The 891,626-nt window shown below is 68.2% G+C and carries 826 protein-coding genes, 3 tRNA genes, 2 other RNA genes, 2 pseudogenes and 1 riboswitch (1 of these 834 running past the window's edge); of the genes and pseudogenes, 412 read left to right on the forward strand and 421 right to left on the reverse strand.

All coding sequences use genetic code 11. The features are described 5' to 3' along the window. Window positions 1–1,370 (reverse strand): UDP-N-acetylmuramoyl-L-alanine--D-glutamate ligase (gene murD / locus XAN126_RS0100005; RefSeq protein ID WP_024276541.1); only part of this gene is annotated, 1,370 nt, incomplete at its 3' end. 222 nt (window positions 1,371–1,592) lie between these two features. Here murD and XAN126_RS0100010 point away from each other — a divergent pair. Then, window positions 1,593–1,811 (forward strand): DUF2892 domain-containing protein, encoded by a 219-nt coding sequence (locus XAN126_RS0100010; protein ID WP_024276542.1) that lies wholly within the window; start codon window positions 1,593–1,595, stop codon window positions 1,809–1,811. A 77-nt stretch (window positions 1,812–1,888) separates the two neighbouring features. Here the strand turns inward: XAN126_RS0100010 and mraY are convergent, their stop codons facing one another. The 7 genes from mraY to XAN126_RS0100045 all read right to left on the reverse strand — a co-directional run bounded on the left by mraY (window position 1,889) and on the right by XAN126_RS0100045 (window position 10,087). Beyond that, complete coding sequence (mraY, locus tag XAN126_RS0100015; RefSeq protein ID WP_024276543.1) at window positions 1,889–2,974, reverse strand: phospho-N-acetylmuramoyl-pentapeptide-transferase; 1,086 nt, start codon at window positions 2,972–2,974, stop codon at window positions 1,889–1,891. Window positions 2,975–2,981: 7 nt separating this feature from the next. Further along, window positions 2,982–4,442, reverse strand: coding sequence for a UDP-N-acetylmuramoylalanyl-D-glutamyl-2,6-diaminopimelate--D-alanyl-D-alanine ligase (locus XAN126_RS0100020; protein WP_024276544.1), 1,461 nt, complete (start codon window positions 4,440–4,442; stop codon window positions 2,982–2,984). Continuing rightward, window positions 4,439–5,917 carry a UDP-N-acetylmuramoyl-L-alanyl-D-glutamate--2,6-diaminopimelate ligase gene (locus XAN126_RS0100025; protein WP_024276545.1) on the reverse strand — a complete coding sequence of 493 codons (1,479 nt, stop codon included), beginning with the start codon at window positions 5,915–5,917 and terminating at the stop codon, window positions 4,439–4,441. Before XAN126_RS0100025 ends, XAN126_RS0100020 begins: the two co-directional genes overlap by 4 nt. 90 nt (window positions 5,918–6,007) lie before the next feature. Then, window positions 6,008–7,954 carry a penicillin-binding protein 2 gene (locus tag XAN126_RS0100030; RefSeq protein ID WP_024276546.1) on the reverse strand — a complete coding sequence of 649 codons (1,947 nt, stop codon included), beginning with the start codon at window positions 7,952–7,954 and terminating at the stop codon, window positions 6,008–6,010. 11 nt (window positions 7,955–7,965) lie between these two features. Next, window positions 7,966–8,574, reverse strand: a complete 609-nt coding sequence (locus XAN126_RS26710) for a hypothetical protein (protein WP_024276547.1) — start codon at window positions 8,572–8,574, stop codon at window positions 7,966–7,968. A 5-nt stretch (window positions 8,575–8,579) separates the two neighbouring features. Next, window positions 8,580–9,617 carry a 16S rRNA (cytosine(1402)-N(4))-methyltransferase RsmH gene (rsmH, locus tag XAN126_RS0100040; RefSeq protein WP_024276548.1) on the reverse strand — a complete coding sequence of 346 codons (1,038 nt, stop codon included), beginning with the start codon at window positions 9,615–9,617 and terminating at the stop codon, window positions 8,580–8,582. Continuing rightward, on the reverse strand, window positions 9,614–10,087 hold the full coding sequence (locus XAN126_RS0100045) for a cell division protein MraZ (RefSeq protein ID WP_024276549.1): 474 nt from the start codon (window positions 10,085–10,087) through the stop codon (window positions 9,614–9,616). Before XAN126_RS0100045 ends, rsmH begins: the two co-directional genes overlap by 4 nt. 321 nt (window positions 10,088–10,408) lie before the next feature. On the opposite strand from XAN126_RS0100045, the gene XAN126_RS0100050 reads away from it, so the two are divergent. After that, a complete protein-coding gene (locus XAN126_RS0100050; protein WP_029876507.1) occupies window positions 10,409–11,401 on the forward strand; it encodes an SPFH domain-containing protein in 993 nt (330 codons plus the stop codon). Between the two features lie 4 nt (window positions 11,402–11,405). Beyond that, the gene (locus XAN126_RS0100055) at window positions 11,406–11,852 is read left to right on the forward strand and encodes an NfeD family protein (RefSeq protein ID WP_024276551.1); all 447 of its coding nucleotides are present in this window, start codon (window positions 11,406–11,408) and stop codon (window positions 11,850–11,852) included. 16 nt (window positions 11,853–11,868) lie between these two features. Here XAN126_RS0100055 and XAN126_RS0100060 read toward each other — a convergent pair whose 3' ends face one another. The 3 genes from XAN126_RS0100060 to XAN126_RS0100070 all read right to left on the reverse strand — a co-directional run bounded on the left by XAN126_RS0100060 (window position 11,869) and on the right by XAN126_RS0100070 (window position 15,950). Further along, the gene (locus XAN126_RS0100060) at window positions 11,869–14,535 is read right to left on the reverse strand and encodes a TIGR02302 family protein (protein WP_024276552.1); all 2,667 of its coding nucleotides are present in this window, start codon (window positions 14,533–14,535) and stop codon (window positions 11,869–11,871) included. Window positions 14,536–14,626: 91 nt separating this feature from the next. Next, on the reverse strand, window positions 14,627–15,421 hold the full coding sequence (locus XAN126_RS0100065; RefSeq protein ID WP_024276553.1) for an RNA pseudouridine synthase: 795 nt from the start codon (window positions 15,419–15,421) through the stop codon (window positions 14,627–14,629). Beyond that, complete coding sequence (locus XAN126_RS0100070) at window positions 15,381–15,950, reverse strand: O-acetyl-ADP-ribose deacetylase (RefSeq protein WP_024276554.1); 570 nt, start codon at window positions 15,948–15,950, stop codon at window positions 15,381–15,383. The genes XAN126_RS0100065 and XAN126_RS0100070 overlap by 41 nt, the downstream gene beginning before the upstream one ends. 85 nt (window positions 15,951–16,035) lie before the next feature. Between XAN126_RS0100070 and XAN126_RS0100075 the strand changes: the two genes are divergently transcribed. Next, entirely contained in the window at window positions 16,036–16,563 is a 528-nt protein-coding gene (locus tag XAN126_RS0100075) for a hypothetical protein (protein WP_024276555.1), read from the forward strand. Between the two features lie 52 nt (window positions 16,564–16,615). Here XAN126_RS0100075 and XAN126_RS0100080 read toward each other — a convergent pair whose 3' ends face one another. Together XAN126_RS0100080 and XAN126_RS0100085 are read right to left on the reverse strand one after the other, a co-directional pair. Then, the gene (locus XAN126_RS0100080) at window positions 16,616–17,656 is read right to left on the reverse strand and encodes a patatin-like phospholipase family protein (RefSeq protein WP_024276556.1); all 1,041 of its coding nucleotides are present in this window, start codon (window positions 17,654–17,656) and stop codon (window positions 16,616–16,618) included. Between the two features lie 16 nt (window positions 17,657–17,672). After that, on the reverse strand, window positions 17,673–18,455 hold the full coding sequence (locus tag XAN126_RS0100085; RefSeq protein ID WP_024276557.1) for a 3-hydroxybutyrate dehydrogenase: 783 nt from the start codon (window positions 18,453–18,455) through the stop codon (window positions 17,673–17,675). 310 nt (window positions 18,456–18,765) lie between these two features. Here XAN126_RS0100085 and XAN126_RS0100090 point away from each other — a divergent pair, with 310 nt between their 5' ends. The 4 genes from XAN126_RS0100090 to XAN126_RS0100105 all read left to right on the forward strand — a co-directional run bounded on the left by XAN126_RS0100090 (window position 18,766) and on the right by XAN126_RS0100105 (window position 22,262). After that, window positions 18,766–19,245 (forward strand): Fur family transcriptional regulator, encoded by a 480-nt coding sequence (locus XAN126_RS0100090; protein WP_081762784.1) that lies wholly within the window; start codon window positions 18,766–18,768, stop codon window positions 19,243–19,245. 115 nt (window positions 19,246–19,360) lie between these two features. Then, window positions 19,361–20,689: a flavodoxin-dependent (E)-4-hydroxy-3-methylbut-2-enyl-diphosphate synthase gene (gene ispG, locus XAN126_RS0100095; RefSeq protein ID WP_024276559.1), complete on the forward strand. Its 1,329-nt coding sequence runs from the start codon at window positions 19,361–19,363 to the stop codon at window positions 20,687–20,689. 103 nt (window positions 20,690–20,792) lie between these two features. Then, the gene (locus XAN126_RS0100100) at window positions 20,793–21,704 is read left to right on the forward strand and encodes a DUF2076 domain-containing protein (protein ID WP_024276560.1); all 912 of its coding nucleotides are present in this window, start codon (window positions 20,793–20,795) and stop codon (window positions 21,702–21,704) included. 192 nt (window positions 21,705–21,896) lie between these two features. Then, window positions 21,897–22,262 (forward strand): helix-turn-helix transcriptional regulator, encoded by a 366-nt coding sequence (locus XAN126_RS0100105; RefSeq protein ID WP_024276561.1) that lies wholly within the window; start codon window positions 21,897–21,899, stop codon window positions 22,260–22,262. Window positions 22,263–22,280: 18 nt separating this feature from the next. Here the strand turns inward: XAN126_RS0100105 and XAN126_RS0100110 are convergent, their stop codons facing one another. From XAN126_RS0100110 to XAN126_RS0100150, 9 genes are all read right to left on the reverse strand, one after another. Next, a complete protein-coding gene (locus tag XAN126_RS0100110; RefSeq protein ID WP_024276562.1) occupies window positions 22,281–22,727 on the reverse strand; it encodes a hypothetical protein in 447 nt (148 codons plus the stop codon). Window positions 22,728–22,875: 148 nt separating this feature from the next. Beyond that, on the reverse strand, window positions 22,876–23,319 hold the full coding sequence (locus tag XAN126_RS0100115) for a Crp/Fnr family transcriptional regulator (protein ID WP_024276563.1): 444 nt from the start codon (window positions 23,317–23,319) through the stop codon (window positions 22,876–22,878). Between the two features lie 21 nt (window positions 23,320–23,340). Continuing rightward, a complete protein-coding gene (locus XAN126_RS0100120; RefSeq protein ID WP_155982179.1) occupies window positions 23,341–25,989 on the reverse strand; it encodes an ABC transporter ATP-binding protein/permease in 2,649 nt (882 codons plus the stop codon). Window positions 25,990–26,050: 61 nt separating this feature from the next. Continuing rightward, the gene (locus XAN126_RS0100125; protein ID WP_029876509.1) at window positions 26,051–28,237 is read right to left on the reverse strand and encodes an adenylate/guanylate cyclase domain-containing protein; all 2,187 of its coding nucleotides are present in this window, start codon (window positions 28,235–28,237) and stop codon (window positions 26,051–26,053) included. An 80-nt stretch (window positions 28,238–28,317) separates the two neighbouring features. Then, window positions 28,318–29,649, reverse strand: a complete 1,332-nt coding sequence (locus tag XAN126_RS0100130) for a bifunctional diguanylate cyclase/phosphodiesterase (RefSeq protein WP_024276566.1) — start codon at window positions 29,647–29,649, stop codon at window positions 28,318–28,320. 202 nt (window positions 29,650–29,851) lie between these two features. Beyond that, complete coding sequence (locus XAN126_RS0100135) at window positions 29,852–32,560, reverse strand: bifunctional acetate--CoA ligase family protein/GNAT family N-acetyltransferase (protein WP_024276567.1); 2,709 nt, start codon at window positions 32,558–32,560, stop codon at window positions 29,852–29,854. Between the two features lie 96 nt (window positions 32,561–32,656). Further along, entirely contained in the window at window positions 32,657–33,046 is a 390-nt protein-coding gene (locus XAN126_RS0100140) for a response regulator (RefSeq protein ID WP_024276568.1), read from the reverse strand. 132 nt (window positions 33,047–33,178) lie between these two features. Next, window positions 33,179–33,814 carry a response regulator FixJ gene (gene fixJ / locus XAN126_RS0100145; RefSeq protein WP_029556294.1) on the reverse strand — a complete coding sequence of 212 codons (636 nt, stop codon included), beginning with the start codon at window positions 33,812–33,814 and terminating at the stop codon, window positions 33,179–33,181. Then, the gene (locus XAN126_RS0100150; protein ID WP_024276570.1) at window positions 33,807–35,300 is read right to left on the reverse strand and encodes a PAS domain-containing sensor histidine kinase; all 1,494 of its coding nucleotides are present in this window, start codon (window positions 35,298–35,300) and stop codon (window positions 33,807–33,809) included. The genes fixJ and XAN126_RS0100150 overlap by 8 nt, the downstream gene beginning before the upstream one ends. A gap of 135 nt (window positions 35,301–35,435) precedes the next feature. Here XAN126_RS0100150 and XAN126_RS25880 point away from each other — a divergent pair, with 135 nt between their 5' ends. Continuing rightward, complete coding sequence (locus XAN126_RS25880; RefSeq protein ID WP_024276571.1) at window positions 35,436–36,191, forward strand: helix-turn-helix domain-containing protein; 756 nt, start codon at window positions 35,436–35,438, stop codon at window positions 36,189–36,191. 212 nt (window positions 36,192–36,403) lie between these two features. Here XAN126_RS25880 and hemN read toward each other — a convergent pair whose 3' ends face one another. From hemN to XAN126_RS0100215, 12 genes are all read right to left on the reverse strand, one after another. Beyond that, window positions 36,404–37,798, reverse strand: a complete 1,395-nt coding sequence (gene hemN / locus XAN126_RS0100160; RefSeq protein ID WP_029876511.1) for an oxygen-independent coproporphyrinogen III oxidase — start codon at window positions 37,796–37,798, stop codon at window positions 36,404–36,406. 86 nt (window positions 37,799–37,884) lie between these two features. Then, a complete protein-coding gene (locus tag XAN126_RS0100165; protein WP_024276573.1) occupies window positions 37,885–41,442 on the reverse strand; it encodes a tetratricopeptide repeat protein in 3,558 nt (1,185 codons plus the stop codon). 187 nt (window positions 41,443–41,629) lie between these two features. After that, a complete protein-coding gene (locus tag XAN126_RS0100170; protein ID WP_024276574.1) occupies window positions 41,630–42,646 on the reverse strand; it encodes a twin-arginine translocation pathway signal in 1,017 nt (338 codons plus the stop codon). Next, entirely contained in the window at window positions 42,643–43,725 is a 1,083-nt protein-coding gene (locus XAN126_RS0100175; RefSeq protein WP_024276575.1) for a hypothetical protein, read from the reverse strand. Before XAN126_RS0100175 ends, XAN126_RS0100170 begins: the two co-directional genes overlap by 4 nt. A 9-nt stretch (window positions 43,726–43,734) precedes the next feature. After that, on the reverse strand, window positions 43,735–45,120 hold the full coding sequence (locus tag XAN126_RS0100180; RefSeq protein ID WP_024276576.1) for an MBOAT family O-acyltransferase: 1,386 nt from the start codon (window positions 45,118–45,120) through the stop codon (window positions 43,735–43,737). Between the two features lie 9 nt (window positions 45,121–45,129). Next, window positions 45,130–45,834 carry an alginate O-acetyltransferase AlgF gene (locus XAN126_RS0100185; protein WP_024276577.1) on the reverse strand — a complete coding sequence of 235 codons (705 nt, stop codon included), beginning with the start codon at window positions 45,832–45,834 and terminating at the stop codon, window positions 45,130–45,132. Window positions 45,835–45,990: 156 nt separating this feature from the next. Beyond that, window positions 45,991–46,896, reverse strand: coding sequence for a hydroxymethylglutaryl-CoA lyase (locus XAN126_RS0100190; RefSeq protein WP_024276578.1), 906 nt, complete (start codon window positions 46,894–46,896; stop codon window positions 45,991–45,993). Next, a complete protein-coding gene (locus tag XAN126_RS0100195; RefSeq protein ID WP_024276579.1) occupies window positions 46,896–48,896 on the reverse strand; it encodes an acetyl/propionyl/methylcrotonyl-CoA carboxylase subunit alpha in 2,001 nt (666 codons plus the stop codon). Before XAN126_RS0100195 ends, XAN126_RS0100190 begins: the two co-directional genes overlap by 1 nt. Then, a complete protein-coding gene (locus tag XAN126_RS0100200) occupies window positions 48,893–49,681 on the reverse strand; it encodes an enoyl-CoA hydratase-related protein (protein WP_024276580.1) in 789 nt (262 codons plus the stop codon). Before XAN126_RS0100200 ends, XAN126_RS0100195 begins: the two co-directional genes overlap by 4 nt. A 25-nt stretch (window positions 49,682–49,706) precedes the next feature. Further along, the gene (locus tag XAN126_RS0100205) at window positions 49,707–51,314 is read right to left on the reverse strand and encodes a carboxyl transferase domain-containing protein (RefSeq protein WP_024276581.1); all 1,608 of its coding nucleotides are present in this window, start codon (window positions 51,312–51,314) and stop codon (window positions 49,707–49,709) included. A gap of 309 nt (window positions 51,315–51,623) precedes the next feature. After that, window positions 51,624–52,310 (reverse strand): TetR/AcrR family transcriptional regulator, encoded by a 687-nt coding sequence (locus XAN126_RS0100210; RefSeq protein ID WP_024276582.1) that lies wholly within the window; start codon window positions 52,308–52,310, stop codon window positions 51,624–51,626. A gap of 263 nt (window positions 52,311–52,573) precedes the next feature. Then, window positions 52,574–54,205 carry an AMP-binding protein gene (locus XAN126_RS0100215; RefSeq protein ID WP_024276583.1) on the reverse strand — a complete coding sequence of 544 codons (1,632 nt, stop codon included), beginning with the start codon at window positions 54,203–54,205 and terminating at the stop codon, window positions 52,574–52,576. 209 nt (window positions 54,206–54,414) lie between these two features. On the opposite strand from XAN126_RS0100215, the gene XAN126_RS0100220 reads away from it, so the two are divergent. The 18 genes from XAN126_RS0100220 (at window position 54,415) to XAN126_RS0100305 (ending at window position 73,660) form a co-directional block, all read left to right on the forward strand. After that, the gene (locus XAN126_RS0100220) at window positions 54,415–55,224 is read left to right on the forward strand and encodes an ABC transporter ATP-binding protein (protein WP_024276584.1); all 810 of its coding nucleotides are present in this window, start codon (window positions 54,415–54,417) and stop codon (window positions 55,222–55,224) included. 22 nt (window positions 55,225–55,246) lie between these two features. Then, window positions 55,247–57,196 (forward strand): long-chain fatty acid--CoA ligase, encoded by a 1,950-nt coding sequence (locus XAN126_RS0100225; RefSeq protein ID WP_024276585.1) that lies wholly within the window; start codon window positions 55,247–55,249, stop codon window positions 57,194–57,196. After that, on the forward strand, window positions 57,196–58,089 hold the full coding sequence (locus XAN126_RS0100230) for a branched-chain amino acid ABC transporter permease (RefSeq protein ID WP_024276586.1): 894 nt from the start codon (window positions 57,196–57,198) through the stop codon (window positions 58,087–58,089). The genes XAN126_RS0100225 and XAN126_RS0100230 overlap by 1 nt, the downstream gene beginning before the upstream one ends. A 4-nt stretch (window positions 58,090–58,093) precedes the next feature. After that, window positions 58,094–59,164 (forward strand): branched-chain amino acid ABC transporter permease, encoded by a 1,071-nt coding sequence (locus tag XAN126_RS0100235; RefSeq protein ID WP_024276587.1) that lies wholly within the window; start codon window positions 58,094–58,096, stop codon window positions 59,162–59,164. Window positions 59,165–59,240: 76 nt separating this feature from the next. After that, a complete protein-coding gene (locus XAN126_RS0100240) occupies window positions 59,241–60,521 on the forward strand; it encodes an ABC transporter substrate-binding protein (protein ID WP_024276588.1) in 1,281 nt (426 codons plus the stop codon). Between the two features lie 231 nt (window positions 60,522–60,752). Continuing rightward, complete coding sequence (locus XAN126_RS0100245; RefSeq protein ID WP_029876513.1) at window positions 60,753–61,589, forward strand: ABC transporter ATP-binding protein; 837 nt, start codon at window positions 60,753–60,755, stop codon at window positions 61,587–61,589. Between the two features lie 237 nt (window positions 61,590–61,826). Then, window positions 61,827–63,071: a phenylacetate--CoA ligase family protein gene (locus tag XAN126_RS0100250; protein WP_024276590.1), complete on the forward strand. Its 1,245-nt coding sequence runs from the start codon at window positions 61,827–61,829 to the stop codon at window positions 63,069–63,071. A 159-nt stretch (window positions 63,072–63,230) separates the two neighbouring features. Continuing rightward, entirely contained in the window at window positions 63,231–64,253 is a 1,023-nt protein-coding gene (locus tag XAN126_RS0100255) for an ABC transporter substrate-binding protein (RefSeq protein ID WP_024276591.1), read from the forward strand. After that, entirely contained in the window at window positions 64,250–65,011 is a 762-nt protein-coding gene (locus XAN126_RS0100260; protein WP_029876515.1) for an ABC transporter permease subunit, read from the forward strand. The genes XAN126_RS0100255 and XAN126_RS0100260 overlap by 4 nt, the downstream gene beginning before the upstream one ends. Beyond that, a complete protein-coding gene (locus XAN126_RS0100265; RefSeq protein WP_024276593.1) occupies window positions 64,980–65,720 on the forward strand; it encodes an ATP-binding cassette domain-containing protein in 741 nt (246 codons plus the stop codon). Before XAN126_RS0100260 ends, XAN126_RS0100265 begins: the two co-directional genes overlap by 32 nt. A 1-nt stretch (window position 65,721) precedes the next feature. Continuing rightward, window positions 65,722–66,696 carry a quinoprotein relay system zinc metallohydrolase 2 gene (locus XAN126_RS0100270; protein ID WP_024276594.1) on the forward strand — a complete coding sequence of 325 codons (975 nt, stop codon included), beginning with the start codon at window positions 65,722–65,724 and terminating at the stop codon, window positions 66,694–66,696. 352 nt (window positions 66,697–67,048) lie between these two features. Continuing rightward, the gene (xoxF5, locus tag XAN126_RS0100275; protein ID WP_024276595.1) at window positions 67,049–68,854 is read left to right on the forward strand and encodes a lanthanide-dependent methanol dehydrogenase XoxF5; all 1,806 of its coding nucleotides are present in this window, start codon (window positions 67,049–67,051) and stop codon (window positions 68,852–68,854) included. A gap of 251 nt (window positions 68,855–69,105) precedes the next feature. Then, window positions 69,106–69,648, forward strand: coding sequence for a c-type cytochrome, methanol metabolism-related (locus XAN126_RS0100280; protein ID WP_024276596.1), 543 nt, complete (start codon window positions 69,106–69,108; stop codon window positions 69,646–69,648). Further along, window positions 69,620–70,513 (forward strand): substrate-binding domain-containing protein, encoded by an 894-nt coding sequence (locus tag XAN126_RS0100285; RefSeq protein ID WP_024276597.1) that lies wholly within the window; start codon window positions 69,620–69,622, stop codon window positions 70,511–70,513. The genes XAN126_RS0100280 and XAN126_RS0100285 overlap by 29 nt, the downstream gene beginning before the upstream one ends. Before the next feature lie 74 nt (window positions 70,514–70,587). After that, window positions 70,588–71,124 carry a PQQ-dependent catabolism-associated CXXCW motif protein gene (locus XAN126_RS0100290; protein ID WP_024276598.1) on the forward strand — a complete coding sequence of 179 codons (537 nt, stop codon included), beginning with the start codon at window positions 70,588–70,590 and terminating at the stop codon, window positions 71,122–71,124. A gap of 87 nt (window positions 71,125–71,211) precedes the next feature. Further along, on the forward strand, window positions 71,212–72,060 hold the full coding sequence (locus XAN126_RS0100295) for a quinoprotein dehydrogenase-associated SoxYZ-like carrier (RefSeq protein ID WP_024276599.1): 849 nt from the start codon (window positions 71,212–71,214) through the stop codon (window positions 72,058–72,060). A 101-nt stretch (window positions 72,061–72,161) separates the two neighbouring features. Then, window positions 72,162–72,866 carry a molecular chaperone DjiA gene (locus XAN126_RS0100300; RefSeq protein ID WP_024276600.1) on the forward strand — a complete coding sequence of 235 codons (705 nt, stop codon included), beginning with the start codon at window positions 72,162–72,164 and terminating at the stop codon, window positions 72,864–72,866. Continuing rightward, window positions 72,866–73,660, forward strand: coding sequence for an N-acetylmuramoyl-L-alanine amidase (locus XAN126_RS0100305; RefSeq protein WP_024276601.1), 795 nt, complete (start codon window positions 72,866–72,868; stop codon window positions 73,658–73,660). The genes XAN126_RS0100300 and XAN126_RS0100305 overlap by 1 nt, the downstream gene beginning before the upstream one ends. A 10-nt stretch (window positions 73,661–73,670) precedes the next feature. On the opposite strand, the gene XAN126_RS0100310 is transcribed toward XAN126_RS0100305, so the two are convergent. The 11 genes from XAN126_RS0100310 to XAN126_RS0100360 form a co-directional block, all read right to left on the reverse strand. Then, window positions 73,671–74,657 (reverse strand): KpsF/GutQ family sugar-phosphate isomerase, encoded by a 987-nt coding sequence (locus tag XAN126_RS0100310; RefSeq protein WP_029556264.1) that lies wholly within the window; start codon window positions 74,655–74,657, stop codon window positions 73,671–73,673. Between the two features lie 145 nt (window positions 74,658–74,802). Next, on the reverse strand, window positions 74,803–75,417 hold the full coding sequence (locus XAN126_RS0100315; protein WP_024276603.1) for a chloramphenicol acetyltransferase: 615 nt from the start codon (window positions 75,415–75,417) through the stop codon (window positions 74,803–74,805). After that, a complete protein-coding gene (locus XAN126_RS0100320; RefSeq protein WP_024276604.1) occupies window positions 75,414–76,121 on the reverse strand; it encodes a DUF1045 domain-containing protein in 708 nt (235 codons plus the stop codon). The genes XAN126_RS0100315 and XAN126_RS0100320 overlap by 4 nt, the downstream gene beginning before the upstream one ends. Before the next feature lie 33 nt (window positions 76,122–76,154). Then, the gene (locus tag XAN126_RS0100325; RefSeq protein ID WP_029876519.1) at window positions 76,155–76,793 is read right to left on the reverse strand and encodes an MBL fold metallo-hydrolase; all 639 of its coding nucleotides are present in this window, start codon (window positions 76,791–76,793) and stop codon (window positions 76,155–76,157) included. Window positions 76,794–76,824: 31 nt separating this feature from the next. After that, window positions 76,825–77,655 carry an alpha/beta hydrolase gene (locus XAN126_RS0100330; RefSeq protein WP_024276606.1) on the reverse strand — a complete coding sequence of 277 codons (831 nt, stop codon included), beginning with the start codon at window positions 77,653–77,655 and terminating at the stop codon, window positions 76,825–76,827. Between the two features lie 36 nt (window positions 77,656–77,691). Beyond that, window positions 77,692–79,035, reverse strand: coding sequence for a DUF3422 domain-containing protein (locus XAN126_RS0100335; protein WP_024276607.1), 1,344 nt, complete (start codon window positions 79,033–79,035; stop codon window positions 77,692–77,694). A 130-nt stretch (window positions 79,036–79,165) separates the two neighbouring features. Continuing rightward, a complete protein-coding gene (locus tag XAN126_RS0100340; RefSeq protein ID WP_024276608.1) occupies window positions 79,166–79,420 on the reverse strand; it encodes a hypothetical protein in 255 nt (84 codons plus the stop codon). 110 nt (window positions 79,421–79,530) lie between these two features. Then, window positions 79,531–79,842, reverse strand: coding sequence for a hypothetical protein (locus XAN126_RS0100345; protein WP_024276609.1), 312 nt, complete (start codon window positions 79,840–79,842; stop codon window positions 79,531–79,533). Further along, on the reverse strand, window positions 79,842–80,342 hold the full coding sequence (locus XAN126_RS0100350; protein WP_024276610.1) for a Spy/CpxP family protein refolding chaperone: 501 nt from the start codon (window positions 80,340–80,342) through the stop codon (window positions 79,842–79,844). Before XAN126_RS0100350 ends, XAN126_RS0100345 begins: the two co-directional genes overlap by 1 nt. A gap of 191 nt (window positions 80,343–80,533) precedes the next feature. Continuing rightward, window positions 80,534–83,080 (reverse strand): FtsX-like permease family protein, encoded by a 2,547-nt coding sequence (locus XAN126_RS0100355; RefSeq protein ID WP_024276611.1) that lies wholly within the window; start codon window positions 83,078–83,080, stop codon window positions 80,534–80,536. Next, window positions 83,077–83,796 carry an ABC transporter ATP-binding protein gene (locus tag XAN126_RS0100360; protein WP_024276612.1) on the reverse strand — a complete coding sequence of 240 codons (720 nt, stop codon included), beginning with the start codon at window positions 83,794–83,796 and terminating at the stop codon, window positions 83,077–83,079. The genes XAN126_RS0100355 and XAN126_RS0100360 overlap by 4 nt, the downstream gene beginning before the upstream one ends. Here XAN126_RS0100360 and XAN126_RS0100365 point away from each other — a divergent pair. Together XAN126_RS0100365 and XAN126_RS0100370 are read left to right on the forward strand one after the other, a co-directional pair. Continuing rightward, complete coding sequence (locus tag XAN126_RS0100365; protein WP_024276613.1) at window positions 83,795–84,520, forward strand: arylesterase; 726 nt, start codon at window positions 83,795–83,797, stop codon at window positions 84,518–84,520. The genes XAN126_RS0100360 and XAN126_RS0100365 overlap by 2 nt on opposite strands. Window positions 84,521–84,683: 163 nt before the next feature. Beyond that, on the forward strand, window positions 84,684–84,986 hold the full coding sequence (locus tag XAN126_RS0100370; RefSeq protein WP_024276614.1) for a hypothetical protein: 303 nt from the start codon (window positions 84,684–84,686) through the stop codon (window positions 84,984–84,986). 182 nt (window positions 84,987–85,168) lie between these two features. Here the strand turns inward: XAN126_RS0100370 and XAN126_RS0100375 are convergent, their stop codons facing one another. Then, window positions 85,169–87,166 carry a cytochrome c gene (locus XAN126_RS0100375; RefSeq protein ID WP_024276615.1) on the reverse strand — a complete coding sequence of 666 codons (1,998 nt, stop codon included), beginning with the start codon at window positions 87,164–87,166 and terminating at the stop codon, window positions 85,169–85,171. Window positions 87,167–87,325: 159 nt separating this feature from the next. On the opposite strand from XAN126_RS0100375, the gene ligA reads away from it, so the two are divergent. Continuing rightward, entirely contained in the window at window positions 87,326–89,464 is a 2,139-nt protein-coding gene (ligA, locus tag XAN126_RS0100380; RefSeq protein WP_024276616.1) for an NAD-dependent DNA ligase LigA, read from the forward strand. Window positions 89,465–89,483: 19 nt separating this feature from the next. Here ligA and XAN126_RS28065 read toward each other — a convergent pair whose 3' ends face one another. Next, entirely contained in the window at window positions 89,484–90,221 is a 738-nt protein-coding gene (locus XAN126_RS28065; RefSeq protein ID WP_155982180.1) for a hypothetical protein, read from the reverse strand. A 208-nt stretch (window positions 90,222–90,429) separates the two neighbouring features. On the opposite strand from XAN126_RS28065, the gene rnpB reads away from it, so the two are divergent. Further along, window positions 90,430–90,798, forward strand: an RNA gene (gene rnpB, locus XAN126_RS27420) — RNase P RNA component class A. A gap of 45 nt (window positions 90,799–90,843) precedes the next feature. Here rnpB and gyrB read toward each other — a convergent pair. The 3 genes from gyrB to XAN126_RS0100395 all read right to left on the reverse strand — a co-directional run bounded on the left by gyrB (window position 90,844) and on the right by XAN126_RS0100395 (window position 94,468). After that, complete coding sequence (gene gyrB / locus XAN126_RS0100385) at window positions 90,844–93,270, reverse strand: DNA topoisomerase (ATP-hydrolyzing) subunit B (RefSeq protein ID WP_024276617.1); 2,427 nt, start codon at window positions 93,268–93,270, stop codon at window positions 90,844–90,846. Window positions 93,271–93,403: 133 nt separating this feature from the next. Next, window positions 93,404–94,120 (reverse strand): 7-cyano-7-deazaguanine synthase QueC, encoded by a 717-nt coding sequence (gene queC / locus XAN126_RS0100390; protein ID WP_024276618.1) that lies wholly within the window; start codon window positions 94,118–94,120, stop codon window positions 93,404–93,406. 48 nt (window positions 94,121–94,168) lie between these two features. Continuing rightward, complete coding sequence (locus XAN126_RS0100395; RefSeq protein ID WP_024276619.1) at window positions 94,169–94,468, reverse strand: BolA family protein; 300 nt, start codon at window positions 94,466–94,468, stop codon at window positions 94,169–94,171. A 241-nt stretch (window positions 94,469–94,709) separates the two neighbouring features. On the opposite strand from XAN126_RS0100395, the gene XAN126_RS0100400 reads away from it, so the two are divergent. From XAN126_RS0100400 to XAN126_RS0100415, 4 genes are all read left to right on the forward strand, one after another. Continuing rightward, window positions 94,710–95,321 (forward strand): J domain-containing protein, encoded by a 612-nt coding sequence (locus XAN126_RS0100400; protein ID WP_024276620.1) that lies wholly within the window; start codon window positions 94,710–94,712, stop codon window positions 95,319–95,321. 103 nt (window positions 95,322–95,424) lie between these two features. Continuing rightward, window positions 95,425–96,408 carry a cobaltochelatase subunit CobS gene (gene cobS, locus XAN126_RS0100405; protein WP_024276621.1) on the forward strand — a complete coding sequence of 328 codons (984 nt, stop codon included), beginning with the start codon at window positions 95,425–95,427 and terminating at the stop codon, window positions 96,406–96,408. A 124-nt stretch (window positions 96,409–96,532) separates the two neighbouring features. After that, complete coding sequence (gene cobT / locus XAN126_RS0100410; protein ID WP_024276622.1) at window positions 96,533–98,431, forward strand: cobaltochelatase subunit CobT; 1,899 nt, start codon at window positions 96,533–96,535, stop codon at window positions 98,429–98,431. Continuing rightward, window positions 98,428–99,441: an esterase-like activity of phytase family protein gene (locus tag XAN126_RS0100415; protein ID WP_024276623.1), complete on the forward strand. Its 1,014-nt coding sequence runs from the start codon at window positions 98,428–98,430 to the stop codon at window positions 99,439–99,441. The genes cobT and XAN126_RS0100415 overlap by 4 nt, the downstream gene beginning before the upstream one ends. A 43-nt stretch (window positions 99,442–99,484) precedes the next feature. Here the strand turns inward: XAN126_RS0100415 and lysA are convergent, their stop codons facing one another. The 3 genes from lysA to argH form a co-directional block, all read right to left on the reverse strand. Next, window positions 99,485–100,753, reverse strand: coding sequence for a diaminopimelate decarboxylase (lysA, locus tag XAN126_RS0100420; RefSeq protein ID WP_024276624.1), 1,269 nt, complete (start codon window positions 100,751–100,753; stop codon window positions 99,485–99,487). 125 nt (window positions 100,754–100,878) lie between these two features. After that, window positions 100,879–101,193, reverse strand: coding sequence for a lipoprotein (locus XAN126_RS0100425; RefSeq protein ID WP_155982181.1), 315 nt, complete (start codon window positions 101,191–101,193; stop codon window positions 100,879–100,881). A gap of 98 nt (window positions 101,194–101,291) precedes the next feature. Further along, the gene (gene argH / locus XAN126_RS0100430; protein WP_024276626.1) at window positions 101,292–102,689 is read right to left on the reverse strand and encodes an argininosuccinate lyase; all 1,398 of its coding nucleotides are present in this window, start codon (window positions 102,687–102,689) and stop codon (window positions 101,292–101,294) included. A 16-nt stretch (window positions 102,690–102,705) separates the two neighbouring features. Here argH and XAN126_RS0100435 point away from each other — a divergent pair, with 16 nt between their 5' ends. From XAN126_RS0100435 to XAN126_RS0100455, 5 genes are all read left to right on the forward strand, one after another. After that, the gene (locus XAN126_RS0100435; protein WP_081762463.1) at window positions 102,706–103,536 is read left to right on the forward strand and encodes a TlpA disulfide reductase family protein; all 831 of its coding nucleotides are present in this window, start codon (window positions 102,706–102,708) and stop codon (window positions 103,534–103,536) included. A 277-nt stretch (window positions 103,537–103,813) separates the two neighbouring features. After that, the gene (gene wecB, locus XAN126_RS0100440) at window positions 103,814–105,016 is read left to right on the forward strand and encodes a UDP-N-acetylglucosamine 2-epimerase (non-hydrolyzing) (RefSeq protein ID WP_029876524.1); all 1,203 of its coding nucleotides are present in this window, start codon (window positions 103,814–103,816) and stop codon (window positions 105,014–105,016) included. Window position 105,017: 1 nt separating this feature from the next. Further along, window positions 105,018–107,351, forward strand: coding sequence for a cellulose biosynthesis cyclic di-GMP-binding regulatory protein BcsB (locus XAN126_RS0100445; protein WP_024276629.1), 2,334 nt, complete (start codon window positions 105,018–105,020; stop codon window positions 107,349–107,351). 19 nt (window positions 107,352–107,370) lie between these two features. After that, a complete protein-coding gene (locus XAN126_RS0100450) occupies window positions 107,371–109,491 on the forward strand; it encodes a glycosyl transferase family protein (RefSeq protein WP_024276630.1) in 2,121 nt (706 codons plus the stop codon). 118 nt (window positions 109,492–109,609) lie between these two features. Beyond that, window positions 109,610–110,476, forward strand: coding sequence for a hypothetical protein (locus XAN126_RS0100455; protein ID WP_024276631.1), 867 nt, complete (start codon window positions 109,610–109,612; stop codon window positions 110,474–110,476). 25 nt (window positions 110,477–110,501) lie between these two features. Here XAN126_RS0100455 and XAN126_RS0100460 read toward each other — a convergent pair whose 3' ends face one another. From XAN126_RS0100460 to purH, 3 genes are all read right to left on the reverse strand, one after another. Next, window positions 110,502–110,903: a hypothetical protein gene (locus tag XAN126_RS0100460; protein ID WP_024276632.1), complete on the reverse strand. Its 402-nt coding sequence runs from the start codon at window positions 110,901–110,903 to the stop codon at window positions 110,502–110,504. A gap of 40 nt (window positions 110,904–110,943) precedes the next feature. After that, a complete protein-coding gene (locus XAN126_RS0100465; RefSeq protein ID WP_024276633.1) occupies window positions 110,944–111,396 on the reverse strand; it encodes a MarR family transcriptional regulator in 453 nt (150 codons plus the stop codon). Window positions 111,397–111,567: 171 nt separating this feature from the next. After that, complete coding sequence (purH, locus tag XAN126_RS0100470; RefSeq protein ID WP_024276634.1) at window positions 111,568–113,157, reverse strand: bifunctional phosphoribosylaminoimidazolecarboxamide formyltransferase/IMP cyclohydrolase; 1,590 nt, start codon at window positions 113,155–113,157, stop codon at window positions 111,568–111,570. Window positions 113,158–113,477: 320 nt separating this feature from the next. On the opposite strand from purH, the gene mutS reads away from it, so the two are divergent. Further along, entirely contained in the window at window positions 113,478–116,132 is a 2,655-nt protein-coding gene (gene mutS, locus XAN126_RS0100475) for a DNA mismatch repair protein MutS (RefSeq protein WP_245272341.1), read from the forward strand. A gap of 42 nt (window positions 116,133–116,174) precedes the next feature. Here the strand turns inward: mutS and XAN126_RS0100480 are convergent, their stop codons facing one another. Then, the gene (locus tag XAN126_RS0100480; RefSeq protein ID WP_024276636.1) at window positions 116,175–117,545 is read right to left on the reverse strand and encodes a hypothetical protein; all 1,371 of its coding nucleotides are present in this window, start codon (window positions 117,543–117,545) and stop codon (window positions 116,175–116,177) included. Window positions 117,546–117,597: 52 nt separating this feature from the next. Then, window positions 117,598–118,893 (reverse strand): adenylosuccinate synthase, encoded by a 1,296-nt coding sequence (locus tag XAN126_RS0100485; protein WP_024276637.1) that lies wholly within the window; start codon window positions 118,891–118,893, stop codon window positions 117,598–117,600. Window positions 118,894–119,137: 244 nt separating this feature from the next. Between XAN126_RS0100485 and rsmB the strand changes: the two genes are divergently transcribed. Beyond that, a complete protein-coding gene (gene rsmB, locus XAN126_RS0100490; protein WP_024276638.1) occupies window positions 119,138–120,508 on the forward strand; it encodes a 16S rRNA (cytosine(967)-C(5))-methyltransferase RsmB in 1,371 nt (456 codons plus the stop codon). Window positions 120,509–120,562: 54 nt separating this feature from the next. After that, on the forward strand, window positions 120,563–122,401 hold the full coding sequence (locus XAN126_RS0100495) for a heparinase II/III family protein (protein ID WP_024276639.1): 1,839 nt from the start codon (window positions 120,563–120,565) through the stop codon (window positions 122,399–122,401). Between the two features lie 24 nt (window positions 122,402–122,425). Here the strand turns inward: XAN126_RS0100495 and htpX are convergent, their stop codons facing one another. Both htpX and XAN126_RS0100505 read right to left on the reverse strand, forming a co-directional pair. Then, the gene (gene htpX, locus XAN126_RS0100500; RefSeq protein ID WP_024276640.1) at window positions 122,426–123,337 is read right to left on the reverse strand and encodes a zinc metalloprotease HtpX; all 912 of its coding nucleotides are present in this window, start codon (window positions 123,335–123,337) and stop codon (window positions 122,426–122,428) included. Window positions 123,338–123,456: 119 nt separating this feature from the next. Next, window positions 123,457–123,663, reverse strand: a complete 207-nt coding sequence (locus XAN126_RS0100505; RefSeq protein WP_024276641.1) for a hypothetical protein — start codon at window positions 123,661–123,663, stop codon at window positions 123,457–123,459. Between the two features lie 545 nt (window positions 123,664–124,208). Between XAN126_RS0100505 and fae the strand changes: the two genes are divergently transcribed. Beyond that, window positions 124,209–124,715, forward strand: coding sequence for a formaldehyde-activating enzyme (gene fae, locus XAN126_RS0100510; RefSeq protein ID WP_024276642.1), 507 nt, complete (start codon window positions 124,209–124,211; stop codon window positions 124,713–124,715). Between the two features lie 201 nt (window positions 124,716–124,916). Here fae and XAN126_RS0100515 read toward each other — a convergent pair whose 3' ends face one another. The 3 genes from XAN126_RS0100515 to XAN126_RS0100525 are packed head-to-tail and all read right to left on the reverse strand — an operon-like array spanning window position 124,917 to window position 127,039. Then, entirely contained in the window at window positions 124,917–125,897 is a 981-nt protein-coding gene (locus XAN126_RS0100515; RefSeq protein ID WP_024276643.1) for a cytochrome D1 domain-containing protein, read from the reverse strand. Continuing rightward, window positions 125,897–126,433, reverse strand: a complete 537-nt coding sequence (locus tag XAN126_RS0100520) for an SRPBCC family protein (protein WP_024276644.1) — start codon at window positions 126,431–126,433, stop codon at window positions 125,897–125,899. The genes XAN126_RS0100515 and XAN126_RS0100520 overlap by 1 nt, the downstream gene beginning before the upstream one ends. 54 nt (window positions 126,434–126,487) lie before the next feature. Beyond that, the gene (locus XAN126_RS0100525; RefSeq protein ID WP_024276645.1) at window positions 126,488–127,039 is read right to left on the reverse strand and encodes a DUF3280 domain-containing protein; all 552 of its coding nucleotides are present in this window, start codon (window positions 127,037–127,039) and stop codon (window positions 126,488–126,490) included. Window positions 127,040–127,211: 172 nt separating this feature from the next. On the opposite strand from XAN126_RS0100525, the gene XAN126_RS0100530 reads away from it, so the two are divergent. The 5 genes from XAN126_RS0100530 to XAN126_RS0100550 all read left to right on the forward strand — a co-directional run bounded on the left by XAN126_RS0100530 (window position 127,212) and on the right by XAN126_RS0100550 (window position 131,835). Next, window positions 127,212–128,489: an ABC transporter substrate-binding protein gene (locus tag XAN126_RS0100530; protein ID WP_024276646.1), complete on the forward strand. Its 1,278-nt coding sequence runs from the start codon at window positions 127,212–127,214 to the stop codon at window positions 128,487–128,489. Window positions 128,490–128,553: 64 nt separating this feature from the next. After that, window positions 128,554–129,540, forward strand: a complete 987-nt coding sequence (locus XAN126_RS0100535) for a YVTN family beta-propeller repeat protein (RefSeq protein WP_024276647.1) — start codon at window positions 128,554–128,556, stop codon at window positions 129,538–129,540. Then, window positions 129,537–130,328 (forward strand): ABC transporter ATP-binding protein, encoded by a 792-nt coding sequence (locus tag XAN126_RS0100540; RefSeq protein ID WP_024276648.1) that lies wholly within the window; start codon window positions 129,537–129,539, stop codon window positions 130,326–130,328. Before XAN126_RS0100535 ends, XAN126_RS0100540 begins: the two co-directional genes overlap by 4 nt. Then, window positions 130,325–131,206 (forward strand): ABC transporter permease, encoded by an 882-nt coding sequence (locus tag XAN126_RS0100545; protein WP_024276649.1) that lies wholly within the window; start codon window positions 130,325–130,327, stop codon window positions 131,204–131,206. The genes XAN126_RS0100540 and XAN126_RS0100545 overlap by 4 nt, the downstream gene beginning before the upstream one ends. Next, the gene (locus XAN126_RS0100550) at window positions 131,203–131,835 is read left to right on the forward strand and encodes a hypothetical protein (RefSeq protein ID WP_024276650.1); all 633 of its coding nucleotides are present in this window, start codon (window positions 131,203–131,205) and stop codon (window positions 131,833–131,835) included. Before XAN126_RS0100545 ends, XAN126_RS0100550 begins: the two co-directional genes overlap by 4 nt. Window positions 131,836–131,859: 24 nt before the next feature. Here XAN126_RS0100550 and hpt read toward each other — a convergent pair whose 3' ends face one another. Next, a complete protein-coding gene (gene hpt / locus XAN126_RS0100555; RefSeq protein ID WP_024276651.1) occupies window positions 131,860–132,396 on the reverse strand; it encodes a hypoxanthine phosphoribosyltransferase in 537 nt (178 codons plus the stop codon). A gap of 212 nt (window positions 132,397–132,608) precedes the next feature. On the opposite strand from hpt, the gene ftsE reads away from it, so the two are divergent. From ftsE to XAN126_RS0100580, 5 genes are all read left to right on the forward strand, one after another. Next, window positions 132,609–133,268, forward strand: a complete 660-nt coding sequence (gene ftsE, locus XAN126_RS0100560) for a cell division ATP-binding protein FtsE (protein WP_024276652.1) — start codon at window positions 132,609–132,611, stop codon at window positions 133,266–133,268. Further along, the gene (locus tag XAN126_RS0100565; RefSeq protein ID WP_024276653.1) at window positions 133,255–134,232 is read left to right on the forward strand and encodes a hypothetical protein; all 978 of its coding nucleotides are present in this window, start codon (window positions 133,255–133,257) and stop codon (window positions 134,230–134,232) included. The genes ftsE and XAN126_RS0100565 overlap by 14 nt, the downstream gene beginning before the upstream one ends. Before the next feature lie 109 nt (window positions 134,233–134,341). Further along, on the forward strand, window positions 134,342–135,079 hold the full coding sequence (locus XAN126_RS0100570) for a YdcF family protein (RefSeq protein ID WP_024276654.1): 738 nt from the start codon (window positions 134,342–134,344) through the stop codon (window positions 135,077–135,079). Window positions 135,080–135,122: 43 nt separating this feature from the next. Further along, window positions 135,123–135,929: a lysophospholipid acyltransferase family protein gene (locus tag XAN126_RS0100575; protein WP_024276655.1), complete on the forward strand. Its 807-nt coding sequence runs from the start codon at window positions 135,123–135,125 to the stop codon at window positions 135,927–135,929. A gap of 33 nt (window positions 135,930–135,962) precedes the next feature. Beyond that, complete coding sequence (locus XAN126_RS0100580) at window positions 135,963–136,394, forward strand: hypothetical protein (RefSeq protein WP_155982183.1); 432 nt, start codon at window positions 135,963–135,965, stop codon at window positions 136,392–136,394. 12 nt (window positions 136,395–136,406) lie between these two features. Here XAN126_RS0100580 and XAN126_RS0100585 read toward each other — a convergent pair whose 3' ends face one another. Further along, complete coding sequence (locus XAN126_RS0100585; RefSeq protein WP_024276657.1) at window positions 136,407–137,075, reverse strand: gamma-glutamylcyclotransferase; 669 nt, start codon at window positions 137,073–137,075, stop codon at window positions 136,407–136,409. 108 nt (window positions 137,076–137,183) lie between these two features. On the opposite strand from XAN126_RS0100585, the gene XAN126_RS26720 reads away from it, so the two are divergent. Beyond that, window positions 137,184–138,293, forward strand: coding sequence for a DUF2125 domain-containing protein (locus XAN126_RS26720; protein WP_197023988.1), 1,110 nt, complete (start codon window positions 137,184–137,186; stop codon window positions 138,291–138,293). A 25-nt stretch (window positions 138,294–138,318) separates the two neighbouring features. Here XAN126_RS26720 and XAN126_RS0100600 read toward each other — a convergent pair whose 3' ends face one another. Together XAN126_RS0100600 and XAN126_RS0100605 are read right to left on the reverse strand one after the other, a co-directional pair. After that, entirely contained in the window at window positions 138,319–139,452 is a 1,134-nt protein-coding gene (locus XAN126_RS0100600; protein WP_024276660.1) for an alpha-D-ribose 1-methylphosphonate 5-triphosphate diphosphatase, read from the reverse strand. A 120-nt stretch (window positions 139,453–139,572) separates the two neighbouring features. After that, a complete protein-coding gene (locus XAN126_RS0100605; RefSeq protein WP_024276661.1) occupies window positions 139,573–141,219 on the reverse strand; it encodes a hypothetical protein in 1,647 nt (548 codons plus the stop codon). A gap of 277 nt (window positions 141,220–141,496) precedes the next feature. Between XAN126_RS0100605 and argB the strand changes: the two genes are divergently transcribed. After that, window positions 141,497–142,402 (forward strand): acetylglutamate kinase, encoded by a 906-nt coding sequence (gene argB, locus XAN126_RS0100610; protein ID WP_029876530.1) that lies wholly within the window; start codon window positions 141,497–141,499, stop codon window positions 142,400–142,402. 3 nt (window positions 142,403–142,405) lie between these two features. Here argB and XAN126_RS0100615 read toward each other — a convergent pair whose 3' ends face one another. The 5 genes from XAN126_RS0100615 to rpsT all read right to left on the reverse strand — a co-directional run bounded on the left by XAN126_RS0100615 (window position 142,406) and on the right by rpsT (window position 148,527). Next, a complete protein-coding gene (locus XAN126_RS0100615; protein WP_024276662.1) occupies window positions 142,406–142,945 on the reverse strand; it encodes a GNAT family N-acetyltransferase in 540 nt (179 codons plus the stop codon). 77 nt (window positions 142,946–143,022) lie between these two features. After that, entirely contained in the window at window positions 143,023–144,171 is a 1,149-nt protein-coding gene (recF, locus tag XAN126_RS0100620) for a DNA replication/repair protein RecF (protein ID WP_024276663.1), read from the reverse strand. Between the two features lie 77 nt (window positions 144,172–144,248). Continuing rightward, the gene (gene dnaN, locus XAN126_RS0100625; RefSeq protein ID WP_024276664.1) at window positions 144,249–145,367 is read right to left on the reverse strand and encodes a DNA polymerase III subunit beta; all 1,119 of its coding nucleotides are present in this window, start codon (window positions 145,365–145,367) and stop codon (window positions 144,249–144,251) included. Between the two features lie 331 nt (window positions 145,368–145,698). Continuing rightward, on the reverse strand, window positions 145,699–147,150 hold the full coding sequence (gene dnaA, locus XAN126_RS0100630) for a chromosomal replication initiator protein DnaA (RefSeq protein ID WP_051460716.1): 1,452 nt from the start codon (window positions 147,148–147,150) through the stop codon (window positions 145,699–145,701). A gap of 1,110 nt (window positions 147,151–148,260) precedes the next feature. Then, window positions 148,261–148,527 (reverse strand): 30S ribosomal protein S20, encoded by a 267-nt coding sequence (gene rpsT, locus XAN126_RS0100635; RefSeq protein ID WP_024276666.1) that lies wholly within the window; start codon window positions 148,525–148,527, stop codon window positions 148,261–148,263. Window positions 148,528–148,832: 305 nt separating this feature from the next. On the opposite strand from rpsT, the gene XAN126_RS0100640 reads away from it, so the two are divergent. The 7 genes from XAN126_RS0100640 to XAN126_RS0100670 all read left to right on the forward strand — a co-directional run bounded on the left by XAN126_RS0100640 (window position 148,833) and on the right by XAN126_RS0100670 (window position 155,466). Then, on the forward strand, window positions 148,833–149,819 hold the full coding sequence (locus tag XAN126_RS0100640) for a complex I NDUFA9 subunit family protein (protein ID WP_029556210.1): 987 nt from the start codon (window positions 148,833–148,835) through the stop codon (window positions 149,817–149,819). Between the two features lie 103 nt (window positions 149,820–149,922). Further along, window positions 149,923–150,627 carry a phosphoribosylanthranilate isomerase gene (locus tag XAN126_RS0100645; protein ID WP_024276668.1) on the forward strand — a complete coding sequence of 235 codons (705 nt, stop codon included), beginning with the start codon at window positions 149,923–149,925 and terminating at the stop codon, window positions 150,625–150,627. Next, window positions 150,624–151,841 (forward strand): tryptophan synthase subunit beta, encoded by a 1,218-nt coding sequence (trpB, locus tag XAN126_RS0100650; protein WP_024276669.1) that lies wholly within the window; start codon window positions 150,624–150,626, stop codon window positions 151,839–151,841. The genes XAN126_RS0100645 and trpB overlap by 4 nt, the downstream gene beginning before the upstream one ends. 2 nt (window positions 151,842–151,843) lie before the next feature. After that, window positions 151,844–152,185: a hypothetical protein gene (locus XAN126_RS0100655; protein ID WP_029876532.1), complete on the forward strand. Its 342-nt coding sequence runs from the start codon at window positions 151,844–151,846 to the stop codon at window positions 152,183–152,185. A 29-nt stretch (window positions 152,186–152,214) separates the two neighbouring features. Further along, on the forward strand, window positions 152,215–153,042 hold the full coding sequence (gene trpA / locus XAN126_RS0100660) for a tryptophan synthase subunit alpha (protein ID WP_024276671.1): 828 nt from the start codon (window positions 152,215–152,217) through the stop codon (window positions 153,040–153,042). A gap of 153 nt (window positions 153,043–153,195) precedes the next feature. Beyond that, window positions 153,196–154,089, forward strand: a complete 894-nt coding sequence (accD, locus tag XAN126_RS0100665; protein WP_024276672.1) for an acetyl-CoA carboxylase, carboxyltransferase subunit beta — start codon at window positions 153,196–153,198, stop codon at window positions 154,087–154,089. A gap of 51 nt (window positions 154,090–154,140) precedes the next feature. Further along, on the forward strand, window positions 154,141–155,466 hold the full coding sequence (locus XAN126_RS0100670) for a folylpolyglutamate synthase/dihydrofolate synthase family protein (protein ID WP_024276673.1): 1,326 nt from the start codon (window positions 154,141–154,143) through the stop codon (window positions 155,464–155,466). Between the two features lie 15 nt (window positions 155,467–155,481). On the opposite strand, the gene edd is transcribed toward XAN126_RS0100670, so the two are convergent. Both edd and XAN126_RS0100680 read right to left on the reverse strand, forming a co-directional pair. Further along, entirely contained in the window at window positions 155,482–157,317 is a 1,836-nt protein-coding gene (gene edd, locus XAN126_RS0100675; protein WP_024276674.1) for a phosphogluconate dehydratase, read from the reverse strand. A 64-nt stretch (window positions 157,318–157,381) separates the two neighbouring features. Then, window positions 157,382–157,816 carry a pyridoxamine 5'-phosphate oxidase family protein gene (locus XAN126_RS0100680; protein WP_024276675.1) on the reverse strand — a complete coding sequence of 145 codons (435 nt, stop codon included), beginning with the start codon at window positions 157,814–157,816 and terminating at the stop codon, window positions 157,382–157,384. Between the two features lie 187 nt (window positions 157,817–158,003). On the opposite strand from XAN126_RS0100680, the gene XAN126_RS0100685 reads away from it, so the two are divergent. Then, window positions 158,004–158,528 carry a heme-binding protein gene (locus tag XAN126_RS0100685; protein WP_029876533.1) on the forward strand — a complete coding sequence of 175 codons (525 nt, stop codon included), beginning with the start codon at window positions 158,004–158,006 and terminating at the stop codon, window positions 158,526–158,528. Window positions 158,529–158,647: 119 nt separating this feature from the next. Here the strand turns inward: XAN126_RS0100685 and XAN126_RS0100690 are convergent. The 3 genes from XAN126_RS0100690 to otsB form a co-directional block, all read right to left on the reverse strand. After that, window positions 158,648–158,734 (reverse strand) — tRNA-Leu (locus XAN126_RS0100690). Window positions 158,735–158,811: 77 nt separating this feature from the next. Continuing rightward, entirely contained in the window at window positions 158,812–160,287 is a 1,476-nt protein-coding gene (otsA, locus tag XAN126_RS0100695; RefSeq protein WP_024276677.1) for an alpha,alpha-trehalose-phosphate synthase (UDP-forming), read from the reverse strand. Window positions 160,288–160,292: 5 nt separating this feature from the next. Then, a complete protein-coding gene (gene otsB / locus XAN126_RS0100700) occupies window positions 160,293–161,255 on the reverse strand; it encodes a trehalose-phosphatase (protein WP_197023989.1) in 963 nt (320 codons plus the stop codon). Here otsB and XAN126_RS28595 point away from each other — a divergent pair, their 5' ends adjacent. Both XAN126_RS28595 and XAN126_RS0100710 read left to right on the forward strand, forming a co-directional pair. Further along, window positions 161,256–161,651 carry a hypothetical protein gene (locus XAN126_RS28595; protein ID WP_024276679.1) on the forward strand — a complete coding sequence of 132 codons (396 nt, stop codon included), beginning with the start codon at window positions 161,256–161,258 and terminating at the stop codon, window positions 161,649–161,651. 117 nt (window positions 161,652–161,768) lie between these two features. Next, window positions 161,769–162,038 carry a YMGG-like glycine zipper-containing protein gene (locus XAN126_RS0100710; RefSeq protein WP_024276680.1) on the forward strand — a complete coding sequence of 90 codons (270 nt, stop codon included), beginning with the start codon at window positions 161,769–161,771 and terminating at the stop codon, window positions 162,036–162,038. A gap of 197 nt (window positions 162,039–162,235) precedes the next feature. Here the strand turns inward: XAN126_RS0100710 and XAN126_RS27425 are convergent, their stop codons facing one another. Further along, on the reverse strand, window positions 162,236–162,412 hold the full coding sequence (locus XAN126_RS27425; RefSeq protein WP_024276681.1) for a DUF1328 domain-containing protein: 177 nt from the start codon (window positions 162,410–162,412) through the stop codon (window positions 162,236–162,238). 89 nt (window positions 162,413–162,501) lie between these two features. On the opposite strand from XAN126_RS27425, the gene XAN126_RS0100720 reads away from it, so the two are divergent. The 6 genes from XAN126_RS0100720 (at window position 162,502) to XAN126_RS0100745 (ending at window position 168,853) form a co-directional block, all read left to right on the forward strand. Continuing rightward, a complete protein-coding gene (locus XAN126_RS0100720; RefSeq protein ID WP_155982185.1) occupies window positions 162,502–163,014 on the forward strand; it encodes a hypothetical protein in 513 nt (170 codons plus the stop codon). A 154-nt stretch (window positions 163,015–163,168) separates the two neighbouring features. Beyond that, a complete protein-coding gene (locus tag XAN126_RS25890; protein WP_024276683.1) occupies window positions 163,169–163,360 on the forward strand; it encodes a NepR family anti-sigma factor in 192 nt (63 codons plus the stop codon). 240 nt (window positions 163,361–163,600) lie between these two features. Next, on the forward strand, window positions 163,601–164,857 hold the full coding sequence (locus tag XAN126_RS26725) for an extensin family protein (RefSeq protein WP_024276684.1): 1,257 nt from the start codon (window positions 163,601–163,603) through the stop codon (window positions 164,855–164,857). Window positions 164,858–164,861: 4 nt separating this feature from the next. Beyond that, a complete protein-coding gene (locus XAN126_RS0100735; RefSeq protein ID WP_024276685.1) occupies window positions 164,862–165,614 on the forward strand; it encodes a DUF429 domain-containing protein in 753 nt (250 codons plus the stop codon). 84 nt (window positions 165,615–165,698) lie between these two features. After that, entirely contained in the window at window positions 165,699–167,225 is a 1,527-nt protein-coding gene (locus XAN126_RS0100740) for an acetyl-CoA hydrolase/transferase family protein (RefSeq protein ID WP_024276686.1), read from the forward strand. A gap of 128 nt (window positions 167,226–167,353) precedes the next feature. Continuing rightward, window positions 167,354–168,853 (forward strand): phosphomannomutase/phosphoglucomutase, encoded by a 1,500-nt coding sequence (locus XAN126_RS0100745; RefSeq protein WP_024276687.1) that lies wholly within the window; start codon window positions 167,354–167,356, stop codon window positions 168,851–168,853. Between the two features lie 57 nt (window positions 168,854–168,910). Here XAN126_RS0100745 and XAN126_RS0100750 read toward each other — a convergent pair whose 3' ends face one another. From XAN126_RS0100750 to XAN126_RS0100760, 3 genes are read right to left on the reverse strand one after another with little or no spacing between them, the layout of a single operon-like run. Beyond that, the gene (locus XAN126_RS0100750) at window positions 168,911–169,855 is read right to left on the reverse strand and encodes a sugar kinase (RefSeq protein WP_024276688.1); all 945 of its coding nucleotides are present in this window, start codon (window positions 169,853–169,855) and stop codon (window positions 168,911–168,913) included. Between the two features lie 57 nt (window positions 169,856–169,912). After that, window positions 169,913–170,611 carry a lysozyme inhibitor LprI family protein gene (locus tag XAN126_RS26730; RefSeq protein ID WP_024276689.1) on the reverse strand — a complete coding sequence of 233 codons (699 nt, stop codon included), beginning with the start codon at window positions 170,609–170,611 and terminating at the stop codon, window positions 169,913–169,915. A 3-nt stretch (window positions 170,612–170,614) separates the two neighbouring features. Continuing rightward, on the reverse strand, window positions 170,615–171,802 hold the full coding sequence (locus tag XAN126_RS0100760; RefSeq protein ID WP_024276690.1) for a pyridoxal phosphate-dependent aminotransferase: 1,188 nt from the start codon (window positions 171,800–171,802) through the stop codon (window positions 170,615–170,617). 174 nt (window positions 171,803–171,976) lie between these two features. Here XAN126_RS0100760 and XAN126_RS0100765 point away from each other — a divergent pair, with 174 nt between their 5' ends. Then, window positions 171,977–173,074 carry an FAD-dependent oxidoreductase gene (locus XAN126_RS0100765; RefSeq protein WP_024276691.1) on the forward strand — a complete coding sequence of 366 codons (1,098 nt, stop codon included), beginning with the start codon at window positions 171,977–171,979 and terminating at the stop codon, window positions 173,072–173,074. Window positions 173,075–173,110: 36 nt separating this feature from the next. After that, window positions 173,111–173,878 (forward strand): aldolase/citrate lyase family protein, encoded by a 768-nt coding sequence (locus tag XAN126_RS0100770; protein ID WP_024276692.1) that lies wholly within the window; start codon window positions 173,111–173,113, stop codon window positions 173,876–173,878. Window positions 173,879–173,884: 6 nt separating this feature from the next. On the opposite strand, the gene XAN126_RS0100775 is transcribed toward XAN126_RS0100770, so the two are convergent. The 3 genes from XAN126_RS0100775 to XAN126_RS29215 form a co-directional block, all read right to left on the reverse strand. After that, complete coding sequence (locus tag XAN126_RS0100775) at window positions 173,885–175,531, reverse strand: AMP-binding protein (RefSeq protein ID WP_024276693.1); 1,647 nt, start codon at window positions 175,529–175,531, stop codon at window positions 173,885–173,887. Window positions 175,532–175,667: 136 nt separating this feature from the next. After that, window positions 175,668–175,961 carry a hypothetical protein gene (locus XAN126_RS0100780; protein WP_245272188.1) on the reverse strand — a complete coding sequence of 98 codons (294 nt, stop codon included), beginning with the start codon at window positions 175,959–175,961 and terminating at the stop codon, window positions 175,668–175,670. A 53-nt stretch (window positions 175,962–176,014) separates the two neighbouring features. Further along, complete coding sequence (locus XAN126_RS29215; protein WP_029876537.1) at window positions 176,015–176,719, reverse strand: cold-shock protein; 705 nt, start codon at window positions 176,717–176,719, stop codon at window positions 176,015–176,017. Between the two features lie 605 nt (window positions 176,720–177,324). Between XAN126_RS29215 and XAN126_RS0100790 the strand changes: the two genes are divergently transcribed. Further along, entirely contained in the window at window positions 177,325–177,876 is a 552-nt protein-coding gene (locus tag XAN126_RS0100790; RefSeq protein WP_029876538.1) for a nitroreductase, read from the forward strand. Window positions 177,877–177,882: 6 nt separating this feature from the next. Here the strand turns inward: XAN126_RS0100790 and XAN126_RS0100795 are convergent, their stop codons facing one another. Next, window positions 177,883–178,119, reverse strand: a complete 237-nt coding sequence (locus XAN126_RS0100795; RefSeq protein WP_024276696.1) for a hypothetical protein — start codon at window positions 178,117–178,119, stop codon at window positions 177,883–177,885. Between the two features lie 184 nt (window positions 178,120–178,303). Here XAN126_RS0100795 and XAN126_RS0100800 point away from each other — a divergent pair, with 184 nt between their 5' ends. Both XAN126_RS0100800 and XAN126_RS0100805 read left to right on the forward strand, forming a co-directional pair. Then, window positions 178,304–179,911 carry a gamma-glutamyltransferase gene (locus XAN126_RS0100800; protein WP_024276697.1) on the forward strand — a complete coding sequence of 536 codons (1,608 nt, stop codon included), beginning with the start codon at window positions 178,304–178,306 and terminating at the stop codon, window positions 179,909–179,911. A 72-nt stretch (window positions 179,912–179,983) separates the two neighbouring features. Further along, on the forward strand, window positions 179,984–180,856 hold the full coding sequence (locus XAN126_RS0100805; protein ID WP_024276698.1) for a glutaminyl-peptide cyclotransferase: 873 nt from the start codon (window positions 179,984–179,986) through the stop codon (window positions 180,854–180,856). A 557-nt stretch (window positions 180,857–181,413) separates the two neighbouring features. Here the strand turns inward: XAN126_RS0100805 and XAN126_RS0100810 are convergent. Next, window positions 181,414–182,001, reverse strand: coding sequence for a CarD family transcriptional regulator (locus XAN126_RS0100810; protein WP_024276699.1), 588 nt, complete (start codon window positions 181,999–182,001; stop codon window positions 181,414–181,416). A gap of 566 nt (window positions 182,002–182,567) precedes the next feature. Here XAN126_RS0100810 and ahcY point away from each other — a divergent pair. From ahcY to XAN126_RS0100860, 10 genes are all read left to right on the forward strand, one after another. Then, complete coding sequence (gene ahcY / locus XAN126_RS0100815) at window positions 182,568–183,965, forward strand: adenosylhomocysteinase (protein WP_024276700.1); 1,398 nt, start codon at window positions 182,568–182,570, stop codon at window positions 183,963–183,965. A 481-nt stretch (window positions 183,966–184,446) separates the two neighbouring features. Then, window positions 184,447–186,333: a KUP/HAK/KT family potassium transporter gene (locus tag XAN126_RS0100820; RefSeq protein ID WP_024276701.1), complete on the forward strand. Its 1,887-nt coding sequence runs from the start codon at window positions 184,447–184,449 to the stop codon at window positions 186,331–186,333. Window positions 186,334–186,517: 184 nt separating this feature from the next. Continuing rightward, window positions 186,518–187,561 carry a lysylphosphatidylglycerol synthase domain-containing protein gene (locus tag XAN126_RS0100825; protein WP_029876540.1) on the forward strand — a complete coding sequence of 348 codons (1,044 nt, stop codon included), beginning with the start codon at window positions 186,518–186,520 and terminating at the stop codon, window positions 187,559–187,561. A 162-nt stretch (window positions 187,562–187,723) separates the two neighbouring features. Next, window positions 187,724–188,128, forward strand: a complete 405-nt coding sequence (locus XAN126_RS0100830; protein ID WP_024276702.1) for a DUF1398 family protein — start codon at window positions 187,724–187,726, stop codon at window positions 188,126–188,128. A 128-nt stretch (window positions 188,129–188,256) separates the two neighbouring features. Then, on the forward strand, window positions 188,257–188,733 hold the full coding sequence (locus XAN126_RS0100835) for a TerB family tellurite resistance protein (RefSeq protein WP_024276703.1): 477 nt from the start codon (window positions 188,257–188,259) through the stop codon (window positions 188,731–188,733). Window positions 188,734–188,744: 11 nt separating this feature from the next. After that, window positions 188,745–189,497: a glutamine amidotransferase gene (locus XAN126_RS0100840; RefSeq protein WP_024276704.1), complete on the forward strand. Its 753-nt coding sequence runs from the start codon at window positions 188,745–188,747 to the stop codon at window positions 189,495–189,497. Window positions 189,498–189,662: 165 nt separating this feature from the next. After that, window positions 189,663–190,586, forward strand: coding sequence for a sugar phosphate isomerase/epimerase family protein (locus XAN126_RS0100845; protein WP_024276705.1), 924 nt, complete (start codon window positions 189,663–189,665; stop codon window positions 190,584–190,586). 139 nt (window positions 190,587–190,725) lie between these two features. Beyond that, a complete protein-coding gene (locus XAN126_RS0100850; protein WP_245272189.1) occupies window positions 190,726–192,435 on the forward strand; it encodes an FMN-binding glutamate synthase family protein in 1,710 nt (569 codons plus the stop codon). Between the two features lie 143 nt (window positions 192,436–192,578). After that, the gene (locus XAN126_RS0100855; RefSeq protein ID WP_024276707.1) at window positions 192,579–193,004 is read left to right on the forward strand and encodes an Hsp20 family protein; all 426 of its coding nucleotides are present in this window, start codon (window positions 192,579–192,581) and stop codon (window positions 193,002–193,004) included. Window positions 193,005–193,047: 43 nt separating this feature from the next. Continuing rightward, a complete protein-coding gene (locus XAN126_RS0100860) occupies window positions 193,048–193,314 on the forward strand; it encodes a DUF1150 domain-containing protein (protein WP_024276708.1) in 267 nt (88 codons plus the stop codon). Between the two features lie 84 nt (window positions 193,315–193,398). Here the strand turns inward: XAN126_RS0100860 and ptsN are convergent, their stop codons facing one another. The 4 genes from ptsN to XAN126_RS0100880 form a co-directional block, all read right to left on the reverse strand. Continuing rightward, complete coding sequence (gene ptsN, locus XAN126_RS0100865) at window positions 193,399–193,863, reverse strand: PTS IIA-like nitrogen regulatory protein PtsN (protein ID WP_024276709.1); 465 nt, start codon at window positions 193,861–193,863, stop codon at window positions 193,399–193,401. Between the two features lie 396 nt (window positions 193,864–194,259). Beyond that, window positions 194,260–194,844, reverse strand: coding sequence for a ribosome-associated translation inhibitor RaiA (raiA, locus tag XAN126_RS0100870; protein WP_024276710.1), 585 nt, complete (start codon window positions 194,842–194,844; stop codon window positions 194,260–194,262). 177 nt (window positions 194,845–195,021) lie between these two features. Continuing rightward, on the reverse strand, window positions 195,022–195,513 hold the full coding sequence (locus tag XAN126_RS0100875) for a cytochrome b (protein ID WP_024276711.1): 492 nt from the start codon (window positions 195,511–195,513) through the stop codon (window positions 195,022–195,024). Window positions 195,514–195,529: 16 nt separating this feature from the next. Next, the gene (locus XAN126_RS0100880; protein ID WP_024276712.1) at window positions 195,530–196,342 is read right to left on the reverse strand and encodes a RibD family protein; all 813 of its coding nucleotides are present in this window, start codon (window positions 196,340–196,342) and stop codon (window positions 195,530–195,532) included. A 129-nt stretch (window positions 196,343–196,471) separates the two neighbouring features. On the opposite strand from XAN126_RS0100880, the gene ribA reads away from it, so the two are divergent. Continuing rightward, the gene (ribA, locus tag XAN126_RS0100885) at window positions 196,472–197,584 is read left to right on the forward strand and encodes a GTP cyclohydrolase II RibA (protein WP_024276713.1); all 1,113 of its coding nucleotides are present in this window, start codon (window positions 196,472–196,474) and stop codon (window positions 197,582–197,584) included. 86 nt (window positions 197,585–197,670) lie between these two features. Beyond that, window positions 197,671–198,426 carry an SDR family oxidoreductase gene (locus XAN126_RS0100890; RefSeq protein WP_024276714.1) on the forward strand — a complete coding sequence of 252 codons (756 nt, stop codon included), beginning with the start codon at window positions 197,671–197,673 and terminating at the stop codon, window positions 198,424–198,426. Between the two features lie 87 nt (window positions 198,427–198,513). On the opposite strand, the gene XAN126_RS0100895 is transcribed toward XAN126_RS0100890, so the two are convergent. Then, window positions 198,514–199,299 (reverse strand): Bax inhibitor-1/YccA family protein, encoded by a 786-nt coding sequence (locus XAN126_RS0100895; protein WP_024276715.1) that lies wholly within the window; start codon window positions 199,297–199,299, stop codon window positions 198,514–198,516. A gap of 319 nt (window positions 199,300–199,618) precedes the next feature. On the opposite strand from XAN126_RS0100895, the gene XAN126_RS0100900 reads away from it, so the two are divergent. Then, window positions 199,619–200,407, forward strand: a complete 789-nt coding sequence (locus XAN126_RS0100900) for a hypothetical protein (protein WP_029876542.1) — start codon at window positions 199,619–199,621, stop codon at window positions 200,405–200,407. Here XAN126_RS0100900 and XAN126_RS0100905 read toward each other — a convergent pair. Further along, window positions 200,395–201,321, reverse strand: a complete 927-nt coding sequence (locus XAN126_RS0100905) for a DMT family transporter (protein WP_024276717.1) — start codon at window positions 201,319–201,321, stop codon at window positions 200,395–200,397. The genes XAN126_RS0100900 and XAN126_RS0100905 overlap by 13 nt on opposite strands. Window positions 201,322–201,417: 96 nt before the next feature. Between XAN126_RS0100905 and XAN126_RS0100910 the strand changes: the two genes are divergently transcribed. Continuing rightward, window positions 201,418–202,275, forward strand: coding sequence for a LysR family transcriptional regulator (locus XAN126_RS0100910; RefSeq protein WP_024276718.1), 858 nt, complete (start codon window positions 201,418–201,420; stop codon window positions 202,273–202,275). A gap of 9 nt (window positions 202,276–202,284) precedes the next feature. Here the strand turns inward: XAN126_RS0100910 and XAN126_RS0100915 are convergent, their stop codons facing one another. The 4 genes from XAN126_RS0100915 to XAN126_RS0100930 form a co-directional block, all read right to left on the reverse strand. After that, window positions 202,285–203,226, reverse strand: coding sequence for an ROK family protein (locus XAN126_RS0100915; RefSeq protein WP_024276719.1), 942 nt, complete (start codon window positions 203,224–203,226; stop codon window positions 202,285–202,287). Between the two features lie 121 nt (window positions 203,227–203,347). Continuing rightward, window positions 203,348–204,838 carry a tripartite tricarboxylate transporter permease gene (locus tag XAN126_RS0100920; protein WP_024276720.1) on the reverse strand — a complete coding sequence of 497 codons (1,491 nt, stop codon included), beginning with the start codon at window positions 204,836–204,838 and terminating at the stop codon, window positions 203,348–203,350. After that, a complete protein-coding gene (locus tag XAN126_RS0100925) occupies window positions 204,835–205,302 on the reverse strand; it encodes a tripartite tricarboxylate transporter TctB family protein (RefSeq protein WP_024276721.1) in 468 nt (155 codons plus the stop codon). Before XAN126_RS0100925 ends, XAN126_RS0100920 begins: the two co-directional genes overlap by 4 nt. Window positions 205,303–205,365: 63 nt before the next feature. Then, on the reverse strand, window positions 205,366–206,340 hold the full coding sequence (locus tag XAN126_RS0100930) for a tripartite tricarboxylate transporter substrate binding protein (RefSeq protein ID WP_024276722.1): 975 nt from the start codon (window positions 206,338–206,340) through the stop codon (window positions 205,366–205,368). A gap of 315 nt (window positions 206,341–206,655) precedes the next feature. Between XAN126_RS0100930 and XAN126_RS0100935 the strand changes: the two genes are divergently transcribed. From XAN126_RS0100935 to XAN126_RS0100945, 3 genes are read left to right on the forward strand one after another with little or no spacing between them, the layout of a single operon-like run. Then, entirely contained in the window at window positions 206,656–207,369 is a 714-nt protein-coding gene (locus XAN126_RS0100935) for a Tim44/TimA family putative adaptor protein (RefSeq protein ID WP_197024095.1), read from the forward strand. 3 nt (window positions 207,370–207,372) lie between these two features. Then, window positions 207,373–208,668 (forward strand): MltA domain-containing protein, encoded by a 1,296-nt coding sequence (locus XAN126_RS0100940; protein ID WP_081762467.1) that lies wholly within the window; start codon window positions 207,373–207,375, stop codon window positions 208,666–208,668. Continuing rightward, window positions 208,665–209,258 carry a Smr/MutS family protein gene (locus tag XAN126_RS0100945; RefSeq protein WP_024276725.1) on the forward strand — a complete coding sequence of 198 codons (594 nt, stop codon included), beginning with the start codon at window positions 208,665–208,667 and terminating at the stop codon, window positions 209,256–209,258. Before XAN126_RS0100940 ends, XAN126_RS0100945 begins: the two co-directional genes overlap by 4 nt. Before the next feature lie 11 nt (window positions 209,259–209,269). On the opposite strand, the gene pdeM is transcribed toward XAN126_RS0100945, so the two are convergent. The 3 genes from pdeM to XAN126_RS0100960 all read right to left on the reverse strand — a co-directional run bounded on the left by pdeM (window position 209,270) and on the right by XAN126_RS0100960 (window position 212,689). Further along, a complete protein-coding gene (gene pdeM, locus XAN126_RS0100950) occupies window positions 209,270–209,971 on the reverse strand; it encodes a ligase-associated DNA damage response endonuclease PdeM (protein WP_029876545.1) in 702 nt (233 codons plus the stop codon). 67 nt (window positions 209,972–210,038) lie between these two features. Continuing rightward, entirely contained in the window at window positions 210,039–210,500 is a 462-nt protein-coding gene (locus XAN126_RS0100955; RefSeq protein WP_024276727.1) for an NUDIX domain-containing protein, read from the reverse strand. Between the two features lie 8 nt (window positions 210,501–210,508). Beyond that, window positions 210,509–212,689 carry a primosomal protein N' gene (locus XAN126_RS0100960; protein WP_024276728.1) on the reverse strand — a complete coding sequence of 727 codons (2,181 nt, stop codon included), beginning with the start codon at window positions 212,687–212,689 and terminating at the stop codon, window positions 210,509–210,511. Between the two features lie 151 nt (window positions 212,690–212,840). Here XAN126_RS0100960 and XAN126_RS0100965 point away from each other — a divergent pair, with 151 nt between their 5' ends. The 11 genes from XAN126_RS0100965 (at window position 212,841) to XAN126_RS0101015 (ending at window position 221,097) form a co-directional block, all read left to right on the forward strand. Then, on the forward strand, window positions 212,841–213,293 hold the full coding sequence (locus XAN126_RS0100965) for an RICIN domain-containing protein (RefSeq protein ID WP_081762468.1): 453 nt from the start codon (window positions 212,841–212,843) through the stop codon (window positions 213,291–213,293). Between the two features lie 123 nt (window positions 213,294–213,416). Then, window positions 213,417–214,454, forward strand: a complete 1,038-nt coding sequence (gene obgE, locus XAN126_RS0100970) for a GTPase ObgE (protein WP_024276730.1) — start codon at window positions 213,417–213,419, stop codon at window positions 214,452–214,454. A gap of 43 nt (window positions 214,455–214,497) precedes the next feature. Next, a complete protein-coding gene (locus XAN126_RS28600; protein ID WP_197022945.1) occupies window positions 214,498–214,608 on the forward strand; it encodes a type II toxin-antitoxin system VapC family toxin in 111 nt (36 codons plus the stop codon). Window positions 214,609–214,632: 24 nt separating this feature from the next. Next, window positions 214,633–215,820, forward strand: coding sequence for a glutamate 5-kinase (proB, locus tag XAN126_RS0100980; RefSeq protein ID WP_024276731.1), 1,188 nt, complete (start codon window positions 214,633–214,635; stop codon window positions 215,818–215,820). A 143-nt stretch (window positions 215,821–215,963) separates the two neighbouring features. Beyond that, entirely contained in the window at window positions 215,964–216,899 is a 936-nt protein-coding gene (locus XAN126_RS0100985; protein WP_024276732.1) for a hypothetical protein, read from the forward strand. A gap of 183 nt (window positions 216,900–217,082) precedes the next feature. Beyond that, window positions 217,083–218,324: a glutamate-5-semialdehyde dehydrogenase gene (locus tag XAN126_RS0100990; RefSeq protein ID WP_051460719.1), complete on the forward strand. Its 1,242-nt coding sequence runs from the start codon at window positions 217,083–217,085 to the stop codon at window positions 218,322–218,324. Beyond that, a complete protein-coding gene (locus tag XAN126_RS0100995) occupies window positions 218,324–219,001 on the forward strand; it encodes a nicotinate-nucleotide adenylyltransferase (protein ID WP_024276734.1) in 678 nt (225 codons plus the stop codon). Before XAN126_RS0100990 ends, XAN126_RS0100995 begins: the two co-directional genes overlap by 1 nt. Window positions 219,002–219,109: 108 nt before the next feature. Further along, window positions 219,110–219,490 (forward strand): ribosome silencing factor, encoded by a 381-nt coding sequence (rsfS, locus tag XAN126_RS0101000; RefSeq protein WP_245272190.1) that lies wholly within the window; start codon window positions 219,110–219,112, stop codon window positions 219,488–219,490. 34 nt (window positions 219,491–219,524) lie between these two features. Then, on the forward strand, window positions 219,525–220,007 hold the full coding sequence (gene rlmH, locus XAN126_RS0101005; protein WP_024276736.1) for a 23S rRNA (pseudouridine(1915)-N(3))-methyltransferase RlmH: 483 nt from the start codon (window positions 219,525–219,527) through the stop codon (window positions 220,005–220,007). 146 nt (window positions 220,008–220,153) lie between these two features. Continuing rightward, window positions 220,154–220,279, forward strand: a complete 126-nt coding sequence (gene ykgO / locus XAN126_RS0101010) for a type B 50S ribosomal protein L36 (RefSeq protein ID WP_024276737.1) — start codon at window positions 220,154–220,156, stop codon at window positions 220,277–220,279. 143 nt (window positions 220,280–220,422) lie between these two features. Beyond that, window positions 220,423–221,097 (forward strand): tetratricopeptide repeat protein, encoded by a 675-nt coding sequence (locus XAN126_RS0101015; protein ID WP_197023990.1) that lies wholly within the window; start codon window positions 220,423–220,425, stop codon window positions 221,095–221,097. Between the two features lie 6 nt (window positions 221,098–221,103). Here XAN126_RS0101015 and XAN126_RS0101020 read toward each other — a convergent pair whose 3' ends face one another. Together XAN126_RS0101020 and XAN126_RS0101025 are read right to left on the reverse strand one after the other, a co-directional pair. Beyond that, a complete protein-coding gene (locus XAN126_RS0101020) occupies window positions 221,104–221,637 on the reverse strand; it encodes a DUF1036 domain-containing protein (protein ID WP_029876548.1) in 534 nt (177 codons plus the stop codon). A 71-nt stretch (window positions 221,638–221,708) separates the two neighbouring features. Next, window positions 221,709–222,641, reverse strand: a complete 933-nt coding sequence (locus XAN126_RS0101025; protein ID WP_051460527.1) for a DMT family transporter — start codon at window positions 222,639–222,641, stop codon at window positions 221,709–221,711. A 201-nt stretch (window positions 222,642–222,842) separates the two neighbouring features. Between XAN126_RS0101025 and XAN126_RS0101030 the strand changes: the two genes are divergently transcribed. After that, window positions 222,843–223,106: a DUF2312 domain-containing protein gene (locus XAN126_RS0101030; RefSeq protein WP_029876550.1), complete on the forward strand. Its 264-nt coding sequence runs from the start codon at window positions 222,843–222,845 to the stop codon at window positions 223,104–223,106. A gap of 33 nt (window positions 223,107–223,139) precedes the next feature. On the opposite strand, the gene XAN126_RS26735 is transcribed toward XAN126_RS0101030, so the two are convergent. The 3 genes from XAN126_RS26735 to XAN126_RS0101045 all read right to left on the reverse strand — a co-directional run bounded on the left by XAN126_RS26735 (window position 223,140) and on the right by XAN126_RS0101045 (window position 227,874). Continuing rightward, window positions 223,140–224,576 carry a DUF882 domain-containing protein gene (locus XAN126_RS26735; protein WP_081762788.1) on the reverse strand — a complete coding sequence of 479 codons (1,437 nt, stop codon included), beginning with the start codon at window positions 224,574–224,576 and terminating at the stop codon, window positions 223,140–223,142. 454 nt (window positions 224,577–225,030) lie between these two features. Then, on the reverse strand, window positions 225,031–227,052 hold the full coding sequence (locus XAN126_RS0101040; RefSeq protein ID WP_024276742.1) for a L,D-transpeptidase family protein: 2,022 nt from the start codon (window positions 227,050–227,052) through the stop codon (window positions 225,031–225,033). Window positions 227,053–227,148: 96 nt separating this feature from the next. Beyond that, on the reverse strand, window positions 227,149–227,874 hold the full coding sequence (locus tag XAN126_RS0101045; protein WP_024276743.1) for a response regulator: 726 nt from the start codon (window positions 227,872–227,874) through the stop codon (window positions 227,149–227,151). A gap of 277 nt (window positions 227,875–228,151) precedes the next feature. Here XAN126_RS0101045 and XAN126_RS0101050 point away from each other — a divergent pair, with 277 nt between their 5' ends. From XAN126_RS0101050 to XAN126_RS0101160, 23 genes are all read left to right on the forward strand, one after another. Continuing rightward, complete coding sequence (locus XAN126_RS0101050) at window positions 228,152–230,014, forward strand: M3 family oligoendopeptidase (RefSeq protein ID WP_024276744.1); 1,863 nt, start codon at window positions 228,152–228,154, stop codon at window positions 230,012–230,014. 92 nt (window positions 230,015–230,106) lie between these two features. Beyond that, window positions 230,107–231,540: a peptidoglycan DD-metalloendopeptidase family protein gene (locus XAN126_RS0101055; protein WP_024276745.1), complete on the forward strand. Its 1,434-nt coding sequence runs from the start codon at window positions 230,107–230,109 to the stop codon at window positions 231,538–231,540. Next, the gene (locus XAN126_RS0101060; RefSeq protein ID WP_024276746.1) at window positions 231,537–232,886 is read left to right on the forward strand and encodes a S41 family peptidase; all 1,350 of its coding nucleotides are present in this window, start codon (window positions 231,537–231,539) and stop codon (window positions 232,884–232,886) included. The genes XAN126_RS0101055 and XAN126_RS0101060 overlap by 4 nt, the downstream gene beginning before the upstream one ends. A 301-nt stretch (window positions 232,887–233,187) precedes the next feature. Continuing rightward, window positions 233,188–233,934, forward strand: coding sequence for a transporter substrate-binding domain-containing protein (locus XAN126_RS0101065; protein ID WP_051460721.1), 747 nt, complete (start codon window positions 233,188–233,190; stop codon window positions 233,932–233,934). A 74-nt stretch (window positions 233,935–234,008) separates the two neighbouring features. Further along, window positions 234,009–234,683 (forward strand): amino acid ABC transporter permease, encoded by a 675-nt coding sequence (locus XAN126_RS0101070; RefSeq protein ID WP_024276748.1) that lies wholly within the window; start codon window positions 234,009–234,011, stop codon window positions 234,681–234,683. Further along, window positions 234,680–235,339 carry an amino acid ABC transporter permease gene (locus XAN126_RS0101075; protein WP_024276749.1) on the forward strand — a complete coding sequence of 220 codons (660 nt, stop codon included), beginning with the start codon at window positions 234,680–234,682 and terminating at the stop codon, window positions 235,337–235,339. Before XAN126_RS0101070 ends, XAN126_RS0101075 begins: the two co-directional genes overlap by 4 nt. Continuing rightward, window positions 235,317–236,042 (forward strand): amino acid ABC transporter ATP-binding protein, encoded by a 726-nt coding sequence (locus tag XAN126_RS0101080; RefSeq protein WP_024276750.1) that lies wholly within the window; start codon window positions 235,317–235,319, stop codon window positions 236,040–236,042. The genes XAN126_RS0101075 and XAN126_RS0101080 overlap by 23 nt, the downstream gene beginning before the upstream one ends. A 236-nt stretch (window positions 236,043–236,278) precedes the next feature. Next, window positions 236,279–236,833, forward strand: coding sequence for a F0F1 ATP synthase subunit delta (locus tag XAN126_RS0101085; RefSeq protein WP_024276751.1), 555 nt, complete (start codon window positions 236,279–236,281; stop codon window positions 236,831–236,833). Further along, on the forward strand, window positions 236,833–238,365 hold the full coding sequence (gene atpA / locus XAN126_RS0101090) for a F0F1 ATP synthase subunit alpha (RefSeq protein WP_024276752.1): 1,533 nt from the start codon (window positions 236,833–236,835) through the stop codon (window positions 238,363–238,365). Before XAN126_RS0101085 ends, atpA begins: the two co-directional genes overlap by 1 nt. A 36-nt stretch (window positions 238,366–238,401) precedes the next feature. Beyond that, on the forward strand, window positions 238,402–239,277 hold the full coding sequence (locus XAN126_RS0101095) for a F0F1 ATP synthase subunit gamma (protein WP_024276753.1): 876 nt from the start codon (window positions 238,402–238,404) through the stop codon (window positions 239,275–239,277). A gap of 33 nt (window positions 239,278–239,310) precedes the next feature. Next, window positions 239,311–240,747, forward strand: a complete 1,437-nt coding sequence (gene atpD, locus XAN126_RS0101100; protein ID WP_024276754.1) for a F0F1 ATP synthase subunit beta — start codon at window positions 239,311–239,313, stop codon at window positions 240,745–240,747. A gap of 27 nt (window positions 240,748–240,774) precedes the next feature. Next, window positions 240,775–241,008 (forward strand): hypothetical protein, encoded by a 234-nt coding sequence (locus XAN126_RS0101105; RefSeq protein ID WP_024276755.1) that lies wholly within the window; start codon window positions 240,775–240,777, stop codon window positions 241,006–241,008. A gap of 131 nt (window positions 241,009–241,139) precedes the next feature. Further along, complete coding sequence (locus XAN126_RS0101110) at window positions 241,140–241,562, forward strand: F0F1 ATP synthase subunit epsilon (protein ID WP_024276756.1); 423 nt, start codon at window positions 241,140–241,142, stop codon at window positions 241,560–241,562. 168 nt (window positions 241,563–241,730) lie between these two features. Next, window positions 241,731–242,324, forward strand: a complete 594-nt coding sequence (locus XAN126_RS25905; RefSeq protein ID WP_245272191.1) for a nucleoside deaminase — start codon at window positions 241,731–241,733, stop codon at window positions 242,322–242,324. Window positions 242,325–242,404: 80 nt separating this feature from the next. Beyond that, the gene (locus XAN126_RS0101120; RefSeq protein WP_024276758.1) at window positions 242,405–243,181 is read left to right on the forward strand and encodes a Crp/Fnr family transcriptional regulator; all 777 of its coding nucleotides are present in this window, start codon (window positions 242,405–242,407) and stop codon (window positions 243,179–243,181) included. 169 nt (window positions 243,182–243,350) lie between these two features. Then, window positions 243,351–244,781 (forward strand): ABC transporter substrate-binding protein, encoded by a 1,431-nt coding sequence (locus XAN126_RS0101125; RefSeq protein ID WP_024276759.1) that lies wholly within the window; start codon window positions 243,351–243,353, stop codon window positions 244,779–244,781. 5 nt (window positions 244,782–244,786) lie between these two features. Further along, the gene (locus XAN126_RS0101130; RefSeq protein ID WP_024276760.1) at window positions 244,787–245,755 is read left to right on the forward strand and encodes an ABC transporter permease; all 969 of its coding nucleotides are present in this window, start codon (window positions 244,787–244,789) and stop codon (window positions 245,753–245,755) included. A 7-nt stretch (window positions 245,756–245,762) separates the two neighbouring features. Further along, the gene (locus XAN126_RS0101135; protein ID WP_024276761.1) at window positions 245,763–246,638 is read left to right on the forward strand and encodes an ABC transporter ATP-binding protein; all 876 of its coding nucleotides are present in this window, start codon (window positions 245,763–245,765) and stop codon (window positions 246,636–246,638) included. A gap of 266 nt (window positions 246,639–246,904) precedes the next feature. Then, on the forward strand, window positions 246,905–247,240 hold the full coding sequence (fdxA, locus tag XAN126_RS0101140; RefSeq protein WP_024276762.1) for a ferredoxin FdxA: 336 nt from the start codon (window positions 246,905–246,907) through the stop codon (window positions 247,238–247,240). A 7-nt stretch (window positions 247,241–247,247) separates the two neighbouring features. Further along, a complete protein-coding gene (locus tag XAN126_RS0101145; protein ID WP_024276763.1) occupies window positions 247,248–248,021 on the forward strand; it encodes a ferredoxin--NADP reductase in 774 nt (257 codons plus the stop codon). Window positions 248,022–248,106: 85 nt separating this feature from the next. Continuing rightward, on the forward strand, window positions 248,107–248,664 hold the full coding sequence (locus tag XAN126_RS25910) for an SH3 domain-containing protein (RefSeq protein WP_197022944.1): 558 nt from the start codon (window positions 248,107–248,109) through the stop codon (window positions 248,662–248,664). A gap of 87 nt (window positions 248,665–248,751) precedes the next feature. Further along, a complete protein-coding gene (locus tag XAN126_RS0101155; RefSeq protein ID WP_029876558.1) occupies window positions 248,752–249,825 on the forward strand; it encodes a YeiH family protein in 1,074 nt (357 codons plus the stop codon). A gap of 81 nt (window positions 249,826–249,906) precedes the next feature. Then, window positions 249,907–250,854 (forward strand): LysR substrate-binding domain-containing protein, encoded by a 948-nt coding sequence (locus tag XAN126_RS0101160; protein WP_024276765.1) that lies wholly within the window; start codon window positions 249,907–249,909, stop codon window positions 250,852–250,854. On the opposite strand, the gene XAN126_RS0101165 is transcribed toward XAN126_RS0101160, so the two are convergent. Further along, complete coding sequence (locus tag XAN126_RS0101165) at window positions 250,823–252,700, reverse strand: ABC-F family ATP-binding cassette domain-containing protein (protein WP_024276766.1); 1,878 nt, start codon at window positions 252,698–252,700, stop codon at window positions 250,823–250,825. The genes XAN126_RS0101160 and XAN126_RS0101165 overlap by 32 nt on opposite strands. A 54-nt stretch (window positions 252,701–252,754) precedes the next feature. Continuing rightward, entirely contained in the window at window positions 252,755–254,056 is a 1,302-nt protein-coding gene (locus XAN126_RS0101170; protein WP_024276767.1) for a ubiquinone biosynthesis hydroxylase, read from the reverse strand. Between the two features lie 206 nt (window positions 254,057–254,262). On the opposite strand from XAN126_RS0101170, the gene tesB reads away from it, so the two are divergent. The 9 genes from tesB (at window position 254,263) to XAN126_RS0101215 (ending at window position 266,347) form a co-directional block, all read left to right on the forward strand. Beyond that, on the forward strand, window positions 254,263–255,138 hold the full coding sequence (gene tesB / locus XAN126_RS0101175; RefSeq protein ID WP_024276768.1) for an acyl-CoA thioesterase II: 876 nt from the start codon (window positions 254,263–254,265) through the stop codon (window positions 255,136–255,138). A gap of 329 nt (window positions 255,139–255,467) precedes the next feature. Continuing rightward, complete coding sequence (locus XAN126_RS0101180) at window positions 255,468–255,806, forward strand: P-II family nitrogen regulator (RefSeq protein ID WP_024276769.1); 339 nt, start codon at window positions 255,468–255,470, stop codon at window positions 255,804–255,806. A gap of 29 nt (window positions 255,807–255,835) precedes the next feature. Then, a complete protein-coding gene (locus XAN126_RS0101185; protein ID WP_024276770.1) occupies window positions 255,836–257,332 on the forward strand; it encodes an ammonium transporter in 1,497 nt (498 codons plus the stop codon). A gap of 329 nt (window positions 257,333–257,661) precedes the next feature. Then, window positions 257,662–260,841: an isoleucine--tRNA ligase gene (gene ileS / locus XAN126_RS0101190; protein WP_024276771.1), complete on the forward strand. Its 3,180-nt coding sequence runs from the start codon at window positions 257,662–257,664 to the stop codon at window positions 260,839–260,841. Between the two features lie 105 nt (window positions 260,842–260,946). Beyond that, window positions 260,947–261,477: a signal peptidase II gene (gene lspA / locus XAN126_RS0101195; RefSeq protein WP_024276772.1), complete on the forward strand. Its 531-nt coding sequence runs from the start codon at window positions 260,947–260,949 to the stop codon at window positions 261,475–261,477. 52 nt (window positions 261,478–261,529) lie between these two features. Next, window positions 261,530–262,264: a hypothetical protein gene (locus XAN126_RS0101200; RefSeq protein WP_024276773.1), complete on the forward strand. Its 735-nt coding sequence runs from the start codon at window positions 261,530–261,532 to the stop codon at window positions 262,262–262,264. Window positions 262,265–262,391: 127 nt separating this feature from the next. After that, a complete protein-coding gene (locus tag XAN126_RS0101205; protein ID WP_051460529.1) occupies window positions 262,392–263,801 on the forward strand; it encodes a pitrilysin family protein in 1,410 nt (469 codons plus the stop codon). Between the two features lie 113 nt (window positions 263,802–263,914). Then, window positions 263,915–265,207: a pitrilysin family protein gene (locus tag XAN126_RS0101210; protein WP_245272192.1), complete on the forward strand. Its 1,293-nt coding sequence runs from the start codon at window positions 263,915–263,917 to the stop codon at window positions 265,205–265,207. Window positions 265,208–265,489: 282 nt separating this feature from the next. Continuing rightward, window positions 265,490–266,347, forward strand: a complete 858-nt coding sequence (locus XAN126_RS0101215; protein ID WP_155982187.1) for a hypothetical protein — start codon at window positions 265,490–265,492, stop codon at window positions 266,345–266,347. A gap of 21 nt (window positions 266,348–266,368) precedes the next feature. Here XAN126_RS0101215 and XAN126_RS0101220 read toward each other — a convergent pair whose 3' ends face one another. Then, window positions 266,369–267,490 (reverse strand): linear amide C-N hydrolase, encoded by a 1,122-nt coding sequence (locus XAN126_RS0101220; protein WP_081762471.1) that lies wholly within the window; start codon window positions 267,488–267,490, stop codon window positions 266,369–266,371. A 310-nt stretch (window positions 267,491–267,800) separates the two neighbouring features. Here XAN126_RS0101220 and XAN126_RS0101225 point away from each other — a divergent pair, with 310 nt between their 5' ends. Then, entirely contained in the window at window positions 267,801–268,193 is a 393-nt protein-coding gene (locus tag XAN126_RS0101225) for an acyl-CoA thioesterase (RefSeq protein ID WP_024276778.1), read from the forward strand. Window positions 268,194–268,260: 67 nt separating this feature from the next. On the opposite strand, the gene hrpB is transcribed toward XAN126_RS0101225, so the two are convergent. Continuing rightward, window positions 268,261–270,768 carry an ATP-dependent helicase HrpB gene (gene hrpB / locus XAN126_RS0101230; protein WP_024276779.1) on the reverse strand — a complete coding sequence of 836 codons (2,508 nt, stop codon included), beginning with the start codon at window positions 270,766–270,768 and terminating at the stop codon, window positions 268,261–268,263. A gap of 165 nt (window positions 270,769–270,933) precedes the next feature. On the opposite strand from hrpB, the gene XAN126_RS0101235 reads away from it, so the two are divergent. The 3 genes from XAN126_RS0101235 to XAN126_RS0101245 all read left to right on the forward strand — a co-directional run bounded on the left by XAN126_RS0101235 (window position 270,934) and on the right by XAN126_RS0101245 (window position 274,056). Next, window positions 270,934–271,938, forward strand: a complete 1,005-nt coding sequence (locus XAN126_RS0101235) for a WD40 repeat domain-containing protein (RefSeq protein WP_024276780.1) — start codon at window positions 270,934–270,936, stop codon at window positions 271,936–271,938. Window positions 271,939–272,086: 148 nt separating this feature from the next. Further along, entirely contained in the window at window positions 272,087–272,836 is a 750-nt protein-coding gene (locus XAN126_RS0101240; protein ID WP_024276781.1) for an acetoacetate decarboxylase, read from the forward strand. Window positions 272,837–272,904: 68 nt separating this feature from the next. Beyond that, the gene (locus XAN126_RS0101245; RefSeq protein ID WP_024276782.1) at window positions 272,905–274,056 is read left to right on the forward strand and encodes a patatin-like phospholipase family protein; all 1,152 of its coding nucleotides are present in this window, start codon (window positions 272,905–272,907) and stop codon (window positions 274,054–274,056) included. A 28-nt stretch (window positions 274,057–274,084) separates the two neighbouring features. On the opposite strand, the gene XAN126_RS0101250 is transcribed toward XAN126_RS0101245, so the two are convergent. Both XAN126_RS0101250 and XAN126_RS0101255 read right to left on the reverse strand, forming a co-directional pair. Further along, window positions 274,085–274,873: a sulfite exporter TauE/SafE family protein gene (locus XAN126_RS0101250; RefSeq protein ID WP_245272193.1), complete on the reverse strand. Its 789-nt coding sequence runs from the start codon at window positions 274,871–274,873 to the stop codon at window positions 274,085–274,087. A gap of 19 nt (window positions 274,874–274,892) precedes the next feature. Continuing rightward, window positions 274,893–275,543 (reverse strand): glutathione S-transferase family protein, encoded by a 651-nt coding sequence (locus XAN126_RS0101255; protein WP_024276784.1) that lies wholly within the window; start codon window positions 275,541–275,543, stop codon window positions 274,893–274,895. Between the two features lie 398 nt (window positions 275,544–275,941). On the opposite strand from XAN126_RS0101255, the gene phaZ reads away from it, so the two are divergent. The 4 genes from phaZ (at window position 275,942) to XAN126_RS0101275 (ending at window position 280,721) form a co-directional block, all read left to right on the forward strand. Then, window positions 275,942–277,159: a polyhydroxyalkanoate depolymerase gene (gene phaZ, locus XAN126_RS0101260; RefSeq protein WP_024276785.1), complete on the forward strand. Its 1,218-nt coding sequence runs from the start codon at window positions 275,942–275,944 to the stop codon at window positions 277,157–277,159. A gap of 244 nt (window positions 277,160–277,403) precedes the next feature. Continuing rightward, complete coding sequence (locus tag XAN126_RS0101265) at window positions 277,404–278,648, forward strand: MFS transporter (RefSeq protein ID WP_029876564.1); 1,245 nt, start codon at window positions 277,404–277,406, stop codon at window positions 278,646–278,648. 241 nt (window positions 278,649–278,889) lie between these two features. Then, complete coding sequence (locus XAN126_RS0101270; RefSeq protein WP_024276787.1) at window positions 278,890–280,320, forward strand: homospermidine synthase; 1,431 nt, start codon at window positions 278,890–278,892, stop codon at window positions 280,318–280,320. A gap of 38 nt (window positions 280,321–280,358) precedes the next feature. Further along, window positions 280,359–280,721: an MmcQ/YjbR family DNA-binding protein gene (locus XAN126_RS0101275; RefSeq protein WP_024276788.1), complete on the forward strand. Its 363-nt coding sequence runs from the start codon at window positions 280,359–280,361 to the stop codon at window positions 280,719–280,721. Between the two features lie 68 nt (window positions 280,722–280,789). Here the strand turns inward: XAN126_RS0101275 and XAN126_RS0101280 are convergent, their stop codons facing one another. Further along, on the reverse strand, window positions 280,790–281,344 hold the full coding sequence (locus XAN126_RS0101280; protein ID WP_024276789.1) for an N-acetyltransferase: 555 nt from the start codon (window positions 281,342–281,344) through the stop codon (window positions 280,790–280,792). Between the two features lie 251 nt (window positions 281,345–281,595). Beyond that, entirely contained in the window at window positions 281,596–282,726 is a 1,131-nt protein-coding gene (locus tag XAN126_RS0101285; RefSeq protein WP_024276790.1) for a type III PLP-dependent enzyme, read from the reverse strand. Window positions 282,727–283,554: 828 nt separating this feature from the next. Here XAN126_RS0101285 and hemA point away from each other — a divergent pair. After that, window positions 283,555–284,838, forward strand: a complete 1,284-nt coding sequence (hemA, locus tag XAN126_RS0101290) for a 5-aminolevulinate synthase (RefSeq protein ID WP_024276791.1) — start codon at window positions 283,555–283,557, stop codon at window positions 284,836–284,838. 60 nt (window positions 284,839–284,898) lie between these two features. On the opposite strand, the gene XAN126_RS0101295 is transcribed toward hemA, so the two are convergent. From XAN126_RS0101295 to XAN126_RS26740, 7 genes are all read right to left on the reverse strand, one after another. Next, complete coding sequence (locus tag XAN126_RS0101295; RefSeq protein WP_024276792.1) at window positions 284,899–285,723, reverse strand: phosphodiesterase; 825 nt, start codon at window positions 285,721–285,723, stop codon at window positions 284,899–284,901. A gap of 3 nt (window positions 285,724–285,726) precedes the next feature. Beyond that, a complete protein-coding gene (locus tag XAN126_RS0101300) occupies window positions 285,727–286,761 on the reverse strand; it encodes an ABC transporter ATP-binding protein (protein WP_024276793.1) in 1,035 nt (344 codons plus the stop codon). Beyond that, window positions 286,758–287,549 carry an ABC transporter permease subunit gene (locus XAN126_RS0101305; RefSeq protein ID WP_024276794.1) on the reverse strand — a complete coding sequence of 264 codons (792 nt, stop codon included), beginning with the start codon at window positions 287,547–287,549 and terminating at the stop codon, window positions 286,758–286,760. Before XAN126_RS0101305 ends, XAN126_RS0101300 begins: the two co-directional genes overlap by 4 nt. Window positions 287,550–287,557: 8 nt before the next feature. After that, a complete protein-coding gene (locus XAN126_RS0101310; protein ID WP_024276795.1) occupies window positions 287,558–288,376 on the reverse strand; it encodes an ABC transporter permease in 819 nt (272 codons plus the stop codon). Between the two features lie 21 nt (window positions 288,377–288,397). Next, a complete protein-coding gene (locus XAN126_RS0101315; protein ID WP_024276796.1) occupies window positions 288,398–289,426 on the reverse strand; it encodes an ABC transporter substrate-binding protein in 1,029 nt (342 codons plus the stop codon). Between the two features lie 8 nt (window positions 289,427–289,434). Further along, window positions 289,435–290,496, reverse strand: coding sequence for a substrate-binding domain-containing protein (locus tag XAN126_RS0101320; RefSeq protein ID WP_024276797.1), 1,062 nt, complete (start codon window positions 290,494–290,496; stop codon window positions 289,435–289,437). Window positions 290,497–290,677: 181 nt separating this feature from the next. Continuing rightward, a complete protein-coding gene (locus tag XAN126_RS26740; protein ID WP_024276798.1) occupies window positions 290,678–291,301 on the reverse strand; it encodes a hypothetical protein in 624 nt (207 codons plus the stop codon). 199 nt (window positions 291,302–291,500) lie between these two features. Between XAN126_RS26740 and XAN126_RS0101330 the strand changes: the two genes are divergently transcribed. Continuing rightward, window positions 291,501–292,223, forward strand: a complete 723-nt coding sequence (locus XAN126_RS0101330; RefSeq protein ID WP_024276799.1) for a response regulator — start codon at window positions 291,501–291,503, stop codon at window positions 292,221–292,223. Then, a complete protein-coding gene (locus XAN126_RS0101335; RefSeq protein WP_024276800.1) occupies window positions 292,220–293,512 on the forward strand; it encodes an ATP-binding protein in 1,293 nt (430 codons plus the stop codon). Before XAN126_RS0101330 ends, XAN126_RS0101335 begins: the two co-directional genes overlap by 4 nt. A gap of 71 nt (window positions 293,513–293,583) precedes the next feature. Here the strand turns inward: XAN126_RS0101335 and XAN126_RS0101340 are convergent, their stop codons facing one another. The 8 genes from XAN126_RS0101340 to XAN126_RS0101375 all read right to left on the reverse strand — a co-directional run bounded on the left by XAN126_RS0101340 (window position 293,584) and on the right by XAN126_RS0101375 (window position 299,231). After that, a complete protein-coding gene (locus tag XAN126_RS0101340) occupies window positions 293,584–294,465 on the reverse strand; it encodes a 3-hydroxybutyryl-CoA dehydrogenase (RefSeq protein ID WP_024276801.1) in 882 nt (293 codons plus the stop codon). An 89-nt stretch (window positions 294,466–294,554) separates the two neighbouring features. Then, window positions 294,555–295,499, reverse strand: coding sequence for an electron transfer flavoprotein subunit alpha/FixB family protein (locus XAN126_RS0101345; protein ID WP_024276802.1), 945 nt, complete (start codon window positions 295,497–295,499; stop codon window positions 294,555–294,557). Next, window positions 295,499–296,248, reverse strand: coding sequence for an electron transfer flavoprotein subunit beta/FixA family protein (locus tag XAN126_RS0101350; protein ID WP_024276803.1), 750 nt, complete (start codon window positions 296,246–296,248; stop codon window positions 295,499–295,501). Before XAN126_RS0101350 ends, XAN126_RS0101345 begins: the two co-directional genes overlap by 1 nt. 132 nt (window positions 296,249–296,380) lie before the next feature. Then, window positions 296,381–297,127, reverse strand: a complete 747-nt coding sequence (locus tag XAN126_RS0101355; RefSeq protein WP_024276804.1) for a rhomboid family intramembrane serine protease — start codon at window positions 297,125–297,127, stop codon at window positions 296,381–296,383. A gap of 213 nt (window positions 297,128–297,340) precedes the next feature. After that, entirely contained in the window at window positions 297,341–297,934 is a 594-nt protein-coding gene (locus XAN126_RS0101360; RefSeq protein ID WP_024276805.1) for a cob(I)yrinic acid a,c-diamide adenosyltransferase, read from the reverse strand. 5 nt (window positions 297,935–297,939) lie between these two features. Continuing rightward, entirely contained in the window at window positions 297,940–298,134 is a 195-nt protein-coding gene (locus tag XAN126_RS0101365) for a twin transmembrane helix small protein (RefSeq protein WP_024276806.1), read from the reverse strand. A 19-nt stretch (window positions 298,135–298,153) separates the two neighbouring features. Further along, complete coding sequence (locus tag XAN126_RS0101370) at window positions 298,154–298,660, reverse strand: TspO/MBR family protein (RefSeq protein ID WP_024276807.1); 507 nt, start codon at window positions 298,658–298,660, stop codon at window positions 298,154–298,156. 124 nt (window positions 298,661–298,784) lie between these two features. Further along, window positions 298,785–299,231 carry a host attachment protein gene (locus tag XAN126_RS0101375; RefSeq protein WP_024276808.1) on the reverse strand — a complete coding sequence of 149 codons (447 nt, stop codon included), beginning with the start codon at window positions 299,229–299,231 and terminating at the stop codon, window positions 298,785–298,787. A 208-nt stretch (window positions 299,232–299,439) separates the two neighbouring features. On the opposite strand from XAN126_RS0101375, the gene XAN126_RS0101380 reads away from it, so the two are divergent. Next, the gene (locus XAN126_RS0101380) at window positions 299,440–299,835 is read left to right on the forward strand and encodes a hypothetical protein (RefSeq protein ID WP_245272194.1); all 396 of its coding nucleotides are present in this window, start codon (window positions 299,440–299,442) and stop codon (window positions 299,833–299,835) included. 60 nt (window positions 299,836–299,895) lie between these two features. On the opposite strand, the gene XAN126_RS0101385 is transcribed toward XAN126_RS0101380, so the two are convergent. The 19 genes from XAN126_RS0101385 to XAN126_RS27430 all read right to left on the reverse strand — a co-directional run bounded on the left by XAN126_RS0101385 (window position 299,896) and on the right by XAN126_RS27430 (window position 319,570). Further along, complete coding sequence (locus XAN126_RS0101385) at window positions 299,896–302,262, reverse strand: Tex family protein (RefSeq protein WP_024276810.1); 2,367 nt, start codon at window positions 302,260–302,262, stop codon at window positions 299,896–299,898. 255 nt (window positions 302,263–302,517) lie between these two features. Continuing rightward, complete coding sequence (locus tag XAN126_RS0101390) at window positions 302,518–303,498, reverse strand: phosphotransferase (protein WP_038224927.1); 981 nt, start codon at window positions 303,496–303,498, stop codon at window positions 302,518–302,520. A gap of 147 nt (window positions 303,499–303,645) precedes the next feature. After that, window positions 303,646–304,245 carry a HupE/UreJ family protein gene (locus tag XAN126_RS0101395; protein ID WP_024276812.1) on the reverse strand — a complete coding sequence of 200 codons (600 nt, stop codon included), beginning with the start codon at window positions 304,243–304,245 and terminating at the stop codon, window positions 303,646–303,648. Between the two features lie 36 nt (window positions 304,246–304,281). Then, window positions 304,282–305,352 (reverse strand): hydrogenase expression/formation protein HypE, encoded by a 1,071-nt coding sequence (gene hypE / locus XAN126_RS0101400; RefSeq protein WP_024276813.1) that lies wholly within the window; start codon window positions 305,350–305,352, stop codon window positions 304,282–304,284. Further along, complete coding sequence (gene hypD, locus XAN126_RS0101405; RefSeq protein ID WP_024276814.1) at window positions 305,349–306,473, reverse strand: hydrogenase formation protein HypD; 1,125 nt, start codon at window positions 306,471–306,473, stop codon at window positions 305,349–305,351. Before hypD ends, hypE begins: the two co-directional genes overlap by 4 nt. A gap of 10 nt (window positions 306,474–306,483) precedes the next feature. Continuing rightward, window positions 306,484–306,783, reverse strand: a complete 300-nt coding sequence (gene hypC / locus XAN126_RS0101410; protein WP_024276815.1) for a HypC/HybG/HupF family hydrogenase formation chaperone — start codon at window positions 306,781–306,783, stop codon at window positions 306,484–306,486. 195 nt (window positions 306,784–306,978) lie between these two features. After that, on the reverse strand, window positions 306,979–308,454 hold the full coding sequence (locus tag XAN126_RS0101415; protein ID WP_024276816.1) for a sigma-54 dependent transcriptional regulator: 1,476 nt from the start codon (window positions 308,452–308,454) through the stop codon (window positions 306,979–306,981). After that, entirely contained in the window at window positions 308,451–309,458 is a 1,008-nt protein-coding gene (gene hypB, locus XAN126_RS0101420) for a hydrogenase nickel incorporation protein HypB (protein WP_024276817.1), read from the reverse strand. Before hypB ends, XAN126_RS0101415 begins: the two co-directional genes overlap by 4 nt. Continuing rightward, on the reverse strand, window positions 309,458–309,799 hold the full coding sequence (hypA, locus tag XAN126_RS0101425) for a hydrogenase maturation nickel metallochaperone HypA (protein ID WP_024276818.1): 342 nt from the start codon (window positions 309,797–309,799) through the stop codon (window positions 309,458–309,460). The genes hypB and hypA overlap by 1 nt, the downstream gene beginning before the upstream one ends. Then, window positions 309,792–310,754 carry a nickel-dependent hydrogenase large subunit gene (locus XAN126_RS0101430; protein WP_024276819.1) on the reverse strand — a complete coding sequence of 321 codons (963 nt, stop codon included), beginning with the start codon at window positions 310,752–310,754 and terminating at the stop codon, window positions 309,792–309,794. The genes hypA and XAN126_RS0101430 overlap by 8 nt, the downstream gene beginning before the upstream one ends. Continuing rightward, window positions 310,751–311,632 (reverse strand): [NiFe]-hydrogenase assembly chaperone HybE, encoded by an 882-nt coding sequence (hybE, locus tag XAN126_RS0101435; RefSeq protein WP_024276820.1) that lies wholly within the window; start codon window positions 311,630–311,632, stop codon window positions 310,751–310,753. The genes XAN126_RS0101430 and hybE overlap by 4 nt, the downstream gene beginning before the upstream one ends. Window positions 311,633–311,640: 8 nt before the next feature. Next, window positions 311,641–312,495, reverse strand: coding sequence for a hydrogenase expression/formation protein (locus XAN126_RS0101440; protein WP_024276821.1), 855 nt, complete (start codon window positions 312,493–312,495; stop codon window positions 311,641–311,643). A 12-nt stretch (window positions 312,496–312,507) separates the two neighbouring features. Next, window positions 312,508–312,912, reverse strand: a complete 405-nt coding sequence (locus XAN126_RS0101445) for a hydrogenase (protein WP_024276822.1) — start codon at window positions 312,910–312,912, stop codon at window positions 312,508–312,510. Next, complete coding sequence (locus XAN126_RS0101450; RefSeq protein WP_024276823.1) at window positions 312,912–313,244, reverse strand: HypC/HybG/HupF family hydrogenase formation chaperone; 333 nt, start codon at window positions 313,242–313,244, stop codon at window positions 312,912–312,914. Before XAN126_RS0101450 ends, XAN126_RS0101445 begins: the two co-directional genes overlap by 1 nt. 2 nt (window positions 313,245–313,246) lie before the next feature. Then, entirely contained in the window at window positions 313,247–313,873 is a 627-nt protein-coding gene (locus tag XAN126_RS0101455; RefSeq protein ID WP_024276824.1) for a HyaD/HybD family hydrogenase maturation endopeptidase, read from the reverse strand. 416 nt (window positions 313,874–314,289) lie between these two features. Further along, entirely contained in the window at window positions 314,290–315,042 is a 753-nt protein-coding gene (cybH, locus tag XAN126_RS0101460) for a Ni/Fe-hydrogenase, b-type cytochrome subunit (RefSeq protein WP_024276825.1), read from the reverse strand. An 11-nt stretch (window positions 315,043–315,053) separates the two neighbouring features. After that, window positions 315,054–316,868, reverse strand: coding sequence for a nickel-dependent hydrogenase large subunit (locus XAN126_RS0101465; protein WP_024276826.1), 1,815 nt, complete (start codon window positions 316,866–316,868; stop codon window positions 315,054–315,056). Next, the gene (locus XAN126_RS0101470) at window positions 316,865–317,971 is read right to left on the reverse strand and encodes a hydrogenase small subunit (protein ID WP_024276827.1); all 1,107 of its coding nucleotides are present in this window, start codon (window positions 317,969–317,971) and stop codon (window positions 316,865–316,867) included. The genes XAN126_RS0101465 and XAN126_RS0101470 overlap by 4 nt, the downstream gene beginning before the upstream one ends. A gap of 213 nt (window positions 317,972–318,184) precedes the next feature. Further along, window positions 318,185–319,570 (reverse strand): P-loop NTPase fold protein, encoded by a 1,386-nt coding sequence (locus XAN126_RS27430; protein WP_081762474.1) that lies wholly within the window; start codon window positions 319,568–319,570, stop codon window positions 318,185–318,187. Window positions 319,571–319,667: 97 nt separating this feature from the next. Between XAN126_RS27430 and ffs the strand changes: the two genes are divergently transcribed. Then, window positions 319,668–319,766: signal recognition particle sRNA small type (gene ffs, locus XAN126_RS27435), an RNA gene on the forward strand. Window positions 319,767–319,905: 139 nt separating this feature from the next. Here the strand turns inward: ffs and XAN126_RS0101475 are convergent. Beyond that, window positions 319,906–320,334, reverse strand: a complete 429-nt coding sequence (locus XAN126_RS0101475; protein WP_024276828.1) for an organic hydroperoxide resistance protein — start codon at window positions 320,332–320,334, stop codon at window positions 319,906–319,908. A 135-nt stretch (window positions 320,335–320,469) separates the two neighbouring features. On the opposite strand from XAN126_RS0101475, the gene XAN126_RS0101480 reads away from it, so the two are divergent. The 13 genes from XAN126_RS0101480 to XAN126_RS28850 all read left to right on the forward strand — a co-directional run bounded on the left by XAN126_RS0101480 (window position 320,470) and on the right by XAN126_RS28850 (window position 337,031). Next, complete coding sequence (locus XAN126_RS0101480) at window positions 320,470–320,955, forward strand: MarR family transcriptional regulator (protein ID WP_051460530.1); 486 nt, start codon at window positions 320,470–320,472, stop codon at window positions 320,953–320,955. 69 nt (window positions 320,956–321,024) lie between these two features. Then, window positions 321,025–321,726 (forward strand): esterase, encoded by a 702-nt coding sequence (locus XAN126_RS0101485; protein ID WP_024276830.1) that lies wholly within the window; start codon window positions 321,025–321,027, stop codon window positions 321,724–321,726. 106 nt (window positions 321,727–321,832) lie between these two features. After that, window positions 321,833–325,342, forward strand: coding sequence for a PAS domain-containing hybrid sensor histidine kinase/response regulator (locus XAN126_RS0101490; protein ID WP_024276831.1), 3,510 nt, complete (start codon window positions 321,833–321,835; stop codon window positions 325,340–325,342). Between the two features lie 222 nt (window positions 325,343–325,564). Further along, entirely contained in the window at window positions 325,565–325,771 is a 207-nt protein-coding gene (locus tag XAN126_RS0101495; protein WP_024276832.1) for a hypothetical protein, read from the forward strand. A 114-nt stretch (window positions 325,772–325,885) separates the two neighbouring features. After that, on the forward strand, window positions 325,886–326,683 hold the full coding sequence (gene ubiE, locus XAN126_RS0101500) for a bifunctional demethylmenaquinone methyltransferase/2-methoxy-6-polyprenyl-1,4-benzoquinol methylase UbiE (protein ID WP_024276833.1): 798 nt from the start codon (window positions 325,886–325,888) through the stop codon (window positions 326,681–326,683). 31 nt (window positions 326,684–326,714) lie between these two features. Next, window positions 326,715–328,286 (forward strand): 2-polyprenylphenol 6-hydroxylase, encoded by a 1,572-nt coding sequence (gene ubiB, locus XAN126_RS0101505; RefSeq protein WP_024276834.1) that lies wholly within the window; start codon window positions 326,715–326,717, stop codon window positions 328,284–328,286. Window positions 328,287–328,595: 309 nt separating this feature from the next. Next, a complete protein-coding gene (locus XAN126_RS0101510; protein WP_024276835.1) occupies window positions 328,596–329,408 on the forward strand; it encodes a uridine kinase in 813 nt (270 codons plus the stop codon). An 11-nt stretch (window positions 329,409–329,419) separates the two neighbouring features. Further along, on the forward strand, window positions 329,420–330,256 hold the full coding sequence (locus XAN126_RS0101515) for a molybdenum storage protein subunit alpha (RefSeq protein ID WP_024276836.1): 837 nt from the start codon (window positions 329,420–329,422) through the stop codon (window positions 330,254–330,256). Window positions 330,257–330,548: 292 nt separating this feature from the next. Beyond that, the gene (locus tag XAN126_RS0101520) at window positions 330,549–332,249 is read left to right on the forward strand and encodes an OFA family MFS transporter (RefSeq protein WP_024276837.1); all 1,701 of its coding nucleotides are present in this window, start codon (window positions 330,549–330,551) and stop codon (window positions 332,247–332,249) included. Between the two features lie 207 nt (window positions 332,250–332,456). Continuing rightward, window positions 332,457–333,875, forward strand: a complete 1,419-nt coding sequence (locus tag XAN126_RS0101525; protein WP_024276838.1) for a sigma-54 dependent transcriptional regulator — start codon at window positions 332,457–332,459, stop codon at window positions 333,873–333,875. Further along, window positions 333,868–335,937 (forward strand): HAMP domain-containing sensor histidine kinase, encoded by a 2,070-nt coding sequence (locus tag XAN126_RS0101530; RefSeq protein WP_024276839.1) that lies wholly within the window; start codon window positions 333,868–333,870, stop codon window positions 335,935–335,937. Before XAN126_RS0101525 ends, XAN126_RS0101530 begins: the two co-directional genes overlap by 8 nt. 105 nt (window positions 335,938–336,042) lie before the next feature. Then, entirely contained in the window at window positions 336,043–336,249 is a 207-nt protein-coding gene (locus tag XAN126_RS0101535; RefSeq protein ID WP_024276840.1) for a hypothetical protein, read from the forward strand. Then, window positions 336,246–337,031: a group III truncated hemoglobin gene (locus XAN126_RS28850; RefSeq protein WP_024276841.1), complete on the forward strand. Its 786-nt coding sequence runs from the start codon at window positions 336,246–336,248 to the stop codon at window positions 337,029–337,031. Before XAN126_RS0101535 ends, XAN126_RS28850 begins: the two co-directional genes overlap by 4 nt. A 3-nt stretch (window positions 337,032–337,034) precedes the next feature. Here the strand turns inward: XAN126_RS28850 and XAN126_RS0101545 are convergent, their stop codons facing one another. The 10 genes from XAN126_RS0101545 to XAN126_RS0101590 all read right to left on the reverse strand — a co-directional run bounded on the left by XAN126_RS0101545 (window position 337,035) and on the right by XAN126_RS0101590 (window position 345,987). After that, a complete protein-coding gene (locus XAN126_RS0101545; protein WP_024276842.1) occupies window positions 337,035–337,562 on the reverse strand; it encodes an RNA pyrophosphohydrolase in 528 nt (175 codons plus the stop codon). Window positions 337,563–337,667: 105 nt separating this feature from the next. Then, on the reverse strand, window positions 337,668–338,297 hold the full coding sequence (locus XAN126_RS0101550; protein ID WP_024276843.1) for a GNAT family N-acetyltransferase: 630 nt from the start codon (window positions 338,295–338,297) through the stop codon (window positions 337,668–337,670). A gap of 144 nt (window positions 338,298–338,441) precedes the next feature. After that, window positions 338,442–338,714 (reverse strand): 50S ribosomal protein L27, encoded by a 273-nt coding sequence (gene rpmA / locus XAN126_RS0101555; protein WP_024276844.1) that lies wholly within the window; start codon window positions 338,712–338,714, stop codon window positions 338,442–338,444. A 21-nt stretch (window positions 338,715–338,735) separates the two neighbouring features. Continuing rightward, entirely contained in the window at window positions 338,736–339,083 is a 348-nt protein-coding gene (gene rplU, locus XAN126_RS0101560) for a 50S ribosomal protein L21 (RefSeq protein WP_024276845.1), read from the reverse strand. Window positions 339,084–339,320: 237 nt separating this feature from the next. Next, the gene (locus XAN126_RS0101565) at window positions 339,321–340,571 is read right to left on the reverse strand and encodes a DUF2254 domain-containing protein (RefSeq protein WP_024276846.1); all 1,251 of its coding nucleotides are present in this window, start codon (window positions 340,569–340,571) and stop codon (window positions 339,321–339,323) included. Between the two features lie 138 nt (window positions 340,572–340,709). Then, window positions 340,710–342,275: an RNA polymerase factor sigma-54 gene (gene rpoN / locus XAN126_RS0101570; RefSeq protein ID WP_024276847.1), complete on the reverse strand. Its 1,566-nt coding sequence runs from the start codon at window positions 342,273–342,275 to the stop codon at window positions 340,710–340,712. Between the two features lie 37 nt (window positions 342,276–342,312). After that, the gene (lptB, locus tag XAN126_RS0101575) at window positions 342,313–343,419 is read right to left on the reverse strand and encodes an LPS export ABC transporter ATP-binding protein (protein ID WP_024276848.1); all 1,107 of its coding nucleotides are present in this window, start codon (window positions 343,417–343,419) and stop codon (window positions 342,313–342,315) included. A 216-nt stretch (window positions 343,420–343,635) separates the two neighbouring features. Further along, entirely contained in the window at window positions 343,636–344,268 is a 633-nt protein-coding gene (locus XAN126_RS25915) for an LptA/OstA family protein (RefSeq protein ID WP_081762475.1), read from the reverse strand. A 20-nt stretch (window positions 344,269–344,288) separates the two neighbouring features. Further along, on the reverse strand, window positions 344,289–345,188 hold the full coding sequence (locus tag XAN126_RS26745; protein WP_024276850.1) for a hypothetical protein: 900 nt from the start codon (window positions 345,186–345,188) through the stop codon (window positions 344,289–344,291). Between the two features lie 178 nt (window positions 345,189–345,366). Continuing rightward, window positions 345,367–345,987 carry a ribonuclease D gene (locus XAN126_RS0101590; protein ID WP_024276851.1) on the reverse strand — a complete coding sequence of 207 codons (621 nt, stop codon included), beginning with the start codon at window positions 345,985–345,987 and terminating at the stop codon, window positions 345,367–345,369. 152 nt (window positions 345,988–346,139) lie between these two features. Here XAN126_RS0101590 and XAN126_RS0101595 point away from each other — a divergent pair, with 152 nt between their 5' ends. The 4 genes from XAN126_RS0101595 (at window position 346,140) to XAN126_RS28070 (ending at window position 349,218) form a co-directional block, all read left to right on the forward strand. Beyond that, window positions 346,140–346,796: a CVNH domain-containing protein gene (locus XAN126_RS0101595; RefSeq protein ID WP_024276852.1), complete on the forward strand. Its 657-nt coding sequence runs from the start codon at window positions 346,140–346,142 to the stop codon at window positions 346,794–346,796. Window positions 346,797–346,874: 78 nt separating this feature from the next. Continuing rightward, window positions 346,875–347,843, forward strand: a complete 969-nt coding sequence (locus XAN126_RS0101600; RefSeq protein WP_024276853.1) for a CVNH domain-containing protein — start codon at window positions 346,875–346,877, stop codon at window positions 347,841–347,843. 74 nt (window positions 347,844–347,917) lie between these two features. Then, window positions 347,918–349,039: a CVNH domain-containing protein gene (locus XAN126_RS0101605; RefSeq protein ID WP_197023991.1), complete on the forward strand. Its 1,122-nt coding sequence runs from the start codon at window positions 347,918–347,920 to the stop codon at window positions 349,037–349,039. Window positions 349,040–349,077: 38 nt separating this feature from the next. Further along, entirely contained in the window at window positions 349,078–349,218 is a 141-nt protein-coding gene (locus tag XAN126_RS28070; RefSeq protein WP_155982188.1) for a hypothetical protein, read from the forward strand. A gap of 22 nt (window positions 349,219–349,240) precedes the next feature. Here the strand turns inward: XAN126_RS28070 and XAN126_RS0101615 are convergent, their stop codons facing one another. Beyond that, window positions 349,241–349,648: a response regulator gene (locus tag XAN126_RS0101615; RefSeq protein ID WP_024276855.1), complete on the reverse strand. Its 408-nt coding sequence runs from the start codon at window positions 349,646–349,648 to the stop codon at window positions 349,241–349,243. Window positions 349,649–349,831: 183 nt separating this feature from the next. On the opposite strand from XAN126_RS0101615, the gene XAN126_RS0101620 reads away from it, so the two are divergent. After that, window positions 349,832–350,530, forward strand: a complete 699-nt coding sequence (locus tag XAN126_RS0101620; protein ID WP_024276856.1) for a protein phosphatase CheZ — start codon at window positions 349,832–349,834, stop codon at window positions 350,528–350,530. Window positions 350,531–350,584: 54 nt separating this feature from the next. On the opposite strand, the gene XAN126_RS0101625 is transcribed toward XAN126_RS0101620, so the two are convergent. The 24 genes from XAN126_RS0101625 to motA form a co-directional block, all read right to left on the reverse strand. Beyond that, entirely contained in the window at window positions 350,585–351,406 is an 822-nt protein-coding gene (locus XAN126_RS0101625) for a lytic transglycosylase domain-containing protein (protein ID WP_024276857.1), read from the reverse strand. Then, complete coding sequence (locus XAN126_RS26750; RefSeq protein WP_024276858.1) at window positions 351,354–352,784, reverse strand: flagellar hook-length control protein FliK; 1,431 nt, start codon at window positions 352,782–352,784, stop codon at window positions 351,354–351,356. The genes XAN126_RS0101625 and XAN126_RS26750 overlap by 53 nt, the downstream gene beginning before the upstream one ends. Then, window positions 352,781–354,124: a hypothetical protein gene (locus XAN126_RS0101640; RefSeq protein WP_024276859.1), complete on the reverse strand. Its 1,344-nt coding sequence runs from the start codon at window positions 354,122–354,124 to the stop codon at window positions 352,781–352,783. The genes XAN126_RS26750 and XAN126_RS0101640 overlap by 4 nt, the downstream gene beginning before the upstream one ends. Window positions 354,125–355,065: 941 nt before the next feature. Then, window positions 355,066–356,217, reverse strand: a complete 1,152-nt coding sequence (locus tag XAN126_RS0101645; RefSeq protein ID WP_024276860.1) for a flagellar motor protein MotB — start codon at window positions 356,215–356,217, stop codon at window positions 355,066–355,068. A 12-nt stretch (window positions 356,218–356,229) separates the two neighbouring features. After that, window positions 356,230–356,895 (reverse strand): hypothetical protein, encoded by a 666-nt coding sequence (locus XAN126_RS0101650; protein WP_024276861.1) that lies wholly within the window; start codon window positions 356,893–356,895, stop codon window positions 356,230–356,232. Next, the gene (fliF, locus tag XAN126_RS0101655; protein ID WP_024276862.1) at window positions 356,892–358,559 is read right to left on the reverse strand and encodes a flagellar basal-body MS-ring/collar protein FliF; all 1,668 of its coding nucleotides are present in this window, start codon (window positions 358,557–358,559) and stop codon (window positions 356,892–356,894) included. The genes XAN126_RS0101650 and fliF overlap by 4 nt, the downstream gene beginning before the upstream one ends. Before the next feature lie 446 nt (window positions 358,560–359,005). Further along, window positions 359,006–360,049: a flagellin gene (locus XAN126_RS0101660; RefSeq protein ID WP_024276863.1), complete on the reverse strand. Its 1,044-nt coding sequence runs from the start codon at window positions 360,047–360,049 to the stop codon at window positions 359,006–359,008. Between the two features lie 193 nt (window positions 360,050–360,242). Next, complete coding sequence (fliP, locus tag XAN126_RS0101665; RefSeq protein WP_155982412.1) at window positions 360,243–360,953, reverse strand: flagellar type III secretion system pore protein FliP; 711 nt, start codon at window positions 360,951–360,953, stop codon at window positions 360,243–360,245. A 104-nt stretch (window positions 360,954–361,057) separates the two neighbouring features. Then, window positions 361,058–361,567 (reverse strand): flagellar basal body-associated FliL family protein, encoded by a 510-nt coding sequence (locus XAN126_RS0101670; protein ID WP_024276865.1) that lies wholly within the window; start codon window positions 361,565–361,567, stop codon window positions 361,058–361,060. 4 nt (window positions 361,568–361,571) lie between these two features. Further along, window positions 361,572–362,312, reverse strand: a complete 741-nt coding sequence (gene flgH / locus XAN126_RS0101675) for a flagellar basal body L-ring protein FlgH (protein WP_024276866.1) — start codon at window positions 362,310–362,312, stop codon at window positions 361,572–361,574. After that, on the reverse strand, window positions 362,312–363,004 hold the full coding sequence (locus tag XAN126_RS0101680; RefSeq protein WP_024276867.1) for a MotE family protein: 693 nt from the start codon (window positions 363,002–363,004) through the stop codon (window positions 362,312–362,314). The genes flgH and XAN126_RS0101680 overlap by 1 nt, the downstream gene beginning before the upstream one ends. Before the next feature lie 120 nt (window positions 363,005–363,124). Beyond that, window positions 363,125–364,243: a flagellar basal body P-ring protein FlgI gene (gene flgI, locus XAN126_RS0101685; RefSeq protein ID WP_024276868.1), complete on the reverse strand. Its 1,119-nt coding sequence runs from the start codon at window positions 364,241–364,243 to the stop codon at window positions 363,125–363,127. Then, on the reverse strand, window positions 364,240–364,812 hold the full coding sequence (gene flgA, locus XAN126_RS26755) for a flagellar basal body P-ring formation chaperone FlgA (protein ID WP_197023992.1): 573 nt from the start codon (window positions 364,810–364,812) through the stop codon (window positions 364,240–364,242). Before flgA ends, flgI begins: the two co-directional genes overlap by 4 nt. Window positions 364,813–364,850: 38 nt before the next feature. Further along, the gene (flgG, locus tag XAN126_RS0101695) at window positions 364,851–365,639 is read right to left on the reverse strand and encodes a flagellar basal-body rod protein FlgG (protein WP_024276870.1); all 789 of its coding nucleotides are present in this window, start codon (window positions 365,637–365,639) and stop codon (window positions 364,851–364,853) included. A 10-nt stretch (window positions 365,640–365,649) separates the two neighbouring features. After that, window positions 365,650–365,976: a flagellar hook-basal body complex protein FliE gene (locus tag XAN126_RS0101700; RefSeq protein ID WP_024276871.1), complete on the reverse strand. Its 327-nt coding sequence runs from the start codon at window positions 365,974–365,976 to the stop codon at window positions 365,650–365,652. After that, the gene (gene flgC / locus XAN126_RS0101705; protein WP_024276872.1) at window positions 365,976–366,398 is read right to left on the reverse strand and encodes a flagellar basal body rod protein FlgC; all 423 of its coding nucleotides are present in this window, start codon (window positions 366,396–366,398) and stop codon (window positions 365,976–365,978) included. The genes XAN126_RS0101700 and flgC overlap by 1 nt, the downstream gene beginning before the upstream one ends. Further along, window positions 366,395–366,775, reverse strand: a complete 381-nt coding sequence (flgB, locus tag XAN126_RS0101710; protein WP_024276873.1) for a flagellar basal body rod protein FlgB — start codon at window positions 366,773–366,775, stop codon at window positions 366,395–366,397. Before flgB ends, flgC begins: the two co-directional genes overlap by 4 nt. 92 nt (window positions 366,776–366,867) lie before the next feature. Beyond that, entirely contained in the window at window positions 366,868–367,323 is a 456-nt protein-coding gene (locus tag XAN126_RS0101715; protein ID WP_024276874.1) for a hypothetical protein, read from the reverse strand. After that, a complete protein-coding gene (gene flhB, locus XAN126_RS0101720; RefSeq protein WP_024276875.1) occupies window positions 367,310–368,386 on the reverse strand; it encodes a flagellar biosynthesis protein FlhB in 1,077 nt (358 codons plus the stop codon). The genes XAN126_RS0101715 and flhB overlap by 14 nt, the downstream gene beginning before the upstream one ends. A gap of 38 nt (window positions 368,387–368,424) precedes the next feature. Beyond that, window positions 368,425–369,447 carry a flagellar motor switch protein FliG gene (locus tag XAN126_RS0101725; protein WP_024276876.1) on the reverse strand — a complete coding sequence of 341 codons (1,023 nt, stop codon included), beginning with the start codon at window positions 369,445–369,447 and terminating at the stop codon, window positions 368,425–368,427. A 7-nt stretch (window positions 369,448–369,454) separates the two neighbouring features. Beyond that, on the reverse strand, window positions 369,455–369,781 hold the full coding sequence (gene fliN / locus XAN126_RS0101730; RefSeq protein ID WP_051460736.1) for a flagellar motor switch protein FliN: 327 nt from the start codon (window positions 369,779–369,781) through the stop codon (window positions 369,455–369,457). A gap of 51 nt (window positions 369,782–369,832) precedes the next feature. Continuing rightward, window positions 369,833–370,135, reverse strand: coding sequence for a hypothetical protein (locus tag XAN126_RS0101735; protein WP_024276878.1), 303 nt, complete (start codon window positions 370,133–370,135; stop codon window positions 369,833–369,835). Next, complete coding sequence (locus XAN126_RS0101740; RefSeq protein WP_024276879.1) at window positions 370,116–371,063, reverse strand: FliM/FliN family flagellar motor switch protein; 948 nt, start codon at window positions 371,061–371,063, stop codon at window positions 370,116–370,118. The genes XAN126_RS0101735 and XAN126_RS0101740 overlap by 20 nt, the downstream gene beginning before the upstream one ends. A gap of 3 nt (window positions 371,064–371,066) precedes the next feature. After that, on the reverse strand, window positions 371,067–371,954 hold the full coding sequence (gene motA, locus XAN126_RS0101745; RefSeq protein ID WP_024276880.1) for a flagellar motor stator protein MotA: 888 nt from the start codon (window positions 371,952–371,954) through the stop codon (window positions 371,067–371,069). Window positions 371,955–372,373: 419 nt separating this feature from the next. Between motA and XAN126_RS0101750 the strand changes: the two genes are divergently transcribed. From XAN126_RS0101750 to XAN126_RS0101860, 23 genes are all read left to right on the forward strand, one after another. After that, on the forward strand, window positions 372,374–373,138 hold the full coding sequence (locus tag XAN126_RS0101750; protein ID WP_024276881.1) for a DUF1217 domain-containing protein: 765 nt from the start codon (window positions 372,374–372,376) through the stop codon (window positions 373,136–373,138). Between the two features lies 1 nt (window position 373,139). Further along, window positions 373,140–373,862 (forward strand): flagellar basal-body rod protein FlgF, encoded by a 723-nt coding sequence (gene flgF, locus XAN126_RS0101755; RefSeq protein WP_024276882.1) that lies wholly within the window; start codon window positions 373,140–373,142, stop codon window positions 373,860–373,862. A gap of 26 nt (window positions 373,863–373,888) precedes the next feature. Next, a complete protein-coding gene (gene fliI / locus XAN126_RS0101760) occupies window positions 373,889–375,211 on the forward strand; it encodes a flagellar protein export ATPase FliI (protein WP_024276883.1) in 1,323 nt (440 codons plus the stop codon). A 105-nt stretch (window positions 375,212–375,316) separates the two neighbouring features. Continuing rightward, window positions 375,317–376,573, forward strand: coding sequence for a flagellar hook protein FlgE (locus XAN126_RS0101765; protein WP_024276884.1), 1,257 nt, complete (start codon window positions 375,317–375,319; stop codon window positions 376,571–376,573). Between the two features lie 32 nt (window positions 376,574–376,605). Then, the gene (gene flgK / locus XAN126_RS0101770; protein ID WP_024276885.1) at window positions 376,606–378,060 is read left to right on the forward strand and encodes a flagellar hook-associated protein FlgK; all 1,455 of its coding nucleotides are present in this window, start codon (window positions 376,606–376,608) and stop codon (window positions 378,058–378,060) included. A 3-nt stretch (window positions 378,061–378,063) separates the two neighbouring features. After that, window positions 378,064–379,113, forward strand: a complete 1,050-nt coding sequence (locus XAN126_RS0101775) for a flagellar hook-associated family protein (protein ID WP_024276886.1) — start codon at window positions 378,064–378,066, stop codon at window positions 379,111–379,113. A gap of 14 nt (window positions 379,114–379,127) precedes the next feature. After that, window positions 379,128–379,475, forward strand: coding sequence for a flagellar biosynthesis regulator FlaF (gene flaF / locus XAN126_RS0101780; protein ID WP_024276887.1), 348 nt, complete (start codon window positions 379,128–379,130; stop codon window positions 379,473–379,475). After that, on the forward strand, window positions 379,472–379,885 hold the full coding sequence (gene flbT / locus XAN126_RS0101785) for a flagellar biosynthesis repressor FlbT (protein ID WP_024276888.1): 414 nt from the start codon (window positions 379,472–379,474) through the stop codon (window positions 379,883–379,885). Before flaF ends, flbT begins: the two co-directional genes overlap by 4 nt. 91 nt (window positions 379,886–379,976) lie before the next feature. Continuing rightward, window positions 379,977–380,384 (forward strand): flagellar hook assembly protein FlgD, encoded by a 408-nt coding sequence (gene flgD / locus XAN126_RS0101790; protein ID WP_024276889.1) that lies wholly within the window; start codon window positions 379,977–379,979, stop codon window positions 380,382–380,384. 2 nt (window positions 380,385–380,386) lie between these two features. Next, window positions 380,387–380,653, forward strand: a complete 267-nt coding sequence (fliQ, locus tag XAN126_RS0101795; RefSeq protein ID WP_024276890.1) for a flagellar biosynthesis protein FliQ — start codon at window positions 380,387–380,389, stop codon at window positions 380,651–380,653. A gap of 27 nt (window positions 380,654–380,680) precedes the next feature. Further along, entirely contained in the window at window positions 380,681–382,762 is a 2,082-nt protein-coding gene (flhA, locus tag XAN126_RS0101800) for a flagellar biosynthesis protein FlhA (protein WP_024276891.1), read from the forward strand. Next, entirely contained in the window at window positions 382,759–383,514 is a 756-nt protein-coding gene (gene fliR / locus XAN126_RS0101805) for a flagellar biosynthetic protein FliR (RefSeq protein ID WP_024276892.1), read from the forward strand. Before flhA ends, fliR begins: the two co-directional genes overlap by 4 nt. Next, a complete protein-coding gene (locus XAN126_RS0101810; RefSeq protein ID WP_024276893.1) occupies window positions 383,514–383,915 on the forward strand; it encodes a hypothetical protein in 402 nt (133 codons plus the stop codon). The genes fliR and XAN126_RS0101810 overlap by 1 nt, the downstream gene beginning before the upstream one ends. A 50-nt stretch (window positions 383,916–383,965) precedes the next feature. Then, window positions 383,966–384,550, forward strand: coding sequence for a rod-binding protein (locus XAN126_RS26760; protein WP_024276894.1), 585 nt, complete (start codon window positions 383,966–383,968; stop codon window positions 384,548–384,550). Further along, the gene (locus XAN126_RS0101820) at window positions 384,547–384,945 is read left to right on the forward strand and encodes a hypothetical protein (RefSeq protein ID WP_024276895.1); all 399 of its coding nucleotides are present in this window, start codon (window positions 384,547–384,549) and stop codon (window positions 384,943–384,945) included. Before XAN126_RS26760 ends, XAN126_RS0101820 begins: the two co-directional genes overlap by 4 nt. Beyond that, the gene (locus tag XAN126_RS0101825) at window positions 384,942–385,493 is read left to right on the forward strand and encodes a hypothetical protein (RefSeq protein WP_081762477.1); all 552 of its coding nucleotides are present in this window, start codon (window positions 384,942–384,944) and stop codon (window positions 385,491–385,493) included. Before XAN126_RS0101820 ends, XAN126_RS0101825 begins: the two co-directional genes overlap by 4 nt. A 79-nt stretch (window positions 385,494–385,572) precedes the next feature. Then, window positions 385,573–388,272 carry a chemotaxis protein CheW gene (locus XAN126_RS0101830; RefSeq protein WP_024276897.1) on the forward strand — a complete coding sequence of 900 codons (2,700 nt, stop codon included), beginning with the start codon at window positions 385,573–385,575 and terminating at the stop codon, window positions 388,270–388,272. Next, the gene (locus tag XAN126_RS0101835; protein ID WP_024276898.1) at window positions 388,269–388,781 is read left to right on the forward strand and encodes a chemotaxis protein CheW; all 513 of its coding nucleotides are present in this window, start codon (window positions 388,269–388,271) and stop codon (window positions 388,779–388,781) included. Before XAN126_RS0101830 ends, XAN126_RS0101835 begins: the two co-directional genes overlap by 4 nt. Then, window positions 388,782–389,159: a response regulator gene (locus XAN126_RS0101840; RefSeq protein ID WP_024276899.1), complete on the forward strand. Its 378-nt coding sequence runs from the start codon at window positions 388,782–388,784 to the stop codon at window positions 389,157–389,159. It abuts the gene before it with no gap. Continuing rightward, complete coding sequence (locus tag XAN126_RS0101845; protein WP_029876588.1) at window positions 389,159–390,307, forward strand: chemotaxis response regulator protein-glutamate methylesterase; 1,149 nt, start codon at window positions 389,159–389,161, stop codon at window positions 390,305–390,307. The genes XAN126_RS0101840 and XAN126_RS0101845 overlap by 1 nt, the downstream gene beginning before the upstream one ends. Then, window positions 390,304–391,149 carry a protein-glutamate O-methyltransferase CheR gene (locus XAN126_RS0101850; protein WP_024276901.1) on the forward strand — a complete coding sequence of 282 codons (846 nt, stop codon included), beginning with the start codon at window positions 390,304–390,306 and terminating at the stop codon, window positions 391,147–391,149. The genes XAN126_RS0101845 and XAN126_RS0101850 overlap by 4 nt, the downstream gene beginning before the upstream one ends. 322 nt (window positions 391,150–391,471) lie before the next feature. Further along, window positions 391,472–392,143, forward strand: coding sequence for a response regulator transcription factor (locus tag XAN126_RS0101855; protein ID WP_024276902.1), 672 nt, complete (start codon window positions 391,472–391,474; stop codon window positions 392,141–392,143). A gap of 120 nt (window positions 392,144–392,263) precedes the next feature. Continuing rightward, entirely contained in the window at window positions 392,264–393,940 is a 1,677-nt protein-coding gene (locus XAN126_RS0101860; protein WP_024276903.1) for a methyl-accepting chemotaxis protein, read from the forward strand. A gap of 67 nt (window positions 393,941–394,007) precedes the next feature. Here the strand turns inward: XAN126_RS0101860 and XAN126_RS0101865 are convergent, their stop codons facing one another. Then, complete coding sequence (locus tag XAN126_RS0101865) at window positions 394,008–394,781, reverse strand: response regulator (RefSeq protein WP_029876590.1); 774 nt, start codon at window positions 394,779–394,781, stop codon at window positions 394,008–394,010. Window positions 394,782–394,806: 25 nt separating this feature from the next. After that, window positions 394,807–396,102 carry an EAL domain-containing protein gene (locus XAN126_RS0101870; RefSeq protein ID WP_081762478.1) on the reverse strand — a complete coding sequence of 432 codons (1,296 nt, stop codon included), beginning with the start codon at window positions 396,100–396,102 and terminating at the stop codon, window positions 394,807–394,809. Between the two features lie 222 nt (window positions 396,103–396,324). Here XAN126_RS0101870 and XAN126_RS0101875 point away from each other — a divergent pair, with 222 nt between their 5' ends. The 13 genes from XAN126_RS0101875 to XAN126_RS0101935 all read left to right on the forward strand — a co-directional run bounded on the left by XAN126_RS0101875 (window position 396,325) and on the right by XAN126_RS0101935 (window position 413,431). Beyond that, entirely contained in the window at window positions 396,325–396,708 is a 384-nt protein-coding gene (locus XAN126_RS0101875; RefSeq protein WP_024276906.1) for a response regulator, read from the forward strand. After that, window positions 396,695–398,776 carry an ATP-binding protein gene (locus tag XAN126_RS0101880; protein WP_024276907.1) on the forward strand — a complete coding sequence of 694 codons (2,082 nt, stop codon included), beginning with the start codon at window positions 396,695–396,697 and terminating at the stop codon, window positions 398,774–398,776. Before XAN126_RS0101875 ends, XAN126_RS0101880 begins: the two co-directional genes overlap by 14 nt. A gap of 401 nt (window positions 398,777–399,177) precedes the next feature. Further along, window positions 399,178–399,546, forward strand: coding sequence for a hypothetical protein (locus tag XAN126_RS0101885; RefSeq protein ID WP_024276908.1), 369 nt, complete (start codon window positions 399,178–399,180; stop codon window positions 399,544–399,546). Window positions 399,547–399,678: 132 nt separating this feature from the next. Continuing rightward, a complete protein-coding gene (gene maiA / locus XAN126_RS0101890) occupies window positions 399,679–400,314 on the forward strand; it encodes a maleylacetoacetate isomerase (RefSeq protein WP_024276909.1) in 636 nt (211 codons plus the stop codon). Window positions 400,315–400,384: 70 nt separating this feature from the next. Beyond that, window positions 400,385–400,993, forward strand: coding sequence for a TRAP transporter small permease subunit (locus XAN126_RS0101895; protein ID WP_024276910.1), 609 nt, complete (start codon window positions 400,385–400,387; stop codon window positions 400,991–400,993). Window positions 400,994–401,051: 58 nt separating this feature from the next. Continuing rightward, window positions 401,052–402,941: a TRAP transporter large permease subunit gene (locus XAN126_RS0101900; protein ID WP_024276911.1), complete on the forward strand. Its 1,890-nt coding sequence runs from the start codon at window positions 401,052–401,054 to the stop codon at window positions 402,939–402,941. A 49-nt stretch (window positions 402,942–402,990) separates the two neighbouring features. Further along, a complete protein-coding gene (locus XAN126_RS0101905; protein WP_024276912.1) occupies window positions 402,991–404,079 on the forward strand; it encodes a TRAP transporter substrate-binding protein in 1,089 nt (362 codons plus the stop codon). 77 nt (window positions 404,080–404,156) lie between these two features. Continuing rightward, on the forward strand, window positions 404,157–406,559 hold the full coding sequence (locus XAN126_RS0101910) for a xanthine dehydrogenase family protein molybdopterin-binding subunit (RefSeq protein WP_024276913.1): 2,403 nt from the start codon (window positions 404,157–404,159) through the stop codon (window positions 406,557–406,559). Next, on the forward strand, window positions 406,556–407,377 hold the full coding sequence (locus tag XAN126_RS0101915; RefSeq protein ID WP_024276914.1) for an FAD binding domain-containing protein: 822 nt from the start codon (window positions 406,556–406,558) through the stop codon (window positions 407,375–407,377). Before XAN126_RS0101910 ends, XAN126_RS0101915 begins: the two co-directional genes overlap by 4 nt. Then, window positions 407,374–408,507, forward strand: coding sequence for a 2Fe-2S iron-sulfur cluster-binding protein (locus XAN126_RS0101920; RefSeq protein WP_024276915.1), 1,134 nt, complete (start codon window positions 407,374–407,376; stop codon window positions 408,505–408,507). The genes XAN126_RS0101915 and XAN126_RS0101920 overlap by 4 nt, the downstream gene beginning before the upstream one ends. An 86-nt stretch (window positions 408,508–408,593) precedes the next feature. Further along, window positions 408,594–411,473: an FAD-dependent oxidoreductase gene (locus XAN126_RS27440; RefSeq protein WP_024276916.1), complete on the forward strand. Its 2,880-nt coding sequence runs from the start codon at window positions 408,594–408,596 to the stop codon at window positions 411,471–411,473. 12 nt (window positions 411,474–411,485) lie between these two features. Beyond that, window positions 411,486–412,007 carry an aromatic-ring-hydroxylating dioxygenase subunit beta gene (locus XAN126_RS0101930; protein WP_024276917.1) on the forward strand — a complete coding sequence of 174 codons (522 nt, stop codon included), beginning with the start codon at window positions 411,486–411,488 and terminating at the stop codon, window positions 412,005–412,007. 14 nt (window positions 412,008–412,021) lie between these two features. Then, entirely contained in the window at window positions 412,022–413,431 is a 1,410-nt protein-coding gene (locus XAN126_RS0101935; protein ID WP_024276918.1) for an amidase family protein, read from the forward strand. A 40-nt stretch (window positions 413,432–413,471) separates the two neighbouring features. On the opposite strand, the gene XAN126_RS0101940 is transcribed toward XAN126_RS0101935, so the two are convergent. Further along, window positions 413,472–414,407, reverse strand: coding sequence for an ABC transporter substrate-binding protein (locus XAN126_RS0101940; protein ID WP_197023993.1), 936 nt, complete (start codon window positions 414,405–414,407; stop codon window positions 413,472–413,474). Window positions 414,408–414,756: 349 nt separating this feature from the next. Between XAN126_RS0101940 and XAN126_RS0101945 the strand changes: the two genes are divergently transcribed. The 5 genes from XAN126_RS0101945 to XAN126_RS28075 all read left to right on the forward strand — a co-directional run bounded on the left by XAN126_RS0101945 (window position 414,757) and on the right by XAN126_RS28075 (window position 419,971). Beyond that, the gene (locus XAN126_RS0101945) at window positions 414,757–415,446 is read left to right on the forward strand and encodes a MarR family winged helix-turn-helix transcriptional regulator (RefSeq protein ID WP_197023994.1); all 690 of its coding nucleotides are present in this window, start codon (window positions 414,757–414,759) and stop codon (window positions 415,444–415,446) included. A gap of 217 nt (window positions 415,447–415,663) precedes the next feature. Next, window positions 415,664–416,656, forward strand: a complete 993-nt coding sequence (locus XAN126_RS0101950) for an ABC transporter substrate-binding protein (RefSeq protein ID WP_024276921.1) — start codon at window positions 415,664–415,666, stop codon at window positions 416,654–416,656. A 175-nt stretch (window positions 416,657–416,831) separates the two neighbouring features. Further along, on the forward strand, window positions 416,832–417,635 hold the full coding sequence (locus XAN126_RS0101955; RefSeq protein WP_024276922.1) for a shikimate dehydrogenase: 804 nt from the start codon (window positions 416,832–416,834) through the stop codon (window positions 417,633–417,635). After that, window positions 417,632–418,411 carry a fumarylacetoacetate hydrolase family protein gene (locus XAN126_RS26765; protein ID WP_024276923.1) on the forward strand — a complete coding sequence of 260 codons (780 nt, stop codon included), beginning with the start codon at window positions 417,632–417,634 and terminating at the stop codon, window positions 418,409–418,411. Before XAN126_RS0101955 ends, XAN126_RS26765 begins: the two co-directional genes overlap by 4 nt. Before the next feature lie 237 nt (window positions 418,412–418,648). Then, a complete protein-coding gene (locus XAN126_RS28075; RefSeq protein ID WP_155982189.1) occupies window positions 418,649–419,971 on the forward strand; it encodes a hypothetical protein in 1,323 nt (440 codons plus the stop codon). A 17-nt stretch (window positions 419,972–419,988) separates the two neighbouring features. Here XAN126_RS28075 and XAN126_RS0101965 read toward each other — a convergent pair whose 3' ends face one another. The 5 genes from XAN126_RS0101965 to XAN126_RS0101985 all read right to left on the reverse strand — a co-directional run bounded on the left by XAN126_RS0101965 (window position 419,989) and on the right by XAN126_RS0101985 (window position 425,865). Next, entirely contained in the window at window positions 419,989–420,762 is a 774-nt protein-coding gene (locus tag XAN126_RS0101965) for an enoyl-CoA hydratase/isomerase family protein (protein WP_024276924.1), read from the reverse strand. After that, the gene (locus XAN126_RS0101970) at window positions 420,759–421,667 is read right to left on the reverse strand and encodes an NAD(P)-dependent oxidoreductase (protein ID WP_029876597.1); all 909 of its coding nucleotides are present in this window, start codon (window positions 421,665–421,667) and stop codon (window positions 420,759–420,761) included. The genes XAN126_RS0101965 and XAN126_RS0101970 overlap by 4 nt, the downstream gene beginning before the upstream one ends. 18 nt (window positions 421,668–421,685) lie before the next feature. Beyond that, the gene (locus tag XAN126_RS0101975) at window positions 421,686–423,161 is read right to left on the reverse strand and encodes an NADH:flavin oxidoreductase (RefSeq protein WP_024276926.1); all 1,476 of its coding nucleotides are present in this window, start codon (window positions 423,159–423,161) and stop codon (window positions 421,686–421,688) included. A 374-nt stretch (window positions 423,162–423,535) separates the two neighbouring features. Next, window positions 423,536–424,219, reverse strand: a complete 684-nt coding sequence (locus tag XAN126_RS0101980; protein WP_024276927.1) for a TetR/AcrR family transcriptional regulator — start codon at window positions 424,217–424,219, stop codon at window positions 423,536–423,538. Between the two features lie 41 nt (window positions 424,220–424,260). Further along, the gene (locus XAN126_RS0101985; RefSeq protein ID WP_245272195.1) at window positions 424,261–425,865 is read right to left on the reverse strand and encodes a CoA-transferase; all 1,605 of its coding nucleotides are present in this window, start codon (window positions 425,863–425,865) and stop codon (window positions 424,261–424,263) included. A gap of 191 nt (window positions 425,866–426,056) precedes the next feature. Between XAN126_RS0101985 and XAN126_RS0101990 the strand changes: the two genes are divergently transcribed. Next, the gene (locus tag XAN126_RS0101990; RefSeq protein ID WP_024276928.1) at window positions 426,057–426,830 is read left to right on the forward strand and encodes a ferredoxin--NADP reductase; all 774 of its coding nucleotides are present in this window, start codon (window positions 426,057–426,059) and stop codon (window positions 426,828–426,830) included. 39 nt (window positions 426,831–426,869) lie between these two features. Here the strand turns inward: XAN126_RS0101990 and XAN126_RS0101995 are convergent, their stop codons facing one another. Continuing rightward, complete coding sequence (locus XAN126_RS0101995; RefSeq protein ID WP_024276929.1) at window positions 426,870–427,781, reverse strand: LysR family transcriptional regulator; 912 nt, start codon at window positions 427,779–427,781, stop codon at window positions 426,870–426,872. 186 nt (window positions 427,782–427,967) lie between these two features. On the opposite strand from XAN126_RS0101995, the gene XAN126_RS0102000 reads away from it, so the two are divergent. The 5 genes from XAN126_RS0102000 (at window position 427,968) to XAN126_RS0102020 (ending at window position 434,992) form a co-directional block, all read left to right on the forward strand. Next, window positions 427,968–429,458: an MFS transporter gene (locus tag XAN126_RS0102000; protein WP_348550918.1), complete on the forward strand. Its 1,491-nt coding sequence runs from the start codon at window positions 427,968–427,970 to the stop codon at window positions 429,456–429,458. Between the two features lie 143 nt (window positions 429,459–429,601). Beyond that, window positions 429,602–430,231: a glutathione S-transferase family protein gene (locus XAN126_RS0102005; protein ID WP_024276931.1), complete on the forward strand. Its 630-nt coding sequence runs from the start codon at window positions 429,602–429,604 to the stop codon at window positions 430,229–430,231. Between the two features lie 138 nt (window positions 430,232–430,369). Then, window positions 430,370–432,313 (forward strand): hypothetical protein, encoded by a 1,944-nt coding sequence (locus XAN126_RS0102010; protein WP_024276932.1) that lies wholly within the window; start codon window positions 430,370–430,372, stop codon window positions 432,311–432,313. Further along, window positions 432,310–433,911, forward strand: a complete 1,602-nt coding sequence (locus XAN126_RS0102015; RefSeq protein ID WP_245272196.1) for a PEP/pyruvate-binding domain-containing protein — start codon at window positions 432,310–432,312, stop codon at window positions 433,909–433,911. Before XAN126_RS0102010 ends, XAN126_RS0102015 begins: the two co-directional genes overlap by 4 nt. Before the next feature lie 136 nt (window positions 433,912–434,047). Then, window positions 434,048–434,992, forward strand: a complete 945-nt coding sequence (locus XAN126_RS0102020) for a DMT family transporter (protein ID WP_024276934.1) — start codon at window positions 434,048–434,050, stop codon at window positions 434,990–434,992. 25 nt (window positions 434,993–435,017) lie between these two features. Here the strand turns inward: XAN126_RS0102020 and XAN126_RS0102025 are convergent, their stop codons facing one another. Together XAN126_RS0102025 and XAN126_RS0102030 are read right to left on the reverse strand one after the other, a co-directional pair. Then, on the reverse strand, window positions 435,018–436,226 hold the full coding sequence (locus XAN126_RS0102025; protein ID WP_024276935.1) for an ABC transporter substrate-binding protein: 1,209 nt from the start codon (window positions 436,224–436,226) through the stop codon (window positions 435,018–435,020). A 231-nt stretch (window positions 436,227–436,457) separates the two neighbouring features. Beyond that, window positions 436,458–437,333 carry a LysR substrate-binding domain-containing protein gene (locus XAN126_RS0102030; protein WP_024276936.1) on the reverse strand — a complete coding sequence of 292 codons (876 nt, stop codon included), beginning with the start codon at window positions 437,331–437,333 and terminating at the stop codon, window positions 436,458–436,460. A 107-nt stretch (window positions 437,334–437,440) separates the two neighbouring features. On the opposite strand from XAN126_RS0102030, the gene XAN126_RS0102035 reads away from it, so the two are divergent. After that, on the forward strand, window positions 437,441–437,848 hold the full coding sequence (locus XAN126_RS0102035; protein ID WP_024276937.1) for a tautomerase family protein: 408 nt from the start codon (window positions 437,441–437,443) through the stop codon (window positions 437,846–437,848). A 67-nt stretch (window positions 437,849–437,915) separates the two neighbouring features. On the opposite strand, the gene XAN126_RS0102040 is transcribed toward XAN126_RS0102035, so the two are convergent. Next, window positions 437,916–438,575 carry a DsbA family protein gene (locus tag XAN126_RS0102040; RefSeq protein ID WP_024276938.1) on the reverse strand — a complete coding sequence of 220 codons (660 nt, stop codon included), beginning with the start codon at window positions 438,573–438,575 and terminating at the stop codon, window positions 437,916–437,918. Between the two features lie 229 nt (window positions 438,576–438,804). Then, window positions 438,805–439,299, reverse strand: coding sequence for a DciA family protein (locus XAN126_RS0102045; protein ID WP_024276939.1), 495 nt, complete (start codon window positions 439,297–439,299; stop codon window positions 438,805–438,807). 86 nt (window positions 439,300–439,385) lie between these two features. Between XAN126_RS0102045 and mutY the strand changes: the two genes are divergently transcribed. Together mutY and XAN126_RS0102055 are read left to right on the forward strand one after the other, a co-directional pair. Further along, window positions 439,386–440,480 (forward strand): A/G-specific adenine glycosylase, encoded by a 1,095-nt coding sequence (mutY, locus tag XAN126_RS0102050; RefSeq protein WP_024276940.1) that lies wholly within the window; start codon window positions 439,386–439,388, stop codon window positions 440,478–440,480. Between the two features lie 84 nt (window positions 440,481–440,564). Beyond that, window positions 440,565–441,350, forward strand: a complete 786-nt coding sequence (locus XAN126_RS0102055; protein ID WP_024276941.1) for an outer membrane beta-barrel protein — start codon at window positions 440,565–440,567, stop codon at window positions 441,348–441,350. A 1-nt stretch (window position 441,351) separates the two neighbouring features. Here the strand turns inward: XAN126_RS0102055 and XAN126_RS0102060 are convergent, their stop codons facing one another. The 4 genes from XAN126_RS0102060 to XAN126_RS0102075 all read right to left on the reverse strand — a co-directional run bounded on the left by XAN126_RS0102060 (window position 441,352) and on the right by XAN126_RS0102075 (window position 445,692). Next, entirely contained in the window at window positions 441,352–442,560 is a 1,209-nt protein-coding gene (locus tag XAN126_RS0102060; protein ID WP_280938284.1) for a site-specific DNA-methyltransferase, read from the reverse strand. A gap of 85 nt (window positions 442,561–442,645) precedes the next feature. Continuing rightward, entirely contained in the window at window positions 442,646–443,335 is a 690-nt protein-coding gene (locus XAN126_RS0102065; protein WP_155982192.1) for an SGNH/GDSL hydrolase family protein, read from the reverse strand. Beyond that, the gene (locus XAN126_RS0102070; protein WP_197023996.1) at window positions 443,332–444,456 is read right to left on the reverse strand and encodes an OpgC domain-containing protein; all 1,125 of its coding nucleotides are present in this window, start codon (window positions 444,454–444,456) and stop codon (window positions 443,332–443,334) included. Before XAN126_RS0102070 ends, XAN126_RS0102065 begins: the two co-directional genes overlap by 4 nt. Window positions 444,457–444,678: 222 nt before the next feature. After that, window positions 444,679–445,692, reverse strand: a complete 1,014-nt coding sequence (locus XAN126_RS0102075; RefSeq protein ID WP_280938297.1) for an NAD(P)-dependent oxidoreductase — start codon at window positions 445,690–445,692, stop codon at window positions 444,679–444,681. An 18-nt stretch (window positions 445,693–445,710) separates the two neighbouring features. Between XAN126_RS0102075 and XAN126_RS0102080 the strand changes: the two genes are divergently transcribed. Both XAN126_RS0102080 and XAN126_RS0102085 read left to right on the forward strand, forming a co-directional pair. Next, window positions 445,711–446,808 carry a LacI family DNA-binding transcriptional regulator gene (locus XAN126_RS0102080; protein WP_051460533.1) on the forward strand — a complete coding sequence of 366 codons (1,098 nt, stop codon included), beginning with the start codon at window positions 445,711–445,713 and terminating at the stop codon, window positions 446,806–446,808. After that, window positions 446,805–447,611 carry an RNA methyltransferase gene (locus XAN126_RS0102085; RefSeq protein ID WP_024276947.1) on the forward strand — a complete coding sequence of 269 codons (807 nt, stop codon included), beginning with the start codon at window positions 446,805–446,807 and terminating at the stop codon, window positions 447,609–447,611. Before XAN126_RS0102080 ends, XAN126_RS0102085 begins: the two co-directional genes overlap by 4 nt. A gap of 230 nt (window positions 447,612–447,841) precedes the next feature. Here the strand turns inward: XAN126_RS0102085 and XAN126_RS0102090 are convergent, their stop codons facing one another. Then, window positions 447,842–449,779, reverse strand: coding sequence for a sigma-54-dependent Fis family transcriptional regulator (locus XAN126_RS0102090; RefSeq protein WP_024276948.1), 1,938 nt, complete (start codon window positions 449,777–449,779; stop codon window positions 447,842–447,844). A 274-nt stretch (window positions 449,780–450,053) separates the two neighbouring features. Here XAN126_RS0102090 and adh point away from each other — a divergent pair, with 274 nt between their 5' ends. Next, window positions 450,054–451,574, forward strand: coding sequence for an aldehyde dehydrogenase (gene adh / locus XAN126_RS0102095; protein ID WP_024276949.1), 1,521 nt, complete (start codon window positions 450,054–450,056; stop codon window positions 451,572–451,574). A 262-nt stretch (window positions 451,575–451,836) separates the two neighbouring features. Here adh and XAN126_RS0102100 read toward each other — a convergent pair whose 3' ends face one another. The 9 genes from XAN126_RS0102100 to XAN126_RS0102140 all read right to left on the reverse strand — a co-directional run bounded on the left by XAN126_RS0102100 (window position 451,837) and on the right by XAN126_RS0102140 (window position 461,072). Continuing rightward, window positions 451,837–452,715 (reverse strand): hypothetical protein, encoded by an 879-nt coding sequence (locus XAN126_RS0102100; protein WP_024276950.1) that lies wholly within the window; start codon window positions 452,713–452,715, stop codon window positions 451,837–451,839. A 160-nt stretch (window positions 452,716–452,875) separates the two neighbouring features. Then, window positions 452,876–453,388 (reverse strand): NADH-quinone oxidoreductase subunit NuoB, encoded by a 513-nt coding sequence (gene nuoB / locus XAN126_RS0102105; RefSeq protein ID WP_024276951.1) that lies wholly within the window; start codon window positions 453,386–453,388, stop codon window positions 452,876–452,878. Further along, window positions 453,388–454,890, reverse strand: a complete 1,503-nt coding sequence (locus tag XAN126_RS0102110) for a nickel-dependent hydrogenase large subunit (RefSeq protein WP_024276952.1) — start codon at window positions 454,888–454,890, stop codon at window positions 453,388–453,390. Before XAN126_RS0102110 ends, nuoB begins: the two co-directional genes overlap by 1 nt. Window positions 454,891–454,899: 9 nt before the next feature. Next, window positions 454,900–456,357 (reverse strand): hydrogenase 4 subunit F, encoded by a 1,458-nt coding sequence (locus tag XAN126_RS0102115; protein ID WP_029876604.1) that lies wholly within the window; start codon window positions 456,355–456,357, stop codon window positions 454,900–454,902. Further along, on the reverse strand, window positions 456,354–457,079 hold the full coding sequence (locus XAN126_RS0102120) for a hypothetical protein (protein WP_024276954.1): 726 nt from the start codon (window positions 457,077–457,079) through the stop codon (window positions 456,354–456,356). Before XAN126_RS0102120 ends, XAN126_RS0102115 begins: the two co-directional genes overlap by 4 nt. Continuing rightward, window positions 457,079–458,047 (reverse strand): NADH-quinone oxidoreductase subunit H, encoded by a 969-nt coding sequence (locus XAN126_RS0102125; RefSeq protein WP_024276955.1) that lies wholly within the window; start codon window positions 458,045–458,047, stop codon window positions 457,079–457,081. The genes XAN126_RS0102120 and XAN126_RS0102125 overlap by 1 nt, the downstream gene beginning before the upstream one ends. Then, on the reverse strand, window positions 458,038–460,059 hold the full coding sequence (hyfB, locus tag XAN126_RS0102130; RefSeq protein ID WP_024276956.1) for a hydrogenase 4 subunit B: 2,022 nt from the start codon (window positions 460,057–460,059) through the stop codon (window positions 458,038–458,040). Before hyfB ends, XAN126_RS0102125 begins: the two co-directional genes overlap by 10 nt. 1 nt (window position 460,060) lies before the next feature. Next, window positions 460,061–460,330, reverse strand: coding sequence for a helix-turn-helix domain-containing protein (locus XAN126_RS0102135; protein WP_024276957.1), 270 nt, complete (start codon window positions 460,328–460,330; stop codon window positions 460,061–460,063). 142 nt (window positions 460,331–460,472) lie between these two features. Continuing rightward, window positions 460,473–461,072, reverse strand: a complete 600-nt coding sequence (locus XAN126_RS0102140; protein WP_024276958.1) for a PadR family transcriptional regulator — start codon at window positions 461,070–461,072, stop codon at window positions 460,473–460,475. Window positions 461,073–461,311: 239 nt separating this feature from the next. Here XAN126_RS0102140 and XAN126_RS0102145 point away from each other — a divergent pair, with 239 nt between their 5' ends. The 8 genes from XAN126_RS0102145 to trxA all read left to right on the forward strand — a co-directional run bounded on the left by XAN126_RS0102145 (window position 461,312) and on the right by trxA (window position 474,741). Next, window positions 461,312–462,307 carry a tyrosine recombinase XerC gene (locus XAN126_RS0102145; RefSeq protein WP_024276959.1) on the forward strand — a complete coding sequence of 332 codons (996 nt, stop codon included), beginning with the start codon at window positions 461,312–461,314 and terminating at the stop codon, window positions 462,305–462,307. Between the two features lie 27 nt (window positions 462,308–462,334). Beyond that, window positions 462,335–462,745 carry a VOC family protein gene (locus tag XAN126_RS0102150; RefSeq protein WP_024276960.1) on the forward strand — a complete coding sequence of 137 codons (411 nt, stop codon included), beginning with the start codon at window positions 462,335–462,337 and terminating at the stop codon, window positions 462,743–462,745. 144 nt (window positions 462,746–462,889) lie between these two features. Further along, complete coding sequence (locus XAN126_RS0102155) at window positions 462,890–465,409, forward strand: PAS domain-containing sensor histidine kinase (RefSeq protein WP_024276961.1); 2,520 nt, start codon at window positions 462,890–462,892, stop codon at window positions 465,407–465,409. After that, window positions 465,406–466,977 carry a tRNA (adenosine(37)-N6)-threonylcarbamoyltransferase complex ATPase subunit type 1 TsaE gene (gene tsaE, locus XAN126_RS0102160; RefSeq protein WP_024276962.1) on the forward strand — a complete coding sequence of 524 codons (1,572 nt, stop codon included), beginning with the start codon at window positions 465,406–465,408 and terminating at the stop codon, window positions 466,975–466,977. The genes XAN126_RS0102155 and tsaE overlap by 4 nt, the downstream gene beginning before the upstream one ends. 62 nt (window positions 466,978–467,039) lie before the next feature. Further along, window positions 467,040–467,741, forward strand: coding sequence for a nucleotidyltransferase family protein (locus XAN126_RS0102165; protein WP_051460743.1), 702 nt, complete (start codon window positions 467,040–467,042; stop codon window positions 467,739–467,741). 33 nt (window positions 467,742–467,774) lie between these two features. Beyond that, window positions 467,775–470,822 (forward strand): double-strand break repair protein AddB, encoded by a 3,048-nt coding sequence (gene addB / locus XAN126_RS0102170; RefSeq protein WP_024276964.1) that lies wholly within the window; start codon window positions 467,775–467,777, stop codon window positions 470,820–470,822. Further along, on the forward strand, window positions 470,819–474,334 hold the full coding sequence (gene addA, locus XAN126_RS0102175) for a double-strand break repair helicase AddA (protein WP_024276965.1): 3,516 nt from the start codon (window positions 470,819–470,821) through the stop codon (window positions 474,332–474,334). Before addB ends, addA begins: the two co-directional genes overlap by 4 nt. An 86-nt stretch (window positions 474,335–474,420) precedes the next feature. Further along, window positions 474,421–474,741: a thioredoxin gene (gene trxA / locus XAN126_RS0102180; protein ID WP_024276966.1), complete on the forward strand. Its 321-nt coding sequence runs from the start codon at window positions 474,421–474,423 to the stop codon at window positions 474,739–474,741. 70 nt (window positions 474,742–474,811) lie between these two features. On the opposite strand, the gene XAN126_RS0102185 is transcribed toward trxA, so the two are convergent. The 4 genes from XAN126_RS0102185 to def all read right to left on the reverse strand — a co-directional run bounded on the left by XAN126_RS0102185 (window position 474,812) and on the right by def (window position 477,539). Then, complete coding sequence (locus XAN126_RS0102185; RefSeq protein ID WP_029876608.1) at window positions 474,812–475,162, reverse strand: hypothetical protein; 351 nt, start codon at window positions 475,160–475,162, stop codon at window positions 474,812–474,814. A 142-nt stretch (window positions 475,163–475,304) separates the two neighbouring features. Continuing rightward, entirely contained in the window at window positions 475,305–476,042 is a 738-nt protein-coding gene (truA, locus tag XAN126_RS0102190) for a tRNA pseudouridine(38-40) synthase TruA (protein ID WP_024276968.1), read from the reverse strand. 17 nt (window positions 476,043–476,059) lie between these two features. Beyond that, window positions 476,060–476,983 carry a methionyl-tRNA formyltransferase gene (gene fmt / locus XAN126_RS0102195; RefSeq protein WP_024276969.1) on the reverse strand — a complete coding sequence of 308 codons (924 nt, stop codon included), beginning with the start codon at window positions 476,981–476,983 and terminating at the stop codon, window positions 476,060–476,062. Between the two features lie 37 nt (window positions 476,984–477,020). Continuing rightward, window positions 477,021–477,539, reverse strand: coding sequence for a peptide deformylase (def, locus tag XAN126_RS0102200; protein WP_024276970.1), 519 nt, complete (start codon window positions 477,537–477,539; stop codon window positions 477,021–477,023). Window positions 477,540–477,639: 100 nt separating this feature from the next. On the opposite strand from def, the gene rmuC reads away from it, so the two are divergent. From rmuC to XAN126_RS0102245, 8 genes and pseudogenes are all read left to right on the forward strand, one after another. Continuing rightward, complete coding sequence (gene rmuC, locus XAN126_RS0102205) at window positions 477,640–478,806, forward strand: DNA recombination protein RmuC (protein ID WP_024276971.1); 1,167 nt, start codon at window positions 477,640–477,642, stop codon at window positions 478,804–478,806. Between the two features lie 11 nt (window positions 478,807–478,817). Next, window positions 478,818–479,170: pseudogene (locus tag XAN126_RS25930) on the forward strand (DUF2200 domain-containing protein). Between the two features lie 124 nt (window positions 479,171–479,294). Continuing rightward, window positions 479,295–480,173 (forward strand): bifunctional DNA-formamidopyrimidine glycosylase/DNA-(apurinic or apyrimidinic site) lyase, encoded by an 879-nt coding sequence (gene mutM, locus XAN126_RS0102215; RefSeq protein ID WP_024276972.1) that lies wholly within the window; start codon window positions 479,295–479,297, stop codon window positions 480,171–480,173. Between the two features lie 127 nt (window positions 480,174–480,300). Further along, window positions 480,301–481,071 carry an enoyl-CoA hydratase gene (locus XAN126_RS0102220; protein WP_024276973.1) on the forward strand — a complete coding sequence of 257 codons (771 nt, stop codon included), beginning with the start codon at window positions 480,301–480,303 and terminating at the stop codon, window positions 481,069–481,071. A 134-nt stretch (window positions 481,072–481,205) separates the two neighbouring features. Next, window positions 481,206–481,290, forward strand: a tRNA-Leu gene (locus tag XAN126_RS0102225). Window positions 481,291–481,454: 164 nt separating this feature from the next. Continuing rightward, window positions 481,455–482,204 carry a DUF4102 domain-containing protein gene (locus tag XAN126_RS27445; RefSeq protein ID WP_155982194.1) on the forward strand — a complete coding sequence of 250 codons (750 nt, stop codon included), beginning with the start codon at window positions 481,455–481,457 and terminating at the stop codon, window positions 482,202–482,204. A 646-nt stretch (window positions 482,205–482,850) separates the two neighbouring features. Continuing rightward, window positions 482,851–483,513, forward strand: a complete 663-nt coding sequence (locus XAN126_RS0102240) for a hypothetical protein (RefSeq protein WP_024276975.1) — start codon at window positions 482,851–482,853, stop codon at window positions 483,511–483,513. Window positions 483,514–483,642: 129 nt separating this feature from the next. Next, a complete protein-coding gene (locus tag XAN126_RS0102245) occupies window positions 483,643–484,119 on the forward strand; it encodes a MucR family transcriptional regulator (RefSeq protein WP_024276976.1) in 477 nt (158 codons plus the stop codon). A gap of 154 nt (window positions 484,120–484,273) precedes the next feature. On the opposite strand, the gene XAN126_RS28080 is transcribed toward XAN126_RS0102245, so the two are convergent. Further along, window positions 484,274–484,753: a hypothetical protein gene (locus XAN126_RS28080; protein WP_024276977.1), complete on the reverse strand. Its 480-nt coding sequence runs from the start codon at window positions 484,751–484,753 to the stop codon at window positions 484,274–484,276. On the opposite strand from XAN126_RS28080, the pseudogene XAN126_RS0102255 reads away from it, so the two are divergent. The 4 genes and pseudogenes from XAN126_RS0102255 to XAN126_RS0102275 form a co-directional block, all read left to right on the forward strand. Further along, window positions 484,752–485,174: pseudogene (locus XAN126_RS0102255) on the forward strand (ATP-binding cassette domain-containing protein); the annotation flags it as partial. The gene XAN126_RS28080 and the pseudogene XAN126_RS0102255 overlap by 2 nt on opposite strands. After that, complete coding sequence (locus XAN126_RS0102260) at window positions 485,164–486,579, forward strand: HlyD family type I secretion periplasmic adaptor subunit (RefSeq protein ID WP_051460534.1); 1,416 nt, start codon at window positions 485,164–485,166, stop codon at window positions 486,577–486,579. The pseudogene XAN126_RS0102255 and the gene XAN126_RS0102260, both read left to right, overlap by 11 nt. 470 nt (window positions 486,580–487,049) lie before the next feature. Further along, window positions 487,050–494,831, forward strand: a complete 7,782-nt coding sequence (locus tag XAN126_RS28085) for a calcium-binding protein (protein ID WP_155982195.1) — start codon at window positions 487,050–487,052, stop codon at window positions 494,829–494,831. 81 nt (window positions 494,832–494,912) lie between these two features. Beyond that, window positions 494,913–495,356: a hypothetical protein gene (locus XAN126_RS0102275; RefSeq protein WP_024276981.1), complete on the forward strand. Its 444-nt coding sequence runs from the start codon at window positions 494,913–494,915 to the stop codon at window positions 495,354–495,356. Between the two features lie 85 nt (window positions 495,357–495,441). On the opposite strand, the gene XAN126_RS28090 is transcribed toward XAN126_RS0102275, so the two are convergent. Beyond that, window positions 495,442–496,071, reverse strand: a complete 630-nt coding sequence (locus XAN126_RS28090) for a hypothetical protein (protein WP_155982196.1) — start codon at window positions 496,069–496,071, stop codon at window positions 495,442–495,444. 290 nt (window positions 496,072–496,361) lie between these two features. On the opposite strand from XAN126_RS28090, the gene XAN126_RS27495 reads away from it, so the two are divergent. The 3 genes from XAN126_RS27495 (at window position 496,362) to XAN126_RS26770 (ending at window position 499,313) form a co-directional block, all read left to right on the forward strand. After that, window positions 496,362–497,120 carry a recombinase family protein gene (locus XAN126_RS27495; RefSeq protein WP_245272198.1) on the forward strand — a complete coding sequence of 253 codons (759 nt, stop codon included), beginning with the start codon at window positions 496,362–496,364 and terminating at the stop codon, window positions 497,118–497,120. A gap of 71 nt (window positions 497,121–497,191) precedes the next feature. Next, the gene (locus tag XAN126_RS0102285; protein WP_024276983.1) at window positions 497,192–498,475 is read left to right on the forward strand and encodes an ATP-binding protein; all 1,284 of its coding nucleotides are present in this window, start codon (window positions 497,192–497,194) and stop codon (window positions 498,473–498,475) included. Window positions 498,476–498,482: 7 nt separating this feature from the next. After that, entirely contained in the window at window positions 498,483–499,313 is an 831-nt protein-coding gene (locus XAN126_RS26770) for a hypothetical protein (protein ID WP_024276984.1), read from the forward strand. Window positions 499,314–499,573: 260 nt separating this feature from the next. Here XAN126_RS26770 and XAN126_RS0102295 read toward each other — a convergent pair whose 3' ends face one another. Continuing rightward, window positions 499,574–502,828, reverse strand: coding sequence for a DEAD/DEAH box helicase family protein (locus XAN126_RS0102295; RefSeq protein WP_197023997.1), 3,255 nt, complete (start codon window positions 502,826–502,828; stop codon window positions 499,574–499,576). A 333-nt stretch (window positions 502,829–503,161) separates the two neighbouring features. Here XAN126_RS0102295 and XAN126_RS0102300 point away from each other — a divergent pair, with 333 nt between their 5' ends. Further along, window positions 503,162–504,340: a DUF2235 domain-containing protein gene (locus XAN126_RS0102300; protein ID WP_024276986.1), complete on the forward strand. Its 1,179-nt coding sequence runs from the start codon at window positions 503,162–503,164 to the stop codon at window positions 504,338–504,340. A gap of 566 nt (window positions 504,341–504,906) precedes the next feature. Here XAN126_RS0102300 and XAN126_RS0102305 read toward each other — a convergent pair. The 3 genes from XAN126_RS0102305 to XAN126_RS0102315 form a co-directional block, all read right to left on the reverse strand. Next, a complete protein-coding gene (locus XAN126_RS0102305) occupies window positions 504,907–505,461 on the reverse strand; it encodes a hypothetical protein (RefSeq protein WP_024276987.1) in 555 nt (184 codons plus the stop codon). A 22-nt stretch (window positions 505,462–505,483) separates the two neighbouring features. Next, window positions 505,484–505,873, reverse strand: coding sequence for a hypothetical protein (locus XAN126_RS0102310; RefSeq protein WP_024276988.1), 390 nt, complete (start codon window positions 505,871–505,873; stop codon window positions 505,484–505,486). 225 nt (window positions 505,874–506,098) lie between these two features. Beyond that, on the reverse strand, window positions 506,099–507,070 hold the full coding sequence (locus tag XAN126_RS0102315; protein WP_024276989.1) for a LysR family transcriptional regulator: 972 nt from the start codon (window positions 507,068–507,070) through the stop codon (window positions 506,099–506,101). Window positions 507,071–507,289: 219 nt separating this feature from the next. Between XAN126_RS0102315 and XAN126_RS0102320 the strand changes: the two genes are divergently transcribed. From XAN126_RS0102320 to XAN126_RS0102370, 11 genes are all read left to right on the forward strand, one after another. Further along, window positions 507,290–508,381, forward strand: a complete 1,092-nt coding sequence (locus XAN126_RS0102320) for an ABC transporter ATP-binding protein (protein ID WP_024276990.1) — start codon at window positions 507,290–507,292, stop codon at window positions 508,379–508,381. 41 nt (window positions 508,382–508,422) lie between these two features. Further along, window positions 508,423–509,145 carry an HAD-IA family hydrolase gene (locus XAN126_RS0102325; RefSeq protein ID WP_024276991.1) on the forward strand — a complete coding sequence of 241 codons (723 nt, stop codon included), beginning with the start codon at window positions 508,423–508,425 and terminating at the stop codon, window positions 509,143–509,145. Between the two features lie 18 nt (window positions 509,146–509,163). Continuing rightward, window positions 509,164–510,468 carry an FAD-binding oxidoreductase gene (locus tag XAN126_RS0102330; protein WP_024276992.1) on the forward strand — a complete coding sequence of 435 codons (1,305 nt, stop codon included), beginning with the start codon at window positions 509,164–509,166 and terminating at the stop codon, window positions 510,466–510,468. A gap of 62 nt (window positions 510,469–510,530) precedes the next feature. Next, on the forward strand, window positions 510,531–511,568 hold the full coding sequence (locus XAN126_RS0102335; protein ID WP_024276993.1) for an ABC transporter substrate-binding protein: 1,038 nt from the start codon (window positions 510,531–510,533) through the stop codon (window positions 511,566–511,568). Between the two features lie 120 nt (window positions 511,569–511,688). After that, complete coding sequence (locus XAN126_RS0102340; RefSeq protein WP_024276994.1) at window positions 511,689–512,561, forward strand: ABC transporter permease; 873 nt, start codon at window positions 511,689–511,691, stop codon at window positions 512,559–512,561. 2 nt (window positions 512,562–512,563) lie between these two features. Then, window positions 512,564–513,358 (forward strand): ABC transporter permease, encoded by a 795-nt coding sequence (locus tag XAN126_RS0102345; RefSeq protein WP_024276995.1) that lies wholly within the window; start codon window positions 512,564–512,566, stop codon window positions 513,356–513,358. An 81-nt stretch (window positions 513,359–513,439) separates the two neighbouring features. Continuing rightward, window positions 513,440–513,793: a cupin domain-containing protein gene (locus tag XAN126_RS0102350; protein WP_024276996.1), complete on the forward strand. Its 354-nt coding sequence runs from the start codon at window positions 513,440–513,442 to the stop codon at window positions 513,791–513,793. 31 nt (window positions 513,794–513,824) lie between these two features. Next, window positions 513,825–514,751, forward strand: a complete 927-nt coding sequence (locus tag XAN126_RS0102355) for a glyoxylate/hydroxypyruvate reductase A (RefSeq protein ID WP_024276997.1) — start codon at window positions 513,825–513,827, stop codon at window positions 514,749–514,751. Window positions 514,752–514,763: 12 nt separating this feature from the next. Continuing rightward, entirely contained in the window at window positions 514,764–516,257 is a 1,494-nt protein-coding gene (locus XAN126_RS0102360; RefSeq protein WP_029876609.1) for an NAD-dependent succinate-semialdehyde dehydrogenase, read from the forward strand. A 34-nt stretch (window positions 516,258–516,291) separates the two neighbouring features. Then, on the forward strand, window positions 516,292–517,365 hold the full coding sequence (locus XAN126_RS0102365) for a tartrate dehydrogenase (RefSeq protein WP_029876610.1): 1,074 nt from the start codon (window positions 516,292–516,294) through the stop codon (window positions 517,363–517,365). A 19-nt stretch (window positions 517,366–517,384) separates the two neighbouring features. Next, window positions 517,385–518,764 carry an aminotransferase class III-fold pyridoxal phosphate-dependent enzyme gene (locus XAN126_RS0102370; protein WP_024277000.1) on the forward strand — a complete coding sequence of 460 codons (1,380 nt, stop codon included), beginning with the start codon at window positions 517,385–517,387 and terminating at the stop codon, window positions 518,762–518,764. A gap of 142 nt (window positions 518,765–518,906) precedes the next feature. On the opposite strand, the gene XAN126_RS0102375 is transcribed toward XAN126_RS0102370, so the two are convergent. The 10 genes from XAN126_RS0102375 to XAN126_RS0102420 all read right to left on the reverse strand — a co-directional run bounded on the left by XAN126_RS0102375 (window position 518,907) and on the right by XAN126_RS0102420 (window position 529,049). Continuing rightward, window positions 518,907–519,374 (reverse strand): nuclear transport factor 2 family protein, encoded by a 468-nt coding sequence (locus XAN126_RS0102375; RefSeq protein WP_081762493.1) that lies wholly within the window; start codon window positions 519,372–519,374, stop codon window positions 518,907–518,909. 283 nt (window positions 519,375–519,657) lie between these two features. After that, window positions 519,658–520,191: a response regulator transcription factor gene (locus tag XAN126_RS0102380; RefSeq protein ID WP_024277002.1), complete on the reverse strand. Its 534-nt coding sequence runs from the start codon at window positions 520,189–520,191 to the stop codon at window positions 519,658–519,660. After that, a complete protein-coding gene (locus XAN126_RS0102385) occupies window positions 520,181–521,488 on the reverse strand; it encodes an ATP-binding protein (RefSeq protein WP_029876612.1) in 1,308 nt (435 codons plus the stop codon). The genes XAN126_RS0102380 and XAN126_RS0102385 overlap by 11 nt, the downstream gene beginning before the upstream one ends. Before the next feature lie 114 nt (window positions 521,489–521,602). Continuing rightward, window positions 521,603–522,670: a hypothetical protein gene (locus XAN126_RS0102390; RefSeq protein ID WP_024277004.1), complete on the reverse strand. Its 1,068-nt coding sequence runs from the start codon at window positions 522,668–522,670 to the stop codon at window positions 521,603–521,605. After that, the gene (locus XAN126_RS0102395; RefSeq protein WP_024277005.1) at window positions 522,667–524,181 is read right to left on the reverse strand and encodes a cytochrome c; all 1,515 of its coding nucleotides are present in this window, start codon (window positions 524,179–524,181) and stop codon (window positions 522,667–522,669) included. Before XAN126_RS0102395 ends, XAN126_RS0102390 begins: the two co-directional genes overlap by 4 nt. Beyond that, a complete protein-coding gene (locus XAN126_RS0102400) occupies window positions 524,181–524,597 on the reverse strand; it encodes a hypothetical protein (RefSeq protein WP_024277006.1) in 417 nt (138 codons plus the stop codon). The genes XAN126_RS0102395 and XAN126_RS0102400 overlap by 1 nt, the downstream gene beginning before the upstream one ends. 259 nt (window positions 524,598–524,856) lie before the next feature. Then, complete coding sequence (gene cydX / locus XAN126_RS27500) at window positions 524,857–524,982, reverse strand: cytochrome bd-I oxidase subunit CydX (RefSeq protein ID WP_024277007.1); 126 nt, start codon at window positions 524,980–524,982, stop codon at window positions 524,857–524,859. A 12-nt stretch (window positions 524,983–524,994) separates the two neighbouring features. Then, entirely contained in the window at window positions 524,995–526,152 is a 1,158-nt protein-coding gene (cydB, locus tag XAN126_RS0102410; protein ID WP_024277008.1) for a cytochrome d ubiquinol oxidase subunit II, read from the reverse strand. Window positions 526,153–526,157: 5 nt separating this feature from the next. After that, on the reverse strand, window positions 526,158–527,735 hold the full coding sequence (locus XAN126_RS0102415) for a cytochrome ubiquinol oxidase subunit I (protein ID WP_024277009.1): 1,578 nt from the start codon (window positions 527,733–527,735) through the stop codon (window positions 526,158–526,160). A 102-nt stretch (window positions 527,736–527,837) separates the two neighbouring features. Next, a complete protein-coding gene (locus XAN126_RS0102420; protein WP_245272199.1) occupies window positions 527,838–529,049 on the reverse strand; it encodes a cytochrome c peroxidase in 1,212 nt (403 codons plus the stop codon). A 200-nt stretch (window positions 529,050–529,249) separates the two neighbouring features. On the opposite strand from XAN126_RS0102420, the gene XAN126_RS0102425 reads away from it, so the two are divergent. Then, entirely contained in the window at window positions 529,250–529,735 is a 486-nt protein-coding gene (locus tag XAN126_RS0102425; protein ID WP_029556640.1) for a DUF1269 domain-containing protein, read from the forward strand. A gap of 41 nt (window positions 529,736–529,776) precedes the next feature. Here XAN126_RS0102425 and XAN126_RS0102430 read toward each other — a convergent pair whose 3' ends face one another. Then, complete coding sequence (locus tag XAN126_RS0102430) at window positions 529,777–530,712, reverse strand: helix-turn-helix domain-containing protein (protein WP_024277011.1); 936 nt, start codon at window positions 530,710–530,712, stop codon at window positions 529,777–529,779. 87 nt (window positions 530,713–530,799) lie between these two features. Here XAN126_RS0102430 and XAN126_RS0102435 point away from each other — a divergent pair, with 87 nt between their 5' ends. Then, on the forward strand, window positions 530,800–531,306 hold the full coding sequence (locus XAN126_RS0102435) for an isochorismatase family protein (protein WP_024277012.1): 507 nt from the start codon (window positions 530,800–530,802) through the stop codon (window positions 531,304–531,306). A gap of 32 nt (window positions 531,307–531,338) precedes the next feature. Here the strand turns inward: XAN126_RS0102435 and XAN126_RS0102440 are convergent, their stop codons facing one another. The 3 genes from XAN126_RS0102440 to XAN126_RS0102450 all read right to left on the reverse strand — a co-directional run bounded on the left by XAN126_RS0102440 (window position 531,339) and on the right by XAN126_RS0102450 (window position 536,017). Further along, window positions 531,339–532,043 carry a nitroreductase gene (locus tag XAN126_RS0102440; RefSeq protein WP_024277013.1) on the reverse strand — a complete coding sequence of 235 codons (705 nt, stop codon included), beginning with the start codon at window positions 532,041–532,043 and terminating at the stop codon, window positions 531,339–531,341. Window positions 532,044–532,269: 226 nt separating this feature from the next. Beyond that, on the reverse strand, window positions 532,270–534,702 hold the full coding sequence (locus tag XAN126_RS0102445) for a TonB-dependent receptor (RefSeq protein WP_024277014.1): 2,433 nt from the start codon (window positions 534,700–534,702) through the stop codon (window positions 532,270–532,272). A 526-nt stretch (window positions 534,703–535,228) separates the two neighbouring features. Beyond that, a complete protein-coding gene (locus XAN126_RS0102450; RefSeq protein ID WP_024277015.1) occupies window positions 535,229–536,017 on the reverse strand; it encodes an NAD(P)H-dependent oxidoreductase in 789 nt (262 codons plus the stop codon). Window positions 536,018–536,143: 126 nt separating this feature from the next. Here XAN126_RS0102450 and XAN126_RS0102455 point away from each other — a divergent pair, with 126 nt between their 5' ends. Then, window positions 536,144–537,055 (forward strand): LysR family transcriptional regulator, encoded by a 912-nt coding sequence (locus XAN126_RS0102455; protein ID WP_024277016.1) that lies wholly within the window; start codon window positions 536,144–536,146, stop codon window positions 537,053–537,055. A 206-nt stretch (window positions 537,056–537,261) separates the two neighbouring features. Here the strand turns inward: XAN126_RS0102455 and XAN126_RS0102465 are convergent, their stop codons facing one another. The 15 genes from XAN126_RS0102465 to XAN126_RS0102535 all read right to left on the reverse strand — a co-directional run bounded on the left by XAN126_RS0102465 (window position 537,262) and on the right by XAN126_RS0102535 (window position 556,324). After that, window positions 537,262–538,977 (reverse strand): GMC oxidoreductase, encoded by a 1,716-nt coding sequence (locus XAN126_RS0102465; protein ID WP_245272200.1) that lies wholly within the window; start codon window positions 538,975–538,977, stop codon window positions 537,262–537,264. Continuing rightward, window positions 538,977–540,440: an aldehyde dehydrogenase family protein gene (locus XAN126_RS0102470; RefSeq protein WP_029876617.1), complete on the reverse strand. Its 1,464-nt coding sequence runs from the start codon at window positions 540,438–540,440 to the stop codon at window positions 538,977–538,979. Before XAN126_RS0102470 ends, XAN126_RS0102465 begins: the two co-directional genes overlap by 1 nt. Before the next feature lie 35 nt (window positions 540,441–540,475). After that, window positions 540,476–542,194 (reverse strand): thiamine pyrophosphate-binding protein, encoded by a 1,719-nt coding sequence (locus XAN126_RS0102475; protein WP_024277019.1) that lies wholly within the window; start codon window positions 542,192–542,194, stop codon window positions 540,476–540,478. A gap of 90 nt (window positions 542,195–542,284) precedes the next feature. Beyond that, complete coding sequence (locus XAN126_RS0102480; RefSeq protein WP_024277020.1) at window positions 542,285–543,622, reverse strand: MFS transporter; 1,338 nt, start codon at window positions 543,620–543,622, stop codon at window positions 542,285–542,287. 41 nt (window positions 543,623–543,663) lie between these two features. Then, window positions 543,664–544,470 (reverse strand): enoyl-CoA hydratase-related protein, encoded by an 807-nt coding sequence (locus XAN126_RS0102485; RefSeq protein ID WP_024277021.1) that lies wholly within the window; start codon window positions 544,468–544,470, stop codon window positions 543,664–543,666. A 42-nt stretch (window positions 544,471–544,512) separates the two neighbouring features. Then, window positions 544,513–546,057, reverse strand: a complete 1,545-nt coding sequence (locus XAN126_RS0102490) for an AMP-binding protein (protein WP_024277022.1) — start codon at window positions 546,055–546,057, stop codon at window positions 544,513–544,515. Further along, a complete protein-coding gene (locus tag XAN126_RS0102495; RefSeq protein WP_024277023.1) occupies window positions 546,050–546,568 on the reverse strand; it encodes a (2Fe-2S)-binding protein in 519 nt (172 codons plus the stop codon). Before XAN126_RS0102495 ends, XAN126_RS0102490 begins: the two co-directional genes overlap by 8 nt. After that, window positions 546,556–547,380 (reverse strand): FAD binding domain-containing protein, encoded by an 825-nt coding sequence (locus XAN126_RS0102500; protein WP_024277024.1) that lies wholly within the window; start codon window positions 547,378–547,380, stop codon window positions 546,556–546,558. Before XAN126_RS0102500 ends, XAN126_RS0102495 begins: the two co-directional genes overlap by 13 nt. Then, window positions 547,377–550,370, reverse strand: coding sequence for a molybdopterin cofactor-binding domain-containing protein (locus tag XAN126_RS0102505; protein WP_024277025.1), 2,994 nt, complete (start codon window positions 550,368–550,370; stop codon window positions 547,377–547,379). Before XAN126_RS0102505 ends, XAN126_RS0102500 begins: the two co-directional genes overlap by 4 nt. A 203-nt stretch (window positions 550,371–550,573) precedes the next feature. Beyond that, window positions 550,574–551,413, reverse strand: a complete 840-nt coding sequence (locus XAN126_RS0102510) for an AraC family transcriptional regulator (protein WP_024277026.1) — start codon at window positions 551,411–551,413, stop codon at window positions 550,574–550,576. Between the two features lie 17 nt (window positions 551,414–551,430). Next, window positions 551,431–552,201: an ABC transporter permease gene (locus XAN126_RS0102515; protein ID WP_024277027.1), complete on the reverse strand. Its 771-nt coding sequence runs from the start codon at window positions 552,199–552,201 to the stop codon at window positions 551,431–551,433. Continuing rightward, window positions 552,201–553,037, reverse strand: a complete 837-nt coding sequence (locus XAN126_RS0102520) for an ABC transporter ATP-binding protein (protein ID WP_024277028.1) — start codon at window positions 553,035–553,037, stop codon at window positions 552,201–552,203. The genes XAN126_RS0102515 and XAN126_RS0102520 overlap by 1 nt, the downstream gene beginning before the upstream one ends. Before the next feature lie 66 nt (window positions 553,038–553,103). Next, window positions 553,104–554,144, reverse strand: coding sequence for an ABC transporter substrate-binding protein (locus tag XAN126_RS0102525; protein ID WP_024277029.1), 1,041 nt, complete (start codon window positions 554,142–554,144; stop codon window positions 553,104–553,106). 90 nt (window positions 554,145–554,234) lie between these two features. After that, the gene (locus XAN126_RS0102530) at window positions 554,235–555,668 is read right to left on the reverse strand and encodes a UbiD family decarboxylase (protein WP_038224948.1); all 1,434 of its coding nucleotides are present in this window, start codon (window positions 555,666–555,668) and stop codon (window positions 554,235–554,237) included. A 35-nt stretch (window positions 555,669–555,703) separates the two neighbouring features. Beyond that, window positions 555,704–556,324, reverse strand: coding sequence for a UbiX family flavin prenyltransferase (locus XAN126_RS0102535; protein ID WP_024277030.1), 621 nt, complete (start codon window positions 556,322–556,324; stop codon window positions 555,704–555,706). Between the two features lie 263 nt (window positions 556,325–556,587). On the opposite strand from XAN126_RS0102535, the gene XAN126_RS0102540 reads away from it, so the two are divergent. Beyond that, entirely contained in the window at window positions 556,588–557,577 is a 990-nt protein-coding gene (locus tag XAN126_RS0102540) for a LysR family transcriptional regulator (protein WP_024277031.1), read from the forward strand. Between the two features lie 78 nt (window positions 557,578–557,655). After that, on the forward strand, window positions 557,656–558,933 hold the full coding sequence (locus tag XAN126_RS0102545) for an alpha-hydroxy acid oxidase (RefSeq protein WP_024277032.1): 1,278 nt from the start codon (window positions 557,656–557,658) through the stop codon (window positions 558,931–558,933). Window positions 558,934–558,985: 52 nt separating this feature from the next. Here XAN126_RS0102545 and XAN126_RS25945 read toward each other — a convergent pair whose 3' ends face one another. Further along, entirely contained in the window at window positions 558,986–559,489 is a 504-nt protein-coding gene (locus XAN126_RS25945; protein WP_024277033.1) for a TIGR02444 family protein, read from the reverse strand. A gap of 118 nt (window positions 559,490–559,607) precedes the next feature. Between XAN126_RS25945 and XAN126_RS0102555 the strand changes: the two genes are divergently transcribed. After that, window positions 559,608–560,336: an alpha/beta hydrolase gene (locus XAN126_RS0102555; protein WP_024277034.1), complete on the forward strand. Its 729-nt coding sequence runs from the start codon at window positions 559,608–559,610 to the stop codon at window positions 560,334–560,336. Window positions 560,337–560,489: 153 nt separating this feature from the next. Here XAN126_RS0102555 and XAN126_RS0102560 read toward each other — a convergent pair whose 3' ends face one another. From XAN126_RS0102560 to XAN126_RS0102590, 7 genes are all read right to left on the reverse strand, one after another. Next, window positions 560,490–562,649, reverse strand: coding sequence for an exonuclease domain-containing protein (locus XAN126_RS0102560; protein WP_024277035.1), 2,160 nt, complete (start codon window positions 562,647–562,649; stop codon window positions 560,490–560,492). Further along, window positions 562,646–563,089, reverse strand: a complete 444-nt coding sequence (locus XAN126_RS0102565) for a response regulator (protein WP_024277036.1) — start codon at window positions 563,087–563,089, stop codon at window positions 562,646–562,648. The genes XAN126_RS0102560 and XAN126_RS0102565 overlap by 4 nt, the downstream gene beginning before the upstream one ends. A 13-nt stretch (window positions 563,090–563,102) precedes the next feature. Further along, window positions 563,103–565,895: an ATP-binding protein gene (locus XAN126_RS0102570; RefSeq protein ID WP_024277037.1), complete on the reverse strand. Its 2,793-nt coding sequence runs from the start codon at window positions 565,893–565,895 to the stop codon at window positions 563,103–563,105. A gap of 9 nt (window positions 565,896–565,904) precedes the next feature. Then, the gene (locus XAN126_RS25950) at window positions 565,905–566,186 is read right to left on the reverse strand and encodes a hypothetical protein (RefSeq protein WP_024277038.1); all 282 of its coding nucleotides are present in this window, start codon (window positions 566,184–566,186) and stop codon (window positions 565,905–565,907) included. Beyond that, entirely contained in the window at window positions 566,183–567,592 is a 1,410-nt protein-coding gene (locus XAN126_RS0102580; protein ID WP_245272201.1) for a putative nucleotidyltransferase substrate binding domain-containing protein, read from the reverse strand. The genes XAN126_RS25950 and XAN126_RS0102580 overlap by 4 nt, the downstream gene beginning before the upstream one ends. Before the next feature lie 217 nt (window positions 567,593–567,809). Then, window positions 567,810–569,513, reverse strand: a complete 1,704-nt coding sequence (locus XAN126_RS0102585) for a cation acetate symporter (RefSeq protein WP_029876624.1) — start codon at window positions 569,511–569,513, stop codon at window positions 567,810–567,812. A gap of 41 nt (window positions 569,514–569,554) precedes the next feature. After that, on the reverse strand, window positions 569,555–569,863 hold the full coding sequence (locus XAN126_RS0102590; protein WP_024277041.1) for a DUF485 domain-containing protein: 309 nt from the start codon (window positions 569,861–569,863) through the stop codon (window positions 569,555–569,557). Window positions 569,864–570,303: 440 nt separating this feature from the next. Between XAN126_RS0102590 and XAN126_RS0102595 the strand changes: the two genes are divergently transcribed. The 3 genes from XAN126_RS0102595 to ppa all read left to right on the forward strand — a co-directional run bounded on the left by XAN126_RS0102595 (window position 570,304) and on the right by ppa (window position 572,496). Then, window positions 570,304–571,188 carry an aldose 1-epimerase family protein gene (locus XAN126_RS0102595; protein ID WP_024277042.1) on the forward strand — a complete coding sequence of 295 codons (885 nt, stop codon included), beginning with the start codon at window positions 570,304–570,306 and terminating at the stop codon, window positions 571,186–571,188. Between the two features lie 135 nt (window positions 571,189–571,323). Then, window positions 571,324–571,833: a GNAT family N-acetyltransferase gene (locus XAN126_RS0102600; RefSeq protein ID WP_024277043.1), complete on the forward strand. Its 510-nt coding sequence runs from the start codon at window positions 571,324–571,326 to the stop codon at window positions 571,831–571,833. A gap of 120 nt (window positions 571,834–571,953) precedes the next feature. Continuing rightward, entirely contained in the window at window positions 571,954–572,496 is a 543-nt protein-coding gene (ppa, locus tag XAN126_RS0102605) for an inorganic diphosphatase (protein ID WP_024277044.1), read from the forward strand. Between the two features lie 325 nt (window positions 572,497–572,821). On the opposite strand, the gene XAN126_RS0102610 is transcribed toward ppa, so the two are convergent. The 9 genes from XAN126_RS0102610 to XAN126_RS28095 form a co-directional block, all read right to left on the reverse strand. Then, a complete protein-coding gene (locus XAN126_RS0102610; protein WP_024277045.1) occupies window positions 572,822–575,497 on the reverse strand; it encodes a nitrate reductase in 2,676 nt (891 codons plus the stop codon). 36 nt (window positions 575,498–575,533) lie between these two features. Continuing rightward, on the reverse strand, window positions 575,534–577,156 hold the full coding sequence (locus XAN126_RS0102615; protein ID WP_024277046.1) for a sulfite reductase subunit alpha: 1,623 nt from the start codon (window positions 577,154–577,156) through the stop codon (window positions 575,534–575,536). Between the two features lie 205 nt (window positions 577,157–577,361). Continuing rightward, the gene (locus XAN126_RS0102620; protein WP_024277047.1) at window positions 577,362–579,122 is read right to left on the reverse strand and encodes a NirA family protein; all 1,761 of its coding nucleotides are present in this window, start codon (window positions 579,120–579,122) and stop codon (window positions 577,362–577,364) included. A 22-nt stretch (window positions 579,123–579,144) separates the two neighbouring features. Then, on the reverse strand, window positions 579,145–580,359 hold the full coding sequence (locus XAN126_RS0102625) for an FAD-dependent oxidoreductase (protein WP_024277048.1): 1,215 nt from the start codon (window positions 580,357–580,359) through the stop codon (window positions 579,145–579,147). 10 nt (window positions 580,360–580,369) lie between these two features. Continuing rightward, entirely contained in the window at window positions 580,370–580,795 is a 426-nt protein-coding gene (locus tag XAN126_RS0102630; protein WP_024277049.1) for a globin family protein, read from the reverse strand. A gap of 157 nt (window positions 580,796–580,952) precedes the next feature. Beyond that, window positions 580,953–581,747 carry an ABC transporter ATP-binding protein gene (locus XAN126_RS0102635; RefSeq protein ID WP_024277050.1) on the reverse strand — a complete coding sequence of 265 codons (795 nt, stop codon included), beginning with the start codon at window positions 581,745–581,747 and terminating at the stop codon, window positions 580,953–580,955. A 10-nt stretch (window positions 581,748–581,757) separates the two neighbouring features. Continuing rightward, window positions 581,758–582,678: a nitrate ABC transporter permease gene (ntrB, locus tag XAN126_RS0102640; protein WP_024277051.1), complete on the reverse strand. Its 921-nt coding sequence runs from the start codon at window positions 582,676–582,678 to the stop codon at window positions 581,758–581,760. Window positions 582,679–582,748: 70 nt separating this feature from the next. Then, window positions 582,749–584,113, reverse strand: a complete 1,365-nt coding sequence (locus tag XAN126_RS0102645; RefSeq protein WP_024277052.1) for a CmpA/NrtA family ABC transporter substrate-binding protein — start codon at window positions 584,111–584,113, stop codon at window positions 582,749–582,751. 420 nt (window positions 584,114–584,533) lie between these two features. Beyond that, window positions 584,534–585,217 carry a CatB-related O-acetyltransferase gene (locus tag XAN126_RS28095; protein WP_024277053.1) on the reverse strand — a complete coding sequence of 228 codons (684 nt, stop codon included), beginning with the start codon at window positions 585,215–585,217 and terminating at the stop codon, window positions 584,534–584,536. A gap of 313 nt (window positions 585,218–585,530) precedes the next feature. Between XAN126_RS28095 and polA the strand changes: the two genes are divergently transcribed. From polA to cysG, 3 genes are all read left to right on the forward strand, one after another. Further along, on the forward strand, window positions 585,531–588,509 hold the full coding sequence (polA, locus tag XAN126_RS0102655) for a DNA polymerase I (protein ID WP_024277054.1): 2,979 nt from the start codon (window positions 585,531–585,533) through the stop codon (window positions 588,507–588,509). Between the two features lie 232 nt (window positions 588,510–588,741). Beyond that, a complete protein-coding gene (locus XAN126_RS0102660; protein ID WP_024277055.1) occupies window positions 588,742–589,086 on the forward strand; it encodes a RidA family protein in 345 nt (114 codons plus the stop codon). Between the two features lie 192 nt (window positions 589,087–589,278). Further along, on the forward strand, window positions 589,279–590,802 hold the full coding sequence (cysG, locus tag XAN126_RS0102665) for a siroheme synthase CysG (protein ID WP_024277056.1): 1,524 nt from the start codon (window positions 589,279–589,281) through the stop codon (window positions 590,800–590,802). A 61-nt stretch (window positions 590,803–590,863) separates the two neighbouring features. On the opposite strand, the gene XAN126_RS26775 is transcribed toward cysG, so the two are convergent. Together XAN126_RS26775 and XAN126_RS0102675 are read right to left on the reverse strand one after the other, a co-directional pair. Next, window positions 590,864–593,734 carry a VCBS domain-containing protein gene (locus tag XAN126_RS26775; RefSeq protein WP_024277057.1) on the reverse strand — a complete coding sequence of 957 codons (2,871 nt, stop codon included), beginning with the start codon at window positions 593,732–593,734 and terminating at the stop codon, window positions 590,864–590,866. A 221-nt stretch (window positions 593,735–593,955) separates the two neighbouring features. Next, window positions 593,956–595,629: an electron transfer flavoprotein-ubiquinone oxidoreductase gene (locus XAN126_RS0102675; RefSeq protein ID WP_024277058.1), complete on the reverse strand. Its 1,674-nt coding sequence runs from the start codon at window positions 595,627–595,629 to the stop codon at window positions 593,956–593,958. 190 nt (window positions 595,630–595,819) lie between these two features. Here XAN126_RS0102675 and XAN126_RS0102680 point away from each other — a divergent pair, with 190 nt between their 5' ends. Then, complete coding sequence (locus XAN126_RS0102680) at window positions 595,820–596,722, forward strand: uracil-DNA glycosylase (RefSeq protein ID WP_024277059.1); 903 nt, start codon at window positions 595,820–595,822, stop codon at window positions 596,720–596,722. A gap of 209 nt (window positions 596,723–596,931) precedes the next feature. Here XAN126_RS0102680 and XAN126_RS0102685 read toward each other — a convergent pair whose 3' ends face one another. The 5 genes from XAN126_RS0102685 to gcl form a co-directional block, all read right to left on the reverse strand. Continuing rightward, on the reverse strand, window positions 596,932–597,396 hold the full coding sequence (locus XAN126_RS0102685) for a CYTH domain-containing protein (protein ID WP_024277060.1): 465 nt from the start codon (window positions 597,394–597,396) through the stop codon (window positions 596,932–596,934). A 223-nt stretch (window positions 597,397–597,619) separates the two neighbouring features. Then, on the reverse strand, window positions 597,620–599,137 hold the full coding sequence (gene pyk, locus XAN126_RS0102690) for a pyruvate kinase (RefSeq protein ID WP_024277061.1): 1,518 nt from the start codon (window positions 599,135–599,137) through the stop codon (window positions 597,620–597,622). 319 nt (window positions 599,138–599,456) lie between these two features. Next, entirely contained in the window at window positions 599,457–600,440 is a 984-nt protein-coding gene (gene glxR, locus XAN126_RS0102695; protein ID WP_280938285.1) for a 2-hydroxy-3-oxopropionate reductase, read from the reverse strand. A gap of 99 nt (window positions 600,441–600,539) precedes the next feature. Continuing rightward, entirely contained in the window at window positions 600,540–601,319 is a 780-nt protein-coding gene (gene hyi, locus XAN126_RS0102700; protein ID WP_024277063.1) for a hydroxypyruvate isomerase, read from the reverse strand. A 187-nt stretch (window positions 601,320–601,506) separates the two neighbouring features. After that, window positions 601,507–603,282 (reverse strand): glyoxylate carboligase, encoded by a 1,776-nt coding sequence (gcl, locus tag XAN126_RS0102705; protein ID WP_024277064.1) that lies wholly within the window; start codon window positions 603,280–603,282, stop codon window positions 601,507–601,509. Window positions 603,283–603,527: 245 nt separating this feature from the next. Between gcl and XAN126_RS0102710 the strand changes: the two genes are divergently transcribed. Both XAN126_RS0102710 and pncB read left to right on the forward strand, forming a co-directional pair. Beyond that, on the forward strand, window positions 603,528–603,833 hold the full coding sequence (locus XAN126_RS0102710) for a YARHG domain-containing protein (RefSeq protein WP_024277065.1): 306 nt from the start codon (window positions 603,528–603,530) through the stop codon (window positions 603,831–603,833). A gap of 157 nt (window positions 603,834–603,990) precedes the next feature. Continuing rightward, entirely contained in the window at window positions 603,991–605,283 is a 1,293-nt protein-coding gene (gene pncB, locus XAN126_RS0102715; protein WP_024277066.1) for a nicotinate phosphoribosyltransferase, read from the forward strand. Window positions 605,284–605,388: 105 nt separating this feature from the next. Here the strand turns inward: pncB and XAN126_RS0102720 are convergent, their stop codons facing one another. Further along, window positions 605,389–606,495, reverse strand: coding sequence for a choloylglycine hydrolase family protein (locus XAN126_RS0102720; protein WP_024277067.1), 1,107 nt, complete (start codon window positions 606,493–606,495; stop codon window positions 605,389–605,391). Between the two features lie 283 nt (window positions 606,496–606,778). Between XAN126_RS0102720 and XAN126_RS0102725 the strand changes: the two genes are divergently transcribed. Then, entirely contained in the window at window positions 606,779–607,417 is a 639-nt protein-coding gene (locus XAN126_RS0102725) for a peroxiredoxin (RefSeq protein ID WP_024277068.1), read from the forward strand. A 312-nt stretch (window positions 607,418–607,729) separates the two neighbouring features. Here the strand turns inward: XAN126_RS0102725 and XAN126_RS0102730 are convergent, their stop codons facing one another. From XAN126_RS0102730 to glmM, 4 genes are all read right to left on the reverse strand, one after another. Further along, window positions 607,730–608,161: a CBS domain-containing protein gene (locus tag XAN126_RS0102730; protein ID WP_024277069.1), complete on the reverse strand. Its 432-nt coding sequence runs from the start codon at window positions 608,159–608,161 to the stop codon at window positions 607,730–607,732. 155 nt (window positions 608,162–608,316) lie between these two features. Further along, window positions 608,317–609,063 carry a rhomboid family intramembrane serine protease gene (locus XAN126_RS28855; RefSeq protein WP_038225592.1) on the reverse strand — a complete coding sequence of 249 codons (747 nt, stop codon included), beginning with the start codon at window positions 609,061–609,063 and terminating at the stop codon, window positions 608,317–608,319. Between the two features lie 373 nt (window positions 609,064–609,436). After that, window positions 609,437–610,150, reverse strand: coding sequence for an outer membrane beta-barrel protein (locus XAN126_RS0102740; protein WP_024277071.1), 714 nt, complete (start codon window positions 610,148–610,150; stop codon window positions 609,437–609,439). 290 nt (window positions 610,151–610,440) lie between these two features. Then, window positions 610,441–611,784 (reverse strand): phosphoglucosamine mutase, encoded by a 1,344-nt coding sequence (glmM, locus tag XAN126_RS0102745; RefSeq protein WP_024277072.1) that lies wholly within the window; start codon window positions 611,782–611,784, stop codon window positions 610,441–610,443. Window positions 611,785–612,120: 336 nt separating this feature from the next. Here glmM and XAN126_RS0102750 point away from each other — a divergent pair, with 336 nt between their 5' ends. Then, entirely contained in the window at window positions 612,121–613,122 is a 1,002-nt protein-coding gene (locus tag XAN126_RS0102750) for an adenosine kinase (RefSeq protein WP_024277073.1), read from the forward strand. 13 nt (window positions 613,123–613,135) lie between these two features. Beyond that, window positions 613,136–614,434, forward strand: coding sequence for a DEAD/DEAH box helicase (locus tag XAN126_RS0102755; RefSeq protein WP_024277074.1), 1,299 nt, complete (start codon window positions 613,136–613,138; stop codon window positions 614,432–614,434). 873 nt (window positions 614,435–615,307) lie between these two features. Here the strand turns inward: XAN126_RS0102755 and XAN126_RS0102760 are convergent. From XAN126_RS0102760 to XAN126_RS0102770, 3 genes are all read right to left on the reverse strand, one after another. Continuing rightward, entirely contained in the window at window positions 615,308–615,715 is a 408-nt protein-coding gene (locus XAN126_RS0102760) for a type II toxin-antitoxin system VapC family toxin (RefSeq protein ID WP_024277075.1), read from the reverse strand. After that, window positions 615,715–615,945, reverse strand: a complete 231-nt coding sequence (locus tag XAN126_RS0102765) for an AbrB/MazE/SpoVT family DNA-binding domain-containing protein (protein ID WP_024277076.1) — start codon at window positions 615,943–615,945, stop codon at window positions 615,715–615,717. The genes XAN126_RS0102760 and XAN126_RS0102765 overlap by 1 nt, the downstream gene beginning before the upstream one ends. 291 nt (window positions 615,946–616,236) lie before the next feature. Then, on the reverse strand, window positions 616,237–617,043 hold the full coding sequence (locus XAN126_RS0102770) for a hypothetical protein (RefSeq protein ID WP_024277077.1): 807 nt from the start codon (window positions 617,041–617,043) through the stop codon (window positions 616,237–616,239). Between the two features lie 142 nt (window positions 617,044–617,185). Here XAN126_RS0102770 and XAN126_RS0102775 point away from each other — a divergent pair, with 142 nt between their 5' ends. Further along, the gene (locus XAN126_RS0102775) at window positions 617,186–617,545 is read left to right on the forward strand and encodes a tRNA-binding protein (protein ID WP_024277078.1); all 360 of its coding nucleotides are present in this window, start codon (window positions 617,186–617,188) and stop codon (window positions 617,543–617,545) included. A gap of 3 nt (window positions 617,546–617,548) precedes the next feature. Here XAN126_RS0102775 and XAN126_RS0102780 read toward each other — a convergent pair whose 3' ends face one another. From XAN126_RS0102780 to XAN126_RS0102795, 4 genes are all read right to left on the reverse strand, one after another. Next, entirely contained in the window at window positions 617,549–618,415 is an 867-nt protein-coding gene (locus XAN126_RS0102780) for a tRNA nucleotidyltransferase (protein WP_024277079.1), read from the reverse strand. A gap of 67 nt (window positions 618,416–618,482) precedes the next feature. Next, on the reverse strand, window positions 618,483–619,829 hold the full coding sequence (locus tag XAN126_RS0102785; protein ID WP_245272344.1) for an ATP-binding protein: 1,347 nt from the start codon (window positions 619,827–619,829) through the stop codon (window positions 618,483–618,485). A gap of 44 nt (window positions 619,830–619,873) precedes the next feature. Beyond that, window positions 619,874–620,587: a response regulator gene (locus XAN126_RS0102790; RefSeq protein WP_024277081.1), complete on the reverse strand. Its 714-nt coding sequence runs from the start codon at window positions 620,585–620,587 to the stop codon at window positions 619,874–619,876. A gap of 90 nt (window positions 620,588–620,677) precedes the next feature. Then, window positions 620,678–621,238, reverse strand: a complete 561-nt coding sequence (locus XAN126_RS0102795) for a MarR family transcriptional regulator (protein ID WP_024277082.1) — start codon at window positions 621,236–621,238, stop codon at window positions 620,678–620,680. A gap of 208 nt (window positions 621,239–621,446) precedes the next feature. On the opposite strand from XAN126_RS0102795, the gene XAN126_RS0102800 reads away from it, so the two are divergent. Next, window positions 621,447–622,340: a branched-chain amino acid aminotransferase gene (locus XAN126_RS0102800; protein WP_024277083.1), complete on the forward strand. Its 894-nt coding sequence runs from the start codon at window positions 621,447–621,449 to the stop codon at window positions 622,338–622,340. A gap of 112 nt (window positions 622,341–622,452) precedes the next feature. Then, window positions 622,453–623,235, forward strand: a complete 783-nt coding sequence (locus XAN126_RS0102805; protein ID WP_024277084.1) for a phosphatase PAP2 family protein — start codon at window positions 622,453–622,455, stop codon at window positions 623,233–623,235. A gap of 1 nt (window position 623,236) precedes the next feature. On the opposite strand, the gene XAN126_RS0102810 is transcribed toward XAN126_RS0102805, so the two are convergent. From XAN126_RS0102810 to lgt, 6 genes are all read right to left on the reverse strand, one after another. Further along, entirely contained in the window at window positions 623,237–624,190 is a 954-nt protein-coding gene (locus XAN126_RS0102810) for a ribose-phosphate pyrophosphokinase (RefSeq protein WP_024277085.1), read from the reverse strand. Between the two features lie 164 nt (window positions 624,191–624,354). Continuing rightward, window positions 624,355–625,044 (reverse strand): hypothetical protein, encoded by a 690-nt coding sequence (locus tag XAN126_RS0102815; protein WP_155982197.1) that lies wholly within the window; start codon window positions 625,042–625,044, stop codon window positions 624,355–624,357. Between the two features lie 158 nt (window positions 625,045–625,202). After that, window positions 625,203–625,754: an alpha/beta hydrolase gene (locus XAN126_RS0102820; protein ID WP_024277087.1), complete on the reverse strand. Its 552-nt coding sequence runs from the start codon at window positions 625,752–625,754 to the stop codon at window positions 625,203–625,205. Between the two features lie 16 nt (window positions 625,755–625,770). Further along, complete coding sequence (pgeF, locus tag XAN126_RS0102825) at window positions 625,771–626,538, reverse strand: peptidoglycan editing factor PgeF (RefSeq protein WP_024277088.1); 768 nt, start codon at window positions 626,536–626,538, stop codon at window positions 625,771–625,773. Then, the gene (locus tag XAN126_RS0102830) at window positions 626,535–627,653 is read right to left on the reverse strand and encodes an SAM-dependent methyltransferase (protein WP_024277089.1); all 1,119 of its coding nucleotides are present in this window, start codon (window positions 627,651–627,653) and stop codon (window positions 626,535–626,537) included. Before XAN126_RS0102830 ends, pgeF begins: the two co-directional genes overlap by 4 nt. Next, on the reverse strand, window positions 627,650–628,468 hold the full coding sequence (lgt, locus tag XAN126_RS0102835; RefSeq protein WP_024277090.1) for a prolipoprotein diacylglyceryl transferase: 819 nt from the start codon (window positions 628,466–628,468) through the stop codon (window positions 627,650–627,652). Before lgt ends, XAN126_RS0102830 begins: the two co-directional genes overlap by 4 nt. Window positions 628,469–628,878: 410 nt before the next feature. Here lgt and XAN126_RS25955 point away from each other — a divergent pair, with 410 nt between their 5' ends. The 5 genes from XAN126_RS25955 to XAN126_RS0102865 all read left to right on the forward strand — a co-directional run bounded on the left by XAN126_RS25955 (window position 628,879) and on the right by XAN126_RS0102865 (window position 632,288). Beyond that, entirely contained in the window at window positions 628,879–629,193 is a 315-nt protein-coding gene (locus XAN126_RS25955) for an accessory factor UbiK family protein (protein WP_024277091.1), read from the forward strand. Window positions 629,194–629,535: 342 nt separating this feature from the next. After that, window positions 629,536–630,036, forward strand: coding sequence for a YbjN domain-containing protein (locus XAN126_RS0102850; RefSeq protein WP_024277092.1), 501 nt, complete (start codon window positions 629,536–629,538; stop codon window positions 630,034–630,036). A gap of 164 nt (window positions 630,037–630,200) precedes the next feature. After that, window positions 630,201–631,037, forward strand: a complete 837-nt coding sequence (gene proC, locus XAN126_RS0102855) for a pyrroline-5-carboxylate reductase (RefSeq protein WP_024277093.1) — start codon at window positions 630,201–630,203, stop codon at window positions 631,035–631,037. 30 nt (window positions 631,038–631,067) lie between these two features. Further along, complete coding sequence (locus tag XAN126_RS0102860; protein WP_024277094.1) at window positions 631,068–631,733, forward strand: TetR family transcriptional regulator; 666 nt, start codon at window positions 631,068–631,070, stop codon at window positions 631,731–631,733. Between the two features lie 51 nt (window positions 631,734–631,784). Then, window positions 631,785–632,288 (forward strand): YaiI/YqxD family protein, encoded by a 504-nt coding sequence (locus XAN126_RS0102865; RefSeq protein ID WP_024277095.1) that lies wholly within the window; start codon window positions 631,785–631,787, stop codon window positions 632,286–632,288. A 3-nt stretch (window positions 632,289–632,291) separates the two neighbouring features. Here XAN126_RS0102865 and cowN read toward each other — a convergent pair whose 3' ends face one another. Beyond that, entirely contained in the window at window positions 632,292–632,621 is a 330-nt protein-coding gene (cowN, locus tag XAN126_RS0102870) for a N(2)-fixation sustaining protein CowN (protein ID WP_024277096.1), read from the reverse strand. A 142-nt stretch (window positions 632,622–632,763) separates the two neighbouring features. Then, window positions 632,764–633,564: a PAS domain-containing transcriptional regulator gene (locus XAN126_RS0102875; RefSeq protein ID WP_024277097.1), complete on the reverse strand. Its 801-nt coding sequence runs from the start codon at window positions 633,562–633,564 to the stop codon at window positions 632,764–632,766. A 203-nt stretch (window positions 633,565–633,767) separates the two neighbouring features. On the opposite strand from XAN126_RS0102875, the gene XAN126_RS0102880 reads away from it, so the two are divergent. Genes XAN126_RS0102880 through der form a run of 3 tightly spaced genes read left to right on the forward strand, consistent with a single transcriptional unit; the run spans window position 633,768 to window position 636,197 of the window. After that, window positions 633,768–634,457, forward strand: coding sequence for a tetratricopeptide repeat protein (locus XAN126_RS0102880; protein ID WP_024277098.1), 690 nt, complete (start codon window positions 633,768–633,770; stop codon window positions 634,455–634,457). Window positions 634,458–634,508: 51 nt separating this feature from the next. Next, the gene (locus tag XAN126_RS0102885) at window positions 634,509–634,769 is read left to right on the forward strand and encodes a hypothetical protein (RefSeq protein WP_024277099.1); all 261 of its coding nucleotides are present in this window, start codon (window positions 634,509–634,511) and stop codon (window positions 634,767–634,769) included. Window positions 634,770–634,811: 42 nt separating this feature from the next. Further along, complete coding sequence (der, locus tag XAN126_RS0102890; RefSeq protein WP_024277100.1) at window positions 634,812–636,197, forward strand: ribosome biogenesis GTPase Der; 1,386 nt, start codon at window positions 634,812–634,814, stop codon at window positions 636,195–636,197. A gap of 70 nt (window positions 636,198–636,267) precedes the next feature. Here der and XAN126_RS0102895 read toward each other — a convergent pair whose 3' ends face one another. After that, the gene (locus tag XAN126_RS0102895; protein WP_024277101.1) at window positions 636,268–637,395 is read right to left on the reverse strand and encodes a CmpA/NrtA family ABC transporter substrate-binding protein; all 1,128 of its coding nucleotides are present in this window, start codon (window positions 637,393–637,395) and stop codon (window positions 636,268–636,270) included. After that, on the reverse strand, window positions 637,392–637,982 hold the full coding sequence (locus XAN126_RS0102900; protein WP_024277102.1) for an ANTAR domain-containing protein: 591 nt from the start codon (window positions 637,980–637,982) through the stop codon (window positions 637,392–637,394). Before XAN126_RS0102900 ends, XAN126_RS0102895 begins: the two co-directional genes overlap by 4 nt. A 248-nt stretch (window positions 637,983–638,230) precedes the next feature. Here XAN126_RS0102900 and XAN126_RS0102905 point away from each other — a divergent pair, with 248 nt between their 5' ends. Continuing rightward, the gene (locus XAN126_RS0102905; RefSeq protein ID WP_155982198.1) at window positions 638,231–639,145 is read left to right on the forward strand and encodes a hypothetical protein; all 915 of its coding nucleotides are present in this window, start codon (window positions 638,231–638,233) and stop codon (window positions 639,143–639,145) included. Window positions 639,146–639,214: 69 nt separating this feature from the next. On the opposite strand, the gene rplS is transcribed toward XAN126_RS0102905, so the two are convergent. From rplS to rimM, 3 genes are all read right to left on the reverse strand, one after another. Then, window positions 639,215–639,634, reverse strand: coding sequence for a 50S ribosomal protein L19 (gene rplS, locus XAN126_RS0102910; RefSeq protein ID WP_024277104.1), 420 nt, complete (start codon window positions 639,632–639,634; stop codon window positions 639,215–639,217). 104 nt (window positions 639,635–639,738) lie between these two features. Further along, window positions 639,739–640,452, reverse strand: a complete 714-nt coding sequence (gene trmD, locus XAN126_RS0102915; RefSeq protein ID WP_024277105.1) for a tRNA (guanosine(37)-N1)-methyltransferase TrmD — start codon at window positions 640,450–640,452, stop codon at window positions 639,739–639,741. A gap of 46 nt (window positions 640,453–640,498) precedes the next feature. Next, the gene (rimM, locus tag XAN126_RS0102920) at window positions 640,499–641,053 is read right to left on the reverse strand and encodes a ribosome maturation factor RimM (RefSeq protein WP_024277106.1); all 555 of its coding nucleotides are present in this window, start codon (window positions 641,051–641,053) and stop codon (window positions 640,499–640,501) included. Window positions 641,054–641,232: 179 nt separating this feature from the next. Between rimM and XAN126_RS0102925 the strand changes: the two genes are divergently transcribed. Then, a complete protein-coding gene (locus tag XAN126_RS0102925; protein WP_024277107.1) occupies window positions 641,233–642,681 on the forward strand; it encodes an FAD-binding oxidoreductase in 1,449 nt (482 codons plus the stop codon). 79 nt (window positions 642,682–642,760) lie between these two features. Here the strand turns inward: XAN126_RS0102925 and XAN126_RS0102930 are convergent, their stop codons facing one another. The 4 genes from XAN126_RS0102930 to XAN126_RS0102945 form a co-directional block, all read right to left on the reverse strand. Beyond that, the gene (locus XAN126_RS0102930; RefSeq protein ID WP_024277108.1) at window positions 642,761–643,969 is read right to left on the reverse strand and encodes an MFS transporter; all 1,209 of its coding nucleotides are present in this window, start codon (window positions 643,967–643,969) and stop codon (window positions 642,761–642,763) included. 279 nt (window positions 643,970–644,248) lie between these two features. Next, window positions 644,249–646,300, reverse strand: coding sequence for a SpoIIE family protein phosphatase (locus XAN126_RS26780; protein WP_024277109.1), 2,052 nt, complete (start codon window positions 646,298–646,300; stop codon window positions 644,249–644,251). Continuing rightward, entirely contained in the window at window positions 646,300–647,133 is an 834-nt protein-coding gene (locus XAN126_RS0102940; protein ID WP_024277110.1) for a hypothetical protein, read from the reverse strand. The genes XAN126_RS26780 and XAN126_RS0102940 overlap by 1 nt, the downstream gene beginning before the upstream one ends. Then, window positions 647,123–647,869 carry a hypothetical protein gene (locus tag XAN126_RS0102945; protein WP_024277111.1) on the reverse strand — a complete coding sequence of 249 codons (747 nt, stop codon included), beginning with the start codon at window positions 647,867–647,869 and terminating at the stop codon, window positions 647,123–647,125. The genes XAN126_RS0102940 and XAN126_RS0102945 overlap by 11 nt, the downstream gene beginning before the upstream one ends. Before the next feature lie 209 nt (window positions 647,870–648,078). On the opposite strand from XAN126_RS0102945, the gene XAN126_RS0102950 reads away from it, so the two are divergent. The 9 genes from XAN126_RS0102950 (at window position 648,079) to XAN126_RS28100 (ending at window position 655,631) form a co-directional block, all read left to right on the forward strand. Then, on the forward strand, window positions 648,079–648,747 hold the full coding sequence (locus XAN126_RS0102950; RefSeq protein ID WP_024277112.1) for a hypothetical protein: 669 nt from the start codon (window positions 648,079–648,081) through the stop codon (window positions 648,745–648,747). Next, window positions 648,744–650,729 (forward strand): MFS transporter, encoded by a 1,986-nt coding sequence (locus XAN126_RS0102955; protein ID WP_024277113.1) that lies wholly within the window; start codon window positions 648,744–648,746, stop codon window positions 650,727–650,729. The genes XAN126_RS0102950 and XAN126_RS0102955 overlap by 4 nt, the downstream gene beginning before the upstream one ends. After that, window positions 650,729–651,796: an ABC transporter substrate-binding protein gene (locus XAN126_RS0102960; protein ID WP_024277114.1), complete on the forward strand. Its 1,068-nt coding sequence runs from the start codon at window positions 650,729–650,731 to the stop codon at window positions 651,794–651,796. Before XAN126_RS0102955 ends, XAN126_RS0102960 begins: the two co-directional genes overlap by 1 nt. After that, complete coding sequence (locus XAN126_RS0102965; protein ID WP_155982199.1) at window positions 651,793–652,470, forward strand: hypothetical protein; 678 nt, start codon at window positions 651,793–651,795, stop codon at window positions 652,468–652,470. The genes XAN126_RS0102960 and XAN126_RS0102965 overlap by 4 nt, the downstream gene beginning before the upstream one ends. 120 nt (window positions 652,471–652,590) lie before the next feature. Then, window positions 652,591–652,941 (forward strand): STAS domain-containing protein, encoded by a 351-nt coding sequence (locus XAN126_RS0102970; protein WP_024277116.1) that lies wholly within the window; start codon window positions 652,591–652,593, stop codon window positions 652,939–652,941. A gap of 11 nt (window positions 652,942–652,952) precedes the next feature. Next, window positions 652,953–653,396, forward strand: a complete 444-nt coding sequence (locus tag XAN126_RS0102975; RefSeq protein ID WP_024277117.1) for an ATP-binding protein — start codon at window positions 652,953–652,955, stop codon at window positions 653,394–653,396. Between the two features lie 125 nt (window positions 653,397–653,521). After that, entirely contained in the window at window positions 653,522–655,171 is a 1,650-nt protein-coding gene (locus XAN126_RS0102980) for a Na/Pi symporter (RefSeq protein WP_024277118.1), read from the forward strand. Further along, window positions 655,155–655,457 carry an STAS domain-containing protein gene (locus tag XAN126_RS0102985; protein ID WP_024277119.1) on the forward strand — a complete coding sequence of 101 codons (303 nt, stop codon included), beginning with the start codon at window positions 655,155–655,157 and terminating at the stop codon, window positions 655,455–655,457. Before XAN126_RS0102980 ends, XAN126_RS0102985 begins: the two co-directional genes overlap by 17 nt. Window positions 655,458–655,466: 9 nt before the next feature. Then, window positions 655,467–655,631: a hypothetical protein gene (locus XAN126_RS28100; protein ID WP_155982200.1), complete on the forward strand. Its 165-nt coding sequence runs from the start codon at window positions 655,467–655,469 to the stop codon at window positions 655,629–655,631. Between the two features lie 36 nt (window positions 655,632–655,667). Here the strand turns inward: XAN126_RS28100 and epmA are convergent, their stop codons facing one another. Next, window positions 655,668–656,744: an EF-P lysine aminoacylase EpmA gene (epmA, locus tag XAN126_RS0102995; protein ID WP_029876642.1), complete on the reverse strand. Its 1,077-nt coding sequence runs from the start codon at window positions 656,742–656,744 to the stop codon at window positions 655,668–655,670. A 190-nt stretch (window positions 656,745–656,934) separates the two neighbouring features. Here epmA and efp point away from each other — a divergent pair, with 190 nt between their 5' ends. Continuing rightward, window positions 656,935–657,504, forward strand: a complete 570-nt coding sequence (gene efp, locus XAN126_RS0103000) for an elongation factor P (RefSeq protein ID WP_024277121.1) — start codon at window positions 656,935–656,937, stop codon at window positions 657,502–657,504. Window positions 657,505–657,653: 149 nt separating this feature from the next. Beyond that, window positions 657,654–658,076, forward strand: a complete 423-nt coding sequence (locus XAN126_RS0103005) for a response regulator (protein WP_081762498.1) — start codon at window positions 657,654–657,656, stop codon at window positions 658,074–658,076. Window positions 658,077–658,094: 18 nt separating this feature from the next. Here the strand turns inward: XAN126_RS0103005 and grpE are convergent, their stop codons facing one another. The 3 genes from grpE to hrcA all read right to left on the reverse strand — a co-directional run bounded on the left by grpE (window position 658,095) and on the right by hrcA (window position 661,451). Then, a complete protein-coding gene (gene grpE, locus XAN126_RS0103010; RefSeq protein WP_024277123.1) occupies window positions 658,095–658,742 on the reverse strand; it encodes a nucleotide exchange factor GrpE in 648 nt (215 codons plus the stop codon). 97 nt (window positions 658,743–658,839) lie between these two features. After that, window positions 658,840–660,354: a DUF4062 domain-containing protein gene (locus XAN126_RS26785; protein WP_024277124.1), complete on the reverse strand. Its 1,515-nt coding sequence runs from the start codon at window positions 660,352–660,354 to the stop codon at window positions 658,840–658,842. Beyond that, window positions 660,351–661,451, reverse strand: coding sequence for a heat-inducible transcriptional repressor HrcA (hrcA, locus tag XAN126_RS0103020; RefSeq protein WP_024277125.1), 1,101 nt, complete (start codon window positions 661,449–661,451; stop codon window positions 660,351–660,353). The genes XAN126_RS26785 and hrcA overlap by 4 nt, the downstream gene beginning before the upstream one ends. A 157-nt stretch (window positions 661,452–661,608) precedes the next feature. On the opposite strand from hrcA, the gene rph reads away from it, so the two are divergent. The 6 genes from rph to XAN126_RS0103050 all read left to right on the forward strand — a co-directional run bounded on the left by rph (window position 661,609) and on the right by XAN126_RS0103050 (window position 665,973). Further along, a complete protein-coding gene (gene rph, locus XAN126_RS0103025) occupies window positions 661,609–662,322 on the forward strand; it encodes a ribonuclease PH (protein ID WP_024277126.1) in 714 nt (237 codons plus the stop codon). Beyond that, the gene (gene rdgB / locus XAN126_RS0103030; RefSeq protein WP_024277127.1) at window positions 662,322–662,954 is read left to right on the forward strand and encodes an RdgB/HAM1 family non-canonical purine NTP pyrophosphatase; all 633 of its coding nucleotides are present in this window, start codon (window positions 662,322–662,324) and stop codon (window positions 662,952–662,954) included. Before rph ends, rdgB begins: the two co-directional genes overlap by 1 nt. Before the next feature lie 26 nt (window positions 662,955–662,980). Further along, on the forward strand, window positions 662,981–664,171 hold the full coding sequence (gene hemW, locus XAN126_RS0103035; protein ID WP_051460754.1) for a radical SAM family heme chaperone HemW: 1,191 nt from the start codon (window positions 662,981–662,983) through the stop codon (window positions 664,169–664,171). Window positions 664,172–664,258: 87 nt separating this feature from the next. After that, the gene (gene sppA, locus XAN126_RS0103040; protein WP_024277129.1) at window positions 664,259–665,224 is read left to right on the forward strand and encodes a signal peptide peptidase SppA; all 966 of its coding nucleotides are present in this window, start codon (window positions 664,259–664,261) and stop codon (window positions 665,222–665,224) included. Between the two features lie 138 nt (window positions 665,225–665,362). Further along, complete coding sequence (gene ihfB, locus XAN126_RS0103045; protein WP_024277130.1) at window positions 665,363–665,647, forward strand: integration host factor subunit beta; 285 nt, start codon at window positions 665,363–665,365, stop codon at window positions 665,645–665,647. A gap of 5 nt (window positions 665,648–665,652) precedes the next feature. Beyond that, window positions 665,653–665,973 carry a lipopolysaccharide assembly protein LapA domain-containing protein gene (locus XAN126_RS0103050; RefSeq protein WP_024277131.1) on the forward strand — a complete coding sequence of 107 codons (321 nt, stop codon included), beginning with the start codon at window positions 665,653–665,655 and terminating at the stop codon, window positions 665,971–665,973. Window positions 665,974–666,061: 88 nt separating this feature from the next. On the opposite strand, the gene XAN126_RS0103055 is transcribed toward XAN126_RS0103050, so the two are convergent. After that, window positions 666,062–666,289 carry a hypothetical protein gene (locus XAN126_RS0103055; protein ID WP_024277132.1) on the reverse strand — a complete coding sequence of 76 codons (228 nt, stop codon included), beginning with the start codon at window positions 666,287–666,289 and terminating at the stop codon, window positions 666,062–666,064. A 119-nt stretch (window positions 666,290–666,408) separates the two neighbouring features. Between XAN126_RS0103055 and XAN126_RS0103060 the strand changes: the two genes are divergently transcribed. Continuing rightward, entirely contained in the window at window positions 666,409–667,017 is a 609-nt protein-coding gene (locus XAN126_RS0103060) for a TetR/AcrR family transcriptional regulator (protein WP_024277133.1), read from the forward strand. A gap of 30 nt (window positions 667,018–667,047) precedes the next feature. Here XAN126_RS0103060 and XAN126_RS0103065 read toward each other — a convergent pair whose 3' ends face one another. After that, window positions 667,048–667,902, reverse strand: coding sequence for a transporter substrate-binding domain-containing protein (locus XAN126_RS0103065; RefSeq protein ID WP_081762793.1), 855 nt, complete (start codon window positions 667,900–667,902; stop codon window positions 667,048–667,050). Between the two features lie 138 nt (window positions 667,903–668,040). Between XAN126_RS0103065 and XAN126_RS0103075 the strand changes: the two genes are divergently transcribed. Continuing rightward, on the forward strand, window positions 668,041–670,059 hold the full coding sequence (locus tag XAN126_RS0103075; RefSeq protein ID WP_155982201.1) for a glycosyltransferase: 2,019 nt from the start codon (window positions 668,041–668,043) through the stop codon (window positions 670,057–670,059). On the opposite strand, the gene XAN126_RS0103080 is transcribed toward XAN126_RS0103075, so the two are convergent. The 9 genes from XAN126_RS0103080 to gcvT form a co-directional block, all read right to left on the reverse strand. Beyond that, complete coding sequence (locus XAN126_RS0103080) at window positions 670,004–670,597, reverse strand: SCO family protein (protein WP_024277137.1); 594 nt, start codon at window positions 670,595–670,597, stop codon at window positions 670,004–670,006. The two genes, XAN126_RS0103075 and XAN126_RS0103080, sit on opposite strands and share 56 nt — an antisense overlap. Before the next feature lie 33 nt (window positions 670,598–670,630). Next, window positions 670,631–670,765, reverse strand: coding sequence for a hypothetical protein (locus tag XAN126_RS29220; RefSeq protein WP_280938286.1), 135 nt, complete (start codon window positions 670,763–670,765; stop codon window positions 670,631–670,633). A 179-nt stretch (window positions 670,766–670,944) separates the two neighbouring features. Then, complete coding sequence (locus XAN126_RS0103090) at window positions 670,945–671,385, reverse strand: NUDIX domain-containing protein (protein ID WP_024277138.1); 441 nt, start codon at window positions 671,383–671,385, stop codon at window positions 670,945–670,947. 73 nt (window positions 671,386–671,458) lie between these two features. Beyond that, window positions 671,459–673,045 carry an aminomethyl-transferring glycine dehydrogenase subunit GcvPB gene (gene gcvPB / locus XAN126_RS0103095; protein WP_024277139.1) on the reverse strand — a complete coding sequence of 529 codons (1,587 nt, stop codon included), beginning with the start codon at window positions 673,043–673,045 and terminating at the stop codon, window positions 671,459–671,461. Further along, a complete protein-coding gene (locus tag XAN126_RS28105) occupies window positions 673,042–673,401 on the reverse strand; it encodes a hypothetical protein (protein ID WP_155982202.1) in 360 nt (119 codons plus the stop codon). The genes gcvPB and XAN126_RS28105 overlap by 4 nt, the downstream gene beginning before the upstream one ends. Then, a complete protein-coding gene (gene gcvPA, locus XAN126_RS0103100) occupies window positions 673,398–674,741 on the reverse strand; it encodes an aminomethyl-transferring glycine dehydrogenase subunit GcvPA (protein WP_024277140.1) in 1,344 nt (447 codons plus the stop codon). Before gcvPA ends, XAN126_RS28105 begins: the two co-directional genes overlap by 4 nt. An 18-nt stretch (window positions 674,742–674,759) precedes the next feature. Then, on the reverse strand, window positions 674,760–675,236 hold the full coding sequence (locus tag XAN126_RS0103105) for an OsmC family protein (RefSeq protein ID WP_024277141.1): 477 nt from the start codon (window positions 675,234–675,236) through the stop codon (window positions 674,760–674,762). Window positions 675,237–675,257: 21 nt separating this feature from the next. Then, window positions 675,258–675,629 (reverse strand): glycine cleavage system protein GcvH, encoded by a 372-nt coding sequence (gcvH, locus tag XAN126_RS0103110; protein ID WP_024277142.1) that lies wholly within the window; start codon window positions 675,627–675,629, stop codon window positions 675,258–675,260. Window positions 675,630–675,631: 2 nt separating this feature from the next. After that, window positions 675,632–676,798, reverse strand: a complete 1,167-nt coding sequence (gcvT, locus tag XAN126_RS0103115; RefSeq protein ID WP_024277143.1) for a glycine cleavage system aminomethyltransferase GcvT — start codon at window positions 676,796–676,798, stop codon at window positions 675,632–675,634. A gap of 197 nt (window positions 676,799–676,995) precedes the next feature. Beyond that, a riboswitch (glycine riboswitch) is annotated at window positions 676,996–677,098 on the reverse strand. Window positions 677,099–677,256: 158 nt separating this feature from the next. On the opposite strand from gcvT, the gene XAN126_RS0103120 reads away from it, so the two are divergent. Further along, the gene (locus tag XAN126_RS0103120; RefSeq protein ID WP_024277144.1) at window positions 677,257–678,933 is read left to right on the forward strand and encodes a lysine--tRNA ligase; all 1,677 of its coding nucleotides are present in this window, start codon (window positions 677,257–677,259) and stop codon (window positions 678,931–678,933) included. 514 nt (window positions 678,934–679,447) lie between these two features. Here the strand turns inward: XAN126_RS0103120 and XAN126_RS0103125 are convergent. The 5 genes from XAN126_RS0103125 to radA all read right to left on the reverse strand — a co-directional run bounded on the left by XAN126_RS0103125 (window position 679,448) and on the right by radA (window position 684,578). Continuing rightward, the gene (locus tag XAN126_RS0103125; RefSeq protein WP_024277145.1) at window positions 679,448–680,191 is read right to left on the reverse strand and encodes an SDR family NAD(P)-dependent oxidoreductase; all 744 of its coding nucleotides are present in this window, start codon (window positions 680,189–680,191) and stop codon (window positions 679,448–679,450) included. A gap of 33 nt (window positions 680,192–680,224) precedes the next feature. Next, window positions 680,225–680,641 (reverse strand): VOC family protein, encoded by a 417-nt coding sequence (locus tag XAN126_RS0103130; RefSeq protein WP_024277146.1) that lies wholly within the window; start codon window positions 680,639–680,641, stop codon window positions 680,225–680,227. A 70-nt stretch (window positions 680,642–680,711) separates the two neighbouring features. Continuing rightward, on the reverse strand, window positions 680,712–682,256 hold the full coding sequence (gene purF, locus XAN126_RS0103135; protein WP_245272202.1) for an amidophosphoribosyltransferase: 1,545 nt from the start codon (window positions 682,254–682,256) through the stop codon (window positions 680,712–680,714). Window positions 682,257–682,403: 147 nt separating this feature from the next. Continuing rightward, entirely contained in the window at window positions 682,404–682,979 is a 576-nt protein-coding gene (locus XAN126_RS0103140) for a CvpA family protein (protein ID WP_024277148.1), read from the reverse strand. Window positions 682,980–683,087: 108 nt separating this feature from the next. After that, on the reverse strand, window positions 683,088–684,578 hold the full coding sequence (radA, locus tag XAN126_RS0103145; protein WP_024277149.1) for a DNA repair protein RadA: 1,491 nt from the start codon (window positions 684,576–684,578) through the stop codon (window positions 683,088–683,090). 224 nt (window positions 684,579–684,802) lie between these two features. On the opposite strand from radA, the gene XAN126_RS0103150 reads away from it, so the two are divergent. Next, window positions 684,803–686,029 (forward strand): SRPBCC family protein, encoded by a 1,227-nt coding sequence (locus XAN126_RS0103150; RefSeq protein WP_024277150.1) that lies wholly within the window; start codon window positions 684,803–684,805, stop codon window positions 686,027–686,029. Here the strand turns inward: XAN126_RS0103150 and alr are convergent. Then, window positions 686,014–687,129, reverse strand: coding sequence for an alanine racemase (gene alr, locus XAN126_RS0103155; RefSeq protein ID WP_024277151.1), 1,116 nt, complete (start codon window positions 687,127–687,129; stop codon window positions 686,014–686,016). The genes XAN126_RS0103150 and alr overlap by 16 nt on opposite strands. Before the next feature lie 53 nt (window positions 687,130–687,182). Beyond that, window positions 687,183–688,664: a replicative DNA helicase gene (locus tag XAN126_RS0103160; RefSeq protein WP_024277152.1), complete on the reverse strand. Its 1,482-nt coding sequence runs from the start codon at window positions 688,662–688,664 to the stop codon at window positions 687,183–687,185. Between the two features lie 340 nt (window positions 688,665–689,004). Here XAN126_RS0103160 and XAN126_RS26790 point away from each other — a divergent pair, with 340 nt between their 5' ends. Next, window positions 689,005–689,466, forward strand: a complete 462-nt coding sequence (locus tag XAN126_RS26790; protein ID WP_155982203.1) for a hypothetical protein — start codon at window positions 689,005–689,007, stop codon at window positions 689,464–689,466. A 30-nt stretch (window positions 689,467–689,496) separates the two neighbouring features. Continuing rightward, window positions 689,497–690,315, forward strand: a complete 819-nt coding sequence (locus XAN126_RS0103170) for a hypothetical protein (RefSeq protein ID WP_024277154.1) — start codon at window positions 689,497–689,499, stop codon at window positions 690,313–690,315. Window positions 690,316–690,319: 4 nt separating this feature from the next. On the opposite strand, the gene XAN126_RS0103175 is transcribed toward XAN126_RS0103170, so the two are convergent. Continuing rightward, window positions 690,320–691,246 (reverse strand): diacylglycerol kinase family protein, encoded by a 927-nt coding sequence (locus XAN126_RS0103175; protein ID WP_245272203.1) that lies wholly within the window; start codon window positions 691,244–691,246, stop codon window positions 690,320–690,322. Between the two features lie 106 nt (window positions 691,247–691,352). Between XAN126_RS0103175 and XAN126_RS0103180 the strand changes: the two genes are divergently transcribed. From XAN126_RS0103180 to XAN126_RS0103205, 5 genes are all read left to right on the forward strand, one after another. Next, entirely contained in the window at window positions 691,353–691,754 is a 402-nt protein-coding gene (locus tag XAN126_RS0103180; RefSeq protein ID WP_024277156.1) for a hypothetical protein, read from the forward strand. Window positions 691,755–691,933: 179 nt separating this feature from the next. Further along, the gene (locus XAN126_RS0103185; RefSeq protein ID WP_024277157.1) at window positions 691,934–693,280 is read left to right on the forward strand and encodes a GGDEF domain-containing protein; all 1,347 of its coding nucleotides are present in this window, start codon (window positions 691,934–691,936) and stop codon (window positions 693,278–693,280) included. Between the two features lie 270 nt (window positions 693,281–693,550). Beyond that, on the forward strand, window positions 693,551–694,063 hold the full coding sequence (locus XAN126_RS0103195; protein WP_155982204.1) for a hypothetical protein: 513 nt from the start codon (window positions 693,551–693,553) through the stop codon (window positions 694,061–694,063). After that, window positions 694,048–694,656 carry a hypothetical protein gene (locus XAN126_RS0103200; RefSeq protein WP_051460535.1) on the forward strand — a complete coding sequence of 203 codons (609 nt, stop codon included), beginning with the start codon at window positions 694,048–694,050 and terminating at the stop codon, window positions 694,654–694,656. The genes XAN126_RS0103195 and XAN126_RS0103200 overlap by 16 nt, the downstream gene beginning before the upstream one ends. Window positions 694,657–694,715: 59 nt before the next feature. Beyond that, on the forward strand, window positions 694,716–695,318 hold the full coding sequence (locus tag XAN126_RS0103205; protein ID WP_081762500.1) for a YcgN family cysteine cluster protein: 603 nt from the start codon (window positions 694,716–694,718) through the stop codon (window positions 695,316–695,318). A gap of 51 nt (window positions 695,319–695,369) precedes the next feature. Here the strand turns inward: XAN126_RS0103205 and XAN126_RS0103210 are convergent, their stop codons facing one another. Both XAN126_RS0103210 and XAN126_RS0103215 read right to left on the reverse strand, forming a co-directional pair. Next, a complete protein-coding gene (locus XAN126_RS0103210) occupies window positions 695,370–698,213 on the reverse strand; it encodes an EAL domain-containing protein (protein WP_245272345.1) in 2,844 nt (947 codons plus the stop codon). A gap of 439 nt (window positions 698,214–698,652) precedes the next feature. Continuing rightward, a complete protein-coding gene (locus tag XAN126_RS0103215; protein ID WP_024277161.1) occupies window positions 698,653–699,234 on the reverse strand; it encodes a hypothetical protein in 582 nt (193 codons plus the stop codon). Between the two features lie 280 nt (window positions 699,235–699,514). On the opposite strand from XAN126_RS0103215, the gene XAN126_RS0103220 reads away from it, so the two are divergent. Then, complete coding sequence (locus XAN126_RS0103220; protein WP_029876656.1) at window positions 699,515–700,828, forward strand: FAD-dependent oxidoreductase; 1,314 nt, start codon at window positions 699,515–699,517, stop codon at window positions 700,826–700,828. 39 nt (window positions 700,829–700,867) lie between these two features. Here the strand turns inward: XAN126_RS0103220 and XAN126_RS0103225 are convergent, their stop codons facing one another. Continuing rightward, window positions 700,868–701,584, reverse strand: a complete 717-nt coding sequence (locus tag XAN126_RS0103225) for an MgtC/SapB family protein (RefSeq protein WP_024277163.1) — start codon at window positions 701,582–701,584, stop codon at window positions 700,868–700,870. Window positions 701,585–701,738: 154 nt separating this feature from the next. On the opposite strand from XAN126_RS0103225, the gene XAN126_RS28110 reads away from it, so the two are divergent. Further along, window positions 701,739–701,903, forward strand: a complete 165-nt coding sequence (locus tag XAN126_RS28110) for a hypothetical protein (RefSeq protein WP_155982206.1) — start codon at window positions 701,739–701,741, stop codon at window positions 701,901–701,903. Between the two features lie 106 nt (window positions 701,904–702,009). Continuing rightward, entirely contained in the window at window positions 702,010–703,434 is a 1,425-nt protein-coding gene (leuC, locus tag XAN126_RS0103235; RefSeq protein ID WP_024277164.1) for a 3-isopropylmalate dehydratase large subunit, read from the forward strand. Between the two features lie 73 nt (window positions 703,435–703,507). Here leuC and XAN126_RS0103240 read toward each other — a convergent pair whose 3' ends face one another. Then, window positions 703,508–704,518 carry an MBL fold metallo-hydrolase gene (locus tag XAN126_RS0103240; RefSeq protein WP_081762501.1) on the reverse strand — a complete coding sequence of 337 codons (1,011 nt, stop codon included), beginning with the start codon at window positions 704,516–704,518 and terminating at the stop codon, window positions 703,508–703,510. Between the two features lie 72 nt (window positions 704,519–704,590). Here XAN126_RS0103240 and XAN126_RS0103245 point away from each other — a divergent pair, with 72 nt between their 5' ends. Beyond that, on the forward strand, window positions 704,591–705,379 hold the full coding sequence (locus tag XAN126_RS0103245; protein WP_024277166.1) for a helix-turn-helix transcriptional regulator: 789 nt from the start codon (window positions 704,591–704,593) through the stop codon (window positions 705,377–705,379). 7 nt (window positions 705,380–705,386) lie between these two features. Here the strand turns inward: XAN126_RS0103245 and nadC are convergent, their stop codons facing one another. The 10 genes from nadC to XAN126_RS0103300 form a co-directional block, all read right to left on the reverse strand. Then, on the reverse strand, window positions 705,387–706,241 hold the full coding sequence (gene nadC / locus XAN126_RS0103250; RefSeq protein WP_024277167.1) for a carboxylating nicotinate-nucleotide diphosphorylase: 855 nt from the start codon (window positions 706,239–706,241) through the stop codon (window positions 705,387–705,389). 16 nt (window positions 706,242–706,257) lie between these two features. After that, entirely contained in the window at window positions 706,258–707,784 is a 1,527-nt protein-coding gene (locus XAN126_RS0103255) for an L-aspartate oxidase (RefSeq protein WP_024277168.1), read from the reverse strand. Beyond that, entirely contained in the window at window positions 707,781–708,806 is a 1,026-nt protein-coding gene (gene nadA / locus XAN126_RS0103260; protein WP_024277169.1) for a quinolinate synthase NadA, read from the reverse strand. The genes XAN126_RS0103255 and nadA overlap by 4 nt, the downstream gene beginning before the upstream one ends. Before the next feature lie 58 nt (window positions 708,807–708,864). Next, the gene (locus XAN126_RS0103265) at window positions 708,865–709,794 is read right to left on the reverse strand and encodes a membrane protein (protein WP_024277170.1); all 930 of its coding nucleotides are present in this window, start codon (window positions 709,792–709,794) and stop codon (window positions 708,865–708,867) included. A 159-nt stretch (window positions 709,795–709,953) separates the two neighbouring features. After that, window positions 709,954–710,976, reverse strand: a complete 1,023-nt coding sequence (locus XAN126_RS0103270) for a diguanylate cyclase (RefSeq protein ID WP_024277171.1) — start codon at window positions 710,974–710,976, stop codon at window positions 709,954–709,956. Continuing rightward, the gene (locus tag XAN126_RS0103275) at window positions 710,973–711,590 is read right to left on the reverse strand and encodes a chemotaxis protein CheB (RefSeq protein WP_024277172.1); all 618 of its coding nucleotides are present in this window, start codon (window positions 711,588–711,590) and stop codon (window positions 710,973–710,975) included. The genes XAN126_RS0103270 and XAN126_RS0103275 overlap by 4 nt, the downstream gene beginning before the upstream one ends. 107 nt (window positions 711,591–711,697) lie before the next feature. Beyond that, window positions 711,698–712,303 carry a 3-isopropylmalate dehydratase small subunit gene (leuD, locus tag XAN126_RS0103280; protein ID WP_024277173.1) on the reverse strand — a complete coding sequence of 202 codons (606 nt, stop codon included), beginning with the start codon at window positions 712,301–712,303 and terminating at the stop codon, window positions 711,698–711,700. 179 nt (window positions 712,304–712,482) lie between these two features. After that, entirely contained in the window at window positions 712,483–713,040 is a 558-nt protein-coding gene (locus XAN126_RS0103285) for a cytochrome b (RefSeq protein ID WP_029876659.1), read from the reverse strand. A gap of 75 nt (window positions 713,041–713,115) precedes the next feature. Beyond that, the gene (locus XAN126_RS0103290; protein WP_024277175.1) at window positions 713,116–713,547 is read right to left on the reverse strand and encodes a metallopeptidase family protein; all 432 of its coding nucleotides are present in this window, start codon (window positions 713,545–713,547) and stop codon (window positions 713,116–713,118) included. 642 nt (window positions 713,548–714,189) lie between these two features. After that, window positions 714,190–716,805: a ligase-associated DNA damage response DEXH box helicase gene (locus tag XAN126_RS0103300; RefSeq protein WP_024277176.1), complete on the reverse strand. Its 2,616-nt coding sequence runs from the start codon at window positions 716,803–716,805 to the stop codon at window positions 714,190–714,192. 169 nt (window positions 716,806–716,974) lie between these two features. Here XAN126_RS0103300 and ftsW point away from each other — a divergent pair, with 169 nt between their 5' ends. From ftsW to XAN126_RS26795, 4 genes are all read left to right on the forward strand, one after another. Beyond that, the gene (ftsW, locus tag XAN126_RS0103305) at window positions 716,975–718,186 is read left to right on the forward strand and encodes a putative lipid II flippase FtsW (protein ID WP_024277177.1); all 1,212 of its coding nucleotides are present in this window, start codon (window positions 716,975–716,977) and stop codon (window positions 718,184–718,186) included. 58 nt (window positions 718,187–718,244) lie between these two features. Further along, the gene (murG, locus tag XAN126_RS0103310; RefSeq protein ID WP_051460760.1) at window positions 718,245–719,414 is read left to right on the forward strand and encodes an undecaprenyldiphospho-muramoylpentapeptide beta-N-acetylglucosaminyltransferase; all 1,170 of its coding nucleotides are present in this window, start codon (window positions 718,245–718,247) and stop codon (window positions 719,412–719,414) included. Continuing rightward, entirely contained in the window at window positions 719,411–720,823 is a 1,413-nt protein-coding gene (gene murC / locus XAN126_RS0103315; RefSeq protein ID WP_024277179.1) for a UDP-N-acetylmuramate--L-alanine ligase, read from the forward strand. The genes murG and murC overlap by 4 nt, the downstream gene beginning before the upstream one ends. A 120-nt stretch (window positions 720,824–720,943) precedes the next feature. Then, window positions 720,944–722,050, forward strand: a complete 1,107-nt coding sequence (locus XAN126_RS26795) for a GGDEF domain-containing protein (RefSeq protein ID WP_155982207.1) — start codon at window positions 720,944–720,946, stop codon at window positions 722,048–722,050. 52 nt (window positions 722,051–722,102) lie between these two features. On the opposite strand, the gene ccrA is transcribed toward XAN126_RS26795, so the two are convergent. After that, a complete protein-coding gene (ccrA, locus tag XAN126_RS0103325) occupies window positions 722,103–723,386 on the reverse strand; it encodes a crotonyl-CoA carboxylase/reductase (RefSeq protein ID WP_024277181.1) in 1,284 nt (427 codons plus the stop codon). Between the two features lie 282 nt (window positions 723,387–723,668). On the opposite strand from ccrA, the gene XAN126_RS0103330 reads away from it, so the two are divergent. Further along, a complete protein-coding gene (locus XAN126_RS0103330) occupies window positions 723,669–723,905 on the forward strand; it encodes a GlsB/YeaQ/YmgE family stress response membrane protein (protein WP_024277182.1) in 237 nt (78 codons plus the stop codon). Window positions 723,906–724,102: 197 nt separating this feature from the next. Here the strand turns inward: XAN126_RS0103330 and XAN126_RS0103335 are convergent, their stop codons facing one another. Continuing rightward, window positions 724,103–724,483 carry a hypothetical protein gene (locus tag XAN126_RS0103335; RefSeq protein WP_024277183.1) on the reverse strand — a complete coding sequence of 127 codons (381 nt, stop codon included), beginning with the start codon at window positions 724,481–724,483 and terminating at the stop codon, window positions 724,103–724,105. A 247-nt stretch (window positions 724,484–724,730) separates the two neighbouring features. Between XAN126_RS0103335 and XAN126_RS0103340 the strand changes: the two genes are divergently transcribed. The 7 genes from XAN126_RS0103340 to XAN126_RS0103370 all read left to right on the forward strand — a co-directional run bounded on the left by XAN126_RS0103340 (window position 724,731) and on the right by XAN126_RS0103370 (window position 734,459). Next, a complete protein-coding gene (locus XAN126_RS0103340) occupies window positions 724,731–726,704 on the forward strand; it encodes a protein meaA (protein WP_024277184.1) in 1,974 nt (657 codons plus the stop codon). Window positions 726,705–726,952: 248 nt separating this feature from the next. Continuing rightward, window positions 726,953–727,858, forward strand: a complete 906-nt coding sequence (locus XAN126_RS0103345) for a VOC family protein (protein WP_024277185.1) — start codon at window positions 726,953–726,955, stop codon at window positions 727,856–727,858. Window positions 727,859–727,935: 77 nt separating this feature from the next. Next, window positions 727,936–728,091: a DUF5993 family protein gene (locus XAN126_RS28605; protein ID WP_024277186.1), complete on the forward strand. Its 156-nt coding sequence runs from the start codon at window positions 727,936–727,938 to the stop codon at window positions 728,089–728,091. 9 nt (window positions 728,092–728,100) lie between these two features. Beyond that, entirely contained in the window at window positions 728,101–728,694 is a 594-nt protein-coding gene (locus XAN126_RS0103355; RefSeq protein WP_024277187.1) for a disulfide bond formation protein B, read from the forward strand. Between the two features lie 208 nt (window positions 728,695–728,902). Further along, window positions 728,903–729,835 carry a DMT family transporter gene (locus XAN126_RS0103360; RefSeq protein ID WP_024277188.1) on the forward strand — a complete coding sequence of 311 codons (933 nt, stop codon included), beginning with the start codon at window positions 728,903–728,905 and terminating at the stop codon, window positions 729,833–729,835. A gap of 92 nt (window positions 729,836–729,927) precedes the next feature. Continuing rightward, complete coding sequence (locus XAN126_RS0103365; protein ID WP_024277189.1) at window positions 729,928–733,563, forward strand: response regulator; 3,636 nt, start codon at window positions 729,928–729,930, stop codon at window positions 733,561–733,563. Then, on the forward strand, window positions 733,560–734,459 hold the full coding sequence (locus tag XAN126_RS0103370) for a CheR family methyltransferase (RefSeq protein ID WP_081762502.1): 900 nt from the start codon (window positions 733,560–733,562) through the stop codon (window positions 734,457–734,459). The genes XAN126_RS0103365 and XAN126_RS0103370 overlap by 4 nt, the downstream gene beginning before the upstream one ends. A 153-nt stretch (window positions 734,460–734,612) precedes the next feature. On the opposite strand, the gene XAN126_RS0103375 is transcribed toward XAN126_RS0103370, so the two are convergent. After that, window positions 734,613–735,263, reverse strand: a complete 651-nt coding sequence (locus XAN126_RS0103375; protein ID WP_029876665.1) for a L,D-transpeptidase — start codon at window positions 735,261–735,263, stop codon at window positions 734,613–734,615. A gap of 506 nt (window positions 735,264–735,769) precedes the next feature. On the opposite strand from XAN126_RS0103375, the gene XAN126_RS0103385 reads away from it, so the two are divergent. Continuing rightward, entirely contained in the window at window positions 735,770–737,233 is a 1,464-nt protein-coding gene (locus tag XAN126_RS0103385) for a methyl-accepting chemotaxis protein (RefSeq protein ID WP_029876666.1), read from the forward strand. A gap of 140 nt (window positions 737,234–737,373) precedes the next feature. Here the strand turns inward: XAN126_RS0103385 and XAN126_RS0103390 are convergent, their stop codons facing one another. Beyond that, on the reverse strand, window positions 737,374–738,294 hold the full coding sequence (locus tag XAN126_RS0103390; protein ID WP_024277193.1) for a hydrogen peroxide-inducible genes activator: 921 nt from the start codon (window positions 738,292–738,294) through the stop codon (window positions 737,374–737,376). Between the two features lie 98 nt (window positions 738,295–738,392). On the opposite strand from XAN126_RS0103390, the gene XAN126_RS0103395 reads away from it, so the two are divergent. Together XAN126_RS0103395 and XAN126_RS0103400 are read left to right on the forward strand one after the other, a co-directional pair. Continuing rightward, window positions 738,393–738,626 (forward strand): DUF465 domain-containing protein, encoded by a 234-nt coding sequence (locus XAN126_RS0103395; protein ID WP_024277194.1) that lies wholly within the window; start codon window positions 738,393–738,395, stop codon window positions 738,624–738,626. 236 nt (window positions 738,627–738,862) lie between these two features. Beyond that, the gene (locus XAN126_RS0103400; RefSeq protein ID WP_024277195.1) at window positions 738,863–739,855 is read left to right on the forward strand and encodes a TerC family protein; all 993 of its coding nucleotides are present in this window, start codon (window positions 738,863–738,865) and stop codon (window positions 739,853–739,855) included. Between the two features lie 65 nt (window positions 739,856–739,920). Here the strand turns inward: XAN126_RS0103400 and serA are convergent, their stop codons facing one another. Together serA and XAN126_RS0103410 are read right to left on the reverse strand one after the other, a co-directional pair. Beyond that, window positions 739,921–741,507, reverse strand: coding sequence for a phosphoglycerate dehydrogenase (serA, locus tag XAN126_RS0103405; RefSeq protein WP_024277196.1), 1,587 nt, complete (start codon window positions 741,505–741,507; stop codon window positions 739,921–739,923). Between the two features lie 350 nt (window positions 741,508–741,857). Then, the gene (locus XAN126_RS0103410) at window positions 741,858–743,033 is read right to left on the reverse strand and encodes a phosphoserine transaminase (RefSeq protein ID WP_024277197.1); all 1,176 of its coding nucleotides are present in this window, start codon (window positions 743,031–743,033) and stop codon (window positions 741,858–741,860) included. 188 nt (window positions 743,034–743,221) lie between these two features. On the opposite strand from XAN126_RS0103410, the gene XAN126_RS29225 reads away from it, so the two are divergent. Next, entirely contained in the window at window positions 743,222–743,899 is a 678-nt protein-coding gene (locus XAN126_RS29225; RefSeq protein WP_081762504.1) for a hypothetical protein, read from the forward strand. Window positions 743,900–744,039: 140 nt separating this feature from the next. Here XAN126_RS29225 and XAN126_RS0103415 read toward each other — a convergent pair whose 3' ends face one another. The 6 genes from XAN126_RS0103415 to ybaL form a co-directional block, all read right to left on the reverse strand. Continuing rightward, window positions 744,040–744,381 carry a hypothetical protein gene (locus tag XAN126_RS0103415; protein WP_024277198.1) on the reverse strand — a complete coding sequence of 114 codons (342 nt, stop codon included), beginning with the start codon at window positions 744,379–744,381 and terminating at the stop codon, window positions 744,040–744,042. Next, window positions 744,378–745,214 (reverse strand): metal ABC transporter permease, encoded by an 837-nt coding sequence (locus XAN126_RS0103420; protein WP_024277199.1) that lies wholly within the window; start codon window positions 745,212–745,214, stop codon window positions 744,378–744,380. The genes XAN126_RS0103415 and XAN126_RS0103420 overlap by 4 nt, the downstream gene beginning before the upstream one ends. Beyond that, on the reverse strand, window positions 745,211–746,083 hold the full coding sequence (locus XAN126_RS0103425; protein WP_024277200.1) for a metal ABC transporter permease: 873 nt from the start codon (window positions 746,081–746,083) through the stop codon (window positions 745,211–745,213). Before XAN126_RS0103425 ends, XAN126_RS0103420 begins: the two co-directional genes overlap by 4 nt. Before the next feature lie 229 nt (window positions 746,084–746,312). Beyond that, window positions 746,313–747,209 (reverse strand): manganese/iron ABC transporter ATP-binding protein, encoded by an 897-nt coding sequence (locus XAN126_RS0103430; RefSeq protein ID WP_024277201.1) that lies wholly within the window; start codon window positions 747,207–747,209, stop codon window positions 746,313–746,315. Next, window positions 747,206–748,081 (reverse strand): metal ABC transporter substrate-binding protein, encoded by an 876-nt coding sequence (locus tag XAN126_RS0103435; RefSeq protein ID WP_245272346.1) that lies wholly within the window; start codon window positions 748,079–748,081, stop codon window positions 747,206–747,208. The genes XAN126_RS0103430 and XAN126_RS0103435 overlap by 4 nt, the downstream gene beginning before the upstream one ends. Window positions 748,082–748,242: 161 nt before the next feature. Next, window positions 748,243–750,099: a YbaL family putative K(+) efflux transporter gene (ybaL, locus tag XAN126_RS0103440; protein WP_024277203.1), complete on the reverse strand. Its 1,857-nt coding sequence runs from the start codon at window positions 750,097–750,099 to the stop codon at window positions 748,243–748,245. A gap of 298 nt (window positions 750,100–750,397) precedes the next feature. On the opposite strand from ybaL, the gene hisS reads away from it, so the two are divergent. Continuing rightward, entirely contained in the window at window positions 750,398–751,924 is a 1,527-nt protein-coding gene (gene hisS / locus XAN126_RS0103445; RefSeq protein ID WP_024277204.1) for a histidine--tRNA ligase, read from the forward strand. Between the two features lie 76 nt (window positions 751,925–752,000). On the opposite strand, the gene XAN126_RS0103450 is transcribed toward hisS, so the two are convergent. Next, on the reverse strand, window positions 752,001–752,564 hold the full coding sequence (locus XAN126_RS0103450) for a GcrA family cell cycle regulator (RefSeq protein WP_024277205.1): 564 nt from the start codon (window positions 752,562–752,564) through the stop codon (window positions 752,001–752,003). Window positions 752,565–753,134: 570 nt separating this feature from the next. On the opposite strand from XAN126_RS0103450, the gene XAN126_RS0103455 reads away from it, so the two are divergent. From XAN126_RS0103455 to XAN126_RS0103470, 4 genes are all read left to right on the forward strand, one after another. Continuing rightward, window positions 753,135–754,343 (forward strand): aspartate aminotransferase family protein, encoded by a 1,209-nt coding sequence (locus XAN126_RS0103455; RefSeq protein WP_024277206.1) that lies wholly within the window; start codon window positions 753,135–753,137, stop codon window positions 754,341–754,343. Beyond that, window positions 754,340–755,272 carry an ornithine carbamoyltransferase gene (gene argF / locus XAN126_RS0103460; protein ID WP_024277207.1) on the forward strand — a complete coding sequence of 311 codons (933 nt, stop codon included), beginning with the start codon at window positions 754,340–754,342 and terminating at the stop codon, window positions 755,270–755,272. Before XAN126_RS0103455 ends, argF begins: the two co-directional genes overlap by 4 nt. A 151-nt stretch (window positions 755,273–755,423) precedes the next feature. Beyond that, the gene (locus XAN126_RS0103465) at window positions 755,424–756,431 is read left to right on the forward strand and encodes an Hsp33 family molecular chaperone (RefSeq protein WP_024277208.1); all 1,008 of its coding nucleotides are present in this window, start codon (window positions 755,424–755,426) and stop codon (window positions 756,429–756,431) included. 190 nt (window positions 756,432–756,621) lie between these two features. Next, the gene (locus XAN126_RS0103470) at window positions 756,622–756,819 is read left to right on the forward strand and encodes a hypothetical protein (RefSeq protein WP_155982209.1); all 198 of its coding nucleotides are present in this window, start codon (window positions 756,622–756,624) and stop codon (window positions 756,817–756,819) included. Window positions 756,820–757,225: 406 nt separating this feature from the next. On the opposite strand, the gene XAN126_RS0103475 is transcribed toward XAN126_RS0103470, so the two are convergent. Genes XAN126_RS0103475 through uraH form a run of 3 tightly spaced genes read right to left on the reverse strand, consistent with a single transcriptional unit; the run spans window position 757,226 to window position 760,342 of the window. Further along, on the reverse strand, window positions 757,226–758,494 hold the full coding sequence (locus XAN126_RS0103475; RefSeq protein ID WP_024277210.1) for an allantoate amidohydrolase: 1,269 nt from the start codon (window positions 758,492–758,494) through the stop codon (window positions 757,226–757,228). A gap of 14 nt (window positions 758,495–758,508) precedes the next feature. Beyond that, window positions 758,509–759,987, reverse strand: coding sequence for an allantoinase PuuE (gene puuE, locus XAN126_RS0103480; RefSeq protein WP_024277211.1), 1,479 nt, complete (start codon window positions 759,985–759,987; stop codon window positions 758,509–758,511). Between the two features lie 4 nt (window positions 759,988–759,991). Beyond that, entirely contained in the window at window positions 759,992–760,342 is a 351-nt protein-coding gene (uraH, locus tag XAN126_RS0103485) for a hydroxyisourate hydrolase (protein ID WP_024277212.1), read from the reverse strand. Between the two features lie 308 nt (window positions 760,343–760,650). Here uraH and XAN126_RS0103490 point away from each other — a divergent pair, with 308 nt between their 5' ends. After that, window positions 760,651–762,042, forward strand: a complete 1,392-nt coding sequence (locus XAN126_RS0103490) for a nucleobase:cation symporter-2 family protein (RefSeq protein ID WP_024277213.1) — start codon at window positions 760,651–760,653, stop codon at window positions 762,040–762,042. Window positions 762,043–762,136: 94 nt separating this feature from the next. On the opposite strand, the gene XAN126_RS0103495 is transcribed toward XAN126_RS0103490, so the two are convergent. Next, window positions 762,137–763,063 (reverse strand): LysR family transcriptional regulator, encoded by a 927-nt coding sequence (locus tag XAN126_RS0103495; RefSeq protein ID WP_024277214.1) that lies wholly within the window; start codon window positions 763,061–763,063, stop codon window positions 762,137–762,139. 130 nt (window positions 763,064–763,193) lie between these two features. Here XAN126_RS0103495 and XAN126_RS0103500 point away from each other — a divergent pair, with 130 nt between their 5' ends. Together XAN126_RS0103500 and XAN126_RS0103505 are read left to right on the forward strand one after the other, a co-directional pair. Next, window positions 763,194–764,417 (forward strand): urate hydroxylase PuuD, encoded by a 1,224-nt coding sequence (locus tag XAN126_RS0103500; RefSeq protein ID WP_024277215.1) that lies wholly within the window; start codon window positions 763,194–763,196, stop codon window positions 764,415–764,417. A 130-nt stretch (window positions 764,418–764,547) separates the two neighbouring features. After that, a complete protein-coding gene (locus XAN126_RS0103505) occupies window positions 764,548–765,786 on the forward strand; it encodes a M20/M25/M40 family metallo-hydrolase (protein ID WP_024277216.1) in 1,239 nt (412 codons plus the stop codon). 105 nt (window positions 765,787–765,891) lie between these two features. On the opposite strand, the gene yihA is transcribed toward XAN126_RS0103505, so the two are convergent. The 3 genes from yihA to XAN126_RS25960 all read right to left on the reverse strand — a co-directional run bounded on the left by yihA (window position 765,892) and on the right by XAN126_RS25960 (window position 769,470). Beyond that, on the reverse strand, window positions 765,892–766,548 hold the full coding sequence (yihA, locus tag XAN126_RS0103510; RefSeq protein WP_024277217.1) for a ribosome biogenesis GTP-binding protein YihA/YsxC: 657 nt from the start codon (window positions 766,546–766,548) through the stop codon (window positions 765,892–765,894). A gap of 69 nt (window positions 766,549–766,617) precedes the next feature. After that, complete coding sequence (locus tag XAN126_RS0103515; protein ID WP_245272204.1) at window positions 766,618–768,816, reverse strand: penicillin-binding protein 1A; 2,199 nt, start codon at window positions 768,814–768,816, stop codon at window positions 766,618–766,620. A gap of 186 nt (window positions 768,817–769,002) precedes the next feature. Then, entirely contained in the window at window positions 769,003–769,470 is a 468-nt protein-coding gene (locus tag XAN126_RS25960) for a hypothetical protein (protein WP_155982210.1), read from the reverse strand. Between the two features lie 131 nt (window positions 769,471–769,601). On the opposite strand from XAN126_RS25960, the gene XAN126_RS0103525 reads away from it, so the two are divergent. The 4 genes from XAN126_RS0103525 (at window position 769,602) to XAN126_RS0103540 (ending at window position 774,630) form a co-directional block, all read left to right on the forward strand. Further along, window positions 769,602–772,406: a [protein-PII] uridylyltransferase gene (locus XAN126_RS0103525; RefSeq protein ID WP_024277220.1), complete on the forward strand. Its 2,805-nt coding sequence runs from the start codon at window positions 769,602–769,604 to the stop codon at window positions 772,404–772,406. Between the two features lie 154 nt (window positions 772,407–772,560). Next, a complete protein-coding gene (gene mnmA, locus XAN126_RS0103530) occupies window positions 772,561–773,742 on the forward strand; it encodes a tRNA 2-thiouridine(34) synthase MnmA (protein WP_024277221.1) in 1,182 nt (393 codons plus the stop codon). A 42-nt stretch (window positions 773,743–773,784) separates the two neighbouring features. Further along, the gene (locus XAN126_RS0103535) at window positions 773,785–774,429 is read left to right on the forward strand and encodes a class I SAM-dependent methyltransferase (protein ID WP_024277222.1); all 645 of its coding nucleotides are present in this window, start codon (window positions 773,785–773,787) and stop codon (window positions 774,427–774,429) included. A gap of 124 nt (window positions 774,430–774,553) precedes the next feature. Further along, window positions 774,554–774,630: transfer RNA gene (locus XAN126_RS0103540), tRNA-Met, on the forward strand. 25 nt (window positions 774,631–774,655) lie between these two features. On the opposite strand, the gene XAN126_RS0103545 is transcribed toward XAN126_RS0103540, so the two are convergent. Continuing rightward, window positions 774,656–775,624 carry an alpha/beta hydrolase gene (locus XAN126_RS0103545; protein WP_051460536.1) on the reverse strand — a complete coding sequence of 323 codons (969 nt, stop codon included), beginning with the start codon at window positions 775,622–775,624 and terminating at the stop codon, window positions 774,656–774,658. Window positions 775,625–775,738: 114 nt separating this feature from the next. Here XAN126_RS0103545 and XAN126_RS0103550 point away from each other — a divergent pair, with 114 nt between their 5' ends. Further along, window positions 775,739–776,158 (forward strand): DUF805 domain-containing protein, encoded by a 420-nt coding sequence (locus tag XAN126_RS0103550; protein ID WP_024277224.1) that lies wholly within the window; start codon window positions 775,739–775,741, stop codon window positions 776,156–776,158. 78 nt (window positions 776,159–776,236) lie between these two features. Here the strand turns inward: XAN126_RS0103550 and mmsB are convergent, their stop codons facing one another. The 5 genes from mmsB to XAN126_RS0103575 form a co-directional block, all read right to left on the reverse strand. After that, complete coding sequence (gene mmsB / locus XAN126_RS0103555) at window positions 776,237–777,136, reverse strand: 3-hydroxyisobutyrate dehydrogenase (RefSeq protein ID WP_024277225.1); 900 nt, start codon at window positions 777,134–777,136, stop codon at window positions 776,237–776,239. A 199-nt stretch (window positions 777,137–777,335) separates the two neighbouring features. Next, window positions 777,336–778,478, reverse strand: coding sequence for an isobutyryl-CoA dehydrogenase (locus XAN126_RS0103560; protein ID WP_024277226.1), 1,143 nt, complete (start codon window positions 778,476–778,478; stop codon window positions 777,336–777,338). Window position 778,479: 1 nt separating this feature from the next. Then, entirely contained in the window at window positions 778,480–778,905 is a 426-nt protein-coding gene (locus XAN126_RS0103565) for a type II toxin-antitoxin system VapC family toxin (protein ID WP_024277227.1), read from the reverse strand. Next, window positions 778,902–779,126: a hypothetical protein gene (locus XAN126_RS0103570; protein ID WP_024277228.1), complete on the reverse strand. Its 225-nt coding sequence runs from the start codon at window positions 779,124–779,126 to the stop codon at window positions 778,902–778,904. The genes XAN126_RS0103565 and XAN126_RS0103570 overlap by 4 nt, the downstream gene beginning before the upstream one ends. A 75-nt stretch (window positions 779,127–779,201) precedes the next feature. Continuing rightward, window positions 779,202–780,698: a CoA-acylating methylmalonate-semialdehyde dehydrogenase gene (locus XAN126_RS0103575; protein WP_024277229.1), complete on the reverse strand. Its 1,497-nt coding sequence runs from the start codon at window positions 780,696–780,698 to the stop codon at window positions 779,202–779,204. Window positions 780,699–780,848: 150 nt separating this feature from the next. On the opposite strand from XAN126_RS0103575, the gene XAN126_RS0103580 reads away from it, so the two are divergent. Further along, entirely contained in the window at window positions 780,849–781,769 is a 921-nt protein-coding gene (locus tag XAN126_RS0103580) for a LysR family transcriptional regulator (RefSeq protein ID WP_024277230.1), read from the forward strand. Between the two features lie 6 nt (window positions 781,770–781,775). On the opposite strand, the gene XAN126_RS0103585 is transcribed toward XAN126_RS0103580, so the two are convergent. Further along, window positions 781,776–782,306, reverse strand: coding sequence for an RICIN domain-containing protein (locus XAN126_RS0103585; RefSeq protein WP_024277231.1), 531 nt, complete (start codon window positions 782,304–782,306; stop codon window positions 781,776–781,778). Window positions 782,307–782,531: 225 nt separating this feature from the next. Between XAN126_RS0103585 and rpmB the strand changes: the two genes are divergently transcribed. Next, a complete protein-coding gene (gene rpmB, locus XAN126_RS0103590) occupies window positions 782,532–782,828 on the forward strand; it encodes a 50S ribosomal protein L28 (RefSeq protein WP_024277232.1) in 297 nt (98 codons plus the stop codon). A 71-nt stretch (window positions 782,829–782,899) separates the two neighbouring features. Here rpmB and XAN126_RS26800 read toward each other — a convergent pair whose 3' ends face one another. From XAN126_RS26800 to ccmI, 8 genes are all read right to left on the reverse strand, one after another. Beyond that, window positions 782,900–783,370, reverse strand: a complete 471-nt coding sequence (locus tag XAN126_RS26800) for a hypothetical protein (RefSeq protein WP_024277233.1) — start codon at window positions 783,368–783,370, stop codon at window positions 782,900–782,902. Continuing rightward, on the reverse strand, window positions 783,367–783,903 hold the full coding sequence (locus tag XAN126_RS0103600) for a hypothetical protein (protein WP_024277234.1): 537 nt from the start codon (window positions 783,901–783,903) through the stop codon (window positions 783,367–783,369). Before XAN126_RS0103600 ends, XAN126_RS26800 begins: the two co-directional genes overlap by 4 nt. A gap of 4 nt (window positions 783,904–783,907) precedes the next feature. Further along, entirely contained in the window at window positions 783,908–784,300 is a 393-nt protein-coding gene (locus XAN126_RS0103605) for a VOC family protein (RefSeq protein ID WP_024277235.1), read from the reverse strand. A 28-nt stretch (window positions 784,301–784,328) separates the two neighbouring features. Beyond that, window positions 784,329–785,552, reverse strand: a complete 1,224-nt coding sequence (rlmN, locus tag XAN126_RS0103610) for a 23S rRNA (adenine(2503)-C(2))-methyltransferase RlmN (protein WP_029876675.1) — start codon at window positions 785,550–785,552, stop codon at window positions 784,329–784,331. 131 nt (window positions 785,553–785,683) lie between these two features. Continuing rightward, window positions 785,684–786,178 (reverse strand): cytochrome c-type biogenesis protein, encoded by a 495-nt coding sequence (locus XAN126_RS0103615; protein WP_038224969.1) that lies wholly within the window; start codon window positions 786,176–786,178, stop codon window positions 785,684–785,686. 5 nt (window positions 786,179–786,183) lie between these two features. Further along, the gene (locus XAN126_RS0103620; RefSeq protein ID WP_024277238.1) at window positions 786,184–788,172 is read right to left on the reverse strand and encodes a heme lyase CcmF/NrfE family subunit; all 1,989 of its coding nucleotides are present in this window, start codon (window positions 788,170–788,172) and stop codon (window positions 786,184–786,186) included. A gap of 3 nt (window positions 788,173–788,175) precedes the next feature. Beyond that, window positions 788,176–788,655, reverse strand: coding sequence for a cytochrome c maturation protein CcmE (gene ccmE / locus XAN126_RS0103625; protein ID WP_024277239.1), 480 nt, complete (start codon window positions 788,653–788,655; stop codon window positions 788,176–788,178). Next, window positions 788,652–789,803 carry a c-type cytochrome biogenesis protein CcmI gene (gene ccmI, locus XAN126_RS0103630; protein WP_024277240.1) on the reverse strand — a complete coding sequence of 384 codons (1,152 nt, stop codon included), beginning with the start codon at window positions 789,801–789,803 and terminating at the stop codon, window positions 788,652–788,654. The genes ccmE and ccmI overlap by 4 nt, the downstream gene beginning before the upstream one ends. A 181-nt stretch (window positions 789,804–789,984) precedes the next feature. Between ccmI and XAN126_RS0103635 the strand changes: the two genes are divergently transcribed. Then, on the forward strand, window positions 789,985–790,401 hold the full coding sequence (locus XAN126_RS0103635) for a YidB family protein (protein ID WP_024277241.1): 417 nt from the start codon (window positions 789,985–789,987) through the stop codon (window positions 790,399–790,401). 119 nt (window positions 790,402–790,520) lie between these two features. On the opposite strand, the gene XAN126_RS0103640 is transcribed toward XAN126_RS0103635, so the two are convergent. Then, the gene (locus XAN126_RS0103640; RefSeq protein WP_024277242.1) at window positions 790,521–791,042 is read right to left on the reverse strand and encodes an invasion associated locus B family protein; all 522 of its coding nucleotides are present in this window, start codon (window positions 791,040–791,042) and stop codon (window positions 790,521–790,523) included. A gap of 338 nt (window positions 791,043–791,380) precedes the next feature. Between XAN126_RS0103640 and XAN126_RS0103645 the strand changes: the two genes are divergently transcribed. After that, window positions 791,381–792,361 (forward strand): NADPH:quinone oxidoreductase family protein, encoded by a 981-nt coding sequence (locus tag XAN126_RS0103645; RefSeq protein WP_024277243.1) that lies wholly within the window; start codon window positions 791,381–791,383, stop codon window positions 792,359–792,361. Between the two features lie 3 nt (window positions 792,362–792,364). Here XAN126_RS0103645 and XAN126_RS0103650 read toward each other — a convergent pair whose 3' ends face one another. The 4 genes from XAN126_RS0103650 to XAN126_RS0103675 form a co-directional block, all read right to left on the reverse strand. After that, entirely contained in the window at window positions 792,365–792,778 is a 414-nt protein-coding gene (locus XAN126_RS0103650; RefSeq protein WP_038225611.1) for a YkvA family protein, read from the reverse strand. Between the two features lie 62 nt (window positions 792,779–792,840). Then, window positions 792,841–793,371 (reverse strand): RNA 2',3'-cyclic phosphodiesterase, encoded by a 531-nt coding sequence (gene thpR, locus XAN126_RS0103655; protein WP_024277245.1) that lies wholly within the window; start codon window positions 793,369–793,371, stop codon window positions 792,841–792,843. Between the two features lie 181 nt (window positions 793,372–793,552). Next, window positions 793,553–795,544 (reverse strand): DUF3300 domain-containing protein, encoded by a 1,992-nt coding sequence (locus XAN126_RS29230; protein WP_081762506.1) that lies wholly within the window; start codon window positions 795,542–795,544, stop codon window positions 793,553–793,555. Between the two features lie 91 nt (window positions 795,545–795,635). After that, the gene (locus XAN126_RS0103675) at window positions 795,636–796,310 is read right to left on the reverse strand and encodes a GyrI-like domain-containing protein (RefSeq protein WP_081762507.1); all 675 of its coding nucleotides are present in this window, start codon (window positions 796,308–796,310) and stop codon (window positions 795,636–795,638) included. A gap of 164 nt (window positions 796,311–796,474) precedes the next feature. On the opposite strand from XAN126_RS0103675, the gene dapF reads away from it, so the two are divergent. The 5 genes from dapF (at window position 796,475) to XAN126_RS0103700 (ending at window position 801,378) form a co-directional block, all read left to right on the forward strand. Continuing rightward, window positions 796,475–797,332: a diaminopimelate epimerase gene (gene dapF, locus XAN126_RS0103680; RefSeq protein WP_024277250.1), complete on the forward strand. Its 858-nt coding sequence runs from the start codon at window positions 796,475–796,477 to the stop codon at window positions 797,330–797,332. Next, a complete protein-coding gene (gene mtaB, locus XAN126_RS0103685; protein WP_029876678.1) occupies window positions 797,332–798,615 on the forward strand; it encodes a tRNA (N(6)-L-threonylcarbamoyladenosine(37)-C(2))-methylthiotransferase MtaB in 1,284 nt (427 codons plus the stop codon). Before dapF ends, mtaB begins: the two co-directional genes overlap by 1 nt. A gap of 22 nt (window positions 798,616–798,637) precedes the next feature. Beyond that, complete coding sequence (ftsY, locus tag XAN126_RS0103690; RefSeq protein WP_024277252.1) at window positions 798,638–799,966, forward strand: signal recognition particle-docking protein FtsY; 1,329 nt, start codon at window positions 798,638–798,640, stop codon at window positions 799,964–799,966. Between the two features lie 132 nt (window positions 799,967–800,098). Continuing rightward, window positions 800,099–800,458, forward strand: a complete 360-nt coding sequence (locus XAN126_RS0103695) for a hypothetical protein (RefSeq protein WP_024277253.1) — start codon at window positions 800,099–800,101, stop codon at window positions 800,456–800,458. Beyond that, entirely contained in the window at window positions 800,455–801,378 is a 924-nt protein-coding gene (locus XAN126_RS0103700; RefSeq protein WP_024277254.1) for an SH3 domain-containing protein, read from the forward strand. The genes XAN126_RS0103695 and XAN126_RS0103700 overlap by 4 nt, the downstream gene beginning before the upstream one ends. A gap of 3 nt (window positions 801,379–801,381) precedes the next feature. Here the strand turns inward: XAN126_RS0103700 and XAN126_RS0103705 are convergent, their stop codons facing one another. The 4 genes from XAN126_RS0103705 to XAN126_RS0103720 are packed head-to-tail and all read right to left on the reverse strand — an operon-like array spanning window position 801,382 to window position 804,751. Continuing rightward, a complete protein-coding gene (locus XAN126_RS0103705) occupies window positions 801,382–802,248 on the reverse strand; it encodes a hypothetical protein (RefSeq protein ID WP_024277255.1) in 867 nt (288 codons plus the stop codon). Next, entirely contained in the window at window positions 802,245–803,303 is a 1,059-nt protein-coding gene (locus XAN126_RS0103710) for a glycosyltransferase family 4 protein (protein WP_245272205.1), read from the reverse strand. Before XAN126_RS0103710 ends, XAN126_RS0103705 begins: the two co-directional genes overlap by 4 nt. Next, window positions 803,300–803,710 carry a 6-carboxytetrahydropterin synthase gene (locus XAN126_RS0103715; RefSeq protein ID WP_024277257.1) on the reverse strand — a complete coding sequence of 137 codons (411 nt, stop codon included), beginning with the start codon at window positions 803,708–803,710 and terminating at the stop codon, window positions 803,300–803,302. Before XAN126_RS0103715 ends, XAN126_RS0103710 begins: the two co-directional genes overlap by 4 nt. Before the next feature lie 30 nt (window positions 803,711–803,740). After that, window positions 803,741–804,751, reverse strand: coding sequence for a zinc-binding alcohol dehydrogenase (locus XAN126_RS0103720; RefSeq protein ID WP_024277258.1), 1,011 nt, complete (start codon window positions 804,749–804,751; stop codon window positions 803,741–803,743). 65 nt (window positions 804,752–804,816) lie between these two features. Here XAN126_RS0103720 and mdoH point away from each other — a divergent pair, with 65 nt between their 5' ends. Further along, window positions 804,817–806,649, forward strand: coding sequence for a glucans biosynthesis glucosyltransferase MdoH (gene mdoH, locus XAN126_RS0103725; protein WP_024277259.1), 1,833 nt, complete (start codon window positions 804,817–804,819; stop codon window positions 806,647–806,649). A gap of 71 nt (window positions 806,650–806,720) precedes the next feature. On the opposite strand, the gene XAN126_RS0103730 is transcribed toward mdoH, so the two are convergent. Together XAN126_RS0103730 and XAN126_RS0103735 are read right to left on the reverse strand one after the other, a co-directional pair. Then, window positions 806,721–809,258, reverse strand: a complete 2,538-nt coding sequence (locus tag XAN126_RS0103730; RefSeq protein ID WP_024277260.1) for a hypothetical protein — start codon at window positions 809,256–809,258, stop codon at window positions 806,721–806,723. 122 nt (window positions 809,259–809,380) lie between these two features. Further along, on the reverse strand, window positions 809,381–809,662 hold the full coding sequence (locus XAN126_RS0103735; protein WP_024277261.1) for a hypothetical protein: 282 nt from the start codon (window positions 809,660–809,662) through the stop codon (window positions 809,381–809,383). A gap of 418 nt (window positions 809,663–810,080) precedes the next feature. Here XAN126_RS0103735 and aqpZ point away from each other — a divergent pair, with 418 nt between their 5' ends. After that, entirely contained in the window at window positions 810,081–810,770 is a 690-nt protein-coding gene (gene aqpZ, locus XAN126_RS0103740; RefSeq protein WP_024277262.1) for an aquaporin Z, read from the forward strand. Window positions 810,771–810,884: 114 nt separating this feature from the next. Here aqpZ and XAN126_RS0103745 read toward each other — a convergent pair whose 3' ends face one another. Then, a complete protein-coding gene (locus tag XAN126_RS0103745; protein WP_024277263.1) occupies window positions 810,885–812,390 on the reverse strand; it encodes a catalase in 1,506 nt (501 codons plus the stop codon). Between the two features lie 123 nt (window positions 812,391–812,513). On the opposite strand from XAN126_RS0103745, the gene XAN126_RS0103750 reads away from it, so the two are divergent. The 3 genes from XAN126_RS0103750 to purN are packed head-to-tail and all read left to right on the forward strand — an operon-like array spanning window position 812,514 to window position 815,214. Next, window positions 812,514–813,443, forward strand: coding sequence for a hydrogen peroxide-inducible genes activator (locus XAN126_RS0103750; RefSeq protein WP_024277264.1), 930 nt, complete (start codon window positions 812,514–812,516; stop codon window positions 813,441–813,443). 41 nt (window positions 813,444–813,484) lie between these two features. Then, a complete protein-coding gene (gene purM / locus XAN126_RS0103755) occupies window positions 813,485–814,558 on the forward strand; it encodes a phosphoribosylformylglycinamidine cyclo-ligase (protein WP_024277265.1) in 1,074 nt (357 codons plus the stop codon). Continuing rightward, window positions 814,555–815,214 (forward strand): phosphoribosylglycinamide formyltransferase, encoded by a 660-nt coding sequence (gene purN / locus XAN126_RS0103760; RefSeq protein ID WP_024277266.1) that lies wholly within the window; start codon window positions 814,555–814,557, stop codon window positions 815,212–815,214. The genes purM and purN overlap by 4 nt, the downstream gene beginning before the upstream one ends. 67 nt (window positions 815,215–815,281) lie before the next feature. Here purN and XAN126_RS0103765 read toward each other — a convergent pair whose 3' ends face one another. The 5 genes from XAN126_RS0103765 to XAN126_RS0103785 all read right to left on the reverse strand — a co-directional run bounded on the left by XAN126_RS0103765 (window position 815,282) and on the right by XAN126_RS0103785 (window position 820,466). Further along, window positions 815,282–817,402: a molybdopterin oxidoreductase family protein gene (locus tag XAN126_RS0103765; protein ID WP_024277267.1), complete on the reverse strand. Its 2,121-nt coding sequence runs from the start codon at window positions 817,400–817,402 to the stop codon at window positions 815,282–815,284. A 68-nt stretch (window positions 817,403–817,470) separates the two neighbouring features. Continuing rightward, window positions 817,471–818,214, reverse strand: a complete 744-nt coding sequence (locus XAN126_RS0103770; protein WP_024277268.1) for a TerC family protein — start codon at window positions 818,212–818,214, stop codon at window positions 817,471–817,473. 167 nt (window positions 818,215–818,381) lie between these two features. Continuing rightward, the gene (locus XAN126_RS0103775) at window positions 818,382–819,089 is read right to left on the reverse strand and encodes a TerC family protein (protein WP_024277269.1); all 708 of its coding nucleotides are present in this window, start codon (window positions 819,087–819,089) and stop codon (window positions 818,382–818,384) included. A 180-nt stretch (window positions 819,090–819,269) separates the two neighbouring features. Then, on the reverse strand, window positions 819,270–819,692 hold the full coding sequence (ndk, locus tag XAN126_RS0103780; RefSeq protein ID WP_024277270.1) for a nucleoside-diphosphate kinase: 423 nt from the start codon (window positions 819,690–819,692) through the stop codon (window positions 819,270–819,272). Window positions 819,693–819,806: 114 nt separating this feature from the next. Then, the gene (locus XAN126_RS0103785) at window positions 819,807–820,466 is read right to left on the reverse strand and encodes a TetR/AcrR family transcriptional regulator (protein ID WP_024277271.1); all 660 of its coding nucleotides are present in this window, start codon (window positions 820,464–820,466) and stop codon (window positions 819,807–819,809) included. An 87-nt stretch (window positions 820,467–820,553) separates the two neighbouring features. Here XAN126_RS0103785 and XAN126_RS0103790 point away from each other — a divergent pair, with 87 nt between their 5' ends. From XAN126_RS0103790 to XAN126_RS0103800, 3 genes are all read left to right on the forward strand, one after another. Then, window positions 820,554–821,540 (forward strand): aldo/keto reductase, encoded by a 987-nt coding sequence (locus XAN126_RS0103790; protein WP_024277272.1) that lies wholly within the window; start codon window positions 820,554–820,556, stop codon window positions 821,538–821,540. 193 nt (window positions 821,541–821,733) lie between these two features. Further along, window positions 821,734–822,756, forward strand: a complete 1,023-nt coding sequence (locus XAN126_RS0103795) for a sulfate ABC transporter substrate-binding protein (protein WP_024277273.1) — start codon at window positions 821,734–821,736, stop codon at window positions 822,754–822,756. 198 nt (window positions 822,757–822,954) lie between these two features. Then, complete coding sequence (locus XAN126_RS0103800) at window positions 822,955–823,308, forward strand: (2Fe-2S) ferredoxin domain-containing protein (protein ID WP_024277274.1); 354 nt, start codon at window positions 822,955–822,957, stop codon at window positions 823,306–823,308. 171 nt (window positions 823,309–823,479) lie between these two features. Here XAN126_RS0103800 and XAN126_RS0103805 read toward each other — a convergent pair whose 3' ends face one another. The 3 genes from XAN126_RS0103805 to XAN126_RS0103815 are packed head-to-tail and all read right to left on the reverse strand — an operon-like array spanning window position 823,480 to window position 826,548. Next, window positions 823,480–824,589, reverse strand: coding sequence for a histidine kinase dimerization/phosphoacceptor domain -containing protein (locus XAN126_RS0103805; protein ID WP_245272206.1), 1,110 nt, complete (start codon window positions 824,587–824,589; stop codon window positions 823,480–823,482). Window positions 824,590–824,600: 11 nt separating this feature from the next. Next, window positions 824,601–825,038, reverse strand: coding sequence for a response regulator (locus XAN126_RS0103810; RefSeq protein ID WP_024277276.1), 438 nt, complete (start codon window positions 825,036–825,038; stop codon window positions 824,601–824,603). Then, entirely contained in the window at window positions 825,031–826,548 is a 1,518-nt protein-coding gene (locus tag XAN126_RS0103815) for a sensor histidine kinase (protein ID WP_024277277.1), read from the reverse strand. Before XAN126_RS0103815 ends, XAN126_RS0103810 begins: the two co-directional genes overlap by 8 nt. A gap of 287 nt (window positions 826,549–826,835) precedes the next feature. On the opposite strand from XAN126_RS0103815, the gene XAN126_RS0103820 reads away from it, so the two are divergent. The 3 genes from XAN126_RS0103820 to XAN126_RS28120 all read left to right on the forward strand — a co-directional run bounded on the left by XAN126_RS0103820 (window position 826,836) and on the right by XAN126_RS28120 (window position 830,196). Then, complete coding sequence (locus tag XAN126_RS0103820; protein ID WP_024277278.1) at window positions 826,836–828,239, forward strand: glutamine synthetase family protein; 1,404 nt, start codon at window positions 826,836–826,838, stop codon at window positions 828,237–828,239. A gap of 107 nt (window positions 828,240–828,346) precedes the next feature. Beyond that, window positions 828,347–829,453 (forward strand): polyamine ABC transporter substrate-binding protein, encoded by a 1,107-nt coding sequence (locus tag XAN126_RS0103825; RefSeq protein ID WP_024277279.1) that lies wholly within the window; start codon window positions 828,347–828,349, stop codon window positions 829,451–829,453. 167 nt (window positions 829,454–829,620) lie between these two features. Next, complete coding sequence (locus tag XAN126_RS28120; protein WP_155982211.1) at window positions 829,621–830,196, forward strand: hypothetical protein; 576 nt, start codon at window positions 829,621–829,623, stop codon at window positions 830,194–830,196. A gap of 36 nt (window positions 830,197–830,232) precedes the next feature. Here the strand turns inward: XAN126_RS28120 and XAN126_RS0103830 are convergent, their stop codons facing one another. Beyond that, complete coding sequence (locus XAN126_RS0103830) at window positions 830,233–831,387, reverse strand: DegT/DnrJ/EryC1/StrS family aminotransferase (RefSeq protein WP_024277280.1); 1,155 nt, start codon at window positions 831,385–831,387, stop codon at window positions 830,233–830,235. Window positions 831,388–831,484: 97 nt separating this feature from the next. Next, on the reverse strand, window positions 831,485–832,492 hold the full coding sequence (locus XAN126_RS0103835) for a Gfo/Idh/MocA family oxidoreductase (protein WP_024277281.1): 1,008 nt from the start codon (window positions 832,490–832,492) through the stop codon (window positions 831,485–831,487). A 218-nt stretch (window positions 832,493–832,710) separates the two neighbouring features. Here XAN126_RS0103835 and panD point away from each other — a divergent pair, with 218 nt between their 5' ends. Next, window positions 832,711–833,160 carry an aspartate 1-decarboxylase gene (panD, locus tag XAN126_RS0103840; RefSeq protein ID WP_024277282.1) on the forward strand — a complete coding sequence of 150 codons (450 nt, stop codon included), beginning with the start codon at window positions 832,711–832,713 and terminating at the stop codon, window positions 833,158–833,160. Between the two features lie 65 nt (window positions 833,161–833,225). Here the strand turns inward: panD and XAN126_RS0103845 are convergent, their stop codons facing one another. Then, complete coding sequence (locus tag XAN126_RS0103845) at window positions 833,226–833,906, reverse strand: outer membrane protein (protein WP_029876682.1); 681 nt, start codon at window positions 833,904–833,906, stop codon at window positions 833,226–833,228. A 246-nt stretch (window positions 833,907–834,152) separates the two neighbouring features. After that, on the reverse strand, window positions 834,153–834,758 hold the full coding sequence (locus XAN126_RS0103850) for an outer membrane beta-barrel protein (RefSeq protein WP_024277284.1): 606 nt from the start codon (window positions 834,756–834,758) through the stop codon (window positions 834,153–834,155). A gap of 280 nt (window positions 834,759–835,038) precedes the next feature. On the opposite strand from XAN126_RS0103850, the gene uvrC reads away from it, so the two are divergent. From uvrC to XAN126_RS0103885, 7 genes are all read left to right on the forward strand, one after another. Continuing rightward, window positions 835,039–837,348, forward strand: coding sequence for an excinuclease ABC subunit UvrC (uvrC, locus tag XAN126_RS0103855; RefSeq protein ID WP_024277285.1), 2,310 nt, complete (start codon window positions 835,039–835,041; stop codon window positions 837,346–837,348). 100 nt (window positions 837,349–837,448) lie between these two features. Further along, entirely contained in the window at window positions 837,449–838,090 is a 642-nt protein-coding gene (pgsA, locus tag XAN126_RS0103860; protein WP_024277286.1) for a CDP-diacylglycerol--glycerol-3-phosphate 3-phosphatidyltransferase, read from the forward strand. Next, window positions 838,087–838,338: a molybdopterin converting factor subunit 1 gene (gene moaD, locus XAN126_RS0103865; protein ID WP_024277287.1), complete on the forward strand. Its 252-nt coding sequence runs from the start codon at window positions 838,087–838,089 to the stop codon at window positions 838,336–838,338. The genes pgsA and moaD overlap by 4 nt, the downstream gene beginning before the upstream one ends. Before the next feature lie 5 nt (window positions 838,339–838,343). Next, window positions 838,344–838,814, forward strand: a complete 471-nt coding sequence (locus XAN126_RS0103870) for a molybdenum cofactor biosynthesis protein MoaE (protein ID WP_024277288.1) — start codon at window positions 838,344–838,346, stop codon at window positions 838,812–838,814. Window positions 838,815–838,959: 145 nt separating this feature from the next. Beyond that, window positions 838,960–839,727 carry a glucose 1-dehydrogenase gene (locus XAN126_RS0103875; RefSeq protein ID WP_024277289.1) on the forward strand — a complete coding sequence of 256 codons (768 nt, stop codon included), beginning with the start codon at window positions 838,960–838,962 and terminating at the stop codon, window positions 839,725–839,727. Between the two features lie 107 nt (window positions 839,728–839,834). Continuing rightward, window positions 839,835–840,548, forward strand: coding sequence for a CoA transferase subunit A (locus tag XAN126_RS0103880; protein ID WP_024277290.1), 714 nt, complete (start codon window positions 839,835–839,837; stop codon window positions 840,546–840,548). Further along, window positions 840,548–841,192 carry a CoA transferase subunit B gene (locus tag XAN126_RS0103885; protein ID WP_024277291.1) on the forward strand — a complete coding sequence of 215 codons (645 nt, stop codon included), beginning with the start codon at window positions 840,548–840,550 and terminating at the stop codon, window positions 841,190–841,192. Before XAN126_RS0103880 ends, XAN126_RS0103885 begins: the two co-directional genes overlap by 1 nt. 55 nt (window positions 841,193–841,247) lie before the next feature. Here the strand turns inward: XAN126_RS0103885 and XAN126_RS0103890 are convergent, their stop codons facing one another. Continuing rightward, window positions 841,248–842,093 (reverse strand): ChbG/HpnK family deacetylase, encoded by an 846-nt coding sequence (locus XAN126_RS0103890; RefSeq protein ID WP_024277292.1) that lies wholly within the window; start codon window positions 842,091–842,093, stop codon window positions 841,248–841,250. Then, a complete protein-coding gene (locus XAN126_RS0103895) occupies window positions 842,090–843,136 on the reverse strand; it encodes a glycosyltransferase family 2 protein (RefSeq protein WP_024277293.1) in 1,047 nt (348 codons plus the stop codon). Before XAN126_RS0103895 ends, XAN126_RS0103890 begins: the two co-directional genes overlap by 4 nt. Before the next feature lie 343 nt (window positions 843,137–843,479). Here XAN126_RS0103895 and XAN126_RS0103900 point away from each other — a divergent pair, with 343 nt between their 5' ends. Next, complete coding sequence (locus XAN126_RS0103900; RefSeq protein WP_024277294.1) at window positions 843,480–844,310, forward strand: universal stress protein; 831 nt, start codon at window positions 843,480–843,482, stop codon at window positions 844,308–844,310. 90 nt (window positions 844,311–844,400) lie between these two features. On the opposite strand, the gene XAN126_RS0103905 is transcribed toward XAN126_RS0103900, so the two are convergent. Beyond that, the gene (locus XAN126_RS0103905) at window positions 844,401–845,105 is read right to left on the reverse strand and encodes a cell cycle transcriptional regulator TrcR (RefSeq protein WP_024277295.1); all 705 of its coding nucleotides are present in this window, start codon (window positions 845,103–845,105) and stop codon (window positions 844,401–844,403) included. A 254-nt stretch (window positions 845,106–845,359) separates the two neighbouring features. Between XAN126_RS0103905 and ispH the strand changes: the two genes are divergently transcribed. The 7 genes from ispH (at window position 845,360) to XAN126_RS0103940 (ending at window position 854,636) form a co-directional block, all read left to right on the forward strand. Further along, entirely contained in the window at window positions 845,360–846,358 is a 999-nt protein-coding gene (gene ispH, locus XAN126_RS0103910) for a 4-hydroxy-3-methylbut-2-enyl diphosphate reductase (protein ID WP_051460537.1), read from the forward strand. 3 nt (window positions 846,359–846,361) lie between these two features. Next, window positions 846,362–847,327 carry a homoserine kinase gene (gene thrB / locus XAN126_RS0103915; RefSeq protein WP_024277297.1) on the forward strand — a complete coding sequence of 322 codons (966 nt, stop codon included), beginning with the start codon at window positions 846,362–846,364 and terminating at the stop codon, window positions 847,325–847,327. Beyond that, the gene (gene rnhA, locus XAN126_RS0103920; RefSeq protein ID WP_024277298.1) at window positions 847,324–847,779 is read left to right on the forward strand and encodes a ribonuclease HI; all 456 of its coding nucleotides are present in this window, start codon (window positions 847,324–847,326) and stop codon (window positions 847,777–847,779) included. Before thrB ends, rnhA begins: the two co-directional genes overlap by 4 nt. A gap of 42 nt (window positions 847,780–847,821) precedes the next feature. Beyond that, on the forward strand, window positions 847,822–848,415 hold the full coding sequence (locus tag XAN126_RS0103925; RefSeq protein WP_024277299.1) for a Uma2 family endonuclease: 594 nt from the start codon (window positions 847,822–847,824) through the stop codon (window positions 848,413–848,415). Window positions 848,416–848,487: 72 nt separating this feature from the next. Then, window positions 848,488–850,044, forward strand: a complete 1,557-nt coding sequence (gene murJ / locus XAN126_RS0103930; RefSeq protein WP_024277300.1) for a murein biosynthesis integral membrane protein MurJ — start codon at window positions 848,488–848,490, stop codon at window positions 850,042–850,044. 173 nt (window positions 850,045–850,217) lie between these two features. Next, window positions 850,218–851,444 carry an efflux RND transporter periplasmic adaptor subunit gene (locus XAN126_RS0103935; protein WP_081762794.1) on the forward strand — a complete coding sequence of 409 codons (1,227 nt, stop codon included), beginning with the start codon at window positions 850,218–850,220 and terminating at the stop codon, window positions 851,442–851,444. Between the two features lie 12 nt (window positions 851,445–851,456). Further along, window positions 851,457–854,636, forward strand: coding sequence for a multidrug efflux RND transporter permease subunit (locus tag XAN126_RS0103940; RefSeq protein WP_024277302.1), 3,180 nt, complete (start codon window positions 851,457–851,459; stop codon window positions 854,634–854,636). A gap of 70 nt (window positions 854,637–854,706) precedes the next feature. Here XAN126_RS0103940 and XAN126_RS0103945 read toward each other — a convergent pair whose 3' ends face one another. Together XAN126_RS0103945 and XAN126_RS0103950 are read right to left on the reverse strand one after the other, a co-directional pair. Continuing rightward, a complete protein-coding gene (locus tag XAN126_RS0103945) occupies window positions 854,707–855,114 on the reverse strand; it encodes a response regulator (RefSeq protein ID WP_024277303.1) in 408 nt (135 codons plus the stop codon). A 24-nt stretch (window positions 855,115–855,138) separates the two neighbouring features. Then, window positions 855,139–855,516 (reverse strand): response regulator, encoded by a 378-nt coding sequence (locus tag XAN126_RS0103950; RefSeq protein ID WP_024277304.1) that lies wholly within the window; start codon window positions 855,514–855,516, stop codon window positions 855,139–855,141. A gap of 190 nt (window positions 855,517–855,706) precedes the next feature. Here XAN126_RS0103950 and XAN126_RS0103955 point away from each other — a divergent pair, with 190 nt between their 5' ends. Then, window positions 855,707–856,165, forward strand: coding sequence for a type II 3-dehydroquinate dehydratase (locus tag XAN126_RS0103955; protein ID WP_024277305.1), 459 nt, complete (start codon window positions 855,707–855,709; stop codon window positions 856,163–856,165). Then, on the forward strand, window positions 856,162–857,121 hold the full coding sequence (locus XAN126_RS0103960; RefSeq protein ID WP_024277306.1) for a glyoxylate/hydroxypyruvate reductase A: 960 nt from the start codon (window positions 856,162–856,164) through the stop codon (window positions 857,119–857,121). The genes XAN126_RS0103955 and XAN126_RS0103960 overlap by 4 nt, the downstream gene beginning before the upstream one ends. On the opposite strand, the gene XAN126_RS0103965 is transcribed toward XAN126_RS0103960, so the two are convergent. Then, the gene (locus tag XAN126_RS0103965; protein ID WP_024277307.1) at window positions 857,115–857,549 is read right to left on the reverse strand and encodes a YciI family protein; all 435 of its coding nucleotides are present in this window, start codon (window positions 857,547–857,549) and stop codon (window positions 857,115–857,117) included. The two genes, XAN126_RS0103960 and XAN126_RS0103965, sit on opposite strands and share 7 nt — an antisense overlap. A gap of 167 nt (window positions 857,550–857,716) precedes the next feature. On the opposite strand from XAN126_RS0103965, the gene XAN126_RS0103970 reads away from it, so the two are divergent. Further along, window positions 857,717–858,205, forward strand: coding sequence for a hypothetical protein (locus XAN126_RS0103970; protein WP_024277308.1), 489 nt, complete (start codon window positions 857,717–857,719; stop codon window positions 858,203–858,205). A 6-nt stretch (window positions 858,206–858,211) separates the two neighbouring features. On the opposite strand, the gene XAN126_RS0103975 is transcribed toward XAN126_RS0103970, so the two are convergent. Beyond that, window positions 858,212–859,150 carry a LysR family transcriptional regulator gene (locus XAN126_RS0103975; RefSeq protein ID WP_024277309.1) on the reverse strand — a complete coding sequence of 313 codons (939 nt, stop codon included), beginning with the start codon at window positions 859,148–859,150 and terminating at the stop codon, window positions 858,212–858,214. 227 nt (window positions 859,151–859,377) lie between these two features. Between XAN126_RS0103975 and XAN126_RS0103980 the strand changes: the two genes are divergently transcribed. The 7 genes from XAN126_RS0103980 (at window position 859,378) to XAN126_RS0104010 (ending at window position 866,021) form a co-directional block, all read left to right on the forward strand. Beyond that, complete coding sequence (locus XAN126_RS0103980) at window positions 859,378–860,832, forward strand: 4-hydroxyphenylacetate 3-hydroxylase family protein (protein ID WP_024277310.1); 1,455 nt, start codon at window positions 859,378–859,380, stop codon at window positions 860,830–860,832. Further along, a complete protein-coding gene (locus tag XAN126_RS0103985) occupies window positions 860,829–861,344 on the forward strand; it encodes a flavin reductase family protein (RefSeq protein WP_029876687.1) in 516 nt (171 codons plus the stop codon). Before XAN126_RS0103980 ends, XAN126_RS0103985 begins: the two co-directional genes overlap by 4 nt. Window positions 861,345–861,355: 11 nt before the next feature. Then, window positions 861,356–861,775 carry a RidA family protein gene (locus XAN126_RS0103990; protein ID WP_024277312.1) on the forward strand — a complete coding sequence of 140 codons (420 nt, stop codon included), beginning with the start codon at window positions 861,356–861,358 and terminating at the stop codon, window positions 861,773–861,775. 230 nt (window positions 861,776–862,005) lie between these two features. Beyond that, entirely contained in the window at window positions 862,006–863,037 is a 1,032-nt protein-coding gene (locus XAN126_RS0103995; protein WP_024277313.1) for an ABC transporter substrate-binding protein, read from the forward strand. Window positions 863,038–863,180: 143 nt separating this feature from the next. Further along, a complete protein-coding gene (locus tag XAN126_RS0104000) occupies window positions 863,181–864,032 on the forward strand; it encodes an ABC transporter permease (RefSeq protein WP_024277314.1) in 852 nt (283 codons plus the stop codon). Beyond that, window positions 864,032–864,874, forward strand: a complete 843-nt coding sequence (locus XAN126_RS0104005; protein WP_024277315.1) for an ABC transporter permease — start codon at window positions 864,032–864,034, stop codon at window positions 864,872–864,874. Before XAN126_RS0104000 ends, XAN126_RS0104005 begins: the two co-directional genes overlap by 1 nt. After that, complete coding sequence (locus XAN126_RS0104010; protein ID WP_024277316.1) at window positions 864,864–866,021, forward strand: ABC transporter ATP-binding protein; 1,158 nt, start codon at window positions 864,864–864,866, stop codon at window positions 866,019–866,021. Before XAN126_RS0104005 ends, XAN126_RS0104010 begins: the two co-directional genes overlap by 11 nt. 43 nt (window positions 866,022–866,064) lie before the next feature. On the opposite strand, the gene XAN126_RS0104015 is transcribed toward XAN126_RS0104010, so the two are convergent. Then, window positions 866,065–866,718, reverse strand: a complete 654-nt coding sequence (locus tag XAN126_RS0104015; RefSeq protein ID WP_024277317.1) for a DUF1028 domain-containing protein — start codon at window positions 866,716–866,718, stop codon at window positions 866,065–866,067. A 44-nt stretch (window positions 866,719–866,762) separates the two neighbouring features. On the opposite strand from XAN126_RS0104015, the gene argE reads away from it, so the two are divergent. From argE to leuB, 8 genes are all read left to right on the forward strand, one after another. Further along, window positions 866,763–867,935, forward strand: coding sequence for an acetylornithine deacetylase (argE, locus tag XAN126_RS0104020; RefSeq protein ID WP_024277318.1), 1,173 nt, complete (start codon window positions 866,763–866,765; stop codon window positions 867,933–867,935). An 8-nt stretch (window positions 867,936–867,943) separates the two neighbouring features. Then, entirely contained in the window at window positions 867,944–868,375 is a 432-nt protein-coding gene (locus tag XAN126_RS0104025) for a heme-binding protein (RefSeq protein WP_029876689.1), read from the forward strand. 137 nt (window positions 868,376–868,512) lie between these two features. Continuing rightward, on the forward strand, window positions 868,513–869,754 hold the full coding sequence (gene argJ, locus XAN126_RS0104030; protein WP_024277320.1) for a bifunctional glutamate N-acetyltransferase/amino-acid acetyltransferase ArgJ: 1,242 nt from the start codon (window positions 868,513–868,515) through the stop codon (window positions 869,752–869,754). 50 nt (window positions 869,755–869,804) lie between these two features. Next, window positions 869,805–870,512 (forward strand): SIMPL domain-containing protein, encoded by a 708-nt coding sequence (locus tag XAN126_RS0104035; RefSeq protein WP_197023999.1) that lies wholly within the window; start codon window positions 869,805–869,807, stop codon window positions 870,510–870,512. Beyond that, entirely contained in the window at window positions 870,509–870,925 is a 417-nt protein-coding gene (locus XAN126_RS0104040; RefSeq protein ID WP_024277322.1) for a (deoxy)nucleoside triphosphate pyrophosphohydrolase, read from the forward strand. The genes XAN126_RS0104035 and XAN126_RS0104040 overlap by 4 nt, the downstream gene beginning before the upstream one ends. A 7-nt stretch (window positions 870,926–870,932) precedes the next feature. Continuing rightward, complete coding sequence (locus tag XAN126_RS0104045; RefSeq protein WP_024277323.1) at window positions 870,933–871,787, forward strand: EamA family transporter; 855 nt, start codon at window positions 870,933–870,935, stop codon at window positions 871,785–871,787. Window positions 871,788–871,814: 27 nt separating this feature from the next. Further along, a complete protein-coding gene (locus tag XAN126_RS0104050) occupies window positions 871,815–872,666 on the forward strand; it encodes an SDR family NAD(P)-dependent oxidoreductase (protein WP_024277324.1) in 852 nt (283 codons plus the stop codon). A gap of 136 nt (window positions 872,667–872,802) precedes the next feature. Further along, on the forward strand, window positions 872,803–873,915 hold the full coding sequence (gene leuB, locus XAN126_RS0104055; RefSeq protein ID WP_024277325.1) for a 3-isopropylmalate dehydrogenase: 1,113 nt from the start codon (window positions 872,803–872,805) through the stop codon (window positions 873,913–873,915). Between the two features lie 134 nt (window positions 873,916–874,049). Here the strand turns inward: leuB and XAN126_RS0104060 are convergent, their stop codons facing one another. Continuing rightward, window positions 874,050–874,391 carry a rhodanese-like domain-containing protein gene (locus XAN126_RS0104060; protein ID WP_024277326.1) on the reverse strand — a complete coding sequence of 114 codons (342 nt, stop codon included), beginning with the start codon at window positions 874,389–874,391 and terminating at the stop codon, window positions 874,050–874,052. A 276-nt stretch (window positions 874,392–874,667) separates the two neighbouring features. On the opposite strand from XAN126_RS0104060, the gene XAN126_RS0104065 reads away from it, so the two are divergent. The 3 genes from XAN126_RS0104065 (at window position 874,668) to XAN126_RS27520 (ending at window position 877,607) form a co-directional block, all read left to right on the forward strand. Next, window positions 874,668–875,000, forward strand: a complete 333-nt coding sequence (locus XAN126_RS0104065; protein ID WP_024277327.1) for a glycine zipper domain-containing protein — start codon at window positions 874,668–874,670, stop codon at window positions 874,998–875,000. Between the two features lie 146 nt (window positions 875,001–875,146). Continuing rightward, complete coding sequence (meaB, locus tag XAN126_RS0104075) at window positions 875,147–876,124, forward strand: methylmalonyl Co-A mutase-associated GTPase MeaB (protein ID WP_029876690.1); 978 nt, start codon at window positions 875,147–875,149, stop codon at window positions 876,122–876,124. Window positions 876,125–876,248: 124 nt separating this feature from the next. Beyond that, window positions 876,249–877,607 carry a cell wall hydrolase gene (locus XAN126_RS27520; RefSeq protein WP_024277328.1) on the forward strand — a complete coding sequence of 453 codons (1,359 nt, stop codon included), beginning with the start codon at window positions 876,249–876,251 and terminating at the stop codon, window positions 877,605–877,607. 116 nt (window positions 877,608–877,723) lie between these two features. On the opposite strand, the gene XAN126_RS0104085 is transcribed toward XAN126_RS27520, so the two are convergent. Beyond that, window positions 877,724–878,341 carry a YqgE/AlgH family protein gene (locus tag XAN126_RS0104085; RefSeq protein ID WP_024277329.1) on the reverse strand — a complete coding sequence of 206 codons (618 nt, stop codon included), beginning with the start codon at window positions 878,339–878,341 and terminating at the stop codon, window positions 877,724–877,726. A gap of 170 nt (window positions 878,342–878,511) precedes the next feature. On the opposite strand from XAN126_RS0104085, the gene XAN126_RS0104090 reads away from it, so the two are divergent. After that, window positions 878,512–879,417: a protein-disulfide reductase DsbD domain-containing protein gene (locus XAN126_RS0104090; protein ID WP_081762510.1), complete on the forward strand. Its 906-nt coding sequence runs from the start codon at window positions 878,512–878,514 to the stop codon at window positions 879,415–879,417. A 95-nt stretch (window positions 879,418–879,512) separates the two neighbouring features. Beyond that, the gene (locus XAN126_RS0104095) at window positions 879,513–879,998 is read left to right on the forward strand and encodes a peroxiredoxin (RefSeq protein ID WP_024277331.1); all 486 of its coding nucleotides are present in this window, start codon (window positions 879,513–879,515) and stop codon (window positions 879,996–879,998) included. A 94-nt stretch (window positions 879,999–880,092) separates the two neighbouring features. Here XAN126_RS0104095 and XAN126_RS0104100 read toward each other — a convergent pair whose 3' ends face one another. Continuing rightward, a complete protein-coding gene (locus XAN126_RS0104100; protein WP_024277332.1) occupies window positions 880,093–880,299 on the reverse strand; it encodes a DUF465 domain-containing protein in 207 nt (68 codons plus the stop codon). 177 nt (window positions 880,300–880,476) lie between these two features. On the opposite strand from XAN126_RS0104100, the gene XAN126_RS0104105 reads away from it, so the two are divergent. Continuing rightward, a complete protein-coding gene (locus tag XAN126_RS0104105) occupies window positions 880,477–880,656 on the forward strand; it encodes a DUF465 domain-containing protein (RefSeq protein WP_024277333.1) in 180 nt (59 codons plus the stop codon). A gap of 139 nt (window positions 880,657–880,795) precedes the next feature. Next, window positions 880,796–882,619: an ATP-binding cassette domain-containing protein gene (locus XAN126_RS0104110; protein WP_024277334.1), complete on the forward strand. Its 1,824-nt coding sequence runs from the start codon at window positions 880,796–880,798 to the stop codon at window positions 882,617–882,619. A 7-nt stretch (window positions 882,620–882,626) separates the two neighbouring features. On the opposite strand, the gene XAN126_RS0104115 is transcribed toward XAN126_RS0104110, so the two are convergent. From XAN126_RS0104115 to XAN126_RS0104170, 13 genes are all read right to left on the reverse strand, one after another. After that, window positions 882,627–883,112 (reverse strand): MaoC family dehydratase, encoded by a 486-nt coding sequence (locus XAN126_RS0104115; RefSeq protein WP_024277335.1) that lies wholly within the window; start codon window positions 883,110–883,112, stop codon window positions 882,627–882,629. Beyond that, window positions 883,109–883,573 (reverse strand): MaoC family dehydratase, encoded by a 465-nt coding sequence (locus tag XAN126_RS0104120; protein ID WP_024277336.1) that lies wholly within the window; start codon window positions 883,571–883,573, stop codon window positions 883,109–883,111. The genes XAN126_RS0104115 and XAN126_RS0104120 overlap by 4 nt, the downstream gene beginning before the upstream one ends. Before the next feature lie 86 nt (window positions 883,574–883,659). Continuing rightward, window positions 883,660–884,004, reverse strand: coding sequence for a hypothetical protein (locus XAN126_RS0104125; protein WP_024277337.1), 345 nt, complete (start codon window positions 884,002–884,004; stop codon window positions 883,660–883,662). Window positions 884,005–884,037: 33 nt separating this feature from the next. Continuing rightward, entirely contained in the window at window positions 884,038–884,364 is a 327-nt protein-coding gene (locus XAN126_RS0104130; protein WP_024277338.1) for a hypothetical protein, read from the reverse strand. Window positions 884,365–884,430: 66 nt separating this feature from the next. Then, complete coding sequence (locus tag XAN126_RS28125; protein WP_024277339.1) at window positions 884,431–884,763, reverse strand: hypothetical protein; 333 nt, start codon at window positions 884,761–884,763, stop codon at window positions 884,431–884,433. Between the two features lie 187 nt (window positions 884,764–884,950). Next, the gene (locus XAN126_RS28130) at window positions 884,951–885,166 is read right to left on the reverse strand and encodes a hypothetical protein (RefSeq protein ID WP_155982214.1); all 216 of its coding nucleotides are present in this window, start codon (window positions 885,164–885,166) and stop codon (window positions 884,951–884,953) included. Between the two features lie 68 nt (window positions 885,167–885,234). Beyond that, window positions 885,235–885,708 (reverse strand): MaoC/PaaZ C-terminal domain-containing protein, encoded by a 474-nt coding sequence (locus XAN126_RS0104140; RefSeq protein ID WP_024277340.1) that lies wholly within the window; start codon window positions 885,706–885,708, stop codon window positions 885,235–885,237. 9 nt (window positions 885,709–885,717) lie between these two features. Next, complete coding sequence (gene ychF, locus XAN126_RS0104145; RefSeq protein ID WP_024277341.1) at window positions 885,718–886,815, reverse strand: redox-regulated ATPase YchF; 1,098 nt, start codon at window positions 886,813–886,815, stop codon at window positions 885,718–885,720. 149 nt (window positions 886,816–886,964) lie between these two features. Beyond that, window positions 886,965–887,573, reverse strand: coding sequence for an aminoacyl-tRNA hydrolase (pth, locus tag XAN126_RS0104150; protein ID WP_024277342.1), 609 nt, complete (start codon window positions 887,571–887,573; stop codon window positions 886,965–886,967). 78 nt (window positions 887,574–887,651) lie between these two features. Beyond that, window positions 887,652–888,254 carry a 50S ribosomal protein L25/general stress protein Ctc gene (locus XAN126_RS0104155; RefSeq protein WP_024277343.1) on the reverse strand — a complete coding sequence of 201 codons (603 nt, stop codon included), beginning with the start codon at window positions 888,252–888,254 and terminating at the stop codon, window positions 887,652–887,654. A gap of 158 nt (window positions 888,255–888,412) precedes the next feature. Then, on the reverse strand, window positions 888,413–888,550 hold the full coding sequence (locus XAN126_RS28135; RefSeq protein ID WP_155982215.1) for a hypothetical protein: 138 nt from the start codon (window positions 888,548–888,550) through the stop codon (window positions 888,413–888,415). 94 nt (window positions 888,551–888,644) lie between these two features. Continuing rightward, window positions 888,645–889,772, reverse strand: coding sequence for a zinc-dependent alcohol dehydrogenase family protein (locus XAN126_RS0104165; protein ID WP_024277344.1), 1,128 nt, complete (start codon window positions 889,770–889,772; stop codon window positions 888,645–888,647). Window positions 889,773–889,914: 142 nt separating this feature from the next. Then, window positions 889,915–890,550: a TetR/AcrR family transcriptional regulator gene (locus tag XAN126_RS0104170; protein ID WP_024277345.1), complete on the reverse strand. Its 636-nt coding sequence runs from the start codon at window positions 890,548–890,550 to the stop codon at window positions 889,915–889,917. 220 nt (window positions 890,551–890,770) lie between these two features. Between XAN126_RS0104170 and XAN126_RS0104175 the strand changes: the two genes are divergently transcribed. After that, window positions 890,771–891,337: an OsmC family protein gene (locus XAN126_RS0104175; protein ID WP_051460540.1), complete on the forward strand. Its 567-nt coding sequence runs from the start codon at window positions 890,771–890,773 to the stop codon at window positions 891,335–891,337. Window positions 891,338–891,425: 88 nt separating this feature from the next. Then, window positions 891,426–891,626, forward strand: partial view of an acyl-CoA dehydrogenase family protein gene (locus XAN126_RS0104180; protein WP_029876693.1) — the start only. It continues 933 nt past the right edge of the window; only the first 201 of its 1,134 coding nucleotides appear in the window; its start codon is at window positions 891,426–891,428; the stop codon falls past the right edge of the window.

The raw sequence follows: 891,626 nt of genomic DNA on the forward strand, positions 1-891,626 counted from the left end.
TGCACCAGCGTACGGAAGGCGTCGCCGCGCACCTCGAAATTGGGATACTGGTCGAAGCTGGCGCAGGCCGGCGACAGCAGCACCACCGCATCCGCGCGGCCGGACGCCTCGGCGTCCCGCGCGGCGGCTTCCACCGCCTTCTCGAGGGTGCCGACGATCTCGTGGGGCACCTTGTCCGCCAGCGTCGCGGCGAAATCCTGCGCGGCCTCGCCGATGAGATAGGCCTTGGCGACACGATCGAAGAAGGGCGCGAGCGGCGCGATGCCGCCGGCCTTGGGCTTGCCGCCGGCGATCCAGAAGATGTCGGTGAAGCTCGTCAGCGCGCGCTCGGCGGCATCCGCATTGGTCGCCTTGGAATCGTTGACGAACAGTACCTTGCCCTTGTTGCCCACCTCTTCCATGCGGTGGGCAAGGCCGGGGAAGCGCTTCATCGCCACAGTGATGACCTCCGGCGCGACGCCGAGCGCGCGGCAGGCGGCGTAGGCGGCGGCGGCGTTCTGCGCATTGTGTGCCCCGCGCAGCGAGCCGACGCCGCCCAGCGGCAGGCGGAACACCTCGGCGCCGCCTTCGGACACCACGAGCGTCTCGCCCTCGCGCCAGATGCCGTCGGGCAGGGGCCGCCTGACCGAGATGCGCACCACGTGCTTGCCGGCGCGCTCCGTCCGGTCGGCCATGGCGGCGGAGAAATCGTCGTCCACGCCCACCACCGCTGTGCCGGTCTGCTCGACGCCGGTGACGAGGCGTTCCTTCACCGCCGCGTAGTTCTCGATGGTGCCGTGCCTGTCGAGATGGTCCGGGGTGATGTTGAGCATCACGCCCACGGAGGGGTCGAGGCCGGGGGCAAGGTCGATCTGGTAGGAGGAGCACTCCACCACATGCACCCGGCCGGGCTTCGGCGGGGCAAGCGACAGGATGGCGGTGCCGATATTGCCGCCCATCTGCACGTCCCGGCCGGCGACGCGCAGGATGTGGGTGATGAGCGCCGTGGTCGTCGACTTGCCGTTGGTGCCGGTGATGGCGACGAACGGCGAGCGGCGCGCGATGGCCTGCCGCTCGCGGCAGAACAGCTCGATGTCGCCGATAATCTCGACGCCCGCCGCCTGCGCCAGCTTCACCGACCAGTGCGGCTCGGGGTGGGTGAGCGGCACGCCGGGGGCGAGCACCAGCGCCTGGACGATGGTCCAGTCGATGTCGTGGAGATCCTGCACGAGGATTCCCGCCTCTCCGGCCTTGCGGCGGGAGTCCTCGGAATCATCATAGGCGACGACGGTGGCGCCGCCGGCCTTGAGTGCCTCTGCGGTGGCAAGGCCCGAGCCACCGAGCCCGAAAAGGGCGACGGTTGCATCCTTGAAGACGGTGACGGGGATCATGGCGGTAAAATCGTCCGTTGCGGCAATGCAGTCCGAGTTTCCGTCTAGAGCATGATGCGAAAAAGTGCGAACCCCTTTCGCAGGCACCCGGCCTTAAGGGAAATCCCCCGCTTGCCCGATTCGACATTCATACTGTTGAATGTAGCCAACGGGATCGTGGACCCGCCCCGCCGGGGCAGGCTTGCTGGGTTTGCCCGCTGAACTTGGAATTGGGAGAGCGAGATGGTGGCGAACGTGGGTGGGATCGACCGGGTGCTGCGCTTCATCGCTGGGGTCGTGCTGATCCTGGTGCCCTTCGTGGCCCCCTCCGTGCCAGCGCTGGCCGGGCTCGGGCATTGGACCTGGCTGATCGGCGCCGTCGGCGTGGTGATGCTGCTCACCGCCGCCTTCCGCTTCTGCCCGGCGTATCCGCTGCTGGGCATCAATACGTGCGGGCGGTGACGTCTTTCCGCGTAACCTCGTGAAAAAGGCCCGCGGGAGGCGCTCCCGCGGGCCTTTTCATCAGTTAGTACCGCCTCTCACCGCAGCTTGAGCGTCGCCAAGCCCGCCAGCGCCAGCACCACGGCGACGATCCAGAAGCGGATCACCACCTGCGGCTCGGTCCAGCCGAGCTGCTCGAAATGGTGGTGGATGGGCGCCATCTTGAACACACGCTTGCCGGTGAGCTTGAACGACGCCACCTGCACGATCACCGAGACCGCCTCCAGCACGAACAGGCCGCCGACCACGGCGAGCACGATCTCGTGCTTGGTGGCCACCGCGACCGTGCCGAGCAGGCCGCCCAGCGCGAGCGAGCCGGTGTCGCCCATGAAGACCTGGGCGGGCGGGGCGTTGAACCACAGGAAGCCGAGGCCGGCCCCCATCACCGCGCCGCAGACCACCGCCAGCTCGCCGACGCCGGCGACGTAGTGGATCTGCAGATAGTCCGCGAACCGCACGTTGCCGGAGAGATAGGCGATGAGGCCGAAGGTGCCGGCCGCGATCATCACCGGCACGATGGCGAGGCCGTCGAGGCCATCGGTGAGGTTCACCGCATTGCCGGCCGCGACGATGACGAACACGCCGAACACCACGAAGAAGACGCCGAGGTTGAGCAGCAGGTCCTTGAAGAAGGGGAAGGCCACGGAGGTGGACAGGCCCGACTTGCCCATGGTCATGATGATGACCACGGCGACGCCGGAGATCACCGCCTCGATGGCGAGGCGCGTCTTGCCGGAGAGCCCGTTATGGGTCTGCTTCGTCACCTTCAGGTAGTCGTCATAGAAGCCGATCATTCCGAAGCCGAGCATCACCAGCAGCACCACCCAGACATAGAAGTTGAACAGGTTCGCCCACAGCAGCGTCGCCACCGCGATGCCGGCGAGGATCATCAGCCCGCCCATGGTGGGCGTGCCCTTCTTGGTGAGCAGGTGCGACTGCGGCCCGTCGGTGCGGATGGGCTGGCCCTTGCCCTGCTTCAGCCGCAGCATGGAGATCATGGCCGGGCCGAACAGGAACACGAACAGCAGCGCCGTCACCACGGCGCCGCCGGTCCGGAAGGTGATGTAGCGAAAGACGTTGAAGGCTGTGAAGGACTGGTGGAGATCGGCAAGCCACTGGAGCATCTGAATTCTATCCTTCGAGCAGCGCATCCTCGGCGGCGCGGAAGCGCTCGGCGAGGCTCTTGACCAGCGGTCCCATGCGGCTGCCGTTGGAACCCTTGACCATCAACGTGTCACCGCCCCGGATGGCGGACGCCACCATGGGCTCGAGGTGGGAGGCGTGGATCGCATAGCCGCCCCGCCGCTCCGAGGGCAGGGCTTGCCAGAGCGCGTGCATCTGCGGCCCGCAGCAGAACACCAGATCGATCTTCGCCGTGCGGATCGCCTCGGCCAGCTCGGCATGGTGCGCCTCGCCGTCGGGGCCGAGCTCCAGCATGTCGCCGAGCACCGCGATGCGGCGGCCGCGCGGGCCTATCGGGGTACGGCTCAGCACGTCGAGGGCGGCGCGCATGGAGGCGGGGTTGGCGTTGTAGCTTTCGTCCAGCAGCGTCGCCTGCCCGCCCTTCACCTGCAGGCGCAGGGCGACGCCGCGGCCGGGAGGCGCCTTCATGCGGGAGAGGGCGAGGCCGACGAGCGCGAGGTCGGCACCGACGAGCTTCGCCGCGGCGAGCACCGCCAGCATGTTCTGCACGATGTGGCGGCCCGGCATGCCCACCTTGAAGGTCACGGGCGTGCCCATCACGTCCGCCACGCCCACCGAGCAGTAGGATTGCAGCGCCGCCTCCTTCAGCCGCACGTCGGCGCCGGCGGTCTCGCCGAAGGTGACGATGCGGTCGATGCCCAGCGCCTCGGCAGCGGCCTTGAGCCGGGGAAACAGCGGGTTGTCGAGGTTCAGCACCACAGCGCCGCCCGGCTCCAGCCCCTGGAAGATCTCCGCCTTGGCGTCGGCGATCTCCTCGATGCCCGAGAACTGGGCGATGTGCACCGGCTCTACGGTGGTGACGATGGCGACCTGCGGGCGCACCAGCTTCACCAGCGGCGTGATTTCGCCGGGATGGTTCATCCCGATCTCGAACACGCCGTAGCGTGCCTCGCGCGGCAGCCGGGCGAGGGAGAGGGGCACGCCCCAGTGGTTGTTGTAGGAGGCGGCGGACGCGTGGGTCTCGCCGTCGGCGCCGAGCGCGATGCGCAGCGCTTCCTTGGTGGTGGTCTTGCCCACCGATCCTGTCACCGCGACGATGCCGGCCTTGGAGCGCGCACGGCTGGCGCGCGCAAGGTCGGTCAGGGCGGCGAGCACGTCGTCCACCACGAGGAGGGGGGCGTCGGCGGCGAACTGGTCCAGCCGGTCGCGCGCCACCACGCAGGCGGAGGCCCCGGCGTCCAGCGCCTTGCCCACATAAGCGTGGCCGTCGCTGTTCTCGCCGGCGATGGCGAAGAAGGTGTCGCCGGGGGCGAGCGATCGGCTGTCGATGGAGATGCCGGTGGCATCGCGCGGCGCGCCGCGTACCTCCGCCCCCATGGCCGCCGCCATTTCCGCGACGGTGTGGAGCACCCGGCCTTCCTGTTCTGCCGTACCCGCACCCGCATTCATGCCGCGACCTCCTTGAGGGCGGCAAGGACTTCCGCCGCATCCGAGAATGGATATGTCCGGTCGCCGATGATTTGGCCGGTTTCGTGACCCTTGCCGGCAACGATCAGCGCATCCCCGCTTTCGATGAGGGCGACGCCGGCCCGGATCGCCTCCGCCCGGTCGCCGATTTCGCGCACATTGCCGATGCTGGCACCGCGTGCGCCATCCAGTACCTCCGCGCGAATCGCTGCCGGATCCTCGCTGCGCGGGTTGTCGTCGGTGACGATCACCACGTCCGCCTTCATGGCGGCGATGGCGCCCATGATGGGACGCTTGCCCCGGTCGCGGTCGCCGCCGCAGCCGACCACCACCACGAGCCGGCCGGGAATGGCGGCGCGCAGGGTGTCGAGCACGGTGGCCAGGGCTTCCGGCTTGTGGGCGTAGTCCACGAACACCGGCCGGCGCGGGTCGTCGCCGATGCGCTCCAGCCGGCCCGGAACACCCTTGAGGTGCGCGAGGGCGGCGAACGCTTCGGCGGGGTCGGCGCCGCAGGCGATGGCGAGGCCGGCAGCCAGCAAGGCATTGTCCAGCTGGAAGCGCCCCACCAGCGGCACCACGGCGCTGGAGCCGTCCGCGAACAACACCTTCTGCCCCGCGGGCGAACCCGTCGCTGCAGCGATGTCGATGCCGTCCGCCCGTCCCTCGCCGATGGGCAGGAGCCGGAGGCCGCGTGTGTGCGCCCAGGCGAGCGCGGTCGCGGCGAAGGGGGCCGAGGTGACGGCCACGGCGGCGGCGTCCAGCGGCATCACCTCGGTGAAGAGGCGAAGCTTGGCGCGGAAGTAGGCGTCCATCGTCGGGTGATAGTCGAGATGGTCGCGGCCGAGATTGGTGAAACCGCCGGCGGAGAGGCGCACGCCGTCGAGCCGCTTCTGGTCGAGGCCGTGGGAGGAGGCTTCGAGCGCCATGTGGGTGACGCCTTCTCCCGCGAGCGCGTCGAGGGTGGCGTGCAATTCCACCGGGTCGGGCGTGGTGAGGCTGCCATAGGTGGCGCCGTCCGGCTTCACCAGTCCGATGGTGCCGAGATACGCTGCGCGATGGCCGAGCCGCTCCCAGATCTGCCGCAGGAAGAAGGCGACGGAGGTCTTGCCCGCGGTGCCCGTTATGGCGGCGATGGTCTTCGGCTGGCGCGGATAGACGCGCGCGGCGGCCAGCGACAGGGAGCGCCGGGCATCCAGCGTGAAGGCGAGGGCCACCTGCGGCGGCAGGATGGGGGCCGGCGCGGTCGGCTCCATCAGCACGGCGGCGGCGCCGCGCGTGATGGCGTCGGCGATGAAGCGCGTGCCGTCCGCATGGGTGCCGGGGATGGCGACAAAGAGATCGCCGGGGGTGATGCGGCGGCTGTCGGAGGACAGGCCGGTGATCGGCTCCTGGGCACCGTCGGGCGTCAGGATGCGGGCGTGGCCGTCGAGGAGCTGTCCGAGAAAATGTGTGGTCATCGGACCCCTTTTTGGCATTCGCCCGCCCCGGTTGTCACCCCGCGCGGGCGGCCGCTGCGGTGGCGGTAACGTGCTCCCGCAGCGGTGACATCAGTTGCGGTCGGCGACCTTGAGCGGCATGCGCAGCAGCTGCTCCGCATTGGGCAGGTTCTGGCGCGGCGCGATGTTGAGCATGGGAGCGATGCGCTCGACGATCTTGCCGGCGGTGGGGGCCGCGTTCCAGCCCGAGGTGGCAAAGCCATAGGTCTCGGACGTCGCCTTGGGCTCGTCGAACATCACGAGGACGAGGTAGCGCGGCTTGTCCATGGGGAAGATGGCGGTGAAGGAGGTGAGCAGCTTGTTGTGGGCGTAGCGCCCGTTCACCACCTTCTCGGCGGTGCCGGTCTTGCCGCCGACCAGGAAGCCGGGCACCTCGGCCTTGGTGGCGGTGCCCTTCTCGGCGTTGAGGCGCATGATGTAGCGCATCTTGTCCGAGGTCTCGGGCTTCAGCACGCGCACTGCGACCTTCTGCGCTTCTTCCGGCGTGCGCTTGATGAAGGTGGGCGGAATGAGGAAGCCGCCATTGACCATGGAATTCACCGCCATCACCGCCTGCAGCGGGGCGACGGAGAGGCCGTGGCCGAAGGCGATGGTGGCCGAGTTCAATTCGCCCCAGCGCCTCGGCACGATGGGCTCGGAGCTTTCCGGCAGCTCCGTCTTGAGCCGGTCGAGCTGGCCCATCTTCTTCAGGAACGCCTTGTGCGCCTCCACGCCGAGGGAGAGCACCATCTTCGCCGTGCCCACGTTGGACGAGACGAGGAAGATCTCCGGCACGGTGAGCACGCGGTTCTCGGCGTGGTAGTCGTGGATGGCGAACTTGCCGAAATGCAGCGCGCCGCGCGCATCGAAGGTCGAGTTCAGGCCGATCTTGCCCGAATCGAGCGCCATGGCGAAGGACAGCGCCTTGAAGGTGGAGCCCATCTCGTAGACGCCGGTGGTGAGCCGGTTGAGATAGGCGTCGTCCTTGGGGTTGCCTGACGTGTTGGGGTCGAAGTCGGGGATCGACACCAGCGAGATGATCTCGCCCGTGTTCACCTCGGTCACGACGGCCATGGCGTGCAGCGCCTGGAACTTGTTCTTCGCCTTCACCAGCTCGTCGCGCACGGCGTGCTGCACGCGCACGTCCATCGAGAGCTGTACCGGCTCCTGCTGGCGATCGGTGGCAAAGCCGGCGAGATGCAGTTCGGCGAGGCCGCGGCTGTCGATCCACTTCTCGATGCCCGAGATGCCCTGGTTGTCCACGTTCACCCCGCCCATCACGTGGGAGATGATCGGGCCGTCGGGATAGATGCGGCGGTTTTCCTTCAGGAAGCCGATGCCGGGAAAGCCGAGGCGGTGGATGGCGCGCATCTGCGCCGGCGTGATCTCGCGCTTGAGCCAGGCGAAACCCTTGCCGGAATTGAGGCGCTTGCGGGCCTCCTCGACATCGAGGTCGGGCAGCACCTTGAGCAGGCCTTCCAGCGCCTCGTCAGGATCGATGAGGCGGCGCGGCTCGGCGAAGAGGGACGGGGACTTCACGTCGATGGCGACGATGTCGCCGTTGCGGTCGATGATATCCGGACGCGCGGAGGCAACCGCATCCGAGCCACGGCCGCGCCCGCCGCCGCCGTCCGCCGTCATAGCGAGGTGGGAGAGCTGCACCGCGATGGCGATGAACAAGCCGCAGAAGGCCAGCATCACCAGCCGGATGCGGCCGCGCGCCACGGTATCGGGATCTCCACGGTCGAGGCCGAACAGCCCGCGCACCACGTGGCGGACGCCCCGCCAGGCGAGATATCCGAGCCGCACCGTGAACGGCCAAAGCACGTTCCAGGTTGCGAGGGCAGCCCGTGCGGAGCCGCGCGCGGTGGCGCGGCCGGCGGCCTTGCTGCCGGCGCCGAGACGATCGAGCAGCACCGCGCACGAGGCGTCGGCATCCCGGAGCACGGGACCGACGGCGGCGACGATGCCGGCCCACAGGCGGGCGAGGCGGGCGGAGATGGAAGACAGATCAGCCATTTCGGACCTCGTCAGCGGAAACCGGCCAGGAATCCGGAGAGCTTTTCGAGGGGATTGGTGGGCTCCGGGGGCGGGGCGGGCGCCGGAGCGGCGGCGGCTGGTGCCGGCTGCATGGGGGGCAGGGGGCGTGCCGCCGGGGGACGGGGCGCGGCGGACGCGCTCGCGGCTGGCTTCGACACCGGCGCATTGGCCGGGCGCAGCGCCGAGGTCGCCGGCACCGTGGCGCCGCCCGAGCTTGTGGGTGCGGTGGTCGAGGCCGAGGGCTTGGAGCCGGCCGAGGAGGTGACGAGGGGTGCGTCCACCAGCGCCTCGATCATGCCGCCGATGCCGTCGCCGCCGGAGGCGGGCTTGGCGGGCAGGTCATCGAGGCTGGAAATCGAATCGACATCGAGCCGCTTCATGTCGAGATGCCGCTCGGCGAGGCCCTGGATATAGATGGGCGAGGTGCGGCGCGCCCATTCGGCCCGCATCAGCGCGATCGAATCGCGCTCCTTGCGGATCTGGGTGCGCAGGGTGGCGAGCCGCTCGGCCTCGGCGGTGGACGAGACCTTGAGCTGGTAGACCACCGCGGCGGTCACCAGAAGCGCGACGACCATCACGACATTGGCGACCCGAAACATCTCGACTAGCGTCTCCGCCCTGCGCGTTGCGGTGATGGGGGCGGAAGCAGCCCCATCAGGTCACCGCCCGGATGCGCCGGGGCGTCCGTGCGCTCGGCCGCGCGAAGTTTCGCGGACCTGGAGCGCGGGTTGCCTGCCACTTCGTCGGGACCGGGCTCTACGGCTCCCTTCGCCACGAGGCGGAAGGAGGGCTCCGGCCCTTCCGCTTGCGGCTGGTGGCGCGAGGCGGACGGTGCCTTGGACCGGTGTGACAGAAAAGTCTTAACGATCCTGTCCTCAAGGGAATGGAAGGTGACGACCACCAGCCGTCCCCCCGGCCTGAGCGCCCGCTCGGCGGCGGCAAGCGCCTCCACAAGCTCCGACAATTCCTCGTTCACGGCGATGCGCAGGGCCTGGAAGGTGCGGGTGGCGGGATGCATCTCGCCGGGCTTGGCCCACACCACGCGCGAGACGATCTCGGCGAGCTGCGCCGTGCGGGTGATGGGCGCCTCTTCCCGCGCCTTCACGATGGCCTTGGCGATGGCGCGCGAATGCCGCTCCTCGCCGAAGGTCCAGATGATGTGGGCGAGGCGGACGTCATCCAGTGTGGCGACGAGATCGGCGGCCGAGAGCCCGTCTGCGCCCATGCGCATGTCGAGCGGCCCGTCGCGGCGGAAGGAGAAGCCGCGGTCCGCCTCGTCGAGCTGCATGGAGGAGACGCCGATGTCCAGCACCACCCCGTCGAGGGGGCCGAAATCCTGCTCGGCGGCGATCTCGTCGAGCCGCGAGAAGCGGTCCTGCACGAGGAGGAGGCGCTTGCCCGAGGCTTCGACCAGCGTCTGTCCGGCGGCGATGGCCGTGGGGTCGCGGTCGATGGCGAGCACCTGGCAGTCGGCCGCGGCGAGGATCGCGGAGGTGTAACCTCCCGCGCCGAAGGTGCCGTCCACATAATGGCCGGCATCCTTCGGCGCGAGGTGCGCGAGAACCTCGCGAAGCATCACCGGCAGATGACGGGCCGGTCCGCCAGCGGCGTCGGCGGGGCCGACCCCGTGGCCCGTCGTCATGTCCGTTCGCTCCGCGTGGTCTCCGCTCGGGAGCCGATGGCCTGGCGCAACTCGCGCACCCGTCGGGTGGCCTCCGCGAGATGTGCCTTCAGCCGCTCCGGTTCCCAGATCCGGAATTTGTGTCCCAGCCCGACGAACGCCACCTGATCGGTGATCGCCGCGTGGGCCTTCAAACTCTCCGTCAGCACCACCCGGCCCTCCGGATCGATGCGCAACGTCTCGCTGGTGCCGTAGAGGGCGGCGGCCAGCTCCTCGCGCGCTTCGGAATAGGGCGGGTAGCTGTCGATCAGCGTGTCGATCTCGCCGATCAGACGATTGCCGCCGGCATCCAGCGCCGGTTCCGCAAGGCTCGGATGGCAATAGAGGCCGTCCGCGCCGTCCTTGGTCAGCACCATGCGGTAGGGCGCGGGGATGGAGACCCGGCCCTTGGCGTCGAGGCGCATCGTGTAGGTGGACACGAAGCGGTCCATGGCGCCCGGGTGCCCTCGTGTTGCAACGGGCGCCGTTCAAGGCGGCCCGCGTGACGGCCGAGACCGTCCATCCTGTTCATGGGTACTTATGGGTTATCATGGGCTGACATGGGCCGTCAACGAAACGGCATGGGCCGCGCTGTGCCGAAACGGGACGCCGCGTCGGCTCCGACGGGAACATCACGCGAACGAATCGCGTGCGAATCGGACCGCGCCGGATCTTCCCCTTCCGTTCCTTCGGCGTGCCCCTGCCTTGCCGCCGCCCCCTTCCCCATGGCCATATGCGCCACCGGCCGCAGGGGGCCGGCTGAGGGGCGTCCCATGATCGAGATCGGTCCCAACCTGTTCGTGCTGGTGCTGCTGGTGCTGGCGGTGGCGGTGGTCTTCTCTGGCGTGAAGACGGTGCCGCAGGGCTACCAGTACACGGTGGAGCGCTTCCGCCGGTACACCAAGACGCTCATGCCCGGCCTCAACCTTATCGTCCCGTTCATCGATCGCATCGGCAACCGCGTGAACGTGATGGAGCAGGTGATCGACGTCCCGAGCCAGGAGGTCATCACCAAGGACAATGCCACCGTGACGGTGGACGGCGTGGTGTTCTTCCAGGTCTTCGACGCCGCCCGCGCCAGCTACGAGGTCGCTCGGCTCGACGCCGCCATCCTCGCGCTGACCATGACCAACATCCGCACCGTCATGGGCTCCATGGACCTCGACCAGCTCTTGTCCCACCGCGACGAGATCAACGTGCGCCTTCTGACGGTGGTGGATGCGGCCTGCTCGCCCTGGGGCATCAAGATGACGCGCATCGAGATCAAGGACATCGTGCCGCCCGCCGACCTCGTGAACGCCATGGGCCGCCAGATGAAGGCCGAACGCGAGAAGCGCGCCGTGATCCTCGAGGCCGAGGGCTTGCGCCAGTCGGAAATCCTCAAGGCGGAGGGCCAGAAGCAGGGCCAGATCCTGCAGGCCGAGGGCCGCCGTGAGGCCGCCTTCCGCGACGCCGAGGCCCGCGAGCGGCTGGCGCAGGCGGATGCCAAGGCCACCGAGATGCTGTCCGTCGCGGTGGCGAACGGCGATCCGGCGGCACTCAACTATTACATCGCCGAGAAGTACGTGAAGGCGTTCGAGACCATGGGCGCCGCACCGAACCAGAAGGTGGTGCTGATGCCCTATGAGGGCACGGCGCTGCTCTCGTCTCTGGCCGGCATCGGCGAGATCGCCAAGGGCGCGTTCGGGACTGAGGGCGCGCCCGCGCCCCGTTCACCCGGCCGGCGTCCCACCGGCCCCGCGACCATGCCGCCGCGGGAGGGCTGAGCCCATGCCCCTTCTCTCCCATCTCGGTCCCTGGGCGTGGTTCGTCCTCGGCGGCGTGCTGCTGGTGGCGGAGATCGCGGCGCCGGGGGCCTTCCTGCTGTGGCTCGGGCTCGCGGCGCTGGTCACCGGTGCCATCGCCTACACGGTGGCGCTCGCGTGGCAGGTGGAAGTGCTGGTGTTCGCGGCGCTGGCGGTGGTGGCGGTGCTGGTGGGCCGGCGCGTCACCCCAGCCCCGGGCAAGGCCTCCGACCGGCCGTTCCTGAACCGCCGCCCGGAAGGCTTCGTGGGTCGGGTATTCACCCTCGATGCGCCGATCCTCGGCGGGGTCGGCCGGGTGCGCATCGACGACACGGTGTGGCGCGTGGAAGGTCCGGATGTCGCTGCCGGCCGCGACGTGCGCGTCACCGGTGCCGACGGCGCGACGCTGAAGGTGGAGCCGGTCGAGGCCTGACGCCTCCGACCCTGCCTCAGTTCAGCCCGCGCAGGAGGCGCTCCAGATAATCGAGCTCGATCTGGGGACGCTCGGGCTGCTCCAGCCGGCGCCGCAGCTCCTCCAGCACGCGGCGGGCGCGCTGGGCGTCCACCTCGTCCGGCACCTTCACGGTGAAGTCGTCGCCATAGTCCTGGCTGCGCAGGGGGCGGCCGAGGGGATCGGTGCGCTGGGCGCTTTCCTCGCCCGGACCGCCGGGGCCTTGCCCCTCCTGCTGGCCGCGCTGCGCCTCCGCCATGGCCTGCGCACCCTGCCGGAGCGACTGGAGGGCACGGCCCTCGGCGTCGAGCGCGCCCTGGCCCTCGCCACGGCTGAGGGCTTCCTCCGCCTCGCGCATGGCCTGCTCCGCCCGGCCCATGGCCTCGCCGGCCCGGCCCATGGCGTCGCCTTCGCCACCTTCGCCGTTCTGGCCCTGTTGACCTTGGCCCTGCTGGCCCTGTCCCTCTTGCATGCGGCGCATCTGGTCGAGCATGCGGCCGAGGCGCTTGCGCAGCTCCTGCTGTCCCTGCTGAAGGTCTGAGAAGCCGTTCTCGCCGGGCTGCTGGCCCTGACCCTGCTGTCCTTGCTGACCTTGGCCCTGCTGACCTTGGCCCTGCTGACCCTGCTGACCGCGTTGGCCCTGCTGACCCTGTTGCCCTTGCGGACCTTCCCGGTTCTGGCGCCAGGTGCGGTCGCGCAGGCGCTGCTGCTCCTGGATCATCTTGCCGATTTCGCTCTGCTGCTGCTGTCCCTGCTGCTGGCGGCCGGCCTGACGGTTGCCGGGGCGCATGTTCTCCATCATGGCCTGGAGCTGGTCGAGCAGCTCGCGGGCCGCATCCTTGTTGCCGGAGCGGGCGAGATTCTCAATGCGGTCCAGCATCTTCTGCAGGTCCTGCGGGCGGACGATGCGGGTGTTGGGATCGAGCGGGCGGGCGTCGGTCCCGCTGTCGCGGCGTGCCTGCTCGGCGAGCTGCCGCATCATCTTTTCCATGGCCGCGCGCAGATCCTGCGTAAGGCGCTTGATCTCCTCGTCGCTGGCGCCGCGCTCCAATGCCTCGCGCAGCGCCTCCTGGGCGGCGCGCAGCTCGCGCTCGGCGTCGGAGAGGGTGCCGTCCTCGATCAGCACCGCCACTTCCCAGAGATAATCCACCAGCGACCTGAGGTCGTCGTCGTTGCGGGCGTTCTTGGCGCGGGCCAGCGCGGTGCGCAGGCCGAGATATTCGCCGGCGCCAGGGGCGAACTGGGCGGGGGCGATGGTGAGGCCTTCCAGCACCGTGACCAGCCGGCGGCGGTTGCCGGCGTCGAAGGCGAGGCGGCGGCGCTCGTCGATGAGCGCCTTGGCGAGGGGCTTCGAGAAGGCGCGCGCGGGCAGGCGGACGGTCTTTGTCTCGCTGACGCCTTCGTTGCCGGCGTCGTCGCGGGCCTTGAGCTGGACCTCCACGCGGGCGCCGGCCCACGGATGGGCGACGAGATCCTTTGTGGTCTGCGCCGCGCCGGTACGACCACCGGCCGGCAGGGTCAGCTTGAAGTCGGGCGGAGGAACCAGCGGCTGCGCCATCTTGCGCGGGGATGCGCCGGGGCGCGGGAAGAGCGGCGGCTCGGGCAGAAGGGGCGTGAACAGCGCCTCGGCTTCCTTCACCCCGTAATCGTCCTCCATCCGGTAGGCTAGCACCAGCGCGTTGCGCTGGCCGGTCTGCGGATCCTTGGCGAAGCTGATGGTGGGCTTCTGGTCCGCCAGCACCTTGAAGCGCCATGCAAGGCGGCGCTGGTCGGGACCGAGGAAGGTGACGTCGGAATCCTCGCGGATCACGTAGCGCTTTTCGCCGGCGGTGGTCGGGGCATCGGCCTCGGGCTTCGTCTCGGTGATGCCGCCGTCGAGCTTGAGGGCGGCGGTGTCGATGCCGGAGCCACGCACCACGAGCGTGCTGCCCACGGGAACCTGCAGCGCGGCGGCATTCAGCGAAGTGGGATCATCCGAGCGCAGCCCCGGCAGCACCACGGGCGGGCGGCCGGTATAGGCGGGCGGATCGATCCAGGCATCGAGCCGGTAGGGCGGGGGCGGGACGATGGTCTTCCAGTCGAAGGCCGCGCCGATGCGGGAGAGGTGCTGCCCCGGTGCCATGAAGACGGTGGCCGCCAGCGCCAGCACCGCCAGCGCGCGAACGGCGCGCGGATCGAGACGGGCGAGGCCGGGCGAGGGCGTGCCGGCCTTCAGCGAACGGGCGGCCGCCAGTGCGCGGGCGAGGTGCGCGCGCCACAGGGCGGCGCCGACCGGATCGTCCGGGCGGGTGGCGAGGCTGTCGGAAATGGCCGTGGCGGGGCGGTGGGCGAGGGCGCTCTTCGCATCGAGGCGCGCCACCGCCTCCTCCCGGCTCGGCCAGCGCAGGGCGAGGAGCGGGCGGGCGGCAAAGAGGATGGCCAGCGCGAACAGCACCACGCCGGCGATGCGCGCCCACACGGGTGCCGACACCCAGACACCGGCGAAGGAGACGGCGAGGAACAGGGCCAGGGGAACGCCGACACGCGCGAAAGCAGGCCAGGCCCGTTCCCAGAATACCGTGAGGCGGGCGCGGCCGATGGCGCGTTCAAGCAGGTCACGCGCGGTCTCTTCCGGCGTGCGGTCCTGGGGCCTGCGCGGGAGCTTTCCGTCGCGAGATACGCTCACACCCTCTCCCTTTCCTGCCCTTCGTCAGCCAGCTTAACACGGAGCAAGTTCCGGGCCAGATTGCCCCAACGGAACCCGCTTCACAAATGGGTCAGGCCTTGCTTTCAGCCGTCCCGAGCTTGGTGAATGCGACCTGATCGGCGGCGGTGCCCACGGCAACCGGATCGAGGCCGAGATGGGAAAGCGTCTCGCACATATGCGGCGGCAAAGGGGCGCTCACATCCACCGGCGGAGCGCCCGCCTTGAGGGGAACCACCACGCGGCGGGAGTGCAGGTGCAGCTTCGGTCCGCCGGGCAGGCGCGAGGCACCGCCATAGATGGCATCGCCGAGAATGGGCGTGCCGAGATGGGAGAGGTGCGCGCGCAACTGATGGGTGCGCCCCGTCACCGGCGATAGCGCAATGACCGCAAGGTCGCCGGCCCGGTGCAGCACCTGGAAATCGGTGATGGCCTCCTGCGCCCCCGGCGATCCCTTGGGCACGGCCTGCATCCACCAGCCGCGATGGGGCGAGCGTTTGGCCAGGGGCTGGTCGATCCGCCCCGCGTCCGCCGCCGGGGCGCCGAGGGTGACGGCCACATAGGTCTTGCCCACCGCGCCGCTGGCGAACAGCTTTCCGAGCTGCGCCAGCGCCTTGGTATGGCGGCCGAGCACGAGGCAGCCGGAGGTGTCCTTGTCCAGCCTGTGCGCCAGCTCGGGCGCGCGAGGCAGGCCGAAGCGCAAAGCGTCGAGATGATCGGCCAGCGTCTCCCCGCCCTTCGGCCCGGCATGGACGGGCAGGCCGTAGGGCTTGTCGATGATGAGCATCAGCCCATCGCGGTGGAGGAGGGGGAGGTCCCGCCCGGTCTCAGGGGCGGGGTGCGATGCCGTGGGCGCGGAGGGCGTCATGATGGAGGTCGGCGGAGCCTTGCGAGAAGCAGCAGAAGACCACGCGGGTCACACTGCCGGGGCCTCCAAGATGGGCGAGGACGGCGCCGACCGCCAGTGGGGCGGCCCGCTCGGGCGGAAATCCATAGATTCCCGTGGAGATGGCGGGGAAGGCGATGGAGGCGAGGCCGGCCTCGTCCGCGCGCCGCAGGCTTTCCCCGTAGCAGGAGGCGAGCAGTGCATCCTCATCCGCGCCGCCGCCCCGCCAGACGGGACCGACGGTGTGGATGATGTGGCGCGCCGGGAGCCGGAATCCCGGGGTGAGGCGCGCTTCGCCGGTGGGGCAGCCGCCCAGCGTCCGGCAATGCGCCAGCAGCTCCGGCCCGGCGGCGCGATGGATGGCGCCGTCGACGCCGCCGCCGCCGAGCAGGGAGGCGTTGGCGGCGTTCACGATGGCGTCAGTGTCGAGGCGGGTGATGTCGGCGACGATTACAGCGCAGTCCGTGGCGCCGCGCGGCTCCGTGGGGTGAGAGGCGGGTGTCTCGTTCATGGCTGGCGGTCCTGCGGCAGTCTCACAATCCTCACAATCGGCGGCGTAGCCATAGGGGTCGGAAAACAAGAAGGAGATCCGCCCCATGGCCCATCCCCGCAAGACGGAACGCCGCCTTCTCACGGATTCGGAAATGGAGCTGGTGGAGAAGTCCCGCCAGCCCGTGGTGAGCGCACTCGGCGACGGCGAGGTGAATGACCTCGTGGCCCAGCTGCGCGAGCGCAGGGACCGCGCGCTCACCATCGCGAACAACCAGCGACGGGCCCTTCGCGGCAAGGGTGGGCGCGGCGAAGTGACGTTCGACAAGGCCGATTCCGGCAACCGCCAGAAAGCCTCCGTCCTCACCGACGCCCTCACCCGCGCCCGCCGCGAGCAGACCCGCCGCCGCACCCAGTCGGCCCGGGCCGAGCTGGTGGAGAATGCGCACAAGGCCTTGGAGCTGAAGCGCGATTCCAAGCGTGCCAAGCGCCCGGCGAACCTGCCGCGGCCCAATACCGGCATGACGGTCAAGGAGCGCACGCGCCTTGAGCGCATCGGCTCGGCTTCCGGCGAGGCCGGCCGCGTCACCAAGTTCGTGGCGGTGGCGCAGGCCAAAAAGGATTCGCGTGGCTAAGGCCTCGCGCAGCTGAGCACGCTTTCGACAGGCCTGCTCCGGCGGGCCTGTCTCAATCCGCCAGTTCCAGCCTCAGATCCAGCGTCGAGCGACGGCCGAGGTCGTCGAAATGCTCGGCGAGGAAGCTCTCCGCCGCCGCCCGTCCGAGGTCGCGCAGGTGCTGGAGGAAGGACCATTCCGCGTTGAGCTTGGAGGTGGCGTCCAGCGCCGCCAACTGGTGCTCGCCGCCGATGCGGTGCAGCCGCACCCGACGGAAGGGCGAGCCGCCCAAGGTCCAGCGGCTGATGAGCCCCTGTTCGATCAGCTTCGCCGCATTATCGATGGCCCGCAACTGGGCGAGCAGCGAGGCATTGAAGGTGATCTCGTTGATCCGGTTCTGGATTTCGCTGGCGGTGCGGGGTGTGGTCTCGCGCACCACCGGGTTGATCTGGACCAGCAGGATGTCGTCCGCGTCCGCCATCTCGTAGAGCGGGAACAGCGGCGGATTGCCCATGTAGCCGCCGTCCCAATAGGGCACGCCGTCGATCTCCACCGCCTGGAACAGGAAGGGCAGGCAGGCGGAGGCCATCACCGCGTCCGCCGTCATCTCCTCGTGCCCGAAGATGCGGGCGCGGCCAGTGTGGACGTTGGTGGCGGAGATGAAGACCTTCACCTGCGCCTTCCGGATGGCCTCGAAATCCACATGCGCTTCGAGAATCTCGCGCAGCGGGTTGATGTTCAGCGGATTGAAATCGTAGGGCGACAGGAAGCGCGAGGCCACCTCGAAGGCGAGATAGACCGGGTTCTTGGCCAGCGACCAGTTGCCCATGAGCCGGTCGAAAGCCGAGCGCTGGATGGGCGACATCCGCCCGTCGCGCGACACATCCTTCCAGAACTGGGACAGGGCGTGGCGCGCCTCCTCCGGGTCGCCCTTGGCGAGCCCGGCGGCGAGCACCACCGCGTTCATGGCGCCCGCGCTGGTGCCGGTGATGCCGGCGATGGCGATTCGCTCGTCCTGCAGCAGGCGATCAAGCACACCCCAGGTGAAGGCGCCATGGGCGCCTCCCCCCTGGAGCGCGAGGCTGAGCGGCTTGACGCCGTCGCGCCGGGTCACGGCCGGAGACCCAGCGTCACTCCGCCACCCAGCCGCCGTCGATCTGCTGCATGGAGCCGGTGATGGAGCGGGCGTTGTCCGAGGCGAGGAAGACGGCATAGGCAGCCACCTCTTCCACCGTCACGAACTCCTTGGTGGGCTGGGCGGCGAGAATAACGTTCTTCTTGACCTCTTCCTCGGTGATGCCGCGCGCCTTGGCGGTGTCCGGGATCTGCTTCTCCACGAGGGGGGTCCAGACGTAGCCGGGGCAGATGGCGTTCACGGTGATGCCGAAGGTCGCGGTCTCGAGCGCCGCGGTCTTGGTCAGGCCGGCGATGCCGTGCTTGGCCGCGACATAGGCGGACTTGAAGGGCGAAGCGACGAGGGCGTGGGCCGAGGCCGTGCTGATGATGCGGCCCCACTTCCGCGCCTTCATGCCGGGGATGGCCGCGCGCATGGCGAAGAAGGCCGCCGACAGGTTGATGGCGATGATGGTGTTCCAGGTGTCGATCGGGAATTCCTCGATCGGCGCCACGTGCTGGATGCCAGCGTTGTTCACGAGGATGTCGCAGGCGCCCAGCTCGGTCTCGGCGAGCTTCACCATGCCTTCGATCTCGTCCGCCTTCAGCATGTTGGCCGGCGAATAGAGCGCCTTCACGCCGAACTCGCTCTCGATGGCGGAACGCTCCTTCTCGATGGCGGCGGCGTCGCCGAGGCCGTTGATGACGACGTTCGCGCCTTCCTTGGCGAAGGCCCGGGCATAGGCGAGCCCGATTCCGCTGGTGGACCCGGTGACGACGGCGACCTTCCCCTTGAGCATGGCTATTCCCCGAAAAGGCGGCACGGCCCCTGCGGGGCCGGCGGCACGGTGTAGCGGAACGGTGTGACGCTGCTGTCACGCGGTGCCCGAGCGCCGCGCTGGCTCGCAAGACCATCACACGCAGGCGTGCCTGCGGCCGGCACATTGCAACGCCGTCCGCTGCGGTGCAATCCGGCCGGCGAGACTTCCCGTCCTCCCTTCGTTCACCCGACCCGTGGCGGAAACGGGGGACATCCACTAGATTTGCAGAGTGACCAGCACCGACGCCCATACCAAGGACCACGACCACGGCCAATGCGTGGCAGGCGCCATGTCGCGCGTGGAGGAGTGCTGCGCGCGCAAGGGCCTGCGAATGACGCCGCTGCGGCGCAACGTGATGAAGGCGCTGGCGGAGAGCCATGTGCCGCTCGGCGCCTACGAGATCGTGCAGAAGCTCTCGGCCGCGGGAGATCCGGCGCCGCCCATGTCGGTCTATCGGGTGCTCGATTTCCTGGTGGCCGAAGGCCTCGCCCACCGCATCGAGAGCCGCAATGCCTTTCTTGCCTGCGCCCATCCTCACGATGATACCGACGTGGTGGTCTTCCTCATCTGCGAGCGCTGCGGCCTGACGCGAGAGGTGGCCTCCCATGCCATCGGCCGTGATCTCGCCTGGGCAGCGCGGGCTGCCGGCTTCGAGCCCCGCCAGCGGGTGCTGGAGGTCGCCGGCACTTGCGCCGATTGCCGGGAGGCGGCGTCCGCCGCCCCTGCGCCTGCGGCCAAGGGAGAGGCCAAGGAAACCGCCGGCGGTTGATTCTTTCCTGCCCCCGGCCTACTCGAAACCCGGCCGCATCGCCGTCCGTAATGCGGTCCACGCCTGCCCCGGCGCCGTACACCTGCGGATCGCCCGTCGTTCGAGGACCAGACCCATGACCAGCGCCGAAACCCTCACCAGCGCCGCGCCCGTGGTTCCCGTCGAGCTGCTTGAGGCCGGGCCGGCCCGCCGTCACATGACGGTGGGCGTTCCCGTCGGCCGGGTGATGGTCGGCGGCGGGGCGCCGGTGGTGGTCCAGTCCATGACCAACACCGATACGGCCGACATCGCCGGCACCGTGCGTCAGATCGCGGCGCTCGCCCGCGCCGGTTCCGAGATCGTGCGCATCACGGTGGATCGTGACGAGGCGGCGGCCGCCGTGCCCCACATCCACGAGAAGCTGCTGGCGCAGGGCATCGACGTGCCCCTCGTGGGCGATTTCCATTACATCGGCCACAAGCTGCTGGCCGATCATCCCGCTTGCGCGGAAGCGCTGGCGAAATACCGCATCAATCCCGGCAATGTGGGCTTCGGCGACAAGAAGGACCGGCAGTTCGCCGCCATCGTCGAAACCGCCATGAAGTACGACAAGCCGGTGCGCATCGGCGCCAACTGGGGCTCCCTCGACGGCGAGCTGCTGACCCGCCTGATGGACGAGAACGCCCGCCTGCCCAAGCCTGCGGAAGCGCGGGCGGTGACGCGCGAGGCGCTGGTGCGCTCGGCGCTGCTCTCGGCGGCGCTGGCGGAGGAGATCGGCCTCGGCCGCAACCGCATCATCCTCTCCGCCAAGGTGTCGGCGGTGCAGGACCTGATCGCGGTCTATTCCGAGCTGGCCCGCCGCTCGGACTATGCGCTGCACCTCGGCCTCACCGAGGCGGGCATGGGATCGAAGGGCATCGTCGCCTCCACGGCGGCCATGGGCGTGGTGCTCCAGCAGGGCATCGGCGACACCATCCGCGTGTCGCTGACCCCCGAGCCCAACGGCGACCGCACCCGCGAGGTGCAGGTGGCGCAGGAAATCCTGCAGACCATGGGCCTGCGCACCTTCGTTCCGCTGGTGGCCGCCTGCCCCGGCTGCGGGCGCACCACCTCGACCGTGTTCCAGGAGCTGGCGCAGAGCGTGCAGGACATGATCCGCACCCGGATGCCGGTGTGGAAGGCGCAATATCCCGGCGTCGAGACGCTGAATGTGGCGGTCATGGGCTGCATCGTGAACGGGCCGGGGGAATCCAAGCACGCCGACATCGGCATCTCGCTGCCCGGCACCGGCGAGACGCCCTCCGCCCCCGTCTTCATCGACGGCAAGAAGGTCGCAACCCTGCGCAGCGCCAACATCCAGGAGGAGTTCCGCCAGATGGTGGAAGCCTATGTGGCGAAGCGCTTCGGCATCGGCGGCGGGGCGGGCGCGGCCGAGAGCGGAACCCCGGCCGACGCGGCGGAGTGACCCTGCTCCGCTACCGCGGCGTTACAAAAATTTCATGCGGGGAGCCCTTCCCCGGCCATGCTCGTCTGCTCATATCCTCGCCATCCACTCACCGGAGGCGGAAATGACCCCCGAGGAACGTGCCCTGATCGACGGCCTGTTCGATCGCATGCGCAGTGTTGCCAGCCAGCCGCGCGATGCGGAGGCCGAGGCGCTGATCGCGCGCCGCGTCGCCGAGGCACCCCACGCCACCTATGCCCTCGCCCAGAGCGTTCTGGTGCAGGAGCACGCCCTGCAGCAGGCCTATGGCCGCGTGCAGGATCTGGAGGCCCAGCTCGCCGATGCCGAAGTCCGCGCGGCCGAGGCGCAGCAGCGTTCGTCCGGGTCGTCCGGTGGCTTCCTTGGCGGCCTGTTCGGCGGCGGGCGCTCGTCCGTTCCGTCCGCAGGCGCGCGGGACGGCGGCCAGTATGCGGGCCAGCCTTCCTCCGGCCAGCCTTGGGGCCAGTCTTCGACCCAGCCGCAGCCGGGCCAGCCCATGGGTTTGCCCGCTGGCTACGGCCAGCAGGGTTATGCCCAGCAAGGCGGGTATCCGCAGCAGGGCTATCCCCAGCAGGGTGGTTACGGCCAGCAGGGCGGACCGTGGGCCCAGCAGGCCGCGCCGCCCCAGCCGCAACGCAGCGGCGGCGGCTTCCTGCAGGGGGCGCTCGCCACGGCGGCGGGTGTCGCCGGTGGCGCGCTGCTCTATGACGGCATCAAGAACATGATGACCGGTGGCGGCGGCGCGGTGGCCCATGCGGCCGCGGCCGAACTCGGCAAGCCCGAAACCCCCGGCACCGGCAATCTCGGCCAGGACGCCCAGGCGGCGCTGGGCGGTCAGAACGCCGGCACCGACAATTTCTGGAACGGCTCGAGCCAGCAAGAGGCGGGCCAAGAAGCTGGCTATGAGGAGGCCGGGCCCGAAGACACCGGCTATGACGACATCGGCGACGAGGCCGGCTGGGATGACGGCGGCGGCGACGACAGCAGCTGGACCTGACATCCCGACAGGATCGATGCGTGAACGAACGGCGGCGCTCTGCGCCGCCGTTTTCGTTTGCCGGCAGGCTTTCCCTTGTGCTTCCCCATGGACGAGCCGCGGGTGATGGGGCTATCCGGTCTGATGTGTGGGGCGCGGCCTTCCGGCTCGCCCCTGCACCACGAAAATGGGTGGAACCACAAGGACCCCGGCATGACGCCCTTCGGACGCCGGGTGCGCGACCTGCGCGCCCAACGCGGCGTGACCCTCACCGAGATGGCGCGGGCCATCGGCGTCACGCCCACCTATCTCTCTGCGCTGGAGACCGGAAAGCGCGGCAAGCCCACCTGGGCGCTCACCCAGCGCATCATCGCCTATTTCAACGTGATCTGGGACGAGGCGGAGGATCTCCAGCGCCTCGCCGAGCTGTCGCAGCCGCGGGTGGTGGTGGATACCGCCGATCTGTCGCCGCAGGCCACCGAGCTGGCCAACCTGCTCGCCCGCGAGATCGGCCACCTGCCGCAGGAGGCGGTGGCCGAGCTGCTGGGGCGCCTCAAGATCCTGCGACGCCGGGGTTAGACACGCCGCGTCGCACCCTCACGGCTTGAGGCAGACCGCCACCACCTGCTTCACCGGATGAAGGCATTCCACCTCGGTCTTGTCGCCGCGTGCCGAGAAGACGGCGATGTGCTGCATGCCGCGGTCCACATTCACGCAATAGCCGCCGATGACGCTCTCGCCGGTCTCGCAGGAGGCGAGGCAGCCGGCCTCGGGACACGCCGAAGCGCGGAGCGTGATGTTGGCCGAGGCCGCGGCACCGGCGGCGCCAGCCGGGCCGACCGGACCTTGCGCGCCCTGCGGACCGGCCGGACCTGCGGGGCCAGCCGGACCAGGCGCACCCGCCGGGCCGGCGGGACCGGCAACCCCCGCGGGCCCCTGAGCGCCCGCTGCCCCGGCGGGGCCGGCCGGGCCGGGCTTGCCTTCGAAGCAGGCGGCAAGGCTGAGGGCCAGCGCGAGACCCACCACGGCTTTCACCATCTTCATGTGTGTACCCCCCATGGACCTTTTCATTGGTGATCCATGGTGGCGTCTTACCTTGCGGGATGCAAGCGGCGAGAGCGATGGCGCGGCAGTGAAAAGATGATCCGGCTCAGAGGTTTGGGAGCCGCTGCCGACACGGCCGAAGTCGTCGTCAGCCCCGCGCCTTCACCAGCGCGCGCGTCGTCTCCTGAAGCCGCAGCGCGAGGTCGCGCAGCACTGAACGGGCGAGGGAGGGTGTCTTGTCCAGCAGCGCGAGGAACAGGTCCGTTTCCATCCGCAGCACGCTCATGGGCTCACCCGCGCGCACCGTGGCGCTACGGGCTTCGCCGGTGAGCACGCCCATCTCGCCCACCACGGTATCCTTGGCGAGGCGGGTGATCTCATGGGTGGTGCCGCCGGCCGTCACCTCGATGACAGCGGTGCCGTCGAGGATGACATAGGCGGCGTCGGGCGCCTCGCCCTGATGGAACAGCACGTCCCCCGGCGCCACGTCGAGCCGCGTCGCGGAGAAGGCGAGCAGCCTCAGCTGGCTCGGCTCCAGATCGCGGAACATGGGGATGCGGGAGAGGACGCGGGCCTCGTCTTCAATGCTCATGACCTGATCCTTGTCGACCCTTCACGTCCCGGTGGCGGAGAGTTCCGCCCCCTCGATGCGCTCCACCTGCCCGTGGGCGAGCACGATGACCTGCGCGAATAGTTCGAGCGGCTCGGCGGAATCGAGCACCACAAGCGTGGTGCGCCCTTCGCGGCGGGCGAGCACGGTCTCGATCAGCCGGCTCTGCTCGGACGGCGCCAGCGGGGCCAGAGCGTCGTCGATGATGAGCAGATCGGGCTCCGCCACGAGGCAGCGGGCGAGGGTCAGCTTGCCGCGCTCGGCGGCCGAGAGGGGCAGGCCGCCCTCGCCCAGCGCCACGTCGAGGCTCAGGCGCTCCACCTGGGCGATGAAGCCGTCCTGTTTCAGGCATTCGCGCACCAGATCGTCCACCGTGGCGGCAGCCCCGGCGCGGTCGGCGGCGATGCGGCCGAACAGCAGGTTGTCGCGCACGGGCAGCGCCCGGCAGTAGCTGTCCGGCTGGTAGCGGGCGAGGGGTGTGCCGGACACCTCCTTCAGATGGGCCAATTGTGCGCGGGTGGCGAGCGCCCGCTGCTGCCAGTCCTCATCAATGAGGCCGAAGCGGTGGCGCGGCTCGCAATAGCGTCCGGCGACGCGCAGCAGCAGCGCCCGCTCGTCCGGCGCCAAACCGACGCCGGTGCCGGCATGGGCGAGGAGGGTGCGCGCGGCGACCATCTCTTCCGCACGCAGCAGGCCCTTGGTGTCGATGTCGGCGATGGCGTCCTGCCCGCCGGCGAGCTCCGCGAGGGTGCGCAGGGCGCTGAGGCCGAGGGCGGTCAGATCGTCGGCGACGCCGAGCCGCTCTAGCTCGGGCATCAGGCCGGGGTCGGAGAGGAGCGAGGCGGCACCGCGCGTGTCGTTCAGTGGCGCCGCGAATAGGATGTTTTCCGCCAGCGTCATGAAGCGGTTGAAGGCCGCGAAGCGGAACGGCTCGATCAGCACACGCCCCGTTTCCTGCTGGCGGCGGGAGATGGCATCGGTGACGGCCGCGCGGGCGGTCACGATGCGCTCGGCCAGCGCCGGACTGGCCTCGGGATCGAGGCGGCGTTCGAGGCCGAGCCGCACCACGAGGTCGCCGAGCCCGGCAAGGCCCAAGGCGGCGAGGATCGCCCGGTCGAGCTGGGCCGCGTCGTCGAGGCCGGCAGGCTCGGGCTCGGTGGCGCCGGGGGCGGGCCGGCCGGGGCGGCGCTCCAGCGCGCACAGCATGTTGTCGCGCAGGGATGCGTTGAGCACGATGGGATCGCCGCCGGCATAGGCGACGTGTCGGCCGATGACGGATTCAGGGACACTCGAAAGATCGTGCCCGCCGATGCGCACCGAGCCACTGTAGAGCGAGATGGCACGGCCGCAGACGCGCGCCACCGCATGCTTGCCGCCGGCATCCGGTCCCTTGAGCGCCACCGCCGTGCCGGCGGGCACATCGAGGCTCACACCATCGAGGAGAAGGCTGCCGGCGGGGTCCACCACGCCGAGGTCGGCGATCTTCATCCCGCCGTCGAAGGGGAGGCCCTCCCAGCCCGTATCGTCCTGCGACCCCTTGGGCCAGACTTCCTGCGTTTCGAGGTAATAGCGGGCGAAGTCGTAGCGCACCTGGGCGACGACGCGCTTCTCGTCCCACTCGATCAGCTCTTTCAGCGGCTCGGGGATCTGGCCGTAGGCCGCGACCACCGCCACCAGCTGGCCGATATTGATGGCCCCCGTCAGCGCCAGCCAGCCGCCGACGAAATAGAACACCAGCGTCGGTACGTCCGACATGAGCAGGTTCAGCACCCGGTCGGTGAAGTTCTGCCGCTTGAGGTCGAGGCTCGCCTCGGACACCACGGCGAGGCGCCCGTCCACCGCCGCGCGTTCCCAGGGGCTGGTGGCGAAGCCGTGGACGAGGGGCAGGCGGTCGATGCCGGCCATCACCCTTTTTCCGAGCGCCACCGCCTCGCGCTGGTAAATCTGCAGCTTGTGGGCGTTGTCGCGCCGCTGGATGCCGAGCAGCACGTAGTTGAGCGCGAGGATGCCGATGGCGCATCCGCCCAGCGTCGCATTCTGGGTGAAGATGAGCAGCGTCGCCGAACCGATGAGGCCGGCGGACTTCAGCGGCTGGGCGAAGGCCATGCCGGCGAAGGGGGAGATGGGCCCCACCTCGAACCGCAGCATATTGCCCACTTCCATCGCCTTGCTCTTCATCGGCGCCTCGGGGCGCAGGCGCTGGATGACGTCGAACAGCTGGCGGCGCAGCCCGACGATGATCCGCTCGCCGAGCCGGGCCTTCGCCATCTCGATGAGGCGGGAAATGTGCTGCTGGATGAGCTGCAGCGCGAACAGCAGCGCCGCAAGCCCGGCGAGCAGCCCGAAGGCGGACACCTCGAACCCGGAGAGATCAAGGATCATCCCGCCGCCGAGAAAGTCCGGCCAGGCGAGATCGAAGTCGAACAGCTTAGGCACCGTCCCGCCGATGGAATCCGTCACGCCGTTGACGATGAGGCGCGGCAGTTCCAGCGAGGCGTAATTGAACGGCAGCAGCAGCAGGACGAGGGCGAACAGCTTGATGTGGGACAGCGGCTCGGCGCGCCAGAGATAGGTGAGCACGTCGCGCGGGAGCGCTTCCCGCGTCGCCGGGGTCGTTCCACCGTTCGGGGAGGCTCGATCCGTGCCGCTCATCACGACTTTTCTGCAGGCGGTCTAGCGTGTTGGCAAGGGGTAAGACTGGTGGCGGGAGCGTTCAGGCCGAGGCCGCCGGCGCATCGGTCTGGTCTGCCGCACCCCGGCACCGCTCCGCATAGAGGCCGTAGAAGCGGGCCAGCCGCGCCGGTGCGCTCGCCGCGAGCGCTTCGGCCAGCGCCTCCGCCTCTCCGAAGCTTCCCGCGCCGTAGGCGGCCATCAGCGCGCCGTGCCGTTCTTCCAGTCGGGAGAAGGCGTCGGACCGCGAGAAATCCGGGTCGCCAGCGAGGAGATAAAGCTGGCTCGCCTTGGACTTGCCCTTGAGCATGAGGAGGTCGGCTTCGAGGAAGGCGAGGTCGCCCGCCGCCTCGCGCGTCGCCTCGGAGACGAGGATGTCCACCCGCATGGATTTGGTGGCACCCTCGATGCGGGAGGCGAGGTTCACGTCGTCGCCGAGGCAGGAATATTCGAGCCGCTGCGCCGAGCCGAGATTGCCCACGCAGCAGGGCCCGGTGGCGAGCCCGATGCCGCAGCGCACGGGGTGCCACGGCCGCCCCTGCGCTTCCGCCGCGCGGCGCCACTCCGCGTTCAGCGCCTCCAGCCGGGCCGACATGGCGAGGGCGCAGAGCGCGGCGTTGCGGGCGTGGGCGGCATCGTCCACCGGCGCGTTCCAGAAGGCCATGATGGCGTCGCCAATGTACTTGTCGATGGTGCCGCCATGGGCGAGCACCACCTCCGTCATGGGCGTGAGATAGGCATTCATGAAGCGGGTGAGGGCCTGCGCGTCCATGGTCTCGGACAGGGAGGTGAAGTCGCGCAGGTCGCAGAACAGGATGGTGATCTCGCGGGTCTCGCCACCGAGGACGAGGCGTTCAGGGTTCTCCGCGAGCCGCTCCACCACCTTGGGTGAGACGAAGCGGCCGAACACCGAGCGCACCCATTTCTTCTGCCGCTGCTCGTCGCGATAGAGGGCGAGCACGCCCGTGCCGTACACGCCGAGCACCGCCGCCCCCGGCCCCATGGGGTCGAGAAGCAGGTCGAAGCGGGTGAAGGCCAGCCACGCCCCCGCGCCAAGCGCCGCCACTACGGCGAGGCCGAGCACCCCGGCGACGGGCGCGGACACGCGGGGCAATGCCAGCGCCAGCAGGAGCCCGAGCAGGCCGGTGAGCACGATCTCCGCGCCGCGCGCCCAGTCCGGCCGAACGAGGCGGGCGCCAGCCACGATGTGCTCGATGAGCTGCGCCTGGATTTCCACGCCGGGCACGGCGGCATCGAGGGGTGTCGCGCGCGTATCCATCAGCCCCGGCGCGCTGGAGCCGACGAGGATGATGCGCCCCTCCACCTCGGCGGGCGGAACCTTGCCGTCCAGCACGTCGGCGGCCGAGAGGAAGCGGCGCGGGTCGGTCGCGGTGAAGCGCACCCGCACCTCGCCCGCGGCATCGGTCGCCACATCGAGGGCGCCGATCTTCACCGCCGTGATGCCGGACTTGGTGCCGAAGGCCTGATCGCCGCTGGCATTGGAGGCGCGCACCACATAGGTGGACGCGCCCTGCGCCACGCGCAGCGCTTCCGCCGACAGGCTCGGCACCAGCTTTCCGTCGAGGCCGAGGAGGATGGGCACGCGGCGCACCACCTGATCGCGATCGGGCAGCCAGTTCAGCGCGCCGATACCGCGGGCGGCAGCGGCCAGCTCCGGCAAAGGTGCGACGGCGCCGGAGAAGCGCGGCACGAAGGCGCGTGGATCGTCGCCCGCGCTGGCCATGCCCCATTTCTCCGCATAGGCGCCGCCCGTGCCGTGGGTGAGGATGGCGCCGAGCACGGACGGGCTGGCCTTGAGCGTCGCGGCGAGTTGCTGGTCGGAGCTGTCGCGGCCGGCCAGCGCCGCCTCGGCCGGGGCGCGGGCCTCGGCGGGCAGCAGCTTCACCACGCTCGCGGGGTCGAGCCGGTCCGGCTCGGAAAACACCATGTCGAAGGCGATGGCCGCCGCACCGAGGCCAGCCAGCTTCCGCGTCAGCTCGGCGATGGTGGTGCGAGGCCACGGCCATTGGCCCACGCGGGCGAGGGAGGCGTCGTCCACGTCCACCACCCGCACCGGCAGATCGGGGTCGTACGGGCGAGGGGCGGCGCGCTGGTAGAGGTCGAACAGGCCGTTGCGCAGATCCTGCAAGGGCGAGGGATCGGCCCCCATCACCAGAAGGCCGGCTGCAAGGGGGCCGCCGACGGCGAGCCAATAGAGGCGGGACCACATGCGGCAGGCGATTTCCGTTGCGACGACGGGAGCCTAGCGCGGCAAAAGACGAGGCGGAAGGCGGGGTGAAAGGCGGCGGCTCAGCTCGCCAGTCGCCGCTCGGCGATGTAGGCGCGCAGCGCTTCCTCGGTCATGGGACGGCCGAGATAGAAGCCCTGCACCTCGTCGCAGGAATCGGCCTTGAGGACGGCGAGCTGGCTTTCCGTCTCCACGCCTTCGGCCACCACCTGCATCCCGAGCGCCCGGCCGAGGCCGAGGATGGCCTGCACGATGGCGAGCGCGCCCTTGCTCTGGTCGAGGTCGCCGACGAAACGGCGGTCGATCTTGAGCGCATCGAACGGGAAGGTGCGGAGATAGCCGAGCGAGGAATAGCCGGTGCCGAAATCGTCCATGGACAGGCGGACGCCGAGCTTCTTCAGCCCTTCGAGGATGTCGAGGGCCTTGTCGGTGTTCTCGATCAACACGCTCTCGGTGATCTCCAGCTCCAGCCGGTGGGCCGGCAGGCTGGTGGCCCGGAGCGCGGATTCCACTGTGCCCACCAGTTCGCCGTTTCGGAACTGGACCACGGAGACGTTCACCGAGACGTTCAGCTCGGGCAGGCGGGAGATGGTGTCGCAGGCCTTGCGCAGCACCCATTCGCCAAGCGGAATCACCAGCCCGCTCTTCTCGGCGATGGGCACGAACTCGTCGGGGGCGAGGCGGCCGAGCTGGGGATGATCCCAGCGGATCAGCGCCTCGACGCCGAGCAGTTCCAGCGTGCGCGCGTCGCAGCGCGGCTGGAACAGCAGCACGAATTCGTCCGAGACAATGGCGCGCCTGAGATCACCTTCCAGCGTCCGGCGCCCGGCCATCTCGTCGTTCATGTCGGCCGCGAAGTAGCAGCAGGCGCCCGGCCCCTCGTCCTTCGCCCGGTTGAGGGCGAGTTCGGCGCAATGGATCAGGCTGTCGGGCTCGTGGGCATCGAGAGGTGCGAGCGCGATGCCCATGTCGGCCTGTGGATAGGCGACGGCCCCCGAGGGAAGCGCCACCGGCACGCTCAGCGCGGCCTGCAACCGGCGGTGGAGCCCGTCCACGGCCTTCGAATCGGCGAGGCCGGTGGCGACCAGAATGAACTCGTCGGCGCCGACGCGGGCGACGAGATCGTTGTCGCGGACACAGCGGCGCAACCGTCGCGCGGTCTCCGCGAGGATCAGGTCACCGGAGGCGAGCCCGTACATCTCGTTGAGCTGGCGGAAATTGTCGATGTCGAGCGCAAACACGGCGAGCGTGCGCCGGCCTTCCTGCGGCGAGCTGAGCGCGCCGGCGAGGAACTCCATCATCAGAAGGCGGTTCGGCAGACTGGTTACGGGATCATGCAGCGCAAGATATTCCGATTGCCAGGGGCCTCGCGCTACTTCATTGGCATCGCTCACGATTCACTCTTGCCGGTCATGGCGACGGCGTTCCCGATCCCTGCCACCAAGGGGGTGGTCGGGCGGCCTCCGGCGCATCTTTTCCTCCCCCGAACCCTTCCAGCGCTCGTCGTCGCCGGTTGTTCGAGCTCGGAAACCAACGGCATCGTGGAGCGTCCCCCGAGCGGTGGCAATAGGGATATCGCCGTAACGTTCACGAGCGTCAAGCTTCCTCTGGTATCTGGGCACTAACATCGGACGGCACGTCAAGGTTGAGGACCACGCGCATCACCGAGGGGTCGTCGCTGCCCGGAGTCGCCTTGAAGCCGAGATCCTCGGCGAGGCGCAGCATGGGGCCGTTCTCGCGCATCACGTCTCCGAACACCTGCCGCAGTCCTCTCTTTCTGGCGTGGGCGAGAATCTCGCTCATCAGCTGGAAGCCGAGGCCTTTGCCCTTGAAATCCGACCGAACCATGATCGCGTATTCGGCGGCGTCGTTGTCGGGGTCCGCGATGATGCGCACCACGCCGCAGATGTCCCCGTTGTCCTCCTGCGCCACGAAGGCCATCTCCCGGTCGTAGTCGATCTGCGACAGGCGGGCCGCCATCAGGTGCGGGAAGTCCTTCACCGATCCGAGGAAGCGCATCCGCACATCCTGCGGGTCGGAGCGGTGCACCACGTCCACAAGTCCGGGCTCGTCCTCCGGCCGGATCGGCCGCAGCGCCACGGTCGAGCCGTCGGTCAGCTCCAGCGTCTTCGACAGGTCGGACGGGAAGGGCTTGATGGCGAAGCGGTCCGTGCCTTCCACCCGCGTCGGATGCACCACGATGCGGGCGTCGAGGGCGAGGACGCCGTGCTCGTCGGCGAGCAGCGGGTTGATGTCCAGCTCGGCGATCTGCGGCAGGTCGGCGAGCAGCTCGGCCACCTTCACCAGCGTGCCGGCCACCGCATTCATGTCGGCGGGCGGATGGTCGCGATAGCCGGCGAGCAGCTTCGCCACCCGCGTACGCTCGATCATCTCGCGGGCCAGCACCCCGTTGAGCGGCGGCAGCGCCACCGCCCGGTCGCCGATGACCTCCACCGCCGTGCCGCCCTGGCCGAACAGCACCACCGGGCCGAAGGTCTTGTCGTAGCCGATGCCGGCGATCAGCTCCTGGGCATTGGGCCGGCGGATCATCGCCTGCACCGTGAAGCCCTCAATGCGCGCGCCGGGACGCTTCTCTGCGACGGAGGCGATGATGGCCCGGCAGGCGTCTTCGACCGCTGTGGAGGAGCGCAGGTCGAGCCGCACGCCACCCACGTCGGACTTGTGGGTGAGGTCGTGGGACAGCACCTTCACCACCACCGGGAAGCCGATGGCCTCGGCAAGGCGCCCGGCCTCCTCGGGGCTCGTGGCGATGCGGGTGTCCACCACCGGGATGTCATAGGCGGCGAGCACCGCCTTCGCCTCCACCTCGGTCAGGGCCGAGCGGCCGGCGGCGAGAACCCCCTCCACCAGCCGGCGGGCGGCGGGGCGGTCGGGCTCGTCGAAGGAGCGCGCGGGCGGCGTCTCCATGAGAAGGGTCTGGTTGCGCTGGTAGGCCACCAGATGGCCGAAGGCGCGCACCGCCTCGTCCGGCGTGTCGTAGGTGGGAATGCGGCGGCCGGCGAAGCGGCGGCGGGCGTTGGCGGCGGCGCTCTCGCCGAGCCAGCAGGTGAGCACGGGCGCGCGCTGGCGTGCCTCCAGCACCGCCATCACCCCGTCGGCGGCGGCGCTGCTGTCGGAAAGGGCGTTGGGCGCGTGCAGCACCAGCACGGCGTCGGAACCCTTGTCGGCGAGTAACGCTTTGAGGGCGGCGCCGTAGCGTGCGCCGTCCGCATCCGCCTGGATATCCACGGGATTGGAGCGCGACCATGTGCGGGGCAGCACCTTGTCGAGCGCTTCCACCGTCGCCGGCAGGAGGGTGCCGAGCCGGCCGGCACTGCCCTCCAGCGCATCCACCGCCACCACGCCGGCTCCGCCGCCATTGGTGAGGATGGCGAGCCGCTCGCCGGTGAGGCGGATGCCGGCGGAGAGCGTCGTCACCGCCTCGAACAGTTCGCGCATCTCGTGCACGCGCAGCATGCCGGCGCGGCGGAGCGCGGCGTCGAACACGAGGTCGCTGCCGGCGAGCACGCCGGTGTGGGAGAGCGCGGCCTGCGCTCCCGCCACGCTGCGGCCGGCCTTGATGACGATGACCGGCTTGGCGCGCGCCGCGATGCGCCCGGCCGACATGAACTTGCGCGCATCCGCGATGCTCTCGACATAGAGCAGGATGGCGCGGGTGGTGTTGTCGAGGGCGAGATAGTCGAGCAGGTCGCCGAAATCCACGTCCGCCTTCTCGCCCAGCGCCGCCACATGGGAAAAGCCGAAGCCGCGGGCGTGGGCCCAGTCGAGCACCGCCGCGGTCATGGTGTCGGACTGGCTGACGAAGGCGACGTCGCCCTTGGCCGGCATCAGGTGGGCAATGCTGGCGTTGATGTGCGGGCGGGTGGAGATGAAGCCGAGACCGTTCGGCCCGATGATGCGCAGGAGGTGCGGACGCGCCGCATCCAGGAGCGCCTGACGCTGTTCCGCCCCTTCGAACTGCTCGCCAGGTCCGTAGCCGGCCGGAAGCACCACGGCAGCGCGGCAGCCCTTCTCGCCGAGCTGCGAGATCACGCGGGGCGCCTCGTCGGGCGGCGCCGCGACGACGGCGAGGTCCACCGGGATGGGCAGGTCCGCCACCGAGGCGTAGTTGAGCGAGGAGCGGATGGCCCGTTCCTTCGGATTGACGGAGAGGATGGGCCCCTCGAACCCAGCCTCGAACAGGTTGCGCGCGGCCAGCGCACCGACGGTGCCGGTGCGGTTGCTGGCGCCCACCAGGGCAATGGCACGGGGATGGAAGAGGGCGTCGAGATTGCGCGTGGTCATGGCGGCCTCGATGCTTCGGACCCCGCCTCAGGTTCGGCGCGGCGGTCCGTCGGTAACGCTAGGGAAAATGGGGCAGGTGGGGAAGGCGAAATCGTCTCAGCAGGGGCGGGAGCGCACGAAGCTGTCGCGCACGGCCTCGGCCAGCTGGTTGCCGAGGAGCGGCTTCTCGATGATCGCGACCCCCTGGTCGGTGGCGCGCCGGCGCACATGCAGGGCCGGGTTGCTGGTGATGAGGAAGGCCGGCAGATGGACGTGGCGCCGGTCGAGCTCGCGCAACAGGTCGAGACCGTTGATCCCGGGGAGATTGTAGTCCACAATCATGCAACCGCCACAGGACAGGTCGGCCGCAAGCACGTCCTCCGAGCGCGCATAGGTCTGCACGTTGAAGCCGTCCACCTCCAGGGCGAATTTCAGTGAATTGCAGACCGCCGGGTCATCGTCGACGATATGGACGACGAACGCGGGCGGCTCTTCCAACGCCATCATCCCAACGATTCTCCCACGACCCGTTCGCGGGTCCGCGTGGTCGGTGCTCATAACCTACTTTGGGAGGGGGCTCCGGGGCCTTGCGTTAGATCAAGCGGGCTGAGGAGCGCAGTTCGATGCCGGAAGGGCGGTTCAGGTCGGGCGCGGCGCGATGCCGGCGAGCAGCGCCATGCGCACCAGCTCCGACAGGCTCTGCGCCTTCATCTTGGTCATCACGTTGGCCCGGTAGACCTCCACCGTGCGGGGGCTGATGCCGAGTTCATAGGCGATGGTCTTATTGGCCTGTCCGGCAACCAGACACTCCAGCACCTGCCGCTCACGCTGGGACAGGCCGCCGATGCGGTCCACCACCTGCTCGCGCAGGGCATCGTGCTGGCTGGTCTTCTGGCGGCGGTCGAGCGCCGACTTGACGGTGTCGAGGATAGCCACGTCGTCGAACGGTTTCTCCAGGAAATCGGCGGCGCCGAGCTTCATGGCTTCCACCGCCAGCGGCACGTCGCCATGGCCGGTCATGACGATGACCGGGACGCTGGACCCCTTGTCCTTCAGATGCTGGAGCAGATCGATGCCGGTCATGCCCGGCATGCGCACGTCGGTGATGATGCAGCTCGTGGCCGGGTCGGCGGCGGGCAGCCCCGCCTCAACGAACAGGCGGGCGGATGCGTGCTCGTGCACCACGTGGCCGGCGGTCGAGAGCAGGAAGGCGAGGGATTCGCGCACCGCATCGTCGTCGTCGATGACGTGGATCACCGCTGTCTCCTCAATCATGCACCGCCTCCGCATCGCCCACGGCGCGGAGGGTGAAACGGAATACGGCGCCGCCGCCGGGATTGGGCTCGGCCCAGATGCGGCCCCCATGTGCCTCGATGATGGTGCGCGAGATGGAAAGCCCCACGCCCATGCCATGCCGCTTGGTGGTGACGAACGGCGTGAACAGCTGCGCGCCCATCTCTGCTGAGATGCCGTGCCCGGTATCCGAGACGCTGATCATCACCATGTCGTCCTCTACCACCTCCGTCCTGACCAGAAGCTGGCGACGCGGTGTCTCCATCATCGCCTCCAGGGCGTTGCGCATCAAGTTCAGCAGCACCTGCTGGACCTGCACCTTGTCGGCGAGGACGAGGTCACATTTCGGGTCGTAGAGGAAGCGCACCTGGATGCCGTGCTCCTTCGCCCCCACCAGGGCAAGGGCGCTTGCTTCCTCCACCAGCTTGGCGAGGCTCTCCACCCGCCGCTCGCTCTCGCCGCGGGAGACGAAATCCCGCAGGCGGCGGATGATCTGGCCGGCGCGCAGGGCCTGCTCGCCGGCTTTCTCGAGCGCCCCCTGCAACAGCTCGACCCGTACCGTGCCGGCATCCAGAAGGCGGCGCGAGCCCTTGATGTAGTTCGCGATTGCGGACAATGGCTGATTGAGCTCGTGGGCCAGCGTCGAGGCCATCTCGCCCATGGCGGTGAGGCGGGAGATGTGGACCAGCTCGGCCTGAAGCTCCTGGAGGCGGGCCTCGGTCTGCTGCCGCTCGGTCAGGTCACGGATGAAGCCGGTGAAAAAGCGCTCGGAGGTGGAGCGCATCTCGCCCACCGCCAGCTCCATGGGAAAGGTGGTGCCGTCCTTGCGCTCGCCCACGACCACGCGGCCGATGCCGATGATCCTGCGCTCGCCTGTGGCAAGATAGCGCGCGATATAGCCATCGTGCCCCTCGCGATGGGGCGAGGGCATGAGCACCGAGACATTCTGCCCCACCGCCTCGGTTGCGGTGTATCCGAACAGGCGCTCCGCCGCGGTGGAGAAGGAGCGCATGATCCCGCGCTCGTCGATCACCACCATTGCGTCGGGCACGGTGTCGAGGATGGAGGAGAGGTGCGCCTCGCGGGCCAAAAGGTCGCGGTCGCGCGCCGCCGCATCGAGGCGGGTGCGGCGCAGGCGCTCGCCGAGCACCGCGATGCCGAGCCCCACCGCGAGGAACAGCGCCGGCGCCGCGAGATCGAGCCGCGCATCGATGCTGGAAAGGCCGCGCAGCGCGACGCCGCCGGCAAAGGCGACGGCGACCGCCGCGCCTCCCGCCACGAGGCCGCGTCCGGACACCAGGATGATGACCGCGAGCTGCAGCAGCAGCGCTTCTCCGCTCAGCGGCTGAAGCCCGGCGAGACGGCAAAGCAGAAGGGCGACGAGCGCCGCGGCAGTGCCGCGCGCAGCATCGCCGAGCATCTGCTTGTTCCCGTGCGCCACCGGCCCCTCCGCCGCCACCAATGCCATGCCAACCGCCACTTTATGCGACGTCCCGCCGCTACGTAATAGTACCTAAGGGGACCGACTTAAGTGTTCGATCCGAATTTTTCCCGTGCGTTCCGCCGGTTATCCCTTTCTCAACTCCGATGGAAGGGTCAACCGATGCCGAGCCCCGCAGCAGCGATCGCCCACAAGACCTACGCCCAGCCCCGGGCTTACGACAGCAAGTCTTTCGCCGAGCCCCTGTCTTCTGCACGGCCCGCCCATCGCTGGACCGAGGAGGCTGACACGCGAACCCCCACTGAAGTGGTCGCGCGCCTCGGAGTGGTTGCGAGCTATGCCCGCAATGCCGAAATCTTCGGCGAGGACCAGCCGGCCGAAAATCTCTACATCGTTCTGTCCGGCGCCGTGCGCATCTGCAAGTTGCTCGGCGACGGCCGGCGCCAGATCGAGACCTTCTGCCTCCCCGGCGACGTGTTCGGCTGGGAGATGACCGGCCGCCATCGCTTCTCCGCCGAGGCGGTGAGCGAATGCAAGATCGTGCGGGTGAAGCGCTCGATCCTGTTCTCCCGCGCCTCCGACGACGCGGAACTCGCCCATGCCCTGTGGGCGCTGACCGCGGCCGAGCTTGGCCGCGCCCAGGATCACCTCCTCGTCCTCGGCCGCAAGACCGCTCAGGAGCGGGTCGCCACCTTCCTGCTCGACATGGCCGAGCGCGCCGGCGCGGGCCAGGGGCCGAACGGGATCGAGGTGACGCTGCCCATGTCGCGGCAGGACATCGCGGACTTCCTTGGCCTCACCATCGAGACCGTGTCGCGCACCCTCACGCATCTCGAAGAGATTTCCGCCATCGCGCTGCCGTCCTCGCGCCGTGTGCTGCTGCGTGACGGCGCGACGCTGAAGCGCCTGAACTCCTAAAGTTCTTCCCCCGGCACGCTGCGCTCTCTCCGATTAGCAGCGTTCCCCCTTGGCCCGCTCCGGCCCCTGGCCTCGGCGGGCCTTTTCTTTGCCCTCCGGCTTCGATGCGTTCGGCACGCTCCTGCCTGTTCCGGTCCGCCGGAAATGCTCCAGGTTTTTGATAGTACGCATTTTCTTCACGCGAACCGGAATCCACTTCGCTCGAAAATGCTCTAGACGGCGGCGGCGTGCCGCTTCTTTTCCGGCGCCGCCGCCCGACTGGCCACCAGGCGCGCGTCGAACACGGCGCACACCACCCGGGTGAACGGGCGCGCCGCCTCCGGCACTTCCACTACCGCGCCACGGCGCACCGCCAGACCGTCGGCGATCAGGGGCTTCAGCGCCTCGATCTCGTCCGCGAACGTCTCCGGCGGGAAGCCGAAGCTCCTGCAGGCGTCGTCGAGATCGACCGCGAGGTCGCACATGAGCCGCTCAATGACATGGCGCCGCAGCCGGTCCTCGTCGCTCACCGCGATGCCGCGGGCGATGGGCAGCGCGCCGGCCTCCACTGCCTTGTGCCACTGGGGCGTGGCGGCGAGATTCTGCACATAGCCCTGGGGCAGGGCGCCGATGGCCGAGGCGCCGAAGCCGATCAGCACCGGCGCGTCGTCGGTGGTGTAGCCCTGGAAATTGCGCTTGAGCGAGCCGTCCGCCGCGCGCTGGGCCATGGGGTCGTTCGCCTTGGCGAAATGGTCCAGCCCCACTGCACGATAGCCATGCGCCGCCAGGATGTCGGCCACCAGCTCCGCCTGGGCGAGCCGCTCGGCGGGGCCGGGCAAGGCGTGCTCGGGAATGAGCGCCTGATGCTTCTTCATCCACGGCACATGGGCGTAGCCGAACACGGCGATGCGGTCGGCGTCCAGCGCCAGCGCCGCTTCCACCGTGCGCCGCACGGAGGCCTGATTCTGATGCGGCAGGCCGTACATGAGATCGAGGTTCAGCGCGCAGATGCCCGCCGCCCGGAGCGCGTCGGCGACCGCCTGCGTCTCCTCCAGCGACTGGTGGCGGCCGATGGCCTCCTGCACCTTCGGATCGAAATCCTGCACGCCGAGGCTGGCGCGGTTGAAGCCCTCGCGGGCGAGCACCGCCACCTTGTCGGCATCCATCACCCGCGGGTCGATCTCGATGGCGATCTCGGCATCGTCGGCGAAGGCGAAGACATCGCGCAGCGCCAGCATGATCGCGGCGAAGTCCTCATCCGCCAGCATGGTGGGCGTGCCGCCGCCGAAATGCAGGTGGCTCAGCTTCATCCGTCCCGGCAGGTGGCGGGCGACAAGGCCGATCTCGTCCACGAGCCGGTCGGCATAGGCCTTCACCGGCGTGCGGCTGCGCGCCACGGCGGTCTGGCAGCCGCAATAGAGGCAAAGCTCGGCGCAGAACGGAACGTGGATGTAGACCGAGACCGTGCCGTCCGGCCGCAGCTCCTTGAGCCAGCGGGCATAGGTCGCGGCATCGACCTCCGGGGAGAAGTGCGGCGCGGTGGGGTAGCTGGTGTAGCGCGGCACCGGTTGCCCGTAGCGGGCGAGAACAGTGTTCGTATCGGGGCAGGTGATATCGGGGCAGGTCATGCCGGCGACCATGCCGCCGGCTGCCGGCTTGCGCCTTGATGTGGCGCAAGCCCTTGTTCCTTCAGGTGCTTGTTCCGTCTTCCCGCTCAGTAGGAGAGGAAGGCGCCGGCGAAGATGCCCTGGGCCCGGTCGTCGCCCGCAAGCTTCCAGCGATACTGGAGCGTGAAGTCGAGGTAGGAGCGCGGAGCGGTGTATTCGTCCTCGTTGAACCAGTAGCGGGCGGTGATGCCCGGACCGATGCCCATGGCGAACGGCGTCGCATAGGCGGTGTCGTAGCCGCCGCCGATGGCGAGATAAGGCCACAGCACCAGATGGTCGGAGATGGCGTCCATCCGGAAGGCCTGGCCGTAGCGGCCTTCGAAGGTGGCCACCGTCTCCGGCAGGCTCACGAAGTAATTGTAGTCCGCATAGATCTGCCAGGCCCGCCAATTGTCCACGTCGACCCGAAGGTCGGTGCCCTCAGCCTTGGAATAGGCGGCGCGCAGCAGAAGATCGTTGCGGGAATACTGGCCGACCGGGAAGAGGTAGGAGATCTCGAACACCAGGTTCTCGGTCGAGAACGGCTTCCAGCGCGCACCGACCGAGCCCTGGATGGTGTCGAAGCCGGTGGCTCCGCCATTGTCCGCATAGACTGTGCCGAAGCTACGCACGAACAGCTCGAAGATCGAGCCGTCGCGATAGCCGATTCCGGGCGGGCGCCAGTAGATTTCGCCGCCCGCGCCCACCGTGTGGTTGGCGCCGTTCGATGTCTGCGGGACGAGGTAGGACCCGGGCGCCACGCCCACCGGGCCGTAGCTTACCGAAGCGTAGGCGCCCCAGGTGCGCGTCAGCTCGGCCACCTCGCGCCTGAGGCCGAAGAGATATTGCGGATCGAGCTGGAGCTTGCCGTCCCGCGCCTCGTCGATGGCCGACTTGAAGTAATCGACCGCCTCCGCATTGTGATAGGTGCGGCGGGCATTGTACGCGGCATTGATGAGGTTGGTGCCGCGCAGCCGCCAGCGGCTGTTCGCCTCGGAGAAATATTCGTAGGCGAGCTCGTCCTCGCCCGCCTGGCTCGCCAGCACCGCGAGGTCCACCGCCTTCAGACCGCGCAGGGCACCGCTGTTGTAGGCATTCTGGAACAGCGCGCGCGCCTCGTCCTTGCGGCCGAGCTGGGAGAGCACGCCGATGCGGGCGGAGAGCATCGCCATCCGCTCCTGCGAGGTGCGCGCCCGGGCCGCGGCCCGGGTGAAGGCCGCGAGCGCCCCTTCCTTGTCGTCGAGCGCGAGGGAGGCGAAGCCGATGCGCGCCTGGACCTCGTAGCTGTCCTCGTTGGCGTATGGCTCGAGCGCCCAGATCGCGATTTCCGGCTGCTTGGCGGACAGCGCCGCGTCGGCGAGGCCGAGGCGCACGATGCGCACCTGGGCCGGCGGCAGGTTGGGGGAGCCCAGCGCCGCCTTGTAATCGGCGACGGCGCCAGAGAAGTCCTTGGCCTGCATGCGCAGGTTGGCCCGCTGCACCAGCAGGGTGGCGTCGCGCGGGCTTGCCGCGAGCAGCCGGCTCGCCACCGCCTCGGCCTCGCCGTAGCGGCCGGCCGACGACAGGGCGTTGAGGAGCAGGGTCTGGTAATTGCGGTTGCCGGGCTCGGCATTCACTGCGCGGCGCGCCTCGGCGATGGCGGTCGCATAGTCCTTGCGGCCGAACGCGGCATAGGCGGCACTGGCGGCGGCATAGCCGGGGGAGCCCGGATTGAGGCCGGCGACGCCCGGCGCCTGCATCTGCGGATTGGCGAACACCGAGCAGATGACGCCGTAGCTGGTCGGCTGGCACAGCACGGCGGGTTGCTGGAGGGACGGCTTGGCGGCGTTCGGCGCCTTCACCTGCGCCTCCGCCTGCTTGCGCAGGACGCCGACCTCCTTGTTCTTGTCGGCGTCGAGGGCTTCGAGCGCCTTCAGCGCCTCCTCGGGCTTGCCGGCCGCCATGGCGGCGTTCGCGGCGATGAGCCGGTAGTTCAGCTCCTCGAGGTCGGTCAGCAGGTTGCTGTTGAGCACGGTGTCGAATTCGCGCGCCGCCTCGTCGCGCTGGCCGGTCTTCTGCAGCAGCCACGCGCGCAGGATGTGGGGCAGCGGCTCGTTCGGATTGTCCGCGACGGCGCCCGAGGCCGCCGTCTCCGCGTCCTTGAACTGGCCGGCGGCCATCAGCGCATCGATGAGGACGATGCGGAAGATGAGCGCGTCCGGCGCCCGCTCCACCGCCTGCCGCGCCGAGGTGACGGCGGTCGAGGCCTTGCCCCGGCCGATGTCCTTGATGGCCTGCACGGCCATCGGCTCGGCGAGGCGCTTGTCGTTGGCCGCGCGCAGGGCGATCAAAGAGGGGTCGTTGTCGCCCTGGCTGATGGCGTCGCGGATGGCGACATCCAGCTCCTTGTACTTCTTGGAGCGATCGAGCGAATCGATCAGCAGGCGCCGCCACTGGGCATTGCCGGGATTTTCCTTCAGCGCTTCCCGGATGCGCGCCTCGGAGAGGTTGTCATTTCCCTCGCGATAGGCGCCGAAGGCTTCGAGCGCGGCATCGTAGCCGGGGGTGTCGCTGACACCGCCGCCGGGCGGCGTGGTTGCCGGGATGAGGCTGCAGGACGGGCCATAGGGCGTGTCGGTGCACTTCTGGAACGGCACCGGCAGCGTCTGGGCGGCATTGGCCGGGACGACTTTCGGATTGCGCTCCTGCGCGCGGGCGACACGCAGGCGCGCCTGCACCGCCGCATCGGGCTCCACCGGTTCCAGAAGCTTGATTGCCCGCTGGGGGTGGCCGGCGGCGATGGCGGCATCCGCCATGACGAGGCGCGCATCGTGGGCGGTGGGCCCGGTGAGCACCTCGTCCTTCAATGCCGTGTCGAAATCCTGTTCCGCCTCCGCCACCTTGCCGAGGCGCAGCCGGACATAGCCGCGCAGCGTGCGCGGCAGGAAAGACTGCGGATCCACCTGGATGGCTTCGCTCGCCGCCTTGTCGGCCGCCTCCAGCTGGCCGTCCGCGAGCAGCGTGTAGACGAGCAGCACGCGATAGCTGAGGTCGTCGGGCACCAGCGCGACGGCCTTGCGGGCCTGCTCGATGGCGGCCTTCGGGTTGGATGCCTCCAGCGCCTTGTTCGCGGCGACAGAGGGCTCCTGCGCCAGCACGCGGCTCTGCGCGCGAACCCGGGCCGTGAGCGCCTGGTCGGTGATGCCGGCGGCGATGGCCGCGTTGCCGGCGACGACCGCTTCGGCGGTCTTGCCCTGGGCATCCAGCGCATCCATCAGCAGCAGCCAGAGCCGCGGCACATCGGGACGCAGCTTGAGCGCCTCGCGGGCATTGGTCACGACGTCCGCATATCTCTTCTCGCGTTGGGCCGCATAAGCGCGATCCGCTGCCGCCCACGCCGCTCCGGTCAGTTCCGGCGGCTGCGGCGCTGGAGTAGCCTGCGGCGCCTGTTGAGCCTGCGGCGCTTGCTGGGCCAGAGGCGCTTGCGACGGCTGGGGCGACTGCGCCCATGCCGGTCCCGCCGCGAGCATCAGCGCCGCGATCGATGTCGCCAGCACGTGGCCGAGAGCGATGTCGCGCAGGAGCCTCTTCCGATCCCGGTCGAGGGTGAGCGCAGGGGAGGTGCGGAAGTGAATGGCGGTGGTCATGGGGCCACCTTGGCATCGATTACTTAAATGGCGGTTAACCTTAACAGGAAGGGTTAATAATCGGATGCCGTAAAGGGATCATTTACTTTGATGGCGCGTGTGTTGCCAAAGCGTAAACGAAAACGGCGCGCGAGGAGGCGTTCCTCGCGCGCCGTTAACACTTTGGCAGGAGACCTTAACGAAATCGCTATCGGCGAACCGCTGCCAGCATCCGGTCGCGCCAGGTCTGGGGCGGCATGATGGAGGGCACGTCCCACTGGTCCGTCGCCTGCGGGCCGCTGTGGAACGGTCCCTCGTTGAACTGCCAGAGCAGCACCTGCGGCGGGCTCTTCGCGAAGTCGGGCGAGGTCACGTATTGCAGGAAGGTCGCCCACGGGCCCACATTGCCCGGGTTCCAGGTGAGCGACACCGGCCGGTCGAGGGCGTTCGACAGCTTCTGCGGGAAGCCGAGATAGGGCTGGACGAAGCTGTTGCCGATGATGTGCACCGGCGCGGGAGCCGAATCCACCAGCGAGGTCTTGGCCGGCGCCGGCGTGCGCACAGTGTAGAGGTCCGGCCCGATCTGTTTCTGCTGGTCCGGTGTGAGGAAACGCTGGGCGAGATCGCCGAGGTGACGCTGCGTGACCCATTCGCCGAGTTTGTCGCCGGGCGGGCTGCCGGCGAGCTTGCCGACCTTGGCCTTGATGGCCTGCGCCACCGCATCCGCCGCCGCCTCGGAGGCCCAGGCGGTCCAGTGGTAATCGGCGCGGTAGAAGCTGGTCTGCTTGCCTGTCTGTACCGACTTCAAGGCCGGGCGCAGGTCCACAGTGTCGATGCCGGCCTTCCTCAGCTGGTCGATGATGAAGTCGTACTGGCCGACGACGTCGGCAGAAACCGTCGTCCCGTCCGGCAGCTTCTCCTTGTAGAAGGGCGCCTTCATGGGCACGACCATGACCATCAGGGTCACGTTGCGTGTCGCAAGCGCCGCCTTTGCCTCCTGCAGCAGCGCGACGTTGGCGGTGATGGCGGCGCGGTTGAGCACGGTTATGCTCTCCCAGCCGGGAAACAACCAGCCGTCCTTGCCCGAGATGATGCCGCTGTTCTGCGCCGCCGCCGGGGTGGGCAGGCCGGCAATTCCCGCCACCAGCAGGCCGCCCGCCAGCATGGTTCCAGCCAGGAGGCGGCGGCGGGTGAACGCGCGTCCAGCACCGGCGACCTTCGTCATTTCGCATCTCCCAGAAAGCGGCGCTCGACATCCGTCAGCGGCCGGGTGAGTGCCCGCATGGGGAATTCCCACACCACGAGGCGCGTTTCAGTCAAAATCTGCGGCTCGTCCATCAGAAGTTCGAGAAGCTGGCCGGCAAAGCCGGAGCCGTCGCGGCTCTTCTGCGCCACCTCATGACCTGAGGCGGTCTGGAGAAATTCGAGGAAGCCGGAATTGCGCGAGAAGGAAGAGCCGGCGAGCACCACCTGCGGTCCCGGTACGTCATCCAGCAGCCCGCCGGTGCGGGTGATGGCGGCGGACACCTCCGGCTCGTGGTCCGGCTCGGGGCCGGACCAGCGCCAGGTGCGTTCTAGCCCGGCGAGCCGCATGAGGTCGCCGACGCGCGGCTGGGGTGGGCTCTCCGAAAGGGTGATCTTCTGCGTGCCCGCACCGATGCGCTTGCGCACCGCCTCCGCCACCCGGTTGGCGGCAAGCTTCGCGCCGGCGACGTTCCAATGGGTGTCGGTGCGCAGGAAGCCGTCGGCGCCGGGGAAGCCGGGCGCGATCTCCACCTGATCGAGCCCCAGCGCGCGGCTCTGCGCCCACCATGCATCAAACCGCCAGCGCGCCTCGCCGGAGACCGAGGCGCCGCACAGATGATCGGCCGCCAGAATCGCCTTGTCCGGAACGGGGAGCACCACGAGGGCGACGTTTCGCGCCGCGAACTGGTCGCGGATCTTCGCCGCGATCTTCAGCCGGGTTTCGAAATTGGCTCGCGCCTGCGGCGTCTCGATCATCTCCTCGCGGTAGAACAGCCAGCCGGGGCAGCCGGCGCGCACAAGATCACCGGCATCTCCCAGCACCTTGTAGCCGAGGCCGGAGACCACATCCTCCAGCTCCGTCAGCCTGGGCAGTGCTGCCGTGATCTGTTTGTCGAGCACCGCGGTGAAGCGGCCGGTCAGGACATTCTCCGGGGACGCCGCCGCCGCGAGCGCCGTGCGCGCCTCCTCGCCTTTCAGGTGCACGGCGACGAAGCCGAGGCCGGTCAGCATCAGCGCCAGGAAGGCGAGGGTTGCGAGGGCGCGGGCGAGATGCGGCATCGTCCCCCCTCAGAACTGGAAATAGAGGAAGGGCACCACCATCCGCCCCTGCAGCACCAGCACGGCGAACAGGAACAAAGGCAGCGCCGTCCAGGCGCGCAGCCAATGGCCGGGATTGGGCGCGGAGGGATCGATGCGCATGAGCTTCGGCAAATAGACGAGGCCGATGCCGAGCACGACTGTCGCGATCTCCACCGGCCGGATGGCCGCGCCCATGGCAGGGCTCAGTGGGATGCCGTTGGTACCGGCGAGGCCGGAAAAGATCACCCCCGCCTCGGCCCAGCTCTGCGCGCGGAACAGCGCCCAGCCGACCATGACGAAGGCGAGCGTGAGGACGTGCCCCGCAAGCGTCCCCGTTCCCGGCAGGCCGAGATTCTTCCACACCCGTCCCACCATGAGCCCGAATCCATGCCAGAGGCCCCAGACGAGGAAGGTCCAACTCGCCCCGTGCCAGAGGCCGCCGAGGCCCATGGTGATGAGGAGGTTGGTGGACACTCGGCCCGTGGACCCGCGATTGCCGCCCAGGGGAATGTAGAGATAGTCCCGCAGCCAGCTCGACAGCGAGATGTGCCAGCGCCGCCAGAACTCGGCCAGCGAGGTGGAGAGATACGGGTTGTCGAAATTCTCCGGGAATTTCAGCCCCACCATCAGGCCGAGGCCGATGGCCATGGCGCTGTAGCCGGAGAAGTCGAAATAGAGCTGGAGCGTGTAGCCGGTGACGGAGAGCAGCACATCCGCCGTGGTGGGATGGGCGATGGCGTAGCCGGCATCCACCATGGGCGCGAGCGTATCGGCGATCAGCACCTTCTGGGCGAAGCCGAGCATGAAGCGCTCGACGCCGAACATGAATTCGGCGCGGTGGAAGGTGCGCTCCTTCAGGCGCTGCGCTACCCATTCATAGCGCACCACCGGGCCCGCCACGAGATGGCCGAACATGGACTGGTAGGTGGCATAGTTCACGAACGAGGGCTCGGCCTTCACCGTGCCGCGGAACACGTCCGTGGAATAGGAGATGGCGCCGAACACGAAGAAGGACAGGCCGATGGGCAGCAGCACGTCCGGCCAGCCCCAGACCGAGGCGGTGAGCACCTCGGTCGAATGCACTAGCATGTTGGCGTATTTGAACCAGATCAGCGACGCGAGCGGCCAGACGATGCCGATGAACAGCGCCCATCCCCGGGCCCTCCCCTCCGCGCGGGAGATCCACAGGCCCGTCGCCCACGACCAGATGGCGATGGAGACGATGAGTGGCAGGAAGTCCGCCCGCCACCAAGCATAGAACAGCCAGGAAAAGGCGAGGATGGCGACGTTGCGCGCCATGCCCGGCGTCAGCGCATAGACGATGAGGAAGACCGGGAGGAACAGGAAGAGGAAGCTGTCGGAGGCGAAGACCATGGGCCCGGATCAGTTGCCCGGCCCGCGATAGGGCTCCGTCTCGTCGCGCTGGCCCGTCAGCTTCGGCCCGTTGGCACCGGGCAGGAGGAACAGGCTGTAATGGTCGCCGGCCTTCAGCTGCGGCAGCTTCAGCGGCTGCGACACCGCCGTTCCGCAGCTCGCCGCCAGAACCGCCTCGATGGGGTTGATGGCGCGCTGGCGGGTGTCGTTTGTGGCGACGCCCTCGAACACGATGGGGCCGCCATCGGCAACCGCCACGCTTGCCGCACAGCCGGGCACCAGATTGTAGACGCGCAGCTGCGCCTTGAGGTCGTTGCGGCCCTCGGTGGGGTCGGCAATCACCACGGCCGGGCCGGCGGCCGGGACGATGACGGTGGAGAAGGCATCGGCGGGCGGAACGATGCCACCCTCGGCCGGCTTGCCGGCAATGCTGACGGCGAGCGGGGTGCCGCCCTTCACGATGCGGTAGATGGTGGCGGTGTCTCCGGCGGGAACGGCCGCAGCCGCCGCGCTGCCGATTGAGATGGGCGCGCCGCTCGCGGCAAGGTCCACCACCCGGACATAAGCGGAGCCGGTGGGCGGCTTCGGCGCATAAAGACGCGTCAGCTCCTGCGCAGCCGCGGGAGCAGCAAGAGCGGCAAGCGCAAAGGTCGCCAGCGCGAACCGCCGCATGGCGCGGCCCGAAACGGTCAAAGCGGCATTGGACGCGGGCATGAGCGCGATCCCGGACTGACCGGCAGACCCTGCGCCGGTTTCACCTGCGACAGTTAGGGGTTGCATCCCGTCAAGGCAACGGAGCGCCCCCTTCAACTGCCGTTAAGGTTACGGGATAAGGGCGACCGACGCCACCGGCTCCGCCTCAGCCGGGCGTCACGCACACTTGGCCGCCAGCGCCTGCGCGACCTTGGAGGCCGGCGTTCGACCGAGCGCTGCGGTGATCGCGCGGCCGGCGGCGGCGAGGCGGTCGAGATCGACGCCGGTCTCGATGCCGAGGCCGTTGAGCATGTAGACGAGATCCTCGGTGGCGAGATTGCCGGACGCGCCCTTGGCATAGGGACAGCCGCCGAGCCCCGCCACAGCCGAATCCACCGAGGCCACGCCGATGTCGAGGCAGGCCAGCACATTGGCCAGCGCCTGCCCGTAGGTGTCGTGGAAATGGATGGCGGTACGCTCAAGGCCGATGCGATCCGCCACCGCCCCTGTCACCGCCTGCGCCTTGTCGGGCGTACCGACGCCGATGGTGTCGCTCACCGACACCTCGTAGCAGCCCATGGCGACGAGGGCTTCCGACACCTCCACCACCTTCGCTACCGGCACCTCGCCCTGATAGGGGCAGCCGAGCGCGCAGCTCACATAGCCGCGCACGGCGACGCCGCGGGCGCGGGCGAGGTCGATGAGCGGGGTGAAGCGCTCCAGGCTCTCGGCGATGGTGCAGTTGATGTTTTTCTGCGTGAACGCCTCCGAGGCCGCGGTGAACACCGCCACCTCCTCGATGCCGCAGGCGAGCGCCAGCTCCAGCCCTTTCAGATTGGGCGCGAGCACGGTGTAGCGCACGCCGGCCCGGCGGTTGATGGCGCCCAGCACCTCGGCGGTGTCGGCCATCTGCGGTACCCATTTGGGCGAGACGAAGGAGCCGGCCTCGATCATCTTCAGCCCGGCATCGGCGAGGGCATCGATGAGCGCCATCTTGGCGTCGAGGGGCACGATGCCGGGTTCGTTCTGCAGCCCGTCGCGAGGACCGACCTCGACGATACGAACGGAAGCGGGGCGGGCCATCAGGCGTCCTCCAGAACCAGAAGCTCGGCGCCCTCGTCCACGAGGTCGCCCACGGCGAATTTCAGCGCCTTCACCTTGCCGTCGCGGGGCGCGGCAACCGTATGCTCCATCTTCATCGCCTCCACCACCACGAGGGCGGCGCCCTTGGTCACCTCCTGCCCCTCCTCCACCGCGATGCGGATGATGGTGCCGGGCATGGGCGCGACGAGCCGGCCGGCGGTGCCGGTGGCCGCCTGCGAGGCGAGGCGCGGGTCGATGAAGTCCACCGCATGTTCCCCGCCGCGCACGAACACGGTGAGGCGATTGCCGGTGCGGATCACCCGCGCCGACAGGGCCACCCCGTCGAGGCGGGCGCGCAGGCTGCCGTCCCCCTCCGCCTCGCCCTCCACCGCCACGTCGCCGCCGGGCAGGGCCAGAATGAAGCCGTGGGGGCGGAAATGGGCGCGGACGGCGATGCGCTCATCACGGTCGGCGAAGGTGAGGTCCACATGGGCGTCACGGTTGAGCCGCCAGCCGGGCGCGAGGCCCCAGGGCGACCACGGATCGGCCGCATCCACCGTCTCGGCGGACTGGCGCGCCTCCTCCTTCAGGACGAAGAGGGCGGCGAGTGCCAGCACCGTGTCATCCACCGGCGCTGGCGCGGGCAGCAGCACGTCCTGATGGCGGGCAATGAAATTGGTGTCGAGTTCGGCCGCCGCAAACGCCGGATGCGCGGCGATGGCCTTGAGGAACACCCGGTTGGTGGCGAGCCCCACCACCTCGGTCGCGGCGAGCGCCGCCTCCAGTCGCCGCACCGCCTCCAGACGGTCGGCGCCGGAGACGATGATCTTGGCGATCATCGGATCGTAGTGGATGGAGACCGTATCCCCGGCCCGCACGCCGGTATCCACCCGCGTGTGGGCGAGATGGGAGGGCAGGACGAGATGGTCCAGCCGGCCTACCTGAGGCAGGAAGTCCCGCGCCGGGTCCTCCGCATAGAGCCGCACCTCGATGGCGTGGCCCTCAAGGGGAATTTCCTCCTGCGTCAGCGGCAGGGTCTCGCCCTGCGCGACGCGGATCTGCCATTGCACCAGATCCTGCCCGGTGATGGCTTCCGTCACCGGATGCTCCACCTGCAGGCGGGTGTTCATCTCCATGAAGTAGAAATGCTCGCCCTCGGCGATGAACTCCACCGTGCCGGCGCCGCGATAGCCGACCGCCTTGGCCGCATCCACCGCCGCCTTGCCCATGGCGGCGCGGCGCTCCGGCGTCATGCCGGGGGCGGGGGCTTCCTCCACCACCTTCTGGTGGCGACGCTGGATGGAGCAGTCGCGCTCGTGGAGATAGACGCAATTGCCGTGGCTGTCGGCGAAGACCTGCACCTCGATGTGGCGCGGGGTGGTGAGATATTTCTCCACCAGCACCTTGTCGTCGCCGAAGGCGCTCTTCGCCTCGCGCTGGGCGGAGGCGAGGGCCTCGGCGAATTCGTCCGCCGCCCGCACCACCTTCATGCCCTTGCCGCCACCGCCGGCCGAGGCCTTGATGAGTACCGGGAAGCCGATGCGCTCCGCCTCGCGGGCGAGCAGCGCGGCATCCTGATCCTCGCCGTGATAGCCGGGCACAAGCGGTACGCCCGCTTTCTCCATCAGCGCCTTGGCGGCGCTCTTGGAGCCCATGGCGCGGATGGCCGAGGCCGGCGGGCCGACGAAGACGATGCCGGCCTGTTCGCAGGCGTCGGCGAAGGCGGCATTCTCCGAGAGGAAGCCATAGCCGGGATGGATGGCGTCCGCCCCGCTCTTCTTCGCCGCTTCGAGAATGGCGTCGATCTTGAGATAGCTTTCGCGCGCCGGCGCCGGGCCGATGGGATAGGCCTCGTCTGCCACCGCCACGTGCAGCGCGTCGGCATCGGCCTGCGAATAGACCGCGACGGTGCGCAGGCCGAGGGCCTTGGCGGTGCGCATCACGCGCACGGCGATCTCGCCGCGATTGGCGACGAGCAGGGTGCGGATGGGACGGATCATGCGGCCCCCCAATTGGGTTTTCTTTTTTCGAGGAAGGCGGTGACGCCCTCGCGGCCGTCGGCGCTGGCGCGCTGGTCGGCGATGCGATGGGCGGTGTCGGCGATGACGGCGTCGTCGAGCGGCCGGTTCACAGCGGCGACGAGTTCCTTGGTGGCGGCGAGCGCGGCGGGGCTCGCCGCCTTCAGCGCCTTCAGATGACGGGCGATGGCGGCATCCAGTTCTTCGGCGGGCACCACCTCATGGACGAGGCCCAGCTCCAGCGCCGTTGCGGCGGAAAACCGCTCGGCGGTGAGGAAATAGCGCCGCGCCCGACGCGCGCCCATGGCCCGCACCAGATAGGGGCTGATGACCGCCGGGATGAGGCCGATGCGCACCTCGGTGACGGCGAATTCCGCCTCCGGCACCGCCACCGCGATGTCGCTCGCCGCGATGAGACCGGTGGCCCCGGCGAAGGCCGAACCGTGGATGCGCACGAGGGTGGGCTTCGGCGAGAGATCGATGGTGCGCATGAGCTTCGCGAGGCCCAGCGCATCGGCGAGGTTCTCCTCCTGCGAATAGGAGGCCATGCGGCGCATCCAGTTGAGATCGCCGCCGGAGCAGAAGACCGGCCCATTGGCGCGCAACAGGATGGCGACGGCCGACGGGTCCGCGATGGCCGCCTCGTACGCCTGCGTCAGCGCGGCAATCAGCGCGTCGTCGAAGGCGTTGCGCACCTCCGGCCGGTCGAGGGTGAGGATGGCGACGCCATCTTCGACAGTTGTGGTGAGGCCAGTGCTCTGGCTCATGGATTTCGCCTTTCGCGCCCGTCCATCACATGCGGAACACGCCGAAGCGTGTCTCCTGCTCGGGGGCGTTGAGGGCGGCGGACAAAGCGAGGGCCAGCACCATGCGGGTGTCGGCCGGGTCGATCACACCGTCGTCCCACAGCCGGGCCGAGGAATAATAGGGATGGCCCTGCACCTCGTACTGGTGGCGGATGGGCGCCTTGAAGGCTTCCTCCTCCTCCGCCGGCCACGTGCCGCCGCGCCCCTCGATGCCGTCGCGCTTCACCTGCGCCAGCACCCCCGCCGCCTGCTCGCCGCCCATCACCGAGATGCGGGCATTGGGCCACATCCACAGGAAGCGCGGATCGAACGCGCGCCCGCACATGCCGTAGTTTCCGGCGCCGAAGGAATTGCCGATCACCACCGTGAACTTCGGCACGGACGCGCAGGACACGGCGGTGACGAACTTCGCGCCATCCTTGGCGATGCCGCCCGCCTCATATTTCCGCCCCACCATGAAGCCGGTGATGTTCTGCAGGAAGACGAGGGGAATATTGCGCTGGCAGCACAATTCCACGAAGTGCGCGCCCTTCAGCGCGCTCTCGGAGAAGAGGATGCCGTTGTTGGCGATGATGCCCACGGGATAGCCGAAGATGCGGGCGAAGCCTGTCACCAGCGTCGGCCCATAGAGCGGCTTGAACTCGTCGAACTCGGAGCCGTCCACGATGCGGGCGATGATCTGCCTCACGTCGAACGGCTGCTTGGGATCGGCCGAGACGACGCCGTAAATCTCCTTCGCATCGTAGAGCGGCGCGCGCGGCTCGCGGATGTCGAGTGAATGGGCTTTCGTGGTGTTGAGGTCGGCGACGATGGAGCGGGCGATGCCGAGCGCATGGGCGTCGTTCTCCGCCATGTGGTCGGCGACGCCGGAGGTGCGGGTGTGGACGTCCGCCCCGCCCAGCTCCTCGGCGGTGACGACCTCGCCGGTGGCCGCCTTCACCAGCGGCGGGCCGCCGAGGAAGATGGTGGCCTGGTTCTTCACCATGATGGACTGATCGGCCATGGCCGGCACATAGGCGCCGCCGGCGGTGCAGGAGCCCATCACTACAGCGATCTGCGGGATGCCGGCGGCGGACATGTTGGCCTGATTGAAGAAGATGCGGCCGAAATGCTCGCGGTCGGGGAAGACCTCGTCCTGGTTCGGCAGGTTCGCGCCGCCGGAATCCACGAGGTAGATGCACGGCAGGTGGTTTTCATGGGCGACGCGCTGGGCGCGCAGATGCTTCTTCACCGTCATGGGAAAATAGGTGCCGCCCTTCACCGTCGCGTCGTTGGCGACGATGACGCATTCGCGGCCGGAGACGCGGCCGATGCCGGTGATGATGCCGGCGGCGGGCACCTCGTCGTCATACATGCCGTAGCCGGCGAGCTGACTGAATTCCAGGAAGGGCGAGCCGGTGTCGAGCAGCGTGCGGATACGGTCCCGCGGGAGCAGCTTGCCGCGCTTCAGGTGCCGCTCGCGGGCGACGGCGCCGCCACCCTCCGCCACCTTCTCCACCACGGACCGAAGCTCCGCAACGGAGGCTTCCAGCGCCTCCCGGTTGCGGCGGAATGCGTCGGAGCGGCGGTCGACCGCATCCTCGATGATCGCCATGAGCGCTCTCGCCCCCAATGCCCGGGCGCGTGGCCGACCGGACCGATGATCGGCCGGAGCGCACGCCCTTTCGCCTCAAGTGAAACGACCTCCACAAGGACCGACGATCCTCGAGGAGCCCGGCTCTCGCGAACCGGCAGCGGGGCAGCCGGAGGCAAAGCGCGCCGATGCCCGCGCAGCTGGGCGCAAGGCGGCTCGGGCGTCTCCCTCGGCGCCGGTCGATGCCGGCTTGGAAACGATCGTACGTTTTTTTATTGGAGGCGCAAGGGCTTTCGCGCGGTCATTTTCGTTGGACGGCGCGCCGTCCCATCACGTCCGCGCGGCCTTGGGGAGAGAGGCGGGCCGGCGCGTCGGCTTCTCATGCACCGGCGGCTCCGCCGGGGCTGCGAGGGGCTGAAGCGGAGCCCCTCCGGTGACGCCGCCGATGACGAGCGCCGTGTAGGTGTCGACGATCTCGTCCTGGCTCAATCGGCCGCCGGGCAGGTACCACATGCAGATGCCGGTGAGCATGGAGATGATGGCGTAGGTGGCGACCTTGGGCTCGCGCACCTCGAACACGCCTTGCGCCGCACCCTGGCGCAGGATGCCCTCCAGCAGCCCCTCATAGCGCCGGCGCAGGCCGACCACGACGGCGCGATGCGCCTCGTCGAGGCTGCGGATCTCCATGTTGGCGATGAAGACGTGGGCGAGCCGCGTCATGTGATAGCGCAGGTGGAAGGCGCAGAAGACCCTGAGACGCGCCAGCGGGTCTTCGATGCCGGCGAGGTCCGCCTCGGCCTTGCCGAGCAGATCCTCCATGTGGTCGCGCACGATGTCGAACAGAAGCGTCTGCTTGTTGTCGAAATATTTGTAGAGCGAGCCGGACTGTAGTCCCACCTCGGCCGCCAGCTGCCGCAGGCTCATGGCTTCGTAGCCATGCTTGTAGATGAGCTTCACGCCCGCCTGCCGGATGGCTTCGGCGGTGCGTGCGCCGTTGGAACCGATGGTGCGCGCCATTGCCTTTTAACGTTCAGGGTCCGGCCTGGGCACAATCGCCGCAAGAGCTGACATCGAGCCCGGTCCGGACGGAAACCGCGATGGCGAACCAGCTTCCCGGCCGCCAGATGGAGGGATATCTTGCGACAAGAGCCGACGCTTGGCCAGATTGAAAAGAACGTTCGATTTTTTCTTTTGCCTGCCATTGACGATGCCGGACGCGCGGGCACGGCGCCCCCAGCCGACGCCGCCATCTGCCCGCGGGCAATCCGTCCAGGCAGAAGTCACCCTTGCATGGAAATGGCGTGGGACGCGCGCCCGCTATAGTGCACGCAACCTTCCGTATCGATATACCCGGTATCCCCGAGGATAAAATAATCGCCGCCGAATTTGAACCGGGACCGCGTTCCGGGATCGTCCTTGCTGTAGCCGCGGAACCAGAACAATGGAGACCGCCTGACGTCGATCGCCAGTGCGCCCTCCGCGCCAGCACCGAGCACGGCGCCGTCCTGATCAAGAACCACGAGGGAGAATCCGGGCGCGATCCGGCCCACCGACGCATGGTCGAGGGAGCTTGGATGATGCGGATCATGTCTCATGCCCAAAATCATCCCTGTTTCCCGCTGCCCGTACTGGTTCACAAGGGGCACTTCGAGCTTCCGCGTGACCCAGGAGACCACATCCGGCGGAAGCGGCTCTCCGCAGACCGAGACCAGCCGGAGCGCGAGCCGGTTCGGCGCTCGGGTCAGGTCCCTGCGTCGCCATGCTTTGATCTGGGACGGCGCTGCCGTGAGATTGGTGACGCGGAACTTGGACAGAACGCGATAACCCTGTGACACGTCATAGGGCCCGTCGCAAAAAAGGATCGAGCAGCCGATCAGCAACGGTCCGACAAGACCATAGAAAATTCCATACTCCCAACCTTGATCGGCCATGTTCCAGTAGACGTCTTCATCACGCACATCGAGGCCAACGCGCATACATTGCTCAAACTCAGCCAGCGCTCTCACAGGTATCATCAGGCCCAATTTGGCTGCAATCGATTTAGGCGAATATGTCATTATAAATGGATCGTTTTCCCCATACATCTCGATATCGTCCCAGGGCTCGGTCGAGTATATTGATGACCAGAACTGTTTGACGATGCCATCAATCCTGTTGATCTGCTCCCCTTCAATCAGGAATACAGGGGTCGAGGAGCCGATATAATTTCGAGCCCGCTCCACAAGCGTGCGGCTTGCGACGATCACCTTCGCCTCACCCGACTCCAATCGGGAATTCACTGCCGACGTGGCATAGGTGGAAAACAGCGGCATATAGACTGCGCCCAGGCGCCAGATGGCCAGAGCGGCGATGACCAGCTCAACTCCCTTCGGCAGCATGACAGCGACGCAGTCGCCCTTCCTCACTCCGACGGATGCCAGGACTCGGGCGAAGCGAGCCGAATACTCCGCCAGCCTGCCAAAGCTTAGTTCCGACGTTTGGCCCGAAACGGTTTCATGAATCATGGCCGGCTGCGCCCGCTTGCCGGGCAGATGCCGGTCGCAAAGCAGATGGGCGAGGGCAATCGCGTCCCCCCGGTATTCGGGGCGCCGGTACAGGCTCGGATTGGAGGTGTGATCGGCTTCCGCAACGCCGCCGGCCTGGCTCCCGCCCGCGCGATTTCCGGCGTCCAGCAGAAATTGACCCAGGGAATAGTATCGACTGGCCGGATCGTAGGCCAGCAAGCCCTCATGGACGAGCGCGGCGGCAAGGCGGTGCGTCGTCGCCCTGGACAGTCCGGTGCCGGTCACGAGCTCGGCCAGGCGCGCGCCCTGCGTCCGCGCGCCAGCCACGATGCGGAGCACGGAAACAGCACGGGAAAGGCTTTGGGCCCCCTTTGGCGAGCCTGGGTCCATATCCGAAGGAGAAGACATGTCTCAATATGTGAGATGTTTCTGATGGGTTCGCAATAATTTTCTCGATCGCAGAAAGATACCCTTGAAAGATTCAAACGGTCGTTCGATAATGATCCTAATCAGCGTCCCATAATATGGGATAGCGGCTCATAGAAGCCAAACCCGCGGCGCGGGATAGGGAGGGGATCATGTCGCTACCTGCCGCTTCGGCCGGGGCTGCAGCGGGCGTGTCTGCCCTGCTTGATGTCCAGAATATCTCGCTCCGCTTCGGAGGCCTCAAGGCGCTGTCCGACGTCAGCTTCCATGTGCGTCCGGGCGAGTTGTTCTCCATCATCGGCCCCAACGGCGCCGGCAAGACATCCATGCTGAACTGCATCTCCGGCCGCTACACGCCGAGCGACGGCCGCGTGGTGTTCGACGGTGCCGACGTGACCAAGCTGAAGCCCAACCGCCGCGCGGAAATCGGCATCGGACGCACCTTCCAGAACCTCGCCCTGTTCAGCCATATGAGCGTGCTCGACAACATCATGGTCGGCCGCCATCACCTCCTGAAGAACAACTTCTTCACCGGCGCGCTCTACTGGATCGGCGGCGCGCAGAAGGAAGAGCTGGAACATCGCCGCAAGGTGGAGGAGGTCATCGACTTTCTCGATATCCAGCATGTGCGCAAGGCCACCGCCGGCACCCTCTCCTACGGGCTTCGCAAGCGCGTGGAACTCGCCCGCGCGGTGGCGCTGGAGCCCAAGCTCATTCTCCTCGACGAGCCCATGGCGGGCATGAACCTCGAGGAGAAGGAGGACATGGCCCGCTACATCGTCGATCTCAACGAGGAATGGGGCATGACGATCATCATGATCGAGCATGACATGGGCGTGGTGATGGACATCTCCCACCGGGTGATGGTGCTCGATTTCGGCCGCAAGCTGGTGGAGGGCGAGCCCGCCGCCGTGCTGGCGGATCCGCACGTTCGCAAGGCCTACCTCGGCGAGGAGGACCTTGAGATCGAAGAGGCGGCGCCCGCCGCCGTGTCCGCATGATGCGGCAAGGCTGAGGCGCACCATGGCTCCCGTTCCCGCCTATCCCGACGTCACGGTCCACGACACCCTGCCGAAGCTGCTGCGGCTGAACGCGAAAGCCCACGCCGGCGAGACGTGGCTGCGCGAGAAGGACCTCGGCATCTGGATTTCCTACACCTGGGGCGAGGTCGCGACCCGCGTGCGCGACGTGACCCTGGGCCTCACCACGCTCGGCGTTTCCCGTGGTGACGTGATCGGCCTCATCGGCGACAACCGGCCGGAATGGCTGATGGGCGAGATCGCCGCCCATGCCATCGGCGGCCTGAGCCTGGGCATCTATCGCGATGCGCTGGGTGACGAGGTGGCCTATCTCGTCACTTACGCAGATGTTGCGGTGGTCTTCGCCGAGGACGAGGAGCAGGTCGACAAGCTTCTCTCGCTCGACGAGAAGATCCCCACCGTCCGGCACATCGTCTATTCCGACCCGCGCGGCATCCGCAAATATGACGATCCGCGCCTCATCTCGCTGAAAGAGCTGGAGAAGCGGGGTGCCGAGGTGGCCGCCCGCGATGCCGGTGCCTACGACCGCCTCGTGGATGCCGGCAAGGGCGAGGATGTGGCCATCCTCTGCACCACGTCGGGCACCACCTCCCACCCCAAGCTCGCCATGCTCACCGGCGGCGCGCTGCTGAGGCATTGCCGGGCCTATCTGGACATGGACCCGCGCCTGCCCACCGACGAATATGTCAGTGTTCTGCAGATGCCGTGGATCATGGAGCAGATCTACGCCTTCGGTCAGGCGCTCATCTCCCGCATGAAGGTGAACTTCGTGGAGGAGCAGGAGACGCTGATGGCCGACATGCGGGAGATCGGCCCCTCCTTCGTGCTGTTCGCCCCCCGCGTGTGGGAGCAGATCGCCGCCGATGTGCGCTCGCGCATGATGGATTCCTCCGCCCTGAAGCGCGGCATGTTTGACCTCGGCATGAAGCTCGGTCTGAAGGCGCTGGACGAGGGGCGGCGCTCGCCGCTCGCCGACTTCATCCTGTTCCGCGCGCTCAGGGACCGGCTCGGCTTCTCGCACCTGAAATCCGCTGCCACGGGCGGCGCGGCATTGGGGCCGGACACCTTCCGTTTCTTCCTGGCGCTGGGCGTGCCCATGCGCCAGCTCTACGGCCAGACCGAGCTGCTCGGCGCCTACACGCTGCACAAGGAAAAGGACGTCGACTTCGACACGGTGGGCGTGCCGTTCGAGGGCGTTGAGATCCGCATCGACGATCCCGATCCCAACGGCCTCGGCGAGGTGGTCACACGGCACGCCAACATGTTCACCGGCTACTTCCGCAACGACGAGGAAACGAAAAAGTCCTTCGCCGAGGAAGGCTGGATGCGCACGGGTGATGCCGGCTTCTTCAACGGCAAGGGCCATCTCGTCGTCATCGACCGCATCCGCGACATGGCGAAGACCTCGCACAATGATCGCTTCTCGCCGCAATATATCGAGAACAAGCTGAAGTTCTCGCCCTATGTGGCCGAGGCGGTGGTGCTGGGCGACGGGCGCGACAGCCTCGCCGCGCTCATCTGCATCCGCTTCTCCATCGTCTCCAAGTGGGCGGAGAAGAACCGCATCTCGTTCACCACCTATACGGACCTCTCGGCGCGACCCGAAGTCATCGCGCTTCTGAAGAAGGAAGTGGAGGGGGTGAACCGCACCCTCGCCGAGAAGCAGCGCATCGGCCGTTTCCTCCTCCTCTACAAGGAGCTGGACGCCGACGATGGTGAACTGACCCGCACCCGCAAGGTGCGCCGCGGCGTCATCAACGAGCGCTACGGCACCATCATCGACGCCATGTACGAGGGGCAGAAGGTGATCGACGTGGACACCACCATCACCTTCCAGGACGGCACCCGCCAGCGCATCAAGACCAAGCTAGACGTCATCGACCTCGGCGCCCCGCCGCCGGTGAAGGATGACGGAAAAAGGAGGGCGGCGTGATGCAATCCCAGCTCCTGCTTCAGCTCATCATCAACGGGCTCATCATCGGCACGCTCTATGGCGTGGTCGGCATGTGTTTCGTGCTCATCTACAAGGCCTCGCAGGTGGTGAACTTCGCCCAGGGCGAGTTCCTGCTCATCGGCGCCTGGACCTGCTGGTGGCTGCTGACCGCCTGGAACATCCCCTTCTTCTGGGGCTTCCTCATCGCCGTCTGCTTCATGATGGTTTTCGGCATCGCCGTGCAAATGATCGTGCTGCGCCCCCTCATCGGCGAGCCGATCATCTCCGTCATCATGGTGACGATCGGCCTCTCCATTTTCTTCCAGGCGCTGATGAAGTGGATGTTCGGCACCTTCGCGCAGCCGTTCCCGCCCATCTTCCCGGTGGCACAGGTGAACATCCTGGGGCTGCAGGTGCAGACGGCCTATCTCATGTCCACGGGCGTCAGCCTCGCGATCATGGCGGGCTTCGCTTGGTTCTTCAAATATTCCCGGCTCGGCCTCGCCATGCGGGCCACCGCCTTCTCCCAGCAGGTCGCGCAGTCCCTCGGCATCTCGGTGCGGCAGGTGTTCGCGCTCTCCTGGGGGATATCGGCGGCGGTCTCGGCGGTCGCCGGCGTGGTGGTGGGCATCGTCAACGGCGTGTCGTCGGCCCTCTCCTACTTCGGCATCAAGGTGTTTCCGGCGGTGATCCTCGGCGGCCTCGACAGCGTGTTCGGCGCGGTGGTGGGCGGCCTCATCGTCGGCCTCTTGGAAAACCTCGGGCAGTACGTGGACAGCCAGTATCTGAAGTGGGGCAACCTCTACGAGATCATCCCCTTCTACGCCCTGATCATCATCCTGATGATCAAGCCCTACGGGCTGTTCGGCACCCGCGACATCGAGAGGGTCTGAGGTCATGGCGCTCACCTCCCTGCGGCCGTGCGGCGACTATCGCACCAGCTACAAGGCCGACCAGACCATCTTCCAGACGCGGCTGACGCTGGTCTTCGTCATCCTCGCCATCGTGGCCCTGTGCTGCGCGCCGCTGTTCGCCTCGCGCTACGTGCTGAGCCTGATGATCCAGATCGGCTATCTCGGCATCGCCGCGCTGGGGCTGAACATCCTGGTCGGATTTTCCGGTCAGATCTCCATCGGCCACGCGGTGTTCTTCGGCTTCGGCGGCTTCGCTTCCGCTTATCTGGCCAACAAGGGCGTGCCGGTTCCGCTCGCCATCGTGCTGGCCGGGCTGTGGACCACGGTGGTGGGCCTCATCTTCGGCCTGCCGGCGGCACGGGTGAAGGGGCTCTACCTTGCCATCGCGACGCTTGCCGCCCAGTTCATCCTGCAGGACTTCTTCGTGCGCGCCGAATGGTTCACCGGCGGCACCCACGGCGCCATCGCCGCGCCCTTCACCCTGTTCGGCTACGATCTGTCTGGCGACGACAAATACTTCTACGTGGTGCTGTTCTTCGTGGTCGTCGGCTATATCGGCGCCACCAATCTCATGCGCAGCCGCGACGGGCGGGCGCTGATCGCCGTGCGAGACCATTATCTCTCCGCCGAGATGATGGGCGTGAACCTCACCAAGTACCGCACCATGGCGTTCGGCATCTCGTCCTTCTACGCCGGTATCGGCGGGGCGCTCTATGCGCACTATGTGGGCTTCATGTCGGTGGAGGGGCTCGACATCCTCTTCTCCATCCAGTTCCTCGGCATGATCATCATCGGCGGGCTCGGCTCCATCATGGGCTCGCTGATGGGCACCGTGTTCATGGTGCTGCTGCCCGAGGCCACCGGCTGGCTCGCCTCCGCGCTGCAGGGCTCGGCCATCGACCAGGCGCTGCACCTCAAAGACGGCATCACCTACATGCGCGAGATGCTGATCGGCCTCACCATCATCCTCTTCCTCATCTTCGAGCCGGACGGCCTCGCCCACCGCTGGCGCCTTATCAAGGCCTACTGGAAGCTCTATCCCTTCTCCTATTGATGCGTAGCTTGACCGACTGAACCCACGCCGAGGCGGCGCAGACCGCCCGGCCCCGAGGAAACCCAAGGAGCCACAGATGAAGCGACTGACCCTTTCCCTGGTCTCTGCGTTGGCGATTGCCGCAGCGACGCCCGCGCTCGCGCAGTCGATCAACATCGGCCATCTCGCCGATTATTCCGGCGGCACCTCGGACGTGGGCCAGCCCTACGGTCAGGGCATCCAGGACACCATCGCCTGGATCAATGCCAATGGCGGCGTGAACGGCAAGAAGATCAATTCCGACTTCAACGAATACGGCTACCAGGTGCCGCGCGCGCTGGCCGCCTTCAAGAAGTGGGTGGGCACCGACAAGGTGGTCGCCATCCAGGGCTGGGGCACCGCCGATACCGAAGCCCTCGTGGGCATGGTGACGAAGGAGGAGATTCCCTATTACTCGGGCTCCTACTCCGCCTCCCTCACCGATCCCGTGGGCAAGGTGAACGCCAAGAGCGAGCGCGCCGCGCCGTTCAACTTCTTCTACGGCCCGTCCTACTCGGACGCCGCCCGCGCCATGGTGCAGTGGGCCGCCGACGACTGGAAGAAGAAGGGCAAGCCCGGCAAGCCCAAGTGGGTCCACATGGGCGCCAACCACCCCTACCCGAACTCGCCCAAGGAAGCGGCGGCGGAATATGCCAAGTCGCTCGGCTTCGAGGTGCTCGATCCGATCACCTTCGCCCTCACGCCGGGTGACTACACGCCCCAGTGCCTGACGCTGAAGCAGTCCGGCGCCAACTACGCGTATCTCGGCAACACCGCCGGCTCCAACATCTCGGTGCTGAAGGCATGCAAGACCGCCGGCGTGGACGTGCAGTTCCTCGGCAATGTGTGGGGCATGGACGAGAACGCCATGAAGGCCGCCGGTGAGGCCGCCAACGGCGTCGTCTTCCCGGTGCGCACCGCCGTGACCTGGAACGGCTCGGCCCCCGGCCTTGCCACCGCCAAGGAGATTTCCAAGATGTCGGATGCCTCGGGCGCGGCCTATCGCCCGGTGCACTATCTCGCGGCCATCTGCACCGCTCTCTACATGAAGGAAGCCATGGAGTGGGCGGACAAGAACGGCGGCGTGACCGGCGTGAAGATCCGCGACGGCATGTACCAGAAGAAGGACTGGGTGCCGAAGGGCATGGACGGCGTGTGCAATCCCTCCACCTGGACCGCCACCGACCATCGCCCCACCACCCGCGTGGACCTCTACCGCTCCGTGGTGACGGGCGCCACCGACGCCTCCGTGGCTGACCTCGTGAAGGCCGGCACCATCAAGCTCGAAAAGGTCGCCACCATCGACCTGCCGCGCAAGACGGAACTGCAGGGCTGGTGAGGCCCCGCACGCCTGCCCGGCTCTCTTTTCCGCTTGCGGGGGGAGGGTTGGACGGGCCCCGGGGGCAAGTGAGCCTTGCCTCCACCTGGATCGACGTCATGCCCCGGCTTGTCCGGGGCATCCACCCATCCGCCGCAGCCGTGCTCGTCCTTCAGGGACGGCGCTGTCTCAGGGGTGGATCCCCCGGACAGGCCGGGGGATGACGGTCTGGCAAGGGAATTGGAGACCGCCATGGCCGAGGCCGCACTGAAGTTCGAACCCGCCGCCGAGACCGCGCCCCCGCTCCTGTCGGTGGACAATATCGAGGTGGTCTATAACGACGTCATCCTCGTCCTGCGCGGCCTTTCCCTGAAGGTGCCGAAGGGCCAGATCGTCGCTTTGCTCGGCTCCAACGGCGCCGGCAAGTCCACCACGCTGAAGGCGATCTCCGGCCTGCTCCGCACGGAGGACGGCGAGATCACCCGCGGCGACGTCACCTTCATGGGCGAGCGCATCAACGGCATCGAGCCGGACAGGATCGTCCGCCGCGGCATCTTCCAGGTGATGGAGGGGCGCCGCATCATCGCCGACATGACCTGCCTCGAAAACCTGCGCCTCGGCGCCTTCACCCGGCGCGACAACGAGGTGAAGAGCGACATCGAGCGCGTCTATGAATACTTCCCGCGCCTCAAGGAGCGCACCGGCCTCGCCGGCTATCTCTCCGGCGGCGAGCAACAGATGCTGGCCATCGGCCGTGCCATCATGTCCCGCCCCAAGCTCATCCTCATGGACGAGCCCTCCATGGGCCTGTCGCCGCTTCTGGTGAAGGAGGTGTTCTCCATCATCAAGAAGCTGAACCAGGATCTCGGCGTCACCATCCTTCTGGTGGAGCAGAATGCGCGCGTGGCGCTCTCCGTGGCGGACTACGGCTACATCATGGAGCAGGGCAAGATCGTGCTCGATGGCAGCGCCGAGATGCTGGCGACCAACGAGGACGTGAAGGAATTCTACCTCGGCCAGGGTGGCGGCGAGGAGCGCAAGAGCTTCAAGAACCTGAAGAGCTTCAAGCGGCGGAAAAGGTGGCTGTAGCGCACGCAAGCGAACACCGGCTGGGAGCTGTCGGGTCAGTGGAACACTGTTGTCTCGCAGCATTCTCGCGCCGCTGTCATCGCCCGGCTCGTCCGGGTGATCCCCCCTGCGGCCAGGCTGGCGCTTCGCTTCGAAGAGCGCCGACACGGATGAATGGATGCCCCGGACGAGCCGGGGCATGACGGCCCCTGGAACATCATCTTTGCTCCCCGGCCAGCTTCTGACATGAGCCCGACTATGACCGATCCGAACCGCCACTACGACGCCAGCGAGATCCGCGACCCTCAAGCGCGCGAGCAGGCGCTGCTGCAGGCGCTGTCCGCGCAGGTCGCCCACGCCAAGGCGAAGGCTCCCTATTTCGCCGTGCTGTTCAAGGACGTCGACCCGGCCTCTATCACCACGCGGGCCGCCCTGGCGCAACTACCTGTCACCCGCAAGTCGGACCTGCTTGAGATCCAGCCGAGGAGCTACCCCTTCGGCGGGCTCAATGCGACGCCGCCTGGCAGGCTGGCGCGCATCTTCATGTCGCCCGGCCCCATCTATGACGTGGAGGGCCACGGCCCCGATTTCTGGCGCTTCGCCCGCGGCCTGTTCGCGGCCGGCTTCCGCGCCGGGGACATCGTGCACAATTCCTTCTCCTATCACCTGACCCCTGCCGGCTCGATGATCGAGAGCGGTGCCCATGCGCTGGGCTGCGCCGTTGTGCCGGCCGGCGTCGGCCAGACCGACCTGCAATTGCGCGCCATCGCCGACATCCGCCCGCAGGGCTATGGCGGCACGCCCTCCTTCCTGAAGATCCTCGTGGACAAGGCGCGTGAGACCGGCACCGACATCTCCTGCCTCACCAAGGCATTGGTGTCGGGCGAGGCCTTCCTGCCGGTCCACCGGGCCGAGCTGAAGGCCGCCGGCATCACCGCCCGCCAATGCTACGGCACGGCCGACCTCGGCCTCGTCGCCTATGAGAGCGAGGCCGAGGACGGCATGATCGTGGACGAGGGCTGCCTCGTGGAAATCCTGCGCCCCGGCACCGGCGATCCGGTGGAGGCCGTGGGCGAGGTGGGTGAGGTGGTCGTTACCCTGTTCGAGCCGGACTATCCCCTTGTGCGCTTCGCCACCGGCGACCTCTCCGCCGTGATGCCGGGCACGAGCCCCTGCGGGCGCACCAACATCCGCCTGAAAGGCTGGATGGGCCGCGCCGACCAGACCACCAAGATCCGCGGCATGTTCGTGCATCCCGTGCAGGTTCAGGCGGCGGTGAAGAAGCATCCGGCCGTGGCGAAGGCCCGTCTCGTGGTGGACCGCGTGGGCGACCAGGATGACATGGCGCTGGAGATCGAGGTGGCCGACGCCGCCGCGCTCTCGCAGGATGCATTGCTGGAGGACATTCGCTCCGCCACCAAGCTGCGCGGCCGGCTCGTCGTGCTCTCGCCCGGCACGCTGCCCGCCGACGCCAAGACCATCGAGGACCGCCGTCCGGTGTGAGGCGGGAACTCTTCCCCCTTCGACTTTCTTAAATTCCTCTCAGAAAAGCCCTTTTGTTTCAGATCGTTATGGACACTTCTTCCCGGCGTCGCCACAGTGGCGGCGCATCGGGCGGGGTCGCGGGCGCGGCGCCGGCCGGAGGATTTCGGGAGGAAGGCCATGCTCACGCGCCGCCGCCTGCTGGCGCTCTCGGGCGCCGCGCTGTCCGCTGCCGTCGCGCTTGCTGGTGGGCCGTTCTCTCCCGCCCACGCCGCGCTGCCGCCTATCCGCCTCGGCATCCTGCAATTCGGCTCGGCCGCTTGGGAAATCGCGGCCATGGGCGCGCTGGGGCTCGATGCGGCCAATGGCGTGACGCTCGATGTCACCCGCTATGCCAACAATGACGCCGGCCGCGTCGCCTTCATGGCGGGGGCGGCGGATGCCATCGTCAGTGACCTGCTCTGGGCGGCGCGGGTAAAGGCGGACGGGCGCGATCTCGTCTATATCCCCTTCTCCTCCTCGGAAGGGGCGGTGATGGTGCCCAAGGGCTCCCCCATCCGTTCCGTCGCGGACCTCGCCGGCAAGAGGCTGGGAGTCGCCGGCGGCCCGCTCGACAAAAGCTGGCTCATGCTCAAGGCGACGGCGCAGGAGAAGGCCGGCCTCGATCTCCAGACCGCCGCCCAGCCGGTGTTCGCCGCGCCACCCCTGCTCGCGGCCGAACTGGAGGCCGGGCATCTCGACGCAGCGCTGATCTACTGGACTTTCGCCGCGCGTCTGGAGCCCAAGGGCTTCCGGCAGATGCTCACCGTGGAAGAGATGGTGAAGGGCTTCGGCCTCGCCCATGAGCCGACGCTGGTGGGCTATGTGTTCGACGGTGCCTTCGCCCGCGCGAACCCCGCTACCGTCGCCGCCTTCGCCGCCGCCTCCCGCGCCACCAAGACGGCGCTGGCCGATCCTGATCCCGCCCGCTCCGGGCCCGGCTGGGCGGCGGCGCGGGCGCAGATGCAGGCGGGAGACGAAGCCACCTTCGAGGCCTTGCGCCGCGGCTTCCTCGCCGGCATCCCCCGGCTGTCGCTTGCCGAGGAGCAGACGCTTGCCGCGCAGCTTTATGCCGTTCTGGTGAAGCTCGGCGGAACGAAGCTGGTGGGCAGTGCCACGCGCCTGCCGGCGGACCTCTATTTCCAGGCGCCGGCGGCGCGATGAAGCTCCTGTCCTCGGGCATCGCGGCGCGGGCGGCCTCGCTCGTCCTGCTGCTGCTGGCATGGGAGATCACGGCGACCCTGGCGCATAGCCGGTCCCTTCCGGCGCCGCATGCGGTGTTCGCCTTCATCGCGCGGGAGGCAACCGGAGGCGATCTTGTCTCCAACATCGCCATCACGCTGGCGCGGGTCGTCGTCTCGTTCGTGGTGGCCATGGGGCTCGGGTGCGCCATCGGCGTCGCCCTCGGCCGCTCGCGCAGGCTCGACACGGCCTTCGATACCTGGGTGATCGTGCTGCTCAACACGCCCGCCCTCGTCATCACCGTGCTCTGCTACATCTGGCTCGGCCTCACCGAGGCGGCGGCGGTGCTCGCCGTGGCGCTCAACAAGATTCCGACCGTGGCGGTGCTGATGCGCGAGGGCACCCGCGCGCTCTCCCCGGAACTCGACGAGATGGCGAGCGCCTTCCGCCTGTCGCCCATGGACCGTCTGCGCCACGTACTGATCCCGCAGTTGCAGCCGCATCTCGCGGGGGCGGCACGCTCGGGCCTCGCGCTGGTGTGGAAGATCGTGCTCGTGGTGGAGTTGCTGGGGCGCCCCAACGGTGTCGGCTACGCCATCTCGGTCTATTTCCAGCTGTTCGACGTGACCGCCGTGCTCGGCTATTCGCTGGCTTTCATGGCGGTCATGCTGGCCATCGAATACGGCGTGCTGCAGCCCTATGAAGCCCATGTCCGACGCTGGCGCCTCTCCGCTCATTGAGGCGGTCATCCGCGCCAAGACCTACCGGCGGCCCGACGGGACCGGGATGGAGGCCGTGCGCGGCATCACGCTCGCCCTGCGCAGGGGCGAATTCGTCTGCCTCATCGGCCCCTCGGGCTGCGGCAAGACGACGACGCTGCGCATCCTCGCCGGGCTCGACCGCGCCTTCGAGGGCGAGGTGAAGCCCGATCCCGCGACCCTTTCCATCGGTGTCGCCTTCCAGGAACCGCGTCTTCTGCCGTGGCGCACGGTGGAGGAGAACATCCGCCTCGTGCTGCCGAAAGCGCGCCGGGCCATGGACCTCGCTCCGCTGATCGCGCGCTTCGGCCTCTCGGCCCATGCGGCGCGCTATCCCGGCGAACTGTCGCTGGGCCTCGCCCGGCGGGTGTCGCTGGCGCGCGCCATGGCGCTGGAGCCGGACCTTCTGGTGCTCGACGAGCCCTTCGTCTCCCTCGATGCCCAGGCCGCCGCAGACCTGCGCCGCTACGTGGCGCTGGCGGCGGACGGCGGGACCAGCGTGCTCATGGTGACGCACAATGTGCGCGAGGCGCTGGAGCTGGCCGACCGCGTGGTGCTGCTGGCGCCACGGCCCACCCACGTCGTCGAGGAGGTGTGTCTCGCCTTGCCGCGAGCCATGCGCGATGGTCCATGGATCGAGGCCGAGCGGGCGGCGCTGGCTGCGCGCTTTCCTCTGCTGCGGGAGGGGTGAGATGGAGCGTTCCGGAGCCCATGGCTGTAAGCCCCAGACGGTGCAGCGCGTGGCCGCAGGCGCGGCACTCGCGGCGCTGCTTGTGGGCGCGATTCCAACTGCAGCGCAAGCGCAGCCGGAGCCGTTCGCGGTGAGCGAGGTCGCCCCCGGCGTGTTCGTTCATCAGGCGCCCTATGCCCTTGCATTGCCGAAGAATCTCGGCTTCGTCGGCAATGCCGGCTTCGTCGTCGGCAAGGATGCCGTGGCGGTGATCGACACCGGCGGCAGCAAGGCAGCGGGGGAGGCGCTGAAGGCGGCCATTCAGGCCCGAACGGCGCTGCCGATCCGCTATGTCATCAACACCCACATGCATCCCGATCACGTGCTCGGCGATGCCGCGTTCGTGGGGCCGGGTGTGACCTTCATCGGCCATCACAACCTGCCGGAGGCGCTCTCCGCCCGCGCCTCTTCCTACCTTTCCGCCACCGAGCGCCTCATCGGCCCGGAGGCGGCGGAGGGGACGCAGGTGATTCTGCCCGACGAGACCGTGGACAAGGTCCGCAGCATCGATCTCGGGGAGCGTCCGCTGCGCCTCGAGGCGTGGCCGACCGCCCATACCGCCACCGACCTCACGGTATTCGACGAAAAGACGAGCACCTGGTTCCTCGGCGATCTTCTCTTCCTGGGGCATGTCCCCGCCCTCGACGGCAAGGCACTGGGCTGGATCGCCCTCCTGGAGGAGATGAAGCGCCGGCCCGCGGCCCGCGTGGTGCCGGGCCACGGTCCCGCCTCCGCCCCCTGGCCGGACGCTGCGGCGCCCACCGAGCGCTATCTCAAACGCCTCGTCGCCGACGTGCGTGCCACGGTCAAGGCCGGCGGCACCATGGCCGAGGCGGCCCGCGCGGCAGGTCGCGAGGAGGCGCCGGACTGGAAGTTGTTCGACGACTTCAACGCCCGCAACGCAACCTCGGCCTATCACGAGCTGGAATGGGAATAGGGCCGCGCAGCCGCTGCTGAACGCGAATATTGCTGCGATGCAATATTACGTAAGGCAACTTCGCGCCTGCAGTATAAATCGCCTCGTCAACCGGACATTTGGCGTATTGCCTTGGGCGAAAACATTGCTTACGTTCCTCACAGCTTCGGCTTCAACAGCTCCGTGCGGGGAACGCGGGGTTGGTTCGCAGGCCTGCGGGACGCACTTGTCACCGCAAGGCTTCAGGGCATCACGCCGGTCGTGACACGCTGCCGAAGTAGATGGAGTCCCCCAAGGCGAAAACAAACGCTCAGTGCGTTTCCCGCTCCACATGCGCGTGGAGGCGGACCCGCATCCATCGGAGGAAGCCCGGATGAGACGTCTTTTGGTTTTGACCGCCACGGCGGCGGCAACCGTATTTTTCGGCGCGCCCGCCAGCGCGAATGACAGTGTTCTCAAGCTTACCCAGGACCCAAACCAGTGGGTTCTCCAGACCGGCGACTACGCCAACACCCGCCATTCCAAGCTCAAGCAGATCACGACCGACAACGTGAACAAGCTCCAGGTGTCCTGGACCTTCTCCACGGGCGTGCTGCGCGGCCACGAGGGCTCTCCGTTGGTCGTGGGCGACACCATGTATGTCCACACGCCCTTCCCGAACATCGTCTATGCCCTCGACCTCAACAACGACGGCAAGATTCTCTGGAAGTACGAGCCGAAGCAGGATCCCAACGTCATCCCGGTGATGTGCTGCGACACGGTGAACCGCGGCCTCGCCTATGCCGACGGCAAGGTGTTCCTGCATCAGGCCGACACCAAGGTCGTGGCGCTCGACGCCAAGACCGGCAAGGTGGCCTGGTCGGTGGTGAACGGCGATCCCAAGAAGGGTGAGACCAACACCGCCACCGTGATGCCGGTGAAGGACAAGGTCCTCGTGGGCATTTCCGGCGGCGAGTTCGGCGTGCAGTGCCACGTCACCGCCTACGACATCAACACCGGCAAACAGGCGTGGCGCGCCTATTCGGTCGGCCCGGACAGCCAGATCCTGTTCGACGAGAAGACCACTGCGCTCGGCAAGCCCGTGGGCAAGGATTCGTCCCTCGCCACCTGGCAGGGCGACCAGTGGAAGACCGGCGGCGGCTGCACCTGGGGCTGGTATTCGTACGACCCGCAGCTCAACCTGATCTATTACGGCTCGGGCAACCCCTCGACCTGGAACCCGAAGCAGCGCCCGGGCGACAACAAGTGGTCCATGACCATCTTCGCCCGTGACGCCGACACCGGCGTCGCCAAGTGGGTCTATCAGATGACGCCCCACGACCAGTGGGACTTCGACGGCATCAACGAGATGATCCTCGCCGACCAGCAGATCGGCGGACAGACCCGCCCGACGCTGGTGCACTTCGACCGCAACGGCTTCGGCTACACGCTGGACCGCAAGACCGGCGAACTGCTGGTGGCCGAGAAGTTCGACCCGGCGGTGAACTGGGCGACCAAGGTGGACATGGACAAGAGCAGCCCGACCTATGGTCGCCCGCTGGTCGTGGCCAAGTATTCCACCGAGCAGAACGGCGAAGACGTGAACTCCACCGGCATCTGCCCGGCGGCGCTCGGCACCAAGGACCAGCAGCCTGCGTCCTACTCGCCTGACACCGGCCTGTTCTACGTGCCCACCAACCATGTGTGCATGGACTACGAGCCGTTCCGCGTCAGCTACACCCCCGGCCAGCCCTATGTGGGTGCCACGCTCTCCATGTTCCCGGCTCCCGGCAGCCATGGCGGCATGGGCAACTTCATCGCGTGGGACGCCAAGCAGGGCAAGATCGTGTGGTCCAACCCGGAGCAGTTCTCCGTGTGGTCCGGCGCTCTCTCCACCGCTGGCGGCGTGGTGTTCTACGGCACCCTCGAGGGTTACCTGAAGGCGGTCGACGCCAAGACGGGCAAGGAACTCTACAAGTTCAAGACCCCGTCCGGCATCATCGGCAACGTCATGACCTACACCCACAAGGGCAAGCAGTACGTGGCTGTGCTCTCGGGTGTCGGCGGCTGGGCCGGCATCGGCCTCGCGGCGGGCCTCAATGACCCGAACGCCGGCCTCGGCGCGGTGGGCGGCTATGCGGCCCTCAGCAACTACACCGCCCTCGGCGGTCAGCTGACGGTCTTCGCCATCCCGCAATGATCGGGCGGCGTTAAGGCCAAGCGCATCCCGCATGCGCATTCGGGCCGGCTTGGGGAGACCCCCGCCGGCCCGATCCTTTTCACAGCAGGGAATGCCCCGCCGGCCCGAGCCGGAACGGACACCTGCGCCCGGCGCTCGCGCCCGCCGATGCGGGATTTTCGCGGCACGGCCCCGTGCGAAACCGAAGACGGATGCGCCCTCGCCCCCCAGGGCCCGTCTTCGCCCTTCGTCAGTCGTTTTGGAGAGATCGTGTGGTTTCCTCGCTCACCCTGACCCGCGCCGGCGCTTTCTTCCTCGCCGCGCTCTCGCTCGCCCTTGGCAGCACCGCCTCGCGCGCCGAGACCACCAAGCCGGCGGACCCAAAGCCGGTGAAGGAGGAGGGCGGCCGCTATTACGACGTCGACGGCGCGCCCACCTACAACATCAAGCCCGATGGCCAGGTGGACTGGCTGACCTATTCCGGCTACCGCCGCTACCACGCCGAGTGCCACGTTTGCCACGGCCCGGACGGCATGGGCTCCACCTACGCCCCGGCCCTCGCCGACTCGCTGAAGACGATGAATTTCGACCAGTTCAGCGAAGTGGTCGTCGGCGGCCGCCAGAACCTGAGCAACGGCAACGACCGGGTGATGCCGTCGTTTGGCCTGAACAAGAACGTGATGTGCTATCTCGACGACCTCTACGTCTATCTGCGCGCACGCTCCACCGACGCTCTGGGCCGCGTCCGCCCCGCCAAGCGGGACGACAAGTCGAAGGAGATTGCCGATGCCGAGAAGGCCTGCCTCGGCGAGTAGGGAACGGTTCGCGCCCCTGCTGGCGTCGCTCGCGACGGCAGCCCTCGCCGCCATCCTGCTGCTCAGCCCCTCGGGGGCTGGTGGGCAGCAGATTCCCGACCAGGTCTCGGCGGATGCCCTCCGGGTGTGCGCCGATCCCGCCAACATGCCGTTCTCGAACGCCGCCGGTGAGGGATTCGAGAACAAGATCGCGGCCATCGTCGCCGATGAGCTCAAGCTGCCCTTGCGCACTTACCTGATGCCGCAGGGCCCCGGTTTCGTGCGCAATTCGCTGGGCCGTCGCCTGTGCGACGTCATCATCGGCTATGTGGCCGGTGCCGACCTCGTCCTGCACACCAACCCCTATTACGAATCGGTGTTCGTGCTGGTGGTGAAGGCCGGCGGTCCGCTCGATGGCGTGACCCAGTTGTCCGATCCGAAGCTCAAGACGGCGAAGCTCGGCGTCATCGCCGCGACCCCGCCGGCCGACCACCTTCTTGAACTCGGGCTCATCGGCAATGCCCGCACCTATTCGCTCCTCGTGGACCGGCGCTATGCCTCCCCGGCCGAGGAGATGCTCGCGAGCCTCAATGCCGGCGAGATCGACGGCGGCCTGCTCTGGGGGCCCTCTGCCGGCTATTTCGCGGCGCGGTCAGCGACTCCGCTCAAGGTGATCCCGCTGGTGAAGGAGGCGCCGCGCCCGGCGCTGGCCTACCGAATCACCATGGGTGTCCGCCCCACCGACCACATCTGGAAGCAGACGCTGAACACCGTGCTGCGCAAGCGCGCCGACGACATCGAGAAGGTGCTCGTCGCCTATCACGTCCCGCTCCTGGACGAGGACGGCCAGCCCATCGCGCCGCACGCCGGGACGCCGGGCCAGTGAGCCGGACGATGCAGGGAGCGGGCCGGAGCCGCCGCATTGCGATCGCTGTGCTGGGCGGGCTCTGGCTGCTCGCCATGCCGGCCCTTGCTCAGCCCCTCGCGGCACCTTCGGCGCCCTCTGCTGCGACAACGGCCCCACCGGCCGAGCCCGAGGGCTACCGGCTGGACGCCTATCGTTCGCCGGTGCCGGCGACACTTCATGGCGCCCGCGTGCTCGATCCGGCGGCGGCGGCCGAGCTGTGGCGCAAGGGGGGAGTCGCCTTCGTGGACGTGCTGCCGCGCCCGCCCAAGCCGGCGGGCCTGCCGGCGGGAACGCTGTGGCGGGACCAGCCCCATTCCACCATTCCGGGTGCCATGTGGCTACCCAATGTGGGCTTCGGCGCGCTCAATGCGGACACCGAAAGCTATTTCCGCGCCGGCCTTTCCGCCGTCACCCGCGGCGATGTGAATGCGCCGCTTGTGATTTTCTGCCAGCGTGATTGCTGGATGTCGTGGAACGCCGCCAAGCGCGCCCTCGCCTATGGCTACACGGACGTATCCTGGTTTCCCACCGGCGTGGACGGCTGGGGCGAAGCCGGGCTTCCGCTGGAAGCGGCGCAGCCGCGCCCCTAGGGCAGAACCCAACCCGTGCGTCGCCGGCAGACGCGGCGCGGACAATAAGGCCGACACGGCCATGACCGACTCTTGGGAGGCAATGCCATGAAGCGCTTATCCCTGCGCTGTTCCGCAGGCACCACGGGAGCCGTGCTCGCAGCTCTGCTCTCGGCAACGCCGCTGGCCATTGCGTTCGCCAGCCCCTCCGCCGCCCAGTCCGCGCCGGCCGACCCGGACAGGCCGGAAGCCACATGGGCGTCCATCCGCGGCGACATCTTCCCTTCGGCCAAGATCACCGACGCCGGCAATGCGGTGCGGATCGACGCGCCGGGCCGGGCGGAGGATGCCGCCCTCGTGCCCCTCACCCTCGCGCTCGAACTGCCCAAGGACGATCCGCGCACGCTGAAGGCGGTGACGCTCATCATCGACGAGAATCCATCGCCTGTGGCCGGCCGATTCGCCTTCGGCGACGGTATCCGCACTTTCTCGCTCTCCGTGCGGGTGCGGGTGAATTCCTACAGCTGGGTGCGCGCCGTGGCCGAGACCAGTGACGGCGCCCTTCTCATGACGAAGGCCTATGTGAAGGCAGCGGGTGGCTGCTCCGCGCCGGCGACCAAGGACACGGCGGAGAGCATCGCCAAGCTGGGCGAGATCCGATTCCGCTCCTTTGCCGATTCCGGCCGCGCGGAGGCGCAGGTGCAGATCCGCCATCCCAATTTCTCCGGCCTGCAGATGGACGAGACGACGCGCGGCTACACGCCGGCCTGGTTCGTGCGCGAGGTTCAGGTGAAGCAGGGCGCCAAGCTCATATTCGCCATGGAGGGCGGCATCTCCATCAGCGAGGATCCCACCTTCCGCTTCAGCTTCACCCCCTCCGCAGCCCCCGTCTCGGTCCGCGCCGAGGACACGGAGGGCAAGATCTTCGCCCGGACCTTCCCGGGCAACGGGAGCTGAGCCCCAACGTTTGAAGAACCCCGCAGCGCAGGAACCCCTCGCTCGCCTTGCCGGCGCCGCATCCCTGCTCTAGCTCCGCCGGAGCGGATGCGGAGGATCAGGTGGCTTACGGTCTCATCGGCGGGGCGGGTGTGGGATTTGCGCTGGGGGGGCCGCTCGGCGCCCTGCTCGGGGCATTGGCGGGCCATGTGATCGACCGCGTTCTGCTCGCCCCCGCGCCCAAGCCCGCCGCCTTCTCCATCGCCCTCATTGCGCTGTCCGCCAAGATGGCCAAGGCCGACGGCGTGGTGGTGCCGGCCGAGGTGGAGGCGTTCCGCGAGGTGTTCGACATCCCGCCCGAGGATCTCGACGCGGTGGCGCGCCTCTACAATCTCGCCAAGCAGGATACCGCCGGCTTCGAGGCCTACGCCCATCAGGTCGCGGACCTGTTCGCCGACGCGCCGGACACGCGGGAAGACCTCATGGACGCCCTCTTTCACGTGGCGAAGGCGGACCATGCCCTGCACGAGAAGGAGCTCGTCTTCCTCGCCGAGGTCGCCCGCATCCTCGGCTTCGAGGGACTGGCCTATGAGCGCATCGAGGCGCGGCATGTGCGGCGCCCGGGCGATCCCTATGCCGTGCTCGATCTCGACCCCGGCGCCAGCGACGACGAGGTGAAGGCGCACTGGCGCGCGCTGGTCTCGACCCACCATCCCGACCGGCTCGCCGGCCGTGGCCTGCCGCCCGCCGCCATCAAGCTCGCCAACGACCGGGTCGCGGCGCTCAATGCCTCCTATTCCACCATTGCCCGACAGAGGGGCCTGTGATGGACGCGCCCGCCCTTTCCGCTCCCGAACTTGTCGCCTCCGATTCGGCGCTGGTGGACACGCTCGTGCCCTCGCCGAACTTCGGCGTGCGCAAGACTGCCGTGGACATGCTGGTCCTGCACTACACCGGCATGGGAAGCGCCGACGCTGCCATCGAATTGCTGCGCACGCCGGCGGCCGAAGTCTCCTGCCATTATGTCATCCGGGAGGACGGCAGCATCGTGCAGATGGTGGCGGAAGGCGCGCGGGCCTGGCACGCGGGACTGTCCTCGTGGGAAGGCATCACCGATACCAATTCCCGCTCCATCGGCATCGAGATCGTCAATGGCGGTCACGATTTCGGCCTGCCGCCCTTCCCGGATGCGCAGATCGCGCGGGTGATCGCCCTGTCGCGGGACATCATCGCCCGCCACGCCATCCGCGCCGACCGGGTGCTCGCCCATTCGGACGTCGCCCCGGCGCGCAAGCGCGATCCTGGCGAGCGTTTTCCGTGGGGCGTCCTCCACGCGGCGGGCGTCGGCCATCTGGTGCCGGAGGCACCGCTCACCGGGGGGCGCTTCTTCATGCCGGGTGATGCGGGGGAGCCGGTGGCGGCACTGAAGGCCATGCTGGCGTGGTACGGCTACGGCATCGCTTTCGATGACGCGTATGACGCCGCGACAGCCGAGGTGGTGGCCGCCTTCCAGCGCCATTTCCGCCCCTCGCAGGTGGATGGGGTGGCCGATGCCTCGACCCTGCTCACCCTTCGCAACCTGATCGCCACCCGGCCGGATAAAGCGATCCCGGCGGCCTGAGGGGTTAGCCTCAGGCGATGCCGGTGAGCAACAGATCGTGGATATGCAGCACGCCCACCGGCGCCCTGTCCTCCACCACCAGCAGCGCGGTGATCTTGCGCGCATTCAGGATGTTCAGCGCCTCGGAGGCGAGCTGGTCCGGCCGCACCGTGCGGGGGGCCGGGGTCATGATCTCGTCCACCGTGCGGGCTGCGAGGTCGTTGGCCATGTGGCGGCGCAGGTCACCATCGGTGACGATGCCGGCGAGCGCTCCGTCCTGAGCAACCACGCCGACGCAGCCGAGACCCTTGGCGCTCATTTCCACCAGCGCCGCGCCCATCTTGGTGCCGCTCTGCACGAGCGGCAGGGCCTCGCCCGCGCGCATCACGTCGCGCACGAACTTCAGGCTGGCGCCCAGCTTGCCGCCGGGATGGAGCTGGCGGAAATCCAGCGCGGTGAAGCCGCGGCTCTGCAATAGCGCCACCGCCAGCGCATCGCCCAGCGCCAGCTGCATGAGTGTGGAGGTGGTGGGGGCGAGCCCGTGCGGGCAGGCCTCCTGCGCCACCGGCAGGTTCAGCACCACGCTGGCCGAGGAGGCGAGGGCGCTGGTGGGATTGGAGGTGAAGGCGATGAGCGGCACGTCGAAGCGGCGCGAATATTCCACGAGATCGCGCAGCTCCACCGTCTCGCCGGACCACGACAAAGCGACGATCACGTCGTCGGTGGTGATCATGCCGAGGTCGCCGTGGCTTGCCTCGGCGGGATGGACATAGTGGGCCGGCGTGCCGGTGGAGGCGAGCGTCGCGGCGATCTTGCGCGCCACGTGCCCGCTCTTGCCCATGCCGGTGATGATGACCCGGCCGTGGGAATTCTGGATGGTCGCCACCGCCACGTCGAAGGCGGCGCCGAGCGGGCCGGCCATGGCCTTGGCCAGGGCCTCGAGCCCGGCCTTTTCGGCATCGAGGGTCGCCAGCGCCGAGACCACGGACGCGGGATGGATATGGGGGACGGGCGGCATGTCGGAACCGCCGGGACCCTCGGGATCGCCGTCGGCGGGAGTCTTGTTCACCGGAGAACGCATCATCGGCGATGATTAGCACCCTTCCGCGCCGAAGGGGAGCGGCGGGGCGACGGCGGTATCGGGTTGGCCAAAGGCGAGGCCTTCAGCCCTCGTATTTCTCGAGGAAGGCCTGGATGGGGAGGCTGCGGAAATCCGGCAAGGCGGCGCGGAGCTGCGCGTGGGTCCAGTCCCACCAGCCGAGCGCCTCGAGGCGCGCGGCGATCTCCTCGGGAAACCGCCACTTCACAAGGCGCGCCGGCACGCCGGCGACGATGGCATAAGCGGGCACGTCCTTCGACACCACCGCGCCCGCCGCCACCACGGCCCCGGTGCCGATGCTGCGACCGGCCAGCACCACCGCACCGTGGCCGATCCACACGTCATGGCCCATGGTCAGCTGCTGGTCGCGCCGCCACTGGAAGAAATCCACCTCGTCTTCCTCGCCGGGGAAATAGGCGGAGGCGCGATAGAGGAAATGGGACTGGGAGGCCCGCCAGGTCGGGTGGTTGCCGGGATTGAGGCGGGTCATGGCGGCGATGGAGCAGAACTTGCCGATGCGCGCATAGGCGATGTCGGAATCGTTCACTACGTAGGAGTAATCGCCCATCTCCACTTCGAGCAGCTTGGTGCGCGGACCGACCTCGGTGTAGCGGCCGAGGGTGGAGGCGCGGACCTGCGCCGTGGGATCGATGAGCGGTGTCTCACCGAGCTGCTTCATTGGGTGGCTCCCAGCGGAAACCGCCGCAGGAGCCGGAACTGCGGCGCCCCGGGCTCCTGCCCGTAGAGCGCCATGTCCGTGATCGTCGCCGGCACGTCCGCGCCGCTGGCGGCGAAGGCGGCGGTGAGCGCGTTCAGCGCCTGAACCCGCTCCGGCTCCGGCAGCGGACCGGTCAGCGTCATGTGGAAGCGGAATTCGTCGAGCACGTAAGGGTAGCCATAGGCTTCCAGATAGCCGAGCTGGCGGGCCGAGAGCCGGTCGGGCTTGCGCCGCGCGATCTCCGAGGCCGAGAGCGGGGCGCGCAGGCCATCCAGCTCCAGCACCGCCGAGCGGGCGAGGTCTTCGAGCTTGGGCGATGGAACAGCTGGCACCAGCGCCACGAACGGCCCGATGGCGCGGACCTCCAGCGGCGGCATCTCGAAGGCATGGTGGCCGGCGGCGCAGCGGGCCATGAGCTGCGCCATATCGTCCTCGGCCGCGCCGTCCGCGAGCCGGAACGGCGCCTTCAGCGTGCCGTGGAAGCCGTAGCGGCGGGGCTCGGCGGTCGCCTGATGCCAGGCCGCCGCGTCGAAGCCGGCGATGTCGGGAGCAGCCAGCGCGGCACCCGTCTCCGCGTCATAGCCGAGCACCGCCGAGCCGAAGCGCCAGAGGGTGCCATCGGAGGGCGGGGCGAGGTAGACGGCGTAGCGCCGGGCGGCAGTCACGGGCGGTCTCCTGAAGAGTGGGTGCTGGGATGGTCAGCGCAGGAAGGGATTGTGCGCCTTCTCGTCGCCGATGCTCGTGACAGGACCATGACCGGGCAGGCAGACCATGTTGTCGCCGAGCGGCAGCAGCTTTTCCTTGATGCCCTTGATGAGCAGATCGGGATCGCCATAGGGGAAGTCCGTGCGCCCCACCGAACCGCGGAACAGCGTATCGCCGACGATGGCGAGGCCCACCGGGCGGTGGACGAACACCAGGTGCCCCGGCGTATGCCCCGGCACGTGCAGCACCTCCAGCGAGACGTCGCCCACGCTCACCGTGTCGCCTTCGTTCAGATAGAGGTCCGGCGTCACCGAACGGGCGCCCTCGATGCCGTATTTCTCGGCCATGCGGGGGATGTCGTCGATGATGAACTGGTCCGCCGCGCCCGGGCCTTCCACCTTCACGCCCAGGCTCTCCGCCAGTTCCGCCGCTCCGGCGGCGTGATCCACGTGCCCGTGGGTGAGCAGGATCTTCTCGATGGTCACGCCGGTCTCGGCGATGGCGGCGCGGATGCGGTCGAGATCGCCACCGGGGTCGATCACTGCGCCCTTCATGGTCTTGGTGCACCACAGGATGGAGCAGTTCTGCTCGAACGGCGTGACGGGCACGACGGCAATCTGGATGGGCTGCATGAAAGGTCCGTTCTGGCGTGTCGTGTTTCGGTCACTGGGAGATGGCGCGGGCCATCTCCACCAGCCGGCGCACCATGTGCGAGGAGGGATCAGCGAGCGTATCCACCACCGTGAAGTGGTTCGCGCCCGGCACGTCGAAGGCCTGCGCGGCCACGCCCTTGGCGCGCCAGCTCGCGGCGAGGTCATGGGCCTGCCGCAGGAATTCCGCGCTCTCCGCGCCGCCGACGAAGGCGTCGAAGCTGCGTCCCGCCGGCACCGGCCAGGAGGCCGGGGAGAGGCGCCGGGCCTCCTCCGCGTCGAGGCGCAGCGCCTTGTTCATGGAGGTGGGGATCAGCGGCTCAAGCTCATAGACGCCGGAGATGCCGAGACCGGACGGGATGAGATTGTCCGGCGTATCCACATCGATCTCCCGCCAGGAGGTGGCGGCCAGCGCCGCGGCAAGGTGGCCGCCGGCGGAATGGCCGCACACCACCAGCGGCCGCCCGACGAGGCGGTAGAGGGTGATGGCCGCCGCCCGCGCCTGCGCAAGGATGGTGCCCACCGGCACCAGCGGCGCGAGGTCATAGCCGGCGAACGCCATGGCGACGCCATGGGCGAGGCACCCGGCCGCGGCGAAGGTGAAATCGCGCGGGTGTAGAGACTGGAAGTAGCCGCCGTGGAGGAACAGCACCACCGGCGCCTGCCGGTCGGTACCCGGCCAGATGATGTCGAGGATCTGCCGCGGGCCTGAGCCGTAGGGTACGCCGAGGTCGGCCGCCACCGCTGCCCCGCGCATGGCGGCCGAGCTGTGCGCCCAGCGCTCGAAGATGGCGGGATGGTCCGGCACGCGGGCACGGTTGTTGTATTCGACCTCGTGGTCCATCAGCCCTCCCCCTAAACTCTTTTGGATCCCCGTCGTTCAATCCCCGTCGCCGTGGGCGCTGCGGATGCGTCGCACCACGGACCACACGCCCAAGAGCGCCAGCGGCACGGCGGCCGCCGTCACCAGCCCCACGTCGATGTGGATGCCGAGCATCCTGGCGTCGACGCCGCTCTCGTGGATGCCATCGGCGAGGTGGTGCACGAGGCTGACGACATAATAGGAAATCGCCGCGACGGACAGGCCCTCGACCGTCCGCTGCAGGCGCAGCTGCAGGCGGGTGCGGTCGTTCATGGAGGTGAGCAGGTCGCGGTTCTGCTGCTCCAGCTCCACGTCCACGCGGGTGCGCAGCAGGTCGGCGGCGTTGGCGAGCTTCTGGGCGATCTTGTCCTGCCGCTCCTCCAGCGTGAAGCAGGTGCGCATGGCCGGCGCCATGCGGCGGTCGAGGAACTGCTGCCAGGTGGGAAAGCCCGGCACCGACATCTCGCGGATGGTGGCGAGGCGCAGCCGCACGATCTCCATGTAGGCGCGGCTGGCGCCGAACCGGAATAGGGAGGCGGTGGCGCCCGCCTCAAGCTCGGCGGCGAGCGCCACCAGTTCGTCCAGCAGGCGGTTGTTGTCGGAAAGGCCCTTGGCCGACATCATCTCGGTGGCCGAGCCGGCGAGCCGCTGCTCGATGCGCGCCACCTGGGGGGCGAGGCGCTGGGCCTCCGGCAGGCCGAGAAGGGCGAGGGTGCGGTAGGTCTCGATCTCCAGCACCCGCTGCACCAGCGCGCCGCAAGCATCGGCGCCGAGGCCGCGGTCGCGCACCAGGATGCGCACGAAGCCGGAGGGATCGGCCATGAAGTCGGTGGCGATCTCGGCGAAGCCGTCGCTCACGTCCGCGCGGGCGAGGCTGGAGCGGTCGAACACCTTTTCGAGGAAGAAGTCCTCGGCGGTGTCCCGCAGGAGGTGCAGATCCACCGCCACCAGCAGCGGACCGGGCTGCGGCACTTCGCCGAAGGGGCTGGCGAGGGTGGTCGCCGGCGGCTGGAACGGCAGGCCCCCCTCCGCAAGGTCAAGGGAGGGCAGGTCCCAGGTGTAGGTGCAGAATTCCGCGTGGCTTTCCCAGCGCAGCTCGGCACCGCCGAAGGAGACGTGGTGATATTTCGCCCCCGGCGCCGGGGCCGGCAGCCCGCGGGCGTTGCACAGCGCCGCGAGCGCGGCGCGGTCGGACTGAGCGCCCGCCGCATCCAGCAGGAAGGCGGCATGGAGCATGCGGCGCGGTGCCGAGACCGGCACGAAGGGGCGCGCGTGCAATTCCCTCAGGATGGCCGCGCGCAAGGGGTGGGCGCCGAGCGCCCGCCCTTCGCCGATGACGAGATCCGCCTCGCCTTTGGTCATGATGGCGCTCCCCTGCCGTTTTTTCCGTGCTTGCACGGCGGCGCCGTCCGATCAAGCGTTCGGCGGCCGCCCTGTGGTCGCACCGGGCCGGAAGAGGTGCACTTGCACCAAGGTGAGGAGCAGGTCCGCCTCAGCGGCAGACGCGCACGGGGCCCCACGGGCCGGGACGCCACCAGCAATAGCGCGGCCCCCAATACGGCCGCCAGTAGTTCGGACGACAGCCGCCCCAGGGGCCGCGGTGCCAGCCGATGCCGCAGCCGCCGGCGACCGTCTGGACCGTCGCGAGCCGATCGAGCGGCTGGGGCGCCGGGAAGGCGGCGGCGACCCCGGTGCCGAGCCCGAGAAAGCCCGCCGCGGCGACGGCGATCAGGATCTGTTTGCGCATGATGTCTCTCCTGTTGCCGAGAGCGAAGCGGCGTGCCCGCCGCCGTTTTACGACGCAATAGACAGGGCGGCGGTCCAGCCGCCGCCCTGGGGAAACGCTTCAGCCGCGCTTCAGTTGCAGACGCGGACCGAGCCGTAGGGTCCGGCCCGCCACCAGCAGTGACGCACGGGCGCCACCACCACGGGGCCGGGCGCGACCACGACCGGACGGGGCGCCACGACGACCGCGTGCGGGGCCACATACACCGCGCCATTGCCGCGACAGCCGCCCCACGGGCCGCGATGGAAGCCGACGCCGCAGCCGCCAGCCACGGTCTGGACGGTCGCGACCTCAGGCGCCTGCAGCAGCGGGAAGGCGGCCGCCGGAGCGGCGAACGCGCCGAGCGCCGGGGCGGCGAGGGCGAGAAGGGTCAGCGCGCGCATCACTCCTCCTCCTCGAAGATCCACAGCTCGGAGGTGTTGGGCTGCTGGCCGTTGTCATGCACCCCGAGGAAGGTGGGGATGCGGTTGCGCTGGGCCGGGGTCAGCGAGGTGACGAAGGGCTTGGCCGCCTCGACGAAGTTGGCGAGCGCCTTGCCGCGGGCCTGTTCGGCGGTGGCGACGTTGGCGAGCACGTCCAGCACGGTGGCCGGCGGCGGGGCGGAGAGGCGCTTTTCGCGGCGTTCGATGGCGCCCTTCACCGCGTCGCGGATGGAGGCTTCCACCGGCGGCCAGAGCTTCTCCTGGTCGGGGGTCAGGCGCAGCACGGTCTTGAGCGCGGCGAGGCGGGCGTCGAGCACGGCCGCGGCGTCTTCGGCCGTGTAGGGCGCGGCGTCGGTGGGAGCGGCGGGCGCCGGCTGGGCGGCCGCGATGCCGCCCGCGAAGACCGTGCCGAGGGCCACGGCCGTCGCCGAGGCGAGGGCGAACTGACGGAAAGAGCGCATGTTCTTTTGCTCCCTGTGCGGTCCGGCGGAGTGCCGGCCGGTCTGTCCGGGATCGTGCCGGAAGCGGCGCGCATCCGGGGCTGCGCCGATTCGCGAGGCGTCGGCGCGGTGCAGTTTGGTACCATTCCTCCACGAATGCCGGTAAATATTTCGTGGAGCCGGCGAAGAATAACGTACCGCCAAATACTTGGCTAAAGGTGTCGAAGCACCCGCGCAGGGGGCGCCGAAAGTGCCCGAAGGGTACCCAGCAGCCCGACCACCAGCGTCACCGCCAGCGCCGCCACCACTGCGCCGAAGGCGGGAAGGGGGGCGAAGGTGAAGGGGATTTCCATCACCTGCGTCACCACACCCCAGGCCGCCGCCGTGCCCGCCGCAGCCGCGACGATGGCGGTGGCGAGGCCGAGGCCAGCGTATTCGAGGCCATAGGCGAGGGTCAGCCGGCCACGGGTGGCGCCCAGCGTCTTGAGGATCACCGCATCATAGATGCGCCGCTCGCGCCCGGCGGCGAGCGCTCCGGCGAGCACCAGGACGGAGGTGATGAGGGTGACGAGGCTGGCCGCGCGGATGCCGAGGGAGAGGTTGTCCAGCATCCGCTGTGCCTCCTCCAGCGTCTCCTTCACCCGCACCGTGGTGATGGCGGGGAAGCGCGCGGCCATGGCTTTCAGCAGCGCGATCTCCCGCGCCGTGTCGCCGCCATCCGGGAAGGCGAGGGTGGCGAGCACCGTATAGGGCGCGCCGGCGAAGGTCGCGGGCGAGAACACCATGACGAAATTGATGCCGAGCCGCTCCCACTTCACCTGTCGCAGGTTGGCGATGCGGGCGGTGACGCTGCGGCCCAGCACGCTCACCGTCACCGTGTCGCCGAGCTTGAGGCCGAGGCCGGTGGCCAGTTCGCTGTCGAAGGAAACGAGGGGCTCAGTCTCGTCTCCCGTCCACCATTTTCCGGCCACCACGGTGGAGCCCTCGGGCACGATGGCGGAGGAGGAGATGCCGCGGTCGCTCTGTAGCACCCAGGCGGCATCGGGGCGCGGCTTTACCTCCTCCGCGGGGATGTCCTTCACATGGGTGATGCGCCCACGCAGCATGGGCACGGACTTCACCACCGCCCCCGGCGCCTGCTCGGCGAGGAAGGCGCGGAATTCGGCTTCCTCGCTGTTCGGCACGTCGACGAAGAAGAAGCTCGGCGCATTCTCCCGCACGGGGCCGTTCAGCTCGCGGTTGAGGCTGGCGTCCACCAGCGAGATTCCCACCAGCAGGGACAGGCCCAGCCCCAGCGAGAGCACGACCGAAGGCGTGAGCGCGCCGGGCCGGTGGATGTTGCCGAGGGCGAGGCGCGCCGCCGCGCCGCGCGGCCGGGGCGCCCGCCGGGCGAGGGCCATGAGGCCGGAGGCGACCAGACGCAGCAGCACGAACACGGCGGCGGCGGCGGCGAGGAAGATCGCGGCGGCCCTTTTGTCGTCGGAGGTGAAAAGGGCGAGCACCGCCAGCGCCGCGCCGAGGCCGCCGACAAGCAGCAGATAGGGCAGGGAAATGCGCCGCCGCATCTCGCCGATGCCATCCCGGAACAGCGCCGAAACCCGCGCTTCCTGCGCCCGCGCCAGCGGGATCACCGAAAACACGGCGGCGACCACCAGCCCGTAGAGCGCCGCCCGCGCCAGCGCCGCCCAGTCGAGCTGCGGATCGAGCGGAAACGGCACCAGCGCGCCGATGGCAGCGGTGGCGGCGAAGGGCAGCGCTGCACCCAGAAGCAGGCCGAGCACGATGCCGAAGGCTGAGATGAGGCCGATTTCCGCGCCATAGGTCAGGAATACGTCGCGGCGGGTCGCGCCCACCGCTTTCAGGGTCGCGATGACCTCCAGCTTGCCGGCGAGATGGCTCGACACCGCATTGGCGACGCCCACCCCGCCCACCAGCAGCGCAGTGAGGGCCACGAGAGTGAGGAACTGGCTGATGCGCCCCACATTGCGCGCCAGCTGGGGTGTCGCGCCGTCGCGGGTGCGCACCTCGAAGCCGGCGCGGCCCATAGGCTCGCGCACCTCCCCCATCACCGCCTTCAGGTTTTCCGGGGCGGGATTGTCCAGCAGCAACCGGTAGCTCCAGCGCACGAGACTGCCGGGCTGGATGAGGCCGGTGGCCGGGAGCGCGGCCTGGGAGACGAGGAGGCGGGCGCCGAGGCCGACGCCGGAGGAGAGCTTGTCCGGCTCGCTGGTGAGCGTGGCGCGAACCTCGAAGGTGGCATCGCCCAGCCGGATGCGGTCCCCGGCCTTCACGCCGAGCCGGCCGAGCAGCACCGGATCGGCGGCGGCGCCGAACACACCGTTCTTTTCCTTCAATGCGTCCGCAACGGGCATGGGCGGATCGAGGCCGACCGTGCCGACGAGGGGATAGGTGTCGTCCACCGCCTTCACCTCGGCGAGGGAGGCATCGCCCGCCTCGGTCCGGGCCATGGCGCGCAGCAAGGCGACGGAGCCGAGCGTGCCGTGGCGGTCGAGGCTGGAGCGTTCTTCCGCCGTCATCTCCCGCTGCACGACGCTGAAGCCGGCGTCGCCGCCGAGGATGGCGCGGCCCTCCCGCTCCAGCCCCTGGGTGAGGGCACCGGCGAAGGAGCCGATGCCGGCGATGGCGGTAACGCCCAGCACGAGGCAGCCGAGGAAGATGCCGAAGCCCCGCCGCGCACCGCGCAGTTCACGCAGGGCGAGACGCAGCGGCACGGGAAGCCGCGAAGAAGCACGGCTCATCGGGCGGCCACCTCGAGGCCGGACTTGCTGTCCTCCTCGATCACCCCCGAGCGCAGGCGCAGCACCCGGCTGCACCGGCGGGCGAGCGCCGCATCGTGGGTGACGAGCACCAGCGTCGTGCCGCGCGCCCGGTGGACGGAGAAGATGAGGTCCATGACCTGCCGGCCGGTGGCCTCGTCCAGATTGCCGGTGGGCTCGTCGGCGACGAGGATGGGCGGCTCGGGGGCGAGGGCGCGGGCCAGCGCCACGCGCTGCTGCTCGCCGCCGGAGAGCTGGCCCGGATAATGCTGCGCCCGTTCGGCGAGGCCCACATTGGCGAGTTCCTGCCGCGCGCGGTCGAAGGCGTCGGCGCGGCCGGCGAGTTCCAGCGGCACCGCGACGTTCTCCAGCGCGGTCATGGTCGGGATGAGGTGGAAGGACTGGAAGACGATGCCCACATGCCTGCCACGGAAGCGCGCCAGAGGATCCTCGCCGAGGCGCGTGATGTCCGTGCCGGCGACGCTCACCTGCCCCGAATCCACCCGCTCCAGCCCGGCCATCACCATGAGCAGCGTCGACTTGCCGGACCCCGAAGGGCCGACGAGGCCCACGGCCTCGCCTGCCCCGATCTCGACAGAGATGTCCTTCAGGACATGAACCCGGGCCGCCCCCGTGCCGAGGGAAAGGTCCACATGCTTCAGCGCGATGGTGCGAAGCGGAGAGGAAAGATCGTCCATGCCAGGATTTGCCGTGCGTCCGGTGCTGTGTCGGGGGGGGCAGGGAAGAAGGCGATACCTGCCGGCTGCGCCATGGGAACCGGCATTTAAGGCGCTGGCGGGGCTGATCGCCGCTTTCCTCGTCTTCACGTTCGCGTCAGGGGCGGAAGCGGCGCCGCTGCGCATCGTCGCCTTCGGCGACAGCCTGACCGCCGGCTACGGCATTCCGCGCTCCGCCGCCTTCCCGGCCCGCCTTGAGGTCGCGCTCCGGGCAAAAGGGCTGGACGTGAAGGTAGAAAATGCCGGCGTCTCCGGCGAGACCGCCTCGCAGGGCCTCGCGCGCCTAGACTGGTCGGTGCCGCAGGGCACGGATGCGGTGATCGTGGAGCTGGGCGCCAACGACATGCTGCGCGGGCTCGATCCGGCCGTGACGCGCAAGGCGCTCACCGAGATCGTCCAGCGGCTGCGCAAGCGCGGCATCACCGTGCTCCTCGCCGGCATGAAGGCGGCGCCCAACATGGGCCGGCCCTACCGCGAGGCGTTCGACAAGATCTTCCCGGACATCGCCGAAGCCGAGGGCGTGCTGCTCTATCCCTTCTTCCTCGAAGGCATCGCCGGCGACCGGGCGCTGAACCTGCCGGACGGGCTCCATCCCACGCCCGAGGGGGTGGACCGCATCGTCGCCGGCATCCTGCCCACGGCGGAGCAACTGGTGGTGCGTGCCCGCGAAACGGCGGCGCGATAACGGGCACCGGTCTGTTGCTCACTATTTAATCAGTTTGACCTAGGCCGATCAGGTCTTGACCAATCCATAGTCACGATTCTAGATTTCGCCGCTTTTTGGGGGTTGCCCCGCTTGTACCGTTGCGTCCCAGCGTATTTTTCAATGACAACAGTGAGAATGAACAATGGTCCGGGAATTTGAGTATCAGGGAGAAACGTTCCGCGTTACCGCCCACGGCATCCACGGCCATGAAGAAATCTTCATCGTCCACATGGAAGACGACGGCGTGGAAGGCGGCGAAATCTCCATCGATCGCATGACCGAGGAGAACGACACCACCGCACCCATCGAGGACATCCTGGTGATGCTCTGCGACAAGCTCATTCCCCAGAGCGAGATCAAGGTGCAGGACCCCGGCGCCCCATTCGCCTGGCGGCAGGGCAACGTGGTGTTCGAGGTCCACGACGGCCTTCAAAGCCACGACTGACGCCCGGGGGGCGCCGCCCTCTCCGATTTTCCGGCACAAAAGCGAACGGCCGCCCCGGTTTCCGGAGCGGCCGTTTCACATGAAACAGGGTTAACGGACCCTGAACATCGCCCTGCGCCTCAGTCCGGCAGCACGCCGGAGACTGCCGGCGAGTAAGGCCCCGGACAGGCCGGGGCCTCGCCTCACTTCTTCTTGGCAGGCGCAGCCGGCGTCGCGGCCGGGGCAGCCTCCACCACCGTCTTGCGCGGGGGCAGCAGCTGGAGCGTCTGTACCGCCTGGCCGGCGAACTGGTTGAGCAGCGCGTTCTGCTCCGCCAACGAGGTCTTCACCCCCGTCACGATCCGGCAATAGGAGGCGATGAGGGCGTTGGCGACGTCGGACGGCCGGGCCTTCGGGTTCTGCTGGTAGAGCGTGGTCGCCGCGGAAGCGATGGCCGCGCCCTGCATGGGGGGCTTCACGCCGGTGAGCAGCTTGGCCGCCCCTGCCGAGAGGTCGGTCGGCACCGCCTTGCCGTCATCGGCCGGGCAGGCCAGCTTGTCGGCGAGGCTGGCGGGCTCCTTCAGCACGAGGCCGGGACCCACCGGCAGCGCCCAGGCGATGGGCTGGCTGTCCACCGGACCGGAGATCGTGCGACGCGAGACTTCCATGGCGGCCTGAAGGGTGAAGCGGCGCAGCTCGGCGGTCTTCTGCCAGTCGGGCGCGTTGCTCTTGGCCACAACGGGGCAATAGGCGGCGGTGAGCGCATCCACGATCGTGCCCGAGCCGGACGAGCCGGAGGCGGCCTTGTAGGTGTCCACCATCATGGGAATGGAGCGCTGGCCGCCGGCCATCATGGCCGAGAGCGCGGCCACCGCCTTCGCGTCCGGGCCATCCGAGCCGGGAGCACCGCCCACATCGGGGCAGGTGAAGGCGGAGGCCGCCTGCGTGCCGTAGTCCGGCGCCGCGGCGGCGCGCCATGCCGCGACCATGGAGGGGGTCACGTTCGGCGCGGCCGCATTGCCCCACGAGGTGCGCACGTAATTGGCGAGGTCCGCCACCTGCTGGTCGTTGAGCCGGCCGGCGAAGGAGGGCATGGCACCGTAGGTGCCGCCCGCCGGCAGGCCGCCCAACACTGCCATGATGATGTTGTAGGGCTCGGCCGCGATCACGGCCGGGTTGCCGGCGAGCGCGGGGATGGTGTCGGTGCGGCCGGCGCCCTTGTCCATGTGGCAGACGGCGCAATTGTCGATGTAGAGCTTGGACGCCCGCGCATAGACGTCGGCGGAAAGCGGGGACGCCTTTTGCACTGCCGGCTTGTCGGCCGGGGGCGGCGCATCGAACAGGTAGGTGACGAGCGCAGCACGGTCCTGCGCGGTCATCTTGCTCACGGAATCATGGATCACCTCGGCCATGGGGCCGAACACCGAGGTCTTGCCCGGCGCCGAACCGGTGGCGAAGAAGTTGGCCAGCGTCTCCGGCGTCCAGGTCTTCTTGAGCGAGGCGGTGTCGATGTCGGGCGCCCAGAAGCCGTCGATGTCGGCACCGAGGAAGGCGGCCTTGGCCTTGGTCGCGCCCATCAGGTTGCGCGGGGTGTGGCAATCGCCGCAATGGCCGAGGGCGTTGACGAGGTAGGCGCCGCGGTTCCACTCGGCGCTTTTGCCCGCGGTCGGGTGGAAGCGGCCCTGATCGAAGAACAGCTCGCGCCACGCCAGCATCCCGAGGCGGATGTTGAACGGGAATTCCAGCTGGTTGTCCGGCGGGGTGTTGGGAATGGGCGGGATGGCGCGCGCATAGGCCCACAGGGCCTTCATGTCGTCGTCGGTGATCTCGGTGTACGCGTCGAACGGCATGGCCGGGTAGAGATAGGCCCCGTCCTTGCGGATGCCGTTGCGCACCGCATTCACGAACTGATCATAGGTCCACTGGCCGATGCCGGTGGTGCGGTCGGACGTGATGTTGGGCGAGTAGATGGCGCCGAAGGGCGTGTTCAGCGCGAGGCCGCCGGCGAAGGGCTTCGACTTGTCCCCGGTATGGCAGGGCATGCAATCCGCCGCCTTGGCGATGTACTCGCCCCGCGCCACGAGGGCCGGATCGGCTGACGGGTCCGGGGCGAACTGCGCCAGGGCTGGCGTTGCGGCGCCGAGAAAAGTGGCGGCGGCAAGCGCCGCAAGCCGGCGCGTGTATCGGGACACCCTGACCATTTCATCCCCCATGAGATTCGCGTCGGCGTACCTTAGACATTTTTCAGGAAGGCGACATTGATCGAAAATCACCCGGCGCGATTGAACGAAAATCTCGCGGAGTGGATATAGCTGCTGCCCCCGCCCGCAACGGCGGACGCCTGCCGGGAACCGCCGACGATGACCAAGCCCGCTTTGCCCCTGCGCTCCCTCACCGTGGAGGACCTCTCGCCCTCCGACGCCGCCGCCGAGCACGCAGCCCTCGCCGAGGAGATCAAGGGCCACGACGCGGCCTATTATCGCGAGGACGCGCCGGTCGTCTCCGATGCCGAATACGACGCCCTGCGCCGCCGCTACGAGGCCATCGAGGCGCGCTTTCCCGGCCTCGTGGGCGAGGACAGCCTCTCCGCCAAGGTGGGCGCTGCGCCGTCGGAGAAGTTCGGCAAGGTGGTGCACGGCGTGCCCATGCTCTCCCTGCAGAACGCCTTCTCCGACGATGAGGTCGAGGAGTTTGTGGCGCGGGTGAAGCGCTTCCTCGGGCTCGGGGCGGAAGAGGAGGTGGCCTTCACCTCAGAGCCAAAGATCGACGGCCTCTCCTGCTCTCTGCGCTACCTGGAGGGTCGCCTCGAGGTGGCCGCCACCCGCGGCGACGGCGCCGAGGGAGAGGATGTCACCGCCAATGTGCGCACCATCGCCGATATCCCCGACCGGCTGCACGGCCGCGGCGTGCCCGACGTCATCGACGTGCGCGGCGAGATCTACATGGCGAAGGCTGATTTCGAGGCGCTGAACGCCCGGCAGGCGGCGGCGGAAGAGAAGGTGTTCGCCAATCCGCGCAATGCGGCGGCCGGCTCGCTGCGCCAGCTCGATCCCGCCATCACCGCATTGCGGCCGCTGAAATTCTTCGCCTATGCCTGGGGCGAGGCGACGCCGCTGCCGGCCGAGACCCAGCACGGCATGGTGGAAGCCTTCGCCCGCTGGGGCTTTTCCACCAACCCTCTCATGGTGCGCGTGACCAGCGCGGCGGAGCTGATCGCCCACTACCGCTCCATCGAGGCGCAGCGGGCGAGCCTGCCCTATGACATCGACGGCGTGGTCTACAAGGTGGATCGGCTCGACCTGCAACGGCGCCTCGGCTTCGTCTCCCGCTCGCCGCGCTGGGCCATTGCCCACAAATTCCCGGCCGAGCAGGCGACCACGGTGCTGGAGGCCATCGACATCCAAGTGGGTCGCACCGGCGCCCTCACTCCGGTGGCCAAGCTGCTGCCCGTGACGGTGGGCGGCGTGGTGGTGGCCAACGCCACCCTGCACAACGAGGACGAGATCGCCCGCAAGGACATCCGCGTCGGCGACACGGTGGTGGTGCAGCGCGCCGGCGACGTGATCCCGCAGGTGGTGCGGGTGATCGAAGAGAAGAGGTCGGCGGGGTCGAAGCCGTATGAGTTCCCCACCCTGTGCCCCGCCTGCGGTTCCCACGCGGTGCGCGAGGTGGACACGAAGACGGGCAAGATGGACGTGGTGCGCCGCTGCACCGGCGGCCTCATCTGCCCGGCGCAGATGGTGGAACGGCTGCGGCACTTCGTGTCGCGCAACGCCTTTGACATCGAAGGGCTGGGCGAGAAGCAGGTGCGGGCCTTCTACGAGTGGGGACTGATCGCCTCCCCCGCCGACATCTTCACTCTGGAGGCGCGCAACGCGCGCTCCCTCCAGCGGCTGGAGAACCGGGAGGGCTGGGGCAAGACCTCGGCGGCGAACCTGTTCGCGGCCATCCAGTCGCGTCGGAACGTGGCGGTGGACCGCTTCGTCTTCGCCCTCGGCATCCGCCATGTGGGCGAGACCAACGCCAAGCGCCTCATGCGCCATTACGGAACGGTGGAAGCGCTGGAAGCCGGCGCGCTGGCCGCCGTGATCCCGGGCGAGGAGTACCCCAAGGGCAACGAGGCCTGGCAGGAAATGCTCGCCATCGACGGCGTGGGCGACGTGGTGGCGGAAGCCGTCATCGAGTTCTTCCAGGAGCCGCGCAACCGCGAGGTGGTCGCGGCCCTGCTCGCGGAGGTGACGCCCACGCCCATGGAGCGCGTCGCCGCCGAGAGCCCGGTGGCGGGCAAGACGGTGGTCTTCACCGGCTCACTGGAGAAGATGACCCGCGACGAGGCGAAAGCCATGGCCGAGCGGCTGGGCGCGAAGGTGGCGGGCTCCGTCTCCGCCAAGACAGACCTCGTGGTGGCCGGGCCGGGCGCGGGCTCCAAGCTGGAGAAGGCGCAGGCGCTGGAGGTTAAGGTCATCACCGAGGACGAGTGGTTCGAGCTGGTGGGGTGATCTTTGCGTTATGATCCAATCAGAAGGCGAGCTTGCCAAATGGGTTTGAGCTTCTCTGAAGATCGTTCCAGTTAAAATTATACTTCTCGTCATTTGACCATGAAATGGGATGCTTCAGCAATAAAAGATCGCTTATTGCGTACTTATCCAAATAACCAGAACGATCTATCGCCTCAACAACCCCATCAACCTCCAAATGCTTATAATCCCTGAACTGAGAACCTATCAAAGCTGCCAGTCCACAAGCGGCATCTGTTAAATTTTTTAGATTTGATTTGATAAATTCATTTTGTCGATCATGTTTTGCCGAATTATATGATTGATACCAAGATAAATTATCACCGTTCCCCCAATCGTTGAATGGCCGTCTTGTCCTTAAATGGCCACCCGTCCACTCGACGATGGTCACTTCATACTCGCTTAATTTATGTGTCTTTTCGATTTTCCTATAGTGACTCATATTGAACCCACGATCAGGCTCGATGGCTCCATTTTCGGTCATTATCGCCTTAAGGTTTGCCTCAATTTCAATGCACGTTCTCATGAACAATTCATGTATTCGATGTGAGTACGTGTTAATATTTATCTCATCCGGTTCGATAAAATAGAATAAATCAGACATATCTTTTTCAATTAGATTAAACGCTCTTATGTAGTTTTCTGGCGATTTCGCGTATCCTAAATCTCGCATATATCCGATCGCGGCAGACATTATGTACGGGCGCCACGTTCTCGGAAATGGCTTATCAATCGACATTCTTGTCCCCATGGTTGGAGCGCGAGATACTTTGACACGTTTTCTTGCGTGAAATTTCCCATCGGAACTTCGCAAAAATGAAGCCGAAATTCAAAATAGAATATTGAATTCCTTTGGGAGCCGCTGAAATACCGCAGACGCATGGCTTCAGCGACGATAGAGAGATAAGCACTTGACGCCCCCGCCCGAAACCCCCATTCCTCCCCGACCAGCCGGCCGGGCGGCCGCGGCATTTCGGTGTCGAGGAAAGTCCGGGCTCCACGCAGACACGGTGCCGGATAACGTCCGGCGGGGGCGACCCTAGGGAAAGTGCCACAGAAATCAAACCACCCATGCGTGCATGGGCCAGGGTGAAACGGTGGGGTAAGAGCCCACCGCGCGACCGGCAACGGGAGCGGCACGGCAAACCCCACCGGGAGCAAAGTCGAATAGGGACGGCACGGGAAACCACCCCTGTCTACGGGGCGCCGTCCGGGTTGACTGCTAGAGGCGCCGGGCAACCGGCGTCCCAGAGGAATGGTCGCCACGCGGGCGCAAGCCCGCCGTACAGAACCCGGCTTACAGGCCGGCTGGTGTTTCCCTCGGAAATAGGACGAGTGACGCGGCGCCCGGCCGCGTCCCCTCACACGTCCACGCTGGCGCGCAGCGCATTCTCCTGAATGAACTCGCGGCGGGGCTCCACCGTGTCGCCCATCAGGCGGCTGAAGAGGTCGTCGGCGGCGTCCACTTCCTTCACGCGCACCTGGAGGAGGGAGCGGGCGTTGATGTCCAGCGTCGTCTCCCAGAGCTGCTCGGGGTTCATCTCGCCGAGGCCTTTGTAGCGCTGGAGCGAGAGGCCCTTGCGGCCGGAATCGGTGACGGCGTCGAACAAATCCACGGCGCCGAACAGCACCTGCTCGTCGCTGCGGCGCTTGAGGGTCGCGGCGGCGGCGAACACACCGTCGAGGTCGCGGGCGAGGGTGTCGAGCCGGCGTGCCTCGGGGGAGGCGATGAAGGCGTGATCGAGCCGCGCCACCTCGGCGACGCCGCGGACGGTGCGGGAGAAGGCATAGCCGGTCTCGTCGCAGAGGCCGGTCCAGCCGCGTTCTGTCTCATCCGCCAGCGCGTCGAGGCGGCGGGCCACCTCGACGGCGGCGGCGGTGCCGGTGGCCTCGTCTTCCAGCGCGGACGCAGCGAAGGCACCGGCCAGCGCCGCCTGCTCGGCCACCGCGCGGTTGTAGCGGGGATGGAGCGCGGCGAGGGCGCTGCGGAGCTGGCGCGACACGTCCACCACATGGGCGAGGTCGGCGCCGGTGCGCACCTCGCCGGAGGCAAGGTGGAGAGAAGCCTCATCCAGCCCGGTGGTGATGAGGTAATCTTCCAGCGCCTTCTCGTCCTTGAGGTAGGTCTCGGACTTGCCGCGCGCGACCTTGTAGAGCGGCGGCTGGGCGATGAAGAGATGGCCTGCGTCCACGATCTCCGGCATCTGCCGGAAGAAGAAGGTGAGCAGCAGGGTGCGGATATGGGCGCCGTCCACGTCGGCGTCCGTCATGATGATGATCTTGTGGTAGCGCAGCTTCTCGAGATTGAAGTCGTCCCGGCCGATGCCGGTGCCGAGCGCGGTGATGAGCGTGCCGATCTGCTCGGACGACAGCATCTTGTCGAAGCGCGCGCGCTCCACGTTGAGGATCTTGCCACGAAGCGGCAGCACGGCCTGGAAGGCGCGGTCGCGGCCCTGCTTGGCGGAGCCGCCGGCCGAGTCACCCTCGACGATGAAGATCTCGGACTTGGCCGGGTCCTTCTCCTGGCAGTCGGCGAGCTTGCCGGGCAGCGAGGCCACGTCCAGCGGGCTCTTGCGGCGGGTGAGGTCGCGCGCCTTGCGGGCGGCCTCGCGGGCGGCGGCGGCTTCCACCACCTTGCCGATCACGTTTCGGGCCTCGGCGGGGTTCTCCTCGAACCAGTTGGCGAGCGCCTCGCCGACCAGGTTCTCCACCACCGGGCGGACTTCCGAGGACACGAGCTTGTCCTTGGTCTGGGAGGAGAATTTCGGGTCGGGCACTTTCACCGAGAGCACGGCGGTGAGGCCCTCGCGGCAATCCTCGCCGGTGGGGTCCACCTTCTCCTTCTTGGAGATGCCGGACGAGTTGGCATAGCCCAGCACCTGCCGGGTCAGCGCGGCGGCAAAGCCCGTGAAGTGGGTGCCGCGGTCGCGCTGGGGAATGTTGTTGGTGAAGCAGAGCACGTTCTCGTGGTAGCCGTCGTTCCACGAAAGCGCGGCCTCCACCGTGATGCCGTCCTTCTCGGCGCGGATCACCACGGGCTTGGCGATGAGCGCGGTCTTGTTGCGGTCGAGATACTTCACGAAGGCCTCGACGCCGCCCTCGTAATGCAGCTCCTCGCGCTTCGGCTCGGGGCCGCGCGCGTCGGTGAGCACGATGAGCACGCCGGAATTGAGGAAGGCCAGCTCGCGCAGGCGATGCTCCAACGTCGCGTAGTCGAACTCGATGCGGGTGAAGGTCAGAGGCGAAGGCGTGAACGTCACCTTGGTGCCGCGCTTGCCCGCCGGCGCCGGGCCCACCACCTTGAGCGGGGCTTCCGCGTCGCCGTGGCGGAAGCGCATGAAATGCTCCTTGCCGTCCCGCCAGACGGTGAGGTCAAGGATGGTGGACAAAGCGTTGACCACCGAGACGCCCACGCCATGCAGGCCGCCGGAGACCTTGTAGGAATTCTGGTTGAACTTACCGCCCGCGTGCAGCTGGGTCATGATGACCTCGGCGGCGGAGACGCCCTCCTCCGGGTGGAGGTCGGTGGGGATGCCGCGGCCGTCGTCGGTCACGGTGACCGAGCCGTCGGCCTCCAGTGTGACTGTGACCTCCTTTGCCCAGCCGGCCAACGCCTCGTCGATGGCGTTGTCCACCACCTCGTAGACCATGTGGTGCAGGCCCGAGCCGTCGTCCGTGTCACCGATGTACATGCCGGGACGCTTGCGGACCGCATCGAGGCCCTTGAGCACCTGGATGGACTGGGCGCCGTAGTCGTCGGGGGACTCGGCGGGCACGGGTTCGGCCATGGGGACTTCCGATTCGATTCTGCGACTTAGCGATCTGAGGTGTAGCAAATCTAACGCAACGCGGCGGCTATTTGGTGGCGGCTCGGCTTGTTTTCCTGCGTTTTCCGAGGCTCGGCGGCCATTTAGGGGCCATTCAGCCGGCGCTGTAGCGTGCAAATCCATCCGCCCGCAACCTGCAGGCGGGGCATTCACCGCAGCCATAGCCCCAGGCGTGGCGGTGGCCGCGGTCGCCGAGATAGCAGGTGTGGGTCTCCTCGACGATGAGATCCACCAGCGGACGCCCGCCCAGATGCTCGGCGAGACGCCAGGTTTCGGCCTTGTCGATCCACATGAGCGGGGTGTGGAGGACGAAGCGCTTCTCCATGCCGAGGTTCAGGGCCACCTGCATGGCCTTGATGGTGTCGTCCCGGCAGTCGGGATAGCCCGAGAAGTCCGTCTCGCACATGCCGCCGACGATGTGGCGGAGCCCTCGGCGATAGGCGAGGGCGGCGGCGAAGGTGAGGAAGACGAGGTTGCGGCCGGGCACGAAGGTGTTCGGCAGGCCGTTCGCCTCCATGTGGACGGCGACGTCGCGGGTCAGGGCCGTGTCCGAGATCTGGCCGAGCACGGGCAGGTCCAGCACGTGGTCGGCGTCGAGCCGCGTGGCCCACAGCGGGTTGAGGGCGCGGAAGGCGGCGCGCAGCACCGGGCGGCGCTCCAGTTCCACCGCGTGGCGCTGGCCGTAGTCGAAGCCCAGGGTCTCCACCCGGCCGAAGCGCTCCAATGCATAGGCGAGGCAGGTGGCGGAATCCTGCCCGCCGGAGAAGAGGACCAGCGCGCCCTCTTCCCGATGCAACGCGGCCTCAGCCATGCGCAGGTGACCCCTTTACCGAATCCAGGCTCATTCGCCGGGGGCGGTTCATTCACCCGGCGCCTTGGCCTCGATGGCCAGGGCGTGCAGACCGCGCGCAATCTCGCCCTGAAGCAGGCCGTTGACGATGCGGTGCCGCTCCACCCGGCTCTTGCCGGTGAAGCTCGGGGAGACCACCCGCACCCTGAGGTGGGTGATGCCGCCGTCGCCGCGATTGGCGCCCTTGTGATCATGCATCACGCCGGCGTGGCCGGCATGCTTGTGGCTCTCGTCCTCAAGCTCGAGGGCGAGGGGGCTGAGGCCGGCTTCGAGCGTCTGGCGGATGTCGGAAAGGGAAGAGTGGGACATGATGAAAAGGCTTCTGTGAAAAGGAATGGACCGAAGAAAGCGGCCGGTTATGGCGCTCCCGCGTGGGCGGCATTATATGGGGCTTGTCGCGGCCTGCCACCCTCGGTCACGATGAGGCCGGCACAGCCGCTTCCGCTCCCGACGTCACATCCCCCGCTACCCCTGTGGCATGGCGCTTTCTCCACGCGCTGCACCGCAATTCCTTGCCGCGCCGCGGAACGACGCACATAATCGATCGGCCATGAAATTCGACTCCCCCCTTTTCGACCGCATCCGGGTCAAGCCCGCCGACGACCGGCATCGCCCCCGGCTGTCGCTTACGGGCTGCCAGTGGCCGGGCTGCACGGCGGAGGGCACGCACAAGGCGCCCAAGGGGCGGCATCAGGAAGGCCAGTACTGGTCCTACTGCCTCGACCATGTGAAGGCGTACAACCAGTCCTACAACTATTTCTCGGGCATGACCGACGACGCGGTGTATGCCTACCAGAAGGACGCGCTCACCGGCCATCGCCCCACCTGGAAGATGGGCATGAAGGGTGCCAGCGGCCGCCGGCCGGGCGCGGACACCGGCGACGGCATGCGCGATCCCTTTGGCTTTACCGCGGAGATGGGCGGCACCTTCCGTGCCGACCGGCCGGAGCCGGACGGCAAGATCGTGCGCACCGCGGAGCGGCGGGCGCTGGAGGTGATGGGCCTCGAAATGTCGGCCAGCGCGGTCGAGATCAAGGCCCGCTACAAGGAACTGGTGAAGCTGCACCACCCCGACGCGAACGGCGGCGACCGTTCCTCGGAGGACCGCCTGCGCAGCGTCATCCAGGCCTACAACAGCCTCAAGCAGGCAGGTTTCTGCTGAGCGGTCCTCAGGATTGCCGGCGACGCGGAGGCGGCTCCTCGGACCGCGCCGTGATGGATACGGACACGAAATGGGGCGCGCGGGGCGCGCCGACGGAGGAGTTATGAGCGGTTTGGAGACCACTGCCCCGATGCCGGACATGAAGGTGTCGGTTCGCCAGACGTTCGGCATCGATATCGACATGGAGGTTCCGGCCTACTCCGAAGCCGACTCCCACGTCCCCGAGCTGGACCCTGATTACCTGTTCGACCGGCCGACCACCCTGGCCATCCTGGCCGGCTTTGCGCGCAATCGTCGCGTGATGGTCACAGGATACCATGGAACCGGCAAGTCCACCCATATCGAGCAGGTGGCGGCGCGGTTGAACTGGCCGTGCGTCCGCATCAACCTCGACAGCCACATCTCGCGCATCGACCTCATCGGCAAGGATGCGATCGTGGTGAAGGACGGCCTGCAGGTCACCGAATTCCGCGACGGCATCCTGCCCTGGGCCTACCAGAATAACGTCGCCCTCGTGTTCGACGAATATGACGCGGGCCGCCCGGACGTGATGTTCGTGATCCAGCGCGTGCTGGAGTCGTCCGGCCGCCTGACCCTGCTCGACCAGAGCCGGGTGATCCGCCCCCACGGCGCCTTCCGGTTGTTCGCCACCGCCAACACCATCGGCCTCGGCGACACCACCGGCCTCTACCACGGCACCCAGCAGATCAACCAGGCGCAGATGGACCGCTGGTCCATCGTCACCTCGCTGAACTATCTCGCCCACGACAAGGAAGTGGACATCGTCCTCGCCAAGGCGAAGCACTTCCAGAACGTGGAAGGCCGCGACACGGTGAACCGGATGGTCCGCCTCGCCGACCTCACCCGGCAGGCGTTCATGAACGGCGATCTCTCCACCGTCATGAGCCCGCGCACGGTCATCACCTGGGCCGAGAACGCGGACATCTTCCGCGACATCGCCTTCGCCCTGCGCGTCACCTTCCTCAACAAGTGCGACGAACTGGAGCGCCCGCTGGTGGCGGAGTTCTACCAGCGCTGCTTCGGCCAGGAGCTGACCGAGAGCACGGTGAACGTCGCTCTGTCCTGAACCGGTGCGGCTCAGCCGCGCCTTGCATTGAACAGGCTGCGCCACGGCGCTGCCTGTTTCCCCGCAGGAGGCGCCTCTTCGCGAAGCGCTTCTCGAAGACGCAAGAGCCGAAGAAGCACGCGCCATGGCCACCAACCGCACCACCGGCAAGGCCCCCAAGGAAGCGCCGTCCGAGCCGTTCAAGCGCGCCGTCACCGGCTGCTTCAAGGCCATCGCCGGCGTCTCCGAGTTCGAGGTGACCTTCGCCTCCGAGCGTCCGGCGCTCGGTCCGGACCGGGTGCGCCTGCCCGAGCCGCCGCGCCGCTTCACCCTCCAGGACGCCGCCATCGTGCGCGGCCATGCGGATTCCCTCGCCTTGCGCCGCGCCTGTCATGATCCGGGTGTGCATCGCAAGATGCTGCCCCAGGGCGAAGTCGCCCGCGGCGTGTTCGAGGCGGTGGAGCAGGCGCGGGTGGAAGCCATCGGCGGCAACCGCATGCCGGGCGTGAAGCGCAACCTCGCGGCCATGCTGCAGGACCGCTACCACCGCGCCAATTTCGCCGACATCACCGAGCGCTCGGAGGCCCCGATCGCCGACGCGGTAGCGCTGATGGTGCGTGAGCGCCTGACCGGCGAGCCCCCGCCCCCCGATGCCCGGCGCGTGGTGGACCTCTGGCGCCCCTTCATCGAGGAGCGGGCCGAGGGCGACCTCGCGCGGCTCATCGACAGCATCGAGAACCAGAAGAAGTTCGGCGAGATCGCCCGTGATCTCCTCGCCTCCCTCGACATGGGCGAGGAAAGCGGCCTCGACACCGAGCAGGAGCCCGAGGAGAACGAGAACGAGGGCGGCGCCGAGGAGCAGGGCGGAGAGAACGGCGAAAGCCGCGAGGACGACAGCCAGCAGGGCGCCACCGAGATGGAGGCCGAGCTCTCCGAGGAGGAGATGCCCGACTCTGCCGCCCAGAGCGAGGCCGCGCCCCCCGCCGACGTGCCGGATGGCACCGAGATGGGCGACAGCGAGGAGCCGGCCGAGCCGTGGTCCCCGCGTCCGCCGATGACCCACGACAATCGCGGGCCGGAATACCACGCCTTCACCACCAAGTTCGACGAGGAGACCTCCGCCGAGGATCTCTGCGATCCCGAGGAACTGGCCCGTCTCCGGTCCTATCTCGACAAGCAGCTCGCCAATCTCCAGGGCGTGGTGGCACGCCTCGCCAACCGGCTCCAACGCAAGCTGCTGGCACAGCAGAACCGTGCCTGGGAATTCGACCTGGAGGAGGGCGTGCTCGATCCCGCGCGCCTGCCGCGCGTCATCATGGACCCCATGGCGGCGCTCTCCTTCAAGCGCGAGCGCGACACCGACTTCCGCGACACGGTGGTGACGCTGCTCATCGACAATTCCGGCTCCATGCGCGGCCGGCCCATCACGGTGGCCGCCACCTGCGCCGACATCCTCGCCCGCACGCTGGAGCGCTGCGGGGTGAAGGTGGAGGTGCTGGGCTTCACCACGCGCGCCTGGAAGGGCGGCCAGTCCCGCGAGGCCTGGCTCGCCGCCGGCAAGCCCGCCGCCCCCGGCCGCCTCAACGATCTCAGGCACATCATCTACAAGTCGGCCGACGCCCCGTGGCGCCGGGCGCGCCGCAACCTCGGCCTGATGATGCGCGAGGGCCTCCTCAAGGAGAATATCGACGGCGAGGCGCTGGACTGGGCGCACAAGCGCCTGCTCGCCCGCACCGAGGCGCGGCGCATCCTGATGATGATTTCCGACGGCGCGCCGGTGGACGATTCCACGCTGTCGGTGAACGCCGGCAACTATCTGGAACGGCACCTCCGCCACATCATCACCGAGATCGAGACCCGCTCGCCGGTGGAACTCATCGCCATCGGCATCGGCCACGACGTGACGCGCTACTACCGTCGCGCCGTCACTATCGTGGACGCCGAGGAGCTGGGCGGGGTGATGACCGAGAAGCTCGCCGAGCTGTTCGAGGAAACCCCCGGCGGTGGCGGCAAGGGGGCGTCGCGGGGCGGCCGCCTGCATTGAAGCGGGGCCTGCGCGCTTTAGGCATTGTCGCCGCCGGAATTCTCGGCGGCGCACTGCTGTTCAATCTCGCCTTCTCCAAGCCGGGCGCGCTGCCGCCCGAGCCCGTGGCCATCACGGTCACGGCACAGCCGGTCGTCACCTTCAAGCGCGGGGACGAGCTGACCCAGTTCGGCCCGTTGCGGTTCCTTGGCGGGCTGGTGCTGACCTCACCCTTTCCCGGCTTCGGCGGCATCTCCGGCTTCGCGCTGGAGCAGGACGGGCACTTCCTCGCCATCACCGATGCCGGCCTGTTCCTCTCCGGCCGCCTCGTGACGGAGAATGACCGCCCCACCGGCCTCGCCGACGTAAAAGCGGCGGCCTTGCTCGATGCGGATGGCAAGGTGCAGGCCGAAAACGCCCGCGAGGACGTGGAATCCGTCACCCTCGCGCCCGATGCCGCCTATGTGGCGATGGAGACCATCAACGAGATCTGGCGCTACCCGCGCGATGCCCTTGGCCAGCGCGGCACGCTGGTGCCGGCGCCGGCCATCAAGGGGCTGAGGCGCAACACCGGCCTCGAAAGCCTCGCCTTCATGCCCTCAGGTCCGCTCAAGGGCGCGCTCATCGCCATCGGGGAAGAGGGGGCGAAGAAGGCGGACGACCTGCCGGGCTTCATCATCGGTGGCCCCGCGCCCGGCGGTTTCACCGTGACCAAGAGCGGCCCGTTCGACGCCACCGACCTCGCGCTGGGGCCGGATGGTAATTTCTACCTTCTGGAGCGTCATTATTCGCCGCTCGAAGGCGTCAACATGCAGCTCCGCCGCTTCCCCGCAAGCGAGGTGAAGCCGGGCGCGCGCATCACCGGCGAGGTGCTGGGGCGCTTCGACATGAGCCATGAGATCGACAATATGGAAGGCCTCGGCGTCACCCGAAGCGCCGCCGGCGAGATCTTGCTGACCATGATTTCCGACGACAATTTCAGCCCGCTCCAGCGCACCATTCTGCTGCGCTTCGCGGTGTCGGGGGACTGAGGCGCGGCAGGTCGAGTGGTCGCGCCGCTTCAGTCCAGCCGGTTCAATCCAGCCAGGGCGCCGGCCGGTCGAGGGCGATCAGCGCCGCGGGGTCGACCCGCGGGCGGACCACCGCCGCTTGGGGTCCACGCACCAGCACCTCAGGGACGAGGGCGCGGGTGTTGTAGGTGCCGGATTGCACGGCGCCATAGGCCCCCGCCGTCATCACCGCCAGCAGGTCGCCGGGCTTCACCTCCGGCAGCGGCCGGTCGAGGGCGAGGAAATCGCCGGTCTCGCATACCGGGCCGACCACGTCGGCGATCACCAGGGCGGCGCCGGCCGCCGGCTCGGCCATCGGCACGATGTCGTGGTGGGCTTCGTAAAGGGTAGGGCGGATGAGGTCGTTCATGGCGGCGTCCACCACCACGAAGGTCTTGCCCTCCCCCTTCTTCACGTAAATCACGCGGGTGACGAGGATGCCGGCATTGGCCACCAGCATCCGTCCCATCTCGAACACCAGCGGCAGCTTCAGGTCGCCGAGCGCCCGCCCGATCACTTCGGCATAAGCGGCGGGGGAGGGCGGTACCGGGTCGGAGGCGGCATAGGGCACGCCGAGCCCGCCGCCGAGGTCCATGTGGTGCAGCCTGTGGCCGGCGGCCATGAGGTCACGCGCCAGCTCGGCGAGCAGCGTCACCGCGTTCTCGAACGGCGCCATGTCGGTGATCTGGCTGCCGATGTGCATGTCCACGCCGGAGATGGCGAGGCCGGGCAGGCGCGCGGCGTAGTCGTACACGTCCCGCGCGCGGGAGATCGGGATGCCGAACTTGGTGGCCGACTTGCCGGTGGAGATCTTCTTGTGGGTCTTCGCGTCCACGTCCGGATTGACGCGGATGGAGACCGGCGCCGTCACGCCCTTGGACAGGGCGACCTGCGACAGGGCATCCAGTTCCGGCTCGCTCTCCACATTGAAGCAGAGGATGCCGGCGTCCAGTGCCTCACCCATTTCCTCCCGCGTCTTGCCGACGCCGGAGAAGACGATGCGGTCGCCCGGCACGCCGGCGGCGCGGGCGCGCATCAGCTCGCCTGAAGAAACGATGTCGGCCCCCGCGCCGAGCCGGGCCAGGGTGGAGATGACCGCCTGGTTGGAATTGGCCTTCAGCGCGTAGCACAGCAGCACGTCGCGGCCGGCGAACGCCTCCATGAACACGCGATAGTGCCGCTCCAGCGTGGCGGTGGCGTAGCAATAGAAGGGCGTGCCCACCTCGGCGGCGAGGGACGTGAGGTCCACGTCCTCGGCATGGAGGCGGCCGTTGCGATAGTCGAAATGGTGCATCGGGGCGGCTTGTCGGAGGCTCGTTCTGCGCGCCCGGCCGGGGTGGCGCCGTCAGGCGGGCGCCGGGGAGCGAGGAAGGGGTTGCTGTGCAGAAGGCCGTTCAGCGCAGCCTTCGGGCCTGCGGATCAGAGCAGACCGTCGATGAGGAGCGGCTGGTCGGGGCGGTCGATGCCCTTCAGCAGCTTGTCCGAGCTGCTGGAGGAGCCGGAGGTCTTTTTCTTCTCCCAGGAGGCGTGCGGAACCGCGCTCTCGTTGAACTCCGCCGCCGTCTTGGGTGGTGTGTAGGAACTGCTGGAATCCGCCGCAGCCGTAGCCGTGGCGGGCTTCGGCGGGGGGGCCGCCGCATGGGCGCCGGGCGGGGGCTCCAACGGACCCTTCACGCCGCACGCCGCGAGGGCGAGGGTGCCGCAGAGGGCCATCAGGGTCGCAAGGGTTCGCATCTTCGTCCATGCCATTGGCATCAAGGTCGGCGCCACTATAGCCCGCGCTGCGGCAAAGGCGAGCCCCCGGGCCGGCCGGGGGCTCCATTTGGCCGGCATCAGGTCGCGTCCGGGGCGGCCCCGAGGCGCTTCAGCCAGCGCCGCGCCTGGGTGCGCACGCGCTGCGGCGCGGTGCCGCCATAGCTGGTGCGGCTGCGCACCGAGCGCACCACGGACAGAACGGAGAAGACGTCGCCGGTGATGCGCTTGTCCACCGCCTGCATGTCCTCGAGCGGCACCTTGTGCAGCGCAATGCCGCGGTCGGAGGCCAGCGCCACGATGCGCCCGGTAATGTGGTGCGCCTCGCGGAACGGGATGTTCAGAGCCCGGACCAGCCAGTCGGCGAGGTCGGTGGCGGTGGAATAGCCCTGGCCGGCGGCCGTGGCCATGCGCTTCTCGTCCGGCGACAGGTCGCGGACCATGCCGGCAGTGGCGGCGATCACCAGGGAGAGGGCCGAGAAGGCATCGAACGCGCCTTCCTTGTCCTCCTGCATGTCCTTGGCATAGGCCAAAGGCAGGCCCTTCATCACCACGAGGATGCCGGTGAGCGCGCCGATGATGCGCCCGGCCTTGGCGCGCACCAGCTCGGCGGCGTCGGGATTGCGCTTCTGCGGCATGATGGACGAGCCGGTGGTGAAGGCATCGGACAGCTTCACCAGCGCGAAGGACGGCGAGGTCCAGATCACCACCTCCTCGGCGAAGCGCGAGAGGTGGATGGCGCAGATGGACGCGGCCGAGAGCGTCTCCATCACGAAATCGCGGTCGGAGACGGCATCGAGCGAGTTGGCGGTGGGCCGGTCGAAGCCGAGCGCCGCCGCCGTCGCCTCGCGGTCGATGGGGAAGGAGGTGCCGGCCAGCGCCGCCGAGCCCAGCGGGCATTCGTTGAGACGCGCCCGCGCGTCGGCGAAGCGGCTGCGGTCGCGCGCCATCATCTCCACATAGGCCATCAGATGGTGGCCGAAGGTCACCGGCTGGGCCGTCTGCAGATGAGTGAAGCCGGGCATGACCGTGGCCGCATGCGCGAGCGCCTTCTCGGCCAGCGCCCGCTGGAGATCGGCGAGCTGGGCGTCGAGGGCGTCCACCGTGTCGCGCACGTAGAGGCGGAAGTCGGTGGCGACCTGATCGTTGCGCGAGCGGGCGGTGTGCAGGCGCCCGGCCGGGGCGCCGATGAGCTCGGCGAGGCGCGATTCCACGTTCATGTGGATGTCCTCCAGCTCGCGCCGGAAGGAGAACTTGCCCGCCTCGATCTCTGACAGGATCGTGTCTAGACCCTTGGTGATCTTCTGGGCATCTTTCGCCGCCACGATGCCCTGGGCGGCCAGCATGGCCGCATGCGCCTTTGAACCGGCGATATCCTGCGCATAAAGACGCTGGTCGAAGCCGATGGAGGCGTTGATCTCCTCCATGATGGCGTCGGGGGCAGTGCTGAAGCGCCCGCCCCACATCTTGTTGCTCATGACGGACCCTCCGGTGATGACCACTGCCGACGACAACCGCGCGACTGACCCTCAGGACACGGCGACCGGCCCCGCGCCGGGCGCGCCGGTGGCGAGGCGCTCTTCCGCGGTGAGGACGATCGGCGTGGTCGCGCTGGCGACGCTGGCGGGCGCCGTGGCCGGCGCGCTCGCCCTATACGGGATGAACCGCCTCCCCGGCAATGCACCGCAGGGCCAGAGCGTGGCGAGCGTGCCGGCCGCAGCCCCCTCCGGGGCGGCCGCTGACCCCGCCTGCGCCGGTACGGTGGAGCGGGTTCGGGCCTTCGCGCCCCTCGCCAAGGGCGAGCTGGCCGCGATCGCGCTGGCGAGCGAGCCGCGCCGCCTGCCGCCGCTCACCTTCACCGATGCCTCCGGCAAGCCGGTGACGCTGGCGGATTTCAAGGGCCGGGTGGTGCTGCTCAATCTCTGGGCCACCTGGTGCGTGCCCTGCCGCAAGGAGATGCCGGCCCTCGACCATCTGGAAAAGCGGCTGGGCGGGCCGGATTTCGCGGTGGTGGCGGTCAATCTCGATACGCGCGACCCGGACAAGCCGCGCGCCTTCCTCTCCGAGATCGGCGTGAACAGCCTCGCCTTCTATAGCGATCCGGCGACCAAGACCTTCCAGGCCCTGCGCGGCGTGGGGCGCGGCTTCGGCCTGCCGACCACCCTTCTCGTCGATCGGGACGGCTGCGAGATGGCCTATCTCGCCGGCCCGGCGGAGTGGGGCGGTGTCGATGCGGAAGCGCTGGTGAAGGCCGCCATCGGCGCCGGCCGGGCGGATGCGGCAGGTTCCAGCTCGGCAGGTTCCAGCTCAGCAGCTTCCCGCTGAGCTGACGCTTGGCGGAATAAGATACCTGCCTTGACGGGGGCGTCGCGTTCCAATCTGCGAAAATATCGCCCCGCTTAAAGCTCTTGCAACCTTCAGGTGGCAGAGTTCCCTGCAACCAGGGGGATGGGGAAGCTAGGCGCTGCCGGGGCGACGGTGCGGCGCTGCCGTTTACCTTTCTTTCACTCCTTTTTCATTTGCGCGAAAAGAGCTGGTATATCTTGCTCTTGACAGCACGCCTGCGCGCGTTCATTCGAAGTCGAATCACCGGTGGCGACCATTGAAAATACTGTCAATTTTCGGAACGCGCCCTGAGGCGATCAAGATGGCGCCGGTGGTCCAGGCGCTGGCACGGGAGCCGGCCATCCAGTCGCTCGTCTGCGTCACCGGCCAGCACCGGGAGATGCTGGATCAGGTTCTCCGCCTCTTTGACCTGACGCCCGACTTCGATCTTGGCCTGATGGCCCACAACCAAGGGTTGAATCGCCTTGCCGGCGGAGCGCTTTGTGCGATCGACAGCGTGCTTGAGGATGTGAAGCCGGATCGCGTGCTGGTCCATGGCGACACCACCACCGCCATGGCCGCAGCCCTTGCCGCCTTCCACCGCCGCATTCCGGTGGGGCATGTGGAGGCGGGCCTGCGCACCTACCACCTCGGCCAGCCCTTTCCCGAGGAGATGAACCGCCGCGTCGCCGATCTGTGCAGCGACCTCCTGTTCGCGCCCACCCCCGGCTCGCGCGACAATCTTCTGTCGGAGCAGCTCGAGGGGCAGGTCTTCGTGACCGGCAACACGGTGATCGACGCGCTGCAATCGGTGCAGCGTCGCCTCGACGCCGATCCGGACCTGCGTGCCGCCCTCGACGCCGAACTTCCGCCCCTCGATCCGCGCCGGCCCATCCTTCTGGTGACGGGGCACCGGCGCGAGAATTTCGGCGAGGGGTTCCGCAACATCTGCGAGGCGCTGGACCAGATCGCCGACCGTGGCGACGTGGAGATCGTCTATCCGGTTCACCTCAATCCCAACGTCAAGGGTCCGGTGACGGCGGCGCTCGCCGGCCGGCCCAACGTGCATCTCGTGCCGCCGCTCGACTATCTGCCGTTCCAGCGGCTGATGCAGCGCTCGCACATCGTGCTCACCGATTCCGGCGGCGTGCAGGAAGAGGCGCCCGCGCTGGGCAAGCCCGTCCTCGTCATGCGCGAGGTGACGGAGCGGCCGGAGGCGGTGCATTCCGGCACGGTCCAGCTCGTCGGCACCGGCCGCGCCGCCATCGTCAACGCGGTGTCCCGCCTTCTCGACGATCCGGCGGCCTATGCGGCCTACGCCGGGCGCATCAACCCCTACGGCGACGGGCAGGCCTGCCGCCGGATCGTGGACTGCATCTGCGGGCGGCCGATGCAGGAATTTTCCCCCCTCCAATCCCCGCCTGCCGCGTCCGCTCCTCGGCGTCCCGCCGGCCTCGACGCCCTGCTCGTGAGAGACTGACATGCGACACGTTGCCTCTTCCATCGCCCCCGGCCGGGCCGCCCGGGGCTTCACTCCCCGGCGCTTTTCCACACTGGCCGCCGCCGTTGTGCTGCCGGTGAGCCTGCTTTCGGCCTGGCCGGCCGCCGCGCAGTCGCGCAGCCCGGCGCCGCCGGTGGTCGCCCAGGCCCCTGTCGCCCAGCAGCCGGCTTATGTGGCGCCGGCCTACGTGCCGCCGGTGGACCCGATCCTCTCGGCCATCCAGGAGCGGGCGGCGGACACCCGCGTCACGCGGTCCTTCACCCTCGGCGATCTCGGCATCGAAGGGCCGGTGGTGCTGCAGGGCATGGATGCGCGCCGCGACATCTATCTGCCGGTGCCGGCCGGCGTGCCGCTGGAGAATGCCAGCATCGCCGTCGACGGCGAGTATCTGCGTGGCGATGGCGGGCGCACCACCGTGGTGCTCTCGGTGGACAGCACGCCGGTGTTCTCGCGGCGCCTCGAAGGCGACAACGGCAGCGCCAATGCCACCATCGCGGTGGATGATCGGCCGCGGGAGACCGGCTTCGTGCGCTTCGGCACCGCCTGGTCCTCGGTGATCGGCGAGGCGCTGTGCGCCGACGAACGCGGCATCGGCAACGTGCTGAAGCTGCGCCCGTCCACCCGCTTCACCTACAGCTATGACGCCGGGCAGGTGCGCAGCCTCGCCACCGCCTGGAGCGGCATGCCCGGTTCCGGCGCGCTGCTGGTGGCCGGCGGCACCCTCTCCAAGGACACCTACGACACCGCCTGGCGGCTCGGCCTTGCGCTTGAGACCGCCGGCAAGCGCCTTGTCGTGAAGACGCTGCCCTCCATCGGCGACGAGGTGGACCTGACCAACGTCGATGTGCCGGCCTCGCTGCGCGCGGTCGCCCCCTTCTCCAGCTTCGTCGGCGTGAAGAGCTACCGCATCCGCGACGCGTCCGAGATCGGCGCGCTTCTGGTGATGCCCGGCTCCCCGCTCGGCGCCGACGTGGCGGTGGCGGATGTCTCGCTTCTGTCCGGCATCCGTGGCGCGCTCGACGCCCTCGGCGCCCGTCTGGGCACCGCCTCCGGTGCCTTCATGGAATGGCGGGCCAAGGCGGCAAGCCTCGGCTCATCCAGCATCGCCCCGGACGAGGTGAGCTTGCAGTTCCTCGCCGGACGCCCGATCATCGCGGTCGGCGGCGCCGCCGGCGGCAAGGCCACCCAGCTGTTCGACAGCTTCTGGCGGACCTCGCTGGCCTCCGGGACCGTGACCATCCGCGCGGTGGACGTGGGGCCGGAGAAGCCTTCCTCCGTGCCGCTGTCCAGCCTCGGCCCGACCGACGGCAACCTCGACGTGCTCGCCCGCGGCGACTGGGTGGTGACGTTCGATCTCGCCGCCGCCACCGGTGGCCGCAGCCTGCCGAGCCGGCTGAACCTTGATGTCGCGGCCGCGCCCGGCGCCTCCTCCTCCGAACCGGTGGTGGCGGTGTTCCTCAACGACGTGCTGCTGGCCGCCAAGCGCCTCGACGCCACCGGCCACCCCGAGCACGTGACGGCCGCCGTGCCGCCCTATGCGCTCGCGGCCCGCAACGTGCTGCGCGTGACCTTCCAGCGCCAGCCGGTGAGCGACCGCTGCCGCGAGACGCCTCAGGCCTTCCCGGTCTCGGTCCTGCCCACCAGCCATTTCGAGTTGGGCGGCGCGGCGCCGGGCGGCGACTTCCTGGGCGTGATCTCGGCCATGGCCTCGGGCGGCAAGCTGCTGGTTCCCGACAGCTATCTCGCCACCGCCAAGGCCAGCCTGCCGCGCGTGGTGCGCGCTGCCGCCGCCGCGGGCATGCCGGCCGGCACCAGCACCTTCGACGTGTCCTCCGTGGGCACGCCGTTCCGCGCCACCGGCGGCTTCCTCGCCCTCGACGTGCCGGTGCAGGGCGTGCCGGTGAAGGCCAAGGTGGACGGCGACCGTCTCATCGTCGGCGCCGACGAGAAGGCCCGCATGCTGGACATCACCGGCCTGAGGAACGTGGCCCTGGTGCAGGCGGTGCGCGGCGACGACGCCCGCGGCATCCTGTGGCAGAGCATCGGACCCGTGGCCATGACCCCGGCGAAGGCCGTGCGCCTGTCGAAGGGCGACGTGGCCCTCGTGGGCGTCGACGGCACCCTGACCGAGCTCGCCGCCTCCGGCGCCGCTCCGGGCACGGTGCGCGTCGCCGACACGGACGGCCCGGCCGGCACCCTGCAGCGGCTGTGGCAGAATTCGTCGGACTGGGGCCTGCCGCTCGGCATCGGAGCCGCCGCCCTGTTCTTCCTGCTGCTGATCCGCGCCTCGCAAGTGCGCCGCCGCGGCAACTGACCGGATCGGGACCGCCCCCATGGAACTCTATTGGCCCTATCTCCTGGCCGATTACATCCGCTTCGTCGAATACGTGGCGGCCGTGGTGGCGGTCATCATCCTGATTTCGTCCCTCGACGACCTGTTCGTCGATGCCTGGTACTGGGGGCGGCGGATCTACCGCCGCTTCGTCATCGAGCCGTTCATCCGCCCGCTCACCCCGGCCGCGCTCTACCAGAAGGATGAGCAGCCGCTGGCCATCATGATTCCCGCCTGGCTCGAATCCCCCGTGATCGCGGCCATGATCGAGAACATGGTGAGCGTGCTGGACTACCGGCGCTACACGATCTTCGTCGGCACCTATCCCAACGACCCCGACACCATCGCCGAGGTCGAGCGCATGCGCCGGCGCTACAAGCAGCTGGTGCGGGTGGAGACGCGCAATCCCGGCCCCACCAACAAGGCGGACTGCCTCAACACGGTGGTGCGTGCCATCTTCCAGCACGAGCAGATGACCGGCGTGGAATTTGCCGGCCTCGTGCTGCACGACGCCGAGGATGTGCTGCATCCGCTCGAACTGCGCTATTTCAGCTATCTCCTGCCGCGCAAGGACCTGATCCAGGTGCCGGTGCTCTCGCTGGAGCGCCACTGGTCGGAGCTGGTGGCTGGCATCTACATGGACGAGTTCGCCGAGTGGCACGCCAAGGACCTCGTGGTCCGCGAGAGCGTCGCCGGTTCGGTGCCGTCCGCCGGGGTGGGCACCTGCTTCTCGCGCAAGGCCATGCTGCACCTGTTGTCCGACGGTACGGGCGAGGTGTTCAACACCGCGAGCCTGACCGAGGACTACGACATCAGCGCCCGGCTCTCCGCGGCGCACATGCAGTCCATCATCGCCCGCCTGCCGGTGGAATACGTCGTCAAGCGCGAGAGCCTGTTCGGATTCGGCAAGGAGAAGGAAATCCTCCTCTCCATGCCGCTGTGCGTGCGCGAGTTCTTTCCCGACACGTTCCGCACCTCCTACCGGCAGAAGGCGCGCTGGTCGCTGGGTATCGCCTTCCAAGGCTGGCGATCCATGGGCTGGCGTGGCAACTGGGCGACCAAGTACTTCCTGTTCCGCGACCGCAAGGGCATCATCACCTCCCTCGTGGCCGTGCTCGCTTACGTGGTCGCCGCGCACTTCCTCATCTTCATGGGCGCGGAGAAGCTCGGCCTGCTGCCGGCCCGCTATCCCTCCATCTTCGCCACCGAGACCTGGCTGCTGGCGGTCTTGACCGGCAACGCCGTCGCCTTCGCGCTGCGGCTGGTGCAACGCTACTATTTCGTTGCCAAGGTCTATGGCTGGGAACAGGGGCTGATGTCCGTTCCCCGCGTGGTCATGGCGAACTTCGTCAACTTCGCCGCCACCGTGCGCGCGTGGAAGCTGTTCCTGGGCCACATCTTTTTCGGCCGGAAGATCGTCTGGGACAAGACCACCCACGACTTCCCCGACCAGCAGGAGCTTGGCCAGCAGCGGCAGCGTTTGGGCGAGCTGCTGCTCACCTGGCAGGCAGTGCTGCCGGAGCACGTGGAGGAGGCGCTGTCGCTTCAGGCGGAGCGGCAGCAGCCGCTCGGGCGCATCCTCGTCTCCCGCGGCTGGCTCGACGAGGAGACGCTGGCCGAAGCCATGGCCTTCCAGTCCAACCTGCCGCGCACCGTCGTCACCGAGCAGATGGTGCGGCAGTTCAACGATCTCCTGCCCATCGACCTGATGGTGCGGCGGCGCGTGCTGCCCATCGGGCGCGATCCGGGCGGCCGCCTCATCGTCGCGGTGCCTTCGCCGCTGGGCGACAAGGCTCTGGAGGAACTGCGCCGTGCGGTGGGCGACGAGCCGCTCCAGCGCATCGCCCGCGAGAGCGAGATCAACGACGGCCTGCGCCTGCTGCGCGGCGTCACCGGCAATGCGGACGGCCAGAAGTCGCCGCCGCTGCTCGGCGACCTGCTGCTGGAGAAGGGGCTCATGCGCCGCGAGGCCTTCGAGGCCGCCATGGAGAACTACCGTCCCGACGAGGACGGTCGCATCGGCGAATATCTCGTGCGTTGCGGCGTGGTGACGGAAGAAGCCCTGCGCGCCACCATCCGCGAGCAGGAGCGCCGCGTCGCCGCGTCGCTCGCGCCGGTATGAGCCTCGGCAAGTCCGGCGTGGTCAGGTCCAGCGTGGTCAAGTCCGGCCCGGCCAGTCCTGGCCGGGCAACCTCCGCAACAGCGAGATATTCGTGCCGGCCTTCCCCTCCAGGCGCGCCATGGCGCGCCTGAGCCGGCGCGCCGCGCTCGGCCTTGGTGCCGCCGCGGCCGGAACGGGCCTCATCGGCCTCGATCTCGCCCTCGGCGCCCGGTCCCGCCCGCCGGGTGCCCTCATCGACGGCATCGTCTGGCAGGTCCACGGCGGCGCGCTCGATCCCCGCGGCGACTGGGACTTCATCGGCGCGCGGAGTCTGCTGGTGCAATGGCTGGTGGCCGACGGCACCGCCTTCGTGCCGCTGCCGAAGCTCGGCCTCAAGCTCATCCCCGACGCGCCCAACTGGAAGCGCATCGCCCGCGAGCCCTGGGCCAGCCAGATCATCGCAGGGCTCGCCGGCGACTTCTCCGAGCCTCGGGCCCGCGCCAACGTGGTGGAGCTGGGCGCCCTGTCGGCCAAGGTGGCCAGGCAGAAGCTGCCGTTCCGTCCCGCCGGTTTCTATTTTCCCGTGGAAGCCGACCCGACCTGGAAGGACGTGGGGCGCATGCGCGAGGCGCTCGCGCCGATCCCGCGCCCGCTCTGGGTGAGCTGCTACGACAATTCAAACGTCGGCCCGGAGGCGCTCGCCGACTGGATCGATCTCTGGCTGCCGCGCGACGTGGGGCTGTTCTTCCAGGACGGCTGCGGCATCTACACGCGCGCGCCGGGAGCGGCCCGCCGCTATGCGGAGGTGATCTCCCAGCGCCTCGGCGCCCGCCGCTTTAAGATCATCGCCGAGGCCTTCCGGCCGTCCGGTGACGGCTCGTTCCGCGCCGCCACCGCCGCCGAGCTGCTGCCGCAGCTCAAGGCCTATGAGGGGTTCGAAGTGTTCGTCTTCGACGGCCCGCATTATGTGGACCGCCTCATCGTGCAGCAGCTGATGGCGCGCTAGGGCCGCCGCCCCCAGTCGTGAGCGTTCACTGCGGAAAGTGCTCGACATGGGTCTCCGCCGTCCGCCCGAAATAGACGACCCGGCGGCCGGCAAACGACACGATGTATCCCGCGCAGCCGGCCGCCTTCGCCTTCTGGCTGAAGGCCGCATAGCTGTAATCGGCCGGGTTCGCCTGAGCCCACCGCACCAGCCGCTCTATTTCGGTGGCGTCGAAGGCGGCGGAGACGCCGGCCGGGGAGGGCGCGACCTCCATGGCCACGCTGTCGCCGTCCGGCAGGTAGCAGGTCTGGCTGTTGCGGCGATAATCGACCGTATAGCCCTCGAAACCGGCGCGGATCAGCGTGCCGACGATTTCCGGGAAGCTGAGGCTGCCGTCGTGGGCGGCAGCGAGGCACGCTTGGGCAACAGAAATCCGTTCCACGTCCATGGCGGTTTCCCTTCGTTGAGATGTGAACCGAGGCCGGAGGTCAGTCGACTGGAGCAGCCCTGAGCCCGCGCCGTTCGGCGAGAACCGTCAGGATAAGGTCGAGCTGGCGGTGCTCGGCCGGCGTCAGCACGCCGAAGAATGCGGCGTCGTTTTCGTCGGCAAGCGCGGCGAGGACCGGCACTTTGGCTTTTCCTTCCGCCGACAAGGAGAGGCTGTGCGCGCGCTTGTCGCTTGGATTGTCAGTCCGCTCGATCAGGCCTTTCTCCAGCAGCCTGTCGGCAAGCTTGCTGATCGCCCCCCGGGTCATGCCCATGCTGCCCGCCAGAACCGAGGGCGGCATGGGGGCCGTATTGTAAAGCGCCCGCAGGAATACCCATTCCGCCACGGTGACACCTTCGGCCTCGACCTTGCGGGCGAAGGCCTGCGAAACGGCATTGGACACCATGCGCATCCGGAAGCCGGTGTGGTCGGTGAGTTCGGACACGGACGTCATCCGGCGCGCCTCCTCTATTGACTAGGAAACTACCGCGATAAAGTTTCCTAGTCAACATGGTTCCATGCGCCGAACTTGCGCGCGCTGGGAGCGGTTCCGAAAAAGGACCGGCGCCGCCCCGTCAGCGGCGCCTCTGTGTGTCCCGCTCGGCCCCACCGGGGGCCGATGGCATCAGTGCCGGAAGTGGCGCACGCCGGTGAAGACCATGGCGAGGCCGGCCTCGTCGGCGGCGGCGATCACCTCGGCGTCACGCATGGAGCCGCCCGGCTGGATCACCGCCGTGGCGCCCGCCTCCACTGCCGCCAGCAGGCCGTCGGCGAAGGGGAAGAAGGCGTCGGAGGCGACCACCGAGCCCTTGGTGAGCGGCACCGAAAGGCCCGCCGCCTCGGCCGCGTCCAGCGCCTTGCGGGCGGCGATGCGAGCGCTGTCCACCCGGCTCATCTGGCCGGCGCCGATGCCCACGGTGGCGAGGTCCTTCGCATAGATGATGGTGTTGGACTTCACGTGCTTCGCCACGCGGAAGGCGAAGCGCAGGTCGGTCAGCTCCTGCTCGGTGGGCGCCCGCTTGGTGACGACCTTCAGGTCGAGATCGTCGGCGCTGGCATTGTCGCGGCCCTGCACGAGCAGGCCGCCGGCGACGGTCTTCACGGTCAGGCCGGGCGCGCGCGGGTCGGGCAGGCCGCCGGTGAGCAGCAGGCGCAGGTTCTTCTTGGCGGCCACCACGGCGATGGCTTCCTCGGTGGCGTCGGGGGCGACGATCACCTCGGTGAACATCTCCACCATGGCGCGGGCGGCCTCGGCGTCCAGCGTCCGGTTCACGGCGATGATGCCGCCGAAGGCCGAGACGGGATCGCAGGCCAGCGCCTTCTTGTAAGCGGCGGCGAGGTCCGCGCCCTCGGCCACGCCGCAGGGGTTGGCGTGCTTGACGATCACCACCGCCGCCGTGCGGGCGGGGTGGAACTCGGCCACCGCCTCGAAGGCGGCGTCGGTGTCGTTGATGTTGTTGTAGGAGAGCTGCTTGCCCTGCACCTGTCGCGCGGTGGCGACGCCGGGACGGATCTCGTCGGAGGCGTAGAAGGCGGCGGACTGGTGCGGGTTCTCGCCGTAGCGCAGCGCCTCGATGAGCTTGCCGCCGAAGGCGCGGAAGGCGGGCGCCTCCTCCTTCAGCTCGCGGGCGAACCAGTTGGAGATGGCCGCGTCATAGGCGGCGGTGCGGGCATAGGCCTTCTGCGCCAGCTTGCGGCGCAAGGCGAGGGTGGTGCCGCCGTGCTCGGCGATCTCTTTCAGGACCGCCTCGTAGTCCACGGCCTCGACCACGACGGCCACGTCGTTGTGGTTCTTGGCCGCGCCGCGGATCATGGACGGGCCGCCGATGTCGATGTTCTCGATGGTCTCCTCGAAATCCGCCTTGCGGGCGACGGTCGCCTCGAACGGATAGAGGTTCACCACCACCAGATCGATGGGGGCGATGGCGTGCTCGGCGAGGGAGGCCTGATGGCCGGCATCGGCGCGGATGGCGAGGATGCCGCCGTGGACCTTGGGATGCAGCGTCTTCACCCGCCCGTCCATCATCTCGGGGAAGCCGGTCAGCTCGCTCACGTCCTTCACCGGCAGGCCGGCGTCGGCGATGGCCTTGGCGGTGCCGCCGGTGGAGACCAGCTCCACGCCATGGGCGACGAGCTTGGTCGCGAACGGCACCAGCCCCGTCTTGTCGGACACCGAGAGGAGGGCGCGGGTCACGGGACGGATGTCGGCGGTCATCGATTGGCTCCGGGAAAAGATTGCCGCTCGCCTAGCACCAATGACCGCACATCGCCAGCCGCGCGGGCCGTCGTGCATGCATGGCCGGTATCGGCGGGGGGCATGAGCGGGGGGAAGGCGTCGCCGGCCCCGCTTTTCCTGTCGATGCGCGGCTCCGGCGCGCTGACAGGCGCGGCCCCGCCCGATACCGTGCGGCCATGCGCCCGACCGCCACCAAGACCGCTTCCAGCACCGCAGCCGAAGAGACGCCTCCCGAGGAGGCGTCCGCACCCGCCAAGGCTCCGGCCGCGAAGGCCGACGATACGCGCGTGACGCCCATGATGGCGCAGTACATGGAGATCAAGGCGGCGAACCCGGACAGCCTCCTATTCTACCGCATGGGCGACTTCTACGAGCTGTTCTTCGCCGACGCGGAGCAGGCCTCGCAGGCGCTGGGCATCGTGCTCACCAAGCGCGGCAAGCACCTCGGCGAGGACATCCCCATGTGCGGGGTGCCCATCGACCGGGCGGAGGAATATCTGCACAAGCTCATCGCCCTCGGCTTCCGCGTCGCCGTCTGCGAGCAGCTGGAAGACCCGGCCGAGGCGAAGAAGCGCGGCGGCAAGTCGGTGGTGCGGCGCGACGTCACCCGCCTCGTCACCCCCGGCACCATCACCGAGGACTCGCTGCTCGATGCCCGGCGCGAGAACGTGCTGGCCGCGCTGGCTCGGGTGCGCGCCGGCTCGGGGGCGGAGGATTTCGCCTATGCGATCGCCTTCACCGACATGTCTACCGGCGCCTTCCGGGTGGCCGGCACCACGCGCGCCGCGCTTTCGGGCGATCTGGCGCGGGTGGACCCGGCGGAGCTGCTGGTCTCCGACGCGCTCCTGGACGATGCCGAGCTGCGCGCGATGCTGCGCGATCTGCCGGCGGTGACGCCGCTGCCGCGCCAGTCCTTCGACGGGGCGGGGGCGGAGAAGAGGCTGGCGGACTTCTACGGCGTCGCAGCGCTCGATGCCTTCGGCGCCTTCGCCCGCGCCGAGCTGATCGCCGCGGCGGCCGTGGTCGCCTATGTGGACCGTACCCAGCTTGGGGCGAAGCCCCTCCTCGCCCGCCCGGTGCGGGAGGCGGAGGGCGGCATCATGGCCATCGATGCCGGCACCCGCGCCAATCTGGAGCTGGTGCGCACCACCTCCGGCGACCGGCGCGGCTCGCTGCTTGCCGCCGTGGACCGCACGGTGACGGCGGCCGGCGCGCGGCTGCTCGCCCGTCGCATCGCCGAGCCCCTGACCGACCTTGCCGCCATTCGCGCCCGTCACGACGCGGTGGGGCATCTCGTCGAGGACGGCGCCCTGCGTCGTGCGCTCAGGGAGGCGCTCGCCCGCGCCCCTGACATGGCCCGCGCGGTCACCCGCCTCGCCTTGCAGCGGGGCGGTCCGCGTGATCTCGCTGCGGTGCGCGACGGCCTCGACGGCGCGCTGGCCATCGCCGGCCTGATCGGCCCGGATGCGCCGGACGATCTGTCCCGCGCCGCCCGCGCCCTGTCGCGCGCCCCCCATGCGGTGGCGCTCGATCTCGCTTCGGCCCTGGCGGAGAACCTGCCCGTGCACCGCCGCGACGGCGGCTTCGTGCGCGAGGGCTGCGATGGCGAACTCGACGCCACCCGCGCCCTGCGGGATGAAAGCCGCCGCGTGGTGGCCGCGCTGGAGCGGCGCTATGTGGAGGAGACGGGCGTCCGCTCCCTCAAGATCCGGCACAATGCGGTGCTCGGCTATTATGTGGAGGTGACGCAGCAGAATGCGGACCGCCTGCGCGAGCCGCCGCACGATGCCGTCTTCGTCCACCGCCAGACCATGGCGGGGGCCATGCGCTTCTCGTCCGTGGAGCTGGGCGACCTAGAAAGCCGCATTGCCAGTGCCGGCGAACGAGCGCTGGCGCTGGAGCAGGCCATCTTCGAGCGCCTGTCCGCGGCGGTCGTGGCCGAGACCGACGCCATCCGCGCAGCCGCCGATGCCCTCGCCGAGCTGGATGTGGCCTCGGGCCTCGCGGAGCTCGCGGCCACCGAGGCCCATGTGCGCCCGCACATGGAAGAGGGCGTCGCCTTCGCCATCGCGGGCGGGCGCCACCCGGTGGTGGAGCAGGCGCTTGCCCGGGATGGCGGCCCCTTCGTGCCCAACGATTGCGACCTCTCTCCGCCGGAGGGGGACAAGGACGGCCGCATCGTCCTCGTCACCGGCCCGAACATGGCCGGTAAATCCACCTTCCTCCGCCAGAACGCCCTTATCGCGGTGCTGGCGCAGGCGGGGGCCTTCGTGCCGGCGCGGTCTGCCCGCATCGGCGTGGTGGACCGGCTGTTCTCCCGCGTCGGCGCGGCGGACGATCTGGCGCGCGGGCGCTCCACCTTCATGGTGGAGATGGTGGAGACGGCGGCCATCCTCAATCAGGCGACGCCGCGCTCCCTCGTCATCCTCGACGAGATCGGCCGCGGCACGGCGACTTTCGACGGCATGTCCATCGCCTGGGCGAGCCTTGAACACCTGCATGAGGTGAACCGCTGCCGGGCGCTGTTCGCGACCCATTTCCACGAATTGACCGCACTTTCCCAGCGCTGCCGGCGCCTTTCCAACGCCACCGTGAAGGTGACGGAATGGCATGGCGACGTGATCTTCCTGCACGAGGTGGTGCCCGGCGCGGCGGATCGCTCCTACGGCATCCAGGTGGCGAAGCTGGCTGGCCTGCCGGAGGCGGTCATCGCGCGGGCGAAGGCCGTGCTGGCGGAGCTGGAGGCGGCGGAGCGCGCGTCACCCGCGCAGAAGCTGATCGACGATCTGCCGCTGTTTGCCGTGCGGCCCAAGCCGGCGGAGAAGGCGGCGCAGGCCGATCCCGCCGCCGAGGCGGTGATCGGCGCGCTCGATGATCTCGATCCGGATGCGCTGAGCCCGCGCGAGGCGCTGGACGCGCTCTATCGGCTCAAGGGGTTGCTGCGCGACGGCTGACGATGGCCGGGGCCGAAACGGCAGGGCGTTCCCGCCCTGCCGTCAGTTGCTGCCGCCGTCGGACGACGCGGGCGCCGCCTGCGGGCGCTGGAGCAGCTCGCCCCAGGCGGAGAAGGCGTCGTTGAATGCCTGTTCGCCGGCCACACCCTTCTCGAAGGCGAGCACGGCCTTCTTGTTGTTGGTGTAGGTCAGGAGCACGTCGAGCCACGGATAGGCCTGCAGCAGGGCAACGTTGCGCTGGCGGTCAGCGGTCTTTTCCGAGAGGCCCACCAGGAACAGGGTCGGGTTGACGCGCACGGCGAGGCCGGCAAGCGGCGTGCCCAGCGCCTGCTGGTTCGGCTTTGCCCGCACCGCGTCCACGTTGGCGACGCCGCCGAAGGGGAAGTCTTCCGGCAGCTTGAAGCCGATCTCGATGGTGTGAGATGCCGGTAGCGTCTGGTCGGTATTGCGCCGGAGCACGAAACTCATCGCGATCTTGCGTTCGGGAATCACGAGGTCACCGCGCAGGCCGATGTCGGGCGGCAGCCCCGGCCCGGCGTTCACGGTTTCCGTGCGCCAGGTGATGGTGCCTTCGAACGTCTGCGGCTGGGCGCTGCCGGTGGATTCCTCGATCAGCACGGCACGGGCGCTGCCCGAGGCGTTGCCGGGGCGCTGGGCCGGGGCGCGGCGCGCGGCATCACCGGACGTTTTGGTCATCCGGTCGGCCGACTTCGCCTGGTCGGACGCGCTGGTGCCGGAGGTGGCCGGTGCCGCCGCCTGCTGCTCGCCCTCGCTGCCGCCGAAGAGGCGGTCGCGGTTGACCACGGCGAAGGCGATGCCGCCCAGCACCACGAGCGCGAGAATCGCGATCAGGATGAATTTCTTCCAGGAGGCGCCGCCTTCCGACGCACCGCGCCGGCCACCATTGGCGGCCGCGCCGCGGCTCCGCACTTCGCCCCGCCGGTGCGGCGGGCGGCGGTCGCCCTCGGTCTCGTCCTCGCTGCGCTGGCGCGGCGGCAGGCGGCGGTCGGGCCGGGCGGGGGGCTCGGCGGACGCACGGCTTTCGGCTTCGGCCGCGGGGGGCTCGGGCTCCTCGTCCGGGGCAGCCGGGGCAGCCGAGCTCTTCGGCGGCTCGAACCGGGCGGGGGGCGGCGGGGGCGCGGCCTCTTCCGCCTCGTCTTCGAACACCTCGTCTTCGGGCTGGGGCTCGGGCGTGTTGTCCTGCTGGGCGAACTCCGCCTCCACGCGGCGGATCGCCTCTTCGAGGCCCATCCGCTCGCGGGTGATCTCGCCTTCCGGCAGCGGCGGGTCCACCCCGCGCAGCTGACGCATCAGGGCGGTGCGGGCACGATCGTAGACGGCGCGCCGGCTCTCCCCGGTCTTCTGGGGCAGACTGGAGATCGCGCGGACCAGGAGGGGATAGTAGTCAGCCATCGGAGCGGTGAGGTTCCCCTTGTGCCGTCAGATCGGAGCCGTCAGATCGGCATTATGCCTGAAACGGGTTGTGAACAAGGATCGTGTCGTCGCGTTCCGGGCTGGTCGACAGCACCGCCACCGGGCAGCCGATCAGCTCTTCCACGCGCCGCACGTATTTTACGGCCTCCGCCGGCAGGTCGGCCCACGAGCGGGCGCCGGCGGTGGAATCCTGCCAGCCTTCCATGGTCTCGTAGATGGGCTCGGCCCGGGCCTGCGCGCCGCTTTCCGCCGGCAGATAGTCGATTTCCTTACCGTCAACCTTGTAGCCGACGCAGACTTTCAACTCGTTAAAGCCGTCCAGCACGTCGAGCTTGGTGAGGGCAATGCCGTGGATGCCGCAGGTGCGCACCGTCTGGCGCACCAGCACCGCATCGAACCAGCCGCAGCGGCGGGCGCGGCCGGTGACGACACCGAACTCGTGGCCCTTGGTGCCCAGCGTCTTGCCCACTTCGTCCAGAAGCTCGGTGGGGAAGGGGCCTTCGCCCACGCGGGTGGTGTAGGCCTTGGTGATGCCCAGCACGTAATCCAGCGCGCCCGGCCCGATGCCGGTGCCGCTCGCCGCCGATCCCGCCACCGTATTGGACGATGTGACGTAGGGATAGGTGCCATGGTCAATGTCGAGCAGCGCGCCCTGCGCGCCCTCGAACAGGATCTTGCGGCCCTCGCGGCGCGCCTTGTCCAAGAGCTCCCACACCCGGTCCATGAAGGGCAGGACCTTGGGGGCCAGCGCCATCAGCTCGGCGACCAGCGCCGCGCCGTCCACTTCCGCCATGCCGAGGCCGCGGCGGATGAGATTGTGATGGGTGAGCAGGCGATCGACCTTGGCCGGCAGGGTCGCCGGGTCGGTCAAGTCCACGAGGCGGATGGCGCGACGGCCCACCTTGTCCTCATAGGCCGGGCCGATGCCGCGCTTGGTGGTGCCGATGCGGGCGCCTTCCGCCGTGGCGCTTTCACGCAGGGCGTCCAGCTCGCGGTGCAGCGGCAGGATCAGCGGCACGGTCTCGGCGATGCGCAGCCGGTCGGGACCGATCTCGATGCCCTGCGCGGCAAGGCGCGCCAGCTCGTCCACCAGCGCCTGCGGGTCGAGCACGACGCCGTTGCCGATCACCGACAGCTTGCCGGGACGCACCACGCCGGACGGCAGGAGGGACAGTTTATAGGTGACGCCGCCGACGACCAGCGTATGGCCGGCATTGTGGCCTCCCTGGAAGCGGACGACGACGTCCGCCTGCTCGGAGAGCCAATCGACGATCTTGCCCTTGCCTTCGTCGCCCCACTGAGAGCCGACCACGACCACATTGGCCACGCGGTGGTGCCTCCTGAACCCAGCGCGGGTGGTTCGGACCTCGACCGCGCGCACAAAGGAAAGCCCCGGCTCTGGTCCGGGGCGTTACCAAAGCGTCTTACGGGATCGGGGCTGGCGAGGCAAGGTTTGCGCGGCGGGCCGGCCGGCGGGCGACCTTCCGTCAACGGTAGCGGCGGAAGGTGCCGGAGGGGCCGCCCTTTGGGGGCGTTGGCGACCGGCCCCGGTTCGTGCTCTACCTTCCCCGATGAAGACTCCCCGCAGCGCTCCCGCCTCCTCCCGCCGCCCCGGCGGCAGCCCAAAGCCCGTTGCCGCCACCCCCGGATTGTCCGCCCGCGCCGTCGCCGTCGACGCGCTGGAAGCCGTGCTGCGGCAGGGCGCCGCGCTGGAAGAGGCGCTCGACGGACCGGCGCTGGAGCCGCGCGACCGGGCGCTCGCCTATCGCATCGTCGCCACCGCCCTGCGGCGGCTGGGGACGCTCCGCGCCGTGCTCGGCAAGCTGATGGAGCGCGGCTTTCCCAAGTCGGCGCCGCGGCTGGAATCGGTGCTGCTCGCCGGGGCGACGCAGATCCTGTTCATGGATGTGCCGAGCCATGCGGCGGTGGGTCTCAGCGTCGACCTCGCCCGCGCCGATCGCTCGACCGCTGGTTTCGCCGGCCTCGTCAATGCCGTGCTGCGCCGTGTTGCGCGGGAGGGCGAGGGGCTGATGGCCGGGGTCGATCCCGATTTCGCCGATACGCCCGACTGGTTGCGCCAGCGCTGGACCAAGGCTTATGGCGCCGACACCGCGCGTGCCATGGTCGCCATGCACCGGGTGGAGCCGCCCCTCGACATCACCGTGAAGGCCGATCCCGACGCCTGGGCGCAGAAGCTCTCGGGCGAGGTGCTGCCCACCGGCACGGTGCGCGTCCTCCAGGCCGGTCCGGTCCGCGCGCTGCCCGGTTTCGCGGAAGGCGAATGGTGGGTGCAGGATGCCGCCGCCGCCCTTCCCGCCAGGCTGCTCGGCAAAGTGGACGGGCTGAAGGTGGCGGACCTGTGCGCGGCCCCCGGCGGCAAGACCGCGCAACTGGTCGCCGCCGGTGCGCAGGTGACAGCGGTGGACCGCTCCGGTGCCCGCCTCACCCGGCTCAGGGACAATCTGGCGCGGCTCGGCCTCGCCGCGACCGTGGTGGAGGGCGATGCTGCGACCTTCGCCGGCGGCCCGTTCGATGCGGTGCTGCTCGATGCGCCCTGCTCGGCCACCGGCACCCTGCGCCGGCACCCCGACATCGCGGTGTCCAAGCGGCCGGCGGACATTCCGACCCTCGCCACCTTGCAGGCGCGGCTGCTCGACCACGCCGTCGATCTCGTGAAGCCCGGCGGCCTCGTCGTCTATTCCACCTGCTCGCTGGAGCCGGAGGAGGGCGAGGCGCAGGTGGAGCGGCTTCTGGCTGCGCGAAACGATGTGGAACGGGAGCCGCTTCGCGCCGGAGAGGTGGACGGCCTCGATTTGTTCATAACTCCTCAAGGGGATGTGCGCACTCTTCCAAGTCACTGGATGCGGGGGGAGGCGGAGCGGTCGGGTCTCGACGGCTTTTACGCCACCCGGCTGCGGCGCAGGACGAGCCCAACGGCCTGATCCCGGCGCCCCGGCCTCCTCTCGCGCGGGCTAGAGGCTGGTGAAGACAGGCGCATGGGTATCTGGAATGGATCGGCGGGCCCGCTGCAGGCCGTGGCCAGAAATCTGGTCGGCACGCTGGCCGGGAAGGGCCACGCCCACCCGACGGGAGGCGCCGTGAGCCGAGGCGGGCTTAAAGAGCGCACGCAACTGGCGACCCTCCTGCTGGAGCTTTGGTCGCAGACGGTGCTCGCGCGCATCGGCGGCCGCGCCGTCCCGCTCGGCTACGTGCCGGTGCCGGTGCCGGAACGCCTTCTCATCGCCCCGCAGGACCTGAGGACCGGCGACGCCACCGTCGCCAGTGAAATCTATTCCGGCCGATTCGCTTTCGCCGGAAAGGTGATGGCGCTCGACGGCCGCACCGCGTTCGAGCTGGTGCCGCCGTCAGTGGAATGGGCCGAGGCGCTGCACGGCTTCGGCTGGCTGCGGCACCTGAAGGCGGCCAACACCACCATCGCCCGCGCCAATGCCCGCGCCCTTGTCGGCGATTTCATCCGCGATCCCGGCAAGGCGAAGGCGGTGGCGGCGCGCCCGGACGTAGCGGCGCGGCGCATCATCTCCTGGCTCACCCAGGCGACCTTCCTGCTGCAGGACGCCGACCACGATTTCTACCGCCGCTTCATGCGCTCACTGGCGAAGCAGGTGCGCCAGCTGCGCCGGATGGCGAGCGACGCGCCGGACGGCTATCCCCGACTCATCGCCATCGTCGCGCTGGTGTTCGCCGGGCTGTGCATGTCCGACCAGCCGCGCCTGCTGAAGGCGGCACAGAAGCGCCTCGCCGAGGAGCTGGACCGGCAGATCCTGCCGGACGGCGGCCCGCTCACCCGCAATCCCGGCATGCTCATCGAGCTGCTGCTCGATCTTCTGCCGTTGCGCCAGGCCTTCACCGCCCGCAACCAGCAGGCTCCCGCCGCGCTGATGAATGCGGTGGACCGGATGATGCCCATGCTGCGCTTCTTCCGGCATGGCGACGGCGCCTTCGCGCATTTCCACGGCATGGGCCACACGGCGGCGGACCAGCTCGCCACCATTCTCGCCTTCGACGACGCGCGCGGCGCGCCGGTGGCGAATGCGCCCTATTCCGGCTACCAGCGGCTCGACGCCCGCTCGCTGATGCTGATCGCCGACACCGGCCCGCCGCCGCCCACCGTGGCGAGCTGGGAGGCGCACGCGAGCTGCCTCGCCTTCGAATTCTCCTCCGCCCGCCAGCGCATCGTCATCAATTGCGGCGTGCCGGAGGTGCACCGGGAGATGTGGCGGCAGGTGGCCCGCTCAACCGCGGCCCATTCCACCGCCGTGATCGCTGACACCTCTTCCTGCCGCTTCCTGCAGGGCGGCTCCATGACGCGCATCTTCGGCGCGCCCATCGTCGCCGGGCCGAAGCATGTGGAGGTCCAGCGCGGCACGCGGAACAACGCGCTGCTGCTGCGCGCCAGCCATGACGGCTATGCCGAGGCGTTCAACCTGCTGCACCAGCGCTCCTGGCGGCTGGCGCTGGAGGGCAACCGGCTCGACGGCGAGGACATCTTCCGGCCGGTGGAGGAAGGCGGGGCGCTGCCAGCGGAGACCTTCGCCATCCGCTTCCACCTGCACCCCTCGGTGACAGTGGAACGGCTGGACGATCCCCACACCGCCTTGCTCAGCCTGCCCAACGGCGAGGCCTGGGCCTTCGCCGCGCCCCATCTGCCGCTGGTGGTGGAGGAGAGCGTGGACCTCGCCGCGACCGGCGGGCCGCGCCGCACTTCGCAACTGGTGCTCACGGGCGAGGTCGCGCGCACGCCGCGCGTCATCTGGACCTTCGTGCGCACCCGGGAAGCGCAGAGCGTGCCGCCGGTGCGGCCGGGCCGGGGCTGAGGCCCCGACCGATCACCTTCGGCATCACCCCCACGGCCCGCGGCGCGGCTGCGTCGGGGCCGGCGCGGGTGCAGTAAAACCTCCGCCGCCCATCCGCTGCGACAGATCGCGCAAGGCCGCAATGCGGTTCTCCACCGCCGGATGGGTGGAGAAGAGATTGTCCATCCGCGCCCCGGAGAGGGGATTGATGATGAACATGTGGGCAGTCGCGGGGTTCGCTTCTGCCTCATAGTTCGGCACCTGATGCGCCTCGCCGGAGATCTTCGCCAGCGCCGAGGCGAGCGCCATGGGCCGCCCCAGTATCTCCGCACCGCCCCGGTCGGCCTCATACTCGCGCGAGCGGGAGATGGCCATCTGCACCAGCATGGCGGCCATCGGGGCGAGGATGACCATCAATATGGTGCCGATGAAGCCGAAGGGATTGTTGTTCTCCCGGTTGCCGCCGCCGAACAGCAGGCCGAAATTCGCCAGCATGGAGATGGCGCCGGCGATGGTCGCGGTGATGGTCATGGTGAGGGTGTCGTAGTGCTTGATGTGCGCCAGCTCGTGCGCCATCACGCCCGCCACTTCCTCGGGCGTCAGCGTCTGCAACAGGCCGGTGGTGGCGGCGACCGCGGCGTTCTGCGGATTGCGACCGGTGGCGAAGGCGTTGGGCTGGGGGTTGTCCATGATGAACACCCGCGGCATGGGCAGGTCCGCCCGCCGCGCCAGCTCCCGCACCATGCCCACGAACTCGGGCGCGGTACGATCATCCACCTCCCGCGCGCCGTACATGCGCAGGACCATCTTGTCCGCATTCCAGTAGCTGAACAGGTTCATGCCTGCCGCCACCACGAATGCGATCATCATCCCGCCGCGTCCGCCGAGGGCGAAGCCCACGGCCATGAACAAGGCGGTCATGCCGGCGAGCAGGATCGCCGTCTTCAGGTGATTCATCCATCCCTCCCGGTGCCGCGCACAGGACGCGGACCTTGGACTAGAGGATGGGAAGGCATGGCGCCCCGTTCAAGGGCGGGCATGCCGCAACGGCAGATCGGCGCTGTGCGCCCCGCCGTTCAGATGTCGCGCATGAGGCGGTCGGCGGCCACGCACTTCCAGCGGCCGATCTGCCACTGGGGGTGACTCTCGCTCCACTGCGCGATGGCCTGCTGGGAGGACATCATGCAGGTCATGGGCGCGCTCGCTTCCATGGAGAAGCTGAGCTTCTCCTCCCGGCAGGTGGCCGGAGCGCTGATGAGGCAGGCGTATAGAACAATGAACATGACCAGGGTTCCTGAGACCGGCGCTGCGTGTGCCACTCCCCTGCTTCCGTCCCTCTGCGACAAACCTTCGCTAGCCATTCAAGCTGTACTGACCGGCAGGCTGCCTTCTCACGGGCAATCTGTGCAAAAATTAAGAAGCAAGCTGAGTGCCAACAGGAATGTTCGGCAAGGTGTCTCGGGAAGATTGGTATTGAACAACCGCAATACTTCCCATCACGTTCTTCCCATCAATCCCGGCATCCGGCCGCGGCCGCCGCCGCAAGGGCAGGTTGCGGCCCGGTCCTGCGGGCCTCTCGCAAGGCCGTTCGCAAGGTCGCTCGCACACGTTTTGCCGGCCAATTTTTCACGCTGCGCCGCGGCATGGATTCGCGGGCGCGGCGGCTTGCAGGCGAGCCTCGGCGCGGCTAGGCTCCGCGCGCTATCTGGTGAACCGGTTCGGCATTCCGCGCCGAGCGCTGACAACAAGGGTAGGCGGCATAGGACCGCCGTCCGGAACTGTCTTCGGGGGCGGTCATCCCTAGTCGATCTACGAGGGAGGACAGAAGGTGGCTAAGATTAGCAAGGTTCTGGTTGGTGAGGCGCTCGTCGGTGACGGCAACGAGGTGGCCCACATCGACCTCATCATCGGCCCGCGCGGCAGCGCGGCCGAGACGGCGTTCGTCACCAGCCTGACGAACAACAAGGATGGCTTCACGTCCCTCCTCGCGGTGCTCGCGCCGAACCTGCCCTGCAAGCCCAACACCGTGATGTTCAACAAGGTGACCATCAAGGACGCCCGGCAGGCCGTGCAGATGTTCGGCCCCGCGCAGTACGGCGTCGCCAAGGCGGTGCAGGACTCCGTGGCCGAAGGCGTGATCCCGGTCGAGGAAGCCGACGACCTCTTCATCTGCGTGGGTGTGTTCATCCACTGGGAAGCGGCCGACGACGCCAAGATCCAGCAGTTCAACTACGAGGCGACCAAGCTCTCGATCGCTCGCGCCGTGGCCGGTACCCCCACCGCCAAGGAAGCGACCGACAAGCGCAACGAAGCCAAGCACCCCTTCGCGGCCTAGAGCGGAAACCACCCTGGACAGAGCGGAAACCCTCCGCCAATGCCGAAGGGTCTGCTCCAGCGGTTGGCCGCCATCTTTCTGCGATAGAGGCCAAAAGAACGACGACCGGCGGGTTCCCCGCCGGTCGTTTTCGTTTCAGGGATTTTGCGACGGGCCCCCCGCCGGTCGGTTTCGTTTGAGGGACAGAGCCGAGCGGTGCCGTCAGGGCGTCCGGCGCAGGAAGACGCCGAAGGCGCGGGGGCCGTCGCCCACCTCGAGGGTCGAGACCACCTTCAGCGTCTGCGTGTCGATCACGCTCATGGAATTGTCGAACCAGTTCACCACATAGACCGCGCGCCCGTCGTCCGAGGCGGCGATGCCTTCGGGGTACTCGCCCACGGAAATGGTGTTGCGGGGCGCGAGGGTCGTGGTGTCGAACACGCTCACCGTCCCCGCATACTGGTTGGTGACGAAGGCGAGATTGCCGGCCAGCGCCACTGCATAGGGCCTGTTGCCCACCTTCACCGTGCCGACCACCTTGCGCGCGGCGACGTCGATGACGCTCACGTCGTTCGAGCCCACATTGGCGGTGTAGGCGGTGCGTCCGTCCTCGGACAACGTGATGCCGAAGGGGCGCGTGCCCACCTTGACCACGGCGAGGCGCTCCAGCGTCGCGGCATCGATGATGGAGACCTGATCGTCGTCGCGATCGGCGCTGAGCACGAGGGCGCCGTCGGGCGTCACCGCCACGCCGGAGGGGGAGGCGCCGGTGTGGGCGACGCGCTGCGCGTCGGGCTTGTCGGGATCGACCACCAGGAGCCGCGCCGCATACCAGTCCGCCACATAGACCGGCTTGCCGGAGGGGGCGACCGCGACGCCCAGCGGGCCGCCGTCCACATGGATGCGCTTCTCGACCGTGCGGGTCGCCGTGTCGATCACCGACAGGGCCTTGCCCTCGGGGCTGGTGACGAACGCGCGGCGTCCGTCCCGCGACACGGCGATGCCGGCCGGCTCGCCGGGCACAGGGATGCGCCCGACGAGTTTCGGCGGGGCGGCGGCGCCATCGAGCGCCACCACCGCCACTTCATTGCCGGGCTGGTTCGTAATGAAGGCCTCCGCCGCGACCGACGGCCGGGGCGCGAAGAGGAGCGCAGCCGCCGCGGCGAGGATCGCCGAAGCCGCCGCACGCCGCAGAAGGGCCATCAGGAGCCCTTTTCGACCTTGGCCTTCAGGGCGTCGAGCCCGCCGCGATAGACCGCGGTCACGGCGGCGACTGCGGCCTCGTCGCTCAGTTCCGGCGGCGGGTCGTTGTTGGGATAGCCGCGATAGAAGGCGCCGCGCCACTCCACCTTGGTGTGGGTGGCATCGACGGGAATGACCGCGATGGTGGAGGAATAGTTCGTCACCGGCAGCACTTTCACGTCCACCGCATTGATGCGGTAGGAATAGGTCTTCTGCTCCGGCTCGTACTTCACCAGCACCTCGTCGAGGGTGCCGCCGCCCTTGAGGGTGAGCAGGCGCGTGGCATCCACGGCGTTGCCGCCCTTGCCTTCCTGCTTGTCGACGGCGGGATGCCAGCTCATGTCCTGGAAATTGGAGATCACGGCCCAGACCTTGTCGGCCGGCGCGTTGATCTCGACGCTCTCCGTCACCTTCTTGCGGGTGGGGCCGTGCGCGTCAGCGGCGAGCGGGATCATCGCGACCGCAAGCGCCGCCGCGGCGGCAATCATCTGCCTCATGGAAACGTTCCTCCAACACTGTTTGGTCAATGGTGAACGGGCCGGACGGCCGCGTCATTGGGAAAGCTCGGGCAGGCCCGGGGCGAAAATGCGGTTCTTCATCAAATAGCGCACGCCGCGCATCCAGGATTCGTCGGTGTTGCCACGGATATCGACCTGCCCCGCGCGCACGACCTTCGCGCTGCCTTCGACGCCCTTCAGGTCGATTTCGCGCACCTGCAGCTCGATGGACAGGATGAGGTTGGACACCTTGCGCACCACGCCCACCGCTTCGAACCGCGCACCGGCATCGGCGGCGATCTCGTTCTCGCAGGCATTGCACTTGAAGAAGGGGGAGGCCTCCTCGATGCGCGCGGCGAAGGGCTTGAGATCGACGGGTGTCACCTGCGCGGTTTCGACGAGCAGGCGCACGAGTTCGGCATTGATGAGCTTGAGCCGCGCATCCTGTTCCGCACGGATGCTGTTGCGCTGGTCTGCCGTATCGTCAAATAACTCGAAGCCGAAGATGGCCATAGGGACGGGCGCGGCAAAGCTGCGGCCTGTCACGCTGAAAAATGTTGCGCCCGCGAAAAGAAGGGCAAAGACGAAACGAGCGCCGGACATCATCGGGAACCTTTGGCAGCCGGGAGCGTGTCACAGCCGGCCCGCCGCTGGCAAGGAGTGATCATCTTATTGTTTTCTTATGTCTATTCGGTTGCCGTTTTTGGCTGATGATGGCTACATCTTCCCCTCCCGACGACCCGGATCGACTGAGCCCCGATTGCCCATGAGCCTTCCCATGAGCCTTTCTTGGCGCCTCGACTGGCCGGGTCCTGGCTGGCCCCGCCTGCTTCTCACCGCTGCCTGCGCCGTGCTGCTGGGCGCCGCGGGCGGTGTCGGGACGTCGCTGGCGCAGCAACCTGCAGGTGGTGCGCCTCCGTCCGCCGAAGCCGTCCAAACACCCGCTCCCGTGGAGCTGCGGCTCGGCCTTCTCACCCGCGAGGTTCCCCCGCCGCCGCTTTACGATCTTCTCGCCGTGCCGGCGGATGATGCGGTAGCCGGCGCCGAACTCGCCATCAAGGACAACAACACGACCGGCCAGTTCACCGGCCAGAGCTTTGCGCTGGAGCCGGTCACGCTGGCCGAGGACGAGGATGCGGGCGAGGCGGCGCGCAAGCTGGCGGATGGTGGCATCAAGCTTCTGGTCGTCAATTTGCCGGCGGCGGACCTTCTCAAGGTGGACGATGCGGTGAAGGGCAAGGGCGTCACCCTGTTCAACATCGGCGCCACCGACGATGCGCTGCGCGCCGAGCAGTGCCGGGCCGACGTCTTCCACGTCGCGCCCAGCCGGGCGATGCTGACGGACGCGCTGATGCAGTTCCTTGCCATGAAGCGCTGGACCAAGCTGTTCCTCATCGTCGGGCCGAACCCGGAAGACCAGCTCTATGCCGATGCGCTGCGCAAATCGGCGAAGAAGTTCGGGCTCAAGATCGTCGCCGACAAGCCGTGGACCTTCGGGCCGCTGGGGCGCGACCGCTCGGACAGCATCACCCGCTCCGACGCGCTGGTGTTCAGCCGGGGCGTGGATGCGGACGTGCTGGTGGTGGCGGACGAGGCCAACGATTTCGGCAATTACATCCCCTTCCGCACCTTCGAGCCCCGCCTGGTGGTGGGCACGCAGGGGCTGACCGCGGGCACCTGGCATCCGGCGCAGGATGCGTGGGGCTCGGCCCAATTGCAGAACCGCTTCCTGCGCGCTACGGGCCGCCCCATGCGCGCGACCGACTATCAGGCGTGGCTCGCCGTGCGCATGGTCGGCGAGGCCGCGACCCGAGCCAGGACGGCGGACCCGGTGGCGCTGGCGAAGTTCATGCGCTCGCCCGACTTCAGCCTCGCCGCCTTCAAGGGCGTGCCGGTGAGCGTGCGGCCCTGGGACCAGCAGGTGCGCCAGCCCCTCCTCATCGCCCAGCCCCTTGGCATCGTCTCGGTGGCGCCGGAGGAGGGTTTCCTGCACCAGAAGACCCCGCTCGATACCCTCGGCGTGGACGAGCGCGAATCCAAATGCCGGCTGAACTGAAATGCCGGGACAAAGCGCGCGACGCGAATCGCGCCACACACGCCCGAATTCTGGAGGAAACCCGATGACCCCGACCGCCCTGCGCCGGCTCGTTGCCCTTCTCGCCGGAGCCGCCGCGCTGACGGCGGCGGATGCGGCTTCGGCCTATACGGTCTACGTCTCCAACGAGCGCGGCAATTCCATCACCGTCATCGATTCGACCACGCTGGAAGCCAAGCAGACGGTGAAGATCGGCCGCCGGCCGCGCGGCATCACCATGAGCCCGGACGGCAAGGTGCTGTTTCTGTGCGCCAGCGACGACCATGCGGTGCTGGCCATCGATCCCGCCACGCTCAAGGTCATGCGCAAGCTGAAGTCCGGTCCCGACCCGGAACTGTTCGCGCTGCACCCCTCGGGCAATCCGCTCTACATCGCCAACGAGGACGACAATCAGGTCACGGTCCTGGACGTGGAGCAGAACAAGGTGGTGGCGCAGGTGCCGGTGGGCACCGAGCCGGAAGGCATGGCGGTGAGCCCGGACGGGGCGACGCTGGTGGCCACCTCCGAAACCACCAGCATGGCCCACTTCATCGACACCAAGACCAACAAGATCTTCGCCAACGTGCTGGTGGACGCGCGCCCGCGCTTCGCCGAATTCTCCAAGGACGGCAAGCGCCTGTGGGTCTCCGCCGAGGTCGGCGGCACGGTGTCCGTCATCGATCCCGAGACGCGCAAGATCATCCACAAGGTCACGTTCCAGATCCCCGGCGTGTCCAAGGAGGCGATCCAGCCCGTGGGCGTGCGCCTGACCAAGGACGGCAAGACCGCCTTCGTCGCGCTGGGCCCGGCGAACCGGGTGGCGGTGGTGAATGCCGAGACCTTCGAAGTGCAGAAATATCTCCTCGTCGGCCAGCGCGTCTGGCAGCTCGCGTTCACCCCGGACGAGAAGCTGCTCTTCACCACCAACGGCAATTCCAACGACGTGTCGGTGATCGACGTGCAGGACCTCAAGGTGGTGAAGTCCATCAAGGTCGGCGGCGCGCCGTGGGGCGTGGTGGTCTCACCGCAATGAACGATGCTGCGCAGGTTCCGGCGCTCGCGATCGAGGCGGTGAGCCACGCCTTCGGCGCGCGCCGCGCGCTGGATGGCGTCTCGCTCACGGTTCCCGACGGCCGCTTCGTCGCGCTGCTGGGGCCGAACGGGGCGGGCAAGACCACGCTGTTCTCTCTGGCGACGCGGCTCTATGCGACGCGCGAGGGGCGGGTGCGCATCTTCGGCCACGACCTCTCCCGCGCGCCCTCCGCCGCGCTGGCGGAGCTGGGCGTGGTGTTCCAGAGCCGCACGCTCGACCTCGATCTGTCGGTGCGGCAGAACCTCGCCTATCACGGCGCCCTGCACGGTATGGCGGGACGCGAGGTGAAGGCCCGCATCGCCGAATTGCTGGCGCTGGTGGGCCTCGCCGACCGCAGCGACGACAAGGTGCGCACCCTCTCGGGCGGCCAGTCGCGGCGCGTGGAGATCGCCCGCGCGCTCATCCACCGCCCGCGCCTGCTGTTGCTGGACGAGGCGACTGTGGGGCTCGATCTGCCGTCGCGCACGGCCATCGTCGAGATCGTGCGGCGGCTGGTGGAGGAAGAGGGGCTCGCGGTGCTGTGGGCCACCCACATCTTCGACGAGGTGCGGGCCGACGACCTCATCTATGTGCTCGACAAGGGCCGCATCATCGCCCACGGCACCGCCCGCGAGGTGACCGGCGCGCACCTCAAGCCCGCCGAAGACCACCCGCCCGAGGGGGCCACCGCCGCGCTGGAGGCGGCCTTCCGGGCGATGACGGCGGCGCGGGCGGAGGACGTGGCATGAGCGAATCCGGCCTCCGCGCCGCCTCCCTTGGCAAGGCGCCTGCCGCGCCCATCCGACATCTCGGCCTTTCCGGCTATCTGGTGTGCCTCTCCGGCATCGTCGGCCGCGAGCTGACGCGCTTCGTGCAGCAGAAGGAGCGCTTCCTCTCGGCGCTGGTGCGGCCGCTGGTGTGGCTCTTCATCTTCGCCGCCGGCTTTCGCTCGACGCTCGGCGTCTCGATCATCCCGCCGTACGAGACTTACGTGCTCTACGAGGTTTATGTGACGCCGGGCCTCGCGGTGATGATCCAATTGTTCAATGGCATGCAGTCCTCCCTCTCCATGGTCTACGACCGGGAGGTGGGCTCCATGCGGGTGCTGCTGACGAGCCCGTTCCCGCGCTGGTATCTGCTGTTCTCCAAGCTGGTGGCCGGGGTCAGCGTGTCGCTGGCGCAGGTCTATGTCTTCCTCGCCATAGCCCGGCTGTGGGAGGTGGACATCCCGCCTATGGGCTATCTCACGGCGCTGCCCGCCTTCATCCTCACCGGCCTGATGCTCGGGTCCATCGGGCTCGTCATCTCCTCGCTGATCCGGCAGCTGGAGAATTTCGCCAGCGTGATGAACTTCGTGATCTTCCCGATGTTCTTCGCCTCCTCGGCGCTCTACCCGCTGTGGCGCATCCGAGATGCGAGCGAGGCGCTCTACATCGTCTGCCTCCTCAACCCCTTCACCCATGCCGTGGAGCTGGTGCGCAATGCGCTCTACGGCGTGTTCGAGCCGCAGGCCTTCGCCGTCGTGCTCGGCACCACCATCGTCTTCTTCGCCCTCGCCGTCGTCGCCTACGATCCGGGCCGCGGCATCATGGGGCGGCGGGGCGGGCCAAAAGGAGAAGCCGCGTGATCCGTTCGCTTGCCGCCGCCTCGGCCCTCGCGGCCCTCGCCCTGGTCTCCGCCGGCCCCCTCGCCGCGCAGCCGAAGAGCGATCCCGACTGGCCCTGCCCGCAGCGCAAGACGCCGGAGATCGACCTCGCGCAGGTGTGGAGCGGACCCGACCCGGCCTCCGCCGGGACATGGACCGACGACCAGGACGCGGCCACCCTCGCGCAGAAGCTGTCCTCCCGCCGCACGCCCGCCGACCAGTTCGGCCCGCTCCTCGACGGCTTCGTGAAGGCGGCCGGCGCCGAGGCGGACAAGGGGCTGCTCCGGGTGATGGCGGGGGTCTACGAGATCATCAACGACCAGCGCGGCAAGGTCATGCACGGCATCGAGCGCTACGCCCGCGGCCAGCAGCGCCTCGCCGACCGTATCCGCGAGGAAGCGGACGACCTGAGCAAGGCGCAGACCTCCATTACCGCGCCCGAGACCGCCGAGAGCCGCAAGCTCGACGAGCAGCTCCACTGGGACACCCGCATCTTCGACGAGCGCGCCAAGTCTCTCATCTATGTCTGCGAGACGCCGGTGCTGCTGGAGCAGCGGGCCTTCGCCATCGGCCAGCAGATCCAGGCCCGGCTGAAGGCGAAGGGCGGCTGAGGGGGGATGACCGTGGGGGCGCGGCTACTCCAGCCCCTCCACATGCCCGATGAAGGGCAATTGCCGGAAGGCGTGGGCGACGTCCATGCCGTAGCCGACCACGAACACGTCCGGGCAGGTGAAGCCGACGAAATCGGCCTCGATCTGCACCGCCCTTTTGCCCGGCTTCTCCAGGAGCACGCACACCAGCACCCGCCGCGCGCCGCGCGCCATGAGCAGATCCTTGGCGAAGGCGAGGGTGCGGCCGGATTCCAGAATGTCGTCGATGAGCAGCACGTCGCGGTCGCGCACGTCGCTCTCCACGTCCTTCAGGATCTCCACCTGGCCGGAGGAAATGGTCGCCTCGCGATAGGAGGAGAGGTGCATGAATTCCACCTCCGGCGCGAGGCCGGACGTGTGCATGGCGCGCAGGAGGTCGGCGGCGAAGATGAAGGAGCCCTTCAGCACCGCCACGGCGAGCAGCCGCTCGGGCGCATGCGCGGCGATCTCCACCGCCAGGGCGTGGTTGCGCGCGGCGATGCGGTTCTCGTCGTAAAGGACGCTGACGTTCGGCAGGTTCATGGTCCCTCTTCGCCAGAGCGCGAGTGTGGCCGTCGCGGCCGCAGGCGCCCTCCCGAGATAGTCGCCGGGCCCGGCGGGCGCAATGCGGGACAGCCCTTCCCACCCTCCGGCACTCGCGCGGGGCGGGCTTTCCGCGCCCCCGTGGCGACGCCTTCCGCTTCGTTTATGGTGGGGCGGGGCGCTGTGGCGCGATTCGAGCGAAGGGTTGGGGCGTGGTCCGGTTCGAGAACGTCGGCCTCAGGTACGGCATGGGCCCGGAGGTGCTGAAGGATGTATCCTTCGGCATCGAGCCCAATTCGTTCCAGTTCCTGACCGGTCCGTCAGGGGCCGGCAAGACGACGCTCATGCGCCTCCTGTTCCTCCAGCTGAAGCCGACGCGCGGGCTCATCACGTTGTTCGGGCGGGATGTCTCTTCCCTCGATCCCGACGAGGTGGCGGTGCTGCGCCGGCGCATCGGCATCGTCTTCCAGGATTTCCGTCTGCTGGACCACCTCACCACCTACGAGAACGTCTCTTTGCCGCTGCGCGTGCTGGGCAAGGAGGAAGCGAGCTATCGCGGCGAGGTGACGGAGCTTCTGAGCTGGGTCGGCCTCGGCGACCGGATGCACGTGCTGCCGCCGGTGCTCTCGGGCGGCGAGAAGCAGCGCGCGGCCATCGCCCGCGCCCTCATCGGGCGGCCGGAATTCCTGCTGGCGGACGAGCCCACGGGCAATGTGGACCCCACCCTCGCCCGCCGCCTGCTCCGCCTGTTCATTGAACTCAACAAGTCCGGCACGTCGGTGCTGCTGGCCACCCACGACATCGCGCTCATGGACCAGTACGACGCCCGCCGCCTCGTGATCGCCGACGGTCGCCTCTATGTCTACGACTGACGCCGCCACCCAGCCCCAGAACCCGCAGCCCAAGAAGCCGCCGGCCGAGGGCGAGGCGCCGCGCGCCAAGGCGCGGGCGCTGGCTTCCATCGTGCCGTCCTCCACCATCGCCGGGCGGGCGCTGGTGGCGGTGGTGGCCATTATGACCTTCCTTGCCGGCCTCACCATCGGCACGGCGGTGGCGGTGCGGGCGACCGCCAGCCAGTGGCGGTCCGACGTGACGCAGGAAGTCACCATCCAGATTCGCGCCGGCGAGAAGCAGGCCACCGACGCCCAGGTGCAGGCCGCCGCCGACATCGCCCGCAAGACGCCCGGCATCGCCGACGTGCATATCCTCACGCCAGAGGAGACCTCCCGGCTGCTGGAGCCGTGGCTCGGCTCGGGGCTGGATCTCGGCGACCTGCCGGTGCCGCGGGTGGTGGTTGTGCGCCTCGACGGGGCTGGCCCGGCGGAATTGGCCAAGCTCAAGCGCACGCTGACCGACCGCATCCCCACCGCCACTCTCGATGATCATCGCGGCTGGTCGCGCCGGCTCGTGGCGGTGACCGACGGGGTGATGCTGGTGGCGGTGGTTCTGCTGGTGCTGGTGGGGCTCGCCACCGTGCTCTCGGTGGTGTTCGCCACCCGCGCGGCGGTGGCCACCAACCGCTCGGTGGTGGAGGTGCTGCACTTCGTCGGCGCGCGGGATGGCTTCATCGCGGCCCAGTTCCAGCGCCACTTCCTCAAGATCGGCGCCGAGGGCGGGCTGATCGGCGGGCTCTCGGCGGCGGCCGTGTTCGGGGCGCTGGCCGCGCTCCCCCGCCTCGGCCTCGGTGGCGATCCGGAACTGCCGACCGTGCTCGGCTGGCTCAATCCCGGCTATCTCGGCTTCTTCGGCATCGCGGTGTCGGTGGCGATCGTGGCGCTGGCGACGGCGCTCACCTCCCGCGTCACCGTTTACCGCACGTTGAGGACGATCACATGATTCGCGCCTCGGCGGTGGGGGTGGCGGTGGCCGGGGGTGCGTCACCTCGCCTCTGCCGCATTCCGGCGCCATCGTCGGCTCCATGACCATGTCGAGCACCGAGCGCAGGATGAGGGCGCAAATCGGTCCCGGGCAGTCCGATACCGGCACGGCCAGAAGCGGGGCGACCACGAACACGCGGCCATCTCCGGCACCGCGCCGCAGCCTGCTGCGCCGCCTCGCCGTCGCCGCTGTGACGCTCGGCGCGATCGGGGCCGGCGTCGCCGGCGTCGGCTTCGTTGCCTTCACCACCCAGATCGCCGGACGCGAGCCCGCGGGCGTGAAGCCGGCCGATGCCATCGTCGTGCTCACCGGCGGGCCGTCGCGCATTATCGATGCCGTCTCCCTGCTCAATGAGGGGCTCGGCCAGCGTCTGCTCATCACCGGCGTCAATCCCGCCACCTCGTCCGACGAGATGCGGCGCGCCCTGCCGGACGGCGAGCGGCTGATGGACTGCTGCATAGATCTCGGCCACAAGGCCCTGAATACGCGCGGCAATGCGCTCGAGGCCGCCGAATGGACGCGCGAGCGGCGGTTCCGCTCGCTAGTGGTGGTGACATCCTCCTGGCACATGCCCCGCGCCATGATGGAATTGTCGCGTGCCCTTCCCGACGTGGAGCTGGTGGCCTATCCCGTCGTCACCAGCCGCACCGAGCCGGAAAACTGGTGGACCGATACCGGGACGCTGAAGCTGCTGGTGAAGGAATATCTGAAGTACATCATGGCCACGGTGAAGATCCGCCCGGCCCAGGCGGTGGCGGTCCCGGGGGCCGCGTCGTCAGCCGGGGCCGCTGCCGCGCCGCACTGAACACGCGCTCCCGGCCGCCCGGCCGCGGGGCAGGGAGACCGCCTTGACCTTCCTGCGTTCGCTCGTCTTCCAGATCGCCTTCTATGCGGCGACGACCTTCTATCTGCTGGTCTTTCTGCCGCTGCTGCCGTTTTTGTCGCGCAGGGGCCTGTGGCGCACCTGCATCATGTGGTGGGTTGCGACCAACGTCTTCTTTCTGCGGGTCATCGTGGGGATCCGGGCGGAGATCCGTGGCATCGAGAATATCCCCGAGGGTCCGCTGCTGATCGCATCCAAGCACCAGTCGGCATGGGAGACGTTCGCCCTGCTGCCCCTGTTCTCCGACCCGGCCTTCATCCTGAAGCGCGAGCTGATGTCCATTCCCATATTCGGCTGGTTCGCAGCGCGGGTGCGGATGATCCCGGTGGACCGCAAGGGCGGCTCGGCGGCGCTCAAGACGATGACGCGGCGGGCGCAGGCCGACATGGCCGAGGGCCGGCAGATCCTGATCTTTCCCGAAGGCACCCGCCGCCCGGCCGGGGCGCCGCCGGACTACAAGTTCGGCGTGGCCTACCTCTATTCCACTCTCGGCGTGCCCTGCCTGCCCATCGCCCTCAATTCCGGCCTCTACTGGCCGCGGCGGACCATCCTCAAGCGGCCGGGAACCATTCGCGTGGAGATCCTTCCGCCCATCCCGCCGGGGCTGCCGCGGCAGAAGATCATGGCGCGCCTTCAGGCCGACATCGAGGCCGCCAGCGACCGCCTGCTCGCCGAAGGACTGGCCGAACTCGGGCCGCGCGCGCCGGCCAATCTGAGGGGTCGCGCGGGGGCCCAATCATCCCCGTTGTCCACCCCTGTGGAAAACTCTTGATCGATCGCGGGGGATCGTTCTAGTTTCGTTCTCATGAACGCAACTGATTCGCTCCTTGTCCCCCTTGTGGACGCCGGTGGCCTGAACGGCCTCAAGCACGCCGCCCTCGGTGCGCGCTACCGTTTCTGGCGCGACGAAGACGGCCTGCGCCACGTGTTCTCGGTCTATCGGCCCGACGCCGCCCCGGACTATCCGGACGCCCTCGCGGTGGTGTCGCGGCGCACGCCCGCGGGCTCCATCGCCATGTGGGCGGGGCCGGCGAGCCATGCCCGCACGGCCGCGCTCAGGATGCGCGGCGATGAAATCCACATCCATGTGTTCGGCGAGGAGAATGCGCCCGCCTTGCGCCGTCTGATGGATCGGAGCCTGATGAATCGCAGCCCGATGGATGATCGCGAGACCCCGGCGCTCCCCCGGCCGGTGGTGCAGGCGCTCTGCCTGCCCGCCCGCCGCCACGCGGCGTAAGGGGGCGCGGTCTCAGGGCGACCCGTCGCCCTCCGCGTCGTCCGGCAGCACAGGGGGCAGAGCGTGGCTCGCCGTCAGGTGCTGGGTGATGTAGGCGAGGCCCGGGTCGCGGATGCCGAGGCTCTCCAGCGCCTTCACCGTCGCCACCACATAATCCGTGTTCGGCCCCGACTTGCCGTGGGAGCGGCGCACGAGCGCCAGCTGGTCGTCGAGGGTCAGGCCCGGCGCATATTGGGGATGGGCGCGGTTGACCAGATAGGCCACCGCCGGTGCGTCGCGCCCCGATCCGTCCAGCAGGCGCACGCGCCGCATGACCTCGCGATAGACCCCGGAAATCTGCTCGCGCTCGGTGAGATAGGCATGGGTCTGCGGCCACTGTACCGCCGCCACCCGATAGGCGATGCCCCGGCAGGAGCCGCCGAGATCCAGGCCGAGCACCAGACCCGGCTTCTCCGGCGTGCCGCGATGGTGGAAGGAATAGACGCACAGGGTGCGGTGGGCACCCACGAGCCGCGCCTCGCAGCGCTCGACGAAGGCGAAGCCCGGATTCCACATCAGCGAGCCGTAGGCGAACACCCAGACATCGCCGTGCTGACCTGAAGCCGCAGCGGAAGGCGTGACCGATTGCCCCGCCGCCTCCGGCGCGTTGCCGCCTCCGCTCGCCGACCGCTCGTCCGCCATGGGCCCGACACACCTTCCCGGCGTTGACAGAAACGCCGGACCGTCGCCTAACAGCCGGCAAGGACCATCGCAAGCCACGGGCGACCGTGGCCAGCCGCAAGGATGTCCATGTCTGCTCCCGTCTCGCCTGCTCCCGTCTCGTCGGCCTCCGTCCCGCCCGCTCCCCCGGCTCCGGGGAGCCGCCCGAAGCCGTGGCTCGTCATCGTTCCCGTGGCCCTGGTGGTGGTCGCCGCCATCATCTGGAGCGGCCTGTGGTTCTATGCCGCCGGGCGGGCCGAGCGCGAGATCGACGCCTGGATCGGGCGCGAGGCGAAGCTCGGGCGCATCTGGACCTGCACCGACCGCCACCTCGCCGGCTTCCCATTCCGCTTCGAGCTGCGCTGCCTGATGCCGAAGCTGGAGACCGTGGGCGGCGACGCCATGCGCTTCACCGCGGCCTCGGTCGAGGCGGTGGCGCAGGTGTGGGCACCCAACCACCTCGTCGCGGACTTCGTCGGGCCGGCGCGGGTCGAGGACCTCACCACCGGGCAGTCCTATGTGGCGGCGTGGTCGCTGCTGCAGATGAGCGGCGTCGGCGATCTCTCCGGCCGGCCGGAGCGCTTCTCGCTGCAGGCGCACGATCTGAAGCTCGAGCAGCCCGCCGCCACGGGCGCGCAGCCGGTTTCCATCCTCTCCGCCCATCTGTTCGAGTTCCACGCCCGCCGCTCGCCGGGGCAGGACGGCAAGCCCGACGGCGTCGACTATGCGTCCGGCTTCACCGGTGGCCAAAGCGCGCTCCTCAATACGCTTGGCGCGGAAGGGCCGGTGGAGATGGCGCTTCAGGGCACCGTGACGGCTTCGGCCGACCTGCGGCCCATGTCAGTGGCGCAGCGCATGCGCGCCTGGGCCAATGCGGGCGGCATCGCCAAGCTCGACCGCTTCCACATCACCTCGCCCAAGATCGCCGTGACGGCGACCGGGGCGGTCGCGCTCGACAGCCAGGGCCGGCTCAACGGCAAGCTCGACCTCGGCTTCGCCGGCATCAACGATCTGGTGCAGGGCCTCGACAAGGCCGGCGCCATCCCGCGGGAGATCGCGCCCATCGTCGGCGCCCTCGCCATGGTGGGCAAGCCGGGCCAGGTGGAGGGCCGCAAGGGCGCGATCTTCGCGCTTTCGTTCGATGCCGGAACGCTCAAACTCGCCGGCTTCCCGGTGGGCATCGTGCCGCCCCTGTTCTGAGTCGTTGCTATAAAGGGCCGGCGCGTCAGAAGACGCGCTCGCCCTCCGCCAGCACCTGCCGCACCACCGGCGTGCCCTCGACGATGCGGAAGCGCACCACGTCGGCCCGGAGCCTGGCTTCGAGCCGGCCGCGGTCGGCGAGGCCCGCCATCTGCGCCGGGTTGCGGGTCACGAGGGCGATGGCGTGCGGCAGCGCCATGCCGTCCACGGTGTGGAGGCGCGTCGCCGCCTGCAGCAGGCTCGCCGGCACGTAGTCGGACGCGAGGGCGTCCACGAGGCCCTCCTGCGCCAGCGCACCCATGGCGACACCGCCCGAATGGGAGCCGCCGCGCACCACGTTCGGCGCCCCGCCGATGGTGGCGAGATCGGCCGCGCGCGCTGCCAGCGCCGCCTCGCGGGTGGTGGGGAACTCGCTGATGGTGCAGCCGGCGGCCTGCGCCTCGGCCACATGCGCCTCGGTGGTGTCGTCGTGGCTTGCCCGCACGAGGCCGGTGGAGGCCAGCATCTCCACCAGCGGCGGCATGTTGCGCGCCACGTTGGCGCGACCGCGGGCCGTGCGCTCGCCGATCTCGCGCTCGGCCTCGCCGGCGTCCTTGCCGATGCCCAGCAGGAAATTGCGCAGCGTCTCCACATTGCGCCACTGCCGGGCGCCCGGCGTGTGGTCCATCAGCGAGGCGAAGGCGAGGCTTGGACGGGCCAGCGTCGGCTCCACCAGATCGAGCACGTTCGGGTCGGTCATCTCGCAGCGCAGGTGCACCTTGTGGTCTGCCCGGAACAGCGGTGCCCCCTGCTCCACCGCATCCAGCATGGTGCCGAACAACTCGCGCCGCTCCGCCTTCGCCTGGTCGAAGCCGCCGGCGCAGATGGCGTCGAACACGGTGGTGATGCCGCTCGCCACCGTCTGCCCGTCATGGGCGAGGGCGGCGGCGCGCGCATCCGGCCAGAACACCTTGGGACGGGGGACGAAATGGCCCTCCAGCGCGTCCGTGTGCAGGTCGATGAGACCGGGGGCGATGAAGTCGCCGTCGCAGTCGATGGCGGCCGGCGTGGTGGCGCGGCCCGCGTCGATGGCGAGGATGCGCCCGTCCCGGAGGGTGATGGTTCCCGCGACGACGGCATCGTCGAGGACGAGGCGGGCGTTGGTGAGAACGGTGTCCATCGGGGCTCCGGATCGAGGCAGGGCAAAAGGATACGGGCCCGGCTACCGGCCGGGCCCGCGGGAGGTTCTGCGTTGCACCCTATCGTGACACCGCGGTGACGTCGCCTGCGTCAGCCGGCGTCAGGAGCGCGGGGCGGATGAGGCCGGCAGGGCGGGCATGGCCGGTGGGCGCGGTACCACCTCGTAGAGCTGGAAGCGCTCGCCCTCGGCGATGAGCTTGAGGTGGTCGCTGTCCGGGTTGGGCGCGCCGCGCTCGGTGAACAGGAGGTAGACGTAATCGAACTTCGACGGCCACAGGTCCCAGTAGCGCGGGCCATCGGGCGTCGGGTCTTCCTCGGTGACGAGCAATTGCTCGATCTGGGGCGGGGTGCCGTCCTCGGTGTCCACCTGCTCGTTGAAGGGCTTGCGGGCGCGCAGGATCTGCTTGCCCTCCACCGTGAAGGCCGTGGTGACGAGGGACGACTTCTCGATCATGGCGAGGCAGGCGGCGTGCATCAGGCCGAGGTCGGTCGGATCGTTGCCGCCCTGGATGTCGGCATAGGCGACGAGCACGCGCGAGCCGGGGCGGATGCGGGTGACCGATTCGCGGAACGCCACCGTCCATTGCGACAGCCGGTCCCACACCACCTGCACCTCGCCCACGCGGACCGCCAGCATCAGGATCAGCACCACCGCGAACCCGCGCCGGGCGAAGCGGTGGCGCAGGTCCGCGCGCATGGCGGCGAGCACCATGAAGACGATGGCCGCCGGCAGGCGCTGGTCCGCCATGTAGGTGGCGAACACCACCCGCGGCATGGCGAGATAGACGAGCCCCGCCACCAGCAGCAGCGGCAGCATGAAGGAGTGGACGTAGAGCAGCCGGTGCCGCGCCGCCCAGACGCCGGCCACGATGAAGATCGCCGCCACGGCGACCGCCACATGGTCGATATAGACGTTGAAGATCAGCTCGATGCCGGCGATCTTGCCCTGCGGCTCCCAGTAGTTCTGCCCGCTGAGGCCCCAGGTGGGGCTCGCCAGCAGCAGCGGCAGGATGGGCAGGAAGGGCAGGCCGCCGCTGACGAACACGCCGATGCGCGGCCAGATCGGCCCGCGGCCGAGGCGCAGGCGGTCCAGCTCGTAGGCAAGGATGCCGATGCCGTAGATGCCCGCGGTGAACAGGTGGCAGAAGAACAGCGCCACTACGAACGCCGCCGACACCAGATAGCGCCAGGGCCACCACTTGTCGCGCAGCGCCACCCAGGCGCTGAGCGCGAACAGCGCCAGCCCGATGCCGAAATAATAGTTCATCACGCCGATGAGGAAGACGCCGCTGTAGAGCAGCGGAAACGCCAGCAGCGGCAGCGCCGACCACACGCCGAACAGCGTGCGGTTGAGCGTCATGGTGCCCCCGGCGATCAGCGCGAAGCACATCAGGGTGTAGATTTCGCCGGCGGCGTAGATGCCCACCACCTTGTCGATGAGCGGGACAATGAGGTCCATCATCAGGTTCGGCAGGATCGACCATTTCAGCGTGTAGAAGCGCGCGAGGTCCTGATCCCCGGGGATCGAGGCGATCACGTGCATGCGCGCGAGATGGTTCACGTAATCCGACAGCGGCGGGATCGGATGGGTGAGGATCGGGATCGACACGAGGCCGAGGCAGGCCACGAACAGCAGCAGGATCTGCCAGGGGCGGAGATCGTGCGGCCGGCGCTCCGGCGGGTGGCCATGATGGGCGTGCGCGGCTGCGCTCGTGGAATGCGTGGCAGGCAGAATCGGAGGCGTCATGAAGGCCGGGTCTCTCTGGCGGCGGCTGGAGCTACGGCGGGGCGAGGGCTGTGGCGGGCGAACCGGTGACGGTAGTTGACGCCGCCATTGTGTCGGCCGGGACTGCTTCTCATCACCTTTTCGCGAGGGAAGGAAGCCCGGCCGACGAGATTTCCGCACCGGCCTGTCCCGGCCGCGCCGCGAGCGGACCTTTCACCGCACGAGGGAAACCGCTAGAAGGGCGCCGCCCGGCGGCCCCACCGCCGTGCCCCCGCGAGCATCCATCTGCGAGCCCCCCATGACCGAGCCCCATTCCCAGTCCGTGTCGGAAGCCCAGCACGAGGCCGAAGTGCTGGCGCGGGCGCTGCCGCACATGCAGCGCTATGACGATGCGATCGTCGTGGTGAAATACGGCGGCCACGCCATGGGCAGCGAGGACGTGGCGCGCACCTTCGCCTCCGACATCGTGCTCATGGAGCAGTCGGGCATCAATCCGGTGGTGGTGCACGGCGGCGGGCCGCAGATCGGCGCCATGCTCAGCAAGCTCGGCATCAAGTCCGAATTCGCGGCGGGCCTGCGCATCACCGACAAGGCGACGGTCGAGATCGTCGAGATGGTGCTGGCCGGCTCCATCAACAAGCAGATCGTCGGCTTCATCAACGAGGCGGGCGGCAAGGCCATCGGTTTATGCGGCAAGGACGGCAACATGGTGCGCGCCCGCAAGGCGAACCGTGTGGTGGTTTCTTCCGGCGGCGATGACGCGCAGGAGGTGGACCTCGGCTTCGTCGGCGAGCCCGACACCGTGGACACCACCGTGCTCGACCAGATCCTCGGCCGCGAGCTGATTCCCGTGCTGGCCCCGGTGGCGGCGGCGGTGGACGGTGGCACCTACAACGTCAACGCCGACACCTTCGCCGGCGCCATCGCCGGCGCGCTCGGGGCCAAGCGCTTCCTGCTGCTCACCGACGTGCCGGGCGTGCTCGACAAGAACAAGCAGCTGATCCCGCGGCTCACCATCGCCGAGGCCCATGCGCTGATCGCCGACGGCACCATCTCCGGGGGCATGATCCCCAAGGTGGAGACCTGCATCTACGCTCTGGAGAAGGGGGTGGAGGGCGTCGTGATTCTCGACGGCAAAGTGCCCCACGCGGTGCTGCTGGAGCTGCTCACCGACCACGGCGCCGGCACGCTGATTACCCGCTGACGTTCACCCCTTGAGGAGGTCTGCGTCCGCCGGAATGGTGGTCGCGCCCTCCCCGAGGGCGCGCTGCATCAGCACCGTATCGATCCACCGGCCGAACTTGAGGCCGGTGGCCGGCAGGGTGCCAATGGAGCCGAAGCCGCAGGCGCGGTGCAGGGCGATGGAGCCGGCATTGCCGCTGTCGCCGATCACCGCCACCATCTGGCGGAAGCCCAGCGCCTCGCACTCGGTGATGAGCGCTTCCAGCAGCCGGCGGCCGACCTTTCGGCCCCGGGCCGCCTCGTCCACATAGATGGAATTCTCCACCGTGTAGCGATAGGCGACGCGCGGACGGAAGGCGCTGGCATAGGCATAGCCCAGCACTTTCCCGTCCTCTTCCAGCACGAGATAGGGATAGCCGCCGTCCATGAGGGCGGCCTGGCGGCGGGCCATTTCCTCCGGTCCCGGCGGTTCCAGCTCGAAGGAGGCGGTGCCGTTGCGGACCGCCTCGTCATAGATGGCGGTGATGGCGGGAATATCGGAAGGGGTCGCGGGACGGATCGGCATACCCTCTTTTAAGCCGCCGCAGCGCATCCGCCAAGCTTGTCGTCCGTTCAAGCTTGTCGTCCGTTCTTGCTGTCCGTTCAGGCCCGCGTGATCGTGCCCGGTGCGACGGTGAAGCGCGCCGCCGTCTCCAGCGCAGCGAAGGCGGAGGGGTCGGCCCCGGTCATCCAGACCTGCGCCCCGAGGCGGGCCAGCGCCTCGAACAGGCCGGCGCGGCGCTCGGAATCGAGATAGGCCACCACGTCGTCCAGCAGCAGCAGCGGGGACAGGCCCTGCATGCTCCCCACCAGCCGGGCGTGGGACAGAGTGAGGCCGATCAGCAGGGATTTCTGCTCGCCGGTGGAGCAGCGCGCGGCGGGCAGGCGCTTCTCGCCATGGCTCACCGACAAATCGGTGAGATGGGGGCCCTCCAGCGTGCGCCCGGCCGCGCGATCCCGCGGGCGATTGTCGCGCAGCAGCGCGCGATAGCGGTCCTCCACCTCCAGCGCCGGATGCTGCGCGATGAGGCGCTCCACGGCGCCGTCGAGGGCGAGTTCGGCGAAGGGGAAGGGGGAGGCCTCGTCGCGATGGGCGGCGATCTCGGCCGAGAGCCGCGCCACCGTCTCCAGCCGCGCGGCGGCCACCGCCACCGCCAGCTCGGCGACCTCGTGCTCCACCGCATCGAGGAAGCGGGCGGAACCGTTCTCCTCCAGCAGCCGGTTGCGCGAGCGCAGGGCGCGTTCGAGGCCGTTGACCCGTGTGCCGTGGGAGGCATCCACCGCCAGCACCAGCCGGTCGAGATAACGGCGGCGGTCGCCGGGCGGGCCGAGGAACAGGCCGTCCATCTCAGGCGTCAGCCAGAGCACCTTGAGATGATCGAGGAAGGCGTTGGCCGAGGGCACGGCCTCGCCGTCGATGCGGCAGCGCCGCTGCCCGCCTTCCTGCGCCGGATCATAGCCGGTGCCGAGGCGCACCTCGCCCAGCGCGCCCTCGATGAAGGCGGAGACCGCCCAGGGCGCACCGTCCGCGTCCGGCGCGTCGGCTCCGGGCGGGCGGTGGCCCACGTCGGCGAGCTGCGCCCGGCGCAGGCCGCGGCCGGGGGAGAGGAAGGAGAGGGCTTCGAGGATGTTGGTCTTGCCGGCTCCGTTCGGCCCGGTGAGAACGATGGCGCGCGCCTCCACCGCCACCTGCGCCGCCGGATAGGAGCGGAAAGCGGTGAGCGACAGCTTCAGGATGGCGGCGTGGAGCATGGTGTCACGATCGCCGCGGCGTCAGGACCGCCGGGCCGGCTGCCGGACAGGCCCTTGTGCGCCTCACACCCGCAGTCTCAAACGCGCATGGGCATGAGGACGTAGAGCGCATCCGTCTTGGTGGAATCGCGCACCAGGGTGGGCGAGCCGGGATCGGCGAGCTTCAGCTCGGCCGTGTCGCCTTCGAGCTGGGAGGTGATGTCCAAGAGGTAGCGGGAGTTGAAGCCGATATCGAGAGGCTCGGCGGTGTAGTCTACCTCCAGCTCCTCGGTGGCGCTGCCCGAATCGGGATTGGTGACGGACAGGGTCAACTTGCCGTCGCCCAGCGACAGCTTCACCGCGCGGCCGCGCTCGCTCGACACGGTGGACACGCGGTCCACGGCGGCGGCGAACTCGTCCTTGTCGACGATGAGGGTCTTGTCGTTGCCCTGGGGAATCACCCGGCCATAGTCCGGGAAGGTGCCGTCGATCAGCTTGGAGGTGAGCACGATGGCGCCCACCTGCACGCGGATCTTGGTGGCGGACAAGGAGATGGTGGCCTCCGCCTCCTTGTCCTCCAGCAGCTTCTGGATCTCGGCGACGGTCTTGCGCGGCACGATCACGCCCGGCAGGCCCTGCGAGCCGGAGGGAGCTTCCAGCTCCGCCTGGGCGAGGCGGTGGCCATCGGTGGCGACGGCGCGCAGCATCGGCTTGCCGCCCGCATCAGTCACATGCAGGTAGATGCCGTTGAGATAATAGCGCGTCTCCTCGGTGGAGATGGCGAACTGGGTCTTGTCCACCAGGCGGCGGAACTCCGCACCCTTGACCTTGAAGGTGTGGGAGAATTCGCCCGCCGCGAGATCCGGGAAATCGGCTTCCGGCAGGGTCTGCAGCGAGAATCGGGCGCGGGAGGCGCGCACCGTGAGGGTGCCGCGCTCGCCGCCGGCTTCCAGCTGCACCTGCGCGCCATCGGGCAATTTGCGCACGATGTCGTAGAGCACGTGGGCCGGCACGGTGGTGGCGCCCGGCTGCCCGGTCTCGGCCGGCACGCTCTCGACCACTTCCAGGTCGAGGTCGGTGGCCTTCAGCTCCAGCGTGCCCTTGGCCGCCTTGATGAGCACGTTGGCGAGGATCGGGATGGTGTTGCGCCGTTCGACGACACGGTGCACGTGGCTGAGCGATTTCAGAAGCTCGGCGCGCTCGACGGTGACCTTCATCGTCCTGGCCCGTTCACTCTTCGCTTCGGAGCCGGCCTGCCGCGGGATCCGATGTCCCGCCGGTGGGTCCGCCTCGACATTCTAAGGATGACGCCCGCAGATCCCCTCATCCGTCGTGCGGGCGAGGGGCGCGTGCGCCGGTGTGGCGTGGCGCGACGGCGCAAGCCGCCGTCTGGCACCCGATGGAACGGGCGCCGGGCCGCCGACATTGCCGCCCCGGGGGGCGCAAGGCAAGGGTTGGCGGGGAGATTTTCTGAAGCGGGGGTTTTTCGCGGGGCATACCGGCGGCACCGGTGCGGCGCCGCCCCTTCGTCCTGCCCCTGAGGCAGACTCAGCTTTCGAGGGCGAGCCGCTTCAACACCTCGATCTCGTCGGCCAGCGCGCGGTCGGTGGCGACGAGCCCGTCGATCTTGCGCACCGCATGGAGCACGGTGGTGTGGTCGCGTCCGCCGAAGCGGCGGCCGATCTCGGGCAGGGAGCGCAGGGTGAGCGTCTTGGCGAGATACATGGCGATCTGCCGCGGCTTCACCACCGTCGCGGTGCGGCGCTGGGACAGGAGGTCGGCGCGCGAGACGTTGTAGTGCTTGGCGACCACCCGCAGGATGTCGTCCACCCGCACGCGCTTGGGATCGGTCGGGCGGATGAGGTCCTTGACCGCATTTTCCGCCATGTCGAGCGTCACCGGTTCGCCGGTGAGCTGGTTGAAGGCGAGCAGCTTGTTCAGCGCGCCGTCGAGGTCGCGGCCGGACTGGCCGACGCTGCGGGCGAGGAATTCCAGCACCGGCGCCGGCACAGCGAATCCCTGGTGCTGCTCGGCGAGGGTCTGGTAGCGCGACTTCAGGATCTGTAGGCGCAGGTCCTCCTCCAGCGGCGCAAGATCCACCACGAGACCGCCGGCAAGGCGGGAGCGCACGCGCTCGTCCAGGTGCTCAAGCTCACCGGGAAGGCAGTCGGCCGCCAGCACCACCTGCCGCCCGCCATCCAGCAAGGCATTGAGGGTGTGGCAGAATTCCTGCTGGAGATTGTTGCCCTTCAGGAACTGGAGATCATCGATCACCAGCGTGTCGATGGTGCGCAGCGTATCCTTGAAGGCGATGGCCGAATGGGACTTCAGCGCCGACACGAAGCCGTACATGAAGCGCTCGGCGGTCAGGTACGTGGTGCGCCGGCCATGAGCGGCGCCGGCGCGGGCCACGGCCTGGAGAAGGTGCGTCTTGCCGAGGCCGACGGCCGCGTGGAGATAGAGCGGATTGTAGACGGGCGCGGCGCCGCTGGGGGTCTCGGCCACCTTGCGCGCGGCGGCGAACGCCAGCGAGTTGGACTTGCCCACCACGAACGATTCAAACGTCAGGCGCGGGTCGAGCGGCGAGCCGGACGCGACGTCGCCGCCCGTCTCCCGGACCTCGCCGCGCGCCTCGGAGGCACGGGGGGCCGGCTTCGTCTCGACGGGACGCTCGGTGCGCTCGCTCACCACCTCGCGCGGGGCCGAGGCCTTCAGCGCCACGGGGCGCGCGAAGGCGTTGCGCACGGCGAGATCGACACGGCGGCGCGCGCCGCTCTCTTCCGCCCAGATGTCGGCGATGCGCGGCAGATAATTCTCTTGAATCCAAGACTTCAGGAATCGCGTGGGCACCGACAGGCGCACCACGTCCGACGTCAGCGCGTCGAGGTCCATGCGGGCGAACCAGCTGGTGAACTTCTCTTCGCCGATCTCCTCGCGCAGCCGCTGGAGCACCCGATCCCACGGGGCCGAGGGAGCGCTGGGGTTCGACGCGCAATCCATCTCGACGGCCTCCGCAAGGGCTGACTGAAAAGGAACGGTGCGCGCGGTAACCGGCGCATGAGGCTTGAGCATAAGGATCGCGACCGCGCGAAAGGCGGTTCCCTGGTTGGAGACGCAAAAGCCGTCCGCGCCCTGGGGCGGGCAGCGCGGCCTTTGTCTCGTGGGGAGTTTCGGAAACGGGTGCTAAGGCACCCACGGCATCAGCGCAACGGGTTCAACGCACCGTCATGCGCGGTCCTTGCCGTAGCTGGGCGGCGGGGCGCAACTGAAATGGAGCACAGCGCTCCGGCAGGCTCGAACGCAACGCGTAGCCGAAGAGATCGAGGGACCTGTTCCTGTGTCCGCTGCCGCGCATGTGCCCGAAGTCATAGCCGCCCCATCTCCGACGATGCCAACCATCGACGGGTGTTGGAATGAACCAGTTTTTTGTTTGGTCTCGTAGATGCCTTTAGGCGGATCAGATGTCCGCCCTTAGCATAGCTCCAACGAATGAAGGTAACGCAGATTACGAATACGGCCGAAGACGAGGGGTGCGTGAACGAATTCAGACACGATACATCCCCTCCTCATCCACGAAGAGCCGTGAAAACTTCATTCTATCGGTGAACCCCAGGGTCGCTCCCGGAGTGAGGTTGAACATACACAGCCGGTTTGGGGGGTGCAACGCCTTTGACCCCGGCGGGGGGATAGCGGGTAAAAGCCGGTGCGCCCGCGCCACACCTCCGACCTTGCGTTCAGCCGGCAAACCTCTGTCGCGACAATGAGATTCACGAAGTCGGCGCAGGAAGTGCGGCGCCCCGCCACGTAAGGAAACACGGTTATCCAATACTCCTTCAAAGGGGCCGCTTTGGCGTGTTCCACCCTTTGGCCTCTAAGCCGTTCTCGCGGATCGGGTTTTTCTGATCGGTCCGGATTGCCCCCGCAGCGGCCAGCCTGGCTGGAAAAAACCGCGCCCTTTGCCGCGTTTCCGGCCGCCGCGCCCTTGACGGGGTCAGAGAATCGGGGTCCGCGCGCAACAGTCTGGCTGAAGATCTCTGCGGCCAGTCCAAAGCAAAAAGGCCCGGCAGAGCCGGGCCTTCAAGATAAGTCAGTCTGCTTGATTGATCTAAATCAAGCGCTGAGCTTCTTCACGCGGGCGGCAAGGCGGGACACCTTGCGGGACGCCGTGTTCTTGTGAATGACGCCCTTGGTGACGGCGCGCATGATTTCCGGCTCGGCCGCCTTGAAGGCAGCGGAAGCGGCCGTGGCGTCGCCGGTGGCGAGCGCATCTTCGAGCTTGCGCAGATAGGTGCGCACGCGAGACCGGCGAGACCGGTTGACCTCGGTGCGACGCTCGATCTTGCGGACCGCCTTTTTGGCGGAAGGCGTATTGGCCATCGGCCGTCCTTGCTGGTTCGCGCCCGGCGGCGCGGCCATCTGGCCACTTCGCGTCGCGCATGAATGAGTGAACAAGCCGGCAGCCCATGCCGCCAGCTAAGTGGCGGGCTTATACGGTCGCGCGGCTCCCGCGTCAACACGTTGGACGGAAAAGTCGTACACGACGTGGCACCTTGGCGGCTTTACGGAACCCGCCGGCATCGCGTATGTGCTGCGCGCACTCTATATATGGCATGCCGGCACGAAGGCATGCCGGCGGCGCGCAAGGCCGAGGCCGGCGCGGCGTATCAAGGCGGGGGTTCGGCATGAGCGATGTGACGGTGACCGATCGTCCGGTGAACGACAGCCTGGTGACGGTCTTCGGCGGCTCCGGCTTTCTCGGCCGGCATGTGGTGCGGGCGCTGGCCATGCGCGGCTATCGCGTGCGCGTCGCCGTGCGCCGGCCGGAACTGGCCGGCTTTCTCCAGCCGCTGGGCTTCGTCGGCCAGATCCAGATTTCCCAGGCCAATGTGCGCTATCCCGAGAGCGTCGCCCGCGCCGTGGACGGCGCCGAGGCGGTGGTGAATCTCGTGGGCGTGCTGGCCGAGGGCGGCCGGCAGAGCTTCGATGCCGTGCACGCCTTCGGTGCCCGCGCGGTCGCCGCCGCGACCGCCGCGCAGGGCGTGCCGCTGGTGCATCTGTCGGCCATCGGCGCCGATGCCAATTCCCCCTCCGGCTACGGCCGCAGCAAGGCGGCCGGCGAGGCCGTCGTGCGCGCCACGGTGCCGGACGCGGTGATCTTCCGCCCCTCCGTGGTGTTCGGGCAGGAGGATGAGTTCTTCAACCGCTTCGCCGCCATGGCCCGTCTCTCCCCGGCGCTGCCGCTGATCGGCGGCGGCGTCACCAAGTTCCAGCCGGTGTTCGCCGGCGACGTGGCTGCCGCCGTGCTCGCCGCGGTGGACGGCAAGGCCAAGGCCGGCACCACCTATGAGCTGGGCGGCCCCGAGGTGCGCACCTTCCGCGAGCTGATGGAGCTGATGCTCGCCGAGATCGGCGCCAAGCGGGTTCTGGTGGACCTGCCGTTCGGCCTCGCCTCCTTCATGGCCAAGCTCACCCAGTGGGCCCCCGGCGCGCCCCTCACCGTCGATCAGGTGGACATGCTGCGCTCGGACAACGTGGTGTCGCAGGCCGCGATCGCCGAGGGCCGGACGCTGGCCGGCCTCGATCTCACCCCCACCTCCCTCGCGGTGGTGCTGCCGACCTATCTCTGGCGGTTCCGCAAGGCGGGGCAGTTCACCCGCGTCGAGACCTGACCGGCACGCCGGTCCCTTCCCGACGCATCGCGAGGGCCGTTGAAATGGCGGCCCTCACCTCTACGGTGTGAAGGTTCACGACCGGCACCCCCAGGTTCACTCCATGGCTCGCGACGACAGGCGCTTCGAGGTCAAGATCTGCGGCATCCGCACGGCGGATGCGCTTGAGGCCGCCCTCGATGCGGGCGCCGATCTCGTCGGCTTCGTCCATTTCCCCAAGAGCCCGCGCCACCTCGCGCTTGCCGACGCGCCGGCCCTCGTGGCCCGCGTCGCCGGCCGCGCCGGCAAGGTGGCGCTGCTGGTGGACCCGGACGACGCGTTCCTTCAGGACGTGATCGCGGCGTTTTCGCCGGACATTCTCCAGCTGCACGGCCACGAGACGCCCGAGCGCGTCGCCGACATCAAGGCGCGCTTCGGCCTGCCGGTGATGAAGGCGCTGCCGGTCGCCCGCCGCGAGGACCTCGCCGTCCTGCCCGCCTATGCGGCGGTAGCCGACCGCATCCTGTTCGACGCCAAGCCCGATCCGGGGGCGCTTCTGCCCGGCGGCAACGGCCGACCGTTCGACTGGGCGCTGGTCGCCGGCCTTGACGTCAACCGGCCTCTCATGCTTTCCGGAGGCCTTACCGCCGACAACGTGCCGCAGGCCCTCGGATTGGTCCGGATGGACGGCGTGGACGTATCGTCTGGCGTGGAGGACGCGCCCGGCGTGAAAAGTCCCGACAAGATCCGTGCCTTCGTCGCTGCGGCGAGGCGCGCCGCATCCACCTCATCCTTGCAAGACCCCCTATCGAAGGCCCGCGCGTCGTGACCGTTCTCAATTCCTATCGCACCGGCCCCGATCACCGCGGCCATTTCGGCATCCATGGCGGCCGCTTCGTCGCCGAGACGCTGATGCCGCTCATCCTGGAGCTGGAAAAGGCCTACGAGGCGGCCAAGGTCGATCCCGCCTACCACGCGGAGATGGCCGGCTACCTCACCCATTATGTGGGCCGCCCCTCGCCGCTCTATTTCGCCGAGCGCCTCACCAACCATCTCGGCGGCGCCAAGGTCTATCTGAAGCGCGAGGAGCTGAACCACACCGGCTCCCACAAGGTGAACAACGTGCTCGGCCAGATCATGCTCGCCCGCCGCATGGGCAAGGAGCGGATCATCGCCGAGACCGGCGCCGGCCAGCACGGCGTCGCCACCGCCACCATGTGCGCCCGCTTCGGCCTGAAGTGCGTGGTCTATATGGGCGCGGTGGACGTGGAGCGTCAGGCCCCCAACGTGTTCCGCATGAAGATGCTGGGCGCAGAGGTGGTGCCGGTGCAGTCCGGCTCGCGCACCCTCAAGGACGCCATGAACGAGGCGCTCCGCGACTGGGTGACCAACGTCCACGACACCTTCTACTGCATCGGCACGGTGGCCGGCCCGCACCCCTATCCGGCCATGGTGCGCGACTTCCAGTCCATCATCGGCCGCGAGACCCGCGAGCAGATGCTGGAGATGGAGGGGCGCCTGCCCGACAGCCTCTTCGCCTGCGTCGGCGGCGGGTCGAATGCCATGGGCCTGTTCCACCCCTTCCTCGACGATCCGGGCGTCGCGATCTACGGCGTGGAGGCGGCGGGCCGCGGCATCGACACCCACGAGCATGCGGCGTCCATCGCCGGCGGTCGCCCGGGCGTGCTGCACGGCAACCGCACCTATCTGCTCATGGACGACGACGGCCAGATCACCGAGGCCCATTCCATCTCGGCCGGCCTCGACTATCCCGGCATCGGGCCGGAGCATTCCTGGCTGAACGACGTGGGCCGCGTCACCTATCTCAACTGCACCGACCAGGAGGCACTGGACGCCTTCCAGCTGCTCACGCGGCTCGAGGGCATCATTCCGGCGCTGGAATCGGCCCATGCCATCGCCAAGGTGATCGAGCTGGCGCCCAAGCTGCCGGCGGACCACCTGATGGTCGTCAACCTTTCCGGCCGCGGGGACAAGGACGTCCCCCAGGTGGCGGAGATACTCGGGACTCGTCTGGGGGCGTGACCATGAAGAGCATCTGCGGGAAAGTCGTGTCGTCCTTGATCGCCACGGCGGCGGTCGTGCTCACCCTTGGCGGTGCGCAGGCGGCCGACCTCGAACTGACGCCGGGCAAGATCTACACCGACGCCGCCGGGGCCTATGTCTCGGTGGCGGTGAAGAACACGGGCACCGCCACGGCGGCCGAGGTGAAGGTGACCTGCGAGTTCTTCGCCGGCAAGCGCGCCCTCGGCAAAGCTTCCACCACGCTGTTCTCCATCGTCGGCGGCGTCACCGGCACCGACCAGGTGCGCTTCCTCGGCGGCACGAGCGCCACCAGCGCCACTTGCACGCTGGCCGGACAGAAATAGTCCGCGTCTCCTCTCATCCAGGCAAGCCCATGACCACCCGCATCTCCGACCGCTTCGCCGCCCTCAAGGAAGAGGGGCGGCCGGGCCTCGTCACCTTCATCACCGCCGGCGATCCGGACGGGGAGACCTCGCTCGCCATCCTCAAGGCGCTGCCGGGCGCGGGGGCCGACGTGATCGAGCTGGGGGTGCCCTTCACCGATCCCATGGCCGACGGCCCGGCCATCCAGGCGGCGGGGCTGCGCGCGCTCAAGGGTGGGCAGACGCTGGCCAAGACGCTGGAAATGGTCGCCGCCTTCCGCGGCGAGGACCAGACCACGCCGGTGGTGCTGATGGGCTATTTCAACCCCATCTACGTCTTTGGCGTGGAGCGCTTCCTCATCGACGCCAAGGTCGCCGGGGTGGACGGGCTGATCGTGGTGGACCTGCCGCCGGAGGAGGACGACGAACTGTGCATCCCGGCGCTCAATGCGGGGCTGGACTTCATCCGCCTCGCCACCCCCACCACCGACGACAAGCGCCTGCCCACCGTGCTCGCGAACACCGCGGGCTTTGTCTACTACGTCTCCATCACCGGCATCACCGGCGCGGCGACGCCGGATGCGAACGCGGTGGCCACCGCCGTGGCGCGCATCAAGAGCCATACCGAGCTGCCCGTGGCGGTCGGCTTCGGCGTGAAGACCCCGGAACAGGCGGCCGCCATCGCGCAGGGCGCCGATGCGGTGGTCGTCGGCTCGGCGCTGGTGGAAGTGGTGCGCCGCACCCTGGACGAGGAGGGCAAGGCCACGTCCAACACCGTGATCGGCGTGGAAGCCCTCGTCAGCGAGCTGGCCGAGGCGGTGCGCGGCGTGCGGCGCTGAGCCGGCTTCGCCGCAACGGCAGCAAGGTGGTATGATCGACCGCAACAGCGGTGATCGCCGTACTTTCGCCGTGTCAGACTTGCCATTAGGGCGGAGGGGGGACTATGTGCGCCGCAGCGCGGCGCCGCGCCCCTCCGTACCGGAGATGATCCCGTGAACTGGATTTCCAACGTCGTCCGCCCGAAGATCCGCGACTTCCTGGCGCGGCGCGAGGTGCCCGAAAACCTCTGGGTCAAGTGCCCGGAGACCGGGCAGATGGTGTTTCACAAGGATCTGGAGGCGAACCTCTACGTCATCCCGGCGTCCGGCTACCACATGCGCATGGACGCGGTGACGCGGCTGAAGAATACCTTCGACGACGGCGCCTATGAGGAAGTCACCCTTCCCGAGGTGGCGATCGACCCGCTCAAGTTCCGCGACGAGCGCCGCTATGTGGACCGCCTGAAGGACGCCCGCACCAAGACCGGCTACCAGGACGCGGTGAAGGTGGCGACCGGCCTGCTCACCGAGCTGCCCGTCACCATCGCCGTGCAGGATTTCGGCTTCATGGGCGGCTCGCTCGGCATGGCCGCCGGCGAGGCGGTGGTGAAGGGGCTGGAGACGGCCGCCGAGCGCGGTACGCCCTTCATCATGTTCGCGGCCTCCGGCGGCGCGCGCATGCAGGAGGGCATCCTCTCCCTCATGCAGATGCCGCGCACCACGGCGGCCATCCAGGAGCTGCGCGAGGCGAAGAAGCCCTACATCGTCGTGCTCACCAACCCGACCACGGGCGGCGTCACCGCCTCCTATGCCATGCTGGGTGACATCCAGATCGCCGAGCCCGGCGCGCTGATCGGCTTCGCCGGCCCGCGCGTGATCGAGCAGACTATCCGCGAGAAGCTGCCCGACGGCTTCCAGCGCGCCGAATATCTGCGCGAACACGGCATGCTCGACATGGTGGTGCACCGCCACGAGATGCGCGACACGCTGGGCCGCCTGTGCCGGATGCTGACCAAGGCGCCGGCACTGCCGCCCAAGGGCCGGCTGCCGCGCCCGCAGGCGGCGTGAGGGAGGCCTGATCGCGGGCCCCTCCCGTGGGGGCTCCCGGCTCGACGCACCATGGCACTGCCCCTGCCCGCCCGCGCCACGGACGAGATTCTCTCCCGCCTCGCCGCGCTTCACCCGAAGAAGATCGACCTGTCCCTCTCGCGGATGGAGCGTCTGCTGGAGGCGCTCGGCCATCCCGAGCGGCGCCTGCCGAAGGTGATCCACGTCGCCGGCACCAACGGCAAGGGCTCCACCATCGCCTTCATGCGCGGGATGCTGGAGGCGGCCGGCCAGAGCGTGCACGTCTACACCTCGCCGCATCTGGTGCGTTTCAACGAGCGCATCCGCCTGGGCGCGCCGGGTGGCGGGCGGCTCGTCTCCGACGCGGCGCTGGCCGATGCCCTCGACCGGGCGGAGGTGGCCAATGCCGGCGCCCCCATCACCTTGTTCGAGATCACCACGGCGGCGGGCTTCCTGCTGTTCGCCGAGCATCCGGCGGACGTGCTGCTGCTGGAGGTGGGCCTCGGCGGCCGGCTCGACGCCACCAACGTGGTGGATAAGCCGCTGGCCAGCGTCATCACGCCGGTCTCCATCGACCATGTGGACTTCCTCGGCTCCTCGGTGGAGGCCATCGCGGGGGAGAAGGCGGGCATCATCAAGCCGCGCTGCCCCGTCGTGACCGGCGCCCAGTCGCCGGAGGCGCTCGCCGTGATCGAGCGGGCGGCGGCGAAGAAGCTCGCGCCCTTGTTCGTGCGCGGCCAGCAGTGGAACGTGCAGGAGGAGGGGGGGCGGCTCGTCTATGCGGACGAGGACGGCCTGCTCGACCTGCCGCGCCCGCGCCTCGTCGGGCCGCACCAGATCGACAATGCGGGCCTCGCCGTCGCCGCCCTGCGCGCGGTGAAGCTGCCCGCCGCCCATGATGCGGGCATCCTGCGGGCCGACTGGCCGGCGCGCCTCCAGCGGCTCGCGCCCGGCCCGCTCTCCGCCCGCGCTCCGGCCGGCGTGGAATTGTGGCTCGACGGCGGGCACAACGCCGCCGGCGGCGCCGCCCTCGCCCATGCCCTGTGCGAGCTGGAGGAGCGCTATTCGCGGCCCCTCGTGCTCATCCTCGGCATGCTCGGCACCAAGGATGTCACCGGCTTCCTCCAGCCCTTCGCCGGCCTCGTGCGCGAGGCCATCGCGGTGCCGGTGCCCGGCGAGCATGCGGGCCTGAAGCCGGAGGACGTGGCGGCTGCCGCCGTCAGCCTCGGAATGAAAGCGAGCGTGGCGCGCGATGTGGGCAGCGCCCTCGACAGCATCGCCCGCGAGGCGGTCGTGCCGCCGCCGCGCGTGCTCATTGCCGGCTCGCTCTATCTGGCAGGCGCGGTGCTCGCCGCCAACGGGACGGCGCTGGGCTGAGGCCCTGCGCGCCCCTCACACCGCCGCGAAGATCGACGCCCCGTTCTCCGCCTCGCCCACGGCGGCGCGGAAGGGGGCGAACAATTCGCGCCCGACGCCCACATGGTTGGCGGAGAGATCGGCCGTGGCGCTGGGCCGGGCCGCCCACTCGCCGGGCGGGACCAGCACTTCCAGCCGGCCCGTCACCGCATCGACCCGGATCATGTCGCCGTCGCGGATGCGGGCGATGGCGCCGCCATCCAGCGCCTCCGGCGTGACATGGATGGCAGCCGGCACCTTGCCGGACGCGCCGGAGAGGCGGCCGTCGGTGACGAGGGCCACCCGCTGCCCGCGATCCTGCAGCACGCCGAGGGGCGGCATGAGCTTGTGCAATTCCGGCATGCCGTTGGCCTTTGGGCCCTGGAAGCGCACGACGGCGACGAGATCGCCGGTCAGTTCGCCCGCCTTGAAGGCCGCCTGAAGCTCCTCCTGCGAATGGAAGACCTTGGCCGGCGCCTCGATCACATGGCGCTCCGGCGCCACCGCCGAGGTCTTGATGACCGCCCGGCCGAGGCTGCCGTCCAGCACCTTGAGCCCGCCTGTGGCCTGGAACGGTGCCGCGACGCCGCGCAGCACCTTGTCGTCGCCGCTGGTCGTCGCCCCGTCCCGCCAGTCGAGGGAACCGTCGGGCGCCAGCACCGGCTCGCGGGTATAGGCCTCAAGCCCCCGGCCGAGGATAGTCTCGGCATCGGCGTGCAGCAGGCCGGCGGACAGCAGTTCGCGCACCACGAAGGGCACGCCGCCGGCCGCATGGAAGTGGTTCACGTCCGCCGAGCCATTGGGATAGACGCGGGCGAGCAGAGGCGTCACCTCGGCGAGCGCCGAGAAATCGTCCCAGCTCAAGGCGATGCCCGCCGCCGCCGCCATGGCGACGAGGTGCAGCGTGTGATTGGTGGAGCCGCCGGTGGCGTGGAGGCCGACGATGCCGTTCACGAACGCCTTCTCGTCCAGCATCCGGCCGGCGGGGATATGATCGTTGCCGAGCGCGGTGATGGCGAGCGCGCGCTGGGCGGCGGCCTTGGTCAGGGCATCGCGCAGCGGCGTGTCCGGCGTCACGAAAGAGGCGCCGGGCAGATGCAGGCCCATGATCTCCATGAGCATCTGGTTGGTGTTGGCGGTGCCGTAGAAGGTGCAGGTGCCGCGGCCGTGGTAGGACAGGCTCTCCGCCTCCAGCAGCGCGTCGCGCCCGACCTTGCCCTCCGCGTACAGCTGACGGATGCGGGACTTCTCGTTGTTGGGCAGGCCGCTGGTCATGGGTCCGGAGGGGATGAACACCGCCGGCAGATGGCCGAACGACAGCGCGCCGATGACGAGGCCGGGCACGATCTTGTCGCAGATGCCGAGGAAGACGGCGGCATCGAACGTCTGATGTGAGAGAGCCACGGCGGTGGAGAGGGCGATCACCTCGCGGGAAAAGAGGGACAATTCCATCCCCGCTTCGCCCTGGGTGATGCCGTCGCACATGGCCGGCACGCCGCCCGCCACCAGCGCCGCACCGCCGGCCTCGCGGGCCGCCTCGCGCAGCAGCTCGGGATAGCGCTCATAGGGCCGGTGGGCCGAGAGCATGTCGTTATAGGCGGTGACGATGCCCAGCGAAGGGCCTTCCCCCGCCCGCAGCATAGCCTTGTCGGAGGGGCCGCAGGCGGCGAAGCCGTGGGCCTGGTTGGCGCAGCCCAGGGCCTGGCGCTGGGGCCGGCGCTGGGCTGCCGCCTCGATGCGGTCGAGATAGCGGCGCCGCGCGTCGTGGCTGCGCCTGACGATGCGCTCCGTTATCTCGCCGACGCGGGCGTCGAGCATGTGCTGTGCGGCCATGGGGGCTCCTCCTTGCGGCGATCCTCCACCCTGAGCGACGCCCAGCGCAAGGGTTGGGCCTGTTCTAAAGGACGACTTCGCCCTCGTCCTCGCCGTTCCACCAGTGGAGGCGCTGCGCCTCGACCTTGATGAGCACGAGGCCCGGCGTGTCGATGCCGGCGGGGAACCAGCGATCGAGATCGGAGGTCCAGCGCGGTTCGAAGGCGGTCTTGTCGCGGATGATCTGCGCCTTGCCTTCCACGGTGACGAAGAAGGGGCGCTGGCCGAGGATGCCGCTCGTGCCCTGAAGGGCGAGGCCCACATTGGGATCGCGGGCGATCTCGCTCACCGCGCGGGCATCCTCCTGCGCGAAGAAGAAGCTGCTGCCGTCATAGTCCACGTCGCCGTTGTTGCTCATGGGCCGCCCGGCCAGCGCGCCGCCCTCGCTCTTGGTGAAGAGGGTGGTGAAATCGATGTCGCGCATCTTCTCCACCACTTCGTCCAGCGTCATCTCGGCCATGGCGTCGTCGCTCCCGCTTGTGTCCTGCAGTCAATGCCGGCGGGGCGGTTTGGTTCAGGCGGGCGGGCGCCGGAGGGGTGAAACCGCATTCGGCGACGTTGACAAGTTACGGTCGCCATGTAACCTTAAAAATATAAATATAAAGGTTACAAAGCGTCGCCGCGCGCACGCCACGAAAGGACGCATCATGAAAGCAAGGACGATGGTCGCCGCCCTCCTGCTTGTGGCTACCGGCTGGGTCGTCCCCGCCGCGGCGCAGGTGGGCTACAGCGGATATGCGCTGCCGCTCGGTCTCGCGGTCGAGGCGGCGACGGCGGCGGTGAAGGCATGCGAGGCCAAGGGCTGGCCGGTCACTGCGACGGTGGTCGATGCGTCGGGCCTCGTGAAGGCCACGCTGAAGGCCGACCACGCCACGGTCCACACGCCGGACACCGCCTTCCGCAAGGCCTACACGGTGGCGACCCTCGGCCCGATCTTCAAGTTCGACCGGTCGAGCGCGTTCGCGGAGATCGTCGCCAAATATCCCGGCGGCGCGGGCTCCTCGCTCACCACCATTCCCAACGTGATCGCGTTGGCGGGTGGCGTGGCGGTCATGCACGGCAACGAGATCGTCGCCGCCATCGGCGTCGGCGGGGCGCCGGGCGGCGACAAGGACGAGGCCTGCGCCAGCGTCGGCCTCGCGGCCATCGCGGATCGCGCCAACACGCACTGACGGGATGAAGGGATTGGTGCGCCAGAGCGGAGCGGAGGCGAACCCGCGCGATGGGTTTGCGGGCGGCATCGCGCAAGCAAAGCGCGATGGGTTGGTCGGCGGCATTGCGTGAGCAAAGATGGTGCGGGCGGTCGGACTCGAACCGACATATCCGTGAGGACGGCGGATTTTGAGTCCGCTGCGTCTACCAGTTCCGCCACGCCCGCAGCCGAAGCCTCTTTATAGGCTTGCCGGCCGGGCGCCAACAGGAAAGCGGCGGAGATATCCCCGCCGCTCGCTATACTCATGCACCGCGCGGCAGCGCGCTCGATCCCCAGCCCACCGGCAGGCGCACCACGCTGCGCATCGCCGCGCGGGGCAAGGCGATGTCGCGGCGCTCCGGCTGCGGGTCGGGTTCCAGCGCCGCCAGATAGTCCTCGGCCCAGCGGTTGATGTCGTGCTCTTCGAGCACCCGCATCATCCGGCGGTGGCGCTCGCGCCGCTCCGCCAGCGGCATCTCCAGCGCCCGGCGCAGGGTGACGGCGACGCCCTCGGTGTCGTGCGGGTTGACGATCAGCGCCCCGTTCCCGAGTTCACTCGCGGCCCCGGCGAACTGGGACAGGACCAGCACGCCGGGATCGGCCGGGTCCTGCGCCGCCACGAATTCCTTGGCGACGAGGTTCATGCCGTCACGCAGCGGCGTCACCAGCGCCACGTCGGCGCGGCGGTAGAAGCCGGCGAGGGCGGAGCGCGAATAGGTGCGGTTCACATAGCGCAGCGGCGTCCAGGAAACATCCGAGTAGGCGCCGTTGATCTGCCCCGCCCGGTGGGACACGCTCCGGTCCATGTCCTGATATTCGGGCACGTCGGTGCGGCTCTTGGGCGTGATCTGCACGAAGGTCACGCGGTCGTGCCAGTCCGGCTGGGTGCGCAGGAACTGGTCGTAGGCGTCCAGCCGGTTGGGGATGCCCTTGGAATAGTCCAGCCGGTCCACGCCGATGATGAGCTTGCGGCCGGAGAGGCTCTCGTCGAACGCCTTCACGAAGCGGGTGCGGCTGGCGTGCCGCGCCCGCCGCGCAAAGGCGCCGGTCTCGATGCCCACGGGAAAGGTGCCGAGGCGCACGCGCCGGCCGCCGATGTCGCAGCCGTTGCCGTCGGGCGTCGTCTGGCCGCCGCGGGTCTCGAGATAGCGGGCGAAATTCTCCCGGTCGCCCTCGGTCTGGAAGCCGACCAGATCGTAATGGGCCAGCGCCCCCACGGTGTCGGCGTGCTGCGGCAGGGCCTGGATGATGTCCGCCGGCGGCATGGGGATGTGCAGGAAGAAGCCGATGCGGTTGTTGTGGCCGCGCTCCCGGAGATATTTGGCCAGCGGCATCATGTGGTAGTCGTGGATCCACAAGATGTCGTCCGGGCGGATGATCTTCTCCAGGTGATCCGCGAACATCCGGTTGACGCGGATGTAGCCGGAGAGATCCGAGCGGTAGAATTCCGACAGGTCCACCCGGTAGTGCAGCACCGGCCACAGCACCCGGTTGGCGAAGCCGTTGTAATATTCCTGGTAGTCCTCGTTGGTGAGGTCCACCACGGCATAGGTGACGCCCGCATGTTTCGTCGCCTGGGGCGTATCGGAGGGGTCCGGTGCGATGCGCCCGCTCCAGCCGAACCAGATCCCGCCGCGATCCTTGAGGGCGGCGTTGACGGCGACGGCGAGTCCCCCGGCCGGCGCACCGGACTTCTGGGGGAGGGCCACTCGGTTCGATACGACCACGATGCGGGACACTGAGGTCACCTCCTTCGTTGTCGCGGCTCGGCCGCGAGGTGGGTGATGAGGGCACGGACCGCGCGCGGGTCCGGCAGGATTGTGTGAGCGCCGTCGCGCGGCGCGCCGACCGCGACGGCAATGCCGCCCGCCCGGTTCGCGGCCCGGAACCCGGCCTCGTCGGTGACGTCGTCGCCGATGAAGACCGGGCGGCGGCCGGCGAAGGGCGGGGAGGCCATGAAGCGCTCGACGGCGGCGCCCTTGTCGATGCCTTTCCGGCGCACTTCGAACACGCAATGGCCGGGCATGATCTCGATGCCGCTGATCTGGCCGACCACCTCGGTCAGCGCGCGCTTCAGCACCGGCGCGACTTCCGGGTGCGCGCGGTAGTGGATGGCGACCGCGTATTCCTTGTCCTCGGCGAACACGCCCTCGAACTCGGCTGCCGTCGCGCGCAACGCGTGCCGGAGGTCCTCATGGAGGGCGGGCGCGCGATCGGAGGGCCCACCGGCGGAGAGGCGAATTTCGGCGCCATGGACGCCCGCGGCGGCGAACCTGTCGGCGCCGAACAGTGCGTCGAGCGAGGCGAGCGAGCGTCCGCTGACGAGCGCCAGCGCGCCATTGGCCCCCTCCGCGAGGGCCATCAGGGTCTCGGGTAGGCCGGGGGGGACCACCACGGCCTCGGGTCGCTCGGCAATGTCGATCAGCGTCCCGTCCACATCGAGGAAGAAGGCGTGAGTCGCAGGATCGAGGACCACGAAGGCCCCCGGAAGTTCTGAATTCACCGCGAAAAACGGTCCCTTGAGCATTCCAAACACGGACGTGGCCTTTTCAAATTCCGGTAACGTAACGCCGCCGGGGCGCCACGGTTCCACCTCCGCTTCGACCCAATACCGCCACAGGAAGCGGCAAACAGCTTGGCTTCGGCTTCGTTCGACGGAACCGGAGCGGTTCGGCAGCGTTCGTCTCGGCGTCACGGGAGACAGCATATGTTCGGCATGCACAGGACTTCGACCGACGGGTTTTCCCGGCGCGTTGCGGCGTTGAGGGATGAGCTCGACCATCTCCAGTCGTCGTTCCACAAGCGGGAGCGCGAGTGGGGCCGCATGGCCTCGGATGTCGCGTCCGATGCGCAGGACTGGGTGGCGGAGCGGGCGGAATCTCTGCCCAGCCTGTCCCTGGACAGCATTCGCCGACACCTGCCCGCACTGCCGCATCGCCCCTTTCGTTCGGAAACGTCGGCGGTGCCGGTGATCGTCGCGGCGGTGGCTGTGGGCGTCGGGGTAGGGTGCATGCTATATGCCGTAACGTCGTGCGGACGACGGTCCGCCCGCGGCAAGGCCCGCGATGGCGAGCACAAGGCTGCTGCGCCCGTGGTCGAATAGTGTGGCGGGCCTGACCCCTCGGGCCGTCAGGCGCGCTGTTTCGCCCTCGTGTTCCCAGACGGGGCAGGGGGCAGGATGGATGTCCGGCATGCTGCCGGCAGGGCAAGGGAGAACGAGATGAAAGCGGCTCTCATGATTGGCGTGATGGCACTCGCCCTCGGCGGTTGCAGCGAATATTCGCGGCAGGATCGCGCGGTGGGTGGTGCTGCGATCGGCGCCGGTACCGGTGCGCTGATCGGTGCCGCCGCCACGGGCACCGGCACGGGCGCCCTCGTCGGCGGCCTCATCGGCGCGGGCACGGGTGCCATCATCGGCGCCGAGACCACCCCCCGCGCCTGCTGGGCGCGCGACGCCTACGGCAACCGCTATCGCGTGCAGTGCCCCTGAGCGGCACGAAACGGTACTGCTGAACAACCGAAAGGCGCCCAACCGGGCGCCTTTTTGTTTGGGGGCCCTATGGTCCGGGCGGGGGTCGTTAGCGGTGCCTTTACCTTAGCAAACTATCACTGGAGCCATCTCCAAGTGACTTCAGGGCGGCCCGGGACCCCTCCGGACCGCCCTGTTCTTTTGCGCCCTCGGCTGGATCAGACCGGGCCTCGGCCCCGGCGCATCAGTCCCATCACCGCGGAGATGAGGAACAGGACGATCGCGACGAAGAAGATGATCTTCGCGATTTCGATGGCCGTACCCGCGATGCCGCCGAAGCCCAGGACCGCGGCGATCAGCGCGACGATGAGAAAGGTAATCGCCCAGCTCAGCATGGCCGTGTCTCCTTGCCTTTGAGTGTTCGAATGACGTGCGCCGCCCGCTGAAGACACTTTTGATATCGTTCAGCTTTTGGCGTTGAAGTGTGACGCGCATCGTCAACTGCCCAATGGCCCCGCTTGTTCCCCCTGCGGCGCTGATTCCCGCACACGTCGAGGGGCGGGACGTTTCGAGTCGCGGGCGTGGAACAAATCCCCACCCCTCGCGTTTTCTCGGCGATCTGGAGACGCAGGAGGAGGCGCGGATGAGCGGATTGCGAAACGAACCCCTGCCGGGCGGCTCCGCCATGCGGAACGCGGGCGCGCAAGGTAACGTACCGGAAGACGATGCGCGGGACGGCGGGGTTTTGCCCCCGGGCCTCGATGCCGCGCCGCACGGCTATGATCCGGTGGAATTCGGCCCCGGCGAGAGCCGACGCGATTTTCCCCCGCGCCGCGCGCGGGTGGTGGACGAGGAGCGGCGCCTGCTCAAGGAAATCCAGGCGGCGTTCGACGGCTCCGACAAGCGGCACGACGTGGATGACGGACCGGACGTGGACGCGGCCGGCCCGCATACCGACCCTGATACCGGACATCTGTCGCGACTCTATCGTGATTGAGGCCCGCGTTCAGAACCTTATTGCAACGCACGTGGACGTGTCCCATCCTGAGGCCGCCCGCGTCTGTCAGAAGACCTTAGCCATGCGATCGGCACGCTTCCAAGGCCCCCTCGACACCCCCATGACGACGCAGCATCAGAAAGAGGCAGGCGGCATGCGAACGCCTCACCGCCGCGACATCTCCGCCCGTCAGGATCTGCTGGGCCGCGAGCTGCGCCAACTGTTCGACGATTACACCCAGGAAGACATGCCGGACGAGCTGCAGAGCCTCGCCGCCCGTCTTCAGGCAGCCTTCGAGGAACGCGAGCCGGACGCCGACGCCAAGGCCGAGCCCAAGAAGGACTGAGGCAAGGACTGAGGCGGGGGAGGTCTCTCCCCTTCAGGCCGCGCCAGGTTCAAGGGTCCCGACCGGCCGCTCGGCCGGTCTGCGTCCATTTTCGCCCGCTTGCGAACCCCATCCCTCCGCCGCGATATCGCGTAGCGGAAGGGCGTGGGGTTCTGTCTTTTCAAGGGGCTGCGGCTCCTTTTGCGGTATTTGGCGGCGTGCTTTAACCCCTTTGCAAGGCGGGCTCCGCAAGGTGGGGCCATGTCGCGCGACACGCCCCGCATCTTCCTCGCCCTCCTCCTTCTGGCCGGCGCCCTCTCGGGCTGTCGCTTCGGCCTGGAGGAGCGCGATTCGTGGCGCTCCCAGGCCGAGGAGCAATGCCTTGCGGCCAAGGGAGTGGTCCCGTCCGTCTTCATGGAGCCGCTTCCCGCCGTCCAGGGCCCCGGCGCCTGCGGCATGGACCACCCGTTCCGCGTGAGCGCGCTGGCGCAGGGCAATGTGGTGCTGGAGCCGGCCGGCAAGCTCGCCTGCCCGGTGATCTACCAGGTGGACATGTGGGTGCAGGACGTGGTGCAGCCGGCGGCGCTGGCGTGGCTCGGCCAGCCCATCGTCGCCATCAGCCAGATGTCGGCCTATTCCTGCCGTGGCATGAACGGCGATCCCAACGCCAAGATTTCCGAGCATGCGTTCGGCAACGCCCTCGACATCGGCGGCTTCCGCACGGCGGACGGCCGCTGGATCAGCGTGAAGAACGGCTGGAAGGGCACGCCGGAGGAGCGCGGCTTCCTGCTGCAGGTGCAGGCCGGTGCCTGCGAGCGCTTCACCACGGTGCTCGCGCCGGGCTCCAACATCTTCCACTACGACCACATCCATGTGGACCTGATGCGCCACGCCAAGGGGCGGACCATCTGCAAGCCGGCGCCCCGCCCGATGCCGGCCCCGCCCATGCCGACCAAGGCGCCGCCGATGGCTTCGGCCGAGCCCAGCGCGCCGGTGGCGGAAGCGCCCCCCGTCTATGCCCCGGCGCCGCAGCAGGTCTCGGCCCCGGCGGAGCAGCCCTCCTTCTTCTCCACTTTGTTCGGCGGGCCGCGGGCCGCGCCGCAGCCGGCGCCGGTCGAGGCCGAGCCGCCGCCCTCCCTGCCGCCCGCCTTGCCGCCGGTCGAGGCCGCGCGAGCGCCGATCGTCGCCTCGCCGGCGCCGCCCCCGCCCGCCGGATATCCGCCGTCCAGCTATCCGCCCTCGAACTATCCGCCCTCCAATTATCCCCCCGGCGCCGTGGGCGGTGCCCCGGCTCCCGCCGCCGCGCGTGCGTCAGCGCCGCCGCCCGCCCCTCCGCCGTCAGCGCCGCAGAAGGGCGGCCTGCCGCCGGGCTGGCAGGTGGGGCCGCAGGGCGTCCCGGTGTCGTCCGCCGCGTCCAGCAATCCCGAGACCGGCTCCATCAAGCGCAAATACTACGCGGCGCCGATCCCGCAGCCCTCCACCATCCCCCTGCCCAAGGCCAAGGCCGGCGAGGACTGAGGTCATGACCCCGCGTCTCGCCGGCATCGACGGCTGCCGCGGCGGCTGGGTGGTCGCCCGGTGGGACGGCGCCGGCCGGCTCGACCTGATCCGGGTGGCGCGGGTGGAAGCGCTGTTCGACGCGCCGGACGCCCCCGCCATCGCCTGCGTGGACATGCCCATCGGCCTTCCCGAAACCGGCGAGATCGGCGGGCGCAGCGCGGAGCGGGCGGTGCGGCCGCTGCTCGGCGCGCGGCAATCCTCGGTGTTCGCCGTGCCGGCCCGGGCGGCGGTCATGGCCGGGATGGGGCCGGGGGACGAAAAGGCGCGCTTTTCCGCCGCCTGCGCCGCGGCGCTCGCGCATTCGAGCCCGCCGCGCAAGGTCTCCATCCAGTGCTTCAGCCTCTTCCCCAAGATCGCCGAGCTGGACGATCTGCTGCTGCGCCGGCCGGAACTGCGGGACCGGCTCGTCGAATGCCACCCGGAGATGTCGTTCCGCATCATGAACGGCGCGCCGCTCGAGGTGGCGAAGAAGGTGAAGAGCCGGCCGTACCCGCCCGGTCTCGACCTGCGCATCGGCCTCCTCGCCCGCGCGGGCGTGCCAATCGATCTGCTAAATGCGAAGACCGCGGCTGCGCTGGGCGCAGGGCTCGACGATCTGGTGGATGCCTGCGCCTGCGCCGTCACCGCCAAAAGAGTGTTCGAGGGCAACGCCTTGCGCTTCCCCGATCCGCCGGAGCGCGATTGCTTCGGCCTGCCAGTGGCCATCACCGCCTGAGCCGCCTTCCCTTTAAGTCGAATTCCGGTGGCCCTGCGCGCCTCGCTATGCGCAAGGGATTGTCTCCACGACGGAATTGCCGACATGCCCGAGAACCGCATCCGCCTCTCGTCCTTGCGTGACAGGATCGTCCCGGCCGAGGAGGCCGCGGCGCTCATCGGCGACGGCATGATCGTGGGCATGAGCGGCTTCACCCGCGCCGGCGAGGCGAAGGCCGTGCCCATGGCGCTGGCCGCCCGCGCCAATGCCGCCCATGCGCGCGGCGAGCCGCTGCGCATCACCCTCATCACCGGCGCCTCGCTGGGCAACGACCTCGACAAGCAGATGGCGGAAGCCCACCTGCTCTCCCGCCGCATCCCGTTCCAGTCCGACCCCGCGCTGCGCAAGGCGATCAACGCCGGCGAGGTGATGTTCGTGGACCAGCATCTGTCCGAGACGGTGGAGCACCTGCGCACCAACCAGCTCGGCCCCATCGACGTGGCGGTGATCGAGGCGGTGGGCATCACCGCGTCCGGCGGCATCATTCCCACCACCTCGGTGGGCAATTCGGCCACCTTCGCCATCCTGGCGAAGAAGGTGATCGTGGAGATCAACCTTACCCAGCCCGCGGAACTGGAAGGGCTGCACGACATCTACATCCCCACCCGCCGCCCGTTCCGCGAGCCGATCCCGGTGGTGACGCCGGAAAGCCGGGTGGGCCTGCCCTTCATTCCCGTCGACCCGGAGAAGATCGCCGCCATCGTGGTGACGCGGAAGCTGGATTCCGCCTCCAACGTGCTGCCGCCGGACCCCGAGACTGCCGCCATCGCCGGCCATCTCATGGCGTTCCTGAAGCACGAGGTGAAGCTCGGCCGCATGACGAACCGCCTGCAGCCGCTGCAGGCCGGCATCGGCACCATCGCCAACGCGGTGATGCACGGCTTCATCGAGAGCCCGTTCTCAGACCTCACCATGTATTCCGAGGTGCTCCAGGATTCGACCTTCGACCTGTTCGACGCCGGCAAGCTGAACTTCGCCTCGGGCTCGTCCATCACCCTGTCGAAGCCGAAGTACGACCAGGTGATGCCGCGCATCACCGACTACAAGTCGCGCCTCATCCTGCGGCCGCAGGAGATTTCCAACCATCCCGAGATCATCCGCCGCCTCGGCCTCATCGGCATCAACACGGCGCTGGAATTCGACCTCTACGGCAACGTCAATTCCACCCATGTGGGCGGCACCCACATGATGAACGGCATCGGCGGCTCCGGCGATTTCGCCCGCAACGCTTATCTGTCAGTGTTCGTCACCAAGTCCATCGCCAAGGGCGGGGCGCTCTCCTCCGTGGTGCCCATGGTGAGCCATGTGGACCACACCGAGCATGACGTGGACATCCTCGTCACCGAGGTCGGCCTTGCGGACCTGCGCGAGCTGGCCCCCCGCGAGCGGGCGCGCGTCGTCATCGCCAATTGCGTCCATCCGCTCTATCGCGATGCGCTGTCGGACTATTTCGAGCGGGCCACGGCGCGCGGCGGGCACACCCCGCACATCATCGAGGAGGCCCTCGCCTGGCATGTGCGGGCGCGGGAGGAGGGTACCATGCTCCCGGAAATGACACGGAAGATCGCCTGAGCGCCACGGCGGCGTCACCGTGCCGCCGCTGCGGGGGGAACTAATCCCAAGCGCAGCCGTTCGTTCGGTCACGAATCCGTGCTATCTCGCGACCGCTAAATTTTGCGTGCTGCGGAGGAATTGTGCCCATGTTCCCGACGCCGAAGCCGGTCCTGACGCCCAATACCTACGCCTACGAGTCCGAGCCCATGGTGAAGCCGACCGGCTTCCGGGAGTATGACGCCCGCTGGTTGTTCCAGAAGGAAATCAACCTGATGGGCGTGCAGGCTCTGGGCATGGGTCTGGGCACGCTGATGCACGAGATGGGCGTGAAGCCGGAGATCGTCACCGGCCACGACTTCCGCTCCTATTCCTCCTCCATCAAGCTGGCGCTGGTCTCCGGCCTCATGGCGGCGGGCATCAAGGTTCACGACATCGGCCTTGCCATGTCGCCCATGGCCTATTTCGCCCAGTTCGCCCTCGACGTGCCTGCGGTGGCCATGGTTACCGCTTCGCACAACGACAATGGCTGGACCGGCGTGAAGATGGGCGTGAACCGCCCGCTGACCTTCGGCCCGGACGAGATGACGAAGCTCAAGGAGATCGTCCTCGGCGCGAAGTTCGACCTCAAGGGCGGCGGCGCCTACGTGTTCGTCGAGAACTTCCCCGAGGTCTACATCAAGGATCTCACCAACCGGCCGAAGCTGAAGCACCCCATCAAGGCGGTGGTGGCCTGCGGCAACGGCACGGCCGGCGCCTTCGCCCCGAAGATCCTGGAGGCGCTGGGCGTCGAGGTGGTGCCGCTCGATACCGAGCTGGACCACACCTTCCCCAAGTACAATCCCAACCCCGAGGACATGGAGATGCTCCATGCCATGCGGGACGCGGTGCTGGAGCACAAGGCGGACGTGGCCCTCGGCTTCGATGGCGACGGCGACCGCTGCGGCGTGGTGGACAATACCGGCGAGGAGATCTTCGCCGACAAGGTGGGCGTCCTGCTCGCCCGCGACCTCGCCAAGCTCTACCCCAACTCCACCTTCGTGGTGGACGTGAAGTCCACCGGCCTGTTCGCCACCGACCCCGAGCTCATCAAGCTCGGCGTGAAGGCGGACTACTGGAAGACCGGCCATTCCTACATGAAGCGCCGGGTGAACGAGACCGGCGCGCTGGTGGGCTTCGAGAAGTCCGGCCACTACTTCTTCAACAAGCCCGTGGGCCGCGGCTATGACGACGGCCTCGTCTCCGCCATCGCCGTGCTCGACATGCTGGACCGCAACCCCGGCAAGAAGCTCAGCGAGCTGCGCGAGGCGCTGCCCAAGACCTGGTCCTCGCCTACCATGTCCCCCCACTGCGCCGACGAGGTGAAGTATGGCGTCGTCGCCAAGGTGGTGGAGCATTACGAGAAGCTGGCGGCCGAAGGCGCGACCGTCACTGGCCAGAAGATCCGCGACCTCGTGACGGTGAACGGCGTGCGCGTCACCTGCGAGGACGGCTCCTGGGGCCTGCTGCGCGCCTCCTCCAACAAGCCCGAGCTGGTGGTGGTGGTGGAAAGCCCGGTCTCCGAAGCCCGCATGCGCGAGATGTTCAAGGAGATCGACGGCGTGCTGCGCCAGCACCCCGGCATCGGCGAATACAACCAGACGATCTGAGGCGATGGGGTTGAAGCCCTCCGGTGCAACCGGAGGGCTTCAACTGCTTTTCCGGCCTCAGTGCGCCGTCGCGCCCTCCTGCGCGGCGCGGGGGATGATGGCGCCGCGGTGCATGATGACTTCGGCGGCGAGGCGGTGGCCGGCCTGGGCGGCGGCTTCGGGCGTCGCGCCGGCGATGCGGGCGGCGAGATAGCCGGCGTTGAAGCTGTCGCCGGCCCCCGTGGTGTCGAGGGGGGAGACGGTGCGCTCCACCGGCACCTCCACGGTGCGCCCCTCGGCATGGACCAGCGCGCCGCCGGCCCCGTTCTTCACCACCACTTCGCTCACCCCGTAGGTGGTGATGCGCTCGATGGTGGCAGCGGGGGAGGCATCGCCCCACAGGGCCGCCTCGTCCTCGAAGGTGGGCAGCGCCATGCTGGAGCGCTTCAGCGCCTCGGCGAACACGGTGCGGGCGCGGGAGAGATCGCCGCCCCAGCCGCGCGGGCGGAAATTGCCGTCGAAGATGCGCCACGCCGGCGGACCGCTGCGGCTGTCGCCGACCCCGCCCGCCATTTCCAGCGCGGCGAGGAAGCGGCCGAGCCCCTGGTTGGAATAGAGCGACAGGGTGATGCCGGAATAATAGACCGCGCCCGCTCCCACCAGCGCCGCCGCCACCTCCTGCCAGCCGTCCGCCTCGAACAGGGACCGGGCGGGGGAGGTGTCGCGCCAGTAATGGAAGCTGCGCTCGCCGGCGTCGTCCGTGGTGATGAGATAGAGGCCGGGCACCTTGCCGCTGACGCGCGGGATCAGGCCCATGTCCACGCCCTCCGCCGCGCCGAGGGCGAGGATGTCGCCGGAGAAGGCATCGTCGCCGAGCGCCGTGGCATAGGCCACGTCCACGCCGGCCCGGGCGAGATAGACGGCGGTGTTGAAGGTGTCGCCACCGAAGGCGAGGCCGAAGCGCCCGTCGGAGCCGCGGGCGAGTTCCACCATCACCTCGCCCACACAGACCACTTTCGCCACGGGTGCCTCCGTTATCGTGCCCTGCGCCGGGCGCCGGACCCTATCATAGGGAAAGGCTCAATCCACCGGCGGCGGCACCGGGTGGGTCCAGGTGCCGTCGCGCGGCGCCGGGCCAGTGGGGCCGGGCTTGGCGGTGTCGGCGCCCTCGGGCTGGGGCGTGCCGTAGCGGGCGCGCAGATCGGCGGCGCGGCCGCGATTGGCGGCGATGAGGCAAAGCGAGCGCTGCTCGAAATTGCCGATGCCGCGCGGCCCCTCAAACGGCGCGACGCCCTGGCAGTCAAGATTGCGGAACAGGAGGAAGCGCGACTGCGCCTCGTCGAGCTGGGTCTTCCAGCGGGCGCGCTGGGTGCCCTGCAGGTCGGTGCGCGCCTCGATGACGGTGAAGGCGTTGGCCAGCTCCGCTTCCAGCGCCTGCTCGGAGGTGCGGGTCACGTCATAGAGGCAGCGATTGTACTGCCCCCCGGACACCTTCTCGCGCGGGCAGGCGACGACCACCTTCCAGCGCTCCGGCGTTGCCGCATCGCTGCCGGCCGCGCGGGGCGGCAGGGTCCGCGCCTGTGACGAGCCCAACGCCAGGTCCGCATCGGCGGGAACGGCCGGCTCCGGCGTGGGCTCCGGCAGAGCGGGGGCGACCATGGGGGCAGGACCGTCCGGCGGCGGGCGCGTCAGCACCAGCAGCACGGGCGAGAAGGCCAGCAGCACGAGGGCGAGGGCGAGAAACGCCCGCCGGCCCGTCCACCGCCGCGCCGCCCCCACGCCTCAGGCCACCTTGCGGTTGGCGGAGAGGAAATCGCCCATGCGGCCGAGCGCGGCGGTGATGTTTTCCCGCGAGGTGGCATAGGAGAGGCGCAGGTAGCCCTCGCCATGGACGCCGAAATCCGGCCCGCCGATCACCGCCACGCCCGCGTCCTCCAGCAGGGCCGACGCCAGCTTCTTGGCCGAGGTCCAGCCGGTGCCGGTGATGTTGGGGAAGGCGTAGAAGGCGCCCTTGGGCGTCGCGCAGGTGACACCGGGCAGCGCGTTCAGCCCCTCCACCACCATGCGGCGGCGGGCGTCGAACTCGGCGGTCATGGCGAACACCGCATCCTGCGGGCCTTCGAGCGCGGCGATACCGGCATACTGTGTCGCGGCGTTGACGCAGGACCAGCAGTTTACCGCCAGCTTGCGCACCTGGTCGTAGAGGCTTTTCGGCCAGATGGAATAGCCGAGGCGCCAGCCGGTCATGGCATAGGTCTTCGACCAGCCGTTGAGCAGGATCAGCCGGTCGCGGATCTCGGGATAGGCGAGGAGCGTGCGGTGCTCCTCCCCGTCGAACAGGAAGCGGTCGTAGATCTCGTCCGACATGAGCGCGACGTGGGGATGGGCGGCGAGGCCCTTCACCAATTTGTCGATCTCGGCGGCGGGGGTGACGCCACCGGTGGGGTTGGCGGGCGAATTGATGATGAGGAGCCGCGTGCGCGGTGTGATGAGGGCAAGCGTCTCCTCGGCCGAGAAGGCGAAGTCGTTCTCCTCGCGGATCGGCACCGGGATGGGCGTCGCGCCGGTGTGCTCGATCATGGAGCGATAGATGGGAAAGCCGGGGTCGGGATAGAGGATCTCCGCGCCGGGCTCGCCGAACAGGCGGATGGCCGCATACATGGTCACCTTGCCGCCGGGCACGATCATCACGAGGTTCGGGTCCACCTCGACGCCGTAGCGGCGGTTGAGATCGCCGGCCACCGCCTCGCGCAGCGGCAGGATGCCGACCGAGGGGGTATAGCCGTGCTGGCCGTCGCGCAGCGCCTTCACCGCCGCCTCGACGATGTGGGCCGGCGTCTGGAAGTCGGGCTGGCCGATGCCGAGGTTGAGGATGGAGCGCCCCTCCGCCTGGAGCGCCGTGGCGCGGGCGAGGACGGCGAAGGCGTTCTCCTCGCCGATGCGGTCGAAGGCGGGATTGGTGGTGAGCATGGCCGGCAGCTCCTCGGGGCGCGCGGCGTCTCGTGCGCCGCTTTCAAAAAGGACGCCTTGGATAGCACCGAAGGTGCGGGGTGGGGAGTGGGGGAAAACCTGCTGCAGCGCGCAAAGCGTGGCCGTGGTCAGCATGTTACGAGGGGGCCGAGTGCCGAATCGCGAGGAGCCCCCATGCCCGCATCGACCGCCCGCCCGCCATTCGAGGATACCGAGATCGCCATCGTCGGTCTCTCGGTGGCCCACACGCTCAAGCGCCTCGGCATCTCCGTGCGCTGCTTCGATGCGGGTGCGGCGGGCGGTGCCCAGTCGGCCGGCGGCTCGCGCATCATGCGCGCGGCCTATAACGATCGGCGCATGCTCTGGCTCGCCCGCAAGGCCAGCACCGGCTGGGCGCGCTGGGAGGAGGTGGCCGGCCGCCCCCTCATCGAGCGCACCGGCTCCTTCCTCATCGTGTCCGAGGCCGAGGCGGAGCTGAAGCGCCTCGCCGGGCTCGATTTGAAGGTCCGCTTCGTCTCCGCCGCCGAGCAGGAGGAGCTTCTGCCGGTGCATCGGCCCTGGGCGAAGCCGGTGATCCTGGAGGAGGAGGCCGGCACCATCCGTGCCCGCGACAGCATCGACTGGCTCGCCTCCACGCTCGGTGATGCGCTCCACGAGCACACGCCGGTGCTGGGCCTCACCCAGCGCGCCGGGCATGTGCTGGTTTCCACCCGCAGCGCCATCTGGCGCGCGCGGCGCGTGCTGGTGGCGGCGGGAATGCAGACGCCCGTGCTCTCCGGCGCCATGGGCGTGAAGGTGCCGCAGGTCTACAGCGTGCACCAGCGCCTGCTCTTCCCCATCACCGGCGATCTCGCGGCGCGGCCCATGGTCTCCTTCCGCGACAAGAGCGACCACCGCCACGGCGTGCTCTACACCTACGGCCTGCCGGCGCTGCATGACGGCCTGTTCGCCGTGGGGCTGGAGCCCAGCGACGCCGACCGCAGCGGCGGTGGCCATCCCGACCAGGTGATCGAGCACACGCTGGCGCTGGCGGCCGAAACGCTGCCCGGCCTCGACACCGCGCGCTTCACCATCGAGAGCTGCGTCTCCACCTCGCTGGAGCATCCCGACGACGGCGCGCCGTGGGAATCCGAGCGCCTCGAGGTGGTCAGGCGCGGCGCGGTGGACTTCTTCGCTGGCGGCCACCTCTTCAAGTTCGCCCCGGCTTTGGGCGAGATGCTCGCCGGCATGGTGCTGGGCGAGGACGTGCCGGCTATGCTGCGCCCGGAGTGAGGCTTCTCACCAATAAAATCCCCCGAAGGAAACCCCATGCAACTGCCCGAGAACCCGTTCAAGCGCGCGCTCCATGCCGGCACCCAGCAGATCGGGCTGTGGTGCGCCGTGCCCTCCAATTATGTCTCGGAGATCCTCGCCGGCGCGGGCTTCGACTGGCTGGTGCTGGACACCGAGCACGCGCCCAACGAGCTGCCCAACGTCTTTAACCAGCTCCAGTCCATGGTGGGCTACGGCACCCAGCCGGTGGTGCGGGTGCCGTGGAACGATGCGGTGACGCTGAAGCGCTTCCTGGACATCGGTACCCAGAGCTTCCTCATCCCCATGGTGCAGGACGCCGAGGAGGCGCGCGCGGCGGTGGCGGCGACGCGCTATCCGCCGGACGGCATCCGCGGCTATGCCGTGGCCTCCCGCGCCACCCGCTTCGGCCGCGTCAGTGATTACTTCACCCGCTATGCCGACGAGATGTGCGTGCTGGTGCAGGTGGAGACCATGGAAGCGCTGGAGAAGGTGGAGGAGATCGCCGCCGTGCCGGGCGTGGACGGCATCTTCATCGGCCCCGGCGACCTCTCCGCCTCCATGGGCCTCCTGCACCAGCCCACCCATCCCCGGGTGGTGGAGGCCATCGAGGACGGGCTCAAGCGCATCACCGCCGCCGGCAATCGCGGCGGCGTGCTGGTGGTGGGCGATGAGGCGCTCGCCCGCCGCTACATGGCGGCCGGATCGGTGTTCACCGCCGTGGGCGTGGATGCGGCCCTGTTCGCCCGCAGCGCCGATGCGCTGGCGAAGCAATACAAAGTCTGACGGCCTTTACTCGCGCAGCATCCGGCGGATGACCTTGCCGGTGGTGGTGAGTGGCAGCTCGTCCACGAACTGGATCTCGCGGGGATATTCGTAGGCCGCGAGGCGCGTGCGCACGAAGTCGCGAATCTCCGCCTCCAGCTCCGGCGTGGGCTCCACGCCGGGCATGGGCACGATGACCGCCTTGACGATCTCCGTGCGCAGCGGGTCCTTCTTGCCCACGGCGGCGGCCATGGCGACGGCGGGGTGCTTCAGCAGCACGTCCTCAATCTCCGCCGGGCCGATGCGGTAGCCGGCCGAGGTGATGACGTCGTCGTCGCGGCCGAGGAAGTGGAAATAGCCCTCCTCGTCCCGCGTCGCGAGATCGCCGGTGAGCAGCCAGCCGTCCTTCACCTTGTCGGCGGTGGCCTCGGGGCGGTTCCAGTAATTCAGGAACATCACCGGGTCGGGCGTGCGCACGGCGATCTGGCCCATCTGGCCCGGCGGCAGGATGCGCCCGTCCTCGCCCAGCACCGCCACCTCATGGCCGGGTACCGCCTTGCCGGTGGCGCCGGCCTTGGCCACGCCCAGCGCGGCCGAGGAGCCGATGACGTAGTTGCATTCGGTCTGGCCGTAGAATTCGTTCACCGGCACGCCGAGGGCCTCCCGGCCCCAGTCGAACGTCTCGGCGCCCAAAGCCTCGCCGGCCGAGCCCACCGTGCGCAGCGCGAAGCCGAATTTTTCGCGCGGGTTCTGCACCTGCCGCATCATGCGCAGCGCGGTGGGCGGGATGAAGACGTTGCGCACTTCGGCGCGCTTCATCAAGGCGAAGGCGGCTTCGGGATCGAACTTGCCGCGCGGCTGCGCCACCACAGGCACGCCCAGCGCCAGCGCCGGCAGCACAGTATTCAGGAGCCCGCCGGCCCAGGCCCAGTCGGAGGGCGTCCACATGCGGTCGCCCGCCTGCCCGATGCCCTCATGGGTGAAGGTGACACCGCTCACATGGGCGAACAGCACCCGGTGGCCGTGCAGCGCGCCCTTGGGCTGGCCGGTGGTGCCGGAGGTGTAGATCATCAGCGCCGGATCGTCCGGGCCGGAGGCGATGGGAAGCGGCCGGTCGGAGGCCGCCTCCACCAGCGCGGAGAAGCCGACGGCGCCGTCGCGCGCGCCGTCCACATTGACCACGAGATCGAGCGCCTCGGGCCGCGCAAGCAGCTTGGCGAGGCCGGCATCGTCGGTGACGAGGGCGCGGGCGCCGGAATCCAGCAGGCGGTAGGCAATGGCATCCACGCCGAACGCGCCGGCCAGCGGCACCGCGATGGCGCCCATCTTGTAGACCGCGAGATGGGTGACGAGCACGTCCAGCGACTGGGGGAGCAGAATGGCCACCCGGTCGCCGGGCCGGATGCCGGAGGCGACGAGCGCATGGGCCAGACGGTTGGAGAGCCGCGCCAGCGCGCCGTAGGAGACCGGGGAGAAGCCGTCGCCCGAGGGCAGGAAGAGCGCGGGACGGTCCGGATGCTGCGCCGCGATCGCGTCGCAGGCGTGCACCGCCATATTGTAGCGCTCCGGCACCATCCAGAGGAAAGCGCGGCGCCGGCGCTCATAGGCGCTGGAACGCTCGTATTCGCTGGAAACTGCGCCTGATCCCGATGCGCCCGTGCTGTGCGCCAGCATCCCGACCCGTGCCTTTCCGCCCCGCCCTTTTGTTGCGGTGCACGCTACAGGCTCGCGCGGCCGAGGTCCACCCGGCCGTTAGCCGGGGCAACTCGCAGCGGATTCGGGGAGGCTCAGGGACCGGCGGCCGGACGGCTCAGCGCCGTACGCCTTCTTCCTGCATGAGGGCTTCGGTGGCCGCGATGGCCCCTTCCAGCTCGGAAATCTTGCGCAGCATACCATCGGAGGGAAGGGTGGAGCCCTTGGCTGCGGTGAGGACCAGCTCGCGCTGGGCCGCCTTGAGGCGATCGAGAAGGCTTGCGAGGTCAGCCTCGGCCTGTTGCGCCATGGTGGTATTGAACTCCGGCATCGCTCCCAGGCTGCGCCTGCGGAACGGAAACTGCAAAAACGGAAACGGCGCCGCGCTTGCGCCCGGCACCGCTGGTTGCATTGCTCTTCACCGCCGCCCGGAAGAACCGGCCGGCGGCAAAGGGATCTGCGAGATCAGTCGGCGAGCTCAATGCCGCGGGCTTCGGGACCCTTGGGGCCCTGACCCACCTGCACCACCACGCGCTGGCCCTCGGCGAGGTCGCTGAGGCCAGAACGGGAGATGACGGTGACGTGCACGAACACGTCCTTGCCGCCGCCCTCAACCGCGATGAAGCCGAAGCCCTTCTCGGGGTTGTACCATTTCACGGTGCCCACGCGCTCCTCGGTGGGGCCGGTCGCGGCACGGGGGCCACCACCCGCGCGGGGGGCGCCGCCGAAGCCGCCGCCACCGCCACCGCCACCGCCGAAACCACCGCCGCCGGCACGGTCGCCGAAGCTGCGGCGGGCCGGAGCGGCTTCCGCGGTCGAGGTATCGACTTCGAGCACTTCAGTGACCTGACGGCCCTTCTGGCCCTGGCCGACGCGCACCGACAGCTTGGAGCCGGGGGGCACGCTTTCCTGGCCGGCGGCCTCGAGGGCGCGGGCGTGCAGGAACACGTCACCCGAACCGTCGGACAGCTCGACGAAGCCGAAACCCTTCTCAGGGTTGAACCACTTCACCGTGGCGTCGATGGTCGGGCCGGAGGGGGCGGGGGCGCTGAAGCTGCTGCTGGGCGAGGAAAAAGGACGATCCCCTCCGAAGCCGCGGTCACGCGGCGGCGCAAAGTCGTCATCAAAGCCACGGCGGCGCGGCTCTCGGAAGTCTCGGTTACGGCTCATGTGTATTTCCGTTGAGGTCAGTCGCCAATTTTGGCTTAGGGCCATCCACCACTGCCGGACAATGATGCGTTTCTTCGTGCCACACTTTAACTTGCACGCTTCGGGCGTATTAAATTCCGCCTTCGCACAACGCCTGTTCCAGCCACCCGCGTCTCGCCTCGCAGCCTATATGACAGGTCGGAAAACATGCCCACGCACTCGGGCGCACGGCTCCGACCAACATCCAGACTAACACATCTCTCCCGCTTTGGTACATGAATGTTGGGCGACGGCGCGGCGAGATTGTTGCGCAGCATCTCGCGCGGGGGTCCCGTCCGGCCGAACCCGCCCGTTCGGCAGGTGATGGGCGGGTCCGGCGGCGACGCGAAGACTTCTAGTTTGATTGTACCTCGTTCTATTTTGCGGCGGTGCATCTATTCATGGGTACTCAAGTGGGCGCCCCATTGGCCGTTCCCGCGCCTGCCCTTCAGGAGGCCGCCATGGCCGAAGCCGCCGAATCCCGATCCCCCGGCCGTGAGGCCGCATCGCCCCCGCACGGCCATGGCGCGGCGGTGGCCTACCAGACGCCGCTGGCGGATGTGCCGGTCTTCCCCGGGACGCTGGATATGCTGGAGACACGCCGCTCCCTGCCGCTGCGGGCGCTGCTGGACCCCGGCCCGACGCCGCAGGAGCTGGACCGCATGCTCGCCATCGCCGCGCGGGTGCCGGACCATGGCCGGCTGGTGCCGTGGCGCTTCATCGTCATCGAGGGGGAGGCGCGCGAAGCGGCCGGGGCGCGGCTCGATGCGCTCTATGCCGCGCAGAATCCGGGCCTCGCGCCGGAGAAGGCGCGCATGTGGCGGGACTATCTGATGCGGGCGCCGGTGACCGTGGTGGTGGTGAGCCGGGCGGACCCGGCCGCCAAGATCCCCGAGCTGAACCAGATTCTCTCCGCCGGGGCGGCCGCGATGAATCTGGTGGTGGCGGCGACGGCGCTGGGCTTTTCCGCGCTGTGGCTGCTGAAATGGCCGGGGCGTGACCCTGCGGCGGCGGCGCTGCTGGGGGTCGGGGCGGGGGAGAAGGTGGCCGGCTTCATCCATATCGGCCGGCCAGCGACGCGCCCGGACGACCGCCCGCGCCCGGCGCTCCCAGACGTGGTGACGCGCTGGCAGCCGTGAGGCGGCTCAGCTCAGCGACATCTCCACCGCATGGGCGCGGCGGAAGTACTTCACCGAGATATAGAGGGCGGCGAGGCTGAACAGCGCCATCAGGGCGTATTCGCCGATGTCGCCGAGGTGCATCAGGCCGGCCAGGGCCCAGCCGGCGGCGATGGCGGTGGCAATGGCCTGGGTGGCAACCAACGTCGTGGCGCTCACCACGGTGAACAGGCTGCCGCCCCCCGTCTTGCCCAAACCCGCCATTCCAGTCTCCCGATACCGTCCGGCGCGATCACGCCAAACCGCGCGGCGGGCGTCGGACGCTGGAGTCTTTCGCCGGCCGCTGCTCTATAAGGGGCGGAAACTGCGCTGGGCGCGGCGCCGGGTCAAGTCCGCCGATCCCGTCCGCACGCCTGTCCTCCCTCCCGTCCTGCCCCCGAGGAGCCTCATGCTGGCCGCTGAAGAGTATGAAAGCACCCACGCCGCCCGCGGCATCGTTGCCGCGCCCCATCACCTGGCCGCCGCGGCGGGGCAGGAGGTGCTGGCCGAGGGCGGCAACGCCGTCGAGGCCATGATCGCGGCGGCGGCGGCCATCGCCGTGGTCTATCCGCACATGAACCATGTGGGCGGCGACGGCTTCTGGCTCATCCGCGAGCCGTCCGGGCGGGTGCGCTATATAGAGGCGTGCGGCTTCGCCGGCAGCCTCGCCACCATCGCCCGCTACCACGACCTCGGCTTCGAGACGATTCCCACCCGCGGCCCGAACGCCGCCGTCACCGTGCCCGGCGCGGTGGGCGGCTGGGCGCTGGCGCTGGATGCGGCGCGCGGCCATGGCGGGCGGATGACCCTGCGCCGGCTGCTGGAGCCGGCCATCCGCTTCGCCCGCGAGGGCGTGCCGGTGACCCGCTCCCAGACGCGGCTCACCCGCGAGAAGCGGGCGGAACTGGAGAATGCCCCGGGCTTCGCCGAGGTGTTCCTGCCCGGCGGCGAAGTGCCGGAGGAGGGATCGCTGCAGCGCCAGCCGCGCCTCGCCGACACGCTGGACCACCTCGCCGCCGCCGGCCTCGCCGATTTCTATCGCGGTGACGTGGGCCGCGAGATGGCGTCGGACCTGGAGCGCATCGGCAGCCCCGTCACCCGCGCCGATCTTGAACGCTATAGCGCCCGCGAGCGCCCGCCGCTGGAGATGAAGATCGGTCGCGCCCGCCTGTTCAACGCCCCGCCGCCGACGCAAGGCCTCGCCTCCCTCCTCATCCTCGGCCTGTTCGACCAGCTGAAGGTGGCGCGGGCGGAGACGTTCGAGCACATCCATGGGCTGGTGGAAGCCACCAAGCGCGCGTTTCTGGTACGCCAGCAGGTGGTGTGCGATCCCGAGCACCTGACGCACGATCCCGCCGCCTTCCTCGATCCCAAGGCGCTGGCGCAGCGGGCAGCGAAGATCGACATGGGGCGGGCGCTGGCCTGGCCGCACGAGGCGAAGCCCGGCGATACCATCTGGATGGGCACGGCCGACGCCTCGGGGCTGGCGGTGTCCTACATCCAGTCCATCTATTTCGAGTTCGGCTCGGGCTGCGTGCTGCCGTCCACCGGCGTGCTGATGCAGAACCGCGGTTGCAGCTTCGTGCTCGACCTGAAGGCGCTCAACCCCTTGCTGCCGGGCCGTCGCCCCTTCCACACCCTCAACCCCGCCCTCGCCGAACTCGCCGACGGGCGCATCCTCGCCTACGGCACCATGGGTGGAGAGGGGCAGCCGCAGACGCAGGCGGCGGTGTTCACCCGCCACGCGCTGTTCGGCGTGCCGCTGGGCGAGGCCATCGCCCGGCCGCGCTGGCTCTTGGGCCGCACCTGGGGCGACCAGGAGACCAATCTGAAGCTCGAATCCCGCTTCGACGGCAATCTCGTGGATCGCCTCCTGTCGGTGGGGCACGAGCTGGTGGTGCTGCCGGAAGCTTACTCCGACACCATGGGCCATGCCGGCGGGGTGGTGATCCACCCCAGCGGACAGCTCGAAGGCGCCCACGATCCGCGCGCGGATGGCGGGGCGGCGGGCGTCTGACGGCTTGAGCTTGACGCCCGGCGCGGCGCGCGCCGACCATGCCGCCAACACCAACACGGGGGGGCGGCGCCAATGACCGGGCAGGGCGTGATCGGACGGCGGTCTGTCATAAAGGGCATGGCCGGGCTCGGCCTCGCGGCGCTGGCCGCCGGCCCTGCCCGTGCGGCGGGGGAGCAGTCATACACCGGCGAGCCGCCCACCCACGGCCCCGTCCAGCTCACCTCCGAGCGGGTGCTGGGGCAGAGCGCCATCCCCGTCTACCGCTACCGGGTGGTGAAGGTGCATCCGCACGACACCTCCTCCTATACGGAGGGTTTCGTGCTGGAGGGCGGCACCATCTATGAAGGCACCGGCCTCTACGGCCGCTCGCGGCTGATCGCGTGGGATCTCAAGAGCGGGCAGGTGCTGCGCGAGCGGGCGCTGGACCCCAACGTCTTCGGCGAAGGCGTGACGGTGATGGGCGAGCGCATCTACCAGCTCACCTATCTGGACAACCACGCCTACGTCTACGACCGCAAGACGTTCGAGCGGATCGGCGCCTTCCGCTACACCGAGCAGGGGTGGGGGATGACCCATAACGGCACCCACCTCATCACCAGCAACGGCTCGTCCTCCATCGTCTTCCGCGATCCCGCCACCTTCGAGCGGGTGCGCACCATCTTCGTCTCCGATGCAGTGGCGCCGCTGGGCTTCCTCAACGAGCTGGAATATGCGGACGGCAAGCTCTACGCCAATGTCTGGCAGAGCCATTTCATCGCCATCATCGATCCGGCGGACGGCAAGATGCTCGGCTGGATCGACCTGTCGGGCCTCAATCCCGATCCGGCGAAGCTGGTCTATCCCTATGTGCTGAATGGCATCGCCTTCGATCCCGCCACCGGCCACCTGCTGGTCACGGGCAAGTGCTGGCCCCATGTGTGGGAAATCGCGCTGGAACCGCGCTGAGGCCGGGCCAAGCTGGCCCCGACATCAAGCTGGCCCTGACATCAACTTGGCCCCGACATGAATCCGGCTGCCGTCCGGGGAAGACGACAGCCGGGGAGCTTCGGCCGCGCCGGCGGGGGAGCCCCGCCGCGCCGCACGGGTCACAGCCCGACGCAGATCGCGCCGCTGCTGGGTCTTGGCGTCAAGTTGACCTCCTTGCTCGGTGCCGCGCGCGCAGCCCGGCCTCCGCGCCCGCAGGTGCAGACGCGCCGGACCCCGGCGGGGCTTTCTTGATCTTGTTTGGGATGTTGCCGATCGCGGACGTGAGGGAGCATGAAACGTCTCCATGCCGGCGCCCCCGCCTGCTCAGCGCTGCCATCATAGCGTGCCGGAAGGCCGCGTACACCCCGGCGGGGCTGCCGCGCGAAAACTTGATCCGGCCGCCGCGGCGCTCCCGCCCGGGCAAAAAAGAACCCGGCTTGACGCCGGGTGCGTCATCCAAAAAAGAACCCGGCTTGACGCCGGGTTCCTGTCGCTCGCCGTGTAAAACTGGACCCAGAACGCCAGATGCTGGACGCTCAGGCGGCCTCTTCGGCTTCCATGTCCTGGTCGATGTCGGCTTCCTCGGCCACCTTGGCGGCGCCGCGGCGCGGACCCTTGAGGAGGTTCTGCTCGATGAGCTTCACCGCCTCGGTCTCGGTGATGTTCTGCACGGCCGACAGCTCGCGGGCCATGCGGTCAAGGGCGGCCTCGTAGAGCTGGCGCTCGGAATAGGACTGCTCGGGCTGGGCCTCGGAGCGGTAGAGGTCGCGCACCACCTCGGAGATGGCGACGAGGTCGCCGGAATTGATCTTCGCTTCGTATTCCTGCGCGCGGCGGCTCCACATGGTGCGCTTGACGCGGGCGCGGCCCTGCAGGGTCTCGAGCGACTTCTCGACGATGTTGGTCTCGGAAAGCTTGCGCATGCCGACGCTGGCGATCTTGGCGAGGGGCACCCGCAGCGTCATCTTGTCCTTTTCAAACGAGATCACGAAGAGTTCGAGCTTGAAACCGGCGACTTCCTGTTCCTCGATGGCCATGATACGGCCAACACCATGGGACGGGTAAACAATGTGCTCGCCCGTCTTGAAGCCGAGACGGGCCTGCGCGTTCTTCTTTGCCGACATGCTCTTGACACTCCTGATCCGGCCCTGGAAAACCGGGGCCGAACCTGTTGGTGCGCCGGCCGGCCGGTCCGGTCCCGGCAACGGCGCGCACCTTCAGCTGCGGATATGGGTCGCGGCCGGAACGCCCGCCACCCCGCTCTGCCAGACGATACACAGACAGCCTTTGCGCCGCGCCGCAGGAAGACGGCCGGCACCTATTCTCGCCCCTTTGTTCCCGAGAATGCGCCCTGGAATATGCGCGAACACATTGCGGACGCGATGTGGCTGGATGTGGAAGCAATCGACTGTAAAGTCACGTATATCACATTTTTTGTCGGAATCAAAGCGCGTGTGTCGCCAACCTTACCTTGGCCGGCGGCAGGCGGCGACTTGGGGCACGACTGGAGGTCTGCTGGGCGCCGACTTGCGAGGCGTTGTGCGGCGCCGCTTTGCGCAGCGTCGTGACAGGGTCATATAAGCATTTCTTTATATCCTTATTGCCCGTCCGGACCCGCCATGCTAAAGGGCGCGGCATGACCGGCGGCCCGGACCGTGCCGCCCCGAGCCGATCTCAAGCGGAGCGATCCATGAGCAACGATTACGTGGTGAAGGACATCAACCTCGCGGACTGGGGCCGCAAGGAACTGGACATCGCCGAGATCGAGATGCCCGGCCTCATGGCCACCCGCGCCGAATACGGTGCCTCGCAGCCGCTCAAGGGCGCCCGCATCGCCGGCTCGCTGCACATGACCATCCAGACCGGCGTGCTCATCGAGACGCTGAAGGCGCTCGGCGCCGACGTGCGCTGGGCCTCGTGCAACATCTACTCCACCCAGGACCACGCCGCCGCCGCCATCGCCGCCGCCGGCATCCCCGTCTTCGCCATCAAGGGCGAGACGCTGGAGGAATACTGGGAGTACACCCACCGCATCTTCGAATGGGCGGACGGCGGTACCCCCAACATGATCCTCGACGATGGCGGCGACGCGACGCTGCTCGTCCACCTCGGCAAGCGCGCGGAAGAGGGCGACACCGCCTTCCTCGACGGCGCCACCAACGAGGAGGAGGAAGTCCTCTTCGCCGCCATCAAGCGCCGCCTGAAGCACAAGCACGGGTGGTACTCGCAGCTCGCCAAGAACATCCAGGGCGTGACGGAGGAGACCACCACGGGCGTGCATCGCCTCTACGAGATGCAGAAGAAGGGCACGCTGCTGTGGCCCGCCATCAACGTGAACGACAGCGTCACCAAGTCGAAGTTCGACAATCTCTACGGCTGCCGTGAATCGCTGGTGGACGGCATCCGCCGGGGCACCGACGTGATGATGGCCGGCAAGGTGGCCATGGTCGCGGGCTTCGGCGACGTGGGCAAGGGCTCGGCCGCCTCGCTGCGCAATGCCGGCTGCCGCGTGATGGTCTCCGAGGTGGATCCCATCTGCGCCCTGCAGGCGGCGATGGAAGGCTATGAAGTCACCACCATGGAGGATGCCGCCAAGCGCGCCGACATCTTCGTGACCGCCACCGGCAATCTGGACGTGATCACCGTGGACCACATGCGGGCCATGAAGGACCGCGCCATCGTCTGCAACATCGGCCACTTCGACAGCGAGATCCAGGTCGCCGGCCTCAAGAACCTGAAGTGGCACAATGTGAAGCCGCAGGTGGACGAGGTCGAGTTCGCCGACGGCAAGCGCATCATCCTCCTGTCCGAGGGGCGCCTCGTGAACCTCGGCAACGCCACCGGCCATCCGAGCTTCGTGATGTCGGCGTCGTTCACCAACCAGACGCTGGCGCAGATCGAGCTGTTCACCAAGCCCGGTCAGTACGACAAGAAGGTCTACACCCTGCCGAAGTCGCTGGACGAGAAGGTGGCGGCGCTGCACCTCGACAAGATCGGCGTGAAGCTCACCAAGCTCACCGACCAGCAGTCGGCCTATATCGGCGTGGCGCAGAAGGGCCCGTTCAAGCCCGAGCACTACCGCTACTGAGCGCGACGGAGCGCGGCGCGCCGCGTCTGTCCTGATGTTCGCGAACGCCGGCCCTCGGGCCGGCGTTCTGCGTTTGGACCCCGCGCGCGGGGTCCGTGTGGCACCGCATTGTGTTCACCTGCGAACGGGGATAGGTGTTGGGAACCCGCAACGCGCGGGAAGCCGGTTCCGCGATCGCCATGCGGCGGGGTGTCGGAACGGATCGATCCGGGGCATGCCGCGCTCCGGGGCGAAGGCTTCCGGCGCCGAGCGGGGGCGGGTTCGGGCCTCGGGACGACCGGGGCGGAGACCTGCAGCGGGGCATGTGCGGGGGCTGGTTGCGGGGGCTTGGCCTTGGACGGTTACGTGCGACGCTCGCGAGGCGCCTTCCTGCGCGATGCATCCGGTTGCGATGCGCATTCTCCCGCCGGCCGGAGCGCCGGTCGCGGTTCGTCACGCTCACCCCTGACGTTCGCGCCCGGCTGAGAGGCAGCCGCCCTTCATGTCCACGAGCTTTTCCCGCGACCGTTCGCGCACCCTGCCGTTCGCTGCGGAGATCGGCGCCCTCGGCGTCGTCTTCGGCGACATCGGCACCAGCCCCCTCTACGCCCTCAAGCAGGGCGTGCTGGCGGTGGGCGGCACCAATTTCATCGGCGCCGACGTGCTCGGCCTGCTCTCCCTCATCACCTGGAGCATCATCCTCTCCGTCACGGTGAAATACGTGATGCTGGTGCTGCGGGCGGACAATGACGGCGAAGGCGGCATCCTCGCCCTTGTGACGCTGCTCGATCTCCATCGCAGCGCCATCGGCCTCAGATGGTACCTGCTAGCAGCCGGCCTCCTCGGCGCCGCCATGCTCATCGGCGACGGCGTGCTCACGCCGGCCATGTCGGTGCTCTCCGCCATCGAGGGCCTGCAGGTCATCGCGCCGGAGCTGGAGCATTGGGTGGTGGCGCTCACCTGCCTCGTGCTCGCGGCCATCTTCTTCTCCCAGCGCCTCGGCACCGAGCGCATCGCCTCCTTCTTCGGCCCGGTGATGCTGCTGTGGTTCGGCTCGCTGGCGGCGCTCGGCATCTACGGCATCCTCCAGGCGCCGCAGGTGATCGCGGGCCTCGATCCGCGCCACGGCATCATGCTGATGGTCCAGCACCCGGGCCTTGCCGGCGTCATCCTCGGCGCCTGCTTCCTGGCGGTGACCGGCGGCGAGGCGCTTTATGCGGACCTCGGGCATTTTGGCCGGCCGGTGATCGCGCGGGCCTGGCTGTTCGTGGCCATGCCGGCGCTGCTGCTCAACTATTTCGGGCAGGGCGCCATCCTGCTGGTGGACCCGAGCGCGGTCCGCAATCCCTTCTACGACCTCTGCCCCGACATGTTCGACATTCCGCTGCTGTTCCTCGCGACGGCGGCGACGGTGATCGCCTCGCAATCCATCATCACCGGCGTGTTCTCGCTTGCGAAGCAGGCCATCGAGCTGGGCTATCTGCCGCCCATGCGCATCCGCTACACCTCCGAGCACAACGAGCAGCACATCTATGTGGGCCGGCTGAACTGGCTGCTGATGATCGCCTGCATCGCCGTGGTGCTGGGCTTCGAGGCGTCCGACCGGCTGGCGTCGGCCTACGGCATCGCGGTGGCGTTCGCCATGGTGACGACCTCCATCCTGTTCATCGCCCAAGTGAAGCGGGCGTGGGGCTGGCCCTCCTTCGCGGTGTGGGCGATGGCGGCGGGCCTGCTGACGGTGGACTTCGCCTTCGCCTCCGCCAACATGACCAAGATCCACGACGGCGGCTGGCTGCCGCTCTCCATCGCGGCGGTCATCATCTTCGTGATGGTCAGCTGGCGCCGCGGCCTCGAGGCGGTGGTGGCCCAGCAGGTGCGCTTTACCGAGCCGCTGGACAATTTCGTCGCCCGCAAGGACCGGGTGAACGATGTGGAGGCGCCGCGCACTGCCATCTTTCTGTCTCGTGCAGGTGCGATGACGCCCGTGGCGCTTTCCCGTATGGCAGACCTGCTGAAGGTCCGGTTCGAGAAGGCGGTTATCGTCTCGGTCTGGATCGCCGCCCGCCCCAGGGTGTCGGTGGAAGACCGGGTCAAGGTGACCACCCTCAATGAGGGGTTCGTGCGGGTCGATCTGCGCTTCGGCTACATGCAGCAGATCGACGTGCCGTCTGTGCTGGGTCCGGCGCTGAGCGCGCGGGGTATCGATCCGGACGCGGCGATCTACGTGATCGGCCACGAGCGGATCATCCCGCCTGACGAGGTCATCAAGCTGAGGGACGTGGTCGCCCACGTCTTCGCGTTCCTCGCGCGCAATGCCGAGCGTTCGGTGGACCGGTTCGGCCTGCCGCGCGCCCGGACGGTGGAGATCGGCTATCCGGTGAAGCTCTGAGCATCCGCTCCGGCACCGGCGGCCAGTCCGATCCCAGCCTCAGGCAGGGCTTACAGTGTATCACGAACCGCAAGACGGCCTGGCTTCGAACGATGCTCCGCAAAAAAAGGCTCCCCATAGGGCAGGGGAGCAAACTACAACAGGGGCGTCCGAGGTCGTCGCGGGCGGGGGGAACGGTGACGATATGGGTACGCGCACTCTGGCGGTGAGAGTATCGACGTTCTTCAAGGAGCGGGTGGGTCTGCACGGCCTCGGCTTCATCCTGAGCCTGATCGTGATCGCCTTCGCGGCGACCGTGCTCTACCGGATTCTGCACAACCTCAAGTGGTCGGATGTGCTCGACGCCCTGCGCGAGAAGAACCCGCGCGACGTCGCCATCGCCTTCTTCCTGGTGGCCGGTGCCTATCTGACGCTCACCTTCTATGACTGGTTCGCCCTGCGCACCATCGGCAAGGACCACGTGCCCTATCGCATCGCGGCGCTGTGCGGCTTCTGCTCCTATTCGGTGGGGCACAATGTGGGCTTCACCGTCTTCACCGGCGGCTCGGTGCGCTACCGCATCTATTCGGCCTGGGGGCTCGGCGCCATCGACGTGGCGAAGATCTGCTTCGTGGCCGGCCTCACCTTCTGGCTCGGCAACATCGCCGTGCTCGGCCTCGGCATCACGCTGCACCCCGAGGCGGCCACCGCCGTGGACCAGCTGCCGCCCTTCATCAACCGGCTCATCGGCGTCGCGGCCCTGAGCGCGCTGGTGGCCTACATCACCTGGGTGTCGCTGGCGCCGCGCACGATCGGCCGCTCCACCTGGTTCGTCACGCTGCCGCGCGGCCGCACCACGCTGCTGCAGGTGGGCATCGGCATCCTCGACCTCAGCCTGTGCGCCGCCGCCATGTACATGCTGATGCCGGCGTCGCCCTATATCGACCCCATCAGCCTGTCGGTCATCTTCGTCACCGCCACCCTGCTGGGCTTCGCCAGCCACGCGCCGGGCGGGCTCGGGGTGTTCGATGCGGCGCTCCTCGTCGCCCTGCCGCAGTTCGACAAGGCGGAGCTTCTGGGCGCGCTGCTGGTGTTCCGGCTGTTCTATTACATCGTGCCCTTCGCCTTCGCCCTGACCCTGCTCGGCGCCCGCGAGCTGAGCCTGCGCATCGCCGGCAAGGAGCAGGCGGCGGCCGAGAAGGCCGAGGCCAAGACCCGCGCGGCGGCGTCCAAAACGCCGGCAGAATAAGACCCCGGCGGAATAAGGCTTCCGCGCGGAATAAGGTTTCCTCGGAACACGGCTCCGGCGCGACGCCGGCGGACCGGGAAACGCCGGAGTGCCTGTTGCGGCAGGTCGCCGGGCACGGCGGCATGACCGCCCACCCCTTCGAATGAGCCTTGGGGCGAAGCCATGACCGACGACCAGAAGGCCGTTGCCCGCGCCTGTCTTGCCGCCGCGGAGGGCGACACCATGATCTTCCCGAAGATCGTGGGCGCGCTCATCGCCGCCGGCTTCGAGAGCTATGCGGTGGACCTGCGCCGCGCCACCGCGACCTATTATCTGCCCGACGGCGACAGCCTGGAGCTGCCGGCCCACCGTGTCGCGACGGCCATCGCGCCCGCCTTCGACACCGCTCGCCTCAAGGCCGCGATCCGCGAGGCGCAGCAGCAGGTGCCGGGCTACACCTATCGCGGCTTCTGCGAGACGGCGGCGGCGGCCGGCTGCGCCGGCTACATCGTCTCCTTCCCCGGCCGCCGCGCCCTCTATTTCGGCCGGACCGCGGAGACACATGTGGAGCTGTTTCCGGGCACTTGAGGGGCGTCCTCCGGATCGGGTCCTTCTTCCTCCCTTGCACCGCCGCAGCCGTCATGGCACAGGCGAAAGGAGCCCGAGCCCCAAGCCCCGCCCCGAGCCCCAAGCCCCGAGCCCCAGGACCCAGAGGCATGTTCCGCACCCTCTCCGACTTCATCTCCGACATCACCGGAGGCCACCGCGAGGCCGCCGCCTTCGACGAGACCGACTATCGCCTCGCCGCCGCGGCGCTGCTGGTGCATGTCATGTCCATCGATGGGGCGGTGACGCCGGAAGAGCGGGCGGTGCTCAAGACCATCCTCGCCGGCCGCTTCGCCCTCGACGAGGCCGAGACCGAGCAGCTGGTGGAACTGGCCATCGCCAAGGACGCCGAGGCGGTGGACCTCTACGCCTTCACCAGCGTGCTCAACCGGGCGCTGGACGAGGAAGGGCGCCTGCGCATCGTCGAGATGATGTTCGAGGTGGCCTATGCGGACGGCGGCCTCTCCGAGTTCGAGGACAATCTCGTCTGGCGCGCCGCCGAGCTTCTGAACGTCGGCTCCCGCGACCGCATCCGCATCCGCCGCGAGGTGCGCGAGGAGACCGAAGGCGGCGACACGCCGGCCTGAGGGGGCGCGTCGTGGCCACCGCACCGGAAGACGACCCGCCCACCCTGCTGGTGGTGCTCCATCAGGAGCGCTCCACGCCCGGCCGCGTGGGCGAGCGCCTGAAGGCGCGCGGGTTCGCGCTGGACGTGCGCCGTCCGGCGCTGGGCGATCCCCTGCCGGACACCTTCGCGAACCACGCCGGCCTCCTCGTCTTCGGCGGCCCCATGAGCGCCAATGACGACAGCGACTTCATCCGCGCCGAGACCCGGCTGATGGAGCGGGCGCTGGCCGCGGACCTCCCCACCCTCGGCATCTGCCTCGGCGCGCAGATCCTCGCCCGCGCGCTGGGCGGACAGGTGGCGCCCCACGCCGAGGGCATCTGCGAGATGGGCTATTACCCGCTCCGCGCCACAGCGGCCGGCGCCGCGCTGATGCCGTGGCCTGGCCATGTCTATCACTGGCACACCGAGGGCTTCGACGTGCCCGCCGGTGCCGAGCTGCTCGCCACCGGCACCGTCTTCCCCAACCAGGCCTTCCGGGCGGGGGCCGCTTATGGCGTCCAGTTCCATCCCGAGGTGACGCGGGAGATGATGGTGACCTGGATCGAGCGCGGCGCCCACCGCTTCAGCCGGAAGGGCGCCCAGCCGGGGGAGGCCCATCTCGCCGGATGGGCGCTCCACGACGGCGCGGTGGTGAGCTGGCTCGATGCCTTCCTCGCCACCATCTTCGCCACGGAGGAAGAGGACGGGCGCGCGATCGCGCTCGACGAGGATGGTGGTATCTGAGGGGGTGTTCGGGACTGACGGTGCCTTATGGCACCGATACCCCACCTGAATCGATGCTGAACCCCGCCGATTCTTCTGTACAGTTCGATCAGCCGGCCGGCTGTCACAGGCGTCTCATTTCTCTTCGCTAGCCTGAGGCGAAAAATCCCCGAGGGAGCATCGCCCATGGACGCGCGCACGCCTTTTCCCGCCATCCGGGGCATCGGATATTCCATCCGAACCACGTCGCCGGACTTCGACGACCTGCCCGCCGCGCTCGATGAGGCTGAGCGGTTGGGCGTTGATTTCGTTGAGCTTCCCGCCTTCGCCTGGACGCTAGTGGTGGACGGAAGGGTGCTGCAGGACCGCCTCGATCGTCTCGTCGCCGCCACCCGCGACCGCCCTTTCGGCTACACCGTGCACGGGCCGCTCGCCATCAATCTCATGTCCCCGAAGGAGCGCCTTCCCCGTCACGAGGCCTTCCTGGACGCCATGATCGCCATAGCCGGCTCACTTTCCGCCCCCCACCTCGTCCTCCACTCCGGCTGCGTGCGGGGGGACGATGATGTGGCGATGGCCTATGAGCGGCAGCGCAACGCCTTGCTCAAGGCCGGCGACAAGGCCGGCGTGGCAGGCGTAACCCTTTGCGTGGAAAACATCTTCCGCTATGAGACCATGCGCGAGACGGCGCTGCCCTCGCGCCTCGCCGGAGAGCTGGACGCCATCGACCATCCCCACGTCCGCGCCACCCTGGACGTGAGCCACGCCCTCCTGCGGTCCACCGACGCCCGGGTGGATTTCGCCGCCGAAATCGCCGCTCTGGCCCCCTATGCCCGTCATGTCCATGTCCACGAAAGCTTTGGCAGGCCTCAGGAAAGCTGGGCCATCGACGATGCCGAGCGGGCCGGCCTTGGCGAGGGCGACCTGCATCTGCCCCTCGGCTGGGGCGGCATCGACTGGGACCTCGTCGCCCGCCGCTGCGCCTTCCCGGCCGGTACCATCATGAATCTGGAGCTGAACCGCCGCTACTGGCGCGAGCTGCCTGACCAGATCGTGCGCCTGCGCGCCCTCGCCGACAGCTTCGCCAGCCACGCCGACGCCCCGGCCTGAGACGCGTGCAGTGCGGCGGGCGGTGGATCGCCAATGCCGCACCGCACATTCATGCCTTTGATTCGACGTGTCTTTTTTATCGCGCCGGTGCTCCCCTCCGGCGCCAAATCGACTAGCTTGGCGGCGAAGGAGACTGCCCATGCCCGTCGCCACCAAGCCCGAATACAAGTCCGCCCCCCAGCCTGAAGGCGGTGCGGATGGCCTGTTCATGTCCTCCAGCGCCCGCGGGTTGCTGCGGCGGTGGAGCGTGTTCATCGCCGTGACGGTGATCGCGCTCGTCAGCCTCCTGCTCTCCTTCACCTCCCACCAGGCGTGGCTCATCGTCTTCTGCGTGCTCTTTCCCCTTGTTCTGGTGGGGATTTTTGACGTCACACAGTCCGAGCACTCGCTCCTGCGCAACTACCCGGTGATCGGCTCGGTGCGCTGGATCTTCGAGGCGATGCGCCCTTATCTCCGGCAGTATCTGATGGAGGACGACCAGTCCGAGCGGCCCTACAACCGCGAGGACCGGTCCATCATCTACGCCCGCGCCAAGAACGAGGAAGACCGCCAGCCCTTCGGCACCGAGCTCGACACCTATGCGGCCGAGTATGAGTGGATGACCCACTCCCTCGCTCCCGCGCCGGTGGCGCACGAGCCGTTCCGGGTGACGGTGGGCGGCAGTGCCTGCGCAAAGCCTTATTCCGCTTCGGTTCTCAACGTCTCCGCCATGAGCTTCGGCTCGCTGGGACGCAACGCCATTGAGGCGCTGAACCTCGGGGCGAAGACCGCCGGCTGCTATCACGACACCGGCGAAGGCGGCCTCTCGCCCTATCACCGCATCCATGGCGGCGACATCGTGTGGGAGCTGGGTTCCGGCTATTTCGGCGCCCGCAACCGCGACGGCACCTTCTCGCCCGAGCGCTTCGCCGAGCGCGCGACCGACCCCCAGGTCAAGATGGTGGAGATCAAGCTCTCCCAAGGCGCCAAGCCGGGTCACGGCGGTGTGCTGCCGGCCGCCAAGGTGACGCCGGAGATCGCCGAGATCCGCGGAATCCCGCTGGGCGAGGACTGCATCTCGCCGTCGCGTCATTCCGCCTTTTCGACGCCGGCGCAGATGATGGAATTCGTCGCGCAATTGCGGGAGCTGTCCGGCGGCAAGCCGGTGGGCATCAAGCTGTGCGTCGGCCATCCCAGCGAGGTGTTCGCCCTTGCCAAGGCCATGGTGAAGACCGGCATCCAGCCTGATTTCGTCGTGGTCGACGGGGCGGAGGGCGGCACCGGCGCCGCGCCCCACGAACTCGCCGACCATCTTGGAATGCCGCTCCGCGAGGGCCTCATCCTGATGCGCAACGCACTGGTGGGCACCGGGCTCCGGCAGAATGTGCGCCTCGCCGCTTCGGGCAAGGTCACGTCCGGCTTCTCCATGGCCGCCAACATGGCCATCGGCGCCGACTGGTGCAACGCAGCCCGCGCCTTCATGTTCTCGCTCGGCTGCGTCATGTCCATGCGCTGCCATACCGGCACCTGCCCGACGGGCGTCACCACCAACGATCCCCACCTGCAGCGCGGCCTTGTGGTGGACGAGAAGGCGGAGCGGGTGGCGAGCTTCCACCGGCATACGGTGCATGCGCTGGCGGAACTGATCGCGGCCGCGGGGCTGGAGCATCCCGGCGACCTCTTGCCCCATCACGTCTGGCACCGGGTGAGTCCCATCGAGGTCAAGGCGCTCGACCGCATCTACACCTTCCTGGAGGTGGGTTCCCTTCTGGATGCGCCGGACGAGACACCCTATGCCGCCGAGTGGCATGCGGCCGACGCTGACAGCTTCGCCCCGCGCCAGACCGTGGGCCCGCGCCGCGCCGCCTGAGTCCACCCGCGGCATCGAGCCTTGCGGGGGGATGGGGTGCCACCCATATGCACCCTTGTCGGGATGCCGAGAGGGTCCCGGCGGGCATGGCCGGATAGGTGCATGCCCGGCAATGCAAAGTCGCTTGACGAGGACTTTGGCTGATGTCGCGGATGTCTTCCCTGTCGTCCCCCTTTCTTCTGGGGTTCGACGAGGTCGAGCGGGCGCTCGACCGGGTGGCCAAGAGCGCGGACGGGTATCCTCCCTACAATGTGGAGAGGATCGAAGCCGCCGGTGAGCCGCTGCGCCTCAGGATCACCCTGGCGGTGGCGGGCTTCACGGCGGAGCAGCTTGAGGTCGTGCTGGAGGAGAAGGAGCTGACCATTCGGGGCCGTCAGGTCGAGGATGGACAGGGCCGGACTTTCCTGCACCGGGGGATCGCCGCCCGGCAGTTCCAGCGCACCTTCGTGCTCGCTGAAGGCATGAATGTGCTGGGTGCCGAATTGAAGCACGGCCTCCTGTCCGTGGATCTGGTTCGCCCCGAGCCGGCCCGCCACGCCAAGCGAATCGACATCGTCTCCCGCTCCTGAAGGGGAGAGGTGCCGGATTTGCCAGGAGTAGAGGAGTAGATTGATGACCCACGATACCGAACACGAAGTCCTGGCGGACATCACCCCGGAGGCTCTGGCTGTCCTGGGCGGCGGCGAAATCGCCTACGTGCGCAGCATCAAGTCGGAGGACGTGCCGTCCCTGTTCCCGCAGGCGCCGGAGATCGCGCCCGGCATGACGTTATTCACGCTGCACGCAGCCGATGGCACGCCCATCATGCTGACCGACAGCCGCGAGGCCGCGCTGGCCAATGCCATGCAGCACGAGCTGGTGACCGTCAGCGTGCACTGACGGCCGGAAGGCCGGCCAATGGGCAAAGGTTTTGAATTTTTCCGCCGGGTCGGCAACGGCCCGGCTTTTTGTTGCCGCTCGTGCTCAGGCGGCGTTTGAGGCCGAGGTGGCGGTCAGCAAGGCGTGCATCGCGCCGACATCGCGCGTGGCCCGGAGCTTTTCCACAACATCGGGGTCCCGCAGCATTCGGGCAACCCGTGCCAACGCCTTGAGGTGATCCGCGCCGGCGGCTTCAGGGGCCAGAAGCAGGAATACGAGGTCCACCGGCGCGCCGTCCAGCGATTCGAAATCGATGGGCTTCTCCAGCCGCGCGAACAGGCCGAACAGCTTGGTGAGTCCGGGGAGCTTGCCGTGCGGAATGGCGATGCCGTTGCCGACGCCGGTCGAGCCCAGGCGTTCGCGCTGCAGCAGCGTATCGAAGATGTCCCGCTGGTCGCGGCCCATCAGCAGTGCCGCATGGTGGGAGAGTTCCTGCAGGGCCTGTTTCTTGCTGCTCGCCCGCAGCATCGGCAACACTGCGTCCGGGGCAAGGAGGTCGGCGAGCGGCATCGATCAGGTCCCTGGGGCGAGCGGCCGAGGCTCGGTAAAGCGGCGGACGCAAGGAACGGATCAAAGGCGGCGGCGCCCCCAAAGCGCCGATGCATTGCTCCGTCCCCATTCAAAACGCGGGAGGGTTGTCCCTCCCGGAGGTCTTCATGCGGCCTCCATCTAGCGTTAACCAGCCTCCGGCTCAAGCCGGGGCGGTATGCGCAGAGATTCGTTGGTGCGGGTCGGCGCTGTTCCGAAGCGTCCCGGCCCGCCCGCTTGGCAAGGCTCCGGCACGGCTTTCAGCATCTGCCCCCCGGCATTGCCATGACCCGGGAGGGCACCGTTCCCGCCCGGGCTCGACTTCCAATATCTTCGTCGCGCATCGGGGAGCCTGCGAGCAGGCCCCCCGCGCGTGGTCTAGTGCAATTCCTCGGAGCCCGGGTCGATCCACCCCACGTGGCCGTCGGGCCGGCGGTAGACGACGCTGACCCGGCCATGGCCGGCGTGGCGGAAGACGACGACGGGAGCACCAGTGATGTCGAGCTCCACGACGGCATCCGCCACCGAGAGCGTGCGCAGGCGCGTCACCTGCTCCGCCACCACGGTCGGGCTCCAGCCGACGAGTTCTTCCTCGGTCTCGGTTTCGGGCGCGGCACTCAGGATGTAGCTCTGGGCGGCATGATCGACACCATTGCCGTTGCCATGCCCGTGACGATCCTTGAGGCGCTGCTTGTAGCGGCGGAGGCGCTTTTCGATCTTCTCGACCGCCACGTCGGCGCAGGCATTCGGATCCTGCGCATTGCCGTGCGCCTGAAGGTTCACGCCCGAATCAAGATGAAGCATGCATTCGGAGCGGTAGCCGGAGCCGTCCCTCGTGACGGTCACGTGCCCTGACCATCCACCGTCGAAGTATTTGCCGAGGACTTCCGAGACCCGCTCGGTCAAACGCTGGCGAAGAGCTTCGCCGACGTCGAGATTCTTTCCGGACACGCGTAGGGCCATGCGATTTGATCCCCTATGAACGGTCCCGCGAGGGACCGTCTCATGCATTGCAAACCGGCCGGCTGCCTAAAGAGGTAGGAGTGCTTCGCCGGCATGTCAACGGAAACAGCGGCCCGAAACCGAACGGTTTTTTGGGATCGGCAATCGTTAACGGAACGCGCCGCCTCAGCTCCTCGGTCAGCGCGACAGGCCCGGCCACATGCGCGAGAGCACGCCGTCGCGCAGGATGACGCCATGCCAGAGGCCCGCCCCCGCGTGCATGATCACGAGCGCGGTCATGACGAAGCCGAGGCGCGCATGCCAGTTGCCGAAGAGATCGGCGAGGGCGTCGTTCTTGGCGACGATGTTGGGCAGCGTGAACAGACCGAAGATGCTCACCGCGCTGCCGAAGGCGTTGGAGGCCAGCCACCCGAGCACGGGCATGACGAAGATCAGCACATAGAGTGCGTAATGCACCGTATTGGCGACGATCCAGAGTGCCTTCGGCATGCCCTCGGGCGGGGCCGGAGGCGGATTGAGGATGCGAATCAGCACGCGGATCACCGCGAGGCAGAGGATGGTGAAGCCGATGGAGCGGTGGAGGTCGAACAGCCGGTCCTGCGTGGGGCCGGAATCCATGTTCATCATGGCAAATCCCAGCGGGATCACGAGGATCACCAGGACCGCCATGATCCAGTGGATTCGCCTAGCTGGCGGCGCGTAGGGCTCGGGATGAGACGTGCTGTTCATCGGGGGGATTGGCCTCCACTGGCGAAGGCGCGTCCCGCGAACCGGCGCCGCGGGCGCTCTCCCGCAGATCGCACCGGAACAGGACGTCGCCATCGGCGAATACATGCACCTGCGCCTTCGGGCGCAGCGCGTGAGCCAGAGTGTCGCATGCATTGCGGGACAAGCCGATGCGGCCGGCTCCCAGGATGACCGGGGACACGAAAACGTGAAGCTGGTCCACGAGGTCGGCTTCGAGGAAGGCTGAGAGGGTGGTGGGACCTCCCTCCACGAGGATCCGCCTGAATCCCTGCTGCGCCAAGGACTCGAGGATCGCGGAGGGATCGAACGCGGGACGGTCGTCCATCTCCACCAGGTCCACTCCCGCGGGCAGCGGAGCGCAGACACTCCGCCCCCGAACCACGAGCCGGCGCACGCCATCCTCGGCGAAACAGCGTGCATTTGGATCGACCCGGCCCGACGGATCGATCACCACCCGCGCCGGACTCACACCGGCGATGCGGCGCACCGTCAGCAGCGGATCGTCTGCGCAGACCGTTCCCACCCCCACCACCACAGCGTCAACGGACGCCCGCAACGCGTGCAGGTGATCGAGGGCATGGGGGCCGTTGATGTATTTCGACTCGCCCGAGGTGGTGGCGATGCGCCCGTCCAGGGACTGGCCGAGCTGGGCGATGACATGCGGGCGCGGATTTGCCGCCGCTTCCTGGTCCTGCACCGGATATCCACTCACTCGCTTGTGCGACCGGAGCCGCAGGGTCGTGTCATCCATCGGTCCTCGCCCGGCGTAAGCAGACAGTTCGATCAGGAACGCGTCATCATGCCGTTTGTTACGCTCCTGCCGATACGACAGATCGTTCGCGCCGTCGGCTGGTCGCGTTTCCCGCTGTGAGAGGTCAAAATGGCGTCCATCGTTGAAGGTCTTGGGTTTGCGCCGGACGCGGGGCGGCTTTCCGTGGAGCGCGCCATTGCCGAGGTGCGGTCCGCTCGCGCCGTTGTGATCGCGGCGGGTGACGTCCGTTTGGTGGTCGTGGCGGCGGAGGCGTTTGACGCGACGATGGCCGGAGTGATCGAGGGTGCCGGCGCCGCCGATGCCAGCCTCGTGCTGGCGGCTCCACGGCTGAATCGGTTGGGATCGCCTCGTGCCCAGGCGGGCGCGGTCGCCCTTCCGCATCTCGATATCGCCCGAGTGACAAGTCTGGCGCTCAAGCCCGAGACGCGGCTCGACGCGCCGGTCGCCCCGGCGACGCCGGCCCAAGTCGCGGCCCTGGAACTGCTCGCGCTCGCTTTGGTTTTGCCGGCGGCGGTGGTCTGCTCGGTACCGGAGGGGATGGCTGCCGGACTGGTGATGGTGGAGGCGCAGGACATCATGGCCTTCCGGGGCGCAGAGGTTGCGCGGCTCACCATTGTCGGGCGCGCGCCGGTGCCGCTCGAAGGCGCTCCGGAAACCGAGTTCGTCGTCTTTCGCGGCGGAGACGGCCTGCGCGACCAGGTGGCGATCATCGTCGGGCGTCCGGACCTGTCGCGGGCGGTGGCAGTGCGGCTGCATTCCGCGTGCCTGACCGGCGATCTCTTCGGCTCGCTGAAGTGCGATTGCGGAGATCAGCTGCGCGACACGGTACGACGGATGGCCCAAGGTGACGGCGGCATCCTGCTCTATCTGGATCAGGAGGGCCGCGGCAACGGCATCTCCAACAAGATGCGCGCCTATGCCCTGCAGGCGCAGGGCTTTGACACCTACGACGCGGACGCCGCGCTCGGCTTCGACCTCGATCAGCGCCGGTTCGATTTCGCCGCCGCCATGCTCCGCCAGCTCGGCGTGTCCGCGGTTCGGGTGTTCACCAACAACCCGCAGAAGATCGAGGCGCTGAACGCGGCCGGGCTGGAGGTGGTTGCCGACCAGCGGGTGCTCGGTCGTCCGACCGCGGAAAATGTCCGCTATCTCGCCTCCAAGCGCGACCGCGCGGGGCACTACATCGACTTCGAGGCCCTCGCCGCCCGCGCGCCGGACTGAGATTGGCGCGCCAACCATCCGATCCGCCTTGTCGACAAGCTTCGAAACGATTTAGAACCGCCCGGCAAAAAGGCGGGAGGAAGCAAATGAGCAAGGCAGGACGAAAGGTCGCCATCGTGACCGGAGCCGGCTCGGGTGTCGGCCGGGCGGTGGCCGTAGGGTTGGCCGAAGCGGGCTATGCGGTGGCCCTCGCCGGACGCAGGCTGGATGCGCTGGAAGAGACCGTGGCGGCTCTCGGCGATGCGCCGAGCCTCGCCGTCCCGACCGATGTGACCGATCCGAATGCCGTGCGCGCCCTGTTCGCGGCGACCGTCGAGACGTTCGGGCGCCTCGACCTTCTCTTCAACAACGCCGGCACCGGCGCCCCGGCGATCCCGCTGGAGGATCTCACCTTCGCCCAGTGGCAGCAGGTTGTCTCCACGAACCTCACCGGCCCCTTCCTGTGTACCCAGGAGGCGTTCCGGGTGATGAAGGCGCAGGAGCCACGCGGCGGGCGGATCATCAACAACGGCTCCATCTCGGCGACGGCACCCCGGCCGTTCTCGGCGCCCTACACTTCCACGAAGCACGCCATCACCGGGCTCACCAAGTCCACCTCGCTGGACGGGCGCGCCTATGACATCGCCTGCGGCCAGATCGATATCGGCAATGCCGACACGCCCATGGCGCAGAAAATGAAGGCGGGCGTGCCCCAGGCGGACCTCTCGATCAAGGTGGAGCCGGTGATGGACGTCGCCCATGTGGCAAGCGCGGTGGTCTACATGGCGAGCCTGCCGCTGGACGCCAACGTGCAGTTCATGACGGTGATGGCCACCAAGATGCCCTTCATCGGCCGCGGCTGACCCGTCGTTCGATCTCCGCGCTCAAGAAAAAGGCCCCGGCAATGCCGGGGCCTTCCTGTTTCGGGCGAGCCCCAGAGGGGCGTCGCGTCAGTTGTTGCGGTTGCCGAAAAGCTGCAGCAGCATCATGAACATGTTGATGAAGTCCAGGTAGAGCGCGAGCGCGCCCATGATGGCCTTCTTTCCAGCGACGGCGACGTCGTCGCCAGCGAAGTACATTTCCTTGATGCGCTGCGTGTCGTAGGCGGTGAGGCCCGCGAAAACCAGCACGCCGACCACGGACACGATGAACTGAAGCATCGTCGAGCCGAGGAAGATGTTCACCACCGAGGCGATGATGATGCCGAACAGGCCCATCATCAGGAAGGAGCCCATGCCGGAGAGATCACGCTTCGTGGTGTAGCCGTAGAGGCTCAGCGCGCCGAACGAGGCGGCGGTGATGAAGAACACCCGCACGACGCTCTCGTGGGTGTACACGAGGAAGATCGTGGAGAGCGAGACGCCCACCAGCGCCGCGTAGACCCAGAAGGTCAGCTGGGCGGCCGATACGCTCATACGCTCGATGCGGAAGCTCAGGAAGAAGACCGCCGCGAGCGGGGCCAGCATCACCACCCACTTCAGCGGGCTCACGAACAGCGCATAGCCGAACTGCGTCAGCATGATGCCGCCCGCGATCCGGCCAGCGGCGGACGCGGGATCGGTCGTCACGGACAGCATGTAAATGCCGAGCGCAGCAGCACCCGTGATGGCGAGGCCGAGCGCCATGTAGTTGTACACGCTGAGCATGTACGTGCGCAGCCCCTGGTCGATCGCGGCCTGCGAGCGTGCCACCGACGGGTTGAAACGCCCGGCGACGTTGCGATCATAATCGGACATCGTCGTTCCCCTTGAAGAAATCTCAAACGCCCAAGACCGGCCGGGGCCGGGCCAGTGCGTTCGCCGTCAATATGGTGGGTTCGCGTTGGGGCGGCAAGACAAGGTTGGATGAAATTTACGCAAGGTCACTTTACGTCAGGCATACCCTTGGGGCTGCGTTAAGGTATAGTTTCAACCCGCATGGGGTCAGGGCATGCGGATGGGGGATTATCTCAAGCACCGGATCAAGGCCGGGCGGGCATGTCTTGCCGCCTGCGGACTGGCGCGCGGAAAAATCCACTTCGGTAAATCGGCTTGCGATTGGTCCGGGTTCAGCCCCGTGCCCGTGCTCATCGCCTTGATCCTCCTCGCTGTTCCCGCGCCGGCGCTCGCTGGCGCCTGGACGCAGGAGGAGGGGCATGGCCAGGTGATCCTGCAAAGCTCGGCGGCCTATTCCGCGACCGAGTTCGGCCCGTCCTACGATCTCTATGCCAGCCGTCCCTACGACAAGGTGGAGGTCACTCTCGTCTTCGAGTATGGCGCGACCGATTGGCTGACGCTGATCGCGGCACCGCAATTCCTTTATGTCTCGTTCGGCGAGCCGTCGCCTTCGTCCTATACCGGGCCGGGCTATCAGGATGTGGGCGCGCGCATGCGCTTGTGGCGGGACGAGGCGAGCGTGGTCTCGGCGCAGGTCGTCGGACGCTTTCCGGGCACGGGCAATTCTGAGAGCGCCGCAGCGGTGGGCTATGAGGATCCCGAGCTCGATCTCCGTCTACTCTACGGCTTGTCTTTCACCATGTTCGGAAAGGCTGCCTTCCTCGATGTCCAGCTGGCCCAGCGCATGCGCTTCGGTCCGCCGCCGGACGAACTGCATCTCGATGTCACGTTGGGCTGGCGCGTCGCGGAGCGCTGGCAACTGCTTGCCCAGTCGTTCAACGTGATCTCGGAGGGGGCGGGCACGGGGCCGTACTTCGGCGACTCCTACGAGTATTACAAGTTGCAGTTCGGGGCGGCCTACGATCTCTCGGCGGCCGTCACCGTGCAATTGTCCGTGGTCAGCACCGTTTTCGCCCGCAACGCGCCGCAGGAGAACGGCGTGGTGCTCGCCGCCTATTACCGTTTCTGAGCCGATGGCGTTGTCGTCACGAGGCGGATGCCGAGGGCGATCGGCACGATGCCGACGAGGTCGAGCGGCGGCACCGGTTCGCCCAGCAGCAGCCATCCGAACATCAGCCCGAGCGGCGGCATCAGAAAGTGCAGGGCGCTCGCGCGGGTGGCGCTGGTGCGGCCGAGGATGAAGAACCACAGGCTGAAGGCGCCGACCGATCCCGCCAGCGTCAGCCAGGCGAAGGAGAGGCCGAGCGTGAGAGTCGGGTGGATCGACGCCACATCCTCCCGCCACAGCGCCACCGGCAGCAGCGCGAGCCCGCCGGCTAGGGACTGGATGCCGCTGCCGACGAACAGGGACGCGGAGGTGCGCACCTTCTTGAACATGAGCGTTGCCGCCGTGAGCGCCAGCAAAGCACCGACCACATAGGCGGTGCCCAGCGGGTCCTCATGGCCGGAGACGATGCGCGAGCGCACCACGATGGCCACCCCGATCATGCCGAGGACGAGCCCGAGCAGCTTGCGCCCCGTCAGCCGCTCCCCCAGCAGCACCGCCGCGCCGAGCGCCGTCAGCAGCGGGTTGGCGGAGACGAGGACGGCCGTGTAACCCGCCGACACATGGGTCATGCCCACGTAGCTGAGTCCCAGATAGACCGCGTTGTTGAGGATGCCCATCGCCGTGAGCGCCGCGATATCGCGCAGGTTCAGGCGGCGGAAGTGGGAGGCGGGCAGGAACAGCACGCAGCCGACGAGCACGAGCAGCCCCGCCGCAAGGAACCGTCCGGACAGGAGCAGCAAAGGCGGGCAGTCCGCCAGCGCCACCTTGGCGACCGCAAAGGCCGAGCTCCAGATGATGCAGAACGCTGCGATGAAGACGGGCAGCAGTGCGTCTGTCCGGCGCGAGGCGACGAGGGGAAGGGGCGTGGCGGTCATGTCATCTCCTGAACCGCAGAGAAGCACGCCGAGGCAATATTGAAAAATTGAATGATTTGATGTTGGCTAGTGGAAATTCAAATATCAGGTGCTGCCATGTTGGACATGGATCTTCTCAAAGCGTTCGTCAGCGTGGTGGATGCAGGCGGTTTCACCCGCGCGGGGGAGCGCGTCCATCGCACCCAATCCACCGTGAGCCAGCAGGTGCGGCGGCTGGAGGATCAACTCGGCCACCAGCTTTTGAACCGCGACGCCCGTGGCGTCAGCCTGACGGCCGAAGGCGAGCGCCTGCTCGGCTATGCCCGGCGGATCCTCGCCCTCGGTGCGGAGGCGCGCACGGCCCTGTCGGGTGTTGCCCCCGCGCGGGTGGTGCGGCTCGGCATTCCGGACGATTTTGCCCTGGCGGCCCTGACCTCCGTGGTGGCCGAGTTCGCGCGGAGCCGGCCTGCGGTGCGTCTCGCGGTGGAGTGCGGGCTGAGCTGCGATCTCGATGCCGGCTTCGCCCGCGGCGAGCTGGACGTGGTGCTGCTGAAGCGCGAGCCGGGGGCCGGCCCCGCGGTGGAGGCCTGGCCGGAGCGGCTGGTGTGGGTCTGCGGAGCGGGCTTCGAGCCGGACGAGGCGGTGGCGAGTCTCGCGGCCTTCCGGCAGGGCTGCCTTTACCGCAACCGGGCCGTCCATGCCCTGGAAAAGGCCGGTCGTTCCTGGCGCGTGGCCTATGAATGCCCGAGCCTGATCGGCATCGAGGCGGCGCTTGTGGGCGGGCTGGGGGTGACGGTCCTGAGCGATCTTGCGCTCAACCCGAAGCTCCGGGAATTGCGCACATCGGACCTCTGGCCGGCGATCCCGCCGACGGAACTCGCGCTGCGGGCTGCGAGCGATGCGTGTTCCGCCTCGCGGGAGCTTGCCGGCCTGATCGCCGCCTTCTGCGGCCGGGAAGCCCGCGCCGCAGCCTGACCGGCTGGGTCAGCACTCCACCAGCAGGCGGCGGCCGATCTCGCCGATGCCCACGAGGCCGGGCGTCGCGTGCATCACCACATGGATGGGGATCTGCGCGAGACGGTCGTGATAGGGCGGGTGCTCTTCGAACGCGGTGCGGAACGGACTCTCGGCGAAAAGATGCGCCATGGCCCGGCCCACGCCGCCGCCCACATACACGCCGCCCTTGGCATCCACGGCGAGCGCGAGGTCGCCCAGGACTCGGCCGAGCAGGCGCAGGAAGATGTGGCAGCTTTCCTTCTCCTGCCGCTGACCGTCCAGCGCCGCCTTGATAATGGCGTGGGAGGACAGGCTCTCGCCGGAGAGGATGCGGTGCAGGCGCACCAGTCCGGGACCGGAGAGCACGTGCTCGACCGACACCGGGCCAAGGTCGCGCACCAGATGGGCGACGATGCGGGCCTCGTCGGTCGTCACGGCGCCGAGGCGCATGTGCCCGGCCTCGCTGGCCAACACCTCGTAGCCGGCCTCGCGCGGCAGGATGAGGGCGGTGCCGAGGCCGGTTCCAGGACCGGATAGCAGCATGGGCGCGCCGGCGACCGCACGGCCGGTGCCCACCTCCAGTAAATCGTCGCGGGTGAGCAGCGGCAGCCCGTGTGCGAACGCCTCGAAATCGTTGAGCACCGAGAGCCGGCGAAAGGAGAGATCGGCCGCGAGCTTCTCGGTCGAGAAGCGCCAGTTGCGGTTGGTCAGCCGCACGTCGTCGCCGTCGATGGGGCCGGCGACCGCCAGTGCCCCGCAGCTCGGGGCCTCCCCGCTCACGGACGCGAGGTAAGTGCCCAGCAGATCCTCAAGCGAGGCATAGGAATCGTTGGCTTCGAGCCGGACATCGAACGGGATGCCGTCGGCACCGGCCCGGGCGACCCGGGTGGTTGTACCGCCGATATCCGCAAGCAGGACTGTGGGAGCCATTGGAGAGTCCGATGATGGAGAGCTTCTACTGCGCCAAGCGTGGCCGCGACGCAAGCGTGCCGGCTTCGCCTTTGCCGGCAGGACCTCAAGCGCGGCGGAGCCGATGCGGTTCCCCGATGCCTCAGGTCGCGGCCGCGCGCCGCCGCTTCAGCGCGCCCCAGATGGGCAGGCAGAAGACCAGCAGGGTCATCACGCCGAGCCCGCCCGCGATGGGCCGCTCGAAGAAGGCGAGGAGGTTGCCGTCCGCCTTGATCATGGACGTGACGAAGCTCTCCTCCAGCATCTTGCCGAGCACGATGCCCAGCACGCAGGGGGCGATGGGGATGTCGTGCTCTTCCATGAGGAAGCCGAGGATGCCGAACACCAGCATCAGCACCACGCCATAGGCCGAGTTGTTCACCGCATAGGCGCCGACGATGCAGAACAGCAGGATGAGCGGGATGAGAATGCGCCGCGGGAAGCGCAGCAGGGCGGTGCCCGCCTTCAGCGCGGCGAGGCCGAGGGGGATCATCGCGAGGTTGGCGATGATGAAGATGATGAAGACCGCATAGATGGATTCGGGATTGTTCAGGAACAGCGTCGGACCGGGATTGAGGCCCTTGAGATAGAGCACCCCGATGACGATGGCGGTGATGCTGTCTCCCGGAATGCCGAACACCAGCGCCGGCACCCAGGCGCCGGCCAGGGCAGCGTTGTTGGCGGACGTGCTCTCGATGATGCCTTCCACATGGCCGGTGCCGAACTTTTCCGGTGTCTTCGAGAACTTCCGGCTCATGGCGTAGGACACCCAGGCGGCGATGTCCGCACCGGCGCCAGGCAGGATGCCGATGGCGGTGCCCGTGATGTTGCCGCGGATCTGCTGCGGCCAGTATTTCACTATGAGGTGGCCCCAGCCCTTCAGCGGATTCCCGAGCGAGGTCTGGCGCACGGACCAGTCGGGCGCACCGGCGGCGATGGTGCGGATGACCTCCGACATGGCGAACAGGCCGATCATGGCCGGGATGAAGTCCACGCCGCCGAGCAGGTTGGAGTTGCCGAAGGTGAAGCGCGGCACGCCGGCCGGGTTGTCGATGCCGATCTGCGCCACGAACAGCCCGAGGAACAACGACACCAGCCCCTTCACCGGCGAACCCGAGCCGATGAAGATGGCGCAGGCGAGCCCCATCAGCGCCAGCCAGAAATACTCGAACGAGGAGAAGCCGAGCGCGATCTCCGCGAGCAGGGGCGCCGAGACGATGAGGACGGCAGTTCCAAACAGCCCGCCCAGCGCCGAAAACAGCACGTTCGCGCCGAGCGCCACCTCCGCCTCGCCCTTGCGGGTCATGGCATAGCACTCGTCCGAATAGGCGGCCGAGGCCGGCGTGCCGGGCATGCGCATCAGCGTTGCCGGAATGTCGCCGGCGAAAATCGCCATGGCCGAGCACGAGATCATGGCGCCCACGGCGGGGATGGGGTCCATGAAGAAGGTGATCGGGACCAGGAGGGCGATGGCCATCGTCGCCGTCAGGCCCGGTATGGCGCCGACCACGAGGCCGAAGGCCGATGCGACGAGGATGGTGAGGATCACGTCCCAGCGCAGGACAAGCTCAAGGCCGGCGAGCACGGCGTTCATGGCAGGAAGCCTTCCACGAGGCCGCGCGGCAGCGGCACGCGCAGGAGCATGTTGAAGGAGAGGTAGGTGAAGAGGGCCGTCGCCAGCGCGATCCCGATCCCCTGCATCAGTGGCACCCGCACGAGCAGGAAAAGGCCGGTCAGGACCACCGTCGCCGTGGCAACGAAGCCGATGAGCGGCGTCAGCGCGATATAGGCGAGGACGAGAGCAATGGTGGCCGCTGCCCTGAAGCTGGCGCCGGGCGTGCGCACCCATGTGGTCTGCGCGAGCGGGAAGGGGCCGGCGCGAACCGAGCCCACCGTCAGGATGAAGCCGCAGGCGGCAAGGCCTGCGGCCGTCAGAACGGGGAAGACATCCGCGCCGTAGGCCTGCCCTGGAATGGGTGGCAGGCCGGATGCGGCCGAGAACAAGACGGCAGCCCCCGCGAGCAGCAGCAGGCCGAGGATCAGGTCACTGAAGCGCATGATGCGGCTCCGGCGTCGCGGGGAGGAAGCGGCGGCGAGGGCCGCCGCGTTCAGGAGCCGTCGCTATTTGGCGAGGCCGACTTCCTTCATGACGGCGCCGAGGGAGGCATCCGCCTTGGCCATGAACTCGGCGAAGCCGGGGCCGTCCGCATAGCGCCCACCGAACCCGCGATTGGTCAGGAAGTCCTGATATTCCTTGCTGTCGTAGACCTTCTTGAGGGCCGCCTGGAGCTTGTCCGAGGCCGCCTTGTCGAGGCCCTTGGGGGCGGCGAAGCCGCGCCATGCTCCGATGGTCCAGCTGCTGCCGGTGGCTTCCTTCAGGGTGGGAATATCGGGCATCAGCTTGGAGCGCTCGCTCGCCATGATGGCGAGGCTCTTCACGCGCTTGGCGTCGATGAGCGAGCGCGCCTCGGGGATGGAGCAGGTGACGACCTGCACGCCGCCCGCCACGAGGTCTTGCAGGCCGGGCGCCGCGCCGTTGGACGGCACCCACGGCACGCTCTTCGGATCGAGCTTCAGGGAGGACAGCATGCCGGCAAGGGCGAGGTGCCAGATGCCGCCCTGACCGGTGCCGGAGGCCTTGAACTTGCCGGGGTTGGCCTTGATGTCGGCGATCAGGTCGTCGAGCGTCTTGTAGGTGGCGTCCGTACGCACCTGCACGCCGGCGGGGTCTTCGTTCATGAGGGCGAGGGGGGTGTAGGAGGCGCCGGTGAGCTGGGTGAGGCCCTGCCAGTGCATCATCCCGATCTCCACGGTGATGATGCCGATGGTGTATCCGTCCGGTGTCGCGTCGGCGATGGCCTGATGGCCCACCACGCCCTGCCCGCCGGTGCGGTTCACCACCGCGATGGGCTGGCCGAGATCCTTCTCGAGAAGCGAGGCGACGATGCGCGCGACCGCATCGGTTCCGCCGCCGGCGTTCCACGGCACGATGAGCGTGATGGGGCGATCAGGATAGGCCGCCGTCGCGGCATTCGGTGCAAGGGCGGCAAAAGACGACACGGCGAGGGCGAGCCCCGCCATCAGAATCCGGCGCATGGTGTCTCTCTCCCTGACATTCGGCTTCTTTGGCCGAAATCTAATCGTTTTGAGTGACCGTAGGTCAGTGCCTCCCTGCGGTCAAGGCGATGACAGCCTCCGCGATCTGCCGGCGGGAGGTGGCGCATGCGGCCCCGGTGGCTTAAGCTTCCTTGGAAAATGTGAGCTTCTGAGGCGCAGGGGCTGGCGATACGTCAGCTTCGACGTACATAAGCTGATGGGCAGGAAGCGCACGCGGCGGGGCGCGCGCAACCGGTCGAGGCAACCCGGCGGGCCGAAGATCGGCGCGCCCGAGAGGCATGGCGAAGCGCAGTGCTGGACATCTACACGATCATCTTCTTGGCCCTTGCGGTCTTCATCTTCGTCCGGCTGCGCAGCGTTCTGGGGCAGAGGACGGGGCGTGAGCGCCCGCCTTATGATCCCTATTCCCGCGATACCGCCCGTCCGCCGCAGCCGGCCCCCGAGGGGAAGGTGGTGACGCTGCCCGAGCGCAACGGACCGCCGCCCGGCGCCGCAGGCCCGGCCGAGGTCGAGGCACCGGCCTTCCGCTGGGAGGGTGTTGCGGCGGAAGGGTCCGCCACCGCCACCGCGCTCGACGAGATCGCCCGTATCGAGCCGGACTTCGACGCCAAGCACTTCCTGACCGGTGCCCGCGCGGCCTACGAGATGATCGTCACCGCCTTCGCCACGGGCGACCGTCGCCAGCTCAAGGATCTGCTCGCCAAGGACGTCTATGACGGCTTCGTCTCCGCCATCGCCGACCGCGAGAGCCGCAAGGAGACAATGGAATCGCGCTTCGTCTCCATCGAATCGGCGGACCTGCAGGACGTCACCGTGCGCGGAACCAATGCGCAGCTGACCGTGCGTTTCGTGTCGAAGCTCATTTCCGTCACCCGTGGCCCGGACGGCTCGGTGGTGGATGGCAGCCCGGACACGGTGGCCGATGTGACCGACGTGTGGACCTTCGCCCGCGATCTCGGCACGCGGGACCCCAACTGGAAGCTGGTGGCGACGGAAGCCGCCCAGTAGCCCATGGCACAGGCGCGCGCCGTAACTGCCGGCGTGCGGCGCTTCGATCCTGGCGTTGCCGCACGATGCGCGAGCCTCACCGGGACCGTGGTGGCGCTCTTTGCGGCGACGTCCTCCTGCGTCGCCGCCCCGGCCTCTCGACCCATCCCAGCACCGGCCATGTCGCTCCAGCCCATCGTTCCCGTCGTGGCCGGCGCGCGGCTCGAGCCCGTCGCCTTCACGGACCTCGACGGCTGGATCGCCGACGACCACGCCGCGGCCTTCGCCACCTTCCGCGTCAGCTGTGCGGCTTTGAAGTCGCCGCCGAAAGATGTGGGCCCGTCCTCCGCGCCAACGCTCCGGCAGGGACTGCGCTACGCCTGCGCCGCGGCCGCGCGGCTCGGCCCGGATGCACCCACTCCCCTTCTCGCCCGCTTGTTCTTCGAGGCGAATTTCCGCGCGTGGCGGGTGATCCCGGACGGCGGCTCAGGGGGCTACTACACCGGCTATTACGAGCCGGAGGTGGAGGGCGCGCTCCAGCCCGGCAACGGCTTCGATGTTCCGGTCTATGGACGTCCCGGCGATCTCGTCATGACCGGTCCCGGTGCCACGCCCAATTCCGGCTCTGCCTTTCGGCGGGAGGGGGACGCCCTCGTGCCGTATCACGATCGCGCCGCCATCGAGGACGGCGCGTTGGCGGGGCGCGGGCTGGAGATTGTCTGGCTTAAGGATCCCGTCGATCTGTTCTTCATGCAGATCCAGGGCTCCGCCCGCGTGCGCCTCCCGGATGGCCGGATTCTTCGGCTGGGTTATGACGGCTTCAACGGCCAGCCCTATGTGGCGGTGGGGCGTCTCTTGATCCAGCGGGGGCTGGTGCCGCGGGAAGAGATGTCCATGGCGCGCATCCGCACCTTCATGGAGGCTGATCCCGCGGCGGGCCGCGCCTTGCGGCGGGAGAATCCGACCTTCACCTTCTTCAAGGCCCTGACGCTTGGTGTCGATGCAGGCGCCATGGGCGCGCAGGGTGTGTCGCTCACGGCGGGGCGCTCGCTGGCGGTGGATCGCAAGCTCCACACCTACGGCACGCCCATCTTCGTGGAGGCCGACCTGCCGCTCTCCGCTCCCGGCACGGCCGTTCCGTTTCGTCGGCTGATGATCGCGCAGGACACGGGGTCGGCCATCGTCGGGCCGGCGCGGGCGGACCTGTTCTTCGGTGCTGGCGATGCAGCAGGCGCGGTAGCTGGTCGCATCCGGCACTCGGGCAAGTTCACCATGCTGGTGCCGCACTTCGCCAAGGTGGATTCCGGAGGCACGCCATGAGCCGCCGGGGCCGCCGCCGGATACTTGACGCGGAAGAGCGCGCGCTGTGGGACCATGTGGTGCGCTCGGTGAAGCGCCTGCGGCCTGAAAAGCCCGTTGTCGCGCCGCCTTTGGTGCCCGCCCCCGAGCCGCTCCCCGTCGTCGCGCCGCCGCCCGAGCCGAAGGTGAAAACGAAAGCCAAGGCCGGAACCTCGGCCAAGGTCGTTGCCCCCACGTCCCCGCCGCCCCCGCCTCTGGCTGCGCTGGAGCCGAAGACCCGCCGCCGCCTCAGCCGCGGGGCGGAAGTGGATGCGCGCCTCGACCTGCACGGCCTCACCCAGGCGGCCGCCCATCGCCGCCTGCGCCTGTTCCTCATGGAGGCGCAGGCGAGCGGCCATGCGCTGGTGCTGGTCATCACCGGCAAGGGCGATCCCGAGCGCCTGATGAGTTCGGGGCCGGCCTTCGGCGAGGGCCGGGGCGTGCTCAAGCGGGCGGTGCCGCTGTGGCTCGCCGAGCCGGACCTGCGGGCGGTGGTGGTTGGGTTCGAGTCCGCCGGACGCCGCCATGGCGGAGAGGGCGCGCTCTACGTCCGCATCCGCCGCCGCCGCTGAGCGTTCTTATTTCAGAGGCAGGCGGACGACGGCATCCCATAGGTGCGCCCCGCCCCGAGCAGGTGGGCGGTGAAGCGCCGCGCCGGGAACAGCCGCGCGATGGCGGGATCGGCGACGCTCAGTCCGCCGGCATAGGCGCCGAACGCCGGCAGGATCATCCTGCTGCCATCAGTGACGAAACACCGCCGCCGCACCCCCCGTCCGCGTGTCACCACCCGCGCCGCGGGGTGGAGATGCCCGCACACCTCGCCCGGCGCCGGCCCCTCTTCCGGCTCGTGGCGGAAGAGCAGCGGGCCGAGGGCGAGCATGGCGGTGCCCTCGCCGCCGAGGTTGTGGGGCAGGGGATCGTGGTTGCCGGCGATCCAGATGAAGGTGCGGCCGGTCTGGATGCGGCGGATCTCGTCGCGGAACGGGTCGGTCATGCGCTCGCCGGCCCAGCGGTCGTGCAGACTGTCGCCCAGCGCGATCACCATGCGCGGCTGGTGCAGGGCAACGACGGCAGACAGCCGCTTCAGCGTGTCGAGGGTGTCGTAGGGCGGCAGCATCTGGCCGCGCCGGGCGAAGGCGGAGCCTTTCTCGAGGTGGAGGTCCGCCACCACCATCAGCCGCTCGTCCGGCCAGAGCAGGGCTCCGGACGGGTCAAGCTCCAGCTCGGCCCCGCGGAGGTCGATCCGTGCGAGGGAGAGGTCCGCTGATTCGGTCAGGGCGAGCATGGCGGCGGATTTTGCCCAACGGCGCCACGGAGGCAAGCGGAGCGTTTGCAGGGGCATTCAGGCACCTTCAGCGCCAGATGCCAGCTTCTGCCAGCATGATGCAGAGGTCGTCCGGCCAGACCTGCTCCGCGAGCGCCGCCAGCGCCTGTCTTTTCCACCAGGCGTGACCGACCAGCGCCTTGCGCTCATCCTCCGACCAGCCGGCGGACGAGACCACGAGGTCGGGCGCGCGCACGAGGAAATAGCGCTCGTCCGACCGCACGCGCCGCCCGTCCGGCATTACGAACGAAACCGTGCGCCGGGCGACGACGGGGCCGGGATGGGCGATGGCGAGGCCGGTTTCCTCGAGAAGCTCGCGGCAGGCGGCCTCCGCATAGGTCTCACCCGGCTCCAGCCCGCCCCCGGGTGGGGCCCAATAGACGTTGCCGGCCAGAGCACCCTCGGCATAGGCGAAGCGGAACAGCAGTAGCCGGTCCGCGCCATCCAGCACGAGGAGCCGGGCGGCGGGGCGGTCGATGGCATCATCCATGGCGTCACTCACAGGAAGCTCTGCGGGTCCACGTCGATGGCCACCTTGATGTTGCCCGTCACCTTCGGTGCGACGGCCCGCCATTCCCTGAGATAGGCGGGAAGGTCGAAGTTGCGCGGTGAGCGGACCAGCAGGCGCCAGCGGTGCCGCCCGCGCAGGATGGCGAGCGGCGCTTCCGCCGGGCCGAGGATGCGCACGTTCGGCACGATGGGCGCGGAGGTGGCAAGGCGCCGGGCATGGCCTTCCGCCACATGGGCCTCGCTGGCGGAGACGATGAGCGCCGCCATGCGGCCGAAGGGGGGCAGGTGCGCCTCCTCGCGGGAGGCGATCTCCACATCGTAGAAGGCGTCGCGATCCCCCGTCACCAGCGCGCGCATCACCGGATGCTCGGGCATGTGGGTCTGGATGAAGCCGCGCCCCTCCGCCTTGCCGCGCCCGGCGCGCCCGGCCACCTGATGCACCAGCTGGAACGTCCGCTCGGCGGCACGCGGGTCGCCATGGCCGAGGCCGACGTCCGCATCCACTACGCCCACCAAAGCGAGGCCGGGGAAATTGTGGCCCTTGGCGACGAGCTGGGTGCCCACCACCACATCCACGTCGCCCTTCGCCACCGCGTCGAGCTCGGCCCGCATCCGCTCCACCCCGCCGAGCAGGTCCGAGGAGAGGACGAGGGCGCGGGCATTGGGGAAGAGGGTCTGCACCTCCTCCTGAAGCCGCTCCACGCCGGGCCCGACCGGGACGAGGCTGTCCGGCGCGTCGCAGGCGGGGCATTTCTCCGGCACCGGGGCCTGGTAGCCGCAATGGTGGCAGGTGAGGCGGCGGCGGAAGCGGTGCTCCACCAGCCAAGCGGTGCAGGAGGGGCAGCGCATCCGGTGGCCGCAGGAGCGGCACAACGTGAGCGGCGCGTAGCCCCGGCGGTTGAGGAAGAGCAGCGCCTGCTCGCCCGCCTCCAGCGTCGTGTTGATCTCGGCTTCCAGCCGCGGCGCGATCCAGCGGCCGCGCGGCGGGCCTTCCTTGCGCAGATCGATGGGGGAGAGGCCGGGCACCTTGGCGCCGCCGAAGCGCACGGGGAGGGCGAGCCGCCGATAGCGCCCGCGCCGGGCATTCACCTCGGTCTCGATGGAGGGCGTCGCCGAGGCCAGCACGATGGGCGCGGAGGCGAGGCGCGCCCGCACCACCGCCATGTCGCGCGCATGGTAGCAGACGCCGTCCTCCTGCTTGTAGGCAGGGTCGTGCTCTTCATCGACGATGATGAGGCCGAGGTCGCGGAACGGCAGGAACAAGGCGGAGCGCGCCCCTGCCACCACCTTCACCTGTCCCGAGGCGACCTCGTTCAGCACCTTCGCGCGGCGCCGGGTGGAGACGCCCGAGTGCCATTCCGCCGGCTTCACGCCGAAGCGCTCGGTGAAGCGGTCGAGGAAGGCCTGGGTGAGGGCGATTTCCGGCAGCAGGATCAGCGCCTGCCGGCCGGCGCGGATCGCTTCCGCCACCGCCTCGAAATAGGTCTCGGTCTTGCCGGAGCCGGTCACGCCGTCGAGCAGGTGCACGGCGAACGTCTTCGCCTTCACCGCCGCGACCATCGCCGCCGCCGCCTCCGACTGCGGCTGCGACAGCTCTGGCACCGCATGGTCGGGATCGGGCGGGTAGGCGGCGGGCTCGGGCGGCAGCACCACGGCTTCCAGCGTGCCGTCATCCACCAGCCCGTCCACCACGGAGGGCGAGACGCCGGCCTCTCGCGCCGCTTCGGTCTTGCCGCGCACGAATCCATCCGCCAGCGTGTCCAGAAGCCGGCCGCGGGCGGCCGTCATGCGCGCCGGCGCCGTGCCGGTGAGCCGCACGCCCACCCGCTCGCGCGCTGCGCCCGGGCTCTCGCCGTGCCGGAGGGCCATGCGCAGCACCATGCCGCGCGGCGCCAGCGTGTAGTCGGCCATCCAGTCGATGAGCTTGATGAGGTCGGGCGGCAGCGGAACATAATCGAGCTTCGCCTTCACCGCCTTGAGCTTGCCGGCGTCCACCGCCTTGCCGCCGGCAGCCTGCACGCGCGGCCAGACCACGCCGATGACGCTCTTGGTGCCGAGCGGCACGTGCACGAGGTCGCCGGGCGACACCTCCATCCCCTCTGGCAGGAGGTAGGAATAAGCGGCGTCGAGGCCGAGGGGGAGCAGGACGTCGACGGTGCGCGGGCTCATGTTCGTCTTTTGGTCCGGCGCGCGGGAAAGGTCAAAGGGCGGGGTGGCTCTGACAGGGGATCGGAGGAGCTCAACCCATTTTCTCTGCAAGCTCGGAGGGGTTGCGAAGCTTGGCTGTAATGGTAGGGTGGAACCTCATTCCGGGGGGAAAATGATGCGAATTCTGATGACGGCGGCCGCCTTTTGCTGTGTGCTGGTGGGCGGGGCAAGCGCGGGCGAACTGCGGCCGGGCCATGCGAGCAACCTCTGCCTCGACGTCAAGGGCGGCCTCGACCAGCCCAATGGCACGTCGATTATCGTCTTTCCGTGCAACGGCGGCGACAATCAGTCCTTCACCTTCATGGGTGACGGGACGATCCGGGCCGGCAGGCGTTGTGTCGACATTTCGGGCGGTGCGGCGCGCGCCGGGGACCGGGTCATCATCTATTCGTGCAACGGCGGCGCCAATCAGCAGTGGCGGGTTGGCGCGAACGGCGAAATCATCGGGCAGAACAATATGTGCCTTGATGTGCCCCGTTTCGGCGGGGCCGGAACGGGCGTGGTTGCCTGGCCGTGCAAGAGCAACGGTGAAGACCGTTCCAACCAGCAGTGGGGCACGCGCTAAGGCAGGGAAAGGCGGACGGCCCGGCCGCATCGGGGCTGCATCCGCGGCCCTGATGGCGGGTTTCGTGCCTCCTCGTGCGTCGGCGGCCTTGCTTTGTGGGCCGTCGGCCTCTACCTCGAACCCATGAAATTCCTCGATCAGGCCAAGGTCTATGTGCGCTCCGGAGACGGCGGGGCAGGGTGCGTCTCGTTCCGGCGCGAGAAGTTCATCGAGTTCGGCGGTCCCGATGGCGGCGACGGCGGACGCGGCGGTGACGTGTGGATCGAGTGTGTCGACGGTCTCAACACGCTGATCGACTACCGCTACCAGCAGCATTTCAAGGCCAAGAAGGGCGACCACGGCAGGGGCGCCAGATGCACCGGCGCCAAGGGCGCCGACGTGGTGCTGAAGGTGCCGGCCGGTACCCAGATCCTCGACGAGGACGAGGAGACCATCCTCGCCGACATGACGGAGGTGGGCCAGCGCATCAAGCTGCTCGAAGGCGGCAATGGCGGCTTCGGCAACGCCCAGTTCAAGACCTCCACCAACCAGGCTCCCCGCCGCGCCAATCCCGGCCTCGAAGGCCAGGAGCGGTGGATCTGGCTGCGGCTGAAGCTGATTGCCGACGCCGGTCTCGTCGGCCTGCCCAATGCCGGCAAGTCCACCTTCCTCGCGGCGACCACGGCAGCGAAGCCCAAGATCGCCGATTATCCCTTCACCACGCTGCATCCCGGCCTCGGCGTCGTGCGGGTGGACGGGCGCGAGTTCGTACTGGCCGATATTCCCGGCCTGATCGAGGGCGCCCACGAGGGCATCGGCATCGGCGACCGTTTCCTCGGCCATGTGGAGCGCTGCCGCGCGCTGCTGCATCTGGTGGACGGCACCTCCGAGCATGCCGGCAAGGCGTACAAGACCGTCCGCGCGGAGCTTGCCGCCTATGGCCACGGTCTCGACGAGAAGCCGGAGATCGTCGCCCTCTCCAAGGTGGATGCCCTCTCGCCCGAACTGCTCAAGCAGCAGAAGGAGCGCCTCCAGCGCGCGGCGAAGAAGAAGCCGCTGCTCCTCTCCGCCACCTCGGGCCAGGGCGTGCCGGAGGCGCTGAGAGCGCTTCTTGAGGTTGTGGAGGAGGCGCGCGGCGTCGAGAAGGAAGAGGCGGCACCGCGGGATGGGTGGCGGCCCTAGGCCGGGTTCTCGTCTCCATTCCGTTTCGCATGTGTCGGCGGGCTTGAACTTCAGCAGCCCGATGGCCTATGCCGTGGCCAAGGCGCATGACGTGCCGCTCCTCTTCAAGGGGGATGACTTCTCCCGCACCGACGTGCGCCGCCCGCACGCCTGAAGTGCCCTGCCGGTTCGCATGTCCATGTCCTCCCCCGAAACCGCTTCTCCCGAGTCTGCATCCTTCGAAGCGTTCTCCGATGCGCAGGCGAAGACACCCGCCTTCGCCGATTTCCGCCGCATCGTCATCAAGGTGGGCTCGGCCCTTCTGGTGGACCGGGCGCAGGGGCGGGTGCGCCTCGCCTGGCTGACCTCGCTGGTGGAGGACATCGCGGCCCTGCACGCCAAGGGCTGCGAGGTGATGGTGGTATCGTCCGGCGCCATCGCCCTGGGGCGCACCGTGCTCGGCCTGCCGTCGGGGCCGTTGAAGCTGGAGGACAGCCAGGCCGCCGCCGCCGTGGGTCAGATCGCGCTCTCCAAGACCTGGGCGGACATCCTCGGCCATTACAACATCACCGCCGGGCAGGTGCTGCTGACCCTCGGCGACACCGAGGAACGCCGCCGCTACCTCAACGCGCGCTCCACCCTCGGCCGGCTCATGGAGCTGCGCTCCGTGCCGATCATCAACGAGAACGACACCGTCGCCACCACCGAGATCCGCTACGGCGACAACGACCGCCTCGCCGCCCGCGTCGCCACCATGGCGAGTGCCGACCTGCTGGTGCTGCTCTCCGACATCGACGGGCTCTACACCGCCCCGCCGGCGCAGGACCCCAATGCGACGCTGATCCCCGTGGTGCCGCGCATCGGCGCCGAGATCGAGGCCATCGCGGGCGATGCAGGGTCGGAGCTGTCGCGCGGCGGCATGCGTACCAAGATCGAGGCGGGCAAGATCGCCACCTCCGCCGGCACCCACATGGTGATTGCCTCCGGCCACGTGAAGAATCCGCTCAAGCGCATCATGGAGGGCGGGCGCTGCACCTGGTTCCTCACGTCCGCCAATCCCGTGCGCGCCCGCAAGAGCTGGATCGCCGGGGCGCTGGAGCCGCGCGGCACGCTGCATCTCGATGACGGCGCGGTGGCCGCGCTGCGCCGCGGGGCGAGCCTGCTGCCGGCCGGGGTGAAGCGCATCGACGGCCAGTTCGACCGCGGCGACGCCGTGGTGCTGCGCGGTCCCGATGGCGCCGAAGTGGGGCGCGGCCTCGTCGCCTACGATTCCAACCACGCCGCCCGCATCATGGGCCACTCCACCTCGGAGATCGAGGCGCTGCTGGGCGTGAAGGGACGGTCCGAGATGGTGCACCGGGACGATCTGGCGCTCGGGGTGGAGTGAAGGTCATCAGCACAACGCGGTACCGCTAGGTAAGGCGCTGAAACCCCTCGACAGGTTGTGTTTCGGCGTTTAGCGGTTGTGACTGCCACGGCTTTGGGGCGAGCCGGTGCGTTGCTCAAGCATGCCCCGGTCAGGGCGGAATAATGAGCGAACGGGTAAAGCTCCCCATTTGGGGGTCGGTCAAGCTCGCGTTCGAGTGGAGCATCGTGATTTGCCGGCGGCATTGGCGGCTGATCGCGATCTATATTCTGGCCGGGTGGGTTCTGAGCGGCCCATGGACGTCCACGCAGATCGGGTTCGATCCGTGGAATGTCGTGCGGCCTGCGGCGATCGCGGCTCCAATGCATTTTCAGCCGTTACCGGTCTGGTCAATCGCTCTGGTTGTCGGCCTCGTCGTCGCTTTCCTGCTCTTGATCTCGGTACCGCTGATCGTGCTTGCGCTGATCTCGCACAATGAGGTTTTGCGGGGGCGGGCGGGTTTTGATGCCGAGACCTTGGGCAGGGGGCCTGGGCGAATTCTGGGATATCTCTTTGATTTGCTGAGAATTGTGGTCGTTACCATTCTCGCGGTGTTGCTGGTGATGCTCGGCATCGCGTTGCTCGGGGCGCTGGTCAGAGCTTTGCGTCTTCCGGATTGGATGTTCGCTGTCGCAGCCATGGGGGCAATCTGGCTGGCCTTGGTCGCGATCCAGGCCCGGCTGCTCCTCCGCCTGCCGGGTCGGGCATTGGGGCAGGTCCTGTCCTGGGGCGAGGTGCAGCGCATGGGTCGCGGCAACACGTTGCGCCTCGTCGGCGCGCATCTGCTTGTCTGGCTGGTGTTCATTGTGCCGCTGGCAACTGTGATGGCGCCGGTGATGTTCCTTTACGCCTCTGGGTGGCCGCCGTTTTCCGCTCATTTTCCAACACCGACGGGGTCTCTGCCGACAATACCCGCCGTCGTTCAGGCGCTGGTGGCATTCCTGAACAGCATCATTTCCACGTTTGAGCTTGTCGTCTACTGCGCCTTTCTGTCAGTCGTGTACGGCCGGCTGCTGCCGGTACTGGACGAGCCGGACCCCAGTCTGCCGCCCATGGCCTAAGCCGTGCGCGCACCTGTCACACGCCCCACTTGACGTGCTAATCAAGGCGTCCGCCCCTATCTGAAGGGGCGGAACCCCATTCCCCGTTGTGAGAATCCCGTTATGTCCACCGCCTCCGCCCTCCGCACCGATGCCGCCGCCACTGCGGGCCGGCCCGTGCCGCCGGCGGAGCTGGAGGGGGTGATGCTGGCCATGGGCAAGCGCGCCCGCGCCGCGGCCCGCAGCCTCGCCCTCGCTGCGCCCGAGGTGAAGACGCAGGCGCTCAAGGCCGCCGCCGCAGCGATCCGTGAAGCGGCTGACGACATCCTCGCCGCCAATGCCATCGACGTGGCCAAGGCCAAGGCGGAGGGCATGACCGGCTCCTTCCTCGACCGGCTCACCCTCACCGCCGCGCGGGTGGAGGCCATGGCCGAGGGTGTGGAGCAGGTGGCCGAGCTGGCCGATCCCATCGGCCTCGTCACCGAGCGCTGGAGCCGCCCCAACGGTCTCATCATCGAGCGCGTGCGCACGCCGCTGGGCGTCATCGGCGTCATCTATGAGAGCCGGCCGAACGTGACGGCGGACGCCGCCGCTTTGTGCCTGCGCGCCGGCAATGCCGTGATCCTGCGCGGCGGGTCGGACAGCCTGAATTCCTCCGGCGCCATCCATCGCGCCTTCATCTCCGGCCTCGTTGCCGCCGGCCTGCCTGAGGATGCGGTCCAGTTCGTCAACGTGCCCGACCGCGCCGCCGTGGGCCACATGCTGGCTGGCCTCGGCAACACCGTGGACGTGATCGTGCCGCGCGGCGGCAAGAGCCTCGTCGCGCGGGTGCAGAGCGATGCGCGGGTGCCGGTGTTCGCCCATCTCGACGGCATCAACCATGTCTATGTGGACAAGGCCGCCGACCTCGACATGGCCAAGACCGTGGTGCTGAACGCCAAGATGCGCCGCACCGGCGTCTGCGGCGCCGCCGAGACGCTGCTGATCGACCGGGCGGTGGCCGGAACGCACCTCAAGCCGTTGGTGGAGATGCTGATCGACGCCGGCTGCGAGATCCGGGGCGATGCCGAGGTGCAGGCAGTGGACGCGCGGGTGAAGCCGGCCCTCCCTGAGGATTGGGATACCGAGTATCTCGACGCCATCATCGCCGCGAAGGTGGTGGACGGGGTGGGCGACGCCATCGCCCATATCGAGGCGCACGGCTCCCACCACACCGATTCCATCGTCACCGAGGATGCGGCGGCGGCCGATCGCTTCCTCGCCGAGGTGGACAGCGCCATCGTGCTGCACAACGCCTCCACCCAGTTCGCCGATGGCGGCGAGTTCGGTTTCGGCGCGGAGATCGGCATCGCCACCGGGCGGATGCATGCGCGCGGGCCGGTGGGTGCCGAGCAGCTCACCTCCTTCAAGTACCGCATCCACGGGTCGGGACAGACCCGTCCGTGATGTCGTCCGGCCCCGTCGTGGAGCCCGTGACGCCGCGTGCCGCGCGGCGCCTGCCCTTCGTCACGCAGGGGTTGCGCGTCGGGCTGTTCGGCGGCAGCTTCAACCCCGCCCATGCCGCGCACCGGGCGGCGAGCCTCCTCGCCCTGCGCCGGCTCGGCCTCGACCGGGTTTGGTGGCTGGTTACGCCGGGCAATCCCCTGAAGGACAACCGCGCCCTGCCGCCGCTGGAGGAACGCATCGCCATCGCCCGCGCGGTGGCGCGCCATCCGCGCATCGACGTCACCGGCTTCGAGGCCGGCATCGGCACCCGCTACACCTACGAGACGCTGGCCTATCTCGTGCGGCGGCTGCCGGGCGTGCGCTTCGTCTGGATCATGGGCGCGGACAATCTCGCCCATTTCGACCGCTGGCAGCACTGGCGCGGCATCGCCGACCTCGTACCCATCGCGGTGGTGGACCGCATGGGGCAAAGCCTTGCCGCGACCGCCTCGCCGGCCGCGCAGGCGCTGGCACGCTATCGTCTCGGCGAGCATGAGGCCCGCCTCCTGGCGGACTGCGCGCCACCCGCCTGGGTGTTCCTCCACGGGCTGAAATCTCCCCTCTCCTCGACGGGAATCCGGGCCGCACGGGGGCGGGCGGGAGGGCACGAGATCGAGTCCGCCCGTCACACGTCTTGAAAATTCATTGATTTGCAGGCATTCTGAGGCGTGCGGCGGTTTGGACCGTCGCCTTGAGCGAGAGGATTTGGACCCCTGTCCACGATGGCACTTCAGGCGGCCGCTGAGATGACACCGCCCGCCACGGTTTCAGACGCCAAGGTTTCCGAGGCGCTTCCCGACGCTGCGGAAATTCTCGCCCTCATCCAAGCCCGGCTGGATGACGACAAGTCCGAGGACATCGTCTCCATCGACCTGCGCGGCAAGACCTCCATCGCCGACTACATGGTGATTGCCTCCGGCCGCTCGCAGCGGCACGTGGGCGCCATCGCCGAGCACCTCATCGAGGCGCTCAAGGCGGCGGGGATCAAGCACGTGCGGGTGGAAGGCCAGCCGGCCTGCGACTGGGTGCTCATCGATGCGAACGACGTGATCGTCCACGTCTTCCAGCCCGAGGTCCGCACCTTCTACAATATCGAGAAGATGTGGTCCGGGACGCCCCGCTCCTGATGGCGTTTCCGGTTCCGGCGGGCCTGTAGACGACGTGCGCCTCGTCCTCGCCTGTGTCGGCCGGCTCAAAGCCGGCGCCGAGCGGGAACTCGTGACCCGCTACGTGGATCGCATCCGCCCCGCCGGCCGGCCCTTGGGCCTCGGCCCGTGCGACATGATCGAGATCGCCGAATCCGCCGCCCGCCGCGCCGAGGACCGCATGGCCGAGGAATCGGCGGCGCTTCTCGCGGCGCTGCCTGCGGGGGCCGGGCTCGTGGTGCTCGATCCGCGCGGGCGCAATTTCTCCAGCGAGGATTTCGCCCGCCGCATCGCTTCCGACCGGGACGGCGGGCTCTCCGCCCTCGCTTTCGTCATCGGTGGTGCGGACGGGCTCGGGGAAGAGGTGCGGGCGCGGGCGTCCCTCATGATCGCCTATGGCACGGCCACGTTTCCCCACCAGCTGGTGCGGGTCATGCTGGCGGAGCAGATCTATCGGGCGGTCACCATCCTCGCCGGTCATCCCTACCATCGGGCGTGACGCGCACGGGCGGGAATCCGCTGCTCGCATTGACATCCGGGTTCCGGCCCCTTATCACGCCGGCTCCGATCCAATTCCCGGTGTCGATAGGCCGCGCGGCAAGCGCGCCGCGGTCGGCTCCGAATTTCGACACGAGCGAGTTTGTCATGAAGATCCGCAATTCCCTGAAGTCGCTGCTCGGCCGTCACCGCGAGAACCGTCTCGTGCGCCGCAAGGGCCGCGTCTACATCATCAACAAGACCCAGAAGCGCTACAAGGCCCGTCAGGGCTGAGCGCTCAGGCTGGACTTCCGGTCCGGTCCTTCGATCTTGAGCAAACGTGATCTGCTGCGCCGGCCCGGGACTCCCCTGTGGCCGGCGCAGTTGTTGACGGCGCCTGCATCGCGGCGGACACTTCGTCGATGATCTTCCGCGCGATGCCTCTCCGCCTTGCCGACCGCGCCCTGCGTGCGCCGCGTCTCTTTCTTGCCGCCGTGCTGACGGTGGCGATCTCCGGCGGTCTCGCGCAGGCGCAGCAATTGCGCGGCGATAAGGCCATGCCACAGCCCGGTCCCCCGTCCGCCAGCCCATCCGATTCCGCCCCGGCCCGGCCGCGCCTGCCGAGGGACAAGCGGACCCAGGTGGAAGGCCTGTTCGCCGCCCTGAAGGTCGCCCCCGACGATCGCAGCGCCAAGATGATCGCCGATCGGCTCGACCAGATCTTCGGCGATTCCGGCAGTCCCAGCGCCGATCTCCTCATGGCCCGCGCGGCGGCGGCAGCCGAGGCGAAGGAGACGGACCTTGCCGTGCAACTGCTGGACGAGGTGATCGAGATCGAGCCCGATTATATCGGCGCGCTCAGCCGCCGGGCGACGATCTTCTACATGCGCGACGACTATGGCGCGGCCCTTGCGGACATCCGGGAGGTGCTGGCGCGCGAGCCGCGCCATTTCGCCATGCTCTACGGCCTGGCCTTGATCATGCGGGACCTCGGCGACGACAAGCGCGCGCTGCAGGCGGTACGGCAGGCGCTCGCCGTCAATCCGCATCTCGATGGGGCGGGTGAGCTGGAGAGCCAGCTCACCATCAAGGTCGAGGGCCGGGGAATCTGATCCGCTTCAGGGCTTCGCGCGGGGAGGCGGTGGCGGCAGGGGCGCGGGACCCTGTCCCTGCTTCGCCTGGTTCGATTCCGTGAGCTGCACCGTCCAGGACTTCTGCTCCTGGGTGTCCACCTCGAAGAAGCCAGTGCGGTCGAAGCCGCGGGCGAGGCAGTCCTCGGCGCCCTTGATGGTGAATTCCTTTTCCCGGGTGCACATGTAGGCCTTGCCGGCCCACTCGCCGCCCTGGTCGTAATCCACGGCATAGAGGTAATAGAAGCGCGCCGCGAGGTCGCCGCGCAGCAGCGTCTCGCAGCTGTTGGCCGCGACGTTCCACCAGCCTTCGGTGGCCCAGGCGTCGCCGTCCTTGTAGCCGAGCGCGATGCCGACCCGGCTCTGGGTGCGGTTGCACAGCCGGAATTCGGCGGCCGCGGGCGTGGGGATAAGGCTGATGCCGAGCCCAAGCGCGAACGCGGCGCTGAGCGCGAGCGCGAGGCTCCGTGGCGCGGGGGTCACCCGTCGGGCCGGCGCAAGCGCCGCGCAGGGTTCGGGCATGCCGTCGAAGCGGAGGGGCGTGGCAGCGAAGGGCATGATGGGACGTTGTGTGCCTCGTGGGCGTCGGGTCGTCAATGCCTGCCCTCCCGGTAGCCGGTGCCGGACGTCTCCATCCCGACCTCTCCCGTGCGGGCCGGACGCGCGCGCGGACGGGCCACCACGATGCCGGCAAGGATCAGCGCGCCACCCGCCGCCTGAAGCGCGGTAATGGGCTCATCCAGGAGCAGGGCGCCCAGCGCTGCGGCGGAGGCCACCTCGAGAAAGAAGACCAGCGCGCCGAACGCCGGCGGCACGGAGGCAAGGCCCACCGCCATCAGCCCCTGTCCGCCCACCTGCGAGACGAGGGCCAGCGCCACCAGCCCCGCAAGACCGCCGGCGCTGGCGGGCCACAGGGTCGGCTCTGCGATGAGGGCCACCGCCAGCAGGATCAGCGCCGTGGTGGCGGTGGAGACGAGGGTGATCGCTGCCGCCCCGCGTGAGGCACGGGCCCGGCTGACGGCGAGGAAATAGCCGGCGAAGAATACGGCCGTCGCCAGCCCCGCGGCGTCCCCCGGCAGATGCTGCGGATCGAACTGCCACGAGCGGCCCACGAGCGCCAGCGCACCGGCAATGCACAGCGCGAGGCCGATCAGCCCGTCACGGGACACCTTCTGGCGCAGCACGAGCACCGCGAAGGCGGTGATCCACAAAGGCGAGGTGGTGGCGAGCACGGTGGCGTTAGCGACGGTCGTGCCGAGGATGGCGAGATGCCAGAAGAACAGGTCCCCGGCGAAGAAGGCACCGGCCAGTAGCGACAGCCGGTCGGGCCGGAAGGCGCGCGTGCCCTCGGCGAGAGCGGCCCACAGGGCCAGCGGCGGCAGGGCGAGTGCCACCCGCCAGAAGGCACTGGCGAACGGCCCCACATCCGCGAGGCGGACGAAGAGCACGGAGGCGCCCATGGCCAGCGCCCCGAGCGTCAGCATCAAGGTACCGAACGCCAGCGTGAGGGAGGGGTTTTTGCTCACGAAAACCTGTCCCGCCGCGGGTCCCGGTCCGGTTGTGGATCACCGGCAAGGTGGAAAGCGGGGACGCATCCTTGACGCGCGCCTTTCGGCCCGCCTCTATCAGCGTTCCCTCCGGAGCCATCGCGGCTCCACCCTTTGACCCGCGCGCCGGCCCGGCATGGCCTCGACGGACGCGCGGCGGAACCCAAGGAGACCGTCCAGGTGGCGGAAGACGTTTCAGATTCCCCTGCGGGCTTTGCCAAGGAACAGCTCAAGTCCTTCATCGAGCGCATCGAGCGGCTCGAGGAGGAGAAGAAGGCCATTGCCGACGACATCAAGGACGTGTTCGCCGAAGCCAAGGCCAACGGCTTCGACGTGAAGGCGCTGCGCACCATCCTGAAAATCCGCAAGGAAGACGTCGACGAGCGCAAGGAGCACGAGGCCATCGTCGATCTCTATATGCAGGCGCTGGGCATCTTCGTCTGAGACGGCAGCGGGCGGAGGGGCCGCCCGCGCAGATCACATGCGCTGGCTGTTGTAGGCCACCTGGGGCGCACGGAACACGTAAGTCGGCAGGTCCGCCACGGCGGTGCCGGCGAAGCGGGCCTTGAGGCCGAATGAGCCGTCCCGCGAGAAGGCCGTCGCCACCACTTCACGCGGCGGCGCCATGAAGGTCGCCAACTGCCGCATCTCCGGCACACGCAGATACAGCTCGTTGGAGAGGCTCGGCGACAGGAACAGCCGCCCGAAGGCGATTTCGGAAAGCTTGGTGCGCGGGCGTGCGCTCGCCGGAGCGCTTGTCGCGGTCACTGGCGCCGTTGCCACGGCAGCCGGATGTCCGTGCGCGCCGGCCATGAAGCCGCCCGTCAGCGGCATCCGCTGATCCATCATGGAGCCGGCGGCGGCGTAGCCGAGAACCGGCCCGGTCTCCCCTTCGGTGCCGCGGGTGATGACCGAGGGCAGCGGCACGGGCGCCGAGGTGAGGCTGGCGGTGCGGGTGTTGCGGTCGGCCTCCGCCGGGCGGGGCAGGGGAAGAGGCGCGAGGAAGCCGTTGCGCGTCGCCTGCGCGCTGACCATGGCGCCGGCGACGATTTCGGCCGGCCGGGTCGGGGGAATGGGCATGGTGGCGGACGCGGTCCGCACCGCGCGGGCGGGCGCGGAAGCCGGCGTCTCGCGGCTGGCCGTGTCTTCGGCGGACGCGACCGTGGAGGAGGCGGCGGTCGGGGCCTCGCCGCCCTCGTCGTCGTCCGCATCCTTCTTGCCGAACAGGCTGGCGAAGAAGTTCTTGCCCTTGCCGGCGCTTGCGACGCCCACGCCGGGCTTGGAGCCGCGCGCCTGGATCTCGGCCAGCGCCACGTCGTATTTCGCCAGCGGACGCCCGTCGGTGGGCACATGCACCGTCTTGCCGTCCGGGAAGACGCGGGCGAGCTGGTCGTGGGTCATGCGGGGCCAGTGGCGCACGTTGCCGGTGTCCATATGGACGAAGGGCGAACCGGAGGTGGGGTAGAAGCCGACGCCGCCGCGCTGGAGCCGCAAGCCGGCGACGCGCAGGTCGGTGAGGTTCACACCCGGAATGTAGAAGTCCATCGCCTTGCCCAGCATGTGCTGGGAGAATTTCGCCACGCCGCTGGAGCGGGCGCGCAGCATGGAGTTGGTTTCCGGCGAGCGGTAGGACGAGACGATCTGGATGGGGGCGCTGGCATCCACCTCCCGGTAGACCTCCCAGACGATGTCGAACAGCTGGGGGTCCATCTGGGTCGACTTCTGGTTGCGCCAGTCGCGCAGGAAGTGATTCAGCTGGGCGAGCACCGCCTGATCGTAGCGGCCGTCCTTCTTGAAGGTGAAGCTACCGCTCTCGCCGGAATGGGTGTGGTGCAGGGTGATGGTACGGGTATCGCCGTTGGCCACCGCATTCTGCAGCGAGGTGGTGCCGGCGAGGATGAGACTTCCCGCCATGGCGAGGGCTGGCAGGATCGCCTGAAAGGCGGACCGGTCGCGCTGGCCGCTGGGGCGGCGCGTGTGGCGGACGGTTTCAGGCGTGGTGCGGATGGCCAATGTCTCGAACCCGAGGCTCAGATTTCAAGGACTTCGCGATGTGTTGCCGCGAAGCGATGGAGACGGAGTCTTGTCGGGTTCGGTTAAGGGTGCGTTGACACCCGGCTCCCCCAGCTCACCGAGGGCGGCAGATGGCCTTGCCTCGGGTCACGGTCCCGTGAGTAGCGGCGGAGTATGGCGAAAACGTGCCAGACGTTGCGTCGGGCTGTGGCCTCCATGCATCAGGCAAGGGGCAGCAGTGCTGACTTTCCTGCCAAAATCGCGGCAGGTTGTCGCGGCGCAAATGGTGGTAGGCAGCTAAGTTACTGATAAAAAAGAAGACCCGCCGGAGCGGGCCTTCGCGATCGATCAGGGATCAACGGGCGCGGGGCGCCGTCTTGGGCGTCGCGCTGTCGGCGATTCGCTGCTTGCCGTCGAGGCCCAGGTAGGTCTTGGTCGCGGCATTGATGCCGTAAAGATCCTCGCGCATCACGAGACGGCCCGCCCCATCCACGAAGGCGTTGAAATAGACGATGTGGACCGGGAAACGCTGCTTCAGGTTGATGTAGCGCTCCGAGCCGCCAAACATCTTCGAGATGCGCTGCTCGGTCCAGTTGTCGCCCGGCAGGCCGGCGTTGAAGATGACTTCGCCGAACTTCAGCGGCTCGTAGACGCGCACGCAGCCGTGGCTGTAGGCGCGGCGATCGTTCTGGAACAGCGCCTTGGACGGCGTGTCGTGCAGATAGACCGAGTGGTCGTTGGGGAACATGAACTTGATACGGCCCAGGGCGTTGCGCTCGCCCGGGTCCTGGCGGAACGAGTAGCCGCCCGAGCCGTTGCGCACCACCTGGATGCCGCGGCGGGCAAGGGCGCTGGGGTCGCTGCGCAGCAGCGGCATCATTTCGTTGCGGGCGATGCTCGGCGGGATGTTCCAGGCCGGATTCACCACGATGTACTGCATTTCGCGGGTCAGCAGCGGGGTCGGCGTCTCCGGCTTGCCCACCACCACGCGGGTCTCGTGGATCACCCGGCCGTCCTGGTAGATCCGCACCATGAACTCGGGGATGTTGACCATCACGAACTTTTCGCCGAGGTCGCGCGGCAGCCAGCGCCAGCGCTCCATGTTGGCGATGACGTCGTTGCGCAGGCTGCCGCTGGAGCTGGTGGCGCCCACATTGAGGGCGGCGAGCGTCGCCGGGCCGATGATGCCGGTCGGCTTGATCTTCGAAGCTTCCTGGAAGGCCTTCACCGCCTCCACCAGCGCCGGATCGTAGACCAGATCATCGCCTGGCTTGCCGACGATGCCGAGGCGGGCGCGCAGGGTGGGCATGCGCGGGTCGCTGGCGCCGGGCTTCACCTGCGGACCGGGCGGAATGGCGGGGATGGTGGGCGCGCTTCCGTTCGCCTTGGCGAGCTGCGCCTTCAGGGCCTTGTAGCCCGGGTGGGGCGGGTTGAAGGCGGCGAGGGCGGCGTTGGCGTCGGGGGCGTAGGCGATCTTGGTCAGGGTGGCGGTCGCGTCCGGGATATCGCGCACCGGGGTGACCAGCGAAGAGATGCGGCCGGGATCGAAGCGGCCGGACTGCGCATGGCGCGCATAGGTCATGGCGGCGACGGCGATCTTCAGCTCGGTGCGGGCGAGATCGGCCGCCGTGGCGCCCTTCTTCGGCAGGGGCACCTGATAGTCGGCGGGATCGAGACCGTCCTCGCCGGCGGCATCCAGCCGAGCGATCACGGCCCTGCCGCGTGCGTCGAGCCCGGTGTCGGTCACGAAGACCGGCATGGTCTGGCGCGCGCCATAGAAGGTCGTGAGCGCCTCCTGCTCCTTCTTGGAAGGGGTGATGCTCTCGGGCGTGGCGAGGAGCGTGGCGATGGCCTCGCTCACCGGCGCGAGCGGGTTGGCGGCAACGACGGGCTGCGGCGCGGGAACGGGCGTTGCGGCCTGGGCCGGAGCCGGCTGGGCGGGGGCGACTGGAGCGGGATTGGCCTGGGCGGGGGTGGCCGCAGCGGGGTTGAATTGGGCTGCGGCGGGCGTTTGAACCGGGGCGGGGGCCGGGCTGTCGCCAGCCGAATCGACGCCGCCGCGAACGGGGCTCGCAACGGAGGCGGGAGCGGCGGCACGGGGCACGGGCGCCGGGGCAGTGGCTGCTGGGGGCAGGGGCGTCGTGAGCGGAACCGCGGCATTGCCTGCGCCGTCGATGCCGCCGGTCGCGCGGGCGCCGGAGGGCGCGGCATCGCTTGTGCCCATATCCCCCGTGCCCATGCCGGCATTGGCGGTGACGGGAATGTCGCCCGTTGCTGCGGCGGCCGGGGCGACGCCGAGGGAGAGGCCCACCAGGCCAGCGCTCATCAGCCGGCACAACGTGCCCGCGACGCTAACCTCACGCTGCGCGATACCCATTGTGCTCTCCTCGCCTCCACCCGCTGTGTTGGTGCCGTGCCGGGAGGCTTCAATCAACTCACAAGCTTGGGCGAATGCCGGGTTTGTGGTGTCTTGTCACTCGGCAGCAACAAATTGTGCCGCCGACGGTTCCATCTGATGGTTGGCCTCTACCTCTGTCTCGCCCAGTTCGGCGAGCTTGCGGTAGAGCGTCGAGCGGCCGATGCCGAGACGGCGCGCCACCTCGGCCATCCGCCCGCCATAGAGGTGGCAAGCAAAACGGATGGCTTCGGCCTCGATCTGGTCCAGTCTGCGGGTGTGGCCGGAGGCATCGAGCCGGGCAAACGCGGTACCGATCATCTCTTCCGTCCCACGCTCGGGGCGAGCCTGAGTCGCGGCCGAGGGGAAGGCGATCACATTGTCCTGAGCGAGAGGCGTGGGAGCCCGCTGCGGGGCGGGGCGGCTGCCTGAAGCGGCCCGTGCGAGCGCCACGGCATTGCCGAGCGCCACCTCCAGACGTAGCGCGCCGGCGGGCTTCACGACGAAATCGCGCGCGCCGGCCCGGATGGCGCCGCCGGCGGCGTCGAGGCCGGCCGGGGTCACTTGAACCACGACCGGGGTCTCGTTGCCGCCTGCCGCAAGGGCGGACAGGACACCCATGCCGTCGAGGCCGGGCAGCACGAGGTCGAGCAGCACCGCGTCGAATCGCTCCGCCCTGAGAAGGGCGAGAGCCGAGTCGCCGTCATGGGCGACGGTGCAGCGGTAACCCATTCGGGTGAGCGCCTGTTCGAGGCGGCGCGCCTCGTCGGAATCGTCTTCGACGATCAGAAGGGAAGAAGACATGGAAGGGCGGGCGACTCGGTCGGGTGAGATTCGTCCCCGACATTGGGCGGCGATGGTTAAGAACCCCTCACCCTGATGCCGTACGCTCTCCCGCGGTCCGACCGCGCCCTTGCCGACCGCGCCTTCGCCAACCCGGCTTGCGGCGCGGGGCCATTGCGGCGATTTTGTCCGCCACGATCGAGTGCAAGAGCGGGTGCGGCCCAAACGGACCGCGCCGCCCGTTTCCGGAGGTTCCATGCCGCACACTCTTCCGCACGCCATTGCCCGCGTTTCGGCGATGCCCGTTCGTTCGCACGATTTCGAAAGCGCCTTTTCCGCCGCCCGTCACGCCGCCCAGACCGCCGTCGCCTCCGCCGCAGCCACCGAGACGCTGCCCGAGTGGAATCTCACCGACCTCTATGCAGCCATGGACGCACCGGAGCTGGCGGCGGACATCGCCAAGGCCGATGTGGAGTGCAAGGCGTTCGAGGACGCCTACAAGGGCAAGCTCGCCGACCTCCTCGCCGCCCCCAATGCCGGCGCGGCGCTGGCCGAGGCGGTGAAGCGTTATGAGGCGGTGGACGACCTCCTCGGCCGCATCGCCTCCTATGGCAGCCTCATCTATGCCGGCGACACCTCGGACCCGGCCCGCGCCAAGTTCTATGGCGACATCCAGGAAAAGCTGACCGATTCGTCCACGCATCTCCTGTTCTTCACGCTGGAGCTGAACCGGCTCGACGACGCGGCGCTGGAAGCCGCCATGGCCGACCCGGCGCTCGGTCATTACCGGCCGTGGATCGAAGATCTCAGGAAGGACAAGCCCTATCAGCTCGACGACAAGATCGAGCAGCTGTTCCACGAGAAGTCGAGCCCGTCGCGCAGCGCCTGGAGCCGGCTGTTCGACGAGACGATCTCCTCGCTGCGGTTCAACGTGGACGGGCAGGAGCTCGCCATCGAGCCGACGCTGAACCTGATGCAGGACACGAAGGAGGAGGTGCGCCGCACCGCCGGCCTCGCCCTCGCCGATACCTTCTCGAAGAACCTGCGCCTGTTCACCCTCGTCACCAACACGCTGGCGAAGGACAAGGAGATTTCCGACCGCTGGCGCGGCTTCCCCGATGTCGCCTCCTCCCGCCACCTCGCCAACCGGGTGGAAAAGGAGGTGGTGGATGCCATGGTCTCGTCCATCCGCGAGGCCTATCCGCGCCTCTCGCACCGCTATTACGCTCTGAAGGCCCGCTGGTTCGGCAAGGACAAGCTGGAGTTCTGGGACCGCAACGCGCCTCTGCCCAAGGTGGAGAGCCGCGACATCGGCTGGGGCGAGGCGAAGGACACGGTGCTCACCGCCTACGGCAACTTCTCGCCGAAGATGGCCGACATCGCCCGCACCTTCTTCGACAAGTCCTGGATCGACGCGCCAGTCCGCCCCGGCAAGTCGCCCGGCGCCTTCGCCCATCCCACTGTGCCGTCCGCCCACCCTTATGTGCTGCTCAACTACCAGGGCAAGCCGCGGGACGTGATGACGCTGGCCCATGAGCTGGGCCACGGCGTCCACCAGGTGCTCGCCGGCCGACAGGGCGCGCTGATGGCGCCGACCCCGCTGACGCTGGCGGAAACCGCCTCGGTGTTCGGCGAGATGCTGACCTTCCGCAAGCTGCTGGATTCGGCGGAAAATCCGAGGACCCGCAAGATCATGCTCGCCCAGAAGGTGGAGGACATGATCAACACGGTGGTCCGCCAGACCGCCTTCTATACCTTCGAGCGCCACGTCCATTCCGAGCGCCGCCAGGGCGAGCTGACCTCGGAGAAGATCGGCGAGATCTGGATGCAGGTGCAGAGCGAGAGCCTCGGCCCGGCCATCCACCTCGGTGCGGGCTACGAGACCTTCTGGACCTACATCCCGCACTTCATCCACTCGCCCTTCTACGTCTACGCCTATGCCTTCGGCGACTGCCTCGTGAACTCGCTCTATGCGGTCTACGAGAAGGCTTCCGACGGCTTCGCGGAGCGGTATCTGGAAATGCTCGCCGCCGGCGGCACCAAGCACCATGCGGAGCTGCTCGCCCCGTTTGGCCTCGATGCCCGCGATCCGGCCTTCTGGCAGACCGGCCTCAACCTCATCGACCGCATGATCTCCGAGCTGGAGAGCATGGAGGGCTGAGCGGACCCGGGCCTTGCGCGCCGCCTGAGAAAGCCGCTTGCGGACGCCTTGGGCTTTACCGATCCTCAACCCTGTTCGTTGAGGATCGGTTCATGAAGCCGCGGTCGGTCCTGATCCTCCTGACGCTGGCCGCGACCCTCCTGGCCGCGGCCCCGTGGCTGCGTGTTCCGCTGGCCCTCGTTTCCCAGGCTCTCGTTTCCCGGGCCTTGGCCCAGCCGGGCGCGCCCCCGCCAGCGGTGCCGCTGCCGCCGCCCGTCCCCAACCGCACCGGCATCGACACGGATGCGCTGAAGGCCGATGTGAGGGGCTCCGAGGAGGCCCAGCGCAAGCTCCGCGCCGACCTTGAAGCGGCGAAGGGCGATCGCGGCCGCCTCAATCAGATGCTGCTCGACACGGCCGCCCGCACCCGCGCGGTGGAGCAGCAGCTCATCGATGTGGAAGGCCGCATCGCCCAGCTGGACCGTTCCGCCGCAGACCTCAACACCTCCCTCGGCAAGCGCCGGGGCGTCCTCGCCCAGGTGCTGGCGGCCCTGATGCGCATGGGGCGCGAGCCGCCGCCTGCCATCCTCATGCGCCCGGACGATGCGCTGGACGCGGTGCGCTCGGCCATCCTGCTCGGCGCCCTCCTGCCGGAACTCAGGGTGGAGGCGGAGACATTGGCCTCCGACCTGTCCGAGCTGTCCCGGGTGCGTACCGAACTTGCGTCCGCTCGCGACAGCCTGACCAGCCTGCGCGCCGACCTCGACGAGGACAGCCGCCGCCTCGCCGTGCTGGTGGGCGAGCGCCAGAAGCGGCAGGCGGAGGAGCATCCGGTCGCTTCCGCCGACAAGGCGCAGGCGGAAAGCGTCGCCAAGGCCACGGGGGACGTGCACGATCTCGTGACGAGGCTGGAGAACGAGGTCGGTCCTTCCGCTAGGGCAGCTGATGCCGCGCAGGCGGTGACGCGCCCGCAGGAACCCGGGCGGCCCGACCTGACCGCGCTCAAGGACCCGGCGCGCCTGACGCCGGCCATCGCTTTCCCGCAGGCCAAAGGCTTGCTGCCGCTTCCGGTGGCCGGCGTGACGTTGCGGAATTTCGGGGCGGCGGACGGGGTGGGAGGTACCGAGAAGGGCATCACCATCGCCACCCGCGCCGGTGCCCCGGTGAGCGCGCCGGCCGACGGCTGGGTGGTCTACGCCGGACCCTTCCGCAGCTATGGCCAACTCTTGATTATCAACGCGGGCGGTGGCTACCATATTCTGATGGCAGGCATGGAACGGATCACCGTGGACCTCGGCCAGTTCGTCCTCGCGGGCGAGCCGGTGGGGGTCATGGGGGGCCTGTCCCGTACCGTGGCCAATACGGTGCAGCGCGGTCCGGGGGGCATCGGTCCCGGGGGGAGTGGCACATCCGCCCAAAACGGCTCACCGTCGCCCGCAACGGCCACGGGACAGCCCCAATTGTATGTCGAGTTCCGAAAAGACGGGCTCTCGATCGACCCCACGCCATGGTGGGCGGCAACGGACAGTCAGAAGGTACGTGGATAATGCGTCGGACGTCTCTCTTTCTATTTGGCGTGGCGGCTGGCGCCCTCGTGGCGGTTGCAGCGGTCCAGCCACGGCTGATCCTCGGGACCGCGGCAGAGGCCGCGTCGTCCGATACCTACAAGCAGCTCAATCTGTTCGGCGACGTCTTCGAGCGCGTGCGCTCCGACTATGTCGAGAAGCCCGATGACGCCAAGCTGATCGAGGCGGCCATCAACGGCATGCTGCAGTCGCTCGATCCGCACTCCTCCTACATGGACGCGAAGAATCACCGCGACATGCAGGTTCAGACCCGCGGCGAGTTCGGCGGCCTCGGCATCGAGGTCATCATGGAAGACGGCCTGGTGAAGGTCGTCACCCCCATGGAGGGTACCCCCGCCGCCAAGGCCGGCGTGCTCTCCGGCGACCTCATCGCCAAGCTCGACGGCGACCAGGTTCAGGGCATGACCCTGAATGAGGCGGTGGACAAGATGCGTGGGCCGGTCAACACGCCCATCACGCTCACCATCCTGCGCAAGGGCGTCGAGAAGCCCATCGAAGTGAAGCTGGTGCGCGACACCATCAAGCTTCAGACGGTGCGCTCGCGCGTCGAGGCGGATGACATCGCCTATATCCGCATCAATTCCTTCACCAACGAGCAGACCTTCGAGACCCTGAAGAAGGCCATCGAAGACCTGACCGCGAAGATCGGCCCGGACAAGATCAAGGGCTACATCATCGACCTGCGTAACAACCCCGGCGGCCTGCTCGATCAGGCGGTGGCGGTGTCCGATGCGTTCCTCGAGCGTGGCGAGATCGTCTCCACCCGAGGCCGCAACCCGGAAGAAACGCAGCGCTTCAACGCCCGCGGCGGCGACCTCACCAAGGGCAAGCCGGTGATCGTGATGGTGAACGGCGGCTCTGCCTCGGCCTCCGAGATCGTCGCCGGCGCGCTGCAGGATCACAAGCGGGCGACGATCCTGGGCTCGCGCACCTTCGGCAAGGCCTCGGTGCAGACCATCATCCCGCTCGGCCAGCAGGGCGCCCTGCGGCTCACCACGGCGCGCTACTACACGCCGTCGGGCCGCTCCATCCAGGCCAAGGGCATCGAGCCCGATATCGTCCTGGTGCAGGACCTGCCCGACGAGATGAAGCAGAAGCTCGGCGTTTCCACGGACTCGACCCGCGGCGAAGCCTCGCTGAAGGGCCACCTGAAGAACGGCGACGACGAGCAGACCGGCTCGCCCTCTTATGTCCCGCCGGATCCGAAGGACGACACCCAGCTGAAGCTCGCGGTCGAGCTGATGAAGGGCACCGTGAAGAACGCCGCCTTCCCGGCGACGCCGAACAAGTCCTCGCAGGCCAATTGATGCCCTGACGGAAGCTGACCGGCGCGCCGTTCAGCATCTGCCTAGACTTTAGGCAAATGCCCCGTCCGAATGCTCGGACGGGGCATTTTGCGTTCTGGGACTGCGCCGGGCAGCGATCGCCATCAAGGGTTGGTCCGGTCCGGCCGGCTCGCGGCGGTATTGCATGCACGCTGGCATACCGCTTGCTCCTCAGGGGGCGATGGCGCGCTCGCGCCGCCCACGGAGTTTCGGTTCCGCCATGCAGGCAACCCGCAGATCTTTCCTTTCCCGGACCCTGGCCGGCGCCGCCTTGGGCAGCGCGATGGTCCTTGGCCTTGCCGCTGCCCCCGCGCATGCGGAAGCTCTCGATGACATCCTCAAGGCCGGTGTCATCAAGATCGCCGTGCCGCAGGACTTCCCCCCGTTCGGTTCGGTGGGCACCGACCTCAAGCCCGTGGGCTACGACATCGACGTCGCCAACCTCATCGCCAAGGGCCTCGGCGTGAAGGCCGAGCTGGTGCCGGTGTCGAGCGCCAACCGCATCCCCTACCTGCAGACCAAGAAGGTCGATCTCGTCATCTCCAGCCTGGGCAAGAACCCCGACCGCGAGAAGGTGATCGATTTCTCGGTGGCCTACGCGCCCTTCTTCAACGGCATCTTCGGCCCGGCCGACGTGAAGGTGGAGAAGGTGGAGGACATCGCCGGCATGACGGTGGGCGTCACTCGCGGCTCGGTGGAAGATCTGGAGCTGACCAAGGTCGCCCCGCCCACCGCCGACATCAAGCGCTACGAGGACAACAACTCCACCATCTCGGCCTTCCTGTCCGGCCAGGTGAAGGTGGTAGCGACCGGCAACGTGGTGGCCGCGGCCATCCTCGCCCGCAACCCGCCGAAGAAGCCCACAGTGAAGGTGCTCATCAAGAACTCGCCCTGCTTCGTCGGCCTGAACAAGGACGAGCCGAAGCTGCTGGAGAAGGTCAACGCCATCCTCACCGCGGCCAAGGCCGACGGCGCGTTGGAAAAGATCTCCGAGAAGTGGCTCGGCGCCCCGCTTCCCAAGGACCTCTGAGGACGCAGCTCCCTGCCCGGTGACGGGGCAGGGAGCGATCCACGGGCACTGCGCCATCGGGGAACCAGCCGAACATGGCCTACAGTTTCGATTTCTCATCCCTGGCCGACTACGGGCCGGTGCTGGTGAAGGGTGTCGCCATCACCGTGGAGCTGATCGTGGTCGGCGGTGCCCTCGGCGTCGGGCTTGGCATCGCCTGCGCCTGGGCGAAGGCGCTGGGGCCACGCTGGCTCCGGCCCATCGTCTCGGCCTATGTGGAGCTGATCCGCAACACGCCGTTCCTGATCCAGCTGTTCTTCATCTTCTTCGGTCTGCCGGCGGTCGGCGTGGGGCTCACCGAGATGCAGGCGGCCATCCTCGCCATGGTCATCAATCTCGGTGCCTATGCCTGCGAGATCATCCGCGCCGGTATCGAGGCGACGCCGCGCGGCCAGTTCGAGGCCGGTGCCAGCCTCGCCATGAGCCCGATCCAGACCTTCCGCCACGTGGTGCTGGTGCCGGCACTGCAGAAGATCTGGCCGGCGCTGACCTCGCAGATCGTCATCGTCATGTTCGGCTCGGCGGTGTGCTCGCAGATCTCGGTGGAGGAGCTGACCTTCGCCGCAAACTTCATCCAGTCGCGGACGTTCCGCGCCTTCGAGTCCTACATCGTCGTGACGGTGCTCTATCTGCTGCTGGCGGTGCTGCTGCGCCAGGTCATGCGGGGGCTCGGGCTGTTTCTCTTTCCGCGCCGGAGGAAGACGACATGACCCAATTCTCCACCTGGGACATCGTCTCCAACCTGCTACTGGCGGCACGCTGGACCGTGCTGCTCTCCATCCTCGCCTTCATCGGCGGCGGCGTGGTGGGGCTCATGGTGCTCTACTGCCGCATCGCCCGCAAACCGTGGTTGCAGCGGGCCGCCAATCTCTACATTGAGCTGTTTCAGGGCACTCCGCTGCTGATGCAGCTGTTCCTCATCTTCTTCGGCCTGCCGCTGATGGGTCTCGACGTCTCGCCCTGGGCGGCGGCCTTCGTCTCGCTGACGCTCTGGACCTCCGCCTTCCTCGCCGAGATCTGGCGCGGCTGCGTCGAGTCCATCCCGAAGGGGCAGTGGGAGGCCTCCTCGTCGCTGGCCATGAGCTTCTTCGAGCAGTTGCGCTACGTGGTGCTGCCCCAGGCTCTGCGCATCGCCGTGCCGCCCACGGTGGGCTTCTCGGTGCAGGTGGTGAAGGGAACGGCGCTGACCTCCATCATCGGCTTCGTGGAACTCTCCAAGGCCGCCACCATCATCACCAACGCCACGTTCGAGCCGTTCACCGTCTACGGCTTCGCCGCCCTCATCTATTTCGTGCTGTGCTGGCCTCTGTCGAAGAGCAGCCAGCTTCTCGAAAGGAAGCTGAATGTCGCTCATCACCATCACTGAGGTCAGGAAGAGCTTCGGCCAGAACGAGGTCCTGAAGGGAATCAACCTCGACGTGGCGGCCGGCGAGGTCATCGCCATCATCGGCAAGTCGGGCTCGGGCAAATCGACCCTTCTGCGCTGCATCAACGGGCTTGAGACCATCAACGACGGTTCCATCACCGTCGCCGGCGCCCAGCTGGCGCCGGACGAGGTGCACCTGCGTGCGCTCCGGCTCAAGGTCGGGATGATCTTCCAGGGCTTCAACCTGTTTCCCCACCTCACCGCCGGGCGCAACGTGATGCTCTCGCCCATGGTGGTGAAGAAGGTGTCGCAGAAGGAGGCCGAGGCCGAGGCGCGGGTGCGCCTGGAGCAAGTCGGCCTTGCCCACAAGTTCGACGCCTATCCCGACGAGCTGTCCGGCGGCCAGCAGCAGCGCGTTGCCATCGCCCGCGCCCTGGCCATGAAGCCGCTGGCGCTGCTGTGCGACGAGATCACCTCCGCGCTCGACCCCGAACTCGTCAACGAGGTGCTGGCGGTGGTGAAGAAGCTGGCCGAGGAGGGGATGACCCTCCTCATGGTCACGCACGAGATGCGCTTCGCACGGGAAGTGTGCGACCGGGTGGTGTTCATGCACCAGGGGCGGGTGCATGAGATCGGTCCGCCGGAAGAAGTATTTGCGAATCCTCAAACGGCGGAGCTCAGGCAGTTTCTCGGCCAAAGCTGAGGCCGCCGTGGGGATTGCGTTACGGTCAAGCCTGTCGCGGTGCGGCAATGCGGCCTATGCGCCATCCTCCCGTCATGTTGCCGCCTTGATCTGCCTGTGTTAGGCACTCCGGGATTTCGAGGGACGGGTTAAGCCCCCTCGCGAGATCGCACAATTTTATTCCCAACAGATCAAGGGCTTGGGGAGAGGTGACGCAAGGTGCGTGACCGGCCCTGGAAGTCCGAGAGAGGTGCGGGGTGGCGGATACGATCGTGTCAGGCATGGCGGGGCGCTATGCGACCGCGCTGTTCGAACTGGCGGGCGAGGCCGGTGCCGTCGATTCCGTTAAGGCGGATCTCGATCGCCTGTCGGCTCTGATTGCTGAAAACGCGGATCTGGCGCGGCTGGTGAAAAGCCCGGTCTTTTCGGCCGAGGAACAGCTCAAGGCCATCTCCGCGGTTCTTGGTCAGGTGGGCATTTCCGGCCTCGCCGGAAATTTCGTGAAGCTGGTGGCGCAGAACCGCCGCCTGTTCGCGTTGCCCAGGATGATTTCCGACTATGCCGCCCTCGTGGCCGCCCAGCGCGGTGAGACGACGGCGGAAGTGACGGTGGCTGCTCCCCTGAGCGACACCCACTTCGCCGCGCTCAAGGACGCGTTGGCGCAGCAGACCGGCAAGGACGTGAACCTCGACGTCACCGTCGATCCGTCCATCCTCGGTGGTCTCATCGTGAAGCTCGGCTCCCGCATGGTCGACGCCTCGCTCAAGACCAAACTCAATTCTATCCGGCATGCGATGAAAGAGGTCCGCTGATGGACATTCGAGCCGCTGAAATCTCCGCCATCCTCAAGCAGCAGATCCAGGGTTTTGGCCAGGAGGCTGAAGTCTCCGAGGTCGGCCAGGTTCTCTCCGTCGGTGACGGCATCGCCCGCGTCTACGGCCTCGACAACGTCCAGGCCGGCGAGATGGTCGAGTTCGAGAACGGCACGCGCGGCATGGCGCTGAACCTCGAAATCGACAACGTCGGTATCGTGATCTTCGGCTCCGACCGCGAGATCAAGGAAGGCCAGACCGTCAAGCGGACCGGTGCCATCGTGGACGCCCCGGTCGGCAAGGGCCTGCTCGGCCGCGTCGTGGATGCCCTTGGCAACCCGATCGACGGCAAGGGCCCGATCATGTTCACCGAGCGTCGCCGTGTCGACGTGAAGGCGCCGGGCATCATCCCGCGCAAGTCGGTGCATGAGCCCATGCAGACCGGCCTCAAGGCCATCGACGCGCTGATCCCGATCGGCCGCGGCCAGCGCGAGCTGATCATTGGCGACCGCCAGACCGGCAAGACCGCCGTGGCGCTCGACGCCATCCTGAACCAGAAGCCCCTGAACGCCGGCGACGCTCCCGAGAGCCAGAAGCTCTACTGCGTCTACGTCGCGGTGGGCCAGAAGCGCTCCACCGTCGCGCAGTTCGTGAAGGTGCTCGAGGAGCAGGGCGCGCTGGAGTATTCCATCGTCGTCGCCGCCACCGCCTCGGACGCCGCGCCGATGCAGTTCCTGGCGCCGTTCACCGGCACCGCCATGGGCGAGTATTTCCGTGACAACGGCATGCACGCGCTCATCATCCATGACGACCTGTCCAAGCAGGCCGTGGCCTACCGCCAGATGTCGCTGCTGCTGCGCCGCCCGCCCGGCCGCGAGGCCTATCCCGGCGACGTGTTCTATCTCCACTCCCGCCTGCTGGAGCGTGCGGCCAAGCTGAACGACGCCCACGGCGCCGGTTCGCTCACCGCCCTCCCGGTCATCGAGACCCAGGCGAACGACGTGTCGGCTTACATCCCGACCAACGTCATCTCGATCACCGACGGCCAGATCTTCCTTGAGTCCGATTTGTTCTACCAGGGCATCCGCCCGGCGGTGAACGTCGGCCTCTCGGTGTCGCGCGTGGGCTCCTCGGCCCAGATCAAGGCGATGAAGCAGGTCGCCGGCAAGATCAAGGGCGAGCTCGCCCAGTATCGTGAGCTGGCGGCCTTCGCCCAGTTCGGCTCCGACCTCGACGCCTCCACCCAGAAGCTGCTCAACCGCGGCGCCCGACTGACCGAGCTGCTGAAGCAGAGCCAGTTCGCGCCGCTGAAGGTCGAGGAGCAGGTGGCGGTGATCTATGCCGGCACCAACGGCTATCTCGACCCGCTGCCGGTCTCCAAGGTCCGCGAGTTCGAGCAGGGCCTCCTCCTGGCGCTGCGCTCGCAGCATCCGGAGATTCTGGAAGCCATCCGGTCGTCCAAGGAAATCTCCAAGGACACCATGGAGAAGCTGACGAAGGCCATCGACGCCTTTGCCAAGAGCTTTGCCTGAACGGCGCCTGTTCCTCGAACCTGACGGACGGGCACCATGGCGAGCCTGAAAGACCTACGAAACCGCATCGCCTCGGTGAAGGCGACGCAGAAGATCACCAAGGCGATGCAGATGGTCGCCGCGGCGAAGCTGCGTCGCGCCCAGATGGCGGCGGAAGCGGCCCGTCCCTATGCCGAGCGCATGGAGACGGTGCTGGGCAATCTCGCCGCCGGTATCATCGGCGGCGGGCAGGCGCCCGTCCTCATCGCCGGCACCGGCTCCAGCGAGAAGCACCTGCTTCTGGTGGCGACCGGCGAGCGCGGACTGTGCGGTGCCTTTAACACCTCCATCGTCCGGCTCGCCCGCGAGCGGGCGCAGCAGCTGCTCGGCGAAGGCAAGGACGTCAAGTTCTTCTGCGTCGGCCGCAAGGGCTACGACCAGCTGCGCCGGACCTATCCCGACCGCATCATCGATCTGGTGGACCTGCGCTCGGTGCGCACCCTGAGCTTCAAGGATGCCGACGCCATCGCGTCGAAGATCCTCGCCCTGCTCGACCAGGGTGCGTTTGACGTGTGCACGCTCTTCTACGCCCAGTTCAAGAGTGTGATCTCGCAGGTGCCGACCGCCCAGCAAATCATCCCCGCCACCTTCGAGGCGCGGGACGCGGATGCGGCCGGTCCGGTCTATGAATACGAGCCGGCCGAGGAAGACATCCTCGCCGACCTCCTGCCCCGCAACATCGCGGTGCAGATCTTCCGCGCCCTCCTGGAAAACCAGGCGTCGTTCTACGGCTCGCAGATGAGCGCCATGGACAACGCGACGCGGAATGCGGGCGACATGATCAAGAAGCAGACGCTGATCTACAACCGGACGCGTCAGGCCATGATCACGAAGGAACTCATCGAAATCATCTCCGGCGCCGAAGCGCTCTGACCACGGCCTGGACGAGGACAAAGGACGACGAACATGGCGAACCCCACCGGACGCATTACCCAAGTCATCGGCGCCGTTGTCGACGTGCAGTTCGACGGCCACCTGCCGGAAATCCTGAACGCGCTCGAGACCACCAACCATGGCAACCGCCTGGTGCTCGAAGTCGCCCAGCATCTCGGCGAGAACACCATCCGCGCCATTGCGATGGACGCCACCGAGGGCCTCGTGCGCGGCCAGCCCGTGGCCGACACCGGCGCCCCGATCCAGGTGCCTGTGGGCGAAGCCACCCTCGGCCGCATCATGAACGTGATTGGCGAGCCGGTGGACGAACTCGGCCCGGTGATCGGCGACGGCAAGCGCGCCATCCACCAGCCGGCCCCGTCCTACGCGGACCAGTCCACGGAAGCGGAAATCCTCGTCACCGGCATCAAGGTGGTGGACCTGCTCGCGCCTTACTCCAAGGGCGGCAAGATCGGCCTGTTCGGCGGCGCCGGCGTGGGCAAGACCGTGCTCATCATGGAGCTCATCAACAACATCGCGAAGGCGCACGGCGGCTACTCCGTGTTCGCCGGCGTCGGTGAGCGCACCCGTGAGGGCAACGATCTCTATCACGAGATGATCGAGTCCAAGGTGAACGTGGATCCCCACGAGCACAACGGCTCGGCCGCCGGTTCCAAGTGCGCCCTCGTGTACGGCCAGATGAACGAGCCTCCGGGCGCCCGCGCCCGCGTCGCGCTCACCGGCCTCACCGTCGCCGAGCACTTCCGCGACCAGGGCCAGGACGTGCTGTTCTTCGTGGACAACATCTTCCGCTTCACCCAGGCCGGCTCGGAAGTGTCGGCGCTGCTCGGCCGCATTCCCTCGGCGGTGGGCTACCAGCCGACGCTGGCCACCGACATGGGCGCCCTGCAGGAGCGCATCACCACCACCACCAAGGGTTCGATCACCTCGGTGCAGGCCATCTACGTGCCCGCCGACGACCTGACCGACCCGGCGCCCGCCGCCTCCTTCGCCCATCTCGACGCGACGACCGTGCTCTCGCGCTCCATCGCCGAGAAGGGCATCTATCCGGCGGTGGACCCGCTGGACTCCACCTCGCGCATCCTCTCCCCGCTGGTCATCGGCGAGGAGCACTACAACGTGGCGCGCCAGGTGCAGCAGACCCTCCAGCGCTACAAGGCGCTGCAGGACATCATCGCGATCCTGGGCATGGACGAGCTCTCCGAAGAGGATAAGCTCACCGTGGCCCGCGCCCGCAAGATCGAGCGCTTCCTCTCCCAGCCCTTCCACGTCGCGGAAGTGTTCACCGGCTCCCCGGGCAAGCTCGTGGACCTGAAGGACACCATCTCCGGCTTCAAGGGCCTCGTCGAAGGCAAGTACGACTACCTGCCCGAGCAGGCCTTCTACATGGTCGGCTCCATGGAAGAAGCCATCGAGAAGGGCAAGAAGCTGGCCGCCGAGGCGGCCTGATCCGACGCAGGCGGCGGAGCGATCGCGATGAATATCAAGATCGTCTGCCTCGTGCTCGGGCTGCTGGCCGGTGGCATCACCGGCTGGCTCACCCGGCCCCAGGTGGCGGAACTGCGCCTCCCGGGCATCGACATCCGCGTTCAGGGAGAGGGGCCGCGCGGCGGCCTCACCTCCGAGCAAACCCGCCACATCCTGCTTGCGGCCGTGGTGGGCGCGATCATCGGCCTGGGCGTCGGCTTCGTCGCCGAGCGCCGCCGCTGATCGGACCGAAGATTTCACGGAGCCATCCGGCTCCCACCCATGGCGGAGCCGTTCCGCCGGCCTGATCCTCCCGAGGGTAGCCGGCAGGCTCCCGCGGGACCCCCGGCGGGGACGACCCGGAGATTGAACAGATGGCGACCTTACCTTTTGAGCTGGTCTCCCCCGAGCGCCTCGTCTTTTCCGGCGCCGTGACCGAGGTGATCGTGCCGGGCGCGGAAGGCGAGTTCGGCGTGCTGGCCGGCCATGCGCCGTTCATCGGCATGCTCAAGCCCGGCATCCTCACCATCAAGGCCGATGGCGGCGCCCGCCGCTATTTCGTCCGCGGCGGCTTCGCCGAAGTGAATCCGGCCGGCCTCACCATTCTCGCCGAAGAGGCGAAGCCGCTGGAGGAGCTGGATCTTGGCGCTCTCGCCCAGCAGATCCAGGACGCCCGCGAGGACGTGAACGACGCCACCGGCGACGATGCCAAGCAGCGCGCGTCCCGTCACCTCGCCGACCTCCAGCAGGTCTATGAGGCGCTGGAGCGCGACCGGACCGGCGCTACCACGCACTGAGCACCGATACCAGCGCGACATTTCGGGAAGGCCCGGGCCAAAAGCCCGGGCCTTTTCTTTGCCCGGACCTCTGCTTGGCGCGGCCTCGCGCCCGAGCGCGGTTGTCCTCACCAGTGCGGCGTGCTCAGCTTCCCCGAGGGGGGCGACACCATGACCGCCGGAGACGCGATGCGGACCGAACGACAGCCGGCCATTGCGCATGCCCCGAGCCGGCGGAGCGTTCTCGCAAGCCTCGCTGCGGCGGCCGGCAGCGTCCTGTCGCTCTTCCCTTCCGAGTCGCGCGCCGAGGCGGTACTGGGGCCGCCGCGCCCGGAGGATGAAGAGCTGATGCGCGAGGCCATCGCGCTCGCGGCACAGTCCGACTTCCCGTTCGGCGCGGTGATCACGCGGGGCGGGGTGATTCTCTCCCGGGGACCGAATCTCGGCCGGCAGCTGAACGATCCCACCGCCCATGCCGAGATGGTCGCCATCCGCCGCTTCCTCGCCGCGCGGCCGGCGGACGAACTGAAGGGCGCGACCATCTACGCCTCCGCCGAGCCGTGCCCCATGTGCATGGGGGCGATTCTCTGGTGCGGGATCCACCGCGTGGTCTTCGGCGCCTCGCTGGAGCAGGTGGCGGCCAAGTATGGCCGGCAGCCGCAAATCGGAATGCCAGCGCTGGATGTGGCCCGGACCATGGCCGAGGCCGCGCCTTTCCTGAAGGTGGAGATCACTGGCGGAGTGCTTGCGCCCGAGGCCCTCGCCCTGTTCGACAAGAATTGAATTAATACGATCGATTTAATATTAGAAATGCTGGTATGCTTCTTGCGGCTTGGAAGCCGTCCAAACGGGAGATATCCAGCATGCAGACTGCCCCCCTGCACGCCAAACCAGTGCCCGCAGCCTCACCCCTTCTGGCCGGGTCCAACCCTGCGCAGGCGCTGCTCCTCACCGAAAATGCCGCGCTGACCAACGGGCCGCCGCTGCTGTTCCAGCGTCTCACGGCCAAGGAGCGCGAGGAGGTGCTGAGGGAGGGGCAGAAACGCGTCGTCTATCGCGGGAAGATGCTGTTCTCCCAAGGCACGCCGCACGATGGCATCTTCCTCATCGAGAGCGGTCGCATCCGGGTTTTCTACATCGCTCCGTCGGGACGGGAGATCACGCTCGCCTACTGGAGCGCGGGCAATTTCGTGGGCGGGCCGGAGCTGTTCGGGCAGGGCCAGCACGTCTGGTCAGGGGTCGCGGCGACCAACAGCGTGGTGGTCCACCTGACCGGAAAGACCCTGCGCCGGCTGATCGCCCAGATACCGGGCTTCGCCATCGGCCTCATCGAGGGGCTCACCTTCAAGGGCAAATGCTATTCGGCTCTTGCCCAGATGCTGGGCACCCGCTCCGTCACCGAGCGTCTCGCGCACCTGCTCATCCATCTCGCCGACACCTATGGCGTGAAGGAAGAGGGCGCCATCGCCATCGGCTCAGCCTTCACCCACGCAGATCTTGCACACATGGTGGGCGCCACCCGCCAGTGGGTGACGATCAGCCTCAAGCGCTTGCAGGAGCAGGGGGTTCTGAAAGCGGAGAAGGCCAAGATCGTGGTCTACGACCTGGACGCGCTCCACGTGATGCGCGGCGACCGGTGAGGCCGGGGGCCGTTCGGAGACCCGGAGATGTGCGGTTTGATGAAAAATCAGGCGGGTCCGCAAAGGAGGCAACTAATCGACACCTCGGCCGCATCTTCCTTTGAACGGATCGAACCTGACGCCTGAAGATCACCGTCGAGAGCCGTCTTAGCCCCGAGAGGTGGATCTGATGAACCCGTTTCGCCCGAACGTTCTTCGCAGCATTGCCGTCGCCCTCGCAACCTCCTGTGCCGTTGTTCCGGCCGCGGCCGAGACCATCAACATCGGCATCGGGACGCAGGACACCACCACCAACACGGTGACCACCGGCGTCGTCATCAAGGAGCTGAAGCTTCTCGACAAATATCTGCCGAAGGACGGCAAATATGCCGGCGCGACCTACAACATCGAGTGGCAGAACTTCACCTCCGGCCCGCCCGTCACCAACGGCATGATGGCCGACAAGCTCCAGTTCGGGGGCATGGGCGATTATCCGCTGGTGGTGAACGGCTACACCTTTCAGTCCAATCCCCAGTCCAAGTCCCAGCTCATCGCGGTCGGTGCCTACAACATCTACGGCTCCGGTAACGGCGTGGTCGTGAACAAGGAGTCGCCCTATTACGAGCTGAGCGACCTGAAGGGGAAGGTGGTGAGCGTGCCGTTCGGGTCGGCGGCCCACGGCATGATCCTCAAAGCCATGCAGGACAAGAACTGGCCGGCCGATTACTTCCGGCTGGTGAGCCAGTCGCCCGAGGTGGGTTCCACCAACCTGCAGGAAAAGAAGATCGACGCCCACGCCGATTTCGTCCCCTTCGCCGAGCTGCTGCCGTTCCGGGGCTTCGCCCGAAAGATCTTCGACGGCGTGGAGACCAACGCCCCCACCTGGCACGGCGTGGTGGTGCGCACGGACTTTGCCGAGAAGTATCCGGAGGTCGTGGTCGGCTACATCAAGGCGGTGATCGAGGCCAATGACTGGGTCCGCAAGAACCCGAAGGAAGCCGCCGAGAAGATCGCCAAGTGGACCGGAATCGACAAGGAAGTCGTCTACATCTTCCTCGGCCCGGGCGGGATCATGACCATGGACCCCACCATCAAGCCGCAGCTGGTGGAAGACGCCGCGCAGGACGCCGCCGTGCTCCAGAAGCTGGGACGGATGAAGGAGTTCGACGTCAAGGCCTGGGTCAACGACACCTACGTCCGCCAGGCCTACAAGGAACTCGGGCTTGACTACGAGGCGCAGCTGAAGAGCCTCGCGAACTACGAGATCGCCGGCGACGACAGCTTCTGCAAGGTCAAGATCTCCGAGCCGCGCAAGGCGGGCGAGATCTGGGTGGAGGGCGAGGGCATCAAGCCCTATTCCAGCGCCGCCTGCACCCTCGGGGCGCTCGCCGACCTGAATGCGGCCGGCAAGAAGATCAACATGACCTATCTGTTCGACACCGCCCGCGGCATCAAGCTGTTCGCGACGGATGCCTTCTATGCCGTCTCCACCAAGGACGGAAAGACCGAGATCCAGCCCTTCATGCTGAAGGCCGATGCCGAGGCGGCGGCGGCCAAAGGCGGCGGCAAGGTGCTGCCCTTCACCGATGCGCTGAAGGCCGCGTCCGGGGCTCGCGGGTGAGCGCCATGAACAGCATTGCCATGACGTCCGCGGCAAAGTCCGCGCCCATCACCGCCCCGTTCCACCTCGCGGGCGACGGCGGGGCGGTGCATCGGTCGGCCGCGCCCGGTCACATCGTGCTGCGGCCGGAGCGAGACGCGGTGGCGGCGACGCCGGCGCCGGACCGGTCCGTCGCAGGGCGCGCGCGGCGCTGGCTGAAGCTCAATGCCCACACCATTCGCGCCACGCTGCTCGGGGCGCTGGCCATCGGCCTGTTCATCCTCGCCTGGCATGTGGTGACGGTGAACCGCATGACCTTCTACGTGCGGTTCCTCAACGTGCCCTCGCCCGAGCAGGTGCTGGAGAGCGCCCGCACGGCGTTTTCCACCGGCGCGTTCCTCAACCACATCTACATTTCCTGCCGGCGCATCTTCATCGGCTTCGCGCTGGCCGCCGTGGTGGCGGTGCCGCTGGGCCTGCTGATGGGGCGCTTCCAGCTGCTGAAGGAGTTCGTCTTTCCCGTCTCGGAGGTGTTGCGGCCCATCCCGGCCATCGCCTGGGTGCCCATGTCCATCATGCTGTGGCCGACCAACGAGGAAAGCATCGTCTTCATCACCTTCCTCGGCTCGTTCTTCCCCATCCTCCTCAACACGCTGCACGGCATGGCGAACGTGGACGAGGTGCTGGTGCGCGCCGCCCGCTGCCTCGGCGCTACCGAGCGGGCGACGTTCCGCGAGGTCTATTTCCCCGCGGTGCTGCCGCAGGTCTTCACCGGCCTCACCGTGGGCATGGGTGTCGCCTGGGTCTCGCTGATCGCGGCGGAGATGATCTCCGGCCAGTTCGGCATCGGCTATTTCACATGGGAGGCCTACTCCCTGGTGCAGTATCCGGACATCGCGCTGGGCATGATCACCATCGGCGTGCTCGGCCTCGCCTCCTCGTTTCTCATCCGCATCGCGGGCCGGGCCGTGACGCCCTGGTCGCGCGCCAAGTGAGGCCATCATGGCGATCCCCGCGACCGCGCCGACGAGGACCGGCCTCATCGAGGTCTCCGACTTCAACCTCGCCTACGACACCATCGACGGTGCCGTCATCGCGGTGCGCGATGCGGACCTCGTGGTGAATCCCGGCGAGTTCGTTTCCATCATTGGGCCGTCGGGCTGCGGCAAGTCCACGTTCCTCAATGCGGTGGCGGGCTTCCTCAAGCCCACGTCCGGCACGGTCAGGGTGGATGGCGAGCCGGTGAAGGGGCCGTCCGCCGACCGTGGCATGGTCTTCCAGCAATATTCGCTCTTCCCCTGGAAGACGGTGCGGGAGAACGTGGAGTTCGGCCTCAAGATGCGCGGCATGGGCAAGTCCGAGCGCGCGGTCGCCGCGCGGACCCTGCTCGGCCTCGCCGGCCTGTCCGCCTTCGAGGACCATTATCCCGATCGCCTCTCCGGCGGCATGAAGCAGCGCGTGGGCATCGTCCGGGCGCTCGCCACCGGGCCGAAGGTGCTGCTGCTGGACGAGCCGTTCGGCGCGCTCGATGCGCAGACGCGGGTCATCATGCAGCAGATCCTCACCAACCTGTGGCAGCGGCTGGGCATCTCGGTGCTGTTCGTCACCCACGACATCGACGAGGCGATCTTCCTCTCCGACCGCATCTATGTGATGACCGCCCGCCCAGGCACCATCAAGGCCGAGGTGACGGTGCCCCTGCCGCGTCCGCGCGATGCGGCCCTCCAGCTCTCGCCGGAATTCGTGCAGCTCCGGGCCGATCTCGGCGCCCTCATCCGCGAGGAAAGCCTGAAGGCCATGGGCGGCGAGCTGAACGAGGACGCGCTGAAGGGCCTCGCGGTGAACCTCAACGGCGCGAACCTCGCCGAGGTGGTGTGAGGCTGGCGCGCCATTGCCCTGTTGCCGTCGCCCTCCGGCTTGACCGGAGGGCCTATCTTTCCACCCTCTCTGGCTTGGTAAGACAGGGACCAACGTTGGCAGGGGTCCTCCGGTCAAGCCGGAGGACGACGGCGTTTGACGTGGCACTTTCCACATCTTCACGTACTCAAAAAATCCGCAATTAATTGACCCTGCAAGGCCTTAGTCCTCAAGAGCGCGGCACCCTCCGGCTAAAATAAAGATCGAACAACAACCGGACCTGCCCCATGGCCTACGTCGTCACCGACAAGTGCATCCGCTGCAAATTCATGGATTGCGTCGCCGTCTGCCCGGTGGACTGCTTCTATGAGGGCGAGAACATGCTCGTCATCAAGCCCGACGAGTGCATCGACTGCGGCGTCTGCGAGCCGGAATGCCCGGCCGCCGCCATCTCCGCCGACAGCGATCCGGCGGCCGCGCCGTGGATCGCGCTCAACGCCGAATATGCGGCCCTGTGGCCGAACATCGCCGAGAAGAAAGAGCCGCCGGCGGATGCCGCGCAGTGGATGAACGTGGACGGCAAGTTCGAGAGCGCCTTCTCCCCGGCACCGGCTGAGGCGTGAGGCGACCATGAGCAACCTGAACACCGAGACCGTGCTCGAGGTCCGCCACTGGACCGACCGCCTCTTCTCCTTCACCGCCACCCGCGACAGCGCCTTCCGCTTCAAGAGCGGCCAGTTCACCATGATCGGCCTTGACGTGAACGAGAAGCCGCTGCTGCGCGCCTATTCGCTCGCCTGCGCGCCGCACGAGGAGCAGCTGGAATTCTTCTCCATCAAGGTGCCGGACGGGCCGCTCACCTCCCGCCTTCAGATGCTGAAGCCGGGCGATCCCATCCTCGTCGGACGCCGGCCCACGGGCACGCTGCTGCTGGACAATCTCAAGCCGGGCAAGCGCCTGTATCTTCTGGCAACGGGCACCGGCCTTGCGCCCTTCGTCTCCATCGCCAAGGACCCGGAGGCCTATGAGCGGTTCGAGCACATCATCCTGGTCCACGGCTGCCGCGAGGTGGCGGAACTCGCCTATGGCGAGCAGGTGGTGGCGGATCTGAAGGCCCACGATTTCCTTGGCGAATACGCGCAGGCGCAGCTGCTGCATTATCCCACCGTCACCCGCGAGCCGTTCCGCAATCGCGGCCGTGTCACCGACCTCATGGAGAGCGGCCAGCTGTTCGCCGACCTCGGCCTGCCGGACCTCGATGCCGAGCACGACCGGGTGATGCTGTGCGGCTCGCCGCAAATGATCGCCGACACCAAGGCGCTGCTGGAAACCCGCGACTTCGTGGAGGGCGCGGGCAACCGGCCGGAGACCTACGTGGTGGAGAAGGCCTTCGCCGAGCGCTGAGCGTTGCACATTGCAAAATCGTGCAACGGGCCGGTAACGATCCGAAGCTAGGCTGTCGCGCCAGATCCCGATGATGGAGATGCTGGTGTCGATACGTGTCGAACTTGGATCGCGCCTGCGCGCAGTGGCCGGAGCGGCCGTCATGCTGGCCGGCGTTCTCGCCGCCGGAGCCGCCGCGGCGGCCCAGCCGGCGGTGGCCGTGACGAACGTGAACCTGCGGGCCGGTCCCAGCACCAGCTTCCCGACCGTCGTCACTGTGCCGGCGGGTGCGGCGCTCGCGACCTACGGCTGCCTCGCAGACTACTCTTGGTGCGATGTCGCGCTGGGCAACGTGCGCGGCTGGATGGCGGCGCAGTACATCAAGGTCGTGCCCTCCGCCGGCGCCTCGCCGGTGGTGATGACCGCTGCGGTCGCGGCGGGCCTCGGCATCGCCGCGGTGGCGTTCAACCAGTCCTACTGGAACACCCACTATGTGGGTCGTCCGTGGTATGGTCAGTGGAACCGCTATTACGGACCCTACGCGCGCGGCCCGGTCGGGCATGTGGGCGCCACCCGCTGCTACAACGGTGCCTGCCGCCACGTTGGCGCGACGCGCGGCCCGGCCGGCAACACGGTGGTGCGGCGCGGCGTGGTGGTCCGATAATCGGATTCACCGATCAATTGTAGAAAAACAACTCGTTTGATCGATCCATGGCCGGGGGCCATCCTCGTCTCAAGAGGACCCCCTGCCATGACCGACAAGCACCTGACCGATCCCGCTCTCATTCCCCCCGCGCCCGCGGTGTCCGCGTCCGCCGCTGGCGGCCCACTCGTGACGGCCTTCGGCGGCATCCTGCCGGGCCTCGCCTATACAGTGGTGATCGCGGCGGCGGCCTATGCCATCCGCCAGGTGCCGGGCATGGGGCTCGTCAGCCCGCTCATCCTCGCCATCGTCATCGGCATGGCGCTGCACAACATCTTCGGCACGGCGGCCATCATCAAGCCCGGCGTGAAGTTCGCGCTCCGGCGCATCCTGCGCTTCGCCATCGTGCTGCTGGGCCTGCAGCTCACCTTCGAGCAGGTGCGCTCGGTGGGCGTGGTGGGCTTCTCCATCGTCGCCTTCACCTTGTTCGCCACCTTCTTCGTCACCCGCTGGATCGGCCGCGCCATGGGCGTGGACCGGCAGCTCTCGGAGCTGATCGCCGCCGGCACCGCCATCTGCGGCGCTTCGGCGGTCATCGCCACCAACACGGTGACGCGCGGCTCGGACGAGGACGTGGCCTATGCGGTGGCCTGCGTCACCATCTTCGGCTCGCTCTCCATGCTGCTGATGCCGGCGCTGATGCCCTTCACCGGCTTCGACCCCCATGCCTTCGGCCTGTGGACCGGCGCCTCCATCCATGAGGTGGCGCAGGTGGTGGCGGCGGCCTTCCAAGGCGGCCAACAGGCCGGCGAGTTCGGCACCGTGGCGAAGCTGTCGCGGGTGATGCTGCTGGCGCCGCTCGTCATCGGCCTTGGGGCGGCGGCGGTGATGCGGGCGCGCGGCGACAAGTCGGCCGGCCATGCCAGCCCGCCCATGCCGTGGTTCGTGTTCGGCTTCATCGCCATGGTGATGGTCGCGTCCAGCGGCTACGTGCCGCCGGAGGTGAAGATGCCGGTGGCCACCACCACCACCTTCCTCCTCGCCGTCGCGCTGGGCGCCATGGGGCTGGAGACCGACATGCGCAAGCTGAGGCTGAAGGGCATCAAGCCGCTCCTGCTCGGTGCCGCCGCCTGGCTCTTCATCTCGGCGCTGAGCTTTATCCTCATCAAGACCTTCATGTGATAGCAAAGGCCCGTGGGCGTCGCTCACGGGCCTTTGTTCATGCCCGAGCGTCGCCCGAGCAGAGCGGGACGGTCGGGCGGAATGACGCTGGAGCAACTGAAGGTCTTCGTCGCCGTCGCCCGCGCGCTCCACATGACCCGCGCGGCCGAGATGCTGAACATGACCCAGTCGGCGGTCAGCGCTTCTGTGGCGGCTCTTGAAGCCTCCTGCGGAGTCGCCCTCTTCCATCGCGTCGGACGCCGCATTGAGCTGACCGAGGCCGGCCGCGTCTTCGTCCCCGAAGCGGAAGCGGTCCTCGCCCGCGCCGGGGCGGCCGAGACCATCCTTGCCGACCTGTCCGGCCTCAGGCGCGGCCGGCTCTCCATCCATGCCAGCCAGACCATCGCCAATTACTGGCTCGGCCCGCTGCTCAACCGTTTTCACGAGCTTTATCCCGACATCGCGCTGGAAGTGGTGATCGGCAACACCGCGCAGGTCGCCGCCGCCGTGCGGGCGGGCGAGGCGGACGTGGGCTTCGTGGAAGGCGAGGTGGAGGAAGCGCTGCTGGCGCGGGTCGCGGTGCCCGGCGACCGGCTGGTGCTGGTGGTGGCGGCGCACGATCCGCGCGCCGAGTTCAAGGCGCTGACCCCGGCCGATCTCCTCGACATGCCCTTCGTGCTGCGCGAGCCGGGCTCGGGCACGCGGCAGGTGTTCGAGGATGCCCTGCGCGCCTCCGGCCTCGATCCGTCCCAGCTGAAGGTGGTGCTGGAGCTGCCGTCCAACGAGGCCGTGGTGAGCGCGGTCGCTGCCGGGGCGGGCGCGACCGTCATTTCCGATCTCGTCACCGCCTCGGGCCTCGCCATGGGCACGCTGAAACAGCTGCCGCTCACCTTGCCGGCCCGGCGCTTCTACGCCCTGCGCCATGCCGACCGCTACAATTCGCGGGCGGCGCAGGCGCTGCTGGCGCTGGTGCGCGAGCCGGAGGCGGTGCCGGGGATCGCCCCGGCCGCGCCGCCGGTCAGCCGCCCGCGGCCTCGAGCTCGGCGCTGACCTCCAGCCATTCCTCTTCCGCCTGCGCCAGCTTCTCGGCCGCCTCGGCCCGTTCCTTGGCGAAGCGGGCAGCGTCCAGGGGCTTGGCGGCATGTAGGCCGGCGTCGGAGAGCTTCGTGTCCAGTCCCTCGATCTGCTTCGTCAGCTTTTCCACGGCGCCTTCCAGCTCGCGGATGCGCTTCTTGAGCGGGCCGGTGGCGATGCGGCGCGGGGCAGGGGCGGCTTCCGCCTTGGTCTCGGAGCGGTCCTTGCGCCCCTTGTCGGTCATGCGGTCGCCGTCGGAGCGGGAGAGAACCTCACTCTTGTACTGGTCGAGATCGCCGTCATAGGCCTTCACGGTGCCGCCCGAGACGCGCCACAGCTGCTCCGCGCAAGCTTCCAGCAGGTGCCGGTCGTGGGAGACGAGGATGACCGCGCCGGGGAAGTCGTTGATGGCCTCGATGAGCGCCGCGCGCGCCTCGATGTCGAGATGGTTGGTGGGCTCGTCGAGGATGAGCAGATGCGGTCCGCGGAAGGTGGCGAGCCCCAGCAGCAGGCGCGCCTTCTCGCCACCGGAGAGGGAGGACACCTTGGTGTCCGCCGCCCCGCCGGAAAAGCCCATCTCCGCCGCGCGCGCCCGCACCCGCGCCTCGGGCGCGTCGGGCATGAGGCGCCGCACGTGCTGGGCGGGGCTGTCGCCGGGGATCAGCTCGTCGATCTGGTGCTGCGCGAGGTAGGCGACTTCCAGCTTGTCGGCGCGCACCACCCGGCCGCTTTCCTCCTTCAGCCGGTCGGCGAGGAGCTTGGCGAAGGTGGACTTGCCGTTGCCGTTGGGGCCGAGGAGCGCGATGCGGTCGTCCTCGTCGATGCGCAGATTGAGGTTTTGCAGGATCGGCCGGCCCGGCACATAGCCCACCGCCACCTTCTCCAGCACCACGATGGGCGGGGAGAGCAGCTTTTCCGGATGGCGGATGGAGATGGCCGCCGCCTCCTCGCTCACCTGCGCGGCCAAGGGCTCCATGCGGGCGAGGGCCTTGAGGCGCGACTGGGCCTGCTTCGCCTTGGTGGCCTTGGCGCGGAAGCGGGCGACGAAGGATTCCATGTGGGCGCGCTGCATCTCCTGCTTCTTGCGCGCCTTCTGATCCAGCAAGAGCCGCTCGCGCCGCTGCCGGTCGAAGGAGGAGAAGCCGCCCTTGTAGAGGGTCAGCTTCTGCCCGGTCAGATGGAGGATGTGGTCGACGCTCTCGTCCAGCAGGTCGCGATCATGGGAGATCAGGATCACCGTGCGCGGATAGTGCGCGAGGTAGTCCTGCAGCCACAACGTGCCTTCCAGATCGAGATAGTTGGTGGGCTCGTCGAGCAGCAGGAGGTCCGGCTCGGTGAACAGCAGCGCGGCGAGGGCCACGCGCATGCGCCAGCCGCCGGAGAATTCCGAGCAGGGCCGCTGCTGCGCGCTCTCGTCGAAGCCGAGGCCGGCGAGAATGGTGGCCGCCCGCGCCGGCGCCGCATGGGCGCCGATATCGAGAAGCCGCATCTCGATCTCGCCCATGCGGTTGGGGTCCTGCGTGGTCTCGCGCTCCTTGAGCAGCGCGGCGCGCTCCGTATCGGCGGCGAGCACGCGGTCGATCAGGCTGTCCGGCCCGGCCGGAGCCTCCTGCGCCACGCGGCCGATGCGGGTGCGGTTGGGCAGGCGGACGGCGCCGGATTCCAGCTCCAGCTCGCCAATGAGCGCCTTGAAAAGCGTGGTCTTGCCCGAGCCGTTGCGGCCGACCACGCCCACGCGCGCATTCTCGGGGAGGGCGACGGAGGCGTGGTCGATGAGCAGGCGCCCGGCAAGGCGCAGGGAAATATCGTCGAGAACGATCATGCCGGGCTTTTCGCAGGCGGGGCCGGGCAGGGCAAGATGGGGAAGCGTCCCGCCTCAGAGCGTCTCGCCGCGCAGCAGCTTCGGCACCTCGCCGGTGAGGCCGGCGGCATCCTTGATGAACAGGCCCTTGAGGCGGGGCAGGCGGTCCACCAGCCCGAGGCCCACGTCGCGGATCGCACGCAGGGCGTGGGAATGGTTGGAGAACAGGCGGTTGAGACCATCCGTCGCGACACCCATGGCCAAGGTGTCGAACCGCCGCCAGCGCTGGTAGCGCTCCAGCGTGGTGGGCGAGGCGAAGTCGAGGCCGACCCGCGCCGCGTCCGTCACCACCTCGGCGAGAGCGGCCACGTCGCGCAGGCCCATGTTGAGGCCCTGCCCGGCGATGGGATGGATGACGTGGGCGGCATCGCCCACCAGCGCGAGGCGGTCGCCGATGAAAGCGCGCGCCATGGCGAAGCCGAGGGGATAGGCGCGGGGCTTCGTCACCGGCTTCACCCAGCCCAGGCGATGGCCGAAGCGCTGCTCCAGCTCCTCCTGGAAGATGGCGGAGGGCAGGGCGAGGAGACGGTCCGCGTCGGCGGTGCGCTCGGTCCACACCACCGAACAGCGGTTGCCCGGCAAGGGCAGGATGGCGAACGGGCCGGCGGGCAGAAAATGCTCCTCGGCGCGACCTTCGTGCGGGCGCTCGTGCTCCACCACGAAGGTGATGCCGCTCTGCCCATAGCCCCACGACACCGTGGAAATGCCGGCCATCTCGCGAATGCGCGAACGCGCGCCGTCGCACGCCACCAGCAGGCCGGCGCGCAGCGGCACGCCCGAGGCGGACGCCAGTTCGACCCCGCCGCCCTCGCTGCGGAACGATGTCACCGCCTCTTCGCGCAGGTCGATGCCGGCGGAACGGGCGGCTGCCACCAGCGCCTGCTGCAAATCGAGGTTCGGCACCATGAAGGCGAAGGGCTCGCCCGGCTCCACATCGCCGTCGAAGGTGAGGAAGGTGGGGCGCGCCACGTCCTTGGTGCGGCTGTCTGTCACGACCATGGTGCGCATGGGCTCGGCCCTGGCGGCGATCTCGTGCCAGACACCGAGGCTGGTGAGCATGCGCCGGGCGCAGGCGGCGATGGCGGAGCAGCGCCCGTCATCCAGCCCGGCGCGCGAGAGGGTCGGGTCGTAAAGGGCGATGTCCGCATCCGGGCCGAGGCCCTGGCGCAAGGCGAGGGCGAGGCTCAGGCCCGCGAGGCCCCCGCCGACGATGGCGACGTCAGCCCGCTCCGCCTGTGCCCGTTCCGGCGCGCGATCGGCCGCGGCCGGGTTTGCGGACCAGCCGGTCTCCGGAAGCGGTGCGTTCGGGGAGCCCATGACCTTCACTCCTGATGATCGTTCGTCGTTCTACGCTGCCGGGGGGCGATTGGCTCGCCTATAGGGGAGACGGCTGACGTTTTGGGGTTGACGGTCGAGGCGTGGGCGTGGCGTCCTGCCCTCGACTGAACCGTGCGACCCGCATCCCGTTCCACCTTCTTTGATGCTGCCGCCCGCAGGGCGCGCAGCCATCGGCGAGCCCCTGAATGACCGGCCAGAATCCCGACGTGGAGAAGCTCCTCGGCATCCTTGACCTCGAGCCGCTCGAGATCAACCTGTTCCGGGGTCGCAGCGTATCGCCCACCGGGGGGCGGGTGTTCGGCGGCCAGGTGATCGCCCAGGCCCTCGTCGCCGCCCGCCGCACGGTGGAGGAGGCGCGCGTCACCCACTCCCTGCACGGCTACTTCCTGCTCGGCGGCGACCCCACCGTCCCGATCATCTACGACGTGGACCGCATCCGCGACGGCCGCTCCTTCACCACCCGCCGGGTGGTGGCGATCCAGCATGGCGAAGCCATCTTCAGCATGTCGGTGTCGTTCCAGAAGCCGGAGGAAGGCTTCACGCACCAGAGCCAGATGCCGGACGTGCCCCAGCCCGAGGATCTGCCCGGCGACGACGTTTGGCGCGAGCGCCTGCTGGCGCGCTTCCCCGGCGCCGCTGGTCGCGACTGGATGGCGCACCGGCCGCTGGAGGTGAAGCCCACCAGCCTGGACATGGCCTATCTCGGGTCGCCGGGGGCACGGCCGAGCATCTGGATCCGCGCCCGCGGCCCGCTGCCGGACGATCTGCCCATTCATCAGGCGGTGCTCGCCTATGCATCCGACCTGTCGTTGCTGCAGGCGGCGCTTCTGCCCCACGGCAAGTCCGTGTTCGACAAGGACGTGCAGGTGGCGAGCCTCGACCACGCGCTGTGGTTTCACCGCCCGTTCCGCGCCGACGATTGGCTGCTCTACACCCAGGAGAGCCCCGCCGCCTCGGCCGGGCGGGGATTCTGCCGCGGCGAGCTGTTCACCCGCGACGGGATTCTGGTCGCTTCTGCGGCACAGGAAGGCCTCATGCGGCCGGTCACGCCGCGCCCGTAGGCAGGCCTCGCCTTGCGCGCTGCAATGCGTCATCACGCAAGTGCGAACGAGATCTGTCGCTCTCGTGGGCGTTGAGATTAAAAAATAGGCACAAAAAGCGGCGAGCAGGCGGCGGAGCCCCTGCAAAGCGCGTCGTGGCGGAAAAATATGCACGGGACTCCCGGCATCCGCCGCAGTCCTCCTCTCTTGGCACGGTACTTGATTCCTCTGTCCGCAGGCTTGCCAGCCGCGGCGCGGATCTCCCCGACCCGCTCGGCGAAGCCGCCGCGAAAAACACCGCTCGGGCTTCATCGGGAAGCGCAGCGGCATCAGGGGACAGGGACCGATCCATGAAGATCGTCATGGCCATCATCAAGCCATTCAAGCTGGAGGAGGTGCGCGACGCCCTCACCGGTATCGGCGTGCACGGTCTCACCGTGACCGAGGTCAAGGGCTACGGGCGTCAGAAGGGCCACACCGAGATCTACCGCGGCGCCGAATATGCCGTGAGCTTCCTGCCGAAGCTGAAGATCGAGGTCGCTGTGTCCGCCGACCAGGTCTCCAAGGTGGTGGAGGCGATCACCGCGTCCGCCAAGACCGGCCAGATCGGCGACGGCAAGATCTTCGTCATCCCGATCGAGCACGCCGTGCGCATCCGCACCGGCGAGACCGACGCCGACGCCCTTTGAGCCTCATCTCTTTCACGGAGCATTCATCCATGACGTCCAAGACGTGGTCCCGCGTGGGGGTTCCCGCGCTTCTTCTGGCGCTGGCGGTAGCCGCGCCGGTACTGGCCCAGACGGCGCCGCCTGCGACTGATGCCGCAACCGCCGTTCCCGCCGCAGTCGCCGCCCCCACCGTGAACAAGGGCGACGTCGCCTGGATGCTCACGTCCGCGCTGCTGGTGCTGATGATGTCGGTGCCCGGCCTGTTCCTGTTCTACGGCGGCCTCGTGCGCGCCAAGAACATGCTCTCCGTGCTGATGCAGGTCGCCTACAGCGTGTGCATCGTCGGCCTCATCTGGGTGCTCTACGGCTACTCGCTCGCCTTCACCGGCGGCTCTCCCTTTGTCGGCGGCTTCTCCAAGGCGTTCCTTTCCGGCGTCACCGGCGAATCCCTCGCCGCCACCTTCTCGGTGGGCGTGGCCATTCCGGAGTGGGTGTACATCGCCTTCCAGATGACCTTCGCCATGATCACCCCGGCCCTCATCTTCGGCGCCTTCGCCGAGCGCATGAAGTTCTCCGCCGTGGTGCTGTTCGTGCCGCTGTGGGTCACCTTCGTGTACTTCCCCATCGCCCACATGGTCTGGTACTGGGCCGGCCCGGATGCGATCGACGCCGCCGCCAAGGCCCTCGCCGCCGCCACTGACGGCACCGCCAAGGCTGCCGCGCAGGCCGCGCTCGACGCCGTGAACGCGGACTCGGGCTACATCTTCCAGCTCGGCGCCATCGACTTCGCGGGCGGCACCGTGGTGCACATCAATGCCGGTATCGCCGGCCTCGTGGCCTGCATCATGGTCGGCAAGCGTCTGGGCTTCGGCAAGGAGGCGCTCTCGCCCCACTCGCTGACGCTCACCATGGTCGGCGCCTCCCTGCTGTGGGTCGGCTGGTTCGGCTTCAACGCCGGCTCCAACCTCGAGGCCAATGCCACCACCGCCCTCGCGATGATGAACACCTTCATCGCCACCTGCGCGGCCGGCATGTCCTGGATGTTCGTGGAGTGGCTGGTGAAGGGTAAGCCCTCCATGCTCGGCCTCGCCTCGGGCATCGTCGCCGGCCTCGTCGCCGTGACCCCGCCGTCGGGCTTCGCCGGCATCATGGGCTCGCTGGTCCTCGGCCTCGTCGTGTCGCCGATCTGCTTCATCTTCTGCACCGCCGTGAAGAACGCCCTGGGCTATGACGACGCCCTCGACGTGTTCGGCGTGCACGGGATCGGCGGCATCGTCGGCGCCATCGCCACCGGCATCCTGGTGAGCCCCTCGCTGGGCGGCACGGGCATCTACGACTACACCACCGGTGCGGTCGCGGCCTACGACATGACCGCCCAGGTCATCGCCCAGCTCAAGGCTGTCGGCGTGACCGTGGTGTGGTCGGGCGTCGGTACCGCCGTCATCCTGTTCGTGATCTCGGTCATCGTCGGCCTGCGTCCCTCCACGGACGTGGAGCGCGAGGGTCTCGACATCAACGAGCACGGCGAGCGCGCGTACCACTCGTGATCCTGGCGGGGCGGCCTCGTCGCCGCCCCGTGGTTCTTTAAAAGAGGGGAACCAAGAAGAGCCCCGGCACCGTTGGTGCCGGGGTTTTTCTTTGCCCGCCGCAGCTCGACGGCGCTGGCGCTGGCCGATCTGCGGGCTTTTCCCGGCCCCCCGCGCCTGATAGAAGCCGCACCATGAGCGGATTTTCTCATTATCGTGGGGCCACGCCTCGCCGCAGCCGCCCCCTCGCGGCGCGAATTATCGGCCCGGCCCCCCGCCGGCGCGGTTGAGCGCGCGGGGGCTGCCGGGATTTCTCCGCCCAGATCCTGCCTTCATCCCCCGAGCGTTCCATGACCGAGAAGTCCGAGACCAAGCCGTCCGCCGAGGCGTCCGCCCCCGATTATTCCAAGACCCTGTTCCTGCCGGAAACCGCCTTCCCCATGCGCGGCGGCCTGCCCCAGAAGGAGCCGGAGCTGCTGGAGCGCTGGGCGCGCACCGGCCTCTACGGCCGCCTGCGTGAGGCGGGCCGCGGCCGCGACCGCTTCGTGCTGCACGATGGCCCGCCTTATGCCAACGGCAACATCCATATCGGCCACGCGCTCAACAAGATCCTGAAGGACGTGGTGACGCGCTCCCAGCAGATGCTGGGCTATGACTCGAACTACGTGCCCGGCTGGGACTGCCACGGCCTTCCCATCGAGTGGAAGATCGAGGAAGAGAACTACCGCAAGAAGGGCAAGCAGAAGCCCGATTTCTCCGACCCCGCCGCCATGGTCGCCTTCCGCCAGGAATGCCGCGCCTATGCCGAAGAGTGGGTGGTCAAGCAGCGCGAGGAGTTCAAGCGCCTCGGCGTCGAGGGCGACTGGGATCATCCCTATACCACCATGGCCTTCATGGCCGAGGCGCAGATCGCCCGCGAGATCATGAAGTTCGCCGAGAACGGCCTGCTCTATCGCGGCTCCAAGCCGGTCATGTGGTCGGTGGTGGAGAAGACCGCTTTGGCCGAGGCGGAGGTGGAGTATCAGGATTTTACGAGCGATACGGTTTGGGTGAAATTTCCTGTGGTGTCCGAGGGACCGCTCAACGGTGCGGGCGTCGTCATTTGGACAACGACACCCTGGACCCTGCCCGGCAACCGCGCCATCTCTTACTCGTCCAAGATCGATTATGTCCTAGCGACCCTGATCGACGACGACCCTCGCCCGCTTCCGATCACTGAGAATGATCTAACGGCCGAGGAACGGGATTTCGTCGACCGGTCTGGGCTTTCCTCAATTGAGTACGCGGCCAACAAAAGCAAGCTTGTTTCGACACGCCGCATATTTTCTGAGCGTTTCGGTGAGCAAAAGATCATCATTGCCGATGCGCTTTTGTCCGAAGTGCTTCGTTCTATGGACTGGAAAAAGGATGTATTTGTCGACCTCAATGGGCAGGAACGGCAAATCTTCAACGTCTTGCCCCTCGCCTCAAACGTCATCGGCGCGCTCATCTGCGCCCACCCCCTCGCATCCCTCGGCTACGACTTCAAAGTCCCTCTCCTCGACGGCGATCATGTGACCGACGATGCCGGCACAGGCTTCGTCCACACCGCGCCGGGTCATGGCCGTGAGGACTTCGAGATCTGGACCCAGCATCGCCGCTGGCTGGAGGAGCGCGGCATCAATCCGGCGATCCCCTACACGGTGGACGAGGACTCCTTCTACACGTCCCAGGCCCCCGGCTTCGAGGGCAAGCGCGTCATCACCGAGAAGGGCGAGAAGGGCGACGCCAACGGCGCCGTCATCGATGCGCTCATCAAGGCCGGTAACCTGCTCGCGCGCGGCCGGGTGAAGCATCAGTATCCCCACTCCTGGCGCTCCAAGAAGCCGGTGATCTTCCGCAACACGCCGCAATGGTTCATCGCCATGGACCAGGACATCCGCGCGGCGGATGGCAAGGCGGCGCCGCGCCCGGCGACGCTTGCCGGCAATGAGCCCGACACCCTGCGCGCCCGCGCGCTCGCCGGCATCAAGACGGCGGAATGGGTGCCGGCGGCGGGCGAGAACCGCATCACCGGCATGATCGAGAACCGGCCGGACTGGGTGGTCTCGCGCCAGCGCGCCTGGGGCGTGCCCATCGCCGTGTTCGTGAAGGACAACGGCGACGGCACGGTCGAAATCCTCAAGGACGCCGCCGTCAACGCCCGCATCGCCGAGGCCTTCGCGGCCGAGGGTGCCGACGCCTGGTTCAAGGAGGGCGCCAGCGCCCGCTTCCTCGCCGAACGTGCCGCCGAGGGCTGGCAGAAGGTGGATGACGTCCTCGACGTGTGGTTCGATTCCGGCTCCACCCACACCTTCACGCTGGAGGTCCGCCCCGACCTGAAGGCGGAACGTCCGCCCGCGGGGCGCGACAAGGTGATGTATCTGGAGGGCTCGGACCAGCACCGCGGCTGGTTCCATTCCTCCCTGCTGGAGAGCTGCGGCACCCGTGGCCGTCCGCCTTATGACGTGGTGCTGACCCACGGCTTCGTGCTCGACGAGGATGGGCGCAAGATGTCCAAGTCGCTCGGCAACGTCACCTCGCCGCAGGACGTCATCAAGCAGTCCGGCGCCGACATCCTGCGCCTGTGGGTGTGCGCCGCCGATTTTGCCGACGACCTGCGCATCGGCCCGGAAATCCTCAAGACCACCGCCGACACCTACCGCAAGCTGCGCAATACCATCCGCTGGCTGCTCGGCTCGTTGCACCATTACCGGCCGGAGGAGAAGGTGGCGGTGGCCGACATGCCGTCGCTGGAGCGCTTCATCCTGCACCGCTTGGCGGAGCTGGACGGGGAAATCCGCGCCGCCTACCGCGCCTTCGACTACAAGAAGGTGCATGCGGCGCTGACCCAGTTCATGAATATCGAGCTGAGCGCCTTCTATTTCGACATCCGCAAGGATGCGCTCTATTGCGACCCCATCTCCTCGGTCACGCGGCGCGCCTGCCTCACCGTGCTCGACGAGGTGTTCAACCGCCTCATCACCTGGCTCGCGCCCATCCTCGCCTTCACCTGCGAGGAGGCCTACATCGCCCGCACGGGGGATGAGGAGGGCTCGGTGCATCTGCTCGGTTTCCCCGAGACGCCCGCTGCGTGGCGCGACGAGGCGCTGGCGGAGCAGTGGCGCAAGGTGCGCCTCATCCGCCGCGTGGTGCTGGGCGCGCTGGAGGTGGAGCGCGCCGCCAAGCGCATGGGCTCCTCGCTGGAGGCCGCCCCCGAGGTCTATGTGAGCGACGATGCGCTGGCCGAGGCCCTCTCCGGCCTCGACCTCGCCGAGATCGCCATCACCTCGGATGCGAAGCTGATCCGCGGCGAGGGGCCGGCCGATGCCTTCCGGCTTCCCGACGTGCCCGGCGTCGCGGTGGTTCCCGTGCGCGCGGAAGGCACCAAGTGCGCCCGGTCATGGAAGGTCTCGCCCGCGGTGGGCAGCGACCCGGAATTCCCGGATGTCACGCCGCGCGATGCCGCCGCGCTGCGGGAGTTCTACGCCGCCCGCGCCGCGGCGGAGTGAAGCGAACCCCGCCCGCCCTCGCGTTGCCGGGGCGGGCGGCCTCGTCTATGAACGGCGGATCGCGTCCGGCCATCGGTCAGAGAAGCCATTCCTGAGAGAGGCCCCTTGCAGCGCCGTCCCATCTTCTTCGGTCTTCTCGTCGCTCTCGCTGTGCTGGTGGCGGATCAGGCCTCCAAGGGCCTCGTGCTCGCCTGGTCGGCGTCCTGGGATGGGCAGATCAAGCCCGTCGCGCCCTTCGTCGACTTCGCCGCGCTGTGGAATTACGGCATCAGCTACGGCCTGTTTCCGCAAGGCGAGACCGGGCGCTGGGTGCTGGTGGCCATCAAGGTGGCGGCGGCCATCCTGTTCGCCGTGTGGCTGGCCCGCGCCCGCAGCCGGTTCGAGGCGTTCGCGCTGGGCCTGCTCATCGGCGGCGCCATCGGCAATGCGGTGGATCGGGTGGTCTATGGGGCGGTGTTCGATTTCGTGTCGCTGCACGCCTTCGGATACCGCTGGTACGTGTTCAACCTCGCCGATGTGGCGGTTGTTGTCGGCGTGGGCCTGCTTCTTTACGATGCATTTCTCGGCGGCGCCTCAAAATCGCCGCCCTCGGCCGCGCCAATGGCGCCCCGGTCCGAAGCTGAGCGCGAGCCGTGAGCGCGCACGCTTTGAGAACGCATCAGAGGATGGCATCGAGGACGTGAGACCCATGCGAGAGATTTCCCTTTTCCCGCATAGCGCTGATGCCGCGCCGCGCGCGGCCGGCACCGTTCTGTCCCCCGCACTTCGCCTCATCCCGCTGCGCTGCGGGGGCGGCGCGCTGCTCGCCGCCTTTGCCCTGACGCTCGCCGCGCCCGCCCCGGCCGCTGCGCAGAGCCTCGACGGCAGCACCAATATCTTCGAAAGCGCCATGCAGATTCTTGGGCTGAAGGAGGAGGACGAGAAGCCGGAAATCGACTACCGCGAGCGCGCCCCCCTCGTGGTGCCGCCGCGCGTGCCCGATGCCCTTCCCCCGCCGCAGAAGAGCGCTGCCGAGGGCAATCCCAACTGGCCCAAGGATTACGACCTCCAGCGCCGCGCCGCCGCGGCGCAGGCAGCGAAGGCGCCGATCGTGCGCGACGATCCGGGCAAGCCGCTGATGCCGTCCGAACTCAACCGTGGCAAGAAGCGGGCGGTGGGTAACAGCACCTCGCCCTCGGAGCCCGTGGGCGCGGGCTCGACCCGCGACGTGCTGCTGCCCAGCCAGCTCGGCTCCTCCGGCTTCCCGGGGCTCGGTGGCCTGACCGGCAAGCAGGAGCAGCTCACCTTCAACGGCGAGCCCACCCGCGAGAACCTGATCCAGCCGCCGACCGGCTACCAGACGCCCGCCCCCAACGCCCCCTATGGCGTGGTGGAGGAGAAGAAGGAACCCTGGAAGCTGCCGACCCTGTTCGATCGCCAGTGACGGCGTCTGCGGTCCGGCGCAAGGGCGGACCGAGGGTGGGCACGGACGGAAACCGCAGTCTCCCGTCCTTTTCTGCGGCGGCGGGCACCCTATCTTTCCTTGACGGACGTGTCTTCGGGCGCGTCGAATGCCGAAAGATCGTCACGTGCAGATGAGCCGTCTCGCCATGGTTGCCATTCTCGCCGCTGGAGCGGCCGCATTTTCTCCCCGCCTTGCTGATGCGGCGGGCCCCGAAGTCACCGAATTCAAGCTCGCCAACGGCCTTCAGGTCATGGTCATCCCCGATCACCGCACCCCGGTGGTCACCCACATGGTGTGGTACAAGGTGGGATCGGCCGACGAGCAGCCGGGCAAGTCCGGCATCGCCCATTTCCTCGAGCATTTGATGTTCAAGGGCACCGATGCGCACCCGCAGGGCCAGTTCTCGGCCGAGGTGGCGCGCCTCGGCGGCCAGGAAAATGCCTTCACCTCGCAGGATTACACCGCCTATTTCCAGCGCGTGGCGAAAGAGCACCTCGAGACCGTGATGGGGTTCGAGGCCGACCGCATGCGCGGCCTCAAGCTCTCCGACGAGGTGGTGCTGCCCGAGCGCGACGTGGTGCTGGAAGAGCGCCGCATGCGCACGGACAACGATCCCGGCGCGCGCCTCTCCGAGGTGTTGCAGGCCACGACCTACGTCAACCATCCCTACCAGCACCCGATCATCGGCTGGGAGCACGAGATCAAGGGCCTCAACCGCGAGGATGCCCTGGCCTTCTACCGCCGCTTTTACGCCCCCAACAACGCCCTGCTCGTGGTGGCCGGCGATGTGGACCCGGCCGAGGTGAAGGCGCTGGCGGAAAAGACCTACGGCAAGGTCGCCCAGGCCGACACCCCGCCGCGCAACCGCCCGCAGGAGCCCGAGCCGCGGGCCCACCGGCGGGTGTCGCTGGCCGACCCGCGCGTCGCGCAGCCGAGCCTGCAGCGCTCCTATCTCGTGCCCTCGGCCCGCACTGCGGCGCCGGGCGATGCGGAAGCGCTGGAAGTGCTCTCGCACATCCTCGGCGGTGGCCAGACCAGCCGCATGTACCGCACGCTGGTGGCGGAGAAGGGCCTCGCGGCCGGGGCTGGCTCCTGGTATCAGGGAACCGCCTACGACGCGACCCGCTTCGTCGCCTATGCCTCCCCACGTCCGGGTGTGAGCCTTGAGACGCTGGAGGCGGCGGTGGATGCGGTGGTTGCCGAGCTGCAGGAGAAGGGCGTGGACGATCTGGAGCTGGCCCGCGCCAAGACCCGGCTCATCGCCGACACCATCTATGCGCAGGACAACCAGGCGACGCTCGCCCGCATCTATGGCGCCTCCTGGGCCACCGGCCTGTCCGCCAAGGACGTGCGCGAATGGCCTGAGCGGCTCAAGGCCGTGACCGCCGATCAGGTGCGCGACGTGGCCCGTCGCTACCTTGTCACCGACCGGGCCGTGACCGGCTACCTCAAGCAGACCGAGCCCAAGGCCGGCGACGCGGGCAAGGCGGACGGCAAGAAGGACAATCGCTCGTGACGGCGGCCGTCCCGGCTTTCGTGTTCCGTTCGCCGGCCCGTTCGGGCCGGCGCGCCTTTTTCGCGGGCGCGGGCCTTCGCCCTGCCGCCCGGCTCTTTCTTGCGATGGTTACGATGGCCCTTTCCCTTCTCGCCGCCGATACGGCGCAGTCCCAGTCGAGCCGCATCACCGAGGTGACGAGCCCCGGCGGCATCAAGGCCTGGCTGGTCCACGACACCACGCTTCCGCTCATCGCCTTCGAGTTCGCCTTCCTCGGTGGCGCAGCCCAGGACGGTCCGGAGCATGCGGGCCTTGCCAACCTCGCCTCCTCGCTGCTGGACGAGGGCGCCGGCCCGATGGATTCCGACGCCTTCCAGCGGGCGCTGGCCGATCATGCGGTGGAGCTGCATTTCGATGCCGGCCGCGACGAGATGCGCGGCTCCCTGCGCACCCTCTCGGAAAACCGTGACAAGGCCTTTGAGCTGCTGCGCCTCGCGGTGAACGAGCCGCGCTTCGACAGCGAGGCGGTGGAGCGCATCGGCGCCTCTCAGCTCGCCATGCTGCGCCGCCGCTCCACCGAGCCCAATGCCATCGCCAACGACCGCTGGTTCGCGCTCGCCTTCCCCGGCCATCCCTACGGCCGGCCGGTGGATGGCACGCTGGACAGCGTCGCCAAGCTGACCCGCGAGGACATCGCCGGTTTCATCGGCAAGACCTTCGCCCGCTCCAACCTGCGCGTCGCCGTGGTGGGTGACATCAGCGCCGAGGAGCTGGGCAAGCGGCTCGACGAGGTGTTCGGCAAGCTTCCGGCCCAGGCGACGCTAACCCCGGTCGCTAATGTGACGCCGCAGAAGATCGGCACCGTGGAGGTCATCCCCCTCGACGTCTCGCAGTCGGTGGTGGTGATGGGCACCGGCGGCCTGGAGCGTCGCGATCCGGACTTCATCCCGGCCTATGTGCTCAACCACATCCTCGGCGGCAGCGCCTTTTCCTCGCGCCTGTTCAAGGAAGTGCGCGAGGCGCGGGGGCTGGCCTATTCTGTTTATTCCTATCAGGTGGCGCTCTCCCACGTCGGCCTTTGGTTCGCCGGCACGGCGACCAAGAACGAGCGGGCGGCGGAATCCATCTCCCTCATCACCCACGAGTTCGGCCAGATCCTCAAGGACGGACCGACCGCCAAGGAGCTGGAGGAGGCGAAGAGCTACCTGATGGGTAGCTATGCCCTGCGCTTCGATACCTCGTCCAAGGTCGCCGGCCAGCTGTTGCAGATCCAGCTCGACGATCTCGGCATCGACTATATCGACCGCCGCAACGCGCTCATCGCTGCGGTCACCCTCGACGATCTCAAGCGCGTCGCTGGCCGGCTGGCCACGGCGAAGGACGCGCTGACGGTGGTGGTGGGCAAGCCCGTGGGCCTCGGAGGCTGATCGGTCCACGGTAACCTTACTTTCACGGAGCCGGCGCCGGGGACCCGCAGGGGCGGGCGGGGAGTCCTCATGCCGGCTTCCCTTTGCTATAAGCGCGCGATCCAGGGCGCCCATGGAGTTGAAGATATGGCGGGTGCAACACGGACGGTCGCGCAGATCCGGGCCACCGACGGGTCCGCGGTGGCAGCTTCACGCGTGTGCGCACCCCTGTCGTCTCCGACAGCGAGCCGCGGTTTCGCGTTTCCCCGGCATTCCCTCGCGCGGCTTGTGCTGCCCGGCCTGATGGCGGCGGTCCTTGCCGGTTGCGCCGGTGGTGAAGGCCTCGATGGCTCCTTCGGCGCGCAGGACACGGGCGTCGCCGGCGGCACCGCCATTGCAACGCCGGTGGCGGGCGGCACCTCTGCCGGTGTGGTCAACAGCGCCACCTCCGGCTCGCTCGTCGTCGGCGCCGGTCCGGACCAGGTGTCCTACGATTGCCCCATGCTTACCGTGCGCACCGGCGCCGGCAGCTGGCAGGTCACGACCGGCGGCGGGCTGCGCTATCAGGCCACCATCGGCCGCCTCGCCCGCGAATGCACCATCGCCAACGGCATGATGATGGTGAAGGTGGGCATCGAAGGTCGCGTCCTCATGGGCGAAAAGGGCAGCCCCGGTCAGGTGAAGGTGCCCGTTCGCATCGCGGTGGTGAATGAGGGGCCCTCGCCCAGGACCGTCACCACCAAGTTCTTCGCCATCGCCGTTGACGTGCCGGCCGATCCGGGCCACGCGCCCTTCACCGTGGTGGAGGACCAGATCGCGTTCCCGCTGCTGAAGCCGAACGAGATGGAGCGCTACATTATCTATGTGGGCTTCGACCCGCAGGGCACGCCCGAGGTGCGCGAACGGCCCAAGCCGTCCGTCTCGCGGCCGAAGCCGAAGCCGCCGGCCGCCGCCGCGCAGCCCGCCCCGGCGCCCGCCGCCGCAAGCGCGCCGCCCCCGGCAAGCTCTTCGTCCTCCGGCTCGTCGTCTTCGGGCTCGAAGGACGTGTTCGGACCGCCTCCGTCGAGCGGGAGCAGCGGCGGCGGCTTCGCGCCGCCCCCGTCCAACGGCGGGTTCGCCGCGCCGCCCTCCACCAGCACCTTCTCGGCGCCGCCCCAGTGAAGGGCGGCGCCGCGGCGCAGCTCAATCCAGCTTGACGGGCAGGAAGGTGAAGGGCTGCGCCGGCACGAACCGCGCGGCGGCGTTGCCGCCATAGACCTTGCCTCCGGTGAGATCGAGCTTCTTCACCGGCGCGCCCACCTTCAGGTCGAGATCGGCGATCGGTACCCAGAACGTGTTCGGGCTGGTGGCGGAATCGAAGAAATAGACCCTGTCCTTCTGGTCGCTCACCGTCCGCCACAGGGTGGAGGCGATGTTCGGCTCGCCCGGCGTCGAGAGGCCGAGGGGCACGCTCACCGAGCGCATCACGCTGGCGACGCTCGCCACCGCCTGGTTGGCGTAGGTCTGGTCCGGGACAGCGGACAAGATCTCCGGCGCCGCCTTGGCGGGGATGGCCTTGATGAAGAAGCTGGCGCGGGCGAAGCGGTCCGCCGCGCGGTTGGTGCCGGGCAGGAACACCGTGCCGCCGATGTCCTGCCAATAGGCGTTGAGTGCCAGCTGCTGGTCGTAGCTGGGTGAGTTGGTCATCACCTGGTACTGCCGCCCGTGATGCACCACCAGCTTGCCGCCGAGATACTCGAAGATGGCGCTGTCGCCGGAGGGATCGGAGATGGCGAGGTGGAGCTGGGCGCCGGAGCCGTTGGGCAGGTTCGCCGTGACCACCACGAACGGCTCGGCGGAGAGTGCCGTGACCGCCTCGGCGACGGTGGCGAAATTGTCGAGCACGTATTGCGCCCAGACGCTGATGGAGAGGGCCGGCTTGCCGTTGGGCTTCGCATATTCGGATTCGGCGAGATACAGCAGATTGGCAACGAGACCCTTCTCGTTCATGCCGTCGGCCGAGCCCACGTCATAGCCCGAGGCGATGACGCTGCCGTATTTCGACACCCATTTCGGCGTGTTGGCTCCCGCCGCCCCATCGCGCGCCATGCCGGCCGGGAAGGCCCACAGGTTGGTGTGCATATCCTCCATCCAGTCCATGGACCGGCCGGTGATGACGACGCCATCGGAGCCCAGATAGACCGCGCGGGTGCAGGCCTGCGCCACGGGTGCGAGCGCGGAGGCGAGCGCCCCGGCCAGCACTGTGGCTGCGAGGGCGCGGCGGCGGATGCGGGAGATGCGGCTTTCGGGACGGGTCTGGACCATGGCGGCCTCCGATGCGACCGGCCCAAAATGAAAACCGCCGGTAACGAGGTCAGCCTCGTTCCGGCGGAATCAGGTGCCGGCCTTGTGAAAAGGTTCGGCTGAAAGAGATACCGGCTCCGCCCACACAGCAAGGCGGAGCCGGTCATCCATGCCCTGTCTGCCCCGAAAAGACATGGACAAGTGTTAGAAACCACGCCCGCGCTCCCGATTCTCTGAGATGGATCAAATTTGGCTGCGCTGCGGCGAAATTTTGCTATCAGCTTCGGCGGAGCGTTGCGCACAGCACGCCTCAGGCGTGCGGGGAGAAGGGATGCACGACAAGGAGTCGCAGATGCCGGATGGCATTCCGGTCATCCGGACCATCGCCATGCCGGCCGACACCAATCCGAGCGGCGATATCTTCGGCGGCTGGCTGATGTCGCAGATGGACCTTGCCGCCGGAAACGTGGCAGCGCGCCGCTCGCGGGGCCGCGCGGCCACGGTGGCGGTGGAGGCCATGAGCTTCCTCTCCCCGGTGGCGGTGGGCGACGAGGTGAGCCTGTTCGCAAACATCGCGCGGGTGGGACGCACCTCGCTTCGCATCGAGGTGGAAGCCTGGCGCCGGGCGCGCGAGAGCGAGCAGTCCACCAAGGTGACGGAGGCCGTCTTCACCTTCGTCGCCATCGACGGCGAGGGCCGGCCGCGGGCCATCCCGGCGGAGTAGCGGGGCGGCCCAAGAAGGGCGCACACAGCCCGCGCGGCGCCTGAGCGAAAGCAGAAAGCTCCGTCCCTCACGTCCCGCGCGGTTTCGCCCGCGTGGTCGGCGGGGCGGCGGCGGGGTCTTCCGGCCAGGGATGCTTGGGGTAGCGGCCGCGCATGTCGGCGCGAACATCCCGCCACGAGCCGCGCCAGAATTGCGGCAGGTCCTTCGTCACCTGGATCGGCCGGTGCGCGGGCGAGAGCAAAGCGAGGGTGAGGGGCACCCGCCCGCCGGCGATGGCCGGATGGGCGGTGAGGCCGAACAATTCCTGCACCCGCACTTCCACCGCCGGCCCGCCCTCCGCGCCATAGTCGATGGCGAGGCGCGAGCCGGTGGGCGCGGTGAAATGGGTGGGCGCCTCCGCCTCCAGTCGGGCGGTGAGTTCGTAGGGCAGCAAGGCGTGAAGGGCGTTGCCCACGTCCGGGCCCGAGATGTCGGCCAGCGACGTGCGGCCGGGGAGAAATGGCGCGAGCCACGTCTCCGCCGATGCCGCGAGCGCCGCATCGGACAGGTCCGGCCACGGCTCGCCCTCGGCCGCGCGTAGGAACATGACGCGCTCGCGCCATTGCCGGGACGCGGCGGAGAAGGGCAGGCGTTCGATGCCGGCATCCGCGATGCCCCGGGTGAGAGCGCGCGCCGTCTCCGCGTCCGGCGGAACCGGCTGGGGCCGGGCGGCCAGCACCAGCGCCTTGAGCCGTCGCACCTCGCGCGCCCGCACCGCCATGGCGGCGGGGTCGAAGGCGACCTCAAGGCCGGAGGTGATGTCGCCCGCAAACAGGGCCTCCACCTCTTCCGCCGCCAGGGCCGCCGCGAGAGTGATGCGGGCGCCCTCGGCACGGCCCGAGGCTTCCGCCACCGCGAGGAAGGGCGCGCGGGCGAGCGGGGAGGTCCCCTCCAGCACCGCGCCCCGGCCATTGGCCATCAGGAAGCGCACCTGGGTCTCGCTGGCCCGCCCCTCGCGGGCCTTGGCCACCCGGTCGGGAAAGGCGAGCGCCAGCAGGGCCGCAGGGGAGGGGGGAGGCGCCCCGTCCGAAGCGTGCTCTTCCGTTGTCGCCTCCCGCGCCGCCATCTCCGCCCAGCGGCCGGCGAGGCGGCGGGAATCCTCCGCACGACGGGAACGGTCGCGGCGGAAGCCGTCGAGGCGGGCGAGGAGGTCTACGCTGTCGCCGCCGAGCCCGCGCTCCACCAGCAGCGCGGCGATCTCCGCACCCAGACGGCCCACGCCCCGCGCCGCGCCGATGGCGACCATGTGGGCGAGGCGCGGCGGCAAGGGCAGGCGCGCCATCAGGCGCCCGAGCGGCGTCACCGCCTCCTCGCCATCGAGCGCGCCGAGGAGGCGCAGCAGCGCCTTCGCCTCGGTCACGGGCGGCGCCGGCGGCGGATCGAGGAAGGGGAGGGCGGCGGGATCGCGCACGCCGACGCGGGCGAGGTCGAGCACCAGGCCGGTGAGGTCGGCGGCGAGGATTTCGGGCGTCGCGAAGGCGGGCAGGCTCGCCGTCTCGCCCTCGCTCCACAGCCGGTAGCAGACGCCGGGCTCCGTGCGGCCGGCGCGGCCCCGGCGCTGGTCGGCGGCGGCGCGGGAGACGCGGACGGTCTCGAGCCGCGTCAGCCCTACGTCGGGCTCGAAGCGCGGCACGCGGGCAAGGCCGCTGTCCACCACCACCCTCACGCCCTCGATGGTGAGCGAGGTCTCGGCGATGGAGGTGGCCAGCACCACCTTGCGTCGTCCCTCCGGCGCCGGCAGCACGGCGCGGTCCTGCTCGGCGGCGTCCAGGGCACCGAACAGGGCGACGATATCGACCTTGGGGTCGCGCACCGCGTCCAGAAGCAGCGTTTCGGTGCGGCGGATTTCCGCGGCGCCGGGCAGGAAGGCGAGGATGGAGCCGTCTTCTCGGTCCAGCGCGCGGCGGATGGCGTCGGCCATCTGGCGGTCGATGGGCGTGCGCGGATCGCGGCCGAGATAGGCCGTCTCCACCGGAAACGCGCGACCCTCGCTCTCGATCACAGGCGCAGGCGCGCCCACCCCCATCAAAGAGGCGACGCGGGCGCCGTCCAGCGTCGCCGACATGGCGAGGAGCCTGAGGTCGTCCCTGAGCCCGCGCTGGGAATCGAGGGCGAGGGCGAGGCCGAGATCGGCGTCGAGGCTGCGCTCGTGGAATTCGTCGAACAGCACGGCGGCGATCCCGGACAGTTCGGGGTCGTCCAACACCATGCGGGTGAAGATGCCTTCCGTGACCACCTCGATGCGAGTGCGGCGCGACACCTCCGAGGCAAGCCGGGTGCGAAAGCCCACGGTGCCGCCTACCGCCTCGCCGAGGGTCTGGGCCATGCGCCGTGCGGCGGCGCGGGCGGCGAGGCGGCGCGGCTCCAGCACGAGGATCTTCCCGCCCGCGGCCCATGGCTCATCCAGCAGGGCCAAGGGCACGCGCGTGGTCTTCCCGGCGCCGGGCGGAGCCACCAGCACGGCGCACGGGGCGGACGCGAGCGTCGAGCGGATGTCGCCGAGCACGGCGTCGATGGGGAGCTTGGTGTCGAACATGGCGGCGCCGCCCTTATGCGGCCGCGCCGCGCGCAGGCCAAGAGCATTGAAGGGACAGGGCAGAGGAGGGATAGGGTAGAGAAGGGATAGGGCAGAGGGGGTGTTGCCAGCGGCCCGCATCGGTGCCTTAAGGAACGCCCCGTCCATCACCGGGATCAGAGCACCATGGTTTCCGCCCCGTCCAGCCTCACCAGCAAGGTCCGGCCGCTCGCCTTCGAGGCCGGCGTCGTCGCCCTCGCTTTCCTCGAGTCCAAGGCCGCCTTCGTGGGGACGGATGGCACGGCATCCCTGATCGGGCTGGAGGAGGGCGCAGCGCCGGTTCTGGTTCCGGTTCACGACGGCGGCGTGCTCAGCGCGGCCTCGGACGGCAAGCGGTTGGTCACCGGCGGCGACGACGGGCGGGTGATGGAGACGCTGGCGGATGGCACCACCCGCGAACTGGCGCAGCAGAAGGGACGCTGGATCGACCGGGTGGCGCTGGGGCCGGACGGGGCCGTCGCCTATTCGGCTGGCAAGGTCGCCCATGTGCTGCAGCAGAAGGGCGAGGCGAAGTCGCTGGAGGTGCCCTCCACGGTGGGCGGGCTCGCCTTCGCGCCCAAGGGCCTGCGCCTCGCGGTGGCGCATTACGGCGGCGTGTCGCTGTGGTTCCCCAATGCGGCGGGCGCCAAGCCGGAGGTCTATGGCTGGAAGGGCTCGCACCTCGGGGTGACGTTCTCGCCGGACGGCCGCTTCCTCGTCAGCACCATGCAGGAGCCGGCGTTGCACGGCTGGCGCGTGGTGGACGGCGCGCACATGCGCATGTCCGGCTATCCCTCGCGGGTGAAGTCCTTCGCCTTCACCACCGACGGCAAGTGGCTCGCCACGTCAGGCTCGGGCGAGGCCATCCTGTGGCCGTTCCAGGCCAAGGACGGCCCCATGGGCAAGGAGCCGGCCATGCTCGCGCCCTCGCCCACCTCGCGGGTGACGGTGGTGGCACCCCACCCCAAGGACCCGGTCGTCGCCATCGGCTACGAGGACGGCATGGTGATGATGGTGCGCATCTCGGACGGCGCCGAGATCCTGCTGCGCGCGCCCGACAACGACCCGGTGACCGCCATCGCCTGGCACGGCTCCGGCGGGGCCGTTGCGTTCGGGACGGAAAAGGGCCAGGGCGGCCTGCTGGCCTTCTGAACCGCCGCGGTTTCGGTGCCGCGCACCAAGTCCTTAGCCGTGCAGGAAACTCGTGCCGCGGGCGGCTTTTCACGGGCGCCCGTCCGCTCTACCTTGGCGGCGTCCATTCGCAGGTGCGAAACGGGACAAGCGCACGAGAGACCTGCCGATGAAGATCGCCGACGTCCGCCGCACCGCCTACTCGATGCCGCTCACCAACCCCTCGTTCCCGCCGGGGCCCTACCGTTTCATCGACCGCGAATACATGATCATCACCTACCGGACCGATCCGGAGGCGCTCGCGAAGGTGGTGCCCGAGCCGCTCGAGATCACCGAGCCGGTGGTGAAGTACGAATTCATCCGCATGCCCGATTCCACCGGCTTCGGTGACTACACCGAGACCGGACAGGTCATCCCGGTCCGTTTCAACGGCCAGGAGGGCGGCTACGTCCACTCCATGTATCTGGACGACGAATCCCCCATCGCTGGCGGGCGCGAGCTGTGGGGCTTTCCGAAGAAGTACGCCCAGCCGAAGCTGAAGGTGGAGACCGACACGCTGGTCGGCACGCTCCATTACGGCAGCGTGCTCTGCGCTTCCGCGACCATGGGCTACAAGTGGGTGGCCGGCGACAAGGAGAAGATCCTCGCCTCCCTGCTCACCCCGAGCTTCCTGCTCAAGATCATCCCGGACGTGGATGCCACGCCGCGCATCTGCGAGCTGGTGAGCTACTATCTGGAGGACATCACGCTGAAGGAATGCTGGGTCGGGCCCGGCGCCCTCGGCCTGTTTCCCCACGCCTTGTGCAATGTCGCGGCCCTGCCGGTGCTGGAGGTGCTCTCCGCCGTGCACATCAAGGCTGATCTCACCCTCGGCATGGGCAAGGTGGTCTACGACTACATGAAGGAAAACGGCGCCTGACGTCCGGCTTCCGGCGGCGTCCTGCGCGCCGCCGGTCGAGGGAAACAACTTCAAAGAAGGTGAGGGCGATGACCGACGCTGCCAACCAGCGCTCCAGCGAGCTGTGCGATATCATCGACGAGTACAAGCGCGTGGCGCTGGTGTTCCAGGGCGGCGGGGCGCTCGGCGCCTATCAGGCCGGCGTCTACGAGGCGCTGTCGGAGGTCGGGTGCGATCCGAACTGGATCTCCGGCGTGTCCATCGGCGCCATCAACTCGGCCATCATCGCCGGCAACGCGCCGCAGGACCGGGTGACGAAGCTCAGGGACTTCTGGGAGACCATCACCTCCCAGCGCATCCTGCCGATCAACCTGGAAGGCGACATCTTCCGCCAGTGGCGCAACCAGCTCAGCGCCACCCGCACCATCCTTCAAGGCCAGCGCGGCTTCTTCACCCCGCGCTTCCCCAATCCCTGGCTGCTGCCCTCGGGCGCTGCCGGCGCGACCTCCTTCTACGACACCGCCCCCCTGCGCGAGACCCTGCTGCGGCTCGTGGACTTCGACCGCATCAATTCCCGCGAGAAGCGCTTCTCGGTGGGCGCGGTGAACGTGCGCACCGGCAATTTCATCTATTTCGACAATCAGGAGCACAAGATCGCGCCGGAGCACATCATGGCCTCCGGCGCGCTGCCGCCCGGCTTCCCGGCGGTGAAGATCGACGGCGAGTTCTACTGGGACGGCGGCGTCGTCTCCAATACGCCGCTCCAGTTCCTGCTCGACCAGCCGGACCACCCCAGCGCACTGGTGTTCCAGGTGGATCTGTTCAGCGCCCGCGGACAACTGCCGCGGGACATGTTCGACGTGTCGGAGCGCCAGAAGGACATCACCTATTCGAGCCGCACCCGCTACACCACCGATGTGTTCCGGCGGGTTCAGGATTTGCGCTCGAAGCTGTACGACGCGCTCCAGCGTATTCCCGAGCAGCTGCGGACGGAAGAGGACATCGCCCTCATCGACGATTATGCCAGCTCCGGCCCGGTCAACATCTGCCACCTGATCTATCAGGAAAAGACCTACGAGCGGGAATCCAAGGACTACGAGTTCTCGCAGACCTCCATGCGCGAGCACTGGCAGACCGGCTACGAGGACACGGTGAAGACGCTTCGGCAGAGGGAATGGATGCGGAAGCCGGACGATTCCATCGGCATCGTCGTGCATGACATCCACCGCCTCTCCGAGTGAGCGGCGGGCGGCGCGAGAGGCGGCCGGCTCAGAGGAGGCCGCGCGCCAGCATGTAGGTGCCGAGCAGGCCGAGGCCGGAGAAGAAGATGCGCCGGAACATCTGCGGCGAGGCCGCCCGGCGCACCATGGCGCCGAGCTGCATGCCGATGAAGGCCGGCAGCAATGCCGCCGCGGAGGCGAGCGCCGTGGCGGGATCGGCCAGCGCTCCGCCGCCGTCGCCCGGATGGAACAGCACCACGGCAAGCGCCGTGGTCGAGACGATGAAAGTGAGCCCGAGGGCCTGCACCAGATCATCCCGCGCCAGCCCCAGAGACTGGAGATAGGGCGCCGAGGGCATGACCGAGACGCCGGTGGTGCCGGTGACGAGGCCGGTGAGGAAGCCCATCACCGGGGACAGCCACGGCTCGTGCCGCTGTGGCACCTTCAACTGCACCGAGGACAGGCCCAGCGCGCCATAGGCCAGCAGCGTCGCGCCGAGCACCGGCTGCGCGGCGGGCGAGGCGAGGCCGCCCAGCAGCAGGCCGCCGGTGAGCGTGCCGGCCGCCACCATCACCATCATCCAGAAGAAGCGCCGGGCGATGGGCAGGATGTTCGGCCCGGTGAAGTATTGCCAGAAATTGGTGACGGTGGAGGGGAGGATCAGCAGCGCAGCCGCCTCGGGCGGGGCAAGGAACACGCTGAGCAGCCCGATGCCGACCGTCGGCAGGCCCATGCCGATGACGCCCTTCACCATGCCCGCCAGCACGAGCACGGCGAAGCCGACGGCGATCAGGCCCAGGTTCACGGAGGAGACGGCGGCGGCCGCCGTTTCGATCACAGGATTGGACCCGGCCGCATTAGAATTCGGCGTCCAGCTCTTCCAGCTCTTCCGGCTCGGAGATCGCGCCGTCGATCCACTCGCGAACCAGCGGCAGCGCCATGATGCGGGCGCGGTAGGCCTCGCATTCGGGGTCGAGCTTCACGTCGTAGGTAGTGAAGCGCGAGCAGACGGGCGCATACATGGCGTCGGCCAGCGTCGGCGTCGCGCCCATCAGGAACGGACCGCCGTGGGCGGTGAGGCAGCCGCGCCAGATGGCGGCGATGCGCTCGATGTCCGCCTGCGCGCCGGCCCAGACCTTGAAGCCGGGATAGTGCGCCTTGATGTTCATCGGCAGCGCCGAGCGCATGTTCGCGAAGCCCGAATGCATCTCGCCGGAGATGGAGAGGCAGTGGGCGCGCACCGCGCGGTCGGCGGGCAGCAGCCCGGCCTCGGGGAAGACCTCATTGAGGAAGGAGGCGATGGCCAGCGTGTCCCACACCGTCACGTCCTCGTGCACCAAGCGCGGGACGAGGAAGGAGGGCGACAGCAGCAGCAGCTCCGCCTTGGCGTCGGGATCGTCGGTCGGCACCCGCTCCTCATCGAAGGAGAGGCCGGCCATCCTGCACAGCAGCCAGCCGCGCATGGACCAGGAGGAGTAATTCTTGCTGGAGATGGTGAGCGTCGCCATGCCTGTCCCGTGCCTCGGATTTGCGATCCCTGACCTGACCGTTCCCCTCGACCCTTCCGCCTTTGTTTGCTCTTGGCGCATGCTTGTTCTTGGCGCAGCCGGCGGCTTCGACTTTGGTCGGGCATCCGGCGCGGTCGCTCGGCCTTCGGCCCTGCTGCTAAGGATGCGTGTTGCAATGCACCACGCATAGCTCCAATATCAACTTAACAGGTACATCCGTTCAGGCTTGCTGCAAAGCGGAAAGCTGGGCCTGCGACAACTACTTAATGCTTCCGCCGGCCGTCGGGGGCCGGGCGTGGGGGACGCGGAGCAGAAGGACCTTTCGGCATCATGCTGCAGACTTCTTCCAGGTTCACTCCTCTGGCACCGCGGTGCCGGACGGTCCGGCGCACGCTGCCATGATGTACTCCGCCTATCAGGCTCAGGCCGACCTCATGAGCCCGATGAGGTTCTTCGCCAGCCTCGCGCGGCAGACCCTCAACGGCCCTCTCGTCAATGGATACGGCCATCTCGGCTTCCGCCAGCTTGCGGCCGCCTACGAGCTCATCGAGCGTGCCGGCCTCTCCCATGGCCGGCCGTCTTTCGGCATCAAAACGGTTGAAGTCGGCAATCGCGAAGTTCAGGTGACGGAGGAAAACACCGCCGTCCTGCCCTTCGGCACCCTCCTGCGCTTCAAGAAGGACGTGGACATCGCCCAGCCGCGCGTCCTCGTGGTCGCGCCCCTGTCGGGTCATTTCGCGACGCTGCTCGTCAACACCGTGAAGACGATGCTGCCGGACCACGACGTCTACATCACGGACTGGCACAATGCCCGCGAGGTGCCGCTCTCGGCCGGTCCCTTCGGCTTCGACGATTATGTCGAGCACGTCATCCGCTTCCTGGAGATCATGGGGCCGGGCGCCCATCTCGTGGCGGTGTGCCAGCCGTGCGTGCAGTCCCTCGTCGCCGCGGCGGTGATGGGGCAGGAGAAGAACCCGGCGGTGCCGGCCTCCATGACGCTCATGGCCGGCCCCATCGACTGCCGCATCAACCCCACCAAGGTGAACGAGCTGGCGACCTCCAAGCCCATCTCGTGGTTCGAGAAGAACTTGATCTCGACCGTGCCGAAGGGCTTTGCCGGCTCGGGGCGGCGGGTCTATCCCGGCTTCCTCCAGCTCACCGCCTTCGTGAGCATGAATTACTCGCGCCATGTCAAGGCGCATCTCGACCTTTACAATGCCCTCTCGGAGGGCGACGAAGAGAAGGCCGAGTCCACCAAGGCCTTCTATGACGAATATTTCGCCGTGCTGGACCTTGCCGCCGAATTCTACCTGGAGACCGTGCGCTACGTGTTCCAGGAATACCGCCTGCCCAAGGGCGAACTGACCTATCGCGGCCGGCCCATCGATTTCCGCGCCATCCGCAAGACGGCGCTGCTCACGGTGGAGGGCGAGCGGGACGACATCTGCTCCATCGGCCAGACCATGGCGGCGCAGGACATCTGCTCGGCACTGCGTCCGCACAAGAAGCGCCACCACATGCAGGCGGGCGTCGGGCACTACGGCGTGTTCTCGGGACGCAAATGGGCCAGTCAGGTCTATCCCATCGTCCAGAACCATATCCTGGCCAGCGATTGACCGGCGGGCGGCTGAACCCAAGCATCTGAACCGCAAGCATCTGAACGGCAAGCACCTGAATGGTTCGTGAGCGGACGTTGGGGCATGGGTTGCCAACCCCTGCCTGCAACGGTACGCGGGCAGGGTCAAAGGATCGTCCGGCCCACGGACGTGCCACCGCGCGGATCTGCCCCGTGATTTGCCCGTCAACTCGCCCGTCAACCTGCCTGCCGACATCTCCCCCGCTCCGCTCCCTGCTGCAGCCGTGACCGCGGCCGCATCTTCAGCCGGGATACGGCTCCGGGATCATCCTGCCTTCATCCTGTTCTGGATCAGCCGGGTCTGCTCGGCCCTCGCCTTCCAGATGCTGGGGGTGGTGGTGGGCTGGCTGGTCTACAGCCTCACCGGCAGCGCCGCGGCCCTCGGCCTCGTCGGCCTCGCGCAATTCCTGCCGATCCTGTGCCTGACCCTGCTGGTGGGCCATGTGGCCGATACCTTCGACCGGCGGCGCATCGTGCTGGCCTGCCAGACGCTGTCGGCGCTTACGGTGGGCGCCCTCGCCCTTGCGGAGGGCTCCGGCCATGCCGGCCTCCTGCCGATCTATGCCGCCGTCGTCACCATCGGGGCGAGCCGCGCCTTCGAGGCACCCACCATGGCGGCGCTGCTGCCCCGCCTCGTGCCCGGGGAGGTGCTGCCGCGGGCGCTGGCGGTGGCCTCCTCCGCCATGCAGATGGCGACCATCGCCGGCCCGGCCGTGGGCGGCTTCGCCTATATCTTCGGTCCCGCCGTGCCGCTGACGCTGGCGGCAGCCTGCTATGCGGTGGCGGCCGGCTCCATGGCCTTCATCCGCCATGTCCATGCGCCGGGGCCGCGCAGCGCCGTGACCCTCGAGACCCTGCTCTCGGGCCTTTCCTTCATCCGCCGCAGCCCGGTGGTGCTGGGCTCCATCTCCCTCGATCTGTTCGCGGTGCTGCTCGGCGGCGTCACCGCGTTGCTGCCCATCTATGCCGGCGAGATCCTGCATGTGGGAACGCAGGGCCTCGGCGCCCTGCGCGCCGCGCCGGCGGTGGGGGCGGTGCTCATGTCCATCGTGCTGGTGCGCCGGCCGCCGACGCGCCAGGTGGGACACGTCATGTTCGCCGCCGTGGCCGTGTTCGGGCTGGCGACGGTGGTGTTCTCGCTCTCCTCCAGCTTCCTTTTGTCGCTGGGCGCGCTTTTCGTGCTGGGCGCCGCGGACAATGTGAGCGTGGTCATCCGCTCCTCGCTGGTGCAGCTCTCCACGCCGGACGAGATGCGCGGGCGGGTCAGCGCGGTGAATTCCCTGTTCGTCGGCACCTCCAACCAGCTCGGCGAATTCGAGTCCGGCATGGTTGCCGCGCTCATCGGCGCGGTGGGGGCGGGGGTGGTGGGGGGCGTTGGAACGCTCATGGTCGTGGCGCTGTGGACGCGGCTTTTTCCCGCGCTCTTCCACGTCGATGCCATGCCGGTGAAAGTCGAGACCCGGCGCTGAGCCAAGCCCTGCCGCTGCTTGGTTTGCCGGCTTTGCTCAAGCTCTTCGGTTGACGCCGGGCTGCGCTTTTCCCATGGTGCGCCCGCCCGCGCTTGCGCGCGGCGTCTACACCCACGCCGCGCCCTTGCGCGGCATCGTTTCCACGCCGCGCCGATCCCACGGGTTCCCCCGTTTTCGCGCGTCCTGTGACTTTCGCGGCGCCGTAACGAGCCGGCGCCGCCACCCCGAGGAGTGTTTCACCATGAGCGACTGGCCGGTCCACGCAAAGATCGACGGCCCCATCGTGATGATCGGATTTGGCTCCATCGGCAGGGGCACCCTGCCGCTCATCGAGCGCCATTTCGATTTCGACCGCGAGCGCATGGTGGTGATCGATCCGGTGGCGGACCACCGCAAGCTGCTTGATTCCCGGGGCATCCGCTTCGTCCAGTCGGAAGTGACCGCCGAGAACTACCGCGACCTGCTGACCCCGCTGCTCACCAACGGCACAGGCCAGGGCTTCTGCGTGAACCTCTCGGTGGACGTGTCCTCCATCGCCGTGATGGAGCTCTGCCGCGAACTTGGCGTCCTCTATGTGGACACCGTCATCGAGCCCTGGAAGGGCTTCTATTTCGACGAGGCCATGCCCACCGCCGCGCGCACCAATTATGCGCTGCGCGAGAGCCTCCTCGCCGCCCGCCGCCGCAATCCGGGCGGCACCACCGCGGTGTCCACCTGCGGCGCCAATCCGGGCATGGTGTCCTGGTTCGTGAAGCAGGCGCTGCTCAACGTCGCCGCTGATACCGGCCTCGACCGGCCCGAGCCGACCACCCGCGAGGAGTGGGCGCAGTTCGCCCGCGCAGTGGGGGTGAAGGGCATCCACATCGCCGAGCGCGACACCCAGCGCGCCCGCGAGCCGAAGATCATGGGTCAGTTCTGGAACACCTGGTCGGTGGAGGGTTTCGTCTCCGAGGGCCTGCAGCCGGCCGAGCTCGGCTGGGGCACCCACGAGAAGAGCCTGCCGCCGGACGGTCGCACCCACGAGGCGGGCTGCGGCGCGGCCATCTACCTGCTCTCCCCCGGCGCCGCCACCCGCGTGCGCTCGTGGACGCCGACCCCGCAGGCCCAGTACGGCTTTCTCGTCACCCACAACGAGGCCATCTCCATCGCCGACTACCTCACGGTGTGCGACGGCGATCAGGTGGTCTATCGCCCGACCTGCCACTACGCCTATCACCCCTGCAACGACGCGGTGCTGTCGCTGCACGAGATGTTCGGCAATGGCGGGCACTTCCAGGAGAGCTGGAAGATCCTCGACGAGCACGAGATCGTCGACGGCATCGACGAACTGGGCGTCCTGCTCTACGGCCACGCCAAGAACGCCTACTGGTTCGGCTCCCAGCTCTCCATCGAGGAGACGCGCGAACTCGCCCCCTACCAGAACGCCACCGGCATGCAGGTGACCTCCGCCGTGCTCGCCGGCATGGTGTGGGCCCTGGAAAACCCCGAGGCGGGCATCGTCGAGGCCGACGAGATGGACTTCCGCCGCTGTCTCGAAGTCCAGACGCCCTACCTTGGTCCGATGATCGGCACCTATACGGACTGGACGCCCCTCACCGGACGCCAGAAGCTGTTCCCCGAAGATCTCGACCTCGAGGATCCCTGGCAGTTCAAGAACATCATCGTGCGGTGAGGCCTGCGGAGGCCTCCCGCTGAAAGGGGAGACCTCCCATGGCTGTCCATGCTGCCCGTGTCCGGGAGATGGCCCTCGCTCTGCCCGAGGCGAGCGAGGCGCCGCACGTCGATCGCAAGGCGTTCCGCACGCCGCGCAAGATCTTTGCGACATTGGGGCCGAGCGGGCTCGACCTCAATCTGATGTTTGATCCCGACCTGCGCGATTTCTACTGCGAGCAGGTGCCCGAAGCCTTCGCGCCGGTTCCGGGCGGATGGGGGCGGATGGGCGCCACCCGCTGCGACCTCACGGTGGTGGACGACGCGACGCTCGCCTCGGCGCTTCAGGCGGCGCACCGCCTCGCCGCACCCAAAGCCAAGTCGAAGCCCAAGCGGCGAACGGCTTCGGAATCTGAGTCCTGACCCGGAAACAAAAATCCCCGGCTCGACGAATCGAGCCGGGGATCTTGTGGTTGGCTGTCGCGGACGCGTCAGGCGGACTTCAGCAGCGCCGGCGCCAGAAGCTCTGCCAGAGACGGCAGGGCGATGCGGGTGCCCGTGGGGCTGATGAGGCCGCGGGCGTCATCCAGCGCACCGGCCTTCAACTCCAGCGCCAGCAGTCGGTTACGATCATAGGCGCCGGGCATCCACAGCTCGCCGGTCTTCTCCGCGGAGAAGCCGAAGCGCTCGTAATAGGCCGCATCACCCACCAGCAGAATGGCGCCGTGGCCCTTGGCCCGAGCGATCTCGATGGAGGTGCGCATCATGGCGCCGCCGAGCCCGTGGGCGCGGAACCAGGGATGGACCGCGAGCGGGCCGAGCAGCAGCGCCGGACGGGCGGGGCCCGCCGTCACGTTCCACAGCCGCACGGTGCCGGCCAGACGGCCATCGGGGCCGTGGGCGGAGAAAGCGAGGCCTTCCGCCGGCAGGCGGCCCTCGCGCAGACGCTCGGAGGACTTGGCCTTGCGCCCCTCGCCCATGCACAGGTCGAGCAGGGCCTCGCGGGGGGCCACATCTTCCACGGATTCAAGCACGATCTCGGTCATCGGCAGCTCCTTGCGCCAACGTGAGAGGTGAAGAAGCCCGTCCCGGCCGGAGTGCGGCCAGGGAATACCTTCGGGGACGGGTGCGGAAGACGAGGGGACACATCCCCTCCTCATGCCCCGGACGGCGTCATGCCAGTGCCGGGGGACCTTCTGCGGCCGGGTCGCGGAATACGCTCGGGCGCCGCGCGGGCAGTTTTACGCGGCTTCGCTCAAGCGCCGCGCGGGCTTTGATCTTCGGGCGGGAGCCGCCCTCAGATCACGTAGGACTTCAGCGGCGGGAAGCCGTTGAACGCCACCGCCGAATAGGTGGTGGTGTAGGCGCCGCACGCCTCGATGATGATCTTGTCGCCGATCGAGAGCGAAAGCGGCAGCTCGACCGGGGTCTTCTCATACATCACGTCCGCGGAATCGCAGGTCGGGCCGGCGAGAACGCAGGGGGCGGTGTCGTCGCCGTCGCGCGGGGTGCGCAGCGGGTAGCGGATCGCCTCGTCCATCGTCTCGGCGAGGCCGCCGAACTTGCCGATGTCGAGATAGACCCAGCGCATGGCATCCTGCTCGGACTTCTTCGAGATGAGGACGACCTCGGTCTCGATCAGGCCGGCATTGCCCACCATGCCGCGGCCCGGCTCCATGATGGTCTCCGGGATGGCGTTGCCGAAGTGGCGGCGCAGGGAGGCGAAGATCGCCTCGCCATAGGAGATGGCGCCCGGCACATCCTGCAGGTAGCGGGTGGGGAAGCCGCCGCCCAGATTGACCATAGACAGCGAGATGCCCCGCTCGGCGCAGGCGCGGAAGATCGTGGCGGCAGAGGCGAGCGCGCCGTCCCAGGCGTGCACGTTCTTCTGCTGCGAGCCCACATGGAAGGACACGCCATAGGCGGCGAGGCCGAGGCGATGGGCGTGCTCCAGCACGTCCGCGGCCATCTCCGGCTCGCAGCCGAACTTGCGGGACAGCGGCCACTCGGCGCCGGCACCGTCGCAGAGGATGCGGCAGAACACCTTGGCGCCGGGGGCGACGCGGGCGATCTTCTCGACTTCCTCGTAGGAATCGACCGAGAACAGGCGCACACCCAGCTTGAAGGCGCGCTCGATGTCGCGCTCCTTCTTGATGGTGTTGCCGAAGGAGATGCGCTCGGCACTCGCGCCGGTGGCGAGCACCATGTCGATCTCGCCGGTGGAGGCGCAGTCGAACGAGGAGCCCAGCTCCTCCAGCGCCTTCAGGATGGCGGCATCGGGGTTGGCCTTCACGGCATAGAACACGCGGGTGTCCGGCAGCGCGCGGGCGAACGAGAGATAGTTGGTGCGAACCACGTCGAGGTCCACCACCACGCAGGGGCCATCCTCTCGCCGGGTACGCAGGAATTCGCGGATGCGATCGGTCATGGATACCTCCCCGTGACCTGAAGCCAGTGAAGCGCAGGGAACTGCGCGACGACAGGACGGACGCTCCTTCTGGGAGAGCCCGGGGCACGCGCTCGCATTCGCCCGGCGATGTGGACACGCCGACCGTCTGCGGGCCGTACCCGCTTCGCCGGGGCTTTACCCGGCCGCATCATCGGACCGAACGGCAGCAGAACCGCCCGCTTGGCCGCAAGGCAAAGCAGGAGCGAGGACGACTGCGCACGATTGGAGAGGGAAGTCCCGCTCCGCACGGCCGGCAAGATGTAGTGCCTCTTTAGTAACGCCGACCTTTGGAGGGCCGACCGAGACCAAAAAAGCCCTTACGTCGTTGCTTCAAGTCACGTCCCCCGCATTGAGGAGCGGGGTGGGCCGGTTCCCTCCGGCTTGTCGATCGTCCTGGCAGCTTTCCGGCCTCTTGTCCGGAGATCCTACCGACCGACACGCGACCACAGGCACGTGCGAATTTGGGCAACGCGGATTTAGGGGATTCGGCCCGCCCATGCAAGGGGCAATTTGATGAAGATCAGTGCAGCGGCGCAGGGCAGGTCTGAGCCGCTCGCAATGCTCTCCGGGCGGGGGGCCCTCGCCGCTCATTTTCAGGTGCCAACCTCGGGCGAAAGCTTGCCGTCACTCTCTTCCGCGCCGCCTGCTGCGCTGCGGCATTTGTGCAGTTCTGGCCGTGGGTTGCGCCGGATCGCCGCGCGTCGCGCTCGGCTCTTGATTGGCATCAATACAAGGAGCAAGGTTGCAGCATAATCTTAGAACAATGAGGATCCACCCGCGATCCCGTCTGCCGCCGCAGGGTTCGGAATGATCTACGATACCTTCTTCGCCGACGCCATCGACGCCCTGCGCAAGGAGCGCCGCTATCGCACCTTCGCCGAGATCGAGCGCGACGCCTCGCACTTCCCGCGGGCGGTGTGGCACTCGCCGGGCGGTCCGCGCGACATCGTGGTGTGGTGCTCCAACGACTATCTCGGCATGGGCAGCCATCCCGACGTGGTCGCCGCCATGTGCGACGCGGCCAAGGCGCGCGGCGCCGGCGCCGGCGGCACCCGCAACATCTCGGGCAACAGCCATGAGATCGTGATGCTGGAGCGCGAGCTGGCCGACCTGCACGGCAAGGAATCCGGCCTCGTCTTCACCTCGGGCTACATTTCCAACGCCACCGGCATCTCCACCATCGTCAAGCTGATCCCCGACTGCGTGGTGATCTCGGACGAGCTGAACCACAATTCCATGATCGAGGGCGTCCGCCACGGCGGCCGGCAGAAGGCCATCTTCCGCCACAACGACCTCGACCATCTCGAAGAGCTGCTGAAGGCGGCGGGCGACCGGCCCAAGCTCGTGGTGTTCGAGAGCGTCTATTCCATGGACGGCGACATCGCCCCCATCGGTGCCATCTGCGATCTCGCCGAGCGCTACGGCGCCATGACCTATCTCGATGAGGTGCACGCGGTCGGCATGTATGGCGGGCGCGGCGGCGGCGTCGCCGAGCGTGACGGCGTCATGCACCGGGTGGACGTGATCGAGGGCACGCTGGGCAAGGCCTTCGGCGTGGTCGGCGGCTACATCACCGGCAAGCGCCTCGTCATCGATGCCGTGCGCTCCTACGCGCCGGGCTTCATCTTCACCACCGCGCTGCCGCCGGCGATCGCCGCAGCGGCTACCGCATCGGTGCGCCACCTCAAGACGTCGCAGGCCGAGCGCACCGGTCAGCGCACCCAGGTGGCCAAGGTCAAGGCGGCGCTGGCCGCCGCCGGCCTGCCGCAGATGGAGACGCCGACCCACATCGTCCCGGTGATGGTGGGCGACGCCAAGGCCTGCAAGATGGCGAGCGACCTGCTGCTCGCCGAGTACGGCATCTACATCCAGCCCATCAACTACCCCACCGTGCCGCGCGGTGCCGAGCGCCTGCGCATCACCCCCACCCCGTTCCACGACGACGCGCTCATCGCCCATCTGGCGACCGCCTTGTCGGACGTGTGGGAGCGGCTGGAGCTGCCTTACGCGGACCGGGTGGCGCAGCACACCGCCTCGCGCAGCACTGCGGCCGGCCCGGCGCCGATCCCGCTGCCGGTGGCCGGCGGCTGACTCGATCTCTCCCCGATTGAAAAGCCCCGGCCGTGTGCCGGGGCTTTTTGTTTTGGAGCCTTAGGCGGGCGTGCCGATGGCCTTGCCGTCTGGCCCGAAGAAGGGATGCGGTCCGGAAAAGCTGCCGATGAAGCTGCGGTGGGTCACGAGCCGTCCCTCCGCGAACAGGTGCAGCGAAAGGCTGGGCGGCTCCATGTGGAAGGTGGGCGGCGCGTCCGGGTCCAGCGCGAGGCTCACCGAATGGGCCGGCGCCGGGGCGATGGTGGCGGCGATGCCGGCGAAGGTGGTCGTCACCGCCCGATGCACATGGCCGCAGGTGAAGCCCACGACCTGCGGATGCCGCCGCAGCACGGCCTCCAGCGCCGCGGCATCGAACAGGTTCTGCACGTCCATGTGGCGGATGCCGGTGAGGAACGGCGGATGGTGGGCGCAGACCAGCGCCGGCCGGTCCGGCGCGGCGGCGAGCGCCGCATCGAGGAAGGCGAGGCCCTCGTCGTCCAGCGTGCCATGGGGGCGCCCGTAGACGGTGGAATCGAGCATCACCAGCCGCAGCGGGAAATCCTCCACCACATAGTTCACCCGCCCGCCCGCGCAGCGCGCCGCGATCTCGGGAAAGGCGGCGAGCAGCCCGCCGGAGCTGTCGTGATTGCCGGGCACGGGAAACAGCGGCAGGCCGAGGGGCGCGACGAGGGCGCGGAAGCGGGCAAATTCCTCCGGGTCGTCGAAATCGGTCAGGTCGCCGGTGACGATCACCGCGTCGGGCCGGGGATCGAGGGTGAGGATGTGCGCCACCGCCGCTTCCAGATAGGTCGCAGTGTCCACCACCCCATAGGCGAGCGTGCCGGGGCGGCGGATGTGGGTGTCGGTGAGCTGGGCGATCAGCATGGGTCAGGCCAAAGTGTAGCGGTTGGCATCGAGGGCAAGGCCGATGGCCGCGCCGGCACTCAGGGGCAGGTCGGCGGGCGCCTCGGCGATGATGCGTGTTCCGTCGCCGGCATTCAGCGTCACACGCTGGCGTGGCCCCTGAAACTCCACCTGCGTCACCTGAAACACCAGCGTCGCGTCGGCCGGGCTCACGAGGCGCACGGCCTCGGGGCGGAACAGGAGACGCGCCTTGGCGCGATCCGGCGCCGCGACCCGCAGGATGCCGGCGGCAGTCTCGAAACGGCCGTTGCGCACGATGCCCTCCAGCCGGTTGGTGATGCCGACGAAGCCGGCGACATAATCGTCCGCCGGCTGGAAGTAGACCTCCCGCGGCGTGCCCACCTGGGCGATGGCGCCGTTCTTCATCACCACGATGCGGTCGCCCAGCGCCAGCGCCTCGGCCTGGTCGTGGGTGACATAGACGGCGGTGATGGCGAGGCGGCGCAGCAGCGCGTCGATCTCGCTGCGCAGATGCTCGCGCAAGGCGGCGTCGAGGGCGGTCAGGGGTTCGTCCAGCAGCAGCACGCGCGGCCGCACGGCAAGCGCGCGGGCGAGGGCCACGCGCTGGCGCTGGCCGCCGGAGAGCTGGTCAATGCGCCGCCCGGCCAGCGCCTCGATGCGCATCATGGCGAGCACGGAGGCCGCCTGCGCCCGCCGCGCGTCCGTTGCCACGCCGCGCACGCGCAGGCCATAGGCCACGTTGTCGATGACGCTCATGTTCGGAAACAAGGCGTAGGACTGGAACACCATGCCCACATTGCGCTTCTCGATGGGCAGGGCCGTCACGTCCGCCCCGTCGAAGGCGATGCGCCCGCCGGCGTCGGGCGTCTCCAGCCCGGCGATGAGGCGCAGGAGGGTGGTCTTGCCGCAGCCGGAGGGGCCGAGCAGCACCAGCGTCTCGCCCGCCTTCACCTCCAGATCCACGGGCGAGAGCGCCCGCGTGCCGTCCGGATAGGTCTTGCCGCAGCCGGTGATGGAAATGGCGGCGCCGGTGGTCATCGCGCGCTCCCCGTGGTGCGGCCGAGCAGCTGGAGGGCGAGGAGCAGGGGCACGATCATGACGAAGAAGACCAGAGTATAGGCGCTCGCGATTTCGAGGCGCATGGAGGCGTAGCTGTCGGCGAGGCCCACCGGCAGCGTCTTGGTCAGCGGGGTGTGCAGCATCCAGGTGAGGTTGAATTCGCCGATGGAGAGCGTCACCACCATCAGTGCCCCAGCGAGGATGCCGCCCTTCGCGTTGGGCAGCACCACATGGAAGAAGCGCTGCAGCGGCGAGGCGCCCAGCGACGCCGCGCCTTCCTCCAGCGAGCGGATGTCGACGGCGGCGAGCACCGCCATCACCGCGCGCAGCATGAAGGGCAAAGTGTAGAGCACATGCCCGGTGAGGATGAAGGCCGGGCTCATGCGGAATTCGCGGATAGCGCCATAGGCGAGGATGAGCGCCAGCGCGAGCGCGAGGCCGGGTACCGCCACCGGCAGCGTAACCACCTCCTCCACGATGCGGGCAAGCCGCGAGGGGCGCCGCACCAGCGCCCAGGCGGCGGGCACGGCGAGGACGAGCGTCGCCGCAAGCGTGCCGAGCGCGATGCCGATGGAGAGCCAGATGGTGCCCGAATAGAGCGCCAGCACCTGCTTCACCCAATCGAGCGTGAGGCCGGAGGAGACCCCGCGGAAGTAATTGGCCGTGAAGCCGGCGAGGATGGAGGCCCCGGCCGGCACCATCAGGAAGGCGGCGGCCAGCAGCGTCACGAACAGCTGGAAGGCGAAGGTGAGGCGATGGACTTTCATGACGCGCCTCAACCGGCCGCCGCCACGCCGCCACCGGCGAGGTTGCGCGAGAGGGCGAGCACCGCCCAGGTGATGAGGCCGAGGGCGATGGAGAGCGCGGCCGCGGTGGCGAAGTTCGCGTTGAGGGTGAACTCCGTATAGATCGTCATCGCCAGCACATCGATGCGCGTCGCCAGCGTGAAGGCGGTGCCGAACGCCCCCATGGCGGTGGCGAAGGCGATGGCGCCCGAGGCCATCAGCGCCGGGGCTATGCCCGGCAGCGTCACGTCCCTGAGCACCTCGAAGCGCCCCGCGCCGAGTGAGCGGGCGGCCTCTTCCAGCGCCGGATCGAGCTTCTCCACCGCCGCCATGAGGGTGACGAGCACGCGCGGCAGGGAGAAATAGACATAGCCGGCGAACAGGCCGGCCATGGAATAGGCGAACACCCATCGCCCCATGCCGAGACCCATGGAGAGGCTGGCGAGGAGCCCCTGCCGGCCAGCCAGCAGGATCACCATGAAGCCCACCACCACGCCGGGAAACGCCAGCGGCAGGGTGAGGCAGGAGACCAGCAGCGGCCGGCCCCAGAAGCGGTTGCGGGCGAGGAACAGGGCGACGACGGTGCCGATGGCGAGGGTCGCCGCCGTCACCGCCGCCGAGAGGGCGAGGGTCGCGACGAGCGTTGCGAAGTGCCTCGGGTTGGTGAGGATGGCGACATATTCCGCCATCCCGTTGGGGCCGGACCCCGCGACGCCGACGAGCCGCACCATGGGCAGCAGGAAGAAGGCCGCCACGAACAGGAACAGCGGCAGCAGGAACAGGCGGGCGAGGCGATCGGCGCTGTGCATGGCTTCAGGCGAACGCCCGCCTCACTTCACGTTGTTGAGGTAGGCGTCGGAGAAGGCCTTCTGCGCGGTCTCCATGCGGGCATAGTCCACGGGCTTCGCGCGGGCATAGTCCGCAGCCGGCAGGAAGCGGCTGGCGATTTCCGGCGGCAGCGCGATGTTGCGGGCGGGGCGCAGATAGGCCTTGGCCCACATGGCCTGTCCCTTGTCGGAGAGCACGTAGTCGAGCACCTTCTTGGCTGCCTCGGGGTGGGGCGCGCCCTTCACCATGGTCATCACGTAGGGGACGACCACGGAGCCCTCGCAGGGGATGACGAAGGCGAAATTGCCCTTCTCGTTGTACTTCGCGCGGTAGGCGTTGAAGTCATAGTCGAACAGGATCGGGATCTCGCCAGAGACGACGCGGGCGTAGGACGTCTGCTTGGGCACGATGGGCTGATTGGCCTGGAGCTTCTTGAAGTATTCGATGCCCGGCTTGAAATCGTCGAACGAGCCGCCCATGGCGCCGTTGACCGCCACCGCGCCCACATAGCCGACGAAGGCGGAGGTGGGGTCGAGATAGCCGACGAGGCCCTTGTACTCGAGCTTCAGCAGGTCCGCCCAGCAGGCCGGCACCGGCGCGCCGCCCAGCGCATCCTTGTTCACGAACAGGCCGAGCGTGCCGGAATGAATGGTGAACCAGTTGCCGTCCTTGTCCTTCAGGCCTTCGGGGATGTCGGCGAAACCCTTGGGCTCGTAGGGCTGGGTGACGCCGGCATCCTTCGCCTTGATGCCGAAAGTGACGCCGAGATAGGCGACATCCGCCACCGGGCTTGCCTTCTCCGCGAGGATCTGGGCGAGGGACTGGCCGGAATTCTTGTTGTCCTGCGGCACGTCGATGCCGGTGTCGGCCTTGATGGCCTTCAGCATGGCGCCCCAGTCGGCCCATTCGGGCGGGCAATTGTAGCAGATGGCATCCGCCGCCGCGGCCGGGCGGGCGGGGGCGATGGCTGCCACGGCGGCGAGCGCCAGAGCGGAAAGCGTCACGGCAGAAAGGGTCTTGAGGGGACGCATGGCGGGCCTCATGGGGTGGGCAGGGACGGTGGGGTGGGGTCTTGAACGCGGGTTCGCTTCGGCGCGGCGGCAAGGGTGCCCCCGGGCCGCAGGCTGAAGGGCAGGCGCTCTACCCGGGGGGCGGCGCCGGTCTCGATCATCTCGAACAAGAGTTCCACCGCCTGCTCGCCCATGCGGCGTGTGGGGGTGTCAACGGTGGCGAGGCTCGGGCTCATGGCCCGGCCGAGGGCGATGCCGTCGAAGCCGGCCACCGACACGTCGTCCGGCACGCGGATGCCGAGGTCGCGCAGCGCGCCGGTCACGGAGAGGGCGAGCAGATCGTTGGAGCACAGCGCCGCGGTGGGGGCGGAGGCCCCGCCGAACAGTCCGGCGAGGGCCGCCGCATGGCTCGGGGCGTCGCCCAGATAGTCGAGCTCCAGCGGCGCTGCGGCATCGAGCCCGGCCTTCTCCATGGCCGCGCGATAGCCCTCATAGCGCCGGAGCGAACGGTCGGATGTGGCGAAGCGGCCGGCGAGATAGGCGATGTTGCGGTGCCCGGCCGCGATCATCGCGTCGGTGAGGGCGCAGGTGGCCGCCGCATTGTCCACGCAGACGGCGGCACGGGCATCGGTGTCCGGCTCGTTGTGGACGAGCACGAAGGGGATGCTCTCCGCTTCAAGCAGGTCGAGGGTGGCGTTGTTCTCGGCGCAGGCGACGGTGAGCACGAGGCCGGCCACGTTCTGCGCCACCAGCGTTTCCACCAGCTCCGCCTCGGCGGCGGGGTCGTAATCCGTGGCGGTGAGCAGGAGGGTGTGGCGGCGCTCGCGGGCCGCCGCCTGCATCCCCGCCACGGAGGCGGCGAACACCGGATTGGTGAGGCTCGGGATCAGGACGCCGAGGGTGCGGGTCTTGAGCGTCTTCAGCGCCCGGCCGATCTCGCTGGGGCGAAAGCCCAGCTCGTCGATGGCCGCACGGACCCGGGCCTCAACTTCGGCGCTGGTCGGCGCCGAGCGGTTGATGACGCGGCTGACCGTCGCGATGGAGCAGCCTGCGCGCTCGGCGACGGTCCTGATGGTGACGATGCGCGGCACATCCGACCCCGGTGGGCTCCAATGGAGCGTGAAACCGTTTTCAGATCAATAGGTGCAACGCGCGACAGGCGTGTGACGGGCCCGGCGGGGGCCTGAAATGCGGACAGCGGGCGTGCCGAGGCACGCCCGCTGCGGGGAAGGGAAGATCAAGGGCGGCGAGATTCCCTTCCTTCTCGTGACCTCACGGACGCGCAGGGGGCGGCGGGAGGTGATCGGGGTGGCCGCCGAGCGGCGCGCCGGGGGGCGGCGGAGGCGGTGGCAGAAGTGCGAATTCGAGGCGGCCCAGCTTCTCGATCTGGTCGGGCGAGAGGCGCGTCTTCAGGGCGTCCACGGCCTTGAGGAGCCGGGTTCCGGCCTTGCCGGCCTCCTCGCTGCGCGCGCCGAACGCGGTGACGAGGGAGAGCGGCGCGGCACCGGGCTGAGGCGGCGGCGGCGGGGGCGGCAAGGCCTCCTGCAGCGCATCGGTGAAGTCGCGCCAGGCGTCGAGTTGATTGGCGCGGATACCAAGAGCGGTTTCGGCGGCGGCGAGGTTGCGGGCGAGGCCCAAGGGACCACCAGCCGGGGCGCCGGCAGGACCACCAGCAGCCGGCCCGCGGGGCGCGCCAGGCGGGGCGAAGGGCATCGGCGGATTATCCGGCCCGGCCGCGCGCTGGTCCGGCCGGGCGAGCTGGTCGTCCACCTTGGCGTATCCCGGTGAGGACACAATGAAGCCGGCGAGTGCCAGAATGCTGAGCGTTGCTCCGGCCAGGAGCAGGGCCCGGAAACTCTGGCGCGGCGTCTTCCGTATCGGTGCGTTGCACGTCATGGCGTGCCTCCTGTCCATCAGGTTGACGCGAGGATGGAGGCGGCTCGTAGCCAAATGAGGTCGGGGGGGTATCGCTAGATGTCCCGCCGGGCTGATTTTGTAACGCAATGTTGCCGGCCGCCCCGTGGCAATGCTGGGAAGCAAGGAGGCGTGCGGTGGCGGGGCCGGCGGGCTAGCATCGTGCAGAACGGAGGAGCCGGTGCAACAGGACGGTCCGCACATTCTCGTCGTCGATGACGATCTCGAAATCCGCAAGCTGCTCAGCCGCTATCTCGCCGTCCAGGGCTTCCGCGTGACGGCTGCCGGCGATGGGCGGGAGATGGAAGAGAAACTCACCACCCAGCGCATCGATTTCGTGGTGCTGGACCTGATGCTGCCCGACGCCTCCGGCCTCGATTTGTGCCGCGCCCTGCGCGCCCGTTCGCGGGTGCCGGTGATCCTGCTCACCGCCCTGAAGGAGGACGTGGATCGCATCATCGGCCTTGAAATCGGGGCGGACGACTATCTCGGCAAGCCGTTCAATCCGCGGGAGCTGGTGGCCCGCATCCGCGCCGTCCTCAGGCGCACCAGCGTCACCGATCCCGTCTCATCCGCCGTCCGCGCCTATGGCTTCGCCGGCTTCCGCGCCGAGCCGGACCTGCGCCGCGTCACGGCGGCTGACGGCGCGGAGGTGCCCCTCACCGGGGCTGAGTTCGACCTGCTGATGGCCTTCCTGGAGCGGCCCGGCCGCATTCTCTCCCGCGACCAGTTGCTCGACATCACCCGCGGGCGGGAGGCCGGCCCGTTCGACCGCTCGGTGGACGTGCTGGTCAGCCGGCTCAGGCGCAAGCTCGGCGACCAGGGCGCGTTCCAGATCCTGAAGACGCTGCGCAACGGCGGCTACCAGCTCTCCGTGCGGGTGGACGTGGAGGACGCGCCGTGAGGACGCTGCGCGCCCAGGTCACCGCCATCCTCGTGGTGGCGGTGCTGGTGGTGATCGCGCTGGCCAATGGCGCGTCCTTCTTCATCGCCCGCCCGAACTGGCCACCGTTCGGATCCAGGGGCAGCGCGACGGCGATCCTGGATGCGGTGGCCCTGGCCACGGCGGTTCCGCCCGATGCCCAGGTTCCCATCCTGAGGGCATCGCCGCCCTCGGGCATGATCGACGAGATGGAGACGCAGCGCCTCGCCGAGGCCCTCGCCCGGCTCGGCCAGCCGCATCCGGTGCGCGCCGTCCTGCCGCCCGGCGGTGAGCCTCGCGTCACGGCAGTTGGCCTGCCTGACGGCCGCTGGCTGATCCTCTCCGGAACCGGCATGCCGACCCCGCCTCCTGGCCCGCCCGGCGGCGCGATGGGCTTTGCGGTGTGGCTTGCTTTCATGATCCTCGGCGTCACCGGGGTCGTCATCCTCGCCGTGCACCGCCTCACCCGGCCGCTGGCGCTGGTGGAGGAAGCGGCGCGGCGCATCGGACCTGACGGCGAGCTGCCCGTGCTGCCCGAACGGGGGCCGACCGAGGTGCGTGCCGCGGCCGCCGCCATCAACCGGCTCTCGGCGCGGCTGAAGGCCTCCATGGACAGCCGGATGCGCATCGTCGCCGGCGCGGCCCATGATCTGCGCACGCCACTCACGCGCATGCGCCTGCGTGCGGAATTCATCCCGGACGAGGAGGAGCGCGGCCAATGGCTCTCCGATCTCGCGGAGCTGGACCGCATCGCCGACAGCGCCATCCGCCTCGTGCGAGAGGAGGTGGAGGGCGGCACGCTGGAGACGGTGCGCATCGACCGCCTCGCCGCCGACGTGGCGATGGAACTGAAGGAGATCGGGCTCGACGTCGCCCTTCTCGCCGGGGTGCCGGCCTATGTCGCGGGACGGCCATTGTCGCTCAAGCGCGCGGTGCGCAACCTCGCGGTCAATGCCGCCACCCATGGCGCGAGCCTCGGCGGCGGCGCGCGGCTCGCCGTCAGCGCCGATGCGGAGCGGGTGGTGCTGGTGATCGAGGATGACGGCCCCGGCATTCCCGAGGCCTTGATGGGGCAGGTGTTCGAGCCGTTCTTCCGGGTCGATCCGGCGCGGCAGGTGAAGATCCCGGGAGCGGGCCTCGGCCTCGCCATCGCCAATGAGATCATCGGCCGCCATGGCGGGCGGCTCACCCTCTCGAACCGTCCCGGGGGCGGCCTGTTGCAGCGGGTGGAACTGCCGGTGGCCGAGGCGGGGCAGGGCGCCGACGATTGACCGGCAGCCCGGCCGCTTTCGGCCGGACGGATCCCAGGGAGAGGCCGGGGCCGGCCTCTCCGTCCCAAGCCTCAGCGGGTGGGGACCGGCTTCTCGCCGCGATAGTCGTAGAAGCCACGCTGCGTCTTGCGGCCGAGCCAGCCGGCTTCGACATACTTCACCAGCAGGGGGCAGGGCCGGTACTTGGAATCGGCGAGGCCCTCGTGCAGCACCTGCATCACCGCGAGGCAGGTATCGAGGCCGATGAAGTCGGCAAGCTGCAGCGGACCCATGGGATGGTTCGCGCCAAGCTTCATGGCGCGATCGATGGAATCCACCGAGCCCACGCCCTCATAGAGGGTGTAGATGGCCTCATTGATCATCGGCAGCAGGATGCGGTTGACGATGAAGGCCGGGAAGTCCTCGGCCACCGCATAGGTCTTGTGCAGGCGGGTGACGAAGGTCTTGGACGCCTCGAAGGTCTCGTCGTCGGTGGCGATGCCGCGCACCAGCTCGACCAGCTCCATCAGCGGCACCGGATTCATGAAGTGAATGCCGATGAAACGCTCCGGCCGGTCGGTTGCGGCGGCGAGGCGGGTGATGGAGATGGAGGAGGTATTGGAGGCGAGCAGCGTTTCCGGCTTCACCACCTGGCAGAGCCCGGAGAAGATCTTGCGCTTCACCTCTTCCCGCTCGGTGGCCGATTCGATCACGAGGTCGCAGTCGGCGAGGTCCTCGGTCTTGTCCGCGGCGACGATGCGGGCGAGGGCTTCCTGCCGGTCGGTCTCGGACACGGTGCCCTTGGCCACCTGCTTGGCCATGTTGCCATTGATGGTGGCGAGGCCGGAGCGGATGCGGTCGGGGTCCGCGTCGTTCAGCGCCACGTCGTAGCCGGCGAGCGCGCACACGTGCGCGATGCCGTTGCCCATCTGGCCTGCACCGATGACCCCGACCTTCTTGATCTCGATCGGCATGATTCTCTCGTTTCGCCTTGTTGCCGGTGACCGGGGCGGGCCTCCCCGAAACTGCGGCCGGTGGTTGTCCGGCCGCAGCCAGAGTGATCCTATCCCTTAACCTTGGCGATTTCCGCCTTGAGTTCAGGGATGACGGTGTTGATATCGCCGACGAGGCCGTAGTCCGCCACCTGGAAGATGGGGGCCTCCTCGTCCTTGTTGACGGCGACGATGACCTTGGAGTCCTTCATGCCGGCGAGATGCTGGATGGCGCCGGAGATGCCGAGGGCGACGTAGAGCTCGGGGGCGACGACCTTGCCGGTCTGGCCCACCTGCCAGTCGTTCGGGGCATAGCCCGCATCCACCGCGGCGCGCGAGGCGCCCACCGCCGCGCCCAGCGCGTCGGCCAAAGGCTCGATCAGCTCGGCGAACTTCTCCCGCGAGCCCACCGCGCGGCCACCCGACACGATGATCTTCGCGGCGGTCAGCTCGGGACGGTCGGAAGCGGCGATGCTCTCTTCCACGAAGGTGGAGAGCGCCGGGTCGGACGCCGCGCCCACGGTCTCGATGGCGGCCGAGCCGCCCTCGCCGGTGGCGGCGAAGGAGGCGGTGCGCACCGTCACCACCTTCTTGGCGTCGTTGGACTTCACGGTCTGGATGGCGTTGCCGGCATAGATGGGCCGCTCGAACGTGTCGGGCGCCACCACCTTGATGATGTCGGACACCTGCATCACGTCCAGCAGCGCGGCGACGCGCGGCAGCACGTTCTTGGCGCTGGCGGTGGAGGGGCCGACGATGGCGTCGTAGGCGGGCGCCAGCGAGACGACCAGCGCCGCCAGCGGCTCGGCCAGGCGGTGCGCATAGAGCGCGTCGTCGGCCAGCAGCACCTTCTCGACGCCCGAGAGCTTCGCGGCGGCCTCGGCCACGCCCTTGGCGTTCTGGCCGGCGACCAGCACATGCACCGGCGAGCCCATGGCGGCAGCGGCGGTGAGGGCCTTGGCGGTGACGCCGTTGAGGGCCGAATTGTCGTGTTCGGCAATGAGCAGAACGGCCATCAGATCACCCCCGCCTCATCCTTGAGCTTCGCCACCAGCTCGGCCACCGAGCCCACCTTCACGCCCGCCTTGCGGCCGGCCGGCTCGGCGGTCTTCAGCACTTCGAGCCGCGGGGCGACGTCGACGCCGTAATCGGCCGGCGTCTTCTCGGCGATGGGCTTCTTCTTCGCCTTCATGATGTTGGGGAGCGAGGCGTAGCGCGGCTCGTTGAGGCGCAGGTCCGTGGTGACGATGGCCGGGCCGTTGAGCTTCACGGTCTGCAGGCCGCCGTCGATCTCGCGGGTGACGAGCGCGCCGCCGTCCTCCACCACCACCTTGGACGCGAAGGTGGCCTGAGGCCAGCCCAGCAGCGCCGCCAGCATCTGGCCGGTCTGGTTGCAGTCGTCGTCGATGGCCTGCTTGCCGAGGATCACGAGGCCGGGGGCTTCCTCGCCCACCACGCCCTTGAGGATCTTGGCGACGGCGAGCGGCTCGACCACGCCGTCGGTCTTCACCAGGATGCCGCGGTCGGCGCCCATGGCGAGAGCGGTGCGGAGCGTCTCGGAGGCCTGGGCCGGTCCGATGGACACGGCAATCACCTCGGTCGCCTTGCCGGCTTCCTTGAGGCGCAGCGCCTCTTCCACCGCGATCTCGTCGAACGGGTTCATGGACATCTTGACGTTCGCAAGCTCGACGCCCGTACCGTCAGACTTCACCCGGACCTTTACGTTGTAATCCACCACCCGCTTAACGGGCACCAGGATCTTCATCGACACGCGCTCCCCGTTCCCGAAATCTCGACCGGCGGTCGCTAAATCCGCCGATGATCGTGACTTCCGCTCTTATCCCTGCATTGCAGCATTTCTTGCGGGCGGGCAACGTAGGAGGGGCCAGAAAGTGTGTCAACGCTCGCTCCGGCGCGGCGTTCGGACGCCCTGTGCGCGGATGCTTGGCACGCCGGAGGGATCGCGATCGAACAGGGCGACGCCCGGCCGGCGCATCAGCGCCACCAGAACGGCTCCGGCGAGGAAGCCGCCCACATGCGCCCACCACGCCGTCTCCTGGTCCGAGCTCGACAGGATCTGCCACACCTGAAGGCCGAACCAGGCGCCGATGGCCCAGTAGGCGGGTACCCGCAGAGGGATCTTCATCAGCACCAGCGCCCACAGGCGGATGTTCGGGTGCAGCACCAGATAGGCCGCGATCATCCCGGCCACCGCCCCGGACGCCCCGACCAGAGGCGCCTCCGAGCCCGGTTCGGCCACCACATGGACCAGCCCGGCGATGACCCCACATAGCAGGTAGAACAGGAGGAAGCGGCCATGGCCCATGGCGTCCTCCACATTGTCGGCGAACACCATGAGGAAGGCCATGTTGCCGATGAGGTGCAGCCATCCGCCATGCAGGAACATGTAGCTGACGAGGGTGAGGGCCGGCGGCAGCCGCTCGTACCCCTCGGGAAGGATGGCGACGCCGCTGACCACGGCGGGAATGGCGCCGAAGCCGAGCACCCCGGCCTCGCTCACCGGCCCGAACGCACCACGCTGGAGCGCGACGAACACGAACACGTTCAGCGCCACCAGCCCCCAGGTGACGTAGGGGCGGCGCACATGCTCCAAGGGATTGGTGTCGGCAAGCGGAACGAACATCACACGGTCCCGGGGACCCGTCCGCCGCCTGCGGCCGTCCTGTCCCGTGGCGGCAAGCTTAGAGCATTTTCCCGCGGGGTGGATACCGTCCCGCGGGAGGAAAATGCGTTGGCTCAATAGCCTAGGGCGCTTTTCCGATTCGGCGGAACGGGGACGCGCTCTGACGCGGACGGCCGCGCCTTGGCCACGGAGCCAGCGTCAGGTCCGGCGCCTTCAGCGACTTTTGCCCGGCACCCACAGCACGTCCGCCGCGCCGCGGGCGTTGGCATAGCGGCCGGCGACGAACAGCAGGTCGGAGAGCCGGTTCACATAGTGCAGCGCCGGCGCGCCCACCGCGCCCTCTCCCACCGTGCCTTCGCTCTGGTGCGACAATGCGACCATGATGCGCTCGGCCCGGCGGCACACCGTGCGGGCGAGATGGAGGTGGGCAGATGCTGCGGTGCCGGCCGGCAGCACGAAGGAGGTAAGGGGAGAAAGCTCGGCGTTGAGGAGATCGATATCCTCTTCCAGCCGCGTCACCTGCGCGGGGACGATGCGCAGGCTCGCGCCTTCCTCCTCGTTGGCGGCCGGCGGTACGCAGAGGTCGGCGCCGAGGTCGAACAGGTCGTTCTGGATGCGCACCAGAATGCCATCGAGCAACGGCTCGCCGGAGAGATGGAGGCGCGCGATGCCGAGGGCGGCGTTGGTCTCGTCCACCGCGCCATAGGCCTCGACACGCAAATCGTACTTGGGCACGCGCTTGCCGGTGCCGAGGCCGGTGGTGCCGTCGTCGCCGGTCCGGGTGTAGATCTTGTTCAGCTTGACCATGGCCGTCAGCGGCCCATGGCGAAGATGGTGGCCATCACGATGATGATGGCGAGGAACTGGAACAGCACCCGCATCTGCATCAGCTTCTGCGAGCGCTGCGGCGAGCCGCCCGAGGCGAAGTTGAACAGGCCGAGGAAGAGCACCCCCGCCACCAGCATCAGCGCCAGCGGGATGAACAGATAGACCGACCAGTGCACCATCTTCGTTTCCTCCCGGCGCTCAGTTGAGCACGGCGATGCCGGCATTGAGCGTCGAGGCGTAGCACACCCAGACGAGATAGGGCACCAGCAGCCAGCCGGCCGTGCGGTCCAGCGGGAAGGTGGCGCGCAGCGTCAGCGCCAGCAGCACCACGAGGCCGATGATGATGACGAGGCCGGCGTGGATCGCGTGCAGGCCGAAGAACACCGGGGACCAGATGAAATTGAGCGCCAGCTGCGTCAGGAACAGGCCGATGGCCACGGTGCGCGCGGAGGAGGGGGGCACCTTGTCCCACAGCCGCCAGAGGCTCACCGCCATCATCAGATAGAGCAGCGTCCAGACGATGGGGAAGGCGGCGTTGGGCGGCGTCCAGCCCGGCTTCACCAGACCTTGATACCAGGCGGGGATGGCCGGAGAGGTCACCGCCCCGCCGACAGCGCCCACCGCCAGCATCAGCACGAGGCAACCGGCGAGCCGCAGCCGGGAGACGGCGCAGGGCGAGAGCGAGCGGGGGGAGGTCACGGACATGTGGAAGCACCTTTCCACCGCCGGCCATGCGGGCGGCGGCTTCTCCTCATCCGAACGCCAGCCCCCGGCGGATCGTTTCGCCCGTCGGGGCCAAGGCTCACGGGGCCAAGGCTCACGGGGAGGCTCAGGTGGCGATGTGGCCGGCGATCTCGTCCACCGGGAGTTTCACCAGATCCTTGGCGATCTCGCCGTCCACCAGCGGCCTGACGCGGTGAGACAGCGCCTCCCGCAGCACGCCCAACGCCTTGGGCGGGGCGACGAGCAGGATGCGGGCCGGCGCCTCGCCCGCGGCCACCAGTGCATCGAGCCTCCCGGCGACCCGGGCGATGAAGGCCGCTTCCGCCTGGGCGTGAAAGTCGGTGGTCTCCACCGCGCTGCGGGCGACGGTGGCGGATTCATGCACCCGGCCGGGCCGGTCCGTGCCGAGGGCAGCGGTGCCGGGATGGGGTTCGCTGAAGCTCTCCATCACCGACAGGCGCGGCGCCGGGGCGATGCCGGTATCGGCGAGCAGGACGGCCTTGGCGCCGTCGCACACCACCACGAGGCGGTTCATCTTGTCGGCTTTCGTCATGTCCCTGTCTCCCTGATCGCGGGGCGCCTGAAGCGCCGGCTTGAGCGTCCCTTGGGGCCGGTGTCCATGCCTGTGTGTCACATGGGAAGGGCCGGCGCCTTGTCCAGGGACAAACCGTTCCGCCGGCCTCTGCGACCTTGTGTCGATGGGCGGGCGCTTGTCGTACCGGAAACGGCGTGAGACGCTTTCGTGAAAGGGTCTGCTGCTGATGGCGATCCGCGCGGTGATCGGTGCCGAGGGTTCCGACGTATCGTCCGTGCCGACGCAAAGCCAGAGCGCCCAGCCCCGCACCGAGGATACCGCCATGCCGTTCCTGGTCCGCTTCCTTCTCCGCCACGCCGCCATCGGCATCGCTGTTGCGGCCCTGTTCGTGGCGCTTCTCGTCGCTTTCGACGTGGCGCATCTCGCCAGCCTGTTCGCGCACTCGCCGGATGGGCTTCTGGCCCTCGGGGTGCTCACGATGGCGCTGGGCATCACCTTCGGCAGCGTGCAGATGGGTTTCGCGGTGATGCTGATGGACGACGAGGACGGCCCGCCTTCCGGCCGCCGCGCCCGCCTGACGCGGCTCGTGCCGATGCTCGCGCGGGTCCACGCCCGGCGCTGACGCGTCCGTCTGTGCTTTTGAATGCGGCCGGGCGTTGAGCCCGGCCGTTTTCGTTTGGGACTACTGACCCTTGCGCCGCATGGCATCGGCCAGCGCCGCGCCGAAGGCGCCAGTCCCGCCCCTGTCGCCGCCCTTGTCCCCCGGCTTGCCTTGCTGCGGCCGGCGGAAATCGTTGCCTCGCCCGTCATTGCGCGGCTGCTCCGCCCGCCCGCCCGCGGGGCGCGCGCCGGCATCGTCCTTGCGCATGGAGAGGGCGATGCGCTTGCGCTTCACGTCCACTTCCACCACGCGCACCTTCACCACATCGCCCGCCTTCACCACCTCGTGCGGGTCCTTCACGAAGCGGTCGGCCAGCGCCGAGACGTGCACCAGCCCGTCCTGATGGACGCCGATGTCCACGAAGGCGCCGAACGCGGCGACGTTGGTGACCGTGCCCTCCAGCACCATGCCGGGCTTGAGGTCGCTCATCTCGTGGACGCCCTCGGCGAAGGTGGCGGTCTTGAAGGCCGGGCGGGGGTCGCGGCCGGGCTTCTCCAGCTCGGTGAGGATGTCGCGCACGGTGGGCAGGCCGAAGCGCTCGTCCACGAAGGCGCGCGGGTCCAGCGCCTTCAGCGCCGCCGTGTCGCCCATGATCTGGCGCACGTCGCGCCCGCAGGCGGCGACGATCTTCTTCGCCACCTCATAGGCTTCAGGATGCACGGCGGACGCATCCAGCGGCTCGGCGCCCTCGGGGATGCGCAGGAAGCCGGCGGCCAGCTCGAAGGTGCGCGGGCCGAGGCGGGCGACCTTCAGCAATTCCTTGCGGGTCTTGAACGCGCCCACCGAATTGCGATGCGCGACGATCGCCTCCGCCAGGGAGGCGCCGAGACCGGACACGCGGGCAAGCAGCGAGGCGGATGCGGTATTGAGGTCCACGCCCACGGCGTTCACCGCATCTTCCACCACCGCGTCGAGGGCTTTCGCGAGGCGGGCCTGATCCACATCGTGCTGGTACTGGCCGACGCCGATGGCCTTGGGCTCGATCTTCACCAGCTCCGCCAACGGGTCCTGCAGGCGGCGGGCGATGGAGACCGCGCCGCGGATGGACACGTCGATATCCGGCATCTCGGCGGCGGCGGTGGCGGAGGCGGAATAGACCGAGGCGCCGGCCTCGCTCACCACCACCTTGATGGGCTTCTTGCCGGAGGAGTCCGGCGGCAGCGCGGCGATGAGGTCGGCGGCGAGCTTGTCCGTCTCGCGGCTCGCCGTGCCGTTGCCGATGGCGATCAGCTCCACATTGTGGCGGCGGATGAGGTGCGCCAGCTCCGCCGTGGCGCCCTGCACGTCGTTCCTCGGCTGGAAGGGATAGACAGTGGATGTGGCGATGAGCTTGCCGGTGCCGTCCACCACCGCCACCTTCACGCCGGTGCGGATGCCGGGGTCGAGGCCCATGGTGGCGCGCGAGCCGGCGGGGGCGGCCAACAGCAGATCCTTGAGGTTGCGGGCGAAGACGCGGATGGCCTCCTCCTCCGCCCGCTCGCGCATCTCGCCCATCAGCTCCACGGTGAGGTGGAGCGAGAGCTTCACCCGCCAGGCCCAGCGCGCCACCTCCAGCAGGAAGCCGTCCGCCGGGGCGCCGTTGGCCAGCGGAATGTCGTAGGCCTCCGCGACGATGCGCTCGGCCGGCTTCACCGGGGTGGTGGCATCCTCGTCCACCACCAGGTCGAGGGTCAGCATCTCCTCGTTGCGCCCGCGCAGCATGGCAAGCACGCGGTGGCTGGGGGCGGTGGCCCACTTTTCCGAATGGTCGAAATAGTCGCGGAACTTGGCGCCTGCCTCCTCCTTGCCATCGGCCACCTTGGCCTTGAGCATGGCACTGGCCTTGAGGTGCCCGCGCAGGCGGCCCACCAGTTCGGCATTCTCGGCGAAGGTCTCCACCAATATGTCGCGGGCGCCGTCCAGCGCCGCCTTGATGTCCGCCACCTGCTCGGTGAGAAAGGCGGCCGCGCGCGTTGCGGGAGCGACCGAGCGATCCGACAGGATCGCCTCGGCCAGCGGACCCAGGCCCTTTTCGCGGGCGATTTCCGCCTTGGTGCGGCGCTTGGGCTTGTAGGGGAGATAGAGGTCTTCCAGCTCCGCCTTGGTGGTGGCCGCCTCGATCTTGCCGCGCAGTTCGTCGGAGAGCTTGCCCTGCCCGTCGATGGAGGAGAGCACGGCGGCGCGGCGGCTTTCCAGCTCGCGCAGATAGGAGAGGCGCTCTTCCAGCGTGCGCAGCTGGGTGTCGTCGAGGCCGCCCGTCACTTCCTTGCGGTAGCGGGCGATGAAGGGAACGGTGGCGCCTTCGTCGATCAGGAAGACGGCGGCCGTGACCTGCGCCGGGCGCGCATTGATCTCGGCGGCGATGAGGCGGGCGATGGCGTCGGCGTTGCCCTGCGGTGCGGCGGCCATGGGGTCTCCTCAACTGTCCTGCGACACGGGGGGACGCCCATAGCCGAGCAATGGGGCGATGTCACGTTGCGGCTGGGGAAAGAGCCGTTCGGGTGCCCTTATCTGTCGCCCTCACATTGTTACGCGTCATCGCCCGGCTCGTCCGGGCGATCCACCCATCCGCCTGCGCGCTGTCCTGAAACCCGAACCCGTCCAACCGTGGATCCCCCGGACGAGCCGGGCGAAGACGGTGGTACAAAGGGGGGAGGACGGCGCCTACCTCAGCCGCGTCAGAAAATCCTCGGCCAGCGCCAGCGTCCCGGCCGTATAGGGCGCGCCCATGGCCTGCGCCGTCGGCGTCTCGGCGTGGGAGGCGACCCAGGCGGTGAGCAGCATGCGGCGCAGCATCACGAACACGTCGAGCTGCGTTTCGGCATCCGCCGGCAAAGGGGCGAGGGTGCGGTAGCCCTCCATCCACGCATCCTTGAGCGCCGGCACCAGAGGTGAATGCTCCATGAAGGAGACGGCGGAGGCGAAGTCATAAAGGTACCAGGAGAAGCCGCAATCATCGAAATCGATGAGGGTCAGGCTGTCGCCATCCGCCAGCAAATTGGCGAGGCGCAGGTCGGCATGGATCAGGCCGAAGCTCTCGGGCGTCGTGAGCGGCGCGAGCCGGTCCTTCAGCGCAAGCGCCGTGCGCTCCAGCAGCGCGCGGCCGGCCGCATCCAGCCCCAGCGCGGCGCGGAAATCGCCCCAGAGCGGGCGTTCGCCCAGCATGCTCTCGAAATCCCACACCTTGCGGGTGAAGCCCTCCGGACGCCGCCAGCCCTTGGCATGGGCGTGGAGGCGGGCGTGGAAGGTGCCGAGGCGGGTGAACCAGTGGGCGAGGTCCGCGCCCTCCTGCGGCTCGGAGCCGGGCACGAAGGCGAAGGCTGCCAGCCGGCGCGGGATGCCGTCCCCATTCACCTCATTCAGGAGGCGGCAGTCGCTTGTGGGGATAATGGCGGGGGTGGGCACAACGCCATCGGCGCGCAGCGCTTCGATCCAGGCCAGCTCCGAGCGGATCTCCGCCGCCTCGTGATAGCCCGGCCGGTAGACGCGGACGACGATGTCCTGCGGGCCGGCGGTGGCGCGGAAGGTGGCGTTCTCGGAGATGGAGAGGAGCTGGAGCGCCGCGTCCGGCGGCAGTCCCCAGTCCGGCAGATGGGCCCGGACGATTCCTTCGGTCCGCGCCAGATACGCCTCGTCGTACAGCACCCGTCCGGCCTCTCAAGCGTGTCGGACGGGGGCTATAGCATGTTGGAGGGCGCGCACCATCGGGGCCGGCCTGCGACCGGCGCCGATTGGTTTCGCTCAGGCGCCGCGCGGGCTTTCTCGTGGCCTTCGCTCAGGCGCCGCGCGGGCTCAGACGAGCCCGGCGAGGATGCCGACGCCGGCCACCGCCACCGCCGCGCCCGCGCCGCGCACGAACTTCTCGCCATGCAGCTCGCCGAAGCGGCCGATGGCCATGCCGAGGCCGAGGCCGGCCACGTGGAGGAGGGCGGTCGCCGACATGAAGCCGAGGCCGTAGGCGAGGCCCGAGGCATCCGCCGGCATCTCGGCACCGTGGGCGTGGCCGTGGAAGATGGCGAAGAAGCCGACCATGGCCATGGCCGCCGCCAGCGGCGCCTTGACGCCGAAGGCCACCACGCCGCCGAGCACGATCACCGACAGGGCGATGCCCAGCTCCACGAAGGGCACATCGATGCCGGAGATGCCGAGCGCCCCGCCCACGGCCATCAGGCCGACGAAGGTGGCGGGCACCGCCCACACGGCGCGACCGCCCAGCTGCCAGGCGAAGATGCCCACCGTGACCATGGCGAGCAGGTGATCAAGGCCGCCGAGGGGGTGGGCGAAGCCGTGGCTGAAGCCGTGGACGTCGCCGACGCCGGTATGGGCGAAGGCGAGCTGCGGCAGGAGGGTCAAGGTGGCAGCGGCGGCTGCGGTGCGGATCGTGCGGTGCATGAAAGTCTCCCCGGTGTTTGAAGGTTTGAAAAAGGTTCAGCAGATGCGGGGCAGTTGATCGCCGACCAGCATGTCGACGATGCGCTCGCCCCCGAAGCGCGTTCTCATGACGACCCGGCCCGGCCGCTCGGACGTGACCTCGCCGATCACCGCCGCCTCGCGGCCCAAAGGATGGGCGCGCAGCGCGGCGAGCGCGGCGTCGCTCTCCTCGGCGGGTACCACGGCGAGGATCTTGCCCTCGTTGGCGAGATAGAGCGGGTCGAGGCCGAGGATCTCGCAGAAGCCCATCACCTCCGGCCGCATGGGCAGGCTCAGCTCGTCGAGGCGGATGCCGACCTTGCTCGCCTCGGCCAGCTCGTTCACCACCGCCGCGATGCCGCCGCGCGTGGCGTCGCGCATCATGCGCAGGCCGGGGGCGGCGGAAATCAGCGTGTCGATCAGGCCGTTGAGCGGCGCGCAGTCGCTGGCGATGGCGGTGTCGAGGGCAAGGTCGCCCCGGGCGTTGAGGATGGCCGCGCCATGATCGCCGAGCAGGCCGCTGACAATCACCTTGTCGCCCGGCCGTGCCTTGGTCACGCCCACGTCGAGGCCGGCGCGGATCACGCCGATGCCGGTGGTGGTGATGAAGAGCTTGTCGCAGGCGCCGCGCGCCACGACCTTGGTGTCGCCGGTGGCGATGGCGACGCCCGCCGCCTGCGCCGTCTCGGCCATGGAGCGGACGACGCGGCGCAGCGTCTCCACCTCCAGCCCCTCCTCGATGATGATGGCGCAGGAGAGCGCGACGGGCTTCGCCCCGCCCACCGCGAGATCGTTCACCGTGCCGCAGACCGCGAGCTTGCCGATGTCGCCGCCAGGAAAGAACAGGGGGTCCACCACGAAGCCGTCAGTGGTGAAGGCGAGCCGGTCGCCGTGGGCCATGAGCGCCGAAAGGTCGAAGCGCGCCTGGTCCTCCGGCGCGGCGCGGCCGGCGCCGGAGAAGGCGGAGAGGAACACGTCGTCGATGAGATCGCGCATGGCGCTGCCGCCGCCGCCATGGGCGAGCGTCACGATCTTCTGCGTCATGGGCCGCCGGCGGGCGGCGGTCGGGGTGGAGAACGGGATGTTCATGCGGCCTCTCCCCGTATACCGCCATATTGATAGTAAGCCGCGCAAGAACCTTCGGAAGAAACCATCAGCGCGCCGAGCGGCGTCTCGGGGGTGCAGCCCTTGCCGAACTCGGGGCAGGCCCACGGCTTGGCGGCGCCGGTGAGCACTTCGCCGCAGCGGCATTGGGCGGGATCGGCCACCTTGATGTCCGGCACGGAAAAGCGCCGTTCCGCATCGAATGACGCGTAAGGCGCCGTCAGCCGCACGCCCGAGCCGGCGATGGAGCCGAGGCCGCGCCATTCGAACGTCTCGCGCGGCTCGTACACCTCCTGAACCGCCCGGAGCGCTGCGGGATTCCCATGCTCGGGCACGACGCGGGCATACTGGTTCTCGATCCGCGCCTCTCCGGCCTCGATCTGCCTGAGCACCATGAGCAGGGATTGCAGGAGGTCGATGGGCTCGAAGCCCGACACCACCAGCGGCCGGCCGAACTCCTCCGCGATGAAGCGATAGGGGGACGTGCCGATGACCATGGAGACATGCCCCGGCCCGATGAAGCCGTCGATGCCGAGGTCCGGCTGCTCCAGCAAAGCGCGCAGCGTCGGGATGATGGTGATGTGGTTGCAGAAGAGGGAGAAGTTCGTCACGCCCTCGCGCAGGGCACGCTGCACGGTCAGCGCCGTGGAGGGCATGGTGGTCTCGAAGCCGAGGCCGAAGAACACCACCTCGCGGTCGGGATTGCGCTTGGCCAGCGTGAGCGCATCGAGGGGCGAATAGACCATGCGCACGTCGGCGCCATCCGCCTTGGCCTGCAACAGGCTCTTCTTCGAGCCGGGCACGCGCATGGCGTCGCCGAAGGTGGTGAAGATCACCTCCGGCCGCTCGGCGATGTCCACGCAATCATCCACCCGTCCCATGGGCAGCACGCAGACCGGGCAGCCGGGGCCGTGGACGAACTCCACGAGGTCGGGCAGCAGGCCTTCCAGCCCGTAGCGGAAGATGGCGTGGGTGTGCCCGCCGCACACCTCCATGATGGCGAAGGGCCGGTCGCGCCCGCGCTCGAGGCGGGCGGCGATGGCGCCGATCTCCTTCACCAGCGCCGCGGCGAGGGCGGGGTCGCGGAATTCATCGACGAAGCGCATGTCCGGCTCCTCAGCGCGGGGTGGACAGCAGCTCGACGCTGCCTTGGGTGAGGGCTTCCATCTCGACCGCCGCCTCGCCGATCTCGGAGAGCACCTTGAGGGTGGCGGCGGCCTCCTCCTCGTCGATGCGGCTCATGGCGAAGCCCACATGGACCAGCACCCAGGCACCGACGAGGTCGTCCAGCGGTGCGCCGGGCTCGGCCACGCACACCACGTCCACCGTGCGGCGGACGCCGGAAACGTCCACGACGCACAGCATCGCTTCCGCGTCGGCGACGGCGACGATCTGTCCGGGAATGCCGAGGCACATGGCGGGGCTCCTACTTCCGAGAAAATCCCCCTCTCCCCTTGTGGGAGAGGGTCGGGGTGAGGGGTGATCCCTCCGCTGTTCGGTGCGTCGGTGAGGTGCGACGAACGCCTTCACCCCTCACCCCCAACCCCTCTCCCGCAAGGGGAGAGGGGAGGCAGGCCGGCATGGAATGATCCCGGTCCATCCCCCACCCCCTCAATGCTGGCCGAAGGCCCCGCCACGGGCGATGCCGTAGCGGTCGAGCTTGGCGCGGAGCCCCACGCGGGAAAGGCCCAGTTCCTCGGCCGCGCGGCTCTTGTTCCAGCGGCAGCGCACCAGGGTCTCGGTGAGGATGGTCGCCTCCATGCGCTCGATGCGGTCCTTCAGCGGTCCGCTGTCGGGCAAGGCGATGGAGGAATTGGTCAGCGTCTCCGGCGCCCGCGTCTCGGCCGCGGCGGCGCGCACCACGTGGGGGGAGAGGAGATCGGCGGAGAGGCTGTCGCGCTCGGCGAGCACCAGCATGCGGGTGATTTCGTTCTGCAGTTCGCGCACGTTGCCCGGCCACTCATAGGCGGACATGCAGGCGATCGTTTCCTCGCTGAAGCCGCGCACGCGCTTGCCGTGCTGGCTGGAGAGCGCATCGAGCACGCTCTGGGCGAGGACCGGAATGTCCGCCCGCCGCTCGCGCAGCGCCGGCAGCGTCAGCACCATGGCGGAGAGGCGATAATAGAGGTCTTCGCGGAAGCGGGCGCGCGCCACCTCGCCCTTCAGGTCGCGATGGGTGGCGGCGAGCACGCGGACATTCACCCGCTTCGCCTCGTTGGAGCCCACGGGGCGGATCTCGCCCTCCTGCAGGAAGCGCAGCAGCTTCACCTGGAAGGCGGGGGAAACGTCGCCGATCTCGTCGAGGAAGATGGTGCCGCCGTCCGCCTGGTCGAGGAGGCCGATGCGGGTCACGTGGGCGCCGGTGAACGCGCCCTTCTTGTGGCCGAACAGCTCGGATTCCAGCAGCTCGTCCGGGATCGCCCCGCAATTCACCGCGAAGAAGGGGCGGTCCGAGCGCAGGCTGGAATAATGGATGGCGCGGGCGAGCAGTTCTTTGCCGGTGCCGGTCTCGCCATGGATCAGAACCGGCACGTCGAAGGTCGCCACCTGCGCCGCGCGGGTGCAGACCTGTGAGAGCGGGCTGCCGGGGGCGCGCACCAAGGTGTCGAAATGGAAATTCTGCTTCACCCGCGCTTCCAGCGCGCCGAGGCGGGCCTCGGCATTGGAGGCGGTGAGCTTCATCTCCAGATTGAGCCGCTCATGGTCGCGCTGGAGCTGGAACAGGTGCGCGGCGTTGCGCGCGGCGAGCAGCAGCTGGTCCGGGTGCCAGGGCTTGGGGATGAACTGGTAGATGCCGGCGTCGTTGATGGCGCCGATCATGTCCTCCGGCTCGGTGTAGCCGGTGACGATGATGCGCAATATGTCCGGCCAGCGCTCGCGCACCTCGGTGAGCAGCGCGACGCCGGAGGTCTGCGGCATGCGCTGGTCGCAGAAGATCACCTGGATCCACTCGTTTTCGAGGATGCGGCGGGCTTCCTCCGCGTTGAGGGCGGTGAAGACGTCGAACTCCTCGTCGAGCACGCGGGCGATGACCTCCACCGAGCGCGGCTCGTCATCCACCACGAGAATGGCCGGGCGCCGGTTCATCGCGCGCCTCTCACAGCCGCACGCAAAGCGGAAGCCTCGGCCTCGCGGGCGCTCGCAAGGTCGTTGAGGCGGACGGCGCGGGCGGCTTCCAGCCAGGCGATCCAGCGGGAAAGGCCGATCTCGCCGCGCGACGAGGTGGTGAGGATGTCCGCCGTGGGATTGATGCGGCGGATGTTGGCTTCAAGATCGGCGATCTTGGCGTCCACGTGCGGAGCCAGGTCCGCCTTGGTGATGAGCACGAGGTCGGCGCCCTCGAAGATGTCGGGATATTTGAGCGGCTTGTCCTCGCCTTCGGCCACCGAGATCAGCGTGACGCGCTTCGTCTCCCCAAGGTCGAAGGCGGCGGGGCAGACGAGGTTGCCCACATTCTCGATGAACAGCACGCCGCCGGGCGGGAGGGGCAGCTTTTCCAGCGCGTGGCCGACCATGTGGGCGTCGAGGTGGCAGCCCTTGCCGGTGTTGATCTGCACCGCAGGGGTGCCCACGGCGCGGATGCGCGCGGCGTCGTTGTCGGTCTGCTGGTCGCCCTCGATGACGGCGCAGGGGATGCGGCCGGACAGCGCCTTCAGCGTCTCCACCAGAAGCGTGGTCTTGCCGGCGCCGGGGCCGGAGAGGAGGTTCAGCGCCAGCACGCCGGCGGCGTCGAGCCGGGTGCGGTTGCGGCCGGCGTAGTCGTCGTTCTTGGCGAGGATGGAGGTCTCGATCTCCACCATGCGCGCCTGCGTCAGCCCCGGCGCATGGGCGCGGGCGGGGCCGGTGCCATAGTCGAGCGTGCCGGCATCGGGCGCGGGGTGGTGGTGATCGTCGTGGTGATGGGGACCATGGTCGTGGTGGTCAGGGTCATGGTCGTGGTCATGCCCGTGGGTGTGATCGTGTCCATGGGCATGGCTGTGGGTGGTGCCGTCCGCATGGGTGTGGGTGTGCGGATGGGCATGAGAGTGGGAAGGACCGTGCGCCTCGGAAATGGTGGCGCCGTCGCCGCTGCAGCCGCAGACCGTGCACATCACATCACCTCCAGGTCTTTGATCTTCATCTCCGTGCCGCCATTGGGCAGGAGCCGTTCCCCGCCGCATTTCGGGCAGGGGGCGAGGCGGTGGGCCAGCGGCACCGTGTCGGAGCAGTCGAAGCACCAGGCGGTGCCCTCCTCCTCCAGAACCACCAGCTCGGCGCCGTCCGCCAGCGAACCTTTCGTCACCACGTCGAAGCCGAAGCGCAGCGCCTCCACCTCGATGCCGGCGAAACGGCCGATGGCGAGGCGCACGCGGGTGACGCGGGAGAAATTCTGCGCCTTCGCCGCCTCTTCCATCGCCGAGAGCAGGCTCTCGCACACGGCCATCTCATGCATAAGCGGGCTCCGTGGCGAAGGAGAGGGTGACGGGCACGCAGGGATTGATGGCGCAAACGAGCAGCGGCGCAAGCCACCGCGTCCGCCAGCCGGGCGAAAGGGCGGCGAACGCCCGCTCCAGAAGCCCGCCGGGGGCGAGGTTCCAGGCGCTGGGGGAGAGGATGCGATAGGCCTTCACGCGCCCGTCCTCAACCTGCGCCCGATGCCCGAGCAGCCCGCGCGCGGCGGGGGCAATGCCTGCGGGCAGCGTCGGTGCTGCGCCGGGGACGAGATGGGCGAGGCTATCCAACAGCCGGGCGAGGAGCCGCACGAACAGGCTCGGCCCTTCGGACTTCAGCAGCGCGGAAAGAAGCGGCGTTCCCGCAACGCGCCCGAGCGCGCCGGTCTCGCGGTGGGAGCCGATGGCGGCGGCGGGCCGCGCGAGGGTGGCGGCGAGCACGTCCGCGCTCAGCTCCGGCAGATGCACGCGGCCCTCCGCCGGATCGGCGGCGCGGATGCGGGCGAAGGCGCGGGCGGTGGGTGTCGGCGCCGAAGCGAGCCACGCTTCCAGCTCGGACGGGGCAAAGGCGCCAAGGTCGCTGCCATCGCCCACCAGAGCGGCACGGAAGGCGGCGCCATCCGGCCGGGCGAGTAGGGCGAGGGCGGAGCGGTCCGGCGCCATGCCGAGCGCCACCGGCACGGTGTGGAGGAGGGCGAGCGCATGGTCGCGCACCGTCTCGCGCGCCATCGCCTCCGCATCCGCCGCGACCGGCAGGCCGAGGGCGGAACGGGCGGCGACGGCGTGGGCGGCGCCGCACAGGTTGAAGACGAGGGGGGCGAGCCGCGCCGCCTCCTCCGGCGTGCGGCCGATCAGGGTCCCGGCGGGGTCCGACCCCTCCTCCCGCGCCACGCGCCAGCCGCCCGCGCGCCCGTCGGGCGTGAGGGTGAGGCTGCGGAGCGCGCGGGAGCCGGTCATGCCGCGCCGTCCCTGAGGTCTTCCGCATCGGCGCGCGGGCCGAGGATGAGCGAGCGGCGGGACAGTTCCGCCGGCGCCTCGCGACGGGACGCGGGCGTTTCGGCTTCGGGGGCGAGCGCCGCCGCCTCGGCCGCGAGGCGGGACGCCTCTTCCGCCTCCGCCCGGCGGCGGATTTCGCCGGAGCGGGTGCCGTCTTCCCGGTTGCCGGCATCGAGCAGGCCGGGCATCACCGCCTCGGCCGTCTCCACCGCCTGCAGCATGGAGGAGAAATCGAACATGGGGGAGAACAGCGAGCAGGCCTTGTAGGGGCCGGTCTCGGGCCGGTTGGCGGCGAGGAACTCATACGTGCCCGAGGGAAAGTCGATCAGTTCCTTCTCGCCGGTCCGAAGCTGGGACCAGTCGTCGGTGGCGTTGGGCAGGAGCACGATGTTCATGAACCAGGGCGTCACCAGCACGCCCATCACCCTTCCGCCATGGATGCGGAAGCCCACCGCCTTCACACCGAGGGTGCCGTTGACGAAGGGCACGCCCTTCATCTTGGCCGCATGGATCTCGCGGAAGACCGCCTCGAACAGGCCGGGCGCCTCGGCGAGCTGGCGCTCCAGCGCCGGATCGACAGGCGTAGGACGCATCACGGCCGGCAGGTCCGGCGTGCCGCCATCGAGCACCATGAAGGCGTCACGGGCGCCGTCGCAGACGGGGCAGCGCCAGTGATCAGGCAGCGCGTTGAACGGCGTGCCGGGGGGAATCTGCCACGCCTCGCACCCCTCGGCGGGGTCGTAGACGTGCCAGCAGACCTTGCATTCCAGCCGCGCGGTGGGGGCAAGCCGCGCGCGATCGCCGAGATAGGAGCCGTCGAAGAAGCTGTGCTGGGACATATCTTGCCTCACCGCATGGCCGCCAGCACCTCGACGAGGCGCTCGGCGGAATCGGCGATGTCCTCGCGGGCGGCGCAGGCCACTTCCGGCACCTCGCTCACCTCGATGGTGTCGAGGATGAGCATGTCCTGCGAATTGTAGAAGCGCACCCGCCAGACGTGCCGCGTGCCCGTGGCGTCGATGCGGCAATTGCCGTAGCCGCGCGAAAGCACGGTGGTCGCGCCGGGGCCGAGGCGCGCGTCCAGCATGGCGAGGTCCTCCGGCGTGTGCGGCAGGAGGGAGAGGTTGATGACGTGGGCGCCGTCGCCGGGCTGGCGGTTGCGGGCGCGGTCGTCGATCTCCACCAGCAGGGCCGGCGCGTTGAAGATGCCGGGGGCAGGCACATCGAGGCCGGTGAGGTCGATGCCTGCGCCGCCGCCGAACGCGCGCACCACGGCGCCGCGCGGGAAGGCGCCGATCTCGATGCGGTCGCTACCCGCCGCGCCGCGCAGGCGCCACACCCCGGCGAAGGTTGCCTCCTGGATTTCCATGGGCCGGACATCGCCGCGACCCTCCACCTTCACCGCCACCTCACCCTCGCCCATGGCCTCGTCCACCAAAGCGAGGTTGGCGGCGTCGAGATGGGAAAGATCGATGATGCGGCTCTCGCCCGGCTGCCAGCTTTCCAGCGCGGCGATCACCTCTTCCAGCACGGCGAAGGCGTGGGCGTAGCGGTCCTTGTCCTCCACCTCGATGAAGGGCGCCTCGAAGGTGCGCATGCCCGAGGGCATCTGGAGATAGGCAAGGCCCTCGTCCTCGGCGCTCGACTGGCTGCCGGGGCCGAAGCCGATGGGGGGCTGTGTGGCGAAGGGCGACGAAGACATTGGGGGCAGCCTTCAGTGGGTGGCGACGGAAGGGGCGGCGAGCAAGGCGCGGAGCTTGTCGAGATATTCGTCCCAGTCGCGCATGCGGGCGATGGCGCCCACCGGCTGGCCGGCGCGCAGCACCACGATGGCCGGCAGCGCGAGGCTCAGGGTGTCGCGCAGGGCGGTCTCCGCCTTGGGGCCGGCGATGGCGATGCCGATGGTCTCCGGGCCGCCCAGCGCCTTCACCAGTTCGGGCAGCACCACGGCGATGTCCGGGCTCTCCAGATGCGCCTTGCCGTGGGAGGGCAGGAACAGGAGATGGTCGCGCGCGTCGAGGTGGGCGGCATCCTCCAGCGTCTCGACGGAGGGCCAGGCGCCGGCCTCGCTGAGGCGGCGGACGAGGGGGTGGAGATCGGGAGCGGCGACCGGGGGCATCAGGCTTCCTTTCGGCCGGCGGCATAGGCCGCGGCGAGATGGGGCGGCAGGACCGGCTCGCGGTCCACGAGATCGGCGAAGGCGCGGTCGATGAGGGCGGTGTCGGCCTCCCCGGCCATGATGGCGGCGACGCCGGAGAGGGCTTCGGTAATGAGGCGGGCTTCCTCCGCATCGAGCCGGCGGCGGGCGGCGCCCTGGAAGACCAGGATGTGATCGCCCACGCCGGCCTCGGGCACGAGGGAGAGATCGACCCGGTCCTCCCGCCCCTCGGCCGCGCAGAGCGCGTAGGGGCCTTCGAGGCGTTCGATGCGCATGGGCAGGCCGAGGCACATGGCTAGACTTCTCCCCGCACGAGGACGCGGGCATCGCCGATGCGGCAGGCCTCCTCGGCGCTCGGGCGCTCGGTCTCGTAGGGATCGCGGGCGACGGCGGCGGTGACGAGAGAGCCTTCTCCGGCGCGGGGCTCCGGCACGATGCCGAACTCGTCCTTGAGGATGGCGAGCACCTTGCGCGCGGCGGGCTCGATCTGCGCGGCGACGGTCTGGGTGAGGCCGCCGCCGTAATCGTCCAGCACTTCCGGCTGCACGCCCACCAGCACGATGCGGCCCGGCGTGTGGCCGCGCAGAGCGAGCAGGCCGAGGATTTCCTGGAAGCCGGTCTGGTGCAGGCTCACCTTGCGGGCGGCGAGCACGGCGGGCACGTCGGCGTCGGCGCGGATGTGGACGGTGCCCGGCGGGGAGCCGAAATCCACCGCGTCGACGATGACGACGCCTTCGGCTTCTTCGAGATAGGGCAGGAGGTAGAGGCCCTGCGTGCCGCCATCGAGCAGCGTCACCGGCTCGGGGAAAGTGTAGGCGCGGTCCAGGGTTTCCAGAACCCGGACGCCGAAGCCCTCGTCGGCCCACAAGATGTTGCCGATGCCGAGCACCAGAATGCGCGCGCAAATCCGTTCGCCGTTCATGCGACGCCGCCCTCCCTGCGATGGCCTCCCACGACGGTCTGCCGCCGTCTGATTTCGAGTTCGTCTAAATCAAGGACCGTGCCAACCCGGCTGCAAGCCGGCCAACCGGTTGATTCGGATCAACAGTGGGCAGAGAGGGAGGGGCGGGGTAGCCGACCAATATTGAAAGGAGTGTGATCGATCTGGATAAAAAATGGAATTCTGATTTCCATATTCCGCCATCCGGGATGGGTTTTCGCCGTGCCGGGAGCGTCCCCACCTGCGACGATCGTTAGCAGATGCAGCGCAAAGTGGAATGCGTCGCACCATGCGCTGCGGCCGTCCTGCGCCGGCCCCCGGCCCACGAAAAAGGGCGCAGCCGAAGCCGCGCCCTCTTCTCGTCCACTCTCGCCCTCTGCCCCCGCAGAGGCTGCCGCTCAGTCGGGATCGTCGTCCCGGAAGGTGCGGTGGCCGTTGGTGATGGCGGAGACCATGGACTGGCGGGACATGATGTCCTCGCGGATCACCGAATAGACGTGGATGATGATGAACACGATGATCACCCACATGCCGAGGTGATGCAGCGTGTGCACCTGCATGGAGCCGCCCAGGAGCGGGATGACCCAGCCGAACAGATTGGCCTGCCACGAGCCGAGCCCCGTGCCCTCGGAATAGAGGGCGAAGCCGGTAAGGATCATGAAGGCGAGGCCCAGCACCATCACGAAGAACAGGAACACCTGCGCCAGCGGATTGTGCCCCACGAACTTCAGCGGCCGGGGTTTCAGGAAGGCATACCACTGCACCTCGGTGAAGAAGCCCTTCCAGAAGCTCTTCCGCCAGAAGGGGAAAGTGAACAGCTCCCGCGAGTACTTGTTGCCGAAGAAGGCCCAGATGATCCGCCCCAGGAACCCCACGGCGAGGATGTAGCCCGCCGAGAAGTGCACGAAGCGGATGGTGCCCATCAGGTAGTGCGAACTCGCCTCGCCCGAGAGGGTCGGGAAGGGCGAGCCGATGAGATAGCCGGTGACGCACAGGACCAGGATGGACAGCGCGTTCACCCAGTGCCACAGGCGTACCGGCGCCTCGTAGACATAGACGGTGGTCAGCTTCTTTCCACCGGCTATCGCCTGCGCGACGGGGGTCGCGGGCGCCGCCGGAGGGGCGGCGCCGGAGAGAGAGGTGTCGGTCATAGCCGCCTCCCTCAGCGCACGGTGACGCGCGCCAGCTCAGCCCCGTCGTCGGACATGACGTGGGTGGAGCAGGCGAGGCACGGGTCGAAGGAGTGGAGGGTGCGCAGGATCTCCACCGGCTCTTCGGGGCGCTGCATGGGCGTGTTCATGAGGGAGGCCTCGAACGCGCCGATATTGCCCTTGGGATCGCGCGGCCCGCCGTTCCAGGTGGTGGGCACCACGCACTGGTAATTCTCGATCCGACCGTCCTTGATCTTGATCCAGTGGCCGAGGCCACCGCGCGGGGCGGCGACGGTGCCGACGCCCTTGGCCTCCTTCGGCCAGGTGGCGGGGTCCCACTTCTCCATGTTGGCGGTGGAGGTGTCGCCGGCCTTGATGTTGGCGATGAGGTGGTCGAAGTCGTCCAGCATCATCTTGGCGCAGTAATGCGCCTCCAGCGCCCGGGCGAGGGTGCGGCCGATGGTGGTCGGCAGCGCCTGCTTGGCGGTGAGGTTGGTGCCGGCGAGCGTGTTGAACGTGCCGAGCGCCTCGTCCACCTGCCCCTTCACGTAATCGACGCCCTGGGCATAGGCGAGGATGTAGCGGGCGAGGGGGCCCACCTCCACCGCATTGCCCTTCCAGCGCGGCGCCTTGATCCAGGAATACTTGGCGTTCTCGTCGATCTCCTGGATGTCGGTGCGGGTGCCCTTGGCGGCGGGGCCGAGCTTGTACTGCGGGTCGGTCACGCCGTCCCACGGGTGCAGGCCCTTGTCGTTGTTGCCCTCGCCGTAGGTGTACCAGGAGTGCGCCACGAACTCCTGCACCTGCGCGGGGTCGCGCGGGTCGATGGGGTGGACCTCATTCCAGTTGCCGTTGAGGATGACGCCGCCGGGCAGGCGGTCGGTCTTCTTCTGGCCCTGGATGGCTTCGTAATCGCCATAGTCCATGACGTTCTGGCCGGAGAGGCCGCCGCCATAGAGCCACCCTTTATAGAAGGACGCGATGGCGATCACGTCCGGCACATAGACGTTCTGCGAGAACTCGAAGGCCTCCTGAAGCTTCAGCTTCACGAAGTTCAGCCGCTCCATGTTGAGCGGGGCGCCGGCGGCCATGTCGCCGTTCATGTTGATGGCGCAGGGCACGCCGCCCACCAGATAGTTCGGATGCGGGTTTTTGCCGCCGAAGATGGTGTGGACCTTCACGATCTCCCGCTGGAAGTCGAGGGCTTCCAGATAGTGCGTCACCGCCAGCAGGTCCGCTTCCGGCGGCAGCAGATAGGCCGGGTTGTCCCAATAGCCGTTCTTGAAGATGCCGAGCTGCCCTGACTCCACGAACTTCTTCAGCCGGTTCTGCACGTCGCGGAAATAGCCGGGCGAGGACTTGGAATGCGCCGAGATGGACTGCTGCAGCACCGAAGTCGCCTTCGGGTCCGCCTTGAGCGCATTGACCGGGTTCACCCAGTCCAGCGCGTGCAGATGGTAGAAGTGGACGACGTGGTCGTGCCACTGCAGCACCTTGGCCATGATCTCGCGGATCAGGAAGGCGTTGTTGGGGATCTTGATCTGCAGCGCGTCTTCCACCGCGCGCACACTCGTCAAGGCGTGGCAGCCGGTGCACACGCCGCAGATGCGTTCCACGAAGGCCCAGGCGTCGCGCGGGTCGCGGCCCTTGAGGATCACTTCCAGCCCGCGCCACATGGTGCCGGTGGAGACCGCGTTGCGGATGATGTTGTTGGAATCCACATTCACTTCGCAGCGCATGTGGCCTTCGATGCGGGTGACCGGATCGACGACGATGCGCTTGCCGGAGGTGTCGAGGGAAAAGCCGTTCGGCGTCTGGATGGTCACTTCTCGCCTCCCTCGGTCTTGGTCGCGCCGTCGGTGTTCTTGTGCTGGGCGCGCTTCAGCGCGCTGATGGCGGCATGGGCCGCGACGCCCGCGCCCACCGCGCCGGCGGCCACCAGGCCCACCTGGTCGGCATTGGCCTCAATGCCGAAGCCGGAGTTCTTGAGATCGGCGAGGCGCGCGTACCACGAGCCCTTGTCCCAGAAGCCGTCTTCCGAGCAGCCGATGCAGCCGTGGCCGGCCTGGATGGGGAAGGACACGCCGTCGTTCCAGCGCACGGTGGAGCAGGCGTTGTAGGTGGTCGGGCCCTTGCAGCCCACCTTGTAGAGGCAATAGCCCTTGCGCGCGCCCTCGTCGTCGAAGCTCTCAACGTACTGGCCGGCGTCGAAATGCGGCCGGCGATAGCATTTGTCGTGGATGCGCTGGGAATAGAACATCAGCGGCCGGCCCTGGCGGTCCAGCGCCGGGAGCTGGTCGAAGGTGAGCATGTAGGTGATGACGCCGGTCATCACCTCGGCGATGGGCGGGCAGCCCGGCACCTTGATGATGGGCTTGTCGAAGATCACCTCGTGCACGGGCGTGGCGCGGGTGGGGTTGGGACGCGCGGCCTGCACGCAGCCATAGGAGGCGCAGGAGCCCCAGGAGATGATGGCTTTTGCGTCCTTCGCCACCTTCTTCAGCTGGTCCACGAAGGGCTTGCCGCCGATGATGCAATACATGCCATCCTCGTTCAGCGGCGGGTTGCCCTCCACCGCGAGGATGTAGTTGCCCTTGTACTTGGTCATCACCTCGTCGAGGATCGCTTCCGCCTGATGGCCGGCGGAGGCCATGAGGGTGTCGTCATAGTCGAGCGAGATCATCGACAGCACCACATCCTTCACCAGAGGATGCGCCGAGCGGATGAAGCTCTCCGAGCAGCAGGTGCATTCCAGCCCATGCAGCCACAGCACCGGGGTGCGCGGCTTGGTTTCCATGGCCATGGCGATCTGCGGCGCGAACTCCGGCCCGAGGCCGAGGGCCGCCGCCGTGAGCGAGCAGTATTTCAGGAACGAACGGCGGGTGATGCCCTGCCGCCGCATGACCTCATAGAACGTCTCGAGGGCCATAAAGGCGTCCCCCCTCTTGGTTGACCTTTGGGCTGACTTGTCCTCCCCACCGGCGTCGAGGCCGGGGGATTGGAACCGTTTCAGCAAGGCGTGTGCCAGAGGGGGAGTGTGAGGGATATCAGGGGGTTGGGGGGATGGGTGCGTCGATGGGGGTGGATGGGAGGTGAGCGGTTTGAGGGGGGAGGTGGAAAGGGGGTTATCGGGATGCGAGGCTCATTGTGGCAGATGCAGCTGCTCTACGACGGCCCCAGCTGTCCAAGGGATCAATGTGAGGCGTTCACTGCTATAGTGAAATAGCGTGTTTTGGATGGCCTTCCATGTGCCGTCGTTATCGGGAGGAAGCTCTTCTTCGAGGCAATAAACCCAGAAACTCCGCACCCATTCCGCACTCGCCGCTGCGTTTTTTGGCCATTTTTTAAATCCGAATACTAAATCTACCTCGGCCAATGTTAATGAACCATTTTTTGCGCGCTGAAAAATATCAGGATCTGAAACGCGCATGATGCAAAGGCCGCATATTATCGAATTTAGTTTTAATCTATCCTTCGGTGTCATTGCGAGACAAATATTAACAGTATATATAATTCTTTCCAGTGTTCTGAATGAAAAATCTCGCACATTTGATACTTGTTCAATTATATCAATATAATTATCAATCTCGCGATCTCGAATCGGGTCGCGCCCCAGACTTTTTGAGACATATGATAGATATTTTTTTGCAGCAGAGGGGTGTGACTTGGTATTAGGGAATGATATAGCAAATGTATAGAATTTGTCCAGATATCTCAATGCGTCGATATCAGATCCATAGGCGTATTTAACAGATGCCTGCATTTGTGATATGGTCGCCGAAATAACAAAATGTATATTTTTTACTGAAAATATATGTTTAACAGATTCAATTATATCTAGAGCAAATGTCGGCTTGCATCTATCGAGCTCATCGATGATAAAAACAATATACTCGCATTCGTTTTGGTTTCCTTCGGGTGTGTTATGCCCTTCTGAAATTAAAGATGGTAGCTCAGATAGAGCTTCTCTGAAGGCCTTTAAGGTGATTTTTTCGTCGGCTTGACGCTCTAAAATGCGTTTAATTTGAGCGTCGACTCCATTGGACGTCGCCGTTGCGATGTCATTTGAGATCGAGTTGATTTGCTCATTGATGTCGGCGGCATCTATAGCGCCTAAGGTTGCGGCCTTTACGCCGATCTTGGCAGCTCCTCTTATCAAGACACTGCCGGCTTTTGATGCTTTTTCGACAAATTTCTTAATTTTAGACTTATTAGCATCTTTCTTATTATTTGCTAACTCGATTATCTCTCCAGCGACTGCTAGAAATGCGTTCTCTATATAATCATTAGCAAATGCATCAAAATAAATAACAGAGCGTCCAGATTTTCGTAATTCGCCAGCCCACATTTGAAGAAATGTCGTTTTTCCAGTTCCCCAAGGAGAGTCTAGTAATATAACCAATGGATCTTCTGATTGAGATACGATATTTGTGAGGCCCTTGCCAAACGAGGCTCTTTGGAATAGGTCCTTCTCCGAGGTGAAGCCTTCGTTCTCGGCAAATGTTAGGGTCGGCGGAATTATCTTCATCGACGGGCATCCTCGTTGGTGCGCAACTTTAAATCGACGCCATTGCCAAGTCACTAGCCCCCTTGCATCCCACCCCTCCCCCTGCCATATAGCGCGTGGGAGGTTGGCGGTGGACGAGCCACTCGCCAACCGGGTCAGGTCCGGAAGGAAGCAGCCCCAACGAGCCCGGTCTCGGGTCTTCGTCCAGCCTCCCACCCCATGCATCGACAGCATCGACTGGCGCGCGGCCTCCCCGGCCGTCGCGCCCGTGCGCGTTTCTGCGTCCGCAGGCACAAAAATACCGCCGCCCTCCGGTGGGAGAGCGGCGGCGTGTCGGGGCAGAACGGGCAGGGGGATCAGACGAGGCTGAGCTTCACGTCGATGTTGTTGCGGGTGGCGTTGGAATAGGGGCACACCTCATGCGCCTTGGCGATGAGCGCCTCGCCCTCCGCGCGGTCCACGCCCGGCAGGGACACCGCCAGCGCGATCTCCAGGCCGAAGCCGCCTTCCGAGCGCGGGCCGATGCCCACGGTGGAAGTCACGGTCGCATCCGCCGGCACCTTGGCGGTGCCGCCCTGCGAGGCCACGAACTTCATGGCGCCGAGGAAGCAGGCCGCATAGCCGGTGGCGAACAGCTGCTCCGGGTTCACACCCTCGCCGCCGGGGCCGCCCAGCTCCTTCGGGGTGACGAGCTTCACGTCGAGATTGCCGTCCAGCGTGCCGGAGCGGCCATCGCGGCCACCGGTGGCGCGGGCGGAGGTGGAGTAGAGGACGTTGACGGGCATGGGGCTCTCCTGCGGTTATTAACTTGTGAACGATTAAATCGTGTGCTATTTAAATAGCCGAGCCGATGACGGCCGTCAAGCGGTTGCGATCCTATCGTGCGCGATTTATCTGAAGGGGAGCCCACGAGGCCCGCCATGTCCGAACCGACGCCTGAACTGACACCCCAGCTGACACCTGCTGAACCCGGGCTGATCCCGGTGGAAAACATGGTGTGTTTCGCCTTTTATGCCGCGAACCACGCCTTCACCCGGGTCTACAAGCCCCTGCTGGACGCCCTCGGCCTCACCTATCCGCAATATCTCGCGCTGGTGAGCCTGTGGACCGATGACGACCGCACCGTCGGCAGCCTCGGCACCGCTCTGGGGCTGGAATCCAGCACCCTCACGCCTTTGCTGAAGCGGCTGGAAGCCCTCGGCCACGTCTCCCGCCGCCGCGACGGAGCCGACGAGCGGGTGGTGCGGGTGAAGCTCACCCCCAAGGGCTTGGCATTGAAGGAAAAGGCCCGCCACATCCCCGCCTGCATCCTCGCCGCCACCGGCCTCGACCTCGCCGACGTGATCCGCCTCCAGCGCGAAGTCACCGCCCTGCGCGAGACGCTGGAGAAGGCCGCAAAGGCCTGAGGCGGCTTCATTTTCGCTCTTGTATACGGTACACCGGATGCGGAAACGCCAGCTGCTCCGGACGCCGCCATGCTCGATCCCCAACTCGCCGGCCACGTCACCTTCGCCCCCGCCGCGCCGGACCTGCCGCCGCTCGCACCCGGCCATCACAATCTCGGCCTCTCGGCGGAGCGCGATACGCTTCTTGTGGTGCCGCAAGGGCTTGAGCCGGGCGTCCCGGTGCCGCTGATGGTGCTGTTCCACGGCGGCGGCGGCAGCGCGCAGAAGATCCTGCCCATGATGGAGCAGCACGCGCTCACCCACCGCTTCCTGCTGCTGGTGCCGCAATCGGTCTTCCCCACCTGGGACATCGTGATCGCCGGCAACGGGCCGGACCGCGAGCGGCTGGAGACGGCGCTTGCATTGGTCACCCGGCATTTTGCCATCGATCCCGCGCGCATCTGCTTCGCCGGCCATTCGGACGGCGGCAGCTACACCCTCTCGCTGGGCCTCACCAACGGCCATTTCGTCACCCACCTCATCGTCTCCTCGGCGGGCTTCATGTCCGTCCAGCGCCAGAGCGGGGCGCCGCGCGTGTTCATCTCCCACGGGGTGAACGACGATCAGATCCCGGTCGAGCGCTCCGGCCGGACGCATGCGGCCCTGCTCAAGGAAGCGGGATATGACGTGACCTATATGGAATATAATGGCCCCCACGCCTGGCAGCCGCCGGTGGTGGGCCTCGCCGTCGCCTTCTTCCTCGCACCTGTACCCGCCGGCGCCACCCCGTGAGCCTGCTTTGATCCAGCCGCTGGACAAGCCCCCTACGAAGTGATGAGGTTCCCCTAAACAGATCAAGAACGGGCGGTTTCCGGTGTGGGGAGGCCGGACGGGGGACATGCTTCAGGCTTCGGTCGTCATCTTCGTGGCTCTGGCCTATATCGGCCTGCTGTTCGCCATCGCGAGCTATGGCGACCGGCTGCGCCCGGGCGCGGGCCGCACGCCGCGGCCGATGATCTATTCCCTGTCGCTGGCGGTCTACTGCACCTCCTGGACCTTCTTCGGCTCGGTGGGCCTCGCCACCACCCAGGGCTTCGACTTCCTCACCATCTATCTCGGCCCCATCATCCTGATGACGGTGGGCGCGCCCCTCTTCCTGCGCGTGGTGCGGCTGGCCAAGGCCAACAACATCACCTCCATCGCCGACTTCATCGCCGCCCGCTACGGCAAGAACCAGGGCATCGCGGCGCTGGTGGCCATCGTCGCCATCATCGCCGCCATCCCCTACATCTCGCTGCAGCTGAAGGCGGTCTCCGCCTCGCTGGTGGCGCTGCTCGGCCATTTCGCGGGCGAGCACGGGCGCGGCACTCTGGTGGGCGATCTCGCGCTGTTCGTCGCCTGCGCCATGGCGGCGTTCGCCATCCTGTTCGGCACCCGCCACACCGACGCCACCGAGCACCAGAACGGGCTGATGCTGGCCATCGCCACGGAATCGCTGGTGAAGCTCGCGGCCTTCCTGGGTGTCGGCCTGCTCGTCACCTTCGTCATCTTCGACGGGCCATTCTCCCTGTTCTACGCGGCGCGGGAGGCGAACGCGGTGGCGCCGTTCGAGCGCGGGCTGTCGCTGGAGAACTGGCTCACCATGACCATCCTGTCCGGCGGCGCCTTCATGCTGATGCCGCGGCAGTTCCATGTGGCCGTGGTGGAGAACAAGGGCGAGAGCGAGATTCGCCGCGCCCGCTGGCTGTTCCCGCTCTATCTCGTGCTCATCAACCTGTTCGTGGTGCCGCTGGCGCTGGCGGGGATGACGCTGTTTCCGCTCAATCTGGTGGACAGCGACGTCTATGTGCTCGCCGTGCCGCTCGCTGCCGGCTTCGACAGCCTCGCTCTGCTCGCCTTCGTCGGCGGCCTCTCGGCGGCCACTGCCATGGTCATCGTGGAGTGCGTGGCCATCGCCATCATGGTCTCCAACGACCTGGTGATGCCGCTGCTGCTGCGGCGCCGCGCCGCTCGGTCGGCGGACCTGCCCGAGGGCGAGCCGCGCGAGGACATGACCGGCCTGCTGCTGATGGTGCGGCGGGTGTCCATCTTTGTCATCGTCCTCCTCGCCTATCTTTATTACCGCACCACCGGCGACGTGCAGCTGGCGCAGATCGGCTTGCTCTCCTTCGCCGCTATCGCGCAGGTGGGGCCGGCCTTCGCCGCCGGGCTGCTCTGGCAGCGCGCCACCGCTGCCGGGGCCATCGCGGGCATCGTGGTGGGCGGGATCACCTGGGCCTATACGCTGATGCTGCCGAGCCTCGCCGAGGCAGGGCTGATCTCCGCCGGCGTGCTGCAGAACGGCCCGTTCGGCATCTCCCTGCTGCGCCCCACGGCGCTGCTCGGCCTCACCGCGGGCCCGCTCGCCCATGGCGTCGCCTGGAGCCTCGGGCTGAACACGCTGGCGCTGGTCATCATCTCCTTCCTGACCCGGCCCTCGCAGATCGAGCGCACGCAGGCCCGCCTGTTCGCGGGGACGGGCGACCGGCCGCCGGCGCGGCCCGCCTTCCTGCGCTGGCGCTCCTCGGTCTCCCTCGGCGAGCTGATGGCGACGGTGGAACGCTATCTCGGCGCCGAGCGTGCCCGCGCCGCCTTCGACAGCTACGCCCGCCAGCACGGCTTCGCGCTCGACACCCACCGCGAGGCGGATGCGGGCATGGTGCGCCACGCCGAGCACCTGCTCGCCTCGGCGGTGGGCGCGGCCTCTTCCCGCCTCGTGCTGTCGCTGCTGCTGCGCAAGCGCGCGGTCTCCACCAAGGCGGCCCTGAAGCTGCTGGACGATGCCTCCGCCGCCATCCAGTACAATCGCGAGCTTCTGCAGAGCGCCATCGACCATGTGCGCCAGGGCATTGCCGTGTTCGACCGCGACCTGCGCCTCGTGTGCTGGAACCGCCAGTTTGGCCAGATGCTCGACCTGCCCGGCGAGTGTTACGCGGTGGGCGTGCCGCTGACCGACATCCTCGCCGCCGCACCGGCCGACGAGGACAGCGGCGACATCGCCCGCCGCGTCACGCGCTATGTGAGCCCCGACCCGGATTTCTCCGAGCGCCTGCACCAGCGCGGTGCGGTGATCGAGGCCCGCTCCGACCCCATGCCGGACGGCGGCATCGCCGTGACTTTCACCGACATCACCGCGAGCGTGGAGGCCGCGCTTGCCCTGGAGCGCGCCAACGAAACGCTGGAGCGGCGCGTGCGCGAGCGCACCGAGGAGCTGGAGCGGCTCAACGGCGCGCTGGAGATCGCCAAGGCCGAGGCGGACGAGGCCAACCTCTCCAAGACGCGCTTCCTCGCCGCCGCCAGTCACGACATCCTCCAGCCGCTCAACGCCGCCCGCCTCTATGCCACCAGCATGGTGGAGCGGGCCAAGGGATCGGAGGAGGAGCGGCTTGCCGGCAACATCGACGCCTCGCTGGAATCGGTGGAGGAGATCCTCGGCGCGCTGCTCGACATCTCCCGCCTCGACAGCGGCGTCATGCGCCCGGAATTCTCCGCCTTCCGCATTGCCGACGTGCTGAAGCCGCTGGAGACGGAATTCGCCCCGCTGGCGCGGGAGAAGAACCTCGAACTCACCTTCCTGCCCTGCACGCTGGCCGTGCGCTCCGACCGCCGGCTGCTGCGCCGGCTGCTGCAGAATCTCGTCTCCAACGCGGTGAAATACACTCAGCGCGGCCGCATCCTCGTCGGCTGCCGGCGGGTGGGGGGCAAGCTGCGGGTGGAGGTCTACGACACCGGCGTCGGCATTCCGCGCGCCAAGCACAAGCTGGTGTTCCAGGAGTTCCAGCGCCTCGACCAGGGCGCCAAGGCGGCGCGCGGCCTCGGCCTCGGCCTGTCCATCGTCGAGCGCATCGCGCGGGTGCTGGAACATCCGGTGGCGATCCGCTCCACCCCGGGCAAGGGCTCGGCCTTCACCGTGGAGCTGCCGGTGGCCGTCTCCATGCCGGAGGAGCGCGAGGCGGCGCCCAGCCCCGCCCGGCGCGGCGCGCAGCTCGACGGCCTCACCATCCTCGCCATCGACAATGAGCCGACCATCCTTGAGGGCATGCAGATGCTGCTCAGTGGATGGGGGTGCGACGTCATCACCGCCGCCGACGCCCAGGGCGCCATCGAGGCGGTGCGCCACCGCCGCAAGAAGCCCGACGTGGCCCTCGTGGACTACCATCTCGATGGCGGCCACGGCATCGAGGCGATCATGTCGCTGAGGTGGAAACTGGGGAAAATACCCGCCGTCCTCATCACCGCCGACCGCTCCAAGAAGGTGCGCGACGCGGCCCGCGCGGCGGACATGGAGATCCTCAACAAGCCGCTGAAGCCCGCGGCGCTCCGGGCGATCCTCGCCCACTGGCGCATCGCTCGCGCCGCCGCCGAATAGTCTTTCGCCGGCTTCCAGCGTGCCCTTTGCGCCACGGCGCCCGCGCTTCGCGATTAAGCCCTCGTTCATCCCCATGAACGCCCAATAAACGCCGCCTTCAGCCAGCGTTATGGGGGCGTGCCATAGAAGCACGCCTCCGCGGCATGGAAGTGTTAACAGCTCGTTAAGATTTGTAACACTTCCACGCTTAACTCGACGCGCGAATACTTTTGGAGCGTGGCTATGACGATCACGATCAACGTTCCCGTCTTCCCGCTGCGGAAAGAGATCGACGCCCGCAAGCGCCGTCTCCGCTTACCCCTGAGCTTCTCCTCGCGCGGCTCGAAGGCCGGGGATGAGGCGCCGGCCAATTCCCGCTACACCGAGGCTGGACTCGAATTCGACGTGACCGGCATCGCCCGGCACCCCCGCGGCCCGAAGGGCAACTGACGCTTGAGGCCGGCCCACAGGGCCGGTCCGGCTGCGACGCCGGCTTTATGGCGCCGTGCAGCATCATCCGATAAGGTCGCGCCCGAACGGCAACAGCGCGCGGCCAGAAACAAGATGACGGACTTCAATTCCGCCCCGGCAACAGGCGAAGAGACCCGCGGCACGGCGGATACCCATTTCGGCTATCGCACGGTGCCCCTCGCCGAGAAGCAGGCGCTGGTGGACGATGTGTTCCACAAGGTGGCGCGGCGCTACGACATCATGAACGACCTCATGTCCGGTGGTCTGCACCGGGCGTGGAAGGATGCGTTGGTGTCCAAGGTGCGCCCGCCGCAGGGCGCGCGGCCCTTCCACCTGCTCGACCTCGCCGGCGGCACGGGCGACGTCTCCTTCCGCGTGGTGGAGGCCGGCGGGCCGGGCACCGACGCCATCGTCGCCGACATCAACACCGACATGCTGGCGGTGGGCCGTGAGCGCGCGCAGAAGCGCGGCCTTGCCGATCGCGTCGCCTTCGAGGAGGCGAATGCCGAGGCGCTGCCCTTCCCCGACATGAGCTTCGATGCCGTGACCATCGCCTTCGGTATCCGCAACGTGCCGCGCATCGATCTCGCGTTGAAGGAGATGCGCCGCGTGCTGAAGCCGGGCGGGCGCGCCTTCGTGCTGGAATTCTCCAAGGTCGACGTGCCGCTGCTCGACAAGGTCTATGACGCCTTCTCCTTCCGCGTGATCCCCGAGATCGGCAAGCGCGTGGCGGGAGATGCGGAGCCCTATCAGTATCTCGTGGAATCCATCCGCCGCTTCCCCACCGCGGAAGCGTTCGCGGGCATGATGCGGGAGGCGGGGTTCGCCCGCGTCACCTTCACCCGCATGACCGGGGGCGTGGTGGCCCTCCATTCGGGCTTCCGCATCTGATGGCGGTCCCTTACGGCCGGAGGCCTCGGCCATGATCTTCCTTCTCGTCGCCGATGCCTGGCGCCTTGCCCGCGCCGGCTATGTGCTCGCCCGCGAAGGCGTGCTCTCGCTGGTCTCGCCCGCCGCCGCGCCGCCGCTGGCGCGTCCGCTGCTCGACATCGCCCGGCTGATCGCCCGCAAGGATGCCGGCGACCGGCGACAGCGGTTCTCCGCCGCTTTGTCGCGGCTCGGGCCGTCCTATGTGAAGCTCGGCCAGTTCCTTGCCACCCGGCCGGACGTGGTGGGCGCCTCGGTGGCGCGCGATCTCGAGGTGTTGCAGGACCGCATGCCGCCCTTCGGGCAGGCGGTGGCCGAGGCGACCGTCGCCGACACGTTCGAGCGGCCGGTGAAGGACGTCTTCGCCGTGTTCGGCCCAGCCGTCGCCGCCGCCTCAATCGCCGAGGTGCACAAGGCGGAAGTGATCGAGCCGGACGGTGAGCGCCGCGACGTGGCGGTGAAGGTGCTGCGGCCGGGCGTCAGCCGCCGCTTCGCCTCCGACATGGGCACCTTCCGCCGCATCGCCGCCTTCGCCGAGCACAATTTCGCCGAGGCCCGCCGCCTGCGTCTGGAGACGGTGGTGGACACGCTTGCCCGCTCCGTCTCCATGGAGATGGACCTGCGGTTGGAAGCTGCCGCCTATGCGGAGCTGGCCGAGAACACGCAGGACGACCCGGAAATCCACGTCCCGCGCGTGGACTGGGACCGCTCCGGCCGCGAGGTGCTGACCACTGAGTGGATCGACGGCATCAAGCTCTCCGACAAGGCGGCCATCATCGCCGCCGGGCATGATCCGAAAGAGATCGCCCGCATCGTCATGCAGACCTTCCTGCGGCAGGCCATGCGCGACGGTTTCTTCCATGCCGACATGCATCCGGGAAACCTGTTCGTGGATGCGCAGGGCCGCCTGGTGGTGGTGGATTGCGGCATCATGGGCCGGCTCGGGGTGAAGGAGCGGCGTTTCCTCGCGGAAATTCTCTACGGCTTCATCACCCGTAACTGGCGGCGCACGGCGGAAGTGCATTTCGAGGCGGGCTACGTGCCCTTCCACCATTCGGTGGACGATTTCGCCCTCGCCATCCGCGCCATCGGCGAGCCGATCCACTCGCGCACCGCCGACCAGATTTCCATGGCGCGCCTGCTGGCGCTGCTGCTGGAGGTGACGGCCCTGTTCGACATGCAGACCCGGCCGGAACTGCTGCTTCTCCAGAAGACCATGGTGGTGGTGGAGGGCGTCGCCCGCTCGCTGGACCCGCAGCTCGACATGTGGCGCACCGCAAAGCCGGTGGTGGAAGACTGGATCGCCGGCAATCTCGGCCCCATCGGTCAGCTGAAGCGCGCGGGCTCCGGCCTCGGCGAGATGGGCCATTTCGCCGCGACCCTGCCCGGCCTCCTCACCCGCACCGCGCGCGTGGTGGAGCAACTGGACGAGGCGACGCGCGACGGCATCCGCCTCTCGCCCTCCTCGCTGGAAGGCATCGGCCGCGCCGAGGCGAAGCGCGCCTTCTGGGGCAATCTGGCCCTGTGGGTGATTGCCGCGGCGCTGCTCGGCATCTGGCTCGGCTGACGGGGATACCGACAGACTGCCTTTGCGGGATGTGAATTCCTGCGTTTCGTGTCGTTCTTTCCGGACGTTCCGGAAACCGCGAATTCTTCCCGGAGACGGGGCAGCTTCTGCGCCGCCTTAAGAACAACTCGCATATTTTTCGCGTATTGCTTTGTCCTTCCAGCAAAACTAAGTCAGGCCCCAAGACGGCTCCGCTCCCGTTCAAGCATCCCGTCCAACGGCTGCTTGCGCAGGGTCAGGAGCCCCGGACCGGCGCACCGCCCCTCGGGCGGGCCGAGGTCCACGGGCCAGCAAAGAAGGACATCTCAAATGGCGAACACGACGGCCGAGCTCGACGCGCTGCTGATGCAGCGCTCGCTGACGGACGCGGAGCTTCTGGCGGCGGCGGATGCCGCGGCGGACTTCCGCATCCTCCCCGATGCCACCGTCATCAAGATCGGCGGCCAGAGTGTGATCGACCGCGGCCGCGCCGCGCTCTACCCGCTGGTGGACGAGATCGTCGCCGCCCGCGCCAAGCACAAGCTGCTGATCGGCACCGGCGCCGGCACCCGCGCCCGCCACCTCTATTCCATCGCGGCCGGCCTCAACCTGCCGGCGGGCGTGCTCTCCCAGCTCGGCGCGTCGGTGGCGGACCAGAACGCCGCCATGCTCGGCCAGCTCCTCGCCAAGCACGGCATCTCCATGGTGGCCGGTGCCGGCATGTCGGCCGTGCCGCTCTATCTGGAGCAGGTGAACGGCGTGGTGTTCTCGGGCATGCCGCCCTACGGCCTGTGGACCCGCCCGGCCCCGGTCGGCGTCATCCCGCCCTATCGCACGGATGCGGGCTGCTTCCTCCTCGCGGAGCAGTTCGGCTGCAAGGCCATGATCTATGTGAAGGACGAGAACGGCCTCTTCACCGCCAACCCGAAGACGGACAAGTCCGCCACGTTCATCCCGAAGATCTCGGTGGACGAGATGCTCTCGCGTGGCCTTGCCGACTCCATCCTCGAATTCCCCATGCTCGACCTGTTGAAGAAGGCGCGCCATGTGCGCGAGGTCCAGGTGGTCAACGGGCTCGTGCCCGGCAACCTCACCCGCGCCCTTGCCGGCGAGCACGTCGGCACCATCATCACCGCGAGCTGAGAGGCACGATCATGACTGAAGCTTCGACCATCAAGCACGTCGCCTCGCCGCTCGCGAGCCAGACCCTCCTCGACGGCGCGCTGACCCGGCCCGTCGCCGGCGTGCGTCCCATCCGCCTCCTGCCCTGGCTGCAGGTGGTGAAGATCGGCGGCCGGTCCATCATGGACAAGGGCGCCGCGGCGATCCTTCCCATCGTGGAGGAGATCCGCAAGGTGCTGCCCGAGCATCGCCTGCTGATCCTCACCGGCGCCGGAGTGCGCGCCCGCCATCTCTACGGCGTCGGCCTCGACCTCGGCCTGCCGGTGGGCTCGCTCGCCCCGCTCGCCGCCACCGAGGCCGGCCAGAACGGCCACATCCTCGCCTCGCTGCTGGCGCCAGAGGGGGTCTCCTACATCGAGCACCCGACCATCGCGAGCCAGCTCGCCATCCACCTCACGGCCACCCGCGCGGTGGTGGGCAGTGCCTTCCCGCCCTACCATCACCACGAGTTCCCGGGCAGCCGCCTCCCGGTCCATCGGGCCGACACGGGCGCCTTCCTGCTCGCTGATGCGCTGGGCGCGGCCGGCCTCACCATCGTCGAGGACGTGGACGGCGTCTTCACCGCCGATCCCAACGGCGCGGACGGGGCCAAGGCCGAGCTGATCCCCGAGACCAGCTATGCCGAGCTCGCCAAGGCCAACGGCCCGGCGACGCTGCCCTTCGACCGCGCGCTGGTCGAGGTGATGGCCACCGCACGCCACATCGAGCGGGTGCAGGTGGTGAACGGCCTCGTTCCCGGCCGCCTCACCGCCGCCTTGCGCGGCGAGCACGTGGGCACGCTGGTCCACACGGCCGCCCGGCAAGGCTGACCTTCCCGTTCGGTCCCCGGCCGGACGATCGCCCGACACCGACCCCGCGCGGCCCCGGCTGCGTGGGGTTTTTTGCGTCCGCAAACCGAGGCGGGATGGCCATTTTGACCCTGCCGCCGGACGCCGGGATGGACATTTTGTCCAGATCGCACGCGCCTGTTCCTATCAAGTCATTGAAAACCTGAATGTCTCCCCGTTGGCCCCGCCCTTGCTGAGGGAGCGGGGCCACGCGCGGCCTCGGCTGCGCGAAAAGCGTCAAGCCAATTGGCGCGGAAACACCCGTGGAGGAGACATGAGCGTAACCACCTTTGCGCCGCCGCCGTTCCTGAGCCGCGAGCGCACCATCGCCTCCGCCAGCTTCAACCGCTGGCTCGTGCCGCCGGCCGCCCTTGCCATCCATCTGTGCATCGGCATGGCCTACGGCTTCAGCGTGTTCTGGCTGCCGTTGTCGCGCGCCGTGGGCGTCTCTAAGCCCGTGGCCTGCCCGACCGACATGAGCTTCGTCGCCGGCATTTTTGCCACCTCCTGCGACTGGCAGATCTCCCAGCTCGGCTGGATGTACACCCTGTTCTTCGTGCTGCTCGGCTCCTCCGCCGCCATCTGGGGCGGCTGGCTGGAGACGGCGGGGCCGCGCAAGGCAGGCCTCGTCTCGGCCTTCTGCTGGTGCGGCGGCCTCGTGATCTCGGCGCTGGGCGTCTATCTCCACCAGATCTGGATGCTGTGGATCGGCTCCGGCGTCATCGGCGGCATCGGCCTCGGGCTCGGCTACATCTCGCCGGTCTCCACCCTCATCAAGTGGTTTCCGGACCGGCGCGGCATGGCCACCGGCATGGCCATCATGGGCTTCGGCGGTGGCGCCATGATCGGCGCGCCGCTGGCCAACATGCTGATGCAGCATTTCGCCTCGCCGACCTCGGTGGGCGTGTGGCAGACCTTCCTCGCCATGGCGGCCATCTATTTCGTCTTCATGGTCGGCGGCGCGCTGGGCTACCGGGTGCCGCGCGAAGGCTGGGCGCCCAAGGGCTGGACCCCGCCGGCCGCCTCGGCCAACGCCATGGTCACGCACCGCCATGTCCATCTCGACGTGGCGTGGAAGACGCCGCAGTTCTGGCTGCTGTGGGCGGTGCTCTGCCTGAACGTCTCGGCCGGCATCGGCGTCATCGGCATGGCCTCGCCCATGCTGCAGGAAGTGTTCGGCGGCAAGCTCATCGGCCTCGACCTCACCTTCTCCCAGCTCGACGCGGGCCAGAAGGCGCAGATCGCCGCCATCGCGGCGGGCTTCACCGGGCTTCTCTCCCTGTGCAACATCGGCGGGCGCTTCGCCTGGGCCTCCTTCTCCGACAAGCTCGGGCGGAAGATGACCTATGCGGTGTTCTTCGTGCTGGGCTTCGGCCTCTATGCGTCGGTGCCGACGCTGGCGCACATGGGCTCGGTGGTGCTGTTCGTCGCCGCCTTCTGCATCATCCTGTCCATGTATGGCGGCGGCTTCGCCACCATCCCGGCCTATCTCGCCGACATCTTCGGCACCCACATGGTGGGGGCCATCCACGGCCGGCTGCTCACCGCCTGGGCCACCGCCGGCATCATCGGCCCGGTGCTGGTGAACTATCTGCGCGAATACCAGATCGCCTCGGGCATCCCCCGCGAGGCGGCCTACGACCAGACCATGTACATCCTCTCCGGCCTGCTCGTGGTCGGCCTCGTCGCGAACCTTCTGGTGAAGCCCGTGGCCGAACACCTCTACATGAAGGACGACGAGCTGAAGAAGAAGGCCGCCGCGATCGCCCGCGAGGACGCCACCCACGCCGATTTCGAGGACTTCGAGGAAGAGGCGAAGGACGGCCCGCTGGCCGCCGCCGCCCGCTCCTCGACCCCGGTGGCGAGCGGCACCACGGCGCTGCCCGTGGTGGTCTTCGCCTGGCTGGTGGTGGGCGTGCCGCTGGCCTGGGGCATCTGGATCACCCTGCAGAAGGCGGTGATCCTCTTTCATTGAGCCCTCCCGGCTCCCGCGGCGTGCCCCGTCCCCGGTCCTCCGGGCGGCGGGGCACGCCCTTTTCCGGTTTGCGGAGCCGGCTGATTTGCGCAATGGATGCCGTCGAGAACGGGCGAGGCGGCCGGGGACCTCAGGTCACGCCATCGTCTTTCGCGGACGGCCTTTGTCGCGTGACGGCGAGGGTCCGAGACGGACGGCCGATAGCCCATGCCCCCTGTGCCCCCCCTTGCGCCCCTTTCCAGCTCCGCTCCCGCCGCACCGGGCGCGCCCGAGGCCTCGGAGGATGTCGCCTTCAGCCCGCACCTCGCCGGCGCCTCCATCCTGGTGGTGGACGACGAGCCGGGGATGCGGAACTTCCTGGTGCGGATGCTCCAGACGCGCTGCCGCCACGTGGCCGAGGCCCCTGATGTCGCCGCCGCCTCGCGGCTCCTGGAAGCAGCGCCGTTCGACCTCATCATCCTCGACAACATCATGGCCGGGCGCACCGGCCTGCAATGGCTGGAGGAGCTGCGCGGCTCGGGCTTCTACCGCGACGTGATCCTGATCACCGCCTTCGCGGACCTGGAGACCGCCATCACCGCGCTCAGGGCCGGCGCGGCCGACTTCGTGCTGAAGCCGTTCCGCTCCAACCAGATCCTCAACGCCATCGCCCGCTGCCTCGATCGCGGCCGGCTGATGCGCGAGAATTTCGTGCTCCGCCGCGAGCTGAAGGCCATGCCCGGCGCCGCCGCGCCGCTGATGGTGGGCGACAGCGTCGCCACCCGCGCCGTGCGGGTCATGATCGAGCGCGTCGGCCCCATGCCGTCCACCGTGCTCATCACCGGGGAATCCGGCACCGGCAAGGAAGTCACCGCCCGCGCCCTGCACGCCGTCTCGGCCCGCGCGGCCAAGCCCTTCGTGCCGGTGAATTGCGCGGCCATCGCGCCGGAGATCATCGAGAGCGAGCTGTTCGGCCACCTCAAGGGCGCCTTCACCGGCGCCGCCTCCTCCCGCGAGGGGCTGTTCTTCTATGCCCAGGGCGGCACGCTCTTCCTCGACGAGGTGGGCGAGCTGCCACCGGCCATGCAGTCGAAGCTGCTGCGGGTGATCGAGGATCGCAAGGTCCGCCCGGTGGGGGCGGAGCGGGAAGTCCCGGTGGACGTGCGCCTCGTCGCCGCCACCAACGCCAACCTCACCGCGCAGGTGGCGGCGGGCCGCTTCCGGCAGGATCTCTATTACCGGCTCAATGTGGTGAACATCCACCTCGCCCCCCTGCGCGAGCGGCCGGAGGACGTGGCGCCTTTGGCTCGCCTGTTCATCGCCGACCTCAGCGCCCGGCTCGGCGTGCCGCCCCTCGACCTCACCGAGCCGGTGCTCGCCTTCCTCACCCGCTATCCCTGGCCGGGCAATGTGCGCGAACTGCGCAACGTGATCGAGCGCTCGCTGATCCTCGGCGACTTCCCGCGCGACGTGGTGCCCGAAGGCATCGACGAGGAGGACGCGCCCGGCTCCGCCCTCGACGCGGTGGAGAAGGCGCACATGCTGAAGGTGTTGGCCGAGGCCGGCGGCAACCGGGCCGAGGCGGCGCGCCGCCTCAAGGTCTCGCGCAAGACGCTGGACCGCAAACTGAAGGCCTGGAATGGCTGAAGCTGTGCGCAAAGCCACCGACGCGCCGCGCGGCGTCCTCGCCCGGCTGCGCTCGGTGCGCATGCGGCTCCTCGCCATCGCGCTTCTGCCCACCCTCATCATCCTGCCGGCGGTGCTGGCGCTGGTGGTCACCTGGTGGACGCGGCAGTTCGACCGGCTTCTCATCTCCAAGGTCAACGGCGACCTCACCATCGCCCGCCAGTATCTCGACCGGCTGCGCGAGCGCTCCGATGAGACGCTGCACGCGCTGGGGGATTCGGTGGCCTTCGCCCGGGTCACCGGGGCCGGCGACAGCGCGGCGCTGGCCGCGTTCCTCGATGCGCGGCGCAAGGTGATGGGGCTCGATTTCCTCTATCTCATCGATGCCGACGGCCACAGCCTTGCCGCCGCGCCGGCCGGCGCCGCGCGCGAGGCGAGCGCGATGTGGCCGGTGGAGCGCCGGGCGCTCGCCGGCACCGCCTCCACCGAGATCGACATCTTCGGCCCGCAGGAGCTGGAACGGCTCTCGCCGCAACTGGCGGCGCGCGCCCATATCGCCCTCGTGCCAACCCCCGGCGCCGTGCCCACGGACCGGGAGGCGGAGGATCGGGGCATGGTGGTGCAGTCCGGCACACCGGTGGAGATGCCGGGGGGCGTGCGGGCGGCGCTGGTGGGCGGCGTGCTGCTCAACCAGAACCTCGACTTCATCGACACCATCAACGACCTCGTCTACCGCCCCGGTAGCCTGCCGGAGGGCTCGGCCGGCACCGCCACCTTGTTCGTGGATGATGTGCGCGTCTCCACCAATGTCCGCCTGTTCGAGGGGCGGCGAGCGCTGGGCACCCGCGTGTCGCAGGAGGTGCGCAACGCGGTGCTGGGCGAGGGGCGGGTGTGGCTCGACCGGGCTTTCGTGGTCAGCGACTGGTACATTTCCGCCTACGAGCCGGTGGTGGACAGCCACGGCAAGCGCATCGGCATGCTCTATGTGGGCTTTCTGGAAGCGCCGTTCCTCGCGCTCAAGCGGGCGAGCCTTGCCGCCGTGGCGGTGGGCTTCCTGCTGGTGGCCATGGTGGCCATTCCCGTTCTGCTGCGCTGGGCGGCGGCCATCTTCCGGCCGCTGGAGGCGATGAACGCAACCATCTCGGCGGTGGAGGGCGGCGCCCTGTCCGCCCGCACCGGCGTCGCCGCGACCTCGGACGAGATCGGCCGCGTCGCCCACCACCTCGACGACATGCTGGACCTGCTGCAGGAGCGCGACGCGGAGCTGCGCCGGTGGACCGAAGAACTGGACCGCCGCGTCGCCGAGCGCACCCGCGAGCTGGAAGACGCCAACGCGGAGCTGGCCGCCACCCAGCGCCAGCTCGTCATGTCCGAGAAGCTCGCGGCCATCGGCGAGATCACGGCGGGCGTCGCCCACGAGATCAACAATCCGGTGGCGGTCATCCAGGGCAATCTGGATGTGGCGCGCGACGTGCTGGGGAGCGCGGCGGGGCCGGTGAAGACCGAGTTCAATCTCATCGACCAGCAGGTTCACCGCATCAACGTGATCGTCTCGAAGCTGTTGCAGTTCGCGCGCCCCGCCGAATTCGCCGGCCATCTCGATCCGGTGGCGCCGGGCGAGGTGGTGGGCGATGCGCTGCTGCTGGTGCAGCACCTGCTCTCGCGCAGCGAAATCCTCGTCGCCCGCACCGACGGCGCCACGCGGCTCGTGATGATGAACCGGGTGGAATTGCAGCAGGTGCTCATCAATCTGATGGTCAACGCCGTCCACGCCATGCCCCAGGGCGGCACCCTCACCGTCACCACGCGGGACGAGCCGCGCGGGCGGCAGCCGGGCGTCGGTATCGAGGTGGCGGACACCGGCACGGGCATCCCAGAGGAGCGGATCGGCCGCGTCTTCGACCCCTTCTTCACCACCAAGCCGCAGGGCGGCACCGGGCTTGGCCTCTCCATCAGCTACACGCTCATCGAGCGCGCGGGCGGGACCATGGCGGTGGAAAGCCCGCCGGGATCGGGCGCCGTCTTCTCCATCTGGCTGCCGGAGGCCGGGAGCGCGGCGGAAGAGGGTGCGCATTCCGCCTGAATTTCAGGCGAGCCCAACAAATGAGCGCTGTGGAGGCTCCGGGACCCTTGCGTCGCGGGTGGGGCGTTCGTACCGTTCGTATATAACAGCCAGCAGGTGCCCGCCATGAAGTGGGATAAGGGCAACACGCCCATCATGCCGCGCATCGTGCCCGGCACCATGATCCGCCTCCTGCCGCCATGGCAGAAGACGGCTCAGAAGCGCGCCAACCCGCTGCGGCCCGGTGGCCCGGCCCTGCGCGTGATCGAGACGGAGCGGCCGGAGGCCGGGGCGGCCGAAGCCGAGGCCCCCGCGCCGGAGAAGAAGCCATGAGCGAGGTCATTGAGCGGGTGACAACCGATTTCGCCGGCTATGCCTTCACCGCCGCCGAGGTCGCGCCGGCCCGTCCCGGCGTCTTCATCCTCACCCGCGCCGTCTCCGGGCGGCCCTTGCCGCTCTATGTAGGCGAGGGGGAGGACATGGCGGCGGCGCTGGCCGCCTTCCGTGCGGCGAACCCGAAAGAGGCGGGCGTCGCGGACGGCCTGTTCGTGCTCGAACGCCCCATGGCGCGGGTGCGCCAGCACACCCTGCGCGACATCGTTTCGAGCTTCGATCCGCCGCTGAATGTCGCGCACCGCAAGGCCCCGGCCGCGCCGGAACTCGCCGCTCTGGTGGAGGATCGCGGCGCGGCGCTGGGCGGGCTGAACGAGCAGCCGGGCGCGGCGCTGTCCGTCACCGAGGACGACCTGAAGCGGCTGGTGGAAAGCTTCTACGGCCGCGCGGCCGCCGACCCGCTGCTCGGCCCGGTCTTCGCCCGCGCCATTCCGGACTGGGAAGGCCATTACCAGATCGTGCAGAACTTCTGGTCGCGCACCCTGCTCGGCACCGCGCGCTATTCCGGAATGCCGTTCGCCGCCCACATCCCGCTCCAGCTGAAGCCGGAACACTTCACCCGCTGGGTGGCGCTGTTCAGGGAGACGGCGGTGGAGGTGCTGGACGCGGTGGCGGCGGCGCGGGCCATCGCCAAGGTGGAGCACATGAGCACCTGCTTCCAGGCCGGGCTGTTCCCGCCCGACCTTGGTGCAGGCCATCCCCACGGGGTGCACGCCGGGTAGGGTTCAGCCCTGCGCGAAGCGGCGGAACTGCTTCACCACCTCCACATAGACATCGCGCTTGAACGGGATGATGAGGTCGACCACCGCGTCGATCTCATCCCACCGCCAGTCCATGAATTCCGGCTTGTGCTGGCCGCCGCCGGGACGAAGGATGTTGATCTCGGCATCGGTGCCGGTGAAGCGCAGCGCGTACCATTTCTGCGTCTGGCCCCGGTAGCGGCCCTTCCAGGCCTCGCCGGCGATGCGGCCGGGCAGGTCATAGGAAAGCCACTCCTCCACTTCGCCGAGCTTGGTCACGGAACGGATAGAGGTTTCCTCGTAAAGCTCGCGCAGGGCAGCCGCATACGGCTCCTCGCCCTTGTCGATGCCGCCCTGGGGCATCTGCCAGGAATGGGTGGCGTCCACATGCTCCGGCCCGCCGAGGCGCCGGCCGACGAACACCTTGCCCGCCGCATTGAACACGCACAGGCCCACGCAGGGGCGATAGGGCATGTCCTCGTGCTTATCGTGCTTATCGTGCTTCTTCGACATGGCGGCGGCCTTGATGGAGTGACTGCCTCCCTGATACGCGCCCCGCCGCACCGCGCAAGATGCGGCGGGCGCAAGTTCAGCCAGGTGGCGCCGTCGGACGCAACGTCAGTGCGCGGCGCGATGCCGGGGAAGGGCGGTGGAGCCCCAGGCGCGGATGGAGGCCCAGGTCCGCCGCTCCAGCTGGAACTGGTCCACCGGCACGGAGGCGCGCAGCGCCTTCACGCGGCACAGGCCGACGCCCGACCACTGAAAGCCGCACTTCTCCAGCACCCGGCGCGACGCCGGATTGACCACGCGGGCAGAGCCGAGGAGGAGCGAGACATCGGTCTCGGAGAAGGCATAGTCGATGACGGCGCGCACGGCCTCGGTGGCGATGCCGCGGCCCCAGAAGGCCTCGCCGACCCAGTAGCCGAGTTCCGGCGCGTGCTCGGGCGGGCGGCGGCCGTAGCTGACCATGCCGGCGAAGGCCATGCGGCCCTCGCCCTTGAGGAAGACGCCGAAGGTGGCGGCATCGGGCACGGCGGCCAGCGTCTCGACGAAGGCGTGGGCATCGGAGGGCTTGTAGGGGAACGGCAGGTTCGCGGTCATCTCCGCGATCCGGCGGTTGTTGGCGAGCTCCGCGACGGCAGCAACGTCCTCGATATGCGGCGCGCGGAGCACGAGCCGCTCGGTTTCGAGGACGGGGATACAGCTCTCCGCGAGCGGGGCTCCGGACTGGGATTCGCACAAGGTCATGGCGGGCTCCTCAAGGGCACAAACGAAAACCGGGGAGACGGTTGTCCCGTCTCCCCGGTTCGTGTCTGAGCTTTGAGAGGCCTGCTCAGGCGCCCACCGGATCAACGAGACCGGCGGGATCCTGCATTTATCAGGTCTCGCCGTTTATTCGGCCGCCTCGGCGGCGGCAGGAACGACCGATACGTAGGTGCGGTCGTTGGCTTTGGTGCGGAAGGCCACTTTGCCTTCGATAAGCGCGAAGAGGGTATGGTCCTTGCCCATGCCCACGTTCGTGCCGGGATGCCATTTGGTGCCGCGCTGGCGCACGATGATGTTGCCCGGAATGACGTCCTGGCCGCCGAAGCGCTTCACGCCCAGACGACGACCGTCGGAATCGCGACCGTTACGGGACGAGCCGCCTGCCTTTTTATGAGCCATTGTTGCTCTCCTCGTTCTCGATCAGGCGCCGACGCCGGCGGCGTCAGCCTTGACGGTCTCGCCCAGGCCGGAAATCTCGGTGATGCGCACGACGGTGAGGTCGGCGCGGAAGCCACGCTTGCGGCGGGAATTCTGCCGGCGGCGCTTCTTGAAGGCGATCACCTTGTCGCCGCGGGTGTGCTCGAGGATCTCGCCCGTCACCACCGCGCCATCCACATGGGGGGCGCCGACGGCAACCGAGGCGCCGCTCAGCAGCAGCACCGGGAAGGTGAAGATCGCGCCGACCTCGGCGTCGAGGTGGTCGATGGTGATCTTGTCGGCGGCGGCAACGCGATACTGCTTGCCGTTTGCCTTGATGACCGCGAACATTCTTGTCTCGCTTTCGTGTTCAGCCGCGCCTCAAGGACGGGCTTCTTCGGTCGGTTTTTCGGGATGCAGGCCCATTGGCCCACGCGAAGGTGGTCCGATATACGCCACGCCCGGAAAAGTCAACGCCACTGGCCTTTGCGAGACGGGGCGAAGCCGCACGCCGCCGGCGCCATCGCCCCCTGCTCCTTGGCGGCGGCTGCCGCGCCGCGGCGCTTGCGGTCCGTGCCGTTCCTGCCTTCACATGATCGCTGCCGCTGCCTGTTTCAGCGCGTCGGCGTCCATGGGCAGCAGGACGGCCTCCGCCCGCTTCAGCACGTCGGCGAGACGCGTGCGGGCGGCGGTGGCAAGGTCGGGGTCATCGATCTGCGCCAGCGACCCCAGGGCGGCCACGAGCCTGAACCCCACCTCCACCTGCCCGGCCCCGTCGCGGGCAATCGGCCGGAAGGCATCTTCCAGCATGTCGTCCATCGACAGCGCGGGAATGGTGACGTTCGTCACGGCATCCTGGACGGGCATCGTGCGGTCCGCCCGCCAGCCCCAGAGAAGCCGTGTGAGAGTCCCGCTCACGTCGATGGCCGTGCCCGGGTCGTTGACGCCCGGCGACAGGGCCTTTGACGCGATCTCTGCGAGCACCACCATGCCAAACCGCGGGTCCTGCTCGAAGCTGCGGACGTCGCCGACGGTGATGGCCCGCCGCAGCGCATCCGCCAGCGCATCGTCGGGCGGCGCATCGAACACCGCAAGCGGGCGGACCGGATCGACGAAGGCGCCCGGCCGTACGGCCACATGGCACGTCACGCCCTCCGGCACAGCCGCCGCAAGCTGCCCCACATCCATATGCTGCACGTAGCCGATGACCGTCGCGAAGACCGGATAGCCGGCCGGCGGCGGTGCGGTGCGGACGGTTGCGCCGAGGCCGGGCCGGCGCGCGAAATCCTTCAGAGCCGCCGCGGTCGCCTGCTCGGTCCGGTCGATGATCTCGCCCATGCGCCCGAGCCGCGACACCCGGTCGATCCAGCGCAGCAGCGTGCCGACGACGACGGCGATGAGCACCACCGTCGCAGCGAACAGCAGCAGCCGGCCGGCATCGGAATAGACGCCGCCCACGCCCCCCACCAGCGCCACGATGGAGAACAGGAACGCGCCCACGAAGACGCTGAGCGTCCGCTGGAGGGCCGCGTCCTCGATGAGGAGGGAGGTCGCACGCGGCGTCGCCGCCTGTGCCGCGGCCGAGAGGACCGAGACGATGGCGGACAGGCTGAACGTGACCACCGCCAGCATGCTGGAGGCCAGCACGGTGAGCACAGGCTCAAGGCTGTTCGAGGCGAAGGTGAGGTAGCCCGGCAGCGCGTATCCCGATGGCAGGGTTGCCGCGACGAGCACCACGGCCACCGCCGTGAGGCTGTAGGCGGTGGGCCAGAACCACAGCCGGTGGGCGAGGCGCTTGAGCTGAAAGCGCACGCGCTCGCTCAGGATCGGGGGGATCATGCAGGCTCCGGGCTGTTGCCGCCACGCGGGCTGGTCGCGCCGACGGCACGCCCCGCTTCTCGTCAGGAAGGGGAAGCTTGGCTGGAGGCGTCCGGTTGCATGAGGTCGATCACGAGGCCGTGATCCGGCGGGGCGTGCTCAGCTCGCCTCGCTGCGCAGGGCCATCTTCTCGCGGCGACGCTGGACGGAGGAGGGGATGTTCATGCCTTCCCGGTACTTGGCGACGGTGCGGCGGGCGATGTCGATGCCGTCGTCCTTCAGCTTCTGCACCAAGGTGTCGTCGGAGAGCACGTCCTCCGGCGCCTCGGCCTCGATCAGCGTCTTGATGCGGTGGCGCACCGATTCCGCCGAATGGGCCTCGCCGCCGCCCGAGGCGGAGATGGCGGAGGAGAAGAAGAATTTCATCTCCACCACGCCGCGCGGGGTTGAGATGTATTTGTTCGACGTCACGCGCGAGACGGTGGATTCGTGCATGCCGATGGCGTCCGCCACCGTGCGCAGGTTGAGCGGCCTGAGGTAGCGCACGCCGTGCAGCAGGAAGGCGTCCTGCTGGCGCACGATCTCGCTCGCCACCTTCAGGATGGTGCGGGCGCGCTGGTCGAGCGAGCGGGTGAGCCAGCTCGCGCTCTGCAGGCAGTCGGCGAGGAAGCTCTTCTCCTCCTGCGACTTGGCGTGCTTCACCACGGTGGCGTGGTAGCTCTGGTTCACCAGTACCCGCGGCAGGGTCTCGGAATTCAGCTCCACGAGCCAGGTGCCGTCGGCGCCGGGGCGCACATAGACGTCCGGCACCAGCGGGTGGACGACGCCTGAGCCGAAGGCGAGGCCGGGCTTGGGATCGAGCCGGCGGATCTCGCCGATCATGTCCGCGAGATCCTCGTTGTCCACGCCGCAGATACGCTTCAGCGCGTTGCGGTCATGGCGGGCGAGGAGTTCGAGGTTGGCCACCAGCGCCTGCATGGCGGGGTCGAAGCGGTCGCGCTCGCGCAGCTGGATGGCGAGGCATTCGGCGAGGTTGCGGGCGCCGACGCCCGACGGTTCGAAGGTCTGGATCAGCTTCAGGACGGCTTCCACTTCCGCGCGCGGCACACCGAACTGCCCGGCGAGGAGGTCGAGGTCGCCGGTGAAATAGCCGGTCTCGTCGATGAGGCCGATGACGTTGATGCCGATGAGTTTGCGTGCCGGATCGTTCACCGCCACGGAGAGCTGCGCTTCCAGATGGTCGGCCAGCGTCGTCTCGGCGGTCAGGAAGGCTTCGGGATTGTAGTCGTCGCCCCGCTCGCCGCCCCCGCTCCATTCGCCCATGGAGGGACTGGAGGCAGTGGAGCCGCCGCCGGGGGTGCCACGATCGGCGGGGGCATCGTCGGGGAAGACGTTGCCGAGGTCGGTGTCGAGGCGGGTCTCCATGGCGGCCCGGCTCTGATCATTGTCGGTCCCGGTCCAGTCGCTGGCCGGGGGCGGCTCGCCGTCGAGGCCGCCGCGGGCCATTTCCTCGCCGCGGGTCTCCCGCACCTCGGGCTGCGGCTCGGGTCCGGCTGCGTCGCCCTCGGTGATGCGCTCCAGAAGCGGGTTGCGCTCCAGCTCGGCCTCGACATAGGCCACCAGCTCCATGTTGGAGAGCTGCAGCAGCTTGATGGCCTGCATCAGCTGCGGCGTCATCACCAGCGACTGGCTCTGCCGGAACTCCAGCTTGGGGCTCATCGCCATGATGCTGGCCCCCCGATGTCCATGGCGCGGCGCGTGCTCACAGGCGGAACTCCTCGCCCAGATACAGCCGCCGCACGTCGGGGCTGGAGACGATGGCTTCCGGATCGCCTTCCATCAGCACCGCGCCGGAATGGATGATGTAGGCGCGGTCGATGAGGCCCAGCGTCTCGCGCACATTGTGGTCGGTGATGAGCACACCGATGCCGCGCGAGGTGAGGTGGCGCACCAGCGCCTGGATGTCGCCCACCGCGATGGGATCGATGCCGGCGAACGGCTCGTCCAGCAGCATGAAGGCCGGCTTGGTGGCGAGCGCGCGGGCGATCTCCAGACGCCGCCGCTCGCCGCCCGAGAGGGCGATGGAGGGCGACTTGCGCACGTGGGTGATCTTGAATTCTTCGAGCAGAGCCTCGGTCTCCTCGCGGCGGCGGGCCCGGTTGGGCTCCGACACCTGGAGGACGCCCATGATGTTGTCCTCCACCGAGAGGCCCCGGAAGATGGAGGCTTCCTGCGGCAGGTAGCCGACGCCGAGGCGGGCGCGGCGATACATGGGCAGGGGCGTGATGTCGTGTCCGTCCAGCTCGATGCGGCCGGCATCGGCCTTCACCAGGCCCGTCACCATGTAGAAGCAGGTGGTCTTGCCGGCGCCGTTGGGGCCGAGCAGGCCCACGGCCTCGCCGCGGCGGACGTTCATGCTCACGTCCTTCACCACCTTGCGGCCGCCATAGGACTTGGCGAGGCCGAAGGCGGCCAGCGCCCCGGTGGAATTGAAGGGCAGGGCGTCCCGCCCGTCGTCGGGATAGGATGCGGGATAGTCGTCGCCCGCATCGGCGTCGTCGCCATAGGCGGCGTCCGGCGGCATGTAGGCGCGGTGGCGGGGGGCTGGCGCGGCGCGGGCGGGCGTCTCGTAGCCCGCATCATATCCCGCATCGCTGCGCGGATCGTCCTCTTCCCACTCGCGGGAATCCTGATCGCCCGCAGGGCGTGGAATGCCATCAGTCTCGCGGGGATCGTGTTCGCGGGGGTCGTACTGGCGCGCATCCTGCTCGCCACGGGCGCTGCCCGAGCCGGACTTTCCCCCCGACTTCGAGTCTCCCGACTTCGAGTCTCCCGACTTCGACTTGCCGAACATGGACAGGACGTTCAACGCGACCTCCGGAAAACCCGGCCCCCAGATTGGAAGGTTTAGAACGTCCCAGCCGGGGATGCAACGCCTCCATGCAAGAGGCGGGCCGATTTCCAGGGAGAGTGTCCCCCGAAGGCGCGAAAATGGGAATAGTCAATTGAAACAAAAGAGAAATAATTTAACTTGACAGACGCATGAAGGCTGCAAGAGGCAGGCCCGCTGGGCCGCCTTGGTCCCTCAGCGCTTGGGGGACTGTTGGCCGCCCTGTTCGGTCTTGGGCTTGTCCGCCTCCTTCAGGCTGCCCGGGACGATGAGGCTCTCCACCCGGCCGCCCTCGAACTTGGACACGCCCGACACGAGATCCACCACCAGCTTCTGGCCGCGGATGACGTTGGGGCCCTGGGTCAGCACCACCGGCTTGCCCACCATGGTGACGGTGTTGGTCTTCATGTCGAAGACGCCGCTGTCGCCGGTGGCGGTCTGCTCCTTGGTCTTCACCACCACGCCGCCGGTGGCCTCCAGCTTCTTGATCTGGCCCTTCTGCGCCGGATCGGTGCCGGCCTGCGGGGTGCCACCAGCCTGCTCGTTCATCGAGCCCTCGTAATAGACGAGGAGGTCCTTGGAGCGGAGCGTGGTGTCGCCCTGCGTCACCAGCACGTTGCCGGAGAAGACGGCGACCTTGTCCTTGTCGCGCACCTCCAGCCCGTCGGCATTGATGCGCACGGGCTGGTCGCGGTTGCGGGCGAAGCCCTGCAGCGCGTTGGGCACGCTGGTGCTGGGCGCCTGCGCGGCCGCAGGACCGGCGACGAGAAAGGCCGCCAGCGCAAGAATGCAGGCGGGTGCGAGGCTCGAAACCGGGAGGCGGACCATCAGGGCCGTCGCATGACACATCATTGAGCAGGGACCGGGCGTCGCGGGGGAAGGGGCGCCGGCACCAGCGCCGGGGCCGCGGGAGAGGGCGCAGGCGGAACGGTGATGGTTCCGGTGCTCGCGGGCGCTGCCGGCGCTGCATGGACGGCGGAAGCGGGCGTCGCATCGGCGGCGTGGGTGGGGGCAGCCGGATTGGCGCCCGCCGCACTGTTTCCCGCCGCGTTGGCACCGTCCGGCTTCTGGCCGGGCAGGTTGCTCATGCGGAAATCGAGCTGCACATGGCCCTGGAACAGGGCGCGCGCGCCACGGTCGGTCACGTCCAGCCGGTCGGCCACCAGCTTGCCGTCGAGATAGGTGAAGACCACGGGATGGGCGGTGGCGATGGTGCCGGCCTTGATGTCCACGTCGGCGTCTTCCAGCTTGCCGCCGTAGCCGCCGTTCATGGCGAGGTCCACGCCGTCGCCCAGCGTGATGAACTGCTTCTTGGTGTCGAAGCTGCCGGTCTTGGCGTTGACGCTGGCCCAGCCCTTGTCGGCCAGCTCCAGGCGCGCCTCGATGTCGGAAAGCTCGATCACGTCCGGCCGGGTGAGATCCTGCACCGCCGTTTTGGCGGTAATGCGGTAGCCGCGATTGTCGTCGGTGAAGCCGGAGAGCTTGGGCAGTTCCATGGTCAGGCGCGAGCCCGACAGGGTCAGGTGGCCGATGTCGAACGGCAGGTCGATGGAGAGCTTCAGCCGGGACAGGATGGACACCGCGCCGATGCCGAGGACCGCGACGATGATGGTGACGGGCACCAGCCGCTTGATCCAGCGCACGCGTGCGCTGTGCCGCCGCGCCTTGGTGAAGTCCGGCGGGGGCGGCGGGGTGAAGGCTTCGGCCTCCCGCGCATCGAAATCGTGTGGCGGCACGTGTCGGTTCATGGCCCTGTTCCGGCGGCGGGCCTGCCCCGCTGGCGCCTGTTCTCGGCTGCACGCCCCCTCACGCGGGCGTCCGGCGCGTCGCCCCACGCGCGGGGCCCAAGGTGTCCGAAATGGCGCCCTGAAGCAAGGGCCGTGCCCAAGCCTCTCATGCGCAACGCTTTTTTTGCGTCGGGCCGGATCACGAATGGGCGAAGATGTCCTCTTCCGCCCAGCCGGAGAGGTCGAGGGCGGCACGGGCCGGCAGGAAGGCGAAGCAGGCGGCGGCGAGCCCGGTGCGGCCCTCGCGCGCCAGCATGTCCTCCAGCTTGGCCTTCACCGCGTGCAGATACAGAACGTCCGAGGCGGCATAGGACAGCTGGGCGTCGGAGAGGTCGGCGGCGCCCCAATCCGAACTCTGCTGCTGCTTGGAGATGTCCACGTTGAGGAGTTCCCGCAGCAGCTCCTTCAGGCCGTGCCGGTCGGTGTAGGTGCGCACCAGACGCGAGGCGATCTTGGTGCACCACACCGGCTGCGGCATCACCTTGAAGGTGTGCTGGAGCACGGCGATGTCGAAGCGGCCGAAATGGAACAGCTTGGTCACGTTCGGGTCGGTCAGCAGCCGCACGAGGTTCGGCGCGCTGCCGGGGCCGGCGCCCTGCGGGATCTGCACCAGGTCGGCGCTGCCGTCGCCGTTGGAGAGCTGCACGAGGCACAGCCGGTCGCGGAACGGGTCGAGACCCATGGTCTCGGTGTCGATGGCCACGACGGAGGCGGCCACGAAGTCCGCGGGCAGGTCGCCGCGATGGAGGCGAATGGTCATCTGATGTCTTTTGCCTTGTTCGAGCACGGCTTTTAGCGAACGGCCGCGCCCCTGTCGATGCCGCAGCGCAGGACAGGCGCCCGGTGCGCGCCGCGGTCCGCCGTGCTAGAAGCGGCGCCGTTTCGACGTTACGAAAGCCTGGGGGGAAGAAGATGCGTTCGTTTCTGGCGACAGGCCTGCGCCTTGCAGGCCTTGTTCTGGCGCTTGGCCTGATGGTCGGCACGGCGGCTGAGGCGCGGTCGGTGCCGCCCGGCAGCTACCTGCGCTCCTGCCGTGACGCGCAGGTGCGCGACGGCGCCGACCTCGCCGCCTTCTGCGCCACCCGCAACGGCCAATGGGTGGTGACGCGGCTCAACGATTTCCCGTCCTGCCGGGGCGACATCTCCAACCAGGACGGCCAGCTCTGGTGCCAGCGCCGTCCGGTGCCTCCGCCGCCGGCGGTGGGTCCGCGCGGTTCCTATCGCCAGACCTGCACCCGCGTGGAATTCCGCAACGGCGTGCTGAGCGCCTTCTGCCTCACCCGCGGCGGCAACTACCAGCCCTCCGTGCTGAACACGCTGACCTGCCAGCCCGGCTCGGACATCTCGAACCAGAACGGCCAGCTGTTCTGCCCCTCGCGCCAGCGGCTCCAGCCGCCTCCGGGCTCCTACATGCGCACCTGCCGCAACATCTCCATGGGCCTCGGCGGCGTGCTGCGCGCCCAGTGCCAGCGGGTGAACGGCTCGTGGAACCCGACCGCGCTCAACATGAACAATTGCGGCAATTACCGCGACATCTCCAACCAGAACGGCAACCTCGCCTGCTTCTGACGTTCGTGTACCGCTAGGTGAGCCAATCCTTCGTCACTGGTATCATCGCCCCGATCGATTCGGTCGGGGAGTGATGCCATGGCGGGGGCGCGTGACACGCTGCTGGGCGGGGCGCTGGCGGTACTGGGATGGATGCTCGCGGCGGGCCTCTCGCCCGCCGCGGCGCAGTCGGTGCCTCCGGGCAGCTATCTCAACAGCTGCCGGCAGGTTCAGGTGCGGTTCGGGCACGACCTCGCGGCCTTCTGCCCGAACCGTGCCGGCCGGGATGTGGTGACCCGCCTCGACAATTTCCCCGCCTGCCGCGGCGATATCGCCAATGTGGACGGGCGGCTGACCTGCGCGGCTGGCGGCGGGGGCATCCTCGGCCCCGGCGGCATCGCCCCCTCGCCCACGCCGTCGTTCCAGCAAGTGCCCTCAGGCCCCTATAAGGCGTCCTGCCGCAACATCCGCATGGATGGCCCGTGGCTGCGCGCCTCCTGCCGGGACGACTGGGGCGGTTGGCGGGATGCGAGCCTGATGCCGGCCGGCTGCATTCCCGGCAAGGGCATCGTCTATGAGGATGGACGGCTCTCCTGCGGCGGCTCCGGCTTCAGCGGCGATCGGCCCCCGGCGGGCTCCTACCGCGCATCCTGCCGCGACATCAGCTATTCCGCCGGGCTCATCCGGGCCACCTGCCGCAACAGCTTCGGCAGCTGGGTGCCCACCACGCTCGCCACATCCTGGTGCGGCCACGGCCGCGACATCCGCAATGAGGGCGGCAGCCTCACCTGCCGGCCAGAAGGCTTGCCCGTGCCGGATGACCACAAATGGGGCGGCGGAAGCTGGGGTGGAAACGGTGGAAGCGGTGGCGGCAGCGGTGGCGGCAGCGCCTTGCCCTCCGGCTCCTACCGCGCCACCTGCCGCAATATCAGCATGTCCGCCGGTTGGCTGAAGGCCTCGTGCAAGAGTACATCGGGCACGTGGAAAGACAGCAGCACCTTCGCCAGCTGGTGCTCGGGCGGCTCCCACGACATTGCGAATGTGGACGGGCGCCTGACATGCCGTTAGGTTCGGTGCGGTAGTTCGGTGCCGCCCACGGGGCTGCGCCTCATCCTCAATCCTCGTGCGAAGGATGCCGCATGATGAACTTCCGGGTTTGGGCGGCAGCCCTGCTGTGCCTGTCCGCCACGCCGGCCGCGGCGGCGGGCGACATTCCGGTCGGCAGCTATCTGGAGAGCTGCCGGCAGGTGCAGGTGCGCTGGGGGCGCGATCTCGCCGCCTTCTGCGCCACCCGCGCGGGGGAATGGGTGGTGGCGCGCCTCGACGACTTCCCCTCCTGCGACGGCGACATCGCCAACCGCAACGGCCAGCTCATCTGCAAGGACACGCCCGCGCCGGGATCGCTCTACGGCACGCTGGCCCCGGCGCCGCCGCCCCGGCCCCAGCCGCCGGCCCCGCCGCCCGTGGTCCAGCGGCCGCCGGCCGGCACCTATACCTCTTCCTGCCGTGACCTGAGGCTGGAAGGCAGCTGGCTCTCCGCCACCTGCCGCGACGGCTGGGGCAACTGGCGCGAGGCCGGCCTCTCCCTCACCGGCTGCCCGCTGGGCGCCGACATCGCCAATGTGGAAGGCCGGCTCGCCTGCCGCTCCTTCACCTCCCAGCACGCGGGCGACTATCCGCCGCCCGGTTCCTATCAGGAGACCTGCCGGGACATCTCGCTCGAATCCGGCACCCTGCGCGGCAATTGCCTCAGCCGCCGGGGGGCCTGGCTCTCCTCCTCGCTCTATCTCTCCTGGTGCAGCAATCGCGAGGTGGTGAACGACGACGGCGTCCTGCGCTGCGCCTCCTCCGCCGCGTCGTCCGGCTCCGGCTGGAACACGACGCCCGCGCCCTACGGCTCCTATCGCTCCACCTGCCGGGACGTGACGGTGAGCGGCGGCTTCCTGCGCGCCATGTGCCAGGACCGCGGCGGCACGTGGCGCACCTCGGTGCCGCTCCAGCTTTCGCAATGCCTGCAGGGGGCGGACATCTACAACGACAACAGCGACCTGCGCTGCTCGCGCGGCGGCTCGTCCGGCTTCAGCGACCGTCCTCCGCCGGGCTCCTACATGGCGAGCTGCCGCGAGATCCGCGTGGTGGCCGGATGGCTGAAGGCCTCCTGCCAGGACCGCAACGGCCGCTGGTCCGAAGCGACCACTGCCGTCTCCTGGTGCAGCCCCGGCCGCGACATCGCCAACGACAATGGCCGGCTGACCTGTCGGTAGCAGGACAGGTCGCCGGCGGGTCTCATGGACTGGATTGCATGGCGCGCGCAGTCTGGCGCGGGGAGCGCGCTTCAGGCCTGTCGGCCCTCCTGGTCGTCGTCGACGACCCCTTCGCGGTGGTGAACGACCTCCGGCGCCATCCCGGCCGCGACCATTGTCGTCGCGGCGCGGCCGGCTGACCGGATCGGGAGCCTATGAGGCTCAGTCGACCGCCACCTCGGCACCAAGGTTCTCGAACACCGCGTCGATCTTGCCCTTCAGCGTCTGGGCGTTGAACGGCTTGACGATGTAGTTGCTGACGCCGGCCTTCTTGGCCGCGATCACGTTCTCGGATTTGGCCTCCGCCGTCACCATGATGAACGGGATCTGGCCGAGTGCGCCGTCGGCACGCACCTGCTTCAGAAGCTCGTAGCCGGTCATCGGCTCCATGTTCCAGTCCGAGATGACGAGGCCGTAGCTGCGTTCCTTCAGCTTGGCCAGCGCCTCGGTGCCATCGGAGGCCTCGTCCACATCCTCGAAGCCGATCTGCTTCAGAAGGTTTCGGATGATGCGCACCATGGTCTTGTAGTCGTCCACCACAAGGACGGGCATCCCAAGATCAACCCCCATGACACACTCCAGAAACGGGGACGATGAACACGCTCCATCCATGTTTGGCGAGCGCAACGACGAATGATGTTCTGATGTCCCGGGCTTGTGTGAGGCTTGCACCAAGAATTGGGGTCATCTTCCTCAATCATCTGGGACGATTTATAGGAGAGTGGAAAGCATAGCGTGTTTCAGGAGGCCCTAATGTCGGCTGCCCGGCGACCCTTCAGGATTGAGACCCCGAGTTCCGCCGGCGCCGCCGTCGACCTCTTCGCGGTGGATGGCCTCGACGACCATCTGCGCCGCATCTTCGGCGAGCTCGCCGAGGTGCGCGAGGAGATCGCGCGCTTCAAGACGCGCGATCCCGCTGCCGATCGCGAGCGCGACCGCAACGTGCTGTGGGCCGGCATCGAGACCATCCAGGACGCCATCCAGCACACCAAGCACGAGATCGCGAGCCTGCACGCCGAAGGCGCACGCGGCGAGAAGCTGCTGCGGGCCACCAGCGAGCTGGAGGCGGTCGTCACCGACACGGAGGAGGCGACCGAAGCCATCCTCACCTCCGCCGAGCGCGTCGATGCCTTGATGATCCAGATGCACGCCCTGCTCACCGGCGATGCGGCGGACCTCGCCACCGAAATGCAGAACGAGACCACCAAGATCTTCGAGGCCTGCAATTTCCAGGACATCACCGGCCAGCGCATCCGCAAGGTGGTGAAGCTGCTGCTGTTCATCGAGGAGCGGGTGGCGCGCATGACCGATATCTGGGGCGGTGCCGATCTCGTGGCCCAGGGCGCCCGCATCATCCCTCGCGAAGGCGACGAGGCCCTCCTCAACGGGCCGGCGCTGGCTCACGACGTGGGTGTGGTCTCTCAGGACGACATCGACAGCCTGTTCGCCTGAGGGGCGTGGAGCAGGCGGGGTGCGGTCCGCATCCCGCCTGCTCCCGGCCAGACCTCACTCGGTGCGCGCAGCCTCCGGCGGCACCGGCGGCGCGGCGCAGAAGGCCTCGGAGGTGGCGGTCCATTCACCCACCCCGGCCTTCACCAGATTCTTCATCACCTTGCAGACATAGCGATGCTGTCCCACCGTGTTAGCGGGGCCGGCATTGTAGCGCGCGATCGCCATGGTCCAGCTGCCGTGCCGCTGGCGCAGTTCCTTCAGAAAGCGCGCGCCCTGCTCCACGTTGAGACGCGGATCGAAGATCTCCTCCAGCGTCCGGAATTCCTCCCGGTGCCAGTACCAGTTCACCTGCATGCAGCCGATGTCGATGAGCTTCACGCCGCGATCGTTGGCGGCATGGAACATGGCGAGGGCCTCGGGCAGCGAAGCGGGCAGATGATCCTTGCCCTCGATGTGCAGCATCAGCGGCTGGAGGCCGCTGCCGGTGCCGCTCTCGGTGAGCGCGACGGCGTAAAGGATCTGCAACGGAATCTGGTATTTCGCCGCCGCCCGTGCCAGCTCGCGCTCGCAGATGCCGTGCGGGACGGGCTTTCGGCCGGCGTCTTTCCTCGGGGGTGAAGCCGTCGCCTGGCCGGAGACGGACGGAGCCGGCTCCACCTTCTGGGGCGCCGTTTGCCGCGGCTCAGGCGGGCGTCGCTCCCCCCAGATGGGCCGCGCGGGCGCAGGGGGGGCGGAAATCGGAAGCGGAGGTTCGGCCCTCACATCCCCCGTCTCTTCGGCGACGGGCCGGCTGAACGCGGCGGATGCGTCGCCGCAGCGCGCCTCAACCGGCGCCAGCGCGAGGCTCGTCAGCAAAAGAAGGCGCAGCGTCGTCATCGGGGAATGTCCTGTCCTGCCGGCCGTTGCGACCCTGGCGGCCGGGGTCATTGCCGCCGCGACCGCCGCCTTGTCCCTCGTCCGCACTCTCTTGCGGAGGTGGGGCTTCCATGGCGGCAAGGCTGCGCACCGGCGCATCGAGTTGCGACAGGACGGGGCCGCCCACCTCCAGATCCAGGTCCGGCAGCCCGGCCGATCTGAGGAGCGCGGAGAGATGGTCCTTGTCGGCCGCGAGAAGTTCGGCGGTGGCCGGGTTGTCCGCCTTGAGGCGCACGGTGAGGCCGTGGGGGGTGAGGCGCATGTGCACCACCACCCGCCCCAGCGTTTCCGGCGAAAGCGCGATGTCGAGCACACGCACCGGGCCGGTCGGGGCAGCGCTCTCCGGGGTTTCGATCGCGCCTCTGGCCGGGGCGCCCGCCGCAGCGGGATCGATCTGCGCCACCTCCGCCGCGATGGCGCGGCCGACCTGCGCAAGGCTGGCGAAGGGCAGCGTGGGGGCTGCCTCCGCCTTGAGGGCGGGCTGGAGCTTCGGCGGTTCCGCCACGGGCGCGATGGGTCGGGCGGGTGATCGGCTCTGATCCGGGGCGATCCGACGGAGTTGGGGCGGGTCGCTCTGGGTGTCGTCGGGCGCGGCGCGCGGCGGGAGCGGCCGGACCGGCATCCGGTTTTCGCGTGGGTCGAGGTCCGGGGAAGGAGCGTCCGCTGCGGGCGCACCTGTCGCTTCGCTCGTAGCCGCTGGGCGTTGCGTGTCGGCCCGCGCCAGCGGCAGGGGCGCGGTTGCGGGCGGGGTGAAGGTGCGCACCGGCGCGAAATGCGTTTCCTGCCGCAGCACGACGAGCTGCATCGGCGGCGGCGCATCCGGCGAACCCGTCGGCGCGGCCAGCGGAACGGGAGCCGGCATCGCCTGAGGGCGCGGCGCGATGTCCGCGGCCGGCGTGTCCCTCGCGGCCATGACCGGCGCGGGCGGCATCACGATGAGCGGCATGGCGGCTGGCTGAGGTGTGTCGGGCGCGTGTGTGTCGGCGGGCGGTTCGGCCTCCGTCTCGGCGGCGTCGATGGGGCGTGCCTCCTGCGGCAGGATCAGCGCGCCGCGCCGAGCGGGGGCGGCGCCGATCCCGGCTCGCTCCGGGGCGGCGCGTTCGCAGCGCGCGAGCAGCCGGTCGAGGCCCACTTCCGTGGGGCGGGGCGGGGGCTCGGGGAGTGGCTCCGTTGCATCCTCGCGGAGCGCCTCCTCCTCGCGGCGGGGCACCGGGCGGGCATCCTCCATCAGGCTGAGAAGGTCGCCGAAGGGCGGGCCGTCCTGCGGCAGGGGCTCGCGGCCGGTAGTCGTGTCGGGGTTCAGGGCGAAGGCCGCCAAGGCGACGTCGGCGGTCCTCATCGCGGCGCATCCTTCAGAAGGGAGTCGATCTCCCCGAGCTTCGCCTGCGCCTTCGCCAGCGCCGCCGAGGGCTTCTCGTCTCCCGCCGTCCGCGCGGGCTGCGCGCTGGCGACCACCGCCGGAGCGGACGCGGCCGCCGCGGGGGCCGGGGAGGGGGCCAAGGAAGGCGCCTCGTCGGCGCGGCGGATCAGCTCCGCGGTGCGGCGCGCGGCCTCCAGCAGCGCCTGGTCGGAAGGGTCGAGGCGGGCGCGGTCGATGGCCTTCAGCGCCGCCTCTGCCGCCTGGTAGCGATCCGGCGTCGCCGCCTGCGCGGCGCTCAGATAGACGCGGGCGCGCTCGGCATCGCGACTCGCGGCCGGCGCCAGCAGCATGGCGCGCTCGGCGGCGGTGGTGGCGAGCGCGGTCTTCCCCTCCACGATGGCCGAGCGTGACACCAGCAGGAACACCTCGCGCCGGGCCTCCTCGTCCAGGGGCGCGAGCAGGGCATCGAGGCGCGCGAGGCCGTCCGGTGTCGCCAGCACGTTCATGCGGCTCAAGGCAGCGGCGAAGCGCTGGCGGAAGTTGCCGGCATAGGCGGAATGGCGGAAACGGCTGAAATATTGCCCCGACAGACGCTCGAACTGGTCGAGGTCGCCGGCCTGCGCCGCCACCAGCACGGCCCGGCGCAGGGCCGCCTCATCCACCAGCGTGCCGGGCATGAGGAGGCGCGCCACCTCCAGCAGCCGCGACGCCTTGGCCGGGTCCGTGCGCACCGTGAGCGCCGCCTGGGCGAGGGCGATCTGCCCGCCGATGCCGTTGGGCAGCTTGCGGGCGTCGATCTCGCCGAGCTGGCGCAGGGCCGGCTCCTCCCGGCCCTCCAGATAGAGCAGGCTGCCGGTGAGCAGCTTCTCGTCGATGTTCGGCTTCGGCTCACGCTGGATGATGCCGCGCAGCACCGCCGGATTGCCGCCGCCGAGGAAATACATGACCAGCGCGCGGGCGTTGGCCGGGTCCTGCCAGACGGAGGCATCGGCATCGCCGAAGGCCGCGTCCATCTCGGTGATCATCGCCCGCTGCTGGGCGATGCCGGCGGTGGAACCGGCGGCGATGAGATCCTGCAACCGCTGGAGACGGCGCACCAGCGTGACGGGATAGATATCGGTGCGCCCGGTCGGGTGCGTGGCCTCGGCGGACGTGGCGTGAGGCGCGGATGCATCCGCATGGGCGGGCGAGGGGCCGGCCGGCTGGTCCTCCGCGGGGGCTGGGGCGGAATGGGTATCATGCGCCGGTTCGGCTGCGGCATGGGCGGCGGGAGCAACGGTCGGGACGGGCTCCGTGATGGGCGCCGGAATGGGCGCCATGGGCTCGGAAGCCGGGGGCGTGCCGGCCCCGGTCGTCTCGGCGAGGGGGAGAGGGGGCCCAGCCGTTATTCCGCCCGCCTCCGTCGCGACCGGGGACGGCGCAAGAATCGGCGCAGCGGCCGGAGCCCGCGCGGGCGCCATCGGCGCTGTCGGTTCCTGCGGCAGGGGCCGGCGGGGCGGCAGCGGCATGGGCGATGGCCCGAGCGGGGCATAGGCGGAGACCGTCGATACGGGCGCGGACGGTGCTCCGGCCGGACGTGGGGCTGGTCCGGGCGCGGGCTGTGGCGTCGCGGGGTTGGGCGCAGCGGCGGGGTTCGATGGGGCCGCGGGCTTGGGGGCCGGCGGCTGGGTTGCTGCCGCAGGCTTGGGGGTCGCAACCGGGACGGATGTGCCGGACGCACTCGCAGCTGGGGGCGCCGGGGACGCTGCGCCCGGTAGACGCGCGGCCGGTGCCGGGGATGCCACGGGCTTGGGGGCCGGCGGCGGCGCAGCGGGTTTCGGGGCGGCGGCGGTGCCGGGGCTTGCTTCAGCGGCGGGGGACCTCGGCGAGGGGCCAGAGCGCGCAGCCGGATTCTGCGTCGCGGCGGGCTTGGGCGGAGTGGGAGCTGCGGCAGGCGGCGCCGGCGCAGGGGCGGCCGCCGTCGGTGCCGGCTTCGGTGCGACAGTGTTGGGCGCGACAGGCTTTGGCGCCGGCTTGTCGGCGTTGGCCGCCGCAGCTGCTGGCGTGCCCGGGGTGGTGGTCCCGGAAGTTGTCGTCGCGGGCTTCGCTGTGGCCGGCTTGGGCGCGGCAGGCCTCGTCGGGGCCGGTTTGGCCGTGGCGGGGCGCACGGGGGCGGCGGTCTCGCCACGCAGGCCGTCCCACGGGTCGGCGTCGTCCTCGGCGCGGGCGGCGCCGGGCAGCAGCAGGGCGCCGGCGAGGAGGAGGAGAAGGCTGGGCCGGGTCATGAGGGCGCCTTCAGCAGGATCTCGATGCGCCGGTTCTGCGGCGCGTTGGGATCGGCATTGTTCTTCAGATTGCGGTCGGCGAGGCCCTCGATGGCGGTCACGCGCTTCTCGTCGAGGCCGCCGCGCACCAGCATGTAGAGCGCCATGTGCGCCCGCGCGCTGGAGAGCCGCCAGTTGTCGTAGGTGTCGGAGCGGAACGGCCGCGCATCGGTGTGGCCGCGAATGACGATCTCGCCCGGCCGGGCGCCGAGCTTCTTGGCGATCTCACCCATGGCCCGTACGAAGCGGGCGTCCGGCACCGCGGAGCCCACCGGGAACATGGTGAAGTCGAGATCGTCGGTGAGATCGACGATGAGACCTTCCTTCGTGGCGCGCACATCCACGCGCGGTGCCGCGCCCGGCGTGCCCACGGTGGCGGCGACCACCTGCTTCAGCTCGCTTTCCAGATCGCGTGCCGCCTTGCCGGCTGCCGCGGCCTGCGCAGCGGCCGCTTGTGCCTTCTCGGCCTGAGCCTTCTCCGCCTCCCCCGGCTTCGCGGCGCCGGTGGTGGCGTCCGGGCGGCCGGAGGGCTGGTCCACCTTGGAGGGCTTGGCCTGCGGATTGCGCGCCTGCCGGCCGGTGGACATCTGCCAATAGGTGGGATCGAACGGATCGCGGTTCACGTCGCCGGCGCCCGTGCCGGGCGAGCCGGTGTCGCCGATGGCGGCGTCGGACGTGCCGCCAGGGCGCGCATCGGCATCCCCCGCCAGCTTGTTCAGCACCGCATAGGGATCGCGGAAGGCGGCGCGCTCCTTGTCGCCCTGCTGGCGGTCGTCGCCCGCGCCGGTCTCGCGCCCCGTGGTGTTCTTGAGGCTGGATTGCTTGTCGCCGTCGGAGGACGTGCCCTTGGCCTTGGTGTCCTCGGGATCGTTCAGCCCGCGCACGTCGGTGATGCTGGAGGCGAGGTCCACCGGGTTGAAGTAGTTTGCGATGGCCTTGCGCGTATCCTTGTCGGTGACGTTGATGAGCCACATGATGAGGAAGAAGGCCATCATCGCCGTCATGAAGTCGGCATGCGCCACCTTCCAGGCGCTCGAATGGTGCTCGTGCTCCTCGTCGTCGTGGCGCTTGACGATGATGATCTCGCCGTGGGGCTCCTTGCCGGACATGGCGCGCTCCCGTCAGTTGCCGCGGGCGGCGGCGGCCGCCCAGCCGGAGAGCTGGGTTTCCAGCACGCTGTCGTCGCAGGTGATGCGAAGGTCGCTCGCCGGTCCTTCCGCGAGAACGATGCCCTGCACGTCCGAGAGCCGCGCGGATAGCGCCGCCGCGAGGTCGCCCGAGCCGGTGATGGTGATGGAAGGTCCCGCCGCCCCGCCGCGCAGAAGCTCGCGCACCCGCCGGGCCAGTTCGTCGAGCGCGCGGGCGCGGGCGGCGCCGCTTACGAAGGGGCGCAGCACGGCGGCGAGCGCTTCGGAGAGGCGCGTTTCCACTTCGTCGAGGCCGGTGCCGATGAGGTCGGCCAGCCGCTCGCTTTCCTCGGCGCACCAGCGGGCGCGGGCCTCGGTAATCTCCTCTTCGAGGCGAGCGGCGAAGGCGGCTTCGGCATCGGCGAGCTGCTGCTCGCAGGCGGCGAGGGCGATGGACGCCTCCTCCAGCGCCACACGGCGGGCCTCCTCGGCCGCCGCGCGGAGGGCCTCGGCGCCGGGTTGCTCGTGCGGGCGCAAGGCGGGCGTCGGCGTGATCGCGGGAACGGGCGGCACGGCGCTCACCGGGGCGGAGCCTTTGACTGGTCCGCGCGGCGCGACGCCGAAATGCGGCAGGTGGTTGAGAAGCGCGGTGGTGCTCATACACGGGCATCCTGATGCAGCCACTGGCGCAGGATCGCGGCGACCTGCTCCTCATCGAACTCGACGATCTGCTCCAGCCGCTTCTGCGGCGAGCGGTTGAGCCGGCTGGTGAGATCCTCGATCAGGCTCAGCGCGCCCGGCGCCTGCTCGCCAGCTGCGCCCTCGCCCGGCACCATGGAGGGGCCGGCGACGGCAGCGAGCGGGGCGCCGCCCGCCAGCATGGCGGCCTCAATGGCCTCGGCATCCTCCACCTCGTCGCGCTCGGGGCGGGCGAGGATGGCGCGTACGGCGGGCCTGAGGCCGAACCAGATCACCAGGCCGGCGACGATGAGGATGGTGGCGGCGTTGATCATGGTGCCGGCCTGCCGCAGCAGCAGCTCGGACCACGGCAGCGGCGGCACCGGCTCCAGCGCCGCCCCGCCATTGGCGAAGGAGACCGCCGCGACCTTCAGCTTGTCGCCGCGTTCCTTCTCGAAGCCGGAGGCGGAGGCGACGAGCTGCTCCACTTCGTAGAGCTGCTGCTCCACCGGAATGGCGTCGGCGCCGCCGGCCGCGCCCATGAGGCGCTCCTTGTTCACCAGCACGGCGATGGACAGGCCGCGCACCACGAAGGCCTCGCGCACGGTCTGCACGGTGCGGGTGGAAACCTCGAAATTGGTCAGTTCCTCGCGGCGGGAGGAGTTCTCGTTGGAATCCGTGCCGCCGTCGCCCTGCTGCTGCTGGCCGGGGATGTTCTGCTGAACGGACGTATTGGGCTGCTTGGTCTTGTTCTGGCTCTGGCCCAGCTCCTTCACCACCCGCACGGAGCGCTCCACTTTGGATGCGGGATCGAACGTGGTCTCGGAGGTGGTGACGCGATCGGTGTCGAGGCGGGCCGACACCTGCACTTCGAAATTGCCGAGGCCGAGATAGGGGGCGAGCGTGCGGCGGACCTTCTCCTCGGTCTCGCGGCTCACCTGCTGCTGGAGCATGGCCTTCTTGCCGGCGGCGGCGCTGGCGCCGTCCTCGCTGGAAGACAGCACCGCGCCCTCGGTGCTGAGCACCGTCACCTGGTCCATCTTGAGGCCGGGAATGGCAGCGGCGACGAGGTGGCGGATGGCCTGGGCGGTGGAGGCGTCCTCCGCCGTCTCGGTGCGGATGACGACGGAGGCGGAGGCGCTCTGCTGGTCGCGGCGGAACGAGCCGCGCTCGGGCAGCACGATATGGACGCGCGCCGCCTTGATGCCCTTCATGGTCTGGATGGTGCGGGCGAGCTCGCCCTCCAGCGCGCGCACCCGCGTCACTTCCTGCATGAAGGAGGTGAGGCCGAAAGCGCGGACATCGTTGAACAATTCGTAGCCGGTGTTGCCGCTCTGCGGCAGGCCCTTCACAGCCAGCAGCATGCGGGCGCGGGCGGTGTCGGAATGGGAGACGAGGACGGTGGTGCCGTCCGCATTCACGTCGAACGCGATGCCCGCGTCCTTCAGCGCGCCGCCGATGCGGTTCACGTCCTCGCGGGTGAGGTTGGCATAGAGCGGCTCACGCTCCGGCTGGCCCAGATACCAGGCGCCGAGCGCGACGGCCGTCACCGCGGTGAGGGCGATCAGCGCCAGCGCGATCAGGCGGCGCGCGCCGAGGTCGCGCAGATTGCGCCAGAGTTGCTCCAACTGCTCTTTGCCGATCATCGGCGGATCTCGTCTGATTGCGGCCGGCGCGCGCGGGGCGCGGCCGGGAACAGGGACCGGGCACGCGCCAACCGGAAGATCCGGTCGCGCTCATGTGCCTCGGGCGGCAATCTCGACGGTCAAACTTGCATGGGCGTTGCGGGGGCTTTGCGTCTCCCCTCTCCCCTTGCGGGAGAGGGACCGGGGGTGAGGGGTGAGGCCGGGCGCGATCCCCGCGTCCGCTCGTGCTGCGCCAGCCCCCTCACCCGTCTCGCGGCCTTGCCGCGATCCACCCTCTCCCGCGAAGGGAGAGGGGAAAAGACAAAAAAATGGCCACGCTCCGGGGGCGGAGGTGGCCGAGGGGGGCGTCGGGGGGACGCAGAAACTCAGGGCGCGCCGGAGAGCCGCGGGAGGGATCGGCGCCGGCGCGCGGACCGCCGCGCCCGGAGGCGCGGCGGGGGACGCGATCAGCGGAACAGGGTCATCACGTTCTGCGAAGAGCTGTTCGCGATGGACAGGGACTGCACCGCGAGCTGCTGCTGCGTCTGCAGGGCCTTCAGCTTGGTCGACTCCTCTTCCATGTTGGCGTCCACGAGGGAGCCGATGGAGGAGGTGTTGAGGTCGATCAGGCTCTGGGCGAAGGTCTGCTGCGAGTCGAGCCGGGTCGAGGTGGTGCCGAGCGTGGTGGCGCCGTTCTGCAGCTGCTGCATGGTGGCGTCCACGACCTTCACGTAGGCCTGGATCTTCGCGAGGTCAGCATCGGTGTTGCCGAGGGCGGACACGTCGAAGTCCTTGATGGATTCGGTGCCGGCCGTGGCGGTGCCGCCGATGACGTACTTGGTATCCATGAAGCCCTTGAGGCTGCCCGCGGTCGTGTCGACCGTGACAGTGGCGCCGCCGGTGACGTTCGCCGCCGTCGCCACGGCCGTGACGGCCTTGTCGAGGGTGGTGGACGTGCCGGTGGAGGTGCCGGCCGTGGAGGCGTCGTAGACCGTGAACGAGCCGGTATCGATGGAGGTGGAGCCCACCGTCACGGTCGAGCCGGTCCGCGAGAAGGAAGACAGCAGGTTCTTGGTGCCGTTGAAGCCCGAGGCGCTGGTGTCGACCGACAGCCAGTTGCTGCCGTTCATCACGGTGTTGTCGGCGGTGGTCTTGATCTCGCTCACGTAGGACGAGATCTCGGTCTGCAGCTTGGCCCGGTCGACGTTCGGCGAGAGGGCGGCCGTCAGGTTGTTCTTGATCTTCGCCAGCGAGGCGACGACCGCGTTGACGCCGCTGGAGGCGGCATCCACCGAGTTCTTGTCGAGGCTCATGGCATCCTTCACCGCGCCCAGCGCCCCGTTGTCGGAGGTCAGGGTGGTGGCGATGGACCAGTAGGCCGCACCATCGTTGGCGGAGTTGATCCGCTTGCCGGTGGAGACGTGGGCGTTGGTGTTGTCGAGGTTGGAGTTGATCGTCCGCAGGGTCTGCAGGGCGACCATGGCGGAGTTGTTGGTGATCAGGCTGGTCATGGAATGTCCCTCTATATTGGGATGAAGGGGGACATGCCGGGCTCGCACCGGCATGGCAGGGCGGCATCATGCCTTTGGATGGCCGGCCCCTTCGGGGGGGGCCGGCACCCGGCCCTTTTCGGGGTCGGTCAACCTGCCATGGATGAGACGTTAGACGCGCAAGCTTGCGCGAGGCTTGCGCGCCTCGCTGGCGTCAGAAGAACGAGCGGATCAGCCCGCCCACGAGCAGGTTCCAGCCGTCGATGAGGATGAAGAACAGGATCTTGAAAGGCAGGGAGATCACCGCCGGCGGCATCATCATCATGCCCATGGACATGACGAGCGTTGCAACGATCATGTCGATGATGAGGAAGGGCAGGACGATCAGGAAGCCGATCTCGAAGCCGCGGCGCAGCTCGGAGATCATGAAGGCGGGGATGAGTACCCGCATGGCGACTTTCTCCTCGGGCGCGTTCGGCTCCGGCGTGGCCGGCTGCCCGATGGGCTCCTCGGCCGGCTTGTCGCGCGAGGCGATGTCGGCGAACAACTTCAGGTCCTTGCCGCGCACATGGGTCAGCATGAAATCGCGGAACGGATCGGCGATGCGCTGGAGCGCCTCCTCCTCGCCAATGCGGTTCTCAGTGAGCGGCTTCACCCCATCCTGCCAGGCGCGGTCGAAGGTCGGGCCCATGACGTAGAAGGTCATGAACAGGGAGAGCGACACCAGCACCAGATTGGCCGGCGTCGATGGCAGCCCCAGGCCGGAGCGCAGGAAGGAGAAGGCGATCACGAAGCGGGTGAAGCTCGTGACCATGATGAGCAGCCCCGGTGCCACCGACAAGATGGTGAGCAGCGCCACCATCTGGATGAGCCGCCCCGCCGTGCTGCCGCCGCCTTCCGGCAGCAGCTGTTCCAGCGACGGCATCTGCGCCGCCCCCTGTGCCACTCCTTGCGCAAATGCCGGCGCCGCCGACAGCAGGAGGGCCGCGAGCAGAGCGGAAACCAGCGCCGGGAGGCGCACGGGCGCCCTCACTGCACCACCAGCGTGGAGAGGATCAGTTCGTCCACCTTGCCGTCGGAGCGGGCGCGGGCGCGCTCGTTCAGGTCCTCGCGCAGGTGCTGGAGCGCGCTCGGGCCTTCGAGCTGGCTGAGCGCGAGGGTGCGCATATAGGCCATGATGTCCTCGCGCAGCTCGGCGGCGGTCACGTCCGGGTTCACCAGCGCGCCGTTCTTGAACACGATGGCCGTCTCGATCCGGATGAAGGTGGAGGAGGGCGCGGAAAGGTTCACCACCACCGGTTTGAGATCCTTCAGCACCAGGTCGCCGGAATGGCGCAGCGGCGGCGCCGGCTTCTTCTCCGGCTCGGCGGCGACCTTCTTCGTCACCGCCTGCTCCACCGTGCCGGCGAGCTGGAGCCCGAGCCCCGCCCCGGCGGCGAGCGCCAGCAGCGTGACGATGAGGAGGGGCACGAGGAGGCCGGGCTTCTTCTCCGGCGCTCCGTTCGGGCCGAGGGCTTTGGCGGTGGCTGCGGTGGCCATCACGTCACCAGGGCGTCACGACATCATAGATGCGCTGGCCCCAGGCGGGTTGCTGCACATCCGTGAGCCGGCCGCGTCCGCCATAGGAGATGCGGGCCTCGGCGATCTTGTCGTAGGGAATGATGTTGGTGGCCGACACGTCCAGCGGGTTGACGATGCCGGCAATGGTCAATTCGCGCACCTCGTAGTTCACCAGGATCTCCTGCGAGCCACGGATGACGAAATTGCCGTCGGGCAGGATCTCCGTCACCACCACGGCGACGGAGAGGCGCAGCTTCTCGGAGCGGTCGATGTTGCCCTTGCCCTTGGTCTTGGTGTCGCCGTTGATGTCGAGATTGCCGGAGCCCGCCCCAGCATTGGCGCCCTTGCCGAAGCCGGAGAGGTTGAGAGCCGCGTCGAAGCCGAGATTGCTCTTCGATTCCCGCGAGCGGTCGGTGGCGTTGTCGAACTGCGCCTTGTCGTCGATGGCGATGGCGACGCGGATCACGTCGCCCACCTTGGCCGCGCGCAGGTCGCGATACATGCTCTGGGAGCGGTTGAGGTCCCAGGTGGAGCGGAAGGTGGTCTTCTGCGGTTGCTGGAAGGTCATCGGCAGCGGGTCGCGCTTGGCGGTGTCGAGGCCGTAGCCCACGGGCGTCAGCGTCGGCCCGGTGGCGAGGTTGTCATAGGTGCTCTTGCAGCCGGCGAGGGCGAGGCAGGCAAGCGCCGCGAGGGCGATCTGCGGGGCGGGGAGGATGGCGCGCATCAGCCCGGCCGCCCGGTGGTGCGGGGGGCATCCGGCCGCGCGTCCTGCGCGCGGCGGGCCATGCCGACCATGGTGGAGGTGAGGCGCGCCGCGCGGGCCGGCTCGCTCTCGTTGAGGATGGCACTGGCGACGCGGGGGGAGAGCCTGGCGAGCACGGCGGCCGCCATGTCCTCGTTCATGGCCGCGAGCTGGGCGGCGGCGGCGTCCGGGCGCATTTGCGAGACGACCGCGATGAGGCTCTCGTCGGCCTTCTTCAGGAAGGCCTCGCGGCGCGCCAGCCACTCCTGGTACTCGGCGCGCTTGGCCTCGAGCTGGGCGAGGCGGGCCTCGATCTCTTTCTCCATGGCGGCGAGCGCGGCCTGCTGGCGGGTGAAGCGGGCGTCGGCGGCGGCATCGGCGATGTTGCGGCAGTAGAGCGCCGCATTCTCGCCGGCGGCGGCATCGGGCGCGGGGGCGGGTTCGGCGCGGCCATCGGCCGGGAGCATCAGGACGGTGCCGCAGAGCGCAGCGAGCGCCAGCGCGATGCCGCTTCTGGCCCGGGCGGCTCGGCGGCGGCGGGTTGTGACGACGAGGATGCGAAGTCGCGTGCAGGTCACGCGCCGGAGCGCGACAACGCCCACGAACAGCGAGCACGAGACCGAGACGATCGCATAGATGATGGCGGCGTCGATGAGGACCGTCGAGACGGACATGGAACCTCCTCCTCTTCCCCGAGGGGCGGCGCCGGGCGGGGGCACGGGCGCCTTGGATGGTCGAGGTCTAGGGGGAGAGACTTGCGCGACGCTTGCGGGAGATGGCGGCCGCGCCGACCATCACTGGAACACCAGCTCGGCCTGGAGCGCACCGGAGGTCTTCACCGCCTGGAGGATGGAGATGATGTCCGACGGCTTCAGCCCGAAGCGGTTGAGGCCGTTCACCAGCTGCTGAAGATTGGTGCCGCGGACGATGCCGATGGGTCCGCCGCTCTCGTCGGCCTGGATGTTGGTGCGCGGCACCACCACCGTCTCGCCGAAGGTGTAGGGCTCGGGCTGCGACACCTCGGGCGTCTCCGTCACCTGCACAGTGAGATTGCCCTGGGTGACCGCGAAGGTGGAGACCTGCACGTTGCGGCCGATGACCACCGTGCCCGTGCGCTGGTCCACCACCACCTTGGCCGGCGTGTCCGGCGTGATGCGCAGTTCGCCGATCTCGGCGATGAAGCGGGCGGTGCCGGAATGGGGCGGGCGCTGCACCACCACGGTGCGCAAATCGCGCTCGCGGGCGAGGCGCTTGCCGTAGCGGGCGTGGGTATAGGCGTTGATGACGTCGGCCATCAAAGCGGCGGTGCGGAAATCGGGATTGGTGAGGTCGATGAGGATTTCCGGCAGTTCGGAGAGCTGGCCGGGGATCTGCCGTTCCACCAATGCGCCGTTGGCGATGCGCCCGGCGGTGGGTACACCCTGGCTCAGCGTCTCCGCCTGCCCGGTGATCTGGATGCCGGACACGATCTGGCCCTGTGCCACCGCATAGGTCACGCCGTCCGCGCCGTTGAGGGGGGTGACGAGCAGCGTGCCGCCGCGCAGGGACGTCGCATCACCGAGCGAAGCGATGGTCACATCGATCCGCGTGCCGAGGCCGGCGAAGGCGGGCAGGTTCGCGGTGACGGCCACGGCCGCCACGTTCTTGGCGCGCAGCGACAGGCCCTGCACGTTGATGCCCATGCGGTCGAGCATGGATTGCATGGCCTGCTCGGTGAAGGGCGAGTTGCGCAACGTGTCGCCGGTGCCCTGGAGGCCGATGATGAGGCCGTAGCCGACCAACTGGTTGTCGCGCACGCCCTGGATGGAGGAGATGTCCTTGATGCGCGTCGTCGCCTGGGCGGCGGCGGGGCCGGCGAACGCGAGGTGCGCGGCGAGGAGCGCGGCGAGGGCCGCGAGCGCGAGGCGGATCATCGCGTCTTCACCCATACGGTGCCGTCGCCCGCCACCTCGCCGACGATGATCTGGCCGGAATCCATGTTCTTGAGCCGGATGGTCGCGCCCGCCGCCCCGGAATCGAGCGGCATGCCGTATCCGGAGATGGCGAGCCCGCCGTCCTTCAGCTGGATGCGGGTGGCGACGCCCTTGGTGACGAGGGTGACATCCACGAGCGCATTGAGCGGAACCGGCTGGCCGGCGGCGATGACCCGCCGGGCCGATTTGCCCACCACGGCGGAGGACTGAAGCGCGATGCCGCCGCGGTCGAGCACGGCGTCGGACACCTCGCGCTGGGCGAGCATGCCGGCAGAGATGACATCGCCCGGATAGAGGGTGACGGCGGCGACCGGAATACGCGCCATTGGCGTGGCCTCGGCCGGCGGGCGCACCGGGGCCGGGCGCGACGGCTCGCTTTCTTCACGGCCGGCGGCGGCCTGCTGGGCGAGGGAAGAGATGCTCTGCGCCGTAGTGGGGGCGGCCACAGCGCAGAGCAGGGCCACAAGACCGGCGAAGACGCCGGCCCGCAGCCGTCGGGACATGAGCATGGCGCGCCCAAGGGCATGTGCGGCCAAAGGATGCGTGCTCATCGAATGCCCTTGGAAACCACGCCGGCCATGTCGTCGGCGGCCTGGATCACCTTGGAGTTCATCTCATAGGCGCGCTGGGCCTGGATGAGTTGGGTGATCTCCTTGATGGGGTCCACGTTGGAGCCTTCCAGATACCCCTGCACCACGGCGCCGAAGCCGGTGGTGCCGGCGACGCCCGTCACCGGCTGGCCGGAGGCGGAGGTCTCGCGATAGAGATTGTCGCCGAGCGGCTCCAGGCCGGAATCATTGGCGAAGGTGGCGAGCGTCAGCTGGCCCACCAGCGTCGGTGAGGACTGGTTGGCGATCTGCGCATAGACCTGCCCGCTCTCGTTGATGACGATGCTGCTGGCGTCTTGCGGCAGCGTGAGGGACGGGTTCAGCGCATAGCCGTCGGCAGTCACGAGCTGGCCGGTCGGGCCCTTGTTGAAGGAGCCGGCGCGGGTATAGAGCGTGTCGCCCGAGGGGCTGGTGATCTGGAACCAGCCGCGGCCGTTCAGGGCGAGATCGAGCGGGTTTCCGGTCTGCGCCAGCGGGCCTTGCAGATGCAGGTTGCGGATTCCGATGGTGCGCACGCCGAGGCCGACGAGGGCGCCCTCCGGCACCGGGTCCGCGCCGTCCTGATTGGGCACGCCCTGCGCGCGCTCGGCCTGGTAGAGCAGGTCGGTGAACTCGGCGCGGGCGCGCTTGAAGCCGGTGGTGTTGATGTTCGCGATATTGTTCGCGATCACCTCCACATTGGTCTGCTGGGCCGACATGCCGGTCGCGGCGATGGCCAAGGCTCTCATGTCACTCTCCTCAGATGGCCATCCGGCTGATTTCCTGATAGGCGGCGACCACCTTGTCGCGCACCGCGATGGCGGTTTGGAGCGTCTGCTCGGCCGACATCACCGCCTCCACCACCTGCTGCACGGAGACCTTTCCGTGGATGCCGGAGATGGCGCTCACCTCCGCCGTCTTCACCTGATCCACCGCGTCCGACGACATGCGGGCGAGCATGGTGGAGAAATCGGAGATGCTGCCCGCGCTCTGGGTGGCGCTCGCGGCCTCGGTGGCGCGGGCGGAAGTGGTGGCGCTGGTGGCGGTGGCGCGGCTCAGCGCATTGAGGGAAACGGCATCGATCATCACGGCGTCCTCAACAGATCGATGGTCATGGCGACCATGGAGCGCGCCTGCTTGATCATCTGGAGGTTGGCCTGATAGCTGCGGCCGGCCTCCCTCAGATCCGCCATTTCGGCGAGCGGATTGACGTTCGGCACCTTCACCCGCCCCTCGGCGTCGGCGGCCGGGTTGCCGGGGTCGAACTCCACGGAAAAGGCGCTGCGGTCCACGCTCGTGGCCTTCACCTTCACCCGCGATGCGCCGAGGGCGCGGTCGGGCTCCTGGGTGAATTCCACCGTCTTGCGGCGATAGGGGTCGGCGCCCGGCGTGGAGCCGGTGGAGCGCGCATTGGCGATGTTCTCGGCGACGATGCGCATGCGCTGGGTCTGCGCCGCGAGGCCGCTCGAGGCGATGCCGGTGATGGTCTTGAAGGGATCGCCGATCATGACTTCACGCTCGCGAGGATCATGCGGTGGAAGGAACGGACGATGGAGGTGTTGAGCGAATAGGCGCGGTTCACCTCGTCGGCCTTCAACATCTCCTGCTCCAGGCTCACGCTGTTGCCGGAATGGGACGTATCCCAGCCGTCGCGCGGCGCGACCTTGGCGGCGCCGATGCCGCCCGCCGCCACGTCCATGTGGCTGCCGGAGGTGCGGGCGACGGCGAGGCGCGTGCGGTCGAGGATGGCGGCGAAGGGCTCGGCGTCCACCGCCTTGTAGCCGGGGGTGTTGGCGTTCGCGATATTCCCCGCGATGGCCGTCTGCCGCACCGTGGCCCACTGGGCATGCCGCGAGGCGAGATTGAACAGGAACAGGGGCTCCATGGCACATTCCCCGGATGGTTCGCGCGCCTTCTGAAGGGGCGAGGGATGATGGAGTGCTAGCGCGCCAACCTTGCCCGAGGCTGGCCGCCCCCTCACGCACTCAGGCGCACGCCCTCCAGCGTCGCCCTGAGGTATTCGAGGAGTGCATCGGGCGCGGGCTCATCGCCGTGGTAGAGGATGCTGTCCATCTCCACGCCGACGGCGCCCGCATCGAAGATGATGCGGAAGTAGAGCGAGCAGTCGTCGCAGCCGAGTTCCATGTCCATGGAGACGGTGGGGGCGACGCCCCAGTCCGCCTGGATCACCGCCTGCCCGCCATAGCGCAGCGCGCCAGGCTTCAGGGAGCGCTCGGCGCAGGAGGCGACGATGTCGTCGATGATGTTGGTCTGCCCGGCATGGATATAGGCCATGAGCAGGCCGGCATTGGTGAAGAACAGTTCGGTCATCACCTCGCGCAGCGCACCGGCCAGCGCCCGCTCGCAGGCGAGCCGCTCCATCTTCGGCCGGGCGGCGAGACGCTGCAGGCGGAGGAACTCATTTCGCGCCATGGCCCGGCCTCGCATAGATGTAGTGCAGGATCTTCGCTACCGGCCGGTAGAAGTCCTGCGGAATCCACTGGTCCACCTCCACCGCCGCGAACAGGGCGCGGGCGAGCGGGCGGTCCTCGATCACCGGCACGCCGTGGCGCTCCGCGATCTCGCGGATCTTGAGGGCGATGAGGTCCACCCCCTTGGCCACGACCAGCGGTGCGCCGCCGGTCTGCCGGTCGTATTGGAGGGCGACGGCGTAATGGGTCGGGTTGGCGATCACTACGGTCGCCTTGGGCACGGCGTTCATCATGCGCTGGCGCGCCCGCTCGCGGGCGACGGCGCGGATGCGCGCCTTCACCATGGGATCGCCCTCGGCCTGCTTGAACTCGTCCTTCACCTCCTGCTTCGTCATGCGCAGGTTGGTCTTCCAGCTCACCCGAGACCAGACGATGTCGGCGGCCACCAGCCCGATGGTGACGACGCACACCGTCGCCACGAGGCGCATGGCGAGCGCGAGGAGCACGCTCGGCAGGCGCAGGGGATCGGTGAACATGGCATTCACCACCTCATGCTCCTGCGCATAGAGCACGAGGGCCGCGACGACGCCGATGGCGAAGAGCTTGAACAGCGCCTTGCCGAACTCGATGTGACCCTGCGTCCCGAAGATGCGCTTGAAGCCGGCGGAGGGTGACACCCGCGACCATTGCGGCCGGATGCGCTCGGTCACCAGCGACGGCACGTTCTGGAAGCCCGAGGCCACGAGGCCTGCCAGCATCAGCACGATCACCATGGGCATCAGGAAGCGCCCGGCCCCCGCCAGCGCCCCCCACAGGATCGACACCGCATCGTTGCCGGTGGCGATGGGAAAGCCGGCGGGATCGTCGATGAGGCGGGAGAGGTCGGCGGTCAGCAGCCGCACCGGTGACGCGACGAAGAAGGCGAGGATGGCGAGGATGCCGAGGAGCGAGGCGAACAGCGTCGCCTCCCGCGAGAAGGGCACGTTGCCCTTCTCCACGGCGTCGGAAATCTTCTTCTCGCTCGCCTCTTCTGTCTTGCTCTCCTTGTCCTGTTCCTCAGACATGGCGCCCCCGCAGCGGCGTGGTCAGAAGGGCAGGGTGCTCAGCGCACATAGGCGTCCTCCTCCGTGCCGGAGGAAATCTCGATCTCGCCGCGCCCCGCCATGTCGAGGGCGAGGTCGGTGACGGTGCGGCGGGCCTCCATCACGTCCTTGGCCGGGGCCGGCTCGCTGCCGGCCATCTCCTGCTCCACCATGCGGCGCACGCGGGCGCCGAGGGACTGGAGGATGATCTCGCGGAATTCGGGATCGGTGCCCTTCAGCGCCAGCACCAGTTTGTCGGTGGGCACCTGGTCGAACAGCGCGGTGCGGGCGCGCGGCGTCAGCTTCACGATGTCGTCGAAGGTGAAGAGCAGGCCCTTCAGGATTTCCGCCGATTTCGGGCGCGTCGAGGCGAGGCTCGCGAGCACCGTCTCCATGGCGTCGCGGTCCATCTTGTTGATGATGTCGGCCATGCGCGCGTGCGGGTCGGCGCCGGCATTGCGCGAGAAGTTCATCATGAAGTCCTCGTGCACCGTGCGCTCGATGACCTGCATGGTGGCGTCCACGATGGGCTTGAAGGTGAGCATCCGCCGCATGATGCCGTTGCGCTTGTCCTCCGGGATGAAACTCAGCACCTTGGCGGCGCAGGCGGGCTTCACCTTCGAGAGCATCAGCGCCGCGGTCTGCGGGTGCTCCTTGGCGACGTAGGTGGCGAGCACGTTCTCGTTGACCGTGGAGATGCGGTCCCAGATGGACTGGTTCGCCGCGCCCATGATGTCGTTCATGATGTCTGCGATCTGCTCGGGCGGGAGCACACCCTGCAGCAGCTGCTCCACGTCGGCGACAGTGCCGACGAGGTTCGCTCCGCCGGCGAAATTGCTGGCGAAGTCCTCGACGAGGCTTTCGATCTGAGCCGTGCTGACCGGCTTCAGCGACGCGATGGAGCGGGTGATGAGGCGGATTTCGTCCGCCTCGAAATGCTTCATCACGCGGTTGGCCGCGGGCGTGCCCATGGCCATCAGCAGGGCCGCCACGCGGTCTATGCCCTGGAGGGGACGCGGCTTCGCCGCGCTCGCAGCCGGCATGGCCGCCTCAGCCGGCGTCGGCGTCGTTGGGGCCGACGATCTCGGTCAGGGAGACGCCGAAACGGGAATTGTCGTCCTCCACCACCATCACCTCGCCGCGGGCGATGACGCGGCCGTTCACCACCACGTCCACCGGCTCGCCGACCCGATGGTCGAGGGGCACCACGGTGCCGCGATTGAGCTTCAGGAGGCTCGACACCGGCATGGAGGCGGAGCCGAGCACCACCTGCAGCAGCACCGGGATGCGCTTGACGGTCTCAAGCCCCGCGCCGGAGCCGAGCGTGTCGCCGCCCTTGGCGAGCAGCGCCTCGTCGAGCGCGCTGGACGGGGTCATGGTTTCGATGTCGGGAGCGGACATGGCTTTGATCCGGAAGTGCGAGGGCGGTCAGCGGTCGTGCAGCTCGGGCGCGAGGGGCGCGCGGGACTGGCGCGCGTCGATTTCGGCGAGGAGGGCATGGGCGGTATCGATGCGGCCGGCGAGCAGCACCAGCACCTCGCGCCCGTCGCGGCCGAAGGTGTCGAGGGCGTCGCGGGCGCAGACGAGGGCGGCGGAGGCCTCCGCCAGTGCCTTGCCGTAGTCGGCGTTCAGCCGGTCCACCGCCTTGAGCCGGCGGTAGAGCAGGGCGACCGAGGCGGTGGTGACGACGAGGGCCGCGAGCAGGATGAGATCAGCGGGGAAGGATGTCATCGATGAAGTCCTGATGCTGGTTGATCTGCTCGTCGAGGCGCACCACGTATCCGCCGTCCGACTGGCCGAGATGGCACCAGAAGAGCGGCTGGGCGGCGCTCTCCAGCTTCACCCGGCTGGCGGGGGTGGCGTCGAGCTTGAGGATCTGGCCCACCTTGAGGGCGGCGATGTCGCCGAGCGTCACCTCGTGCTCATCCAGCACGGCACGCAGCTCCACCTCGGTGCGGTTCACCTCGTCGCGGATCTTCTGCGCCCATTTCGGGTCGCGCCCGCCGGTCTCCGCCTGGCTGGTGCTGGCGAGCGCGCGGCGCAGCGGCGTGAGGGCCGATTGCGGGATGGTGACGAACATCTCGCCACCCCGGTTCAGCGCCTGGAGCAGGAATTTCGCTGTCACGGCCAGATTGTTGCGCCGGCCGATGACGGCGAAGTCCATGCGGGTTTCCTGCCGCTCGAACTGGAAGCTGGTGTCGCTGACGAGGGCGAAGGCGGATTTCAGCGCCTTCGTCATCTGTTCGAACAGCAACTGCGCCACGCGCCCCTCGATGTTGGAGAAGGAGCGCTCGTCCTCCACCGGTGGCTCGGACCCGTCGGCGCCGAACAGCACCTCGATCATGGTGAAGATGAAATCCCGGTCGAAGCCGACGATGAGCTGGCTGTCCCACGACGGGGCATTGAAGATGCCGGCAATGGCCATGCCCTCATAGGCTTCGAGCACGTCGCCGATGCGCCCGCTCTCGACGCTGGAGAGCGAGTAATAGGCCTGCGAGGCCGCCACCTGCCGAAGCCCGTCGGCGCAGAAGGTGGCCATGCGGTCGAACAGCACGTGCAGCATGGGCAGCCGGTCCAGCGAGAGGCCGGCGGCATCCAAAAGCATGTCGCGGATGTCGTGGTGCTTGGAGGCGGATTTGGCGGCGGATTTGGCGTTCATGGATCAGGCCGCCTGCTGCACGGTGCCGTTGGCAGACGGCGCGGCCTGGATCGCCTCGCTCTCCACCTCGTCGATGGTGGGGCGTTCGCCGGCGGAGATGGTCTTGCGGCCGTGCTCCAGCGCGATGGGCGGCAGCGCGCCGTTCATGAAGGCGATGAGCGCCTGCTTGGTGATGATGAAGGGCTGGCACTGCTTCTCGCGCGTGCTCTTCACCTTGGCGGCGAGGGGCGAGATGATGGCGTAGGACGAGTAGATGCCAACGAAGGTGCCGATGAGCGCCGAGCCGATATAGTGGCCGAGGATTTCCGGCGACTGGTCGATGGCGCCCATGGCCTTCACGATGCCGAGCACCGCGGCGCAGATACCGAGCGCGGGCAGCGCTTCCGCCACCGTGCTGAGGGCGCCGGCGGCCTTGGTCTTGTGCTTCTTGATGGTGGAGATCTCCTGCTCCATCAGCGCCTCGATCTCGTGCGACTTGGCGTTGCCGATGAGGATGAGGCGGGCGTAGTCGCAGATGTACTGGGTCAGTTCCTTGTCCTTGAGCAGGCTCGGGAAATGGCCGAACAGCGCCGAGCTTGCCGGATCGTCGATATGCGCCTCGATCTCGTTGCGCGGCTTCTGGCGCATGTCGCGCATCAGCGCGTAGAGGAGGCTGAGGAGGGCGAGGAAATCCTTGCGCTTTGGCCCGGTCCCCATGGCCGCCTGCATGATGCCGGAGCCCGTGTCCTTTATGACCGAGAACGGGTTGGCGATGATGAAGGTGGAAAAGGCGATGCCGCCGATGATGAGGAATTCGAACGGCTGCCACACCACCTCCGGGTGTCCGCCCATGGCCATGAAGCCACCAAAGGTAGCGGCCAACCCCAAAATGATTCCGATGATGACGGCCACGGCTTCCCCCGTTCTGTCCAGTGTCCGGTGGTAGGGGGCGAGGATTGTGCGAGGCTGTGCTCTGTCGATCCTTGCAATGACCCGCTTTCACTCCATAATCACCGCCAAAATGGAATGGATTGTTCTGCCCTCTTTGGGTTGTGCGTGCTACACAACTCGCGTCTTGGCTCGTCGGCCTTTCTGGTTGCATGTTCGGCCGTTGCGAAGCCTTCGATATCCCGTGCCTAGCCCTGACCGGCACGGGGTGGCCGGACCGGGGGGTGTCAGAGATGACGTCTTCCGGTCCGCGCTGGGCTGATCCCGAAAATCCTCACATATTGAGCGCCTTAAGCCCGCAAGGCTCACGCAAGGCAGGGCATGCGGAATAGGCCGGCCGCCGGCCTCCCGCCGCGCGCGCCCTGTTCCCCGCGGATGCTCCCATGGAAAGCACGCTCCTCACCTACCGCCTGCTGGCGCGCGACATGACGCGCTCCTTGTCGACCAAGGCGGCCGAGAAGCCGGTGGCGCTCGAATCGGGCTACTACCTCAAGCACATCGGCAAGGTGACGAGCATCGACGGCTTTCTGAAGGATACCCGGCTCTTCACCTATGCCATGAAGGCCTTCGGCCTCGAGGACATGGCCTATGCCAAGGGCTACATGCGCAAGGTGCTGAAGGAGGGCGTGACCGATCCCAAGAGCTTCGCCAACAAGCTCAACGACGATCGCTTCAAGGCCTTCGCCAAGGTGTTCGATTTCAAGGGCCTGGGCGCCGCCGCCACCCAATCGTCCGAGGCCGGCCAGAAGGTGGTGGACCGCTATGTGCGCCAGGCGCTGGAGGCGGACCAGGGCGCCAGCAACGAGGGTGTGCAGCTCGCGCTCTATTTCCAGCGCCAGGCGCCCACCGTGAAATCGGTCTACGGTTTGCTGGCCGATCCCGCGCTCTGGAAGGTGGTGAAGACCATCTACGACTTTCCCGACGCCATGGCGGCCGCCCCCATCGAGAAGCAGGCCAAGGCGGTGAAGGCGCAGCTCAACATCGCGGACCTGAAGGAGCCGGCGAAGCTCGATGCGCTGCTGCGCCGCTTCAGCGCCAAGTGGGACGTGGCGCAGGGCGTGGATGCCGCCCCGGTGCTCGATCTCTTCTCTGTCCGCACGTCGAGCGCGGCGTCCTTCTCCATCCTCAACCTGAAATACGGAGGCTGAGATGGGTTCGGGTCTCTACGTCTCTCTCTCGGCGCAGCTCGCCGCCGACAAGCGGCTCACCACCATCGCCAACAACGTGGCGAACCTCAACACCGCCGGCTACCGGGCGGAGGAGGTGCGGTTCGAGGAGATGGTCTCCAGGGCCGGGGGGGAGGACGTGTCCTTCACCTCTACGGGTGAGACCTACACCTCGCGCAAGTCGGGGCCGATCAACCCCACCGGCAATCCGCTCGACATCGCGGTGGAGGGCAAGGGCTGGTTCGCGGTGCGCGACGGCGCCACCACCGCCTATACCCGCGACGGGCGCATGAGCATGAGCCCGGAGGGCGAACTGCGCACGCTCTCCGGCCGGCCCATCCTCGATGCCTCCGGCGCGCCGGTGGTCATCGATCCCACCGGTGGTACGGTGCGCATCGGCACCGATGGCTCGATCTCCCAGAACCGCCGCGCCATCGGCCGTGTCGGCCTGTTCCTGATTCCGGAGGACGCGAAGCTCGCGCGCCGCGACGGTGCGCTGGTGGTGCCGGACAAGCCCGCCGCGCTGGTGCAGGACTACACCCGCAACGTGGTGCGGCAGGGCTTCGTGGAAGGCGCCAACGTGGATGCCGTCACCGAGATGACGCGCCTCATCGCCCTTCAGCGCGCCTTCGAGATGGCCGCCTCCGCCGTGTCGCAGACCGAAGATTCCACCTCCCAGACCATCCGCGAGCTTGGGCCCGGATGAGTGCGCCCCCCATGAACACGTCCCCGATGAACGCCCTCCAGCGCCTGCGCCACGCCGTGGAAAGCGGCCTCGAGGAAAATCCCCTCGTGCGCGTCGGCGGTATCGTGCGGGAGGTGGCGCCCACCCATGTGCGCGTCTCCGGCCTCTCCAGCTTCGTCACGCTCGGCGAACGGGTGGGCTTCGAACAGGCGTCGGGCACCAGCATCGGCGAGGTGGTGCGCATCGATCCGGCGGGCGCGGTGGTGAAGCCGTTCGACGAGCGGGTGTCGGTGGGCATCGGCACGCCGGCCTTCCGCATCGGCCCCCTCGCGCTCCGCCCGGATCGTTCCTGGAAGGGGCGTGTCATCGATGCGCTGGGTCGCCCGCTGGACCGGCCCGAACCGCTGGCCCATGGCCCCTACCGGATGCCGCTGGATGCCGAGCCGCCGCCCGCCATGGCGCGGGGGCGGGTGCATCGGCCGCTGGTCACCGGGGTGCGCGCGGTGGATATCTTCACCCCCATCTGCGAGGGCCAGCGCATAGGCATCTTCGCCGGCTCGGGCGTGGGCAAGTCCACGCTGCTTTCCATGTTCGCGCGCTCGGCCGGTTTCGATACCGTCGTGGTGGCACTGGTGGGCGAGCGTGGACGCGAGGTGCGGGAGTTTCTCGAAGGCCCGCTCGCCGCCAGCCGTGATCGAGCGGTGGTCATCATCTCCACCTCCGACCAGAGCCCCATGATGCGCCGCCTCGCGCCCCAGGCGGCGCTGGCGGTGGCGGAATATTTCCGCGATGCCGGGGAGAGCGTGCTGCTTATCGTCGATTCCGTCACCCGCTACGCCCATGCCGCGCGCGACGTGGCGCTGGCGGCGGGCGAGCCGGCGGTGGCGCGGGGCTATGCGCCGAGTGTCTTCTCCACGCTGCCGAAGCTGCTGGAGCGGGCCGGGCCGGGCATGGAGGGGGAGGGGGCCATCACCGGCATCTTCTCCGTGCTGGTGGATGGCGACGACCACAACGATCCCGTGGCGGACGCCATCCGCGGCACGCTCGACGGCCACATCGTGCTCGACCGCGCCATCGCGGATCAGGGCCGCTTTCCCGCCATCAACCTGCTCGGCTCCATCTCGCGGCTGGCCGGCGAGGTCTGGAGCGAGCCGGAGCGTGATCTGGTGCGGCGGCTGAAGGCCATGATCGCCCGCTTCGAGGACACGCGCGACCTGCGCCTGATGGGCGGCTACCAGCCCGGTGCCGACGGCGAGCTGGATCAGGCTGTGGCCATCGTGCCGCGCATCTATGACGCCCTGCGGCAGGACCCCGGCGACCCACCGAGCCTTGCCGCCTTTTCCGATCTCGCGGCTGCGCTGAAGAGCTGAGTCCAGCCCCGCGCAAGCCATCCGCCCTCAGATGCGGCGACGACACTGGCGCAGGCTCCCCCTTCCGGCGAGCGCGCCCTTACAGACCGCCACGAGGACCGAGCCATGAGCCTTTACGGAATGCTGCGCACCAGCGTGTCGGGGATGACCGCGCAATCCAACCTGCTCGGCACGGTCTCCGACAACATCGCCAATGCCGGCACCGCGGGCTACAAGCGCGCCGACACCCAATTCTCCTCGCTGCTGCTGGAGACCGGCGGCACGGAATATCAGTCCGGCTCGGTCAATACGGACGTGCGCTACGCCATCAGCCAGCAGGGCGCGCTGAACTACACCTCGTCCTCCACCGATCTCGCCGTGCAGGGCTCCGGCTTCTTCCTGGTCAACGACCCGTCCGGCCAGACCCAGCTGACCCGCGCGGGCTCGTTCCAGGTGGATGCCAGCACCGGCAACCTCGTGAACAGCGCCGGCCTCACCCTGATGGGCTACGACGTGTCCGCCGGCGATCCCAACGTGGTGCTGAACGGCACGGCCGGCCTCGTGCCCATCAACCTGCAGAACACCAAGCTCGCGGCGACGCCCTCCACCGAGGGCACGTTCGCGGCGAACCTGCCGTCCAATGCGGCTGTCGCCACCGCCCCCACCGCCGGCGCCAACGTGGCGGGCGCGAGCTTCACCGACAAGTCGTCGCTGGTCGCCTACGACAACCTCGGCAATGCGGTGACGCTCGATCTCTACATGACCAAGACCGCCGAGAATCCGGGCGTTTGGGAGCTTGCGGTCTACGACCAGGCCGCCGCCCCCGCCACCGGCACTTTTCCCTATGCGTCCGGCCCGCTTTCCACCCAGACGCTGACTTTCGACGCCAGCGGCAAGCTCGCCTCCGGCGGCAGCATCTCGCTTGCCGTGCCGAACGGGGCGACGCTGATGCTCGATCTCGCCGGCATGTCCCAGCTTGCGGCGCCCTACACGCCCTTCACCGCCAGCGTGAACGGCAATGCGCCGAGCCCCATCTCCGACTTCTCCATCGCCAAGGACGGCACCGTCTACGCCACCGATGCCAACGGCCGGAAATCCGCCATCTATCGCATCCCGCTGGGCACCGTGCAGAGCCCGGACCGGCTGGAGCCATTGACCGGCAACGCCTACAGCACCACGCTGGATTCCGGCGCCATCCAGATCGGCTTTCCCAACGAGGGGGGCGTCGGTTCGCTGCTCTCCGGCGCCACCGAGCAGTCCAACGTGGACATGGCCTCCGAACTCACCCGCATGATCGTGGCGCAGCGCGACTACACCGCCAATTCCAAGGTGTTCCAGACCGGCACCGAGCTGCTCGACGTGCTGATGAACCTGAAGCGCTGATCTGACGGCGCAGCCGCGCGCACGGGTGCATCATGAGCCTTTCCCTCGCCTTCAACACGGCGCAGTCCTCGCTCGCCGCCAATTCGGCGAAGATCGCTTTGTCCAGCCGCAACGTGGCCGGGGCGGCCGAGGCTTCCGCCTCGCGCAAGATCGCCGTCACCACCACGGCGGCGGACGGCTCGGTGCGGGTGGTTTCCATCACCCGCGCCACGGGCAGCGCGCTGTTCGAGCGGATGCTCGGCGCGACCTCGGACAGCGCCGCCCAGCAGGCCCTCGCCGATGGCCTCGGCCGTCTCGCCCAGACCGTGGGCGACCCGCAGGACCCGACTTCCCCCGTCGCCCGCCTCGGCACGCTGAAGGATGCGCTGGCCCGCGCCGCCGATACGCCGGACGACATGACCCTCGCCCAGGCGACCGTGACCGCCGCGCAGGATCTCGCCTCCTCTCTCAACACCGCCACGGATACCGTGCAGCAGGTGCGCACGGATGCGGATGCGGCGATCGCCACTTCGGTCGGGACCGTCAACGATCTGCTCCACAAGTTCGAGGCGGAGAACAGCGCCATCGTGAAGGGTAGCGCCGCCGGCGCCGACATGACCGATGCGCTGGACCGCCGCGATTCCATCCTCGCCAGGCTCTCCGAGGAGATCGGCATCTCCACGGTGACGCGGGCCAACAACGACATCGTCATCTACACCGAGGGTGGCGCGACCCTGTTCGAGACCACCGCCCGCACGGTGGGCTTCACCCCCGTTCACACGCTCGATGCGAACACGCAGGGCGGCAGCGTGTTCGTGGACGGCGTCTCGGTGACGGGGCGCGACGCCACCATGCCGGTGCGCACGGGCCGCATCGCCGGTCTCACCCAATTGCGCGACGACGCCGCGAGCACCTACCAGACCCAGCTGGATGAACTCGCGCGCGGCCTCACCGACGCGTTCAAGGAGACCGACGGCGCGGGCAACACGCGCGCCGGTCTGTTCGTGCCCGCTTCGGGCAGCGCCACCGTGCCTGGGGCTCTTGCGCCCGGCCTTGCCGGAACGCTCGCGGTGAACGCAGCCGTGGACGTGGCGCAGGGCGGCGACATCCGCCTGCTGCGCAACGGCGGCATGAACGGCGCGGCCTTCGCCGCCAACACCACGGGCGCCGCGAGCTTCGCCGGCCGGCTGAAGACGCTCTCCGCCGCGCTCGACGCTCCGCGCTCCTATGACGGCGCGGCGCAACTCTCCGACAACCAGAACCTCGTCTCCTTCGGCACCGCCTCGGTGAGCTGGCTGGAAGGCGCCCGCAAGGCGGCGGACACCCGGCTCGATTCGCAGAAGACGGTGCTGGCGCAGGCCTCCAATGCCCTCTCCGCCGCCACCGGCGTGAACCTCGACGACGAATATGCCAGCCAGCTCGAACTGGAGCGCGGCTATCAGGCCACGTCCAAGCTGATGGGCGTGGTGAACCAGCTCTATGACAGCCTCTTCCAGATGATCGGCTAAGCGATGCGCAGCACCTACATCTCCACCCTCGCCTGGACCTCCCCGTCCCGCGCGGCGCTGCCGAAGCTGCAATCGGACATCTCGAAGGCCACCACGGAAATCGCCACCGGCCGGCAGGCGGATGTGGGCTTGGCGCTGGGCATCGCGACGGGGGAGAGCGTGGGGCTGCATCTGGCGCGGGGCGCGATCCTGTCGCAGAAGCAGGGCAATGCGCTGGCCTCGAGCCTCCTCGGCCACAGCCAGGTGGCGCTCTCCCAGATCTCGGACGACGCCAACCAGTTCCTGAAGGACATCCTCGCCGGGCAGGCGGGCAATGCCTCCGGCGCCATCCTCGCGGATCAGGCGAAGTCGGCGCTCGATGCCTTCACCGCGCATTTGAACGCCACAGACGGGCAGCGCTACCTGTTCGCCGGCATCAACAGCGCCGAAAAGCCCATGGCGGACTATGCCGCCGGCCCCAAGGGTGTGGTGGATGCGGCGTTCGCCGGCGCGTTCGGGCTTGATCCCGCAAACCCGCAGGCGGACCCGCAGGTGGCGGATATCTCCGCCGCCGACATGTCGTCCTTCCTCGACGGCGCGTTCAAAGACCTGTTCGCCGATCCCGCGTGGGGCGCGAACTGGTCCGGCGCGTCGGACGAGGCGCTGACCAGCCAGATCTCCGACACCGCGCGCGTTCCCGTCACCACCACTGCCAACACGAAAGCCATGCGCAACCTTGCCATGGCATTCACGATGGTGTCGGAGCTTGGCACGGCGACCCTCTCGGAGGCGACCCGCAAGGTGGTGCTCGGCAAGGCCGTCACCGTCGCCGGCGCGGCCGTGAGCGGTGTCATATCCCTGTCGGCTCAGCTCGGGGTGTCCAAGTCCCGCGTGGATGCGGCGGACGAGGCCCTCGCCAAGGTTTCCGATCTCGTCGACCGGAGGATCAATGTCCTCGAAGGGGTCGATCCCGCCGAGGCGAAGACCCGCCTCGACACCCTGACGACGCAGTTGCAGATGTCCTACGCGACCACCTCGAAGGTGATGCAGCTGAGCATCCTGAACTACATCTGACATGAGGGTGCGTGATGTACCGTTTCTCCTACACGGAAATACTTGACGAGTCCGCGACGCTCAACCGCGAGCGTGAACGCCTCGCCCTCGACCAGGCGGTGAATCTGCTCACCCTCGCGGCCAAGGCGGAGCCCGGCTCGCGCGAGGTGCTGGCGGCGGTCGCCTATCTGCAGAAGCTCTGGGGCTTCTTCATCAGCGATCTCGCCGATGCCAACAACGAGCTGCCGCGCGAGCTGCGCGGAACGCTCGCCTCCCTCGGCCTGTGGGTGATCCAGGAGTGCGACCGCCTGATCTCCGGCACGGGCGGCGACATTCCCATGCTCATCGACGTCAATCGTGCGATCCGGGATGGCCTGCAATGACGAAGTCTATGCACATCTCCCTCAAGGCCGGTGAAAAGCTGTTCCTCAACGGCGCCGTCTTACAGGTGGACCGCAAGGTGACGCTGGAACTGCTCAACGACGCGACCTTCCTGCTGGAGAGCCACGTGATGCAGCCGGAAGACACCACCACGCCGCTGCGCCAGCTCTATTTCGTGGCGCAGTCGCTGCTGGTGGATCCGGCGAATGCCGATGCCGCACGCGGGCTGTTCTTCCGTCAGCTGGCGTCGCTGGTGACCACCTTCACCAAGCCCGCGATCCTGATGAACCTCGACGACGCGGGCCGCCTCGTCGGCGAGGGGCGGACGTTCGAGGCGCTGAAGGCGCTCAGGGGCACGTTCCCGCTGGAGGAGGCGATCCTGAACTGCGCGGTGCCGCCGAAAGTCGCCTGACGCGTTCCGCGCGGTTGCCGGCCAGGCCGCCCGCAAGGTCGGCCTCGCGCAATCCTCGCGGGCGAGAAGGGTGCGAAAAGGAGATCGCAGCATGACCCAGGTTCAGAGCGTCGCGTCCGCGGCCGGCGGCGCCGCAACCAGCAAGACGGCCTCGGCCGGCAAGGCGAACAGCATCGACTACAACGCCTTCCTCCAGCTCCTGGTGGCGCAGTTGCAGAACCAGGACCCGACCCAGCCCATGGACTCCACCGCCTACATGTCCCAGCTCGCCTCCTTCTCCCAGGTGGAGCAGCAGGTGGCGAGCAATGCGAAGCTGGAATCCCTGCTGGCCGCCAGCGCCTTGCAGTCGGCCAACCTCGCGCTGGGCCACACCGTGACCTCCGCAGACGGCAGCGTCAGCGGCAAGGTCTCCTCCGTCGAGATCACCAGCGACGGGCCTCTGGCGCAGCTCTCCAACGGCAAGAGCCTGCTCATCGGCCCCGGCGTGACGGTGAGCTGAAGATGAACGAGGCGGATGCGCTCGGCATCGTCCATTCGGCCATCTGGACCATCCTTGTCGCCGCCGGCCCGGCGGTCGCCGCGGCCATGCTCATCGGCATCCTCGTCGCGCTGTTCCAGGCGCTGACGCAGATCCAGGAAGTCACCCTCACCTTCGTGCCCAAGATCGTCGCGGTCCTGGTGGTGGCGGCGGTGACGGGCTCCTTCATGGGCGCCCAGATCATGGCCTTCACCGAGGAAATCTACGGCCGCATATCGAGCGGCTTCTGAGCCCACGTCTGCAGGGGAGCCTGACGCATGTCCGACATCACGGTGCGCGATCCGGCGCAGGGCTCGCGCCGCGACATCGGCTTCGCTATGGGCATGGTGGCGATCCTCGCCATCCTGTTCCTGCCCATCCCGCCGGCGCTCATCGATATCGGCCTCGCGCTCTCCATCGCGCTCTCCGTGCTGATCTTGATGGTGGCGCTGTGGATCGACAAGCCGCTCGAATTCTCAGCCTTCCCGACCGTCCTCCTCATCGCGACGCTGCTGCGCCTCGGCCTCGGGGTGGCGACGACACGCCTCATCCTCGCCCATGGCTCCGACGGTGTGAACGCGGCGGGCCACATCATCCACGGCTTCTCGCAGCTCGTGATGAGCGGGGATTTCGTCATCGGCATCGTGGTGTTCCTGATCCTGGTGACGGTGAATTTCCTCGTCATCACCAAGGGCGCCACCCGCATCGCGGAGGTCGGCGCGCGCTTCACGCTGGACGCCATCCCCGGCAAGCAGATGGCCATCGACGCGGACCTGAACGCCGGCCTCATCGACGACAAGCAGGCCCAGCGCCGCCGCGCCGAGCTGGAGGAGGAAAGCGCCTTCTTCGGGTCCATGGACGGCGCCTCCAAGTTCGTGCGCGGCGAGGCGGTGGCGAGCCTCATCACCATCGCGGTGAACATCTTCGGCGGCATCATCATCGGCGTCACCCGGCACAAGATGCCCATCGGCGACGCGGCGGACATCTTCACCCGCCTGTCCGTGGGCGACGGCCTCGTCTCGCAGATCCCCGCGCTCATCGTCTCGCTCTCGGCCGGCCTCCTCGTCTCCAAGGGCGGCACAAGGGGGCGGGCGGAAAAGGCGGTGCTGGGCCAGCTCGGCGCCTATCCCCGCGCGCTGTTCGTGGCCGCCGGCCTCCTCTTCGCCCTGGCTCTCGTGCCCGGCCTGCCGTTCCTGCCTTTCGCGCTCATCGGCGGCATGATGGCCTTCGTCGGCTGGTCGGTGCCGCGTCAGCTCGCGAAACAGAAGGCGGACGCCGACGCGCGCGACGCCGAGGCGAAGCAGGAGGCGGACCGCGAGGCGCGCGAGTCCGTGAAGGAGCAGTTGAAGACCGCCGAGATCGAGGTATGCGTCGGCAAGCAGCTGGCCACGCAGGTTCTGCGCACGCCTTCCGAACTCGGCAACCGGCTCGGCAAGATGCGGCGCAAGTTCGCCCTCCGCTACGGCTTCGTGGTGCCGGACATCCGCATGACGGAGAGCCTCGCCGCGCCGCCCAAGGGCTACCAGATCAAGATGCACGGCACGGTGCTGGCGGCGCAGGAGATGCGCATCGGCGAACTGCTCGTGGTGGTGGGCGACGGGCCGCCGCCGGATGTGCCCGGCGACGAGGCGCGCGAGCCGGCCTTCGGCATGAAGGCCATGTGGATTCCGGAGGCCTACGCCACCGAGGTGAAGCGCGAGGGCTTCGCGCCGGTGGACAACCTCACCGTCATCCTCACCCACCTCTCCGAGGCCATCGCCAACAATTTGCCGCAGCTTCTCTCCTACAAGAGCATGCGCGCGCTGATCGACCGGCTCGATCCCGAATACAAGCGCCTCGTTGAGGATATCTGCCCGGCGCAGATTTCCTATTCCGGCCTGCAGGCGGTGCTGAAGCTGCTCTTGGCGGAGCGCGTGTCCATCCGCAACCTCCATCTCATCCTCGAGGCGGTGGCGGAGATCGTGCCCCACGCGCGCCGCTCCGAGCAGGTGGCGGAGCATGTGCGCATGCGCATGGCGCAGCAGATCTGCGGTGATCTCGCCGAGGGCGGCGTGCTGAACGTGCTGCGCCTCGGCAGCCGCTGGGATCTCGCCTTCCACCAGAGCCTCAAGCGCGACGCCAAGGGCGAGGTGATCGAGTTCGACATCGATCCGCGCCTCGTGGAGCAGTTCGGCACCGAGGCGGCCACCGCGGTGCGCGAGCGCATGAAGGCGGGCGCGCCCTTCGTGCTCGTCACCGCGCCGGATGCGCGGCCCTATGTGCGCATGATCGTGGAGCGCATGTTCCCCTCGCTGCCCGTGCTCTCCCATGTGGAGATCGCGCGCGGGGTGGAGATCAAGGCGCTGGGCGCCATCTCGTGAGCCTGCTTGCCCGCGAGGCGGTGCTCGCCGCCTTCCTCGTCTTCTGCCGGGTGGGCGGCGCGCTGATGCTGATGCCGGGCATCGGCGGCCGGCATATTCCCATGCGCGTCAGGGTGTTCCTGGCGATCGCCCTGTCCTTCGCCTTCCTGCCGCTGGTGCTGGATCAGGTGGCGCCGAAGGTGCGGACGGCGGGCTCCGGCGATTTCGTGTTCATGATCGCCGGGGAGCTTCTGACCGGCCTTCTCATCGGCCTCTTGGCGCGGCTCTATGTGACGGCGCTGCAGTTCGCCACCAGCTTCATCGCCCAGGCGGTGGGCGTCTCTCCCATGCCGGGCGCGTCGGTGGAGGAGGACGAGCAACTGCCCATCCTCGCCACCCTCATCGTCTTCTCTGCCACGGCCCTCATTTTCGTCGCCGACCTGCATCTGGAACTGGTGAAGGGGCTGGTGGACAGCTTCGCCCGCGTGCCGCCGGGCAGCCTCCTCGCCGTGCGGCCGGCCCTGGTGGACCTCGTGGACCAGATGTCGGCGGTGTTTCTGGTGGCCGTGCGGCTCTGCGGCCCCTTCATCCTCTATTCGGTGATGGTGAATTTCGCCGTGGGGCTCATCAACAAGTTCACGCCGCAGATCCCGGTCTATTTCGTGGCGACGCCCTTCGTCACCGCCGGCGGGCTGCTGCTGCTCTATGTGAGCGTGGAGCCGCTGCTCTCGGCCTTCCTCGTCGCGTTCTCCCAATGGCTGAGGGCGGGCTGATGGAGAAGGAGCGCCACAGGAAGGCCGAGCGCCTCGTTGCCGTCCAGCGCCAGTTGAAACGCGCCGCTGAGACCCGCCATGGGCAGGCTGTGCGCGAGAGGGTGAGGCTCGATGGCGAGACGGCGGACCTCATGGCCGCCCTCGACGATGGCCGCTTCGCCCCGCTGATGCTGGAGAATGTCGCGCGGCGGCTGGAGCGCGTCGCCCTCGTCCGCCAGCAGGCCCACGCCTCCGAGGTGGCCGCCGCCGACCAGGTAAAAGCAGAGAGCTTCACCCTGAAGCGCGCCGAGCGCCATGCCGAGGCGACCGGACGCCTCGCTCGCGCCGAGGAAGAGCGGACCGCCACCGACGCCATCGCCGAGGCGAGCCTCGTCTCCAGCGGGCGTGCAAGCCTCGCATAAGCATGGCGGGGCAGGGTGGCGTCCGAACCGTTCTCGATGGAAGCCGCACCATGGGCATCTCACCGCCGACCGACCTCGTCTTCGACGTGATGCAGGCCGCCGATGCCGCCCGTACGCGGCAGGTGATGGGCAAGCTTCAGTCGCTCGCGCCCGCCGCCGACGGTGCCTTCCGCACCGAGCTGGACACGGTGGCCGAGGCGAAAGCCGTTGCGCGGGCGGACAAGGCCACCGCCCGAGGCGACAAGGATGCGGCCGCCGCTGCTGCGGCGCTGATCCCGCCCGGCGTCGCCTTTTCCGGCGCCAGTCTCACAGGGCTGAAGAATGCCCACGCCCTCGGCCCGCACCACGCGGCCGGTGCCACCGGCGCCGCGCCGCTCGCTGGCACGCCCGGCGCCGCCTCGCTGCAGAAGTTCGAGGCCATGGTGCTCTCCCAATTCCTCGACACCATGATGCCGGCCAAGGGCGCCACCTCGAAATCGTCCATGTTCGGCACCGGCACGGCCGGCGACACCTGGAAATCGCTGCTCACCCAGAAGGTGGGCGAGGAGGCCGCCCGCGCCGGCGGCATCGGGCTTGCCGCGCGCCTCGGCCAGTCCTCCGCCGTCTTCGCCAGGGCGAAGGGAGGTGCGGCATGAGCTTCGACAGCGAGCTGAATGCCGCCCGCCCGCCAGCGGTCGTCGCCCTCATCAGCGCCCTCGACCGGCTGGAAGAGACCATCGACATGGAGAATGCCGCCTTCGAGGAGCGCGGCGCCCTCGATCTCGTGGAGATCAACCGGCGCAAGAGCCGCGCTTTGCTGGAACTGAGCCGGGTCGCCCGTGGTCTTCCGGACCAGCTGGACGTCGCCACAGCTGGGCGGCTCGCCCGGCTGAAGGCGAAGCTCGACCGCAACCAGTATGTCATCGCCCTGCGCATCGCCGCCGCGCGCGAGGTGGGCGCCATCCTCGACCGGGCGCTGGCCGAGGCGGAGTCGGACGGCACCTATTCGGCGCAGTCCGCGCAGGCCGCGCGAGCGGGGGCGGGGGCATGATCCGCTTCGTCATCATCGGCGTGTGGGCCTGCCTCGTGGGGCTCGGCTCCAGCTATGCCGCGGCCTGGTATGCGGCCGGCGCGCCGCGCAAGAGCGAGGAGCCCTATCTGGCCGGCCTCGAATATCGCCGCCTGCCCGCCATCACCGTGCCCATGATCGTGGACGGCAAGTTGCAGGGCTACGTCTTGGCGAAGTTCGTCATCACCGCCGACGCGGCCGAGCTGCGCAAGCTGCCCATGGAGCCCACCGTGTTCGCGGTGAATGCCGCCTTCGGCGAGATCTATGTGAACGGGCGCATCGAGAGCGGCAAGATCACCAAGTACAATTTGCCGGAGATGCTGGAGCGCATCAAGAAAAACGTCAACGCCTACCTCAACGGCGAGGTGGTCCGCGAGGTCCTGGTCGATTCCCTGAACTATATCGACAAGACGGACATGCGCTCCGGCATCGGCGTGAATGTCGCGAGCCAGTCCGGCGAAGGCAAGCCGGCCAAATCCGGCGGCCACGGCGAGGCCGCTGATGCCAAGCCGGCAAAGGGCGGGCACTGAGCCATGCGCGCTCCCACCCGCCACCATTCCCTTTTCCCCCTCAGCCGCGGCCCCGCCGCATCGCCCCGGAGCCAGGATCATGGATGATCTCTTGCGCGAGTTCCTGACCGAGACCAGCGAGAGCCTCGACGTCGCGGACGTGGAACTCGTGAAGTTCGAGCAGGACCCGAACAACGCGCAGATCCTCAACAACATTTTCCGCCTGGTGCACACCATCAAGGGCACTTGCGGCTTCATCGGCCTGCCGCGCCTCGCCTCCCTCGCGCACGCCGCCGAGACGCTGATGGACCGCTTCCGCGAGGGCCGGCCCGTGACCACCGATGCGGTGGGGCTGGTGCTGTCCACCATCGATCGCATCAAGCTCCTGCTCCAGCACGTGGAGGAGACCGAGGGTTCCGAGCCCGAGGGGGAAGACCGCGACCTCATCTCCCTCCTCGAAGCCATGGCGGAGGCCGTGGACGCGCCCGCGGCACCGCCACCGGCACCGCCACCTCAGCCTGCGCCGACGCTGGAACGCCCGCTGCTGCCCGGCGAACTGCCGCTGGACGAGCTGGATCGCATCTTCCGCGAGACCAAGGTGGACCCCATCACGCCCCCGCCCGCCGCCCCGCCTGCCGCCGCCCCGCCTGCCGCCAAGGCCGCCCCGCCCAAGCCGGCGCCGGCCATGCCCAAGGCCGACGCCGATGCCGCCCATGGCGCGGCTCAGGTGGGCGAGGCCCATGGCGTCGCCGCCCAGTCCATCCGCGTCCACGTGGGTGTGCTGGAGCAGCTGATGACCATGGTCTCCGAGCTGGTGCTGACCCGCAACCAGCTGATGGAGATCGCCCGTCGCCACGACGAGCCGGAATACAAGGTCTCCCTGCAGCGCCTGTCCAACGTCACGGGCGAGTTGCAGGAGGCGGTGATGCGCACGCGCATGCAGCCCATCGGCAACGCCTGGCAGAAGCTGCCGCGCATCGTGCGTGACCTCGCGCAGGAGCTGGGCAAGCAGATCGAGCTGGAGCAGGTGGGCGCCGACACCGAGCTGGACCGGCAGGTGCTGGACCAGATCAAGGACCCGCTCACCCACATGGTCCGCAACTCCGCCGACCACGGCCTCGAGATGCCCGAGCAGCGCCGCGCCGCCGGCAAGTCCGAGCGCGGCCTCATCCGCCTCTCCGCCTATCACGAGGGCGGCCATGTCATCGTCGAGATCTCCGACGACGGCCGCGGCCTCGACGTCGCGCGCATCAAGCAGAAGGCGCTGGAGAACGGCCTCGCCACCGAGGCCGAGCTGGCGAAGATGCCGGACTCCCAGGTGTTCCGCTTCATTTTCCACGCCGGCCTTTCCACCGCGCAGAAGGTGACAAACGTCTCCGGCCGCGGCGTCGGCATGGACGTGGTGCGCTCCAACCTCGAATCCATCGGCGGCACCGTCGATGTGCGCTCGCGGCAGGGCGAGGGCTCCACCTTCGTCATCAAGATCCCGCTGACGCTCGCCATCGTCCCCGCCCTCATCGTGCGTGCCGCCGGCGAGCGCTTCGCCCTGCCGCAGAGCGCGGTGGAGGAACTGGTGCGGGTGCAGGCGGGGTCGGATCACGAGATCACCTGGCTGAACAACTCGCCGGTGCTCGGCCTGCGTGATCGCCTCCTGCCCATCGTCAGCCTCGGCGCCCTGCTCGGCCTTTCGCCGGAGCGCGACGGGCGCGACGAGGCGCTGTGGGAACGGGCGCTCATCGTGGTGATGAAGGTGGGCCACCAGACGTTCGGCGTGGTGGTGGAGGCGGTGTCCCACACCGAGGAAATCGTGGTGAAGCCCATGGCCTCGGCCCTGCGCCAGCTGCCCATGGTCTCCGGCAGCACCATCCTCGGCGACGGGCGGGTCATCATGATCCTCGATCCCGCGGGCCTCGCCCAGCATGCGGCGGCGCGCGGCGGCGCCGCGGAGGAGACCAGCCATCACGGCGCCGGCCGGCAGGCGCGCGCCAGCCAGAAACGCTCGTCCCTGCTCCTGTTCCGCGCCGGCTCGCGCGATCTCAAGGCGGTGCCGCTCGGCCTCGTCACCCGCATCGAGGAGCTGGAGGTGGCGCGCATCGAGCGCGTCAACGGCTACCCGGTGCTGCAGTATCGCGGCGCGCTGATCCCGGTGCTCTACGCCAACGAGGAGGTCCAGCGCGTGGCCGCCGGCACCCAGCCCATGCTGGTGTTCGCCGATGGCGGGCGCGTCATGGGCCTCGTGGTGGACGAGATCGTCGACATCGTGGAGGCCGAGCTCGACCTGGAGCTGTCGCCGTCCAACATGCCGGAGGTGCTCGGCGCGGCGGTGCTGTCGGGGCAGGCCACCGAGATCCTCGACGTCGCCTTCTACGTGCAGGTGGCCTTCGGCGAGCGCTTCCGCCATCTGGTCCGTTCGTCCGAGCGGCCGCGCCTGCTCCTGGTGGACAAGAGCCCGTTCCACCGCGACCTCTTGGCGCCCATGCTCAATGGCAACGGCTACGAGGTCACGGCCTGCGCCTCCGGCGGCGAGGCGCTGGAGCGGCTCGGCACGGAGGACGGCTTCGACGCCATCGTCAGCGATGTGGACCTGCCCGACATGGACGGCTTCGCTCTCGCCGCCGCGGTGCGTGGCGACCCGCGCATCCGCGAGGTCCCGATCATCGCGCTCGCCACCGCGCAGGACCGCGATGCGCTGGAGCGGGGCCGCGCCGTCGGCTTCACCGACTGCGTCGCCAAGTTCGACCGCTCCGGCCTCATCGCCGCGCTGAAGGAATTCACCGGCCGACAGGGAATTGCCGCATGAACGCCCATACGCCCCTCACGAAGGATACGGCCGAAGCCGCCGCGCACGATGTGGTCCAGTACGTGACGGTGCGCATCGGGCCGCAGCTGTTCGGCCTGCCCATCGCGCTCGTGCACGAGGTGTTCGTGCCGGAATCCATCACCCGCGTGCCGCTTGCCCCCGGCGAGATCGCCGGCGTGCTGAACCTGCGGGGACGCATCGTCACCATGGTGGCCATGCGGCGCCTGCTGTCGCTGCCGGACGCCGAGGGTGCGCCCATGGCGGTGGGCATCGAGCACCACGGCGAGGCCTTCGGCCTCATCATCGACGAGGTGGGCGAGGTGCTTTCCCTCGATGCGGCCCGCCGCGAAGCCAACCCGGCCAACCTCGACCCGCGCTGGGCGCAGGTGGCCGCCGGCGTCCATCGCCTCTCCGGCGACCTGATGCTGATCCTCAATGTGGACCTGGTGCTCGATCGGGCCGGCTCGGCCGTCGCCCGCCAGGATGCCGGCAAACGCGCGGAGCTTTGAATGAAGACCTGTCTCGTGGTGGACGACTCCAGCGTCGTCCGCAAGGTTGCCCGCGGCATCCTCGAAGATCTCGGCTTCTGCGTGGAGGAGGCCGCAGACGGCGCCCCGGCGCTGGAGATGTGCGCCCGCGCCATGCCGGACGCCATCCTGCTCGACTGGTCCATGCCGGTGACGGACGGCCTCGCCGTGCTCGAACAGCTCAGGTCGAGCGAGGCCGGGCGAAAGCCGAAGGTCATCTTCTGTACCGCCAAGAACGACATGGAGCATATCGCCCGCGCCGTTTCGCTGGGGGCGGACGAATACATCATGAAGCCCTTCGATTCCGAAATCCTGCGCGAGAAGCTCGAGGCCGTCGGCCTCCTGGACAGGGTGGACTGATGCCCCAATCCTCAGCCCCAGCCGCGTCCGCGCCTGGCGCGGATGCCCGAATCCGCGTGATGGTGGTGGACGACAGCGTGTTCGTGCGCGGCATCGTCTCGCGCTGGCTGTCGGAAGACCCCGCCTTCGAGCTTGTCGGCACCTTTTCCAACGGGAAGGCGGCGCTGGCCGATCTCGACCGGGTGCAGCCCGACGTGGTCATCCTCGACCTTGAGATGCCGGAGATGGACGGGCTCACCGCCCTGCCGCTGATCCTGAGGCAAAGGCGAAACACCACCGTCATCGTCGCCTCGGCCCTCTCCCGCCGTGGCGCCGAGGTCAGCCTCAAGGCGCTCACGCTCGGCGCCGCGGACTATCTGCCGAAGCCCGACGCCACCAAGGGCACGTTTGCCACCGACGACTTCAAGCGCGAGCTGATGGAGAAGGTGCGCAGTCTCGGCCTGAAGGTGCTGCGGCAGGCCGGCCGCGCGCCCGCTCTGCCGCCGCCCTCCACGCAGCCGCAGGCGGCGGCATTGCCCAGCCAGCCGAGGGGGCCAATCCGCTTGCGACCCTATTCCGTGTCCGATGTCTCGCTCATCGCGGTGGGCAGCTCCACCGGGGGGCCGCAGGCGCTGACCCGCCTGTTCGCGGTGCTTGGGCCGTATATCGACCGAATCCCGGTGGTCATCACCCAGCACATGCCGCCGACCTTCACCGCGCTCCTCGCCGAGCACGTCACCCGCGCCGCGGGGCGGCAGGCGGCGGAGGGGCAGGATGGCGAGGCGCTGTGCGCCGGGCGCATCTATATCGCCCCCGGCGGCAAGCACATGCTGCTGGAGCGCGACGGGGCGCGCACCGTCATCCGCCTGTCCGACGGGCCGGCGGTGAATTTCTGCAAGCCGGCGGTGGACCCCATGTTCGACACCGTGGCGCAGATCTACCGCCGCAACGCGCTGGCCCTCGTGCTCACCGGCATGGGCAGCGACGGGGCGCGCGGGGCCGGCATCATCGCCGATGCGGGTGGCAGCGTCATCGTGCAGGACGAGGAGACGAGCGTGGTGTGGGGCATGCCCGGCGCCACCGCCAGCGCAGGCAACGCCAGCGAGGTGCTCCCCCTCCAGGCCATCGGTCCCAAGGTCATCGCCATGCTTGCCAGGAGGCGCGGATGATCCGCCCCGCGGACTACGACTTCTTCGCCCGGTTCCTGAAGGAGAGATCGGGGCTCATCCTCACCGACGACAAGCACTATCTCCTGGAAAGCCGCCTCATCCCGCTGCTCAACCGGTTCGCCATCGCCGATTTCGCGCGGCTGGCGGAGATCCTGAAGAGCAACGAGGCCCCCATCATCGCGGAAGCGGTGGTGGAGGCGATGACCACGAACGAGTCCCTGTTCTTCCGCGACAAGGTGCCGTTCGAGGACATGGCCCGCTCGCTCCTGCCGGCGCTGTGCGCGGCGCGGCTGAAGACGCACACGCTGCGCATCTGGTGCGCCGCCGCCTCGACGGGGCAGGAACCCTATTCCATCGCCATGATGCTGGCCGAGAAACCGGAACTCACAGGCGGGCGGCGGGTGCAGATCATCGGCACGGACATCTCGAGCGAGGTCCTGGAGCGGGCGCGGGCCGGGCGCTACAACCAGTTCGAGGTGCAGCGTGGACTCTCGGTGCAGCAATTGCTCAAGTATTTCGTGAAGTCGGGGGATTGGTGGGAGGTCGTCCCGCAGCTGAAAGCCATGATCGAGTATCGCAAGTTCAACCTGCTCGATCCCTTCGGCGGGCTCGGCACCTTCGACCTCATCATGTGCCGGAACGTGCTGATCTATTTCGACGTGCCCACCAAGGCCGACATCCTCGCGCGCATGTCGCGCCAGCTCGCGCCCGACGGCTTCCTCCAGCTCGGCGGGGCGGAGACGGCCATCGGCATCTGCGATGCCTTCCGTCCGCTGCCGGACCACCGCGGCACCTATGTCCACGCCCGCGCGCCGGCGACCATCGTCGCCGCCCGGCGGTAGCAGGGGTCAGACCCCGCGGCCCGGAGCTTGCGCCGGGCGGCGGAGGATCGTTCCGGATCGGAGCCAATCCGGAGCAAGAGGGGCCGATCAATCCGAAGCCGGCGTCGCGGATCCAGCATCCGCCGCCGGCTTCGGTGCTTCTGAGCCCGGTGATCCCGAGGTCGCTCCGATCTGGCAATCAATTCGCTCCCAAACCCGTTCCTCTTCAGATTGCTCGCTCCCCCGCTACGTCATAGGGGTTTTGTGTCGTTCGGATCGTCAATAAGTCAGTAAGACATCGACGCCGACCGCGCGGAAATGCTGTGACATGATGGAGGGTATCATGTACGTTGTCGTTGATGAGCGTGCGTCTGTTGCGGAAAGTTATGTGTCGGCGTTCTCCCGCGAAGGTTTTTCTTCGCAGAGCTTCTCGGGTAACGAGTTCCGGGACTGGATCGAGACCACCTCGGACCAGGATCTCGGCGCGGTCGAAAGCTTCCTGATCGGGGAGTCCGAGGCGCGGATCACCTATCCCGACCTCATCCGCTCGCACAGCAAGGCGCCCATCATCGCGCTGGAGGACGTGAAGTCCCTCACCCAGACGCTGGAACTCTTCACCGCCGGCATCGACGACGTGGTGCGCAAGCCTGTCCATGTGCGCGAGATCGTGGCCCGCGCCGATGCGGTGTGGCGGCGGGTGCGCTCGGGTGACATCCAGATGCCGCTCGACGAGCGCTTGCGCGTGTTTTTTGACGGACGTGATCCGGAAGTGGACGGCGAGCCGCTGGCCCTGCCGCGCCGCGAGCGGCACATCCTCGAATATCTGGTGAAGAACTCGAAGCGCCGTGTCACCAAGACCCAGATCTTCAACACCATCTACGGCATCTTCAACGAGGACGTGGACGAGAGCGTGGTCGAGGGCCACATGAGCAAGCTGCGCAAGAAGCTGCGCCTGAAGCTCGGCCGCGACGTGATCGATGCCCGCCGCTATCTCGGATACCAGTACGTCGGCTGATCTCTTGAAGACGGGCGGAAGATCGCAAGCCCCAATCCAGCTTCGACGACTATGACGGGACGGATCATTGTCTTCTAAAGCCAAGACAAGTTCAGAAAGACCCCAGAAGGGAGACAGATAATGCGTCTGACCGTCAAGAGTGCACTGATCGGCCTTTACCTTGTCCTGGTCGCTCTGGCGGCTGGACAGGGGGTTCTCGCCCTCACCAAGCTCAGCCACCTCAACGACAACACGACGGAAATCACCACCAACTGGCTTCCGAGCGTGCGCGCAGTGGGCGAAGTCAAATATACGATGACCCGTGTCCGAGTTGCGGCCATGCGCATGCTTCTGATCTCGGACCCGAAGGAAAGTGCTGCGCTCCAGGCGCGCATGACGCGCCTCCTCGCCGAGAACGGCAAGGCGATGACGGCCTATGAGAAGCTCATTTCCACTCCGGAGGAACGCAACTCGTGGAATTCGGTGATGGTGCATTGGGCTGACTACACGCAGGCTCAGTCCGAGTTCCTCGGTAAGCATCAGTCGGGCATGACGGACGAGGCCATCGATCTGGCGAGCAAGAGCGTCGCCTTGTTCGATTCGGTCACGACAGGCCTCGACAAGAACGTCGAACTGAACGACCGTTATGCCGACGAAGCAGGCGCTTCCTCCACCGCAGATTTCAACCAGGCGCGCTTCGTGCTCTTCGTGTCCATCGGCGTGCAGATCGTGCTCGGCCTTGCCGCGGTGGCCTTCATCGTCATCGGCATCACCCGCCCGCTCAACCGCGTCACCGACGCCATGGGCAAGATCGCCGGCGGCGCCCTCGATACCGATGTGCCGAACCGCGAGACGAAGAACGAGATCGGCGACATCGCCCGCACCCTCGAGGTGTTCCGCGACGGCCTCGCCGACAATGAGCGGCTCCGCGTCGAGCAGAAGCGCAAGGAAGAGGAGATGGCGCAGCAGCTCGTTGCCGAGCGCGCCAGCATCGCCAACTCGTTCCAGAGCCGCATGGGTGCCCTCGCCGAGCGCTTCTCCGGCTCGTCCGGCGAGGTGGCCGACGCCGCCCGCAACCTCTCCGCCACGGCGGAGGAAACGTCCCGCCAGGCGCAGTCGGTGACCATTGCCGCCGAGGGGGCCTCCGACAACGTGCAGACGGTCGCCGCCTCCGCCGAGGAGCTGTCCGCCTCCATCCGCGAGATGAGTGACCAGGTGTCGAACTCCGCCGTCATCGCCCGCTCGGCGGCCGAGGAGGCCGAGCGCACCAACGACAACATCCGCCAGCTCTCCGAGGCGGCCCAGTCCATTGGGCAGGTGCTGAACCTCATCAAGGAGATCGCCGAGCAGACCAACCTGCTCGCCCTCAACGCCACCATCGAGGCGGCGCGGGCGGGCGACGCGGGCCGCGGCTTCGCGGTGGTCGCCTCCGAGGTGAAGGAACTCGCCGCCCAGACGGCGAAGGCCACCGACGAAATCTCCATGAAGATCGGCGAGATCCAGCACGCGACCTCGGCCACGGTGACCTCCATCCAGAGCATCGTGACCACCATCAACAACGTGCGCGACCTCACCGCCATCATCGCCGGCGCGGTGGAGGAGCAGCGGGCCGCCACCAGCGAGATCGCCGCCAACACCCACCGCGCGGCGCAGGGCGCCACGCAGGTGACGAACAACATGAGTGGTGTCGGCCAGGCCGCCGGCATGACCGGCTCCGCCGCGACCCAGCTCATGAGCCTGTCCTCGGCCCTGTCCGAGCAGTCGCAGGATCTCCAGCGCGAGGTGACGAGCTTCGTCTCCACCCTCCGAGCCGCCTGATCCGCGCCGCACAAAAAGAAGGGCCGGTGTCGGGAGACACCGGCCCTTTTCATTTGCGGAATGAGGTTCAGTCGAGCTTGATGCCGAAGCGGTCGGCCTGGCGCCGCACGAAGGCCTCCATGCGGCCGCGGCCCTGCTCTGTCAGCACCACCAGGATGCGCCGCCGGTCGCGGCCGTCCGGCACGCGCTTCACCAGCTCCGCCGTCTCCAGATCGTCGATGCGGCGCAGCGCCGTGGTGGTGGGTGCGCCGGAGGCGATGCACAGGCTGGTGACGGAGATGGGCCGGGCGCTGGCCTCTGCCACCGCGAGGTCGAGCATCATCTCCCACGCGGGATCGGAGAACAGGCCGGCCTGAAAGATGGCGTCGCGGTCGGCGCGGGCGGCGACGAGCGCCTTCATGTAGTTGGGCCGGGCGATGGTGGCGGGTGGATCGTCCTCGCCGTTCGCCGCCAGCGCCTCGTCCTCGACGATCGCCAGCGCGCGCTGGATGGCATGGGCCACCTCTTCGGCGGCGAGCGGCTTCTGGAGGAAGTCCACCGCCTGGAGGCGCAGCGCGCCCACGGCGCGGTCGAGGGAGGCATGGCCGGTGATGACGATGGCGGCCATGGGGTGCTTGCGGCGCCGCACCGAGAGCTTCTGCAGCAGCTCGATGCCGTCGATGCGCGGCATCTGCAGATCGGTGACGATCACCTTCAGGGGATCGTTGCGCTGCACGAGGTCCAGCGCCTCCACGGCTGTCGTCGCGGTGAGCGAGGGAATGCCGAGCATCGAGAGGCCGTCGTGCAGCTCTTCCAGCACGTCGGGATCGTCATCGACCAGAAGCACCTGCGGCTCGGCCATTTCGCCTGGGCCATGCTTGGGGCTGTCATTGCGCATTATCTGGCTTGGCGTCCTCGCGTTTGGCTTCCTCGACCTTGACGTCCCCGGTTGTGGTGTCCGGTTTGTTCCATTCCTTGAACATCGCAATCAGTTCGGCAAGGGCAAGTTTGCGCGATATCAGAAAACCTTGGACCAGATCGGCCCCCATCGCCTTGACCCGTGACAAATCCTCTTCGGTCTCAATGCCTTCGGCTACCACCTTGAGGCCGAGGCGATGGCCGAGCTGGATCAGCGCCTCAAGGATGCTGCGCGACTTCTCCGTGCCGCGGGACTGCACGATCAGTGCGCGGTCGACCTTCATCTCGGTGATGGGCAGGCGGGCCAGCTGGAGCAGGCCGCTCTGCCGCTGCCCCACGTCGTCCAGGGCGATGCCGAATCCCGCCATGCGCATCTGCGCGAGCGCCATCAGGGCCTCGCTGGAGGAGCCGTAAAGCGCGTCTTCCGTCAGTTCCAGGATGACGTCCGGGGGGGTGAGGCCGGCGTTGCGGACCGTGGTGGCGAGCAGATTGGAGGCTTGGCGCTCGGTGAGTACGTCGAGCGGCATGTTGATGCTGACCGGGCCGCGAAGGCCGGCCGCCTGCCACGCCGCGGCCCCCCGCGCGGCGGTCTCGACCACGCGAAGCGTGAGCCGCCGCATCAGATTGGGATTGACGGTTGCGGCCGCGATCACGACAGACGGCGATATCCGGCCGAGGCCGGGCCACACGTCGCCGAGCAGCGCCTCGGCTCCCGCGAAGGTGCGGTGGTCCGGGTGGCACTTGGGCTGGAACTTCACGGGCACGGTGTCGGCTGCGAGAGAAGCTTCCACCGAGGCGATCACCTGCGCCTCAGACGGCGCGCCGCCGGGGGCGCCGCGATCGAACTCCTGGGCCGCATCGCCACCGATGAGAGTCAGCAACTCTTCGGGGTCGAACGGCTTGTGCAGCGTGCCAAGGACGCGGATGTTGCTCATGCGCCCGGCCTCCGCGGCGGCCGCAATCACATCTTCGTCACTTCCGCTGATGAGGACCACCTGAGGGCTCAGCACGCAGCGACAGAGATTGCGCAGCACGTCCACGCCGTCGATTCCCGGCATGTTCAAATCGAGCAGGAGAATGTCGGTCTGGCACATGCGGGCGGGGGTCAAAGTCTCCGGTTGGGAGGTATGATCCACTTGGTGTCCGGCGAATGTGAGGTATTCTGCTAAGTCTTCCCGGAAAGCGTCGTCATCGTCGAGGATGAGTATCCGCCGAAGATTTGCGCGTCCGGCACGATGATTGACCGGATCGCGTTCCGCCGACATGGAATCCCTCTTTCGCGGCGCCTAAATATTTTAGATTGCCCAAGGCGTTCCGCTCTTGTCTTTTATATTTCACTCCGGTTGTCACAATGCAAGGCGGCAACTGGTCCGGATTTCGCTCCAAAACGGAATGAGTTGGCCTTGACGAAAAGTCAGGCCAAGCGTGGAGTGCGGCGCAGCACCGATGGCCGCCAATTGATACCGTCCGAATAGGTCCGACGGCAGATGAATCACGTTCTCATTGTCGATGACGAGCCGGAATATCTCGACGAGCTGGTCGAGGCGCTTGGCTTTCGCGGCCTGTCGACCTGCTCCGTGGGGCGCGGCGTGGATGCTCTCGATGTGCTCTCCCGCGATCCCGATATTCGCGTGGTGCTCACCGACATGCGGATGCCGGACATGGATGGTGTCGCCCTGGTGGAAACGATGCTCGGGCGATTCCCCACCCGCGATCTGCGCTTTCTGATGATGACGGGCCATGCCGCCGAGGCCGACATGGCGCGGGCCCGGGAGGTCGGCGTGCTGCGCTGCTTCCCGAAGCCGCTGGCCTTCGATGCCCTGTGCGAGGCGCTGGTCGAGCTTGGAGGCGTCGCCGATGCCCGCAACTGACGCCCCCTCGCGGCCGGACGGCCGCGGCTTCAACCGCGTCACGCTGATGTTGGTCGGGCTCGTCTTCCTCGTCGGCGTCATTCCGCTCGTCGCGGCGCTGGTGCTGTTCCAGCTGCACAGCCAGGCCGAGATGGAGAAGGCGGAGATCTCGGCGCACCGCATGGCGACGCTGCTGATGCGCAGCTTCGAGCAGGCGGTGGAGCCCATCGACGCCCTGCTGCAGAACTTCGCCAGCGGCCACGACACCACCGCCGCTCCCTACCAGATCTACGAGCAGCTGAAGGATTTCAACGTCCCGGCCTCGCTGGTCCAGCTCGCCGTCACGGACAAGAACGGGGTCATGGTCGCGACCAGCCTCGCGCCGCCCGGGCCGGAGAAGGTGGATCTCTCCGATCGCGAGCATATCCGCGTGCACATGGGCAAGGACCCGGCGAAGGGGCAGCTCTTCATCAGCAAGCCGGTGCTCGGCCGCGTCTCCAAGAAATGGACCATCCAGCTCACCCGGCCGCTGAGCGACGCCCAGGGCCAGTTCGCCGGCGTGGTGGTCGCCTCCTATGCCATCAGCGATTTCATCGACTTCTACAAGCAGCTGCGCACCGAGGAGGGCGAGCTGATTGCCCTGATGGGCACCGACGGCATCGCCCGCGCCCGTGCCACCAGCAAGACCAGCTTCGGCGACGACATCTCCAAATCCGCGGCCTTCATCGCCGCCATGCAGAATGGTGGCGGAACCTATCACCAGGCGAGCACCGTCGACGGCGTGGAGCGGGTTGGCTACACCGTGCGATCCGGCAAGTATCCGATCCTCGTCTCCGTCGCCTATTCAACCGATTTTGTCCGCGGCCAGACGGCGGATTTCAAGGCGGCGATCTGGAGCACGGCGGCCGGCCTGTCCATTGCCCTCCTGGTGATGGTCGCGGTGGGCGGCAGCTACCTGAACCTGCAGAAGCGGCTGGAGGCGCAGGAGGTGCAGGCGCTCGCGCGCCTGCGCGAAGCCAACGTGCTCGATGCCATCAGCCGGGTGCCCGGTGTCTCGGTGATGCATGTCACGCCGGACGGCGCCACCGAGATCGGCTCGCCGCCCGACGGCGCGCTCGGATGCCTCATGCGCAACTATCTGGGAAGCCGACGCTTCCGCAGCCTCGTCGACGACATCAAGGAACCCCGCCACATCACCGAGCACCTCTCGGATGGCGAGACCGACCTGGAGGCGGAGATCGTCGTCGCACCTCTACAGGGCATGGACAGGGGCGGCTCCGGTGGCCAGGAAGTGGTGGTCGTCGCCGTCGACCAGACCCAGCGGCGGATGGAGGAGAACAAGCTCTACCAGATGTCCAAGCTCGCCTCGCTGGGCGAGGTGGCGACGGGGCTCGCCCACGAGATCAACCAGCCGCTCGGCGTCATCCGCCTTGCCGCGTCCAACGCGCTCACCGGCATGAAGATGGGGCTGCCGCCCGAGCACCTCGTCTCCAAGCTCGACCGCATCGTGCAGCAGACGACGCGCATGAGCCGCATCATCGACCACATGCGCATCTTCGGCCGCAAGAGCGACGAGCACCTCCAGCCCTCCCGGCCGCTCGATGCGGTGGAGGGCGCATTGCAGGTGGTGGGGGCGCATCTGCGCCTCGACAATGTCGAGGTCCGGACCACGCAGGGGCCGGACATCCCGCAGGTGCTGTGCCGGCAGGACCAGCTGGAACAGGTCATCATCAACCTGATCCAGAATGCCCGCGACGCCATCGTCGAGAGCCGCGCCCGCATCGGCAAGGACTTCGCCGGCCTCATTCACCTCAGCGTCGGCTCCGAGCCCGGCAAGGCGGGCCGCGTGCTGCGCATCCGCGTGGAAGACAATGGCGGCGGCATCCCGGACGAGGTGCGGGAGCGCATATTCCAGCCCTTCTTCACCACCAAGCCGCCCGGCAAGGGCACGGGGCTCGGCCTTTCCGTGAGCTTCGGCATCATCCGCGACCATGGCGGCGCGCTCTCCGTCGAGAACGGGGAGGGCGGCGCGGTCTTCACCATCGAGCTTCCCGCGCTCGAGGAGAAGCCGGCGGCGCAGGCGGTCTGAGGCCCTGCGCGCGGCCGCCTCGGCCGTCGGGGGCATCCTGCGCCGCCGCACTGCCGCTCATTCCATCCGCCCCCGAGAAGGTGCTGCGCGCAGATCCGGCCGTCCCGGCGCGGCTTTGCCGTGCGCTGCGATGCACCATCGAAAGGGGCGGAATTAATCAGTATCACCTCATTTATGGATTTCCTCCGACCACCAAAGCGGCACCAATCTGCGCGATTTCCCGGCAATAAGCCCACATCAGCGCCATTCTGCAGGAATTCTGACGTGGCGCATTGACGGCCGAAATAATCAGTGTACTCCTATTAATGGAGTCCGCCGCAGGCGGGCGCCACAGGAGCAAGCGCCGTCAGGTCGTGTTGCGATCGGGTGCGTCGTCTCCAGGGAACGATAGGGAGACAGGAATGGCTCAGGAGCCGCTCGCCACCAAGGGCAACTACCTCCACATCTACGACTTCACCATCAATCCAGGCGTGGAGGAGGAGTTCATCCGCGAGTTCGAGGACTTCGACTATTCGGATGGAAATCCCATGCACAAGTCGTGGGCGCAGGTGAAGGACGGCGTTCTGCTTCGCGATGAAGAAAATCCACTGCGCTTCTATCTGATCGCCGAGTGGAAGGACATCGAGGAGCACGCCAAGATCCGCAAGATCCTGGCCGAGGAGATCAAGCCCTCCTTCATCCGCCATATCGTTGGCGGCAAGTTCGTGCCGCGCTACGCCAAGGTCGTGTCTTCGACGCCCGACGAGATTCTCGCCAAGGCCGCCGGCTGACGGCTTCCGCCGGCTGACAGCTTCTGCCGGCTGACGTCTTTCGGGCGGCGCCTCGCCGCCCGGTCTCCGGCGATGGCAAAGCTATCGCCGTTCCATGCGTGTGAAGAAAAACAAAACTTCCAGAGTGCGCAAATGGAACTCTACGGTTTCTTCCGGTCGTCCGCCTCCTACAGGGTGCGCATCGCGCTGGCCTTCAAGGGGCTCTCTGCGACGCCGCGTGCCATCAGCCTGCCGAAGATGGAGCACAAGGCCGACGCCTTCGTGCGCCTCAATCCGCAAGGCCTTGTCCCCGCCCTCGTGGATGGCGCGCTGGTGCTCACCCAGTCGCTCGCCATCATGGAATATCTGGAGGAGACGCGGCCCGAGCCGGCGCTTTTGCCGATGGACCCCATCGAGCGGGCCTATGTGCGCGCCTTCAGCCAGGCCATCTGCTGCGACATCCACCCGCTGAACAATGTGCGGGTGCTCAAGCATCTTGATCGCCTCGGCCATGACGAGGCCGCGCGCAATGCCTGGTATGCCCACTGGATCGCCGAAGGCTTCCAGAGCCTCGAGGCGACGCTTGCGACGCGGGGCCTCGGCGGCAGGTTCGTGCTGGGGGACGCGCCCGGCATGGCGGACATCTGCCTGGTGCCGCAGGTGTTCAACGCCCAGCGCTTCAATTGCGACGTGACGCCCTATCCACTGGTGATGGGCATTTACGAGAACTGCATGGCCCTCGATTGCTTCGAGTCCACGCATCCCAAATATCAGGCAGACGCCGCCTAGATTAGAATAGTTCTTTTTCGAGTTATAAAGTTACGCGCCACTCACGTCCCCCTGCCCCGGGAGTAGAGGCATGAAAGCTCTATTGTCGTTCTCGCGTTCCATCGACGCGCTCAATGTCTTCGTTGGCCGCGTGGCCTGCTGGGCCATCTTCGTCGCCATCCTCGTCTCGGCCGCCAATGCGGTGGTCCGCAAGATGTTCGGCGTGTCGTCCAACGCCTGGCTGGAACTGCAATGGTACCTGTTCGGCGCGGTTTTCATGCTCTGCGCGCCGTGGACGCTCCAGCTCAACGAGCACATCCGCATCGACATCGTGGCCTCCCGGCTGAGCCGCCGCGTGACCAACCTCATCGAGGTCGCCTGCATCGTCCTGTTCCTGATGGTGTTTTCGACCCTAATGGTGTGGCTCTCGGTGCCGTTCGTGTTCGACTCGCTGAAGTCCGGCGAGACCTCCACCAATGCGGGCGGGCTCATCCTGTGGCCGGCCAAGGCGCTCATCCTCGTGGGCTTCGCGCTGCTGCTGCTGCAAGGGGTGAGCGAACTCATCAAGCGCATCGCCATCATGCGCGGCGACCTTGCCGAGGCTGCCGGGGCAGACCTGCATGAGGTCGAGGCGGAGCGCATCCTCCATGAACTCGCCAAGGTGGACCCGCGGATCTCGGAAGGGGGCATGCGGCCATGAGGGCGCCTCTTTGCTCGTCGCCCCGCACTGACGTCCGCTTCGCTGAAGGTCTCGCCCGATGATCGAGTTCATCGCCCACAACCTCGCCCCCATCATGTTCGCGACCCTCGTCGTGTTCATGCTGCTGGGCTATCCTGTCGCCTTCGCACTGGCCGCCAATGGGTTGCTGTTCTTCTTCATCGCCGTGGAGCTTTCGCCCTACGCGCCGGACGCGATTACTTTGTCCTGGCCGCTTCTTCAGGCGCTGCCGGAGCGGGTGTTCGGCACCATGGCCAACGAGGTGCTGCTGGCCATCCCCTTCTTCACCTTCATGGGGCTGGTGCTGGAACGCTCCGGCATGGCGGAAGACCTGCTGGAGACCATCGGCCAATTGTTCGGCACGGTGCGCGGGGGCCTTGCCTATGCGGTGATCTTCGTCGGCGCGCTGCTCGCCGCGACAACCGGCGTGGTGGCCGCCTCGGTCATCTCCATGGGCCTCATCTCCCTGCCCATCATGCTGCGCTACGGCTACGACCGGCGCCTCGCCGCCGGCGTCATCGCCGCCTCCGGCACGCTGGCGCAGATCATCCCGCCCTCGCTGGTCCTGATCGTGATGGCCGACCAGCTCGGCCGCTCCGTGGGCGACATGTACGAAGGCGCCTTCCTGCCCGGCCTCATCCTCTCCGGCCTCTATGCGTTGTTCGTGTTCGTGGTGACGATCGTGTCGCCGAAGTCGGCGCCCGGCCTGCCGCGCGAGGCGCTCACCTGCTGCGAGCCCTCCGGCGGGCGCGGCGTGTGGCAGCTTGGCGTGCTGGTCGCCTATTCCGCCGCCGTCGCCACGGTGGTGATGCGCGACACCGGCATCAAGGCGGGGGCGGACTACGCGATCCTCGCCATCTGCACGGCGGTGGTGGTGGCCCTCGTTTCAGCCCTGCTCAATCGCTTCCTCGGCGCGCGGCGGCTGGTGCTCTCCGCCGTCCTCACGGCGGCCTTCGCCGGCGCCTATGTGCTGCTGCGCGAGAGCGGGCATCCGACGGTCGGCCTCATGGCGGACATCATCGCCGCCGGCGCGCTCTATGCCTTCATCGCCGGCGGCGTCGAGCGCTTCACCGGCATGCCTTTGGTCTCGCGCATGGCCGAGCGCGTCACCTTCGTCATGGTGCCGCCGCTGCTGCTCATCTTCCTGGTGCTCGGCACCATCTTCCTCGGCGTCGCGACGCCCACGGAGGGCGGCGCCATGGGCGCGGTGGGCGCCATGGTGCTCGCGGCGCTGAAGCGCCGGCTGGAGAAGAACCCGGCGCGCTTCTCCCTCTCCATCCTGACCCAGGCGACGCAGACGACGGCCAAACTCTCCGCCTTCGCCATCTTCATCGTGGTGGGCGCGCGGGTGTTCTCGCTCACCTTCTACGGCATCAACGGGCATGTGTGGGTGGAGCACCTGCTCACCGGCCTGCCGGGCGGGCAGATCGGCTTCCTGCTGTTCATCAACCTGCTGATCTTCCTGCTCGCCTTCTTTCTCGATTTCTTCGAGCTGGCCTTCATCGTGGTGCCGCTCCTGGCGCCGGCGGCGGACAAGCTCGGCATCGACCTCATCTGGCTGGGCGTGATGCTGGGGGTGAACATGCAGACCTCCTTCATGCACCCGCCCTTCGGCTTCGCGCTCTTCTACCTGCGCTCGGTGGCGCCGAAGACGGCCTATCTCGACCGGCTCACCGGCAAGCGCATGGAGCCTGTGACGTCCGCGCAGATCTATTGGGGCGCCATCCCCTTCGTGGTGATCCAGATGGTGATGGTGGCCCTCATCGCCGCCTTCCCCGGAATGGTGATGCACTACAAGTCCTCGGCGCCCGCCTCCGACCCCGCCGCCGCCCAGCGCCAGCTCGACAGCCTCGATGCCCCCGCGAGCGGCCTCGGCCTGCCCGCCATGCCCGGCCTCGACGATTTGCCGAAGCCCGGCGCCGGGCTCTGACCTCCGTTTGCCGACAGACGCCGACCAGTCAAAAATAAGGGGAATGACAATGAAAAGACGGACTTTCCTGACGAACATCGCCGCCGGCTCCGCTGCCACCCTGGTGGCAGCGCCGGCCCTCGCCCAGAGCCAGCCCACGGTGAAGTGGCGCATGGCGACCAGCTGGCCGAAGAGCCTGGACACCATCTACGGCTCGGCCGTCGCCATGTGCCAGCGCATCGGCGAGCTGACCGAGGGCAAGTTCGAGGTGATGCCGTTTGCCGGTGGCGAGATCGTCGGCGCGACGCAGGTGTTCGACGCCACCAAGAACAAGACGGTGGAGTGCTCCCACACCCTCACTTCCTTCTTCACGGGCAAGAATCCGGCCTATGCCTTCGACGGCGGCATCGCCTTCGGCACCAACGCCCGTCAGCAGAACGCGTGGTATTACTACGGCGGCGGCAAGGCGCTGATCCAGGAGCTGTTCGGCAAGGAGAACATGGTCTCCTTCCCCTGTGGCAATACCGGCGTGCAGATGGGCGGCTGGTATCGCAAGGAAATCAAGACCGTCGAGGATCTTCAGGGCCTGAAGATGCGCATCGCCGGCCTCGGCGGCCGCATCCTGAGCAAGCTGGGCGCGGTGCCGCAGCAGATCGCGCCCGGCGACATCTATCCCTCGCTGGAGCGCGGCACCATCGACGCGGCCGAGTGGATCGGCCCGTATGACGACGAGAAGCTCGGCTTCAACAAGGTGGCGAAGTATTATTACACGCCCGGCTGGTGGGAGGGCAGCGCCCAGATCACCACGCTGACCAACAAGGAAGCCTGGGACGCGCTGCCGCCCGGCTTCAAGGCCGCCTTCGAGACCGCCGCCACCGAGCAGAACCTGATGATGCTCGCGAACTACGACACCAAGAACCCGGAGGCGCTGCGTCGCCTGCTGGCCGCCGGCGTCGAGCTGCGCGCCTTCCCGCAGCCGGTGATGGAGGCCGTCTACAAGGCGACGCTGGAGACCTTCGCGGAACTCGCCGCGTCGAACCCCGATTTCAAGAAGATCTACGAGCCGTGGAAGACCTTCCTGAACGAATCCAACGCCTGGATGCGCGTGGCGGACTTCCGCCTCGACTCCTTCCGCTTCTCCGCGCCCAAGTGGCCGTGAGCGAAACAGTCGCGACCTGAGAACGATGCGGGGCGGCGGCCTCTGCCGCCCTGCCAGCCCAAGATTGAGGGGACGCCATGTCCGTCGACCAGGACACTCGGGATCATGAAACCCATCCCGCCGTCAGCGGCGAAGGCATCGGCGCCCGCGTCCGCCGCAAGGAGGATGCGCGCCACCTGATGGGCCGCGGCCGCTTCGCCGGCGACATCCGCATGCCCGGCATGAGCGACGTCGCCTTCCTGCGCAGCCCGGTGGCCCATGCGCGCATCCTCGCAGTCACCAAGCCGCAGGGGCATGAGGGGGAGGTGTTCACCTCGGTGGATTGCGCTGATGTCGCCGACATCATCACCCGCTCCACCATCCCCGGCTACAAGCTCTCCGCCCATCCGCCGCTGGCGCGCGACAAGGTGCGCTTCGTCGGCGACATCGTCGCCATGGCCTATGCGCCCACCCGCGCCGAGGCGGAAGACATCTGCGAAGCCACCCTTTTCGACTATGAGGAGTTGCCCGCCATCGTCGATTGCGACAGCGGCCGCGCCCCCGGCGCCGCTCTGCTGCACGAGGCGTGGGGCGACAATCTCTTCCTTGAAACCAGCTTCGATTCCGGCGGCATCGAGGAGGTGGCCCGCACCGCCGCGGTGAAGGTGGAGAAGCGCTTCCGCACCGGCCGCCAGTGCATGCACCCCATGGAAGGCAAGGGGCTGGTGGCGTGGTGGGATTTCCAGAACGACACGCTGGTGGTGAACACCTCCACCCAGGTGCCGCACATGATCCGCGCCGGCCTCGCCGAGACGCTGGGCCTGCCGGAAGCGCAGATCCGCATCGCCCCGCCTGATGTGGGCGGCGGCTTCGGCTACAAGTGCCTGCTCCAGCCAGAGGAAGTGCTGGTGGCGTGGCTGGCGATGACGCTGAAGCGCCCCTTCCGCTGGATCGAGGACCGGCGCGAGCATCTCACCGCCGGCGCCAATGCCCGCGAGCATGAATATGTCATCACCGCCTATGCGGACGCGCAGGGCAAGCTGCTCGCCCTCGATGCGGAAGTGGCGGTGAATGTGGGGGCCTATTCCGTGTGGCCCTTCACCGCGTGCCTCGAGGCGGCGCAGGCGGGCGGCAACCTGCCGGGGCCGTACATCTGGCCGCACTATCGCTGCAAGACCTATTCGGTGGCCACCAACAAGCCGCCCTTCGCCCCCTATCGCGGCGTGGCGCGACCGGGCGTGTGCTTCGCCATGGAACTGACCATCGATGCGGTCGCCGCCGCCGTTGGCCGTGAGGCGGTGGACGTGCGGGCGGAGAACCTCGTGCCCGCCTCGGCCATGCCGTACCTCAACATCACCAAGAAATTCTACGACAGCGGCGACTATCCGGCGTCGCTCGCCACCGCCCGCGAAATGATCGGCTTCGACGCCATCCGTGCCCGGCAGCAGGCGGGGGAAAAGGACGGCCGGCGCATCGGCGTCGGCTTCTCCACCTACACCGAGCAGTCCGCCCACGGCACCAAGGTGTTCGCCTCCTGGGGCACGCCTTTGGTGCCCGGCTATGAGCAGGCCACCATCCGCCTCAATCCCGACGGCAGCGCCGACGTGAAGGCCGGCATCCACACCATCGGCCAGGGGCTGGAGACGACGCTGGCGCAGGTGGCAAGCGAGATCCTCACGCTGCCCATCGCGCAAATCCGCGTGACGCTGGGCGACACCGCGACCACGCCCTTCTCCACCGGCGCCTATGCCTCGCGCGGCATGGTGATGGCCGGCGGGGCCGTTTCCAAGGCGGCGCAGAAGCTGGCGGAGAAGGTGAAGGCGCTGGCCGCCCACCTCATGCAATGCGCGGCCGAACAGGTGCGGTTCGAGGGCGGCGCCATCCACGGGCCGACCGGCTCCGTCACCTTCGCCGAGATCGCCCGCGCCTGGTATCGCACTCCGGAGGTTCTGCCCGATGGCGTGGACACCGGCGGCCTGGAAGTGACCGAGGGCTACAAGCCGGACGTGGACACGGGCCTCTTCTCCTATGCCACCCACGCGGCCCTCGTGGCGGTGGACGTGAAGACCGGCGCGACGGAAATCCTTGATTACGTCGTGGTGGAGGATTGCGGGCGCATGGTGAACCCCATGATCGTCGAGGGGCAGGCCTATGGCGGCGTCGCCCAGGGCGTCGGCACGGCGCTGTTCGAGGAAAGCACCTACGATTCCGAGGGCCAGCCGCTCGCCTCCACCCTCGTGGATTATCTGCTGCCCGGCCCCACCGAACTGCCCAAGGTGCGCATCGCCCACACCGAGACGCTTTCGCCCTTTTCCGCCCACGGCATCAAGGGGGTAGGGGAGGGCGGCGCCATCGCCCCGGCGGGGGCGATCGTGAACGCCATCAACGATGCGCTGAAGGATCTTGGCGCCACCCTGTGCGAGATCCCCGCGACGCCGGAGCGGGTGCTCGCGGCGCTGGCCGAGGCGCGTCGCGCGAATAACGGACGGAGCGCCGCATGAAGCCCGCAGCCTTCGACCTCACCCTCGCGACCTCCCTCGATCAGGCGCTCTCGGTGCTGGCGGGGGAGGGCGCAAAGCCCGTGTCCGGCGGCTGCTCGCTGGGGCCCATGCTGAACCTGCGCCTCGCCCGCCCCGCCGCTCTGGTGGACCTGCGCCGTGTGGGGGAGCTGCGCACGCTGGAAGGCAGCGCGACCCATCTCGACATCGGCGCCGGCTGGACCCACGCGGAGATCGAGGACGGCGTGGTGCCGGATGTGACCGGCGGCCTGATGCGCCGCGTCGCCCACGGCATCGCCTATCGCGCCGTGCGCAATCGCGGCACCATCGGCGGCAGCATCGCCCATGCGGACCCCGCGGCGGACTGGATCAGCACCATGACCGTGCTGGACGCGAGGCTGCTCATTCGCGGGCGCGCCGGTACCCGGACCTGCGCCATGGCCGACTTCATGCTGGCGGCCTACACCACCACGCTGGAGGCGGACGAGATCATCACCGCCATCCGTGTGCCGGTGCTCTCCGCCGGAGCGAAGACGGGCTACCACAAGGTGTGCCGCAAGACCGGCGAATTCGCCCAGGCCATCGGCGCCGTGGTGCTGGATGCCGGGCGTGGTCTTGCCCGCGTGGTGGCGGGCGCCGTGGAAGCGCCGCCGCTGGTGCTGGTCGGGGCCGGGGAGCGGCTTAAAGCCGGTGATATCGCGGGGGCACGCACCGCCGCCAACGACGAAATCGAAGCCGCGCTGGCGGGCCATCCGGAGGCGTTCCGCGCGCTCCATCAGGTGGCCGTGGACCGCGCCTTCAGCGATGCGGGGCTCGCATGAACGCCATCACCCTCACCGTCAACGGCCAGCGCCTGTCCCGTCAGGTGGAGCCGCGCACCCATCTCGCCGATTTCCTGCGCGAGGAGCTGAACCTCACCGGCACGCATCTCGGCTGCGAGCAGGGCGTGTGCGGCGCCTGCACCGTGCTCATCGACGGCAAGCCCCAGCGCTCCTGCATCGCCTCCGCCGCTGCCTGCGACGGGGCAGACATCCGCACCATCGAGGGCTTCGATGGCGATGCGCTGATGGGCGAGCTGCGCGAGGCCTTCTCCGTCCATCATGCCCTCCAGTGCGGCTTCTGCACGCCGGGCATGCTCATCTCCTCTCGGGACATCGTGAGCCGCCTGGGGGAAACGTCCGAGCGCACCGTGCGCGAGGAGCTGAGCGGCAATCTCTGCCGCTGCACCGGCTATGTGGGCATCGTGAATGCCGTGTGTGCCGTCTCGGCCGGCAAGGCTCCGTGCGCACAGGCGGCGGCGGCCGGCATCGCGGCGGCTGCCGCGCCCGCGCCGGTGGCTGCTGCGGCTTCCGCTGTGAAGGCCGCGTCGGCGTCGGCCCCGGCGGCGGTGGGCGCGGGCGGCAGCGAGATCCGCCAGAACCTCACGGTGGATGCCGCGCCGGAGGTCGTCTGGCCGGCGCTGAAGGACATCCACCTCATCGCCCGCTGCCTGCCCGGTGCCGAGGTCACGGCCTTCGACGGGGAGCGGCTGGAGGGCCGCATGGTCGTCACCTTCGGCCCCATCAAGGCGGCCTTCGGCGGCGACGCCACCGTGACCTTCGACGACGCCGCCCGCACGGGCCTCGTCAACGGCTCCGGCCGGGATGGCGGCTCCGGCTCAAGAGCCCATGGCGAGATCACCTTCGCCCTGAAGCCGGTCGGCACCGGCAGCGCCATCGACCTCTCCCTGCGCTACCGCATCTCCGGCCCCCTCGCCCAGTTTTCACGGGGGGCACTCGTGCAAAATCTCGTCTCACACCTGACGGGGGTGTTTGCGGCCAATCTCGCCGCCGCCCTGAAGGGGGAGGCGCCGACCGCTGCGACGGGACTCTCGGCAACCGGCATTTTCAAAGTGGTACTGGCAACGTGGTGTGAACGGGTGAAAACCTGGGTGGAACGCCGCCTGAACTGATGTGGAATGTGCGAATGCCGGGTGTCTTGTCGCCCGAAAATACAAAGTATACTGATTAAAATCGCCGGAAACGGTGGGAGGACGCGATGGGCTTCAGGAAGGTGGCGGAACTCGACGCGCTGCGCGACGGCGGCGTCACCGGCGTCGAGGTGGATGGTGTCCCTATCGCCTTGTTCCGTATGGGAAACGAGGTTCACGCCACCCACGGCATCTGCACCCACGCGCTGGCCTTCCTGAAGGACGGCTATGTGGAGGACGGCACCATCGAATGCCCCCTCCACCAGGGCGTCTTCGACATTCGCACCGGCCGTGCCCTATGCGCCCCTCTCACCCAGGACCTCGCCACCTATGCCGCCAAGGTGGAGGGCGGCGCGGTGTTGGTGGACCTCGATAGCGCCAGCGAGAGCCCTTCTGCCGCCGGACCGCTGGACGAGGCTCAAGCAACTGAAAACACTGGCGGAAGCTCCCTGCCTCTGGTCATCGCCGGGGCCGGACAGGCCGCCGCCGCCGCCATCCGCTCAGCACGGGCGGCCGGCTTTTCGGCTCCCATCCACCTCGTCGGCGCCGAGCCGCATCTGCCCTATGAGCGGCCTCCGCTCTCCAAGGAAGCGCTCGGCGACGCCTTCGATCGCGCGTCCGCCTGCCGTCTTCCCCCCGCCGACGTGGCGGCGCTGGGCGTGACCTTCCATCCGGGCGTACGCGTCACAACCGTCGATGCAGCTGCGCACATCGCAACCCTCTCGGATAACACGCAAATTCCCTATGGCGCCCTGCTCATCGCCACCGGCGGGACGGCCCGGCGCCTCGGTATTCCCGGCGATGATCTGCCGGGTGTTCACCACCTGCGAACCCTTGAGGATGCGCAGGCCATCGCGGCGTGCCTGGCGTCCGCGCGCACGGTCGCGGTCGTGGGCGGCGGCTTCATCGGATTGGAACTCGCCTCTGCCGCCCGGGCGCGCGGCCTCAAGGTCGTGCTGCTGGAGCGCGAGGGAGAGCTGATGTCGCGCCTCCTGCCGCCGGCCCTCGGCGCGGCCTTCCGGCGGCTTGCCGAAGCCCATGGCGTCGAGGTCCGACGCGATGTTGCGGTGGAAGCCATCACTGCGCGGGACGGGGCTCTGGCCCTTGCGACCACGAGGGGCGAGCTCGTCGCCGACACCGTGTTCGTGGGTGTCGGCCTTGTGCCGGAGACCGACCTCGCAACCCTTGCCGGCTGCGAGGTTGCGGGGGGCATCGTGGTGGATTCGGCGGGCCGCACCACCGTCGAGGGCATATGGGCCGCCGGCGATTGTGCGCTCCATCATGCGCCCCTCAACGGCCGGCGCGGCCGGCTCGAAAGCTGGCAGAATGCCGAGGAGCAGGGCGCCGCCGCCGGCCGCAGCATCGCCGGTGACGATACCGCGCGCGCCGATAAGGCGCCGTGGTTCTGGACCGACCAGTTCGGCCTCAACATCCAGATGCTGGGTGTGCCGGGCACCAGCGATGAAGTGGCGTTGACCGGCACCGACGGCACTGCAGGCGCGGTCCATCGCACCCTCGCGGACGACGGGCGCGTGACCTCCGTCATTGCCTTCTCCGACGCCGCTGCCATCCGCGCCGCCCGCGCGGAATTGGCATCCGACACCCCCTTCGACCTTGCCGCCCACGGCGCGCGTCTTCTTGCGCCCCAAGAAACCAATCCCACGCCAATCGATCCCGAGGAGGACGACATGAGCGCGAGCCCCGACGTCCAGTTCGCCAAGAAATATGTGTGGCCGCAGGAAGGCCTCTCCATCATCCCCGACTGGGTCTACACCGACGAGACCGTGTACCAGCGCGAGGTGGAGCGCATCTTCCACGGCCGCACCTGGAATTTCGTCGCGCTGGAATGCGAGATCGAGAATCCCGGCGACTTCATCCGGTCCAATGTCGGCCCTACCCCCGTCGTGGTCGCCCGCGCGGAAGATGGGACGATCCACGTCTTCGAGAACCGCTGCGCCCATCGCGCGGCCGAGTTCTGCCGCGATTTGTCGGGCAATGCCAAGGAGTTCGTCTGCCCCTATCACCAGTGGTCCTACGACCTGAAGGGCAACCTCGTGGGCGTGCCCTTCCGCCGTGGGGTGGACGGCAAGGGCGGCATGCCGAAGGACTTCAAGCCGGCCGACCATGGTCTCAAGCAGCTCAACGTCACCACCCATCGCGGCGTCGTCTTCGCCTCCTATGCCGACGGCATGGAGAGCTTTCCCGAGTATCTCGGACCTGAGGTGCTGCGGGAGTTCGAGGCCACCTTCGACGGCCGCAAGCCCAAGCTGCTCGGCCATTATCGCCATAGCCTGCCGGGCAACTGGAAGCTCTATCACGAGAACCTCAAGGACCCCTATCATGCAACCCTGCTGCACACCTTCCTAGTCACGTTCGGCCTGCTGGTCGCGGGCAACAAGTCGCTGATGTTGGCGGACCCCTCGGGCCGGCACGGGGTGATGGCCTCCGCAAAGTCGGACACCACCCACATCGACGCCGACAAGAAGAAGGAGATGCGCGCCTACAAGGAGGGCATGACCCTTGAGGAGCCGCGCTTCATGGACTTCATCGACGAGTTCGACAGCCCGTGGTCTGTCACCATGGCGACCATCTGGCCGAACCTCATCGTACAGCGGGAGATGAACACGCTGGGCATCCGCCACATCGTGCCGACGGGGCCGAACGAATTCATCATGAAATGGACCATGTTCGGCTTTGAGGGCGACGACGAGGAGATGACCCGCCATCGCCTGCGCCAGGGCAACCTCATGGGGCCGGCCGGCTTCCTGGGGCTGGAGGACAACGAGGCCATCAAGTTCGTGCAGGACGGCATGCTCGGCGTGCCCGGCGGCGAACATCTGGTGAAGCTCGACCCCGCCACCGAGGCCGGCACCGCCGACACGCTGATCTCGGAAGCCGCCATCCGTGCCATGTACCGCCACTGGCGCGACGCCATGGGCATCGCCTGAGGAGGTGCGAACATGCTGAACCCTTCAAGCGCCAACGCGCCTTCCCGTGACGATCTCATCGACGCGCTGCTGCTGAAGGCGGAGGTGGAGGCCTTCAACGAGGCCTATGCCTCCGCCCTCGACGAGCAGCGCCTCGCGGACTGGGCCGAGATGTTCACCGTCAACGGCTTCTACAACATCATCTCGCGCGAGAACTACGACCGGAAGCTGCCAGTCGGCCTCATCTATTGCGAGAACCGCGGCATGATCCGCGACCGCGCCTTCGCGCTGGAGAAGACCGCCATGTTCGCGCCGCGCTATCTGCGGCACATGGTGGGCGATCTAAAGGTCGCCGAGGCGGCGGATGGCAGCATCGATGCAACCGCGAACTATGTGGTGTTCCAGGTGCTGTTCGACCGGCCGGACGCCACCATCCATCAGGTGGGTCGCTACATCGATCGCTTCGTGCGGGAGGAGGGGGGACTCAAGCTCGCCTCGCGTATCTGTATCTATGACAGCCTGCTCATCGACAACGCCTTGTGCATCCCGGTGTGAGCATGGAACGTCACATGGGAGAGAGCGCGGTCGCGCGCCTTGCTGTGGCCCATTCTTCCGGTACGCAGCGGGTGATGGAAACGGTTGAAGGTGCGCTGGCACGTGCGGAGGCGGCGCAGGTCGGCTTCAACTGCTTCGCCACCCTCGATGGCGCGGGGGCCCGCGCCGCGGCGGCGGACATGGACGCCCGCATCGCCGCCGGAAAGACGCCGGGGCCGTTCACCGGTGTGCCGGTCACGGTCAAGGACATCCTGGACTGTGCCGGCCTGCCGACACGCTGGGGATCGCTTCTGTTCGCCGAGGTCCAGCCCGCGGCCTCGGATATCGCTGCCGTGGCGCGGCTCAGGGCGGCGGGCGCCATCATCATCGGCAAGACGACGACGACAGAATTCGCCCATTCGCCGCTCGGGTCGTCGCCCCTTACGGGCCTGACGCTCAATCCCTTCGCGCCGGACCTCACCTGCGGCGGGTCCTCCTCCGGTGCCGGAGCGAGCGTCGCGCTGGGGGTGACGCCGGTGTCGCTCGCCACCGACGCCGGCTGCTCGAGCCGCCTGCCTGCCGCCGCGACGGGGACATATGGCTTCAAGCCCACCCTCGGCCTCGTGCCGCACGAGCGGGTGCCGGATGCCTTCGGCAGCTTCATCCATCTCGGGCTGATCGCCCGCAGCGTGGCCGATATCGCGGCGACGCTGCCCGTGATCGCCGGCCCATTACCAGCCGACCCCTGGAGCCTGAGGGCGCCGCCGCTTGCCCCGGCAGCGGCCGGCCTGGAGGGTGCCCGCGTGCTCTTGTGGATGCGCGCCGGCAATGCCCGCGTCTCACGCGAGGTCGAGGCGGCGACCCGGGCGGCTGCGCGCGCACTGGAGCGGCTCGGCGCAGTGGTGGTCGAGGAGGACTACGCCCTCGCCGCGCCCGATCCCATCTGGAGCACCCTGCAGCAGACCAATTGGGCGCTGCGTTTCGCCTCGACCTCCGCAGAGGATTTCGCGCGGCTGTCGCCGGCGCTGCGGGCCGGGATCGAGGCTGCGCGGGGCTTCAGCGCGCTCGACCTGATGCAGGCGCAGGTGGCACGCGCCCAGTTGTTCCGGGGGGTGCAGGCGAAGTTCGCGCAGTACGACTTCATCCTCACCCCCTGCCTCTCCGCACCGCTGGTCGCCGCGGACTTCGACCTCTCCGAGCCGCTGGTGATCGACGGCGAGGCGGTCGGTCCGCTGCGGGCGGAATGGACTTCGGCCCTGTCCCTGTTCGACCTTTCCGGCCACCCCGCGCTCGCCGTTCCAGTGGGGCTTGCGGAAAATGGCGGTCCGCTCGCCGTGCAACTGGTGGGACGGTGGAACGCCGACATGGCGCTGCTTTCGGCCGCTGCGGGCCTTGCGGCCGAGATGCTCCCGCCAGTTTGTCCCGCAGCGGGGCTTTCCATCTGAGATCTCCCGCAGCCGGGCGACCGGCTGCGGGAGATGTGTCCTATTTCCCGGATGCGATACGGCTGGACAGGGAAGTATCGATCAGGTCATTGGTGAAATAGCTCGGGGCAGCCTGACCTGCAGGCACCAGCCCGCCTTCCGCCAGCACGTCCAACGCCTTCGTCCAATCGGCCTCGGCCATGATGCCCATGGGCTTGTCCTGGGTGGCCGGGGTGGAGACGAAGTCCTTAAGCACGTCGATCTGCTGCCGCAGGATGGCCGGATTGAGCTTGGCGTTCGGTCGCGCCTCCATGATCGCCGCGACGGCCTCGTCCTCGTGCCCGTTCATGATGTAGGTCCACATGCCGGCAACGATGCTGGAGAAGCGGCGCAGCGCGTCGGCCTTGGCCGCGATGGTCTTCTCCGTTGCGAACAGGCCGAAGCTGGGGAAGGTCAGACCGTAGGTCGTGAAGTTGATGGTGTTAGACGGGCGCTGGGCGTTCACCACCGGCAGGATGAACGGCACGGTGGAGAAGACCCCGTCCGAGCGTCCGGCCATGTAGGTGCCGCCCTTTGCGGATGCATCCACCGCAATCAGCTCGACGTCCGAGCGCTTCAGGCCGCCCGCCGCCAGGAAGCGATCGATGAAGGGCGCTTCCAGCGAGCCCGCGGTGAAGGCGAGCTTCTTGCCCTTCAGGTCGGCCGGACCGTTGATGCCGCTGTCCTTCGGAACGAGGAGGCCGATGTCGTTCTGGCGCACGAAACCGGCAATGGCCTTCACCGGCAATCCTTTGGCGCGCGCAATGGCCATGGGCGCGAGCGAGGCATGGCCCACGTCGTACTCGCCATTGCCGACGATCTGCACGGTGGACACGGAGCCGTTGCCATCCACCAGCTCCACGTCGAGCCCATTGGCGGCGAACAGGCCCTTCTTCGCGGCAAGGTGGAAGGGGGCATGGTTGCCCCACGGCGTCCAGTCCAGCCGGACACGGATCACATCCGCTGCATGCGCCGGTAATACAATCAGCATACAGCCTATAATTGATGCAAGGAGGGTCGGGGCAGACAGTCCAAACATTGGGTTGATCCTTTTTTGATGCTGTTTTTCTGTGTTCCTGCCTCACGGGAAAAGCCCGTATCGAGCGTGGTGCAGTGTGGTACACTGCACGAAACGTGCCCTTGGTAGGAAGCCTCTTCCGGAGCGGGAGTCGACAAAAGGTGCTGGCGCTTGCCGGCGCGCCGGTGGTTGTGCTCCCATCTCTTCCAGCCAGGGCGTCATGCAGCGCAATTCAGTCTCGCGCCGCCGATCGAGGAAGATGGAAGGTGAGGCCTTGAAGGGGAAGGACATGACGGCTTCCGGCGCCCTGGACGCAAAATCCGCCCCCGGTCGAGATGCGGCGCGTCGGCGGAGTGTGGAGCGGAAGATCCAGGAGACCAAGCCGTCCCCGGAACAGCGGCTGGCAGAGGCGCCGAAGCAGGCCGCCTCCTCGGTCGGGATGGATGCAAAGGTGCAGGAGATGCCGCCCCTGCGCGATGCTTCCTCCCCGACCATGCCGCTCTGGGAACGTCCGGGCTATCTCGTCCGCCGGCTGCATCAGATCCACTCCGCGATCTTCTTGGAGGAGTGCAAGGCCTTCAACATCACGCCTGTGCAGTACGGCCTGATGACCACGTTGCTTCAGCATTCCGGCAGCGACCAGCGCACCATCGGCGTCGAGGTGGGTATCGACCGCACCAATGTCGCGGATGTGCTGGAGCGGCTTTCCGAGCGCGGCCTCGTCCGTCGTGAGCGTTCAGAGACGGACCGGCGCGCCATGAATGCCTTCCTCACTGAGCAGGGACGGGCGTTGGTGGGCGAGATGTACGGCGCCATGGTTCGCGCCCAGCAGCGCCTGCTGGAGCCGCTCGATCCGGAATATCGCTCCGCCTTCCTCGCCATGCTGACCCAGCTGGTGGAGGGCAACAATCATTACAGCCGTGCCGAGCTGAAGGTCGATTTCAAGGTCCGCCGCCGTCGGGGTCAGGAAGAGGAGTGAGCGAGGGCGGGGCTGCTGGCGGCTGCCGCTCGCTCCCGGTTTCGAGCGCCTCCATTTGACACGTCGCGGAGCGGACGTAACTATATGGTTAGATAACTCGCGGCGGGTTGCCCCGCTGATGAGATCTGCCTCGCCCTGATGCGCGCCAACGCGTTGGGGCGGAAGCGAATCGACAAGGCCCGCACATCATACGGGCTGGGTGGAGCGGGAGGATAAGATGGCGCTCAAGGCGAGATTTGGCGCGTGGCTGGGTGGGGCGGCGGTGCTTCTGTGCACGACCCTTTCGGCCGCGGCGGCGGATAAGGTGACGCTGCTGCTGAACTGGTACAATTACGGCGAGCATGCGCCCTTCTACCTCGGCATCGAGAAGGGATACTTCCCCGCCGAGGGCATTGAGCTTTCCGTCGAGGAGGGCCGCGGCTCCGGCGCGACCGTTCAGGCGGTGGCGGCGGGCTCCGCGACGTTCGGCTATGCGGATTTCGGCACCATGGTGAAGGCGGCCGTCAAAGGCGCGCCCATCAAGGCCGTGGGCATCATGCTGCAGAAGAGCCCCATGGCCGTCCAAGGCTTCGCGGACAAGAACATCCGCACCCCAAAGGACATGATCGGCAAGACTGTCGTCTATACACCCGGAGACAGTTTTTCCCAGCTGTGGCCGGCACTTCTGAAGGTCAACGGCATTCAGGACAGCCAGGTGAAGGTCATCACCGGTGATGCCGCCACCAAGCGCAACGCGGTGATTTCCGGCCAGGCGGACTTCCTCCTCGGCAATGTCAACGACCAGAAGCCGCTGATCGAGGAGGCCACCGGAAAGCCTGTCTACGCCATGCTTTTCGCCGATTTCGGCGTCAACACCGTGAACGGCTCGGTCATCGTGCGGCCCGATCTTCTGGAGAAGAATCCCGACCTCGCCAAGCGTTTCCTGCGCGCGTTGCAGAAGTCTGTCGCCGAAGCCAAGGCGAATCCGCAGGCGGCTGTGGACGCCATGCTGAAGGTGAACCCAAAAGCAGGTAAACGCGAGACCCTTCTCGCCAGCTGGACTGTCACTCTCCCGCTTCTCCACACGGCCCTCACCGAGAAGAAGCCGCCTTTGTGGACGGACCCCAAGGACATCACCGGAACCTTGGACATCCTCACGAAATACTCGGGCGTGGACCTCGATCCCGCCAAGGGCGCGAAGTTCTACACCAACGACTTCCTCCCGAACTGACAGCGATATCGGTGCTGTCAGGCCCCCTTTCACCAGGGGTATCGGTGCCGTTCGGGAGAGAGTCAGTCGACACATGCCGAGGCCCCCGCTGCGTGCGGGGGCCGAGCCGTCGCCAACCCGGCCCGACCCGCGCCCGCAAAATCACCTAACTGGATAGTTACCAAGAGGAGCCCCCATGGTCGCCGGCACCGCCCGCCTCTATGCCATCATCGGCGATCCCGTCGGCCATGTGCGCACGCCGCTCGTGTTCAATGCGTATTTCGCCGAGCACGGCATCGATGCCGTCTGCGTGCCTATTCACATCCGCCCCGACGAACTCGAAACCGCGATGGCGGGCCTCAAGGCCATCGCCAATCTGGATGGCTTCATCGTCACGGCGCCGCACAAGGCGCGGGTGGCGGGCATTGTAGACCGGCTGGTGGGGGACGGGGATAAAGTGGGCGCGGTGAACACCGTGCGGCGGGAGGCGGATGGCAGCTTCACCGGCACCATGCTGGATGGCCACGGCTTCGTCGCCGGCCTCGCCAAGGCGGGCTGGGGGCCGGAGGGCAGATCCGTCTACATCGCCGGCGCCGGCGGGGCGGCGAGCGCCATTGCCTTCGCGCTGGCGGGGGCGGGCATGGCGCGGCTCACGCTCTTCGATCGCACGCCGGCCATCGGGCAGGCGCTGCTCGCGCGGGTGAAGGCGGCCTACCCGCACATCGAGACGGCCTTCGGCACGCGCGACCCCTCCGGCCATGATCTGGCGGTGAATGCGACGCCGCTGGGCCTTGAGCCGGAGGATCCCTTCTCCTTCGACGTGGAGAAGGCGGACCCTGAAACCCTCGTCGCCGAGGTGCTGATGAAGCCGGAGACGACGGCCCTCCTCCACGCCGCCGCCGCGCGCGGCTGCGCCATCCACCAGGGCAAGCACATGCTGGATGGCCAGCGCGATCTGATGATGGCCTATTTCGGCCTCGCGCCACAGGCGGCCTCATGAGCCCGGAAGACGCCGCCCGCCTCGCCGGCCTGCTCCACGCCGCGCGGCAGGAGGGCCGCCTCGTCGATCTGCCGGCCGACGCCCGCCTGCCCACGACGACGGAGGAGGCCTATCAGGTGCAGGCGGAGATCGTCCGCCTCTACGGGCAAACCATCCTTGGATGGAAGGTGACGGCGCTGAAAGAGGAGGACCGCGCGGCCTATGGCGGCACGCGGCCGGTGGCCGGCCCGCTGCTCTCCGGCTGGGTTTTTCCGTCGCCCGCTGAGGTTCCGCTCTCCCGCTTCATCGCGCCGCTGCTGGAATGCGAATTCGCCTTCCTGCTGGGGCGGGACCTTCCCCTGCGCGAGGCGCCCTACACGCTGGAGGAGATCGCCGACGCGGTGGCCGCGCTCCTCCCCGCCTTCGAGATCGCCGATGGCCGGGTGCCGCCGGATGCGCCCGGCGCCCTGCGCCTCGCCGACAGCATGGGCAACGGCGCCTTCATCCCCGGCACGCCGCTGACCGACTGGCGCGCCCTCGACCGGGCCGGCCCCGTCACGCTCGTCATCGACGGCAGGACCATCGAGACCGGCAGCGGCGCCCGCATCCTCGGCGACCCCCTCAAGGCCGTCCAGCACCTCGCCAACGCCCAGCCTTTGTGCGCGCCCCTGCTGGCCGGTCAGATCGTGACGACCGGCACGGCGACGACGCCGGTGCGGCTGGAAGGGGTGGGCCGGGTGGAGGCGGATTTTGGGGCGGTGGGGGTGGTGGCGCAACGAACCAAGCCGACAGTTTGATAAACGAGTGAAAACTTCAACGAGATTGGTCGAAGCTGAGCCCGCCGCTGTCCGAGATTGGATAAGCGACAAAATGTCTCGCGCTATCTAGATGTCGCTCCTCAAATGATATGTTGGTCTGGTCGGCTCACCGTCGCACATGTTAATGATACTAGCCGGAGCATCGATTCATTCGATCCAACCTTGCGGCGCGGCAGTCTGCGTGATCAATATGTAGTGAAATAGGTGGAGGGAGTATTGTCATTCAGAATTAAGGAGTCGGCGGAAGTTGTGCGCTGTAGTCGCTTCCCAAATACAAAAAGAGTAGCGCATTTTTTACCTCGGGCGCAGTTAGTATCGCTTGATGCCTACTCCAGAGCGGATCTAGCCCAAGCGGCGCGTTCTAAAAACCATAACAAGTCGCTGGAGATTGCCGCCACGATCGATCATGAACTCACTCATTGGGCGGATGTTGTCGGGACGCTCTGGGGAAGAGGGTTTATGGTGCGCGTCTATGATGCATATCGGCTTCTGGGCCGGAGGAATCGTGATGGGTCGGAGGTCGATTTTGCAAAATTGATAGCCATTTATGATGAGGAGCGGAGGCTGTTACTGCCAAGGTATTATAGGGTGGTAAATGATGAGCAGCCAAAACATGGTGTTCAGAAGCCATGGTTGATTGGACTATCTGTCGGATTAGAGATTGATACATTTGGTTATTTAGATATGGAAAGGCCGATAATATTTGTCAGATTTAATGACAGAGAAACAAGCTCAAACTTAATTCGCCAACCTTTAACCGTAGGCGCTTTGCTTGAAACAATTGCCGTAGCGTCAGAATATGATTCAATATTTACATATATAAATGAAAATGTACCGCCTGATGAAAGGTTTGTTGAGATAAATATGCAAAATAGATATCTTACTGAGCGTTTTTACGATCCTGAATTAAGTTTATATTCCGCAGCTGTTCATGTATTCTCGCACTACAGCAGGGTGATTGAGCCGCCTATCGCGTATCGATGTGCAGCTATTCTATCTCATTTGTGTCTTAATCTTGCGGATGAACATTTTGATGGCATCTTGTTGCCTAGTTCGATGGCCGCATGGAGTGAACGTTTCCCTGCATTCAAGCGCAGAAGGGACAGGGGCTTTGCCTTTACCGTGGTTTGCAGCAATCTTGAACAATGGCGCGATGGTCAGAACGATGGGAATTGGATCGATGCAGCGCTGCGGGCCTCGGGACTGCCAGATGCCAAAGCGATTATGGGCCAAGCCATCGAGATAATGTCCAATCAAGAATGTCAGGCTAAGGGTTTTCCCTTCGATGCAACAGAAGCATATATGCTTGAGCTTGGAGGCGCGACAGCAAAGATTCGGGCAGAGAGTCCGATATTCGGCTTGAAGCGCTCTATGGCTACGTTGAGGATAGTGCCGCCAATGGTAGACGCCGATGGCGAAGTAGTCGTTTGGCCCAAGAATGAATTCGATTTTTCGCGATATAATGCGGAGGACATGACCAATCTAGACTGGGCCCTTGAAGGCTATATTCGTAACTTGGTCGATGGATGCCGTATTTAAGCATCCTACATTGTTGTTCACCCAAACCGCCCCTCCCGCCCCTCCTGAAACGCGGTAATCCCCTCCTGCCGGCCCCGGTCGCTCATGCAGATCACGTGCAGTTCGTTCTCGTGGCGGATGCCGGCGTCCAGCGGCATGGAGAGGGCGGCGCGGGTGGCGGCTTTGACGGCCTGGGTCGCGAGGGGGCTGAAGCTGGCGATGCGCTGGGCCAGCGCGGTGGCGTGGGCGTCGAGGGCGTCGTCGTCCACCACCTCCTCCACGAGGCCGATGGCGAGCGCGCGCGCCGCATCGATGGTGTCGCCGGAGAGCAGCAGGCGCATGGCCTGCCCGTAGCCCACGAGGCGCGGCAGCATCTGGGAGGCGCCGCCGCCGCCCACCCAGCCGCGCGTCACCTCCGGCGCGCCGAATTTCGCGGACGTGCCGGCGATGCGGATGTCCGCCCCGAGCGCGATCTCCAGCCCCCCGCCCAGCACCCAGCCGCGCAGCGCGGCGATGACGGGCTTTCGCATGTCGCGCACCACGGCGGCATATTCGATGCGGTTGCGGAAGGCCCAGAGATCCGTAATCTCGCCGAGGGCATTCATGTCCGAGCCGGCGGAAAACGCCTTCTCCCCGCCGCCGGTCAGCAGCACCACGCGCACTTGATCGTCCGCATCCAGCGCCGCGCAGGCCGCCGCGAGGTCGCGGGCCATGGCGGGGGTGATGGCATTGTGCTTGCGCGGCCGGTCGATGACGAGGCGCGCCACATGCCCCTCGCGAACCACGCGGATGGCGCCGTCGGTGTCGCTCATGCTTTTTCTCCCGTGTGCGCGCGGGCGGAGCGGCGCTCCACCTCCTCGAAGATGGCGGAGACATCGCGGTCCGTGCCGCCATGGGCCATCATGTCCGTGAACAGGCCGGCGAGGGTGTCGAGCAAGGTGAGGCTCAGCCCCATCTCCCCCGCCAGCGCCTGCGCCGTCTTCAGGTCCTTCAATTGATACTGCGCCGGGGAGCCGGGCACGAAATCCCGCGCCGCCATGCGCGCGCCGTGGAGGTTCAGCACTTTCGAATCGCCGAAGCCGCCCATCAGCGCCGCGCGCAGGTTTTTAAGGTCCGCCCCGCCCCTGGCCGCGAAGGCGAACGCCTCCGCGACGCCGGCCATGGCCGCGCCGACGATGATCTGGTTGGCGAGCTTGGCGAGCTGGCCCGTCCCCACCGGCCCGATGCGTGTCGCCCGGCCCATGGGGGCGAAGAGGGGGGCAAGGTCCGCGATGGTGGCTTCATCGCCCCCCGCGAGGATGGCGAGGGTGCCCTCCCGCGCCCCCACCTCGCCGCCGGAGACGGGCGCGTCCACGTATCGGATGTTTCGCGCGGCAGCGGCTTCCGCCTGCGCCCGGCAGGTCTCGACGGGGATGGAACTCATCACCACCAGCGCCGCGCCCGGGGGGAGGGCATCGAGGGTGGGGCCGGAGAACAGGACCTCGTCGATCACCGCACCCGTGGAGAGCATCACCACCGCCGCCGCTGCGCCCTTGAGGGCTACGGCGGGCGTCTCGGCGATGGTGGCGCCGCAGGCGAACAGCGGCTCCGCCTTCGCCCGGCTGCGGTTCCAGGCGGCGACGCGGAAGCCGGCCTCGGCGAGCCGCCGCGCCATGTGGCCGCCCATGATGCCGGTGCCGAGGAACGCGATCCGCGCGCCGGGTGCGATTTCGGGCATGGTTTCCTCCCGAGTGACTTAAGCGGTCTTCGCCGCCTTCTTCACCGCCGCGAGCTGCTTGAATTCTTCGGACTTCTTGTAGAACGCATCCAGCGGATAGCAGCCGGAGACGATGCCGTTGCGCGGCGCGGAGGTGCAGTCGGAGAAGGTGCGGCACACCTTCTTCTTCTGGAAGGCGCGGCCATGGAGCACGTCCAGCGGCAGATCGGGATAGGAGAGCACCATGCGGCCGAGGCCGACGAAATCCGTCCAGCCCTGCCGCACCACCGCCTGCGCCACGTTGGGCAGGAATTCCTGCAGATAGGTGTAGCCCGAGCCCACCAGCGTGAAGTCCGGGAAGCGCGCCTTCAGCGCCCGCACCACCTCCAGATGGCGCATCACGCCCAGCAGCGGGTCTTCCGGCGGCTGGTAGCCATCGGAGGGCGGATAGCTCGCGGGGCGCGTGACGTGGGGATTGTAATAGGGGCTGCCCAGCGTGACGTTGACGAGGTGGATGTCGAGCGCCCGCAGCACCTCGAACACCTCGAAGGTCTCGTTGAGGTCGTAGGCCGTGGGGTCGCCCGCATCCGTGCCGAAGCCGTAGACGTAGGGCAGGGCGCCGGCCGCATTCTCCGGCACGCCGGGGCCGAGAATGCCGGGCACGCTCGCCGCCGGATCGGGCCGGTAGGCGATGAGATCAATGGCCGAGATGCGCACGCCGAATTTCAGCCCGGGGCAGGCGGCGCGGATGCCGCTGGCGAGTTCCCTGAGGAAGCGGGTGCGGTTCTCCAGAGATCCGCCGAAGGCGCCGGGGCGGGTGCGGGCGGAGAGGAATTCGTGGCCGAGATAGCCGTGGCAGTGCTTCAGATCCACGAAATCGAAGCCGCAGGCCTGCGCGCGTTTCGCGGCAAGGATGTAATCGTCGATGAGCCGCCAGATGTCGTCGTCCGACAGCACCGGATATTCTTCCGGGATGCCGAATTTTCGGTCGAGCACCGGGTGGCGATAGAGGATCTTCTGCTCGAACTTGCGATTGTCGTTCGGTTTGCAGAAGCGGCCGGAATGGGTGAGCTGGAGGCCGATGACGAGGTTGTCGTCGTTGCCGGTGGCCTCTTTGTGCGCCGCGATGACGGTCTCGCGCAGGCCGGCGATGGCGGATTGCGTCGCCTCGGTCATCACCAGCTGGAGCGGGTTGGCGCGCCCGTCGTGGCGCACGGCCACCGCCTCGCCGCCATAGATGAGCTTCGCCCCGCTCTCGCCGAACCGCCGCCAGCGCCGCACGGTGTTTTCGGTGGGGGCGCCCTCGCGGGTGCCGTCCCAGCCCTCCATGGGGTGGATGGCGAAGCGGTTGCCGATGGTCATGCCGTCCACGGTCAAAGGCGCGGCCAGCGGCTGGTCGGGGCCGTGGGCGACGATGTCGTCGCAGGGCATGTCCGCGCCCAGCTCGGCGAGATGCGCGCGAAAGCCGGCGACGCCGGAGAAGGACGTGATCTTCGGGAAATCCCCATACTTCATGGAGGGCTCCTTGGGGTGACGCGGGGCGTTTCGGGCGTTTCAGGCGCTGGTATTGCGGCCGGTGTTCTTGCTTATGTAACTGGTTAGTTAATATGGATGGGGCGGGGCTGTCAATGTGGAGATGGGCGCCGCGGGAGAGGATCGGCGCTTCGGCTGCGCCGTTGCTTGCGCGAGGAATCCGTAGCCGTCGTCCTCCGACTTGATCGGAGGACCCATGGCCCCGTTTGCCTTGCTCTTCGGCCACATGCTCCGGCGGAGGGATGGGCCCTCCGATCAAGTCGGAGGGCGACGGCGTGCGCCACCCTCGCGCGCCGGATCAGCGCTCCACCTTCGGTGACGCTGTCCGGGGACCGGGCTCGCCGCCCGCGCGCCCCTCATACCCGCTCGATATACCGCGTCACCACATCCACCACATGCCGGCGTCGGGCGGCGCGCTCGTCCGCCGTGGCGAGGTCGCGGCCGAAGGCGGTGGAGAGGGTGGGGTTGTTGGAGAAGTAGAAATAGCTGATGGCCGAGATGGTGAGGTAGAGGTGCAGCGGGTCGATGCCGGGCCGCAGCGTGCCGTCGTCGGCGCCGCGCGCGAGGATGGCCTCCAGCCGGGCGATGAGGGAAATCTGCATCTCCCGCAAACGAAGCGAGCGGCGCAGATATTCACCGCCGAGCAGGTTCTCGCTGTTCAAGAGCGGGATCAAATGGGGGTGCTGGGCGGGATAGTCGAACTTGAATTCGGCGAGGCAGGTGATGGCCGCGAGCGGGGCCATGGCCTCCAGCGCCAGCTCGGCCTCGGCGACGCGCATGTCGGTGTAGACGCGCTCCAGCACCGCCAGATACAGGTCTTCCTTGCTGCCGAAATAATAATAGATCATGCGCTTGTTGGCGCCGGCCTCCTCGGCCACCACGTCCACGCGCGCTCCGGCGAGGCCCTTGGCGGCGAACTCCGCCTCGGCCGCTTCCAGGATGTTCAGCCGCGTCTTGTCCGCATCCCGCGTCGCCGCCTCGCGCTGCGGGGCGGCGGTGGAAGCGCGGGCCGCCTTGCGGGCGGGAGGGGATGCGGGCATCGCAGGTTCCGGAACAGGCGGCGTGACAGGAACGAGCCCGCTCAAGCGCTGAGTCTTGCGCCGGGCCCGCGCGGCGAACGTTGCGACACGGCGAGCCGCTGTTCAAGTCCGATCGATTGCGGATGGAAGAGCGCGGCATCCATGGGTCGCAAATCCCCGGCGATGTCCGGGCGGAAGTCCATGTGGGCGAGCACGTCGCGCTCCAGATCGATGCCGGGGGCGATCTCGATCAGCTCCAGCCGGCCGGAGGCGCCGCGCCGGAACACGGCGCGTTCGGTGACATAGAGCGCCTCCTGCCCGATCCCGGCCGCGTAGGCGCCGCTGTAGGTGAGCTGCTGGAGGCGATCGACAAACTTGCGATCCCGGCCCTCCTTGCGGATCACCGTCTTGCCGTCCGGCCACGCCATGTCGAGCCCGCCCGAGGTGAAGGTGCCGGAGAAGACCACCTTCTTGGCATTCTGCGAGATGTTGATGAAGCCGCCGGGGCCGATGATGCGGTCCGAGAAGCGCGAGACGTTCACCGAACCTTGCGCATCCACCTCGGCAAAGGAGAGGAAGGCGATGTCGAGGCCGCCGCCGTCGTAGAAATCGAACTGGTAGGGCTGGTCGATCATGGCGTGGAAGTTGCGGCTGGCGCCCACCTCGTTGCCGCTCGCCGGCGCGCCGCCGATGAGGCCCTGCTCGTTGGTCAGCGTGATGGCATCGAGGCAGCCTTCCTCCGCCGCCACGGTGGCGATGCCGGTGGAGATGCCGGAGCCGAGATTGCACACCGCCCCCGCATAAAGCTCCAGCGCCGCGCGCCGGGCGATGACCTTGCGCGGATCGAACGGCAAGGGCGCGATGGCGGAGAGGGGGATCTTCAGCTCGCCGGCATAGGCGGGGTTGTAGTCCGAGACATAGGTCTGCATCTGGGCGGGATCGACCACCACCACGTCCACCAGGATGCCCGGGATCTTCACCATCTTCGGGTTCAGCGTGCCGCGCCGCGCGAGGCGCTTCACCTGCACGATAACGGTGCCGCCGGCGCGCTTGGTGGCCTGCGCCATGGAGATCATCTCGCCGAAGATGGCCTCCTGCTCCATGGAAATGTTGCCGTCCTCGTCCGCCGTGGTGCCGCGCAGGAAGGCGATGTTGGGCACGAAGGGCTTGTAGAAGAGCCATTCCCGGCCGGCGAGCTGAACCACCTCCACCAGGTCTTCGGTGGCCGAGGGGCTCTGCCGCCCGCCGCCGAGGCGCGGGTCGATGAAGGTGTTGAGGCCCACATGGGTCACGAGGCCGGGACGGCCGGAGGCCATCTCGCGGGTAAGCTGCGAAAGCGCGCCCTGGGGCAGGGTATAGGCCTCGACCCGGTCTTCCAGCGCCATCTTCTCCACCGGCGGGGAATCCACCAGCGTGCCGCAGACGACGCGCTTCAAGAGGCCGTCATGGGCGAGGTGGCCGACGCCGCGGGTCTTGCGGTCGCCGAGGCCCACGGGATGCACGGTGGTGATGCCGCGCGGCGCGCCCTCCTTCAGGAAGCGCTCGGCTACGGCGGCGATCAGGGTGTCCGGCACCGCATGGCCGCCGCCCGAGCCGCCGATGAGGATGGTGTCGCCATTCTCCACCAGCCGCGCTGCCTCGTCCGCGCTGAGCACGCGCATCGCCATGCCGATCCTCCCCTGCCATTCCGCCCATGCCGCGGGGCCGCCGGGCCTTCAGGCGCGGGGCTCCGTCTTGCTTAACTCACTAGTTAGTTATATGTCTGCATCCGTCCATCGTCAATTCGCCCCGTGCCCCGCGGGCGCGCCCTTGCGCGCGTCCGGCGCCGTGCGCGTGGCCGCTAGCTATCGGATCGTCCATGAGCAATTTCGAGACGCAGGACGTGCTCAGCGTCCATCACTGGACCGATACCCTGTTCAGCTTCCGCACCACCCGCAGCCCGGCGCTGCGCTTCATCAACGGCCAGTTCACCATGATCGGGCTGGAGGTGGAGGGCCGGCCGCTGGTGCGCGCCTATTCCATCGTCTCGCCCAACTATGACGAGGAGCTGGAATTCTTCTCCATCAAGGTCCAGAACGGCCCGCTCACCTCCCGCCTCCAGCACCTGAAGGTGGGCGACCGCATCCTGGTGGGGAAGAAGCCCACGGGCACCCTCATCCACGACAATCTCCTGCCCGGCCGCACGCTCTATCTGCTCGGCACCGGCACGGGCCTCGCGCCCTTCCTCAGCATCATCCGCGACCCCGACACCTATGCGCGGTTCGACAAGGTGGTGCTGGCCCACGGCTGCCGCACGGTGGCGGAACTGGCCTATTCCGACTACCTGACGAAGGATCTGCCCAACGATCCCTTCCTCGGCGAGGAGGTGCGCGCGCGGCTGATCTATTATCCCACCGTCACCCGTGAGCCCTTCCGCAACCAGGGCCGGCTCACTGACCTGATGACATCAGGCAAATTCTTCACCGACATCGGCCTGCCCGCGCTCGATAAAGAGCACGACCGGGTGATGCTCTGCGGCAGCCCCGCCATGATCGCCGACATCCGCGGCCTGCTCGACGCGCAGGGCTTCGCCGAGGGCAGCATGTCCGAGCCCGGGCATTATGTGATCGAGAAGGCGTTCGTGGAGAAGTAGGCGGCGCCCCGGAGGGATGGAGCCGAAGCGCGCGAGGGCCTATCGCGGCGTCTGCGGTTCCACATCCCTGAACAGGCGCTCCACCATGGAATCGATGAAGACGCGCAGGCGCGGCGACACCAGACGGTTGGACGGCCACAGAATGCTGAATTGCCCGGGATCGGCGAGATGGTCGCCGAGAACGGTGTGCAGCAGGCCGTCCGCCGCCGCGTCCCGCGCCAGAAATTCCGGCATGCAGGCGATTCCCAGCCCCGCAATCGCCGCCCCGCGCAGGGCCTCCATGTTGTTGCAGGTCAGGGGCGAGGGGCGACGGAAGGGATCGACCCCGTCCGCGTCCCTGAGGGGCCATGTCTGCAGCTTGCCCGAGGTCGGGAAGCGGAAGCGAAGGCAATCGTGCCTTTCCAGATCGGGGGGAGCGTGCGGGATGCCGTTGCGCTTGAGATAGGCGGGAGATGCGCACAGCACGAAGCGGAACGGGCCGAGCCGGCGCGACATCAGGCTGGAATCGGTCAGCGGACCGCTGCGGATCACCGCATCCAGTCCCTCCTCCACCACATCGACGAGGCGATCGTTGAAGTCGATGTCCAGCTCGATGTCGGGATAGCGCCGCCGGAATTCCGGGATGACCGGCAGGAGGAAGCGGTAGCCGATCGTCGGCACGCCGACACGGAGCCGGCCGCGAGGCGCACGCGTCGCAGCCGACAGCATCGCCTCGGCGTCGCGCAGATCGTCGAGAATGCGGCGGCAGCGCTCGTGGAAGGCCGCGCCTTCCTCGGTGAGCGAAATGCGCCGTGTGGTGCGATGGAAGAGCCGCGCGCCAACGCTGTCTTCCAGCTTGGCGATGCTCTTGCCGACGGCGGAGGCGGATATGCCGAGCACGCGGGCCGCCGCCACGAAGCTCTGATGCTCCGCCGCCTGCACGAACGCCGCGATGCCGCTCAAACTCTCCATGTCCGCATATTGGGGAATTGTCCTCCGTAATCAATGGACCAGTGCGCCATTTATCGCGCTTTCACTCCGCGATAGATCCGGCCGGACGGCGGGATGCGTCCGCATCGCTCGCGTCCAATCAGAGACGGAAAGCCCCGCATGTCCGCCACGTTCGCTGCCCCCGCCACCGACAAGACGTCGATCCTGATGGCGGTCTGTCTTGCAGCGCTGGTTCTTCCCCTCAGCTTTTCCGGCGGCGCGGTGGCCACCCCGGCGATCGGCGGCGACCTCGGCGGGAGTCCCACGGCGCTCAACTGGATCACCAACGCCTTCATGCTGACGTTCGGCAGTTCCCTCATGGCGGCGGGCGCGCTGGCCGACCAGTTCGGCCGCCGGCGCCTGTTCATGATGGGCATCATCGCCTTCGCGGTGCTCTCCCTCGGTTTGAGTCTCGCGCCGTCCATCCTCGTCCTCGACCTGCTTCGCGGCGGACAGGGCTTTGCCGCGGCCGCCGCGCTCGCCGGCGGAATGGCGGCGCTGGCGCAGGAGTTCGAGGGGCACGCGCGGACGCGGGCGTTCAGCTTTCTCGGCACGACGTTCGGTGTCGGGCTGGCCTTCGGACCGCTTCTGGCAGGCTTTCTGATCGGCATCTCCGGCTGGCGGGCCATCTTTCTGTCGGGGACGCTGATCGGCGCGCTCTCCGTGCTTCTGACGGCCCCGACGATGCGGGAAAGCCGGGACCCCGACGCCGTTGGCCTTGACTGGCCGGGGGCCGTGACCTTCACGGCAACACTGACACTGTTCACCTATGGCGTCATCGAAGCGCCGGAGATGGGCTGGGGCCACCCGATCGTCCTGTCCGCGCTGCTCGGGGCGGCGGTCATGCTCACCGCGTTCATTCGTGTGGAGACGAGAGCGGCGCGGCCGATGCTGGATCTCTCCCTTTTTCGATATCCCCGCTTTGTCGGCGTGCAGGTTCTGCCCATCGCCACCTGCTATTGCTACGTCGTCCTCCTGGTCCTGCTGCCCCTGCGCTTCATCGGCGTCGGCGGACTTTCCGCGTTCGATGCGGGCCTGCTGCTCATCGCCCTCTCCGCGCCGATGCTGATCGTGCCGCTGGTGGCCTCCCATCTCGTGCGATGGGTGCCGGCGGGCGTCCTGTCCGGCGCGGGTCTGCTTTTGGCCGCGCTCGGACTGTTCTGGCTCGGCCGCATCGATCCCGCCGCCAAGGGCACGGCCGTGATCCTCCCCATGCTGCTCATCGGCATTGGAACCGGTTTTCCCTGGGGGCTCATGGATGGGCTGTCCGTCAGCGTAGTCCCAAGGGAGCGCGCCGGCATGGCGACCGGCATCTTCAGCACCACACGGGTGGCGGGAGAGGGCATCGCATTGGCCATCGTCAACGCCATTCTGGCGGGGCTCGCGAAAGCCCGGCTGGCCGCCTTGGTCCCGCCGGGCAATGGGACCGCGGGCGCGGCCGCGCAGCGGCTGGCGATGGGCGATGTCCACGGGGCATCCGAGCTTCTGCCGGGTCTGACGGCGTCGCAGCTCCGCGAGAGCTATGCCGTCGCCTTCCAGCATCTGAGCCTGGTGCTCATCGCCGTCACGGCGGTTTCCGCGCTCGTCATTCTCGCGCTGCTCCGCCAGCCGATTCCGGAGACGGGCGAAGCGGGCGAGGAGGCGTTCGTGAAAAAGTAGAGGCGGAGAGAGCCGGCCCGGCCGTTCCGTGGATCGCCCGCACACGGCGGGCGATGACGGCCTCGAAAGGGGGCAGCGAAACAGGACAGGAGAATACGACGCTCCAGCCCTGTCACGCTTCTTGCTTGGCCTCCGCCATGGCCATGAAATTCTACATGACGCCCGGGTCCTGCTCCACGGGCATCCACATCCTGCTCGAGACGCTGGAACTGCCGTTCGAGGCGTGGATCATCAACATCCCCGCCGGCGACCATCTGCGTCCCGACTATCTCAAGATCAACCCGCGCGGCACCATCCCGACCCTGGTGCCGGATGGCGGCGAGCCCTTGTGCGACTTCAGGTCCATCGCCCTCTGGCTCGCCCGCACCTATCCGCGCGGCAAGCTGCTGCCGGAGGACCCGGCGCTGGCCGCTCAGGCCGAAGAGCTGATGAATTTCGCCATCGGCCAGCTGCACGGCGAGGGCTTCACACGCGTGTTCGTGGCCGAGCGCTATGTCGCGCCGGAAGACAGCGGACGTCTGAAAGACGACGTGACATCCCACGGCCGGGAGATCGTGACACAGGGGTTCGATGTGGTGGAGCGGCGCCTGCCGGCCGAGGGCTTCGCCGTGGGGGATCGCTTCTCCATCGCCGATGCGGCGCTGTTCTACAACGAGTTCTGGGCTGACCGCATCGGCATCCCGATGCCCCCGAAGGTGAAGGCCCATTACCAGCGCCTGCGCGCCCGCCCGGTGGTGCGGCAGGTGCTGGCCGAGGAGGGCTACCGGACCTGAGCCGGGCCATCGTCGTCCCACTGTCAGACAACCGTCGTATCTGACCGCCGCCGAAAGTCCCACACAGCCTTTCGACACCCGGCGCCTGCCCTTGTGGCCGGCGCATGGGCGGGCTGTGTGTTGCGAGGAGGCGGAAGCATGGAGAAGACCCTGATCGTCGAGGCGCTCGGCGAGGGCGGGTTGCTGCTCCCGGCGCGGCTCGAACGCGCGCTCGCCGCCAACGACCGCGCCAAGCTGCGCATGACCGCCTTGCAGGACGCCGCCGCCCGCGCCCGTGCGCCCGCCACACCCGTTCGCCCGCTGGACGCCGAGGCGCGCGCCGCCGGCCTCATGGGGGACGGGCTCGATGCGGTGGCCGCCAGCGCCCGGCTGCTCGATGGCGGCGGCTATCAGGTCAGTGGCGCAGGCCGGCTGACGCAGGCCATCCTCGACGACATCGCCGCCATGGCCGATCCGCTGGAGGCGGCGGGCGAGGCGGGCGCGGAGAGCTTCGCCGCGCGCCTCGCCGCCCTGCGCACGGCGTTCGGCGCGGGCACGGACGACATCCTCTCCGAGGCCGATCTCGTGCGCCTCACCAGCGCCCGGCGCGGCGGGTCGGACAGCGCGCATCTCCTCGTCATGGATTTGCACAAGGCGCTGAACCGCCTCTCCGCCGCCCTCTCGGCCGAGACGGTGGCGGGCGCGCGGACGCTGGGCATCGCGGAGGAGGACAAGCCGCGCATCGCCGCCTTCATGGCGGGGCTTGGCGAGACGCGGGGGCTGATCTTCGGCCATCCCGGCCTCGACACCACGGCGAGTCGCAGCGGGACGCGCCTCGTCATCCAGAACGACATCGGCACCACCGATGCCCATGTCATCATCATCGCCGTGGACGGGCTGGAGGCCACCGTCACCTACACGGACGTGCACCGCTCCCGCGCCAAGTTCTTCATCTCCCTGTTCTCGGATGCCGGCGCGGACTGGACGCCGCTCGCCGAGCGCACGGCGGCGGGCATCGCGGGCGGGGCCGCCTTTCACCTCGTCACCGGCCGCTTCACGGCGAAGGACGCGGAGGCGCTGGACGGCTTCCTTTCGGCGGTGGGCCGCAACATCGTCTTCCTCATCGACTGGAACAAGGCGCGCAAGGCGCTCCAGACCTTCGTGGACAAGCCCACCGCCATCGCGCTGCTGCGCACCGCCGCGCGCGGCGCCATCGGCCATCGCGGCTTTCTGGAGATGGGTGGGCCGGAACTGGTGTTCGATGCCGTGCGCCGCAGCGCCGAGGGGCGGGTGCCCTATGGCGCGCGGCTCGACCGGGTGCTGGGGCGCGAGGGCGCGGCGCGCTTCCTCGCCGAGGTGCTGCGCCTCGCCAGCGAGGGATTGGCCGCCGGCCGTTCCGCCCGGCTCATCCGCGACGAGGTGCGGGCGGAACTGGCGCGCAGCTTCGGCTCGGTGGAGGAGGAGATGCTGGCCGTGGTGCTGCGCCAGCTCGGCATCGCCCGCATGCTGGCCGGCGCGGTGGCCGGCGTGCTCGATGCCCCCGCGGACCTTTCCGATGCCGCCCGCGATGGGCTGCGCAGCCGGGCCAAAAGGCTGGAGGAGAAGGCCGACCGGCAGATCGTCGGCGCCCGCGAGCGGGCGAGCGGCCCGTTCGGTCAGGGCGGCCGCTTCCTGCCCGTGGCGGATGCCGCCGAGCAGGCGGTGGATGCATTCGAGGAGGCCGCCTTCCTCGCCAGCGCCGCGCGGCTGAAGCCCGGCGCCGCCGTGCCGCCCCTGCGCGATCTCGCCGCCGGCGCGGTGGTCTGCTGCTCCGATCTCGTGCGGGCGGTGGCCGCCGCCAGCGAGGGCTCGGCGGGCCGGCGGGAGGATGTGACCGACACGCTGGAGGCCATCGACGCGGTGACCGAGGGCGAGCGCCGAGCCGATGCCGCCCATCGCCGGGTGCAGGAAGCTGTGCTGAGCTTGGGCGCCGGCGATCCCCTCGACGCCGGGGCGCTTGTCGCGACCCTTGAGCTGGCCCGCGCCATCGAGGGCGCCACCGACGAACTGGCCCGCGCCGCCCTCGCGCTGCGCGCCTCGGTGCTGGAGGAGATGGCCCCGTGAAGAACCAGACCCCCCACGCCCACCCCATCGCCTTCATCGGCCCCGGCGGCACCACCGCGCCCCTCACAGCCCATGATTTCGGCTCCAAGGCCGCCCAGCTCTGGCGCATGAACGCGCTGGGGCTCGACGTGCCGCCGGCCTTCGTGCTCTCCACGTCCCTTTGCGGCGAGCGTCGCACGGGCGAGGTGCGCCGCCTGCTGGAGGACGGCCTCGCCTTCATTGAGGCGGCCACCGGCCGGCGCTTCGGCGACCGCCGCCGCCCGCTCCTCGTCTCGGTGCGCTCCGGCGCGGAAAAGTCCATGCCGGGGATGCTGGAGACGGTGCTGGACGTGGGCATGACCGCCGAGACCGCACGCGGTCTCATGCGCCTCCACGGCAACCCGCGCCTCGCCTTCGACTGCCATCGCCGCTTCATCGAGGGCTGGTGCGAGGTGGTGGCCGGCCTGCCGCGCGCGCCGTTCGAGCAGGTGCAGCGCGATCTCATCGCCGCCGAGCAGGCGGGCAGCGAGCAGGGGCTGGACCCGGAGGTGCTGGAGCGCCTCGCCGCGCGCTATCTGGACCTTGCCCGCGACGGCTATGGCGCGAGCGTGCCCGCCGACCCGCGCGACCAGCTTGCCGAGGCGGTGGAGGCGGTGTTCCGCTCCTGGGCGGCGCCCAAGGCGGTGGAATATCGCCGGCTGAACCATCTGGAACATCTCGCGGGAACCGCCGTAACGGTGCAGGCCATGGTGTTCGGCAATGCCGGCGTGCGCTCGGGCTCGGGCGTCGCCTTCTCGCGCAATCCGGCGAGCGGGGCGCCAGGCCTCTATGCCGATCTCCTGTTCGATGCGCAGGGGGAGGATGTGGTGTCCGGCCGCCGCCAGCCGGTGGGGCTCGACCGCCTCGGCGCGCTGCTGCCTCATGTCGCCACAGCGCTGGCCCAGGGCGTCGCGGCGCTGGAGCGGCATTATCGCGACGTGCAGGATGTGGAATTCACCTTCGAGGAGGGCCGGCTCTATTTCCTCCAGACCCGCGCCGCCAAGCGCACGCCGCGCGCCGCGCTGAGGATCGCCGTGGACATGGTGGCGGAAGGCGCCATTACCCCGGCCGAGGGGCTGGCGCTGCTGGAAGGCGTGGACCTCTCCGCCGTCGCCGCCACCCGCTTTTCCGGTGAAGCGGAGCCGGTGGCGCACGGCGTCGCCGCCTCGCCCGGCACAGTCAGCGGCCGGGTGGCGTTCGACGAGGAGGGCGTCCGCCGCCTTGCCGGGGCGGGCGATCCCGTGATCCTGCTGCGCCCGGATGTGGCGACGGACGACATCGCCGCGCTGGCGCTCGCCGCCGGCATCCTCACCAGCATCGGCGGCCGCACCGCCCATGCCGCCGTGGTGGCGCGCCAGCTCGGCCGGGCCTGCGTGGTGGGCTGCGCCGCGCTCGTCATCGATCCCGCCGCCCGCCGCGCCCGGCTCGGGGCCGAGACGCTGGCGGAGGGGGACTGGCTCTCCCTCGACGGCGAGGCCGGCAGCGTCTTCATGGGCCGGCGCGCGGTGGTGTCGGAAGAGCCGGAGGCGGAGCTTGCCGCGGTGAACGGCTGGCGCGTGGCTGCGCCGTCCCCGGCGTGAGGCCTCGGCGCCGATCCATCAGCGGGCCTCCATTCATCAGGGGACCTCATGGGTTGCAGCTCAAACTCTCATTAGGCTGAATGGATCGCGCGGGGTAGCTTGGGCCCAAATCCGGTCAGGCAGGCACGCGGCGAGCATGAGTACGCACACGGCTTCTTCGCAGACGACGGGCCCGCAGGCGGTCGCAACCATCCCCACAGCGCGCTATGTGGCGGGGGCTCTGTTCGGGCTGGCGAGCGTCACCATCTGGGCGGGGTGGATGTCCATCACCCGGCTCGGCGTCACCTCGTCCCTCGGCGTCTACGACGTGACCATGCTGCGCTACGCCACCGCCGGCCTCGTGCTGCTGCCGGTGCTGCTGCGCCACGGGCTGGGGCTCGACAAGGCGAAGCCTTGGCAGCTTCTGGTGATGATCGCGGGGGCCGGCGCGCCCTATGCGGTGGTGGCCGGCTTCGGCCTGCGCACCACGCCGGCGGGGGAGGCGGGGGTGCTCATTCCCGGTGTCATGCCCTTGTTCGTCGCGCTGATCTCGGCCGTGGCCCTGCGCGAGCGGTTCAGCATGCAGCGGCGGGTGGGCTATGCGCTGATTCTCGCGAGCGTGGCGCTGATCGCCGGGGTGGGGGCGGTGGCCACCGGGCTGGGCTCGGGCATCGGCCACCTCCTGTGCATGGCCGGTGCCTTCATGTGGGCCAGCTATGCGGTGGCGCTGCGCAAGAGCGGCCTCGGCGCGCTCCATGCGGTGGCGGTGGTCTCGGTGGGCTCGGCGCTGCTCTACTTGCCGCTGTACGGCCTGCTGCACGGCTTCACCGCGTTCGATGCGCCGCTGCGCGATGTCGTCTTCCAGGCGGTCTATCAGGGCGTCTTCGCCACCGTGATCTCGCTGTTCCTGTTCGCCCGCTCCGTGGCGCTGCTGGGTGCCTCGGCGGGCGCGGCCTTCGGCGCCTGCGTGCCGGTGATGGCCGCGCTCATGGCCATCCCCATCCTCGGCGAGTACCCGTCCGGCACGGACTGGCTGGGCATCTTCGCCGCCACCATCGGGGTGTATCTGGCGAGCGGGGGGCCGCTCCCCCGGCGCGGATAGGCGGCGGGGAAGCGCGTCGCGCGGTCTACTTCGCCGCCTGCTGGCGCACCAGCGGGCAGCCGCCCTCGGCCAGCGGGCGGAACGCCTCGTCGCCGGGGATGGTGCGGATGAGCTTGAGATAGTCCCACGGATACTTCTGCTCGGCCGGCGTCTTCACCTGCAAGAGATAGAGGTCGTGGACCATGCGGCCGTCCTCGCGGATGCGCCCGCCGTGGGAGAAGAAATCATCCACCGGCGTCGCCTTCATCTGCGTGGCGACGGTGGCCGTGTCGGTGGTGCCGGCGGCCTTCACCGCCTTCAGGTAATGCAGGATGGCCGAATAGGTGCCGGCCTGGCCCATGGTCGGCATGGCCTTGTGCCTCTCGTAGAAGCGCTTGGACCAGGCGCGGGTCTCGTCGTTCAGGTCCCAGTAGAAGCCCTGGGTGAGGATGAGCCCCTGCGCGGTCTGAAGGCCGATGGCGTGGATATCGGTGATGTGCAGATAAAGCCCGGCGAGCTTGATGCCCGACTGGGGAATGCCGAACTCGTTGGCCTGCTTGATGGCGTTCACCGTGTCGCTGCCGGCATTGGCGAAGGCGATCAGCTTGGCGCCCGAGCCCTGCCCCTGCAGCAGGAAGGAGGAGAAGTCCGACGTGCCCTGCGGGTGCTTCACGCTGCCCACCACCTTGCCGCCGCCCTGTTCCACCGCCTTCGCCGTGTCGCGCTCCAGCGCCGTGCCGAAGGCATAGTCGGCGGTGATGAAGAACCACGGCCCGTCCTTGGCCAGCGACGCGCCGGTGCCGGCGGCCAGCGCATAAGTGTCGTAGGTCCAGTGGATGCCGGTGGGCGCGCAGGCCTTGCCGGTGAAGTCGGATGAGCCGCCCGTGGAGGCGAGCACCAGTCTGTTCTTGGTGCGGCCGATCTCCTGCACCGCCAGCAGCACGGAGGAGGTGGGGATGTCGGCGATCACGTCCACCCCGTCCTCGTCGATCCAGCGGGTGACGATGGCCGAGCCCACGTCCGGCTTGTTCTGGTGGTCGCCGGCGATGATCTCGATGGGACGGCCCAGCACGCTGCCGCCGAAATCCTCCACCGCCATCTTCGCCGCAATGACCGAGCCAGGTCCGGCCATGTCGGCATAGATGCCGGACTGGTCGTTCAGCACGCCGATGCGCAGCGGCTTGGGGTCCGCCGCGAGGGCGGGGAGCGAGAGGAGGGTCGCCGCGAGGGCGGCCATAGGCAGGGACAGGCGCATGAAATGGGCTCCGCGCGGGATGGGGCAATTCGGGCGCGGAGTATCACGACAAAATCGAGGGGTTCAATCAATTATCGGAAAATGGTGGTGTGTTCTTTAGTTGCACATTCTGATTGCGTTGATTTCGCCTGCTGGCTTCCTGGCGAGCCGTCATGGCCAGGCTTGTCCCGGCCATGACGGCGGCGCGACGGGAAACGGCTGCCCGCACCGAATGAGTGTCCGAACGCAGCCTCACGCCACCGCGTACAATGGATGCTCGCGCCGCAATTCTTCCTGCAGCACCTCTTCCACCTTCTGCAGCGCCGGGGGGCGGACGCCGGGGCGGGTGTAGAGCAGGAATTCCATGTCCGGCAGCGCCGCGCGGTCGAGGTCGGCGACGATGGCGAGGTCCGGCCGAAGCGCCCGGGGCGAGCGCACGGTGACGCCCATCCCCGCCCCCACGGCCGCCATCAGGCCCGGCAGGCTGGGGCTGGTGAAGGCGATGCGGAACGGCCGCCCAGCGGCATTCAGCGCGGCGATGGCGGCCGTGCGGCAGCTGCACGGGTGCTCGAACAGCACGAGGGGCACCGGCGCCTCCCGGTCGAGGCGAAGCTGGCGCGCGGCGATCCACACCATGGATTCGCGCAGCAGCAGGGAGGCGGGCAATTCGCTCTCGCTGCGAAAGCCCACGGCCACGTCCAGCTCCTCGGCCCGCAGCATGTCGAGCATGGTGGATGTGGTGCAGACCCGCACCGTGATCGGGGCCTGCGGGAAGCTCGAGGAAAGCCGGTAGAGAATGCGCTGGAGCACCTGCTCACCCACATCCTGCACGAAGCCCAGGCGCAGCGGCTGGGCGAAGGCGCCGTGGACGTGCTGGGTGAGGATGCGGTCGTTGAGATCGAGCAGGCGCCGCGCGTCCTCCAGGAAGGCGGCGCCGCGCAGGGTGGGGGACACCGCCCGCCCACGCCGTTCCAGAAGGGAGAAACCCACCGCCTCGGCGAGCCGGTCCATCTGGAGGCTCACCGCGGACTGGCTGCGTCCCACCTTCCGCGCTGCCGCGGAGATGGAGCCGAGATCGGCCACGGCGGCGAAGCTGCGGATGAGGTCGAGGTCGAGATTGCGGATCATGGTATGAGATTAGCAAATCTCTGGAATTTTAGAATTCAATTTTTCTCATGGATTTGGGCGGCCTACAAGAAGCCATCGCTGCACCGATGGCAGCCCTGGAGGAAGAAATGCCCATCCTGAACGTGAAGCTGTCCGGCGCCCCGGACGACGCTCTTGCGGCGACCGTCGCCGCCACCCTGTCCGGTCTCACCGCCCGCATCCTGCGCAAGGACCCGAAGGTGACGGCGGTCGCCGTCTCCTTCGTCCCGGCCGAACACTGGTTCGTGGGCGGGGAGGCGCTGTCGGCGAAGGCCCGTTCGTCCTTCTCCCTCGACATCCTGGTGGTGGATGGCACCAACACCAAAGATGAGAAGGCCGCCTATCTGGAAGCCGTCTTCGCCGCCATGTCCGGCCTGCTCCCGGACCTGGACGAGGAGAGCTACATCCTCGTGCGCGAGGTGAAGGCCGATGCCTATGGCTATGGCGGGCGCACGCAGGAAAGCCGCTATGTGGAGAAGAAGCTCCGGGCGGCGTGAGCGCGAGCCCCACACACGAAAAGGGCCGGCGTGGTGCGCCGGCCCTTGATGGTGCAGACCTCTCGCCTCACTTGCCGGCGAGCAGCGGCGCCAGTTCCTTGTCCCATTCGGCGATGCCGAGGGCGCCGGAGACCTTCTTGCCGTTGATGAAGAAGGTGGGGGTCGCGTTCACGCCCAGCTCCTTGTTGGCGTAGAGGGCGCTTTCCTGCACCTTCTCGCCGAGCTGCTGGTCGGTGAGGCACTTCTCGAAATCGGCCTGGCTCATGCCGGCCTGCTTGGCCACGGCGAGGAGGCCGGCGGCCGGATCGGTGCTGTAGGCCCAGGTCTTCTGCGTCTCGAACAGGGTCGAGACCATGGGGAAATATTTGTCCTCGGGCATGCAGCGGGCGAGCATGAAGGCGGCGGTGGCCACCGGCTCGAACGGGAATTCGCGGAAGATGAAGCGCACCTTGCCGGTGTCGATGTACTTCTTCTTCAGCTCGGGGAAGGTGCCGGTGTGGAAGGCGGCGCAGTGGCTGCAGGTCATCGAGGCATATTCGATGACGGTGACCGGCGCCGTGGCGCTGCCGAGCGCCTTCTCCGGCAGCGGGCTCGCGGCGGGGGCGATCAGCTTGGCCTGCTCCACCGTCTGGGCCGCGGCCGGATCAAACGAGAGCGGCAGGCCGAGCCCGGCCGCCAGCGCGGCGAGACCTGCGGTGACCAGGAAACGGCGGCGATCGACAATCATGGACATCTCCGAATGGTCCGGCGGCTGGCGACCGGGCTTTCCCGATCTTGGCCGCATCGCCGGTTCCGTTAGGGCATCAGAACGGGAAACGGGAACAGTCCGGCACCGCACCGCCGAACCTGCAGAAGAGCCTTCGCGCTCTATCATGTCGCCCTTATGGCGGGAAAGGCCCGCGCCGCGCGCCCGAGATAACGGACGGGTGAACGCCGGCCGGTCTGGCATCCGCGCCCTAGCCGCCGCGCTGCTCGCGCCGCACCAGCGCGCCGAGCTTTGCGAGCGACTCGGCAAGCGCCTCGTCCTCGAAGGTGCCGATCTCGTGTCGCACGGCGGCGATGGCCGCCTTGTCCGGCTTCGGCGGCACGGGTGGCGGCGCGTGGCGCTGGGGCACCGGACCCTGGCGCAGGGTGAGGCGGCCGACGCAGCGCCAGCCGAAATAGGCGTTGATTCGCTCCACCACGATGCCGGCTGCATATTGCAGCTCGATGGCGTAGGCGCCTTCCACCCGCACCACGAGGGTCGCCGCCGCCCCGTCCTCCCGCGGCCATTGCAGCTTGAGGGGGATGCAGCGGGGCGCGAGGTCCGGGCCGACGATCTCGTCCCAATGGGTCACCACCTCCACCACCGAGAAGCCGGCGCGGCCGCACAGGTCGCTGATCCCCGGCGCCACGAAATCGGCGAGGGGGCGCGGGCCTCGGTAGCGGCGGGTGAAGTTGGACGTGCTCAAGGCGTCTCCGGCGGACGGACGGGATGGTGGGGCGACGGGGCACCGAACCCCTTGCCCCGGCACGCGGGCGCGGCCACCTTGGCCGCATGACATCCTCCCCCGCCGCACGCGCGGCCGCAAGCGGTGCCCGAAATTCCAGATCCGGAACCCCGGCCCCCGCCGCGCTCCTCGCCTGGTACGACCGCCACCGCCGCCGCCTGCCCTGGCGGGCCGAGCCGGGCCGGACGGCGGACCCCTACCACGTCTTCCTCTCCGAGATCATGCTCCAGCAGACCACGGTGAAGGCGGTGGGGCCGTATTTCACCGACTTCCTCGCCCGCTGGCCGACGGTCTCGCACCTCGCCGCCGCGCCGCTGGAGGAGGTGCTCTCCGCCTGGGCCGGGCTCGGCTATTACGCCCGCGCCCGCAACCTGCACGCCTGTGCACAGGCGGTGGTGGCGCGCCATGGCGGGCGCTTCCCGGACGACGAGGCGGCCCTGCTGGACCTGCCCGGCATCGGCCCCTACACGGCGGCGGCCATCGCTTCCATTGCCTTCGACCTCAAGGCGAGCCCGGTGGATGGCAATATCGAGCGCGTCGTCTCAAGGCTTTATCGGGTGGCCGAGCCGCTGCCCGGCGCCAAGCCGCGAATCAAGGCGCTGGCCGCCGCCCTCACGCCGGCGCAGCGCCCCGGAGATTTCGCGCAGGCGATGATGGACCTCGGCGCCACCATCTGCACCCCGCGCTCACCCGCCTGCTCGCTCTGCCCGTGGATGGAGCCGTGCGAAGCGCGGGCGGCGGGGGATGCCGCGCTCTATCCGGTGAAGGCGCCCAAGGGCGACAAGCCGAAGCGGGAGGGCGTCGCCTTCCTCGCCGTGCGGGCGGATGGCGCGGTGCTGCTGCGCACCCGGCCCGACAAGGGGCTTCTGGCGAAGATGACGGAGGTGCCCTCAACCCCCTGGGGGCCGAAACCGGAGGCGCCGGAGACGCACGCGCCGCTCAGGGCGCGCTGGCGGACGCTCCCCGGCGCGGTGGAGCACGTCTTCACCCATTTCGCGCTGACGCTGAAGGTGCTCCGCGCCGATCTCCCCGCCACGACGCCAGCGCCGGAGGGTCACCGCTGGGTGCGGCCTGAGGGGTTCGATGCGGAGGCGCTGCCCTCGGTCATGCGCAAGGTGCTCGCGCATCTCGACCACCAATGAGGCACGACAGGCGGCAGGTACTTGCATAGGGCATCATGAGCCTCGTAAAGCTAAGCTCGTGTTTGCGGGCATTGGGGGCAGAAAATGCGGTTCGGACTGGCCATCGCGGCCGTGATGGCAACAGGCGCACCGGTGTGCGCGGCGGATCTCTCGGTGAAGGCGCCTGCGCCTGCGGCCGCCGCGCCGCTCTCCTGGCAGGGCTTCTATGCGGGCGTCACCGCGGGCGCGGTAATCGATGCCTCCACCGTCACGCCTGAGATCGGCGGCAAGTTCCTGGTGGTCAATCCGGTGGAGCATGCGCTCGAGTATGGGAGTGCGCTGGGCGGCTCGTCCACCGGCTTCAGCGCCGGCGCGACCCTCGGCTACAATTGGCAGTGGAACGCGGTGGTGGCGGGCATCGAGGCTGATTTCGCCTATGCCGACCGCAGCCAGTCGGGGATCGAGGTCCTGCCCTCACTGGTCAATGCCGGCCAGTTCATCATCAAGGACTACGCGCTGACCGGCGACTGGTTCGGTACGGTGCGGGCGCGCCTCGGCTATGTGGTCGGCGCGACGCTGCTCTATGCCACCGGCGGCCTTGCCTTCGGCGAAGCGGGCACCAGCCTTTTCATCGGCGGTACCAACGGCTCACAATATGCGTGGGCGGGCTCGTCCTCTTCCACCCGCTGGGGCTGGACGGCGGGCGGCGGCGCGGAAACGCGCATCGACGCCCATTGGTCGGTGAAGGCGGAATATCTCTATGTGGACCTCGGCGGCAGCAGCTTCGCGCTCGCCAACAGCCCGGCCAACCCGGTGCCGGGCTTCACCATCGCCGCATCGTCCGACTACGCCTTCAACGTGGTGCGTGCGGGCGTGAACTACCGCTTCTGAGCTATTCTGCGGCGATGCCCATCTCCGCCCGGAGGCGGGCGCGCAGGATGTCGATGGGGTGGCGGCGGCCCGCCTCCTCCACATGCCAGAAGGTCCAGCCGTTGCAGGCCTCCGCCCCCTGGGCGAGGGCGCCGACGCGATGGATGGAGCCCACGTTCGGGCTGTCGGCGAGGGAAATGGTGCCGTCCGCCCGTACCACGGCGCGGAAGCGGCCCTTGGCGTCGGTGAGTTCGGCGCCGGGGGTGACGAGGCCGCGCTCCACCAGCGCCGAGAAGGCGACACGCGGAGCCTCCCGCGCGCTCGGCGGGGCGACCAGCGCCTCTTCCGACAGCGGCTCAACGGCGTCGATGCGGGCGCGCGCCGCCTCGGCATAGGTCTCTTCGCGCTCGATGCCGATGAAGGACCGGCGCAGGCGCTTCGCCACCGCGCCCGTCGTACCGGAGCCGAAGAAGGGGTCGAGCACCACGTCGCCGGGCTTGGTGGAGGACAGCAGCACGCGGGCGAGCAGCGCCTCGGGCTTCTGGGTGGGATGGAGCTTGCGGCCCTTCTCGTCCTTCAGCCGCTCCTGCCCGGTGCAGAGCGGGAAGAGCCAGTCGGAGCGCACCTGCACATCCTCGTTGCCGGCTTTCAGCGCCTCGTAATTGAAGGTGTATTTCGAATCGGCGCTGCGGGCGGCCCAGATCAGGGTCTCGTGCGCATTGGTGAAGCGCCGGCCCCGGAAGTTGGGCATGGGGTTCGCCTTGCGCCAGATGATGTCGTTGAGGATCCAGAAGCCCAGATCCTGCATCAGCGCGCCGACGCGGAAGATGTTGTGGTAGGAGCCGATGACGAAGAGCGTGCCGTTGGGCTTCAGCGCCCGCCGCGCGGCCAGCAGCCAGGCGCGGGTGAAGGCATCATAGGCCGCGAAGCTCTCGAACTGGTCCCAGTGGTCGTCCACCGCGTCCACGCGGCTTTCGTCCGGCCTCTTCAGCTCGCCACCGAGCTGGAGGTTGTAGGGCGGATCGGCAAAGACGAGATCCACCGACCCGGCGGGCAGGGCCGCCATGCGGGCGATGGTGTCGCCGATCAGAATTTCATTGAGGGGGAGAGCACGGTCCGAAACCGCACCCCGAGGTGCGGCCGGTGTGGCCGCCAAGGGGGCGATTGCGGGATACTCCGGACGACATTGACGCGCCGTCCGCCCGGCCGCCCCCTTGGCCACACTACGCATGACGCAACCCTACGCAACGCTTACTCACGATCGTGAGAATGGCGGCAATGGGTTAAGGGCGGGTGAAGGGAAAACCTTGCGGAACCTATCTCGTCACGGCCTTCACGATGGCCTCGGCGACCAGTTCCGCCATGCAGGCGCGGCCCTCGGCCGGGGAGCGGGCGGAGGACTGGAGATAGCTCGTGGCGCCGTATTGCTGCACCACGTTCATGCGCTCCTTGTCCGACACCGCGTCGATCTGCTTCACGATGCGGCCGTAGAGGTGCTCGTGGTCCACGCCCGGCACGAAGGGCGGGTCGATGAGCACGAGGTCGATGTTGCGCCCGCGCAGCCAGTCGGCCGCCTGCTCCAGCGTGTGGGCGAAGCTCTCGGGATCAGTGGCGGCGAGGGCATCGGCGGTGCCCACCTGCCAGATGATGAGGTCCGGCGCCACCCGCTCCACGGCGGAGCGGATGCGGCCGAAATCATCGCGCGCGAGGCCCTGCGTCGCGCCTTCGTCGATGATGGTGAAGGTGATGTTCGGCAGGCGGTTGCTCAGCTCCGTCTCAAGACGGCTGCGTTTCTTGTCCGAAAGCGCCTGACGGTCGGGCTGGGGGCCGATCATCAGGATGCGCACGGGGGCCGAGCGATCCACCAGCCGCTCGGTGCGGACGAGATCGCTGTCGAAGGCGAGGAAAATGTCCGGCACCCGGCAGGCGCTGGAGATCGTGGCCCCGGCCGCGAGCGGGCACAGCAGGAGCCAGACGGCGAGAAAAACGCCGCCCGCGCGCCTCACTGCCCGGGCGCGAGCGCCACGGCCGGTGAAGCCGGGACCGGCGCCGCCTGCCGCGCCGGGGCGCGATCGCGGCGCTGCCATTCGAGTGCCCATGCGAGGGACCACTGGAGCGAGAAACCTGCGGCAACGATTAGCAAATCCACGGCTAGCGCGCCATCGGCGAGGGGGCGCACCACCTGCGCGCCGAGGCTGAGCACGGTGCCGAGGCTGAACACCGGCAGGGCATGCCGGCCCATGAGGATGAGCGGTGCGGCCGACGCGCTCTTCTTCAGCCACGCTTCCAGCGGCAGGCGCGACACGCAATAGGCCAGCGCCAGCACATGCAGCAGGCGCGGCAGAGCGAGGTTGGTCTTGTCGAAATCCCACAGGAAGGGCGGCACGGGGGCAAGATCCGGCGTCACCGGATAGCCGAGCACCGCCCACACCAGCGCCACCAGCAGATACAGCGGCGCGGCGATGTCCAGCACCCGGTGGGCGGCCGAACGCAGGCCCCGATCCATCAGCGCGCCGATCACGAGGCCGCAGGTGAAGAGCAGCTGCCACGCCAGCGGATTGAAGAACCAGCCCCCCGCCCCCGGCCACACCGGCAAGGCAAGGTCGGCGAACTGGGTGACGAGATAAAGCGTGAGCGAGGCTACAAGGGCGAGCCCGAGGCTGCGCCGCGCCAGCAGCAGCAGGATCGGCGCCAGCAGCAGGAGCCCCACATAAAGCGGCAGGATGTTGAGATAGCCCGGCTGGTAGGTGAGCAGCCCGATGCCCACGAGGGATTCCAGCGGATATTGCGGGATGATGTCGAGGTGCATCCATTCGAGCATGCGCTCGTCGCCGGTGAGCACCACGAAGCCGCCCACCACCACCACGGACATCACCACCAGCACCAGATGGGCGGCATAAAGCGTGAAGGCGCGCATCCACACCCGCGCGGTGGTGCGCACGCGCTCGCCGGCCGAGAAGGGCCTCAGATAGGCGAAGGCGGCGGAGATGCCGGCGAGGAAGACGAACAGTTCCGCCGCGTCCGAGAAGCCGAAGTTGCGATAGGTGAAGCCGCCGAAGACGTGGCCGGGAATATGGTTGATGAAGATCGTCAGCAGGGCGAAGCCCCGCCAGAAATCGATGCTCACCAATCTTTGCCCGCTCTGCGACACGTCTGGCAGCCTCCCGATCCCATTGCCTGCCGGCGCTCCCCCGGCAGGGGGCGCGATATGGCGGCAAATGCTTTCGGGGCCGGAAGGTTCCGCCTTGCCCGTGAGTCATTGCGCCGCACGCCATGCCCGGGGAAGGTTGGCGCGCGGCGGTGTCGGAAGTGTGAAACCCGGGCGGGGCGACGGTAAATTGCGGTAACGCTACTCGGCCGCCGCCTTCAGCTCGAGCACGGTGGGCAGGCCGTTCATCTGCGCCAGCACATCGGTGATCTGCGGCACGTTCTTGCCGCCATTGCCGAGGCCCTCGGCCGCCGCATAGAGGTTCTTCACCGTGGCGCTGATGAAGGCGGAAGCGCCGGTGTTGGTGGCGAGGTTGGTGACGTAGCGCATGTCCTTGTGGGCGTTGGCGATGGTGAAGCGGTGGGCGTTCACGTTCGCTTCCAGCACGTAGCCCATGAAGGTCTGGTAGAAGCCGCAATCCATGCGCGAGCCGCGGATGACACTGTCGAACACCTCCGCCGTCACCCCTACCTTGCCGGCGATGGCCAGCGCCTCGGCATAAATGGCGCCGTAGCCCAGCGACAGGAAGTTGTTGAGCAGCTTCATGGTGTGCCCGGCGCCCGGCGCGCCCACCCGCACGATGCGGCTGGCGAAGGCCGCCACCACCGGCTCGATCACCGCGAACGCCGCGTCGTCCGCCCCCACCATGGCGGAAAGGGCACCCTCCTCCGCCTGGATGGGCGTCCCGCCCAAAGGCGCGTCGCAGAGGAAGATGCCGTCCTGCGCCAGCTTCGCCGCCAGCGCCATGGTTAGCGTCGGCTCGGAGGTGGACGTGTCGATGATGTGGAGGCCGGCCTTGGCGGCCTTCAGGATGCCGTTCTCGCCATTGAGCACCTCGTCCACCTGCGGTGCGCCGGTGACGCAGAGCACGATCACGTCGCACTGGGCCGCCATCTCGGCGGGGGTCTTCACCTCGGTGGCGCCGCGGGAGACCAGATCTTCCACCGGCGTCCGGTTGCGGTGGCCCATGACGGCCAGCGGAAAGCCCTTGGCGAGGATGTTCTTCGCCATGCCGTGGCCCATGAGGCCGACCCCGATGAAACCAACCCGCGTACCCGCCATGGCATCCTCCCGATTCGTATCGTCGCAGCTGTCGTTGCTGTTGTCGCTAAATCGTTTAGCATGACCGAAAGGACGGCGCGAGACGCGACAGATCCGCTATAGGGATGGCCCATGGACGAGACGAATCCTCCTCCGCCGGGTGCCGCTCACCCCGGTGCATCTCCCGCCGGTGCGCCCATCGGCAAGGTGACGCTGCAGGGCCTCGCCCGGGAGCTGGGGCTGTCCACGGCCACCATCTCGCTGGCCCTGCGCGACAGCCCCATGGTCGCCGAGGCGACGCGCCTCAAGGTTCAGGAGGCGGCGCGGGCGCGCGGCTATGTGGCGAACCGCGGCGCCGCCGCGCTGCGCACGGCGCGCACCAACATCGTCGCCCTCGGCCTGCATGACATCGTGAACCCCTCCTTCACCGAGCTGCTGGCGGCGGTGGAGGATGCCCTCTCCGAGGCCGGCAAGACCGTGCTTCTGGGCGTCAGCCAGGAGGATGTGGCGCGCCAGACCCGCACGCTGGGCACGCTGGCGGAATATCGGCCCGACGCCTTCCTCGTCTCGCCGGCCGCCCATTCGCGGGTGGAGGACTTGAAGGCGCTCGCCTCCACCGGCATCGCCGTGGTGCAGGTGACGCGCGAGATCGAGGGCTCCGGCTTCGACTTCGCCGGCTCCGACGACGTGACCGGCGTGGCGCTGGGCGTGGCGCACCTGGTGGCGCTGGGGCATCGGCGCATCGGCATGATCGGCGGCTTCGGCGCCATCTCCACCGGCCGCAAGCGCTTCGCGGGATACAAGGCGGGCCTTGCCGCGGCCGGCATTCCCTTCGATCCGACACTGGTGATGGAAGGTCCGGGCCTGCGCGCGGAAGGCCGCAAGGCCATGGCGCGCCTCCTCGCGCTGGACGAGCCGCCCACCGCCGCCGTGTGCTTCAACGACCTCTCCGCCTTCGGCGCGCTCATGGAGCTGCAGGCGGCCGGTCTTCTCGCGGGCCGCGATTTCTCCCTCGTCGGCTATGACGACATCGAGGAGGCGCGGGTCTGGCACCCGCCGCTCACCACGGTGCACACCTTCATTCCCGAATATGGCCGCGCCGCCGCGACCCTGGCCCTGAAACGCATCGCCGATCCCGGCCGTCCGGTGGAGCGGGCGGTGATGACGCCCGAGCTGGTGGTGCGCGCCAGCACCTGCGCGCCCGTGCCGGTGAAGCGCCGGCCCCTATGATCGTTCCGGTGTCCGAGGCCGACGATCCGCGCATCGCCGCCTTCCGCGCGGTGCGCGAGCGCGATCTGGTGGGGCGGCAGGGCGGCTTCATGGCCGAGGGCGAGGTGGTGCTGCGCCTGCTGGCCGGCCGGCTGGGCACACGCGGCGGCCATCGCCTCTCCTCCGTGCTGCTGTCGCAGGCGCAGGCGGAGCGGCTGTCAGACCTCATCGCCGCGTTGCCGGAAGACCTGCCGGTTTATGTGGCGCCGCAGGCGGTGATGGACGCCATCGTCGGCTTTCACATCCATCGCGGCATCCTTGCGCTGGGCACGGCGCGGCCGCTGCCGGATGCCGGCGCGCTCCTCGACGGGCTGGGGCCGCGCGCGCTGGTGGTGGCGGCCCTCGGCCTCACCAATCACGACAATATGGGCGGCATCTTCCGCAATGCCGCGGCCTTCGGCGCCGATGCGGTGATCCTGGATGACGCCTCATGCGATCCGCTCTACCGCAAGGCGATCCGCGTCTCCGTGGGCGCGAGCCTCGTGGTGCCGTTCGCGCGGGTGGGGGATGCCGGCGTGCTCATCGATCTTCTCGCAGCACGCGGCTTCGAGGCCGTGGCGCTGTCGCCGTCCGGGCGGGAAACCCTCTCCCGCCTCGACCGCCCGCCGCGCGTCGCCGCATTGTTCGGCACCGAGGGGCCGGGCCTTCCGGATGCGGTGATGGCGCGGGTGCGCACGGTGGCCATCCCCATGGCGGAGGGCTTCGACAGCCTGAACGTCGCCACCACCTCGGGCATCGTGCTGCATCATCTGGCGGGGGTGTGAGGGGGGCGTCCTGACGCGGGCGATGGCCCGATCCGTCACCGCCCGCCTTCCGGGCTTTCCGCCGTCATCCCCCGCTCGTCCGGGGGATCCACTCCGTCTTTCGCCCGGTTCGCGCCGATGGGGCACCCCTCTTGCCGCGCAGTGGATCGCCCGCACAAGGCGGGCGATGACGGAATGAGAAAGCGTGCGTCGTCTCCCTCCGCAGCCGGGCACCCACCCGCCCGCGCTCCTCAATGCCCGCGTGCGGCGAGGTGGCGGTGGAGGGTGGAGCGGTGGATGCCGAGGCGGCGGGCGGCGCGGGAGATGTTGCCGTCGCATTCCTTCAGGGCGGCATCCATGGCGGCGCGGGTGACGCTGCCGAGATCGCCGGACAGGCCGGGCGCCGGATCGGCCGCCTGAGATGCCGGGAGCGTTGATGCGGCGGGCGGCTGCGCAGGACCGCGCAGATCGGTTGTCCGCACATCCAGGGGCAGCGCCTCCGGCCCCACCGTTTCGCCGGGTTCGGCCAAAGCGAGCAGCACCTTGAGCACGCCGGTGAGCTGGCGGAAATTGCCCGGCCAGGTATGGCGCGCCAGCACCTCGCGGCAGTCCGGCGAGAGACGCGGCGCATCCGGGCCGGGGCCGGCCATCTCGCGCCACAGGCGCTCCACCAGCGCTTCCCGGTCCGCGAGGCTGCGCAAAGGCGGCAGCGTGACGGTGTATTGGGCGATGCGGAAATAGAGATCGGCGCGGAAGCTGCCGTGCTCCACCAGCATTTTCAGGTCGCGGTGGGAGGCGCAGACGAGGGCGAAATCCACCTTCACCGCCTTGCCGCCTCCCAGCGGTGTCACCTCCCGCTCCTGCAGCACGCGCAACAGGCGGCTCTGGAGGCCGAGGGGCATGTCGCCGATCTCGTCGAGGAAGAGCATCCCGCCGTCCGCCTCGCGGAACAGGCCCTTGAAGCCGGCACGGCGGGCGCCGGTGAAGGCGCCGTCCTCATAGCCGAACAGTTCGGATTCGATGAGCCCTTCCGGCAGGGCCGCACAGTTCACCGCCGCGAAAGTGCCGGCCGCGCGCGGGCCGCGGGCATGGATCTGGCGGGCGAACACCTCCTTGCCGGAGCCGGTCTCGCCCTGGATCAGCACGGGCACGCCCGCATTCATCAGGCGGATGGCACGGCCCAGCGCCTGCTCGGTCTCCGCATCGAAGCTGGGGCCGGCGGGGGCCACGGCGGGGGCCGGCGCGGCGACGGGCGCCGGGGCGGCCCGCACCGGGGCCGGTGACTGCCGCTCCAGCCGCAGCATGACGGCGCCGTTGGGCGTGCGGGCGCGGCGGGCGTCGCCGGGGCGGCCGAGGCTGCCCTCGAACAGTTCGGAGAAGCGCCGCGCGCCCAGGGCATCCCAGCCGAGGCCGAGCAGAGCGAGGCCGGGGCGGTTGGCAGCGACGAGGCGATGGTCCTCGAATACCAGCACGCCCTCGCGCGCGGTGCCGAGGAAGGAGGGGTCGGCGTGGAAGCGCACCACGTCCCGGCCGGGGAAGGCGCCCTCGAACATGCGGTGCTCTACCTGCCCCACCGCCAGCTCCACCAGCGCCAGCGCATGCAGGTGCGGCACGGCGGAGGGGCCGGAAAGGTCGAGCAGGCCCACCAGCTCGCCGAACGGATCATGGATGGGCGCGGCGGCGCAGGTGAGGATGCCGTGCGGCTCGGCATAATGCTCGGCGCCGCGCACCTCGATGCCGCGCCGCTCGATGAGCGCTGTGCCGATGGCATTGGTGCCGCTGTCCGCTTCGCTCCAGCTCACGCCCGGGCGCAGGGCCACCTGCGCGGCGCGGTCGGCGAAATCGGCGCTGCCCACGGTGTCGAGCACGAGGCCGGCGGGATCGGTGAGGATGACGATGCCGCCCGCCGCGCTGGCGCTGAGATGCAGCGCCTCCAGCTCGGGCCGGCAGCGGCGGCGGAGCGCCTCGTACCGCTCGCGGCGGACGGAGAGTTCGCCCTGCGTCAGCGGCTCGGCCTTCAGCCGGCCGCCCACGGGCAGGCCGCGCTCGGCGCAGCGGGTCCAGGAGCGGATGATGGGAAGGGCGAGCGCCTGCTCCGCCCCGGGCGCGCCGGAAAAGAACCGGCGGCGGGCGGTGAGCAGCTCGTCCGGTGGCGGCACCGGCGAGAGGGGCGGAAATGGCGCAGGCATTCGTCCCTCGGCTCGCTTCGCTTCCCTAGCGCGACGTTTCCCGCGGCGACTGTCGCATTTTGCGACAGGTGTCGCGACACCTTGTTCTTATGCGCGACAGTCTCGCACGACTATTCGCCGGCCGTAAAGTCGGGGTTCTGCGTAGGTCCTCCCGACGCGAACAAAATCAAGTTTTCGCAGCATCTTCCCGCACTGCAAATAAAGGCGTGCAGCGCACGTTCGAGAACTGGCACGGCCGCTGCAAATCCTCCTGCACCACCAATGGGAGGAAACAATGAACAGCCCAGCCTTTCTGTCGAGCACTCACACCTCGCCCTTCAAGGCCCGCTATGGCAACTTCATCGGCGGCGCCTTCGTCGAGCCGGTGAACGGCCGCTATTTCGAGAACACCTCCCCCATCACCGGCAAGGTGATCTGCGAGGTCGCCCGCTCCGATGAGCACGACATCGAGCGCGCCCTGGACGCCGCCCACGCCGCCAAGAAGGCCTGGGGCCGCACCTCCGCCGCCGACCGCGCCCTGGTGCTCAACAAGATCGCCGACCGCATGGAGGCCAATCTCGAGCTGATCGCCCGCGCCGAGACCTGGGACAACGGCAAGCCGATCCGCGAGACCATGGCCGCCGACATCCCGCTGGCCATCGACCATTTCCGCTACTTCGCTGCCTGCGTGCGGGCGCAGGAAGGCGCGCTCTCCGAGATCGACCACGACACCGTCGCCTATCATTACCACGAGCCCCTCGGCGTGGTCGGCCAGATCATCCCGTGGAACTTCCCCATCCTGATGGCGGTGTGGAAGCTGGCGCCCGCGCTGGCGGCCGGCAATTGCGTGGTGCTGAAGCCAGCCGAGCAGACCCCCGCCAGCATCCTTCTGGTGGCCGAACTCATCGGCGATCTGCTGCCGCCGGGCGTGCTCAACATCGTCAACGGCTTCGGCCTCGAGGCCGGCAAGCCGCTCGCCTCCTCCACCCGCATCGCCAAGATCGCCTTCACCGGCGAGACCGGCACCGGCCGCCTCATCATGGGCTACGCCAGCCAGAACCTCATCCCGGTGACGCTGGAACTGGGCGGCAAGTCGCCCAACATCTTCTTCGAGGACGTGGCGGCCCACGACGACGACTTCCTCGACAAGGCGGTGGAAGGCTTCGTCATGTTCGCCCTCAACCAGGGCGAGGTCTGCACCTGCCCCAGCCGCGCGCTGGTGCAGGAAAGCATCTTCGACAAGTTCATGGAGAAGGCGCTGGCCCGCGTCGCCGCCATCAAGCAGGGCTCCCCGCTCGATCCCGCGACCATGCTCGGCGCGCAGGCGTCGTCCGAGCAGATGCACAAGATCCTGTCCTATATCGACATCGGCAAGGCCGAGGGGGCCCAGGTGCTGGCCGGCGGCGAGCGCAACATGCTCGACGGCGATCTTGCGGACGGCTTCTACGTGAAGCCCACTGTCTTCCTCGGCACCAACAACATGCGCATCTTCCAGGAAGAGATCTTCGGCCCGGTGGTCTCCGTCGCCACCTTCAAGGACGAGGAAGAGGCGCTTGCCATCGCCAATGACACGCTGTTCGGCCTCGGCGCCGGCGTGTGGACTCGCGATGGCGCGCGCGCCTACCGCATGGGCCGCGAGATCGAGGCGGGCCGCGTGTGGACCAACTGCTACCACGCCTACCCGGCCCACGCGGCCTTCGGCGGCTACAAGCAGTCCGGCATCGGCCGCGAGACCCACAAGATGATGCTCGATCACTACCAGCAGACCAAGAACCTGCTGGTCAGCTATTCGCCCAAGAAGCTCGGCTTCTTCTGAGCGGCGATCCGACTGCCCCCTCCCGGGGCTTCACCGGGGGTGGCCGTGGCCCCGCGCGCGTTTCGTTTCACCGTCCCATCGGCGCGCGCGGTGGCCTCACAAAGCGGCCATCCCCGGCTTTTCCTTTGTGTGCGTGAGTAAAGAAAAAATACGGAGGGCCGACAGCCATGCGCTTCGACCGCAGACCCGTTTCCCCCGGGTCTGCGGCGTCGGTGGTTGGGGGCGTTCTGAGACGGCCTCAAAGGTGCAGGCACATTGGAATTTAGTGGCGGAGCCAGAGCATGTCTGCGTCGCCGACGCATGTCCTGAATTCGTCAATCGAGGACTTCAGACTAAGTAGCGGAATGTTGTAGATAATTTCGCGGTCCGAAAAATCCTGTACAAAATCAATGGTTATGAAATCCCCATTGAGCTTATCGAGGAGATCTGCGGCATTCTGCTCGAGAAATTGCCCTCTAAGGGTTATTCCACGGTCGCCCGTCGGAATTCTATTGTAAGAGGGAATGGCTGAAATCGTAGCTGACGTCAGAATCGTTTGATGGTCCGTGTTATGGCGGTCATCGAGAGTGAACCGACTATCAATCGCGCCACATGGCCGGCGTCGATTGCAGCCCGAATTGACGTGCGCCGTCAGCTCAACTTCAGCCGTCGCGTGGTCTGGGCGCTCCGTCGCCCCCATCCTCAGAATGCAAAGTCGGGACGTTCCACTTGTGCTGCTGTCGAAGGCCGAAAGGATCTTATCATTATGAACCATGATCATATTTTTTGTAGAATAGATTTCGCTTGATTTAGATTGGCGCCATTTATGTGAATGGCGGCCATAGACCTTGGGAATGATCCAGACGTCGCCGAGCTTGAAACTATCAATGAATTCGGGTTGCGGCTCCTCCGTCCAGACCTCGAGAGTCCGGTCGTCGCTCCATCGCAGGAAGAGGTCGGCCAGTCCGTGGGTGAAATCGAAGTGGTGCTCTGACCCATCCTTCTTACGGATCAGAAGGCGGCCGTTTCCTTCGTCGCCCGTCAGCAAATTCTCCGCGACGAGAGTTCCGTCTGGTGAGGTACGCCTGCTCAAAACCGACACATCAGCAACGCCGCACCCGGCGAGGAGAAGGAAGAGGAGTGTGGAGACGAGGCGATGCATGGTGCCTGCATAATCACGCGACAATCCTTGCGGTCAATGTCGAATGGGGCGCCTCGGTCACGCGAAGGTGCTGGGATTGTTGGAGTGGTTCTCCTTGCCTGAGCCCCCCCCCGCGGGCGCCGCGTTCAGATGCGGGCTTGGGCGTTCCTTTGCGATCGTTTCACTCCTTCCCCGCCTTCAGCAGCGCCAGCAGCCCCGTCAGCAGGTCCACCGGCGTCGGCGGGCAGCCGGGGATCTTGAGATCCACCGGCACCACGGCCCCGGCACCGTCCGTCACCGCATAGCTGCCCGCGAAGATGCCGCCATTGATGGCGCAGTCGCCGGCCGCCACCACCCATTTCGGGCCGGGCGTGGCGTCATAGGTGCGCTTCAGCGCCTCGGCCATGTTCTTCGCCACCGGGCCGGTCACCAGCAGCACGTCCGCATGGCGGGGCGAGGCGACGAAGCGGATGCCGAAGCGGTCGAGATCGTAGAAGGCGTTGCCCAGCGCGTGGATTTCCAGCTCGCAGCCGTTGCACGAGCCCGCATCCACCTCGCGGATGGAGAGGCTGCGGCCGAGCCGGGCGCGGGCGGCGGCGTCGAGCTCGCGCGCAAGGGCCTCCACCGCCGCGTCGTCGGGGCCTTTCTCGGTAAGCGGGGCCTTGAGGAGGCCCTGAAGCAGGAGCTTCCGCATCACAGGTCCACCCCCGAATAGGAGCAGTTGAAGGATTTGTTGCAGAGGGGGAAGTCAGCGACGATGTTGCCCTCGATGGCGGTCTCCAGCAGTGGCCACTGGAACCAGGAGGGATCGCGCAGATGCGCCCGGCGCACGCGCCCGTCGCTCTCCAGCGCCACGAAGGCGAAGACATCGCCCCGGAAGCTCTCCACCAGCGCCACGCCCTCGCCGCCGCTCGCCGGCACGGGCACTGTTATGTCGCCCTTGGGCAGCGTGTCGAGCAGGCGGATGATGAGGCCGAGGCTTTCCTCCACCTCGCGGATGCGCACCCACACGCGGGCGTTCACGTCGCCATCCGAGCGCACAGGCACCTCGAACGGCAGCCGGTCGTAGGGCGGATAGGGCAGAGCGCGGCGCGCATCGAAGCCGCGACCGGAGGCGCGGCCGACGAACCCGCCGGCCCCGAATTGGCGCACATAGTCCGGCTTGGTGAAGCCGGTGCTCACCGTGCGGTCCTGCAGCGAGGCGGTCTCGTCATAGAGGCGGACGAGGGCGGGGAAGGCGCGGCGCACCTCGGCCACCATGGCCTTCACGCCCGCGATGCCCTCCGCCGGAATGTCCTGCGCCACGCCGCCGGGCACCACGCGGTCCATCATCAGCCGGTGGCCGAAAGCGCGGGCCGAGGCGCGCAGCACGCGCTCGCGCAGCACGCCGCAATGGGCCAGCATGAGCGCGAAGGCGGCATCGTTGCAGATGGCGCCGATGTCGCCGAGATGGTTGGCGAGGCGCTCCAGCTCCGCCATCAGACCGCGCAAGGCATGGGCGCGCTCCGGCACGGCGACGCCGCGCGCGGCTTCCACGGCGCGGCAGAAGGCGAGCGCATAGGCCACCGTGGCGTCGCCCGAATGGCGCCCGGCAATGCGCGCAGCCTCTTCCGGCGCGCGGCCGGCCATGAGGGATTCCATGCCCTTGTGGACGTAGCCGAGGCGTTCCTCCAGCCGCACCACCGTCTCGCCATAGGCGGAGAAGCGGAAATGGCCGGGCTCGATGATGCCGGCATGGACCGGGCCGACAGGAATCTGGTGCAGCCCCTCGCCCTCCACCGGCAGCACCGGATAGGCCTCGCCCGCGCCCGCATCGGGGGTGGCGGCGCCGAGCGGCGCGCGCACGCCCCAGCGGGCATGATCCAGCCACGGGCGCAGATCGGGCGCGCCCACGGGCGTCAGGCCGAAGAGGTCGCGGATGGTCCGCTCCAGCCGGGCGGCGGGGGGATGGTGGCGTGCCACGGATGGGAAAGCGCCGGTGGGGCAGGGGAGGCTCGCGAGGGCGAGGCGGCCGGTGGCCTCCTCCAGCAGCGCCATGTGGACGGCGCCGCTATCCCCGAACAGGGCCGAGAGCGTGAGCCGGCCGGCGGCCAGCTCCGCGCAGAGGCCGGTCCATTCCGCCTCGTTCACGCTCACGCGCGGCCAGGGGCGGCAGATGGTGCCGTTGCGGGCGAAGAGATCGGAGAGGTTGACCATGCCGCCCTCCTAGCCCAGCACCGCGGCCACGTGGCGGAACCACGCGACCAGTTCCGGCGGCAGATAGAGCCCGGCGGCGAAGACGAGGGCGAGGTGCACGCCCATGGGCACAAAACTCGCCTTCACCGGATCGGTGCCCGGGCTCGGTTCGCCGAAGGCGATGGCGGAGAGCTTCACCATCAGCGCGCCGAAGGCGATGAGCAGCCCCAGGACGAGGATCAGTGCCAGCCACGGCCGGGCGCCGAAGGCGCTCGTCACCACCAGGAACTCGCTCATGAACACCCCGGCCGGCGGCAGGCCGGCGATGGCGACGACGCCGGCGACGAGGCTCCAGCCGAGCAGGGGGTGTGAGGTGGTGAGGCCGCGGATCTGCGCCAGTTCCTGCGTGCCCTTCACCTGACAGGCATGGCCCACGGCGAAGAAGATTGCGGACTTGGTGAGGCTGTGCATGGTCATGTGCAGCAGCCCGGCGAAATTCGCCAGCGGCCCGCCGAGCCCGAAGGCGAAGGCGATGATGCCCATGTGCTCGATTGAGGAATAGGCGAACAGCCGTTTGATGTCGCGCCGCCGGTACAGCATGAAGCCGGCGAGCAGCAGGGAGCCGAGGCCCATGGCCATCATCAGCGGCCCCGGCGCCAGCGTGCCGGGATGGGCGGCGAGCAGCGACTTGAAGCGCAGCACCGCGAACAGCGCCACGTTGAGCAGCAGGCCCGACAGCACCGCCGAGATGGGGGTGGGGCCTTCGGAATGCGCATCCGGCAGCCAAGCATGGAGCGGCGCGAGGCCCACCTTGGTGCCGTACCCGAGCAGCAGGAACACGAAGGCGACATTGAGCAAGGCGGGGTCGAACTCGCGGGCGTGCTTCATCAGCACGCTCCAGATCATCCCATCCGTGCCTTCGCCCACCACAGGCTGGGCCACCATGTAGACGAGGATGGTGCCGAACAGGGCAAGCGCGATGCCCACCGAGCCGAGCATGAAGTATTTCCACGCCGCCTCGATGGCCGCCTCGGTGCGGTAGAGGCCGACCATGAGCACGGTGGTCAGCGTCGCCACCTCGATGGACACCCACATGACGCCGAGATTGTTGGAGAGCAGCGCCAGCGTCATGGCGCCGAGCAGCACCTGATACATGGCGTGGTAGAAGCGCAGGTTGAGCGGCGTCAGCCGCCCGGTCTCCAGCTCGTGGGCGATGTAGCCGGCGGAAAACCAGGCGGTGGTGAAGGCGACGAAGGTGTTCAGCACCACGAAGACGATGTTGAGATCGTCGACGATCAGGAACGGCCCCTGAATCCGCGGCGCGCCGAGCAGCAGCAGCGCCAGCGCGAAGGTGAGGCCGCAGGCGGCGACGTTGAGGAACGCGCCCACGCGATAGGAGGGCACCAGCGCCAGCAGCACGGCGCTTGCGGCCGGCACGGCCACCAGCAGGGGGGCGGGATCTACGAGGAGGCCGGACAGGAGGTTCATGCGCGCCCTCCCCGGAAGCGGTCGAGGGCGTCCACGTCGACGGTGTCGAACCGCTCGCGGATGCGGAACAGGAAGATGCCGATGACGATGAGGGCGATGAGCACCGAGAAGGCGACGGAAATCTCCACCACCAGCGGCATCCCCTTGGCCCCCGTGGCGGCGAGGATGAGCCCGTTCTCCAGCGACATGAAGCCGATGACCTGGCTCACCGCATTGCGCCGCGTCACCATCATCAGGAGGCCCAGCAGCACCACGGAAAGGGCGAAGGCGAGATCCTCCCGCGCCAGCGCATCCGCCGCGCCGCCCACATCGGCGGTGGCCTTCAGCATGACCACGAGGGAGAGCGCCACGAGGGCGATGCCCGCGAGCATGGTGGGGCCGATGGAGACCACCGTCTCCACCTGCCGGTGGATGCCGAGACGCTTGACCATGCGCGCCAGCGCCAGCGGGATCACCACCGCCTTGAACACGAGGGCGATGGCGGCGGTGACATAAAGGTGCGGCGCGTCCTGCGCCAGCGCCTGCCAGCCCACGGAGAGGGAGAGCACCACCGCCTGCAAAGCGAACACTTTCAGCAGGGCATAGAGCCGGTCCTGATAGAGCATCAGGAAGCTGATGAGCACCAGCGCGCCGGCGAACAGATGGGCCACGTCGAACACGAGGCTCGCCGAGAGGGCGGCGTCCAGCGGCGTTCCGTGCGCGATTTCCAGCGTGCGGTCCATCACAGGATCCTCGACACGAAGAGGAGCAGGGTGCCGAGCAGCCCCAGCATGAGCGCGGCGCCGAGGAAGTCCGGCACGCGGAACACCCGCATCTTGGCAATCGACGTCTCGAACACCGCGAGCAGCACCGCGCCCGCCGCGAGCTTCAAGCCATAGCTCGCCATGCCCAGCACCACCGCGCCCGCCCCGGCGCCGGCCGGCGCCAGCCCCCACGGCACGAACACGCAGGCGACGAGGGAGATGAAGAGCAGCAGCTTCAGCTGCGCGGCCAGTTCGATGAGCGCGAGGTGGCGGCCGGAATATTCCAGAACCATGGCCTCATGGACCATGGTCAGCTCCAGATGGGTGGCGGGATTGTCCACCGGGATGCGCCCGTTCTCCGCCACCGCGACGATGGCCAATGCAACGAGCGCCAGCGCCAGCGACACGCGCAGGCCGACGCCCGCGACCATCACCGAGGCGATGGTGGAGAGCTGGGTGGAATGGGCGACGAGGGCGAGGGAGAAGACGATCATGATCATCGCTGGCTCGGCTAGCGACGAGATCATCACCTCCCGGCTCGACCCGATGCCGCCGAAGCTGGTGCCCACGTCCATGCCTGCGAGCGCGAGGAAGAAGCGGGCCGAGCCGAGCAGCGCGGTAATCACGATGAGGTCCGCCGACCAGGAGAAGATGAGCCCGGTGCCGAAGGTGGGCACCAGAGCCGCCGCCACCCAGGTCGCGGCGAAGAGAAGGTAGGGCACGGCGCGGAACAGCCAGGAGGCGTTGTGGGCGAGCACCGCCTCCTTGTTGAGGAGCCGCGCGAGGTCGCGATAGGGCTGGAACACGGAGGCGCCGCGCCGCCGGGTGAGGCGCGCCTTCACCTTGCGCACGAGGCCGGTGAGCAGCGGCGCCAGCGCCAGCACCAGCAGCATCTGGGTGCCCTGCACCAGAAGGTTCGCGATCTGGAGGTTCGCCATCAGGTCCATAGCGCCAGCACCAGCAGCAGGAGGACGAGGGCGCCGAAGACCAGCGCCAGATATTGGCGGATGGTGAGATATTGCAGGCGGTTGGCCCGCGTCGCGATGCGTTCCACCAGCCCCGCCAGGGGCAGGAACAGGAAGGCCCAGGCGGGATCGCGGGCGGTGATCTCGATACGCGCCGGGGCGAGCGCGCCGGGCGGCGGCATCTCCACCCGTTCGCGGGCGGCGAACAGGGTGCGGGCGAACACCCGGCGGATGGGCTGGGCGAAGGAGCCGGCGGAATATTGCGTCACCGGATCGGCATTGGGAAAGCCGCAGTCCCACGGCGGCGCGCGGCGCACCGCGCCGGTGGCGAGGCGGTGGATGATGAAGGCGGTGAGCAGCGCCGAGGAGGCGATGAAGAGAAAGACGAGGAGACCGTTATAGGACGAGCGGCTTTCCGCCACCGGCACGATGGAGAGCCAGGCCACTTCGCTCTGCGCCGGCATCTTCACGCCGATGAGTGTCGTCACCGCCGGCTGGAGCGCGTCGATGACGAGGCCGGGGAACAGGCCGGCGGCGACGCAGATGGCGGCGAGCGCGATCATCGCCGCGCGGGAGAAGGCGTCCACCTCATGGGCGTTCGCTGCCTGTTCGCTGCGTGGCCGGCCGAGGAAGACGATGCCATAGAGCCGCACGAAGCACGCCGCCGCCAGCGCCGCCGCCAGCGCCAGCAGGGCGCCCGCCGCCGGCACCGAGAGTTTCAGGCCCCAGGCCGGCAGTTCGGGACTGAGCAGGATCGCCTGGAACACCAGCCATTCGGAGGCGAAGCCGTTCAGCGGCGGCAAAGCCGAGATGGCCGCCGCGCCGATCAGCATGACCACCGATGTCACGGGCATGCGGTGGATGAGCCCGCCGAGGCGGTCCATCACCCGCGACCCGGTGGCGGTGAGCACCGCGCCGGCGCCGAAGAAGAGCAGGCTCTTCATGGCCGCGTGGTTGAACACGTGGAACAGCGCCGCGGTGAAGGCCAGCGCCGCCGCCCCGCCGAAGCCCGAGGCCTTGAAGGCGAGGGCAAGGCCGAGGCCGACGAAGATGAGGCCGATGTTCTCGATGGTGGAGAAGGCGAGCACGCGCTTGGTGTCGCTCTGCAGCAGCGCCTGCAGCACGCCGACGACGCCGGCAATGGCGCCCGCGACGATCACCGGAATGCCCCACCACCAGTCCGGCGGGCCGGCGAGATCGAACACGATGCGGATGAAGCCGTAGACGGCCACCTTGGTCATCACCCCGCTCATGAGCGCGGAGACGTGGCTCGGCGCGGCGGGGTGGGCCAGCGGCAGCCAGACGTGCAGCGGCACGAGGCCGGCCTTGGAGCCGGCACCGAGCAGCGCGAGCACCAGCACGACAGCCCCGGCCCAGCCGGTGGGCGGCGCGGCGCGCATGGCCTCGAAGGTGAAGCCCCCGCCGCCCGCCGCCAGCAGGCCGAAGGCCAGCATCAGCGCCAGCGTGCCGAACGAGGCCATAAGGATATAGACGAGGCCCGCCTGCACATTGCCGGCCTCCTTGTCGTGGGAGATCACCAGCGCCCAGGAGGCGAGCGACATGAATTCCCACGCCAGCAGGAAGGTGTAGGCGTCCGCCGCCAGCGGCACGAGGTTCATGCCGGCGAGGAAGGCGGGGAAGAAGGGCAGCACCCGCTCGGGCGCATGGTCGTGCCGGCCGTAGCCGAGGCCGTAGAGGCTCGCTGCCGCCCCGCCCAGATTCACCACGACGAGGAAGACGGCGGAGAGCGCATCAAGCCTAAGATTGGCGCCGATCCACGGAATGCCCAGCGGCAGCACGAGGCCGCTCGTGGGCGCGGCGATGGCGGTGAGGGCCGAGACGGCGGCAAGGAGCGTCACCGCCAGCGCGCCGCCATAGACCATGGGGCGTCCGAGAGGTCCGCGCGCGAGCACGGCACCGGCCACCGCCAGCACGAGCAGCGCGGCCACCGCGGAAAGGGCAGCGAGAAGCTGGACCGTGGGAGCGAGAGCCATCTCAGTCCCCCGATGGCCGGGGCGCCGGCGTCTTGAGGCGCACGCCGCGTCCGCCGCTGTCGCTCACCACGCCTTCGCCGATGAGATCGACGCCGGCGGCATCCAGCGCGCCCACCAGCTTCATCAGCGAATCCACATTGCCGCGGATCACGCCGTCGCTGGCTTCCATGCGCTGGATGGTGGGGAGCGAGAGGCCGCACAGGCCGGCAAGGGCGCGCTGGTCGAGGCCGAGGATGGCGCGGGCGGCACGGAGCTGGGCAGCTGTTATCATGATCGCTGACGGCAGGCGTTATGCGTGATTTGTGCTGCTTACACCCGGTCTATTAAGCGATCAAGCATTATTAGTGATGTTTAAAACATCGCTTCGTCGCGAGGGCGGGCGCTGGGGTCGGCGCCCGCCCTGTCCGCGTGGCTCACGCCTCGCGGATGTCGTTGGCCACGCGGGCGAGGATCTCGACGATCCGCGTCTCGGCGCCCCGGTTCTGCTCCAGCTTCTCGCGGGAAACATCGCGCAGGTTTTCCAGCGCGGCTTCCACCAGACGGGGCAGCTCGGCGCCGTGGCTCGGGCCGCTCTCGCTCCAGCCCATCCACTTCTTCACGCGGCCCATCTTGAGGCCGATCTCGGACAGCCGGCCGATGATGGCGTCGGCGAAGTCGCGGTTCTCGGCGAGGTAGGCGCGGCCCTCCTCGGTGATGGCGTAGCGCTTCTTCGAGCCGTCCGCCTCGGCGGTCACATAGCCCGCCTCTTCCAGGAAGGTGAGTGTGGGATAGACCACGCCCGGGCTTGGCGAATACCAGCCGGCGGTCTTCTCCTCGATCAGCTTGATGATCTCGTAGCCGTGGCGCGGCTGCTCGGCGATGAGCGACAGGGCCAGCAGCTTGAGGTCGCCCTGGGCCAGCATGCGGCCGATGCGGAACATGTCGCCGCCGCCGCGGCCACCGCGTCCGCCCGGTCCGCCGCGATGGCCACCGAACTCGCCATGGCCACGGCCGGCGAACTCATGTTCTGCCATCTCGCGGCCGCTGAACTCACCGCCCATTTCGCCGCCAAAGCCGCGGCCACGGCGGGCGTCCCGCCAGTCTCGTCTGCATCCGAACATTCGGAAGTCTCCTTAGATATGTCGTTAGATATAGCGACCATGGTTATATCGTTCGATATATCTGGATGACAAGGGGCCCCTCCGAAAAATCCGTTCAGCCTTTCTGAAGGCCCGCGCTTGCAGGATCGGCCCGATCGCCGGAGTCTCCCGCCATGGCCATGTCAGATCAGGATCGCGCCGCGCGCGCCGCCCACGGCCTCGCCAGTGCCGCCGCGCCGGATGTGGCGGCCGCCGTCGAGGGCTGGCTGGCGCGCCTTGCCCACGAACGGCGGCTCTCGGCCAAGACGCTGGAGGCCTATGCCCGCGATCTTTCGGTGGTGCTCGGCCGGCTCACCGACCATCTCGGCAAGCGCCCGACGCTTCCCGACCTCGCCGCTCTGGCCCCGGCGGACGTGCGGGCCGTGCTCGCCTCCCGCCGGGCCGAGGGCGTCGCGCCGCGCACGCTGGTGCGCCTGCTCGCCGCCGCACGCTCCTTCGGCCGGCATCTGGAGCGGGAAGGGCAGGGCAAGGTCGGCGCGCTCACGGCGGTGCGCGCGCCCAAGGTGCCGAAGGGCCTGCCCAAGCCCGTCTCCGTCGCCGCCGCCCGCGCGCTCTCCGATCCCGACACCCGGGCCGGCGAGACGCGGGAGGCGTGGGTGCTGGCCCGCGACGCGGCAGTGATCGCCCTGCTCTACGGGGCGGGCCTGCGCATCTCGGAGGCGCTGGGCCTGTCGGCGGGGATGATGTCGCCCGGCACGACGCAGATCACGGTGATCGGCAAGGGCAACAAGACGCGCATGGTGCCGTTGATCGCCCCGGTCCTCGCGGCGGTGGATGCCTATCGCGGTCTCTGTCCTTATCCTCTGGCGCCGGACAAGCCACTGTTCCGGGGTGCGCGGGGCGGGCCGCTCTCGCCGCGCATCGTGCAATTGGCGGTGGAGCGGATGCGCGGCGCGCTGGGGCTGCCCGACAGCGCGACGCCTCACGCCCTGCGCCATTCCTTCGCCACTCACCTTCTCTCGCGTGGGGGCGACCTGCGCGCGATCCAGGAATTGCTCGGCCACGCCTCGCTCTCCACGACCCAGATCTATACGCAGGTGGATGCGGCGGCCCTCATGAATGCCTGGCGCGCTGCGCACCCGCGTGCCCGCGCGCAAACAGGGAACTGACGCATGACGTTCTCGCCGATCCGCCCCATCATCGAGCATCTGTCCGTCACCACCGTGGACCTTGTCCGTGCGGTGCGCTTCTACGATGCGGTGCTGGCGCCCCTCGGCCTCGTGCGGGTGGCGGATTATGACGAGCCGGAGGGCGCGTCCGCCTGCTGGGGTCCGCCGGGCACCCTGCCGGCGCCGGAGGGCGTGCCGGGCGCGGCCCCTTTCTGGGTGCAGTTGCGCGAAGGGCCCGTGACGCCGCCGCCGGGCACCCACATCGCCTTCTGCGCGGCGGATCGGGCGGCGGTGGAGGCTTTTCATGCGGCGGGCCTCGCCACCGGCGGAACGGACTACGGCGCGCCGGGCCTGCGGCCCCAGTATGGCCCCGGCTATTACGCCTCGTTCCTGATAGACCCGGACGGCTGGCGCATCGAGGCCGTCGCCTACGTGTAGGGCTGCGCTGGTTTGCCGGCTGTGGGTCGGCGGCGGTCTGCCCTTTCAATGCCGGCAAGCGCTCCGTTATCCTTCGCAAGTGATTCGCGGCGCGCCGCAGAGAGGCTGCGGCAGCCGCAGGGCAGGGGAAGGACACCGGGGCGAATGGCGGAGCGCATCCGGAGGAGCGGCGCGCGGCGCCCGGCGCGCGGGCGCAGGCAGGGGCCAGCCCCGGCGACGGGATGCACGAATTTCTGCGTCGGTACCCGGACCGCGCTGTTCGGCTCCTTTCTCCTCGCCACCACCGCCCTCGCCGGCACTCCGGCCGCCGCCGACGGCTGGAGCATCGCCATGAGCGCGGCCGAGGCGCTGTGGCCGGTCATCGCCCTGTCGGCCTGCGCCGTCGCCGGTCTGGTCGCCTTGAGGTCCCGCCGGGTGGCTGCCGATCTCGGCGCGCGTATGGACAAGGCCGAGGCCGAGGCCCGCGATGCCGGCGCCGCCGCCGCCCGGGCCCGGGCGGAAGCCCATGCCGCGCGCTCCCTCCTCACCGCCGGTGCGCCCGCTTTCATGACCTGGAGCGGCCGCGCGCTCCCGGTGGATGTGCACGGCGCGACGCCGGAAGCCTTCCGCGCCAGCCTCGGCGGCGCCTCCGTTGCTCTCGACCGCGCGCTGGAGCAACTGCGCCGGGAAGACGGCACCGTTTCTCAGCTGGTGGACACCCCGGCCGGTCCCGCGCGGTTGGAAGGCCACAGCCTCGGCGGCGCGGGCGTGCTGCTCCTGCGTCCGGCTGATGCCGTGGATACCGCCACAAAAGCGGATGCCGCCGATTTCGCCGAGGCGGAGCGGATGGCCCATGGCCTCGCCGCCGCTCTCGATGCCGCTGCGGCGCCCGCTTGGCTGCGCCGGCCGGATGGCACGCTGGTCTATGTGAATCCCGCCTTCGCCACCGCGGTGGGGGCGCCTTCGGCCGCCGAGGCGCGCGCCGCCGGCCTCGATCTGCTCGACACCCGCATCCGCAGCGCCGCGCTCACCGCAGAGGGGGCGGCCGGCACCTTCCGCCAGCGGGTGAAGGCGGTTGCGAGTGGCCAGCGACGGCAGATGGACGTGGTGGAGGTGGCCGGCCCCTTCGGCACCGCCGGCATCGCCATCGACGTGACCGGCGAGGATGTGGCGAAGGCCGAGACCGCCCGCACCGTCGCCGCCCACCAGCGCACGCTGGACCAGCTCACCACCGCCGTGGCCATCTTCGGCGCCGACGAGCGCCTCGTCTTCCACAATGCGGCCTATGAGCGCCTGTTCGATCTCGCCCCCGGCTTGCTCGACCAGCGCCCGCCGGAAAACGAGATTCTCGAAGACCTGCGCCGCCGCCGCAAGGTGCCGGAGCAGGCGGATTTCCGCGCGTGGCGGGCGCAGCTGCGCGAGGCCTATCGCGCCATCGAGCCGGTGAACGACTGGTGGCACCTGCCCGGCGGGCAGATGCTGCGCGTGGTCATCACGCCCAATGCCGAGGGCGGCATTACCTATCTGTTCGACGATTTGTCCGAGCATCTGGCGCTGGAGAGCCGCTACAACAGCCTCATCCGCATCCAGGGCGAGACGCTGGACGGCCTCGCCGAGGCGGTGGCGGTGTTTGGCGCCGACGGGCGGCTCAATCTCTACAATCAGGCCTTCCTCGCGCTCTGGTCCCTCGACGCCCAGGCCATGGGCGACAAGCCCCATGTGGACGCGGTGGCCGCCATGTGCCGTCCGCTCTATGGCGAGACGGCCGCCTTCTCCCGCATCCGCCAGGCGGTGACGGCCATCGGCCCGCGCGAGGTCATGACGCTGCGCGTCGAGCGCCCGGACGGCCGGGTGCTCGACGGCGCCACCCAGCCGCTACCGGACGGCGGCACCATGGTGACGTTCCGCGATGTCACCGACAGCGTGAAGGTGGAGCGGGCGCTGACCGAGCGCGCCGAGGCGCTGGAGGCGGCGGACAAGCTGAAGAACGCCTTCGTCGGTCACGTCTCCTACCATTTGCGCACGCCCCTCAACACCCTGATGGGTTATGCCGACATGCTGCGCGAGGGCCTTGCCGGCCCGCTCAACGACCGCCAGCGCGACTATCTCGACCACATGCGCCAGTCCTCGGACCTGCTGCGCGCCCTCATCGACGACATTCTCGACCTCGCCACCATCGATGCCGGCGCCATGGAGCTGGATCTCGCCGAGGTGGACGTGCGCGAGCTGGTGCTCTCCGTCGCCGATGCGGTGCGCGACAGCGTGGACGAGGCGCGGCTTTCCCTTGCCGTGAACATCGATCCCGCCGCCGGCGTCTTCGTCGCCGATGCGCGGCGGCTCCGGCAGATCCTGTTCAATCTCCTGTCCAACGCCATCGCCGTCTCGCCCGAGGGCGCCACCGTGACGCTCGGCGCCGCACGGCGCGACGGTGCGCTGGTGTTCACCGTGCGCGACGAAGGGCCGGGCGTGCCGGCGGAGGTGAAGGAGACGCTGTTCGATCGCTTCGAGAGCCGCAGTGCCGGCCCGCGCCACCGCGGGGTGGGCCTCGGCCTTGCCATCGTGCGCTCCTTCGTGAGCCTGCACGGCGGCTCGGTCACGGTGGGGCCGGCGTCCGCGACGCGCGGCACGCTCGCCACCTGCATCTTCCCGCTCGAAGGCGAGCGCCGGCGGGAGGCTGCCGAATGAGCATCGTGCTGGAACGCCTTGAAGGTCAGCCGGTGGCTTGCCGCGTGGTGCTGAAGGACCTCGCCGCCACCAGCCGCCTCGCTTCGCTCATCGCCAGCTGGTTCGGGGGCAAGGACACCATCACCCTCACCGGCGACCTCGGTGCCGGCAAGACGGAGTTGGCCCGCGCGCTCATCCGCGCCTTCGCCGACGATCCCGCCGTGGACGTGCCGAGCCCCACCTTCCCGATCCTCATCACCTACGACTTTCCCCGCGGCCGGGTGGTGCACGCCGACCTCTACCGCATCCAGGAGCCGGGCGAGCTGGACGAGCTCGGCTGGGACGAGATGCGCGAGAACGCGCTCCTCATGGTGGAATGGCCCGAGCGCGCCGAGGAGCGCCTGCCGGCCGACCGTCTCGATGTGGCGCTCTATCTTGCCGCCGGCACGCGGGACGCGGCCGATCTCGGCCCGGAGGCGCGCATCGCCATCGTCACCGGATATGGCAAGTTCGGGGCGCGGCTCGACCGGCTGATGATCGCCCAGTCGCTTATCGAGCAGAGCGGCTTTGCCGAGGCGGCGCACCGATTCCTGCAGGGCGACGCCTCCGCCCGCTCCTACAGCCGCCTCGTGCTGGGCGATCGTTCCGCCATCGTCATGAACGCGCCGCGCCAGCCGGACGGGCCGCCGCTGAAGCGCGGCCTGCCCTACAGCCAGCTCGTGCATCTGGCGGAAGACGTGAAGCCCTTCGTCGCCATGGACCGGGCCCTGCTGGCGCAAGGGCTCTCCGCCCCGCTGATCTATTCGGCGGATCTGGAGGCCGGCATCCTCGTGCTGGAGGATCTTGGACCGGAATTCGTGGTGGCCGGCACCCCGCCCGCCCCGGTGCCGGAGCGCTATCGCCTCGCGGTGGAGGTGCTCGCCACCTTGCATAGCCGGCCTTTGCCGCGCACGCTGAACATCGCGCCACGGGTGGAGCGGGCGCTGCCGCCCTACGACGTCGCCGCCATGCTCACCGAAATCGACCTGATGCTGGACTGGTACCTGCCGTCCCGCGGCATCCGACTCGACGGGGTGGTGCGCGAGGAGTTCCGCCTGCTGTGGCGCAGCGCGCTCAACCCGGCCATGGCCGAGCCGCCCACCTGGGTGCTGCGCGACTATCACTCCCCCAACCTCATCTGGCTGCCCCAGCGGGAGGGGCTGCGCCGCATCGGCCTCATCGATTTCCAGGACGCGGTGATGGGGCCGGCCGCCTATGACGTGGTGTCGCTGGCGCAGGATGCGCGGGTGGACGTGCCGGAGGAGCTGGAGCTCGAACTCGTGCGCCGCTACGTGGCGATGCGCCGCGAGGCGGACCCCACCTTCGATCCCCGCAGCTTCGCCCGCACCTATGCGCTGATGGGCGCCCAGCGGGCCAGCAAGATCCTCGGCATCTTCACCCGCCTCAACGATCGCGATGGCAAGCCGCATTATCTCAAGCACCTGCCGCGCATCCGGCGCTATCTCGCCCGCTGCCTCGCCCATGAGGAGCTGGGATCGCTGCGCATGTGGTATGAGGCGGTGCTGCCATCGAAGGACCTCTCCGCGTGACCGCTGCCCCCGACACGCTGCTTGACGCGCCCGCCACCGGATCCGTCCGGGTTGATACCGCCATGGTGCTCGCTGCCGGCCTCGGCACGCGGATGCGCCCCCTCACCGACACCCGCCCCAAGCCGCTGGTGGAGGTGGACGGTCGCGCGCTGGTGGACCATGTGCTCGACCGCGTGACCGCCGCCGGCATTCCCCGCGCCATCGTGAACGTGCACCACCATGCCGATCTGCTGGAGGCGCACCTCAAGGCCCGCGCGGGCGCGCCCGACATCCTCGTCTCCGACGAGCGCGGCCTGCTGCTCGAGACCGGCGGCGGTGTGCGCAAGGCGCTGCCGCTGATCGGCGACACGCCCTTCCTCGCCATCAATTCCGACACGATCTGGATCGAGGGCGCGCGGCCGAACCTCGTGCGGCTCATGGAGCAGTTCGATCCCGAACGGATGGACGCGCTGCTGCTGCTCGCCTCCGCAGCCCATTCCATCGGCTATGACGGCCTGGGCGATTTCCAGATGGACAAGCTCGGCCGGCTGGAGCGCCGGGGCGAGCGCACCATCGCCCCCTTCGTCTATGCCGGCGCCGCCATCCTGAAGCCGGAGCTGTTCGAGGGCACGCCGGAGGGCGCCTTCTCCCTTAACCGCGTGTTCGACCGCGCGGCGGCAGCGGAGCGGCTGTTCGGCTTGCGGCTGGACGGCATCTGGATGCATGTGGGCACGCCCGACGCCATCGCCCTGGCCGAGGAGGCCATCGAGCGGTCGAGCGATTGAGGGTCTTCCTCTGGCGGGACGAGGAGTGAAGCCGTGCCGCGCGTGCTGACCATTCCGCCCTCCGCGCCCTTCCTGCCGGTGCTCGCGCGCGCGCTGCTCGACGGCACGCTGGTGCAGGGCTTCGCGCCGCGTCACGATCCGCTCGCGCTGGCCGGCGCCACCGTCTTCCTGCCCACCCGCCGCGCCGGGCGGCTGTTCGCCGAAGCGCTGCTGGAGGCGTCGGGCGGAACGGCGCTGCTGCTGCCGCGCATCGTGCCCCTCGGCGACGTGGATGAGGACGCGCTCGCCTTCTCCGAGGATGCCCCGGTGTTGGCCGCGCCCCACGCCATCGCCCCGGTGCATCGCCGGCTCGTGCTGGCGCGGCTCGTGGCGCACTGGCGCGATACGCTGTCCAAGGCGGTGGAGCGGGAGGCGGTCGCCGCCGGCACTGCTTCCACCTTCGCGCTGGCCGATGCGCTGGGCTCCCTGTTCGACGATCTCACCACCGCCGGCCTCGGCGTCGAGCGGATGGATGGGCTCGTACCGGACGAGCTGGATCGCTATTTCAAGGTGGGGCTGGATTTCGTGCGCATCGCCCGGCGCGCCTTCTCCGCCTATCTGGCAGAGGAAGGGCTGGTGGAGCCCGCCGCCCGCCGCGACGCGCTGGTGGATGCGGAGGCGCGCCGCCTCACTGCGCTGGGCACGGCCGCCGGGCCAGTGATCGCCGCCGGCTCCACCGGCTCCATGCCGGCCACGGCGCGCCTGCTGAAGGCCATCGCCAGCCTGCCCCATGGCGCTGTCGTGCTGCCGGGGCTGGACCTTGATCTCGATGCGCCGTCCTTCGACCGGCTCGCCGATCCCGTGCTCGGCGCGCCCGACCATCCGCAATACGGCCTCGCCCGTCTCATCAGTACCCTCGGGGTGGCGCGCAGCGAGGTAATCCCGCTAGCCCCGCCCGCCCCCTTCGGCCGTGAGCGGCTGATGGGCGAGGCGCTGCGGCAGGCCGAGATGACCGATCTCTGGGCGACGCTGCCCGCGCGCCTGCCGGCGGACGACCTCGCCGCCGCCATGGCCGGCATCAGCGTTGTGGAGGCGGATGACCCCCGCGCCGAGGCGCTGAGCGTCGCCCTCCTGCTGCGCGACAGCCTGGAGCGGCCGGGCGAGACGGCGGCCCTCGTCACCCCGGATCGCGACCTCGCGCGGCGGGTGGCGGCGGAGATGGCGCGCTTCGGCGTGGCGCTGGACGATTCCGCTGGCACGCCATTGGCCGACGCCCCCGCCGGGCGCCTCGCCGGGCTGCTGGTGACGGCGGCGGCGGAAGGGCTGGCGCCGGTGCCGCTGTTTGCGCTGCTCACCCACCCGCTGGCGCGCTTCGGCCTTGATGCGGAGGCGAAGGCCGAAGCGGTGGCGGCTTTGGAGCTGGCCGCCCTGCGCGGTCCCCGCCCCGCCGCCGGCATCGCCGGCCTCTCCGCCGCGCTGGATGCCCACGATCCCGAAGGCTACCGCCGCTCCGATCCGCGCAGCCGCATCGATGGTGCGGCCATCGCCGCCGCGCGCGATCTGGTGCGGCGGCTGGAGGCGGCCCTCGGCCCGCTGCTGGCGCTGGGCGACCGTCACGGCGCCGTTCCCCTCGCCGAACTCGTCGCCGCCCATCGCGCCGCCGTGGAGGCCGCCGCCGGCCGGCTCGATCCCGAGGCCGAGGATGCGGCGGAGGCGGCCCTCGCCCGCACCTTCGACACGCTGAAGAGCGCCGCCGGCGACGGTCCGGCCCTCGACCTTTCCTCCTATGCCGATGCGGCGGGCGCGCTCTTCTCCGACACGATGGTCCGCCCGCGCGCCGAGCCCCATGCCCGCATCCGCATCCTGGGCCCGCTGGAAGCGCGCCTCGTCCACGTGGACCGCATGGTACTGGGCGGTCTGGTGGAGGGCTCCTGGCCGACCATTCCCGAGACCGACCCGTGGCTGAGCCGCCCCATGCGGGCGCAGCTGGGGCTGGACCTGCCGGAGCGGCGCATCGGCCTGTCCGCCCACGATTTCGCGCAGGGCTTCGGCGCACGCGAACTGGTGCTGAGCTTCGCCGCCAAGGTGGGCGGCACCCAGAGCGTGCCCTCGCGCTTTGTGCAGCGGCTGAAGACCGTGGCCGGGGAGGCCGAGTGGAACGCCGCCCGCGCGCGGGGCGCCCGCTTCGTCCGCGCCGCCCGCCGTTTGGACGAGGCGCCCGCCGTGCCCCGCGCGACCCGCCCCGCGCCCGCCCCGCCGCTGGAGCTGCGCCCGCCCCGCCTCTCGGTGACGGAGATCGAGACCTTCCTGCGCGATCCTTATTCCATCTATGCCCGGCACGTCCTCGGCCTGTCTCCACTCGATGACCTAGACGCACCGCCGGGCAGCGCGGAGCGGGGGATGGCGCTGCACGAGGCCGTGGGCCGCTTCACCACCGCCTTCCCCGACGATCTGCCGCCCGACGCACTGGCGCGGCTGATCGAGGAGGGCGCCCGCGCCTTTGCGCCGCTGAAGGCCTTCCCGGCCGAGCATGCTTTGTGGTGGGCGCGGTTCGAGCGGGCGGCGGCCTTCCTCGTCGCCTTCGAGCGCGAGCGGCGGGCGCATCTGGACCGCATCGTCGCCGAGACGAAGGGCAGCCTCGAAATCCCGCTCGCTGCCTCCACCTTTCGCCTCACCGGCCGCGCCGACCGCATCGAGATCAAGCGCGACGGGACGCTCGCCATCATCGACTACAAGACCGGCACCGCGCCGAGCGCCAAGCAGGCCGCCTCCCTCTCCCCCCAATTGCCGCTGGAAGCCGCCATGGCCCGGCGCGGCGGCTTCGAGGGCGTGCCGGGGGCGCCTGTTGAGGAACTCACCTATGTGGAGCTGAAGGGCGGGGCCGACGGCGGCGCGGAAAAGCCGGTGAAGGTGAAGGACCGCTCCACCCACGATCTCGCCGAGGATGCCCTCGCCGGCCTCGAAAGCCTGCTCAAGGCGTTCGAGAATGTGGCGCAGGGCTATCGCTCGCTGGCCGCGCCGCAATGGTCGGGCCGCTATGGCGATTATGACCACCTCGCCCGTGTGCGCGAATGGGCGCTGGCCGGGGAGGAAAGCGAATGAGCGCGAGCCTCGATAGCAGCGCCAAGTCCGAGGCCACCCGACGCCAGTCGGAGGCCTCCCACCCCGCCATTTCCGCCTGGGTCTCGGCCAACGCCGGCTCGGGCAAGACCCATGTGCTCGCCCGCCGCGTGATCCGGCTGCTGCTCGCCGGCACGCCGCCGGGGCGCATCCTGTGCCTCACCTATACCAAGGCGGCGGCGGCCAACATGGCCAACCGCGTGCTCGCCATCCTCGGCCGCTGGGCGCGCATGGACGATGCCGCGCTCGATGCCGCCATCGCCGAGACGGTGGGCGAGGCGCCAGACGCTTCGCTACGTGCCCGCGCCCGCCGGCTGTTCGCGGCGGCGCTGGAGACGCCGGGCGGGCTGAAGATCCAGACCATCCACGCCTTCTGCGGCGGCCTTTTGCATCGCTTCCCGTTCGAGGCGGACGTGGCGGCCGGCTTCCGCGAGCTGGACGAGGTGGCCCGGCGCGAGCTGATGGCCCGCATCCGCGCCGATCTGGTTGTTTCGGCGAGCCTCGCGCCCGCCTCTCCCACCGGCGAGGCGCTGGCCCGGCTCACGGAGGAGATGTCCGACAGCGGCCTCACCGGCCTCATCGAGGCGGCGGTGGCGCTGCGCGCCCGCATCCTGCCCCTGGGCGACACGCCCGCCGCCCGCCGGGCTGCGGTGGCGCGCGCGCTGGGGCTGCCGGCGGGGCTCACTGTGGCAGACGTGGAAGCCGAGATGCTGGCGAGCCCGCACCTTCCCCGCTCCGAATGGCAGAGCGTCGCGGCGACGCTCGCCACCTCCGACAAGGCCACCGACCGCAAGCGCGCCGACGACCTCGCGGCCGCTGCTGCGGCGGGGGACGATGCCTCGGCGCTCGTCGCCTATCGCGGCGTGTTCTTCGGCTCGGACGGCCCGCGCTCCGACAAGAACCTGCTCACCAAGGGCATGGGTACGCGCGAGCCGGACCTTCTCGCCCGCTTCACCGCCGAGCGCGACCGCCTCGCCGGCCTCGCCGATCGCCTTAAGGCCGCCTGGACACTGGAGCGCACCGGCGCAGCCCTCACTCTCGGCGCTGAGGCCTGCCGCCGCTACGAGGCGGAGAAGGCGGCGCGGGGCCTGCTCGATTTCGACGACCTCATCACCAAGGCCGCAGCCCTGCTCGCAGAGCAGCCGACCTTCGTGCAGTTCAAGCTCGATCAGGGCATCGACCACATCCTCGTGGACGAGGCGCAGGATACGAGCCCCGAGCAGTGGAAGGTGGTGGAGGGCCTCGCCTCTGACTTCTTCTCCGGCGAGGGCGCGCGGGCGGGCGTGACTCGCACCATCTTCGTGGTCGGCGACGAGAAGCAGTCCATCTTCTCCTTCCAGGGCGCCGATCCGCGCGCCTTCGGCGCCATGCGCTCCACCTTCGAGCGCAAGGTGGGGGCGAAGGGCTTCCGCCGGGTGGAACTGCCCCATTCCTTCCGCTCCGCGCCGGGCGTGCTGGAGGCGGTGGATGCCATCTTCAAGAGCGAGGTCGCCCATGCGGGGCTGACCCTCGATACCGTGGCCCCTGTCCATGCCGCCATCCGCGCCGACGCGCCGGCCCTGGTGGAGATCTGGCCCACCACCGTGCCCGAGCCCCATCCCGAGCCGGATAACTGGCGCCGGCCGCTGGACGAGGTGCCCACCGACGATCCCGTCAGCCGGCTCGCCGCGCGCATCGCGAGCTTCATCCAGGCAGGGATCGCGAACGGCCTCGCCATCCCCTCCCGCGACGGGCGGCCCATGCGGGCCGGCGACGTGCTGGTGCTGGTGCGCCGGCGCGGGCGGGTGTTCGAGGCGGTGATCCGTGCGCTCAAGGAACTGAAGGACCCGCGGGTGCAGGTGGCCGGCGCCGACCGGCTCGTGGTGCCGGAGCACATCGCCGCCCTCGATCTGATGGCTTTGGGAGACTCGCTGCTCTCGCCGCACGACGATCTCTCGCTTGCGGCCGTGCTGAAAAGCCCTCTGTTCGGCTTCACCGACGACGATCTCATGGCCCTGTGCCCCCAGCGCAAGGGAACGCTGGCCTCCGTCCTCTCCACGTCAGTCGATCCGCGCCACCGTGCCGCCGCCGCGCGGCTCGCCGGCTGGAAGGGCGAGGCGGAGGGGCTGCGGCCGTTCGATTTCTACGGCCGGGTGCTCGGCCGCGACGGTGGACGGCGGGCCATGCTGGCGCGCCTCGGCCCCGAGGCGGCGGACGTGCTGGACGAGTTCATGGCGTTGGCCCGCACCTATGAGGGCGCGGAGCCCGCGAGCCTCGCCGGCTTCCTCGCCTTCCTCCGGCGCGGCGGGGCCGAGACCAAGCGCGACATGGAGAGCGGGCGCGACGAGGTGCGGGTGATGACCGCCCATGGCGCGAAAGGGCTGGAGGCGCCCCTCGTCATCCTCGCCGACACGGTGGACATGCCACGCCCGCGCATCGCCGGTGGCCTGCTCACCTTGCCGGGTGCGGGGGTGCCGGTGCTGGCGCCGCGCAAGGCGGAAGACCCGGAGGTGCTCGCCACCGCCCGCGCCGCCGCCGCCGCCCGCGAGCTAGAGGAATATCGCCGGCTGTTCTACGTGGCGCTGACCCGCGCCGAGGATGCCCTCGTCATCTGCGGCGCCGAGACGCGCGCGCCGGCCAAGGACAAGCCCCACGCCCGGCCCGAGGGCTGCTGGTACGACCTCGCCCGCGCGGCGCTGGAGCCGGACGCCGACGAGGGTGAGCCGCTGGGCTTCGACGGCAAGGTGCTGCGCTGGCGCAAGGGGCCGGGGCTAAAGGTGGCGGAGGCGGGCGCGCCCGTGCCGGCGGTGGTCGAGGTGGGGGAGGCGCTCTCATTCCCCAATCCCCCGCCGCCCGAGCCCGCCTTGCGGCGCCTGCGTCCCTCCGGCATCGACGGCGCGGACCCCCGGCCTGAGCGACCGGCCATGCCCGCGCCGCTGCCCGAGAGTGCGCTGTCCCCCCTCTTGCGCGGCGATCTGGTCCACCGGCTGCTGGCCGGCCTGCCGGAGGTGGCGGCGGCCGAGCGGGAGGCGGCGGGCCTGCGCCTGCTGCGCCATGCGGCGGACGGGGTGGACGAGGCGGCGCACCGGGCGATTCTCGCCGAGGCGCTCGGCGTGCTCGGCCATGCGCCCCTCGCGGAGCTGTTCGGCGCCGGGAGCCGGGCTGAGGTGCCGGTGATCGGGCGCATTACGGGAGCGGGCGGAGAGGTGTTCGCCGTCAACGGCCGCATCGACCGGCTGGTGGTGTTGCCCGACCGCATCCTCGTGGCCGACTTCAAGACGGACCGGGTGCCCCCTTCGGACCCCGCGGAGGCCGGCGAGAGCTATGTTTCCCAGCTCGCCGTCTATGGCGCCATTCTGTCGCAGGCGTTCGGCGGGCGACCGGTGGAAGCGCGCCTGATCTATACGGCCGGGCCGCTTGTGGTGCCGCTCATTCCCTCCCGGCTTGCCGCGGCGTTGACGAAGCTTGGTGTTCCGTCCCCGCCTTTCGCCTCCCTCGGCGTCAAGGGCGCGTGAAGCCGCCTTGACGGGGAGGGGAGGGGCTACCTACGTTCTCCCCCAACATCCAGTGGTTCTCCCCGTTCTGCCCTACGAGGTATGTCATGGCCGTCGAGAAGGTTTCCGATCAGAATTTCGATCAGGACGTGCTGAAGTCCAGCGCGCCGGTCATCGTTGACTTCTGGGCGGAGTGGTGCGGCCCCTGCCGCATGGTTGCCCCCATCCTGGAGGAAGTCTCCGGCGAGCTGGGCGAGAAGGTCCGCATCGTGAAGCTGAACGTGGACGAGAATCCGCAGACGGCATCCAAGTACGGCATCATGTCCATTCCCACCCTGCTCCTGTTCAAGGACGGCAAGATCGCCTCCCGCCAGGTGGGTGCCGCCCCCAAGGCCAAGCTGGTGCAGTGGATCAACGGCTCGATCTGAGCTTCGACCGCCGAATATGAAAAAGCCCCCGATTCGGGGGCTTTTTTCGCTTGTGGGGATTGAATGGTCCTCAGCCGTGCCGTGCCAGCAGCTTCCCTGAGGGCTCCACACGCTCCACCATGAAGGCGGAGGCGGCGCGCCCCCGCCACGGCCGGTCGAGGCAGAGGCTCGAATCGTTGAGGCGGGCCGCCTCGGCCTGCGCCTCCTCCTCGCTTGCGAAGCGATGCGCCTCGCTTGGGAAGAAGGCGCCGCCGGGAATGATGACGGCCTCTCCTTCCTGTGTATCGATCCGGGTCTCGCTTCCGTCAAAGAAGACCCAGCCGCACGGAGCGCCGGGCACGGCGCGGGCGACCAGATGGGCGAGGGAGAGGGGAACGCGGCGGCGCGAGGGTTGCCAGCGCGGCATACGGAAACTGAACATCGGACTGGTCGTCCTCTATCGCCCTGAGGTGTCTTCCCAGTGGAAATGCTCAAGGGTGCCAGACCGTTCCAACCTGCGACGTCATGAACGTTTACAGGATGTTGCCAACGGGGAAGCGCGAGGCCTGCGGAACGGCACGGACTCAGTAGCTGACGGCGGCGAGATAGAGCCCCGCCGCGGGGGCCATGGGGCCGCAGCGCGTGCGGTCGGCGGCGGCGAGGGCGGCGGCGAGGTCGTCCGCGCTCCACCGGCCTTCGCCCACCCGCATGAGCGAGCCCACCATGGAGCGCACCTGATGGTGCAGGAAGGACCGGGCCGAGGTGACGACGCGGATCTCGTCGTCATGGCGGGAAACATCCAGCTGGTCCAGCGTCTTCACCGGCGAGGCAGCCTGGCACTCGGCGGCGCGGAAGGTGGAGAAATCGTGCCTGCCTAGAAGGCGTTGGGCGGCGATGTGCATGGCCTCGGCATCGAGCTTCTGCGGGATGCGCCACGCCCGGTCGCGGTCGAGCGCGAGGTCGGGGCGGCGGTTGACGATGCGGTAGAGATAGTGCCGCTTGGTGGCGGAGAAGCGGGCGTCGAAGCTGTCCGGCACCTTCTCGGCGGAAAGCACGGCCACCGGATGGGGCCGAAGCTGGGCCGTCATGGCGTCGCGCACCGTGTCCGTGCGCCAGTCCCTGGAAAGGTCCACATGGGCCACCTGCCCGGTGGCATGGACCCCGGCATCGGTGCGCCCGGCGCCCGCTACTGTCACCTTTTCCCCGCAGAAACGCTGAAAGGCTTCGGCTAGCACACCCTGCACGGTCGGCAGCTCCGCCTGTATCTGCCAGCCGGCGAAGGGGGTGCCGTCATATTCGATGGTGAGCTTGTAGCGGGGCATGGCGGGTCTGGCCGCCCTCAGGCGAGCCGGCTTCCGGGCGGGACAGCATTGCCCCTAAGGAAGGTCTCCGCCCCCATGGGCTGCTTGCCGGCCTTCTGCAGCTCCACGAGACGCAATGCGCCCGAGCCGCAGGCGATGGTGAGATGGTCTTCAAGTACCGTGCCGGGCGCTGCGGAACCCTCGTCCAGCGTCGAGCGCAGCACCTTCACCCGCGCCTCCTCCGGTCCGAGGGGGAACCAGGCGCCGGGGAAGGGGGAGAGGCCGCGGATGCGGTCGTGCACCTCCTGGGCTGGCTTTGACCAGTCGATGCGGGTCTCCGCCTTCTCGATCTTGGCGGCATATTCCACGCCGGTCGCCGGCTGGGGCGTGAAGCCGAGCCCGCCGCGCTCCAGCGCAGCCAGCGCCCGGCCCATGAGGTCGGCGCCGATCACCATCATCCGGTCATGCAATTCGCCGGCGGTCATGTCCGGGCCGATGGGGATGCGCTCCACGAGGCCCACGGGGCCGGTGTCCAGCCCCGCTTCCATCTGCATCACCGCGACGCCGGTCTCCTTGTCGCCGGCCATGATGGCCCGCTGGATCGGGGCGGCGCCGCGCCAGCGCGGCAGCAGGGAGCCATGCAGGTTCAGGCAGCCGAGGCGCGGCGCATCGAGGATGGCCTGCGGCAGGATGAGGCCATAGGCCACCACCACCGCCACGTCCGCCTCATGGGCACGGAAGGCGTCCGCTGCTTCTTCGCCCTTCAGGCTTCTGGGCGTGAACACCGGCAGGCCGAAGCGCTCGGCCACCGCATGGACGGGGGAGGGCGTGAGGTCGAGCCCGCGGCGACCGGCCGGGGCCGGGGCGCGGGTATAGACCGCCACCACCTCGTGGCCGCGCCCGACGATCTCCGAGAGGGTGGGCACGGCGAAATCCGGCGTACCCATGAAGACGATGCGCATGGACCCTCGTGTCCCGTGATCTCCCGCCGCGGCGGGATCAGGCCTCGGCCTTGTGCTTCGCCTGCTTGGTGAATTTCTTGATGACGCGGTCGCGCTTCAGCTTGGAGATGTGATCGATGAAGAGCACGCCGTTGAGATGGTCGATCTCGTGCTGCACGCAGGTGGCGAACAGGCCCTCGGCCTCCACCTCCCGCGTCTTGCCCTCAACGTCCAGGAAGCGCACCGCCACCTTCGCCGGGCGCTCCACCTCCTCGTAATATTCGGGGATGGAGAGGCAGCCCTCGCTATAGACGGAGGTCTCTTCCGAGGCGGCGATGATCTCGGGATTGATGAGGGCGATGGGCTTCTTGTTCTCGCCGTCGCGCGCGACATCGATGGTGATGACGCGGCGCTGCACGCCCACCTGTATGGCCGCCAGCCCGATGCCGGGGGCGTCGTACATGGTCTCGAACATGTCCTCCACCAGCTTGCGCACCTCGTTGTCGATCTTCTCGACCGGATCGGAAAGCGTGCGCAGCTTGGGCTCGGGGATGATGAGGATAGGCCGGATCGTCATTCGAGCGAGATAAGCGAAGCTGCCGCATAGGTCAACATGTTCGCCGTTTGTTCAAGCGAGAGAATCACGTAAGAAGAGAAGGTTCACGCAAGAGCAAGGCATGCCGGTTGTGCTGTTCACCTTCGGCGGGCGGCCCTTCACCGTGGCCGAGGCGGCTGCGGTCGCCGCGGCGGTGCTGGCGCTGCTGTTGTTTCTGGTGCTGGTGAGCCTCGTGCGCCAGTCGCGGGCGCGCGCCGCCGTGGTCGCCGAGGAAGCGCTGCGGCGGGACGAGATGGACCGTCGCCTGCGCGAATTGGTCCGTGTCCAGTCCGAGACCGCCGGCCGCGTGCAGAGCATGACGGAGATCCTCGCCCAAAGGCAGAGCGAGCTGGCCCGCGCCGTCTCCGACCGGCTCGACCAGACCTCCCACCGGCTGGGGGAGACCCTCTCCACCGCCGCCCGCGCCACCCATGAGAGCCTGACGCGCATCGCCGAGCGTCTCGTGATGGTGGAGACGGCCGAGCGCACGCTCGGCGATCTTTCAGCGCAGGTGGTCTCCCTGCGCGAGACGCTGGCCAACAAGCAGGCGCGTGGTGCCTTCGGGCAGGCGCGGATGGAGGCCATCGTCGCCGATGGCCTGCCGCGCGGCAGCTTCGCCTTCCAGTACACGCTCTCGAACGGCAAGCGTCCGGACTGCGCCATCTTCCTGCCGGGGGATGCGCGCCCGCTGCTCATCGATTCCAAATTCCCGCTGGAGGCCGTCACCGCCTTCCGGGAGGCGCCGTCCCCCGAGCATCGCAAGGCCGCCGGCCAGCGCCTGCGCAACGATCTGCTGAAGCACGTCTATGACGTGGCCGAGCGCTATTTCATCCCCGGCGAGACGCAGGACGTGGCGCTGATCTTCGTGCCGTCCGAATCCGTCTATGCCGAGATCAGCGAGCATTTCGACGGCGTGGTGCAGGAGGCCTATCGCCAGCGCGTGATCCTGGTCTCGCCATCGCTCCTGATGCTGGCCGTGCAGGTGGTGCAGGCCATCGCCAAGGACGCCCGCATGCGTGAGGAGGCCGACCGCGTGCGGGCCGAGGTCGGCGCCTTGGTGGAGGACGTGAGCCGCCTGCGCGAGCGCGTGGGAGACCTCGCGAAGCATTTCGCGCAGGTGGGTGACGACGTACAGCGCGTCATCATCTCCGCCGACAAGATTGCCCGGCGCGGGCTGAGGCTGGAGCAGCTCGACTTCGACACCCCCGGTCCGGCGTCCTCCCCGCCGCCCTCCCCGCCGCCCAAGTGAGGGCCGGCGTCATGCCGAAGCACCGCATCACCACCACCAGCTTCGCCAGCGTCTATCCGCTCTATGTCGCCAAGGCCGAGCGGAAGGGGCGCACGCCGGCGGAGGTGGACGTGGTGATCCGCTGGCTGACCGGCTATTCCGACGCCGACCTGCGCGTCGTTCTGGCCGGCAAGACCGATTTCGAGACCTTCTTTGCGCAGGCCCCGCCCCCAATCCCGCCCGCGCGCTCATCACGGGCGTGGTCTGCGGCGTTCGGGTGGAGGAGGTCGCCGAGCCGACCATGCGGGAGATACGGTATCTCGATAAGTTGATCGACGAACTGGCGCGGGGGCGGCCGCTGGAGAAAATCCTGCGCAAGGGCTGAGGCCTGTTGATGCGGCCCCAGTCGGGGGCTGCGGCATCTTGCGCGGCGGCGTGCGAGGCGGGATGCTGGCAGCCGAGATGAATCGCGCGCCCGTTGTGGCGTGCCCGTGACCCTTAAGGACGAAATGCCCGAACTGCCCGAGGTGGAAACCGTCCGCCGCGGCCTGATGCCCGTCTTGCAGGGCGCCGTGATCGAAAGCGCCGAGGCGCGCCGCCCGGACCTGCGCTGGCCGCTGCCGGAGAACTTCGCCGAACGCCTGGCCGGCCGCCGCGTGGAGGCCATCGGTCGCCGCGCCAAATATCTGCTCGCTGACCTCGACGGCGGCGAGGTGATGATCCTGCACCTCGGCATGTCCGGTTCCATCCGGGTGGAGGGCGAAAAGGCGCTCCGTCCGGGCGCCTTCCATTATCCCCGCGCCGCCGCCGGGCCGCACGACCATGTGGTGCTGCACCTCGCCGGCGGCACCACCGTGACCTTCAACGATCCGCGCCGCTTCGGCGCCATCCTGATCGTCCCCTATGACCGGCTGGAGAGTCATCCGCTTCTGGTGGGGCTCGGCCCGGAGCCGCTGGGCAACGCCTTCCATGCCGACTATCTCGCGGGCGCGTTCGCGCGCCGCAAGACCTCGCTGAAAGCAGCGCTGCTGGACCAGAAGCTGGTGGCGGGTCTCGGCAACATCTATGTGTGCGAGGCGCTGTTCCGCGCCGGCCTCTCGCCGCGCCGCCTCGCCCACACGATCGTGACGAAGGACGGCAAGCCGACGCCGCGGGTGGAGCGTCTCGTGACGGCCATTCGCGACGTGCTGCGCGAGGCCATCCAGGCCGGCGGCTCCTCTCTTCGCGACCACAAGCAGGTGAGCGGCGAGCTTGGCTATTTCCAGCACACCTTCCGCGTCTACGACCGCGAGGGAGAGCCCTGCCGGACCCGGCATTGCAAGGGCATCGTCCAGCGCATCGTGCAAGGCGGGCGCTCCACCTTCTATTGCCCGGTCTGCCAGAGATAGCGCAGCCCCGCACGGCCGCTGTGCGAGGCTGCCACTTCGCATGCCGGCGCGGAAGCGCTAGAGCACGGTTCCGCGCGCGCGGCGCAGGATATCGACCGGCGTCACGCCGGCTCAGGAGGAGACGAGGATGGCTTACGAGACGATCCTGTTGGAGGTGGACGAGCGGGTCGGCATCATCCGGCTGAACCGCCCGCAGGCGCTCAACGCGCTCAACGCCCAGCTCATCAACGAGCTGAACGCCGCCCTCGACGTGCTCGAGAACGACCGCGCCATCGGCTGCATTATCCTCACCGGCTCGGAGAAGGCGTTCGCCGCCGGCGCCGACATCAAGGCGATGCAGAGCTTCACCTATCCGGACACGTATCTCGACGACTACATCACCTCCTGGGAGCGCCTCTCGCGCACCCGCAAGCCGGTGATCGCGGCGGTGGCCGGCTTCGCGCTGGGCGGCGGCTGCGAGCTTGCCATGATGTGCGACTTCATCCTCGCCGCCGACACCGCGAAATTCGGCCAGCCGGAGATCAAGCTCGGCGTCATGCCCGGCTCGGGCGGCACCCAGCGCCTGACGCGTTTCGTCGGCAAGTCCAAGGCCATGGAGATGTGCCTCACCGGCCGGCTGATGGATGCGGTGGAAGCCGAGCGCTCCGGCCTCGTCTCGCGCATCATCCCCGCAGCCGAACTGATGACCGAGGCGCTGAAGGTCGCCAAGGTCATCGCCGGCATGTCGCTGCCGATCGCCATGCAGACCAAGGAGGCGGTGAACCGCTCCTACGAGACGTCTCTTGCCGAGGGCATCCGCTTCGAGCGCCGGGTGTTCCAGTCCCAGTTCGGCCTCGCCCACCAGCAGGAAGGCATGAGCGCCTTCATCGAAAAGCGCCCGCCCAACTTCAAGGGCTGACGCAGACGCGGGTGCCGCCCCACCGGCCGCACCCGCCTTCCCCATCTTTCCGCGACAGAGCGCAAGGAGCGTGTTGACAAGCAAGCCGCACCCCCTCTATGTGTCGCGCTCCGATCCGGCCCCAACCGGACGGGGCCCAGGTGGCGGAATTGGTAGACGCGCTGGTTTCAGGTACCAGTGGTGAAAGCCGTGGAGGTTCGAGTCCTCTCCTGGGCACCATTTTACCATCCAAAGACGTCTTGGAACGTCCAATTGTGACGGTAAATCAAGCGGTTAGCCCCCTTTGATAGTCTGACAGGGTCCACGGCGGTCCGGTTGAATCTCGCGCACGCGTAGGCATGCTTGTAGGCATCGATTTCATGCCTACAGCGAGATGCCTACAGATGCCTCTCACGGATCTAGCGTTGCGCAACGCCAAGCCAAAAGACAAGCCGTACAAGCTATTTGATGGCGGTGGCCTGCACCTTCTTGTTAACCCGAATGGCAGCCGCATTTGGCGCCTCGCCTATCGATTCGCAGGCAAGCCGAAGCAACTCTCGTTTGGCCCCTACCCCACCGTTCCGCTCGTCGAGGCGCGCCAGAAGCGGGAAGAGTCCAAAAGGCAGCTCCTCGCCGGCGAAGATCCTTCCGCGGTTCGGAAGCTGGAGAAGGTCGCGGCCAGCGTCTCTTCTGCCAACACATTCTCGGCCGTAGCCGAGGAATTCATAGAGCGCCTGAAGGGCCGAGGAATTGCCGAAGTCACCCTGGCTAAGAAGCGCTGGCTTCTTACAGATCTGGCAGGTCCCAGCTTGGGCCATCGACCGATAGCTGAAATCTCCCCCTTCGAGATTCTATCCGTGTTGCAGCAGGTCGAGCGAAGCGGCCGGCGAGAGACTGCTCGTCGCCTGAGGTCATCAATTGGGGCGGTGTTTCGCTTTAACGACGTCACACCCCTCCGCTTTCAGTGCCAACTGCAGGTCCTCGAGCCAGTCCTCGGGTATGCGGGCGCCTCGCGCTGCGAGAACTCCTGCGCGATCGGCTGCCGGATATCGTGCCAGCGTGGCAGGCGGACGGTGTACTGGCTTCCCTCAAGGCGCGCGGGTATCTCCTCCCCGGCAAGGAGATGGGGCGTTATGTGCGCCAGATCCGCGTGAAAGGCATGCATCCGCCCCGGCGCGACTATGTCGTGTTCGACCTCGCGCGTATTCAGGGGAATGCCAAGGACGAGCCGGACGCCGCCTAAGCTGGTGGCTCACATGCTCATCACTTTTCGGCCTCGCGCGCGCAGCGCGGGGCCTTTTTTGTATGGGCACGCGATCGAGGTGCGGCGGGACGCGCTCTAATTTTTAGAAAGCACGCCGTGAGGGTGCAAATCGCGATTCTGTAAATCATTGGCATCAGCAGCGAACAGCGATCGATGATTGGGTTTTCGACATCGATTGTGTCGCCTCCGACAGCTTCGATGTGGGCCCCATCAGGCGCCGCATATGAGGAGTCATGTCTGAATGAGATGAAGAGCCATGTCTGAATGATCGAAGGCTGAATCAGGTGTGTCTGAAACACGGGTTCACTGAAATTCGAGCATGAATGAGTTCAGTTTGAATTTAGATCTGGATTCATTTTTTGATAGTTCGATAGACATGAAATGCATATATTATCATTGTATCAATTATGAATTTGATAAATATCTGTGAATCAATAACGTATGTCTGCGATATATCATTTAATTATTCGCATATGCAGGTGCATATATTGAATATTGTAAATAGTTATCGTGCTCATAATGCATGGATAATTGCAATGCCGAACAGACATGTTGAAAAATTTCGCTCGGGGTGGGCCTGTGCGGAGGGCCTTGCCAGCAGCTACGGCAAATGGGTCGAAGACCATATCGCCGATGGCTACACCGGCTACCTCATGACGTTCATGTTCAAGAATCTCTATGCCGGAACACAGGGGGGCAAGATCGATCTCATGCATAGGGATATCGAAAGGGTCTATTCTCGGGTGGCTCACCGCTTCGCCCATCACCCCGACAAGCCATCCCAGCGCCGGTACCTGCCCCTCCTGGTCGCCTCGCCTGATCTGCCGGTGTTCAAGACGGACAAGGTGTCTGTTGCTGATGTCACATTGAACGATGGCTTGCATGAGCACGGGATATTGCTTACGCCTATGGAATCCCGGTTCAGGTACGAGCTGGCCACCTGGGTCAAGGAAAGGGCGCCTTGGCTCATGAGGGACACTCGCCTTCAGCGCATTCACTGCGCCAGGCTCGACACGACACCGGGCAAGGCGACAGAGTACGCTCTGAAGGGCAATGGACGGGCCTTGCCCGAAGACAGTCTGCTTGTCCTGCCCAAGGCGCTGAGTGAACGCGGTCAGTCAACGGATCGCGGCTACGATGAGGCTGTGCAGTCTCCGCACGGCTGTTCGTTGCTGCGGACGGGGCGCAAGCGCTACTGATCAAGCGGGGGATTTATGACCCTATTCTTCCCGCGGAGAGAAAATCTGATACCTCAGACGGCTGATCTATTGCCAAATAGAAAAATCTGCGCTTGAGAAGCTGATATCAATTTCGTTCTGGGGTGGAAAATGTCAGCCGATGATCAGGTGAGTGACGCTGAGGTCCTTATTGGGAATGTCGCGGATATTGTAGCAGCGTTCGTCGGCAATAACACGGTGCCCACGGCTGAGCTCCCTGCGCTTATTGCCAGCGTTCACGCCAGCCTCAGAACCCTCGGAGCGCCCCAGCCCGAAGCCGTCGTCGAGCTCGTTCCGGCTGTACCGGTGCGCAAGTCGATCACGCCGGACTATATCGTCTGCCTCGAAGACGGTCGGAAGCTGAAGTCACTGAAGCGGCATCTTCTCGCTGCGTTCGGGCTGACGCCTGAGGCGTACCGGGAGAAGTGGGGCCTTCCGAAGGACTACCCCATGGTGGCCCCCAACTATGCCGCTGCGCGCTCTGAGATGGCGAAGAGGATCGGGCTGGGCCAGATTCGCAAAGCAGTGGTGGAACCACCCGTCGCCCCTGGGCACGCATCCAAGGCAAAGCCCAAGCGCAAGGCGTAGTGAGCGCTATTCGCCATCCTGCAATCGACGTACGGGTTCGCGCCCTTGGCCGAACTGACCCTGGCGGCATTCGGGCCTGACGATTGGAAACTGATAGGACAAAAGAAAGGGGCGGCCGAAGCCGCCCCTTTCTTGTACTCATCGTGTATCGGCCTCAGACTGCGACCTTGCACTCCGGGTGGATGGGAGCGACCTGCGTGATGGGCCGCGTGAAGGTGGGGTAGTCCTTATAGTCGCGCCATTCGAGCGTCACGTGGCTTTCGCTCCGGGCAACCACCACGGCCTCCCACCAGCCATTGTACTCGCCATCGCTGTACTCTGGGGCGAGAACCACGTCCCCCTTCTGTAGGCCCGGCCAGTGCTTGGCGCCTTCCTTGATCACGACACTGATCAGCGCCTCGCCGCTCGCCGTGTCCGTCGACTTGGCGAGCATGGCGGCGGCCTTCTTGCGAGTAGGCGCCTTCGGCTCACTCTTCGCGACATCGGCCTCAGCGGCCTTCTCATTCGATTGGGCAGGCGTGGATGCCTTGCCCTGTGTCTCGGCGATGGCGACCAGACGCTTGAAGATGTCCTGGCGCACGCTGGTGAGCAGCGGGCGGTCGTTCTCGCCGAAGCGACCGGCGGGGATGTCCATGGAGCGGGTCGTTGCCGCGGCACAGCTTGCCGGCGCGCATGACTTCATCCTGGAACTGCCCCAGGGCTACGACACCATCGTCGGCGAGCGGGGCAACGGCCTGTCGGGCGGCCAGCGCCAGCGGATCGCCATTGCCCGCGCTTTGGTGATGAACCCCCGCATCCTCATCTTCGACGAGGCCACGAGCGCCCTCGACTATGAGAGCGAGCGCATCGTGCAGCAGAACATGGAGCGCATTGCCAAGGGGCGTTCCGTCATCATCATCGCCCATCGCCTGTCCACCGTGCGTAGGGCCGACCGCATCCTGACACTGGAGCGGGGACGCCTGGTGGAAGATGGCAGCCACGACCAGCTCATCAGCTCCGGCGGGCGCTATGCCAGCCTCCATCTGCTCCAGGCGGGAGCGCTCGATGTCGGCTGATGCGCGCATCATCCCGCTGCACCTGGCCGCGACACGGCGCCGGCGGGCCGAGCTGGACTTTCTGCCGGCCGCCCTCGAGATCGTCGAAACGCCACCCTCGCCCCTGGGGCGGGCGATCGCCGGCAGCATCATCGCCTTTTTCGTGATCGCATTGGCGTGGAGCTGGTTCGGCACCATCGACATCATTGCGACTGCCCCGGGTCGCTTCGTTCCGACGGGGCGCACCAAAGTGATCCAGCCATTCGAGACCGGTGTGGTGCGGGCCATCCACGTCAAGGACGGGATGGCGGTGAAGGCCGGCGACATCCTCATCGAGATCGACCCGACCGCCAGCGAGGCGGACGAACGCCGCCTGGAACACAATGTGGCGCAGGACCGCCTCGACATCGCGCGGCTCACGGCACTGCTCGCGGACGACCCCAGCGCTTTCTCCGTACCAGTCGGGATCGACCCTGGCATCGCAGTGACGGCGCGCCAGCAGATGGAGGAGCAGCGGGCGGAACATAACGCCAAGCTTGCCACGATCGACCGTCAGATTGCTCAAAAACAGGCCGAGCGGAAATCCGTTCAGGCCACCATCGCCAAGGGCGAGGCGACGCTGCCCATGTTGCGCGGTCAATTCGAGATCCGCGAAACCCTGATGAAGAAGGGGTTCGGCACCAAGGTCCTCTATCTCCAGGCGCAGCAGCAGCTGGTGGAGCAGGAGCAGCAGCTTGTAGTGGATGGCCACCGAGAGCAGGAAACGGCTGAAGCTCTTGGGGCCCTAGAGCGCCAACGGGCGGAAGCTGACTCGGAATATCGCAAGGGTCTCCTCTCCGATCTTGCCAAGGCTCAGGTTGCTGCCTCCGAGCATGGTCAGGAAGCCGTGAAGGCGACCCAACGCCGGGGCTATCAGACGCTCACCGCGCCCGTGGACGGGACGGTGCAACAGCTATCCATCCACACCATCGGCGGTGTGGTCACACCGGCGCAGCAGTTGCTCGTCATCGTGCCGAAGAACAGCCGGCTTGAGATCGAGGCGAACCTCGCCAACCGGGACGTGGGCTTCGTGCAGCGGGGGCAGGATGTAGAGGTGAAGGTCGAGGCCTTCTCCTTCACCCGCTACGGCCTCCTGCACGGGACGGTGGACAGCGTGAGCCAGGATGCGGTCGTCTCCGATGCGCGGCTCGACCGGGCTAAGGAAGCGGATGCGCCGGCGGACGAGACCGAGCGCCAGGCGCGGCAACCCGCCTATGTGGCGCGTATCTCGGTGCGAGAGGATGGCATTGAGACCGAGCAGGGCTGGAAGACAATCGAGCCGGGCATGGCGGTGACGGCAGAGATCAAGACGGGGCGGAGGCGAATTGTGGAATATCTGCTGTCGCCCCTGCTAAGGTACAAGCACGACGCTGGGCGAGAGCGATAGAAACTCGAAAACTGTAACAAATTAACATCTGACAGAGATGAAAGTAAAATGGGCACATCATTCAAACTTCGCGAAATAACCATTCTACTATTCGTTTTTGCGGCGACGTTGACTTTTATATTCATTATTACTGAGATCTTGCAAATAGCCCACGCTTTCTATAGCGGCGCTATGCGCGTAGAATACGTACTTAAGCCGGAGATAATCTGGCTATGGATAATACAACTTCTTGTTTTGATATCAGCAATACGTATTGCTTCCAGGTTGGATGAATTTGTTGATCAGGCTATTTCTCGAAGTAAATTAAAGAGATTCTTGATAAAAGACTATGTTTATATACTATTCATGATTCTTTCTTTTGCGATAACTGTATTCAGTTATTTGGTTTTCTTGCGAGGGGCGGCGATAGCATCTAACTCTTAAATATACATACCGTCGATCGTGGTGATCATAAAACAAGGGAGACATCAATGCCTGCGGCAGTTATTTCATCCGGTCGCGCCACCGGTTATTCGGGGTACTTGTTCGGCATTGGATTTTCCGCGACCTGGACTCCGCGTCAACTTGATACATCAATTAGTTCAATTTGGAATTCAGGTGTTTCATCATCATATGGAAATGCGTTTGCACTTCAGATAGTCGTACCGCCGGGCACTCTAGGTCCTATTCCAATTAATTCATTTTATTATCAAACAGAAACCGACAGCAGTGGTCACGTTAGCTATGACTTTGCAGCTGGTCTTGGTGAAGGTGCGGGCGTCGCAATTCTCGGAAATGGAGCAGAAGAGGCGGCTTTTGTTGGAGTTGGTTGGAATACAGATCAGGGATTGGGCTTTTACTCATCAAGTTCCGTTACGCTTGGACTTCCGGCTTTGACGCCAAAATTGTCCGGCCTAGGAAGCTACGGCGGAAGCGCATATGTTCCGTTTTCGTTGTCGCTAGATGGAGCGAGCACATTAGGTCTTATGGCAAAAGGACTTTTCGACTCAGGAAATAAGTATGTTTCAAATAGTTTAGGTGAAAATCAAAATGATGCCTCCCCCGAGCGAATCATTATTTATCCTGATCCGCGATTGGGTGCTCTGTATTCCGCGCTGCGCGATAGCGGATGGTCGGATAATGATATCAATATTCTCCATTCGGTCGCGATAGATCAATTTGATGAAGATAGGATATCTGACCCAACCGCGAGCATATATCAGTCAACAGTGACTGTTTTAAGTAATTTCTACGGAAACAAGGCCTCCCCGGCGCAGGAATCGTTTCAGCCCTCCCGAGACGAAAGTCTCTCTACACCGGACGCTCCCGATTCGGCCAATGGGGGCTCTTTCGCGGCGGCTCCCTCTGGCAGTGCGGCTCTGGAGTCCGCAACGGTGAGCGCGGTATTGGGAATGACAGGGGGGGCGTCGATTGGCGCAGAAAGCGCTGTCGCCCAGGATTATGCTAATGCCAGCATCGGACAAACCTTCGCCTACAACGCGCCGAGCGAAATGAATTTCCAGGTCGACAATTCATATTACTATAATGGAGCCAATTATTCAGTATTCGACTACTCATCTAGCCCTGATTTTTCCAATTTGGACATCAATGCAGGCTATGGCTTTAGCTCGAATCCATACTACGCCTCGGCTGCCTATAATTCTTCTCAAAATAGCGGATTGGGATATAGCTATAATGGATACTTTGACTCGTCGATCGGCTATTATAGCGGCGGCGTTACATTCTCGTTCCCTGTCGTCCTCGACCTAAACGGCGACGGCGTCAGCATCATCCAGCGCACGTCGTCAAACACCTACATGGATGTCAACGGCGACGGCACCGAGCATCGTACGGCCTGGGCCGCGGCGGGTGATGGCGTCCTCGTCTACGACTATACCGGCACCGGGGATGTGGATTCCCCGCAAGCTTTTCAGTTCACCTCCTGGGACCCGACCGCCACCAGCGACATGCAGGCGCTAGCGGACGTCTTCGACACCAACCACAACGGCAAGCTCGATTCAGGCGACGCCCAGTGGTCGAGCTTCAAGGTGCTGGTGACCAACGCCGATGGCACCACGACGCTCAAGACGCTGGCACAGCTCGGCATCACCTCCATCAACCTCAAGCCGGACAATACCCAAGCCGTCTTGTCCGACGGCTCCCAGATCCTCGGATCGAGCACCTTCACCAAGTCCGACGGATCGACCGGTACAGCGGCCGACGTCGTCCTCACCTACGACAATGCCGGCTACCTCACCCAAAGCACCACTACGGTCAACGGCGACGGATCGACCTCCATCGACGTGAAGGCCTACGCTGCAGACGGGAGCCTTGCGAAAGAGGCTGTCAGCACGACCAGCTCCAACGGCCTCACCCGCACCCTGAAGCAGGACCAGAACGGTGACGGCATCTTCGAGACGACGCAGACTCAAAGCGTCGTCACCAATGGCGATGGCAGCAAAACCACGACCGTCTCGGACACCAATGTGGTCGGCGCCCTCGTCGATCGCACCACCACGATCCGCAGCGCTGACGGCAAGGCGAGCACCATCACTTATGACCTCGACGGTAACGGGTTAGCCGACCAGACCGAAAGCCGGGTAACAAACTCTAGCGGCACCACCGTCACCCTGACCGACCTCGCATATAATGGCACCTCCAGCGGCACACCGGTCGATGCGGGCGTGGTGACGACGACGGCGGACGGCCTGTCGAAAACGGTCAAGCAATATTTGGGCAGCAGCAGCGGCACGATCATCGCGACCCAGACCGATACCACAGTGGTCCAGGCCAACGGCAGCCGGGTTGAGACAGTCCTTAATTATGCGGGACAAGAAGCCGTTGCGGGGCAAGCTGCACCGCACACCCTTGTCAGCCGCGACGTCGTGACCACCAGTGCCGACGGAAGCTACAAGACCACTGAGACCGACCTCGATGGCAACGGTTCCACCGACGTCACCCGTGCCACATACAAGGTCATCAACGCCAATGGCAGCTCCGCGACTTTCGATAAACTGACCGTCGGCGATGCGGCCCACGCCAACACCAATCCGGTCATTCGCGACACCATCACCAACCTGAGTGCGGACGGTCTCGCGAAGGTCGTCCAAACCGATACGGACGGGGACGGCATCTACGAACTCTACAATACAGACACGACGACCTTGAATTCTGATGGTTCGACCGCCCGAACCGTCGTCATCAACGGCACGCAGATGTATTGGGCCCAGGAGATCTGGAGTGCGGACGGACGCACGCGCAATATTTACATCGACGCAAATGGCGACGGCCACCTCGACAGCACCGAGACCATTATTGTCAACGGCGCCGGCACCAAGGTCGACACGCTCTCAGTGACCAACGCTGACGGGTCGCTCGCAGGGCGTACTGTCACCACCACGAGCGCTGACGGCAAGACAACCGCCATCGCGCTCGACCTCGACGGTAATGGTACGGCCGAGCTCACGCGGACGACCGGAACAGTCGCCAACGGCAACGGCAGTGTGACCACTACAATCACAGAGACGAACGCCAACGGCTCGCTGCGGGATAAGACCGTGGTGACCACTCTTGCCGGCGGAATGTCCACTACCACCCAATGGGACATCGACGGCAACGGTGCCTTCGATCGCAGCGAAACGGACGTTGCGGTGCTCGGAGGCGACGGCAGCCAGACCGAGACAGTTAGTGACTTCAACGGCAACGGTACGCTCCGGGCCAAGGCGACGACAACGGTGAGCGCCAACCACCTCGTGACGACCGAGACTGACGATCTGAACGGTGATGGCCACGACGACCGAATTTCCAAGGTCGAGGTCCAGGCCGATGGCAAGACGGTGACCACTGTATCGAACTACAACTTCGATCAGTCGATCGGTGTCCTCGGATCCCTGAAGGACCAAACGGTCGTCAGCACGACCGCCGACGGGCTGTCGACGACGACGAAATGGAACATCAACGGTGATACGTCTTTCGATGCCCAGAAAACCGACGTCAAGACTCTGAACGCAGACGGCAGTACAACGAGGACCGTCACCGATCTCGCCGGCGATGGGATGGTGGTGAAAAATAAGACCGTGGTCAACACTTCCGCGAATGGGCTGACGAATACCACTCGGCTCTATAGCGGCGACAGCGTGTCAGCGTACGAAAAGATCACTGACGTCACAACCGTCAACGTCGATGGTTCGAGGACGGAGACAATCTCCATCTCCAACGACGCTAGTGGCCTGAACTACGTTCTGAAGAGCAAGAGCGCGGTCACCACCAGCGGCAACGGCCTTTCCGTCACCACGCAGGTGGATGTTAACGGCGACGGAAGTTACGACGCCACGCGCTTTGACGTAACGGTCCACAACGCCGACGGCTCGACCAGCCGCACCGTTAGCGATCTCAGTAGCAACGGATCACTCGTCGCGCAGGCGGTCACGACGACAAGTAACCATGGCGATGGTAGCCGCACGGAGACCATCAAGGCGAGGATGCTGAACGCCGCGCAAACCGACTTCGTGGCCCTGTCCTCTTCTACCACCATTACGAACGCGTCGGGACTCACATCCACCACCTCAATGGACACCGATGCCGACGGTAAGACCGATCGGATAAGGACGGTCTCGAAGCTGAACAATGCCGACGGCAGCAGCCAAGAGACGACGACCAACACGACCGCGGCCGGCGGTCTCGTCGATCGACAGGTCTCCGCCATCAGTGCCGATGGGCGCACGCAGACCATTTCCCGCGATGCAGACGGCGATGGCCATGTCGACCAGACGGTCGTGAACGTGAAGGGAAGCGACGGCAGCTCCGTCTCCACAACGTCCGACTACAGCCGGAGCGGTCTCCTGCTCGACCGGGCAACACGAACCGTGAGTGTCGACGGTCTCACTACTACGGTCGCCTGGGACCTCGACGGCAACGGCACCACGGACCGGACCCGCTCCGACGTTACTATCGAGAATATCGACGGTAGCCGGACGGAGACCATCATCGACACCAATTCCAACGGTTCGATATACCAGAAGGGCACAATGACCGTCAGCGCCGATGGCCGGACGACCACGCTGCAAAAAGACACCGACGGCGATAATTACTACGATCACGTGGAGACGACGACAGTTTTCGCTGATGGTAGTTCCTCGGCTGTCGTCAGCAACAAGGCTGCGGATGGGGCGCCCATCGACTCCTCCACAATTACAACGAGCGCTGACGGTCGCAACCGCACCGTTAAGTACTATACAACGACAAAAACAGACCCTGACTACACGGAAACGTCTCAAATATATATTGATGGGAGCCAAGTTACCACGGGACAGCACTTCAATTCGAGCGGATCGGCTAAGGATAAAGTCGTAACCACCATAAGCGCCGACGGTTTGACAAAAACTGTACAGCTGGACAGTGATAAGAACGGAAAGTACGACTCCGTCGAAACCACGGTCACTCATCTCGACGGCAGTTCAACAATGACCCACAACGATTACAGCGGAAACACGGTGATCGGCAGCTTCGTCGTCGAGGTGAGCGCGAACGGCGAGTCCAAGACCACCACTGTGGACATCAATAATTCCGAGCGAACCTTCGTCAACGGCGACGGCAACTCGGTAGCGCTGAATGATGGAGAAACGAGCGCCTACGTTTTGGGCAAAACAAACCGGGTCTGGCTGGAAAGCGGCAGCCTCACCGTCGCTTCTGGCGCCTCCGTCACCGTTTATGGGTCTAACGACACTATAATTGCTGCGACCGACGCAAATGTGACAACGGTTGGAAGCAACGATCAAATCATCCGCACGCAGGCCGATATTTCTCATACTCGCGGCCTACTTGCTCAGAATACATATTCCGTGCGCACAAGTTCCGATCATGGATTTACTTATACAAGTTCGACCGGAACGCCAAAGACGTACTATCAATATGAAAAGATAAGCTCTTCGGAACAGATGATAGCGAGCAAAGATCTAAATGGAGTATATAATTATTATCCAACTCAAACCCATGTATTTCTGAACGGGCCGGCTCCCACTCAATATAATATGGCTGGAACCAATCGCAACTATGTCCAGGTCACGATAGATACTCCGGCCAATCATCAGTCGCCCTGGCTTACGAGCCTTGCTCTAACGGGGGATGGCTATGATGGGACCCAGGCACCTTATGGGGCATGGGTGACAGCCCTTGGGGCTACGCCGGTCTATCTCGCCGGATCGAGCACCGGGGGGGCCTCCGATTATCTTCAGGGCGGGGATGGCAACGACGTGATTGATGGTGGGCTGGGCACCACCGATACCTTGCTCGGCGGTCTGGGCGACGACACCATTTTCTTCGATCAGAACAGCTACGGTAAGGCTGGGGGCTTTACTGCCAGCGACTATCTCGGCTCAGGCCGCGTAGATAAAGTGACCCAAGCCGTTGATGGCGGCGCTGGCTACGATACCGGAATTCTCACCAACACCTCGGACGCGACGATCAACCTCGCGACCGGCAATCTGGAAGCCCTCATCGCCAACGCGGGCAACGACACCATCATCGGCAATTCTGCCGCCAAAGGCTATATCGACGGCGGCGCAGGAAATGACACCATAACCGGAGGCGCTCTCGACGACATCCTCATCGGTGGCGACGGAAACGACACCATCCACGGCGGCGCTGGAGCCGACTATATTCAAGGCGGCAACGACGTCGACACTCTGTATGGCGACGACGGCGCCGATACCCTCAAGGGCAATGACGGCGACGATATCCTTGTGGGCGGAGCTGGCGCCGATATCCTTGATGGCGGGGCGGGGATAGATACCGCGTCTTACGCCACCGATACCGCAGGCGTGACGGTCAATCTCCTCACCGGAGTCGCGAGCGGCGGCGAAGCTGCCGGCGATCAGATCAGCAACATCGAGGTGCTGCTGGGCGGCTCCGGAAACGACAGCCTGACCGGGAATGCCAGCTCCAACACCCTCAACGGCGGATCAGGCGCGGACACGCTGAATGGCGGCGATGGGGACGACGTGATCATCGGCGGCGCAGGCGCGGACATCATGGACGGGGGCGCCGGTATCGACACCCTCAGCTACGATGGCTCGACTACTGCCATCAAGGTGGCCCTGGGCGAGGCCGGTGTTCAAGCAACCTCGACCGACACGGTCACGACCGCCGACGATTATGGCGACAAGTTCACGAACTTCGAGAATGTCATCGGAGGAACCAAGGCCGACACCATCACCGGCAACAGCCTCGCCAACGTGCTGGGTGGCGGGGCCGGTAACGACACCATCTCGGGAGGAGACGGTAACGACACGATCATCGGTGGCGCCGGCTCGGATACCATGGACGGCGGCGCAGGCATCGACACATTGAGTTACGAGACCTCCACCGCCAGCGTCGTCATAACCCTTGGCGAGCCGGGAGTCCAAAAGACCTCCACCAATCTCTTGGGTGACGATTTCGGCGACAAATTCACCAACTTTGAAAACGTTACCGGCGGATCGGGGGCAGATTCGATCACCGGCAACAGCCTTGCCAACGTGATCGTCGGCGGGGCAGGTGCTGATACACTCAATGGTGGGGACGGCAATGACACCATCATTGGTGGTGCTGGCGCGGACACCATGGACGGTGGCGCTGGCACCGACACGCTGAGTTATGCTGGGTCGAGCATCTCAGTCAGCGTCACCCTCGGCGCGGCAGGTGTGCAGACCACCGCCACTGGCGGAACGGGAAGCGACGCCGTCAATGACAAGGTCAAGAATTTCGAGAACCTGATCGGCAGCACCGCCGACGACACGCTTACAGGCAACACCCTGAACAACGTGCTCGACGGCGGTGGCGGCACCGACACACTCACGGGAGGCGGTGGCACGGACACCTATATCTTCTCTGCTGCTCAGCAGAGCGAGATCATCGTCAACGGCCTGTCTTCGAACACCGGCCCGACTGGAGAACTCGATATTGCGGCGGCCCATGACGATCTTTGGTTCCTCAAGTCCAACGACGGCAACGACCTTATCATCGATGTGCTCGGCACTTCCGAGCACATCACCATCAAGGACTGGTACAAAGACACATCCACCACGAGCTGGGAGCAGCTGTCGAAGATCGCTGCGCAGGACGGTCTGCAACTGACCTCAGCCCAGCAGGTCAATAATCTTGTCCAGGCCATGGCCACGTTCTCGGCCAATTACAACACAGCCTACGGTACGGCCTTCGATCCGAGCGCGCCCGAAAATGCCACGATCACTGACGCGGCGGTCATCGCTGCCCAAGGGAGCGCCTGGCACGCATAACTCATAAAGCCCGGCGGCACGGTTGTGCCGCCGGGCTCTGATTGAGCCGACGAGCTGTAGATCAAAGATTGAGATGGAAAAATGAGCACTACCGACACTTCATCGAGCCACGTGAAGACTCTCGAAGCGATCGTCAATGCCGAGGAAAAAATCCTTGGCAAGTTGCTCGATGTGCTTCCGGACAAGACGGAGACTGCACTGCATGCCGCCTGGGGCAAGTTCGTTACTTCAACTGAGGCGCACCTGCTCTCAAGGAATGCATCGGAATTGGTCGACGGAACAAAAGCGGTTGTCGGAGATCTACTCGCCGGGAAGTTCGATGAGGCCAAAACTTCGCTCGATAGCTTCATCGAGACGGAGGCCGATCACGTCTCTGCCCATCTCGGCAATCTGATCCAAGCCATGGCGCAGTTTTCCAGCGCGAGCAACGGTATCCTCTCCTCGCTGCTGTCGAGCGCTGAAGGCACCGGCGGATTTGGCGTACCCGCACACCTCGCCGCCGCGCTTGGAAAAGTTCAGGCCTGATCATCGTATCGTGATGAAGGACAACCGGAGGTGTGGGGCGACACCCAACACCTCCGGTTGATCGTCTTAGGCCGCTTGGATGGTGTCATTTAGTGTCGTCATTGACTTGAATATGTTTGACCAGAAACTCAGTTACCTTGCCATCTGCATGAATGCTTTTCGACATTAAGGGAAGTTTCAAGTCTGGACTGAAAATCATAGTCGTAACATTTGTGTGGACGTCCCACATGGTTTTGTTGGCTCGCCTAATCTGAACCGTCGGGTATGTACAGCCGTCGACTTGAGTGCTCGATCGCTCCATTATTTCTTGAATAAATGTAAAGCTATTCACTAACGCTCCATCGGACAGTATTGATACCTCAAATTGGCCGGAGCTGAGTCCGACATGATTGCCTGGTTCGTAGGTATAATTAAATACTTTCAAACCTGATTGAGCCTCTTGAATACGCAATCCATTGTCAGCGTAAACGACATCGCCCGTCACGTTTCCGCTTGCGTCATAGCTGATCAGGTGCACCGTGCCATCGGCATTATATGTTGCAGCTTGGTAACGGCCGCCCGCCAGATCCAGCCTCAGCGTCGTGCCAGGTCGCGGACCCGCGATGCAGGGCGCTGCCGCCAATTTTTCGCAGCTCAGCGCAATGAGAAAAAAGGCTATTGCCAAAATCGGGGTTGCTATGACCCATTTGGGCCTCGTTCCTTCCATCTCACACATGACAGAAGCGCTCCGTTCGGTGTCTGCGGGCATTCTAACCGATTTCGGTCTGTCGAACACGGCAAGCGGACGACGTCGAGGTAATGCCTCGGCAAGACGCGATGATTGTGATTGCTGAATGGGACTTGATAAAATTCTCACCTGCTCGCTTGACTGCGAGGAGCTTTAAATGATCGATGCGCGCTCCACATGGCCGCATATATCTCGAAATTCAAAATATTTGAGGCGCGCAGCGGCCTCATAAATATCAATCGCTTGCGCGTCTCGAATTATAGTCTCATAATGCATTCATGATCATCGGCTATGCACGCGTATCTACTGACGGACAGACGCTAGACAGCCAGATCGAACACCTCAGGACAGCAGGCTGCCAGAAAATCTTTTCTGAGACGGCGAGTGGCGCCAAGACAGATCGGCGCGAGCTGCGGCGCTGCATCGCCTCGCTGAAGGCCGGCGACGTACTCATTGTTGTGCGGCTCGACCGTCTGGCGCGCTCCACGCGCGATCTGCTCAACGTGCTGGCTGAAGTGAGCGAGCGGAGCGCCGCTTTCCGGTCCCTGTCCGATGCATGGGCAGATACCACCACACCTCACGGCAGGCTCATGCTGACGGTTCTTGGCGGCCTGGCGGAATTCGAGCGCGAACTGATCAACGCCCGAACAGGCGAAGGACGCGTACGAGCCAAGGCGCGGGGTGTCAAGTTCGGCCGCAAAAGCGTGCTCACGGCCGATCAGCGAGCCTATGTCGCCAAGCTGCGCGCTGAAGGCGAAAGCGTGCGGCAGATCGCCCGCGTGATGGGGGGTCAGCCCGGCCACCATCGGACGCATTGCTCCCGCCCCATAAGGGCGTGGTGCGCCAAAAGCAGACTTTGGCTCCCTACCCGCAAGCGGAACTTTAAAATGCGGCCCGCTCGCTCGCGGTCCCACACCCATGCGCTTCCACCGACTCCAGCCGCTTTACCCACGAATTGCGGAATCCCTGCCTCGCAACCGTTTGCTTCGATTTCAGAGTCGCTTCCGACCGGTCAAAAGCCGCACCTCGAACCGTAAGCAAAAGAGACGGCGGTGCACGGGCTAGACCACAATCTGCTAGTGTGCGCCGACCGTGGCAGGGAAGCACAATGTACGTTCGGCGACTTGAACTCCGCGACCTGCGCGCCTTCCGCAGCGCAGCTGTCGAGCTACTGTACCCGGGGCGCGTTCAAGACGACGCTTTCGGCGATGTCACTCGGTGGCCAGCTCGACTGGACAACGTCAATGTCTTTCTGGGAAACAACGGGTCGGGCAAGAGCACCCTCCTCGACGCCATCGCCTTAGCATTGATCTCGCCACTGGTGTCGTCGTCCGGCTACAGGCCCCAGATGCTGATCAGGCGCTCCTCCCGGGGCAAGGTCCACAAGGCGCTCATCGATGTCGACGTGGTGCTGCACGCGCAGGATGGCAATGCTGACCACCCCGACGCCCGCTTCTCCGCCAGCGTCGAGCGGAAGGGCGACATCGAGTTCCTGCAGCCGACCAGCTCCAGCCGAATGGAGAGGTATTACGAAGAGGGCAATTCCGCGTTCTTCTTAGTTGGCTACGGCGCATCCCGCCGCGCGGAAGCGCTCTCGGCCAATGACCTCGCGAGCCGTCGGCGCGCCCGCGCCGTCCGCTACGAGCGCGTAGCCACCCTTTTCGAGGACCATTTGGCGCTGGTTCCGCTCAACTCTTGGCTGCCCGGCTGGTCGGCCCAGAACCCGGGCCGCCACAAGCAGGTCGTGAATCTGCTGAACAAGCTACTCCCGCCTCACGTTAAATTCACCGGAGAGGTCGGCGACGGCGACTACCTCTACAACTTTCGCGGCCTGGTTGTACCGTCCACTGCCCTCTCCGATGGGTATCGCGCTTACCTAAGCTGGGTTGGCGACCTGCTGTACCACGTCTGCATGGGCGCCCCCTCCGGGGCCAAGCTGGTCGAGAGTCGAGGGGTCGTCATGGTCGACGAGATCGACCTGCATATCCACCCCGCGTGGCAGCGCACCGTGATCCCCACACTCGCCCGTACGCTGAAGAACATCCAGTTCATCTTTACAACCCACAGCCCCCTGGTCGTGAGTACGGTAGAGCGGGCCAACATCTACAACGTCGAGATGGCTGCCAATGCGACACCCAAGGTCAGCCGTCCCACAGAAGAGACGTTGGGTCTGTCGGCCGACCAAATTCTGAGGTCTGAGGTTTTCGGCCTGGACTCGACACGCGACCCGGAGTTCACAAGGAAGCTGCAGGAGCTGTCGCAAGCAGCACAGAGGGGTGAGAGCGGCGCCGCCCTGGCTTACCTCCGAAGCGCGTCGGCCGGCGGCGGAGAGACCGCGCCTGAGTCCGGAGATGTCCCGGAGTGGCTCAAGAACTTCGCCAATAGGGAATGACGCGCACGTGATCCGCCACCACCCACCCTTGACGCGTGCACAACTGGCCGACCGTATTCGCACGCACGACGCGGGATGGCACGCTCGCGCTGCAGACCGGACGTCGGGCTTCATCGTCGCGGGGAGGTTCGCGGAGGATTCGTCGATCTGGAGCGACGTGAAGGTAGTCTATATGGCCCTCCAGTACAACAAGTGCATCTACTGTGAGCGCGTGCTCGGCGCGGAGTTGACCGGCAAATCCGAACACGACGTCGAGCATTTTCGACCCAAAGGCCGTGTGATGACGTGGCCCTACGCCGCTCGGAAGCCGAAAGTGAGTTACACCTTCAGCACAGGTACGCCAAATTCCATCGGCTACTACTGGCTCGCCTATGACATCGAAAACTACGCATGCTCGTGTAAAGGCTGCAATTCTGACCGGAAGCGCGATTACTTCCCCATCTTGGGTGCCAGGGGCGCTGCCACCGACAACATTGCCGCTCTGAACCAAAGCGAGATTCCCCTGTTGCTGTTCCCCTGCGGCGTAGACGGGGACGACCCCGCGGCGTTCATAACGTTTACCGGCGTCATCGCCCAAGTGCGCTCCGACGTGGATGCGACAGCCAAGCTGCGGGCGCAGGTCACGATCGACTTCTTCAGCCTCAACGATCGCGAGGAGCTCCTTGCTGACCGGGCTCGAGTCATTCGCGAGCTCGCGAAGGCCATGGAGCTTATGAACCACTCCGACCCAGCTTGGCAGGCGAGAGGCCAGCGCGACCTCGACCAGATCACCTCCGACGCCTCACCCCAAGCAGCCTGCGCGCGCTTACGTCGAGCTCGCCCGTACAGACGCCAGTAAGGCCTGGCAGATCTACGACCAAGTCGAGCGGTACCTCACGCCACGGCCAAGGGTCTAAGCCGCCTTCGGCAAGTGTGGTTCCCTCACGGGCGAGCCGCGCCTGTAGTTCCCCCGGGCAGCGCGCAGAATGCATCCAACCCATCGCAGGCGGCTGAGGAACGGGCATTTTTGCCGAACTCAAATGGTACGAATGCGATGTGAGGACCAGTAGGCGCCGTTAATGGAACCGAAGCGGCCCCAGCATTCAGGCTCGTTGGAAATTAGCTGCACACGATTCCGAGGTCTATCCCGACCGTCTCTTTGAGGTAGATGACGGCGGCCGCGAGGACGGCCGACTGCGCGTCTGTACGCCCAGCCTTCGTCAACCCGGGTTGCACGACGACGATTTCCGGCCTGATTGGCACAAACCGGCTCTGCTTCAGGAGGCGATTGAGGTCGGCCGCATTCCCCTTGAGAAAGCGCGACGGACGCTTGCCGGTCTTGAGCGCCTCATTCCGCGCCTTCAGGTGCTGGCATAGCTGCGCGAACTTCCCGATCCAACGGGCCGAGCGAACAGCCTGTGATGATACTTCTACCACGTCCTTGACCCGTTCGCCCGGTGTCGCGCCTCCCGCGAACTTGCAGTGAACGAGCGCGAGCCGGATACGGTCGTCCTCCGCCTTCAAGCAGACGAGATCAGCGGCTTCCCCACTCGCGTCATCGTCGAAGACCACGTCGAAGTCGGTCGCGATGTATTCCTTCGCCACGTGCCACTGGATAGAGTCATCGCGCCTCTTATCGCCCCTCCACAGCGACTCTTTGGTGAAATCGACGCCCTTCCAGTCCCAGCTCTCAAAGAGCGCGTCGTCCACCTTCAGCTCATACGGGTTCTGAGGAACGATGTGCAGGTTCGCGTCGAGCTCAGACAGATCGACGAAACGGAAGAGCGGCGGATAGTCCGCGAAATAGTTTGCAAGCTCAGCCTTGAGCTGGCCGATGGTGAGCAGGATTTTTGGGCCGCCGACCTGGGTCACGTTGTATTCCGCGCCAAGGCTATAGCTGAAGGTTCCCCAGACCCCCGTCGTAGCTTCCACCAGATCGAAGTCGATGGTGTTCGCGCTGCGGTCCACGGCCGTCACTGCTAGGTCGAACGTCGTCTGCGCAGCCTCGCGCTTGCCGTCGTTGAACTCCACTTTCTCTTCGGCCTGGCGAAGTATCTCGACGGGCCATTCGATGCTGAGGATCTCGGCGGCCGGGAGTGCGTCAACGACCGTCGGCAGCAGCACGTGGTCGATGAGCTTGGAGGTGTCGATTGAGCCGTCGATCACCTTGTCTCCCACGACTTCGCACCATTCGTTGAAGCGCGGCACCGAGCCCTGCTCGCGCGACCAGACACGGCCTTTCCCAGAGCATCCAATCGTGATCTGGCGTCCATCCTCCCAGCCCATGCCGCTCAGCATGGCTTTCACCGACCCGCTCTTCTCGGCCAGGCTCAGGGCGCTCGTCACTTCCGCTCCTGTGTATGACGCATAGGAAAGATTGCGCCGGCCGTGCTTCTTGACCCCTACGTTCTGGAAGATGAGCCGGTTGATCCGACCCATGCTCCGGAACACGACGTCGCCGTTCAGGATTGACCCGCCGCCTACGGCCTTGGCGAGGTCGGCGAAACTCGAGTCGTGGTCCGTCGACGCGAGGTAGAGCAGCTTCCGCACGGCGTCGTAGTGAAGGATGAAGAGGTTCCACTTGCGGTCCCGGACGGACTTCGACCGACTCCATTTGACAGTCGGTTCGGAACGCGTGACGAAGAACAGCGTGTTGGATGCGTCGTGCAGCCAGACCCGGTAAGGCACGAACGCGTCCGGCAGTCCTTCATGGAATTTGCGCGGTGTGAACTTCTTCGCCTCGTAGATCAAGGTGCTGAGAGTCGGCCGCAGTAGCTTGTGAGATACTGCGGTGTCCTCGTCATCAGGGCCGCTGTCCAGGCGCTGAGCCTCGTTGAGAAACTTGGTGAGACGCGCGTGGTCGTTTGCGGCCTCGGAGCTCATCTCGCTTAGAAGCTCGTTCCAGTCGGCGTCTTCGCTGTAGAGCCGTTCCAGAGCGGCAGAGACATTCGGCTCGGCGATGTTGGCGACCACCGTGGCATCGCCGATGTCCTTCGCCGCGCTCCGGGTAAATCGGCCCGTGAACTGAAGCAGGATTGCGAGGCTCTTGTGCAGGTCGTGGATGGCCGCGACCTTCAGCTCCGGAAGGTCAAAACCCTCCCCGAGCATGTTGACGCACACGACGACGCGGCTGCGCCCCCGCCGGAGGTCTTCTATGCGCGCGTCTGTGTCGGTCATCTCCGAGTGGACGAGCATCGGATTGAATTCCGGTGCGAGCGCCTTGTAGATCGCATGGACCGCCTGCGCTCGCTCGATGCTGACGCATCGGGCCATCATCAGGTGGTTCAGCCCCTTCTTGCGATCCTCGCGCAAGCGCTCGATCGCCGCCTCGGCGATTGCATTGTCGGCCTGCGACGGCACGGCCTCGTAGACCGGCTCGAAGGTGATGGGCTTGAAGTAGCCGTCTGCCTGCGCCAGCCGCAGCGGATAGCTGTAGATGACATGGCCATCGACGACATGACCGTCGCGCCGGAAGGGCGTCGCGGTGAACTGAAGGATCGGCTTCCCAGCAAACGCTTCCCGGAAGCCTGACCAACGCCGCGCACCGACATGGTGGGCTTCGTCGATCACCAGCACTCCGACACGTTTCACGATTTCAGGCCAAAGCGCCTCTGCATCGCCATCAGCGAGCGAACTCATGGTGCCGATGATGACATTGCAGCGCTCGAAGATCTCGAGCGCCTCGGCCGTCCTCGGAACCTTCGTCACGACCCCGACGATTGGATTGACCGCTTCCGGCCGTAGGACCTTCAGAAATCTAAGCAGGCCGAATTCCAGAAACTTCCGCGCTGTTTGAGACCGAAGCGCATCCGAGGGCACGACGACCAGCATCGGCTTGCGGACATACGCTGCCAGCGTCGCAAGCATCGTCTCCGTCTTCCCGGTGCCTGTCGGCATGATAATCGTACCGGTTTGCGTCTGCAGGCTCCAGTGCGAGCCTATCGCGTGAAGGGCTCCGAGCTGCGGGGGGCGGAGGCCGCGCTTATCCTCGTCGACGGTCCCATCCGGATTCGGCCACTCCCGCCGAAATGAGACCTGGTTCTCCCAGCCTTTCACACGGTCTTCGACAACGGCAGGCCAACCACAAGCCCCTGCATCTGAATCCAGTCGCTCAATCTCCGCATGATGAAGCCAGGACAGATTTCCGTTGGCTTCCTTCAGCAGTACCCCGTCGAGGCCCGCCGGCAGCTTGGTTCCGCGTCGCGTCGTAATGACGAGTTTTTCGCCAGCGTCCGTTTCGTACGCCGGCTCCTTGATCCGCGGGGACACCTGAACGTAACCACTCTGCCAAACCTGAACATCCTGCGCATCGCGAAGTACCGCGTGGACCTGTCCCGCCGCGAGTCTGATTGGTCCATAGAGGAGGCGCGGCAAGACAATCGCGGTCGCCGGTTGTTCCTCTCTGAACAGGTCAATGTACGTCAGAACGCCACCCCGCGTGCAGCCCCACCAGATGCGACCGGTGATAGAAGGTGTTTCATCGAGACGCCAGTTGAGTGCTCATGTCGTGAAGCGACCAGATTTAACACGCCTGCGACAAATGCGGTATCTTTGTTGTGGCCGAAATGTTGGACGCAAGGCACGCTGTACGCTCGAGATTCGGCTCGGGTGGCGGCAACGTGCCACGTTTCGATCAGATCAAGTCTTCAGGGCTCAATTCGAATCTCTTAACGAAAACGGGTCTCCGGAAGGCAGGGAGGAGCTGGAATGGGCAAGAACATCGTCCTACTGTTGGATGGGACATCGAACCAGATTTCTCAGGACAGGACGAACATCTTACGGCTGTTCCTGACAATGAAAAAGGACGAGAGCCAGCTCGTCTATTATGACCCCGGTGTTGGGACCTTTGGAGGTGACGGCTCCTGGTTCCGGACGGCAAGCAAAGTGGGCGAAGTCTGGGGGCTCGCGACGGGCATGGGGCTCGACCGCAACGTGAAGGAGGCCTACCAATTCCTCGTCCAGAACTACAGCTCCGGCCAGCTTTCGGAAGACGGCGAGCGAGGCGAGCGTGACCGAATCATGATCTTCGGATTCAGCCGCGGCGCCTACACGGCGCGAGTGCTCGCCGGGTTCATCCATGCGGTTGGGATCATGAAGGTTCACAACCTCAATCTCCTCGACTACGCGTATCGTGCCTATAAGGGCGTCGATGAACGGGACGATCATGAGGCTGACAGCTTCAAGGAGGTTCGCCTTTTCGAGAGAACGCTCGATACCGACCGTCCGCCGATCCGGCTGCTTGGACTGTTTGACACCGTCGCGTCGGTCTTCGAGAGCGGACGTTGGGGCCCCCGGCTCAAGTCACACGCCTTCACGCGCCGCAACAAGAGTGTCGAAAGTGTGCTCCACGCGGTGGCTATCGACGAACGCCGAACAATGTTCCAGCCCCAGCTTTGGGAACCCGGGCAGGAGTTCTGGGGAAATCCATTCAATCGCGATGCTGCCAAGCCGCAAGATCTCAAAGAGGTCTGGTTTGTTGGCGGACACGGGGATGTCGGTGGCGGATATCCGGAAGAGCAGAGCGCACTCGCCAAGGTGCCGCTGGCCTGGATGATACGCGAGGCGGGGAAGAGAGATGTTCTGTTCCGGCCCCAGAACGTGAACGCCATCGCGCATGGGACGGGAAGCAAGGGAGATCAGATAGCCCCGGATCCGCTTGCGGACGATCATGTGACGCTCACACTGGCTTGGAAGCCTGTGGAGATCATACCGCGCAGGAAGCCGCCTTTGTCGAAGCGCCCCTCGGTGCTCGGTATAAGCATTCCGTTCGGCGAACGGCGGGCGATCCCCGAAGGCGCGCTGCTGCACGGTTCTGTCGTGCTGCGAAAACAGGCGAAAGGTTACTGGCCAGCCAACCTGCCGACAGACTTCGGAGTAGAGGACTGAAAGCCTTTGGAACCAAGGAGCGCCCGCTCCTTAGATCTTGCCTAAGGCAAGAGTGCAGACCGGCCGGCACGGGACACGTTGTCCTGGGACCCAACGGTCCCATCCCCCCAGCGTCGTAATCCTCCGTGAGGCCGATCAGGTTGCCCCTTTTGACGATGAGGCGGTACATTGCCCATCATGGACCTCATCCACAATTCAACCTCAGTCCCGCGACGGAAAGCCCCGACCTCCGCGCCGCGCGCCAAAAGCTGTCATTCCCCTCCCAGCCGTATCCTCGCCTAACAAGCCAAGCAGGCGAAATGCCCAAACCTAACGGTAGGAACTTCGCCTGGGGGGCAACCGCGTCGTCGCGCCGCTTCGCGCCAGGAGCGGAAGTTCGCTGCGACGACAAGCGCGCACCGTATGAGACTTTGCGCGCGACTTGCATCGCCGGCCTTCAGCGGCCTTCTGATGCGATTTCAGGCCATCGCCGGCCTTTTGTCTCAACTGGCGATCTGCAACATGCGCACCAGAAGGGGCGATTGTCCGCGGTGGCACCGGGGAAGCCCACCTCGCCTTGAAACAGGCTACTGCCTTCTCGCCACCCACTTGCCGTTCCGACGCACCAGCATCGCGCCGCAGAAGTTGCCGCGAACGGGAAGCGAGCAGTACGGGCTCTTGCCATCGATCCCGACATAGAGGGTGACGATCAAGCCGCCGAACCGGTTCTGGCTATCGGTGGCGATCAATGGGTCGGGCTCGACGGTCTCGTCGAAGACCCGCCGCCACTCCCTGGGCCCGACCTGCTTCCAGATGATCAGCCCGCAGCCCCCGGTCGAGCAGTTCGCTCCTTTGACCATGCCGTCGCAGACATGCTGGGCGGACAGGATGATGTCGGTCCCGCCGGTATGGTCCAAGTCGACGAAGGAGATGCCGGCTTCGTCCGAGGACGCGTGGCCCTCTTGTTCGCAAGCTTGCCGGATCTGCCTCACCCGATCGACGACATCGCCGGGCAGGGCGGAGAAGGGCATCTGAGCCGGCTGGGCGGCCGCGCCGACGGATGTGATGGCGACCGAGAGCAAGGCCGCCGCAAACGCGTGTTTGTGGCGGGTTACTTTGTCGGCGCCTCCGCTGCCCGTCATGACTGTCCCCCTTTGGTTGCCGTCAGGCCGTTGCAGTGGCCGTCAGCTCGATCCCCCAGCGGGAGGCGGCGAACTGGGCTTCGAGGCTGTCGGGCTTGACGAAGACCCAGCCGTGGTTGAGCAGGTTCTTGCCCGTGTACTCGTTGCCCTTCAGGCCGAGCCAAACGACGAGCCCCACGTCGACGACGAACAGAAGCGGCACAAGACCCTCGCGCGCGTCGCCGCTCATCGGGATGATGCTGATCAAAATGACGAACACGCGCCAGGCCGCCATGAAGGCGCCGAGCCCGTAGAGCTGGCGCAGGAACAGAGGCAGGCCGAACACCCCGGAGAACAGCACCAGCACCCAGCTGAAGCCGACCTTCACAGCCTTGAGCTCACCCGTCTTCGGATTCTTGAACGCGACCTTCACGTGGTCGGCCGCATGGGGCCATCGGCCATAAGCCGCCGATCACATTGCAGAACTCCGGCGGCGCACCCAGCCCACCGCCGTGAGCCGTGCCGGAAACTCTAACTTCCGGCGGTCCAACGAATGGTCTCGGATCAACCGTTGCCACTCTCAAGCTCGCCGCAGCGCGTATCTGGGGTTCGGCCTTATGAGCCCCCCACCTAAAAATCCGGGGCTAAACAGATCGGGTCAGCTCCTGGGCGCCACCTGACGCGCGCCCTGCTCCAGCACCGCGTCGAGGCCGAGTTCCGGATGGAGTTCCGTGACCACGGCGATGTCTTCCTGGATGCGCGCGATGATCCAGTCCCGCACCTCGGTGACGATCACGCGCGTGGCCTTGTCGCGCGACCGTACGAACTGGCAGTGCCGCCCGGTGGTCATGAGGCGCGGGCTCGCGGGGATGAGCATCTTATTGCGCAGCCAGTGGCAGATCACGTTCAGCCAGCCCAGCGCCACGCCCTGACCCAGCAGGGCAGCCTGCACAACGATGGCGTAGTCCGAGAAGATCATTGAATTGACGGGCGAACTCGGGTCCTCCGGAAAGAAGAGGTGCGACCAGTTCGGCTGCGCCTCGCTCAGGAAGATGAGGGTTTCCTCCGTGGACTTCGTCGGGCCTCGGTGCGCGTCGCTGTAGCCGGGACTGCAGATGGGCAGGAGAATCTCGGGCATGATGTAGGCCGCCTCGTGCCGCTCGTCCGGCCCGTTCACGAAGCGCATGCCGAGGTCGACGTCGGTGACCGGCCCGGTCAAGGCGGACATGATGAGTTCGAACCGAAGCTCCACCGTCGGGAAGGTCCGCTTCAGTTCCGCCATCCGCGGCATGATCCAGTGGGTGGTGAACCCGGTCGAGACCGACAGGGTCACGGTATCCACGCCGGCATTGCGGTCCTCGATTTCGCGCAGCGCGTGCTCGATGCCGGAAAATCCACGCGAGATGGCTTCGTAGAGAATGAGCCCGGGCTCGGTGAGCGTCACGCCGCCGGGCAGGCGGTTGAACAGCGTCGTGCCGATGTGGTCTTCGAGCCGGCCGATCATGCGGCTGACCGCTGCCGGCGTGACGTTCAGCTCGCCGGCGGCGCGGGCGAAGCTCCCGCAGCGAGCCGCTGCCTCGAACGTGAAGAAGCCATTCATGGACGGCAGGGCGAGGCGGATTTTGCGCATTTACATAATGTAACTTAGCCGGGATTTTTTTTCAATTGAACCCGGTGCGCAAGATTGGTCTTCTTAGCCGCAACGAAGGCCCAACAAGGGCCGATAAAAGCCAGAGACACAGGGGAACGGCATCGCGATCGCGGATCGGCCCGCGCCAGCGCACGGGCTTTTTCGTCCGGTGGCACATGCGATGTAACGTTGCCGCGTTGCTTTCCAGAGCGGGGCGAGATGAACAGGCCTGCATCTTCCGGAACCGTTGGCGTATCCATCCGGAACGCCACCAAACACTACGCCGGGTTCTGCGCCCTCAACGACGTGAGTCTTGAGGTGGCGCCCGGCGAGTTCGTCTCCGTGCTTGGACCTTCCGGGTCTGGCAAGACGACGTTGCTGGGCATTCTGGGCGGCTTCGTCCAGCCGTCCTCCGGGTCGGTATTCCTCGGTGAGCGGGACATCACGTTCGCCCCGCCGCACAAGCGCGACATCGGCATCGTGTTCCAGAACTACGCGCTCTTTCCGCACATGAGCGTCGCCGAGAACGTGACCTTTCCGCTGCGCGCCCGCCGCATGCCGAAGTCCGAATGGCCGGCGAAGCTGAAGGCGGCGCTGGAGATGACGGAGCTCGGCGGGTTCGGCGACCGCAAGATCCACGAGCTGTCGGGCGGCCAGCGCCAGCGCGTCGCGCTCGCCCGGGCGATGATATTCGAGCCGCGGCTGATCCTGATGGACGAGCCGCTTTCGGCCCTCGACAAGCAGTTGCGCGAGACGATGCAGATCGAGCTCAAGCATCTGCACCGCAAGCTTGCCGCCACCATCATCTACGTGACGCACGACCAGCGCGAGGCGCTCACCATGAGCGATCGCATCGCCATCATGAACAAGGGGCGTGTGGTCCAGGTGGATGCGCCGGAGCGGTTGCACGACCATCCGGTGGATTCCTTTGTTGCCGGCTTCATCGGCGAGGCAACGCTTTTGCCGGTGTCGCGCATCGACGACAATTCGGTGGACCTCGGCGGCACCCGCATCGTCTCGGCGCGGCCGATCCCGCACAATTTGAAGCTGTTCCTGGCCGTGCACTCCGAGAAGCTCACGGTGGTGCAGGACGGCGGAGACACCACCGCGAACATCCTCTCCGGCACCGTGTCGGAAACGCTCTACCAGGGCGAGAGCGTGCGCATCTTCGTGGATCTGGACCACGGCGCCCGCCTGAGCCTGCGGGTGCCGAGCAATCACGAAAACCGCTCCCGTATGAAGGCACCGGGCGAACGCATCGCCGTCCGGCTGCATCCCGACGACACCATCGTGGTGCCTCAGGCGCCCTGACACCCCGCTCCCGAATTCGACATCCACAAGGAAAGCGTAAGATGAAGCTCTCTCAGTTCAAGGTCCTGACGTTCGACGTGGTCGGCACGCTCATCGACTTCGAGACGGGTGTCCTGAACGCCGTGCGCGCGCTGGGCGGCCCGAAGGCCGCGGCCGCCAGCGACGACGACATCTTCGAGCCCTACAAGCGCGGTCGCGACAAGTTCTACGGCCGCTCCTCCTTCGCCATGAAGGACGTCTATCTGTCCCTCGCCGCCGAACGGGGCTTCCAGAACGACGAGGCCACCGCAGAAGCCTTCCAGCTCGCCGTGCTGCGCTGGCCGGCCTTCGCGGATTCGGTGGAGGCGCTGCGCCGCCTGCGCAAGAACTTCCGCCTGGTCGCCATGACCAATGCCGACCGGACCGCCTTCTCGGCCTATTCGGCGACGCTTGAGAACCCCTTCCACGACAGCGTGACCTGCGACGAGACGGGCTGCGCCAAGCCGGATCCGCGCTTCTTCGCCTTCAACAAGGGGCGCCAGTCCGCGCACGGCTTCCGCCAGTCGGAAATCCTGCACGTGGCGCAGAGCCAGTATCACGACATCGGCGTCGCCAAGGCCGAGGGCTATACCACCTGCTGGATCGAGCGGCGCCAGGGCCAGAAGGGCTTCGGCGGCACGCCGGACCCGAAGGTGCTGACCAAGCCGGACTTCCACTTCTCCACGCTGAAGCAGCTCGCCGATGCCGTGGATGCGGAACTCGACACGTCCCGCGTGGCCGCCTGAGCGAGAAGGCAAAACCTCATGGTCACCCCCGCGCTCCCGACCGACATCCCCTCGCTGTGGCAGGCGACTTCGGTCGCGCGTCCCACATTTGCGAGCGCGGGCGGAGACCAGAGCTTCGACGTGGCTGTGATCGGTGGCGGCTATACCGGCCTCACCACCGCTCACTATCTGGCCAAGGCCGGCCTGTCGCCGGTGGTGCTGGAGGCCAACGGCATCGGCTGGGGCGCCAGCGGGCGCAATGGCGGCGTGGTCTCGGGCAAGTTCCGGCTGGGCTTCCGGGACATCGCCACCCGGCATGGCATCGAGACCGCCCGCCGGATGCACGATCTCGGCCTCGAGGCCATCGCGCATGTGGGCGAGATCATCGCGGAGCTTGGCATCGAGGGGGCGGACTACCAGCCCACCGGATCGCTGCGCTGCGCCCACAATGTGCATACGCTCGAACAGCTCAGGACCGAAGCGGAGTGGCTGCGCAGCGCGCTCGGCGACACGGCGATCTCCATCCTGAGCGCAGAAGAGGTCGCGGCGGAGACGGGCTCGCATGGCTTCACCGGCGGCATGCTGAACACCCATGGCGGGATCATCCACCCGCTGAACTACGTGCTGGGCCTCGCCGCCGGTCTCAAGGCGGCGGGGATTTGCGTCTATGAGCGCTCGCCGGTCATGAGCCTGCGCCGCGAGGGGGCGGGCGTGGTGATCGAGACGCCGGCGGCGCGCATCATGGCGCGGCAGGTGGTGATCGCCACCAATTCCTATTCGGACCTGACGCCCGCCACGGCGCGCGTGCGCACCTCCATCATCCCGTTCCGTTCCGCCATGATCGCCACCGAGCCGCTCACCGGCACGCCCGGCGCCCATCTGCTGCGCACCGGGCGGAGCTATACCGAGACGCGGCGCATGATGCGCTGGTTCCGCAAGGCGGGTGATCGCCTGCTCTATGGCGGTCGCGGCGCCTTCGGCAAGACCGACCGGGAGAGCGCGTTCACCGCGCTGGAACAGGCGATGGTGCGGCAGTTCCCCGAGCTCCAGCAGGTGAAGGTGACGCATCGCTGGTCCGGCCTCGTCGCCATGACGCTGGACAGCCTCCCCCATCTCGGACGCCTCGACGACCGGGTGGTCTATAGCGTGGGCTACAACGGCACCGGCGTCGCGCTGGCCTCCGGCATGGGACGGCATGTGGCGGACCTGGTGACGGGGCGCCAGCCGGATCTCGGCCTCATCACCCGGCAGCCGCTCCACCCCATTCCATTCTATGCCCTGCGCGAGCCGGCGGTGCGGCTGGTTGCAGGGGCCTATCAATTCCTCGACGCCATCGGGAGATGACGGCGGACGAGCAGACAGCTTCCAGAAGGCAAGGGCCCAAAGCGGCCAAGAGGAGAAAAAGCATGCGCTTTTCAGTCTCGATCCCGGTTATGACCGCGGTGCTGGCCCTGTCGGTGGCGACGGCATCCGCAGAGCAGATCACTTTCGTCTCGCAGGGCGGCGCGTATCAGGAGGCCCAGACCAAGGCCATCCTCAACCCGGCCGCCAAGCTGCTCGGCATCACCATCAACCAGGACAGCGCCCCGGATGCATGGCCGGTCCTGAAGACGCAGGCCGCCACCGGCAAGCCCATATGGGACGTCATCGACGCGCCGACCACCATCTGCGTCCGTGGCGGCGACCAGGGCATGGTGGAGAAGCTCGACTTCTCCAAGCTTCCCAACGCGGCGTCCATGCCGGCGCAGTACAAGACCCCTTATTCGGTGGCCTACGAGTTCTATTCTTCGGTCCTCGCCTACAACAAGAAGAAGTTCGCCAGCAAGGCGCCGCAGACCTGGGCCGACTTCTGGGACGTGAAGGCCTTCCCCGGCACCCGTGCCCTGCGCAACCATCCGCAGGCGACCATGGAAGCCGCCTTGCTCGCGGACGGCGTGCCGGCCGACAAGCTCTATCCGCTCGATGTGGACCGGGCCTTCAAGAAGCTGGAGCAGATCAAGCCGAACATCACGGTGTGGTGGACCTCCGGCGCCCAGTCGGCGCAGCTTCTGGCGGATGGCGAGATCGACATGGAGATGGCCTGGAACGGCCGCGTCGCCGCGGTGATGAAGGAAGGCGCTCCGGTGAGCTTCACCTTCAACCAGGGCCTTCTTCAGGAAACCTCCCTGTGCATCGTGAAGGGCGCGCCGAACCTCGAGACCGCCTACAAGTTCGTGAATGCCGCGATGACGCCGGACATCCAGGCGAACTTCCCCGCTTACATCGACTACGGCCCGGGCAACCCGGCGGCCTATGCCACCGGCAAGATTTCGCCCGAGCGCACGGCCCAGATGCCGAGCGCGCCGGAGAATGCGGCCAAGCAGGTGCTGGTGTCGCAGGCCTGGTGGGCCTCGCCCGCCGGCGAAGACGCCATCAAGCGCTGGGCGGGCTTCGTCCAGAAATAAGACCGCGGGCCACCGGATCGCGTCCCCTGCCCGAGGTGGGGTGAAGCGATCCCTCCCGCGCTGCCGAGCCTGCCGTGTTGCGGGCCGGCCCGACCCGCCAGCCTGCTTCAGGAGCCCGCCATGTCGGCCTCGTCAACCGATCCGTCGCTTGCCCACAAGAGGGGGGAACAGCGCCTCGTCCTGCTGCTGCTCGCACCCTCGCTTGCCGTGGTGGGATGCCTGCTGATCGTTCCGCTGTGCTGGCTCGTCTGGCAGTCGGTGCGGCAGGATGGGGCGTTCACGCTGGCGCACTATGCGCGGTTCTTCAGTGACGCCGTCTACTGGACGACCTTCCTGCAGACCTTCCGCATCGCCTTCATCGTCACCGCGGCGACCGTGCTGCTCGGCTACCCCATCGCCTATGTGGCGGCCGGTGCATCGCGGCGATGGAGCATCTTCATCCTCGCGATGGTCATCCTGCCGTTCTGGACCAGCGTGCTGGTGCGGGCCTACGCCTGGCTGATCCTGCTGCAACGGCGCGGCCTCGTGAACTCGGTGCTGACCGATTTCGGGCTGATCCAGAACCCCCTCGCGCTCGTCAACAACGAGCTGGGCACGGTGATCGCGACGGTGCACATCCTCCTGCCCTTCATGGTGCTGCCGCTCTACGCCACCATGCAGAAGATTCCGGCCGAACTCACCATGGCCGGCGCGAGCCTCGGCGGCACGCCCTTCTACGTCTTCACGCGGGTTTTCCTGCCCCTGTCGCTGCCCGGCGTCGTGGCCGGCATGGTGCTCGTCTTCGTGCTGACGCTCGGCTTCTACATCACCCCGGAACTGCTCGGCGGCGGGCGGACCTACATGGTCTCCATGCTCGTCTCGCGGAACATCGAGGTCTACAACGAGTGGGGCGCCGCCTCCTCCATCAGCATCGTGCTGCTCGCCTGCGTGTTCCTCGTCTTCCGGCTGGCGAGCCTCATCATCCCGTTCGAACGCATCATGGGGGCGCGCTGATCATGTCCCTCTCCCGCATCATCCTCTACGTGGCGGTGGGCCTCATCCTGGTCTGGCTGATGGTCCCCGTCCTCATCATCGTGCCCATGTCCTTCTCGGGCGCCCGCTTCCTCGCCTTCCCGCCGCCCTCCTGGTCGCTGCGCTGGTACGAGGCCTATCTCGAAAGCGCCGCCTGGATGCAGGCGACGCGGGTCAGCCTGATCCTCGCCGTGTCGAGCGCGATCATCGCGACCGTGCTTGGAACGGCGGCGGCCTACGCGCTGAACCTCTCCACGTCGCGTCTGGTGCGCAGCCTGCAGGTGGTGCTGCTTCTGCCCCTCGTGGTGCCGATCGTCATCACGGCCGTCGGCGTCTTCCTCGTCTACGCCAATGTGGGTCTGCTTGCGACCATGAGCGGCCTGATCCTGGCCAACGTCATGCTCGGCCTGCCGTTCGTCATCATCTCGGTGCTGACGGGCCTCAGGAAATTCGATCCGGCGCAGGAGATGGTCTCGCGCAGTCTCGGCATGAACCGGCTGCGCACCTTCTTCATCGTGACGCTGCCGCAGATCCGCCCCAGCGTCATCTCGGGCCTGCTGTTCGCCTTCATCTCGGCGCTGGACGAGACGGTGGTCGCCATCTTCATCTCGGGCGGCGAGTACCAGACGCTCACCAAGCGCATGTTCACGGCGCTGCGCGACGAGATCGATCCGACCATCGCCGCCATCAGCACCCTTTTGACCGCGATCTCCTTCCTGATGGTGATCCTCGTCTCCCTCAGCGCACGGACCGCGCCGCGGAAGAACGCCGACGCCTGAGATCGCGCCCGCCCTGCACAGGCGCAGCAGCGGCCCACCCCGGCCGGCGCCCGCCTCCCTTTGCCGTCTGGAACCGCTCCCATGAGCAACCTCATCGCCTTCGACCTTGCCGCCCCCGGACTCGCGCGCGAGAGCAAGCCCGTGCCCGACCGGCTGATCGCCGGTGATCCGAGCTACAAGACCTGGGAAATCGCGGCTGCCGGCCACAAGGACATCCGCACCGGAATCTGGGAGTCGACGCCCGGCGTCACGCGCTCCATCAAGGGCGAGACCTGGGAATATTGCACGATCCTCTCCGGCGTGGTCGTGTTGACCGAGGATGGCGGCGCCCCGCGCCGCTTTAGCGCCGGCGACACCTTCGTGTTGCGGCCGGGCTTCGTGGGAACCTGGGAAACGCTGGAGACCGTGCGCAAGCTGTGGGTTGCCGTTTCCTGATCCCGCCCCCTCATTCCGTCAGGTCCTGCCCATGGCACTCCTCTACATGGCCGATCCCGCCCGCGGCGAAGTCTGGCGCCGACTGATCGGCGAAATGGCGCCTGAAATCGACGTGCGCATCTGGCCCGACATGGGAGACCCGGCCGACATCCGCTGGGTCGCCGTCTGGGACGTGCGGGTGGATCTCGCCGCGACCTTTCCGAACCTCGAAGTGGTCTTCTCCACCGGGGCCGGTGTGGATCACCTCGACCTCACCCGCATCCCGCCGGGCATTCCCGTGGTGCGCATGGTGGAGCCCGGCATCGTCGAGGGCATGGTCGAGTACGTAACCATGGCCGTCCTGGCGCTCCACCGTGACCTGCCGACCTATATCGACCAGCAGAAGCGGCATCTCTGGGCGCAGCACTATGAAACGCCGGCGGCGCAACGGCGCGTCGGCGTCATGGGGCTCGGCTCGCTGGGGCAGGCGGCGCTCACGGGCCTCGCGCCATTCGGCTTTCCGCTTGCGGGCTGGAGCCGCTCGCCGCGGGATATCCCGAACGTGGAGACCTTCGCCGGCGAGGCCGGGCTCGCCCCGTTCCTCGCGCGCACGGACATCCTCGTCTGCCTGTTGCCGCTCACCGCCGAGACGCGGGGCATTCTGGACGCACGCCTGTTCGCGCGGCTGCCGAAAGGCGCCCGCATCATCAATGCGGGGCGCGGCGGCCATGTGGTCGCAACGGACCTTATCACCGCCCTCGATGCCGGCACGCTCTCGGGCGCCGTGCTCGATGTCACGGAGCCGGAGCCTCTGCCGCCGGAGCATCCGTTCTGGAGCCATCCGCGCATCCTGCTGACCCCGCACGTCGCAAGTCTCACCCGGCCGGAGACCGCCGTGGTCAGCCTGCTTGAAAACCTCCGCCGCCACGCCGCGGGCGAGCCGATGAACGGCCTCGTCGAACGCAGCCGCGGCTATTGAAAGACCCCGCCCATGTCCCTCGCCGCTGAAAACTTGCTCGCCCTCGCCGACCCGAGCCTCCTCGTCCAGGCGGCCTTCATCGGCGGGCATTGGTGCGCTGCCGACGACGGCGCGACGCTCGCCGTGGAGGACCCCGCCACGGGCAAGGTCGTGGGCACCGTTCCGGCCTGCGGCGCGGCCGAGACGCGGCGCGCCATCGAGGCGGCCGAGACCGCATTCCGCTCGTGGCGTTCAGTGCTGGCGGCAGAGCGCGCGCGCCTGCTGGAGCGCTGGAACGACCTCATCCTCGCCAACACCGCCGACCTCGCGCGGGTCATGACGGCCGAGCAGGGCAAGCCGCTCGCCGAGGCCGAGGGGGAAGTGCGCTATGGCGCCTCCTTTGTGAAGTGGTTCGCGGAGGAGGCGCGGCGCATCTACGGCCGCACCATCCCGGCACCCAGCGCCGACCGGCGCATCCTGATGCTGGAGCAGCCCATCGGCGTCACCGCCGCCATCACGCCCTGGAATTTTCCCATTGCGATGATCACGCGCAAATGCGCGCCGGCCCTCGCCGCCGGCTGCACCATGGTCATCAAGCCGTCGGAGCTGACGCCGTTCTCCGCTCTGGCGGTGGTGAAGCTGGCGGAGCGGGCCGGCATTCCCGCCGGCGTCATCTCCGTGGTCACGGGCCTGCCGTCCGCCATCGGCGAGGAGCTCACGTCCAACCCCACGGTCCGCAAGATCTCTTTCACCGGCTCGACCCGCGTCGGCGCCCATCTCATGCGTGCCTCGGCGGGAACACTGAAGAAGCTGAGCCTGGAACTGGGCGGCAACGCGCCCTTCATCGTCTTCGACGATGCCGACCTCGACCTTGCGGTGGAGGGGGCCATGGCCTCGAAATTCCGCAATGCCGGCCAGACCTGCGTGTGCGCCAACCGCATTCTGGCGCAGGCCGGCATCCATGACGCCTTCGTCGCCCGCCTCGGCGCGCGGATCGCCGCGCAGAAGGTCGGGCCGGGCACGGAGCCGGGTATCGGCATCGGCCCGCTCATCAATCGGGCTGCCGCCGAAAAAGTGCACGCGCACGTGGCCGACGCGCTGGCCAAAGGCGCGCGCGTGGCACAGCAGGCTGAGACCTCCTGTGCGGACGGAAATTTCGTCGCCCCGCTCCTCCTCACCGGCGCCACCACCGACATGCGGCTGGCCAATGAGGAGACCTTTGGTCCCGTCGCCCCGGTGTTCCGGTTCGAGACCGAGGCGGAGGCGATCGCCATCGCCAACGGGACCCCCTACGGGCTCGCCGCCTATTTCTTCACCGAGGACATGCACCGCGCCTGGCGGGTCGGCGAGGCGCTGGAATTCGGCATGGTGGGGCTGAACACCGGTGCCATCTCCATGGAGGTGGCGCCTTTCGGCGGCGTGAAGCAGTCCGGGCTCGGCCGCGAGGGCGGCTATCTCGGCATCGCCGAATATCTGGAGCCCAAGGCCTTTCACATGGGCGGGCTGCGCCTCACGGCGCCCGTCTGACCCCAATCACATCCATATCGCAGGAAGCGTGACCATGGCCGCAAGACACTATCGCATCGCTGTCATCCCCGGAGACGGCATCGGCAAGGAAGTGATGCCCGAGGGCGTGCGCGTGCTGGAGAAGGCGGCGGCGCTCTATGGCTTCAGCCTCGAACTCGCCTGGCACGACTTCGCCTGCTGCGACTACTACGCCCGCCACGGCGAGATGATGCCGGCGGACTGGAAGGAGCGGATCGGCACCTCGGACGCCATCCTGTTCGGCGCGGTGGGCTGGCCGGATACGGTGCCGGACCATGTCTCGCTCTGGGGATCGCTGCTCCAGTTCCGGCGGGAGTTCGACCAGTATGTGAACCTGCGGCCCGTGCGGCTGATGCCGGGCGTTCCCTGCCCCCTCGTGGGTCGCAAGCCGGGCGATATCGACTTCTGGGTGGTGCGCGAGAACACGGAGGGCGAATACACCTCCATCGGCGGGCGCATGTATCCCGGCACGCCCCGCGAGCTGGTGATTCAGGAAACCGTCATGTCGCGCCACGGCGTCGACCGGGTGCTGAAATTCGCGTTCGAGCTGGCCATGCGGCGGCCGAACCGGCACCTGACCTCGGCCACCAAGTCCAACGGCATCGCGATCACCATGCCCTATTGGGACGAGCGGGTGGAGGCGATGGCGGCCGCCTACCCGGAGGTGCGCACCGACAAGTACCACATCGACATCCTCACCGCGCAGTTCGTGCTGCACCCGGACCGGTTCGACGTGGTGGTCGCCTCCAACCTGTTCGGCGACATCCTCTCCGATCTCGGCCCCGCCTGCACCGGCACCATCGGCATCGCGCCCTCCGGCAACATCAATCCCGACCGCACCTTCCCCTCGCTGTTCGAGCCGGTGCATGGGTCGGCGCCGGATATCGCCGGCAAGGGCATCGCCAATCCGGTGGGCCAGATCTGGTCCGCGGCCATGATGCTCGAGCATCTCGGCGAGGCGGACGCCGCCGCTGCCATCGAACGCGCCATCGAGCGGGTGCTGGCCGAACCTGCGGGGCGCACGGCCGATATCGGCGGGACCGCCAACACGCTGAGCTGCGGAAAGGCGATCGCTGATGCCCTCGACTGACGCCCGGCCGCACCACGCGATGCCCGCGAATTCGCTTCAGGTTCTCGACGGCGATCACCTCATCCATCCGGTCATGTCGTTCCGGGGCCATGAGAAGCATGGCGTCACGGTGCTGGAGTCCGCCTCCGGCATGTTCCTGCGGGATGCCTCGGGGCGTGAACTGCTGGATGCGTTCGCCGGCCTGTGGTGCGTGAATGTCGGCTACGGGCAGGAGAGCATCGTGGAGGTCGCGGCGGAGCAGATGCGCCGCCTGCCCTATGCCACCGGCTATTTCGGCTTCGGCTCGGAACCTTCCATCCGCCTTGCGGCGCGCCTCGCGGAGCTGGCGCCGGAGGGGCTGGACCATGTCTATTTCACCCTCGGCGGATCAGACGCCGTGGACAGCGCGGTCCGCTACATCACGCATTACTTCAACTCCACCGGACGGCCGGCGAAGAAGCACTTCATCTCGCTGGAGCGCGGCTATCACGGCTCGTCTTCCACCGGGGCGGGTCTCACCGCGCTGCCGGCGTTCCATGCCCATTTCGATGTGCCGACGCCGCGCCAGCACACGATCGCTTCGCCCTATCCCTACCGCAACCCGGTGGGCGACGACCCCGCAGCGGTGATCGCCGCATCCGTCGCCGCATTGGAGGCGAAGGTCGCCGAACTCGGGGCCGACAACGTGGCCGCCTTCTTCTGCGAGCCCGTGCAGGGCTCGGGCGGCGTGATCGTGCCGCCGCCCGGCTGGCTGAAGGCCATGCGGGAGACCTGCACGCGCCTCGACATCCTGTTCGTGGCCGATGAGGTCATCACCGGCTTCGGCCGCACGGGGCCGATCTTCGCCTGCCACGCGGAGGCGGTGTCGCCGGACCTGATGACCGTCGCCAAGGGCCTGACGGCCGGCTACGTGCCCATGGGCGCGGTTCTCATGTCGGACCGGATCTATCAGGCCATCGCCGACGGTCTGGCGCCCGAGGCGCCCATCGGGCACGGCTTCACCTATTCCGGCCACCCGGTGAGCGCGGCGGTGGGGCTGGAGGTGCTGCGCCTCTATACGGAGGGGGGAATCCTCGCCAACGGAGAGGCGCGCGGGCCGGCCTTTACGGCGGGGCTCGACGGCCTGCGCGACCATCCGCTGGTGGGCGACGCGCGCGCACGCGGGCTGCTCGGCGCACTGGAACTCGTGCGCGACAAGGCGGCGAAGACGCGCTTCGATCCCGCAGTGGAGCTGCCGCGCCGCCTGTTCGAAGCCGGCTACCGGAACGGCCTGATCTTCCGCGCCTTTGCCGACGGCACCATCGGCCTCGCGCCCGCGCTGACCTGCACCGGCGAAGAGATGGACCTGCTTCTGTCGCGCCTCAGGCGAACCCTGGACGACGTGCTGGACGAGGCCGAAGTGCGGGCCGTACTCGCCTAGCCGGGCGCCCACAGGGGCGACATCCTCGCGCTGTCGCTCCTTCGCTGTCCCTCACGCCGGTCTCACCCGTCCTCCGACAGCCGGGCAGGGCGCGCCGGCTGAGCGGGAGGGCTCGGCCGAGCTGAAAGGAGGGGCGCGATGGCTATCGCTGTCCCCAGGCCCATCCCGAGATGCGCCAGCCATCCGGACCTTTCCGGAGTGCCAGGGTCCACACGGAATTGGCCTCGGTGACCTTCTCCTTGCCTTCCGTATACTTGTACGTTGCCGGCATCACGACATAGGCGACGTCGCCGGTGACGCTGACGCGCCATGGCTTGCCGATGGTCACCGCCCGCGGGGTGATGCCCGCCTTCGCATCGAATGCCGCAAAGGCGGTCAGCCAGTCCATGCACGCCGTGGGGCCTTGCCAGACATGGGGCGGGAAATCATCGATGATGATGGTCTGCGGCGCGCACAGCTTGACGAACTTCTCCGCCGCGCCCTGGTTCATGTCGGCGAGATATTGATTCACGACCGTCATGACCTCGCTGTCATCCGGCTCGGCAGCGCGGGCCGCAATGCAGGGGGTCAATGCCATAGTCATTGCGATCGCCAATGTCGTCTTACGCATTTCATCCCTCCTTGCCGCTCAGGTCTTTTGTGTCGGCCGCGCTCCGCGAGGTGGGCATCTGCACGGCGGATGACGCGCGGGAGCCGGCCGGGTCACAACGGGCCATGCTCCCTCTCCGCCGGCAGCCGCAGACAGGGGAAAGCCGACGGTGCAGGCCGGTTTCCCGGCCCCCAACCGCCGGTTCGACGCGCACGCTAGGCGCGGCTCCCGGACGAGGCAACTTGGTCTTGGCCATGAGGCGCCGGAATCCGGCCTCGGGCCGCGCGATGATGGCGCGTGCGGTCTAAGTCACCCGGCGCTTGGCGAGCTTGCGGGCCAGCGTGCGGCGGTGCATGCCGAGGCGGCGGGCGGTTTCGGAGACGTTGAAGTCGGTTTCCGCCAGGGTCTCGTGGATGCGCTCCCATTCCAGCGTCTTGATGGAGCTTGGCCGCACGCCGAGGGGCACGTCCGGGTTGCCGTCCTGCCGCGCGAACGCGGCCTCGATGTCATCGGCGTTGGACGGCTTCGCGAGGTAGTGGCAGGCGCCGAGCTTGATCGCCTCGACCGCGGTCGCGATGCTGGCGAAGCCCGTCAGCACCACGATCTTCATGTCGGGATCGAAGGTGCGCAGCTGCTGGATGCATTCGAGGCCGGAGGCGTCGAACAGCTTCAGGTCCACCACGGCGCGGCCGGGGTGGAAGCCATCGAGCACCTCGGGAAGCTCGCCGATGCGCCCGCACTGCCGCACGCTGTAGCCCCGGCGCTCGAACGAACGCTGAAGGGCCCGGGCGAAGGTGGCGTCGTCCTCGACGAGAAGGAGATCCCGTTCACGCGACATCGGCATAGTCCACGGCGAGGGCCTCCAACGGCAGGCGCAGCTCGACGAAGGCACCGCCGCCCGCAAGGTTGCCGGCCTCGATATCCCCGCCCAGCTTGCGCAGCACGTTGATGGTGAGGAACAGGCCGAGCCCGCGCCCCGCCTCGCCCTTGCTGGACTGGAACGGCCGGCCGAGCTGTGTGAGGGCATCGGGAGCAAAGCCCGGACCCTGGTCGGTGACGCGGATCACGAGGTCTTCCCCCTCTTCCGCGGCCCGGACGCTGATGCCGCCGGGCGAAGCTTCCAGCGCATTGTCGAGCACGTTGAACAGGGCCTGCTGGATCACGCCGTCGCCAGTGATCGCGGCCCCCTTCGAGGTCACATTGGCGTAGTCGAGGGCGCTGGGGCGGCGGCTTTGCACCCAGCTTTCCACCATCTCGTCCAGGAAGTCCGACAGCGGGCTGCGCTGGGCCTCCTCGGCCCGCGCCTCACCCGCGACCATGAGAATGTGCGAGACGATGGACTTGCAGCGGCCGATCTCCGTCTGCATCTCCGCCAGCTCCTCGGCGAACGCCGGATCGTCGCGGAAGCGCGGCATGTGCTGCCAGTCGTTCAGGATGACCGAGAGCGTCGCCAGCGGCGTGCCAAGCTCATGGGCGGCGCCCGAGGCGAGGAGGCCGATGCGCACGATGTGTTCCTCCTCCGCCGCGCGCCGCCGGGCCTCGGCGAGGTGGGCGTCGCGCCGGCGCAGATTGGAGGTGATGCGGGTCACGAACACCACCGCGAGCACCGAGGCGAGGATGAAGCACAGGAACATGCCCTGCACATGGAGGTCGAAGAACGTCCGCTCGGCGTGATGGTGCCCGCCGACATGGCTGCCGAAGTCGATGGGCCGATAGAAGTGGGTGAGCCAGATGAAGGACAGGCTGGTGACGAGCACGATGACCCAGGCCATGGCCGGCGCGAGCAGCACCGCGCCGAGGATCACCTGCAGCAGGAACAGCGAGATGAAGGGATTGGTGGCGCCGCCGCTCAGATAGAGCTGGAGGGTCAGCGCCGCCACGTCGAGGAGCAGCTCGATGCCCAGCTCGGTCTGCGTTACCTCCCCCGCGCTGAGCGCCCGGTGAAGGCTGACGAGATTGAGGCCGACGAGGAAGAGGACCACCAGCCCCATCTCGGCCAGCGGCAGGGAGATGCCCAGCCACAGATGCACGAAGGCGATGGCCGCGATCTGCCCCGCCACCGCCAGCCAGCGCAGCGATATGAGCAGCCGCAGATTGTCGCGCGTGGCGTCGCTCTCGATGGCAGTCACGCTCATGCCGACGTCACTCCCCGGTTGCGGCAGCTGGACCGCGACCACTATCGCCCCGCCGGCACGCGAGGCAACGCGACCTTTCCGCCTCCGGGGAAGTCCGTACCCCGCGCGCCGAGATCATTTCACCGCCGCCGCCGTGGCGGACGCGGCCTGCCGGCGGGCCTCCTCGGCCTTGCGCGCGTACTCCAGCGTCTTGGCGCGGACCATCTCGCGATGCTCGCTCACCGCCGCCTCGCGATAGAGGTGCCGCCCGGCGCCCATCAGCACCACCACCACCAGCATCAGCGAGGCGGCGAGGCCGAACATGCGGCCGATGGCGCCGTCCGGCCCGCGGATCTCGCGGATCATCACCACGCACAGCGCCAGCGACACGAGGATGGAGAGGCCGAACAGGCCGAAAGCGCCGGCCTGCGAGCCGCTGGTGTGCGGCAGGGTGAAGAGCGCCACGGGGCCGACGAGGAACTGCGCCATGGTCGGCCAGAACGCCCAGCGATAGCCGAGGCGGATCAGCTCGGCCCGGCTGAAGCCGGTGTCCGCGATCTCCGCATCGCTCCGCCGGCGGAACAGCCAGACGAGGAAAAGCCCCACCATGGCCGGGCAGGCGAGCACGAAATGGGCGTAGCGCGGCAGCACGTTGGGCAAGGCGAGGGCGGAGAGGAAGCCATGCACCGTTCCCCATTTCTCGGGAAACAGCATCAGGTTGATGTTGGTGAGGAAGATCAGCGGGATGAACAGGAAGAGCAGGCACGCGACCCCGGAAATGGCGAGGTGCAGGGCCTTCATCCCCTCCATGCGGTGCCAGAGATATTTGTGGATGTAGGTGAGCACGAAGGCGATCACCACCAAGGGGATGATGGACACCCACAGCGCGCCGGTGAGCGCATTCGCGGTGTAGAAATAGACCGTATAGAGGGTGTTGATCGCCAGCAGCGGTCCCACGCCCAGCACCACCGCGATGCTCTTGTTGGCGGTGATGGTGGAGGCGATCTCATAGGCGAGGCGGTCGTAGCGCTTCTGCTTCAGCCCGCGCGTTTCATAGATGAAGGACAGCAAGGCCCCGCCCACCACGAAGTTCACGAAGGCGATGTGCATGAGGAAGAAGACGATCAGCACCGCCACCAGCACCGGCTCCGGCGCCGGCATGGGCAATGGGATGTCGTGGGGAACGGGAACGTTGGGGTTCATCGCGTGCTGGTCTCCCGCGTGAGGGGCGTTGCGGAGGCCTGGGTGAGGGGTGGAGCGCCGGTGAGGGCGGCGCGCAGCGTCGGTGTGATGACGGCGACGCCCGCCTGCTGGGCGCCGGGAATGGGCGCTGTGTTGTGCTGGAGGTGCTCGAGATAGGCGCCCATCAGCTCCAGCTCCCGCGCAGTGCCGGGGAAGGGCGGCATGAAGGGCTGGGCCTCGTGCATGTTCTCGATGTAGCCGGCGGTGAGTTCGCTCTTCCACGGCTGGTCGCCGAACATGCGTTGGAGATGGCCCGTGACTGAATTCACGCCGTGCCCGGTGTGGCAGCGGGAACAGGTGTTCATGAACACGTCCTTGCCCGCCTGGATGCGCGTCAGCAGCGCCGCGCGCTCAGGCGCGGCCAGCCCCTCGGGCAGGCCGGCTTTCTCGGCGTCGGTCAGCGGGTTGGAATAGGTGGCATAGGCGAGCACGCCGTCGCGCTGGAGCAGGGCGTAGTCGTCCACCCTGAAGCCGTTGGCGTACATGTAGCTGCCGATGACATAGGGCTTGCGGACGAATTCACGCACACGCTCGAAGTGTCCGGTCATCCACAGGATGGCGACGAACGGCACGATCAGGACGACGCGCGGCAGGAGCTGCGGCCGGGCGATGGCCCATTGTACCACCGCCAGGATGGCAACCACGGTGACCACCGCGATTTCCAGAAACTTCTGCTGCCATTCGGCGAATTGCAGGCTGGCCAGCGCCACGCCGAAATTCTCGCGCATGGCCTCCGGCACGACCGCGTAGTACCAGAGCCCGCCGGCCAGAACGAGCGGCGCCGCCACCAGCGTCCAGACCGCGATGGCCCGGAGCGCCGTCGCCCGGAAGGGATCGTCCCGCTTCACGAAGAAGGGCACGAGGAACATGGCGATGACACCCGCCATGGCAGCCGCCAGCGGCGTGCGGAAGGCGAGCTGCGGCAGGTAGACGGGATTGGTGAAGCCGCTCCACAGGGTGTGCTCGGAGAGCCAGTTCCCCGGGTCCATCATGAAGCCGAGGATGGAGACGATGATGGCCATCGTCACCCATGAGAAGAAGGCCAGCGCGAAGCCGAGGCGGATGTGGCGCACCTTGGCGGCGCCCGTGGCCCATTTCTTCCAGGTGAGCGTATAGGCGAGGATCAGGCAGACCTCGGTGATGAACACCAGCCATTCCACGAACCACGCCCAGAAGAAGACGCGGATGAGGCTGGCGATGGAATAGGGGTTCACCAGTGACACCGACAGCCAGATGCCGACGCCGGTCAGCGCGCCGACCGTGGTGGTGATGAGGAAAGCGAAGAACAGGATGCGGTAGGCGAGCTTGTCCCAGCGCGCGTCGCCACGCTTGTGCCCATACCATTCCATGGCCGCCACGAGGGGCATGAGGCCCACCGCGAGGCCGTGATTGATGAGCACGTGCAGGATGGCGATGGTGGCGATGAGGCCGCGATTGCCGAGGATGTCGAGATGGAAGACGGGAAAGTCCATCAGGCCCTCGCGGCTTCGCTCGTGTCATCGCCGCCATCGCTCGCGCCCAGTGCCAGCAGCGCGAATTCGATGGTGAACAGCACGAGGCCCATGGTGTGGGCGAAGCTGCCGGGGGCATGGCCCACGACGAGGATGATGGCGAGCGCGGCGAGCGCAGCGGCGATGGCCGGCGGCGCGAGCATCACGGCGAGATCGTAGGGGTGCAGGGTCAGCGGGTTCCCGTCCATGCGCCGCAGGGCCCGGACCAGGATCGCGGCCGCGCACAGGAGAACGGCGGCACCGCCGACGAAACGGAACAGGTCGGCAGAGCCGAGCAGGATCAGGATGGCGGTGAGCAGCAGGGCATTCACCACCGTGAGCCGGTCGGGCCGGGCGGCAAGCCAAGCCCCCAGCCTGGAAAGAGCATGGGCGATCATTGTTGGTCCGTCGTGCTGTGTTCGCGGATGGCCCACTATGGTGAGGCCGCGGCAGGGCACGATTGGACAAACGGTCCAAGCCGACGAAGCTTCGATGTGCTCCGGGCACGTGGAAAGAAAGAAGAAGTGGAACGGCAGAAAAAGCAGCGGCCGGCGCCGGACATCTTCAGTCCGGCACCGGCCTCTAACTCTAAGAAAGAGAACGCGTTATCCGATCTGATTGCGAGGCAATCAGATCGGCGCGTGCTCTGGCGATGGTCTATTTCTGACCGGATTTGCTCGCGAGCGTGCGGGCGCGGTCGTCCATCAGCTCAAACCACATGGCGTTGAGCACGGCGAAGGCGGCGGCCAGGGGCAGGCCGAGGAGCCAGGCGAAGTACCACATCTTTGAGCTCCCTCAGTAAGCGTGGCCGGAACTATCGGCGATGGCCTTCGCATCCACCTTGCCCCACAGCACGCGGTAGACCCACGTGGTGTAGGCGATGATGACGGGCACGAAGATCACGGCGCAGACCAGCATGATGAACAAGGTGAGATGGCTGGAAGAAGCATCCCACACGGTGAGGCTCGACCGCGGGTCGATGGAGGACGGCAGGATGAAGGGGAACATGGAGAGCCCCACCGTCGAGATGATGCCGAAGATGGCGAGCGCGCTCGCGAGGATCGCGCCGATCTCCCGCCGCGCGCGCAGCGCCGCGAAGGACGCCAGCGCGCCGACGATGCCGAGGAGCGGTCCGGCGATGATCCACGGCCGCGCCCCATAGTTGGCGAACCAGGCGTGGGGCGAAAGCTCCGCCGCCTTGGCCAGCGGATTGGAGGGGCCGTCCTTGGCGATTTCGCCGACGATCCGGTAGCCGCTGACGCCGAAATAGAGCCAGACCCCGCCGAGGACGAAGAGCAGGACGGTTGCGAGCGCCGCCCCGCTGCCGATGGTGCGGGCCCGTGCCTCCACCTCGCCCTCCGTCTTCAGCACCAGCCAGTTGGCCCCGTGCATCACCAGCATGGCGACGCTCAGCAGCCCGCACAGCAAGCCGTAGGGGTTCAAGAGCTCGATGAGGGTGGTGCCGTCATAGAAGATGCGCAGCTCGTCGTTGAGGTGGAAGGGCACGCCCTGCAGCACGTTGCCCACGGCGACACCCATGACCAGCGCCGGCACCAGCCCGCCCACGAACAGCGCCCAGTCCCACGCCGAGCGCCAGGCCATGCTCTCGCGCTTTGAGCGATACTTGAAGCCCACGGGCCGCAGGATCAGCGCGAAGAGGATGGCGAACATGGCAAGGTAGAAGCCGGAGAAGGACACCGCATAGAGCGGCGGCCAGGCGGCGAAGATGGCTCCGCCGCCGAGGATGAGCCACACCTGGTTGCCCTCCCAGACCGGGCCGACGGTGTTGATGACAACGCGCCGTTCCAGATCGGTACGGGCCACGAAGGGCAGCAGCATGCCGGTGCCGAGATCGAACCCGTCCATGATGGCGAAGCCGATGAGCAGCACGCCGAGCAGCAGCCACCAGATGACGCGCAGCGCGTCGTAGTCGATGAGGGTGTGAAGGATCATGGCAGTCACTCCGCGGCGGCGAATGCGGGGGGAATGAGCCGGGCCTCGGGGGCTTCGTCCGGCTCCGGTCCCTTGCGGATGGCGCGAACCATCAGCGTCATCTCGACGACGATCAGCACCGTGTAGATGGCGGCGAAGCCGGCGAGCGTCGCCAGAACCGTCCCGGCGCCGAGGCTGGAAACCGCGGCGGCGGTGGGCAGCACGCCCTCGATGATCCAGGGTTGGCGGCCCACCTCGGCCACCACCCACCCCAGCTCCGCCGCGATCCACGGCAGCGGGATGGCGCAGACCGCGATCCAGAGCAGCGTGCGGCTGCGGTCCAGACGGCGCCGGGCCGACAGGTAGAAGAGGAGCGCGGTGAAGGCGATGAAGAAGAAGCCGAGCCCCACCATCACCCGGAAGGACCAGAACAGGGTCGGCACGCTCGGCACCGTGTCCCAGGCGGCTTGGTTCACCTGGGCGGCGGTCGCCTTGCGCGGGTCATCCACATAGCGCTTCAGCAGGAGGGCGTAGCCGAGGTTGCCGCCATTGTCCTCGAAGGCCTGCTTCACCGCGGGTGCGATGGCCGCGCTGCTGCCGGCGGCGCGGATCTGCTGCAGGGCGTCGAAGGCGACGATGCCGCTTTTGATGCGGGTTTCGGCATGGCCGACCAGTTCCTCGATGCCGGGAATCTGCGTCGTCAGCGTGCGTGTGGCGATGAGGCCCAGCACCCACGGCACGCGCACCGCAAAGCGCGTCTCGCGCGCCTGCTGGTCCGGCAGGCCGACGATGGTGAAGCCGGCCGGCGCGGGCTCGGTCTCCCACATGGCCTCGATGGCGGCGAGCTTCATCTTCTGGTGCTCGCCGTCGAGATAGCCGCTCTCGTCGCCCAGCACGACCACGGACAGGGACGCGGCAAGGCCGAAGGAGGCCGCCACCGTCATGGACCGCTTCGCAAGGTCGGTGTGGCGCCCCTTCAGCAGATACCAGGCGGAGACGCCGAGCACGAAGAAGGAGGCCGTGACATAGCCCGCCGAGACGGTGTGCACGAACTTCGCCTGCGCCACCGGATTGAACAGCACGGCATAGAAATCGGTGACTTCCATGCGCATGGTCTGCGGGTTGAAGGCCGAGCCGGTGGGGTTCTGCATCCAGCCGTTGGCGATGAGGATCCAGAGCGCGGAGAGGTTCGAGCCCAGCGCAACGGCATAGGTGGTGACGAGGTGCCCCACCTTCGACAGCCTGTCCCAGCCGAAGAAGAACAGGCCGACGAAGGTCGCCTCCAGGAAAAAGGCCATCAGGCCTTCAATGGCGAGCGGCGCGCCGAAGATGTCGCCCACATAGTGGCTGTAATAGCTCCAGTTCATGCCGAACTGGAATTCCATGACGATGCCGGTGGCCACCCCCAGCACGAAGTTGATGCCGAACAGCGTGCCCCAGAACTTGGTCATCTGGCGCCAGATGGGCCGACCGGTCATCACATAGACCGTCTCCATGATGGCGAGCAGGACCGAGAGGCCGAGCGTCAGCGGCACGAAGAGAAAATGGTAGAGCGCGGTCACAGCGAACTGCAACCGCGAGAGGTCGACGGTATCGAGGATCATGGGATCTGCCGGGACGGTCCGGTCTCCTTGTCTCTGGCTGCGCCCTGCGGCGCGACCGGATTGATTTCGGATGGGTCGACATGGGGCAGATCTCGTTTGCGCTCATGGCGTGAGCAGCGGCTCGTAGCGCGCGTCCGTGAGCGTCTTCAGGAAGGCGACGAGCGCGTCGATGCGCTTGTCGTCGAGGGCAGGCGCGTCCAGAAGCTCCTTGCGGGAGATCGTGCTGCCGACCTCCGGGGGCGCGAAGGGGCGGCCGGTCTCGGGGTCGATGCGGCGTGCGTCCGATTTGGTGACATAGCTGTTGTAGAAGAGGATGACGGTGCGCAGGTCCTTGAACACGCCGTTGTGCATGTAGGGGCCGGTGACAGCGACATTGCGCAGGGTCGGGACCTTGAACCGGCCATCCTGCCGGCGGTTCTTCAGATGCCGGCCGGCACGCAGGCCGTGATCGGTGGGCGCGCGCAGATCGGGGTTCGCCGGCACGCCGATATTGTGGAACTGGTAGTTGGAGAAGGTTTCGTGGCCGCCCCCCTGCGGCTCGATCTGGTGGCAGAGGTGGCAATTGGTGAACTGGGTGGAGAAGAACAGGACACGCCCCAGTTCTTCCTGATCCGTCATCTTGTATTCGCCGCGCAGGGAGCGGTCATATCTCGAATCGAAGGGCGAAACCTCCGCGCTGCGCTCATAGGCGGCCAGCGCCTCGGTCAGCGCGGCGAAGGCGCGGGTGTCGTTGGCGAGGACATCAGCACCGAACAGCCGGCCGAAGGCCTCCCCATAGGCCGGCTTCTCCTTCAGCCGCGCCACCACGCTCGCCTTGCTCGGCATCGCCATCTCGACGGGGTTGAGCAGCGGTCCTCCGGCCTGCGCCTCCAGCGTATCGGCGCGGCCGTCCAGAAACTGGCCGCCGACATAGCGGCCCTGCTCGTCCCTGTGGAAGCGCGGCGCGGAGGCCGCGTAGCTCACCGTGGGCGCATTGCGCACGCCGTGCGCGTGTCCGTCCGAGCCGACGGAGACGGCGCCGCTGGCAGCGTCTTTCCGCGAGTCGGCGAAGCCGTGCGCCGGATCATGGCAGGTGGCGCAGGACTGGTTGCGTCCTGCGGAGAGGTCGGGATCGGAGAACAGCATCGCGCCCAGCGCGCTGCGTTCGGCATCGGACGCGGCCACGCCGGGACGGGGCGAAGCGAGCGCGATCAGGAGCCCTGCGGCTGCGGTGACGACGACTCGTCCCGCGCGGTGCTGCCTCGATCTTCCTGACATGGCCTCGGCGTCCATTCGCACCCAGACCTTGTCGCCGTGTTGCGGTGCGGCAGCCATTGGACAAAACGTCCACAGCAGCGCCCTGTCGCCGCATCGAGGCTGCCCCCCACCGCTCTGGTCTGTGACGCCCTTGCGACGGCGGGTCGGTTTTCGTGGCGGGTTTGGCTGTCCAAGGGGGTTGCGCATCGGCGCGACTTGGCCTGTAGAGAGGGCGGCGGGCGCGAAGCGATGCCTGTCGACGGGAGCTGGAGACCAAGATGGCCGACCTCATCATCATTGCCTATGATTCCGAGGCCAAGGCGGAGGCCGCGCGGCAGGAGCTGCTCAAGCTCCAGAAGGAATATCTGATCGAGCTCGGCGACGCGGTGGTGGCGGTACGTCAGGAAGACGGTTCGATCAAGCTGCACCAGATGATCAACACCACCGTCGCGGGCGCCGCTTCGGGCGGCCTGTGGGGCGGGCTCGTCGGCCTGCTGTTCCTCAACCCGCTGCTCGGCATGGCCATCGGTGCCGGTGCGGGCGCGCTCGCCGGCAAGTTCACCGATGTCGGCATCAATGACGACTTCATCAAGCAGGCCAGCTCCGCCCTCGGCCCGAACCAGGCGGCGCTGTGCGTGCTGGTGGGCAAGGTGACGGCCGATAAGGTGGTGGCCGACATGGCGCAGTTCGGCGGTACCGTGCTGCAGACCAGCCTCTCCAAGGAGCAGGAAGAAAAGCTCCAGGCTGCGCTCAAGGGCGCCTGAGGCTACGGAAAAAGGGCGCCGTCCGAACGGGTGGCGCCCGCCTAATCCAGCCGCTGCCGCGCCAGCCATTGGCGCGGAGTGGTGCCGAGTTCCGTGCGGAATGCGTTCCGCAGGGCCTGCGCGTCGGCAAAACCGCAGCGCTGGGCGATGGCGTCGAGGCCGCGGACGCCCGAGGCCAGAAGGTCCTGCGCCTGCGCCAGCCGGGCCCGCTTCAGCCAGTCGCCGAGGCTGCCGCCGGTGCGTGCGCAGATGTGGCGGGTGAGGCTGCGCCGGCTCATGCCCATGTGGACGGCGAGATCGTCCAGTGCGGGCGTCTGCGCGGGATCGGCCCGCAGGCTTTCCAGCAGATCGGTCACTTTCTTGTCGGCGGGAGTGGCGATGGTCGGCCGCGCGATGATCTGCGGCTGCGCGCCGGCCCGCTGCGGTGCAACCACGAGATGGCGCGCCACCCGGTTCGCCTCGCCCACGCCGGAGAGCCGCGCCATGAGGTGCAGGCAGCAATCGAGACCCGCCGCGATTCCGGCCGAGGTCAGGATCTGGCCTTCGTCCACGAACAGCGCCCCGGCATCCACCCGAACCTCGGGATAGCGCACTGCGAAGGCGTGCGCCCGCGCCCAGTGAGTGGTGGCACGCCGTCCGTCGAGGAGGCCGGCCTGCGCCAGCCCGAAGGCGCCGAGGCACAGGCCCACCACCAGCGCACCGCGCGCCTCCGCCGCCTTCAGCTCGGTGACCAGGGCCTCCTGCACTGGCTCGTCCGCATTCCGCCAGCCGGGCAGGATGACCACGTCCGCCGTGCGGGCGGCGGACAAGGGGTGCGGCGCCTCGATCACGAGGCCGCCAGTGGCGGACAGGCGGGGCGCTTGCGCGCACACATCGACGCTGTGGCCGCCGGCGAGGAAGGGCTCGCCGAACACCGCGAGCGGCGTGGACAGCATGAAGGGGCTGATGCCGTCATAAGCGAGGATGGCAAGGCGCATTGGCCCGATTTATATCATTCTTGTCCATCAGGCCACTGATCGCGAGTCCGGCGCGGCTCTAGAAGGGGGCATTCGCAGGAGCACGACATGAGCCGCACCCTTCTCGTCATCGACATCCAGCAGGATTATTTCCCCGGCGGCGTGCTGCCGCTCTGGCAGGCGGAGGAGACCGAGGCGCGTATCGTCACCGCCATCGGCAAGGCGCGGGCGGCCGGCGACCGCATCGTGCTGGTGCGCCATGTCTCCACCGCGCCGAAGGGCCTGTTCGCGGCGGACGGGCCGGGCATCGCCATCCGTCCGGCGATCCTTGCCGCGGCGGGGGATGCGCCCGTCGTCACCAAGCGCTTCGCCGATGCCTTCCAGGAGACGGACCTTGCCGCGCAGCTCGCCGGCACGGACGAGCTTCTCGTGTGCGGAATGATGACGCAGAATTGCGTGGTCTTCACCGCCTTGTCGCGGGATGCGGACGGCTTTTCGGTGAAGGTGATCGGCGACCTGTGCACCGCCCCCATCGAGATCGTTCACCGCATCGCCCTCAACGCCATCGGCTCCAAGACGACGCTCGTCACGGCGGTGGACGCCGGGCTCGCCTGAGCCGGCGGGCGGGTGCGGCCGGCCCGCTCCATTCAGGCGAGGGTGTCGACAAAGTGTGCGAAATTCTCCAGCGGCTCGCGCACCGTTTCGAAATTGTTCTCCAGCGCAGTGAGGTCGGCATGGCCGAGAGCCATGCCGCAGATCACCATTTCGGTGTCGGGGATGGCGAGGCGCTGCGCGATCAAGGTGCTGTAGAGCATGAAGGCAGCCTGCGGGCAGGTGTGGAGGCCAAGACCGCGCGCCGCGATCATGATGTTCTGGAGGAACATGCCGTAATCGAGCCAGGAGCCCGCTTCCATGTCGCGGTCGATGGTGAAGATGAGGCCCACCGGCGCATCGAAGAACAGGAAATTGCGGGCATGCTGCTCCCGCATGCGGCCCGTGTCGGTCTTGCCGATACCGAGCGCGCCGTAGAGGTCCCAGCCCACCTTGCGGCGGCGGGCGAGATAGGGCTCGCGCCATTTGCGGGGGTAGTAAGCATATTCCTCGGCGCCGCGATCCCCGGAAAGGGAGAGCGCGTGCAGCTCGGCCGTCAGCGCGACGAGGGGCGCGCCGCGCAGCACCCGCACGCGCCAGGGCTGAATGTTGGAGCCCGAGGGCGCGCGGGCGGCAAGCTCCAGGATGCGCGCGACGGTCTCGTCTTCCACCGGGGTCGGCAGGAAGGCGCGGATGGAACGGCGCGAGCGGATCGCCTCCTCGATCGAGAGGGGCGGGGTGGATTCGGCGGGAGGGGTCATCGGGCAGAGATCACCGGCAATGAACAGGCCCGGATGGGCGGCGCGGAAGGTAGCGCGTGGACGGAGGTCATTGAAGGGGAGAACGCCCGAGGAGAGAGACAGGGGGCGGACCCGGTATGCGCCCCGGGTCCGCCCTGAGAGCGGCGATCGAAGAGCCCCCGCGCCCGTCCGATCGCCCGATCACGCAGATGAAGCGCACGCCCGCCGCCAGCAGGCGCGCCGCCGGTTAGAAGGTCGCCTTCAGGCCCGCATAAGCGGAGAAGGGCTGGCCCGGCGACTGCATCTGCGGATTGTTGAGGCCGAGATATTCCGTGTCGAAGAAGGTGCCGTAGGTGGCGTAACGGGCATTGAACAGGTTGTTGATGTAGCCGAACACCTGGATGTTGTCCGTCACCTGATAGGACGTGTGGAGATTTGCCACCCAGTATCCGGGCAGCATAGGCGCCTGATTGGCGTCGTCGCCCACATAATACTGGCTGGAGACGGCAATCACATCGCCGCCCAGCTTCCACTTCGGCGTCACCATGTAGTCGAGGCCGAGCTTGAGGGTCTGCGTGGGGATGCCGGGGATGGTGTCGCCCGGCGTCACCAGCACCTGCCCGTCGGTGGCATAGGGGTTGTTGGGCGAGGCGAGATAGCCGGTGAACTGGTAGGTGGCGTTCAGATAGGCGTAGTTGGCGTAGAACTTCCACGGCCCGTTCACATATTGCATCTCCGCCTCGAAGCCCTCGCGACGGGTGGCGGGCACGTTGGTGTAATAGCCGTAGCCGGTCTGCTGGCTGGCGAGGGAGACGATGTCGTCGTCGCTGTCTACGCGATAGATGCCGAGCTTCCAGTTCACCTTGCCGCCGAACAGTATGCTGTTGCCGCGCAGGCCCGCCTCGTAGGTGTGGGAAACCACCTGGTTGAGCGGCGGATCCGCCACCAGCGAATTTTCCAAGAGGCATGGCCGGTTGGGGTCGGCGCAGTTCAGCTCCAGCGGAGTCGGGGCGCGGTTGGATTCCGAATAGCCGCCATAAAGGGTGGCTTCCGGCGTGAGCTTGTAGGTGAGGCCGATGAGTGGGTTGATGCGGGCAAAGGTGTAGTCGCCGTTGAGCTGCGGGCTCGATCCGGTGGCGTCCTGCATGGATATCTGCGCGATGTTGAGGCGCGCGCCCATGGTCAGGGTCGCCCGGTCGGTCATGTCGAAGGCGTTGGTGGCGTAGAGGCCGTAATAACGAGTGCTCGCATTGAGGTTCACCGGCAGATAGAAGACCTGATATTGGTCCTGCAGGGAGTAGTCCGGAATGTTCTTCAGGTAGATGCCGGTGCCCACCACCTGCAGGGTGTTGGTGTTGGTGATGCCCAGCTCCGAATTGGAGCGGAAATTGATGTCGCTGGAATCGACGCTGGCGCCCACGACGAAGTAATTGTCATGGCCCATCAGCTTGTCGGTGCTGGTGGCCTGCACCGAGCCGCCATAGGTGGTGGTGTCGGTCCAGGTGCGGTTGATGATGCCGTAGAGCTGGTTGGCGCCGAGGGCGGTGAAGGGGATGGTGTTGCCATTCTGGTCGTAGAGGACCATCTGGCTGCGGAATGCCGCATAGGTGGGGTTGGTCACCGGATTGCCGCCGCCGGTCGGGCCGCTGAACTGGTCCTCCTCCAGGCACATCTTGGTGTTGCCGACGCCCGGATTCCACTTGTTGGAGCAGGCTTCCAGATCGGCGTCGTTGCCGTCCACGTGCGACTGGCTGAACTTGCGGGCATAGAGGTTGCCTTGCAATTGCCAGGTATCGGTAAGGTCATACTTGCCATTCAGGGCCAGCATGCCGACGTTGTTCTCGGTGGTCTGCGGCCAGGTGTAGATGGAGTTCCAGTTCTGGTTCAGCATCTCCACCGGGGTCGGGCCGACCACGCCGAGATTGGTGGTGGCTGCGCTGGCCACGAGGTGGACTTCGGTCTTGTCGTTCTTCCAGCCGAGGTCGCCGTAGAAGCGGGCGAGGTCGGACGGCGATTGCAGGCGCCAGCCGTCGGAATGCACGGCATCCGCCGCGACGTAGACGCCGAAGCCGTCCTTCTCGCCGCCATACTGGATGTTGCCGCCGATCTGCCCGTAGGACCCGCCCTGAATGCTGCCTTCGAAGCCGTGATAATTGAAGCCGTTCTTCATCTGGATGGAGACGGCGCCGCCCAGCGCGTTGAGGCCGAAGGCGGGATTGTTGGAGAACACCTCGGCGCGGCTGATGGCGACCTCGGGGATGAGGTCCCAGTTCACCGTGTCGCCGAAGGCCTCGTTGAGGCGGATGCCGTTCTGGTAGACGGCGATGCCCTGCGGCGTGCCCTGGAGCGGGGAGGCCGCGAAGCCGCGGTAGCGGAAATCCTGGAAGAAGGCGTTGCCCTGCACGTCGGACGTGTTGGCGCTGGGCGTGTACTGGAACAGGCCGTCGGTTACGGCGAAGGAGTTCAGCCGATCGAACTGGTCGGCGCCGATGATGGTGACGGCGCCGGGCACCTTGTCGGCATCGATGCCGGTGCCGGAGAGCGGGGTGGTGGCGACCACCTCCACCGTGCCGAGCTGGAGGGTGCTGGACGAATCATTCTGCTCCTGCGCGAGCGCCGGGAAGGCCGCCAGCAGCGCAACCGGCACGGCTGCGGCGGAAAGACCGAGCGCGATGGCCATGGCGCGCCGCGAGGCGCCTGCCGAGGCCGTCCTGCCGGCTGTCGAGTGTCTGGGCGCAACGCGGCGGGAAGCCACCCGCTGCGAATGTGCGCTCCGTGAGGCCCCGCTCTCGCGCTCCCCGTGCATCGCCCGCCCCTTTCAGCCCTCGTCCGACCGGGGCCGTTTTTTTGGCGGTGTGACGTCGCCGCGATGACCCGCGCCGGGCGCCGGGAACCGTGTGGGTCGTCACACCAGAATTCTTCCACGATGAAACCATAAGCGCGCCCGAAGTGCCGTCAATCGGCCGCGCGGCTGAGAATCCTCTTAGGATTTCAAGGTGTGTCTTCTAGGGAACGCTGCCAGGGAAAACGGGAAGATTCGGCAAAGAAAAACCGGGAACATTTGGCAATGCAGGCCGGCCCGGCCCGTTCGTCCCATCTTCAACGACTATAGGCCGGGCCGACAACGCTTGTCCCGTTCGATTCTTCTGCGCGGTCTGCGAGCGTGAACGACTGGCGGGGCGGGAAAAAGCCGGCCCCGCTCCGCGTCAGCCGGCGTCAGTCTCCGCCACATGGGCGACGATCCCCGTCCGGCCCGGCGCCACATGGTCGGCCATGGTGTGCCGGTCGGGGAAATCGCCGCCGTTCTGGGCGCGGAAGGGGATGGGCGTGTCCGTGAACAGCCCGCCGAGCCGCTGTCGCCAGGCGGCCTTCGCCCCCTCCACCTGCTCGGCGCTGGTGAAGCGCCCCGCACCGTAGGCGGCGTGGACGGGCAGCACCTCCATGCCCGGATAGAACAGGGCGCCGTGGGTGAGGGGAAACAGCAACTGGTCGATGGGGCCATTGATGCCGCGCGGGCCGTAATCGGCGGCGGGGCCGCCCGTCAGCACGTTCACCAGCGCCCGCTTGCCCTTCAGGATGCCCTCGCCGTAGCGGTGCTCGTTGGTGCCGTTGCTGTAGCCATAGGCGAAGCCGAAGGCGTAGACGCGCTCGATCCAGCCCTTGAGGATGGCGGGGACGCCATACCACCAGAGCGGAAACTGCAGAATCACGGCATCGGCGGCGAGGAGCTTGTCCTGCTCCGCCACCACATCGGGCGTCTGCCGGCCTGTGGCATAAGCGTGGCCCGATTCGGCGACGAAGGAGAGCCGCTCCGGATTGGCGCGGCTCGGGAAGTCGTCGGCATCGAACACCGCCTTCCAGCGCATGCCGTAGAGATCGGACATGAGAATGCGGTGGCCCTCGGCGGCGAGCGTCTCCACCGTCACGTCCACCAGCTGACGGGTGACGGAGGCAGGCTCCGGATGAGCGAAGACCACGAGAACTGTCTTGGACATGACTGAAAACTCCCAGGCGCCCGCTGCGGCCGGAGCCGGCCGGATCCGCGCGGGGGCGACGCTTCGAAGCTAGGTTGCGTCGTGCTATCTATGAAATCGCATCTCTTCTGAGTTGGCATAATCAAGATGGATACCAGTCGCCTCGACCTCAACCTTCTGGTCACGCTGGAGGCGCTGCTCGCCGAGCGGAACGTGACGCGGGCGGCGGCGCGGCTGCATCTCAGCCAACCGGCGGTGAGCGCACAACTCGCCCGCCTGCGTGACCTGTTCGACGATCCGCTGCTGGTGCCGGCCCGGCGCGGCATGACGCCCACCGCCAAGGCGCTGGAACTCGCCGGCCCGCTCCGTGCCGCGCTGGACCAGTTGCGCGCCACGCTGGAGGCCCGCGACTTCGATCCTGCGACGGCGGACCTGACCGTCACCATCGCCTGCTCGGACTATATCCAGGCCGCGGTCGTGATGCCGCTGGTGGTGGCGCTGCGGGCGCGGGCACCGGGCGTGCGGGTGGCGGTGCGTCATCTGATGCCCGATCTGATCGAGCAGCAGCTGGCCTCCGGCGAGACCGACCTCGTGCTCACCACGCCCCAGCCGGCCCAGGCGCATCTGCGCGCGCAGCACCTGTTCGCGGAGACCTATGTGCTGATCGGCCGGCGCGGCCATCCGCGCCTGCGGCGTGGACTGTCCATCGAAGCCTATGCCGAGCTGGAGCACGTGATCGTGTCGCCCAGCGGCGGCCATTTCCGCACTCCCGTGGACGAGGGCCTCGCCGCTTTGGGCCACCGGCGCAAAGTCGTGATGTCGGCCGCCTCGTTCCTGTTCATTCCGGAGATCGTCGCCGCGAGCGACCTGGTAGCGCTGGTGCCTCGCCGCCTGCTGCGCGATCCGCCCGCGCGGCTGGTGATGATCGATGTACCGTGGCTTGCCGAGGGGTTCGAGGTGGGCCTCATCTGGCACGAACGCACCCACGGCCATGCCGGCCAGCGCTGGCTACGCGCCCTCATCGCCGAGGTCGCCGGCGCGGCGCCGTTCGCACCCTAGGTGCGCCCGTCGCCGAAACGCTCGGGGCCTACACCAATGCGGAGCTCCATTATCTGCAGACCACCGGCTTCCTACTGGACCCGGAGGGCAGGGTGCTGAACGCCGTCTATTCCAGCGGGCCCATCGGCCGGCTGGTGGCCGAGGACGTGATCGGCATGGTCGCCTACCTCAAATCCAAGGGCTGAGGTGCCGCTGCCCGCGCCGCATCAGGCGCGGGCGAGGCCGGCGGCGATCTTCTCGGCGATCATCAGCACCGGGATGTTGGTGTTGGCGGAGGGCAGGCGCGGCATGGCGGAGGCGTCCGCCACATAGAGGTTCTCGCTGCCGATGACCCGGCCGGAAGGATCGAGCACCGCCTCAGGGTCGTCCGGCGCGCCGAGGCGGCAGGTGCCGCTGGCGTGCCAGACGCCGAAGGTGCTCGATCGCACGAACGCCTCCAGCCGCGCCTCGTCCGCGACGATCTCCGCCAGCGACACCCCGCCGGACATGAAGCGCTTCAGCGCAGTCTGGCGCAGCGCCGCCGGCACGTCGAGCAGCGCGCCCAGCGCCTCGGCGAGAAGCGCGTTGGTGCGGGTCACGCGGCTGAGGCGCTTCACGAAGGGCGAGAAGGCGGCGGGAAAGACATCTCCCGCATCCGGGTTCAGCGCCTCGCAGACGAGGAGGGAGAAGAGGGTGCGCACGCCCGCCTTCATCCGCGCGAGGTCGCTGGGGTCGTCGAGCAGGTTGAGGTCGGCCTGCGGATAGGCGCGCGGATCGGCCGAGACGAGGCGCACGGAGCCGCTGGACTTCGGCCGGTTGCACCACAGGAAATAGAGCCCCAGCCGCCGGCCGAGACCGTGCCAGCCCGCCCGTGCCGAGGCGGTGGCGTAGAGGTCCGAGGCTTCGCCCCCGTCCACGCCGGAGGAGAACCGCAGGGCGGCGAAGCTGGCCCGGCGATAGGACATGGGCAGGCGCAGCCGCTCCGGCAGATACTGGCAGAAGGTGAGGGTGGGATGGTCGCGCAGGTTCCGCCCCACAGCGGGCCGGTGGATGACGACCGGAAGCCCCAGCGCCGCCAGCGCCACCCCGTCGCCGATGCCGGCGCGCATGAGGATGGCCGGCGTCTGCAACGCCCCCGCCGTCACCACCACGCGGCCCGCGGCAACCTCGGTCACGACGCCGTCCCGCTCCACCTGGACGCCGGCGGCACGGGCGCCGTCCATCCTGAGGCGCAGCACCTGCGTGCGCGGCCAGATCGCAAGGTTCGGCCGGGCGCGGGTGGCGGCGTCGAGATAGCCGATGGCGGCGGAGACACGGCGGTCGTTCTCGTTGTTGAAGGCGGGCGGAAACACCCCGTCCTCGAACTCCCCGTTCTGGTCCAGCCGGCGCGGCAGCCCACTCGCCGCGAACGCCGACGTCGCGGCCTCGGCAAAGGGCGGCCAGCCGGGCGGCAGGATGCGGCGGATGGGGATGGGGCCATCCCTGCCGTGCAGCGGTCCGTCGCAATCCAGATCGCGCTCAAGCTTGATGAAAAAGGGCAGCACGTCGTCCCAGCCCCAGCCGGCGGCGCCGAGGGCAGCCCATTCGTCATAGTCGCGCGGCAGGCCGCGATTGGCGGACTGAACATTGATGCTGGAGCCGCCGCCCATGACGCGGCCCTGCTCATAGGCGCGCGACCCGCGCGTGCCATCCGGTCGGTGGGCGGTGAAGGCGGAGAGGCCGGGCCAGACGAAGCGGTCGCCGTGGAACAGGCCCATGGGGTAGCTGTCGGCGATGGCGTCGGGCACGGCGCCGGGGGGCGTATCCTCCCCCGCCTCGATCAGCAGGACGCTGTGGGCGGGGTCGGCCGAGAGCCGGTTCGCCATGACGCAGCCGGCGGAGCCGCCGCCCACGATCACCGTGTCGAAGAACGGCATGTCGGGAATGGGAGCGCGGGCGGGCATCAGACCATCCCGGCCTCCTGATAGATGTGCTTGATCTCCATGAAGTCGATCAGCGCATCATAGCCATGCAGCCGGCCGAGGCCGCTCCGGCGGTAGCCGCCGGTCTCGGCTTCCGCGAACAGCTTGTTGTGTTCGTTGATCCACACCGTGCCGTTGCGCAGCGCCCGCGCCACCCGCATGGCCCGCGCGCCGTCGCGGGTCCACACGCTGGCGGAAAGGCCATAGTCCGTATGGTTGGCGCGCGTCACGGCGTCCTTCTCGTCGGCGAAGCGCTCGATGACCACCAGCGGGCCGAAAATCTCCTCCTGCACGAAGAAGGCGCCGGTGTCGGCGTGGGCCAGCAGCGTGGGGGAGAGGAAGGCGCCTTTCTCCAGCGCGCCGCCCGGCCGGCTGCCGGCGAGCACCACCTCGTCGGCGAGCGCCATGGCCTCCTCCGTCTTGCGCTCCACCTGCGCGCGGGAGGCTTCATCGATGAGCGGGCCCATCTGGCTGCCCTCGGCCGCGCCGGGGGCGATCTTCAGGCTGGCGAGGGCGCCCTTCAGCGCCGCCTTCATCTCGTTGAAGCGGCTCTCGTGGACGAGGATGCGCCGGGCCGCCGTACATTGCTGGCCGGCGACGATGGTGGCCGCCGCCGCGAGCTTCGGCGCCACGGCCTCCACGTCCGCATCCTCGAACACGAGGCAGCAGGACTTGCCGCCCAGCTCCAGCGACAGTTTCTTCATGGTGGGCGCCGCATCGGCCATGATGCGCGCGCCGGTGGCGTTGGAGCCGGTGAAGGAGATGACATCCACCTCCGGCGAGGACACCAGCGTGCGCGCCACGTCGTGCCCCGTCTCGGTGACGAGGTTGAGGACGCCGCGCGGCAGGCCCTCCACCTCCGCCAGTGTGCGCAGGATTTCGGCGGTGACGAGGGCGGTCTGGGCCGCGGGTTTCACCACCGCCGTGCAGCCGGCGGCGAGCGCCGGGGTGAGCGCGCGGATGAGCAGCACGGCCGGCGCGTTCCACGGGATGATGAGGCCGGCGACGCCCGCCGGCTCCTTCAGAAGCGTCGAGAAGGCGCCCGGCTCCACCTCGAACACATGGCCGGGGATGTAGCGCGTGATGCCCGCATAATAGCGGATTTCCGAGATGGAGCCCGCGATCTCCCCGCGCGACTGGGCGAGGGGCTTGCCGTTCTCGGCGGTGAGCAGGCGGGCGAGGTCTTCCGCCCTTCTCTCCATGGCGTCTGCCCAGCGCAGCATCACCATCTGCCGCAGGCGCGGGGCCTGCGACCACTCCGGCCGCTCGAAGGCCCGCCGTGCGGCGGCGATGGCCGCCTCGGCGTCCGCCGCCCCGCTCGCCGGGAAATGGCCGAGCACGGCGCCGGTGGCGGGATCGAAGCTCGGCGCGGTCTCACCGGAGAGCGCGCCTTGCCAGATGCCGTCGATGAGATTCTGCGCCGCGAGTGGGGCGATGGCGTTCATTTGTCCTCCCGGCCGTCCGCGACGGCCTTTTCAGATCAGCCGTGTCCCGCTTTCAGCGCCGCCTCGCGGAGGGCGGTCAGCGTGGTCGAGGGGGTGATGGCCTCGGGGTCGATGACGAGTTCGAGGAGCGCCGGCTTCCTGTGCTCGGCGGCGAAGGCGCGGGCGCGGGCGAAGGCATCGGCGAAGGCCGCCGTCTCCTCCACCTTCTCGCCGAACGCGCCATAGGCGCGGGCGAGCGCCGGAAAGTCCGGATTCTCCAGCGTCGTCGCGTAGACGCGGCCGGGATATTCTCGCTCCTGATGGGCGCGGATGGAGCCGTACATATTGTTGTTGACCACCAGCACCAGCACGCCGGCCTTGTACTGGCAGGCGGTGGCGAGCTCCTGTCCGCTCATGAGGAAGCAGCCGTCGCCGGCGAAGCAGATCACCTCGCGCGCGGGGTGGTGGAGCTTGGCCGAGATGGCCGCCGGCAGGCCGTAGCCCATGGCGCCGGAGGTGGGGGCGAGCTGGGTGCGGAAGCCGCCGTAGCGGTGGAACTTGTGCACCCAGATGGCATAGTTGCCGGCGCCATTGGCGAGGATGGCGTCCTTCGGCAGCACGTCGCGCAGATGCATCATCACCGCGCCGAGGTCGAGCCGGCCGGGCATGGGGCCGGGGACCTGATCGGCTTCATAGGCGGTGCGCGCGGCCTTCACCTCGTCGCTCCACGGTGTGCGGGCGCGCCTGCCGGTGGGGCCCTTGGGCTTGAGGGCCGCAGCGGCGGCGGCGAACTCCGGCATTCCGGCATTGATGGGCAGGTCCGCCTGATAGACCCGGCCCAGCTCGTTCGGGTCCGCGTGCACATGCACGAAGCGCTGCGCCGGGCGCGGCAGGTCGAACAAAGTGTAGCCGTTGGTCGTCGTCTCCCCGAGCCGTCCGCCCACCGCGATGATGAGGTCGGCATTGCGGATGCGGGCGACGAGCGCCTTGCTCGGACCAAGGCCGGCATGGCCGATATAATTGGGGTGAGTGTTGTCGAGGATGTCCTGACGCCGGAAGCCCGCCGCCACCGGCAGGTCGAACGCCTCCACGAAATGCGTGAAGTCGCGGCAGGCGGCTTTCGTCCAGCCGCCGCCCCCGACCAGAACGAGGGGCCGTGCGCTCTCGCCGATCATGGCGGCGAGCCGCGCCATGTCCTCGGCGCCGGGATGGGCGGCGACGCGGCGATAGGCTTGCGCATCCCCCGTCTCGCAGTCGTCGGCGAGCACGTCCTCGGGCAGCGCCACCACCACCGGGCCGGGGCGGCCGGAGGTCGCCACGTGGAAGGCGCGGGAGACCAGCTCGGGGATGCGCTCGGGGCGGTCGATCTCCACCACCCATTTGGCCATGCCGCCGAACATGGCGGGATAGTCCACCTCCTGCCACGCCTCGCGCTGGCGCATGTGCGAGCCCACCTGCCCGACGAACAGGATCATCGGCGTGGAATCCTGCGCGGCGGTGTGGACGCCGATGGCCGCATGGCTCGCGCCGGGGCCGCGGGTGACGAAGCAGATGCCGGGCTTCGCGGTGAGCTTGCCGTAGGCCTCCGCCATGTTGGCGGCGCCGGCCTCGTGGCGGGTGACGATGGTCTGGATGGCCCGGTCCGCCCCGCCGAGGGCGTCGATGGCGGCGAGGAAGCTCTCGCCGGGCACGCAGAACACGCGTTCGACACCGTGGATCTTCAGCGCCTCTACCAGGATTTCGCCGCCGGAGCGCAAGGTCTTCGTATTCGCCATGGTCCTGCCCGTGTCTCGTCTTGCCCGGCACGACCGGGCGGGCGAGAGCCGCGCCGGTCGCGCGACTCTCTGGTTTGAGGGAGGCTCAGCCTAGCGGAAATTGCCCTTGGTTTCCGGGATGATGAGCGTACCCACAAGGTAAAGCGCGAACACCGCGACGGCGAAGATGGAGAGCGACACGGGCAGGTCCGACGGCGTCGCGCTCGCCAGCGAGACGAAGGTGGGCATCATGCCTCCGATGGCGAAGCCGATGTTCCACGACAGGCCCGTTCCCGAGGCGCGCATGGCGGTGGGGAAGCGCTCGTTGAGGAAGATCAGCACCGGCGCGTAGCCCGCATTGCCCATGAAGGCGATGCCCAGCGCATAGAGCACGATGGTGGACATGTCCGTCGCCTTCGCCATGCCGAGATAGAAGGTCGGCAGGAGGATGATGGCGGCGACGCCCACCAGCATGAAGGTCTTCTTGCGGCCGATGATGTCGCTGAGCGCGCCCACCAGCACCGCGGAGATGAGGGCAGAGACCGAGCAGGCCATCAGGATGTAGGACGAGGTCTGGTTCGGCAGCTGGTTGATGAGCTTCAGGAAGGTCGGCATGTAGCCGGAGGTGAGGTAATAGCCCGCGCCGCCGCCGATGGTGATGAGCAGGTTCACCAGCAGCACGTTGCGGTATCCGCTCGCGAACAGGGCCTTGAGCGGCGTCTGGCTTGCGGCGCCCGCGGCCTTCTTCGCCGCCTTCTGCTTCTGCATCTCCTTCCAGTAGGGAGATTCTTCCAGATTCCTGAAGATGAACCAGCCGAGGAAGGAGGAGAGCAGGCCGGAGAAGAACATCACCCGCCAGCCGGTCTCGGCGAAGGCCTCGCCCGGGAACAAAGTGGAGGTGACGAGGAAGACGATGGAGGCGAGCAGCGCACCGATGCCCGCGCCGCCGCCGCCCACGAGGCCGGACATGAGGCCGCGCCAGTTGGCCGGCACCGATTCCGTGCCGATGGTGTGGGTAGAGGCCACCACGCCGCCCACGAACACGCCCTGCACGAGGCGCAGCAGCAGGAAGATGACGGGGGCGATGGCGCCCACCTGGTGTATGGTGGGCAGCAGGCCGAAGGCGGCGGTGGAGAGGCCGACGCCGGTGATGGCCACCAGCATGGCGCCCTTGCGGCCGTGCACGTCCGCATAATGGCCGAACAGGGCCGAGCCGATGGGCCGCATCAGCAGCGTCACCGCGAACGAGGCATAGACCGCCGCCAGCGACCACGTGGGATGGGTGGAGGGGAAGAACAACTGCCCCACCACCGGCGCCACATAGAGCAGGATGAACAGGTCGAACAAATCGAGCGACCAGCCGAGCACGGATGCGATGATCGCGCTGTTGCGCTGGCGGCTCCCCACCGCCATGGCGGCAGGGGCGACGGGTATATCTTGAGTGGACATTGTTGTTTCCTCCCGGCCCCTGAAGGGCATGTTTTGTGTGTTCAGCAGCCCTTGAAGTCGGGCTTGCGTTTCTCGTGGAAGGCCTCGACGCCCTCCTTGAAGTCGTGCGACTGCCGCAGGCGGCTGTAACAGTGGCCTTCCAGCTCGATGGCGATGGAGAGCGGGGAATCCTCGGTGTCGTTGAGCAGCTTCTTCGCCGTGCGCTGGGCCATGGGCGAGAAGGCGACGAGTTCGTCCACGAGGGCGTCGGTGGCCTTCTCAAGATCCGCGTCGGCGACCTTCTCGGTGGCGATGCCCCAGTCGAGGGCCTGTTGGGAGTTGATGCGCTTGGAGCGCATCACGATGTCCTTGGTGCGGGTGATGCCCACCATCATCTGCAGGCGCGCGGAGCCGCCCGAGCCGGGGATCTGGCCCAGCTTCTGCTCGGGCAGGGCATATTGAGTGGTGTCGGTCACGATGCGGAAGTCGCAGGCGAGCGACAGCTCGAAGCCCACGCCGAAGCAGAAGCCCCGGTTGGCGGCGATGACGGGCTTGGACGCCCGGAACGGGGCGGCGATGTTCCAGGCGAGCTTGGAGACGGTCTCGGGCGAGGCCTCCATGAAGCCCTTGATGTTGCCGCCGGAGGAGAAGTGCTCGCCCACCGCGCGCACCACGATGACGCGCACGCGATCGTCCTCGTCCAGCCTCTCGAACACGAGGCGCAGCTGGTCGCGCTGGGGCATGGAGACGATGTTGAAGGGCGGGCGGTTCAGGATGATGTCGGCGCGCTGTTTGGCTTCGTCGATTTCCACGCCGAACCCGTCCAGCTTGGCGAGGCGGGGATCGGCGAAGGTGTAGGCTACGGCCATCTTGGATTTCCTTCTGGATGAACGTGAATTGGCAAGAAGAGGTCAGGCGGCGGAGTGGGCGGTGTCCGCCTCGGCCACGTATTCACCGGCGACGAGCTGGCGGCGCAGAAGCTTGCCCACCGGGGATTTCGGGATGTCGGCCACGAACACGAAGCGGCGCGGGCGCTTGAAATTGGCGAGGCCCGAGGTGCGGCACCAGGCGTCCAGTTCGCCCGCATCCACCAGCGCGGCGCGCTTGACGAAGGCGACGACGATCTTGCCCCACTTCTCGTCGGGCAGGCCCACCACCGCCACCTCGGACACGGCGGGGTGAAGGGACAGGCAGCTCTCGATCTCCACGGGCGAGACGTTCTCGCCGCCGGTGATGATCATGTCGTCCACTCGGCCGGTGACGAAGAGGTCGCCGTCGGCGTCGAGGAAGCCGGTGTCGCCGGTGAAGTACCAGCCGTCGCGCAGGGACTTCGCATCGGCCTCGGGGCGGCGCCAGTAGCCCTCGAAGGATTCATCCCCGGCCAGCAGGGCGATGATCTCGCCTTCCTCCCCCTCCGCCACGATCTCGTCGGCCGAGGTGGCGCCGAGGCGCACCACGCGCACCATCTGGTTGATGCCCGCGCGGCCGGCCGAGCCGGGCTTGAGGATGGCCTTCTGGTCGATGGTGAAGGTATAGATTTCCGAGGAACCGTAATGGTTCACGAACAGCTCGGGCCTGAACTCGGCATCGAGCTTTTTCAGAAGACCATCGGTCATGGAGGCGCCGGCGAAGCCCAGCTTGCGCACGCTCGACACGTCGGTGGTGGCGAAGGCGGGATCGTGCACGAGGTCGTGGTAGAGCGTCGGCACCAGATAGAGATTGGTGACGCGCTCGCGCGCGATCAGCGCCAGCGCGCTTTTCGTGTCGTAGCGCGGCAGGCACACGAAGGTGCCGCCGATGACCGACATGGCGAGGAGCGAACGCACCCCCATGGTGTGGTAGAGCGGCATGACGCCCAGCGTCACCTCGCCCCGCCGATAGAGGTTCTGCGCCACATGGGCGATGCCCGCCGCCCGCTCCGCCCGGTGGCGGCGGGGCACGCCCTTGGGGCGGGAGGTGGTGCCGGAGGTGTAGAGCATGATGGACCAGGCATCGGCGCCCGCCCGCGGCAGCGGCTCCGGCGCCGCGTTCGCAAGAAGCGCGGCGAAGGGCACGGCGCCTTCCATGCTCGTGCCTACGGCGATGGTCAGCAGCCCAGCGGCGCGCGTCGCGCCCCGGACGGCTTCGGCGGAGACCTCTTCGAACACCAGCGCTTTGGCCTCCGCATTCTCCAGCGCGAAGTCGATCTCGTCGGCCTTGCTGCGCCAGTTGATGGGGGTGATGACGATGCCGGCGAACTGGCAGGCCCAGTGCAGGGTCGCCGCCTCGAACCGGTTCTGCAGCACGCTCACCAGATGGTCGCCGGGCTTCAGCCCCAGCTTGTCGAAGGCTGCGACCACGGCGCCGATCCTGCCGAGCCAGTCGCGGTAGGTGAGGCGCAGGTCGCCGTCCACGATGGCGATGGCCCCCGGATCGCGCGCCACGCTGGCGAGGAAGCTGGTGCCGAGGTCAAGCATGGGCGGTTTTCCCTTGGACGTCGCGAAGCTCCGCCGCCGCTTCCAGCGCGGCGCGGACGATGGGCGTGTAGCCGGTGCAGCGGCACAGATGGCCGGAGAGGAGATCGCGCACCGCCGCCTCGCTCGGGTCCGGCTCCGCCTTCAGGAACACGTCGAGCGACATGAGGATGCCGGCGGTGCAGAAGCCGCACTGCAGCGCGTGGTGGCGGCGGAAGGCGGCCTGAAGAACGGACAGGCGATCCGGCGCCGGGGCGAGGCCCTCCACGGTGCGGATGGCGCTTCCCTCCACCTGCACGGCGAGTGTCATGCAGGCGCGGGTGAGCATCCCGTCCACATCCACGGTGCAGGCGCCGCAGACGCCGTGCTCGCAGCCCACATGGGTGCCGGTGGCGCCGATCTCGTGGCGCAGGAAATCGGAGAGCAGGGTGCGCGGGGCGGCCTGCCCCGCCACCGGGTGGCCGTTGAGGGTAAAGCGCACGGTGTGGCGCGCGGCGGCGCTCAGGCGCGGCATCCTTTGGCCTCCTCGATGGTGGCGCGGCCGATGCGGCGCACCAGCTCGCGGCGATAGCGGGCGGTGGCGTGCACGTCGTCGCGGGCGTCCAGCTCCCACGCGAGGGCATTGAGCGCGTCGTCGAGCGCTGAGCCGTCGAGCAGCGGAAAATCACGCGCCACCGGCATGTCGGCGACGCCGCCCACGCCCAGGCGGATGCCTGTGTGCGAGACCAGCGCCGCACAGGCGACGATGGCGAAATCCCCATGGCGGCGGGCGATCTCGCGGAAGGCGGTGCCTTCTCCGTGCGGCGTGGGGAAGGAGACCGCCTCGATCATCTCGTCGTCGGCCTTGGCTGTCGCCATCATGCCGGTGAAGAAGTCGTCGGCTGCCACCTTGCGCGCCGTTTTGGCGCTCCTGAGGTGCACATGGCCCTTCAGTGTCACGAGACAGAGCGGCAGCTCGGCACTCGGGTCCGCATGGGCGATGGACCCGCACACGGTGCCGCGGCTGCGGGTCTGGGCGTGGCCCGTGAAGGGCAGGGCCTTGGCGATGAGCGGCGCGGCATGGCCCAGCCCGTTGGAGGCCAGCAGCCGTGCCTGCCGCACGCCGGCGCCGATCTTCAGCGCGCCGGTCTCCTCGTCCATCCGGGCGAGGGGCGCGACGCGCATGATGTCCACCAGCACCTTGGGCCGGGCGAGGCGCATGTTGAGCATGGCCATGAAGGACATGCCGCCGGCGAGGATGCGGGCGTCGGAGCCCTCCTCGCGCAGCACGGCAAGGGCCTCGTCCACGCTCTCGGCGCGGACGTAATCGAAGGGCGCTGGCTTCATGGCGCTTCCCTCCCCAGAAGCGTGGAGAGCCGGGCGAGGAGCCGCGAAACGAGGCCGGCCTCTGCCGCCCCGCCGCCCGCCTTGCGGGCGAGGGCGGCGAAGAACTGGCCGATGATGACCTTGGCCGCGCCGTCCAGCAGCCGCCCGCCGACGCTCGCCACCTTGCCGCCGACAAAGGCCTCGTAGGTGTAGGACAGCTCCGTCCCGCCCGTGCCGTCCGGCGTCAGAGTTATGCGGCCGGAGCCGCCGCCGAAGCCGAGGTTTCCGTCCACTTTGCCGGAGAGGGTTACGGCCCTGGGCGGGTCGAGATCGGAGAGCGCGACCTGCGCTTTGTAGCGGCCTTTCACCGGACCGATGCCCAGCGTCACGTCGGCGGTGAACTTGGTGTCGGAGACTTTGCGCACGTCGTGGGCGCCGGGGATTATGGCGGCGAGTGTGTCCGGGTCCAGCAGCATGGCCCACACGGCCTCGGGGGCGGCCGAGACGCGGGCCTTGCCGGCGCCGCGCATGAGCCGCTCGCCCTTGCCGGAGGGGGCCGGAGCCGCCATGGCACGGGCACCCGCAGGAGCCGGCGGCTCGGCGCCATGGATCAGCGCCGCGACGGCGGAGGGCGCCAGTGGCAGGCGCACGTCGGTGATGCCCAGCGCATCCGCCACCGCATTGGCGATGCAGGCGGGGGTGGACATGCAATTGCCCTCGCCCACGCCCTTGGCGCCCAGCGGCGTGAAGGGGGAGGGGGTCTCAGTATGGACGATGACCGGCTCGGGCACCTCCATGGCGGTGGGCACGAGATAGTCCGCGAAGGTGCCGGTCAGGAAGCTGCCGTCGTCCCCATAGGCGTATTCCTCCAGCAAAGCGGCGCCGAGCGCATGGGCGAAGCCGCCGCGGATCTGGCCGTCCACCATGCCGGGGTGGAGGATGGTGCCGCAATCATGCGCGGTCACGTAGCGGTCGATGCGGATTTCGCCCGTGTCGCGGTCGATCTCGATGCCGCAATAATCGAAGATGAAGCCGTGGCAGAGGGAGGAATTGATATGGTCGCCCGCGTCCGCCGCGGTGAGTTCCGGCGGGCTCCAGAACACCGTCTCGCGGATGGTGGGCGCGACCCCCTCCGGCAGTTGCGCCGGCGCCCAGTGGGAGAGCGCGGCGACGCGGGAGAAGGGCAGGGCATTGGCCGGATTGGAGCGCGCCATGATCCTGCCGCCTGAGAACATCACGTCCTCTGCCGGCACGTTCAATTGCGCGGCGGCGACACGGGCGAGGCGCACGGCGATGCGGTCCGCCGCCAGCTTCGCGGCCCCCGCTACGGCGGCGGCGAAGCGGCTGGCGTAGTTGCCGGAGGCGATGGACCAGGCGTCCTTGGCCGTGTCCATCTCCGCATTCACGCGGATGTCGGAGGGCTTCAGCCCCAGCACGTCCGCCACCACCTGCGAGAGCACGGTGCGGTGACCCTGGCCCTGCGGCACGGAGGCGACGTGCACGCTCACCGAGCCCACCGGGTCGATGGTGATGGTGGCGGTGGCCTGCGCGCCGTTCTTCGGCCCCGCCTTGTGGCGCTCGGCCGGGGTGAGGACGGTGGCGATATAGCCCATGTTGGAGACCGAGGGCTCCACCACGGCGGCATAGCCGATGCCGTAGATTCGCCCCTCCGCGCGGGCCTTGTCGCGCCGGGCCAGAAGCTCGGCGAGGTCACCGGCCTGAAGGCCGAGATCCAGCGTCTTCTGGTAGTCCCCGGAATCGAGCAGCGCGCCGGAGGCGGTGCGATAGGGGAAGGCGTCCGCCGGCACGAGGTTGCGGCGGATCACCTCCAGCGGATCGAGCCCCAACTCCACGGCGATACGCTGCACCAGCCGTTCGAGGGCGAGATAGACCTGCGGGCCGCCGAAGCCCCGGTTGAGGCCGGTGGGGCACTTGTTGGTCACCACCACGCGGTTGCGGACCGTGAGGTTGCGGATGTCGTAGGCGCCGGTGAGGTTGCCGTGCATCCGGTAGAGCGTCGCCGGCTCGGGCGCCCGCAGATGGGCGCCGCAATCCTCTACCTGATCCCAGTCGAGGGCGGTGATGCGCCCGTCCGCCGTTACGGCGGCGGTGAGCGTGGTGGCGCGGTTGGTGGCCGAGACCGAGGCCATGAGATGTTCAAGGCGGTCCTCGATCCACTTCACCGGCCGGCCGGACACCCGCGCCGCAACGGCGCCGAGGACGATGTAGGGGAAGATGCCCTGCTTGATGCCGAACGAGCCGCCGCTGTCGCGGGGCGTGCGCAGGCGCAGGCGATTGCCCGGCACCTTCAGCGCCCGCGAGATCACCGCATGGATGGAAAACGGGCCCTGGAAATTGGCGAGGACGTCATAGGCATCCTCGTGCGGGTCGTATTCGGCCACGAGCCCGTAGGTCTCGATGGGCGTGCACGAATTGCGCGGATAGCGCACCGAGATGGCGATACGGTGCGCGGCCTCGGCGAACGCCTGTTCCGGGTCGCCATAGCGGAAGGTGCGGTCGGAGGCGATGTTGCGGGGGAAGCCGTCATGCAGCAGCGGCGCGCCGTCTTCCATGGCGGCGAGCGGGTCCACCACCGCCGGGCGCATCTCGTAGCTGACCTCGATGAGGTCGAGGGCATCCTCCGCCACGTAGCGGTCCTGTGCGACCACGAGGGCCACCGGCTCGCCGACGAAGCGCACCCGGTCCACCGCCATGGGCCAGCATTCCACCGGCGCCTTCACCCCCACCACGAGGGAGGTGGTGAGCTGCGCCACGTCCGCGCCGGTGAGCACGGCGGAAACGCCGGGCAGCGCCTTGGCGGCGGCGGTGTCGATGGCAACGATGTCGGCATGGGCGTGGGGCGCCCGCAGGATGGCCATGTGGAGCGTGCCGGGCTTTGTGCCCAGATCGTCCAGATAGCGGCCGCCGCCGGTGAGAAGGGCGGCATCCTCCACGCGCTCGATGGCGCGGCCGACCCATTCTCCCGCCTTGTCGTGCGGCGTCTCCAGCATCCCCGGCGCTTCCCTTCTTGCCCCGCAGGTGCGGCGGCTTTGGTTGGCGGGAAGGTGCAGGGACAGGGCGGCGCGGACCATGCCGAGCCGTCTCAGCTTTTACCGAGGAGTCTCATTTGCCGTTGTGCGCTGCGGTGGGAAATCGGTCGGGCGCCGCGCCTTAAAATCGAGCGCGGGCATGCACTTTCCGCGATGCCCCGGCGTCACATTGCGATGCGGGAGATGGCGCGGAATTCGCTCGGCGTCACGCCGGTATGGTCGCGGAAGAAGCGGGTGAAGTGGGAGGGCGCGGCAAAGCCGAGGCGTTCGCCGATATGGGTGAAACTGCCATCCTCGGCGGTCACGGCGGCCACCGCCGCCTCCACTCGCATGACGTTGAGATAGATGCGCGGCGGCACGTTGGTCGAGGCCTCGAACAGGCGAAAGAAGTGCGCGCGGGAGAGCCCCGCCTCCTTCGCCAGCGTCGACGTATCCACCTCCTCGGCGAGGTTGGCGCGCATGCCGTCCACCACGCGGCGGATGCGCCAGTCCATGCGGCGCTGGCCGTCCAAAGCGCGGATGGAGAAGCTGCGCCAGGGGGTGAAACGCTCCACCACGGCGATCATAAGGTCCGCCAGCAGCGCCTCGTGCACCGCCTTGGCATCGGGCTCGGCCATCATGGCGGCGGCGAGATCGTGGGTGAGGCGGTGGATGCGCGGCGACACCTCGCCGCCCGGCTGCGCGAAGAAGCCGGCGCCGCCCGAGGCGACCCAGCCGGGGCGGAAGGTCTTCAGCCACTCCGGTTCGATGTAGAGGGCGAGGATGATGGTCTTCGGCCGGCTCGGATCATGCACATAGGCATGGGGCTCCCAGCCGTTCACCAGAACGCACGAACGGTCGGTGAGGGGAACGAGCCCCTCGCCGACCGCGAATTGCGTGTCCGCGCCCTCGACCTTGAGGAGGACGTGGCAGTGCGGATGCGCATGGCGCACCAGCGGGCGGTCCATGTCCAGAAGGGCGACCCGCCCGAAGGCTCCGTGCGCGATCCGGAGCGCGTTCGACATCCGGCCTCTTTCTAAGCTTAAGCTTTCGCCTTCCAGGGGATCAGCATGCGCTCGATCTCGTCGAGGATGACGGAGAAGACGAAGCCGAGCAGCGCAATAACCAACAGCCCCACATACATGGTGTCAACCGTCAGCACCTGCCAGGCGTTCCAGATCATGTAGCCGATGCCGTCGGAGGCGGCGACCATCTCCGAGATGGCGATGAGGATGAGGCCCATGCCCATGGCGAGCTTCACCCCGGCCATGATGGAGGGCAGCGCCCCCGGCAGGGCGATGGTGCGGAACACCTGCCAGCGGCTGGCGCGGTAGTTGTGGCCGACATCGAGGTAGATCTTGTCGATGTTGGCGACGCCCATCACCGTATTGATGAGGATGGGATAGAAGGCGCCCAGCGCCACCATCACCACCTTGGACATCTCGCCAAGGCCGAAGATGAGCAGCACGAGGGGCAGGATGGCGCTCTTCGGAATGGGGTAGGTTGCCGAGATCAGGGGATCGATGGCCGCGCGTAGCGGCTTCGAGATGCCCATGGCGAGGCCGAGGAACAGCGCCGGCACGCCGCCGAGCAGCATGCCGAGGAGGAGGCGGCGCAGGCTGGCGAGGAGGTTGGTCCACAATTCGCCGGAAGCGACCAACGCGCCGAAGGTGTGGACGATGCTGGAGGGCGGCGGGAAGAAGCGGGCGTCGATGAGCCCCATGCGCGCCGCCACCTCCCACAGGCCGAGGAGAAGGAGGGGCGTGAGCAGCCCGATGAAGCGCTCGCCGAGGAGACCGGATCGTTTTGCCATCACTTGCCCCCCTCGGCGCTCATGCGGGCGCGCTGCACTTCGTCGCGCAGCTGTTCCCAGATATGGAACACCAGATCGCCGTAGGCGGGATCGTGGCGCAGTTCCAGCACGTTGCGGGGGCGGGCGAAGGGCACGTCGATGATGGCCTTCTCGCGCCCGGGATTGGCGGTCATGATCATGATGCGGTCGCCCAGCGTCACCGCCTCGTCCACCGAATGGGTGATGAAGACAACGGTCTTCTTGGTGGCTTCCCAGATGCGCAGCAATTCTTCATGCAGCAGCATCTTGTTTTGCTCGTCGAGGGCTGAGAACGGCTCGTCCATGAGCAGGATTTCCGGATCGTTGGCGAAGGCGCGCACGATGGAGACGCGCTGGCGCATGCCGCCGGAGAGCTGGTTGGGATAGCGGTCGCGGAAGCGGTAGAGGCCGATGCGCTCCAGCCAGAGCTTCACGCTCTCCGCCACGTCCTTCTCCGCCACGCCGCGCATGCGCAGGCCGTAGGCCGCGTTGTCGTAGACGGTCATCCAGGGAAACAGGCTGTCGCCCTGGAAGATCATGGAATTCTCCGGCCGGCTCGGGTCCGTCCGGTTCAGCTTCATGGTGCCTTCGCTGACGCTCTCCAGCCCCGCGAGCATGCGCAGGAGGGTGGTCTTGCCGCAGCCGGAGGGGCCGACGATGACGAAGAACTGGCCCTGCGGGATGTCGAGGTCGATGCCATCCACCGCCACGAAGCCGGACGAGCCGAAGTATTTGCGCACGCCGCGCATGGAAATCTGCACCGGCGGCGCGGATGCCGCCGGGCTCGGCTTCCCGTTCAACATGCTCACGACGGCCATCAATCTGTCCTCCGGATGCCGATGGGGCGAGCGCTGCGGGGGCGCCCCGCGCGCGCTGGTCGCGCGTCAGTTCTGGGCGGCCTTGTAGGGGCCGAGCGCCTTCAGGGTGGCGTCCGCGAACGAGGTGTCCACCACGTCGGAAACCTTGGCCGGGCGCTCCAGATAGCCGTTTTCGGTGAAGAACTTGAGGTCTTCCGCCATGCTCTGCGTATCGACCCTGCCGTCGGGATCGATGCCGTTCGGGATCATGGTCTTGAACAGCTCGGCGTCCTTCAGGCCGGTGGTGCGCATGATGGTCTTGATGACCTCATCCGCGCCCTTGCCGTCGAACTTCCCGCCCGCGGTGGCGTCGTTGAAGATACGGGCCGATTTCACATAGGCGTTCATGAAACGCTGGGCCACGTCGCGGCGCTTGGCGATGAAGTCGCCCCCATAGAGCAGCACGGCCACCTGCTGGTTGGGATAACCGTCCACCACGAAGCGGACGGCGACGCCATTGTTCACCGCCTGGGTCACGGACGGCTCGGTGCTGATGGCGGCGTCGATCGCGCCGGTGGTGAAGGCGGCGATCTGCTGGGGGTAGCCGATGTAAGTGTGGTTCACGTCCTTGTAGCCGAGGCCGGCCTTGGCGAGGAGATGCGCCATCTTGGCGTTGGTGGCCGCACCCGGTCCCACGGAGCCGACGCGCATGCCCTTGAGGTCGGCGATGGTCTTCACCTTGCCGCTGCCCACCAGCTCCTTGCGGACCATGAGCGGCATGTAGTCGTAATGGACCGGGGTGGAGCCCTTGTCGGCGACGACCTTGATGTTGATGCCGCGGGCGGCGGCATTGTAGAGCCCGGCGGAGGAGGCGCCGGCGCCCACGTCGATCTGGCCCGCGCCCAGCGGGGCGACCATCTTCGGCCCGGAATCGAAGGCGATCAGCTGCACGTCGAGGCCTTCCTGGGCGAAGATGCCGCGCTCCATGCCGAGGTGGAACACCACGTCCGACACCACATTGTTGATGCCGACCTTCACCTTGTCGGCGGCCTGCGCGGTGCCGGCGGAGGCCAAGGCCATCGCCAGCGCTCCGGCGCAGAAGAGGCGGCGGGTCGTCGTCCTGAACATCGAAATCCTCCCGGTCTGGCGGCCGGGACGTTGAGTGCCCGGCTTCTGTGTTGGTGCGCGGACTTGGGTCCGCGCCGGCTTCGGGTCAGGTCAGGAGACCTGGGCGACGATGCGGGCGAAGGCGGCGTTGGGGTCCTTCACCAGCGCGTCGGAGAGGTCCACGCTCTCCTCGCCCTTCACGCGGATGCGGCGGAAGGCGAGGGGATCGTCGGAGAGGGGAGCGGTGGCATCGAGGCCGAGCTTGGCGCTGATTCCGCCTGCATCGGTGGACGGATCGAGCTTGGAGCCCAGTGCCCCGGAGACCACCACCATGTCGCGGTCGGCCTGGAAGCGGGTTGCCACCGCCCACTCGATCTCGTCGGCGCTGGAGATGTCCACGTCCTTGTCCACCACCACCACCTGCTTCACGTCATAGTGGCCGCCGAAGGCGCACAGGATGATGTTCTTGGCCTCGCCCTCGCGCTCCTTGTCGATCTTTACGACGAGGTGATAGCGGCAGGTGCCGCCGCGGGTGAGGCGCACGTCCAGCACGTTGGGGAAGGACCGCTTGAGGTGCTGCAGCAGCGTCGCCTCGCGCGGCACGCCGCCCAGCACCAGATGCTCGAACGAGCCGCCGACGATGGTATGGTAGATGGGGTGACGGCGATGCGTCACCGCATCCACCTCGATCACCTCGCGGGCGGCGCGCGGGCCGTAATATTGCGGGAACTCGCCGAACGGGCCTTCCGGCTCGCGTACCTTGGGCAGGATGCGCCCTTCCACCACGATCTCGGCGGCGGCCGGCACGCGCACCGAATTGGTCCTGCACTTCACCACTTCAACCGGGCGGCCAAGCAGAGAGCCGGCGATCTCCATTTCGTCCTCGTCCAGCGCGCAGATGGCCTGCGAGGCGAGGAGCAGCGCCGGGTGGGCGCCGATGACGATGGCGATCTCCAGTGCCGCGCCAGCCTCTTCCGCCATGCGGTAATAAGCCAGCGTGTGGCGCGGCAGCAGCAGCACGCCGATGCGGTTCGGCCCGCTGATCTGGCAGCGGTGGATGGAGACGTTCTGCACGCCGGTGATGGGGTTGCGCGCGATCAGCAGGCCCGCGGTGATGTAGGGGCCGCTGTCCAGCTCGTTGTGCGAGGGAATGGGGAGCTGGGCGAGGAGATCCACTTGCGTGTGCACCACCTCCTGCACCGGGGCGGAGGTGACTTCCACACACGGCGTGGGCTTGGCTGCTGCGGCGAGGAAATGGGGCAGCAACTGGTCCTCGCCGACGCCGAGGGCATCGGCCACCCATGCGCGCTGGGTGAAGAGGTTCACCACGACAGGCATGTCGTGCGTCTTGCCATCCGCGCCCACGGGGTGGGGGAACAGCACCGCTCTGTCGCGCTCGGTGCGCTTGGCCACGGCAGCGAGATTGTCGGCCAGCGGCAAATTCTCCCGCGCGACCGCCAGCCGGCCATGGGCGGCGAGGTCGGCGAGCCAGGACCGCAGATCGGGCGGCGTCTGCGCGGCGGGACGGGGGCGGGGGTCCAACATGATCTCAGGTTCCGCTGGTCGGGATGTTCGGGCGTTCAGCTGGCGGGCGCGATCTGGCGCAGGGGCGGCTTACGGTGGCGCGGGCCGCTTCCCTCGCCCCAGCGGCGCACGGCGCCCACCTCGATATCGAACAGATCGAGCACCCGCCCGACCGTATGGTCGATCATCTCTTCGAGACTGGCGGGGCGCGAGTAGAAGGCCGGCATGGGCGGGGAGATGATGGCCCCCATCTCCGAAACTTGCGTCATGGTGCGCAGGTGGCCGGTGTGCAGCGGCGTCTCGCGCGCCATCAGCACCAGACGGCGGCGCTCCTTCAGCACCACGTCGGCCGCGCGGCTGAGCAGGCTGGAGGTGACGCCGGACGCGATCTCGGACATGGAGCGCATGGAGCAGGGCGCCACCACCATGCCCATGGTGCGGAAGGAGCCGGAGGAGATGGCGGCGGCCATGTCGTCATTGGAATGGCAGACGCTGGCGAGGGCCTTCACGTCCGCCACCTTGCGGTCGGTCTCGTGGGCGAGCGTGATCTCGGCGGTGCGCGACATCACGAGGTGCGTCTCGATGCCGGCGGCACGCAGCAGCTCCAGCATCCGCACGCCATAGATCACGCCGGAGGCGCCGGAGATGCCGACGACGAGACGCTTGTGATCCTGCATGGCATCTCCTCCGCGTGCTGCCGCACGCATGGCTGAGGCCGGAGGGGAGATGTGGAGAAAGGCAAGGCGCATCATGCGGGCGCCATGCGCCCGGCCTTGCCGACGATCCCTCCCCGCCACGGGCCGTTTCGGCCTTCTGGGCGACGGCTCCATGAGCCGGTCATCGAGTCATAGACAAAGGTCGTAATCACTGCAAATAATGAATGATTATCGACGCCATCATTCATGCTGATTTCAGGCGTGGCCGCGAAGGACAATCCGCGATGGACCTCAGGCAGATGCAGTATTTCCTGTGCCTCGCGGAGACCGGCAACGTCACCCGGGCGGCGCGGCAGCTCAACATCGTGCAGCCGGCGCTCAGCATGCAGATCGCCAAGCTGGAGGCCGAGTTCGGCAAGAAGCTCTTTGACCGCACCGCCCACGGCGTTTCCACCACCCCGGCGGGGGAGGCGCTGGCGCGGCTCATCTCGCCCATCGTTCGCGATGTGGAGCACGCCATGCAGGAGATGGCGCGGCTCGACGGGCGGGTGTCCGGCCGGGTGGTGGTGGGGCTCATCACCTCGGTGGCGCAGAGCACGCTGGCGAACTCTTCCGCCACCGTCGCGGCGCGCTATCCGGACGTGGAATTCTCCGCCTGCGAGGGCTACACCGAGACCATGATGGACTGGGTGACGACCGGCCAGCTTGACCTGGCCATCATCAATGTTCCACGGCAGAAAAGGGGGCTCGCCTCCCAGCACATCCTCGACGAGGAGATGGTGTTCGCCACGCGCACCGATTCACCCCTCAATGTGCCGGACAGCCTCGGCTTTTCCGATCTTGGCGGGCTCGATCTGGTGCTGCCGTCCAAGCGCCACGGCCTGCGGGCGATCCTTGAGGCGCAGGCGGCGGAGGCCGGCATCGAGCTGAAGCCGCGCATCGAGATCGACACGCTCTCCGCCATCTGCGAGGTGGTGGCGACGACGGACCTCGCCACCGTGCTGCCCACCATCGCCTTGCATCAGATGCTTGCGGCCGGACGGGTCCGCGGGCATCGCTTCGCCGCCCCGCTCACACGGTCCATCGCCGTGGTGCACCACCCGCGCCGGGCCATCTCGGCGGCGGCCCATGCGGTGGTGGAGGTGATCCGGCAGGATCTGGTGGATGCCGCCACCTCCGCCGCCACCTTCGTGCGCGCCGCGGCGCCGGTGTCGCCCGCGCGGCGGCGGGGGCGGGGAAAGATCAGTCGCGCTGATTTCCCCGATAATCCGTAATTATTTGCGGTGATGGCGGCCCACGCTCTACCACAGCGGGAACAAGACAAGACGAGGAAACGCCATGGGAGCCGTGCGATGACGGACCGCGCCATCAGCGGGCGCGCTTCTCAACCCGCCTCCGTTCCACCCGCCTCCGCGCCCGCCGCAGCCTGGGGCGCCGGCTCCGGCACCAGCGCCGCCGCGCGGCTGAAGCAGCGCATGCCGACGCTCGACTATCTGGAGCGCGCCGCCCGCCGCCGTATCCCGCGCTTCGCCTGGGATTTCCTCGAAGGCGGCACCGGCGCCGATGTGGGCATCGCCGAGAACCGCGCGGCGCTGGACGCCGTGAAGCTGGTGCCGCGCTATGGCGCGCCGGGACCGGTGGATACGAGCATCGATCTCTTCGGCACCCGCTACAGCGCACCCATCGGCATCTCGCCGGTGGGCGTGGACGGGCTGGTGTGGCCCGGCGCCACGCAGCTCCTCGCCCAAGCGGCGGCGAAGGCGCGCATTCCCTATGTGGTGGGCACGCTGGCCAGCGCCTCCATCGAGGAGGTGGCGGCGTTTGCCGGCGACTGCACCTGGTTCCAGCTCTATGGCCTGCCGGGGCGGGACCATCTCGTCACCCTCGATCTGGTGCGTCGGGCCGAGGCGGCGGGCGCCCGCGCCCTCGTGGCGACGCTGGACGCGCCGGTGCGCTCCAAGCGCCCGCGGGACCTCAACAACGGCCTCGTCGTGCCCTTCCGGACCACGGCCCGCACCGTGCGCGACGTGGCGCTCGCCTTGCCGTGGGCGCTGGCGCTGGCGAAGGCGGGCACGCCGCAGTTCGCCAACATGGCGCCCTATGTGGCGGCGCCCGCGACCCTGCCCAGGACCGCCGGCTTGGTGCAGAGCGAGATCAAGGGCACCTTTTCGTGGGAGGCGGTGAAGCGCCTGCGCGATGCCTGGCCGCGTGGGCTGGTGATGAAGGGCATTATGCATCCCGCCGATGCGGAAATGGCGATTTCCATCGGCGTGGATGGCATCCTCGTCTCCAACCATGGCGGCCGCCAGCTCGATGCCGCACCGGCCGCCATCGACGTTCTGCCGGCCATCGCGTCTACAGTGGGGACGCGCGCCACCGTGTTGTTCGACAGCGGCATCCGCTCCGGCCTCGATGTGGCGCGCGCGCTGGCGCTGGGGGCCACCAGCACCTTCTGCGGACGCGCCTTCCTCATCGGCCTCGCCGGCATCGGCGATGGCGGCGCGGACTATGTGGCGGAGCTGCTCACCGAGGAAGTGCAGGTGGCCATGGGCCAGCTCGGTGTGCGCGATCTCGCCTCCCTCAAGGGCGTGGAGCGGCGGCACGCGGGCGCCTTCGCATTCCGGCCGTGACGGGGGTGATTGCGGCCTCATGAATCCCGGTCAGGGCTGCGCGCGCTGAGGCTCAGATCGCGGCTACGATGGCCCGCACGGCGGCCTCTTCCTCATCCGTGAGCTGCCGGCCGGCGAACGACACCACCACCTGCGCCATGGCGGCGCGGGCGAGGGCTGCCGCATCGACCTCGGGCGGCGCAAGCGGGCCGGCGGGGAGCGTGCCCAGCTCTTCCAGCTCGATGATCTCGGCGGCGATCTCGATGGCCTGCACCTGCGCGCGCAGCTTCGCCGTGCGGTCGTCCGGCGCGGGGCTGGGGCCGGTCTTCAGGCGGCGACGCACGGTGCGCAGGGCCTTCACCACCTCATTGTGCCAGTCCGCCACGAGCGCCCGCGCGGCGGTGATGTCGGCGGCACCCACCTCCTGCCGCAGCGCCGCCCCGCGCCAGGCGGCGAAGAGGAGGATATTGACGTCGAGCCCGGTCGCTTCCTGCAGGACGAGGCAGGCGGGCGGCACGCCTTCGCGGCCATATAGGGCGAGGGCGAAGTCCTTCAGGGTGGGGGTCTCGTCCGCCATCGTCGCGCCCTTTCTTGTCTCCGGCGAAGGCTTAAGGGAGGGGCGCTCCGGGCGCAATTCATCCGCATTGCCGCGCCGGCGGAAGGCTGCTTCACTCCGTCGAAACGGAGGCGCGCCCATGCCCGGAGATGAGATTTCGCCGAAGACCTTTGTGCTCGTCCACGGCGCATGGCACGGCGGCTGGTGCTGGCGGGAGGTGGCGGACCTCCTGCTCGGGCGCGGCCATCGCGTGTTCGCGCCGACCCTCACCGGCCTCGGCGAGCGGCGCCATCTCATGAGCCCCGACATCAGCCTCGCCACCTTCGTCGCCGATGTGGCCGGCGTGATCGAGGTGGAGGAATTGGGCGACCTCATCCTCGTCGGCCACAGCCATGGCGGCGCGGTCATCAGCGGCGTGGCGGACGCCATGCCCGAGCGCATCCGCGCGCTCGTCTATCTCGACGCCACCATCCTCCAGAATGGCGAGAGCGCCTTCGGCGTGCTGCCGGCGGAGGTGGTGGCGGAGCGGCGGCGCAAGGTGTTGGAGGCGGGCGGCATCGCCATGCCGGTGCCTGAAGTGACGGCCTTCGGCGTCCCCGCCGATCATCCCCGCGCGGACTGGGTGCGCCGCCGCCTCACGCCCCATCCGGTGGGCTCCTACGAGAGCCCGCTCGCGCTCTCCCATCCCGTGGGCAACGGGCGGCCCTCTACCTACATCTCCTGCACGGACCCGCTCTATCTGCCCATGGAGCCGGCGCGGGCCTACGCGCGGCAGGCGGGCTGGACCTTCATCGAGATGCCCACCGGCCACGACGCCATGGTGCTGCAGCCGGAGGCGCTGGCGGGGCTGCTGGAGGGGGTGGGGTGAGGTTTGGAAGAAGGAACCGCCGTCATGCCCCGGCTTGTCCGGGGCATCCACTTCGCCGCCCGACCGGTCTCTGTGCCCCGGGCACTCCTCTGGCCGGGACGTGGATCGCCCGGACGAGCCGGGCGATGACAGGTCATCGGAAGTCGTGCGTCTTTAATACTTCAGCTTCGCGTAATAGGACGTCGCCGCCGCCGCCCGCGCCTCGCCCAATGTGCGGATGCCGCGGGCGCGGAGCAGGGGCAGCAGCTTCAGGAAGATGTCCGCCGTCACCAGGGCATCGCCCAAGGCCGTGTGGCGGCCGGAGACGGTGACGCCGAGGCGGCCGGCGATGGCTTCCATGCTGTGGCTCTCCTCGCCGGGATGGGCGAGGCCGGCGAGGAGCAGCGTGTCCAGCACCGGCTGGTCGAAGGCGACGCCGCTTGTCGCTTCCTTCAGCGTCAAGAAGCGCATGTCGAAGGCCACGTTGTGCCCCACCAGCACCGTCTCCGCAGCGAAGGCGTGGAAGGCCGGCAGCACCCGCGCGATGGACGGCTTGCCCCGGACCATCTCCGGCCGGATGCCGTGCACCGCGATGCCCGCCTCGGGGATGGAGCGGCCGGGGTCCACCAACTGGTCGAAGCATTCGCTGGAGAGGATGCGTCCGTTGACGATGCGGGTGGCGCCGATCTGGAGGATCTCGTCACCGCCTGCCGGGTCGAGGCCGGTGGTCTCGGTGTCGAACACGGTATAAGCGAGGTCGCTCAAGAGGCGGTCGTCGCTGGCGTGGCTGCCGGCGCTGGCGGCGAACAGATCGAAATCGAAATAGGCCGGCCGGCTCTCCGCCGGGGCCTGCGCCTCGGCATGGCCCTCGGAAGCGGCGGGCAGCAGGAAGCGGAAACAGGCACCGGTGCCGGCGCGCGCCCGCTCCAGCCAGAGTTCCCCGCCATGCCGTTCCACCACGTCGCGGACGCAGAGCTGGGACGTGCCGCCCATGGGCGCGCTCTGCCAGCCGGCGCCGCTTGTGGCCGCACGGGCGTCAGCGAAGGCGAGGTCGAGATGCACCCGCCCGCTTGCCGGCGTCAGGCGCAGCGCGAAGGCGGGATCGGCCCCACCCTCGGCCTCCGCCACGCGCGCGGCGAGGAAGGCGAGGGCGCCGATGAGGGCGAAGCTGTCCACGCTCAGCCAGATGTCCGCATCCACCTGATCGGTCGCAACGGCATGGCCGGTGTCGGCGGCGATGCGGCGGGCGGCGGCGGCGGCGAGGTCCGCGCCCAGCATGTCCTGCAGCGGCCAGCGGCTGCCCATGTCGCTGGAGGCATCGGCGGCCAGCGACAGGCGGGTGCCGAGCCCCATCACCTCGTCGCGCACCACGGCCTGGAACCGCTCGCGGTCGGAGGCGTCGAGGTCGGGATAATCCAGCATGTCGAGGGCCGCCTGCATGGCGGCGAGCGAGGCGCGGGCGGATTCGTTGAGGTCGATGAGGGTGCGGTCCTGCCGGGCGCGGGCCTCGTATTCGTCGGTGATGTCGTCGAGCAGGAGCACGAAGCCGGTCACCGCGCCGCCCGCCTCGGCCCGCACGGGGGCGAGCAGAACGCGCACCAGATGGCCCAGCGGCGTGGTGGTGACGAAGCGGGCGGAAGGCCGCGCCTCGCCCCGGCCCATCAGCCGCTCCAGGGTCTCGCGCGCATGGTCCATCAGCGCGCGGTCGATGACGGTGTGGATGGAGCGGCCGAGGCCGATGGGATCGGCGCCGACGCCTTCCGCCGTCCCCGGCGCGCGGAACAGGCGGCGGAAGAGGGTGCGGGCGCGGGCGTTGTAGAGCAGGATGCGGCCTTCGAGGTTCAGCACCACCACCGACTGCTCCAGCTCCGCCATCAGGGCGGCGAGCTGGTCGCGCTGGTAGGCGACGTCGCGGCTGGCCTCGGCGACCAGCCGGGCCATGTCGTCCTGAAGCGCGCGGCGCTGGCCGGCGAGGTCGTTCACCACCTCGCCCAAGGCCTTCAGCCCGGCCGGGCCGGTGGCGGGAACCGGCGGCGCGGCAGGATCGCCCGCCAGCACCCGCGCCGCATCGGCGAGCCGGGCCGGCGCCTCGGCATGAGCCCCGTAGAACCGCCGCGCGAGCAGGCCGGCGCCGGCGGAGAACAGCACCCACCACAGCACCAGAACCATGCCGTGGCTTTCGGCCACCGGGGCGAGGGCGCCGACAAGTGCGGTGCGCGCGGCGCCATCCAATGCCATCAGCAGGAAGCCGGCGCCCAGCACCAGCCACAGAGCGAGGGCGAGCCCCGGCAGCAGCATGGCCAGAACGGCACCCGTCCCCCGCGGCAATTTCATGCATGCAGGCTCCCGGCGGGCGGCTCGGCCAGCATGTCCTTCACCTTCTGCATCAGCTCGCGGGTGGAGAAGGGCTTGGTGACATAGGCATCCGCCCCCGCGCCCACGCCGCGCGCCATGTCGGTCTCGCGGCCCTTGGCGGTGAGCATGACGATGCGGGTCGCGCGCACCTCGGCGTCCGCCCGCACCGCCTCGCACACGTCGAAGCCACTCATGCCGGGCATGGTGGCGTCCAGCAGCACGAGGCGCGGATGCTCGCGGCGGATGGTCTCCAGCGCCTCGCGTCCGTCGCGCGCCACCAGCACGGCGAAGCCCTCGCGCTTCATCATGAATTCCAGCGAGACGACGATGTTGGGCTCGTCATCGGCAATGAGCACCTTGGCCCCCTGGGGGCAGGGCGCGGGCGTCGGTCCCGGCTCCGCTGCGATCTCCCTGTCCATTGGCGTTTCCTCCTCATGTGGTCTCTTCGGCTTCTGCCGACGTTGTTTGTGTTGGGGCGTTCGCCCCTTGTGGCCGGAGCGGCAGGCGGAAGGCGAAGCATGCGCCTTTCCCCTCCCTTTGATCCAGCCAGATCTTTCCGCCGAAATGATCCACGATCCGGCGGCTGATCGGAAGCCCGAGCCCGGTGCCGGGCGGGCGGTTCAGGGCGTCGCCGCCCTGGCGGAACTTCTCGAAGATGGTGTCGCGGTCGGCGGGCGGTACGCCGGGGCCGTTGTCCTCGACCTGCACCTCCAGCCCATCGGCATCGGCGGAAAGGCGCACGTCGATGCGCCCGCCTTGCGCCGGCACGAATTTCGCGGCGTTGGAGATGAGGTTCAGCATCACCTGGGTGAGGCGGTCGGGGTCGGCCTTCACGGACGGCACCGCGGCGGGGGCGGTGAGCACGATCTCGGCCCCCTTGGTGCGGGCCAGTTCCGCCGTGGCCTTCACCGCGTCGGCGACCAGGGCCCGGAGGTCCACGTCCGTGCTGTGCCACTCGGCATGGCCCGATTCGATCTTGGCCATGTCCAGCACCTGGTTGACGAGCCGCCCCAGCCGCTCGCTCTCCCCCACGATGATGCGCAGGAAGTCCTGCCGCTGCTCCGCCTCCATGTCCGGCGTGTCCAGCATCAGCTCGGACAGGGCGCGGATGGCGGTGAGCGGGGTGCGCAGCTCATGGGTCACGGACGACATGAAGTCGTCCTTCAGCTCGTCCAGCGTGCGCAACTGGGCATTGGCGGCGGACAGTTCGGCGGAGGCGATCTCCAGCGAGCGGGATTTCTCCTCCAGCGCGCGGGCATAGACGCGCAGTTGCGAGGCCTCGTTGAGGATCTCCATCACGTCGCCGGCGTTCAGCGGCTCCTCGTCCGCCACTGCCGCCACCAGCACGCGGGCCGAGGCCGCGCCGACAACACCGGCGATGCGGCGTTCCACGCGGTCCACGAGGCGGGCGTCGGCGGTGAGGTCCGCCACGTCGCCGGTGCCGCGCTCGCGGGCGTGGTCCTCGAAGATCTGGCGGGCCGTGTCCGCGCCCAGGAGGCGCCGGGCGAGGGCTTCGAGGTCCGCCCGGTGCGCCCGTCCGCGCCAGAACACAGGGTCTGCGGCACTGCGGCCCCGGGCGAATACGTCCACGAACAGCAGCGCCTGGCTCGCCTCCCGCCCGGATGGCGCGCGCCAGAGCGAGAGCCCCACATAGAGCACGCCGTTGACGAAGAGGCTCCAGAACAGCGCGTGGGAAAGGTTGTCGAGGCCGGAGAGGCCGAACAGCCGTTCCGGCGCCAGAGCGGCGATGCCGAACGGGCCGTGGGTGAGGAAGGCACCGTCCATCCAGCCGGATTTCGCCACCGAGGGCAGCATGAGCGTATAGGCCCACACCGCGAAGCCGCCGAGCAGTCCGCCCAATGCGCCGAGGCGCGTGCCGCCGCGCCAGTACATGCCGCCGAGCAGCGCCGGGGCGAACTGCGCCACCGCCGCGAAGCTGATGAGGCCGATGGAGACCAGCGCATAGGCCTCCCCCGCCACCACGAAATAGAGATAGCCGAGCAGCAGCACGCCGAGGATGGCGGCGCGGCGGATGTTGAGGAGGAGGCGCGTGAGGTCGCCCCCGTCCGCGCGGATGAGCTTCAGGCGCAGCAGCGCCGGCATCACCAGGTCGTTGCAGACCATGGTGGAGACGGCGATGGTCTCGACGATGAGCATCCCCGTCGCCGCCGAGAGCCCGCCCACATAGGCGATGAGCGCCAGCGTCCCCGCCCCATGCGCCAGCGGCAAAGTGAGGACGAAGGTTTCCGGGTCCGCGCCCTTGCCCAGCAGCACGAGCCCGCCCAGCGCGAGGGGCAGGACGAAGACGTTGATGGCGAGGAGATAGGCCGGGAACAGCCATGCGGCCCGCTTCAGGTGCCGCTCGTCCACGCATTCCACCACCATCATCTGGAACTGGCGCGGCAGCAGCAGCACGGAGAGGCCGGAAAGCAGGGTGAGGCTGAACCATTGCGCCCAGGCGAAATTGCCCGCCCCGGAGAGCGTCAGCAGCCCCTTCACCCCGGGCAGCGCCGAGGCGCGCGCCCACACATCGGCGAAGCCGCCGAACAGGCCGTAGGTGACGAAGGCGCCCACCGCGAGGAAGGCCACGAGCTTGACGAGGGATTCCGCCGCCACCGCGGCCACCATGCCCTCGTGACGCTCGGCGCTGTCGAGGTGGCGGGTGCCGAACAATATGGTGAAGAGCGCGAGGGCGAGCGCCACGAGCAGCGTCCCGTCCTGCCACCAGCTCGGCGCCGCCGTCTGCGCGCCGGTGGCGGTGAGCACCGTGTAGCCGGCGGAGACCGCCTTCAGTTGCAGGGCGATGTAGGGGACGATGCCGACCACGGTAATCAGCGTCACCACCGCCGCCACCAGCGGGCTCTTGCCATAGCGGGAGGCGATGAAATCGGCGATGGAGGTGATGCGGTAGGTGTGGGCGATGCGGATCATCTTGCGCACCACCACCCACGCCACCAGCATCACCAGCGTCGGGCCGAGATAGATGGGCAGGAACCACACGCCCGTGGTCGCCGCGCGGCCGACGCTGCCGAAATAGGTCCAGGCGGTGCAATAGACCGCCAGCGACAGGCCGTAGACCCACGCATTGCCGATGAGCGAGCGGCCTTCCCGCGCGCGCCGGTCGGCGAACGCGGCGATGGCGAACAGCGCCGCCAGATAGAGCGCGGCGGCGCCGATGACGAGCGCGGGGGAGAGGGCCGGGGAAAGAGTGGGGGCGGGGTTCATCGCGCCGCCTCAGGGCTCGTCCGGCTCGGCCGGGAGGAGAGGGGAGGCCGCATTATGTCCGCGTCTCTCGCTGGCGAAGGCCAAAGCCGCGATCAGCGCGCCCCAGATCGCGAACAGCGCCACCGGCAAGAGCGGCACGCCGAAGACGGTGGTCTCGCTGTCCCACACCGCCAGCAGCGGGAAGTTGAAGGCGAGCATGCCCAGCGCCGCCAGCGCGATCAGCGCCTGACGGTCCGGTCCTTGGCGGTCCGGCCCGCGCCCTTCCGGCGGTTCGGTGCGGCCGGGGCTCATAGGGCGTCGAACCGGTAGTGGCGGGAGAGCCATTGCTTGAAGCCGCGCACGATGGCGAGAGCCTCCTTCAGCGCCTGCCGGTCCAGCGTGCCGAGGTCGGCGAGCCGCAGCGCATTGCCGGGGGCGCGGCCCTCGGCGATCTGCCGGAGGTTGCTGGCGAGCTTCATGCCCATGAACAGGCGCAGCGCATCGGTGAGATCGCGGGCGAAGCCCTCGTCCATGTGGCCGGCCGCCACCAGCGCGGCGAGCCGGTCGGCGGTGCCGAGGGCGGTGATGCGGTGCTCCAGCGCCAGCGCCCGCACGCCGTGGACGAGGGGGAAGATGCCGAGCTTCTTCAGGTCCACCTCCGCCGCGCCGCGCCCGGTGAGGCCGGGCAGGCGGCTCCACCAGCTTCCGCTCTCGCCGAAGCGTTCCACCGCCTGGGCGAAGCGGGCGAAATAGCCGTGGTCGCCCATCATCAGGAAATCCACATGCCCCCGCGCCGCCGCGAGCAGGGAAGGATCGCCCGCCACCGCCACGGCATCGAGGAAGATGGCGAGGTTCATGGGGCCATCCTGCACGCCGCCGTGGATCCAGTCCTTCAGCGTCTCCTTGAAGGCGGACAGCGGCTGGCACCAGGTCGGCCGGCTCAGCATGACGCCGCCGGGGCAGGGGGGATAGCCGAAATCGATGAGCGCGGCGGTGAAGCGGGCGGTGACGCCATCCAGTCCCGCAAAGGCGAAGCCGTCCCTGAGGATGAGGCCGTTGTCCTGGTCGGTCTTGATGATCTGCTCGCCGCGCCCCTCGCTGCCCATGACAATGAGGCAGGAATTGGCGCGCAGATCCTCGGGCGCCAGCAGCTCCCACAAGCGGCGGAAGACCTGGGCGTTGAGTTCGCCCACCAGCGCCGCGATCACCTCCACCCGCACCCCGTCGGCGCTGAGCACGGCGACCATGCTGTCGATCTGCCGGGCGGCGGCCTTCAGCTCGTCGAGGCTGCCCGCATGGGCGGCCTCCAGCGCGATCAGATGGGAATGGTTGGCGACGAAGGCCATCAGATCGAGCTGGCCGAGCACCCCGAGGATGCCGTCGCCGCCGGCGGCCCGTCCGCCGCCCTCGCGCACGAGCAGGCGGTGGATGCGGTGGCGCAGCATGAGGATGAGCGCCTCGAACAGCTCCGCGTCGGGCGCGATGCACCACGGCTCGAAGGTCGCGACCTCGCGCACCATGAGGGCCGAGGGGGGCGTGTCGCGGGTGAGCGCGTCGCGCAGGTCGGTGGTGGTGAAGATGCCGATGCGGCCGGCGTCGCGCACCACGGCCTCGCTGAGGCGGCGGGCGGAGAGGTCGCGGCAGAGGGAGACGAGGTCGGTCGCCCCGTCCACGAAGAAGGGCTTGCGCAGATAGACGTCGCGCACCCGCGAGGTCATGAGCGAGACCAGCTCGCGCCGGTCCCGCTCTGACGGCGAGGCCCGCCCGGGGGCGGGCGGGCCGGACGCTGCGGGGGCGTCCTCGGGACCGTGGGGGGCTGTGCCCCGGGCCGTGGCGGCCCGGGGTTCATCCTCCCGGCGGTCCCCGTTCGGGGGGCCGGTCATGTGGTCCGGCCGTGGCATGGCGTCAGCCTAGCATGGAGCGACTGACGAAGGGTCAGTGCCCCGACGCCTCCGCCGCACCGATGCCCGTCTCGGAACGCACTTCCTGCGCCGGGAAGCCGGCCCGGTCGATCTTCGCCCGCTGGCTGTTGTCGAGGATCGAGAACAGCCAGATGCCGACGAAGCCGAGCGTCATGGAGAACAGCGCCGGCGAGGTGTAGGGGAACGGCGCGGAGCCGGCCGGGTTGCCGAGGGTGGCTTCCCACACCGAAGGCGAGAGCACGGTCAGCACCACCGAGGACAGGAGCCCCAGGAAGCCGCCGATGACCGCGCCCTTGGTGGTGCAGTCCTTCCACAGCACCGACATGAACAGCACCGGGAAGTTGGCCGAGGCGGCAACCGCGAAGGCCAGCGACACCATGAAGGCGATGTTCTGCTTCTCGAAGGCGATGCCGAGCAGCACCGCGAGGATGCCGAGGCAGACCGTGGTGATGCGCGAGACCTTCAGCTCCGAGGCGCTGTCGGCCTTGCCCTTCTTGATGACCGTCGAATACAGGTCGTGCGACACCGCCGAAGCGCCCGAGAGCGTGAGGCCGGCCACCACCGCGAGGATGGTCGCGAACGCCACCGCCGAGATGAAGCCGAGGAACACGTTGCCGCCGACCGCATGGGCGAGGTGCACCGCCGCCATGTTGGCGCCGCCGATGAGCCCGCCGCCGGGACCGGTGAGGAACTCCGGATTGGTGAGCACGAAGGTGATGGCGCCGAAGCCGATGATGAAGGTCAGGAGGTAGAAGTAGCCGATCCAGGCGGTGGCCCACATCACCGACTTGCGGGCTTCCTTCGCGCTCGGAACCGTGAAGAAGCGCATCAGGATGTGCGGCAGGCCGGCGGTGCCGAACATGAGCGCCATGCCGAAGGAGATGGCCGAGATCGGGTCCTTGATGAAGTTGCCCGGTCCCATGATGGACTGGCCGGCCGCGGCCGCCGCCTGGGGCGTGGTGCCAGGCTTGGCTGCGGCGATGTTGGTCTTCACCTCGACCGCGGCGGCGAACAGCTTCTCGGGCGAGAAGCCGTAGCGCCACATCACCATGACCGCCATGAAGGTGGCGCCGCCGAGCAGCAGGCAGGCCTTGATGATCTGCACCCAGGTGGTGGCCGTCATGCCGCCGAACAGCACGTAGACCATCATCAGCGCGCCGACGATCAGCACGGCGATCCAGTAGTCGAGGCCGAACAGCAGCTTGATGAGCTGGCCGGCGCCCACCATCTGGGCGATGAGGTAGAACGCCACCACGACCAGGGTGCCGGAGGCGGCGAACACGCGCACCGGGGTCTGGGCGAAGCGGAAGGCGGCGACGTCGGCGAAGGTGAACTTGCCGAGGTTCCGGAGGCGCTCGGCCATCAGGAAGGTCAGGATCGGCCAGCCGACGAGGAAGCCGATGGAGTAGATGAGGCCGTCATAGCCGGAGCTCATCACCGCGGCGGAGATGCCGAGGAAGGAGGCGGCCGACATGTAGTCGCCGGCGATGGCGAGGCCGTTCTGGAAGCCGGTGATGCCGCCGCCCGCGGTGTAGAAGTCGGCGGCCGACTTGGTCTTCGCGGCCGCCCACTTGGTGATGTAGAGCGTGCCCAGCACGAACACCACGAACATGGTGATCGCGGTCCAGTTGGTGGCCTGCTTGTCGGCCTGCCCGAGATCGCCGCCGGCGGCGAGCGCCAGGGTGGGGGCGAGGACGAGCGCGGCCGCGGCGCCGATGGCGAACGTGCGGCGGGCGAACGAGGTCGGGAGCGTCGCGTTCACTTGAGCGCCTCCTGCTTGATCTTCTCGGAGAGCGCGTCGAACTCGCCGTTGGCGCGGCGGACGTAGATGGCGGTGATGAGAATGGTGAACACGATCACGCCGAAGCCGATCGGAATGCCCCAGGTCATCACGCCGTCACCCATGCGTGCGGCCAAAAGGTCCTTGCGGAAGGCGATGAGCAGGATGAAGCCGTAATACACGACCAGCATCGCCAGGGTGAGACTCCACCCGAAGCGCGAACGGCGCGATTTCAGCGCCTGGTAATTGGGATCGGCCGCAATGCGTGCGGCCACGGAATTGTCCATGGGTCGCCCTCCCTGAAAGCCCGCGGTACCCGTGGGCCCCGGTTGTTATCTTCGTGATCGACCTTGGCCTCGACCGGCCTCGTCACCCTGCACTCTGTACCAGAGGCGACGCCGCGCGCTAGTTGAGGAAACCCCGTACTTTCGGCCATACGCCGAATGTATTGTGCAGTGCGCTGCCCGCTTCTGTGGAGCGCGCGGGAATCGATGATTTGTAAATGTTTGGAGTGGCTTTTTGACGCTTTATTACGTGGCGCGGCGGGCATTTTTCCGACTTGGAAACCCACTTGTTGCAGAAGCCTTGCTGTCTAATACTTTCGGGTGAGGGATACCGCGCCTGCGCCTTTGGTTGTAGGTCTGACGTTGGGGAGGGCTGCGCCAGCCCGTGCCCCCGCTTCGCTCCGGTGCTACAGCTGGCGCAGGGAAGAAACCGGGGGGACACCATGGGCAGGACCGTATCGCTGCGCTCGGACGCGCTGTCGGCGGAGATTTCCACGCTGGGCGCCGAACTGCGGGCGCTGGCCGACGCCGAGGGCCGCGCCTTGCTGTGGCACGGCGATCCGGCCTTCTGGACCGGCCGGGCGCCGCTGCTCTTTCCCATCGTCGGCGAGCTGCCGGACCTCACCCTCGTGCATGAGGGCAAGGGCCACCCCATGCGCCGGCATGGCTTCGCGCGGTTCTCCGAGTTCGAGGTGGTGGAAGAGGCACCGGACCGGGCCACCTTCCGCCTTCTCCCCAGCGCGGCGACACGGGCGGAATACCCGTTCGATTTCGCGCTGGAGGTGACTTTTGCGCTCGAAGGCCCGACGCTCGCCATGGAGGCGGTGGTGACGAATCCCGGCCCCGGCGTGCTGCCGGCGAGCTTCGGCTACCACCCCGCCTTCCTCTGGCCGCTGCCCTATGGCGGCACGCGCGCCGAGCACCGGGTGATTTTCGAGCAGCCCGAGCCCGCGCCCATCCACCGCCCCGTCAACGGCCTGCTCTCCCGCGCCAGCGAAGCGAGCCCCGCCGCCGAGGGCGTGCTGGCTCCGGATGACGCCATGTTCGAGCGCGATGCGCTGATCTTCCTCGGGCTCAATTCGCACCGGCTCCAGTATGGGGTGCCGGGCCGGCCGGGGCTGGACATCACCTTTCCCGGCATGCCGGACCTCGGCATCTGGACCAAGCCCGGCGCGCCCTACCTCTGCATCGAGCCATGGTCCGGCTATGCGACGCCGGAGGGCGATACCCGCCCGTTCGTGGAGAAGCCGGGCCTTCTCCACATCCCCGCGGGCGAGGAACGCCGCTTTGTGATGACGGTGCGCCTTATCCCCGAGGTCGCGGCCTGATACCTCCTAAGTGCCTATGCCGCCGCGCGGTTTCAGCGCGCGTGCGGCAAGGCTCAAGGCGTCATCCCCCGCCGGTTGCGGCTGTCCTGCGTCATGCCCCTTGATGGAAGCCGCCGGGTTTGCTTCCATCAGGGCATGACGACCGGCCTGATCGAGATCCGCAGGGCCAAGCCCGCCGACGCCAAGGCGATCGCGGCGGTCCATGACGACGCGTGGCGCACAGCCTATCGCGGCATCATCCCCGGCATCGAGCTGGAGCGCATGGTGGAGCGGCGCGGCCCGCGCTGGTGGGATGCCGCCATCCGCAGGGGCAGCCGCCTGTCCGTCCTGCTCGTGGGCGAGGATATCGCCGGCTACGTGAATTACGGCGGCAACCGCGCCAAGGCGCTGCCCTATGGCGGCGAGATTTACGAAATCTACCTCCACCCGCAATATCAGGGCCTCGGCTTCGGCCAGCGCCTGTTCGCGGCCGCCCGGCGCGATCTCGCCATCGCCCGGCTCGGCGGTCTCGTGGTGTGGGCGCTGGCGGAAAACGAAGCCGCCGTGGGCTTCTATCAGGCGTTGGGGGGGCAACCGGTCGCATCCTCGACCGAGCAGTTCGGTTCGAAAACGCTGGACAAGACCGCCTTCGCTTGGCAGCGGTAGCGCCCGGACGGGCACCCGCCCGTCGGGTCCGAAGCGCCTGCGCAGCCTTGCCTGGCGCGGTTTCGACTTTGGTCGGAGCGGACCCGAAGTCCCGCAGCCAGTGTCAAGAGCGAGCATCCCATGCGCATCGACGCGATCCCGATCGGCAAGAACCCGCCCCACGACGTGAACGTGCTGATCGAAGTCCCGATCGGCGGGGAGCCGATCAAGTACGAGATGGACAAGGCCGCGGGCACCCTCTTCGTGGATCGCTTCCTCTATACCGCCATGCGGTATCCCGGAAACTACGGCTTCATCCCGCACACCCTCTCCGGCGACGGCGACCCCTGCGACGTGCTGGTGGCCAACACCCGCGCCATCGTGGCCGGCGCGATCATCTCGGTGCGCCCCGTCGGCGTGCTGCTGATGGAGGACGAGGCCGGCATGGATGAGAAGATCATCGCCGTGCCCTCCTCCAAGCTCACCAAGCGCTACGACAAGGTGCTGAACTACAGCGACCTGCCGGAGATCACCCTCCAGCAGATCGAGCACTTCTTCGAGCACTACAAGGATCTGGAACCCAACAAGTGGGTGAAGATCGTCGGCTGGCGCGACGCCGCCGAGGCGCAGAAGCTGATCCTCGAAGGCATCGAGCGCGCCAAGGCCGAAGGCAAGGAAGGCTGAGGTCTTCCGCCTCCCTTTAGGCCGTTTACCTGTCGCCCTCCGGCTTGACCGGAGGGCCCATCCTTCCGTTTGAGCAGGGGTAGCCGGACGCTGGGACGCACGGCGCCATGGGTCCTCCGGTCAAGCCGGAGGACGACGGCGTGAAGGCGATGGGCGCGGTTGCCCGCGAAGGTGGAGCGCTGATCCGGGGTCCAGTGCAGAAGTCCCCGCGCAGCGGGGCAAGACTTAAGAGCGGTTGGGTTCGGAAGCGCCTTCGGCGGTCCGTTGCTCTGGGCCCCGGATCGCATTCCGCATTCGCTGTATGCGTCCGGGGCGCGAGGGCGTCTCACGCCGGCGCCTTGGCCTCCAGAATCAGCTTGCGGATTTCCGGCAGGCAGGAGCCGCAATTGGTGCCGGCCTTGAGCCGCGCCCCCACCGCCCCCGCGTCGGCCGCCCCCTCCCGGATGGCGGCGAGGATGGTGTCCTTCGGCACCCCGAAGCAGGCGCACACCAGCGGCCCGCAGGCGGCATTGGCGCCCGCCCGGCGGCCGGAGAGCACGAGGCGCCGGTCGGCGGCCGAGACCTCCGACGCCAGCAGCCCCTTCAGCGCATCCCACGCCACGCGCTGGCCGGCGGCGCCGATGAACACCGCGAAATCGAGCCGCCCGTCCGCATCGAAGGCGGCGGCGCGGTAGAGGCCGGAGGGCGTATCGCTCAGCTCGGCGACATCGGCGGGGCCTTCCGCTTTCACCCATTGCGCCCAGTCCTCAGGTGCCATGCGGCCGGCGATTCGCCAGCCATAGCCACCGTCCAGCGTCGCGCGTGCCCACCACACGCCTTCCGGAAGAGGCATGTGCCGGCGCGCCAGCACGAAGCCCTCGAACGGCGCGGCATAGGGCGCGAGGGCGGCGGGCGTCGCCTTGGCATCCGGCTGGCCGGAGACCGGATCGGTGACGGCATGCACCAGCGCGCCGACGCGGCCATCGGACGAATTGGCGTGGCTCCAGTGGATGGGCGCGAACACCGTGCCGGGTCTTTGTCCGGCATCCACCACCACCTCCAGCACCGCGCGGCCGTGGGCGCTCGTCACCTCGGCCAGCATCCCCGTCGCGAGCCCCAGCGGCGCCGCATCATCCGGGTGCACCGCCACGAACGGCGCCGGGATGTGCGCGCCGAGGCGGGGGGCGAGGCCTGTGCGGGTCATGGTGTGCCACTGGTCGCGGATGCGGCCGGTGTTCAGCAGGAAGGGGAAGGGAGGGGTGGCTGCCGCCGCGGCCACGGGAGGCGGCGCCACGAATCTTGCGCGCCGGTCGGGGGTGAAATAGCCGCCCTCCGCGAAGAGCCGGGAAGTGCCCTCCGGCCGGTTTGCGGGCGCCGGCCATTGCACCGGCGCGATGTCCTCATAGGCCGCTTCGGTGAGGCCCGCTAAGGCGGAGATGTCGAAATCGCGCGCGCCGCCATTCTCGAAGCCGGAGAGGGCGGCATGCTCGCGGAAGATGTCCGCCGGGGAGCGCCAGGCGAAGGCATCGCCGAAACCGAGGCGCTGCGCGACGCCCTTGAGCGCCCACCAGTCGGGCTGCACCTCGCCGGGGCGGGGCAGGAAGGGGCGCTGGCGGGAGATGCGGCGCTCGGAATTGGTAACGGTGCCGTCCTTCTCGCCCCAGGCGGCGGCGGGCAGCATCACATGCGGGCGGCAGCCGGCGGTGTCGTTGGCCACCACATTCTCGGAGAGGATGAACAGCTCCAGCCCTTCCAGCGCCGTTCGCACGCTATCCGCCTCGGGCAGGCTCACGGCGGGGTTGGTGCCCATCACCCACAGGGCCTTGATCTCGCCCCGGCCGATGGCGGCGAACATGTCCACTGCTTTGCGGCCCTCATGCTCCACCATGTGCGGTGCGCCCCAGAAGCGGCGCACGCGATCCACCTCGGCGGGGGTAAAACCCATATGGGCGGCGAGCTGGTTGGCGAGCCCGCCCACCTCGCGCCCGCCCATGGCATTGGGCTGGCCGGTGAGGGAAAACGGCCCCATCCCCTCCCGGCCGATGCGGCCGGTGGCGAGGTGACAGTTGAGGATGGCGTTGACCTTGTCGGTGCCGACGGCCGACTGGTTCACCCCCTGCGAATAGCAGGTGACGGTGCGCGCCGTTTCGGTGAACAGCGCGAAGAAGCGCTCCACGTCCTCCACCGCCAGCCCGCAAGCCCGCGCGGTGGCTTCGGCATCGGGCGCCACCGCGCGGGCGGCTTCGAGCGCCTCGGCGAAGCCCGTCGTGTGCGTTTCCACATAGGCGGCATCGAAGGCGGGGCCCTGCGCCAGATGCACCAGCAGGCCGGAGAACAGCAGCGCATCCGTGCCGTGGGCGAGGGGTAGGAACAGGTCCGCCTCGGCCCCCGTATCGGTGCGGCGGGGGTCGATCACCACCAGCTTCGTGCCCCGCGCCTTGCGCGCCTGTTCCATGCGGCGGAACAGGACGGGATGGCACCACGCCGTGTTGGAGCCGGTGAGGACGATGAGGTCCGCCCGGTCCAGATCCTCATAGCTCCCCGGCACCGTATCCGAGCCGAAGCCGCGCTTGTGGCCGGCCACGGAGGAGGACATGCACAGGCGGGAATTGGTGTCCACATTCGCCGTGCCGAGGAAGCCCTTGGCCAGCTTGTTGGCGGCGTAATAATCCTCGGTCAAAAGCTGGCCGGAGAGATAGAAGGCCACCGCCTGCGGCCCGTGCCGGTCGATGATGGACCTGAGATCACCGGCGATGCGGTCCAGCGCGTCGTCCCAGCTGGCGCGGGCGAGCACGCCGTCCGCCCCGCGCACCATGGGATGGAGAAGGCGGGTTTCCAGACCCAGCGTCTCCCCCAGCGCCGCGCCCTTTGAGCACAGGCGGCCGAGATTGGCGGGGTGGTCGGCATCGCCCTCCACCAGCGCGCCGCCCAGCCCGTCCGGCGTCGCCTTCACGCCGCAGCCGACGCCGCAATAGGGGCAGGTGGTCTTCACCGAGGGGGGCGAGGTGAGGGGGGCGTTCATGCCGGTCCTGCCTGAGGCTTGGCCATCATTTCTATCTCAGTACACGTCAGCCTGATAGCGCCCGGCGGTCTTGAGATCGGCGACGAATTTCGCCGCCGCTTCCGCAGACAGCCCGCCATGGGTGGCGGCCACATCCGCGACGGCCTGCTCCACGTCCTTGGCCATGCGCCTGGCATCGCCGCAGACGTAGAAATGGGCGCCGTCCTTCAGCCAGCCCCACAGCTCCGCCCCGGCCTCGCGGATGCGATCCTGCACATAGACCTTGCGGTCGCCGTCGCGGGACCAGGCGGTGTCCAGCCGGGTGAGGCAGCCGGCGGCCAGAAGGCCGGACAGCTCGTCCTCGTAGAAGAAATCCGTCTCGCGCCGCTGGTGGCCGAAGAACAGCCAGTTGCGCCCCGGCGCCTGCGTCGCCAGACGCTCGTGCAGGAAGGAGCGGAAGGGCGCGATGCCGGTGCCGGGGCCGACCATGATGACGTCCTTCGCCAGATCCTGCGGCAGCGCGAAGCCGTGCGCCTTCTGGATATAGGCCTTCATGCGCGTGCCCGGCGCGAGGCGGTCGCCGAGGAAGGTGGAGGCGACGCCGAGCCGCGTGCGGCCCTCCAGATCATAACGCACCGCATCCACGGTCAGCGTGAGCCGGCCGGGGGTGGCGACGGGGCTGGAGGAGATGGAATAGAGGCGCGGCTGCAGCGGCTCCAGGCACTCGATCAGGGCTTCCGGATCGGGCCTGATGCCGGGGAATTTCGTGAGCGCCGCCAGCACGTCGAGGGTGGCGGCATCGCCGTCCGGGTCCTCGCCGTTGGCCAGCGCGCGGGCCTTCGCCTTGCGGTCGCCACCGACGAGATAGGAGATGAGGGTGAAGAGCGCATCCGGCGCCGATTTCAGGCACACCTCGCGGGCCAGCACCTCGGCGAGCGTGTGGCCGGCGATGGGAAAATCGGCGGGGGCGTGCAGCGCCTCCAGCACGGCGGCGACGAGGGCGGGATCGTTCACCGGAAACACGCCGAAGCTGTCGCCGGCGGCATAGTCGATGCCGGAGCCGGCAAGGTCGAACTCCACATGCCACGTCTCCTTCTCCGAGCCCGCCGCGTTGAGGCGGGTGCGGGAGAGGAAGGTGACCTCGCCGGGATTCTCACGGGTGCCGGTGGCGGCGGGCGCGGCTTGGGCGACGGCCGGGGCAGGGGCTTCGGTAAGCGGCGCGGCCTCGGCGGGGGCGGAGGTTTCCGCTGCGAGCTGCTTCAGCATGCGCAGCGTGTCCTTGCCGCCGGGGGCGCAGAGGTTGAGCTTGCTCTCGACGCCGCTCGCCAGGGCCTTGGCGTAGGTCTCGCAGACATAGCCGCACTGGCCGCAATCCTGCTGCGCCATGGCCGCCATCATGCGCCGGGGTAGGGCCTTGCCCTCGGCCAGCGCCATGCGCTCGGCGAGCGGCATGGCGGGGTCGTGCCAGGGTGCGCCGTCATCCTCTTCAGCAGGCGCGGGAGCGGAGAGGTCCGGCAGCAGCGCAGCCGCATCGCCGGCCGAGAGGGCCATGGGCGCGGGCGCCGTCTCGGTGGAGAGGATGGCGGCGAAAAAGCCGTTCAGCCACGCCCGCTGCTCCGCCGTGAAGGGCGCGCTGTCGGGCAGGACGGGGACGATGGGGGGACGGGACTGGAGGCTCATGGGCGTGATCCGGAAACGGTGCGCGCCACGGGCGCGCGCATGTTGCGCTGGGTCCCGGCTCTCCTTCCACTGCGCTGCGCTGCGTTGCAGTCGGCCGGGACACGATCCCGCTCTCGCGCCCCGGACGCATGAAGCGTCAGTGGAAGGAGAGCCGGGGCCCAGCGCACAACGTCGCGCAGCGGCCGAATGGAAGGGGCCGGGCGGTTCATGCCGCCTCCGCCAGCGCCTTCAGCGCGTCGGGCTCAAAGCGGCGGGTGAAATCGGCGAAGCTTTCGCCGGCCGTGCGGTGGGCGAGCCAGCTTTTCAGCAGGCGTTCCACCACGGCCAGGGCGTCGTCCGCCGGCACGTATTGGTAAAGCTCGCGGGCGATGGCGGCCGCGCTGCCGAAGCCTCCGCCGACGAGGATGTGATAGCCGTCCACCGTGTCCCCGTCGTCATTGACGGGCACCCGCGCCCCGATCAGCCCGATATCGCCGATATAATGCTGGGCGCAGGAATTGTGGCAGCCGGTGACGTGGATGTTCACCGGCCCGTCGAGGGCGACGCGCTCTTCGCAATGGGCCAGAATGGCCCGCGCGGTGCCCTTGGTGTCGGCCGCCGCGAAGCGGCAGCCCTTCGCCCCGGTGCAGGCGACGATGCCCGCCTGGAGCGGTGTTGCCTTCGTGCTGAGGCCGAGGGCTTCCACCGCGCCCGTGACGGCCGCGATGTCTGCGTCCGCGACGCCGGAGATGAGCAGGTTCTGCCAGACGGTGAGGCGGATATCCCCGTCGCCGAAGCGGGCCGAGATGTCGGCGAGGCCGCGCATCTGGACGGCGCTCATGCGGCCCACGGGGGTGGCGACGCCCACATAATTCAGCCCCACCTGCTTCTGCGGATGGACGCCGAGATGGGCGAGCCGGTCCGGCTCCGCGCGCGGCTTCACCGCCTCGGCGGAAACGCGCGTGAAGGGGCGGCCGAGCTTGGCTTCCACCCGCTTCAGGAAGCCGTCGAAGCCGAGGGAATCGAGCACGTATTTCAGCCGCGCCTTCTTGCGGTCGGTGCGGTCGCCGGTGTCGATGAAGGCGCGCACGATGGCCGCCGCCACGTCCACTGCCTCCCCCTCGCGCACGACGATGCCGGTGTCGCGGGCGAAATCCTTGTGGCCGGTGATGCCGCCCAGCACGAGGCGCAGCCATACGCCGGGCGCGATGCCGAAGCCGTCGATCACCTCCACCGCCTGGAAGCCGATGTCGTTGGTGTCCTCCAGCGCGCCGATGGTGCCGGCGCCGTCGAAGGCCACGTTGAACTTGCGCGGCAGGCCGTACATGTCGCGGCTGTTCAGGATGTAATGGTGCCAAGCGTTCGCCAGCGGGCGGGTGTCGAGCAGTTCCTGCGGGTCGATGCCGGCGGTGGGCGTGCCGGTGACATTGCGGATGTTGTCGGCCCCCGAGCCCTTCGCCGTGAGGCCGAGGCCGACCAGCCCCTCCAGCACGGCGATGCCGTCGGTGGGCGGGATCTCGCGGATCTGGAGATTGGCGCGGGTGGTGATGTCGGTGTAGCCGCCGCCGTTACGCGCGGCGATATCGGCGATGCCGCGGAACTGCCAGTGGGTGAGGATGCCGCCGGGAATCCGCATGCGGCACATGAAGCTGTCCTGCGCCGGGGCCACATAGAACAGGCCGTGATACTTCCAGCGCAGCACGTCTGGCCCTTTGGGAAAGGCGCCGTCGCGGGCGGCATGGCGCATGCGGTCGTAGGCGTCGAGGCCCAGCTCCTCGCGCTTCGCCTTCTCCTCGGGCGTGAGCTTCCGGCCCTCGGCCTCGGTGCGGGCCATGGCGCGATGGCTCGCGGCATCCGGCCCGGTCATCTCCGCGACGGGCGCGGCCGAAGGCGCGGGGGCAGCCCCGCGGGCGACCTGCACGGCCTTGGCGCCGGAGACGAAGCCTTCGAGATAAAGCTTCTGGTCGAGGGTGAAATCGGCGCCCATGGGGTTTCCTTTCTTCTTCTTGTCAGGCTGCCGCCGCCACCGCATCGCGACCGAACGCAAGCTCGGTCCGCATGGCGGCGATGGGGGTGCGGCTTGTGATGAGGTCGAGATAGAAGAGGCCGTCCGCCGTGTCGCCGAACAGCACGGCGCCGGAGAGCCGGCCGTCCTTCAAGATGAGCCGGCGGTAGACGCCGAGCCCGCGATCGGTAAGCACGATGTCCTCCGTGCCCGCGCCGCCGGTGACGTCGCCGGCGGAGAAGACGGGCACGCCCGACACCTTGAGATTGGTGGAAACCACCGAGCCCACGTAGCGCGCATCCTCTCCGGCGAGGCGGCGGGCGAGCACGCCGGCCTGCTCATAGGCGGGTGCGACGAGGCCGTAGGTCATGCCGCGATGCTCGGCGCATTCGCCGATGGCGAAGATGTCGGGATCGGACGACGCGAGGGTGTCATCCACCACGATGCCGCGCTTCACCTCCAGCCCCGCCCCACGGGCGAGGTCCGCATTGGGGATGACGCCGCAGGCCACCACCAGAATGTCGGCGGGAAGGACGCGGCCGTCCTTCAGGCGCAGGCCGGTGACATGGCTTTCGCCCTCGATGGCCTCGCTCGCGGCGCCCAGCAGCACCTCGATGCCCTTGGCCTCCACCGCGCGTCGAAGGAAGGCACCGGCTGTGATGTCCAGCTGGCGTTCCATCAGCCGGTCCATGAGATGGACGAGGCGGGTCTCGACGCCCGCACCCGCGAGCCCGGCTGCCGCCTCGATGCCCAGCAGCCCGCCGCCGATGACCACGGCGCGCGTGCCGGGCACGGCGGCGGCGGCGAGCAGGGCTTCCACGTCGTCGAGATCGCGAAAGGTGTGGACACCGGGCAGGTCCATGCCCGGCAGCGGCAGGCGGATGGGGTGGGAGCCAGTGGCGAGCACCAGCTTGCCGAAGGGCAGGCGGCGGCCATCGGCGAGGATGACTTCGCGCGCGGCGCGGTCGATGGCGGCGGCAGGGGTGCCGTATTGCAGGGTCACGCCCCGCGCGCGCCACCAGGCGGCGGGCTTCATCTCCGCCTCGGCGGCGGTCATGTGGCCGGCGAGCACCTCGGAGAGTAGCACGCGGTTATAGGCAAGGTGCGGCTCCGCCCCGATCACCGCCACGGCGTGGCGGCCCAGCGCGCGCCGCGTCAGCTCCTCACAGAGCTTCGCGGCGGCCATGCCGTTGCCGATGACGAGAAGGGGCTCGCTCACGCCTGCCTCCTCACTCGGCCGCAACCGGCGCCTTGGCGGCGGCGGCGATCATGACGGAAGAGAGGATGCCGTAGGCTTCGACCCAGGCTTCCCTGGTCTCGGGCGTGAAGTCCGGGCCGAGGCCGCGCTCCAGAGTCCAGATGAGCGCGGCACCGACGGGGGCGTAGTGCTCGTCCTTCACGCCATAGGCCACATGCTTGTGGGCGAGACTCTCGGCGGCGGGGACGATCTTCGACAGGTCGTTGAGGCCGGCGACGACGAGGCCCAGCGTCGCCATGAGCTTGGCGCCCTGGAGGCTCATGTCGCCCTTGAACAGGGGCTTCACCTGCGGCGCGATCTCGAACAGCCGGCCGTAGAAGACGGCGGCGGCGGTGTCGGCGATGGGCACCACCTTGGCGAACGAGTCCTGGATCAGCTCGATCTGGTGCGGGGTCAGGCTCATGGTGCAACTCCTGGCGCAATTCCGGATGAAGGGCGCACGGACCCGCGCGCCGGTTTGGCGCGTGAGATCGACGCTCGGTGTGGACGGCGCGGGTCGGACCCGCGCCTGCTGATCGTGCTTGGACGGCGCTGGCAGGCCGCGCCTTTGGGGCTCAGGCGGCCTCGACGAAGCGGTGGCGCTCGTGGAGGAATTTCAGCACCGCCTCGCGGGCCTTGAGGTAGGTGGGGTTGGTCACCAGATCGAGGCGCTTGCGCGGACGGGGCAGATTCACCTCCAGCACCTCGCCCACATAGGCGGAAGGGCCGTTGGTCATCATCACGATGCGGTCGGAGAGCAGCACCGCCTCGTCCACGTCGTGGGTGATCATGAGGATGGTGTTGCCCAGCGTGGCGTGGATCTGCATCACGCTGTCCTGAAGATGCGCGCGGGTGAGCGCGTCCAGCGCGCCGAACGGCTCGTCCAGCAGCAGCACCTTGGGCTCCATGGCCAGCGCGCGGGCAATGCCGACGCGCTGCTTCATGCCGCCGGAGACTTCCGACGGGCGCTTGTCCTTGGCATGGCCCATCTGCACGAGGTCGAGATTGTGCAGGGTCCAGTCATGCCGCTCGGCGCGCGAGCGGGTGCCGGAGAACACCTTGTCCACCGCGAGGCGCACATTTTCATAAACTGTGAGCCAGGGCAGCAGCGAGTGGTTCTGGAACACGACGGCGCGGTCCGGGCCGGGGGAATTCACCTCCCGCCCGTCGAGGATCACCCCGCCGGTGGTGGCGGAGGTGAGGCCGGCGACGATGTTCAGCAAAGTGGACTTGCCGCAGCCGGAATGGCCGATGATGGAGACGTATTCGCCCTTGTCGATGTCGAGCGTCACCTCCTTCAGCACATTGGTGGAGGCGGAGCCGCGGGTGAAGGTCTTGTCGATGTGATCGAGCTTCAGATAGGCGCCCATGGAAGCCTCCTCAGGCAGCGGCGGTGCCGCGGGTGACGAAGGCGCCGACGGCGGCGATCATGCGGTCCAGAATGAAACCGGTGATGCCGACATAGAAGAGCGCCACGATGATGTCGCCGATGAGCGACGAGTTCCACGCATCCCAGATGAAGAAGCCGATGCCGACGCCGCCGATGAGCATCTCCGCCGCGATGATGGCGAGCCAGCTCAGGCCGATGCCGATGCGCAGGCCGGTGAAGATGTAGGGCGCGGCGGCCGGGATCATGATCTTCAGGAAGAATTCGATGGGGTTCAGCCGCAGCACCGCAGCAACGTTCCGGTAATCCTGCGGGATGTTGCGGATGCCCACCGCCGTATTGATGATGATGGGCCAGATGGCGGTGATGAAGATGACGAACACCGCCGCCGGCTGGCCGTCGCGGAAGGCGGCGAGGGAGAGCGGCAGCCAGGCGAGCGGCGGCACGGTGCGCAGCACCTGGAACAGCGGGTCGAGCCCGCGCATGGCCCAGGTGGACTGGCCGATGAGCACGCCGAGTCCCACGCCGGCCACCGCCGCGAGGCTGTAGCCCACCGCCACCCGCTGGAGCGAGGCGAGGATGTGCCAGAACAGGCCCTTGTCGAGGCCGCCCCGGTCATAGAAGGGGTGGGCGATCAGCTCCCACGAATTCTGGATGATGGAGGAGGGCGGCGGCAGGGCCGAGCCCGGGGCGCTGCACAGGATCTGCCACAGGCCCAGGAGCAGGGCGATGACGACGATGGGCGGGACGATGTTGGCCGCGGCCGTCTTCAGCAAGGGCACGATCTTCTCCGCCAGCGCCGGGCGCTTGCGCGCCGGCATCTTCACCACCTGCGCGGCGGCGACTTGCGCGGCAGGGGCTTGCGCCGACGGAGCGGACAGGGATTTTTCCAGCTTGAGGGCGGGCATGGACATGAGTGCGTCTCCGGGTTCGGGGCAGGGGGCGCCGCCCCCGTGGTCTGGGATCAAAGGCGGCGCCGTGCGATCACGAGATCCGCTTGATGCCGAGGCTCGACAGGTAGGCGGAGGGGTTTTCCGGATCGAAGACCTTGCCGTCGAAGAAGGTCTCCTTGCCGCGCGAGGTGGCGGTGGGGATCTCGGCCGCCGGCACGGAGAGGGCCTTCGCCGCCTCGCGCCACATGTCCTCGCGGTTCACCTTGGCGATGAGGGCCTTGGCGTCGTAATCGGGCTCGAACTTGCCCCAGCGCTGGTCCTCGGTGATGAACCACAGGTCGTGGCTCTGGTAGGGGTAGGACGCATTGTCCTGCCAATACTTCATCATGACCGGGCTCTTCTCGACCACGCGGCCGGTGCCGTAGTCGAACTTGCCCTTCATGCGGTCCACCACGTCGGCGACCGGCACGTTGATCCACTGGCGCTTGGCGCAGATGGCCGCGACTTCCTCGCGGTTCTCCATCTTGTCGCACCACATCTGGGCTTCCATCACCGCCTTCAGCAGCGCCATGGCGGCCTTCGGGTTCTTGTCCACATAGGCGGCGCGCATGCCGAGCGCCTTCTCCGGATGGTCCTTCCAGAGCTCGCCGGTGGTGACGGCGGTGTAGCCGATCTTCTGGTGGATGAGCTGCTCGTTCCACGGCTCGCAGACACAGAAGCAGTCCATGGTGCCCACCTTCATGTTGGCCACCATCTGGGCCGGCGGGACGACGATGGTCTCGATGTCCTTGTCGGGGTCGATGCCGCCGGCGGCGAGCCAGTAGCGGATCCACAGGTCATGGGTGCCGCCGGGGAAGGTCATGGCGGCCTTCACCGACTTGCCGGAGGCCTTCTTCTTGTCCAGCGCTTCCTTGAAGGGCTTGGTATCGAGGCCGATCTTGAGGTCGATATATTCCTGGCCCACCGAGATGCACTGGCTGTTCAGGTTCAGCCGGGAGAGGATGTACATGGGGGTGGGGACGTTGTTCTGCGTCACCTTGCCGGCGGAGATCAGGTAGGGCATGGGCGTCAGGATGTGGGCGCCGTCGATGCCGTTGCCCTCGGAGCCGAGCACCAGATTGTCGCGCGTGGTGCCCCAGGAGGCCTGCTTGGCCACCGTCACGTCGGTCATGCCATATTTGTCGAACAGGCCCTTTTCCTTGGCGACGAACAGGGGCGCCGCGTCGGTGAGGGCGATGAAGCCGAGCGTCGCCTTGTTGGTCTCCGGCGCCTCGGAGGCATAGGCCGCCGGCACGCCGCCGGGGAAGGCCATGCGGATGCTCTCGAACAGAGCGGCGGTGCCCAGCGCCGCGGCCGTGCCCTTCAGCAGCGAGCGGCGCGAGACGCCGGCGGGGGTGGAGGCGTCGGCTGCGGTGGAGACGGTCTCGTTGGGCCCGGACTTGAAAGCGTCGCTCATGTTCTTTTCCCCTGGATCGGCAAAGGCGGACGCGGAGACCCGAAACGAAAAAAGCCGCGGACATGCTCACGACCTTCAGGTCATGGCTGTCAGCGGCTCTGCTGCGGGTCCCAGCGTTGGGACGAATATGAGGCGCGATCATCATCGACTGCGCCGCGTTGATAAAAGCAAGTGATGGGCCAAGTGCGCCCGGATGCTTAGGTCGTTGATTTCGCGAATAAAATTAGACTGATGAAAAATTGGGCGTGCTGGGAGTTTGCACTTCTGTTGTTCATCTGAGGATGCAGATGCCTGCGAAGTGTGCGCTGCGGCACGGCTTGGCCTTACGCGTGTCGCCCCCTCCCCCGCTGAGACACGCTCTCCCGTGGCGGCCGCTCGCGCAGACGCCGCAGCGGTTTGGGAACGGGATAAAGGCGGCAGTCAAAGCAGGTCAGCGGCGCTGAGCCATGCCGGTTCGTAGGGCTGTATGGAGCCATCCTCGATGGCCTTCTCCAAACCATCGAGGCAGGCCGGCATGTTGGTGATATCAAAGCGTACGAGGTCGGCTATTGAGAACCGCCACCACCGAAGGCGTTCCAGCCGAACGATGGTTTCCGGGTCAAAGCGATAGCGGACGATCTGCGCCGGGTTGCCGGCCATGATGGCATAGGCCGGAACGTCGCGCGTGATGCACGACAGAGCCGCTATCACCGCCCCGTTGCCGATCGTGACGCCCGAGCGGATGAAGGCATTCTGCCCAATCCACACGTCGTGCCCAATTTTTACCGGCTTGACGCTCCCCTGGAACCAATGCCGTTCCGGGGCGTCCTGACCGGACACGAAACGATCCCAGCCGTAGAGGGCGGGGTTTTCGAAGCTGGAGCTCGTCGAAAGACGAGTCATGTCGTGCTCGTTGGCTCCGAGCGTAACCCCAGGCGCAATCGAGCAGTACCGGCCGATCTCCAGCCAGCACACATGACCGGGGGCGTGGATCATCGAGAACGCGCCAAAACGAGACGGAAACTCGCTTCGGACATCCTTGGTGACGAGCGTAGGAGGCTCAAACGCCAACGCCGAGTGGGCGGCCGACAGGTCGACGTTTGCCTCAATCCCATCCTTTTTCATTGTCGTCCTCGATCCGAACGCCTCACAAGTGGCCAGGCACCATAGAGTACATTCCGGGAGCGGGGCTATGCCGAAGCGCTTGCCCTGAGATGCCTGTTCGCGGCATCTCCTCCTGCATCTGCGGCGACGCAAAGAGCCGCGGTGCCCCGCTGCTCTGCGAATCTGCGCCTGATCGCTCCGATTGCGAGGTGTCGCCCCGTCGCGGGCGAGCCCCTTGTCCCTTGCCGCCCCCTCGGGCATCGTGCGCGCCTTCGATCGACCCCCGATCCAGACCTCTGATCGCCGCTGCCGCCGGACCTTTGAAGGACGCCCCATGTCCCCCTCTCCCCGCCCCCTCAAGCCCGGCGACCATGTGTTCCTGGTGGATGGCTCCTCCTTCGTGTTCCGCGCCTATTTCCAGTCCATCAATCAGGACCGGAAGTACAATTTCCGCTCGGACCGGCTGCCCACGGGCGCGGTGCGCCTCTTCTGCACCAAGCTGTTCCAGTTCGTGCGCGACGGGGCCGTGGGCATCCGCCCCACCCACCTCGCCATCGTCTTCGACAAGTCGGAGGACAGTTTCCGCAAGGAGCTTTATCCCGACTACAAGGCCAACCGCTCCGAGCCGCCGGACGAGCTGATTCCCCAGTTCCCGCTCATGCGCGAGGCGGTGCGCGCCTTCGGCCTCATCCCGGTGGAACAGGCGCGCTACGAGGCGGACGACATCATCGCCACCTATGCCGAGCATGCGGTGAAGGCCGGGGCGGACGTGCTCATCGTCTCCGCCGACAAGGATCTGATGCAGCTCATCGGCCCCAAGGTCGCCATGTACGATCCCGCCTCGGGCGAGAGCGGCGGGCGTGGGGCGCGCCCCGAGCGGCGCATCGGCCTTGGCGAGGTTCAGGAATATTTCGGCGTGCCGCCGGAGAAGGTCACGGACGTGCAGGCGCTGGCCGGTGACAGCACCGACAACGTGCCCGGCGTGCCCGGCATCGGCATCAAGACCGCCGCCCAGCTCATCGCCGAATATGGCGACCTGGAAACGCTTCTCGCCCGCGCCGGCGAGATCAAGCAGCCCAAGCGGCGTGAATCGCTGCTGAACAATCAGGACGCCGCGCGCATCTCCAAGCAGCTTGTCACGCTGGTGCGCGACGTGGCGGTGGAAGTGCCCCTGGAAGACCTCGTGCTCGAAGACCCGGACGCCAAGCGCCTCATCTCCTTCCTGAAGGCCATGGAGTTCACCACCATCACCCGCCGCGTGGCCGAGGCCTATGGCGTGGAAGCCGGCGAGGTGGAGCCGGACCCGAAGCTGGCGCCGAGCGGCGGCGATCTCTTCGCCCCCGCCGCCGCGCCCACCGCTGAAGGCGAAGCGCCGACCGCCGCCGCCCAGCCCGCGGCCCCCAGCGGCACGCCGACCCCCTCCGATCTCGCCCACCAGCGCGCGCAGGCCGCACGGGCGACGCCGGTGGACCGCAAGGCCTACCGCACCATTCTCGATCTCGCCGAGCTGAAGGCGTGGTGCGCGAAGGCCAGGGACCTCGGCGTCGTCGCCTTCGACACCGAGACCAATTCGCTGGACCCCATGCAGGCGGATCTCGTGGGCGTCTCGCTGGCGCTCTCACCCAATGAGGCCTGCTACATCCCCCTCCTGCATCAGGGCGCGGGCGACGGCCTGTTCTCCGAGGGCCTGCTGCCGGGGCAGATTTCGCTCGCCGATGCGGTCGCGGCGCTTAAGCCCATGCTTGAGGACAAAGGCACGCTGAAGATCGGGCACAATGTGAAGTATGACGAGGCGGTGCTGTCCCGCCACGGCATCAATGTCGCGCCCATCGACTGCACCATGTGCATGTCCTACGCGCTCGATGCCGGCAAGAACGGCCATGGCATGGACGAGCTTTCCGTGCTCCACCTCGGCCACCAGCCCATCGCTTTTTCGGAAGTTGCGGGCAAGGGCAAGGCGCAGATCACCTTCGACAAGGTGCCGCTGGAGACCGCCACAGCCTACGCCGCCGAGGATGCGGATGTGACCCTGCGCCTGTGGCAGGTGCTGAAGCCCCGCCTCCCCGCCGAGGGCCGCACCACCGTCTACGAGACGCTGGAGCGCCCGCTCATTCCCGTGCTGGCGCGCATGGAGAGCCGCGGCATCGCCATAGACAAGGCCATGCTGGCGCGCCTGTCGTCCGAATTCGCGCAGGGCGCCGCGCGGGTGGAGGACGAGATCGCAGAGCTGGCCGGCGAGCGGCTGAACGTGGGCAGCCCCAAGCAGATGGGCGACATCCTGTTCGGCCGCATGGGCCTTCCCGGCGGCACCAAGACCGCCACCGGCATGTGGTCCACCAAGGCCACCGCGCTGGAGGAGCTGGCCGAGCAGGGCCACAAGCTGCCGCAGAAGATCCTGGAATGGCGCCAGCTCTCCAAGCTGCGCTCCACCTATACGGATGCGCTGCCCAATTTCGTGCACCCGCAGACCAAGCGCGTCCACACCTCCTACGCGCTGGCCGCCACCACCACGGGGCGGCTCTCCTCCTCCGATCCCAACCTCCAGAACATCCCGGTGCGCACCGAGGAAGGCCGCCGCATCCGCCGCGCCTTCGTGGCGGAAGCGGGCAACCTCCTCGTCTCGGCCGACTATTCGCAGATCGAATTGCGGCTGCTGGCCGAGATCGCCGAGATCCCGGCGCTGCGGCAGGCCTTCACGGACGGGCTCGACATCCACGCCATGACCGCCTCCGAGATGTTCGGCGTGCCGGTGAAGGACATGCCGGGAGAAATCCGGCGGCGGGCGAAGGCCATCAATTTCGGCATCATCTACGGCATCTCAGCGTTCGGCCTCGCCAACCAGCTCTCCATTCCGCGCGAGGAGGCGGGGCAATACATCAAGCGCTATTTCGAGCGCTTCCCCGGCATCCGCGACTATATGGAGGAGACCAAGACCTTCTGCCGCGAGCACGGATACGTGGAGACGCTGTTCGGCCGGCGCTGCCACTATCCCGACATCGCGGCGAAGAACCCGTCTCTGCGCGCCTTCAACGAGCGCGCCGCCATCAATGCCCGCCTCCAGGGCACCGCCGCCGACATCATCCGCCGCGCCATGATCCGCATGGAGCCGGCGCTGGTTGAGGCGGGGCTCTCCGCCCGCATGCTTCTTCAGGTCCACGACGAACTGGTGTTCGAGGTGCCGGAGGCCGAGGCTGAGGCCACCATTCCCGTGGTGCGCCACGCCATGGAGACGGCGGCGGCCCCCGCCGTCAATCTCGCCGTGCCGCTGAAGGTGGACGCGCGGGCGGCGAAGAACTGGGAAGAGGCGCACTGAGGGGCGGCGTCTTCTTACGCTCTTCGTTCGCACTTTTCGCCGTCTTTCCCTCTTTCGCCGTCGTCCTCCGGCTTGACCGGAGGACCCATCTCTCCGCCGGTCGGAACGTCGACATGGGCCCTCCGGTCAAGCCGGAGGGCGACGGGTGATGGAGCGGAGGCGGCAGCGGATGGTTGACGCCTCCGCCCCGGATGCTGCTAAACACCCGCCATTCCCAACACGAGGACACATCATGAGCATCGAACGGCTCGACAAGGGCGCCCGCATGAGCGAGGCGGTGATCCACGGCAACACCGTCTATCTCGCCGGCCAGGTGGCCGAGGGGCCGGACGTGGAGAGCCAGACGAAGGCCGTGCTCGCCTCCATCGACAGCCTGCTGGCCCGCGCCGGCACCGACAAGTCGCGCATTCTTACCGCCACCATCTGGCTGTCGGACATCAAGAACTTCGCTGCCATGAACAGCGTGTGGGACACCTGGGTGGACAAGGCCAATCCCCCCGCCCGCGCCACCAGCGAAGGCAAGCTCGCCGCGCCGCAGTTCCTGGTCGAGATCATCGTCGTCGCCGCCCGCGGCTGATCGGCTGGGGTCTCCCTCTCCCCTCGAAGTCGGCTATTGCCGACTTCGGTTTTCACGAAATGAACTCGGCATCAGCCGAGTTCAGGCGGGAGAGGGTGGATCGCGGCGCAGCCGCGAGACGGGTGAGGGGGTGGCGCCCGGCGGACTTGGAGCTTACCCTTTCCGAATAGCGAGCTTTTTGGAGTTTTCCCCATGGCCGCCCCCGGCGCCGAATCCAGCAGCCCCCGTGCCCCGCGTGAGACGCGGCAGGCGCGCATGGAGGCGCTTGCGCGGCTGCCGCTGTTCTTCGGGCTCGAGGGCCGGCGCGTGCTGGTGGCGGGCGGCGGCGAGCCTGCGGCCTGGAAGGCGGAGCTTCTCTCCGCCGCCGGGGCGCGGGTGGAGGTGATCGCCCCTGCCGTCTGCGAGGACATCTGGCGGCTGGCCGGCGCACCCACCCGTGGCCCGCATAACTCTGGCCCCATCGCCGTGCATGTGCGCGACTGGCATCCGGACGATATTGAGGGCGCGGCCCTTGCCATCGGCGATTTCGAGGATGCGGACGCGGCCGAGCGCTTTTCCGCCGCCGCCCGCGCCGCCGGGGTGCCGGTGAACGTCATCGACCGGCCGGCTCTGTGCGATTTCACCTTCGGGGCCATCGTCAACCGCTCGCCCCTCGTGGTGGGCATTTCCACGGATGGTGCCGCCCCCGTGTTCGGGCAGGCGGTGCGGGCCAAGATCGAGGCGCTGCTGCCCTCCGGCTTCCGCGCCTGGGCGCAGGCGGCGAAGACGTGGCGCGCGGCGGTGACCGAGCGCGGCCTCTCCTTCCACGCCCGCCGGGCCTTCTGGGAGCGGTTCGCCGCGAAAGCCCTCGCCGAGCCCCACCGGGCGCCGGAAGAGGCCGACCGCGCCGCATTGTTCGCCGCGCTCGAGACGCAGGGCTCATCCCCGCAAGGTCGCTCGGGCGTGGGCGGCTCGGTGGTGCTGGTGGGCGCGGGGCCGGGCGATCCCGAGCTTCTGACGCTGAAGGCCGTGCGCGCGCTGCAATCGGCGGACGTGGTGCTCTATGACGACCTCGTGTCCGGCGCGATCCTCGACTTCGCCCGGCGCGAGGCGAAGAAGATGCTGGTGGGCAAGACCGGCTACGGCCCTTCCTGCAAGCAGGACGACATCAACGCGCTGATGGTGGAACTGGCCCGCGAGGGCCGCCGCGTGGTGCGCCTGAAGGGCGGCGAGCCCATGATCTTCGGCCGGGCCGGCGAGGAGATCGCCCATTGCCGCGCGGCCGGCGTGCCGGTGGAGGTGGTGCCGGGCATCTCTTCCCCGCAGGGCGCGGCGAGCCGGCTCGTCACCTCCCTGACCCACCGCGACCATGCGCGGCGGCTGCAATTCGTCACCGCCCATGCCCGCGACGGGAAATTGCCCGCCGATCTCGACTTCAAGGCGCTCTCCGACAAGGCGGCCACCACCGTCGTCTACATGCCGCGCCGGACCCTGCCGGACCTCGTGCGCAACCTGCTTGCGGCCGGCATCGAGCCGGCGACGCCCGCCGTCGCCATCTTCTCGGTCACGCGGCCGGAGGAGAAGGTGGTGATCGCCACCGTCGCCAGCCTCGTGGAGGCCGTGACCCGCGCCGTGGACGCAGGGGCGGACGGCCCCTGCCTCGTGCTCTACGGCCATGCCCTGTCGGAGGTCGCGGCGCAGGACCTGCCGCAGGCGGCCGAGGCCGCGCGGGGATAGGTTCGGTCCCGCGCGCCGAAGGGGGCCCCGTCCTCCGGGAGGCGGCGCCCCCGGCCCGTGCTCAGACGAGGAGGTGGCCGCCATCGTGGCCGGCGCGCAGCGCCTCCCGCAGATGGTTCGCGACGGCCTCGATGCCCGCGGCCACATCATGCGCCGTCGCCGGGCCCGCCCCGTGGCTTGAGATGTCGCTCCACAAAGTCTGCAGGACTTCGGCGATGGCGGTGTCGTGCGCGGTGCCGTGGACGTGGGCCGCCTCCAGCGTAGCGGCGCGCTTTTCCAGAACGTCGAACAGGCCGGGCAGGCTCTCGCCGACGCCCGACAGGCTGGCCATCGCCGCCGCCCACAGGTCCGGGCCCGAGGCCGATGCGTCCGACGCGGCCGCCATGGTCGTGGTCTCCGGCGCGAGGGCGAAGCTTGCAACCATGGGCGCGCTGCCGCCCGTGCCGGTGAGGGTGACGCTCACATTCTGGGTGACGGTGCCGCCATGGTGGTCGTCCAAAGTCAGCGCGAAGGTCTCCACCTTCGTCTGGCCGGCCGCCAGCGGCTCCACCTTGGTCTCGTCCACCACATAGGACCACACCACGGCGCCGGTGCCGTTCATGTCGCTCACCACCTTGGCGGAAAGCGTGCCCAGCGCCCCTTCCGGCGCGGCGACGCTCACCGCATGGGTGTCCTTGGCATCCTGGTCGGCGAAATAGAAGGTGCCCGCCGCATTCAGCGTCTTGCGCGCCGCGTCCTCGGTGAGGGTGGCGCTGGTGACGGAGGTGGCGGGGATCGACGCCATGAAGAGGTCGGTCGCCCCGTTGGTGTCGTTGGCGACGAGATCGGTTGCGTCGGATGCGAAGATGACGTGCGCGCCATCGGGCGTGAAGGCAAGGCCGGTGCTGATCCCGGTGGTATTGGCTGCGACCTTGGTAATGGCTCCGGTTTCCAGATCAGCCACGAAAATGTTCGAGGCGCCGTTGGTGTTGCCGGGCATCGTTGATTCCGAAGACGAGAAGACGATCTTGGTGCCATCGGCCGAGAATGCAAATTGATCGCCGACAACCCCGTCGTTCGGCAGAACCCCGCCCGGCGCACTCACACGGGTGATTTCGCCCGTCTGAAGATCCTTCACGTAGAGGTGGGTACCCCACATCTCGCCTCCGGGGACGACTGAGCTTTCGTTGGAGACGAACGCGATCTTGGTGCCGTCCGGCGAGAAGACGGGTCGGACCTCATGTGCGCTCACAGCGGACACATAAGTCACGTCTCCGGTTGTCAAATCCTTGATGTAGATACACGTACTCCCGCCAAGAAGATTCGGGCCGCCTGCATTGCCGTCTGCAGCGAACGCGATCTTGGTTCCGTCCGGCGAAAAGGTTGGGTTAAAGCCGCGTGTATGGTAGGTAACATACGGAGCATTGATTGATATCTGAGTTGTGGTGCCTGTGACCAGATCTTTCACGTAGAGGCCGCTGCTATCTGTATCTCCGGGAAGATCTTGTCGGCCGGATTCAAATACAACCTTTGTCCCATCGGGTGAAAAGGCCGGTCGTCCGCTCCAGGAATCGATCTGGCCGCCAGATGAATTGGTTGAAATTCTCGTAATCGCGCCGGTATGTATGTCTTTCACAAAAACATCTTCTGCCGCATTGGTGTCTCCCGGCACAAGATTCGACGCAGATGAAACGAATGCCACCTTGTGGCCATCCTGCGAAAAAGTGCTGTCCGACGTCTGGAAAAGATGAGCCGTATTCGAGCCGCCGGAAATGCCGTCGGCATTCGTTGAAACAAGGGTTACAGACCCTGTTGCAAGATTTTTTACGTAAAACTCTTTATAGAATGTGTTGGTTTCGCCGGCAAAATTGGAAGCGTAGGATGTGAAAGCCACTTCCGTGCCATCCGCTGAGACCGTTGGTCCGAAGCTGGAGCCTTGGCCGCCCGCCCCTGACGCGCTGACAGAGATGAGCGTGATCCCCCCGGCCGGGCTGCCCGAGAGGATTGTCGGGGCCTGATTCTCGTAAACGAGACTGACGTGCGCGCTCACCGCGCTCTTCTCCGCGTCGGTGACCGTGAAAGTCACGTCACGCGTCGTGGTCGGCAAAGAAGCGGCAGTCGATCGATAGGAAACCTGATCCATCAGCGCGCTCATCTGCGCGTCTGAAACGGCGACGTTTGATTTGAAGGTGAACGCGAGATCGTGGCCGGAGGCGCCGTTGGCGGAAACGGTGCCCACCTGCTTGCCATCCAGCATCAGCTTGGTGCCGGAAACGCTGAACGACCCGCTGGCCAGATAAAGCTGGTCCGTGGCGGTCGCGCCGTCGACATGGACGGTCAGCTTGCCGCCCTTGAAGCCTGTTCCATCAGCGTTCGCCACCTGGGCGTCGCCGTCGATGATGAAACCCGCGGCGGCACTGTAGGGGCTGTGGGACGAGACGGGGCCGAGATTTGAGATGACCGACGCATCGTTTTCCGCCTTCACCTTCAGCTGCATGGTCGCGGAGATCGAGCTGTGCTCGGCGTCGACGGCGGTGAAGGTCACCGCGTGGGTGGCGGCGGAGGGGGTGTTGCTGGGGTTGGAATAGGCGATGGCGCGGGCGAGGGCCGTGGCGGCGTCATCGCTCGCCGGCTGGTCGAAGCTCACCGTGATCGTCGAGCTAGAGACCGTCTCCGTGCCGATCCGCGCACCGTTGTAGAAGACGGAGGTCGTGCCGGTGCCGGCATCTGTCTGAAGCGTGATGCCGCCGACCGCGGCGATGGAGAGGTGATCATCCACCCCCGCATTCGCCAGCTTCACGCTGAGGCTGCCGCCCTGGAAGCCGGTGCCGTCCGGGTTCTTGAGGGTGACGTTGGAATCCAGCACCACCGGGCCGGCGTTCACCGTGTTTTCGGCGAGCGTCTTCGACCGGTCGAGCCCGCCAAAAGCGGGCGCCTTCGTCTTCGTGGCCATTTGTGCAACTTCCCTGACAGTCACGCAAGCAGGAGTAGCCGTGACGGGTGCCAGGGTCCACCTCGGATCGAGGGGCGCGGGGACAAATCTTGTATTGCAGCGCGAAGACTATTGGCTTGACCTATCGGAATATTCCGTAGGGGAATATTGCGACTTGAGCGATTTTCCGGATGCATGCCCGGGATCTCGCCCGGGCATGGTTTCATGAAGGGCGTGTCGCCTCACATGTTCGGATAGTTCGGCCCGCCGCCGCCTTCCGGGGCGGTCCAGGTGATGTTCTGGTTGGGGTCCTTGATGTCGCACGTCTTGCAGTGGACGCAGTTCTGCGCGTTGATCTGGAAGCGCGGCGCGTCCGCCCCCTCCTCGATCCACTCATAGACGCCGGCCGGGCAGTAGCGGTTGGAAGGGCCGGCATAGACGTCGTGCTCGGACGCCTTCTGCAGGGCCATGTCCTTCACCACCAGATGCACCTGCTGGTTTTCCTCGTGATTGGTGTTCGAGAGGAACACCGAGGAGAGCTTGTCGAAGGTCAGCACGCCATCGGGGCGCGGATACTGGATCTTCTTGCAGTCCTTGGCCGGCTTCAGCGAGGCGGCGTCGGTCTTGCCATGCTTCAGCGTGCCGAACAGGGAGAAGCCGAACGTGTTGGTCCACATGTCCAGCGCGCCGAGCGAAATGCCGACGAAGGTGCCGAGCTTGGACCACAGCGGTTTCACGTTGCGCACCTTCTTCAGGTCCGCTCCGATGGCCGAGGAGCGCCAGGCCGCCTCGTAGCTGGAAAGCTCGTCGTGGCCGCGCTCGGCGGCGAGCGCGTCCAGCAGGTGGTCGGCGGCGAGCATGCCGGAGAGCACCGCATTGTGGCTGCCCTTGATGCGCGGCACGTTCACGAAGCCCGCCGCGCAGCCCACCAGCACGCCGCCGGGGAAGGAGAGCTTGGGCACGCTCTGGTACCCGCCCTCGGTGATGGCGCGGGCGCCGTAGGCGATGCGCTTGCCGCCCTCGAAGGTGTCGCGGAAGGTGGGATGGGTCTTGAAGCGCTGGAACTCGTCGAAGGGCGAGAGCCAGGGGTTCTGGTAGTTGAGGTGGACCACGAAGCCCACCACCACCTGCTCGTCGTCGATGTGATAGAGGAAGGCGCCGCCGCCGGTCTTGCCGTCGAGCGGCCAGCCGAAGGCGTGCTGCACGAGGCCGGGCTTGTGCTTCTCCGGCTTCACCTTCCACAGTTCTTTCAGGCCGATGCCGAACTTCTGCACGTCGCGGCCGGCACCGAGGTCATACTTGGCGATGATCTGCTTCGTCAGGTGCCCGCGCGCGCCCTCGGCGAACACGGTGTAGCGGCCGCGCAATTCCATGCCGCGGGTGAATTCGCCCTTGGGGACGCCGTTCTTGTCCACGCCCATGTCGCCGGTGGCGATGCCGGTGACGGCGCCCTTGTCGTCATAGAGGATCTCGTCGGCGGCGAAGCCGGGGTAGATCTCCACCCCCAGCGCCTCGGCCTTCTGGGCGAGGAAGCGGCAGACATTGCCCAGCGAGCCGACGAAATTGCCGTGATTGTTCATCAGCGGCGGCATGGCGAAATTGGGCAGGCGGACACCGCCGGCCGGGCCGAGCAGGTAGAAGGCGTCGTCCGTGACCTGCACGGTGAGGGGCGCATCCGCCTCCTCGCGCCAGCCGGGAACGAGGGCGTCGAGGCCCACCGGATCGATGACCGCGCCGGAGAGAATGTGGGCGCCGACTTCCGAGCCCTTCTCCACCACCACGACGGAGATGTCGGTGCCGCGCTCGGCGGCCTGCTGCTTCAGGCGGATGGCGGTGGCAAGGCCCGCAGGGCCGGCGCCGACCACCACCACATCATAATCCATGCCTTCGCGCTCTGGCAGCTCCGCCGCGCTCATACGCCTGCTCCCGTCCGTCAATCCCGTTGATTGGACTTTTTCCACGACACGCCGGCAAAGACAACCGCGCACTGCCGTTTAGGGCAACATCTTTCCGTATGTGGGAATATAATGCCGCTGTACTGGAAAGTGTGGTGCGGCGCGGCATGCCGGGCTTCGCGCTGGGCGCTTCAATGGCTAAAAGGAATTCATGAGCGTGACCGCCGACAGGGACTTCGCCGACTGGGCCGACATTCTCGCCTTCCACTGGGAGGCGGGCGTGGACGTGGCCATCGGCGAGGTGCCGGTGGACCGCTTCGCCGAGAGCGCCGCCGAGCCGAGCCGGTCCCGGCCCCCGGCGCCCCCGATGCGCGAGGCCGGCTCCACCGGCGCGGCGTCCGGCGGCCCGGCGGGCTTTGCCCCGAGCCGCCCGGCCCCCTCCCGCAACCAGCCCGCGCGGCCCGCACCTCCGGCGACACCCACCCTTGTGACCCAGCCGCCGGACGAGGCGGTGATGGGCGCGCGCGAGGCCGCCCGGGCCGCCGCGAGCCTCGATGAACTGAAGGCGATCCTCGACGGCTTCGAGGGCTGCGCGCTGAAGCGCACCGCGAGCCGGCTGGTGTTCGCCGATGGCAATCCGGCCGCGAAGGTCATGTTCGTGGGCGAGGCGCCGGGCCGCGACGAGGACCAGCAGGGCCTGCCCTTCGTCGGCCGTTCCGGCAAGCTGCTGGACCTGATGCTGGCCTCCATCGGCCTCGACCGCACCAGCGCCTTCATCGCCAACGTCATTCCCTGGCGCCCGCCGGGCAACCGCACGCCGACGCCGCAGGAAACGGCGGTGTGCCTGCCCTTCATCGCCCGGCAGATCGAGCTGGCGGACCCGGACATTCTCGTGTGTCTGGGCGGACCCTCGGCGCAGGCGCTGCTCGGCACCACCGAGGGCATCACCAGGCTGCGCGGCCGCTTCATGGATTACGACACCGGCACGCGCACCATCCGCGCCATCGCCACCTTCCACCCCGCCTACCTGCTGCGCACGCCGCTCGGCAAGCGCTTCGCCTGGCGCGACATGCTGGCGGTGGAGGCGATGCTTGCGGGGAAGGGCGGGGGCTGAGGGGCCGCTGTTGCGTGTCGGTTCCCCGGACGCATGCAGCGCAGCGGAATGCGAGCCGGGGTCCAGCGCAAAAGGCCGCCGCAGGCGCTTCGTGATCCAGCCGCTCTCAGGAATTGCCCGCTGCGCGGGAGCCTTGCGCTGGCCCCGGATCAGCGCTCCGGCTGCGCCGTCGCTTGTCCGGGGAACCGCGTCGCCCTCAGGCGAGCGCCCTACTTCCCATACCCCAGCGGGGCGCTGACCAACGAGGAGTTGCGGTAGCGGGGGTCGGAGGTGACTTCCTCGCCCACCCAGTCGGGCAGGTCCACCTGCTGGTCGATGCCGTCCAGTTCCACCTCGGCCATGACGAGGCCGTCATTCTCGCCCTCGAACACGTCCACGGTCCACAGGCGGCCGGCGTGCTGGACGGAATAGCGGGTCTTCTCGATCAGCGGCCGGGCGCAGAGCGTCTCCAGCATCACCCGCGCGTCCGCGAGGGGGATGGGATATTCGAACTCGGCGCGCGCGAGGCCCTGCGTCTTGCCCTTCACGGTGATGAAGGCGTCGCCATCGGCGATACGGATGCGCACGGTGGCCCCGTCGTGGGACAGGTAGCCCTGCCGGATGGGCGTGGCACGCGCGCCCTCCCGCCAAGCGTGGGAGGTCACGAGGAATTTGCGCTCGATCTCGACGGGCATATCTCGGCCGGCTGGGCTGTGAATAGCCCAGCATAGACCGCAGGGGGTGGCCTTCGTCCAGCCCTGAAAATGCCGTTAGAGCTCTGACGTACCGCAGAAAACGATTTCAGGCTGCCGCATGCGTCAACGCGCGGCACATTACGGCGCGCATTGAAAGGCCTGACTCAACCGATGGGGGAGCCGCGCGCACGTCTGGCGTGCGCGCCTGCCTGTTCCGCACGCCTCAGGCGTGGACCTTGCTCTTGGTCCCTTTCGCCGCCCCGGTGTCGAAGTCGTCCCGCGAGGGCGGGTTGGTGGCGCCGATGGTGGTGATGCGCATGATGTTGGTGGTGCCGGGCTTGGCGAAGGGCACGCCGGCAGTGATGGCGAGGCGGTCGCCCGGCTTGCCGAGGCCATGCTCCACCGCCGTGCGCACGGCGGTGTCCACCATCTCGCCGAAGGAGTGGATGTCCTCCTTCATATGCACGGCGTGCACGGCGTAGGACAAGGCGAGGCGCCGCGCGGTCTCGACCTTGGGGGTGAGGCCGAGGATCGGAATGGCGGGCCGCTCGCGCGCGGCGCGCAGGCCCGTGGTGCCCGACAAAGTGAAGGCGACGAAGGCCGAGGCATCCACCGCGATGGCCGCCTGATAGGTGGCCTTGGTCACGGCGTCGCCGATGGTCTTGCCCCATTCCGACTGGGTGGCGTCGAGCACCTGCCGGTAGCCGGGATCGCACTCCACATGGCGGATGATGTCGTCCATGAAGGTCACGGCCTCCACCGGGAACTGGCCGGCGGCGGTCTCGGCGGAGAGCATCACGCAGTCCGCGCCCTCATAGACGGCGGTGGCCACGTCCGACACCTCGGCGCGGGTGGGCACGGGGGCGGTGATCATGGATTCCAGCATCTGCGTCGCCACGATCACCGGGCGGCCGTACTTGCGGGATTCCGCGATCATGCGCTTCTGCAGCGCCGGCACCTCGGCCAGCGACATTTCCACGCCGAGATCGCCGCGCGCCACCATGATGGCGTCGGAGAGCTCCACCAGCTCGGTGAGATGCTCCACCGCGGCGGGCTTCTCCATCTTCAGCATGATGGCGGCGCGATCCTTGATGAGGCCGCGCGCCTCGTGGATGTCCTCCGGGCGCTGCACGAAGGAGAGGGCGATCCACTCCACCCCCGCCTCGCAGGCGAATTCGAGGTCGTGGCGGTCCTTCTCCGTGAGGGGAGAGAGGGGCAGCACCACGTCGGGGATGTTGAAGCCCTTGTTGTTGGAGAGCTTGGTGCCCGCCACCACCTGGGCTTCCAGGAAGCCAGCGCCCTTCTTCACCACCTTCAGGCGCACCTTGCCGTCGTCGCACAGCACGGTGGAGCCGACGGTGAGGGCCTCAAGGATGTCGGGGTGGGGAATCGGCACGCGGGTCTCGTCGCCGGGGCGATCCACGTCGGCGTCGAAGTGGAGCACGTCGCCCGCCTTGAGCGCGATGGAGCCGTCCTTGAAGCGGCCGATGCGGAGCTTCGGGCCCTGCATGTCGGCGATGACGCCGATGGGCCGGTTCATCTCCTTCTCCAGCCGCCGGATGCGGGCCAGCACCTCGCCGTGATCGGCCTGGGTGCCGTGGGAGAAGTTGAGCCGGAACACGTCCACGCCGGCGAGGAACAGCGCCTTCAGCTTCTCTTCGCTGTTGGAGGCGGGCCCGACCGTGGCGACGATCTTGGTGGCGCGCTGGCGCTTGAGGGTGGGGTGGCGCTTGTTGGGCATGATTCGTCCTCCGGCCCGGCGCGTTCGCGCTCGGTTCAATGCGTTTTAGGCGGCATCATGCGCGCCTTTGATGTACGCATAAAGTCGCATAAACGGCAGCAAGGCTGACCGTTGCAGGCGGTGAGGCTTCCGCTTCGCCCCCCGTTCGGCGCCGGAGGTGGGGGCGCAATTTGAGGCGGCGGAGGCGCGCCGGGAACGCTGTCGGCGCGCCTCTTCCGAAGGGGCCGCGGCGGACCCGTCCGGGGTGCCGGCGACGCGGGGCAGGGAACGCGCCGCGCGTCGCCAAGGGTGTCGTGGCTCTGGGGGTGGTGGGGCGCCCTCAGGCGTCCGGGGCGACCTTGTGGTTGGCCATCAGCTCCAGCGCCTTGACCATGGCGGAGTGGTCCCACTTGGAGCCGCCGTGGGCGGCGCAGGCGTTGAACAGCTCCTGGCAGGTGGCGGTGTTGGGCAGGCTCACGCCCAGCGCCTTGGCGCTCTGCAGCGCGAGGTTCAGGTCCTTCTGGTGCAGCTCGATGCGGAAGCCCGGATCGAAGGTGCGCTTCACCATGCGGTCGCCGTGGATCTCAAGGATCTTGGACGAGGCGAAGCCGCCCATCAGCGCCTCGCGCACCTTGGCCGGGTTGGCCCCCGCCTTGGAGGCGAACAGCAGGGCCTCGCCCACCGCCTCGATGGTCAGCGCGACGATGATCTGGTTGGCCACCTTGGTGGTCTGGCCGTCGCCATTGCCGCCCACGAGGGTGATGTTCTTGCCCATCTTCTCGAACAGGGGCTTCACCGTGTCGAACGCGCCGTCCGGCCCGCCCACCATGATGGTGAGGGAGGCGGCCTTGGCGCCCACCTCGCCGCCGGAGACCGGGGCATCGAGATAGTCGCAGCCGAGCGCGTTGATCTTCTGGGCGAAGCCCTTGGTGGCGACCGGGGAGATGGAGCTCATGTCCACCACGATCTTGCCGGCGGAGAGGCCTTCGGCGACGCCGCCCTTGCCGAACAGCGCCTCTTCCACGTGCGGGGTATCCGGCACCATGGTGATGATGATGTCGGCCTGCTTCGCCACCTCGGCGGAGGAGGCGCAGGCGGTGGCGCCCTTGGCGGTCAGCGCCTCCGGCACCTTCACCACGTCATAGACGAACAGCGTGTGCCCGGCGTCGATGAGGTGGCCGGCCATGGGGGCGCCCATGATGCCAAGGCCGATGAATCCCACGTTCATGTGCGTTTCTCCTGAAGAGTGCTTTTGGTCGCGGTCGAGCGGGACACTCGCCCCATTGTCGCGTTTGTCATCCCCCGGCTTGTCCGGGGGATCCACTTCGGGCCCGCGCGGGATGAGATGTCCGAAGCGCGGTCGAGGTGGAGGGGTGGATGCCCCGGACAAGCCGGGGCATGACGGTGAATAATGGGGACTTGCTCAGCCCTTGTAGGGGGCGAACCAGCCGATGCCGTCGTCGGTGGTGGTCTTCGGCTTGTATTCGCAGCCGATCCAGCCGTCGTAGCCGGTGTCGTCGATGGCCTTGAACAGGAAGGGATAGTTGATCTCGCCCGTGCCCGGCTCGCCGCGGCCCGGATTGTCCGCCAGCTGGATGTGCTTGATGCGGGCGATGTTGGCGCGGATGGTCGGGGTGAGATCCCCTTCCATGATCTGCATGTGATAGATGTCGTACTGGAAGAAGATGTCGTCCGCGCCGACTTCATCCAGCACCGCCAGCGTCTGCTTGGTATTGGTGAGGTGGAAGCCGGGGATGTCGCGTGTATTGATGGCCTCGACGACGAACGGGATGCCCGCCTTCTTCAGCTCCGCCGCGGCGAACTTCAGGTTCTTGATGAGGGTCTCGTGGACGGTCTCGGCCGGCACGTCCTTGGGGGTGAGGCCGGCGAGGCAGTTGATGGCCTTGGTGTTCAGGGCCTTCGCATACTCGATGCCCTTGCCCACGCTGTCCTGGAACTCGCCCTCGCGGCCGGGAATGCAGGCGATGCCGCGCTCGCCCGCCGCCCAGTTGCCGGCCGGCAGATTGTGCAGGGCCTGGGTGAGATTGTACTTCGCCAGCTTCTCCGCCAGCGCGTCCTTCTCATAGGGATAGGGGAAGAGATATTCGACGCCCGTGAAGCCGGCATTGGCGGCCTTCTCGAAGCGGTCGAGGAAATCGATCTCGTTCCACAGCATGGTGAGATTGGCGGCGAACTTGGGCATGCGTCTCTCCGCGGGCTGAGCCCGGTTCTTTGAGGAGTGGGCAGGATGGCTCCTCCCGGCACCGTCATGCCCCGGCTTGTCCGGGGCATCCACGGTTTTGTTGAGAGGGGCTTCCGGGGGAGGGGTGGATCCCCCGGACAAGCCGGGGGATGACGTCCTGTGCGGTGCCGACGCCGGTGCGCCGGCCTTACTCGGCCGGCTCCAGGGCGCGCACGTCGCTGAGCGGCACGTCGAGGACTTCCTCGAACTCGTTCACGGCGTTGATCTCGACGCCCATGGCGATGTTGGTCACGCGCTCCAGGATGAACTCCAGCACCACCGGCACCTGATGCTCGTCCATGAGCTTCTGGGCGTTGGCGAAGGCATCCTTGAACTCGTTCGGGGTGCGCACGCGGATGGCCTTGCAGCCGAGGCCCTCGGCCACCGCCACATGGTCCACGCCGTAGGCGCCGATTTCCTCCGAGTTGATATTGTCGAAGGAGAGACTCACCTCGAAGTCCATGTTGAAGCCGCGCTGCGCCTGACGGATCAGGCCGAGGTAGGAGTTGTTCACCACCACGTGCAGGTAGGGTAGCTTGTGCTGGGCGCCCACCGCCAGCTCCTCGATGAGGAACTGGAAGTCGTAGTCGCCCGAGAGCGCGACGATCTTGGCGTCGGGCCGCGCGGCGCGCACGCCGAGGGCCGCCGGCAGGGTCCAGCCGAGGGGGCCGGCCTGTCCGCAATTGATCCAGTGGCGCGGATGGTAGACGTGCAGGAACTGCGCGCCGGCGATCTGCGAGAGGCCGATGGTGGAGACGTAGGTGACGTCCTTGCCCAGCGCCTCGTTCATCTCCTCATAGACCCGCTGGGGCTTCAGCGGCACGGCGTCGAAGTGGCTCTTGCGCAGCATGGTCTGCTTGCGGGCGAGGCATTCGTCGGCCCACGCGGTCCAGTCGGGCAGCTTGCCGGCCGCCTTCAGTTCCTTCGCGGCGGTCACGAACAGCTCCAGCGCCGCCTTGGCATCGGAGACGATGCCGAAGTCGGGGCCGAACACACGGCCGATCTGGGTGGGCTCGATGTCCACGTGGATGAACTTGCGGCCCTGGGTGTAGACCTCCACCGAGCCGGTGTGGCGGTTGGCCCAGCGATTGCCGATGCCGACCACGAAGTCGGACGCCAGCATGTTCGCATTGCCGTAGCGGTGCGAGGTCTGGAGGCCGCACATGCCGGCCATCAACGGATGGTCGTCGGGAATGGTGCCCCAGCCCATGAGGGTGGGGATGACCGGGATGCCGGTCAACTCGGCGAACTCCACGAGGAGATCGGAGGCATCGGCGTTGATGATGCCGCCGCCAGCGACGATGAGCGGCTTGTTGGCGTCGAGGATCATCCCCATCGCCTTGTCGATCTGCGCCCGCGTGGCGGACGGCTTGTAGACCGGCAGCGACGCGTAGGTCTCCTCGTCGAACTCGATCTCCGCCATCTGCACGTCGATGGGCAGGTCGATGAGCACCGGGCCGGGGCGGCCGGAGCGCATGACGTGGAACGCCTGCTGGAACACCATGGGCACCAGCGCCGGCTCGCGCACGGTGACGGCCCACTTGGTGACGGGCTTGGCGATGGATTCGATGTCCACCGCCTGGAAGTCTTCCTTGTAGAGGCGGGCGCGGGGCGCCTGGCCGGTGATGCACAGGATCGGGATCGAGTCCGCCGAGGCCGAATAGAGGCCGGTGATCATGTCCGTGCCGGCGGGGCCGGAGGTGCCGATGCACACGCCGATGTTGCCGGCCACCGCGCGGGTGTAGCCTTCGGCCATGTGGGAGGCGCCCTCGACATGGCGCGCGAGGACGTGGCGGATGGAGCCGCGCGCCTTCATGGCGGAATAGAGGGGATTGATGGCCGCGCCCGGAACACCGAAGGCGCAGGAGATGCCTTCCTTCTCGAGAACACGGACGGCGGCGTCGACGGCGCGCATGCGGGCCATGGCAGTCCTCCCTTTGGCTTGATGCCTTTGGTCTTGTTGCTTCGTCCTCGCCGGCCGCGATCCTTCAGGGATCTTCACGGGGGAACTTCGCGGCCTTGGACTTTCGTCTTGGATACGCCCGCACCGTTTTCGCTTCTATGGGAAGAAACGGAATGACATTCGTGCCGCCTGAGCAATAATGCTGCGAACTGCATGCCCCGCCCGCCTCGGGCGGTGACAGGGTGCGGCAATTGGGGGAGGCGGGGATGGCGAGAGGTAGGGGGAGGGCGCTCGGGGCGCTTGTCCTTGGGGCACTCGCGGCGACGGCTTTCGTCTCGGGCGCAGGTTTCGTCTCGGGCGCGAGGGCGCAGGCGCTGAGCGAGCTCTCCTGCAAGGCGCTCTGGTACCAGCGCAACGCGGTCTATGCGGAGCAGGGCTATTGCTTCAAGACCAAGGACGCCATCGCCACCTTCGGCGCCCGCTGCTACGCCCCGTTCGGCAAGCTGACGCCGGACCAGCAGCGCTATGTGAACGAGGTGCAGGCCTGGGAGGCCCGCAAAGGCTGCCGCTGAGCGGGCGCTGATTCCGCATCCTGCTGCGAATGGATCGCAGAGACCCGCGACGATCGCGCTTGGCATGCTATAGATACCATCCCGCCCTGTCGGGGCTCCCGCGCGGTCGTCCGCCTGCCCCGCCACACCGCACCGCAACGACATGGCCACGGCGCCCATGACCGACATCGCCACGCGCGTCTACAACCACACCTGGAAGATCGACCCCATCGTGCGGTCCGTGCTCGACACGGACTTCTACAAGCTGCTGATGGGCCAGACGATCTTCAACCGGCACCGGGCGACCCGCGTCACCTTCGGCATCCACAACCGCTCCACCTCGGTGCGGCTCGCCGACATCATCGACATCGGCGCCCTGCGCGAGCAGCTCGACCATGTGCGCTCCCTCTCGCTCACCCGGGGCGAGAGCACCTGGCTGCGCGGCAACATGTTCTACGGCAAGCGGCAGATGTTCTCGCCGGACTATGTGGCCTGGCTGGAGGGCTTCCGCTTCCCCGCCTATCACCTGGAGAAGGTGGACGGCCAGTATGAGCTGACCTTCGAGGGGCCGTGGGTGGAAACCACCATGTGGGAGATCCCCGCCCTCTCCATCATCAACGAGCTGCGCTCGCGCGCCGTGCTGAAGGGTATGGGCAAGTTCGAACTGCAGATCCTCTATGCCCGGGCCATGGCGCGGGTGTGGGAAAAGGTGGAGTTCCTGAAGTCCCTCGGCCGCATCAACATCGCCGATTTCGGGACCCGCCGCCGCCACGGCTATCTGTGGCAGGACTGGTGCGTGCAGGCGCTGATCGAGGGGCTGGGCGAGGGCTTCCTCGGCACCTCCAACTGCCTCATCGCCATGCGCCGCGAGGTGGAGGCCACGGGCACCAACGCCCACGAGCTGCCCATGGTCTATGCGGCCCTCGCCCGCAACGACGACGAACTGCGCTGGGCGCCCTATCAGGTGCTCGCCGACTGGCAGGACGATTACGACGGCAATTTGCGCGTCATCCTGCCCGACACCTACGGCACCAGCGGCTTCCTCGAACGCGCCCCCGACTGGGTGACGCACTGGACCGGCATCCGCATCGACAGCAAGGAGCCCATCGCCGGCGGCGAGGAGGCCATCGCCTGGTGGAAATCCCGCGGGCAGGACCCGCGGGAGAAGCTCGCCATCTTCTCCGACGCCCTCGATGCGGAGGAGGTGGCGCGCATCCACCGCACCTTCGCCGGCCGCATCCGCCTCGGCTTCGGCTGGGGCACGCTGCTCACCAACGATTTCCGGGGCCTGGCGCCCAACGGGGCGCTCGATCCCATCTCCATCGTCTGCAAGGTGATCGCCGCCAACGGCCATCCGGCGGTGAAGCTCTCCGACAATCCCACCAAGGCTATGGGCCCGCCCAGCGAGGTCGATCGCTACAAGCGGGTGTTCGAGGTGGGCGAGCAAGAGGCGCGTAGCGCTCTGGTTTAGAGGGCGGCGCGTAGCGCTCTGGTTTAGAGGGCGGCGCGTAGCGCCCTGGTTTAGAGGGAGGTGCGCACCGCCCTCGTGTGAGGCGCGGCGCGCTATCCCGCCGGCTCAGTTCTTCAGCGCCGCCGTCCCGTCCACCGCCGCCGGGAACGGCAGGTCCGTGATCAGCCGCGCGCTCGCCTTGTCCTGGGCGAAGATGGTGTCGAGATCGAGGGTCAGGAACGTCGTCCGGTGGGCGTAGTCGGTGATCATCAGCTTGTTGTGGGTGAGGTCCTTGATGGCCACCCACTGGGTGTAGTCCGAGACCACCGCGTCGCCGTCCTTGCTCTGCGCGACGCCCAGCGGGATATCCACCGTGTTGAGGATGTGGCCGATGGCGGCGGCGGCGTCGGCGGCGTCCTTCGGCTGGGCCATGGAATGGCGCATGAAGGCCGCGCGCACGAAGCGCGAGGGCGGGGTGAAGTCCCCCGGCAGCCCGGTGGCGCCGCCGCCCTGGCCGATGGCTGTGACATTGGCCGTTCCGAACCGGCGCTCGTTGACGCCCATGGTGGACAGGTTGAGGTAGTTGCGCAGGTTCAGAAGGTGCCAGTCATAGGGCGGCGAATTGGTGAGCACGCTCGCCACATTGTCGTGGATCTGCAACTGCCCGCCGACATATTCCACGATGATGCTGGCGCCCGAGCGATCGGTGAAGACCATGTGGATGGTGGGCGGCGTCGGCCCGCTCGGCAGCGAGGCGTCGGCCCAGACCTTGGTCTTCTCTAAAGCGGCGCGCATGTCGGCCACGGTGCCGTGCATGCCGAGCGCCCAGGCGCCGAAGCCCAGGATGGAGACGTAGGCCGTGTCCGCCTTGGTGACCGTCTGGTAGGTGGTGAAGCCGGGCAGGAAATTGCCGCTCATGCCGAGGCCGGCCGCGTTCTGCCCCTCGATGATGGCGCCGCCGGGGATGACCTCGGCGCTGATGCCGACGGCGGAATAGAGCGTCGCCACCTTCTTCTCGGGCAGGCCGAGGTCGGCCGGCGCGGTGAGCGTCAGGGTGGTGCCCTTGGGGATGCTCTTGAGCGTCCATTTCATGTCGAACGCCCATTCCATGGTGCGCCCTGCGATCACGGTCTTGTCGGCCGCGACCACGTTCACCGCCGTGCAGGCCACGGCGAGCCCGGCATTCTGGATGGGAAGGAATGCGGCAAGTGCAGCCGCCAGGATGCGTTTCATGGAAGCGTCCTCCGTTTGTGTCGCAGACCGCCGCACGGGCGATTGCGTTCTGGATCGTGATTGCCGCCCTCGATCGCGACACGCCGTGATCGTATCAGCACCATACGGTGCCCGCTTTGATTGGATGACGGAGCTTGCGTTGCGCTGGGCGCCCGCCGCAGCGGACCGCGGTGGCGCAGCGGGAGACGACAGTGGTCGCCTTCGCGTGAATCTGCTTTAAATCCATCGATATTGCGGTATAATATTCACATATACAGTTTTCAGATGTTGATTGGAGATGACCATGGCGACGCTGCGACTGGGCGATGTGGTGCCGGATTTCGAGGCCGTGACCACCGAAGGCCCCATCAAGTTCCATGAATGGCTCGGCGACAGCTGGGGCATCCTGTTCTCCCACCCCAAGAACTTCACCCCGGTCTGCACCACCGAGCTGGGCCAGGCGTCCCACCTGAAGCCCGACTTCGACGCGCGCGGCGTGAAGCTGCTCGGCCTGTCGGTGGATGCCATCGACAATCATCCGGCCTGGGTGGGCGACATCAAGGACGCCACCGGCGCCACCCTGAACTTCCCGCTGATCGCCGACTCCGACCGCAAGGTCTCCGACCTCTACGACCTCATCCACCCCAACGCGAACGACACGCTCACCGTGCGCTCGGTGTTCATCATCGGCCCGGACAAGAAGCTGAAGCTGTCGCTCACCTACCCGGCCTCCACCGGCCGCAACTTCGCGGAAATCCTGCGCGTGGTGGACAGCCTCCAGCTCACGGCGAAGCACTCGGTGGCGACGCCGGTGGACTGGAAGAACGGCGACGACGTCATCATCGTCCCCTCGCTCTCGGACGATGCCGCCAAGGAGAAGTTCCCGGACGGCTGGACCACCGTGAAGCCCTACCTGCGCGTGGTGCGCCAGCCCGGCGCGTGAGGTGGCGTCTTCGCTGACCCTCGCCCTCCGGCCCGGCCGGAGGGCGAAGTCGTGCCCCGGACAAGCGACGGCGCAGCCGGAGCGCTGATCCGGGGCCCAGCGCAAAAGTCCCGCGCAGCGGGCAAGACCTGAGAGCGTCCGACTACGCAGCGCGGCGGATCAATGACCCCGCTGTCATCGCCCGCCTTGTGCGGGCGATCCACCGTTGGCCGGGCCGGGTCTTGCCGATCCGAGCGCCAGACAGGCGGAGACGTGGATCCCCCGGACAAGCCGGGGGATGACGGCGGTTCGGATTTCCGCTTCCCGGCCGCCTCAGGCCGACATGATGTAGTCGCGCAGCTGGGCGCTCTCGCGCTCCATTTCCTCCACGCGATATTTCACCACGTCGCCGATGGAGATGATGCCCACGACCTTGCCGCCGGACACCACGGGCACATGGCGGAAGCGGCCGCGGGTCATGCGTTCCATGATCTGGGGCACGGTCTCGTCGGGGGCGCAGGTGACGACCGCCTTGGTCATCAGCCCGGCGAGCGGCTCGGCCAGCACGTCCACGCCCCGCTCGCCGATGAGGCGCACCACGTCGCGCTCGGAGATGATGCCCTCCACCCCCATGTCCCCATTGGTGACGACGATGGCGCCGATGCGGTTGCGCGCGAGGCTGGCCACGGCATCGCCGAGGGTGGCGTCGGGGGACAGGGTGACGATGTCGTTGCCCTTGCGGCTCAGGATGACGGTCACGGACATTGGCGCATTCTCCCTAGCTGGTGGATCCAGGGGCCCGCTCCGCCGACGGGGCCTTCTCTGGAAACGATCCGGACAGGGATGATCCCTCGCATCGCAGTGCGACGCAAGCGCGCAGCGCAGTCCGCGCACCACGACCTTGGCAGTATGAATCCCGCTCAGGCCACCCGCCGGCGCGGCACCGGATCGAACAGGGGGAACAGCAGCAGGCCGGCGACGAAGCCGCCGATATGGGCCTGCCACGCCACCTCCGCATCCTCCGTTCCGGGCAGGGAAACCCCGAACGCGAACAGGAGGTTGAAGGCGAACCACGCGCCCACGAAGATCAGCACTCTCTTGTCGCTGAAATTCTCCCTCAGCGAGCCGGCCGGCTGGTGATCGGCGAAGATGGTGCGGTAACTGGATAGCGCGCCGCCGGGCGCGAAGGTGAAGCGCACCGCCGCTGCCATGGTGCCGGAAATGGCCGCCGAGGCGCCGATGAGCGGCGCAATGGCGTCGCTATTGGCGAGATAGTGCGCCCCCGCGCCCGCCGCCGCCGTCACCGCGCAGAACAGCCAGAAGCGCGTCGAGCCGAATCGCCGCGCCACCGGCGTGCCGAAGGCCAGCAGCCACACGAGATTGACGATGAGGTGCATCCAGTTGGCGTGGAGCAGTGCGTAGCTCACCACGGTCCACAGCTTCGGGCCGATGCCGCCCGGCAGGTAGAACATGGTGTCCGGCAGGGTGTAGCGGGCCGGGATGAAGGCGAAATAGGTGAGGACCTCGATGTCCGCGTCCTGCGACAGCAGCAGCACGCGGATGGCATGGATCGCCACCAGCCCAAGCGCCATCACCGCCACCGCGCCGGGCACGTTGAAGACGGGCTCCCGATGCGATGTGCCGGGATAGGTGGGGCGGTCGAGCACGCCTTGCACATAGGAGCCGCCGCCCGGCGCGGCAAGGGAAAAGCGGAGGGGAGGTGCTCTCCCCTCTCCCCTCGAAGTCGGCTGTTGCCGACTTCGACCTTCACGAACCGAACTCGGCAACAGCCGAGTTCGGACGGGAGCGGGGGCGGGGGTGAGGGGGCTGGCGCCGCTTGTCCCGATTTCGGTCGAGGGGAGAGAAAACCCCTCACCCCAGCCCTCTCCCGCACGGGGAGAGGGGGCAGCCCAGTTCCCCGGACAAGCGACGGCGCAGCCGGAGCGCCGATCCGGGGTCCAGCGCAAAAGGTCCGCGCAGCGGGGCAATGCACTAGAGCGCCGGGGCGCGAGAGCGGCACCCGGACGCGCGATCCACCCCCTACAGCGCGTAGCGCAGGCCGAAGCGCACCTGCTGGGCGGTGGAATTGCCCAGGGCGAGGCCGCCAGCATAGGCGGGGCTGCCGAGGTCGAGATAGCGGTAGCCGAGATCGAGGCTGAAGCTGCTGCTCACCGCGAAGGACACGCCGGCCCCGGCCGACCAGGCGAAGTCCCAGGAATGGCCCGCCGGCTGCAGCCCCGCCGGGGCGTCCAGCGTGTTGATGGCGAAGCCCGCGCCGGCGCTCAGATACGGCGTGAAGCCGGCCAGCGTGATGATGTCCCAGTAGACGCTGGCGAGCCCCACCGTGGCGCTGGCGCCGACGCCCGGCCCGAACGGCGAGAGGCTGGCCGAGCCGAGGGAGAGATAGTCGAGGCTCACCTCGGCGCGCAGGAACGGCAGGAAGCGATAGCCGATGCCGCCCCCCAGCGACCAGCCGGCGCCGGAGACATCGAGCCCGGTGGGCAGGCCGAGATCGGAGAGGCTCGCGCTGCTCGCGGGGACGTAGCCCACGTCGGCGCGGAAATACCAGCCGGCCGCCGCATCCTCGCTTACCGTCGGGGCGGCGAGGGAGAAGTCGCCCGGCTTGCCGAGAGAGGCCATCATGGCCTCCATCTCCGCATCCGCCTTGTCGGCGGCGTGCGCCGGGCCGGCCAGCGCCGCGATCACGAGAGAGGCCAGAAGAAGACGCCCGGCCCGACCAAACACACCCATCATGACGACCCGCCCGAGAAATGCTCTGGACGGATGTGTGCCACGGGGAGGCTTAAGGCCGGATTAACCCTGATGAAGCGTTAAGCTCTGGCGCAGCAAAGGAATTTGGAGCGCTTCGCCCCCGCGGGGGCCGGCCCTCGCCGCCGTCGTGGTCCGGCTTGACCGGACCACCCATCGCGCCGAAAGCGCGGGCGGCAGGGAGGGGTTGCGCGGCTTTCCCGGCGTGAGCACCCGGACGAGCCATGGGCCCTCCGGTCAAGCCGGAGGGCGACGGTTGTGGAAGGAGGCGGCGCTCAGGCCGCGGCGCGCTGGAGGGCGTCGATCACCTCGTCCACCACGGTCTCGACGAGATCGCGGTCGTCGCCCTCGCCCATCACGCGGATGACCGGCTCGGTGCCCGAGGGGCGGATGAGCAGGCGGCCGTGGTTGGAGAGGCGGCGCTCGGCATCGGCGATGACGAGCTTCACCTTCTCGTTTTCCAGGGGTGCGCCGTCGCCGTAGCGCACGTTCTTGAGGATCTGCGGCAGGGGATCGAAGCGGTGGCAGACCTCGGAGACGGGCCTTTCCTGCCGCGCCACCACCGCCAGCACCTGCAATGCCGCGACGAGGCCGTCGCCGGTGGTGGAATAATCGGACAGGATGATGTGGCCGGACTGCTCGCCGCCCACGTTGTAGCCGTCGGCGCGCATGCGCTCCAGCACGTAGCGGTCGCCCACCGCGGTGCGGGCCATGGTGATGCCCTCGCCGGCGAGATGGCGTTCCAGCCCGAGGTTGGACATGACGGTCGCCACCAGCCCGTCGCGGGCGAGGCGGCCGTCTTCCTTGAAGCTCTCGGCGACGACGGCCATGAGCTGGTCGCCGTCCACCGTGTGGCCCTTCTCGTCCACGATCATCACCCGGTCGGCGTCGCCGTCCAGCGCGATGCCGATGTCCGCGCGCACTTCGCGCACCTTGGCGGAGAGGGCGGCGGGGGAGGTGGAGCCCACCTCGCGGTTGATGTTCATGCCGTCCGGCTCGACGCCGATGGCGATCACCTCGGCGCCCAGCTCCCACAGGGCCTCCGGCGCCACGCGGTAGCCGGCCCCGTGGGCGCAATCCACCACCACCCGCAGGCCCTCGAACGACTGGTCCCGCGGCAGGGTGCGCTTGGCATATTCGATATAGCGGGCGTGCACGCCCTCCAGCCGCCGGGCGCGGCCGATCTCGGCGGGCTTGGCGAGGCGCTTGGCGAGGTCCTCGTCGATCAGTTCCTCTATCTCGCGCTCCACCTCGTCGGAGAGCTTGTAGCCGTCCGGGCCGAACAGCTTGATGCCGTTGTCGTCGAACGGATTGTGCGAGGCGGAGATCATCACCCCGAGGTCGGCGCGCATGGAGCGGGTGAGCATGCCCACCGCCGGCGTCGGCATGGGACCGAGCAGCAGCACGTCCATGCCCACCGAGGTGAAGCCCGCCACCAGCGCGTTCTCGATCATGTAGCCCGAGAGGCGCGTGTCCTTGCCGATGACCACCCTGTGGCGATACTCGCCGCGCTGGAAGACCAGCCCCGCCGCCATGCCGACGCGCAGCGCCAGATCCGCCGTGAGCGAGGCATTGGCGCGCCCACGCACGCCGTCCGTTCCGAAATACCTGCGCGACATGGTCCCTCTCGTCGCCGTAGAATCCCGACGCGCCGTGCCCCCGCTGGTGCGCCGCCGAACCTGCCTTTAGCACCCGGAAGATCCCGCGCGGCATCACGTCTCGTGACGCTCCGCAACGTGCGCTCCCGCCTGTGCTTCGGGCAGGCCCCGTTTGTAAGCAGACGGATGGAATTGTTCAGAACGCCGCTCCCGTTGCAAGTGCGAAGGCGCGGGCCCGGGCGGGGCGGGCGGCATTCCTTGCGAAAAGGTTAAGGGGTAGGCGACGGCTGCGGGCGCGGCGATTGCACCGCATCAGGGCGGGTGCTACCCCTCGCCGAATCTTCCGGAGACCTCCCCGTGACCGCCTCTGCCCTCGACGTCCTCGCCATCGGCAACGCCATCGTCGATGTCCTCTCCCGCGCCGAGGAGGACTTTCTCGCGCAGCACGGCATGGCCAAGGGCGGCATGGCGCTCATCGACGAGGCGCGGGCGGAAGCCGTCTATGCCGCCATGGGGCCGGGCACCGAGGCCTCCGGTGGCTCGGCCGCCAACACCGCGGCGGGCGTCGCCTCGCTGGGCGGCAAGGCCGGCTTCATCGGCAAGGTGAAGGACGACGTGCTCGGCACCGTGTTCGGCCACGACATCCGCGCCGCCGGCGTCGCCTATGGCACTCCCGCCGCCACCGACGGCCCGGCCACCGCGCGCTGCCTCATCCTGGTGACGCCGGACGGCGAGCGCACCATGAACACCTATCTCGGCGCCGCGCAGAATCTCGTCGTCGCCGACATTGACGCCGCCATGGTGGAAAGCGCGGCCGTCACCTATCTGGAAGGCTATCTGTGGGACCCGCCGGCGGCCAAGGAGGCCTTCCTCGCCGCCGCGAAGATCGCCCACGCCGCCAGCCGCAAGGTGGCGCTCTCCCTCTCCGACACCTTCTGCGTGGACCGCTACCGCGCCGAGTTCAAGAACCTCATCATCTCCGGCACGGTGGACCTCGTGTTCTGCAACGAGGGCGAGCTGAAGTCGCTCTACGAGACCGCCGATTTCGACGCCGCCGTGGTGGCCCTGCGCAAGGATGCGAAGGAAGCCGTGGTGACGCGCTCGGAGAAGGGCGCCTCCTTCGTCACCCGCGAGGCGGTGGTGAGCGTGCCGGCCCATCCGGTGGAGCGGGTGCTGGACACGACGGGCGCGGGCGATCTCTTCGCCGCCGGCTTCCTCACGGGCTATACGAGCGGCCTCGACCCGGCCACCAGCCTGCGCCTCGGCGCGCTGGCGGCGGGGGAGATCATCGGCCAGATGGGCGCGCGGCCCCAGCGCCCGCTGATCGACCTCGCCCGCGAGGCGGGTCTCATCTCTTGAACGGCCTCATCCCGTGAGCGATCTGCCCGTTCCAGCCGACACCCCCGGCGCGGAAGCCGCCGGGCGGGCGCTCGCCGCCATCGAGGCGAAGGCGCCGCTCATCATGGTGCTGGGCGGCGCGGGCACGGGCAAGACCACCTTCCTGCACGAACTGCGCAAGGCCCCGCGCGGCCGGCAGGTGGTGCTCGCGCCCACCGGCGTCGCCGCGCTGCAGGCGGGCGGGCAGACCATCCATTCCTTCTTCGGCATTCCGCCCCGCCTTATGAACCCGGACGAGGTGAAGCCCCGCGCGCAGGTGCGGCGCCTGCTGAAGAAGCTCGACCGGGTGGTGATCGACGAGATCTCCATGGTGCGGGCGGACCTGCTCGACGCCGTGGACATTTCGCTCCGCATCGCCCGCGACAATTCCGAGCCCTTCGGCGGGGTGCAGATGGTGCTGGTGGGCGATTTCCTCCAGCTGCCCCCCGTGGTGCCCTATGCCGAGCAGGAGATGCTGGGCCGCATGGGATACGAGGGGCCGTTCGCCTTCCATGCCAAGGCCTTGGACGGGCGGGAGGTGACGGGCGTGCCCTTCACCTTCGTCCACCGCCAGACCGACCGCGCCTTCATCGCCATGCTCGACGCCTTGCGCCGGGGCCGTGGCGCCCGCGAGGCGGCGGAGGCGCTGAACGACGCCTGCGTGCGCCCCCACCGCGACGGCGCGCAGCCCGTGCTCCTCACCCCCACCAACGCCCGCGCCGACGCCTACAACGCCCGCGGCCTCGCCGCCTTGCCGGACGAGGGGCGCGAATTCGGCGGGCTGCTCAAGGGCGAGTTCGGGCTGGAGGGCGACCGCCTGCCGGTGGCGGAAAAGCTGGTGCTGAAGCGCGGCGCCCGCGTGATGGCCCTGCGCAACGATCCCGCCCGGCGCTGGGTGAACGGCTCGGTGGGCACGGTGACCGGCCTCGGCCCCCATTCGGCGCTGGTGAAGCTCGATTCAGGTCCCAGCGTGGAGATCGAGGCCTTCACCTGGGAACGCATCCGCTACGGTTGGGACGAGCCCGGCGGCCGGCTGGAGGCGCAGGTGGTGGGCACCTACACCCAGCTCCCCCTCGCCCCCGCCTGGGCCCTCACCATGCACAAGGCGCAGGGCCTCACCCTCACCGACGTCCGCATCGACTTCGCCGACGGCGCCTTCGCGCCCGGGCAGGCCTATGTGGCCTTGTCCCGCGCGCGGACGCTGGAAGGGCTCTCGCTGGTGCGGGCGATTACGGGGCGGGATGTACGGGTGGACAGAAGGGTGGCGGAGTTTGTGGAACGGTTTGAGGGGTGAGGGATTGGCATAAGGGCAATCAGATGTTGGATGCATCCAGCGCCAAAGTCGGATTTTCCCACCTGAGCCTATATTCATTCAAAAGCGGTTCTTAGGTCTGGTCTGAAAGTGTATTTGGGAGGAACATAAAGTACGGATCTTGCAAGCGGCTTGCTCGGATCTCGGCTTAAGGGCATCGAGAAGCATGTGTTCCGCATAACAATTTGCGCAGAAGTTTCACTGACTGTGATTTTGAATGGTTCACTCCAATAATTTCGTTCACTATCGCTGTACTGCGATATTTTTTCACCGGCTAAAATAATTTGAGACGTTACCGGTATATTTTTTATGAATGAATTGGGGTTGAAATATTGGGATCTCATTAAAAGTCCGCTAGGTAGAAGTGAGATCTGATAGCCAAATTTTCTGAATAGAGCTAGATATCCGACCGAAAACAAGGATATTTGATGCCGCGTGCTAATTTTATTTTCCTTCAGGTCGGATTGAATGAATTCTCGAATTGAAGGGTCGTAATGTTTTCCCTTCCAGCTATTGCATCCATTTCCCGGTATTCTTCTTTTATTTATAATTAGAGGGCGACGGCATAATAACGTGAGTCCGCTGCGCTCATTTTGCGGGACAGCCAGCCGTGCGTCCGCCGGGTCGCACGCTAGCGCTTGTTTGGGAATTATATGTTCGACCGAAAAATCTTCAAATCCAAGGCGCCTGAAGCAGGTGGGGCATAAAAGGAGGTCGTTATCTGAAAAATATGGGATTAGCCCCACCAAATCGCTCCGCATCCGGTGCCAAAGCATTTGCTTTATCGATGGTATGTCGATGTCACTCATCATGACCTGCCGGAGCTTGCGTTTCTGGTTCTATTTCCTGAATGCCTTATTGAGGCGAAAATAGCCTAAGTGTTGGAAAATAAGTCTCGTACCGAGCTACATCCCGCGTCATCAAATCATGCCCCGCCACAGCCGCATGGGCGCCAATAAAGAAATCCGGCAATGGGGAGGTACGTGCGCCGCCGCGTCGGCGATAGGTCTGGAAGCATTTGCCCGCGAGGAATGCGGCCTCGAAGGGGATTGCCTCGCGCTCGATCAACTGCGGCGGTAAGGCAGCTTCTAGATCCTCGATGCGCGAGAACCTTACTGAGATTTCGGCATAGACAACTGCATTGATCACGAGGCGATGTCTATCCGCAGCCGCGGCAAGGGCGGCGCTGGACCAGCCGAACCATTTCGGGTCTTCGGTCAGCACATCCAGCAGGATGTTGCTGTCGATAAAGACCGTGCCCATCACCCTTTCCGCGTCAGCGCCATGATGGCATCGGTGGAAAGGGCGACGTCACCTCGCCCGCGCATCTGCCGCACAAGGCGCGCGCCGCGGCTTTCCTTGCGGCCGGGTGTAGGCCGCAGCGTGACGACCTGCCCATCGAAGCTGAATTCCACCTCGGTATCTGGCAGCAGGCCGGCCTTGGCGCGAATGTCCGCCGGGATCGTGACCTGGCCCTTGGATGTGATGCGCACGACTGCCTCCGCATTTTCTTACTTTAGATAGTAAGAACGAGGAGGGCCTTCCGCAAGGCGTCGCCTCCGTCCGCGCGAGGCCGGCGCGGCGGTCCACCGTCACCTGCCATCAGAAAACTGGATGCACACAAAGGGGTATCATTGTGCCAACACCGCTTCGCCGCGGCGCAGTCCACTGACTCTCTCCCGAACCCCCACCCGAACCCCACCGATACCCCCACCGGCAACCCGGTGAAACACCCCCGGCACAGGCCGCTCAGGCCATGCCGGGTCGGTCGCGTCGTCGGTCCCTCAGTCCCAGATCTGGAACATGTTATCCCCCTCCGTGCGGGAGGCGGGGTTGCCGTACATGACGCCGCCGTGGCAGGTGCCGCGGGAGTCCACGGCGATCCAGGGGTGGGTGCCGTAGGTGGGCTGGGTGACGTTGGAATTGGGCGCCAGCGTGTGGTATTTCTTCCACTCGCCGTTGAAGTCGATCCACATGATGTTCAGCGGAACCTTCGAGAGATTCACGAACATCACCTTCACAGGCGCGTTGCTGTTCTGCGAGCGGATGGTGCCGAAGGGTGGGCAATTCTTGCCGTTGGTCGCGTTCTGCTGAGGAGCCGGCGGGGGCGGGGCGGCCTTCTGGCCCTTGTTGCGCGCGCATTCACGGGCCTTGTCGATGGCCTGCGCGGCCCCGGCGAGCTTGAAGGTCTGCTCGCCCCGATCCAGGTTCACAGAGAATTCCGGTAACGTTCTGAAGGCGTTGAGCTGATCGTCGTTGATCATCATGGAGGCCCAGCCGTCCCCCTCCGCATGGAAGGTGCCCATCTCGGCCGCGCCGCCGAAGCCGTAATAGACATCGAGCGGGCCGGAGACATTGCCATAGTAAGGCACGCCGATCTGCCAAGACTTTCCGTCCGTCCCGATGCGGAATTGCACCTTCCCGTTATCCACGTCGGCGGCACAATAGCCGAACCGGTTACCGTCGTAGACGACGGAGATGGACCAGCGGCCAACCCGGTCATAGGCCTGCTCCTGCGCCGTTGCGGGCAGGGTAGGGCCGAGGGTCGCGAGTGCGATGAAGCCGGCAAAAAGGCGTGTCCTGAAAGTCACTTGTCCGATCCCCCGCCCGGGTATGGTTAACATTCGGTTCCTATTTTGCGACCCCTCTACTGTCAAGCTGATGCCGCGTTTTCGGGGCTCGCGGAGGCCGTCGCCGATGGCCTATAAGGAGGTATCGCAGCAGCAGGCCGCCATGTCCGACGAAAGCCCTTCCGCCCCCGTCATCACCTTCGACGACTTCCTGAAGGTGGATATCCGCGTCGGCACTATCGTGGCCGCCGAACCCTTTCCGCAGGCACGGAAACCCGCCTTCAAGCTGACCATCGATTTCGGTCCGGAGATCGGTGTGAAGCGGTCTTCCGCCCAGATTACAGTGCATTACACGCCGGAAGATCTGGTGGGCCGGCAGGTGGCGGCGGTGGTGAATTTCCCGCCCCGCCAGATCGGCCCGTTCATGTCGCAGGTGCTGACCCTCGGCTTTCCCGACGAGGACGGCGCGGTGGTGCTGATCTCGCCGAGCCTTAAGGTGCCGGACGGCGGCCGCCTGTTCTGATCCTCACGCCTCTTCCCAGCGCTCGGATTTGAACGCGGTAGCAATGGCTTGCGCGCGGGCGAGCGCGATGTCGTCGGCGTCGCGCCCGCCTTCATCGATGCTGGCACAGGCGTCGCGGGCGGCGCGCAGCAGCTCCACCTTCGGGTGGGTCTCGCCCATGCGGTCGCCGTGGCCGAAATAATCGCAGGTGGCGACCAGCAGCAGCGCCTCGAACAGCTCGGGATCGCGAAAGGCGCCGGTGCGGTCGAGCATGGCGGCCAGCGGCCCGGCGCGCACCGGCGAGGCGCGTTGCACCCGCTCGCATTCGTGCAGGGACAGGAGTGCAAGGTCGCGGGAGCGCTCGGGCACGTCATAGCGGTCACAGGCGGCCGCGATGCGCGGGATGGCGCGCTCGATGTGGCGATAGTGCACGGGCAGATGCTCGCGCGGAGAATCCGATTTCCCGGCGTGCATCAGCAACAGGGCGACCCGCACCTCCAGAGGCGCCGCCCTTCGCCCCGCCTCGTTGAGCGAGGCGACGAGGAGGACCCCGAGGTCGATCTCGTCCGCGGTGTCGGTGATCTGCGGGATGCCGAAGACCGCGGAGGTTTCGGGGAAGAGCTGTTCCAGCACGCCGCATTCGCGCAGCGCCTTCACCATGGCGCCTGGCCGCGCGCCCATCAGCCCTCGGGAAAATTCCGCCCAGATGTCGCCGGGAGCGAGGCCGTCGAGCGCCCCGACCTCCATCTGCTCGAACATCAGGTCGAGCGTCTCCTCGTCCGCCTCGCTCCCCTCGGCCAACAGCGCGGCGAGGCGCAGCAAAGCGAGGCCCGGATGGGTCTGGGCGAAATCCGAGGGCTGAAAGGGCGGAGGCGGGGGCAGCTTGTCCATCCCTCCAGTGGACCATCAGCCGGCGAAGAGGGGCAAGCCCAAGCTTCGGGCATGCATAAAGAATGAGCTAGACCGGGATGCGCACCGTCGCCCTGAGGCCCCCCATGGGGCTGTCGGAGAGCTGGATGTCGCCGCCGTGGGCGCGGGCGATGTCGCGGGCGATGGAGAGGCCGAGGCCGGAGCCGCCGGCATCCTGGTTACGCGCATCGTCGAGGCGCAGGAAGGGGCGGAATACCTCCTCGCGCTTCTCTTCGGGAATGCCGGGTCCGTCGTCATCCACGGTCACGATCAGGTAGCGCGCATCCCGCGTGCCGGAGATGGCAATGCGGCGGGCGTGGCGCACGGCGTTGTTCACGAGGTTGCCGATGCAGCGCTTGAGCTGGTCGGCCTTCACCTCCACCAGCGGCGGGCCCATGAAGCTCGCGGTGGCGGTGGCGCCGTCGCGCTCGGCATTGAGGCGCAGGTCCTCGATCAGCTCGCCCATGTCGGTGAGGGCCGCCTGCTCGCCGGGGTCGCCACGGGCGAAGGCGAGGTAGGCTTCCAGCATGCCCTGAAGCTCGTCCACGTCCTTCTTCAGCGCCTCGCTTTCGCCCTCCGGCAGGAAGGCCAGTTCGAGCTTGAAGCGGGTGAGGATGGTGCGCATGTCGTGGGAGACGCCGGCGAGCATGGTGGTGCGCTGCTCGATCTGCCGCTCGATGCGCCGCTTCATCTCCAGGAAGGCGATGGCGGCCCGCCGCACCTCGCGGGCGCCGCGCGGGCGGAAATTCTCCACGTCGCGGCCCTTGCCGAAGGCCTCGGCAGCATCGGCCAGGTTCTCGATGGGGCGGATCTGGTTGCGCAGGAACAGGATGGCGACGGCCAGCAGCACCAGCGAAGTGCCCACCATCCACAAGAGGAAGATGTGGGAGTTCGAGGCGTAGGCGGCGTTGCGCGGGGCGAAGATGCGCAGCACCGCGTCATCCATCTTTACCCGCACTTCGATGAGCATGGAGCGGCCCACGGTGTCGAGCCAGAAGGGCTGCTTCAGCCTGAGGCCGATCTCGCGGGAAAGAGCGGCGTCCAGCACCGAGAAGAAGGGCTTCGGCCCCGGCGGCGGCAGATCGGTGGGCGGCAGCACCGCCACGTTGAGCGAGAGATTGCGCGAGGCGAAGGTGCGCAGGGCGATGTGATCGTTGGTCTTCGGCAGGAGATCGTAGAGCGAGACGACGGCGGAGATGTCCTGGCTGACGGCGGCGGAGAGGCGGCGCGTCACCACATTGTAGTGGCGCTCCATGAACACGAAGGCCAGCACCGACTGCAGGATGACCATCGGCGTGACGATGATGAGCAGAGAGCGCGGATAGAGCCCCTTGGGCGTCACCCGGTTGAACCAGGCGGCGAAGCCGTTGGTGGTGTCCCTCAGCCAGACGAGCACCAGCTTCGCCCAGTGCCGGACACCCGAAGGGCTTTCCGCCACGCTCAAGGCGTCACCACCAGCCGATAGCCGATGCCGCGCACGGTCTGGAGATAGACGGGATTGGCGGGGTCACGCTCGAGCTTCCGGCGCAGGCGGTTCACCTGCACGTCCACGGCCCGCTCGCTCGCCGCCCCGCCGCCCGCCAGCGCGAGGCGCTGCACGGTATCTCCGGGCGCCTCGGCCAGCGCTCGAAGCATGTCGCGCTCGCGCTCGGTGATGCGCACGATCTCGCCGTTTCGGGTCAGCTCGCCACGCTCCAGATGGAAGGCGAACTCGCCGAAGCGCACGCTCTCGATGGCCTTCTGCGGCGGAGGGAGCGCGCGCTTGAGGATGGAGCCGATGCGCAGCAGCAGTTCGCGGGGCTCGAACGGCTTGGCGAGATAGTCGTCCACGCCGGCCTCAAGGCCGGTGATGCGATCGGCAGTTTCCGAGCGGGCGGTGAGCATGAGGATGGGAACGGCCGAGCCGCGCCTGATGTCGCGGGCGAGGTCGAGCCCGCTCTCGCCGGGCATCATCACGTCGAGGACCAGAAGGTCGAAGGCCAGTCCCTCCAGCCGCGCCCGCGCCTCGGCGGCGGAGGCCGCGGTGCTGACGCGATAGCCGTTTTCGGTGAGGAAGCGCGACAAGAGCGTGCGGATGCGGTTGTCGTCATCCACCACGAGCAGATGGGGGGCGTCGTCGGCGAGGGCGACGGATGCGGTCGCGGCCTCAGCCATGGCGCGGGGCCTCCCGGAAAGCGCGAAGGGTCATCTGGGTCTCGTTTCCTGGTGGACGCGCGGCAATGGCTGGATCGGTGCGGGATGCGCTCACCCGCGCCGCGCCCGGGCCGCGCGGTCTGCCCGCTCGATCAGTCGCTCCACGGGCACGCGATCCTCCGGGTCGATCATGGCGAGAAGAAAGCGCCGCACCGTGTCCCGGCTCTCCGGTCCGCTGGCCTCCAGCGCGGTCTCGATGCGCCGGCTCTGCAGGGCCACGAACTGGCGCGCCAGGGTCTCGCCCTTCGCGGTCGGAAACAGCAGGCGCTGGCGCCGGTCCGAGGCGCCGGCCCGGCTCTCGACGAAGCCTTCATCCACCAGTTCCCGCAGCACCCGGCCGAGGCTCTGCTTGGTGATGCGCAGGATGTCGAGCAGGTCGGTGACTCGCATCCCCGGATGCCGGTTGACGAAATGGACCACGCGATGGTGCGCGCGCCCGAAGCCGATGGGCGCCAGGATCTCATCCGGATCGGCCACGAAATCGCGATAGGCGAAGAACAGCAGCTCGACGAAATCCACCAGCGGCGCGGCCTCGGCCGCAGCAGGAGGGGGGGCATCAGCAGCGGTCTTGGGGGCGTCCGACAAAGCGAGCGCGGAATTTATGTCAGCCATGTTGACTTTTTTCGTTTTGATCGTTACCCAAAGAGCGTGTTCCACGAAATGATCGGTCGCGGGCATCGCCCGGCCGGTTCGGTCGTTTCGCGGCTTTGCCGGCTTTCCAAGCAGGCGTAAAGATATCCCCATGCGGGACCGCTGGAAAGCTGCGGTGACGCAGGGGGGAAGCCGCGCGCACGACGCGGTCTGAACAGGAGTTGAGAAGATGAGCGCTCAGGGTGTCCCCTTCGACCAACGCGACGGCTGGATCTGGTACGACGGCGTCTTCGTGCCGTGGGCCGATGCCAAGCTGCACGTGCTCTCGCATGGCCTGCACTACGGCAGCACGGTGTTCGAGGGTGAGCGCGCCTATGGCGGCGAGATCTTCAAGAGCGCCGAGCATTCCGAGCGGCTGCGCCTGTCGGCCGAGATGCTCGACTTCACCATCCCCTACACGATTGGCGAGATCGACGCCGCCAAGAAGGCGACGCTCGAGAAGAACGGCCTCGTCGACGCCTATATCCGCCCAGTCGCCTGGCGCGGCAGCGAGATGATGGGTGTCGCCGCCCAGAAGAACACCATCCACCTCGCCATCGGCGTGTGGGAGTGGCCGAGCTATTTCGATCCCGAGCAGCGCCTCAAGGGCCTGCGCCTCGATCTGTCCGAGTGGCGCCGTCCCGATCCGGCGACCATCCCCTGCCGGGCCAAGGCCGCCGGCCTCTACATGATCTGCACCATCTCCAAGCACCGGGCCGAGCGCCGCGGCTTCGCCGATGCGCTGATGCTGGACTATCGCGGCTACGTGGCCGAGTGCACCGGCGCCAACGTGTTCTTCGTCAAGGACGGGGTGATCCACACCCCCACCCCGGACTGCTTCCTGGACGGTCTTACCCGTCGCACCGTGATCGATATCGCCCGCCGCCACGGCATCGAGGTGGTCGAGCGTCACATCAAGCCGGAGGAGCTGGCCGATTTCTCGGAGTGCTTCATCACCGGCACGGCGGCGGAGGTGACCCCGGTCGGCTCGATCGCGGATTGGACCTTCACCCCCTCGGGAATCACGCATCAGCTGATGGATTCCTATTCCGCAGAGGTGCGCCCGAAGCAGCAGGCCGCCTGAGCGACCTCGCATTCTTCATGCGGAAAGGGCGGCGCCGGCATCGGCGTCGCCCTTTCCTTTGGGGGAGTTGACGCCCGCCCCGGCTCCGGCCAAACCTTGCCGGGTGAGCGATATGCCCCCTCCCTCCCTGCTGAAGCGCGGCCTTCACCGTCTCGAAGGCCTTCCCATCGTCGGCCCGCTGCTCGCCTCGGTGAGCACCATGGAGCGGGCGACGCTGGTCGTCGTCGGCTTCATCGCCTTTGCCTTCTATCTTTTCCTCGTCGTGGCCGACGAGGTGACGGAAGGCCCGCCCGGCAACCTTGACCGGGGCATCCTCCTCGCGCTGCGCAATCCCGCCGATCCGTCCGATCCCCTCGGTCCGCCCTGGGTGGAGGAGATGATGCGCGATCTCACCGCGCTCGGCGGCACAAGCGTGCTGACCCTGCTGACGCTGGCGGTGATCTTCTTCCTCATCCTCACCCGCAAGCGTCATGCGGCACTGCTCGTGGCGGTGTCGGTGGCGGGCGGCACGATCCTGTCGCAGGGCCTGAAATGGGGCTTCGACCGCCCCCGGCCGGACCTCGTGCCCCATGGCATGTCGGTCTATTCCCAGAGCTTTCCCTCGGGCCACGCCATGCTCGCCGCGGTGGTCTACCTGACCCTCGCGGCCCTGCTCGCCCGCACGCAGAAGCGCACGCGGGTGAAGCTGTTCCTCCTGGGTGGGGCGGCGGCGATCACCGTCATCGTCGGCATCAGCCGCATCTATCTGGGCGTGCACTGGCCCACCGACGTGGTCGGCGGCTGGGCGCTTGGCGCCGCCTGGGCTTCCACCTGCTGGCTCGTCATGCTGTGGCTGCAGCGCAAGGGCGAGGTGGAAGGAGAGGCGAACGGGTCGGGCGCCTCTCCTGGGGACTGAATCAGTCGAACAGGCTGGAGACCGATTCCTCATGCGCGGTGCGGGCGATGGCCTCGCCGATGAGGGTGGCGATGGAGACGACGCGGATGTTCCGCGCCACCCGCACGGCCTCGGTGGGCAGGATGGAATCGGTGATCACCAGTTCCTTGAGCTTGGACGCGGTGACGCGCGCCACCGCGCCGCCGGAAAGCACGCCATGGGTGATGTAGGCGGTGACTTCCTTGGCGCCGCGGGCGAGCAGCGCATCCGCCGCGTTCACCAGCGTTCCACCCGAATCGACGATGTCGTCGACCAGGATGCAGGAGCGGCCCTCCACATTGCCGATGACGTTCATCACCTCGCTCTCGCCCGGCCGCTCGCGGCGCTTGTCGACGATGGCGAGCTGGGCATCGATGCGCTTGGCGAGCGCGCGGGCGCGGACCACGCCGCCCACGTCCGGCGAGACCACCATGACGTTGGAGGTGTCGAACCGCTCCTTGATGTCCCGCACCATCACGGGCGCGGAATAGAGGTTGTCGGTCGGGATGTCGAAGAAGCCCTGGATCTGCCCGGCATGCAGGTCCAGCGTCATCACGCGGTCGGCGCCGGCGTGGGTGATGAGGTTGGCGACCAGCTTCGCGGAGATGGGCGTGCGCGGGCCGGGTTTGCGGTCCTGGCGGGCGTAGCCGAAATAGGGCAGCACCGCCGTGATGCGCTTGGCCGAGGCGCGGCGCAGCGCATCGATGATGATGAGCAGCTCCATCAGGTGGTCGTTGGTCGGGAACGAGGTGGATTGCACCACGAACACGTCCTGTCCGCGCACGTTCTCCTGAATCTCGACGAAGATCTCCATGTCCGCGAAGCGGCGGACCACCGCCTTGGTGAGCGGCGTCGCAAGATAAGCGGCGATGGCTTCAGCGAGCGCGCGGTTGGAATTGCCCGCGACGAGCTTCATGGGACCGTTCTCCGCTGACATTGGGACGCTCCGCCCGGCACCGGGCCTGATCGAAGGGTCGGAAACGAGACTTGTCCGGCTCTGATAGGCGGCCCGTCACAATGTTGTAAAGAGCCACGGCGTGGCAGAAGGCGGGGCCACCCCATCGTCCGCGTCGGCTGTTGCTGGAATGTCGTGCCGCCCGGTCAGTTCGCGGCGTATCCGAGGACCGTGCCGGACGTTTCGAGGGCCGCCACGGGCACTCCGGCGGGGTCGGGCCGGATCGCAGGCTCCGACGCCGCGGGCTTCTCCTCCTGCGCCGCCGGTGCGGCGGCGGTGGCCGTGGCAACGGGGGCGGGCGCCGTGCCGCCGACGCCGAGCGTCTCGGCGAGGCTGGCCATGGACTTGTCGGCGATGCGGGCGAGCACCTTGTCGTCGCAGGCGGCCCAGCCGTCCGAAACCTTGCCCTTCACCCGTCCGGCCGGCTCTTCGCCGGAAAGCCGGGCGACGCGGTTCTGGTTGCGGTCGTACACGTCCCAGGCATAGGCCACCGTGGCGCTGCCCTTCTGGACGTGCATGGCGAGGTAGCCCTTGACCCGGTAGGCGGCACCGCTGGAGCGGGAGGCCACAGCCACGCGCCGCGTCTCCGCCTCGGAATTGAGCTGGCCCACAAGCTTTTCGAAGGTGGCCTGGGGCGGCCCGTCGATGCTGTCGAAGGCGACCGCGCCGCCACTGCCGGAACTCGCCATGCCCGAGCCGTCGGTCTGGCAGGCGCCGAGGGCGAGGCACAGGGCCAGCCCGGCAAGGCGAAGTGGGGAGATGACGCGGCGTGCGGCGCGGGAAAAGCCCGCGTGTTCGGCTGCTGCGTCCTGAACCACTGCCTCTGATACCCGCATGACGGTTCCCGGCGTTGAGCTTGTCGCCGAAGGGGTAGCGGGAAATGGCGGGCGGGTCCAGAAAAACGGTTAAGGTGCGGTTAACGGCTGCAGGAAATGCCGGAAGGGCAGCGCCGGCCGCGTGATGTGGTTGATGGCTCCTTAAGCCTTGTCCTGCCTCAGTCCAGCGACTGGAGGAGACCGAGCAGGCGCACTGAGCCCTCCGGCCACGGTCCGTAGCCTGCATCTGCATTGATATGCCCCGCGTCGCCCGCATCGACGATCGCCGCGCCCCAGTCGAGCGCGAAGCCTTCGGCGCGGCGGTAGTCGCAGTAGGGATCAGTTCGGCTCGCAACCAGAACGGAGGGGAAGGGCAGGGGCGCCGTGGGCACCGGGGCAAAGCCGGCGATGGCGGGGTCGATGTCTGCCCGATGGAGGTCAGGCGGGGCAACAAGGAAGGCCGCCCTCACCTTGCCCGCCGGCAGCAGCGGCACGGCATGGATGAGGGTGGGCACCCCGAGGGAATGGGCGATCACCACCACCGGCTTTTCCGCTGCCGTTACCGCCTCGGCGAGGCGGCGCGGCCACTCGTTCGGGTCGGGCCGGTCCCAGTCGGCCTGCATCACCCGCCGGGCGGCGGAGAGGCTGCGCTCCCATCTGCTCTGCCAGTGGTCGGGACCGGAGCCCTGCCAGCCGGGGACGATGAGCAGGACGGCATCGGAGGATTTCATTGGCATTTCCGCAACGTCAGGCGAGGGTAATGGCGGCCATCAGCCGGCCGTAGTCCGGCTCCTTGCGGTGGGTGGTCCGGCGATAGGAGAAGAAGCGCTCTTCGTCCGTATAGGTGTCGAGGCCGAGGTCTTCCACCTGCCCCACGCCCGCCTGCTCCAGCCTGAGACGGATGAAGCCGGGCAGGTCGAACAGAGAATGATGCGCCCGGTCGGCGGGGGCGAAGAAGCGGGCGAAGCCCTTGTCCTCGGCGAGGAAACGCCCGACGAACTCCTCGCCCACCTCGTAGCTCGGCTGGCGGATCAGCGGCCCGATGACGGCGCGGATGTCGGCCCGCCGCGCGCCCAGTTCTTCCATGCGGGCGACGGTCGCGGCGACGATGCCCCCCACCGCCCCCTTCCACCCGGAATGGGCGGCGGCCACCACCCGCGCGCCGGGATCGGCGAACAGGATCGGCCCGCAGTCGGCGATGGAGATGGCGGCGGCGATGCCCGCCGTCGCGGTGACGACCGCATCGGCCTTGGGCGCGGTCTCGCGGGTCCACGGCTCGGTGGCCACGACCGCGTGGGCGGAATGGACCTGCCAGCAGGCGAGGAGATGCGTGGGCGCAACGCCCAGTGCCTCGGCCATGCGGGAACGGTTCTCCGCCACGGCAGCGGGATCGTCATTGGAACCGGTGCCGCCGTTGAGGCTGTGATAGATGCCCTGCGAGACGCCGCCCCGCCGGATGAAGAAGGCATGGCGGATGCCGGGCAGGGCGCTGAGCAGGGGCGCCTCGATCTTCATCGGTTGAACTCCTCGGACGGGTCGAACGCGGGCGGCGTGCCAAGGTGAGGATGGGCGAGCGCGAGCACCTTGAACAGCCGCCCCATCTCGCCATCCCCCGTTCCGGCGAGGCGGCGCGCTGCGGCGGCGACGGCGGCCGCTGCATTGGGCGCCGCATTGCGCATCAGCCGGTCGGCACGCGCGGCAAGGCCGAGGCGAGCAAGGAAATCGCCCTGCTCCAGCGGCCCGAACGCCTTCAGGCCGGCCTCCCGCCCCAACAGGGCAAGGCGGGCGAAATCCACATGGGCGGTGAGATCGGCCTCGCCGGGATCGGCAAGGGGATCGGCGAAGCGGTGGGCCTTGAGCGCTTGCAATGTGTCGCCATGGCCGCCGGCATGGCCGTAATCGATGGCGAGGGCGATCCCCCCCTCGGCCGCGATGCGCCCGGCAAGCGCGCGCGGGGGGCCGCTCTCCATCACTTCCAGCACGGCGCCCGGCGCGGGCGGCGGCAGGTGGGCGGCGCGGGCCGGCGCCATGCGGGAGGGGGCGGTGTCGAGGCCGAAGGTGAGTTGTCCCTGGGCATCGATGCCGACCTTGCGCTCATGCCAGCCCGCGTCGGTCCATATGTATTGATCTACCGGCAGGGCATCGAAGAACTCGTTGGCAAGCACGATAGCCGGCCCGGCGGGCACGTCCTCGATCCTGGCGTGCCATGAGACCCGCTCGCCGGTCCGCTCCTCATGCGCCGCGAGCTCACGCGCCTGCGCCTTGCGCAGCACCGGGCTCGTCTCCACCAGATGGATGCGCGCCGCTGCGCCGAACGCCGGAACGAGGCGCGCCGCGCGCAGGGCATCGGCCATGAGGGTGCCGCGGCCGGGGCCGAGCTCCACCAGCCGGAACGGGTCGGGTATGCCCATCTGCTGCCAGGCAGCCACCGCCCACAGGCCGATCAGCTCGCCGAACATCTGACTGATCTCGGGGGCGGTGGTGAAGTCGCCACGCGCGCCGAGGGGATCACGCGTCACATAATAGCCGTGCCGGGGATGGCCGAGGCAGAGAGCCATGTAGCGGCTGACGGGCATGGGGCCCTCGGCGGCGATCAGCAGCCGGATTTCCTCTTCGAGCGGCGTGGTCACGGCGCCGGCTTGCGCTTCAGCGCGTAAAGGAGCAGCCCGAGCCCGGCCAGCACCAGCGGCACCGAAAGCCACATGCCCATGGTGGTGCCGAAGGCGAGATAGCCGAGCTGCACGTCCGGCTCGCGGAAGAACTCGCCGATGATGCGGCCGATGCCGTAGCCCATGCCGAAGATGCCAGCGGCGACTCCGGGGCGCTTCAGCTCACCGCTGCGCACCACCAGAAGCATGATGAGAAAGAGGACGATGCCCTCGAGCCCCGCCTCGTAGAGCTGGCTCGGATGGCGCGGCAGCGGCCCGCCGTGGGGGAAGACGATGGCCCAGGGCACATCCGCCGGCCGGCCCCACAGCTCCCCATTGATGAAATTGGCGAGGCGGCCGAAGAACAGCCCGATGGGCGCCACGACGGCGGCAACGTCCAGCATCGAGAAGACCGGGATGCCGCGGGAGCGGGCGAACAGCACGAGGGCGAAGAGCGTGCCCGCCAGCCCGCCGTGGAACGACATGCCGCCCTTCCACACCGCGAAGATGTCCGCCGGGTTCTGGGCGAAGAAGGCCGGATTGTAGAACAGCACATAGCCCAGCCGGCCGCCGAGGATCACACCCAGCGTCGCCCAGAACAGCGCATCGTCGAGATCCTGCGGCGTCATGGGCGAGGTGCCGCCCCACAGAGCCGGCCGGGAGACCAGCCGCCGCGCCAGCAGCCAGCCGATGACGAGGCCGGCGATATAGGCGAGCGCATACCAGCGGATGGCCAGAGGGCCGACCTGGATCAGCACGGGATCGATGGCGGGGAAGGGCAAAGCGAGGGTGGGCATCGTTTCCCCGTATGGCGGCACCGGCGCCGTCATGTGCCGCGACCGGCCGGAGCGCGTCAAGCCGCTGGCGTGGGCGCCTTGGGTCGCGTCATGATTTCCCTTAAGTCATGTGGTGGCTCGGGGGCGAAACCGGAGGAGCAAGCCGCGGAAGCGCGGACTCTCAAGCGCAGTCACGAGGGCGAGGATGCGCTCCTCATTTCGCGCCAGCGCCAGCCGCACGGTACTTGGGGTGAGCCATTCTGGATCGGCTACAGTCGGGAAGGCTGGCGGCAGCGACCGTGGGAGGTAATCGTGCAATGTTGCGCTGCACCCTTGCGTCCTGCGCTCCCTGCCGCCATGTTCGGCCCACCGGTCTTGCCGGATCGATTTTGCCGTGACGGCACGCAGCTGCTTGGCCTCAGGAGGCTTCCATGACCCAGACCACCGGCCGCCTTTTCGACGAGATGGCGCGTCTCGTGAACGACGCCGCGGGCGTGGCCCAGGGGGTCCGCCGCGAGGCCGAGACGGTCATGCGGTCGCAGATGGAGCGCTTCCTGCGCGACATGGACCTTGTGAAGCGCGAGGAATTCGAGGCTGTGAAGGACATGGTCGCCGAGGCCCGCATGGAGAATGAGCGCCTCTCCGCCCGCATCGCCGTGCTGGAGGCGAACCTGCGCATCCACACCCATCCCACGGCTTCCGGCCCCACCGGCCCGGAGACCGAAGTGCCCGGCGGAGCTGCCTGACACCTTCCGCAGCGGAATATTCGGCGACATCCCGCCCCTGCGACAAAAGGGCACTGAACGGGTGGCGCACACACAATCTGTCGTAGCGGGGTAAACTTTACCCGCGATATACTGATTTTCGTGGCGATTCGGAGCCAGTTCGTCGTAGCGCTCGGATACGACGGGGCGCAGCCTCGCCAGGATGCTCTCTTGAAGGACACGCTCTTTCGGGACATGTCCTGACGGCGAGCCTCCGAACGGCACGCCGCCTGCGCATGCCCTGGCTACTGTCTGCCCGTGGCCTGTCACACGGAGTGCCGCTTTCGACCCTCTCCGCGTTCCTCACACCGCGAGGTCGAGGCCATGTCTCTCATCGACATCGAAGCCGATACGCCGGCGAACCCCGTTGATCTCGTGGAGCAGCTCGCTGCTCTGCGTGATTGGTCGTTCGAGCGCTCCGACGAAGACGAGATCACCCTCTCGCTCGCCAGCCGCTGGACGGACTGCCATGTCTCGTTCCAGTGGATGGATGAGCTTGAGGCGCTCCACGTGGCCTGCGCCTTCGACTTCAAGGTGCCGGAGGGGCGTCGCCCCGAGGTGCTGAAGCTCCTCGCTCTCGTCAACGAGCAGATGTGGCTGGGCCATTTCGACATGTGGTCCCAGGAAGGCGTCATCATGTTCCGCCATGCGCTCGTGCTGGCGGGCGGCGCCACCGCCTCGGACCGGCAGTGCGAGGCCATCCTCGATGCCGCCGTCGATGCGGTCGAGCGCTACTATCCCGCCTTCCAGTTCGTGGTCTGGGCCGGCAAGACCGCCCGCGAGGCCATGGACACGGCCATGTTCGAGACTGTCGGCGAGGCCTGAGCCGCGCCACCAGGGCCGGCGGCAGCCGGCCCTCCGGGTCCATGCTTTGGGTGCGATCCCCGCCGCCGGTGTGGCGCGGGGCGTGAGCCTTCTCTATGTGATGTCCTCTGCGGGGCCCGCGGGCGCGGACGTGCCTGCAGAACGGTCCGGTTCAAGAGGCGGTCATGAGCGAGAGCGTGCTGAAATCCCTGTCTGGTCCGGTGGTGCTGCTTGGCTGCGGCAAGATGGGCTCGGCCATGCTGGAAGGCTGGCTCAAGCTGGGGCTCCCGGCGGACAAGGCCGTGGTGCTCGATCCCAACCTGACGGCCGAAACGGCGTCGGCGCTCGTGGCCAAAGGTGTCTCGGTCAATCCCGCGCTAGACACTATCGCGGCGCCGTCGGTCCTGCTCCTCGCGGTGAAGCCGCAGGTCGCCCCCCAGGCGCTGCCGGCGGTCGCTTCGCTGGTGAAGCCGGGCACCCTTGTCGTCTCGGTGATGGCCGGGCGTACCATGGCATTCATGGGCGACATCTTCGGCGCGAATGCCGCGATCGTCCGCTCCATTCCCAACACCCCCGCCGCCATCGGTCGCGGGGTGAGCGTCGCGGTGCCCTCGCCGGGCGTGACACAGGCGCAGAAGGATCTCACCGCCGCGCTGCTCGGCGCCATCGGTATCGTCGAATGGATCGATGACGAGGCGCTGATGGACGCGGCGACCGCCGTCTCCGGCTCCGGTCCCGCTTATGCTTTCCTTCTCGCCGAGGTGATGGCGCAGGCGGGCGCGGCCGCCGGTCTGCCGGCGGAGCTCTCGGCCCGCATCGCCCGCGCGACTGTGGCCGGCGCGGGGGCATTGATGGACCAGTCCGATCTTTCTGCCGCGACGCTTCGCCAGAACGTGACCTCGCCGGGCGGCACTACCGCGGCAGCGCTGGCCGTTCTCATGGATGAAGGCCGCGGCTTTCCGCCCCTGATGGTGGAAGCCGTCGCCGCCGCCACCCGGCGCGGCAAGGAACTCGCCGGCTGAGGGCATCGTCTCTTAACGAGGAGTAGGGCCATGACTGCGGAGACCGCGCGCGAGGCCTGCCTGCGCAGATTTCTCGATCTTTTGGCCAAGAAGCCGTTTCGCGCCGTCTCGCTGTCCGAAGTAGCCGCGCATTGCGGCGTGCCGCTGGCGCAGATGCGCGCGTCGTTCGCATCGACCGATGATCTCCTCGCCGCCTTCTTCCGAACCACCGATCGGCAGGTGCTCGCCGAGGGCGGTCCGGACAGCGACGATCTGGCGGGGGAGGGGCCGCGCGAGCGGCTGTTCGAAGTGCTCATGCGCCGCCTTGATGCGCTGGAGCCCCACCGGGAGGCCGTGCGCGGCCTCTCCCGCTCCGCCCGCCGCGATCCGGCGCTCGCGCTCACGCTGCTGCGTCTCTCCGAGGGCTCCCAGCGCTGGATGCTGGCGGCGGCGGGCATCGATTGCGCGGGCCTGTCCGGCAGCGTCAGGGCCAAGGGGCTGGCTGTTCTGTTCGCCCGCGTGCTCGATACCTGGCTGAAGGACGAGGATCCCGGCCTGGCGCCCACTATGGCTGCGCTGGATCGCGAGCTGGAGCAGGGCGGCAAGCTGCTCGGGATGCTGGACGATCTCGCCTATATCGCCATCCCCTGGCGCAAGCGTCGCGCCTCGTCCCAGCCCGCCGACGCTCCGGCGGAGGAGCCCGCGTCCGCCGCCTGAGGCGGGCCGCCCCACCTTGCTCCCGGAACGACGGCCTGCCATGGGTCAGGCATGAGCGCCCCCCGCGAAGAGCCCATTGCCCTCTATATCGACGCCGACGCCTGCCCGGTGAAGGAGGAGGCGTACAAGGTCGCCTTCCGCCACCATATCCGCGTGCTGGTGGTGGCCAATGCGCCGCTCATGGTGCCGCGCCATCCTTTGGTGGCGCGGGTCATTGTGCCCGCTGGCCCGGACGCGGCGGATGACTTCATCGCGGCCCGTGCCTCGCGCGGCGACGTGGTGGTGACCGCCGATGTGCCACTCGCTTCCCGCTGCGTTGCCGCCGGGGCCTCCGTGATCGCGCCGGACGGGCGGCCCTTCACCGCCAATTCCATCGGCATGCAGCTCGCCACCCGGAACCTGATGGAAGAGCTGCGTTCGGCCGGTGCCGTCACAGGAGGTCCGAAACCGTTCTCGCCGCGCGCCCGGTCCGAATTCCTCTCCGCCCTCGATCTCGCCATCGTGCGGCTGAAGCGGGCCGGCTTCCGTCCCGCGCCGCCACCCGAGGCCGGGTAGCGATCAGAAGCACTCTTCCTCCAGCCTTTTCAGGTCGGTCAGCGCGACTTCGTCGTCGTGCTCCTCGAATAGCTCGACCATGTAATAGACGTGGGAATGGAGCAGCAGCAGCTTGTCGCAGATGGTGGCGCCGCCTGCCTCGGCGGCCGCCAGACGGGACTTGAAGCGGTCCCAGAAGGCGTTGCCATGGGCTGGGTCGTCGATGTAGCGAAATAGGTGCTTGAGCACCACCTTCATGTTCCCTTCGAAATCGATCCCCTGGAACGTCAGGTAGCGGTCCGGCGCTTCGAGCGCGAAGGGCAAAGCGGGAAAGCCGGCGGCAGCTTCGGTCATGCATCGTCCTCCATCGGGCGCCGAAGCGCGTCGAGGAGACCATGGGCGGTGAAGGGAGCCGGCTTCAAAGCGGAAGGCGCGGCCCACAAGCGTCCTGCGCCAACGGCATCAGGGCTGCACGAACGGCGGTCGGCGCCGCGCCTCAGACCCCCAGCCGCCGCCGGATATCCTCCACCTTGCCCCGGCTGACCGGAACCCGTGTCTCGCCGGCATCCGCCATGACGAGATGCCAGCCGCCGTCCTCACGCGCGGCGGCGCGGACGTGGCGCATGTTGACGAGAAAACGCCGATGCACGCGCACGAACTGCGCTGGATCGAGCCGGCGCTCCAGATCGGCGAGCGGCCGCGGGCAGAAGGCGGAGAAGGTGGCGGTGCGCGCCTCCGCATAGTGTCCCTGCGCCACCAGGAAGGCGACTTCGGTCACGTCGATGAGGCTGATGACATCGCCCTTGCCGCGCACCAGCGGGAGTTTCATCAGGGGGCACAGGGCCGCCATGGCCTCCGCGCCCGCCACCGCCAGCCCCTCCACCTCCAGATCGGCCCCGGCGGTGCGGCCCATCATGGGCGCCTCGACCAAGGCGTGGATCATCATAAGGAAACCGTCGGGCGAGGCGTCCGGTGTAGCCTCGAGCCGGCTGACCTTGGCGACTAGCGTGCCCATGGCGGTGGTCACCACGAGGGAAGAGGTGCCGTCCTGCGAGGCGCGGGCGCGCTCGATGAGAAAAGCCACCTTGTCCCGCGCCTCGCCGGGATGGAGCGAGAGGATATCCACACCCGCGAGCCGCTGCCCCGCCGGCGCGAGCAGCCGCAGCGCCACCGGATTGACCGAGCGGATGCGCAGATCCGTGTCGAGCAACACCACCCCCACCGGCGTGCGCTGGAGGCGGTATTCAAATGACTGTGCGGCGGCGAGAGACGGGTTCGCGCGGGATGTGACGGCCATAACTCCCGATCCGGTGCCCCATCGGGCGGGGGTATCCTACGCCGGGCGGCCCCCATGCCAAGGCCGAGCCGCCTCAAAAACGCCCGTTTGCCACGATGAGGCCGCATGGATACTTTACGCGCCCTCGTCCCGGTGCGGCGTCGCCGGCAAGGTCCTGCTTCGGCAGGCCATCCCCAAGTCCTGGATCCCGAAGCTCTCAGCTCATGACCGACATTTTTCACGAGATCGAGGAAGACCTCCGGCGCGATCGCCTGCGCAAGCTCTGGGACCGTTTCGGCGGCGTCATCATCGCCGCGTGCGTGCTGGTGATTCTCGCCGCTGCGGGCTGGAGCGGCTACCAGTACTGGCGCCATGAGCAGGCGGTGAAGGCCAGCGAGGCCTATGAGAGCGCCGTCGCCCTGTTCGATGCCGGCAAGATGCAGGAGGCCGAGGCCGCCTTCGCCGGCATCGCCAAGAGCGGGCCGGCCGGCTATCGCACCCTTGCTCTGTTCCGCGCCGCTGCCGCCGCCACCGCCCGCGACAAGGCGGCCGGCATCGCCGCCTTCGATGCCATTGCCGCCGACAATTCCGTGCCGCCGCTCGCCCGTGACCTCGCTTTGGTGCGCGCCGCCCTGCTGGTGGTCGATACGGCCGGCCTGCCGGAGGTGAAGCAGCGCATCGGCGGCATCGCCACCGGCGCCGGCCCGCTGCGTCATTCGGCGCGCGAGACGCTGGCGCTGGCTGAGCTGAAGGCCGGCGACCTTGCCGCCGCCAACAAGACCGCCACCGATATCACCACCGACAGCGAGACCCCGCCCGGTGTCCGCTCTCGGGCCGAGCTCATCCGGCGGCTCACCGCCTCGGCCACCGCCCCCGCGGGTGAAGTGGCCGCCGGCAGCGCGCCGACCCAGTGAACCCCTGTGAGGAGCTGCATGACCGCGACGCGCATGAGGAGGACAAGCTTGATGATGGCACGCCCTGTCACCCGCAGCCTGCGCCTCGCGCTCGCGCTCGGCCTCGCCTTGACGGCCGCCGGCTGCGAGACGCTGGAGAACCTCAACCCGTTCGACCAGAAGAAGCCGCCGGTGCCGGGCGCACGCACGCCTGTGTTCCCCAACGGGGTGCCCGGCGTCGACTATTCGACCGGCCTCGGCCAGCCGAGCAACGCCAACGCCCCCATCGACAATCTGCCGGCCACCCCTCCGAAGGGCCAGCCGCAGCAATGATCCCTCAGACCTGAAGCCGACCGCCGGCCGCGAGCCCATTTCATGACCTTTTCCCTGGCCATCGTCGGGCGTCCCAACGTCGGCAAGTCCACCCTGTTCAACCGCCTGGTGGGCAAGAAGCTCGCGCTGGTGGATGATCGCCCCGGCGTCACCCGCGACCGCCGCGAGGGCGAAGGGCGGCTCGGCGACCTCACCTTCCGCATCGTCGACACCGCCGGCCTCGAGGAGGCGACCCCTGCGAGCCTGGAAGGGCGCATGCGCGCCCAGACCGAGGCTGCCATCGGCGATTGCGACGCCATCCTCTTCATGATCGACGCCCGCATCGGACTGACCCCGACCGACCGCGCTTTTGCCGATCTCGTGCGCAAGGCCGGCAAGCCGGTCATCCTCGTCGCCAACAAGAGCGAGGGGCGGGGCGGCGAGGCCGGGACACTGGAAGCCTTCGGCCTCGGCCTCGGCGACCCCATCCCGCTCTCCGCCGAGCACGGCGAGGGCCTCTCCGACCTCTACGACGCCATCTGCGACGCTCTGCCTGAGCAGACGCGGCTGGAGGAGGACGAAGAGGAAGAGGACGACGCGGACGAGATCCCCGCCGAGGGGGAGGCCGAGCCCGAGAAGCCGCGCCGGCCCATCAAGGTGGCGGTGCTCGGCCGGCCCAATGCCGGCAAGTCCACCCTCATCAACAAGCTGCTCGGCGAGGATCGCCTTTTGACCGGCCCCGAAGCCGGCATCACCCGCGATTCCATCTCGGTGAACGTCACCTATGCCGGCATTCCGCTGGAGGTGTTCGATACCGCCGGGCTCCGGAAGCGCTCGCGCATCGACGACAAGCTGGAGAAGCTCTCCGCCGCCGACGCCCTGCGCGCCATGAAGTTCGCCGAGGTGGTGGTGATCCTCATCGACGCCACCCGTCCGTTCGAGGAGCAGGACCTGCGCATCGCCGATCTGGTGGCGCGCGAGGGCCGGGCCCTCGTCATCGGTTACAACAAGGCGGACCTCGTGCCGCGCGGCGGCCTCGCCACCCGGTTGCGCGAGGAGATCGACCATCTGCTGCCGCAGGTGAAGGGCGTACCCATCGTCCCCCTCTCCGGTCTCATGGGTCATGGTCTCGACAAGCTGGTGGCGGCCATCGCGAGCGCCCACAAGGTGTGGAACAAGCGTGTCGCCACCAATCCGCTCAACCGCTTCCTCCAGCAGGTGACGGAAAATCATCCGCCGCCGGCGGTGTCCGGGCGGCGGATCAAGCTGCGCTACATGACCCAGCCCAAGGCGCGCCCGCCGTCCTTCGTGCTGTTCTGCTCGCGCACCGATGCCGTGCCGGAGAGCTATATTCGCTACCTGGTGAACGGCATCCGCGAGACCTTCGATCTGCCCGGCGTGCCGATCCGGCTGACTCTGCGCGAGAAGGACAACCCCTACGCGGAATGAGCCTTTGTCACGCTCAGGCGCCGCGCGGGGCTGGGTGCCACGCTCAAACGCCGCGCGGGCTTGAGGGGCCTCAGCCCTTTAGAAAGGCGACCTGATCGAAGATCTCGCCGAACTGGGTGCCGACGCAGTCGGGCTCCGGGTGCTTCACCGGAACCGGTCCCACCGCCGCATCGAAGATGTCCGGCCGGTAAACCCCCATGGCTTCGCGCGCGGCATCGGCGGCGAATTCGCCCTGACCAGCGGCGACGATCTGGGCATACATCCACAGCGCATGGTCCGGCGCCGGCCGGTTGGCGCCATCGCGGTTGAGCACCAGATAGTCCGGATGCGACCTGAGCACCCCGCCCGGCGCGGTGTGGAGCCGGCCGTCCAGCGTGCGGCGGAGGATGTCGGCGGGCAGGTTGAGGTGGCGGGGCTCGCCCAGCAGCTTGGCAAGATCCTCATGGTTGGCCGGGTCTTCGCACCAGCGCGCAGCGACGTAGAGTGCGCGGACGAGCCGGTGCAGAACCTCCGGCTCGGCATTGGCGAAGCGGGCGTGGACGCCCAGCACCTTCTCCGGCACCCAGCCGAACAGCTCGGCGCCCAGCACTGCGATGCGGCCAACGTCTGAATCGACCGCCACCGAATTCCAGGGCGAGCCCACCGAGAAACCGTGGATGAGCCCGCCGCGCAGGCTTTCCGCCATGAAGGGCGGGGGCACCACCACGAGCCGCACGTCGCGGTCCGGGTCTACCCCGCCGGCCTTCAGGAAATGGCGGATAAGGTAGGTGTGGGTTGAGAAGGAATAGACCGCGGCGAACACCAGCGGGTCACGCCCCTCCGCCTTCCTCTGCCGCACCACCTTGCCCAGCGCCAGCGCCGCTCCGGGGGCGGTGGCGAGGTCTTCGCCCACCTCGCCCATGGCGGCATAGACGTGCTTGTCGATGGTGATGGCGCTGCCATTCAGGTTGAGCGCGAACGGCACCACCAGCGGCACCCGCACATGGCCGAGGCCGAGCGAGGAGGCGATGGCGAGCGGCCCCAGCATGTGGGCGCCGTCGAGGAGGCCGATATTCACCTTGTCACGGATGTTGGCCCAGGAGACCTCCTTGTGCAGGTCGATCTCGATGCCTTCGGCCATGGCGAAGCCGCGCTCCGCGGCGGCGATCAGCACGGCGGCGTCGGTCAGGGGGATGAAGCCGATGGCGAGGCGTCTCATCGCAGAAGCTCCGCGGCGGTGATGATGGATTGGGCGATGTCGACGATGCGCTTCTTCTCGTTCATGGCCGTGCGGCGCAGGAGGTGATAGGCGGCCTCCTCGTCGATGCCCTTCATCTTCATGAGCAACATCTTGGCCCGGTCGATGGCCTTGCGCTCTTCCAATTGGGTCTTCGCCTCCTCCAGCTCCGCCTTGAGGCGGGCGAAGGCGCGGAAGCGGGAGATGGTGGTCTCGAGGATCGGCTTCACCCGCTCCTTGCGCAGCCCGTCCACCACATAGGAGGCGACGCCCGCCTCGATGGCGTCCTCGATGGTCTTGCTGTCGGTCTGGTCCACGAACATGGCGACCGGCCGCTTCACTTCGCGGCTCACCTGGAACATCTGCTCGATGGTGTCGCGGGAGGGATCTTCGAGGTCGATCAGGATCACGTCCGGATCAATGGCGTAGATGCGCTCCAGGAGATTGTTGCGGCCGGTGATGCGCAGCACCGTCTCGAAGCCCGCCTCCTTGAGGCCCTCCTCCAGGATGGCGGCGCGCACGTCGCTCTCGTCGACGATCACGATCCTGAGGGTAAGGTCGTTCGCCATGGGTGTCCGGGCTGGGGCTGTCCGCTGGGGCTGACGGACTCGTACGATACCTCACCTTCCGGAGCCGGTGCGGTCAAGCCTTCCCGTGCGCCACGTTGCGGGCACCTGCGCGCCCCGCGCCATGGACCTTACCCCGAAGTCCTTCTAGAACGCGCGCGGTGGAGCACGGCGGCAGGCCGGCCTGCGGCGATCCGCTCCAGTTCGTTCCCGTCCCGGCCGTCGCCCCGCCGGGTCCTTTGAAGGCGTCCATGCGCGACCTTGCCGACTACGCCCCCGCCGAGTGGCTCGCGTTGACCCCGCTCGCCCACCGGCTGCGGCGCGCCCGCAACCTGCTGGTGGATCGCATCTATGCCCGGCGGCAGGCGCCGGGGCAGGCGGAAGTGGTGGCGCGCATCGCCGCCGAGCGGGCGCCGGTCGTCGCTTTCACGGTGGCGTTCAACCTGCCGCAGGCGGTGGATTTCCTCGCCGACGCCATGGCGCGCTTCCTGCCCAGGACGCCGCTGGTGGTGTGCGACAATTCCACCGATCCCGCCGCCCGCACGGCCATCGCAGCGCTGTGCAGGCGGCGCGGGCTCACCTACTGCCCCTTGCCGCCGACGCCTTATCGCGGCGCGCGCAACGGCTCCCGCTCCCATGGGGTCGCGCTGAACTGGATCTACGCGAACCTCATCCGCCCAGCCGCGCCGCGCGCCTTTGCCCTGCTGGACCACGACCTCATCCCGCTGGAGCCGACCGACCTCGCGGGACGGCTCGCGGGCCAGCCGTGCTACGGCATGGTACGGGAGGGGGAGGGCAATGACGCCTGGTACCTGTGGCCGGGCTATTGCGTCTTCGATTTCGCGGCGGTGAAGGCTCTGCCGCTCGATTTCGGCACCGACACGCCGCTCACCCTCGACACCGGCGGGCAGAACTGGGGCGTGCTCTATCGCCACCTGGACCTTGCTTCGCTCCGGACGTCGAGCCGCCGGCGGGTGCACCTCGCGGATCCCGAAACAGGCGAGATGGAGCCCTTCCTGCTGGCCGACGGCTGGCTGCATGTGGGCGGCGCGGGTCATCGCGGCGGCGGAGCGGGCGCGCTCCAGCGGGTGCGGGAGGCCTATGAGGCCGATCCCGAGGGGCTGATTGCGCGCCTTCGGGCGAGCCCGGAGCGGCTCGCCGCCTGAAACCGGCGCATAAAAAAGCGCCGCCAGCTGGGCCGACGGCGCGTTTCACTCAACAGAAAGGTCCGCGCCTCACTCGGCGGCGGCGGGAGCCTTGGCGCCCTTGGTCCTCTTGACCTTACCATCGGCGGTGCGGTCCTGACGCTCGGCGATACGGGCCGACTTACCGCGACGGTCGCGCAGGTAATAGAGCTTGGCGCGACGCACCTTGCCGCGACGGACTACCTTGATGGAATCGATCAGCGGCGAATAGACCGGGAACACGCGCTCCACGCCTTCGCCGTAGGAAATCTTGCGGACGGTGAAGCTCTCGTTCAGGCCACCGCCGGAACGGGCGATCACCACGCCCTCGTAGGCCTGCACGCGGGTGCGCTCGCCTTCGACCACCTTCACGTTCACAATCACGGTATCACCGGGCTGGAACTCGGGAATGGCCCGCTTCTCGGCGAGCTTCGTCGCCTGTTCGGCTTCGAGCGTCTGGATAATGTTCATTGTCGCCAACCTCTTGGTGCCGCTTCGGAGCATGTCGCCCCGGCGCCACGTCGTGTCGTTTTAAGTTAAGGGACGCGGCTCCATACAGGAGAAAAGGGGCGCTGTCATTCCCTTTCCGTCGTGGATCCGTCACGCGCCGGGGGAAGAAGGTCCGGCCGGCGCGCGCGCGTGACGGCCTCCGCCTCGGCCTGCCGCCAGCGGGCGATGCGGGCATGATCGCCCGAGGTCAGTACCTCAGGGATGCCTTCCCCCTCGAACAGTTGCGGCCGTGTGTATTGCGGATATTCGAGCAGTCCGTGGGAGAAGCTCTCGTCCGTGCCGCTCTCCGCCTTGCCCATGACGCCGGGAATGAGCCGTACGCAGGCATCGAGCAGCAGCAGCGCCGCCGCCTCGCCGCCTGAGAGCACCACATCGCCCACGCAGACCTCCTCGAGGCCGCGCGCCGCGACGATGCGCTCGTCCACCCCCTCGAACCGCCCGCAGAGGATGACCGCACCCGGACCCGCCGCCAGCTCCCGCACGCGGGCTTGCGTCAGCGGGCGGCCGCGCGGGGTCATCAGCAGGCGGGGGCGGGGATCATCGGGCGGGGAGACGGCGTCGATGGCGCGGGCGAGCACATCGGCCCGCATCACCATGCCGGGGCCGCCGCCGGCGGGGGTGTCGTCCACCGAGCGATGGCGGTCGAGGGCTTGGTCGCGAATCTGCCACGCCTCCAGTCCCCACAGCCCGTTCGCCAGCGCGCGGCCGGCGAGCGCATGGCCGAGTGGGCCGGGGAACATCTCGGGATAAAGGGTGAGGACGCTGGCGCGGAAGGTCATGGGGTGAGATGGGCGCTGGGCGGGGCGGGAGTCAAATCTGCCTGCCTCAGCCCTCCTTGTCCTCGCCCGCCTCGGGCTCGGGGTCGCGGCGCTCGACGAAGGCCTCGGCGATGACCACCCGGCCCGCCTTCACGTCCACCACCGGCACGGCGTCGCGGGAGAAGGGCACCATGAGCGTCTTCGCCCGGATGCCGGGGAGGGCAGGGGCATATTCGAGGATGTCGCCGGCGCCGAAATCGTGCAGCGCGACAACGGTGCCGATGCGCGCGCCGGTCTCGTCCTCCACCGCGAGGCCGATCAGGTCCGCATGATAGAAGGTGTCCTCGTCCTCCGGCGGGGGCAATGCCTCGCGCGGGACATAGAGGTCCACATTTGTCAGCGCCTCGGCGGCGGTACGGTCGGCGACGTTGGCGAGGCGGGCGACGAAATGGTCCTTGGCCGCGCGCAACGCCGTGATGCGATAGCGGGTGCGGCCGGTGGCGTCGGTGAGCGGATCGTAATCGAGGATCGCGGCCGGATCCTCGGTGAAGACGAACAGCCGCACCTCGCCCCTCACGCCATGGGGGGCGCCGATGCGGGCGACGAGGACGCGGTCGGTCATCTGATCTCCGGTGCAGTGCGCCTTCAACGGGTTGGCGGCGGCGGCAGCGGCTCTAGCTCTTATGTCCGGCTTTGCCAAGCGGAAGGCCCGCGCCCCATCCGCCGCGCGGCGCTTTCGCGCTCCCCCGAGGCCCATCGGATGCTTGCCCGGCGGCGGCGGCTGATGCACCTTGCGCCCCCATGTCGAGCCATGCCCCCCAACCCATCCTCCTCGATGCCGTCCGCCTCTCCGGCCTTCTGGACCGCATCGCCGCCCGTATCGGCGCAGCCCATGTGCGCACCGACGCCCACGACCTCGCCCCCCATCTGGTGGAGGGGCGGGGCCTCTACCAGGGAACGACCCCTGCACTGGTCGAGCCTGCCAACACGGAGGAAGTCGCCTTCGTGGTCGCCGCCTGCGCCGAAGCCGGCGTGCCGGTGGTGCCGCAGGGCGGCAATACGGGCCTCGTCGGCGGGCAGGTGCCGTTCGGCGCGCTACTGCTCTCGCTGCGCCGGCTGAACCGCGTCCGCGACCTTGATCCGGTGGACCTCACCGTCGTCGCCGAGGCCGGCTGCACGCTGTACCAGGTGCAGCAGGCGGCAGAAGGGGCGGGCTGCCTGTTCCCGCTCTCCATCGGCTCGGAAGGCTCCTGCCAGATCGGCGGCAACCTCTCCACCAATGCCGGCGGCACGGCTGTGCTGCGCTATGGCAATATGCGCGAACTCACCTTCGGCCTTGAAGTGGTGCTGCCGGACGGGCGCATCTGGAACGGCCTGTCGCGCCTGCGCAAGGACAATACGGGCTACGCGCTGAAGGACCTCTTCATCGGCGCGGAAGGCACGCTCGGCATCATCACCGCCGCCGTGCTGCGCCTGTTCCCCGCGCCGCGCGCCCGGGCGACGGCGTTGCTCGGCATCGCGGATCCTGAGACCGCGCTTTCGCTGTTCCGCCGCCTGCGCAATGCCGCCGGTGACAGCCTCACCGGCTTCGAGATCATGCCGGACTTCGGCCTGGAGATCGTGCTCAAGCACATGCCCGGCTCGGTGCGTGCGCTGGCGGAGCGGCATCCCTGGTACGTGCTCGCGGAACTCACATCCACCCGTCCCAACGACGACCTGTCCCAGCTCGCCCTCGACACGTTCGAGGCGGCGTTCGAGGCGGGTGAGATCGAGGACGCGGTGGTGGGCTCCTCGGAAGCCCAGTGCGACGCCTTGTGGAAGCTGCGCGAGGACATGTCCGACGCGCAGAAGTTCGAGGGCGGCTCCATCAAGCACGATGTCTCGGTGCCCGTGTCCAAGGTGCCGTATTTCATCGCCGAGGCGAACCGGCTGTGCGAGGCGCACATGCCGGGCATCCGGATCTGCGCCTTCGGCCACATGGGCGATGGCAACATCCACTACAACCTCAGCCAGCCCGAAGGCATGGACAAGGCGGCCTACCTCGCCACCTGGGAGGAGTTCAACCGCATCGTCCACGATCTCGTGGCCTCGCTGGGCGGCTCCATCTCGGCGGAGCATGGCATCGGCATCCTCAAGCGCGAGGAACTGCCCATGTACAAGGACAAGGTGGCGCTGGAACTGATGGCGGCCATCAAGCGCGCCGTGGACCCGCGCGGCCTCTCCAATCCCGGCAAGGTGCTGCTGGATTGAGGGACGCATAAGGCGCGGCCCCTTCAGGGGCCGCGCCGTTTTCTTGTTTGTCCCCGCTCGGGCTTGTGGGACTTGGATCCTAGTCCGGCCGGCGGCGTACAGCGAAGGCGGTGCCGACCGCGAGGGCGAGGGCGGCAGCCGCGCCGGCGATCACCATGCGCGGATGATGGTGGTCGAGCATCAGGCCGAACAGCAGCGGCCCCACCAGTGAGCCGATGTCGAAGCCGGAATAGACGATGCCGAACACCTTGCCCGTCGCGCCGGCCGGCGCCGCCGTGCGCACGAGCACGTCGCGCGAGGGGGTGGTGAGGCCCATGAAAAAGCCCACCAGCGCGATCAGCCCCACGGTCACCTCCGGCGCCGTCTGAAGCCAGGCGGCGAGGAAACCGAACAGCGCAGCAGCGGCGAGGCCGCCCATGGCGATCTGGTGATGCTGGGCGGAGCGGTCCGCCACATGCCCGCCGATGGCGACGCCCGCGGTGTTGCCCACCTGGAACAGCGCCACGGCCAGCGTCGCCAACGCCACCGCCGCGCCGAAGCCCTCTTGCAGCGCGACGATGGAGAAGCTCTGCAGGCCGGAGAGGGCCACCGAGGTGAGGGTGAAATAGAGGAAGGCCATCAGCACCACGGGCATGGCCAGCACCTGCAGGAAAGAGATCGGCGCGCCTCCCGCTGCCGCGTGGGCGGTGCGTCCCGCCGGAGCGCGCAGCGGACCGCGGAAGACGGCGAGCAGGAGCCCCACCAGCAGCACCAGCAGCCCCATGGCGATGAGCGCCGTGCGCCAGCCGAAATGCGCGCCGATCGCGCCGGACACGATGGGCGACAGGCCGAAGCCGATGCTCCCCGCGATCACATGGGCGGCGAAGGCGCGCCCGAGCCGGGGCGCCGCAACCTTGTGGCTGAGGATGGAGAGGTCGGCCGGGTGATAGACCGAGTTGCCCAGGCCGGCGAGCGCGGCCAGCGGCAGCAGCAGCAGATAGGTGGGGGCAAATCCCATGGCGGCCGTCGCGGCACCTTGAGTGAGGATGCCCGCCAGAAGTAGCCGATCGGCGCCGAAGCGGTCCACCAGCACCCCGGCCGCCACCTGTCCGGCGCCCGAGAACAGGTAGAAGACGGACAGCACGAGCCCCAGCTCGATGAAGGAGACTTGGAGGTCGGCCCGCATCATGATGAAGAGCGGGGCGAGCGCGAGCTGGAGGAAATGGCTGCAGAAATGAGCGCTGCAGACGGCGCCGATGGAGGAAACCTCGGCCGCGGGCCAGCGGGCCGCGCGCGCTTCGATGGACATGACAATCCTCTCCGTCCCCGGCGGGGCACCGGGATCAGACCGGCACGGCTGCGCCGCCCCGGATGCTGCGTTTCCCCCTCTCTGGTCGGCGGGAGGCCGTTGCGCCGGCGCTTTCAGGCGTCAGCTGTCGACCTCCGGTGAGGGTTGGCTCCCTCGATGCTTCAGGCACGTGTTTCCAAGACCCTGCCGGGCACGCTTACCGCCTCGGCGCCCGGCACGCACGCATATTCTGCCGTGCGCCCGCACTGGCGAAGCATCAGGCGTCACACGGGGGCACGGTCAGCGGGTGCGACGCGGGCCGTGGCCGCCGAAGTAACGCAAGGTCAAACAGGTGATGTCGTCGGCCTGCGGCGCGCCGCGCTCGAAGACGTGCACCGCCGCCAGCACCCGCTCGTTGAGCTCTGCCACGGACCAGTCGGCGGCACCGCCGCGCAGCAGTTCCTCGACACGTTCCTCGCCGTAGGGCTGCTCGTCGATGTCGAAGGCCTCGGTCACGCCGTCCGTATAGAGGAAGAGCGTGTCGCCGGGGGCGAGGTGCAACTCGTGCTGCTGGTAGACGAAGCCTTCCAACACCGCCACCGCCATGCCGCCGGTGGAGGGCACGGTGGTGACCTCGCCGGAACGGGCGATCCGATAGGGCAGGTTGTGGCCGGCATTCACATAAGTGACCTTCCCCGAGGAGAGGTCCACCACGCCATAGAGCACGGTCACGAACAGCATCTGCTCGTTTTCCACCGCGAGCAGGTCGTTCAGGCGGCGGATACAACCCGCCGGCGAGCGCTCGAACAGCGCGGTCGAGCGCAGCAGGGTGCGGGAGATAGCCATGAACAGGGCGGCTGGCACGCCCTTGCCGGAGACGTCCGCCACCACGAAGCCGAGCGTGGTGTCGTCGACCATGAAGTAGTCGTAGAAGTCGCCGCCCACCTCGCGCGCGGGCGTCATCTGGCCATGCACGGCGACACGCGCATCCGGCGGGAATTCCTTGGGCAGGATGGCGAGCTGCACCTGACGGGCAATCTCCAGCTCCTGCTGGAGGCCGGCAAGCTTGGTCTTGGTGATGAGGGCCTCGCGCAGCTCCACCACCATGGACGAGAGGCGGGTGTGCTGCTCGACGATGCGCCGGGAGAGGTCGTGGAGCACGCGGGCGACGCGCTTCAGCTCGTCGTCATTCTCGTTCTCCTCGCCCTTGGCGAGGAGAGCCAGAACCTCCTCCCGGTCGGTCGGGTCGATGGCGTCGGCAAGCGCCTGCAACTCGCCGGAGATCACCACCTCCTGCCGCCGCCGCACCCGCTCGCGCTGGCGCCGGCTCTCGGCGAGAGCCTGCACGTTGCCGCGCAGTGCCACCACCGCCTCGGCGATGCGGCCGATCTCGTCATGGCCGGCATGACCCACCGTGACCGAGGTGTCGCCACGCGACAGGGCCTGCAGCACGTCGATGGCCGATTCCAGGGGCCGGAAACTGTACCAGAGGAAGACATTGAGACCGATGACGCCGAGCAGCACGAGGCCGATGGCGCCGGCCACGGCCGACTGGCGGATGAAGGCGGTCGCCTGCACCGTCTGGGTGGTATCTTCCAGACTCACAAGCGCGCCCACGGCGCTGCCGCTCACGTCCGCGATCGGAATGGAAGTGACGTTGTAGTTGCGCCCGTCCAGCAACAATTGCTCGGCGGTTGGGCGGCGCGGGGTGATGGAGACCTTGGCCCGTTCCCACAGGCGGAAATCGGTGCTGGCGACCACCCGCCCGCGCAGGGTGATGAGGGTGGTGGCGGCGCTGATGCCGCGGGCGAAGCGCTCCATGCCGAGCGCGGCGTCGCGCCCGAGTACCAGCACGGCCCGGCCGCGGCCTGGCAGTTCCACCGTGCGGGTGGTGATGACGATCACCTGTGAGCCGCTGATCTGCCGCAGCCCGGAGAGCACCTCTCCCTTGAGCGCCCGGTCGAGGCTGCCAGCGTCGAGGATGTAGCGGGCATTGGTGGTGCCGTCGCTGAAGACCACCTCGCGGTCGGCCGCCACAACCTCGAAATAGGTGGCCGGGTCGTCGATATCGATGCCGACCTCCCGGATCGCCGCGGCGATGCCCGGGCGGTCCGAGAAGCTCAGCGCGATGCGGAAGGGGGAGGAGGTGTCGATACGCTCGAGGATGCGGGCGAGATTGGCGGTCTGGAAGGCGACGATCTCCCGCCAGAGGACGGTCTGACCCTCAATGGCCAGCTCGCCCTCGCGGGCCTGGGCGACGCGGTCGCGCAGCACCGTGGCACCCCAGATGCCCAGCATGAGCACGGTGAAGCCGGTGGCGACGATGAGGGTGATGCGAGTCCGCAGCAGCATCACGACCCCCGCACCTTGTCGGCGCGGCCGGGCGGCGCCATCACCTCGCGCCGGACCCGTTCCACGTCCGGCCTGAGCCCGCCGTCGAAATCCACCGCCAGAAGCTCCTCCGCATAGGCCTCGAATACCGATCGGCGTTCGGCCACCCTCCGGTTGCCGTGTTCAAGTTCCCGGAAGGCCCGGCCCACCGCCCCCCGCGCACCTTGGCGACGGTGGTGCTGAATCATCACGTCGCGCTCGCCGTACTGGCCGTTCACCGCCTCGGCCAGGCCGTTGGCGAGGCGGGTGCGGGCACGCTCGAGCGCATTGCCCACCAGCAGGCCGGCGGCCAGCGCCGCCAGCGCCGCACAGACAGTCACCACCATCGCCGCCTTCAGGCCGATGTCGGCGAAGGAGGTGGCGAGGGCAGCGGGATTTGTGGTGACTTCCACCGCCGCCACCGTATTTCCGTCCACCACCACGGGAGCGCTCACCGAATCGGTGCCGGAATGCTCACCGATGGCGCTGCGGATCTCACGACCGTCCGATCCGCGCAGCACGATCTGGGTCAGGCCGGGGGTGCGGGTCAATGTCTCGGAGAGGTGCTGTTCCACGCCGGGAAGCAGCTTCAGGGGAATGCCGAAGCGTGCGGCCTTCTCGAACTGCTGGGCGAGGGTGCGGGCGACCGACGTGCCGATCACCAGCGCGTCGCGCCGCGCACTCTCCTCGACCCGGGCGCGATAGCCGTTGACGAGTACCGCCGCAGCAATGCCGCCGAAAACGAGGGTGAGGATAAGGGCGAATAGCCCGGTGACGAGGCGCGCGCGGCCGCTCTCGGCGATCTCAGGCCGCATCGTCGAGTGCTCCAAGCTGGCCAAGGCCGCGGTCGACCCGCGCCTCGGCATCGCGCCAGCTCTTCACTGTGGCCTCGGCAAGGGGCGCAAGGCCGCCATCGTCGCCGGTGGACCCGCCTTCCCCGCGCAGCACCTTTGCCACCCGGTCGAACGGGCGCGTCAGCACGTGGACGAACGCCACGGCGGCAATGATGGCGGCAATGGACGCGGCAAGCGAAAGCACCCCCGTGCGGATCAGAAGGTCGAGGCCGAGCCGGTCCGCGCGGGCACTGCGCGCCTCGTCCGACACCGTGACCGAGATGCCGCCGGCAACACCGAGGTCGTTCTCGAAGCGGGTGCCGAACACCGTGTCGCCACGCTCGGCCGCAGCCCACTGGTTATCGTCGCCCAGCCGCTTCACCCAGTCCGGGCTCACCTCTTCGCCGATCACGCTGCGGTCGGTGGAATAGATGGCGCGGCCCGCGGAATTGAAAATGTCGATGGCGAGGATGGAGGGGTCGCCCGCCTTCTCGCGCTCGATGCGCGGCTGCAGCAGGGAAATCTGGTCCAGAAGCAGGCCGATGGAGAGGTTCGCCTCGGTGGAGGCGCGCAGCGTGCCGAGCAGGTTGGCGACGCGGGCACGCTCGATCTCCTCGCCCACCCGATCGCTGGCCGAGAACGCGATCACCGCGACCGCCACCACCGCAGCGGTCACGGATACGACGGCGACCAGGATGAGCCGGCTTACGAAAGTCATGCGGGGAACTTCGGTGGGGTGGACGGCCCGGACGTTAACCGCGCACTCGCGGCCAAACCAGACAAAAAACTCCCCTGCGACCAAAAAAACCTGCATTGTCAGCTTGCTTTTCGTGGCATGAAGGTCAGGCGGTCGGGGCCGGACCATAGGGCAGGGCGCGAAGGGTTCGGCGCGAAAGTCGAGACGCCAAGGGTCGAGCGCGAAGGGTCATGAGGCGGACCACACTGGGGCTCATCATCGTGTTCGCGTTGATCGCGGCCGCGTGCGTCGCCTTCGGCGCCTATTTCTCCTACGTGACGCTCATCAATGCCCATCGCGGGGTCATCGAGGCCCGCTGTGGTATCGCCGCCCAGCGTGTGGTGGACGTGGCTGAAAAGGCCGCTTCCCTCGGCATTGCCCTTCCTGCGCAGCAGACGCTGACCGCGGTGCTGGAACGGGAGGCCCGCGTGGAGGACGCGATTCGCTCCATGGATCTCACAGACGAGCATGGCGTCGTCCTGTTCTCCAGCGAGCCCGGGCGCGTCGGCCTGGACACGACACGGGACACCGAGCGCGGCCTGACCCGTCCGGTGCGCAACGACATCGGCCAGAGTCTCGGCCGTGTCGTGGTTCGGTATGATTCCAAGATCCTGACCGATGGCGCCGCGACGCTCGCCTCCGACCTCAGGCGGATCGCCCTTCCCACACTCCTGTGGGCCGGCGCGGCGACGCTGGTCGTCGGCCTGCTTCTCGCAGCGCTGCTGCAGCGGGCGGTCCGGCGCGCCGCGGAGCCGCATCTGTGGCCGCCGGCTGCCCGCGCCGCGCTCGCCTCGGTCGAAGAGGCGCACCGCACGGCCGGGCCGTCGGCCACCGGCGTCACCGGTGGGGGCGCCGCATGATCGGTCTTCGCGGGGGCATCTCCATCGCCATCGTCATCATCCTCTGTTCGGCGCTGGCCGTGATCGGCTGGGGTGCGGAACAGGCGGCCCAGCGCACCATCGCACCGGAGATCGTCGCCAAGGCGAATTCGGTCGGCCGGGCCGCCGCCGACCTCGTCCAGCGCGCCGCGGCGGTCGGCGTGCCGTTCGACCGGTTGGTCGGGGTGAACCGCTATTTCGATGACCTGCGGGCGGCCAACGTCGAGTTCACCCAGATCAGCCTGAACGCCGCGGGCGGCAAGGAACTGGCGCGGTCGGGCGCGGTCTCTTCCGGCGGCGATGCGCCACGGGTCTTCGTGCCGGTGGAGGATGCCGACGGGCACCGCCTGGGCGACGTAATGATCGTGGTCGATCCCAGCGTCGTGTCCCAGCAGGTGGGCGCGGTGCTCGTCGATGTCGCCTTCATAGGCATCGTCGCGCTGCTGGTGGCGCTGGAACTGGTGGCTCTCGTCGTTGGTACCCGCGGCCTCGAATCGCTGGTGGCGGTGGAGCGGCGGCTCAAGGCGCTGAAGCGCGGCGTGCTCTCCCGCCAGGAGGGCGGTGCGGGGGCTGCCGGCGATCTTATCCTTCCCATCGACCGGCATGTGGAAACGCTCGCCGATCGCCATCTCTCCCTGCGCGCCGAGGCGGAGCGCAGGGGTGACGGCGAGGCCATCGCCCGGCTTGACGAGATCGAGGTCCGCACCGGCCTCGGCCGGGTCCAGGCGGCCGAGAGCGAGGCCGCCATCGCGGTGCGTCCGGCCCTTTTCCTGTTCATGCTGGCGGAGGAGCTGACGCGCCCGTTCCTGCCGCGTGCCGCGCAGGCCCTCGGCGTGCCCGCGGGCTTTGGTCCGGACATGTCGGCCAGCCTGCCCATCGTCGCCTTCATGGCCGTCGTGGCGCTGTGCCAGGTGCCGTTCGCCTCCCTGTCCGAGCGGCTCGGCCGGCGTCCGGGCTTCCTTGCCGGCGCGGCACTGGCGGCGGCGGGTTACGTGGTCTCGGCGATCAGCCCGCATTACGACGTCTTCCTCGCTGCCCGCGTCGCCACGGCGGTGGGCTATGCGCTGGTGTTCGTCTCCGCCCAAGGCCATGTGGTGGATCTGTCCTCCGGCGCGGCCCGCAGCGCGGCTCTGGCCGTGTTCGTGCGGGCCATCATGGTGGCGAGCCTGTGCGGGCCGCCCATCGGCGGCGTCATCGCCGACAGGCTGGGACCGGGCGTCGCCTTCGCGACCTCGGCTGGTCTCGCCCTCGTGGCGCTTCTGGTGGCGCGGCTGACGCTGCCGGCCGCGGAGCGGCATCGCAGCGTGGCCAATGTGGGGCTCGCCGACCTCAAGGCCGCGGCCCGCGCACCTGGTCTGATGTCCCTGCTCCTGGGCTGCGCCTTCCCCGCCAAATTCCTGTTTGCCGCCTTGTGCTTCCTGCTGGTGCCGCTGGAACTGCAGCGCGAGGGCTTTTCCTCCGCGGCCATTGGCCGCTTCCAGATGATCTATCCGGTCCTCATGGTGATCGGCGTGCCCTTCTTCGCCGCCCTGGCCGATCGCTTCAGCGCCCGTGCCGGATTCGTGGTGGCGGGGGGGCTGGTGTCGGGCATCGGCGCCCTGGCCGTGCTGCTCCATCCCTCCGTGGCGCTGATCGTCGTTGCGCTGGTGGCGCTGGGCTGGGGGCAGGCCATGTCCATCGCGTCCCAGTCGGCGCTGGTCGCGGATACCGCCACCAGTATGGGGGCGGGCCGGGCGGCCGGAGTTCTCGGCCTGTTCCGGCTGGTGGAGCGGTCCGGCAACGCCGCCGGTCCCGCCAGTGCCGGCTTCCTGCTTTCGACGCTCGGCTTCGCGGCGGCGACCGGTTTCCTCGGCGCTGTAGCGGTAGCCGGAGCCATGCTATTTGCGCTATCTGGACGCAGAGTCTTCGTCCATCATTCGCGCCGCCCATCCTCTGCGGCTGCCTCGGAAGGGAGTTCCGCCTGATGGATCGCCGTTCCCTCCTCGCACTCGGCCTCGGCGCGGGTGCTGCGGGGCTGGTGGGCACTGTCCCCGGCGCCTTCGCCCAGACCAACGGCGGTAATGGCCAGCCGCGCCCGGCCGGCGCGCCTGCGCCCGCCGCCCGTGGCGAGGCGTTCCGTGTCCTGATGCTCACCTTCCGCGGTGATACCGATGTGGAGCGCGGCTTCCGCGACTACTTCGCCGCCAACGACATCAAGGTCGAGTTCATGACCCGCGACGTGGAGCGGGACGCGAGCAAGGTGAAGCCGATCCTCGCGGAAGTGCTGCCGACCTTCCGGCCCAACCTCATCTACACCTATGGCACGCCGTTGACGCTCGGTGTCGCCGGTCCCTATGACGCGCCGCCCACCGCCGGTTTCGTGCGCGATATCCCGGTGGTGTTCGCTTTGGTGGCGGCGCCGGTACAGGTGAAGATCGCGCCTTCGCTCGCCTCTTCGGGGCGCAACGTGACGGGCGCGGTGCACGTGGTGCCCACTGACGTGCAGATGCGCGCCATGCAGAGCTACAAGGCGTTCAAGAAGGTCGGCGTGATCTATTCGCCGAACGAGAGCAATTCGGTTGCCATCATCGACGAGATGAAGGGCTTCTCCGCCACCATCGGTGCCGAGGTTCTGGCCCAGCCCCTGACCATGGTGGGCAGCAAGCCGACCGGCGACGGGGTCGAGGATTTCGTGAGGAACCTGAAGGCGCAAGGCGCCGAATGGCTCTATCTGCCGGCCGACACCTTCCTTGCCACCATCTTCGACCGGGTCGGCCCGGCGGCGCTGGCGGCGGGGCTTCCCACCTTCGGCGCGACGGAATTCTTCCTGCGCGAGGGGCTGGGGCTTGTCGGGCTGGTCAGCCGCTATTATTCGGTGGGCCAGCTCGCCGCCTCCAAGGCGGCCGAGATCCTGGTCCAGCACGTGCCGCCCCAGGACATCCCGATCGAGACGCTGAAGCGCTTCGCCCTCATCATCAACATGAACGTGGCCAAGCAGCTCGGCGTCTACCCGCCCATCGCCATGCTCAATTATGCGGAAGTAATCACGTGATGAATGCCCTGCGCGAGGCCGCGCCGACCTCTACGCTGACGCAGCGCATGCTCGGGCCGGGCGATCTCGACGCGATCGATACTCTTCATCATCTGGCCATCGGGCCGCTGGTTCGCCCGGAAGTGGTGAAGCCGGAGAACCGTTCGTACTTTGAAAGCATCCTCAGCGGCCGTGGCCTGGTGATCGGGCTCTATGACGGCCCGTTGCTCGCCGCCTACGGTATTCTCCAGCATGACCATTCGCCGAAGGACGGCCCGCACCGCCTGCTCGGGCTCGATCCCGCCTTGTCGGTGGGCCGGCTGGCCGGGGCCTCGGTGCATCCGGCCTATCGCGGCCGTGGACTGCAGCGGGTTCTGATCGCTGCCCGGGTCGATGCGGCGCCCGCGGACATGGTGCTGTTTTCCACAGCGGCGCCGGTGAACACGCCGAGCTGGGCGAGCCTGCTCGTCGAAGGCTTTCCCATCTACGACATCCAGCTCTTCTTCGGCGGCTATGCGCGCTACGTGATGGTGCGCGACTTCACCACCTTCGATCCGCAGGAGACCCTTCTGGTCGATCCGCTGGATACGGCGCGGCAGAAGGAGCTCTTCGCCGAGGGGTGGCACGGCTACGCCCGCTGCCGCACCGATTCCGGCGCTGCCGGCGTGCTGTACGCCCGCCCCCGAAAAGCCTGACACCCCCCCGGCGGGCAGGCCCTTCCGGGGCCCCTGCTCCGCGTCACGAAACTGTCGTATGGTTTACTGAATCTGTGCCCACGCGGTGCGGGCATCCCGATCCAGAGAGATACTGGCCCCATGAAGATCGAGAGGACCCCCCTCGGCCCCGACATCATCCTCGTGCGCCTGGAGGGCCGGCTCGACATCGCCGGCGCGGCGGCGGTGGAGCCGGAGTTCAAGTCGTCCTGCGAGGCCGCGCGCGTGCTCGTGGTGGACCTGTCCGGCACGCCGTTCATGGCCTCCATCGGCATCCGCCTGCTGCTCGCGGGCGCCAAGGGGCTGCATCGCAAGGGGGGCATCATGGGGCTTTTCGCGTGTGACCCTCAGGTGGAGAAGGTGCTGCGCTCCACCGGGGTCGATCAGCTCGTCGGCATCCACGCTACGCGGGACGAGGCGCTCGCGGCGGCGGGCATCTCCCCGGCAACCTGACGGCGGATCCCATGGCGACGCCCACGGCCGGAACCCTTGTCTCGACCATCGATGTGGGCGCGCGCATCGACGACATCACCGACGCCACGGGCTGGCTCGGCACACTGGCTGACGAACAGGGCTGGCCGGACGCCACCCGCTTCGCGCTGGAGCTGAGTCTCGAGGAGGCGCTGACCAACGTCGTCTCCTACGGCTTCGCAGGCACCGACCGGCAACCGCACATCCGAATCGAATGCTGGCGCCTGCCAGAGGGGCGGGTGGCGCTGCGCCTGATCGACAACGGCGTGCCCTTCGATCCCACCAGCATCGCCGAGCCGGTGGTCCCCGACAGCATCGAGGACGCCCGGATCGGCGGTCACGGCGTGCAGCTGATGCGGCATTTCCTCGAGACGCTCGACTACAGCCGGGAAGGTGAGGAAAACCAGCTGACGCTGGTGGCCAACGCGGCCGGGTGAGGTTGCTCACAAGAGTGTCGCACTCCGCGGTCTATGATGTCCGCTCGGGGAGCCGTGCCGTAGCATCCGCGGAACATTGAGCGCGTCTGCGGCTTTCCTCTGGTGCCGTCGGGTCTTTCTTATCGATGCTTGTCATTGCCGAGCTCCTGGCCGGCCTCGGCCTTCTGTTCGTTGGCCTCAAGGCCATGGCCACACACCTGCAGCAGGCCACGGGCCGCAAGGTGCGCGCACTGCTGCGCCGGGCGACGCGCTCCCCGGTGATGGGGCTGCTGTGCGGGACGCTGGCGGGAGCGGCCACGCAATCCTCCAACGCCGTCGCGGTCATCAGCGGCAATCTCGTGCGCGGCGGTGCCTTCACCACGCGCGATGCCATTCCCGTTGTCGCTGGCGGCAACGTGGGGACGTCGGCGCTGGTGTTCGTGGCGGCGATCGATTTTCGCCTGCTCGTACTTTACATCGTCGGCATCGTCGGGCTCGCCTTCCATTTCAAGCTGGACCGCCGTCGCGGCATGGCGCAATGGATGGGCGTCGCCTTCGGCCTCGCGCTGGCCCTGCTTGGCCTCGATTTCATCAAGCAGGCGCCGCGGGCGCTGGACATTGCGTCGGTCGCGGGCAGCCTCGCCGACCATCTGACTCCGCTCCTCGGCTTCTTTCTCGGGTTTGCGGTTTCCGCCGTCAGCCAGTCGTCCTCGACCCCCACGATCCTCGTCCTGGCCCTGATGCAGGCGGGCCTCCTCGGCCTCCACGATGCAGTCTTCATCGTGCTCGGCGCGAATCTTGGTTCCGGGTTTGCGGCCATTCTCTCGGCCGGCGGGCTGGAGGGGACCGGCCGCCAACTCTGCTATGTCCATGTTCTGGTGAAGGCCGTGGGCTGCCTCATCGTCGGAGCCTTCTTCGGCCTTGGCGGGGTGGTCGGCTTCGACGGCTTCTCGGCCCTCTCTGCCGTGGGCAACGACAAGGCGTCCATGTCCCTGTCGGTTCTGTTCCTCGCCCTTCAGGTGGCGGGCGCGATCCCGGTGGCTTTCGCGCGGGGGCTTTCCGAGAGGTTCGCCGCCGCCATGAGCCCGCCCACGCTGGAGGACGGCGCCTCCCGCCCGCGCTTCATCCATGACGAAGCGCTGGCGGACCCCTCGACGGCACTCGACCTCGCCGTTAGCGAGACCCTGCGGCTCATCAAGCTCTTGCCGACCCTGCTGCCGGACCTCGACCAGAAGGACAACGGCGACGCCGGCGAACGGCTGGCCTTGTGGCGTGGCGCCGCCTCGGTGGGCCTTGCCGTGGACCAGTTTATTTCGGAGCTCATCGCGGTCGGCCTCGCCCGCGACAGTCTGGAAATCGCCCTGCATCACCAGGCGCTTGTGGAGAACGTGCGCACGCTCCAGGACACGCTGCACGACTTCACCGAGGTGGTGGAGGGCTTCGACGAGGTACCGCCGCTCGCCTTTGCCCTGTCGGAATCGTTACGGGCGATCACTTTGTCCCTCGCCGACGCCACGGATGGGCCGGCCGATGATCTCGACCTCATCATCGCGCTCTCCGGCGATCGATCAGAGATGTTGAACCGCATCCGCCGCCAGCTTGCCGCTACGGCACTCGACGCAGGGGCGGACGCGCGGCAGTTGCTGCTAGCGACCAGCCTGTTCGAGCGGGCGATCTGGCTGGTGCGCCGCAGCGCGATTGCGTTGCGCACGCCGGAGAATGAGGATAATCCGGAGCGTCCGGCCGCCGCGGAGGCGGACATCAAGCGAGTAGGGGCCGATGCACATCGAACGTGAGCAGGTCGGAAGCGACGTGGTGCTGAAGGTGGCGGGGCGTCTCGACACGCCTAACGCCAAGCCGTTCGAGGCGAGCCTCATGGAGGTCGTCTCCATGACCGACGGGGGGATCGTGGTGAACCTCGCCGGAGTGGACTATGTGTCCTCCTCCGGTCTGCGGGCGCTGCTGGTGGCTGGCAAGGCCATGCGCGGGGCGAAGCGCAAGCTCGCGCTCTCTTCGCTCCAGCCGCAGATCCGTGAGGTGTTCGACATCTCCGGCTTCTCGACCCTGTTCGAGATCAACTGATCCGCTGTCATGCTCGCCGCCAGCGGACTGCCGGGCATTTCGGGACTGGTGCGATTTCTCAGTGACCTCGCCGGCGCGGAAAGCGCGGGCGAGGTCGTTGTCTCCCTGCTCTTCTTTCTCGCACTGGTGGGCGGGATCGTTCTGGTGCTGTGGCTCATCAGGACCGATTCGTGACCGGCGAAGGGCCGCCCCCGGAAGGTGTTCGGCGCCTCAGGCCGGACCGGCGACCGGCGCCCACAGGACGTCCTCGATCCGCCGCGCTCCGCTTGCCAGCAAAGCGAGCCGGTCGAAGCCGAGGGCGCAGCCGCTGGCCGGAGGCATGAGCGCCAGCGCCGCGAGGAAGTCCTCGTCGAGCGGATAGCGCTCCCCATAGAGCCGTTCCTTCTCGTCCATGTCCTTTTCGAAGCGCCGGCGCTGCTCGTCCGTGTCCGTCAGCTCGCCGAAGGCGTTCGCGAGTTCCAGCCCGCAGCAATAGAGCTCGAACCGCTCGGCGAAGCGCGGATCCTCCGGCTTCTGCCGGGCGAGAGCCGCTTCGCTTGCTGGATAGTCGGTCAGGATGGTGGGGCGGCCGACGCCGAGATGAGGCTCGATCTTCTCCACCAGTACGCGCGAGAACACGTCGCCCCAGGTATCGTCGGGCGCGGTGCGGATGCCGGCCTCGGTCGCGGCGCGGGCGAAGGCGGCGGCATCCGGTGCTTGCCCTGCGGCCGGCAGAAGGGCTTCGAGGTCCATCCCGGAATGGCGGGCGAAGGCCGCGACGAGCGTCAGGCGCTCCGGGGTGGCGAAAGGATCGCAGGTCTTGCCGCGATAGTGGAAGGTCGAGGCTCCGCCGGCCTCGGCGGCCCGGGCGAGGAGGGCGGCGCAATCCTCCATCATCGCCGTGTAGGGCGCACCGGCGCGATACCATTCCAGCATGGTGAACTCGGGATGGTGCGCCATGCCACGCTCCCGATTGCGGAACACGCGGGCGAACTCGAAGATCTTCGTCTCCCCGGCCGCGAGCAGCTTCTTGGCCGCGAACTCGGGTGAGGTGCGCAGGTAAAGTCGGTGAGTTGTCCCGTCCGGGCCGATCAGCTCAGTCCCGAAAGCGTGGAGGTGGGTCTCGTTGCCCGGCGAGACCTGCAGCGCCGGCGTCTCGACCTCGATGAAACCGTCTTCCGCGAAGGCTGCGCGCACGGCGGCGGCGATGCGCCCGCGCGCGAGCAGGAAGGGGCGGCGGTCCGCGTGAACGTCGGGCCGCCACCACGGCGGGGAGGGAGGCGCCAGCGAAGAGTTCGATACCGCCATGACGTAGGTTCCTCGTTACGGCCACCTGGGCTGCCCGCCGCCACTGGGCCTCGGGGCCGGAAAGACGAGTGCAAGACTGGCGTTGCGCGCCATTATCGCTATGGTGCGCGCCGAACCAGCCAGACGGCGCCGCCGTCAACCGTTTTCCAATCGGCGCGGGCGCCGCGCATCAGGTCAAGGAAGAGCCGACGTGGTCAAGGTTATCGCCAGCACCCTGCGCAAGGGCAACGTGGTCGACATCGACGACAAGCTGTACGTTGTTCTCACCGCCGAGAATATCCATCCCGGCAAGGGCACGCCGGTGACGCAGCTCGACATGCGCCGCATCTCCGACGGCGTGAAGATCTCCGAGCGCTACCGCACCACCGAGCAGGTGGAGCGCGCCTTCGTGGAAGATCGCCCGCATACCTTCCTCTACGAGGATTCCGACGGCTACACCTTCATGAACCCGGAAACCTACGATCAGGTGACCGTGCCGAAGGATGTGATGGGCGACCAGTCCGTCTATCTCCAGGAAGGCATGGAATGCATGCTCTCCACTCACAATGGCGTGCCGATCGCCATCGAGCTGCCGGCCCGCGTGGTGCTGGAGATCGTGGACACCGAGCCGACCGTGAAGGGCCAGACGGCCTCTTCCTCCTACAAGCCCGCCATGCTCTCCAATGGCGTCCGCACCATGGTGCCGCCGCACATCGCGTCCGGCACGCGCGTTGTCGTCATGACCGCCGACGCTTCCTATGTGGAGCGCGCGAAGGACTGACCTTCCGCTTGTGATCCCGGAAGGACGGTTTCCGGCCCTTCCGGTTTTCTTTCAACACCTTGCTGCGGGGCGTGGAACTTTTCCCCCGGCCGCTGGTTGACCCCCGACATGGCCCTGAGGGGACATGCAGTCAGCCAAGGCGTTGAAGAATGATCTTGTCGGGAAGGCGGGTGCTCGTCGTTGAGGACGAGTTTCTCGTGGCACTGGGGCTCGAAGACAATCTGAGGTCGCTGGGCTACACCGTGGTCGGGCCGATCGCAAGCCTCGCCGCGGCGGTCTCGGCCGCGTCGTCCGAGCGCATCGACGCCGCGATCCTCGACGTGAACCTTGCGGGCGAGCCGGTCTATCCGGCCGCGGCGGTCCTGGCCGAGCGCGGCATCCCCTTCATTTTCTGCTCGGGCTATACTGGCAGCGTGCGCATGCCGGCGGAATTCGTCGACGCGCCGCGGGTGGCCAAGCCATACACCAGCCGTGTCATCGCCGATGCGCTTGCCGACCTCATCGGATCGGGTCGCGGCCCAGGCGGCAGCGACCGCGGGAGGCGGGATGTCGCCGCCTCCAACGATATGTGATCTTCCAGATAGCCTGATTCAGGCCGCGCCGGCGGCCTTGTTCGCCTCAGCCTTCGGGCCACCGCGGGCGACACCGACCATGGCGGGCCGCAGAACGCGCTCGCCGATGACGTAGCCGGCCTGCACCACCTGCACCACGGTACCGGTCGGCACGCTCGGGTCCGGCACCTCGAACATGGCCTGATGAAGGTTGGGATCGAACTTCTCCCCCTTCGGCTCGATCTTGCGGATGCCGTGCTTCTCCAGCGCCTTCACGAGGCCGCGCTCGGTCAGCTCCAGGCCGTCCAGCAGCGCCTTGAAGCTGCCTTCTGCGGTCGCCTTTGCGTCCGCTTCCACCGAGCCGAGGGCCCGGGCGAGATCGTCCGCCACGTTCAGCACGTCGCGGGCGAAGGAGGCGATGCCGTAGGTCTTGGCGTCCTGGATCTCTTTCTCGGCGCGGCGGCGCACATTCTCCGCCTCCGCGAAGGCGCGCAGGAACTTGTCCTTGAGGCTCGCGATCTCGGCTTCCAGGCGCGCCTTGTCGCCCGCCGGGCCGCCGATGGCGGCGTCCGCCATAGCGGTGGCTTCCGCCTCGGCGGTCGCCTCGTTCACCTGCGCATTGCCCTGCGCGGCACCGTTTTCGCTTGCGTCGCCGCCGGTCTCGGGCGCGCGCTTCTGCTCGCTCATCCGGTTACTTCCCCTGCCTTGAGATTCGCCCGAGGTCACTAGGCCGCCGGGCAAAGGCCAATCGTCCCGGCGCATATCGGGGCGATGGGGGGAAAAATCAAGATTGATTGAGCGCGTCCCTTTGTGTTTTGGCTTTGGAGACGATTTCTTGGATCAAAGGCGCGGGATCGTCGGCGAAGCGCGCGATCAAATCGTCATATGCCGCGATTGCCTCGGGGTCGCGGTCCAGCGCACTGAGCGTGACGCCCTTGTTGAAGAGTGCATTCCCGACCTGCTCTCGGAGGGCCGGCACGGGATCATCGGCAAAGCGAGCGATCAGATCGTCATAGGCGGCGATTTCCTCTGCGTTGCGGTCCAGCGAGCCGAGCGTGAAGCCTTTGTTGAAAATCCCCCTGCCGACCTGCTCTCGGAGGGCCGGCGCGGGATCGTCGGCGAAGCGAAGGATTAGATCGTCATAGGCGGCGATTTCTTCAGTCGCGCGGTCCAGCGCGCCGAGCGTGACGCCCTTGTTGATGAGTGCCTTGGCGACCTGCGCGCGCAGGGCTGGCGCGGGATCGTCAGCGAAGCGGTCAATCAAATCGTCATAGGCGGCGATTGCCTCTGCGCCGCGATCTATAGCACCGAGCGCGACGCCTTTGTTGAAGAGTGCCCTCGCATGCCTCGTCTTCAGATCCGTATCGGGCGCATCCATAAGTCGGTCTGCGATTGCACCGAATGCTATGGCTGCTTCCTCCAATCTGCCCAAATCGTACAAGGCGAATGCTTTCGCGTGCATGGCTTGCGTCCACTCGAAATCCGAGGATGCCGCTGCCTGAGCCTTGGTGGCGCAGAACAGGACGCCGGCATGGTCTGGCGCTTCCTCTTCCTTGATCCGCTTTGCTTCGGCGAACCAGAAGGCAAAGCCGGGTTGGCCTGGCTCGGCGGCGGCGCTCCCCACGACAGCCGGCGCACGCTCAAGGGAAATAAGTGGATCTGTTGAGAGGCGATGCGAGGGGCTGACGTGCTCCTTGAGCCATCGGGCCAGATGGCTATCGATCAACTCGCCAAACTCGTCGATTGTCTGGAACGACTTGAAAAGATACTTGCGATCAGATTCAATTTTTTGCTTGAATGCCACTACAGATTTCAGCTGTTCCCCAGGGTCTCTCAGCCTGGACGGGTCAACTACCTTAAAGCAGAGGATAATGTTCCTGATCTTTTTATCGGTGTACAGCTGCTCCGCCAGATTCCACTCTTCTTCAGTGCCGGATGTATGTCCGTTGCCGGTCGGACTGCCCCAGCGGTCATGGAGAATGAACAATGCGTAGTCGCATTGTCTGAGGTCTTCGTTGATCTGCTCCTGCGGGCGCCCGGCCCCGCCAAGCGTGTCCTCCCACCCAACCGGGTGGAACTGAACCTCGTGTTGCTCGCCGTGCGACCGGGAGCACTTCTCCAGCCGCTCTCGAAAGCATCGGCGTTCGGCTTCAAGGCCGCCGGGTGACGCGATGAATACTCGGTACTGAGTGATCGACCTCGGCAAGCGTCTGCCCCCAGGAACCAGCTTGATCTCGTGCGATGCAAAATCGGACAGCTTGAGGTTGAGCGCAAGGTACCAAGGCGCCGCTTTCCTCACGCAGCGTCTGCACCCGGTGCGCCAAGCACACGGCTCACGAGGCGGGCGGTGAAGTCCACCATGGGGACGATGCGGCCGTAATTGAGCCGCGTCGGGCCGATGACACCCAGCACGCCCAAGACGCGTCCCTGCCCATCGCGGTAGGGCGCGACGATGGTGGAGGAGCCGGAAAGGGAGAACAGCCGGTTCTCCGAGCCGATGAAGATGCGCAGCGCCTGCGCCTCTTCCGCCCGGCCGAGCAGTTCCGAGACCTCGCGCTTGGTCTCGAGATCGTCGAACAGCAGGCGGATGCGCTCCAGATCCTCCAGCGCCCTGAGATCCTCCAGCAGCTTCGCCTGACCGCGCACAATGAGGGTCCGCTCGCCCGGCCCGTCGCCGGACCAGGAGGCGAGCCCCGCCTCCACCACGCGGGCGGTCAGGGTGTCGAGGTCGCGGTTGATCTCGGCGAGCAGGCTCTCCATCTCCTGCCGGGCGTCGGAGAGGGTGCGTCCGCGGATGTGGGCATTGAGGAAATTGGTGGCCTCGGTGAGGGCGGAGGTCGGCAAGCCAGGCGGAAGGGCGAGCGCGCGGTTTTCCACCTGCCCATCCTCCGATACGAGGATGACGAGGGCGCGGCCCGGTTCCAGCGGCACGAATTCCACATGCTTGAGGCGGGGGTCGGTCTTGGTGGCGGTGACGACCCCGGCGCCGCGGGCGAGGCCCGAGAGCAAAGCGGAGGCTTCCTGCAGAACGCCTTCCACCGTGGTGGTGCGTGCGGCGGCGAGTACCTGCGTTTCGATATTGGCCCGGTCACGCTCGTTGACGTCGCCCACCTCCATGAGTGCATCGACGAAGAAGCGCAGGCCGCGCTCGGTGGGCAGGCGCCCGGCGCTGGTATGGGGGGCATAGATCAGCCCGGCCGCCTCGAGGTCCGCCATCACGTTGCGGACCGAGGCGGGGGAAAGGGTCATGGGGATCAAGCGGGCGATGTTGCGCGAGCCCACCGGCTCACCGGTGGCGAGGTAACTCTCCACGATCTGGCGGAAAATCTCGCGCGAACGCTGATCGATCTGCGCGAGGCCGCCAGTCGAGAGGGGCAGGAACGGATCGAGCGCCACGGGTTCAGCCTTCGGAGCAAAGGATTTCGCTCGCTCTAATGTGTCCCTCGCCGGGGCCGGGTTCAAGCGCCACGCGGGGGCTCCTACCACCCTTGCTTTCCTCCCGGCGCGCGGCGCTCTAAAAGGAGCGCCCATGACGCACAAAGAGGTATCCATTATGCGGCCCAGCAAGCGCGCCCCCGACGAGATGCGCGCGGTGTCCTTTGAACGGGGCGTGATGCGCCACGCGGAAGGCTCCTGCCTCGTGAAGTTCGGCGACACCCACGTTCTCGTCTCCGCGACGCTGGAGGAGCGCCTGCCGCCGTGGCTGAAGGGCCAGGGACGCGGCTGGGTGACGGCGGAATATTCCATGCTGCCCCGCGCCACCCACGACCGCACCCGGCGCGAATCCACCACCGGCAAGCAGTCCGGCCGCACCCAGGAGATCCAGCGCCTGATCGGGCGTTCGCTCCGCTCGGTCACGGATCTCGTTGCGATGGGAGAGAAGCAGATCACCATCGACTGCGACGTGCTCCAGGCCGACGGCGGCACCCGCACCGCCTCCATCACCGGCGCCTGGATCGCGCTTCATGATTGCCTGAGCTGGATGAAGTCCCGCTCCATGATCAAGGAGATGCCGCTCAAGCAGCACGTGGCGGCGGTCTCCTGCGGCATCTACGAGGGCACGCCCGTGCTCGACCTCGATTATGCCGAGGATTCGGTGGCCGAGACCGATGCCAATTTCGTCATGACCGGAACTGGTGGCATCGTGGAAATCCAGGGCACGGCGGAAAAGACGCCCTTCACCCAGGACGAACTGCTCTCGCTGCTGTCGCTGGCCCGCTCGGGCGTGGATCAGCTCGTCTCCCTCCAGAAGCTGGCGATCGGCTGATGGCGCGTCAGCTCACCGGCCGGCTGGTGGTGGCCACCCACAATCCCGGCAAGCTCATCGAGATGAAGATGCTGCTGGAGCCTCACGGGGTGGAGGCCGTCTCCGCCGGCGAGTTCGGTCTGCCCGAGCCGGAGGAGACCGAGACAACCTTTGAGGGAAACGCCCGCCTGAAGGCTGTGGCGGCGGCCAACGCCGCCCAGCTTCCGGCGTTTGCCGACGACAGCGGCCTCGTGATCGATGCCCTCGGCGGGGCGCCGGGCATCCATACCGCCCGCTGGGCCGGTCCGGATCGCGATTTCGAGATGGCCATGGAGAAGGTGGAGGCGGAACTGCAGAGGGTCGGCGCCACCGATCCGGCGCAGCGCCATGCCCGCTTCGTCTCGGCGCTCTGCATCGCTTGGCCGGACGGGCATCTGGAGGAGTTCGAGGGCACCATCGACGGCACCCTCGTTTGGCCGCCCCGTGGCGCCAAGGGGTTCGGCTACGACCCCATGTTCCTCCCCGAGGGCCATGTGAAGACCTTCGCCGAGATGACGGCCGACGAGAAGCACGGCATGCCGCCCAAGGGCTTCGGGCTCTCCCATCGTGCCCGCGCCTTCCTGAAGCTCTCGAAGGCGTGCCTGAAGGGGTGACGACGATCTTGAACACGGCGCGCTCCGTGAACGCTCCGGCGCACCCTCTCCCGTTCGGGGGCGGGGGCGCCACAGATGCGGATGGCGGCTTCGGGGTCTACGTCCATTGGCCATTCTGCAAGGCCAAATGCCCCTATTGCGACTTCAACAGCCACGTCCGGCTCGTGCCGCCGGACGAGGCGCGCTTTATCGTGGCCTTCCGGCGCGAGATCGCACACGCGCGGGCGCTGTCGGGACCGCAGAGGGCGCAGACGGTCTTTTTCGGCGGCGGTACGCCCTCCCTCATGGCCCCCGCCACTGTGGGCGCGATACTGGAGGCCATCAACGAGGCTTGGCCGCTCACCGCCGATGCCGAGGTAACACTGGAGGCGAACCCGACCTCCGTGGAGGCGGAGCGGTTCCACGGCTACCGGGCAGCGGGGGTCAACCGCGTCTCCCTCGGCGTGCAGGCGCTGGACGATGCGGACCTTCAGGGGCTCGGGCGGATGCATTCGGTGGCGGAGGCGCTGGCTGCCGTCGCCATTGCGCGCCGGGCCTTCGATCGCGTCTCCTTCGATCTCATCTATGCCCGCCCGCGCCAGACACCGGACGCCTGGGCGGCGGAACTGTGGCGCGCGCTCGGTGAGGGCTGCGAGCATCTGTCCCTCTACCAACTCACCATTGAGCCGGGCACGCCGTTCGAGCGGCTGTACGGCGCCGGAAAGCTCATTCTTCCCGACGATGATCTGTCCCGCGCCCTGTGGGACGTGACGCAGGAGGTGACGGCGCAGGCTGGCCTTCCCGCCTACGAGGTTTCCAACCATGCCCGGCCGGGTGCCGAGGCGCGGCACAATCTCGTCTACTGGCGCTATGGCACTTACGCCGGCATTGGTGCCGGAGCCCATGGGCGGCTGGTGTCGGGCAACATCCGCCATGCCACATTCACCGAGCGGTCGCCGGAAGCGTGGCTGAAGCGGGTGGAGGCGGACGGGCACGGCATCATTTCCGACGAGACGCTGTCGGCAGCCGAGCAGGCTGACGAAATGCTGCTCATGGGCCTGCGCTTGAAGGAAGGCTTGGACCTCGCCCGCCATGCCCGCCTCGGCGGCCGCGTCGATCCGGAACGCCTCGCCACGCTGGAGGGGGAAGGGCTGGTGGCGCTCAATGCCGGACGGCTGTGCGTGACCGCCGCTGGATTTCCGGTCCTCAACGCCGTGATCGCCGCGCTGGCGGGTTAGGTTCGCCACGCGGGAACGCTTGCCAACGCCGTGCCGCCTGCTTAAGTCCGCGTGGGGCTTGGGACTGCCTGCCGAGGAACGCGCACCATGTCGCTGGATGCCGACCAGATCGTCGAACGCCGCCGCCTCCGGCGGAAGGTCACATTCTGGCGCGTGCTCGGGGTGCTCGGCGTCGTCGCCGCCGTGGCGGTGGGCCTGTCGGCCCTGCTCGGCCGCGACATACCAGCCTCCTCGCCCCATGTGGCGCGGATCATGATCGGCGGCATCATTCGCAACGATCGCGAGCGGGTGGAGCTTCTGGAGGAGATCGGACGCTCCCGCGCCAGCGCCGTGATCCTCTCCATCGACAGCCCCGGCGGCACCGTTACGGGCTCCGAGCAATTGTACGACGCGCTGCGCCGCCTCGCTGCCAAGAAGCCGGTGGTGGCCGTCGTGGAAGGCGTCGCCGCCTCCGGCGCCTATATCGCGGCGCTGGGCGCCGACCACATCGTGGCCCGCCGCAATGCGCTCGTCGGCTCGGTGGGTGTCATCTACCAGTTTCCCAACTTCACCGAGCTTCTGAAGACCGTGGGCGTGACCATGGAGGACATCAAGTCCTCTCCGCTCAAGGCTTCGCCCAACCCCTACACGCCGGTGACGCCGGAGGCGCGCGCCGCCGTGGATTCGCTGGTGAAAGACAGCTACGCTTGGTTCAAGGATCTCGTGGGCGACCGCCGCAAGCTCTCCGACGCCAAGCTCGCGAATGTCTCGGACGGACGCGTTTTCACCGGTCACCAGGGCCTCGAACTCCAGCTGGTGGACGAACTCGGCGACGAGCGCACCGCCCGTGCCTGGCTCGCCCGCGAGAAGGGTGTGAGCGAGACCCTCAAGGTCCGCACCTGGCGCACCAAGGAGGTCGGCGACGAGTTCGGCTGGCTTCTGGGCGCTGCGCGCGGCGTTGTGAGCGCCCTCGGCTTCCCGCAGGTAGCGGCGCTCCTGACGGATGCGGCGAAAGGCGCGCTGGAGCGCAGTCAGCTTGACGGTCTGTTGGCCCTCTGGCACCCTCGGAGCTAGGGTTAAGATTGCGTTCACAAGCGCTTGGCGGCCATCCGACAAAACCGATAACAATGCCGGACGTCCGGCCGCCCACCGTTAGGGATGCAGGGCTTTGGCTTGCTTGCGGCGGATGATTTCGAGGGAACTGGGGCCAACATGATCAAGTCCGAGCTCGTCCAGAAGATCGCCGAGGCCAATCCGCACCTCTACCAGAGGGATGTGGAGAACATCGTCAACGCCATCCTGGAGCAGATCGCATCCGCGCTGGAGCGCGGTGATCGTGTCGAACTGCGCGGCTTCGGCGCCTTCTCGGTGAAGAAGCGCGACGCCCGTGTCGGCCGCAACCCGCGCACCGGCAAGCAGGTGGACGTAAGCGAGAAGACCGTTCCCTATTTCAAGACCGGCAAGGAGATGCGCGAGCGTCTCAACACTGGAAAGTAGGCCCCGTGAGCCGCTTCCTCTCCATCCTCATCGGCCTGCCCCTGGCGATCCTTGCGATTGCGCTCGCGGTTGCGAATCGAAAGCCGGTCATCCTTTCCCTTGATCCGTTCGCGCCGGACCATCCCGCTTTGTCGGTGACCCTGCCGCTGTTCGCCATCATCTTCGCTGCGGTGATCGTCGGGGTCATCGCCGGCGGGGTTGTCACCTGGGCGCGGCAGGGCCGTTATCGTCGTGAGGCCCGCGCCGCCCGTCGCGAGCACAAGCGGACCGAGGCGGCTCGCCCGGCTCCGTCCTCGCAGCTCGGCCTGCCGGCGCCGCGGCACTGAGCCTTCCCTTCCGCGAAGCCTTGTCTCCCGCTTTGCGTCGATCTGCAGGAGCCGTCCCGTGCGAACGGGGCGGCTCTTTCGTTTCGGCTCACGCCCGCGTGCCGTCGGAACGAGAGAGGTGCCGCCGTGCGAGGGGCAGCACGAGGTGCACCATGCCCATCACCATGGGCGGAACCGCGAGAAGCGTGGAGGCCCAGATGGGCCATCCCGCGGTGAGGGGCGACAGGAGCGCCAGGATGGCGTTGATGAGGGCATAGGCGCCGATCATCATCAGTCCCAGAAAGCGGAGGTGGGCGAGAATGGCGAGACTGCTCATGGCATCATCTCCCGAAGCAGCGTGGCATGGATTGATATAAACGAAACGATCCGTTCCTATATAGTTTGATATATACGACCCGTTTCGTTATGCAAGAGGAAATTCCGGAAGGCCTCCAGATGCCCGACACCAGCCATGCCGATCGCCGGCGCTCATCTATAGGCGCACGGCGCAATCCGGATGCGGAGGCGGCCATTCTGACGGCAGCGCGCGCGCTGCTCGCGGAACGGGGCTATGCCGGCTTTTCCATCGAGGAGGTGGCGCGGCGCGCCGGGGCCGGTAAACCGACCATCTATCGCTGGTGGGCGACCAAGGCAGACCTGCTGATCGACGTCTACACGGCGGAGAAGGCGAGCCACATGGCCTTGCCCGATTCCGGCGCCCTCTGGAGCGATCTTCTCGCCTATACCTGCGCCTTGTGGGGATTCTGGCGGGACACGCCGTCCGGCAGCATCTTCCGGGCACTCATCGCCGAAGCCCAGACGACCGACGCTGCCCTTTCAGCGCTGCGCGACAAGTTCCTGCCCGACCGGCTCCGCGACCTGCGCCACATGTTCGAACGCGCAGCGGACCGCGGAGAGATCCATGCATCGGAGATCGACGACCTCCTGGGCCTCTATATCGGCTTCAACTGGCTGCACCTCTTGACCGATCGCCTCGCCGATGATGCGCCGGCGATCGAGCGCACGGCACGGCTCATCGCCGGCCAGCCGCCCGGCGGCGCCTGAGCGCCGGCCCGGCATTTCCGTTGGGGCGAGTCAGTAGAAGCCGACCGGGAACCAGCGCAGATAAAGGTCGGTATAGACGCCCTTCTCCCAGATGCGCTGGAGGGCGAAGTCGATGGCGTGGCGCAGGGTATCGTTGCCCTCTTTTACAGCCACGGAAAAGCCGTCCCCGAAGAAGCGGCTTTCGGTGAAGGGACCGCCGACAAAGCGACAGCAGCCGGTGCTGTCGGTGCCGTTCAGCCAGAGCGCGAGGGTGATGCCGTCGCCGAACAGAAGGTCCACCTGCCCGGCCTTCAGCGCCTCCTGCGCCGCTTTGAGGTCGGCGTAGGGGCGGATGGCGGCCTCGTTGAAGAAGGAGCGCAGATAGGCTTCATGCGCGGTTCGGCTCACCACGGCCACCTTCTTGGAAGCCACCTCTTCGGGCGTCGCCTTCGCCAGCGTCTCCTGGCTGCGGCCCACGAAGCGCGCCGGCGTGCCGAGGTAACGCTCGGAGAAATCCAGCGTCGCCCGGGAAGCCGGGGTTGCAACGAGGCCGGCGATGGCCGCTTCCGCCCTGCCCTGGTCCACCACGTCCGCCACATTGGCGAACGCCGCGGTCTGGAAGCTGCAGGTGACGGAAAGTTCTGCGCAGATCGCCCGCGCCAGATCGATGTTGAAGCCGGAAAGGGCTCCGGTGGAATTGATGAAGTTGAAGGGCGGGTAATCGTCCGTCGTGACGAAGCGCAACTCCTTCGGGAGCTTGGCGGCATCGGGGCGCTCAAGCCGACGCTCCACGTTCCAGAAATTCGGCACGACGACCGGCGTGATGGCGATCTTGTCGGCCCGTTCCACCAGCGGCGGGGGGCCGCCCTGCGCCGGCTGCTGCTGGGCCCCTGCTGCCCCTGCCATCAACGCCACCGTGGCCAGAACCAGAGCTTTGAGGCCGGCCTGAAGCGTGGGCGTGCGGCGGGCCGCACGGATGCTCAGGAAAGAGGCTGGTGGAAGCATTGCGGCAAGCTTACCCTAGGGTTGCATGAGGGTCGGGGCATGGTGGGGGATGCCGGTGCCGCCCGCAAGGGGCGAAGCCATGTAAGCCATGACGCGGGCGAGGACCATCGCGACCTTGGGCGCGAGCGGGTCCGCGCTCAGAATGATGTGGCCGCTGCCGTCTCGCTGCCGGGATCCCTCCCGCGCCCCGTGCTGGCCTCCGAGCTTCGTCCCTATCGCGATCATGTGGATGCCGACGAACTGCATGCGGCTGCCGTGCGAGCCGGGCTCGTCGGGGTCGGTGTCGACGAGGTGCTGGTCGCCTCGGGCGTACTTGATGACGAAACCGCCTCGCGTCTCCTTGCCCGCGATCTCGGTCTTCCCGTTGGGGCGCCAAACCTGGCGAACCTGCCGGACGACCCGGCGATGGCGGAGGCCGTGCTGCGCACAGGCACCCTCATGCTGGGGACCGGCAGTGGGCGCCCGCGCTTCGTGATGGCGGCGCGTGGCCGCATCGTCCGGCGGCTTCGACGGGGGCTGAAGCGGGATGCGGGTCTTGCCTCGCGCGTGGAATTGATCAGCCCGGCGGCGCTCGCCCGACGCATCGGCTTGGTCTGCGCGCCCAGCTTCGCTGCCGCCGCGACGGCACGTCTCGTCCTGTCCGATCCGCTCAAATCGGCGTCGACACTGCGGCCCGGCCGCATTGTCGGGCTCGCGGCCGCCGCCATCGGCCTGCCGCTCGCGCTGCTGCTGGCACTGGCGCCGGAAATGGGCCTTCTCGCCGTTCAGGCGGCTCTTTCGCTCGTCTTCCTGGCGTGGATCGCCCTGCGACTCGCCGGCTGCCTCTATGTGCCACCCGAGGAGCCGATGCGGGCCCTCGATGCGCGGTTCCTGCCGGTCTATTCCCTCCTGGTGCCGCTCTATCACGAGACGGCCAGCCTGCCGCTGCTGGTCGCCGCCCTCTCGGCGCTCGACTATCCCCCCGAGAAGCTCGATATCAAGCTTGTGGTCGAAGCGGACGACCATGCCACCCGCGCAGCCATCGCTGCGCTCGAGTTGCCGCCGCACATGGCGGAGGTGGTGATCGCGCCGGTTGGGCCCCGTACCAAGCCCAAGGCGCTGGAAGCAGCACTGCCCTTCGCCCGCGGCAGCATCGTCGCGATCTATGACGCCGAGGATCTGCCGGAGCCCGATCAGCTGCGCCGGGCCGTCGCCGCCTTCCGTGCAGGCGGGGCGAAGGTGGGTTGCGTGCAGGCGCGGCTGTGCATCGACAATGGAGGCGACAGCTGGATCTCGGCCCAGTTCGCCGCCGAATATGCCGGCCAGTTCGATGTTCTGCTGCCAGCGCTCAGCGCCCTCGGCCTCCCCATTCCGCTCGGGGGCACCTCGAACCATTTCCGCCGCCGCGTGCTCGATCAGGTGGGAGGATGGGACCCCTACAACGTCACCGAGGACGCCGACCTTGGCATCCGTCTCGCCCGCGCCGGCTGGCAGACACGGGTCATTTCCTCCACCACCTTCGAGGAGGCACCCGTCACGCGGCGCGCCTGGATCGGCCAGCGCACCCGCTGGCTGAAGGGCTGGGCGCAGACCCTGCTGGTGCACGGCCGCCGGCCGCGGGCGCTGGTGCGCGATCTCGGTCGGGGCGGTACGCTCGCGCTGGTGCTGCTCACGGCCGGGCCTTATGCGGCGGCGCTGGTGCATCCGCTGTGCCTTGCCTTGTTCATCGCCGATATCGTTCGCGGCGTCGCCGGGCTGCCGTGCACCCACATGGCGGAGGTGGTGACGAGCGCGCTCACCTACACCACCCTCATCGCCGGCTACGCTGGCGCGGCCGCGACCATGACCGTCGGGCTCGGCCGGCGGGGCATGAGGCCGGGCTGGCGGACGATCGTGGGCATCCCCTTTTACTGGCTGCTACTGTCGGTTGCGGCGTGGCGGGCGGTGATCGAGCTGATCCGCAGGCCGTACCACTGGCAGAAGACCGAGCACGGCGCCGCCCATCGCGGCGGCGGCGGAGGGCTCAGAAGTAGCGCTTCAGCTCCGCCGCAGCCTCGGCCGGAGGGCGTTTGGAGTTGAACGGCGCGACGAAATTGCCTTCCTTGTCCATGAGATAGACCACGGCGGTGTGGTCCATGGTGTAGTCGCCGTCCTTCAGCGGGACCTTGCGGGAATAGACGCGGAACTCCCGCTTGATCTGCTCGGTGGCCTCCGGTGTGCCCGACAGTCCGACGATTTGCGGCGAGAAGCTCGAAACGTAGGATTTGAGCACGTCCGGCGTGTCCCGCTCGGGGTCCACCGAGACGAAGAAGGCCTGCGCCTTGCTCGCGTCCGGCCCCAGCGCGTTGAAGATTTCCGACATCTCGAACAGGGCGGTCGGGCACACGTCCGGGCAGTGGGTGAAGCCGAAAAAGATGAGCGTTGGCTTGCCCTTGAGGGCAGCCTCGGTGATCGGCTGCCCGTTCTGGTCGGTGAGGCTGAAGGGGCCGCCCACCGCCGCTTGGCCCGTTACCTTCGGCGGCGGCTCCGGCAGGAACAGGGTGACGGCGGTGACGAGGATGAGGGCGCCGGCGGCGAAGGCCGAGAAAAGGGCAATGATCTTCGTGCGTGGCGACATGTTTTCAAGGCCTTGGGGGCGGTCGGGGAAGCCTCAGAGGCAGCCGGAAAAGCCGGCGCTCAGGAGATCGAAGAACACGGCCGCGCCGTAGCGCGCCCACAGCGCCAGCCCGCCCGCACAGAGCATGGCCAAGGCCACGCCGAGGCCGATGAGACCGGCGCGGCCCATGCCCGGTCCAGACGCGGCCGCGCCATCGGCATGCGGTACAAGCCGTTGCGAAACCTCGGTTTCCTGGGACAAGGTGACGGACATGGCGCGCCGGTTGGGATGAAACGACAGCCGCCACGATAGCGCGGGCGGCGGTATTTATCCAATCCGCGCCGGTCAATCGCCCGTGACAGGGCGCCTCACCAGCGGTCGGAGGGGGGCGCGCCCTGCCATTCGGCGATGCGGCGCAGGGTGGCGGGGCTGGTGTCGGAAGGCAGGTCGTCGGGCGGGAAGAAGTCGGCGGCGACGATTTCGAGGTTCCGCGCGGGCCGGGGACCGATCACCAGAGCCGCCGTCCGGTACAGGACAACGTGGTCCCGCCCCCCGACCAAAGGATTGAAATAACAGCCGGAAACTGTCAGTGGCCCCTCGGCCTCCACATTGGCCTCCTCCCGCAGTTCGCGCCGGGCCGCCTGTTCGGCGGTCTCGCCCAGATCCACCCCGCCGCCGGGAAAATGCCAGCCGGACACGTAGGTATGTCGGACCAAAAGCAGCCGTCCGGCCGGGTCGGTGGCCAGTACCCGGACACCGAGAGTCATGCCGTGGCGCATGCGGCGCAGGAGGGGGAGGGGGGAGAACATGGCCTGAGCATACCCCCTCCCGGCACGGACGAAAGGGTGGTTCACACCACCCTGTCAGGTGCGTTCACCCCACCTATTCGGCGGCGTTCGGGAGCGGTTCGGGCCGAACCCACCGCAAAACCGGCGCGCGGGCGGCGCGGGTCTCGTCCAGACGACGGCGGGGGGCGTAATGGGGGGCGCCGAGGAAGCGCGCCTTGTCCCCCGTTTTGGCCGCCATCTTGGCCGCCATGGCGAGGTCGCGCAGGGCACCGAGGAAGAGGTCGAGGGAGGCCTTCGATTCGCTCTCCGTCGGCTCGATCAGCATCGCCCCGTGGACCACCAGCGGGAAGTAGACCGTCATGGGGTGGTACCCCTCGTCGATCAGCGCCTTGGCGATGTCCAGGGTAGAGATGCCGGTGTCCGCCAGCCAGGTGTCGTCGAACAGGGCCTCGTGCATGGCCGGGCGTTCGGCGAAGGGGGCGCTCATCACATCCATCAGGCAGGCGCGGACATAATTGGCGGAGAGGACGGCGTCCTCGGAGGCCTGCCGCATGCCGTCGGCGCCATGGGAGAGCATCCACGACAGGGCGCGGACGAACATGCCCATCTGGCCGTGGAAGGCGCTCATGCGGCCGAGGGCCTGCTCGGCGCCGTCCGCACCCTGGTCCTCCACCAGCACCAGCCCATCGGCCGTGGCGACCAGCGCCGGGACCGGGGCGAACGGGGCGAGGGCATCGGAGAGCACCACCGGCCCCGCACCCGGACCACCGCCGCCGTGGGGGGTGGAGAAGGTCTTGTGCAGATTGATGTGCATGGCATCGACCCCGAGGTCGGCGATGCGCACCTTGCCGAGGATGGCGTTGAAGTTGGCGCCGTCCGAATAGAAATAGGCACCAGCCCCGTGCACCGCCTCGGCGATGGCCACCACGTCCCGCTCGAACAGGCCGCAGGTGTTGGGATTGGTGAGCATGAGCGCGGCCACCTCCGGCCCCAAAGCGGCCTTCACCGCCTCCGGGTCCACCGTGCCGTCAGCGCGGGCGGGGATGGAGCGCACCTCATAGCCGATGAGGGCGGCGGTGGCGGGGTTGGTGCCGTGGGCGCTCTCCGGCACCAGCACCACGTTGCGCTGCGCCTCGCCGCGCGCCGCATGGGCGGCCTTGATGGCCATCATGCCGCACAGTTCGCCATGGGCGCCGGCCTTGGGGGTGAGCGCCACGGCTTTCATGCCGGTGAGTTCGAGCAGATAGCGCGACAGCTCCGCCATCAGCTCCAGCGCGCCCTTCACGGTGGAGAGGGGCTGGAGCGGGTGGATGTCGGCAAAGCCCGGCAGCCGCGCCATCTTCTCGTTGAGGCGCGGGTTGTGCTTCATGGTGCAGGAGCCGAGAGGGAACAGCCCGCTGTCGATGCCATAATTCATGCGCGAGAGGCGCACGTAATGGCGCATGGCCTCCGGCTCGGAGAGGCCGGGCAGCTCCAGCGGCGCGGTGCGTTTGTGGGCGCCGAGCCGGTCCTTGAACGGGGCGGGCTCGGGGATGTCCACGCCCGTCACCTCGGTGCGGCCGATCTCGAAGATCAGGCCTTCCTCAAGGTCGAGCCCCCGGTTGCCGGTGAAGGTGAGGGGGCCTTCCGAGCCACCGCCGACGATCTGCGGCGTCGTCGCGCCACGGCCTTCGCGGTTCATGAGTGAACGCCTTTCAGTTTGGCTCCGTTCGCCTCTGCGATGTCCATGCATACGAGAATAATATCATTGGCAAGCTGAACTCTTTTCTTGCCTCTAATTTTCCTAATGTTCTCGTCGGCTTGAGTGTAGTGGTGCGGAGGCGGGCCGGGGGTGTAGCCAGCTAGCATTCGAGAGTCGATAGACCTCAATTGTTCGCAGATGTGTGCTGGAAGGCCGTCTCTCGGAATTACGCTGAGTTCTTCGACTGCCCATCTGAGCCGTTCGCGAAATTCACCTGGATTCGCGGCTAAAACTGAAAGCGCTTTAAACGCCTTCCCTAAAGACCACCCAAGGTGCCGACAGTCATCGTCGCTCATCCCACCACCTCCTTGAGGGCCGCGGCATAAGCGGCGCGGTCGTCCTCGCTGGTCGTCTCGGTGGCGGCGACGAGGATCAAATCGTCGAGCCCCGATTTCGGGGCGAGGCGGGAACAGGGGACGCCGCCGAGGATGCCCTTGGCGGCGAGCTTCTCCACCACGTCCGCTGCCTTGCCCGGCACGCGCAGGGTGAATTCGTTGAAGAAGGTGTCGTTGAGCACGCTCGCTCCCGGCACGGCGGCGAGCCGGTCGGCGAGGTCGCAGGCCGCCGCGTGGTTGGCGCGGGCGAGGCGGACGAGGCCGGTCTGGCCGAGCAGGCTCATGTGGATGGTGAAGGCCAGCGCGCAGAGGCCGGAATTGGTGCAGATGTTGGAGGTCGCCTTCTCCCGGCGGATGTGCTGCTCGCGGGTGGAGAGGGTGAGCACGAAGCCGCGCCGGCCTTCCGCATCCACCGTCTCGCCGGCGAGGCGCCCCGGCATCTGCCGCACGAACTTCTGCCGCGTGGCGAACAGGCCCACATAGGGGCCGCCGAAGTTCAGCGCATTGCCGATGGACTGGCCTTCGCCCGCCACGATGTCGGCGCCCTGCGCCCCCGGCGGCTCGATGAGGCCGAGGCTGACCGCCTCGGTGAACACGGCGATGAGCAGCGCGCCGGCCTTGTGGGCCGCCTCGGCGATGGGCTTCAGGTCCACGATGTTGCCGAACACGTCGGGGGACTGCACCACCACGCAGGAGCAGCCGGCATCGATGGCGGCGATGATGTCTTCCCCGCCCTTGGGCACCGGCGCCAGCGCCACCACCTCGTCCGCCGCATAGCGCGAGACGGTCTCGATGGTCGCGCGATAGTGCGGGTGCAGGTTGCCGGCCAGCAGCGCCTTGCGGCGGCGGGTGACGCGATGGGCCATCAGCACCGCCTCGGCGGCGGCGGTGGAGCCGTCATACATGGAGGCATTGGCCACCTCCATGCCCGTCAGCTCGGCCACCTGCGTCTGGAACTCGAAGAGATATTGCAGGGTGCCCTGCGCGATCTCCGGCTGGTACGGCGTGTAGGAGGTGAGGAATTCCGAGCGCTGGATCAGGTGGTCCACGCTCGCCGGCACATGATGGCGATAGGCGCCGGCGCCGACGAAGAAGGGCACCGACCCGGCCGGCATGTTCTTCGCGGCGAGGCGGGAGAGCGCGCGCTCCACCTCCATCTCGCTCTTGTGGAGCGCGAGGCGCGGCAGCTCATGCGCGCGCTGGGCGGCGGGAATGTCGGCGAACAGATCATCCACCGAGGGAACGCCGATGCGCGCGAGCATCTCGGCGCGGTCATCGGGGGTGAGGGGAAGATAGCGCATGATGCCGCTGATCCCGTTTCAGGCGATGGTGAAGCTCGGGGTGATGACCACCTCCGAGCGCAGGGAATTGGCCACGAAGCATTCGTCGTGGGCCTTGTCGTGCAGCGCCGCCACGTCTTCGGCCGTGGGCGTTTTGTCACCCGAGAAGACGATGGCGGGGTTGAGCGCGATGCGGGAAATCCAGGTCTTGCCCCGCTCGGTCTTGCCAAACGCGGCCATCACCTTGTCCTCGTAGACGTCGATGCAGAAGCCGCCGCGGCGGGCGAAATCCAGCACGAACAGCATGTGGCAGGCGGAAAGGGAGGCGGCGAGCGCCTCTTCCGGGTCCACCGCATCGGCTTTCGACAAGGGCAGGCGGACCACCGCGGGCGAGGACGAGCCGGGCACGGTCAGCCCGTCGAACATCCATTGGTGCGCGCGGGGATAGCGGCCGTCCGTGAAGACGGCGTCGCCGCGGTCCCAGCGGACGGTGGCAATGGGGGTATCGTCGCTCATGGTGTCCGCCTTCCCGTATGCTCAGAGGGTGTCGAGGAAGGCCTTGTAGGCGGCCTCGTCCATCAGCTCGGACAGCTCTGCGGGGTTCGTCACCTTGAGCTTCAGGAACCAGCCCTTGCCCTCGGCATCCTCGTTGACGAGGCCGGGCGCGCCTTCCAGCTCGCTGTTGACCTCGACCACTTCGCCGGAGATGGGGGCATAGACCTCGCTCGCGGCCTTCACGCTCTCCACCACGGCGGCTTCCTTGCCGCGGGTGACGGACTTGCCGATGTCGGGAAGCTCCACGAACACCACGTCGCCGAGCTGGCCCTGGGCGTAGTCGGAGATGCCGACCACCGCCACGTCGCCGTCGATGCGGACATATTCGTGGTCCTTGGTGTAGTGCACGGTCATGGTCAGCCCCCGGTTTTCTGCTTGCGCGCGTAGCGTGTGGGTACGAAGGGAAGAGCGGTGACGACGGCCGGCAGGGCCTTGCCGCGCACCAATATGTCGAGACGGGTGCCGGGCGCGGACAGCGCGGGCGGCACATAGCCCATGGCGATGGGCGCCTGCAGCGTCGGGGCGAAGCCGCCCGAGGTGACGCGGCCGACGATCTCGCCCTCGGAGGCGATCTCCGCCCCCTCGCGGGCTGGCGCGCGGCCGTCCAGCTTCAGGCCGACGCGCACGCGGGCCGGGCCTTCCGCCAGCTCGCGCTGGACGCGTGCCGCGCCGGGAAAGCCGCCCTCAAGCCGCCGCCGCTTCTGGATGGACCAGACGAGCGCCGCCTCCACGGGGGAGGTGGAAAGGTCGATGTCGTGGCCATAAAGGCAGAGGCCGGCTTCCAGCCGCAGGCTATCCCGGGCGCCGAGGCCGATGGCCTTCACCTCCGGCTCGGCGAGCAATGCCGCCCACAGCGCGGGGGCATCCTCGGCGGCGACGGAGATCTCGTAGCCGTCCTCGCCGGTATAGCCGGAGCGGGAGATCTCCACGGGTACGCCGTCGAAGGCGAGGGGCAAAGCGGTCATGAAGTCGAGGTCCGCCGCCTCCGGGCAATGGCGCGCCAGCACCATGGCCGCCTCCGGCCCCTGAAGGGCGAGGAGCGCCCGCTCGGGGCGCTGCACCAGCTTCACGGTGTCGGGGAGGTTGGCCTCGATGTGGGCGAAGTCGTCGCCCTTGCAGGCGGCGTTGACCACGAGGATCAGCGTGCCGTCGGCAGCAGGGTCCGCCGGGCGGGTGGCCATGAAGTCGTCGCGGATGCCGCCGTCATCGGCGGTCAGCTGCGAATAGCGCTGCTTGCCGGGGGCGAGGGTCCCGAAATCCGCCGGGGCGAGGGCTTCCAGCGCCCGCGCGGTGGTCTCATGGTCCGGCCCGACGAGCAGCGCCTGCCCCATGTGGGAGACGTCGAACAGGCCGGCATGGGTGCGGGTCCAATTGTGCTCCGCGAGGATGCCCTCGGGATACTGGACCGGCATGAAGTAGCCCGCGAACGGAACCATGCGGGCGCCGAGCGCCACATGGGCGGCGGCCAGCGGGGTTTCGAGCAGAGGCTCGGAGGGGGAATGCGAATCGGGGGACGATGCCAATGGAGGCTCCGGGACGAACAGCGCCAATTTCCGGACCTGCCGAACCCCGTTTCCGGTGGTTCTGCGCGGCCCGCGCGGCGCCCCCTCTGTCTGCCGACCTGAGAGATTTCACCGCGCCTCGTGGAAGGGCACGGCTTACTCCTTCGGTGAGCCCAGCCCCGCCCTTCAAGGCGCAGCACGGCTGCTTTCCAGAGTTTCGTCCCCCTGCGGCCCTTGGTGCCTGAGCGGTTCCGGGGCGGTTGCGCCTTCGGCGCCGGCACACCTCAACCCAAGGGTGCCGGTCTCTCCCGCAGGGATCGTCCGATGTCGCGTTCCTTCTGCCCTTTTCGCCGGGGCATCTGGAACGCGGGTGCAGCATAGGCGTTTGCCGCCCGGCGTCAACGCGGGTGGGAGAAAGGCCCTGCGTTGACGCCGGGACTTTGCATTTCTAAGTTCGCGCTCCTTTTCCGGAGCCCGTCATGTCCTCGTCCGAAGCCTCGCCCGCCCCCGTCGATCCCACCCAGCTCGCCGCCGAGCTGAAGGCGGTCGCGGAGACGGCCACCGCCTGGCCGTTCGAGGAGGCGCGCAAGCTGGTGGAGCGGCTGAAGAAGCGGCCCAAGGACGAGGTGCTGTTCGAGACCGGCTATGGCCCCTCGGGCCTGCCGCATATCGGCACCTTCGGCGAGGTGGCGCGCACCACCATGGTGCGGCACGCCTTCCGCATCCTCACCGAAGACAAGGTGAAGACGCGCCTTCTGTGCTTCTCCGACGACATGGACGGGATGCGCAAGATCCCCGAGAACGTGCCCGACCCGGTCGCGCTGCGCCCCTATCTCCAGATGCCGCTCACCAAGGTGCCGAACCCCTTCGGCGGCGACTATCCGAGCTTCGGCGCGCACAACAACGCCATGCTCCGGCGCTTCCTCGACACCTTCGGCTTCGACTACGAATTCGCCAGCGCCACCGAATACTACTTCTCCGGCAAGCTGGACGCCGTGCTGCTGAAGGCCGCCGAGAAGTACGACGAGATCATGGCCGTCATGCTGCCCACCCTCGGCGAGGAGCGGCAGGCCACCTATTCGCCCTTCCTGCCCATCTCCCCCACCTCCGGCCGCGTGCTCTACGTGCCGCTGAAGAATGTGGACGCCAAGGCCGGCACCATCACCTTCGACGACGAGGACGGCACCGAGCTGACGCTCCCCGTCACCGGCGGCAAGGTGAAGCTGCAATGGAAGCCGGATTTCGGCGCCCGCTGGGCGGCGCTCGACGTCGATTTCGAGATGTTCGGCAAGGATCACCAGACCAACGCGCCGATCTACGACAGGATCTGCCAGATCCTCGGCGGCACCGCGCCGGAGCATTTCGTCTATGAATTGTTCCTGGACGAGAAGGGCCAGAAGATCTCCAAGTCCAAGGGCAACGGGCTCACCATCGACGAGTGGCTGACCTATGCGAGCCCGGAGAGCCTCGCACTCTACATGTTCCAGTCGCCCCGCTCGGCGAAGAAGCTGCACTTCGATGTGATCCCGAAGGCGGTGGACGAGTATTTCAACTTCCTCGCCCGCTATGCGCAGCAGGACTGGAAGCTGCGTTTCGGCAACCCGGTCTATCACATCCATGCCGGCAACCCGCCGGACGTGGACATGCCGGTGAGCTTCACCATGCTCCTCAACCTCGCCTCGGCCTCCAACACGGAGGACGAGAGCGTGCTGTGGGGCTTCCTGAAGCGCCATGTGCCCGGCGTGTCGGACCAGACGCACCCCAAGCTGCACGAGCTGGTGGGCTATGCGGTGCGCTACTTCCATGACTTCGTGAAGCCCAACAAGGTCTTCCGCACCCCCGACGAGGTGGAGCGCGACGCCCTCGAAAAGCTCGACGCGGCCCTCGCGGCGCTGCCGGCGGGCGCCAGCGCGGACGACATCCAGACCGTGCTCTACGACGTGGCCCGTCCCATTCCGCGCTACCAGGACCTCAAGGCCAAGGGCGCCACGCCCGAGCGGCCGGGCGTCTCGGTGGAGTGGTTCAACACGCTCTATCAGGTGCTGCTCGGCCTGGAACGCGGCCCCCGCTTCGGCTCCTTCGTCGCCATCTACGGCGTGGCCGAGACGCGCGAACTGATCCGCAAGGCGCTGGCCGGAGAACTGGCGGCGGCGTGAGGGGACCAGGAGCCGTCATCGCCCGGTTCAGCCGGGCGATCCACGGTTGGGCCGGGCTGGGTCTTCAGGCAGAGCGCAGGCGGAGGGGTGGATCCCCCGGATAAACCGGGGGATGACAGCGGGTGGGCGTGGAGGGTGGTCTGCTCTCTCTCCTGCGAGGGGAGGGGGGAGGCACAGCGCCGTCATCTCCGGGCTTGTCCCCACACCGCCGTCGCCCTCCGGCTTGACCGGAGGGCCCACGGCGCGGCCGGGCGCGGCCCGGGAATGTTATGCAAGTGCTTCCGCACACTGCGCTTTCGGCGCGATGGGTGCTCCGGTCAAGCCGGAGCACGACGGCATTTCTCGGCCGGCATCGCTCGCGCCATCGTCATGGCCGGGCTTGTCCCGGAAGTCGGCAACAGCCGACTTCCGGGACAAGCCCGGCCATGACTGTGGTTCTGGATACCGGAAAGCGCTCAGGCGGAGGGGTGGATCGCCCGGACGCGCCGGGCGATGACAGCCGTTCGAGAAGTGCCTACGCCGGCATCTGGAAGCTAAGCAACTTCTTCTGCGGGAAGTCGTAGAGCTTGCCCGTCTCCATGAAGGTGGGCAGGCACAAAGGCAGGATGGCCTCGGCTGCCTCTTCCGGCGCCGGCAGGCTGGACGGGTCTTCGCCGGGGAAGGCCTTGGCGCGCATCAGGGTGCGGATGGGGCCGGGGTTGAAGAGGTTGACCTTCAGGTTGCCGGAGACGCTTTCGTCCGCCCAGGTGCGGGCCATCACTTCCAGGCCCGCCTTGGTGATGGCGTAAGGTCCCCAATAGGCGCGCGCCTTGCTCGCCGCGCCGGAGGTGACCACCACCGCCCGGCCGGCCGGGGAGAGCTTCAGCAGCGGATCGAAGGAGCGCACGCAGCGCCAGTTGGCGGTGAGGTTCACCGCCACCGTGTCTTCCCAGTCCTTGGGGAAGACGTGGCCGAGCGGCGAGAGCGGGCCGAGCACGCCGGCATTGGCCACATAGATGTCGAGCCGGCCGTAGCGCTCGTAGAGCGCGCCGCCGAGGCGGTCGATGCCCTCGGAATCCTTGAGGTTCAGCGGCACCAGCGTGGCGCTGCCGCCCACCGCGCGGATGGCGTCGTCCACCTCCTGCAGCCCGCCTTCCGAGCGGCCGACGCACACCACATGCGCGCCGGCTTTCGCCAGCGCCACCGCGGTGGCGGCGCCGATGCCGCGCGTGGCGCCGGTGACGAGGGCGATCTTTTCGGCAAGCGGCCGGTCGGTCACGGTCGGATGTCCTCTTCCTTGGGGGGCGCGGGTTCAGCCCGCGGCCCGGATCTCCACCGAGGGCGCGGAGCGCTCGGCCGGACCGTGATACACCGCCTCGATGTTGTTGCCATCGGGGTCGAGCACGAAGGCGGCGTAATAGTCCGCGTGATAGGGGCGCAGGCCCGGCGCCCCGTTGTCCGTGCCGCCGGCGGCGAGGGCAGCGTCGTAAAAGCGCTGCACGCTCTCGCGGTCCGGCGCCTGGAAGGCGATGTGGGCGCGGCCGGTGAGCGGCTCGCCCACGCTCACGCACAGCTCGTCGGCGAAGAAGAAGTCCTCGGCATCCATGATGGGCACGCCGAGCACCTCCAGAACGGCGCCATAGAAGCGGCGCGCGGCCTCAAGGTCGCGCACCACGAGCTGGATGTGATCGATGAGCCGGCCGCGGTGCCAGCTGTCCATTTCGGCCATGGGCGCCTCCTTCCGTTGCGGCAGTTATGCCGCCGCTCCGGAGACGCCGCAAGGCGGAGGGGAGTTCCCCTCAGCTCGCTTCGGCGAGCAGCGAGAGCTGCTGCTGGGCCACCGCGCCGGCGCGGTCGGTCAGCGGCGTCGGATAGTCGCCGGTGAAGCAGTGGTCGGTGAATTGCGGCTTCACCGGGTCGCGCCCCTCGAAGCCCATGGCGCGGTACACGCCATCCACCGAGAGGAAGGCCAGCGAATCCGCGCCGATATAGCGGCGCATGCCTTCCAGGTCGTGGGTGGCGGCGAGCAGCTTGTCCCGGTCCGGCGTGTCGATGCCGTAATAATCGGGGTGGGTGATGGGCGGCGAGGCGATGCGGAAATGCACCTCCTTGGCGCCGGCATCGCGCATCATCTGCACGATCTTCACCGAAGTGGTGCCGCGCACGAGGCTGTCGTCCACGAGGACGATGCTCTTGCCCTCCACCACCGAGCGGTTGGCGGAATGCTTCATGCGCACGCCCTGGTCGCGGATGGACTGGGTGGGCTGGATGAAGGTGCGACCGACATAGTGGTTGCGGATGATGCCCAGCTCGTAGGGGATGCCCGAGGTCTGGGAAAAGCCGATGGCCGCCGGCACGCCGGAATCCGGCACCGGGACGATCACGTCCGCATGGGCCGGGCTTTCGGTGGCCAGCACGCGGCCCATGTTCTTGCGCACCTGATAGACGGAGCGCCCGCCCACCACGGAATCCGGCCGGGCGAAATAGATGTACTCGAAGATGCAGGGCCGCGCCGCCATCTCCGGGAACGGCTTGAAGGACTGCACGCCCTCCTCGTCGATCACGATGACCTCGCCGTTCTCGATGTCGCGCACATAGCGCGCGCCGATGATGTCGAGGGCGCAGGTCTCGGAGGCGAGGATGGGGGAGCCGTCCAGCGAGCCCAGCACCAGCGGGCGGATGCCGAGGGGGTCGCGGGCGCCGATGAGCTTCTTGTTGGTCAGCGCCACCAGCGAATAGGCGCCTTCCAGCGCCCGGATGGCGTCGATGAAGCGGTCGATGAAGCGCGGCTTGCGGGAGCGCGCCACGAGATGGAGGATCACCTCGGTGTCCGTGGTGGACTGGGTGATGGCGCCTTCGCGCACCAGCTGGCGGCGCAGGGTGAGGCCGTTGGTGAGGTTGCCGTTGTGGCCCACGGCGAAGCCGCCCGCGTCCAGCTCGGCGAAGAGGGGCTGCACGTTGCGCAGCAGGGTCTCGCCGGTGGTGGAGTAGCGCACATGGCCCACCGCCGCGTCGCCGGGCAGGCGGGCGATGACGCCGGCGTCGGAGAAGGCGTCGCCCACGAGGCCGAGGCGGCGCTCGGAATGGAAGCGGCGGCCGTCATAGGAGACGATGCCGGCGGCTTCCTGTCCGCGATGCTGGAGGGCGTGGAGGCCGATGGCGGTGATGGCCGCGGCCTCGGGGTGATTGTAGATGCCGAAGACGCCGCATTCCTCGCGGAGGCGATCGCCGTTCAGGTCGAGATCGAGATCGGCGCGACCGCCCGCGAGGGGTTCGCCATCCGCGCGGAAAGCGCTGTCTCCGCCGGCCACTGAGATCGGCCCGTCACATCCCAAGTCCATCATGCACCCTCCGCGCGGGCCGGTCAGGCAGCGCCGTGCGAGCTTGCGCCGGGAGGTCGGAGCGGGAACACCCATAGCGCGGAAGGCTCAGCGCCCCCGCGTGGATGTCCCGGCCGGCCGGCCGGTCAGTTGCTGCCCCCAAAAAGAAACCTACCGCTGTCCCCCCGTCGGGGCGGCCGGGGCGGCAGGCGTGTCGCCCTCCTCAGCGGCGGGCGGTTTCTTCAACTTGTTCAAAATGGTGTTTTCAGGGTCATCCGGCAACTGCGCCTTCAGCCACTCCCCCGCTTTCGTGATGGCGGGGAGCGATTTTGCGTTGGCGACCCACGGGGGCTGCTTCTCCGGCGGCACCAGCCAGTTGAAGAACAGCAGCGCGATCACCATCAGCAGCAGCCCGCGGGCGAGGCCGAAGGCGAAGCCCAGCGTGCGGTCGAGGGCGCCGATTCGGCTGTCGAGCACCAGATCCGAGATGCGCGCGGTGACGATGGAGGCAATGAGCAGCGTGCCGAGGAACAGCAACGCCACCGTCACCGCAAGAGCGGCCGAGTCCTGCGAGATGTATTGCTTCACCACAGGCAGAGCGGACTTGTAGAAATAGACGGTGACGCCGGCCGCGACAGCCCAGGACAGGATGGAGAAGACTTCCCGCAGAAAGCCGCGCACCATTGCCAGGATGCCGGAAATCAGCATCACCGAGAGAACGATAATGTCGAGCAAGGTTATGGGCATCGGCGCATCGATCCGTGATGGGCGCACCGCCGGACGCGCATGCGCGCGACCCGCCCACCCCCGGAGAGCCCAGCCGCGGGGCTGATATAGCTTGCGCGCCCGCCCGCGTCACCTTTCCTCGTCGTCGCCCCAATCCGCATGCTGGACGGCCCTTTGCGGGGGATTGCGGTCGTTCGAGCCCCGCGTTTCGCGCATGGCAGTGTCGCGCGTCTCGCGCGGGGCGCGGCGGGGCGCGCTGGCCGCGATGCCGGCCACCAGCTCCGCCAAAGAGGAGACCGGCCGCACCGACACCGGCGGGTCGAGCCCGTCCAGCCCGCCGGAGGGGATGACGGCGCTGGCGAAGCCGAGTTTCGCCGCCTCCTTCAGCCGCGCCTGCGCCTGCGAGACGGGGCGCACCGCGCCGGTGAGGCTCGCCTCGCCGAAATGCACCGCATCCGCCGGCAGGGGCGCGCCGGTCAGCGAGGAAACGAGGGCAGCCGCGACGGCAAGGTCCGCCGCCGGCTCGCCGATCTTCAGCCCGCCCGCCACGTTGAGATAGACGTCGTGCCCACCGAGCCGCACGCCGCAGCGGGCATCCAGCACCGCCAGCACCATGGAGAGGCGGTTGGGGTCCCACCCCACCACCGCCCGGCGCGGGGTGCCCAGCGAGGAGGGGGCGACCAGCGCCTGGATCTCCACCAGCACCGGCCGCGTGCCCTCCATGCCGGCGAATACGGCGGTGCCCGGCGCGCCGGCGTCGCGGTTGGAGAGGAACAGCTCGGAGGGGTTGGCCACCTCGGAGAGGCCGCGCCCGGTCATCTCGAACACGCCGATCTCGTCGGTGGGGCCGAAGCGGTTCTTCTGCGCGCGCAGGATGCGGAACTGGTGGCCGCCATCGCCCTCGAAGGAGAACACCGCATCCACCATGTGCTCCACCACGCGCGGGCCGGCGATCTGCCCGTCCTTGGTGACATGGCCGACGAGGATGACGCAGGCCCCCGTCTGCTTGGCGTAGCGCACCAGCAGCTGGGCCGAGGTGCGCACCTGCGTCACGGTTCCGGGCGCGCTCTCCACGCTGTCCGACCACATGGTCTGGATGGAATCGATCACGACCATGTGAACGGGCGGGCCGCCCGACAAGGTGGCGATGATGTTCTCCGCATTGGTCTCGGCGGCGAGGCCCACGTCCGCCTTTTCCAGCCCCAGCCGCTGGGCGCGCAGGCGCACCTGGTCCACCGCCTCCTCGCCGGAGACGTAGACGACGCGCTGCCCGCGCTGGGCCAGGGCCGCTGAGGCTTGCACCAGCAGAGTGGACTTGCCGATGCCGGGATCGCCGCCGATGAGCAGGATGGAGCCGGGCACGAAGCCGCCGCCCGCCACCCGGTCCAATTCGCCGATGCCGGAGACGAGGCGCGGGGCGGGCTTGGCCGTGCCCTCCAGTCTCTCCAGCACCACCGCGCGGCCCTTGCGGCCGGAGCGCTGCGCCGCCGGCACGCTGGCGGCGACCGCGACTTCCTCTGAAATGGTGTTCCAGCCGCCGCACGCCTCGCATTTGCCCTGCCAGCGCGTGTAGACCGCCCCGCAGGACTGGCAGATGAAGGACGAGTCGCGCCGGGCCATGAGCATCACCCTCGGCGCGGGCGGGCCGGCCGGGTCTGGAGGAGAGGCCCGAATCTCGGGCGATGTTCTCTATATACCCCATCGCTGCCCTATGGGCCTGCCGTGGCCGCCGGCTTCGCATCCGGGGTTGCGCGCCATCTGCGGCGCATCCCCAGATGGCGGGAACGGGGCACCTCTGCTAATCAGCCTGCGCTGCCCTTTTCCGTCATGTCAGGGGATCGCCCGTGTTCCGAGACAGCCCTGCTTCCGCACCCACGCCGCAAGAGCCGGCCCGGCCCGCGGCGGCCGGCCAGCCCGCCGAATGGGTGCGCGCGGCCACCGATCCCGCGGCGTTCACCGCCGAGCAGCAGGCGCTGGGGCGGGTGTGGACCTTCCTCTGCCTCGACGGGGAGGTGGCGCAGGACGGCCAGTGGTTCCGCACCGATCTCGGCGGGCGCTCGGTCTTCATCCAGCGCTTCGGCGACCGGCTGCGCGGCTTCGAGAATGTGTGCGCCCACCGCTTCCACCCCATCCGCCGCGAGCGCAGCGGGAAGGGCGCCATGGTCTGCGCCTTCCATCACTGGCGCTACAATGCCGAGGGGCAGGCGCTGGGCATTCCGGTCTGCGACGAGGCCTATGGCTGCCTGCCGAAGCAGCTCAACGCGCACCTGAAGCCCATCGAGGTGGAGGCGTTCGCCGGTCTCGTGTTCGGCCGCTTTCCCGATCCGGAGGGGGAATCCCTCGCGGACTTCCTCGGCGATGCCGCGCCCATGCTCGCCGCGCTCTGCCCGCCCGGGCGCACCTTCACCCGCTTCGGTGGCGAGGTGCCGGCCAACTGGAAGTTCCTCACCCATGTGACGCTGGACGACTACCACATCGTCGCCGTCCACCCCTCCACCTTCGGCGCCAACGGCTATCTGAAGGCGAAGGAGGTCACCTATGCCCGCTTCGGCCGGCACAGCGCCTATACCACCGAGCCGGGGGATGACCCGCTGGGGGGCGTGCTCGCCGATTGCCGGGCCGGCACCTACCGCGCCCGCGACTATCTGATCGTGAACCTGTTCCCCACCTTCGGGGCGTCCCAGTTCCACGTCATCGATCTCCTCGGCCGCTCGTATTATGCGGTGATGGTGCTGCGCTATGCGCCTCTCGCCCATGACCGCTCGCGGCTGGAGGGCTGGCTTATCGAGGGCCCCATCGCGCCGCCGCGGCCGGGGCTGCTCGGCGTCTTCGACCGCTTCGCGCAGAAGGTGATTTCGCGCATCGTGCCCTTCTATGCGCGCCGCGTGCTGGCCGAGGACAATGCGGTGTGCGAGGGCCAGCAGGAGGTCGCCCGCCAGATCACCGAGGACCAGCGCCTGAGCCCCGCCTTCGAGAAGCGCATCGGCTGGTTCGAGGAGACCTATGCGGCGGAGCTGGCGGCCGCCAGGCAGGCCGCACGGGAGCCCGCCCCGTCTCAGCCGCCGATGTAGCGGCGGGCGTAGCGGGCGCCCAGCGAGGTGAGCACTTCATAGCCGATGGTGCCGGAGCGGGCGGCGAGGTCGTCCACGCTGATGCCGTCGCCGAGAAAGACCGCCACGTCGCCCCGCTGCACCGTGCCCTCGGGCAGGTCGGTGATGTCGAGGGTGGCGAGGTCCATGGAGACGCGGCCCACGAGATGGCAGCGCCGGCCGGCGACGATGGCCTCCACCCCCTTGGCGAGGTCGGAGGAGCCGGCGGCCCGGAACAGCCCGTCCGCATAGCCGATGGAGACGGTGGCGAGCCGGCTCGGCCGCTTCAGCCGCTCGGCGGCGCCATAGCCCACGGTCTCGCCGGCCGCGACGTTCGAGATCTGGATGATCTTCACCTCCAGCCGCACCGCCGGGCGCAGCGGCGGCACGCCGGTGATGGCGACGCCGCCATAAAGGAAGATGCCCGGACGGACCAGCTCGAAGCGGAAATCGCGACCGAGCAGGGTGCCGGCGGAATTCGCCAGCGAGCTCGGCACGCCCCGGAAGCGGCGGATCACGTCGGCGAACACCGCGCGCTGGCGGGCGGTGAGGGCGTGGCCGGGTGTGTCGGCGCAGGCGAGGTGGCTCATGACGAGGCTGGGCGTGAAGCCGAGCATCCTGCGCGTGCCGGCGAGCTGCACCGCCTCGTCCACCGAGAGGCCGAGCCGGTTCATGCCGGTATCCACATGGAGCGCGGTGGGCAGGTCCGCCCCCTGGTCGCGGCAGAAGTCGCTCCATTCGGTGATCTCCGGCACCGAGCCGAGCACCGGCCGCAGGCGCGCGGCCGCATGGTCGGCGGCGGTTTCCGGCAACAGGCCGTTGAGCACGTAGATCACCGCCTCGGGCAGCAGGGCGCGCAGCGCGAGGGCTTCCTTGAAGTGGGCGACGAAGAAGGTGCGGGCGCCCGCCTTCCACAGGGCCGGGGCCACGCGGTCGATGCCGAGTCCGTAGGCATTGGCTTTCACCACCGCCGCGCATTCGGCCGGGGCGGCGAGCGCGGCAAGGGTGCGCCAGTTGTCGGCGATGGCGGACAGATCGACGGTGAGGATGGCGCCGGCTTCGCGCGCCTCACGCTCGGCCAGGTCTGCCGCTGCGGCGCTGGCGGCGGGGTCCTCGGGGGCCTGCGGCTCGCCGGTCAGTGGCGATCCGGCAGGTGGTCCTCCCGCGCCAGGTTGGAGAAGCGGGTGAATTGCGGCTCGAAATGCACCTTCACCGTCCCGGTGGGGCCGTGGCGCTGCTTTCCGATGATGATTTCGGCCGTGTTCTCGGCCGCCTTCATCTCGATCTCCCACTTGAACCACTCCTCTGTGCCGGGCTTCGGCTCCTTGCTCTTAAGATAATACTCCTCCCGGTAAACGAACATGACGACGTCGGCGTCCTGCTCGATGGAGCCGGATTCACGCAGGTCCGAAAGCTGCGGCCGTTTGTCGTCGCGGGACTCCACCTGACGCGAGAGCTGGGACAGGGCCATGACCGGCACCTGCAGCTCCTTCGCCAGGGCTTTCAGGCCCGTCGTGATCTCGGTGATCTCCTGCACGCGGTTCTGCGACGAGGCCTTGGACGAGCCGGACAGCAGCTGGAGATAGTCGATGACCATGAAGTCCAGCCCGCGCTGGCGCTTCAGCCGCCGCGCCCGCGCCACCAACTGGGCGATGGAGATGCCGCCGGTGTCGTCGATATAGAGCGGGATGGTCTGCATGGTCTGCGCGGCGGCGGCGAGCTTGGAGAACTCGCTTTCCGAGATGTCGCCGCGGCGGATCTTGTAGGAGGCGATCTCCGCCTGCTCGGCAAGGATACGGGTGGCGAGCTGCTCGGCCGACATTTCCAGCGAGAAGAAGCCCACCACGCCGCCGGACACCGTCTCGTTGGAGCCGTCCGGCCGGGTCTCGCCGCGATAGGCGGCGGCGATGTTGAAGGCGATGTTGGTGGCAAGCGAGGTCTTGCCCATGGCCGGGCGGCCGGCGAGGATCACGAGGTCCGACGGCTGGAGCCCGCCCATCTGGTGGTCGAGGTCGTCGAGGGCGGTGGCGATGCCGGAGAGGTGGCCGTCGCGCTGGAAGGCCTTGGAGGCCATGTCCACCGATTCGCGCAGCGCCTCGCCGAAGCGCTGGAAGCCGCCGTCGTAGCGCCCGGTCTCGGCGATCTCGTAGAGGCGCTTTTCCGCCTCCTCGATCTGGTCCTGCGGGGTGGCGTCCACCGGGGCGTCGTAGGCCTCGTTGACGATCTCCTCGCCGATGCGAATCAGGTCGCGCCGGACCGAGAGGTCGTAGATGGTGCGGCCGTAATCCTCGGAATTGATGACGGTGGTCGCCTCCGCCGCAAGGCGGGCGAGGTATTGCGGTCCGGTGAGGCCGGCCACATCCAGGTCCGCGGGCAGGAAGGTCTTGATGGTGACGGGAGTCGCCAGCTTGCCGGCGCGGATCAGCGCCGAGGCCAGCTCGAAGACGCGGGCGTGGATGGGCTCGTAGAAATGGCGCGGCTCAAGGAAGTCGGAGACGCGGTAGAAGGCCTCGTTGTTGACGAGGATGGCGCCCAGCAGCGCCTGCTCGGCCTCCACATTGTGCGGGGCCTGGCGGTAGGTGGGTTCGAGGTCGCCCTTGTCCGACAGATCGAGCATGAAGCCGGCAATCCCTTGGTTGGGCAATTTTTTGCTTTGGGAAGGTGGTGTAGCAAGAGCGAATGCCCCTGCGCCAGCGGCGCGCGGGCCGATTTTTCCCCGGTGGATGATTGTGGGGATAACGGGCAAAGCGCCGCCGGCTAAGAGGGCCGGGAACCGCCGCGCGCCTCCACGCGTCATTCCCGTGATGCAGCAAATCGCCGGGCCGACCGTGACAAAAGGGCGACGCAGCTTGAACGGGGCAGAAACCGAGCTGCGGCGCGGATTTTACGCGGTATTCTTTGCCAGCCGACGCAAGGTGCGCTAAAGGCTTGCCGCGGCGGCACTTGGGGGGAAAGTGATGCGTTCTGTCCAGTCCGGAACGTCGCGGGCGGCGGCGCGTGGGGTGCCGGTGTTGCGCGCGCCGATGTTGATGGCGGCCCTTCTCGTCCCGTCGATTCTCGCGTCCTCTCTGGCGCTCGCCCAAAGCGATCCGCTGGCGCCGCCCTCCGATCTCGGAGCGGGGCCGCTGCCGGTTCCGATCGACGGAACCGCCATCTACGGACAGAATCAGCCGCCGCCCGAAGGCTACATGGCCGTTCCGGTGCCGCCCTCCACCTGCTCGGGCGTGCGTCAGGTGGTGCGCCAGCAGGGCTTCATCCTCGTCCCCACCGGCGGCGGCAATGCCCAGCGCTACGTGCTCGACCAGCGCTATTGCCAGGATGACCAGAGCACCTCTCCGGCCTGGATGCCCACCTCGGACAATCCCCGCTGCTTCGTCGGCTACACATGCGGCGAGGCGAACAATGACGGCGGCAACTGAAGCCACCCCTTCCTGAGAGCGGCGCCGCCCATGCGTGTCACCCCTGACAGCGTGCTCTTCATCACGATCGATTCCTGCCGTTACGACACCTTCGTTTCGGCCAATGCCCCGGCCATGAAGAAGGTCTCCGCCCTCTACAAGGCGCAGGCGCCGGCGCATTTCACCTATGCCTCCCACGCCGCCATGTTCGCGGGTTTCACCCCCGGCGTGGCGGAGCTGGCGACGCCGTTCCTGAACCCCAAGTTCGCGCGGCTCTTCCGGCTCGATCGCGCCGGGGCGGCGGGCCATGCCCGGCCCGGCTTCTCGGTGAGCGGCACCGACATCGTGGACGGCTTTCGCAATGCCCGCTACGCCACCATCGGCGCGGCGGCCATGGGCTGGTTCGATCCCAAGACGCCGGTGTCGAAGAAGCTCACCGGCAGCTTCGAGCAGTTCCTGTTCACCGGCGACAAGGGCATCGCCACCCAGATCGCCTTCATCGAGAAGCAGGCGGCGCGGGAGACGCGGCGCGACCTGTTCGTGTTCCTCAACGTGGGCGAGACCCATGTGCCCTATTATTTCGAGGGCGCGCCGTGGAACCGCACGGACAATCCCTGCCTGCCGTTCCAGAAGGTGGACCGCTCGGCCGAATGCCGCGAGCGCCAGCGCCTGTGCTGCGAATATGTGGACCGCAAGCTCGCCCCGCTGCTGGAGCGTTTCGCCGGCGCCACCATCGTGCTGTGTGGCGACCACGGCGATTGCTGGGGCGAGGACGGCCTGTGGGAGCACGGCATCGCCCACCCCATGACGCTCACCGTGCCCCTCCTCATCCGCTACCGCGGCCAGCCGGTGCAGGACCTGCCGGCCTGACCCTTCACGTCACGTCGTCGCGCTCGTGCACCTCTCGCTCGTGCGCCTGCCATTGCAGGGCCGAGGGCGGGACGAGAAGGCTGAGGGCGGCGGGGGCGAGGGCGTAGCGCAGCGGCAGGGTTTCGCGTGTCACCTCGCCATCGGTCGCCACCCAGGCGCGGCGGCGGCGGGCGTGGATGGTGACGCGCCGGGCGGAAAAGGAATGGATGCCCGGCGCGCCGCGCCAGGCGTCCACCAGCACCTCGGCGCCGGTGCGCAGCCGCGCCAGGGTGCCGCGATCCTCCGCCACCAGCACCTCCAGCTGCCCGCTATCGAGGCGCGAGCGGTGCCAGCCCGAGGCGTCGAAGGCGTTCACCGTGACGAGGGCGGCATAGGCGTCGATGGATTCGCGGGCGCCCGCCACCTCCACCTCCAGCGACAGCCGCCCGGAGCGGAACACCGCCCGCCCCAGAGCCATGAACCAGCCGAAGACGCGGCCGCGGTCGCGCAACTGCTCCCGCGCCATGGCCATCTGGCTGAAGAAGCCAACCCCGGACACGCCGTGGAAGGGCCGTCCGTTGAGGGTGCCCAGATCCACCCGCATGGGCTTCGCGTCATGCAGCGCCTCCAGCGCGCCCATCAGGTCGCGCGGCAGGCCGATGTCGTAGGCGAGGAGGTTCATGGTGCCGAGCGGCAGCACGCCGAGGGTCACGTCGGTGTTGGCGAGCACCGAGGCGGCATAGGAGACGGTGCCGTCGCCGGCGCCCACCACCACCGTGTCGTAGCCGTCGCGGGAGGCCGAGGCGATGGCGGCCGCCATGGCGTCGCCTTCCGCCACCACCACGTCCACGTCGAGGTCAGACCGGGTGAGCGCGCCATCCACGATATCGCGCACCTTGTCGGGGCCCATGTCGTGGACGGTGCCCGCTTTGGCATTGAGTACGACCCGCATTCGCCGCATCGTGACATCCTCCAGACCGGCACAAGCGTTGGCGCGGCCGGGTGGTTCCCTGTCATCCCGCCACATCCGTGTCGCGGGCGCCGATCCGAGGTGCATCATGTCCACCGCCCCGACCGGAGCAAAGGGCTCCTACATCTTCCGGCTGCGCGCGGGAATCCTGGTGCTCGCCGCCTCGGTGCTGCTGTGCTGGGTCGGCGGGCATTTCGTCGCCCGGCAGTTCGGCCTCGGCCTCGGCTGGGCCATTCTGATCGCGCTCGCCATCTGGACGGGCGTCGGCATCCTCATCGCCCGGCTGGATACGCGCATCTATTACGGAACGGCCCTCGCGGTGACGCTGTTCCTCGCCTACCTCGTCTACGATTTCACCCGCTCGGCGCTGGACTGGTCCAATGGCGTCGCCCTCACGCTGGCGGTCCTCGCGACGGTGCTGCTCGCCTTCACCTTCCACGATTTCCGCCGGCTGAAGCACGAGCTGCGCCTGTGGGCCTACCGCCGGTAAGGCAACTTCCTGTTGCGTTGCAGCAGGTTGTGTTGTGCGCGCGGTCGGGCTCAGGCTTGACTTTCCCTGAAGGGAACCATCCAAGTAGGCGCAGGGCGGCCGATGCGACCTAGGGTGGCGGGCGGCTGTGCCGCCTCCAGATCGCGCGTCCGATGTCGGGCGGCGTCGGTGGGCGGAGCATGTCGGACGGACGCCTTTATATTTTTGCCGGACCTATCGTCTCGCTGCTGATCGCCATCGTGTTCCTGCTGGTCTGGCTGCACGATCGCGAGCGCCGCTGCGGGCTCTATTTCGCGTCCGCCTTCTGCGCCTATGCGCTGGCCGCGCTGATCCAGATCACCGGTTTTCCCCGCGAGGCGGGCCCGAACGCGGTGGCGTCGACCATCGTCTACACCTTCGCCGTGCTCACCCTGGTGGAGGGCGTGCTGGTGCGGTTCGGCCGTGCGGGGTCGGGGCGGCTGCTGCTCGTCATGGCCTGCACCATCGTCGCGCTGGTGTTCTATTTCTTCTATGTCGACCGCGATCTGGTCGCCCGCATCTATGTGCAGAATCTCGGCTACGGCACCATGTTCGTGGTCGCGGCGGTCAAGATGGTCGCCCTGGAGCGGCGGCGGCCCATCGACCGGCTGCTGTTCTGGGCCTTCCTGCTGTTCGGCCTGCACTTCTTCATCCGCACCGGCCTCACCATGCGGATCTCCGGCGACCTCTTCGAGATCGACCGGATGCGGGAGAACGGCGCCGACCCCGCGGATCTCGCCGCCTTGTTCCGCGCGACGCCGTTCTGGCAGGTGCTGAACTTCTCCCTGCTCATCAGCGGCCTCCTGCTCGCCCTCGCCCTGCTCGGGTCCATCGCCGCCGACGCCATCGACGAGATCCGCCGGGAGGGCCGCTCCGATGCCCTGACCGGCCTCGGCACCCGCCGCGACTTCATGGAGCGGGCGCGGGACATTCTCGCCGATCCCGGCGCGCGGCCGGTGACGCTCATCGCGTTCGACATGGACCGCTTCAAGCAGATCAATGAGGATTTCGGCCCCACCTCCGGCGACCGGATGCTCTCCGTGGTCGGCCGCCTGATCCTGCAGGAGACCTCGCCGCGGGATGCGGCGGCGCGCATGGACGGGGAGGAGTTCGTGGTCCTGCTGGCGCGCACCAATCGCGTCGGGGCCTCCCGCGTCGCCGACCGGTTGCGCGCGGAGCTGGACTTCGCGCGTCTCTCCGTGCTGCCGCCCCACGCCACCGTCACCGCCAGCTTCGGCGTGGCCGAGCAGCGGCAGGGTGAGAGCCTCGACAGCCTGTTGAGCCGGGCCGAGGGCCTCGTTGCCGTGGCGAAGGCCGAAGGGCGCGACGGCCTCGCCACCGACGCGCCGGCCTCGGAGCAGAAGCTCGAGCCGGAGTATCGCGAGCCGCCGGAGGCCGATGCGCAGGATGGTGCGCAGGACGACGCGCAGGACGACGCGCGGGATGGCCCGCCCGATGCGCCGGAGGCGCGATCCCTCCCGCGGCCCGGCGGGCGGCGGATGCTGTGAACGGCCAGGCTTGATCTTGATCAAAGTCCCCGGTCCGCGCGCTGCCTAGCCTTCCCCCATAAACATTCGGGGGAAACCATGCCTGCACAGACCGCCATCTGGCTCACCGTCATCGTCACCGCCTTCGGCGGCTTCGCTCTGGCCCTCGCCTGGGCCGATCACTACACCGCCGGCAAGCGCTGAAGCCTGGGCCGCCCGGCCCGGCTTGCGTTGCAGCCGGGCCTGCGCCTGCTCTAGGCTCCCTCCGGCAACTGCCTTGGGGGCCTCGCCATGACCGGATCTTCGAGGGGACCATCTCCCGCGCCGCACCGCCGGAGCGGGGCTGTCGGGCGTGTGTTCGGCCTCGCCGCGCTCGCTCTGGTCATTGGCGCGCCTGCGGCCCACGCCACCGGAACGCTCGATTGCAGCATCGACGATGCGGCGGTGGCCTTCGACGCGCAGACGGCCTTCTCCTACGGCATGGGCGGCAGCTTCAACAATTTCCGCGCCGTGCTGGAGGTCAAGCCGGCCGGCAAAGGTGGGGCTCCGTTCGGCAAGCTGGAGCTGGACGGCGAGGCGCTGGTGCATCACTGGTTCCACGGGAACGAGGTGCGCCTTCACCTCTATCACGAACGGCCCGACGCCCGCGCCGGCTCCGCGGAGCTGTTGATCGAGACCAAGAGCCGGGGCAAAGAGGCGGAGAGTTTCGCCGGCCGCTATGTCCTCACCCTCACCACCGTGGATGCGGACGGCACCGAAAAGACCCGCACGCTGAAGGGACGCGCCACATGCTCCGCCGGCTGATCGCCGTTCTCCCGTTCGCCATCGCTTTGGTACCGTCGCTGGCCCCCGCCGCCGGGCCGGACCCGCTGCCGCCGTTCGCCTGCACCGGCCCGTTCGCAGCCGACACCGACGAGGCGGCGCTGATCCGTCAGTTCGGGCGCGCCAACGTGGTGTACCGCAGCGTGCCCGCCGCCGAGGGCGAGATGGTGAAGGCCTCCGTGCTGTTCCCCGACGACCCCGCGCGTCGGGTGGAGATCATCTGGCTCGACGAGAAGAAGCGGCGGCGGCCGGGCGATGTGATCGTCCATAACCCCGGACCGTGGCGCACGGCCGAAGGCATCGGCATCGGTGCGACGCTGGCCGAGGTGGAGGCGGCGAACGGCAAGCCCTTCACCCTCTCCGGCTTCGGATGGGACTATGGCGGCTCTGTGCTGGACTGGGATGGCGGCCGGCTCGCCAAAAGCACCGGCTGCCGGCTGCAGCTCCGGTTCGAGCCGCCCGCCGCCTATCAGGGCGACGTGGATGGGGACCGGGAATTCCGCTCCGACAACAAGGACATGCGGGCGGCCAAGCCCGTCGTCTACCAGATGCTGCTGAGCTACGGCGGCGAGTGAGCGTCTCACCGGGAGTGAGTGTGAGCGACTTGCCGCCGTCCCTGTGCTAAAGGGGCGGCATGCCTCCCTCCGCCCGCCCCCGGCCCGCCGCCGAGATTGCGCCCGCGCCTGCCGCGACCTCTGCGCCTGTGCAGACCCCCGCGCCGTTCTGGCGGACCAAGACCCTCGCCACCATGACGGTGGAGGAATGGGAGAGCCTGTGCGACGGCTGCGGCCGCTGCTGCCTTGTCAAGCTGGAGGACGAGGACTCGGGCGCCGTCGCCTACACGGACGTCGCCTGCCGCCTGTTCGATGCCGGCTCCTGCCGCTGCGCCGACTATCCCAACCGGTCCGAGATCGTGGAAGACTGCGTGCGCCTCACCCCCGAGGCGGTGGAGAGCATCGGCTGGCTGCCGCCCACCTGCGCCTACCGGCTGGTGCGCGAGGGCAAGGACCTGCCGTTCTGGCATCCTTTGGTGTCCGGCACGCGGGACACGGTGGTCAGCGCGGGCATCTCGGTGCACGGACGGGTCGCGGGGCTGGAGAGCGAGTTCGGCCTGTTCGAGCTGGTGGACCACATCGTCAACTGGCCGGCCCGCTGGCCGCGCGGCGCGAAGGGGACCCAGACAGGGGCACGGGCGCCTGTGAAACGCCCCCGAACGCGGGCCAAACCGGGCGCGTAAGGGAACGGGCGCGTCAGAGACGGGGGTATCGGGACGGACGCCTGAACGGGCCTATTCCGCCGCCGTGCCCGTCTTCTTCTTGCGGGCGTCCACCGGCGCCGGCTCGATGAGGTGGCGACATTCCTCGGCGGTGAGCGGCTCGCCGAACACCACGCCCTGCCCGTATTCGCAGCCGAAGCGGGTCATCTCGGCGGCTTCCACTTCCTTCTCCAGCCCCTCGGCCATCACGTCCATGCCGAGGTCGTGGGCCAGATCGATCATGGCGCCGACGATCACCGGCCGGGCGGCGCGGGACGGGCCCTTGGCCACCGAGCGCACGAAGCGCGGGTCGATCTTCACGCTGTCGAACGGGAAGCGCTGGAGATAGGCGAGGGAGGAATAGCCGGTGCCGAAATCATCGAGGCACAGGCCCGCGCCCAGTTCGCGCATGCGGCCCAGCACCACGGCGGCATATTCCGGGTTCTCCATCACCAGGCTCTCGGTGACTTCCAGCTTCAGCGAGCCGGGCGCCACGGTGTTGCGGGCCAGCACCGATTTCAGGTCCTGGATCAGATCGTGCCGCAGCAGCTGCCGGGACGAGACGTTGACGTGCATGAACAGCGGCGGGTCCACGCGCAAGAGGCGCTGCCACTGGCCGAGCTGGCGCGCCGCGCGGTCGAGCACGAACAGGCCGAGGTCGAGGATGAGCCCGGTCTCCTCGGCCAGCAGGATGAATTCGGAGGCGGCAAGCTCGCCCAGGCGCGGGTGGTTCCAGCGCATATAGGCCTCGAAGCCGCCGATGGCCCGGTCGCCGAGGCGCACGATGGGCTGGTAGCGGACCGAGATCTGCTCCTTCTCCAGCGCCTCGCGCAGCTCCTGCTCCAGCACCACGCGGTCGATCTTCTGCTGGCGCATGGCCGGGCGGAACACCTCGATGCGGTCGCCGCCGATGCGCTTGGCGTAATACATGGCCAGCTCGGCGTCTTTCAGCACCTCGTCGCGCTTCACCTGGTCCGGCCCGGACAGGACGAGGCCGATGGAGGCGGTGACGAACACCTCCCGGTCGGCGAAGGCGATGGGCGCGCGCAGCGAGCGGCGCAGCGTGTCGGCGAAGGTGGTGATGCGCTCGGCGTCGCGCTCGGACATCAGGATGATGCCGAACTGGTCGCCGGAGATGCGGGCCAAAGTGTCCTGCGGCTTCAGAAGCCGCGTCATGCGGCGGGCGACGGTGAGCAGGATGGAATCCGCCACCGCCATGCCCACCTGCACGTTGAGCTGCTTGAAGCGGTCGAGGTCGATCACCATCACCGTCGGCTTCACCTTGTCGTCGAGGCGGGCGGTGACGAGGGCCTGGTGCAGGCGGTCGAGGAAGAGTTCCCGGTTGGGCAGGCCGGTGAGGTTGTCGCGCACCGCGTCGTGCAGCAGGCGCTCGGCGGCGATGCGCTCGCCGGTCACGTCGGTGAGGGTGCCGATGCAGCGCACCACCTCGCCGTCCGCGCCCACCACCGGGCGGGCCTTGAGGTTGAAGGTGAGATAGTGGCCGTCGATGGCGCGCAGGCGGAAATCCTGGTCGATGCGGCCGCGGCGCTGGTCGATGATGCCGTCGAGCGTGGCGCGGAAGCGGTCGCGGTCGGCGGGGTGCAGCACCTCCAGCCAGCCGGCGGCCTCGGTCTCCAGCGAATGGCGCTTCAGGCCCAGCGCCTCCTCGGCCTCGGGGGAGGTGTAGATGCGGTCGGTGTCCACATCCCAGTCCCACACGATGAGGCCGGAGCCGGCCAGCGCCAGCGCGCGGCGCTCCAGTTCCGAGGCGGAGCCCTGGATGCCGCCGATGCCGGCGAAGGCGTGCTGCATCACCGTGAAGCCGATGAGCATGACGATGAGCACGAGGCCGCCCGAGAGCGCGGGGGCGGCGAGATCGTTGGTGACGTAGCCTGCGACCGTCAGGCCCGCCATCAGCACCCACACCACCAGCAGCGACCAGGTGGGGATGATGAGCACCGCGCGGTCGAAGCCGTGCTGCGAGAGCCAGATCACCACGCCGAAGCCGGCCACCGCCACCGCCAGCAGCGAGAGGCGGGCGATGCCCGCCGCCACCGGCGCATCGAGCAGCGCCACCACCACGAGGGCGGCGAGGAAGACCAGCCAGCCGGCGGCCACGTGGACGTAGCGCACATGCCAGCGGTTGAGGTTGAGATAGGCGAACAGGAAGACGAGGAGCGTCGCGGTGAGGATCGCCTCGCCCGCCGCCCGCCAGAACTGCTCGGCGATGGGGGAGAGGCCGAACACCTTTGACCAGAAGGCGAAGTCGAGGCCGATATAGCCCAGCACGGCCCAGGCTAGCGCCGCGGCGGCCGGGAACATCACCGAGCCTTTCACCACGAACAGGATGGTGAGGAACAGGGCCAGCAGGCCGGCGATGCCGATGACGATGCCGTGGTAGAGGGTGAAGGCGTTCACCCGGTCCTTGTAGGCGTCGGGCTCCCACAGCTGCAGCTGCGGCAGGCTGGGCGAGCCGAGTTCCACCACGAAGGTGACGGTGGAGCCGGGGTCCAGCGTGATGAGGAACACGTCCGCATCCGGCGCCGACTGGCGTTCCGGCTTGAAGCCCTGGCTGGGCGTCAAAGAGAGGATGCGGCGGTTGCCGAGGTCGGGCCAGAACAGGCCGGAGCCGGACATCCGGTAGTGCGGCGCGACGATGAGGCGGTCCACCTGCTCGTCGGTGTTGTTGGTGAGGGCGAAGGCGATCCACTCGCCATGGCTGCGCCCGTCGGAGGTCGGCACCTCGATGCGGCGCACGACGCCCTCGGCATCCGGGGCGGTGGAAATCTGGTAGCGGCCGTCCTCGGTGGTCTGGCGCTCGACGGCCGGCAGCAGGTCCACCACCTTGGCATCGAGCCGGAGCGCAATCGCCTCCATCGCCTGCGCGCTGCCGGTGAGCGCACAGAGCAGGAGGAGGAGCGCCACGGGCAGAGCGAGGACGCCGGCGAGAAACGACCGCAAATTCAGGTCTCCGCATCCGGCATGGAACCGGACCGATCAGCCTTGGAACATGCCCGAAGCCGGATGCCCCGTGCATGGACGGCGCGCGGCATTGCGACGGACGCTGGATTCACCTTGGGGCCATCAGGATGGGAAAACGCCACCACGCACCACGGAACATCACTCAAGGTCAACCGCGCCGGCTTGTGTCGAAGAGGCTGCGCCGCGGTCCACACCGTGAATCATCTATCCAAGCGTTGCGGCCGGAGCAAGGCGCACGCGCTCTCTGGCATCGTTCCAGACTGGAAAGAGGGGCCCCGGAACGACGATGCGCGCCCTTGGGGGGCGCGCATCGCGGATCGGGTGATCTGTTCGCTCAGAAGAAGCGGCGGGCGGCGTCGCGATCCTCGGCGAGGGGCGCGGGCTCACGCGAGAGGCGGGCGGCCTCCTCGCGGCGCACATATTCGGAGAACGGGTCGAGGGCGGCTTCCACCGCTTCCTCGGCCTGGGCCGAGACCACTTCGAGCGGCTGCGGCTGGGCCTGCACCGGGGCCGGGCGGGCGACGGGCGCGACGGGAGACGCCTCCACCGGAACGGCGCGGTCGGAATCGGTGGTGCGGCTGGCCTTGGCGTCGAGCCACGGCAGCGGATAGGGCGAGGCGATGAAGGCCACGCCGTCTTCCTGCTCCCAGGCGATCATGTGGACCGCTTCCTCGGCCGGCATGCCGGGCAGGGAGAACATCTGCGGGATGTCCCGCGCGCTGCCGCTCCAGCCGATGGTGTGGGCCAGCTGGAAGGCTTCGTCGAGGAAGGCGGTCACCGCCGCGAGGCGGTCGGCGCGGAGCGACTGGGCGAAGTCCACATCCAGAAGACGGCGCAGATACGCCTCCACGCTGTCGCCGGCCGCCCACTGGGAGCCGGAGGCGAACTGGTAAACATAGACGCGCGGATTAGCCATCACGCAGCTCCGAATAATCTCTACTGGGCGCTCCTCATATCAAAGGAGCCCAGGAAACACAAAAGTGCGCCCAAAGAGCATGCGCCGTGCCGATTCTATGGCAACTAAGCCGGCGCTTCATTCTCCTTGCGGGAGGGAGGTACGCACTGGCGGCGGGTTCCATTCAATCTGAGGGGACCCCGGACCATCCTGAGGCCGGGATGGTTAATTCTTCGTTGCCGCCTAGCGCACGCAAGGTCATTCCCGCGGCCGGGCGATATTGTACAAAGAGGCCATGCAGATGCCTCCCGCCCCCGGCACCGATCCGAAAAGCCATGGCCTGTGGGCGATGACCGCCCCGCCGCCGCCGGAGACCGCCCCGCTCGCGGGTGACGGGCGTGCTGACGCGCGGGTCGATGTGGTGGCCGTGGTGGGTGCCGGCTATACCGGCCTTGCCGCCGCGCTCCGTCTGGCCGGGGCGGGCGCGCGGGTGACGGTGCTGGAGGCCGCCGGCATCGGCTCCGGCGGTGCGGGGCGCAATGTGGGCCTCGTCAATGCCGGGCTCTGGGTGATGCCCGACGACATCGTCGCCGCCCTCGGCGCCGAGAAGGGCGAAGGGCTGCTGTCGCTCCTCGGCGGGGCGCCAGCGGAAGTGTTCGCCCTCGTCGCCCGCCACGCCATCGCCTGCGAGGCAACGCCCAACGGCACGCTGCATTGCGCCGTCGGTCGTGCCGGGCGGGCCGAGATCGAGGCTCGTGCCGCCCAGTGGCAGGCGCGGGGTGCGCCGGTGCATCTGCTCGATGCGGATGCGGCCCGCGCGATGATCGGCGGCGGCACCTATCGCGGCGCGCTGCTGGACGACCGCGCCGGCACCATCCAGCCCCTCGCGTACGCCCGCGGCCTCGCCCGCGCGGCGATGGGGGCGGGGGCGGTGATCCATACGGCAAGCCCGGTGCGGGCGGCGGAGGAGAGGGCCGGCGGCTGGGTGTTGCGCACCGATGGGGGCACGCTTGCGGCGGACTGGATCATCGTTGCGACTGACGCCTACAGCTTCGGGCCGTGGGAGCGCCTCGCCCGCGAGCAGGTGCCGCTGCCCTATTTCAACTTCGCCACCCCGCCGGTGCCCGAGGCCTTGCGCCAGCGCATCCTGCCCGGCCTGCAGGGCATCTGGGACACCCAGCAGGTGCTCACCTCCCTGCGCTACGACGCGGCCGGGCGGCTGGTATTCGGCAGCATCGGCGCGCTCGGCGGGCTGGCGGGCGTGCATGAAGCCTATGCCCGGCGGGCGTTGGCCCGCCTCTTCCCGGAGCTGCCGCCGGCGCCGTTCGAGGCCGGCTGGTTCGGCACCATCGGCATGACCGACGACGCCCTGCCGCGCTTCCGGCGCCTCGCGCGCAACGTCCTCTCCATCAGCGGCTACAACGGCCGGGGCATCGGCCCGGGCACGGTGTTCGGCCGGCTGCTGGCCGATCTGGTGCTGGGGCGCATCCGGCCGGAGGAGGTGCCGCTGCCGGAGCGCGAGGTGACGGTGCCGCGCTGGCGGGCGGCGCAGGCGGCCTTCTATGCGGCCGGTTCCGCCGCCGCGCATCTGGTGGGGGAGCGGCGGCCGGGCTGACGAGCTGGCGGCCCGGCCTGCCGCGAGGCGAAGGTGGCGCTATTCCTCCGTCACGCTCTCCCATGTGGCGTGGCGGGCATGGGGCCGCTTCGCCAGGCGGTCGGTGATGACGTCGAGTTCGGCGGGGACCACCGAGGTGGTTACGAGCTTCGCCACCAGCACCACGGCGCCGTCGGTGCCGGGCTCCTCGTCCACGTCGCTGACGAGATATTTCTCGCCCTCCAGCGTGTCGATGAGCACGTCGCGCAGATCGGCGGCGGCGGCGGAATCCACGGTCAGGCGCACCTCGTAGCTGACTTCCGAGCGGCGGGCGTCGAGGGGCGCGCGGTCGATGGCGCGGGCGACCGGGCGCAGCACCGTGTTGCCGGCGATGATGATGAAGGTGATGAGCGCCGCCTCGGCGAGGCGGTCGGCCCCGGCGCAGCTGCCCACGGCGGCCGAGCACCAGAGCGTGGCGGCGGTGTTGAGGCCGCGCACGTTCATGCCTTCCTTCATGATGACGCCGGCGCCGAGGAAGCCGACGCCCGTCACCACATTGGCCGCGACGCGCATGGCGTCGCTCGGCCCGCCGAGGCTGGCGGCGAGATCGACGAAGGCGGCGGAGCCGACGGCCACGAGCACGTTGGTACGCAACCCGGCGGTGCGCTGGCGATACTGCCGCTCGGCCCCGATCAACGTGCCGAACAGGAAGGCGGCGGCAAGGCTCACCACGGTATCGAGGAACTGCACCCCGTGGAAATTGGAAACGAACTGCACCCGAAACTCCTTCCCCCTCGACACCGCCGGCGACTGTATACCGCCTCGCCCGGGATGATGGCGAAGCCAAGGGCAGTGTGCGACCGGCCGTCCCGTTTCACAGCTGCGCGCGCCGGATTGTCGCGTCAGCGTGGAACTGCTAAAAACCCGCCCCATGCGACAGACGCGTGACCATCGCCACAGCCTCGACCGGGCGGCCCATTGCGGGGCCGGCCCGTTCGCGCGCACGACGATGGAGTTCGCGGCGGTGCCCGACCATGTGCGCCTGCCCGGCCGTTTCTTCGGCCGCTTCACCACGGCGGCCTCCTCGGTGCTTTGACGCCCGCCCTTGACGCGCCCGCACGCGGCGCGACGGACAACCGCCCTCCATCGTTACCGGCCCGGCCGCACCGACGCGCGCCGGCCTCTCCTCAGGACACAATGCGATGAACGCCCCGGTCAACGGCCCCAAGACCCTCTACGACAAGATCTTCGACGACCACGTCGTCTCCCGGCAGGATGACGGCACCTGCCTGCTCTACATCGACCGCCATCTGGTGCACGAAGTGACGAGCCCGCAGGCCTTCGAGGGCCTGCGCATGACGGGGCGCAAGGTGCGCGCGCCGCAGAAGACCCTCGCCGTGGTGGACCACAACGTCCCCACCACCGACCGTACCCTGCCGAACCCGGACCCGGAGAGCGTCGCGCAGATCGCCGCGCTCGCCGACAACACCAAGGAATTCGGCGTCGAATATTATGACGGCTTCGACAAGCGCCAGGGCGTGGTGCACGTGGTCGGCCCCGAGCAGGGCTTCACCTTGCCCGGCACCACCATCGTCTGCGGCGACAGCCACACCTCCACCCACGGCGCGTTCGGCGCTCTCGCCCATGGCATCGGCACGTCCGAGGTGGAGCATGTGCTCGCCACCCAGACGCTGATCCAGAAGAAGGCGAAGAACATGCGCGTCACCGTCTCCGGGCCGCTGCCCGAAGGCGTCGGCGCCAAGGACGTGGTGCTCGCCATCATCGGCACCATCGGCACGGCGGGCGGCACCGGCTACGTCATCGAATATGCCGGCGAAGGCATCACCTCCCTCTCCATGGAAGGGCGGATGACCGTCTGCAACATGTCCATCGAGGGCGGCGCCCGCGCCGGCATGGTGGCCCCCGACGAGAAGGCTTTCGAGTATCTCAAGGGCCGTCCGAAGTCCCCCAAGGGCGCCGACTGGGATGCCGCGCTGCGCTTCTGGCAGACCCTGCGCACCGACGAAGGCGCGCATTTCGACGCCGAGATCCATCTCGACGGCGCCAATCTGCCGCCCATCGTCTCCTGGGGCACGAGCCCCGAGGACGTGGTGTCCGTCGAGGGCCTCGTGCCCGATCCGGCGCTCATCGAGGACGAGGGCAAGCGCGCCGCCAAGATCCGGGCGCTGGGCTATATGGGCCTCTCCGCCGGCACCAAGATCACCGACATCACCATCGACCGGGCCTTCATCGGCTCCTGCACCAACGGGCGCATCGAGGACCTGCGGCAGGCGGCGGCCATCGCCCGCGGCCACAAGGTGAACCCGAACGTCTCCGCCATGGTCGTCCCGGGCTCCGGCCTCGTGAAGGAGCAGGCCGAGGCCGAGGGTCTGGACAAGATCTTCATCGAGGCGGGCTTCGAGTGGCGCGAGCCGGGCTGCTCCATGTGCCTCGCCATGAACGCCGACCGCCTCGCCCCCGAGGAGCGCTGCGCCTCCACCTCGAACCGCAATTTCGAGGGCCGTCAGGGCTTCAAGGGCCGCACCCACCTCGTCTCCCCCGCCATGGCGGCGGCGGCGGCCATCGCCGGCCACTTCGTGGACGTGCGGAACTGGCCGAAGGCGTGAGCCTCTTTTCTTCCTGAACACGGACGGCCGGGCCGGGAGACTCTCCTTGCCCGGCCGTTTTCGTTTCCGGGGCTCACTCCGCCAATTGGTAGGTGAGGGGGAGCCAGCGATAGGCTGTGCCCGCCCGCTCCACATAGCCCACGGACGGGAAGGACGTGTGATAGCCCACCACCGGGATGCGGTCGGTGGCGGCCATGTCGTAGATGCGCTTGCGGGTGGTGGCGCCCTGCGTCTTGTCCATGTCGAACAGAGCGTGCCACTCGGGATGGGCCAGCGACGCCACCTCGTGGTGGGCGCAGTCGCCCCAGACCAGCAGCCGCTTGCCTCCGCTCTCGAGATGAAACGCCAGATGTCCGGGCGTGTGCCCGAAGGCTTCCACCGCATGGATGCCGGGGACGATCTCTGCGCCCGGGCGCACTCGGGTGACGCGATCGGCGAAGGGGGCGAGGTTGCGGGCGAACACCTGCGCGGTCGCCTGTTCGAGGCTGTCGGGCGCCGCCGCGCGCCGCTCGGGCGCGGCCCAGAATGAATATTCCGCCTCGCCGATGACGTAGCGGGCCTTCGGAAACACCTCCTTGCCCGCCTCCACCAGCCCGCCGATATGGTCCACATGGGCGTGGGACAGCACAACCACGTCCACCTGCTCTGGGGCATAGCCGGCGGCGGCGATCTGCTGGGTGAGCCAACCTCCGTTCGGCCTCGGGATGAAGCCGTTCGCGCCGTTGCCGGCGTCGAACAGCAGGAGCTGGGACCCGGTGTTCACCAGCGTCGGGGTGAAGCCGGGCCGGAAGCGCTTTTCCGGCAGCAGGCTGGCCTGCATCAGCGCCGCCACCTCCCCGGCCGGCCGGTCCTCGCCGACGATGGGCCACGGACCGTCGATCATGGCGGCGGCGTCGAGCACCGTCGTCACCTCGAACGCGCCCAGCCGGAAGCGGAAGGGCGTGACGGGGAGGGCGCCACGCTCGGGCGCCGTTGCGCTGGCCCGGCCCGGGCGCAGGAGGGCCGGCGCAGCGATGGCGGCGGCAAGGAGGGCGCGGCGGCTGGGCGCGCCGGACCGGAATGGCGTAGCCGGGTCTGTCTGCATGGCGGTCCCCCTGCGGACCGCTTTGTGCAGCCCGTGGCGATGTGATGAAGTGCCGGCGGGAGGAGCCTAGGCATGGGCACGCGCGCCCGCTTGTACGAACGTGCTGCGACGGGGCAGGGCCTCGGGCCGCTCTGGTTCCTGGATGCGGGCCGAACCTTCTTCGCCGGGCCGCTCATCTACAATGCCCCGCACCAGCACGGCGCCCCGGTGTTCCTGGCCGGGCTCTACGGGCCGTTCGGGCTCAGGGTCCAGGGCGGCAGCTGGCAGGCGTGCCGCACCGCGCTGGTGCCGGCCGGGGTGGTGCATGAGCTGGATGTGGGCGGCGAGCCCATCGCGGTCTTCTATCTGGAGCCGAGCATCGACGGCGCCCATGCGCTGGCGCCTCTGGTGGCCAATGCGCGGGAGGAGCAGGGCGCCCTCTTCGGCGGCGGGGGCGGGCTACCTTTGCTGCGCGAACTCTGGGAGGCGCCGGACGCGGCCGGCTGGGCGGGCGAGGCCCTGACCGATGTGGTGGACGTCTCCCGCCGGCGCGCCCGCGCCGTGCTCGATCCGCGCATCCAGCGGGTGGCGGCGGCGATGACCGACGCCGAGCGCGTGCCGGAGCTTGCGGCCCTCGCTCGCGAGGTGGGCCTCTCCCCGTCGCGGCTTCAGCACCTGTTCACCGACGAGATGGGCGTGCCGTTCCGCCGCTACCGCGCCTGGTGCCGGATGCGGCGGGCCATCGGCGAGATCGCCGTCGGCAGCAGCTTCACCACCGCGGCTCATGCGGCCGGCTTTGCCGACCAGGCGCATTTCACCCACGACTTCCGCCGCACCTTTGGCGCGGCACCCTCCCAGAGCCTGCGCGGCGTGCGCCTGTGATCCGGCGTCACCCCACCCAGTCTAGGCCAATGTCCAGGATCGGCGCGCTGTGGGTGAGCCAGCCCACGGAGATGAGGTCCACGCCCGACGCTGCGATGGCCGGCGCCGTCTCGCGGTTCACCCGGCCGGAGGCTTCCGTGAGCATCCGCCCGCCGACCATGCGGACGGCCTCGGTGAGGGTGGCGGGGGTCATGTTGTCGAGGAGAACCGCGTCGGCGCCGAGCGTCAGCAGTTCCTCCAGCTGGGTGAGGGTGTCCACCTCCACCTCCACCTTGACCATGTGACCGGCGCGGGCGCGCACGCGCCTGACCGCCTCGGCCACCGAGCCGGCGATGGCGACGTGGTTGTCCTTCACCAGCACCGCATCATCGAGGCCGAAGCGGTGATTGGCGCCGCCACCGGCACGCACCGCATATTTCTCCAGCGCGCGCAGGCCGGGCGTGGTCTTGCGGGTGCAGACGATCTGCGCCTTGTGGCCCGCCACCGCATCCGCCAGCGAGGCGGTCGCCGTGGCGATGCCGGAGAGGCGGCAGGCGAGGTTGAGGCCGGTGCGCTCGCCGGTGAGCAGCGCGCGCGACGGACCCTCCACCTCGGCCAACACGGTGCCCGGTGTCACGCGCGAACCGTCCGCCACCACGGGCGTGAAGCGCACGTCGGGGTTCAGCAGCCGGAAGGCGAGGCGGGCGCAGTCCAGCCCGGCCACCACGCCGTCCTGACGGGCGGCGAGCACAAGGCGGCTGACGTGTCCGGCCGGCACCACCGCATCGGTGGTGATGTCCCCGGCGCGGCCGAGATCTTCCAGCAGCGCGGCGCGGACGATGGGCTCCACCATCAGTTCGGGGAGCGGGTCGAGGGCGGCCATGGCGGCTCCGTTCAGGTCAGGCGAAAGCGAGGTCCGGCATGCGCACGCGCCGGGCGGCGGCGAGCGCCGCGGGGAGGGTGATGCGCGAGCGCCGGGCAACCGGCGCGCTTTGCGGAAAGTCAGTGCGCGCATGGGCGCCGCGGCTTTCGGTGCGGGCGAGGGCCGAGGCGGCCATCATCAGGCCGACACGGGCCGGGACGGCGGCGGGGCCTGAGCCTTCGGCCAGCGGCAGCAGGCGGGCGAGTGCTGTCGTCAGCCCCTCCGCATCGCGGGTGACGCCGACGAGGCGGGAGACGATGGCGCGGGCCGGCGCCGCATCCGCCGCCGGGGGCAAAGCGGACGGGGCGGGGAGGATGGCGCGTCCCGCCGCCTGCCCGGCGATGCTCTGCGCCACCTCCCGCCCGCACACCACCGCTTCCAGCAGCGAATTGGAGGCGAGGCGGTTGGCGCCGTGCAGGCCCGTGGCGGCGCATTCGCCTGCCGCCCAGAGGCCGGGAACGGTGCTGCGGCCGTGTTCATCCACCGCGATGCCGCCCATGTGGTAGTGCGCGGCGGGGCGGATAGGCACGAGGTCGGTGGCCGGATCGATGCCGGCGGCGCGGCAGCCGGCCGCCACCTGCGGGAAGCGGGTGGCAAATCGCGCGCCGAGGCTGGCGCGGGCATCGAGGAAGACGTCGCGCCCCGCCACCACTTCGCGCCAGACGGCGCGGGCCACCACATCGCGCGGCGCCAGCTCCTTCCCCGGCACGTTCTCCAGAATGCGCCGGCCAGCGCCGTCGACGATGAGCGCGCCTTCCCCGCGCACCGCCTCGCTGATGAGGGGGAGCGGGCGGGCGGGGGTGGCGAGGGCGGTGGGGTGGAACTGCACGAATTCGAGGTCCGCCAGCTCCGCCCCGGCCTCGGCGGCCAGTGCAATGCCCACGCCCCAGGAGGCGACGGGATTGGTGGTGTGTTCGTAGAGCGCGCCAACGCCGCCGGTCGCCAGCACGAGGCGGCGTGTGGCGAGCACCCGCGTGCCTTCGGCCGTGGCCACGAGCAGGCCGCAGACTTCGCCGTCGCGCATCAGGATGCGCCGCGCCTCGCCTTCGACGAGCGTGATGGAGGGGCAGGCCCGCGCAGCTTCCGACAGAGCGCGCACCAGCTCTCGCCCTGTGCCGTCGCCATCCGCATGGACGATGCGGCGCCGGCTGTGGGCGGCTTCGAGGCCGAGCAGCAGGCGGCCGGCCGCGTCGCGATCGAAGCGCACGCCGAGGCGCTCCAGCGCCGCGATGGCATCAGGTCCGGCGGAGAGGATGCGGCGGGCGGCCTCGGCATCGCAGAGACCGTCGCCCGCCGCCAGCGTGTCCGCGAGGTGGAGGGCGTCGTCATCATCCAGCCCGACGCTGGCGGCGATGCCGCCCTGCGCCAGCGGGCTGGAGCCATCCGCGCCAAGCGGCGCACGGGTTACGAGGACCACCGGCTCGGGGGCGAGGAAGAGGGCCGCCGCGAGCCCGGCGATGCCGGCGCCGATAATGACCGGCTGGCCATCCATCGCGCGGGTCATAGCGCCAGCATCCGCTCGACCGAGCCCCGGGCGCGAGCGGCGATCTCGGGGTCGATGGTGACTTCGTGGAGGTTGTTCTCCAGCGCCGCCCGGATGTTGCGGAGCGTGATCTTCTTCATGTGCGGGCAGAGATTGCAGGGCCGCACGAAGTCGATGTCGGGATAGTGGACCGCCACGTTGTCGGCCATGGAGCATTCGGTGAGCAGCACCACGCGGGGCGGGCGCTTCTCGCTCACATAGTCGCTCATGGCGGCGGTGGAGCCGGCGAAATCGGCTTCCGCCACCACGTCCGGCGGGCATTCGGGGTGGACCAGCACGGTGACGCCGGGATTGGCCGCGCGCAGCTCGCGCACGTCGGCGGCGGTGAACAGCTCGTGCACCTCGCACTGGCCGGCCCAGGAGATGATGTCGATGCCCGTCTCGGCGGCGACGTTCTTCGCCAGATACTGGTCCGGCAGCATGATGACCTTGGGCACGCCGAAGGACTTCACCACCCGCGCCGCATTGCCCGAGGTGCAGCACACGTCCACCTCGGCCTTCACGGCGGCGGACGTGTTCACATAGGCGATCACCGGCACGCCGGGATGGGCGGCGCGCATGAGGCGCACGTCGGCGGCGGTGATGGAATCGGCCAGCGAGCAGCCGGCGTCCTGATCGGGAATGAGGACGGTCTTGCCCGGATTGAGCAGCTTCGCCGTCTCGGCCATGAAGTAGACGCCGGCGAGCACGATCACGTCCGCATCCACCCGCATGGCCTCGCGGGCCAGCGCCAGGCTGTCGCCCACGATGTCGGCGACGCAGTGGAAGATTTCCGGCGTCTGGTAATTGTGCGCGAGGATGACTGCGTTGCGCTCGCGCTTCAGCCGGAGGATCGCCTCCGCATCCTCGGCGAGGAAGGCCCAGTCGGCGGGTGGCACCACCCGGCGGACCTTCTCGTAGAGCGGCGCCGTGCGGGCGAAAGCCGCCGCGAGGGCATCCGGAGTGGGAGAAACGGGGGCGGCGGAAAGGGTGGATGCGACCATTGTCTATACTCAGTTTGAGCATATGTTGGGCATATGCTTATCCTGAGCATAAGTCTTGTCAAGAGCGTGCGAGGGGCAATTTCGTTCCCGCGAAGGCCCTCTCCTCCACCACCGCATGGCGGAAGCGGAAGAGTTTTGCAGGCCGCCCAAGGGTTTCGGTGGTGGCGCCGCCGGCTTCCTCCACCAGTTCCTGCTGCTCCATCAGCCGGCGAAAATTCTGCTTGTGCAGGGTCCGCCCGGCGATCGCCTCCACGCAGCGCTGCAGCTGGAGCAAGGTGAAGGTGGGCGGCATCAGCTCGAACACCACGGGGCGGTATTTGATCTTGGCGCGCAGCCGCGCGATGGCGGTGGCGAGGATGCGCCGGTGGTCGGCGATCATGGCCCGTCCGGCCCCCGCGGCCTCCTCGTGCCCCTCACGGCGCAGCCGTTCCGCGACGATGCCGGCCTCGAAGAGCAGCTCGTAGCGCTGGAGTGTCAGCTCCTCGTTCCAGGCCGCGCCGTCGAGCCCGAAGCTGAGCGCGGCGCGCTGGCGGCGGTGGCTGCGCTCGGCCACCGAGGGAGCCGCCTCCGCCCAGGCGGCGAGGGCTGGCGCGAGCGTTCCGGTGATGACGGGGGGCGGCCCGTCGCGGTGGTCCTCCCACGGGAAGTACTCATACCAGCCGTGCCACTCGGCGGCGCCGGCCGTGGCCGCCTGCTCGCGGGCGAGGCCCAGATAGGAGATGGAGATGGTGCGCGCGGCGCTCTCCGCCCCGGCGCGGTCCTTGTCGGCGAAGGTGTAGAGCTGCTCGAGATAGCCGAGCGGATGGTGGGTGCGCTGCTCCACCCAGTCGCGCAGGCCCTGCTGGAGGGAGCGGTGCGCCAGCTCGAACGGGCCGGAGGGCAGGGCCGAGCCGTGCTCCACCGTCATCACCCGCGGCTCGCCGCCGGTCACGGCCGCGAGTACGGCGATGAGGTCGACGACGACGGATCGGCTGGCGGACTTCGGCATGAAGCTCCCGAAAGGCGGTGGGCTGGACGGTGGACTGGGCAGTGGGCGGGCCGTGGTCTGGTCGCGGGGGAGCCATCCGCCCGCACTGTCCCGGATATCACGGCCGCGCCGGGCTGCGAAGGCGCACCGCGCCCGCACCCCGCACCCCTTCAGGAGGGCTCAAGCCGATTGCACCACCGGCCGGGCGATGGCGAGGCGCACGCCGTCCTTGCCCTGCTGCTTCACCTCGTACATGGCCGTATCCGCGAGGCGGATCAGCTCGGTCTCGTCGGTGGTGTGGCGCGGATAGAGCGCGATGCCGATGCTGGCGCCGACGCTGACCGTGTAGGCCTGATCGTTGTAGGAGACGATATAGGGCTCGCGCAGCACCTCGCACAGGCGCTGGCCCTGGGCGTGGGCGGCATCGCCCTCGGCGAGGTCCACCATGATGACGGCGAATTCGTCGCCCGACAGGCGGACGGCGAAATCCTCCTGCCGCAGGTTGCCGCGCAGCCGGTTGGCGATGGCGCACAGCAGCTTGTCGCCCACCCCGTGGCCGTGCCGGTCGTTGACCTGCTTGAAGCCGTCGATGTCGATGTAGAGCAGGGCGAATTCCCGCCCGTGGCGCTGCGCCTGGGCGCGCGCGCGGGTCAGGTGCTCCACGAACAGGATGCGGTTGCCGAGGCCGGTCAAGGCGTCGTGGGTCGCCATGTGGCGGATCTGCTTCTCGACCCGGCGGCGCTCCTCGATCTCGATCTCCAGCTGCCGGTTGCGCTTCTCCAGCTCCTCCAGCGCGCCCTTGAGGCGCAGCTTGGAGATGTGCAGGTCGAGGAAGACCGTGACCTTGGAGAGGAGCACGGCGTCGTTGATGGGCTTGGCGATATAGTCCACCGCGCCGAAGGTGTAGCCCTTCAGCCGGTTGATGTCGTCGTGATAGGCCGCGGTCACGAAAACGATGGGGACGTCGCAGGTGGCCGGGTCGTTGTTGAGGAGGGCGGCCACCTCGAACCCGTCCATATCGGGCATCTGCACATCGAGCAGGATGAGCGCGAAGCGGTGGTCGAGGCAAAGCGCCAGCGCCTCGTTGCCGGAATGGGCCTCGTAGATCTCGGCCTTCACGGGGGCGAGCAGGCGGCGCATGCCGACGAGGTTGGCGCGCACGTCGTCGACGACGAGAATCTTGGGCAGATCGGCCATGCTCATTCGGCCATCCTCGGTCGCAAGCGCCCGCTCAAGTCTCCGCGCGGGTTACGGCCGAACGCGGCGAGCGCCTCGGCGAGCACGGCCAGCGGGGCGCAGAGGTCCGCTCCGGCGCGCTGAAGCGCGGCCAGCGGCATGGTATCGACCTCGGCTTCCGACGGCTCCTGCACGAAGGCACGGCCTCCCAGTTCGCGAATGCGCTTCAGTCCCTCCGCCCCGTCGCAGCTGGCGCCGGTGAGGACCACGCCAGCCAGGGCGTCACCGTAGGCCTCGGCGGCGCTGGCGAACAGAACATCGATTGCAGGACGCGAATAGCACACCCGTGGGTCTACGGAGAGTGAAAAACAGCGGTCCCGCTCCACTTCCAAGTGGTAGCCGCTAGGGGCGATATGGACAAGGCCACCCGCAAGGGGGCACCGCTCCTGCGCGAGAATGACGGCCCGCCCCGAAAGGCGGGCGAGGATGGCGGGCAGCAGGTCCGGCCCCTCCGCCCCCACGTGGTTGACCACCGCGATGCCGACATCCGGTTCCGGATCGAGCGCGGCGAGCAGCCGGCCGAGGGCGGGAGGCCCGCCCGCCGACGCGCCGATGACGATGGCGCGGGCTGCGGGCCGCATGCCCGCGGGGAACGGGGCCGTGGGGAAAGAGCCCGGGGGGAAAGGGTCGGGGGATGGTTCCATCGCCCGCCCGTCCCTCCTGTCAGCGCCGCGGCCGGGTCACAGCGTCACAGCCAGGGCTGCTCGGCGCCCTTGGTGGTCTCGTACTGGTCGATGGCCGGCGCCTTCTGGAGGGTGAGGCCGATGTCGTCCAGACCCTCGACCAGGCAACGCTTGCGGAAGGGGTCGATCTCGAATTTGACCACGCCGCCATCGGGGCCGCGGATCTCCTGGGCCGGCAGGTCGATGCTGAGGGTGGCGTTGGCGCCGCGCTCGGCGTCGTCGAACAGCTTGTCCAGGTCGTCCTTGGAGACGACGATGGGCAGGATGCCGTTCTTGAAGCAGTTGTTGTAGAAGATGTCCGCGAACGACGTGGAGATCACGCAGCGGATGCCGAAGTCGAGCAGCGCCCACGGCGCGTGCTCGCGCGAGGAGCCGCAGCCGAAATTGTCGCCGGCGACGAGGATCTTGGAAGAGCGGTAGGCGGGCTGGTTCAGCACGAAGGCGGGGTTCTCGGCGCCATCGTCGAGATAGCGCATCTCGGAGAACAGCCCCTTGCCGAGGCCGGTGCGCTGGATCGTCTTCAGATACTGCTTGGGGATGATCATGTCGGTGTCGACATTGACCAGCTTCATCGGCGCCGCGACGCCCTCCAGGACCGTGAACTTCTCCATGGGACCTTCTGCCTTATCCGTCTGCCGGGTCTCGGGTACCGGGCCTCGGTGGCTGAAACCCGGCGGCGCAGCCCGTGTCTATGGCGCGCCGGACGCCCCCCGCAGGGCGCGTCCGTAACGTTCATCCATAACAGGCACGCCGCGCCTTGCACAGCGCCTTGGCCCAGCCGGCGCGCGCGTCAGGGGGCGAGGCGCTCCGGCAGCATGCGCTTCAGCACGTCGTCCTTCAGCACGACGTGATGGAGCACGGCGGCGGCCGCGTGCAGCAGGGCCAGCACGATCACGGCGTTGGCCATCAGCTCGTGGATCTCCTGCACCTGCTTGCCCAGGTCGCGGTTCACCGCGATGGGCGAGGGGATGGTGAAGAGCGAGAAGAAGGACACCGCGTTGCCGCGCAGGAAGGCGAGATAGACGCCGAGCCCGAGCGTGGCGATGAGCGCGAGATAGAGCAGCCCGTGCACGATGTGCGAGGCGATGGCCACTGGCCGGCTGATCTGCGTCGAGGCCGGCGGGTTGCGGCCGAAGATGCGCACGGGAATGCGCACCGCCACCAGGGCGATGAGCAGGAGGCCGACCGAGATGTGGACCCACCACACCATGCCCCGTGCCGGCGTTCCCCGCGCGAAGAACTGTTCCAGGTAGGTCACGCCGAACGCCGTGAAGACGGCGATGGCGGTGAGCCAGTGCAGGGCGCGCAGGGCCGGCCCGTAACGGGTCATGCGAGGATCGACAGGCATGGAGGTCTCCTTTTTGGAGTCATTCTAGAAAGCGCTGCCGCTGGGTCCAGTCCCAAGGTAGTGTTTTGCCTGCGGTCAATTGGCCCGGTCCTCGATGGCCTCCATGTCGTCGTCGCTGAGGCCGAAATGATGGCCGATCTCGTGCACCAGCACGTGGGTGACGACGTCGCCGAGGGTTTCCTCGTTCTCCGCCCAGTAATCAAGGATGGGGCGGCGATAGAGGAACACCATGTTGGGCATCTGCCCGGTCTGGGCCACCGCCCCGCCCTGTGCGCGGCCGATGCCGTGGAACAGGCCGAGCAGGTCGAACGGGGTCTCGGCGCCAAGCTCGTCCAGCACCTCGTCGGTGGGAAAGTCCTCCACCTTGATGACGAGGCCCTGGCACAGGGCGCGGAACGAGTCCGGCAGGGCGGCGAAGGCCTCCTGCGCCAGCTGCTCCAGTTCCTCCAGCCCGGGGGCCTCCACATCGTGCCATCGGCTCTTCGACGGTACGCCGCTCAACGACATGCTTCCCCTCCTGCCGGTTACATCCGCGTTACTTCATTTTGCGGCGCAACATCACGAACCGCTGAAGTCGTCGCCGGGGTGGCCGGTCCGGTGACTTCCGCGCGCCCGGCGTCACGGACCCGTGACTTTCCTGAACACTTCGTTAACGCAAGCATCAAACAGGGTTCAGGGTGACTTGGTTAAGGAACTCTTAATCCACCTGCATCGTTGTCGGTGCAGAACGGGATCTTACGGGATCTGGGAGTAAAGCCATGCTGCGCAAGATTGCTGTCACCGGTGCTCTGGTGTCCATCCTTGGTATCGCTGCGTTTTTCGCCCCGCACGAGGCGAGCGCGGCGTCTGTCGCGACGGTCGTGGGCTCGGTCTTCTGAGTCAGCGGAAGATTGTGCGGGCCTTTTGTGCCCCGGTCGATCACGCGATTGTGAATGAACTGGAGCCGGTTCAAAGTTGCTCGTCTCTTGGATGCAACAGATCCGATTTGTCTTCGCAGGTGCGAAATGTGCCGCGGGGACGACACGTGGCGCGCCGCAAAGGCTTGCCGCGCGGGAATTCCATGTGCTTGAGCGCCGCGGGCCCGACGCCCGCAGGTGGGGCGTGGTGATTCGCGCAAGGCTGGCCTGACGGTCCCCGCGCGCCTGACGCTCATTCCGTCGCCGCCCGCACCAGTTCCTCCTCCGCCTCGGCGAGCAGCGCCTCGTTGGCGTCGCCGCCCACGCTCTCCCGTCCGATCTCCAGCAGCACGGGCACCGCCAGCGGCGACACGCGCGGCAGCGGCTGGTGCACCACATGCCCGCGGATGCGCGCGAGCATCTCCCCGAGACGCTTCACGTCCAGCAGCCCGGTCGCGGCGTCCGCCCGTGCGGCACGCAGCAGCAGATGGTCCGGCTCGTGCCGGCGCAGCACGTCATAGATGAGGTCGGTGGAGACCGTCACCTGCCGCGAGGTCTTCTCCTTGCCCGGAAACCGCCGCTCGATGAGCCCGGCGATGACGGCGCAATGGCGGAAGGTCCGCTTCATCAGCGCGCTTTCGGCCAGCCACGCTTCCAGATCGTCGCCCAGCATGTCCTGGTCGAACAGGTCGTCCAGCGAGAGCCGCCCCCCGCTGATGGCTGCCCCCATGTCGCCGGCGGCATAGACGGCGAGGGCGTAGTCGTTGGCGACGAAGCCGAGCGGCTTCAGCCGCGCCCGCTCCAGCCGGCGCGTCAGCAGCATCCCCAGCGTCTGGTGGGCGAGCCGGCCCTCGAACGGGTAGGTGACGAGGTAGTAGCGCCCCGACCGCTCGAATGTCTCCACCAGCAGATCGTCCCGGCCCGGCAGGCGGGACTTGGCCTTCTGCAGTTCCAGCCAGTCCCGCACCTGGGGCGGCAGCGCGGCCCAGCGCTCCGGCGCGGAGAGCAGCGCGCGCACGCCAGCGGCGAGGAAGGTGGACAAGGGGAACTTGCCGCCCGCATAGGCCGGCACCTTCGGCTCGGTGGCGGTGGTGCGCGAGACATAGACCTCGTCCTCCACCAGCACCTCGTAGCGCAGGATCTCCCCGGCGAAGACGAAGGTGTCGCCCGGCACCAGGGTCTCGACGAAATACTCCTCCACCTCGCCCAGCAGCCGCCCGCCGAACCGCACCCGCCCGGCAACGCCGGTCTTGGATGCGCCGCGCGCCGAGACGAGGCGCACCTTCAGCATGGAGGCTTCCACGATGGTGCCCACGTTCAGCCGGTAGCCTTGGGCGATCATGGGATTGGCGACGCGCCAGAGCCCGTCCTTGGTGCGGCGGATCTTGGCGTAGCGCTCATAGGCGCGCAGGGCGTAGCCGCCGGTGGCGACGAAATCGAGTGCCGCATCGAAATCCTCACGCGACAGGGCACGGTAGGGCGCGGCGGAGCGCACCTCGCCATAGAGCGCGTCGGCCGAGAAGGGGGCGGCGCAGGCCATGCCGAGGATGTGCTGGGCCAGCACGTCGAACGCGCCCTGCCGCTCGGGCGGGGTGTCCTGCGCGCCCGCCTTCACCGCCTCCAGCGCCGCCCGGCATTCGAGCACCTCGAAGCGGTTGGCCGGGACCAGCACGGCGCGGGAGGGCTCGTCGAGGCGGTGATTGGCGCGGCCGATGCGCTGCATGAGGCGGGACGCGCCCTTGGGCGCGCCCACATTGATGACGAGATCCACGTCGCCCCAGTCGATGCCGAGGTCGAGGGAGGAGGTGGCCACCACGGCCTTGAGTTTCCCCGCCGCCATGGCCGCCTCCACCCGCCGCCGCTGCTCCACCGCGAGGGAGCCGTGGTGGAGGGCGATGGGATAGTTGAGGTCGTTGATGCGCCAGAGTTCCTGAAACAGGAATTCGGCCTGCCAGCGGGTGTTCACGAAGACGAGGGACAGCTTGTTGGCGCCGATCAGCTCGTAGATCTCGGCGAAGGCGTGCTGCGCCGTGTGGCTCGCCCACGGCATGCGCGCCCGGCTCTCCAGCATGGAGATGTCCGGCGCCGCCCCGCCCGCAGCGATCACGAGATCGGCCAGCGCGGGCTCCGGCGCGTCCTCCGAGTCGTCGTGGTTTTGCGGCACCAGATAGCGCCTGAGGTCGTCGGGCTCCGCCACGGTGGCGGAGAGGCCGACGCATTGCAGGCCGGGGGCGATGGCGCGCAGCCGCGCGAGGGCGAGGGACAGTAGGTCGCCGCGCTTGGAGGTCACGAGGGCGTGCAATTCGTCCAGCACCACGCGCTTCAGGCCGGAGAACAGATGCTCCGCATCCTTGGAGGCGAGCAGCAGGGAGATCTGCTCCGGCGTGGTGAGGAGGATGTGCGGCGGGTCGCGCCGCTGGCGCTGGCGGCGCGAGGCGGGCGTGTCGCCGGTGCGGGTCTCCACGCGGATGTCGAGCCCCATCTCCTCGACCGGGGCTTCCAGATTGCGGGCGATGTCCACCGCCAGCGCCTTCAGCGGCGAGATATAGAGCGTATGCAGCGGCGATGCCGGCCGCTCCGCCTGCCAGCGGGCGAAGGGCACGGCCGCCGCGCCGGTGTCGGTTTCGCCGACGTCCGCCACCGGGGGCGTGGCGGGCTTGCGGACCTTCTTCTGCGGCCGGCTCAGTTCGATCAGGGTCGGCAGGAAGCCGGCCAGCGTCTTGCCGGCACCCGTGGGGGCGATGAGCAGCACCGAGTGTCCGCTCTCGGCGGCGGCGATGAGGTCGAGCTGGTGCGCCCGTGGCGCCCAGCCTCGCGCGCGGAACCAGCCGGCGAACGGCTCGGGAAGGGCGGATGCCGCCTTGGGCATGGTCCCGCCGGTCTTGGGTGCTTGGGTCTTGGTCGCTCTGGCCACGAGGCAAAGATAGGGCGCCGGACACCGTTTCGCGATGCCCCGGTCCCGGCAACCATCCTTAATCGGCCGTCAACCAACGCGGGGGCATGGTGCGGGAAATGTCCCGTCCCGGAGTATGCGTCCCATGATGTCGCGCGCCGACCGCACCGTCTTGAGCGAATGGTGGTGGACGGTGGACCGTGCCCTGCTGGCAAGCCTCTGCGGGCTGATGGTGATCGGCATCATCCTGTGCCTCGCCGCGAGCCCGGCGGTGGCCGCCCGCCTCAACATCGCCGATCCGTTCCACTTCGTGAACCGGCAGGTGCTGTTCCTCATCCCCGCCGCGGTGGTGATGGTCGCCACCTCGTTCATGTCGCCCCGCACCATCCGGCGCACCTGCGTGGTGGTGTTCGGCGTGTTCTTCGTGCTGCTGCTGGCCACACTTGTGTTCGGGCCGGAGGTGAAGGGCGCGCGGCGCTGGCTCACCATCGCCGGCATCACCGTGCAGCCGTCGGAATTCATCAAGCCGGCCTTCGTCATCCTCGCCGCCTGGCTGTTCGCCGAGAGCACCAAGCGGCCGGAGATGCCGGCGACTTTGTTCGCCTTCCTCCTGCTCGGCAGCGTGCTCGGCCCGCTGGTGAAGCAGCCGGACTTCGGCCAGAGCCTGCTGATCTGCCTTGTCTGGTCGTCCCTGTTCTTCCTCGCCGGCCTGCGCTGGATCTGGATGGTGGGGCTGGTGGGCGTCGGCGCGGGCGGCGGCTTCATCGCCTACATGACCGTGTCCCACGTGCAGAAGCGCATCAACCGCTTCCTCAACCCGGATTCCGGCGACACCTACCAGATCGATGCGGCGCTGAACTCGTTCAGGAGCGGCGGCTGGTTCGGCACCGGGCCGGGCGAGGGCACCATGAAGCGGATGCTCCCCGACGGCCACACCGACTTCGTGTTCGCGGTGGCGGGCGAGGAGTTCGGCATCATCCTGTGCCTCATCATCCTCGCTCTGTTCGCCTTCATCCTGCTGCGCTCGCTGTCGCGCGCCTCGAAGGAGAGCGATCCCTTCACCCGCTTCGCCATCACCGGACTTGCGCTGCTGTTCAGCCTGCAGGCCTCCATCAACATGGCGGTGAACGTCCATATCGCCCCGGCCAAGGGCATGACGCTGCCCTTCATCTCCTATGGCGGCTCCTCGCTCATCTCGATTGCCTTCGGCATGGGGATGCTGCTGGCCCTCTCGCGCAAGCGGCCCGGCGCCGCGGCGCTGGCGCGGCTCAGCGAGGGGCACGGCGATGCGCGCCGGGGCGAGAGCCTCGCCCGTCCGGTGTCGCCGCCGCCCGCAGCGGTGGCGGACCCGGCCTGATCGCGGCGCGCGGACGCGGAACCGCCGCATTGCAGGGGCACTGCGGCGCGTGCGCCAGATGCTTCGGCCGCGCCGCTGCCCGGCAGCCCGAGGGGGTAATGTGACCGATCTCGTCCTTCTCGCCGCCGGTGGCACCGGCGGCCACCTGTTTCCGGCCGAGGCGCTGGCCGCCGTGCTGACCCGGCAGGGCTTCACGGTGGATCTCGCCACTGACGCCCGCGCCGCCCGCTATGCCGGGCATTTCCCGGCGCGGGAGCTGCACGTCCTGCCGGCCGATACGGTGCGCGGGCGCTCCCCCATCTCGCTCGCCCGCACCGGGCTCGCGCTCGCCTCCGGCTTCGTTTCCAGCCTCTCTCTGCTGCGCCGGGTGAAGCCCGTGGCGGTGGTGGGCTTCGGCGGCTATCCCACCGTGCCGCCGCTGCTGGCGGCGAGCTTTTCCGGCGTGCCGAGCATCGTGCATGAGGCGAACGGCGTGATGGGGCGCGCCAACCGGATGCTGGCGCGCCGCGTCACCGCCATCGCCACCGGCTTTCCCGGCGTGGTGGATGCCGATCCCGCGCTGAAGGCCAAGGCGGTGTGGACCGGCAATCCGCTGCGCCCCGCAGCCATCGCGGCTGCTGCGGCGCCCTATGATCCGCCGGTGCCCGGTGGCGATCTCCATGTGCTGGTCTTCGGCGGCAGCCAGGGCGCGCGGGTGATGTCCGATGTGGTGCCGCAGGCCGTGGAGCGGCTCGGCGCCGATCTGCGCGCCCGCCTCGTCCTCGTCCAGCAGGCGCGGGAGGAGGATCTGCAACGGGTGCAGGACACCTATGCCCGGCTCGGCGTCCGGGCGGAGGTGAAGACCTTCTTCGACGATCTGCCGGCGCGCATGGCGCGCGCGCATCTCGTCATCTCCCGCTCCGGCGCCGGAACGGTGGCGGAACTCGCCGCGCTGGGCCGGCCCTCCATCCTCGTGCCGCTACCCCATGCGCTGGACCAGGACCAGGCCGCCAACGCCCGCACCCTCGCCGAGGTGGGCGCGGCTTTGGTGCTGCGGCAGGTGGAATTCGAGCCGGACCGGCTGGCGCTGGAACTCAATACCTTTGCCGGCGAACCCGCATCATTGACGCGCATGGCCGATCGGGCCAGAAGCCAGAGCGTGCTTGACGCCGCCGAGCGGCTGGGCGGTCTCGTCCGGCATCTGGCGGGCGGCGGCGCGGTCGCAACCTTCAGGGGAAACAGCGCATGAAGCTGCCGTCCGGCCTCGGCTCCATCCACTTCGTCGGCATCGGCGGCATCGGCATGAGCGGCATCGCCGAGGTGCTGCACAATCTCGGCTACGAGGTGCAGGGCTCGGACGTGGCCGACAGCGCCAACGTGAAGCGCCTGCGCGAGCGCGGCATCAAGGTGATGATCGGCCACGCCGCCGCCAACGTGGACGACGCCGACGTGGTGGTGGTCTCCTCCGCCATCAAGCGCGACAATCCCGAACTGATGGCGGCCCGCGCCAAGCGCCTGCCCGTGGTGCGCCGCGCCGAGATGCTGGCCGAGCTGATGCGGCTGAAGAGCTGCGTCTCCATCGCCGGCACCCATGGCAAGACCACCACCACCTCGCTGGTGGCGACCCTGCTCGACGCCGGCAATTTCGACCCCACCGTCATCAACGGCGGCATCATCAACGCCTACGGCACCAACGCCCGCCTCGGCGACGGCAACTGGATGGTGGTGGAGGCGGACGAGAGCGACGGCACCTTCCTGAAGCTGCCCACCGAAGTCGCCATCGTCACCAATGTGGACCCCGAGCACCTCGACCACTTCAAGACCTTCGACAGGGTGCAGGAGGCGTTCAAGGCGTTCGTGGAGAACGTGCCCTTCTACGGCTTCGCGGTGATGTGCATCGACCATCCGGTGGTGCAGGCGCTGGTGGGCCGCATCGAGGACCGGCGCGTCATCACCTATGGCGAGAACCCGCAGGCCGACGTGCGCCTGGTGGACGTGGACCTGAAGGGCGGCGTCACCAAATTCGGCGTGGTGTTCCGCAATCGCGCGGGCGAGACCGTGCACGAGATCCGCGGCCTGCGCCTGCCCATGCCCGGCAAGCACAATGCGCTGAACGCCACCGCCGCCATCGCGGTCGCCCACGAGCTGAAGGTGCCGGACGAGAAGATCATCGAGGCGCTGTCCCAGTTCGGTGGCGTGAAGCGGCGCTTTACCCGCACCGGCGAGTGGAACGGCGTGACGGTGTACGACGATTACGGCCACCATCCGGTGGAGATCGCCGCCGTGCTCAAGGCCGCGCGCGCGGCGAGCGAGGGGCAGGTGATCGCCGTGGTGCAGCCGCACCGCTACAGCCGGCTCGCCTCCCTCTTCGACGAATTCTGCACCTGCTTCAACGATGCCGACCATGTGCTGGTGGCGCCGGTCTACACCGCCGGCGAGGCGCCCATTCCCGGTGCCGACCGCGACCATCTGGTGCAGGGGCTCATCGCGCACGGCCACCGCTCGGTGACGGCGCTGGACGGGCCGGAGCAGCTGGCCGGCATCGTCGCGGGCCTCGCCAAGCCCGGCGACTATGTGATCTGCCTCGGCGCCGGCTCCATCTCGGGCTGGGCCTACGCCCTGCCGGGAGAGCTCGCGGCGATGAAGCCGGCAGCGTAGTCTCTCCCCGTCGGGTAGCGCGTGCGGCGTCTCTGTCACCGGGCGCTCCACAATGGGGGGGAATGGGTGGTCGTCTCGGCTTTCTTCCTCACCCTCGACTGGCGAACGCTCTTCCGCCTGATGTTCCTGGCGGATCTGGTGGTCTGCCTTCTGCTGATCGGATATCGCGAAGAGAGCGGCAAGAGAGCGATCCGCCATTTCGTGCTTGCGCGGCTGATGCACGGGCTGGCGTGCCTGCTCATCAGCTTCAGGGGGGAGACGCCGCTCTGGCTCTCGCCCTATCTGTCGAACACCATCCTGTTCTTCGGCCTCGCTTTGGAGGTCTCCATCGTCTCCCGGCTGAAAAGCCAGGCGCGCAGCTTTTTATGGGTGCCCTTCCTCATCGGCATCGCGGGAGCGGTGGTCTTCGTCGGCTTCACCAGAACGGCGCCGGCGTTCGTGGGAGTGGCGAGCGCCACGATCGGCGCCTTGTTCGCATTCGGCAGCTTTGCGCTGATGAGGACGGCCGGCTCCTCGCGGGTCCGCTGGACGGTGGCTGCCATCTATTGCGCCTTGAGCACGACCTCGCTGCTCCGTGCCTATGCGGGGTTCTTCACTGCCTCCTCGGTCGATGACCGCACCTTGGCGCAGATGTCTTCCCTCATCGCCATGTATCTTTATTGCGTTGGCGGTGGAGTGGGGTTCCTGCTCATGGTCAAGGAGGATGCCGACGCGCAGTTGCGTATCGACGCCGTGACGGATTCTTTGACGGGGCTGCTCAACCACAGGGCTTTCTTCGATGTCGCCCGCGCGCGCATCGAGGAGCGGCACCGCCCCGCGCAGCCCCTGTCGCTGCTGTTCATCGATGTGGACCACTTCAAGTCGGTGAACGACACCTTCGGGCATCCCGCGGGCGACGAGGCGCTGCGTTCGATCGTGCGCAGCCTGAGTGTCGTTCTCGGTTCGCGCGCCCTCCTGGGCCGGGTCGGAGGCGAGGAGTTCGCAGCACTACTGGAGATGGATCGGGAACAGGTGGTGGCCGTGGCGGAGCAATTGCGGCGGGCCGTCATGGAAACCACGGTGGAGGCCACGCCCGGGCTGACCCTGACGGTCAGCATTGGCGGCGCCCATGCGCAGGCGGGAGCGGCGCCCCCAGCGCGGGAGAGTCTCCAGTCCGTGGTCCGAAGATGTGACAGTGCGCTTTATGCGGCCAAGAACAACGGGCGCAATTGCACGGTATTCGCGTGAGGTGCCCATCCCGGGGCAGGGCCGGCCCCCGGTGATGCCGGGGGCCAGGGGCTCACTTCTTCGGCAGGGCCTCGAGCACGTCGTCGAACGTGCGCAGGCCGGTACGGGGCGCGTTCACCAGCACCGCCATGTTGCCGGGGGCGTGCTGGTTCTTCCACATCTTGGTGTGCGCCTCGGGGATACGGTCCCACGGGAACACTTCCGACATGCAGGGGTCCACGCGCCGGTCGATGATGAACTGGTTGGCGGCGGAGGCCTGCTTGAGGTGGGCAAAGTGCGAGCCCTGGATGCGCTTCTGGCGCATCCACACATAGCGGGCGTCAAACGTGATGTTGAAGCCGGTGGTGCCGGCGCAGAACACGATCATGCCGCCGCGCTTGCCCACCAGCGTGGACACCGGGAAGGTGCTCTCGCCGGGATGCTCGAACACGATGTCCACGTCGCGCTTGCCGGTGATGTCCCAGATGGCCTTGCCGAACTTGCGGGCTTCCTTGAGCCAGTCCGCATATTCCGGCGAGTTCACCTTGGGCAGCTGGCCCCAGCACTTGAAGTCCTTGCGGTTGATGACGCCCTTGGCGCCGAGGCCGAGCACGTAGTCGCGCTTGGTCTCGTCGGAGATGACGCCGATCACGTGCGCGCCGGAGGCGGCGGCGAGCTGCACGCCGAATACGCCGAGGCCGCCCGAGGCGCCCCACACCAGCACATAGTCGCCCGGCTTCACGTCATGGGGCGGATGGCCGAACAGCATGCGGTAGGCGGTGGCCATGGTGAGGGTGTAGCAGGCGCTCTCTTCCCAGGTGAGGTGCTTGGGGCGCGGCATCAACTGGCGCGCCTGCACCCGGCAGAACTGGGCGAAGGAGCCGTCCGGCGTCTCATAGCCCCAGATGCGCTGGGAGGGGGAGAACATCGGGTCGCCGCCGTTGCACTCCTCGTCGTCCCCGTCGTCCTGGTTGCAATGGACGACCACCTCGTCGCCCACCTTCCAGCGCTTCACCTTGGAGCCCACCGCCCAGACGATGCCCGAGGCATCGGAGCCGGCGATGTGATAGGGCACCTTGTGCACGTCGAACACCGAGATTGGCTCACCGAGGCCGGCCCAGATGCCGTTGTAGTTCACGCCCGCGGCCATCACGAGCACGAGCACGTCCTGCTCGCCCAGCTCCCAGGTGGGCACCACCTCCAGCTGGAACGACTGCTCCGGCGGCCCGTGGCGGTCGCGGCGGATGGCCCAGGCGTACATGTTGGCGGGCACGTGACCGAGGGGCGGAATCTCGCCGAGCTCATAAAGGTCCTTCACCGGTCCCTCGTTCGTATTGGCGGCTGCCGTCTGGGCCATGGCTGTCGTCCTCTCCTAGTGTGGACCGTTCGGTCGCGTCGTTAAGTCCCTATCTCGCAATGCAGCGTAGCAGAGAAAAAATCCAAGGCGATAGTCATTCTCAACCCCGACATTCGGCCATGCGGCGCTGCGGCACAGGAGAATGAACGCCCAAGACCCCGCTGGAGTTTCCCCGCTGGAGTTTCCGGCCGCGCTGGCGTTTCCGGCGGCGGCGCGCCCCGCTAGAGTGGCGGTGTTCCGCGCCGGACGGCCGGCGCCGACACAAGGGGATGGGAGAAGGTCATGGGCATCATCTGGATGATCATCGTCGGGGCGGTCGCCGGCTTCCTGGCGGGCCAGCTCTTCCAGGGCTACGGCTTCGGCCTCGTGGGCAACATCGCGGTAGGCATCGTCGGCGCCATCATCGGCGGCTTCCTGTTCGGCGGCGTGATCCTCGTGGGCGGCGTGATCGGACAGATCATCTCCGCGACCATCGGCGCGGTGATCCTCCTGTTCGTCATCTCGCTGGTGAAGCGCTAGAGCGCGATCCGATCAAATTGGAACAACTTGATCGGTGAATCGCCCTCTAACTCGAAGAAAGAGAACGCGTGCTCCGATCTGATTGCGACGCAATCAGATCGGCGCGTGCTCTAGCGCGAAGCCCCGCCGCCGGCCCCTGCTGCGCCGTCGTTCCGGGGTAGCACGGGCCGGGCGGGCGCGCGATTTCGCGGCGCGCCTCAGGAGGCCTTCTGGACGTCCTCACGCTGGAAGGAGATGCCGCATTTCTTCTGGATCGAGACTTGCTCGATGGCGTCCATCTCGCCCTTGAGCCGCGCCAGTTCTGCGGTCTGCGCATCATCGCCGCCCACGAGGAACGCTGCGGGCCAGAAGATGACCACGGCCACGGTGGTCGCCACCGCATCGCTGGTCGCCCGGTTGTTCTGCGCTCCGGTCAGGGCGATGGCGCGGGCCGATATGCGCTCGGCTTCCTGCGCGAGCTGCTGGCAGCTGTAGCTCTGGAACTGCATCGGCGAGACATAGGCCGCCGAGACCTTGTCGGCCGATTTCGCGCATGCGGCGGTCGCCAGCGCCGCCATGAGAACCACCACGTGCCGCACGCTTGTCCCCCCGGATCCGAAGCGGGTGGAAGGCTAGCATCAACACAACTAAAAAGAGAAATTAATTAAATACTCAATTAATGAGGGCGGTGCGGTGGGTGCCGAATCGAGGGTGAACGGCGCCCCGTCGTGGCGCCCTGCACGGGCCAGCCGCCGTCCGGTATTGGAAAAATTTCCCATCGACGGCGCGCGCATTGCGACGCACAATCGCGGCAAATATCCAAAAGCGATGGATGGGGATTAGGAAATGGTGCTCCGCGACAAACCCTGGCTCTTCCGCACCTATGCGGGGCATTCCACCGCCGCGGAATCCAACAAGCTCTATCGCTCCAACCTCGCCAAGGGACAGACCGGCCTCTCCGTCGCCTTCGATTTGCCGACCCAGACCGGCTACGACAGCGACCATCCCCTCGCCCGCGGCGAAGTGGGCAAGGTCGGCGTTCCCATCTCCCACCTCGGCGACATGCGCACCCTGTTCCAGGGCATCCCGCTCGCCGAGATGAACACCTCCATGACCATCAACGCCTGCGCGGCGTGGCTGCTCTCGCTCTATATCGCCACGGCCGACGAGCAGGGCGCGGACCGCACCCGGCTTCAGGGCACGACGCAGAACGACATCATCAAGGAATATCTCTCGCGCGGCACCTATGTGTTCCCGCCCGCGCCCTCCATGCGGCTCACCAAGGACACCATCATCTTCACCACCGAGCATCTGCCCCGGTGGAACCCGATGAACGTGTGCTCCTACCATTTGCAGGAAGCCGGGGCGACGCCGGTGCAGGAGCTGGCCTTCGCGCTGGCCAACGCCATCGCCATCCTCGACACGGTGAAGAAGTCCGGCGAGGCGGAAGGCGCCGTGTTCGGCGAGGTGGTGGGGCGCATCTCCTTCTTCGTGAACGCGGGCATGCGGTTCATCACCGAGATGTGCAAGATGCGCGCGTTCGTGGACCTCTGGGACGAGATCTGCGTCAACCGCTACGGCATCACCGACGCCAAGCAGAAGCTGTTTCGCTACGGCGTGCAGGTGAACTCCCTTGGCCTCACCGAGCAGCAGCCCGAGAACAACGTCTACCGCATCCTCCTGGAGATGCTGGCCGTCACCCTCTCCAAGAAGGCCCGCGCCCGCGCCGTGCAGCTCCCCGCCTGGAATGAGGCGCTGGGCCTGCCGCGCTCGTTCGACCAGCAATGGTCGCTGCGCATGCAGCAGGTGGTGGCCTACGAGACCGACCTGCTCGAATACGGCGACATCTTCGACGGCTCCACCGAGATCGCCAAGAAGGTGGAGGAACTGAAGGCCGAGGCGCGCGAAGAGCTGGCCCGCATCGAGGGCATGGGCGGCGCCGTCGCGGCCATCGAGAATTCCTACATGAAGCAGCAGCTGGTTGAGTCCAACACCCGGCGCCTCGAGAATATCGAGCGCGGCGATCAGGTGGTGGTGGGCGTCAACCGCTGGACCGAGAGCGAGCCCTCGCCGCTGACCACCGGGGAGGGCGCCATCCTCACCGTGCCGGAGGGCGTCGAGGCCGAGCAGATCGCGCGGCTTCAGGCGTGGCGCGAGGCGCGGGATGCCAAGGCCGTGGACGCGGCGCTGGCGGACCTCAAGAGCGCGGCGCAGGAAGGCCGCAACATCATGGAGCCCTCCATCGTCTGCGCCAAGGCGGGCGTGACGACGGGCGAGTGGGGCACCTGCCTGCGCGAGGTGTTCGGCGAATATCGCGCCCCCACCGGCGTCGGCCGCGCCGCGCGCGTGGACACGCAGGGCCTCGAAGAGGTGCGCAAGAACGTGGACGCGGTCTCCGAGAAGCTCGGCCGCCGCATCAAGTTCCTGGTCGGCAAGCCCGGCCTCGACGGCCATTCCAACGGAGCCGAGCAGATCGCGGTGCGCGCCCGCGACTGCGGTATGGAAGTGGTCTACGAGGGCATCCGCCTGACCCCGGCAGAGATCGTCAACGCCGCGCTGGAAGAGGGCGTCCACGTGGTGGGCCTCTCCATCCTCTCCGGCTCCCACGTGCCGCTGGTGCGCGACGTGATGGAGCGGATGCGGGCGGAAGGCCTCTCCGACGTGCCGGTGGTGGTGGGCGGCATCATCCCGCCGGAGGACGAGGCCCAGCTCAAGAGCTTCGGCGTCGCCGCCGTCTACACGCCGAAGAATTTCGAGCTGAACCGGATCATGGCGGACATCGTCACGATCGTGGACCGGGAGTGCCAGAAGGCGGCCTGATCAAGGCGGGGCGCGCACCGCGCGGCCGTTTCAATCCGGCAATGCCCGGCTCTCGAGACATCCCATGGAGGCTCTGGGTCCCGGTACGGGGGAGGGCATGAGGGCGGCTTTCGTCGCGGCTTCGTTCGAGGGCTGAGACGCCAGCTGTTGCTTGCAACGGTGCAATGGCGCCTTGCGCGGGCCATGTCCATATTTGGGACAACGCCCAGCCGGGCAGGCCACATCGCCCGGCACCAAGGAGCCTCGCCATGACCCTCGCCGCCCCCGCCGGCTCGCCCGGCGCTCATTCTCCTGTTGGGATTGAGCCGTCCACCCGCATCGCTCCCCACGGCCTTGTCCTCGGCGCCGTCAGCCTCGCCAGCCCCGACCCGCGCCGCCTCGTCGGCTTCTATCGCGACCTCCTCGGCCTCGAGGTGTTGGCCGAGGGCGAGGCGACGGTGCTCGGCGCGGGTGGCAAGCCGCTGGTGGAAATCCTCGCCCGTCCTTCGGCCCCGCCCGCGCCGCGGCGGGCACCCGGCCTGTTCCACCTGGCCATCCGCGTGCCGGACCGCACCAGCCTCGCCGCGCGCCTGCTGGCGCTGCATGGGGCGGGCCTGCGCCTCGGCGCCTCCGACCATCTGGTGAGCGAGGCGCTCTATGTGGACGATCCGGACGGCAACGGGGTCGAAATCTACCGCGACCTGCCGCGCGCGGAATGGCCGCTGCAGCCGGATGGCTCCATCGCCATGCAGACCCTGCCGCTCGATCTCCAGGCCCTCGCCCGCGAGGCGAAGGTGGCGGGTGGTCCCGCCCCGGCTGGCACCGACATGGGCCATGTCCATCTCAAGGTGAGCGACCTCGACGCGGCCAAGCGCTTCTGGGTGGATACGGTGGGGCTCACCATCATGGCCCGCTATCCCGGCGCGCTGTTCGTGAGCGCCGATAGCTATCACCACCATGTGGGGCTGAACGTCTGGCAGTCGGGCGGCGCCCCGGTTCCGGTGGCGGGAACCGTAGGGCTCGACCAATTCACCGTGACGCTCGCCGCCGATGCCTTCGCCGCCCTCGCCGCCCGCCTCGCCGCGGCGGGCGTGGAAACGCAGCCGTCGAATGACGGCGCGCTGCGGGTCGTCGATCCCTCCGGCAACGGGGTGGAGTTCCGCGCCGCAGCGTGACGCTGGGCCAGGGCTCAGCTAGGCTCGGCAGGCACCGAATCGCACATCCGCGCCGGTGCGGGCCGGGGGCCGAAGCCATGATGTCGCTGCCGTTCTTCGGCGTGTTCCTCGCCCTTGCGGCGACGCTCATGGGCCAACGCATGGCCGCGCTCGCGCTCTGGGTGCTCTCGGTGGCGACCATGCTGGTGCTGTTCCGCCTGCACGTCACCGATCCGCTCAACATCACGCTGTGATGGGACGCCATGGACACCGGCCTCACCCTCTCGGACCGCTTCCGGGTGCTCAACGCGCTCGGCCTCCTCGCCGTGTCGGCGGTGCTCATCGCCGCCTTCTTCGATCAGCTCGTGTTCAATGACCTGCCGTGCCCGCTCTGCCTCTTGCAGCGCGCCGGCTTCGTCTGCGTCGCCGCCGGGCTGGCGCTGAACGTGAAGTTCGGCCCGCGCCCCTCGCATTACGCCATCATGATCCTGTCGGCGCTGGCGGGCGGGGCGGTCTCCACCCGGCAGACGCTGCTGCACATCATCCCCGGCGAGGGCGCCTATGGCGACGCCTTCTTCGGCCTGCACTTCTATGCCTGGGCGCTGGTGCTGTTCGGCGCCTGCGTCCTCGGTTCGGCCGTGCTCCTGCTGTTCGATGGGCAGTTCGAGCGGCAGTCGGCCGACGCGCGGCCCCATCGCCCGCTGCTCGGCACGGCGGCGATCGTGCTGGTGCTGCTGCTGGCGCTGGCGAACGGCGTCTCCACCATCCTGGAATGCGGCTCAGGCCTGTGCGCTGACAACCCGACCAGCTACCAGCTGATCCAGGACGGCACTCTCAACCGCCTGTTGGGCCGCTGACGTTTCGGCCGCGGCCGAAACATCTCACGACACCGCCTGAGTCATCACCCATTGTGATGCTTCACACAGTGAAATTCGATTTCCCTCATGGCTCCCCTCGGGTTAGAGGAGGGGGCCCGCAGGCCGTTACAATAAGAGGGGACGGACGGCACTCCCGGCCAACAGGTCATCACATGGCGCATCGCACAGGTGCGCCTCGGGAGAAGACATGTCCGCCACACCGGTCCGCCCCAGCCGTTTCGCGCTTTACGATGCCCCCTATGTGCTCCTGACCCTGGTGGCCCTTTTGTGGGCCATCAACCTCGTGGTGGGGCGCTACATCGCCGGGCACATCCCGCCCATCACCCTGGCCATGGTGCGTTGGATCGGCGCGACGCTCATCCTTCTGCCGTTCGCCTGGAAGCAGATCGTCCGCGATGCGCCGATCATCCGCAGGAACCTGCCGTTCCTCGTGTTGCTCGCGGCCACCGGCATCGCCTGCTACAACGCCATGAGCTATTACGGCCTGCAATATACGCAGGCGGTCAACGGCCTGCTGGTGCAGTCCACGGCGCCGCTTCTGGTGGCGGTGTGGACCTTCGTGCTGTTCCGGGAAAAGCTCAGTCTCGGCCAGGCGGCTGGGGTCATCACCTCCCTCGTGGGCGTGATGGTCATCATCAGCCACGGCGACCTCGACACCTTCCTCCATCTCAAGCCCAATATCGGCGACGTGGTCATCATCATCGCGCTGGTGATCTACGCCTTCTACGCGGCGATCCTGCGCAAGCGGCCGCCGCTCGGGCCACTGTCCTTTCTCGCCATCATCATGGCGCTGGGCTCGCTGCTGCTCGCGCCCTTCGCGCTCTGGGAATATCTCCACGGCCAGGTGCTGCCGCTGGACCATGTGACCTTCTTCACGCTGGCCTACGTGATGACCGGGCCGTCGCTGGTCGCCTACCTGTTCTTCAACCGGGGGGTGGAACTGGTAGGCGCGAATGCGGCGGCGCCGTTCCTGCACCTCCTGCCGGTGTTCGGCACGGCGCTCGCCATCGTCTTCCTCGGTGAGACCATGGCCTGGTACCACCTCGCGGGCTATGCGCTGGTCATCTCCGGCATCGCGCTGGCGACGCTCTCGGCGCGGCGGAGCATGGCGCAGCGCTGAGGCGGCCGGGCGGCCGGGCCTGATTTTCCTCTTCAATCCTTCTTCACCCCCGCCTATGCATTCTGCGGCGGGGTCGGAAGGGGTCGCGGGGAATGCTGGAAAATCTGACCGAACGGTCGTGGTTCGCCAATCTCGGCATGCAGGCCAAGGCCGGGCTGATCGTCGGTCTCCTCATCTCCATGTTCGCCCTGCTGCTCGGCGCCAACTGGGTGACGGCCCGCATGGCGAAGACTCAGGAAGCCCGGGTGGAGCAGATCCGCCAGGTCAGCCTGCTCGCAGCCGAGGCGACACGCGCCTTCAATCGCCGCCAGCTCGAGACCATGCGCACCGCGCTCGCCGATCCCCGCGGCCTCAAGGCCCGGCTTTCGGCGTCGACCGCGCTCACCGGCGAGAAGCTCGCGGCCCTGCGGACGGCGGTGACGGGCGAGCCCTCGCTCCTGCCCCTCGCCGAGCGGGCCTCACGCATCGCCGGGCGCTGGAGCGATGCGGTGGCGGCGCCTCTTCTGGCTGCGGCCGCGAGCGCGGACCCCGCCGCTGTCGATGCGGCCCTGCGCGTTTTCCTCGCCGCCGAAACGAGCGAGGAGGGCAATCGCGGCATCATCGGTGCCATCGATGAACTGAGCGCCGCCGCATCCGCCGAGATCGTCAGCGCCCAGGCGGACCTCGACCGGGCCGAGGCTATCGTCGGCGCCATCGATGTCATCGCCCTTGTGGCGACGCTGTGCGTCGCGGTGGCGGGCGTGTTCGTCGGCGCGGTTTTCATGGCCATCCCGCTGCGCCGCCTCGCCGAGCTGATGACGCGCCTCGCCGAGCATGACCACACCATCGAGGTGCCCTACACCGAGCGCAAGGACGAGGTGGGCACGCTGGCGCGCGCGCTCAAGGTCTTCAAGGCCACCGCCATCGCCGCCCGCGACACCGATTGGGTCAAGACCGGCCTCAACACCATCGCCACCCGCCTCCAGGCGCAGGAGGATACGCGCGCCTTCGCCGACGCGCTGCTGACCGAGCTTGCGCCGCTGCTCGGCGCGGGGGTCGGCGTATTCTACGCCCATGACGAGGCGGCCGGGCCGGACGCGGACGCGGAGGCGCTGGAACTGGTCGGCAGCTACGCCTTTTCGGAGCGGCGGCATCTGTCCACCCGCGTGCGCATCGGCGAAGGGCTCGTCGGCCAGTGCGCCCTGGAGAGGAAGACCATCGTCCTCTCTCCCGCGCCGGCCGACCATCTGCGCATCCGCACCGGCACCGGGGAGGCGTCGGCGCACTCCATCGTCGCGGTGCCGCTGGTGCTCAAGAAGCGCCTGCTCGGCGTCATCGAGCTGGCGCTGCTCGCGCCGCTGGAGGAGCGCGCCCGCCGGCTGCTCAACGAGGTCGCGCCGCTGGTCGCCCTGTCGCTGGACAATCTCGTCCGTGCCGCCCGCACCCGCGAGCTTTTGGAGCAGAGCCAGAAGCAGGCGCAGGAACTGCGCGTCGCCGAGGAGGAACTGCGCACCCAGCAGGAAGAACTGCGCGCCACCAACGAGCAACTGCACGAGCGTTCCCAGCGCCTCGCCGCCTCGGAGGAGGAACTGAGGGTGCAGGCGGACGAGCTGCAGGCCTCCAACGACGTGCTGCGCCGCTCCTCGCAGGAGATGACGGAGCAGAAGGAACTGCTGGAGGCGCTGAACCAGCAGATGGAGGCGCGGGCCGAGGAATTGCTGCGGGCCAACGAGTACAAGTCCCAGTTTCTCGCCAATATGTCCCATGAGCTGCGCACGCCGCTCAACAGCCTGCTCATCCTCTCCCAGGATCTCGCCGAGAACCGCACCGGCAATCTTGATGCCGACCAGGTGGAGGCGGCGAGCATCATCCACTCGTCCGGGTCGAACCTCCTGCGGCTCATCAACGACATCCTCGATCTCTCCAAGGTCGAGGCCGGCAAGATGGAGGTGGTGCACGAGCCGGTGAAGATCGCGAGCGTGGCGCAGCGGCTGGAGCGCAACTTCCGGCGCCTTGCGCAGGAGCGCAGGCTGCGCCTCGCGGTCTCCGTCGCGGACGCGCCCGACCTTGTCTTCACCGATCCCGGCAAGCTCGACCAGATCCTCACCAACCTCGTCGGCAATGCGCTGAAGTTCACCATGCAGGGCCGGGTCTCCGTGACCTTCTCGAAGGATGAGGCGGGCAAGATCCTGAGGGTCGCGGTCGCCGACAGCGGCATCGGCATTCCCGGGGACAAGCTCGACGCCATCTTCGAGGCGTTCGAGCAGGTGGACGCCTCCACCCGCCGCCAGTTCGGCGGCACCGGCCTCGGCCTCGCCATCACCCAGCGCCTCGCCAGCCTGCTCGGCGGCCGCGTCACCGTGGAGAGTGCGATGGGCCAGGGCTCCACTTTCACCCTCGAGATTCCTGTCGGCGAGCCGTTGCCGGAGGAGGACGGGGAGGCGGCGCCCACCCCTGCGCCCGTGCCTCAGCCGGCGATGGATGCGCGTCAGGTGGCCTTCGACACGAGCCGGCAGGAGCGCGAGGCGGCGGGTCTGTCCGGCCTGCCGCCCGTTCCCGCCGTGAGCGTGGAGGACGACCGCGACCGGCTCACCCCCGGCGCCACCGTGATCCTTGTGGTGGAGGATGATCCGGTGTTCGCCCGCACGCTGGTGGGGCTGGTGCGGCGCAAGGGCTATCTGGCGCTGGCGGCCGGCGACGGCGGCAGCGGCCTCGCCCTCGCCCGCACCTACAAGCCCACCGGCATCCTGCTCGACGTGATGCTGCCCGGTCTCGACGGCTGGACGGTGATCGAGCGGCTGAAGGCCGACGCGGCCACCCGCCACATCCCGGTGCATTTCGTCTCGGCGCTGGACGAGAGCCGGCGCGGCCGCGACCTCGGCGCCGTGGGCTTCCTCACCAAGCCGGTGAGCGCGGACCAGCTGTCCGAGGCGCTCGGCCTCCTCACCCATTATTCCGCCGACCGTCCCCGCCGCGTGCTGGTGGTGGACGACGACGCCGCTGCCCGCCACGCAGTGCGCACCCTTCTCGCCCGCGAGAAGGCGCAGATCGTCGAGGCGGGGAGCGCCGAGGAGGCGCTGGAGGTGGTGGCGCAGGGCGATCTCGATTGCATCGTGCTCGATCTCGGCCTGCCCGGCATGTCCGGCTTCGAGCTGATCGAACGCCTCGCCGGGGGCGGCAGGCATGTGCCGGTGGTGGTCTATTCGGGCCGCGACCTCACCACCGAGGAACGCATGAAGCTGCGTGCCTTCACCGATGCCATCGTGGTGAAGGGCGCGCTCTCGCCCGAGCGCCTGCTGGACGAGGTGTCGCTGTTCCTCCACTCCGTGCAGCGCGAGCCGGAACAACTCGCGGCCAATCCGGACGGCGATCTCGAAGGCCGCAAGCTGCTGCTGGTCGACGACGACATGCGCAACATCTACGCTCTCGCCAAGGTGCTGCGCGCGCGCGGCGTCAACGTGGTGCTGGCGCAGGACGGCGCCAAGGCGCTGGCGCAGCTCGACGAGCAGCCGGACATCGAGATCGTGCTCATGGACGTGATGATGCCGGTGATGGATGGCTACGAGGCGATGGCGCAGATTCGCGCCCAGCCGCGCTTCGCCCAGCTGCCGGTCATCGCCCTCACCGCCAAGGCCATGAAGGACGACCGCGAGAAGTGCCTTGCCGCTGGCGCCAGCGACTATCTCGCCAAGCCGGTGGACGTCCCGAAGCTCCTGTCCATGATCCGCACCTGGCTCGCCGCGCGATGACGGGGGACATCGACGCGCCGGACGATCCGCCGCCCCCGGGTTCGGCCGCGGAGGCGCGGGATGCGCTGGCGCTGGAGACCATCGAGGTGGATCTCTTCGTGGAGGCGCTGTACCGTCGCTACGGCTACGATTTCCGCGACTATGGCAAGGCCTCGCTGACGCGGCGGGTGCGCAACCTCGCCACCGGCTTCGGCGCCGCCACTGTCTCGGACCTCACCGCCCGGATGCTGCACGCGCCCGAGCGGCTGCCCGACATCATCGCCGGCCTCTCGGTGCCGGTGTCGGAATTCTTCCGCGATCCGCACGTCTTCCTGGCGCTGAAGGAGCGGGTGTTCCCGGTGCTCGCGTCCTATCCGGAGATCAACATCTGGCAGGCCGGCTGCGCCCATGGGGAGGAGATCTATTCCCTCGCCATCCTGCTGACCGAGGCGGGGCTATACGAGCGCACGCGCATCTTTGCCACCGACATCTCGAAGGCCGCCCTCGACCGCGCGGCGGAGGGAATCTATCCCCTTCAGGAGGCGCGCGAGGCGGGCCGGCGCTATCGCGCGGCGGGCGGGGCGGGGAGCTTCTCGGACTATTTCCACGCCCGCTATGAGCTGATGAAGCTCGACCAGAAGCTCATCGCCAACGTCACCTTCGCCGAGCACAACCTCGTCACCGACGGGGTGTTCTGCGAGGCCCATCTCATCCTGTGCCGGAATGTGCTGATCTATTTCACCACGCCGTTGCAGGACAAGGTGCTGGCACGCTTCGCCCAGAGCCTCGTGCGCGGCGGCTTCCTGTGCATCGGCACCCGCGAGAATCTCGAATTCTCGCAGGCGCGCAACCGTTTCCAGATCATCGACGGCGCCGCCCAACTCTACCGGCTGCTGCCCCGGGCGGCGGGCGGGTAGGGCAGCAAATCATTCTCGCAGGGCAGTGCCTGCCGCGACATCCGCTCGTCCACCTTTCAGTGATCCGACACCCCTCTTGCCCGACAGTGGATCGCCCGCACGAGGCGGGCGATGACGGCGGCGGGAATCGTCGGGCGTTCAGGTGCTGCGACTTCAGCCCTTCACATAGACCCGGGTGCCGAGCGGGACGCGCTCGTAGAGGTCGATGATGTCCTGGTTGAGCAGGCGGATGCAGCCCGAGGACACCTGCTGGCCGATGCTCCACGGCTCGATGGTGCCGTGGATGCGGAACATGGTGTCGCGGTCGCCGTCATAGAGATAGAGCGCGCGCGGGCCGAGGGGATTGGTCTCGCCGCCCGGCAGGCCGGCCTGGTAGGGTCCATAGCGCGCGGGCTGGAGGCGCACCATGTTGGCGGTGGGCGTCCAGTGGGGCCACTTCTCCTTGCGCTTGATGGTGGCCCAGCCGCGGAACGAATAGCCCTGCTTGCCGACGCCCACGCCGTAGCGGATCGCCGTGCCGTTGCGGCCGATGAGGTAGAGGAAGCGCTCGTTGATATCGACCACGATGGTGCCGGGCGCGTAGCCGGCCGGGGCCGGAACCTCCTGCCGCAGCCACTTGGGGTCCACCTCGGAGAGGTCCACGGCGTCCACCGGGAAGGGCTCGCCGTCCACCGGGCCGTACATCATGTTCGCGCGGCTCAGCGGAGCCGGCGGCGGATTGGTGACGCACGCGGCCAGCGCCAGAGGCGCGCCCATGACGAACAGGCGGCGGCCGATCACGGGCACGTCGGTACCTGTCACCATTTCGGCCGTAGCTCGGGAAGCCTTGACCAGAACCTTCGGGAACAACCGGGGCAGGAACCGAGGCATGCTTGGACCACTCAGACGATGCGAGACCCTACGACGCACACAACGCACGACGTCGCGCTTCAGTTTCCTGTCTGCGCGCCTGTGCATTGAAGCCGGATAAGGTGGCGTTAAGGTTAACGCCCAAGGGTTGAAGTCCAACCTTGGGCGGGGCTGCCCAGCCATTTCCCTGATTTAGCATCTTCCCGCCGGTGGGGGGTGGCGCATGGGCCACACCCGGCCCGCCATGTGCATCGCACAAACGTGAAAGTCCTGTTGGCGACGCTGCGTCAGTCGGCCCGCCCCAGCTTCGGGCAAGCCTCGCGGCCTAGCCCTTTGCTGGCATCGCGCGCTGCACAGGGCGGCGCTGAAGCGGCGCGGCATCGGCCGCCCAGGACAGGACGAACAGCATGACGGCAAGCGCGCTGCGGGCCAGGCCCGAATCCGTGCATTCCGGGCGAGGCATGGCAGCCAGGGAATTCGGCGCGGTGGCCACCGGCATGGCGGCGCAGCTGATGGCGGCTCTGCCATGGGGGGTGCTGCTGTGCGAGGGGCGCGGGCTCGCCGTGGTCCAGGCCAATGCGGCGGCCACCGAACTCCTGAACACCGTCGCCTCGGGCCTCGCCACGTCCCCGGCGGGGCTTCAGGGGATGCCCCTCGGCGCGCTTCATCCGGCGCTGGCGGATCTCGGCCGCCACATCGCCGAGCCCGGATTTCTGCCGCGCGAGATGAATCTCGCGGTGGCCGGCGAGACGCTGGCCGTGACCCTCTCGGCCCTGCGCGACCGGCACGGTGTCGTCGCTCATGTGATGGTCACGCTGCGCGCCGACACCGCCCGCGCCGCGCTGGAGGCCCGCACGCAGCGGCTCCAGCAGATGATGGAGAACATGCCGGTGAACATCATGACCTGCGATCGCGAGACGCTGGTCATCGATTATCTGAACCGCACCAGCATCGACACCCTGCGACGCATCGACTCCCATTTGAAGGTCAAGGCCGACCAGATGCTGGGCACGTCCATCGACGTGTTCCACAAGCACCCCGCGCACCAGCGCGGCCTCCTCGCCGATCCGGCGAACCTGCCGCACAACGCGCGCATCCGGGTGGGGCCGGAGACGCTGGACCTGCGTGTCTCGGCCATCTTCAAGGCGGATGGCAGCTATGACGGCCCCATGCTCACCTGGGACGTGGTGACGGCCGCCGTCGCCACCGCCGAGGGCGTGACCGCGGTCGGCCAGGAGATGACACAGACCTCCGAGGCCGGCCAATCGGCCTCCGCCGAACTGCTCCAGCTCACCGAGCGGACCGAGGAGATGTCCACCGCCGTGTCAACGGCGGCCCAGGAGATGTCCGCCTCGTTCACCGGCATCTCGCACCAGATCGAGCGTGCCACCACCATGTCGCAGGAAGCGACCCAGCGCGCCGTGCGCACCAACGAGCTGGTGGAGAGCCTCGCCACCAGCGTCGGCCGCATCGGGAATGTCACCACCCTGATCGAGAAGATCGCGGCCCAGACCAATCTGCTCGCCCTCAACGCCACCATCGAGGCGGCACGCGTGGGCGAGGCGGGCAAGGGCTTCGCGGTGGTGGCGCAGGAGGTGAAGGCGCTGGCGCTCCAGACCGCCAAGGCGACGCAGGACATCCGCCATCAGGTGGAGCAGGTGCAGCAGGACGGCGGCGTCGCCGTCGAGGCGGTGTCCGACATCACCCGCAGCATTTCCAACCTGGGCGACCTGTTCGTGGAACTGTCCGCGGCCATGGCGCAGCAGTCGTCCACCTCGCGCGCCGTCAGCGAAAGCATCGACGGCGTCTCCCATGCCGCGTCCGACATCCGCCGCGCGGCGGTGGGCGTGCGGTCAATCGCCGATCATGTGGCGGGCTATGCCGATCGCCTGCGCCGCGAGGTGTCTGCCCTGCTGCGCCGCTGATCGGCTCCAATCCCTCCCCCCGAAACGGAGGCGCGGCCGTTCGCCAGGCCGCGCGCCGCCTCGCCCCGCCCCCGCCCGGGCGAGGGGTGACGGCCCGCCCGCTTCCCCCGGGTGGGCCGCACGCCGTTGGGGCGGCGCCGTCAGCCGGGTTCGAGGCCGAGTTCCCGGCAGGTGCCCTCGCTCTCCCGCGCCAGCTGGTCGAAATGGGCGGCGCGGTTGTTGCCCGCGCGCCAGAAGAAGCCCATGTCCCGCGTCGCCGGCCAGCCTTCCACCGTGAGCAGGGCGATGTGGTCCTGCACGCGGAATTCCGAGCGCGCGTAAAGCTCGGGGAAGAGCGACAGGCCCATGCCCATGATGACCATCTGGCGCAGGGCATCGAGGCTGGTGCCCTCGTAATCCTCCCGCACCTGGGCGCCGGAAGCTGCGGCCAGCGCCCGCGCGCTCTCGAACAGCTGATGGCCGCGCCCGAGGGTCAGCAGCCGCTCGCCCTTGAGCTGGGCGATCTCCACGCTGGCGCCGTCCGCGAGGCGATGGTCCTTGGCGGCGCCGAGATAGATGGCTTCCCGGCACAGGCGGCGGAAGGTGAGCACCGAGCCGGACAAAGGCTGCGGGCCGAGGCCGCAATCGAGATTGCCGGCGGTGACCTCCCGCTCGATCACCGAGGGGCGCTCCTCGCGGATGTAGATCTGGAGGCCGGGATAGCGCCGGTGCAGCACCGGCAGCAGGTGGGGCAGGAAATACGGCCCGAAGGTGGGCGCGACGCCCAGCCGGATCAGCCCGCCGAGGTTGTCCGCGCCGGTGGCGGCGGTGGCGACGATATCGTCCAGCGCCTGCAACACCGCACGGGCCGAGGCGATGATCCGCTCGCCGATGGCGGTGGGGATGACCCGGCCGCGCGTGCGGTCGAACAGGGGTGTGCCGAGCTGCTCCTCCAGTAACGCCACCTGAACCGAGAGAGTCGGCTGCGAGACGTGGCAGCGCTTGGCCGCCGCGCCGAAGTGCCCGGTCTCGGCGAGGGCCACGACATATTCGAGCTGGCGATGGCGCGGCCGGAAGGGCATGGTGGCTTCATAGTCCAGAGCTATTACCAATATAGCGACTATGGATTGGAGCTATCAAGCGTCCGGCCCCATCCTTTCCCTATCGAAAGGAGGTTGTCGTGGACCAGTTCATGAAATCGCTGACGACGCGCCACAGCCTGATCGAGGAGGAGATCTCCTCCGAACAGACGCGGCCCGAGCCCGACCGCACCCGCGTGCTCGCGCTGAAGAAGATGAAGCTCCGCCTGCGCGACCAGATCGAATATCTGCGCCGGGAGGGGGCCGACATGGCCCGCGTCGTGGTGGTCCGCCGCAAGAGGTGGGCCGAAATTCCTCTCAAGCCGGCGAGATAGGCGGCACCCGTCCCGCGCGCCTAACGCCCGTGCGCCCCTGGCGCCCGGACCCATTCCCTCAACACGCGAGGTCCGGGCCCCTCTGACGGGCGCGGATGCGGCCCGGCCTGTCCCAGCTGCCCGGGGCAGGCCGGGTCCGTGCCCGCCCGCCATGTCGGTCCTCCTATCCGGTTTCCTGCCCGGCGCCGCGACCCTCGCGGGTGGCGGCTGCCGCAGGCCACTGACAGGACCGTGCCATGGACCAGCTGATCGCTCTTCTCTTCCTCGATGTCGCCGGCAAGCCGCTCTGGCTCTGGCTCGGCTTCCTCGCCATCGTCTTCGCTTTGCTCGCCTTCGACCTCGGCGTGCTGCACCGCGACTCGCGGGAAATCGGCATCGCCGAAAGCCTCAGGCTCTCCGTCTTCTATATCGCCGTGGCGGCCGTGTTCGGCGGCTGGATCTGGGCCTCCATGGGGCCGCAGGCCGGCATGCAATACTTCACCGGCTACGCCATCGAGAAGGCGCTCTCCATCGACAATGTCTTCGTCATCTCGCTGATCTTCAGCTACTTCGCCATTCCCCGCGCCTATCAATACCGTGCGCTGGTGTGGGGCATCATCGCTGTGCTGGTGCTGCGCGGGCTGATGATCGGCGTGGGCGCGGCGCTGGTGCAGTCCTATGACTGGGTGCTGCTGCTGTTCGGCGCGTTCCTCCTCGTCACCGGCATCAAGATGCTGTTCGCCAGCGAAGGCGAGGCGGACATCTCGCAGAACGCCGCGCTGCGCTTCCTCACCAAGAGGATGCGGGTGACGTCCGACCTCCACGGCGAGCGCTTCTTCGTGCGCCAGCCCCATCCGGTCACCGGCAAGGCCGTGCTGTGGGCGACGCCTTTGTTCCTCGCCCTGGTGGTGATCAATATCGCGGACTTCGTATTCGCGGTGGATTCGGTGCCGGCCATCTTCGCCATCACCACGGACACCTACATCGTGTTCACCGCCAACATCATGGCCATCCTCGGCCTGCGCGCCCTCTACTTCGCGCTGGCCGCCATGGTCCACCGCTTCTCGCACCTGAAGTACGCGCTGGCCGGCGTGCTTGTCTTCATCGGCGGCAAGATCTTCTGGAGCCACTTCTTCGGCAAGGTGGACCCGGCCATCTCGCTGGGCGTGACGGTGGCCATGATCGCCGCCGGCATCCTGTTCTCGCTCTGGCGCACCGGCGGCGGGACGGACGTGAAGCACGCGGCCTGATCCGCCTGAAAACGAAAAAGCCCCGTCCGGCTGGACGGGGCTTTTTGACTTGAGCCGGGAGAGCCTCAGAAAGCGAGGGCTTTGGCCGCCTTCACCTGCGGCAGGGCCTGCACCTTGGCGAGCAGCTCGGGCGGCACCGCACCGTCCACCGCCACCAGCGCGATGGCATCGCCGCCCGCATGGTCGCGGCCGAGGGCGAAGGTGGCGATATTGATGCCGGCATCGCCGAGGAGGCCCGCGAAGTGGCCGATGAAGCCGGGCTTGTCCTCATTGGTCACATAGACCATGGCGGGGGCGAACTCGGCGTCCACCTTGATGCCCTTGATGTTGACAATGCGCGGATGCCCGTCAGCGAACACCGTGCCGGAGACGGAGCGCTCGAACTGCTCCGTCACGACCGTCACCGTAATCAGGCTCTCATAGTCGCCGGTGGCGGCGCGGGTGGTCTCCTCGATCACCACGCCGCGCTCCTTGGCGACGGAGGGCGCCGAGACCACGTTGATGTCGGCCAGCGCCGGGCGCAGCAGGCCGGCCACGGCGGCGGAGGTCAGCGCCTTCACCTTCAGGTCCGCCACCGCGCCCTCATAGATGATGCGTACGGTCTTGATGTCGGTGTCGGTGAGCTGGCCGGCGAAGGAGCCGAGCTTTTCCGCCAGCTCGATGAAGGGCTTCAGCTTCGGCGCCTCTTCCGCGGTGATGGAGGGGAAGTTCACCGCGTTGGAGATGGCGCCGGTGAGGAGATAATCGCTCATCTGCTCGGCGACCTGCAGCGCGACATTCTCCTGCGCCTCGGTGGTGGCGGCGCCGAGGTGGGGCGTGCAGACCACGTTGGGATGGCCGAACAGCGGGTTGGTCTCCGCCGGCTCCACGGTGAACACGTCGAAGGCGGCGCCGGCCACGTGCTTGGAATCGAGGGCCGCGCGCAGGGCTTCCTCGTCCACCAGGCCTCCGCGGGCGCAGTTGATGATGCGCACGCCCTTCTTGGTCTTGGCGAGGTTCTCGGCCGAGAGGATGTTCTTGGTCTTCTCGGTGAGGGGCGTGTGGAGGGTGATGAAGTCCGCGCGGGCGAGGAGGTCGTCCAGCTCCACCTTCTCCACGCCGAGGTCGAGGGCGCGCTCGGGCGAGAGGAAGGGGTCGAAGGCGATGACCTTCATCCTCAGCCCCACGCCGCGCTCGGCGACGATGGAGCCGATGTTGCCGCAGCCGATGATGCCGAGGGTCTTGCCCGTCACCTCGACGCCCATGAAGCGGTTCTTCTCCCACTTGCCGGCCTGGGTGGAGGCATCCGCCGCCGGGATCTCGCGGGCGAGGGCGAACATCATGGCGATGGCGTGCTCGGCGGTGGTGATGGAATTGCCGAACGGCGTGTTCATCACGATCACGCCCTTGGCGGTCGACGCCGGCAGGTCGACGTTGTCGACGCCGATGCCGGCGCGGCCGATGACCTTGAGGCGGTTGGCCTTCTCCAAGATCTTCGGCGTCACCTTGGTGGCCGAGCGGATGGCGAGGCCGTCATAATTGCCGATGATCTCGGCCAGCTTGTCCTTGTCCTTGCCGAGGTCGGGCTGGAAATCCACCTCGACGCCGCGATCCTTGAAGATCTGGATGGCGGCGGGGGAAAGCTTGTCGGAGATGAGAACGCGGGGTGCCATGGGATGGGCTCCGTTTCGCGAATGGGATGAGCCGGGCATGCGCGGTCGTTCGCGCGTCACCGGCGTGAACCCTCTCCCGCTTGCGGGGGAGGTGAAATGGGATCGTGCGCCACCTGGGGCTCTCCCCTCTCCCCTCGAACTCGGCTGTTGCCGAGTTCGACCTTCACGAACCGAACTCGGCAACAGCCGAGTTCGGACGGGAGAGGGGCCGGGGGTGAGGGGGCTGCCAGATTCAGGGATGAAGCGCTTTCGGCGAGGCCTTTACCCCTCACCCTAGCCCTCTCCCGCAAGGGGAGAGGGGACGCGTCGCTTCTCGCCGACCGGCTTGCCCCGCCTTACCCCGGTCGAAATCACGCGGCCTTGGGCAGCGCGGACTTCGCCTCGGTGAAGGCCCAGTCGAGCCAGTGGGTCAGGGCTTCCACGTCGGCGCGCTCGACCGTGGCGCCGCACCAGATGCGCAGGCCGGGAGGGGCGTCGCGATAGGCGCCGATGTCGTAGGCGATGCCGCCCTTTTCGAGGCCCGAGGCGATGGCCTTGGCGAAGGCCGCCTGCGCGTCGGCGGGGAGCGCGGTCACGTCCGCATCCACCACCTTCAGGCACACCGAGGTGTTGGAGCGCGTCACCGGATCGGTGGCGAGGAAGTCCACCCACGCCGTGCGGTGCACCCACTGGGCGATGGCCTCGAAGTTGCGGTTGGACCGCTCCTGGAGGGCCGAGAGGCCGCCGATGTTCTTCGACCACTTGAGCGCATCGAGATAGTCCTCGACGCACAGCATGGACGGGGTGTTGATGGTCTCGCCCTCGAAGATGCCTTCGATGAGCTTGCCACCCTTGGTCATGCGGAAGATCTTGGGCAAGGGCCACGCCGGCTTGTAGCTCTCCAGCCGCGCCACCGCGCGGGGGGAGAGGATGAGCATGCCGTGGGCCGCCTCGCCGCCGAGCACCTTCTGCCAGGAGAAGGTGACCACATCGAGCTTGGCGAAATCGAGCTTCTGCGCGAACGCCGCCGAGGTCGCGTCGCAGATGGTCAGGCCCTCGCGGTCGGCCGGAATCCAGTCCGCGTCCGGCACCATGACGCCGGAGGTGGTGCCGTTCCAGGTGAAGACCACGTCGTGGGTGAAATCCACGCTCTTGAGGTCCGGCAGCGCGCCATAGGGGGCGGTCAGCGTGCGGGCGTCGGTGAGCTTGAGCTGCTTGACGACATCCGTCACCCAGCCCTCGCCGAAGCTTTCCCAGGCCAGCATGTCCACGGGGCGCGCGCCGAGCACGGACCACAGCACCATTTCCACGGCGCCGGTATCGGAGGCGGGGACGATGCCGATGCGGTAGTCGGCCGGGACTTCCAGCACCTCACGGGTGAGGTCGATGGCTTCCTTCAGCTTCACCTTGCCGACCTTGGCGCGATGCGAGCGGCCGAGGGGGGCGTCGGATAGGCCTTCCAGCGTCCAGCCGGGACGCTTGGCGCAGGGGCCGGAGGAAAAATTGGGGTTCTCCGGACGCGTGGCCGGAGCAGGATTCGTCGTCATGTGGTCCATCCTTACAGATGGGCGCCTCCCGTTGGGGGGAGGTGTCCCACGGATGGGGTTACGCCTGAGGGGGTGAGGCGTCAAGGGTGGGGGAAAGGAACGCGGTATGTCTTTGGTGGAATTGCACGGCGTAGTTGAACCCCGTCAAGGCTTATGGAATGAATCCTCAAGCAGCCTGGGGGAACGGGATGTTCGAGAAACTTGGTGCATATGCGGGCGCCGCGACGGGGCTAACGACCGCCGTCGTGGGGATTGGTTCATTTGCGATCTATGCCAATAATTATCTCTCTCAGATTGACGGTTCACAGGTCAAGATTCGCGATCTTGAACGGCAGGTGGAGGAGCTGAAGGCTTCGCCGTCGAGGTCCGTTCCCGGGGGCGTTTCTGGTCCCAAGGGAGAGCGTGGCCCTGTCGGGCCTCCCGGTCCACAGGGGCCGCAGGGAGAACAAGGGGCCCCCGGGCCTGAAGGAAAGAAGGGCGATCCTAGCATTAGCCGCGCCGATATTCAGAAAATGATTGACGCTGCTTTAGCTGGCAAGGGCGCATATGTTTCGGTTGCGTCGGTCCCGCAACTTGCGGCATTCAAGGCAGGAGATTGCCTCCCACTCTCTGATCTTAACGACAAGGGTCTCGCTTCTTTCAAGAACGGAGCGGAATTCTGCGATCGTGAGGGCAGAGTAATGTTGAACGTGACATTAGTTTCGGAGGCCAGAATAAATTTTTGGACACCAAAGACGACATTTTCCTGCATATATAGATATACTGGCGGATGTCAGGTCCCGTGGTCTTCATCGCTTTATATGTATGAAAGAAGTGCGAGAGATGGCGGTGATATAGTTGCCTTGCTTAGAGTTATTTCTAAATAATAACATTATAATTACTATCCAATACGTGCGTTCCGGTCCGTCTTCACCTTTAACCTCACGAGCGCCGCATTGAACACGCCCGTCACCAGCTGCACGATGGCCTGGGTGGGCGCGCCGTCGAGGCAACAGAGACTTTACTCTCAATCATTCCCATCAAACCGCGCATCATCGCCGATCAGCTCATTTCGCATCATCTTCAGCACGGGGAAGCCATAGCCTGAGCCCGGCTCGCCCGAGCGCAGCCGGCCTTCCTTGTGGGCGTCGCTCATGTAGAGCCGTGAGCCGATCGCCTGCAGGGTGAGATGAAGCGCCTGTACGGAATCGAGGCCGTAGATGGTGTCCACCCGGACCCCTTCCGGCCAGTGAATCTCGGAGCGGCAGCTCCAGCAATCTGCGCCCTCCACCGGCGCGAAGATGCGGACGGGGACGGCCACCTCGGTGCCATCCTGAGAGAGCATCAGCACCCGTTCCGCGATCATCATGATGCGCTCTCCGCCGCCTCCACCCGCCGCGCCTTCACCCGCACGCCCACGAACGCCGCGATGAACACGCCCGTCATCAGCAGCACGATGGTCGGGGCGGGCGCCGAGTCGAGGAAGAAGGAGAGGTAGACGCCGGCGAGCGAGCAGGAGACGGCCACCAGAACCGCTGTCATCAGCATCCAGCCGAAGCGCTTCGTCACGAGAAACGCGATGGCCCCCGGCGCGATGAGCAGCGCAACGGCGAGGATGATGCCCACGGCCTTCAGCGCCGCGACGATGGTCAGCGACAGCATCACCAGCAGGCCGTAATGCAACAGGCCGGTGTGGAGCCCCACCGCCTTCGCCTGCGCGGGGTCGAAGGCGTTCAGCAGCAGGTCGCGCCATTTGGCCAGCAGCACCAAAGTGACGAGCCCGGCGATGATCGCGCTCTCGGCGATGTCACCCCAGCTTATGCCGAGGATGTCGCCGAACAGGATGTGGTCGAGATGCACGTCGGTCTGGATCTTGGTGTAGAGCACCAGCCCCAGTCCGAACATGCCGGAGAAGACCACGCCCATCACCGTGTCTTCCTTCACCCGGCTGTTGGCCTTGAGATAGCCGGTGCCGAGCGCGCAGACCATGCCCGCCACGAAGGCGCCGAAGGCGAGCGGCAGGCCGGCCATGTAGGCCAGCACCACGCCCGGCAGCACCGCATGGGAGACGGCATCCCCCATCAGCGACCAGCCCTTCAGCACCAGGAAGCAAGAAAGCAGCGCCATGGGCACCGCCACCAGCGCGGCGATGACGAGGGCGGTCTGCATGAAATCGAATTGGAAGGGCGCGAGAAGGCTCATGCCGCGCCCTCCTTCAGCGCCTCTGCCGCCTGCCGCCGCGCCGCCAGCACGCCGTGCTTGGGGGCGAAAACGAAGGCCAGAAGGAAGATCAGCGTTTGCAGCACCACGATGATGCCGCCTGTCGCCCCATCGAGGAAATAGGAGGCGTAGGCGCCCACGAAGCAGGTGGTGGCGCCGATGGTGACCGACAGCGCGATGAGGCGGGGAAAGCGGTCGGTGAGGAGATAGGCGGTCGCCCCCGGCGTCACCACCATGGCGATGACGAGGAAGGCCCCCACCGTCTGCAACGCCGCGACTGTCGAGGCGGCGAGCAGGGTGAAGAACATCACCTTGAGCGCGGTGGGCTTCAGGCCGATGGAGCGGGCGTGGCTCTCGTCGAAGAAGGTCACCATCAGGTCCTTCCAGAACACGAGCAGCAAGGCGAGCGAGACGAAGCCGATGATGGCGAGTTGCAGGGTGTCGGCGGGCGAGATGGCGAGGATGTTGCCGAGCACGATGGTCTGCACGTTCACCGAGGTTGGCGACAGAGAGACCATGAACAGGCCGAGCCCGAAGAAGGAGGTGAAGATGAGGCCGATGACGGCATCCTCCTTCAGTTTGGTCCGCTCCTGAAGGAACAGCATCGCCCCCGCCGCCAGCGCCCCGGCGAAGAAGGCGCCCACCGAGAAGGGCAGCCCCAGCATGTAGGCCCCGGCGACACCGGGCACGATGGAATGGGACAGCGCATCGCCGATCAGCGACCAGCCCTTGAGCATCAGGAAGGCCGAGAGGAAGGCGCACACGGCGCCGACGAGCGCGGACACCCACATGGCGTTGACCATGTAGGAATAGGTGAAGGGTTCAAGGAGGAGGGAGAGGGTGGGGGCCATGGTCAGGCGCGCCTTTCCTCAGAGCTGTCATCCCCCGGCTTGTCCGGAAGTCGGCTGTTGCCGACTTCCGTTTGCAGGGGCGGAACCCGGCAACAGCCGGGTTCCGGGGGATCCACCAAGGGTCTGGCTGGGTGTCCGAACACCGAGAGCGCTGCGGCGGATAAGTGGATCCCCCGGACAAGCCGGGGGATGACGGTCACAAATGGGAGGCTGGCGTCTGCCCGTCCCATCACCCGATCCCCTCGCTGGAGCCGGCCGTGCCGCTCTGGGCGGGGCGGTCCTTGTAGAGGACGAGGGGGCGCTCGTCGTCGGTGAGCACGCCCAGCGTGCCGGGGGTGGTGGAATGGCTCTCGTCCAGCACGAAATGGCGCAGCACGCCGCCGAAGGCCTTTTCGAGATTGGCCTGCGTGAACACCTCGGAGGTGAGGCCGTAGGCGAGCACCGTGCCCTTCACCAGCACCGTGCGGTCGCAGAACTCCGGCACGGAGCCGAGATTGTGGGTGGAGACCAGCATCACCCTTCCTTCGTCGCGCAGGGCGCGCAAGAGGCCGATGATGGCGTCCTCGGTCTTCACGTCCACGCCGGTGAAGGGCTCGTCGAGCAGGATCACGCGGGCGTCCTGCGCCAGCGCGCGGGCGAGGAACACGCGCTTCCTCTGCCCGCCGGAGAGCTCGCCGATCTGCCGCTTGCGGAAGTCCAGCATGTTGACGCGGGCGAGCGCCGCCTCCACCGCCGCGCGGTCGGCGGCGCCGGGAATGCGCAGCAGGTTCATGTGGCCGTAGCGACCCATCATCACCACGTCCTCGACGAGCACGGGGAAGGTCCAGTCCACCTCTTCGGCCTGCGGCACATAGGCGACCACGTTGCGCTTCAGCGCCTCCGGCACGCTCATGCCGAGGATGCGCACCTCGCCCCGCGCCGCCTTGAGGAAGCCCATGATGGTCTTGAACAAGGTGGACTTGCCCGAGCCGTTCACCCCCACCAGCGCGGTGATGGTGCCGGTGGGAATGGCGAAGCTCGCGTCGCGCAGGGCCGTGTGGCCGTTGCGATAGGTGACGGTGACGTGCTCGACGAGGATGCCGGCGCCGGCATCGGCGAGGCTCTGGCGGGAGAGGGGGGCGTTCATGGCGCCACCTTCCCGGTGAGGCCGGCGGCGATGGTGCCGGTCGTCACCTTCAGGAGGTCGAGATAGGTGGGCACCGGGCCGGAGGGGTCGGAGAGGGAATCCACATAAAGTACGCCGCCGTAGCGGGCGCCCGTCTCCCGCGCCACCTGCTTGGCCGGCTCGGCCGAGATGGTGCTTTCCGAGAAGATGACCGGGATGTGGTCCTTCCGCATCAGGTCCACCACGCGGCGCACCTGCTGGGGGGTGCCCTGCTGGTCGGCGTTGATGGGCCAGAGATAGAGCGCCTTCAGCCCGAAATCGCGGGCGAGGTAGGAGAAGGCGCCCTCGCTGGTGACGAGCCAGCGCTGCTCGGCCGGCACCTTTTCCAACTCGGCGCGGATGGGGTCGATGGCGGCGGTGATCTTCGCCTTGTAGGCGGCGGCATTGGCCGTGTAGGTCGCGGCGTTGGCCGGATCGTACTTCACCAGCGCGTCGCGGATGTTGTCCACGTAGATCAGCGCGGCGGAGGGCGACATCCACGCATGGGGATTGGGCTTGCCGCTATAGGGGCCGTCCGTGATGCCCATGGGCTCGACGCCGTTCGAGACCACCACGCTCGGCACGTTCTTGAGGCGGGAGAAGAATTTCTCGAACCACAGTTCGAGGTTCAGCCCGTTCCACAGGATCAGGTTCGCCCCCTGCGCCTTGATGAGGTCGCCGGGCGTGGGCTGGTAATTATGGATCTCGGCGCCGGGCTTGGTGATGCTCTCCACCTGCGCGGCGTCGCCCGCCACATTCTTCGCCATGTCGGCGATGACGGTGAAGGTGGTCACTACCTTGAACGCCGCCGCCGCACGGGCCGGCGCGGCGAAGATCGCCGCCGCGGCGGCGATGAGAAGCGCCGGAAAATGCCGGCGGGACAGGACAAAGGCGTCGGGCACGGGAATGCTCCGGTCCGGCGGTCGTGACGGGCGCGGCCGCCTTAGTTGCGATCAATTCGCAAAAATTACCGCGCCCTTCCTGCAATTGCAACTTATTCGCAATAAAGGTCGAGCTACAGCGTCTCTTTCTGCGCCGCGGCTGCCGGCTCCGCAAGACCGGGCCCAGCGTCAACAGGGCCCGCGGTGTGCATGGAAACCGAGCGTCCGGCCCGGTTTCCGCCTTCCACCGCCTGCTCTGCGGCGGCCGCGCCCGCGATGTCGTTCTGGGAGGTCTCCAGCACGTGCGCCAGCATGCCGCGTGCCACCTCCCGCTCGCCCATGATGATGAAGTTGGCCCCGCTCTGCCGCAGGTGCTCCACCTCCGCATCCGAATGGGCGCGGGCGACGATCTCGATGGCGGGATTGAGCTGGCGCGCCTTCTTCAGCACGTTGCTCGCCTCGAACCCGTCCGGGATGGCGAGGATGATGCGGCGCGCCCCGGCGACATTGGCCGCCGCGATGGCCGGGGCAGAGGCGGCGTTGGCGTTCACCGCTTCGATGTCCAGGCGCTTCAGCTCCTCCAGCCGGTCGCCCTGGTCCTCGATGACGAGGAAGGGCGTGCCCGCCGCCTTCAGCCCGTCGGCGACGAGGCGGCCGACCCGGCCGTAACCGACGAGCACGGTGTGGTTGGCGAGCGCGGTTTCCGGCAGGGCCGGGACAGGCTTGGGCGCGGGATGGGGCGCCGGGGCGGGCGCGGCCGCCTTTTCGGGCCGCAGCGGCGCATGGCGCGCGCGGTAGCGGTCCAGCACCAGGAAGAAGAAGGGGTTGGCGAGGATGGAGATGATCGCCGCGGCGAGGATCAGGTCGCGTCCCTCGGCCGGCAGCAATTGCAGGTCCACGCCCAGCGCCACGAGGATGAAGGAGAATTCGCCGATCTGCGCCAGCGAGGCGGAGATGGTGAGGGCGGTGGAGTTGCCGTAGCCGAACGCCCGCACGATGAAGAAGGCGGCGAGCGACTTGCCGAACAGCACGATCAGCACCGTCACCAGCAGCGAGACCGGGCTCTTCAGCACGATGGAGGGGTCTACCAGCATGCCCACCGAGACGAAGAACAGCACGGCGAAGGCGTCGCGCAGGGGCAGCGTCTCCTCGGCCGCGCGGTGGGAGAGGGGGCTCTCGCTCAGCACCATACCGGCGAAGAAGGCGCCGAGCGCGAACGAGACGCCGAACAGCTTGGCCGAGCCGAACGCCACGCCCAGCGCGATGGCCAGCACCGCCAGGCGGAACAGCTCGCGCGAGCCGATGTGCGCCACCCAGTGCATGATCCAGGGAATGACGCGGCGGCCCACCACCAGCATCAGCACCACGAAGCCGGCGACCTTCACCAGCGTGACGGCGAGGGTGGTCCAGACATCGCCGCCGAGGCCGAGCCAGTCGATGGTGCCGGTGGTGACAGTCCGTCCGCCGAGCGCGCCGGACAACGCCGGCAGCAGCACCAGCGCGAGGACCATGGCGAGGTCCTCGACGATGAGCCAGCCCACCGCGATGCGCCCCTGCTCGCTCTCCACCATCCGCCGCTCCTGCAACGCCCGCAAAAGCACCACGGTGGAGGCGACGGACAAGGCGATACCGAAGACCAGGCCGGCCCCGAGGTTCCAGCCCAGCGCCCAGGCGAGGCCCATGCCCATGGCCGTCGCCACCGCGATCTGCACGATGGCGCCAGGGATGGCGATGGCTTTCACGGACAGGAGATCGGACAAAGAGAAATGCAGGCCGACGCCGAACATCAGCAGGATCACGCCGATCTCGGCCAACTCCAGCGCCAGATGCTCGTCGGCCACGAAGCCGGGGGTGAACGGCCCCACGAGGACGCCGGCGAGGAGATAACCCACCAGCGGCGACAGCTTGAGGCGCTGCGCGATGGCACCGAGCACGAAGGCGAGGACGAAGGCCCCGACGAGGGTCGCAATGAGCGGCGTGTCGTGGGGCAAGCGTGTCCTCCATGCTGCAATGGCGCCGCCCCGCGCCCCAAGGCGCAGCATGACGGCAGGTCTGGGATGAGGGTGAAGCCGGCGGATGCCGCTACCCGTCGATAACATGCGCGCGGAAGACGGCGCTGTCATGGCGCAGGTGACGACACGGAAGGATTCTTGGGGCGCACTGGGTTCGCGCGGGGCCGTTCCGGGGTCCGTGACCTTGCCGTCACCGGCCCCGTCCTCTAAGACGCCCCGACCCTTGCATTTACCGAGCGGGACGCGAAGTCCCGAAGCATCGAAGCTCCGAAGCACCATGGCCAAAGAATTCAAGCCGAAGGCGCGGCTCCCGCGCGGCCTCGTCGACCGCACTGGCGCGGAACTTTCCGCCACCCGCGCCATGCTGGAGAAGATCCGCGCCGTCTACGCGCTCTACGGCTTCGAGGCGCTGGAGACCCCGGCCATCGAATATACGGACGCGCTCGGCAAGTTCCTGCCCGACCTCGACCGGCCCAACGAGGGCGTCTTCTCCTTCCAGGACGACGACGAGCAGTGGCTCTCCCTGCGCTACGACCTCACGGCGCCGCTGGCGCGCTACGTGGCCGAGCATTTCGAGCAGCTGCCCAAGCCCTACCGCTCCTACCGGGCGGGCTACGTCTTCCGCAACGAGAAGCCCGGCCCCGGCCGCTTCCGCCAGTTCATGCAGTTCGACGCCGACACGGTGGGCGCCCCCTCCGTCGCGGCGGATGCCGAGATCTGCATGATGGCCGCCGACACGCTGGAGGCGGTGGGCATCCCGCGCGGCTCCTATGTGGTGAAGGTGAACAACCGCAAGGTGCTCGACGGTGTGATGGAGGCCATCGGCCTCGGCGGCGACGAGAATGCCGGGCGCCGCCTCACCGTGCTGCGCGCCATCGACAAGTTCGACAAGTTCGGCGCCGAGGGCGTCGCCCTCCTGCTCGGCCCCGGCCGCAAGGACGAGAGCGGCGACTTCACCAAGGGCGCGGGCCTCGATGACCGGCAGGCGTCCGTGGTGCTGGCCATGCTCACCGGCAAGGGCGTGCGCGCCACCGACGTGGGCGTCGAGGTGGAGCTGGACGACGTGCAGCTCGCCGCCGCGCTCGCCGGCAATGCCGCCTTCCAGGAAGGCATGGCCGAGCTGAACGACATCCGCACCCTGCTCGCCGCCGGCGGCTATCAGGACCGGGTGAAGATCGACCCTTCCGTGGTGCGCGGCCTCGAATATTACACCGGCCCCGTCTACGAGGCCGAACTGACGTTCGAGATCACCGACGAGACGGGCCGGCCCGTGCGCTTCGGCTCGGTGGCCGGCGGGGGACGCTATGACGGCCTCGTCGCCCGCTTCCGCGGCGAGAAGGTGCCGGCCACCGGCTTCTCCATCGGCGTCTCCCGCCTGCTCGCGGCCCTCGCCTTCCTCGGCAAGATGGATGCGGACGCCGAGGTCGGCCCCGTGGTGGTGCTGGCCATGGACAAGGAGCCGGCCCGCATCGCCGATTACATGAAGATGGTGGCGGAGTTGCGCGCGAATGGCATCCGCGCCGAGATGTATCTCGGCGGTGCCGGCATGAAGGCACAGATGAAGTACGCCGACCGCCGCGGCGCTCCGGCCGTCATCATCCAGGGCTCCAACGAGAAAGAGGCCGGCGAGGTCCAGATCAAGGATCTGGTGGAAGGCGCGAAGATTGCGGCCGGCATCGCCGACAATGCGGAATATCGCGCCGCCCGCCCCGCCCAGTTCGCGGTGAAGGAGAACGAGATGGTCGCCGCCATCCGCGACGTGCTGGAACGCCGCGCGGCGCCCTCGCTGGGGCTGGACGACTGAGCCCTCCCGCCGTCCCCTGAACGAAAAAGGGCCCGCCTCCGGCCGGAGGCGGGCCCTTCTGTCTGGCTCCCCCGTCTCAGAGATAGGCGAGGCGGCGGTCGCGGCGGCGGTCCTGCACCGGCTGGTAGGCGATGCGGGCGTGGGTCTGGCAATAGGGCATGCCCGGATTGGCCTTGCCGCCGCAGAAATGGAAGCTCTCGGTGCCGGGCTCGCCCAGCGGCCAGCGGCAGGTGCTTTCGGTGAGCTGCATGATGGTGCAGCCCTGGGTCATGGGCACCACGTTGCCGCTCATCACGGGGGCGGGCGCCGGTGCCTCTTCCGGTGCCTCGTCCAGATCGGCCGCGAGGGCGGTGTTGCCGATGGTGGTGGGCCGCTGTGGCCGCGCCTGGTTGTCTGGGCGACCGGCGGGGGCGCCCATTGGCCCGTTCATCGGGCCGGCCTTGGCCGGCGCCGTTCCGCTCGCGCGGGGACGCGCCGGGGCGGGGGCGGCCTTGGCCCGGCCGGACAGGCCGAGGCGGTGCACCTTGCCGATGACGGCATTGCGCGTCACCTCGCCAAGCTCGGTCGCGATCTGGCTCGCGGAGAGGCCTTCGCTCCAGAGCTTTTTCAAGAGTTCGACGCGCTCGTCATTCCAGCTCATCGCTCTTCTCCATTTGCCGCATCTACTTGCCGCATTTCAACCGGCAGCATCTCAAGAACGCCGCGGGCGCCGGAAACGCTCGGCGCCGCTTCAGCCATGGGCGGGAACGCCGGTTGGGGCGCGTCCCGGATCGTGATTTCCGCAAGGCGGACTCCCTCCCCGTTCCCGTGCGCGGCAAAGCGCTCGGATGGACCCGGATCGCGGTTCCTGGAAGAGGGTTCCTGATGCCCCTGCGCACGACATCTCGTGGCTGACCCTCAAGAACCTACAATATGGCCGGTCCCTGCAACAGAGTCGGCAAGGGGTCGCGGAGCGTTTTCCCCAGCTCCTTAAGGCTTCGTTTACCCTTGTGCGGCGGCCGGTCGCGGTCCCGATTCGCATCATGGCAGGCGATCGGTTGACCTCGTGCGCGTGTTCATTAGAATCGCGCGGTCGGGCTGCCCCCGCATGGGCGGCCTTTTTTAGTTTGTGCGCGCGGCCGGGCCGAAACCCCGCTGTCGCACGTTGTTCGCAAACCCGTGCAACCTCGAAGGCCAGGAAGCCTGCATCGAAGTCCACCAGGAGGATAGTGTGATCACCCCCGTTCTGCCGACCTACGCACGCATCGACCTCCAGTTCGAGATGGGAGAGGGCTGCTGGCTCGTCACGACGGACGGGCGACGTTTCCTCGACTTCACCGCCGGCATCGCCGTGAACGTGCTGGGCCACGCCAATCCCTATCTCGCCGCCGCGCTCTCCGAGCAGGCGACGAAGCTGTGGCATGTGTCCAACCTGTTCCGCATTCCCGGCGCCGAGAAGCTGGCCGACCGGCTGAAGTCCGCGACCTTCGCGGACACCATGTTCTTCACCAATTCCGGTGCGGAAGCGCTGGAGTGCGCCATCAAGATGGCGCGCCGCTACCAGTATGTGAGCGGCCATCCCGAGAAGAACCGCATCATCACCTTCGAGGGCGCCTTCCACGGCCGCACGCTGGCGACCATCGCCGCCGGCGGAAATCCGAAGTATCTCGAAGGCTTCGGCCCGGACCTCCCGGGCTTCGACCAGGTGCCGTTCGGCGATCTCGACGCCGCCCGGGCCGCGGTGACACCCGAGACCGCCGCCATTCTGGTGGAGCCGGTGCAGGGTGAGGGCGGCGTGCGCGTGCCGCCGGCCGGCTTCCTCGCCGGCCTGCGCCAACTGTGCGACGAGAACGGCCTGCTTCTGGTGCTGGACGAGGTGCAGAGCGGTGTCGGGCGCACCGGACGCCTGTTCGCCCATGAGTGGACCGGCATCACCCCGGACATCATGTCGGTGGCCAAGGGCATCGGCGGCGGCTTCCCCATGGGGGCGTGCCTTGCCACCGAAGAGGCCGCCAAGGGCATGACTGTGGGTACCCACGGCTCCACCTACGGCGGCAACCCGCTGGCCATGGCGGTGGGCAATGCGGTGCTGGACGTGGTGCTGGAGGAGGACTTCCTCCCCCGCGTGAACCGCGTCGCCGGCCGTTTCCAGCAGCGTCTCGCCGAACTGCGCGACACCCATCCGGCCGTCATCGCCGAGGTGCGCGGGCAGGGCCTGCTGCTCGGCATCAAGGCTGCCGTGCCCGCGCCCGAGCTGATCGCCGCGCTGCGCGAGGAGGGCATGCTGGTGCCCGGCGCCGCCGAGAACGTCATCCGCCTGCTGCCCCCGCTCACCGTGAGCGAGGAGGAGGTCGCCATCGCAGCCGACAAGATCGAAGCCGCCTGCCGGCGCATCGAGGCGCGCCTCGCCGCCGATCCGGTGAAGGGGGCGGCCGAATGAGGGGGAATGGGGTGCGTCATTTTCTCGACCTGTCCGAGATCCCGGCCGAGGAGTTGCGCCGGGTTCTGGACTTCTCCAAGGACCTGAAGGCCCGCCGGAAGGCGGGCGAGCCGGTGGAAAAGCCGCTCGCCGGCAAGTCGCTGGCCATGGTGTTCGACAAGCCGTCCACCCGCACGCGCGTGTCGTTCGACCTCGCCATGCGCCAGCTGGGCGGCGAGACCATCATGCTCACGGGCCAGGAGATGCAGCTCGGCCGTGGCGAGACCATCGCCGACACGGCCCGCGTGCTGTCGCGCTTCGTCGACGCCATCATGATCCGCATCCTGGACCATGACGACCTGACCGAGCTTGCGAAATACGCCACGGTGCCGGTCATCAACGGCCTCACCCGCATCAGCCACCCCTGCCAGGTGATGGCCGACGTGATGACCTTCGAGGAGCATCGCGGCCCCATCACCGGCCGCTCGGTGGCCTGGACCGGCGACGCCAACAACGTGCTGGCGTCGTGGGTGCATGCCGCCGACCGCTTCGACTTCACCCTGAAGGTGGCGACGCCCAAGGAATTGTCGCCGCGCCAGGCGCTGAAGGATTTCGTGAAACGCACCAAGGCCAAGGTGAAGTTCATGCGCGACCCGGAAGAGGCGGTGGAGGGCGTGGATTGCGTCATCACCGACACCTGGGTCTCCATGGGCGACAAGGAGGCCGAGCGCCGCCACAACATCCTCAAGCCCTATCAGGTCAATTCGGCCCTGATGGCGCGGGCGGACAAGGACGCCATCTTCATGCACTGCCTGCCTGCCCATCGCGGGGAGGAGGTGACGGACGTGGTGATGGACGGTCCCCAGTCCGTGGTGTTCGACGAGGCGGAGAACCGCCTGCATGCCCAGAAGGGTGTGCTCGCCTGGTGCTTCGACGCGGTGGGCGGCTGAGCCTTCCGCTGCGGGGACATTGCGAGCCGGGTTGAAACGGCCCGGCTCGTGAATATGTGTGGGGCCAGACACTTGAAACCATGCAACCCCCTGGACCCATGACCGTGCGCTGAGCGCTGGCACGCGGGTCCGGCACGTCCGGAGACCTTTCATGAAGGGCGAGCGCACCCGCACCGCCACCCGCGCCGCTTCCGAGGCGGCGCAGGACGATATCGTTACCGCCTTCCAGGTGGACGCCCTCGACATCCGTGGCCGCACGGTGCGCCTCGGCCCCACGCTCGATGCGCTGCTCGCCCATCACGCCTATCCCCCCGCCGTGAAGCGTGTGGTGGGCGAGGCGGTGACGCTCGCGGTGCTGCTCGGCTCCTCGCTGAAGTTCGAGGGCCGCTTCATCCTCCAGACCCAGACCGACGGGCCGGTGGACATGGTGGTGGCCGACTTCGTGAGCCCCGACAAGATCCGCGCCTATGCCCGATACGATGCCGATGCGCTGGCCGAGGCCGAGCGCCGCAACGAGACTTCGCCTGCGGCCCTGCTCGGGCGCGGCCATCTCGCCATGACCATCGACCAGGGCATCAGCACCAACCGCTATCAGGGCGTGGTCGCCCTCGACGGCTCGGGGCTGGAGGCGGCGGCGCACGAATATTTCCACCAGTCCGAGCAGATCCCCACCCGCGTGCGCCTCGCCGTGGGCGAGGAGATGAAGCCGGGCGGTAAGGAGTCCTCGTGGCGCGCCGGTGGCCTGCTCGCCCAGTTCCTGCCGCAGGACGCTTCCCGCGCCCGCATGGCCGACCTCTCCCCCGGCGATGCGCCCGAGGGCGTGGAAGAGCACACCGTGGACGAGGACGACGCGTGGGTGGAGGCCCGCTCCCTCGTCGGCACGCTGGAGGACGTGGAACTGATCGACCGCGACCTCTCCTCCGAGCGGCTGCTCTACCGGCTGTTCCACGAGCGCGGCGTGCGTGTGTTCGATCCGCTGCCCATCGCCGCGCGCTGCTCCTGCTCGCGCGAGAAGGTCTCCGGCGTCCTCGCCTCCTTCGGCCCGGAGGAGCGGCGGGAGATGATCCAGGACGACGGCAAGGTGACGGTGACCTGCGAATTCTGCGGCCGCACCTACAAATTCACCGCCGAGGAGGTTCTCGGCCGGGCGGACGGGTGAGGGGCGGATGGGGCGGCCGATGCCACCCCATCCCGGATGCCGCGGCACGGCGGCAGGGACGCGGCGGGCGCTTCCGGCCCCGCCGGAGTGGCGCTCTTTTCTTCAGGGAATGTGGCGCCGAAACCTTAGTGAGGTTTGGGCCGCGCCGGTTCCGCCGGACCTCGGCACGGACGGCGAGCGCCAGTTGATCGTGCGCGCGCTGCAAGGCCTCGACGCGACGGAGCGCCGGACGCTCTCGGCGTTTCTAGATGGCGTTCTCGCCCGCAACCTCTCGGCGGCGGACCTTGCGGCACTGCTAGGCGGCCGCCACGGCGACATCCTGATCCAGTCGGACAGGCCCCATCTGTTCCTGCGGCTGGTGCGCGAGCTGGCGCGGGGTGAGGGGTGAGGGTTGGTCCTCAGTCGTACTTCGCCTCGGTGTGTGGGGCAGGGGAGGCGTGCGCGTCGCAAGAGCCGTCATCCCCCGGTTCATCCGGGGGATCCACCCCGCCGCCTGTCGGCTCCCGGCCATTAAGGAAAAGCGTCAGGCCATCCGTGGATCGCTCGGGCGAACCGGGCGATGACAGCGTGGTCGAGGGAGGTCGTAGCTGCCGGATCGGGCGGACGGGTGACGATTGAATTCTGCCGTCGTGCTCCGGCTTGACCGGAGCACCCATCTCTCGGCTGTCACCTGCAGGTATCGTCACCTGCGGGTATCGTCACCTGCAGGTATCATCACTTGCAGGTATCGTCACTTGCCTCGCGGCAGCATGGGCCCTCCGGTCAAGCCGGAGGGCGACGGCGGAGAGGGGGCTTCACATCTCCTCGGCCGTCTTCAGCAGGAACGCATAGAGCGCTTCTGCCGCGAGGCCGATGTCGGCGGGGGCGGCGTATTCGCGGGGGTTGTGGCTGCCGTTCTCCGAGCGCACGAACAGCATGGCCATGGGCATCACGCCGCGAAACACCATGGCATCGTGCCCGGCGCCCGAGGGTAGCCGCACCACGGGAAGCTGCAGGCCCTCCACCACCTTGGCCATGCGCTCCTTGAGCGGGCCATGACACGGCGCGGCGGGCACTTCGTGGCCGATGTCCACGCTGGCCTTCACCCCGCGCCGCTCCGCGATATCGGCCACGGCGGCGCGGATGTCGGCGACGGCGCGGATGCGCAATTCGTCGGAGAGGGCGCGCACGTCGAGGGAGAACTGCACCTCGCCGGGCACCACGTTCACCGCGCTGCCGGCGATGAGCAGGGTGCCCACGGTGGCCACAAGCTCCTTGCCGTCGGCGCGGCCGCGCGCCTCCACGGTGAGGATCATCTCGGCGGCGGCGGTGAGCGCGTCGTGGCGCATGGCCATGGGCAGGGTGCCGGAATGGCCGGCCTCGCCCCGGATGCGCACATGCCCGCGCGAGGCCCCGGCGATGCCGGTGACGATGCCGAGCGGCGCGCCCGCCGCCTCCAGCACCGGCCCCTGCTCGATATGCACTTCCACATAGCCGAGCGTGTCCGCCGGATCGCGCCGGCAGTCGGCGACGCGATCCACCGGCGCGCCGAAGGAGCGCAGCGCCTCCATACGGGAGATGCCCTGGGCGTCCACGTCCTCGAGGCTCTTCGGATCGAAGATGCCGGCCATGGCCTTGGAGGAGGTGAGGGTGGAGAGGAAGCGCACGCCCTCCTCGTCGGCGAAGGCCGCGACCTCGATGGCGAAGGGCAGGCGGATGCCCTGCTGCTTCAGCGCCTCCACGGCGGCGATGGCGGTGAGCACGCCGAGATTGCCGTCATAGATGCCGGCATTGCGCACGGTGTCGATGTGGGAGCCGAGGACGAGGGTTTTCGCATTGGCACGGTCCGCCGCGTAGCGCCCGACGATGGAGCCGGTGGCGTCCATATGGACCTGCGCCAGCCCCGCCTCCCGCATCCAGAACGACACCTGCGCCGCCGCCCTCTTGTGGGCGGGGGTCAGCGTCAGGCGGGTCATCTCGCCGGGCACGTCGGTGCAGGCGGCGAGTTCCTTCAGGCGGGAGACGATGATCTCGCCGTCGAGGGGGGAGGGGAGCGGGGCGGAACCGGGGGCAGATCGGGGCACGGAAGAGACCTTGTTCAGGGGGCGGCCGGCAGCATCTGGGAGAGGCGCAGCAGCGCGATGCGCTCGATCTGCGCCAGCGCTTCCGCCACCTCGGTGTCCCGGTCGTGGGCGAGGCGGCGCTCGAAGGCGGCGAGGATGTCGGCCTTGCTGCGCCCGCGGATGGCCATGATGAAGACGAAGCCGAACTTCGCCTTGTAGGCGTCGTTGAGGGCGGTGAAGCGCGCCTTCTCCTCCGCTGTGAGCTGGTCGAGGCCGGCGGAGGCCTGCTCGGCGGCGGACTCGGCAGTGAGGAGCTTTGCTTCCGCGAGCTTGCCGGCGAGGTCGGGATGGGCGTGGATGACGCCCATCTGCTTCTCAAGGGGCGCAGCGCGCAGCACGGCGGCGAGGGCTTCGTTGAGGCCCTCGGCCGTGTCGGCGCGGGCGGTGAGGCCACTGTCGTAGGCACCTTCCGCGATCCAGGGCGAATGCTCGTAGACGCCGCCGAACCGCTCCGCGAACAGGCCGCGCGGCATGTAGGTGGGTCGGTATCCCCCGGCGGGCGGGTGATGGGCGATCCAGTGGCGGGCGATGTCGAGGCGGCGCGCCACCCAGACCCTCTTGTGCCCGGCGATGTAATCGAGGAAGCGGGCGAGCGCCTGCGCCCGGCCCGGCCGGCCCGCGAGGCGTGGGTGGAGGCCGATGGACATCATCCGCGGGGCGGTGGCGCCCTCGGCATAGAGCAGGTCGAAGCTGTCCTTCAGATAGTCGAAGAATTCCGTGCCGTTGGAAAAGCCCGCCGCCACCGAGAAGCGCATGTCGTTGGCATCGAGGGTGTAGGGCACCACGAGCTGCGGGCCGCGCGGCCCATAGATCCAGTAGGGCAGTTCGTCCGCATAGCTGTCGGCCACATAGAGGAAGCCGCCTTCCTCCATCAGCAGCGGCACCGTGTGCTCTGCGGAGCGGCCCTGGTAGAAGCCGAGCGGGCGGGCGCCCGTCACCTCGGTGTGCAGGCGCACGGCCTCCTCAATGTGCTCGCGCTCGGCGTCGCGGGTGAAGTCCTTGTATTCGATCCACTTGTAGCCGTGGCTCGCCAGCTCCCAGCCGGCCTCCTGCATGGCCGCGACGGCATCGGGATTGCGGGCGAGGGCGGTGGCGACGCCATAGACGGTGGCCGGCATGTTGCGCTCGCCGAACAGGCGCAGCAGCCGCCAGATACCGACGCGGGCGCCGAACTCGTAGACGGACTCCATGTTCATGTGCCGCTGGCGGGGCCAGGGCACGGCGCCGATGATCTCGGAGAGGAAGGCCTCCGAGGCATTGTCGCCATGGAGCACCGAATTCTCGCCACCCTCCTCGTAATTCACCACGAACTGCACCGCGATGCGCGCATCCCCCGGCCAATGGGGGTGGGGCGGATTGCGGCCATAGCCCACGAGATCGCGCGGATAGGGCTTGCCGGTGACGGGATCGGTGGGGATGCCGGAATTGTCGCGGCCGGTGAAGGGAGCGGGCATGGGCTCAGGACCCCCGATAGGTGGAATAGCTCCACGGGGAGCAGAGCAGCGGCACATGGTAGTGCCCCTCGATCAGGGTCACGCGCAGGGGCACCACGTCGAGGAAAGGCGGGTCCGCCACCGGGGCGCCGGTGGCGCGGAAGTGGGCACCGATGTGGAAGACCAGCTCATAGGTGCCGGGGAGGAAATCGTCGCCCGCAAGCAGGGGGGCATCAGTGCGGCCGTCCGCATTGGTACGGCGGGTGGTGACGAGGGTGCGCCCGCCATCGGCCGTCAGCCGGTAAAGTTCCACCGCCACATCGGCGGCCGGGCCGCCGGAGACCATATCGAGCACGTGAGTGGACAGGCGCCCCATCGTTTCCTCGTCCTTCCTGACTCTCTGGCGAGGCGCCCGGCGGAAGCCTTGCGGGTGCAGGGCCGGCGGCCGGGCGAACGCTCCGCTGCGCGGCAGCATAACCCGCGCCGGGTGGATCGATTTTCCAAAAAAATCGGAAGATATTCCGATTACCACACGTATTTCCCCGGCTCGGGAATTGATCTCCAATGAGGCATGCCGATGCGTTGGGCAGTGCCCGTTCGGAGCCGCGCCGGAGCGTTGCCGACGCCAACAAATTTGAAGAACGCCCTTCCTGATTTCGACCGCTCTTCCTTTGGGGGAACCAGATGTCACAAGCCGTTCATCCTGTAGACGAAATCCTTCCGGCGCCGAAACTCGCCGCGCTCGGCCTCCAGCATGTCCTCGTCATGTATGCCGGCGCGGTCGCGGTGCCGCTCATCATCGGCCGCGCGCTCAAGCTGCCGCCGGAGCAGGTGGCGTTCCTGATCTCGGCTGACCTGTTCGCCTGCGGTCTCGCGACGCTGGCCCAATGCCTCGGCTTCCTCGGGGTGGGCATCCGACTGCCGGTGATGATGGGTGTCACCTTCGCCTCGGTCGGCCCCATGCTGTCCATGGCCAACGATCCCTCCATCGGCATCCTCGGCATCTATGGCTCGGTCATCGCCGCCGGCATCTTCGGCATCGTCGTGGCGCCCTTCATCTCGCGCCTGCTGCCCCTGTTCCCGCCGGTGGTGACGGGCACCATCATCATGGTGATCGGCATCTCGCTGATGCGGGTCGGCATCAACTGGGCCGGCGGCGGCATTCCATTCCTCACCCAGACCATCGACGGCAAGGTGGTGCAGGTCGCCAATCCCAACTACGCCCAGCTCCAGGGCCTCGGCATCGCCCTGTTCGTGCTGCTGGTGATCCTCGCCTTCATCCGCTTCGGCAAAGGGTTCGTGGCCAATGTGGCGGTGCTGCTCGGCATCATCGCCGGCGCGATCCTCGCCTCGGTCATCGGCATCATGCATTTCGAGAAGGTGGCGGCGGCGCCGTGGTTCGACGTCATCCTGCCGTTCCACTTCGGCATGCCCACGTTCCACCTCGTGCCCATCATCACCATGTGCATCGTGATGATCGTGGTCATGATCGAGTCGCTGGGCATGTTCCTCGCCCTCTCCGACATGACCGGCAAGCCGGTGGACGAGAAGGCGCTGGCCCGCGGCCTCAGGGCCGATGGCGTGGGCACGCTGCTCGGCGGCATCTTCAATACCTTCCCCTACACCTCCTTCTCGCAGAACGTGGGCCTCGTCGGCGTCACCGGTGTGCGCTCGCGCTGGGTGACGGTGACGGGCGGCGTCATCATGCTCGGCCTCGGCCTGATGCCGAAGATGGCCGCGCTGGTGGAGGCGGTGCCGCAGGTGGTGCTGGGCGGCGCGGGCCTCGTGATGTTCGGCATGGTGGCCGCCACCGGCGCGCGCATCCTCACCGGCGTCGACTTCAAGACCAACCGCAACAACCTCTTCATCGTCGCCATCGCGGTGGGCTTCGGCATGATCCCGCTGGTGTCGCCCAACTTCTTCAAGGCGCTGCCGCATGAGCTGCACCCGCTGCTGGAGAGCGGCATCCTGCTCTGCGCGATCGTCGCCGTGGTGCTCAACGTCTTCTTCAACGGCGTGAAGAAGACGTCCACCGAGGAGATCGTCGCCGCCGCCAAGCAGGCCGAGGCGCACTGATGATGCCATCGACATCGGTCTGCGACCGATGTCGAGTGGGCCACGCTCAATCGCCGCGCGGGCTTCAGGGAAACCATCGGGACGCGGGATCGGCTCAGGCCGGCAGCCGCTCCCCGATCTTGGCCAGCTCGCGGGCGATGTAGCGCCGGCCCTGATCCACCAGCATGTCGGCGAAGGCCTTCACCTTCAGCGGCACCAACTGACGGGCGGGGTAGAGCACCGCCAGCGTCGCCGGCTGCGGCGGGTTCTTCTCCAGCAGCGGCACGAGGCGGCCGTCCGCGAGGGCGTCCGCCACCTCGAACCGCGGCTTCACCACGATGCCGCGACCCTCGACGGCCCACACGGTGAGCACGTCGCCGTCGTCGGCCTCCAGATGGCCGGTGACGGGAACGGCGAGGTCCCGGCCCTCGTCGGTGAGCATCCAGCGCAATTCCCGAAGGCTCGCGAACCGCAGGAGGAGGCATTGATGGGTGAGCAGATCCTGCGGCCGTTGCGGCACGCCGGCCCGCTCCAGATAGCTGGGTGCGGCGCACACAATGCGCTCGACCTGCGCCACCTTGCGCATGATCATGCTGGAATCCTCGAAGGTGGCGAGGCGCAGCGCCACGTCGATGGATTCGGCGATGAGGTCGAGGGTATGTTCCGACAGGCGCAGGCGCACGTCGATCTCGGGATGGGTCTCCTGGTAGCGCGCCGCCACCTGCGCCACCAGCCGCCGGCCGAGATGGAGCGGGGCGGTGACGCGCAGCGCGCCGCGGGGCAGGGCGCCGAGTTCCGATACGTTGCTTTCCGCCGCCTCGATGAGGCGCAGGGCCTCGGTGATCGCCTCGTAATAGACGCGCCCCTGCTCGGTCAGGCTCATGCGGCGGGTGGTGCGGTTGAACAGCCGGCAGCCGAGGTGCTTCTCCAGCATCTGGATGCGGTGGCTGACCACGTTGGCCGACAAATGCAGCCGACGCCCGGCCTCCGAGAAGCTCTCGCTCTCCACCGAGGCGACGAAGGCCTTCATGTTCTCCAGCACGCTTCGTCACCCCTCACCCGACGCCACAAGAACGATACCCACGCCGCGGGCCGGGGCCAATGGTCCCCGTTCGTGGGCGTGACAGGGGCCGATGCGCCCGCATCTTCCAGCCACGGGATCTGAAACGGCAATGGAACCCATCCTCCACGAGTATGGCAGCCTGCTGCTGCGCTGGACGCACATCATCGCCGGCATGGCGTGGATCGGCTCGTCCTTCTACTTCATGCACCTCGATGCCAGCCTGAAGGCCTGTGCCGATATCCCGCCCGGCAAGGGCGGCGAGGCGTGGGAGGTGCATGGCGGCGGCTTCTATCAGGTGAAGAAGTATCTGGTAGCGCCCGATTTCCTCCCAGAGGAGCTGGGCTGGCACAAGTGGCAGTCCTACGCCACCTGGATCACCGGCTTCTTCCTGCTCATCTGGGTCTATTACTACCAGTCCTCGATCTTCCTGATTGATCCGGCGGTGATGAACCTGAAGCCCATCACCGCCCTCGTCATCGGCCTCGGGGGGCTCGCGGCGGGGTGGATCGCGTATGACCAGCTCTGCCGCTCCAGGCTCGGCGACAAGCCGCTGGTGGTGGGCATCATCGTGTTCGCGGGCGTGGTGCTGGCCGCGTTCCTCTACCAGCAGGTGTTCTCGCCCCGCGCCGCCTTCATCCATACCGGCGCGCTGATGGCCACCATCATGAGCGGCAACGTCTTCTTCGTCATCATCCCCAATCAGCACAAGGTGGTGGCGGCGCTGAAGGCGGGGGAGGTGCCGAACCCCTATTACGGCAAGACGGCGAAGCTCCGGTCCGGGCACAACAACTACTTCACCCTGCCCGTCGTCTTCCTGATGATCTCCAACCATTATCCGCTGACCTATTCCACGCCCTACGCCTTCGTCATCGTGGCGCTGGCGCTCGTGGCGGGAACGGTGATCCGCTATTTCTACAACGAGCGGCACGCCGGGCGCGGCGACAAGGCGTGGTGCTGGCTGGTGGCGGCGGTCTGCCTGATCCTCGCGATATTCATCTCGGCCACCACCACGCCCGCCGGCCGCATGGCGCTGGGCCTGCCGCCGCTGGTCTCCCCGGCCTTCGCGAAGAGCGGGCCGGCGGTGGGCGTGCCGGTGGATGTGCAGAACATCGTCATGGGCCGCTGCGCCATGTGCCACGCCGCCGAGCCGGTATATGAGGGCTTCGCCATCGCGCCGCGCGGCATCCTCCTCGACACGGAGGAGGCCATCTACAAGAACCGCAAGCTCATCCTCGTTCAGGCCGGCCTGAGCCACGCCATGCCGCCCAACAACATCACCGAACTGTCCGACGAGGACCGGGCCATGCTGAAGGAATGGGCTTCCGGCAAATAGACCGCATCCCCCTCGACCCCTGAAGCAATTCCCGCAAAAGTGCATCGCGGTTTTGCGAAAGGAATTGCGTAGAATCCGAGTCCGAGAGAACCGGCGGGCCGCGGCCCGCCCCAAGAACAAGGAAGACGTCATGTCCACCGCCGACGCCGACACCCTCCGCAGCCTGATCGCCGAGCGCACCGAAGCGCAGCGCCAGTTCCTGGCGGAGCTGGTGAAGGTGCCTTCCGACAATCCCCCCGGCGATTGCGCCCCCCATGCGGCGCGCGCCGCCGAGCTGCTGGAAGCCCTCGGCTACACCGTCGAGCGCCACGCCGTGCCGGCCGACCGGGTGAAGGCGGCGGGCATGGTCACAGCCACCAACCTCATCATCCGCCACCGCTTCGGTGCAGAGGGAGACGCGGGCCCGGTGGTCGCGCTCAACGCCCATGGCGACGTGGTGCCCCCCGGCGAGGGCTGGACCAAGGACCCCTACGGCGCCGAGGTGGTGGACGGGCGCATGTATGGCCGCGGCGTCGCGGTCTCCAAGTCCGACTTCGCCACCTATGCCTTCGCCCTCGACGCGCTGAAGCGCTCCGGCCTCCCCCTGAAGGGCACGGTGGAGCTGCATTTCACCTATGACGAGGAGATCGGCGGCGAGGTGGGGCCGGGCTGGATTCTGGAAACCGGCCTCACCAAGCCCGACTATGCCGTCTCGGCCGGCTTCTCCTACGGCGTCGTGGTGGCGCACAACGGCTGCCTGCACTTGGAGGTGGAGGTGATCGGCAAGTCGGCCCACGCCGCGCTGCCCTTCACCGGCATCGATGCGCTGGAGGGCGCGACCAAGATCCTTACCGCGCTCTATGCCTATCGCGACACGCTGCAGGGGAAGGTCTCTGATGTGCCGGGCATCGGCTCGCCGCAGCTCACGGTGGGTCTCATCTCCGGCGGCATCAACACCAATGTGGTGCCGGACCGCGTCACCTTCCGCCTCGACCGCCGCATCGTGCCCGGCGAGAACCCGGAAGCGGTGGAGGCCGAGGTGCGCGGCGTCATCGCCACGGCGCTGGAGGGCTCGAAGGCGAAAGCCGAGGTTCGGCGCATCCTGATCGCCCGCCCGCTGGTGCCGGACGACAGGGCCATGCACCTCGCCGGCGTCATCTGCCGCAATGCCTCGGCCGTCACCGGCGAGGATGTGAAGACCACCGGCGTGCCGCTCTATACGGACGCGCGCCTCTATGCGGAGGCCGGCGTGCCCGTGGTGCTCTACGGCGCCGGCCCGCACACCATCGAGGAGGCCAACGGCCACCGGGCGGACGAGAATTTGCTGCTCTCCGACCTCGACAAGGCGACACTGGTGATCGCGCTCACGGTTGCCGATCTGCTGGCCTGAGCCGTTGGCCTCGGTCCTTGACCGAGGCCAATCGAATTTCGCAAGATTACGCTCAAGCGCCGCGTGGGCTTGGTCGCCCTCCGGGCCTGCCGGAGGGTAGAGCGCTCAGCCCTGCTCGGCGAGAAGCTGTGCCACCGCCGCGCGCAGCTCCGGGAAGCCCTGCCCGGTGTTGCTGGAGGTGGGGAAGATCTTCGGATAGGCCGCCGGCCGCCGGCGGATCTTCTCCTCCACCCCGGCGATGACCGAGGGCAAGGCGGTGGGCTTCACCTGATCCACCTTGGTGAGGATGATGGCGTAGGAGACGGCCGCCTTGTCGAGGAGGTCGAGGATCTCCTCGTCCACCGGCTTGATGCCATGGCGGGAATCGATGAGCACGAAGACGCGGGCGAGGTTCACCCGGCCGCGCAGATAGTCCTTGATGGTGCGCGTCCAGGCGTCGACCTTCTCTTTCGGCGCTTTGGCGAAGCCGTAGCCCGGCATGTCCACCAGACACAGCTCCGGCCCCACCCGGAAGAAGATCAGCTCCTGCGTGCGCCCCGGCGTCACAGAGGTGCGCGCCAGCGCCTTGCGGCCGGTCAGCGCATTGACGAGGGATGACTTGCCCACGTTGGAGCGGCCGGCGAGCGCGATCTCCATGCCCTGCATGGGCGGCAGCACGTCCACGGTGGGCGCCGCGGAGACGAATTGCCAGTCGCCGGCGAACAGCAGGCGGCCGGGCTCGAGATAGGGATCGGCGTCGGCGGGGGAAGGGGTCTCGGTCATGACGCCTTATCCTAGAGCAGGGCGGCGGGCGCAAGGCGGGAGCGCTCGTGGCGCGGCGCGCGCCTCCGATTACCGCCGGCCCTGACCCAGGAAGGTTTCTGCAAACCAGCGGTCCAGCGTCATGGGCGGCTCCTGCTGGGGCGGGGGCGCCGGCATCTGGCCGACCACGGCCGACGGACGGTCGTCCGGCATTTCGGCCGGCGGCAGGTAGGTGGCGCCCGGCTGGCCGTAGCCGTTGCCGCCGAAGCCGTAGGACCTCAGGCCGCCGGGAAGCTCCGCCACCGGCACGCCCTGATGCGCCGCCTTCATGACGCGGCTCCAGATCTCCACCGGCAGGTTGGCGCCGGAGGCCTTCTTGGTGGGCGAGGAATCGTCATTGCCGAGCCAGACCGCCGTCACGTACTTGGCGGTGTAGCCGACGAACCAGGCGTCGCGGTAATCCTGCGAGGTGCCGGTCTTGCCGGCCGCCTCCCAGCCCGGCAGGTCGGCGCGGCGCGCGGTGCCGGTGGCCAGAGTCTGGGTCATCATGTGGTTCATCATCGCCACATATTCGGAGGCGACCACGCGGCCCATGCCGGTGACGTTGCGTTCATAGAGCGGCTTGCCGTCCGGCCCGATCACGCTGTCGATGACATGGGGCATCACGCCGAGCCCGCCATTGGCGAAGGGCGTGTAGGCGCCCGCCAGTTCCAGCACCGACACCTCGGAGGTGCCGAGCGCGATGGAGGGGTTGGGGTCGAGGTTCGAGGAGATGCCCATGCGGTGGGCGGTCTGCACCACGGCCTTGGGGCCGAACTCCAGTACGAGGCGCACCGACACCGTGTTCAGGGAGAGCGCGAGCGCGGTGGTGAGCGTCACCGGGCCGCGATAGTCGCGGGTCGAGTTCTCCGGCCGCCAGCCCTTGAGCTGGATGGGCGCGTCCTCGCGCACGCTCTCCGGCGTCAGGCCGTGCTCCACGGCGGTGAGATAGATGAACGGCTTGAAGGCCGAGCCCGGCTGCCGCCGGGCCGTGACAGCGCGGTTGTACTGGCTGTCAGCGTAGGAGCGGCCGCCAATCAGCGCCTTCACCCCGCCATCGGGGTCGAGCACCACGATGGCACCCTGGCCGACGCCGTACTTGGCGCCGGATTTCGCCAGCGTGTCCTCCAGCGCCGCCTCACCGGCCTTCTGGAGCGCGGGATCGATGGTGGTGCGCACGGTGACGTCGCCGGGCAGTTCGCCGTCGCCGAGCACGGAATCGAGCTGGTCCATCACCCAGTCGGCCACATAGCCGGAGGAATCCGGCATGCCGCTGCGCGCGAGCTGCGCCGGGCGCGCCTGGGCGGTGCTCGCCATGTCCGCGGTGATCATCTTCTGGTCGCGCATGGCGGCCAGCACCAGATTGGCGCGGGCCTGCGCGCCCTTGAGGTTGCGCGTCGGGGCGAGGCGCGAGGGCGAGTTGACGAGCCCGGCCAGCATGGCGGCCTCGGCCAGCGTCACCTGCCGCGCGGATTTGCCGAAATAGCGCTGGGCGGCGGCTTCGACACCATAGGCGCCGGCGCCGAAATAGACTCGGTTCAGATAGAGGTCGAGCAGCTGGTCCTTGCTGAACTTGTGCTCCAGCCACAGGGCCAGCACCAGCTCCTGCATCTTGCGCGAAGCGGTGCGCTCCTGGGTCAGGAACAGGTTCTTGGCGAGCTGCTGGGTCAGCGTCGAGCCGCCCTGCCTCAGGCGCCGGGAGGTGAGGTTGGTGACGAGGGCGCGCGCGAGGCCTTCGGGATCGAGGCCGAAATGGCTGTAGAAACGCTGGTCCTCGATGGCGACGAAGGCCTTGGGCAGATAGGGCGGCAACTCGCCGATGGGCACGGCGACGCCGCCCATGTCGCCGCGTGTGGCGATGGTCTTGCCGTCCGCCCCCTGCACGGTGACGGTGGGCGGACGCTTGGGGATCATCAGCGTCTGCATGGGCGGCAGCTTCGACGCCTCGTAGGCGATGACGCCGGCGAGGGCGAGCAGCGCCCACATGCCCAGGATGAAGCCCCATTTCACCAGCCGGAACACGAGGCGCCCCCCGCCGCCACGACGGGGCCGGCGGGGCGGCGGCTCGGAGCGGCCGCGGCGCGGGGCGGGATCGGGGTGCATGTCGGGTTCCACCTTGGCCTTGGGCCGCGCGGCCGGCTTGCGGGCGGGGCGGGGTGGTTCCGGGGGCGGTGCGGCGGAGCGGTCGCGCGGGTCGAGGCGGATATCGAACAGGGATTCGGGCCGCTCCATGAGCGGCTCGCGCCTCATGCCGTCCCCCCGTCCCTGTGCGGTCATTCCAATTCCCGTCGCATAGCCGGCCTGCTCTCGGGCCGCGCGGCTCCTTCCACCACCAAAATGGGGCGAAGATCAGCCGCTGGGGCAGATGGTGCCCGCCTCACCTCAAGGAAGCGTTACGCGGCAAGCGTTTTCGCGGGTGGTCTTCAGGCGGATGCCTTACGGGCACTTGCTCCAGTAGCCCACGGTCTTCGCCGGCGTCGTGTAGAACCAGCAGGTGTTCGGCGCGGGCGCCGGACCCACAAGCGGCGTGGCGAGGCCGCCCGGCAGCACGCCGAGCGGCGCGCCGGAGCCGGGCTGGGCGCCGATGGGCGTGTTGCTGCGGAACGGCGCGGGCTGGATGATGGGCGTGGGGTCTGCCGGCACCACCGGCTTCGGCGCCGGCAGCTTCGGCCTGGGCGTCACGACGGTAGGCGCGCGCGGGACGGTCGGGGCTGGCCGCACCACGGGACGCGGCGCCGGCCGCTGGATCGGGGGGATGACCGCCGCTCCGCCCACGATGGGCGTGCCCACCCCCGTCGCGGCCAGGGCACCGGCCGGCGCGAGCGCGATCGCCAGCGCCACCGCGCCATACATCACCTTGCGGAATGTCTGGGCGGCCCGAGCGCGAAGCTGTCCGTACGGCATGTGTTCCATCACAGAAATATAGGTTCCGCTGCGGCCGATTCGAGAGCGACCAATGAACGCCGCTCGCGGCCGGGCGCTGATTGCGGTAAAGATGAAGGCTCCTGTCCTTCGTGCCTCCAGATCGCCGAGCAATGCCCACCGTCCGTTCCTCCAAGGTCAACCGCGTCATCGGCGAACCCTTCGAAGGCCAGGCCCTCAAGGCCGAGATCAGGGAAATCGCTTCCGCCCACAAGGGCCGCGACCTCGATTTGCGCAACGCCGTCGTCGCACGCCTCAAGAAGGGCATGCAGGAAGGCCGCGCCGCCGCCGAGCGCCTGCTGCTGGAAGACGGCTGCGGCCGCTGCTGCGCCATGCGTCTCTCCGCGCTGCAGGATGCGGTCATCACCAGCGCCTATGAGGTGGCCACCACCTTCCTCTACCCGGTCGATAACCCCTCCCGCTCCGAGCGCATGGCGGTGGTGGCGGTGGGCGGATACGGCCGCGGCATGATGGCGCCGGGCTCCGACACCGACATCCTATTCGTGCTGCCCTACAAGCAGACGGCCTGGGGCGAGAGCGTCGCCGAGGCCATGCTCTACATCCTCTGGGATCTCGGGCTGAAGGTGGGCCACGCCACCCGCTCGGTCGAGGAATGTCTGCGGCAGGCCCGGGCGGACTTCACCATCCGCACCTCCATCCTCGAAGCCCGCTTCCTTGTCGGCGACAAGGCGCTGTTCGAGGATCTGGAGAAGCGCTTCGACAAGGAAGTGGTGGAGGGCACCGGCGCCGAGTTCGTCGCCGCCAAGATGGCGGAGCGCGAGGATCGCCTGCGCCGCTCCGGCCAGTCGCGCTACCTCGTCGAGCCCAACGTCAAGGAGAGCAAGGGCGGCCTCCGGGACCTGCACACCCTCTTCTGGATATCCAAATACGTCTACCGGGTGCAGACCGCGAGCCAGCTCGTCGCCAAGGGCGTGTTCACCCGCGAGGAGGCGAACCTCTTCAAGAAGTGCGAGGACTTCCTGTGGTCCGTGCGCTGCCACCTGCACTTCCTCACCGGCCGCGCCGAGGACCGCCTCTCCTTCGACCTGCAGCGGGAGATGGCGCTGCGCCTCGGCTATACGGAGCATCCCGGCCAGAAGGACGTGGAACGCTTCATGAAGCACTATTTCCTCGTGGCGAAGGATGTGGGCGACCTCACCGCCATCCTCTCCGCCGCGCTGGAGGAGCGCCACGAGAAGCCGGTGCCGGGCCTCAAGGGCATGGTGGAGCGCTTCCGCGCCGGCTCCCGCCGCATCACGCTGAAGGACACGACGGACTTCATCCTCGACCATGACCGCCTGAACGTGGCGGACCCGGAGGCGTTCAACCGCGACCCGGTGAACCTCATCCGCATCTTCCACGTGGCCGACAAGCGCAATCTCGCGCTGCATCCCGACGCCAGCCAGCTCGCCGCCCGCTCCCTCGGGCTCATCGATGCGAGCGTGCGCGAGAATCCGGAGGCGAACCGGCTGTTCCTGGAGATCGTCACCTCCAAGGACGCGCCCGAGACGGTGCTCAGGCGGATGAACGAGGTGGGTGTGCTGGGGCGGTTCCTGCCGGAGTTCGGCAAGGTCGTCGCCATGATGCAGTTCAACATGTACCACCACTATACGGTGGACGAGCACCTCCTGCGCTGCATCGGCATCCTCTCGGAGATCGAGCGCAAGGTGAACCCGGAAAACGGGCTCGCCAACGAGCTGATGGGCACGGTGAAGAACCGCAACCTGCTCTATGTCGCCCTGCTGCTGCACGACATCGCCAAGGGTCGCCCGGAGGACCACTCGGTGGCCGGCGCCCGCATCGCGCGCAAGCTGTGCCCGCGCTTCGGCCTGTCTCCGGTGGAGACCGAGACGGTGGCGTGGCTGGTGGAGCAGCACCTCGTCATGTCCACGGTCGCCCAGTCCCGCGACCTGTCCGACCGCAAGACCATCGAGAATTTCGCCTCCGTGGTGCAGAACCTGGAGCGGATGAAGCTGCTCACCATCCTCACCACGGCCGATATCAAGGCGGTGGGGCCGGGCACCTGGAACGGCTGGAAGGCGCAGCTTCTGCGCACGCTTTATTACGAGACCGAGCCGGTGCTCACCGGCGGCTTCTCGGAAGTGGACCGGGGCAAGCGCGTCACCGCCGCCCAGTCCCAGTTCCGCTCGGCCCTCTCCGACTGGGACGACGAGAAGGTGGCCGCCTATGTGGCGCGCCATTATCCGCCCTACTGGCTGCGTGTGGACCTCGAGACCAAGCTGCGCCACGCCCGCTTCGTGGACGAGGCGGAGACGGCCGGCCGCTCCATCGCCACCCATGCGTCGCTGGAGCCGGGCCGCGGCATCACCACGCTCACCGTGCTGGCGCCGGACCATCCCAAACTCCTGTCCATCATTGCCGGGGCCTGCGCCGCGGCAGGCGCCAACATCGTGGACGCGCAGATCTCCACCACCACGGACGGGCTGGCGCTCGACACCATCGCCATCCGCCGCGCCTTCGACCATGACGAGGACGAACTGCGCCGCGCCAACCGCATTCGGGAAGCGGTGGAGCAGGCGCTGACCGGCGAGGTCCGCCTGCCGGAGGTGATGGCCAAGAAGCTGCCCAAGGGCCGCCGCACCTTCACGGTGGAGCCCGAGGTGACGGTGAACAATTCCTGGTCGAACCGCCACACGGTGGTGGAGGTGTCCGGTCTCGACCGGCCGGGCCTGCTGTTCGCCCTCACCAACACTTTGTCGCGGCTCAACCTCAACATCGCCTCGGCCCATGTCGCCACCTTCGGCGAGCGGGCGGTGGACGTGTTCTACGTCACCGACCTGATGGGCGCGAAGATCACCGGCGCCGCCCGCCAGTCCACCATCCGCCGCGCCCTCGTTTCGGTGTTCGAGGGGCCGGTGGAGGACGAGGAGCCGACCCGCCGGGTGGCGCGGGGGTGATGGGGCGCCGCGGCGCGGGCGGGAAGGCCGTTTTTTCGCCGCGCTCGCGTGGCTCAGATGCCAATCGTTTGCACCTTGTTTGCACTTGGCGACGGTGCGGCATACGTTCTGCCGCGCTTCCTTCCGACCCCACGGCCGAAAACCGACGACCGAGATGACCGACGACCTCCTCCTCGATGCTTCCGACGCCGCCCGTGCCGATCGCGCGGCGACGCGCGTCGTGGTGGCCATGTCGGGCGGGGTGGATTCGTCCGTGGTGGCGGCCCTTTTGGCCCGCGCCGGCTATGACGTGGTGGGCGTCACCCTCCAGCTCTACGACCATGGCGAGGCGGCGCACCGGCCCGGCTCGTGCTGCGCGGGGCAGGACATCTATGACGCCAGCGAAGTGGCGCGCACGCTGGGCATCCCCCATTACGTGCTCGATTACGAAAGCCGCTTCCGCGAGGAGGTGATCGACCGCTTCGCCGCAAGCTATGCGGCCGGCGTCACCCCCATTCCCTGCGTGGACTGCAACCGCACCGTCAAGTTCCGCGACCTGCTCGCCACCGCCGAGGAACTGGGCGCGCGTTACCTCGCTACGGGCCATTATGTGGCGAGCCGCGCGTTGCCGGGCGGCAAACGCGGCCTGTTCCGCGCGGCGGAGGAGGCGCGGGACCAGTCCTATTTCCTCTATGCCACCACGGCCGCCCAGCTCGACAAGCTGCGTTTCCCCCTGGGCGAGATGCAGAAGGCGGACGTGCGGGCGCTCGCGGCCGAATTCGGCCTGCCGGTGGCGGAGAAGCCCGACAGCCAGGACATCTGCTTCGTGCCCGGCGGCGATTATGCCGAGGTGGTGCAGCGTCTGCGGCCCGAGGCCGGCGAGGCGGGCGACATCGTGCATCTGGATGGCCGGGTGCTCGGCCGCCACAAGGGCGTGCTCCATTACACCATCGGCCAGCGCAAGGGCCTCGGCATCGCCACGCCCGAGCCGCTCTATGTGATCTCCATCGACGCCTCCCGGCGCGAGGTGCGGGTCGGCCCGCGCGAGGCGCTGGCGGTGCGGGCCATCTCCATGGCCGACGTGAACTGGCTGGGGGATATCCCCTTCGCCGCGGCGCTGGATGCCGAGGCTGAAGTCCATGTGAAGGTGCGGTCCACCCGTCCCCCGGTACCGGCGCGCCTCGGCCGCACGGCGGACGGCACCCCGGCCGTGCATCTCGCGCTCGGCGAGGAAGGCGTTGCGCCGGGGCAGGCCTGCGTGCTCTACGATGCCCCCGGCGCCGGTGCCCGCCTTCTGGGCGGCGGCACCATCGTGAAGGCGGAGCGGGTGGCGAAGGCGGTCGCAGAGGTCGCCTGAGGACGGGTTGCCCTCGGGACTTGGGGCGGGAGAGACGGCACAATGGCGGTTCAGTACGATCTCGAAGGCCAGAAGAAGGCCTATGCCAAGTGGGCGCCCATCTACGACAAGGTCTATGTGAAGCTGCTGGCGGACGCCCAGCGCAAGACCTCCGCTGCCGCCGCCACCTGTGGTCCTGACATTCTGGAAGTGGGCGTCGGCACCGGGCTGGTGCTGCCCTATTACCCCGCCGGCTGTCGCGTCACCGGCATCGACCTGTCCTTCCACATGCTGCAGAAGGCGGTGGAGAAGAAGGTGGAGCGCGGCCTGAAGCAGGTGGGCCTGCTCTGCGCCATGGACGCCTGCAAGCTCGGCTTCGCCGACCACAGCTTCGACGCCGTCACCGTGCCCTTCGTCATCACGCTGGTGCCCGATCCGGAAGGCGCGCTGGACGAGATGTACCGGGTGCTGCGGCCGGGCGGCGAGATCGTCATCGCCTCCAAGCTCGGCGCGGACGAAGGCGCGACCATGCACATCGAGGCGGCGCTGGCGCCGCTGGTCAAGAAGGTCGGCTGGAGCATCGCCTTCAAGGCCAGCCGCCTGCGCAACTGGGCGGCCAAGTACCCCGACATGGAAGTGGTGAGCATCGCTCCCGTCTTCCCGGTGGGCTTCTTCAAGATGGTGCGCATCAAGAAGAAGGCGGCCTGAGCCTTTCGGCTGCAACTTCTGCCCACAAGCCTTCTGTTCACAGGGCGCGCGGGGATTCTTGACACCCGCGTGGCCCCGCCTCTATATGCGCGTCTCCTGACGCAACTTGCGTCGGATGTGTTGTGGCAGCGTAGCTCAGTCGGTGAGAGCGCCGGATTCATAACCCGGAGGTCGGTGGTTCAAATCCACCCGCTGCTACCATCCATCCCCTGCCTCCAGATTCTCATCACGGCGCGACTTCATCGAGAAATGCGCGCACCGCCGCGCGCGTCTGCGCGGCCCGCCCCACCAGCAGATGGCCGCCGGTGTGGTAGGCAATGAGCCGCGCGTCGGGGATGCGCGCCGCCGCCACCTCCGCCGCTGGCAACGTGTTGAAGAGATCATCCCGGGCCGAGACGATGAGGGTGGGCGCCGTGATGCGCTCCAGCGGCAACACCGGGTGCGGGCAGGCGCTGTCGAGCCGGATGCCGGCGGCGCGCTCGGACACCGGCGCGATGGCGGCGGCGATCTTCAGCACGCGGGCGCGTTCCTGCTCGCCCGCTTGAGCGAGGAGCGCCGGCCGCACGCCCACGAAGCGGATCACCATCGAGGGGCCGAGGGCGCCTATGAGCCACCAGAAGAAATCGCCCCCGGCCTTCACGATGGCGAAGGCGAGCCGACTGCCTCCGGTGGGGTCGGTGGCCACCGGGCTGTGCGGCGCGTCGAGCGCCGGCACCAGCAGCACCAGCGCCCGCACCTTCTCCGGATGGCGCACGGCCAGCGCCGCCGCCGACCGCGCGCCCGCCGACAGGCCCATCACGATCACCTTGTCGAGGCCGAGATGGTCGAGCAGCGCGGCGTGGGCATCCGCCTGCGCGGCGATGCCGCCGTCCGGCGCATCCACTGCTGCGGCGGGCGTGCCGGTGCGCAGATAGCCGAAGCGCGAGGGCGAGATGAGGCGGAAGCCGCCGCCCATCAGTTCGTCGGCGAAGAACAGGCCATGGTCGAACCCGCCGCCCGCACCATGGACGGAGAGCAGCGCCGGCCCGTCGCCCCGGTCGGCGTATTCCACGTCGCCGATTGGTAGTGTAGCCACTTGGCTGCCGGCGGCGACGCTTGCGAGTGCTTTCCGGTGAAACGCCTTGAACCTGCGGGCGACCACTATGGCCAGCGCCAGCACGGCCACGCCGACGAGCAGCGCAAAGATCAGTTCCATGAAGTCCCCCGCGGCTCCGGCCCGGCGACCGCCGGCCCGGTTGGCCGCGCATGGACGCTTCCGCTATAGGTAGCCCGACGCAGCCGCAGGGTCACGGTGCGCGAGGAGGGGGCCATGACATTCACGCAAGCCGTTCGCAGCTGCCTCAGCCAATATGCCGGCTTTCAGGGACGGGCGCCCCGCAGCGAATTCTGGTGGTTCTGGGTGTTTACCCTGCTGATGGAGATCGCGGCCTTCGTCATCGGCACCATGCTGCTCGCCGGGTCCATCACCGCGACGCAGGTCAGCGGTGGCCAGATCGACGCGTGGTATTTCTTTGCCGGACCCAACTGGCTTTCGACCGTCGTCCACCTCGGCCTGATCCTGCCCTCGCTGGCGGTGGCCGTGCGGCGGCTGCACGATATCGGCCGCACCGGCTGGTGGTTCCTGATCCTGTTCATCCCGTTCGGCTTCTTCGTGCTGCTGTTCTGGTGGGTGCAGCCCTCCCAGCGCGAGCCCAATGTCTACGGGCTGCCGCTGCTGCCGGTTCGGTAGGCCTTCGGCCAAATAAAAAAAGGCCCGCGCGCATCCTGCGGCGGGCCTTTTTCATGTCTGTGCTTCGATCGCTCGGGATCAGGTCTCGTCCGCCCGCGTGCGGATCCACTCGATGATGCCGGAGAAGTCCTTGCCCTCGTTCCCCTCGGCCGCGAAGGCGGTGTAGAGGGCGGTCGCTGCGGCGCCCAGCGCGGTCGCGGCGCCGGCCGTTTCGGCGGCTTCCTGCGAGAGCTTCAGGTCTTTCAGCATCAGCGCGGCGGCAAATCCCGGCTGGTAGTTGCGATTGGCGGGGCTGGTCGGCACCGGGCCGGGCACGGGGCAATAGGTGTTGATGGACCAGCACTGACCGGAAGACGTGGAGGCCACGTCGAACAGCGCCTGATGGGAGAGGCCGAGCTTCTCGGCCAGCACGAAGGCCTCGGACGCCGCGATCATGGAGATGCCGAGGATCATGTTGTTGCAGATCTTCGCCGCCTGTCCCGCGCCGGCTCCGCCGCAATGGACGATCTTCTTTCCCATCAGCTCCAGGATGGGCTTCGCGGCTGCGAATGCCTCATCCGTGCCGCCCACCATGAAGGTCAGCGTGCCCGCTTCCGCCCCGCCGACGCCGCCGGAGACGGGGGCATCCACGCTCGCGTGACCCGCCGCCTTGGCCGCCTCGTGGAAGGCACGGGCGGAGGCGACGTCGATGGTGGAAGAGTCGATGAAGAGCGTGCCGGGCCTTGCCGCCGCGAACAGGCCGTCCGCGCCGGTGGCGGCGCCCACCACATGCTTGCCGGAGGGCAGCATGGTGACGACCGCATCGGCGGACGCCACCGCCGCCTTGGCGCTGTCGGCGATGGCGACGCCCTTGGCCTTCGCCGCCTCCAGCGCGGCGGGCACGAGGTCGAAGCCCGAGACGGTGTGTCCCGCCTTCACGAGGTTGGCGGCCATCGGGCCGCCCATGTTGCCGAGGCCGATGAATGCGATGGTGGCCATGATGGTTCCTCCAAAATTGGCTGCCGCCGGTGCGGCTTTTGATCGTTTGCGCTGTCGTCATGGGCGGGCTTGTCCCGGCCATCCACGTCGTGCCGCCTGCACGGACCGCAGACGGGGTGCCCGGCCTGTCCACGTGGATGCCCGGGACAAGCCCGGGCATGACGGCAGCGCGTGAGACTCCGCGCGTGAGACGCGCCCTTCAGTTCCCCTGCGCGATCAGCGCGCGGGCGACGATGAGGCGCATGATCTCGTTGGTGCCCTCCAGGATCTGGTGGACCCTGAGATCGCGCACGATCTTCTCGATGCCGTAGTCGGCGAGATAGCCGTAGCCCCCGTGCATCTGGAGCGCGTCGTTGGCCACCTCGAAGCCGCGATCGGTGGCGATGCGCTTGGCCATGGCGCAGAGCTGGGTGGCATCCGGCGCCTTGGCATCCAGCGCGGCGGCGGCGCGCCAGAGGAAGGTGCGCGCAGCCTCCAGCTCGGTCGCCATGTCGGCGAGGCGGAACTGCAGCGCCTGGAACTCGTCCAGGCGCTTTCCGAAGGCCTTGCGCTCGCGCATGTAGGAGAGCGCCTTCTCCAGCGCCGCCTGCGCCCCGCCCAGCGAGCAGGCGCCGATATTCAGCCGGCCGCCGTCGAGCCCGGCCATGGCGATCCTGAAGCCCTCGCCCTCCTCGCCCAGCCGGTTCTCCACCGGCACGCGCACGCCCTCGAAGGTGACGGTGCGGGTGGGCTGCACGTTCCAGCCCATCTTGCGCTCGTTGGCGCCGAAGGAGAGGCCCGGCGCCCCCGCCTCGATGACGAGGGTGGAGATGCCCTTCGGCCCGTCGCCGCCGGTGCGCACCATCACGACATAGATGTCGGCGGAGCCTGCGCCGGAGATGAACTGCTTCTGACCGTCGACGATGTAATGGTCGCCGTTTCGCACCGCCTTGGTCTTCAGCGCCGCCGCGTCCGATCCCGCGCCGGGCTCGGTGAGGCAGTAAGAGGCGAAGTGCTCCATCGAGGCGAGGCGCGGCACCCACTTCCTCCGTTGGGCGTCGTCGCCGAAGCGGTCGATCATCCAGGTCGACATGTTGTGGATCGACAGATAGGCCGAGGTGCCGGGGCAGCCTGTGGCGAGCTGCTCGAAGATGAGCGCCGCATCGAGGCGCGACAGGCCGGAGCCGCCCACGTCCTCGCGCACATAGATGCCGCCCATGCCGAGAGCGGCGGCTGCGCGCAGCTGCTCGACGGGGAAGTGCTTCTTCTCGTCCCATTCCACGGCATAGGGCGCGATCTCAACATTGGCGAAATCGCGGGCCATGTCGCGGATGGCGATCTGGTCCTCGGAGAGCGTGAACATGTCAGGAGCGCCAGTCGGAGAGGGGGAGGATGGGCGGCAGGTCCTTCTCACCCGCCGCCTTGCGGGCAAAACGGCCATCGGCGGTCAGGAAGGGGCAGTCGGTTTCGCGGGCGAGGCTGAGATAGATGCAGTCATAGATGGCATGATCGAGCCTGAACGAAAGCTCGATTGCAGAGGGAAGCAGAGGCTCGACCGGAAACAGCCGCTGGAAGAAGGCTGGCACCTGCGCGCAGATGTCGACCGCTTCAGTCACCGTTACCGCTCCGATCCGCCGTTTCTTCCATAAAGCATTGGCGACCTCGGTCTGTATGAGCTCCGGTGCCAGCAACACAGCTCCGGAGGCGGCAAGAGCCTCCGCCTCAAGCTGATCCCCCTCGTCGAAGAACCATTTGATCGCGATGGAGGCATCCACCACGAAACGGCTCATTTCGACCCCTCGCGGATTTCATCCAGCGTCAGCGGAGGCGAGGGCTTGGTGCGGGACCGGAAGTAACGTGACACCGCCACCCGCTCCTCCGGCGTGTACGGCCGGTTGCGCTCCAGCAGGTTGCGGATTTCCTGCTCCAGCGAGATGCCGTTCCGCTTCGCCCGCTCCCGATAGACGTTGAGGGTCTCGTCGGGAATGTTGCGCACCAATATCTGAGCCATGGTCCGCTCCTGCCGAGGATTGTGCTATCAAAAATGATAGCACAATCGCTCAGATGGAAGAAGCGGGCCGAAGCCTCAGCCCATGGTGGGGATGACGAAGTCCGCGCCGTCCTTGATGCCCGAGGGCCAGCGGGACGTGACGGTTTTGGTCTTGGTGTAGAAGCGCACGCCGTCCGGGCCGTGCTGGTTCAGGTCGCCGAAGCCGGAGCGCTTCCAGCCGCCGAAGGTGTGGTAGGCGAGCGGCACCGGGATCGGCACGTTGATGCCCACCATGCCCACGTTCACCTTGGAGGCGAAATCGCGAGCGGCATCGCCGTCGCGGGTGAAGATGGCGACGCCGTTGCCGTATTCGTGCTCGGTGGGAAGCCGCAGGGCCTCCTTGTAGTCCGGCGCGCGCACCACGGAGAGCACGGGGCCGAAGATCTCTTCCTTGTAGATGCGCATGTCGGCGGTCACATGGTCGAACAGGCAGCCGCCCATGTAGAAGCCGTTCTCATAGCCCTGCATCTTGAAGCCGCGGCCATCCACCAGCAGCTTCGCGCCTTCCTGAAGGCCGATGTCCACGTAGTTCCGAACGCGATCCACCGCCTCGCGGGTGACGAGGGGGCCGAAATCGGCGGAGCCGTCGGTGGAGGGGCCGATCTTGAGGTTCTCGACACGGGGCACCAGCTTTTCCAGCAGGCGCTCGGCGGCATCCTCGCCCACCGGCACCGCCACCGAAATGGCCATGCAGCGCTCGCCGGCGGAGCCGTAGCCGGCGCCGATGAGGGCGTCCACGGCCTGGTCCATGTCCGCGTCGGGCATGATGATCATGTGGTTCTTGGCGCCGCCGAAGCCCTGGATGCGCTTCCCGTTGGCCGCGCCGCGGGCATAGATGTACTGGGCGATGGCCGAGGAGCCCACGAAGCCGATGGCCTGCACATCAGGATGGTCGAGAAGGCCGTCCACGGCCTCCTTGTCGCCGTTCACCACATTGAGGATGCCGGGGGGCAGGCCCGCCTCCAGCATCAGCTCGGCGAGGTGCATGGGCACGCCGGGATCACGCTCGGACGGCTTCAGGATGAAGGCGTTGCCGCAGGCGATGGCCGGGCCGAACTTCCACATGGGGATCATGGCCGGGAAGTTGAACGGGGTGATGCCGGCCACCACGCCCAGCGCCTGGCGCATGGAATAGATGTCGATGCCCGGGCCGGCGCTGTCGGAGAAGTCGCCCTTCATCAGGTGCGGGATGCCGATGGCGAACTCGATCACCTCCAGGCCGCGCTGGATGTCGCCGCGGGCGTCGGGGACGGTCTTGCCATGCTCGCGGGCGAGCAGGTCCGCCAACAGGTCATAGTCGCGGTGGACCAGCTCCAGGAACTTCATCAGCACGCGGGCGCGGCGCTGGGGATTGGTGGCGGCCCAGGCGGGCTGCGCGGCCTTGGCATTGGCGACGGCGGCAGCGAGCTCATCCTTGGAGGCAAGCGCCACATGGCCGATCACCTCGCCCGTCATGGGCTGGTAGACGTCGGCGAAGCGCCCGGACGTGCCGGCAACGTGCTTGCCGCCGATGAAATGGCCAATCTCGCGCATGATGCGGTTCCTTCTTGGGAAAAACGTTTCCAGACGAGGGACGCCGTTTTGGGACGACGTTCGTTGGCCGGCACACTGCCCTATCTTTTTGTGCACAGCTACGGCAATCTCCGCACCATTGATGTGCGCCCTTTCACAGTCCTGAGAGCCATGCCCGGCGGCGATTTCGAGTGGTCCGACCTCACCTTCTTCCTCGCGGTGGCGCGGGCCGGGCGGCTCACGGTGGCGGCGGCGCGGCTGAAGGTGGAGCACTCCACCGTGAGCCGGCGCATCGCCGCGCTGGAGACGGCGCTGGGGGCGAAGCTGTTCGACCGGCGCCCCCATGGCTATGCGCTGACCGCCGCGGGGGATCGCCTGCTCGCCGCCGCCGAGGGCATGGAGACGCTGGCGCTCTCGGCGCAGGGCGAGATCGCCGGATCGGACCTCGGCGTCTCCGGCACGGTTCGGATCGGGGCGCCGGATGGCTTCGGCACCTTCTTCCTCGCCCCGCGCATCGGGGCGCTTTCGGATCTGCACCCGGAGCTGGACATCCAGCTCCTCGCCATGCCGCGCCTGTTCTCCCTGTCGAAGCGCGAGGCGGACATCGCCATCTCGCTGTCCCGGCCGAAGGAGGGGCGGCTGCATGCGAGAAAGCTCACGGACTACCGGCTCGGCCTCTATGCCGCCCGCGCCTATCTGGAGAGGCACGGCGCCATCGACAGCCGCGCCGCGCTCCAGCGCCACCGCTTCATCGGCTATGTGGATGACCTGATCTATGCGCCCGAGCTGGACTACGTGCCGCTGGTGGCCAAGGACCTCAGGGTACGGCTGAAAAGCTCCAGCCTCGTCGCCCAGATGACGGCGACGCGCGCGGGCGCCGGCGTGTGCGTGCTGCCCTGCTTCATGGCCGACCTGTTCGCGGGCGAGGGGCCGGAAGGGCTGGTGCCCATCCTGCCCACGGAGGTGGGCCTCACGCGCACCTTCTGGCTCCTCACCCACGCCGACACGCGCGACCTCGCCCGCATCCGCGTGGCCGCCGACTTCATCGCCGAAGCGGCGCAGAAGGGCAGGGGCGTGCTGATGCCGGGGTGAGGCGCCCTACTTCAGGCGCCAGTATTGGTCGGACGGCCCTCCGGCCACCTCGCACGTCGCAAGCTGGAGGCGCGCGCCGTTGTTGGAGGCAGGCGCACCCTTCACGTCGAGGCAGAGGCCGGACAGCTTGTGGCGGATCAAACCCTCCTTGGTGAACTGCCACTGCTGGTCGGTGGTCGAGCCGTTGGGGTTCTTACCCGACATCTCGCAATCATAAAGGATCAGCGCCGTGCCGGCCTTGATGCCGGGGGCGCCGGGCACGTCGATGCACTTGCCGGAGAGGGCGTTGCGGATGAAGCCCTGGGGCAGGATTTCCCACATCTGGTCGGTGGGCGACCCGTTGGGGTTCAGCGCGGAGAACTCACAGGTATAAAGGATCAGCGGGGAGCCGTTCTTGACGCCGGGCGCACCCGAGACATCGATGCACTTGCCCGAGAGCTGGTTGACGATGAACCTGCCCTGCGCGCTTGCCTGGCCCGCGCAGAAAATCCCCGCCGTCGACAGAGCGGCGGCGAACAGCCAGTTTCCGAACTTCATGAAACCCCCCATCCCGGCCGTGAAGCCCGACCCTTGTTCCCCGTCGAGCCTGACCGTAACGTCATTCTCACAGCAGGGGGCGGGCGGGCGCAATATGCTCCGCACCTTGACTGGCTCCCCCTCTCCCCCTATACGAGCCGCTTCCCGATAGAGCGGGTGAGTGCACGCGGGTCTTCTGGCCCCGACGCGTTCCCCGCGCCATACGAAGAAAAAAGGACTTTCGCCATGTCCCGGCGGTGTGACCTGACCGGCAAGGGGGTTCAGAGCGGCAACCTCGTGAGCCACTCGAACCGCAAGACCAAGCGCCGGTTCCTGCCGAACCTGTGCAACGTGACGCTGGAGAGCGAGACGCTGAAGCGTTCCGTGCGCCTGCGCGTCAGCGCCAATGCGCTGAAGAGCGTGGATCACCGCGGTGGCCTCGACGCCTTCCTCGCCAAGGCCCGCGACGAGGAGCTGTCTCCCGTCGCCCTCGACCTCAAGCGCCAGATCGCCAAGGCCGTCGCGGCCGCTGCCGCGGCTTGAGCTTTCGGCTCTCCGAGACGTTTTGAACCGCGGACGGCAACGTCCGCGGTTTTTCGTCGTGGGTGCATTCCTCAGCGAGGGGGCGAGCCGCCGCCCGCGCTGCGCCCGGCCACGGCCCAATAGGCAAGGCCGCCGCCGGCACCGGCGATGAGGAGGTCCATCGTCACCCGCGCCAGCAGCGGATCGCCGAGAGAATCGGTGACGAGGGAGAAGCCCAGCCAGCCTGCCGCGGCCCAGATCGCGCCTGCCGCCACATGAGCCAGCGGGTGACGCAGGCTTTTCCGCTCCGAGATGGCCATCCACACCAACGTCGGCGCAAGTCCGCACACGGCGGCGAGCAGATAGGCGAAGCCGGCGGACGCGATCGCCACGCCATAATACAGCGCCAGCCCCTCGGACCCGCCGGGCGCGGGCACCACGCGGTCCATGGCGGCGCTGACAAGCGGCAGCAGGCTTACGGTGACGAGGACGGACGCGAGATAGGCCAACGCCAGACGACCCGTGCGCCGGACCGCACCGGGATCGTCGGCGGCGGGGCTCATCTGGGGGGCGACTCAGGGGACGGCGGCGACAGGTCCGGCCGGCGGGGCGGCGGGGGCAGGGTGCCGGCCCGCTCGGCGGGCGAGCGCAGGATGGGCTTGAAGAAGCCGGCCGTGGAGCCCGCCACCAGCCAATAGGCGAGCCCGCCGGCAAGGCCCGCCGCCACCACGTAGAAGGGATCGCCCGCCACCGCCGGTGCGCCATCGCTGGGCGAGAAGAGCTGGGCGCCGATCCAGGCCGAGACCACGCCGTTGGCCACGTGGAACATCCACGAGCGGATGGCGAAGGCCTCCGAGAACAGGATGCCCACCGCCGCCACCAGCCACATGAGCATCAGCAGCAGGAACAGCACCACCACCGTGGTGACGATGGCGATGATGATGCCCCACGCCCGTACATTGGGATCGTCGGCGCTGAACAGCGTACCGATGCGCCATTCGCCGATGAGGATCACGCACGCCCCGGCGATCACCGACGCGAAATAGCCGAGCGGTACCAGAACGAAGCGCAGCAGCAGGCGGACCAGGTTGTCCATGGGCTCAGGCGGTCTCGGGCATGTGGCAGACGGCTTCCACGTTGAGCCCGTCCGGGTCGAACACGAAAGCCCCGTAATAATTGGGATGATAGTGCGGGCGCAGGCCCGGTGCGCCATTGTCCCGCGCACCGGCTGCGATGGCGGCGGCGTAGAAGGCATCCACTACCGCGCGGTCCTTGGCTGTGAAGGCGAGATGCAGGTGTCCGGTGGCGACCGGCGCATCGCCGATCCAGAAATCCGGCTTGCCGGAGCCGACAACGCCGAAGCCGATATAGTGATGCCCGCCCGGCGGGCTCACCTCCATGAGGATGCCGTAGCCGAGGGGGGCCAGCGCCGCGAGGTAGAAGGCGCGGGAGTGCGCCACGTCGTGAACCGAGATCCCCACATGGTCGAGCATGGCACGCGTCTCCAGAAAGGGGTGGGGGCTAATCCTCTGCCTGGGCCATCATGGCGCGATAGGCGAGGCGCTCGCGGGCGGTGAGCTTCTCGCTCTCGCTCTTCAGCTGGCCGCAGGCGGCGAGGATGTCGCGTCCGCGCGGCGTGCGCACCGGGCTCGCATAGCCGGCGCGGAACACGATGTCCGAGAAGCGCTCGATGGTCTCCCAGTCCGAGCACTCATACTGCGTGCCGGGCCAGGGATTGAACGGGATGAGGTTGATCTTGGCCGGCACGCCTTCCAGCAGCTTCACCAGCGCGCGGGCGTCGGCGGGCGAGTCGTTCACGCCCTTCAGCATCACGTATTCGAAGGTGATGCGCTTGGCGTTGGAGGCAGCCGGGTAGGTGCGGCAGGCCTCCATCAGCTCCCTGATGGGGTACTTCTTGTTGATGGGCACCAGCACGTCCCGCAGATCGTCGCGCACGGCGTGCAGGGAAATGGCAAGCATGGGGCCGACTTCCGAGCCCAGCCGCTCGATCTCCGGCACCACGCCGGAGGTGGAGACGGTGATGCGCCGTTTGCCGAGGCCGAGGCCGTCGCCGTCCGAGAGGGTCTCGATGGCTTCCTTCACGCTGTCATAGGCATAGAGCGGCTCGCCCATGCCCATGAAGACGATGTTGGTGACGAGCCGGTCGCCCTCGGTGGGCAGGCCCGGACCAACCGCGCGCTCGCGGCCGGGATAGTCGCCCAGCCGGTCACGGGCGACCATCACCTGCGCCACGATCTCTGCCGCGGTGAGGTTGCGCACCAGGCGCTGGGTGCCGGTGTGGCAGAAGGAGCAGTTGAGGGTGCAGCCCACCTGCGAGGAGACGCACAGGGTGCCGCGGTCGCTCTCGGGGATGTAGACCGTCTCGATGTCGTGGGGCCGCTCGCCGGGATGATCGGCCGGGAAGCGCAGCAGCCACTTGCGGGTGCCATCCTGCGACACCTGCTCGGCCACGATCTCGGGTCGGGCGAGGGTATAGGCCTCCTCCAGCCGGGCGCGCAGGTGCTTGGAGACGTTGGTCATCTCCGCAAATTCGGTGGCCCCGCGCAGATAGATCCAGTGCCAGAGCTGGTTCACGCGCATGCGCCGATCCGAGCCCTTCACCCCGACCGCATCGAGCGCGTCGCCAAGCTTGTCCCGGTCGAGGCCGACAAGGGATGCGCACGCGGGCGCCGGTGCCGCTTCAGGAGAGGTGGACGAAAGAGCGGGCGCGGCTTCGCCGGCCATGGGCGGCACGGCAGTTTCAGGCGTGAACGTGGGTTCGGGCGTGGCTTCAGGCGTGGGCATCATGCGCCACACATAATCCCTCGCGGCCCACCTTTCCACGGGAAGTATGCGGGGGCCGCCCCGCGTTCGGCTCAGGGCTTGTTCGGGCCGGCCCCGTCGCCCTCGGCGAGCAGCGCCTTCAGCCGGGCCTCCTCGGCCGCCGAAAGGCGAGGCGCCGGGGGCGCGGCGCTGCGGCGGCGCATGGCGAGGATGGCACCCAGGCCGCCCAGCAGCAGCACAAGGATGGGCGCCCCCCACAAAAGCGCGTTGCGCCAGGACATGCGCGGGCGGAGCAGCACGAACTCGCCGTAGCGGGCCACCATGAAGTCCAGCACCTGGCCGTCGCTGTCGCCCGCCTTCAGCCGCTCGCGCACGATGATGCGCAGGTCTTTCGCCAGCGGCGCGTCGGAATCGTCGATGGACTGGTTCTGGCAGACCATGCAGCGCAGTTCCGCCGAGATGGTGCGGGCCCGGCTTTCCAGAACTGGGTCGCCCAGCACCTCGTCCGGCTGCACGGCGAAGGCAGGGGCGCCGAGGACGAGGAGGAGAAGGAGGGCCGGGAGGAGCGCGCGCAGGTTCAGTGCCATGCCGTTCACTCCGCCGGTGCCACGGCAGCCCGCTGCTTCTTCGCCGCGGGGCGGGGCGCACCCACCCGGAGGCGACGATCGGCGAGGGAAAGCATGCCGCCCAGCGCCATCACCACCGCCCCGAGCCAGATGAGCGTCACGAACGGCTTGAAGGTGGCGCGCACGGAGACGTGGCCGTCGGCGGCTTCCTCGGCCATGCTCACATAGAGCTGACTGAAGCCGAAGGTGCGCAGGCCCGCCTCGGTGGTCGCCATCTGCCGCGCGGCGAAGGTGCGGCGGGAGGCCTCGACGGTGCCCTCAGGGACACCGCCGTCGCGGATGGAGAAGACGGCCGTGCGGGCGCGGAAGTTCGCGCCGGTGCGGTTCTCCAGCCGGTCGAGGGTGAGGGTGCGCGAGCCGATGGTGATGGTGTCGCCGAGCTTCACCGCGGCGATCTTCTCAAGGCTCCACGAGGTCTCGCAGACGATACCGAGCAGGCAGACGCCGACGCCGAAATGGGCGATGGCCGTGCCATAGGCCGAGCGGGGCACGCCCGCGAGCCGGGCCAGAGCGACCTTCGCCCCCACCCGTCCGAGGCCGGCGCGTTCGGCAAGGTCAGTCAGCGCGCCGAGCATGATGAAGGCGGAAAGGCCCACCGCCAGCGGCGCCAGCACCGGCCCGCCGGTGGTCGCGGCCGCCGTCACCACAGCCGCGACGATGGCGAGCCCTGCGGCCAGCATCAGCCGCTGCGCCGCGCCCAGGATATCGCCGCGCTTCCAGGCGAGCAGGGGACCGAACGGCATGGCGAAGACGAGGGGCAGCATCAGCCCGCCGAACACCAGGTTGAAATAGGGCGGGCCGACCGTGATCTTGGCGCCGGTGAAGGCTTCGAGCGCCAGCGGGTAGAGCGTGCCGACCAGTACGGCGGCGGTGGCGGCGGTGAGGAACAGGTTGTTGAACACCAGCGCCCCCTCCCGCGAGATGGGCGCGAACAGGCCCCCCTGCTTCAGTTCGGAGGCGCGGAAGGCGAACAGCGCGAGCCCGCCGGCGATGAAGAAGGTGAGGATGCCGAGGATGAACACGCCGCGCGCCGGATCGGTGGCGAAGGCGTGCACCGAAGTCAAAACGCCCGAGCGCACCAGGAAGGTGCCCACCAGCGACAGCGAGAAGGCGAGGATGGCGAGGAGGATGGTCCACACCTTCAGCGCGTCGCGCTTCTCCATCACCACGGCGGAATGCAGCAGGGCTGTGGCGGCGAGCCACGGCATGAGCGAGGCGTTCTCCACCGGGTCCCAGAACCACCAGCCGCCCCAGCCCAATTCGTAATAGGCCCAGTAGGAGCCGACCGCGATGCCCAGCGTGAGGAACACCCAGGCCGCCAGCGTCCACGGACGCACCCAGCGCGCCCAGGCGGCGTCGATCCGCCCCTCGATCAGCGCCGCGATGGCGAAGGAGAAGGAGATGGAGAGCCCCACATAGCCGAGATAGAGCAGCGGCGGGTGGATGGCGAGGCCGGGGTCCTGAAGGATGGGATTGAGGCTGCGCCCCTCGGCCGGCGGCGGCACGATGCGCGCGAACGGGTTGGAGGTGAACAGGATGAAGGAGAGGAAGGCCGACGCCACGGCGCCCTGCACCGACAGCACCAGCGCCTTGAGCCGGTCCGGCAGGTTGGCGCCGAACACCACCACCAGCGCGCCGAAGATGGCGAGCACGAAGACCCACAGCAGCATGGAGCCTTCGTGGTTCCCCCAGGTGGAGGTCACGCGGTAGATGAGCGGCATCTGGGAGTGGGAATTCTCCACCACGTTCACCACCGTGAAGTCGGAGGTGACGTAGAGCTGTACCAGCGCGCCGAACGCGAAGGCGACGAAGCCGAACAGCGCGAGGGCGATCGGCCCTGCCGACCCCATCAGCACCGCGTCGCCCCGCGTCGCGCCCCAGCCGGGCAGGATCACCTGCGCGAGGGCCAGCGCGAAGGCGAGAGCGAGGGCGTATTGTCCGATCTCGGCGATCATGCCTCAGCTCCCGGGCTGGCGGGTGGAGGGGGAGGCTGCGCCCGGCGCGGGCGCGCCGTCCTTCCACAGACCCTGCTGCTTCAGCGCGTCGGCGACCTCGCGCGGCATGTATTTCTCGTCGTGCTTGGCGAGCACGCTGTCGGCCTTGAATTGGCCGTCCGGCTGCAGCACGCCTTCCGCCACCACACCCTGACCCTCGCGGAACAGGTCGGGCAGGATGCCCTGATAGGCGACCTTCACCGCGGCGTTGCCGTCGGTGATGGAGAAGGTGGTGAGCGTGCCTGCCTTCACCACACTGCCGGTCTCCACCAGTCCGCCGAGTCTGAGGCGGGCGCCCGGCGTCACCTGCTTCTGCGCCACCTCGGTGGGGGTGCGGAAGAAGACGATGGTGTCGTTGAGCGCCGAGAGGATGAGGCCGGCGGCGAGCGCGAGCACGCCGAGCCCGGCGCCGATGAGGATCAGCCTGCGCTGCTTGCGCGTCATCCTTTTCCTCCTGTCGGCAGGGCCTTCTCCGCCGCGTCGAGACGGGCGAGGGCCGCCGGATCGTCCTTGAAGGCGGCGCGCGCCGTCTTGAGCGCGGCGTCCGCCTTGTCCTTGTCGCCGAGCACGCCGTAGGCGCGGATCAGCCGCTCCCAGCCGTCGATGTCGTTCGGCTCCTTGTCGAGCCGGGCGGCGAGACGGTCCACCATGCCACGTATCATGGCGTTCCGGTCCTGCGGCGACATTTGGGCGGCCGCATTGACATCGGCGGCACCGGGACCCGGTGTCGCAGGGGAAGCGGCTGCGGGCGGAGCCGTGCCACCGACCCGGGCCAGCGCCTCCGCCACCACGGGCCGGTAGGGAGCCGAAGCCGGCGTGCGGGCAAGCAGCTCGCTCCAGATGCGCGCCGCATCCTGCGCGCGGCCGTCCTGCTCGGCGGCGAGGCCGAGGAAATAGGCGGCGCGCGGTTCATCCGGGTTCAGCGCGAGCGCGGCGGCGAAGGCCTTGGCGGCGTCTGCGGTGACGAGGCCGTCCGCTGCCACGACAAGCGCGTCGCCACGTGCCGACAGGCGCTCGGCGGTGGGGCCGAGGATGCGGATGGCTTCGCCGTAGGCGCGGGCGGAATCCTCCGGCCGGCCAAGGCGCAGATAGATGGGGGCGAGGATTTCATAGCCCTGCCCGTCATTGGGGTTCTTTTGGAGGTGTTCCTCCACGCGGCGCACCAGGATCGCGACGTCGCTGCGATCCGGCGCCGCCGACAGGCGCTCGGCGAGGGGCGCGCCGGGGATGCCGGGCGAGCCCATGAAAGCATAGAGCGCGGCGGCACAGACGGGCACGAAGACCAGCGCCACGATGGCTGCCGCGCGCCGGCGCCGGCCGGTGACCGCAGGATCGGCGGCGGCGGCATCGGCCGCTGCGTCGGCGGCCAGCATCCGCCGGGCGACCTCGATGCGCGCGGCCTCCGCCTCGGCGGCGGGCAGGCGGCCGGACTTGGCATCGCGGGCAAGCTCGGCCAGCTGGTCGCGATAAACCGCGAGGTCCGCCTCCCGCGTCGCCTTCATGGTGCGGGCGCGCGACAGCGGCCACAGCACGGCGAGGGCCGCGACGGCGGTCATGAGGGCGAGGGCCGTGAACAGAGGGAGTGGGATCATCACCTGCGAGCCGTTAGCGGCTGACGATCGTCGTGCATAGGTCACACGCCGTCCCAGCGGCGCGGAGCCGCAGGCGATCAGGCATTCGTGACCGATCCACGCCAGATCGACACCGCTCGGGCGATCCGGTACACCAACCCGAAGTGCGCCGCATCGTGCAGCGCAGCAGGAGGAGATGGGGATGGGCCTGTTCGATCAGATGGCGGGCAGCATGCTCTCCAACATGCTCGGACGCGCCGGTCCGGAGGGCGCCGGCGCCCTCATCGACACGCTGCTCAGTGGCCCCATGGCCTCGGCGCTTCCCGGCATCCTCGATGGCGCACTGGCGAAGACGCCCTATGGCAGCATCGAGGGCGTGCTGGCGCAACTGCACGAGGCAGGTCTTGCCCACGAGGTGGAGAGCTGGCTGTCCACCGGCCCCAACGTGCCGGTGAGCGCGGACGAGATCGTCAACGCGCTCGGCGCCGAACCCCTCACCGCCATCGCGAACGGGCTGGGCCTCCAGCCGGAGATGCTGCCGGAACTGCTGGCCAAGCACCTGCCGGCCATCATCGACCGCTTCAGCCCCAACGGCGTGCTGGAACTTCCCGGGCGGTGATTGCCCGGCCGGTGACGATCGGGACGGTGATTGTCGGGACGGGCTGGACCCGTCCCTTCCGCATCACCTGAACGCGCCCAGCGGCATCCGCTCAGCCCACGTCGTTCAGCCGACGTCGTTCACTTGCACTCCTGCGCCACCCGATCGATGGCCTGGCCGAGGCCGACCAGCGAATATTTGTCGGTGGTCACGTTGCCGCGCAGGGAGGTGGAGGCGACCGTGAGGTCCTTGCCGCGCTTCATGGCTTCCACGAGCTTGGATTCGTCCGCCACGTTGCGCACCCAGGCGCCCTGATCCTTGGTGTAGAGCTGGAGCGTCGCGTTGCCGACCGTCAGGGTGGCGTCCGAGCCCTCCTTCAGGGGGAAGCCCATGGTGACGGTCACTTCGTTCTTCACGTTCTCACCGGGACGAGTGGAGATGAAGAAATAGGCCGGATCGCGCTTCAGGCCCTCGGGCGCGCGGGTCTTCGGCTGGGAGATGGCGTAGCAGACCTTCGGACTGGAGGTGGAGACGTAGACGCTCCAGTCGCCGAACTGCGCCACCGCTTTCGACTGAGGCTGACCCTGCGCGACGGCCGGGACGGCTGCGGCGCAGGCGAGGAACACGCCCAGGAGTGCAGGATGGACACGAGGAAGCGTCATGGCTTCTCCTAAATCGCTGGGGCCCTTTAAGGCAATCGGACTTCAGGCTGGCCGCCGGCTGTCGGGTAGCGAGGCAGGCGGTCAAAAAAATGGCGGGGTGGTCTTGCGTTTTCCTAACCCAAAGGCTCGGCTCCGCTCAATGCGCCGGACGTGCGAATTCGCCCGATTCGTTGCGCCATGGGACTTTGCGAGACTGTCCGGCCGCTCGGTGAAGCGCAAGGCGCAGGGTTCGTAAGGGGCCGGTGCCGTCGCGGAAGGGCGTATTTACCCCGTGCTTCCGCCCGTTTGGGTTAATTTTTGGTAATCCGGTCCCGTCACGCGGGAGAGAAGGAGCGTTCATGAAAGCGGTGGTGTGCGCGCGCCATGGTGCCCCCGAAACCCTCGAGATTCGCGACCTGCCGCAGCCGGTGCCCGGTCCCGGCGAGGTGCTGGTGAAGGTCGCGGCTATCGGCCTCAATTTCTTCGACACGCTCATCATCCGCGATCTCTACCAGGTGAAGCCCGAGCTGCCCTTCTCCCCTGGCGCGGAATATGCCGGCCATGTGGCGGCGCTGGGCGAGGGCGTGACCGGCTTTGCCATGGGCGATCGGGTGTGCGGCTATCAGACCTACGGGGCGGCGCGCGCGTATGTCGCGGCACCCGCCCAGTTCCTGGCCAAGGTGCCGGATGACCTCGACCTCGTGAAGGCCGCCGGCCTTATCGTCACCTATGGCACGGCGCTCTACGCCCTCAGGGACCGCGGCGAACTGAAGGCGGGCGAGCGGCTCGCCGTGCTCGGCGCCTCGGGCGGCGTGGGCCTCGCGGCGGTGGAACTTGGCCGGGTGCTCGGCGCCCGCATCATCGCCTGTGCCTCCTCGCCGGATAAGGTGCGCTTCGCCCTGGAGCACGGCGCGGACGAAGGCTTCGACTATGCCTCCGGTGACCTCAAGGCCGCGCTCAAGGCCTTCGGCGGCGAGAAGGGGCTGGACGTGATCTACGACCCCGTGGGCGGCGACATGGCGGAGCAGGCCCTGCGCGCGCTGGGCTCGCTCGGCCGCTTCCTGGTGGTTGGCTTCGCCGCAGGCGAGATCCCGAAGATCCCGCTCAACCTGCTGCTGGTGAAGAATTGCGACATGCGCGGCGTCGCCTTCGGCACCCATGCCCGGGCCAATCCCGGCTGGCTGCGCGACGCGGTGGCCGAACTGATGGGCTATGCGCGGGACGGGCGCATCTCCGCGCACGTGGACAAGACCTTCCCGCTGGAACACTGCGCCGAGGCCCTCGGCGAGATTTCCGGGCGCCGGGTGAAGGGCAAGGTGGTGCTGACCGTGGCGGACTGAAGCTCAGGCCGGGCGGCCATCCTCCCCGCTCGCCTGATGGTCGGGATCGAGGGCTGCCTTGGCCGCTTCATAATGCTCCGGCTTCACGTGGCCGGAGAGCAGCTTAAGCGCGCCCATCAGCACAGCGGCGTCGTCGCCGAAGCCCACGAGCGGCAGGAAATCCGGCGCGATGTCGAACGGCAGGACGAAATAGGCCAGCGCGCCGAGCAGCGTCGCCCGCACGCGCAGCGGCGTCTCGCGGTCGAAGGCGGCGTAATAGCTCGCAACCGCGTCCTCAGCGAAGGGGACGTGGCGGGCGGCGCCGCGCATCTTCTTCCAGAAGCCCTTGCGGACGCTGGCCTCGTCTTGCGCGGCCTTGTCCCGCTCGGCGCCCGAGAGGCGGTCGAAATCGTCGGGGTTCAGCGTGTGCGTGATCATGCCAATGAAATGGGGACCGCGCACAGCGCTGCAAGAGGCGGGTCGTCCTACAGAGGGGTGCCCTACAGGAGAGGGTAGGCCGCTTCGACGAGGTAGGGGCCGCCGCCCACCGAATCCCGCGAGGAGAACAGCACGAAGCGCGGCACATGAAATGGCGGGGTGCGGAAGGAGCCGCGCGCGGCCAGGTAATCTGCCACCTGCCGTGAGGACGCGTCGCGCAGCCGGGCGAGGGTGACGTGGGGCTTGTAGTTGCGCTCGGCACCGAGGCCAAGCCGCTGCATGATGCGCTCCTGTTCGGCCTGCAGTTCCATCAGCGCCGCATTGGCCTTCACCGCAGCGAACACGGCGCGCGGCTTGTGGCCGCCAAACTGGTCCAGCCCGTCCAGCGCGATATCGAAGGCGGGGCGACGCACCTGCCCGAGCATCAGCATGATGTCGCGGCCTGTGGCGTCGTCCACGTCGCCGATGAAGCGCAGGGTGACGTGATAGTTCTCGGAATCGATCCAGCGCGCGCCGGACAGCCCGCCTCGCAGCATGGAGAGGCCGAGCCCCACCTCGGGGGGGATCTCGATGGCGGTGAACAGTCGCGGCATTGAACCCTCCGCGATGGCCGGCGGAACGGGGCCGGTCTCACGAGGAACCGCGGCGCAACCGCGGGCCCAACGCTTCCAGTGAAGGAGATTCGCGCGCCGAAGGAAAGGGCTCTGCCCCGTCTTCGGCGGCGCTGAAACAAACCGCCCGGCCGAAGCCGGGCGGGAGGGTCGGTCGTCTGCCTCAGCGCTGGCCGGGACGCGGCCGGTTCTGCGGCGCCGCCCGATGCTGCTGCGGCATGGCCCGCTGCTGTGGGCGCATCTGTTGCGGACGCATCTGCTGGGGCCGCTGCTGTGGCCTCATCTGCTGAGGCCGCTGTTGCGGACGGTACTGCTGCGGCCTTTGCTGGGGGCGCATCTGCTGGGGCCGCTGCTGCGGGCGAACCTGCTGCGGCCGGTTCTGCGGCCGCACATTGGCGGGCCGGTTGGCCGGCCGGTTCGGCTGGACCGACGGCCGGTTGGGCCGGTTGGGACCCGCGTTCGGATAGCCGGGCCGGTTCGGGCCGGCATTCGGATAACCGGGACGGTTCGGTCCCGCACCCGGAACACTGGGCTGGCCCGGACGGCCCGGACGACCGGGTCCGACGCCGGGAGTGCCGGGATAACCGGGACGGCCCGGACCCACGCCAGGGCCGCCGGGCTGGCCGGGGATATTGCCGGGCATACCGGGGCGACCGGGACGGCCGGGGCCGACGCCGGGTGTACCGGGATATCCGGGACGCCCCGGTCCCGCTCCGGGATAGCCCGGACGGCCAGGCGTGCCGGGAACGACGGGCATACCGGGACGGCCGGGACCAACGCCGGGTCCACCGGGATAGCCGGGCGTTCCGGGACGGCCCGGACCCCCGGGATAGCCCGGACGGCCGGGGGCCCCGGGAACTAGCGGCATACCGGGACGGCCGGGTCCGACGCCGGGTCCACCGGGATAGCCGGGCGTGCCGGGACGGCCGGGGGCTCCGGGAACAAGCGGCATACCGGGCCGGCCGGGACCGACGCCCGGTCCACCCGGATATCCGGGCATTCCGGGACGGCCGGGACCACCAGGTCCTCCGGGTCCGCCAGGCCAGCCAGGACGACCGGGTCCACCCGGTCCACCCGGCCAACCGGGACCGCCGGGGCCACCAGGACCACCAGGACCGCCAGGACCACCAGGACCGCCAGGACCACCGGGCCAGCCCGGACGACCGGGACCTCCGGGGCCACCCGGCCAGCCGGGACGGACCGGCGGCGGGAAGCCGGGACGGCCGGGAACCCACGGTCCCGGACCCCATGCCGGCGGACGGCCACCCCAGCCCGGACCCCAGTAGGGCGGGCGCACCCAGCGCGGCGGCACGACCCACACCGAATTCCACGGCCGGTTGTTCCAGCCCCAATTGTTGTTCCAGTAGGAGCCGACCAGCACGCCGGCGCCGAACGCCAGGGCACCGGTGGCGAAGGTGGTGAACACCTCCGAGCTGTCATAGGCCGGCACGTAGATCCGCTCGGGATCCGCCGGCTGGATGTAGATGGTGCGCGCGGGGCCACTGCCGCCGCTGCTGGCAGGCACCTCCTGCGTCGTCACCACCTGCTGCGGCGTCGTCTGCAGGTTGCCGACGGCCTGCGCCTTGGCGCGCAGCATCTGGATGGTGTTGGAGACGTCCTGCGGCTGGGTCGAGAAGGCGAGGCCGAGGGATTCCGACCATTCCATGTGCTCATGGAGGAGCGTGACCACGTCCGGAAAGCGGACCAGCGCCTTCACCGAGGAATCCCAGTTGAAGGCATCCACGGCGGTGAAGTTGCGCTCCTGCACCGGGCCGGGATTGGCGACGATCCAGTTGTAGGCTTCCACCAGCTGTTCCGGGAACAGGGTCGCCGGGAACAGGATGGCGAGCAGCGGGTCCGGGTAGAGCGCCACCGGGCCGAGCAGATATTCGAGCTCGCTGAGCGAATAGGCCGGCTGCACCTGATCGCCCGGCTGGGGCGGCGGCAGCGGCTGGCCCTGCGGCGGCGGGACGGCGCCGGGCTGGACGGCCGGAGGCGCCCCCTGCGGATAGCCCTGGGCGCCCTGCGGGCCGGGAGGCGGGGTCTGGGCGAGGGCGGGATAGATGGTGGACCAGCCGAACACCGCCGCGAGTGCGATGCGCGAGAGGTTTCCCGTTCGCCCCTTGACGCAGTTTCTTACGGATATGCCACCCATGCGGCCCTCCTTGTGGCGGCGCTTTGACCCTAGGTTAGATCCGCGGGCGCCGTCGTTCCTTGATGTTGCTCTATTTTCTCGGGGTGTCTGCTCAGGGCAGGGGCACGAGGATTTCGATCTCCAGCGCCTCGGGCGAAGCTGTCAGGAGATCGGTGCGGTAACGCTCGATGTAGAGGTCGTTCTGCTCGACGTTCTTTTCGTCGAGATAATTGGCGATCTGCTCGTAGGTGTTGTCCATGTCGCCGAACGAGCCGGTATGGACGAACCGCAGCACCTTGCCCGCGAAGGAGCCGCCGAGCTTCATGGGCTCCGCCGGCTTCTGCGTGGTGGTGCCCGAGAAGGGCACCTGCACCTCATAGTCGAAGCCGCGGTCGTCGCTGGTGGTGTACATGACGAACACTTGGCCGGCCCGGGTCAGGCCCAGCCGCTTCAGCTCGGTGTCGGCCTTGCGGACGGCCTCCACCAGCTTGTCATAGGCGTCTTCCCACGAAGACGAGCCGGAGAGCGTGAGCACCGGCACGGGCGACAGCGTCAGTTCGTCCGGCGCAAAGGTGGATGCGGCGGGCGCGCCGGGTGTGACGGGCGTCGTTTCCACCTTCTTCGGGTCCACCACCGGCGGCGGGGTCAGCGTGTCCTGCCCCTTCTGCGGGGCGTCCTTCTGCGGCGCATCCTTCGGCGCCTGCGCGACCGCGGGAGCCGCCAGCGCCATCATGAGCCCGAAAACAACCGCCGCCCGTCCGAGCCTCGTCCCCCAAACGCCCGTCATCGTCCATCCTCCCGCGGGCCGAAGGGCCGCGACGCACTCTGTCTAGCATGTTCTCATGGCGCAGTTCGGCGTGATTGCGGCGGGTTGCGGGCGGCGCAGGGGTGGTGTGATGGACGGAACGGCGCCATATAGGGCAAAGACCTTTCAGGACAGCCCGGACGCCCGTGAACCCGCTCAGCCACCGCCCCTTCGTGAAGATGAACGGTCTCGGCAACGAGATCCTCGTCCTCGACCTGCGCGCCGATCCGGTGGAGGTGCCGCCCGCCGCCGCGCGGGCGCTGGCGCGGCCCTCCGTGCTGCCGTTCGATCAGGCCATGGTGCTCTATCCCCCGCGCCGCGACGACACCGCCGCCTTCGTGCGCATCCTCAACAATGACGGCTCGCTTTCCGCCGCCTGCGGCAACGGCACCCGCTGCATCGCCGCGCTGGAAGCCGAGCGCACCGGCACGCCCCACGTCCTGTTCGAGAGCGAGGCGGGGCTGCTCGATTGCACCGTGCGCCCGGATGGGCAGGTGAAGGTGGACATGGGCGCCCCCCGCCTCAGCTGGCGCGACATTCCGCTGGCTCAAGACGTGGGTGATACCGCTTCCGTCCTCGTGCCCGGCTTCGAGAGCCTGGGGCCGGCGGTGATGGTGAGCATGGGCAACCCCCACGCCATTTTCTTCGTCGACGATGCCGACGTCATGGACGTGGAGGGCCTGGGCGCCGCGCTGGAGCATCATCCGCTCTTTCCCGAGCGGGCAAACATCTCCTTCGCCAGCCTCGCCGCGCCGGACCGCATCCTGCTGCATGTCTGGGAACGCGGCGCCGGCCGCACGCGGGCCTGCGGCACCGCCGCCTGCGCCACCGGTGTCGCCGCCGTTCGCACAGGGCGCACCGGCCGGGCCGTCACGGTGATGCTGCCCGGCGGGCCGCTGGAGATCGAATGGCGCGAGAGCGAGGGCCATGTGCTGATGACCGGCCCCGTGGAGCATGAGTTCGCCGGCACCCTCACCCCCGCCATGCTGGGGGAGGCCGCCTGATGGCGGACGCCGGGGTTGAGGCTGGCGTGGAGGTGGTCAATTTCGGCTGCCGCCTCAACGCGCTGGAAGGCGACGGCATCGCCCGCGCCGCCACGGCTGCCGGGCTGGAGCGTGCCTTCATCGTGAACACCTGCGCGGTGACGGCGGAAGCTGTGCGGCAGGCGCGCCAGGCCATCCGACGCTCCCGCCGCCGCGATCCGTCTTTGCGCATCGTCGTCACCGGATGCGCCGCCCAGACCGAGCCCGGCACCTTCGCCGCCATGGACGAGGTGGACCTCGTGCTCGGCAATGGGGAGAAGGTCTCGGCCGCGAGCTGGGCCGACGCGCGCCACGCTCTCGATTTTGGCGTCTCCGCCGAGCAGAAGGTGCGGGTGCAGGACATCTCCACCGTGCGCGCGGCGACACCCCATCTCGCCGACCGCTTCGAGGGGCACACCCGCGCCTTCGTGGAGGTGCAGAACGGTTGCGATCATCGCTGCACCTTCTGCATCATCCCGTTCGGGCGAGGCCCCTCGCGCAGCGTGCCCATGGGCGCGGTGGTGGCGCAGGTGGCGCGGCTGGTAGAGAGCGGTCACGCGGAGGTGGTGCTCACCGGCGTCGATCTCACCGCCTATGGTGCCGACCTCCCCGGCGCGCCGACCCTCGGGCGGCTGGTGCGGGCGGTGCTCGCCCGTGTGCCGGAGCTGAAGCGCCTGCGCCTCTCTTCCATCGACGCGGTGGAGGCGGATCGGGAGCTGATGCGCGCCCTTGCCGAGGAAGAGCGGCTGATGCCGCATCTGCACCTCTCGCTCCAGTCCGGCGACGACCTCATCCTGAAACGCATGAAGCGCCGCCACAGCCGGGCCGAGGCGCTGGCGTTCATCGCCGCGTTGCGGCAGGCGCGGCCGGATGTGGTGCTGGGCGCCGACATCATCGCCGGCTTTCCGACCGAGACCGAGGCCCAGGCCCGCGCCACGCGCGACTTCGCCGAGGAGGCGGGCCTCGTCTTCCTGCACGCCTTCCCCTTTTCCGCCCGGCCGGGCACGGCGGCGGCCCGCATGCCGCAACTCGCCCCGGCGCTGGTGGCCGAGCGCGCGGCGCGGCTGCGCGAGACCGGGGCTGGGCTGTTGCGCCGGCATCTGTCGGCCGAAGTCGGCCGGCGCCGCACGGTGCTGGTGGAAGCGGGCGGGCGCGGACATACCGAACATTTCACCCCGGTGCGCCTCTCCGGCGCGGCCGTGCGCGGCAGCCTCGCCGATCTGAGGATCGCCGGGCACGACGGCGCGCGGCTCATCGCGGCGTGACGCATTTCATGGGATCTCGGGCATGAGCCAGCAGGACGGCGGAAACGACAAGAAGAAGCGCGGCTTCTGGGGCTGGCTGAAGGGCGAGCCGGCGGCCGAAACGCCGGTTGCGCCGCCGCCCGACGCGCCTGTTCCCGATACGGCGGAAGCCGCGCCCGCACCGGACGTGCCGTTGCCGGCCTCGGTGGAGAGCGCTGCGGCGGAGCCTGCGGAGCCCGTCGCCGCGTCGCCCGTCGAAGCACCCGCGCTTGAGCCCGCCGAACCCGAGCCGACGGTCGCACCCGCTCCGCTGGTCGCTGTCGAGCCGGAGCCCGTCGCCGAGGCTGAGTCCGAGCCGGTCACAGCGACTGAGCCTGAGCCGGTCGAAGCCCCCGCGCCCGAGCTTCCCACGCCGTCGTCCGAACCCGTCGCCGCAACCCCGGCCCCGGAGCCGCGCAAGGGCTTCTGGAGCCGGCTCGCTTCCGGCCTCGCGCGCACCGCCTCCAGCCTCGGCCAGGGCATCACCGACCTCGTTTCCAAGCGCAAGCTTGATGCGGCGACGCTGGAGGAGCTGGAGGAGGTGCTGATCCGCGCTGATCTCGGCGTCGAGACCTCCATGCGCATCGTCGAGGACGTGGGGCGCGGCCGGCACGACAAGATGATCTCGGCCGAGGAGGTCAAGAGCCTCATCGCCGCCGAGGTGGAGCGCATCCTCGCCCCGGTGGCGACGCCGCTGGTGGTGGACACCGCGCACAAGCCGTTCATCCTGCTGATGGTGGGCGTCAACGGATCGGGCAAGACCACCACCATCGGCAAGCTCGCCTCCCAGTGGCGCGCCGAGGGCCGCAAGGTGGTGCTCGCCGCCGGCGACACCTTCCGCGCCGCCGCCATCGAGCAGTTGAAGGTGTGGGGCGAACGCACCGGCGCCACCGTCATCGCCCGCGAGCAGGGCGCCGATGCGGCGGGTGTCGCCCACGACGCCATCACCGAGGCGCGCGCCCAGAACGCCGACATATTGATGATCGACACCGCCGGGCGTCTGCAGAACCGCGCCGAGCTGATGGCGGAGCTGGAAAAGGTGGTGCGGGTCATCAGGAAGCAGGAGCCCACCGCCCCGCACGCGGTGCTCCTCGTGCTCGACGCCACCGTGGGCCAGAATGCGCTGTCTCAGGTGGAGGCGTTCGCGCGCATTGCCGGTGTCACCGGCCTCGTCATGACCAAGCTCGACGGCACGGCGCGGGGCGGCATCCTCGTGGCCATCGCGGCGAAGCACAAGCTGCCCATCCATCTCATCGGCGTGGGCGAGGGGCAGGACGACCTCCAGCCGTTCGCGGCGCGGGATTTCGCGCGGGCCATCGCCGGGCTGGAATGAGGTCTTTCGCGCCTGTGCGGTAGCTCTCTGCCGCCCTGCTGCCGTTTCGGCACGCGGCGGTTGCGAATCCGCCGTTTCCTCGGGAAATGTCGGCCTTGAGCACCGCCGTGCGTCATCCCGAGGATCGCCGCAATGACACTGTCTTCCCGACGCCTCTTCTCCCTCTCGCTGGCCGCAGGGACGCTTCTGGCCCTCTCCGGAGCGGCCTTTGCTGCGCAAACGACGCCGCTGTTCAAGATCGTCACGGTGAAGGACGAGATCATCGTCGGCCTCTCGCCGCAGGATGTGGCAGCGCTCGGCGGTAGCGACGTCACGGCCATCGGCCGCGCGCTGAAGGCGAAGGGCGAGGTGACGCTCTGGCGCTATGCGGTGCGCAAGGGTGCGGACGGGGCGCTGGAGCAGGCGCCGGTGGCGCGCGTCAGCATCCTCGGCAATGACAGCCTGCGGGTCGAGCCCTACACCACGCCCCTGAAGATCATCGCGCCACAATGAGGCGCCTCCTCCTTCTCGTCGTGACGGCGCCGGTGCTGGTCGGCGAAGCCCGTGCGGAAGACCCGGCATGGGTCGCCGCCGCCACGGCGCACCTGCCGAAGACGCTGGTCGCCGGCCGCGTGTTGCGCGCGGGCGAACTGGGCCAGACGGCGCTGATCGCCGTCTTTCCCGCCGGGGCGGATGATCCCAGGACACCGGGCAGCGCCTTCGCGCCCGGGCAGGTGCTGGAGGTGACGCTGACGCCTGAGGGCGATGCCCGGAAGGTCGTCTCCGCCACCGTACGCCCGCGCACCCCTCAGGACCCGGCGGGGGACGATCCCGTCGCGGAGGAGCAGGCGGATATCCTCGCCGGTCTGGCGAAGCAGAAGGCGGAGCCGGGCGTCGAGGCCTGCCAGATCAAGGCATGGTCCATCGACACCAGCCGCAAGGGCCTTGCTGTGCGCGCTGCGCCTTCGGCCACGGCGAAAGTGGTCGGCACCCTTGCCCCGCCGCGCCATACGCCCGAGTCGGGACAGGGCGAGGACGACAGCTGGCACGCGGAGTTCGAGATCACCGGCTACAAGGACGGCTGGTTCCGCATTCGCAACGCCACCCCGCCCGGCGCGCCTTACGATGATCCGCCGCCGCGCTCGTACCCGAAGACCTACAAGGGGGCCGGCTGGATTCCGGCGGACAAGGCCGGCGGCGCCTATGCCAACACGCAGATGCCTGTCATGCGCCTGCATCAGGCGCCGAGCGTCGATTCCAAAGACATCCCGCCCGGCGATGACGCGGCCGACCCCTCCGGCAACCTGCCCATCGACGGCACGCTGGAGCGCCTTTACGCCTGCTCGGCCAACTGGGCGCTGACCAAGAGTCGGGATGGCAAGCGCGGCTGGTGGCGCGGCATCTGCTCCAACCAGGTCACGAACTGCAGCTGAGTTTCAGCCGCGCGGCAGCGCCAGCAGGTCCACATGGCCGATGACGCAGGTCTGCGCCATCGCCCGTGCCCGATGCCAGTCGGCGGCGACCTCGGCCGGCACCCGCCCGCTGTCCACCGCCGCCTGCGCGGTGCCTTTCGCCAGCTCGGCGATCAACTGCCTGTCGCCGCCGTCGAGCCGCCACGGGCTGTCTGCCGTCTCGACCGCGTAGTCGGCTGTGGCAAGCGCCTCACCCAGAACGGTCGCCGCGTCTGCTCCGGCGGCGGGGCCGAAGCCCTTGTCGGTGGCCTGATGGGCGCGGAAGGCATCCGCGATTTCCGCATCCGCCGGATGGGGTGGCGACCACGCATCCCGACCGTCGCACGTCAGCGCCGCATGGAGAACCACGCCGCTGTCGGCGAACGCTGCCGCGAAGCGTCGGCACCAGTCCGCCGACACGAGGTCGTAGAAGGCCGAGGCGGTGACGAGGTGGGGCTGGAAGGTCAACGGCGCGGCGGGGTCGGCGGCGATGTCGCGCAGGGCGAACTCCACCGTCACCTCTTTGCCCGCGAGATCGAGCACCAGCGTTGCGCCGTCCTCCCGCCAGCCGTCCGCGAAGGTGCGAAAGGCGGTCCGGGCGGCTTCGGCGAGGGTGTCGTCGTGGTCCACCAATATCCAGTGCTGGCGCGGTCCGAGCTTCGGCGCCAAGGCGCGGAGATTGGAGCCGGAACCGGCGCCGAGATCGACAATGCGCTGCTCCGCGAGGGACGACAGGCGGGCGGCGAGCTTCGCCTCCAGCGCCGCCGATCGGGCGCGATGGTCGGCGGCCTCCCGCAGGGCGAGCCATCCGGCGGAGAAGGTCGCGGCAGGGGCGGGGGCCAATTCGCTCATTGGTTGGCGACCTCCATCAGGACCCGGCCGATGACGGCGACGGTGTCGGACCAGTCGGGCAGGGCGGTGCCGGCGGAAAAGGCGGCATCGGCCATCGCCCGCCGCCGCGCGGGATCGATGAGCAGCGGGCGCAGCGCCGCGCCAAGGGCGTCCGCATTGCCTGGCGGCACCTTCAGGCCGGCCCCGTCCGGGACCGTCTCACCCGCGGCGCCGCCGGTGGTGCAGATGACCGGCAAGCCGCGCCGCAGCGCCTCGGCCAGCACCATGCCGTAGCCCTCATAGAAGGAGGGATGGACGAAGATATCGGCGGCGGCATAGGCCTCGTCCAGCGCCGCCACATGGAGCGCGCCGGCGAGGCGGATGCGGGGGCCGAACCCGGCCGCGCGGGCGGCGATCTCCCGCGCGGTCTCTGGCTCGAAATCCGGGCTGCCGACGATGGTCAGCGTCCAGTCGAGATCCGTGAGGCCGTCGAGGGCGTCGAGCAGCACGCCATAGCCCTTGCGGGGCGTCAGCGACCCCACCGCGATCAGGCGCGGCGGGTGGCCGTCCGCCGGCACGCGGGCCGCGGGGGCGGTGCCGGGCAAGGCGAGGGTGATCTTCTCCGGCGGCACGCCATAGCGCTCCACCAGCATCCGCCGTGTTTCGGGGCTGACGGCGATGACGGCGGCGGCGGCGGCGAGTGCTCCCGCCTCGCTCTCCAGCAAGCGGGCCGCGACCTCCTCCGAGAGGCCGGTCTCCAATGCGAGGGGATGATGCACCAGCGCCACCACAGGCCGTCCGAGACGCCGCAGGGCCTCGCCCGGCAGGGCGCCGAGGGCGAGGCCATCGGCCAGCAGCACGGTGCCGGAAGGCGTCGCGGCCAGAGCGGCCAGGGCCGCCCCGATTTCGTCCGCCGTGGGAAAGGGGAACCCGCCCTTGAGCGAGAGCGGCAGCGCATCGAAACCTTGCGCCGCCAGACCGGCGAGGATGCGCCGGTCATAGGCATAGCCGCCGCTGGGGGTATCGATGGCGCCGGGATGGACCAGCGCCACCGCCGGCCGCGCGGGAGCGCTCACGCGGCGGGGCCGATGTCGGCCTCGTACCAAGCGCGGGCGACGTGGGATTCGTGCAGCGAAACCCGGATGCGCACAATACCGTCGCCCCCGGTGCCGAGATCGCCGGAGCGGGCGGCGGCGGCCATGTGGTCGAACACGTGGCGGGCCAGCACTTCGGTGGTGGTGTTGCGGCCGGCGAAGGCGGGCACCTCGTCGAGGTTCTTGTAGTTGAGCGGGCCGAGCACGCCCTTCAGCGCCTCATGGGCGCGGGCGATGTCTACCACGACGCCTTCTTCGGTCAGGTCCTCACGATAGAAGGCCACATCAACCACGAAGGTCGCCCCGTGCAGCGCCTGCGCCGGGCCGAACAGGTCGCCCCGGAAGGAATGGGCGATCATGATGTGGTCCCGCACCTCTACCGCGTACATGGAATGTCCTTTCTGTCCGGTGGTCCGGCTTCAGCCATACTTGACGACGGTGGCGATCCCTTCCGCTCCGGCTTCGAGGATACGCGGCAGCCGGGTCGGCAGATCATTGAAGGCGACCTCCTCGGTGATGAGCGCATCGAGCCGGTCGTCGGCGAGGAGGTCCAGCGCCTTGAGCAGGCGGCGGCGCCGGCTCCAGCGCGGGCGGCGGGCGGGGCTCACGGCGCCCACCTGCGAGGAGAGGATGGCGAGCCGCTTGTGATGGAAGCCGCCGCCCAGCGCCACGTCCACCGGACGGTCGCCGTACCAGCTCATCTCGATCACGCGGCCCTCGTCGCCGCAGCAGGCGAGGCAGGTGTTGAGGCCCGCCGAGGAGCCGGAGGTGTGGAAGACGAGATCGGCATCAAGATCGGTCGGGCCGGGCTCGGCGGGCAGGAAACCGGCGCCGAACGTCGCGGCCACCGCCGCGCGGGCGGGATCGGTGTCCACCACCGTCACCTCCGCGCCGGGCAGGCGGCCGCAGAGATAGGCGACCAGCAGGCCGACGAGCCCCGCGCCCACCACCACGATGCGGTCTCCGGGACCGGAGCCGCCGTCCCACACCGCGTTGAGGGCCGTCTCCATGTTGGCGGCGAGGGTGGCGCGCCGCGCCGGCACGGCATCGGGCACCGGGGCCAGCATCTCGGTGAGCGCCACGAACCGCTCCTGATGGGGCGCGAGGGAGAAGACGCGGCGGCCGAGCAGTTCGGGCGGCCCCACTTCCACCTCGCCGACGGCGCAATAACCGTACTTCACCGGAAACGGGAACTCGCCCTCCTGCAACGGCGCGCGCATGCGCTTGCGATGGACGGGATCGGCGAGCCCGGCGGCCACCAGCCGCTCGGTACCGCGGCTGATCGCGCTGTATTCGGTGCGGACCTGCGCGGTGGCCTCGTCCACCGACGGCAGCACGCCGGGCCTCAGCTCGCTGATGCCGGGCGCGACGTACCAGAGGGCGCGGGCGAAAACCGAAGCGTGGCAAGTTGACGCAGGATGAACGGCCATGCTTTGGCTCTCGTATACGCTTGGGGTTTCGTCGCCGCGGGCCGCCGGCACCCAGGGAGCTATGCATGTCTTCAAGGTCCGGTCCACTGTCCACGCTTCCGGAGAAACCCGCACCTGCGTCGGCCACGCTGACGCCGGCTTTGATCCAGCCGCTCTCAACGCTCCGGCGGCGCCGTCTGTTCATGCTGGTCGCAAATCTGGCGACGGTGGCCCTCGTCCTCGCCGGCATGGTGGCGCTGGGCGCCCATGACGGTTTCTCGCTGGTGGATGGGCTGCTGCTGGTCTGCGCGCTCGCCATCACGCCGTGGAATTCCATCGGCTTCTGGAATGCGGCGGTGGGGCTCTATCTGCTGCACGGCCGGCGCCGGGGCGTGGAGGCGGCGGCGCCCTTCCTCGCCGCGCCTCTGCCCGAAGGGCCGATCACGGCGCGCACCGCCATCCTCCTCACCGTGCGCAATGAGGATCCCTCGCGGGCGCTGGCGCGGCTGAAGGCCGTGAAGGCGGATCTCGACCTGTCCAGCCACGGCGGCGCCTTCGATTTCCATGTGCTCAGCGACACCTCTCGGCCGGAAATCGCCGCTGCCGAGGAGGCGCTGGTGGCGGCGTGGCGGGCGCAGGAGGGGCCTTCCCGCATTTTCTACCGCCGCCGGGCCGACAATGCCGGGTTCAAGGCCGGCAACATCCGCTCCTTCTGCACGGATGCGGGCGATCGCTACGATTTCATGCTGCCACTCGATGCCGACAGCCTGATGGGGGCGGACACCATCCTCTCCATGGTGCGCCTGATGGCTGCCTATCCGCGCCTCGGCATACTGCAGAGCCTCGTGGTGGGCCTGCCCTCCCGGAGCGCGTTCGGGCGCATCTTCCAGTTCGGCATGCGCCACGGCATGCGCAGCTACACCCTCGGCGCGAGCTGGTGGGCGGGGGATTGCGGGCCGTTCTGGGGGCACAATGCGGTGATCCGCGTCGCGCCCTTCCGCGACGCCTGCCACCTGCCCGCGCTTCCCGGCGGCCCGCCGTTCGGCGGACCCGTGCTCTCCCACGACCAGGTGGAAGCGGTGCTCATGCGCCGCGCCGGCTACGAGGTGCGCGTGCTGCCGGTGGAGAGCGAGAGCTATGAGGAGAATCCGCCCGCCGCCACCGATTTCGTCGGCCGCGACCTGCGCTGGTGCCTCGGCAATCTCCAGTATCTGCGCCTGCTGACCGTGCCGGGCCTCGCCGCGAGCCTCCAGCCCATGAGCCGGTTCCAGTTGGTCTGGGCCATCCTGATGTTTGTCACGGTGCCGGCGCATCCGACGCTTCTGGCGCTGCTGCCGCTGGCGGCGGCGGAGGCGGGTCCGGCCTATCCCGCGGCGCTCGCTCTGGCGCTCTATGCCGGCATGATGGCGATGGCGCTCCTGCCCAAGCTCGCCGGCGTCGCGGACGTCCTGCTGACCTCGGGCGGCGTCGCCCGTTATGGCGGCGCGCTGCGCTTTGCGGCGTCCGTGGCGGTGGAGCTGGTGTTCTCCTTCCTGCTCAGCGCCATCACCGCCATGGCGGTGACGCTGGAGATGGTCCGCCTGCTGCTGGGCCGGGTGCGCGCATCCTGGCGCGCACAGGCGCGCGATGGCCATGGGGTGGACTTCGCCCATGCGGCGCGGGCGTTCTGGCCGCAGACGGTGTTCGGCCTCGCGGTGCTCGTCGCGCTGCTGGCGGTGCAGCCGGTGCTGGCGCTGTGGGCGGCGCCGGTTCTGGCGGGCTATGTCCTCGCCATTCCCTTCACCATGGCCACCGCCGATCCGCGCCTCGGCCGGCTCTGCGTGCGCCTTGGCCTGTGCGCGGTGCCGGAGGAGTTCCGCCCCAGCCGGGTGCAGCGCCTGCTCGCGGGCGAAAGCTTCGAGACCCGCCGGGCGGCCTGATCCGAGACGGCGCAGAAACAAAAAGGCCGGGCGCAAGCCCGGCCTTTCCTATTCTGTGCGATGGGGTGGGATCAGCGCCGGCCGAAGCCGCCGCCAAACCCGCCGCCGAAGCCACGACCACCACCACCCCAGCCGCCGCCACCGCCGAAGCGATCGCCGCCGCCGAAGCCTCCGAAGTCCCGATCGAAGCCGCCGGAGCCGAAGCTGTCGCCATGGCCATAGGCGTCGCCGCCGAAGCCGTCGCCGCCATAGCTCGACACCCGCTGGTTGCCCCAGGAGCGGGCCTGCTCCTCGTGATCGAGGCTGGAGGTGTCGCGGGTGGTGTTCTGCCAGCCGGAGGTGGTGTGCTGGCTCCAGCTGCCGTTGTCGTTGTGCTGGTAGACGTTGCCGTCGTGGTCCACCGCTACATGGCCGTTGTCCCAGGCCACCGCGTTGCCGGTCTTGGCATTGCCGGCGACGCCGCGGCTGTTGACGTTCACGTTGCCGTGGTTGTCAGTCACGCCGGTCTGGGAGGCGTGGTAGGTGCCGGTGGTGGGGTTGGCGCCGGCGGATTCACGCCCGGCGGCGGCATTGCCGGTATAGGCGTTGCCTTCTACCCCGGCGCGGCTTTCGCCGCGGGCACCGGTGGTGGGGTTGTAGCGGGCGTTCTCCCGGCCGGCGGCATAATTGCCGGAATAGGGATTGAACGCGGCGGCCGAGCGGCCGGCGAAGTTGGTGCCGTTTGCCGTGGTGCCGTGCCAGTCGCGGCCTGACCAGTCGGTGCCGTTCCAGGTGGTGCCCCAGGCGTGGTTGACGGTCGCGGCGCCGCCCCAGCGGCCATAGAGGTTGGTCTGGTTCAGGTTGGTGTAGCCCCAGTGGCCGCCCCACGGGCCGTAGGGTCCATAAGGTCCATAGGGACCATAGGGATGCCAGTAGGGACCCCAATAGGGATAGACCGCAGCGCCCCAGCCCCAGCCAGCGGCAAAGCCGAAGGCGAAGCCGGTGTCGAGGCCCAGCGCGAAGCCGGCGCCGACGCCGTAGGTGACGGGGCAGGAATACCAGTCGGCAAAGCCCACATAGCCGACGCAATTGTAGCCGGTGCCGTAGACCACCGTGCCGCCGGGCGCGACCACGACGCCCATGTAGCCGGGGGTATAGCCCACCACCACCGCGTCCGGCGTCGAGCCGTAGATGCGGACGTAGGTGACGTAGTGCATCGGCGAGGACACCGGGATGGTGTAGATCACGTCCGGCACCACATCGGCGACCCGCCAGGGGCCGGCGGGATCGACGGCCGCGAACCAGGCGCCGTTGTTGGCCGCATAGAAGCGGTCGGGGGCGAGGCGGATCACCGGCGTTGCGGTGTTCACCGCGTAGGCGAGCGCGGTGCCGCTGATGGGCTCGAACTTGGGCGCGCCCTCATAGGCGACCTTCAGCTCCACGCTGCGCTTCACGGTGGCCGTCTGCGGGATGGTGGCGGCGATGGCGGCTTCCTTCGCCTGCGGCGTGCCCGCGACGGAGACCAGCACGTTGGCCTTCGGATCGTTCGGCGAGATCTTGGAGAAGTCCTTGGGTAGCGCGTTGCTGGCGACGAAGGCCCACGGCCCCTTGAGGTCGGGCGCCTTGAACCAGCGGCCGGAGATCAGGACGTAATAGGAATTGGAGGTGGTCTCCATGAACACCGCATGATCGGCATTGTTCATGGTGAGCAGGTTGGTGCCGGCGACCGGGAGCATCTGCGGCTGGCCATCGGTCTGGATCAGCTCGGACGGCTTGGTGACGGCGATGATGGCCGGGGCCGGGTTGATGGGCTTTTTGTCGTTGTTGAGCAGCGGATCGGCCGGGGTCTCGGCGATGGCGGCCTTGCCGGCGGAGGCGAGGGCATCGGAGACCTGGGGGGTGACGATCCAGGTGCCGCCGAGGCTCGGCGTCTCGTACCAGTGGCCGGCGGCTTCCAGATGATAGGTGCCGGCATCGTCCTTCAGCAGCAGCGGGCGGGTATTGACGACCCGCTGGAAGCCGCTGACGCCCTTGATCGGGCGCAGCACCGGCTCGCCGGCGACCGGAACGAGGATCGTGGTCGTGGTGGCGAACAGAATCTGCGGCGGAGTGTTGTCCACCGGCTGGGTCTGGACCTTGGCCAGTTCCTGGTTCACCGCATAGCTCGCCTGGAGCTGGTCGAGCGGCACGGTCATGCCGTCGGGCGGCAGGCGGGTCTGGAGGGCCGAGCGGATTTCCCCCGCCTTGGCCGGCTCGGTGGGCACCTGCACGCCATCGATGGTGAAGGTGGCGAAATGAACGAGGCCGGCCGGCTTGTCGATGGCGACGCGGGTGGTGAACTTCACCATGCCGTAGGTCGGCGTCCCCGTCTTGACGCCGATGGCGACGGCGGCGCGGCCGGACATGGTGTCGCCGGTCCACACGTCGATCTGCGGCTGATAGAGCTGGAGGACCTGATTGTCGGGCAGGTCATAGACGCGCGGCCAGGTCGGCGGCGCGGAGGGCGTGGCTCCGGGCTGGGCCTGCGCCTGAGGTGTCGACTGGGGTTGCTGGGCGTCGGCCGTCGCGGTCCACAGCATCGCCGCTGCAACCAGCGCGGCGGCTGAGGCGCCGCTCCAAAGTCGCTTCATGAACTCCCTCCCTCCCGAAACACCGGGGCGCGCACACCTACCATGTTCGCAGTCGAACGTCAGCGTGGCCGGGTGGCACCTTCGGGTTGCGACGCCGGGCCGTGGCGCGCGAGGCATGAAGCTCAGCCAGCCCGGGCGCAGCTGCGCTGCCAGGAGAGGCGCGGGCCCTGCCACGACAGGCTGATGGCCTTGCGCGCCGGGCAGGCCCGCGTCGCAGTGTCTGCCCCGCCGCGATCCCAATAGTCGCGCCACTGGTAGGCGACGTTGCGTGCCACGGGCTGGTCCGCCTTCGCCATGGCGGGAGCGGCATCGCCGGGGAAGGCACGCACGAGGTCGCCGCCACCCCAGGCGGCGATGGCGATGAAGGTGGTGGCGGCAGCCGCGATCAGGGATGAGGTCTTCATGGCAGGGTCCGGGGCAGCTCGTTGTTCGACGTCGCGTGGCCGGCTTAGAACGCCGGGCCGAGGCAGGTCGTCCCCTCAATGGAGGATGTTTTCATCCTGCTTGTACGACGCCGGGGCTGAACCCGTGCCGACACGGGCCTTTACCTTCCGTTCATCTTTTCGCGAGCGCGGCACGCGATGCTGCGCCGCCGCACCTCAAAAAGGTGGGCGGGAGCGGCTGCGATTTGAAGTTCCAGTCTTGATCTCTGCCGTTAGCCGGAGTTCGCTTGGGCTGCGGCGCGCCTTCCATGCGCCGCGGGGGAGCCGGATCCGCCCGGTTTCGATCGGCCTTGGCGGTGAATTCGGCCCCAGAACCTGTGCTGGATGCGTGCCAACTGCCCGGTCGCGACGGGCGGAGGCGCGCAGGGGAGACTGGGCAATGAACAAATACGTCGCCGAGTTCATCGGAACCGCGGTACTCGTCCTTTTCGGCTGCGGCTCCGCCGTGCTCACCGGCTACGGCTCCGCGCCCATCGGGATGCTCGCCATCGCCTTCGCCTTCGGCCTCGCCGTGACTTCCATGGCCTACGGCATCGGCCATGTCTCCGGCTGCCACATCAATCCCGCCGTCACCATCGGCGTCTGGGCGGCGGGGCGCATCCCCACCTCCGAAGTTCCGAAATACTGGATCGCCCAGATCCTGGGCGGCATCGCCGGCGCCGCCATCCTGTTCATGATCGCCTCCGGCAAGCTGGCCGGCTTCGATGTGAAGACCGCCGGTCTCGGCCAGAACGGCTGGGGCGAGGGCTATATCGGCGGCTACGGCCTCGGCGCCGCGATCCTCGCCGAGCTGGTGGGCACCTTCGTGTTCCTGGTGGTGATCCTCGGCTCCACCTCCAAGGCGGGCATCACCCAGGCGGCGGGCCTCGCCATCGGCCTGTCGCTGGTGATGATCCACATCGTCTTCATTCCCGTGACCGGCGTGTCGGTGAACCCCGCCCGCTCCATCGGCCCGGCCTTGTTCGCGGGCGGCAAGGCCATTTCCCAGCTCTGGCTGTTCATCGTGGTGCCGCTCATCGGCGCCTATCTCGCCGGCCTGCTGTTCAAGCTGAAGGTGCTGGAGGACTGATCCAGCCGCGGGCATAAAAAGGGGGCGCGCCGGTAAGGCGCGCCCCCTTTCCGTTTGCCGGGTCAGGGCTCCCGGCAAACCCCCGCTACGGGATCACGTCACTCGGCCGGTCACTTATTCCGCTGCCACCGGGCCGGCCGGGTTCTTCTGCTGCTGCGCCGTCTCCGCCGCCTTGGCGCGGGTCTCGTGCTCCAAAGCCGCCTTCACCCCCGCCCCGTAGTCGGGATGGACCTTGGTGAAGAGCGCGATCTGGCGGTCGGCGATCTCCTGCGGGATGCCGTACATGCCCGCCGCGAGGTTGTTGAAGAGGCGCTGGCGCTGGCCGGCGTCGAACAGCTCGAACAGGGCGCGGGGCTGGGAGAAGTCGTCATTGCCGATGCGGTGGCTGTAGCGCTCGGCATCGCCCGAGATCTTCAGCGGCGGCTCGGCATATTTGGCGTCCTCGGCGGCGCCGTTGAACGAGTTGGGCTCGTAATAGGCGTCGGTACTCCCGGTCATCTGCGGGAAGAACCGCATGGCGCCGTCCTTGTGGTAGTGGTGCACCGGGCACTTGGCGGCGTTCACCGGCAGGTGCTCGTAATGCGTGCCCAGGCGATAACGGTGGGCGTCCGCATAGGAGAAGATACGGGCCTGCAGCATCTTGTCCGGTGAGAAAGAGATGCCGGGCACGATGTTGGACGGCGAGAAGGCCGCCTGCTCGATCTCGTTGAAATAGTTCTCCGGATTGCGGTTCAGCTCCATGACGCCGATGTCGATGGGCGGATACTCGCCGTGCGGCCACACCTTGGTGAGGTCGAACGGATTGTAGGAGGTCTTCTCCGCATCCATCTCCGGCATCACCTGCACCTGCACCTTCCACTTGGGGAATTCGCCGCGCTCGATGGCGGTGAACAGGTCCTCCTGCGTGGATTCGCGGGTGCGGCCGACCACCTCGGTGGCCTCGCCATTGGTCCAGTGCTTGTGGCCCTGCAGGGTCTTGAAGTGGAACTTCACCCAGAAACGCTCGCCCGCCTCGTTGATGAAGGAATAGGTGTGGGAGCCGTAGCCGTTCATGTTCCGCACGCCCACGGGCAGGCCGCGGTCGGAGAACAGGATCGTCACCTGGTGCAGGCTCTCCGGCGAGAGGGACCAGAAGTCCCACATGGCGGTGGGAGAGCGCAGATTGGTCTTGGGATGGCGCTTCTGGGTGTGGATGAAGTCCGGAAACTTGTAGGCATCGCGGACGAAGAAGACCGGCGTGTTGTTGCCCACGAGGTCCCAGTTGCCCTCGGGCGTGTAGAACTTCAGCGCGAAGCCGCGCACGTCGCGCTCGGCATCCGCCGCGCCGAGTTCGCCGGCCACCGTGGAGAAGCGGGCGATCATCGGCGTCTGCGCGCCGGGCTGGAGCGCCTTCGCCTTGGTGTATTTCGAGATGTCCCCGGTGATGGTCAGCGTGCCATGGGCGCCCCAGCCCTTGGCGTGCACCACGCGCTCGGGAATGCGCTCGCGGTTCTGGTGGGCGAGCTTCTCCAGGAGTTGGTAGTCCTGCATCAGCACCGGGCCGTGCGGGCCGGCGGTGAGCGAATTCTGGTTGTCGGCGATGGGATTGCCGGCGGTGGTGGTGAGGGTGGGTCGCGTCATGAAGGGCTCCCTGCTTGGACCCGCGCCGTGACGGCGGCGGATCAACCGGGGCGCAGGATGGGCGTGAGTTGGAATAAGCACAAATCAGATTGCATTGAGTTTTCGATAAGGTAATCTTATCAGGTGCTATCCACCCGTCAGCTCCGCTACTTTGACGCCCTTGCCCGCCACCGCCATTTCGGCCGCGCGGCAGAGGAATGCGCTGTCACCCAGCCGGCCCTCTCCATGCAGATCCGCGAGATGGAGGAGATGCTCGGTGTCCGTCTCGTCGAGCGGGGGCGGAGCGGTGTGCGGCTGACGCCGGTGGGGGAGGAGGCGGCATCGCGCGCCCGCGGCGTGCTCGCGGCCCTCGCCGACATGGAACGCACCATCCGCGATCGCGGGCGCCTGCTGGAAGGGCGGATGCGGCTCGGCGTCATCCCCTCCATCGCGCCCTATCTCCTGCCGCGCCTGCTGCCGGAGATGGCGGGCCGCTGGCCGGGCGTCGAGATTGCGCTCCGGGAGAGCCAGACCGAGCAATTGGTGAACGACCTCGCCCATGGTGACCTCGACCTCGTCATCCTTTCCTTGCCGGTGGAGCACCCGGCGCTGGAGACCAAGGCGCTGTTCGAGGACCCGTTCCTGCTCGCCGTTCCCGAAAGTTCGGCGGATTTTCCGGGCGAGACCGCCGCCGCCGAGGACATCCTTGCCGCCGACCTCCTGCTGCTGGAGGACGGCCACTGCTTCCGCGACCAGGCGCTCAACGTCTGCCGCAAGGTGGATGCCCGCCAGTTGCGGCGCTTCGGCGCCTCCAGCCTGTCGACGCTGGCCCAGCTGGTCGCCAACGGGCAGGGCGTGACGCTGCTGCCGCAGATGTTCGTTGCGTCAGAGGGCGGGCGCATCCCGCGCGTGCGGCTGCTGCGCTTTCCCGGTCCCGCTCCGTCCCGCACCATCGGCCTCGTCTGGCGGCGCACTTTGCCGTTCCGCGACGACGTGGAGCAGGTCGCCGCGATGGTCCGGGCCTGCCGCCCGGCTGTGCAAGACGGCGAAGACCGGCGCTCTGCCTTGCTTTGACCCGCGTTCGCGGCTAAGCCCCGCGCAAAGACGGGGATCCTATGGCTCAGGACGGACTTTCCTACCGCGACGCGGGCGTGGACATCGATGCGGGCAACCGCCTGGTCGATCTCATCAAGCCGCTGGTGAAGGCCACCGCCCGGCCGGGCGCCGACGCGGACATCGGCGGCTTCGGCGGCGTGTTCGACCTGAAGGCGGCGGGATTTGCCGATCCCCTCCTCATCGCCACCACCGACGGCGTGGGCACCAAGCTCAAGATCGCCATCGATACCGGCGTGCACGACACCATCGGCATCGACCTCGTGGCCATGTGCGTCAACGATCTCGTGGTGCAGGGCGCCGAGCCGCTGCTGTTCCTCGATTATTTCGCCACCGGACGCCTCGCGCCGGAGGTGGGCGCCCACATCGTCGCGGGTATCGCGCGCGCCTGCAAGGCGGCCGGCTGCGCCCTCATCGGCGGCGAGACGGCCGAGATGCCGGGCATGTATCGGGATGGCGACTATGACCTCGCCGGCTTCTCCCTCGGCGCGGTCGAGCGCACCGAGCTGCTGCCGCGCAAGGATGTGGGGCCGGGCGACGTGATCCTCGGCCTCGCCTCGGACGGCGTGCATTCCAACGGCTATTCGCTGGTGCGCCGCATTGTCGAGCGCTCCGGCCTCGCTTGGACCGACGATGCGCCCTTCCACAAGGGCCAGACCCTCGGCGCGGCGCTGCTCACCCCCACGCGGCTCTATGTGAAGAGCGTGCTCTCCGTCATCCGCGGGACCGGCGCGGTGAAGGCCCTGGCCCATGTCACAGGCGGCGGCATCACCGAGAACCTGCCACGCGTGCTGCCGGCCGGCACCATCGCCCGCATCGATCTTTCCAACCTCATCGTCCCCCCGGTCTTCCGCTGGCTCGCGAGCGTTGGCGCGGTGGCGCCCGAGGAAATGCTGCGCGCCTTCAACTGCGGCGTCGGCATGGCCGTGGTGGTCCCCGTGGAGCGCGAGGAAGAGGTGGCGGACGCCTTCGCCGCCGCAGGCGAGACGGTGATCCGCCTTGGCGTCATCGAGCCAGGCACCGGCGCGGCCCATGTGGTCTATGACGGGGCCGCTGACTTCGGGTTCGCGTCATGAGCGAGGCGGCGCCGAAACGCACCGCGATCCTCATCTCCGGCCGCGGCTCCAACATGGCTGCTTTGGTGAAGGCCGCCGAGGCGCCGGATTTTCCGGCCGAGATCGCGCTGGTCCTTTCCAACCGCGAGGACGCCGCCGGCCTCGACTTCGCCAAGGAGCACGGCGTGCCCACCCTCGTGCTGTCGCACAAGGGCTATGCCGACCGCCTCGCCTTCGACGCGGCCCTCGACGCCTATCTGAAGGCCGAGGGCATCGAGATCGTCTGCCTCGCCGGCTTCATGCGCCTTCTGACCCCGTGGCTGGTGGAGCGCTGGCGCAACCGGATGATCAACGTCCACCCCTCGCTCCTGCCGAGCTTCAAGGGCCTGCACACCCATGAACGGGCGCTGGAGGCGGGGGTGCGCTTCCACGGCTGTACCGTCCATTTCGTGCGCGCCGAGATGGACGAGGGGCCGATCATCCTGCAGGCCGCCGTGCCGGTGGAAGCCGACGACACGCCGGACGCCCTTGCCGCCCGCGTGCTGGCGCAGGAGCATGTGATCTATCCCAAGGGACTGGAGCTTCTGGCCGCCGGCCGGCTGAAGGTCGCCGACGAGCGGGTGGAGATCACTGGCGCCAAAGGCGGGCTGCCGCCGCTGGTTTCGCCGGGGGTTTAATTCTCCCGGGCGGGTGCCCGCTGTCCACAGTGCTGGCGCTCCTGAGACAGGCCGAGGCGTGAGAGCCTCACGCCTCGATCTTCACCACCCGCACCTTGTTGTCGTGAAACGCGGCGCCGCCCACCGGCGCCACCGGGTCGGCCCCCGTCAGCGTGTTGATCCCCCGCCCGCCGCGATGGGCGCCGGACGGCTGTATCTGCTCGGAGACGACGACGCCGCGCCTCAGCCCGTCGAACAGGCGGACGCGCAGCTCCACCCGTCCGCGCGGGTTCTCCACCGCGACCAGATCGTCCTCGGCCACGCCCAGCCTCTCCGCGTCATCGGGATGGACCAGCAGCGAGGGCGCGCCCTCCTTCTCCTGCGAGGTGGGCGTTTCGGTGAAGGAGGAATTGAGGAAGTTGCGGGCCGGCGCCGTCACGAGGCGGAAGGGATGGACCTCGTCCGCCTCCTCGATCACCGCCCAATGGTCGGGCAGGGCCGGCATGTCCGTCACCGGGCCGAACTTGCCCGGCGCGGGGAAGGAGAGGTTCGCCCAGTCCACCGCGAAGTGGAAAAGTTTGTCGCGATGGCCGAAGCCATCGAGGAAATGGGCGGCGCGGAAGTCTTGGCCCACGTCCATAAAGCGGGCCGCCTCCAGTGCTTCCACCGGCCCCCGTCCGCTCTCGCGCAGGGTCCAGTCGATCAATTCGCGGGCGGTCATGGCGAAGCCGGGATGCTCGGCGCCGAGGCGTGATGCCAGAGCGCAGATCACGTCGTGGTTGGTGCGGCACTCGCCCGGCGGCTCGACGATCTTGGTGCCGATCTGGATGTGGGGATGCCCGCCCGCGCCGTAGATGTCGTCATGCTCGGTGAACATGGTGGCCGGCAGCACGATGTCGGCCATCCGGGCCGTATCGGTCATGAACTGCTCGTGGACCGCGACGAACAGATCCTCCCGCGCGAAGCCGCGCTTCACCTTCTCCTGCTCGGGGGCGACGGCGACCGGATTGGTGTTCTGGATGAGGAGCGCCGCCACCTTGCCGCCGCCGGCCAGCGCATCCGTTTCGCCCATCAGGATGGGGCCGATGCGGGACTGGTCGAGGGCGCGCACGGTGGGATCGAGCCGGTCGAGCCCCTCGATCATCTTCTTGCGCCAGCCATAGGTGCCGGACATGGAATGCAGCGCGCCGCCACCGAGATGCTGCCAGCTTCCGGCCACCACCGGGATGGACGCCACCGAGTGCATGTTCACCGCGCCGTTGCGGCTGCGGGAGAAGCCATAGCCGATGCGGAAATAGGAGGCGGGCGTCGTGCCCACGAGCCGCGCATAGGCCTCGATCTCGTCCACCGGCAGGCCGCAGAGCGCGGAGGCCCATTCCGGCGTGCGGGTGGCGAGATGCGCCTCCAGCGCGGCGGCGTCGCGGGCGTAGCGCTCCAGATAGGCGCGGTCGGCCAGGCCGTCGCGGAAGAGCACGTGCATCACCGCGCAGGCCAGCGCGCCGTCGGTGCCGGGGCGGATGAGGAGGGGAATGTCCGCCTGCTCCATGGTGGGCGTGCGATAGACATCCACCACCGCGATCTTCGCGCCGTGCTTCTTCCGGGCGTGGATGGCATGGGTCATCACATTGACCTGGGTGGACACCGCATTGGTGCCCCACAGGGTGATGAGGCCGGAAGAGGCCATCTCGCGCGGGTCCACGCCGGATATCTGGCCGGCGCCGGCCATGTAGCCGCTCCAGGCGGGATTGACGCAGATGGAGGAGAAGAAGCGCGAATAGCGCTTCACATGGGTCAGCCGGTTGATGCCGTCACGCATCACGAGGCCCATGGTGCCGGCATAATAGTACGGCCAGACGGACTCCGCCCCGTGCTCGCGCTCGGCCTTCAGGAGGCCTTCGGCCACCCGGTCCAGCGCCTCGTCCCACGAAATGCGGGTGAACTGTCCCGAGCCCTTGGGGCCGGTGCGCAGCAGGGGATGGGTCAGGCGGTCCGGATGGTTCGCCCGCTCGGCGTAGCGGGCGACCTTCGCGCAGATGACGCCGGCGGTATAGCGCTGGTCCTTGGAGCCGTGCACCCGGCCGATGCGGCCGTCGGCCATCACGTCCACCTTCAGGGCGCAGACGGACGGGCAGTCATGGGGACAGACGGACGGGTGGGTCGCAACCGGACTGTGGGCGGTGTGCGAAACGGTCGGGGCATGGAGGTTCATGGCCCCGAGACAATAAAGGGGGCGACGCGTTCCGTCGCCCCCTTTTCAGGTCTTGCGTCAGGAGCGGCTCAGGCGCCGTGCCCGGCCTCGGCGGCGCGGTTGCGCTCCCGGTTGCGCAGGACGTAGCCGAGCCCCGGCACGAAGAGGGCTCCGATGGTGCTGGCAACATAGTGGGGCAGGGCGGCCGGGTGCAGCCCGTCCTCCGCCACCTTAACCAGCGCCGGGTTGATGTGCTGCAGGTAGCTGAGCGCCATCACGTCGCCCACCAGCATCTCCCCCGCGATCCAGCCGAGCAGCGCCGCGCCGGCCCAGATGAGGATGGGGAAGCGCGTGAGCAGCGAGAGCAGCAGCTGCGAGCCGAAGATGATGAGCGGAATGGTCAGCAGCAGGCCGAATACGAACAATTCCCAGTGCCCGCGGGCGGCGGCGGCGATGGCCACCACATTGTCGAGGCTCATGACCGCGTCGGCGATGGCGATGGTGCGCACCGCCTTCCACAGGCTGTCCGAAGCGGCCACCTCGTGGGCATCGCCGCCGTTGTCGGTGACGAGCTTGATGGCAATCCAGAACAGCAGGAGGCCGCCCACCACCTTCAGGAACGGCACGCCGAGCAAGTAGGACACCGCCAGCGCGAACAGGATGCGCAGGCCCACCGCTGCGCCAGCCCCGAGCAGGATGCCCCATTTGCGCTGTTTCGCCGGCAGCGAGCGGCAGGCCAGCGCAATCACCACCGCATTGTCGCCGGACAGGAGCAGGTCGATCCAGATGATCTGCAGAAGGGCGACCCAGAAGGTCGGCGCGGTGAAATCCATCGTCCACTCCATGGGGTGCAGGCGGGTAATACGGCGGGGCCCTCGGGTTTGGGCGCGCCGCAGTTATTATTACGTTACGTCATGTTGATGACGCAGCAGAACTTCCGTTACGTCAATTAAGGGGCAGAAAAAAGGGGCCGGATGCGGCCCCTTTCGTCTCGATCGTCTCAGGCTGCGAGGTCGTCGTGGGCGTGCGCGCGCCGACCCTTGTACCAGCGCAGGGCCAGCGCGAGGCCGACCACAAGCGCGGCACCTCCAGCCGAAACGATGCGGTGGAGGTGATGGGTGGTCTCTTCGCCCAGGCGCTCGATGATGGCCACATCGCCGAGCAGCATGTCGCCGGCGACCCAGCCGAGCAGCGCCGCGCCGGCCCAGACCAGCAGCGGGAAGCGGTTGATGAGAGCCATCACCAGCGAGGAGCCGGCGATGATGAGCGGAATGGAGATGGCGAGGCCGAAGACCAGCAGGAACCAGTCGCCGTCGGCGATGGCGGCCACGGCCACCACGTTGTCGAGGCTCATGACGATGTCGGCCACCGCCACCGTGCCCACGGCCTTCCAGAGGTTGTCGCTGGATTGAATGGCCTCTTCGCCGCCTTCGTCAGGACTGGCGAGATCCACCGCGATCCACATGAGGGCGAGGGAGCCCACGAGCTTCAGCCACGGCAAGGCCAGAAGTGTCGCGACGATGCCGGTGAAGATGATGCGCAGGCCGACGGCCACGCCGGCACCGAGGATGATGCCCGTACGGCGCACCTTCTCCGGCAATGAGCGGCAGGCGAGGGCAATCACCACCGCGTTGTCGCCGGACAACAGGACGTTGATCCATATGATCTGGAGCAGTGCCAGCCAGAGCACTGGTGAATCGAGCGACATGATCCCTACCCCGGGCCATTAGAGCGTCAGCGTCACCGCGAGATTGTATTCTGCGTCTGGTGCGCCGTATTTTGGATTTTGACGCTACGTTATTCTGCCGGAAGGGAACGCTCAACAAAAACCGGACGCCGCGGCGCACAAATTCGATCGCGCGCCGCGGAATCCTAATCAAATACCAGTTCAGCCGACGATTTCATTGCCGGAGAAGAACTGGGCGATCTCCACCTTCGCATTGTCGGTGCTGTCGGAGCCGTGGGCGGAATTCGCCTCGATGGACTCGGCGAACAGCTTGCGGATGGTGCCCTCGGCGGCGTTCGCCGGGTTGGTGGCGCCCATCACTTCACGGTACTTGGCGACGGCGTTCTCGCCTTCAAGAACCTGCACCACCACCGGGCCGGAGGTCATGAAGGCCACGAGGTCGCCGAAGAAGGGGCGCTCCTTGTGGACGGCGTAGAAGGTCTCGGCCTCCTCGCGCGTCATGCGGATGCGCTTCTGGGCCACGATCTTGAGGCCTGCATTCTCGATGACGGCATTGATGGCGCCGGTGAGGTTCCGACGCGTGGCGTCGGGCTTGATGATCGAGAAAGTGCGCTCGATCGCCATGGGGGACCGTCCTGTCTGTTCATGGAAAAGGAATGCCGCGAGCATCCCGCGGATGGCGCGGCTCTTAGCAGGGGGGCGCCCAAGGGGCAAGGGAAGGGGCGAAATGCCCCGCCCTCAGCGGTCCTTCAGCACCCCGTCGATGGCCCGCTCCACCGCGGCGGAGGCATCGAATGCCACCGGCACGCCGAGCACCCGCGGCCAGAACAGCGGCTCCTTGATGGCCCCTAGGAATTGCGCCGCCGCCAACTGCGGATCGCTGGTGGCGAGGCGGCCTTCCCCGGCGAGGGTGGCGAAATAGGCGCCGAGGCCCTTCAGAGCCGGCTCCTTGCCCACGGCGAAATAGGCTTGCGACAGTTCCGGGAAGCGCGGCGCCTCGGCGATCACCAGCCGCAGCAGCGGCACAACGTCCGGCCGCTCCCAATGCTCGGTGAGGCGCCCCACATAGGCGCGCAATACCGCTCGGGGATCGCCGGCGGCGTCGCCGGGCAGCATGGGCGCGCGGGTGAAGTGGGACCAGGCGTCGTCGATGACCGCGGCGAACAGCTCGGCCTTGCCGGGAAAGTGCTGGTAGAGCGTGCGCTTGGAAACGGGGGCGGCCGCCGCGACGGCGTCCATGGAGGTGCCCTCATAGCCTCGCTCCAGAAACAGCCGGCGCGCGGCGGCGCGGATGCGCGGCACGGTGGTGCGGCGGTCGCGCCCCTTGCGGGCATCAGCCGGTGCGAAATCGGACGCGGCGCCCGGCACGGGCGGCGGGGAGGGACTGTCGCTTGACATAAGTACACTATACGGTGTAGTTTACATTCATGGCCAGCGCGGGTCCGCCTGGCTGTACCCTTGTTTCCCCTTCATATGAGGTCCCCCATGGACCATCGCTCCCTCGGTCGCTCGGGTCTGTCCGTGTCCGCCATCGGTCTCGGCTGCATGGGCATGTCTGAATTCTATGGGCCGAGCGACGACGAACAGTCGCTCGCGACCCTAGCAGCCGCTCTCGACCTCGGCATAAATTTCTTCGACACGGCCGACATGTACGGCGTCGGCCACAACGAACGCCTGCTCGGCCGCTTCCTGAAAGGGCGCCGCGATCAGGTCATCCTTGCCACCAAGTTCGGCAACGTGCGCGGCCCCAATGGCGAGCGCCTCGGCGTCTCCGGCACGCCGGACTATGTGCGCTCCGCCTGCGACGCCAGCCTCGAACGGCTCGGCATCGACACCATCGACCTCTATTACCAGCACCGCGTGGACCCCAAGACACCCATCGAGGAGACGGTGGGGGCCATGAAGGGGCTGGTGGAGGCCGGCAAGGTGCGCTTCCTCGGCCTCTCCGAATGCTCGGTGGCGACGCTGCGCAAGGCGCACGCGGTGCATCCCATCTCTGCGGTGCAGATCGAATATTCGCTGTGGAGCCGTGATCCCGAAGAGGAAATGCTGGCGGCCTGCCGCGAGCTTGGCGTCGCCTTCGTCGCCTATTCCCCGCTCGGCCGGTCCTTCCTGACCGGGGCGGTGACGAGCCCCGATACGCTCGCCGCCGACGATTTCCGCCGTGCCAATCCCCGGTTCAGCGGCGATGCGCTCAAGGCCAACCTCACGCTGGTGGAGGCCCTGAAGGACTTCGCCGCGGCGAAGGGCGCCACCAGCGCGCAGATCGCCTTGGCCTGGATCCTCAACAAGCAGGACAACGTGATCCCGATCCCCGGAACGCGGCGGCAGAAGTATCTGGAGGAGAACGTGGCTGCGACCCGCATCCGCCTCTCGCTGGAGGAGGTCGCCACCCTCGACGCGCTCTTCGCACCCGAGGCCGTGGCTGGCACCCGCTATCCCGAGGCCGCCATGGCCATGCTCAATCTCTGACGCCGGACGTCTGATCCGCCCGCGATTCTTGAAGGCCCGCGACCTGTTCGCGGGCCTTTCCTGTTCCCATGGGGAAAGTTTCTGGGTGGCCGCCGCGCCGGGAGGTTCACAGTCTCGATTTCACATGCTAGACACGGTGCATGTGAATATAACATTTCATCATATGTGAAATGTGAAATCGGGAGCACGTTCCATGATCACCCGCCGCGCCCTCCTCGCCACCGCGCTCGCCGGCGCGGCCGCGGCCCCGTTCGGCGCCGCGCCGTCGCTGGCCCAGCAGGGGCCGAACACGCTGCTGAACGTCTCCTACGACATCTCCCGCGAGCTGTTCACGGCCATCAACGCCGAGTTCATCCCGTACTGGAAGGAGAAGACCGGCCAGCAGCTGACGGTGAACCAGAGCCACGCCGGCTCGTCGCGGCAGGCCCGCGCGGTCATCGAGGGGCTGGAGGCGGATGTGGTCACCTTCAACCAGGTGATCGACGTGGATACCCTCGCGAAGGCCGGCTATGTGGCCAAGGACTGGGCGAAGAAGTTCCCCAATTCGGCCTCGCCCTATTATTCCTTCCCGGCCTTCCTCGTGCGCGCGGGCAACCCGAAGAACATTAAGGACTGGTCCGATCTCGTCCGCGACGACGTGAAGGTGATCTTCCCGAACCCCAAGACCTCGGGCAACGCGCGCTACACCTATCTTGCCGCCTATGCTTATGCGCTGGAGCAGAACAAGGGTGACGCCGCCAAGGCGGATGCCTTCGTGAAGAAGCTGCTGGCCAACGTGCCGGTGTTCGACACCGGCGGCCGCGCCGCCACCACCACCTTCGTGGAGCGCGACACGGGCGACGTGCTGGTGACGTTCGAGGCCGAGACCCGCACCATCGAGGGGCTCTATCCCGACAAGAAGCTCCTCACCGTCGTGCCGTCCGTGAGCCTGCTGGCGGAGTTCCCGGTGGCGGTGGTGGACAAGGTGGTGGACAAGCGCGGCTCCCGCGCCTCGGCCACGGCCTATCTCGAGTTCCTCTATTCCCCCGCCGGCCAGACGGTGGCGGCGAAGGCCTTCCACCGCGTGGTGGACCCCAAGGTGGTCGCTGAGTTCAAGGACCAGTTCCCGCCCATCCGCTTGGTGAAGGTGGAGGACGTGTTCGGCGGCTGGGAGAAGGTGCAGGCCACCCATTTCGCTTCCGGTGGCAAGCTCGACAGCCTGTTCGTGGGAAAATGACCGTGTGACGCGTCGGGCGCGGGGCGCCGCGCCGTGTCGTATTCCCGCCAGTCCGGCACCCCGCGCCGGCGCCCCTCCAGGGCGCCGGCGCTTCTGCATCTGCTATTCCCTTGAACGGCCGAAGCTTTCCGATGGCTTTGATGGGACGGCATGCAATTTGAATGGCTCCAGGGAACGCCCACCGAGCCGCGAGCCGTCATGTCCGAAGCCGCCGAAGTCGAAGTCCTCGATATCCCGCAGGTCTACACCCACCACGTCTTCTGCTGCTTCACCCAGCGGCCGCCGATGCATCCGCGCGGCTCCTGCGGGGCGAACGGTGCGCAGCCCTTGTGGGAGCGTCTGGGCAAGAAGCTGGAAGCCTCCGGCCGCCGCGACATCGCCATGACGTCCTCCGGCTGCCTGAGCTTCTGTCAGGCGGGTCCGATCATGGTCGTCTATCCCCAGGGCATCTGGTACACGCCCAAGACCCCCGAGGACATCGACGAGATCGTCACCGAGCATCTCCTCGGCGGCAAGCCGGTGGAGCGGCTCATCATCGTTCCCCGCATCTGAAAAGTCTGCGGGCAACTTCCTCACTGCTGTCATCTCCCGCCTTGTGCGGGCGATCCACGGTCGGGCCGGGACGGTTTTCCGGCAATCCGGACAGGCGGAGATGTGGATCCCCCGGACGAGCCGGGGGATGACGGCGGTCTCAGGCCGAAGGCCGAAGCAAGCCCGCGCGCCTCACGCCTTGGCGGGATCGGCGAGGCAGAAGGTGAGGCGCACGCAGGTGCCGCGCTCGCGCGGGTCGAATGTCGGCTCGCAGCCGAGCTTCATGGACATGGCCTTGACGATGCGGTTGCCGAGGCCCGTGGACATCGCCGGCTTTTCCGGCGAGATGCCGGCGCCATCGTCTTCCACGGTGAAGTCGAGCCGGTCCCCCATGCGCTTCAGCGTCACCCGCACCGGCCCCTCGCCGTCGGGATATGCGTATTTCATGGCGTTGATGACGAGCTCTGTGGCGATGATGCCCAGCGCCACGCCGCGATCGGGGTCGATGTGGATGGGGTCCGCATCGTAGGTGAGGGTGATGCCGCCGTGCTCCCGGTGCGCCGACACCTGAAGGTCGTCCAGCAGCGAGCCGATATACTGGTCGAGCGCAACGGTGGCGATCTGGTCGGAGGTGTAGAGGCGCCGGTGCACCTGCGCCACGGCGGAGACGCGGTTGCGGGCGGAATTCAGCGCTTCCTTCACCCGCGGCTCATCGGTGGCGCCGGCCTGCACGTTGAGCAGAGAGACGATGATCTGCAGCGAGTTGCCGACGCGGTGGTTCATCTCGCGCAGCAGCAGCGCGCGCTCGGCGGCCAGCGCCTCGAACCGGTCGCGGGCGGCGCGGATCTCGGCCTCCGCCGCCTCGTGGGCGCGGCGCATGCGCACCTGCTCCACCGCCAGCACGAACGCGGCGCGCAGCAGTTCGATGAAGTCGGCCTGCACCTCCTTCACCACATAGTCGGCCGCGCCCGCCTTGAGGGCGGCGACCGCAAGCCGGCCGTCCTGCGCGCCGGTGACGTAGACCACCGGCGGGGCGTTTTCGAGGGCGCGGATGGCGCGCAGGGTGGCCATGCCGTCCTGCCCCGGCATGTAGTGGTCGAGGGCAACCACGTCGAACCGCTCGGTGCCGAGCCGGGCCAGCCCGTCCTCGCCCGACAAGGCCGGCACCACCTCGAAGCCGAGGCGGCCGAGCTGGAGCTGCACCAGCCGGCCGAGGGCCGGATCGTCGTCCACGTAGAGCACGCGCAGCGGCAGCGGCGGGTCGGTTGCCGCGTCCTGTTGAACTGCCAGAGGGTCGGACACGGCGCATTCCATCAATCGGTCTCCGGCACCTGGATGACGGAAAAGAACAGGCCAAGCTGCCGGATCGCGTTGGCGAAATTCTCGTAATTGACCGGCTTCGTCACATAGACATTGGCGCCGAGGTCATAGCAGCGCTGGATTTCCACCTTGTCGTCGGTGGTGGTGAGCACCACCACGGGCGAGCGCTTGAGATGCTCGTTCTGCTTGATGCGGCCAAGAATCTCGACGCCGGTCATGTCGGGCAGGTTGAGATCGAGCAGCACGAGGAGCGCGCGCCCGCTGCTTTCCCGCCCGCTGCCGTCGGCACCGAACAGGAAATTGACGGCGCTGGTGCCGTCCCTGAAGGCGACGATCTCGTTGTTCACGCCAGCGCGCCGGATGTTCTTCTCGATGAGGCGGGCGTGGCCCTCGTCGTCCTCGATCATGATGATGGTGACGTGTTCAACCATGGTCCTTCTTTCCGGTCTCCGTGGGCAGGCGGCGCGGCACCGTCACCTTGAAGGTGGAGCCTTCGCCCAGCTTGGAATCGAGGGAGATGAGGCCGCCCATGCGCCGCACCAGCGCGCGCACATGGGCAAGGCCGATGCCTTCGCCGGGGCGGTCCTGCCGGCCCGAGCGGCGGAACAGCTCGAACACCCGGCCGCGATCCTTGGGATCGATGCCACGGCCATTGTCCTGAATGACGAAGGTGACGAAGCCGGGCGTATCCACCGCGCTCACCTCCACGCGGAGCGGCACGTCGTCCCGCCGATACTTGAAGGCGTTGTCGAGGAGGTTGGTGAAGATCTGCTCCAGCGCCATCCGGTCCGACTGGATTACCGGCAGGCGCTTGATGACGATCTCCCCGCCGGCCTCGTGCATCTGGTGGGTCATGCTGTCCCGCAGCGAGGCGAAAAGCTGGCCCATATCCACGTCCACCGGCATGAACTCCTTCCGGCCTTCGCGCGACAAGGCGAGAATGGCGTGGATGAGCCGGTCCATGCGGGTGATGGACGTCTTGATGAAGCCGAGCGCCTCCTCGAAATCAGCGGCGAGCTGTGCATCGGTCTCCGGCGCTTCGCCGGCCTGCGCCCTCAACTGGGCGAGGCGCTCGAACAGGTCGCCGCGCATGGCCTCGATCTCGCTGGTGAAGCCCATGATGTTGACGAGGGGCGAGCGCAGATCGTGGCTGACGATGTAGGCGAAGCTCTGGATCTCGTCGTTGGCTTCCTTGAGGTTGGCGGTGCGCTCGGCGACGCGCTTCTCCAACCCCTGGTTGGCGGCCTCCAGCTCGCGCTGCGCCGCCTGCAAGGCGCCGACCTGGCGGCGATTGAGGGTGAGGGCGATGGCGCCGAGGACCAGCACCACCGCAAGGCCGGCCAGGCTGACCACGGTGAGCCAGACCGTGCTGTCGTGGGAGGCGTCGGTCCGCTCGTCGAGCAGCTCGGTCTCCGCCGCCTTCATCTCCACCAGCAGCGTACCGAGGCGGGTCATGGCGCCCTCGGTGCGATCCGCCCGGAGGTCGGCGGTGGCGCCCTCCAGATCGCCCGCGGTCCTGAGCGCCATGGACCGCTCGTAGGACGCAAGGCGTTCGGCGATCAGGGTGCGGGCCTCCGCGACGCGTTGCTGCTGATCGGGATTATCGGCGGTGAGGGCGCCGATCTGTTCGAGCGTCGGCCCGGTCTGGGCCTTTGATTGCTCATAGAAGCGGGCGAAACCCTCGCGTCCGGTGATCAGGTAGCCGCGTTCGGCACTTTCCGTGCGGCGGATGAGGACCTGCAATTGGGAAACGGCGTTCATCACCTGAAGCGTATGGGCGACGCTCTCCGCATCCGACCGCGCGCGGTGGATGAGGGAGATAGACGACGCGCTGATGGCGACGAGGATGGCGAAGCCGAGCAGCAGGAGCAGCGTCGGGCCCGGTGTCGCGAAGCGGCGTTGCCAGGGGCGTGGGGCGGTTTCGGTGAGGGTGGCCGTCATGACGGGGTACCAACGGGCGGAATGGGAAGGCGCGCGCGCCAATGCGCCCGCCCGCCGAACGTGCCCGAGCGGGCCTGAACCGTGCCGCGCGCGGAAGCCGCCTCACCGAGGGCGCGAGCCGCCCATTGTCCCATTTCGTCCCGCCTCTCCGACGGCGCGGTAACAAGAAACCTCTACGGGATCAATCCGCGCCCGCTCAAGGTGTGATAAGTGCGGACTCGCTTGAAGGTTCCCCGCGTTAGCGCTTGGATGCGGCTTGAACGTCGCTTTTTTGAAGACGGAGTATCATGCCGGTCACACTCCCCGGCCGCCGACCCGACGAGGCCTCTGCCACAGCAGAGCCTGCCGACGAGGTCGCGGCCTATCTTTCCACCTACGGCGAGCCGGAGGTGGTGGAAGTGCTTCTGCCCGACACGTCCGCGGTGCTGCGCGGCAAATGGATCCCCGGCCGGTCCATCACCAAGATCTGGAAGGACGGGGTGGCCATCCCGCTCTCCATCTTCGGCCTCGACATCTGGGGCTGCGAGGTGGAGGCCACCGAGATCCACCTGGAGACCGGCGACAAGGACGGCCTGTGCTGGCCGGTGGCGGGCACGCTGAAGCCGGTGCCCTGGGCGCCGCGGCCCACCGCGCAGGTGCTCATCACCATGCATGAGCCCGATGGCTCGGCCAAAGGCGCGCCGTGGAAGCTTGATCCGCGCCAGCAACTCGCCGGTATCGTGGACCGCTTTACCGCGCGGGGCCTCGCCCCCTGCGTCGCCTTCGAGCTGGAATTCTATCTGCTGAAGCCGTCCGACGTGCCCGGCGCGCCGCCGGAGCCGGTGTTCCCCGTCACTGGGCAGGCGCGGCAGAACATGTATTCCATGTCGGACCTCGACGCCTTTGCGCCGGTGCTGCATGACATGCGCGCAGCCTGCGAGCAGCAGGGCCTGCCGGCCGATACGGTGATTTCCGAGGCCGCGCCCGGCCAGTTCGAGGTCAATCTCTACCATCGCGTGGATGCGCTCGGGGCGGCGGACGACGCCATATTGCTGCGCCGGCTCATCGACGGCGTGGCCCGGCGTCACGGCCTGCGCGCCAGCTTCATGGCCAAGCCCCTGGTGGATTTTGCGGGCAATGGCATGCATGTCCATGTGAGTCTGATGGAGACGGCCGGGGGCAATCTCTTCGCCAAGCCCGATGGCGTGGGCGACCGGGCGTTGCGGCACGCCGCCGGGGGGCTGCTCGCCACCATGGCGGACTCCACGCTTTTGTTCGTGCCCAGCTACAACGGCTATCGCCGCCTCGTGCCGGGCTCCTATGCGCCGGTCTCCATCAGCTGGGGCTATGACAACCGCTCCGTGGCCGTGCGCGTGCCCAACGGACCGCCCGCCGCCCGCCGGCTCGAGCACCGCATCGCTGGGGCGGAAGCCCATCCTCATCTCGTCCTCGCCGGCATCCTCGCCGGAATGCTGGAGGGGCTGGAGCGGGAGATCGAGCCGCCTGCGCCGCTCTCGGGCAATGCCTACGAGCACGCGGCCGAGCGCCTTTCCCCCTCCATGGAGGAGGCGGTGCGGCGGTTCTTTGCGTCCGACTTCATCGCCCGCGCCTTCGGCGAGGACTATCGCCGCATCTATGGCGTGATGAAGCGGGAGGAGCTTGCCGCCTTCACCCGGCAGATTCTACCGCTGGAATACGACACCTACCTCTGAGCACTGCGGCGTGGCCGTTTCCTGTTGAGCGGTGTGCCGCAACGCAATAGCCTTCCACCACCGGGGACGGCAGGATAAGCCCGCCCCGCGCAAGAGGAGAACGGCGGATGCTTCGCCAAACGCTAGCTGCAGTCGTCGTGGCCACGCTCGGCCTTACCGGCGTGGCGACGGCCCAGGAAAAGGTCGTCAACGTCTTCAACTGGTCGGACTATATCGATCCGACCGTGCTGGAAGATTTCACCAAGGAAACCGGCATCAAGGTCCGCTACGACGTCTTCGACAGCAACGAGGTGCTGGAGACGAAGCTGCTGGCGGGCAAGACCGGCTACGATGTTGTGGTGCCGTCCGGCTCCTTCCTGCAGCGGCAGATCAAGGCGGGCGTGTTCATCCCCCTCGACAAGTCCAAGATCCCGAACCTGCAATACGCATGGCCCGAGGTCACCCAGCGCCTCGCCGTGTATGACCCCGGCAACGATCACGCCGTCAACTACATGTGGGGCACCACCGGCATCGGCTACAACGTGGACAAGGTGAAGGAGCGCCTCGGCGACATCCCGCTCAACACCTGGGACATCATGTTCAAGCCGGAGATCCTCTCCAAGCTGAAGGATTGCGGCGTCTACTTCCTCGACGGCCCGGAGGAGGTGATCCCCACCGCGATGAAGTATCTGGGTCTTGATCCCAATTCCAAAAATCCGGACGACATCGCCAAGGCCGGCACTCTGCTCATGACGGTCCGGCCCTACATCAAGAAGTTCGATTCCTCGGGCTACATCAACGCCCTCGCCCGCGGCGACATCTGTATCGCCCTCGGCTGGTCCGGCGACATCTACCAGGCCAGGACCCGCGCCCAGGAGGCGGCGAAGAAGACCAAGAAGAAGCCGGTGAACGTGGACTATGCGCTGCCGAAGGAAGGCGCGCTCATGTGGTTCGACAACTTCGCCATCCCCAAGGATGCGAAGAACATCGACAATGCCCTTACCTTCATCAACTACATGATGAGGCCCGAGGTGGCGGCGAAGAACTCGAACTTCATTTCCTACGCGAACGGCAACCTCGCCTCGCAGAAGTTCATCGACAAAGATATCATGGACAACCCGTCCATCTATCCGACGAAGGAGGTGTTCGACCGCCTCTTCATCGTCACCACCAACGAGCCGCCGGTGCAGCGGGTCATCACCAAGACCTGGAACACCTTCAAGCGCGGGAAGTGAAACCTGCGGGTCAGGTTTCGTTGAGTGGCGCTGTCCGCGCTGGTCCGCTGGGGAACTCGTTCCCCGGCGGTACCATTACAGGGACATTGGGTTGTTGGCACGACGGGTCAGAATTGTCCGTCGTTTTTTGTCCCGTTTTCTAATCCTTGAGTGGTGCGGCCTGAACCATGGAGCGTGAAATTCGGTTCAGATTCGCTGGCCAATTGCTGCCTGGCGAACGCATCCGATGGGTTGGTCATCCGGGTAAAGGATTTGATTTAGACAGTCTGGTTTTATCTGATATTTTTATTAATTTTCTTTCCGCAGTTATATTATTATATTTAGTTGGCTTAGATCAACATGATCGTCCGATGTTCTTTTTTGTTTTGGCGTCGTTTGGCCTTTGGGCGATTTTATTTGCCGGTAGGTTTTTGCATGAGGCGTGGCTGAGGGGGCGGACTTTTTATGCCCTGACGGATCGGCGGGTGCTGTTTTTGTGCTTTGGCGTTGGCGATCGGCCTCGCCTCACGGCACTCGATCTATCAAATATCGTCTCTATCCAGCAGTCGGGCTCGGATGCGTTCGGGACAATTTATTTTGCGGATGGGCCGAAGAAAAAGAAGAGTATTTTGGACAGAGCCTTGCGCGCCTCGCCGGATCGGAGGCTTCAATTTTTCAAGATTGCGGAGCCAAGTCGCGTCTTTCGGCTTCTCCAAGCGCGTGCGGTTGGCTTTCCTTTGCCGGACACTGCTTTTGGACCATGAGGCGGCCCAAAAGCAGTAGCTCGGTGGCGCGCCCGCTCAGCCGGCCAGCGCCCGCTTCACCGCGTCGACGATGCGGTCCTGCGTCGCCTCGTCCAGATAGGCGTGCATGGGCAGGGAGATGACCTCCTCCGCCAGCGCCTCGCACACCGGCAGGATGGCGCCGGCGGAGGGGTAGTGGCGATAGGCCGGCTGCAGGTGCATGGGCAGGCGGTAGTAGACGGCGGTGGGCACGCCCTCGGCCTTCAGCTTCTCTGCGAGGCCGTCGCGCACGCCGGGGGCGAGCCTGATGGTGTACTGCGCCCACACCGACGTCGCACGCGGATCGACCACCGGCACGCCGGCCACGTCCTTGAGCAGTTCATTGTAGCGCCGCGCCACCTTCTCGCGCGCCGCGATCTCCTCCTCGAAGATGGCGAGCTTTTCGAGCAGCACGGCGGCCTGGATGGTGTCGAGGCGCGCCGTCATGCCGATGCGCACGTTCTGGTACTTGTCCACGCCCTGGCCGTGCTCGCGCAGGCTCTTGAGGATCGTCACCAGTTCCTCGTTGTCGGTGAGGATCGCGCCACCGTCGCCATAGGCACCCAGCGGCTTGGCGGGGAAGAAGGAGGTGGCGGTGGCATCGCCGATGGAGCCGGTGCGCCGGTTGTTCCAGGTGCCGCCGAAGCCCTGCGCGGTGTCGCACAGGACTTTAAGACCGTACTTCTCGGCGATCGGCAGGATGGCGTCATAGTCCGCCGGCTGGCCGAACAGGTCCACCGGGATCACCACGCGCGGGTCGAGGCCCTGCTCGATGGCCACCTGGATCGCCTGCTCCAGGCTCTCCGGATCCATGTTGAAGGTGTCTTCCTTCACGTCCACGAAGACAGGGGTCGCGCCCACCCACGGCACCACCTCGGCGGTGGCGCAGAAGGTGAAGGCCGGGCAGAATACGGCGTCGCCCGCCTTCACGCCCCACGCCATCAGCAGCAGGGCCAGCGCATCGGTGCCGCTGGAGCAGGAGACGGCGTATTTCGCCCCGGCGAAGGCGGCGAGCTTCTGCTCGAATTCCGTCACTTCCGGGCCGTTGATGAAGCGGCAGGAGGCGAGCACCGCCTGCACCGCATCATCCACGCGCCGGCCGATGCGGGCGCGCTGGGCGGCAAGGTCGATGAAGGCGATGGGGGCGCTGGCGCCCGACGCGGGAGAGGTCATCTCTGGTCCGTTTCAGAAGGCCCGGTCGTCGGGCGTTTCGCAGGCGCGCACCCGCCCGCCGGCCAGGGGCCGGCGCGGCGCGCGTTCAGCAGCAGGCTCAGCCCACCGCGCGGCGCTTGGTGGCGGAGCCCCGCGACGAGGCGGCGGCACCGGGCAGGCACGCCATGGCGATCTCCAGGCTCGCCACGCCCTCCTCGCCGGTCACTTCCGGCGGACGGCCTGTGCGCACGGCGGAGAGGAAGTTCTCCAGTTCCGCGCGCAGCGGCTCGGCATAGGCCACCGGCAGGTGCCGGGTGGAATAGGAGCCGTCGGGGCGATAGTCGAAATGCTCGGTCACCTGACGGGTGAGCAGATCGCCGATCACGTATTTCTTGGAGGTGGCGACGTGGACCGTGCGCGCCTTGAAGGGCGTCAGCCAGTTGGTGTTGATGTGCGCCAGCGCCCCGGTGGCGGTGCGGAACTGGAGCAGGGCGATGTCCTCGCGCTCGGCGATGGCTGCACGGGTCTGCGGCTGCACTTCCAGGATGTCGGAGCCGGTGAACCAGCGGATCAGGTCGATGTCGTGCACCGCGAGGTCGATCACCACGCCCACATTGGACATGCGCGGCGGGAAGGGGCCGACGCGGGTGATGGCGATGGAGAGCAGGTTCTCGTCGCGGATGGCATCCTTGATGGCGCGCACCGCCGGGTTGAACCGCTCCACGTGGCCGATCATGAGGGTGACGCCCTTGTCGCGGGCGGCGGCCACGATCTCGCGGCCTTCCTCGGTGGTGGACGCCACGGGCTTCTCCACCAGCACCGAGCAGCCGGCGGCGATCACGTCGAGGGCGATGGGGTGGTGAAGATGGGTGGGCGCTGCCACCACGACTGCGTCGAGGCCGAGGGCGAGGAGTTCGCGGTGGTCGCCCACCGCCTTGCAGCCGAGAAAATTGGCAACCCGCCCGGCCTGTGCCTGGTCGGGATCCGCCACTGCCACCAGTTCCGCGCCGGGGAGCTCGGCCAGCACGCGGGCGTGATTCGATCCCATGATGCCGATGCCCGTGACGCCGATGCGTACCGGACGGTTCGAGGCGCGCTCCTGATCGGGCGCTGCCGGATGAGCCATTTCAGCCCTCTTCTGCCGTTCAACGATTGCGCGCTCTAGCACGATCCTAGTTGAGAAGGCGAGGCAGTGGGTCAAATCCGGCCCCTGGCCCCGTTCAAGAATTGCATCCCCGTGTTACCGCGCGCTCGGGTGCGGGGGATGGCCGCATCCTATTTCCTCCCGCGATGGGCCGGCCTATCACCCGCCGGGACCAGACTGCGGGAGGAGGGGACAGGGGCATGCGCAAGATCGTCGCCGGCAAGCTGCACGGACTGACCGTGACCGGGGCCGACCTCAATTATCACGGCTCCATCACGCTCGATCCCGAGCATTGCGAAGAGGCCGGCATCCTGCCGCTGGAGTTCGTCGAGATCTGGAACCGCAATTCCGGCGCCCGCATCTCCACTTACGTCATTCTCGGCGAGCGCGGATCGCGCTGCTGCATCCTCAATGGCGCGGCGGCGCGCACCTGTCAGCCGGGCGACGAGGTCATCATCTGCAATTCGGTCTATGTGCCGGAAGGGGAGATCGTGGCGCTGCGGCCAAAGGTGCTGACCTTCGACAGGGAGAACCGCATCACCGGCCGGCTCACCTACGAGGTCACCCGCGACAGCGCGGGCGCCTACCGATTCGCGGTCCGCGACGAAAGCGGCTGCGAGAAGAAGGTGCCGCTGCGGACGGATGTCTGAATGGATCGCCCAAAGCAAAAGGCCCCCGGCGATGCCGGGGGCCCGTTGCAAGGGGGTGCTTCGGATCAGAACTTGTAGTTCACGCCGACCTTGGCAGTCTGGATGTTGCTGCCGACGGACAGCTGATCGCCATTGGCGTAGTTGGTCTTGCTGTTGTCGAAGCCGAGGTACAGGTACTCGGCCTTGACCGTCCAGTTGTTGGTGATGGCGTACTCGACGCCGGCGCCAGCGGTCCAGCCCCACTTCAGGTTGCTGTCGGAGAAGCCGTAGGGATCGGTGTACTTCAGGTTGGCCCAGGCCGCGCCGCCGGTGATGTACGGCAGGAAGCGGTCCATCGCATAGCCGAGGCGGGCGCGGATGGTGCCGAAATAGTCAACCTTCTGGTTGATGACGGCGGCGGTGAAGGTCTTGCTGGAGCTGATGTCGGCCCAGTCGAAGTCCGCTTCGGCGCCGAGCACGACGTTGTTGGCGAACTGGTAGTTGTAGCCGAGCTGGAAGCCGCCGATGAAGCCGTTGGAGGTGCCGGGGCTGTAGCTGTAGGTCGGCGAGGCGAAGGGGGTGTAGTCGTAGGTGTTGTCAGCCCAGCCCCAGCCCACGTTGCCGCCGATGTAGAAGCCGGTCCAGGAGAAGACCTGCACGGGGATCGGGGCGGCCTTCACCGGATAGCGGGTGGCCAGGTCGGCCGCAGAGGCGGTGCCGGCGAGGAGAACCAGGGCGGTGGCGCCCAGAAGTGCACGCTTCAACATGAGTATCTACCTTTGTGGTTTCGCCGGCTGCTCCCTGAGGAGGTCGCCGTCGGGTGGTTCTTTCTTACAGCTCCTGACCGGTGCCGTCTGTAGCGATCGGGCCACACCCGAAAAATCAAACCGGGCAGAGATGTGGCCTTTTCCTAACTTTCTTTAATCTCCGCGACACATTGGCGCGTAAACGCGGCAGATTTGGGATTGTTCCCATGTTTTGCCGCATTTCTTTTCGTTGCGTTACGTCTCTCCTCAGAATCGATAATTCACACCGGCTCTAAGAATATTTGCGTCGAAGCCAGTAGTGACCGGACCGACTGCAGTGGGGAACGTGGCGCTCCCCAAGTCTACATAAAGATATTCAAGCTTCGCGGACCAGTTTCGGTCAAATCCTACCTCCGCGCCAAGACCCAACGTCCAGCCGGTCTGGGTCGAGGAGGAGGTAAGGCTGAAGAAATTCGCGCTGCCCTGCCCATAAGCGAAGCCGCCGGTGCCATAGATGAGCACGCGGTCGAACGAATAGCCGAGGCGGGCGCGCACGGTGCCGAGATTGTTGAGGCTGTAGGCGCCGGCCGACATGCCCGCGAAGTCGAAATCCGTCTCGATGCCGAGCACGAAGGGGCTGCCGAACTGGAAATTGTAGCCGGCCTGGAAGCCGCCGAGGAAACCTCCCGGGCTGCTGAAGGACGAGGAGCCCCAGCCATAGCCGGCATTGGCGCCCAGGTAGAAGCCCGTCCATGTGAAGGCTGCCACCGGCTGCACGTAGGGCGCGGGATAGCCGAGGTCGGCCGCTCCGGCCGGCGTGACGAGAGCAAAGCCCGCCAGTGCAGCGGCGGATGCAAGCAGACGGATACGCATGGATCATCCTCCGAGAGGGGCCGGCCGGTTGGCATCCGGCCTTCCGCGCACCCTCGCAGGTGAAACTTGCCTAATTCTCTGCGGTTGCTGTCGATCGCGCTCATGGTTGATGACGTAGTAACTATCTATGACTTTGCGCTGAATGTGGATTTTTGGCCTTGTGCGGGGCTGGCGCGCGGACTGGCCAAAGAATCGAATGCCGCTATGGTTGACGTCCGGTGAAAACAGGCGGCCGGGTGCGCCGTTCCCTCCGGGCGCCGGGCGCATTACATACGCATCCATGACCCGCCGCCGCCCCGCCGCCCCACCCGAGATTGCCCTTGCCCGCGCCGATGGCGGCGCGCCGAGCGAAGCCTTGCCGCCGGGGGCGGGGGAGGGGACGGCGGAAGAGACGGAAGAGGCCGTCCTTCTCGAGCTTGAGCCCGCGGACGAGACGCTGCCGGGTGAGGAAAGCCTGGCCACGGGCCGCGCCGCCATCATCCGCGCGGTGAAGCACGCGCCCAACGGGCCGGGCGTCTACCGCATGATCGCGGCGGATGGCACCGTGCTTTATGTGGGCAAGGCCAAGAGCATCAAGAAGCGCGTGCTCAGCTATACGCGCCCCGTCGGCCACACGAACCGCATCGCCCGCATGATCGCCGGGACGGCGCAGATGGAGTTCGTCTCCACCCGCACCGAGCCCGAGGCGCTGCTGCTGGAAGCCAACCTCATCAAGCAGCTGAAGCCGCGCTTCAACGTGCTGCTGAGGGACGACAAGTCCTTCCCCTACATTCTCATCACCGCCGATCACGTCTCGCCGCAGATCGCCAAGCATCGCGGCGCGCGCAACCGTCCGGGAGACTATTACGGCCCGTTCGCCAGCGTCTGGGCGGTGGACCGCACCATCAACGCGCTGGAGCGGGCCTTCCTGCTGCGCTCGTGCTCCGACAGCTATTACGAGAATCGCACGCGGCCCTGCCTTCTCTTCCAGATCAAGCGCTGCGCCGGTCCCTGCACCGGCGAGGTAAGCCATCAGGACTATGCCGAACTGGTGCGCGAGGCCCGCGCCTTCCTCTCTGGCCGCTCCCGCGCCATCAAGGAGGAACTGGCGAAGGAGATGGAGCAGGCGGCCGAGGAACTGGAATTCGAGCGCGCCGCGCGCCTGCGGGATCGTCTTGCCGCGCTCTCCGCCGTGCAGGGGTCGCAGGGCATCAATCCGCGCGGGGTGGAGGAGGCGGACGTGTTCGCCTGCCACCAGCAGGGCGGCGCCACCTGCGTGGAGGTGTTCTTCTTCCGCACCGGACAGAACTGGGGCAACCGCGCCTATTATCCCCGCGCCGACCGCTCGCTCACCGAAGCCGAGGTGCTCGGCGCCTTCCTCGCCCAGTTCTACGAGGACAAGCCCTGTCCGCGCCTTCTCCTGCTGTCCCACAAGGTGGAGGAGCAGGAGCTTCTGGCCGAGGCCTTGTCCGAGAAGGCCGGCTACAAGGTCGAGATCGCCGTGCCCCAGCGCGGGGAGAAGCGCGACCTCGTCGACCACGCCCTGCAGAACGCCCGCGAGGCGCTGGCCCGCACGCTCGCCGAAAGCGCGACGCAGGCGAAGCTGCTGGACGGCGTCGCCGCCACCTTCGGCCTCAAGGCGCCGCCGCAGCGCATCGAGGTCTATGACAATTCGCACATCATGGGCACCAACGCGGTGGGCGGCATGATCGTGGCGGGGCCGGAAGGGTTCCGGAAGTCGCAATACCGCAAGTTCAACATCAAGTCGGCCGACCTCGTGCCCGGCGACGATTTCGGCATGATGCGCGAGGTGCTGACGCGCCGTTTCGCCCGCCTGCTGAAGGAGGCGCCGCGGGAGGTGGCGCCGGTTCCCGAGACCGCATCCCCCTCACCCCCGCCCTCTCCCGCAAGGGGAGAGGGAGTTCCGGCGGTGTCGGTTGATGCGACTGTCTCTGAAGCCGAGCAGCCTGGGCCCCCTCTCCCCCTGAAGTCGGCTGTTGCCGACTTCAGCTTTCACGAACCGAACTCGGCACGAGCCGAGTTCGGGCGGGAGAGGGATGGGGTGAGGGGAGACACTCCATCCACAGCCCCACCGGTTGAGGCCGAGCTCGAAGACGAGCCCGATGCCCTGCCGGACGCCACCGGCGCCTCGCCGTGGCCAGACCTCGTGCTGATCGACGGCGGCCTCGGCCAGCTCAATGCCGCGCGGAAGGTTCTGGAGGAACTGGGCATCACCGACGTGCCGCTGGTGGGCATTGCCAAGGGGCTCGACCGCGAAGCGGGGCGGGAGCAGTTCTTCCTGCCCGGTCGCACGCCGTTCCGCATGGAGCCGCGCGATCCGGTGCTCTATTATATCCAGCGGTTGCGCGACGAGGCGCACCGCTTCGCCATCGGCTCCCACCGGGCGCGGCGCAAGAAGGACATCACGGAAGCCGGGCTTCAGGCCATTCCGGGGGTGGGGCCGACACGCAAGCGCGCCCTGCTGCGCCACTTCGGCACGCTGAAGGCCATCGAGCGCGCCTCGCTGGCCGATCTGGAGCAGGTGGCGGGCATCAATGCCGGTACGGCCAAGGCGGTGTACGATTATTTCCACGAGCGGCCTTCATCATGAAAAGCCCTCAAGGCTTTCGCCGGCCGCCCGCCCGGCCTAAATAGGAACGACGGCCGGCGCGATGGCCACCATCGCGGCCGTGCTTTCTGAAGTGGTGCCCATGTCCGACGCAGCGACACGATCCGATGCCCCGCCCGCGACCGAGCGGCGTTCCCGCGGGCATGCCCTGTCGCTGCCGAACATCCTCACCTATTCGCGCTGTGTGGCAGTGCCGCTGGTGGCCGCGAGCCTGTTCTGGTCGGACATCCTGGCCGGCGGAGTATGGCTCCGGTGGGTGGCGCTTTTCCTCTATGTGGCAGCGGCGATCACCGACTTCTTCGACGGCTACCTCGCCCGCGCCTGGTCCCAGCAATCGGCCATCGGGCGGATGCTCGATCCCATCGCCGACAAGCTGCTCGTCTCCACCTGCCTTCTGATGCTGGCGTCGGACGGCACCATCCGCGGCTGGTCGCTCTGGGCGGCCATTGTCATCCTGTGCCGGGAGATTCTCGTCTCCGGCCTGCGCGAGTTCCTGGCCGAGCTTCGGGTGTCGGTCCCGGTCTCCCGCCTCGCCAAGTGGAAGACGACCCTGCAACTCGTCGCCGTGGGCGTGCTCATCACCGGCACGGCCGGCGAGGCTGTTCTGCCGGGCGTGATGCTCGTCGGCCTGACGCTGCTGTGGATTTCGGCCGTGCTCACGCTCTACACCGGCTATGATTATTTCCGCGCCGGCGCCCGCCATCTGGTGGAGGACGAGCGGTGAAGGTGCTCTATTTCGCCTGGCTGCGCGAGCGCGTCGGCCTCGCGGAGGAGGAGGTTGCCCCTCCTGCCGAGGTTGTGACCGTCGCCGACCTCGCCCGCTGGCTGGCATCGCAGGACGAGGCCCACGCGTACGCCTTCGACAACCCCGCCGTGGTGCGCGCCGCCATCGACCGCCGCCATGTGAAGCCGGATTCCGCCATCTCCGGTGCGCGGGAAGTGGCGTTCTTTCCGCCCATGACCGGGGGCTGAGGCTCATGTTCGCCGTCCGCATCCAGCGCGAGCCGTTCGACGCCGTGGCGGAAAGCGCGGCTCTCGCCGCCGGACGCACGGATGTGGGTGCCATCGTGACCTTCACCGGCCTCTGCCGCGCCGATGCCGGCCCGGATGGCGCGGGTCTCGCCGCGTTGACGCTGGAGCATTATCCCGGCATGGCGGAAGAGGAGATCGAGCGCCACGTGGAGGAAGCCCGCCGCCGCTGGCCGCTCACCGGCGCCATCGTGGTCCATCGGCACGGGCGTCTGGAGCCGGGCGACCCCATCGTGTTCGTCGCCACCGCCTCGTCCCACCGCGCCGCCGCCTTCGCCGCCGCCGAATTCCTGATGGACTGGCTGAAGACCAGCGCCCCCTTCTGGAAGAAGGAGGAGCCGATCGGTGCCGCCCGTTCCGGGGGGTGGGTGGATGCGAAGGCCAGTGACGACACGGCAGCGGACCGCTGGCGGGGGTAGGTCCCGCCGACCTCTCCCGCGCACCTTCTGCACTGCGACACTTGCGTCGCGGCATCGGCCACGTCTATGAAAACGGGCGCTCGCTTTTCAAGAACCGGCAAACGGTCCCTGCGCAGGTGAGAGAAACGCTACCGGGAAGCACTTCATGGATTTCCGCGTCTCGCTGGACGGGCGCTCCGCGTTGGTGACGGGGGCGTCCGGTGGTCTTGGAGCGTATTTTGCGGGCCGGCTGGCGGCCTCCGGCGCCAAGGTCGCGCTCGCGGCGCGCCGGGCAGAGGCCTGTGTCGCCCTCGCCGATGAGATCAAGGCTGCCGGCGGCACGGCCATCGCCGTCGCCCTCGACGTGACCGATCCGGCGTCCGCCGCCGCGGCGGTTGCCGCGACCGTCGAGGCTTTCGGCGGGCTCGACATCCTCGTGAACAATGCCGGCGTCACCGGCACCACGCCACTCATGAGCGAGACGGCGGAGGACTTCGGCCGCATCATCGACACCAACCTCAAGGGCTCCTTCCTCGTCGCCCAGGCGGCAGCACGGGCCATGGCCGAGGCGAAGACCGGCGGCTCCATCATCAATGTCGCCTCCATCCTCGGGCTGCGCGTCGCCGGGCAGGTGGCCGCCTATGCCGCATCCAAGGCGGCGCTGGTGCAGCTGACGAAGTCCATGGCGCTGGAATGGGCGCGGCACTCCATCCGCGCCAACGCCCTGTGCCCGGGCTATGTGGAGACCGACCTCAACCGCGACTTCTTCGCCACGGAGGCGGGGCAGGCGCTGGTGCGGCGCATTCCCACCCGGCGGCTCGGCGCCCTCGCCGATCTGGAGGGGCCGCTCCTGTTCCTGAGTTGCGACGCGTCTGCCTACGTGACGGGCACGACGCTGGCGGTCGATGGCGGCCACCTCGTATCTTCGCTTTGAGCCAATCCCGTGGAGGCGATTGCGTGGCGGACCCGCTTTCGCTTCGCCCCATGTCCCAATAAGTTCATCTCGGTGCCAGCGCCCCAGGGAGCGCCCAGGAGGAAGTGATGCGACACAAGGTGTATCCGGACGCGAAGAGTGCCCTGGAGGGCATCGTTTCGGACGGCATGACGATCATGGCGGGCGGCTTCGGCCTGTGCGGCATCGCCGAGAACCTGATTGCGGCGATCCGCGATCTCGGCCCGAAGCACCTCACCGTGGTGTCCAACAATTGCGGCGTGGACGATTTCGGCCTCGGCATCCTGCTCGCCAACGGCCAGATCAAGAAGATGATCTCTTCCTACGTGGGTGAGAACAAGCTGTTCGAGCAGCTCTACCTCGCCGGCGACCTCGAGCTGGAATTCAACCCGCAGGGCACGCTGGCCGAGCGCATCCGCGCCGGCGGCGCCGGCATCGCCGGCTTCTACACCAAGACCGGCTACGGCACGATCATCGCCGAGGGCAAGCCGACCCGCGAGTTCAACGGCCAGCATTACGTGCTGGAGACCGGCCTGGTCGCCGACCTCTCCATCATCAAGGCGTGGAAGGCCGACAAGGAAGGCAACCTCGTCTACCGGAAGACCGCGCGGAACTTCAATCCGATGATGGCCACCGCCGGCAAGATCACGGTGGTCGAGGTGGAGGAACTGGTGGAGGTCGGCGAGCTCGATCCCGAGAACATCCACACCCCCGGCATCTATGTGGACCGCATCGTGGTCGAGGTCGGCGCCGAGAAGCGCATCGAGAAGGTGACCACCCGCAAGCGCGAAGAGGTGAAGTGATGGCCTGGACCCGTGAGCAGATGGCGGCCCGCGCCGCCCAGCAGATCCGCGACGGCTTCTACGTGAACCTCGGCATCGGCATCCCCACCCTGGTCGCCAACGCCCTGCCGCCCGGCATGACCGTGAGCTTCCAGAGCGAGAACGGCATGCTCGGCATCGGCCCCTTCCCCTATGAGGGCGAAGAGGACCCGGACCTCATCAACGCCGGCAAGCAGACCGTGACCGAGGTGCCGGACACCTCTTATTTCTCCTCGTCCGACTCGTTCGCCATGATCCGTGGCGGGCACATGGACCTGTCCATCCTCGGCTCCATGCAGGTGTCCGAGGAAGGCGACATCGCCAACTGGATGGTCCCCGGAAAGATGGTGAAGGGCATGGGCGGCGCCATGGACCTCGTGGCCGGCGCCAAGGAAGTCATCGTGCTCATGGAGCATGTGGAGAAGTCCGGCGCGCCCAAGCTGGTGACGCGCTGCACGCTGCCCCTCACGGGCACCCACGTGACCGACTTCGTGATCACGGACCTCGCTGTGTTCGAGTTCACCAAGCGCGGCGGCACGCTGGTGCTGAAGGAACTGGCGCCGGGCGTGACCCTCGACGAGGTGAAGGCCAAGACCGAGGCGAAGTTCGAGGTCGGCCTCGCCTGATCGCTGTGCGCAAAAGCCGGTTCGGAAAGGCGCCCCTCGCGGGCGCCTTTTTCGTTCAGGCGGCTTTTCGAGTGGCAAGGTCCGGTAGGGCGAGGCTCACGTCGGCGCCGTCAAGGATGTCGCGCCATTGCGGCCCGCGCAGCACGCCGTATTCCACTTCCCGCTGATGGGTGAGGGGATCGCGGGCGACGAGCGGGTCATCCACCCGGCCGGGATGCACCATCACCAGTCCGCCATCCGGCACGCCGGCGAGGAAATGGCCGAGCAGCGTCGCGAAATCGTGGTCGCCGGAAAAGTCGTAGGCGCCGCCGAAGCCGCGGTTGGTGGCAAGCCCCGCCCGCGCCGCATCCCGGGCGAAGCCGGTGGAGAAGGCACCGATCAGCCGGCCCTTGAGGTCGAGGCCGTTGAGGGCGCCGCGCGCCGGGGTCACATCCCGCAGGAAGGCGCGGGGGGCATGGCGGGCGGTGGCGGCGATCACCGCCGTGCGGATCACCGGCAGCACATGGACGTGCTGGTGGCCGTCCACATGGTCCGGCGGCCGGCTGAAGGCGTCGTGGAAGGCGGCGAACTGCGCCTCCACCTCCGCCGCGACGGCCTTCGCGTCGAGCCGGCGCGACAGGGCCGAGAGCAGCAGGCGGGGCAAGGCGGGGAGGGTGCCCGACGGCTCGGCCATGCCGGGGGTCAGCGGCGCGAAGGCACCGGTGAGGGTGATATGCAGGCCGATGCTGGCGCCGGTGTCGGCCGCCGCATCGTCCAGCGCCCGCGCGGCGGGGCCGAGGCCGTCGAACACGGTCATCACCGAGGTGGCATTGATGCGCCGGTCGGCGATCAGCGCCGCGATGGCCTCGGATACGCCGGGAGAGATGGCGTAGTCGTCGGCGCAGAGGATGACGCGCTTCACTGGTCGCCCCGCGAGGCGAGCACCGCCGGATGGGAGATCACCTGGGCGTGTCCGTGCGCCTGTCCGTGCGCCGGCACGTTCAGTTCCGCCTCGGGCGCCCGGTTGAACACATGCTCGGCCACATAATAGACCGGCCGCGCCTTGATCTCCGACAGGATGCGGGCGATGTACTCGCCCATCAGCCCCATCACCAGCAATTGCGTGCCGCCGATCACCATCAGGCCCACGACGATGGACGGATAGCCGGGCAGGGGGATGCCCCACACGAGGCGCTCCACCACGATCCAGCTGCCATAGAGCAAGGCAAGGCCCGCGAGCGAGGCGCCGAATAAGGCGGCCAGCCGGAGCGGGGCCGGCGAGAAGGAGGTCAGCGCCTCCATGGACAGGCCGAGCAGCCGCAGGAAGTTGAACGAGGTCGAGCCGTGGGCCCGGGGCGCCGGGCGATAGGGCACGGCCACCTGCCGGAACCCGATCCAGCTCGTCAGACCCTTGAAGAAGCGGTTGCGCTCGGGCATCCGCCGCAGGGCCGCCGCGGCGCGCGGCGAGAGGATGCGGAAATCGGCCGCGTCCTCGGGAATGCGGGCGGTGGCCCCGAAATTCAGCAGCTTGTAGAAGGTGCGCACGAAGATGCGCCGGCTCGCCGCCTCGTCGGACCGATCGGCCTTCACCGCATAGGCCACGTCCCAGCCCTCGTCCTTCCACAGGCCGATGAAGGTCGGGATCATCTCGGGCGGGTGCTGGCCGTCGCCGTCCATGAACATCACCGCATCGCCGCGGGCATGGTCGTGGCCCGCCATGAGGGCGGCTTCCTTGCCGTAGTTGCGGCTCAGCGCCACCACCTGCACGTCCGCCCGATCCGCCGGGAGGGAGGCCGCCACGGCAGCGGAGCCGTCGAGGCTGCCGTCGTCCACATAGACGATCTCCACCCGCATCCCGCGCCGCGCCACCTCAGCCGAGGCGATGGCCGTCACGCGATCGTGGAAACCGGGAAGGCCGGCGGCCTCGTTGTATAGCGGTATGACGATGCTTAAGTCTGGTGTCATGATACTACCGTCGATCCCGCGCCGGGGATGGAGACCGCATCTAGCCGGGGCTGCGGACAATTGCGCATAATTTTTTTGGAGTGCATGGAACCCAACGGCGGAACCTGCGTTTTCAAGTCAGCGCGATCATCCCCCCCAATTGATCGTGCCATTGGCGCGGCCGCCTTCCCCCAGGGCGGCCGCGTCGTCATTTCAGGGGGATGTTCGGCTGTTCCGGTCATTTTCCGCCGCATGCGTGCGACCCCGAAGACCGGAGCCGATTGCTCCACATCAAGACCCGAGACTTTGGGCGAGTTTAGGGTAAGGTCGCGTCGTTCAAACGGCCGAACGGGGGCCTTCCCATATGATTCGCGACATTCTGGTCAATCTCGCCCAAGGGGTCGAGACGGACGTCGCCTGCGACTACGCGGCGAGCCTTGCCGCCAGCTTCGGTGCCCATCTTACGGGGCTGTCGGTGGCGTATGAGATCGACGTTCCGCCCTTCTACATGGGCGCCCTGCCGACCGACTTCATCGATGCCCAGGTGCTGGAGAATCAGGCCGCCGCCGAAAAGGCCGCCGCCCGCTTCTCCGCCTCTGCCGCGGCCGCGGGGCTGTCGCACGAGGTGCGCAGCCTCTCCGCCTCGCTCGGCGTCGCGGCCAACAGCTTCGCCGAGCTGGCGCGGCTGTATGACCTTACGGTCGTCGCCCAGCCCGATCCGGACCGGCCCGGACCGGAGGAAGTGATTTCCGAGACGGTGCTGATGGAGTCCGGCCGCGCCGTTCTCATCGTGCCCTACGTGCAGACCAAGCCCTTCACCGCCGAGCGGGCCGTGGTGGCCTGGGACGGCAGCCGGCCGGCCGCGCGTGCGCTCGCCGAAGCGCTGCCTCTGCTGCACCGGACCAAGGTGGTGGAGATCTTCCGGGTCGTCACCCATGCGGACGACGAGGACACCGGCGGCGTCGAGGTGGCGCGCCATCTGTCGCGCCATGGCCTTTCCGCCACCGTGCGCAAGCTGCCGGTGGGCTCGGGCGAGTCCGTGGCCTCGGCCATCCTCAACGAAGTTTCCGATCAGGGCGCCGACCTCGTGGTGATGGGCGGCTACAATCATTCCCGCCTGCGCGAGATGATCGTCGGCGGCGTCACCCGGGAAATCCTCAACACCATGACCGTGCCGGTGCTGATGGCCCACTGAGGGCGCTCCAGCCTGGATGGTCCTGAAACAAAAATGCCCCGGCCATGGCCGGGGCATTTTCATTTGCAGCAATGGGCCGGCGACCGGAGGTCAGTCCTCGTCGTCCTCGGCCTCGTTCTTCTTCGAGCCGCCGAGCTTGGCGAACACGGTCTCGAGGTCGAGGCTTCCGCGGCCCTTCGGCGGCTCGTCCTCATGCTCGTCGTGACCGGTGGTGACGTCCGCCGGCAGCAGGGTGGCGCCGCGGTCCTCATGGCCGGCTGTGGCCGGACGGTCCTTGGCGGCGCGCTGCACTTCCAGGTCGAGATCGATCTGGCTGCACAGGCCCAGCGTCACCGGGTCCATGGGGGAAAGCTGGGGCGAGTTCCAGTGCGTGCGGTCACGGATGGACTGGATTGTCGACTTGGTAGTGCCGACGAGGCGGATGATCTGCGCGTCCTTCAGCTCGGCATGGTTGCGCAGCAGCCAGAGGATGGCATTGGGCCGGTCGTGACGGCGCGATACCGGCGTGTAGCGCGGACCGCGGCGCTTCTTCTGCTCGGGCAGGCGCACCTTGGGGTCCAGCAGGCGCAGGCGGCGGTTGGCGTCCTTCTCCGCGAGGGTGATTTCGTCGCGGGAGAGCTGGCCGGTGGAGATGGGGTCGAGCCCCTTGATTCCCTGCGCCACCTCGCCGTCGGCGATGCCCTTCACCTCAAGCGGGTGCAGCTTGCAGAAGTCGCCGATCTGCTCGAAGGAGAGTGCCGTATTGTCCACGAGCCAGACGGCAGTGGCCTTGGGCATCAAAGGTACGTTCGACATGACGGCCTCTTCGGCTTGTTGGTCTATCGGGCCCGTCGGGGTGAGACGCGCCGGTCATGAAAAGAATGGGTCGGGCATATGCGTCTTCGCCTGGCCACCCCACCTTTCGGGGCGGACCGCGGAATGCATCGCATATGTCCGGGATGGCACCAACATAAGCGGGCCGGGCACAAGTTGCAATTCCCGCAGCGCCGTCGGCCCCGAAATCGCCGCTGAAGCTTGACACCGGCCCAAGGAGGTCGCCAATTCGCGCCATGTCCGACACTCCGATCGTGCCCGACCGTGCCGCGCCCGCCAGGCCCGCGCTGAAAATCCTGCTCGCGGCGCCGCGCGGCTTCTGCGCCGGCGTCGTGCGCGCCATCGATGCCGTCGAGCAGGCGCTCAAGCTTTACGGCGCGCCGGTCTATGTGCGGCACGAGATCGTGCACAACAAGTATGTGGTGGAAGACCTGAAGCGGAAGGGCGCCATCTTCGTCGAGGAGCTGGACGAGGTGCCGGATACCACCGCGCCGGTCATCTTCTCCGCCCATGGCGTGCCGAAGTCGGTCCCCGAGGAGGCCGCCGGCCGCAATCTCTTCGCCATCGACGCCACCTGTCCGCTCGTCACCAAGGTGCACCGCGAGGCGCAGGTCCATTTCAAGCGGGGCCGGCACATCCTCCTCATCGGCCACAAGGGCCATCCCGAGGTGGTCGGTACCATCGGCCAGCTGCCGGATGGCGCCTTCACCCTGATCGAGACGGCCGAGGAGGCCGAGCGGGTATCGCCGCCGGATGCTGATAACCTCGCCTATGTGACGCAGACCACCCTGTCGCTCGACGATACGGCGGAGATGGTGGCCATCCTGCGCCGGCGCTTCCCCAAGCTCTCCGAGCCGCACAAGGAAGACATCTGCTACGCCACCACCAACCGGCAGGAGGCCGTGAAGGTCATCGCGTCGAAGGTGGAAGCGCTGATCGTGGTGGGTGCACCCAATTCCTCCAATTCCCAGCGCCTGCGCGAGGCGGCGGAGCGGGCCGGGTGCCCGCGCGCCGCTCTGGTGCAGCGGGCGTCGGACATCGACTGGTCGGTGTTCTCGGGGCTGTCCAGCCTCGGCGTCACCGCAGGGGCCTCGGCCCCGGAAGTGCTGGTGGAGGAGATCATCGACGCCTTCGCTGCGCGCTACGACGTGCGCGTGGAGACCGTGACCTCCACGGAAGAGGACGTTTTTTTCCCCTTGCCGCGCGTGCTGCGGCCGGATGCGGCGGCGGAGTAGAGCGTGGCGGTCTATACGGATGTGGCGCCGGCCGAGCTCGAGGCTTTCCTCTCGGGCTACGACATCGGCTCCCTCACTTCCTTCCACGGCATCGCCGAAGGGGTGGAAAACTCCAACTTCCTGGTCCAGACGACGACCGGCAGCTTCATCCTCACCCTCTACGAGAAGCGGGTGAAGCGGGAAGACCTGCCATTTTTCGTCGGCCTCATGCAGCACCTCGCCGCGCGGGGGCTCTCCTGCCCCGAGCCGGTGGCGGCACGCTCCGGCGCCATCCTCGCGGAAGTGGCGGGGCGGCCGGCGGCGATGGTGACCTTCCTGCCGGGCGTTTCGGTGCGAAGGCCCACGGCCCACCATTGCGCCGAGCTTGGGCGGGGCCTCGCCCAGCTGCATCTCGCCGGAGCGGATTTTGCGCTGAAGCGGACCAATGCGCTCTCCGTAGCCGGCTGGCGGCCGCTGTTCGAGGCGGCCGGCGCCGCGGCCGACACGGTGGCTCCGGGCCTGTCCGATGCGGTCGCCGCCGAGCTTGCCGTGCTGGAGGCGAACTGGCCGCAGGACCTGCCCTCGGGCGTGATCCATGCCGATCTCTTCCCCGACAACGCCTTCTTCCTCGACGACCAGCTCTCGGGGATCATCGACTTCTATTTCGCCTGCACGGACTTCCTCGCCTACGACGTCGCCATCTGCCTGAATGCCTGGTGCTTCGAGGCGGACGGGGCCTACAATGTCACCAAGGGGCGGGCGTTGCTGGCGGGCTACGAGGCTGTACGGCCCCTCTCGGAGGGCGAAAAGGCGGCACTGCCGCGCCTCGCGCGCGGTGCGGCGCTGCGGTTCCTGTTGACGCGCCTCGTGGACTGGCTGAACGTGCCGGAGGGGGCGCTGGTGCGGCCCAAGGACCCACTGGAATATCTGAAGAAGCTGCGCTTCCACCAGGCGGTGGAGCGGGCGCAGGACTACGGTCTCGCCGCATGAAGGCCGTGGAAATCTTCACCGACGGGGCCTGCTCCGGCAATCCCGGCCCCGGCGGCTGGGGCGCGCTTTTGCGCTTCGGCGCCCACGAGAAGCCGCTCTGCGGCGGCGAGGGGCTGACCACCAACAACCGCATGGAGCTGATGGGCGCCATTTCGGCCCTGGAAGCCCTCAAGGAGCCGTGCGCGATCGATCTGCACACGGACAGCGAATATCTGAAGAACGGCGTCACCAAGTGGATGCACGGCTGGAAGCGCAACGGCTGGCGCACCGCCGACAAGAAGCCGGTGAAAAACCAGGACCTGTGGGAGCGCCTCGACGAGGCGCTCAAGCGCCACGAGATCCGTTGGCACTGGGTGAAGGGCCATGCCGGCCACGCGGAGAACGAGCGCGCCGATGAACTCGCTCGCGAGGGCATGGCCCCGTTCAAGCTGAAGGCCCGCCTCGGCGGGTGAGGGGCGGGCGCTTTCGTGCTAGGCTTGGCACGGGAGCTTCTCATGTCGAACCGAGCCCGCGCCTTCCCGCCCATGAGCATCGCCGAATTCTTCGCCTATCGCGGCGAGGAGGGCGTGCGCTACGAACTGGTGGACGGGGTTCTGGTGCGCGCGATGACGGGGGCGAGCCAGCGGCACGACCTCGTGCTGGTCAACATCCTCGCAACGTTGCATGCGAAATTGAGGGGCTCGCCCTGCCGCGCCTCTACCGATGACCTCGCCGTCGTGGTGCCCAATGGGAATGTGCGGCGGCCGGACGTCAGCGTCAGCTGTGGAAAGCTGGATGATCGTTCACAGCAACTCGCCGATCCCCGCATGGTGGTGGAAGTGCTCTCCCCCTCCACGCGCGGCATCGACCTCGTGCGCAAGCTCGAGGAATACAAGTCTGTCCCCGGCCTCTCCTACATCCTGCTCGTGGAACCGGACGTGCCCCACGCCCTGCTCTGGCGGCGCGGAGCCGCAGGCTGGGAGCTTGAGGAGGTTCAGGGGCTCGACGGCGGCTTCGACCTGCCGGACATCGAGGCGAGCCTCGCGATGGCCGAGCTTTACGACCGGCTCACCTTTCCGGCCGGGGGCGAGGCGAAGGCGGACGGCTGAGGCTTTCCTTGCCGCACGCGGGCCATTAGGGTCCGGCCACCCTTTCGCCAGACCGCCGGCCGCCCGCATCCCATGTTCCGCAACATCCTCTCCGTCGGCGGCCTGACGCTGCTCTCCCGCCTCGCCGGCTTCATCCGTGACGTGGTGATGGCGGCGGTGCTCGGCGCCGGGCCGGTGGCCGACGCCTTTCTCATCGCCTTCCGCCTGCCGAACCATTTTCGTGCGATCTTCGCCGAGGGGGCCTTCAACGCCGCCTTCGTGCCCACCTACGCCCGGCTCCGGGAGCAGGACGGGGTGCCGGTGGCGGGCGGGTTCGCGGACGAAATCCTCACCGCCATGACGCTGGTGCATGCCGTGCTGCTGGCGCTGGCGCTGGGCTTCACGCCGCAATTCGTCTCGCTGCTGGCGCCGGGCCTCGCGGAGGATGGCGAGCGGTTCAACCTCGCGGTGACGCTTACCCGCATCACCTTTCCCTATCTGGCGCTCATCTCCATCGCGACGCTGGTGACGGGCGCGCTCAATGCCTCCGACCGCTTCGCCGTGGCGGCCGCCGCTCCCATCCTGCTCAATGTGTGCATGGTGAGCACCCTGCTCTGCGCCGCCCTGTTCCCCACGGCCGGCCATGCTGCGGCGTGGGGCGTGCTGATTTCGGGCGTGGCGCAGCTGTTCGTCGTCGGGGTGGATGCGGAGCGGCACGGCATCGGGCTGCGCTTCGCCAAGCCGAAGCTCGATCCGGGCACGCGGCAGTTTCTCAAGGCGCTGGGGCCGGCCATCATCGGCTCGGCCGGGGTGCAGATCGCCCTCTTCGCCGACACCATCATCGCCACCTTCCTGCCGGTGGGCGCGCTCTCGGCGCTCTATTATGCGGACCGGATCAACCAGCTGCCCATCGGCGTGGTCGGCATCGCCGTCGGCACCGTATTGCTGCCGGAAATGTCCCGGCGCCTCGCGGCGAAGGACGATGCCGGGGCGGCCCATGCCCAGGCGCGCTCCATCGAGCTGGCGGCGCTTTTGGCCATCCCCTTCGTCGCCGCCGCGCTTCTCGTGCCGGACCTGACCATGCGGGCGCTGTTCGCCCGCGGCGCCTTCACGGCGGCGGATGCGGCCGATGCCGCGGCGACCTTGCGGGCCTACGGCGTCGGCCTTCTCGCCTTCGTGGTGGTGCGCGCCTTCATCGCCCCGTTCAATGCCCGCGGCGACACCAAGACGCCGATGATCGCCTCCCTCAGCGCGGTGACGCTCAATGTGGCGCTCAAGTTCGCCCTCATGGGCAGTTTCGCCCAGGTGGGCCTCGCCTTCGCCACGGCGGTGGGCGGCTGGATCAATGTGGGCCTGCTCGTACTGTTCGCCGTACGCCGAGGCTATCCGGTGGGCGATGCGGCCCTCGGCGGGCATCTGGTGCGGCTGGTGGGCCTGCTGGTGGTGGTGGGCGCCGCGCTCGTCGGGGCGCAGGCCTCGGCATCGGCGATCCTTCCCGTCGGCATGGGCGCGCGCGACGAGCTGATGCTGGCGCTGGTGGTGCTGGGGGGAGGCGCCGCCTACCTTGCCGGGCTGTGGCTGCTGCTGGGCAGGGGCTTCATCGCCGGCGTGATCGGACGCCGGGCACCTCCGCTGCCGCCAAAGGCCTGACCGGCCGAAGCGCTTCAAATACAACGTTCGGGAAATCTGCCCTTTTGCATCGCACGCCCGCTGTGCTATCGATCCGGCGATTTTCCGGTCTCGGCTCATCGGTTGCGGGAGGTGCCGAACCTTCTCCGAAAAGAACAAGTGCGGACACCCGTCCGTCCAGGAGCCGGATGCCCATGTCGCCTGCCCCGCGTCTTGCCCTCCCCAGCCATCTCGTTTCGGCCGCTGCGGTCGTTCCGGTGCTCGCACTTGCGCTGGCGCTCGCCGGCTGCGGCCAGCCTACCGCGCAGCAGCAGGGTGCGCCCCCGCCGCCCCAGGTGACGGTGGCTTCCCCGACGTCCGCGAACGTCACCGACACCGATGAATATGTCGGCCGCTTCGTCGCCATCGACGAAGTGAACGTGCGCGCCCGCGTCTCCGGCTATCTGGACAAGATCGGCTTCACCGACGGCCAGATGGTGAAGGAGGGCGACGTGCTCTTCACCATCGACCAGCGCCCGTTCAAGATCGCGGTGGATCAGGCCCAGGCCAATCTCGCCCAGGCCAAGGCCAATCTCGACTTCACCAAGGCGGACCTCGAGCGCGCCCGCACGCTGCTGGAGGACAAGACCTCCAACGCCATCTCCAAGCAGGCCTTCGACCAGCGTACCCAGGCCGAGCGCACTGCCGCCGCCATCGTGCAGTCGCAGGAGGCGCAGGTGCGCTCCGCCCAGCTCGATCTCGGCTTCACCGAGGTGAAGGCGCCGGTGTCGGGCCAGATCGGCGACCGCCGGGTGTCGGTCGGCAACTACGTCACCGGCGGCACGGGCGCCACGCCCACGCTGCTGGCCGTGATCGTCTCCACCGATCCGATCCGCTTCGAGTTCACCATCGATGAGGCCTCGCTGCTGCGCCTCACCCGCCGCATGGGCGGCACTGACTTCAAGGGTGACCCGGTCGCGCTGAAGCTCATCGACGACAAGGACTTCGTCCACAAGGGCAAGCTCGACTTCCTCAACAATGTCGTCGACCGCGAGACCGGCACCATCCGGGGCCGCGCCGTGTTCGACAACAAGGATGGCCTGTTCCGCCCCGGCATGTTCGCGCGCCTCAGGCTCCAGTCGTCGGACCCTTATCAGGCGCTGGTGGTGCCGGATGTGGCCATCGGCACCGAGCAGGTGAAGAAGTTCGTCTACGTGGTCGGCCCCGAGAACAAGGTCAGCCAGAAGTTCGTCACCCTCGGTCCGCTCCAGGGCGACATGCGGGTGATCCGCGAGGGCCTTTCCCCCGATGACAAGGTGGTGGTGAATGGCCTGATGCGCGTGCGGCCCGGCGTGACGGTGACGCCGCAGGTTGCCGGTGCCGCGCCGGCTGCCGGGGCCCCGGGCGCGCCTGCCGGTTCCTCCTCCGCCGCCTCCAAGTGAGGAGGCGGAACCATGCGCTTTTCCCACTTCTTCATTGACCGACCCATCTTCGCCTCGGTGGTGTCGGTGGTGGTCATCATCCTCGGCGCGGTCTCCTATCTGCGCCTGCCGGTGGCCCAGTATCCGGACATCGCCCCGCCGGTCATCACGGTGACGGGCCAATATCCCGGCGCCTCGGCCGAGATCGTCGCGGAGACCGTGGTCGCGCCCATCGAGCAGCAGATCAACGGCGTGGAGAAGATGATCTACCTGTCGTCGAACTCGACGGCGGACGGTCGCTTCTCCATCTCCGTCACCTTCGACATCGGCACCAATCTCGACATCGCCCAGGTGCAGGTGCAGAACCGCGTCGCCATCGCCGCCCCGCGCCTTCCGGCCGAGGTGCAGCAGGTGGGCGTGGTGACGGCGAAGGCCTCGCCCGACCTCCTGCTGGTGGTCAGCCTCTATTCACCGGATGGCTCGCGCGATCCGCTGTTCATCTCGAATTTCGCCAATATCGAGGTGAAGGACGTGCTGTCGCGCATCGACGGCGTCGGCTCTATCACCGTGTTCGGCTCGCGCGAATATGCGATGCAGATCTGGCTCGATCCGGATCGCCTTTCCGCGCTGAACCTCACCACCACCGACGTGGTGCAGGCGCTGAAGGCGCAGAACGTCCAGGTGGCTTCGGGCATCCTGAACCAGCCGCCGGTGCCGAACCAGCGGGCGTTCCAGATCGCCGTGCGTACGCTCGGCCGACTGACCGACCCGCAGGCGTTCGCCGATATCGTCATCAAGCAGACCGATCAGGCGCTGGTGCGGCTGAAGGATGTGGGCCGGGTTGAGATCGCGGCGCAGGACTATGCGTCCACGTCGTTCCTCGACAAGGACATCTCCATCAACCTCGGCATCTTCCAGCGGCCGGGTTCGAACGCGCTCGCCACCGGCAATGCCGTCGTGGCGGAGATGGCCCGCATCGGCAAGAGCTTCCCGGCCGGCCTGAAGTACGCGATCTATTACAACCCCACCGAGTTCATCCAGCAGTCGGTGGATGCCGTGGTGCACACCATCGGCGAGGCCATCGTGCTGGTGGTGCTGGTGGTGATCCTGTTCCTGCAGACGTGGCGGGCGGCGATCATTCCCATCCTCGCCATCCCGATCTCGCTCATCGGCACTTTCTTCGTCATGGCCCTGTTCGGCTTCTCGCTGAACAACCTGTCGCTGTTCGGACTGGTGCTCGCCATCGGCATCGTGGTCGACGACGCCATCGTCGTGGTGGAGAACGTGGAGCGCAACATCGAGGCGGGGCTCTCCCCGCGCGATGCCGCCTACAAGACCATGGACGAGGTGGGCGGGGCGCTGGTCGCCATCTCTCTCGTGCTGTCGTCGGTGTTCGTGCCGACCGCCTTCATCACCGGCATCTCGGGCGAGTTCTACCGGCAGTTCGCGCTGACCATCGCCGGCTCGACGCTGATCTCGCTGCTCGTGTCGCTGACGCTCTCGCCGGCCATGTGCGCGCTGCTGCTGAAGCCGCACCGCTCCAAGCACGAGAAGCCGGCCTGGTATGCCCGGCCCATCGTCGGCTTCTTCGGCCTGTTCAATCGCGGCTTCGAGAAGGTCGGCAACGGCTATGCCTGGATGACGGCCCGCCTCGTGCGGTTCGTCGCGCTGGTGCTCATCGTCTATGCCGGCATCGTCGGCTTCGGCGGCTGGCTGTTCGCGACCACGCCGCAGGGCTTCATCCCGCAGCAGGACCGCGGCTATCTCATCGTCGTCGCCCAGTTGCCGCCCGGCGCGTCCATGCAGCGCACGGAAGATGTGATGAAGCGCGCCGGCAACCTCGTGCTGGGCACGCCCGGCGTCGGCCATATCGTCAACATCGCCGGCTTCTCCGGCGCCACCTTCACCAATGCGCCCAACGCCGGCGCCATGTTCGTGATCCTCGATCCGTTCACCTCTCGCGCGGGGCACCCCGAGCAGACAGCGGCAGCCATCCAGAAGGTGCTGTTCGGCAAGGTGGCGTCCATCCAGGAAGCGCAGATGATCGTGGTGCAGCCGCCGCCCGTCCAGGGTATCGGCAATGCCGGCGGCTTCCGCATGATGCTGGAGGACCGCTCCGGCGCCGGCCTCCTCGCCTTGCGCAATGCCACCTATGCCATGATGGGCGCGGCGGCGCAGACGCCGGGGCTGATGCAGGTCTACTCCCTGTTCGAGACCTCGACGCCGCAGCTCTTCCTCGACATCGACCGGCAGAAGGCCCAGCTTCTGAAGATCAACATCGCCGACGTGTTCTCGGCGCTGCAGACCTATATCGGCTCGTCCTACGTCAACGACTTCAACCTGTTCGGCCGCACCTTCCGGGTGCAGGTGCAGGCGGATGCGCCGTTCCGGCTCGACCCCAAGGACGTGCTCTCCATCAGGGTGCGCGCCGCCAACGGGGAGACCGTGCCGCTCGGCTCCTTCACCACCGTGCGCGACATTTCCGGCCCCTACCGGGTGCCGCGCTACAATCTCTACCCCACCGCCGAACTCGACGGCTCCCCGGCCCCCGGCTACTCGCAGGGGCAGGCCATCCAGATCATGCAGGAGCTGGCCGCCAAGGTGCTGCCGCAGGGCTTTTCCTATGAGTGGACGGCGCTTGCGTACCAGCAGCAGCGGGCCGGAAACACGGCCATCTTCGCCTTTGCTCTGGGCGTGGTGTTCGTGTTCCTGGTGCTGGCGGCGCAGTATGAGAGCCTGACACTGCCTCTGGCGGTCATCCTCATCGTTCCCATGTGCCTTGTCGCGGCACTGATCGGCGTGATCCTGAGGGGACAGGACAACAACATCCTGACCCAGGTGGGCTTCATCGTGCTCATCGGCCTCGCGGCGAAGAACGCGATCCTCATCGTGGAATTCGCCAAGCAGTTGCAGGATCAGGGGCACGGCCGGCGCGAGGCGGCGGTGGAGGCGGCACGGCTGCGTCTGCGTCCCATCATCATGACCTCGCTCGCCTTCATCCTCGGCGTCGTGCCGCTGGTGTGGGCCACCGGCGCCGGAGCGGAGCTGCGGCAGGCGCTGGGCACGGCGGTGTTCTCGGGCATGATCGGCGTGACGCTGTTCGGCCTCGTGTTCACCCCGGTGTTCTACGTCTTCGCCCAGTGGATCGCGTCCCTCGGCCGTCGCCGCGAGGCGGAAGCGCCGCCGCCGTCCCATCCCGCTCCGGCGGAGTGAGGGGAGGACATAAACGCGAACGGGCGGCCCAGGGCCGCCCGTTTTCGTTTCAGAATCGTGGCCGGTTGGATCAGCGCGCCTTGTCGCGGCGCGACTTCAGCCACTTGATGCGGTTGACGATCTGCTGGGGCTGGTAGGGCTTGTCGACCCCCGGCCCGTCTTCGCAGAGATTGGTGGCGTGGGCGGCCGCCATGGCGGTGGAGCCGGCGAGTATCATGTCGATCTTCGGATGCGCCTCGCGCAGCCACCGGGACAGGGCGAAGCCTTCGCGGTCGCCGGCGGCCGAGGCATCGGCCAGCACCACCTCGACCCGCTCGGCCTCGACTTCAAGGATGGTCTCGGCCTCGGCACCCGTCGCAGCTTCCAGCACCTCGTAGCCGCAGGTGCGCAGATATTCCGCGATCACATGGCGCACGAGAATGTCGGCCTCGACCACGAGAACGACGGGCGGGAGTTCGCTCGGATGGTTGTCGTTCATCGGTCGCCTTTCCTCGATCGTGTTTTACGCACCTGCCTTCCCCTGAAGCTGCGCCTGGATGATCTGCAGCACGCTCTCCATCCGGTAGGGCTTGGCGAGGAACGGCGCGACCACGGCGGCAACGGAACGATCGAACTGGCCCGAGGTGAGGATCACCGGCAGATGCGGACGCTCGGTCTTGAGCAGCAGGGCGAACTGGTAGCCGTCCAGCGCGCCCTCGGTGTGCACGTCGGAGAACACGACATCCACATGCAGGCCGGCGATGATGGCCTCATGCGCCTCCTCGGCCGAGACGGCCTCGATCACCAGCAATCCGGCGGAACGCAACTCCGAGGCTGTCACCATGCGCACAAGCGCGTCGTCCTCGACCAGCAGTACGGTGAGAGGAACCGGCTCCGCCATCGGCTGGGCTTCCCCAAATGTCATTTTTGTTGCCCATTCCAAGGTGCAGCCTGAAAACGCCGTGGCCGCGCTTCGGTTCCCGAATACGGTCCATCAAAAAAGCCGATCCCGCTCATTTCATCTTCCGATTGGCAGGACGCCCCCTCCAGCGCGACGGTTGTGGCCTCTTTCTCGCAGCAGGACGACCCCCTTGGCCCTGACGATCTTCTTTCTCAACGGACCCAACGCCAACCTCTACGGCCTCGATCCCTCCGGCACGTACGGGCGCGAAAGCTTCCCGGCCATCCGCGAGCGCTGCCTCGCCCATGCCGCCGGGCTTGGCGTGGCGCTGGACTTCCGGCAGTCGAACCACGAGGGCGAGATCGTGGACTGGATCCAGGAGGCCCGGCTGAAGGCGGATGCCATCGTCATCAACGCGGCCGGCCTCACCTACACGTCCATCGCCATCCTCGATGCTTTGCTCGCCTTCGATGGGCCGATCATCGAGACCCACATGAGCAACATCTGGAAGCGCGAACCCTTCCGGCACCACTCCTTCGTGTCGAAGGCCGCCACCGGCGTGGTGGCAGGGCTCGGCGCGCTGGGCTACGAGCTTGCCATCGGCGCCGCGGCGAGGCTTGCCGGCGAGCGCAAGGAGGGTGGCAAGTGACAGCGACTTCGCGCGGGGCGTTGGTGTTCTTCAGCGCCTTCGATGATCCCGTGGAATGGAAGGCCGCGCTTCAGGCGGCGGTGCCGGGCCTCGACGTGCGGATCGCAGATGCGGCGACCGGTGCCGTGGACGGCGATCCCGCGGATGTGCGCTACGCCCTCGTCTGGAAGCCGCCGCAGGGGTTCTTCGCGCACTTTCCCAACCTCGGGCTGGTCATCAATCTCGGCGCGGGCGTCGATGCGCTGGTCGCCCGGGATGATCTTCCCGACGTGCCCATCACCCGCCTGTCCGACCCCAACATGTCGCAGATGATGGCGTCCTTCGTCCTGTTCTGCGTGCTGCGCCATGCCCGCGAAATCCCGACCTTCGAGCGGGCACAGCGGGAGGGGCGCTGGCATTATGTGCATCCGCGTACGGCGGGGGAGATCCGCGTCGGCGTGCTGGGGCTCGGCGAACTCGGGTCCACGGCCGCGCTGGAGCTGGTGCGGCACGGCTTCGACGTGCGCGGCTGGTCCCGCTCGCCGAAGCAGCTCGAAGGCGTGAAGACCTGCCATGGGGCCGGTGCGCTGCCGGGCTTCCTCGCCGAGGCGGACATCCTCGTGGTCATGCTGCCGCTCACCGGCGAGACGCGCCATCTCCTCGATGCCGGGTGCCTCGCTCTGCTGCCGAAGGGGGCGAAGTTCATCAACGTCGCCCGCGGGCCGGTGGTGGACGAGGCAGCGCTGATCGCGGCGCTGCGCTCCGGCGCCATTTCCGAGGCGACGCTCGACGTGTTCGAGGTGGAGCCGCTACCCGCTGAGAGCCCGCTCTGGGGCATGGAGAATGTGCTGGTGACGCCGCACCTCGCCTCCATCGCCATCCCCGCCAGCGCTTCCGCCCAGATCGCGGAGAACATCCGCAGGGTGGAGGCGGGTGAAGAAGTGCAGAACCGGGTGGACCCGGCGCGGGGCTACTGAGCCCCGTCCCGTCCCGCGAGAATCTCCCGCGCCCGCTCGTGTGGCGCCAGCGATTGTTCGGTCGCGGGGTCACCGAAATCCTCCATTTCGTAGAGCGGGCGGATCTCGATCTCGCTCGGGCCGGGCATGGGGTTGGGGCAGCGCTTCACCCAGGCAACCGCCTCCTCCATGTCCTTGACCTCCCACAGCCAGTAGCCGGCGATCAGCTCCTTGGTCTCGGCGAAAGGCCCGTCCATGACGACGCGGGAGGCTCCGTCGAAGCCGATGCGCTTGCCCAGCTTCGACGGCTTCAGCCCGGCGCCATCACGCATGATGCCGGCCTTGGCCAGTTCCTCGTTGAACCGGCCCATGGCCTCCAGCAGTTCGGGGGAGGGCATCAGCCCGGCTTCACTGTCCGCGGTCGCCTTCACGATCACCATCACGCGCATGTCGCTCTCCCTCTGGGGTGGATCGGCTCGATGCTATAAGGACGGTGGACGAACGCCGCTCCCGACACGATGCGGGCAAATTTAGCGGGTGAATTGCACCGGGTCTGGCTGTGGCTGGACTCCGGCGTGCCGGTTGGGCGTGGCGGGCAGATGCTCAGGGGAATGACATGCGTTTCTGGGGAATCGCGATCGTGGCGGCGGCGGTCATGGCCGCGGGGGCAGCCGAGGCGGGCAAGCAGACCAACACCCAGTTCCGCGCGTTCGGCCAGTGGAAGGTCGAGACCGTGCTGGACGACGGCAAGTTCTTCCTGTGCCGGGGCGTCACCAAGACCAACGGCGGCATCGTCGGTCTGCTCTATTATCCGAACGGCAAGTGGGCCATCGCCTTCCCGGACCTCAGCCTCAAGCCGGGCAGCAAGGTCTCGGGATCGCTGGAGATCGGCAAGGCGTCGCAGCCGGTCGAGCTGGTCGCCAGCCAGGCGGGCGTGCGCGAGCGGGTGTTCATCACGGATGACGTGCTCAATGCACTGCGTCAGGGCGGCCGCGTCTCGCTCAAGATCGCCGGCAAGTCCTTCGACTGGGACATGACCGATGCCGGCCAGGCCATCGGCGCGGTGCAGGATTGCTGGACCGCCGGCAAGAAGATCGGCGGCTGACGGCCTCTAGTCCATATCCGGTGCGATCGAGCCCGGCGCGAACATGCCGCCGGGCGAGAAGGCGTCGGCGAGGAAGCGGGCGAACACCTCCACCGCCGGCCGCATGGGCTGGCGGCGGAGCGACAGCCGCATGACGCGCACCGGCGCCAGCTGCTCCTTGAGGGGGCGCACGGCCACCCGGCTGCCGTCATAGGCCATGGTCGTGCGCGGCGAGGCATTGTGCAGCGTGTAGCCGCGCTTCTGGCCGACGAGGCCGCGGATCAGCTCGTAGGAGCGTGAGCGGTAGGCGATGCGCGGGGTGATGCCGCAGGACTCGAACAGAGAGAAGAAATAGTCGCGCGTGTGGGGCAGATCGTAGAGCAGGAAGGGCTCGTCGGCCACGTCCTTCAACGAAACCACGGGCTTGCGCGCCAAGGGATGATCGGCGGCGAGCACGAGGAGCGGCGGCAGGTCGATGAGGAGTTCGCCGGAAAAATCCTCCGGCACCGCATAGCCATAGGACACGGCGATCTCCAGCCGGCCGGAGAGGATACCGTCGAAGATCTCCTTCTGGTCGCCTTCCTCCAGCTTCACCGTGATGCCGGGCTGCACCTCCGCGAAACGGGCCAGCAGGGCCGGCATGAAGCGCGGGGCGATGGTGAGGAAGCAGCCGAGGGAGATTTCTCCCCTGAGCGTATCGCCAAGCGCCTGCGCGCTCTGGGCGAAATCACGCGCGTGGGCAAGGAGATGCCTTGCCTCGTTCACATAACGCTGGCCGGCGGGCGTCAGCGAGATGCCGCGCGCATGATGGCGGATGAAGAGCGGGATGCGCAGCTCCGCCTCGGTCTGGGCGATGGCGGCGGAAATCGACGGTTGGGAGACGTTGAGCTGGCGCGCGGCTTCCGTGACGTTGCCAAGATCCGCGGCGGCCACGACATATTTCAGCGCCCTGAGCGACACGTTCATTTCGCCCGTTCCCCGTAGGCGAGGGCGTAGCAATGGCTCGGGCGCGGGGGGGCGCCCGCAGGGTTTGGCTTGGTCACGGGCGGGGGCTCCGGTGAGCCGCCAGTGTTGCGCATTGATCTGGATCAGAAAAGCCAATCTTTTCGCCAAAGATAAAATATTTTATCGATCCCGCGGCCTCGCCCACTCTTGCTCCAATCGTGGGCATGACCAATTCGGGAGCAGGCGTGATGATCAGGACCGGTGCCGCGTACAAGGAAGGCCTGCGCGACGGCCGCGAGATCTGGATCGACGGCGAGCGCGTGACCGATGTCACCACCCATCCCGCTTTCAAGCCCATCGTCGACATCAAGGCGCGCATGTACGACCTCCACCACGAGGAGGCGACCGCTCCAGCGCTGACCTATGTGGAGGAGAATGCAGTGCATTCCGTCTTCCACCAGCCGCCCACCGAGACCGCGCACTGGGACGCCAAGCGCAAGGGCGTCGACATCCTGCTGAAGGACGTGGGCGGCGTCGTCACCCGCGTCGGCGACGAGACCATCGGCGAGATGTGGTCGCTGCAGGACGGGCGCGACATGCTGGCGGAGATCGATCCGCGCTTCGCCGCCAACATCGACAACCACATCAAGAGGGTGGTCGAGGAAGACCCCTTCCACGTTTCCGCCAATACCGACCCCAAGGGCGACCGCTCCCGCCACATCTCCGAGCGCGATCCGGACATGATGGTGCATGTCACCAAGGAGACGGACGCGGGCATCATCATCCGTGGCGCCAAATACGAGACCGCCGCCGCCTATGCCGACCAGGCCTATCTGAAGCCCACCGTGGGCGCCTGGACGGACGAGAAGGAAAGCGACTACGCGCTGGGCTGCATCGTGAAGATGGGCGCGCCGGGCGTGAAGCACATCTGCCGCTCCTCCTTCGCCGGCCGCAGCAACCCAAAGGATTATCCCCTCGCCAACCGCTATGACGAGGTGGATACGCTGGTGGTGTTCGATGACGTGCTGATCCCCTGGGAAGACGTCTTCTTCTATCGCTACACCAAGGCGGCCCAGTTCGTGCGCGGCACGCTGCACCGCTACTCTGCCTATCCCTATGTGCTGCGCCTGCTCTACGTCGCCGACATGATGATCGGCGCCGCGCTGTGGAACGCCAAGCAGACCGGCCTGGACAAGCTTCAGTCGGTGCAGGAGAAGCTGGCGGATCTCGCGGTCTATCGCGAGGGCATCAACGCCCACCTCACCGCCTCCATCGCCCTCGCCGAGAAGAGCCCGGCGGGCCTGCTGATGCCCAACCAGTCCATCCTCTATGCCGGCCGCGTGCTCGCCTGCTCGCAGCTGCCGACCATGATGCACGCCACCCGCGAGTTGATCGGCGGGCAGATCTGCGTCACGCCCAACGTCGCCGCCTTCGAGGCCGAGGGCACCGCCGAGTGGTTGAAGAAGTTCTACACGCTCAACGACAATTGGGAGTCCGAGGACCGGCGCAAGCTGCTCGCCTTCGCCCGCGATCTCGTATCCTCCGACTATGCCGGCCACCGCCTCGCCTTCGTGCAGTTCGCGCAGGCCCCGCACTTCAACCACCTCGCGGCGGTCTACAAGAGCTTCGATTTCTCCGGACCCCTCGACTTCGTGCGCAAGACCGCGGGTCTTTCGGACAATGTCAAAGGCTCGCTGAAATGAGCGTGGCCGCCGACATCTCCCCCGTGGATTCGGGCCTGTTCCGCGAAGCCATGCGGCGCATGGCGTCGGGTGTCGCGGTGATCGCCACCGACGGCCCGGCCGGGCGGGCGGGGCTCACCGTCTCCTCGCTGGCCTCGCTGTGCATGGAGCCGCCTTCGGTCATCCTCTGCATCCACGAGCAGAGCAATGCGCTGAAGGTCATCGAGGCCAACGGCGTGTTCGTCGCCAACGTGCTGGCGCACCATCAGTCGCACGTCTCCGACACCTTCGCTGGGCAGGTACCGCAGTTCCGCGACGACAAGTTCGCCTGCGCGGACTGGCGGGCGGCGGCGAGCGGCGCGCCGGTGCTCGATGGCGCGCTCATGAGTTTCGACTGCCGCCTTGCCACCCATCACGCCTACGGCACCCACCGCATCGTCGTCGGTGCCGTGACCGCCGTCCATGGTCTTGAGGACGAGGCCGAGCCGCTGCTCTACGCCAACCGCGCCTACCGGCGCCTGACCGCTGCATGAGGCAAAGAACCGTGCCGACCCATACCCGCATCCGCCCCTTCAACACGAAGGAAGCCTATCCCGAGCAGAAGCTCGACAACGACGTGTGCATGGCGGTCCGCGCCGGCAACACCGTCTATCTCCGTGGCCAGACGGCCATGGACCTCGACGGCAACATCGTCGGCGTTGGCGATGCCGCGGCGCAGACTGAGAACGCCATGGCCTGTGCCAAGGTGCTGTTGGAAGAGGCGGGCGCGAAGCTCGAGGACGTGGTGAAGATCGTCATCTACATCACGGACCGGGCCTATCGCGAGCCGGTCTATCGCGTGGTGGGCCAGTGGCTGAAGGGCGTCTTCCCGGTCTCCACCGGCATCATCGTGCAGGGGCTCGCGAAGCCTGAGTATCTGATGGAAATCGACATCATCGCCGAGATCCCGTCCGAGCGCGCCTGAGGCGTCGCCACGCGTTGCAGCGGCACGCCGCGTCCCGTTTTCCTCGCGCCGTAAATGGCGCGGGGAATATTTGCGTTGTTTCGATAAAATATTGATTTTCAGAATAAAAATCGCCGCGCACAGGCATTTTTTGCTTCCATCATCATCCGAATTACGTAGATTTACGTATCGGCGACCTTCGCGGTCACACGAAAAGAAACCGCCAGAAGGCGGATCCAGAGGAGAGACGGATGAACGGCAAGATCGTTGCCCTCGGGCTCGCGCTGGCCGCCTTCGTGGCGGGCCCGGCGAGCGCGGCGGAAAAACTGGTGGTGAGCACGTGGGGTGGCAGCTTCCGCGACCTCATCGCCGAGGCCATCGCCTCGAAATTCACCAAGGATACCGGCGTCGAGGTGGAATACATCACCGGCGGCACCATCGACCGGCTGAACAAGGCGAAGCTCGCCAAGGGCTCGCCGGAGAGCGACATCACCTTCACCACCGCCCATGTGGGCTGGCTCTACGCCAATGACGATCTGTTCGAGACCCTCGATCTCTCGAAGATCCCGAACGCGTCGAAGCTGGTGCCGCAGGCCAAGGTGAGCCCCTATCACATCGGCGCCTGGGCCTATGTCTACACCATCGGCTACCGGCCGGACCTGACGCCCAAGAACATCAATTTCTCCTCCTGGGCGGACCTGTGGAATCCCGAGCTGAAGGGGATGCTGGCGGCGCCTGATTTCGACCCCAGCCACATCATCGCCGTCTCGGCCCTGCTGGCGGGCGGCTCGCCTGCGGACTGGCAGAAGGGTGAGCAGAAGCTCCTGGCGCTGAAGCCCAATTTCAAGGCTTTCTACACCAACGATGCCAACTCGCAGCAGCTCATCGCCACCGGCGAGACGCCGGTGCAGATCATGCTGTCCATGAACGCTTATTACATGATCGCGCAGGGCGTCCCGATTAAGCTCGTCATCCCGAAGGAGGGCGGCGTGCTCGGCATCGACACCATGGCCATCATGAAGGGCTCCAAGAACCGCGAGCTGGCGGAGAAGTTCATCAACACCGCGCTTGATCCCGAGGTGCAGGGCAAGATCGCCGAGCTGAAGAAGGGCTCGCCCACCGTGCTCGGCGCGAAGGTGAGCCCCGAGACCGCGAAGCTTCCCGGTGTCTTCACCACTGCCGAGCAGTGGGACAAGGAGACCATCATCATCGACCACAAGCTCCGCGCGGAGAAGACCGCCGAGTGGCGCAAGTGGTTCTCGGAAAACATGATCGCCAAATGATCGGCGGGTGAGGCGGACTGCCGCTCCCGTTAGACTGCCCTGACCCGGAAGCGGCTCCGTAGCGCGGCGGGCAGGGAAGATGGGTCCCCTGTCATCTTCCCTGCCTCCGCCGGGTCGTTCCCACAGAACCAAGAGCGAGAGCCGTGAACAAGCGCCCCTTCCTCGCCCTGTTCGTCGCCCCCGCGACGCTGGCGGCCATCGCCTCCGCGGCGGCGCTCGCGGCGATCCTGCAATATGCCTTCCGTGCCTATGTGCCGGGTTCGCTCAATCCGGGCGGGCTCACGCTGGACAATTTCTTCGCGCTGCTGCGCCCGCTCTATGCGCAGGTGTTCATCCAGACCGTGTGGATCTGCCTTCTCACCGCGCTCATTACTTTGGTGGTGGCGTATCCGCTCGCCTTCGCGCTGGTGCGGACGCGGAACGTGGCGCTGAAATCCTTCCTGCTCATCACTGCCGTGACGCCGCTCTTCCTCGGCGAGGTGGTGCGCACCTATTCCTGGATCATCGTGCTGGGCAATACCGGCTTCATCAATTCGGTGCTGAAGGGCCTCGGGCTCATCGACCGGCCGATACAGATGATGTTCACCACCTTCGGCGTCGTCACCGCCCTCGTTCATGTGACGCTGCCGGTGATGGTCATCATGCTCTCGGCCGCGCTCGCGCACATCGATCGCGATTACGAGAAGGCCGCCACCTCCCTCGGCGCGGGGCCGGTGAAGGCCTTCCTCACCGTGACGCTGCCCCTCTCCATGCCCGGCGTGGTGGCGGGCGTCTCCACCGCCTTCGCCTGGACCTTCTCCGCCTTCGCCACGCCGCAGATGATTGGTGGCGGCAAGGTGAGCATGATCTCGACGCTGGTCTACCAGCTCGGTTTCGCCTCTTTCAATTTCCCCTTCGCGGCGGCTCTCTCCGTCACCGGCCTCGCGCTCACCTTCGCGGTGCTCGCCATGGCGAAGCGGGCAATCAAGCCGCTGGAAAAGATCGGAGCCCACTGATGTCCGCTCCGCGCAAGCGCCTCATCTCCGCCAAGGCCGGCGAGCGGCTTCTCGCCATCGCCGGCTGGACCGTGGTGTGGCTGGTGGTGGCCTTCATCATCCTGCCGGCGGTGGTGGTGGGCATCTCCGCCTTCAACGACCGCGCCATCCTCTCCTTCCCGCCGCAGGCCTGGTCCACGCGGTGGTTCGCGCGGGCCTTCTCCTATCGCGACTTCTCGGAGGGCTTTCGCAACGGCCTCATCATCACCGCCTTCGCCTCGTCCATCGCGCTCGTGGTGGGAGCCGGTTTCGCCTTCGCCCTCGATCGCTACACCTTTCGGGGCAAGATGGCGCTGGAGGCGGTGTTGACCTCGCCGCTGGTGATCCCGCATTTCACCATCGGCCTCGGCTTCCTCATCCTCGCGGCGCAGATCCACGCGACGCGCACCTTCGCCCTCGTCATCGTCTGCCATGTGGTGCTGGTGCTGCCCTTCGTGATGCGCTCGGTCTATGTGTCGCTGCGCAATCTCGACAGCCGGCTGGAACTCGCCGCCGCGAGCCTCGGGGCCAAACCCGGCCGGGCGCTGTTCACCGTGACGCTGCCTTTGCTGATCCCCGGCCTGTTCTCGGGCTGGCTGTTCGCGGCCATTCTGTCCTTCAACGAGTTCACCGCTTCGCTGTTCGTCACCGCCCAGGCGACGCAGACGTTGCCAGTCGCCATGTACAATTACGTCCGCGAGTATGCCGATCCGACACTCGCGGCGCTGTCCGTCATCTACATCGTGGTCACGGCGCTGCTTCTCACCATCGCCAACGCCTTCCTTGGCCTCGGAAAGGTTCTGAACGTTGAGCATGTCCGCTGAACGCATCGATCCCCGGGAGCCCGTCTCCCCCGCCGTCTCCGCGCCTGTCGCGGACGCTGCCGCGCGCGTCGCCGGCGTCCAGATCGACGGCGTCACCAAGCGCTTCGGCGATGCCACCGCTCTGCATGAGGCATGGCTGAAGATCGCCGAGGGCGAGTTCATGACGCTGCTCGGGCCGTCCGGCTGCGGCAAGACCACGCTCCTCAACCTCATCGCCGGGTTTCTCGAGGCGGACGGCGGCGAGATCTTCGTCGGTGGACGGCTGATGACCGAGACCGCGCCCTATGATCGCGAGATCGGCGTCGTCTTCCAGAACTACGCTTTGTTCCCGCACATGAATGTCGCGAAGAACGTGGGCTATGGCCTCAGGATGCGCGGCGTGGCGAAGCGCGAGATCGACACGCGCGTCGCCGAGGCGCTGGCACTGGTGAAGCTCGACGGCTTCGGCGAGCGCAAGCCGCGCCAGCTCTCCGGCGGACAGCAGCAGCGCGTGGCGCTCGCCCGTGCGCTGGTGATCCGGCCCAAGGTGCTGCTGCTGGACGAGCCGTTCTCCGCCCTCGACAAGAATTTGCGTGGCGCCATGCAGGTGGAGCTGAAGGAGATCCAGCGCCGGCTCGGCGTCACCACCATCTTCGTCACCCACGACCAGAGCGAGGCGCTGTCCATGTCGGACCGCATCGCCGTCATGTCGCAGGGCCGCATCCGCCAGGTGGGCACGCCGGACCAGATCTATCGCCGGCCGCTGGACCCCTTCGTCGCGTCCTTCGTCGGCGATGTGAACGTGCTGCCGGGCCGGCTGGAGCGGCGCATCGGCGAGACCGCGACGGTGCTGATCGCCGAAGGGCGGCTCAGCGTCAGTGCGGATACGCTGGAGGGGATTGCTCCGGGCGCGGCCGTCGACCTCTACGTGCGGCCCGATGCAGTGCGCATCGCGGAAGGGGAGGGGCTGGTCTCCGGCACGGTGGCGACCCACGTCTATCAGGGCTCACACGTGGACGTGCTGGTGGATGTCGCTGCCGCGCGCGGTGGCCGCGTCACGGTGCGCGTGCCGGGGCATGGCGCTTCCACGCGCTGGCCGGCGGGCACCCGCGTCTCGCTCGATTTCTCGCCCGCCGATGCGGTGGCGTTCGCGTCCGATGTCGCCTGACGCTGCGGCGCGCCGGTTCTGGTCCGGTGCGCCGGGTTCGCCGTCAGAAGGCCGGGGCGGAGGAGGGGTTGCGCGCGCGGCTTTCGAAGGCCGGCTGCTCCAGCGCATAGCGATCCCACAGGCTGCGCAGCGCGCCGATGGGGTCCTCCTGCCAGTCCACGCGCAGGTCCACCACCGGCCAGTCATAGGTGCGCGCCACATGCAGGCCCGCCGCATGCTCGTCCCCCGTCTCGCCACCGGCGGCCAATCCGGCCTCCAGCCCGCGCATGAGGCGCTCGGCCAGCGGCAGCCCCTCGGCCGCGAGGAAGGCATCGCGCATGGCTGCGGGGACGCCGTCGTTCACCAAGAGGTTTCCGAGCGCGATGCAGCCGGGACCTTCCGCCGCCGCGGCGATGGACAGGGCCTCGGCCCCCGAATGCCACGCCACCTGCCCGTAGCGGTCGATGACGCTGGCCTGCCTGAAAGCGGGCTCCGGCGTGCCGGCGAGCAGCGTGGACAGCACGCCCCCGGCGCCGAGCCCCTGCCGCAGCAGAGCAAGGCCGGCCGGGCCGAGGGCAGGGTCTGTGACGTTCTGCGTCGTCACGAGGCCGAGCGGGCTCACCCACGCGCAGCGGCTGGCAACGCAGATGCTGGACGAGGTGATGGCGATGCCGAAGGCGCCCGTATCGGGGCAGCGGGCGGCGATGGAATAGGTCATTCCCGTCTCCTTTTCGGTGATTTTCTAGAGATGACGGTCTGAAGATGCAAGTATCTACGGAAGAAATACTTGAAAAAATCATTTCCGTTCCTTCGGTAACGGATGCGGAAAATTCCGAGGTCGTCGCGCGCGTCGCCGAAATCGCCGCGCCGTTCGCCCGCGTGCGCCATCTGCCCAGCGCGGCCGGGGACCGCACCGCGCTGCTCCTCTCCATCGGCCCCGAGGCGCGGCCGGGCGTGGTGCTCTCGGCCCATACGGACGTGGTGGCCGTCGAGGGCCAGCCCTGGACCAGCAACCCCTTCGCCTTGACCGCACGGGGAGATCGCCTCTACGGGCGCGGCACCTCGGACATGAAGGGCTTCGTCGCCTGCGTACTCGCCGCGCTGCCCGCCTTCGCCGCCGCTGCGCTGGAGACGCCGGTGCATGTGGCGCTCTCCTATGACGAGGAGATCGGCTGCAAGGGCGCGGGCGATCTGGTGGCGCTTCTGGCCGCCCTTCCGGTGCCGCCGCTCCTGTGCATCGTCGGCGAGCCGACGGGCATGAAGGTGAAACGCGCCCATAAGGGCAAGACCGGCTGGCGCGTCACCGCCAGCGGCCGCACGGGCCATTCCGCCCTGCCGCATCGCGCGGTCAATGCGGTGACCGCCCTCGCCCGTCTCGCCGCGCGCCTCGCGGACCTTGCCGACGACCTGCGCGCCGGGGCGCGGGACGAGGCCTTCGATCCGCCTTATGCGACGCTGCATATCGGCTCGCTGCATGGCGGCGGGGCGTTGAATGTGGTGCCGGACAAGGCGGTGATGGAGTTCGAGCTGCGCAGCATTCCGGGCGCGGATACGCCCACCATTCTGCGCAGCATCGAGGAACTGGTGGCGGAGGAGCGCGCCGCCCTCAAGGCCGAGGCGGAGGAGGCGGATCTGGTGATGGAGGAGCTCTCCTCCTATCCTGCCCTCGCCACGGCGGCCGGCAGTGCCGAGGCCGCCGCGGTGGCGCGCCTGTGCGGCGACAATGGTCCTCCCGGCACCATCGCCTTCGGCACCGAGGCGGGACTTTATTCCGAAGCTGGCATTCCCACTCTGGTTTGCGGCCCCGGCGACATCGCCCGGGCCCACAAGGCCGACGAGTGGGTCGGGCGGGATGAGCTGGCCCAATGCGACGCCATGCTGGCCCGCCTCGCCGAACTGCTGCGCCGTCCCGCCGCCGACTGGATCACCCGCTGAAAGGAGCCATGATGACCAAGCAGAAGCCGCTGACCCGTCCCGCCGCCAAGCTCACCCATGCGGGCGCTTTGGTCGCGCTCGCCGCCGCCGTGGCGCGGGCGGAGGAGATGGGCGTGCCGCAGAACATCACCATCGTGGATGACGGGGGCAATCTCCTCGCCTTCGTGCGCATGGACGGGGCGAAGCTTCTGTCGCGCGAGACGTCCCTCTCCAAGGCCATCAGCGCCGCCTCCCACCGCCAGCCCACGAGCCGGCTCGATCCGGCGCTGGAGCTGAAGCTCGCCATTGCCTCCGGTGGCCGGCTCACCAATCTGGAAGGCGGCTTCCCCATCATCATCGACGGCGTGTGCGTCGGCGGCATCGGCGTGGGGTCCGGCAAGGGCAGCGAGGACGTGGACGTGGCCAAGGCGGCGCTTGCGGCCCTCGGCGCGCAGGCCTGAGGGGCGCTGCGGCATCGCGTGGCGCCGGCTTGTTTGCCGGCACCCTTGCCTGCACCCATTGCCGATGCGGTTGCCTGCGCCCTTGCCTATCGCCTGAAGCTGCGGCACAGGTGGCACGCCATCAACGGGGAATGCCCATGTCGACCACCGTGTCTCCCCTCGCGCCGAAGTCCGTGCCCGAGCTCAAGCCCGTGCCGGGCGTCACCTTCACCACGGTGGCGGCGGGCATCCGCTACAAGGGTCGCACCGATGTTCTGGCCATGGCCTTTGAACCCGGCACCACGGTGGCCGGCGTCACCACCCGCTCGCTCTGCCCCTCCGCGCCCGTAGAGTGGTGCCGGGAGCTGCTGAAGAAGGGCAAGGCGCGGGCGCTGGTGGTCAATTCCGGCAATGCCAACGCCTTCACCGGCATGAAGGGCCGCGAGGCGACCAGCCTCACCGCCGACCTCGCCGCCCAGGCGTTCGACTGCAAGCCCACGGAAGTGTTCCTCGCCTCCACCGGCGTCATCGGCGAACCGCTGGACGCCACCAAGTTCGAAGCGGCGCTGACTGAGGCCGCCGGTCAATTGGTGGACTGGCCGTGGCTTGATGCCGCGCGCGCCATCATGACCACCGACACCTTCCCCAAGCTCGCCACCGCCACCGTGCTGCTGGGCGACGTGCCGGTGACCATCAACGGCATCGCCAAGGGCGCGGGCATGATCGCCCCCGACATGGCGACCATGCTCTCCTTCGTCTTCACCGATGCGCCCATTGCCGCCGACGTGCTGCAGAAGCTGCTCTCCAAGGGCGTGAAGACCACCTTCAACGCCGTCACCATCGACGGCGACACCTCCACCTCCGACACGCTCCTCCTGTTCGCCACGGGTGCGGCCAAGGAGCGTGGCGCGAAGACGGTGAAGGACATCGACGATCCCGCGCTGAAGGCGTTCAAGCGCGCGCTCACCGAGCTGCTCGCCGACCTCGCCGAGCAGGTGGCCCGCGACGGCGAGGGCGCCCGCAAGCTGGTGCGCATCACCGTGACGGGTGCGGTCTCCAACAAGTCGGCGCGGCGCATCGCCATGTCCATCGCCAATTCGCCCTTGGTAAAGACGGCGGTGGCCGGCGAGGACGCCAACTGGGGCCGCGTGGTGATGGCGGTGGGCAAGGCCGGCGAGCCGGCCGACCGCGACCTGCTTTCCATCTCCTTCGGCGACATCCGCGTCGCCCATGAGGGCGCCCGCGATCCCGATTATGACGAGACCGCGGTCTCCGACTACATGAAGAACGACGTGATCGACCTCACCGTCGACCTCGGCCTGGGGCGTGGCACCGACCGGGTGCTCACCTGCGACCTCACCAAGGAATACGTGGCGATCAACGGGGATTATCGCTCGTGAGGGCGGCTGCCCTCGCGATGGTTCTGGCCGCTCTCGGCGCTGGGGAGGCGATGGCCGAACCGCCTGCGCGGGAGCCGGTACTGATCGAGGTGAACGGCGCCGCCGTCGTTTCCGTCGCGCCGGACGAGGCGACGGTCGTGGTTACGGTCTCCGGCACGGAAGAGACGTTAGCGGCGGCGACGGAGCGCAACGCCCATGACGTTGCGCGGGTCGGTGCGCTCCTTAAGGGTCTTGGGGTGGCGGACAAGGATGTTCAGTCCGAAGCTGTCCGCGTCACGCCGAGGAGGGGGCCGACCACTTATCCGCTTCCCGGCGACGTCCGGACCGAGCAGGGCACGCCGTCTCCCACCGTGACCGGCTTTTTTGCGACGACCAGAATCGAAGTCCGCTTCACCGATCTCGTCAAGGCGGCCCAGTTCGCGGATCAGGCCCGCGCCAACGGCGCGAGTGCGGTCAATCCCATACAGTATCGCGTGCTCGATCCCGCCGCCGGCGCCGAACTGGCCCGCAGGGCCGCCCTCGACGCTGCCAGGCGGAAGGCTGAGGGGCTGGCGGCCATGGCGGGCCTGAAGCTTGGCCGCATGGTTCGCATTTCCATTCCCAGCCGCGACCTGTTCGCGCTGTTCGCGGGGGCGAGCAGCGCCATCGCCAGCGGCCCCCAGTCCGACGACGTTGTTCGCGTCCGGACCGAAATGCCCGCGGGCATCAAGCCCGTCGATGTCCGCGCTTCTCTCGATGTCTCGTGGAATGCCGAATGACCACCCCCCTGAAGATCACCCTTGTCGCCGCCTGCGCCCTCATTGACGGCGACGGCCGCGTGCTGGTGGCGCAGCGGCCGGAGGGCAAGGCGCTGGCGGGCCTCTGGGAGTTTCCTGGCGGCAAGGTCGAGCCCGGCGAGCGGCCGGAGGAGACACTGATCCGCGAATTGCAGGAAGAGCTGGGGATCACGGTGAAGGAGGCGTGCCTGGCGCCCCTCACCTTCGCCAGCTATCCCTACGAGACCTTCCATCTCCTGATGCCGCTCTGGATCTGCCGCCGCTGGGAGGGCGTGATCCAGAAGAAGGAGCATCAGGCGCTGCAATGGCTGCGGCCCGGGCGCCTGCGCGACATTCCGATGCCGCCCGCCGACGAACCGCTGGTTCCCGCGCTGATCGACCTCCTCGGTCCCTGACCACTCGATGTCTTCCGTTACGGCGACCCGCATCGGCTTTCTCGCCATCCTGCTGTGGGCGACGCTCGCCTTCTTCACGGCGGCGACGGGGAAGGTGCCGCCCTTCCTGCTCACGGCGCTCACCTTCGGCATAGGCGGCGCGGTGGGGCTGGGCGCGGCGCTGGCCGGGCCGGGGCTCGGCGTGCTCAGGCAGCGGCCGCTCGCCTATCTCCACGGCGTGGGCGGGCTGTTCGGCTACCACTTCCTCTATTTCACCGCCCTGAAGCTGGCGCCGGCGGCCGAGGCGGGGCTGATCGCCTATCTCTGGCCGCTGCTGATCGTGCTGCTCTCCGCCTTCCTGCCCGGTGGCGGGCTGCGGCGGGTGCATGTGATCGGCGCGCTGATGGGCTTTGCCGGCACTGTGGTGCTGCTCGCAGGCAAGGGCGGCTTCTCGGGCATCGAGATGCGCTTCCTGCCTGGCTATCTCGCGGCCTTCGCCTGCGCCTTCATCTGGTCGTCCTATTCGGTCGCCTCACGCCATTTCGCCGATGTGCCGACGCAGGCGGTGGCCGGCTTCTGCCTCGCCACGGCGGTGCTGGCCGCCCTCTGCCACATCGCGTGGGAGGAGACGGTGTGGCCCGCCTCGGCGGGGGAGTGGACGGCGGTGGTGCTGCTCGGCATCGGCCCGGTGGGGCTCGCCTTCTACACCTGGGACATCGGCATGAAGCGGGGAGACGTGCGCCTTCTGGGCGTCGCCTCCTATGCGGCGCCGGTGCTCTCTACGCTGCTGCTGGTTGCGACCGGCTTCTCGGCGCCGTCCCTCTCTCTGGCGGTGGCCTGCGCGCTCATCGTCGGCGGAGCCTTCGTCGCCACACGGCGTTGAACGCGCGAACCTGAACGGAGCCCCGCCATGACCCATCCCGCGCTTTCCTCCGGCGCCGTCGCCGTCATCACCGGCGGTGCGTCCGGCATCGGCCTTGCTGCGGCGGAAAAGCTCGCCGCCCGCGGGCTGAAGGTGGCCATCGCCGACCTGCCCGGCGAAAAGCTCGATGCCGCCGCCACGCAGGTGGCTGCCGTGGCGACGGGCGGGGCCAGCGACGTTCTCGCCATCGCCACGGATGTGAGTCGGCCAGAGGATCTGGAGCGGCTGGAGGAGATCGTCACCGGGCGCTTCGGCGGCACCGACCTCCTCATGAACAATGCCGGCGTGCAGCCGGGCAGCGCCATCTTCGGCCCCTTCGCCAATTGGGAAAGGGTGCTGGGCGTGAACCTCATGGGTGTCATCCACGGTTGCCGCGCGTTCGGGCCGAAGATGATCGCGCGGGGCCGGCCGGGCCTTATCGTCAACACCGGCTCGAAGCAGGGCATCACCACCCCGCCGGGCGATCCGGCCTACAACGTGTCCAAGGCCGGGGTGAAGGCATTCACGGAGGCGCTGGAACACGAATTGCGCAGTACGCCGGACTGCCGGGTCTCGGCGCGGCTGTTCATCCCCGGCTTCGTCTTCACTCCGCTGGCGGCAGGCGGGCGGACCGAGAAGCCGGCAGGCGCCTGGACCGCCGCGCAGACCGTGGACTTCCTGCTGGAGAAGCTGGATGCCGGGGATTTCTACATTCTCTGCCCGGACAATGACGTGCCCCGCGCGCTGGACGAGAAGCGCATCGCCTGGGCGGCCGGCGACATCATCGAGAACCGCCCGCCGCTGTCGCGCTGGCACAAGGATTATGCGGCGGCCTTCGCGGCCTTCGTGAAAGGGGCCTGAATACCGCGGGCCGGCGTGTTCCTCCTTGCCATCGGCCCTTTGAGGCCCTAGCACTCCGCGCCGAGCCGCCGCCCTCAGGGCGGCCTGAAAAACGGCGCGATGCCGCTGCGTAAATCAAGACCCGAGGAACCTACCCATGGCCACCCACAAGCTCCTCCTTCTCGCCGGCGACGGCATCGGCCCTGAAGTCATGGCCGAGGTGAAACGGGTGGCGAAGTGGCTGGAGCAGGCGGGCCTCGCCTCCTTCGCCATCGAAGAGGATCTGGTCGGCGGCTGCGCCTACGATGCCCATGGCGTGGCCATCTCCGAGGCGGCGATGGTGCGCGCCAAGGGCGCCGACGCCATCCTGCTCGGCGCGGTCGGCGGTCCCAAGTGGGCGGACGTGCCCTATGAGGCGCGCCCCGAGGCCGGCCTGCTGCGCCTGCGCAAGGATCTCCAGCTGTTCGCCAACCTGCGCCCCGCCATCTGCTACCCGGCGCTGGCGGATGCCTCCTCGCTCAAGCGTGAGGTGGTGGAAGGGCTCGACCTCCTCATCGTCCGCGAGCTGACCGGCGGCGTCTATTTCGGCGAGCCCAAGACCATCACCGACCTCGGCAACGGCCAGAAGCGCGCCATCGACACGCAGGTCTATGACACCTACGAGATCGAGCGCATCGCCGCCGTGGCCTTCGAGCTGGCCCGCACCCGCCGCAACAAGGTAACGTCCGCCGAGAAGCACAACGTGATGCGCTCCGGCGTGCTCTGGAAGCAGGTGGTGACCGACCTCCACGCCCGCGCCTACAAGGATGTGGAGCTGGAGCATGCGCTGGCGGATTCGCTGGCCATGCAGTTGGTGCGCTGGCCCAAGCAGTATGACGTGATCGTCACCGACAATCTGTTCGGCGACATCCTCTCCGATCTCGCGGCCATGGCGACCGGCTCGCTCGGCATGCTGCCCTCCGCCTCGCTCGGTGCGGTGGATGCGGCCACCGGCAAGCGCGCGGCGCTCTACGAGCCCGTGCACGGCTCGGCCCCCGACATCGCCGGCAAGGGCATCGCCAATCCCATCGCCATGATCGGCTCGCTGGCCATGGCGCTGCGCTATTCGTTCAATGAGGGCGCGGTGGCGGATCGCATCGAGCAGGCCATCGCGGGCGTGCTCGCTTCCGGCAAGCGCACCGGCGACATCGCCGCGTCGGGCATGGAGACCATCGGCACCGAGGCGATGGGCAAGGCCATCATCGCCGAGCTCGACGCCGCGACCGCCTGAGCGGCCGCGCTGCCGTTCTGGCCATTGGCCCCTCCGGCTCGCCCGGAGGGGGATCGGCGAAAACGGGCGTCATGCGCCACGCCGACACAAAGGTGCCCCGGTCTGGCCGGAGCACCGCCCAGGGCGCCCGCGCCTCAGCCGCGCTCGACGTCGAAGCCGGCTTCGCGCCAGCCCATGATGCCGCCCTTCATGTGCTCCTCATAGGCAAGGCCTGCCTTCTGCGCCGCCGCGGCGGCCTGCTGCGAGCGCTGGCCCGAGCGGCAGGAGAAGACGAGGCGCTTGCCGGCCGGGTCCGGTAGGGCAGCGGGATTCCACGTGCTCAGCGGGAAATTGACCGCGCCGGGAATGCGCTCGGCCTGAATCTCGTTCGGCTCCCGCACGTCCACGAGAAGGATGCTGCCATCGGCGAGTCCCTGACGGACCTCCGACGGGGAGAGGTGGCTGATGGTCCCGCCGAAGGGGTTGCGTTCACTCATTGACCTGTCCTGAACACGAAGCTGTGAGCCGGTTTGTCCCGGCGGCGCGAGCCTGCACCGGAGCGCCTTGCTGATGCAAGAGGTGTTCCCTTGTCGTGGAAGGGACACGCAACGGAAGTGGGTCTTTACGGCGCAGCTCGCCCGGTCCAGAACCATGAACGAAGCTGCACGATGCCCGAACGCTCCGCTCATCTGGCGTTCATGTGGCCTTTGCTAGATCAGGTGCCATCGCAGCACGCCGCGGGTTGATGCCCGGCGGATGCGGAAAGGATCAAGATGTCGACCCGTAATGCCGCGCTCGGCGCTTTCACCGCCTTCACCCTGGCCGCCGCCGTTCTCGCCGGCTCGGCTGTCACCGCCAGCGCCCAGAACAACACGGTGGGCGGTGCGCTCATCGGCGGCACGGCCGGCGCGCTGATCGGCGGCGCTGTCACGGGCAATGCCGGTGGCGTCGCGGCCGGTGCGCTCATCGGCGGCACCACCGGCGCCATCATCGGCAACCAGCAGGACCAGCGCCGCGCCTACTATTTCTGGGGCAACAACGGCCGCTGCTACCTGCGCCAGACCAACGGCAACGTGGTCAAGGTGTCGCGCGGCTACTGCGGCTGATCCTCGTTTTCAGGGCTGTTGATCGGTTCCGTTCCCCCGCACGGATCCGATCAGTGGGAGAGGCGCCGGCTTTTGCCGGCGCCTTTTTCCGTTGGCGCGGAACCGCGGTGAGTTGCCTCCCGCACTGCGGCAGCTAGATTGGCGCCATGCCGCCCGAGCCCGCTTCCGCCGACGCCCCAGACCGCCCGCGCACCTCCCCTGTGCCCGATCTCGCCACGCTCGCCGCCGGCGGCAAACGCGCCGTCGCCCGCGCGCTGGCGCTGGTGGAGACCGCCCGTGGGCAGCCCGACCTCGTGGCGCTGCTCGATGCCGCGGCCCGCGCCGGCAAAGCCGAGGTGCTGGGCCTCACCGGCCCACCCGGGGTGGGCAAATCGACCCTGACCAACGCACTGGTCCGCCGCGCCCGCGCGGCCGGGCGCACCGTGGCCGTGCTGGCGGTGGACCCGTCGTCGCGTCGCACCGGCGGCGCGCTGCTCGGCGACCGGGCACGGATGAAGACCGATCCCGACGACCGCGGCGTGTTCGTGCGCTCCATGGCGGCTCGCGACCGGCTCGGCGGGCTTTCGGACGATTCGGTCGCCGCCGTGGTGCTGCTGCGCGCGGTCTATGACCTGGTGATCGTCGAGACAGTTGGGGTCGGCCAGTCGGAGGCCGACATCTCCCTCGTCGCCGACACGGTGGTGCTGTGCATCCAGCCGGCGTCGGGCGACAGCCTCCAGTTCATGAAGGCGGGCGTGATGGAACTGCCCGACATCATCGTCGTCACCAAGGCCGACATGACCGAGGTCGCCCGCCGCGCCGCCTCCGAGGTGGCGGGAGCACTGTCGCTCGCCGGCTCCGCCTCCGCCGGGTGGACGGTTCCTGTGATCCGCCTGTCGGCGGCGACGGGTGAGGGGCTCGACGCCTTCGAGGCGGCGGTCGCGGCGCACGGCGCCTTTCTCGACACGGAAAGCCGTCGCGCGACGCAGCGTGCGACGCAGGAGGACAAGTGGGTGGAGGAGGCGGTGCGCGTCCGCTTCGGCACCCATGGCCTTGCGCGGGCGCGCGAATTCCGCCTGTACGCGGCAGGGCCGTTCGCCCGTGAAGCCGAGCTGGCGCTGAAATTAACCTCCAGGCAAGACTGATCGGACAATGCTCTTGCGTGTCGCCGGCCGGCAACGGTTCGGCGCCCTATTGGGGACATGAAGTCTCGGCAAGGGCTGGCGTATGGGAATTTGTCGGGATCGATGGCCGAGGGCCGGTCGGGCTGTGTCGCCGCTTCTCGTCGCCACTGCCTTCATCATCGCAATGCCTTGCGGGGCGGGGGCTGACGACGTCTCGGGCCGGGCGCCGAAAGGCCTGACGGCCGGTTCAGGGCTCGGCCTCTGGCCGGGCTCCGCGCGGGCGCTGAAGCTCGCGACGCTCGATCTGCCGCAGCCGGTCGGTACCGGCCTGCCGGAGGTTCCGAAGGAGGCGATGGCCGAGGCTGCGAAGCCGGCGCGCCGTGTTGTCGCACCCGGCGCCATCGTCACCGCCTCCCTCGCGCCCGTCTCCGAAGACAGTGCGCGCGCCACCGCGGTTGCCGCAATCGCGGGCCAGCCGGTGCTGAATGTGACGCGGGACGAGATCGGCACCGGGCCGGAGCCGTCGGACCTCGTCTCGCCCGCCCTCGCGTCGTCCACCCAGTCTTCCTCCGATCCGACGGATGACGACGCCTTCGCCTTTCCCCCGCCGCTGGTGCTCTCGGATCGCGAGACAGTCGAGCCGCCGCGCCACCTGGACCTGTCGGGCGCCTATCTGGAATTGGCCCTCGACATCCTTCTGGAATTGCCGCTGATCCAGGACGCCGCACGCGTTGCCGCGGCGGAGGACGTTCCCGCGGATCTGGAGCAGGCCCGCCGTGCGGCCGAGACGCTGGCGCGCGAGGACGCGCCGGAGGAGGCCCTCGGGGAGTTCGGCAGCGGCACCGCGCTCGTCGGCCCGGTGCCGCATCAGGATCCCGTGGCGGTGTTCAGCCGCGATCCGGTGCTGTTTCCGGCCCTTGCCTTCCAGTATGCGGCCCTCGCCGAGCACGGCTATGTGCCCCATCCGGCGCCACACGCCGAGGGCGAGGCGACCCTGGTCTCACCGGACAGCACCGTGGAGCTGGAGACGCCGCCCAGCGACGGCATCTGGCCCTCGCCCGCGCAGCGGCTGGAGCTCGGCGGCGAGAAGCTGGCGCGGGCGCAGAAGTGCCTGGCGGAAGCCATCTATTTCGAAAGCCGCGGCGAGCCCAAGCGCGGCCAGATCGCGGTGGCGCAGGTCATCGTGAACCGCGTGTTCTCCGGCTACTACCCGGCGGATGTGTGCGGCGCGGTCTACCAGAATGCCCACAAGCACCTCGCCTGCCAGTTCACCTTCGCCTGCGACGACGTGCCGGACGTGGTGCGGGAGCCGGACATGTGGGTGCAGGCCAAGGAAATCGCCGCCGACATGCTGGACGGAAAGCTGTGGCTCGCCTCCATCGGCCGCGCGACCCACTACCACGCCTACTGGGTGCATCCGAGCTGGGTGCGGGAGATGCGCAAGCTGGACAAGATCGGCGTGCACACCTTCTACCGCCCGCGTCGCTGGGGCGACAGCTACTGAGCATCCGGCCCGCGCGCTCTAGCCCGCGCGGCGCCTGAGCGGAGCAGCGTCCCAGCCCGCGCGGCGCCTGAGCGGAGCAGCGTCCCAGCCCGCGCGGCGCCTGAGCGAGAGAACGCTCAGGCGTGGCCGGCGTCGCTGGAGAGCATTCCGGGCACGATGCCGAGCTTGCGCAGGGCATTATCGTATTTCGTCTCCACCCCTGCGCCGAAGATGAGGTCCGGGTCGGCCGGGCAGTTCAGCCAGCCATTGGCCTGGATCTCCGTCTCGAGCTGGCCCGGCGCCCAGCCGGCATAGCCGAGTGCCAGCACCGCGCTGCGCGGTCCGCGGCCGCCGGCGATGGCCTTCAGGATATCCAGCGTGGCGGTGAGGCAGATGCCGTCATCGATGGTCAGTGTGGAGTTCTCGACGAAATAGTCCGCCGAGTGCAGCACGAAGCCGCGTCCGGTCTCCACCGGCCCGCCGCGCAGCACTTTGACGGTGCCGGCGCTTTTCGGCAGCAGGATGCGCTCGGCGGCGGGAACCACGTCCAGCTGCACGAGGAGGTCAGTGAAGTCGATGTGGCTCGCCGGCTGGTTCACCACGATGCCCATGGCTCCTTCCGGAGAGTGGGCGCACATGTAGACGAGGGTGCGGGCGAACTGCTCGTCGCGCATGGTCGGCATGGCGATGAGCATCTGCCCATCGAGGAAACCCGACCCTCCGCCTTCGATCGTATGGTTCTGGCTCGCAGTCATGGAGAAAGGGTACCGCCGTTCGGGCGTCTTGGAAATGCGGATTGCATCGCAGGTCGCCGCGAAGCCTCGTCGCAAGGCTGCGAATTCCGCGGCGGGTCACACGCTTGTGCACGCGATTGGTGAGGGGAAGGGCTTTGCGGCGAAGCCGCGAGCGGGTACCCGCTAGGCCCATGACATCGACCCCTCAGCGCGCCCTGGGCGCTTGGCCGGCGGTTCGGCCCGCCTTCCTGTTGTCGTCTCGTGGCGTGTTCGCCCGCGCACTTCTCGCCGGCGCCATGCTTGCGGCTCTCTCGCCGGCCGCATGGGCTGCGAGTGCGCCTCCGGTGAAGGTGCCGGGCGCGGATGTGGTCCTGATGGCGGGCGCCGTCTCCGGCACGACGGCGGATGCGGGCATCGAGCTGAAGCTCGCCCCCGGCTGGAAGACCTACTGGCGCTATCCCGGCGACAGTGGCGTGCCGCCGACGCTGGACTGGAGCGGTTCGGAGAACATCGCCCGGGTGGAGATGGAATGGCCCGCGCCCAAGCGCTTCGCTGACGGGGGCGGGGGCTTTTCCATCGGCTACAAGGGGGCGGTCCTGTTCCCCCTGAAGGTGGAGCTGAAGGACAAGGACAAGCCGGCGCGGCTTGCTCTCGCGTTCGATTTCGCGGTGTGCGAGGCCCTGTGCATGCCCGCCCGCGCTGACCTCTCCATCGCGCTTGGCGGTGACGCGGGCGCCGAGGCGTCCCGTATCTCGGCTGCCCGCGCGGCCCTGCCGGTGGAACGTCCGCTGGGCGTTGCCGAGCCGACCTCGGTGCAGAAGGTCGAACTGGACGCGAGCGCCGAACCGCCGCATCTCGTGATCGAGGTCAGGGCCCAGAATCCCAAGGCGGATCTGTTCGCCGAGGGACCGGACCGCTGGGCCCTGCCGTTGCCGCAGAAGACCATGCTGCCGGACGGTGCCGCCCGGTTCGAGCTGCCCCTCGACGGCATTCCCGCCGGCACCGATCCGTCCGGCACGCCGCTCACCCTGACCCTCGTGGACGGCCCGAAGGCGATCGTGACAACAGTGCCTGTTCCGAAGCTGCCGCCACGCTGAACTGGGCCGCTCCGGCCCGCAGCCAGCGCTTTTCTCCCCGTCAAAAGCCCGTATTGTCGGCGCGGGCGCAAACGCCCAAGACTGTGGAGAAGACGATGCCCATTTCGGTCGGCGACAAACTGCCCAACGCCACCTTCCGTGTTCCCACCGAGGACGGCCCCGTGCCGAAGACCACCGACGAAATCTTCAAGGGCAAGAAGGTGGTGCTGTTCGCGGTGCCGGGTGCCTTCACCCCCACCTGCCACAAGAACCACCTGCCGGGCTATGTGCACGAGGCCGACGCCATCAAGGCGAAGGGCGTGGACGCCATCGCCGTGGTGTCGGTGAACGATCCCTTCGTCATGGGCGCCTGGGAAAAGGCCTCCGGCTCCGACGGCAAGATCGTGTTCCTGGCGGACCCTGACGCGTCCTTCGCGGCCGCGCTCGACCTCACCTTCGACGGCTCGGCCGCGGGCCTCGGCGTGCGCTCCAAGCGCTATTCGATGGTGGTCGAGGACGGCGTGGTGAAGACGCTCAACGTGGAGGACGTGCCCTCCAAGGCCGACGCCTCCGGCGCCACCGCGCTGCTCGCCCAGCTCTGATCCTTCTTACCGACTGACGGATGCCGGGCACGCCCGGCCTCCGCGCCCCGGACCCTCCTCAGGAGGGCGGGCCTCGCGCGTTTCTCGCGCGCTCTCAGGCGATGATATCGGGGAACAGTTCGTCCTCGATCTGGCCGATGCGGTCCTTCAGCTGCAGCTTGCGCTTCTTGAGCCGCTGGATCTGCAGGATGTCCGATCCCGACACGCTGGTCAGCGCCTCGATCGCCGCATCGAGATCCCGATGCTCCTGCTTCAGGCGTTCCAGGTGGACCTTGAGATCCCGTTCCTCGTCGCTCGTCATGCCCGGTCCTGTCACCGGCGCGCAGGTCCGCCGCCCGCTCGCCCCATTTGGAATGACTATGGCACGGGTATGCCGCGCCGCAAGATGGGAGGTCGCCGGAGGTGGCGGAAAGGCGGTCGACTCTTCGCCGGCTCCGTGACAGACTGATGTCGTGTTGCAGACAGGGAGTGGCTAAGAATGTCCATCCAGTCGCACCTTCAGGAACTGAAGCGGCGTCACGCGGCCATCGAGCAGGAGCTCAACCGCGAAATGAACAGCCCCGCCTCGGATCCTCTTCGTGTCGCAGAGCTGAAGCGCAAGAAGCTGGTTCTCAAGGACCAGATGTCGAAGCTGAATCCGACTTCCACCGTACATTGATGGCCTGAGAGATGTGCTCGCCGCCTGCGTGATGCAGGGCGATGCGCACCTCTTTGCGTCCCGGGAGACGATCGGCGCAAAGTGTCGTCCCGCGCGAACGGCCTTTGCGTTCCGGACCGGAGGGCTTTAATCCGGCCCCATGGCTCCTCCGCTCGTTCTCCTCCAGGACATCCATTTGCGCTTCGGCGCCACCCCTCTGCTCGACGGCGCGGAGCTTTCCGTGTCGGCGGGCGAGCGGGTGTGCCTCGTCGGTCGCAACGGCTCAGGCAAGTCCACGCTGCTGAAGGTGGCGGCTGGGCTGGTCGAGCCGGATTCCGGCACGCGCTTCTTCCAGCCCGGCACCACCGTGCGCTATCTCCAGCAGGAGCCGGACTTTTCCGGCTATGCGACGACGCTCGCCTATGTGGAGGCCGGGCTTGGACCGGGCGACGATGCCTATCGCGCCCAATATCTCCTCACCGAGCTGGGCCTCACCGGACAGGAAGACCCCGCTCACCTGTCCGGCGGCGAGGCCCGCCGGGCCGCTCTGGCGCGCGTCATCGCGCCGGAGCCGGACGTGCTGCTGCTGGACGAGCCGACCAACCACCTCGATCTGCCGGCCATCGAATGGCTGGAAAGCGAGCTGAAGGGGCTGAAGTCCGCCATGGTGCTCATCAGCCATGACCGGCGCTTCCTCGAAACCCTCTCGCGCGCCACCGTCTGGCTCGACCGCGGCCAGACCCGGCGGCTGGAGCAGGGCTTCGGCGCGTTCGAAGCCTGGCGCGACGAGGTGCTGGAACAGGAAGAGACCGAGCGCCACAAGCTCGACCGCAAGATCGTCGCGGAGCTGGACTGGCTGCGCTACGGCGTCACCGCCCGCCGCAAGCGCAATGTGCGCCGGCTGGGCCTGCTGCATTCCATGCGCAAGGATCGCCGCGATGAGCGCCGCGCGGTCGGCAACGTCAAGCTGGCGGTGAGCGAGGCGGAGGCCTCCGGCAAGCTCGTCATCGAAGCGAAGCACATCGCCAAGGCCTTCGGCGCGCGGGAGGTGGTGAAGGATTTCTCCACCCGCATCCTACGTGGCGACCGCATCGGCATCATCGGCCCCAACGGCGCCGGCAAGACCACGCTCATCAAGCTGCTCACCGGTGAGCTCGCCCCCGATTCGGGCACGGTAAGGCTCGGCACCAATCTCGAAGTCGCCAGCCTCGACCAGAAGCGCGCGGCGCTCGATCCCGGCACCACCCTGCGCGATGCCCTCACCGGAGGCGGCTCGGACCAGGTGCAGGTGGGCGGCGTGCCCAAGCACGTGATGGGCTATCTGAAGGACTTCCTCTTCACCCCCGAGCAGGCCAATGCCCCGCTCTCGGTGCTCTCCGGCGGCGAGCGCGGCCGGCTGATGCTGGCGCGGGCGCTGGCGTTGCCCTCCAACGTGCTGGTGCTGGACGAGCCCACCAACGACCTCGACCTCGAAACCCTCGACCTTCTGCAGGAGATGGTGGCCGACTATCCCGGCACCGTCATCCTCGTCAGCCACGATCGTGACTTCCTGGACCGTACCGTCTCCAGCGTCATCATGGCGGAGGGGGACGGGATGTTCCGCGAATATGCCGGCGGCTATTCGGACATGCTGTCCCAGCGCGGACGCGGCGTGGAGGCCCGGGACAAGGGGGCGCCCGCGTCGAAGGCCAAGGCGGGCGAGCCGAAGCCCGAGGCCGGCAAGGGGGCAGCTGCCGCCGGGGCGAAGCGACGGCTCTCCTTCCATGAGCAGCACGCGCTCAAGACGCTGCCCAAGACCATGGACGACCTGCGCGCCAAGCTGGAGAAGCTCGCCGCCGAAATCGCCGACCCTGCGCTCTACGCTCGCGACCCTGCGCGCTTCGACAAGGCCTCGGCGGCGCTGGCGGAGACGCAGGCGGCCCTCGACGCAGCGGAAGAGGAATGGCTGCGCCTTGAAATCCTGAAAGAGGAACTCGAAGGGTAGGCCCCGCTCAGGGGCGGCGCCGCATCAGCACTGTGCTCTCGAAATCGATGACCAGATCCCCGTGCTGGTTCGTCCCTGAATTGTAGGTGCGCAGGAAGCCCCATTGGGGCCGGGACTTGATGGTGATCTTGTCCCGCACCTCGGTGGCGAACGAGATGGTGTCGCCGGCATAGACCGGCTTCAGCCAGCGCAGCTTGGTGAAGCCCGAGGCCGGTCCGAAAGAGCCACCGCCCGGCACGCCTTCCTCGCCGGGTCTGGAGGCCTCCTTGGGCAGCGCCATGTTGGAGGCGACGAAGCACTTCATCCACATGGCGGCCGTGTGCCAGCCGGAGGCCACCAGCGCGCCGAACGGACTGCGGCGCGCCGCCTCCGGATCCACATGGAACGGCTGGGGATCGTAGAGACGGGCGAAGGCCAGCATCTCCGCCTCGGTGAAGGTGTGGTTGCCCAGCGCGGCGGTGGCGCCCGCCTCGACTTCCTCGAAATACATCATGCGAGGCGCGCTCCCGGATTGCGGCGGCCGACCATGACCACGCAGGTCTGGTCCAGGGCGGCGCTCTTGTCGGCTTTCAGAAGCTCGAAGCGGAAGGTCACGAGGCCCATGTCCGGGTTGCTCTTGGAGGTGCGGCTCTCCAGCACCGTGCGGCGGAGCGTGAGCACATCGTCGGGGAAGACCGGGGCGAGCCACTTGTTCTCGGGAACGCCGGGCGAGCCCATGCCGGCAGTGCGCAGCAGGAAGCCGTCGCAGACGAGCCGCATCATGATGGCGCAGGAATGCCAGCCGGAGGCCGCCAGCCCGCCGAGCAGGGACGCCTTGCCCGCAGCCGCATCGAGATGCATGGGCTGGGGATCGAACTCGCGGGCGAAGGCGAGGATCTCCTCCTCCGTGACCTTGTGCGAGCCGAACGTCTTCACCTCACCGATGATGAAATCTTCGAAGAAGATGTCGGGCAAGGCGGCCTCCCTGTCGTTGGAGGCCGATGGAAGGCGAGGATGACGCAAACGTCAAGCTGGGCGTGGGGATGACTGGGGCGTCCGGCTCAAAAGAGGTCCTTGTCGCGCCCCACCAGAAGGTCGCGGAGGTTCTGAGTGACAGGAAATCCGTAGCCGCCTTCGCGAACGGGCGCGTAGAGCACGCCGTCGTCGTGATACTCGGACACATAGAGGTGCACGCCGACGCACATCATGGAAAGAATGAGCGCCTGTAGGGCATCCGCCCCGTGGACAACCATGCTCTTGGGCTCATCCGGCCAGTCGATCTCGAAGCGGCAGCCACAGGACTCTCCAATGTCCTCCACGAGGTGTTCGGGCTGGTAAAGGCGAATCTCCACCGGCGTGTCGCCGGACTCGCCCCTGATGAAAAGGGTGCGCGTGAGGATCACCATGGCGGGGCTCCGCGGAGGGCTGAAATCAGAAGCTCATCTTGTCGACGCCGATGAGCAGGTCACGCAGATTGCTTGGGACGGGGAAGCCGTAGCCGTCCTCGCGGTCGTAGGCGCGCGCAAACTGCCGTCCTCATGATACGGGCTCGTGTAGATCTGGGCGCCGATCATCTGCAGCGCGATGACCAGTGCCTGCAGCGCATCTTCGCCTACGCCATGGCGAGCCAATCGGACCTCCGGCCAGTCGATCTCGAAATTGCATATCCAGGACGCACCCGTTGGGAGGGGCTGATACAGGCGGATTTCGATAGGAACCTTACCGGAGGGTCGGTTGAGATGCAGAGTATGGGTCAGGATGAGCATTATAAATTTCCAAACAAGCAACTGGCAGCCAAATCCTGCTTCGCTCCGCACGTGTATTCACAGTGACTAGAGATAAATCTTGTCAGCGCCGATCAGCACGTCGCGGACGTTGCGGGAGACGGGAAATCCATAGCCCTCTTCGGTATCGTAGGCGCGAAGGGCTCCGTCGTGATGATAGGAGCTTGTGTAGATTTGGATGCCGATCATCTGCAAGGATATCACCAGCGCCTGCAATGCATCGAAGCCGGCGCCGGACATGGCCTTGGTGCCCTCCGGCCAGTCGATTTCGAAAGCGCAGGCCCAGCAGCCGTCTTTCGGTTCTGGCTTGTAAATTCGGATTTCGATTGGAACTTCCCCTTCGAGGCGTTTCAGATGGAGTTTGTGGGTAAGTATTAACATTTTAATTCTCTCAAAATGGGAGGGGAGGAATCGGCCTTCCGGCTAGGCAGGCAGCGTAACGTTCCGATGCCTGACCGTGGCATGCGGGATTCTTGATAGCGTTGCAGTAGATCGTGTCCATCTTGTTCAAGCGTTCGCACTCCGCTTCCGCCGCTGGCGAGATGCGCCGCGCCGCCATCGACACACGTCACTCCGCGCCTGCGGGTTTGGACCCGGTGCTGCCGTCGCTGCCTCCGGCCCACCGCCCGCCACCCGGCTCGCCACTGGGGATACGCGGCAGGCTGGGATCATAACCGCCCTTCAATGCAAGCTTGAGGCGCCACGTCGCGACTTCGAGATTCAGCCGCCGCGTGAGGCGGCGCAATCGGTCGAGGGCATCCAATTCTGCATCTGTCTGCGACACAGCCTCTCTCCTCCGTCAATCCGAAGGAGATGATGTAGGATTATATTCCTTATTGAAACTAGGGCGTGCTAAGGGCTGCGCGGTTCTCGCGCGTCCGGCGCCAGATGCTTCAGCTCGAAGCGGATCACCTCGGTCCCATCTTCCCGCCGGGCGCTGCCGGTGCGGTGGTAGATGGTCCAGCCGGGCCGGCTGCCGCTGGGGCGGGCGTCGAGGATTTCGGTGAAGAAGGTCACGGTGTCGCCGGCGCGCACCGGGTCGAGCCATTTCAGGTCGGTCATGCCGAAGCCGACACCCACCGGCGCGATCACCGCCGCATGGTCCTCCGGCAGGTCCTCAGCCACCGCGCCGTGGGCGCGCACGAACAGGCCCATCCACATGGAGGCCGTGTGCCAGCCGGAGGCGATGAGGCCGCCGAAGGGCGAGGATGCCGCGGCCTCCGCATCCACATGGAAGGGCTGGGGATCGTAGGCGCGGGCGAAGCGCACGATCTCCCCGGCCGTGAAGGTGAAGCGGCCGAGTAACTGCGGCCCGGCCCCGACCATCACGGAGCCTCAGTTGGCGAAGCGGAAGTGCAGCACGTCGCCGTCGGCGACCACGTAGTCCTTGCCTTCCAGGCGGAAGCGGCCGCCCTCGCGCGCCCCGGCCTCGCCCTTGAACTTCACGTAATCGTCGAAGGCGATGGTCTCGGCGCGGATGAAGCCTTTCTCGAAGTCCGTATGGATCACGCCCGCCGCCGCCGGGGCCTTGGTGCCCTTGGTGATGGTCCAGGCGCGGGCCTCCTTGGGCCCCACGGTGAAATAGGTGACGAGGTGCAGCAGGTCGTAGCCGGCGCGGATCACCCGGTTGAGGCCCGGCTCCTCCAGGTCGATGGCCTCCAGATACTCCTTCTGCTCCTCCGGAGGGAGAACCGCGATCTCGCTCTCGATCTTGGCCGAGACCACCACCGCCATGGCGCCTTCCAGCTTCGCCCGCTGGAACACCTGGGCGGAGAGGGAATTCCCCGCCTTGGCGGAGGTCTCCTCCACATTGCACACATAAAGAACGGGCTTTGCGGTCATCAGTCCCAGCTGGGAGAACATCCTCTCCTCTTCCGGCTTCACCTCGGCGAAGCGGGCGGGCTTGCCCTCGCGCAGCAGCACCAGGGCGCGGGTCATGAGGTCGAGGGTGTCCTTGCCCTCCTTGTCCAAGGTCCTGGCCTTTTTCTCCAGCGCCGCGGCGCGCTTCTCCAGGGATTCGAGGTCGGCGAGCATCAGCTCGGTCTCGATGGTCTCGATGTCGTCCACGGGGGCGATCTTGCCTTCCACATGGGTCACGTCCCCATCCTCGAAGCAGCGCACCACATGGGCGATGGCGTCGCACTCGCGGATGTTGGCGAGGAACTGGTTGCCGAGGCCCTCGCCCTTGGAGGCACCGCGCACGAGGCCGGCAATGTCCACGAAGGTGAGGCGCGTGGGGATGATGGCGCCCGAGCCGGCGATCTCCGCCAGCGTGTCGAGGCGCGGATCGGGCACCGCCACGTCACCCACGTTCGGCTCGATGGTGCAGAACGGATAATTCGCCGCCTGCGCCGCCGCCGTCTGGGTGAGCGCGTTGAAGAGGGTGGACTTGCCCACGTTGGGAAGCCCGACGATGCCGCATTTGAAGCCCATGGAATGCCCGGAGTTGCACCCGCCCGCCGGTGCGGCTGCAGGATGGAGATAAGGATCAGGCCGCGCTGCGACCATTGGGGGATCGCATAGCCCCTCGGGCCTTGGGTGCGCAACCCGCCGAAGCAGGGGCCATGGTGGTGTGTGGGGCCTCAGCCCTTCTCGCCGACCCTTTTCTGCTCGCCGAAGCCCTGGGCTTCGAGGAAGAGGTGGGTGCGGTTCTGGAATTCGTCGGGGCGCTGCTTCACCAGCAGTTCGGCGAAATCGGCGCACGCGTCGCTGACGGCATCCACCCAGCCCTTTTCGGATTTGGCGAAGTCGTTGAGCACATAGGCATGCACCAGCGCTTTGTCGCCGGGATGGCCGATGCCGAGGCGGATGCGCCAGTAATCGTTGCCGCACTGGGCGGTGATGGACCTCAGCCCGTTATGGCCGGCATTGCCGCCGCCCTTCTTGATCCGCACCTTGGCGGGGGGCAGGTCCAGCTCGTCGTGGAAGACGAAGATGTGGTCGAGGGGGATCTTGTAGAAGCGCTGGGCCTCGGCAACGGCCCGGCCGCTCTCGTTCATGAAGGTCTCGGGAAAGAGCGCGATGACCTTCTCGCCGGCAATCTCGCCTTCGGCGGCTGCGGACTGGAAGCGGCGGCGCAGCTGGCCGAGGCGATGGCGGCGGCAGATGGCGTCGAGGGCCATGAAGCCGACATTGTGCCGGTTGCCGGCATATTTCGGGCCGGGATTGCCGAGCCCTGCGAACAGGAACATGAGGCGGATCTCCGGCCCGGAAAACGGGGCGCCGCGGCTTCTAGACCAGCGCGGCGCCCGGGATCGTCAGCGATCCGCTCAGGCCTTGGGCTCTTCCGCCGCCGGCTCCTCCTCGGCGCCCACGGGGGCGACGATGGTGGCGAGGGTGTCGTCGCCCTGGCCGGCCCAGGTCACGCCCGCGGGCAGCTTCTGGGAGGACAGGTGGAACGCGTCACCATAGGCGGCGCCGGTGAGGTCGACCTCGATGGCTTCCGGGATGGACTCGGCCGGGCATTCCAGCTCGACGGTGTGGGCGACCACGTTCAGGGTGCCGCCGGCCTTGAGCGCCGGGGAGGCTTCCTGCTTCACGAAGTGCACCGGCACGTCCACGGTCACGGTCGTGCCCTTGGAGACGCGGAGGAAGTCCACGTGAACGGGGAAGTCCTTCACCACGTCCAGCTGGTAGTCGCGCGGGATGACGCGGTGCTTGGTGCCGTCCACGTCCACCTCGAACAGGGTGGTGAGAAAGTGGCCGGCATAGATGATCTTGTTGATCTCGATGAAGTCGAGCGAGATCGTGATGGGGTCCTGCTTCTCGCCGTAGATCACGGCGGGCACACGCCCGGCGCGGCGCTCGGCACGGGCGGCCCCCTTGCCGGCCCGCGGGCGCGCCACAGCCTTCAGTTCCTTGATGGCAGTCATGGCACTTGTCCTGATTTCGAGTTTCCATCGCCGCATCCGTATGGACGCGCGATTTCGCCCTGCGGCACGCCTCCAGGGGGGCGCATGCCGAAAGCGAAGGCGCGCTTATAGCGGCGGAGCCCCGCCGATGCAAGGAAGCGGCGCGGTAAAAGGGGGTATCAGCGCGGCGTCGCGGATTGGCAGGCGCCGGGCTTGCCCACCGGCGTACCCTGACCGAACCAGTTGCCGCACTTGTCGCAGCCGGAAACGGCGATGGCCAGCGCGGCGACGGCGGCGAGACGGATGGCGACGCGCATGACTTCTCCTCGGGAACCCGCGGCAGATTAGGCGATCCACCGGGGAAGGGAAGGGGCCGCGCCGCCGCGGCCCCGATGCGCGTCCTTCCCGGCCTCAGTAGACGATGACGTGCCGCACCACTTCGCCACGGTCGAGGCGGTCGAAATTCTCGTTGATGGTGTCGAGCGGCCCGGTGGAGGAGAGCAGGCGGTTCACCGGCAGCTTGCCGCGCTTGTACAGCGCCATGAAGCGCGGGATGTCGCGCGGGGGCACGCAGCTGCCCATGTAGCTGCCCTTGATGGTGCGTTCTTCTGCGACGAGGTGCACCGGCGGCAGGGAGATGCGGGCGTTGGGATTGGCGAGGCCGCCCGTGGTGGTGGTGCCGCCCCGGCGGGTGATCTTGTAGGCGAGCTCGAAGGCGGGGGCGGAGCCGGCCATCTCGATGGCGTGGTCCACGCCGCCGCGCGTCGCTTCCTTCACCGCCTCCACGATGTCCGGATCGCTGGCGAGGAAGGTGTCGGTCGCGCCGATCTGGCGGGCGAGGTCGAGCTTCTGGGGGGAAAGGTCGAGGGCGACGATCTGGTCGGCACCCGCCGCCACCGCGCCCATCACCGCCGAGAGACCGACGCCCCCGAGGCCGACCACGGCGACACTCTGGCCGGGCCGCACGCCCGCGGTGTTCACCACCGTGCCGACGCCGGTCATCACCGCGCAGCCGAACAGGGCGGCGTCGATGAGCGACATCTCCTTGTCGATCTTGATGATGGAGCGGCGCGAGACCACCGCATACTCGCCGTAACCGGCGATGCCGCACAGGTGGTAAATGTCGGTGCCGTCGTCGCACTTCAGCCGCCGTCCGCCGCCGAGCAGGGTTCCGGCGCCGTTGGAAGCCTGTCCCGGTCCGCACAACTGGGCGCGGCCTTCCATGCAGGACGGGCAGGTGCCGCAGGTGGGCACGAAGCTCATCACCACATGGTCGCCGGCGCTGAGATCGTCCACGCCCGGACCGGTCTCCACCACCACGCCTGCCGCCTCGTGGCCGAGCACCATGGGAAGCTGGCGCGGGCGGTCGCCGTTGATGACGGACAGATCGGAATGGCACAGCCCCGCCGCCGCCACCTTGATGAGCACCTCGCCGGCCTGGGGCGGCGCGAGCTGAACCGTTTCAATGGAGAGCGGGCGCGTGTCCGCATAGGGCTTGTTGACCGGAGACGTGCGCAGGACGGCGGCGCGGATCTGCATCTTTTCCTCCCGATGCTGTTACCGCGTTTTCGGACGCCGCGGGGCGGAGCGTCAAGCGCGGGAGACTGCGCATTTCGCAGGGGGAGCGAGCCGTCTCCCGCTCTGGACGCATGGAGCGTGGGCGGGAAAGCGGAGGGTGCCGTCAGGCCGCTTCGGCCGCCATGCCGGACAGCAGCAGGTCGGCGGTTTGGCCGGCGAGCAGGGCGACGTTGGCGTCCTTGGTGATCATGGCGGCGACGATGGCGCCGTCAATCAGGACACCCAACTGGTGGGCTGCGCCGTTGGGATCGCGTGCGCCGGCTTCGGCGGCGAGGCGGGTGATGGTTTCCAGTACCACCTTCTTGTGGGCGAGGGCGATCTGGCGCATGCGGTCGTCGGCCTTGTCGTGTTCGGCCACCGCATTGATGAAGGGGCAGCCGAAGAAGCGGGCGTCGCCGAACCATTCGCGGAGCACGGGGAAGATTCGGCGCAGGCGCATCTGGGCGGTTGCCTCGCCTTTCAGCAGTTCGCCGAGAAACCAGTCGCGCCAGGCCGCGCCCTCGCGCTCCAGCACCGCTTCCACCAGCCGCTCTTTGGAGCCGAACGACTTGTAGAGCGTCGCCTTGGCCGTTGCCGCCTCGGCAACCACGGCATCCACGCCCACCGCATTGATGCCGTGCTGGCAGAACAGGCGTGTCGCGGCCTGAAGGATGCGCTCGCGCGCCTTCGGCTCCGCCTCGCCCGCGTCCGGGGCGGCGTGGGGATTGGCCTTGGGGCGGCTTGCCTTCGTTTGCTGCATCGCTTCTCACCAATGTGCTGCTTTCGCGTGCACTCAGACAGACATGTCTGTTTTCTACAGGCACGAACCGTGCCGGACAAGCCGCGGCCACTTTTCCCACACTTCCTTATTTCTCATAAGGAAACGCAGGTCTCCTTCAGTCCGTCGCTGCCTTTGGCGGATCTGGCATGGCGCGTGCATAAGACAGACCGGTCTGTCTACACGACCCAAGGAGATCCTGATGACTGCGCCCCAGACCGCACTGACCGGCTGCCTCGCGCCAGAAGCGACCACGGGCTGCCTTGCGCCCATCGACAAGGAAGGCCTCGCCAAGCTGATCGCGGCCGGCAAGGCGGACCCCAAGGTCATCAAAACCCTGAAGTGCAAGACCGTCGCCGAAGGCCGCTTCCGCCACGCGAACTACATCCGCAATCTCGCGCCCTACATCGTCGACGAGCCCCCGGGCCTGCTCGGCGACGACACCGCGCCGAACCCCTCCGAGGCGTCGCTGGCCGCGCTCGGCTCCTGCCTCGCCGTCGGCCTCCACGCCAATGCGGTGCATCGCGGCTGGACCGTCCGCAAGCTGGAACTTCAGCTCGAAGGCGACCTCAACATCACCGCCGTGTGGGGTACGGGCGACGTGAGCGAGAAGCCGGTCGGCTTCACCGACGTGCGCGTGAAGGTCGACATGGAGTGCGACGGCGTGCCGAAGGAGGAGGTCGAGGCGCTCATCTCCCACGTCACCAAGTGGTCGCCCGTGGCCAACACCTTCGTGCGTCCGGTGAACCTGGAGGTGGCGCTGGGCTGACCGGCGCCGACCAGCCGGCCGCCTTCGGCTGCATCCCTGCCCGGCAATGGCCGGGCAGGCTCCCGCCCTCTTCCCGTTGAGGATCGCCATGTCGCTGCCTGTGTCGCACGCCGCCGTCACTGCCTTGTCGCCGCATGACCCTGCTGCGGTCGATCTCGATGCCGGCATCGCGCTGGCCGAGATCGGCAAGATCGCGCGGACCGACCTTTCCGCCTGGGCGCGGGCCATCGACGAGGGCACCTATCCTGCAACGCTGCTTCATCGCTTCGCCGACGCCGGAGCCTTCCGC

Source organism: Xanthobacter sp. 126 (genome assembly GCF_000526175.1).
GTDB lineage: Bacteria > Pseudomonadota > Alphaproteobacteria > Rhizobiales > Xanthobacteraceae > Xanthobacter > Xanthobacter aminoxidans.

What these genes read in the sequence shown, in the direction of transcription:
- XAN126_RS0100010 (WP_024276542.1), top strand. Translation starts at nt 1,593, where the DNA reads ATGGTGGCGAACGTGGGTGGGATCGACCGGGTGCTGCGCTTCATCGCT.
- mraY (WP_024276543.1), bottom strand. Translation starts at nt 2,974, where the DNA reads ATGCTCCAGTGGCTTGCCGATCTCCACCAGTCCTTCACAGCCTTCAAC.
- XAN126_RS0100020 (WP_024276544.1), bottom strand. Translation starts at nt 4,442, where the DNA reads ATGAATGCGGGTGCGGGTACGGCAGAACAGGAAGGCCGGGTGCTCCAC.
- XAN126_RS0100025 (WP_024276545.1), bottom strand. Translation starts at nt 5,917, where the DNA reads ATGACCACACATTTTCTCGGACAGCTCCTCGACGGCCACGCCCGCATC.
- XAN126_RS0100030 (WP_024276546.1), bottom strand. Translation starts at nt 7,954, where the DNA reads ATGGCTGATCTGTCTTCCATCTCCGCCCGCCTCGCCCGCCTGTGGGCC.
- XAN126_RS26710 (WP_024276547.1), bottom strand. Translation starts at nt 8,574, where the DNA reads ATGTTTCGGGTCGCCAATGTCGTGATGGTCGTCGCGCTTCTGGTGACC.
- rsmH (WP_024276548.1), bottom strand. Translation starts at nt 9,617, where the DNA reads ATGACGACGGGCCACGGGGTCGGCCCCGCCGACGCCGCTGGCGGACCG.
- XAN126_RS0100045 (WP_024276549.1), bottom strand. Translation starts at nt 10,087, where the DNA reads ATGGACCGCTTCGTGTCCACCTACACGATGCGCCTCGACGCCAAGGGC.
- XAN126_RS0100050 (WP_029876507.1), top strand. Translation starts at nt 10,409, where the DNA reads ATGATCGAGATCGGTCCCAACCTGTTCGTGCTGGTGCTGCTGGTGCTG.
- XAN126_RS0100055 (WP_024276551.1), top strand. Translation starts at nt 11,406, where the DNA reads ATGCCCCTTCTCTCCCATCTCGGTCCCTGGGCGTGGTTCGTCCTCGGC.
- XAN126_RS0100065 (WP_024276553.1), bottom strand. Translation starts at nt 15,421, where the DNA reads ATGACGCCCTCCGCGCCCACGGCATCGCACCCCGCCCCTGAGACCGGG.
- XAN126_RS0100070 (WP_024276554.1), bottom strand. Translation starts at nt 15,950, where the DNA reads ATGAACGAGACACCCGCCTCTCACCCCACGGAGCCGCGCGGCGCCACG.
- XAN126_RS0100075 (WP_024276555.1), top strand. Translation starts at nt 16,036, where the DNA reads ATGGCCCATCCCCGCAAGACGGAACGCCGCCTTCTCACGGATTCGGAA.
- XAN126_RS0100085 (WP_024276557.1), bottom strand. Translation starts at nt 18,455, where the DNA reads ATGCTCAAGGGGAAGGTCGCCGTCGTCACCGGGTCCACCAGCGGAATC.
- XAN126_RS0100090 (WP_081762784.1), top strand. Translation starts at nt 18,766, where the DNA reads ATGTCGCGCGTGGAGGAGTGCTGCGCGCGCAAGGGCCTGCGAATGACG.
- ispG (WP_024276559.1), top strand. Translation starts at nt 19,361, where the DNA reads ATGACCAGCGCCGAAACCCTCACCAGCGCCGCGCCCGTGGTTCCCGTC.
- XAN126_RS0100100 (WP_024276560.1), top strand. Translation starts at nt 20,793, where the DNA reads ATGACCCCCGAGGAACGTGCCCTGATCGACGGCCTGTTCGATCGCATG.
- XAN126_RS0100105 (WP_024276561.1), top strand. Translation starts at nt 21,897, where the DNA reads ATGACGCCCTTCGGACGCCGGGTGCGCGACCTGCGCGCCCAACGCGGC.
- XAN126_RS0100110 (WP_024276562.1), bottom strand. Translation starts at nt 22,727, where the DNA reads ATGAAGATGGTGAAAGCCGTGGTGGGTCTCGCGCTGGCCCTCAGCCTT.
- XAN126_RS0100115 (WP_024276563.1), bottom strand. Translation starts at nt 23,319, where the DNA reads ATGAGCATTGAAGACGAGGCCCGCGTCCTCTCCCGCATCCCCATGTTC.
- XAN126_RS0100120 (WP_155982179.1), bottom strand. Translation starts at nt 25,989, where the DNA reads ATGAGCGGCACGGATCGAGCCTCCCCGAACGGTGGAACGACCCCGGCG.
- XAN126_RS0100125 (WP_029876509.1), bottom strand. Translation starts at nt 28,237, where the DNA reads ATGTGGTCCCGCCTCTATTGGCTCGCCGTCGGCGGCCCCCTTGCAGCC.
- XAN126_RS0100135 (WP_024276567.1), bottom strand. Translation starts at nt 32,560, where the DNA reads ATGACCACGCGCAATCTCGACGCCCTCTTCCATCCCCGTGCCATTGCC.
- XAN126_RS0100140 (WP_024276568.1), bottom strand. Translation starts at nt 33,046, where the DNA reads ATGATGGCGTTGGAAGAGCCGCCCGCGTTCGTCGTCCATATCGTCGAC.
- fixJ (WP_029556294.1), bottom strand. Translation starts at nt 33,814, where the DNA reads ATGATTGAGGAGACAGCGGTGATCCACGTCATCGACGACGACGATGCG.
- XAN126_RS0100150 (WP_024276570.1), bottom strand. Translation starts at nt 35,300, where the DNA reads ATGGCATTGGTGGCGGCGGAGGGGCCGGTGGCGCACGGGAACAAGCAG.
- XAN126_RS25880 (WP_024276571.1), top strand. Translation starts at nt 35,436, where the DNA reads ATGCCGAGCCCCGCAGCAGCGATCGCCCACAAGACCTACGCCCAGCCC.
- hemN (WP_029876511.1), bottom strand. Translation starts at nt 37,798, where the DNA reads ATGACCTGCCCCGATATCACCTGCCCCGATACGAACACTGTTCTCGCC.
- XAN126_RS0100165 (WP_024276573.1), bottom strand. Translation starts at nt 41,442, where the DNA reads ATGACCACCGCCATTCACTTCCGCACCTCCCCTGCGCTCACCCTCGAC.
- XAN126_RS0100170 (WP_024276574.1), bottom strand. Translation starts at nt 42,646, where the DNA reads ATGACGAAGGTCGCCGGTGCTGGACGCGCGTTCACCCGCCGCCGCCTC.
- XAN126_RS0100175 (WP_024276575.1), bottom strand. Translation starts at nt 43,725, where the DNA reads ATGCCGCATCTCGCCCGCGCCCTCGCAACCCTCGCCTTCCTGGCGCTG.
- XAN126_RS0100180 (WP_024276576.1), bottom strand. Translation starts at nt 45,120, where the DNA reads ATGGTCTTCGCCTCCGACAGCTTCCTCTTCCTGTTCCTCCCGGTCTTC.
- XAN126_RS0100185 (WP_024276577.1), bottom strand. Translation starts at nt 45,834, where the DNA reads ATGCCCGCGTCCAATGCCGCTTTGACCGTTTCGGGCCGCGCCATGCGG.
- XAN126_RS0100190 (WP_024276578.1), bottom strand. Translation starts at nt 46,896, where the DNA reads ATGGCCCGCCCCGCTTCCGTTCGTATCGTCGAGGTCGGTCCTCGCGAC.
- XAN126_RS0100195 (WP_024276579.1), bottom strand. Translation starts at nt 48,896, where the DNA reads ATGATCCGTCCCATCCGCACCCTGCTCGTCGCCAATCGCGGCGAGATC.
- XAN126_RS0100200 (WP_024276580.1), bottom strand. Translation starts at nt 49,681, where the DNA reads ATGAGCCAGAGCACTGGCCTCACCACAACTGTCGAAGATGGCGTCGCC.
- XAN126_RS0100205 (WP_024276581.1), bottom strand. Translation starts at nt 51,314, where the DNA reads ATGGCGATCATCGAGGATGCGGTCGACCGCCGCTCCGACGCATTCCGC.
- XAN126_RS0100210 (WP_024276582.1), bottom strand. Translation starts at nt 52,310, where the DNA reads ATGGCGCGCACCATCGGTTCCAACGGCGCACGCACCGCCGAAGCCATC.
- XAN126_RS0100215 (WP_024276583.1), bottom strand. Translation starts at nt 54,205, where the DNA reads ATGTCTTCTCCTTCGGATATGGACCCAGGCTCGCCAAAGGGGGCCCAA.
- XAN126_RS0100225 (WP_024276585.1), top strand. Translation starts at nt 55,247, where the DNA reads ATGGCTCCCGTTCCCGCCTATCCCGACGTCACGGTCCACGACACCCTG.
- XAN126_RS0100230 (WP_024276586.1), top strand. Translation starts at nt 57,196, where the DNA reads ATGCAATCCCAGCTCCTGCTTCAGCTCATCATCAACGGGCTCATCATC.
- XAN126_RS0100235 (WP_024276587.1), top strand. Translation starts at nt 58,094, where the DNA reads ATGGCGCTCACCTCCCTGCGGCCGTGCGGCGACTATCGCACCAGCTAC.
- XAN126_RS0100240 (WP_024276588.1), top strand. Translation starts at nt 59,241, where the DNA reads ATGAAGCGACTGACCCTTTCCCTGGTCTCTGCGTTGGCGATTGCCGCA.
- XAN126_RS0100245 (WP_029876513.1), top strand. Translation starts at nt 60,753, where the DNA reads ATGGCCGAGGCCGCACTGAAGTTCGAACCCGCCGCCGAGACCGCGCCC.
- XAN126_RS0100250 (WP_024276590.1), top strand. Translation starts at nt 61,827, where the DNA reads ATGACCGATCCGAACCGCCACTACGACGCCAGCGAGATCCGCGACCCT.
- XAN126_RS0100255 (WP_024276591.1), top strand. Translation starts at nt 63,231, where the DNA reads ATGCTCACGCGCCGCCGCCTGCTGGCGCTCTCGGGCGCCGCGCTGTCC.
- XAN126_RS0100260 (WP_029876515.1), top strand. Translation starts at nt 64,250, where the DNA reads ATGAAGCTCCTGTCCTCGGGCATCGCGGCGCGGGCGGCCTCGCTCGTC.
- XAN126_RS0100265 (WP_024276593.1), top strand. Translation starts at nt 64,980, where the DNA reads ATGTCCGACGCTGGCGCCTCTCCGCTCATTGAGGCGGTCATCCGCGCC.
- XAN126_RS0100270 (WP_024276594.1), top strand. Translation starts at nt 65,722, where the DNA reads ATGGAGCGTTCCGGAGCCCATGGCTGTAAGCCCCAGACGGTGCAGCGC.
- xoxF5 (WP_024276595.1), top strand. Translation starts at nt 67,049, where the DNA reads ATGAGACGTCTTTTGGTTTTGACCGCCACGGCGGCGGCAACCGTATTT.
- XAN126_RS0100285 (WP_024276597.1), top strand. Translation starts at nt 69,620, where the DNA reads ATGCCGAGAAGGCCTGCCTCGGCGAGTAGGGAACGGTTCGCGCCCCTG.
- XAN126_RS0100290 (WP_024276598.1), top strand. Translation starts at nt 70,588, where the DNA reads ATGCCGGCCCTTGCTCAGCCCCTCGCGGCACCTTCGGCGCCCTCTGCT.
- XAN126_RS0100295 (WP_024276599.1), top strand. Translation starts at nt 71,212, where the DNA reads ATGAAGCGCTTATCCCTGCGCTGTTCCGCAGGCACCACGGGAGCCGTG.
- XAN126_RS0100305 (WP_024276601.1), top strand. Translation starts at nt 72,866, where the DNA reads ATGGACGCGCCCGCCCTTTCCGCTCCCGAACTTGTCGCCTCCGATTCG.
- XAN126_RS0100310 (WP_029556264.1), bottom strand. Translation starts at nt 74,657, where the DNA reads ATGCCGCCCGTCCCCCATATCCATCCCGCGTCCGTGGTCTCGGCGCTG.
- XAN126_RS0100315 (WP_024276603.1), bottom strand. Translation starts at nt 75,417, where the DNA reads ATGAAGCAGCTCGGTGAGACACCGCTCATCGATCCCACGGCGCAGGTC.
- XAN126_RS0100325 (WP_029876519.1), bottom strand. Translation starts at nt 76,793, where the DNA reads ATGCAGCCCATCCAGATTGCCGTCGTGCCCGTCACGCCGTTCGAGCAG.
- XAN126_RS0100330 (WP_024276606.1), bottom strand. Translation starts at nt 77,655, where the DNA reads ATGGACCACGAGGTCGAATACAACAACCGTGCCCGCGTGCCGGACCAT.
- XAN126_RS0100335 (WP_024276607.1), bottom strand. Translation starts at nt 79,035, where the DNA reads ATGACCAAAGGCGAGGCGGATCTCGTCATCGGCGAAGGGCGGGCGCTC.
- XAN126_RS0100340 (WP_024276608.1), bottom strand. Translation starts at nt 79,420, where the DNA reads ATGCGCAAACAGATCCTGATCGCCGTCGCCGCGGCGGGCTTTCTCGGG.
- XAN126_RS0100345 (WP_024276609.1), bottom strand. Translation starts at nt 79,842, where the DNA reads ATGCGCGCGCTGACCCTTCTCGCCCTCGCCGCCCCGGCGCTCGGCGCG.
- XAN126_RS0100350 (WP_024276610.1), bottom strand. Translation starts at nt 80,342, where the DNA reads ATGCGCTCTTTCCGTCAGTTCGCCCTCGCCTCGGCGACGGCCGTGGCC.
- XAN126_RS0100355 (WP_024276611.1), bottom strand. Translation starts at nt 83,080, where the DNA reads ATGAGCCGTGCTTCTTCGCGGCTTCCCGTGCCGCTGCGTCTCGCCCTG.
- XAN126_RS0100365 (WP_024276613.1), top strand. Translation starts at nt 83,795, where the DNA reads ATGCCAGGATTTGCCGTGCGTCCGGTGCTGTGTCGGGGGGGGCAGGGA.
- XAN126_RS0100360 (WP_024276612.1), bottom strand. Translation starts at nt 83,796, where the DNA reads ATGGACGATCTTTCCTCTCCGCTTCGCACCATCGCGCTGAAGCATGTG.
- XAN126_RS0100370 (WP_024276614.1), top strand. Translation starts at nt 84,684, where the DNA reads ATGGTCCGGGAATTTGAGTATCAGGGAGAAACGTTCCGCGTTACCGCC.
- XAN126_RS0100375 (WP_024276615.1), bottom strand. Translation starts at nt 87,166, where the DNA reads ATGGTCAGGGTGTCCCGATACACGCGCCGGCTTGCGGCGCTTGCCGCC.
- ligA (WP_024276616.1), top strand. Translation starts at nt 87,326, where the DNA reads ATGACCAAGCCCGCTTTGCCCCTGCGCTCCCTCACCGTGGAGGACCTC.
- XAN126_RS28065 (WP_155982180.1), bottom strand. Translation starts at nt 90,221, where the DNA reads ATGTCGATTGATAAGCCATTTCCGAGAACGTGGCGCCCGTACATAATG.
- gyrB (WP_024276617.1), bottom strand. Translation starts at nt 93,270, where the DNA reads ATGGCCGAACCCGTGCCCGCCGAGTCCCCCGACGACTACGGCGCCCAG.
- queC (WP_024276618.1), bottom strand. Translation starts at nt 94,120, where the DNA reads ATGGCTGAGGCCGCGTTGCATCGGGAAGAGGGCGCGCTGGTCCTCTTC.
- XAN126_RS0100395 (WP_024276619.1), bottom strand. Translation starts at nt 94,468, where the DNA reads ATGTCCCACTCTTCCCTTTCCGACATCCGCCAGACGCTCGAAGCCGGC.
- XAN126_RS0100400 (WP_024276620.1), top strand. Translation starts at nt 94,710, where the DNA reads ATGAAATTCGACTCCCCCCTTTTCGACCGCATCCGGGTCAAGCCCGCC.
- cobS (WP_024276621.1), top strand. Translation starts at nt 95,425, where the DNA reads ATGAGCGGTTTGGAGACCACTGCCCCGATGCCGGACATGAAGGTGTCG.
- cobT (WP_024276622.1), top strand. Translation starts at nt 96,533, where the DNA reads ATGGCCACCAACCGCACCACCGGCAAGGCCCCCAAGGAAGCGCCGTCC.
- lysA (WP_024276624.1), bottom strand. Translation starts at nt 100,753, where the DNA reads ATGCACCATTTCGACTATCGCAACGGCCGCCTCCATGCCGAGGACGTG.
- XAN126_RS0100425 (WP_155982181.1), bottom strand. Translation starts at nt 101,193, where the DNA reads ATGCGAACCCTTGCGACCCTGATGGCCCTCTGCGGCACCCTCGCCCTC.
- argH (WP_024276626.1), bottom strand. Translation starts at nt 102,689, where the DNA reads ATGAGCAACAAGATGTGGGGCGGGCGCTTCAGCACTGCCCCCGACGCC.
- XAN126_RS0100435 (WP_081762463.1), top strand. Translation starts at nt 102,706, where the DNA reads ATGACCACTGCCGACGACAACCGCGCGACTGACCCTCAGGACACGGCG.
- XAN126_RS0100445 (WP_024276629.1), top strand. Translation starts at nt 105,018, where the DNA reads ATGCGACACGTTGCCTCTTCCATCGCCCCCGGCCGGGCCGCCCGGGGC.
- XAN126_RS0100450 (WP_024276630.1), top strand. Translation starts at nt 107,371, where the DNA reads ATGGAACTCTATTGGCCCTATCTCCTGGCCGATTACATCCGCTTCGTC.
- XAN126_RS0100455 (WP_024276631.1), top strand. Translation starts at nt 109,610, where the DNA reads ATGGCGCGCCTGAGCCGGCGCGCCGCGCTCGGCCTTGGTGCCGCCGCG.
- XAN126_RS0100460 (WP_024276632.1), bottom strand. Translation starts at nt 110,903, where the DNA reads ATGGACGTGGAACGGATTTCTGTTGCCCAAGCGTGCCTCGCTGCCGCC.
- XAN126_RS0100465 (WP_024276633.1), bottom strand. Translation starts at nt 111,396, where the DNA reads ATGACGTCCGTGTCCGAACTCACCGACCACACCGGCTTCCGGATGCGC.
- purH (WP_024276634.1), bottom strand. Translation starts at nt 113,157, where the DNA reads ATGACCGCCGACATCCGTCCCGTGACCCGCGCCCTCCTCTCGGTGTCC.
- mutS (WP_245272341.1), top strand. Translation starts at nt 113,478, where the DNA reads ATGGCGCAGTACATGGAGATCAAGGCGGCGAACCCGGACAGCCTCCTA.
- XAN126_RS0100480 (WP_024276636.1), bottom strand. Translation starts at nt 117,545, where the DNA reads ATGGCTGACTACTATCCCCTCCTGGTCCGCGCGATCTCCAGTCTGCCC.
- rsmB (WP_024276638.1), top strand. Translation starts at nt 119,138, where the DNA reads ATGAAGACTCCCCGCAGCGCTCCCGCCTCCTCCCGCCGCCCCGGCGGC.
- XAN126_RS0100495 (WP_024276639.1), top strand. Translation starts at nt 120,563, where the DNA reads ATGGGTATCTGGAATGGATCGGCGGGCCCGCTGCAGGCCGTGGCCAGA.
- htpX (WP_024276640.1), bottom strand. Translation starts at nt 123,337, where the DNA reads ATGAATCACCTGAAGACGGCGATCCTGCTCGCCGGCATGACCGCCTTG.
- XAN126_RS0100505 (WP_024276641.1), bottom strand. Translation starts at nt 123,663, where the DNA reads ATGTTCATTGTTCTATACGCCTGCCTCATCAGCGCTCCGGCCACCTGC.
- XAN126_RS0100515 (WP_024276643.1), bottom strand. Translation starts at nt 125,897, where the DNA reads ATGGCCCTTCTGCGGCGTGCGGCGGCTTCGGCGATCCTCGCCGCGGCG.
- XAN126_RS0100520 (WP_024276644.1), bottom strand. Translation starts at nt 126,433, where the DNA reads ATGAGGCAGATGATTGCCGCCGCGGCGGCGCTTGCGGTCGCGATGATC.
- XAN126_RS0100525 (WP_024276645.1), bottom strand. Translation starts at nt 127,039, where the DNA reads ATGATGTCCGGCGCTCGTTTCGTCTTTGCCCTTCTTTTCGCGGGCGCA.
- XAN126_RS0100530 (WP_024276646.1), top strand. Translation starts at nt 127,212, where the DNA reads ATGAGCCTTTCTTGGCGCCTCGACTGGCCGGGTCCTGGCTGGCCCCGC.
- XAN126_RS0100535 (WP_024276647.1), top strand. Translation starts at nt 128,554, where the DNA reads ATGACCCCGACCGCCCTGCGCCGGCTCGTTGCCCTTCTCGCCGGAGCC.
- XAN126_RS0100540 (WP_024276648.1), top strand. Translation starts at nt 129,537, where the DNA reads ATGAACGATGCTGCGCAGGTTCCGGCGCTCGCGATCGAGGCGGTGAGC.
- XAN126_RS0100545 (WP_024276649.1), top strand. Translation starts at nt 130,325, where the DNA reads ATGAGCGAATCCGGCCTCCGCGCCGCCTCCCTTGGCAAGGCGCCTGCC.
- hpt (WP_024276651.1), bottom strand. Translation starts at nt 132,396, where the DNA reads ATGAACCTGCCGAACGTCAGCGTCCTTTACGACGAGAACCGCATCGCC.
- XAN126_RS0100565 (WP_024276653.1), top strand. Translation starts at nt 133,255, where the DNA reads ATGTCTACGACTGACGCCGCCACCCAGCCCCAGAACCCGCAGCCCAAG.
- XAN126_RS0100570 (WP_024276654.1), top strand. Translation starts at nt 134,342, where the DNA reads ATGAGGGCGCAAATCGGTCCCGGGCAGTCCGATACCGGCACGGCCAGA.
- XAN126_RS0100580 (WP_155982183.1), top strand. Translation starts at nt 135,963, where the DNA reads ATGAACGCAACTGATTCGCTCCTTGTCCCCCTTGTGGACGCCGGTGGC.
- XAN126_RS0100585 (WP_024276657.1), bottom strand. Translation starts at nt 137,075, where the DNA reads ATGGCGGACGAGCGGTCGGCGAGCGGAGGCGGCAACGCGCCGGAGGCG.
- XAN126_RS26720 (WP_197023988.1), top strand. Translation starts at nt 137,184, where the DNA reads ATGTCTGCTCCCGTCTCGCCTGCTCCCGTCTCGTCGGCCTCCGTCCCG.
- XAN126_RS0100600 (WP_024276660.1), bottom strand. Translation starts at nt 139,452, where the DNA reads ATGGACACCGTTCTCACCAACGCCCGCCTCGTCCTCGACGATGCCGTC.
- XAN126_RS0100605 (WP_024276661.1), bottom strand. Translation starts at nt 141,219, where the DNA reads ATGACGCCTCCGATTCTGCCTGCCACGCATTCCACGAGCGCAGCCGCG.
- argB (WP_029876530.1), top strand. Translation starts at nt 141,497, where the DNA reads ATGACCGAGCCCCATTCCCAGTCCGTGTCGGAAGCCCAGCACGAGGCC.
- XAN126_RS0100615 (WP_024276662.1), bottom strand. Translation starts at nt 142,945, where the DNA reads ATGCCGATCCGTCCCGCGACCCCTTCCGATATTCCCGCCATCACCGCC.
- recF (WP_024276663.1), bottom strand. Translation starts at nt 144,171, where the DNA reads ATGCTCCACGCCGCCATCCTGAAGCTGTCGCTCACCGCTTTCCGCTCC.
- dnaN (WP_024276664.1), bottom strand. Translation starts at nt 145,367, where the DNA reads ATGAAGGTCACCGTCGAGCGCGCCGAGCTTCTGAAATCGCTCAGCCAC.
- dnaA (WP_051460716.1), bottom strand. Translation starts at nt 147,150, where the DNA reads ATGGATTGCGCGTCGAACCCCAGCGCTCCCTCGGCCCCGTGGGATCGG.
- rpsT (WP_024276666.1), bottom strand. Translation starts at nt 148,527, where the DNA reads ATGGCCAATACGCCTTCCGCCAAAAAGGCGGTCCGCAAGATCGAGCGT.
- XAN126_RS0100640 (WP_029556210.1), top strand. Translation starts at nt 148,833, where the DNA reads ATGAGCGATGTGACGGTGACCGATCGTCCGGTGAACGACAGCCTGGTG.
- XAN126_RS0100645 (WP_024276668.1), top strand. Translation starts at nt 149,923, where the DNA reads ATGGCTCGCGACGACAGGCGCTTCGAGGTCAAGATCTGCGGCATCCGC.
- XAN126_RS0100655 (WP_029876532.1), top strand. Translation starts at nt 151,844, where the DNA reads ATGAAGAGCATCTGCGGGAAAGTCGTGTCGTCCTTGATCGCCACGGCG.
- trpA (WP_024276671.1), top strand. Translation starts at nt 152,215, where the DNA reads ATGACCACCCGCATCTCCGACCGCTTCGCCGCCCTCAAGGAAGAGGGG.
- XAN126_RS0100670 (WP_024276673.1), top strand. Translation starts at nt 154,141, where the DNA reads ATGGCACTGCCCCTGCCCGCCCGCGCCACGGACGAGATTCTCTCCCGC.
- edd (WP_024276674.1), bottom strand. Translation starts at nt 157,317, where the DNA reads ATGGCCGCACAGCACATGCTCGACGCCCGCGTCGGCGAGATAACGGAG.
- XAN126_RS0100680 (WP_024276675.1), bottom strand. Translation starts at nt 157,816, where the DNA reads ATGGCCGAGATGACGCTGGACGAAGTGGTGGAGAAGATGCGCGACATC.
- XAN126_RS0100685 (WP_029876533.1), top strand. Translation starts at nt 158,004, where the DNA reads ATGAAAGCAAGGACGATGGTCGCCGCCCTCCTGCTTGTGGCTACCGGC.
- otsB (WP_197023989.1), bottom strand. Translation starts at nt 161,255, where the DNA reads ATGCTGTCTCCCGTGACGCCGAGACGAACGCTGCCGAACCGCTCCGGT.
- XAN126_RS28595 (WP_024276679.1), top strand. Translation starts at nt 161,256, where the DNA reads ATGTTCGGCATGCACAGGACTTCGACCGACGGGTTTTCCCGGCGCGTT.
- XAN126_RS0100710 (WP_024276680.1), top strand. Translation starts at nt 161,769, where the DNA reads ATGAAAGCGGCTCTCATGATTGGCGTGATGGCACTCGCCCTCGGCGGT.
- XAN126_RS27425 (WP_024276681.1), bottom strand. Translation starts at nt 162,412, where the DNA reads ATGCTGAGCTGGGCGATTACCTTTCTCATCGTCGCGCTGATCGCCGCG.
- XAN126_RS25890 (WP_024276683.1), top strand. Translation starts at nt 163,169, where the DNA reads ATGCGAACGCCTCACCGCCGCGACATCTCCGCCCGTCAGGATCTGCTG.
- XAN126_RS26725 (WP_024276684.1), top strand. Translation starts at nt 163,601, where the DNA reads ATGTCGCGCGACACGCCCCGCATCTTCCTCGCCCTCCTCCTTCTGGCC.
- XAN126_RS0100735 (WP_024276685.1), top strand. Translation starts at nt 164,862, where the DNA reads ATGACCCCGCGTCTCGCCGGCATCGACGGCTGCCGCGGCGGCTGGGTG.
- XAN126_RS0100740 (WP_024276686.1), top strand. Translation starts at nt 165,699, where the DNA reads ATGCCCGAGAACCGCATCCGCCTCTCGTCCTTGCGTGACAGGATCGTC.
- XAN126_RS0100745 (WP_024276687.1), top strand. Translation starts at nt 167,354, where the DNA reads ATGTTCCCGACGCCGAAGCCGGTCCTGACGCCCAATACCTACGCCTAC.
- XAN126_RS0100760 (WP_024276690.1), bottom strand. Translation starts at nt 171,802, where the DNA reads ATGCTCACCACCAATCCCGCCTTCGACCGCATCGGCGAGGAGAACGCC.
- XAN126_RS0100765 (WP_024276691.1), top strand. Translation starts at nt 171,977, where the DNA reads ATGCCCGCATCGACCGCCCGCCCGCCATTCGAGGATACCGAGATCGCC.
- XAN126_RS0100770 (WP_024276692.1), top strand. Translation starts at nt 173,111, where the DNA reads ATGCAACTGCCCGAGAACCCGTTCAAGCGCGCGCTCCATGCCGGCACC.
- XAN126_RS0100775 (WP_024276693.1), bottom strand. Translation starts at nt 175,531, where the DNA reads ATGCTGGCGCACAGCACGGGCGCATCGGGATCAGGCGCAGTTTCCAGC.
- XAN126_RS0100780 (WP_245272188.1), bottom strand. Translation starts at nt 175,961, where the DNA reads ATGCAACCAGCGGTGCCGGGCGCAAGCGCGGCGCCGTTTCCGTTTTTG.
- XAN126_RS29215 (WP_029876537.1), bottom strand. Translation starts at nt 176,719, where the DNA reads ATGAGCCGTAACCGAGACTTCCGAGAGCCGCGCCGCCGTGGCTTTGAT.
- XAN126_RS0100790 (WP_029876538.1), top strand. Translation starts at nt 177,325, where the DNA reads ATGCTGGAGACACGCCGCTCCCTGCCGCTGCGGGCGCTGCTGGACCCC.
- XAN126_RS0100795 (WP_024276696.1), bottom strand. Translation starts at nt 178,119, where the DNA reads ATGGCGGGTTTGGGCAAGACGGGGGGCGGCAGCCTGTTCACCGTGGTG.
- XAN126_RS0100800 (WP_024276697.1), top strand. Translation starts at nt 178,304, where the DNA reads ATGCTGGCCGCTGAAGAGTATGAAAGCACCCACGCCGCCCGCGGCATC.
- XAN126_RS0100805 (WP_024276698.1), top strand. Translation starts at nt 179,984, where the DNA reads ATGACCGGGCAGGGCGTGATCGGACGGCGGTCTGTCATAAAGGGCATG.
- XAN126_RS0100810 (WP_024276699.1), bottom strand. Translation starts at nt 182,001, where the DNA reads ATGTCGGCAAAGAAGAACGCGCAGGCCCGTCTCGGCTTCAAGACGGGC.
- ahcY (WP_024276700.1), top strand. Translation starts at nt 182,568, where the DNA reads ATGAGCAACGATTACGTGGTGAAGGACATCAACCTCGCGGACTGGGGC.
- XAN126_RS0100820 (WP_024276701.1), top strand. Translation starts at nt 184,447, where the DNA reads ATGTCCACGAGCTTTTCCCGCGACCGTTCGCGCACCCTGCCGTTCGCT.
- XAN126_RS0100825 (WP_029876540.1), top strand. Translation starts at nt 186,518, where the DNA reads ATGGGTACGCGCACTCTGGCGGTGAGAGTATCGACGTTCTTCAAGGAG.
- XAN126_RS0100830 (WP_024276702.1), top strand. Translation starts at nt 187,724, where the DNA reads ATGACCGACGACCAGAAGGCCGTTGCCCGCGCCTGTCTTGCCGCCGCG.
- XAN126_RS0100835 (WP_024276703.1), top strand. Translation starts at nt 188,257, where the DNA reads ATGTTCCGCACCCTCTCCGACTTCATCTCCGACATCACCGGAGGCCAC.
- XAN126_RS0100845 (WP_024276705.1), top strand. Translation starts at nt 189,663, where the DNA reads ATGGACGCGCGCACGCCTTTTCCCGCCATCCGGGGCATCGGATATTCC.
- XAN126_RS0100850 (WP_245272189.1), top strand. Translation starts at nt 190,726, where the DNA reads ATGCCCGTCGCCACCAAGCCCGAATACAAGTCCGCCCCCCAGCCTGAA.
- XAN126_RS0100855 (WP_024276707.1), top strand. Translation starts at nt 192,579, where the DNA reads ATGTCGCGGATGTCTTCCCTGTCGTCCCCCTTTCTTCTGGGGTTCGAC.
- XAN126_RS0100860 (WP_024276708.1), top strand. Translation starts at nt 193,048, where the DNA reads ATGACCCACGATACCGAACACGAAGTCCTGGCGGACATCACCCCGGAG.
- ptsN (WP_024276709.1), bottom strand. Translation starts at nt 193,863, where the DNA reads ATGCCGCTCGCCGACCTCCTTGCCCCGGACGCAGTGTTGCCGATGCTG.
- raiA (WP_024276710.1), bottom strand. Translation starts at nt 194,844, where the DNA reads ATGGCCCTACGCGTGTCCGGAAAGAATCTCGACGTCGGCGAAGCTCTT.
- XAN126_RS0100875 (WP_024276711.1), bottom strand. Translation starts at nt 195,513, where the DNA reads ATGGCGGTCCTGGTGATCCTCGTGATCCCGCTGGGATTTGCCATGATG.
- XAN126_RS0100880 (WP_024276712.1), bottom strand. Translation starts at nt 196,342, where the DNA reads ATGGATGACACGACCCTGCGGCTCCGGTCGCACAAGCGAGTGAGTGGA.
- ribA (WP_024276713.1), top strand. Translation starts at nt 196,472, where the DNA reads ATGGCGTCCATCGTTGAAGGTCTTGGGTTTGCGCCGGACGCGGGGCGG.
- XAN126_RS0100890 (WP_024276714.1), top strand. Translation starts at nt 197,671, where the DNA reads ATGAGCAAGGCAGGACGAAAGGTCGCCATCGTGACCGGAGCCGGCTCG.
- XAN126_RS0100895 (WP_024276715.1), bottom strand. Translation starts at nt 199,299, where the DNA reads ATGTCCGATTATGATCGCAACGTCGCCGGGCGTTTCAACCCGTCGGTG.
- XAN126_RS0100905 (WP_024276717.1), bottom strand. Translation starts at nt 201,321, where the DNA reads ATGACCGCCACGCCCCTTCCCCTCGTCGCCTCGCGCCGGACAGACGCA.
- XAN126_RS0100910 (WP_024276718.1), top strand. Translation starts at nt 201,418, where the DNA reads ATGTTGGACATGGATCTTCTCAAAGCGTTCGTCAGCGTGGTGGATGCA.
- XAN126_RS0100915 (WP_024276719.1), bottom strand. Translation starts at nt 203,226, where the DNA reads ATGGCTCCCACAGTCCTGCTTGCGGATATCGGCGGTACAACCACCCGG.
- XAN126_RS0100920 (WP_024276720.1), bottom strand. Translation starts at nt 204,838, where the DNA reads ATGAACGCCGTGCTCGCCGGCCTTGAGCTTGTCCTGCGCTGGGACGTG.
- XAN126_RS0100925 (WP_024276721.1), bottom strand. Translation starts at nt 205,302, where the DNA reads ATGCGCTTCAGTGACCTGATCCTCGGCCTGCTGCTGCTCGCGGGGGCT.
- XAN126_RS0100930 (WP_024276722.1), bottom strand. Translation starts at nt 206,340, where the DNA reads ATGCGCCGGATTCTGATGGCGGGGCTCGCCCTCGCCGTGTCGTCTTTT.
- XAN126_RS0100940 (WP_081762467.1), top strand. Translation starts at nt 207,373, where the DNA reads ATGGCACAGGCGCGCGCCGTAACTGCCGGCGTGCGGCGCTTCGATCCT.
- XAN126_RS0100945 (WP_024276725.1), top strand. Translation starts at nt 208,665, where the DNA reads ATGAGCCGCCGGGGCCGCCGCCGGATACTTGACGCGGAAGAGCGCGCG.
- pdeM (WP_029876545.1), bottom strand. Translation starts at nt 209,971, where the DNA reads ATGCTCGCCCTGACCGAATCAGCGGACCTCTCCCTCGCACGGATCGAC.
- XAN126_RS0100955 (WP_024276727.1), bottom strand. Translation starts at nt 210,500, where the DNA reads ATGGATGATGCCATCGACCGCCCCGCCGCCCGGCTCCTCGTGCTGGAT.
- XAN126_RS0100960 (WP_024276728.1), bottom strand. Translation starts at nt 212,689, where the DNA reads ATGAGCCCGCGCACCGTCGACGTCCTGCTCCCCCTCGGCCTCGACGCC.
- XAN126_RS0100965 (WP_081762468.1), top strand. Translation starts at nt 212,841, where the DNA reads ATGATGCGAATTCTGATGACGGCGGCCGCCTTTTGCTGTGTGCTGGTG.
- obgE (WP_024276730.1), top strand. Translation starts at nt 213,417, where the DNA reads ATGAAATTCCTCGATCAGGCCAAGGTCTATGTGCGCTCCGGAGACGGC.
- proB (WP_024276731.1), top strand. Translation starts at nt 214,633, where the DNA reads ATGTCCTCCCCCGAAACCGCTTCTCCCGAGTCTGCATCCTTCGAAGCG.
- XAN126_RS0100985 (WP_024276732.1), top strand. Translation starts at nt 215,964, where the DNA reads ATGAGCGAACGGGTAAAGCTCCCCATTTGGGGGTCGGTCAAGCTCGCG.
- XAN126_RS0100990 (WP_051460719.1), top strand. Translation starts at nt 217,083, where the DNA reads ATGCTGGCCATGGGCAAGCGCGCCCGCGCCGCGGCCCGCAGCCTCGCC.
- XAN126_RS0100995 (WP_024276734.1), top strand. Translation starts at nt 218,324, where the DNA reads ATGTCGTCCGGCCCCGTCGTGGAGCCCGTGACGCCGCGTGCCGCGCGG.
- rsfS (WP_245272190.1), top strand. Translation starts at nt 219,110, where the DNA reads ATGACACCGCCCGCCACGGTTTCAGACGCCAAGGTTTCCGAGGCGCTT.
- ykgO (WP_024276737.1), top strand. Translation starts at nt 220,154, where the DNA reads ATGAAGATCCGCAATTCCCTGAAGTCGCTGCTCGGCCGTCACCGCGAG.
- XAN126_RS0101015 (WP_197023990.1), top strand. Translation starts at nt 220,423, where the DNA reads ATGCCTCTCCGCCTTGCCGACCGCGCCCTGCGTGCGCCGCGTCTCTTT.
- XAN126_RS0101020 (WP_029876548.1), bottom strand. Translation starts at nt 221,637, where the DNA reads ATGCCCGAACCCTGCGCGGCGCTTGCGCCGGCCCGACGGGTGACCCCC.
- XAN126_RS26735 (WP_081762788.1), bottom strand. Translation starts at nt 224,576, where the DNA reads ATGGCGGGAAGTCTCATCCTCGCCGGCACCACCTCGCTGCAGAATGCG.
- XAN126_RS0101040 (WP_024276742.1), bottom strand. Translation starts at nt 227,052, where the DNA reads ATGGGTATCGCGCAGCGTGAGGTTAGCGTCGCGGGCACGTTGTGCCGG.
- XAN126_RS0101045 (WP_024276743.1), bottom strand. Translation starts at nt 227,874, where the DNA reads ATGTCTTCTTCCCTTCTGATCGTCGAAGACGATTCCGACGAGGCGCGC.
- XAN126_RS0101050 (WP_024276744.1), top strand. Translation starts at nt 228,152, where the DNA reads ATGCCCGTTCGTTCGCACGATTTCGAAAGCGCCTTTTCCGCCGCCCGT.
- XAN126_RS0101055 (WP_024276745.1), top strand. Translation starts at nt 230,107, where the DNA reads ATGAAGCCGCGGTCGGTCCTGATCCTCCTGACGCTGGCCGCGACCCTC.
- XAN126_RS0101065 (WP_051460721.1), top strand. Translation starts at nt 233,188, where the DNA reads ATGGTCCTTGGCCTTGCCGCTGCCCCCGCGCATGCGGAAGCTCTCGAT.
- XAN126_RS0101070 (WP_024276748.1), top strand. Translation starts at nt 234,009, where the DNA reads ATGGCCTACAGTTTCGATTTCTCATCCCTGGCCGACTACGGGCCGGTG.
- XAN126_RS0101075 (WP_024276749.1), top strand. Translation starts at nt 234,680, where the DNA reads ATGACCCAATTCTCCACCTGGGACATCGTCTCCAACCTGCTACTGGCG.
- XAN126_RS0101080 (WP_024276750.1), top strand. Translation starts at nt 235,317, where the DNA reads ATGTCGCTCATCACCATCACTGAGGTCAGGAAGAGCTTCGGCCAGAAC.
- atpA (WP_024276752.1), top strand. Translation starts at nt 236,833, where the DNA reads ATGGACATTCGAGCCGCTGAAATCTCCGCCATCCTCAAGCAGCAGATC.
- XAN126_RS0101095 (WP_024276753.1), top strand. Translation starts at nt 238,402, where the DNA reads ATGGCGAGCCTGAAAGACCTACGAAACCGCATCGCCTCGGTGAAGGCG.
- atpD (WP_024276754.1), top strand. Translation starts at nt 239,311, where the DNA reads ATGGCGAACCCCACCGGACGCATTACCCAAGTCATCGGCGCCGTTGTC.
- XAN126_RS0101105 (WP_024276755.1), top strand. Translation starts at nt 240,775, where the DNA reads ATGAATATCAAGATCGTCTGCCTCGTGCTCGGGCTGCTGGCCGGTGGC.
- XAN126_RS0101110 (WP_024276756.1), top strand. Translation starts at nt 241,140, where the DNA reads ATGGCGACCTTACCTTTTGAGCTGGTCTCCCCCGAGCGCCTCGTCTTT.
- XAN126_RS25905 (WP_245272191.1), top strand. Translation starts at nt 241,731, where the DNA reads ATGCGGACCGAACGACAGCCGGCCATTGCGCATGCCCCGAGCCGGCGG.
- XAN126_RS0101120 (WP_024276758.1), top strand. Translation starts at nt 242,405, where the DNA reads ATGCAGACTGCCCCCCTGCACGCCAAACCAGTGCCCGCAGCCTCACCC.
- XAN126_RS0101125 (WP_024276759.1), top strand. Translation starts at nt 243,351, where the DNA reads ATGAACCCGTTTCGCCCGAACGTTCTTCGCAGCATTGCCGTCGCCCTC.
- XAN126_RS0101130 (WP_024276760.1), top strand. Translation starts at nt 244,787, where the DNA reads ATGAACAGCATTGCCATGACGTCCGCGGCAAAGTCCGCGCCCATCACC.
- XAN126_RS0101135 (WP_024276761.1), top strand. Translation starts at nt 245,763, where the DNA reads ATGGCGATCCCCGCGACCGCGCCGACGAGGACCGGCCTCATCGAGGTC.
- fdxA (WP_024276762.1), top strand. Translation starts at nt 246,905, where the DNA reads ATGGCCTACGTCGTCACCGACAAGTGCATCCGCTGCAAATTCATGGAT.
- XAN126_RS0101145 (WP_024276763.1), top strand. Translation starts at nt 247,248, where the DNA reads ATGAGCAACCTGAACACCGAGACCGTGCTCGAGGTCCGCCACTGGACC.
- XAN126_RS0101155 (WP_029876558.1), top strand. Translation starts at nt 248,752, where the DNA reads ATGACCGACAAGCACCTGACCGATCCCGCTCTCATTCCCCCCGCGCCC.
- XAN126_RS0101160 (WP_024276765.1), top strand. Translation starts at nt 249,907, where the DNA reads ATGACGCTGGAGCAACTGAAGGTCTTCGTCGCCGTCGCCCGCGCGCTC.
- XAN126_RS0101165 (WP_024276766.1), bottom strand. Translation starts at nt 252,700, where the DNA reads ATGATCGTTCTCGACGATATTTCCCTGCGCCTTGCCGGGCGCCTGCTC.
- XAN126_RS0101170 (WP_024276767.1), bottom strand. Translation starts at nt 254,056, where the DNA reads ATGGGCTCCCCGAACGCACCGCTTCCGGAGACCGGCTGGTCCGCAAAC.
- tesB (WP_024276768.1), top strand. Translation starts at nt 254,263, where the DNA reads ATGACCGGCCAGAATCCCGACGTGGAGAAGCTCCTCGGCATCCTTGAC.
- XAN126_RS0101180 (WP_024276769.1), top strand. Translation starts at nt 255,468, where the DNA reads ATGAAGATCGTCATGGCCATCATCAAGCCATTCAAGCTGGAGGAGGTG.
- XAN126_RS0101185 (WP_024276770.1), top strand. Translation starts at nt 255,836, where the DNA reads ATGACGTCCAAGACGTGGTCCCGCGTGGGGGTTCCCGCGCTTCTTCTG.
- ileS (WP_024276771.1), top strand. Translation starts at nt 257,662, where the DNA reads ATGACCGAGAAGTCCGAGACCAAGCCGTCCGCCGAGGCGTCCGCCCCC.
- XAN126_RS0101200 (WP_024276773.1), top strand. Translation starts at nt 261,530, where the DNA reads ATGCGAGAGATTTCCCTTTTCCCGCATAGCGCTGATGCCGCGCCGCGC.
- XAN126_RS0101205 (WP_051460529.1), top strand. Translation starts at nt 262,392, where the DNA reads ATGCCGAAAGATCGTCACGTGCAGATGAGCCGTCTCGCCATGGTTGCC.
- XAN126_RS0101210 (WP_245272192.1), top strand. Translation starts at nt 263,915, where the DNA reads ATGGCCCTTTCCCTTCTCGCCGCCGATACGGCGCAGTCCCAGTCGAGC.
- XAN126_RS0101215 (WP_155982187.1), top strand. Translation starts at nt 265,490, where the DNA reads ATGGCGGCGGTCCTTGCCGGTTGCGCCGGTGGTGAAGGCCTCGATGGC.
- XAN126_RS0101220 (WP_081762471.1), bottom strand. Translation starts at nt 267,490, where the DNA reads ATGGTCCAGACCCGTCCCGAAAGCCGCATCTCCCGCATCCGCCGCCGC.
- XAN126_RS0101225 (WP_024276778.1), top strand. Translation starts at nt 267,801, where the DNA reads ATGCACGACAAGGAGTCGCAGATGCCGGATGGCATTCCGGTCATCCGG.
- hrpB (WP_024276779.1), bottom strand. Translation starts at nt 270,768, where the DNA reads ATGTTCGACACCAAGCTCCCCATCGACGCCGTGCTCGGCGACATCCGC.
- XAN126_RS0101235 (WP_024276780.1), top strand. Translation starts at nt 270,934, where the DNA reads ATGGTTTCCGCCCCGTCCAGCCTCACCAGCAAGGTCCGGCCGCTCGCC.
- XAN126_RS0101240 (WP_024276781.1), top strand. Translation starts at nt 272,087, where the DNA reads ATGAAGATCGCCGACGTCCGCCGCACCGCCTACTCGATGCCGCTCACC.
- XAN126_RS0101245 (WP_024276782.1), top strand. Translation starts at nt 272,905, where the DNA reads ATGACCGACGCTGCCAACCAGCGCTCCAGCGAGCTGTGCGATATCATC.
- XAN126_RS0101255 (WP_024276784.1), bottom strand. Translation starts at nt 275,543, where the DNA reads ATGGCGACGCTCACCATCTCCAGCAAGAATTACTCCTCCTGGTCCATG.
- phaZ (WP_024276785.1), top strand. Translation starts at nt 275,942, where the DNA reads ATGATGTACTCCGCCTATCAGGCTCAGGCCGACCTCATGAGCCCGATG.
- XAN126_RS0101270 (WP_024276787.1), top strand. Translation starts at nt 278,890, where the DNA reads ATGAGCGACTGGCCGGTCCACGCAAAGATCGACGGCCCCATCGTGATG.
- XAN126_RS0101275 (WP_024276788.1), top strand. Translation starts at nt 280,359, where the DNA reads ATGGCTGTCCATGCTGCCCGTGTCCGGGAGATGGCCCTCGCTCTGCCC.
- XAN126_RS0101280 (WP_024276789.1), bottom strand. Translation starts at nt 281,344, where the DNA reads ATGACCGAGATCGTGCTTGAATCCGTGGAAGATGTGGCCCCCCGCGAG.
- XAN126_RS0101285 (WP_024276790.1), bottom strand. Translation starts at nt 282,726, where the DNA reads ATGACCGATCGCATCCGCGAATTCCTGCGTACCCGGCGAGAGGATGGC.
- hemA (WP_024276791.1), top strand. Translation starts at nt 283,555, where the DNA reads ATGATCTACGATACCTTCTTCGCCGACGCCATCGACGCCCTGCGCAAG.
- XAN126_RS0101295 (WP_024276792.1), bottom strand. Translation starts at nt 285,723, where the DNA reads ATGCTGATCGCCCAGCTCACCGACACCCACATCCGCCGCCCCGGCACG.
- XAN126_RS0101300 (WP_024276793.1), bottom strand. Translation starts at nt 286,761, where the DNA reads ATGACCACCGGCGCCGCCATTTCCATCACCGGCTGCGGCAAGACCTAT.
- XAN126_RS0101305 (WP_024276794.1), bottom strand. Translation starts at nt 287,549, where the DNA reads ATGAAAGTCCATCGCCTCACCTTCGCCTTCCAGCTGTTCGTGACGCTG.
- XAN126_RS0101310 (WP_024276795.1), bottom strand. Translation starts at nt 288,376, where the DNA reads ATGCACAGCGCCGATCGCCTCGCCCGCCTGTTCCTGCTGCCGCTGTTC.
- XAN126_RS0101315 (WP_024276796.1), bottom strand. Translation starts at nt 289,426, where the DNA reads ATGCGTCCCCTCAAGACCCTTTCTGCCGTGACGCTTTCCGCTCTGGCG.
- XAN126_RS26740 (WP_024276798.1), bottom strand. Translation starts at nt 291,301, where the DNA reads ATGACGTGCAACGCACCGATACGGAAGACGCCGCGCCAGAGTTTCCGG.
- XAN126_RS0101340 (WP_024276801.1), bottom strand. Translation starts at nt 294,465, where the DNA reads ATGCCGATCGAGATCAAGAAGGTCGGGGTCATCGGTGCAGGCCAGATG.
- XAN126_RS0101345 (WP_024276802.1), bottom strand. Translation starts at nt 295,499, where the DNA reads ATGGCCGTTCTGCTCATTGCCGAACACGACAATTCGGCCCTCAACGGC.
- XAN126_RS0101350 (WP_024276803.1), bottom strand. Translation starts at nt 296,248, where the DNA reads ATGAAGATCCTGGTGCCCGTTAAGCGGGTGGTGGATTACAACGTAAAG.
- XAN126_RS0101355 (WP_024276804.1), bottom strand. Translation starts at nt 297,127, where the DNA reads ATGTTCGTTCCGCTTGCCGACACCAATCCCTTGGAGCATGTGCGCCGC.
- XAN126_RS0101360 (WP_024276805.1), bottom strand. Translation starts at nt 297,934, where the DNA reads ATGGTCAAGCTGAACAAGATCTACACCCGGACCGGCGACGACGGCACC.
- XAN126_RS0101365 (WP_024276806.1), bottom strand. Translation starts at nt 298,134, where the DNA reads ATGGTGCACTGGTCGGTCTATCTGTTCATCCCGCTGGCGCTGATGCTG.
- XAN126_RS0101370 (WP_024276807.1), bottom strand. Translation starts at nt 298,660, where the DNA reads ATGTCCGTGACCTCCCCCCGCTCGCTCTCGCCCTGCGCCGTCTCCCGG.
- XAN126_RS0101375 (WP_024276808.1), bottom strand. Translation starts at nt 299,231, where the DNA reads ATGACGAAAGCCGACAAGATGAACCGCCTCGTGGTGGTGTGCGACGGC.
- XAN126_RS0101380 (WP_245272194.1), top strand. Translation starts at nt 299,440, where the DNA reads ATGGCGATCCGCGCGGTGATCGGTGCCGAGGGTTCCGACGTATCGTCC.
- XAN126_RS0101385 (WP_024276810.1), bottom strand. Translation starts at nt 302,262, where the DNA reads ATGGCCGCCGCACCGCAGGGCAACGCCGACGCCATCGCCCGCCTCATC.
- XAN126_RS0101395 (WP_024276812.1), bottom strand. Translation starts at nt 304,245, where the DNA reads ATGCACCGCACGATCCGCACCGCAGCCGCCGCTGCCACCTTGACCCTC.
- hypE (WP_024276813.1), bottom strand. Translation starts at nt 305,352, where the DNA reads ATGAACATCCCGTTCTCCACCCCGACCGCCGCCCGCCGGCGGCCCATG.
- hypD (WP_024276814.1), bottom strand. Translation starts at nt 306,473, where the DNA reads ATGCGCTTCGTCGATGAATTCCGCGACCCCGCCCTCGCCGCGGCGCTG.
- hypC (WP_024276815.1), bottom strand. Translation starts at nt 306,783, where the DNA reads ATGTGCCTCGGCATTCCCGGACAGATCGTCGCCGTCGCCGACGCGGAA.
- XAN126_RS0101415 (WP_024276816.1), bottom strand. Translation starts at nt 308,454, where the DNA reads ATGAACCGGCGCCCGGCCATTCTCGTGGTGGATGACGAGCCGCGCTCG.
- hypB (WP_024276817.1), bottom strand. Translation starts at nt 309,458, where the DNA reads ATGTGCACGGTCTGCGGCTGCAGCGGCGACGGCGCCACCATTTCCGAG.
- hypA (WP_024276818.1), bottom strand. Translation starts at nt 309,799, where the DNA reads ATGCATGAGATGGCCGTGTGCGAGAGCCTGCTCTCGGCGATGGAAGAG.
- XAN126_RS0101430 (WP_024276819.1), bottom strand. Translation starts at nt 310,754, where the DNA reads ATGACCGGCTCCCGCGCGCTCCGCAGCCTCACCCTCACGCCCGACGGG.
- hybE (WP_024276820.1), bottom strand. Translation starts at nt 311,632, where the DNA reads ATGTCCCAGCACAGCTTCTTCGACGGCTCCTATCTCGGCGATCGCGCG.
- XAN126_RS0101440 (WP_024276821.1), bottom strand. Translation starts at nt 312,495, where the DNA reads ATGTCTTCGTCGCCCTTCGCCACACAGCCCCCCATCGGCTTCGGCCCC.
- XAN126_RS0101445 (WP_024276822.1), bottom strand. Translation starts at nt 312,912, where the DNA reads ATGCCCCCGGTCGCCGCTCCCGATCTCCACCCCCTCGTCCGCCGCCTC.
- XAN126_RS0101450 (WP_024276823.1), bottom strand. Translation starts at nt 313,244, where the DNA reads ATGTGCCTCGGCCTGCCCATGCGCATCGAACGCCTCGAAGGCCCCTAC.
- XAN126_RS0101455 (WP_024276824.1), bottom strand. Translation starts at nt 313,873, where the DNA reads ATGAACGGCGAACGGATTTGCGCGCGCATTCTGGTGCTCGGCATCGGC.
- cybH (WP_024276825.1), bottom strand. Translation starts at nt 315,042, where the DNA reads ATGACCGACACCTCTCTCTCCGGCGCCGCCCCTCCGGCGGCGCCCGCG.
- XAN126_RS0101470 (WP_024276827.1), bottom strand. Translation starts at nt 317,971, where the DNA reads ATGGCCCTCGAGACGTTCTATGAGGTCATGCGGCGGCAGGGCATCACC.
- XAN126_RS27430 (WP_081762474.1), bottom strand. Translation starts at nt 319,570, where the DNA reads ATGAAGATAATTCCGCCGACCCTAACATTTGCCGAGAACGAAGGCTTC.
- XAN126_RS0101475 (WP_024276828.1), bottom strand. Translation starts at nt 320,334, where the DNA reads ATGCCCGTCAACGTCCTCTACTCCACCTCCGCCCGCGCCACCGGTGGC.
- XAN126_RS0101480 (WP_051460530.1), top strand. Translation starts at nt 320,470, where the DNA reads ATGTCCGAACCGACGCCTGAACTGACACCCCAGCTGACACCTGCTGAA.
- XAN126_RS0101485 (WP_024276830.1), top strand. Translation starts at nt 321,025, where the DNA reads ATGCTCGATCCCCAACTCGCCGGCCACGTCACCTTCGCCCCCGCCGCG.
- XAN126_RS0101490 (WP_024276831.1), top strand. Translation starts at nt 321,833, where the DNA reads ATGCTTCAGGCTTCGGTCGTCATCTTCGTGGCTCTGGCCTATATCGGC.
- XAN126_RS0101495 (WP_024276832.1), top strand. Translation starts at nt 325,565, where the DNA reads ATGACGATCACGATCAACGTTCCCGTCTTCCCGCTGCGGAAAGAGATC.
- ubiE (WP_024276833.1), top strand. Translation starts at nt 325,886, where the DNA reads ATGACGGACTTCAATTCCGCCCCGGCAACAGGCGAAGAGACCCGCGGC.
- ubiB (WP_024276834.1), top strand. Translation starts at nt 326,715, where the DNA reads ATGATCTTCCTTCTCGTCGCCGATGCCTGGCGCCTTGCCCGCGCCGGC.
- XAN126_RS0101510 (WP_024276835.1), top strand. Translation starts at nt 328,596, where the DNA reads ATGGCGAACACGACGGCCGAGCTCGACGCGCTGCTGATGCAGCGCTCG.
- XAN126_RS0101515 (WP_024276836.1), top strand. Translation starts at nt 329,420, where the DNA reads ATGACTGAAGCTTCGACCATCAAGCACGTCGCCTCGCCGCTCGCGAGC.
- XAN126_RS0101520 (WP_024276837.1), top strand. Translation starts at nt 330,549, where the DNA reads ATGAGCGTAACCACCTTTGCGCCGCCGCCGTTCCTGAGCCGCGAGCGC.
- XAN126_RS0101525 (WP_024276838.1), top strand. Translation starts at nt 332,457, where the DNA reads ATGCCCCCTGTGCCCCCCCTTGCGCCCCTTTCCAGCTCCGCTCCCGCC.
- XAN126_RS0101530 (WP_024276839.1), top strand. Translation starts at nt 333,868, where the DNA reads ATGGCTGAAGCTGTGCGCAAAGCCACCGACGCGCCGCGCGGCGTCCTC.
- XAN126_RS0101535 (WP_024276840.1), top strand. Translation starts at nt 336,043, where the DNA reads ATGAAGTGGGATAAGGGCAACACGCCCATCATGCCGCGCATCGTGCCC.
- XAN126_RS28850 (WP_024276841.1), top strand. Translation starts at nt 336,246, where the DNA reads ATGAGCGAGGTCATTGAGCGGGTGACAACCGATTTCGCCGGCTATGCC.
- XAN126_RS0101545 (WP_024276842.1), bottom strand. Translation starts at nt 337,562, where the DNA reads ATGTCGAAGAAGCACGATAAGCACGATAAGCACGAGGACATGCCCTAT.
- XAN126_RS0101550 (WP_024276843.1), bottom strand. Translation starts at nt 338,297, where the DNA reads ATGACCTTGTGCGAATCCCAGTCCGGAGCCCCGCTCGCGGAGAGCTGT.
- rpmA (WP_024276844.1), bottom strand. Translation starts at nt 338,714, where the DNA reads ATGGCTCATAAAAAGGCAGGCGGCTCGTCCCGTAACGGTCGCGATTCC.
- rplU (WP_024276845.1), bottom strand. Translation starts at nt 339,083, where the DNA reads ATGTTCGCGGTCATCAAGGCAAACGGCAAGCAGTATCGCGTTGCCGCC.
- XAN126_RS0101565 (WP_024276846.1), bottom strand. Translation starts at nt 340,571, where the DNA reads ATGATCCCCCCGATCCTGAGCGAGCGCGTGCGCTTTCAGCTCAAGCGC.
- rpoN (WP_024276847.1), bottom strand. Translation starts at nt 342,275, where the DNA reads ATGGCGATGAGCCCCAAGCTGGAGTTCCGGCAGAGCCAGTCGCTGGTG.
- XAN126_RS25915 (WP_081762475.1), bottom strand. Translation starts at nt 344,268, where the DNA reads ATGGTCCGCCTCCCGGTTTCGAGCCTCGCACCCGCCTGCATTCTTGCG.
- XAN126_RS26745 (WP_024276850.1), bottom strand. Translation starts at nt 345,188, where the DNA reads ATGAACCGACACGTGCCGCCACACGATTTCGATGCGCGGGAGGCCGAA.
- XAN126_RS0101590 (WP_024276851.1), bottom strand. Translation starts at nt 345,987, where the DNA reads ATGACCATTCGCCTCCATCGCGGCGACCTGCCCGCGGACTTCGTGGCC.
- XAN126_RS0101595 (WP_024276852.1), top strand. Translation starts at nt 346,140, where the DNA reads ATGCGTTCGTTTCTGGCGACAGGCCTGCGCCTTGCAGGCCTTGTTCTG.
- XAN126_RS0101600 (WP_024276853.1), top strand. Translation starts at nt 346,875, where the DNA reads ATGGCGGGGGCGCGTGACACGCTGCTGGGCGGGGCGCTGGCGGTACTG.
- XAN126_RS0101605 (WP_197023991.1), top strand. Translation starts at nt 347,918, where the DNA reads ATGAACTTCCGGGTTTGGGCGGCAGCCCTGCTGTGCCTGTCCGCCACG.
- XAN126_RS28070 (WP_155982188.1), top strand. Translation starts at nt 349,078, where the DNA reads ATGGCGCGCGCAGTCTGGCGCGGGGAGCGCGCTTCAGGCCTGTCGGCC.
- XAN126_RS0101615 (WP_024276855.1), bottom strand. Translation starts at nt 349,648, where the DNA reads ATGGGGGTTGATCTTGGGATGCCCGTCCTTGTGGTGGACGACTACAAG.
- XAN126_RS0101620 (WP_024276856.1), top strand. Translation starts at nt 349,832, where the DNA reads ATGTCGGCTGCCCGGCGACCCTTCAGGATTGAGACCCCGAGTTCCGCC.
- XAN126_RS0101625 (WP_024276857.1), bottom strand. Translation starts at nt 351,406, where the DNA reads ATGACGACGCTGCGCCTTCTTTTGCTGACGAGCCTCGCGCTGGCGCCG.
- XAN126_RS26750 (WP_024276858.1), bottom strand. Translation starts at nt 352,784, where the DNA reads ATGAGGACCGCCGACGTCGCCTTGGCGGCCTTCGCCCTGAACCCCGAC.
- XAN126_RS0101640 (WP_024276859.1), bottom strand. Translation starts at nt 354,124, where the DNA reads ATGGCGCCCATTCCGGCGCCCATCACGGAGCCCGTCCCGACCGTTGCT.
- XAN126_RS0101645 (WP_024276860.1), bottom strand. Translation starts at nt 356,217, where the DNA reads ATGTCCGGCAAGGAGCCCCACGGCGAGATCATCATCGTCAAGCGCCAC.
- XAN126_RS0101650 (WP_024276861.1), bottom strand. Translation starts at nt 356,895, where the DNA reads ATGAGCACCACCGCGCTTCTCAACCACCTGCCGCATTTCGGCGTCGCG.
- fliF (WP_024276862.1), bottom strand. Translation starts at nt 358,559, where the DNA reads ATGATCGGCAAAGAGCAGTTGGAGCAACTCTGGCGCAATCTGCGCGAC.
- XAN126_RS0101660 (WP_024276863.1), bottom strand. Translation starts at nt 360,049, where the DNA reads ATGACCAGCCTGATCACCAACAACTCCGCCATGGTCGCCCTGCAGACC.
- fliP (WP_155982412.1), bottom strand. Translation starts at nt 360,953, where the DNA reads ATGCCGTCGCTGGAACAGCTGCTGCCGGAAGGCGGCGGCAGCACGGCG.
- XAN126_RS0101670 (WP_024276865.1), bottom strand. Translation starts at nt 361,567, where the DNA reads ATGGCCACCGCAGCCACCGCCAAAGCCCTCGGCCCGAACGGAGCGCCG.
- flgH (WP_024276866.1), bottom strand. Translation starts at nt 362,312, where the DNA reads ATGCGCGCCATCCTCCCCGCCCCGCAGATCGCCCTCGCGGCGCTTGCC.
- XAN126_RS0101680 (WP_024276867.1), bottom strand. Translation starts at nt 363,004, where the DNA reads ATGTCCGTCTCGACGGTCCTCATCGACGCCGCCATCATCTATGCGATC.
- flgI (WP_024276868.1), bottom strand. Translation starts at nt 364,243, where the DNA reads ATGATCCGCCTCGCGCTCGCGGCCCTCGCCGCGCTCCTCGCCGCGCAC.
- flgA (WP_197023992.1), bottom strand. Translation starts at nt 364,812, where the DNA reads ATGCTCATGTCCCGACGGCTGCGGGCCGGCGTCTTCGCCGGTCTTGTG.
- flgG (WP_024276870.1), bottom strand. Translation starts at nt 365,639, where the DNA reads ATGAGAGCCTTGGCCATCGCCGCGACCGGCATGTCGGCCCAGCAGACC.
- XAN126_RS0101700 (WP_024276871.1), bottom strand. Translation starts at nt 365,976, where the DNA reads ATGATCGATGCCGTTTCCCTCAATGCGCTGAGCCGCGCCACCGCCACC.
- flgC (WP_024276872.1), bottom strand. Translation starts at nt 366,398, where the DNA reads ATGATCGGCGATCCCTTCAAGACCATCACCGGCATCGCCTCGAGCGGC.
- flgB (WP_024276873.1), bottom strand. Translation starts at nt 366,775, where the DNA reads ATGGAGCCCCTGTTCCTGTTCAATCTCGCCTCGCGGCATGCCCAGTGG.
- XAN126_RS0101715 (WP_024276874.1), bottom strand. Translation starts at nt 367,323, where the DNA reads ATGGCGCGAAATGAGTTCCTCCGCCTGCAGCGTCTCGCCGCCCGGCCG.
- flhB (WP_024276875.1), bottom strand. Translation starts at nt 368,386, where the DNA reads ATGTCTGAGGAACAGGACAAGGAGAGCAAGACAGAAGAGGCGAGCGAG.
- XAN126_RS0101725 (WP_024276876.1), bottom strand. Translation starts at nt 369,447, where the DNA reads ATGCCGGCTGCGAGCGCGGCGAAGCCGCGTCCCCTCCAGGGCATAGAC.
- fliN (WP_051460736.1), bottom strand. Translation starts at nt 369,781, where the DNA reads ATGACCCCGTCCAGCGCGCTCGACGAGGCGCTGCTCGCCAAGGGCGGC.
- XAN126_RS0101735 (WP_024276878.1), bottom strand. Translation starts at nt 370,135, where the DNA reads ATGACATCCTTCCCCGCTGATCTCATCCTGCTCGCGGCCCTCGTCGTC.
- XAN126_RS0101740 (WP_024276879.1), bottom strand. Translation starts at nt 371,063, where the DNA reads ATGAACGCCAAATCCGCCGCCAAATCCGCCTCCAAGCACCACGACATC.
- XAN126_RS0101750 (WP_024276881.1), top strand. Translation starts at nt 372,374, where the DNA reads ATGGAAAGCACGCTCCTCACCTACCGCCTGCTGGCGCGCGACATGACG.
- flgF (WP_024276882.1), top strand. Translation starts at nt 373,140, where the DNA reads ATGGGTTCGGGTCTCTACGTCTCTCTCTCGGCGCAGCTCGCCGCCGAC.
- fliI (WP_024276883.1), top strand. Translation starts at nt 373,889, where the DNA reads ATGAACGCCCTCCAGCGCCTGCGCCACGCCGTGGAAAGCGGCCTCGAG.
- XAN126_RS0101765 (WP_024276884.1), top strand. Translation starts at nt 375,317, where the DNA reads ATGAGCCTTTACGGAATGCTGCGCACCAGCGTGTCGGGGATGACCGCG.
- flgK (WP_024276885.1), top strand. Translation starts at nt 376,606, where the DNA reads ATGAGCCTTTCCCTCGCCTTCAACACGGCGCAGTCCTCGCTCGCCGCC.
- XAN126_RS0101775 (WP_024276886.1), top strand. Translation starts at nt 378,064, where the DNA reads ATGCGCAGCACCTACATCTCCACCCTCGCCTGGACCTCCCCGTCCCGC.
- flaF (WP_024276887.1), top strand. Translation starts at nt 379,128, where the DNA reads ATGTACCGTTTCTCCTACACGGAAATACTTGACGAGTCCGCGACGCTC.
- flbT (WP_024276888.1), top strand. Translation starts at nt 379,472, where the DNA reads ATGACGAAGTCTATGCACATCTCCCTCAAGGCCGGTGAAAAGCTGTTC.
- flgD (WP_024276889.1), top strand. Translation starts at nt 379,977, where the DNA reads ATGACCCAGGTTCAGAGCGTCGCGTCCGCGGCCGGCGGCGCCGCAACC.
- fliQ (WP_024276890.1), top strand. Translation starts at nt 380,387, where the DNA reads ATGAACGAGGCGGATGCGCTCGGCATCGTCCATTCGGCCATCTGGACC.
- flhA (WP_024276891.1), top strand. Translation starts at nt 380,681, where the DNA reads ATGTCCGACATCACGGTGCGCGATCCGGCGCAGGGCTCGCGCCGCGAC.
- XAN126_RS0101810 (WP_024276893.1), top strand. Translation starts at nt 383,514, where the DNA reads ATGGAGAAGGAGCGCCACAGGAAGGCCGAGCGCCTCGTTGCCGTCCAG.
- XAN126_RS26760 (WP_024276894.1), top strand. Translation starts at nt 383,966, where the DNA reads ATGGGCATCTCACCGCCGACCGACCTCGTCTTCGACGTGATGCAGGCC.
- XAN126_RS0101820 (WP_024276895.1), top strand. Translation starts at nt 384,547, where the DNA reads ATGAGCTTCGACAGCGAGCTGAATGCCGCCCGCCCGCCAGCGGTCGTC.
- XAN126_RS0101825 (WP_081762477.1), top strand. Translation starts at nt 384,942, where the DNA reads ATGATCCGCTTCGTCATCATCGGCGTGTGGGCCTGCCTCGTGGGGCTC.
- XAN126_RS0101830 (WP_024276897.1), top strand. Translation starts at nt 385,573, where the DNA reads ATGGATGATCTCTTGCGCGAGTTCCTGACCGAGACCAGCGAGAGCCTC.
- XAN126_RS0101835 (WP_024276898.1), top strand. Translation starts at nt 388,269, where the DNA reads ATGAACGCCCATACGCCCCTCACGAAGGATACGGCCGAAGCCGCCGCG.
- XAN126_RS0101840 (WP_024276899.1), top strand. Translation starts at nt 388,782, where the DNA reads ATGAAGACCTGTCTCGTGGTGGACGACTCCAGCGTCGTCCGCAAGGTT.
- XAN126_RS0101845 (WP_029876588.1), top strand. Translation starts at nt 389,159, where the DNA reads ATGCCCCAATCCTCAGCCCCAGCCGCGTCCGCGCCTGGCGCGGATGCC.
- XAN126_RS0101850 (WP_024276901.1), top strand. Translation starts at nt 390,304, where the DNA reads ATGATCCGCCCCGCGGACTACGACTTCTTCGCCCGGTTCCTGAAGGAG.
- XAN126_RS0101855 (WP_024276902.1), top strand. Translation starts at nt 391,472, where the DNA reads ATGTACGTTGTCGTTGATGAGCGTGCGTCTGTTGCGGAAAGTTATGTG.
- XAN126_RS0101860 (WP_024276903.1), top strand. Translation starts at nt 392,264, where the DNA reads ATGCGTCTGACCGTCAAGAGTGCACTGATCGGCCTTTACCTTGTCCTG.
- XAN126_RS0101865 (WP_029876590.1), bottom strand. Translation starts at nt 394,781, where the DNA reads ATGGCCGAGCCGCAGGTGCTTCTGGTCGATGACGATCCCGACGTGCTG.
- XAN126_RS0101870 (WP_081762478.1), bottom strand. Translation starts at nt 396,102, where the DNA reads ATGTCGGCGGAACGCGATCCGGTCAATCATCGTGCCGGACGCGCAAAT.
- XAN126_RS0101875 (WP_024276906.1), top strand. Translation starts at nt 396,325, where the DNA reads ATGAATCACGTTCTCATTGTCGATGACGAGCCGGAATATCTCGACGAG.
- XAN126_RS0101880 (WP_024276907.1), top strand. Translation starts at nt 396,695, where the DNA reads ATGCCCGCAACTGACGCCCCCTCGCGGCCGGACGGCCGCGGCTTCAAC.
- XAN126_RS0101885 (WP_024276908.1), top strand. Translation starts at nt 399,178, where the DNA reads ATGGCTCAGGAGCCGCTCGCCACCAAGGGCAACTACCTCCACATCTAC.
- maiA (WP_024276909.1), top strand. Translation starts at nt 399,679, where the DNA reads ATGGAACTCTACGGTTTCTTCCGGTCGTCCGCCTCCTACAGGGTGCGC.
- XAN126_RS0101895 (WP_024276910.1), top strand. Translation starts at nt 400,385, where the DNA reads ATGAAAGCTCTATTGTCGTTCTCGCGTTCCATCGACGCGCTCAATGTC.
- XAN126_RS0101900 (WP_024276911.1), top strand. Translation starts at nt 401,052, where the DNA reads ATGATCGAGTTCATCGCCCACAACCTCGCCCCCATCATGTTCGCGACC.
- XAN126_RS0101905 (WP_024276912.1), top strand. Translation starts at nt 402,991, where the DNA reads ATGAAAAGACGGACTTTCCTGACGAACATCGCCGCCGGCTCCGCTGCC.
- XAN126_RS0101910 (WP_024276913.1), top strand. Translation starts at nt 404,157, where the DNA reads ATGTCCGTCGACCAGGACACTCGGGATCATGAAACCCATCCCGCCGTC.
- XAN126_RS0101915 (WP_024276914.1), top strand. Translation starts at nt 406,556, where the DNA reads ATGAAGCCCGCAGCCTTCGACCTCACCCTCGCGACCTCCCTCGATCAG.
- XAN126_RS0101920 (WP_024276915.1), top strand. Translation starts at nt 407,374, where the DNA reads ATGAACGCCATCACCCTCACCGTCAACGGCCAGCGCCTGTCCCGTCAG.
- XAN126_RS27440 (WP_024276916.1), top strand. Translation starts at nt 408,594, where the DNA reads ATGGGCTTCAGGAAGGTGGCGGAACTCGACGCGCTGCGCGACGGCGGC.
- XAN126_RS0101930 (WP_024276917.1), top strand. Translation starts at nt 411,486, where the DNA reads ATGCTGAACCCTTCAAGCGCCAACGCGCCTTCCCGTGACGATCTCATC.
- XAN126_RS0101935 (WP_024276918.1), top strand. Translation starts at nt 412,022, where the DNA reads ATGGGAGAGAGCGCGGTCGCGCGCCTTGCTGTGGCCCATTCTTCCGGT.
- XAN126_RS0101945 (WP_197023994.1), top strand. Translation starts at nt 414,757, where the DNA reads ATGACGGCTTCCGGCGCCCTGGACGCAAAATCCGCCCCCGGTCGAGAT.
- XAN126_RS0101950 (WP_024276921.1), top strand. Translation starts at nt 415,664, where the DNA reads ATGGCGCTCAAGGCGAGATTTGGCGCGTGGCTGGGTGGGGCGGCGGTG.
- XAN126_RS0101955 (WP_024276922.1), top strand. Translation starts at nt 416,832, where the DNA reads ATGGTCGCCGGCACCGCCCGCCTCTATGCCATCATCGGCGATCCCGTC.
- XAN126_RS26765 (WP_024276923.1), top strand. Translation starts at nt 417,632, where the DNA reads ATGAGCCCGGAAGACGCCGCCCGCCTCGCCGGCCTGCTCCACGCCGCG.
- XAN126_RS0101965 (WP_024276924.1), bottom strand. Translation starts at nt 420,762, where the DNA reads ATGAGCGACACCGACGGCGCCATCCGCGTGGTTCGCGAGGGGCATGTG.
- XAN126_RS0101970 (WP_029876597.1), bottom strand. Translation starts at nt 421,667, where the DNA reads ATGCCCGAAATCGCACCCGGCGCGCGGATCGCGTTCCTCGGCACCGGC.
- XAN126_RS0101975 (WP_024276926.1), bottom strand. Translation starts at nt 423,161, where the DNA reads ATGAAGTATGGGGATTTCCCGAAGATCACGTCCTTCTCCGGCGTCGCC.
- XAN126_RS0101980 (WP_024276927.1), bottom strand. Translation starts at nt 424,219, where the DNA reads ATGCCCGCATCCCCTCCCGCCCGCAAGGCGGCCCGCGCTTCCACCGCC.
- XAN126_RS0101985 (WP_245272195.1), bottom strand. Translation starts at nt 425,865, where the DNA reads ATGGCGATGCGCGTGCTCAGCGCGGACGAGGCAGCGCGGCTGGTGGAG.
- XAN126_RS0101990 (WP_024276928.1), top strand. Translation starts at nt 426,057, where the DNA reads ATGAGCAATTTCGAGACGCAGGACGTGCTCAGCGTCCATCACTGGACC.
- XAN126_RS0101995 (WP_024276929.1), bottom strand. Translation starts at nt 427,781, where the DNA reads ATGGAGAGTTTGAGCGGCATCGCGGCGTTCGTGCAGGCGGCGGAGCAT.
- XAN126_RS0102000 (WP_348550918.1), top strand. Translation starts at nt 427,968, where the DNA reads ATGGCGGTCTGTCTTGCAGCGCTGGTTCTTCCCCTCAGCTTTTCCGGC.
- XAN126_RS0102005 (WP_024276931.1), top strand. Translation starts at nt 429,602, where the DNA reads ATGAAATTCTACATGACGCCCGGGTCCTGCTCCACGGGCATCCACATC.
- XAN126_RS0102010 (WP_024276932.1), top strand. Translation starts at nt 430,370, where the DNA reads ATGGAGAAGACCCTGATCGTCGAGGCGCTCGGCGAGGGCGGGTTGCTG.
- XAN126_RS0102020 (WP_024276934.1), top strand. Translation starts at nt 434,048, where the DNA reads ATGAGTACGCACACGGCTTCTTCGCAGACGACGGGCCCGCAGGCGGTC.
- XAN126_RS0102025 (WP_024276935.1), bottom strand. Translation starts at nt 436,226, where the DNA reads ATGCGCCTGTCCCTGCCTATGGCCGCCCTCGCGGCGACCCTCCTCTCG.
- XAN126_RS0102030 (WP_024276936.1), bottom strand. Translation starts at nt 437,333, where the DNA reads ATGATCCGCAATCTCGACCTCGACCTCATCCGCAGCTTCGCCGCCGTG.
- XAN126_RS0102035 (WP_024276937.1), top strand. Translation starts at nt 437,441, where the DNA reads ATGCCCATCCTGAACGTGAAGCTGTCCGGCGCCCCGGACGACGCTCTT.
- XAN126_RS0102040 (WP_024276938.1), bottom strand. Translation starts at nt 438,575, where the DNA reads ATGATTGTCGATCGCCGCCGTTTCCTGGTCACCGCAGGTCTCGCCGCG.
- mutY (WP_024276940.1), top strand. Translation starts at nt 439,386, where the DNA reads ATGACATCCTCCCCCGCCGCACGCGCGGCCGCAAGCGGTGCCCGAAAT.
- XAN126_RS0102055 (WP_024276941.1), top strand. Translation starts at nt 440,565, where the DNA reads ATGCGGTTCGGACTGGCCATCGCGGCCGTGATGGCAACAGGCGCACCG.
- XAN126_RS0102060 (WP_280938284.1), bottom strand. Translation starts at nt 442,560, where the DNA reads ATGCGTAGTGTGGCCAAGGGGGCGGCCGGGCGGACGGCGCGTCAATGT.
- XAN126_RS0102080 (WP_051460533.1), top strand. Translation starts at nt 445,711, where the DNA reads ATGGACGAGACGAATCCTCCTCCGCCGGGTGCCGCTCACCCCGGTGCA.
- XAN126_RS0102085 (WP_024276947.1), top strand. Translation starts at nt 446,805, where the DNA reads ATGATCGTTCCGGTGTCCGAGGCCGACGATCCGCGCATCGCCGCCTTC.
- XAN126_RS0102090 (WP_024276948.1), bottom strand. Translation starts at nt 449,779, where the DNA reads ATGCCTGCGCCATTTCCGCCCCTCTCGCCGGTGCCGCCACCGGACGAG.
- adh (WP_024276949.1), top strand. Translation starts at nt 450,054, where the DNA reads ATGAACAGCCCAGCCTTTCTGTCGAGCACTCACACCTCGCCCTTCAAG.
- XAN126_RS0102100 (WP_024276950.1), bottom strand. Translation starts at nt 452,715, where the DNA reads ATGCATCGCCTCGTCTCCACACTCCTCTTCCTTCTCCTCGCCGGGTGC.
- nuoB (WP_024276951.1), bottom strand. Translation starts at nt 453,388, where the DNA reads ATGCGGAAGCTCCTGCTTCAGGGCCTCCTCAAGGCCCCGCTTACCGAG.
- XAN126_RS0102110 (WP_024276952.1), bottom strand. Translation starts at nt 454,890, where the DNA reads ATGGTCAACCTCTCCGATCTCTTCGCCCGCAACGGCACCATCTGCCGC.
- XAN126_RS0102115 (WP_029876604.1), bottom strand. Translation starts at nt 456,357, where the DNA reads ATGAACCTCCTGTCCGGCCTCCTCGTAGATCCCGCCCCCCTGCTGGTG.
- XAN126_RS0102120 (WP_024276954.1), bottom strand. Translation starts at nt 457,079, where the DNA reads ATGGACCGCACGCTGGAAATCGCGCACGGAACGCCGCTGGACGCCGCC.
- XAN126_RS0102125 (WP_024276955.1), bottom strand. Translation starts at nt 458,047, where the DNA reads ATGGACCTGATGGCGAACCTCCAGATCGCGAACCTTCTGGTGCAGGGC.
- hyfB (WP_024276956.1), bottom strand. Translation starts at nt 460,059, where the DNA reads ATGGCTCTCGCTCCCACGGTCCAGCTTCTCGCTGCCCTTTCCGCGGTG.
- XAN126_RS0102135 (WP_024276957.1), bottom strand. Translation starts at nt 460,330, where the DNA reads ATGATAACAGCTGCCCAGCTCCGTGCCGCCCGCGCCATCCTCGGCCTC.
- XAN126_RS0102140 (WP_024276958.1), bottom strand. Translation starts at nt 461,072, where the DNA reads ATGGCAGAACATGAGTTCGCCGGCCGTGGCCATGGCGAGTTCGGTGGC.
- XAN126_RS0102145 (WP_024276959.1), top strand. Translation starts at nt 461,312, where the DNA reads ATGGCCATGTCAGATCAGGATCGCGCCGCGCGCGCCGCCCACGGCCTC.
- XAN126_RS0102155 (WP_024276961.1), top strand. Translation starts at nt 462,890, where the DNA reads ATGGCGGAGCGCATCCGGAGGAGCGGCGCGCGGCGCCCGGCGCGCGGG.
- tsaE (WP_024276962.1), top strand. Translation starts at nt 465,406, where the DNA reads ATGAGCATCGTGCTGGAACGCCTTGAAGGTCAGCCGGTGGCTTGCCGC.
- XAN126_RS0102165 (WP_051460743.1), top strand. Translation starts at nt 467,040, where the DNA reads ATGGTGCTCGCTGCCGGCCTCGGCACGCGGATGCGCCCCCTCACCGAC.
- addA (WP_024276965.1), top strand. Translation starts at nt 470,819, where the DNA reads ATGAGCGCGAGCCTCGATAGCAGCGCCAAGTCCGAGGCCACCCGACGC.
- trxA (WP_024276966.1), top strand. Translation starts at nt 474,421, where the DNA reads ATGGCCGTCGAGAAGGTTTCCGATCAGAATTTCGATCAGGACGTGCTG.
- XAN126_RS0102185 (WP_029876608.1), bottom strand. Translation starts at nt 475,162, where the DNA reads ATGTTCAGTTTCCGTATGCCGCGCTGGCAACCCTCGCGCCGCCGCGTT.
- truA (WP_024276968.1), bottom strand. Translation starts at nt 476,042, where the DNA reads ATGCCCCGCTACAAGCTCACCATCGAATATGACGGCACCCCCTTCGCC.
- fmt (WP_024276969.1), bottom strand. Translation starts at nt 476,983, where the DNA reads ATGCGCATCGTCTTCATGGGTACGCCGGATTTCGCCGTGCCCACCCTC.
- def (WP_024276970.1), bottom strand. Translation starts at nt 477,539, where the DNA reads ATGACGATCCGGCCTATCCTCATCATCCCCGAGCCCAAGCTGCGCACG.
- rmuC (WP_024276971.1), top strand. Translation starts at nt 477,640, where the DNA reads ATGCCGGTTGTGCTGTTCACCTTCGGCGGGCGGCCCTTCACCGTGGCC.
- mutM (WP_024276972.1), top strand. Translation starts at nt 479,295, where the DNA reads ATGCCCGAACTGCCCGAGGTGGAAACCGTCCGCCGCGGCCTGATGCCC.
- XAN126_RS0102220 (WP_024276973.1), top strand. Translation starts at nt 480,301, where the DNA reads ATGGCTTACGAGACGATCCTGTTGGAGGTGGACGAGCGGGTCGGCATC.
- XAN126_RS27445 (WP_155982194.1), top strand. Translation starts at nt 481,455, where the DNA reads ATGCCTCTCACGGATCTAGCGTTGCGCAACGCCAAGCCAAAAGACAAG.
- XAN126_RS0102240 (WP_024276975.1), top strand. Translation starts at nt 482,851, where the DNA reads ATGCCGAACAGACATGTTGAAAAATTTCGCTCGGGGTGGGCCTGTGCG.
- XAN126_RS0102245 (WP_024276976.1), top strand. Translation starts at nt 483,643, where the DNA reads ATGTCAGCCGATGATCAGGTGAGTGACGCTGAGGTCCTTATTGGGAAT.
- XAN126_RS28080 (WP_024276977.1), bottom strand. Translation starts at nt 484,753, where the DNA reads ATGGACATCCCCGCCGGTCGCTTCGGCGAGAACGACCGCCCGCTGCTC.
- XAN126_RS0102260 (WP_051460534.1), top strand. Translation starts at nt 485,164, where the DNA reads ATGTCGGCTGATGCGCGCATCATCCCGCTGCACCTGGCCGCGACACGG.
- XAN126_RS28085 (WP_155982195.1), top strand. Translation starts at nt 487,050, where the DNA reads ATGCCTGCGGCAGTTATTTCATCCGGTCGCGCCACCGGTTATTCGGGG.
- XAN126_RS0102275 (WP_024276981.1), top strand. Translation starts at nt 494,913, where the DNA reads ATGAGCACTACCGACACTTCATCGAGCCACGTGAAGACTCTCGAAGCG.
- XAN126_RS28090 (WP_155982196.1), bottom strand. Translation starts at nt 496,071, where the DNA reads ATGTGTGAGATGGAAGGAACGAGGCCCAAATGGGTCATAGCAACCCCG.
- XAN126_RS27495 (WP_245272198.1), top strand. Translation starts at nt 496,362, where the DNA reads ATGATCATCGGCTATGCACGCGTATCTACTGACGGACAGACGCTAGAC.
- XAN126_RS0102285 (WP_024276983.1), top strand. Translation starts at nt 497,192, where the DNA reads ATGTACGTTCGGCGACTTGAACTCCGCGACCTGCGCGCCTTCCGCAGC.
- XAN126_RS0102300 (WP_024276986.1), top strand. Translation starts at nt 503,162, where the DNA reads ATGGGCAAGAACATCGTCCTACTGTTGGATGGGACATCGAACCAGATT.
- XAN126_RS0102305 (WP_024276987.1), bottom strand. Translation starts at nt 505,461, where the DNA reads ATGACGGGCAGCGGAGGCGCCGACAAAGTAACCCGCCACAAACACGCG.
- XAN126_RS0102315 (WP_024276989.1), bottom strand. Translation starts at nt 507,070, where the DNA reads ATGCGCAAAATCCGCCTCGCCCTGCCGTCCATGAATGGCTTCTTCACG.
- XAN126_RS0102320 (WP_024276990.1), top strand. Translation starts at nt 507,290, where the DNA reads ATGAACAGGCCTGCATCTTCCGGAACCGTTGGCGTATCCATCCGGAAC.
- XAN126_RS0102325 (WP_024276991.1), top strand. Translation starts at nt 508,423, where the DNA reads ATGAAGCTCTCTCAGTTCAAGGTCCTGACGTTCGACGTGGTCGGCACG.
- XAN126_RS0102330 (WP_024276992.1), top strand. Translation starts at nt 509,164, where the DNA reads ATGGTCACCCCCGCGCTCCCGACCGACATCCCCTCGCTGTGGCAGGCG.
- XAN126_RS0102335 (WP_024276993.1), top strand. Translation starts at nt 510,531, where the DNA reads ATGCGCTTTTCAGTCTCGATCCCGGTTATGACCGCGGTGCTGGCCCTG.
- XAN126_RS0102340 (WP_024276994.1), top strand. Translation starts at nt 511,689, where the DNA reads ATGTCGGCCTCGTCAACCGATCCGTCGCTTGCCCACAAGAGGGGGGAA.
- XAN126_RS0102345 (WP_024276995.1), top strand. Translation starts at nt 512,564, where the DNA reads ATGTCCCTCTCCCGCATCATCCTCTACGTGGCGGTGGGCCTCATCCTG.
- XAN126_RS0102350 (WP_024276996.1), top strand. Translation starts at nt 513,440, where the DNA reads ATGAGCAACCTCATCGCCTTCGACCTTGCCGCCCCCGGACTCGCGCGC.
- XAN126_RS0102355 (WP_024276997.1), top strand. Translation starts at nt 513,825, where the DNA reads ATGGCACTCCTCTACATGGCCGATCCCGCCCGCGGCGAAGTCTGGCGC.
- XAN126_RS0102360 (WP_029876609.1), top strand. Translation starts at nt 514,764, where the DNA reads ATGTCCCTCGCCGCTGAAAACTTGCTCGCCCTCGCCGACCCGAGCCTC.
- XAN126_RS0102365 (WP_029876610.1), top strand. Translation starts at nt 516,292, where the DNA reads ATGGCCGCAAGACACTATCGCATCGCTGTCATCCCCGGAGACGGCATC.
- XAN126_RS0102370 (WP_024277000.1), top strand. Translation starts at nt 517,385, where the DNA reads ATGCCCGCGAATTCGCTTCAGGTTCTCGACGGCGATCACCTCATCCAT.
- XAN126_RS0102375 (WP_081762493.1), bottom strand. Translation starts at nt 519,374, where the DNA reads ATGCGTAAGACGACATTGGCGATCGCAATGACTATGGCATTGACCCCC.
- XAN126_RS0102380 (WP_024277002.1), bottom strand. Translation starts at nt 520,191, where the DNA reads ATGTCGCGTGAACGGGATCTCCTTCTCGTCGAGGACGACGCCACCTTC.
- XAN126_RS0102385 (WP_029876612.1), bottom strand. Translation starts at nt 521,488, where the DNA reads ATGAGCGTGACTGCCATCGAGAGCGACGCCACGCGCGACAATCTGCGG.
- XAN126_RS0102390 (WP_024277004.1), bottom strand. Translation starts at nt 522,670, where the DNA reads ATGAACCCCAACGTTCCCGTTCCCCACGACATCCCATTGCCCATGCCG.
- XAN126_RS0102395 (WP_024277005.1), bottom strand. Translation starts at nt 524,181, where the DNA reads ATGGACTTTCCCGTCTTCCATCTCGACATCCTCGGCAATCGCGGCCTC.
- XAN126_RS0102400 (WP_024277006.1), bottom strand. Translation starts at nt 524,597, where the DNA reads ATGATCGCCCATGCTCTTTCCAGGCTGGGGGCTTGGCTTGCCGCCCGG.
- cydX (WP_024277007.1), bottom strand. Translation starts at nt 524,982, where the DNA reads ATGTGGTACTTCGCCTGGCTCCTCGGCCTGCCCCTGGCCGCCGCCTTC.
- cydB (WP_024277008.1), bottom strand. Translation starts at nt 526,152, where the DNA reads ATGATCCTTCACACCCTCATCGACTACGACGCGCTGCGCGTCATCTGG.
- XAN126_RS0102415 (WP_024277009.1), bottom strand. Translation starts at nt 527,735, where the DNA reads ATGATCCTCGATACCGTCGACCTCTCGCGGTTGCAGTTCGCTGTGACC.
- XAN126_RS0102420 (WP_245272199.1), bottom strand. Translation starts at nt 529,049, where the DNA reads ATGGCTGCCGCACCGCAACACGGCGACAAGGTCTGGGTGCGAATGGAC.
- XAN126_RS0102425 (WP_029556640.1), top strand. Translation starts at nt 529,250, where the DNA reads ATGGCCGACCTCATCATCATTGCCTATGATTCCGAGGCCAAGGCGGAG.
- XAN126_RS0102430 (WP_024277011.1), bottom strand. Translation starts at nt 530,712, where the DNA reads ATGCGCCTTGCCATCCTCGCTTATGACGGCATCAGCCCCTTCATGCTG.
- XAN126_RS0102435 (WP_024277012.1), top strand. Translation starts at nt 530,800, where the DNA reads ATGAGCCGCACCCTTCTCGTCATCGACATCCAGCAGGATTATTTCCCC.
- XAN126_RS0102440 (WP_024277013.1), bottom strand. Translation starts at nt 532,043, where the DNA reads ATGACCCCTCCCGCCGAATCCACCCCGCCCCTCTCGATCGAGGAGGCG.
- XAN126_RS0102445 (WP_024277014.1), bottom strand. Translation starts at nt 534,702, where the DNA reads ATGGCCATCGCGCTCGGTCTTTCCGCCGCAGCCGTGCCGGTTGCGCTG.
- XAN126_RS0102450 (WP_024277015.1), bottom strand. Translation starts at nt 536,017, where the DNA reads ATGTCCAAGACAGTTCTCGTGGTCTTCGCTCATCCGGAGCCTGCCTCC.
- XAN126_RS0102455 (WP_024277016.1), top strand. Translation starts at nt 536,144, where the DNA reads ATGGATACCAGTCGCCTCGACCTCAACCTTCTGGTCACGCTGGAGGCG.
- XAN126_RS0102465 (WP_245272200.1), bottom strand. Translation starts at nt 538,977, where the DNA reads ATGCCCGCCCGCGCTCCCATTCCCGACATGCCGTTCTTCGACACGGTG.
- XAN126_RS0102470 (WP_029876617.1), bottom strand. Translation starts at nt 540,440, where the DNA reads ATGAACGCCATCGCCCCACTCGCGGCGCAGAATCTCATCGACGGCATC.
- XAN126_RS0102475 (WP_024277019.1), bottom strand. Translation starts at nt 542,194, where the DNA reads ATGGCGAATACGAAGACCTTGCGCTCCGGCGGCGAAATCCTGGTAGAG.
- XAN126_RS0102480 (WP_024277020.1), bottom strand. Translation starts at nt 543,622, where the DNA reads ATGTCCACTCAAGATATACCCGTCGCCCCTGCCGCCATGGCGGTGGGG.
- XAN126_RS0102485 (WP_024277021.1), bottom strand. Translation starts at nt 544,470, where the DNA reads ATGGCCGTAGCCTACACCTTCGCCGATCCCCGCCTCGCCAAGCTGGAC.
- XAN126_RS0102490 (WP_024277022.1), bottom strand. Translation starts at nt 546,057, where the DNA reads ATGCTTGACCTCGGCACCAGCTTCCTCGCCAGCGTGGCGCGCGATCCG.
- XAN126_RS0102495 (WP_024277023.1), bottom strand. Translation starts at nt 546,568, where the DNA reads ATGCCGCGCCTGAGCGCCGCCGCGCGCCACACCGTGCGCTTTACCCTC.
- XAN126_RS0102500 (WP_024277024.1), bottom strand. Translation starts at nt 547,380, where the DNA reads ATGAAGCCAGCGCCCTTCGATTACGTCCGCGCCGAGAGCGTGGACGAG.
- XAN126_RS0102505 (WP_024277025.1), bottom strand. Translation starts at nt 550,370, where the DNA reads ATGCTGGAGACGCCGCACGACAAGGCGGGAGAATGGGTCGGCCGCGCC.
- XAN126_RS0102510 (WP_024277026.1), bottom strand. Translation starts at nt 551,413, where the DNA reads ATGTCGAACGCGCTCCGGATCGCGCACGGAGCCTTCGGGCGGGTCGCC.
- XAN126_RS0102515 (WP_024277027.1), bottom strand. Translation starts at nt 552,201, where the DNA reads ATGGCAAAACGATCCGGTCTCCTCGGCGAGCGCTTCATCGGGCTGCTC.
- XAN126_RS0102520 (WP_024277028.1), bottom strand. Translation starts at nt 553,037, where the DNA reads ATGGCCGTCGTGAGCATGTTGAACGGGAAGCCGAGCCCGGCGGCATCC.
- XAN126_RS0102525 (WP_024277029.1), bottom strand. Translation starts at nt 554,144, where the DNA reads ATGTTCAGGACGACGACCCGCCGCCTCTTCTGCGCCGGAGCGCTGGCG.
- XAN126_RS0102530 (WP_038224948.1), bottom strand. Translation starts at nt 555,668, where the DNA reads ATGTTGGACCCCCGCCCCCGTCCCGCCGCGCAGACGCCGCCCGATCTG.
- XAN126_RS0102535 (WP_024277030.1), bottom strand. Translation starts at nt 556,324, where the DNA reads ATGCAGGATCACAAGCGTCTCGTCGTCGGCATCTCCGGCGCCTCCGGC.
- XAN126_RS0102540 (WP_024277031.1), top strand. Translation starts at nt 556,588, where the DNA reads ATGGACCTCAGGCAGATGCAGTATTTCCTGTGCCTCGCGGAGACCGGC.
- XAN126_RS0102545 (WP_024277032.1), top strand. Translation starts at nt 557,656, where the DNA reads ATGACGGACCGCGCCATCAGCGGGCGCGCTTCTCAACCCGCCTCCGTT.
- XAN126_RS25945 (WP_024277033.1), bottom strand. Translation starts at nt 559,489, where the DNA reads ATGGCGGACGAGACCCCCACCCTGAAGGACTTCGCCCTCGCCCTATAT.
- XAN126_RS0102555 (WP_024277034.1), top strand. Translation starts at nt 559,608, where the DNA reads ATGCCCGGAGATGAGATTTCGCCGAAGACCTTTGTGCTCGTCCACGGC.
- XAN126_RS0102560 (WP_024277035.1), bottom strand. Translation starts at nt 562,649, where the DNA reads ATGAAATTGCCGCGGGGGACGGGTGCCGTTCTGGCCATGCTGCTGCCG.
- XAN126_RS0102565 (WP_024277036.1), bottom strand. Translation starts at nt 563,089, where the DNA reads ATGGACAGGGAGATCGCAGCGGAGCCGGGACCGACGCCCGCGCCCTGC.
- XAN126_RS0102570 (WP_024277037.1), bottom strand. Translation starts at nt 565,895, where the DNA reads ATGAACCCCGCCCCCACTCTTTCCCCGGCCCTCTCCCCCGCGCTCGTC.
- XAN126_RS25950 (WP_024277038.1), bottom strand. Translation starts at nt 566,186, where the DNA reads ATGAGCCCCGGCCGCACCGAACCGCCGGAAGGGCGCGGGCCGGACCGC.
- XAN126_RS0102580 (WP_245272201.1), bottom strand. Translation starts at nt 567,592, where the DNA reads ATGACCTCGCGGGTGCGCGACGTCTATCTGCGCAAGCCCTTCTTCGTG.
- XAN126_RS0102590 (WP_024277041.1), bottom strand. Translation starts at nt 569,863, where the DNA reads ATGGACAATTCCGTGGCCGCACGCATTGCGGCCGATCCCAATTACCAG.
- XAN126_RS0102595 (WP_024277042.1), top strand. Translation starts at nt 570,304, where the DNA reads ATGGGCAGGACCGTATCGCTGCGCTCGGACGCGCTGTCGGCGGAGATT.
- XAN126_RS0102600 (WP_024277043.1), top strand. Translation starts at nt 571,324, where the DNA reads ATGACGACCGGCCTGATCGAGATCCGCAGGGCCAAGCCCGCCGACGCC.
- ppa (WP_024277044.1), top strand. Translation starts at nt 571,954, where the DNA reads ATGCGCATCGACGCGATCCCGATCGGCAAGAACCCGCCCCACGACGTG.
- XAN126_RS0102610 (WP_024277045.1), bottom strand. Translation starts at nt 575,497, where the DNA reads ATGAACGCCCCCCTCACCTCGCCCCCCTCGGTGAAGACCACCTGCCCC.
- XAN126_RS0102615 (WP_024277046.1), bottom strand. Translation starts at nt 577,156, where the DNA reads ATGAGCCTCCAGTCCCGTCCCCCCATCGTCCCCGTCCTGCCCGACAGC.
- XAN126_RS0102620 (WP_024277047.1), bottom strand. Translation starts at nt 579,122, where the DNA reads ATGGGCGCCGATTTCACCCTCGACCAGAAGCTTTATCTCGAAGGCTTC.
- XAN126_RS0102635 (WP_024277050.1), bottom strand. Translation starts at nt 581,747, where the DNA reads ATGGGCGCCTATCTGAAGCTCGATCACATCGACAAGACCTTCACCCGC.
- ntrB (WP_024277051.1), bottom strand. Translation starts at nt 582,678, where the DNA reads ATGTCCATGCCCGCCCTCAAGCTGGAAAAATCCCTGTCCGCTCCGTCG.
- XAN126_RS0102645 (WP_024277052.1), bottom strand. Translation starts at nt 584,113, where the DNA reads ATGAGCGACGCTTTCAAGTCCGGGCCCAACGAGACCGTCTCCACCGCA.
- XAN126_RS28095 (WP_024277053.1), bottom strand. Translation starts at nt 585,217, where the DNA reads ATGAAAAAGGATGGGATTGAGGCAAACGTCGACCTGTCGGCCGCCCAC.
- polA (WP_024277054.1), top strand. Translation starts at nt 585,531, where the DNA reads ATGTCCCCCTCTCCCCGCCCCCTCAAGCCCGGCGACCATGTGTTCCTG.
- XAN126_RS0102660 (WP_024277055.1), top strand. Translation starts at nt 588,742, where the DNA reads ATGAGCATCGAACGGCTCGACAAGGGCGCCCGCATGAGCGAGGCGGTG.
- cysG (WP_024277056.1), top strand. Translation starts at nt 589,279, where the DNA reads ATGGCCGCCCCCGGCGCCGAATCCAGCAGCCCCCGTGCCCCGCGTGAG.
- XAN126_RS26775 (WP_024277057.1), bottom strand. Translation starts at nt 593,734, where the DNA reads ATGGCCACGAAGACGAAGGCGCCCGCTTTTGGCGGGCTCGACCGGTCG.
- XAN126_RS0102675 (WP_024277058.1), bottom strand. Translation starts at nt 595,629, where the DNA reads ATGAGCGCGGCGGAGCTGCCAGAGCGCGAAGGCATGGATTATGATGTG.
- XAN126_RS0102680 (WP_024277059.1), top strand. Translation starts at nt 595,820, where the DNA reads ATGAGCGTGACCGCCGACAGGGACTTCGCCGACTGGGCCGACATTCTC.
- XAN126_RS0102685 (WP_024277060.1), bottom strand. Translation starts at nt 597,396, where the DNA reads ATGCCCGTCGAGATCGAGCGCAAATTCCTCGTGACCTCCCACGCTTGG.
- pyk (WP_024277061.1), bottom strand. Translation starts at nt 599,137, where the DNA reads ATGCCCAACAAGCGCCACCCCACCCTCAAGCGCCAGCGCGCCACCAAG.
- hyi (WP_024277063.1), bottom strand. Translation starts at nt 601,319, where the DNA reads ATGCCCAAGTTCGCCGCCAATCTCACCATGCTGTGGAACGAGATCGAT.
- gcl (WP_024277064.1), bottom strand. Translation starts at nt 603,282, where the DNA reads ATGGCCCGCATGCGCGCCGTCGACGCCGCCGTCCGTGTTCTCGAGAAG.
- XAN126_RS0102710 (WP_024277065.1), top strand. Translation starts at nt 603,528, where the DNA reads ATGGCGAGAGGTAGGGGGAGGGCGCTCGGGGCGCTTGTCCTTGGGGCA.
- pncB (WP_024277066.1), top strand. Translation starts at nt 603,991, where the DNA reads ATGACCGACATCGCCACGCGCGTCTACAACCACACCTGGAAGATCGAC.
- XAN126_RS0102720 (WP_024277067.1), bottom strand. Translation starts at nt 606,495, where the DNA reads ATGAAACGCATCCTGGCGGCTGCACTTGCCGCATTCCTTCCCATCCAG.
- XAN126_RS0102725 (WP_024277068.1), top strand. Translation starts at nt 606,779, where the DNA reads ATGGCGACGCTGCGACTGGGCGATGTGGTGCCGGATTTCGAGGCCGTG.
- XAN126_RS0102730 (WP_024277069.1), bottom strand. Translation starts at nt 608,161, where the DNA reads ATGTCCGTGACCGTCATCCTGAGCCGCAAGGGCAACGACATCGTCACC.
- XAN126_RS0102740 (WP_024277071.1), bottom strand. Translation starts at nt 610,150, where the DNA reads ATGATGGGTGTGTTTGGTCGGGCCGGGCGTCTTCTTCTGGCCTCTCTC.
- glmM (WP_024277072.1), bottom strand. Translation starts at nt 611,784, where the DNA reads ATGTCGCGCAGGTATTTCGGAACGGACGGCGTGCGTGGGCGCGCCAAT.
- XAN126_RS0102760 (WP_024277075.1), bottom strand. Translation starts at nt 615,715, where the DNA reads ATGGGCACGGTCTTTATCGACAGCAACATCCTGCTGGATGTGCTGACC.
- XAN126_RS0102775 (WP_024277078.1), top strand. Translation starts at nt 617,186, where the DNA reads ATGTCCGACGAAAGCCCTTCCGCCCCCGTCATCACCTTCGACGACTTC.
- XAN126_RS0102780 (WP_024277079.1), bottom strand. Translation starts at nt 618,415, where the DNA reads ATGGACAAGCTGCCCCCGCCTCCGCCCTTTCAGCCCTCGGATTTCGCC.
- XAN126_RS0102790 (WP_024277081.1), bottom strand. Translation starts at nt 620,587, where the DNA reads ATGGCTGAGGCCGCGACCGCATCCGTCGCCCTCGCCGACGACGCCCCC.
- XAN126_RS0102795 (WP_024277082.1), bottom strand. Translation starts at nt 621,238, where the DNA reads ATGGCTGACATAAATTCCGCGCTCGCTTTGTCGGACGCCCCCAAGACC.
- XAN126_RS0102800 (WP_024277083.1), top strand. Translation starts at nt 621,447, where the DNA reads ATGAGCGCTCAGGGTGTCCCCTTCGACCAACGCGACGGCTGGATCTGG.
- XAN126_RS0102805 (WP_024277084.1), top strand. Translation starts at nt 622,453, where the DNA reads ATGCCCCCTCCCTCCCTGCTGAAGCGCGGCCTTCACCGTCTCGAAGGC.
- XAN126_RS0102810 (WP_024277085.1), bottom strand. Translation starts at nt 624,190, where the DNA reads ATGTCAGCGGAGAACGGTCCCATGAAGCTCGTCGCGGGCAATTCCAAC.
- XAN126_RS0102815 (WP_155982197.1), bottom strand. Translation starts at nt 625,044, where the DNA reads ATGCGGGTATCAGAGGCAGTGGTTCAGGACGCAGCAGCCGAACACGCG.
- XAN126_RS0102820 (WP_024277087.1), bottom strand. Translation starts at nt 625,754, where the DNA reads ATGAAATCCTCCGATGCCGTCCTGCTCATCGTCCCCGGCTGGCAGGGC.
- pgeF (WP_024277088.1), bottom strand. Translation starts at nt 626,538, where the DNA reads ATGAAGATCGAGGCGCCCCTGCTCAGCGCCCTGCCCGGCATCCGCCAT.
- lgt (WP_024277090.1), bottom strand. Translation starts at nt 628,468, where the DNA reads ATGCCCACCCTCGCTTTGCCCTTCCCCGCCATCGATCCCGTGCTGATC.
- XAN126_RS25955 (WP_024277091.1), top strand. Translation starts at nt 628,879, where the DNA reads ATGACCCAGACCACCGGCCGCCTTTTCGACGAGATGGCGCGTCTCGTG.
- XAN126_RS0102850 (WP_024277092.1), top strand. Translation starts at nt 629,536, where the DNA reads ATGTCTCTCATCGACATCGAAGCCGATACGCCGGCGAACCCCGTTGAT.
- proC (WP_024277093.1), top strand. Translation starts at nt 630,201, where the DNA reads ATGAGCGAGAGCGTGCTGAAATCCCTGTCTGGTCCGGTGGTGCTGCTT.
- XAN126_RS0102860 (WP_024277094.1), top strand. Translation starts at nt 631,068, where the DNA reads ATGACTGCGGAGACCGCGCGCGAGGCCTGCCTGCGCAGATTTCTCGAT.
- XAN126_RS0102865 (WP_024277095.1), top strand. Translation starts at nt 631,785, where the DNA reads ATGAGCGCCCCCCGCGAAGAGCCCATTGCCCTCTATATCGACGCCGAC.
- cowN (WP_024277096.1), bottom strand. Translation starts at nt 632,621, where the DNA reads ATGACCGAAGCTGCCGCCGGCTTTCCCGCTTTGCCCTTCGCGCTCGAA.
- XAN126_RS0102875 (WP_024277097.1), bottom strand. Translation starts at nt 633,564, where the DNA reads ATGGCCGTCACATCCCGCGCGAACCCGTCTCTCGCCGCCGCACAGTCA.
- XAN126_RS0102880 (WP_024277098.1), top strand. Translation starts at nt 633,768, where the DNA reads ATGACCGACATTTTTCACGAGATCGAGGAAGACCTCCGGCGCGATCGC.
- XAN126_RS0102885 (WP_024277099.1), top strand. Translation starts at nt 634,509, where the DNA reads ATGATGGCACGCCCTGTCACCCGCAGCCTGCGCCTCGCGCTCGCGCTC.
- der (WP_024277100.1), top strand. Translation starts at nt 634,812, where the DNA reads ATGACCTTTTCCCTGGCCATCGTCGGGCGTCCCAACGTCGGCAAGTCC.
- XAN126_RS0102895 (WP_024277101.1), bottom strand. Translation starts at nt 637,395, where the DNA reads ATGAGACGCCTCGCCATCGGCTTCATCCCCCTGACCGACGCCGCCGTG.
- XAN126_RS0102900 (WP_024277102.1), bottom strand. Translation starts at nt 637,982, where the DNA reads ATGGCGAACGACCTTACCCTCAGGATCGTGATCGTCGACGAGAGCGAC.
- XAN126_RS0102905 (WP_155982198.1), top strand. Translation starts at nt 638,231, where the DNA reads ATGCGCGACCTTGCCGACTACGCCCCCGCCGAGTGGCTCGCGTTGACC.
- rplS (WP_024277104.1), bottom strand. Translation starts at nt 639,634, where the DNA reads ATGAACATTATCCAGACGCTCGAAGCCGAACAGGCGACGAAGCTCGCC.
- trmD (WP_024277105.1), bottom strand. Translation starts at nt 640,452, where the DNA reads ATGACCTTCCGCGCCAGCGTCCTCACCCTTTATCCCGAGATGTTCCCC.
- rimM (WP_024277106.1), bottom strand. Translation starts at nt 641,053, where the DNA reads ATGACCGACCGCGTCCTCGTCGCCCGCATCGGCGCCCCCCATGGCGTG.
- XAN126_RS0102925 (WP_024277107.1), top strand. Translation starts at nt 641,233, where the DNA reads ATGTCGAGCCATGCCCCCCAACCCATCCTCCTCGATGCCGTCCGCCTC.
- XAN126_RS0102930 (WP_024277108.1), bottom strand. Translation starts at nt 643,969, where the DNA reads ATGTCCATCGAAGCGCGCGCGGCCCGCTGGCCCGCGGCCGAGGTTTCC.
- XAN126_RS26780 (WP_024277109.1), bottom strand. Translation starts at nt 646,300, where the DNA reads ATGCTGCTGCGGACTCGCATCACCCTCATCGTCGCCACCGGCTTCACC.
- XAN126_RS0102940 (WP_024277110.1), bottom strand. Translation starts at nt 647,133, where the DNA reads ATGCGGCCTGAGATCGCCGAGAGCGGCCGCGCGCGCCTCGTCACCGGG.
- XAN126_RS0102945 (WP_024277111.1), bottom strand. Translation starts at nt 647,869, where the DNA reads ATGACTTTCGTAAGCCGGCTCATCCTGGTCGCCGTCGTATCCGTGACC.
- XAN126_RS0102950 (WP_024277112.1), top strand. Translation starts at nt 648,079, where the DNA reads ATGAGGCGGACCACACTGGGGCTCATCATCGTGTTCGCGTTGATCGCG.
- XAN126_RS0102955 (WP_024277113.1), top strand. Translation starts at nt 648,744, where the DNA reads ATGATCGGTCTTCGCGGGGGCATCTCCATCGCCATCGTCATCATCCTC.
- XAN126_RS0102960 (WP_024277114.1), top strand. Translation starts at nt 650,729, where the DNA reads ATGGATCGCCGTTCCCTCCTCGCACTCGGCCTCGGCGCGGGTGCTGCG.
- XAN126_RS0102970 (WP_024277116.1), top strand. Translation starts at nt 652,591, where the DNA reads ATGAAGATCGAGAGGACCCCCCTCGGCCCCGACATCATCCTCGTGCGC.
- XAN126_RS0102975 (WP_024277117.1), top strand. Translation starts at nt 652,953, where the DNA reads ATGGCGACGCCCACGGCCGGAACCCTTGTCTCGACCATCGATGTGGGC.
- XAN126_RS0102980 (WP_024277118.1), top strand. Translation starts at nt 653,522, where the DNA reads ATGCTTGTCATTGCCGAGCTCCTGGCCGGCCTCGGCCTTCTGTTCGTT.
- XAN126_RS0102985 (WP_024277119.1), top strand. Translation starts at nt 655,155, where the DNA reads ATGCACATCGAACGTGAGCAGGTCGGAAGCGACGTGGTGCTGAAGGTG.
- XAN126_RS28100 (WP_155982200.1), top strand. Translation starts at nt 655,467, where the DNA reads ATGCTCGCCGCCAGCGGACTGCCGGGCATTTCGGGACTGGTGCGATTT.
- epmA (WP_029876642.1), bottom strand. Translation starts at nt 656,744, where the DNA reads ATGGCGGTATCGAACTCTTCGCTGGCGCCTCCCTCCCCGCCGTGGTGG.
- XAN126_RS0103005 (WP_081762498.1), top strand. Translation starts at nt 657,654, where the DNA reads ATGATCTTGTCGGGAAGGCGGGTGCTCGTCGTTGAGGACGAGTTTCTC.
- grpE (WP_024277123.1), bottom strand. Translation starts at nt 658,742, where the DNA reads ATGAGCGAGCAGAAGCGCGCGCCCGAGACCGGCGGCGACGCAAGCGAA.
- rph (WP_024277126.1), top strand. Translation starts at nt 661,609, where the DNA reads ATGCGGCCCAGCAAGCGCGCCCCCGACGAGATGCGCGCGGTGTCCTTT.
- rdgB (WP_024277127.1), top strand. Translation starts at nt 662,322, where the DNA reads ATGGCGCGTCAGCTCACCGGCCGGCTGGTGGTGGCCACCCACAATCCC.
- sppA (WP_024277129.1), top strand. Translation starts at nt 664,259, where the DNA reads ATGTCGCTGGATGCCGACCAGATCGTCGAACGCCGCCGCCTCCGGCGG.
- ihfB (WP_024277130.1), top strand. Translation starts at nt 665,363, where the DNA reads ATGATCAAGTCCGAGCTCGTCCAGAAGATCGCCGAGGCCAATCCGCAC.
- XAN126_RS0103055 (WP_024277132.1), bottom strand. Translation starts at nt 666,289, where the DNA reads ATGAGCAGTCTCGCCATTCTCGCCCACCTCCGCTTTCTGGGACTGATG.
- XAN126_RS0103060 (WP_024277133.1), top strand. Translation starts at nt 666,409, where the DNA reads ATGCCCGACACCAGCCATGCCGATCGCCGGCGCTCATCTATAGGCGCA.
- XAN126_RS0103065 (WP_081762793.1), bottom strand. Translation starts at nt 667,902, where the DNA reads ATGGCAGGGGCAGCAGGGGCCCAGCAGCAGCCGGCGCAGGGCGGCCCC.
- XAN126_RS0103075 (WP_155982201.1), top strand. Translation starts at nt 668,041, where the DNA reads ATGGTGGGGGATGCCGGTGCCGCCCGCAAGGGGCGAAGCCATGTAAGC.
- XAN126_RS0103080 (WP_024277137.1), bottom strand. Translation starts at nt 670,597, where the DNA reads ATGTCGCCACGCACGAAGATCATTGCCCTTTTCTCGGCCTTCGCCGCC.
- XAN126_RS29220 (WP_280938286.1), bottom strand. Translation starts at nt 670,765, where the DNA reads ATGGGCCGCGCCGGTCTCATCGGCCTCGGCGTGGCCTTGGCCATGCTC.
- XAN126_RS0103090 (WP_024277138.1), bottom strand. Translation starts at nt 671,385, where the DNA reads ATGTTCTCCCCCCTCCCCCTCCTGCGCCGCATGCGCCACGGCATGACT.
- gcvPB (WP_024277139.1), bottom strand. Translation starts at nt 673,045, where the DNA reads ATGAACCGCGAAGGCCGTGGCGCGACGACGCCGCAGATCGTCGGCGGT.
- XAN126_RS28105 (WP_155982202.1), bottom strand. Translation starts at nt 673,401, where the DNA reads ATGAGCGACGATGACTGTCGGCACCTTGGGTGGTCTTTAGGGAAGGCG.
- gcvPA (WP_024277140.1), bottom strand. Translation starts at nt 674,741, where the DNA reads ATGCGCTATCTTCCCCTCACCCCCGATGACCGCGCCGAGATGCTCGCG.
- XAN126_RS0103105 (WP_024277141.1), bottom strand. Translation starts at nt 675,236, where the DNA reads ATGAGCGACGATACCCCCATTGCCACCGTCCGCTGGGACCGCGGCGAC.
- gcvH (WP_024277142.1), bottom strand. Translation starts at nt 675,629, where the DNA reads ATGACCGTGCACTACACCAAGGACCACGAATATGTCCGCATCGACGGC.
- XAN126_RS0103120 (WP_024277144.1), top strand. Translation starts at nt 677,257, where the DNA reads ATGTCCTCGTCCGAAGCCTCGCCCGCCCCCGTCGATCCCACCCAGCTC.
- XAN126_RS0103130 (WP_024277146.1), bottom strand. Translation starts at nt 680,641, where the DNA reads ATGGCCGAAATGGACAGCTGGCACCGCGGCCGGCTCATCGATCACATC.
- purF (WP_245272202.1), bottom strand. Translation starts at nt 682,256, where the DNA reads ATGATGGACTTGGGATGTGACGGGCCGATCTCAGTGGCCGGCGGAGAC.
- XAN126_RS0103140 (WP_024277148.1), bottom strand. Translation starts at nt 682,979, where the DNA reads ATGCCCATAACCTTGCTCGACATTATCGTTCTCTCGGTGATGCTGATT.
- radA (WP_024277149.1), bottom strand. Translation starts at nt 684,578, where the DNA reads ATGGCCCGGCGCGACTCGTCCTTCATCTGCCAGTCCTGCGGGGCGGTC.
- XAN126_RS0103160 (WP_024277152.1), bottom strand. Translation starts at nt 688,664, where the DNA reads ATGCTCGATCTGTCGGACAAGGGCGACCTCGAACCCACCTACCGCCAG.
- XAN126_RS26790 (WP_155982203.1), top strand. Translation starts at nt 689,005, where the DNA reads ATGCGTTCTGTCCAGTCCGGAACGTCGCGGGCGGCGGCGCGTGGGGTG.
- XAN126_RS0103170 (WP_024277154.1), top strand. Translation starts at nt 689,497, where the DNA reads ATGCGTGTCACCCCTGACAGCGTGCTCTTCATCACGATCGATTCCTGC.
- XAN126_RS0103175 (WP_245272203.1), bottom strand. Translation starts at nt 691,246, where the DNA reads ATGCGGGTCGTACTCAATGCCAAAGCGGGCACCGTCCACGACATGGGC.
- XAN126_RS0103180 (WP_024277156.1), top strand. Translation starts at nt 691,353, where the DNA reads ATGTCCACCGCCCCGACCGGAGCAAAGGGCTCCTACATCTTCCGGCTG.
- XAN126_RS0103185 (WP_024277157.1), top strand. Translation starts at nt 691,934, where the DNA reads ATGTCGGACGGACGCCTTTATATTTTTGCCGGACCTATCGTCTCGCTG.
- XAN126_RS0103195 (WP_155982204.1), top strand. Translation starts at nt 693,551, where the DNA reads ATGACCGGATCTTCGAGGGGACCATCTCCCGCGCCGCACCGCCGGAGC.
- XAN126_RS0103200 (WP_051460535.1), top strand. Translation starts at nt 694,048, where the DNA reads ATGCTCCGCCGGCTGATCGCCGTTCTCCCGTTCGCCATCGCTTTGGTA.
- XAN126_RS0103205 (WP_081762500.1), top strand. Translation starts at nt 694,716, where the DNA reads ATGCCTCCCTCCGCCCGCCCCCGGCCCGCCGCCGAGATTGCGCCCGCG.
- XAN126_RS0103210 (WP_245272345.1), bottom strand. Translation starts at nt 698,213, where the DNA reads ATGGAGGCGATTGCGCTCCGGCTCGATGCCAAGGTGGTGGACCTGCTG.
- XAN126_RS0103215 (WP_024277161.1), bottom strand. Translation starts at nt 699,234, where the DNA reads ATGGCTAATCCGCGCGTCTATGTTTACCAGTTCGCCTCCGGCTCCCAG.
- XAN126_RS0103220 (WP_029876656.1), top strand. Translation starts at nt 699,515, where the DNA reads ATGCCTCCCGCCCCCGGCACCGATCCGAAAAGCCATGGCCTGTGGGCG.
- XAN126_RS28110 (WP_155982206.1), top strand. Translation starts at nt 701,739, where the DNA reads ATGCGACAGACGCGTGACCATCGCCACAGCCTCGACCGGGCGGCCCAT.
- leuC (WP_024277164.1), top strand. Translation starts at nt 702,010, where the DNA reads ATGAACGCCCCGGTCAACGGCCCCAAGACCCTCTACGACAAGATCTTC.
- XAN126_RS0103240 (WP_081762501.1), bottom strand. Translation starts at nt 704,518, where the DNA reads ATGCAGACAGACCCGGCTACGCCATTCCGGTCCGGCGCGCCCAGCCGC.
- XAN126_RS0103245 (WP_024277166.1), top strand. Translation starts at nt 704,591, where the DNA reads ATGGGCACGCGCGCCCGCTTGTACGAACGTGCTGCGACGGGGCAGGGC.
- nadC (WP_024277167.1), bottom strand. Translation starts at nt 706,241, where the DNA reads ATGGCCGCCCTCGACCCGCTCCCCGAACTGATGGTGGAGCCCATCGTC.
- XAN126_RS0103255 (WP_024277168.1), bottom strand. Translation starts at nt 707,784, where the DNA reads ATGACCCGCGCGATGGATGGCCAGCCGGTCATTATCGGCGCCGGCATC.
- nadA (WP_024277169.1), bottom strand. Translation starts at nt 708,806, where the DNA reads ATGGTCGCATCCACCCTTTCCGCCGCCCCCGTTTCTCCCACTCCGGAT.
- XAN126_RS0103265 (WP_024277170.1), bottom strand. Translation starts at nt 709,794, where the DNA reads ATGCCGAAGTCCGCCAGCCGATCCGTCGTCGTCGACCTCATCGCCGTA.
- XAN126_RS0103270 (WP_024277171.1), bottom strand. Translation starts at nt 710,976, where the DNA reads ATGAGCATGGCCGATCTGCCCAAGATTCTCGTCGTCGACGACGTGCGC.
- XAN126_RS0103275 (WP_024277172.1), bottom strand. Translation starts at nt 711,590, where the DNA reads ATGCGGCCCGCAGCCCGCGCCATCGTCATCGGCGCGTCGGCGGGCGGG.
- leuD (WP_024277173.1), bottom strand. Translation starts at nt 712,303, where the DNA reads ATGGAGAAGTTCACGGTCCTGGAGGGCGTCGCGGCGCCGATGAAGCTG.
- XAN126_RS0103285 (WP_029876659.1), bottom strand. Translation starts at nt 713,040, where the DNA reads ATGCCTGTCGATCCTCGCATGACCCGTTACGGGCCGGCCCTGCGCGCC.
- XAN126_RS0103290 (WP_024277175.1), bottom strand. Translation starts at nt 713,547, where the DNA reads ATGTCGTTGAGCGGCGTACCGTCGAAGAGCCGATGGCACGATGTGGAG.
- XAN126_RS0103300 (WP_024277176.1), bottom strand. Translation starts at nt 716,805, where the DNA reads ATGCCCAAGGCGGCATCCGCCCTTCCCGAGCCGTTCGCCGGCTGGTTC.
- ftsW (WP_024277177.1), top strand. Translation starts at nt 716,975, where the DNA reads ATGATGTCGCGCGCCGACCGCACCGTCTTGAGCGAATGGTGGTGGACG.
- murG (WP_051460760.1), top strand. Translation starts at nt 718,245, where the DNA reads ATGCTTCGGCCGCGCCGCTGCCCGGCAGCCCGAGGGGGTAATGTGACC.
- murC (WP_024277179.1), top strand. Translation starts at nt 719,411, where the DNA reads ATGAAGCTGCCGTCCGGCCTCGGCTCCATCCACTTCGTCGGCATCGGC.
- XAN126_RS26795 (WP_155982207.1), top strand. Translation starts at nt 720,944, where the DNA reads ATGTTCCTGGCGGATCTGGTGGTCTGCCTTCTGCTGATCGGATATCGC.
- ccrA (WP_024277181.1), bottom strand. Translation starts at nt 723,386, where the DNA reads ATGGCCCAGACGGCAGCCGCCAATACGAACGAGGGACCGGTGAAGGAC.
- XAN126_RS0103330 (WP_024277182.1), top strand. Translation starts at nt 723,669, where the DNA reads ATGGGCATCATCTGGATGATCATCGTCGGGGCGGTCGCCGGCTTCCTG.
- XAN126_RS0103340 (WP_024277184.1), top strand. Translation starts at nt 724,731, where the DNA reads ATGGTGCTCCGCGACAAACCCTGGCTCTTCCGCACCTATGCGGGGCAT.
- XAN126_RS0103345 (WP_024277185.1), top strand. Translation starts at nt 726,953, where the DNA reads ATGACCCTCGCCGCCCCCGCCGGCTCGCCCGGCGCTCATTCTCCTGTT.
- XAN126_RS28605 (WP_024277186.1), top strand. Translation starts at nt 727,936, where the DNA reads ATGATGTCGCTGCCGTTCTTCGGCGTGTTCCTCGCCCTTGCGGCGACG.
- XAN126_RS0103355 (WP_024277187.1), top strand. Translation starts at nt 728,101, where the DNA reads ATGGACACCGGCCTCACCCTCTCGGACCGCTTCCGGGTGCTCAACGCG.
- XAN126_RS0103360 (WP_024277188.1), top strand. Translation starts at nt 728,903, where the DNA reads ATGTCCGCCACACCGGTCCGCCCCAGCCGTTTCGCGCTTTACGATGCC.
- XAN126_RS0103365 (WP_024277189.1), top strand. Translation starts at nt 729,928, where the DNA reads ATGCTGGAAAATCTGACCGAACGGTCGTGGTTCGCCAATCTCGGCATG.
- XAN126_RS0103370 (WP_081762502.1), top strand. Translation starts at nt 733,560, where the DNA reads ATGACGGGGGACATCGACGCGCCGGACGATCCGCCGCCCCCGGGTTCG.
- XAN126_RS0103375 (WP_029876665.1), bottom strand. Translation starts at nt 735,263, where the DNA reads ATGGTGACAGGTACCGACGTGCCCGTGATCGGCCGCCGCCTGTTCGTC.
- XAN126_RS0103385 (WP_029876666.1), top strand. Translation starts at nt 735,770, where the DNA reads ATGGCAGCCAGGGAATTCGGCGCGGTGGCCACCGGCATGGCGGCGCAG.
- XAN126_RS0103390 (WP_024277193.1), bottom strand. Translation starts at nt 738,294, where the DNA reads ATGCCCTTCCGGCCGCGCCATCGCCAGCTCGAATATGTCGTGGCCCTC.
- XAN126_RS0103400 (WP_024277195.1), top strand. Translation starts at nt 738,863, where the DNA reads ATGGACCAGCTGATCGCTCTTCTCTTCCTCGATGTCGCCGGCAAGCCG.
- serA (WP_024277196.1), bottom strand. Translation starts at nt 741,507, where the DNA reads ATGGCACCCCGCGTTCTCATCTCCGACAAGCTTTCCCCCGCCGCCATC.
- XAN126_RS0103410 (WP_024277197.1), bottom strand. Translation starts at nt 743,033, where the DNA reads ATGACGACGAATCCTGCTCCGGCCACGCGTCCGGAGAACCCCAATTTT.
- XAN126_RS29225 (WP_081762504.1), top strand. Translation starts at nt 743,222, where the DNA reads ATGTTCGAGAAACTTGGTGCATATGCGGGCGCCGCGACGGGGCTAACG.
- XAN126_RS0103415 (WP_024277198.1), bottom strand. Translation starts at nt 744,381, where the DNA reads ATGATGATCGCGGAACGGGTGCTGATGCTCTCTCAGGATGGCACCGAG.
- XAN126_RS0103420 (WP_024277199.1), bottom strand. Translation starts at nt 745,214, where the DNA reads ATGAGCCTTCTCGCGCCCTTCCAATTCGATTTCATGCAGACCGCCCTC.
- XAN126_RS0103425 (WP_024277200.1), bottom strand. Translation starts at nt 746,083, where the DNA reads ATGGCCCCCACCCTCTCCCTCCTCCTTGAACCCTTCACCTATTCCTAC.
- XAN126_RS0103430 (WP_024277201.1), bottom strand. Translation starts at nt 747,209, where the DNA reads ATGAACGCCCCCCTCTCCCGCCAGAGCCTCGCCGATGCCGGCGCCGGC.
- hisS (WP_024277204.1), top strand. Translation starts at nt 750,398, where the DNA reads ATGGCCAAAGAATTCAAGCCGAAGGCGCGGCTCCCGCGCGGCCTCGTC.
- XAN126_RS0103450 (WP_024277205.1), bottom strand. Translation starts at nt 752,564, where the DNA reads ATGAGCTGGAATGACGAGCGCGTCGAACTCTTGAAAAAGCTCTGGAGC.
- argF (WP_024277207.1), top strand. Translation starts at nt 754,340, where the DNA reads ATGAGGGGGAATGGGGTGCGTCATTTTCTCGACCTGTCCGAGATCCCG.
- XAN126_RS0103465 (WP_024277208.1), top strand. Translation starts at nt 755,424, where the DNA reads ATGAAGGGCGAGCGCACCCGCACCGCCACCCGCGCCGCTTCCGAGGCG.
- puuE (WP_024277211.1), bottom strand. Translation starts at nt 759,987, where the DNA reads ATGCCCGCTCCCTTCACCGGCCGCGACAATTCCGGCATCCCCACCGAT.
- uraH (WP_024277212.1), bottom strand. Translation starts at nt 760,342, where the DNA reads ATGGGGCGCCTGTCCACTCACGTGCTCGATATGGTCTCCGGCGGCCCG.
- XAN126_RS0103490 (WP_024277213.1), top strand. Translation starts at nt 760,651, where the DNA reads ATGTCACAAGCCGTTCATCCTGTAGACGAAATCCTTCCGGCGCCGAAA.
- XAN126_RS0103500 (WP_024277215.1), top strand. Translation starts at nt 763,194, where the DNA reads ATGGAACCCATCCTCCACGAGTATGGCAGCCTGCTGCTGCGCTGGACG.
- XAN126_RS0103505 (WP_024277216.1), top strand. Translation starts at nt 764,548, where the DNA reads ATGTCCACCGCCGACGCCGACACCCTCCGCAGCCTGATCGCCGAGCGC.
- yihA (WP_024277217.1), bottom strand. Translation starts at nt 766,548, where the DNA reads ATGACCGAGACCCCTTCCCCCGCCGACGCCGATCCCTATCTCGAGCCC.
- XAN126_RS0103515 (WP_245272204.1), bottom strand. Translation starts at nt 768,816, where the DNA reads ATGAGGCGCGAGCCGCTCATGGAGCGGCCCGAATCCCTGTTCGATATC.
- XAN126_RS25960 (WP_155982210.1), bottom strand. Translation starts at nt 769,470, where the DNA reads ATGCCGTACGGACAGCTTCGCGCTCGGGCCGCCCAGACATTCCGCAAG.
- XAN126_RS0103525 (WP_024277220.1), top strand. Translation starts at nt 769,602, where the DNA reads ATGCCCACCGTCCGTTCCTCCAAGGTCAACCGCGTCATCGGCGAACCC.
- mnmA (WP_024277221.1), top strand. Translation starts at nt 772,561, where the DNA reads ATGACCGACGACCTCCTCCTCGATGCTTCCGACGCCGCCCGTGCCGAT.
- XAN126_RS0103535 (WP_024277222.1), top strand. Translation starts at nt 773,785, where the DNA reads ATGGCGGTTCAGTACGATCTCGAAGGCCAGAAGAAGGCCTATGCCAAG.
- XAN126_RS0103545 (WP_051460536.1), bottom strand. Translation starts at nt 775,624, where the DNA reads ATGGAACTGATCTTTGCGCTGCTCGTCGGCGTGGCCGTGCTGGCGCTG.
- XAN126_RS0103550 (WP_024277224.1), top strand. Translation starts at nt 775,739, where the DNA reads ATGACATTCACGCAAGCCGTTCGCAGCTGCCTCAGCCAATATGCCGGC.
- mmsB (WP_024277225.1), bottom strand. Translation starts at nt 777,136, where the DNA reads ATGGCCACCATCGCATTCATCGGCCTCGGCAACATGGGCGGCCCGATG.
- XAN126_RS0103560 (WP_024277226.1), bottom strand. Translation starts at nt 778,478, where the DNA reads ATGTTCACGCTCTCCGAGGACCAGATCGCCATCCGCGACATGGCCCGC.
- XAN126_RS0103565 (WP_024277227.1), bottom strand. Translation starts at nt 778,905, where the DNA reads ATGAGCCGTTTCGTGGTGGATGCCTCCATCGCGATCAAATGGTTCTTC.
- XAN126_RS0103570 (WP_024277228.1), bottom strand. Translation starts at nt 779,126, where the DNA reads ATGGCTCAGATATTGGTGCGCAACATTCCCGACGAGACCCTCAACGTC.
- XAN126_RS0103575 (WP_024277229.1), bottom strand. Translation starts at nt 780,698, where the DNA reads ATGCGCGAGATTGGCCATTTCATCGGCGGCAAGCACGTTGCCGGCACG.
- XAN126_RS0103580 (WP_024277230.1), top strand. Translation starts at nt 780,849, where the DNA reads ATGCCCGGCGGCGATTTCGAGTGGTCCGACCTCACCTTCTTCCTCGCG.
- XAN126_RS0103585 (WP_024277231.1), bottom strand. Translation starts at nt 782,306, where the DNA reads ATGAAGTTCGGAAACTGGCTGTTCGCCGCCGCTCTGTCGACGGCGGGG.
- rpmB (WP_024277232.1), top strand. Translation starts at nt 782,532, where the DNA reads ATGTCCCGGCGGTGTGACCTGACCGGCAAGGGGGTTCAGAGCGGCAAC.
- XAN126_RS26800 (WP_024277233.1), bottom strand. Translation starts at nt 783,370, where the DNA reads ATGAGCCCCGCCGCCGACGATCCCGGTGCGGTCCGGCGCACGGGTCGT.
- XAN126_RS0103600 (WP_024277234.1), bottom strand. Translation starts at nt 783,903, where the DNA reads ATGGACAACCTGGTCCGCCTGCTGCTGCGCTTCGTTCTGGTACCGCTC.
- XAN126_RS0103605 (WP_024277235.1), bottom strand. Translation starts at nt 784,300, where the DNA reads ATGCTCGACCATGTGGGGATCTCGGTTCACGACGTGGCGCACTCCCGC.
- rlmN (WP_029876675.1), bottom strand. Translation starts at nt 785,552, where the DNA reads ATGGCCGGCGAAGCCGCGCCCGCTCTTTCGTCCACCTCTCCTGAAGCG.
- XAN126_RS0103615 (WP_038224969.1), bottom strand. Translation starts at nt 786,178, where the DNA reads ATGGCACTGAACCTGCGCGCGCTCCTCCCGGCCCTCCTTCTCCTCCTC.
- XAN126_RS0103620 (WP_024277238.1), bottom strand. Translation starts at nt 788,172, where the DNA reads ATGATCGCCGAGATCGGACAATACGCCCTCGCTCTCGCCTTCGCGCTG.
- ccmE (WP_024277239.1), bottom strand. Translation starts at nt 788,655, where the DNA reads ATGACGCGCAAGCAGCGCAGGCTGATCCTCATCGGCGCCGGGCTCGGC.
- ccmI (WP_024277240.1), bottom strand. Translation starts at nt 789,803, where the DNA reads ATGATCCCACTCCCTCTGTTCACGGCCCTCGCCCTCATGACCGCCGTC.
- XAN126_RS0103635 (WP_024277241.1), top strand. Translation starts at nt 789,985, where the DNA reads ATGGGCCTGTTCGATCAGATGGCGGGCAGCATGCTCTCCAACATGCTC.
- XAN126_RS0103640 (WP_024277242.1), bottom strand. Translation starts at nt 791,042, where the DNA reads ATGACGCTTCCTCGTGTCCATCCTGCACTCCTGGGCGTGTTCCTCGCC.
- XAN126_RS0103645 (WP_024277243.1), top strand. Translation starts at nt 791,381, where the DNA reads ATGAAAGCGGTGGTGTGCGCGCGCCATGGTGCCCCCGAAACCCTCGAG.
- XAN126_RS0103650 (WP_038225611.1), bottom strand. Translation starts at nt 792,778, where the DNA reads ATGATCACGCACACGCTGAACCCCGACGATTTCGACCGCCTCTCGGGC.
- thpR (WP_024277245.1), bottom strand. Translation starts at nt 793,371, where the DNA reads ATGCCGCGACTGTTCACCGCCATCGAGATCCCCCCCGAGGTGGGGCTC.
- XAN126_RS29230 (WP_081762506.1), bottom strand. Translation starts at nt 795,544, where the DNA reads ATGGGTGGCATATCCGTAAGAAACTGCGTCAAGGGGCGAACGGGAAAC.
- XAN126_RS0103675 (WP_081762507.1), bottom strand. Translation starts at nt 796,310, where the DNA reads ATGACGGGCGTTTGGGGGACGAGGCTCGGACGGGCGGCGGTTGTTTTC.
- mtaB (WP_029876678.1), top strand. Translation starts at nt 797,332, where the DNA reads ATGGCGGACGCCGGGGTTGAGGCTGGCGTGGAGGTGGTCAATTTCGGC.
- ftsY (WP_024277252.1), top strand. Translation starts at nt 798,638, where the DNA reads ATGAGCCAGCAGGACGGCGGAAACGACAAGAAGAAGCGCGGCTTCTGG.
- XAN126_RS0103695 (WP_024277253.1), top strand. Translation starts at nt 800,099, where the DNA reads ATGACACTGTCTTCCCGACGCCTCTTCTCCCTCTCGCTGGCCGCAGGG.
- XAN126_RS0103700 (WP_024277254.1), top strand. Translation starts at nt 800,455, where the DNA reads ATGAGGCGCCTCCTCCTTCTCGTCGTGACGGCGCCGGTGCTGGTCGGC.
- XAN126_RS0103705 (WP_024277255.1), bottom strand. Translation starts at nt 802,248, where the DNA reads ATGAGCGAATTGGCCCCCGCCCCTGCCGCGACCTTCTCCGCCGGATGG.
- XAN126_RS0103715 (WP_024277257.1), bottom strand. Translation starts at nt 803,710, where the DNA reads ATGTACGCGGTAGAGGTGCGGGACCACATCATGATCGCCCATTCCTTC.
- XAN126_RS0103720 (WP_024277258.1), bottom strand. Translation starts at nt 804,751, where the DNA reads ATGGCCGTTCATCCTGCGTCAACTTGCCACGCTTCGGTTTTCGCCCGC.
- mdoH (WP_024277259.1), top strand. Translation starts at nt 804,817, where the DNA reads ATGTCTTCAAGGTCCGGTCCACTGTCCACGCTTCCGGAGAAACCCGCA.
- XAN126_RS0103730 (WP_024277260.1), bottom strand. Translation starts at nt 809,258, where the DNA reads ATGAAGCGACTTTGGAGCGGCGCCTCAGCCGCCGCGCTGGTTGCAGCG.
- XAN126_RS0103735 (WP_024277261.1), bottom strand. Translation starts at nt 809,662, where the DNA reads ATGAAGACCTCATCCCTGATCGCGGCTGCCGCCACCACCTTCATCGCC.
- aqpZ (WP_024277262.1), top strand. Translation starts at nt 810,081, where the DNA reads ATGAACAAATACGTCGCCGAGTTCATCGGAACCGCGGTACTCGTCCTT.
- XAN126_RS0103745 (WP_024277263.1), bottom strand. Translation starts at nt 812,390, where the DNA reads ATGACGCGACCCACCCTCACCACCACCGCCGGCAATCCCATCGCCGAC.
- purM (WP_024277265.1), top strand. Translation starts at nt 813,485, where the DNA reads ATGGCTCAGGACGGACTTTCCTACCGCGACGCGGGCGTGGACATCGAT.
- purN (WP_024277266.1), top strand. Translation starts at nt 814,555, where the DNA reads ATGAGCGAGGCGGCGCCGAAACGCACCGCGATCCTCATCTCCGGCCGC.
- XAN126_RS0103765 (WP_024277267.1), bottom strand. Translation starts at nt 817,402, where the DNA reads ATGAACCTCCATGCCCCGACCGTTTCGCACACCGCCCACAGTCCGGTT.
- XAN126_RS0103770 (WP_024277268.1), bottom strand. Translation starts at nt 818,214, where the DNA reads ATGGATTTCACCGCGCCGACCTTCTGGGTCGCCCTTCTGCAGATCATC.
- XAN126_RS0103775 (WP_024277269.1), bottom strand. Translation starts at nt 819,089, where the DNA reads ATGTCGCTCGATTCACCAGTGCTCTGGCTGGCACTGCTCCAGATCATA.
- ndk (WP_024277270.1), bottom strand. Translation starts at nt 819,692, where the DNA reads ATGGCGATCGAGCGCACTTTCTCGATCATCAAGCCCGACGCCACGCGT.
- XAN126_RS0103785 (WP_024277271.1), bottom strand. Translation starts at nt 820,466, where the DNA reads ATGTCAAGCGACAGTCCCTCCCCGCCGCCCGTGCCGGGCGCCGCGTCC.
- XAN126_RS0103790 (WP_024277272.1), top strand. Translation starts at nt 820,554, where the DNA reads ATGGACCATCGCTCCCTCGGTCGCTCGGGTCTGTCCGTGTCCGCCATC.
- XAN126_RS0103795 (WP_024277273.1), top strand. Translation starts at nt 821,734, where the DNA reads ATGATCACCCGCCGCGCCCTCCTCGCCACCGCGCTCGCCGGCGCGGCC.
- XAN126_RS0103800 (WP_024277274.1), top strand. Translation starts at nt 822,955, where the DNA reads ATGTCCGAAGCCGCCGAAGTCGAAGTCCTCGATATCCCGCAGGTCTAC.
- XAN126_RS0103810 (WP_024277276.1), bottom strand. Translation starts at nt 825,038, where the DNA reads ATGGTTGAACACGTCACCATCATCATGATCGAGGACGACGAGGGCCAC.
- XAN126_RS0103815 (WP_024277277.1), bottom strand. Translation starts at nt 826,548, where the DNA reads ATGACGGCCACCCTCACCGAAACCGCCCCACGCCCCTGGCAACGCCGC.
- XAN126_RS0103820 (WP_024277278.1), top strand. Translation starts at nt 826,836, where the DNA reads ATGCCGGTCACACTCCCCGGCCGCCGACCCGACGAGGCCTCTGCCACA.
- XAN126_RS0103825 (WP_024277279.1), top strand. Translation starts at nt 828,347, where the DNA reads ATGCTTCGCCAAACGCTAGCTGCAGTCGTCGTGGCCACGCTCGGCCTT.
- XAN126_RS28120 (WP_155982211.1), top strand. Translation starts at nt 829,621, where the DNA reads ATGGAGCGTGAAATTCGGTTCAGATTCGCTGGCCAATTGCTGCCTGGC.
- XAN126_RS0103830 (WP_024277280.1), bottom strand. Translation starts at nt 831,387, where the DNA reads ATGACCTCTCCCGCGTCGGGCGCCAGCGCCCCCATCGCCTTCATCGAC.
- XAN126_RS0103835 (WP_024277281.1), bottom strand. Translation starts at nt 832,492, where the DNA reads ATGGCTCATCCGGCAGCGCCCGATCAGGAGCGCGCCTCGAACCGTCCG.
- panD (WP_024277282.1), top strand. Translation starts at nt 832,711, where the DNA reads ATGCGCAAGATCGTCGCCGGCAAGCTGCACGGACTGACCGTGACCGGG.
- XAN126_RS0103845 (WP_029876682.1), bottom strand. Translation starts at nt 833,906, where the DNA reads ATGTTGAAGCGTGCACTTCTGGGCGCCACCGCCCTGGTTCTCCTCGCC.
- XAN126_RS0103850 (WP_024277284.1), bottom strand. Translation starts at nt 834,758, where the DNA reads ATGCGTATCCGTCTGCTTGCATCCGCCGCTGCACTGGCGGGCTTTGCT.
- uvrC (WP_024277285.1), top strand. Translation starts at nt 835,039, where the DNA reads ATGACCCGCCGCCGCCCCGCCGCCCCACCCGAGATTGCCCTTGCCCGC.
- pgsA (WP_024277286.1), top strand. Translation starts at nt 837,449, where the DNA reads ATGTCCGACGCAGCGACACGATCCGATGCCCCGCCCGCGACCGAGCGG.
- XAN126_RS0103870 (WP_024277288.1), top strand. Translation starts at nt 838,344, where the DNA reads ATGTTCGCCGTCCGCATCCAGCGCGAGCCGTTCGACGCCGTGGCGGAA.
- XAN126_RS0103875 (WP_024277289.1), top strand. Translation starts at nt 838,960, where the DNA reads ATGGATTTCCGCGTCTCGCTGGACGGGCGCTCCGCGTTGGTGACGGGG.
- XAN126_RS0103880 (WP_024277290.1), top strand. Translation starts at nt 839,835, where the DNA reads ATGCGACACAAGGTGTATCCGGACGCGAAGAGTGCCCTGGAGGGCATC.
- XAN126_RS0103885 (WP_024277291.1), top strand. Translation starts at nt 840,548, where the DNA reads ATGGCCTGGACCCGTGAGCAGATGGCGGCCCGCGCCGCCCAGCAGATC.
- XAN126_RS0103895 (WP_024277293.1), bottom strand. Translation starts at nt 843,136, where the DNA reads ATGACACCAGACTTAAGCATCGTCATACCGCTATACAACGAGGCCGCC.
- XAN126_RS0103900 (WP_024277294.1), top strand. Translation starts at nt 843,480, where the DNA reads ATGATTCGCGACATTCTGGTCAATCTCGCCCAAGGGGTCGAGACGGAC.
- XAN126_RS0103905 (WP_024277295.1), bottom strand. Translation starts at nt 845,105, where the DNA reads ATGTCGAACGTACCTTTGATGCCCAAGGCCACTGCCGTCTGGCTCGTG.
- ispH (WP_051460537.1), top strand. Translation starts at nt 845,360, where the DNA reads ATGTCCGACACTCCGATCGTGCCCGACCGTGCCGCGCCCGCCAGGCCC.
- rnhA (WP_024277298.1), top strand. Translation starts at nt 847,324, where the DNA reads ATGAAGGCCGTGGAAATCTTCACCGACGGGGCCTGCTCCGGCAATCCC.
- XAN126_RS0103925 (WP_024277299.1), top strand. Translation starts at nt 847,822, where the DNA reads ATGTCGAACCGAGCCCGCGCCTTCCCGCCCATGAGCATCGCCGAATTC.
- murJ (WP_024277300.1), top strand. Translation starts at nt 848,488, where the DNA reads ATGTTCCGCAACATCCTCTCCGTCGGCGGCCTGACGCTGCTCTCCCGC.
- XAN126_RS0103935 (WP_081762794.1), top strand. Translation starts at nt 850,218, where the DNA reads ATGTCGCCTGCCCCGCGTCTTGCCCTCCCCAGCCATCTCGTTTCGGCC.
- XAN126_RS0103940 (WP_024277302.1), top strand. Translation starts at nt 851,457, where the DNA reads ATGCGCTTTTCCCACTTCTTCATTGACCGACCCATCTTCGCCTCGGTG.
- XAN126_RS0103945 (WP_024277303.1), bottom strand. Translation starts at nt 855,114, where the DNA reads ATGAACGACAACCATCCGAGCGAACTCCCGCCCGTCGTTCTCGTGGTC.
- XAN126_RS0103950 (WP_024277304.1), bottom strand. Translation starts at nt 855,516, where the DNA reads ATGGCGGAGCCGGTTCCTCTCACCGTACTGCTGGTCGAGGACGACGCG.
- XAN126_RS0103965 (WP_024277307.1), bottom strand. Translation starts at nt 857,549, where the DNA reads ATGCGCGTGATGGTGATCGTGAAGGCGACCGCGGACAGTGAAGCCGGG.
- XAN126_RS0103970 (WP_024277308.1), top strand. Translation starts at nt 857,717, where the DNA reads ATGCGTTTCTGGGGAATCGCGATCGTGGCGGCGGCGGTCATGGCCGCG.
- XAN126_RS0103975 (WP_024277309.1), bottom strand. Translation starts at nt 859,150, where the DNA reads ATGAACGTGTCGCTCAGGGCGCTGAAATATGTCGTGGCCGCCGCGGAT.
- XAN126_RS0103980 (WP_024277310.1), top strand. Translation starts at nt 859,378, where the DNA reads ATGATCAGGACCGGTGCCGCGTACAAGGAAGGCCTGCGCGACGGCCGC.
- XAN126_RS0103985 (WP_029876687.1), top strand. Translation starts at nt 860,829, where the DNA reads ATGAGCGTGGCCGCCGACATCTCCCCCGTGGATTCGGGCCTGTTCCGC.
- XAN126_RS0103995 (WP_024277313.1), top strand. Translation starts at nt 862,006, where the DNA reads ATGAACGGCAAGATCGTTGCCCTCGGGCTCGCGCTGGCCGCCTTCGTG.
- XAN126_RS0104005 (WP_024277315.1), top strand. Translation starts at nt 864,032, where the DNA reads ATGTCCGCTCCGCGCAAGCGCCTCATCTCCGCCAAGGCCGGCGAGCGG.
- XAN126_RS0104010 (WP_024277316.1), top strand. Translation starts at nt 864,864, where the DNA reads ATGTCCGCTGAACGCATCGATCCCCGGGAGCCCGTCTCCCCCGCCGTC.
- XAN126_RS0104015 (WP_024277317.1), bottom strand. Translation starts at nt 866,718, where the DNA reads ATGACCTATTCCATCGCCGCCCGCTGCCCCGATACGGGCGCCTTCGGC.
- argE (WP_024277318.1), top strand. Translation starts at nt 866,763, where the DNA reads ATGCAAGTATCTACGGAAGAAATACTTGAAAAAATCATTTCCGTTCCT.
- XAN126_RS0104025 (WP_029876689.1), top strand. Translation starts at nt 867,944, where the DNA reads ATGATGACCAAGCAGAAGCCGCTGACCCGTCCCGCCGCCAAGCTCACC.
- argJ (WP_024277320.1), top strand. Translation starts at nt 868,513, where the DNA reads ATGTCGACCACCGTGTCTCCCCTCGCGCCGAAGTCCGTGCCCGAGCTC.
- XAN126_RS0104035 (WP_197023999.1), top strand. Translation starts at nt 869,805, where the DNA reads ATGGCCGAACCGCCTGCGCGGGAGCCGGTACTGATCGAGGTGAACGGC.
- XAN126_RS0104040 (WP_024277322.1), top strand. Translation starts at nt 870,509, where the DNA reads ATGACCACCCCCCTGAAGATCACCCTTGTCGCCGCCTGCGCCCTCATT.
- XAN126_RS0104045 (WP_024277323.1), top strand. Translation starts at nt 870,933, where the DNA reads ATGTCTTCCGTTACGGCGACCCGCATCGGCTTTCTCGCCATCCTGCTG.
- XAN126_RS0104050 (WP_024277324.1), top strand. Translation starts at nt 871,815, where the DNA reads ATGACCCATCCCGCGCTTTCCTCCGGCGCCGTCGCCGTCATCACCGGC.
- leuB (WP_024277325.1), top strand. Translation starts at nt 872,803, where the DNA reads ATGGCCACCCACAAGCTCCTCCTTCTCGCCGGCGACGGCATCGGCCCT.
- XAN126_RS0104060 (WP_024277326.1), bottom strand. Translation starts at nt 874,391, where the DNA reads ATGAGTGAACGCAACCCCTTCGGCGGGACCATCAGCCACCTCTCCCCG.
- XAN126_RS0104065 (WP_024277327.1), top strand. Translation starts at nt 874,668, where the DNA reads ATGTCGACCCGTAATGCCGCGCTCGGCGCTTTCACCGCCTTCACCCTG.
- meaB (WP_029876690.1), top strand. Translation starts at nt 875,147, where the DNA reads ATGCCGCCCGAGCCCGCTTCCGCCGACGCCCCAGACCGCCCGCGCACC.
- XAN126_RS0104085 (WP_024277329.1), bottom strand. Translation starts at nt 878,341, where the DNA reads ATGACTGCGAGCCAGAACCATACGATCGAAGGCGGAGGGTCGGGTTTC.
- XAN126_RS0104090 (WP_081762510.1), top strand. Translation starts at nt 878,512, where the DNA reads ATGACATCGACCCCTCAGCGCGCCCTGGGCGCTTGGCCGGCGGTTCGG.
- XAN126_RS0104095 (WP_024277331.1), top strand. Translation starts at nt 879,513, where the DNA reads ATGCCCATTTCGGTCGGCGACAAACTGCCCAACGCCACCTTCCGTGTT.
- XAN126_RS0104100 (WP_024277332.1), bottom strand. Translation starts at nt 880,299, where the DNA reads ATGACGAGCGACGAGGAACGGGATCTCAAGGTCCACCTGGAACGCCTG.
- XAN126_RS0104105 (WP_024277333.1), top strand. Translation starts at nt 880,477, where the DNA reads ATGTCCATCCAGTCGCACCTTCAGGAACTGAAGCGGCGTCACGCGGCC.
- XAN126_RS0104110 (WP_024277334.1), top strand. Translation starts at nt 880,796, where the DNA reads ATGGCTCCTCCGCTCGTTCTCCTCCAGGACATCCATTTGCGCTTCGGC.
- XAN126_RS0104115 (WP_024277335.1), bottom strand. Translation starts at nt 883,112, where the DNA reads ATGATGTATTTCGAGGAAGTCGAGGCGGGCGCCACCGCCGCGCTGGGC.
- XAN126_RS0104125 (WP_024277337.1), bottom strand. Translation starts at nt 884,004, where the DNA reads ATGGTGATCCTCACGCGCACCCTTTTCATCAGGGGCGAGTCCGGCGAC.
- XAN126_RS0104130 (WP_024277338.1), bottom strand. Translation starts at nt 884,364, where the DNA reads ATGCTCATCCTGACCCATACTCTGCATCTCAACCGACCCTCCGGTAAG.
- XAN126_RS28125 (WP_024277339.1), bottom strand. Translation starts at nt 884,763, where the DNA reads ATGTTAATACTTACCCACAAACTCCATCTGAAACGCCTCGAAGGGGAA.
- XAN126_RS0104140 (WP_024277340.1), bottom strand. Translation starts at nt 885,708, where the DNA reads ATGGTCGGGGCCGGGCCGCAGTTACTCGGCCGCTTCACCTTCACGGCC.
- ychF (WP_024277341.1), bottom strand. Translation starts at nt 886,815, where the DNA reads ATGGGCTTCAAATGCGGCATCGTCGGGCTTCCCAACGTGGGCAAGTCC.
- pth (WP_024277342.1), bottom strand. Translation starts at nt 887,573, where the DNA reads ATGTTCCTGTTCGCAGGGCTCGGCAATCCCGGCCCGAAATATGCCGGC.
- XAN126_RS0104155 (WP_024277343.1), bottom strand. Translation starts at nt 888,254, where the DNA reads ATGACTGCCATCAAGGAACTGAAGGCTGTGGCGCGCCCGCGGGCCGGC.
- XAN126_RS28135 (WP_155982215.1), bottom strand. Translation starts at nt 888,550, where the DNA reads ATGCGCGTCGCCATCCGTCTCGCCGCCGTCGCCGCGCTGGCCATCGCC.
- XAN126_RS0104165 (WP_024277344.1), bottom strand. Translation starts at nt 889,772, where the DNA reads ATGCAGATCCGCGCCGCCGTCCTGCGCACGTCTCCGGTCAACAAGCCC.
- XAN126_RS0104170 (WP_024277345.1), bottom strand. Translation starts at nt 890,550, where the DNA reads ATGCAGCAAACGAAGGCAAGCCGCCCCAAGGCCAATCCCCACGCCGCC.
- XAN126_RS0104175 (WP_051460540.1), top strand. Translation starts at nt 890,771, where the DNA reads ATGACTGCGCCCCAGACCGCACTGACCGGCTGCCTCGCGCCAGAAGCG.